At 66.9% G+C, this 904984-nt stretch carries 831 protein-coding genes, 10 tRNA genes, 4 pseudogenes and 3 riboswitches (1 of these 848 cut by a window edge); of the genes and pseudogenes, 417 read left to right on the top strand and 428 right to left on the bottom strand.

Features of this window, described 5'->3' with window-relative positions:
* Window positions 1-137 precede the first annotated feature (137 nt).
* Window positions 138-398, top strand: coding sequence for a hypothetical protein (locus ASF00_RS18185; protein WP_055872583.1), 261 nt, complete (start codon window positions 138-140; stop codon window positions 396-398).
* 25 nt (window positions 399-423) lie between these two features.
* Complete coding sequence (locus ASF00_RS00010; RefSeq protein WP_235525496.1) at window positions 424-1074, top strand: L,D-transpeptidase; 651 nt, start codon at window positions 424-426, stop codon at window positions 1072-1074.
* A 50-nt stretch (window positions 1075-1124) separates the two neighbouring features.
* Here the strand turns inward: ASF00_RS00010 and ASF00_RS00015 are convergent, their stop codons facing one another.
* A complete protein-coding gene (locus ASF00_RS00015) occupies window positions 1125-1700 on the bottom strand; it encodes a prolyl hydroxylase family protein (protein ID WP_055872587.1) in 576 nt (191 codons plus the stop codon).
* Window positions 1701-2113: 413 nt separating this feature from the next.
* On the opposite strand from ASF00_RS00015, the gene ASF00_RS00020 reads away from it, so the two are divergent.
* The 3 genes from ASF00_RS00020 (at window position 2114) to ASF00_RS00030 (ending at window position 4057) form a co-directional block, all read left to right on the top strand.
* Entirely contained in the window at window positions 2114-2305 is a 192-nt protein-coding gene (locus ASF00_RS00020; protein ID WP_055872589.1) for a hypothetical protein, read from the top strand.
* 107 nt (window positions 2306-2412) lie between these two features.
* The gene (locus ASF00_RS00025; RefSeq protein WP_055872592.1) at window positions 2413-2856 is read left to right on the top strand and encodes a hypothetical protein; all 444 of its coding nucleotides are present in this window, start codon (window positions 2413-2415) and stop codon (window positions 2854-2856) included.
* 115 nt (window positions 2857-2971) lie between these two features.
* Entirely contained in the window at window positions 2972-4057 is a 1086-nt protein-coding gene (locus ASF00_RS00030) for a catalase family protein (protein ID WP_055872594.1), read from the top strand.
* Between the two features lie 168 nt (window positions 4058-4225).
* On the opposite strand, the gene ASF00_RS00035 is transcribed toward ASF00_RS00030, so the two are convergent.
* Complete coding sequence (locus tag ASF00_RS00035) at window positions 4226-4651, bottom strand: organic hydroperoxide resistance protein (protein ID WP_055872596.1); 426 nt, start codon at window positions 4649-4651, stop codon at window positions 4226-4228.
* Window positions 4652-4813: 162 nt separating this feature from the next.
* On the opposite strand from ASF00_RS00035, the gene ASF00_RS00040 reads away from it, so the two are divergent.
* The 11 genes from ASF00_RS00040 to ASF00_RS00090 all read left to right on the top strand — a co-directional run bounded on the left by ASF00_RS00040 (window position 4814) and on the right by ASF00_RS00090 (window position 15370).
* Window positions 4814-5269, top strand: a complete 456-nt coding sequence (locus ASF00_RS00040; RefSeq protein WP_055872599.1) for a MarR family winged helix-turn-helix transcriptional regulator — start codon at window positions 4814-4816, stop codon at window positions 5267-5269.
* 93 nt (window positions 5270-5362) lie between these two features.
* Window positions 5363-6085 carry an endonuclease/exonuclease/phosphatase family protein gene (locus ASF00_RS00045; RefSeq protein WP_055872601.1) on the top strand — a complete coding sequence of 241 codons (723 nt, stop codon included), beginning with the start codon at window positions 5363-5365 and terminating at the stop codon, window positions 6083-6085.
* Between the two features lie 24 nt (window positions 6086-6109).
* The gene (locus ASF00_RS00050; RefSeq protein ID WP_055872602.1) at window positions 6110-8398 is read left to right on the top strand and encodes a patatin-like protein; all 2289 of its coding nucleotides are present in this window, start codon (window positions 6110-6112) and stop codon (window positions 8396-8398) included.
* A gap of 105 nt (window positions 8399-8503) precedes the next feature.
* Window positions 8504-8848: a lipopolysaccharide assembly protein LapA domain-containing protein gene (locus tag ASF00_RS00055; protein WP_055872604.1), complete on the top strand. Its 345-nt coding sequence runs from the start codon at window positions 8504-8506 to the stop codon at window positions 8846-8848.
* Window positions 8848-9522, top strand: a complete 675-nt coding sequence (pyrF, locus tag ASF00_RS00060; RefSeq protein ID WP_055872605.1) for an orotidine-5'-phosphate decarboxylase — start codon at window positions 8848-8850, stop codon at window positions 9520-9522. The genes ASF00_RS00055 and pyrF overlap by 1 nt, the downstream gene beginning before the upstream one ends.
* Window positions 9523-9696: 174 nt before the next feature.
* Entirely contained in the window at window positions 9697-10332 is a 636-nt protein-coding gene (locus tag ASF00_RS00065) for a phosphoribosylanthranilate isomerase (RefSeq protein WP_055872607.1), read from the top strand.
* 160 nt (window positions 10333-10492) lie between these two features.
* Entirely contained in the window at window positions 10493-11746 is a 1254-nt protein-coding gene (gene trpB, locus ASF00_RS00070) for a tryptophan synthase subunit beta (protein WP_055872609.1), read from the top strand.
* The gene (trpA, locus tag ASF00_RS00075) at window positions 11743-12555 is read left to right on the top strand and encodes a tryptophan synthase subunit alpha (protein ID WP_055872611.1); all 813 of its coding nucleotides are present in this window, start codon (window positions 11743-11745) and stop codon (window positions 12553-12555) included. The genes trpB and trpA overlap by 4 nt, the downstream gene beginning before the upstream one ends.
* The gene (gene accD, locus ASF00_RS00080; protein ID WP_055872612.1) at window positions 12552-13403 is read left to right on the top strand and encodes an acetyl-CoA carboxylase, carboxyltransferase subunit beta; all 852 of its coding nucleotides are present in this window, start codon (window positions 12552-12554) and stop codon (window positions 13401-13403) included. The genes trpA and accD overlap by 4 nt, the downstream gene beginning before the upstream one ends.
* 114 nt (window positions 13404-13517) lie before the next feature.
* On the top strand, window positions 13518-14837 hold the full coding sequence (locus ASF00_RS00085) for a bifunctional folylpolyglutamate synthase/dihydrofolate synthase (RefSeq protein WP_055872614.1): 1320 nt from the start codon (window positions 13518-13520) through the stop codon (window positions 14835-14837).
* A 68-nt stretch (window positions 14838-14905) separates the two neighbouring features.
* On the top strand, window positions 14906-15370 hold the full coding sequence (locus ASF00_RS00090; protein WP_235525497.1) for a DUF6628 family protein: 465 nt from the start codon (window positions 14906-14908) through the stop codon (window positions 15368-15370).
* On the opposite strand, the gene ASF00_RS00095 is transcribed toward ASF00_RS00090, so the two are convergent.
* Window positions 15371-16705 carry an AmpG family muropeptide MFS transporter gene (locus ASF00_RS00095; RefSeq protein WP_055872616.1) on the bottom strand — a complete coding sequence of 445 codons (1335 nt, stop codon included), beginning with the start codon at window positions 16703-16705 and terminating at the stop codon, window positions 15371-15373.
* Between the two features lie 93 nt (window positions 16706-16798).
* The gene (locus tag ASF00_RS00100; protein ID WP_055872618.1) at window positions 16799-17248 is read right to left on the bottom strand and encodes a response regulator; all 450 of its coding nucleotides are present in this window, start codon (window positions 17246-17248) and stop codon (window positions 16799-16801) included.
* Between ASF00_RS00100 and ASF00_RS19125 the strand changes: the two genes are divergently transcribed.
* Genes ASF00_RS19125 through rsmD form a run of 3 tightly spaced genes read left to right on the top strand, consistent with a single transcriptional unit; the run spans window position 17220 to window position 19502 of the window.
* Window positions 17220-17354: a hypothetical protein gene (locus ASF00_RS19125; RefSeq protein ID WP_268795088.1), complete on the top strand. Its 135-nt coding sequence runs from the start codon at window positions 17220-17222 to the stop codon at window positions 17352-17354. The two genes, ASF00_RS00100 and ASF00_RS19125, sit on opposite strands and share 29 nt — an antisense overlap.
* A 13-nt stretch (window positions 17355-17367) precedes the next feature.
* Window positions 17368-18960 (top strand): pseudouridine synthase, encoded by a 1593-nt coding sequence (locus ASF00_RS00105; RefSeq protein WP_082463136.1) that lies wholly within the window; start codon window positions 17368-17370, stop codon window positions 18958-18960.
* Window positions 18960-19502 (top strand): 16S rRNA (guanine(966)-N(2))-methyltransferase RsmD, encoded by a 543-nt coding sequence (gene rsmD / locus ASF00_RS00110; protein WP_055872620.1) that lies wholly within the window; start codon window positions 18960-18962, stop codon window positions 19500-19502. The genes ASF00_RS00105 and rsmD overlap by 1 nt, the downstream gene beginning before the upstream one ends.
* A 62-nt stretch (window positions 19503-19564) precedes the next feature.
* Here rsmD and ASF00_RS00115 read toward each other — a convergent pair whose 3' ends face one another.
* From ASF00_RS00115 to rpsJ, 26 genes are all read right to left on the bottom strand, one after another.
* Window positions 19565-20824 carry an MFS transporter gene (locus ASF00_RS00115; RefSeq protein WP_055872622.1) on the bottom strand — a complete coding sequence of 420 codons (1260 nt, stop codon included), beginning with the start codon at window positions 20822-20824 and terminating at the stop codon, window positions 19565-19567.
* Between the two features lie 73 nt (window positions 20825-20897).
* A complete protein-coding gene (locus ASF00_RS00120; RefSeq protein WP_055875092.1) occupies window positions 20898-22244 on the bottom strand; it encodes a sensor histidine kinase in 1347 nt (448 codons plus the stop codon).
* A gap of 9 nt (window positions 22245-22253) precedes the next feature.
* Window positions 22254-22946: a winged helix-turn-helix domain-containing protein gene (locus tag ASF00_RS00125; RefSeq protein ID WP_055872624.1), complete on the bottom strand. Its 693-nt coding sequence runs from the start codon at window positions 22944-22946 to the stop codon at window positions 22254-22256.
* A 538-nt stretch (window positions 22947-23484) separates the two neighbouring features.
* Window positions 23485-24135, bottom strand: a complete 651-nt coding sequence (locus ASF00_RS00130) for an adenylate kinase (protein WP_055875094.1) — start codon at window positions 24133-24135, stop codon at window positions 23485-23487.
* Between the two features lie 51 nt (window positions 24136-24186).
* Window positions 24187-25551 (bottom strand): preprotein translocase subunit SecY, encoded by a 1365-nt coding sequence (secY, locus tag ASF00_RS00135; RefSeq protein ID WP_055872627.1) that lies wholly within the window; start codon window positions 25549-25551, stop codon window positions 24187-24189.
* Window positions 25552-25845: 294 nt separating this feature from the next.
* Window positions 25846-26388: a 50S ribosomal protein L15 gene (gene rplO, locus ASF00_RS00140; RefSeq protein ID WP_055872629.1), complete on the bottom strand. Its 543-nt coding sequence runs from the start codon at window positions 26386-26388 to the stop codon at window positions 25846-25848.
* Window positions 26389-26495: 107 nt separating this feature from the next.
* Window positions 26496-26672, bottom strand: coding sequence for a 50S ribosomal protein L30 (rpmD, locus tag ASF00_RS00145; protein ID WP_055872633.1), 177 nt, complete (start codon window positions 26670-26672; stop codon window positions 26496-26498).
* 6 nt (window positions 26673-26678) lie between these two features.
* Window positions 26679-27470, bottom strand: a complete 792-nt coding sequence (gene rpsE, locus ASF00_RS00150) for a 30S ribosomal protein S5 (protein ID WP_055872635.1) — start codon at window positions 27468-27470, stop codon at window positions 26679-26681.
* A 3-nt stretch (window positions 27471-27473) separates the two neighbouring features.
* Window positions 27474-27830, bottom strand: coding sequence for a 50S ribosomal protein L18 (gene rplR / locus ASF00_RS00155; protein WP_031393749.1), 357 nt, complete (start codon window positions 27828-27830; stop codon window positions 27474-27476).
* Window positions 27830-28363: a 50S ribosomal protein L6 gene (gene rplF / locus ASF00_RS00160; protein ID WP_055872637.1), complete on the bottom strand. Its 534-nt coding sequence runs from the start codon at window positions 28361-28363 to the stop codon at window positions 27830-27832. Before rplF ends, rplR begins: the two co-directional genes overlap by 1 nt.
* Complete coding sequence (rpsH, locus tag ASF00_RS00165) at window positions 28363-28758, bottom strand: 30S ribosomal protein S8 (protein WP_031393751.1); 396 nt, start codon at window positions 28756-28758, stop codon at window positions 28363-28365. The genes rplF and rpsH overlap by 1 nt, the downstream gene beginning before the upstream one ends.
* A gap of 9 nt (window positions 28759-28767) precedes the next feature.
* On the bottom strand, window positions 28768-29073 hold the full coding sequence (rpsN, locus tag ASF00_RS00170; protein WP_055872639.1) for a 30S ribosomal protein S14: 306 nt from the start codon (window positions 29071-29073) through the stop codon (window positions 28768-28770).
* Between the two features lie 65 nt (window positions 29074-29138).
* Window positions 29139-29762: a 50S ribosomal protein L5 gene (gene rplE / locus ASF00_RS00175; protein ID WP_199860867.1), complete on the bottom strand. Its 624-nt coding sequence runs from the start codon at window positions 29760-29762 to the stop codon at window positions 29139-29141.
* The gene (gene rplX / locus ASF00_RS00180) at window positions 29755-30072 is read right to left on the bottom strand and encodes a 50S ribosomal protein L24 (RefSeq protein ID WP_055872640.1); all 318 of its coding nucleotides are present in this window, start codon (window positions 30070-30072) and stop codon (window positions 29755-29757) included. Before rplX ends, rplE begins: the two co-directional genes overlap by 8 nt.
* Entirely contained in the window at window positions 30072-30440 is a 369-nt protein-coding gene (gene rplN, locus ASF00_RS00185) for a 50S ribosomal protein L14 (RefSeq protein WP_031393755.1), read from the bottom strand. The genes rplX and rplN overlap by 1 nt, the downstream gene beginning before the upstream one ends.
* A gap of 164 nt (window positions 30441-30604) precedes the next feature.
* A complete protein-coding gene (gene rpsQ, locus ASF00_RS00190; protein WP_031393756.1) occupies window positions 30605-30877 on the bottom strand; it encodes a 30S ribosomal protein S17 in 273 nt (90 codons plus the stop codon).
* A 10-nt stretch (window positions 30878-30887) separates the two neighbouring features.
* Window positions 30888-31094, bottom strand: a complete 207-nt coding sequence (gene rpmC, locus ASF00_RS00195) for a 50S ribosomal protein L29 (protein WP_055872644.1) — start codon at window positions 31092-31094, stop codon at window positions 30888-30890.
* Window positions 31095-31098: 4 nt separating this feature from the next.
* A complete protein-coding gene (gene rplP, locus ASF00_RS00200; protein WP_031393758.1) occupies window positions 31099-31533 on the bottom strand; it encodes a 50S ribosomal protein L16 in 435 nt (144 codons plus the stop codon).
* Window positions 31534-31548: 15 nt separating this feature from the next.
* A complete protein-coding gene (rpsC, locus tag ASF00_RS00205) occupies window positions 31549-32256 on the bottom strand; it encodes a 30S ribosomal protein S3 (protein ID WP_055872646.1) in 708 nt (235 codons plus the stop codon).
* Window positions 32256-32633, bottom strand: a complete 378-nt coding sequence (gene rplV / locus ASF00_RS00210) for a 50S ribosomal protein L22 (RefSeq protein ID WP_037529220.1) — start codon at window positions 32631-32633, stop codon at window positions 32256-32258. The genes rpsC and rplV overlap by 1 nt, the downstream gene beginning before the upstream one ends.
* Window positions 32633-32908: a 30S ribosomal protein S19 gene (gene rpsS / locus ASF00_RS00215; protein ID WP_031393761.1), complete on the bottom strand. Its 276-nt coding sequence runs from the start codon at window positions 32906-32908 to the stop codon at window positions 32633-32635. Before rpsS ends, rplV begins: the two co-directional genes overlap by 1 nt.
* Window position 32909: 1 nt before the next feature.
* Window positions 32910-33749, bottom strand: coding sequence for a 50S ribosomal protein L2 (rplB, locus tag ASF00_RS00220; protein WP_055872649.1), 840 nt, complete (start codon window positions 33747-33749; stop codon window positions 32910-32912).
* 4 nt (window positions 33750-33753) lie between these two features.
* Window positions 33754-34068, bottom strand: coding sequence for a 50S ribosomal protein L23 (locus ASF00_RS00225; RefSeq protein WP_031393763.1), 315 nt, complete (start codon window positions 34066-34068; stop codon window positions 33754-33756).
* Window positions 34061-34687, bottom strand: a complete 627-nt coding sequence (gene rplD / locus ASF00_RS00230; protein ID WP_055872651.1) for a 50S ribosomal protein L4 — start codon at window positions 34685-34687, stop codon at window positions 34061-34063. The genes ASF00_RS00225 and rplD overlap by 8 nt, the downstream gene beginning before the upstream one ends.
* Window positions 34688-34689: 2 nt before the next feature.
* On the bottom strand, window positions 34690-35436 hold the full coding sequence (gene rplC, locus ASF00_RS00235; protein WP_055872654.1) for a 50S ribosomal protein L3: 747 nt from the start codon (window positions 35434-35436) through the stop codon (window positions 34690-34692).
* 288 nt (window positions 35437-35724) lie between these two features.
* Complete coding sequence (rpsJ, locus tag ASF00_RS00240; protein WP_007406109.1) at window positions 35725-36033, bottom strand: 30S ribosomal protein S10; 309 nt, start codon at window positions 36031-36033, stop codon at window positions 35725-35727.
* 188 nt (window positions 36034-36221) lie between these two features.
* Here rpsJ and ASF00_RS00245 point away from each other — a divergent pair, with 188 nt between their 5' ends.
* A complete protein-coding gene (locus tag ASF00_RS00245) occupies window positions 36222-36617 on the top strand; it encodes an endonuclease domain-containing protein (RefSeq protein ID WP_235525499.1) in 396 nt (131 codons plus the stop codon).
* Between the two features lie 70 nt (window positions 36618-36687).
* On the opposite strand, the gene ASF00_RS00250 is transcribed toward ASF00_RS00245, so the two are convergent.
* From ASF00_RS00250 to rpsL, 5 genes are all read right to left on the bottom strand, one after another.
* Complete coding sequence (locus tag ASF00_RS00250) at window positions 36688-37029, bottom strand: hypothetical protein (RefSeq protein ID WP_156348119.1); 342 nt, start codon at window positions 37027-37029, stop codon at window positions 36688-36690.
* Between the two features lie 168 nt (window positions 37030-37197).
* Window positions 37198-38391, bottom strand: a complete 1194-nt coding sequence (gene tuf, locus ASF00_RS00255; RefSeq protein ID WP_031393767.1) for an elongation factor Tu — start codon at window positions 38389-38391, stop codon at window positions 37198-37200.
* A 106-nt stretch (window positions 38392-38497) separates the two neighbouring features.
* Window positions 38498-40594: an elongation factor G gene (fusA, locus tag ASF00_RS00260; protein ID WP_055872657.1), complete on the bottom strand. Its 2097-nt coding sequence runs from the start codon at window positions 40592-40594 to the stop codon at window positions 38498-38500.
* A 123-nt stretch (window positions 40595-40717) separates the two neighbouring features.
* Window positions 40718-41188 carry a 30S ribosomal protein S7 gene (gene rpsG, locus ASF00_RS00265; RefSeq protein ID WP_055872660.1) on the bottom strand — a complete coding sequence of 157 codons (471 nt, stop codon included), beginning with the start codon at window positions 41186-41188 and terminating at the stop codon, window positions 40718-40720.
* Window positions 41189-41265: 77 nt separating this feature from the next.
* Window positions 41266-41637 (bottom strand): 30S ribosomal protein S12, encoded by a 372-nt coding sequence (rpsL, locus tag ASF00_RS00270; RefSeq protein WP_010164594.1) that lies wholly within the window; start codon window positions 41635-41637, stop codon window positions 41266-41268.
* Between the two features lie 408 nt (window positions 41638-42045).
* Between rpsL and ASF00_RS00275 the strand changes: the two genes are divergently transcribed.
* On the top strand, window positions 42046-42663 hold the full coding sequence (locus tag ASF00_RS00275) for a hypothetical protein (protein WP_156348120.1): 618 nt from the start codon (window positions 42046-42048) through the stop codon (window positions 42661-42663).
* A gap of 103 nt (window positions 42664-42766) precedes the next feature.
* On the opposite strand, the gene ASF00_RS00280 is transcribed toward ASF00_RS00275, so the two are convergent.
* Window positions 42767-43780, bottom strand: coding sequence for an alpha/beta fold hydrolase (locus ASF00_RS00280; RefSeq protein WP_055872663.1), 1014 nt, complete (start codon window positions 43778-43780; stop codon window positions 42767-42769).
* A 145-nt stretch (window positions 43781-43925) separates the two neighbouring features.
* Here ASF00_RS00280 and ASF00_RS00285 point away from each other — a divergent pair.
* The 4 genes from ASF00_RS00285 (at window position 43926) to ASF00_RS00300 (ending at window position 46898) form a co-directional block, all read left to right on the top strand.
* Window positions 43926-44002, top strand: a tRNA-Trp gene (locus ASF00_RS00285).
* A gap of 551 nt (window positions 44003-44553) precedes the next feature.
* Window positions 44554-44751: a preprotein translocase subunit SecE gene (secE, locus tag ASF00_RS00290; protein ID WP_055872665.1), complete on the top strand. Its 198-nt coding sequence runs from the start codon at window positions 44554-44556 to the stop codon at window positions 44749-44751.
* 13 nt (window positions 44752-44764) lie between these two features.
* Window positions 44765-45301, top strand: a complete 537-nt coding sequence (gene nusG / locus ASF00_RS00295; RefSeq protein ID WP_055872668.1) for a transcription termination/antitermination protein NusG — start codon at window positions 44765-44767, stop codon at window positions 45299-45301.
* 472 nt (window positions 45302-45773) lie between these two features.
* Window positions 45774-46898 (top strand): sialidase family protein, encoded by a 1125-nt coding sequence (locus ASF00_RS00300; protein WP_082463137.1) that lies wholly within the window; start codon window positions 45774-45776, stop codon window positions 46896-46898.
* A 60-nt stretch (window positions 46899-46958) separates the two neighbouring features.
* Here the strand turns inward: ASF00_RS00300 and ASF00_RS00305 are convergent, their stop codons facing one another.
* Window positions 46959-49364 carry a TonB-dependent receptor gene (locus tag ASF00_RS00305; RefSeq protein WP_235525501.1) on the bottom strand — a complete coding sequence of 802 codons (2406 nt, stop codon included), beginning with the start codon at window positions 49362-49364 and terminating at the stop codon, window positions 46959-46961.
* A 276-nt stretch (window positions 49365-49640) separates the two neighbouring features.
* Between ASF00_RS00305 and rplK the strand changes: the two genes are divergently transcribed.
* A complete protein-coding gene (gene rplK, locus ASF00_RS00310) occupies window positions 49641-50072 on the top strand; it encodes a 50S ribosomal protein L11 (RefSeq protein ID WP_031392847.1) in 432 nt (143 codons plus the stop codon).
* Between the two features lie 4 nt (window positions 50073-50076).
* Window positions 50077-50769: a 50S ribosomal protein L1 gene (rplA, locus tag ASF00_RS00315; RefSeq protein WP_055872669.1), complete on the top strand. Its 693-nt coding sequence runs from the start codon at window positions 50077-50079 to the stop codon at window positions 50767-50769.
* Window positions 50770-51077: 308 nt separating this feature from the next.
* On the opposite strand, the gene ASF00_RS00320 is transcribed toward rplA, so the two are convergent.
* Together ASF00_RS00320 and ASF00_RS00325 are read right to left on the bottom strand one after the other, a co-directional pair.
* Window positions 51078-52340: a glycosyltransferase family 4 protein gene (locus ASF00_RS00320; RefSeq protein ID WP_055872671.1), complete on the bottom strand. Its 1263-nt coding sequence runs from the start codon at window positions 52338-52340 to the stop codon at window positions 51078-51080.
* A 2-nt stretch (window positions 52341-52342) separates the two neighbouring features.
* Window positions 52343-54070: a glycosyltransferase family 2 protein gene (locus tag ASF00_RS00325; RefSeq protein WP_235525617.1), complete on the bottom strand. Its 1728-nt coding sequence runs from the start codon at window positions 54068-54070 to the stop codon at window positions 52343-52345.
* Between the two features lie 193 nt (window positions 54071-54263).
* On the opposite strand from ASF00_RS00325, the gene ASF00_RS00330 reads away from it, so the two are divergent.
* The 4 genes from ASF00_RS00330 (at window position 54264) to ASF00_RS00345 (ending at window position 59038) form a co-directional block, all read left to right on the top strand.
* Entirely contained in the window at window positions 54264-54734 is a 471-nt protein-coding gene (locus tag ASF00_RS00330; RefSeq protein ID WP_055872676.1) for a MarR family winged helix-turn-helix transcriptional regulator, read from the top strand.
* On the top strand, window positions 54731-56137 hold the full coding sequence (locus ASF00_RS00335) for an efflux transporter outer membrane subunit (RefSeq protein ID WP_055872678.1): 1407 nt from the start codon (window positions 54731-54733) through the stop codon (window positions 56135-56137). The genes ASF00_RS00330 and ASF00_RS00335 overlap by 4 nt, the downstream gene beginning before the upstream one ends.
* Window positions 56134-57306: an efflux RND transporter periplasmic adaptor subunit gene (locus ASF00_RS00340; RefSeq protein ID WP_055872679.1), complete on the top strand. Its 1173-nt coding sequence runs from the start codon at window positions 56134-56136 to the stop codon at window positions 57304-57306. Before ASF00_RS00335 ends, ASF00_RS00340 begins: the two co-directional genes overlap by 4 nt.
* A gap of 181 nt (window positions 57307-57487) precedes the next feature.
* Window positions 57488-59038, top strand: a complete 1551-nt coding sequence (locus ASF00_RS00345; protein ID WP_055872682.1) for a DHA2 family efflux MFS transporter permease subunit — start codon at window positions 57488-57490, stop codon at window positions 59036-59038.
* Between the two features lie 47 nt (window positions 59039-59085).
* On the opposite strand, the gene ASF00_RS00350 is transcribed toward ASF00_RS00345, so the two are convergent.
* Together ASF00_RS00350 and ASF00_RS00355 are read right to left on the bottom strand one after the other, a co-directional pair.
* A complete protein-coding gene (locus tag ASF00_RS00350) occupies window positions 59086-60441 on the bottom strand; it encodes a cytochrome P450 (RefSeq protein WP_055872684.1) in 1356 nt (451 codons plus the stop codon).
* Window positions 60438-61562, bottom strand: coding sequence for a histidine phosphatase family protein (locus ASF00_RS00355; RefSeq protein ID WP_055872686.1), 1125 nt, complete (start codon window positions 61560-61562; stop codon window positions 60438-60440). Before ASF00_RS00355 ends, ASF00_RS00350 begins: the two co-directional genes overlap by 4 nt.
* A gap of 20 nt (window positions 61563-61582) precedes the next feature.
* Here ASF00_RS00355 and ASF00_RS00360 point away from each other — a divergent pair, with 20 nt between their 5' ends.
* Together ASF00_RS00360 and kdsA are read left to right on the top strand one after the other, a co-directional pair.
* Window positions 61583-61888 (top strand): hypothetical protein, encoded by a 306-nt coding sequence (locus tag ASF00_RS00360; RefSeq protein WP_055872688.1) that lies wholly within the window; start codon window positions 61583-61585, stop codon window positions 61886-61888.
* Window positions 61885-62733, top strand: a complete 849-nt coding sequence (gene kdsA, locus ASF00_RS00365; RefSeq protein ID WP_055872689.1) for a 3-deoxy-8-phosphooctulonate synthase — start codon at window positions 61885-61887, stop codon at window positions 62731-62733. Before ASF00_RS00360 ends, kdsA begins: the two co-directional genes overlap by 4 nt.
* A gap of 92 nt (window positions 62734-62825) precedes the next feature.
* Here the strand turns inward: kdsA and ASF00_RS00370 are convergent, their stop codons facing one another.
* From ASF00_RS00370 to ASF00_RS00395, 6 genes are all read right to left on the bottom strand, one after another.
* A complete protein-coding gene (locus tag ASF00_RS00370) occupies window positions 62826-63899 on the bottom strand; it encodes an MFS transporter (protein WP_235525504.1) in 1074 nt (357 codons plus the stop codon).
* Between the two features lie 508 nt (window positions 63900-64407).
* Window positions 64408-64980 (bottom strand): histidine phosphatase family protein, encoded by a 573-nt coding sequence (locus tag ASF00_RS00375; protein ID WP_055875108.1) that lies wholly within the window; start codon window positions 64978-64980, stop codon window positions 64408-64410.
* Between the two features lie 23 nt (window positions 64981-65003).
* Window positions 65004-65825 carry a 3-deoxy-manno-octulosonate cytidylyltransferase gene (gene kdsB, locus ASF00_RS00380; RefSeq protein WP_082463138.1) on the bottom strand — a complete coding sequence of 274 codons (822 nt, stop codon included), beginning with the start codon at window positions 65823-65825 and terminating at the stop codon, window positions 65004-65006.
* Window positions 65822-66832, bottom strand: coding sequence for a KpsF/GutQ family sugar-phosphate isomerase (locus tag ASF00_RS00385; protein ID WP_235525506.1), 1011 nt, complete (start codon window positions 66830-66832; stop codon window positions 65822-65824). Before ASF00_RS00385 ends, kdsB begins: the two co-directional genes overlap by 4 nt.
* Before the next feature lie 689 nt (window positions 66833-67521).
* On the bottom strand, window positions 67522-68604 hold the full coding sequence (locus ASF00_RS00390) for a lactonase family protein (protein WP_055875110.1): 1083 nt from the start codon (window positions 68602-68604) through the stop codon (window positions 67522-67524).
* Between the two features lie 143 nt (window positions 68605-68747).
* Window positions 68748-72272: an autotransporter outer membrane beta-barrel domain-containing protein gene (locus ASF00_RS00395; RefSeq protein WP_055872698.1), complete on the bottom strand. Its 3525-nt coding sequence runs from the start codon at window positions 72270-72272 to the stop codon at window positions 68748-68750.
* A gap of 362 nt (window positions 72273-72634) precedes the next feature.
* On the opposite strand from ASF00_RS00395, the gene acnA reads away from it, so the two are divergent.
* Entirely contained in the window at window positions 72635-75319 is a 2685-nt protein-coding gene (acnA, locus tag ASF00_RS00400) for an aconitate hydratase AcnA (RefSeq protein ID WP_055872700.1), read from the top strand.
* Window positions 75320-75877: 558 nt separating this feature from the next.
* On the opposite strand, the gene ASF00_RS00405 is transcribed toward acnA, so the two are convergent.
* The 7 genes from ASF00_RS00405 to lon all read right to left on the bottom strand — a co-directional run bounded on the left by ASF00_RS00405 (window position 75878) and on the right by lon (window position 84086).
* Window positions 75878-77341 (bottom strand): efflux transporter outer membrane subunit, encoded by a 1464-nt coding sequence (locus ASF00_RS00405; protein WP_055872701.1) that lies wholly within the window; start codon window positions 77339-77341, stop codon window positions 75878-75880.
* Complete coding sequence (locus ASF00_RS00410; RefSeq protein WP_055872703.1) at window positions 77341-78954, bottom strand: DHA2 family efflux MFS transporter permease subunit; 1614 nt, start codon at window positions 78952-78954, stop codon at window positions 77341-77343. Before ASF00_RS00410 ends, ASF00_RS00405 begins: the two co-directional genes overlap by 1 nt.
* A 1-nt stretch (window position 78955) precedes the next feature.
* Complete coding sequence (locus tag ASF00_RS00415; RefSeq protein WP_055872705.1) at window positions 78956-80128, bottom strand: HlyD family secretion protein; 1173 nt, start codon at window positions 80126-80128, stop codon at window positions 78956-78958.
* Window positions 80125-80763 (bottom strand): CerR family C-terminal domain-containing protein, encoded by a 639-nt coding sequence (locus ASF00_RS00420; RefSeq protein WP_055872707.1) that lies wholly within the window; start codon window positions 80761-80763, stop codon window positions 80125-80127. The genes ASF00_RS00415 and ASF00_RS00420 overlap by 4 nt, the downstream gene beginning before the upstream one ends.
* Before the next feature lie 271 nt (window positions 80764-81034).
* A tRNA-Val gene (locus ASF00_RS00425) sits at window positions 81035-81109 on the bottom strand.
* Window positions 81110-81290: 181 nt separating this feature from the next.
* Entirely contained in the window at window positions 81291-81563 is a 273-nt protein-coding gene (locus tag ASF00_RS00430) for an HU family DNA-binding protein (RefSeq protein ID WP_055872709.1), read from the bottom strand.
* Window positions 81564-81692: 129 nt separating this feature from the next.
* Window positions 81693-84086 carry an endopeptidase La gene (lon, locus tag ASF00_RS00435; protein ID WP_055875113.1) on the bottom strand — a complete coding sequence of 798 codons (2394 nt, stop codon included), beginning with the start codon at window positions 84084-84086 and terminating at the stop codon, window positions 81693-81695.
* 253 nt (window positions 84087-84339) lie between these two features.
* Here lon and ASF00_RS00440 point away from each other — a divergent pair, with 253 nt between their 5' ends.
* The 3 genes from ASF00_RS00440 to ASF00_RS00450 are packed head-to-tail and all read left to right on the top strand — an operon-like array spanning window position 84340 to window position 86758.
* The gene (locus tag ASF00_RS00440) at window positions 84340-86061 is read left to right on the top strand and encodes a M1 family metallopeptidase (RefSeq protein ID WP_055875116.1); all 1722 of its coding nucleotides are present in this window, start codon (window positions 84340-84342) and stop codon (window positions 86059-86061) included.
* Window positions 86058-86372: a hypothetical protein gene (locus tag ASF00_RS18890; protein WP_235525507.1), complete on the top strand. Its 315-nt coding sequence runs from the start codon at window positions 86058-86060 to the stop codon at window positions 86370-86372. The genes ASF00_RS00440 and ASF00_RS18890 overlap by 4 nt, the downstream gene beginning before the upstream one ends.
* Window positions 86369-86758 (top strand): c-type cytochrome, encoded by a 390-nt coding sequence (locus ASF00_RS00450; protein ID WP_082463141.1) that lies wholly within the window; start codon window positions 86369-86371, stop codon window positions 86756-86758. The genes ASF00_RS18890 and ASF00_RS00450 overlap by 4 nt, the downstream gene beginning before the upstream one ends.
* A 4-nt stretch (window positions 86759-86762) precedes the next feature.
* Here the strand turns inward: ASF00_RS00450 and ASF00_RS00455 are convergent, their stop codons facing one another.
* Window positions 86763-87887, bottom strand: a complete 1125-nt coding sequence (locus tag ASF00_RS00455; RefSeq protein WP_156348122.1) for a calcium:proton antiporter — start codon at window positions 87885-87887, stop codon at window positions 86763-86765.
* Between the two features lie 100 nt (window positions 87888-87987).
* Here ASF00_RS00455 and ASF00_RS00460 point away from each other — a divergent pair, with 100 nt between their 5' ends.
* Window positions 87988-88446: a hypothetical protein gene (locus tag ASF00_RS00460; RefSeq protein ID WP_235525508.1), complete on the top strand. Its 459-nt coding sequence runs from the start codon at window positions 87988-87990 to the stop codon at window positions 88444-88446.
* Window positions 88447-88681: 235 nt separating this feature from the next.
* Here ASF00_RS00460 and clpX read toward each other — a convergent pair whose 3' ends face one another.
* The 5 genes from clpX to ASF00_RS00485 form a co-directional block, all read right to left on the bottom strand.
* Window positions 88682-89947: an ATP-dependent Clp protease ATP-binding subunit ClpX gene (clpX, locus tag ASF00_RS00465; RefSeq protein ID WP_031396414.1), complete on the bottom strand. Its 1266-nt coding sequence runs from the start codon at window positions 89945-89947 to the stop codon at window positions 88682-88684.
* Window positions 89948-90070: 123 nt separating this feature from the next.
* A complete protein-coding gene (locus tag ASF00_RS00470; RefSeq protein WP_055872713.1) occupies window positions 90071-90760 on the bottom strand; it encodes an ATP-dependent Clp protease proteolytic subunit in 690 nt (229 codons plus the stop codon).
* Window positions 90761-91018: 258 nt separating this feature from the next.
* Complete coding sequence (locus tag ASF00_RS00475) at window positions 91019-91945, bottom strand: glycosyltransferase family 2 protein (protein WP_055872714.1); 927 nt, start codon at window positions 91943-91945, stop codon at window positions 91019-91021.
* A gap of 223 nt (window positions 91946-92168) precedes the next feature.
* Window positions 92169-93824, bottom strand: a complete 1656-nt coding sequence (tig, locus tag ASF00_RS00480; protein WP_055872716.1) for a trigger factor — start codon at window positions 93822-93824, stop codon at window positions 92169-92171.
* Between the two features lie 69 nt (window positions 93825-93893).
* Window positions 93894-93978, bottom strand: a tRNA-Leu gene (locus tag ASF00_RS00485).
* Between the two features lie 123 nt (window positions 93979-94101).
* On the opposite strand from ASF00_RS00485, the gene ASF00_RS18760 reads away from it, so the two are divergent.
* Together ASF00_RS18760 and ASF00_RS00490 are read left to right on the top strand one after the other, a co-directional pair.
* Window positions 94102-94257 (top strand): hypothetical protein, encoded by a 156-nt coding sequence (locus ASF00_RS18760; protein WP_164913369.1) that lies wholly within the window; start codon window positions 94102-94104, stop codon window positions 94255-94257.
* Between the two features lie 9 nt (window positions 94258-94266).
* A complete protein-coding gene (locus tag ASF00_RS00490) occupies window positions 94267-94497 on the top strand; it encodes a hypothetical protein (protein WP_055872718.1) in 231 nt (76 codons plus the stop codon).
* Between the two features lie 12 nt (window positions 94498-94509).
* Here ASF00_RS00490 and ASF00_RS00495 read toward each other — a convergent pair whose 3' ends face one another.
* On the bottom strand, window positions 94510-95166 hold the full coding sequence (locus tag ASF00_RS00495; protein ID WP_055872720.1) for a hypothetical protein: 657 nt from the start codon (window positions 95164-95166) through the stop codon (window positions 94510-94512).
* Between the two features lie 112 nt (window positions 95167-95278).
* Between ASF00_RS00495 and ASF00_RS00500 the strand changes: the two genes are divergently transcribed.
* Complete coding sequence (locus tag ASF00_RS00500) at window positions 95279-95980, top strand: retropepsin-like aspartic protease family protein (RefSeq protein WP_082463142.1); 702 nt, start codon at window positions 95279-95281, stop codon at window positions 95978-95980.
* A gap of 251 nt (window positions 95981-96231) precedes the next feature.
* Here the strand turns inward: ASF00_RS00500 and gatB are convergent, their stop codons facing one another.
* Genes gatB through gatC form a run of 3 tightly spaced genes read right to left on the bottom strand, consistent with a single transcriptional unit; the run spans window position 96232 to window position 99513 of the window.
* Window positions 96232-97713 carry an Asp-tRNA(Asn)/Glu-tRNA(Gln) amidotransferase subunit GatB gene (gene gatB, locus ASF00_RS00505; RefSeq protein ID WP_055872721.1) on the bottom strand — a complete coding sequence of 494 codons (1482 nt, stop codon included), beginning with the start codon at window positions 97711-97713 and terminating at the stop codon, window positions 96232-96234.
* Window position 97714: 1 nt separating this feature from the next.
* The gene (gene gatA / locus ASF00_RS00510) at window positions 97715-99211 is read right to left on the bottom strand and encodes an Asp-tRNA(Asn)/Glu-tRNA(Gln) amidotransferase subunit GatA (RefSeq protein WP_055872722.1); all 1497 of its coding nucleotides are present in this window, start codon (window positions 99209-99211) and stop codon (window positions 97715-97717) included.
* Window positions 99211-99513 carry an Asp-tRNA(Asn)/Glu-tRNA(Gln) amidotransferase subunit GatC gene (gene gatC, locus ASF00_RS00515; RefSeq protein ID WP_031396405.1) on the bottom strand — a complete coding sequence of 101 codons (303 nt, stop codon included), beginning with the start codon at window positions 99511-99513 and terminating at the stop codon, window positions 99211-99213. Before gatC ends, gatA begins: the two co-directional genes overlap by 1 nt.
* A gap of 356 nt (window positions 99514-99869) precedes the next feature.
* Here gatC and ASF00_RS00520 point away from each other — a divergent pair, with 356 nt between their 5' ends.
* The 5 genes from ASF00_RS00520 (at window position 99870) to ASF00_RS00540 (ending at window position 105255) form a co-directional block, all read left to right on the top strand.
* Window positions 99870-100979 (top strand): DUF3089 domain-containing protein, encoded by a 1110-nt coding sequence (locus ASF00_RS00520; RefSeq protein WP_055872723.1) that lies wholly within the window; start codon window positions 99870-99872, stop codon window positions 100977-100979.
* A complete protein-coding gene (ruvX, locus tag ASF00_RS00525; RefSeq protein WP_055872724.1) occupies window positions 100976-101443 on the top strand; it encodes a Holliday junction resolvase RuvX in 468 nt (155 codons plus the stop codon). The genes ASF00_RS00520 and ruvX overlap by 4 nt, the downstream gene beginning before the upstream one ends.
* 76 nt (window positions 101444-101519) lie before the next feature.
* Entirely contained in the window at window positions 101520-103010 is a 1491-nt protein-coding gene (locus ASF00_RS00530; protein WP_235525511.1) for a hypothetical protein, read from the top strand.
* A gap of 41 nt (window positions 103011-103051) precedes the next feature.
* On the top strand, window positions 103052-104038 hold the full coding sequence (locus ASF00_RS00535; protein WP_055872727.1) for an aspartate carbamoyltransferase catalytic subunit: 987 nt from the start codon (window positions 103052-103054) through the stop codon (window positions 104036-104038).
* Window positions 104035-105255, top strand: a complete 1221-nt coding sequence (locus tag ASF00_RS00540; RefSeq protein WP_055872729.1) for a dihydroorotase — start codon at window positions 104035-104037, stop codon at window positions 105253-105255. Before ASF00_RS00535 ends, ASF00_RS00540 begins: the two co-directional genes overlap by 4 nt.
* Before the next feature lie 153 nt (window positions 105256-105408).
* On the opposite strand, the gene ASF00_RS00545 is transcribed toward ASF00_RS00540, so the two are convergent.
* The 3 genes from ASF00_RS00545 to ASF00_RS00555 are packed head-to-tail and all read right to left on the bottom strand — an operon-like array spanning window position 105409 to window position 107903.
* Window positions 105409-106725: an SPOR domain-containing protein gene (locus ASF00_RS00545; protein ID WP_055872731.1), complete on the bottom strand. Its 1317-nt coding sequence runs from the start codon at window positions 106723-106725 to the stop codon at window positions 105409-105411.
* Window positions 106726-106741: 16 nt separating this feature from the next.
* Window positions 106742-107197 (bottom strand): hypothetical protein, encoded by a 456-nt coding sequence (locus tag ASF00_RS00550; protein WP_055872733.1) that lies wholly within the window; start codon window positions 107195-107197, stop codon window positions 106742-106744.
* A 1-nt stretch (window position 107198) separates the two neighbouring features.
* Window positions 107199-107903, bottom strand: coding sequence for a ParA family protein (locus ASF00_RS00555; RefSeq protein ID WP_055872735.1), 705 nt, complete (start codon window positions 107901-107903; stop codon window positions 107199-107201).
* Window positions 107904-108099: 196 nt separating this feature from the next.
* Here ASF00_RS00555 and ASF00_RS00560 point away from each other — a divergent pair, with 196 nt between their 5' ends.
* Together ASF00_RS00560 and ASF00_RS00565 are read left to right on the top strand one after the other, a co-directional pair.
* Entirely contained in the window at window positions 108100-109188 is a 1089-nt protein-coding gene (locus ASF00_RS00560) for an SPOR domain-containing protein (RefSeq protein ID WP_055872737.1), read from the top strand.
* Window positions 109189-109543: 355 nt separating this feature from the next.
* Window positions 109544-110020: a hypothetical protein gene (locus ASF00_RS00565; RefSeq protein ID WP_055872739.1), complete on the top strand. Its 477-nt coding sequence runs from the start codon at window positions 109544-109546 to the stop codon at window positions 110018-110020.
* Window positions 110021-110176: 156 nt separating this feature from the next.
* Here the strand turns inward: ASF00_RS00565 and serB are convergent, their stop codons facing one another.
* Window positions 110177-111058, bottom strand: coding sequence for a phosphoserine phosphatase SerB (serB, locus tag ASF00_RS00570; protein WP_055875132.1), 882 nt, complete (start codon window positions 111056-111058; stop codon window positions 110177-110179).
* Here serB and miaA point away from each other — a divergent pair.
* The 4 genes from miaA to ilvC all read left to right on the top strand — a co-directional run bounded on the left by miaA (window position 111057) and on the right by ilvC (window position 115453).
* Window positions 111057-111980, top strand: a complete 924-nt coding sequence (miaA, locus tag ASF00_RS00575) for a tRNA (adenosine(37)-N6)-dimethylallyltransferase MiaA (RefSeq protein WP_200910474.1) — start codon at window positions 111057-111059, stop codon at window positions 111978-111980. The two genes, serB and miaA, sit on opposite strands and share 2 nt — an antisense overlap.
* A gap of 82 nt (window positions 111981-112062) precedes the next feature.
* Complete coding sequence (locus ASF00_RS00580) at window positions 112063-113811, top strand: acetolactate synthase 3 large subunit (RefSeq protein ID WP_055872741.1); 1749 nt, start codon at window positions 112063-112065, stop codon at window positions 113809-113811.
* Entirely contained in the window at window positions 113811-114326 is a 516-nt protein-coding gene (gene ilvN, locus ASF00_RS00585; RefSeq protein ID WP_055872743.1) for an acetolactate synthase small subunit, read from the top strand. Before ASF00_RS00580 ends, ilvN begins: the two co-directional genes overlap by 1 nt.
* A gap of 107 nt (window positions 114327-114433) precedes the next feature.
* Window positions 114434-115453 (top strand): ketol-acid reductoisomerase, encoded by a 1020-nt coding sequence (gene ilvC / locus ASF00_RS00590; RefSeq protein ID WP_055872745.1) that lies wholly within the window; start codon window positions 114434-114436, stop codon window positions 115451-115453.
* 601 nt (window positions 115454-116054) lie between these two features.
* Here ilvC and ASF00_RS00595 read toward each other — a convergent pair.
* The 5 genes from ASF00_RS00595 to ASF00_RS00615 form a co-directional block, all read right to left on the bottom strand.
* Window positions 116055-116414, bottom strand: coding sequence for a tetratricopeptide repeat protein (locus ASF00_RS00595; RefSeq protein ID WP_055872747.1), 360 nt, complete (start codon window positions 116412-116414; stop codon window positions 116055-116057).
* A 190-nt stretch (window positions 116415-116604) separates the two neighbouring features.
* Window positions 116605-117033, bottom strand: coding sequence for an ExbD/TolR family protein (locus ASF00_RS00600; RefSeq protein WP_055872750.1), 429 nt, complete (start codon window positions 117031-117033; stop codon window positions 116605-116607).
* A gap of 30 nt (window positions 117034-117063) precedes the next feature.
* Window positions 117064-117543, bottom strand: a complete 480-nt coding sequence (locus tag ASF00_RS00605; protein WP_055872752.1) for an ExbD/TolR family protein — start codon at window positions 117541-117543, stop codon at window positions 117064-117066.
* Window positions 117544-117634: 91 nt separating this feature from the next.
* A complete protein-coding gene (locus ASF00_RS00610) occupies window positions 117635-118429 on the bottom strand; it encodes a MotA/TolQ/ExbB proton channel family protein (RefSeq protein ID WP_055872754.1) in 795 nt (264 codons plus the stop codon).
* A 54-nt stretch (window positions 118430-118483) separates the two neighbouring features.
* Window positions 118484-119143: an energy transducer TonB gene (locus ASF00_RS00615; RefSeq protein WP_443024369.1), complete on the bottom strand. Its 660-nt coding sequence runs from the start codon at window positions 119141-119143 to the stop codon at window positions 118484-118486.
* 245 nt (window positions 119144-119388) lie between these two features.
* Here ASF00_RS00615 and ASF00_RS00620 point away from each other — a divergent pair, with 245 nt between their 5' ends.
* Window positions 119389-120285, top strand: coding sequence for a hypothetical protein (locus tag ASF00_RS00620; RefSeq protein WP_055872758.1), 897 nt, complete (start codon window positions 119389-119391; stop codon window positions 120283-120285).
* Window positions 120286-120329: 44 nt separating this feature from the next.
* Here ASF00_RS00620 and ASF00_RS00625 read toward each other — a convergent pair whose 3' ends face one another.
* A complete protein-coding gene (locus ASF00_RS00625; RefSeq protein WP_055872760.1) occupies window positions 120330-120611 on the bottom strand; it encodes a Rossmann fold domain-containing protein in 282 nt (93 codons plus the stop codon).
* A 4-nt stretch (window positions 120612-120615) separates the two neighbouring features.
* Window positions 120616-120987 (bottom strand): dihydroneopterin aldolase, encoded by a 372-nt coding sequence (locus ASF00_RS00630; protein WP_055872762.1) that lies wholly within the window; start codon window positions 120985-120987, stop codon window positions 120616-120618.
* A gap of 181 nt (window positions 120988-121168) precedes the next feature.
* Between ASF00_RS00630 and ASF00_RS00635 the strand changes: the two genes are divergently transcribed.
* From ASF00_RS00635 to ASF00_RS00650, 4 genes are read left to right on the top strand one after another with little or no spacing between them, the layout of a single operon-like run.
* A complete protein-coding gene (locus ASF00_RS00635; protein ID WP_055875138.1) occupies window positions 121169-121684 on the top strand; it encodes a GNAT family N-acetyltransferase in 516 nt (171 codons plus the stop codon).
* Between the two features lie 43 nt (window positions 121685-121727).
* Window positions 121728-122309 (top strand): DUF1285 domain-containing protein, encoded by a 582-nt coding sequence (locus tag ASF00_RS00640; protein ID WP_055872764.1) that lies wholly within the window; start codon window positions 121728-121730, stop codon window positions 122307-122309.
* Window positions 122306-122902 carry a CoA pyrophosphatase gene (locus tag ASF00_RS00645; protein ID WP_055872767.1) on the top strand — a complete coding sequence of 199 codons (597 nt, stop codon included), beginning with the start codon at window positions 122306-122308 and terminating at the stop codon, window positions 122900-122902. Before ASF00_RS00640 ends, ASF00_RS00645 begins: the two co-directional genes overlap by 4 nt.
* Entirely contained in the window at window positions 122893-124071 is a 1179-nt protein-coding gene (locus tag ASF00_RS00650) for a CCA tRNA nucleotidyltransferase (RefSeq protein WP_055872769.1), read from the top strand. Before ASF00_RS00645 ends, ASF00_RS00650 begins: the two co-directional genes overlap by 10 nt.
* Window positions 124072-124093: 22 nt before the next feature.
* Here the strand turns inward: ASF00_RS00650 and ASF00_RS00655 are convergent, their stop codons facing one another.
* The 3 genes from ASF00_RS00655 to ASF00_RS00665 form a co-directional block, all read right to left on the bottom strand.
* A complete protein-coding gene (locus ASF00_RS00655) occupies window positions 124094-125782 on the bottom strand; it encodes a putative bifunctional diguanylate cyclase/phosphodiesterase (RefSeq protein WP_055872771.1) in 1689 nt (562 codons plus the stop codon).
* A 94-nt stretch (window positions 125783-125876) separates the two neighbouring features.
* Window positions 125877-128129, bottom strand: a complete 2253-nt coding sequence (parC, locus tag ASF00_RS00660; protein WP_055872773.1) for a DNA topoisomerase IV subunit A — start codon at window positions 128127-128129, stop codon at window positions 125877-125879.
* Between the two features lie 33 nt (window positions 128130-128162).
* On the bottom strand, window positions 128163-129383 hold the full coding sequence (locus tag ASF00_RS00665; RefSeq protein WP_082463144.1) for a glycosyltransferase: 1221 nt from the start codon (window positions 129381-129383) through the stop codon (window positions 128163-128165).
* Window positions 129384-129524: 141 nt separating this feature from the next.
* Here ASF00_RS00665 and ASF00_RS00670 point away from each other — a divergent pair, with 141 nt between their 5' ends.
* From ASF00_RS00670 to ASF00_RS00695, 6 genes are all read left to right on the top strand, one after another.
* Window positions 129525-130427, top strand: a complete 903-nt coding sequence (locus ASF00_RS00670) for an alpha/beta hydrolase (protein WP_055872775.1) — start codon at window positions 129525-129527, stop codon at window positions 130425-130427.
* A gap of 14 nt (window positions 130428-130441) precedes the next feature.
* The gene (gene kynU / locus ASF00_RS00675; RefSeq protein ID WP_055872777.1) at window positions 130442-131656 is read left to right on the top strand and encodes a kynureninase; all 1215 of its coding nucleotides are present in this window, start codon (window positions 130442-130444) and stop codon (window positions 131654-131656) included.
* A 76-nt stretch (window positions 131657-131732) separates the two neighbouring features.
* Window positions 131733-133778, top strand: coding sequence for an NAD(+) synthase (locus ASF00_RS00680; protein ID WP_055872780.1), 2046 nt, complete (start codon window positions 131733-131735; stop codon window positions 133776-133778).
* Between the two features lie 156 nt (window positions 133779-133934).
* The gene (locus tag ASF00_RS00685; protein ID WP_235525518.1) at window positions 133935-134693 is read left to right on the top strand and encodes a CDP-alcohol phosphatidyltransferase family protein; all 759 of its coding nucleotides are present in this window, start codon (window positions 133935-133937) and stop codon (window positions 134691-134693) included.
* Window positions 134694-134708: 15 nt separating this feature from the next.
* Entirely contained in the window at window positions 134709-135800 is a 1092-nt protein-coding gene (locus ASF00_RS00690) for an inositol-3-phosphate synthase (RefSeq protein ID WP_055872784.1), read from the top strand.
* Window position 135801: 1 nt separating this feature from the next.
* Window positions 135802-136518 (top strand): NTP transferase domain-containing protein, encoded by a 717-nt coding sequence (locus tag ASF00_RS00695; protein WP_055872785.1) that lies wholly within the window; start codon window positions 135802-135804, stop codon window positions 136516-136518.
* Between the two features lie 303 nt (window positions 136519-136821).
* On the opposite strand, the gene ASF00_RS00700 is transcribed toward ASF00_RS00695, so the two are convergent.
* Complete coding sequence (locus ASF00_RS00700) at window positions 136822-137463, bottom strand: peptidylprolyl isomerase (protein ID WP_055872787.1); 642 nt, start codon at window positions 137461-137463, stop codon at window positions 136822-136824.
* Window positions 137464-137615: 152 nt separating this feature from the next.
* Between ASF00_RS00700 and ASF00_RS00705 the strand changes: the two genes are divergently transcribed.
* From ASF00_RS00705 to ASF00_RS00730, 6 genes are read left to right on the top strand one after another with little or no spacing between them, the layout of a single operon-like run.
* Entirely contained in the window at window positions 137616-138521 is a 906-nt protein-coding gene (locus tag ASF00_RS00705; RefSeq protein WP_055875141.1) for an ATP-grasp domain-containing protein, read from the top strand.
* Entirely contained in the window at window positions 138521-139537 is a 1017-nt protein-coding gene (locus ASF00_RS00710; RefSeq protein WP_055872789.1) for an LLM class flavin-dependent oxidoreductase, read from the top strand. The genes ASF00_RS00705 and ASF00_RS00710 overlap by 1 nt, the downstream gene beginning before the upstream one ends.
* Window positions 139534-140268 (top strand): methionine ABC transporter ATP-binding protein, encoded by a 735-nt coding sequence (locus ASF00_RS00715; RefSeq protein WP_082463145.1) that lies wholly within the window; start codon window positions 139534-139536, stop codon window positions 140266-140268. Before ASF00_RS00710 ends, ASF00_RS00715 begins: the two co-directional genes overlap by 4 nt.
* A complete protein-coding gene (locus ASF00_RS00720; protein ID WP_055872791.1) occupies window positions 140265-140927 on the top strand; it encodes a methionine ABC transporter permease in 663 nt (220 codons plus the stop codon). Before ASF00_RS00715 ends, ASF00_RS00720 begins: the two co-directional genes overlap by 4 nt.
* A gap of 8 nt (window positions 140928-140935) precedes the next feature.
* Complete coding sequence (locus ASF00_RS00725; protein ID WP_055872794.1) at window positions 140936-141730, top strand: MetQ/NlpA family ABC transporter substrate-binding protein; 795 nt, start codon at window positions 140936-140938, stop codon at window positions 141728-141730.
* Between the two features lie 38 nt (window positions 141731-141768).
* Window positions 141769-142737: a magnesium and cobalt transport protein CorA gene (locus ASF00_RS00730; protein WP_055872795.1), complete on the top strand. Its 969-nt coding sequence runs from the start codon at window positions 141769-141771 to the stop codon at window positions 142735-142737.
* Window positions 142738-142904: 167 nt separating this feature from the next.
* On the opposite strand, the gene ASF00_RS00735 is transcribed toward ASF00_RS00730, so the two are convergent.
* The gene (locus ASF00_RS00735; protein WP_082463146.1) at window positions 142905-143894 is read right to left on the bottom strand and encodes an NADP-dependent oxidoreductase; all 990 of its coding nucleotides are present in this window, start codon (window positions 143892-143894) and stop codon (window positions 142905-142907) included.
* A 141-nt stretch (window positions 143895-144035) separates the two neighbouring features.
* Complete coding sequence (locus ASF00_RS00740; RefSeq protein ID WP_055872797.1) at window positions 144036-145298, bottom strand: DUF2171 domain-containing protein; 1263 nt, start codon at window positions 145296-145298, stop codon at window positions 144036-144038.
* A gap of 235 nt (window positions 145299-145533) precedes the next feature.
* On the opposite strand from ASF00_RS00740, the gene ASF00_RS00745 reads away from it, so the two are divergent.
* Window positions 145534-145609 (top strand) — tRNA-Ala (locus ASF00_RS00745).
* 1892 nt (window positions 145610-147501) lie between these two features.
* On the opposite strand, the gene ASF00_RS00750 is transcribed toward ASF00_RS00745, so the two are convergent.
* On the bottom strand, window positions 147502-147702 hold the full coding sequence (locus ASF00_RS00750) for a hypothetical protein (protein ID WP_055872798.1): 201 nt from the start codon (window positions 147700-147702) through the stop codon (window positions 147502-147504).
* Window positions 147703-148079: 377 nt separating this feature from the next.
* Between ASF00_RS00750 and ASF00_RS00755 the strand changes: the two genes are divergently transcribed.
* Both ASF00_RS00755 and ASF00_RS00760 read left to right on the top strand, forming a co-directional pair.
* Window positions 148080-149615 (top strand): aminoacyl--tRNA ligase-related protein, encoded by a 1536-nt coding sequence (locus tag ASF00_RS00755; protein ID WP_055872799.1) that lies wholly within the window; start codon window positions 148080-148082, stop codon window positions 149613-149615.
* Window positions 149616-149797: 182 nt separating this feature from the next.
* A complete protein-coding gene (locus ASF00_RS00760) occupies window positions 149798-150157 on the top strand; it encodes a VOC family protein (protein WP_055872800.1) in 360 nt (119 codons plus the stop codon).
* A gap of 167 nt (window positions 150158-150324) precedes the next feature.
* Here ASF00_RS00760 and ASF00_RS00765 read toward each other — a convergent pair whose 3' ends face one another.
* On the bottom strand, window positions 150325-151395 hold the full coding sequence (locus tag ASF00_RS00765; RefSeq protein ID WP_055875147.1) for a PA0069 family radical SAM protein: 1071 nt from the start codon (window positions 151393-151395) through the stop codon (window positions 150325-150327).
* Between the two features lie 174 nt (window positions 151396-151569).
* Between ASF00_RS00765 and ASF00_RS17770 the strand changes: the two genes are divergently transcribed.
* Window positions 151570-151767, top strand: a complete 198-nt coding sequence (locus tag ASF00_RS17770; RefSeq protein WP_082463147.1) for a hypothetical protein — start codon at window positions 151570-151572, stop codon at window positions 151765-151767.
* A 40-nt stretch (window positions 151768-151807) separates the two neighbouring features.
* Here ASF00_RS17770 and ASF00_RS00770 read toward each other — a convergent pair whose 3' ends face one another.
* Entirely contained in the window at window positions 151808-152527 is a 720-nt protein-coding gene (locus ASF00_RS00770; RefSeq protein ID WP_235525520.1) for a DUF2490 domain-containing protein, read from the bottom strand.
* A 124-nt stretch (window positions 152528-152651) separates the two neighbouring features.
* On the opposite strand from ASF00_RS00770, the gene ASF00_RS00775 reads away from it, so the two are divergent.
* A complete protein-coding gene (locus ASF00_RS00775) occupies window positions 152652-154214 on the top strand; it encodes a hypothetical protein (RefSeq protein ID WP_055872802.1) in 1563 nt (520 codons plus the stop codon).
* Between the two features lie 54 nt (window positions 154215-154268).
* Here ASF00_RS00775 and ASF00_RS00780 read toward each other — a convergent pair whose 3' ends face one another.
* The 6 genes from ASF00_RS00780 to ASF00_RS00805 form a co-directional block, all read right to left on the bottom strand.
* The gene (locus ASF00_RS00780) at window positions 154269-154625 is read right to left on the bottom strand and encodes a hypothetical protein (protein WP_055872805.1); all 357 of its coding nucleotides are present in this window, start codon (window positions 154623-154625) and stop codon (window positions 154269-154271) included.
* A gap of 312 nt (window positions 154626-154937) precedes the next feature.
* Window positions 154938-156575, bottom strand: coding sequence for an aminomethyl-transferring glycine dehydrogenase subunit GcvPB (gene gcvPB / locus ASF00_RS00785; RefSeq protein ID WP_055872807.1), 1638 nt, complete (start codon window positions 156573-156575; stop codon window positions 154938-154940).
* Entirely contained in the window at window positions 156572-157942 is a 1371-nt protein-coding gene (gene gcvPA, locus ASF00_RS00790) for an aminomethyl-transferring glycine dehydrogenase subunit GcvPA (protein WP_055872808.1), read from the bottom strand. Before gcvPA ends, gcvPB begins: the two co-directional genes overlap by 4 nt.
* Window positions 157943-158056: 114 nt before the next feature.
* Window positions 158057-158428, bottom strand: a complete 372-nt coding sequence (gene gcvH / locus ASF00_RS00795) for a glycine cleavage system protein GcvH (protein ID WP_055872811.1) — start codon at window positions 158426-158428, stop codon at window positions 158057-158059.
* A gap of 1 nt (window position 158429) precedes the next feature.
* Complete coding sequence (gcvT, locus tag ASF00_RS00800) at window positions 158430-159677, bottom strand: glycine cleavage system aminomethyltransferase GcvT (RefSeq protein ID WP_082463148.1); 1248 nt, start codon at window positions 159675-159677, stop codon at window positions 158430-158432.
* A gap of 49 nt (window positions 159678-159726) precedes the next feature.
* Window positions 159727-159832, bottom strand: a riboswitch (glycine riboswitch).
* Window position 159833: 1 nt separating this feature from the next.
* A riboswitch (glycine riboswitch) is annotated at window positions 159834-159951 on the bottom strand.
* 193 nt (window positions 159952-160144) lie between these two features.
* The gene (locus ASF00_RS00805; RefSeq protein ID WP_235525522.1) at window positions 160145-160741 is read right to left on the bottom strand and encodes a hypothetical protein; all 597 of its coding nucleotides are present in this window, start codon (window positions 160739-160741) and stop codon (window positions 160145-160147) included.
* Between the two features lie 164 nt (window positions 160742-160905).
* Between ASF00_RS00805 and ispH the strand changes: the two genes are divergently transcribed.
* From ispH to rnhA, 3 genes are read left to right on the top strand one after another with little or no spacing between them, the layout of a single operon-like run.
* On the top strand, window positions 160906-161862 hold the full coding sequence (gene ispH, locus ASF00_RS00810; RefSeq protein WP_055872813.1) for a 4-hydroxy-3-methylbut-2-enyl diphosphate reductase: 957 nt from the start codon (window positions 160906-160908) through the stop codon (window positions 161860-161862).
* A 1-nt stretch (window position 161863) separates the two neighbouring features.
* Entirely contained in the window at window positions 161864-162814 is a 951-nt protein-coding gene (gene thrB, locus ASF00_RS00815) for a homoserine kinase (RefSeq protein WP_055872815.1), read from the top strand.
* Complete coding sequence (gene rnhA, locus ASF00_RS00820) at window positions 162811-163275, top strand: ribonuclease HI (RefSeq protein ID WP_055872817.1); 465 nt, start codon at window positions 162811-162813, stop codon at window positions 163273-163275. Before thrB ends, rnhA begins: the two co-directional genes overlap by 4 nt.
* Window positions 163276-163908: 633 nt before the next feature.
* On the opposite strand, the pseudogene ASF00_RS17775 reads toward rnhA, so the two are convergent.
* The 3 genes and pseudogenes from ASF00_RS17775 to ASF00_RS00835 form a co-directional block, all read right to left on the bottom strand.
* Window positions 163909-164048 (bottom strand): annotated as a pseudogene (locus ASF00_RS17775) (YegP family protein); the annotation flags it as partial.
* Window positions 164049-164107: 59 nt separating this feature from the next.
* The gene (locus tag ASF00_RS00830; RefSeq protein WP_082463149.1) at window positions 164108-165196 is read right to left on the bottom strand and encodes an NAD(P)/FAD-dependent oxidoreductase; all 1089 of its coding nucleotides are present in this window, start codon (window positions 165194-165196) and stop codon (window positions 164108-164110) included.
* A complete protein-coding gene (locus ASF00_RS00835) occupies window positions 165193-166197 on the bottom strand; it encodes an alpha/beta fold hydrolase (protein ID WP_082463150.1) in 1005 nt (334 codons plus the stop codon). Before ASF00_RS00835 ends, ASF00_RS00830 begins: the two co-directional genes overlap by 4 nt.
* Before the next feature lie 19 nt (window positions 166198-166216).
* Between ASF00_RS00835 and ASF00_RS00840 the strand changes: the two genes are divergently transcribed.
* Genes ASF00_RS00840 through ASF00_RS00875 form a run of 8 tightly spaced genes read left to right on the top strand, consistent with a single transcriptional unit; the run spans window position 166217 to window position 173754 of the window.
* On the top strand, window positions 166217-166693 hold the full coding sequence (locus ASF00_RS00840) for an A24 family peptidase (RefSeq protein WP_055872821.1): 477 nt from the start codon (window positions 166217-166219) through the stop codon (window positions 166691-166693).
* Window positions 166694-166739: 46 nt separating this feature from the next.
* Window positions 166740-167777, top strand: coding sequence for a Flp pilus assembly protein CpaB (gene cpaB, locus ASF00_RS00845; RefSeq protein WP_055872823.1), 1038 nt, complete (start codon window positions 166740-166742; stop codon window positions 167775-167777).
* A 1-nt stretch (window position 167778) separates the two neighbouring features.
* Entirely contained in the window at window positions 167779-169335 is a 1557-nt protein-coding gene (locus tag ASF00_RS00850) for a type II and III secretion system protein family protein (protein ID WP_055872825.1), read from the top strand.
* A 48-nt stretch (window positions 169336-169383) separates the two neighbouring features.
* Window positions 169384-170013 (top strand): CpaD family pilus assembly protein, encoded by a 630-nt coding sequence (locus ASF00_RS00855; RefSeq protein WP_055875165.1) that lies wholly within the window; start codon window positions 169384-169386, stop codon window positions 170011-170013.
* Window positions 170013-171296 carry an AAA family ATPase gene (locus ASF00_RS00860; protein ID WP_055872827.1) on the top strand — a complete coding sequence of 428 codons (1284 nt, stop codon included), beginning with the start codon at window positions 170013-170015 and terminating at the stop codon, window positions 171294-171296. Before ASF00_RS00855 ends, ASF00_RS00860 begins: the two co-directional genes overlap by 1 nt.
* Window positions 171297-171346: 50 nt before the next feature.
* Entirely contained in the window at window positions 171347-172318 is a 972-nt protein-coding gene (locus ASF00_RS00865) for a type II secretion system F family protein (RefSeq protein ID WP_055872829.1), read from the top strand.
* A gap of 10 nt (window positions 172319-172328) precedes the next feature.
* On the top strand, window positions 172329-173321 hold the full coding sequence (locus ASF00_RS00870; RefSeq protein WP_055875169.1) for a type II secretion system F family protein: 993 nt from the start codon (window positions 172329-172331) through the stop codon (window positions 173319-173321).
* Between the two features lie 52 nt (window positions 173322-173373).
* The gene (locus tag ASF00_RS00875) at window positions 173374-173754 is read left to right on the top strand and encodes a hypothetical protein (protein WP_055872831.1); all 381 of its coding nucleotides are present in this window, start codon (window positions 173374-173376) and stop codon (window positions 173752-173754) included.
* Between the two features lie 230 nt (window positions 173755-173984).
* Here ASF00_RS00875 and ppdK read toward each other — a convergent pair whose 3' ends face one another.
* From ppdK to ASF00_RS00890, 3 genes are all read right to left on the bottom strand, one after another.
* Entirely contained in the window at window positions 173985-176648 is a 2664-nt protein-coding gene (ppdK, locus tag ASF00_RS00880; RefSeq protein WP_055872832.1) for a pyruvate, phosphate dikinase, read from the bottom strand.
* Between the two features lie 92 nt (window positions 176649-176740).
* Window positions 176741-179191: a glycine--tRNA ligase subunit beta gene (gene glyS, locus ASF00_RS00885; protein WP_055872834.1), complete on the bottom strand. Its 2451-nt coding sequence runs from the start codon at window positions 179189-179191 to the stop codon at window positions 176741-176743.
* 127 nt (window positions 179192-179318) lie between these two features.
* A complete protein-coding gene (locus tag ASF00_RS00890; protein ID WP_055872836.1) occupies window positions 179319-180158 on the bottom strand; it encodes a glycine--tRNA ligase subunit alpha in 840 nt (279 codons plus the stop codon).
* 189 nt (window positions 180159-180347) lie between these two features.
* Between ASF00_RS00890 and ASF00_RS00895 the strand changes: the two genes are divergently transcribed.
* The 3 genes from ASF00_RS00895 to ASF00_RS00905 all read left to right on the top strand — a co-directional run bounded on the left by ASF00_RS00895 (window position 180348) and on the right by ASF00_RS00905 (window position 183205).
* Window positions 180348-181214: a TraB/GumN family protein gene (locus tag ASF00_RS00895; protein WP_055872837.1), complete on the top strand. Its 867-nt coding sequence runs from the start codon at window positions 180348-180350 to the stop codon at window positions 181212-181214.
* A gap of 94 nt (window positions 181215-181308) precedes the next feature.
* Window positions 181309-183069: a single-stranded-DNA-specific exonuclease RecJ gene (gene recJ, locus ASF00_RS00900; RefSeq protein ID WP_055872839.1), complete on the top strand. Its 1761-nt coding sequence runs from the start codon at window positions 181309-181311 to the stop codon at window positions 183067-183069.
* Window positions 183070-183130: 61 nt separating this feature from the next.
* Window positions 183131-183205: transfer RNA gene (locus ASF00_RS00905), tRNA-Glu, on the top strand.
* 398 nt (window positions 183206-183603) lie between these two features.
* On the opposite strand, the gene ASF00_RS00910 is transcribed toward ASF00_RS00905, so the two are convergent.
* Genes ASF00_RS00910 through ASF00_RS00920 form a run of 3 tightly spaced genes read right to left on the bottom strand, consistent with a single transcriptional unit; the run spans window position 183604 to window position 185229 of the window.
* Window positions 183604-183966 carry a hypothetical protein gene (locus ASF00_RS00910; protein ID WP_055872841.1) on the bottom strand — a complete coding sequence of 121 codons (363 nt, stop codon included), beginning with the start codon at window positions 183964-183966 and terminating at the stop codon, window positions 183604-183606.
* Between the two features lie 37 nt (window positions 183967-184003).
* Window positions 184004-184552, bottom strand: a complete 549-nt coding sequence (locus ASF00_RS00915; protein ID WP_055872843.1) for a sugar O-acetyltransferase — start codon at window positions 184550-184552, stop codon at window positions 184004-184006.
* Between the two features lie 2 nt (window positions 184553-184554).
* On the bottom strand, window positions 184555-185229 hold the full coding sequence (locus tag ASF00_RS00920) for a DUF1349 domain-containing protein (RefSeq protein WP_200910461.1): 675 nt from the start codon (window positions 185227-185229) through the stop codon (window positions 184555-184557).
* An 86-nt stretch (window positions 185230-185315) separates the two neighbouring features.
* On the opposite strand from ASF00_RS00920, the gene ASF00_RS00925 reads away from it, so the two are divergent.
* From ASF00_RS00925 to ASF00_RS00940, 4 genes are all read left to right on the top strand, one after another.
* Entirely contained in the window at window positions 185316-185864 is a 549-nt protein-coding gene (locus tag ASF00_RS00925; protein ID WP_055872847.1) for a TetR/AcrR family transcriptional regulator, read from the top strand.
* Between the two features lie 151 nt (window positions 185865-186015).
* The gene (locus ASF00_RS00930; protein WP_055872849.1) at window positions 186016-187113 is read left to right on the top strand and encodes an ATP-binding protein; all 1098 of its coding nucleotides are present in this window, start codon (window positions 186016-186018) and stop codon (window positions 187111-187113) included.
* A gap of 543 nt (window positions 187114-187656) precedes the next feature.
* Window positions 187657-190239, top strand: coding sequence for a TonB-dependent receptor (locus ASF00_RS00935; RefSeq protein ID WP_055872851.1), 2583 nt, complete (start codon window positions 187657-187659; stop codon window positions 190237-190239).
* A gap of 22 nt (window positions 190240-190261) precedes the next feature.
* Window positions 190262-191854 carry an alkaline phosphatase D family protein gene (locus ASF00_RS00940; protein WP_055872853.1) on the top strand — a complete coding sequence of 531 codons (1593 nt, stop codon included), beginning with the start codon at window positions 190262-190264 and terminating at the stop codon, window positions 191852-191854.
* Window positions 191855-191878: 24 nt separating this feature from the next.
* On the opposite strand, the gene ASF00_RS00945 is transcribed toward ASF00_RS00940, so the two are convergent.
* Together ASF00_RS00945 and ASF00_RS00950 are read right to left on the bottom strand one after the other, a co-directional pair.
* Window positions 191879-192820, bottom strand: a complete 942-nt coding sequence (locus ASF00_RS00945; protein ID WP_235525527.1) for a 3-keto-disaccharide hydrolase — start codon at window positions 192818-192820, stop codon at window positions 191879-191881.
* A 140-nt stretch (window positions 192821-192960) separates the two neighbouring features.
* Window positions 192961-193869 carry a LysR family transcriptional regulator gene (locus ASF00_RS00950; RefSeq protein ID WP_055872857.1) on the bottom strand — a complete coding sequence of 303 codons (909 nt, stop codon included), beginning with the start codon at window positions 193867-193869 and terminating at the stop codon, window positions 192961-192963.
* An 87-nt stretch (window positions 193870-193956) separates the two neighbouring features.
* Between ASF00_RS00950 and ASF00_RS00955 the strand changes: the two genes are divergently transcribed.
* From ASF00_RS00955 to ASF00_RS00975, 5 genes are all read left to right on the top strand, one after another.
* Window positions 193957-194991: an aldo/keto reductase gene (locus tag ASF00_RS00955; RefSeq protein ID WP_055872860.1), complete on the top strand. Its 1035-nt coding sequence runs from the start codon at window positions 193957-193959 to the stop codon at window positions 194989-194991.
* An 11-nt stretch (window positions 194992-195002) separates the two neighbouring features.
* Complete coding sequence (locus ASF00_RS00960) at window positions 195003-196226, top strand: MFS transporter (RefSeq protein ID WP_055872863.1); 1224 nt, start codon at window positions 195003-195005, stop codon at window positions 196224-196226.
* 714 nt (window positions 196227-196940) lie between these two features.
* The gene (locus tag ASF00_RS00965; RefSeq protein WP_235525528.1) at window positions 196941-198506 is read left to right on the top strand and encodes a tetratricopeptide repeat-containing sulfotransferase family protein; all 1566 of its coding nucleotides are present in this window, start codon (window positions 196941-196943) and stop codon (window positions 198504-198506) included.
* A 117-nt stretch (window positions 198507-198623) separates the two neighbouring features.
* Window positions 198624-201224: a TonB-dependent receptor gene (locus ASF00_RS00970; RefSeq protein WP_055872869.1), complete on the top strand. Its 2601-nt coding sequence runs from the start codon at window positions 198624-198626 to the stop codon at window positions 201222-201224.
* Between the two features lie 53 nt (window positions 201225-201277).
* Window positions 201278-202663 carry a M20/M25/M40 family metallo-hydrolase gene (locus ASF00_RS00975; protein WP_055872872.1) on the top strand — a complete coding sequence of 462 codons (1386 nt, stop codon included), beginning with the start codon at window positions 201278-201280 and terminating at the stop codon, window positions 202661-202663.
* A 116-nt stretch (window positions 202664-202779) separates the two neighbouring features.
* On the opposite strand, the gene ASF00_RS00980 is transcribed toward ASF00_RS00975, so the two are convergent.
* From ASF00_RS00980 to ASF00_RS01000, 5 genes are all read right to left on the bottom strand, one after another.
* Entirely contained in the window at window positions 202780-204279 is a 1500-nt protein-coding gene (locus ASF00_RS00980; protein WP_055872874.1) for a tryptophan halogenase family protein, read from the bottom strand.
* Complete coding sequence (locus ASF00_RS00985; protein ID WP_055872877.1) at window positions 204276-205310, bottom strand: cupin-like domain-containing protein; 1035 nt, start codon at window positions 205308-205310, stop codon at window positions 204276-204278. Before ASF00_RS00985 ends, ASF00_RS00980 begins: the two co-directional genes overlap by 4 nt.
* On the bottom strand, window positions 205303-206007 hold the full coding sequence (locus ASF00_RS00990; protein WP_055872879.1) for a SapC family protein: 705 nt from the start codon (window positions 206005-206007) through the stop codon (window positions 205303-205305). Before ASF00_RS00990 ends, ASF00_RS00985 begins: the two co-directional genes overlap by 8 nt.
* A gap of 55 nt (window positions 206008-206062) precedes the next feature.
* On the bottom strand, window positions 206063-209335 hold the full coding sequence (locus tag ASF00_RS00995; protein WP_055872883.1) for a TonB-dependent receptor: 3273 nt from the start codon (window positions 209333-209335) through the stop codon (window positions 206063-206065).
* Between the two features lie 138 nt (window positions 209336-209473).
* Entirely contained in the window at window positions 209474-211783 is a 2310-nt protein-coding gene (locus ASF00_RS01000; protein ID WP_082463224.1) for a beta-glucosidase family protein, read from the bottom strand.
* A gap of 182 nt (window positions 211784-211965) precedes the next feature.
* Here ASF00_RS01000 and ASF00_RS01005 point away from each other — a divergent pair, with 182 nt between their 5' ends.
* The 3 genes from ASF00_RS01005 (at window position 211966) to ASF00_RS01015 (ending at window position 216139) form a co-directional block, all read left to right on the top strand.
* On the top strand, window positions 211966-213207 hold the full coding sequence (locus ASF00_RS01005) for an MFS transporter (RefSeq protein WP_235525532.1): 1242 nt from the start codon (window positions 211966-211968) through the stop codon (window positions 213205-213207).
* A 1-nt stretch (window position 213208) separates the two neighbouring features.
* On the top strand, window positions 213209-214264 hold the full coding sequence (locus ASF00_RS01010; protein ID WP_321163416.1) for a LacI family DNA-binding transcriptional regulator: 1056 nt from the start codon (window positions 213209-213211) through the stop codon (window positions 214262-214264).
* An 843-nt stretch (window positions 214265-215107) separates the two neighbouring features.
* Window positions 215108-216139 carry a hypothetical protein gene (locus ASF00_RS01015; RefSeq protein ID WP_055872890.1) on the top strand — a complete coding sequence of 344 codons (1032 nt, stop codon included), beginning with the start codon at window positions 215108-215110 and terminating at the stop codon, window positions 216137-216139.
* On the opposite strand, the gene ASF00_RS01020 is transcribed toward ASF00_RS01015, so the two are convergent.
* Complete coding sequence (locus ASF00_RS01020) at window positions 216099-216284, bottom strand: hypothetical protein (protein ID WP_055872893.1); 186 nt, start codon at window positions 216282-216284, stop codon at window positions 216099-216101. The genes ASF00_RS01015 and ASF00_RS01020 overlap by 41 nt on opposite strands.
* 40 nt (window positions 216285-216324) lie before the next feature.
* On the opposite strand from ASF00_RS01020, the gene ASF00_RS01025 reads away from it, so the two are divergent.
* From ASF00_RS01025 to ASF00_RS01110, 19 genes are all read left to right on the top strand, one after another.
* Complete coding sequence (locus ASF00_RS01025; RefSeq protein ID WP_162233544.1) at window positions 216325-218544, top strand: phage tail sheath C-terminal domain-containing protein; 2220 nt, start codon at window positions 216325-216327, stop codon at window positions 218542-218544.
* Between the two features lie 28 nt (window positions 218545-218572).
* The gene (locus tag ASF00_RS01030; RefSeq protein WP_055872902.1) at window positions 218573-219043 is read left to right on the top strand and encodes a phage tail protein; all 471 of its coding nucleotides are present in this window, start codon (window positions 218573-218575) and stop codon (window positions 219041-219043) included.
* The gene (locus ASF00_RS01035; RefSeq protein WP_055872903.1) at window positions 219040-219846 is read left to right on the top strand and encodes a T4 family baseplate hub assembly chaperone; all 807 of its coding nucleotides are present in this window, start codon (window positions 219040-219042) and stop codon (window positions 219844-219846) included. Before ASF00_RS01030 ends, ASF00_RS01035 begins: the two co-directional genes overlap by 4 nt.
* A complete protein-coding gene (locus ASF00_RS19205; protein ID WP_321163415.1) occupies window positions 219789-220013 on the top strand; it encodes a DUF6760 family protein in 225 nt (74 codons plus the stop codon). Before ASF00_RS01035 ends, ASF00_RS19205 begins: the two co-directional genes overlap by 58 nt.
* A gap of 3 nt (window positions 220014-220016) precedes the next feature.
* Window positions 220017-221882 (top strand): hypothetical protein, encoded by a 1866-nt coding sequence (locus ASF00_RS01040; RefSeq protein WP_055872906.1) that lies wholly within the window; start codon window positions 220017-220019, stop codon window positions 221880-221882.
* Window positions 221879-223813, top strand: a complete 1935-nt coding sequence (locus ASF00_RS01045; RefSeq protein ID WP_055872909.1) for a hypothetical protein — start codon at window positions 221879-221881, stop codon at window positions 223811-223813. The genes ASF00_RS01040 and ASF00_RS01045 overlap by 4 nt, the downstream gene beginning before the upstream one ends.
* Window positions 223813-225756, top strand: coding sequence for a hypothetical protein (locus ASF00_RS01050; RefSeq protein WP_055872912.1), 1944 nt, complete (start codon window positions 223813-223815; stop codon window positions 225754-225756). The genes ASF00_RS01045 and ASF00_RS01050 overlap by 1 nt, the downstream gene beginning before the upstream one ends.
* The gene (locus ASF00_RS01055; RefSeq protein ID WP_055872916.1) at window positions 225756-226499 is read left to right on the top strand and encodes a CIS tube protein; all 744 of its coding nucleotides are present in this window, start codon (window positions 225756-225758) and stop codon (window positions 226497-226499) included. Before ASF00_RS01050 ends, ASF00_RS01055 begins: the two co-directional genes overlap by 1 nt.
* Window positions 226500-226510: 11 nt before the next feature.
* Window positions 226511-226828, top strand: coding sequence for a hypothetical protein (locus ASF00_RS01060; RefSeq protein WP_055872919.1), 318 nt, complete (start codon window positions 226511-226513; stop codon window positions 226826-226828).
* Between the two features lie 3 nt (window positions 226829-226831).
* Complete coding sequence (locus ASF00_RS01065; RefSeq protein ID WP_055872922.1) at window positions 226832-227950, top strand: hypothetical protein; 1119 nt, start codon at window positions 226832-226834, stop codon at window positions 227948-227950.
* Between the two features lie 3 nt (window positions 227951-227953).
* Window positions 227954-228763 (top strand): phage baseplate assembly protein V, encoded by an 810-nt coding sequence (locus ASF00_RS01070; RefSeq protein ID WP_055872925.1) that lies wholly within the window; start codon window positions 227954-227956, stop codon window positions 228761-228763.
* Window positions 228760-229134: a hypothetical protein gene (locus tag ASF00_RS01075; RefSeq protein ID WP_055872928.1), complete on the top strand. Its 375-nt coding sequence runs from the start codon at window positions 228760-228762 to the stop codon at window positions 229132-229134. The genes ASF00_RS01070 and ASF00_RS01075 overlap by 4 nt, the downstream gene beginning before the upstream one ends.
* A 10-nt stretch (window positions 229135-229144) precedes the next feature.
* A complete protein-coding gene (locus ASF00_RS01080; RefSeq protein WP_055872931.1) occupies window positions 229145-229390 on the top strand; it encodes a hypothetical protein in 246 nt (81 codons plus the stop codon).
* Complete coding sequence (locus ASF00_RS01085; protein ID WP_055872934.1) at window positions 229387-229806, top strand: GPW/gp25 family protein; 420 nt, start codon at window positions 229387-229389, stop codon at window positions 229804-229806. Before ASF00_RS01080 ends, ASF00_RS01085 begins: the two co-directional genes overlap by 4 nt.
* 10 nt (window positions 229807-229816) lie before the next feature.
* A complete protein-coding gene (locus ASF00_RS01090; RefSeq protein ID WP_055872937.1) occupies window positions 229817-231442 on the top strand; it encodes a baseplate J/gp47 family protein in 1626 nt (541 codons plus the stop codon).
* The gene (locus tag ASF00_RS01095) at window positions 231439-235527 is read left to right on the top strand and encodes a phage tail protein (protein ID WP_055872939.1); all 4089 of its coding nucleotides are present in this window, start codon (window positions 231439-231441) and stop codon (window positions 235525-235527) included. The genes ASF00_RS01090 and ASF00_RS01095 overlap by 4 nt, the downstream gene beginning before the upstream one ends.
* A gap of 63 nt (window positions 235528-235590) precedes the next feature.
* Window positions 235591-236124: a hypothetical protein gene (locus ASF00_RS01100; protein ID WP_055872942.1), complete on the top strand. Its 534-nt coding sequence runs from the start codon at window positions 235591-235593 to the stop codon at window positions 236122-236124.
* A gap of 24 nt (window positions 236125-236148) precedes the next feature.
* Window positions 236149-237888, top strand: coding sequence for a DUF6519 domain-containing protein (locus ASF00_RS01105; RefSeq protein ID WP_055872945.1), 1740 nt, complete (start codon window positions 236149-236151; stop codon window positions 237886-237888).
* Between the two features lie 62 nt (window positions 237889-237950).
* Entirely contained in the window at window positions 237951-240350 is a 2400-nt protein-coding gene (locus tag ASF00_RS01110; protein WP_055872947.1) for a VWA domain-containing protein, read from the top strand.
* A gap of 345 nt (window positions 240351-240695) precedes the next feature.
* On the opposite strand, the gene ASF00_RS01115 is transcribed toward ASF00_RS01110, so the two are convergent.
* From ASF00_RS01115 to ASF00_RS01135, 5 genes are all read right to left on the bottom strand, one after another.
* The gene (locus ASF00_RS01115) at window positions 240696-242045 is read right to left on the bottom strand and encodes a family 43 glycosylhydrolase (protein WP_055872950.1); all 1350 of its coding nucleotides are present in this window, start codon (window positions 242043-242045) and stop codon (window positions 240696-240698) included.
* Window positions 242042-243145, bottom strand: a complete 1104-nt coding sequence (locus ASF00_RS01120) for a glycoside hydrolase family 43 protein (protein WP_082463152.1) — start codon at window positions 243143-243145, stop codon at window positions 242042-242044. Before ASF00_RS01120 ends, ASF00_RS01115 begins: the two co-directional genes overlap by 4 nt.
* Window positions 243146-243272: 127 nt before the next feature.
* Window positions 243273-244787, bottom strand: a complete 1515-nt coding sequence (locus ASF00_RS01125) for a tryptophan halogenase family protein (protein ID WP_055872953.1) — start codon at window positions 244785-244787, stop codon at window positions 243273-243275.
* Entirely contained in the window at window positions 244784-245497 is a 714-nt protein-coding gene (locus ASF00_RS01130; protein WP_327196348.1) for a DUF6445 family protein, read from the bottom strand. The genes ASF00_RS01125 and ASF00_RS01130 overlap by 4 nt, the downstream gene beginning before the upstream one ends.
* Window positions 245498-245576: 79 nt before the next feature.
* Window positions 245577-248408, bottom strand: coding sequence for a TonB-dependent receptor (locus ASF00_RS01135; RefSeq protein WP_055872960.1), 2832 nt, complete (start codon window positions 248406-248408; stop codon window positions 245577-245579).
* Window positions 248409-248586: 178 nt separating this feature from the next.
* Here ASF00_RS01135 and ASF00_RS01140 point away from each other — a divergent pair, with 178 nt between their 5' ends.
* The 3 genes from ASF00_RS01140 to ASF00_RS01150 all read left to right on the top strand — a co-directional run bounded on the left by ASF00_RS01140 (window position 248587) and on the right by ASF00_RS01150 (window position 251302).
* Window positions 248587-249300, top strand: a complete 714-nt coding sequence (locus tag ASF00_RS01140; protein WP_055872963.1) for a FadR/GntR family transcriptional regulator — start codon at window positions 248587-248589, stop codon at window positions 249298-249300.
* Between the two features lie 43 nt (window positions 249301-249343).
* Entirely contained in the window at window positions 249344-250873 is a 1530-nt protein-coding gene (locus ASF00_RS01145; RefSeq protein WP_082463154.1) for a glycoside hydrolase, read from the top strand.
* 90 nt (window positions 250874-250963) lie between these two features.
* Window positions 250964-251302 (top strand): hypothetical protein, encoded by a 339-nt coding sequence (locus ASF00_RS01150; RefSeq protein WP_055872966.1) that lies wholly within the window; start codon window positions 250964-250966, stop codon window positions 251300-251302.
* Window positions 251303-251328: 26 nt separating this feature from the next.
* Here the strand turns inward: ASF00_RS01150 and ASF00_RS01155 are convergent, their stop codons facing one another.
* Window positions 251329-252609, bottom strand: coding sequence for an MFS transporter (locus ASF00_RS01155; RefSeq protein ID WP_055872970.1), 1281 nt, complete (start codon window positions 252607-252609; stop codon window positions 251329-251331).
* 227 nt (window positions 252610-252836) lie between these two features.
* Here ASF00_RS01155 and ASF00_RS01160 point away from each other — a divergent pair, with 227 nt between their 5' ends.
* Complete coding sequence (locus tag ASF00_RS01160; protein ID WP_055872973.1) at window positions 252837-253985, top strand: metallophosphoesterase family protein; 1149 nt, start codon at window positions 252837-252839, stop codon at window positions 253983-253985.
* A 79-nt stretch (window positions 253986-254064) separates the two neighbouring features.
* Complete coding sequence (locus tag ASF00_RS01165) at window positions 254065-255315, top strand: arsenic transporter (RefSeq protein WP_055872976.1); 1251 nt, start codon at window positions 254065-254067, stop codon at window positions 255313-255315.
* A 51-nt stretch (window positions 255316-255366) separates the two neighbouring features.
* Here the strand turns inward: ASF00_RS01165 and wrbA are convergent, their stop codons facing one another.
* The gene (gene wrbA / locus ASF00_RS01170) at window positions 255367-255969 is read right to left on the bottom strand and encodes an NAD(P)H:quinone oxidoreductase (protein ID WP_055872979.1); all 603 of its coding nucleotides are present in this window, start codon (window positions 255967-255969) and stop codon (window positions 255367-255369) included.
* 117 nt (window positions 255970-256086) lie between these two features.
* Window positions 256087-256821: a pirin family protein gene (locus tag ASF00_RS01175; RefSeq protein WP_055872982.1), complete on the bottom strand. Its 735-nt coding sequence runs from the start codon at window positions 256819-256821 to the stop codon at window positions 256087-256089.
* 129 nt (window positions 256822-256950) lie between these two features.
* Between ASF00_RS01175 and ASF00_RS01180 the strand changes: the two genes are divergently transcribed.
* Entirely contained in the window at window positions 256951-257844 is an 894-nt protein-coding gene (locus ASF00_RS01180; RefSeq protein ID WP_055872985.1) for a LysR family transcriptional regulator, read from the top strand.
* Window positions 257845-258029: 185 nt separating this feature from the next.
* Entirely contained in the window at window positions 258030-258731 is a 702-nt protein-coding gene (gene ctrA, locus ASF00_RS01185) for a response regulator transcription factor CtrA (protein WP_055872989.1), read from the top strand.
* A gap of 127 nt (window positions 258732-258858) precedes the next feature.
* Here the strand turns inward: ctrA and ASF00_RS01190 are convergent, their stop codons facing one another.
* Window positions 258859-260286, bottom strand: coding sequence for a phospholipase D-like domain-containing protein (locus ASF00_RS01190; protein WP_055872992.1), 1428 nt, complete (start codon window positions 260284-260286; stop codon window positions 258859-258861).
* Window positions 260287-260385: 99 nt separating this feature from the next.
* On the opposite strand from ASF00_RS01190, the gene dinB reads away from it, so the two are divergent.
* Together dinB and ASF00_RS01200 are read left to right on the top strand one after the other, a co-directional pair.
* A complete protein-coding gene (dinB, locus tag ASF00_RS01195) occupies window positions 260386-261468 on the top strand; it encodes a DNA polymerase IV (protein ID WP_055872997.1) in 1083 nt (360 codons plus the stop codon).
* Window positions 261469-261530: 62 nt separating this feature from the next.
* Window positions 261531-262709 (top strand): SET domain-containing protein, encoded by a 1179-nt coding sequence (locus tag ASF00_RS01200; RefSeq protein ID WP_055872999.1) that lies wholly within the window; start codon window positions 261531-261533, stop codon window positions 262707-262709.
* A 56-nt stretch (window positions 262710-262765) separates the two neighbouring features.
* On the opposite strand, the gene ASF00_RS01205 is transcribed toward ASF00_RS01200, so the two are convergent.
* The 3 genes from ASF00_RS01205 to ASF00_RS01215 all read right to left on the bottom strand — a co-directional run bounded on the left by ASF00_RS01205 (window position 262766) and on the right by ASF00_RS01215 (window position 267556).
* Window positions 262766-264649, bottom strand: a complete 1884-nt coding sequence (locus ASF00_RS01205; protein WP_235525535.1) for a CHASE4 domain-containing protein — start codon at window positions 264647-264649, stop codon at window positions 262766-262768.
* A complete protein-coding gene (locus tag ASF00_RS01210) occupies window positions 264649-266550 on the bottom strand; it encodes a putative bifunctional diguanylate cyclase/phosphodiesterase (protein ID WP_055873002.1) in 1902 nt (633 codons plus the stop codon). The genes ASF00_RS01205 and ASF00_RS01210 overlap by 1 nt, the downstream gene beginning before the upstream one ends.
* Before the next feature lie 91 nt (window positions 266551-266641).
* Window positions 266642-267556, bottom strand: a complete 915-nt coding sequence (locus ASF00_RS01215) for an ROK family protein (RefSeq protein ID WP_055873005.1) — start codon at window positions 267554-267556, stop codon at window positions 266642-266644.
* A gap of 187 nt (window positions 267557-267743) precedes the next feature.
* Here ASF00_RS01215 and ASF00_RS01220 point away from each other — a divergent pair, with 187 nt between their 5' ends.
* A complete protein-coding gene (locus tag ASF00_RS01220) occupies window positions 267744-268352 on the top strand; it encodes a Dps family protein (protein ID WP_055873008.1) in 609 nt (202 codons plus the stop codon).
* Window positions 268353-268500: 148 nt separating this feature from the next.
* Here the strand turns inward: ASF00_RS01220 and glmS are convergent, their stop codons facing one another.
* Complete coding sequence (gene glmS, locus ASF00_RS01225; RefSeq protein ID WP_055873011.1) at window positions 268501-270324, bottom strand: glutamine--fructose-6-phosphate transaminase (isomerizing); 1824 nt, start codon at window positions 270322-270324, stop codon at window positions 268501-268503.
* A 23-nt stretch (window positions 270325-270347) separates the two neighbouring features.
* Window positions 270348-271766 carry a bifunctional UDP-N-acetylglucosamine diphosphorylase/glucosamine-1-phosphate N-acetyltransferase GlmU gene (gene glmU / locus ASF00_RS01230; RefSeq protein ID WP_082463155.1) on the bottom strand — a complete coding sequence of 473 codons (1419 nt, stop codon included), beginning with the start codon at window positions 271764-271766 and terminating at the stop codon, window positions 270348-270350.
* Between the two features lie 62 nt (window positions 271767-271828).
* On the opposite strand from glmU, the gene ASF00_RS01235 reads away from it, so the two are divergent.
* Together ASF00_RS01235 and ASF00_RS01240 are read left to right on the top strand one after the other, a co-directional pair.
* A complete protein-coding gene (locus tag ASF00_RS01235) occupies window positions 271829-272521 on the top strand; it encodes an HAD-IA family hydrolase (protein ID WP_055873014.1) in 693 nt (230 codons plus the stop codon).
* On the top strand, window positions 272518-272877 hold the full coding sequence (locus ASF00_RS01240) for a hypothetical protein (protein WP_055873017.1): 360 nt from the start codon (window positions 272518-272520) through the stop codon (window positions 272875-272877). Before ASF00_RS01235 ends, ASF00_RS01240 begins: the two co-directional genes overlap by 4 nt.
* Here ASF00_RS01240 and ASF00_RS01245 read toward each other — a convergent pair.
* From ASF00_RS01245 to ASF00_RS01260, 4 genes are read right to left on the bottom strand one after another with little or no spacing between them, the layout of a single operon-like run.
* Complete coding sequence (locus tag ASF00_RS01245) at window positions 272874-273863, bottom strand: nucleotidyltransferase domain-containing protein (RefSeq protein ID WP_055873020.1); 990 nt, start codon at window positions 273861-273863, stop codon at window positions 272874-272876. The genes ASF00_RS01240 and ASF00_RS01245 overlap by 4 nt on opposite strands.
* Complete coding sequence (locus tag ASF00_RS01250) at window positions 273848-274708, bottom strand: HprK-related kinase A (protein ID WP_055873023.1); 861 nt, start codon at window positions 274706-274708, stop codon at window positions 273848-273850. Before ASF00_RS01250 ends, ASF00_RS01245 begins: the two co-directional genes overlap by 16 nt.
* Complete coding sequence (locus ASF00_RS01255; RefSeq protein WP_055873025.1) at window positions 274705-274980, bottom strand: HPr-rel-A system PqqD family peptide chaperone; 276 nt, start codon at window positions 274978-274980, stop codon at window positions 274705-274707. The genes ASF00_RS01250 and ASF00_RS01255 overlap by 4 nt, the downstream gene beginning before the upstream one ends.
* Before the next feature lie 4 nt (window positions 274981-274984).
* Window positions 274985-275419 carry a hypothetical protein gene (locus ASF00_RS01260; protein ID WP_055873028.1) on the bottom strand — a complete coding sequence of 145 codons (435 nt, stop codon included), beginning with the start codon at window positions 275417-275419 and terminating at the stop codon, window positions 274985-274987.
* A 117-nt stretch (window positions 275420-275536) separates the two neighbouring features.
* On the opposite strand from ASF00_RS01260, the gene ASF00_RS01265 reads away from it, so the two are divergent.
* The 9 genes from ASF00_RS01265 to ASF00_RS01305 all read left to right on the top strand — a co-directional run bounded on the left by ASF00_RS01265 (window position 275537) and on the right by ASF00_RS01305 (window position 284488).
* The gene (locus ASF00_RS01265; protein ID WP_055873032.1) at window positions 275537-276763 is read left to right on the top strand and encodes an ATP-binding protein; all 1227 of its coding nucleotides are present in this window, start codon (window positions 275537-275539) and stop codon (window positions 276761-276763) included.
* Between the two features lie 46 nt (window positions 276764-276809).
* Complete coding sequence (locus ASF00_RS01270) at window positions 276810-277880, top strand: substrate-binding domain-containing protein (protein ID WP_055873033.1); 1071 nt, start codon at window positions 276810-276812, stop codon at window positions 277878-277880.
* A gap of 268 nt (window positions 277881-278148) precedes the next feature.
* A complete protein-coding gene (gene pstC / locus ASF00_RS01275) occupies window positions 278149-279525 on the top strand; it encodes a phosphate ABC transporter permease subunit PstC (protein ID WP_055873035.1) in 1377 nt (458 codons plus the stop codon).
* On the top strand, window positions 279518-280816 hold the full coding sequence (gene pstA / locus ASF00_RS01280) for a phosphate ABC transporter permease PstA (RefSeq protein WP_055873037.1): 1299 nt from the start codon (window positions 279518-279520) through the stop codon (window positions 280814-280816). Before pstC ends, pstA begins: the two co-directional genes overlap by 8 nt.
* 11 nt (window positions 280817-280827) lie before the next feature.
* Window positions 280828-281595: a phosphate ABC transporter ATP-binding protein PstB gene (gene pstB / locus ASF00_RS01285; RefSeq protein WP_234422594.1), complete on the top strand. Its 768-nt coding sequence runs from the start codon at window positions 280828-280830 to the stop codon at window positions 281593-281595.
* Between the two features lie 14 nt (window positions 281596-281609).
* Complete coding sequence (gene phoU, locus ASF00_RS01290) at window positions 281610-282299, top strand: phosphate signaling complex protein PhoU (protein WP_055873040.1); 690 nt, start codon at window positions 281610-281612, stop codon at window positions 282297-282299.
* Window positions 282299-282991 carry a phosphate regulon transcriptional regulator PhoB gene (gene phoB / locus ASF00_RS01295; protein WP_055873047.1) on the top strand — a complete coding sequence of 231 codons (693 nt, stop codon included), beginning with the start codon at window positions 282299-282301 and terminating at the stop codon, window positions 282989-282991. The genes phoU and phoB overlap by 1 nt, the downstream gene beginning before the upstream one ends.
* Before the next feature lie 116 nt (window positions 282992-283107).
* The gene (locus ASF00_RS01300) at window positions 283108-283476 is read left to right on the top strand and encodes a hypothetical protein (protein WP_055873050.1); all 369 of its coding nucleotides are present in this window, start codon (window positions 283108-283110) and stop codon (window positions 283474-283476) included.
* Between the two features lie 97 nt (window positions 283477-283573).
* Window positions 283574-284488: an SDR family NAD(P)-dependent oxidoreductase gene (locus tag ASF00_RS01305; RefSeq protein ID WP_055873052.1), complete on the top strand. Its 915-nt coding sequence runs from the start codon at window positions 283574-283576 to the stop codon at window positions 284486-284488.
* 149 nt (window positions 284489-284637) lie between these two features.
* Here the strand turns inward: ASF00_RS01305 and ASF00_RS01310 are convergent, their stop codons facing one another.
* The 4 genes from ASF00_RS01310 to ASF00_RS01325 all read right to left on the bottom strand — a co-directional run bounded on the left by ASF00_RS01310 (window position 284638) and on the right by ASF00_RS01325 (window position 288335).
* A complete protein-coding gene (locus ASF00_RS01310) occupies window positions 284638-285009 on the bottom strand; it encodes a PilZ domain-containing protein (RefSeq protein WP_055873056.1) in 372 nt (123 codons plus the stop codon).
* A 189-nt stretch (window positions 285010-285198) separates the two neighbouring features.
* Window positions 285199-285612, bottom strand: coding sequence for a phasin family protein (locus ASF00_RS01315; protein WP_055873059.1), 414 nt, complete (start codon window positions 285610-285612; stop codon window positions 285199-285201).
* A gap of 92 nt (window positions 285613-285704) precedes the next feature.
* Window positions 285705-287144 carry a hypothetical protein gene (locus tag ASF00_RS01320; protein WP_055875190.1) on the bottom strand — a complete coding sequence of 480 codons (1440 nt, stop codon included), beginning with the start codon at window positions 287142-287144 and terminating at the stop codon, window positions 285705-285707.
* A gap of 189 nt (window positions 287145-287333) precedes the next feature.
* A complete protein-coding gene (locus ASF00_RS01325; protein WP_055873061.1) occupies window positions 287334-288335 on the bottom strand; it encodes an NAD-dependent epimerase/dehydratase family protein in 1002 nt (333 codons plus the stop codon).
* A gap of 148 nt (window positions 288336-288483) precedes the next feature.
* Here ASF00_RS01325 and ASF00_RS01330 point away from each other — a divergent pair, with 148 nt between their 5' ends.
* The 7 genes from ASF00_RS01330 (at window position 288484) to ASF00_RS01360 (ending at window position 297854) form a co-directional block, all read left to right on the top strand.
* Entirely contained in the window at window positions 288484-289785 is a 1302-nt protein-coding gene (locus tag ASF00_RS01330; protein WP_055873064.1) for a UDP-glucose dehydrogenase family protein, read from the top strand.
* A 9-nt stretch (window positions 289786-289794) separates the two neighbouring features.
* Entirely contained in the window at window positions 289795-290439 is a 645-nt protein-coding gene (locus ASF00_RS01335; protein WP_055873066.1) for a hypothetical protein, read from the top strand.
* A gap of 84 nt (window positions 290440-290523) precedes the next feature.
* The gene (locus tag ASF00_RS01340) at window positions 290524-291138 is read left to right on the top strand and encodes a TetR/AcrR family transcriptional regulator (protein ID WP_055873069.1); all 615 of its coding nucleotides are present in this window, start codon (window positions 290524-290526) and stop codon (window positions 291136-291138) included.
* 318 nt (window positions 291139-291456) lie between these two features.
* Entirely contained in the window at window positions 291457-291855 is a 399-nt protein-coding gene (locus tag ASF00_RS01345; RefSeq protein ID WP_055873072.1) for a hypothetical protein, read from the top strand.
* Entirely contained in the window at window positions 291852-293129 is a 1278-nt protein-coding gene (locus ASF00_RS01350; RefSeq protein ID WP_055873075.1) for an efflux RND transporter periplasmic adaptor subunit, read from the top strand. Before ASF00_RS01345 ends, ASF00_RS01350 begins: the two co-directional genes overlap by 4 nt.
* A 134-nt stretch (window positions 293130-293263) precedes the next feature.
* Window positions 293264-296443 carry an efflux RND transporter permease subunit gene (locus ASF00_RS01355; RefSeq protein WP_055873076.1) on the top strand — a complete coding sequence of 1060 codons (3180 nt, stop codon included), beginning with the start codon at window positions 293264-293266 and terminating at the stop codon, window positions 296441-296443.
* A gap of 10 nt (window positions 296444-296453) precedes the next feature.
* The gene (locus tag ASF00_RS01360; protein WP_055873079.1) at window positions 296454-297854 is read left to right on the top strand and encodes an efflux transporter outer membrane subunit; all 1401 of its coding nucleotides are present in this window, start codon (window positions 296454-296456) and stop codon (window positions 297852-297854) included.
* Window positions 297855-297992: 138 nt separating this feature from the next.
* On the opposite strand, the gene ASF00_RS01365 is transcribed toward ASF00_RS01360, so the two are convergent.
* On the bottom strand, window positions 297993-301199 hold the full coding sequence (locus tag ASF00_RS01365) for an autotransporter outer membrane beta-barrel domain-containing protein (RefSeq protein ID WP_055873082.1): 3207 nt from the start codon (window positions 301197-301199) through the stop codon (window positions 297993-297995).
* Window positions 301200-301337: 138 nt separating this feature from the next.
* On the opposite strand from ASF00_RS01365, the gene ASF00_RS01370 reads away from it, so the two are divergent.
* A complete protein-coding gene (locus tag ASF00_RS01370) occupies window positions 301338-301823 on the top strand; it encodes a hypothetical protein (RefSeq protein WP_055873085.1) in 486 nt (161 codons plus the stop codon).
* Between the two features lie 144 nt (window positions 301824-301967).
* On the opposite strand, the gene ASF00_RS01375 is transcribed toward ASF00_RS01370, so the two are convergent.
* The 4 genes from ASF00_RS01375 to ASF00_RS01390 form a co-directional block, all read right to left on the bottom strand.
* Window positions 301968-304337 (bottom strand): TonB-dependent receptor, encoded by a 2370-nt coding sequence (locus tag ASF00_RS01375; RefSeq protein WP_055873088.1) that lies wholly within the window; start codon window positions 304335-304337, stop codon window positions 301968-301970.
* Window positions 304338-304339: 2 nt separating this feature from the next.
* Window positions 304340-305275: a FecR family protein gene (locus ASF00_RS01380; RefSeq protein ID WP_162233545.1), complete on the bottom strand. Its 936-nt coding sequence runs from the start codon at window positions 305273-305275 to the stop codon at window positions 304340-304342.
* A 51-nt stretch (window positions 305276-305326) separates the two neighbouring features.
* Window positions 305327-305839, bottom strand: coding sequence for an RNA polymerase sigma factor (locus ASF00_RS01385; protein ID WP_055873095.1), 513 nt, complete (start codon window positions 305837-305839; stop codon window positions 305327-305329).
* Between the two features lie 162 nt (window positions 305840-306001).
* Window positions 306002-306841: a hypothetical protein gene (locus ASF00_RS01390; protein ID WP_162233546.1), complete on the bottom strand. Its 840-nt coding sequence runs from the start codon at window positions 306839-306841 to the stop codon at window positions 306002-306004.
* Between the two features lie 147 nt (window positions 306842-306988).
* On the opposite strand from ASF00_RS01390, the gene ASF00_RS01395 reads away from it, so the two are divergent.
* The 4 genes from ASF00_RS01395 to ASF00_RS01410 all read left to right on the top strand — a co-directional run bounded on the left by ASF00_RS01395 (window position 306989) and on the right by ASF00_RS01410 (window position 310616).
* Entirely contained in the window at window positions 306989-308641 is a 1653-nt protein-coding gene (locus ASF00_RS01395; protein ID WP_156348126.1) for an MASE1 domain-containing protein, read from the top strand.
* A complete protein-coding gene (locus ASF00_RS01400; RefSeq protein WP_055873100.1) occupies window positions 308638-309228 on the top strand; it encodes a response regulator transcription factor in 591 nt (196 codons plus the stop codon). The genes ASF00_RS01395 and ASF00_RS01400 overlap by 4 nt, the downstream gene beginning before the upstream one ends.
* Window positions 309229-309422: 194 nt before the next feature.
* Window positions 309423-310277 carry a helix-turn-helix domain-containing protein gene (locus ASF00_RS01405; RefSeq protein WP_055873103.1) on the top strand — a complete coding sequence of 285 codons (855 nt, stop codon included), beginning with the start codon at window positions 309423-309425 and terminating at the stop codon, window positions 310275-310277.
* A gap of 63 nt (window positions 310278-310340) precedes the next feature.
* Window positions 310341-310616, top strand: a complete 276-nt coding sequence (locus tag ASF00_RS01410; protein WP_156348127.1) for a hypothetical protein — start codon at window positions 310341-310343, stop codon at window positions 310614-310616.
* A 15-nt stretch (window positions 310617-310631) separates the two neighbouring features.
* Here the strand turns inward: ASF00_RS01410 and ASF00_RS01415 are convergent, their stop codons facing one another.
* The gene (locus ASF00_RS01415; protein ID WP_055873109.1) at window positions 310632-310901 is read right to left on the bottom strand and encodes a hypothetical protein; all 270 of its coding nucleotides are present in this window, start codon (window positions 310899-310901) and stop codon (window positions 310632-310634) included.
* A gap of 113 nt (window positions 310902-311014) precedes the next feature.
* Between ASF00_RS01415 and trmB the strand changes: the two genes are divergently transcribed.
* Together trmB and ASF00_RS01425 are read left to right on the top strand one after the other, a co-directional pair.
* Window positions 311015-311695 (top strand): tRNA (guanosine(46)-N7)-methyltransferase TrmB, encoded by a 681-nt coding sequence (gene trmB / locus ASF00_RS01420; protein ID WP_055873112.1) that lies wholly within the window; start codon window positions 311015-311017, stop codon window positions 311693-311695.
* Between the two features lie 134 nt (window positions 311696-311829).
* Window positions 311830-313617, top strand: coding sequence for an AMP-dependent synthetase/ligase (locus ASF00_RS01425; protein ID WP_055873114.1), 1788 nt, complete (start codon window positions 311830-311832; stop codon window positions 313615-313617).
* Between the two features lie 170 nt (window positions 313618-313787).
* Here the strand turns inward: ASF00_RS01425 and ASF00_RS01430 are convergent, their stop codons facing one another.
* The gene (locus tag ASF00_RS01430; protein WP_055873117.1) at window positions 313788-316694 is read right to left on the bottom strand and encodes a M16 family metallopeptidase; all 2907 of its coding nucleotides are present in this window, start codon (window positions 316692-316694) and stop codon (window positions 313788-313790) included.
* A 146-nt stretch (window positions 316695-316840) separates the two neighbouring features.
* Between ASF00_RS01430 and ASF00_RS01435 the strand changes: the two genes are divergently transcribed.
* The 13 genes from ASF00_RS01435 to ASF00_RS01500 all read left to right on the top strand — a co-directional run bounded on the left by ASF00_RS01435 (window position 316841) and on the right by ASF00_RS01500 (window position 330080).
* Window positions 316841-317704: an aspartyl/asparaginyl beta-hydroxylase domain-containing protein gene (locus tag ASF00_RS01435; RefSeq protein WP_082463156.1), complete on the top strand. Its 864-nt coding sequence runs from the start codon at window positions 316841-316843 to the stop codon at window positions 317702-317704.
* Window positions 317705-317819: 115 nt separating this feature from the next.
* Window positions 317820-318392: a NifU family protein gene (locus tag ASF00_RS01440; RefSeq protein ID WP_055873122.1), complete on the top strand. Its 573-nt coding sequence runs from the start codon at window positions 317820-317822 to the stop codon at window positions 318390-318392.
* Entirely contained in the window at window positions 318392-318979 is a 588-nt protein-coding gene (locus tag ASF00_RS01445; RefSeq protein WP_055873125.1) for a malonic semialdehyde reductase, read from the top strand. The genes ASF00_RS01440 and ASF00_RS01445 overlap by 1 nt, the downstream gene beginning before the upstream one ends.
* Before the next feature lie 123 nt (window positions 318980-319102).
* Window positions 319103-319720: a tRNA (adenosine(37)-N6)-threonylcarbamoyltransferase complex dimerization subunit type 1 TsaB gene (tsaB, locus tag ASF00_RS01450; RefSeq protein WP_055873129.1), complete on the top strand. Its 618-nt coding sequence runs from the start codon at window positions 319103-319105 to the stop codon at window positions 319718-319720.
* Window positions 319720-320208 (top strand): GNAT family N-acetyltransferase, encoded by a 489-nt coding sequence (locus tag ASF00_RS01455; RefSeq protein ID WP_055873132.1) that lies wholly within the window; start codon window positions 319720-319722, stop codon window positions 320206-320208. Before tsaB ends, ASF00_RS01455 begins: the two co-directional genes overlap by 1 nt.
* A gap of 74 nt (window positions 320209-320282) precedes the next feature.
* Entirely contained in the window at window positions 320283-320705 is a 423-nt protein-coding gene (locus ASF00_RS01460) for a Fur family transcriptional regulator (protein ID WP_055873135.1), read from the top strand.
* Window positions 320706-320749: 44 nt separating this feature from the next.
* A complete protein-coding gene (locus tag ASF00_RS01465) occupies window positions 320750-321424 on the top strand; it encodes a lysophospholipid acyltransferase family protein (protein ID WP_235525537.1) in 675 nt (224 codons plus the stop codon).
* Between the two features lie 284 nt (window positions 321425-321708).
* Window positions 321709-323043 carry a tRNA (N6-isopentenyl adenosine(37)-C2)-methylthiotransferase MiaB gene (gene miaB / locus ASF00_RS01470; protein ID WP_082463157.1) on the top strand — a complete coding sequence of 445 codons (1335 nt, stop codon included), beginning with the start codon at window positions 321709-321711 and terminating at the stop codon, window positions 323041-323043.
* 431 nt (window positions 323044-323474) lie between these two features.
* Complete coding sequence (locus ASF00_RS01480; protein WP_055873144.1) at window positions 323475-324479, top strand: PhoH family protein; 1005 nt, start codon at window positions 323475-323477, stop codon at window positions 324477-324479.
* Between the two features lie 123 nt (window positions 324480-324602).
* Window positions 324603-325112 (top strand): rRNA maturation RNase YbeY, encoded by a 510-nt coding sequence (gene ybeY, locus ASF00_RS01485; RefSeq protein ID WP_055873147.1) that lies wholly within the window; start codon window positions 324603-324605, stop codon window positions 325110-325112.
* An 8-nt stretch (window positions 325113-325120) separates the two neighbouring features.
* Window positions 325121-326020, top strand: a complete 900-nt coding sequence (locus ASF00_RS01490; protein WP_055873149.1) for a hemolysin family protein — start codon at window positions 325121-325123, stop codon at window positions 326018-326020.
* A 182-nt stretch (window positions 326021-326202) separates the two neighbouring features.
* Window positions 326203-328464, top strand: a complete 2262-nt coding sequence (gene katG / locus ASF00_RS01495; protein ID WP_055873152.1) for a catalase/peroxidase HPI — start codon at window positions 326203-326205, stop codon at window positions 328462-328464.
* Between the two features lie 287 nt (window positions 328465-328751).
* On the top strand, window positions 328752-330080 hold the full coding sequence (locus tag ASF00_RS01500) for a PQQ-dependent sugar dehydrogenase (protein ID WP_055873156.1): 1329 nt from the start codon (window positions 328752-328754) through the stop codon (window positions 330078-330080).
* A 46-nt stretch (window positions 330081-330126) separates the two neighbouring features.
* On the opposite strand, the gene ASF00_RS01505 is transcribed toward ASF00_RS01500, so the two are convergent.
* A complete protein-coding gene (locus tag ASF00_RS01505; RefSeq protein WP_055873159.1) occupies window positions 330127-330330 on the bottom strand; it encodes a putative signal transducing protein in 204 nt (67 codons plus the stop codon).
* Window positions 330327-330887, bottom strand: coding sequence for a pyridoxamine 5'-phosphate oxidase family protein (locus ASF00_RS01510; RefSeq protein ID WP_055873160.1), 561 nt, complete (start codon window positions 330885-330887; stop codon window positions 330327-330329). The genes ASF00_RS01505 and ASF00_RS01510 overlap by 4 nt, the downstream gene beginning before the upstream one ends.
* A 49-nt stretch (window positions 330888-330936) precedes the next feature.
* Between ASF00_RS01510 and ASF00_RS01515 the strand changes: the two genes are divergently transcribed.
* Both ASF00_RS01515 and ASF00_RS01520 read left to right on the top strand, forming a co-directional pair.
* Window positions 330937-331182, top strand: a complete 246-nt coding sequence (locus ASF00_RS01515) for a type II toxin-antitoxin system CcdA family antitoxin (protein WP_055873163.1) — start codon at window positions 330937-330939, stop codon at window positions 331180-331182.
* The gene (locus ASF00_RS01520; protein ID WP_055873167.1) at window positions 331183-331473 is read left to right on the top strand and encodes a CcdB family protein; all 291 of its coding nucleotides are present in this window, start codon (window positions 331183-331185) and stop codon (window positions 331471-331473) included. It begins immediately after the preceding gene.
* Here the strand turns inward: ASF00_RS01520 and tldD are convergent.
* Both tldD and ASF00_RS01530 read right to left on the bottom strand, forming a co-directional pair.
* A complete protein-coding gene (gene tldD, locus ASF00_RS01525; RefSeq protein WP_055873170.1) occupies window positions 331470-332897 on the bottom strand; it encodes a metalloprotease TldD in 1428 nt (475 codons plus the stop codon). The two genes, ASF00_RS01520 and tldD, sit on opposite strands and share 4 nt — an antisense overlap.
* An 18-nt stretch (window positions 332898-332915) precedes the next feature.
* On the bottom strand, window positions 332916-333149 hold the full coding sequence (locus ASF00_RS01530; protein ID WP_031393477.1) for a zinc-finger domain-containing protein: 234 nt from the start codon (window positions 333147-333149) through the stop codon (window positions 332916-332918).
* A gap of 276 nt (window positions 333150-333425) precedes the next feature.
* Here ASF00_RS01530 and ASF00_RS01535 point away from each other — a divergent pair, with 276 nt between their 5' ends.
* Window positions 333426-334349, top strand: a complete 924-nt coding sequence (locus ASF00_RS01535; RefSeq protein ID WP_055873174.1) for an ABC transporter ATP-binding protein — start codon at window positions 333426-333428, stop codon at window positions 334347-334349.
* A 14-nt stretch (window positions 334350-334363) separates the two neighbouring features.
* Here ASF00_RS01535 and ASF00_RS01540 read toward each other — a convergent pair whose 3' ends face one another.
* Complete coding sequence (locus ASF00_RS01540) at window positions 334364-335032, bottom strand: YoaK family protein (RefSeq protein WP_156348171.1); 669 nt, start codon at window positions 335030-335032, stop codon at window positions 334364-334366.
* Window positions 335033-335214: 182 nt separating this feature from the next.
* On the opposite strand from ASF00_RS01540, the gene nadB reads away from it, so the two are divergent.
* Both nadB and ASF00_RS01550 read left to right on the top strand, forming a co-directional pair.
* Complete coding sequence (nadB, locus tag ASF00_RS01545) at window positions 335215-336792, top strand: L-aspartate oxidase (protein WP_055875202.1); 1578 nt, start codon at window positions 335215-335217, stop codon at window positions 336790-336792.
* A gap of 118 nt (window positions 336793-336910) precedes the next feature.
* Entirely contained in the window at window positions 336911-338023 is a 1113-nt protein-coding gene (locus ASF00_RS01550) for a serine hydrolase (protein WP_055873177.1), read from the top strand.
* A gap of 114 nt (window positions 338024-338137) precedes the next feature.
* On the opposite strand, the gene ASF00_RS01555 is transcribed toward ASF00_RS01550, so the two are convergent.
* The 5 genes from ASF00_RS01555 to hflK all read right to left on the bottom strand — a co-directional run bounded on the left by ASF00_RS01555 (window position 338138) and on the right by hflK (window position 344954).
* Window positions 338138-339367 carry a M20 metallopeptidase family protein gene (locus ASF00_RS01555; protein WP_055873182.1) on the bottom strand — a complete coding sequence of 410 codons (1230 nt, stop codon included), beginning with the start codon at window positions 339365-339367 and terminating at the stop codon, window positions 338138-338140.
* A 174-nt stretch (window positions 339368-339541) separates the two neighbouring features.
* Entirely contained in the window at window positions 339542-341188 is a 1647-nt protein-coding gene (locus tag ASF00_RS01560; RefSeq protein ID WP_055873185.1) for a helicase HerA-like domain-containing protein, read from the bottom strand.
* Window positions 341189-341299: 111 nt separating this feature from the next.
* Entirely contained in the window at window positions 341300-342853 is a 1554-nt protein-coding gene (locus ASF00_RS01565; protein WP_055873188.1) for a Do family serine endopeptidase, read from the bottom strand.
* Between the two features lie 101 nt (window positions 342854-342954).
* The gene (hflC, locus tag ASF00_RS01570; protein ID WP_055873192.1) at window positions 342955-343812 is read right to left on the bottom strand and encodes a protease modulator HflC; all 858 of its coding nucleotides are present in this window, start codon (window positions 343810-343812) and stop codon (window positions 342955-342957) included.
* Between the two features lie 5 nt (window positions 343813-343817).
* The gene (gene hflK, locus ASF00_RS01575) at window positions 343818-344954 is read right to left on the bottom strand and encodes a protease modulator HflK (RefSeq protein ID WP_055873195.1); all 1137 of its coding nucleotides are present in this window, start codon (window positions 344952-344954) and stop codon (window positions 343818-343820) included.
* 70 nt (window positions 344955-345024) lie between these two features.
* Here hflK and ASF00_RS01580 point away from each other — a divergent pair, with 70 nt between their 5' ends.
* From ASF00_RS01580 to ASF00_RS01595, 5 genes are all read left to right on the top strand, one after another.
* A complete protein-coding gene (locus ASF00_RS01580) occupies window positions 345025-345975 on the top strand; it encodes an Mrp/NBP35 family ATP-binding protein (protein ID WP_055873198.1) in 951 nt (316 codons plus the stop codon).
* Between the two features lie 98 nt (window positions 345976-346073).
* A complete protein-coding gene (locus ASF00_RS01585; protein ID WP_055873201.1) occupies window positions 346074-346517 on the top strand; it encodes a CoA-binding protein in 444 nt (147 codons plus the stop codon).
* A 72-nt stretch (window positions 346518-346589) separates the two neighbouring features.
* The gene (locus tag ASF00_RS18195; RefSeq protein WP_156348128.1) at window positions 346590-346943 is read left to right on the top strand and encodes a hypothetical protein; all 354 of its coding nucleotides are present in this window, start codon (window positions 346590-346592) and stop codon (window positions 346941-346943) included.
* 28 nt (window positions 346944-346971) lie between these two features.
* Window positions 346972-347379 (top strand): hypothetical protein, encoded by a 408-nt coding sequence (locus tag ASF00_RS01590; RefSeq protein ID WP_235525540.1) that lies wholly within the window; start codon window positions 346972-346974, stop codon window positions 347377-347379.
* 15 nt (window positions 347380-347394) lie between these two features.
* Complete coding sequence (locus ASF00_RS01595; RefSeq protein WP_055873207.1) at window positions 347395-347859, top strand: hypothetical protein; 465 nt, start codon at window positions 347395-347397, stop codon at window positions 347857-347859.
* 223 nt (window positions 347860-348082) lie between these two features.
* On the opposite strand, the gene ASF00_RS01600 is transcribed toward ASF00_RS01595, so the two are convergent.
* Complete coding sequence (locus tag ASF00_RS01600; protein WP_055873210.1) at window positions 348083-349372, bottom strand: homoserine dehydrogenase; 1290 nt, start codon at window positions 349370-349372, stop codon at window positions 348083-348085.
* A 91-nt stretch (window positions 349373-349463) separates the two neighbouring features.
* On the opposite strand from ASF00_RS01600, the gene ASF00_RS01605 reads away from it, so the two are divergent.
* Window positions 349464-352211 (top strand): [protein-PII] uridylyltransferase, encoded by a 2748-nt coding sequence (locus ASF00_RS01605; RefSeq protein ID WP_055873213.1) that lies wholly within the window; start codon window positions 349464-349466, stop codon window positions 352209-352211.
* A 167-nt stretch (window positions 352212-352378) separates the two neighbouring features.
* On the opposite strand, the gene ASF00_RS01610 is transcribed toward ASF00_RS01605, so the two are convergent.
* The 10 genes from ASF00_RS01610 to ASF00_RS01655 all read right to left on the bottom strand — a co-directional run bounded on the left by ASF00_RS01610 (window position 352379) and on the right by ASF00_RS01655 (window position 362867).
* A complete protein-coding gene (locus ASF00_RS01610; protein WP_055873216.1) occupies window positions 352379-355330 on the bottom strand; it encodes a TonB-dependent receptor in 2952 nt (983 codons plus the stop codon).
* A 435-nt stretch (window positions 355331-355765) separates the two neighbouring features.
* Window positions 355766-356086 carry a DMT family transporter gene (locus tag ASF00_RS01615; protein ID WP_055873220.1) on the bottom strand — a complete coding sequence of 107 codons (321 nt, stop codon included), beginning with the start codon at window positions 356084-356086 and terminating at the stop codon, window positions 355766-355768.
* Window positions 356087-356242: 156 nt separating this feature from the next.
* The gene (locus ASF00_RS01620) at window positions 356243-356815 is read right to left on the bottom strand and encodes a F0F1 ATP synthase subunit B family protein (protein WP_200910479.1); all 573 of its coding nucleotides are present in this window, start codon (window positions 356813-356815) and stop codon (window positions 356243-356245) included.
* Window positions 356816-356852: 37 nt separating this feature from the next.
* Window positions 356853-357347, bottom strand: a complete 495-nt coding sequence (locus tag ASF00_RS01625; RefSeq protein ID WP_055873226.1) for a F0F1 ATP synthase subunit B family protein — start codon at window positions 357345-357347, stop codon at window positions 356853-356855.
* A 57-nt stretch (window positions 357348-357404) separates the two neighbouring features.
* Entirely contained in the window at window positions 357405-357632 is a 228-nt protein-coding gene (locus tag ASF00_RS01630) for a F0F1 ATP synthase subunit C (protein ID WP_055873230.1), read from the bottom strand.
* Between the two features lie 41 nt (window positions 357633-357673).
* Window positions 357674-358432, bottom strand: coding sequence for a F0F1 ATP synthase subunit A (locus ASF00_RS01635; RefSeq protein WP_055875204.1), 759 nt, complete (start codon window positions 358430-358432; stop codon window positions 357674-357676).
* A 70-nt stretch (window positions 358433-358502) separates the two neighbouring features.
* Complete coding sequence (locus ASF00_RS01640; RefSeq protein ID WP_055873233.1) at window positions 358503-358823, bottom strand: AtpZ/AtpI family protein; 321 nt, start codon at window positions 358821-358823, stop codon at window positions 358503-358505.
* Window positions 358824-359102: 279 nt separating this feature from the next.
* Complete coding sequence (locus tag ASF00_RS01645; protein WP_055873236.1) at window positions 359103-359483, bottom strand: YdbL family protein; 381 nt, start codon at window positions 359481-359483, stop codon at window positions 359103-359105.
* A 1-nt stretch (window position 359484) separates the two neighbouring features.
* Entirely contained in the window at window positions 359485-359664 is a 180-nt protein-coding gene (locus tag ASF00_RS01650) for a YnbE family lipoprotein (RefSeq protein WP_055873240.1), read from the bottom strand.
* 47 nt (window positions 359665-359711) lie between these two features.
* Window positions 359712-362867 (bottom strand): YdbH domain-containing protein, encoded by a 3156-nt coding sequence (locus ASF00_RS01655; RefSeq protein WP_055873243.1) that lies wholly within the window; start codon window positions 362865-362867, stop codon window positions 359712-359714.
* Between the two features lie 85 nt (window positions 362868-362952).
* Between ASF00_RS01655 and radC the strand changes: the two genes are divergently transcribed.
* Both radC and ASF00_RS01665 read left to right on the top strand, forming a co-directional pair.
* Window positions 362953-363657 carry a RadC family protein gene (gene radC / locus ASF00_RS01660; RefSeq protein ID WP_055873246.1) on the top strand — a complete coding sequence of 235 codons (705 nt, stop codon included), beginning with the start codon at window positions 362953-362955 and terminating at the stop codon, window positions 363655-363657.
* A gap of 31 nt (window positions 363658-363688) precedes the next feature.
* Window positions 363689-363952 carry a hypothetical protein gene (locus tag ASF00_RS01665; protein WP_235525544.1) on the top strand — a complete coding sequence of 88 codons (264 nt, stop codon included), beginning with the start codon at window positions 363689-363691 and terminating at the stop codon, window positions 363950-363952.
* A gap of 76 nt (window positions 363953-364028) precedes the next feature.
* Here ASF00_RS01665 and ASF00_RS01670 read toward each other — a convergent pair whose 3' ends face one another.
* Window positions 364029-364478 (bottom strand): calcium-binding protein, encoded by a 450-nt coding sequence (locus ASF00_RS01670; RefSeq protein ID WP_055873249.1) that lies wholly within the window; start codon window positions 364476-364478, stop codon window positions 364029-364031.
* A gap of 231 nt (window positions 364479-364709) precedes the next feature.
* Between ASF00_RS01670 and purB the strand changes: the two genes are divergently transcribed.
* Both purB and ASF00_RS18200 read left to right on the top strand, forming a co-directional pair.
* The gene (gene purB, locus ASF00_RS01675; protein ID WP_082463159.1) at window positions 364710-366008 is read left to right on the top strand and encodes an adenylosuccinate lyase; all 1299 of its coding nucleotides are present in this window, start codon (window positions 364710-364712) and stop codon (window positions 366006-366008) included.
* Between the two features lie 113 nt (window positions 366009-366121).
* Window positions 366122-366337, top strand: coding sequence for a hypothetical protein (locus ASF00_RS18200; RefSeq protein WP_156348129.1), 216 nt, complete (start codon window positions 366122-366124; stop codon window positions 366335-366337).
* 68 nt (window positions 366338-366405) lie between these two features.
* On the opposite strand, the gene ASF00_RS01680 is transcribed toward ASF00_RS18200, so the two are convergent.
* From ASF00_RS01680 to dnaK, 4 genes are all read right to left on the bottom strand, one after another.
* On the bottom strand, window positions 366406-366843 hold the full coding sequence (locus tag ASF00_RS01680) for a TM2 domain-containing protein (protein ID WP_235525546.1): 438 nt from the start codon (window positions 366841-366843) through the stop codon (window positions 366406-366408).
* 96 nt (window positions 366844-366939) lie between these two features.
* Entirely contained in the window at window positions 366940-367329 is a 390-nt protein-coding gene (locus tag ASF00_RS01685) for a hypothetical protein (RefSeq protein WP_156357006.1), read from the bottom strand.
* Window positions 367330-367441: 112 nt separating this feature from the next.
* A complete protein-coding gene (gene dnaJ, locus ASF00_RS01690) occupies window positions 367442-368575 on the bottom strand; it encodes a molecular chaperone DnaJ (RefSeq protein WP_055873260.1) in 1134 nt (377 codons plus the stop codon).
* A gap of 156 nt (window positions 368576-368731) precedes the next feature.
* Complete coding sequence (gene dnaK / locus ASF00_RS01695; RefSeq protein WP_055873264.1) at window positions 368732-370639, bottom strand: molecular chaperone DnaK; 1908 nt, start codon at window positions 370637-370639, stop codon at window positions 368732-368734.
* Between the two features lie 167 nt (window positions 370640-370806).
* Between dnaK and ASF00_RS01700 the strand changes: the two genes are divergently transcribed.
* Together ASF00_RS01700 and ASF00_RS01705 are read left to right on the top strand one after the other, a co-directional pair.
* Complete coding sequence (locus ASF00_RS01700; RefSeq protein ID WP_055873267.1) at window positions 370807-371244, top strand: copper chaperone PCu(A)C; 438 nt, start codon at window positions 370807-370809, stop codon at window positions 371242-371244.
* Window positions 371245-371255: 11 nt separating this feature from the next.
* Window positions 371256-371711, top strand: coding sequence for a vgr related protein (locus ASF00_RS01705; RefSeq protein WP_443024371.1), 456 nt, complete (start codon window positions 371256-371258; stop codon window positions 371709-371711).
* A 79-nt stretch (window positions 371712-371790) separates the two neighbouring features.
* Here the strand turns inward: ASF00_RS01705 and ASF00_RS01710 are convergent, their stop codons facing one another.
* From ASF00_RS01710 to hrcA, 4 genes are all read right to left on the bottom strand, one after another.
* On the bottom strand, window positions 371791-372030 hold the full coding sequence (locus tag ASF00_RS01710) for a hypothetical protein (protein ID WP_055873272.1): 240 nt from the start codon (window positions 372028-372030) through the stop codon (window positions 371791-371793).
* Between the two features lie 107 nt (window positions 372031-372137).
* The gene (locus ASF00_RS01715; RefSeq protein ID WP_055873274.1) at window positions 372138-373361 is read right to left on the bottom strand and encodes a threonine synthase; all 1224 of its coding nucleotides are present in this window, start codon (window positions 373359-373361) and stop codon (window positions 372138-372140) included.
* Between the two features lie 138 nt (window positions 373362-373499).
* The gene (gene grpE / locus ASF00_RS01720) at window positions 373500-374039 is read right to left on the bottom strand and encodes a nucleotide exchange factor GrpE (protein WP_055873277.1); all 540 of its coding nucleotides are present in this window, start codon (window positions 374037-374039) and stop codon (window positions 373500-373502) included.
* 25 nt (window positions 374040-374064) lie between these two features.
* A complete protein-coding gene (hrcA, locus tag ASF00_RS01725; RefSeq protein WP_055873279.1) occupies window positions 374065-375108 on the bottom strand; it encodes a heat-inducible transcriptional repressor HrcA in 1044 nt (347 codons plus the stop codon).
* Between the two features lie 340 nt (window positions 375109-375448).
* On the opposite strand from hrcA, the gene rph reads away from it, so the two are divergent.
* The gene (rph, locus tag ASF00_RS01730) at window positions 375449-376165 is read left to right on the top strand and encodes a ribonuclease PH (protein ID WP_055873281.1); all 717 of its coding nucleotides are present in this window, start codon (window positions 375449-375451) and stop codon (window positions 376163-376165) included.
* A complete protein-coding gene (gene rdgB / locus ASF00_RS01735; protein WP_055873283.1) occupies window positions 376162-376797 on the top strand; it encodes an RdgB/HAM1 family non-canonical purine NTP pyrophosphatase in 636 nt (211 codons plus the stop codon). Before rph ends, rdgB begins: the two co-directional genes overlap by 4 nt.
* A gap of 156 nt (window positions 376798-376953) precedes the next feature.
* On the opposite strand, the gene ASF00_RS01740 is transcribed toward rdgB, so the two are convergent.
* Window positions 376954-377754: an EAL domain-containing protein gene (locus ASF00_RS01740; protein ID WP_443024372.1), complete on the bottom strand. Its 801-nt coding sequence runs from the start codon at window positions 377752-377754 to the stop codon at window positions 376954-376956.
* Between the two features lie 68 nt (window positions 377755-377822).
* A complete protein-coding gene (locus ASF00_RS01745) occupies window positions 377823-378380 on the bottom strand; it encodes a CAP domain-containing protein (RefSeq protein WP_055873290.1) in 558 nt (185 codons plus the stop codon).
* A gap of 43 nt (window positions 378381-378423) precedes the next feature.
* On the opposite strand from ASF00_RS01745, the gene hemW reads away from it, so the two are divergent.
* The 8 genes from hemW (at window position 378424) to ASF00_RS01785 (ending at window position 387221) form a co-directional block, all read left to right on the top strand.
* Complete coding sequence (gene hemW / locus ASF00_RS01750) at window positions 378424-379596, top strand: radical SAM family heme chaperone HemW (RefSeq protein WP_055873294.1); 1173 nt, start codon at window positions 378424-378426, stop codon at window positions 379594-379596.
* Window positions 379597-379701: 105 nt separating this feature from the next.
* Window positions 379702-380427 carry a peptidylprolyl isomerase gene (locus tag ASF00_RS01755; RefSeq protein WP_055873297.1) on the top strand — a complete coding sequence of 242 codons (726 nt, stop codon included), beginning with the start codon at window positions 379702-379704 and terminating at the stop codon, window positions 380425-380427.
* 7 nt (window positions 380428-380434) lie between these two features.
* The gene (gene queA, locus ASF00_RS01760; protein ID WP_055873298.1) at window positions 380435-381460 is read left to right on the top strand and encodes a tRNA preQ1(34) S-adenosylmethionine ribosyltransferase-isomerase QueA; all 1026 of its coding nucleotides are present in this window, start codon (window positions 380435-380437) and stop codon (window positions 381458-381460) included.
* An 8-nt stretch (window positions 381461-381468) separates the two neighbouring features.
* Window positions 381469-381924 (top strand): calcium-binding protein, encoded by a 456-nt coding sequence (locus ASF00_RS01765; protein ID WP_055875210.1) that lies wholly within the window; start codon window positions 381469-381471, stop codon window positions 381922-381924.
* Window positions 381925-381928: 4 nt separating this feature from the next.
* A complete protein-coding gene (tgt, locus tag ASF00_RS01770; protein ID WP_082463160.1) occupies window positions 381929-383077 on the top strand; it encodes a tRNA guanosine(34) transglycosylase Tgt in 1149 nt (382 codons plus the stop codon).
* Complete coding sequence (locus tag ASF00_RS01775; RefSeq protein ID WP_056478078.1) at window positions 383074-383271, top strand: hypothetical protein; 198 nt, start codon at window positions 383074-383076, stop codon at window positions 383269-383271. The genes tgt and ASF00_RS01775 overlap by 4 nt, the downstream gene beginning before the upstream one ends.
* 8 nt (window positions 383272-383279) lie before the next feature.
* A complete protein-coding gene (locus tag ASF00_RS01780; RefSeq protein WP_055873300.1) occupies window positions 383280-386108 on the top strand; it encodes a M16 family metallopeptidase in 2829 nt (942 codons plus the stop codon).
* A 153-nt stretch (window positions 386109-386261) separates the two neighbouring features.
* Entirely contained in the window at window positions 386262-387221 is a 960-nt protein-coding gene (locus ASF00_RS01785; RefSeq protein ID WP_055873303.1) for a cell wall hydrolase, read from the top strand.
* A 372-nt stretch (window positions 387222-387593) separates the two neighbouring features.
* Here ASF00_RS01785 and ASF00_RS01790 read toward each other — a convergent pair whose 3' ends face one another.
* From ASF00_RS01790 to uvrA, 10 genes are all read right to left on the bottom strand, one after another.
* Window positions 387594-387824, bottom strand: coding sequence for a hypothetical protein (locus ASF00_RS01790; protein ID WP_055873305.1), 231 nt, complete (start codon window positions 387822-387824; stop codon window positions 387594-387596).
* Between the two features lie 102 nt (window positions 387825-387926).
* On the bottom strand, window positions 387927-388139 hold the full coding sequence (locus tag ASF00_RS01795; RefSeq protein ID WP_031394996.1) for a cold-shock protein: 213 nt from the start codon (window positions 388137-388139) through the stop codon (window positions 387927-387929).
* A gap of 279 nt (window positions 388140-388418) precedes the next feature.
* Entirely contained in the window at window positions 388419-388832 is a 414-nt protein-coding gene (locus ASF00_RS01800; RefSeq protein WP_200910203.1) for a glycine zipper 2TM domain-containing protein, read from the bottom strand.
* 77 nt (window positions 388833-388909) lie between these two features.
* Entirely contained in the window at window positions 388910-389374 is a 465-nt protein-coding gene (locus ASF00_RS01805) for a DUF3597 domain-containing protein (protein ID WP_055873306.1), read from the bottom strand.
* Complete coding sequence (locus ASF00_RS01810) at window positions 389371-390753, bottom strand: hypothetical protein (RefSeq protein WP_055873310.1); 1383 nt, start codon at window positions 390751-390753, stop codon at window positions 389371-389373. Before ASF00_RS01810 ends, ASF00_RS01805 begins: the two co-directional genes overlap by 4 nt.
* Before the next feature lie 520 nt (window positions 390754-391273).
* Window positions 391274-391606 carry a hypothetical protein gene (locus ASF00_RS01815; protein WP_156348132.1) on the bottom strand — a complete coding sequence of 111 codons (333 nt, stop codon included), beginning with the start codon at window positions 391604-391606 and terminating at the stop codon, window positions 391274-391276.
* Between the two features lie 124 nt (window positions 391607-391730).
* The gene (locus tag ASF00_RS18205; protein ID WP_156348133.1) at window positions 391731-392537 is read right to left on the bottom strand and encodes an HNH endonuclease; all 807 of its coding nucleotides are present in this window, start codon (window positions 392535-392537) and stop codon (window positions 391731-391733) included.
* Window positions 392538-393053 (bottom strand): AAA family ATPase, encoded by a 516-nt coding sequence (locus ASF00_RS17780; RefSeq protein WP_082463161.1) that lies wholly within the window; start codon window positions 393051-393053, stop codon window positions 392538-392540. It lies immediately after the preceding gene.
* A gap of 26 nt (window positions 393054-393079) precedes the next feature.
* Window positions 393080-393859, bottom strand: a complete 780-nt coding sequence (locus ASF00_RS17785; protein ID WP_082463162.1) for an AAA family ATPase — start codon at window positions 393857-393859, stop codon at window positions 393080-393082.
* Between the two features lie 50 nt (window positions 393860-393909).
* Window positions 393910-396807 (bottom strand): excinuclease ABC subunit UvrA, encoded by a 2898-nt coding sequence (gene uvrA, locus ASF00_RS01820; RefSeq protein WP_055873312.1) that lies wholly within the window; start codon window positions 396805-396807, stop codon window positions 393910-393912.
* A gap of 187 nt (window positions 396808-396994) precedes the next feature.
* On the opposite strand from uvrA, the gene ASF00_RS01825 reads away from it, so the two are divergent.
* Window positions 396995-397525, top strand: a complete 531-nt coding sequence (locus tag ASF00_RS01825) for a hypothetical protein (protein WP_156348135.1) — start codon at window positions 396995-396997, stop codon at window positions 397523-397525.
* A gap of 166 nt (window positions 397526-397691) precedes the next feature.
* Here the strand turns inward: ASF00_RS01825 and ASF00_RS01830 are convergent, their stop codons facing one another.
* The 17 genes from ASF00_RS01830 to sdhC form a co-directional block, all read right to left on the bottom strand.
* Window positions 397692-398834, bottom strand: coding sequence for a GGDEF domain-containing protein (locus tag ASF00_RS01830; RefSeq protein WP_156348136.1), 1143 nt, complete (start codon window positions 398832-398834; stop codon window positions 397692-397694).
* Between the two features lie 1257 nt (window positions 398835-400091).
* Complete coding sequence (lpdA, locus tag ASF00_RS01835; protein WP_055873322.1) at window positions 400092-401486, bottom strand: dihydrolipoyl dehydrogenase; 1395 nt, start codon at window positions 401484-401486, stop codon at window positions 400092-400094.
* A gap of 127 nt (window positions 401487-401613) precedes the next feature.
* Window positions 401614-402852 carry a 2-oxoglutarate dehydrogenase complex dihydrolipoyllysine-residue succinyltransferase gene (gene odhB, locus ASF00_RS01840; RefSeq protein ID WP_055873329.1) on the bottom strand — a complete coding sequence of 413 codons (1239 nt, stop codon included), beginning with the start codon at window positions 402850-402852 and terminating at the stop codon, window positions 401614-401616.
* A 122-nt stretch (window positions 402853-402974) separates the two neighbouring features.
* The gene (locus tag ASF00_RS01845; RefSeq protein WP_055873331.1) at window positions 402975-405911 is read right to left on the bottom strand and encodes a 2-oxoglutarate dehydrogenase E1 component; all 2937 of its coding nucleotides are present in this window, start codon (window positions 405909-405911) and stop codon (window positions 402975-402977) included.
* A 158-nt stretch (window positions 405912-406069) separates the two neighbouring features.
* The gene (sucD, locus tag ASF00_RS01850; protein WP_055873333.1) at window positions 406070-406954 is read right to left on the bottom strand and encodes a succinate--CoA ligase subunit alpha; all 885 of its coding nucleotides are present in this window, start codon (window positions 406952-406954) and stop codon (window positions 406070-406072) included.
* A gap of 54 nt (window positions 406955-407008) precedes the next feature.
* Window positions 407009-407305, bottom strand: coding sequence for a GIY-YIG nuclease family protein (locus ASF00_RS01855; protein WP_055873335.1), 297 nt, complete (start codon window positions 407303-407305; stop codon window positions 407009-407011).
* Between the two features lie 67 nt (window positions 407306-407372).
* The gene (gene mdh / locus ASF00_RS01860) at window positions 407373-408335 is read right to left on the bottom strand and encodes a malate dehydrogenase (RefSeq protein WP_055873338.1); all 963 of its coding nucleotides are present in this window, start codon (window positions 408333-408335) and stop codon (window positions 407373-407375) included.
* A 249-nt stretch (window positions 408336-408584) separates the two neighbouring features.
* Window positions 408585-409679, bottom strand: coding sequence for a cell division protein ZapE (gene zapE, locus ASF00_RS01865; protein WP_055873340.1), 1095 nt, complete (start codon window positions 409677-409679; stop codon window positions 408585-408587).
* Between the two features lie 122 nt (window positions 409680-409801).
* Window positions 409802-410281, bottom strand: coding sequence for a PaaI family thioesterase (locus tag ASF00_RS01870; protein WP_055873343.1), 480 nt, complete (start codon window positions 410279-410281; stop codon window positions 409802-409804).
* A 142-nt stretch (window positions 410282-410423) separates the two neighbouring features.
* Window positions 410424-411218 carry a succinate dehydrogenase iron-sulfur subunit gene (locus ASF00_RS01875; protein ID WP_055873347.1) on the bottom strand — a complete coding sequence of 265 codons (795 nt, stop codon included), beginning with the start codon at window positions 411216-411218 and terminating at the stop codon, window positions 410424-410426.
* A 130-nt stretch (window positions 411219-411348) separates the two neighbouring features.
* Window positions 411349-411930, bottom strand: coding sequence for a ClpP family protease (locus ASF00_RS01880; RefSeq protein ID WP_055873349.1), 582 nt, complete (start codon window positions 411928-411930; stop codon window positions 411349-411351).
* Window positions 411931-411986: 56 nt separating this feature from the next.
* Entirely contained in the window at window positions 411987-412184 is a 198-nt protein-coding gene (locus ASF00_RS01885) for a type II toxin-antitoxin system HicA family toxin (protein WP_055873352.1), read from the bottom strand.
* Between the two features lie 6 nt (window positions 412185-412190).
* On the bottom strand, window positions 412191-412439 hold the full coding sequence (locus ASF00_RS01890; protein ID WP_055873357.1) for a DUF1902 domain-containing protein: 249 nt from the start codon (window positions 412437-412439) through the stop codon (window positions 412191-412193).
* Between the two features lie 197 nt (window positions 412440-412636).
* The gene (locus ASF00_RS01895; protein ID WP_055873358.1) at window positions 412637-412912 is read right to left on the bottom strand and encodes a hypothetical protein; all 276 of its coding nucleotides are present in this window, start codon (window positions 412910-412912) and stop codon (window positions 412637-412639) included.
* Window positions 412912-414714: a succinate dehydrogenase flavoprotein subunit gene (gene sdhA / locus ASF00_RS01900; RefSeq protein WP_055873361.1), complete on the bottom strand. Its 1803-nt coding sequence runs from the start codon at window positions 414712-414714 to the stop codon at window positions 412912-412914. The genes ASF00_RS01895 and sdhA overlap by 1 nt, the downstream gene beginning before the upstream one ends.
* Window positions 414714-415100 carry a succinate dehydrogenase, hydrophobic membrane anchor protein gene (sdhD, locus tag ASF00_RS01905; RefSeq protein WP_055873364.1) on the bottom strand — a complete coding sequence of 129 codons (387 nt, stop codon included), beginning with the start codon at window positions 415098-415100 and terminating at the stop codon, window positions 414714-414716. Before sdhD ends, sdhA begins: the two co-directional genes overlap by 1 nt.
* Window positions 415100-415510, bottom strand: coding sequence for a succinate dehydrogenase, cytochrome b556 subunit (gene sdhC, locus ASF00_RS18895; RefSeq protein WP_055873367.1), 411 nt, complete (start codon window positions 415508-415510; stop codon window positions 415100-415102). The genes sdhD and sdhC overlap by 1 nt, the downstream gene beginning before the upstream one ends.
* A gap of 299 nt (window positions 415511-415809) precedes the next feature.
* Between sdhC and ASF00_RS01915 the strand changes: the two genes are divergently transcribed.
* Both ASF00_RS01915 and ASF00_RS19210 read left to right on the top strand, forming a co-directional pair.
* The gene (locus ASF00_RS01915; protein ID WP_055875221.1) at window positions 415810-417153 is read left to right on the top strand and encodes a methyl-accepting chemotaxis protein; all 1344 of its coding nucleotides are present in this window, start codon (window positions 415810-415812) and stop codon (window positions 417151-417153) included.
* Between the two features lie 19 nt (window positions 417154-417172).
* A complete protein-coding gene (locus ASF00_RS19210; protein ID WP_235525551.1) occupies window positions 417173-418579 on the top strand; it encodes a methyl-accepting chemotaxis protein in 1407 nt (468 codons plus the stop codon).
* Between the two features lie 85 nt (window positions 418580-418664).
* Here ASF00_RS19210 and ASF00_RS01925 read toward each other — a convergent pair whose 3' ends face one another.
* A complete protein-coding gene (locus tag ASF00_RS01925; RefSeq protein WP_055873370.1) occupies window positions 418665-419423 on the bottom strand; it encodes a hypothetical protein in 759 nt (252 codons plus the stop codon).
* A gap of 125 nt (window positions 419424-419548) precedes the next feature.
* On the opposite strand from ASF00_RS01925, the gene ASF00_RS01930 reads away from it, so the two are divergent.
* The gene (locus ASF00_RS01930) at window positions 419549-420007 is read left to right on the top strand and encodes a DUF2721 domain-containing protein (RefSeq protein WP_055873373.1); all 459 of its coding nucleotides are present in this window, start codon (window positions 419549-419551) and stop codon (window positions 420005-420007) included.
* Window positions 420004-420399, top strand: a complete 396-nt coding sequence (locus tag ASF00_RS01935) for a DUF4345 domain-containing protein (protein ID WP_055873376.1) — start codon at window positions 420004-420006, stop codon at window positions 420397-420399. Before ASF00_RS01930 ends, ASF00_RS01935 begins: the two co-directional genes overlap by 4 nt.
* Before the next feature lie 134 nt (window positions 420400-420533).
* Here ASF00_RS01935 and ASF00_RS01940 read toward each other — a convergent pair whose 3' ends face one another.
* Complete coding sequence (locus tag ASF00_RS01940) at window positions 420534-422114, bottom strand: amidase (protein WP_082463165.1); 1581 nt, start codon at window positions 422112-422114, stop codon at window positions 420534-420536.
* Window positions 422115-422224: 110 nt separating this feature from the next.
* Between ASF00_RS01940 and ASF00_RS01945 the strand changes: the two genes are divergently transcribed.
* Window positions 422225-423397, top strand: coding sequence for an MBL fold metallo-hydrolase (locus ASF00_RS01945; protein WP_082463166.1), 1173 nt, complete (start codon window positions 422225-422227; stop codon window positions 423395-423397).
* A 216-nt stretch (window positions 423398-423613) separates the two neighbouring features.
* On the opposite strand, the gene ASF00_RS01950 is transcribed toward ASF00_RS01945, so the two are convergent.
* Both ASF00_RS01950 and ASF00_RS01955 read right to left on the bottom strand, forming a co-directional pair.
* Window positions 423614-424000, bottom strand: coding sequence for a VOC family protein (locus tag ASF00_RS01950; RefSeq protein WP_055873382.1), 387 nt, complete (start codon window positions 423998-424000; stop codon window positions 423614-423616).
* Between the two features lie 188 nt (window positions 424001-424188).
* Window positions 424189-425019: a ferredoxin--NADP reductase gene (locus ASF00_RS01955; protein WP_055873385.1), complete on the bottom strand. Its 831-nt coding sequence runs from the start codon at window positions 425017-425019 to the stop codon at window positions 424189-424191.
* A gap of 303 nt (window positions 425020-425322) precedes the next feature.
* On the opposite strand from ASF00_RS01955, the gene uvrB reads away from it, so the two are divergent.
* The 3 genes from uvrB to ASF00_RS01970 all read left to right on the top strand — a co-directional run bounded on the left by uvrB (window position 425323) and on the right by ASF00_RS01970 (window position 428088).
* On the top strand, window positions 425323-427521 hold the full coding sequence (gene uvrB / locus ASF00_RS01960) for an excinuclease ABC subunit UvrB (RefSeq protein ID WP_055873387.1): 2199 nt from the start codon (window positions 425323-425325) through the stop codon (window positions 427519-427521).
* 82 nt (window positions 427522-427603) lie between these two features.
* On the top strand, window positions 427604-427858 hold the full coding sequence (locus ASF00_RS01965) for a type II toxin-antitoxin system HicA family toxin (RefSeq protein WP_055873389.1): 255 nt from the start codon (window positions 427604-427606) through the stop codon (window positions 427856-427858).
* Window positions 427855-428088 (top strand): type II toxin-antitoxin system HicB family antitoxin, encoded by a 234-nt coding sequence (locus tag ASF00_RS01970; protein WP_055873393.1) that lies wholly within the window; start codon window positions 427855-427857, stop codon window positions 428086-428088. The genes ASF00_RS01965 and ASF00_RS01970 overlap by 4 nt, the downstream gene beginning before the upstream one ends.
* A 135-nt stretch (window positions 428089-428223) precedes the next feature.
* Here the strand turns inward: ASF00_RS01970 and ASF00_RS01975 are convergent, their stop codons facing one another.
* Window positions 428224-428598: a PRC-barrel domain-containing protein gene (locus ASF00_RS01975; RefSeq protein WP_055875228.1), complete on the bottom strand. Its 375-nt coding sequence runs from the start codon at window positions 428596-428598 to the stop codon at window positions 428224-428226.
* Window positions 428599-428710: 112 nt separating this feature from the next.
* On the opposite strand from ASF00_RS01975, the gene ASF00_RS01980 reads away from it, so the two are divergent.
* The gene (locus tag ASF00_RS01980; RefSeq protein WP_235525552.1) at window positions 428711-429292 is read left to right on the top strand and encodes a hypothetical protein; all 582 of its coding nucleotides are present in this window, start codon (window positions 428711-428713) and stop codon (window positions 429290-429292) included.
* 557 nt (window positions 429293-429849) lie between these two features.
* Here ASF00_RS01980 and ASF00_RS01985 read toward each other — a convergent pair.
* The 4 genes from ASF00_RS01985 to ASF00_RS02000 all read right to left on the bottom strand — a co-directional run bounded on the left by ASF00_RS01985 (window position 429850) and on the right by ASF00_RS02000 (window position 433625).
* Window positions 429850-430338 (bottom strand): DUF2501 domain-containing protein, encoded by a 489-nt coding sequence (locus ASF00_RS01985; protein ID WP_055873396.1) that lies wholly within the window; start codon window positions 430336-430338, stop codon window positions 429850-429852.
* 82 nt (window positions 430339-430420) lie between these two features.
* Window positions 430421-431095 (bottom strand): hypothetical protein, encoded by a 675-nt coding sequence (locus tag ASF00_RS18675; RefSeq protein ID WP_055873399.1) that lies wholly within the window; start codon window positions 431093-431095, stop codon window positions 430421-430423.
* Window positions 431092-432609: a fumarate hydratase gene (locus ASF00_RS01995; RefSeq protein WP_055873402.1), complete on the bottom strand. Its 1518-nt coding sequence runs from the start codon at window positions 432607-432609 to the stop codon at window positions 431092-431094. The genes ASF00_RS18675 and ASF00_RS01995 overlap by 4 nt, the downstream gene beginning before the upstream one ends.
* A gap of 221 nt (window positions 432610-432830) precedes the next feature.
* Complete coding sequence (locus ASF00_RS02000) at window positions 432831-433625, bottom strand: hypothetical protein (RefSeq protein ID WP_055873404.1); 795 nt, start codon at window positions 433623-433625, stop codon at window positions 432831-432833.
* Window positions 433626-433843: 218 nt separating this feature from the next.
* Between ASF00_RS02000 and ASF00_RS02005 the strand changes: the two genes are divergently transcribed.
* Window positions 433844-434542, top strand: a complete 699-nt coding sequence (locus ASF00_RS02005) for an NAD-dependent deacylase (RefSeq protein ID WP_055873407.1) — start codon at window positions 433844-433846, stop codon at window positions 434540-434542.
* 231 nt (window positions 434543-434773) lie between these two features.
* Here ASF00_RS02005 and era read toward each other — a convergent pair whose 3' ends face one another.
* From era to lepB, 3 genes are all read right to left on the bottom strand, one after another.
* Entirely contained in the window at window positions 434774-435697 is a 924-nt protein-coding gene (era, locus tag ASF00_RS02010; RefSeq protein WP_055873410.1) for a GTPase Era, read from the bottom strand.
* A 250-nt stretch (window positions 435698-435947) separates the two neighbouring features.
* Window positions 435948-436652 carry a ribonuclease III gene (gene rnc, locus ASF00_RS02015; protein ID WP_443024379.1) on the bottom strand — a complete coding sequence of 235 codons (705 nt, stop codon included), beginning with the start codon at window positions 436650-436652 and terminating at the stop codon, window positions 435948-435950.
* Window positions 436607-437416, bottom strand: coding sequence for a signal peptidase I (gene lepB, locus ASF00_RS02020; protein ID WP_055875233.1), 810 nt, complete (start codon window positions 437414-437416; stop codon window positions 436607-436609). Before lepB ends, rnc begins: the two co-directional genes overlap by 46 nt.
* A gap of 125 nt (window positions 437417-437541) precedes the next feature.
* Between lepB and pgi the strand changes: the two genes are divergently transcribed.
* The 5 genes from pgi (at window position 437542) to ASF00_RS02045 (ending at window position 443249) form a co-directional block, all read left to right on the top strand.
* Window positions 437542-439032: a glucose-6-phosphate isomerase gene (gene pgi, locus ASF00_RS02025; RefSeq protein ID WP_055873416.1), complete on the top strand. Its 1491-nt coding sequence runs from the start codon at window positions 437542-437544 to the stop codon at window positions 439030-439032.
* A 174-nt stretch (window positions 439033-439206) separates the two neighbouring features.
* On the top strand, window positions 439207-439584 hold the full coding sequence (locus tag ASF00_RS02030; RefSeq protein ID WP_055873419.1) for a DUF4174 domain-containing protein: 378 nt from the start codon (window positions 439207-439209) through the stop codon (window positions 439582-439584).
* 106 nt (window positions 439585-439690) lie between these two features.
* Window positions 439691-441046 carry a glutathione-disulfide reductase gene (gorA, locus tag ASF00_RS02035; protein WP_055873423.1) on the top strand — a complete coding sequence of 452 codons (1356 nt, stop codon included), beginning with the start codon at window positions 439691-439693 and terminating at the stop codon, window positions 441044-441046.
* A gap of 72 nt (window positions 441047-441118) precedes the next feature.
* A complete protein-coding gene (locus ASF00_RS02040) occupies window positions 441119-442315 on the top strand; it encodes a thiolase family protein (protein WP_055873426.1) in 1197 nt (398 codons plus the stop codon).
* 157 nt (window positions 442316-442472) lie between these two features.
* Window positions 442473-443249 carry an SDR family NAD(P)-dependent oxidoreductase gene (locus tag ASF00_RS02045; protein WP_055873429.1) on the top strand — a complete coding sequence of 259 codons (777 nt, stop codon included), beginning with the start codon at window positions 442473-442475 and terminating at the stop codon, window positions 443247-443249.
* 118 nt (window positions 443250-443367) lie between these two features.
* Here ASF00_RS02045 and ASF00_RS02050 read toward each other — a convergent pair whose 3' ends face one another.
* The 4 genes from ASF00_RS02050 to ASF00_RS02065 form a co-directional block, all read right to left on the bottom strand.
* Window positions 443368-444753, bottom strand: coding sequence for a dihydrolipoamide acetyltransferase family protein (locus tag ASF00_RS02050; protein ID WP_055873431.1), 1386 nt, complete (start codon window positions 444751-444753; stop codon window positions 443368-443370).
* The gene (locus ASF00_RS02055; protein ID WP_055875235.1) at window positions 444753-445760 is read right to left on the bottom strand and encodes an alpha-ketoacid dehydrogenase subunit beta; all 1008 of its coding nucleotides are present in this window, start codon (window positions 445758-445760) and stop codon (window positions 444753-444755) included. Before ASF00_RS02055 ends, ASF00_RS02050 begins: the two co-directional genes overlap by 1 nt.
* 59 nt (window positions 445761-445819) lie before the next feature.
* On the bottom strand, window positions 445820-447109 hold the full coding sequence (locus tag ASF00_RS02060) for a thiamine pyrophosphate-dependent enzyme (protein WP_055875238.1): 1290 nt from the start codon (window positions 447107-447109) through the stop codon (window positions 445820-445822).
* 138 nt (window positions 447110-447247) lie between these two features.
* Window positions 447248-448267 carry a fumarylacetoacetate hydrolase family protein gene (locus ASF00_RS02065; RefSeq protein ID WP_055873434.1) on the bottom strand — a complete coding sequence of 340 codons (1020 nt, stop codon included), beginning with the start codon at window positions 448265-448267 and terminating at the stop codon, window positions 447248-447250.
* A 175-nt stretch (window positions 448268-448442) separates the two neighbouring features.
* Between ASF00_RS02065 and ASF00_RS02070 the strand changes: the two genes are divergently transcribed.
* From ASF00_RS02070 to ASF00_RS02085, 4 genes are all read left to right on the top strand, one after another.
* Window positions 448443-448685 (top strand): DUF6894 family protein, encoded by a 243-nt coding sequence (locus ASF00_RS02070; RefSeq protein WP_055873435.1) that lies wholly within the window; start codon window positions 448443-448445, stop codon window positions 448683-448685.
* 188 nt (window positions 448686-448873) lie between these two features.
* Entirely contained in the window at window positions 448874-449590 is a 717-nt protein-coding gene (locus ASF00_RS02075; protein WP_235525554.1) for a Crp/Fnr family transcriptional regulator, read from the top strand.
* A gap of 215 nt (window positions 449591-449805) precedes the next feature.
* The gene (locus tag ASF00_RS02080) at window positions 449806-451230 is read left to right on the top strand and encodes a DEAD/DEAH box helicase (protein ID WP_055873441.1); all 1425 of its coding nucleotides are present in this window, start codon (window positions 449806-449808) and stop codon (window positions 451228-451230) included.
* A 54-nt stretch (window positions 451231-451284) separates the two neighbouring features.
* On the top strand, window positions 451285-451551 hold the full coding sequence (locus ASF00_RS02085) for a hypothetical protein (protein WP_055873443.1): 267 nt from the start codon (window positions 451285-451287) through the stop codon (window positions 451549-451551).
* A 202-nt stretch (window positions 451552-451753) separates the two neighbouring features.
* On the opposite strand, the gene ASF00_RS02090 is transcribed toward ASF00_RS02085, so the two are convergent.
* From ASF00_RS02090 to ASF00_RS02110, 5 genes and pseudogenes are all read right to left on the bottom strand, one after another.
* Entirely contained in the window at window positions 451754-452419 is a 666-nt protein-coding gene (locus tag ASF00_RS02090) for a nitroreductase (protein ID WP_055873446.1), read from the bottom strand.
* A gap of 107 nt (window positions 452420-452526) precedes the next feature.
* Entirely contained in the window at window positions 452527-453822 is a 1296-nt protein-coding gene (gene hslU, locus ASF00_RS02095; RefSeq protein ID WP_055873449.1) for an ATP-dependent protease ATPase subunit HslU, read from the bottom strand.
* 119 nt (window positions 453823-453941) lie between these two features.
* A complete protein-coding gene (gene hslV / locus ASF00_RS02100) occupies window positions 453942-454484 on the bottom strand; it encodes an ATP-dependent protease subunit HslV (protein WP_055875241.1) in 543 nt (180 codons plus the stop codon).
* Between the two features lie 201 nt (window positions 454485-454685).
* Window positions 454686-454913 (bottom strand): annotated as a pseudogene (locus ASF00_RS02105) (3TM-type holin); the annotation flags it as partial.
* A gap of 92 nt (window positions 454914-455005) precedes the next feature.
* Window positions 455006-455542 (bottom strand): glycoside hydrolase family 108 protein, encoded by a 537-nt coding sequence (locus tag ASF00_RS02110; protein WP_055875244.1) that lies wholly within the window; start codon window positions 455540-455542, stop codon window positions 455006-455008.
* Between the two features lie 182 nt (window positions 455543-455724).
* Between ASF00_RS02110 and ASF00_RS02115 the strand changes: the two genes are divergently transcribed.
* Genes ASF00_RS02115 through ASF00_RS02125 form a run of 3 tightly spaced genes read left to right on the top strand, consistent with a single transcriptional unit; the run spans window position 455725 to window position 458482 of the window.
* Window positions 455725-457779: a carbon starvation CstA family protein gene (locus tag ASF00_RS02115; protein WP_055873454.1), complete on the top strand. Its 2055-nt coding sequence runs from the start codon at window positions 455725-455727 to the stop codon at window positions 457777-457779.
* Window positions 457776-457964, top strand: a complete 189-nt coding sequence (locus tag ASF00_RS02120; protein WP_055873457.1) for a YbdD/YjiX family protein — start codon at window positions 457776-457778, stop codon at window positions 457962-457964. Before ASF00_RS02115 ends, ASF00_RS02120 begins: the two co-directional genes overlap by 4 nt.
* Complete coding sequence (locus ASF00_RS02125; RefSeq protein WP_235525557.1) at window positions 457955-458482, top strand: biliverdin-producing heme oxygenase; 528 nt, start codon at window positions 457955-457957, stop codon at window positions 458480-458482. Before ASF00_RS02120 ends, ASF00_RS02125 begins: the two co-directional genes overlap by 10 nt.
* Before the next feature lie 2 nt (window positions 458483-458484).
* On the opposite strand, the gene ASF00_RS02130 is transcribed toward ASF00_RS02125, so the two are convergent.
* Together ASF00_RS02130 and ASF00_RS02135 are read right to left on the bottom strand one after the other, a co-directional pair.
* On the bottom strand, window positions 458485-458787 hold the full coding sequence (locus ASF00_RS02130; RefSeq protein WP_055873460.1) for a polyhydroxyalkanoic acid system family protein: 303 nt from the start codon (window positions 458785-458787) through the stop codon (window positions 458485-458487).
* Window positions 458788-458798: 11 nt separating this feature from the next.
* Complete coding sequence (locus ASF00_RS02135) at window positions 458799-459218, bottom strand: VOC family protein (RefSeq protein ID WP_055873463.1); 420 nt, start codon at window positions 459216-459218, stop codon at window positions 458799-458801.
* 280 nt (window positions 459219-459498) lie between these two features.
* Between ASF00_RS02135 and lnt the strand changes: the two genes are divergently transcribed.
* Both lnt and metK read left to right on the top strand, forming a co-directional pair.
* Entirely contained in the window at window positions 459499-461058 is a 1560-nt protein-coding gene (lnt, locus tag ASF00_RS02140; protein ID WP_055873466.1) for an apolipoprotein N-acyltransferase, read from the top strand.
* A 71-nt stretch (window positions 461059-461129) separates the two neighbouring features.
* Window positions 461130-462347 carry a methionine adenosyltransferase gene (gene metK, locus ASF00_RS02145; protein WP_055873469.1) on the top strand — a complete coding sequence of 406 codons (1218 nt, stop codon included), beginning with the start codon at window positions 461130-461132 and terminating at the stop codon, window positions 462345-462347.
* Between the two features lie 148 nt (window positions 462348-462495).
* Here the strand turns inward: metK and ASF00_RS02150 are convergent, their stop codons facing one another.
* Genes ASF00_RS02150 through ASF00_RS02165 form a run of 4 tightly spaced genes read right to left on the bottom strand, consistent with a single transcriptional unit; the run spans window position 462496 to window position 470420 of the window.
* Complete coding sequence (locus ASF00_RS02150) at window positions 462496-463107, bottom strand: phosphatase PAP2 family protein (RefSeq protein ID WP_055873472.1); 612 nt, start codon at window positions 463105-463107, stop codon at window positions 462496-462498.
* Complete coding sequence (locus tag ASF00_RS02155) at window positions 463107-463931, bottom strand: formate/nitrite transporter family protein (RefSeq protein ID WP_055873475.1); 825 nt, start codon at window positions 463929-463931, stop codon at window positions 463107-463109. Before ASF00_RS02155 ends, ASF00_RS02150 begins: the two co-directional genes overlap by 1 nt.
* Before the next feature lie 52 nt (window positions 463932-463983).
* Window positions 463984-466146 carry a glycosyltransferase gene (locus tag ASF00_RS02160; protein ID WP_055873479.1) on the bottom strand — a complete coding sequence of 721 codons (2163 nt, stop codon included), beginning with the start codon at window positions 466144-466146 and terminating at the stop codon, window positions 463984-463986.
* The gene (locus ASF00_RS02165) at window positions 466143-470420 is read right to left on the bottom strand and encodes a glycosyltransferase (protein WP_055873482.1); all 4278 of its coding nucleotides are present in this window, start codon (window positions 470418-470420) and stop codon (window positions 466143-466145) included. Before ASF00_RS02165 ends, ASF00_RS02160 begins: the two co-directional genes overlap by 4 nt.
* A 152-nt stretch (window positions 470421-470572) precedes the next feature.
* Between ASF00_RS02165 and ASF00_RS02170 the strand changes: the two genes are divergently transcribed.
* Complete coding sequence (locus ASF00_RS02170; protein WP_055873485.1) at window positions 470573-471901, top strand: class I SAM-dependent methyltransferase; 1329 nt, start codon at window positions 470573-470575, stop codon at window positions 471899-471901.
* Window positions 471902-471927: 26 nt separating this feature from the next.
* Here the strand turns inward: ASF00_RS02170 and ASF00_RS02175 are convergent, their stop codons facing one another.
* The 7 genes from ASF00_RS02175 to ASF00_RS02205 are packed head-to-tail and all read right to left on the bottom strand — an operon-like array spanning window position 471928 to window position 480585.
* A complete protein-coding gene (locus ASF00_RS02175) occupies window positions 471928-473187 on the bottom strand; it encodes a glycosyltransferase family 4 protein (protein ID WP_055875250.1) in 1260 nt (419 codons plus the stop codon).
* Window positions 473188-473210: 23 nt separating this feature from the next.
* On the bottom strand, window positions 473211-474500 hold the full coding sequence (locus tag ASF00_RS02180) for a capsular biosynthesis protein (RefSeq protein ID WP_082463169.1): 1290 nt from the start codon (window positions 474498-474500) through the stop codon (window positions 473211-473213).
* Window positions 474500-476050 (bottom strand): capsular polysaccharide export protein, LipB/KpsS family, encoded by a 1551-nt coding sequence (locus ASF00_RS02185; RefSeq protein ID WP_082463170.1) that lies wholly within the window; start codon window positions 476048-476050, stop codon window positions 474500-474502. The genes ASF00_RS02180 and ASF00_RS02185 overlap by 1 nt, the downstream gene beginning before the upstream one ends.
* A complete protein-coding gene (locus ASF00_RS02190) occupies window positions 476040-477203 on the bottom strand; it encodes a lipopolysaccharide biosynthesis protein (RefSeq protein ID WP_200910202.1) in 1164 nt (387 codons plus the stop codon). The genes ASF00_RS02185 and ASF00_RS02190 overlap by 11 nt, the downstream gene beginning before the upstream one ends.
* Window positions 477204-477257: 54 nt before the next feature.
* Entirely contained in the window at window positions 477258-478001 is a 744-nt protein-coding gene (locus tag ASF00_RS02195; protein WP_235525563.1) for an ABC transporter permease, read from the bottom strand.
* 60 nt (window positions 478002-478061) lie between these two features.
* Entirely contained in the window at window positions 478062-479408 is a 1347-nt protein-coding gene (locus ASF00_RS02200) for a glycosyltransferase family 4 protein (protein ID WP_055873493.1), read from the bottom strand.
* Window positions 479398-480585, bottom strand: coding sequence for a glycosyltransferase family 4 protein (locus tag ASF00_RS02205; RefSeq protein ID WP_055873496.1), 1188 nt, complete (start codon window positions 480583-480585; stop codon window positions 479398-479400). Before ASF00_RS02205 ends, ASF00_RS02200 begins: the two co-directional genes overlap by 11 nt.
* Window positions 480586-480677: 92 nt before the next feature.
* Between ASF00_RS02205 and ASF00_RS02210 the strand changes: the two genes are divergently transcribed.
* The 8 genes from ASF00_RS02210 to ASF00_RS02245 all read left to right on the top strand — a co-directional run bounded on the left by ASF00_RS02210 (window position 480678) and on the right by ASF00_RS02245 (window position 490231).
* On the top strand, window positions 480678-481349 hold the full coding sequence (locus tag ASF00_RS02210) for an ABC transporter ATP-binding protein (protein WP_055873498.1): 672 nt from the start codon (window positions 480678-480680) through the stop codon (window positions 481347-481349).
* A gap of 94 nt (window positions 481350-481443) precedes the next feature.
* Entirely contained in the window at window positions 481444-482601 is a 1158-nt protein-coding gene (locus tag ASF00_RS02215; RefSeq protein WP_055873502.1) for a polysaccharide biosynthesis/export family protein, read from the top strand.
* Between the two features lie 126 nt (window positions 482602-482727).
* The gene (locus ASF00_RS02220; RefSeq protein ID WP_055873504.1) at window positions 482728-485790 is read left to right on the top strand and encodes a glycosyltransferase; all 3063 of its coding nucleotides are present in this window, start codon (window positions 482728-482730) and stop codon (window positions 485788-485790) included.
* 182 nt (window positions 485791-485972) lie between these two features.
* Complete coding sequence (locus ASF00_RS02225; RefSeq protein WP_055873508.1) at window positions 485973-487022, top strand: glycosyltransferase family 61 protein; 1050 nt, start codon at window positions 485973-485975, stop codon at window positions 487020-487022.
* Window positions 487023-487047: 25 nt separating this feature from the next.
* Complete coding sequence (locus ASF00_RS02230; RefSeq protein ID WP_055873510.1) at window positions 487048-487320, top strand: hypothetical protein; 273 nt, start codon at window positions 487048-487050, stop codon at window positions 487318-487320.
* Between the two features lie 112 nt (window positions 487321-487432).
* A complete protein-coding gene (locus tag ASF00_RS02235; RefSeq protein WP_235525565.1) occupies window positions 487433-488698 on the top strand; it encodes a multidrug effflux MFS transporter in 1266 nt (421 codons plus the stop codon).
* An 81-nt stretch (window positions 488699-488779) separates the two neighbouring features.
* A complete protein-coding gene (locus tag ASF00_RS02240; protein WP_055873516.1) occupies window positions 488780-489064 on the top strand; it encodes a hypothetical protein in 285 nt (94 codons plus the stop codon).
* 96 nt (window positions 489065-489160) lie between these two features.
* Window positions 489161-490231: an AI-2E family transporter gene (locus tag ASF00_RS02245; protein WP_055873519.1), complete on the top strand. Its 1071-nt coding sequence runs from the start codon at window positions 489161-489163 to the stop codon at window positions 490229-490231.
* A gap of 372 nt (window positions 490232-490603) precedes the next feature.
* Here ASF00_RS02245 and ASF00_RS02250 read toward each other — a convergent pair whose 3' ends face one another.
* The 3 genes from ASF00_RS02250 to ASF00_RS02260 all read right to left on the bottom strand — a co-directional run bounded on the left by ASF00_RS02250 (window position 490604) and on the right by ASF00_RS02260 (window position 493463).
* Window positions 490604-491179 carry a cytochrome b gene (locus ASF00_RS02250; RefSeq protein WP_055873522.1) on the bottom strand — a complete coding sequence of 192 codons (576 nt, stop codon included), beginning with the start codon at window positions 491177-491179 and terminating at the stop codon, window positions 490604-490606.
* Between the two features lie 9 nt (window positions 491180-491188).
* Complete coding sequence (locus ASF00_RS02255; protein ID WP_055873524.1) at window positions 491189-491974, bottom strand: SapC family protein; 786 nt, start codon at window positions 491972-491974, stop codon at window positions 491189-491191.
* A gap of 61 nt (window positions 491975-492035) precedes the next feature.
* Complete coding sequence (locus tag ASF00_RS02260; RefSeq protein ID WP_055873527.1) at window positions 492036-493463, bottom strand: FAD-binding oxidoreductase; 1428 nt, start codon at window positions 493461-493463, stop codon at window positions 492036-492038.
* A 107-nt stretch (window positions 493464-493570) separates the two neighbouring features.
* Here ASF00_RS02260 and ASF00_RS02265 point away from each other — a divergent pair, with 107 nt between their 5' ends.
* The 3 genes from ASF00_RS02265 (at window position 493571) to ASF00_RS02275 (ending at window position 496596) form a co-directional block, all read left to right on the top strand.
* Window positions 493571-494038: a hypothetical protein gene (locus ASF00_RS02265; protein WP_055873530.1), complete on the top strand. Its 468-nt coding sequence runs from the start codon at window positions 493571-493573 to the stop codon at window positions 494036-494038.
* Between the two features lie 390 nt (window positions 494039-494428).
* Window positions 494429-496072 (top strand): DEAD/DEAH box helicase, encoded by a 1644-nt coding sequence (locus ASF00_RS02270; protein ID WP_055873533.1) that lies wholly within the window; start codon window positions 494429-494431, stop codon window positions 496070-496072.
* Window positions 496072-496596 carry a thioredoxin family protein gene (locus ASF00_RS02275; protein ID WP_055875257.1) on the top strand — a complete coding sequence of 175 codons (525 nt, stop codon included), beginning with the start codon at window positions 496072-496074 and terminating at the stop codon, window positions 496594-496596. Before ASF00_RS02270 ends, ASF00_RS02275 begins: the two co-directional genes overlap by 1 nt.
* Before the next feature lie 936 nt (window positions 496597-497532).
* Here the strand turns inward: ASF00_RS02275 and ASF00_RS02280 are convergent.
* From ASF00_RS02280 to ASF00_RS02310, 7 genes are all read right to left on the bottom strand, one after another.
* The gene (locus tag ASF00_RS02280) at window positions 497533-498147 is read right to left on the bottom strand and encodes a glutathione S-transferase family protein (protein ID WP_055873536.1); all 615 of its coding nucleotides are present in this window, start codon (window positions 498145-498147) and stop codon (window positions 497533-497535) included.
* A 183-nt stretch (window positions 498148-498330) separates the two neighbouring features.
* Window positions 498331-499200 (bottom strand): dienelactone hydrolase family protein, encoded by an 870-nt coding sequence (locus tag ASF00_RS02285; RefSeq protein ID WP_055873539.1) that lies wholly within the window; start codon window positions 499198-499200, stop codon window positions 498331-498333.
* 34 nt (window positions 499201-499234) lie between these two features.
* Complete coding sequence (locus tag ASF00_RS02290) at window positions 499235-500299, bottom strand: MBL fold metallo-hydrolase (RefSeq protein ID WP_055873542.1); 1065 nt, start codon at window positions 500297-500299, stop codon at window positions 499235-499237.
* Between the two features lie 201 nt (window positions 500300-500500).
* Window positions 500501-501178, bottom strand: coding sequence for a DUF1013 domain-containing protein (locus ASF00_RS02295; protein ID WP_055873545.1), 678 nt, complete (start codon window positions 501176-501178; stop codon window positions 500501-500503).
* Window positions 501179-501277: 99 nt separating this feature from the next.
* Window positions 501278-502300 (bottom strand): glycosyltransferase family 4 protein, encoded by a 1023-nt coding sequence (locus tag ASF00_RS02300; protein ID WP_055873547.1) that lies wholly within the window; start codon window positions 502298-502300, stop codon window positions 501278-501280.
* 162 nt (window positions 502301-502462) lie between these two features.
* A complete protein-coding gene (locus ASF00_RS02305) occupies window positions 502463-503347 on the bottom strand; it encodes a UDP-2,3-diacylglucosamine diphosphatase (protein ID WP_055873550.1) in 885 nt (294 codons plus the stop codon).
* A 536-nt stretch (window positions 503348-503883) separates the two neighbouring features.
* The gene (locus ASF00_RS02310) at window positions 503884-504915 is read right to left on the bottom strand and encodes an NAD(P)H-quinone oxidoreductase (RefSeq protein WP_235525570.1); all 1032 of its coding nucleotides are present in this window, start codon (window positions 504913-504915) and stop codon (window positions 503884-503886) included.
* Window positions 504916-504988: 73 nt separating this feature from the next.
* Here ASF00_RS02310 and ASF00_RS02315 point away from each other — a divergent pair, with 73 nt between their 5' ends.
* From ASF00_RS02315 to coaD, 7 genes are all read left to right on the top strand, one after another.
* Window positions 504989-505183, top strand: a complete 195-nt coding sequence (locus ASF00_RS02315; RefSeq protein ID WP_055873556.1) for a DUF1192 domain-containing protein — start codon at window positions 504989-504991, stop codon at window positions 505181-505183.
* A gap of 143 nt (window positions 505184-505326) precedes the next feature.
* Window positions 505327-507645 carry an ATP-dependent Clp protease ATP-binding subunit ClpA gene (clpA, locus tag ASF00_RS02320; RefSeq protein WP_055873559.1) on the top strand — a complete coding sequence of 773 codons (2319 nt, stop codon included), beginning with the start codon at window positions 505327-505329 and terminating at the stop codon, window positions 507643-507645.
* Window positions 507646-507793: 148 nt separating this feature from the next.
* The gene (locus ASF00_RS02325; protein ID WP_055873562.1) at window positions 507794-509479 is read left to right on the top strand and encodes a GGDEF domain-containing protein; all 1686 of its coding nucleotides are present in this window, start codon (window positions 507794-507796) and stop codon (window positions 509477-509479) included.
* Between the two features lie 89 nt (window positions 509480-509568).
* Window positions 509569-509769 (top strand): hypothetical protein, encoded by a 201-nt coding sequence (locus ASF00_RS02330; protein WP_055873565.1) that lies wholly within the window; start codon window positions 509569-509571, stop codon window positions 509767-509769.
* Between the two features lie 78 nt (window positions 509770-509847).
* Entirely contained in the window at window positions 509848-510087 is a 240-nt protein-coding gene (locus ASF00_RS02335; protein ID WP_055873568.1) for an exodeoxyribonuclease VII small subunit, read from the top strand.
* Between the two features lie 13 nt (window positions 510088-510100).
* Window positions 510101-510991: a polyprenyl synthetase family protein gene (locus ASF00_RS02340; RefSeq protein ID WP_156348176.1), complete on the top strand. Its 891-nt coding sequence runs from the start codon at window positions 510101-510103 to the stop codon at window positions 510989-510991.
* A gap of 21 nt (window positions 510992-511012) precedes the next feature.
* On the top strand, window positions 511013-511519 hold the full coding sequence (coaD, locus tag ASF00_RS02345) for a pantetheine-phosphate adenylyltransferase (RefSeq protein WP_055873574.1): 507 nt from the start codon (window positions 511013-511015) through the stop codon (window positions 511517-511519).
* A 49-nt stretch (window positions 511520-511568) separates the two neighbouring features.
* Here the strand turns inward: coaD and ASF00_RS02350 are convergent, their stop codons facing one another.
* Window positions 511569-512771 carry a penicillin-binding protein activator gene (locus ASF00_RS02350; RefSeq protein ID WP_055875260.1) on the bottom strand — a complete coding sequence of 401 codons (1203 nt, stop codon included), beginning with the start codon at window positions 512769-512771 and terminating at the stop codon, window positions 511569-511571.
* Window positions 512772-512781: 10 nt separating this feature from the next.
* Between ASF00_RS02350 and rsmI the strand changes: the two genes are divergently transcribed.
* The 4 genes from rsmI (at window position 512782) to ASF00_RS02370 (ending at window position 515930) form a co-directional block, all read left to right on the top strand.
* Window positions 512782-513627, top strand: a complete 846-nt coding sequence (gene rsmI, locus ASF00_RS02355) for a 16S rRNA (cytidine(1402)-2'-O)-methyltransferase (protein ID WP_156348137.1) — start codon at window positions 512782-512784, stop codon at window positions 513625-513627.
* Window positions 513627-514022: a YraN family protein gene (locus ASF00_RS02360; RefSeq protein ID WP_055873580.1), complete on the top strand. Its 396-nt coding sequence runs from the start codon at window positions 513627-513629 to the stop codon at window positions 514020-514022. The genes rsmI and ASF00_RS02360 overlap by 1 nt, the downstream gene beginning before the upstream one ends.
* Before the next feature lie 192 nt (window positions 514023-514214).
* Window positions 514215-515168: a glutathione synthase gene (gene gshB, locus ASF00_RS02365; RefSeq protein WP_055873583.1), complete on the top strand. Its 954-nt coding sequence runs from the start codon at window positions 514215-514217 to the stop codon at window positions 515166-515168.
* Window positions 515169-515330: 162 nt separating this feature from the next.
* Window positions 515331-515930, top strand: a complete 600-nt coding sequence (locus ASF00_RS02370) for a DedA family protein (RefSeq protein WP_055873586.1) — start codon at window positions 515331-515333, stop codon at window positions 515928-515930.
* Window positions 515931-515939: 9 nt separating this feature from the next.
* Here ASF00_RS02370 and ASF00_RS02375 read toward each other — a convergent pair whose 3' ends face one another.
* Entirely contained in the window at window positions 515940-516809 is an 870-nt protein-coding gene (locus ASF00_RS02375) for a tyrosine recombinase XerC (protein WP_055875262.1), read from the bottom strand.
* Window positions 516810-516962: 153 nt separating this feature from the next.
* Between ASF00_RS02375 and ASF00_RS02380 the strand changes: the two genes are divergently transcribed.
* Both ASF00_RS02380 and ASF00_RS02385 read left to right on the top strand, forming a co-directional pair.
* Window positions 516963-518423, top strand: a complete 1461-nt coding sequence (locus ASF00_RS02380) for a sensor domain-containing diguanylate cyclase (protein WP_055873589.1) — start codon at window positions 516963-516965, stop codon at window positions 518421-518423.
* 120 nt (window positions 518424-518543) lie between these two features.
* Window positions 518544-520715 carry a primosomal protein N' gene (locus ASF00_RS02385; protein WP_055873592.1) on the top strand — a complete coding sequence of 724 codons (2172 nt, stop codon included), beginning with the start codon at window positions 518544-518546 and terminating at the stop codon, window positions 520713-520715.
* 209 nt (window positions 520716-520924) lie between these two features.
* On the opposite strand, the gene ASF00_RS02390 is transcribed toward ASF00_RS02385, so the two are convergent.
* The 6 genes from ASF00_RS02390 to ASF00_RS02415 form a co-directional block, all read right to left on the bottom strand.
* On the bottom strand, window positions 520925-521179 hold the full coding sequence (locus ASF00_RS02390; RefSeq protein ID WP_055873595.1) for an ATP synthase F1 subunit epsilon: 255 nt from the start codon (window positions 521177-521179) through the stop codon (window positions 520925-520927).
* Between the two features lie 126 nt (window positions 521180-521305).
* On the bottom strand, window positions 521306-522790 hold the full coding sequence (gene atpD, locus ASF00_RS02395) for a F0F1 ATP synthase subunit beta (protein ID WP_055873598.1): 1485 nt from the start codon (window positions 522788-522790) through the stop codon (window positions 521306-521308).
* Window positions 522791-522794: 4 nt separating this feature from the next.
* Window positions 522795-523388, bottom strand: a complete 594-nt coding sequence (locus ASF00_RS02400; RefSeq protein ID WP_055873601.1) for a hypothetical protein — start codon at window positions 523386-523388, stop codon at window positions 522795-522797.
* Window positions 523385-524278, bottom strand: coding sequence for a F0F1 ATP synthase subunit gamma (locus ASF00_RS02405; RefSeq protein WP_055873603.1), 894 nt, complete (start codon window positions 524276-524278; stop codon window positions 523385-523387). Before ASF00_RS02405 ends, ASF00_RS02400 begins: the two co-directional genes overlap by 4 nt.
* Before the next feature lie 70 nt (window positions 524279-524348).
* Window positions 524349-525878: a F0F1 ATP synthase subunit alpha gene (gene atpA / locus ASF00_RS02410; RefSeq protein ID WP_055873607.1), complete on the bottom strand. Its 1530-nt coding sequence runs from the start codon at window positions 525876-525878 to the stop codon at window positions 524349-524351.
* Between the two features lie 4 nt (window positions 525879-525882).
* The gene (locus ASF00_RS02415) at window positions 525883-526437 is read right to left on the bottom strand and encodes a F0F1 ATP synthase subunit delta (RefSeq protein ID WP_055873610.1); all 555 of its coding nucleotides are present in this window, start codon (window positions 526435-526437) and stop codon (window positions 525883-525885) included.
* A 332-nt stretch (window positions 526438-526769) separates the two neighbouring features.
* On the opposite strand from ASF00_RS02415, the gene ASF00_RS02420 reads away from it, so the two are divergent.
* A complete protein-coding gene (locus ASF00_RS02420) occupies window positions 526770-527447 on the top strand; it encodes a dienelactone hydrolase family protein (RefSeq protein WP_055873613.1) in 678 nt (225 codons plus the stop codon).
* A 274-nt stretch (window positions 527448-527721) separates the two neighbouring features.
* Here ASF00_RS02420 and ASF00_RS02425 read toward each other — a convergent pair whose 3' ends face one another.
* Window positions 527722-528564, bottom strand: coding sequence for an oxidoreductase (locus ASF00_RS02425; protein WP_055873615.1), 843 nt, complete (start codon window positions 528562-528564; stop codon window positions 527722-527724).
* Window positions 528565-528678: 114 nt separating this feature from the next.
* On the opposite strand from ASF00_RS02425, the gene ada reads away from it, so the two are divergent.
* Window positions 528679-529734, top strand: coding sequence for a bifunctional DNA-binding transcriptional regulator/O6-methylguanine-DNA methyltransferase Ada (gene ada / locus ASF00_RS02430; RefSeq protein WP_055873618.1), 1056 nt, complete (start codon window positions 528679-528681; stop codon window positions 529732-529734).
* On the opposite strand, the gene ASF00_RS02435 is transcribed toward ada, so the two are convergent.
* On the bottom strand, window positions 529710-531227 hold the full coding sequence (locus ASF00_RS02435) for a S1C family serine protease (protein ID WP_055873621.1): 1518 nt from the start codon (window positions 531225-531227) through the stop codon (window positions 529710-529712). The genes ada and ASF00_RS02435 overlap by 25 nt on opposite strands.
* A 135-nt stretch (window positions 531228-531362) precedes the next feature.
* On the opposite strand from ASF00_RS02435, the gene ASF00_RS02440 reads away from it, so the two are divergent.
* The 3 genes from ASF00_RS02440 (at window position 531363) to ASF00_RS02450 (ending at window position 535939) form a co-directional block, all read left to right on the top strand.
* Complete coding sequence (locus ASF00_RS02440; protein ID WP_055873623.1) at window positions 531363-532898, top strand: CpaF family protein; 1536 nt, start codon at window positions 531363-531365, stop codon at window positions 532896-532898.
* A 369-nt stretch (window positions 532899-533267) separates the two neighbouring features.
* Window positions 533268-534479, top strand: coding sequence for a hypothetical protein (locus ASF00_RS02445; RefSeq protein ID WP_055873625.1), 1212 nt, complete (start codon window positions 533268-533270; stop codon window positions 534477-534479).
* Entirely contained in the window at window positions 534479-535939 is a 1461-nt protein-coding gene (locus tag ASF00_RS02450) for a hypothetical protein (RefSeq protein WP_055873627.1), read from the top strand. The genes ASF00_RS02445 and ASF00_RS02450 overlap by 1 nt, the downstream gene beginning before the upstream one ends.
* Here the strand turns inward: ASF00_RS02450 and ASF00_RS02455 are convergent.
* Window positions 535929-536105 (bottom strand): hypothetical protein, encoded by a 177-nt coding sequence (locus ASF00_RS02455; protein ID WP_200910201.1) that lies wholly within the window; start codon window positions 536103-536105, stop codon window positions 535929-535931. The genes ASF00_RS02450 and ASF00_RS02455 overlap by 11 nt on opposite strands.
* A gap of 24 nt (window positions 536106-536129) precedes the next feature.
* Window positions 536130-536666, bottom strand: coding sequence for a polyhydroxyalkanoate synthesis repressor PhaR (gene phaR, locus ASF00_RS02460; RefSeq protein ID WP_055873633.1), 537 nt, complete (start codon window positions 536664-536666; stop codon window positions 536130-536132).
* Window positions 536667-536743: 77 nt separating this feature from the next.
* Between phaR and ASF00_RS02465 the strand changes: the two genes are divergently transcribed.
* The 4 genes from ASF00_RS02465 to ASF00_RS02480 all read left to right on the top strand — a co-directional run bounded on the left by ASF00_RS02465 (window position 536744) and on the right by ASF00_RS02480 (window position 543513).
* Complete coding sequence (locus tag ASF00_RS02465; protein ID WP_082463174.1) at window positions 536744-537739, top strand: alpha/beta fold hydrolase; 996 nt, start codon at window positions 536744-536746, stop codon at window positions 537737-537739.
* Window positions 537740-537772: 33 nt separating this feature from the next.
* Window positions 537773-538960, top strand: a complete 1188-nt coding sequence (locus tag ASF00_RS02470) for an acetyl-CoA C-acetyltransferase (protein ID WP_055873636.1) — start codon at window positions 537773-537775, stop codon at window positions 538958-538960.
* 158 nt (window positions 538961-539118) lie between these two features.
* Window positions 539119-542451, top strand: coding sequence for a TonB-dependent receptor domain-containing protein (locus tag ASF00_RS02475; RefSeq protein WP_055873639.1), 3333 nt, complete (start codon window positions 539119-539121; stop codon window positions 542449-542451).
* Window positions 542452-542529: 78 nt separating this feature from the next.
* Window positions 542530-543513, top strand: coding sequence for a prolyl hydroxylase family protein (locus tag ASF00_RS02480; protein WP_055873641.1), 984 nt, complete (start codon window positions 542530-542532; stop codon window positions 543511-543513).
* Here the strand turns inward: ASF00_RS02480 and alr are convergent, their stop codons facing one another.
* The 9 genes from alr to ASF00_RS02525 all read right to left on the bottom strand — a co-directional run bounded on the left by alr (window position 543514) and on the right by ASF00_RS02525 (window position 554934).
* Window positions 543514-544539 (bottom strand): alanine racemase, encoded by a 1026-nt coding sequence (alr, locus tag ASF00_RS02485; RefSeq protein WP_055875266.1) that lies wholly within the window; start codon window positions 544537-544539, stop codon window positions 543514-543516.
* 92 nt (window positions 544540-544631) lie between these two features.
* Window positions 544632-545411: an ABC transporter ATP-binding protein gene (locus ASF00_RS02490; RefSeq protein ID WP_055873643.1), complete on the bottom strand. Its 780-nt coding sequence runs from the start codon at window positions 545409-545411 to the stop codon at window positions 544632-544634.
* A complete protein-coding gene (locus ASF00_RS02495; RefSeq protein WP_055873647.1) occupies window positions 545402-546370 on the bottom strand; it encodes a FecCD family ABC transporter permease in 969 nt (322 codons plus the stop codon). Before ASF00_RS02495 ends, ASF00_RS02490 begins: the two co-directional genes overlap by 10 nt.
* Entirely contained in the window at window positions 546367-547170 is an 804-nt protein-coding gene (locus ASF00_RS02500) for an ABC transporter substrate-binding protein (RefSeq protein ID WP_055873650.1), read from the bottom strand. The genes ASF00_RS02495 and ASF00_RS02500 overlap by 4 nt, the downstream gene beginning before the upstream one ends.
* Entirely contained in the window at window positions 547167-549044 is a 1878-nt protein-coding gene (locus ASF00_RS02505) for a TonB-dependent receptor plug domain-containing protein (protein ID WP_055873655.1), read from the bottom strand. The genes ASF00_RS02500 and ASF00_RS02505 overlap by 4 nt, the downstream gene beginning before the upstream one ends.
* Before the next feature lie 116 nt (window positions 549045-549160).
* Window positions 549161-549376: riboswitch (cobalamin riboswitch) on the bottom strand.
* 76 nt (window positions 549377-549452) lie between these two features.
* Window positions 549453-551513 (bottom strand): TonB-dependent receptor, encoded by a 2061-nt coding sequence (locus tag ASF00_RS02510; protein ID WP_055873658.1) that lies wholly within the window; start codon window positions 551511-551513, stop codon window positions 549453-549455.
* Between the two features lie 123 nt (window positions 551514-551636).
* Complete coding sequence (nudC, locus tag ASF00_RS02515; protein ID WP_055875268.1) at window positions 551637-552515, bottom strand: NAD(+) diphosphatase; 879 nt, start codon at window positions 552513-552515, stop codon at window positions 551637-551639.
* Between the two features lie 5 nt (window positions 552516-552520).
* Window positions 552521-553873: a serine hydrolase domain-containing protein gene (locus tag ASF00_RS02520; protein ID WP_055873661.1), complete on the bottom strand. Its 1353-nt coding sequence runs from the start codon at window positions 553871-553873 to the stop codon at window positions 552521-552523.
* The gene (locus ASF00_RS02525) at window positions 553870-554934 is read right to left on the bottom strand and encodes an A/G-specific adenine glycosylase (protein WP_055873663.1); all 1065 of its coding nucleotides are present in this window, start codon (window positions 554932-554934) and stop codon (window positions 553870-553872) included. Before ASF00_RS02525 ends, ASF00_RS02520 begins: the two co-directional genes overlap by 4 nt.
* A gap of 26 nt (window positions 554935-554960) precedes the next feature.
* Here ASF00_RS02525 and ASF00_RS02530 point away from each other — a divergent pair, with 26 nt between their 5' ends.
* The 7 genes from ASF00_RS02530 (at window position 554961) to ASF00_RS02555 (ending at window position 563885) form a co-directional block, all read left to right on the top strand.
* A complete protein-coding gene (locus tag ASF00_RS02530; RefSeq protein ID WP_082463227.1) occupies window positions 554961-555539 on the top strand; it encodes a DUF721 domain-containing protein in 579 nt (192 codons plus the stop codon).
* Window positions 555539-556204, top strand: coding sequence for a thioredoxin domain-containing protein (locus ASF00_RS02535; RefSeq protein WP_055873666.1), 666 nt, complete (start codon window positions 555539-555541; stop codon window positions 556202-556204). Before ASF00_RS02530 ends, ASF00_RS02535 begins: the two co-directional genes overlap by 1 nt.
* A 26-nt stretch (window positions 556205-556230) precedes the next feature.
* A complete protein-coding gene (locus ASF00_RS02540) occupies window positions 556231-556971 on the top strand; it encodes a thioredoxin domain-containing protein (protein ID WP_055873669.1) in 741 nt (246 codons plus the stop codon).
* Between the two features lie 264 nt (window positions 556972-557235).
* Window positions 557236-560634 carry a chromosome segregation protein SMC gene (gene smc, locus ASF00_RS02545; protein WP_055873672.1) on the top strand — a complete coding sequence of 1133 codons (3399 nt, stop codon included), beginning with the start codon at window positions 557236-557238 and terminating at the stop codon, window positions 560632-560634.
* 60 nt (window positions 560635-560694) lie between these two features.
* Complete coding sequence (locus tag ASF00_RS18765; protein WP_200910200.1) at window positions 560695-560871, top strand: hypothetical protein; 177 nt, start codon at window positions 560695-560697, stop codon at window positions 560869-560871.
* A gap of 220 nt (window positions 560872-561091) precedes the next feature.
* Window positions 561092-562342, top strand: coding sequence for a putative DNA modification/repair radical SAM protein (locus tag ASF00_RS02550; RefSeq protein ID WP_055873674.1), 1251 nt, complete (start codon window positions 561092-561094; stop codon window positions 562340-562342).
* A gap of 139 nt (window positions 562343-562481) precedes the next feature.
* On the top strand, window positions 562482-563885 hold the full coding sequence (locus tag ASF00_RS02555) for a UdgX family uracil-DNA binding protein (protein ID WP_055873676.1): 1404 nt from the start codon (window positions 562482-562484) through the stop codon (window positions 563883-563885).
* A 138-nt stretch (window positions 563886-564023) separates the two neighbouring features.
* Here ASF00_RS02555 and ASF00_RS02560 read toward each other — a convergent pair whose 3' ends face one another.
* The gene (locus ASF00_RS02560) at window positions 564024-564821 is read right to left on the bottom strand and encodes an aldo/keto reductase (RefSeq protein WP_055873677.1); all 798 of its coding nucleotides are present in this window, start codon (window positions 564819-564821) and stop codon (window positions 564024-564026) included.
* A gap of 93 nt (window positions 564822-564914) precedes the next feature.
* Between ASF00_RS02560 and ASF00_RS02565 the strand changes: the two genes are divergently transcribed.
* A complete protein-coding gene (locus tag ASF00_RS02565; RefSeq protein WP_055873679.1) occupies window positions 564915-565547 on the top strand; it encodes a DedA family protein in 633 nt (210 codons plus the stop codon).
* Here ASF00_RS02565 and ASF00_RS02570 read toward each other — a convergent pair.
* From ASF00_RS02570 to ASF00_RS02615, 10 genes are all read right to left on the bottom strand, one after another.
* Window positions 565544-566245, bottom strand: a complete 702-nt coding sequence (locus ASF00_RS02570; RefSeq protein WP_055873682.1) for a DJ-1/PfpI family protein — start codon at window positions 566243-566245, stop codon at window positions 565544-565546. The two genes, ASF00_RS02565 and ASF00_RS02570, sit on opposite strands and share 4 nt — an antisense overlap.
* Window positions 566246-566870: 625 nt before the next feature.
* Window positions 566871-567380, bottom strand: coding sequence for a hypothetical protein (locus ASF00_RS02575; protein ID WP_055873686.1), 510 nt, complete (start codon window positions 567378-567380; stop codon window positions 566871-566873).
* A gap of 66 nt (window positions 567381-567446) precedes the next feature.
* Window positions 567447-567983 carry a demethoxyubiquinone hydroxylase family protein gene (locus tag ASF00_RS02580; RefSeq protein WP_055873689.1) on the bottom strand — a complete coding sequence of 179 codons (537 nt, stop codon included), beginning with the start codon at window positions 567981-567983 and terminating at the stop codon, window positions 567447-567449.
* A complete protein-coding gene (locus ASF00_RS02585; RefSeq protein ID WP_055875273.1) occupies window positions 567980-568462 on the bottom strand; it encodes a disulfide bond formation protein B in 483 nt (160 codons plus the stop codon). The genes ASF00_RS02580 and ASF00_RS02585 overlap by 4 nt, the downstream gene beginning before the upstream one ends.
* A 20-nt stretch (window positions 568463-568482) precedes the next feature.
* Window positions 568483-569874, bottom strand: coding sequence for a S41 family peptidase (locus ASF00_RS02590; RefSeq protein ID WP_055873692.1), 1392 nt, complete (start codon window positions 569872-569874; stop codon window positions 568483-568485).
* 277 nt (window positions 569875-570151) lie between these two features.
* Entirely contained in the window at window positions 570152-571324 is a 1173-nt protein-coding gene (locus tag ASF00_RS02595; RefSeq protein ID WP_055873695.1) for a murein hydrolase activator EnvC family protein, read from the bottom strand.
* Window positions 571325-571327: 3 nt separating this feature from the next.
* Window positions 571328-571750, bottom strand: a complete 423-nt coding sequence (locus ASF00_RS02600; protein ID WP_055873697.1) for a 23S rRNA (pseudouridine(1915)-N(3))-methyltransferase RlmH — start codon at window positions 571748-571750, stop codon at window positions 571328-571330.
* 18 nt (window positions 571751-571768) lie between these two features.
* Entirely contained in the window at window positions 571769-572176 is a 408-nt protein-coding gene (rsfS, locus tag ASF00_RS02605) for a ribosome silencing factor (protein WP_055873704.1), read from the bottom strand.
* Between the two features lies 1 nt (window position 572177).
* Window positions 572178-572792, bottom strand: a complete 615-nt coding sequence (locus ASF00_RS02610; protein WP_055873707.1) for a nicotinate-nucleotide adenylyltransferase — start codon at window positions 572790-572792, stop codon at window positions 572178-572180.
* A 4-nt stretch (window positions 572793-572796) separates the two neighbouring features.
* Window positions 572797-574059, bottom strand: coding sequence for a glutamate-5-semialdehyde dehydrogenase (locus ASF00_RS02615; protein ID WP_055873710.1), 1263 nt, complete (start codon window positions 574057-574059; stop codon window positions 572797-572799).
* A 71-nt stretch (window positions 574060-574130) separates the two neighbouring features.
* Between ASF00_RS02615 and ASF00_RS02620 the strand changes: the two genes are divergently transcribed.
* Window positions 574131-574361: a hypothetical protein gene (locus ASF00_RS02620; protein WP_055873713.1), complete on the top strand. Its 231-nt coding sequence runs from the start codon at window positions 574131-574133 to the stop codon at window positions 574359-574361.
* Window positions 574362-574376: 15 nt separating this feature from the next.
* Here ASF00_RS02620 and ASF00_RS02625 read toward each other — a convergent pair whose 3' ends face one another.
* The 7 genes from ASF00_RS02625 to ruvB form a co-directional block, all read right to left on the bottom strand.
* Window positions 574377-574760: a hypothetical protein gene (locus ASF00_RS02625; RefSeq protein ID WP_235525571.1), complete on the bottom strand. Its 384-nt coding sequence runs from the start codon at window positions 574758-574760 to the stop codon at window positions 574377-574379.
* A gap of 63 nt (window positions 574761-574823) precedes the next feature.
* A complete protein-coding gene (gene ftsH, locus ASF00_RS02630) occupies window positions 574824-576812 on the bottom strand; it encodes an ATP-dependent zinc metalloprotease FtsH (protein ID WP_055873716.1) in 1989 nt (662 codons plus the stop codon).
* 104 nt (window positions 576813-576916) lie between these two features.
* Complete coding sequence (gene tilS / locus ASF00_RS02635; protein ID WP_055873719.1) at window positions 576917-577885, bottom strand: tRNA lysidine(34) synthetase TilS; 969 nt, start codon at window positions 577883-577885, stop codon at window positions 576917-576919.
* Between the two features lie 190 nt (window positions 577886-578075).
* Window positions 578076-578990 carry a tetratricopeptide repeat protein gene (locus ASF00_RS02640; protein ID WP_055873722.1) on the bottom strand — a complete coding sequence of 305 codons (915 nt, stop codon included), beginning with the start codon at window positions 578988-578990 and terminating at the stop codon, window positions 578076-578078.
* A 110-nt stretch (window positions 578991-579100) separates the two neighbouring features.
* Window positions 579101-580063: a helix-turn-helix domain-containing protein gene (locus tag ASF00_RS02645; protein ID WP_055873725.1), complete on the bottom strand. Its 963-nt coding sequence runs from the start codon at window positions 580061-580063 to the stop codon at window positions 579101-579103.
* 99 nt (window positions 580064-580162) lie between these two features.
* A complete protein-coding gene (gene ptsP, locus ASF00_RS02650) occupies window positions 580163-582436 on the bottom strand; it encodes a phosphoenolpyruvate--protein phosphotransferase (protein WP_055873728.1) in 2274 nt (757 codons plus the stop codon).
* A 219-nt stretch (window positions 582437-582655) separates the two neighbouring features.
* On the bottom strand, window positions 582656-583681 hold the full coding sequence (gene ruvB / locus ASF00_RS02655; protein ID WP_055873730.1) for a Holliday junction branch migration DNA helicase RuvB: 1026 nt from the start codon (window positions 583679-583681) through the stop codon (window positions 582656-582658).
* A gap of 54 nt (window positions 583682-583735) precedes the next feature.
* Here ruvB and ASF00_RS02660 point away from each other — a divergent pair, with 54 nt between their 5' ends.
* On the top strand, window positions 583736-584644 hold the full coding sequence (locus ASF00_RS02660) for a 2-hydroxyacid dehydrogenase (RefSeq protein ID WP_055875279.1): 909 nt from the start codon (window positions 583736-583738) through the stop codon (window positions 584642-584644).
* Window positions 584645-584694: 50 nt separating this feature from the next.
* Here ASF00_RS02660 and ruvA read toward each other — a convergent pair whose 3' ends face one another.
* The 9 genes from ruvA to ASF00_RS02705 form a co-directional block, all read right to left on the bottom strand.
* A complete protein-coding gene (gene ruvA / locus ASF00_RS02665) occupies window positions 584695-585294 on the bottom strand; it encodes a Holliday junction branch migration protein RuvA (protein ID WP_055873733.1) in 600 nt (199 codons plus the stop codon).
* A gap of 68 nt (window positions 585295-585362) precedes the next feature.
* Complete coding sequence (locus tag ASF00_RS02670) at window positions 585363-586310, bottom strand: alginate O-acetyltransferase AlgX-related protein (protein WP_055873737.1); 948 nt, start codon at window positions 586308-586310, stop codon at window positions 585363-585365.
* Complete coding sequence (locus ASF00_RS02675) at window positions 586307-586585, bottom strand: acyl carrier protein (protein WP_055873740.1); 279 nt, start codon at window positions 586583-586585, stop codon at window positions 586307-586309. Before ASF00_RS02675 ends, ASF00_RS02670 begins: the two co-directional genes overlap by 4 nt.
* Window positions 586582-588213, bottom strand: a complete 1632-nt coding sequence (locus ASF00_RS02680; RefSeq protein ID WP_055873743.1) for an AMP-binding protein — start codon at window positions 588211-588213, stop codon at window positions 586582-586584. The genes ASF00_RS02675 and ASF00_RS02680 overlap by 4 nt, the downstream gene beginning before the upstream one ends.
* A gap of 32 nt (window positions 588214-588245) precedes the next feature.
* The gene (locus tag ASF00_RS02685) at window positions 588246-589415 is read right to left on the bottom strand and encodes a polysaccharide pyruvyl transferase family protein (protein ID WP_055873746.1); all 1170 of its coding nucleotides are present in this window, start codon (window positions 589413-589415) and stop codon (window positions 588246-588248) included.
* Window positions 589416-589597: 182 nt separating this feature from the next.
* Entirely contained in the window at window positions 589598-590926 is a 1329-nt protein-coding gene (locus ASF00_RS02690; protein WP_055873749.1) for a BNR repeat-containing protein, read from the bottom strand.
* Window positions 590927-591223: 297 nt separating this feature from the next.
* Window positions 591224-591724 (bottom strand): crossover junction endodeoxyribonuclease RuvC, encoded by a 501-nt coding sequence (gene ruvC / locus ASF00_RS02695; RefSeq protein ID WP_055873751.1) that lies wholly within the window; start codon window positions 591722-591724, stop codon window positions 591224-591226.
* Between the two features lie 210 nt (window positions 591725-591934).
* Window positions 591935-592678 carry a YebC/PmpR family DNA-binding transcriptional regulator gene (locus ASF00_RS02700; RefSeq protein WP_055873753.1) on the bottom strand — a complete coding sequence of 248 codons (744 nt, stop codon included), beginning with the start codon at window positions 592676-592678 and terminating at the stop codon, window positions 591935-591937.
* Between the two features lie 29 nt (window positions 592679-592707).
* On the bottom strand, window positions 592708-593250 hold the full coding sequence (locus ASF00_RS02705; RefSeq protein ID WP_055873756.1) for a DUF1003 domain-containing protein: 543 nt from the start codon (window positions 593248-593250) through the stop codon (window positions 592708-592710).
* A 114-nt stretch (window positions 593251-593364) separates the two neighbouring features.
* Between ASF00_RS02705 and ASF00_RS02710 the strand changes: the two genes are divergently transcribed.
* Window positions 593365-594828: an ATP-binding protein gene (locus ASF00_RS02710; RefSeq protein WP_055873757.1), complete on the top strand. Its 1464-nt coding sequence runs from the start codon at window positions 593365-593367 to the stop codon at window positions 594826-594828.
* A 4-nt stretch (window positions 594829-594832) separates the two neighbouring features.
* On the opposite strand, the gene ASF00_RS02715 is transcribed toward ASF00_RS02710, so the two are convergent.
* From ASF00_RS02715 to ASF00_RS02730, 4 genes are all read right to left on the bottom strand, one after another.
* Window positions 594833-595276 carry a nuclear transport factor 2 family protein gene (locus tag ASF00_RS02715; protein WP_082463176.1) on the bottom strand — a complete coding sequence of 148 codons (444 nt, stop codon included), beginning with the start codon at window positions 595274-595276 and terminating at the stop codon, window positions 594833-594835.
* 80 nt (window positions 595277-595356) lie between these two features.
* Entirely contained in the window at window positions 595357-595641 is a 285-nt protein-coding gene (locus ASF00_RS02720; RefSeq protein WP_055873763.1) for a DUF1294 domain-containing protein, read from the bottom strand.
* Between the two features lie 92 nt (window positions 595642-595733).
* Entirely contained in the window at window positions 595734-595976 is a 243-nt protein-coding gene (locus ASF00_RS02725; protein WP_197942503.1) for a DUF2312 domain-containing protein, read from the bottom strand.
* Between the two features lie 196 nt (window positions 595977-596172).
* Window positions 596173-596493, bottom strand: coding sequence for a DUF1244 domain-containing protein (locus ASF00_RS02730; RefSeq protein WP_055873772.1), 321 nt, complete (start codon window positions 596491-596493; stop codon window positions 596173-596175).
* Window positions 596494-596574: 81 nt separating this feature from the next.
* Here ASF00_RS02730 and pyk point away from each other — a divergent pair, with 81 nt between their 5' ends.
* Together pyk and ASF00_RS02740 are read left to right on the top strand one after the other, a co-directional pair.
* Entirely contained in the window at window positions 596575-598038 is a 1464-nt protein-coding gene (gene pyk, locus ASF00_RS02735) for a pyruvate kinase (protein WP_055873775.1), read from the top strand.
* Window positions 598039-598223: 185 nt separating this feature from the next.
* Complete coding sequence (locus tag ASF00_RS02740; protein WP_055873778.1) at window positions 598224-600506, top strand: NADP-dependent malic enzyme; 2283 nt, start codon at window positions 598224-598226, stop codon at window positions 600504-600506.
* Window positions 600507-600651: 145 nt separating this feature from the next.
* Here ASF00_RS02740 and ASF00_RS02745 read toward each other — a convergent pair.
* Window positions 600652-600728, bottom strand: a tRNA-Pro gene (locus ASF00_RS02745).
* A 243-nt stretch (window positions 600729-600971) separates the two neighbouring features.
* Here ASF00_RS02745 and yajC point away from each other — a divergent pair.
* The 4 genes from yajC to ASF00_RS02765 are packed head-to-tail and all read left to right on the top strand — an operon-like array spanning window position 600972 to window position 604281.
* The gene (gene yajC, locus ASF00_RS02750; protein ID WP_055875282.1) at window positions 600972-601313 is read left to right on the top strand and encodes a preprotein translocase subunit YajC; all 342 of its coding nucleotides are present in this window, start codon (window positions 600972-600974) and stop codon (window positions 601311-601313) included.
* The gene (gene secD, locus ASF00_RS02755) at window positions 601313-602917 is read left to right on the top strand and encodes a protein translocase subunit SecD (protein ID WP_055873781.1); all 1605 of its coding nucleotides are present in this window, start codon (window positions 601313-601315) and stop codon (window positions 602915-602917) included. The genes yajC and secD overlap by 1 nt, the downstream gene beginning before the upstream one ends.
* 14 nt (window positions 602918-602931) lie before the next feature.
* Entirely contained in the window at window positions 602932-603906 is a 975-nt protein-coding gene (secF, locus tag ASF00_RS02760; RefSeq protein WP_055873785.1) for a protein translocase subunit SecF, read from the top strand.
* Complete coding sequence (locus ASF00_RS02765; RefSeq protein ID WP_055873788.1) at window positions 603907-604281, top strand: MTH938/NDUFAF3 family protein; 375 nt, start codon at window positions 603907-603909, stop codon at window positions 604279-604281.
* A gap of 55 nt (window positions 604282-604336) precedes the next feature.
* Here ASF00_RS02765 and ASF00_RS02770 read toward each other — a convergent pair whose 3' ends face one another.
* Together ASF00_RS02770 and ASF00_RS02775 are read right to left on the bottom strand one after the other, a co-directional pair.
* Window positions 604337-605509, bottom strand: coding sequence for a glycosyltransferase (locus tag ASF00_RS02770; protein WP_055873790.1), 1173 nt, complete (start codon window positions 605507-605509; stop codon window positions 604337-604339).
* A gap of 332 nt (window positions 605510-605841) precedes the next feature.
* On the bottom strand, window positions 605842-606666 hold the full coding sequence (locus ASF00_RS02775; protein WP_055873795.1) for a class I mannose-6-phosphate isomerase: 825 nt from the start codon (window positions 606664-606666) through the stop codon (window positions 605842-605844).
* A 135-nt stretch (window positions 606667-606801) separates the two neighbouring features.
* Between ASF00_RS02775 and ASF00_RS02780 the strand changes: the two genes are divergently transcribed.
* Entirely contained in the window at window positions 606802-607764 is a 963-nt protein-coding gene (locus ASF00_RS02780) for an outer membrane protein assembly factor BamD (protein WP_082463228.1), read from the top strand.
* 65 nt (window positions 607765-607829) lie between these two features.
* Window positions 607830-609494: a DNA repair protein RecN gene (recN, locus tag ASF00_RS02785; protein ID WP_055873798.1), complete on the top strand. Its 1665-nt coding sequence runs from the start codon at window positions 607830-607832 to the stop codon at window positions 609492-609494.
* A gap of 155 nt (window positions 609495-609649) precedes the next feature.
* Here recN and ASF00_RS02790 read toward each other — a convergent pair whose 3' ends face one another.
* Together ASF00_RS02790 and ASF00_RS02795 are read right to left on the bottom strand one after the other, a co-directional pair.
* Window positions 609650-609982: a hypothetical protein gene (locus ASF00_RS02790; protein ID WP_156348139.1), complete on the bottom strand. Its 333-nt coding sequence runs from the start codon at window positions 609980-609982 to the stop codon at window positions 609650-609652.
* A 147-nt stretch (window positions 609983-610129) separates the two neighbouring features.
* Window positions 610130-610909, bottom strand: a complete 780-nt coding sequence (locus tag ASF00_RS02795) for a class II aldolase/adducin family protein (RefSeq protein WP_055875286.1) — start codon at window positions 610907-610909, stop codon at window positions 610130-610132.
* A 98-nt stretch (window positions 610910-611007) separates the two neighbouring features.
* Between ASF00_RS02795 and ASF00_RS02800 the strand changes: the two genes are divergently transcribed.
* Window positions 611008-611676 carry a Crp/Fnr family transcriptional regulator gene (locus ASF00_RS02800; protein WP_055873803.1) on the top strand — a complete coding sequence of 223 codons (669 nt, stop codon included), beginning with the start codon at window positions 611008-611010 and terminating at the stop codon, window positions 611674-611676.
* Window positions 611677-611813: 137 nt separating this feature from the next.
* Here ASF00_RS02800 and ASF00_RS02805 read toward each other — a convergent pair whose 3' ends face one another.
* The gene (locus ASF00_RS02805; RefSeq protein ID WP_055873805.1) at window positions 611814-612785 is read right to left on the bottom strand and encodes an SDR family oxidoreductase; all 972 of its coding nucleotides are present in this window, start codon (window positions 612783-612785) and stop codon (window positions 611814-611816) included.
* A 116-nt stretch (window positions 612786-612901) separates the two neighbouring features.
* Between ASF00_RS02805 and ligA the strand changes: the two genes are divergently transcribed.
* Window positions 612902-615085 carry an NAD-dependent DNA ligase LigA gene (ligA, locus tag ASF00_RS02810; protein WP_055873806.1) on the top strand — a complete coding sequence of 728 codons (2184 nt, stop codon included), beginning with the start codon at window positions 612902-612904 and terminating at the stop codon, window positions 615083-615085.
* A gap of 215 nt (window positions 615086-615300) precedes the next feature.
* The gene (locus tag ASF00_RS02815) at window positions 615301-618771 is read left to right on the top strand and encodes a TonB-dependent receptor (protein ID WP_055873807.1); all 3471 of its coding nucleotides are present in this window, start codon (window positions 615301-615303) and stop codon (window positions 618769-618771) included.
* Between the two features lie 121 nt (window positions 618772-618892).
* Here ASF00_RS02815 and ASF00_RS02820 read toward each other — a convergent pair whose 3' ends face one another.
* The gene (locus ASF00_RS02820) at window positions 618893-620035 is read right to left on the bottom strand and encodes an acyltransferase family protein (RefSeq protein ID WP_162233549.1); all 1143 of its coding nucleotides are present in this window, start codon (window positions 620033-620035) and stop codon (window positions 618893-618895) included.
* A gap of 88 nt (window positions 620036-620123) precedes the next feature.
* Between ASF00_RS02820 and ASF00_RS02825 the strand changes: the two genes are divergently transcribed.
* The 4 genes from ASF00_RS02825 (at window position 620124) to ASF00_RS02845 (ending at window position 625605) form a co-directional block, all read left to right on the top strand.
* Complete coding sequence (locus ASF00_RS02825; RefSeq protein WP_082463178.1) at window positions 620124-621269, top strand: sensor histidine kinase; 1146 nt, start codon at window positions 620124-620126, stop codon at window positions 621267-621269.
* The gene (locus ASF00_RS02830) at window positions 621266-622063 is read left to right on the top strand and encodes a LytR/AlgR family response regulator transcription factor (RefSeq protein WP_031393111.1); all 798 of its coding nucleotides are present in this window, start codon (window positions 621266-621268) and stop codon (window positions 622061-622063) included. The genes ASF00_RS02825 and ASF00_RS02830 overlap by 4 nt, the downstream gene beginning before the upstream one ends.
* 279 nt (window positions 622064-622342) lie before the next feature.
* Entirely contained in the window at window positions 622343-623377 is a 1035-nt protein-coding gene (locus tag ASF00_RS02835) for a cell wall hydrolase (protein WP_200910463.1), read from the top strand.
* Between the two features lie 359 nt (window positions 623378-623736).
* Entirely contained in the window at window positions 623737-625605 is a 1869-nt protein-coding gene (locus ASF00_RS02845; protein WP_055873815.1) for an ABC-F family ATP-binding cassette domain-containing protein, read from the top strand.
* A 336-nt stretch (window positions 625606-625941) separates the two neighbouring features.
* On the opposite strand, the gene ASF00_RS02850 is transcribed toward ASF00_RS02845, so the two are convergent.
* Window positions 625942-626253, bottom strand: coding sequence for a DUF3297 family protein (locus tag ASF00_RS02850; protein ID WP_055873818.1), 312 nt, complete (start codon window positions 626251-626253; stop codon window positions 625942-625944).
* Window positions 626254-626344: 91 nt separating this feature from the next.
* On the bottom strand, window positions 626345-626746 hold the full coding sequence (locus tag ASF00_RS02855; RefSeq protein ID WP_055873821.1) for a hypothetical protein: 402 nt from the start codon (window positions 626744-626746) through the stop codon (window positions 626345-626347).
* 191 nt (window positions 626747-626937) lie between these two features.
* On the opposite strand from ASF00_RS02855, the gene ASF00_RS02860 reads away from it, so the two are divergent.
* Window positions 626938-627591 (top strand): L,D-transpeptidase family protein, encoded by a 654-nt coding sequence (locus ASF00_RS02860; protein ID WP_235525575.1) that lies wholly within the window; start codon window positions 626938-626940, stop codon window positions 627589-627591.
* A 439-nt stretch (window positions 627592-628030) separates the two neighbouring features.
* On the opposite strand, the gene typA is transcribed toward ASF00_RS02860, so the two are convergent.
* The 3 genes from typA to ASF00_RS02875 all read right to left on the bottom strand — a co-directional run bounded on the left by typA (window position 628031) and on the right by ASF00_RS02875 (window position 632383).
* Complete coding sequence (gene typA / locus ASF00_RS02865; RefSeq protein WP_055873824.1) at window positions 628031-629875, bottom strand: translational GTPase TypA; 1845 nt, start codon at window positions 629873-629875, stop codon at window positions 628031-628033.
* Between the two features lie 172 nt (window positions 629876-630047).
* On the bottom strand, window positions 630048-631073 hold the full coding sequence (locus ASF00_RS02870) for a hypothetical protein (protein ID WP_235525577.1): 1026 nt from the start codon (window positions 631071-631073) through the stop codon (window positions 630048-630050).
* Window positions 631074-631369: 296 nt separating this feature from the next.
* Window positions 631370-632383, bottom strand: coding sequence for a zinc-binding alcohol dehydrogenase family protein (locus tag ASF00_RS02875; RefSeq protein WP_055873830.1), 1014 nt, complete (start codon window positions 632381-632383; stop codon window positions 631370-631372).
* A 158-nt stretch (window positions 632384-632541) separates the two neighbouring features.
* Between ASF00_RS02875 and ASF00_RS02880 the strand changes: the two genes are divergently transcribed.
* From ASF00_RS02880 to ASF00_RS17795, 3 genes are read left to right on the top strand one after another with little or no spacing between them, the layout of a single operon-like run.
* Window positions 632542-633750 (top strand): toxic anion resistance protein, encoded by a 1209-nt coding sequence (locus ASF00_RS02880; protein WP_055873833.1) that lies wholly within the window; start codon window positions 632542-632544, stop codon window positions 633748-633750.
* Window positions 633751-633755: 5 nt separating this feature from the next.
* Window positions 633756-634463, top strand: a complete 708-nt coding sequence (locus ASF00_RS02885; RefSeq protein WP_055873835.1) for a hypothetical protein — start codon at window positions 633756-633758, stop codon at window positions 634461-634463.
* 3 nt (window positions 634464-634466) lie between these two features.
* On the top strand, window positions 634467-634649 hold the full coding sequence (locus ASF00_RS17795) for a hypothetical protein (protein WP_082463180.1): 183 nt from the start codon (window positions 634467-634469) through the stop codon (window positions 634647-634649).
* An 11-nt stretch (window positions 634650-634660) separates the two neighbouring features.
* Here ASF00_RS17795 and ASF00_RS02890 read toward each other — a convergent pair whose 3' ends face one another.
* From ASF00_RS02890 to ubiA, 4 genes are all read right to left on the bottom strand, one after another.
* Window positions 634661-635071, bottom strand: a complete 411-nt coding sequence (locus ASF00_RS02890) for a hypothetical protein (protein WP_055873838.1) — start codon at window positions 635069-635071, stop codon at window positions 634661-634663.
* Window positions 635072-635203: 132 nt separating this feature from the next.
* On the bottom strand, window positions 635204-635968 hold the full coding sequence (locus tag ASF00_RS02895; protein ID WP_055875299.1) for a 3'(2'),5'-bisphosphate nucleotidase CysQ: 765 nt from the start codon (window positions 635966-635968) through the stop codon (window positions 635204-635206).
* 43 nt (window positions 635969-636011) lie between these two features.
* The gene (locus ASF00_RS02900; protein WP_055873841.1) at window positions 636012-637358 is read right to left on the bottom strand and encodes a TldD/PmbA family protein; all 1347 of its coding nucleotides are present in this window, start codon (window positions 637356-637358) and stop codon (window positions 636012-636014) included.
* A 9-nt stretch (window positions 637359-637367) separates the two neighbouring features.
* The gene (ubiA, locus tag ASF00_RS02905) at window positions 637368-638309 is read right to left on the bottom strand and encodes a 4-hydroxybenzoate octaprenyltransferase (protein WP_055873845.1); all 942 of its coding nucleotides are present in this window, start codon (window positions 638307-638309) and stop codon (window positions 637368-637370) included.
* Window positions 638310-638373: 64 nt separating this feature from the next.
* Here ubiA and ASF00_RS18210 point away from each other — a divergent pair, with 64 nt between their 5' ends.
* The 3 genes from ASF00_RS18210 (at window position 638374) to ASF00_RS02915 (ending at window position 641284) form a co-directional block, all read left to right on the top strand.
* Window positions 638374-638553 (top strand): hypothetical protein, encoded by a 180-nt coding sequence (locus tag ASF00_RS18210; protein WP_156348141.1) that lies wholly within the window; start codon window positions 638374-638376, stop codon window positions 638551-638553.
* A 517-nt stretch (window positions 638554-639070) separates the two neighbouring features.
* Window positions 639071-639817 (top strand): 16S rRNA (uracil(1498)-N(3))-methyltransferase, encoded by a 747-nt coding sequence (locus ASF00_RS02910; RefSeq protein ID WP_055873848.1) that lies wholly within the window; start codon window positions 639071-639073, stop codon window positions 639815-639817.
* A gap of 78 nt (window positions 639818-639895) precedes the next feature.
* The gene (locus ASF00_RS02915) at window positions 639896-641284 is read left to right on the top strand and encodes a glutamate--cysteine ligase (RefSeq protein ID WP_055873850.1); all 1389 of its coding nucleotides are present in this window, start codon (window positions 639896-639898) and stop codon (window positions 641282-641284) included.
* Window positions 641285-641300: 16 nt separating this feature from the next.
* Here ASF00_RS02915 and ASF00_RS02920 read toward each other — a convergent pair whose 3' ends face one another.
* Window positions 641301-642575, bottom strand: a complete 1275-nt coding sequence (locus ASF00_RS02920) for a methyltransferase family protein (protein ID WP_055873853.1) — start codon at window positions 642573-642575, stop codon at window positions 641301-641303.
* A gap of 118 nt (window positions 642576-642693) precedes the next feature.
* Between ASF00_RS02920 and ASF00_RS02925 the strand changes: the two genes are divergently transcribed.
* Window positions 642694-642767: transfer RNA gene (locus tag ASF00_RS02925), tRNA-Gly, on the top strand.
* Between the two features lie 26 nt (window positions 642768-642793).
* Here the strand turns inward: ASF00_RS02925 and ASF00_RS02930 are convergent.
* The 4 genes and pseudogenes from ASF00_RS02930 to ASF00_RS19255 all read right to left on the bottom strand — a co-directional run.
* Window positions 642794-643234 carry a winged helix DNA-binding protein gene (locus ASF00_RS02930; RefSeq protein ID WP_082463181.1) on the bottom strand — a complete coding sequence of 147 codons (441 nt, stop codon included), beginning with the start codon at window positions 643232-643234 and terminating at the stop codon, window positions 642794-642796.
* A 21-nt stretch (window positions 643235-643255) separates the two neighbouring features.
* A complete protein-coding gene (locus tag ASF00_RS02935; protein ID WP_055873856.1) occupies window positions 643256-643699 on the bottom strand; it encodes a hypothetical protein in 444 nt (147 codons plus the stop codon).
* A gap of 58 nt (window positions 643700-643757) precedes the next feature.
* The gene (locus ASF00_RS18900; RefSeq protein WP_235525579.1) at window positions 643758-644312 is read right to left on the bottom strand and encodes a hypothetical protein; all 555 of its coding nucleotides are present in this window, start codon (window positions 644310-644312) and stop codon (window positions 643758-643760) included.
* A gap of 312 nt (window positions 644313-644624) precedes the next feature.
* Window positions 644625-644711, bottom strand: a pseudogene (locus tag ASF00_RS19255) (helix-turn-helix domain-containing protein); the annotation flags it as partial.
* Between the two features lie 168 nt (window positions 644712-644879).
* On the opposite strand from ASF00_RS19255, the gene ASF00_RS19260 reads away from it, so the two are divergent.
* A complete protein-coding gene (locus ASF00_RS19260; RefSeq protein WP_055873862.1) occupies window positions 644880-645284 on the top strand; it encodes a hypothetical protein in 405 nt (134 codons plus the stop codon).
* 40 nt (window positions 645285-645324) lie between these two features.
* Here ASF00_RS19260 and groL read toward each other — a convergent pair whose 3' ends face one another.
* Together groL and groES are read right to left on the bottom strand one after the other, a co-directional pair.
* A complete protein-coding gene (gene groL / locus ASF00_RS02950; protein ID WP_055873865.1) occupies window positions 645325-646971 on the bottom strand; it encodes a chaperonin GroEL in 1647 nt (548 codons plus the stop codon).
* A gap of 120 nt (window positions 646972-647091) precedes the next feature.
* Window positions 647092-647379 (bottom strand): co-chaperone GroES, encoded by a 288-nt coding sequence (gene groES, locus ASF00_RS02955; protein WP_055873868.1) that lies wholly within the window; start codon window positions 647377-647379, stop codon window positions 647092-647094.
* Window positions 647380-647804: 425 nt separating this feature from the next.
* Here groES and sppA point away from each other — a divergent pair, with 425 nt between their 5' ends.
* Together sppA and ASF00_RS02965 are read left to right on the top strand one after the other, a co-directional pair.
* Window positions 647805-649751 (top strand): signal peptide peptidase SppA, encoded by a 1947-nt coding sequence (gene sppA, locus ASF00_RS02960; RefSeq protein ID WP_082463182.1) that lies wholly within the window; start codon window positions 647805-647807, stop codon window positions 649749-649751.
* Window positions 649751-650335, top strand: coding sequence for a GNAT family N-acetyltransferase (locus tag ASF00_RS02965; RefSeq protein ID WP_055873874.1), 585 nt, complete (start codon window positions 649751-649753; stop codon window positions 650333-650335). Before sppA ends, ASF00_RS02965 begins: the two co-directional genes overlap by 1 nt.
* 275 nt (window positions 650336-650610) lie before the next feature.
* On the opposite strand, the gene ASF00_RS02970 is transcribed toward ASF00_RS02965, so the two are convergent.
* The gene (locus tag ASF00_RS02970) at window positions 650611-651264 is read right to left on the bottom strand and encodes a trimeric intracellular cation channel family protein (protein WP_055873877.1); all 654 of its coding nucleotides are present in this window, start codon (window positions 651262-651264) and stop codon (window positions 650611-650613) included.
* A gap of 160 nt (window positions 651265-651424) precedes the next feature.
* Between ASF00_RS02970 and ASF00_RS02975 the strand changes: the two genes are divergently transcribed.
* The 3 genes from ASF00_RS02975 (at window position 651425) to ASF00_RS02985 (ending at window position 652977) form a co-directional block, all read left to right on the top strand.
* Window positions 651425-651730 carry a glycine zipper 2TM domain-containing protein gene (locus ASF00_RS02975; protein WP_055873880.1) on the top strand — a complete coding sequence of 102 codons (306 nt, stop codon included), beginning with the start codon at window positions 651425-651427 and terminating at the stop codon, window positions 651728-651730.
* 117 nt (window positions 651731-651847) lie between these two features.
* Window positions 651848-652273 (top strand): OsmC family protein, encoded by a 426-nt coding sequence (locus ASF00_RS02980; protein ID WP_055875305.1) that lies wholly within the window; start codon window positions 651848-651850, stop codon window positions 652271-652273.
* A gap of 107 nt (window positions 652274-652380) precedes the next feature.
* Complete coding sequence (locus ASF00_RS02985; protein WP_055873882.1) at window positions 652381-652977, top strand: glycine zipper 2TM domain-containing protein; 597 nt, start codon at window positions 652381-652383, stop codon at window positions 652975-652977.
* A 57-nt stretch (window positions 652978-653034) separates the two neighbouring features.
* On the opposite strand, the gene ASF00_RS02990 is transcribed toward ASF00_RS02985, so the two are convergent.
* A complete protein-coding gene (locus tag ASF00_RS02990; protein ID WP_055873887.1) occupies window positions 653035-653256 on the bottom strand; it encodes a hypothetical protein in 222 nt (73 codons plus the stop codon).
* 150 nt (window positions 653257-653406) lie between these two features.
* Here ASF00_RS02990 and ASF00_RS02995 point away from each other — a divergent pair, with 150 nt between their 5' ends.
* The 3 genes from ASF00_RS02995 (at window position 653407) to ASF00_RS03005 (ending at window position 656148) form a co-directional block, all read left to right on the top strand.
* Window positions 653407-654138, top strand: coding sequence for a hypothetical protein (locus ASF00_RS02995; protein WP_156348142.1), 732 nt, complete (start codon window positions 653407-653409; stop codon window positions 654136-654138).
* Window positions 654139-654475: 337 nt separating this feature from the next.
* Complete coding sequence (gene crcB, locus ASF00_RS03000) at window positions 654476-654850, top strand: fluoride efflux transporter CrcB (RefSeq protein WP_055873893.1); 375 nt, start codon at window positions 654476-654478, stop codon at window positions 654848-654850.
* The gene (locus ASF00_RS03005) at window positions 654847-656148 is read left to right on the top strand and encodes an RluA family pseudouridine synthase (protein WP_082463184.1); all 1302 of its coding nucleotides are present in this window, start codon (window positions 654847-654849) and stop codon (window positions 656146-656148) included. The genes crcB and ASF00_RS03005 overlap by 4 nt, the downstream gene beginning before the upstream one ends.
* 271 nt (window positions 656149-656419) lie before the next feature.
* Here the strand turns inward: ASF00_RS03005 and ASF00_RS03010 are convergent, their stop codons facing one another.
* Complete coding sequence (locus ASF00_RS03010) at window positions 656420-656914, bottom strand: DUF1440 domain-containing protein (RefSeq protein WP_055873896.1); 495 nt, start codon at window positions 656912-656914, stop codon at window positions 656420-656422.
* Between the two features lie 113 nt (window positions 656915-657027).
* Between ASF00_RS03010 and ASF00_RS03015 the strand changes: the two genes are divergently transcribed.
* The 3 genes from ASF00_RS03015 to ASF00_RS03025 are packed head-to-tail and all read left to right on the top strand — an operon-like array spanning window position 657028 to window position 658591.
* Window positions 657028-657699: an HAD-IA family hydrolase gene (locus ASF00_RS03015; RefSeq protein ID WP_055873899.1), complete on the top strand. Its 672-nt coding sequence runs from the start codon at window positions 657028-657030 to the stop codon at window positions 657697-657699.
* Window positions 657696-657914 (top strand): hypothetical protein, encoded by a 219-nt coding sequence (locus tag ASF00_RS03020; RefSeq protein ID WP_055873902.1) that lies wholly within the window; start codon window positions 657696-657698, stop codon window positions 657912-657914. The genes ASF00_RS03015 and ASF00_RS03020 overlap by 4 nt, the downstream gene beginning before the upstream one ends.
* A complete protein-coding gene (locus ASF00_RS03025; RefSeq protein ID WP_055873907.1) occupies window positions 657911-658591 on the top strand; it encodes an ATP12 family chaperone protein in 681 nt (226 codons plus the stop codon). The genes ASF00_RS03020 and ASF00_RS03025 overlap by 4 nt, the downstream gene beginning before the upstream one ends.
* 88 nt (window positions 658592-658679) lie before the next feature.
* Here ASF00_RS03025 and gmk read toward each other — a convergent pair whose 3' ends face one another.
* From gmk to ASF00_RS03050, 5 genes are all read right to left on the bottom strand, one after another.
* Window positions 658680-659330 carry a guanylate kinase gene (gene gmk, locus ASF00_RS03030; protein WP_055873910.1) on the bottom strand — a complete coding sequence of 217 codons (651 nt, stop codon included), beginning with the start codon at window positions 659328-659330 and terminating at the stop codon, window positions 658680-658682.
* A 71-nt stretch (window positions 659331-659401) separates the two neighbouring features.
* Entirely contained in the window at window positions 659402-659602 is a 201-nt protein-coding gene (locus ASF00_RS03035; protein WP_055873913.1) for a hypothetical protein, read from the bottom strand.
* The gene (locus ASF00_RS03040; RefSeq protein WP_037530644.1) at window positions 659599-659811 is read right to left on the bottom strand and encodes a hypothetical protein; all 213 of its coding nucleotides are present in this window, start codon (window positions 659809-659811) and stop codon (window positions 659599-659601) included. The genes ASF00_RS03035 and ASF00_RS03040 overlap by 4 nt, the downstream gene beginning before the upstream one ends.
* Window positions 659812-659953: 142 nt before the next feature.
* Complete coding sequence (fumC, locus tag ASF00_RS03045) at window positions 659954-661345, bottom strand: class II fumarate hydratase (RefSeq protein ID WP_055873915.1); 1392 nt, start codon at window positions 661343-661345, stop codon at window positions 659954-659956.
* 180 nt (window positions 661346-661525) lie between these two features.
* Window positions 661526-662011, bottom strand: a complete 486-nt coding sequence (locus ASF00_RS03050; protein ID WP_055873918.1) for an SspB family protein — start codon at window positions 662009-662011, stop codon at window positions 661526-661528.
* A 71-nt stretch (window positions 662012-662082) separates the two neighbouring features.
* On the opposite strand from ASF00_RS03050, the gene hisB reads away from it, so the two are divergent.
* The 8 genes from hisB to ASF00_RS03090 all read left to right on the top strand — a co-directional run bounded on the left by hisB (window position 662083) and on the right by ASF00_RS03090 (window position 667783).
* Complete coding sequence (gene hisB, locus ASF00_RS03055) at window positions 662083-662670, top strand: imidazoleglycerol-phosphate dehydratase HisB (RefSeq protein ID WP_055873920.1); 588 nt, start codon at window positions 662083-662085, stop codon at window positions 662668-662670.
* Window positions 662667-663272, top strand: a complete 606-nt coding sequence (hisH, locus tag ASF00_RS03060) for an imidazole glycerol phosphate synthase subunit HisH (RefSeq protein WP_055873923.1) — start codon at window positions 662667-662669, stop codon at window positions 663270-663272. Before hisB ends, hisH begins: the two co-directional genes overlap by 4 nt.
* The gene (hisA, locus tag ASF00_RS03065) at window positions 663269-664003 is read left to right on the top strand and encodes a 1-(5-phosphoribosyl)-5-[(5-phosphoribosylamino)methylideneamino]imidazole-4-carboxamide isomerase (protein WP_055873926.1); all 735 of its coding nucleotides are present in this window, start codon (window positions 663269-663271) and stop codon (window positions 664001-664003) included. Before hisH ends, hisA begins: the two co-directional genes overlap by 4 nt.
* A 244-nt stretch (window positions 664004-664247) precedes the next feature.
* A complete protein-coding gene (gene hisF / locus ASF00_RS03070) occupies window positions 664248-665021 on the top strand; it encodes an imidazole glycerol phosphate synthase subunit HisF (RefSeq protein ID WP_055873929.1) in 774 nt (257 codons plus the stop codon).
* 4 nt (window positions 665022-665025) lie between these two features.
* A complete protein-coding gene (locus ASF00_RS03075; RefSeq protein ID WP_055873933.1) occupies window positions 665026-665217 on the top strand; it encodes a hypothetical protein in 192 nt (63 codons plus the stop codon).
* Window positions 665218-665249: 32 nt separating this feature from the next.
* Window positions 665250-665567, top strand: coding sequence for a phosphoribosyl-ATP diphosphatase (locus ASF00_RS03080; protein ID WP_055873936.1), 318 nt, complete (start codon window positions 665250-665252; stop codon window positions 665565-665567).
* 115 nt (window positions 665568-665682) lie between these two features.
* A complete protein-coding gene (locus tag ASF00_RS03085) occupies window positions 665683-666060 on the top strand; it encodes a histidine triad nucleotide-binding protein (RefSeq protein WP_055873939.1) in 378 nt (125 codons plus the stop codon).
* Window positions 666061-666172: 112 nt separating this feature from the next.
* Window positions 666173-667783 carry an amino acid permease gene (locus ASF00_RS03090; RefSeq protein ID WP_055873943.1) on the top strand — a complete coding sequence of 537 codons (1611 nt, stop codon included), beginning with the start codon at window positions 666173-666175 and terminating at the stop codon, window positions 667781-667783.
* 174 nt (window positions 667784-667957) lie between these two features.
* On the opposite strand, the gene ASF00_RS03095 is transcribed toward ASF00_RS03090, so the two are convergent.
* On the bottom strand, window positions 667958-668956 hold the full coding sequence (locus tag ASF00_RS03095) for an adenosine kinase (protein WP_055873946.1): 999 nt from the start codon (window positions 668954-668956) through the stop codon (window positions 667958-667960).
* Between the two features lie 340 nt (window positions 668957-669296).
* Between ASF00_RS03095 and ASF00_RS03100 the strand changes: the two genes are divergently transcribed.
* The 3 genes from ASF00_RS03100 (at window position 669297) to ASF00_RS03110 (ending at window position 671061) form a co-directional block, all read left to right on the top strand.
* Window positions 669297-670016, top strand: a complete 720-nt coding sequence (locus tag ASF00_RS03100; protein WP_055873949.1) for an EI24 domain-containing protein — start codon at window positions 669297-669299, stop codon at window positions 670014-670016.
* A complete protein-coding gene (locus tag ASF00_RS03105; protein WP_055873952.1) occupies window positions 670013-670384 on the top strand; it encodes a hypothetical protein in 372 nt (123 codons plus the stop codon). Before ASF00_RS03100 ends, ASF00_RS03105 begins: the two co-directional genes overlap by 4 nt.
* Before the next feature lie 203 nt (window positions 670385-670587).
* On the top strand, window positions 670588-671061 hold the full coding sequence (locus ASF00_RS03110; RefSeq protein WP_055873955.1) for an Hsp20 family protein: 474 nt from the start codon (window positions 670588-670590) through the stop codon (window positions 671059-671061).
* A gap of 45 nt (window positions 671062-671106) precedes the next feature.
* Here the strand turns inward: ASF00_RS03110 and queG are convergent, their stop codons facing one another.
* Window positions 671107-672288: a tRNA epoxyqueuosine(34) reductase QueG gene (queG, locus tag ASF00_RS03115; protein ID WP_055873958.1), complete on the bottom strand. Its 1182-nt coding sequence runs from the start codon at window positions 672286-672288 to the stop codon at window positions 671107-671109.
* A gap of 44 nt (window positions 672289-672332) precedes the next feature.
* Between queG and ASF00_RS03120 the strand changes: the two genes are divergently transcribed.
* From ASF00_RS03120 to msrB, 4 genes are all read left to right on the top strand, one after another.
* A complete protein-coding gene (locus ASF00_RS03120; RefSeq protein ID WP_156348143.1) occupies window positions 672333-673259 on the top strand; it encodes an ABC transporter ATP-binding protein in 927 nt (308 codons plus the stop codon).
* Window positions 673256-674488: an ABC transporter permease gene (locus ASF00_RS03125; protein ID WP_055873962.1), complete on the top strand. Its 1233-nt coding sequence runs from the start codon at window positions 673256-673258 to the stop codon at window positions 674486-674488. The genes ASF00_RS03120 and ASF00_RS03125 overlap by 4 nt, the downstream gene beginning before the upstream one ends.
* Window positions 674489-674702: 214 nt before the next feature.
* Window positions 674703-675941: a cytochrome P450 gene (locus ASF00_RS03130; protein WP_055873965.1), complete on the top strand. Its 1239-nt coding sequence runs from the start codon at window positions 674703-674705 to the stop codon at window positions 675939-675941.
* Between the two features lie 49 nt (window positions 675942-675990).
* Entirely contained in the window at window positions 675991-676491 is a 501-nt protein-coding gene (gene msrB / locus ASF00_RS03135) for a peptide-methionine (R)-S-oxide reductase MsrB (RefSeq protein WP_200910465.1), read from the top strand.
* Between the two features lie 380 nt (window positions 676492-676871).
* Here the strand turns inward: msrB and ASF00_RS03140 are convergent, their stop codons facing one another.
* The 4 genes from ASF00_RS03140 to ASF00_RS03155 form a co-directional block, all read right to left on the bottom strand.
* Window positions 676872-677495 carry a CHAP domain-containing protein gene (locus ASF00_RS03140; protein ID WP_082463185.1) on the bottom strand — a complete coding sequence of 208 codons (624 nt, stop codon included), beginning with the start codon at window positions 677493-677495 and terminating at the stop codon, window positions 676872-676874.
* Window positions 677496-677632: 137 nt separating this feature from the next.
* Window positions 677633-679513: a M1 family metallopeptidase gene (locus ASF00_RS03145; protein ID WP_055873968.1), complete on the bottom strand. Its 1881-nt coding sequence runs from the start codon at window positions 679511-679513 to the stop codon at window positions 677633-677635.
* A 134-nt stretch (window positions 679514-679647) separates the two neighbouring features.
* A complete protein-coding gene (locus ASF00_RS03150) occupies window positions 679648-681081 on the bottom strand; it encodes an MFS transporter (protein ID WP_235525583.1) in 1434 nt (477 codons plus the stop codon).
* A gap of 22 nt (window positions 681082-681103) precedes the next feature.
* Window positions 681104-681931, bottom strand: a complete 828-nt coding sequence (locus ASF00_RS03155) for an SDR family NAD(P)-dependent oxidoreductase (RefSeq protein ID WP_055873969.1) — start codon at window positions 681929-681931, stop codon at window positions 681104-681106.
* 132 nt (window positions 681932-682063) lie between these two features.
* Between ASF00_RS03155 and ASF00_RS03160 the strand changes: the two genes are divergently transcribed.
* Entirely contained in the window at window positions 682064-682852 is a 789-nt protein-coding gene (locus ASF00_RS03160) for an SDR family oxidoreductase (RefSeq protein WP_055873972.1), read from the top strand.
* A 24-nt stretch (window positions 682853-682876) separates the two neighbouring features.
* Here ASF00_RS03160 and ASF00_RS03165 read toward each other — a convergent pair whose 3' ends face one another.
* Window positions 682877-683815, bottom strand: a complete 939-nt coding sequence (locus ASF00_RS03165) for a hypothetical protein (protein ID WP_055873975.1) — start codon at window positions 683813-683815, stop codon at window positions 682877-682879.
* 166 nt (window positions 683816-683981) lie between these two features.
* Entirely contained in the window at window positions 683982-686237 is a 2256-nt protein-coding gene (locus tag ASF00_RS03170; RefSeq protein WP_055873977.1) for an NADP-dependent malic enzyme, read from the bottom strand.
* A gap of 381 nt (window positions 686238-686618) precedes the next feature.
* Here ASF00_RS03170 and mutS point away from each other — a divergent pair, with 381 nt between their 5' ends.
* The 3 genes from mutS (at window position 686619) to ASF00_RS03185 (ending at window position 690917) form a co-directional block, all read left to right on the top strand.
* Window positions 686619-689198: a DNA mismatch repair protein MutS gene (mutS, locus tag ASF00_RS03175; protein ID WP_055873978.1), complete on the top strand. Its 2580-nt coding sequence runs from the start codon at window positions 686619-686621 to the stop codon at window positions 689196-689198.
* A gap of 230 nt (window positions 689199-689428) precedes the next feature.
* Window positions 689429-690421 carry a cation diffusion facilitator family transporter gene (locus ASF00_RS03180; RefSeq protein WP_055873980.1) on the top strand — a complete coding sequence of 331 codons (993 nt, stop codon included), beginning with the start codon at window positions 689429-689431 and terminating at the stop codon, window positions 690419-690421.
* Between the two features lie 52 nt (window positions 690422-690473).
* A complete protein-coding gene (locus ASF00_RS03185) occupies window positions 690474-690917 on the top strand; it encodes a glycine zipper 2TM domain-containing protein (protein WP_055873982.1) in 444 nt (147 codons plus the stop codon).
* 196 nt (window positions 690918-691113) lie between these two features.
* On the opposite strand, the gene ASF00_RS03190 is transcribed toward ASF00_RS03185, so the two are convergent.
* A complete protein-coding gene (locus tag ASF00_RS03190) occupies window positions 691114-692142 on the bottom strand; it encodes a polyprenyl synthetase family protein (RefSeq protein ID WP_055873985.1) in 1029 nt (342 codons plus the stop codon).
* A gap of 109 nt (window positions 692143-692251) precedes the next feature.
* Here ASF00_RS03190 and ASF00_RS03195 point away from each other — a divergent pair, with 109 nt between their 5' ends.
* The 11 genes from ASF00_RS03195 (at window position 692252) to ASF00_RS03245 (ending at window position 703802) form a co-directional block, all read left to right on the top strand.
* Window positions 692252-692539, top strand: coding sequence for a chorismate mutase (locus ASF00_RS03195; protein WP_055873988.1), 288 nt, complete (start codon window positions 692252-692254; stop codon window positions 692537-692539).
* Between the two features lie 78 nt (window positions 692540-692617).
* A complete protein-coding gene (locus tag ASF00_RS03200; RefSeq protein WP_235525584.1) occupies window positions 692618-693367 on the top strand; it encodes a virulence factor in 750 nt (249 codons plus the stop codon).
* Between the two features lie 10 nt (window positions 693368-693377).
* On the top strand, window positions 693378-693779 hold the full coding sequence (locus ASF00_RS03205; RefSeq protein WP_055873994.1) for a DUF2147 domain-containing protein: 402 nt from the start codon (window positions 693378-693380) through the stop codon (window positions 693777-693779).
* 5 nt (window positions 693780-693784) lie between these two features.
* Window positions 693785-696313 (top strand): bifunctional lysylphosphatidylglycerol flippase/synthetase MprF, encoded by a 2529-nt coding sequence (mprF, locus tag ASF00_RS03210; protein ID WP_055875312.1) that lies wholly within the window; start codon window positions 693785-693787, stop codon window positions 696311-696313.
* A gap of 19 nt (window positions 696314-696332) precedes the next feature.
* Window positions 696333-696992 (top strand): dTMP kinase, encoded by a 660-nt coding sequence (locus ASF00_RS03215; protein ID WP_055873997.1) that lies wholly within the window; start codon window positions 696333-696335, stop codon window positions 696990-696992.
* Window positions 696993-697228: 236 nt separating this feature from the next.
* Window positions 697229-697582, top strand: coding sequence for a MarR family winged helix-turn-helix transcriptional regulator (locus tag ASF00_RS03220; protein WP_235525586.1), 354 nt, complete (start codon window positions 697229-697231; stop codon window positions 697580-697582).
* Complete coding sequence (locus ASF00_RS03225) at window positions 697579-699633, top strand: FUSC family protein (RefSeq protein WP_055874003.1); 2055 nt, start codon at window positions 697579-697581, stop codon at window positions 699631-699633. The genes ASF00_RS03220 and ASF00_RS03225 overlap by 4 nt, the downstream gene beginning before the upstream one ends.
* Entirely contained in the window at window positions 699630-699836 is a 207-nt protein-coding gene (locus tag ASF00_RS03230; RefSeq protein ID WP_055874006.1) for a DUF1656 domain-containing protein, read from the top strand. Before ASF00_RS03225 ends, ASF00_RS03230 begins: the two co-directional genes overlap by 4 nt.
* Window positions 699833-700732, top strand: coding sequence for an efflux RND transporter periplasmic adaptor subunit (locus ASF00_RS03235; RefSeq protein ID WP_055874009.1), 900 nt, complete (start codon window positions 699833-699835; stop codon window positions 700730-700732). Before ASF00_RS03230 ends, ASF00_RS03235 begins: the two co-directional genes overlap by 4 nt.
* A gap of 152 nt (window positions 700733-700884) precedes the next feature.
* Window positions 700885-702303: an efflux transporter outer membrane subunit gene (locus ASF00_RS03240; protein WP_055874012.1), complete on the top strand. Its 1419-nt coding sequence runs from the start codon at window positions 700885-700887 to the stop codon at window positions 702301-702303.
* Entirely contained in the window at window positions 702300-703802 is a 1503-nt protein-coding gene (locus tag ASF00_RS03245) for a DHA2 family efflux MFS transporter permease subunit (protein ID WP_156348144.1), read from the top strand. Before ASF00_RS03240 ends, ASF00_RS03245 begins: the two co-directional genes overlap by 4 nt.
* Before the next feature lie 119 nt (window positions 703803-703921).
* On the opposite strand, the gene mdoH is transcribed toward ASF00_RS03245, so the two are convergent.
* The 22 genes and pseudogenes from mdoH to ASF00_RS03340 form a co-directional block, all read right to left on the bottom strand.
* The gene (gene mdoH / locus ASF00_RS03250) at window positions 703922-705730 is read right to left on the bottom strand and encodes a glucans biosynthesis glucosyltransferase MdoH (protein WP_082463187.1); all 1809 of its coding nucleotides are present in this window, start codon (window positions 705728-705730) and stop codon (window positions 703922-703924) included.
* Entirely contained in the window at window positions 705730-707223 is a 1494-nt protein-coding gene (locus ASF00_RS03255; RefSeq protein WP_055875319.1) for a glucan biosynthesis protein, read from the bottom strand. The genes mdoH and ASF00_RS03255 overlap by 1 nt, the downstream gene beginning before the upstream one ends.
* 90 nt (window positions 707224-707313) lie before the next feature.
* Entirely contained in the window at window positions 707314-707559 is a 246-nt protein-coding gene (locus tag ASF00_RS03260; RefSeq protein WP_055874015.1) for a hypothetical protein, read from the bottom strand.
* A gap of 241 nt (window positions 707560-707800) precedes the next feature.
* The gene (locus ASF00_RS03265; RefSeq protein ID WP_055874019.1) at window positions 707801-708490 is read right to left on the bottom strand and encodes a response regulator transcription factor; all 690 of its coding nucleotides are present in this window, start codon (window positions 708488-708490) and stop codon (window positions 707801-707803) included.
* Window positions 708487-711147, bottom strand: a complete 2661-nt coding sequence (locus tag ASF00_RS03270) for a sensor histidine kinase (protein ID WP_055874020.1) — start codon at window positions 711145-711147, stop codon at window positions 708487-708489. Before ASF00_RS03270 ends, ASF00_RS03265 begins: the two co-directional genes overlap by 4 nt.
* A complete protein-coding gene (kdpC, locus tag ASF00_RS03275; protein ID WP_055874023.1) occupies window positions 711144-711740 on the bottom strand; it encodes a potassium-transporting ATPase subunit KdpC in 597 nt (198 codons plus the stop codon). Before kdpC ends, ASF00_RS03270 begins: the two co-directional genes overlap by 4 nt.
* Before the next feature lie 277 nt (window positions 711741-712017).
* Window positions 712018-714063 carry a potassium-transporting ATPase subunit KdpB gene (gene kdpB / locus ASF00_RS03280; protein WP_055874026.1) on the bottom strand — a complete coding sequence of 682 codons (2046 nt, stop codon included), beginning with the start codon at window positions 714061-714063 and terminating at the stop codon, window positions 712018-712020.
* A 14-nt stretch (window positions 714064-714077) separates the two neighbouring features.
* Window positions 714078-715796 carry a potassium-transporting ATPase subunit KdpA gene (gene kdpA, locus ASF00_RS03285; RefSeq protein ID WP_055874029.1) on the bottom strand — a complete coding sequence of 573 codons (1719 nt, stop codon included), beginning with the start codon at window positions 715794-715796 and terminating at the stop codon, window positions 714078-714080.
* Between the two features lie 12 nt (window positions 715797-715808).
* Complete coding sequence (kdpF, locus tag ASF00_RS03290; protein WP_055875324.1) at window positions 715809-715898, bottom strand: K(+)-transporting ATPase subunit F; 90 nt, start codon at window positions 715896-715898, stop codon at window positions 715809-715811.
* Between the two features lie 105 nt (window positions 715899-716003).
* A complete protein-coding gene (locus ASF00_RS03295) occupies window positions 716004-716852 on the bottom strand; it encodes a TorF family putative porin (protein ID WP_055874032.1) in 849 nt (282 codons plus the stop codon).
* A 202-nt stretch (window positions 716853-717054) separates the two neighbouring features.
* Complete coding sequence (locus ASF00_RS19265; protein WP_443024376.1) at window positions 717055-717171, bottom strand: Na+/H+ antiporter NhaA; 117 nt, start codon at window positions 717169-717171, stop codon at window positions 717055-717057.
* Window positions 717172-717206: 35 nt separating this feature from the next.
* Window positions 717207-717472 (bottom strand): annotated as a pseudogene (locus ASF00_RS19270) (Na+/H+ antiporter NhaA).
* A gap of 21 nt (window positions 717473-717493) precedes the next feature.
* Window positions 717494-717646, bottom strand: coding sequence for a hypothetical protein (locus ASF00_RS18220; RefSeq protein ID WP_156348146.1), 153 nt, complete (start codon window positions 717644-717646; stop codon window positions 717494-717496).
* Window positions 717643-719052 carry an FAD/NAD(P)-binding protein gene (locus tag ASF00_RS03300; RefSeq protein ID WP_082463189.1) on the bottom strand — a complete coding sequence of 470 codons (1410 nt, stop codon included), beginning with the start codon at window positions 719050-719052 and terminating at the stop codon, window positions 717643-717645. Before ASF00_RS03300 ends, ASF00_RS18220 begins: the two co-directional genes overlap by 4 nt.
* Before the next feature lie 206 nt (window positions 719053-719258).
* Entirely contained in the window at window positions 719259-721265 is a 2007-nt protein-coding gene (locus ASF00_RS03305) for an alpha-L-fucosidase (protein ID WP_055874035.1), read from the bottom strand.
* Window positions 721262-723574, bottom strand: coding sequence for a GH92 family glycosyl hydrolase (locus ASF00_RS03310; RefSeq protein ID WP_055874038.1), 2313 nt, complete (start codon window positions 723572-723574; stop codon window positions 721262-721264). Before ASF00_RS03310 ends, ASF00_RS03305 begins: the two co-directional genes overlap by 4 nt.
* On the bottom strand, window positions 723571-725004 hold the full coding sequence (locus ASF00_RS03315; protein ID WP_055874042.1) for a glycoside hydrolase family 125 protein: 1434 nt from the start codon (window positions 725002-725004) through the stop codon (window positions 723571-723573). The genes ASF00_RS03310 and ASF00_RS03315 overlap by 4 nt, the downstream gene beginning before the upstream one ends.
* Complete coding sequence (locus ASF00_RS03320) at window positions 725001-727562, bottom strand: glycoside hydrolase family 3 C-terminal domain-containing protein (protein ID WP_055874045.1); 2562 nt, start codon at window positions 727560-727562, stop codon at window positions 725001-725003. The genes ASF00_RS03315 and ASF00_RS03320 overlap by 4 nt, the downstream gene beginning before the upstream one ends.
* Window positions 727563-727654: 92 nt before the next feature.
* On the bottom strand, window positions 727655-730267 hold the full coding sequence (locus ASF00_RS03325) for a beta-mannosidase (protein WP_055874048.1): 2613 nt from the start codon (window positions 730265-730267) through the stop codon (window positions 727655-727657).
* On the bottom strand, window positions 730267-732555 hold the full coding sequence (locus ASF00_RS03330; protein ID WP_055874051.1) for a beta-N-acetylhexosaminidase: 2289 nt from the start codon (window positions 732553-732555) through the stop codon (window positions 730267-730269). Before ASF00_RS03330 ends, ASF00_RS03325 begins: the two co-directional genes overlap by 1 nt.
* The gene (locus tag ASF00_RS03335; protein WP_235525622.1) at window positions 732552-734657 is read right to left on the bottom strand and encodes a glycoside hydrolase family 2 protein; all 2106 of its coding nucleotides are present in this window, start codon (window positions 734655-734657) and stop codon (window positions 732552-732554) included. Before ASF00_RS03335 ends, ASF00_RS03330 begins: the two co-directional genes overlap by 4 nt.
* A gap of 149 nt (window positions 734658-734806) precedes the next feature.
* A complete protein-coding gene (locus ASF00_RS03340) occupies window positions 734807-737617 on the bottom strand; it encodes a TonB-dependent receptor (RefSeq protein WP_055874057.1) in 2811 nt (936 codons plus the stop codon).
* Window positions 737618-737995: 378 nt separating this feature from the next.
* On the opposite strand from ASF00_RS03340, the gene ASF00_RS03345 reads away from it, so the two are divergent.
* The 8 genes from ASF00_RS03345 to ASF00_RS03380 all read left to right on the top strand — a co-directional run bounded on the left by ASF00_RS03345 (window position 737996) and on the right by ASF00_RS03380 (window position 747495).
* Window positions 737996-738769 carry a copper homeostasis protein CutC gene (locus ASF00_RS03345; RefSeq protein WP_055874060.1) on the top strand — a complete coding sequence of 258 codons (774 nt, stop codon included), beginning with the start codon at window positions 737996-737998 and terminating at the stop codon, window positions 738767-738769.
* 86 nt (window positions 738770-738855) lie between these two features.
* Entirely contained in the window at window positions 738856-739593 is a 738-nt protein-coding gene (locus ASF00_RS03350) for a GntR family transcriptional regulator (RefSeq protein WP_055874063.1), read from the top strand.
* A gap of 85 nt (window positions 739594-739678) precedes the next feature.
* Window positions 739679-740686, top strand: a complete 1008-nt coding sequence (locus tag ASF00_RS03355) for an SIS domain-containing protein (protein WP_055875329.1) — start codon at window positions 739679-739681, stop codon at window positions 740684-740686.
* Window positions 740683-741849: an N-acetylglucosamine-6-phosphate deacetylase gene (gene nagA, locus ASF00_RS03360; RefSeq protein WP_235525589.1), complete on the top strand. Its 1167-nt coding sequence runs from the start codon at window positions 740683-740685 to the stop codon at window positions 741847-741849. The genes ASF00_RS03355 and nagA overlap by 4 nt, the downstream gene beginning before the upstream one ends.
* Before the next feature lies 1 nt (window position 741850).
* Window positions 741851-744448, top strand: a complete 2598-nt coding sequence (gene ptsP, locus ASF00_RS03365) for a phosphoenolpyruvate--protein phosphotransferase (RefSeq protein WP_055874065.1) — start codon at window positions 741851-741853, stop codon at window positions 744446-744448.
* The gene (gene nagE, locus ASF00_RS03370) at window positions 744445-746154 is read left to right on the top strand and encodes an N-acetylglucosamine-specific PTS transporter subunit IIBC (protein WP_055874068.1); all 1710 of its coding nucleotides are present in this window, start codon (window positions 744445-744447) and stop codon (window positions 746152-746154) included. Before ptsP (ASF00_RS03365) ends, nagE begins: the two co-directional genes overlap by 4 nt.
* A 125-nt stretch (window positions 746155-746279) precedes the next feature.
* Complete coding sequence (locus tag ASF00_RS03375) at window positions 746280-746579, top strand: putative quinol monooxygenase (protein WP_055874071.1); 300 nt, start codon at window positions 746280-746282, stop codon at window positions 746577-746579.
* Window positions 746580-746592: 13 nt separating this feature from the next.
* Entirely contained in the window at window positions 746593-747495 is a 903-nt protein-coding gene (locus ASF00_RS03380; protein WP_055874073.1) for a Gfo/Idh/MocA family protein, read from the top strand.
* Window positions 747496-747549: 54 nt separating this feature from the next.
* Here the strand turns inward: ASF00_RS03380 and ASF00_RS03385 are convergent, their stop codons facing one another.
* Window positions 747550-748104, bottom strand: a complete 555-nt coding sequence (locus ASF00_RS03385) for a hypothetical protein (protein WP_156348148.1) — start codon at window positions 748102-748104, stop codon at window positions 747550-747552.
* A 128-nt stretch (window positions 748105-748232) separates the two neighbouring features.
* Here ASF00_RS03385 and ASF00_RS03390 point away from each other — a divergent pair, with 128 nt between their 5' ends.
* Window positions 748233-749879, top strand: coding sequence for a Na+/H+ antiporter (locus tag ASF00_RS03390; protein WP_055874077.1), 1647 nt, complete (start codon window positions 748233-748235; stop codon window positions 749877-749879).
* Between the two features lie 348 nt (window positions 749880-750227).
* On the opposite strand, the gene ASF00_RS03395 is transcribed toward ASF00_RS03390, so the two are convergent.
* On the bottom strand, window positions 750228-750599 hold the full coding sequence (locus ASF00_RS03395) for a hypothetical protein (RefSeq protein ID WP_162233550.1): 372 nt from the start codon (window positions 750597-750599) through the stop codon (window positions 750228-750230).
* A 187-nt stretch (window positions 750600-750786) separates the two neighbouring features.
* Between ASF00_RS03395 and ASF00_RS03400 the strand changes: the two genes are divergently transcribed.
* On the top strand, window positions 750787-752943 hold the full coding sequence (locus ASF00_RS03400) for a TonB-dependent siderophore receptor (protein WP_055874081.1): 2157 nt from the start codon (window positions 750787-750789) through the stop codon (window positions 752941-752943).
* A gap of 236 nt (window positions 752944-753179) precedes the next feature.
* A complete protein-coding gene (gene topA / locus ASF00_RS03405; protein WP_055874084.1) occupies window positions 753180-755786 on the top strand; it encodes a type I DNA topoisomerase in 2607 nt (868 codons plus the stop codon).
* 115 nt (window positions 755787-755901) lie between these two features.
* On the opposite strand, the gene ASF00_RS03410 is transcribed toward topA, so the two are convergent.
* Both ASF00_RS03410 and panC read right to left on the bottom strand, forming a co-directional pair.
* Entirely contained in the window at window positions 755902-756198 is a 297-nt protein-coding gene (locus ASF00_RS03410; protein WP_055874087.1) for a sel1 repeat family protein, read from the bottom strand.
* A 78-nt stretch (window positions 756199-756276) separates the two neighbouring features.
* A complete protein-coding gene (gene panC / locus ASF00_RS03415; RefSeq protein WP_055874090.1) occupies window positions 756277-757116 on the bottom strand; it encodes a pantoate--beta-alanine ligase in 840 nt (279 codons plus the stop codon).
* Between the two features lie 126 nt (window positions 757117-757242).
* Between panC and ASF00_RS03420 the strand changes: the two genes are divergently transcribed.
* From ASF00_RS03420 to ASF00_RS03455, 8 genes are all read left to right on the top strand, one after another.
* Window positions 757243-758052 carry a division plane positioning ATPase MipZ gene (locus ASF00_RS03420; protein WP_055875335.1) on the top strand — a complete coding sequence of 270 codons (810 nt, stop codon included), beginning with the start codon at window positions 757243-757245 and terminating at the stop codon, window positions 758050-758052.
* Window positions 758049-758315 carry a DnaJ domain-containing protein gene (locus tag ASF00_RS03425; RefSeq protein WP_055874092.1) on the top strand — a complete coding sequence of 89 codons (267 nt, stop codon included), beginning with the start codon at window positions 758049-758051 and terminating at the stop codon, window positions 758313-758315. The genes ASF00_RS03420 and ASF00_RS03425 overlap by 4 nt, the downstream gene beginning before the upstream one ends.
* Window positions 758316-758426: 111 nt before the next feature.
* Window positions 758427-759806 carry a phosphoglucomutase/phosphomannomutase PgmG gene (pgmG, locus tag ASF00_RS03430; RefSeq protein ID WP_055874095.1) on the top strand — a complete coding sequence of 460 codons (1380 nt, stop codon included), beginning with the start codon at window positions 758427-758429 and terminating at the stop codon, window positions 759804-759806.
* A 265-nt stretch (window positions 759807-760071) separates the two neighbouring features.
* Window positions 760072-760521 (top strand): PH domain-containing protein, encoded by a 450-nt coding sequence (locus ASF00_RS03435; protein ID WP_055874098.1) that lies wholly within the window; start codon window positions 760072-760074, stop codon window positions 760519-760521.
* 27 nt (window positions 760522-760548) lie between these two features.
* Window positions 760549-761328 carry an exonuclease domain-containing protein gene (locus tag ASF00_RS03440; protein ID WP_055875338.1) on the top strand — a complete coding sequence of 260 codons (780 nt, stop codon included), beginning with the start codon at window positions 760549-760551 and terminating at the stop codon, window positions 761326-761328.
* Between the two features lie 109 nt (window positions 761329-761437).
* Window positions 761438-762946: a sensor histidine kinase gene (locus ASF00_RS03445; RefSeq protein ID WP_055874101.1), complete on the top strand. Its 1509-nt coding sequence runs from the start codon at window positions 761438-761440 to the stop codon at window positions 762944-762946.
* Complete coding sequence (locus ASF00_RS03450) at window positions 762943-763383, top strand: response regulator (protein ID WP_055874104.1); 441 nt, start codon at window positions 762943-762945, stop codon at window positions 763381-763383. The genes ASF00_RS03445 and ASF00_RS03450 overlap by 4 nt, the downstream gene beginning before the upstream one ends.
* Window positions 763380-764411, top strand: a complete 1032-nt coding sequence (locus ASF00_RS03455) for a sensor histidine kinase (RefSeq protein ID WP_082463192.1) — start codon at window positions 763380-763382, stop codon at window positions 764409-764411. The genes ASF00_RS03450 and ASF00_RS03455 overlap by 4 nt, the downstream gene beginning before the upstream one ends.
* A gap of 282 nt (window positions 764412-764693) precedes the next feature.
* Here ASF00_RS03455 and ASF00_RS03460 read toward each other — a convergent pair whose 3' ends face one another.
* Window positions 764694-765302: an NADPH-dependent FMN reductase gene (locus ASF00_RS03460; RefSeq protein ID WP_055875344.1), complete on the bottom strand. Its 609-nt coding sequence runs from the start codon at window positions 765300-765302 to the stop codon at window positions 764694-764696.
* A gap of 205 nt (window positions 765303-765507) precedes the next feature.
* On the opposite strand from ASF00_RS03460, the gene ASF00_RS03465 reads away from it, so the two are divergent.
* The 3 genes from ASF00_RS03465 (at window position 765508) to ASF00_RS03475 (ending at window position 769788) form a co-directional block, all read left to right on the top strand.
* Window positions 765508-767670: a transglycosylase domain-containing protein gene (locus ASF00_RS03465; protein WP_082463230.1), complete on the top strand. Its 2163-nt coding sequence runs from the start codon at window positions 765508-765510 to the stop codon at window positions 767668-767670.
* Between the two features lie 193 nt (window positions 767671-767863).
* On the top strand, window positions 767864-768865 hold the full coding sequence (locus ASF00_RS03470) for a threonine aldolase family protein (RefSeq protein ID WP_055874109.1): 1002 nt from the start codon (window positions 767864-767866) through the stop codon (window positions 768863-768865).
* Window positions 768862-769788, top strand: a complete 927-nt coding sequence (locus ASF00_RS03475) for a DMT family transporter (RefSeq protein WP_055874112.1) — start codon at window positions 768862-768864, stop codon at window positions 769786-769788. Before ASF00_RS03470 ends, ASF00_RS03475 begins: the two co-directional genes overlap by 4 nt.
* On the opposite strand, the gene ASF00_RS03480 is transcribed toward ASF00_RS03475, so the two are convergent.
* Together ASF00_RS03480 and ASF00_RS03485 are read right to left on the bottom strand one after the other, a co-directional pair.
* The gene (locus ASF00_RS03480) at window positions 769701-770537 is read right to left on the bottom strand and encodes a hypothetical protein (protein WP_055874115.1); all 837 of its coding nucleotides are present in this window, start codon (window positions 770535-770537) and stop codon (window positions 769701-769703) included. The two genes, ASF00_RS03475 and ASF00_RS03480, sit on opposite strands and share 88 nt — an antisense overlap.
* Window positions 770534-772216, bottom strand: a complete 1683-nt coding sequence (locus tag ASF00_RS03485) for a M28 family metallopeptidase (RefSeq protein ID WP_055874118.1) — start codon at window positions 772214-772216, stop codon at window positions 770534-770536. Before ASF00_RS03485 ends, ASF00_RS03480 begins: the two co-directional genes overlap by 4 nt.
* Before the next feature lie 199 nt (window positions 772217-772415).
* Here ASF00_RS03485 and pepN point away from each other — a divergent pair, with 199 nt between their 5' ends.
* Window positions 772416-775022, top strand: a complete 2607-nt coding sequence (pepN, locus tag ASF00_RS03490) for an aminopeptidase N (RefSeq protein ID WP_055874121.1) — start codon at window positions 772416-772418, stop codon at window positions 775020-775022.
* A 226-nt stretch (window positions 775023-775248) separates the two neighbouring features.
* Here the strand turns inward: pepN and ASF00_RS03495 are convergent, their stop codons facing one another.
* Together ASF00_RS03495 and ASF00_RS03500 are read right to left on the bottom strand one after the other, a co-directional pair.
* On the bottom strand, window positions 775249-775677 hold the full coding sequence (locus ASF00_RS03495; RefSeq protein ID WP_055874124.1) for a nucleoside deaminase: 429 nt from the start codon (window positions 775675-775677) through the stop codon (window positions 775249-775251).
* A gap of 60 nt (window positions 775678-775737) precedes the next feature.
* On the bottom strand, window positions 775738-775956 hold the full coding sequence (locus tag ASF00_RS03500; protein ID WP_055874129.1) for a hypothetical protein: 219 nt from the start codon (window positions 775954-775956) through the stop codon (window positions 775738-775740).
* A gap of 159 nt (window positions 775957-776115) precedes the next feature.
* Between ASF00_RS03500 and rpmB the strand changes: the two genes are divergently transcribed.
* The gene (rpmB, locus tag ASF00_RS03505) at window positions 776116-776415 is read left to right on the top strand and encodes a 50S ribosomal protein L28 (protein ID WP_055874131.1); all 300 of its coding nucleotides are present in this window, start codon (window positions 776116-776118) and stop codon (window positions 776413-776415) included.
* A gap of 99 nt (window positions 776416-776514) precedes the next feature.
* On the opposite strand, the gene ASF00_RS03510 is transcribed toward rpmB, so the two are convergent.
* Window positions 776515-777540: an esterase-like activity of phytase family protein gene (locus tag ASF00_RS03510; protein ID WP_055874134.1), complete on the bottom strand. Its 1026-nt coding sequence runs from the start codon at window positions 777538-777540 to the stop codon at window positions 776515-776517.
* A gap of 155 nt (window positions 777541-777695) precedes the next feature.
* Between ASF00_RS03510 and ASF00_RS03515 the strand changes: the two genes are divergently transcribed.
* Window positions 777696-778088: a glycine zipper 2TM domain-containing protein gene (locus ASF00_RS03515; RefSeq protein ID WP_055875347.1), complete on the top strand. Its 393-nt coding sequence runs from the start codon at window positions 777696-777698 to the stop codon at window positions 778086-778088.
* A 343-nt stretch (window positions 778089-778431) separates the two neighbouring features.
* Here the strand turns inward: ASF00_RS03515 and ASF00_RS03520 are convergent, their stop codons facing one another.
* The 6 genes from ASF00_RS03520 to lgt all read right to left on the bottom strand — a co-directional run bounded on the left by ASF00_RS03520 (window position 778432) and on the right by lgt (window position 783945).
* Window positions 778432-778950 (bottom strand): phosphoribosyltransferase, encoded by a 519-nt coding sequence (locus ASF00_RS03520; RefSeq protein ID WP_055874138.1) that lies wholly within the window; start codon window positions 778948-778950, stop codon window positions 778432-778434.
* Between the two features lie 121 nt (window positions 778951-779071).
* Window positions 779072-780418: a cystathionine gamma-synthase family protein gene (locus tag ASF00_RS03525; RefSeq protein ID WP_055874141.1), complete on the bottom strand. Its 1347-nt coding sequence runs from the start codon at window positions 780416-780418 to the stop codon at window positions 779072-779074.
* Window positions 780419-780495: 77 nt separating this feature from the next.
* Window positions 780496-781254: a peptidoglycan editing factor PgeF gene (gene pgeF / locus ASF00_RS03530; protein WP_055874143.1), complete on the bottom strand. Its 759-nt coding sequence runs from the start codon at window positions 781252-781254 to the stop codon at window positions 780496-780498.
* Window positions 781255-781405: 151 nt separating this feature from the next.
* Window positions 781406-781915 (bottom strand): GNAT family N-acetyltransferase, encoded by a 510-nt coding sequence (locus ASF00_RS03535; protein ID WP_055874146.1) that lies wholly within the window; start codon window positions 781913-781915, stop codon window positions 781406-781408.
* Window positions 781912-783012, bottom strand: a complete 1101-nt coding sequence (locus ASF00_RS03540) for a class I SAM-dependent methyltransferase (protein ID WP_055874150.1) — start codon at window positions 783010-783012, stop codon at window positions 781912-781914. The genes ASF00_RS03535 and ASF00_RS03540 overlap by 4 nt, the downstream gene beginning before the upstream one ends.
* Window positions 783013-783063: 51 nt before the next feature.
* Complete coding sequence (gene lgt, locus ASF00_RS03545; RefSeq protein ID WP_443024380.1) at window positions 783064-783945, bottom strand: prolipoprotein diacylglyceryl transferase; 882 nt, start codon at window positions 783943-783945, stop codon at window positions 783064-783066.
* A 70-nt stretch (window positions 783946-784015) separates the two neighbouring features.
* Between lgt and ASF00_RS03550 the strand changes: the two genes are divergently transcribed.
* The 4 genes from ASF00_RS03550 to phbB all read left to right on the top strand — a co-directional run bounded on the left by ASF00_RS03550 (window position 784016) and on the right by phbB (window position 789829).
* On the top strand, window positions 784016-785704 hold the full coding sequence (locus ASF00_RS03550) for a class I adenylate-forming enzyme family protein (RefSeq protein ID WP_200910466.1): 1689 nt from the start codon (window positions 784016-784018) through the stop codon (window positions 785702-785704).
* Window positions 785705-785880: 176 nt separating this feature from the next.
* Window positions 785881-788067, top strand: coding sequence for a xanthine dehydrogenase family protein molybdopterin-binding subunit (locus ASF00_RS03555; RefSeq protein ID WP_055874154.1), 2187 nt, complete (start codon window positions 785881-785883; stop codon window positions 788065-788067).
* Complete coding sequence (gene hemH, locus ASF00_RS03560; protein WP_055874158.1) at window positions 788064-789071, top strand: ferrochelatase; 1008 nt, start codon at window positions 788064-788066, stop codon at window positions 789069-789071. The genes ASF00_RS03555 and hemH overlap by 4 nt, the downstream gene beginning before the upstream one ends.
* A 35-nt stretch (window positions 789072-789106) precedes the next feature.
* Window positions 789107-789829 carry an acetoacetyl-CoA reductase gene (gene phbB, locus ASF00_RS03565; protein WP_055874161.1) on the top strand — a complete coding sequence of 241 codons (723 nt, stop codon included), beginning with the start codon at window positions 789107-789109 and terminating at the stop codon, window positions 789827-789829.
* A 361-nt stretch (window positions 789830-790190) separates the two neighbouring features.
* Here the strand turns inward: phbB and murA are convergent, their stop codons facing one another.
* Window positions 790191-791474, bottom strand: a complete 1284-nt coding sequence (gene murA, locus ASF00_RS03570) for a UDP-N-acetylglucosamine 1-carboxyvinyltransferase (protein ID WP_055874164.1) — start codon at window positions 791472-791474, stop codon at window positions 790191-790193.
* 216 nt (window positions 791475-791690) lie between these two features.
* Between murA and ASF00_RS03575 the strand changes: the two genes are divergently transcribed.
* Window positions 791691-792374, top strand: a complete 684-nt coding sequence (locus ASF00_RS03575; protein WP_235525593.1) for a Crp/Fnr family transcriptional regulator — start codon at window positions 791691-791693, stop codon at window positions 792372-792374.
* A gap of 165 nt (window positions 792375-792539) precedes the next feature.
* On the opposite strand, the gene clpS is transcribed toward ASF00_RS03575, so the two are convergent.
* The 3 genes from clpS to ASF00_RS03590 form a co-directional block, all read right to left on the bottom strand.
* Complete coding sequence (gene clpS, locus ASF00_RS03580; RefSeq protein WP_055875355.1) at window positions 792540-792875, bottom strand: ATP-dependent Clp protease adapter ClpS; 336 nt, start codon at window positions 792873-792875, stop codon at window positions 792540-792542.
* A gap of 196 nt (window positions 792876-793071) precedes the next feature.
* Window positions 793072-793533, bottom strand: coding sequence for a phasin family protein (locus ASF00_RS18910; protein WP_055874170.1), 462 nt, complete (start codon window positions 793531-793533; stop codon window positions 793072-793074).
* A gap of 564 nt (window positions 793534-794097) precedes the next feature.
* A complete protein-coding gene (locus tag ASF00_RS03590) occupies window positions 794098-795807 on the bottom strand; it encodes a PHA/PHB synthase family protein (RefSeq protein ID WP_055874173.1) in 1710 nt (569 codons plus the stop codon).
* Between the two features lie 135 nt (window positions 795808-795942).
* Here ASF00_RS03590 and ASF00_RS03595 point away from each other — a divergent pair, with 135 nt between their 5' ends.
* From ASF00_RS03595 to ASF00_RS03605, 3 genes are read left to right on the top strand one after another with little or no spacing between them, the layout of a single operon-like run.
* Window positions 795943-797151 (top strand): LL-diaminopimelate aminotransferase, encoded by a 1209-nt coding sequence (locus tag ASF00_RS03595; protein ID WP_055874176.1) that lies wholly within the window; start codon window positions 795943-795945, stop codon window positions 797149-797151.
* 7 nt (window positions 797152-797158) lie between these two features.
* Window positions 797159-797935 carry a sulfite exporter TauE/SafE family protein gene (locus tag ASF00_RS03600; protein ID WP_055874180.1) on the top strand — a complete coding sequence of 259 codons (777 nt, stop codon included), beginning with the start codon at window positions 797159-797161 and terminating at the stop codon, window positions 797933-797935.
* A gap of 1 nt (window position 797936) precedes the next feature.
* Window positions 797937-798359, top strand: coding sequence for an acyl-CoA thioesterase (locus ASF00_RS03605; RefSeq protein ID WP_055874183.1), 423 nt, complete (start codon window positions 797937-797939; stop codon window positions 798357-798359).
* A gap of 93 nt (window positions 798360-798452) precedes the next feature.
* On the opposite strand, the gene ASF00_RS03610 is transcribed toward ASF00_RS03605, so the two are convergent.
* Window positions 798453-798926 (bottom strand): winged helix-turn-helix transcriptional regulator, encoded by a 474-nt coding sequence (locus ASF00_RS03610; RefSeq protein ID WP_055874186.1) that lies wholly within the window; start codon window positions 798924-798926, stop codon window positions 798453-798455.
* Between the two features lie 146 nt (window positions 798927-799072).
* On the opposite strand from ASF00_RS03610, the gene ASF00_RS03615 reads away from it, so the two are divergent.
* Together ASF00_RS03615 and ASF00_RS03620 are read left to right on the top strand one after the other, a co-directional pair.
* Complete coding sequence (locus ASF00_RS03615; protein WP_055874189.1) at window positions 799073-801178, top strand: RelA/SpoT family protein; 2106 nt, start codon at window positions 799073-799075, stop codon at window positions 801176-801178.
* A 47-nt stretch (window positions 801179-801225) separates the two neighbouring features.
* Window positions 801226-802263: a glycosyltransferase family 2 protein gene (locus ASF00_RS03620; RefSeq protein ID WP_055874192.1), complete on the top strand. Its 1038-nt coding sequence runs from the start codon at window positions 801226-801228 to the stop codon at window positions 802261-802263.
* A 307-nt stretch (window positions 802264-802570) separates the two neighbouring features.
* Here the strand turns inward: ASF00_RS03620 and ASF00_RS03625 are convergent, their stop codons facing one another.
* Together ASF00_RS03625 and ASF00_RS03630 are read right to left on the bottom strand one after the other, a co-directional pair.
* A complete protein-coding gene (locus ASF00_RS03625) occupies window positions 802571-803299 on the bottom strand; it encodes a class I SAM-dependent methyltransferase (RefSeq protein ID WP_055874195.1) in 729 nt (242 codons plus the stop codon).
* 28 nt (window positions 803300-803327) lie between these two features.
* On the bottom strand, window positions 803328-803774 hold the full coding sequence (locus tag ASF00_RS03630; RefSeq protein ID WP_321163410.1) for a GtrA family protein: 447 nt from the start codon (window positions 803772-803774) through the stop codon (window positions 803328-803330).
* A gap of 69 nt (window positions 803775-803843) precedes the next feature.
* Between ASF00_RS03630 and ASF00_RS03635 the strand changes: the two genes are divergently transcribed.
* Window positions 803844-805631, top strand: a complete 1788-nt coding sequence (locus tag ASF00_RS03635; RefSeq protein ID WP_055874198.1) for a hypothetical protein — start codon at window positions 803844-803846, stop codon at window positions 805629-805631.
* A 40-nt stretch (window positions 805632-805671) separates the two neighbouring features.
* Here ASF00_RS03635 and ASF00_RS03640 read toward each other — a convergent pair whose 3' ends face one another.
* The 6 genes from ASF00_RS03640 to ASF00_RS03665 form a co-directional block, all read right to left on the bottom strand.
* On the bottom strand, window positions 805672-806292 hold the full coding sequence (locus ASF00_RS03640; RefSeq protein WP_055874200.1) for a MarC family protein: 621 nt from the start codon (window positions 806290-806292) through the stop codon (window positions 805672-805674).
* Window positions 806289-807164, bottom strand: coding sequence for a bifunctional methylenetetrahydrofolate dehydrogenase/methenyltetrahydrofolate cyclohydrolase FolD (gene folD / locus ASF00_RS03645; RefSeq protein WP_055874204.1), 876 nt, complete (start codon window positions 807162-807164; stop codon window positions 806289-806291). Before folD ends, ASF00_RS03640 begins: the two co-directional genes overlap by 4 nt.
* Window positions 807161-807472 (bottom strand): DUF167 domain-containing protein, encoded by a 312-nt coding sequence (locus tag ASF00_RS03650; RefSeq protein WP_055874207.1) that lies wholly within the window; start codon window positions 807470-807472, stop codon window positions 807161-807163. The genes folD and ASF00_RS03650 overlap by 4 nt, the downstream gene beginning before the upstream one ends.
* Window positions 807469-807771 (bottom strand): YggT family protein, encoded by a 303-nt coding sequence (locus ASF00_RS03655; protein WP_055874210.1) that lies wholly within the window; start codon window positions 807769-807771, stop codon window positions 807469-807471. Before ASF00_RS03655 ends, ASF00_RS03650 begins: the two co-directional genes overlap by 4 nt.
* A 221-nt stretch (window positions 807772-807992) precedes the next feature.
* Window positions 807993-808910: an acetylglutamate kinase gene (gene argB / locus ASF00_RS03660; RefSeq protein WP_055874213.1), complete on the bottom strand. Its 918-nt coding sequence runs from the start codon at window positions 808908-808910 to the stop codon at window positions 807993-807995.
* Window positions 808911-809088: 178 nt separating this feature from the next.
* A complete protein-coding gene (locus ASF00_RS03665) occupies window positions 809089-809736 on the bottom strand; it encodes a queuosine precursor transporter (RefSeq protein ID WP_055875362.1) in 648 nt (215 codons plus the stop codon).
* Between the two features lie 162 nt (window positions 809737-809898).
* Between ASF00_RS03665 and ASF00_RS03670 the strand changes: the two genes are divergently transcribed.
* On the top strand, window positions 809899-811164 hold the full coding sequence (locus ASF00_RS03670) for a NupC/NupG family nucleoside CNT transporter (protein ID WP_055874216.1): 1266 nt from the start codon (window positions 809899-809901) through the stop codon (window positions 811162-811164).
* Window positions 811165-811332: 168 nt separating this feature from the next.
* Here the strand turns inward: ASF00_RS03670 and ASF00_RS03675 are convergent, their stop codons facing one another.
* The 3 genes from ASF00_RS03675 to ASF00_RS03685 all read right to left on the bottom strand — a co-directional run bounded on the left by ASF00_RS03675 (window position 811333) and on the right by ASF00_RS03685 (window position 813421).
* Window positions 811333-811887 carry a fasciclin domain-containing protein gene (locus ASF00_RS03675; protein ID WP_055874220.1) on the bottom strand — a complete coding sequence of 185 codons (555 nt, stop codon included), beginning with the start codon at window positions 811885-811887 and terminating at the stop codon, window positions 811333-811335.
* A gap of 79 nt (window positions 811888-811966) precedes the next feature.
* The gene (gene dapF / locus ASF00_RS03680; protein WP_055875366.1) at window positions 811967-812905 is read right to left on the bottom strand and encodes a diaminopimelate epimerase; all 939 of its coding nucleotides are present in this window, start codon (window positions 812903-812905) and stop codon (window positions 811967-811969) included.
* 39 nt (window positions 812906-812944) lie between these two features.
* Complete coding sequence (locus ASF00_RS03685) at window positions 812945-813421, bottom strand: DUF6456 domain-containing protein (protein ID WP_055874223.1); 477 nt, start codon at window positions 813419-813421, stop codon at window positions 812945-812947.
* An 84-nt stretch (window positions 813422-813505) separates the two neighbouring features.
* Between ASF00_RS03685 and ASF00_RS03690 the strand changes: the two genes are divergently transcribed.
* Window positions 813506-814066 carry a helix-turn-helix domain-containing protein gene (locus tag ASF00_RS03690; RefSeq protein ID WP_055874228.1) on the top strand — a complete coding sequence of 187 codons (561 nt, stop codon included), beginning with the start codon at window positions 813506-813508 and terminating at the stop codon, window positions 814064-814066.
* A gap of 16 nt (window positions 814067-814082) precedes the next feature.
* Here the strand turns inward: ASF00_RS03690 and ASF00_RS03695 are convergent.
* From ASF00_RS03695 to ASF00_RS17815, 7 genes are all read right to left on the bottom strand, one after another.
* Window positions 814083-814158 (bottom strand) — tRNA-Val (locus tag ASF00_RS03695).
* Between the two features lie 64 nt (window positions 814159-814222).
* Complete coding sequence (locus ASF00_RS03700) at window positions 814223-815164, bottom strand: MarR family winged helix-turn-helix transcriptional regulator (protein WP_055874231.1); 942 nt, start codon at window positions 815162-815164, stop codon at window positions 814223-814225.
* A 111-nt stretch (window positions 815165-815275) separates the two neighbouring features.
* A complete protein-coding gene (locus ASF00_RS03705; protein ID WP_055874234.1) occupies window positions 815276-816769 on the bottom strand; it encodes an NAD(P)(+) transhydrogenase (Re/Si-specific) subunit beta in 1494 nt (497 codons plus the stop codon).
* A 27-nt stretch (window positions 816770-816796) separates the two neighbouring features.
* Window positions 816797-817114, bottom strand: a complete 318-nt coding sequence (locus ASF00_RS03710) for an NAD(P) transhydrogenase subunit alpha (protein WP_055874236.1) — start codon at window positions 817112-817114, stop codon at window positions 816797-816799.
* A 133-nt stretch (window positions 817115-817247) separates the two neighbouring features.
* Window positions 817248-817637 carry an endonuclease domain-containing protein gene (locus tag ASF00_RS03715; protein ID WP_055875370.1) on the bottom strand — a complete coding sequence of 130 codons (390 nt, stop codon included), beginning with the start codon at window positions 817635-817637 and terminating at the stop codon, window positions 817248-817250.
* A gap of 59 nt (window positions 817638-817696) precedes the next feature.
* Window positions 817697-818818: an NAD(P) transhydrogenase subunit alpha gene (locus ASF00_RS03720; RefSeq protein ID WP_055874239.1), complete on the bottom strand. Its 1122-nt coding sequence runs from the start codon at window positions 818816-818818 to the stop codon at window positions 817697-817699.
* 4 nt (window positions 818819-818822) lie between these two features.
* Entirely contained in the window at window positions 818823-818987 is a 165-nt protein-coding gene (locus ASF00_RS17815; protein ID WP_268795083.1) for an aa3-type cytochrome c oxidase subunit IV, read from the bottom strand.
* 114 nt (window positions 818988-819101) lie between these two features.
* Here ASF00_RS17815 and ASF00_RS03725 point away from each other — a divergent pair, with 114 nt between their 5' ends.
* Entirely contained in the window at window positions 819102-820514 is a 1413-nt protein-coding gene (locus ASF00_RS03725) for a sigma-54-dependent transcriptional regulator (RefSeq protein ID WP_055874242.1), read from the top strand.
* Between the two features lie 88 nt (window positions 820515-820602).
* The gene (locus ASF00_RS03730) at window positions 820603-821040 is read left to right on the top strand and encodes a WapI family immunity protein (RefSeq protein ID WP_055874245.1); all 438 of its coding nucleotides are present in this window, start codon (window positions 820603-820605) and stop codon (window positions 821038-821040) included.
* Window positions 821041-821207: 167 nt separating this feature from the next.
* Here ASF00_RS03730 and ASF00_RS03735 read toward each other — a convergent pair whose 3' ends face one another.
* From ASF00_RS03735 to glmM, 7 genes are all read right to left on the bottom strand, one after another.
* On the bottom strand, window positions 821208-822092 hold the full coding sequence (locus ASF00_RS03735) for a bestrophin family protein (RefSeq protein ID WP_055874248.1): 885 nt from the start codon (window positions 822090-822092) through the stop codon (window positions 821208-821210).
* 67 nt (window positions 822093-822159) lie between these two features.
* Window positions 822160-823218 (bottom strand): dihydropteroate synthase, encoded by a 1059-nt coding sequence (gene folP / locus ASF00_RS03740; RefSeq protein ID WP_055874251.1) that lies wholly within the window; start codon window positions 823216-823218, stop codon window positions 822160-822162.
* Window positions 823219-823374: 156 nt separating this feature from the next.
* Window positions 823375-824514, bottom strand: a complete 1140-nt coding sequence (locus tag ASF00_RS03745; RefSeq protein ID WP_055874254.1) for a site-specific DNA-methyltransferase — start codon at window positions 824512-824514, stop codon at window positions 823375-823377.
* 175 nt (window positions 824515-824689) lie between these two features.
* A complete protein-coding gene (locus ASF00_RS03750) occupies window positions 824690-825328 on the bottom strand; it encodes a ribonuclease HII (protein ID WP_055874258.1) in 639 nt (212 codons plus the stop codon).
* Window positions 825316-826176, bottom strand: coding sequence for a bifunctional hydroxymethylpyrimidine kinase/phosphomethylpyrimidine kinase (gene thiD / locus ASF00_RS03755; RefSeq protein WP_055874261.1), 861 nt, complete (start codon window positions 826174-826176; stop codon window positions 825316-825318). Before thiD ends, ASF00_RS03750 begins: the two co-directional genes overlap by 13 nt.
* A 292-nt stretch (window positions 826177-826468) precedes the next feature.
* Window positions 826469-826684, bottom strand: coding sequence for a DUF1272 domain-containing protein (locus ASF00_RS03760; RefSeq protein ID WP_055874264.1), 216 nt, complete (start codon window positions 826682-826684; stop codon window positions 826469-826471).
* Window positions 826684-828024, bottom strand: a complete 1341-nt coding sequence (gene glmM, locus ASF00_RS03765; protein WP_055874267.1) for a phosphoglucosamine mutase — start codon at window positions 828022-828024, stop codon at window positions 826684-826686. Before glmM ends, ASF00_RS03760 begins: the two co-directional genes overlap by 1 nt.
* A 68-nt stretch (window positions 828025-828092) precedes the next feature.
* Here glmM and ASF00_RS03770 point away from each other — a divergent pair, with 68 nt between their 5' ends.
* Both ASF00_RS03770 and ASF00_RS03775 read left to right on the top strand, forming a co-directional pair.
* On the top strand, window positions 828093-829355 hold the full coding sequence (locus ASF00_RS03770; RefSeq protein WP_055874269.1) for a dicarboxylate/amino acid:cation symporter: 1263 nt from the start codon (window positions 828093-828095) through the stop codon (window positions 829353-829355).
* Window positions 829330-830322 (top strand): aldo/keto reductase, encoded by a 993-nt coding sequence (locus ASF00_RS03775; protein WP_055874272.1) that lies wholly within the window; start codon window positions 829330-829332, stop codon window positions 830320-830322. The genes ASF00_RS03770 and ASF00_RS03775 overlap by 26 nt, the downstream gene beginning before the upstream one ends.
* 166 nt (window positions 830323-830488) lie before the next feature.
* Here ASF00_RS03775 and ASF00_RS03780 read toward each other — a convergent pair whose 3' ends face one another.
* The gene (locus ASF00_RS03780) at window positions 830489-832282 is read right to left on the bottom strand and encodes a peptide MFS transporter (protein WP_055874275.1); all 1794 of its coding nucleotides are present in this window, start codon (window positions 832280-832282) and stop codon (window positions 830489-830491) included.
* Between the two features lie 118 nt (window positions 832283-832400).
* On the opposite strand from ASF00_RS03780, the gene ASF00_RS03785 reads away from it, so the two are divergent.
* Window positions 832401-832976: a nitroreductase family protein gene (locus ASF00_RS03785; protein WP_055874278.1), complete on the top strand. Its 576-nt coding sequence runs from the start codon at window positions 832401-832403 to the stop codon at window positions 832974-832976.
* Window positions 832977-833014: 38 nt separating this feature from the next.
* Entirely contained in the window at window positions 833015-833371 is a 357-nt protein-coding gene (locus ASF00_RS03790; protein ID WP_055874281.1) for a GntR family transcriptional regulator, read from the top strand.
* Window positions 833372-833582: 211 nt separating this feature from the next.
* On the opposite strand, the gene ASF00_RS03795 is transcribed toward ASF00_RS03790, so the two are convergent.
* Window positions 833583-834401, bottom strand: a complete 819-nt coding sequence (locus ASF00_RS03795) for an arylamine N-acetyltransferase family protein (RefSeq protein ID WP_055874283.1) — start codon at window positions 834399-834401, stop codon at window positions 833583-833585.
* A gap of 269 nt (window positions 834402-834670) precedes the next feature.
* Window positions 834671-836383 carry an acyl-CoA dehydrogenase gene (locus ASF00_RS03800; protein ID WP_055874286.1) on the bottom strand — a complete coding sequence of 571 codons (1713 nt, stop codon included), beginning with the start codon at window positions 836381-836383 and terminating at the stop codon, window positions 834671-834673.
* A 46-nt stretch (window positions 836384-836429) separates the two neighbouring features.
* Here ASF00_RS03800 and ASF00_RS03805 point away from each other — a divergent pair, with 46 nt between their 5' ends.
* The gene (locus ASF00_RS03805) at window positions 836430-837434 is read left to right on the top strand and encodes an L-threonylcarbamoyladenylate synthase (protein ID WP_055874290.1); all 1005 of its coding nucleotides are present in this window, start codon (window positions 836430-836432) and stop codon (window positions 837432-837434) included.
* 90 nt (window positions 837435-837524) lie between these two features.
* Here the strand turns inward: ASF00_RS03805 and msrA are convergent, their stop codons facing one another.
* A complete protein-coding gene (gene msrA, locus ASF00_RS03810; protein WP_055874293.1) occupies window positions 837525-838067 on the bottom strand; it encodes a peptide-methionine (S)-S-oxide reductase MsrA in 543 nt (180 codons plus the stop codon).
* Window positions 838068-838126: 59 nt separating this feature from the next.
* On the opposite strand from msrA, the gene galE reads away from it, so the two are divergent.
* Window positions 838127-839140 (top strand): UDP-glucose 4-epimerase GalE, encoded by a 1014-nt coding sequence (galE, locus tag ASF00_RS03815; RefSeq protein WP_055874296.1) that lies wholly within the window; start codon window positions 838127-838129, stop codon window positions 839138-839140.
* Window positions 839137-839970, top strand: coding sequence for an HpcH/HpaI aldolase/citrate lyase family protein (locus ASF00_RS03820; protein ID WP_055875373.1), 834 nt, complete (start codon window positions 839137-839139; stop codon window positions 839968-839970). The genes galE and ASF00_RS03820 overlap by 4 nt, the downstream gene beginning before the upstream one ends.
* On the opposite strand, the gene ASF00_RS03825 is transcribed toward ASF00_RS03820, so the two are convergent.
* From ASF00_RS03825 to ASF00_RS03835, 3 genes are all read right to left on the bottom strand, one after another.
* A complete protein-coding gene (locus tag ASF00_RS03825; protein WP_235525595.1) occupies window positions 839950-840627 on the bottom strand; it encodes a phosphatase PAP2 family protein in 678 nt (225 codons plus the stop codon). The genes ASF00_RS03820 and ASF00_RS03825 overlap by 21 nt on opposite strands.
* Window positions 840628-840631: 4 nt before the next feature.
* Complete coding sequence (locus ASF00_RS03830) at window positions 840632-842089, bottom strand: hypothetical protein (RefSeq protein ID WP_156348149.1); 1458 nt, start codon at window positions 842087-842089, stop codon at window positions 840632-840634.
* A 77-nt stretch (window positions 842090-842166) separates the two neighbouring features.
* Window positions 842167-843645, bottom strand: coding sequence for a UbiA family prenyltransferase (locus ASF00_RS03835; RefSeq protein ID WP_162233551.1), 1479 nt, complete (start codon window positions 843643-843645; stop codon window positions 842167-842169).
* 239 nt (window positions 843646-843884) lie between these two features.
* Here ASF00_RS03835 and ASF00_RS03840 point away from each other — a divergent pair, with 239 nt between their 5' ends.
* A complete protein-coding gene (locus ASF00_RS03840) occupies window positions 843885-845234 on the top strand; it encodes an ArnT family glycosyltransferase (protein ID WP_055874303.1) in 1350 nt (449 codons plus the stop codon).
* A 6-nt stretch (window positions 845235-845240) separates the two neighbouring features.
* Here the strand turns inward: ASF00_RS03840 and ASF00_RS03845 are convergent.
* Window positions 845241-845316: transfer RNA gene (locus ASF00_RS03845), tRNA-Lys, on the bottom strand.
* Window positions 845317-845337: 21 nt separating this feature from the next.
* Window positions 845338-845847, bottom strand: a complete 510-nt coding sequence (gene folK / locus ASF00_RS03850) for a 2-amino-4-hydroxy-6-hydroxymethyldihydropteridine diphosphokinase (protein ID WP_082463197.1) — start codon at window positions 845845-845847, stop codon at window positions 845338-845340.
* Window positions 845848-845869: 22 nt separating this feature from the next.
* Here folK and ASF00_RS03855 point away from each other — a divergent pair, with 22 nt between their 5' ends.
* Window positions 845870-846604 (top strand): uracil-DNA glycosylase, encoded by a 735-nt coding sequence (locus tag ASF00_RS03855; protein WP_082463198.1) that lies wholly within the window; start codon window positions 845870-845872, stop codon window positions 846602-846604.
* Window positions 846605-846844: 240 nt separating this feature from the next.
* On the opposite strand, the gene ASF00_RS03860 is transcribed toward ASF00_RS03855, so the two are convergent.
* The gene (locus tag ASF00_RS03860) at window positions 846845-847882 is read right to left on the bottom strand and encodes an MBL fold metallo-hydrolase (RefSeq protein WP_055874306.1); all 1038 of its coding nucleotides are present in this window, start codon (window positions 847880-847882) and stop codon (window positions 846845-846847) included.
* Window positions 847883-847950: 68 nt separating this feature from the next.
* On the opposite strand from ASF00_RS03860, the gene ASF00_RS03865 reads away from it, so the two are divergent.
* Window positions 847951-848526 carry a DUF4337 domain-containing protein gene (locus ASF00_RS03865; RefSeq protein ID WP_055874309.1) on the top strand — a complete coding sequence of 192 codons (576 nt, stop codon included), beginning with the start codon at window positions 847951-847953 and terminating at the stop codon, window positions 848524-848526.
* Window positions 848527-848661: 135 nt separating this feature from the next.
* Here the strand turns inward: ASF00_RS03865 and aguB are convergent, their stop codons facing one another.
* Entirely contained in the window at window positions 848662-849522 is an 861-nt protein-coding gene (aguB, locus tag ASF00_RS03870) for an N-carbamoylputrescine amidase (RefSeq protein ID WP_055874312.1), read from the bottom strand.
* Window positions 849523-849719: 197 nt separating this feature from the next.
* On the opposite strand from aguB, the gene ung reads away from it, so the two are divergent.
* Together ung and ASF00_RS03880 are read left to right on the top strand one after the other, a co-directional pair.
* Window positions 849720-850418, top strand: coding sequence for a uracil-DNA glycosylase (ung, locus tag ASF00_RS03875; RefSeq protein WP_443024377.1), 699 nt, complete (start codon window positions 849720-849722; stop codon window positions 850416-850418).
* A complete protein-coding gene (locus tag ASF00_RS03880) occupies window positions 850415-850741 on the top strand; it encodes an alkylphosphonate utilization protein (RefSeq protein WP_055874315.1) in 327 nt (108 codons plus the stop codon). The genes ung and ASF00_RS03880 overlap by 4 nt, the downstream gene beginning before the upstream one ends.
* A 204-nt stretch (window positions 850742-850945) precedes the next feature.
* Here the strand turns inward: ASF00_RS03880 and ASF00_RS03885 are convergent, their stop codons facing one another.
* Window positions 850946-851338 (bottom strand): acyl-CoA thioesterase, encoded by a 393-nt coding sequence (locus ASF00_RS03885; protein WP_055874318.1) that lies wholly within the window; start codon window positions 851336-851338, stop codon window positions 850946-850948.
* The gene (locus tag ASF00_RS03890) at window positions 851335-853389 is read right to left on the bottom strand and encodes a S9 family peptidase (RefSeq protein WP_055874321.1); all 2055 of its coding nucleotides are present in this window, start codon (window positions 853387-853389) and stop codon (window positions 851335-851337) included. The genes ASF00_RS03885 and ASF00_RS03890 overlap by 4 nt, the downstream gene beginning before the upstream one ends.
* A gap of 407 nt (window positions 853390-853796) precedes the next feature.
* Here ASF00_RS03890 and ASF00_RS03895 point away from each other — a divergent pair, with 407 nt between their 5' ends.
* On the top strand, window positions 853797-855608 hold the full coding sequence (locus tag ASF00_RS03895) for an aminopeptidase P family protein (RefSeq protein WP_055874324.1): 1812 nt from the start codon (window positions 853797-853799) through the stop codon (window positions 855606-855608).
* Here ASF00_RS03895 and ASF00_RS18770 read toward each other — a convergent pair.
* Window positions 855601-855738, bottom strand: a complete 138-nt coding sequence (locus ASF00_RS18770; protein WP_200910467.1) for a hypothetical protein — start codon at window positions 855736-855738, stop codon at window positions 855601-855603. The genes ASF00_RS03895 and ASF00_RS18770 overlap by 8 nt on opposite strands.
* Window positions 855739-855827: 89 nt before the next feature.
* On the opposite strand from ASF00_RS18770, the gene ASF00_RS03900 reads away from it, so the two are divergent.
* The 4 genes from ASF00_RS03900 to ASF00_RS03915 all read left to right on the top strand — a co-directional run bounded on the left by ASF00_RS03900 (window position 855828) and on the right by ASF00_RS03915 (window position 858658).
* Window positions 855828-855902 (top strand) — tRNA-Thr (locus ASF00_RS03900).
* Window positions 855903-856436: 534 nt separating this feature from the next.
* Window positions 856437-856799 carry a hypothetical protein gene (locus ASF00_RS03905; RefSeq protein WP_055874326.1) on the top strand — a complete coding sequence of 121 codons (363 nt, stop codon included), beginning with the start codon at window positions 856437-856439 and terminating at the stop codon, window positions 856797-856799.
* A 93-nt stretch (window positions 856800-856892) separates the two neighbouring features.
* The gene (locus ASF00_RS03910) at window positions 856893-858338 is read left to right on the top strand and encodes a mechanosensitive ion channel (RefSeq protein WP_055874329.1); all 1446 of its coding nucleotides are present in this window, start codon (window positions 856893-856895) and stop codon (window positions 858336-858338) included.
* A gap of 35 nt (window positions 858339-858373) precedes the next feature.
* A complete protein-coding gene (locus tag ASF00_RS03915) occupies window positions 858374-858658 on the top strand; it encodes a CsbD family protein (protein ID WP_055874333.1) in 285 nt (94 codons plus the stop codon).
* A 403-nt stretch (window positions 858659-859061) separates the two neighbouring features.
* Here the strand turns inward: ASF00_RS03915 and ASF00_RS03920 are convergent, their stop codons facing one another.
* Window positions 859062-859391: a DMT family transporter gene (locus tag ASF00_RS03920; RefSeq protein WP_055874335.1), complete on the bottom strand. Its 330-nt coding sequence runs from the start codon at window positions 859389-859391 to the stop codon at window positions 859062-859064.
* Window positions 859392-859852: 461 nt separating this feature from the next.
* Between ASF00_RS03920 and ASF00_RS18225 the strand changes: the two genes are divergently transcribed.
* Complete coding sequence (locus ASF00_RS18225; protein ID WP_156348151.1) at window positions 859853-860029, top strand: hypothetical protein; 177 nt, start codon at window positions 859853-859855, stop codon at window positions 860027-860029.
* Between the two features lie 11 nt (window positions 860030-860040).
* Here the strand turns inward: ASF00_RS18225 and ASF00_RS03925 are convergent, their stop codons facing one another.
* Window positions 860041-860601: a GNAT family N-acetyltransferase gene (locus tag ASF00_RS03925; RefSeq protein ID WP_055874338.1), complete on the bottom strand. Its 561-nt coding sequence runs from the start codon at window positions 860599-860601 to the stop codon at window positions 860041-860043.
* 301 nt (window positions 860602-860902) lie between these two features.
* Between ASF00_RS03925 and crtY the strand changes: the two genes are divergently transcribed.
* From crtY to ASF00_RS03950, 5 genes are all read left to right on the top strand, one after another.
* Window positions 860903-862069, top strand: a complete 1167-nt coding sequence (gene crtY / locus ASF00_RS03930; protein WP_055874341.1) for a lycopene beta-cyclase CrtY — start codon at window positions 860903-860905, stop codon at window positions 862067-862069.
* Window positions 862066-863544, top strand: coding sequence for a phytoene desaturase (locus ASF00_RS03935; protein WP_055874344.1), 1479 nt, complete (start codon window positions 862066-862068; stop codon window positions 863542-863544). The genes crtY and ASF00_RS03935 overlap by 4 nt, the downstream gene beginning before the upstream one ends.
* 303 nt (window positions 863545-863847) lie before the next feature.
* Window positions 863848-864123, top strand: coding sequence for a hypothetical protein (locus tag ASF00_RS03940; RefSeq protein ID WP_055874347.1), 276 nt, complete (start codon window positions 863848-863850; stop codon window positions 864121-864123).
* 139 nt (window positions 864124-864262) lie between these two features.
* A complete protein-coding gene (locus tag ASF00_RS03945) occupies window positions 864263-864844 on the top strand; it encodes a TIGR00730 family Rossman fold protein (protein WP_055874350.1) in 582 nt (193 codons plus the stop codon).
* Window positions 864845-864995: 151 nt separating this feature from the next.
* Window positions 864996-865943 (top strand): phytoene/squalene synthase family protein, encoded by a 948-nt coding sequence (locus ASF00_RS03950; RefSeq protein ID WP_055874355.1) that lies wholly within the window; start codon window positions 864996-864998, stop codon window positions 865941-865943.
* A gap of 138 nt (window positions 865944-866081) precedes the next feature.
* Here the strand turns inward: ASF00_RS03950 and ASF00_RS03955 are convergent, their stop codons facing one another.
* Window positions 866082-866312, bottom strand: a complete 231-nt coding sequence (locus ASF00_RS03955; protein WP_055874358.1) for a hypothetical protein — start codon at window positions 866310-866312, stop codon at window positions 866082-866084.
* 121 nt (window positions 866313-866433) lie between these two features.
* On the opposite strand from ASF00_RS03955, the gene ASF00_RS03960 reads away from it, so the two are divergent.
* The gene (locus ASF00_RS03960) at window positions 866434-868263 is read left to right on the top strand and encodes an ABCB family ABC transporter ATP-binding protein/permease (protein ID WP_055874361.1); all 1830 of its coding nucleotides are present in this window, start codon (window positions 866434-866436) and stop codon (window positions 868261-868263) included.
* A gap of 67 nt (window positions 868264-868330) precedes the next feature.
* Here ASF00_RS03960 and ASF00_RS03965 read toward each other — a convergent pair whose 3' ends face one another.
* Together ASF00_RS03965 and ASF00_RS03970 are read right to left on the bottom strand one after the other, a co-directional pair.
* Window positions 868331-869404: a type I restriction endonuclease gene (locus ASF00_RS03965; protein ID WP_055874364.1), complete on the bottom strand. Its 1074-nt coding sequence runs from the start codon at window positions 869402-869404 to the stop codon at window positions 868331-868333.
* Between the two features lie 97 nt (window positions 869405-869501).
* Complete coding sequence (locus tag ASF00_RS03970) at window positions 869502-870476, bottom strand: hypothetical protein (protein ID WP_055874367.1); 975 nt, start codon at window positions 870474-870476, stop codon at window positions 869502-869504.
* 125 nt (window positions 870477-870601) lie between these two features.
* Between ASF00_RS03970 and recQ the strand changes: the two genes are divergently transcribed.
* Genes recQ through ASF00_RS03985 form a run of 3 tightly spaced genes read left to right on the top strand, consistent with a single transcriptional unit; the run spans window position 870602 to window position 873218 of the window.
* Window positions 870602-872368 carry a DNA helicase RecQ gene (recQ, locus tag ASF00_RS03975; protein ID WP_055874370.1) on the top strand — a complete coding sequence of 589 codons (1767 nt, stop codon included), beginning with the start codon at window positions 870602-870604 and terminating at the stop codon, window positions 872366-872368.
* Window positions 872365-872793, top strand: coding sequence for a TIGR01244 family sulfur transferase (locus ASF00_RS03980; protein WP_055874373.1), 429 nt, complete (start codon window positions 872365-872367; stop codon window positions 872791-872793). The genes recQ and ASF00_RS03980 overlap by 4 nt, the downstream gene beginning before the upstream one ends.
* Complete coding sequence (locus ASF00_RS03985; RefSeq protein ID WP_055874376.1) at window positions 872790-873218, top strand: hypothetical protein; 429 nt, start codon at window positions 872790-872792, stop codon at window positions 873216-873218. Before ASF00_RS03980 ends, ASF00_RS03985 begins: the two co-directional genes overlap by 4 nt.
* Before the next feature lie 494 nt (window positions 873219-873712).
* On the opposite strand, the gene ASF00_RS03990 is transcribed toward ASF00_RS03985, so the two are convergent.
* The 6 genes from ASF00_RS03990 to ASF00_RS04015 all read right to left on the bottom strand — a co-directional run bounded on the left by ASF00_RS03990 (window position 873713) and on the right by ASF00_RS04015 (window position 881400).
* Window positions 873713-875062 (bottom strand): ammonium transporter, encoded by a 1350-nt coding sequence (locus tag ASF00_RS03990; RefSeq protein ID WP_055875386.1) that lies wholly within the window; start codon window positions 875060-875062, stop codon window positions 873713-873715.
* A gap of 23 nt (window positions 875063-875085) precedes the next feature.
* Window positions 875086-875424 (bottom strand): P-II family nitrogen regulator, encoded by a 339-nt coding sequence (locus ASF00_RS03995; RefSeq protein WP_055874379.1) that lies wholly within the window; start codon window positions 875422-875424, stop codon window positions 875086-875088.
* A 291-nt stretch (window positions 875425-875715) separates the two neighbouring features.
* Window positions 875716-877278: a bifunctional phosphoribosylaminoimidazolecarboxamide formyltransferase/IMP cyclohydrolase gene (gene purH, locus ASF00_RS04000; RefSeq protein WP_055874382.1), complete on the bottom strand. Its 1563-nt coding sequence runs from the start codon at window positions 877276-877278 to the stop codon at window positions 875716-875718.
* A 271-nt stretch (window positions 877279-877549) separates the two neighbouring features.
* Entirely contained in the window at window positions 877550-879298 is a 1749-nt protein-coding gene (locus ASF00_RS04005) for a heparinase II/III family protein (protein WP_235525598.1), read from the bottom strand.
* Window positions 879295-879951 carry a ribulose-phosphate 3-epimerase gene (gene rpe, locus ASF00_RS04010; protein WP_055874385.1) on the bottom strand — a complete coding sequence of 219 codons (657 nt, stop codon included), beginning with the start codon at window positions 879949-879951 and terminating at the stop codon, window positions 879295-879297. The genes ASF00_RS04005 and rpe overlap by 4 nt, the downstream gene beginning before the upstream one ends.
* Before the next feature lie 171 nt (window positions 879952-880122).
* Complete coding sequence (locus ASF00_RS04015; RefSeq protein ID WP_055874388.1) at window positions 880123-881400, bottom strand: RsmB/NOP family class I SAM-dependent RNA methyltransferase; 1278 nt, start codon at window positions 881398-881400, stop codon at window positions 880123-880125.
* A 106-nt stretch (window positions 881401-881506) separates the two neighbouring features.
* Between ASF00_RS04015 and ASF00_RS17820 the strand changes: the two genes are divergently transcribed.
* The gene (locus ASF00_RS17820) at window positions 881507-881665 is read left to right on the top strand and encodes a DUF1674 domain-containing protein (protein ID WP_082445075.1); all 159 of its coding nucleotides are present in this window, start codon (window positions 881507-881509) and stop codon (window positions 881663-881665) included.
* Between the two features lie 227 nt (window positions 881666-881892).
* The gene (locus tag ASF00_RS04020; RefSeq protein WP_235525600.1) at window positions 881893-883722 is read left to right on the top strand and encodes an AsmA family protein; all 1830 of its coding nucleotides are present in this window, start codon (window positions 881893-881895) and stop codon (window positions 883720-883722) included.
* Between the two features lie 134 nt (window positions 883723-883856).
* On the opposite strand, the gene ASF00_RS04025 is transcribed toward ASF00_RS04020, so the two are convergent.
* Window positions 883857-884834: an NAD(P)H-dependent glycerol-3-phosphate dehydrogenase gene (locus ASF00_RS04025; RefSeq protein ID WP_055874395.1), complete on the bottom strand. Its 978-nt coding sequence runs from the start codon at window positions 884832-884834 to the stop codon at window positions 883857-883859.
* An 11-nt stretch (window positions 884835-884845) separates the two neighbouring features.
* On the bottom strand, window positions 884846-885874 hold the full coding sequence (gene tsaD / locus ASF00_RS04030) for a tRNA (adenosine(37)-N6)-threonylcarbamoyltransferase complex transferase subunit TsaD (protein ID WP_055874398.1): 1029 nt from the start codon (window positions 885872-885874) through the stop codon (window positions 884846-884848).
* A 60-nt stretch (window positions 885875-885934) separates the two neighbouring features.
* Here tsaD and hemC point away from each other — a divergent pair, with 60 nt between their 5' ends.
* Window positions 885935-886840 (top strand): hydroxymethylbilane synthase, encoded by a 906-nt coding sequence (gene hemC, locus ASF00_RS04035; RefSeq protein ID WP_055875393.1) that lies wholly within the window; start codon window positions 885935-885937, stop codon window positions 886838-886840.
* 7 nt (window positions 886841-886847) lie between these two features.
* Window positions 886848-888494, top strand: coding sequence for a uroporphyrinogen-III synthase (locus ASF00_RS18915; RefSeq protein WP_235525602.1), 1647 nt, complete (start codon window positions 886848-886850; stop codon window positions 888492-888494).
* A 405-nt stretch (window positions 888495-888899) separates the two neighbouring features.
* Here ASF00_RS18915 and ASF00_RS04045 read toward each other — a convergent pair whose 3' ends face one another.
* Both ASF00_RS04045 and ASF00_RS04050 read right to left on the bottom strand, forming a co-directional pair.
* Window positions 888900-889778 (bottom strand): flagellin N-terminal helical domain-containing protein, encoded by an 879-nt coding sequence (locus ASF00_RS04045; protein WP_055874401.1) that lies wholly within the window; start codon window positions 889776-889778, stop codon window positions 888900-888902.
* A 284-nt stretch (window positions 889779-890062) separates the two neighbouring features.
* Window positions 890063-890977 carry a flagellin N-terminal helical domain-containing protein gene (locus ASF00_RS04050; RefSeq protein ID WP_055874404.1) on the bottom strand — a complete coding sequence of 305 codons (915 nt, stop codon included), beginning with the start codon at window positions 890975-890977 and terminating at the stop codon, window positions 890063-890065.
* Between the two features lie 299 nt (window positions 890978-891276).
* On the opposite strand from ASF00_RS04050, the gene ASF00_RS04055 reads away from it, so the two are divergent.
* From ASF00_RS04055 to fliD, 17 genes are all read left to right on the top strand, one after another.
* Window positions 891277-892587 (top strand): sigma-54 interaction domain-containing protein, encoded by a 1311-nt coding sequence (locus ASF00_RS04055; protein WP_055874408.1) that lies wholly within the window; start codon window positions 891277-891279, stop codon window positions 892585-892587.
* Window positions 892584-892946, top strand: a complete 363-nt coding sequence (gene fliE / locus ASF00_RS04060; protein WP_055874411.1) for a flagellar hook-basal body complex protein FliE — start codon at window positions 892584-892586, stop codon at window positions 892944-892946. The genes ASF00_RS04055 and fliE overlap by 4 nt, the downstream gene beginning before the upstream one ends.
* Window position 892947: 1 nt before the next feature.
* The gene (fliF, locus tag ASF00_RS04065; RefSeq protein WP_055874415.1) at window positions 892948-894624 is read left to right on the top strand and encodes a flagellar basal-body MS-ring/collar protein FliF; all 1677 of its coding nucleotides are present in this window, start codon (window positions 892948-892950) and stop codon (window positions 894622-894624) included.
* Window positions 894621-895631 carry a flagellar motor switch protein FliG gene (fliG, locus tag ASF00_RS04070; RefSeq protein ID WP_055874417.1) on the top strand — a complete coding sequence of 337 codons (1011 nt, stop codon included), beginning with the start codon at window positions 894621-894623 and terminating at the stop codon, window positions 895629-895631. The genes fliF and fliG overlap by 4 nt, the downstream gene beginning before the upstream one ends.
* On the top strand, window positions 895624-896352 hold the full coding sequence (locus ASF00_RS04075; RefSeq protein WP_055874420.1) for a FliH/SctL family protein: 729 nt from the start codon (window positions 895624-895626) through the stop codon (window positions 896350-896352). The genes fliG and ASF00_RS04075 overlap by 8 nt, the downstream gene beginning before the upstream one ends.
* Window positions 896352-897677, top strand: a complete 1326-nt coding sequence (locus ASF00_RS04080) for a FliI/YscN family ATPase (protein WP_055874423.1) — start codon at window positions 896352-896354, stop codon at window positions 897675-897677. Before ASF00_RS04075 ends, ASF00_RS04080 begins: the two co-directional genes overlap by 1 nt.
* Before the next feature lies 1 nt (window position 897678).
* The gene (locus ASF00_RS04085; protein ID WP_055874426.1) at window positions 897679-898104 is read left to right on the top strand and encodes a hypothetical protein; all 426 of its coding nucleotides are present in this window, start codon (window positions 897679-897681) and stop codon (window positions 898102-898104) included.
* A 96-nt stretch (window positions 898105-898200) separates the two neighbouring features.
* On the top strand, window positions 898201-899355 hold the full coding sequence (locus ASF00_RS04090; RefSeq protein WP_055874429.1) for a flagellar hook-length control protein FliK: 1155 nt from the start codon (window positions 898201-898203) through the stop codon (window positions 899353-899355).
* A 19-nt stretch (window positions 899356-899374) separates the two neighbouring features.
* Window positions 899375-900001, top strand: a complete 627-nt coding sequence (locus tag ASF00_RS04095; RefSeq protein WP_055874432.1) for a flagellar basal body-associated FliL family protein — start codon at window positions 899375-899377, stop codon at window positions 899999-900001.
* Window positions 900002-900004: 3 nt separating this feature from the next.
* The gene (locus tag ASF00_RS04100; protein ID WP_055874435.1) at window positions 900005-900967 is read left to right on the top strand and encodes a flagellar motor switch protein FliM; all 963 of its coding nucleotides are present in this window, start codon (window positions 900005-900007) and stop codon (window positions 900965-900967) included.
* Window positions 900964-901266: a flagellar motor switch protein FliN gene (gene fliN / locus ASF00_RS04105; protein ID WP_055874438.1), complete on the top strand. Its 303-nt coding sequence runs from the start codon at window positions 900964-900966 to the stop codon at window positions 901264-901266. The genes ASF00_RS04100 and fliN overlap by 4 nt, the downstream gene beginning before the upstream one ends.
* Window positions 901267-901272: 6 nt before the next feature.
* Window positions 901273-901527: a flagellar biosynthetic protein FliO gene (locus ASF00_RS04110; RefSeq protein ID WP_055874442.1), complete on the top strand. Its 255-nt coding sequence runs from the start codon at window positions 901273-901275 to the stop codon at window positions 901525-901527.
* The gene (gene fliP, locus ASF00_RS04115) at window positions 901524-902474 is read left to right on the top strand and encodes a flagellar type III secretion system pore protein FliP (RefSeq protein WP_082463202.1); all 951 of its coding nucleotides are present in this window, start codon (window positions 901524-901526) and stop codon (window positions 902472-902474) included. Before ASF00_RS04110 ends, fliP begins: the two co-directional genes overlap by 4 nt.
* Window positions 902475-902478: 4 nt before the next feature.
* A complete protein-coding gene (fliQ, locus tag ASF00_RS04120; protein ID WP_055874447.1) occupies window positions 902479-902748 on the top strand; it encodes a flagellar biosynthesis protein FliQ in 270 nt (89 codons plus the stop codon).
* A gap of 241 nt (window positions 902749-902989) precedes the next feature.
* Window positions 902990-903763, top strand: coding sequence for a flagellar biosynthetic protein FliR (gene fliR / locus ASF00_RS04125; protein ID WP_082463203.1), 774 nt, complete (start codon window positions 902990-902992; stop codon window positions 903761-903763).
* The gene (gene flhB / locus ASF00_RS04130; RefSeq protein WP_055874451.1) at window positions 903763-904905 is read left to right on the top strand and encodes a flagellar type III secretion system protein FlhB; all 1143 of its coding nucleotides are present in this window, start codon (window positions 903763-903765) and stop codon (window positions 904903-904905) included. The genes fliR and flhB overlap by 1 nt, the downstream gene beginning before the upstream one ends.
* 57 nt (window positions 904906-904962) lie before the next feature.
* Window positions 904963-904984, top strand: the beginning of a protein-coding gene (fliD, locus tag ASF00_RS04135; RefSeq protein WP_055874454.1) for a flagellar filament capping protein FliD. It continues 1424 nt past the right edge of the window; 22 of the gene's 1446 nt are visible here — the first part of the coding sequence; the start codon lies at window positions 904963-904965; the stop codon falls past the right edge of the window.

Raw genomic sequence — 904984 nt, forward strand, 5'->3', positions numbered from 1 at the left:
CACCAGCTCCGGCACCCGCACCAGCTCCGGCACCCGCACCAGCTCCGGCACCCGCACCAGCTCCGGCACCCGCACCAGCTCCGGCACCCGCCCCGGCACCAGCGCCCGCTCCAGCACCGGCGCCGACACCTACGCCTGTGCCGGACCTGCCCAATGCGACGCGGCCGTTCCTCGAGGTGCCGCCCGTCCCGGTCCGCGTTCGGACGCCCCCAACGGTCGATATCGTCGAAGGCGGCGTGACCTATCCGGTGCCCGAGCGTCCGGGGACCGTCATCGTCGAAACGCCCGACTCGCCGCGGCCGGTGCAGCCTGTACAACCGTTGTTCGTGCAGCCGACGCCACCGACGCCGATCGCGCCGGTCGTCCCGGTCTATCCACGCAAGCAGGCGCGCCACTAGGATGACCGGCACCCAAAGGCGACGAGTGGATTGGCGAGTCCGCCTCGGACTGCTCGCCCTTGCAGTCTCAGGCGCGTCGCCGGTGGCGGCGCGGCCTGTCGCCGACACCGCGACCGTCGCGCCGTTCAAGGGCGAAACGGTTTCCGCCGACGCGCGCGACACGGCGAACTGGGTGACCGCCTCGCACGACAATCATGCGCTGCCGTTCGTCGTCATCGACAAGGTGAATGCAAAGGTGTTCGCGTTCGACGGCGCCGGCATCCTGCGCGGTGCGGCGCCCGCGTTGCTCGGGATGGCGCGCGGCGACGACAGCGTACCGGGAATCGGTCAGCGCAAGCTCGCGACGATTACCCCCGCTGAGCGAACCACGCCCGCGGGTCGTTTCGAAGCGTCGCTCGGTCGCGACTTCGAGCAGGACATATTGTGGATCGATTATGACGCGGCGCTGTCGCTGCACCGCGTGATCGTCGGCCGCCGCATCGATAACCGCGCCGGGCGGCTTGCGTCGCCGACGCCGAGTGACAACCGCATCTCGTATGGCTGCGTCAACGTACCGCCGGGTTTCTACGACGGGGTGGTCAAGCCGCTGTTCACCGGCACGGTCGGCATCGTCTACATCCTGCCGGAAACCAAGCCGCTGCGAACCGTGTTCGCCGTACCCGTCGCCGCGCACTAGCGGATCCCGCCGATCCTCTCGCACGCGGGAGGATTAGGATATCCTGTCCACTACTGGCACCAGGGTCGTTCGCGATACCATTTCGTCAGCACGTATTTGACGCCCTGCTCGACCGGCATACCTTGATGCAGAGACGCCGGATTGGGCGCGCCGAACTCGTCCATATTGTTCCAGATCACCAGATTACCTGCTTTCGGCGCAATCATTACGCCCAGGCTCGGGAAGTTCGTCCGTCCACCCGCCTCGGGTTCGTTGAGGAAGGTCATCGCCGACCAGGTCCGCTGGCCGCCCATCGTCACCTGATCGTGCCAATAAGCCTGGGCGGTATCGAAGTAGTCGTGATGCGGCTTGAACTCCTGCCCGACCGCATAGCGCTGGCCCTGCGACGCCTCGCCGTAGCGCGGCTCGAGCCCGGTCAGCAGATCCAGCTTGGCCTCAACTGCAGTTACAGGGGCCGGGCCCGGGTAGAGATAACAGGTCTCGCTGGTGCGGTGCGACGATGCCGTGCCGGTGCCGACGACCGGCGACGGCACGCGGTTCGCATCGATCAGCGCAATCAACGCCGCGCATTCCTCAGGCGCAAGAAAGTTGCGGACGACGTAGAGTTCGACGCCGTTCGCCGGCATCCGAACTGCATTGGGATAGCCCGTAACATGATCACGGACCCACGCGGCCGAACTTGATCGGGCCAGGGCTTCGATATGGCTATCGCGAAGATCAACCGTCGTCTGCCCATTCGGCGCAACAGCATTCGAAAATTGGGTCATGCGTTAGCGCCCCGACAAGATTATCAGATGATCCTACAGTCTATTATAGCCTAACATAAGTTATATTTTTATTAGGTGGATCTTTCCGTATAGATCTGTGTTGATCTAGTACGACCAACATAGGTTAGGCAGGTTGCGTGGTTTTCGCCACCACCCCGCCCTCATGGATGCGCTAAGTCGCACCAGACCGAAGAGGTCGGGAACATCCCCTGCTCCGCTGCCGGCGAGAGCGCTGGGTGACGCGACTGACTCGACATCGGCGGAGACCTACCATGCAACCGACATTTTTGACGGGCGCGGGATCGCAATCCCTTGCCAAGATACGCTCGACCGATGTTCGCGACACGGTCTCTCCCGCGCAGCGGATCGCAACCTGCGCGATGGCCGCGGCAATCGCCGCCGAAGCGGAGGACCAGCGTGTGACACAGCGTATCAACGGACGGCAGATCGAGCGCTTCCGGTAGGCACACCCTGATCGCCGCCTGATCGCATAGCGATCCGCGGCCTTCGAACGCCGCCACCCAATGCCAGACTCTTGCTCGTCCTCGCGCCTCGCGGGGCCAGGATTCCCATGTTCAAAAACATTCTCGCCGTCGTCGCAGCATCGCTGCTAGCGCTCGTCCCCCAGCCTGCCGCCGCACAGACGCTGATCCTGCCCGGCGCACTCCTGCTCGCCGGCTATCGCGCCACCTGTGGGCCGGTCGATACGATGATCCAGCCGATCGACGACATCGCAGCCGCGTACAAGGGCCGCATCATCCTCCACCCGCGCCTCCTCAACCTGCCGCGTGCGCAGCAGATCTTCTGGTACACGCATGAATGCGCGCACCAGATCTTCGGGCCGGGCGAAGCCGCGGCAGATTGCTGGGCGGTGCAGCAGGGCCGGATCCAGGGCTGGTTGTCGCGCGACGAACTGACCCGACTGGGCTCCTCGATGCGCGACTTTCCAGGCGATGCGACGCATGACGACGGTAGGGGACGCCTGATCAATATGGAAAAGTGCTTCGCCAAATGAAGCACTTACTCGGCATCGCCATTTCACGGTCCGGCACCACGCTGCAGCGCGTAAGCACGAAATGATGGGAACAGCTTCAGCGCGCGATCTGTTTTATCGCGACTAGGAGACCGCCATGTTCACCCCGCCCGTACGCTACACCCCCGACGTCGAAACCATCGCATTGGACGAACAGGATACGATCAAGCGATTGAACAGCGCCTTCGACATCATCCTTGAACGGACCGCCGAGGATTACGGTCACGCGGTTCGCTCGGTCCATGCCAAGTCGCATGGCATATTGCGCGGCGAGATGCTTATTGACGGCGACCTGCCGCCAGAACTCGCGCAGGGCCTCTTCGCCAAGCCCGGCACGCATCCAGTCTATCTTCGGATGTCGACCAACGCCGGCGATATTTTGCCCGATACGATCAGCCTGCCGCGCGGCCTCGCGATCAAGGTGCTCGACGTCGAGGGGGAGCGACTGCCCGGTGCGCAAGGCACAACGCAGGATTTCATCATGGTCAACGGCAAGGTCTTCCAGGCCAAGACCGCGGACAAATTCCTTGGCAATCTCAAGCTGCTCGCCAGAACGACCGATCGGATCGAGGGCGTGAAGAAGGTCGCCTCGGCGACGTTGCGCGGCGTCCGTCAGGCGATCGAAGCGGTTGGACTCGAGCCACCCGCCGCGGTCAACTCACTCGGCGGTGCGCCCCAGGCCGAGCCGCTTGGCGAAACCTATTATTCGACCACGCCCTTTCGCTACGGCGCGTATATCGCGAAGTTCAGCATCGCCCCAGTCGCGCCGGCGATGACCGCGCTGACCGGCTCGGAGATCGACGTCGACGGTCGCGACAACGCAATCCGTGAAGACGTGCAGGTCGAAATGCGCGGCATCGATGCGGAATGGGAGTTTCGCGTGCAACTCTGCCGGGACCTCGAAAAGCAGCCGGTCGAGGATCCGACGGTGGCCTGGGACGAACAGGACGCGCCGTTCGTCAAGGTTGCCACGATCCGCGCCGCGGCGCAGGACAGCTGGGATCCGGCGCTCGTCCAGGCGGTCAACGAAGAGATGCGCTTCGGGATCTGGACGGGTCTCGCCGCGCACCAGCCGCTCGGCAACATCAATCGTGCACGCAATGAGGCGTATCGCCACTCCGCCGATTTCCGCGCCCGCGTCAACGGCTGCCCTTATCATGAGCCCGCTGCAACGGATGCATGAAACGCCGCAATATGCCTGCGGTCAACGGACGCTGAGGAGACCGATCACGCATACGAGACGTTCGCGATCGTGATGCTGGAATGCAAGACGGCGGTAATTCGGTGTCGAGCACGGGAGCGGTATCTGGCGATATCGCTCCCATGTATCATACGGGTATGAAGGCGACGATCAGGCGAGCGTCAGTCCCACCTCTACGTTGCCGCGCGTCGCATTCGAGTAGGGGCATATCTGGTGCGCGGCATCGATCAGTTCCTGCGCGGTGCCGCGGTCCAGCCCGGGCAGGTCGACGAGCAGATCGGTGGTGATGCCGAACCCGCCAGCCGAGCGCGGGCCAATGCCGACCGTCGCGGTAACCTTGGCATCGTCGGGAACCTTGACCTTCATTTGCTGGCCCGCGACCTTCAGTGCGCCGATGAAGCACGCCGAATAGCCCGCCGCGAACAGCTGCTCGGGGTTGGTGCCGTCGCCGCCTGCCCCGCCCAGCTCCCTGGGCGTCGACAACTTTGCTTCGAACCGGCCGTCCTCGCTCGAGGCAGCGCCTTCGCGGCCGCCGATGGCGGAGGCGGTCGTGGTGTACTTGACGTCGACGGACATAATGAGCTCCTTCTCGTTATAATGCTTATCGCGGTTCCTATTTAGGATTGGGGCAGCATCGCGTCCAGTCTCCGCACCGACGCATCGCAGATTTTCCTCCTGAAACGCCTCAATGCGAGAGTGGTGGATTGGCTCGGCAGACGAAAAGGCTAGGATCACCACATGATCGCACCGCTCAACCACCCACTCGGGCTGGATAATCAGCTATGTTTCTCGCTTTACGGCGCATCGATCGCGATGGGGCGCGTCTATAAGCCGATGCTGGACGAGCTCGGCATCACCTACCCACAATATCTCGTGCTACACGCGCTCTGGGAGCAGGATGCGCGGACAATCGGTGCGATCGCCGAGCGGCTGGCGCTTGAATCCAGCACGATCACACCACTGGTGAAACGCCTTGCGGTCGCCGGGCTGGTGACCCGCGAGCGCGATCCGGCCGACGAGCGCAACGTCCGCGTCAAGCTGACCGACCAAGGTCACGCCTTGCAGCAGGAGAGCGCATGCCTCGCCGAAAACGTGCTCGCGCGGACCGGGCTAACCGCTGCGGAGATCGCAGTATTGACCGGGCAGATCCAGACCCTGCGCCGCGCCTTGGCGGAGAGCAGCGATAACGCGTGAGTGCGACAGGGTGACGCCGCGGCGCGATGATTGCGTACCGTCCACAGTACATCCGCAACCCAGGTCGCCGCCGCGGCGTTATAGGCTGCACGCATGATCAAGGTCGCCAGTTATAATATCCACAAGGGCATAGGCCTAGACCGTCGGCGCAATCCCGAGCGCGTGGTCGAGGTGTTGCGCGAGATCGACGCCGACGTGATCGCGCTCCAAGAGGCGGATCGCCGGTTCGGGGCGAAGGCGTGCGTACTGCCGCACCATCTTCTCGAAGAACATAGTGACTGGGTTCCGGTCGACTTCGGCCTGCGCTCACTCAGCATGGGCTGGCACGGTAACGTCATCCTCGTTCGCAAGTCCGCCGAAATTCTCGGCTGCACGGCAATCCATCTGCCTGCGCTCGAACCGCGCGGCGCGGTGATGGCCGACGTGCGCCTGCCGGGCGGCATGATACGCGTGTTGGGCATGCACCTCGACCTGTCGGGATTGTGGCGGCGCAAGCAGGCGGCGGCAGTCATGGCGCACGTCGACACATGCGCGCACCGCCATCCGACCGTGATGATGGGTGATCTGAACGAATGGAGTGCGGGCGCCGGGTGCCTGCGCGATTTCGCGCGCGACTATGCGTTCGCGGAGACGGGGGCGAGCTTCCACTCACGGCGCGCGATCGCGCGGCTCGACCGGATCATGGTTTCGCGCGAATTGAACGTGGTCGATTGCGGCGTGCATGCCAGCCCGGCGGCGCGGAAAGCGTCGGATCATCTGCCAATCTGGGCTATGCTTGAACCCAAGGTGCTCGAACCGACGGCCTCAGGCTCCTAATCGACACCCGGACGAGGATGTAGAATGCGCGAGAAGGAACTGCGACTGGCGCTCGTCTGCTATGGCGGGATCAGCCTCGCGGTCTACATGCACGGCATCACCAAGGAGATCTGGCGGCTGGTCTGCGCCAGTCGCGCATTTCATGACGGCGAGGCGCCGAAGGGCGGCAGCCAAGGCGTGTATCATGCGCTTCTCCAGGAAATCGAGGATCATGCCTCGATCCGGGTGCGGGTTCTCGGGGACATCATCGCCGGTGCCAGCGCGGGCGGGATCAACGGCATCTTCCTCGCGCAGGCGATCGCGACCGGCCAGAGCCTCGATCCGCTGACCGACCTTTGGATGACGTCCGCCGATGTCGAGGCGCTGATCGATACCGAAGCGGCACCGCGATCGCGATTCTCGAAGGCATGGGCGATGCCGTTGGCGTGGATGGCGGCGGGGCGGAGCACCGACAAGGTAGACGCGCTCGACGAGCCGACGCGCGAGGAAGTACGCACCAAGCTGTCGCATTTCATTCGGTCGCGATGGTTCGAGCCGCCGTTCGGGGGGGAGACCTTCACCAACCTGCTGCTCGATGCGTTCGACGCGATGGCCGCCAGCGAACGCGGACCGCGGCTGTTGCCGCCGGGTCAGCCGCTCGATCTGTTCGTGACGGTGACCGACTTTTCGGGACATCCCGAACGCCTGCAGCTCAATTCGCCCGCCGAGGTGGTCGAGACCGAGCACCGGCTGGTAGTCGACTTCACCGACAATGGCGGCGTCTGCGACACGCTGGCGCCGCGCGCGGAGCTGGCGTTCGCGGCGCGTGCGACGTCGAGTTTTCCGGGCGCGTTCCCGCCGTTCACGGTTGCCGAACTGGACGGTGTTCTGGCGCAGCGCAAGATCGCGTGGCCAGGACGCACCGAGTTTCTGGCGCGCGTGTTGCCCCGCCATACCGCAGCGAACGCGGCCGAAGGCGCCGTGCTGATCGATGGGTCGGTGCTCGCCAACGCGCCGTTTCGCCCTGCGCTCGATGCGCTGAAGGACCGCCCCGCACGTCGTCAGATCGACCGGCGCTTCATCTATATCGACCCCTCCCCCGGCATCAAACTGCGGCTGAACCGCGGCGAAGGCACACCCGGCTTCTTCCAGACGATTATCGGCGCGATCAGTGACATTCCCCGCCAGCAACCGATCCGCGACAATCTCGAGGCGATCGCCGAACGTTCGGCGCGGATCGACCGGATGCGTGGGATCGTCACCGCGATCCGTCCCGAGGTTGAGGCCGATGTCGAATCGCTGTTCGGCCACACGCTGTTCCTCGACCGGCCGACCGCGCCCCGGTTGATCGCATGGCGGCGGCGCGCGCAGAAGGCAGCCGCGACGAGTTCGGGCTATGGGTTCGTCGCCTATGGCCACCTGAAACGCAGTGCAGTGATCGAGACGATCGCCGGGCTCTTGTACCAGGCGGGGCGGCATCACAGTCCGCGGCGGCTGGATCAGATCCGCGCCGCGATCGTTGCGCGGGTCGCGGCGACGGGGGCGGACCAGCTGGGCGCGGGGTTTGCGAACGGGGCCAGTAGCGCGTCGATCGCCTTCCTGCGGACCTTCGACATCGGCTTCCGCATCCGCCGGCTGCGGCTGATGGCGCGGCGCCTGTCCGAGGTCGAGACCGCCGCCGACGAACCCGAACTCGCCCCGATGCGCGATGCGATCTACGAATCGCTGTCGCCCTATCTGGATCGGCTGCGCGGTGAGATGCATGCCGGGATGCACGACGCCGTCCGCGCGATGAAAGGCGACGCGACCGCGGTGCTGGAGACGCTCGGGCGGACGTTCGACCTCGAACGCCTCGATGCAGAAACCGACCAGCGGCTGGCGGAGGCGTTTGCCGCACTAGCAAAATCTGCGCGACGGACGCTGTTGCTCGCCTATCTTGGCTTTCCGTATTTCGACACGGCGACACTGCCGTTGTTGCAAGGCGAAGGGCTTGACGAGTTCGATCCGATCAAGGTCGATCGGATCGCCCCGGACGACGCGACCGCAATCCGGTCCGGGGGCGCGGAGGCGACGTTGAAGGGAATCCAGTTCGGCACGTTCGGTGCCTTCTTCAGTCGTGCCTACCGCGAGAACGATTATCTCTGGGGGCGGCTGCACGGATCGGAGCGGATGATCGACATCACCGTCTCCACGCTCCCACAGACCGTGCGGATGAAACCGGGGCGCGTTGCGGCGATCAAGCGCGCGGCGTTTCTGGCAATCCTCGACGAGGAGGAGCCGAGGCTGACCGCAATCCTGCCGCTGATTGCGCAATTGCGGACTGAAATCGGCTAAGGCCCCTCTTGTTCGGTAGAAGACTGGCCAAAAGGGGCACGTGACGGTAGCTCTGCATTTCCAACCCCGTTTCGGCGCGGTTGGTGCAAAAAAGAGGGTCGCCGCATGCAGTTCCTGAAAATCCTGTTCTGGTGCCTGTTGGCGTTCGTCGCCGCAGTGTTCACCATAAGCAATTGGAATGCCGTGCAGATCCAGCTGTGGGGCGGGCTTATCGCGGACGTGAACCTGCCGCTGCTGCTGCTCGTGACGTTTCTGATCGGGTTCGTGCCGACGATGCTCTATAGTCACGCCGTCCGGTGGCGGCTGCGGCAACGTCTCTCGACATGCGAGCGCGAGTTGCTGGAGCTGCGCACGCCACGACCCGAGCCGATGGCGATGCTTCCCGCTGAAACGCCGGTGACGATCGCGCCGCTCGGTGCGCCGACCGCCGTACCACCGGGTGTCGCCTGATGAGCAACCGTGTCTACGTCGCGCTCGACACGCCCGATCTCGCGCGCGCCAAGGCAATCGCCGCGCGCGTCCGTCATCATGTCGGCGGTATCAAGCTCGGGCTCGAATTCTTCGCCGCGCACGGCCAGCCCGGTGTCCATGCGATGGCCGACCTCGGCCTGCCGATCTTTCTGGATCTCAAGCTGCACGACATTCCCAACACCGTGGCCAAGGCGGTGCAGGCACTCGGGACGCTGAACCCAGCGATCCTGACGGTGCATGCGAGCGGCGGGCGGGCGATGCTCGAAGACGCCAAGGCAGCGGCACCGATCGGCACGAAGGTGATCGCGGTGACGATGCTGACCAGCCTCGATGCGTCCGATCTCGCCGCGACCGGCGTTACCGGCGGCGCGCACGATCACGTCACGCGGCTCACCGAACTCGCGCGCGAGGCAGGCGTCGACGGGATCGTCTGTTCGGGCGCGGAAGTCGCCGCGGCCAAGGCGATCTGGCCAAAAGGGTTCTTCGTAGTGCCCGGCGTGCGCCTTCCCGACGGCCAGATCGGCGACCAGAAGCGCGTCGTCACGCCGCGCCAGGCACTCGACGCGGGGGCCTCGATCCTGGTGGTCGGCCGTCCGATCACGCAGGCCGAAGACCCTGACGCCGCCGCCCGCGCGATCGGCGCGACGCTGTAAAGGCAACCCCGCGCTAAGATCCTGTCGTGCCCGGGGAAGATGGCAGGCACACCCTGACGGAGGGGGCGGCAAGCGACGCATTCGTTGCGTGTCCCCCCCTCCGACGCCTCTTCGTTGCCACCTCCCCCTGGCGGGGGAGGATCGCTGGACCTCAAGGATTCGTTTAGGAATACCATGACCACCGCCAAGATCTGCGGCCTCTCCACCCCCGCCACGCTCAATGCCGCAATCCGGCACGGCGCGAGCCATGTCGGCTTCGTCTTCTTCCCCGCCTCGCCGCGGCACGTGACGTTCGCAAAGGCCGCGGAACTCGCCGCGCACGTGCCGGGTCACGTCGCCAAGGTCGGCGTGTTCGTCGATCCGGAGGACGAGATGCTCGAACAGGCGGTCGCATCAGCGACGCTCGACATCCTGCAACTTCACGAGGTGACGCCCGCGCGCGGAGCCGCGATCCGCGCGAAGTTCGGCATCGAGACCTGGGTCGCCGTGGCGGTGCGCACGCGCGGCGACCTCGACGCCGCGCACGGCTTTGCCGGGATCGCCGACCGCATTCTTTACGATGCCAAGACGCCCGACTCGGCCGCACTGCCCGGCGGCATGGGGCTACGGTTTGACTGGGATCTGCTCGACGGGTTCCGGCACCCCCTCCCCTGGGCGCTGTCGGGCGGGCTCGATCCGGCGAACGTCGCGGAAGCGATCCGGCGCACCGGCGCGGCGTTGGTCGACGTGTCCTCGGGCGTCGAAAGCGCGCCCGGCACCAAGGACGAAACCAAGATCGCGGCGTTCCTGAAGGCTGTCGCCACGCGCTAGCACCACCCCGGCGAAGGCCGGGGCCCAATTGGGAGACGCCTGTGACAGGCCCTTCCCTCCGTCACCAAAACCTTCCCACTTAGGCCCCGGCCTTCGCCGGGGGGTAGGTATCGGAAACCGAAGGGGTGACAGCGATTTCGGAAGTGCTAAACGCCCAGTCATGAACGCTCCCCTCGCCCCCAATTCGTACCGCGCCCAGCCCGACGAGCGCGGCCATTTCGGCGACTTCGGCGGACGCTATGTCGCCGAGACGCTGATGCCGCTCGTCCTCGAACTCGACGAGGCCTACCGCGCCGCAAAGGCCGACCCTGCGTTCAAGGCGCAGTTCGACGACCTGCTCGAACATTATGTCGGCCGCCCGAGCCCTCTCTATTACGCCGAACGGCTGACCGAGGCCCTGCGCGAGTCCGCTCCCGAGGGCCCCAACGGCGAAAAGATGGGCGCGCAGATCTGGTTTAAGCGCGACGAACTGAACCATACCGGTGCGCACAAGATCAACAACTGCATCGGCCAGATCCTGCTTGCGATCCGGATGGGCAAGACGCGGATCATCGCCGAGACCGGCGCGGGCCAGCACGGCGTCGCGACCGCGACCGTCTGCGCGCGCTTCGGCCTGCCGTGCGTGATCTACATGGGCGCCAAGGACGTCGAGCGTCAGGCGCCCAACGTGTTCCGCATGAAGCTGCTCGGCGCCGAAGTCCGCCCGGTGACGTCGGGCGCGCACACGCTGAAGGATGCGATGAACGAGGGCATGCGCGACTGGGTCGCGAACGTCCACGACACCTTCTACATCATCGGCACCGCCGCCGGCCCGCACCCCTATCCCGAGATGGTCCGCGATTTCCAGAGCGTGATCGGCACCGAGGCGCGCGCGCAGATGCTGGAGCGAACCGGCCGCCTGCCCGACATGCTGGTCGCCGCGATCGGTGGCGGATCGAACGCGATCGGGCTGTTCCATCCGTTCCTCGACGATGCCGACGTGCAGATGCTCGGCGTCGAGGCGGCAGGCCATGGGCTCGACAAGCAACATGCGGCGAGCCTCGCAGGCGGCTTCCCCGGCGTGCTCCACGGCAACAAGACCTATCTGTTGCAGGACGAGGACGGCCAGATCACCGAGGCGCATTCGATCTCGGCCGGGCTCGACTATCCGGGCATCGGCCCCGAGCATGCCTGGCTGCGCGACATCGGCCGCGTCCAATATGACAGCGCGACCGACACCGAGGCGCTCGACGCGTTCCAGCTGCTGTGCCGGACCGAGGGCATCATCCCCGCGCTCGAACCATCGCATGCCATCGCGACGGTAACAAAGAAGGCGCGCGCGATGCGGCAGGACCAGATCATCCTGGCGAACCTGTGCGGCCGCGGCGACAAGGACATCTTCACCGTCGCCGAAGCGCTCGGGGTGGCGATTTGAGCCGCCTCGCCGCCACCTTCGCCCGCACCGCCGCGCAAGGCCGCGCCGCGCTCGTCGCGTTCGTCACCGCGGGTGATCCCTCGACCGCCGCCACCGGCCCGATCCTCGACGCGCTCGTCGCGGGCGGGGCGGATGCGATCGAGCTCGGTATGCCGTTCACCGATCCGATGGCCGACGGCCCCGCGATCCAGGCCGCCAACATCCGCAGCCTCGCACAGGGGACACGCACCGCCGACATCCTCGCGATCGCCACCGCGTTCCGCGCGCGGCATCCGGACACGCCGCTGGTGCTGATGGGCTATGGCAACCCGATGCTCCGCCGCGGCGCGGACTGGTTCGCGCAGGCCGCCGCCGCCGCTGGAGTCGACGGCGTGATCTGCGTCGACGTGCCCCCCGAGGAGGACGATGCGCTCGGGCCGCAGTTGCGCGCCGCGGGGATCGACCTGATCCGCCTCGCCACGCCGACGACCGATGCCGCGCGCTTGCCGACCGTGCTCGATGGCGCGAGCGGGTTCCTCTATTACGTCTCGGTCGCCGGGATCACCGGGCTGCAACAGGCGCAGCAGGGCTCGATCGAGGACGCCGTTGCGCGGCTCAAGGCGCAGACCGACATCCCGGTCGCGGTCGGCTTCGGCATCCGCACGCCCGAACAGGCCGCCAACGTCGCGCGCGTCGCCGACGGCGTCGTGGTCGGATCGGCGATCGTCGAACTGGTCGCACAACACGGCGTCGCTGCGGCCGAACCCGTCCGCGCCTATATCACGTCTCTCGCCGACGCCGTCGCGTCCGCACGGAAGGTTCCCGCATGAGCTGGCTCAACAGCGTCCGCAACGTCCTGCCCTTCGTCGCGAAGCGCGAGACGCCCGAGAATCTCTGGCACAAGTGCAAGGGCTGCGGGCAGATGGTCTTCACCAAGGAGCTCGAGGACAATCTCTACGTCTGCCCGAAATGCGATCATCACGACCGCATCGGGCCGAAGGTCCGCTTCGCGCAGCTGTTCGACGAGGGTAGCTGCAGCGAACTCCCCGCGCCGAAAGTGCCCGAGGATCCGCTCAAGTTCCGCGACCAGAAGCGCTACACCGATCGCCTCAAGGCGGCGCGGACCGACAACAGCGAGCAGGATGCGCTGGTCAACGCCCGCGGCGCGATCGACGGCCACCGCGTCGTCGTCGGCGTGCAGGATTTCGGCTTCATGGGCGGCTCGATGGGGCTCGCGGTCGGCGAAGCGTTCGTGCGCGGCGTCGAGGCGGCGATCGAGGACCGCGTGCCCTACGTGATCTTCACCGCGAGCGGCGGCGCGCGCATGCAGGAGGGCATTCTCAGCCTGATGCAGATGCCGCGCAGCACGGTGGCGATCCAGATGCTCCACGATGCGGGTCTGCCCTACATCGTCGTGCTGACTGATCCGACCTCGGGCGGCGTGATGGCGGCCTATGCGATGCTCGGCGACGTGCAGATCGCCGAGCCCAAGGCGACGCTCGCGTTCACCGGCCGCCGCGTTATCGAGAGCACGATCCGCGAGAAGCTGCCCGAGGATTTCCAGACGTCGGAATATTATCTCGAGCACGGGATGATCGACATGGTCGTCCACCGGAAGGACCTGCGCGAGCAGCTCGGCACCGTCATCGGCTATCTGAGCGCACGCGAAGCGGCGTAACCTACTCCCTCTCCCCTCCGGGGAGAGGGTCGGGGTTGAGGGGCAGCCCGGTCATGCTGCGTCCGCAACAGCCCCTCACCCCAGCCCTCTCCCCGGAGGGGAGAGGGAGCTAGAATGCCCGACCACGCCGTTTCGTCATCGCCCGTCGTACAGGCCCAGCTAGACCGGCTGACCATGCTGTCGCCCGGCGCTGACATCCTCGGCCTCGAGCGCATCACTGCGCTCCTGAGCCGCCTCGGCGATCCGCATCTGTCGCTCCCGCCGGTGTTCCACGTCGCGGGGACGAACGGCAAGGGCTCGACCTGCGCGTTCCTGCGCGCCGCGATCGAGGCCGCCGGGCACAGTGTCCATGTCTATTCGAGCCCGCACCTCGTCCGCTTCAACGAACGCATCCGCCTCGCCGGATCGCTGATCGAGGACGACTTGCTCGCCGCCTTGCTCGAAGAAGTGCTCGACCACGCAGCCGACCTGCAAGCCAGCTTCTTCGAGGTCACCACCGCCGCCGCGTTCCTCGCCTTCGCGCGCACGCCCGCCGCCGCGACGATCGTCGAGGTCGGCCTCGGCGGGCGTCTCGATGCGACCAACGTCATCCCCAACCCGGTCGTGACCGGGATCGCCGCGCTGGGCATCGACCACCAGGCGTTCCTCGGCGACACGCTGCTGGACATCGCCGGCGAGAAGGCGGGGATCGCCAAGCCTGGCGTGCCGCTTGTCACGATGGATTACCCAAAGCCGTTGCGCGCGAAGATCGCCGCGGTCGCCGCGGCGGCCGGCGCGCCCGTCGTTGCGCGCGGCGCGGCATGGACGAGCGAGACCGCGCGGTCGACGATGCGCTATGCGGACCAGGGTTTCTCGCTCGTTAGCAACCGCCCCCGGCTGGTCGGCGCGCACCAGTCGCGCAACCTCGCGCTGGCGATCGCGCTGCTGCGGCATCAGGGCGCGTTACACATCCCCGAAGCCGCGATGCGCGCCGCCGCCGACTGGGCGCACTGGCCGGCGCGGATGCAACGCCTGTCCGACGGACCGCTGCTTGCGCGGCTGCCGGGTGGCAGCGAGCTCTGGCTGGACGGCGCGCACAATCCCAACGCCGCGCAACCCGTCGCGCGCGCGCTGCGGACGCTGGCAAAGCGGCGCCCGGTGACGCTGGTCCTGGGGATGCTCGCCAACAAGGACGCCGAGGCGGTGATCCGGATCATCTCGCCCTCGATCGGGCACGTCATCGCGATCCCGGTGCCGGGCCATGCGCACCATGCACCTGAGGCGCTCGCCGCAATTGCGCGGACCTGCGGGGCGACCGCAGACACCGCACCCTCCCCGGCCGATGCGCTCGACCGGATCGCGGCCGGAAGCGACCAGCCCAATCTGGTGCTTATCGCGGGCTCGCTCTACCTCGCCGGTGAAGTGCTCGCCGCGAACGACCAGCCACCGGACTGAATTCTTATTGCTATTGACTATCAATAACTGACCGGCGAGTTTGTGGGCACCACCACGGAGTCGCGTGAATGACCGATACTCGCCCTAGTTCGACGCCTAGCTCGGCCCATGCGCTCGCCAGCGCGACGACGCTGTTGCCGCATCCACTCCCGCCTTGCGAAAACGCGCGAATCGCACTGTTCGCGATGCGACGCATGGGGGCGAACGGCCTTGCCGATGCGCGCGCGGCGCACACGATGTTTACCGCATTCGGGCAGAGCTTCCGCCGCCCATTGGTGCTGTTGCGCGCCTTGATGGCGGACCTTGCGGCCACATCGGCAGGGACGATCGCGATCGCGCCCTGCTGCTGCGCCCGGATAACGCCCGCGGAGTCGGCGATGCTGTCGATCCTTGCGCGCGTCGAAACCGCGCCCGAGACCGCACGCTATCTGATGGTCGACCTGCTCGGCGTCCGCCGGGTCGACGGCGTCCTCGCCAGCGCCGCAGCACTCGCTGCCGCGTTTGCCGACGAAGGACGACCGGTCACGATGTAGTTACGCGGTTTCCTCCGCCCTCGCCCGGCGGACGCTCTCGACGACGAACCCCTGCCGCCACAATATCCACAGCAAGATCAGGCCAGGCAGCGCGACGACCATCGTCAGCATCCAGAACCCCGGCCACCCGAGTGCGGTGGCCGCATAGCCGGCCGGCGCCGCCAGCCAGGTCCGGCCGACCGCAGCGAACGACGACAGCAGTGCAAACTGGGTCGCGGTGTAGGCGAGGTTCGACAGGCCCGACAGGTACGTCACGAACACGGTCAGGCCGATCCCGCTGGTGACCTGCTCGGTCGCCACCGCGATCGTCAGCCAGGTGTTTGAATGGCCATGCCAGGCGAGGATCACGAAGGTGAAGTTGCTCAGCATCATCAGCACGCCCGACACGAACAGCGCGCGACCGAGACCGAGCCAGGCCATGAACGGTGCACCAAGCGCGGTACCGACGATCAGCCCCCAAAACCCGACGAGCTTGTTGATCGCGATGAATTCGGTGTCGCTGAACCCGAGCTCGACGATCATCGGGTTGAGCATCCCCTGCCCCATCGCGTCGCCGAGCTTGTAGATCAGCACGAACAGCAGGATCAGCACCGCTCCACGCCGCTGGAAGAACTCGCGGAACGGGCCGATGATCGTGTCCTCGAGCCAGCGTCCGCCGGTCTCGTACGGTTGCTTGGCCAGGACGCGGTCGTGCAGGCCGCGCCCCGCCCACAGCGCGGCGAGCGCGCCGGGAATGACGCAAAACGCGGTCAGGCCGTAGCCCAGCGCCCAGCCGAGTCCGAGGCCTTCGAATGAGGCGATCGCGATCGTTCCGACGCCTGCGGCGAGGTTGCCGAGGCGGTAGCCGAACTGGTTGTTCGCGGTGCCGTGCGGGAGTTCGTCTTCGGGCAGGATCTCGATCCGATACGCGTCGATGACGATATCCTGCGTCGCGCCGAGGAACGCGGTGACGATCGCCCAGAAGGCGAACACGCCGAGATGCTCCTGCGGCGCGCTGAACCCGAGCATCCAGACCGATCCGAACAGCAACGCCTGGACGACGAACAGCCAGGCGCGGCGCTGCCCGACCCAACGGGTCAGCACGGGAATCTCGAATCTGTCGATGAACGGCGCCCACAGGAATTTGAGCGTGTACGGCGTGGTGAGCCCGATCGCGAAGCCGATCGTCTTCTTGTCGATGCCGACCTTCGACAGCCAATAGCCCATCGTACCGAGCAGCAGGGCGAGCGGGAAACCGCTCGATATGCCGAGCAGCAAGGCCGCGATCGGTCTCGGCCGAAGATAGGGCGCGAGGGTGGCAAGAACGGAACGGCGCGCGACGGTATCAGTGGACATGCGCCGACAATAGCGCGCTGTCCGGGCTAGGGAAGCCGTAAGCCTCGCCAAACGGTCAACCGCCCGCCGCCCGCGGTCCCGGCGGTTGCCAGGCTAGGCCAGCGTCTCGAACAGTCGGAACCCGGGCGGCAGGCGCTTTGGCACCACGCCGCCGATCCGCGCGTCGATGACCGCGATCGCACCGATCAGGTCGCGCGGCGCATAGGGCTTGGCCAGGCAACCGGTTGCGAGCACCATCGCCTCGTCGGGAAAATTGCCGGTCACGAACATCACGGGCACGCCGCGCGCCTGCGCCGCACGCGCCACGTCGAGACCCGAGCCGTCGGCGAGATGGACATCGACCAGCACGAGGTCGATCTCGGCCTTGCCCTCCGTATCGTTGCTGTTGGCGATGATCGCCAGCGCGTCGGCGACGCGGTCGACCGTCGCGACGATCGTGTAGGCGGCATCGGTCAGGAAATGTTCGTTGTCGAAGGCGATCAGCGGCTCGTCCTCGACCAGCAGGAGGCGCACGATGTTTCGTTTCTTCTTTCCGAACAACATGATCGTCGAAACCCCAGAGCGCGGCGAACGGTCGTTACGCTTGTGGGTTCTAACGCACCGCAGCACGAACGGTCGCAAATATTTCGCGCTCGCGGCCGATCCATAGTATCAGCCGCGCCATGACGACTTCAAAAGACGATAACCCGACTGCCAGCCCGTCGAACGACGCGCCTGCAACCCCCGCCAATCCGGTAAAAGGCGACCGTATCGCCAAGCTGCTCGCCCGCGCAGGGATCGCCTCGCGCCGCGATATCGAGCGGATGATCGCCGAGGGCCGCGTCGCGCTGAACGGCTCGACGCTCGATACGCCCGCGACGATCCTGCGCAATCTTGCCGGCGTGACGGTCGACGGCGATCCCGTCGAGGCGCCCAGCGCGGCGCGGCTGTTCCTGTATCACAAGCCGACCGGACTACTCGTCACCGAGCGCGATCCTGCCGGGCGCACGACGATCTATGATCGCCTGCCGCAGGATCTGCCGCGGCTGGTGCCGGTCGGTCGCCTCGATCTCAACACCGAGGGGCTGTTGCTGATGACCACCGATGGTGGGCTCAAACGCCAGCTCGAACTGCCCGCGACGGGTGTCGAGCGCGCCTATCGCGCGCGCGCTTACGGCAACATCACGCAGCCGCAGCTCGAGGAACTGATCGAGGGGATAGAGATCGAGGGCGTGCGCTATGGCTCGATCAACGCCAATATCGAGCGTCGGACCGGTGCCAATGTGTGGATCGAGATGATCCTGACCGAGGGCAAGAACCGCGAAGTCCGCCGCGTGCTCGAGCATCTGGGCTTGCAGGTCTCGCGACTGATCCGGACGCGCTACGGCCCGTTCGTGCTCGGCGATCTGCCGCCCGGCCAGATCGGCGAAGTGCTCCAGCACGATGTCGTCGCGTTCCAGAAGGAGCTGGCGAAGGGGCGGCCCGAGGGTCCGGGCGCGCGCGCCAATATCGGGATCAGCGCGAGTGCCGGCGCGGGGGCCGGGATCGGTGCGCGGTCGAACCAGCGCGGGAGCAACGCCCCTCGTCCTGCATCGACGGGGCATTCCGCGTCGACGGGGCGGCCGGCATTCGGCGCGCGGCCGGCGCCCGGTGGCGCGCGTACACCTGCCCGCACCCCGTATAGCGCACCTGCGAGTTCGGGTTTCGCCAGCACCAGCGCGCCGACCGAGCGCCCGTCGCGGCCAGCACGGCCCGAGCGGATCCGCCCGACCGCGGCGATGCAGCGCGGCGACGTCAACGATCCCTGGGCGCGGCCCGATGCGCGCAACGCCGCTCGGCCGACGGGGACGCATCACGCCCGACCAACCAGCGGCGAGACGTCCAAGCCCTATGCGCGCCAGGAGCGGGCGGATCGCGGCGAGGAGCTGAGCACCAGCCCGAAGATCAAGCATTTCCGCGCCGCCAAGCCGCCGCGCGACCGTGCCGCGCCATCGCGGGTCGGCGCTGGCGGAACCGTGACGCCGCGCCGCGGCGATACGCCGCAGCGCCAGGAACAGCCGCGCGGCTTCCGCCCGCAGGCCGACGATTCGCGCGGCCGCAGTTCGCTCGACAAGCGCGCCGCGCGTAGTGCCGCCGGGCGTCCCGGCGCGGAGCCGCGGCCAATGCGCGATGCGCCGGCGCGACCTGAGCGGGGGAGTCGTCCCACCGCACCCGGCAAGGGTCCGTCGGGAGGCCGCGGTCACCCGCCCCGTGCACCACGGGGAGGGAAACGCTGATGCGGATCATCGCGGGCCAATGGCGCGGACGCCCGATCGTCGCGCCCAAGGGGGATTCCACGCGTCCGACCGCCGACCGGATGCGCGAGACGTTGTTTTCGATGCTGACCAGTCGAGTCGGCAGCTTCGAGGGGTTGGCAGTCGCCGATCTGTTCGCCGGCTCGGGCGCGCTGGGTATCGAGGCGCTGTCGCGCGGCGCGGCGACGTGCATGTTCGTCGAATCGGACAAGCTGGCGGTCGACGCGCTGAAAGCCAACCTCGCCAAGCTCGAGATTCGCGGCGACGTCCGCGCCACCTCGGTGATGGCGCTCGGCCCCGCGCCTGCACCGCTCGACGTGATCCTGATGGATCCGCCGTACACCACCGGCGCCGGGCTGGTCGCGCTCGACAAGCTGTCGCGGCTCGGCTGGGTCGGCCCGGCGACGTGGATCAGCCTGGAGACCGCCAAGGCCGAGGTCGTCGAACTGGCGGGCTTCGAGGTCGACGCGACTCGCGTCCACGGCAAGGCGCGGCTGACTCTTTTACGGCCAGCATCGGCGTAGAAGCTTGTTCTCTCGCGAAGGCGGGAGCCCAGACTGGGCTCCCGCCTTCGCGGGAGAACATACTATTTTTGACCGGTGCGGCCGAGGATCAGCAGTCCGCCCAGGCTCAGCACCCCCGCCGCCATCAGATACCCGCCGACCAGCCATAGGCCATGCGGTGCCAGCGCCTCCGCCACGATCGGCGCGAGCGCACCGCCGAGCACGCCGCCGAGGTTGAACGTCATCGACACGCCGGTGTAGCGCACCCCCGCGGGAAACAGGCTCGGCAGCCATCCGCCGAGCGGCCCATAGGCGAACCCCATCACGAACAGCGCGCCCGACAGCCACAGCCACACCGTAAACAGCGATCCCGAACCCAGCATCGGCCCCATCAGCGCGCCGACGCCGATGCACCCGGCAAACCCGATCGCGAGCATCCGTGCCGCAGAATGCCGGTCCGACAGCACGCTGGCCACGATCACGCCGCCTGCGAGAAACCAGATCGCGACCAGTTCGACCGCGAGGAACGCCTCGCGAGAATAGCCGAGCGTCTTGGTGCCGTAGCCAAGCGCGAAGGCGGTCGCGAGGTAGAACAGCGCGAAGCAGGCGATGACGCCGAACGTCCCCGCGAGCGTCGCGCGCAGATGCTGAGTCAGCAGCGTGGCGATCGGCACCTTGGGGAGCGCTTCGGTCGCCTCGGCCTCGAGGAACGCGGGCGTTTCGGTCAGCTTCAGCCGCACCCACAGCCCCAGCCCGACGAGGATCGCGCTCAACAGGAACGGGATGCGCCAGCCCCATGCGACGAACTGCGCCTCGTCGAGCACGAGGCCGATGACCAGGAATAATCCATTGGCGGCGAGGAAACCTACCGGTGCACCGAGCGGCGGAAACATCCCCCAGGTGTTCTTGCGGTGCGGCGGCGCGTTCTCGACCGCGAGCAACGCCGCCCCGCCCCATTCGCCGCCCAGCCCTAGTCCCTGCCCCAGCCGCATCAGACAGAGCAATGCGGGCGCGATCCAGCCGACCTGCGCATAGGTGGGGAGGAACGCGATCCCGACGGTCGATCCGCCCATCAGCAGCAGCGACGCGACCAGCGTCGACTTGCGCCCGACCCGGTCGCCGAAATGCCCGAACACGATCGCACCGACCGGACGCGCGACGAAGGCGAGCCCGAACGTCGCATAGCTCAGCAGCAATTGCGCCGAGTCCGATTGCCCGGCGAAGAACAACGGGCCGAACACCAGCGCGGCGGCGGTCGCATAGATGTAGAAATCGTAGAACTCGACTGCGGTGCCGACCAGGCTGGCGGCGAGGATGCGGCGGTTCGAGGCTAAGGTCGTCATGACCACGACATCGCCGCGGAGTCGGTTGCGGTCAACCGGTTGCCGCGCAAGATCCTCCCCGCCAGGGGGAGGGTCAGAGGGGGAGGACGATGCGGGCGATCAGGCCCGGCGCATTGTCCGCAAGTTCGAAATGGCCATCATGCAGCCGCGCAACCGCTTCGATCAGCGCCATGCCGAGCCCTGCGCCGGGGGTTGAGCGTGCGCTGTCGAGGCGGCCGAAGCGCTTCAACGCCTGTGCGCGATCCGCAGCGGCGATGCCGGGGCCGCGGTCCTCGACCTGGATCGCGACGCCATCGGTGCGGTGGACGATCCGCAGCGTCACCTCGCCCCCGCCTGCGCCGTGGCGGAGCGCGTTGTCGATCAGGTTGGTGATCGCCTGGCTGATCAGTTCGCGGTGCAGCTTCATCGGCGGCGGGCGATCGTCGATCGCGATCGTGAAGACGAGACCTGCGTCCTCCGCGACAGGCGCGTAGAGTTCACCAATCTCTTCGAGAAGGTCTGCCGGCGAGACCTCGATGAAGCGATCGCGCGAGACCGAGCCCGAGCGGCTGATCTCGATCACCATCGTCAGCATCCGCATGACGAGATCGGTCTCGACCAGCAGGCCGCCAAGCGCCGCCTCGCGTGCGTCCGGGTCGGCGATCAGCACCGCCTGCTCGGTCTTGGTACGCAGCCGCGCGAGCGGCGAGCGCAGATCATGAGCGAGGCTGTCGGTGACGATCCGCAGTTCGGCCATCACGCCCTCGAGCTTGCCGAGCATGACGTTGAGCCGCACCGCGAGGCGATCGAACGCGTCGCCACCGCCCGCGGCCATATCGACGCGCCGCGACAGATCGCCTTCGCCCGCCGCCTCGATCGCCTTGGCGATGCCGTCGAGGCGGCGGCCGACGTAGCGCGTGAGGACAAGCCCGCCGACCACGCCGAGCGCAAGCGACAGGAAAACGGCCACCGCGAGCGCGCGTTCGATCGCGCGCTCCTCGGCGGCGATCAGGTCGAGATTGCGACCGGTGAGAAGCCAGTACGCGCCGAGCGGGTGCAGCGCGTACCCCGACTCGCGCGCCGACCAGAGTGCGTCGGCGCCAAGCCGCGCGATCCGAAAATGCGTGGTCTTGAGCGGTACCGCGAGCCGTGCCGGCGCGATTCCGACAACCGCACGTCCCTCCGGGTCGATCACCGCGAGGACCAGCGACACGTCACCGGGAACGACCGCACCGTTGATCGCCTGACGCACTGCGGGAAGCCCGCCGCTACGCCAGACCGCGCGCAACGCCTCCGATTGCTCGGTCGTCTCGCGACGGATCGCGTCGATCGCGTCGGCGCTGGTGGTCTTCCACACGAAGCCGACCAGCGCGAGATTGGACACGAGCGCGAGGGCAATCGACAGAAGCGCAATTCGGGCGGTTACCGAAAGCCGGATCACCACCCCGGATCAGCCTTCGACAGCGAGACGGTATCCAGCGCCACGAACAGTATGAAGGATCGGCGTCGGGAAGCCATCCTCGAGCTTGCGGCGTAGGCGGCCGATATGGACGTCGACGACGTTCGAGCCCGGGTCGAAATGATAGTTCCAAATCTTCTCGAGCATCATCGTGCGCGTGACGACCTGGCCAGCATGACGCGCGAGGAATTCGAGCAGGTTGAATTCGCGCGCGCCAAGCGGGATCGTGCGACCGGCGCGCGAGACGGCGCGCGCGAGCAGATCGATCTCGAGGTCACCGACGGCAAGCTTGGTCTTTTGCGGCTCGGTCGCGGCGCGATCCGAGCGGCGAAGCATCGCTTCGATGCGTGCGGAGAGTTCGGCAAATGAAAATGGCTTGCAGAGATAATCGTCCGCGCCAGCCTTCAGGCCATCGACGCGGTCGTCGACGGCGGCGAGCGCGGACAGGATCAGCACCGGCGTCGCGATGCCGGCGGCGCGAATCGCGCTCACCATAGATAGCCCGTCAAGGCCCGGCAGCATACGATCGGCGATGATCAGGTCGAAGATGCCCTCGCTGGCGAGGAACAGACCGTCACGGCCATCGGCGCAGGCTTCGATCGCATGTCCGGCTTCGGCTAAACCCTTGGCAAGATAGGCGGATGTCGACGCATCGTCCTCGACGATCAAAATCTTGCGGCTCAACGCGCTATCACCTTCCCTGGCACCGAAATCGGTCACTATCTCCTGCCCTCATAAACGGAAAGGCCGGCGGAAAGAAGTCTTCCCACCGGCCCCCACGGTACCCCCGGGAGTGACGGGCACCGATCTCTGGAAAGTCGCGCGGCCGTTGCTGGCCACGGGGTCTTTCTAGGATCTGGTGGGGGTCAGCGCGATGACCGACGGGTGACAATTGCGTCATGTTGAGGCGTGTTGGGTGATGGTCGCAATGGACCAACGCGTGCTGCGCTAACGCCCACCGCTGACGCGTGCGAGGGCGGCCGAGAGATGCGCAGCCCGAACCCCTCCGTCATCCCAGCGAACGCCGGGACCATGGTTGCGGAGAAGGTGATGATGACAGGCCCTCGCCTGGTCTGCCGTAACCGTGGGTCCCGGCGTTCGCCGGGATGACGGAGAGCGGGGCGGATTACCCAACCGAGGCCTTAATCCAACGGGTAGGCATTAAGGGTAAGTAGATCGCCGTCGCCGCAGTCATGTTCCCCCGCCTTCGCGGGAGAACAGATTACCTGCCGTCGAGAATCGCCGCGATCGCGGAACCGACATGCGCGATGTCGGCCATGCCGTCCACGCGATGGACCAGCCCCCGCGCATCGTAGATCGGCAGGATCGGTGCCGTCTTCGCCCGATATTCCGACATGCGGTTGTGGACGGTCTCCGCGTTGTCGTCGGGACGACGCTTGAACTCGGTCGATCCGCACACGTCGCACACGCCCGCAACCGCCGGCTTCTTGTAGCGATCGTGATAACCCGCACCGCACTTGGCGCAAGTGTAGCGGCCGACGACGCGGTCGATGAGTGCTGCCTCGTCGACGCCGAGTTCGATCACGTAATCGAGAGTCCGGCCGCGATCGGCGAGCAGGCCGTCAAGCGCCTCGGCCTGCGCCGCAGTCCGCGGATAGCCGTCGAAGATGACGCCGTTCGCGGTATCCGGCTGGTCGAGGCGTTCACCGATGATGCCCGACACGATCTCGTCCGAAACGAGCCCGCCCGATTCCATCACCGACTTCGCCTGAAGGCCGACCGGGGTTCCGGCGGCGACCGCTGCACGCAGCATGTCGCCGGTCGAAAGCTGCACCATGCCGCGCTCGCTGACGAGCGTGGCGGCTTGGGTGCCCTTGCCCGCGCCAGGCGGTCCAAGAAGGATGATATTCACGAAACGCACTCCCCTCGTTCGTGCAGGATTAAACCGGGTTAGCCCCGCAACTTAACGAAGTCGATTGCCCTTGAGCTTCGCCTTCTTGATCAGGTCGCCATACTGGTGCGCCAGCAGGTGCGACTGGATCTGCGTCACCGTGTCCATCGTCACGTTGACGACGATCAGCAGGCTGGTGCCGCCGAGGTAGAACGGGATCTGCAACGCGGTCACCAGATATTCGGGCAACAGGCAGATGATCGTCAGATACGCCGCACCGATGACGGTAATGCGAGTCAGCACGTAATCGAAGTAATTCTCGGTGTTCTTGCCCGGGCGAATGCCGGGGATGAACCCGCCATTGCGCTTCAGATTGTCGGCGGTTTCCTCGGGGTTGAAGACGACCGCGGTGTAGAAGAACGAGAAGAAGATGATGCCGGCGCCGTACAGCAGCATGTACACAGGCGAACCGTGCTGGAGGTACTGGTTGAGGGTGATGATGAAATCGCCCCACTTCGACTCGCCCGCCACGCGCTGGCCTGCGAACTGCGAGATCGTCAGTGGCATCAGCAGCAGCGACGACGCGAAGATCGGCGGGATGACACCTGCCGTGTTGATCTTCAGCGGCAGATGGCTGCGATCGGCCTGCATGCCGCGCTGAGTCTGGCGCTTGGGATACTGGATCAGGATACGACGCTGGGCGCGCTCCATGAAACAGATGAAGAGGATCAGCACGACCACCGCGACGACGATGCCGATCAGCTTGATCGGATCGAGCGAACCCGAACGGCCGCCTTCGAGCAGGTTGACGAGCGTGACGGGCAGATGCGCGACGATGCCGGCCATGATGATCAGCGAGACGCCGTTGCCGATGCCGCGGCTGGTGATCTGCTCGCCGAGCCACATCAGGAACATCGTACCGCCGATCAGCGAGATGACCGCGGCGACGCGGAACATCATGCCAGGCTCGATGACCGCCTGGATGCCCTGTGCCGCGCCGAGCGTTTCAAGGCCGACGGCGATGAAATAGCCCTGCACCGCGGTCAGGCCGACGGTGCCGTAGCGGGTGTACTGGTTGAGGCGCTTGCGGCCCGATTCGCCGTCCTTCTTGATGGCGGCGAGCGTCGGCGACAGCGACGTCGCGAGCTGCACCACGATCGAGGCGGTGATGTAGGGCATCACGCCGAGCGCGATCAGCGACATGCGGCTGAGCGAACCACCCGAGAAGGTGTTGAAGAAATCGAGCACGCCGCCCTGCGTCTGCTGCGACAGCAGGCCGAGCGCGGTCGGGTCGACACCCGGCAGCGGCACGTAGCTGAGCAGGCGGAAAATGATCAGCGCGCCGATCGTGAACCACAACCGCTTCTTGAGGTCGGTCGCCTTCGCGAATTTCGAAAGGCTGATGCTTTGCGCCATCTGGTCGGCTGCGGATGCCATGCGTGTGATCGTCCTGGAAACAAAGAAGGCGGGATGCGTTGTGACCGCCCCCGCCGCTCATATAGGCGCAGGAGCGCGCTTGTCTAATGCCTAAGGCGGATCGCGTCTGCGGAATCCTCACCCGCCAGGGGGAGGTGGGCCGCTTCGGCGGCTTGGAGGGGGAGGTTTCGGAACGCGAGTTCATCGCTTACCGCCCCCTCCGTCAGCTACGCTGACACCTCCACCTGGCGGGGGAGGATTTTAGACCAAACGAAAAAGGGGGAAGCGCACCCGGCGCCCCCTCCCCCATCAAAGTCAGGCCTTGAACGACGCCTTGTGCGCCGCACGCTCCTTGTACTTCACGCCCTTCTTGGCGGCAGCCTTCTCGGCTGCGGGGACGAAGTGGATCACCTCGACCTTGCCGCCGATCTTCTCGACCGCTTCGATCGCGCCCTTCGACGCGCCGTCGACGGTGAACGAGAGGACCGTGGTCAGCTCGCCCTTGGCGAGGAGGCGGACGCCGTCCTTGCCGCCGCGTGCCAGGCCTGCGGCCTTCAGCGCGGCGTGGTCGAGCGTGGAGTTCGCCTCGATCTTGCCGGCATCGACCGCGAGCTGGATCGCGCCGAGGTTGACCTCTGCGAAGTCCTTGCGGAAGATGTTGTTGAAGCCGCGCTTAGGCAGACGCATGTGGAGCGGCATCTGGCCGCCTTCGAAGCCGGCGATGGACACGCCCTCGCGGCTCTTCTGGCCCTTCTGGCCACGGCCGCCGGTCTTGCCCTTGCCCGAGCCGATGCCGCGTCCGACGCGCATCTTGGACTTACGGGCACCTTCGTTATCGCGGAGTTCGTTGAGCTTCATGGTAATGCACTCGCTTTCGCTTGTTACGCGCTGTGGAAATGGATTCTGGAATAAGAAAGGGGGCCGTTAGCCCCCTTTCTCGTATTTGTCACGTGGGTCGTGAAGGCTCAGCCTTCCACCGACACCATGTGCTGCACCTTGCGGATCATGCCGCGGACCTCTGGGCTGTCTTCCAGCTCGCGGGTCTTGTGCATCTTGTTCAGGCCGAGACCGATCAGCGTTGCGCGCTGGTCCTTCTCGCGGCGGATCGGCGAACCGGTCTGCGTGATCTTGATGGTTGCCATGATCGCTTACTCCGTGATCGCAGCTGCGTCTGCCTCGGGGGTCTTCGACCCACCGTGGCCGAGCAGGTCGGCGATCTTCTTGCCGCGACGCTGTGCGACGGCCTTCGGCGAGGTCTGCTCGCCAAGGGCTTCGAACGTTGCGCGGATCATGTTGTAGGGGTTCGACGTACCGACCGACTTGGTCACGACGTCTGCAACGCCCAGCGATTCGAAGACGGCGCGCATCGGGCCACCGGCGATGATGCCCGTACCCTGAGGCGCCGACCGCAGCGTGACCTTGCCGGCACCGAAGTGACCGTTGCCGTCATGATGCAGCGTGCGACCGTCCTTGAGCGGGACGCGAACCATCTTCTTCTTGGCAGCAGCCGTCGCCTTCGAGATGGCTTCCGGCACTTCGCGTGCCTTGCCATGACCGAAGCCCGCACGGCCCTTGCCGTCGCCGACGACGACGAGTGCTGCAAAGCCGAAGCGCTTGCCGCCCTTGACCGTCTTCGAGACGCGGTTGATGTGAACCAGCTTCTCGATCAGCTCTTCGCCGCCATCGTCCGAACCCGGACGACCGCCACGATTGTCACGACCACCGCGACCGCCGTCACGACCACCGCGGTTGCCACCCGGGCCACCGCTGCGACCGCCACCGGGGCCACCACGACCGCCACCGCCGCCGCCACCGGGTCGACCACGGCCACCGCCGTTATTGCCCTGGTACCCGGTGCTCTGCGGCACGTTCTGAGCCGTGACGTCCTGTGCGGTCGTCTCGGGTGCGATTACCGCTGGCGTGTTGTTTTCGTCAGCCATGTCTTAGAACTCCAATCCGGCTTCGCGCGCGGCATCGGCAAGAGCCTTCACGCGACCGTGGTAGAGGAAGCCGCCGCGATCGAACACGACCTGAGTCACGCCCGCTGCCTTGGCAGCCTCGGCGACGCGCTTGCCGACCGAAGTCGCCGCGTCGATGTTGGCGCCGGACGTGCCGCGCACGTCCTTCTCCAGCGTCGAGGCCGAAGCGACCGTCGTACCAGCGGCATCGTCGATCACCTGGGCATAGATGTGCTTGCCCGAGCGATGTACCGACAACCGCGGACGGGTGCCTGCACGTGCGCGGAGCGCGGTACGATTGCGGCGACGCCGCTTTGCGAAAAGAGAGAGACCCTTGGTCATTACTTCTTCTTCCCTTCCTTACGGAAGATGAACTCGCCGTCGTACTTGATACCCTTGCCCTTGTAAGGCTCGGGCTTGCGCCACTGACGGATTTCGGCGGCCAGCTGGCCGACCTTCTGCTTGTCGGAACCCGAGATCTCGACCGTGGTGTTGTCCGGGGTCTTCACCTCGATGCCTTCCGGCACGTCGATGTTCACGTCATGGCTGTAGCCGAGCTGCAGCTTGAGGTTACGACCCTGGGCAGCGGCACGGTAGCCGACGCCGGTGATCAGCAGCTTCTTGGTGAAGCCCTCCGACACGCCCGTAATCAGGTTCTGCACCATCGTACGCTGCATGCCCCAGAACGCGCGCGCGCGCTTGGTATCGTTGGCCGGCTGCACCGAGATGCCGCCGTCTTCGATCGTGTAGCTGATCTCTTCGCGCAGCGGCATCGTGAGCGTGCCCTTGGGGCCCTTCACGGTTAGCTGCTTGTTCGCGATGCTCGGCGTGATGCCGGCCGGTACCGAAACCGGCTTCTTACCAATACGGCTCATCAGAACACCTCCGCGAGGACTTCGCCGCCGACGTTCTGCTCGCGTGCTTCGGAATCCGAAAGCACGCCGCGGGGCGTCGAGACGATGGTGATGCCGAGGCCGTTACGGACGCGCGGGAGTTCCTGCGAGCCGGAATAGACGCGACGGCCGGGCTTCGAGACGCGCGCGACATGCTTGATCGCAGGCTGGCCCTCGAAATACTTCAGCTCGATGCGAAGGCCGGCCGCGGGGCCCATCTGCTCTTCGCTATAGCCACGGATATAGCCTTCGCGCTGCAGAACGTCGAGCACGCGGACGCGCAGCTTCGACGCCGGAGTCAGGACGGAGTCCTTCTTCGCGCGCTGGCCATTACGGATACGGGTGAGCAAATCACCCAGGGGATCGGTCACTGCCATGATTAGTCCTTACCAGCTCGACTTCGTGACGCCGGGGATCAGGCCCTTGTTGGCCAGATCGCGCAGCTGAATACGGCAGAGCCGGAACTTGCGGTAATAAGCGCGCGGGCGACCGGTCAGCTCGCACCGGTTACGGATGCGGGTCGGGTTCGCGTTGCGCGGCAGTGCCGCCATCTTGAGGCGAGCGATCAGACGCTCACCCTCGTCGAGCGTCTTGTCCGCTGCGATCGCCTTCAGTGCCGCGTACTTCGGCGCATACTGCTTGACCATGCGCTTGCGGCGCTCGTTCTTGTTGACTGAACTCAGTTTCGCCATCGACTTAAGTTCTTTCTTTCCTGAAGCGCCGCCGGTGACACGAGGTCACGGGCGGCGGTTGGTAGTTAAGCTGCCTTCTTCTCGTCGGCAGCGTCGTCTTCGATCGGGAACGGGAAACCGAACAGACGCAGAAGCTCGCGAGCCTCGTCGTCGGTCTTTGCGGTCGTCGTCACGATCACATCCATGCCGCGGACCTTGTCGACCCGGTCATAGCTGATTTCTGGGAACACGATCTGCTCCTTGATACCGCAGGCATAGTTGCCACGGCCATCGAAGCTCTTCGGGTTGAGCCCGCGGAAATCGCGGACGCGGGGAAGAGCGATCGTGATGAAACGGTCGAGAAACTCGTACATGCGCTCGCGGCGAAGGGTAACCTTCACGCCGATCGGCATGCCTTCACGCAGCTTGAACTGTGCGATCGACTTCTTGGCCTTCGTCACGACAGGCTTCTGGCCGGCGATCAGCTCCATTTCGGAAGCAGCCTGGTCGACCTTCTTCTTGTCCTGCGTGGCTTCGCCGACGCCCATGTTCAGAACGATCTTGTCGATCCGCGGGATCTCCATGACGTTCTTGTAGCCGAACTTGTCGACCATCGCCTTGATGATCGTCTCGTCGTACATCTTCCGCATGCGCGGCGTGTAGGCGACCTCGGTGCCAGCGGCGTCTGCGCCAGTGTTCTGATCAACCATTGATCTTCTCCCCGGTCTTGACGGCCACGCGGACCTTCTTGCCGTCCTGCTCCTCGAAGCGGACGCGGGTCGGCTTGCCGTCGGCGGTCACGTGCGCGACCTTCGAAACGTGCATCGGTGCTTCCTTGCGGATCAGGCCACCCTGCGGGTCACCCTGAGTCGGCTTGGTGTGACGCACGGCGATGTTGACGCCCGCGACGACGACCTTGTCGGCCTTCGGCATCGACATGGTGACTTCGCCGGTCTTGCCCTTGTCCTTGCCGGACAGGACGATGACCTTGTCACCCTTCTTGATACGCTGCGACGCCATTACAGCACCTCCGGCGCGAGGCTGATGATCTTCATGTGCTTCTTGCCGCGCAGCTCGCGAACGACTGGGCCAAAGATACGGGTGCCGATCGGCTCCTCGTTCTTGTTGACCAGCACCGCGGCGTTGCCGTCGAAGCGGATGACCGTACCGTCTGCACGGCGGATATCCTTGGCGGTACGCACGATCACCGCGCGGTGAACGTCGCCCTTCTTCACACGGCCCCGTGGCTGCGCTTCCTTGATGCTGACGACGATGATGTCGCCAACGCCTGCAACACGACGCTTGGAACCCCCAAGCACCTTGATGCACTGCACCCGCTTCGCGCCGCTGTTGTCAGCGACGTCGAGATTGGACTGCATCTGGATCATGGATCCGTATCCCTTCTCTGTCTCTGGGGTCGATACCGACCGAACCCCGCCTAAAAAATCACCCCGCCGCGGACGAATCCGCAGCGGGGAGGAGCGGCCGCTTAGCCGTTCCCGTTTACGAAAACAAGAGCGCAGGGAGTTGCCCCCCTGCCCTCATGTTTGATTCAGCCCTCGGCCGAAGCCCGTTCCGGCGTCGCGTGGGTGTTGACCCGCTCGATCACCTTCCAGGTCTTCAGCTTGGAGATTGGTGCGGTCTCTTCGATCCGCACGGTCTCGCCCTGCTTGAACTCGTTGCTCTCGTCATGAGCATGATACTTCTTCGAGCGACGGATGATCTTCCCGTAGAGCGGGTGCTTCACCTTACGCTCGACGTTCACGACCACCGTCTTGTCGCCCTTGTCGGACACGACCAGACCGGTCAGCACGCGCTTCGGCATGATGTGTTCCTTACTTCGCGGCTTCAGCGCTGGTGCGCTGAGCCTGCAGGGTCTTGATGCGAGCGATGTCGCGGCGGACCTCACGAACGCGGCTCGGCTTTTCGAGCTGGTTCGTGGCGGCCTGGAAGCGCAGGTTGAACTGCTCGCGCTTCAGTTCGCCGAGCGACTCCGACAGCTGGTCGTCGCTCTTGGTCTTCATGTCGTCGATACGAGCCATGATCTTACTCGCCTCCCAGATGCGAGGTGTCACCCAGGCGGGCAACGACCTTTACCTTGATCGGCAGCTTCATGGCCGCCCGCTCGAACGCCTCGGCGGCGATCTTGCCGTCGACGCCGTCGAGCTCGAACAGGATCCGACCCGGCTTGACGCGAGCGGCCCAATATTCCGGCGCGCCCTTGCCCTTACCCATGCGGACTTCGGCTGGCTTTCCCGAGACCGGAAGATCTGGGAAAATGCGGATCCACAAACGCCCCTGGCGCTTCATGTGACGCGTGATCGCGCGGCGTGCCGCCTCGATCTGGCGTGCGGTGATCCGGTCGGGCTCCATGGCCTTCAGGCCGTAAGAGCCGAAATTGAGCGAGAAGCCACTCTTGGCGTCGCCCGAAATCTTGCCCTTGAAGGCCTTCCGGAACTTGGTCTTTTTTGGTTGCAGCATGTCTGTTCCTGCCCCTTAGCGACGATCGTCGCGCTGCGGCCGCACGCCGGAGGTCTGAGCCTCCATCATGATGCGGTCGTACGACGTCGGATCGTTGCCGAGAATCTCGCCCTTGAAGACCCAGACCTTCACGCCGCAAACGCCGTAAGACGTGTGCGCCGTAGCCTCGGCATAATCGATGTTCGCGCGCAGCGTGTGCAACGGAACCCGACCCTCACGATAGCTCTCCGACCGCGCGATCTCGGCGCCGCCAAGACGGCCGCCGCAGTTCACGCGGATGCCCTCGGCACCGAGACGCATCGCCGACTGAACCGCACGCTTCATGGCGCGACGGAAAGCGATACGACGCTCGAGCTGGTCGGCGATGCCCTGCGCGACGAGACGCGCATCGACTTCCGGCTTGCGGATTTCGACGATGTTCAGCGACACGGTCGACGACGTCATCTTGCCGATCGTCGAACGCAGCTTCTCGATGTCCGCACCCTTCTTGCCGATGATCACGCCGGGGCGTGCAGCGAAGATGGAGATGCGGGCCAGCTTGGCCGGACGCTCGATGACCACCTTGGAGATCGCGGCCTGCGGCAGCGTCTTCATGATGAATGCGCGGATCTTGAGATCCTCGAGCAGGAGCCGACCATAGTCGGCGCCTTCGGCGTACCAGCGGCTATCCCAGGTACGGTTGATCTGCAGACGCAGACCGATGGGGTTGCTCTTCTGACCCATTATGCTTCTTCCTGCTCGCGCACGACGATGCGCAGACGGCTGAATGGCTTGAGGATGCGGGTCGACTTGCCGCGGCCGCGGGTAGCGAAGCGCTTCATCGTGATCGACTTGCCAACCGATGCCTCGGCGACGACCAGCGAGTCGACGTCGAGATTGTGGTTGTTCTCCGCATTGGCGATGGCCGAGGCCAGCACCTTGCGGGCTTCGATCGCCATGCCCTTGGTCGAAAAGGCGAGGATGTTCATCGCATCGCCGACCTTCTTGCCACGGATGAGCGCAGCGACGAGGCCGAGCTTCTGTGCCGAACCGCGGATCTGCGTACCGACCGAAAGCGCCTCGTTGTCCGCGACCTTGCGCGGGCTGACTTGCTTAGACATCAGCGCTTGCCCTTCTTGTCGGCGGAGTGGCCGGGGAAGTAGCGCGTGGGCGCGAACTCACCGAGCTTCATGCCGACCATGTCCTCGTTGACCGAGACGGGCACGAACTTGCGGCCGTTATAGACGTTGAACGTGAGGCCCACGAACGACGGCAGGATCGTCGAGCGGCGCGACCAGGTCTTGATCGGCGAACGCGCGTTGGTGTCCTGGGCGGTTTCTGCCTTCTTGAGCAGATGAAGGTCCACGAAGGGGCCCTTCCAGACTGAACGAGCCATGTTAGCCCTTCCTCTTCGTCGAATGACGCGACCGGATGATCATCTTGTCGGTCGATTTGTTGTGACGCGTACGCGCACCCTTCGTCGGCTTGCCCCACGGCGTAACCGGATGACGGCCACCCGAGGTACGGCCTTCACCACCGCCGTGCGGATGGTCGACCGGGTTCTTGGCGACACCGCGCGTCAGCGGACGGATACCCATCCAGCGCGAACGACCGGCCTTGCCCAGGTTCTGGTTCTGGTTGTCGGGGTTCGAGACCGCGCCAACCGTCGCCATGCAATCGCTGCGGATGTAGCGCTGCTCGCCCGAGTTCAGGCGAACCATCACCATGCCCTTGTCGCGACCGACGACCTGCACGTACGTGCCGGCCGAACGGGCGATCTGGCCACCCTTCATCGGCTTCATCTCCACGTTGTGGACGATGGTGCCGACCGGCATCTGACCGAGTTCCATGGCGTTGCCCGGCTTCACGTCGGTCTTCTTGGCCGCGAGAACCTTGTCGCCGACGGCCAGACGCTGCGGCGCCAGGATATAGGCGAGTTCCTCGTCCGGGTACTTGACCAGGGCGATGAACGCGGTGCGGTTGGGATCATACTCGATCCGCTCGACGGTGCCTTCGACGTCCCACTTGCGACGCTTGAAGTCGATGTAGCGGTACTTCTGCTTGTGACCGCCGGCGATGCCGCGCGAGGTCACATGGCCCTTGTTGTTACGACCGCCGGTCTTGTGCTTGCCTTCGGTCAGCGCCTTGACGGGGCGACCCTTCCAGAGCGACGACTTGTCGACCAGGATAAGACCGCGGCGTGCCGGCGATGTCGGATTATAATGCTTGAGTGCCATGGCCTCAGATCCCCGTCGTCACGTCGATGGACTGACCGTCCTTCAACGTCACGATTGCCTTTTTCATGTCCGAGCGCGAGTAGTTCGTGCCCTTCCACTTTTTGGTCTTGCCCTTCTGGACGAGCGTGTTCACGCCGACGACGTTCACGTCGAACAGCGCCTCAACGGCCGCCTTGATCTCGGGCTTCGTGGCGTCGTTGGACACCTTGAACACCACCGCGTTGTGCTCCGACAGGGTCGTCGTCTTCTCGGTGATATGCGGGGCCAGGATAACGTCGTAATGACGATTATCGATGCCCGCCTTCTGCTTCTTAGCCATGGAAGCGCGCCTCCAGCTTTTCGACAGCGGCGCGCGTCAGCACCAGCGTGTCATGCTTCAGGATGTCGTAAACGTTCGCGCCGGCTGCCGGCATCACGTTCACTTCGTACAGGTTGCCCGCAGCGAATGCGAAGCTGGTGTCGACCATGTCGCCGTCGATGACGAGCGCACGCTTGCCGAAGCCGAGCTTGGCGAGATCGCCGAGCAGCGTCTTGGTCTTGCCACCCTCGACAGCCAGGCTGTCCATGATGACCAGCGAACCCGCCTTGGCGTGGCTGCTGAGCGCCATGCGCAGACCGAGTGCGCGAACCTTCTTGTTCAGCGACGGGTTGAAGTCACGGACGCGGGCGCCGTGTGCCTTACCACCACCGATGAACACAGGTGCGCGACGATCGCCGTGACGCGCCGTACCGCCGCCTTTCTGGCGACCGAACTTCTTGCCGGTGCGGGCGACGTCTGCGCGCTCACGGGTGCCGCGAGCCGTCTCGCGACGCTTCTCGAGCTGCCAGGTGACGACACGGTGCAGGATGTCGGCGCGCGGATCAAGGCCGAAGACCTCGTCGTTGAGCTCGATGTCCGCAGCGTCGGTACCGGCGAAAGATGAAACCTTGATCTTCACGCTCAGCCCTCCTGGCCGTCGGCTGCAGGTGCGTCGGTCGTTTCGGCCGGCGTGTCTGCTGCAGTGTTGCTGTTGGTGGTCTTGAGACCGGCGGGGAACGGTGCGTCGGCGTGGCGCGCGACCTTCACCGAGTCCTTGACGAAGAGCCAGCCGCCCTTGGAGCCAGGAACCGAACCCTTGACGAACAGGAGACCACGCTCGACGTCCGTCGATACGATCTCGAGGTTCTGCTGGGTGCGATACTTGTCGCCCATGTGGCCGGCCATCTTCTTGTTCTTGAAGACCTTGCCCGGATCCTGGCGCTGACCGGTCGAACCGAGCGAACGGTGCGAGACCGACACGCCGTGGGTTGCCCGCAGACCGCCGAAGCCCCAACGCTTCATGCCGCCCTGGAAGCCCTTACCCTGGGTCTTGCCCTGGATATCGACGATCTGGCCTGCGACGTAGTGGTCGGCCGAGATCTCGGCGCCAACGTCGAGCAGGCCGTCTGCGTTCACACGGAACTCATGGACGACAGCCTTGGGCTCCACTTCGGCCTTGCCGAAATGGCCGCGCTGCGGCTTTGCAACATTCTTCGACTTGGCAACGCCTGCACCAAGCTGGACGGCAGTGTAGCCGTCACGATCCATTTCGCGAACGGAAACGACCTGATTGCCTTCGAGTGCCAGAACGGTGACCGGCACGTGCCGACCATCTTCCTGGAACAGGCGGGTCATCCCCATCTTCTTCGCGATCACGCCAGTACGCATGATCTTGTCCCTTCCTAGACAGAGGCCCCGTCGGACTATTCCTCGGGGGCTTGCGGACCATGTCCGGAGCGAAGCTCCATGATGCATCCACCTGACCCCATTCCCGGCCAAAGCCCTGAATGGAGTCGGATCAACCCGGTAAATACGAAACGCGCCCCGTCCCGGGCTGGTGTTTCTGCAAACGCAGAAACGTGACGGGGGACGCTGCCCCGTCGGTTTGCACCGACGGCGGTATCCCAATGTCGAACGGCGCGGGACCGTTACCGGTCGACCGCGCCGCGCCAGCCCTTAGGCGAGCTTGATCTCGACGTCAACGCCAGCGGCGAGGTCCAGCTTCATCAGCGCATCGACCGTCTGCGGCGTCGGCTGGACGATATCCAGCATACGCTTGTACGTGCGCACCTCGAACTGCTCGCGCGACTTCTTATCGATGTGCGGGCCGCGGTTCACGGTGAATTTTTCGATGCGCGTCGGAAGGGGAATCGGACCGCGGATGAGCGCGCCGGTGCGGCGTGCGGTGTCGGCGATGTCGCCAGTGGCCTGATCGAGCACACGGTGATCGAACGCCTTCAGACGAATGCGGATATTGCTGTCCATAGTCCCTACCGATGCGAAAGAGCGGGCCCGTTTCCGGGCTCTTGCTGGTTGATGTTTAAACCGAAGGCGGGCCATTACGGGAGAGTCGGGTGAAATGCAACCGGCGGTTGCGGGTTTTCCGGCTCGATCTGTCGAACACCGTGCTACCTACCAATCCTCCCCCGCCAGGGGGAGGTGGCACGCGAAGCGTGACGGAGGGGGAGGAAGGCGATGCGACTCGATGGATCCTGACCGTCCGCAGCAACGCCAAGCGGCTGCGGAAACAGATGACCCCGCACGAGATAGCATTGTGGCTGGCATTACGAGGTAACGAGGCAGGCTTGCGCTTCCGCCGGCAACACGCAGCAGGCCCCTACGTCCTCGACTTCTACTGCGCCCCAGCGCGACTCGCGATCGAAGTCGACGGCGAATCCCACAACCACGGCAACCGCCCCGAACGAGACGCAACCCGAGACGCCTGGCTAGTCGCCCAAAACATCCGCGTCCTCCACTACCCCGCCCGCGAAATGCTAGCCAACCTCGACGACGTCGTCCGCCAGGTCACGTCCGTCGCAGTCGAACGGCGAACTACCTTCGAGAGCTAATCCCCCCTCCCCCTCCGACGCCTCCGGCGCCACCTCCCCCTAGCGGGGGAGGATTGAGAGAAAAGCGAACTTAGACAAGAGCGCTCCCCACAGCCAGCAGCACGCCAAAACTGATCGCCGTCGATACAGCCCACCAACCGACCAGACAACGACGGGCGCCCGTTAGTAGCCCAACCGCACCAATGGTAACGGTGCCTAATCCAACAAAAAGTAGAGGGAGTGGTTTCAGCGGCCCCTCGGTTTGAGTCGGCAATTTCGTCATGATCAAGATTACCGGGAGCATGACCCCGAAGATACCGATACTGCGAAGGTAGTGCTGGCGTATCTGATACTGCACGAACTGACGACCTGTTCCTTCGCGGGCCACCCGTGATTTTTCTTGGTGTAGCCATTCGAAGCGGTCAGGTTTCATGCCGAGGCATTTGTCGGAATACGGCCACATCCGCAAGTGGGCGATCGCGGCCGGCGTCAATCAAGCTTTTCGAGCGCCATCCGCGCGATGCCCACCAAACACAAAAAAGCCCGGCCTCTCTCGCGAGAAGCCGGGCTCTTTTCGATCAACTCCCGAAGGAGAAGACGCTTACTTGTCGATCTGGCTCACGACGCCTGCACCGACGGTACGGCCGCCTTCGCGGATCGTGAAGCGCTGGCCCACGTCCATGGCGATCGGTGCGATCAGCTTGATGCCGAGCGACACGTTGTCGCCTGGCATGACCATCTCGGTGCCCTCGGGCAGCTCGACGGTGCCGGTCACGTCCGTCGTACGGAAGTAGAACTGCGGGCGGTAGTTGGCGAAGAACGGCGTGTGACGGCCACCCTCTTCCTTCGACAGCACGTACACTTCCGAGTTGAAGTCGGTGTGCGGCTTGATCGTGCCTGGCTTGCAGAGCACCTGGCCACGCTCGACTTCGTCGCGTGCAACGCCGCGGATCAACGCGCCGACGTTATCGCCAGCCTGGCCCTGGTCGAGCAGCTTGCGGAACATCTCGACGCCCGTGACCGTGGTCTTGCGAACGGTCGGGTGGATACCGACGATCTCGACTTCCTCGCCAACCTTGACGATGCCGGTCTCGACGCGGCCGGTGACAACCGTACCACGACCCGAGATCGAGAACACGTCCTCGATCGGCATCATGAACGGCTTGTCGAGCGGACGCTCGGGCTGCGGGATGTAGTCGTCGACAGCCTGCATCAGCTCGGTGACGGCGTCGGCGCCGAGCTTCTGGTTCGAACCCGACAGCGCGCAGGTTGCCGAACCCTTGATGACGGGGATGTCGTCGCCCGGGAAGTCGTACGAGCTGAGCAGCTCGCGGATTTCCATCTCGACCAGCTCGAGGATTTCCTCGTCGTCGACCAGATCGACCTTGTTCATGAACACGACCATTGCGGGCACGCCGACCTGGCGTGCGAGCAGGATGTGCTCACGGGTCTGTGGCATCGGGCCATCGGTCGCCGAAACGACGAGGATCGCGCCGTCCATCTGAGCTGCGCCGGTGATCATGTTCTTCACATAATCGGCGTGGCCCGGGCAATCGACGTGCGCGTAGTGACGGTTGGCCGTCTCGTACTCGACGTGTGCGGTCGAGATCGTGATGCCGCGCTCGCGCTCCTCGGGAGCCTTGTCGATGTTGGCGAAGTCGACAGCGGTACCGCCGGTCGTCTCTGCCAGAACCTTCGTGATCGCAGCGGTGAGCGACGTCTTGCCATGATCGACGTGACCGATGGTGCCGATGTTGAGATGCGGCTTGTTCCGCTCAAATTTTGCCTTGGCCATTGTTTCCTACCTTCTGATTCGTATTCCGGTGCCACACCGGGAACCGCGCGAACGCGGCCCCATAGCGGCTGTTAAAGCCTGACGCTAGCCCTACCCCTTTAAAGGGTTAAGCCAGTTTCGCCTTCACCTCGTCGGCGACGTTCTGCGGCACTTCGTCGTAATGCGAGAACTGCATCGAGTATTGTGCACGGCCCTGCGTGAACGAGCGGAGCGAATTCACATAGCCGAACATGTTGGCCAGTGGCACCATCGCCTCGACCGTCTGCGCGTTACCACGGCTGTCGGTGCCCTGGATCTGGCCACGACGGCTGTTCATGTCGCCGATGACGTCGCCCAGATAATCCTCCGGGGTGACGACCTCAACCTTCATGACCGGCTCGAGCAGCGTGATGCCCGACTTCTGTGCCACTTCGCGCATGGCGCCACGTGCACAGATTTCGAACGCCAGTGCCGACGAGTCGACGTCGTGATACGCGCCGTCATACAGCACGATCTCGAAATCGATGATCGGGAAGCCGACCAGCGAACCCGAAGCAGCCGTCTCGCGGAAGCCCTTCTCGATCGCAGGCAGATATTCCTTCGGAATGTTGCCGCCCTTGATCTCGTCCTTGAACGTGATGCCCGAACCGCGCTCGCCCGGCGTGACCTTGACCTTCACGCGACCGAACTGGCCGGTGCCGCCCGACTGCTTCTTGTGCGTGTAATCGACGTCGACCGGCTTCTTCAGATATTCGCGATACGCGACCTGAGGAGCGCCGACATTGGCCTCGACCTTGAACTCACGCTTCATGCGGTCGACCAGGATCTCGAGATGGAGCTCGCCCATGCCCTTGATGATGGTCTGACCCGACTCGGGGTCCGACGACACGCGGAACGAGGGATCCTCGCGTGCGAGACGATTGAGCGCGACGCCCATCTTCTCCTGATCGGCCTTGGTCTTCGGCTCCACCGAAAGCTCGATCACGGGCTCGGGGAATTCCATCCGCTCGAGAATGATCGGTGCGTTCATCGCGCAGAGCGTGTCGCCCGTGGTGGTGTCCTTGAGGCCTGCGAGAGCGACGATGTCGCCAGCAAAGGCTTCCTGGATGTCCTCACGGCTGTTCGCATGCATAAGCAGCATGCGGCCGACCTTTTCCTTCTTGTCCTTGACCGAGTTGGTGACCTGCGATGCGGTCTCCAGCTTGCCCGAATAGATGCGCGCGAAGGTCAGCGTGCCGACGAACGGATCGTTCATGATCTTGAACGCCAGCGCCGAGAACGGCACGTCGTCCGACGAAGGACGCTCGTCCGGCGTCACGCCGTCGAGCTTCAGACCCTGAATCGCGGGAACGTCGAGCGGCGAAGGCAGATAGTCGACCACGGCGTCGAGCAGGGGCTGAACGCCCTTGTTCTTGAACGCCGAACCGCAGACCACCGGCACGAATGCCATGCTGAGCGTACCCTTGCGGATCAGCTTCTTGAGGTCGGCGACGCTCGGCTCGTTACCCTCGAGATAGGCTTCCATCAGAGCATCGTCCTGCTCGACGGCCATCTCGATCAGCTCGCTGCGATACTTCGCAGCCTTCTCGGCCATGTCCTCGGGGATCTCGGCATATTCGAACTTCGCGCCGAGGCTCTCTTCGAGCCAGATGATCGCGCGGTTCTCGACGAGGTCGACGAGGCCCTTGAAGCCGCCTTCCATGCCGATCGGCAGGTACAGCACCGCCGGACGCGCACCGAGACGATCGATGATCGAGTTGACGCAGAAGTAGAAATCGGCGCCGGTGCGATCGAGCTTGTTGACGAAGCACATGCGCGGCACGCCGTACTTGTCGGCCTGACGCCACACGGTCTCGGACTGCGGCTCGACGCCGGCAACGCCGTCGAAGCATGCGACCGCGCCGTCGAGGACGCGCAGCGAACGCTCGACTTCGATCGTGAAATCGACGTGGCCCGGGGTGTCGATGATGTTGATAAGGTGCTCTTCGCCCTTACCTTCTTCGGCGCGCCACTTGCAGGTGGTTGCAGCCGACGTGATCGTGATCCCGCGCTCCTGCTCCTGCTCCATCCAATCCATCGTCGCGGTGCCTTCGTGCACTTCGCCGATCTTGTAGGACTTGCCGGTGTAATAGAGGATGCGCTCGGTCGTCGTCGTCTTGCCGGCGTCGATGTGCGCCATGATGCCGATGTTGCGGTAACGGTCGAGCGGATGGCTGCGGGCCATGATCGTGCTTCCTTAAGGATATGGGGAGCCGAACGTGCCGGCTCCCCAATATATAGGTGTTTGCGTTACAGGCGAAAGACCGCCCGTGACACGGTTACCAATGCTAGGCTTCGAAGCCCGCTGTTACCAGCGGTAGTGCGAGAATGCACGGTTGGCTTCTGCCATCCGGTGCGTGTCTTCGCGCTTCTTGACCGCGTTGCCGCGGTTGTTGGCAGCATCCATCAGCTCGCCCGACAGCCGTGCGGCCATCGTGTTCTCGCTGCGCGAACGTGCCGCACCGATCAGCCAGCGGATCGCCAGCGCCTGGGCACGCTCGGGACGCACTTCGACGGGAACCTGGTAGGTTGCACCACCGACGCGACGCGAACGGACTTCGATGCCCGGCTTCACGTTGTTCAGCGCATCGTGGAAAACGCCGATCGGGTCGCGCTTGGCGCGCTGCTCGACGGTTTCAAATGCACCGTACACGATCAGCTCTGCGACGGACTTCTTGCCGTCCAGCATGACGCTGTTCATGAACTTCGACAGAACCTCATCCCCGAACTTGGGATCAGGCAGGATGACCCGCTTTTCGGGACGACGACGACGTGCCATTTTATATTCCTTCTAAACTTCAGCCTTGATGGGTCAGATACCATTGCGACCGGCTTACGCCGGCTGGCCTGCCCGGCTTACTTCGGACGCTTGGCGCCGTACTTGGAACGCGACTGACGCCGGTCCTTCACACCCTGTGTATCGAGCACGCCGCGCAGGACGTGATAGCGAACACCGGGAAGATCGCGGACACGACCGCCACGGATCAGGACAACCGAATGCTCCTGAAGATTGTGGCCCTCGCCCGGGATGTAGCTGATGACTTCGCGCTGGTTGGTCAGGCGAACCTTGGCCACCTTGCGCAGAGCCGAGTTCGGCTTCTTCGGGGTCGTCGTGTAGACGCGCGTGCAAACGCCACGCTTCTGCGGATTTGCTTCCATCGCAGGGACCTTCGATTTGGCCTTCTGCGGATCGCGGCCCTTGCGGACCAGCTGGTTGATCGTCGGCATTGAAGCCTTCACCTTTCAAGTGGTTACTTTGCTGGAGCCATTGAGGCGCCTGAGAATACAAAAAGGACCATTCGAGGCGCACACGGCGCCCCTCAGGTCCTGGAATGCATCCAGCAATGTTCAAGCATGCCCGGCGGGAAAGACTCCCGAAGAACAGGGCGCGCCTATATGTCAGGACGCGGCTCGGGTCAACGGGCCGGAATCGGTTTGCGGCGCGCCTGCCTTGCGACGCGTTTAACATGGTGGAAACGTCAGCCGGCGCAAAAGCGGGAGATGATATCCGTCCACCCTGCCCGGCGATGGCCCGTCGCTCCGATCGTCTCGCTTCTCGGATCGACGGTCGCGGCGGAATTGGCGCTGACATACGGAACGGAGTCGTTTCCGTCTAACCTGTTATGCGACCTTGCCTTGATCGCCGTCTTCGTTGCGGCGATCGAGCGTCGCTACAAGGCGATGCTGGCGGCCGCTGGCTTGGCATGTGGGCTGGCCCTGTATGGCGCCATGCTCCTTCCGCTTGCGATCGGGCTGGCGAGCAGCCGACGAGCCGCACGCCGCGCACTCCTGCTCGTTCCGCTCTTAGCATGCTTCGCCATCATCGCACTGGGCAGGCCCTGGCTCCCCTCCAGCCTGATCGGCATGTGGTCGGTCGCACGCCAGCCGGACTTGACGGGCTTGATGGCAGCGTTTGCGCTGGGAAGCCTGGCGTGGCTAACGGCGACGCTATCCGCCCGCCCCCTGATGCACGACATGGTGCCGACCGCGGCCCTGAGCTGCGCCCTCGGCTGTGCCTTGGTCCTGCCCGGCGCGTCGATGGCCGTGCCGCTTGCGCTGGCCTGCCGCTGCAAGGATCGCCGGGTATCGCTGTTGACGGCACTTGCGGCGCTGCTGGCCGCTTTCGCGGTACCGATCCCAGCGACGCTCGCGTTGACGGTCGCGCTGACACTGGCGGCGAGATCCCTTCGCACGCCCGCCGCGAACGACAATCGGGTATTCGCGCGCAAACTCCGATTCGTCACTCTGGTATGAGGCTTCGGCACGCGCCGCCGACTTCTTTACCCCCGCCCGCAAGCGCCTTCATCGAGCGGATTGGCGATGATGTTCTGCGGTGGCTGGAAACGACCGACCACCGCTATCGGCGCGGCAGTTCCAACGCCGCCAACAACGTCTTCTCGAATCGCGTCGGATCCTCGACCTGCGGCGAGTGCCCCAGCCCCTCGAGCATGACTAGCTTGGCATTCGGCATCTGCTTCACCGCGCGCGGGGCGACCATCGGGATCGGCTCGAGAAACTTGCGCAGGCTTACCGGCGCCTGCGCGCGACCGAATGCCGTTTTATCGAGCGTCCCGACGATCAACGTCGTCGGCGGCGTGATCCGGTAGAGTTCGTGCGCGACCGGCTGCGCCTTGATCATCTCGCTGGTTTTCGCCTGCGCCAGCGCGACCGTATCGCGACCAGCGCCCTGGTACATACCGGCCTGCATCCAGACCCAGCGATCATAGGACGGCTTCCAGACGCCGTGATAGTAGTTCTCGAGCTGGTACGCCTTGATCGACGCGTAGCTCGTCTTCTTCTCGTTCGCCCAGAGCGTGTCGACGTCGGCATAGGGGACGCCCTCTTCGGAGCGGTCCTTCAATCCGAGCGGATTCACCAGCACCAGTTTCTCGACCGACGCTGGGTACATGATCGCATACCGCATCGCCAGCATGCCGCCCATCGAGTGCCCGACGATCGTCGCCTGCGAGATCCCGCGCGACTCAAGCAGGCGCCGGGTAAAGGATGCCAGCATCTCGAAACTATACTGCGCCGCACGCGGCTTGGACGATTTGCAGAAGCCGATTTGGTCGGGCACGATCACGCGGTAGCCAACCGCGCTCAGCGCGCGCACGGTACTGCCCCAAGTCGCACCGCAGAAGTTCTTGCCGTGCAGCAGGACGATGGTGCGACCATTGGGGCGTTGCGCCGCGATATCCATGAATGCCATCTGTGCCGGGCTGCCGATGATATCGACCTCCATCGTCTGCACCGGCCATGGATAGGTGAAGCGTTCGAGCTGTGGCCCGAGATCCGGGACCGCCGGGACCGCCGCAGCCCCCATCAGGAGCGCGGCGATTGGCCCCGCCAGCAACATCGATCCCGCCTTCATACGATTACGCTTTCCTGCACACACCAAGCCTGTGTAAGGTTACCGAGCAAACCGCGCCGAGTGCAACGCATCATCCTTATGATGACGAATTGCACGCGAAGCGCTTGCCCTTCGCGAAAACGCTGGGTATGGGGCGCGACCGCGTAGGAGTGTAGCTCAGTTGGTTAGAGCGTCGGTCTCCAAAACCGAAGGCCCTCGGTTCGAATCCGAGCACTCCTGCCACCCCCTTTGATAACCTGATTTTGGATTGCACCGTTTCAAACGGCGCTGTCGCACGCGTATCGCGATTGCAGAACTTGCATTTGATAATGCAATTTTCGCAATTGCTCTATCCGGTGCTGCGATGCACAACGATCAGGCCTTTCAGGCATCCTCTCCTAAAAACTTTCATGGCCGGTCTCGTACCGGCCTTTTTTTTTGCCCGCGTTGCGCGTACACCTTGGACGCTGTCGTCAGGCCGAACGATAACAAGAAACCGTGGGAGCGGAGCCGCCGGTGAAACCGGCACCGGCAAGACGATCGTGCGGGGGATCGAGTGACCCAAGCGCTCTCCCCCGCGATTTCCTTGGCCGCCGCCTGACACGCTCGGTCCATCGTCCCCGGCACGCGCCGGAGCGCTCTCCCGCCCCGCCCTTGCTTTACCCGGCCACCAAAGCTATCTGCCGCGCTTCCGACAGCGAGGACGGACTTGCCGCCGCGGCCCTTCACAGGGAGCGGCTAGTGGGTCTATGTCTCGCATCTCACTTTCTCAATCAGCGGGTTCGAAGAACATCGTGGCGAAAACGTCCCCCCTCGAATTCATCCAGCAGGTCCGCACCGAGACCGCGAAGGTCACGTGGCCGACGCGTCGCGAGACGGTCATGACCGGCGTGATGGTGGTGATCATGACGACGATCCTCGCGCTGTTCTTCCTGGGCGTCGACTCGATCCTGCAAGCGATCGTCTCCGCCCTCCTCAAACTCGCTCAGTAAGCAAGGTTCCGTCATGGCGCGCTGGTACATCATTCACGCCTATTCGGGCTTCGAGGGCAAGGTCCGCGACTCGATCATGGCCGAGGCGACCCGGATGGGTCTCGAGCAGCTCGTCGAGCAGATCGAAGTCCCGACCGAAACCACCACCGAAGCCCGTCGCGGCAAGAAGATCGCGGTCGAGCGCAAGTTCATGCCGGGCTACGTCCTCGCCAAGCTGAACATGAACGACGACGTGTATCACCTCGTCAAGAACACGCCCAAGGTCACCGGCTTCCTCGGCAGCATGGGCAAGCCGCAGGCGATCAGCGAGGCGGAAGCCACGCGGATGCTGAACAGCAAGGAAGAGGCCGCCGCGGCCCCCAAGCAGAAGGTCAAGGTCGACTACGAGATCGGCGATCAGGTCAAGGTTCTCGACGGTCCGTTCGCGACCTTCAACGGCCTGGTCGAGGAACTCGACTTCGACCGCAGCCGCGTCAAGGTTTCGGTGTCGATCTTCGGTCGCGCCACCCCGGTCGAGCTCGAATTCGAGCAGGTCGAGCGCAGTAAATAATTCCTGCGCGGCTGGCATAGCCAGCCTGCGCGAGGGATCGCGGCCGGCTGATGGCCGGCCCAGCGACGCGGGCGTCACCTTGCGTCGCGTTTTGAGAGCCCAACGGCTCTCCGTATATGCTCCCCACGTCTATACCTGATGCATATTCGAAAAGCCTCGGCTGGGTCTGATGCATCTTTCCGGTCTCGCGACACAAAGGCCGGCGGGCGTCGATGACGTCACCGGAAAGTGGGGTCGTTCGGGTCGCCCCCGTCCTGTGTCCGGCGCTCCAAATCGCGCAACGGACTTACTTCGGTCGAACCCGCGCTGCGCAGGATCGACGACCACATCGGCACGATCTGCGCGGTGTTGGCTTCGTACCCGTGATATTCTCGGCATAGACCGGCTTATCGGTCGATCCCGACATGCCGCTTAGGCATCGGTATCGCGCGGTGTAGAAGCAGCAGATCGAGAGGCTTTGAGAGACCAGGCTATGAACTTTGGCGCATCGGCGTGCCGACGGTACGGTATCTGCGCGATCCTCGGTACAATAACGCTGCCGATCAGCGCCCACCCTCCTGCCAAGGCACTGCGAACAGCACCGACGCCAGCGCCGGCCCGGTCGCCGATCCTGCTGTCCGAATTCATCTACACCCACGCCCCCTACCCGCAGGCGCATGCCTCGACGATCGTCGAGCTGCCCGACGGCACGCTCGCCGCGGCGTGGTTCGGCGGATCGGGCGAGAGCCGACCGGACGTCCAAATCTGGTTCGCGCGACGGGGGGCGACCGGATGGGAAACGCCCGTTGCCGTCGCCGATGGCGTGACCGCTGACGGTCAACGGTTCCCGACCTGGAACCCGGTGCTGTTCCAGCCCGCCGGGGGCGAGCTGCAGCTTTTCTACAAGGTCGGACCCAATCCGCGCAGCTGGTGGGGCATGGTCATGCGCTCGCCCGATGACGGGCGACACTGGCGCCGGCCGCAGCGCCTGCCGGACGGCGTGCTGGGACCGATCAAGAACAAGCCCGTGGTGGCGCCCGACGGAAGCTGGCTATCGCCGTCCAGCCGCGAGGAAGGCAGCGCGGAGGCCAATATCTGGTCGATCCGGATCGAGCGCAGCACCGATCGCGGGGCGACGTGGCAGGTTGGCAGTGCGATCGCCTCGCCGATGCATATCGAGGCGATCCAGCCGAGCATCCTGTCCCATCCCGGCGGCGTGCTGGAGCTGGTCGCGCGGACACGACAGGGTGCGCTGGCGATGAGCTGGTCACGTGATTCCGGGCGCAGCTGGTCGCCCCTGGCGGCGATCGACCTGCCCAATCCCAATGCGGGCACCGACGCGGTGACGCTGCGCGATGGACGGCAGCTTATCGTCTACAATCACAGCGCGCATGCCCCGGATCGGCCCGGCGACGGCCCGCGCTGGCCGCTCAATATCGGTCTATCGGACGACGGCGTGCGATGGCGCAACGCGCTGACACTGGAGAGCAAGCCGCTGCCCGACGGCTATGCCTATCCCGCCGTGATCCAGACTCGCGACGGGCTGGTGCACGTCACCTACACCTATAACCGGACTCGCATCCGCCACGTCGTGATCGATCCGGCGCGGCTGCACTGAGCCGATTCGCCTGCCACCTCCTCTGGGGAAGGTGGCAGGCGTCACCCGCCTCGGATACGATCAGAAGCCGACGCTGATCGTGCCGAACACCTGGCGCGGGGCAACCGGGAACTGGTTGAACGTCCCGCTCGCTGCGCCGATGCTGAGCGTCGAGGCGGCGCGCTTGTTGGTGATGTTCGTCACGTTCAGGCTGACCGTCGCGGTCTTGACGATCTGCCCTTCGGCCAAGGGCACGCGCGCGGCGATGCGGCCCGACAGCGTGAAGTAGGACTTTACAGCCAGGTCGTTGGTGTAGGTCGCGTACCGCTTGCCGATATAATCGCCAATGAGCTGCGCGTCGAAGATGTCGTAATTGGCCGACGCGGTAAACTTGTTAAGCCAATCCGGGCTGCCCGGCACCTTCTTGCCTGCGGTGCCGACCGTGGTCGTCCCGCTGACATAATCCTGTTCGTAGCGCGAGTTGTTGTACGACAGCGCATCGTAGAACGAGAAATGCGGGCCGAACCGGATCGTGCCGGCGATATCGACGCCATCGGTCTTCACTGCGCCGACATTCTGGAGGATCGCCGCGCCGCTGACGACCGCGGTGACCACCGGCGTCGGGCTGATGCCGAGCAGGCGGTTGCTGAAATCGACGTGATACACGCTGATCTGGCCCTCGAACCCGGTGATCGGGCCGAGGTTGAGCGCGTGATGCGAGCGCAGGCCCGCCTCGTACGTCCAGCTCGTCTCGGGCTCGACATTGTCCTTGAACAGATCGAACGCGGCCTGGCTGCCGAGCGCGAATGGCGACAGGCCGGCGGCGGCGCTGGTCTGGAACTGACGGATGTTCTTCTGGACGTTGACGAACACCTGCTCGTTGTCGGACGCGTCCCACAGCGCGCCGAGCTGTGGCAGGAAGTATTTGTGCGTGTCGATCTTGCCGACCGGCAGCGCGACCGAACCGGTGAACGAGCCCGGGATCGGCTGCGTCGGTACGCGCTGCGACGCGTTCTGGAACGTGCTCTTGACGCCGCCCTGAAGCGTGAGGGTCGGCAACAGCTTCCAGCTGTCCTGGATGTGCGCCTGATATTCGTCGACGCGCACTTCGCTGTGATATTGCGTGATCAGGGGCGTCAGCGAGTCGCGCGGACGCTGATACGGCGTCGTGGGGTCGTTGACCGGGAACGGATACCAGCGGCGATAGGCCGACGAGCTCTGATGCTCGTACCACGCGCCGAACTCGATATGATGCGCGCCGAGATCGATGCCGACCGTCGACACCAGGCCACCGCGCGCGATGCGATATTCGGTCGTGCGCGTCGCCAGCCCCGATCCGCCGAACACCGTCGTCAGGTTCTGGCCGGGGTAATAGAACGAGAACAGCTTGGGCAGGCCGGCGACGTCGATCGGTCCACCGATGATCCCGACGCCGTCATTGTGATGGTAATAGGCCTGGTTCGAGAAGGTCACGCGGTCGCTGACGTTCCAGTCATATTTGATATAGCCGAGATAGTCGGTCCGCGCGGCGACGCCGTAATAGTTGCTGTAGTTCGATCCGTCGGCCTTGTACGCGCCCGAGTTCAGATAGTTGAGCATCCCCTGGAAATCGGGGAACTTGAACGGACGGACATACGGCGCGGTGGCTTGCGTCGCGGTGGTGATGACGGTCGAATCCTCGTTCGGCTCGGTCTTGTCCGAATAGGCCGCGTAGACCGTCAGCTTGCCGGTGGAATCGTCATGGACGAACTTCGCATTGGCCTGATAGCCGCCCTGGATGCCGTTGAAATCCCACGCCTTCGCCTTCTGGCGCGAGCCCGAAATGTAGAAGCTGTTGCCGTTGCCGAAGGTGCCGCTGTCGATCCGCGCGAACAGCCGCGAGGTTGAATGGCTGCCGAGCGTCTGGTCGATCTGCACGCCCATTTCCTTGCGCGGATCGCTCGAGAAGGTGTCGATCGTGCCGCCGAGGTTGCTGGTCGATGCGGTGCCCAGATCGCCCGCGCCGCTGGCCAGCGTCACGCGCGAGACATTCTCCGAGATGATCGCACGTTGCGGCGACAGGCCGTTGTAATTGCCGTAATTCTGGTCGCCCAGCGGCAGGCCGTCGAGCGTGTAGCCGAGCTGCTGCGCGTTGAAGCCGTGGACGAACAGCGAGATGTTCTGTTCGTTGTTGCCCCATGGATCGGCGGTCAGGAACGTCACGCCCGGCAGCGTCTGCAACGCCTTGAGCGGACTGACGCCGGGAAGGATCTTCTGCATGTCGACGCCGCTGATCTGCGCGACCGAGCGGGTGGCGGTACCAGTGACGACGATCGTGTCGTCCTGACCCGCGGCCGGTACGGGATCGGGCGCGGCGACCGGCGCGGGCGAGCCCGGTTCGGCATCCTTGGCGACCAGCGACTGCGAAGATACGGGCGATACGCCAAGGACGGCGACGCCGACAGCACCGCACAACAACCGCGCGGCGGTACGAGAAAACATGGTCATTCTGGAAAACCCCTAGCGAGATCAATCGATCGTCACCCCCGGGGCGGCACCTATGGCCGCCTCGCGACAGTCGGGTGACCGTTTCGCTACAGTTTTAATTTGTAAGACAACGTGTGACGATCGGGTATCACCCCCCGAGAGAGGGGCGCACGCGGGTGTTGCCGCTTTGCGGGTTTTGCGCTATGCGCGCCGGCTTCCACCTTCACTGATGGAAATTTGCGGGAGGTTGCCGGGAGGTAGCCGCCATCACCGCTAGGCTCACATAAAGAGAGTGACATGGCTAAAAAGATTACCGGATACATCAAGCTGCAGGTTCCTGCAGGCGAGGCAAAGCCCGCGCCGCCGATCGGGCCTGCGCTGGGTCAGCGCGGCGTGAACATCATGGAGTTCTGCAAGGCGTTCAACGCCGGCACGAGCGAACTGAAGAAGGGCATGCCGATCCCGACCGTCATCACGGTCTATGCGGATCGCTCGTTCTCGTTCGAGACCAAGACGCCGCCGGCATCGTACCTGATCAAGGAGGCCGCTGGTCTCAAGTCGGGTTCGAAGGAGCCGGGCAAGGTCGTCGCCGGCAAGATCAAGCGCAGCCAGCTGAGCGAGATCGCCACGACGAAGATGAAGGACCTCAACGCCAACGATATCGACGCTGCGACGAAGATCATCGAAGGCAGCGCCCGCGCAATGGGCCTCGAAGTGGTGGAGGGCTGAGATCATGGCTAAGCTGAGCAAGAAGCAGAAGGCCGTCACGGTCGACCTCGTCAAGCTGCACGGCATCGACGAGGCCATCGGTCTCGCACGGTCGGGCGCCACGTCGAAGTTCGACGAGACGATCGAAGTCGCGCTGAACCTGGGCGTCGATCCGCGTCACGCCGACCAGATGGTCCGCGGCGTCGTCACGCTGCCCAAGGGCACCGGCAAGACCGTCCGCGTCGGCGTGTTCGCCCGCGGCGCGAAGGCTGAAGAGGCCCTCGCAGCAGGCGCAGACGTCGTCGGCGCCGAAGACCTGATGGAAATCATCCAGGGCGGCACGATCGATTTCGATCGCTGCATCGCGACCCCGGACATGATGGGCATCGTCGGTCGCCTCGGTAAGGTGCTGGGTCCCAAGGGCCTGATGCCGAATCCGAAGCTCGGTACGGTGACGATGAACGTCGCCGCCGCGGTCGAAGCTGCCAAGGGCGGCCAGATCGAATACCGCGTCGAGAAGGCCGGCATCATCCATTCGGGCATCGGCAAGGCGTCGTTCCCGGCAGAAGACCTGCGCGCGAACTTCGACGCACTGGTCGACGCGGTGGTCAAGGCCAAGCCGACCGGCGCCAAGGGCAAGTATGTCCAGAAGGTCGCGATCTCGTCGACGATGGGCGCAGGCATCAAGGTCGACACGGCCGAGGTGGCTGGCGCCTGACCGCTGGTGGCTAGCGCACGCTAGCCACGAGAGGGCGACAGGCCGGCCGGCGTGGCTTCATCACGTCCTGCCGTGAAAACCAGAAAGGGCCGGGAGCGATCCCGGCCCTTTTTGCATGTCGGCTCCGAAGAATGCCGATCTTTCCGTCCGAGGGGGTGACGTTGGCGAACGTGACCGGAGGAGAGGGCACGCGACTGTCGAGGGCGCAGATCGCCTCTCCCTCTGGTGACGGTGAGCCGCCGCAACTTGCCGGGGAGATTTCACGTCTGGACGTCGGTTTGGGCATGGAACGCGGGCGCGCTCGCCGCCTACCCTGCCAGCGCGAGCTTTGCGTCGAGCGTCGTCCTGAACACCGAAACATAGTGCGTCACGCGCGCGCGCTCGGTGTCGGGCGCATAGGCGGCCGTCATGGCCGGCGCGACGATCCGGCCTTCGACGATGTCGACGAGCGTGCGCGCAAGATCGATTGCGCTGCCGGGCTGGAACGTGACGCCGACGCTGTCGCCCGCGACCTTCTCCGCCATGCCGCCGATCGCGCTGCACAAGATCGGCCGGTGGGCGACCAGCGCCTCCTGGATGACGACGGGAGAGTTCTCCCACCAGATCGAGGGGACGACGATCCAATCATATTGGCGCATCAGTGCCACGACGTCGGTGTTGGCGTAGCGTCCTCGATTCGCGACCACATCGGCGTTGGCGTCGAGCAGCGCGGCGATCTTCGTCCGAAAATCGCCACGCTGAATATCGAGATTGGCACCGTGGATGCCGACCGAAAGCGATTTGCGGAGCGGCTTCGGGATCTGCGACACCGCATCGAGCAGGACGTCGAGACCCTTATAGGGATTGATCTGCCCGAAGAATCCGATCCTCGTCATGCCGTCGTGCGACGGAGCCCGATCGACCGCTCCGCTTTGTGCGATCAGATCGGGTGACAGCGGATTGTCGATCACCGTGATCCGCGCGCGATCGAGCCCCCAGTCGACGAACCGGTCGGCGAGAAACCTGCTCGGCGAGACGAACCGCGCGACGGGCGCAAGCCGCTGCAGGATCAGCGCCTTGCGGAGGTAGAATTCGCCGGCGCTGTGATGCGGAAAACATGCCGAACAGGCGGCGGGCGACTCGTCGCGACAGAGCCGGCCATCGGTCTTGATCATCTGGCCGTCATTGTGACAGATCAGCAGGAATTCGTGCAGCGTCAGAACGACAGGCACGTCGGCGCGCGCGAGAAGTTCGACGACGTCGAGGCTCCAATGGGCCAGATGTTCGATATGGACGATGTCGGGCCGAAACCGCTCGAGCAGCTGTCCGACCATCGTCTCGAGCACGGCGAGATGCGTGCTCTCGAGCGAGAAATGCTCCTGCCCCGGCGGATCCGCGACGATCTCGGTCGGGCTCGCGCCGAACGCGCCGAACGACGCATCGTGACCGATCGCGGCGCGCGGCGCGCGCGCGACCAGAACCGGGGCGATGTCGTCGCGACCGAGCAACCGCGCATACAGCGCATGCGCCGCCTGCTCGCCGCCACCCGTCGAGAATGCCGGGTGGCCATGTGCGAGAATAAGGACCCGCATCTTCACGCCGCCAAATCCTGTTGCCAGCGCGCGTTGAAGCGGATGCAGTTTAGATAGGTGATCGCGCTGCGCAACGCCTCGCCGCCGCTGAGAACGAGCGATTGCCGCTCGAGGTGACGCAGCCCCGCGGTCCGGACCAGACCGACCGGCCGGCCCTTGGCGACCGATCGCATGCACAGATCCGCATCCTCGAAATCGCCGCGGACATAGCCCGGATCGAACCCGCCCAGCGCGTCGTACCAGTCACGTGTCATCATCATCGCCGCGCCGGTGACCGCGGGCACGGCGATCGCGACGGGTTCGCCCGGGGCGATCGGCAGCGGGGGAAGCCCCTTCCCCGGATGCTCGGCGGCATACAGGTCATGGACGTGCCGGCCGCGCTGCAGGATCATCCCGTCGTGCTGGAGCGTACCGTCCTCGTACAGCAGGCGGAATCCGACGATCCCGAACTGCCCTGCGGCGATCTCCGAGGCAGCAATACCGAACGCGCCGCCATCCTCGACCCAGACATCCGAATTCTGGAACAGGAGCAACGGCGCGCGCGCGACGCCGACGCCGATCGTGTTCGCCGCCGAAAACCCATAATTGCCGCCGTTGACGACCAGCGTCGTCGGTCGATCAATCAGCGCGCGGCGATCGGCCAGATAATTCCGGATGAACAGATGATGCCGCGGATCGTCGCTGACATAGATGAACTCCGTCCCGTCGGGATACGCGGCCTGGTTCGCGAGGATCGCGCGCAACAGGAACGGCCGCCCGTAAAGCGGGACGATCACCGACAGACGGGGCGGCGCGTCGCGGTCGACGACGCGAACGACCTCGTGCGTCATCGCGCGTATCGGCTGCGCGGTGAGCAACGGCCTGGCGTGCCGCAGCATGACCGCCGGCGACGGCAGCGCGCCGCCGCCGAAATGCGCGGAGAAATTGTTGAGCGCATTCTCGACGCTATCGAGCCGCTCGTCGGTCAGCACCAGCGTGCCGAGCGACGTCACCATGTTGCCGCCGTCGACGAGCACGGTCACGCGCCGCGTCGCTCGATCGACCAGCGGCATGGTGGTGAGAAAGCCGTGGTTCGCGGTATGCGCCGCGGTGCCCTTGCGGCGCATCGCATCGGAGACGTCGGGTCGATCGAAGGTCGCCAGGTCCCCGCCGGTACAAGCGGCCTCGAGCGTGTCGGTCAGGAGGACGAGCGACGCCACCGCCGCATTCTCGATCCAGCCGCTGACGATCATGCCTTCGCCGACGTGCGCCCACGAATCGAGAAACACATGGTCGGATTCGCTCGCGACGCCGCCGCCCAGCGCCCATTGCAGCGCGCGCGCGACGTCTGCGGCGAACAGCGTGCCGGCGATCATGAGATCGATCGGCCAACGTTGGCCATTTGCGACACCACCGGGTCCTACCGCGAGCCTGTCGAGCGTGAAGGGCTGCGTATGAACGACCGCATCGTCGGCGCCCAATACGGTCAGCGTCACGGTGGAGTCGAACAGCGCGAGCCCGGCGAACGGCGCGATCGCGACGCCGATGACATAGCCCACGTCGATCGCCTCACGACCATACATCTCGGCGACGTCAGCGCGATCGAACCGGATGCAACGCTCGACCTCTGCCTCGCCGATCTGCCCGCCCCGGGCACTTTCGATGCGGATCTTCACCGGGTCGCCATCGGCCACCGTCCAGCCGACAAGGATGAGTTTGCCCGCCGCAACGACACCGAAATCGACGAACATGCTATCCACGATCATCTATCGGAAGGCCTCTTCATGGTGCGAGGGAGCGAGCTGAACGGCTCGTAATCGGCGAGAATGCGGGCCGACAGGTGGCACCATAGCTCCGGTGCAAGGTCACGCAAGGGTTCGATCCTTACCGCACCGCCTCGTGCGACCCATTGACTGCCTGAGCAATGGTTGCCAAAGCAGCGATATGGACTTTTATACCAAGGCTGATTTCGGACCGGACTGCTCGCTGGGATTCCAGGCTCGGCGCATTCATCAGAGCGTGCAGGCGGGGCTCGACTCGCTGTTCGCCAAAGAAGGGTTGAGCGTCACGCAGTGGTCGGTGCTGGTGTCGATCTGGTTCGGGCGCGCGAGCACCTGTGCGGACCTCTCGCGTGATCTTGCGCACGACAAGGGCGCGACGACCCGGCTCGTCGATACGCTGGAACAGCAGGGCTGGGTCACGCGAACGCGCGCGACCGACGATCGGCGGGTGGTGAACCTGATGCTGACCGCGGAAGGAAGCGCGGTGACGGAGCGCTGTCGCGACCTCGCGGTCGACTATTGGAACGGCGCGCTGGTCGACTGGGATCGGAGCGAGGTGGAGACGCTGATCATGATGATGCAGAAGCTGCGCGTGACGCTGGAATCCCCGTCAAGCACGGCACGTGGCGCATGACACGGGCAGCGATCCTGATCGGGACGACGGCGGCGCTGCTGACTGGCTGCGCCATTCCTGCCGCGCAGACCGGAGTCGCACCGATAGCCGGGACGGCGCTGGGGCTGTCAGCCGACCCTGCCCCGGTGATCGCGGCAGACTGGTGGCGGGGGTTTGGCGACCCACAGCTCGACCGGCTGGTCGGCGAAGCGGTGGCAGGCAGTCCGTCGCTCGATGCCGCGCTCGCGCGCGTCGCACAGGCGCAGGCGGTGCTGGCGACCAACCGCGCGAACGACGGCCCTGACGTGACGCTCGACGCGCAGGACCAATATGCGCGGCTGAGCGGTCGCTACACGATTCCGCCACCTTATGCGGGCACGACGCGGTTCATCGGGACGGTAGCGGCGAACCTGTCGTGGAACCTCGATCTGTTCGGTCGGCAGAAGGCGGCGATCGCGGGCGCACGGGAGTCGCTGCGCGCGGCGGCGCTCGACCTGGCGGCGGCGCGGCTCGCGCTGTCGGGGGCGGTGGTGCAGACCTATATCGATCTCGAACGTGCCGAAGCGCAGGCGCGGATCGCAGGCCGGACGATCGCAACGCGTCAGAATACGCTGCGATTGGTCAATGTGCGGATCCGCAACAAGCTCGGCAGCAAGCTCGATGCACAGGCAGCAACCACGTTGCTGGCCCAGGCGCGGCAGGCGCTGGTACGCGCGCAGGCGTCGCAGGTGTTGGCGAAGAACGCGCTGGCAGCCCTGGCCGGGCGTGGGGCGGACTATCAGGCGACAATCGGCCCGACCGCGTTGAAACTCGATGCGGTATTGCCAACGCCGACGATGATCCCCACCGATCTGCTCGCGCGGCGGGCCGATATCGCGGCGGCGCAGGCTCGGATCGTGGCAGCGGCGGCAGGGCGCCAGGTGGCACGGCGCGCATTCTATCCGAACGTCAATCTGGCGGCGCTGGCGGGGTTTCAGGCGATCGGACTTGGCAATCTGCTGTCGCTCGATGCCGGGACGGTGGGCGTCGGGCCGGCGATCCATCTACCGATCTTCGATAGCGGCCGGATGAAGGCGGATCTGGCGGGCGCAACGGCCGCGCTCGATCTGGCCACCGCGGAGTATAATCAGCGCGTGATCGGCGCGGTGCGTGAGGCGGCGGATGCGGTGGCGCGGATCGGCGCGCTGGACGCAGACCGCGCGCGGCAACGCGAGGTGGTGCGCGGCTATGCCGAGACCGGGCGAATGAACGCGATCCGCGTGTCGAGCGGGCTCGATAGCCGGCTCGATCTGGTCGACAACGACGTCCGGCTGCTCGCCGCCGAGCAGGCCGATGCCGATCTCGCCGCCAATGCCGCGCAACAGCGCGTCCAGCTCGTGCTGGCGCTGGGTGGCGGTGTCGATTTTCAGGATGTGACACGATGACCGATACGCAGACACCTTCACCGGCTGCCGAGCCTGTCGCCCCCGCCGGCAATCCGCAGGGCCGCAAGCGCGCGCTGACGATCCTCGGTATCGTCGTGCTGATCGGCGCAGTCGTGTGGGCCGTGTTTCATTTCCTGCTGGCGGTGCCGGAACAGGAGACCGACGACGCGTATGTCGCCGGTGACGTCGTGGCGATCACGGCGCGCGATCCAGGTCAGGTGACCGCGATCCATGCCGACAATACGCAGGTGGTGAAGGCGGGACAGCCGCTGATCGATCTGGACGCGGCGACCGCGGATGTCGGCGTCGCGTCGGCCGAGGCCGAACTGGCGCGGGCGGTACGCTCGACCCGGTCGGACTTCTCGAAGGTGAACGAAGCGGGTGCCGCCGTCGCGCAGGCCGACGCCGAGCTCGCGCGCGCGCGCAACGACCTCGCGCGGCGGCGGGGTGCCGCGGCCGAAGGCGCGATTTCCGGCGAGGAACTGAGCCATGCGGCGGATCAGGTGAAGGTGGCGGCGGCGACGCTGCAGCTCGCGCGCAGTCAGCAGGCGCAGTCGCGCAGCGGCGTTGCGGGGACGACCGTGGCGAACAACCCGGCGGTCATGGCGGCGATCGCGGCGTATCGGCGCGCGGCGATCACGCGCAGTCACATGCATGTGGTCGCGCCGATCGACGGCGTGGTGGCGCAGCGAACCGTGCAGCTGGGGCAACAGGTATCGGCGGGCATGCCGCTGATGGCGGTGGTGCCGCTCGATCGGGTGTGGGTCGATGCGAACTTCCGCGAGACGCAGTTGCGCGACCTGCGGATCGGACAGGCGGCGACGGTGACGGCGGACATGTATGGCGACGACCTGGTCTATCACGGGCATGTCGTCGGCCTGGGCGCGGGCAGCGGCAACGCGTTCGCACTGCTGCCGCCGCAGAATGCGAGCGGCAACTGGATCAAGATCACGCAGCGCGTGCCGGTGCGGATCGCACTCGACAAGGGCGAATTGCGGCGCAATCCGCTGCGGGTCGGGCTGTCGGTGACTGCGACGGTCGAAACCGCGGACACGTCGGGGACGATGGTCGGGCGGCCGGCGGTGGCGGCGTATAAGGGGCTGGCGACCGGCACAGGCAATGCCGCGGTCGAGGCGAAAATCCGCCAGATCATTGCGGCGAACCGGTGATGTCCGCGGGGTCAGGGAGCGCCAAGGGGGAGCGCCGGGGTGATTGCCTAGCACCAGCCCGGCGGAGGCCGGAGCCCAATTGGAGAAGTGGTCGTAACGGCGCGCCGTCTTTCGTTAGCGGCGTTTCCCAATTGGGCCCCGGCCTTCGCCGGGGTGGTTACGCGCACCGGGCCGCCTGCTAATGGCTGCCCCCGCCCCTTCCACCACTGGCCCCGCCCCGCTCGTCGGCGGATCGCTCGCCCTCACCGCGTTCGCGCTGGCGCTCGGCACGTTCATGCAGGTGCTCGACACCACGATCGCCAACGTCTCCCTGCCGACGATCGCGGGCAATCTCGGCGTCTCCAGCGACAATTCGACCTGGATCGTGACCGCGTTTGCGGTCGCCAACGGCGTCGCGGTGCCGCTCACCGGGTGGCTGATGGGCCGGTTCGGCGTGGTCCGGACGTTCTGCGTCTCGGTCTTCCTCTTCACGATCGCGTCGTTCCTGTGCGGGATCGCGTGGAACCTGCCGTCGCTGATCGGCTTCCGGGTGCTACAAGGCGCTGTTTCGGGACCGATGATCCCCGGCAGCCAAGCGCTGCTGATCGCGATTTTTCCCGCGCATAAACGTGGTACCGCGCTCGCAATCTGGTCGATGACGACCCTAGTAGCGCCGATCATGGGGCCGATCCTCGGCGGCTACATCTCCGACAATTATCACTGGAGCTGGATCTTCCTGATCAACGTACCCTTCGGGATCTTCACCGCATTCATCTGCTGGAACAAGCTCGGCACGCGCGACACGCCGATGCGGAAGCTGCCGATCGACCAGGTCGGGCTGATCCTGCTGGTCGTGTGGGTCGGCGCGCTCCAGATCGTGCTCGATCTCGGCAAGAACGACGACTGGTTCGCCGCCGACCGGATCGTCATCGCGACGATCGTCGCCGCGATCGGCTTTGTCGGCTGGCTGATCTGGGAGCTGACCGATGCCAACCCGGCGGTAAACCTGTCGCTGTTCAAGAACCGCAACTTCGCGATCGGCACGACCGCCTTCTGCCTTGGCTATGCGGTGTTCTTCGCCAACACGCTGCTGCTGCCGCTCTGGCTGCAGACGCAGATGGGCTATACCGCGACCTGGGCCGGGCTGGTCGCGGCCCCCAGCGGCGCTGTCGCGGTGCTCCTGACGCCGTTCGTCGCCAAGCTGGCGGGCAGGTTCGACGCACGGATCCTCGCCAGCGTGGCGTTCGCGGCGTTCGGCTACTCCTATTACCTGCGCTCGGGCTACACGACCTATGCAAGCTTCTACGATCTGATGCTACCGATGCTGGTGCAGGGGATCGCGATGAGCACGTTCTTCCTGTCGATGCTCACGATCTCGTTCGATCGCATCCCGGCCGAGCGGCTCCCATCGGCGACCGGCATCTCGAATTTCGTCCGGATCACCGCGGGCAGCTTCGCCGCGTCGCTGATCACCACCGCCTGGGACAGGCGCGAGACGCTGCACCAGAGCCGCCTGTCGGAGGCCGTCGGCGCGGGCTCACCGTATCAGATGGCGCGCGAGGGTCTGGCGCGGATGGGGCTGACCGACGTGCAGTCCGCCGCGGTCGTCACGCGCCAGCTGGTCGGGCAAGCCTATCTGCTCGCCTCGACCGATCTGTTTCGGCTTTCGGCCTGGCTGTGCATCGCGCTGATCGTGCTGGTGTGGTTCACCCGGCGCCCCGATCCACCCAAGGGCCCGATCGCCGCCGACTGAGGTTCCTGCGTCGGCAAGAGCCCGCCCGCTCTCGCTGAAGGGGAGATTTAGCGCAGCGTCAGCAGCAGCCGGACGCCGTTGCCCGCGCGTAATGTCAGACGGCTGATCGGTTCGGGATCGTCGCCGGCGATCGTCGCGAGATCGAACGTCCGGACGATCCCCGCCAGCGTCAGCAACGCCTCCTGTTGTGCAAACCCCGCGCCGATGCAGACGCGCGGCCCCTTGCCGAACGGCAGATACGCATGGCGACACGCGTCAGCCTGATCGGGATCGTCGAAGCGATCGGGATCGAACCCGTGCGGTTCGGGAAAATTGTCGCGGTTGCGCTGCACCAGCCACGGCGACACCACCAGCATCGCACCGGGATCAAGATGCTTGTCGCGCATGTCGACCGGGCAGGTAACGCTACGCACGAGGAAGCTCAGCGGGGGGTAGAGCCGCAGTGTCTCGCGAAAGACGTTGCGCGTCACGCCGAGGGCTTTCAGCGATTCGTAGGTGAGCGGCACCTCTCCTGTCTCGGCGCGGATCGCAGCCTGCAAGGCGGGGTCGCGCGCTAGCAGGTACAGCGCCCAGGTAATCGCGCTCGCCGCGGTCTCGTGCCCCGCCAGGAAGATCGTCGAGATCTGCTCCATCACCTCCTGCTCGGTAAACGCCGCGCCCGTGTGCGGGTGGCGCGCATCGATCAGCGACTGGAGAATGTCCTCCCCCCGCTCATGGCGTACGTGCGTAGCCGCGTACCGCTCCGCGACGATCCCCGCGAATACCGCGTGGATCCGTGCGGCGGCGCGGCGCGCGCGACCCAGATAGCCGAACCCCGGGAGGCGATAGAGCCGCAGCATCGAACTGCGCTGCGCCTGTTTCTGATAATCATGGAACGCCTCGAAGATCTCGCGGGCGCCGCGGGCATCGAGCGGTCGCGAGAACATCGTCCGGAAGATCACGTCGGCGGCGATGTGCGTCGCCAGCGGATCGATCGCGACGGGCTTTGCGAGGTCGAGTCCGCGCATCGTCGCCAGCAGGTCGTCGACGGCGGCGGCCATCATCGGGAAGACACGCTTCAGCGCGGTATGGCTGAACGCGGGGTTCACCATCGCGCGCTGATCGCGCCAGTCCTGCCCGTTCGACGAGAACACCGAATTGCCGATCAGCGGATCGAGCAGATCCTGGAGGAAGGCGTGCTTTGGAAATATCTCCGCGTCGGTCTCGAGGATACGGCGCACCAGCGGCAGTTCGTTGGCGATGTAGAACGACAGAGCGGGCGTGTGGATCTCGCCCATCTTCATCGTGTAGCTCTTGTCGAACAGGACATGGATCCACGAGTTCCAGCCGCGCAGGAACCGCTTGAACAGCGACGACCGGGTGGCGTGCGGCTGCGGATAGGGCGGCGTAAAGCGGACCGTCATGCGATCGTCCGGAACGCCGCGACCGATGCCTCTATGCCGCGTGCCGATGCCGTGAGACTCGGCAGGTCGAGCGGGCTGACGCGGTCGCCGACGCGCAGATAATCGAAATGGATCTCGTATTTGTTACGCCAGCCCTTGTGATAGGTTTCGGGTTCGTAGAACCGGTGGAAGCGCGGGCTGAGCAGTTCGATCCGCGGGCGCGGCGACGGGTCGACCAGCAGCAGCGGGTTCGCGCCAAAGAACGCCGCACCATCAGGCGGCGAGCCGATGTCGATCCAGCGAAATTCCTGCGCTGACAGATACCGAAGCCGCGCATGAAAGCGTACCGCATCGCGGCGACAGGCCACCAGCGGGATGCAATGGCCATAGGTAACCAGCACGAAATTCGCCGGCAGCGTGCCCTCATACCGTTCGAGCAGTCGCGCCATCAGCAGCATCGCGAGGATCGAGCCGTTGCTGTGACTGACCAGCAGCACCTCGTCATGATCGCCGTGCAGGTCCTTCGCAATCTCATCCACGAACGCGTCGAGACGCGCCTGGAGCGCCAGCGATCCCTCGCCGTCGCCGAACTCGCCGTTGAACACGAAAAACCGCAGGAGCCACGGTGCGCGGATGGCGTTGAGCAGTGGAATCGCGCCGCCGGCGCCGACGATCAGGCCAATGACGAGCGCAAGCCACCACGGCAGCCAGAGCAGCGCGACGAGGAACACCGGCAGTGCGATCAGCAGCGGCAACAGCACGCTGAGGATAGGCGGATAGAGCATCGTCACCAGCGGACCGGTGGCGATCTTCCTGACAGTCGCGAAATCGAACAGGCGAAAATGATCGGTGTAGACGCGAGCGGCGCGCAGGCCGAGCTGGACCGGGTTGCGGATCCACGCCTGCTGGACAATGTCCTCCCAGCGCAGGAAACTATAGTCGGTGGTGACGTCGGCGGTGTCGTTGCGTACCGTCCAGTCGCTGCGGATCGGTGAGGCCTTGCGGCGGCGCGAGACGGTGACGCTTTGGCCAGTCTTGTCGGCGTAGCGGACAAGCTGTTCCTTGGCGAGATTGTAATAAAAACGCACGCCACGCGGATCGAACCCGCCCAAGTAGAAGACTTTACGCTTGAATGTCGTCACGATCGCCGCCTACTTCCCCGATGCCGACCGACGAGACGCAGCCCGTACGCGACTATTGTTACTTTCTGGACCACCGGAAATATAATCGCAATCGCGGCTGTCAATTGCACGACAATGCGTATGGCATTGCCGGCGGTGGCGGCGAGCGCGCGCGCTGGCGGGCGGACATTGCGCTATATCGTCGGATGCGCGGCGAAGGCGATCCGATGGCGCTGCCAACGCTGGTCGCGTGCCTCCTGTATGGCTGGTTTTTCTTCAACTATCATCCGGGACGATGGCTATGGCGGGGGCAGCTGCTCAGGCGGTTCGTGAAGGCAAAATCATGACGCATGCGCCTGGGCGGCACGTGAAGGTCGCCATCAGGTCGGGCACCGATGTGACGTTCGGCGCGGACCTGCCGTTCGTCTTCGTCGGCGGACCCTGCCAGATCGAGAGCCGCGAACACACGCTGCGGATCGCCGACTTTCTCGTCGGGGCGGCGCGAACCGCGGGCGTCCCCTTCGTCTTCAAGGCGTCGTACGACAAGGCGAACCGGACATCGGGCACCGGCCAGCGCGGGATCGGCATCGACGACGGCCTGCGCATTCTCGCCGACGTCCGCGATCGTTTCGGCTGCCCGGTGCTGACCGACGTCCACGCGGTCGACCAGGTCGCCGCGGTCGCGGACGCCGTCGATATCCTCCAGATCCCCGCCTTCCTGAGCCGCCAGACCGACCTGCTGATTGCCGCGGGTGCGTCGGGGCGCGTGGTCAACGTCAAGAAGGGGCAGTTCCTCGCACCATGGGACATGGCGGCGGTGGCGGCGAAGATCGCCTCGACCGGCAACGACCGCATCATCCTGTGCGATCGCGGCGCGAGCTTCGGCTACAACACATTGGTGTCGGACATGCGCGCGCTGCCGATCATGGCGCGGACCGGCTACCCGGTGATGTTCGACGCGACGCATTCGGTACAGGCACCCGGCGGCCACGGCGATTCGTCGGGCGGCGACCGTGACTTCGCGCCGGTGCTGGCGCGCGCCGCGGTCGCCGCCGGCGTCGCCGCGATCTTCGCCGAAGCGCATGACGATCCCGCCAACGCCCCGTCAGACGGCGCGATCATGCTGCCGCTCGACTGGATCGGCCCGCTACTGTCGACACTGGTGGCGATCGACGCGGTGGTAAAGGCGTAACGGCCGCAGCGGAGCCTCACGCCCTTCCACGATCGGCGGCCGCGATTGGCGGCCACATCGGGGGCCGCGATCGGCGGCCAGCATGGCTGAGGTCACCCACCGTGCGAACGCACCGATCTGAAGAGCAGCCACCCGCCGAAGCCGGCAAGGATACCGAGCGTACCACCCAGGACATAGGCGTCGATGGCGCGATTCGGCGCAAACAGCCCGCCAGTCATGTACCCGAAAATACCCGCACCGCTTGTCGCGGCGCTGTAGATCGCGGCGACCTTGCCGTGCGCACCGGCCGGTGACTCCCGTTGCAGCACCGTCCGGACCGCGACGTTGTGGGCGCTGTTGGCGGCACCGCCGATCACGAACGAGAGCCCCACGAAGACCAGACCGCCCGTCATCATGATGCCGGCGATCCCGATCGCGAGCATGGTGCCGCCCATGACCATCGCAGCGGCAAATGCAAGCGGCGCCGGATGCCGCATCGGCATCGTGCCCGATGCCGCGGCTCCCGCCATCATCCCACCCGCCCAGCACGCGGTCAGCACCCCAAACGCGGCGGGCCCCGCCGCCAGCGAAACCGTCACGAGAAAGACGAATGCCACATCGGCGATGGCGGTAGCATAAACCGCCAGCGTCAGCGCACCGATCAGGATCGTGATCCGGCGGTCCCTCAACACAAGTCGGTATTCGGACAGGAGTGTCCGCGCCTCGCCGCCGTCTGGCTCGCCCTCTTCCACTTCCGGAGGGCGGCGCAGGCCACTTGCCAGAACGACGGCGGCGAGCAGCGCGAAGCTGGCCGCATCGATCAACAGCGCGTTCCGCGTCCCGCCCCATGCCACCAGCGCGCCCCCCATGACCGGCCCGGCAAGCATGCCCGCGCTCCGCACGAATTCCAGCACCGCGTTAGCCCGCGGCAACGTCATGCCCAACCCGGCAGCCAGGATCGGAATGAGCGCGAAGCTGGCCGTCCCGCCGAGCGCAAACGACACGCTGAGGATAGCAGCACCGGCGAGGGTCGAAAGCAGATCGGGGTGCCACGCCATCCACGCGATGATGACGGCATCGGCAAGCGCGGTCGCGACCAGCAATCTGCCCGCATCGTGCGCGTCGACCAGTCGGCCGATCAACGGCGTCGCGAGAAGGCCGGGCAGCAATTGCGCGACGAGCAGCATCGAGACGGCGAAAGGCGTATGATCTCCCCCGCTTCGGAACATCAGCGTTATCAGCGAAATCTCGTCGCCGATCGAAGAAAGGGACAGCGTGGCCAGCAAGACCCACCCCCAGCCCCGCCTGATCCCGACCGCGCGCATGTCATCAACCCCCGTCGGGGAGTTTGCCGGCAATCGCGCGACGAGACAATCGCACCGACGGCTATTGCCGGCAGTGGCCGTGAGACGTCGGACATAGGCTGCGGAGATCGCTCGTTTCTCCCGTCACGATTCGGTGGCTCCCACTTCGCGCATAGGACAGGGGACACGGCGGTCGGATGCGTACGAATCTCCCACGGTGTCCGGCGCACCGGGCGGCAATGGCGATGGAATGACTGCGCGATCGGCAACTCACGCGCGAAGAGCGGGCCGGCGTGACCGTGAGTCCAGGATGCGGATGTCGCACGGTGGGTTGCACCGGCTGTACGTTCCGATTGTGTGGTGGACGCAGCGGCATCCGGTCGATTTCCCGCTAGGGCCGGACGTCCCAGGCCTTTGCCATTGGCCGCCCCTGCGCATCCGTCACCACCTCGCCGTACGCGCCGGTGCGCAGTTTCGCCGCACCGGGGAATGCGAATCGCGCAGCGCCGTTGCTGGTAACGATCAGCATCGTGCCGGTCGCGCTGGCGAACAGATCGCGCCACGCGGCACGCCGCGCGGCGGCGTCGACCTGCCAATCTTCGGGCGGGATGCCATCGCGGTCCCAGGCGTCGAGTGCGGGCTGGCCGATACGGGCCAGCACTTCGGCCTCCGGGCGATCCTCGTCGGGACCGTGATCGATCTCGCGGAGCCATTCGACGATCGTGGCGGGGCCGTCATGACCTGCCGCGCTCAGCAGCAGCCGGGCGGTCTCGCGCGTCCGTAGCAAGGGGCCGCAGCGTGCGCTATCGAAGACAAGCCCGCAGTCCGCGAAATAGCGACCGAGCGCGCGTGCCTGGTCGCGACCCGCGTCGACCAACGCAAGGTCGGTGCGGCCACCGATCCGCCGCGGCGCTTCACCGGGTGCGAACGTATTGCCGTGGCGCACGATGAAGACCCGGGCGATCGCGCGCGACGTTGCGGATAGCGTCACGCGTCGTGCAGCGGATCGCCGTGCGTTGCGATCAACGCCTCCGCGCGGGTGATGTCCGCCTCCGTGTCGATACCCGATATGTCGAAGCGGGCGGGCGCGATCTCGATCGCATCGATGGTCAGCCCGAGTTCGAGCATGCGGAGTTGTTCGAGCCCTTCATGACGTTCGAGATCGCTCTGCGCCGCTGCCTCGAACGCCTGCAGTGCCGCGAGACGGTACACATACAGCCCGACATGCCGCCAGACCGGCGATAGCGAAAACGACGCGCGCAAGACGGCCTCGTCGCGCATCGCCGGGAGAATTGTTTTCGAGAACCACATCGCGCGGCCCGTCATGGTGCGGACGCAGGTGGTGCCGCTGAACGGCGCATGCCGCTTGTGCGCCCGCAGTGCGTCGAGCGCGGGCCAGTCGAGCCGGACCACCGGCGTCGCGATATCGGCGTCCCCGTCGCCCAGCGCCGCGACCACCGCGGCAATCGAGGCCGGCGACTGGAAGGGTGCGTCGCCCTGGAGATTGACGACGATCCGCGGCCGGCCGCCGGGCGTTTGCGCGGCCATCGCCGCTGCCAGCGTCCGCGCCGATCCCGACGTGATCGCGCCGTCGGTCATCACGACCGCGCAGCCGATCGATCGCGCGTGCGCGGCGATCTCCGGCGTATCGGTGGCAACCACCAGCGTGGCGTCATCGAGATGCGTGATCGCCCGACGGCCGAGCCCGATCGTCCGATGCAGCAGGCTATGCCCGGCGATCGTCCGCAACGGCTTCATCGGCAGGCGCGACGACCCACCGCGCGCCGGGATAACGACGAGCGCGGTCAGGCGATGCCTGCGCGCAACGTGTCGTGCATATGGATGACGCCGAGCAGATGCCCCGCCTCGACGACGAACATCATCGTCACGCTATTCGACTGCATCCGCCGCAGCGCTTCCGAGGCCAGTTCGCCGGGCGCGATCTTGAGCGGATCGCGAGTCATCCAGGCATCGACGCACGCCGCCATGCTCCCGCCGCCGGTGATCGTACGGCGCAGGTCGCCATCGGTAAACGCGCCGACCAGCCCATCCTCGTCATCGACGACCGCGGTGCCGCCGAACCGCGCCCGCGTCATCTCGGTGGTCGCATCGAGCAGGCTGGCATTCCTGTGGACCTTCGGCACGTCCGCGCCGGTCGACATCAGATCCTGGACTTTCAGCAACTGCGCACCCAGCCGGCCATTGGGATGGAACTTGTAGAAATCATCCGCCGAAAAACCACGCAGATCGACGAGCGCCATCGCCAGCGCATCGCCGAGCACCAGCTGCAGCGTCGTCGACGTGGTGGGCGTGAGCTCGATCGGACACGCCTCGCGCACCGCGGGGAGATTGAGCAGCACATCCGCGGCGCGTGCCGCCGTGCTGCGCGCGCGCGACGTGATCGTGGCCATCACGATCCCGAAGCGCTTGCAATAGGCGATGATCGGCGCAAGCTCGGCGCTCTCGCCCGAGCGCGTGATCATCAGCACAAGGTCCTTGTCGGTGATCATCCCGAGATCGCCATGCCCGGCCTCGGCGGGATGCAGGAACATCGCCGGCGTACCGGTCGAGGTCAGCGTCGCGGTAATCTTGCGGGCAATGATCCCGCTCTTGCCCATGCCCGTCACGATCACGCGGCCCCGCAACGTATAGATCCGCTGCACGAGGCGCTCGAATTCATCGGCAAACGGCTTGTCGGCAAACCGGTCGAACAGTGCCTCAAGGCCTTCGGACGTTATCGCCAGCGTCCGAAGCGCAGATGCTGCGGTACGCGACACAGGATGTGCGTGCGCCGCCCCGACCATATGTGTTGCCATGTCCGCGAACCTCCCAAGCGATTCAGCGCTCTCTCCACAAATAGTCCGATCCGCCGGTTCGGCAGTATCGGATCAGCGGGCCCTTCCAGAGATGCCTGCGCAATCATTGTAAGAAACGTAAGTATTTCTAACATCAGTTTAACCAGAACGGGTCTGCGCTGGCAATATCGGAAGCTTACAACGCGGACCGGCAAAACCGGCGTTCACCATGTGCCGCGGCGCCCACGGAGACCGATCCGGCGTAAATTCTGTCGCGGGCCGACAATCGAAACGTTCTCGAAACATCTTGGCCCTAACGATACGGTTACCAACTAAACGCCTGTGGGGGGCCAGACACATGATTATCACGATACCCGTTTTGCGGATCGCAGCCGCATGCCTAGCCGTCATCGCAGCGCCGGCGTTCGCCGCGGAACAGTCGACATGCGGCGCCGCCGCGAGCAGGCCACGCCTGGTCTGCGATGAAGGCGCGTGCATCCGCGTACCGTACAAGGATCTGTGCGATGCCGTCCATGCATCCTATCCCGCCAAACGCCGGGCGATGCGGCCAAGTCGGAGCGAAATCAGCCCGGTGCGCGACGAATTGACACTATTGATCGCCCGCGTAAGCTGAGCCGGCTCAGAACGCCAAGATCTTCGACAGAACCGCTCCTCCCCCACCGGGGGGAGGATGGACGGATCGCAGCGGCCTATCGGATTTGCGCGCTCGAGAAGGCCTCGAGAACATAGGCAGCGCCCGGCACGGTGATGCCCGTGCCCGTTGGGGCAAGCGTGCCGTCCTCGAGGATCGCGAGTTCCGTCACGCGGTGATCGCGTTCGTGCGCGACGACGACCCGTCGTTCATTCTCAACCAACCGGAAAAACCGCGGCGATGCGCCGCCGCTGGGGGCGTGCTGGAGCAGGACCGGGTCGCCGCCCGCCGCCAATGCAAAGACCGCAATGCTGTTGTCGCCACGGTTGGAGACATAGAGCCGGTCGCCCGCCGCATTGGCCGCGATATGCGCGACGATCGAATCGCCGGTCGCAGCGGCGGGTAACGTCGACACGGTCTTGCGCGGCCGAACCACCGCGCCATCGACATCGAGCGCAATCAGCGTGTTGCTCAGTTCGCAGGCCAGATAGGCCGATCCCGGCTGCCGCGGATGGACGAGCAGGTGCCGCGGCCCCGAACCGGGCGGCGCGACCAACGCGGTGCTCGGCGCGCCGAGCGTGCCGCGGTCAGCATCGAATGCGAACGCGCGAACCAGATCGGCGCCGAGATCGGTCGCGTAGAGCCAGCGATTATCGAGCGAGAACCCCACCCAATGCGCATGCGGCGATTGCTGGCGTTCAGGGTTCGGCCCCGATCCACGGGCGGTATAAATAATCGGTGCTCCGATCGGCAGGCCGCTGGTCGGATCGAGCCTGTACAACGCCACGCTCCCGTCCGCGTAATTGGCGACTGCGATGCATGACTGGCGGCGATCGAGCGCGATGTGGCACGGCGCGGCCCCGCCTGCCGAGACGCGCGCCAGACAATCCCACTGCGTACCCATCGACCGAAAGACGCCGATCGTATCGGCATGTTCGTCGACGATATAATGAAGGTCGAACCGCGGCGAATACGTGTCGAACGATGCGTTGCACGCGGCAGGGTCGGGCGCGCCTGCATGCCACCGGTCGTCACCGCGCCGGAGCGGATAAAGCCCCTCGCCACCGCCGCCGGCATAGGTGCCGATCCACAACGATGCGGCAGGTGGTGGCGTACGCGACGCGGGATCGTCGGTTGTCATGGTCGGCGCCTTACGCGGTTCGCGGATAGGGCGCCGCATCCGCCCCACGTGATCGAGATCGGTCGGGACGATACGGCGTCACGCGCGCATCGTAGGGCGAGATCGCCGGACACGCCATGGTCCGACGATCTTTGTCCCACCGCTCAGAAGCGGATCTTGACCGATCCCTTGTACGACTGGTTCGAGACGTCCTTGCGCTCGACCGTGGTGTCGGCACCGATCGAGAGGTCGACACGGTCGCCGACTAGCGTCAGCCCGGCGCTGACCTCGCCCCAGTTCTTGTCCTGCCGGGCGAGCGCGAACAGCGCGTTCGGGCCGATCCCGCCGACAAAGTTCGCGCCGAAATAGCCCGGCGTCGACTGGAAGTCGTGGACGTAGTTCGCCGCCGCATAGGGTCGGACCGATCCGCCGCCGCTGAGCGTCAGCCCGGCGCGCCCCTGGACGCTGTCGAAGCTGTCGCGGTCGAAGAACAGCGCCGGAGCCTCACCGCGTTCAAGCGATTTTTCGAAGCCGATATGGCTCGCGCGGAGCGAGACACGCGGCCCGACCTTGAGCGACGACAGGTCGAAGGCCTTGCCGAGACCGACCTCGCTGATCACGGTCAGCGCACTGTCGCTGCTGCGCAGACGAGCGTTGGTACCGACCACACCGACGGTACGATCGGTTCGCGTGACGAACGCACCCGCGCTGAACTGCGAATCGAGGACGATCCCCGACGCGGTCTCCAGCTTGCCGTACAGCGTCCCCTGGTACAATTCGCCCTCGGCGCGCTGGGCCACCCCGCCGGTGGTGCCATCGGTGTTGGTATAGGCAAACGAGAAGCCGATCACCGCGGCTTCACCAGCCTGCTTCTCAAGCCCGCCGGCGATGAAATACCCATCGAACCTGTCATGCCCGCCAAACGGATTGGCGCCCGGCATCGAGCGGCTCTTGCCGTCGATATAGCCGCCGGCGAGGAAGCCGCTCATGTCGTCGGGAAGACGGCCCTGCTGCACCATGGTGCCGCTCGAATCGCTCATCATGTCCTGCCCGCCGGGACGGTCGGTCGCCATCAGTGAGGCAAGCTGGACGGGCTTGCCGATCAGCGCAAGCGTGCCGCCGAGCCCGCCGCGCGTGTCCACCTGCGCGAGGTGATCACGGTAGAAACGCGACATCGTGTCGATCGAGGCGATGCCCAGGCTGGTCTTGAGCGTTTCCGCCCGCGGGGCGAGCCCCTCCAGCGTCGAGCGGATCGTCGCCGCATTCTGCAGATCGAGCGTGCCATACAGCCCGCTCAGGCTCGTATAATTGGACCGGTTCTGGTCGAGGAGCTGGGCATAGGCACCCTGCACCGGAGTCGCCGCGACGACGCTGCGATACTGCCCCGCGAGGATCCGCACCTGCACCGCATTGGTGCTGTAGACGTAGCTCGGTGTCAGGATCGCGCTGAGCGGGGTGGCGGCATTGAACGCACCGCTGATCCCGCCCTGCGCGGTCACGATCGTGTAAAGATCGTTATACCGGATCGTCTGCCCGGTGACGGGAGCGAAACCGACACTGCCGCCAAGATTGACGATCCCGTTGGTCGCCGCACCGCTCGCGTTGAACGTCGTCGCCGCGAACGCGAGCCTGTCCGACGTACCATTGGGTCCGAGATCGACGAGCAGGTTGGTACCTGACGCGAGGATGCCGTTGCCGGCGATCGTGAGCGTGCCGGTCGTCCCCATCGTGCCGGGCGCGATCATTCCCGAAACGCTCGTAAAGAACGGCGTTGTGATCCGCCCCGAGCCGGTCAGCAGCCCCGTCATCATGAAGTAATCGCCCGGCGTCGTGATCATGCCGTCGTTCTGGACGGTGCCGGTCATCTGGTTGATCGTCATCAGGCTGGTCAGCGACCCCGCCGCCGTGACCGCGAGCCTGGCCGTGCCACCCGCGACGGTGAACTTGTCGACCGTCACCGCCGAACCCAGCGTGGTGGTGCCTGCCGCGGTGAGGCTGACGTCGTAATAGCGGGCGCTGCGCTGGATCGTGCGATCCGGGTCGATGTTGTTCGGGATGAAGTTCGTCGCGCCCGGCAGGCCGTTGGCAAGCGTCGGCGACAGCACCGCCAGCGCCACCGCGTCCGTACCCGCTTGCGCCACACTCTCCGCGCCGGCCAGCAGCGACGCGTCGGCTTTGCCGCCCTGCGCTGCGGTTTCCAGCATCATGCCACGGCCAGCGACACCGCCTGTCGCAATCTTGGTAACCACGGCTGGCGTCGCGCCGGTCGTCGTCACCGGGACGCCGTCGATTGTCTCGACACCCGTCTTCACATCGACGCAATCGGTCTGGAAACAGACCTGGCCGAATTTGTTACCATCACCCGCGATTCCCGCGCCGGTGGTGGTCGGCACGCCATTCACCAGTTTGCCGTCGACGATGATCTGATAGTTCGGGTCGAGCGCGGTCACCCAATGCGACGCATCGGTCCAGGCTCCGTCGCCCGCCTTGGTCTGCGCGTATCGATACGGGTTGTTCGCCGCGATATAATCGGAGAACAGATACAGCGGCTGGTAGAAGCTCTCGGTGCCATAGGCGCCGAACGGGGTCGCGCCGAAGAAGCGGCTGCCGCCCGACAGGACGCCGATGACGACCTGCTTGGCGAATGTCCGGTCGAGAATCAGCGGACCGCCCGAATCACCGCCGGCAGTCGTGCCTTCCTTTGGCAGCGCATCGTCCTTGAACAGGTTAAAGTCGTACGGGCTGGCCGCCGCGGTGCCGCGCCGGGGATCGTCGAAGTCGAGCTGGTAGAGATTCTGCGGCAGGCCGCTGGTCGATCCAAACAGGAACGCGTCACGGTCGTCGAACGAGCCAAGGATCCCGATCGTGTTCTCGGCGATGCGACGGCGGAAATCGATACCGTTGGTGTCGCCGACCAGCGTCCCGCCCTGCCCGCTGCGGCCATAGCCGGTGATCGTCACATGATAGCCGGTTCCGGTCGTCGCGCCGATCGCGGCGGGCGCCGGCAGTGCCGACAGCAGCAACGCCCAGGTCGGCACGTTGGCGGCCGGCGTATCGAGCGTCGCGATCGCGACATCGCCCTGGATGAAGTTCAGCCCAAGCCCAAGCTTCAGCGAGTCGGCGTTATAGACGACCTGGTTGACGTTGTAGAGGAAGTTGGCAGCATTGGTCTTGTACTGCTGCGTATTGACCGCACCGCTCGCGGTGGTCGGCAGGAACCAGTCGATCACCGCGGGGCGGTTGTTCGTCGCGAAGCCGAATGCGATCGGGATACCACCGCCCTTAGACCCGTATTCCCACGGATTCTGTGCCCCCGTGCCGGCGCCATTCGCGTTGACGCAGTGCGCGGCGAAGATGACCGTGCGCGGGTTGATCAGCGTGCCGGTGCAGATCCCCAGACCGCCGCCGCCCGAGTCTATCGTCATCTGCCCGACGCCATTGACGCCGCCCGCGACGTCCTGGGCACTGGTCGGCGTGCCCGGCCCGCTGATGACGATGCTCGGCTGCGTCACCAGATCGGCGGGATTGAGCGTGCTGCCATACGCCGTCACGTCGGCGCTCGTCGGCCGGCCCTGAGCGGAGGCGAATGTCGGTACCGAGGCCGCGATGAGCATCGCGCTGGAGGTGAGCAGACCGGTACGGACGTGACGCGATAAGAAACCCGATGTGGAACGCGCAGAAACAGCCATGCTTACTTCCCCCGATATCGGCCGCCCTTTTGGAACGTGCCTCAAATCGGATGCTATGCACGCCATTTCGGGTGCGCAATCGCCGACCGACCCGTTTTGACTGAATAGTGATAAAACGCGACATTCGCGGCAAATTTGTCACGCTTGATCGATCCGCGACGAACGTGAGCCGACCCTGCCGCGTGTCCACCCCCGGCATTGGCGCGATCATCTTGCACCCGCACCCTTCCCCGATCCCGCCCCCCTTGCTAAGGCCCCCGCGGTAACAGCATTTTTCGCTCGGTCCCCGACGCGCCCGCGTGGCCTATATGGCCGCTTTCCCCTCGGCGCCCGGCGGCCCGACGCCCACGGGAAGGACCCCTATGACTGCCATCGGCCAGGACACCCTAAAGACCCGCACGAGCCTCTCCACCGGCGGCAAGTCATATGACTATTACAGCCTTGCCAAGGCCTCCGAGCAGCTCGGCGACATCAGCCGCCTGCCCTTCTCGATGAAGGTGCTGCTCGAGAACCTGCTTCGCTTCGAGGACGGCGTGACGGTCACGCGCGACGACATCCAGGCGATCGTCGATTGGCAGAAGGAGCGTCGCAGCGACCGCGAGATCCAATACCGTCCTGCCCGCGTACTGATGCAGGATTTCACCGGCGTGCCCTGCGTCGTCGATCTCGCCGCGATGCGCGATGCGATGACCAAGCTCGGCGGCAACCCCGAGAAGATCAACCCGCAGGTCCCCGTCCACCTCGTCATCGATCACTCGGTGATGGTCGACGAGTTCGGCACGCCCAAGGCGTTCGAGGAGAACGTCGATCTCGAGTACGAGCGCAACATCGAGCGCTATGAGTTCCTCAAGTGGGGCAGCAAGGCGCTCGACAATTTCCAGGTCGTTCCCCCCGGCACCGGCATCTGCCACCAGGTGAACCTCGAATATATCGGCCAGGCCGTCTGGTCGTCGGCCTCGTCGGGTGATCACGGCGACGGCACGATGATCGCCTATCCGGACACGCTGGTCGGCACCGACAGCCACACGACGATGATCAATGGTCTCGGCGTACTCGGTTGGGGCGTCGGCGGGATCGAGGCCGAGGCCGCGATGCTCGGCCAGCCCGTGTCGATGCTGATCCCCGAAGTCGTCGGCTTCAAGCTGCTCGGCAAGCTGAACGAGGGCATCACCGCCACCGATCTCGTGCTCACCGTCACGCAGATGCTGCGCGCCAAGGGCGTGGTCGGCCGCTTCGTCGAGTTCTTCGGCCCCGGCCTGTCGTCGATGACGCTCGCCGACCGCGCGACGATCGCCAACATGGCGCCCGAATATGGCGCGACCTGCGGCTTCTTCCCGATCGACGACAAAACGCTCGATTACATGCGCCTCACCGCGCGCTCGGACGAGAATGTCGAGCTGGTCGAGGCGTACGCCAAGGCCAACGGCTTCTGGCGCGACGAGAATGCCGAGGACCCCGTCTTCACCGACACGCTCGAGCTCGACATGGGTTCGGTCGTCGCATCGCTCGCCGGCCCGAAGCGCCCGCAGGACCGCGTCAGCCTCAACAAGGTCGACGAGGTGTTCAACAGCGACCTCCACAAGCTGTACCACAAGGAGCAGCCCGCCCGCGTCGCGGTCGAGGGTCGTGAGCATGACATCGGCGACGGCGACGTCGTGATCGCCGCGATCACCAGCTGCACCAACACGTCGAACCCGTCGGTGCTGGTCGCCGCCGGCCTTGTCGCCCGCAAGGCGAACGCGCTCGGCCTTAAGTCGAAGCCTTGGGTGAAGACGTCGCTGGCCCCTGGTTCGCAGGTCGTCACCGACTATCTCGACAAGGCCGGACTTACCGCGGACCTGAACGCGCTTGGCTTCAACCTCGTCGGCTATGGCTGCACGACCTGCATCGGTAACTCGGGGCCGCTGGCGCCGGCGATCTCGTCGGCGATCAACGAGAACGACCTCGTCGCGGCCTCGGTGCTCTCGGGCAACCGCAACTTCGAGGGTCGCGTGTCGCCCGACGTCCGCGCCAACTTCCTCGCCTCGCCGCCGCTCGTCGTCGCCTATGCGATCAAGGGCACCGTCACGACCGACATGATCGAGACGCCGCTGGGTCAGGGCACCGACGGCCAGGACGTGTATCTGCGCGACATCTGGCCGACCAACGAGGAAGTCCGCAGCACGATGGACGCCAACATCGACGCGTCGATGTTCGGCGCGCGCTACGGCGACGTCTATGCGGGCGATTCGAAGTGGCGCGGGATCGACGTCACGGGCTCGGACACGTACCAGTGGCGTGCGGGCTCGACCTATGTCGCCAACCCGCCGTATTTCGACGGCCTGTCGATGACCCCCGCCCCCGTGCAGGACATCATCGACGCCAAGCCGCTCGCGATCCTCGGCGATTCGATCACCACCGATCACATCTCGCCCGCAGGCTCGATCAAGGCGGACAGCCCGGCCGGCCGCTTCCTCCAGGAGCATCAGGTCAGCAAGGCCGACTTCAACAGCTATGGCGCACGCCGCGGCAACCATGACGTGATGATGCGCGGCACCTTCGCCAACATTCGCATCAAGAACGAGATGGTCCCCGGCGTCGAAGGCGGCATGTCGAAGTATGACGGCGAGGTCATGGCGATCTACGACGCGGCCATGCGCTTCAAGCAGGACGGCACGCCGCTCGTGATCGTCGCAGGCAAGGAATATGGCACCGGCTCGTCGCGCGACTGGGCGGCCAAGGGCACCAACCTGCTCGGCGTCCGTGCGGTCATCACCGAGAGCTTCGAGCGTATCCACCGTTCGAACCTGGTCGGCATGGGCGTGCTGCCGTTGCAGTTCGCCGAAGGCACCGATCGCAAGACGCTCGGCCTCGACGGGTCGGAGACGTTCACGATCCTCGACGTGGCGAGCATCCGCCCTCGCCAGGACGTGACGGTCAAGATGACCCGCGCCGACGGCACGAGCGAGACGTTCGAGACCAAGTGCCGGATCGATACCGTCAACGAGCTGGAATATTTCCTCAACGGCGGCATCCTCCAGTACGTCCTGCGCAAGCTGGCCGCGTAAGCGACTGGCGTCGTCCCGGAGCGATCCGGGACGACGACGCTGTTTTAAGCTACCCGAGTTACCGTCATCCCAGCGAAAGCTGGGATATCCCCGTGAGGCTCATGTCGCCCACCACGAGGGATATCCCAGCGTTCGCTGGGATGACGTGTATTGGATCCTCCCCCGCCAAGGGGAGGTGGCGCCGGAGGCGTCGGAGGGGGCGGACACGGAACCACGGTTTCCCTTACCTCCCCCTCCGTCAGGCAAGTGCCTGCCACCTCCCCCTGGCGGGGGAGGATCGGTTAGACAGTGATATTTGAGACCGGTCCCCGCGCGACGCGTGCCGCGCTATCCCTGGCCCAAAAAAGGCGGGGCGACCGTGATGGTCGCCCCGTAGTTCAGGGAGAGGACCGGGACGGGGGAGACCCGGTCAGGTCGCCGACCACAGGGGGAGAGGGGCGGCGACGCACTCTCTTTCGCGTGCATATGTTGCAGGAATATGTCGGGGCCGACGTGACGATAATTTAATGCGAGGCCGCGCGCCGCGTCAGGAGGACGCGGCACCGCACTCCGCCGCCGTCACTCCGTCCGATCCCAGCCACCGCCGAGCGCCTTGAACAACGCCACCGTCAGCTGCCGCAACTGCGCATCGCTCGCCACCAGCTGCTCGCGCGCCGCCAGCACGTCGGTCTGCGTGTTCAGCACGGTATCCTGCGCCACGAACCCGGTTTGATACTGGGATTGCGCGGCGTTCGCGCTGCTCTGCGCATCGACGACCGCGCGCTGCAACGCCGCGTTCCGGCGGCGCTCGGCGGCGATCTGCGCGAGCGGATCCTCAACATCGCGCAACGCCTGCAACACGGTCGAGCGATAGCGCAGATACGCCTGCTCGCGGTCTTCCTCGCGCGATTTCACGGTTGCCTTGCGGCGGCCCCAGTCAAGCAGCGGGAACTGCGCCGCACCGCTCGCCGTCAGTTGCAGGCTGTCGCCCGAGAACAGATTGCCGAGCGCGGTCGAGATCAGCTGGGTCATGCCGGTCAGGCTGAACCTGGGATACATGTCCGCCACCGCGACGCCGATATCCGCGGTCGCGGCCGCGAGCTCGCGCTCCGCCGCGCGGACGTCAGGACGGCGACGCAACAGCTCCGATGGCAACCCGGCGGGGATCGCCGGCACGCCCAGCGGCGCAACCGACGGCGCGGCGAGTTCGCTCATCAGCGTCGCGGGCGGCTCGCCGAGCAGGATTGCCAGCGCGTGCATCCGCACGTCGACGTCCGCGCGGACCGGTTCGGCACGCGCCTCGGTCGAGGTGATCGAGGCGCGCTGGCGCGTGACGTCGATCGACGGGACCAGACCGACCTTGGCGATGTTGCCCGCGATCGTCAGCGCGCGGCGCTGGTTGGCGATCTCGCTCTCGATCGTCGCAATCTGCACCTGGTCGAGCCGCAGCGCGAAATAGGCCTGTGCGACTTCGGCCGCCAGCGTCACCGCGGCGTCGCGTTTCGACCAGACCGCGGCCTCGGTCCGCGCCCGCGCGCCTTCGGTGCTGCGCCGGACGCCGCCGAACAGGTCAAGCTCCCAGCTGGCGTCGAATCCGACCGAATAGGTTGTGATCCCGCTCCCGGGCAGCGCGATGCCCCCGGTCGAGCCGGTCCCGCCGGCCCCCGTGCCGCCGCTGAACGCGCGCGCGATCGATGAGAGGCCGGCGTTCTTGCTGAACTCGATGTGGCTTGGGCTGGCGCTGGCATTGACGCTCGGCAGTCCTTGCGAGCGCGCGACAAGCTCCTGCAACCGGGCCTGGCGCACGCGCGAGGCGGCGATCGCGATGTCGGGATTGCCCTTCAGCGCGCGCTCGACAAGGCCATCGAGTTGACGATCGCCGAATGCCGACCACCAGCGCGCCGGGTCGACGGTCGCACCGACCGTGGCTTGCGGACCCACGAACGCCGGCGGCACCGCGATCTCGGGCGCGACGTAATTCGGGCCGACGGTGCACCCCGCGAGCAGGGCTGCAACCGCAACCATGATGAACCGCGCACGCATCAATGCATCCCTCCCGAGGGGGCGCCGCCGGTCTTGCCGGAGCGCATGAACAATACCAGTGGCGCGACGACCAGCACGACCACCATCATCGCGCGGAACACGTCGAGAAAGGCGAGCATCGTCGCCTGTCGCTGCATCTGGCTGTAGAGAACCGCCAGAGGCGTCGTCGCATCGCCCTGCCCGCCGAACACGCTCGCCGCCTTCTCCATCCAGTCGTTGTAGTTCGGATCGAGTGGATTGAGCGTCTGCGTCAGCTCCGACTGGTGCCGCTGCAACCCGCCGGCGAGTTGGGTCTGCGCGAAGCAGATGCCGATCGTGCCGCCGAGATTTCGCGAGACGTTGAGCAGGCTCGATGCCTGCGCGGTCTGCGTCTGCTTGAGCCCGACATAGGCGATCGCGTTGATCGGCACGAACAGGAACGGCAGCGCCATTGCCTGGAACAGCCGCGCGAACGCCGCATCCGAAAACGCGATGTCCGCGCTAAGATGGCTCATGTTCCACAGCGCGAACGCCTGCACCAGCAGCGCCGGGAACAGCAGGAAGCGGACATCGACCAACCCGCTCAGCCGCCCCGCGAACGGCACCATCACGAGCGTCGCCAGACCGCCGGCGGTCAGCGCGAGGCCCGCGTCGAGCGAACTGTAGCCCAGCACCTGTTGCAGCATCTGCGGGATCAGCTGCGTCGTCCCGAACAGGATCATGCCGGTGACGCCCATCACGCCGATCGTCAGCGCGAAGTTGCGATTCTTCATCAGCTTGAGGTCGATCACCGGGTCCTTGTGGTTCAGTTCCCAGACGACGAGCGCGACCAACGACACCGCGGCAATAATCGCCGACATGACGATGAAGCCGCTCGCGAACCAGTCCTCGCGCTCGCCTCGGTCGAAGGTGAGCTCGAGAAAGCCCAGGCCCAGTGCGACCAGCGCCACGCCGACATAGTCGATCGTCAGGCCGTTCTTGAACCGCTCGTCGCGATCCTTCTTCACCTGCTCAGGCTCGTCGACGAACGTCTCGACCAGGAACCAGGCGAGGATACCGACGGGCACATTGATCAGGAACACCCAGTGCCAGCTCGAATATTCGACGATGTACCCGCCCAGCGTCGGCCCGAGCACGGGGCCGACGACGACCACGATCGCGAACGCAGCGAACGCCATGCCGCGTTGCTTGGGCGGGAAGGTATCGGCGAGGATCGACTGCTCGACCGGCGCGAGTCCACCGCCGCCGATGCCCTGCAGCACGCGCGCGACGACGAGCGTGCCGATGTTCGGCGCCAGCCCGCACAGCAGCGAAGCGAGCGTGAACAACGCGATCGACATCAGGAAATAGCGCTTCCGGCCGATCGCGTCGGACAGCCAGCCCGAGATCGGGATGACGATCGCGTTGGCGACGAGGTAGCTGGTCAGCACCCATGTCGCCTGATCGGTGGTGATCGACAGCCCGCCCGAGATATGATCGAGCGCGACGTTGGCGATCGAGGTGTCGAGCACCTCCATGAAGGTCGGGATCGAGATGATCGCGACGATCAGCCACGGACTGTACTTGCCCGCCGCCGATCGGTTCGGCGACCATGTATGGCCGCCGCCCGCATCGGCCTTTGCGGCCTTCGCCACCTCAGCGGACCTTGACGGTCGGCACCACCGACATGCCGGGGCCGATCGGATAGCGCTTCGGATCGGGGCCGTTCTTTGCATCGAAGACGATCCGCACGGGCACGCGCTGGACGACCTTCACGTAATTGCCCGTCGCGTTCTGCGGCGGCAGCAAGGCGAACGCCTGGCCCGCGCCGCGCTGGATCGAATCGACATGACCCTTGAACTCGACACCGGGATACGCGTCGACATGAATGTCGACGGGCTGGCCGATCTTCATGAGCGTCAGCTGCGTTTCCTTGAAGTTCGCGGTCACCCACATCGTGTCGGGGACGATCGCCATCAGCTGCGTGCCGGGCGCGACATAGGAGCCGATATTGACCGAGCGGTTGACCACCTGCCCCGCAACCGGCGCGGTCAGGCGAAGGTCGCCGATCGCCACGTTCGCCTGATCGACCTGCGCACGCCGGGCGTCGATCACCGACCTGGCGGCACCGACTTGCCTGCGCGCAACCGTGATCTGCGCCGTGGCGGTATCGATCTGTTCGCGCGCCGCCGCGGCGTCCGCGGCCGTCTGGCGAGCGGTGGCCCGCGCCTGGTCGAGCTGTTGCCCGGCGACCGCGCTCGGATCGAGCCGCAGCAACGCCTCGTACCGCGCGAGGTCCTGCTGCGCCTTCACGGCGGCCGCCATCGGCACGCGGGCTTGTGCCGCAGCCTGCTGACGCTGCGCCTCGGCGGCGGTGACCTGCGCCTGCGCCTGCGCGAATTGCGCGCGCGATTGCTGCTCGTTGGCCTGCGCTTCGGCGACCTGTGCGTCGCGACCCGACGCCTTGATCACCGCGAGCAGCCGGCCGGCCTCGACATGGCGGTTGTCGATATCGGCGACCTGCACCAGCGTGCCCGCGACCTGTGGCGCGAGGCGGACGATATGCGTGTCGACGAACGCGTCGTCGGTCGATTCGAACTGCCGCGCGTGGAGCCAGTACAGCACGCCGCCGATGATCAGCCCCCCGACGACGATGACCAGGATAATCCAGAACAGCGGCTTCTTGAACACCGACGGCTTCTTGTCGTCGTCGGACTCCTCGGACTCATCCTGCCGGTCGGTGTCGGACTTCTGGTTCTCGCCATTCGGATCGCGCTTGCGGTCCTCGTCGTCATGGTCGGTGTCGGAGTGGTTCGTCTGGTCGGTCATGCCTGGCCCTGTTCTTCAGCACGCATCGAATCGAGAATGGCGTCGATATTGGCGTCGATCCGCGCCTTGATATCGAGAATGTCGGAAGCCTCGAGCGTGTCGCGCTCGAGCAGTTTGAGACAGGTCGCGCGGTTCGCACGCAACGTGATGACTTGCCCCATCAAGGTAATCGTCGCGATCCGTGCCGCGCGGACCTCGGCGTGTCCGGTCGCGATGCAGACCAGGTCGCCGAGCTTGCGCACCATCTGGCCCATCACGCCGCTGTAGATCCGCTCGAACGCCTCGCCCGGGTTCATCTGTTCGCGCAGGACGAACAGCGTCCAGTCGGCGCTCTCCGCGCTCGCCATCTTGTCCGCGAGCCGGCCGAGGATGCGGTGGATCTGCGCGCGTGCGCCGTCGGGATCATCGATGGCGATCTCAGGCGCGAGTTCGAGCGGATCGCCCATCACCGCCGACATCCGCTCGGCGATCCGGTCGGCAGCGGCGAGGTACAGCCCCTCCTTGCCGCCGTAATGATACGTGATCGACGACATCGCGGTGCCTGCCGCCGCGGCAATCCCGCGCGTGCTGGCCCCTTCGAGGCCCTTTGCACCGAATTCGCTGATCGCGATGTCGAGGAGTCGGGACTGAACCACGCGGCGGCGTTTAGTTCGATCGAACGAACGAGCCTAATGAACAAAGTGTCATGATAAGTGACACGTGTCTGGGCCGTCGCGACACAGTTATCCGTCATTAGGATATAAGTCAGGACCCAGAGTGATCGCGGGCATTCCTGCATGGCTCTGGGTCCTGACTGTCGTCAGGATGACGAGGTATTTGGCATAATGTGCCTATGATCATCAGGATGCCCGATGGATGCCAGATACAGAAACGCCGGCCTCTTCAGCGAAGAAACCGGCGTAAATCTGGTGGGCGCGACAGGGATTGAACCTGTGACCCCACCCGTGTGAAGGGTGTGCTCTACCGCTGAGCTACGCGCCCGAAACTCGTTCGGAAGCGGGCCTTTAGGCAGACTGTATCCGCCTGTCCAGCCCTTTCGATACCGATCCCTCCGATCCTCCCCCGACAAAGGGAGGACATGGAGCAGAGGATATCGCTCACCGTCGCTTCCGTCTGGCGATCGCCAGCCACCTCCCCCTGCGGAGGAGGATCATCGAGGGATTTAGTTGACCGCGTCCTTGAGGCCCTTGCCGGCCTTGAACTTCGGCTGCGTCGAAGCCTTGATCGTCATCGGCTCGCCGGTGCGCGGGTTGCGACCCGTCGATGCCTTGCGCTTGGAGATCGAGAACGTGCCGAAGCCGACCAGGCGAACCTCGTCGCCCTTCTTCAGCGACGCTTCAATCGCTTCGAAGACCGCCTCGACCGCCTTGATCGCGTCGGCCTTGACGAGTCCCGACGTGTCCGCGACCGTCGCGATCAGCTCCTGCTTGTTCATGTGTATCCCCCGGAAAAAACTCGAATCGGCCGCAATGGACTCGCGGCCGCGTCAGCGCGCAATAATGCGGCGGCTTCGCTGGGTGTCAAACGAAACCGCCGCGTCATAGTCTTTTAAAACTAATCCAGATCAGTGGTGCATCGCACCTCCGACCGGCGCGATCGGCGCTGGCGGCAATGCTGCCAGTTCGTCCGCGTCGGTCCACTCGATCGCCTCGAGCGGCTCGGTCAGTGCCAGTCGCAGCACCTCGTCGACATGGCTTACGGGGATGATCTTCAGTCCCGCCTTGATGTTCGCCGGGATCTCCGCGAGGTCCTTCTCGTTCTCCGCCGGGATCAGCACCGTCTCGATCCCGCCGCGAAGCGCGGCCAGGAGCTTCTCCTTGAGGCCACCGATCGGCAGAACGCGGCCGCGCAGGGTGACCTCGCCGGTCATCGCCACCTCGCGCCGGATCGGCACGCCGGTCAGCGTCGAGACGATCGACGTGACCATGCCGATGCCCGCCGACGGGCCATCCTTCGGCACCGCACCCTCGGGCAGATGGATATGGATATCCTTGCGCGCGAACAGGCTCGGCTTGATCCCGTAGCTGGGCGCACGTGCTTTGACGAAGCTGAACGCGGTCTCGATCGACTCCTTCATCACGTCGCCGAGCTTGCCGGTGAGCTTGGCCTGGCCCTTGCCCGCAACCGTCACGCTCTCGATCGTCAGCAATTCGCCGCCGACCTCGGTCCAGGCGAGCCCGGTGACCGCACCGATCTGGTTCTCGGTCTCGCCGAGGCCGTGACGATATTTCTGCACGCCCGCATATTCACCGACATTCTCGGGCGTGATCGTGACGCTGGTCGTCTTGTTCTCGAGGATCTGGCGCAGCGCCTTGCGGCACAGCTTGGCGATCTCGCGCTCGAGCGTGCGGACACCGGCCTCACGCGTATATTGCTGGATGAGCGTACGAAGCCCCTCCTGCGTCAGCGTGAACTCGCCCGGCTTCAGCCCGTGCGCCTCGATCTGCTTGGCCACCAGATGGCGCTCGGCGATCTCGACCTTCTCGTCCTCGGTATAGCCCTCCAGACGGATGATCTCCATGCGGTCGAGCAGCGCCTGGGGCAGGTTAAGCGAGTTCGCGGTGCACACGAACATCACGTCCGACAGGTCGATATCGACCTCGAGATAATGGTCCTGGAACTTGCCGTTCTGCTCCGGATCGAGCACCTCGAGCAGCGCCGACGCCGGATCGCCGCGGAAATCCTGGCCGAGCTTGTCGATCTCATCGAGCAGGAACAGCGGGTTCGACGTGCCGGCCTTTTTCAGGTTGGTCACGATCTTGCCCGGCAGCGAGCCGATATAGGTGCGGCGATGGCCACGGATCTCGGCTTCGTCGCGCACGCCGCCGAGCGACTGGCGGATGAACTCGCGCCCCGTCGCCTTTGCGATCGACTTGCCGAGCGAGGTCTTGCCGACACCGGGAGGGCCGACGAGGCACAGGATCGGCCCCTTCAGCTTGTTGGTGCGTGCCTGCACCGCGAGATACTCGACGATCCGGTCCTTGACCTTCTCGAGCGCGTAATGATCCTCGTCCAGCGTCACCTGCGCGGCGGCGATGTCCTTCTTGATCTTCGACTTCTTCCCCCATGGGAGGCCGAGCAGCACGTCCAGATAATTGCGCACGACGGTCGCCTCGGCGCTCATCGGCGCCATCGTCTTGAGCTTCTTGAGCTCGGCGGTCGCCTTGCCGCGCGCTTCCTTGCTCATCTTGAGCGTCGCGATCTTCTGCGTCAGCTCGGCGATCTCGTCGCCTTCGCCCTCGCCATCCTCGTTGCCGAGCTCGCGCTGGATCGCCTTCAACTGCTCGTTAAGGTAATATTCGCGCTGCGTCTTCTCCATCTGGCGCTTGACGCGGCTCTTGATCTTCTTCTCGACCTGCAGGACGCCCAGCTCGCCCTCCATCGCGGTCAGCGCCATTTCGAGACGCTTGGACGGGTTGGTCTCGAGCAGGATCGCCTGCTTCTCGGCGACCTTGATCTGGACGTTCGCAATCACGGCGTCGGACAGTTTCGACGCGTCGTCGATCTCAGAAAGCTGGACCGACGTTTCCGACGAAAGCTTACGGTTGAGCTTGGCGTAATTCTCGAACTGATCGACCACGGAGCGCATCAGCGCAATCAGCTCAGGCCCCTCCACCTCGGCATCGGCGACCGGCTCGACCGTCGCGGTCAGGAACTCGCCGCTTTCGTCCAGCGTCTCCAGCGTCGCGCGCTGCTTGCCTTCGACCAGCACGCGGACGGTGCCGTCGGGCAGCTTCAACAATTGCAGCACAGTCGCGGTGACGCCCATCGAGTACAGGTCATCGCGCGCGGGATCATCCTCGGCGGGATCGACCTGCGCGACGAGGTAGATTTCCTTGTCCGCCGCCATTGCCGCCTCGAGCGCGGCAACGGACTTATCGCGACCGACGAACAGCGGCACGATCATGTGCGGGAAGACGACGATGTCGCGAAGGGGAAGGACGGGGTACTGGGTCATGAACGCTCCGGTGGGTGCCTGCATGGGGGCATTATTGAATCTTATATGGTGAGGATGAACCGTCCATCAATTGGTTCGCGGTGGGATCGGTATTTGTAGGGACGGACGCTGCCTCACCCGATCCGTCACCGGGGGCCTGTCTTGAGGCTGAGGGTGCCGCAACGCACGTCTTTCCCGTGGACGCCGGAACGAACGTGGCATGACGGAGGGGGGCTTGTCTCACCTCGACCGCCGCGCGAGAACACCGGCCATGATGTCCCGTCTCCTTCTTGCCGCTGGCGCCACCGCGCTTCTCGCCGCCGCCCCGCTCCCCAAGAAGGGCGAACCGGCGATCACCGCGCAGACGCAGCGGTCCGGCGGCGTGCTGACTCCCGAGCAGACCGCGCTCACGCTTGACAGCGCGGACCTTGCGTTCGAGGTGCTACCCGAGACGGAAAGCCTCAACGGCGTCGCCACGTTGGTCTTCACCGCGAAGGCCCCCCTCACCCTCCTGCCGATCGACCTCGATCGCAATCTGCCGGTCAGCGCGATCGCGATCGACGGCGTGCCGCTGGCGCCGACGGCGTGGAGCAATCCGGAGGGGCGGTTGACGATCACGCTCCCCAAGCCGGTCGCGGCCGGCGGCAACGTGACCGCAAAAATCACCTATGGCGGCACGCCGCATGTCGCGGTGAAAGCGCCGTGGGACGACGGGATGGTCTGGTCGAAGACACCCGATGGCCACACCTGGTTTGCGACCACCGCGGAAGGCTATGGCTGCGACCTGTTCTGGCCGTGCCTCGATTTCCCGACCGGCGAGCCGGCGCTGGTGACGCTCCACATCACCGTGCCCAAGGGCTTGAAGGCACCGTCGAACGGCGTGCTGCTCGGCGTCGATACGCTGACGGACGGCCGGACGACTTGGAACTGGCGTGCCAAGCATCCAAACACATACGGCATTGCGCTGAACGTCGGCCCGTATGAGGAGATCAGCGGCACGTACAAGAGCCGCTACGGCAACAGCATTCCGATGTATTATTGGTACCTGCCGGGCGAGAAGGCGCAAGCGGAGAGGCTGTTCGCCGAATTCGCGCCGACGCTCGATTTCTTCGAAAGCATGATCGGGCCCTACCCGTTCGGCGACGAGAAGCTTGGCGTGGTCGAGACGCCGCACAAGGGCATGGAGCACCAGACGATCAACGCGTACGGCAACGACTATGCCAAGGCGCCCGAGGGGTTCGACTGGCTGTTCCAGCACGAATTCGCGCATGAATGGTTCGGCAACCAGCTGACCGCGGCGAACTGGGACGATTACTGGCTGCACGAGGGATACGGCACGTACATGCAGCCGCTCTACGGCCAATGGCGCGAGGGGCGTGCGCGTTATGCGGCGATGATGCAGACCGAGCGGACCTCGATCATGAATCTGAAGCCCATCACGCAGCAGCGCATCACCACCGAGGAGGAGGTGTACGAACTCGACAAGGGCGGCGCGGGCCAGGACATCTATTATAAGGGCTCGTGGATGCTCCACACGCTGCGGTCGCTGATCGGCGACAAGGCGTTCTTCGATGTCACGCGGCTGGCGGTATACGGGCGAGCGGACCCCAAGCCGGGCAATTTCACGCCGAGGTTCGGGTCTACGAAGGACTATGAGGCGCTTGTCCGCAAGGTGACGGGGAAGGAGTATGCCTGGTTCTTCGACGTCTATCTCCGCCAGGCAGCTCTGCCTGATCTGGTCGAGACCCGGGCCGGAAACGTACTGGCGTTAACGTGGAAGGTGCCCGGCAACGGCGCATTCCCGCTGCCGGTCCAGATACAGGTCGACGGCAGGACGCGGACGGTGCCGATGACCGGCGGGAGGGCGAGCCTGTCGGTCCCGGCGGGGGCGCATGTCGTGATCGACCCGGACGCACTGGTGCTCCGCCGCAGTCTCGCGCTCGAAGACGTGGCCGCCTGGAAAGCCGCGCAAGCCGCAAAGGCCAAGTCGCAATGATCACGCCGCCGTTCCCCCGCGAAGGCGGGGGTCCACAAATCACAAACGCCGCCGTGCGTAACCCTGGGCTCTCGCGGGCGCAGGAGAACATCTGGCCAGCGCGCGCGGCAGAGATGGCCGCGATCTTCATGGTCGGCGACGGCCTGATCGGCCTGCTCCAGCCGCGCCGCCACGTCGATCTCTGGAAAGACGACGCGCTCGGCACGGAAAAGCTGGTGTCCCCCTTCATCGATCGCCCCGGTCGTCGACGCCTGTATGCAGTGGTGCAGATCGCCGCAGGCCTCGCCTTGGCGGCACGCCAGAGACCATGAGGGTCGCGGGCTGGTCCTTGCTGCTGGCGTTAGCGCTCGTGGGATGCGGCGCGGCGCCGGACGCGGCCTCGACCAGCCAGATCGCGCGCGGCGAGCGCGTCTTCCGCCGCTGCACCGCATGCCACACGATCGGACGCTATGCAGGCGATACCGATGGCCCCAATCTCTACGGCGTGTTGGGCGGCCCCGTCGGCGAGCGCCGCCCGCGCTTTGCCTATACGGCCGGACTGAAGGCGCTCGGCGGGACGTGGGACGCCGCGCGGATGGACCAATGGCTCGCCAACCCGCGCCGGATGGTCCCGGGCACGACGATGGCGTTCGCAGGGCTCGCCGACCCGAAGGACCGTGCCGACGTCATCGCCTATCTGGCGACGCAGCGCCCCTGACGCGTCACGGCACCACGGTCGTGAACAGATAGGCGGCAAAGATTACGAGATGGACGACGCCCTGCAACACCGTCGTCCGCCCGGTGCCGAGCGACAGCGTCGCGACGAACAACGACAGCGCGAGCAACGTCATGCTCTTGGCGTCGATCCCCAGCGCGATCGGCAGGTCGAGCACCAGCGACACGATCGCCACGGTCGGGATCGTCAGCCCGATCGTCGCCAGCGCCGAGCCGAGCGCGAGGTTGAGACTCGTCTGCAACCGGTTGCGCCGTGCCGACTTGTACGCGGCCAGGCTCTCGGGCGCGAGCACCAGCGCGGCGATCACTACGCCGACCACGGTCAGCGGCAAGCCGGCCCCGAGCACCGCCGCCTCGATCGTCGGCGACAATGTCTTGGCGAGCAGCACCACCGAGACGAGCGCCACGAGTAACGCGACGAACGCGACTCCCGTCGCACGACGCGACGGCGGTGCGGCATGATCGTCCTTGTCGTCGGTCAAGGGCAGGAAATAGTCGCGGTGGCGCACCGTCTGCACCAGCACGAACGTGCCGTAGAGGATCAGCGAGACGACCGCGACGAATAGCAGCTGAGACGCCGCATAGGTCGGACCCGCGGTCGACGAGGTGTAGTTCGGCAGGATAAGCGACAGCACCGCCATCGCCGCGAGCACGCCAAGCGCGGCGGTCATGCCCTTCAGCGTGAAGCGCTGCTCGTGATGCCGCACCGCGCCCGCCAGCAGGCAGAGGCCGATGATGAAATTGAGGATGATCATGATCGCCGCGAACACCGTGTCGCGCGCCAGCGTGGTCGCATCGCCCGCGTTCGACAGCATCAGCGAGACGATCAGCGACACCTCGATCACCGTGACCGCGATCGCGAGGACGAGCGTACCGAACGGCTCGCCGACCTTGTGCGCGATCACCTCGGCATGATGCACCGCCGCCAGCACGCTGCCGATCAGCACGATCACCGCCGCCGCCGTGCCGAGCACGCCCATCTTGGCCAGCCCGATGAGGATGGCAACGAGGCCCAGCCCTGGCGCCACGAGCGTCCAGATCGGGAGCGCCAGACGGTCGGGCATGGTTTCCGCTACGTGTTCCTTCGGTCGGTCGGCCGCTTCGATCGTCATGCACGCTCCTTCGTTTCACGTACCCAACGAATGCGTGACGACCAATAAGGGTCCGATTGGAGCCGATTGTGTGCGAGTCGGGTTCGGGTAGATTGGCCGGATGCTGCCCCCCGATCTTCGCCAAACGCTCGTCATGGTGGCGCAGACGATGCGCGACGCGCGCGATCCTTGGTGGGTGATTTCCAGCGCGGCGGTGGCGCTTCACGGGGTGGCGGCGATCACAGTCGCCGACGTCGATGTTCTGATGAGCGTCGAGGATGCCTTGCGTGTGCTGGCGCAACTGAGGGTCGCGCCGGCGAAGGCGGCGGCAAGCCCGGTGTTCCGGTCGGCGGTGTTCGGCCAGTGGACGGCGCCGCCGCTGGTGGTCGAGATCATGGCGGGGTTTCATGTCGCGACCGCGTCGGGATGGACAAAGGTGCTTCCGAGGACCCGCGTGCAGATCCGGGTGGAAGAGGCCATCGTCTATGTGCCGCGTCGTGACGAACTGGCCGAGATACTCAGGCTGTTCGGGCGTCCGAAGGACCTGGAGCGGGTTCGGCTTCTGACCGCGCAATCCTAGCGGCAAACCCAACCCCGCCCTCCCCGAAGCGATGGAGGTCCGGCGCTCTGCCACACCCCCCGTCCGTCATCCTGACGAAAGTCAGGGTCCAGAGCCACAAAGACCCCCGTTCGGTATCCTGGGTCCTGACTTTCGTCAGGATGACGGAGGGCGAGTTTGCGGACGAGATCACACCCCAAACGAAAAAGGGCGCCGATCGCTCGACGCCCTTCCCCAATCGCAAACCAGCCGAGCCTTATGCCGCGTCGCCGGCCTTCTTCTTCTCGGCATAGACGCGGATCGGTTCCTTGCGGCCCTCGATCACGTCCTTGTCGATCATCACCTCGTCGACGCCGTCCATGCCGGGCAGATCGAACATCGTGTCGAGCAGGATGCTCTCCAGGATCGAACGAAGCCCGCGCGCACCGGTCTTGCGTTCGATGCCCTTCTTGGCGACCGAGACCAGCGCGTCGTCGGTAAAGCCGAGCGCGACGTCCTCCATTTCGAACAGCTTCTGGTACTGCTTGACCAGCGCGTTCTTCGGCTCCTTCAGGATCTTCACCAGCGCATCGACATCGAGATCCTCGAGCGTCGCGATCACCGGCAGGCGCCCCACGAACTCGGGGATGAGCCCGAACTTGAGCAGATCCTCAGGCTCGACCGACTTCAGCGTCTCGCCGGTCTTGCGCTCGTCGGGCCCGGCGACATACGCGCCGAAGCCGATCGACTTGCCCTGCAGACGATCGCCGATGATCTTCTCGAGACCGGAAAACGCACCGCCGCAGATGAACAGGATGTTCGTCGTATCCACCTGCAGGAACTCCTGCTGCGGATGCTTGCGCCCACCCTGTGGCGGCACCGACGCGGTCGTCCCCTCCATCAGCTTCAGCAGCGCCTGCTGCACGCCCTCGCCCGACACGTCGCGCGTGATCGACGGGTTCTCGGCCTTACGGCTGATCTTGTCGATCTCGTCGATATAGACGATCCCGCGCTGCGCCCGCTCGACATTGTAGTCGGAGGCCTGGAGCAGCTTGAGGATGATGTTCTCGACATCCTCGCCGACATAACCCGCTTCGGTCAGCGTCGTAGCATCGGCCATCGTGAACGGCACGTCGAGGATGCGGGCGAGCGTCTGGGCAAGCAGCGTCTTGCCGCAACCCGTCGGCCCGACAAGCAGGATGTTCGACTTGGACAGCTCGACATCGGCACCCTTGGCGCCGTGGTTGAGCCGCTTGTAGTGATTGTGCACCGCTACCGACAGGACGCGCTTGGCGCGCTTCTGGCCGATCACATAATCGTCGAGGACGTCGCAGATCTCCTGCGGAGTCGGCACGCCGCCGTCCTTCTTGGACACCAGCGCCGACTTCGTCTCCTCACGGATGATGTCGTTGCATAGCTCGACGCACTCGTCGCAGATGAAGACCGTCGGCCCGGCGATCAACTTGCGGACCTCGTGCTGCGACTTGCCGCAGAACGAGCAATAGAGGGTGCTCTTCGAGTCGCCACCGCTCAGCTTCGTCATTCAATCACCTCTCGCGCATGTCGGTGCACGTGCCGTTTCCGGGGCCGCTACCGTAACGTACCCCGGAGTTCCTACAATCAAATAAACCGGCGGGACGTACGATTCGCCCCGTGCCGGCCCCGCTTAAGCGGGTTTCGCTGCATCGTCCGCCGGTGCCGGACGCTTGTCGAACACTTCGTCGACCAGACCGAAGTCCTTGGCCTCGTTCGCTTCGAGGAACGTATCGCGGTCCATCCGGCGCTCGATCTCTTCGATCGGCTGACCGGTATACTGCGCGTACAGTTCATTCATGCGCTTGCGGATCCGCAGGATCTCGCGCGCCTGGATCTCGATGTCGCTGGCCATGCCCTGAGCACCACCCGATGGCTGATGGATCATGATGCGCGCGTTGGTCATCGCGACGCGCATGCCGGGCTCGCCGCTCGCGAGCAGGAAGCTGCCCATCGAGGCGGCCTGGCCGATGCACACCGTGCCGACGCGCGGGCGAATGTACCGCATCGTGTCATGGATCGCCATGCCCGCCGTGACGACACCGCCCGGCGAGTTGATGTACATGAAGATGTCTTTCTTCGGGTTCTCGGACTCGAGGAAGAGCAGCTGTGCGGTGATCAGCGAGGCCATGCCGTCCTCGACGCCACCGGTCACGAAGATGATGCGCTCGCGGAGCAGGCGCGAGAAGATGTCGAACGAGCGCTCTCCGCGGTTCGACTGCTCGATGACGATGGGAACCAGGCCTGCTTGCGTCTGCTGCAGGCCGAGCCCGGCGCTGGCCAATGGGCTAGCAAAGTCGCCGGTCTCGAACGGATTGTGCATGGAAATCTCTCTTATGCCCCAGTGAACTGCCAACATCGGCGCTCGCACGGGGGAGTTCAAGCCCTGCCCGCCCTCGCCCTAGCGCGGATCGGCTGTCCCAGGCAGAGGCCAAACGATCCTCCCCCGCCAGGGGGAGGTGGCGCCGAAGGCGTCGGAGGGGGAGGACACGGACCAGAGGTTTCGCTTACCTCCCCCTCCGTCTGGCTAACGCCAGCCACCTCCCCCTGGCGGGGGAGGATGACAGCAGGGGCATTGGAGTCAGATGCCGGGTGCGGGATAGGCGAGATACGCCAGCCGCCGCACCTCGCGCCGACCGCGGACAACGGTGTCCAGGATCAGGCCCGTGAACACGTTGAGCGCAGCGAAGATTCCGAGCCCGGTAATCAGGATCGCGGTCGGGAAGCGCGGCACCTGGTGGATCTCGATATAGGTCAGCACCAGCGGGATGCCGAGGACCAGCGCCAGCACCGCAAACGCCCCGCCGATCACACCGAAGAACCACAAGGGCCGCTCGATCCGGTACAAAGTGAAGATCGTCCGCAGGATCCGCCACCCGTCGCCATAGGTGCTGAGCTTCGATTCGGACCCCTCGGGCCGTGCGTAATAAGGCGTCTCGACCTCGCCAATCGGCATCTTGAGCTCGAGCGCGTGGACGCTGATCTCGGTCTCGATTTCGAACCCGGCGGACAGCGAGGGGAAGCTCTTCACGAACCGCCGCGAAAACACACGGTAGCCCGACAGGATATCGGTGAAGCTCCGCCCGAACAGTCGCGCGAGCATCCCCGTCAGCAGCGCGTTGCCGAAGCGGTGGCCGCGGCGATAGCTTTCCTGAACCTGGCTGATGCGCGAGCCGACGACCATGTCGAGCTGTTCGTCGAGCACGCGCGCGACCAGCGCCGGGGCGGAGGCAGCGTCATAAGTCGCGTCGCCATCGGCCATCACATAGATATCGGCATCGATGTCCGCGAACATCCGCCGGACGACCGCGCCCTTGCCCTGGATCCGCTCGGTCCGCACCACGGCACCCGCCGCGCGCGCGACCTCCACCGTCTGGTCGGCGCTGTTGTTGTCGTACACGTAGATGGTGGCACCCGGCAGCGCGGCGCGGAACCCCGCCACGGTCTGCGCGATCGCCGCCGCTTCGTTGTAGCAGGGGAGGAGGACGGCGATTCTCGGTTCGGTCATGCCCTGCCCTATCGTGCCGGAGGCTGCCTTGCAGATGCTATTTTCGGCCACCGAACCCCCTGAAACGCAAATCCCCGGCGGAGGCCGGGGTCCAGTCGGGGCAGGTCCATAACGGAGCTTTACGCGCCGTTATAGTAGCCTTTCCAACTGGACCCCGGCCTCCGCCGGGGAGGTGGCCCGAAAACGGGGTGCGTGCCTCAGCGACGAGGCACTCCGATCGGCGTTACGCCTCGGTCTTGGTCGGCGCCTTCTTGGCGCGCGGCTTCTTCACCGGTGCGTCGGCAGCTTCGGTACCCTCGGCATTCTCGGCCGCGACCGGCGACGACTCGGTCACCGCGGTCTCGGCCTCGACCGGTGCCGCCTTCTTCTTGGCAGGCGCCTTCTTTGCGGGCTTAGCCTCGTCCGCCGCGTCCGAAACCTGCGCCTCGTCCGTCACGGTCTCGTCCGCAGCAGTGTCGTCAGACGCAGGCTTGGCCTTCTTGGCAGCGGCCTTCTTCTTCGGCTTGTGGTTGTCGTGATCATGCACGTGCGTGCCGCTCGCGAAACCGTCCTCGCTCTCGATCGCAGCTTCCAGCTCTTCGCGGGTGGCTTCGCGATCGGTGATCTCGGCCTTCTCGAAGAGGAAGTCGACGACCTTGTCCTCGTACAGCGGCGCACGCAGCTGGGCGGCCGCCATTGGCTCGGACTGCACATACTGCATGAACTGCTGACGCTGCTCGGCCGGATACTGCTGGGCAGCCTGGGCGAGCAGACGCTGCATTTCCTGGTTGGAAACCTCGACGCCGTTCGCCTGGCCGATCTCGGACAGGAGGAGCCCCAGGCGCACGCGACGCTCGGCGATCTTGCGGTAATCGTCGCGCTCGCCTTCCATCTCGGCCATTGCGGCCTCGGGATCGGCTTCGTGCGTGGCTTCGTGCTGGAGCTGCGACCAGATCTGGTTGAACTCGGCTTCCACCATCGACGGCGGAACCTCGAAGTCGTGACCCTCGGCGAGCTGGTCGAGCAGCTTGCGCTTCATGTGCGTGCGCGTGAGCCCGTTATGCTCCTGCTCGATCTGACCCTTGAGCAGGCCCGTGAGCTGCTCGAGGCTCTCGAGACCCAGCGACTTGGCCAGATCCTCGTCGATCGCGCTCTCGCCCGCGGTCTTCACCGACTTGACGGTGATGTCGAACGTGGCCGGCTGACCCGCGAGCGACTTCTCCTGATACTCCTCGGGGAAGGTCACGTTCAGGACCTTGTCGTCGCCGGTCTTCACGCCGACGAGCTGATCCTCGAAGCCTGGGATCAGACGCCCTGCGCCGAGTTCGACGCCCATGTCGGTGCCCGTGCCGCCGTCGAACGCGACGCCGTCGGCGGTCTTGCCGACGAAATCGACGGTGACGAGGTCGCCCATCTGCGCGACGTAATCGTCAGCGGCGTCGTCCCACTTCTTCTGCTGGTCGGCGAACTTCTGGAGCTGTTCGGTGACCGCCTCGTCGGCGACGGGCACGGTCAGGCGCTCGAGCTTCAGGCCGTCGATCGCGGGTGCCGGCACCTGCGGGAGAACCTCCAGCTCGACCTTGACGACCGCGTCCTTGCCGATGTCGTAGCCGTCTTCCAGCTCGACCGAAGGCTGCATCGCGGGACGCAGCTGCTTTTCGGCGACGAGAGTCTGGACGCCCTCCTGGATCGCAGCATTCACCGCGTCCTGCGTCAGCGCCGGGCCGTGCATCTTGCGGATGAGGTTCGCCGGCACCTTGCCCGGACGGAAGCCCGGCATCTTCATCTGCGGCGCGAGGCGCTTCAGCTCGACATCGACCTTCGCATCGATATCCTTCGCAGTGATGGTGAGGGTGTAGGCGCGCTTGAGGCCCTCGTTCAACGTCTCGACAGTCTGCATGTCCGGCCTTTGTCTAAAAGAGCATTCGGGAAAAATTCGTCTGGGTGTCGCCCCGCCCGAGCGGCGGAGTGGTGCGGGCGAAGGGACTCGAACCCCCACATCTTGCGATGGCAGGACCTAAACCTGCTGCGTCTACCAGTTCCGCCACGCCCGCACAGGACATCGCCGTAGCGGGCGCGTCTATACCAACGTTGTATGCCGGGGCAAGCACGCAAGGCAACACGGCGGGCAACTACACGGGATCGCACGCGTTGATGCGGAAGAAGGAGAGAGCAACATGGCTACCCAACCCCCCGCAGAATTCCCTACGCCCTCGTCGCCCGCCGAGCCAACGACGCCACCGCCGGAGTTCAATCCACCCGCACCCGACGTGGACTATCCCGATCCGAGCGGACCCTCGACCGACCCCACCCCCATCCAGCCCGAAGTCTGAGGGACCATCATGCCCGATACCAAGCCCTCTGCGCATGCCGGCACTGATCCGGATACACGCCCCGAGGATCGCGACGCGGATACGCGCAGCGACATCGAACAGGCGGTCGCGTCGCGATCCGACGCGGTCGAACGCGGTGACGGTGGCGCCGAGCCCGAAACCTTCACCGACTCAGGGCTCCCCGACGGCGTCGGCGGCACCGGCGGCGTGACCAAGAACCAGGACTCCGACGCCCAGTAACCGCGAGCGTGGTCAGGGCTGCGGCAGATGGTGGCCGACGCGATACGCGTCGACCGCCATCAGCATACCCGCAATCTCCGCCGTCGAAAGCATCAGGATGCGCTCGCCGCCTGCCCTTGCCGTCACCTTGAATTGCCACGGCGTCATCACGCCCGGGATATAACGTTCCGCCTGCTGCCTGAGTACCGAGCCCGCGATCCTCAAGCCGATCGTTTCGGATCGGGGACAGATCCATCCTCGCCGACACACGGTTCGCAGCCGCGCGATCCGGTCGACACGGGCCGACAACGGGCCGCCGGGCGCTTCATAGGTCGCGCTGTCCCAACGCACCCAGCTGTAGGCGCGATATCGGATCGACGCATAGACCTGGTAACTCACCTGGCCCGTCGTCTTGTCGATGAACGCGCGCAGGAACACATCGTCGGGCGCGTGCCCGCCGAACGACCGGTGCTCGACGAACCCGTTCGTCGAGGTGAGCGTCGCAACGCGGTCGAGCGCATCGTCAGACAATGTCGTCCGCGCCTGGAACGCCGACGGAGTCATCAAACGGAGCCGATCGACGTCGCCCTGGTTGCTCGACAAGACCGCAGACGGTGCAGCATGGCTCGGCACGACCAGCGCGGTCGCGGCCGCCAAGGCTATCGCTGCATAGCCACCGTGCTTCGCCATATCTCGCCCACCTTCGGTCCCTGCGGCACAGGGCATAGCGCTTGCGAAACGCACCGGCGACGACAACCCGGACCGTTCTCGACCGTCTCGCCGCCGCCCGCCCGAATGATTCATGACCGGTCAGCCTCGATACAGCTTGGCGCCGCTACTATGTTCCCGTTTCACCCTGTCGTCCGAGGACCCGCCGATCTTCTCCTTTCCCGATTTCGCCCAGCACCAGACGCTCTATGGCGCGATCGCCGTCGCGGTCCTCGTGCTAATCGTCGCGCAGCGGATTCCGGTCATTCGCACGCTGGTGAATGGTGCGATCACGCTCGCCCTCGTCGCGCTGCTGTTCGTCGCGATCGGCCAGCGGAGCCAGTTCGATCCCTATCTGGGCAAGATCACGAAGCTGCTCCGGATCGACGACCAGCAGGTCGTCGGCGGCGAAGTGCGGATCCGGATGTCGTCCGACGGGCATTTCTGGGCGCGTGCGCGGATCGATGGGGTCGAGCGCCGGTTGCTGATCGACAGCGGCGCGACGATCACCGCGCTGTCGACGAAGACCGCGGAAGCGGCCGGGATCGATGCGCGGCCGAGCGTCGTGCCGATCGTCCTGCAGACCGCCAATGGCGCGATTGCCGCGCAGTCGGGCAAGATCGGCGAACTGAAACTCGGCGCGATCGTCGCGCGTGATCTGCAGGTGGTGGTGTCGCCTGCGTTCGGGGACACCAGCGTGCTGGGGATGAACTTCCTGTCGCGCCTCGCCTCGTGGCGGGTCGAGGAGAATGTGCTGATCCTGGTGCCGCATCATCCGCAGAAGGTGGACGCGTAACGCTTCCGACCATACCACCCCGGCGAAGGCCGGGGCCCAATTGGGCAGGTCCTGATAACGAAGCGCCGACCTTCGTTGGCACCGTTCCCCAATTGGGCCCCGGCCTTCGCCGGGGTGGGGGCATCGTTGACGCTTTCTCTAACGCTCCAGTTCCCCCGCGAACGCGGGGGCCCAGGAATCAAGCAGTGCGGCGCTCCGTTACCCTGGACGCCCGCCTTCGCGGGAGAACGGAGAGGTTGGGAGCAAAGACGTTACGGCGCCACCGACTCCCCAAGCGCGCTCTTCAGCACCTCGTTCACCACGGCCGGGTTGGCCTTTCCCCCCATCGCCTTCATCGTCTGCCCGACAAAGAACCCGAACAGCTTGTCCTTGCCGCCACGGTAATCGGCGACCTTGTCAGCATTCGCGGCCATTACCTCGGCGATGACCTTCTCGATCTCACCCGTATCGCTGGTCTGCTTCAACCCGCGATCCTCGACCACCTTGCCCGCGCCGTCACCGGTCTCGAGCATCACCTCGAACACCTGCTTGGCGAGACTGCCCGACAGCGTACCGTCGGCAATCAGCCCGAGCAGTTCGGCTGCCTGCGCCGGCGAGACCGGCGAGTTGGCAATATCCTTGCCGGTGCGGTTGAGCGCGCCGAACAGTTCCGACGTCGTCCAATTCGCCGCCGCCGCGGGCTTCACGCCCGCGTCGAGCAACGCATCGAACCAGCGCGCCGCCTCGACCTCGGCAGTCAGCACCGTCGCCTGATAGGCGGTGATCCCGAGCGCCTCGTACCGCGCCCGCTTCGCGTCGGGCAGTTCGGGCAGCGACGCACGGCATTCCTCGAGGAACGCATCGTCGAGCACGAGCGGCAACAGATCGGGATCGGGGAAGTAGCGGTAATCATGCGCATCTTCCTTCGACCGCATCGAGCGCGTCTCGTTGCGATCGGGATCGTAGAGCCGCGTCTCCTGCTGGATCTTGCCGCCGGCCTCGAGCACCTCGACCTGGCGCCTGGCCTCCTGCTCGACCACCGCCATCACGAAGCGCACCGAATTGACGTTCTTCGTCTCGGTCCGCGTGCCAAGCTCGTCGCCCACCTTGCGCACGCTGACATTGACGTCCGCGCGCATCGAGCCCTCTTCCATGTTGCCGTCGCACGATCCGACATAGCGCAGGATCGACCGCAACTTGCGCAGATACGCCCCTGTTTCCGCCGGCGATGCCAGATCGGGCTTCGACACGATCTCCATCAGCGCGACGCCCGAGCGGTTGAGATCGACATAGGACTGGGTCGGATGCTGGTCATGCATCAGCTTGCCCGCATCCTGCTCGACATGGATCCGCTCGACACCGATCCGCTTGCCGGCCGCGTCGGGGTTCTTGTCGTCGAGGCTGATGTCGATCGCGCCTTCGCCGACGATCGGATGATAGAGCTGGCTGATCTGATAGCCCTGCGGCAGATCGGCGTAGAAATAATTCTTCCGGTCGAACCGCGACCATTTGTTGATCTGCGCCTCGATCGCCATGCCGGTGCGCACCGCCTGGCGGATGCATTCGCGGTTCGGCACCGGCAGCATGCCGGGCATCGCCGCGTCGACGAGGCTGACCTGCGTGTTGGGCTCGGCACCGAACGCGGTCGCTGCGCCCGAGAACAGCTTGGCGTTCGACGTCACCTGCGCATGGACTTCGAGGCCGACAACGACCTCCCACTCGCCGGTTTCGCCCTGGATTCTGTAATCGCTCATGTTACCACCAAGCCTCTGGCCGTGCCGTAAATCCTGCCCGCTGTTCGATCGCGAGCCCTGCGTTCAGCACGCCTTGTTCGTCGAGCGGCTTGCCGATGATCTGCAAGCCCAGCGGCAGCCCCTGCTTGTCGAGGCCACCCGGCACCGACATCGCCGGCAGACCCGCCAGCGACGACGGCACAGTGAAGACGTCGTTCAGGTACATCGCGATCGGATCGGCCGACTTCTCGCCGAGCGCGAAGGCCGCCGAGGGTGCGGTCGGCGTGAGCAGGACGTCGCACGTCTCCCACGCCTTCTCGAAATCGCGCGCGATCAGCGTCCGGACCTTCTGCGCCTGCGTATAATAGGCGTCATAGAAGCCTGCCGACAGCACATAGGTGCCGATCATGATGCGACGCTTCACCTCGGGGCCGAAGCCGTCGGCGCGCGTCGCGGCGTACATGTCCTGCAAGCCCGAGCCCGCGGGCAGGTCGCGGATGCCGTAGCGCACGCCGTCATAGCGCGCGAGGTTCGACGACGCCTCGGCGGGCGCGATGATGTAATAAGCGGGCAGCGCATATTTGGTGTGCGGGAGCGAGACCTCGACGATCGTCGCGCCGGCATCTTTCATCCACTCGATGCCCTTCTGCCAGAGCGCCTCGATCTCCTCGGGCATGCCCTCGACGCGGTATTCCTTGGGAATACCGACGCGCAGGCCCGCGAGGCTGGCCGACAGACCCGCTTCCCATTTCGGCACGTCGAGCTGAAGCGAGGTGCCGTCCTTCGAATCGAACCCAGCCATCGCCTCGAGCAGGATCGCGCAGTCGCGGACGTCGCGCGCCATCGGCCCGGCCTGGTCGAGCGACGAGGCGAACGCGATCGTCCCCCAGCGCGAGCAGCGGCCATAGGTCGGCTTGATCCCCGAAATGCCGGTAAAGGCGGCGGGCTGGCGGATCGAACCGCCGGTATCGGTGCCGGTCGCGCCGGGGCAAAGCCGCGCGGCGACCGCCGAAGACGAACCGCCCGACGATCCGCCGGGTGCGAGCGCGGCGTTGCCCCCCACTCCATTGGCGTCGTTGCGCTTCCACGGGCTGATGACGTTGCCGAACGCGGAGGTCTCGTTCGACGACCCCATCGCGAACTGGTCCATGTTCAGCTTGCCGAGCATCCCCGCGCCCGCATCCCACAGATTCTGCGAGACGGTCGACTCATAGGTCGGCGTGAAGCCCTCGAGGATATGGCTCGCCGCGGTCGTCGTGACGCCCTTGGTGCAGAACAGGTCCTTCATGCCGATCGGTACGCCCGCCAGCGGCTTGAGCGTCTCGCCGGCGGCGCGGGCGGTATCGGCCGCGGTGGCGGCGGCGATCGCATGCTCGGGCGTCTCGACCAGGAACGCGTTGAGCGCCTTGGCCTGGCTCACCTTGACGATGAACGCATCGGCGACGTCGCGCGCCGTGAAGCTGCCGTCGCGCACGCCGTCGCGGATGCCGGCGATGCCGAGATCGGTAAGGTCGGTCATTATTCGATCACCTTGGGCACGGCGAAGAAGCCGTGTTCAGCTACGGGCGCGTTGGCCAGAACCTGCTCGCGGATATTGCCGCCGGTCAGCGGATCGGCGTTGACGACGTCGTCGCGCAGCCTGAGCGTGTTGGGGATGACAGCGGTCATCGGCTCGACGCCGGTCGTATCGACCTCGCCCAGCATCTCGATCCAGCCAAGGATGTTTCCGAGTTCCGGCGCCATGCGGGCGGCGTCCTCGTCGGTGATCGCGATGCGCGCAAGGCTCGCGATCCGCTTCACGGTTGCAGTATCTACGGACATGCCGCTCGGCTAGCACCGCGTGGCGCGAAGGCGCAATATGTTTCCCGTGCGAGATCTAATCCTCCCCCGCCAGTGGGAGGTGGCGCCGAAGGCGACGGAGGGGGCGGACACGCAACAGGCGTTTCCCTTTCCTCCCCCTCCGTCAGGCTACCGCCTGCCACCTCCCCCTGGCGGGGGAGGATTGATCGCCCTTCTAGTTCCCCGCGGAGGCGGGGGCCCAGGATTACAGGCGGTATCGTTCGAGACCCTGGGCCCCCGCCTCCGCCGGGGAACAGCTTAGTTCAAACAACCGCGCCCGTTGCAACCGCCCCCGGCTTGCGGCACGGGAGCCACACCGCCTGCACGGAAGGTCCCGCTTGGCCCGCAAATTCCTCTATTTCGTCGCGACGATGATCGTTCTCGCGATCGCCGCGCTGCTAGCCTACCGCCTGTTCGGGACCGACATGATCCGCATGGCGATGGTCCCACGCGCGCGTTTCGAGGCGCAGCGCGAGGCCCCGCGCAACATCTATGCGCGCAAGATCCTGTGGCTCGCGCGCCCTGACAAGGCCGGCAACCCCGCGCTCTGGACGCCCCCAGGCTTTACGCCCGCGCAGCGCGGCACCGGCGCGGCGATCTTCTTCATCCACCCGACATCGTACATCAACCGCGACCATTGGAACGCGCCGATCGACGATCCGGAGACCAACGCGCGCGCCGAACTCTTCCTCCGCGGCCAAGCGAGCGCGTTCAACGAGGCCGGCGACATCTGGGCGCCGCGCTATCGCCAGGCGACCTTCGGCGCGTTCCTGACCAGCGCCGCCGAGAGCGAACGCGCGCTCGCGCTTGCCTATGGCGACGTGTCGGCGGCGTTCGACCGCTTCCTGAAGGAAGTCGGCCCGACCCGCCCGATCATCCTCGCCGGCCACAGCCAGGGCGGCGCGCACCTCACCCGGCTGCTGCGCGACCGGATCGCGACCGACCCGACACTGCGCGCACGGATCGTGGCCGCCTATGTCGTCGGCTGGCCCGTCTCGCGCACCACCGACCTGCCGCGCATGGGCCTGCCCGAATGCCGCACGGCCGAGCAGACCGGCTGCATCCTGTCCTGGGAAAGCTTCGCCGAGCCCGCCGACCCATCGCTGATCGTCGACGCCTATGACGCCACGATCGGGTTCGACGGCCGGCCGCGCAAGGGCACGCCGATCGTCTGCACCAACCCGCTGACCGGCACCGCAGACGCGGCCGCGCCCGCGACCGCCAACCTCGGGACATTGGTCCCCGCCGCGGATCTCGCGACCGCGACGATGGCGGTCGGCAGCGTGCCCGCGCGCTGCGCCGACCGCGGCTTCCTGCTGATCGGCGACGGGCCGAACCTCGGGCCGTACGTGCTGCCGGGCAACAACTACCACGTCTACGACTATAGCCTGTTCTGGGCGAACGTCCGCGCCGACGCCAACCGCCGCCTGAAGGCCTTCGCGCAATGATCACGCTTTCCGCAGCCCAGTTCCGCGACGCGCTGCCCGATGGCGGCCGGCTGATCGGCCTCGACGTCGGCACCAAGACGATCGGCACCGCTTTGTGCGACGCGGGCTGGTCGTTCGCGAGCCCCGCGCTGCTGATCCGCCGCACGAAATTCCAGAAGGACAAGGCCGCGCTCGCCGAGATCATCACCGCGCAGAAGGTCGTCGGCCTCGTCATCGGCCTGCCGATCAACCTCGACGGCAGCGAAAGCCCACGCTCGCAATCGACGCGAGCCTTTGCGCAGAACCTCAAGGACATGGGGTTGCCGATCCTGCTCCAGGACGAGCGCTGGTCGACCGTCGCGGTCACCCGCACGCTGATCGAACAGGACGCCAGCCGCGCCAAGCGCGCCGAACTCGTCGACAAGATGGCCGCCGCTTACATCCTCCAGGGCGCGATCGATGCGCTGGTGACCGCGCAGATATAGCGCGCCGTTAACCGTCCCTTGGCGGATCCTGTGCGATGGCGCGCGCATGCCGATAGCGACCGACCAGGATAGGCCGATGCCGTGGTGGGCCACGCGCCGCTACCTCGCGCTGGTCAGCGTGCTGCTCGCCATTCCGCTATCGGGGCCGGCGATCCCGCCCCTGACCGACATTTTCGGCCATCTGGCGCGCTATACGATCGTCGCGCGGATCGACGCTTCGGCCTATCTCCACCAGTGGTTCGCGACGCACGGGCACCTGTCGGGCAATTCGGGCGTCGACCTGATCGCCGCCTGGTTCGGTCCCATAGTCGGCATCATCCCCGTCACGAAGTTGGCCCTGATCGCGACGGCGGTGCTGACCGGCGGCGGCATGCTGCTCACTGCACGCGCGGCGCATGGCCGGCTGCCACCGACCGCGCCGTTCGCGCTGCCGCTCACATTCGGCATGCCGTTTCAGTATGGCTTCCTCAACTACAGTCTGTCGGTCGCGCTCGTGTTTCCCGCGATCGCGTTGTGGTTGCGCTTGCGTCGCGGCGCCGTTCGCGCTGCCGTCTTCATACCCGTCGGTCTGGTGATCTGGGTCACGCATCTCGCCGGCTGGGGACTGCTCGGCCTCGTCCTCTTCGCGATCGAGCTGGCGACCGCGCGACGCGATGGCGCCCCCTGGTGGCGCGCCGTCATCGCCTGCCTGCCGCTCGTCGCGCCGGTCGCGATTCTGCTGCTCCCGTCTGGCGGATCGTCGACGATCGGCGTCTCGCACTGGTTCGACGGATCGCTGAAGCTGTTCTTCATCGTCGCCGTGCTCCGCGATCAAAACGCCGTTTTCGACATCGCGAGCGCCGCGCTGCTGGTGGCGCTCGTCATGTTCGGTATTCGCGGGATGGGCTTCCGCATGGAGCCGCGCCTGGCTTGCGCGGCGGCGGCGGTGTTTGCGGCGTTCCTCGTCATGCCGGGCATGATCATGGGCTCCGCGCTCGCCGACATGCGCGTGCTGCCCTACGCACTGGCCCTGGCGATCCTGGCGCTATCCCCAACATCCACGGCACAGCGTGACCTCACGCTGCTGGCGATCGCCGCGCTGGCGTTTCTCGGACTGCGGCTGGCGGTACAGACGATCGGCTGGTCGCGTACCGCCGCGCTGCAACGGGAACAACTCGCCGCGCTCGACCATGTTCCGCAGGGTAGCCGCGTGTTCGTGCTCGTCACTTTGCCCTGCGAAACGGCATGGCGCAGTCACCGGATGGATCATATCGGTCTGATGGCGATCGTCCGCCGTGAGGCGTTCGTCAACGGCGTGTGGGACATGCCGTCGTCGCAACTGACGGTGCACCGACCCGACGCGACCGGCTTCGTCTACGCCGGTAGCCAGACGCTGTTCCCCGCGGGGTGCCGGTACGACGCGCAGTACGACCTCGCACACGCGCTCGCGACGCTGCCGAGGGCGGCATTCGACCTTGTCTGGGTGGTCGACACGCCGCGCACCGCCTGGCCGAAGGACCGCGGCCTCCGCCGGATATGGTCCGGCGATCGCGGCGTGCTGTACCGGATACCGCACACGCCGATCTGAGCCTTGCCCCCCGCGTCCGCGACCACTATCCCGCGGCTCCAATGCGACCATCAGATCACCGCCCCGCCGCCCTCATCGAAGGCGGCGCCGTCTTCCCGCACCGGCATCTCACCGGTATCGACGGGCTCCAGCCGCACGAGATCGCGTTCCTGCTCGACGAGGCGGAAACCTGGGTCAGCGCGAACCGGACGCATGCGACTCCGGACAAGCGGCTGGCGGGACTTACCCAGATCAACGCGTTCTTCGAGAATTCGACCCGGACGTTGCTGTCGTTCGAGATCGCCGGCAAGCGGCTGGGCGCCGACGTCGTCAACATGCATGCGGCGCAGTCCAGCGTGAAGAAGGGCGAGACGCTGATCGACACTGCGATGACGCTGAACGCAATGCGCGCGGACGTGATCGTGATCCGCCACATGTCGTCGGGCGCGGTGCGTCTGATCGCGGACAAGGTCGATTGCCCGGTGCTCAACGCGGGCGATGGGCGCCACGAGCATCCCACCCAGGCACTGCTCGATGCGCTGACGATCCGGCGGCGCAAGGGCGCCATCGCGGGGCAGCGCGTCGTGATCTGCGGCGATCTGCTGCACAGCCGGGTCGCGCGATCAAACATCCTCGCGCTGACGGCACTGGCCGCCGAGGTGCGCGTCTGCGCGCCGTCGACGCTGATGCCGCCGATGATCGAGCGGATGGGGGTCACCGCGTTCACCGATTTCGACACGGCGCTGGAGGGGGCGGACGTGGTGATGATGCTGCGGTTGCAGAACGAGCGGATGGACGGGGCCTATGTCCCCTCCACGCGCGAATACCGGCTCCGCTACGGCCTGACGCTCGACCGGCTGGCAAAGGCGGCGCCCGATGCACTGGTAATGCACCCCGGACCGATGAACCGCGGCGTCGAGATCGACTCTGCGGTCGCCGACCATGCCCGCTCGGCGATCACCGAGCAGGTCGAGATGGGGGTTGCAGTCCGCATGGCGTGCCTCGACGTGCTGACGCGGAGAGCGCGCGGCGTGGAGGGCTGGGCATGATCCTCGCCCTCACCAACGCGACGCTCGCCTGCCCGGTCGGCGGCGTGACGACGGGCAATCTGCTGGTCCGCGACGGCGTGATCGTCGCGACCGGGATCGTCGATATTCCCCAGGAGGCCGACGTCGTCGATTGCGGCGGCAAGACCCTCGCACCCGGGATCGTCGATCTCGGCGTGGCGAAGGTCGATCGCGCGGCGTTCCGCGCGGGCGGGATCGTCCGGATCGGCCTGATGCCAGACCAGTCGCCGGTGCTCGACGATCCCGGCATCGTCCAGCGCGCCGCGCTGATCGGCAAGCCCGACCTCTGGATCCATCCGATCGCGGCGGCCACGCGCGGGCTCGCCGGCCATGACCTTGCCGAAATGGCGATCTGCCTGTCGGCGGGAGCGAAGGCGGTCGGCACCGGTCGGCACTGGATCGCCGACAGCGGCGTGATGCGGCGCGTGCTGGCGTATGCGCGCGATCTCGACGTGACGGTAATCACGCATGCCGAGGACGGCGGGCTGACCGCCGGCGCGGTCGCGACCGAGGGCGAAACGGCGACGCGGCTCGGCCTGCCCGCCGCGCCCGCGATGGCCGAAGCGCTGGCGATCGCGCGCGACCTGATGCTCGCCGAGGATACCGGCGCGCGACTCCACATCCGCCAGGTCACGACGGCTGCGGGTTTCGACCTGGTCCGCGCGGCCAAGCGGCGCGGCGTCGCCGTGACGTGCGGGATCACGCCCGCGCATCTGCACCTGTCCGAGATTGCGGTCAGCGATTTCCGCTCGTTTGCGCTGCTCTCGCCGCCGCTGCGTGCGGAAAGCGATCGGCGTGCGGCGCTGGCAGCGATCGCCGACGGAACGATCGACGTGCTATGCTCGGGGCATGAGCCGCGCGGCCCCGAGGAGAAGCGGCTGCCGTTCACCGACGCGACCAGCGGCATGGCGGGCGCGGAAACGCTGCTGCCGCTCGCGCTGATGCTGGTGCGCGACGCGCATCTGACGCTGGAGCGGCTGTTCGCGCTGCTCGCCCGCAATCCGGCGCGGGTGCTTGGGCTCGATACGGGAACGCTCGAAGCGGGCAAACCTGGCGATCTGATGCTGTTCGATGGCCATGCGCCGTGGCAGATCGTCGGCGAGGCGTTCAAGGCCGACGCGGGGAATACGCCGTTCGACGGGCTTCCGGTGCAGGGGCGGGTGCTGCGATTGTGGAAAGGTGGGCGCGAGGTTCGGTAAATTCCAGACCACGCGCGCGCGTACCGCCGGCGAACGACGGGGCTCGGCGAACACCGGCGGCACTACGTAGCGTCCTGCCCGCTCAGTGACATGCCCATGCGGGCCCGGCCATCGCCGGGGTGCAAATCATCCGACGGACGGAACGGCAAGCCCCTACCGCGACGCCAGTTGCATCCCCGGCTTGCGGAGCCATTGCGCCATGGCATCGCCTGCGCCGATCCGGACGAAGCACGCCCCGCCCTTGGCGCGGTATTGGAGGCACATCGCATCCGCGGTGGACCGGCTGAACCCGCCGACCGACAGGCGGTAGAAATCCTCGCCATCCGCTTTGAAGGTCATGCCATTGGGGTTATAGCCCGCGAGCACCGCGAACCGCTTGGCCGCACGCCCCCACGCATCGCGCGCGACCCCCGCGTTTTCGAACGCACCAAGTTGCACATACCAATGCCCGCTTGCCGGCGCCTTTACCTGATAGGCGGCGGTCGCCATGCCACGACCCGACGGGGCGGAAGCGGATGCGACCTTGATCGGGCCGCCAGCAGGTCGAAGCATCAACGCGGGTATCGCCTGGACGACCTCCTGCCGCGGACCGAACGAGACTTTGGAGACGCCCCCGACCGGCCCCGCGGTTGCGGCAACGGCGACCTCGACAGGCGGCTCTATTGTCACCGGGTCGACCACGGCGAGCGCCTGATCGGGCGAACCGGGGGTCGGCGCGGGCGCGTTCAGCGCCAACGCGACCGGCTGCCCCGCATCCGCCATCGCCCGCACGCCGAGCAGGCTTGCGACCTGATCCGACGCGTTGACCGGCTGCGCGAATTTCGCCCATTGCTCGAGCCGTGCGTCGACGTCGGCCGGCGCCATATCCGCCGCCGCAACCACGCGCGCCTCCTGCCAGCGGCCGGCAAGCGCAAAGCTCAGCGCAAGATTCTGCCGCACTTTCGCGGTCGTCTCGGACGACCGTGCGGTCTCGGTCAGCAGCGTGATCCCAGCCGCGGTATCGCCCGCGAGCGAGAGTGCCAGCCCACGATCGAGCGCCGGAATGATCGTCGTGTTCGCCGCCAGCGTCTGCCGGGCCGCCTGCCAGTCCCCGGTTGCGACCTGCGCCAACGCGAGGTTGAGCGCCGCCTTGCCGTTGGTCGGCGACAGTTGAAGCGTATCCGCAAACGCATGCGAGGCCGAGGCGAACCGTCCGCCTTGCAGATAGCTTTGGCCGAGCAGCATGCGATACTCCGCCGACTGCGGCATCAGCACCACCGCGCGCTCCGCAAAATTGATCGCTGTCGGACCATCACGCTTGCCGAGCGCCGTCTGCGCCCGGCCCGCATCCGCCGCCGCGCGCTTGGCGGCCAGCGCGCCGCTGCGGTCGCTGGCCGAGGCTATGCCCCCGCCATTGGCCGCACAGCCGACCATGGTACCGCCTAGCAGGAGGGCGGAGATACCGCCGAGAAGAAGTGCGCGCGTGGTCATCAGGATAATCCCTGTTTCAACGTTTTGGCTTGGTCGACGGCAGCTGCGCGACGAGCGCATCCACCTCCGGTAGTGTCTGTAGAAAGGCATCGAGCGCGAGCGTGACGAGACGTTGCGACGACGATCCGGTGACCGCCCCCGCCAGCCGCAGCCGGAGGTGCCGATCGCTGTCGAGCCGCAAGGTAAATGCGGCCTTCGCGCCCTTGGTCTTGGCCAGTGTCTCGCGCCCGATCCGTGCTGCGGTGGCGTTCGACACGGCGGTAACCGCGACCGGACGCCCGATCTCGACCTGCAACGCCGCGCGCTCGACCAGCACCGACGGAACCTGCGCGCCCATCTCGTTCCAGCCGAGGTCATCGCTGGCGTCGTGTGCCGGCGCGCTCACGTCCTGCGGGCGCATCGCCGGACGCGCGGTGCCCTTGCGCGCGAGCAGCGACGAGGACAGCGAGGCGATTGGTTTGGGCTGTGCCATTTCAGCCGACACCCCGGCGGCCGAAACCCCCTGCGGCGGGCCGCTGCCCCGCTATGGTCGGCACGCTGAACACGGTGCGGCGGAAGTTCTTCTCGAGCCGGTCGCAGACATAGCGCCACAGCGCCTCGATCTCCGCGGTCGAGCGGCTCTTCGCGTCAAGCTCCATCACCGTGCGACCGTCAATCATCGACGATGCGAAATCGGTACGCTGGTGGACGATGATCGGCGCCACCGTGCCGTGCTGCGACAGCGCCAGCGCGGCATCGGCGGTAATCCGCGCTTTCGGCGTGGCGGCGTTGACGACGAAGATCAGCGGCTTGCCGGCGCGCGCGCACATGTCGACGGTCGCTCCGACCGCGCGCAGGTCGTGCGGGCTCGGCCGAGTCGGCACGACGATGAGCTCGGCGACCTGGATCACGCTCTGGATCGCCATCGTGATCGCGGGCGGGGTGTCGATCATCGCCAGCTTGAAGCCCTGGAGGCGGAGGATCTCGAGATCGGCGGCCAGCCGCGCGACGGTGGTCTGTGCGAACGCCGGCTCCTCGGCGGCGCGCTCGTTCCACCAGTCGGACAGCGATCCCTGCGGATCGATGTCGATCAACACTACCGGACCATGGCCCGCACGCTCCGCCTGGACGGCGAGATGACCCGTCAAGGTCGTCTTCCCCGATCCCCCCTTCTGCGATGCGAACGCTAGAACGCGCATAAGTCCCGACCCCTGGTATCCGCGAGTAGCGTGCCACGCAGCGGTCTAAGAAGCGGTTAACGTCGTGTCATAATGGGTCGAACTCGAACGATCCTGGTAAGGAAAGTACCGGACGCGTGCGAAAGCCTTGCGCGCCCCTTTGCCTAATGCGGCGAACGGCGGCATGGTGGCGACGAGCGGATATGGGATTAGAGCGATGACGGTTGGGCGTAAGCTTCTGGTGGGTGCGATCGCTATGAGCGGGCTGCTGGCCGCCGCCCCCGCCTTTGCTGATGTGAAGGCCGGCGTCGATGCCTGGGCGAAGGGCGATTTCCCCCGTGCGGTCGCGGAATGGCGGCCGCTCGCGATCGCCGGGGATGCCGATGCGCAGTTCAATCTGGCGCAGGCTTACAAGCTCGGCCGTGGCGTCCCGCTCGATCCCGCGCTGGCCGAAAGCTGGTTCCGCAAGGCGGCGTTGCAGGGGCACCTCCAGGCAGGTGACAATTACGGCCTCGCGCTGTTTCAGGCCAACAAGAAGTCGGATGCGCTGCCGTGGCTGGAGAAATCGGTCGCCCGCGGCGAACCGCGCGCGCAGCTCGTGCTGGGGACGATGCTGTTCAACGGCGACGGCGTGCCACGCGATTTCCCGCGTGCCTATGCGCTGATGACGCGCGCTTCCGCGTCGGGGCTGCAGTCGGCCTCGCAGACGCTGACGCAGATGGACCAGTATATCTCGCCCGCCGACCGTGAGAAGGGCACCGCACTGGCGCAACAATATGCGTTGCAGGCCAGGCCCGCTGCACCGTCGCGCGCAACCGTCGGTCAGCCTGCAGACGCGGCAGGCCAACGCGTGGCGACGCGGCCCGGTATCTCGGCCGGCGGCCAGGTCGAGATTCCGCCATCGCGGATCGCCGAGACGCCGCGCCCGACGCGGATGCCCCCGAGCTCGCTGCCCGCGCGCGTGCCCGGGCCGACCCGTGAGCCCATGCCGACGTCGCCCAAGCTCACGCCAGCTAAGTCCGCACCGGCAAAAGCGGTCGCCGCAAAATCCACGCCGAAACCCGAGGCAAAGCCCGCCCCCGCAAGGCCGACCGGCAACTGGCGCGTCCAGCTCGGTGCATTCCGCGATCAGGGCAACGCCGAGACGCTGTGGAGCCGCGTCCGTGGCAAGCTCCGCGGCGCACAACCCTTCTACCCGAAGGCTGGCGGCGTTACGCGTCTCCAGGCCGGGGGCTTCGCCTCGAAGGCGGACGCCACGCGTGCGTGTTTAGCGGCAGGCGTGCCATGCGTGATCGTTGCGCCCTGACCTGATGCGTCGACACGCAGCGATACTGTGACAAGGATGCACGGATGGTCTTTCTAATCTTGGCTTTGGTGGCGGCGCCGGCAAACTGCACCGATTTCAGGCAGCAATGCCGTGCGTGCCCTACCAGGGGTAGCGACAAGGGCTGTTCGTCGATCGGCATAGCCTGCCAACCAACCCGTCGCGTGTGTCAACCCGCTACGCCGGCAAAAGCCATGGTGCGTCCGGAACGCGGGGTCGACAAACGATCGCGGTGAACGTTGGTGCCTGCCGTCCGCCGGCATGCGGGCGGTAGCCTGGCAGGGATCAAATAGCACGACCGGTCGTTTCGTTTCGACATCGACCGGGAGCTAGATGAATGAACAAGACCTTGGCGCTGGCATTTGCCGGCGCAACGCTGTTGGCCGCGTGTTCGGGCGGACAGCCTGCAACCACCAACGACGCGATGGCCGACAACGGCGTCTCGTTGCGCAATCTTGCCGAGACCGAGGTCGCGGTCCCCAAGCCCGAGCAGTTGACGGTCAAGGGACGGCTGATTCCGACTCCGTCCGACCCAACCTCGCGCCATTTCCTGTTGCGCGAGCGCAAAGCGGCGAGCGGCACGATCATCGCGATCCTGCGCCAGGAGCATGACGGCAAGGTCGCCTATGCGCGGACCGAGACCGATTGCGCCAACCGCCTGTTCCACGTGCTCGGCGTCGGGCCGAACCGCGCGCTGGTCGAGACCAACATCGCGCATGACGGCCCGCTGCGCCCGATCAAGGGCCTGCCGCTGCGTGAGGAGCTGGCGACCTATGTGTGCGCGGCAAGCGGTACGCCGCTGGCCAAGGGGTAACCAGACTGCGGCCAAACCTGATCCTCCCCCGCCAGGGGGAGGTGGCTGGCTCTTGCCAGACGGAGGGGGAGGGAAAAGGCAACAGCCGTTTCGTGTCCGCCCCCTCCGTCGCCTTCGGCGCCACCTCCCCCTGGCGGGGGAGGATCGTACGGGTAGCTAGTCCACAATCCAGTTCCGCCGCGCGATACCCTGCGCGTAGAGCAGCGCGGTCAGGTCGCCATGATCCACGCGCGCCGCCGCCGCCGCCGCGACGATCGGTTTCGCGCGATAGGCGACCCCCAACCCCGCCGCCTCGATCATCGCGAGATCGTTCGCCCCGTCGCCTACCGCGAGCGACTCCTCCACTACGATTCCCCGCTCCGCGATCGCCGCGTTGAGCGTCGTCAGCTTCGTGGCCGACCCGACGATCGGCTTGGTCACCGTCCCCGTCAGCACGCCATCCGCAACCTCGAGCACATTGGCGATCGCGCGATCGAAGCCGATCGCCTTGGCCACCGGCTCCGCGAACCGCGTGAACCCGCCCGACACCAGCACCGCCAGCGCCCCGCGCGCCCGCATCGTCCGCACCAGCGCCTTGGCGCCCGGCATGATCGTCACGCGCTCGGCGAGACAGCGTTCGATATCGCTCTCCGCCAGTCCCTTGAGCAGCGCGACGCGCGCATCGAGCGCCGCCTCGAAATCGAGCTCGCCGCGCATCGCGCGTTCGGTGATCTCCGCGATCTGCGGCTTGATGCCGGCATAGTCGGCCAGCTCGTCGATGCACTCGACGGTGATCATCGTCGAATCCATGTCCGCGACCAGCAGCGTCTTGGTGCGCGTGAGACTGGACTGCACGACCACATCGGTCTTCGCGAACGCACCCTCGAGTGCGCTGCGCGCCGCATCCGGCGCCATGCCGAAGATCAGGTCGGCGGCATCGCCCTCGTCGATCCAGCCGCTTGCGCCCGGTGCGCAGCCCGCGTCGCGCAGCCGGTCCATGCCGGTCGAAATATCGCCCGCAGTCAGCGTGCCCGAGGCTATAAGCGTTGCCGTGAACATGAATAATCTCCCGAAGGTCGCGCTCATCGCAGGGCCGACCGCGAGCGGCAAGTCCGCGCTCGCGCTCGCCATCGCCGCGCGCCACGACGGCGTCGTCATCAACGCCGATTCCGCGCAAGTCTACGCCGATCTCCGCATCCTCACCGCGCGCCCCTCGGCAGAGGAAGAGGCCAGCGCCCCGCACAGCCTGTTCGGCCATGTCGACGCTGCCGACGCGACCTATTCCGCCGCCCGCTGGGCCGCCGAGGCGACGCGCGCGATCGACGAAACGCTCGCCGAGGGCAAGCTGCCGATCCTGGTCGGCGGCACCGGCCTCTACGTTCGCACCTTGCTCGATGGTATCGCCCCCGTCCCCGCGATCGACCCGGCGCTTCGCGAGCAGATCCGCGCCCTCCCCGTCGCCGACGCGCATGCAGCCCTTGCCCTGCTCGACCCGCCCGCCGCGGCACGGCTCAACGCGGCCGACACCACGCGTGTCGCGCGCGCGCTGGAGGTGGTCCGCGGCACCGGCCGCACGCTCGCCGACTGGCAGACGACGCGTATCGGCGGGATCGGCGACCGCCTCGACGTCCGTGCCCTCATCCTCATCCCCGACCGCGACTGGCTGAACGCGCGCATCGACCAGCGCTTCGCCGAGATGGCCGAGACCAGCCAAGCGGAAGTTACCGCACTCCTCGCCCGCACCGACATCCCGCAGGACGCGCCGATCCGCCGCGCGATCGGCGTCCCCGAGATCGCCGCGCTCGTCCGCGGCGAGACGTCGTTGACCGACGCGATAGCCGCCGGATCTCTCGCCACGCGGCGCTACGCCAAGCGCCAATATACCTGGCTCAGGCACCAGCCCCCGGCCGCCTGGACGCGCACCGACGCGCTCGATTTTCCAGCGCGCCTGCAGCAATTTGAAACTATATTGCTAAAATGATGTTTGACACGCATCTTTTATATCGGTAGCCGCCCCCTCCACGAGGCGCTAAAGGCGGCGCATTCGAAAGGATTTTGACGTGATGACCGAGAAGAGTGGAGCCGATATCCTGATCGAGGCGCTGTGCGATCTCGGCGTGGAGGTCGTGTTCGGCTATCCGGGTGGTGCCGTGCTGCCGATCTACGACGCGCTGTTTCGCAGCGGCCGGATCAAGCACATCCTGGTGCGCCACGAACAGGCGGCGACGCATGCGGCGGAGGGCTATGCGCGCTCGACCGGCAAGCCCGGCGTGGTGCTCGTCACCTCAGGGCCCGGCGCGACCAACGCGGTCACCGGGATCACCGACGCGCTGATGGATTCGATCCCGATGGTCGTGATCACCGGCCAGGTGCCGACCGCGCTGATCGGCACCGACGCGTTCCAGGAGGCCGATACCGTCGGCATCACCCGCCACTGCTCGAAGCACAATTATCTCGTGAAGGACCCCGCCAAGCTCGGCGGCGTGATCCACGAGGCGTTCCACATCGCCACCTCGGGTCGTCCGGGGCCGGTGGTCGTCGACATTCCCAAGGACGTGCAGGTCGCCACCGCGCGGTACACCAAGCCGGGTCCGATCCAGCACAAGACCTATCGTCCGCAGGTGAAGGCCGACCAGAGCCAGATCGAGCAGCTCGTCGACATGATCGCGGCCGCCGAACGCCCGATCCTGTACACCGGCGGCGGCATCATCAACTCGGGCCCCGCCGCGAGCCAGCTGCTGTGCGAACTCGTCCGCATCACCGGCGCGCCGGTGACGTCGACGCTGATGGGCCTCGGCGCCTATCCCGCGAGCGGCGAGCAGTGGCTCGGGATGCTCGGCATGCACGGCACCTACGAAGCCAACATGGCGATGAACCAAGCCGACTTGGTCGTCGCGCTGGGTAGCCGCTTCGACGACCGCGTGACCGGCCGGCTCGACGCGTTCAGCCCGAATTCGCGCAAGGTGCATATCGACATCGATCGCTCGTCGGTGAACAAAACCGTACGTGTCGATCTCGGGATCATCGCGGACGTCGGCCATGCGCTCGAGGACATGGTGCGGATCTGGAAGAGCCGTCAGCATCCCAAGCCCGACACGACCGACTGGCAGCGTCGTATCGCCGGCTGGCGCGCGGTGAAGTGCCTCGATTTCCCCGAGAACGACCCGAACGAGATCATGCCGCAGCGCGCGATCCGGGCGCTGTTCGACGCGACGCACGCACGCAACCCGATCATCACCACCGAGGTCGGCCAGCACCAGATGTGGGCAGCCCAGCATTTCGGCTTCGAAAAGCCGAACAAGTGGCTGACCAGCGGTGGTCTCGGCACGATGGGCTATGGCCTGCCCGCCGCGATCGGCGCGCAGCTCGGCAACCCCAACGCGCTGGTGATCGATATCGCCGGCGAAGCGTCGATCCAGATGAACATCCAGGAGCTGGCGACCGCGTCGCAATACCGGTTGCCGGTGAAGATCTTCATCCTCAACAACCAGTATATGGGCATGGTCCGCCAGTGGCAGGAGCTCACCTATGAGAGCCGCTATGCCGAGAGCTATTCGGATTCGCTGCCCGATTTCGTGAAGCTGGGCGAGGCATACGGCTGGAAGGGCATCCTGATTGAGACGCGCGACCAGCTCGACAGCGGGATCGCCGAGATGCTGGCCTATGACGGCCCGGTGATCGTCGATTGCCGCGTGTCGCAGCTGACCAACTGCTTCCCGATGATTCCGAGCGGCGCGGCGCATACCGACATGATCCTGCAGGCGAACGAAGTGTCGGGCACGATGGACGACGAAGCGAAGGCGCTGGTTTAATGCATATTTCCCAGGAAAAGGCCGAGCGGCACACGCTCGCCGTCATCGTCGACAACGAACCGGGCATCCTCGCCCGGATCGCCGGCCTGTTCACCGCGCGCGGCTATAATATCGAGAGCCTGACGGTGTCGGAGATCACCGCCGACAAGTCGGTCAGCCGGATCACGATCGTCACCAGCGCGTCGCCAGCGACGATGGAGCAGATCCTCGCGCAGCTCGACCGGCTCGTGCCCGTCCACAAGGTGACCGACCTCACCGCGATGGGCGCGCATGTCGAGCGCGAGCTGGCGCTGGTCAAGGTCCGCGGCACCGGCGACCACCGGATCGAGGCACTCCGCCTCGCCGACGTCTACCGCGCGCGCGTGGTCGATGCGACGACGTCGAGCTTCGTGTTCGAGGTCACGGGCGGCACCGACAAGATCGACAAGTTCGTCGAGCTGATGGGCGAAGTCGGCCTGATCGAAGTCGCCCGAACCGGCATTGTCGCGATCGCCCGCGGTAAAGAGCCGGCCTGAATTAACTGTGTCATCCTGACGAACGTCAGGACCCAGAGCCACGAACGGCGCGGCCTGGAACCCTGGGTTCCGGCGTCCGCCGGAATGACGAAAGAAGGAAGAATATAATGCGTGTCTATTACGATCGCGACGCCGACCTGAACCTGATCACCGACAAGAAGATCGCGATCGTCGGTTATGGCTCTCAGGGCCATGCGCACGCGCAGAACCTGCGCGATTCGGGCGTCAAGGACGTCGCAATCGCGCTGCGCGAAGGCTCCGCGACTGCCAAGAAGGCGATCGAGGCGGGCTTCGCAGTTAAGTCGAACGCCGAGGCCGCCGCCTGGGCCGACATCGTCATGATCCTTGCCCCCGACGAACATCAGGCCGCGATCTACGCAACCGACCTGCACGACAATCTGAAGCAGGGTGCGACGATCGCGTTCGCGCACGGCCTGAACGTGCATTTCGGCCTGATCGAGCCGCGCGCCGATCTCGACGTCATCATGATCGCGCCCAAGGGCCCCGGCCACACCGTGCGCAGCGAATATGTCCGCGGCGGTGGCGTCCCCTGCCTGATCGCGATCGACCAGGACAAGTCCGGCAACGCGCACGACATCGCGCTCGCTTACGCCAGCGGCGTCGGCGGCGGTCGCTCGGGCATCATCGAGACCAACTTCCGCGAGGAATGCGAGACCGATCTGTTCGGCGAGCAGGCCGTGCTTTGCGGCGGCATCACGCACCTGATCCAGGCCGGGTTCGAGACGCTGACCGAAGCCGGCTACGCGCCCGAAATGGCCTATTTCGAGTGTCTGCATGAGACCAAGCTGATCGTCGACCTGCTGTATGAAGGCGGGATCGCCAACATGCGCTATTCGATCTCGAACACCGCGGAATATGGCGACATCACCACGGGTCCGCGGATCATCACGTCGGAGACCAAGGCCGAGATGAAGCGCGTGCTGGCCGACATCCAGTCGGGCCGTTTCGTGAAGAACTTCATCCTCGACAACCGCGCCGGCCAGCCCGAGCTGAAGGCCGCGCGCAAGCAGGCACTGGCGCATCCGATCGAGAAGATCGGCAGCGAGCTGCGCGGCATGATGCCGTGGATCGGCAAGAACGCGCTCGTCGACAAGGCGAAGAACTGACGCGACCGGGCAGCTGCGCGGCAGCCACGGTGGAGCCCAACCGAGGGCACGGCCTCACTGTGGCCCGCACGAGGGCAGCAGCCGGTGTGCGAGCACAGCCCCAAAGCTGACCTCCCCTGCCCGCGGCGACGTTGTCGCGGGCCTCGTTCCGCTCCGATCGCACGCGGCCCGTTGCCGGATCCGCCGGCGGAGGGAGAGTTGGATGGGCTCACTGCGTGCCGGCGACGCCCGCTAATCGCACGATTGATCGTCGGCCCAAGACGCCTCCCTCCAGACGTCGAAATGACGCGCGATCCACGATGCGCGACCCACGACATGGCGCGGTAGGTCGACCGACCAAGCAGGACCGATACCGGTGAAACGCCATCACCATCGTACAGGCGTGGCCCGAGCGGCCGATGCAACGCGTGCTGGTTTTCCGGAGCAGCGTCGCCAGATCCGACCGTCGTCCCCGCCAACAGCAGGCGCATAAGGACCGGAACGTACCGAACGCGGCAACCGTCATCAGGTCGCTTCCAAGGGTTCGCGCCGCCGCAGACCCCATCGACGTGTCACGCCTGTTGCGAGCGAACAAGCGTGACCGAGACGGATCGCGGCTGACTCAGCGAGTCGCGATCATCTGCAACTGGCGGCTCAGCGCGCGGCTTGCGAGGTCGTGCGACGAAACCACGGACCCCGATGGCAGGTCCATCGCGACCGCCGGCCGCGCCAACACCGCCGCATACAGCGCGCGTGCCTCCGATTCGCGACCCGTGCGATGATAGACCGACGCCAAATTCAGCATCAGCTCGGGCCGCTGCGGGAATATTTTCCGCTCGGCGACGATGCGCTGTTCTGCCGCGGAGAGATCCCCCGCCGCGATCGCCGTATAACCGGTGCGATCGACTGTAGCGGACGGTGCCGCCAACGCGGGCGTCGCGGCGCCCAGGGTTGCGAGAACGAACAGGACGGAATTGCGCATCGCTCATCTCCTCTGACCTTCGCCCATTGGAAGGTTTCATTTTTATGACAGCGGTGTGTCACTTCAATGACGGTCGCACAAGTACATTGATCAATCTTGATCGAACGCGTGCACGCAAACCCTGGCGCACAACGAAAAAGGGCGGCCCCGGAGGACCGCCCTTTGGACGTTCGATACTGTACAGGACGACCTAGAAGTCGTTGCGATATTGCTCGTTGCCGATGAAGCCGAGCTTGGTGATCGCCGACCGCTTGACCGTGGCCAGCGTGCGATCGACCACTTCGTACCGCGCCTGCGGATCGGGCTGGAAGTGAAGCTCGGGCTCGGGAGTCATGCCGGCGCTCTGGTCCAGATACTGGCGCAGCGTGACCTCGTCGACCGGCGATCCGTTCCAAGCCACGACGCCCGCGGGATCGATCGTGATCTTGTTCTTCTCGGGGTTAACCGGATTCTGCGGCTGGTTCGGGCTGTTAACCGGAAGGTCGACCTTGACCGCGTGCGTCTGGATCGGGATCGTGATGATGAACATGATGAGGAGAACGAGCAGGACGTCGATCAACGGCGTCATGTTCATTTCCATCATCGGCGAGCCGTCTTCTTTGCCGCCGCTCATTGCCATTCTATGCTACTCCTAAATACGTCCGAGCGATCAGCGTTCAGTGGTGCCGCCGGGGGGCGGCTCGGAGATGAAGCCGACGCGGGCGAAACCGGCGCGCTGCATCGTGTAGATCGTGCCGCCGATGCACTTGTATGGCGTGTTCACGTCACCGCGGATATGCGCTTCCGGCAGCTCCAGGCCGGCCGCGTTCGCGCCACCCTGGCGATCGATCTCGGCCTTCAGCTTGACCACCGCGCGGTCGAGCAGCTCGGTCGAGGTGACCGGGCTCATGCCCCAATATACAGCGCAGCTACCATCGGGCTTGGTCGTCACGGACAGCGAGACGTTCTCCGGCTTGGTCATCGTCGGATCGAAGCGGACCTCCGGGAGCTTCAGCTGGACCGCCTGGACCGCGACAGTCGTCGTCACCAAGAAGATGATCAGGAGCACGAGCATGACGTCGACTAGCGGCGTCGTATTGATGTCCGATATCGAACTCTCGGTGGAATCGCCACCAACACTCATCGCCATGTGCGAACTATCCTATCCATTTGATCGCCACCGGAACTGCCGGCGGCAATGAAGCGGGGCCACTGCGAACAGCGGCCCCGCCTTTCGCGTCTTAGTTGGCGCGCGGTACGCCACCGGTCTGGCCGGCGGTCGTGGTCGTCGTGACAGGCTTGGCCGGAACTGGCTTGGCGCCCGATGCGATCGACGGACGCACGGCGCCGTTCGAAGCGAGGAAGCCGAGCACGTCGTTCGAGAAGGCCGACAGGTCCTCTGCGATCGACTTGTTGCGGCGCTGCAGCCAGTTGTACGACAACACGGCAGGAACGGCGACGACCAGACCGAGCGCGGTCATGATCAGTGCTTCACCGACCGGCCCTGCGACCTTGTCGATCGATGCCTGGCCCGATGCGCCGATCTTCACGAGTGCGCGGTAAATGCCGATAACCGTACCGAACAGACCGATGAACGGCGAAACCGAACCGACCGTCGCGAGGAAGGCGAGACCACCACCCAGCTTCGAGTTGATCGCGGCTTCCGAACGCGCCAGCGAACCGTGCAGCCAGTCATGCGCCTCGACCGGATCGGTCAGCTTCGAATGCTGCTCCTGCGCCGCCAGACCGTCGTCGACGATCTGCTTGTAAGCCGAGTTCTTCTCGAGCTTGGCCGAACCTTCGCGCAAGGAGTTCGACGACCAGAAGGCCTGGCGGACGCGCTTGCCCTGGCCGATGATCTTCTGCTGTTCGAACAGCTTGGAGAACAGGATGTAGAACGACACGATCGACATCAGCACGAGGATGCCGAACACGGTCTGCGAGATCAGACCGCCTTCACGAAGGGCGGCTTGCAGGCCGTACGGGTTGGCGTCGGCTGCGGCGGGCGCTGCCGCTGCAAGAATGGTGGTGATCATGGTCGGTTTAGTCCTCTGACTGAATTTTATCTGGTGCGGTTAGGGTAGGTGGGATCAATCCTCTGGAAGGACCCACCGGACGTTCAACTGGTACGAGGAGGCGATCGGATTGCCGCTCTCATCCTTGGCCGGGGTGAAGCGCACCCTTGCCTTGGAGATGCGACACGTCGCGTCGTCGAGCGTCGTGTTGCCGCTGCCCGACGTCACCGTACAGCCGGTCACACGACCATCCGTACCGATTGTCAGCTTCGCGGACACGCGACCCTGTGCACCCTCGCGCTGCGCCGATGGCGGATAATTGTCCGCACCGAAATACTGCGCGGGATTACCCTTCAGACCGGCCGCCTGCGACACCCTCGGCGCTGGCGGCGCGGCTGGCGGTGCCGGCGGCGCTGGTGGCGCTGGCGGAGCCGTCGGCTGGCTGAGCGGGATGATGTTCGACGTCTGCATGGCAGGCGCGGGCTGAGGCGTGACAACCACTGGCGGCGGCGTGACGACCGTGGTCGGCGGCGGCGGCAGGTTTGGCTGGTCAGGCGGCGGCGGCGGGGGCTCGTCGGGCGGAGGCGGCGGCGGCGGCGGCTCCACGTCGAACGTCGTCATCTTTTCTTGGGCCTTTTTCACGTACTGGTACGCGAGGCCCGTGACGAAAGCGTAGCCCAAGGCCGCATGAATCAGCGCGACGATCACGATCGCGACGATTTTGCCTCCGGACATCTTCTGGTCAGTATAGGCCATTCAGAAACGACACTCCCTTAATCTGCCTGCTCCGTACGCACATGCCCGCACTGGCTGCGTGGCGCATACGTCTGCCGTTGGCCGGAATAACCACGGGGCAGTCGCCAAGTCCTATCGCCACGTCATGCGACACGCAAACGCTTTGTCAGACGCAACAAACGTACAACCGCAGCATGGCAGAATTATTTCTGTATCGTTCAGCTTGGTTGGCGTAGCTTCGGCAGATGAAGTCCATCATTCACGTTACGGCTTCGGCCCTGTCGATCGCGCTCGTCGCGCTCCCCGCCGCCGGTCACCAAACCCCCGCGCAACCGTCGGTTTCGGCGATGGCAAGCGACAAACTACCGGGTGCGGTGCAGCGCGAGGCGGTCGGCGCACCGGGCTATGCAGACATTGCCGACCTGGTCCTGTCGGCGCCGGTGATCGCCGATGCCACGGTCCGATCGACGGCGAAGATCAAGCCCGCCGAGGCACCGAATCTGGCGGCGGGACTTGTCCGACTATATGTCGAGGTCGATGTCACGGCGCTGATCCGTGGCGCCGACGGCCTGCCGCCGCGAATCGGCTATCTGCTCGACGTGGCCCCCGATTCGGCAGGTCGCATACCCAAATTCAAAAAGGCGCGGGTGCTAATCTTCGCCAAGCCGGTCGCGGGCGCGGTCAACCAGGTCCAGCTCGTCGCGCCCGATGCGCAGGTCGACTGGACGCCGACCGCGGACGCGCGGGCGCGGCAAATCGCCAAGGGCGCGCTGGCGAGCGACGCACCGCCGGTGATCACCGGGATCGGCAACGCGTTCCATGTCGCCGGCGCCCTGCCCGGCGAAGGCGAGACGCAGATCTTCCTGACGACTGCGGACCAGCGCCCGGTGTCGCTGTCGATCATCCGACGTCCGGGCGAACAGCCGCGATGGGCGGTCGCGCTGAGCGAGATCGTCGACGAGTCGGCGGCGCCCCCTGCCCCTGAAACGCTGCTCTGGTACCGACTGGCATGCGCATTGCCGCAGAGCCTACCCGAGCGGAGCACCGGATCGCTCGAGGCGACCGACGCGACGATCGCACGCGAAGACTATGCCTTTGTGATCGCTGCGCTCGGACCGTGTGGGCGGACGCGCAAGATTTGAATGCCGCACGATCCTGCCCCTACGGGGGCGAGGATCGTGCGGATCTAGCGTTTGCCGATCGGCAGCACCTGCCCAGTGGTTGACCGAGCCGCTTCGAGGAACTCGACTGCCGCGTCCACATCGTCAGGCTGCGCTTCCTCGGCTAGCACCACGGCGTTCACCCGAGTCGCAGGCGCAAGCTCGATCGCCAGCGGGCCGATCGCGGCGCGTGCCTGGGCCATCGCCAGCGAATCCAGCGCCGCCGGGATCATGACGACCAACGAGTCGCCCCACGCTCCGCGCACCAACGCTGCGATATCGCCGCCCGGCTCAAGCGTCAGCCGCATACCGTCAGCGGCGATGGCGGACGAGCGTCACGCCGATCGCCTCGTCCGCTTCGGCGATCGCCAGCTTCACGATCTTCACCTTCACGCGCAGCACGCGCGCGTCCTGCAGGAACAGCGTCTCACAGATATGATCCGCGACGCCTTCGATCAGCGTGAAATGGACGCCAACCGGCAGCGCCGTGGTCGCCGCGTTCTTCAGGTCGAGATAGTTTTTCGACGCCGCCAACGGCGTATCTGGATCGAATCGCTTTGGACACACCATGTCTACCGTCAGCGAGATCCGCAGCGGCTGCGGCAGGTGCGTTTCCTCGGAGTAGATGCCGGTCAGGACCTGCACTTCGAGGTCGTGCACTTCGAGTTGAAGACTGTCTTCCATGGCCGCGCCTCTAGCAGACACGCGCAGAGATGAAAGCGGGCCAGATGAAAGCGGGTCAGATGAAAGGCGAGCTGCTGACGATCGCGCCAGATGTCCGGTTATCCTTGCGTTCAGGTGCGCCGCGGCTAAAGCGCGCTGCCCTCGCCGTCCATGCTCGGACGCGTCGCGGGAGGAGATGCCGGTGATCACTCTCGTCCCCCTCGACAGCATCGATTCGACCGCCGTCGAGTTTCTGCTCGACCGCGCCTTCGGGCCCGGCCGGTTTGCGCGCACGGCCTATGCGATCCGCGGCGCGGGCAAGGCGATCGCCGCGCTCAGTTTCGCCGCGGTCGAGGACGGCGTTCTCGTCGGCTCGATCCAATGCTGGCCGATCGCGCTGGCCGACGACGCCCGCCAGATCCCGCTTATCATGGTCGGCCCGGTTGCGGTCGAGCCGACGCATCAGGGCGACGGCATCGGCCGGCGGTTGATGTCGCACGCGCTCGATGCTGCCGCTGCCACGGGCCGCGATGGCGCGCTGATGCTGATTGGCGACCCCGACTATTATAGCCGGTTCTTCGGCTTCACCGCCGATCGCACTGCGCACTGGCAAGCCCCCGGTCCGGTCGACCGACACCGCCTGCTCGCACGCGGCGACGCGGTGCCGAACGCCGCAGGTATGCTCGGCCCGCGTGTACGGGTCGGCGCATCGGCGTAACGCGCGGCTTTACCTCGCGGCCCCTCCCGCCTAGTCCGCCGCGATGCCCATGGATCTCATCCCCGATATCGCTTCATTGAGCCTCGCCGAAATCGCCCGCCTGGTCGAGGAGGCGAAACTGCCGCCCGTCGACAAATGGAATCCGACGCATTGCGGCGACAGCGAAATGCGGATCGCGCGCGACGGCACCTGGTATCATCAGGGCTCGCCGATCGGGCGCCCGGCGATGGTCCGGTTGTTCTCGACGATCCTGCGCCGCGAAGCCGATGGCAGCCACGTGCTGGTCACCCCGGTCGAAAAGCTCGACATCGCGGTCGAGGACGCACCCTTCACCGCAGTCGAGATGAAGGCCGAGGGCAGCGGTCGCGACGCGAAGCTCGCCTTCCGCCTCAACACCGGCGATCTTGTCACCGCAGGGCCTGACCATGCGCTGCGGTTCGTCGAGGATGCCGATGGCCCGCGCCCCTATCTCGTCGTGCGCGGCGGCATGGAGGCGCTGGTCGTGCGCTCGGTCTATTACGAGCTCGCCGAACGCGCGATCGCCGACGGTGCGACGCCGCCGGGGCTCTGGAGCGACGGTGCGTTCTTCGCGCTCGAGCCAGCAGCACCGGATCTCGCCGCATGATGCTGAAGGACCGGCTGGCGGTGGCGCTGGCAAAGGGCGCCGGTGCGCACATGATCCTGCTGACGGGCGACCAGCATGACGGCGATCTCGCCGCGACCGACACGCTGCTCCCCGCGGCGGTGCTGATCGCGGTCACCGACCGTGCCGATCCGGGCGTGATCCTGACGCAGCGCACCGACACGATGAGCCGCCACCCCGGCCAGATCGCGTTCCCGGGCGGCCGGATCGATCCCGGCGAGGACGTCGTCACCGCCGCGCTGCGCGAGGCCGAGGAGGAGATCGCGCTGCCGCGTCGCCACGTCACCGTGATCGGCGAAGCGGACAGCTATCGCACCGTGACCGGGTTCCAGGTGACGCCGGTGATCGGCATCATCCCCCCCGACCTCGTCTTCACGCCCAGCGAAGCCGAGGTCGCCAGCGTCTTCGAGGTCCCGCTCGCCTTCCTGCTGGACGAGGCGAACCATGTCGAGGCGACGCTGGAATGGCAGGGCCATGACCGGCATTATTACGAGATCATGTGGAACGACCGCCGGATCTGGGGTGCGACCGCGGCGATGATCGTCAACCTCGCGCGCCGCCTGAGGTGGTCTTGATACTCCCGCTCGCGCCGTGGCGCCTGCGTGACGGTCTCGAACCGCTGGCCAAGGTGCTGGGCGCTGCGGACGGCGACTCGCGCTTCGTCGGCGGCGCGGTGCGCGATACGCTGCTCGGGATCGACGTCGCCGATGTCGACATCGCCACCCGCCTGCCGCCGCAGGAGGTGATCGAGCGCCTGGAAGATGCGCGGATCAAGGCGGTCCCGACCGGCCTCGCGCACGGCACCGTTACCGCGGTCACCGCGGGCGGCCATGTCGAGGTCACGACGCTGCGCCGCGACGTCTCGACCGATGGCCGCCATGCGATCATCGCCTATACCGACGACTGGCGCGAAGACGCCGCGCGCCGCGATTTCACGATGAACGCGCTTTATGCCGATCCGGCGACGGGCGAGATCTTCGATTATTTCGGCGGCCTCGACGATCTCGCGGCGCGGCGCGTGCGCTTCATCGGCGATCCGCTGCAACGAATCGCGGAGGATCACCTGCGCATCCTCCGCTTCTTCCGCTTCCACGCCCGCTTCGGGTCGACGATCGACGAGGCGGGGCTCGACGCCTGCACCGCGCGCGCGAACGACCTCATGGCGCTGTCGCGCGAACGCGTCGCGAGCGAAGTGCTGAAACTGCTGGTCGCCGCCAACGCCGTGGCCGTCGTCGCGTTGATGGTCGAGCGCGGCATTTTTCGCGCGGTGCTCCCCGAGATCGACGCCGCCGGTGCCCAGCGCCTCGCCCTGCTCGCCGACCGCGAGACCGCGGCGGGCATTGCCGCGGATCCGATCCGTCGCCTCGCCATGGCGATTGCCCCGGCTGCGGCCGAAGCCGTCGGCGCACGCCTGAAACTGTCGAACACCGACCGCAAACGCCTGATCGCCGCGACCGCCGGCCGCGGCGAGGAGGGCGCGCAGGCGCTCGCCTATCGCGCAGGCACGCCCGGCGCGATCGACCGGCTGCTGATCGCGGGCGAAGACGTTGCTGCGATCAAGGACTGGACGCCCCCCGTATTCCCGTTCTCGGGCGGCGCGCTGGTCGAACGCGGCCTGCGCAAGGGCCCCGACGTAGCCGCCATGCTGCGCAAGGTCGAGACACAATGGATCGTCGAGGGCTTTCCCGATGCCGCACGCGTCGGCGCGATCGCGGACGAGATGGTGGCGCACGCGCTACGCTGATGCGGCGCCGGGTCGGGTGCGGCTAAGCGCCCACCCCGGTCCCGATCATCGCAAAGGCCGCATCCGCCTCCAGCGGCTTGGCGTAGAAATAGCCCTGCCCATAGGTGCAGCCGAGCGCGGCAAGCGTCTGCGCGAGTTCGATGGTCTCGATTCCCTCGGCGGTCGTCTTCATCCCCAGCGCCTGCGCCAGGCTCAGAATCGCGCGGACGATCGAGACCTTGTCGCGGTCCGCCAGCATTCCCGTGACGAAGCTGCGGTCGATCTTCAGCACGTCGATCGGCAGTTTCTGAAGATAGGCGAGGTTCGAATAGCCGGTCCCGAAATCGTCCATCGCCAGCGTCGTGCCGAGCGCCTTCAGCGCATGCATCGTCTCCGCGATCCGGTCCGGATCGGTCACGATCGCGCTCTCGGTCAGCTCCAGCGTGAAACGGTCGCCGGTCAGACCGGTCGCCACCAGCACCGCCTCCAATACAGGGGCGATGTCGTCGCGCTGGAGCTGGATTGCCGATAGATTGACCGCGACCTTCACACCGCACGGCGCACCATGACACGCATCCCAATATGCCAGCGTACGCGCAGCCTCGTCGATCGCCCACCGTCCGAGCGGTACGATCAGCCCGGATTCCTCGGCCACCGGAATGAACTCGGTCGGACAATGATGCGTGCCATCCTCGTCGGTCCACCGCGCCAGCGCTTCGAACGACACGATGCGTCCGGTCGCCAGGTCGCAGATCGGCTGATAGGCGAGGCGCAGCTCGCGGTTCTCGATCGCCCGGCGCAAGGCCGTTTCCATGCTGAATTGCGCGCGCGCGATCGCGAAATCCTGCGGTAGATAGCTTTCGGCGCGGCCGCTCGCCTTGGCGCGCTTCACCGCGAATTGCGCGTGGCGGATCAGTTCGGCGACGTCCTCCGCCTCGTCTGCACCGTGCGCGATACCAACCGAGCATTCGACGCTGATTTCATAGTCGGTGAGCCTGAACGGTGTCGTCAGCGTCCGCTGGATCCGGTCGGCGAGCGCATGCGCCTCGTGACGGTCGCTGTCGCCGGCGCCGCCGCCCTCGATCGCCATCAGGATGCCGAACTGATCCCCGCCGATCCGCGCCAGCGTATCGCGCGCGCGCAACGCCCCCTTTATCCGGCGCGCGACGGTGATCAGCAACTCGTCCCCCGCCAGCGAGCCGAGGCACGAGTTCAGCCGCCCGAACCGGTCGATATCGATCGCCAGCACCGCGATCGCGCCGCGATCCCCGACACTCTCGATCAGGTCCTCAAAGCCTTCGCGGTTCGGCAGTCCGGTCAGGCTGTCGGTGGTCATCTCTCGCCGCAGGCTGCGTTCGGTCTGGACCTGGGACGTCTGATCGATGAAGCTGATCGTGCAGCGGTCGCGCAACGACGCAAAGGTGCGCGCGATCGTCACACGGTAATAGCGGCAGTCGATCGCATCGCCGAGCGTCCACTCGAAATCCAGTCGCAGGCTCGGCGACTCGAGAAAAGCAAGTATCCGGGGCCCGAGTTCGCCGATCATCGGCGATCGCTCGGCGATCACGCCGAGACCTGCCAGCTTGTAGGCGCGGTTCATTGCGAACAGATCGAACTTGCCGGCGTTCACGACGACATGCGCGGCGGGGATCGGGACGAGCTCCAGCGCCCGAGCGACCAGTTCCGTCGCGACGATCGATTGCGTTGTCGCGTCCGGGGCCATGGATGCCATGCCCCCGCTTAGCCCAGCTTCGTTAAGACGTCCTGAAGGAACCGAAACGGCCACTGTCCGTCACGGCGATCGGACATTCCGGTTTTACGGCGTGCTATCCGAACCGGTTGTCGCGCGGAAATCCAGTCGGCGGCATCCTGCCCGCCGCGCCCCGCGCCGCGCGCCAGGGCCCTAGATCCGATTCGGTGCGGGTGCGCCCCGTCCCCCCCCCCATCGCCCAGCTCAGTCCCTCGGCAAAGACGAACGTGATCGCATCCGCCAGCCCGCCGTCACGGTAGCGCTGCAACTGGAGCCCCTGCCCGCGAGTCATCTCGACCAGCTCGGCGAGCGGGAAGACCAGCATCTTGCGGTTGTCGCCGATCGCCGCGACGTAATCGTCGCTCGGCCCGATCGGGCGTACGATCTTCAGCTGTGCGCCCGGCCGCGGTGTCATCACGGTCTTGCCCTTGCGCGTCTCGGCGATCACCTCGGCGCTGCTCACCGAGAAACCACGCCCGTCGGTCGCCACCACCAGCAGTTTGGGATGCCGGCTCGCCGGCAGCAGCGCGACGATGCCGATGCTCCCGTCGAGGTCGATCATCGCGCGCACCGGTTCGCCAAAGCCGCGCCCGCCCGGCAGCTTGTCCGCCGCCAGCGTATAGAACCGCCCATTCTCCGCCGCGAGCAGCAGCTTGTCGGTCGTCTGTGCGTGGAACGCAAATGCGGGGCCATCGCCCTCCTTAAACTTCAACGCCTCCGGGCTCGCCAGGTCGTTGTGCCCCTTCATCGCCCGGATCCAGCCGCGCTGCGACAGGATGACGGTGATCGGCTCGCGCTCGATCATCGCCTCGAGCGGGATGTCGCGCGTCGGCGCATGTTCCTCGATCGTCGTCCGGCGCTTGCCGAGCATCGTCTCCAGCCCATAGCGATCGCGAATCTTGGCCATGTCGCGCTTCATCCGCGCGCGCTGTTTCTTCGGGTCGGCCAGCAGCGCGGCGAGCGTCGCCTGCTCCTTGTCGAGCTTGTCGCGCTCGGTCTTGATCTCGAACTCTTCGAGCCGCCGCAAGCTGCGCAGCCGCATGTTGAGGATCGCCTCGGCCTGACGATCGGTCAGCGCGAACTCGGCGATCATCACCTTCTTGGGCTCGTCCTCGGTGCGGATGATCTCGATCACGCGGTCGAGGTTCAGATACGCGATCAGATAGCCGTCGAGCAGTTCGACCCGGTCGGCGATCTTCGCCAGCCGATGCTCGGTCCGCCGGCGCAGCACGACGAACTGGTGATCGACCCACGCGGCGAGCGCCTGCCGCAGGCTCATCACGCGCGGCGTGCGATCCTTGTCGAGCACGTTGAGGTTGAGGCTCACGCGCGTTTCGAGATCGGTCAGCCGGAACAGCCCGTCCATCAGGATCTGCGGATCGACCGTGCGGCTGCGCGGCTCGAGCACGATGCGGATCTCGGTATCCGATTCGTCGCGGACGTCGGCGAGGATCGGCAACCGCTTGGCGTTGATCAGCTCGGCGATCTGCTCGATCAGCTTGCCCTTCTGCACGCCGTACGGGATCTCGGTGACGATCAGCTGCCAGCCGCCGCCCTTCTCGCGCTCGGTCTCCCAGCGCGCCCGCACGCGGAAGCCGCCGCGCCCGGTCGCATAGGATTCACGGATCACCGCGGGCGGATCGACGACCAGCCCGCCGGTCGGGAAATCGGGGCCCTTCACGTGGGCCAGGATAGCGGCATCGTCGGCGTCGGGCGTGTCGATCAGCACGATCGCCGCCTCGAGCAGTTCGGCGGCGTTGTGCGGCGGGATGCTCGTCGCCATCCCCACCGCGATCCCGCTAGCGCCGTTCGCGAGCAGGTTGGGGAACAGCCCCGGGAACAGCTCGGGCTCGTGATCCTCGCCATTATAGGTCGGGCGATACGCGACCGCATCCTCGTCGAGCCCGTCCATCAGGTCGATCGCGACCTGCGTCAGCCGCGCCTCGGTATACCGATAGGCGGCCGCGTTATCACCGTCGATATTGCCGAAATTGCCCTGCCCGTCGACCAGCGGATACCGCATCGCGAACGACTGCGCCAAGCGCACCATCGCGTCATAGACCGACTGGTCGCCATGCGGATGATATTTGCCGATCACGTCGCCGACGACGCGCGCGCACTTCTTGTACCCCTGTGCCGGATCGAGTTTCAGCAGCCGCATCGCCCATAAAAGGCGGCGATGCACGGGCTTCATCCCGTCGCGCACGTCGGGCAAGGATCGCGCAGTGATCGTCGACAACGCATAGACCAGATACCGCTCGGAGAGCGCGCTATCGAAGGGGGCGTCGACGATGCTGTCGAAGGGATCTTTGAAGTCGCTGCTGGCCATTGTACACACCGATAGCAGTCACACGCGGAACGATCAAAGCATCCCGCGCGCCGGCGTCACCTTTTGTTCTCTTTTCGTTGTCCGCTCATGCCCGGCGACCGCGGCGGCAAGCAACGCCCGGTGCTGCCGGCCGGTTTCGCGCCAGTCGTAGCGCTCGCCATAGGTCCGCGTCGCGCTCCGGTCGGGCAGGTCGGCGAGCAATCGCGCGATCCCGTCGGCGATCGCCGCATCCGAGCGATCCGCGGTCAGCACGCCAGCCTCGGGCACGCGCACCACCTCGGGCGATCCCCATACCGGCGTCGCCACCAGCGGCGTTCCGCAGGCGAGCGATTCGAGCAGCACGTTAGCGATGCCCTCACGGTCCGAGCAGCTGGCGGTCAGATCCGCCGCGCCGTACAGATCGGGCAGTCGGTGCTGATCGACATGACCGAGAAAATCGACCCGCCCCGCCACGCCGAGCGTCGCGGCGAGCGCGCGCAACGCACCCTCGCGGGGGCCGTCGCCAGCGATCATCAACCGGACGTCGGGCAACGTCGCGATCGCGCGGATCGCAAAGTCATGCCCCTTGCGGTCGATCAGATGCCCGACCGACAGCACCGTCGGTGCGGTGATCCCCATCCGTCGCCGCAACGCCGCACGGTCCGCAGGCGGCGAGAACAGGACGAGGTCGACGCCGTGTTCGACCACGCAGACCTTCTCGCTCGATGCTCCGATCGCAACCAGTTCGTCGCGCAGTGCCGCCGCCACCGCGGTCGTCGCACTCGCGCGGTCGATCGCCGCCAGGATCATGGCGCGCTCGGCGCGATATTGCGGGATCAGGCTGACATCGGTGCCGAGCGCACTCATCACGAACGGCCGATCGAACCACCGCGCGAGCAGCCCCGCCGCGACGCCGTCTGGATAAAGATAATAGGAATCGATCACGTCGAAATCGAAGCTGCGCCGGATCCGCGCCACGTGACGGTACAGCGCCGCCGCCATCAGCCAGGGCGCCGCGGCCATCCCGATCTTCGGCACTACTGGATAGCGTGGATGTGTGATCGCCACACCGCGCCGAACGGCGTCGTGCGGCACGCGAGCGAACTCTGCATAGCGCCCGAAACCGGGGTTGGCGCTCGGAAACCACGGTACCGGCGCCACAACGCGGACCTCGTCCTCGGGCTGGACGACGTGACCGACGCGGTGCTCGATGAAAATCCCGTGCCGGCGCTGCACGTCATTCGGGTACAGGCTCGACAGCACCAATATCTTCATCGCGCACCTTCGTACCACGGTCGACGCGGCACACCTCTCATCGCTGTCGCTCTACGCCTGTTTTTCCATCGCGATCGGCAAAATTTGCGCACCGCCGTCTCTTGACGGGACAGGCGGCGCGTTGGTCGATAGCATGGCACGATGCGCTTATTCCTCGCCGCCGCCCTGCTGCTACCTCTGGCTATCGTGCCGACGCCAGCCCTCGCCGATCTGCTCAAATGGCCCGATCTCACTAGCCGGGCCAAACCGACCGCGGACGCGACAATCGCATACGGAACCGACCAGATGCAGAAGGTCGACGTCTGGCTGCCTAAGGGGAAGGGTCCGTCCCCGGTGGTCGTCATGGTCCATGGCGGGTGCTGGACCACCGGCATCGCCGACCGCAGCCTGATGAACTGGATCGCCAACGATCTGCGCCAGAGCGGAGTCGCGGTCTGGAACATCGACTATCGCGGCGTCGATCGCACCGGCGGCGGCTATCCCGGCACGTTCGCGGATGCGGCACAGGCGACCGACGCGCTGGCGAAGCAGGCGCGCCGGTTCAAGCTCGACACGGCCCGGGTCACCGCGATCGGCCATTCGGCGGGCGGCCACCTCGCGCTCTGGCTCGCCGCCCGCCCGAAGCTGCCCGCGACCAGCCCGCTCTACGCCGCGCATCCGCTCAGGATCGATCATGCCATCAGTCTGGGCGGTCTGCCCGATCTGGAAGCCACCGCGGCCAGTCCCGGAAATGGCTGCGGGGTCGAGGTGGTCGCCAAACTGGTCGGCCCGCCCGGCCCGCGACATCCCGACGTCTATACCGACACGTCCGTCCCCCGCCTCCTCCCGCTCGGCGTGCGTCAGGACCTGATCAACGGCCGCGAAGACCGGATCATCCCCTTCGTCATGGCCACCGACTATGTCGCCAAGGCGGTCGCGGCGGGCGACACCGCCACGCTCCACGTCATCCCCGCCACCGGCCATGTCGAGCAGATCGCCCCCGAAACGGCCGCCTGGGCGGCCGCAAAACGCCTGATCCTCGCAGACTTCGGGAAGACCCAGTGACTCGGAAGAATACAGTGACCCTGGAAGACGCCCGCGCGCTCGACGCGACCGACCCGCTCGCCGCCCGCCGCGACGACTTCGCGCTCCCCGAGGGCGTGATCTATCTCGACGGAAACTCGCTCGGCGCGCTGCCCAAGGCGACGCCCGCCGCGCTTGCCGACGTCGCGAGCCGCCAATGGGGCGACCGTCTCATCCGCAGCTGGAACGAGGGGTGGATCGACGCCCCCCAGCGGATCGGCGCCAAGATCGCGCCGCTGATCGGCGCCGCCGCCGACTCGGTCATCATCGGCGACACGACCTCGACGCATCTCTTCAAGGCGCTGGTCGCCGCGCTGCGCAGCAACCCGGCGCGCCACACGGTCGTCAGCGAAGCCGGCAATTTCCCGACCGACCTCCACATCGCCGAAGGCGCGGTCGGCTGCGTTCCGGGTGCGCGGCTGAAGGTGGTCGCGCGCGAAGACCTGGCCGCCGCACTCGACGACGACACCGCGGTCCTGCTGCTGACGCACGTCCATTACAAGACGAGCGACCGTTTCGACATCGCCGCATGGACCGCGCGCGCGCATGCCGCCGGCGCGCTCATGCTCTGGGATCTCAGCCACAGCGTCGGCGCGGTGCCGATCGACCTGACCGCCGCCAACGCCGACATGGCGGTTGGCTGCACCTACAAATATCTCAACGGCGGGCCCGGCGCGCCGGCGTTCCTCTACGTCGCGAAACGCTGGCAGGACTCGCTCGCCAGCCCGCTGTCCGGCTGGATGGGCCACGCCGCGCCGTTCGCGTTCGAGGATGCCTATCGCCCCGCCCCCGGGATGAAGCGCTGGCTTGCCGGCACCCCGGCGATGCTCTCGACCGCTGCGCTAGAAACCGCGCTCGATCTCTGGGTCGACATCGACCAGCACGCGGTCGCCACCAAGAGCGCGAGACTCTTCGACATCCTCGCCGCCGCCGGCGATGCGCTGGGCCTCGACTGCGTCAGCCCCCGCGACCCCGCCAGGCGCGGCAGCCATATCAGCTTCCGCCATCCGCAGGCCTATGCGCTGACCCAGGCGCTGATCGCCCGCGGGGTGATCGGCGACTTCCGCGACCCCGACATCCTCCGCCTCGGCCTAACGCCGCTGTATCTCAGCCATGAGGACGTCTGGCGCGCGGGCGACATCCTGCGCGAGACGATGGAGAGCGAGGCATGGCGCGATCCCGCCTTCGCCGAACGCCTCGCGGTGACGTGAGCGGCGACCGGGTCGGGCCGCCGATCGCCGTCGCAAGTCGGTAGCGCACCTGCCCAAGCGCTTGTATCGGTGCGCGATGACGCATCCATTCTACGCGATCCATAGTCATGGGCTGATCCGGGTCGCCGCCGCCACGCCGCGCGCTTCGGTGGGGGATACCGGCGCCAATGCCGACGCGACGATCGCGCTGGCCCGCGAGGCGGATGCGCGCGGCGTCGACCTGGTCGTGTTCCCCGAACTGAACCTGACCTCCTACGCGATCGACGACCTGCATCTGCAGACCGCGCAGCAGCGCGCGACGCTGGCCGCGATCGCGACGGTCGTCGCGGCGAGCTCGACGCTGCGGCCGGTGCTGCTCGTGGGCGCAGCGCTGGTGCGCAACGGACGGTTGTACAACTGCGCGCTGGCGATCGCGCGGGGCACCACCCTCGGCGTGGTCCCCAAAACGTTCCTCCCCAACTACCGCGAATTCTACGAAAAGCGCTGGTTCGCGAGCGGCGCGGGTCTGACCGGGCTGACGATCGCGCTTGGCGGCGAGGACGTGCCCTTCGGTACCGACCTGATCTTCGCCGCGCGCGACCTGCCCGGTTTCGTGTTCCATGCCGAAATCTGTGAGGATTACTGGGCCCCCACCCCGCCCTCGACCGCGGGTGCGCTCGCGGGGGCACTGATCTGCTGCAACCTGTCCGCCTCGAACATCGTCATCGGCAAGGCGCGCGAGCGGGCGATGCTGGCAGCGGCGCAGTCGGCGCGCGCGGTGTGCGCCTATGTCTATTCGGCCGCGGGGCCGGGCGAGAGCACGACCGAAGTCGCGTGGGACGGCCAGGGCCTGATCCACGAACTCGGCGACCAGATCGCGGAATCGAAGCGGTTCGCGACCGAACCCGAACTCGTCGTCGCCGATGTCGATTGCGAACGGATCACGCAGGAACGCCTGCGGTTCGGCACGTTCAACGATGCCGCCACGTTCGCCGGCACGCCGGAGACGCGCTTCCGGCGGATCGCGTTCGATCACACGCCGGTGCTGGCGGACGGCGGCCTGGAGCGCGCCATCCGCCGCTTCCCGTTTGTGCCCAACGATCCGGCACGCCGCGACGATGATTGCTACGAAGCGTTCAACATCCAGGTAGAGGCGCTGTCGAAGCGGCTCGTCGCCGCGCATGCCGAGACGATCGTGATCGGCGTCTCCGGCGGCCTCGACTCGACGCATGCGCTGATCGTCGCGGCCAAGGCGATGGATCGGCTCGGCCGCCCGCGCAGCGCGATCCTCGGCTTCACCATGCCCGGCTTTGCGACCGGCGAAGGCACCAAGGCGAATGCCTGGGCGCTGATGCGCGCGCTCGGCATCTCCGCGGAGGAGATCGACATCCGCCCCGCCGCGCGGCGCATGCTGGAGGATATCGGCCACCCGTTCAGCGACGGCGACCCCGTCTACGATATCACGTTCGAGAATGTGCAGGCAGGCCTGCGCACCGACTATCTCTTCCGCCTCGCCAACCAGCGGCGCGGGATCGTGCTCGGCACGGGCGACCTCAGCGAGATGGCGCTGGGCTGGTGCACCTACGGCGTCGGCGACCAGATGAGCCATTACGCGGTGAACAGCGGCGTGCCCAAGACGCTGATCCAGTTCCTGATCCGCTGGTGCATCCGCACCGACCAGTATGACGCGGCGACCGACGCGATCCTCGCGACGATCCTGGCGCAGGAAATCTCGCCCGAGCTCGTGCCTGCGGGCGCCGACGGCGCGTTGCAGAGCACCGAGTCGATGATCGGTCCCTATGCGCTGAACGATTTCTTCGCGCATTATGTGATCCGCCACGGACTCGCCCCGTCGAAGATTGCGTTCCTCGCCTGGCATGCGTGGCGCGATGCGGGCCTCGGCGCGTGGCCGCAGGACCTGCCCGCCGATGCGCGCATCGCCTATGACCTGCCGACGATCCGCCACTGGCTGGAGAAGTTCCTCGTCCGGTTCTTTGCGACCAGCCAGTTCAAGCGATCGGCGATGCCCAACGGACCGAAGGTTTCCGCGGGGGGCGCGCTGTCGCCGCGGGGTGACTGGCGCGCGCCGTCCGACGGTATCGCAACCGCCTGGATCGAAGAATTGCGGTCAAGCGTTCCTTAGCGTTCGTCGCGCGACCTTGCATAAATTGCAGGCGCGGCGCATTGTGAACATCCTATGACAGTGGCTCCACCGGATGGATCGCGCGATCGCCGGATCGAGATCCCATCTAACCTTTGGCTGATTCACCCGGCAGGCCGTGCGCTTTTGCCGCTTGCTTTGGCGCGTGGAATTTCCGCCAACGCGGTTTCGGTCGGGGGTCTGTGCCTTGGTGGCCTCGCCGCGCTTGCCTATGCGCAGTGGCATAGCTGGGCGCTCGCCCTGGTGGGACTCGTCCTGTCAATGGGCTGGCTGATCGCCGACGGACTCGACGGCATGGTGGCGCGCGCGACCAAGACCGCGAGCCCGCTGGGGCGGATGCTCGACGGGCTGTGCGATCACGGCGTGTTCGCGCTAATCTATATTTCGCTCGCGATCACGATCGATACGCCCGAGGCGTGGATCCTCGCCATCGCCGCCGGTTGTGCGCACGCGGTGCAGTCAAACATGTACGAAGGCGAGCGATCGCGCTTCCATCGCCGGCTCAAGGGCATCGCGCTCGATGCGCCGCCGGTGCCGACCGGCAACGCGCTCGTCCGCTTCTACGACGGCGTCGCCAGCAGCATCGACCGCATCGCCATGCCGTTCGAGCGCACGCTCGGCCAGGCAAGCGATCCGGTCGCGCTGGGTGCCAGTTATGGGGCACGTGCGGTCGCACCATTGCGCTTCATGGCCTTGCTTACCGCGAACGTCCGGGTATGGGCGATCTTCGTCGCCTGCTTCGCGGGCAACCCACGCATCTTCTGGTGGTTCGAGATCGTCCCTCTGACGCTCGTCGCCATCGTCGGGCTCGTCTGGCACCGTCGTGTCGAGCGGGCCTTCGTTCGTACTACTACGCCGCCGCGACCAAAGACCGCGTCGCGCATGCATCTTTCGTAAGGAACAGGGTCAGTAATGAATAGCATTCGGATTGCCGTGGTCGGCATCGGCAACTGCGCCAGCTCGCTCGTGCAGGGTCTCGAGCATTATCGCGAGGGGGCTAACGACCAGGTCGGCCTGATGCATTTCGACATGGGCGGCTACAAGCCGAGCGACATCAAGGTCGTCGCGGCCTGGGACGTCGATCGTCGCAAGGTCGGCAAGGACGTCGCCGAGGCGATCTTCGCCAAGCCGAACTGCACCGCGGTGTTCGCGCCGAATGTCGGCAACACCGGTACGATCGTGAAGATGGGCAAGAAGCTGGACGGCGTCGCCGACCACATGGCCGACTTCAAGGACGACCGCACGTTCCTGGTCTCCGATGCGGCCGAACCGACCCGTGAAGAAGTCATTGCCGACCTGAAGGCATCGGGCGCCGACGTGCTCATGAACTACCTGCCGGTCGGTTCGCAGGAAGCGACCGAATTCTACGCCGACTGCGCGATCGAGGCGGGCGTTGCGTTCGTCAACAACATCCCCGTCTTCATCGCCTCGAACCCGGTCTGGGCGAAGAAGTTCGAAGACGCCGGCGTCGCGATCATCGGCGACGACATCAAGGCGCAGCTCGGCGCGACGATCGTCCACCGCGTGCTGACCGACCTGTTCGCCAAGCGCGGCGTAAAGCTGGATCGCACCTACCAGCTCAACACCGGCGGCAACACTGACTTCCTCAACATGTCGAATCATCGCCGTCTCGAGTCGAAGAAGATCTCGAAGACCGAGGCCGTCCAGTCGGTCGCGGCCGAGCGGATGGACGACGACAACGTCCATATCGGTCCCTCGGACTATGTGCCCTGGCAGAACGACAACAAGGTCTGCTTCCTGCGCATGGAAGGCCAGCTGTTCGGCGGCGTGCCGATGAACATCGAGCTGCGTCTCTCGGTCGAGGACAGCCCCAATTCGGCGGGTGTCGCGATCGACATGATCCGCTGCGCCAAGATCGCCAAGGATCGCGGCATCGCCGGTGTCATCGATCCCGCCTCGGCCTATTTCTGCAAGCACCCGCGCACGCAGATGACCGACGATCTCGCGCAGATCGAAGTCGAGCGGTTCATCAAGGCCGCCTGACATGATCGACACGGCTGTCCTCCTCGCCGCCGGGGAAGGCAGCCGCCTTCGCACCTCCGCCCCGTACAAGCCGCTCTGCGCGGTCGCGGGGCGGCCGCTGATCGCGCACGCGCTCGAGGGGCTGGCCGAGGCCGGTTTCGCGCGCGCGATCGTGACGGTCAGTTATGGCCGCGAGGCGATCGAAGCGTATCTCGCCAGCCGGCGCTGGCCGCTGGCGGTCGAGACTGTACTCGCCGACCACCGCGAACCCAATGGCGTGTCGGTCCTGGCCGCGCGCGAGGCGCTGGCCGGCAGCGAAGCGGTGCTGGCAATGTGCGATCACCTCGTCAGCACCGCGCTCTATGCCCGCATGGCGGCTGCGGGAGCCGGTGGCGGCCTGCGGCTCGGCATCGACCGGCGCTTGGGCCACAACTGGGTAGACCCCGAGGACGTCACGTGCGTCGCGACCGACGGCGACCGCATCGTCGCGATCGGCAAGGGCCTCGAACCGCACGACTGCTACGACACCGGCGTCTTCGCGATAGGCCCTACGCTGTCGGACGCGCTGGCCACGCTCGCCAGCCCCTCGCTGACCGAAGGCGTCCGCCTCCTCGCGGCGCAAGGCCTCGCGCGGATCGTCGATTGCAGCGATATCGACTGGATCGACGTCGACGACGCCCCCGCGCTGGCAAAGGCCGAAGCGTGGATGGCGACGAGGGCCGACGCGGTCGCCGCCTGACCCCGGGCGTCAGAGTTTACTGCATCTGCTCCTCACTGTTCCCCCGCGAAGGCGGGGGCCCAGGATCTCAAGCAATATCGTCAGTAACCCTGGCTCCCTGCCTCCGCGGGAGAACAAGAAGAGGTTACCGCCTCCCTTTCCCGACACCACCGCGGCGCGGTCTTGAACACCACCCTAGCCCCCCTTCCACACCCCCCCGGCGAAGGCCGGGGCCCAATTGGGGGGCGGCGGTAACGATCCGCAGTCCGCCGTTACGAGGACCTTTCCACCTGGGCCCCGGCCTTCGTCGGGGTGGACAGAAGGTTACATTGCGCGCCGCACGGTGAGGATCTTCACCGGCGCGGCGATCATCTGCCCCTTCATCACGCCGACGCCCGCCGTCGCCGACGTCGGCGCACCGAGGATGCGTTTCACCACATCCATCCCCGCGACGACATGCCCGAACGCCGCATAACCCGCCGTGTCGCCGCTCCCCGCCGGAGCCGCGTCCAGCGACAGCACCGGGCCGACGGTGATGAAGAAGTCCGCCGTCGCCGTCCCCGGTGCAAGCCGCGCGAGCGAGATCGTCCCATCGACATGCGACAGCCCCGTCTTGCTGGTCGGCTCGTGCGCGACCGGCTTCAGGATGCGCTTCGGATCGTTCTGCGGCCCGCCCTGGATCAGCCCGGTCCCCTGCCCCAGGTTCATCGCCCGGTAGAAGGTCACCCCGTCGAGCCGCTTCTGATCGACATAGCGCAGGAAATTCGCGGTCGTCAGCGGCGCGCGCGTCTTCTCCAGCGCCAGCGTGATCGGCCCCTCGCTCGTCGTCATCACGATCGACACCGTCTCCGCCGGCACCGCATCGGCAGCGGGCGGCACGCTCGGTGCGACGGGAACGGGAGTTTGCGCCGAAGCGGAAACGGCGAACAGAAGCGCGAGCGACGCGCCGATCAGTGTGGAGGTCATTCCCGAGGCTAGCGCGCCGCGCCCGCGCTGTCAGCCCAGAACGGCAGCCCAGAACGGCAGCCCAGAACCGCAACTCGGAACGATGCGAGATTGCGCGCCGCAAACTATTGCTTGGGTTTGCACGCCCGCGCGCAATGCGTATCCGTCCCGCGATGACCGATCTCGCCATTCTCTACGAGCACCCGCTCTGGTTCGAACCGCTGTTCGCCGCGCTCGATCGCCGCGGCGTCGACTTTTCGCGCGCCACGCCCGACGGCTTCTGGAACCCCGCGGACCAGACCGCGCCCGGCCGCGTGGTGTTCAACCGGATCGCGATGTCGAGCTTCCTGCGCAACGACGAGCATCCGATCTTCGACACGATGGCGATGCTCAATCACTGGCGCCGCACCGGTGCGCGCGTGATCAACGATGCCGAGGTGCTCGCGATCGACGCGTCGAAGGCGCGGCAATTGTCGCTGATCGCGTCGCTCGGCCTCGCGATCCCCGAGACGCGCGTCGTTCACCGCGCCGCCGACGTCGTGGCCGCCGCGCAGACGCTCCGCTTCCCGCTCGTCGTGAAGGCCAATATCGGTGGATCGGGCGCGGGCATCATCCGCTTCGACAGTCTCGACGAACTGCGCGCCGCGGTCGCCGACAGCGGCCTGCCAAGCAGCGTCGACGGCGTGTTGCTGGTGCAGGAATATGTCCCCGTCCGCGACGGCGCGATCACCCGGATCGAGACGCTCGACCGCAAGTTTCTCTACGCGATCGAGGTCGCCGGCGGCGGCGCATTCGATCTCTGTCCCGCGGATGCGTGCGTCGTCCCCGGCTCGGGGATCAAAATGGCCGCGGTCGAACCGTCGCAGACGCTGAAGGATGCCGCCGAGGCGATCGCCCGCGCGGTCGATCTCGATGTCGGCGGGGTCGAGGTGATGATCGACGACCGCGATGGCGTCGCGCGCTTCTACGACATCAACGCGCTGTCGAACTTCGTCGCCAAGCCGTTGGAAACACTCGGCTGGGATCCGCACGACAGGCTCGTCGATTACCTGATCGAACAGATTAGGAAGGCTCGCTGATGCGTTATGGATACTGGACTCCGGTTTTTGGCGGCTGGCTTCGCAACGTCCCCGACGAGGGGATGGAGGCAAGCTGGGCCTATACCAAGGCGCTGACGCAGAATGCGGAGCGCTGGGGGTATGACCTGACGCTGATCGCCGAGCTGAACTTGAACGACATCAAGGGCGTCGAGCAGCCCGCGCTCGATGCATGGTCGACCGCGGCAGCGCTGGCGGCGGTGACCGACAGCATCGAGCTGATGGTCGCGGTCCGCCCGAACTTCCACCACCCCGCGCTGTTCGCCAAGGCGGCGGCCAATATCGACCGGATCTCGGGCGGGCGGCTCGCGCTCAACGTCGTGTCGTCCTGGTGGGCGGACGAGGCGAAGCAATATGGCCTCCAGTTCGACCAGCATGACGATCGCTATGCGCGCACCGCCGAATGGCTCACCGTCGTCGACGGACTGTGGACGCAGGACCGGTTCGACTTTGCCGGGCAGTTCTACACCACCGAGCAGGCGATCTGTTCGCCCAAGCCCCTCAAGCGCCCCACCGTCTATGCCGGCGGCGAGAGCGAGAAGGCCAAGGCGATGATCGCCGCGCAGTGCGACGCCTATGTCATGCACGGCGACCCGGCCGACGCGATCGCGCCGAAGATCGCCGACATGGCGGCGCGGCGGGAAGCAGCAGGCGGCGCGCCAATGCAATACGGCATGGCCGCCTATGCGATCGTCCGCGACAGCGAGGCGGAGGCGAAGCGCGAGCTCGAGCGCATCACCAGCGTCACCGAACTGCCCGCAGGCTATGCCAATTTCGACCAGTGGCTGTCGGGCACGCAGCTCGAACGCGAATTGAAGATCCAGGAATATTCCGTCTCCAACCGCGGCCTGCGCCCCAATCTGGTCGGGACGCCCGAACAGTTGAAGGAACGCGTCGCGGAGTATGAGGCCGCCGGGCTCGACCTGCTCCTGCTCCAGATGAGCCCGCAGGCCGAGGAAATGGAGCGGTTCGCGGTGCAGGTCATGGGGTCCGCATGATCCGCCTCACCGACGTCATCAAAACCTACCCGGCAAGCGATGCGGCGGCGCTCGACGGCGTGTCGCTGGAGGTTCCGCCACGCGGCGTGTTCGGGGTGATCGGTCAGTCGGGCGCGGGCAAATCGACGCTGATCCGCCTGATCAATGCGCTAGAACGCCCGACGTCAGGCCGTGTCGAAGTCGATGGGGTCGACGTCGCGGCGCTGTCCGCGGCGGAGCTGCGCGCGCTCCGGCGGCGAATCGGCATGATCTTCCAGAACTTCGGACTGCTCTCCTCCCGCACGGTCGCGGCGAACGTCGCGTTCCCGCTGGTGCTCGCAGGCGTCGCCAAAGCGGCGCGCGAGGCGAAGGTTGCCGCCTTGCTCGACCGGGTCGGCCTGGCCGATCACGCTGCCAAATACCCCGCCCAATTGTCCGGCGGCCAGAAGCAGCGCGTCGGCATCGCCCGCGCGCTCGCCACCGATCCCGACATCCTGCTGTGCGACGAGGCGACGAGCGCGCTCGACCCCGAAACCACGCGCTCGGTGCTGACGCTGCTCCGCGATCTCAACCGCGACCTCGGGCTGACGATCGTGCTGATCACGCACGAAATGGACGTCGTCCGCTACGTCTGCGACCGCGTCGCGGTGCTGGAACGCGGCCAGGTCGTCGAGACCGGCACCGTCACCGAGATCTTCGCCAACGCCGCGCATCCGGCGACCAAGCGCATGCTCGCGGCCCTCGCAGCATGACCTTCTTTTCGAACATCGACTGGTCCGACATCGGCCAGGCGTGCCTCGACACGCTCATCATGCTCGGCGGATCGCTGATCCTCACCATCGCGCTCGGGCTGCCGCTCGGCGTGCTGCTGTTCCTCACCGGCCAGGGCCGGCTGGCGCAGAACCGCGTCGCCAACGCCGTGCTCGGCATCGTCGTCAACATCCTGCGCTCGGTGCCGTTCATCATCCTGCTGATCGTGATGATCCCGCTGACCGTCATGCTCGTCGGCACCTCGCTCGGCGTCGCGGGGGCGATCCCGCCGCTCGTCGTGGGAGCCGCACCCTTCTACGCACGGCTTGTCGAGGGATCGCTGAAGGAAGTCGACCGCACCACGATCGAGGCGGTCCAGGCGATGGGCGCCACCACGCGCCAGATCGTCACCGGCGCGCTGATCCCCGAGGCGCTGCCCGGGCTGATCGCGGGCGCGACCGTCACCGCGGTCGCGCTCGTCTCGTTCACCGCGATGGCGGGCGTGGTCGGGGCCGGCGGGCTCGGTGACCTCGCGATCCGGTTCGGCTATCAGCGGTTCCAGACCGATGTGATGGTCGTCACCGTCGTGCTGCTGGTCGTCCTTGTCCAGATCATCCAATATGCCGGCGACGCGCTCGTCCGCCACTTTACCCGCCGCTAGGAATATTCATGAACCGCCGCACTCTGCTTGCCACGCTTTCGCTGCTCGCGCTCGCCGCGTGCGGTGGCGCAAAGACCAAGGACGGAAAGACGCTGACCGTCGCCGCGACCGCGGTGCCGCATGCCGAGATCCTCGAATCGATCAAGCCCGCGCTCGCCAAGGAAGGCGTCGATCTCCAGATCCGCGTCTTCAACGATTATGTGCAGCCCAACCTCCAGGTCGAGCAGAAGCAGATCGACGTCAGCTATTTCGAGACCAAGCCCTATCTCGACGAGTTCAACGCCTCGCGCGGCACGCATCTGGTGCCCTATGCGGGCGTCCATGTCGAACCGCTCGGCGCCTATTCGCGCAAGTGGAAGACGATCGCTGAGGTGCCCAACGGCGCCACCGTCGCGATCCCGAACGAGCCGAGCAATGGCGGCCGCGCGCTGCTGCTGTTGCAAAAGGCCGGGCTGATCACGCTGAAGAACCCGACCAATCCACTCTCGAGCCTCAACGACATCGCGACCAACCCGAAGAACCTGCAGTTCAAGGAGCTGGAGGGTGCCACCCTGCCTCGCACGCTCGGCGAGGTCGATCTGGCGCTCATCAACACCAACTACGCGCTCGATGCGAAGCTCAACCCGGTCCGCGACGCGCTCGCGATCGAGGACAAGAACAGCCCCTATGTCAATTTCGTCGTCGGCCTGCCCGGCGGCGACAAGGATCCGCGCGTCGTCAAGCTGATCGCCGCGCTTCGCAGTCCGGCGACCAAGGCGTTCATCGCGCAGCATTATCAGGGTGCGGTGCTGCCGGCGTTCTGATACCGGCGCGGGCTTCGTTCGTGTAACTCCGAGGCTCCATGACGGTCGTCGCTGCGTATCTCTATCGTCACGGCAAGCGGGTCCGCGCGGTCTCGATCGACGAGAAGGTCGACTGCCCCGCGGACCGCTCCGAGTTCGTCTGGATCGGTATCTGCGACCCCACCGATGACGAGATGCGGACGCTGCAGCAGCAGTACAACCTCCACCCGCTCGCGGTGGAGGACGCGCTCAAGGCGGATCAGCTGCCCAAGGTCGACGTGTATGGCAACCAGCTGTTCGTTGTCGCACGCACCGCGCAGCTAGAGGGCGACAGGATCGCGTATGGCGAGACCGCGATCTTCGTCGGCCACAGCCATATCATCAGCGTCCGCCACGGCTCCGCGCGCTCGCACAAGGCGCTGCGCGAACAGCTCGAGGCTGCACCGACGCTGTTGATCAACGGCGTCGACTATGTCCTCCACGCGATCCTCGATTATGTCGTCGACGGCTATCTGCCGATCATGGAGAGCATCGAGGACGAGGTGCTCGCCATGGAACAGCGCACGATCGACGCCTTCCTAGGCCGCGACGAAATTGTCCGGATCTTTGGTCTAAGACGCGAGATGATCCGTTTCCAGCGCATTCTCGGGCCAATGGGCGAGGTCGCAGGGAAGATCGTCCGGCTCGACCTGCCGTGTATCGATACCGAGGCGAAACCCTATTTCAGCGACGTGCTCGATCACGTACGCCGCGTGCAGACGATGGTCGATGGGTTGCGCGAGGTGCTGACATCGGTGTTCGAATTCAGCAACCTGCTCGAACAGCAGAGGACCGGCGCGATCACCCGCCAACTCGCAGCCTGGGCCGCGATCCTCGCCGTCCCGACCGCGATCGCGGGGATCTACGGCATGAACTTCGAGCATATGCCCGAGTTGAAGACGGAATACGGCTATTTCGTCGTGCTGGGTGTCATCGCGGTGGTGTGCTCCGCGCTGTATCTGAAGTTCAAGCAGGCGAAGTGGTTGTAGGGCGGCGTGGTGCCGACCGCTAATCCTCCCCCGCTAGGGGGAGGTGGATGGCACTTGCCAGACGGAGGGGGCGGAAAGGGAAACGCCTGCTCCGCGTCCTCCCCCTCCGTCACCTTCGGTGCCACCTCCCCCTGGCGGGGGAGGATAGAACCCTGAGCTTCCTTACCTCAGACCTTCACCAGCATCTTGCCTGTATTGCCGCCCGAGAACAGCCCCAGAAACGCGTCGGGCATCGCCTCGAGCCCCTCCTTGACCGTCTCCTGCCGCTTGAGCGTTCCGGCCGTCAGCATGCCGCCCATGTCCTTGTAGAACTCGTCGGCGCGGCTCATGAAATCGCTGACGATGAAGCCGCGGATCTGGATGCGGTTGCCGATCAGCCGCGCGAGATATTTGAGCTGCGTGGCCGCGCCGCTGTTGTAGACGTCGATCATGCCGCAGATCGCGAACCGCGCATGCAGGTTCGCATGCGCCAGCGCCGCATCGAGATGCTCGCCGCCGACATTGTCGAAATACACGTCGATGCCTTTCGGCGCCGCCTGGCCGAGTGCCTTCACCACCGGTACGTCGCCCTTGTAGTCGATCACGGCATCCGCCCCGAGCGACTTGACCCACTCGCATTTCTCCGCGCCGCCGGCCGAGCCGATCACGGTCATGCCCTTGGCCTTGGCGACCTGCACGACGGTCGAGCCGACCGCGCCCGCCGCCGCCGACACGAACACCGTGTCGCCCGCCTTTGCCTCGGCGACCGCGAGCAGCCCGAAATAGCCGGTCATCCCCGGCATGCCGAGCTGGCCGAGAAACGCCTGGGGCGGCACGTCGAGCGCGGGCAGCTTCTGGACCTGCGCGGCGGGCACGACCGCCTCGTCGCGCCAGCCGGCCATGTGCAGGACCATGTCGCCGACCTTGATGCCGTCGTCGTTGCTCTCGACCACTTCGCCGACCGCGCCGCCCTGCATCGCCTCGCCCAGCGCGAACGGCGGGACATAGCTCTTCACGTCGTTCATCCGCCCGCGCATGTACGGATCGACCGACAGCCAGCGATTGGCGATACGCACCTCGCCGGCACCGAGCGCAGCCGTGTCGAGATCGATCATTGCGAAGTCGGTATGCTTCGGCATGCCTTGCGGACGTGCCTTCAGGCTCCATGCACGGGCCATAATCTTGCTCCTGTCGTTGGATTTCGTACACCGGGTATGGCAAAACCGCCCCGGCACGCAACCCGCAAAAAAGCCCGGACGTTTCCGCCCGGGCTCCTCTTGGCCAGCTAATATGCCATGCCGGCTAATGCTCTCAGACAGTTAGTAGGTAGTGGAACCCGACTTGCCGAGCGTGTCCGACGTCGTGGCAGACGACGACATGCTAGCGGTCGATGCCGAACCCGTCATGGTACCGCTGCCGCTGCCGGTCTGGGTGGTCGAGGCGTAACTGGTGGTGCCGGCATCCTTCTTGTCGCCTCCTGTCCGGTCGCCATACTCGAACATCGCAGAGTTGCGCTCTTCTTCCTTCCACGCCGCCTTGGCTTCGTCCGCCGACTTCGCCAGCGTCACCTTGCCGTCGACGGTCTTGATCCAACGCGACGGGATCGAGTGATGCACGCCGCCCGCATCGCGGTCGTTCTTGGTCAGCAGAATGCGGTCGCCCTTCACCTTGTCGACCGTGCCGACATGGCTGCCGTCGGAGCCGACGACTTCCATATGCTCGGTCACCTGCGACAACGAACTGCGCTGCCCCTGGCGTTCGGTACGCCACGACGAGAACTCGTTCTCGAACTTCGAGCGGTTCTCGTTGCGATACTCGTCATAATCGCGGTCGAGCGCCGCAATCTGCGTGCTGCGCCAGCTATGATAGTGATCGTCGTGCGGGTTGGACGAGCGATTGCGGTTATCCGCATTGCCATAGGACCGCTCGTCGTAGCGAGCATCGGCTTCGCGGCGCCGCTCCGCCTCGTCGTCGCCGAACCACGAACGGACCTCGTCGCCCGCGCGTGCGATGAAGCCACGATCGTCATAGTCGTAACCCTGCGGCTGGCGACCATAGCCACGGTTATCGCCGCGCGACGGCCCGCGGCGGTTGTCGTCATCCGCGTCGCGGTTGCGACCTACGTCCTCGAAGCGACGACCGTCCGACGCATAGCTGCCGTGATATTCGGTTTCGCCCGAACCCTGGCTGCGCTGGCCATAGCCCTGCCGGCCGTAATTCTCCTGCCCGTAGCTCTGCTGGCCATAAGGCTGCTGAGCCGCATCCTGGCGACCATAGCCCTGCTGGCCGTAGGACTGGCCCGAACCCTGCCCGTAGCGCGACTGGCCATAGCGATCGCTGCCCGATGGCTGCTGACGATCATTATGGCCACCATAATAATCGCGACCGCCCTGTTCGCGGCTCTGGTCGTCACGCCCACGGTTGCCATCGCGGTCATACTCGCCGGCGGCAGCATAGTCGCGCGCACTGGAACGACCATAATCGCCGCCATCGGAGCGGAAATCACGACCATAATCCTGCGAGTTCGGCCGACCGTAATAGTCGCCAGACTGACGATCTCGGGTATAGCGTTCGTAGACCATAGAACCTCCTAATTGCTGTCCTGCGGCTGCCGGCGTCGTCGTATGCGGCGTCGTGCACTCCGGGGTCTACAAAGGCCCAGCGCGAGGATTGTTCCTGCCTTTCCGGTAGCTTGACGGCGACCCGAAGCTGCGGTGCGACGACGTGCGACCGACCGGGCGAACGCGGCTTGCCAAGCCTGTTGCATCCCCCAAAGCGATTCGCTACGGCGCGATCATGGCCTATGGCCAACCGCGCGGGGCCGTAGCTCAGATGGGAGAGCGCTGCAATCGCACTGCAGAGGTCAGGGGTTCGATTCCCCTCGGCTCCACCACGCGCAGAGCCTGGTATCGTCCAGCAGTATATAGTGCGACGCGCTTTCGCTCCGGTCGGTACGCCCCCCTCGGTATCGCAAACGGGTATCGCCGAACGCGCCAAAAGCATCCCAGACCGCCCGCACGAGGTCCGCGACGGCCGCACCGGCGGCAGCGCAAACCTGCGCGGCGGTGCCGGACGACATGACCGTTAAGCAACCGGCGAAGCACCTCGGCTATCAGTCGACGGGCATGTAACCGTAGCCCATCGCCTTATCTCGGAAGGATTTACCCCCGTTCATCCAAATGGGTTCGGTGGGCGTGCAACACGATCGTCCGGAGAAACGCTGCACGGTTAGCCTCTGCCCGATTTTGCCGATTCTCGGAGGGCGGTGGTCGTGATCAAGCTCGATCGCGAGGACCTACGTGGCGGACTCTATCGACGGGCGGATGGCCGAAGACCGTCGCAACCGAACCCGTGGAGAGTCTGCTTGATGCCATGGCGCTCAGGATGTCTTTTTAACCGGCAAGCAGCCAAAGCTCCGTCAGCGTAATGCCCCCGGCCTCCCCCTTCATTCTGACTCGGCAGCGCAGCCAGAAGCAATCGGATCGCGTTTGAAGATTGCCCTCATTCAATGACATGAACGGGTCGCCGGCGGGCTGTCGGCAACCTCAGGCCCAGAGATCGCCTAAAGGTCGAAAGGCAGATCAGCCCGGTTTGTACTGCGTATCACTTGATATGACGGTTCGGCTTCACTCAATGATTTCACCAAGGCGATCCTTGGCGCCTCGGTTCTTGCGCCCCCTGACGGCTCTCTCCAAGAGAATGGTAGCGAGCAGCAACGCGGCAAACATGCTTACGAGCATGATCGTCGAGTCCGCGGTCCAGTCGATTTTTATTATGCGCAACGTCTGATCTCCTCGCCCTGTGTCTAGTCTTGCCGAAACGTGGACGTCTTCTGGCGGCGATCGCGTTGCAGCCGCATTGCGGCCCACCAGCCGTCCGCCTTACGCCGGTGGCGGATACGACGTCGCTCCCTGCGTTGCCGACGCGCAGACTTTCACGATCGATCCGGCGCCGATCGAATTCGCTGCCATGGTCGGAACGATTGCGATTACCTCAAAAACCTGATGCCCCAAACGACCAACCCGGGCAGCCTATAAACCCCTCGCCGAACTTGGCGAGGATCGCTTCCTTACAGCCATCCCGAAATTGGATTCTCCAGCGAGCACCCGCAGTTTCTCGGCTCAGGCAATCGGAAAAAGGCCGCAGACGCGTGCGCGGTCAACCTTCAACAGCACGGCGTGGCTGGTGCGGAAGACCTCGTGGAACACCGGCACCGCCTGCTCCCAAGGCGCCACCTGGAATGATTCCAGATCGCTCCTGATCGGGCAACCGGCTTCGATATCCGACGACTTTACGGCTCCACGGCTAAAGGGGGCTCGTCTGCAGCGGTGCTTGTGTTCGGTATCCTTACGGCTACCGTCCCAGCATATGCTTTCGTTTCTGCCCCTCGCACGAGCTCACTATTTTCGTGCGCCCCTCGGCGTACCGCAGCCACCTGTTCCGCTAGTTTACGGAAGTCAGTAGCGAACTGGCGACGGTCACGCGTTCCGTTTGCGCGGAATCCGAGCGACGTATCAAACCCATAACCGACCAACACCAACGCCTCTTCGAGCATTGGCGTACAATCAATCGGCATCCCGCTGCCGAAATGCGCAAGCTCCCTGCTCCGACTACGAGACACGGTTATTGGTACCACGCTGGCGGCGCAGACCACGCATATCGCCGTCTAAAGATCGCGATATGGCTGCAATCGCACTACAGAGGTCAGGGGTTCGATTCTCCTCGGCTCCACCGCGCGCAAATCGACGAGCTTTGGAGACGCGGGCCGATGACCGCGCGTGGGCGTCAGCGATAGGTGATCAGCGCCGATGCGGGGGGATTGGTAATGTGCAGGATCACGTCGTCGATCTTGCCCGTGACGAGCGTAAACGTACCGCCGGAGAACGAAACGCGGGTGGTCGTACGGTCTTCGCTTTCAATCGATGCGATGTGGTCGCGATTGATCGCGACCGTCCCAGTGGGAACACCAAGCAATTTGATAAGCACGAAATTTTCTCCATTAAAACCGATTCGGCTTTAGTTATCCTTGCGTGACGCAGCGATGACATTTCGATGGCGGCACGGCTTTGTTGGAAGGATTTCGCAAAACCTGTCGCGAAGAGAGTATCCGCGGTCCGGAAATCGACGGCTGCGGCAGAGATCTCCGGCGTTGTCAGATCGGGCGGGATTTGGACGGGACGCTGAACGGCGGCGTGTCGTGGACCGGCCGCTGCTCCTGCGGCGACGGATCTTCGCGACCCCGCCGCCCCCTCCTCGGCATGCGAACGCGGATCAGCGGTGGCGCGGGCTACAGGCGCCCCTCGTAACCGGCCGATGCGGCACGATGGGGTGACGAACCGCCGCGTTCGCGATAAGCGCACACCATGATAAAGCGCGCACTCCCCGTCACCCGCGAGGCGGATTTCTCCGCCTGGTACCAGGCCATCATTGCGGAGGCCGATCTCGCCGAGGAATCGGGCGTCCGCGGATGTATGGTCATCCGCCCCTGGGGCTATGGCATCTGGGAGCGTATCCAGCGCCTGCTCGACGACCGCATCAAGGCGACCGGCCACGAGAATTGCTACTTCCCGCTCTTCATTCCGCTCTCCTATTTCGAGAAGGAGGCCGAGCATGTCGACGGGTTCGCCAAGGAAATGGCGGTCGTCACGCATCACCGCCTCAAGGCCGACGGCTATGGCCGCCTCGTGCCCGATCCCGATGCGAAGCTCGAGGAACCGCTGGTCGTCCGCCCGACCTCCGAGATGGTCATCGGCGCCGCGTTCGCGCGCTGGGTGCAGTCGTGGCGCGACCTGCCCGTGCTGATCAACCAATGGGCCAACGTCGTCCGCTGGGAGATGCGCACGCGCATGTTCCTGCGCACCAGCGAGTTCCTCTGGCAGGAAGGCCACACCGCGCATGCCACCGCGCAGGAAGCGCGCGACGAGACGCTCAAGATGCTCGAGGTCTATCGTGACTTCGCGGAGGAATGCCTCGGCGTCCACGTCATCGCCGGCGAGAAGCCCGAGAACGAGCGCTTCCCCGGCGCAGTCGCGACCTACTCGATCGAGGCGATGATGCAGGACGGCAAGGCGCTGCAAGCCGGCACCTCGCATTTCCTCGGCACCAACTTTGCGTCCGCACAAAATATCCGCTTCCAGAATGCAGGCGGCGAGTTCGAGCTGTGCAACACCACCAGCTGGGGCGTGTCGACGCGGATGATCGGCGCGGTCATCATGGTGCACGGCGACGACGACGGCCTGCGTGTGCCGCCGATGATCGCGCCGTGGCAGGTTGTGATCGTGCCGATGCTGCGCGACGTCCCCGAGGACGCGGCGATCGTCGACTATTGCAAGTCGCTCCAGGCCGAACTGGCGAAGCAGTCCGCTCTCGGTGAACCGGTCCGCGCGCTGCTCGACCTCAAGCCCGCCAAGGCCGCGACCAAGCGCTGGGGCTGGGTCAAGAAGGGCGCACCGATCGTGATCGAGGTCGGCGGCCGTGATGTCGCCGGCGGCAACGTCACGGTCATCCGCCGCGATCGCCTGTACCGCGAGGATGGCAAGCTCGACAGCAACGCCGTTGCCCGGACCGATTTCGTGAACGACGTCTCGGGCATGCTGCACGACGTCCAGGCGACGCTCCACGTGGAATCGATGAACCGCGTGAAGGGCAACATCGTCCCCGCCGACGACTTCGCCGCGGTCGAGGCGCATTTCGCTGACGGCATGAAGAACCCCGGCTGGGTCGACGTCCGCTGGTCGAAACCCACCGGCGCGGCGCTCGACAAGGTCGTGGAGCGATTGAAAGGGTTGAAGCTCACCATTCGCAACGCGCCGATGGGACAGACCGGGTGTGACGATGGCGTGTGCGTGTTTACGGGCGAGCCGGCGGTCGAGCGCGTCCTGATCGGTCGCGCCTACTGAGCGTGCCGATCTGCTGCGATCGGTCGCGTTCGGGCCGCGCCCGGGATCCGGATCGAAAGGCGCCGCCGGCTCGAACACACGGTCACGGAGCAACCGAAATGGGCCAGTCTATGGGCTGCGCCGGTTTCCGCGTCTCGTATAGTCGTCTCGGCTTGGGTGAAACGCGCTCGCGGGGGGCAGGCATGGGTGTGACGGGAATCGGCGGCTTTTTCTTCCGGGCAAGAGACCCGGAAGCAATCCGCGCATGGTATGTCGAGCATCTCGGCGTCGGCTCAGTTCCGTATGGATCGTGGGAGACCCAAGCCGGGCCGAGCGTCTTCGCGCCGTTCGCGGTCGACGCCGACTATTTTCCCGTGGACCGCCCATGGATGCTCAATCTACGCGTCGATGACCTCGCCGGCCTGATTTCGGCACTCCGCGCGGCGGGCATCGCGGTAATGACCAACCCCGAGTGGGACATGCCTGGCTTCGGCAGCTTTGCCCGCATCCATGATCCGGAGGGCAATCCGATCGAACTCTGGCAACCCGACGATTCTGCGTAATGGCGGTGCGTACAAACCTCGGCTGTAGCGCCGTGCCGGTTTGGAGCGGGCCAAGCGTCGATCACCGGGCGTGTCTATCCAGCCTCGCTACGCAATGATCGAAAGATGTCACGCGGTGTATCACCGCCACCCACATTGTCGCGCGGCGGTCGTCGGGTGCAATCTCGTCAAAACAACTCCCCCTGCGGCCCCGTCGGTGCGCGGAATAGGTCCATGCGCAGCGCGATCCGTTCCTGGTTCAGGCCGTGTTTCGCGCACGCGATCCGGAATCGCGTGGCCAGCAGATCGGCCCACGGCCCCTGTCCCTTCATTCTCGTGAAGAAGTTCGGGTCATTATCCCTGCCGCCACGCAGCGATGCGATCGTCGCCATCACCTTACCCGCCCGATCAGGGAAATGCGCGTCTAGCCATGCGCGGAACAGCGGTGCCACCTCATGCGGCAACCGTACCGGAATGAAGAACGCCCGCGTCGCCCCGGCCTCCGCCGCCCGGGCGATCAGACCCTCGATTTCGTGATCGGTGATGGCCGGAATGACGGGCGCGATCGATACATACACCGGCACGCCCGCATCGGCCAGCTTGCGCACTGCCGCAAGGCGCCGCTCGGGATGCGGTGCGCGCGGCTCGATGGTCGACGCGATCTTCGGATCGAGCGAGGTGATCGACATCGCCACCGCCGCCAGCCCCTTCACCGCCATCGGCCCGAGCAGGTCGAGATCGCGGACCACCCGGTCCGACTTGGTGGTGATCGTCAGCGGATGATTCGTCTCGGCGAGCACCTCGATGATGCCACGGGTGATCCGCCAGCGCGCTTCGATCGGCTGGTACGGATCGGTGTTCGTCCCCAATGCCATCGGCGCGACCGCATAGCCCGGCTTTGCCAATTCGCCGCGCAGCAGCGCGGCGGCGGACGGCTTGGCGAACAGCTTGGTCTCGAAATCGAGCCCCGGGGAAAGGTCGTGGAACGCATGGCTCGGCCGGGCAAAACAATAGATACAGCCATGCTCGCACCCTCGATAGGGATTGATCGAGCGGTCGAACGGCACATCCGGCGATGCATTGCGGCTGATGATCGTCCGCGGCGCCTCGACCGTCACGGTCGTCCGCAGCATCGGCGCGATGCCATCGATCTCTTCGCGCATGTCGAGCCAGTCGCCGTCTGCCTCGGTCTGCGGCAGATTGAACCGACGGCTTTCGTCATTGCGCGTTGCACCGCGGACTGGTCGCGTGAATTTCATCATTCGACGATACACGCTGTAGCGGAACATACAAAGAACAATGCTATCGATCGGCTGGCCGGGGCGCGGCAGCGCTCGGGCAAGATTTACATAGATTAATGCTTTTTTCGAATGACTTGGCACTAGTATGAATGAGCGCTCGCCGCTCGCTTCGTTAACGCGTAGGGCGGTCCGATGACGGGACAGATCACCACGGTTGAACGGGCTTTCGAACTGGCGCGCTCGGGAGAGTGCGAGTCGGTAAACGCGCTACGGCAACGATTGCGACGCGAGGGGTATGACGCGGTTCATCTTCATCTTCACGGCGCATCGATCAACAAGCAACTCGTTGACCTGATCCACGAAGCCCGCGGTGGGTCCGCCCTCGCCTGACCACCGCGCCGGCGCTGGTGACCTCGGCTGATCGTGCCGGTCAGTCGTGGACGCGCGGAACGGCGAACGCGTTCAGGTTGATCGTCAGTTGCAGCGTCAATGCGTGATCCATTTCCGCGCCCGAACCGCCCCGCGCCACACGATATTGATTGAGATAGCCGATATCGGCAGCGACCTGCTTGCCGATCGGTACCGCTAAGCCGACGATGTTGCGCATCCGTTCGTATCCACGGCGTTGCCCCCAGCGCGTCGTGTTGGGCAGGAAGAAGCTCTCGTGACTGACGAACAGCGCGAGCTTTCCGGCGCCGATCCGGTGATTATATCGGATCAGCGGGCGTATCCTGAACCCGATCTCGCGGCCCCCGGGGTTGAACCGCTCGTCGATCCGGAAACGTGTGACGAACGGACCCAGCGTCGCCACCACCTGCTGACGGAGCCGGTCTTCGTCGGCGGAATCGTTACCGTTGTGTGCGCCGACCTTGCGATAGCCGAAGCCGAGCTCGATCCCTTTCGCGACGCGATAGCCGAGCAGCCCGCCAAATTCGGTCTGGTACAGTCCGCCCTGCCGGTCGCTGCCGCGTGCGATCTGCTCGAGCGTGATGCGCAGGCGGTCGGCAATCGGTACGTTGGTATTGACCTGTAGCCATAGCTGCTCGTCCTGCTGTTGCGCGTATGCAGGCGTCGCCAGAAGCGCGAACGCCAGGGCGAGGCCGGCAGGGACAGGACCGAGGCGGGTGGGGCGATAGCTGAGGCGGATCACGCGCTGCCCATACGCACGGTTCGCGGCGAAGTCATGACAAACGCGGGGTGATAGTCTGGCGATACCGTCGGCGATGGACAGTCATCCGCACCTGTGGTCCGATCGGTCGCGAGGGAGACGTGGAATGAAATATGCCGTGGCCACGGCGCTGCTGCTCGCGGTTGCCGTACCGGGGATTGCACAGGTGCCAGACCCGCTCGCCATGACCACGGATCCGGCGGATCGCGCGGTGATGGCCGAGGCGGCCTCGGCTGTCGCCGGCCGGCCGCCCGACCTCGCGAAGCTCGACGCGGTGCTTGCCAAGCTCCCGCGGCCGACGCCGTTGCGCGGCATGGTCCAGACGGTCCGCGCAGGCGTGCTGGCGTCGGCAAGGAATGCCGGGCCGGCGGTCGCCGCGGTCGAGGAAGCGCTGCGCCTGCTCCCCGACGATCCACGTCCGAAACTCGTCGCCGCCGGCGTCTACACGTTCGCGGGGGCGCCGCAGCGTGCCGCCGACCTCTGGATGGAGGCAAGCCGGGAATCACCCGATTACGCGCGGACGAGCGACCGATATCTGATGCTGGCGCTGGTCGGTCGCCTGACCGATATCGGCGATCGTGTCCGAGCGGACCGGATCAGCGCGCGGCTCGACGAGATCGGCTTCAGCGCGGGCCTTGCGCCCGAACGCTCGTCGGCGGCGCTCGCGCGCATCCGCGAGGCGATCCGCAACAGGCAAGATGCCGACGCGATCCAGACCGTGACCGCCATCGGGAATCCGAACGACCTGCTCTCCTTATATGTCGACCGTCGCTATGCAGCACTGTGGCCGCGGATCACCGAGTGGGCGGGCGCCGACCTCGCCGCGCAGTCACTGCGCTATCTGAACGAACTGCGCGCCGGCTGGACCGCCGCCGACGATTTCGAGACCGCGACGCCGTACGCACGGCAACTGGCCCGCTACCAAGCGTTTCCCACCATCGTCACGCTGTTCCTGCCCATGTTCGAACGCGTTCAACCGGGCGCCGCGCAGAACGGGGCCGAGTTCCTCGCGCCGATCGTCGCACGTGCTCTGGCGACTATGGATCGCGGCGTCGAAGCACGCGCACTGCTCGCCAAGGTCGCCGCGTCGATGCCACCTGAAGACAGCGGCAACGCGCTCAACATCGACGGCGCATATCTGACGCTCGCCAGCATGACGACGAACTGGCCCGACGTTCTGGCACGTGCCGATACGTTTCTGGCCCGCGCGCGCACGCTTGGCAGCAACGTCAATCGTTCTGCCGTGACCAGCGTGCAGGCGTGGCGCGCCTGTGCGTTGTGGCGCACCAATCAAGGCGCCGCGGCGCAACGGGCCACCGCCGAAGTGGTGCTCGCCGAGGCGATCCTGCCGGGCGCCGCTATGGACGTGCATGTCTGCCGGGGCGACATCGCATCGGCGCGAGCGTTGCTCATCGCTCGGTTGACGGACGAGGCGACGCGGGATTGGGCGCTGCACTATGTCCAGCCGCGGCTGGATACCATGTCGACGCCCTTGGCGCGCCTGGTCCAGCCGATCGAAGCGGCCGTACGCCTTGCACCCGATATAGTGGCGACGGCGAACAGGTTTGGACGAATTCTCCCGCAACCGGTGGATGCGGCTTTACCGAAGGGCTTCGAGGCCTTTCGTGCTCCGCCCCGGTCGAAACCGCTCGAGCCGGGCGCGATCTAGCACTTCCTGACACATCGTGGCGCGCCGGGATCGGGGCGCGCCACGGCTGCGTCGTCAGGCCTTTTTGCGCGCGCGCTTCGGGCTTGCGGCGGCCTCGGTATCCTCTTCTTCGTCCGGTGAGTCCTCACCGGCCTCGGTCAGCGCCTGACCCAGTGTCTTGAGCTTGTCCTGCGACTTGTCAGATTTATCGGCGATCTTGGTCGTCGCGGTTCCCAGTCGGTGCAGCAACGCGTGCACGCGGTCGGCGTCCGGCGTCTCCTTTTCGAGTTGTTTGCGCAGCGAGGCGAGATCGCGGAGGATTCCCTTTGCTCCGGCGATCTCGACATCTGCCAGCGCGGCCTCCCAGTCTTCCACCATGTCGGCACCCTTGGCCGGCTTGGTAGCATCCAGTCCGCGATTGATCGCGTTCATCGTTCCCGCAAATTTAACCGCCATGTCGATCTCTCCGCAAAGCCTTGTTGGCGCCAGTCAACGCTGCGGTTCGCCAGAAATGTCCGGGTATTTTCGACGACCTTACTGCTCTCGATCAACATCGATACCGATTTCATCCGACTAGTACATTTCACAGCATGCGCTTTGCTCGGAGGTACATTTGAAGGCGCTGCGTGGCGAATAGGTAAGGGGCGAGCGCAAATAGCATATCGGTGATCGCGCTCGCATCGAGATGGAACGCATAGCCCCCCGCCCTGCCCGGTGGTCCCGAACTAGACGGGGAGCGTATCGTTACTCGGCCGCCTGGGCGAGCGGCGCGGGGTCCTTCCAGACCAGCACCGGCTTGCGTGCCGCGAGCGTCTCGTCGAGGCGCGCGCGGGGGGCGAAATGCGGGGCGGTCTTGAGGCTCGCGTCACCCGCCTTGGCGCGTTCGGCGACCGAGCGGAGCGCCGCGATGAACTGGTCGAGCGCGGCCTTCGATTCGGTTTCGGTCGGCTCGACCAGCATCGCGCCATGGACGACGAGCGGGAAATACATCGTCATCGGGTGGAAGCCCTCGTCGATCAGCCCCTTCGCCACGTCGATCGTCGAGAAGCCCTCGGCGAGCCCCGAATCGGAGAACAACGCCTCGTGCATGCACGGCCCCGAACGACCGAATGGCGCGTCGAGCGTCTTGTCGAGGCTGCGCAGGATGTAGTTCGCGTTGAGCACCGCATCCTCGGACACCTGCCGCAGGCCATCGGCGCCGTGGCTGAGGATGTAGGTTAGCGCACGCGTGAACATACCCATCTGGCCGTGGAACGCGACCATCCGGCCGAAGCTGCCGGCGTGATGCTCGTCGGCATTCTCTTCTTCGATCAGGACGAACTGGTCACCCTGCTTTTCCACGAAGGGAAGTGGTGCGTAGGGGGTCAATGCCGCCGAGAACACCACCGGCCCCGAACCCGGACCGCCGCCGCCATGCGGGGTCGAGAAGGTCTTGTGCAGGTTGATGTGCATCGCGTCGATGCCGAGATCGCCCGGACGGACGCGGCCGACGATCGCGTTGAAGTTGGCACCGTCGCAATAGACGAAGCCGCCCGCCGCGTGCACCGCATCCGAAATCTCGCGCATGTCACGCTCGAACAGGCCGCAGGTGTTGGGGTTTGTGATCATCACGCCCGCGACGTCGGGGCCCAGGCGTGCCTTCAGCGCGGCGGTGTCGACGCGGCCCTCGGCGGTGGCGGGGATATCCTCCACGCTGTAGCCGGCGAATGCCGCGGTCGCGGGGTTGGTACCGTGCGCGCTCTCGGGGACGAGGATGATCTTACGATGCCCCTCACCCTTGGCCTCGAGCGCGGCGCGGATCGCGAGGACGCCGCACAGTTCACCATGCGCGCCGGCCTTGGGGCTCATCGCGACCGAGGTCATGCCGGTGAGCGTGACGAGCCAGTGCGCGAGCTGGTGGATGACCTCGAGCGCGCCCTGCACCGTGTCGACCGGCTGGAGCGGGTGGACGTCGGAGAAACCGGGCAACCGCGCCATCTTCTCGTTGAGGCGCGGGTTGTGCTTCATCGTGCACGAGCCGAGCGGGAAGAAGCCGAGATCGATGCCGTAATTCTGGCGTGACAGGCGGGTGTAATGGCGGACGGTCTCGGGCTCCGACAGACCGGGCAGGCCGATCGGGTTGGCGCGCGTCAATCCGCCCAGCTTGTTTTCCTGCGAACGCAGGAATCCAGGGTCACGAGCGGCGTCCTTGGCACCCTGGGCTCCTGCGTTCGCAGGAGAACCAAAGGTATCGAAGTCGACGCCGGTGGTGTGGCTGTCGCCGATCTCGAAGATCAGCGCTTCCTCGAGCATCAGCGCCTTGTTGCCGGTGACGCTGGCGGGGACGTTCCCCTTGCCCTGCTCGGGCGCGGTCGGGCGCCAGCCGCTCTGGTTGATGCTCATGCCAGTATCTCCCCAAGTACGGTGGATAGTGCGGTGGCAAGCGTTTCGACGTCCTCCGCGGTGGTCGTTTCGGTCACGGCGACGACGAGGCCGTTCGCGAGATCGTCCTTGCCGGGATAAAGCCGCCCGAGCGAGACGCCCGCGAGGATTCCGCGATCGGCGAGCGTACGGACGACGGGGCGCGCCTCGACGGGCAGCTTCACCGTGAATTCGTTGAAGAAGCTGTCGTTGATCAGTTCGACGCCGGGGATCTGCGACAGCCGCTCGGCCGCGGCCACGGCACCGGCATGGTTCACCGCGGCGAGCTGGCGCAGGCCCGCTTCACCCAGCAGCGTCATGTGGATCGAGAAGGCCAGCGCGCAGAGCCCCGAGTTGGTGCAGATGTTCGACGTCGCCTTTTCGCGACGGATATGCTGCTCGCGCGTCGACAAAGTCAGCACGAACCCGCGGCGGCCATCGGCGTCGACGGTTTCACCACAGAGCCGGCCGGGCATCTGGCGCACATATTTGTCCTTGCACCCGAACAGGCCGACATAGGGTCCACCGAACTGGAGGCCGACGCCGAGCGACTGGCCTTCGCCGACGACGATGTCCGCATCCATCTCGCCGGGCGAGGTGATCGCGCCCAGCGCGACCGGCTCGGTGACGACCGCGATCAGCAACGCCTTCTTGGCATGGCACGCATCCGCGAGCGGACGCAGATCGGCGATGCGGCCGAGGATGTCGGGATACTGGACGACCACGCACGACGTATCGTCATCGATCTTCGCGATCAGCCGGTCGAGGTCCATCTCGGGCACCAGCCGCGGATCGGTCGTGTCGAGCACGTCGCCGGTGAACTTGGCCATCGTGTTCGACACCGACACGTAGTGCGGGTGAAGACCCGCCGACAGGATCGCCTTGCCGCGCTTGGTGATGCGCCGCGCCATCACGATCGCTTCCCAGCACGCGGTCGAGCCGTCGTACATCGACGCGTTGGCGACGTCGGTGCCGAGCAGCCGCGCAACCTGCGTCTGGAACTCGAACAGCATCTGCAGCGTGCCCTGCGCGATCTCGGGCTGGTAGGGCGTATAGGCGGTCAGGAACTCGCCGCGCTGGATCAGGTGATCGACGCTGGCGGGAACATGATGCTTGTACGCGCCGCAGCCGAGGAAGAACGGCGCTTCCCCTGCGGTCAGGTTCTTCTTGGCGAGCGCCGACATGTGGCGTTCGACCGCCATTTCGGAGGCGTGCATCGGCAGGTCGCGGACGGGGCCGTCGAGGCGGGCGGCCTCGGGCACGTCGACGAAGAGATCATCGATCGTCGCGGCGCCGATGACGGCGAGCATCGCCTCGCGGTCGGGCTGGGTCAGGGGAAGGTAGCGCATTCTAGTCTCCTCCCCTCCCGTTCACGGGAGGGGTCGGGGGAGGGAATGAGACGGGGAGCGACTGGACCAGCCCCTCCCCCGACCCCTCCCGCAAGCGGGAGGGGGTTTTAGGACTTACAGGCCTTCGACGAACGCGGCGTAGGCGGCTTCGTCCATGAGGCTGTCGAGCTCGCTCGGGTCACTGAGCGTCAGCTTGAAGAACCAGCCCGCGGCTTCGGCGTCCGAATTCACCAGGCTCGAATCGTCGGCGAGCGCGGCATTGCCCTCGATGACGGTGCCCGACACCGGCGAATAGACGTCCGACGCGGCCTTGACCGATTCGACGACCGCGGCATCGGCGCCCTTGGTCAGCTGCTTGCCGGCCTCGGGGACCTCGACGAACACGACGTCGCCGAGCTGGCTCTGCGCATATTCGGAAATGCCGACGGTGCCGACATCGCCGTCGACATCGACCCATTCATGATCTTGCGTGAAGAAACGGCTCATATCACTTGGCTCCTGCGCGGACGTAGCGGTGGGGAATGAAGGGCATTGCGGTGACGGTCGCGGTATGGACCTTGCCGCGCTGTGCGATCTCGATGCGGGTACCGGGGGTCGCCAGCGCGAGCGGCACATAGGCCATCGCGATCGGCTTCCCGAGCGTCGGCGCGAAGCCGCCGCTGGTGAGGCGGCCGATCGGCGCGCCGGCGTCGTCGATCACCTCGGCGCCTTCGCGCGCGGGCTGGCGGCCCTCGACGATCAGGCCGACTCGCTTGGTGGCGGGACCCTGCTCGCGCTGCGTGAGGATACGCTCGGCGCCGGGGAAATCGGCGGCCTCGCGGCGACGCTTGGACAGCGCGAACCCGAGGTCCGCCATCACCGGCGTGGTCTCGGGATCGAGATCGTGGCCGTAGAGCGGCAGGCCGGCTTCGAGGCGCAACGAGTCACGCGCGCCGAGGCCGATCGGCTTGATCTCGGGCAGTGCCAGCAGCGCGTCGGCAAAGGCGACCGCATGTTCGGCGGGGAGCGAAATCTCGACGCCGTCCTCGCCGGTATAGCCCGAGCGGCTGATCCAGAGCGGCACCTCGTTCCAGTGGAACGCGCCCGCGGTCATGAACACGAGGCTGTCGATGCCGGGGACAATCTGAGCAACCGCGTCGACCGCCTTGGGGCCCTGCACCGCGAGCAGCGCCTGGTCCTCGAGGATGTTGATCGTGACGTCGTCGGGCAGATGCTCGATCAGATAGCTGACATCGTCATACTTGGTCGCGCCGTTGACGACGACATAGAAGCTGCCGCTCGCGGTCGGCGACGGATGAAGCGGGTCGTACGCCTCGGGCTCGACGTCCTGCGCCGAGAAGGGCGAAGGCTGATCGTCGGGCAGGCGCGTGGCCATCAGGTCGTCGAGGATGCCGCCATCCTGCGCGAGCAGCAGCGAATAGCGCATCTTGCCCTCGCCAAGCCCAGCAATATCGCCCGGCAGTACGGTTTCGAGCGCGTGCGCGACGCCTTCGCCCGAGAAGACGAGCTGGCCCATATGGCTGACGTCGAACAGGCCGGCCGACTCGCGCGTCCAGGCGTGTTCGGCCATGATGCCGTCATACTGGATCGGCATCTGATAGCCGGCGAACTCGACCATCCGCGCGCCCTGCGCGCGGTGCCAGGCGTCGAGCGGCAACGGCAGCACCTCGGGCTCGACGTAATCGTCGGCCTGATCGATGATGCTGGCGTAATCGCGCAGTTCGGGGTCGCTCATATTACGGTCTCCGTCGAAGGGGCGCGCAGCACCCGGTGGTGCAGCGATCCGAACCCCCTCTGTCACGGAACCTGAGAGCTTTCGCGCGGGACTTGTCCAGCGCTTACCCCTTCGGTGGCCCTCGGCTTACGCCAGGACGCTTTCCAGAGTGTCGATCAGCCCCGCGCGGTCTCTGGTGCCTGAGAGATTCCGGGGTGGTTGCTCCTTCGGCGGTTCCCTGCCCTTTTCAGGCCAGCCCTCAAAGGACCAGGAAACGCTCTCCCGCGCGGTGCCATGCCGGTCGCCCGACATCGACGCGCCAAGTTGTGACGCGGCGCACAATCTTAGTCAATCGAGGGTTTCGGGTGCTGCGAAGAAATGCGCTGGCTGTTCCCCCGCGGCGGCGGGGGGCCAGGTTTGCAGGCGATGACGTTTGAGACCGGGCCCCCGCCTTCGCGGGGGAACAGCCTCTAGGCCATCGTACAAGATCAGCGCGTGGCGTTGTACTTGAGCTGGTCGTCGGTGAGCTGGAAGCCAACGAGCGCCTCGAAGCTTGCGCGCAACACGGCCTGCCGCACTTCGGGGGTGCTCAGCGGATCGACGGCTGCGTCCTGATCGCCGGCCTTGCGCTTGCGGGTCAGCTTCTCGCGGACGTCGTCGGGCAGTGTTGCCGCCGAGCGCGCCACGGTCGCCGACGCGGTCGCCGAGGTCGAGGCGAGCGCCTGCCCTGCATCGAAGTGCAACGCGACGCGGCCGATGCGCTTGGCGACGACGGCGCTGCCGCCGCGCACGACGGTGATGAAGTAGGGGAGCGTCACGTCGCGCGGCGCGTCGGTACGATTGCGCCGCGCGCGGATGTCGAAGGTGACGCTGGTGACGATCTGGTCGGTCGCGTCGGCACAGGTCGAGCGGACATTGGTCATCAGCGCGGCGACGTCGATCGCCGACTGGTCGCGGCTGCCGGCCGGATCGAACAGCGTGATGTCACCCGTCGCCGCCGGGATCGCGACCGGGGGGCAGACCGAGCGGACTGCGGAGATGCCGCCGGTCGCGTCGACTTCGCCCTTGCCGGCGCACCCGCTCAAGAAAACAGCGACAGCCGATACGGCAAGGATGGGGGCTTTCACGGAAACGCGTACCTTCTCGAACGAGCGAAGGGAGCACCGCGACGGCACGCGCTCCCTGGTCGGCGGACACCATAGGAACCGGCTATCGTCCAGGCAAGCAATCGCGTAGAGGCTGGCGCATCATGAGCTCAATCGACAAGCCGCCGCTCGAACTGCTGATCGCAGCACCCCGAGGCTTTTGCGCGGGCGTGGACCGTGCCATCCGGATCGTCGAACTGGCGATCGAGAAGCATGGCGCGCCGGTCTATGTCCGCCACGAGATCGTCCACAACAAGTTCGTCGTCGACACGCTGAAGGCGCAGGGCGCGATCTTCGTCGAGGAACTCGACGAGGTGCCCGATGGCGCCCCGGTCGTGTTCTCCGCGCACGGCGTGCCCAAGTCGGTGCCGCTGGATGCACAGAATCGCGGTCTCGAATATCTCGACGCGACCTGCCCGCTGGTGTCGAAAGTGCACCGCCAGGCCGAGCGGCTCGTGGCGCAGGGGCGGCATATCGTGTTCATCGGCCATGCCGGGCATCCCGAGGTGATCGGCACGTTCGGACAGGTGCCCACGGGCGCGATGTCGCTGATCGAGACGGTCGAGGATGCCGAGATGTTCGCGCCCGCCGATCCGGCCAACCTCGCCTTCCTGACGCAGACGACGCTGTCGGTGGACGATACCGCCGCCGTCGTGGCGACGTTGCAGCGCCGCTTCCCGCTGATGCTCCCCCCACGCGGCGAGGACATCTGCTACGCGACGTCGAACCGCCAGACCGCGGTGAAGGCGATCGCGCACAGTGTCGATGCGGTGCTGGTGATCGGCGCGCCGAACTCGTCCAACTCGGTCCGCCTCGTCGAGGTCGCCGAGCGCGAGGGGACGCCGGCGATGCTGATCCAGCGCGCGAGCGAACTCGACTGGGATTTCCTGGCGGGCGTCGGCACGCTGGGGATCACGGCCGGTGCATCGGCCCCTGAGTTGCTGGTGCGCGAACTGGTCGACCGGTTGTCCGAGCGCTTCACAGTGTCCGAGCGCGAGGTCGAAACGAACCGCGAAACGATCGCGTTCAAGCTGCCGCGCGGACTGGAGTCGGCCGCCTAGCATGGCGGTCTATACGCAGGTCTCGGCCGAGGCGCTGGGCAGCTTTCTCGCGCGCTACAACCATGGCGAGCTTCTGTCCGCCAAGGGCATCGCCGAGGGAGTGCAGAACAGCAACTACCTCGTCGAGACGACCGCCGGCCGCTACATCCTGACGCTGTACGAGGAGCGCACGTCGACCGAAGACCTGCCGTTCTTCCTCGATATGCTTGATCATCTTGCCAGCGACGGCAATCCGGTGCCGCGCGCGCTGCCCGACCGGGACGGCGTCGCGATCCAGCAGCTGGCTGGGCGATCGGCGTGCCTGATTGAGTTCCTGACCGGCGTGTCGGTGTCACATCCCACCGCTGCTCAGGCCTATGCAGCGGGCGCGGCGATGGGTCACATGCACACTAGCCTCGCCGGTTTTACGCAGACCCGCGCCAATCCGCTCGGGGCGGACACCTGGGGGCCATTCCTCGCGCGATGCGGGCGCGATATCGATTCGATCGCACCGGGGTTGTTCGACCGGACCGAGGCCGCGCTGAAGTCAGTCCTGGCGCAGTGGCCGCGCGACCTGCCGATGGCGGCCATCCATTCGGATCTGTTTCCCGACAACGTGCTGATGCTTGGCGACCGGGTGACCGGGGTCATCGACTTCTATTTCGCGTGCACCGACATCCGCGCCTATGACTTGGCCGTCATGCATACGTCCTGGGCGTTCGACGGGAATGGCGAGAATTACGATGCGGCGATCGGCAAGGCGCTGATCGATGGCTATGCCGGCCAGTTCGCGCTGTCCGACGCCGAGCGCGCGGCGCTGCCGATCCTCGCGCAGGGCGCGTGCTTGCGGTTCCTGCTGACGCGGGCGTGGGACTGGCTCAATACGCCGGCGGATGCGCTGGTGACGCGCAAGGATCCGCTCGCCTATTGGCGGCGGCTCGAGACGTATTTCAAGGACGATCTGTTTGCATGACTGACGAAGCTGCCATCTCCATAACCAAGGTCGAAATCTTTACCGATGGCGCTTGTAAGGGTAATCCGGGCCCCGGCGGCTGGGGCGCGGTGATCCGGATGGGGGCGCACGAAAAGGAATTGTCGGGCGGCGAATCGCCGACGACGAACAACCGGATGGAGATGACCGCGGCGATCGAGGCGCTCAACGCGCTGACGCGGCCGTGCGCGGTGACGCTATACACCGACAGCAAATATGTGATGGACGGCCTGACCAAGTGGGTGAAGGGCTGGCAGCGCAACGGCTGGAAGACCGCCGACAAGAAGCCGGTGAAAAACGCGGAGCTGTGGCATGCGCTGCTCGCCGCGGTCGCGCGGCACCAGATCGAGTGGCAATGGGTCAAGGGTCATGCCGGGCACCCGGAAAACGAGCGCGCCGACAAGCTGGCGAGCGATGCCGCGGTGGCGGCGGGGCGGCGCTAGGTCTTAGGACTGCAACGATTCACCTCGGCAAAGGCCAGCAACCAGACGAATTTGATGATGAGGCCCCTTTCGTCACGCCGACGTCTCCAGTCTCGTCCGGACCGACGCCGGGGGCGCACAAAATGACCCGCTGGCGGCATCACCCGGCGATGGCCGAAGAGTAGGACCGCGACCATTCGACGGCGAGTGCGCCGCCCCCCAATAGCGTCGCCGACCGGCGTGTTCGACCGCCCTATCCCTCGCCAGTAGGAGTCGCGGTTCGATGTATGATCGATGATGACTACGCTGCGGCGATCGTAGACGCGCATGCACGGATTATCGGCACGGATGAACGGTCGCGTGCTCTACCAAGAAGGTAATATAGATAAGCTCGGTAAGGATCAGTTCGCCGTACGCATCGATGAAGTATACCGCGCCTCCCGAGACAGAATGGCCCATTACACTCACGCTCAACATCCGCGAGACACCTGCGCCGCATTACCGCCAATTATTTCCTTATCGCGCTATAAAATTGCCCCGCCGTTTATGGCTTATCGGGTTCTAGCCAAGTGGACCGATCGCTCTTTCCTGGATTTTGACGACCAACCCAGCGCGATCGAGCTCCAACAGAACGGGTTCGGCTCGGTCGAAAGGTCAGGCCTCGTCGACCGGCGCAGTGGGGACGTTCTTGAGGATCGACTCGATTGCATTCCGGGCACCGGACTTGCTCGAATAGCCTTCGGTTCAGAACATCGTTCGCCGTTGTACGTGAACTTGGCGACATACTCGCTGCTCGATCAAGAACTCGTGCGCCGTGTCGCTTACCCTAGGTGAAGGACGGCGGCAGGCTAACTTAGAACCGATGAGGTGAATAACGCGCGGGGTCGATCGCCGCGACGGTCTGATCCGCACTTGTGCCGAGCAGAAGACCGGTGGCGAGCAACGCGGCGGCGGGGGCGGTCTGGATACCAAAGCCGCCCTGCCCCGCGCACCAGAAGAAGCTGGGTACGTCCACGTCATATCCGTAGATCGGCAGGCGATCAGAGGCAAAGGTACGCAAGCCCGCCCAACTCCGTTCGACCGCGGCGACGCGCCAATCGACGACATGCTCGAACCGTTCGATGGCGATCGCGACGTCGATCTGTTCCGGTGCTGCGTCGCACGGCTGGCTCGCAGTTTCGTCGTGCGGGCTCAGCCACAGCCGCCCGCCCGGCTCAGGCTTGAAATAAAACCGACCGGCAATGTCGGCGATGTGCGGCAGTCCCGCGGGGGCGCCGGGGTCGGTACGGAGTTGCACCATTGTCCGGCGATAAGCTTGCAAGCCAAGCGGGCGGACGCCGGCCCGGATCGCGACATCATCCGCCCAGGCGCCGGCCGCATTGACGAGTGTGCAGGCGTGGAAGTTGCCGGCTTTCGTCTCGATACTCCAGACACCGCTCGCGCGTGTCGCACCCATGAAGGCGGCATCGCTGACAAAATCCGCGCCGGTGCGGCGCGCGGTGGCGATACTCGCGGCATGGAGCGCGGCGACGTCGATATAGGCGCAACTCGCCTCTTGGACTGCCAGCGCCCATTCGGGGCGAAGGCCGGGAACGAACGAGGCGGGGTCGACGCGGTCGAGCGTGACATCGCTGTCGGCGAATTCCGTGAGGAACGAGTCGATTGCCCCAGCATCCTCGGCGCGACCGATGTGCAGCGAACCGAGTGGCGCGAGGTGTCCGCCAGCCTTAAGAATCGGGCCGGAGGCAGTGGTAAGCGGCTGGATCGCCGGTCCACCATAGGTTTCGGACCAGAATGCCGCCGAGCGACCGGTTGCGTGATAGCCGGGCGTGTCCTCGGCTTCGAGCACCACGATGCGCGCGCGCGATCCGATCGCCGCCGCGAGACTGGCGCCGGCCATGCCGGCACCGACAATGGCGATATCGTAGACGCGTTTCGTCACCGCGGTGGCACCACCGCGTCGAGAAACGAATCGATCGCCGACAGTGCGCGATCGCGGACGATGTCTGCTTCACGCAGGATCTCGTGTGCCGACTCGCGTCCGAAGCGGACGATCTGTGCGTCGGGCAGGCGTGCGCCAAGTCGCAGCGCCGCACGCGGGTCGACCAGCTTGTCGGCCTCTGCAATGAGCATCAACACCGGCGTCACGATCGATTCGATGCGCGGATCGACCGCGAGCGCGGCGGCGCCGGCAAAACCTTGCGCGAGCCAGGTCCAGCTCGGCGGTCCGAGCCGCAGATCGGGATGCCGGTCCTGCCACCACCCCTCGTCCCGGTAGCGCGACACGTCGTGCGTCAGCAGCGATTGCCGCGAGGCGACCGAACCGGGACGTTCATTGGTCCGCCATGCCGCTCGCGCCGAGTCGCCGAACGACGCCATCCAGCGTGCGACCCGCCCCGCTATACCCGCACCGATCGGCGATTTGAGCCCGATCATCGGCGCGACCAGGATCGCCGCCGCGGGATCGATCGATCGATCCGCCAGACCCCGCACGATCATCATGCCGCCCATCGAATGGCCCAGCACGATTTTGGGCCCCTCGCCCTCAACGCTCCAGTCCGTCCAGAACGCGGCAAGGTCGCGGTCGTACACCGCATAGTCATCGACGTGACCGACCCGCGGGTTGCCCGACAGCCGCCCGGAGCCGCCTTGCCCGCGCCAGTCGAACGCCGTGACGGACCAGCCGCACGCGTGAAAATGGGCCAGCGTTTCAAGGTATTTCTCGAAGATATCGCCGCGCCCGGTTTGGAACAGCAGGCGGCCGCGCGGATGAGCGGCGGGCCAGTCGAACCGGCGCAGCGTCCAGCGATCCGGCGCGGTCCAGTATCCGATCCGCGCGCCTGCGGGGATCGCACGTCGAACGGGATCGGCATCACCAAGCTTGGCGACGCGCCCGAAACGGGGCGAAGGTTCGATCGGGACGGTTACTTTTTCGAAAGCCATCTTCGTTAGGACCTAGCCGATGGGATGGAACATTGCTCTGCCAATTTTGATTTTCGCGCTCGGGGGCCTGTTGGTATCCGCCGGGATCCAGGACGCACGAACGCGCGAGATCGCGAATTGGAAAAACGCGGCGATCGCCATGCTCGCGCCGCTCTGGTGGTATGCCAACGGACTCGGCCTTTGGCCGGACATGGCGTTGCAGGTCGGCGTAGCCTTGGCGGTATTCGCGCTGTTCCTGGTCGCGTTCCATTTCGGGATGATGGGCGGCGGGGACGTCAAGCTGATCGTCGCTCTGGCGCTGTGGCTGCCGTTTCCGGCGTTCCTGTCGATGCTGATGGTAATGTCGATCGCTGGCGGTCTCGTCACGGTCGTCATGATGATCGAGCGCAGCATCAAAAGTAACTCGGGACAGATCGAAGTCCCCTACGGCGTCGCGATAGCAATCGCCGGCCTGCTCGCCCTGCGCGAACCACTCCTTAATCAGTTTCCGTCATGATTAACGCCGAACCAAAATACCGGCGCCCGAAAGGCACGAACTAATCATGGATAGTCGCAAGATCATATTGCTGGTTGGCGCGCTGATCGTCGCGGGCATCACGGCATTCTTTGCCAGGACGCTGATTGCGGGCAGTTCGGCGCCGCAGGCCGGGGCCGTGGCGATTGCCGCACCGGTGATCGATGGCCCCGAAGTGCTGGTGGCGACACGTTCGCTGCCGGTCGGCACGATCCTCGATGCGACCGCACTGAAGTTTCAGCCCTGGCCAAAGGAGCTGGTCGACAACGCGTATTACCTGCGCGACAAGACCAACCTCCAGTCGCTGCAGGGCACCGTGGTGCGCAGCATCATCACCGCCGGGCAGCCGGTCACGCAGGGTTCGCTGGTGAAGCCGGGCGATCGCGGCTTCCTCGCCGCCGCGCTTGGCCCCGGGATGCGCGCGGTCACCGTGCCCGTGTCGGCGCAGGCGGCGGTCGCGGGCTTCGTGTTTCCGGGCGACCGGATCGATCTGGTTCTGACCCAGACCGTGGCAGGCGGGGGCGATGGCCAGCCGCTGAAGGTGTCCGAGACGATCATGCGTAATATTCGCGTGCTCGCGACCGATCAGCGCACCGACAACCTCGTAGGCGAAGACGGCAAGACCCAGGTCCGCACCTTCTCCAACGTGACCATCGAGGCGACCCCGAAGATGGCCGAACAGGTCGCGGTCGCCCAGACGCTCGGGTCGCTGTCGCTGTCGCTCCGCTCGATCGCGGACAATTCCACCGAGTTGGAAGAGGCGATCGCCTCGGGCGCGGTCAAGGTGCCCGACGGCAACGATCCCAAGGCCGAGAAGGCGATGATGGTGCGGCTCGCGAGCCAGCCATCGGCGGGTGCGTCAAGCTATCAGACCGGGGCTGACGTCTCGCGCTATCAGCGCAGTACGGTGCCGGGCAAATCGGTCGAAGGCGGCGGTGGTCCGGTGATGCAGGGCGTGCCTGTCGCGCAGTCGAGTGGTGGTGGCGCGCCGATCGTCCAGGGCCCTGTGGTCCGGATCGCACGCGGCAACGCAATGACCATCGTTCCGGTCGGGGGGAAGAACTGAGATGCGTATACGGATGACCCCGCTCGGCTGGCCGCTGGCCATCGCACTGGTCGCGGTCAGTGCCGCGCCGTCGACGCCCGCGATCGCCCAGCATCGCGGTGCGGCGATCGCCCCGGCTGGGTCGCCGGTCGTCCAGGTCAACACGGGCCGCGGACGGCTGGTGACGCTGGCGCGGCCAATGACCGACCTGTTTGTTGCCGATGATACGATCGCCGACGTCCAAGTCCGTTCGCCAACGCAATTGTACCTATTCGGCAAGAAGACTGGCGAAACGACGATCTCTGCGACGACCAAGGGCGGCGCGGTGGTCTATGCAGCGACCGTCCGCGTCGGCAACAATCTCGACTCGGTGCAACAGATGCTCGGGCTGGCGATGCCCGAGGCGCAGGTTGTCGCGACGCCGATGAACGGGCTGATCCTGCTGACCGGCACCGTCCTGGCGCCCGAGGATGCCGCAGAGGCCGAGCGGCTGGTCCAGGCCTTCGTCGGCGACTCGACCAAGGTCCTGTCACGCCTCAAGACCGCAACGCCGCTGCAGGTGAACCTCCAGGTGCGCGTCGCCGAGGTCAGCCGCAGTTTCGTCAAGAACATCGGCGTCAACCTGCTGACGCAGGATCGCGGCGGATCGGGCATCCTCTTCGGCAGCACGACGGGCGCGCCGGGGACGATCACCTATAATCCGACGACCGGATTGAAGACGTCGACCTACACGAAGGGTGCGCAGCGTACGACGCTCGGCCTCGCGGGCAGTCTTCTCGGTCTCGATTTCCTCGCCGCGATCGATCTTGGTGAAACCACCGGTCAGGTGACGACGCTGGCAAACCCGAACCTGACCGCGTTGTCGGGTGAGACGGGGACGTTTCTCGCAGGTGGCGAGGTGCCGATTCCGTTGGCGCAGGCGCTCGGCACGGTATCGGTCGAGTATAAGCAATATGGCATCAGCCTGGCCTATACGCCGACGGTTCTGTCGGACGGTCGTATTTCGCTGCGGGTTCGTCCCGAGGTTTCGCAGCTCGATTATTCAAACGCAGTCACCCTGAGCGGCACGCGCGTACCGGGGCTGACCACGCGTCGCACCGAAACCACGGTCGAGCTCGGCTCGGGCCAGAGCATGATGATCAGCGGCCTGCTGTCGAACAGTCACAACAACTCTTACGACAAGACGCCGGGGCTCTCGAGCCTGCCGATCATCGGCGCGCTCTTCCGGTCAAATGCGTTCCAGCGCAATGAGACCGAACTGGTGATCGTCATCACGCCATACCTAGTGAAGCCGGTCAACAACGCCAGCGACATCGCGCTGCCGACCGACGGTGCGCGCGCACCGACCGATCTCGACCGTGTGTTGCTGGGAACGCTGAGCGCAAGCGGCGGTGGCAAGCGACCGGTGCCGACGGTCGCACCATCGGCTTACGCACAGCCGTCGGCCAGGGCCGCCGCCCCGGCACTGCCGGTACCGCGCGGCGATGCCCGCCGCAACGAGGACGCCGCTATCCCGGCGGGCAGCAAAAGCGCGAAGGCTAGGACCACCGCTCTTCCCGCCCCCGGCTTCTCAAACTGACCGGCGCGCACTGACATGAGCCCGCGCCTCACGCACCAAGGATATCCGATGATCAAGCAATCGATCCTAGCGTCCCTCCTACCCGCCCTATTGCTGGGCGGCTGCATGGGCACCGAGAATCGCGGCCTCGAATCGGTCCATCAGCCGGTTATCACCCGATCCGACTATGCGATTGATCTCGGCGTGACGGGAGGCGCGCTCGCGCAGGGCGAGCAGCAGCGGCTGGCCGGTTGGATCGCGACGATGCATCTCGGCTATGGCGACCGCGTCGCCATCGACGATCCCGCCGCAGAAGGCTATCGCGTGCGTGCCGATGTCGCTGCGGTGGTGGCGCGGTACGGTCTGTTGCTGAGCACCGACGCGCCGGTGACGCCTGCAGCACTGACCCCCGGATCGATCCGCGTGGTGATCAGCCGGATGCGCGCGGATGTGCCGCGGTGTCCCGACTGGTCGCGCAACTCGTCCGACGATTTCACCGCCAACACCTCGTCAAACTATGGCTGCGCGAGCAACCGCAATCTGGCGGCGATGGTCGCCAATCCGGCCGATCTGGTCCGCGGGGCGCCCGGCACCGAAACCAGCGATGCCGCGCTGTCGTACAAGGCGATCGACACGTATCGCAAAAAGGCGCCCACCGGTGCCGGTGGGCTCAGCGCCAGCACCATGGGAGGTAAGTGATGAACGCACCCTGGAAGCCCGCCGGTATCGCCCACCGAGAACCGTTCACCGCTTACGTCTGCGACGAGACCACGGCCGAGGCGCTACGACCGATCGCGAGCGAACTCGGCTGGTCGGTCGAGAAGATCCACAAGGGCGGTCTGCGCAACGCGATCCAGTCGCTGTCGGTATCGGCAAGCCCGCAGATCCTGTTCGTCGACCTCGCCGAATCGGGCGATCCGCTGAACGATATCAATGCGCTCGCCGAGGTATGCGAGCCGGGAACCGTGGTGATTGCGGCCGGCCAGGTCAACGACGTCCGGCTGTACCGCGATCTCGTGTCGAGCGGGATCCAGGATTACCTGCTCAAGCCGCTCCATCCCGACATGCTGCGCGATGCCTTCGGCCATGCGCAGGCATTGCTCAATGCGCCGAAGCACGTCGAGGTGTCGACCGATCGCCCGCATTGTTCGATCGCGGTGATCGGGACGCGTGGCGGCGTTGGCGCGTCGACGATCGCGACGTCGGTCGCGTGGCTGCTGGCGGACAGGGAAAAGCGCGCGACCGCATTGCTCGATCTCGACGTGCATTTCGGCACCGGCGCGCTCGGTCTCGATCTCGAGCCGGGCCGCGGACTGACCGATGCGATCGATAATCCGAGCCGGATCGATGGGCTGTTCATCGAACGCGCGATGGTCAAGGCGTCGGAAAAGCTGTCGGTGCTGTCGGCCGAAGCACCGATCAACGCCCCGCTCGTCACTGACGGCTCGGCCTTTTATCAGTTGCAGGAAGAGATGCGCGCCGCGTTCGAATGCACCGTCGTCGATCTGCCCCGATCGATGCTGATTCAGCACCCTCACCTCGTCACCGAGGTGCAGCTCGCCGTCATCGTTACCGAACTGACGCTGGCATCGGCACGCGACACGATCCGCATCCTGTCGTGGATGAAGACGAACGCGCCGCAGACGCAGCTCTTCGTCCTCGCCAACCGGATGCACGCCAGCGGTCAGCTCGAGATCAGCCGCAAGGATTTCGAGGGCTCGATCGAACGCAAGATCGATTACCTGGTGCCGTTCGACCAGAAGCTCGCGGCACAGGCGGCCAAGCTCGGCAAACCGATCGTCGAAGCAGGCAAGACCTCGAAGACGATCGCGGGGATGCTGGCTTTGGTCAGTGCGCTCGCCTCCGCCGTACCAGATAGTTCGGACGAGGCTGCGAAGCCAAAGGGCAAGTCGCTGATCGGCAAGTTCGGCGAGCTGAAGGGGCTGATCCCCAAGCGCGCGTCCAAGGCGAAAACCAAGTGAACCGCGGCTCGATCATCGAGATCGCAACGGCCGGGGGGCGATAGCGCACGATGGAGATTATGCCGCTCCTGCTGGTGATCCTGGGCGCGTCGACCGTGCTTGGAATGATCGCGTTCGCGTTTGCGGGCCCCTCGACCGCGCGCGCACAATCGCGCCGGATCGCGTCGCTGCGCGAACGCCACGGCGACGCGCTAGTCGTCGCCGAAGCGCAGTTGCGGCGCATCGCGATGAGCCGCGATACCAAGATGGATCTCGCCTTCGGGCGCATTCTCCCCAACCCGGTCCAGCTCGCCAAGCGCCTTGCGATGACCGGCAAGACCTGGACGGTCGGGCAATATGGCATGGCAACCGCCGGAATCGCACTGGTCGTCGCCGTGTTGATGCTGCTGAAAGGCCTGCCGGTCCTGCTCGCGCTGCTCTTCGGCGTGTTCGTCGGTGTCGGGCTGCCGCATTTCATCGTTGGCACGACGATCAAGCGCCGGATCGGCAAATTCACCGCAAAGTTCCCCGACGCGATTGACCTGCTCGTCCGCGGCCTGCGCTCAGGGTTGCCGATCAGCGAGACGATCGGCGTTGTCGGCCATGAAGTCGAGGGGCCGGTCGGCGAGGAATTTCGATCCGTCAGCGACAAGATGAAGATCGGCAGGACGATGGATGCCGCGCTGCAGGACACGGCCGATCGGCTCGGCACGCCCGAATTCCAGTTCTTCGTCATCACGATCGCGATTCAGCGCGAGACTGGCGGAAATCTGGCGGAAACGCTGGCGAACCTCTCCAGCGTGCTGCGCCAGCGCGGCCAGATGAAGCTAAAGATCAAGGCGATGTCGTCGGAATCGAAGGCATCCGCGTACATCATCGGCGCGCTGCCGTTCATCGTGTTCGCGATGATCTGGGTGATCAACGGCAAGTACATGCAGAACTTCTTTATCGATGAGCGACTGATGGCAATCGGCATGGGCGGCATAGTTTGGATGGCGATCGGCGCCTTCATCATGTCCAAGATGATCAGCTTCGAGATTTAAGGGCGCAATGATGGGCACGACCGCCGGACCTACCCTGCTCGGATTCGATGTACTCTGGGTCGCGACGATCCTGTCGGGGGTCGCCGCGTTCGCGGTCATGATCGCGATCTATGCGGCGACCACCGCCAGCGATCCGATGACGAAGCGCGTCAAGGCGTTGAACGATCGCCGCGAACAGCTCAAGGCGGGTATCACCGCCTCGACCAAGCGGCGCGCCAAGCTGGTCCAGCGCAACGATACCGCGGACAAGATGCGCGGCATCCTGTCGGCGATGAAGATGCTGCAGGACAGCCAGGTCAAGGCGGTCCAGCTGAAACTGATGCAGGGCGGCATCCGGTCGAAGGAATGGGCACCCGCGGTGATCTTCGGCCGGCTGGTGTTGCCGATCGTGCTGGGGGGCGCGATGCTGTACTGGGTGTACGGCACCGATGGCTTTGCGACCTGGGGGCCGCTTAAGAAATACGGGCTCGTCGCGATGACCTTCATCCTGAGCTACAAGGCGCCCGATCTGTATCTCGACAACAAGGTCAAGAAGCGTTCGGACGCGATCCGCAAAGGACTGCCGGATGCACTCGATCTGCTGGTAATCTGCGCCGAGGCGGGGCTTACCGTCGACGCTGCGTTCCACCGCGTCGCGCGTGAGCTGGGGCGGGCGTATCCCGAGCTTGGCGAGGAGTTCACGCTGACCGCGATCGAACTCGGATTCCTGACCGATCGGCGTTCGGCGTTCGAGAATCTTGCCCAACGCGTGAAGCTGGATGCGGTGAAGGGGGTCGTGACGACGATGATCCAGACCGAGAAATACGGCACGCCACTAGCGTCGGCGCTGCGCGTGTTGTCGGGCGAATTCCGCAACGAGCGGATGATGCGTGCGGAGGAGAAGGCTGCGCGCCTGCCCGCGATCATGACGATCCCGCTGATCCTGTTCATCCTGCCCGTGTTGTTTGTCGTCATCCTCGGGCCGGCGGCGTGTTCGATCTCCGACGCGCTCATCAAGACCTAGGCAACCGCAGCGCGGGCTGATCGTTGAGCTGCCGTAACAGGAGGGTTTCACGATGCCGTTGTTTTCCACACCTACGCAGTTCGCGGCGCTTGCGCTGGTCTTTGTCGCCGGCTGGCTGTTCGGGCTGGCGAGTCATCCGGGGGGCAAGAAGTGGAAGGCGCGCTATCTTGCCGAGCGGGATGCGCACGGCGCTGCCAAGAAGGACTCGGATCTTCGCGCAGCCGCTGCGGAGAAGCGGGCGGTCGAGGCCGAGCATGAGAACGCACGGCTGGTGAAAGAGGCTGCGGTCGTGTCGGTTGCGGCGCCAGTCGTCGAGCGTCGCCCGGTGGTCGATACGGTTGCGCGTTCTGAGGTGCGGCCGGCTTATGCGCGGCCTGCGTATCGGGCCGATGGGACCAAGCGTGGCTGGTTCGATTTCGATCAGCGTCGGTAAGGGTCTGGAGCGGGGGTGAGGCTTTTCCCCGCTTTCTTGTTCTCACGCGAAGGCGGGAGCCCAATCTGGGTCCCCGCCTTCGCGGGGCAACATTCTTCTTCTTTTACCACCCGAGCGTAGGCCGTGGCCCAATTGGGGATGCTGCGTAACTTTGGCGGATACTTCGTTACTCAGGACGTTCCAACTGGGCCGCGGTCTTCGCCGGGGTGGCGTTGTGTCGTGGACCGACGTTACTTCTTCGTCAGGGCTGCCTGCGCTGCGGCGAGGCGGGCGATGGGGACGCGGTACGGCGACGCCGAGACGTAATCGAGGCCGACCTTTTCGCAGAACGCGATGCTGGCCGGGTCGCCGCCATGTTCGCCGCAGATGCCGAGCTTAATCCCCGCGCGCGTCTTGCGGCCGCGTTCGGCGGCGATCTCGATCAGTTCGCCGACGCCTTCGACGTCGATGCTGACGAACGGGTCCTTCGCGTAGATGCCCTGCTCGACATAGGCGCCCAGGAAGCGTGACGCGTCGTCGCGGCTGACGCCGAGAGTCGTCTGCGTCAGGTCGTTGGTGCCGAACGAGAAGAACTCGCCGACTTCCGCAATTTCGCCTGCCCGCAACGCGGCGCGGGGCAGCTCGATCATCGTGCCGACGAGATACTCGATCGTCCGGCCCTTGTCCGCGAACACGGCCTGCGCCGCCTTGTCGACGACCGCCTTCATCAGTTCCAGCTCGCGGCGGGTGGCCACCAGCGGGATCATGACTTCGGGGATCGGCGCCGCGCCCGATTTCTCGGCAACGTCGACCGCCGCCTCGAAGATCGCTCTAGCCTGCATCTCGTAGATCTCGGGATAGGTCACGCCGAGACGGCAGCCGCGATGGCCGAGCATCGGGTTGAACTCGTGCAGTTCCGCCGCGCGGCGCTTCAAGGTGTCGACATCGACGCCCGCCGCGGTCGCGACTTCGGCGAATTCGGATTCCTCGTGGGGCAGGAATTCGTGGAGCGGCGGATCGAGCAGGCGGATCGTCACGGGCAGCCCGGCCATCACCTCGAGGATCTCGGTGAAATCCTTGCGCTGTTCGGGAAGCAGCTTCTCGAGCGCGGCGCGACGGCCCTTCTCGTCGCTCGCCAGAATCATCTGGCGGACGTTGGTGATGCGGCTGCTCTCGAAGAACATGTGCTCGGTGCGGCACAGCCCGACGCCCTCGGCGCCGAACTCGCGTGCGACGCGGCAATCCTCGGGGGTCTCGGCGTTCGCACGGACCTTCAGGCGGCGGACCTCGTCGGCCCACACCATCAACGTCGCGAAATCGCCCGACAATTCGGGCTGCACGGTCGCGACCGCGCCGATCATCACTTCGCCGGTGGTGCCGTCGATGGTGAGCAGGTCGCCCTCCTTCACCTCACGACCGCCGCAACGCATGATCTTCGCCTTGGCGTCGATCGAGAGCGTGCCGGCGCCCGAGACGCAGGGGCGTCCCATGCCACGCGCGACGACGGCGGCGTGGCTGGTCATACCGCCGCGTGCGGTGAGGATGCCCTTGGCCGCGTGCATGCCGTGGATGTCGTCCGGCGAGGTCTCGGTGCGGACGAGGATGACGGCGACGCCATCGGCAGCTTTCTTTTCGGCAGCATCGGCGTCGAACACGACCGCACCCGACGCGGCGCCCGGCGAGGCGGGAAGCCCCTTGGTCAGCACGTCGCGGTGCGCCTTGGGATCGAGCGTCGGGTGGAGCAGCTGGTCGAGCGCCATCGGCTCGACGCGCAGGATCGCCTCCTCGCGCGTGATCAGGCCTTCGTTGGCCATGTCGACCGCGATCTTGAGCGCGGCCTTGGCGGTGCGCTTGCCCGCGCGAGTCTGGAGCATCCAGAGCTTGGTCTTCTCGACCGTAAACTCGATGTCCTGCATGTCGCGATAATGGTTTTCGAGCGTGTCGAACACGTCGGCGAGCTGGCCGTACACCTCGGGCATCGCCTCTTCCATCGAGGCGGGCTTGGCGCCCGCGTCTTCGCGCGCGACCTTGGTGAGGTATTGCGGGGTGCGGATGCCGGCGACGACGTCTTCGCCCTGCGCGTTGATCAGGAACTCGCCGTAATAGGCGCGGTCGCCCTTCGACGGGTCGCGCGTGAACGCGACGCCGGTCGCCGAGGTGTCGCCCATGTTGCCGAACACCATCGCCTGGATGTTGACCGCGGTGCCCCAGCCGCCGGGGATGTCGTTGAGGCGGCGATAGACTTTCGCCCGCTCGGACTGCCACGAGCCGAACACCGCGCCGACCGCGCCCCAGAGCTGGTCGTGGACGTCCTGCGGGAAGGGCTTGTTCCAGAGCTTCTCGACGAGGCCCTTATATTCGGCGACCAGCGCGCGCAGATCGTCGGCGCTCAGCTCGGTGTCGAGCGTGAAGCCCTGGTCTTCCTTGGCGATCTCGAGCGCTTCCTCGAACGCGCCGTGATCGAGCTCGAGAACGACGTCGGCGTACATCTGGATGAAGCGGCGATAGCTGTCCCACGCGAAGCGCGCGTCCTCGGACTTGGCGGCGAGGCCCTCGACGGTCTGGTCGTTGAGGCCGAGGTTGAGGACGGTGTCCATCATCCCCGGCATCGACGCGCGGGCGCCCGAGCGGACCGAGACGAGCAGCGGATCGGCGGCGTCGCCGAACTTTTTACCGGTGACGCCTTCGATATGCGCGAGGCCGGTCGCGACCTCGTCGCGCAGGCTCTGCGGGAACTGGCCGCCCTCGTCGTAATAGACCGCGCAGAACTCGGTCGAAATCGTGAAACCGGGGGGCACAGGGAGGCCGATCGACGCCATCTCGGCGAGGTTGGCGCCCTTGCCGCCGAGCAGGTTCTTGTCGCCCTTGCCGCCGTCCGAAACGCCGCCGCCGAAACGGTACACATATTGGGTCATTACAGGTCCTCTAAGTGCTTGTTTTTATTGGCAGGGCAAAAGTGAAGTTCACAAAGTTCACACGCTGGCGAGCGTATGCACATCCATGCCGATCAGCCCTCGATCTTCGAAAAATCCGCGACATTGTGCACTGCGGCGCGAACGCGCTCAAGTAGCGCGAGACGGGCGGAGCGCTTGGCGGGATCGGCGTCGTTGACGATAACGCTATCAAAAAACGCATCGATCGGCGCGCGCAGCGATGCGAGTGCGGCCATCGCGCCGGCGAAGTCTTCCGCGTGAATCGCGGCGGTGGCGCGGGGTTCGGCGGAGTCGAGCGCGGTCATCAGCGCAGCCTCTGCCGGTTCGGGCGTGTAGGACAGCGTTTGTTGCTCGGAGGCTTCCGTCCCAATGTCCGTCACCCCAGCGGAAGCTGGGGTCTCCCGCGGCTCCTGCCCCTCGCTCCCCGCGGAGACCCCAGCTTCCGCTGGGGTGACGGCTTTGGGGGCGGCTTCCTTCTTGAGGATATTGGCGGCGCGCTTGTAGCCGGCGAGCAGGTTCTTGCCGTCCTCGGTGGTCACGAACGCTTGGAGCGCGTGGACGCGCGCGAGGAGCCGGACGAGATCGTCCTCGCCACCGAGCGCGAACACCGCGTCGATCAGGTCGTGACGGACACCGGCTTCGCGCTGCTGGACTTTGAGGCGATCGGCGAAGAAGTCGAGATAACTTTGAAACGCGTCACCGACTCTAATGCTGAAGCGTACAAACGACTCTCTGCTTTCCTGGGTTCTACCCGGCGATACGTGCGTCCTTTCGCTCGTTGAACGAAGAACAACCTCACAGTTGCGCCGTAGATCATCGAGTGCCGATAACGGAGCTCCGCCGTCGTCGTAACTGTATACGAAGGTTGGATCAGCGGTTTCCTGACACCACGAAGCAAGCGATGCGGCAAAGACGCTAGCTTGGCTAACTCGGAGATTGTTGTGTTCGATTATTCGAATGATCCCGAGCGCGGCACGACGAAGCGCGAAGGGGTCTTTTGAACCCGACGGCTTTTGATCGACAAACCAGAAGCTCGCAATAGTATCCAGCTTGTCCGCCAGCGAGACGGCCACCGTCACCGGGTCGGTGGGAACATCATCGCCCTGCCCGACCGGCTTGTAATGGTCGCGGATCGCGGCGGCGACGGCCGGGTGCTCGCCTTGGGCTGCGGCGTAGTAGCCGCCCATCAGGCCCTGGAGTTCGGGGAACTCGCCGACCATGCCGGTGACGAGATCCGCCTTGGCGAGGCGGGCTGCGCGATCTGCGAGGTCTGCCAATTCCTCCCCTGCAGGGGGAGGGGGACCGTCAGCCTTAGGCTGAGGGTGGAGGGGGTTCTCCGCAGGCGCTGCGCTTCGTGGCGCGCCCCCTCCACCAGCTTCGCTGGTCCCCCTCCCCGTTCCGGGGAGGATTATGCCCTCTTCGACCAGCCAGCGTGCGAGCTTCGCAACGCGGTCGACCTTGTCGGCCAGCGTGCCGAGCTTTTCGTGGAAGACAATCTTTTCGAGCTTGGCGGCCTGCTCTTCGAGCGGCACCTTCAGGTCGGTGTCGTAGAAGAATTTCGCATCCGACAGACGTGCGGCAAGCACTTTGCGGTTGCCCTCGACGATCTTCGCGCCGCCGTCGTGCGCGGCGATGTTAGCGGTACAGACGAACGCGTTGGCGAGCGTCCCGTCGGCGCTGCGGCAGACGAAATATTTCTGGTTTACGCGCGCCGTCAGCTGAATCACCTCGGGCGGGACGTCGAGAAACGCGGGGTCGAACTGGCCGAGCAGCGGAATCGGCCATTCGGTGAGGCCGGCATTCTCCGCCACAAGCCCCTCGTCCTTGATCAGTTCGAGCCCGGCCTGCATCGCGGCCTCGCAGGCCTGATCGCGGATCAGCGTCGCGCGTTCGTCGTGGTCGACGATGACGTGGCAGGCGCGCAGCTTCTCGACATAGTCGTGCGCGCCGCCGATCGTGATCTGGTACGGGTGGTGGAAGCGGTGGCCGAGCGTGGCGGCGCCGCTCTCGATCCCGGCGATTGCGAACGGCACGATCTCTTCGCCGAGCAGCGCTACGATGCCTTGCAGCGGGCGGACCCAGCGCAGGCTTTCGGTGCTGGCGGAGGCATCGCCCCAGCGCATCGACTTGGGCCACGGGAACGCGCGGACGATCGCGGGGATCGCCTCTGCCAGCACGGCGGCGGTGGCGCGGCCGGGCTTTTCGGTGACCGCGAACAGCGTGCCGCCGCGATCGACCAGCTGCTCGCGGGTGAGGCCGGTCTTGCGCAGGAACCCTTCGAGCGCCTGCGCGGGGGCCGATGTCTTGGGGCCCTTCACCTCTTCGGAGACCGCGGCGGTCTCGAGCGGCAGGTCGCGCGCGATCAGCGTCAGGCGGCGCGGCGTCGCATAGGTGACGAGCGCGCTGGTGGCGATGCCGGCCTTGGCGAGCTCGGCTGTGAACAGCTTGGCCAGATCTTCGCGTGCACGCGCCTGCATTCGTGCAGGGATTTCTTCAGAGCGGAGTTCGAGAAGGAAATCGGTCATTCGGGCTCACCGGTCGGAGCAAAAACACTCTGCGCTCTCTGCGCCTCTGCGCGATAGTCTGTTCGCGCAGAGGCGCAGAGATCGCGGAGAAAAGAAGAGATACAGCCTGCGGCGCTGCGGGGGCGCATCATGCGGCCCATCCGTGCTTGTCCATCCAGGCGGCGCAGGCGCCTTTGGCGAGGTCGCGGACGCGGCCCATATAGGCCTGGCGTTCGGCGACCGAGATCACCCCGCGCGCCTGGAGCAGGTTGAAGACGTGGCTCGCCTTGATCGCCTGCTCGTAGGCGGGGATCGGCAGCTTGTGATTCAGGCTGTTCTCGCATTCGGCGACGTGCTTGCGGAACTGGTCGAACAGCGAGTCCGTGTCGGCGACCTCGAAGTTCCACTTCGACATCTCCTGCTCATTCTCCAGGAACACCTCGCCGTACGTGACGCCGGCGTCGTTGAACGCGAGGTCGTAGACGCTGTCCTTGTCCTGGATGTACATTGCGAGGCGCTCGAGCCCGTAGGTAAGCTCGCCCGCGACGGGCTTCATGTCGAAGCCGCCCATCTGCTGGAAATAGGTGAACTGGGTCACCTCCATGCCGTCGCACCAGACCTCCCAGCCGAGCCCCCACGCGCCGAGCGTCGGGCTTTCCCAATCGTCCTCGACGAAGCGGATGTCGTGCTTCAGCATGTCGATGCCGATCGCCGCGAGCGACCCCAGAAACAGCTCCTGGAGGTTCGCTGGCGATGGCTTCAGGATCACCTGATACTGGTAATAATGCTGGAGCCGGTTCGGGTTCTCACCGTAGCGGCCATCCGTGGGACGGCGGCAGGGCTGGACGAAAGCGGCGTTCCACGGCTTCGGCCCGAGCGCGCGCAGCGTCGTGGCGGTGTGGAAGGTGCCCGCGCCCATTTCCATGTCGTAGGGCTGCAGGATCAGGCACCCGTGCTCGCTCCAATAGTCATGGAGCGTGAGGATCATGCGCTGGAAGCTGAGAGGCTTTTTCAGGGGCTGGGTCACGCGCGGGCTTTGGCGGATGGGGGCAGACGAGGCAAGTGGTGCGTTTGCATGCGGCCTCCTACATGGGGCCAAACCGATATAGAGGATGCCGTCGCCTTGAAGCTGTTTTCCAGACTCGTCTCGTTCCGATCCGCGCTGTCCGCCCTGGCGATGGCGTTTGCGCTCCCCGCCTGCGCACAGGTCGCGCCGAAGCCCGTGCAGGCCGCCAACGATGCCGACCCGGCCTTGTGGGTGGTGAAGGACAAGGACACGACGATCTATCTGTTCGGGACGATCCACGTGCTCAAACCCGGGATGACGTGGTTCGACGAGGCGGTGAAGACCGCGTTCGACCGGTCGCAGCAGGTGGTGCTCGAGTTGGTGATGCCCGATCCGAACAAGATGCAGAGCCTCGTGATGGCGACGGGCGTGGCGAAGGACGGCCCGACGCTGACCGAGCAGCTGCCCGCTGACAAGCGCGCGGCCTATGCCAAGGCGGTGACCGATCTGGGGCTGCCGGCGAATGCGTTCGACCGGTTCCGCCCCTGGCTGGCGGCGACCAACCTGTCGATCGCGCCGCTGTCGAAGCTTGGTTATGATTCGGCGAACGGACCCGAGCAGGTGATTACGGCGGCGGCGAAGGCGGCGGGGAAGCCGGTCACCGGGCTGGAGACGGCGGAGGAGCAGCTGGGCTATTTCGGCGGCCTGTCGCAAAAGGCGCAGCTGCAGTTTCTCGGCAGCACGATCGACGAGTTGCCGAAACTGGAAACGACGATGGCGACGATGGTCGACGAATGGGCAAAGGGCGATCCCGAAGCGCTCGCCAGGGAAATGAACGACAGTCTGAAGGACTCGCCCGAGGTCGCCAAGGTGTTGCTGGTGGATCGCAATGCGCGCTGGGCCGAATGGGTCGCGAACCGGATGAAGACGCCGGGGACGGTGTTCGTGGCGGTCGGTGCGGGGCATCTGGCGGGGCAGGACAGCGTGCAGGCGCAGCTGGCCAAGCGCGGCCTGACGGCGGAGCGCGTCCGGTATTGACCGGATCGCCGCCGCCGCGATGCGGGGCGCGCGCCGGGAGCGCGCGCGCACGCCATGCGCTCGACAATCGCTTCGCAGCCACTAGGTCCGAGGCATGACAGTTCTCGGCGTAACATCCTCGATCCTCGGCCAACCCTGGCGCTGGCGCGCGCTTTCGGCAGATCAGCGCGACGGCGTCGGGGGCGGCTCGGGCGACGACCTCGTCACCACGCTCCTGCTTGCGCGCGGCTGCACGCGCGATGCGCTAGACGCGCATCGCGCGCCGTCGATCCGCGCGTTCATGCCCGACCCGTCGATCTTCCGCGACATGGACCGCGCCGCAGAGCGCCTCGCCGACGCGGTGCAGGCCGGCGAACAGGTCGCGATCTTCGGCGATTACGACGTCGACGGCGCCACCTCCGCCGCGCTGATGATCCTGACTCTGCGCGATCTCGGGATCGAGGCGCGCGCCTATATCCCCGACCGCCTGCTCGAAGGCTATGGCCCGTCGGGCGCAGCGCTCGTCCGGCTCGCCGCCGAGGGCGCGACGCTGATCGTCACGGTCGATTGCGGCGCGCAGGCGTTCGACGCGCTCGACGCCGCGCGCGAGGCGAAGGTCGACGTGATCGTGATCGACCATCACAAATGCTCGACCGCGCTGCCGCACGCGCTGGCGCTGGTGAACCCCAACCGCCTCGACGAGACCGAGGGCGCCGCGCACGGCCATCTCGCCGCGGTGGGCATGTGTTTCCTCGCCGCCGCCGCGCTCGTCCGCACGCTGCGCGCGCGCGGGTTCTTCAAGGACCGCGCCGAACCCAAGCTGATCGACCTGCTCGACATCGTCGCGCTCGGCACCGTCGCCGACGTGGCCCAGCTCCGCGGGCTCAACCGCGCGTTCGTCGCGCAGGGCCTCAAAGTCATGGGCGCGCGCAAGAACATCGGCGTCGCCGCGCTGATCGAGGCGTCGCGCCTGACCCGCAACCCGACCTGCACCGATCTCGGCTTCGCGCTCGGCCCCCGCATCAACGCTGGCGGCCGCGTCGGACGCGCCGATCTCGGCGTCCGGCTGCTCATCACGCAGGACCCCGACGAAGCGCGCGCAATCGCCGCCGAGCTCGACCGCCTCAACGAGGAGCGTCGCGCGATCGAAACCGCGGTGCAGGAAGCCGCCGACCTGCTCGCCAGCCGGAGCCGCGCCGTCGCGGTTGTCGCCGGGCATGGCTGGCACCCCGGTGTGATCGGCATCGTCGCCGGCCGGCTGAAGGAAAAGCTCGGCCGCCCCGCGATCGTCATCGCGATCGACGAGAACGGCATCGGCAAGGGCTCGGGCCGCTCGATCCCCGGCGTCGACCTCGGCGCCGCGGTGATGGCCGCGCGCGAACACGGCCTGCTCGTCGCGGGCGGGGGCCACGCGATGGCCGCCGGCCTGACGATCGCGGAGGCCGCGATCCCCGCCTTCACCGACTTCCTCGAAGAGCGTCTCGCCGACGCCGTGGAGCGATCGAACGGCGACCGCGCGCTGCTGCTCGACGCGGTGCTAGCGGCGGGCGGGGTCAACCCCGGCCTCGTCGAATCGATGGAGGCCGGCGGCCCCTATGGCATGGGCTGGCCCGCGCCGCGCGTCGCGATGGGCCCGGTGCGTATCATCAAGGCGGATATCGTCGGCAACGGCCATGTCCGCACGATCGTCGCGGGCGACGACGGCCGCAGCATCAAGGCGATGGCGTTCCGCGCGGCGGAAACCCCGCTCGGCCAGGCGCTGCTGGGCGCCGCCCCCCACCGCAAGCTCTGGCTCGCCGGCCGTGCGAAGATCGACGACTGGTCCTCGCGTCCCTCGGCCGAACTTCATGTCGAGGATGCGGCATGGGCCGACTAAATTCTTGTACCGAAACGCTTGACGCACCGCCCCCTTCCCCTTAGTCGGCCTCCACCACGCAGGCCCCTTCGTCTAGCGGTTAGGACGCGGCCCTTTCACGGCTGAAGCACGGGTTCGATTCCCGTAGGGGTCACCATTCGCACAGAATGGCGGTTTTCGGTGACGTTAGCTAACCAGTGGCGCCTCCAGACTCGCGTGTTTGCCCGCTCATGCGTAGCCGGGTGTTGAGTCGCTCATCATCGGCCGTGGCGGATCGATCTTTTCTTCAACTTCCAGCAGCGGACGCTCGGGGTTCGCGGGCGCCTCCTTAATCTCGGACGGGCGTTCAGATCGGCATTGGGATCGCGCGCTTACGTGGTTGTACAGCTGCCGCTCCACGCCGTTCCTCTTTGATGGATGTGGCGATTCAGGCGGAGCGAAGGCTGACACCCTTATCCTGTCGGGGTCTAAACACCGCCCTTAGGAGGCCGACCGTAGACACCGTGAAACATAGTCGTCGAACCAGCAATGTGGCTTGCCGTTCCAGCCTATCGTCTACGGGGTCGTGGCCAAGTCGCGCCCTACCGCATCGAGTAAAATCGGCGACGCCGGCAGAGCAGAACGCGCCTCCGCGAGGCGCGCGTGGTCGATCGCGTCGAGTTTCATCCCTAGGAAGACAAGTGGGGAACCTCTGTCCAGAATGCCTGCCATGCGGTTGAACGGGCAGTCGCTGCCAAAGATGCCATCCATACTCATGAAACTTGGATCGAATTGCTTGCGCATGGCCGCGGCCAGCGGCGCCAAGTCGGGATTGTTGCCGATGAGGAACTCGAGGTCTTCGTTCGGCCGGGCTCGTCTTTGAAGCTCGGTCCAATCGTCGCCCGCGTCGTCGCCACCCCCGGGATTTCGCGCGATCAAGCGCGATTGGCGGCCCGCAGCTATGCGTAAGCGAACACTATTGCAGCAGACGAGCGGGATTGCCCGCCACCGTCGCGCCATTGGGAACGTCACGCGTCACGACACTGCCTGCGCCGACGATCGCGTTGTCGCCGATGGTGATGCCGGGCAGGATCAGCGCCGCGCCGCCTATCCAGACGTTTCGACCGATGCTGACCGGGCGCCCGAATTCCAGCATTCGGGCACGCTCAGCCGGATCGCGCGGATGATCGGCGGTGAGGATCTGCACGCCCGGACCGATCTGCGTGCCCGCACCGATCCGCACCGGCACCACGTCGAGCACCGTACAGCCGAAATTGAGAAACACGCCCTCACCGAGATGAATGTTGTAGCCATAGTCGCAGTGGAACGGCGGTCGGATCGTCGCACCGCGCCCGGCGTGACCGAGCCCTTCCAGCAACAGCGCGTGACGGTCCGCCGCTGTAGCGGTCGATGCGCGGTTATAGCGATCGCACCACGCAGCGGCGCGCGCCGCATCCTCGACGAGTTCCGGGTCGTCGGCGATGTAGAGCTCGCCCGCCAGCATCCGTTCCTTCTGGGTCATCATGATCAACTCAAGTCGTGAAGGTCCTTGCCGAGCGGCGCCGTGATGCTCAGGTCGGAGAAATGCACCTCCAGGCCGGCGCGTTCGGGCGTGCAGGCCATCGGTCCGACCTGATAGGCGGCGGCGACCGGAAAGGGCGCCAGTCTGACCAGCGGCCACGTCTTGCCGTCCGCCGAGACCTGCAACCGCAGGACGCCCTTGGCGACGGTCGCACGCATCCAGAAATCCTGCGCGTCATGTTCGTAGGGGCCGGTGGCCCAGTCGGACTTTCCGTCGGTCAGCACGCTGCTCAGCATGGCGCGCCCGTCGGACAATTCGATCCCCGCCTTGACCCAGCGTCGTTCGTCGACCCGCACCATGATGCCGGCCTGATCGTAGAGTTTCTGATACTGGCCGCGAATGCGCAATTGGGCGGTAAACGCGGCAGGCGCGGTAAAGCCGAGGAAATGACCGCTGTCACGGGTGAAGCCGTAATGCGTCTCGCGCCAGAAATCGCTGCCCTTGTCGGTGACGAGCGTCAGGTTTCCGCCAGGCGCAACCTTCGAGGATTTGGGCGCATTCAGCCAGCGACCGTCACGACGCCCAAGCGCCGAGATTGCCGAGCCCTGCGCCGTTGCGACGCCGGTACTGCCCGCGATCGTCAGCGCCGCAGCACCACCGATCACCGCTCGCCTGCTCACCCGATCCTCCGTCATAGCCGCTGCCTTCCAATCACCCTCGATGTTATGTACATATGTACACATGCCGAGATCGAGGTAAAGAGGCGATGACCCAACAGTCCCGGCGCAACGATCCGGCACGGCGGCAACGCATCATCGATGCGACTCTCGCGGTCATTGCCGATCACGGAACCGCGGCGACGACCCATCGTCGCATCGCCGAGGCGGCGCAGGTCCCGCTCGGCTCCGTGACCTATTATTTCGCGACCCTGGAAGAGCTACTTACGGCGGCCTTCCTGCAACTGGCCGCGGACTCCTCCACTGCCTTCCGCGCGCGCCTCGAGGCCGCGACGGACCGCGCAGAGGCGTGTACGGCAGTCATCGACATCATCGCGAACCAGATATGGGCGGAACCGCGCACGTTGTTGTTGAGCTACGAACTCTACGCCTTCGCGGCCCGGCACCCACCGGTCGGCGCGGTCATGCAAAACTGGATGGACAGCAGCCGAGGCGCCCTGGGCCGCTTCTTCGACCCGCTCACGGCGCGCGCGCTCGACGCGCTGATCGAAGGGATCGGCATCCACAATTCGATTGATCGCGCCCCCCTAGAGCGCGATGCGATCACGACCATCGTCGCGCGGATTGCCGGGTGTTAGCCGGTCGGATCCATCAGGATACCACAGCGAAAATTGCGCCACCGTCATGGTCGAGCCGATGCAGGAGGCATCACTGCCGCATGACCGCAATCCTCGCCCCTTTCATGCGCGCGCCGTGCCGGGCTAAGGCGCAGCGCGCAGGAGATTATTCATGACAGCAGCGCCGGTCGCCCTTCTCTACCAAGCGCTTCCCCCACCGCTGATCGACGGCCTGCGCAAGGACGCAAAACCGGGCGGATACTCGGATGGCGGCGCCGACATTGCTTTCGCCTTGCGGACGGCCGGAGTGAATGTGGTCACGCCCACCGCCTCGCCAGACCCTGCCAGGGCACTCGACTGGGTCTTCCCGGACACGGCCGAGGGCATCCGTAGCGCAGGCGCAGCCGGCGCATCGGTCCTGTGGGCGAACACGGTTTTGTTTGAAGGACATCCGCTCGAGGCGGCAATGGTCGACTTCGACATCGTCGGGCAGCTTCCCGCGGCGATGCAGGCGTTCGACGACAAGTTCCAGACCAACCATCTCCTTGCCGAGGCTGGCCTGCCGGTAGCGCAATCGTTTCTGCTTTCCGGCACCGCGAGGGAGAATGTCTGCGCACTGGCCGATGTCGAGCACGCGTGCGCGTCCCGCGGCATGGCCTTTCCGATGATCGTCAAGCCGGTGCGCGGGCGTGGCAGCCAGGGCGTGACCTTGGTGGAGAGCCTCGGCGACCTGCGCGATGCCGCGACTGCATTGATCGCAGCCGCCACCTTCGGCGACATGCTGATGGTGGAGGAATTTCTCGGCGGCGACGAGATGACCGTCACCCTCATGCCGCCCGCGTCCCCGCGTCCGGACGGTTCGCGGTCACCGACGCACTGGGCGTTACCGCCGGTATACCGCTTCGATCAGCACGGCGGCGTAGCGCCGTATAACGGCGACGTTCCGGTCACCGCCAACAGCATCGCAATCACGCCCGAGCGGCTACTCGATCCGGCGATCATGGCGATGATCGACAGCTGCGTCTCCGCCGCCGCGCTGGTCGACGCCCGGACCGCCATCCGGATCGATTGCCGCGCGGATCGTCATGGCCTGTTCAAATTGTTCGACCTCAACATGAAACCCAACATGACGGGACCGGGCCGCCCGGGGCGCGAAGATCAGGATTGCCTCTCCGCGATCGCCGCCCGCGCCGAAGGATGGGCTTACGTCGATCTTCTGCAGGCGATGCTTGCTGCCGAATGGAGGTTCGACCCGTCGAAGGGCGCTTAACCAGGAACGTCCGTTATGCGGCGGGCGACCTGCCCATGCTTCTGTTCAGACCGATAGGAGTCCGCTCAACGCCGCTTACCCGATCTCCACAAGCGGCGGTTCGGGTGCCCTTCCCCGCCGCCCAACTCCAGCCATTCGTTCAACAAGTCCCATGGCAGCGCCCGTCTTCGGTTCTCGCCTTCATAGTTGCGCGGTCGACCGGCATGACTGCCTCGGAATCGATGGTATCATGGGACTGTGTCCGAACGGCGTGACAGTGCCAGTCTGGACGGCCTTCGCTCAAAGTACGGGACCGGTTCCGCAAGCCGAGAGGCCGCCGGATTACTGTTGACGGTCACAAAAGGTCAGCACAGCTGACGCTGTTGTGTCGCATTGCGATCATAAGCGAGGCATTCGCGACCCAGATCCGGGTCGCGCAACCGGTAGAGCCAGCCGTCCCGTTCCGGGGACGACACTCTGCCCGTGCCTCTCGGAGATGCCGGCCCAATGTTGTGTCTTTCGTCCGCCAGACGCGTCCGACTGGTCGCCTCCGCCTATTGTACGGTGCCCCTGCTATTCCTGGCGAGTGCCGCAAACGCCGAGGATCCGACCGCCGATCCCGAGCAGACCAAGTCCGACATCATCGTGATGGGCGATCGTGCGGTCCGGTCGGACAAGGAGCAGTCGACCTCGGTGCGTGACTCGATCGTGTTCGATGATCTCGAGACACTGTCCGCCGACGGCAGCGTCGCGGGCCAGTTGATCCTGCTGCCCGGTATCAGCGCGATCGAGGACGGCGATGCGCCGCGGTTCGTCAGCATCCGCGGCATTTCGCCCGATCTCAACCAGACCACGATCGACGGGATCACGCTGGCGACGATCGGCAATGACGGGGAAGGCTCGCGCAAGGTCAATTTGCAGCAGATTCCGTCGGAACTCGCGTTCCATAACGACGTCTACAAGACCTTTACCGCCGAACAGGACGGCGCTGCGATCGGGGGGATCGTCGACATCGTCACGCGCAGCGCCTTTGCTCTCAAGCGCCGCTACGTCATGGTCGACGGCTATGGCATCTATTCGTCGTTCAAGGGCGATGGTGGCAGCAACGCGGGCAACGGCAGCACGCCGCATTTCGGCGCCGGTGGCAAGATGGTGTTCGCGGACAAGTTCGGCGCGGGCGACCAGTTCGGCGTGGTCTTGTCGGCTCGCTACGAGAACCGCATCCGCAACTCACGCAAATGGTGGCAGGACACCAAATATTACTTCAGCGACGCGGGCAAGAAGCTGGCCGGCCCCGACGATCCCGCCTGGAACGGCATCGCCGTGCCGTACAACCACAGCTATGGCAGCTACACCAACCGCCTCCAGACCGCGGGCAGTTCGGCGAAGTTCGAATGGCGCCCGCTCGGCACCGACATCTATGCGTCGCTGCTCGGGTTCAATTATCGTCAGTGGGAATCCTCGACGATGAACAAGAACGATTACTACACGAAGAACAGCGTTCGCGACCTGACCGCCGAGGGGGGCGGATCGGACATCAACAGCCTCTATTCGCGCTATCGCTACGATACCTGGAACAAGGCGACGGTCGGCGCGATCGGCAATGTCGAATGGCACGACGACCACTCGACGCTCCGCGTTCGCGGCGGCTACACGCGCGCCCGGTACGACAATACGCAGCCCTATATCGGCGTCCGCGCCTATCCGACCGGGCTTTCGCTCGATTGGGCCGCGGGCAATGACGGCACCGGTGGGCTGCCCTACGTCACCGGGATCAACAAACCCGGCCTCGTGCTCGGATCACCCTACAAGCTCAGCACAGCGCAGACGACGTACCGCATGGCCAACGAAGGGCTGGCGACTGCGCGCGCCGATTATGGCTGGAACGCCGAACCGGAGGATCGCGGCTTCGGGTTCGTCACGGGTATCGAGTTCCGCAACCTCGAACTGGCGCGCAACGTCGACATGACCGAATACAAGCTCGGCCAGGCGATGAACGGCTATCTCTACGATCCCGGCTACGTGCCGGTCGGCGCGCCGCAGTCGTTCCCTTGGGTCGATTGGGCGCGCGTGAAGAAGGAGTTGTGGCCGAAGTTCGTCAAGGACGTACCCAACTCGACCTATGACAGCATCACCGGGGACTATCGCTATACCGAGCGGCTGGTGACGCCGTATCTTTCGCTGCATTACGCCACCGACGATACCACGCTGGTCGCGGGCGTCCGCTACGACCACACACGCTTTTCCGCGTTCCAGCCGACGATCACCGGCGGCACGGCGTCTGCGGTGATGACGCGAAACAAGGGTGGGTACCAGTATCTGCTGCCGTCGTTCACCGGAATCCAGGACTTTGCGGGCGGCAAGAAGCTGCGTTTCTCGTACAGCCGCACGCTCGGCCGCCCCACGCCCGGCAACATCGCCCAGCCGGAATCGCTCAATTGCGGCGACGAGGACTCGGGCGGCGCGGATTGCTCGATCAGCCGCGGCAACCCCGATCTGCGCCCGCGTCGGTCGGACAATATCGATGTCCAGTTCGAGCAGTATTTCCACAAGGACGGCATCGTCTCGCTCGGCGCCTTCGCCAAGTGGATCAAGGACGACATCTTCACGCTGACCACGACGCAGCTGATCGACGACGTCAACTACCGGGTCCGCCAGCCGCTCAACGCCGACAATTCGCGGCTCTACGGCATCGAGTTCCAGGCGGCCGATCACGACGTCAACCTGTTCGGCCAGCGGATCGATCCGTTCTTCAACACAACCTGGCTGAAGGGACGGATGTCGATCACCAGCGATGCCGGGACGCGGACGCTCGACCGGCTGATCTACCAGCCGAAATGGATCATCAACGGCGGCGCGACGCTCCGCCTGCCCGCGATCGACGGGGCGTTCCGGGCGACCGTGACACACCGCGGAAGCTACATGGAGGGCATCGGCGAGACCGCGCAGGACGACAATGGTCGCGCGGAGCTGACCACCGTCAACCTCGGCCTGTGGCACCGCGTGACCAAACACGTGACCTTCAAATACGAGATCACCAACCTGCTCAACGACCAGCCGAAGTTCCTGGTCGGCAACGGCCTGCGCTATGTCAGCGAGGTCGACGACTATGGCCAGGGCGCCTTTTTCCACATCATGCTGCGCTGATCTGCCGAACGGAGTTACGACCATGTACGAAGTTGACCGCCGCTATCTCCTGTCCGCTTTGGGGAGCCTGACCGCGGCGGGCATCCTGCCGTGGCGAGCCTCCGCCGCCGAGGTGCGACCGCGTAACCTCGTCGACAATCCGCGCTTCCCCACGCCTCCATTCACGCTTGGCATCGCGGCGGGCGATCCCGATGCTACGGGCTTCGTCATCTGGACGCGGCTCGCGCCGCTCCCGCTCCAGCCCGATGGAGGCATGATGATGGCCCCCGTGCTCGTCGCCTGGGAGGTCGCCGCCGATCCCGAGTTCCGCCAAGTCCTCCAGCACGGCGAGACGATCGCGCATCCCGAGCTCGCGCATTCGGTCCATGTCGAGGTCGCCGGACTCGCGCCCGCTCGACCCTATTGGTACCGCTTCACCTGCGGCAGCGAGCGTAGCGGCACGGGGCGCGGCGCGACCCTGCCCTTGCCCGGCGCGCCGCTCGACCGCGTGCGCTTCGCCGTCGCCGGCTGCCAGCATTACGAGGAGGGCTATTACACCGCGTGGCGCCACATCGCCGCCGAGCCGATCGACTTCGTGTTCCATTACGGCGACTATATCTACGAGGGTCCCGATCGCGGCGAACAACCGCGCGGCGCGAAGAAGCCGCTGGTGCGCCGCCATCTCGGCCACGAAATCTATTCGATCGGCGATTACCGCCAGCGCTATGCCCAGTATAAGAGCGATCCCGATCTGCAAGCCGCACATGCCGCAGCCCCGTGGTTCGTCAGCTTCGACGATCACGAGATCGACAATAACTGGGCGGGCGACATCGATCAGGACAACACCGCCCCGGAGGTATTCCGGACGCGACGCGCGATGGCGATGCAGGCCTATTATGAGCACATGCCGCTGCGCCGCTCCTCGATGCCCGATGGCGGGCACATGCAGATGTATCGCGGTGCGCGCTTCGGCGACCTCATGGAAGCGTTCTTCCTCGACACGCGGCAATATCGCTCGGATCAGGTCTATGGCGACCGTGACGCGCCGCAGGGGCCGGACGCGTTCGCCACCGACCGGTCGATCACCGGCGCGGCGCAGGAAGCGTGGCTGTTCAAGGGGCTTGATCGCTCGAAGGCGCGCTGGAACCTGATCGCGCAGCAAGTGTGCCTGATGAACCTCGGCTATCACAAGGCCGGCCAGTCCGAGCAGCTTGTCTCGATGGACCAATGGTCGGGGTACATGAACAGCCGCCGTCGCTTGCTCGCGCATATCGACGCGCATTGTCCCGGCAACGTCATGACCGTCAGCGGCGACGCGCATCGTCATTATGCCGGCGACCTGATCCAGGATCACGGCAACGGCAAGATCATCAGCAGCGAATATCTCGCGACCTCGATCAGCTCGGGGGCGGACGGTGTCGGCGAGGACGACGACTACACACGCTCGTCCCGCGCGGAAAATGCGAACCTCAAGGCGCTGACGGACCGCCGTGGCTATGTTTTGTGCGACGTCGGGCGCAACCTGTGGCGCGGCGATCTCAAAGTTCTGGACACGATCGCAACGCGGAACGGGACGCTGTCGACTCACGCCAGCTTTGTCACGGAGTGTGGTAAGCCCGGCCTGCAGCGGGCGTGATGACGTCGCGGCAAGCCCGGACGTCTACCGTCCCGCGACGACGATCTTCGGAAGCGTCGTGATCGGTTCGACCGTGATCGCGCGGAACCACGTCTCCGCGCCTTCGGATTGCAGCTGAATCTGGCCATGCGTCAGCGGCTGCCGCGTGCCGTCGGTTGCGATCGTTGCCAGGTCGTGCACCTCGGCGACGGGTACGCCGTTGACGACATGCACCGCGCGGTCGCCGACGACATACAAATCGAGCGTGTTCCACGCGCCGATCGGACGCTCGGCATCGGTCGCGGCCTCGACGTTCCAGGTCGGGGTGCCGTTGACGATGTCGATCTCGCGGCCCCCGGCGCGATAGCGAAGATGCGGTTCGGCCAACGCTGGATCGAACGTCACGCCGGTGCGCCCCCGCACCTGGCCGCCCACCGCGACGATCATGCCGGTCGATCCGGTCATGATTTCGAACTCGACCGACGGACGCCAGGTCCCGAAGACTTCGCCGGCGGTGCCGTGGGTATGATAGAGCAGCCCGTTGTTGCGCGGCAGCGTCGCGCGCGGCGCCCAGGTCTTCGCCCCCCATTTGAACTGCAGCCGCAAGTGATAGTCGCCAAGGTCGGCGGTGTTGACGAGGCTGCCCCAGGTCCTGCCGTTCACCCAAATCGCCGGAGCCCCGTCCACGGAGCGCACGGCGAAGTCCCCGCTGGTATCTCGGCTGGTACCGATCGGCGGCGTGCCCGGGTTCGATTGGTAGGTAATCGCGGGGTCGGCATAACCGAGCCAAGGCGCCCAACCCTTCAGGGTACGCCCGTCGAACAACGCGGTCGGCTTGCTGGTCGGCACGGGTATGTCCGTCAGCGTCAGCCGCTGCGCCGCCCTTGCCGGTTCGCCCGCGACGGCGCGTGCCCGGTCCTTCGACGTTTGCGCGGTCGCGGGGGCGGATAGCACCAGAAGCGCCGTCAGTACTCGATGAAACCGCATAAACATTCCCCCTCAACCGTCGTCCGCTCAGCGATACTCTATTCGTCTAGCGCTGTATCGATACGACTTGAACGTCGGCTTCGTCGAAAATGGGGTATGGCTGACGCATTGCGAAAATTGCCAGGCGGGGCGCGTCGCGATCAATCGGCGAGGCGCTCGGACAGGAAATCGACGAACACACGGACGCGCGCGGGGGTTTGGCTGCCACCGACGAAGACCGCGTGAATGAGTTCGACGTCACCGGGATTAAAGTCTTCGAGGATGGGCACCAATCGGCCGGCCGCGATGTCGTCGACGACACTGAACGCGCCGACGCGTGCCACGCCGACGCCGGCAGCCGCGAGTTGGCCGAGCGTCTCGCCATTGTTCGCCTCGATAGTCCCTTTCACCGACAGCACGATGTCCCCGCCATCCCGGCGGAACGGCCAAATCGGCTCGGTACGGCGGAAGTTGAAGTTAAGGCAGTTGTGCGCGTGAAGGTCTTCAGGCACGACTGGCGTACCGTATTGTGCCAGATAGTCCGGTGCCGCAACGATCACCCGGCCGCTTTCGCCGAGTTTGCGCGCGGTCAGCGGACTGTCGGGAAGCGCGCCAAACCGGACCGCGACGTCCGCCTGTCCGGCGGCGATATCGACGATGCCATCACTCAGCGCGAAATCGACCAGAATGTGGGGGTATAGCGCGGCGAATTCACCGAGCAGCGGCACGATACAGAGCCTCCCATGCGATAGCGCGGCGCTGATCCGCAACCGGCCGCGGGGGGCGCCCTGGTCGGCAAGCTGCTGTTCGGCATCGTCGAGGTCTGCGAGGATGCGTCGCGCGGTCTGGAGATAGGCTTGTCCCTCCGCCGTCGGCGTCAGCGCCCTGGTCGATCGCAACAGGAGGCGTACGCCAAGCCGCGCCTCAATGCGATCGATCGACCGCGCGACGGCGGACGGTGTCAGGCCAAGCGTCCGTCCGGCCGCGGAAAAACTGCCCTCGCGCATCACCGCCGCAAAGATCTCCAGCGCCCGCGCACGATCGGCGCCCATGCCCGCCTTTGCGTCCATATCAAAAGTCCTTCGCGGTACCGTCACCTTATCCGGCGCAGTACTATCGGCCATCTATGCGCCAAGACCTCAGTCAGGGAAATGCGCATGGACTATCGGCAATTGGGATCATCGGGCCTGCGGGTGCCGGCATTGAGTTTCGGCACCGGAACGTTCGGCGGCACGGGGCCGCTGTTCGGCGCCTGGGGCCAGAGCGACGCGGCCGAGGCGCGCCGGCTGGTCGATACCTGCCTCGAGGCCGGTGTGACGATGTTCGACACGGCCGACGTCTATTCCAACGGGGCATCCGAGACCGTGTTGGGCGCTGCGATAAAGGGACGGCGCGATGCGGTGCTGATCTCGACCAAGACGGGCTTGCCGATGGGCGACGGGCCGCAGGACTGGGGCGCGTCGCGCGGGCGACTTATTTGCGCCGTCGAGGCCTCGCTGCGCCGGCTCGGGACCGATCATATCGATCTGCTGCAGCTCCACGCGTTCGATGCTTCCACGCCGGCCGAGGAGGTGATGGGCACGCTCGACAGCCTGATTGCCGCGGGCAAGGTGCGCTATGCAGGGGTGTCCAACTATCCCGGTTGGCAGCTGATGAAGGCGCAAGGCCTTGCCGAGTGCAACGGCTGGCCGCGTCTCGTCGCGCATCAGGTGTACTATTCGCTGATCGGCCGCGCTTACGAGGCCGACCTGATGCCGCTCGGGGCCGACCAGGGGGTCGGCGCGCTGGTGTGGAGCCCGCTCGGCTGGGGCAGGCTGACCGGCAGGATCGGACGCGACCGGCCAATCCCGAAAGGCAGCCGGCTGCACGATACCGAGCAGTTCGCGCCGCCGGTCGAGTCCGAGCATCTTTACCGCGTGATCGACGCGCTGGAAGCCGTCGCCGCCGAGACGGACAGGAGCGTACCACAGGTCGCGATCAACTGGCTGCTCCGCCGCCCGACCGTCGCGTCCGTCATCATCGGCGCGCGTACCGAAGCGCAGTTGCGCGACAATCTGGGTGCGGTCGGATGGGCATTGTCGCCCGATCAGGTCGCGGTGCTCGATACGGCCAGCGCCGTCCTGCCGCCCTACCCCCATACCCCGTATCACCAGCAGGAGGGCTTCGCCCGCCTGAACCCGCCACTGGTCTGAGGAGGCGAACGATGAAGCGCAATCCAGGCTTGCTGGCGCTCGCGATCGGTGCGTTCGGCATCGGCGTCACCGAGTTCGCGCCGATGGGGCTGCTGCCCGTCATTGCCCGCGACCTCGGCGTATCGATCCCGAGCGCCGGACTGCTCATCAGCGCCTATGCGCTCGGCGTCGTGATCGGCGCGCCGGTGATGACATTGACGACGGGCCGCGTCCCGCGGCGGGCGCTGCTGATCGCGCTGGCTGGGATATTCACGGCGGGGAATGTGTTGGCGGCGCTTTCGGGCAGCTACGGCATGCTGCTGGCGGCCCGGATCCTGACCTCGTTCAACCATGGCGCCTTTTTCGGGGTCGGCTCGGTCGTCGCCGCCAGCCTTGTGCCGGCCGAGCGGCGCGCAGGCGCGGTGGCGGCGATGTTCATGGGGCTGACGATCGCCAATGTCGTCGGGGTGCCACTTGCGACATGGGCGGGCGAACATCTCGGCTGGCGCGCGTCCTTCTGGGGCGTCTCCGCGCTGGGCGTCGTCACGATGGCGGCGCTAAGGCTGACGCTTCCCGCCCTGCCGGCTCCGTCCGGTAGCAACGCAATGGCCGAACTGCGCGTCCTCACGCGTGGCCCGGTCCTCGGCGCGCTCGGCCTGACCGCCGTCGGGGCAAGCGCGATGTTCACCGTGTTCACGTACATCACACCGATCCTGCGCGACGTGACGCATGCCTCGCTTGGCTTCGTCACCGCGATGCTGGTGACCTATGGTGTCGGGCTGACGGTCGGCAATTGGCTGGGCGGGCGCTTCGCCGATCGCTCGGTTGACCGCACGCTGATCGTCACGCTGGCCTCGCTCGCGCTGATTCTGACAGCCTTCGCGATGCTGATGCCCTTCAAGGGGCCGACCGCCATCCTGATCTTCCTGTGGGGCGTTGCCAGCTTCGCCTTGGTCCCGCCGCTTCAGGTTCGTGTCATGCACGCGGCGGCCGATGCGCCCAACCTTGCTTCCGCGATGAATATTGGCGCGTTCAATCTGGGCAATGCGATCGGCGCAGCGGTGGGCGGCGGCGTGATTGCCGCCGGTCTGGGCTACCCCGCCGTGGCGCTGGCTGGTGCCGGCGCCTCGGTGCTCGGCTTGGTTGCGGTAATCGTTAGCGTACGCAGCGGAAGGCCATCCCCTGCAGCCCATGACCCAAAGAGCGGCGACCGCAAAGATTTGCCCGCAGCGCAAGCGGCCGGTGCCCGTCGATAGTTCAAACGACTCCGTTGCAGACCTCCACGGCGCTGTTTTGCTTCCCGGAATCAGCCATTCAGCAACCGCCAACGGCAGCGTCCGGTGCAACGATTTCACCAGGCAAATGGCGAAAGTTGGTGATGGAGTGGACGCCGCCCCGACGGCATCGAGGCACCAAAGTGAGGGTGTCGAACAGCTTTGTTCTTCGGGCGGCAGCCGCGTTGCACGGTGGCGCTGGAGGTGTGCGGGGGTGCTCATCACAGGGCGCGTGAACTGCAGCCGGTCGAGCACGCAGTCCGACTGATTCCGGCGGCCTAGGTGACACTGTTCGTGCAGCGTTACGGGAACGGTTCGGTCGATGCCCGGGCGATCGGCGAGGCAGTGCGACGGTCGATCATGCGGTTCGCGGCGGTTCGTGGCGGTGAAGACCGAGCGGCAGCAGGGCGCGGCTCTGGTGTTCCGCACATGTGACATGCTGGTCAAGCAGCGCATCGATCTCGGCATCGCGAGTTCGGGGGCATTTCGTCAAAGATGGCTGGGTGGCACCCAAAGGAGCGTCGCAGCACCGCGACGTCCTTCGTCACGTCGCCCTCACGCTGCTGGTCTGAAGATGATCGTCTGCGCGCGCGCGGGGATCCGGACCTGAATGATGGCGACGACCGATCCGCAGACGTCTGCCGCTGGGGAGCTGCGCGCTTGACGACGCCATGGTCACCTTGGAGAGTCGGCATAATGGCTTCCATTCCGCCCCCCCGCTGGCCCGCCGACCTCATGCAGGCCGCGCTTGCGCTGCACGACAACCAGCTTCACGTCGCCGAGCCGCTGCTCAAGGCGTATCTCAAGCGCGATCCGTTCGATGCGCGCGCGATCCGGATGCTGGCCGAATTGGCGGGGCGGATCGGCCGGTACGGCGATGCGGAGGCGTTGCTGCGCCGCGCGGTCGAACTGGCGCCCGGCTTTACCGCGGCGCGTGCGAACCTCGCGCTCGTGCTGTACCGCCAGAACCGCGCGCCCGAGGCGCTGACGCTGCTCGACGCGGTGATCGCAGACGAGCCCGACAATCCGGGGCACGCGAACCTGAAGGCCGCCGCGCTCGGCCGGCTCGGCGGGTTCGAGGACGCGATCGCGCTGTACGAAAAGATACTGCACGATGCACCCGGCCAGCCGCGCGCGTGGCTGAGCTATGGGCATATGCTCAAGACCGTCGGGCGCCGCGACGACGGCATCGCCGCGTATCGCCGTGCGCTGGCGCTGTTGCCGACGCTCGGCGATGCGTGGTGGAGCCTTGCCAACCTCAAGACGGTGCGGTTCGATGACGATGATATCGCGGCGATGGAGGCTGCGCTTGCGCGGGACAATCTGGATGACGAGGACCGCTTCCATCTCGATTTCGCGCTCGGCAAGGCGTTTGAGGATCGCCGCGATCCAGTGCGGTCGTTCGCCCATTACGCGGCGGGCAATGCACTTCGCCGCACGCGGATCGTGTACGACGCCGACGAAACGCGTGCGTTCGTCGATCGCAGCATCGCGCTGCTGACGCCTGCGTTTCTGGACGCACGCCGGGGCGAGGGCTGCGATGCGCCCGACCCGATCTTCATCCTCGGCATGCCCCGCGCGGGCTCGACGCTGATCGAACAGATCCTCGCAAGCCATAGCTTGGTCGAGGGGACGACCGAACTGCCCGACATGCCCGCGCTGGCACGCCGGATCGCACCCTATCCCGAGGGTCTGGCGACGCTGTCCGCCGACGCAGCGCGCGACATCGGCGAGCAGTATCTGCGCCGCGCCGCGATCCAGCGGCGGACCGATCGCCCGTTCTTCATCGACAAGCTGCCGAACAACTGGGCGCATATCGCGCTGATCCAACTCGCGCTGCCCAATGCGCGGATCATCGACGCGCGCCGCGATCCACTCGACTGCTGCTTCTCGAACTTCAAGCAGCATTACGCGCGGGGGCAGGCGTTCAGCTATGCGCTCGACGATATGGGCCGCTACTATACCGATTATGTGCGGCTGATGACGCATGTCGACGCGGTGTTGCCGGGGCGGGTCCACCGCGTCGATCACGAAGCGTTGATCGCGGATACCGAGGCCGAGGTCCGCGCGTTGCTGGCCGCCTGCGGGCTGGCGTTCGAGCCCGCCTGTCTCGCGTTCCATGAGACCGAGCGCGCAGTGCGTACCGCCAGTTCCGAACAGGTCCGCAGGCCGATCAACCGCGACGGCGTCGATGCCTGGCGCCCCTATGACGCGTGGCTCGGACCGCTGCGCTCGGCACTGGGATTAGACGCCACGCCGTGACCCGTGGCGAAAACGTCACGGATGCGTCACAAAAATTCATGATCGCGCAAGCTTCGTTTGACCTTTGTTGCGCCGCAACACACTCTGCCGACATAAATCGTCGTGGGGGCAACGGGCATGCATCTTTTCGGTCGTCGCATATGGATCGCGTCGCTGCTCGCCTCGGCTTCGGTCGTGGCGCCTGCGTTCGCCCAGACGGCTCCCGCGCCGGACGCGCCGCCGCAGGCTGATAGGGCGCAGACCGACACCGGGCAGACCGACACCGGGCAGACCGACACCGGGCAGACCGGGCCGGCGGCCGGGGAATATGAAGGCGACATCGTCGTCACCGCGCAGAAGCGCGACCAGAATATCCAGACGGTCCCGATCAGCATCCTGGCGATCGGCACCAAGCGGCTCGACGATCTCAACATCTCGAACTTCAACCAGTACACGCAGCTGCTGCCGTCGGTGTCGTTCCAGACGACGCAGCCGGGCTCGACCGTCGTCTACATGCGCGGCGTGGCATCGGGTGGCGACGGCAATCATTCGGGCCCGCTCCCCTCGGTCGGGACGTATCTCGACGAACAGCCGGTGACGACGATCGGCGGCACGCTCGACGTCCACGTCTACGACATCGCGCGGATCGAGAGCCTCGCCGGGCCGCAGGGCACATTGTACGGCGCATCGTCCGAAGCGGGGACGATCCGGATCATCACCAACAAGCCCGACACGAGCGACTTTTACGGCCGCGTCGATGGTGCGGTGAACAGCGTCAAGTCTGGCGGGATCGGCAGCAAGATCGAGGGCATGCTCAACATGCCGCTGTCGCAGTCCGCGGCACTGCGCGTGGTCGGCTTCTACCAGCGCGACGCCGGCTTCATCGACAACGTCGCCGGATGCCGCAGCTATCTGCCCGAACCCACCCCGACCTCGTGCACCTCGGCGAATGGCGGCGTGGTCGTCGACAATGCCGCGTTCGTGAAGAAGAACTATAACGACACCGAGACCTATGGCGGCCGCGCCGCGCTGAAGGTCGATCTCGACAGCAACTGGACCGTGACGCCAACCGTGCTGTACCAGGAACAGCGCAACCACGGCACCTATGGCTATGATCCGAAGGTCGGCGACCTCCAGCTCCAGCATTTCTTCCCCGAATTCCGCCGCGACCGCTTTATCCAGGGCGCGCTGACGATCGAGGGCAAGGTCGGCAACTGGGACGTCACCTATGCCGGCGCGTATCTAGACCGGAAGACGTACACGTCGAGCGACTATACCGATTACGCAGAGGCCTATGATTCCGCCTATTCGTCGGTCGGTGGGCTCGCCGGCTATTTCTATTACCAGGACAATGCGGGGCGGACGATCGATCCGCGGCAGAAGATCATCGGCACCGATCATTTCAAGAAGACGAGTCAAGAATTGCGCGTCGCATCGCCCGTCGAGGACCGGTTCCGGATCGTCGCCGGCGCCTTCTACCAGCGCCAGACGAACGCGATCTTCCAGGATTACCAGATCGCCAATCTCGGCACCGCGGTGTCGGTCAACGGCGCGCCCGGCACCTTGTGGCTGACCAAGCAGAAGCGCGTCGACAAGGATTACGCCATGTTCGGCGAGGCGAGCTTCGACATCCTGCCGAACCTGACCGTGACCGCGGGCGGCCGTGCCTATATCTACGACAATTCGTTGATCGGGTTCTACGGGTTCGGCCGTAATCCCGCGGTCGATCCCGACGATGGCCGGCCCTATAGCGCGACACCATTCAACGCCGCGGGCAGCAGCCTGACCGGCGTCGCGGGCTGCTATCTGGCGAATGGCCAGACGTTGCGCGAGGCGTATCGGAGCGGCGGCGATACTTCCACGCTGCTGCCCGCGGCGGTCTCCGGGTCGCCCTGCACCAACCTGGCGACGTACACGACCACCGGCCTGATCCCGAAAAAGACGGAAGGACAAGGTGCCACCTACCGCTTCAACCTGACGTACAAGGCGACCGACAAGGTGATGGTTTATGCCACCTTCTCGCGCGGCTTCCGGCCGGGCGGGATCAACCGCCGCGGCGACGTCGCACCTTATGACGCGGACTTCCTGACCAATTACGAGCTCGGCCTGAAGACGACGCTGTTCGACCGTCTCCGGTTCAACGCCGCGATCTATCAGCAGGCCTGGGACAAGTTCCAGTTCTCGTTCCTCGGACCGAACAGCTTCACGATCATCCAGAACGGGCCGAACGCGCGGATCAGGGGCGCGGAGGCGGATGCGAACTTCTCCACCGGCGGGCTGTCGCTGACCGCGGCGGCCTCTTATACCGATGCGAAGACGCGCAACGATCTGTGCGCGAGACAGCCCTGCGGCGGCGAGGAGAATCCGGTATTGGCAGTGAAGGGAACGCGCCTGCCAATCACGCCGCGCTTCAAGGCAAGTGGAACGGCGCGCTACAGCGTCCCGGTAGGCACCGCGAAGGCGTATATCCAAGGGCTGGTCGCGCATCAAAGTTCGGCGTCGGCGGACATTCGCACGTTCCAAGCGGGCACGCTCGGGCGACTCAAGGCGTACACGACCGCCAATGCCTCGATCGGTGCCGACCTGTCCGGCTACACGCTCGAACTGTTCGTCCAGAACCTCTGGGACGAACGCGCGCAATTGTCGCGGTTCCAGCAATGTGGAACGTGTTCGCAGCGCACCTATATCGTCACCAGCACGCCGCGCACGATCGGCCTACGCGCAGGCGCGAAATTCTAGACCGGAACGCCCTTCCGATCCTCCCCCTGCCGGGGGGAAGATTTCAAAGAAAGATGAAGATGACGTCCAAGCTCAAGCTGTTTCTCGCCTGCACCGCCGCGATGACCGCCCTCCCCGCTCAGGCGCAGACCGCCGCCGACAACGGTCTCGCCATTGCCAAGAAAATGATTGCCTTCCGCAGCGTCCGCGGCCCCGGCAACCAGACGCCGCAGTTGGCCGCGTATCTGAAGTCGGTGCTAGTCGGCGGCGGTTTCGCAGCAAGCGACGTGACCGTCACCCCGGTCGACGATACCGCCTATCTGATCGCGACGTGGAAAGGCAGCGACGCGGCGCTAAAGCCGATCGTCCTGTCCGGGCATATCGACGTGGTCGAGGCGAAACCCGCCGACTGGCAGCGCGATCCGTTCACGCCGGTCGTCGAGAACGGCTATCTGTACGGCCGCGGCGCGACCGACATGAAGCTCGACGCCGCACTCGCGATCGCCACGCTGCTCGACATGAAAAAGGCAGGCTTCGCACCCAGACGCGGCATCGTCCTGGCGCTGTCCGGCGACGAGGAAACGGTGATGAAGACCTCGTCGCTGATCGCCGGCACGCTCAAGAACGCCGAGATGGCGCTCAACATCGACGGCGGCGGCGGGCTGTACGCGGAGAACGGCAAGGCCGAATATTTCACGATCGGCGCGGCCGAGAAGACCTATGCCGACTTCCAGCTGACGGTGACGAACCCCGGCGGCCATTCGTCCGCGCCGCGCAAGGTGAACGCGATCAACGAACTGTCCGCCGCCCTCGTCCGGATCGGCAATTACCGGTTCGCGCCGCAGCTGTCGCCGATCACCAAGGGCTATTTCGAGGGCGTCGCCCCGCGCCAGACGCCCGCGATCGGCTCGGCGATGCGCGCTTTCGCGGCGAACCCGAAGGATCAGGCGGCGATAGAGACGCTTGCCGCCAATCCCGGCTATGTCGGCCAGATCGGCACCACCTGCGTCACGACGATGATCAGCGGCGGGCATGCGCTGAACGCGCTGCCGCAGCGCGCCACCGCCAATATCAACTGCCGGATCTTTCCGGGCGTCAAACCCGCGACCGTGATGGCCGAACTGGCCAAGGTCGCCGCGGACCCCGGCGTGACGTTCAGCGACGTTACCGAAGGGTCGAACCCGACCGACGCCTCGCCGCTCCGCGCCGACCTGACGGATGCGGTGAAGACCGCGATGGGCAAGATCCGGCCCGGCGTGCCCGTGTTCCCGAGCATGTCCGCGGGCGCGAGCGATTCGATGTGGTACCGCTCGGTCGGCGTGCCGAGCTACGGTGTCAGCCCGACGTTCATCAAGCAATCAGACGATTTCAGCCACGGCCTCAACGAACGCACACCGATCGACAACATCCCGCTGGCGATCACCTATTACCGCTCGCTGCTCACCGATCTGACGCGATAACGCCCCCTGCGCCGGCGCTCGCTGCTACCGCCGATGCGCCGCCGCTCATGCGCAAATGCGGCGCTGTCTCTGAAATTGGTGCCCATCTTCGTTTTGCCCTGCGGCCCCCCGAAGTATCAGCCGGACGCCGGGCAATAGTGCGCGAGGAAATCATGATGTCGCGGTAGCGTCCGAACCGTACCCGCTATTCCTCTGGAGAGATCGTCAAAGGAGGTTTGCAGGTCGTGCGCCTTGATGATGCTCGCGATTCGATGATGTGCGCGCGGCACGACGCCTTGCCCGAGCATGACCGAAACCCAGGAATCGATCCTGAACAGGTCGTCCTGTCCCTGCCATGCGCCAGCCGTCGCCGTGAAAAGCGAGATCCGCTCGGCCAGGCTATCCGGAACAGTCATCCGCGCGCAGTCGCGCCAGAAGTCGGAATCGTCACGTTGGGTGACGTGGTAATGCAGGATGATGAAGTCGCGCACATGCTCCCACTCGTGTCGCGACTGAACGTTGTAGCGCGCAGCAAGTGCGTTGTGATCGTCGCCGCGGAATGGGAACAGCTGGATCAGACGGATCACCGCATTCATGATGAGATGGATGCTGGTCGACTCGAGGGGCTCGATGAACCCCGCCGCGAGACCCAGCGCGATACAGTTCCGGTTCCAAGCCTGCCGTCGCATGCCTGAGCGGAAACGCAGTGGTCGCGGCTCGAACAACGGGCGGCCATCCAACGCGCCGATCAGCGTCGCGTGCGCCTCGTCATCGCTCATGTGCCGGCTGGAATAGACGAGACCGTTGCCCGTCCGGGTCTGGAGCGGGATCTGCCAGCGCCAGCCGGCAGCGTGCGCGATCGCGCGCGTGTAGGGTACCGGCGGTGCGACGGTCTCCGTCTGCACGGCAAGTGCCCGGTCGGTTGCGAGCCATTCCGACCAATCCTCGTAGCCCGTCCCGAGCGTGGCTTCGGTCAGGAGCGCGCGGAAGCCGGTGCAGTCGATAAACAGGTCGCCCGCGATCCGCTCGCCCGATGCCAGGACAAGCGCGGCGATATCGCCCCCCTCGCCGTCTCGTTCGACCCGCTCGATGCGTCCCTCGACGCGCCGCACGCCCCAGGGCTCTGCCAGGTTTCGCAGGAACCGCGCATAGGCGGTCGCGTCGAGGTGATAGGCATAGGCCAGCGAATGCTGCTCGTCGTGACCGAATAGGCCCGCGCCGGCGGCCTGTTGCTCGAGCGAATAGTCGCCATACGCGCCACCGAACCCGCGTGCGCGCGCCTCGAGCCAGAAATGCTGGAAGTCGGCGATCGCCACCGACCTGCCGACGCTGCCGAACGGATGGAAATAGCGGTCGCCAATCTGGCGCCAGTTCTCGAACGCGATGCCAAGCTTGAAGGTCGCCTGCGTGGCACGCATGAAGGCGGCTTCGTCGATGCCGAGAAACGCGTGAAAGCTGCGCGCGGTCGGGATGGTGGATTCGCCGACGCCGACGGTGCCGATCTCGTCTGATTCGACGAGCGTCACGGCGACGAGCGATCCGAGTTGGCGCACGATCGCCGCGGCGGCGATCCATCCGGCGGTGCCACCACCCGCGACCACGACGCGGGTACGCGGAGGCTCAGGCGTATCGTTCATCGGTTGAGCCTGTGCAGCAGATAGGCGCGCAACTGCCGTGCGCCGGACTCGTCCAGCGGTGCGAGCGGTCCGCGTGCGGGCGGCGGCAGATGTGCGGCAACCGCCTCCGCATCGCCGAACACATAATGGTCGAACATCGCGCGCCATGCGCGCTTCTCCTGCGTGGGCCGGTCGCGAAGGCTGAGAAGACCGTGCAGCAGCGTATCCATCGGCGTATCCATGAAGGCGGGCGCCGCGTTCCACCAATAATTCACCAGCACGTTGAAGTCGTCGAGCGCCTCGACATGGTGCCACCACAAAGCCGGGTAGACGAGGACGTCGCCGGCTGCCAGCTCCGCCACCGATCCGGCAGCGAGCGCGGCGGCGAAGCGCGGATAGGCATTGAGATCGGGGGCAGCGAAATCGACCATGCTCACCACCTGCCCACCTGGGGTGGGCGCGAGCGGGCCGGGATAGAGGTTGGCGACCTGGTCCGGTGGAAACAGCGTGAAGCGCCGCCGCCCAACTGCGCAGACCGCCGCATTGTTCGACATGTCATGGTGTGCGGACGCGATCGTGCGGTTGCCGATCCAGATGCTGGCGAGCGGCGGGTGGCGATCGAACACGTCACCGTGCGGCGCCAGATCATTGTGCGCGCGAAAGCCGGGGAGATAGGTGTCGAGATCGGTGGAGCCGAGATAATAGGCCGGTGGCGTGGCATCGCCGCGATGACCAAGCACGCGATCGAGGAAGTCGCCCAGCGCGATCCGCTCGGCCGTGAAGTTCATCGCGGTGGCGGTCTCGTCATAATGGAAGCGCCCGGCGATCGCGGGATCGCCGACATAGCCGGTGACGGGGCGCCCGGCATCGAACCCGCGCAGATAGGCGGCAGCCTCGTGCGGCGACCGACGTCCGGCCTGAACCAGCGGCCAGTCGGCGGCGAGCCCGCGCAGGATCACCGGCTCGTCGGTCGCAATCAACGCGTCCAGATCAAGCAGATCGGTGTGATCGATCTCGCGCACCCGTCGCGATACCCGCAAGCTCTCAGCCATGAAGCTCTTTCCGCAGCTTCCGATCGATCAGATGACGCAGGTTGCCAAGCGACGAGGCGATCCAAAACGCCGGACGCAGAAAATCGTCGCGGTGGAGACGCGCCAAAGTGTCGCCGTCGAGCGCAGCCAGGCGCCCTGCATCGACGGTGAAGCGATCGGGAATGTCGTACCGACGCCCATCGGCGAGATCGAGTTGCAACGTCGCGGGTTCGAGCAGGTCGGCGGCGGCAAACGCGTCGAACATCGCCTTCTCGGTCTCCAGACCGATATAGATGCGCTGCAGCATAGCCGAGACGTGATCGAGCAACGGCGCGTTCCCGCCAAGCTCGCGGAACACCGGCTCGCCGGTGTCGACGATGCGCGGATGGTCCGGGTCGACATGGATCATCGGTTCGCCATGGGCATCGACGCCGATCGAGAAGGGACCGCGCGCGCGCGCCGCAGGCACGTACCGCGCGTCCCAGTTCTCGCCGTCGAGGAACAGGTTCTCGTCGGGATCGAGCCCCAGTAGGACGGTCGCGAAGAGGACGCCTTGTTCGTCGCGACGCAGCAGGATTGCGTAATCGCGCTGCAGCTCCTCGAACTCGCCCGGGAAGACGCGCGTCTGGTTGATCGCATCGCCGTAGCGCGCGTGATGACCGACCGCGACACGCAGGTCGCGGTGGTCGATATTGTTGAGAAGTACCGGAGAGGCCATGCGTTGATCCTAGACGAGGAAGGCCGCTTTCGTCAGCGGCCTTCTCGCCGTTTGGTCAGAAGCGGTATCGCGCTCCGACCAGATACCGGGCGGACCCTTCCGACAGGTACCAGATGTTGCTCTCGTCGCGGCCGTAGGAGCGCACGCCTTCCTCGGTGATGTTGATCGCTTCGAACCCGAGCGCGAAACGGGACGTAAGGTCGAAGTTTACCGAAAGGTCGAGCTGACCATAAGGCGCGGTGAACACCGGATTGCGATCGCCGCCGCGGTTGATGCCGCTGAGGAACTTGTCGCGCCAGTTGTAGGACATACGCGCCGAAATGCCGTTCTTGTCGTAGATCAGCGTGGCGTTGGCAGTATCCGACAGACCGACCAGCGCAAACGTGTTCACGCTGGGATCGGCCGCGATGTCGATGCCGATATTGCCGCGGACCAGCGTATAACTGGCGGCCACGCCGAAACCCGTGTCTCCGAGGAAATACTGCCCGGCGAGCTCGACGCCGTAGATATGCGCGTCCTGGTTGTTGATCGGCGTATTCACCGCGAAGTTGAACAGCGGATCCTGCCCATTGGCGGTGATATCGTACTGGCCGAGGATCTGATCGACGAACCCCTGGTTCAACGCGCGGCTCTGCGTGTTGTAGTTGGCCGCGAACTGCGCGTTCGTCGCCGCGACATTGCCCGCATTCTGCTGCAGCAGCGCTGTGTAGGTGAACAGGTTCACGTCGGTGATGTCGGCGTTGAACGTGCCGGCAAGCTGCTGACGCGCGGTGCCCGAGCGCGTACCGGCGGCGCCCGAGGTGGGATCGCGCAGACCGAACAGGTTGCGGTTGACCACCGTCTGACCGATGAAGTTATGGACCTTCTTGTTGAAGAAGCCTGCCGACAGGAACACGTCCTTGCGCGGATACCATTCGAGCGACACGTCGATGTTGTCCGACGACAACGGATCGAGATCGGTATTGTGCGCCGTGCCGGTGGCGATGCCGCCGATCGCCGTCGGACGACCCGGACCGCTCACATTGGTCGAAGCGAACAGGTCGCCGTAACCGGCGCGCGAAATCGTCTTGCTGTACGATGCGCGGGCGAAGAGGTTGTCGACGACTTCGAACTTGGCATCCACCGACGGCAGCCAGTTGCTGTAGCCGCCGCGCGACGACAGCGTCTGCCGATCGGCCGTGTTCGCCACGAAGAAGTCGTTGTCGGCCGTCCAGACGACCGCGGTCGGCACCGGCTGAAGCGAAACGGCCCGGACCTTGGTGTTCTCATACCGAACGCCGGCAACCAGCTGTGCGTTGTGATCGAAGAGCGTGCCGTTCCAGGATCCCTGGACATAGCCCGACCAGATGTTCTCGCGGACGCGGTTGTCGTCGTTCGCGTCGATGTTGTTAGCGTGGTTCACGCCGTCGTTCGTCACGCCGCGATAATAGTCGAACAGCGTGTTGTAGAGCTTCGTCGCATCCTGCGTACGGAACGCCACCAGCGTGTTGGCGTCCGGTTTCCCGTCGTTATGCTCGAACTTGCACACGTTGCAGAACTGGAACACCTGACCGGGCGCGAGACGCGCGATGTCGGGCGGCAGCGAGTTGCCCCAGTCACCCAGGACCTGGCGTGTGTTGTACTGTGTCTGACGCGTATTCGTGGTGCGGTAATCGGCACCCGCGTCGAGGCGAAGCTGATCGTTCAGTGCCCATCCGGCGTCAGCGCGCAGCTCCTTGACCCGCTGCGTCTGGTTGGAGGCGAACTGACGCTGCACCGCGCTCGACAGATCGCCGAGATCGATCACACCGTTGCCATTGCCCTTGATGAAGGACTGGCCGGTCGGCGTCGTGCTGACCGAACCGTCATTGATGCCGATCGTCTGCTGGGGGAAGCCATTCTTGCCCAGCGTCAGCGAATGTGCGGCGACGACCGGCGCGTTGAAGGCAACCGTCGTCGAAGTCTGGCCATTGGGATTGTCAGGCGCGCTGTCCGCGCGACCGATATGACCGTCGATCGCGAGCGAGAAGCGGTCGGTCGGCTTCCATTCGATGTTGCCCCCGAAATCGTACAGCTTGTTCTTCTGCGCGCGGTACGCCTGCTCGAACGCCTCGTCCTTCACGCCGTTGATCGTTTCGGACAGGAAGCTCGTCGTCGCAATGCCGTTGCTGGCGTCATCGAACGTGACCACGCCGAACGGACGATTGAACCAGTTGGACTGAGTCGAGCGCCGTTCGGACTGGCGGAGCTGGGCGTAGAGGCCGTCTGCGGTGAAGGTCAGCGTGTCGGTCGGTCGGAATTGCAGGACACCCGACCCGTTGATGCGCTCGCGGCTCGCCTCGGAGAAGTGATAGCGCGAATCGTTCGGCACGGACACCAGGACATTGCCGTTCGTCGGACGGTTGTTGATGACCGTCTGACCGTTGACGAAGCCGTTGCCGGGATTGAGGAAATCGGTCAGCGACCGGATATTCCAATTGTCGGGCGCTACGCTGGAGAAGCTGAAGTTGCGCTTCTGATAGCTGCCGAAGAGCGACACGCCGAACCGCTGGTCGGGATCACTCCAGCTGGCGGTGCCCGACACTTCGGGCGTCACGCGCGCGCCGCAGTCGAAACAGTCTGACGAGCTGTTGTCGTAGCTGCCCTTGACGCCGAGCGAGCCCAGCAAACCCGTGTCCTTGGAATCGAGCGGACGACGGCTGACGACGTTCACGGCCGCGCCGATGCCACCCGATGGGATCGCGGCGCGCCCGGTCTTGTAGACCTCGAGCGTCTTGACGCCTTCGGAAGCGAGGTTGGAGAAGTCGAACGAACGGCCAAACCCGCCGGCACCGTCGCCACCCTGGTCACCGCCCACCGCGACGATGTTCGATGTCGCGAGCTGGCGGCCGTTGAGCGTGACGAGATTATACTGTGCACCGAAACCGCGAACCGTGACGGTCGAGCCTTCGCCGTTGCGGCGATCGATCGACACGCCGGTGATGCGCTGCAGCGATTCCGCGAGGTTGGTGTTGGCGAACTTGCCGATGTCCTCCGCACTGATCGCGTCAACGACACCGAACGAATCGCGCTTGATCGCGATTGACCGCTCGAGCGAGGCACGAACGCCGGTCACGACGATCTCGTCGCCCGGGGCCTGGTCGGGCATCGCGTTGGTCGCGGTCGCGCCGGTCTCGGTCTGCGGAGCGCCTGGCGACGTATCAGCCTGCGGGGTTCCTTGCTGGGCCTGTTCCGACGGGGTCGGAACAGGCGCGGCCTGCGCAGTCGCCAAGGCGGGCATCGTCAGCCCCGCCACCAACGCGACTAGCGACGTCGAGCGCGCAAATGCCAACGGAATAGATCCCCTCATACTCATCCTCCCTGACCAGCAAGTCCTTGCCGGTGTGTTATTCTTGGCGGTGTATCCCCGCGTTTCCCGACCGTGCTGTCGCCCGACATCGATGTCAATCACCGCGCGCCATTCATGCCCGTCATCCGCGGATTTGTTTCAAGGTGTGTCAAAAGCAGCACGCGCCGAGGCCAGCCGCCGGCCCGTCAGAGCGACCGTGCCCGCCGCGACCGTCGTTTGCGCGTCTGTTGCGAGGTTGAGCACATAGGCGCCGCGCTTCAGGCGCCAGCCATCGGCGCCCCATCGCGACAGCGCGCGTGGATCGGCGGTGATCGTCACGGTTCTGGTCTCGCCAGCCGCCAGCGTCTGACGTGACCAGCCGACCAGCCGCGGGGCGCCGCCGTCCGGCAGCGTCGCGTAGAGTTGCGGTACGGCGACCCCCGCCCGCGCCGTCCGATTGGTCACGGCGAACGTCACGCCGGCATTTGCACCACCCAAAAAGTGTGGGTTGCTGATCCTGATGCTGGCATAGCTCAGCCCGAAGCCGAACGGGAACAACGGCGTGTCCTTGCGCGTGGCATACCAGCGATATCCGACGTTCGCGCCCTCCCGATAGGTAACGGGATAGGCTGGAAGCAGGCTCGCGTCTCCGGCACCGGCATTGGCGGAGGCATCGTTGCGCGTCGCGCCCGTCGGCGATGCGACCGGCCGAGGGCGCGGCAGCTGCGCGATGCTCCGCGGGAAGCTGATCGGCAGACGGCCCGACGCATCGACCTCCCCGAACAGCACGCGCGCAATCGCCTCGCCGCCGCGCTGGCCCGGATACCAGGCCTCGACGATCGCCGGCACGCGCATCGCCCACGGCATCAGAACCGGTCCACCGGTTTCGAGCACGACGATCGTGCGTCGGTTGGCGGCGGCGACCGCGTCGATCACCGCGTCCTGATCATCAGGAAGCGAAAGCGATGGCGCATCCTGCGCTTCGGTCTGCCAATGCGTTGCAAAGACGATCGCCAGGTCGGCGGCGCGCGCCGCCTTGGCAGCGGCGGCGGGGTCGGTGCCGTCGACGAACGTCACCTTCGCGTTGGGGGCCAGCGCCCTGATGGCTCGCAGCGGCGATGACGAATGATAGGTCACCCGCGCGAACGACGCGGCCGCGCCACTCTTGAGCGGGATCTCGATCGGGACGCCGCCGACCGAGCGAACCTGAGACGAGCCGCCCCCGGACAGCACGCCGACGTCGGCATGCCCGCCGATGACCACGATCGATCGCGCCGTCCTGGCAAGCGGTAGAAGCCCGTTCTCATTCCTAAGCAGGACGATCCCGGCTTCGGCGGCATGCTGCGCGACCTCGGCGTTCGCGGCATAGTCGATCGGCTGTGCGGACAGGGGCGTGGGACGGTCGTAAAGGCCGCTGGCGATGACGCCCGTCAGAATGCGGCGGACCATGTCGTCGAGCCGTGCCGTCGAGACCCGCCCCGCAGCGACGGCGTCAGCAAGCGGCGTGCCAAAATAGACCTTTGCATCCAGTTCCTGACCCGACTCCTGATCGAGCCCTGCATTGGCGGCCTTCTCGGTGGAATGTACGGCCCCCCAGTCGGACATGACGAACCCTGGATATTTCCAGTCCCCGCGCAGCACGTCGGTCAGGAGACGCTTGTTCTCGCACGCATAGTCACCATCGATGCGATTGTACGCGCACATCACCGAACCCGGCTTTCCGTCCGCGATCGCGATCTCGAACGCCAGCAGGTCACTTTCGCGCAAAGCCGCCGGATCGATCCGCGCATCGAGCACGGCCCGTCCGGTCTCCTGGCTGTTGAGGACGAAATGCTTGATCGTCGAAACGATATGGTTCGACTGGACGCCCCGGATCGACGCGGCGCCCATCACGCCCGTGAGCAGCGGATCCTCGCCGAGATACTCGAAGTTGCGCCCGTTCCAGGCGTCACGCGTCAGGTTCACGCCGCCCGCAAGCAACACGTTGAAGGTCTTCGCCCGCGCTTCGCTGCCGATCATCGCGCCCCCGGCATAGGCGATGGCGGGATCGAAACTCGCGGCGGTGGCAAGGCTCGCGGGCAGCGCAGTGGCCACATCGCCCTTGCGCTGCTCGACCTGGTTGGCAACGCCCAGCGACGCATCGCTCTCGCGCAACGTCGGTATGCCCAGACGTGGAACACCGGGCACGTACCCGGCGGACGGAATCATGTCGGCCGTCATTGGCTTCGCCATCGGCGGGAATATGCCGTGAACATAGCGGAGCTTTTCGGCGCTGGTCATCGCCTTCACCAGCGCGTCCGCGCGGTCCGCAGCGGTTCGCGTGGTATCGCGCCAGATCTCGGACGTGCGGGCATCCGGTACGCCGGCGGTCGTTGTCGCCGACGCCTGTGCGGACCCCGCCACCGGCAGCGGCAGCGGCACCGGCACCGGCAGCGTCTGCGCCGAAAGCGCGATCGGCGCGACGCTCATCAGCGCGCAGGCGATCCGCGAAAATCCGGTGCTCATCCCCGTGCTCATCGTCAATATCCTCCCATGCCGCATCTTCCCGGGCGGCTTGGCGGCGTGATCGCCAACTCCGACATCGATGTCAATGCGAAGCGCGCTGCCATGGTCGCACGTTGCGCAGCCGCGTCGCCTTGCTAGGATGAGGCGTGACCACCATCAGCATGCCCCTTGCGCCCACGACCAGCGAACAGCGCGCGACGCTGCTGTTCCGGCTCTGTATCGGCGTCTATTTCCTCGGCGGCTTCCTCAACTCGCTCGTCGGACTGCTGGTACCCCGATTGCGGATGATCGAGGGACTGAACCACACGCGCGCGTTGCTGGTGCAGTTCGCGTTCCATTCAAGCTATCTCCTCTTTGCCGTGCCGATCACGGTGCTGGTGGTGAAATTCGGCTACATGCGCAGCATCGCGGCGGGGCTGGTCGTCATCGCCCTTGGTTGCGGCCTGCTGGCGGCCTCGCTTGGGTCGCTTGGATACTTCATGGTCCTGCTCGCGTTACTCGCGCTCGCCGGCGGGGTTACCTTTCTGCAGATCGCCGCCAACATCGTCGTGCCGGTGGTGGAACCGGTACGCCGCGCCGTCTCGCGACTGACGTTGCTGCAAGGCTTCAACTCGCTTGGTACCGTGCTTGCGTCGCTGGCAGGATCCACGCTGCTGCTCGGGACGGGTCGGCAACGGCCCGGCGACGTGGCAGAGCATATACGGGTCGTCCTGCCATTCCTTGCGGTCGCGCTTGTCGCACTTGCGCTGGCCGCCGCCTTTATCGGCCGACGCGATCTGCTGCGCGCATCCTCGACACCGCGGCGCGTGCCGCTCTCGGGCATGGTCGACGTGCTGGCGAACCGGCGATTGCTGGCGGGTGGCGGCGCGATGTTCGCCTATGTCGGTGCCGAGGTCACGATCGGCACGCTGCTCGTCGAATATCTGGCGATGCCCGACATCCTGAACGTCTCGCCAGTAGCGGCGGGGCAACTCGTCGGTCTGTACTGGGCCGGGGCGCTGGTCGGCCGATTGGTCGGCGCGCGCTGCCTCACCCGCTATGGCGCGCCGACGATGCTGCTCGGTTGCGCGATCGGCGCCGTCGCGCTCGTGGCGGTGGCGATCAGCCTGCAGGGGCCGGTGGCCGCCGCGGCGCTGCTTGCAGTCGGGCTGTGCAACGCGATCATGTATCCGACGATCTTCGCGCTTTCGCTGCCCGACGATCATGCCACCGCGACCTATGCCTCGATGCTGTTGTGCATGGTCGTCGTCGGCGGCGCGATCATCCCGCTGCTGACCGGCATCGTTGCGGACGCAGTCGGCTTGACGATGGCATTCATGCTTCCAGGCGCCTGCTATATCGTCATCGCGGCGTTCGCGTGGTGGCGGCATCGCACATGGGATTTATAGCATGATGACGCCGCCGGTAACAATCAAGGATGTCGCGCGCGCCGCAGGCGTGTCGCCCAAGACCGTTTCGCGGGTGATGAATGCGGAGGCGCATGTTCGCCCAGCGGTGCGGGACCATGTGCTGCGGGTCGTCGCGGAACTGGGCTATCGCCCCAACGCCTACGCCCGCAGCCTGTCGAGTTCGCGATCCTACCTCATCGGCTTGTTTTTCGACGATCCGGCATCGGGGTATGCCGCAGAGGTCCAGCTGGGCGCGATGGCCCGCTGCCGCCATCACGGCTATCATCTCGTCGTCGAACGGATCGACCGCGACGCGCCCGCGCCGCTCGACGAGGTCGCGAGAACGTTGCAGGCCTTGCAACTCGCCGGCGTCATTCTCACCCCGCCGATCGGCGATTGGTCCGATCTCACCGACCTGCTCGAGCAGCGCGGCATCCCGGTCGTGAAGCTGAATTCATCACAAACCGGCGCGTCGGCCGCGGTGATCCACATCGACGACTATCAGGCCGCGCGCGATATGACCGAGCACCTCATCATGCTGGGGCATCGCGACATCGCGTTCGTGCAAGGGATCGTATCGCATGATGCCGCCGGCAAGCGGCTGGCGGGCTTTCGCGATGCGATGCGGTGCGCGGGGATCGACATCAGGGAAGCCTGGATTCAAGCCGGCGACTTCAGTTTCCGGTCGGGCATCGCCGCGGGCGACGCGATCCTGTCGACCGAAGACCGTCCCAGCGCGGTGTTTGCCGCCAATGACGAGATGGCTTTGGGTGTTCTGGTGAGCGCCGCGCGCAGGAACATTGCCGTACCCAAGGCGCTCTCCGTCGTCGGCTTCGACGATGCGCCCATTGCCCGCATGGCATGGCCTCAACTGACGACCATTCGCCAACCCAATGCCGTGCTCGCCGGTGTGGCCATCGATATCCTAGCCGACCCCGCGTACCAACAGGCCGGCGACCGGCCCGCGCGATCGGTGCAGGTACCCTATAGCTTTATCGGCCGCTCAAGCTCGGGACCGGCTCAAGGGGCGAAAACAGGCCAACCGACCGCCGCATAGCTCGATGGGGTGTTTGCCACCGGGAGGCGGTGTGCCAGCGCAGTGCCTGTCGGTGGCGACCGATGCGGCGAAAGGCGCTGAGGGAGCGGCATCAGCCGGATTTGCCACCGATCGTCCTGATAGACGTTCGGCATTGCACGGCATCGACGGCACCATCGCGCCGTAACCGCCACGTGCGACCATCTATCGACCGTCCGTGGCCCTCGCATGGCCAACCGGGACCGCGGCCGTGTCGGAGCACCGCCACGCCATCGTGACCATGCGGCGGCGATCGGCCGTGGTCGGCGGCGGTGGTCGGCAACGCGAACGCTGCCGCACGACGGCCCAAAACGTCATTTGCCGGCACCGATCCCTGGGCTGACCTGGCGCACAGACCTACGGTCCTTTGCTATCGGCTAAGGCGATGGACAAGTCTTGGCGCGGCATGGCATTGTCGACGGTCGCCGAAAAACATGGTTCACACTGGATGAATGCCTACCGTTCCCCTTCCTACTCCCTGATCTTTATCGGTCAGTATGATAGGATAGGCGTTCGGAATGCGCCGTATATTGCGCTATCGGGATAGCTTGCGCTCTCTGGCATTAAACTACCCCATACTGTGGGTCTTCAATACATATTAGTCAGATAATATTGCGATAGTCTCGATTGCCATAGTCAGCCTCGGCCTCCGAACGGTTCGATTCAGATCTACAATTTATTGACAGGCCGTTCCAGCTCACGGACACTGTGCACATATTCAAGGTCTTCTGGCGCGAGTCGCGGCAGCATGTACCGCGTACCGACATTGAACAGCATGAAGTCTGGCGACCGTCTTTCAGTAGGCGGGCGCAACAGGAGGAACTGTTGGCTGCGCTGATGATCGACGCTATGCAGCTATGGGGGGCGTGGACCGCGTTGTCGTCCGATGGAATGACTCCATCCGCCGGGCTGACCATCGTCGGGGATGCTGCCACCGAGACGCCGAGCGGCGACGCGCGGTCGCTCGTGGCGCAGAGTGCGGGGCCGGTGCTCGACCATCGTCTGCGCCGCAGCATCGCGCCGCTGGATCTCGCGCCCTGGCCGGAACTGCGGCTGACGTGGCAGGCCAATATAGCGACCGGGTCGCGCGCCGACGCCCCCTTCTTCCTCGAACTGCGGCTGGGATCCGCCGCAGCCCCGATCGGTTCGTCCGGCAATGACTGGCGTCGGCGGCTGCCGCTCGATCGCGCCGATCGGTGGGAGTCGCCGCGATTCAGTCTGATCGATCTGCCGCCGTTGGTCCGTGCCGCCGTGAACCAGATCGAACTGCGCTGCGTGGCGAATACGCCGTTCGTCGCGCGCCTCGACGCACTCGCCGCCGCGCGCGCATCGATACCAGCCGACATCGACGCGGCCTTGCTCGCCCGGCTCGACGCGAAGATCAGCATCGCCGGCGTGCCGGTGGCGGCGCAGATCGTGGCGGCGGGCGCGCCGCTGCCCGCAACGCTGCCGCTGCTCCTCCTCCAGCCCTATGATCTGCAGCCCGCCTGGGCGCTCGATGCCGCAGGCGTCACGCCCGCCGATTTCACCGGCGGCGGGCTGCGTCTGCGCGGGGCCAGCGAAGCGTTCACGCTCGATTACGCGGTCGAGGCGCGCGCCGCGACGCGGGCCGATCAGGCCGCGCTGGTCGATTTCCTGCTCGATGCGCTACCCCGCCAGGGCACGATCGCCGTCAACGACGCGGCGCTGCGCCTCGAATGGGTCACGGCGCCCGTCCGCGACCGCGCCTTCGCGATCGAACGCCAGCTGATCCATCTGCGCGTGACCGCGTGGCGCGAGCGCGGCGTCCCGGTGGTCGTCGTCCCCGTCAAGGCGATCACGACGACCATCGATCCGCGGGAGAGGGCCGGTGGATGATCGCGTGATCCTCTACAATCCTCGCCGCCAGCCGGTCGAATTGCACGCCGACGGCGAGGTGGTCGTCGTGGCTGCTGGCGAGCGCGTCGAACGCGTTCGATCGCGCCAGATCGACCGCCTGATCGCCGGCGGTGCGCTCCAGCATGTCGGCGCATCCCCGCCGGATGTGCCCCGCGTGGCCCTGGATGCGACGCCGCCCCCTGAACAGCCTGATCCGCCTGATCCGCCTGATCCACCTGAAGCGCCGGAATCGCCGCGCCGACGCCCCGACCTTCCTCGCCGCCCCGTTTAGCAGGAGCACGCCCATGCCCAATATCGGCCTGAACATCCGCGAAGTGGACGGCTCTGCCAGTCCCTCGATCGTCGCCGCCTCCACCTCGGTCGCGGCGTTCAACGTGCTGACCCGGCGCGGGGTCGCCAACCGGCCTGTCCGGATCGACCGGTTCGACCAGTTCGTCGAGCGATTTGGCAGCTATTGTCCGGCAGGGCTCGGCGCCTACCTCGTCAAGGGCTTTTTCGACAATGGCGGCCGCGCGGCCTATATCAACCGGGTCGTCTCCTCGGACCCGGCAACGGGGCATCTTGCCGCGTCGCTGTCGCTCAAGGATGCGGCGGCGGCATCGACGTTGCGCCTGTTCGCCGGTTTCCGCGGCGCCAAGGACCCCGGGCGCTGGGGCGATGGCCTCGCCATCAAGGTCGAGCCCAGCCCGGCGTTCGAGACGCGGCTGCGCGAAGGCGCGCGGGCATCGATCGTATCGGCCGCCGCGCTGCCCGCGACCGCCGACCTTTCGGCGCTGCCCTCGCTGGCGCTGACGGTCGACGGCACCGACCAGACCATCACCTTCCAACCCGCCGATTTCGCCGATCCCGCCAACGCCACCCCAGGCGAGGTCGCCGCGGCGATCAACGCGCGCCAGAGCAAGGTCGTCGCGGCGATCAATCCGGGCGGCAAGCTCGTGCTCACGTCCTCCGGCGAAATCGCGCATCTCGCCAATAGCTGGACCAGCGTCGGCGTCCGCGCGCCTAATGCCGCGACCGGTTTCCCCGCGATCGTCGCGGAGAGCTTTGCCGCGCCCGCGGCGGTGGCGCCGACCGGCGCGACACTGCGCCGCAGCGACGCGTTCATGCCCGGCGATGCGCTCGAAATCACCGATCCGGCAACGCCGGCGAACCGCGCCTTCGCCAAGCTGATGACGCGCAACGATCTGACGGGTGCGATCACCTGGGCACCCGCAATTGCCAACATCGCGACGTGGAAGGGCCGCGAGATCCGCGTGCGCGCCGTCCGCTTCAAGCTGATCGTCGCGCAAGGCGGAACCGATCCGGCGAATGTCGCGGAAGTGTGGGACGGGCTGTCGATGGAGGCGGACACCGCCGATTACGCGCCGGCGCGGCTCAATCACCCGATGACCGGATCGCGGTTCGTGTTCGCCGAAGACCTGTTGAGCGCGAGCTTGGTCGGCGCGGATCTGCCGGTCGGCGCCAGTTTCGCGCCGCTCGCCGGTGGTCGCGACGGCGCGCCCTCGGCGGCCGATTTCGTCGGCGATCCCGCCGCGCGCACGGGTTTCCATGCGTTCGACACCGCCGCGGTCCAGCTCGTCGCGTGCGAACGCAGCGACCCCGCGGTCGTGATCGGTGGCCTCGCCTATTGCCAGGCCCGCGAGGACTGCATGTATGTCGGCGCGACGCCGGAGGGCGTGGTGGGTGCCGATGCCGTCGCCTACGGCCAGGCGTTTCAGGGCCGCAAGGTGTACGGCGCGCTCTACAGCCCCTGGATCGTCGTGTCCGATCCGCAGGGCGTCGGCGATGCCCCGCAGCGGACGATCCCGCCGACTGGCCACATCATGGGCGTCTATGCGCGGATCGACGGGTTACGCGGCGTGTGGAAAGCGCCGGCCGGCGACGAGGCCAACCTCGCCGGCGCGATCGACGTGACCTATCGCATGACCGACGAGGAGCACACGCAGCTTGTCAAGGAGGGCAGCGTCAACGGGATCCGGGCGATGCCCCGCGCCGGCATCGTCATCGATGCCTCGCGGACGCTGAGCACCGATACGCGCTGGCTGTATGTCAACGTCCGGCTGCTGTTCAACCTGGTCAAGTCGAGCCTGAAGGACGGGCTGCGCTGGGTCCGCCAGGAACCGAACCGCGCGCAGCTGTGGAATTCGATCAACTACGGCACGGTAACGCCGTTCCTCCTCGGGCTGTGGCGACGCGGCGCGTTCGGGACGGGCAATCCCGCCGATGTGTTCACCGTCATCTGCGACACGACCAACAATCCGCCCGACCAGGTCGATCAGGGCATCCTCAACCTCGAAGTCTATTTTTACCCGTCCCGGCCCGCCGAGACGATCCTCATCACCGTCGGCCAGCAACCGTCGGGCGGCGTCGTCGCCGAGCAGTGACGCCACCGTCCAGCCAGGAGAAACTGCGATGCCTCTCGTCGGAAATATCTGGGAAAGCTACCGCGCGAACGAGTTCGTGCTGATGGTCGAAGGGGTTGAAAGCCCCGGCGTGTCGAAGGTCTCGGGGTTGTCCGAAGGCGAGCTGGAATCGGTCGAACAGCCCGATGGCGCGTCGCTCAGGGTCTACAAGCTCGCCGGCTCCAAGGTGAAATTCGAATCGCTGACGGTCGAGCGCTATGTCGACGGCAGTCCGCAGGACAAGGTGTTCCGCGACTGGTTCCAGTCGACCTTCCGGCTCAACGTCACCGATCAGGGATCGTCGGGCGTCCGCAAGAACGGGATGATCGTCAAGCGCCACAACGGTGCCGACGTCCTCACCTTCGCCTTTTACGGCGCCTGGGTGAAGTCGTCGAAATTCACCGATCTCGAGGCGGGGAGCACGACGCTGCTCAAGCAGACGATCGTGCTGGAGCATGAGGGATTGGAGCGCGTCGGATGAATATGCACGAGGAGTTTCCGCTCGATCGCGCGCAGCCCGCCAGCGGTCATCGCACGCTGCCGTTCACGCTGCCGATCGGAGTCACCGACGAGGATGGCGCGATCCGCCGCGACGGCGCGTTGCGCAAGATGACCGGCCGCGAGGAGGCGATCCTCGCCGACACGCAGAACCAGCGCAACGGCGGCAAGCTCGTCACCGAGCTGCTGCATGGCTGTATCGTCGATCTCGGCGGCGAGCCGGTATCGCCGGTCGTCGTCGCCAACATGTATTCGGCGGATCGCAACTATCTGTTGCTGCGGTTGCGCGCGATCACCTTCGGCGCCGCGCTGGAGGCGAGCTACAAATGCCCGTCCTGCGGCCATGGCTGGGAGGTGACCGAGGACCTCGACGACCTCCCGGTCCGCTCGCTCGAAGAGGGCGAGCGCGTCGAGCCGATCCTGGTCGAGCTGGAGGACGGCTATCTCGACCGGGCGGGGATGCTGCACACCGCAATGGTGCTGCGGCTGCCGACCGGGGCCGACGAAAGTGCGGTCGCCGCACAGATGCGCAAGAACCCCTCGCTCGGTAAGAACGCATTGCTCGCGCGCTGCATGGTTTCTCTTGGTGACGTCCCGGCGCACCGGCTCGAGGCGCTGGGACCCAAGATGCTCGTCGACCTGACGATGACCGACCGCCGGCTGATCGATCGCGCGCTGAATTCGGCCGCACCCGGGGTGGACCTGATCCGACCGATCGAGTGTCCAGCATGCGGCAACGAGTTCAAGGCCAATCTGGATCTGTCGCGTTTTTTAGCAGTGGAGTGAATTTGGAGGGTCTGAGGCGCGAACTGTTCTTCCTCGCCTACCATCTTCACTGGTCCTGGAGCGAAATCATGTCGATGCCTACTGACGAGAGACAGGCGTTTGCCGCCTTGCTCCGCGAGCAGATCGAACGCGAGAACGCCGAGATTAATGCGGCGCGGCGGGGCTGACGGGTGCCGATCGCGCTTTTCCTCCAACAGCAATTGGGCCGGCTGGCAAGGGTGATGCCGCCGCTCGACCGCTGGCGCGCGGTGCTTGCGATCGAGGCGCTGGTCATCGATCGTGCGCGCGGTGCGTTTTTGTCGAACTGGTTCGGCGCACGCCTGCCGCGCGCGGGCGACGCGCTGCTGATCGGGATCACCAATCTCGATGCGCTGGCGGCGCAGTATCGCCTGGCCCGCGCGCCGTCGGTGGCAGGGGCGAGCGGGCCCAATCTCGTCGAGCCGCTGGCAGGACTGACCGGCATGGCGCTCGGGCTCATATTGTCGCCGTCGGGCATCGTTCTCGCCCTCTACGGGCTACTGGGCAGCGCGACTGGAAAGCTGCCGCGAATCCTGTTCCATCTGCTGTTCAGCACGTCCTTCCTTGGTCGTGCGGCGGCGTTCGGGATCGGCGCCGGGGTAGCCGGTGCAGGGCTCGGCGTAGCGGCGATCCTGCTGCCGGTCAGCGTGATCGGCGCGATCCTCTATGTCGTGGCCACCGCCGGCGTACCGAACGCGGTCCAGTTGGGGCTCGAGGCGCTTGGCGCACTGGCGCGGCTGTTCGTGGCCCTGCCGCACCTCGTGGCGCGCCTGCTCGGGCCGCGCTCGGACATCGGCAACCCGCTGATCGCGTCGCTGCTCGGGCTGCTCGATCGGCTGGCGGGGCTGTTCGCGCAGGGGCTTGGCGCGTTCGCAGGGGTCGTCCGGCGGATCGGCCCGCTGATCCTGCCGTGGACGCTCGAATTCCTGGCGATCCAGCGACTTGCCGACGCGACCATCGCGCTGGTCGCCGCGATCATCGACGACGCGCGCGCGCCGCTCGAATGGTTGTGGAGCGGCGCGCCGGGTGCGCTGCCCGACCTGCTCGCCAGCCTGTTGCAGGGCGTCATGACGGGCATCGACCGGATGATCGCGCTTGTCACCGAAGCGCTTTGGACCCTTGCCGTCCAGTTCATCATCGGCGCCTTCCTGGCCAACGCCTATACCCGCAACGATCTGGACGCGACCATCGGCGCCGCGCGCAATATTCTGGTCAGGATCCCGCTGATCGCGACGTTCCGGGCGCTTGGCCGCGTCGTGACCCTCGTCAGGACGATCATCCCGCCCGCGCCGACGCCGCCCTCGCCGGCTGGCGGATCGACGGGGTCGATGCTGCCTGCCGCGGCGCCGAAATGGCCCGGGCTGCCGGACCCGGCCGTGGTGGAGGGCCTGATCGGGCCGCGTCCCGCGGCGCCGACGCTGGAGAATGCCGAGGCGCTGCTCGATCCTCAATCGCTGCTCGGATCGGGCGCGCGGTTCACGATCGGCGCGCTGCCGGCCGATACGGTCGCGCCGTTCCGGCTGACCGACGAAGCGCGGGCGATGATCGCGCAATTGACGCGCGCACCCGCCAGCATCGTCGCGGATCAACTGGCAGCGACGGTCGCGGACGCGGCCGCCGCGCCGGCTCCGGTGATCGGTTTGGCGCGGGCGCGTGAACTTCTGCCGTTGCTGATGGACATCGTACCGGCCGCGATGGTCGAGCAAGGGCGCGCGGCGATCGAGGAGCGCCGGGCAGAGGCACACAGCCTCATCGCGGAGAGCCTGATGCCGCTCATCCGCGCGCACCTGCCTGCGTTGCGCCCGATGCTCGCCGCGATCGACGCAGTCGTCGTCGCGCAGGCGGACATGACCGCCGACCAGCATCCGGTACGCCTCGTACCCGACAATGGCCGACTGCGCCCGATCATCGGCCGGCTGACGATAATGCTCCCCGATGGCGATCCCGCGACGGCGCGCAACTTCGCCAACGACCTGACCGGGCTGCTGCGCGCGCAACCCTATCTGGCGGCGGCATGATGCCGATCGATCTCGCCGCCCTTGCGCACGCATTGCCGTTCCGGCGCGCGATCGACCGGTTGCTCGGCAGCTTCACGCCGCTTGGCCCCTGGCTGACGCAACGGCTCGAGCAGCTGCAGATCCTCGAGCCCCGCACCCGCGGTTTCCCGGTCTATGCCTTCGAGGGCACCGCGCTGGTCGGCCGTGTCGCCGCGACGCAAGCCGGCGCGCTGACCGCCCATGGTTCGGGTCGTGGCGCGATCGGCGGCGCGATCGCGGCGCCCTTCGCCGCGTTCGGGCGCGGTGTCGGTCGCGTCGGGCAGGCGGCGAGCGACGAGACGATCCTGCCGACCCTGCTCGGCACGATCCGCACCATCCTGGTCGCGATCGACGAGCAGATCGCCACCTATGCCACGCCGACCGCGACGATGTTCGATCCGCGCACGGCACGCGCCGGACACTTGTTCGGTCTGGCAGCGATGGCCTATCGCGCGATCGTCACGAGCAGCGGCCAGCTCCGCACGATCGCGGGCGACATCGCCTGGGTGCGCGGGCTGCGCGATGTCGGACCGTCCACGCCCGCGGCCGCTACGGTGCGCGCCGCCGATCCCGCAGCGACGATCCCCGGCTATCTCAACGCGCAGCCGCTCGACACGCTGACCCGGTACGTAGTCGCGGCGCTGGTCGTCATACCAGCGTTACCCGACATCCTCGCCACGCTCGTTCGGGGTATCTGGACGGGGTTCCGGCTCGTCGTGCTGACCGCAATACAGTCGGTCGAGGCCCAGCTCGCGACACTACGCCGCCACGTCTATGCGATCTTCTTCACCACGCTGCCGCACAAGTTGCGCCGCATCCCCGCCATCGTCACCGTCATGGGGCTGCTGCTGGCCGACAATGTCCGCCATTACGGCGATTTCGCGCAACGCTATTTCGGGCTGTTGACCGAGGTCCTCCACGATTTTCTGGAAGCGATCCGCGCGTATATCAACCAGTATATCGCAATAGTCGACACCGTGCTGAGCGCGATCGATCACGCGCTCGACTTCGACCTGCTCGGCATCATCAGGCCATTCCTCGGCCCGAGCACGTTCGTCCTCGATTATTTCGGCATCCGGTTGACGCCCAACGATCTGATCGACGCCGCCGGCGCCGCGCTCAATTTCGCGCTGTATCACACACTGCAAGGCATGATCGCCGCCGCCCGCGTCGCGGTATTCCCGATTCCCGGCGCGCGGGGCCGAGCGGCAAGCCGTGCCTTGCGCCTGATCAGCGAGATCGTCGCGGCGCTGTTCGCCAACACCGGCAGCTACCCGGACGAGACGATCGCACCACGCCTGCCGCGGATGCCCAACCTCCATCAGCAGGTGATCGGCGCACGGGGCGCCGCGATCGGCCGGTCCGTCGCCAGCTTCGGCACGGCGATCGCGCGGGATATCGCCGGCATCATCGGTGTCGGCGCGCGCGCTTTGACCGATCTCGCGGCGACCCTCTCGGCGAGTGCGGACGAGGTCGCGCGGACCGGTCCGGCGCTGACCGACTTCACGGCCGCCACCGCGACCGCAGCCAACGACCTGTTCGCCGACCAAGTCGAGGCGTTGGACGCACGGCCGCACGCCCCAGCCGGTGCGATCGAGCGCTGGCTGAGCGCAGGCGGGTTCGCGGCGATCGGCAACGTGATCCCGATCTATGTCGGCGCGATGCGCAGCTTCTGGCACGACGAGACGATTGCCGGACGCGGCGACACCGTCGTGGTCACCGCCACCTCGCCGCATATCCTCGCCCGCCATGCTGTGCTCGCCCGGGTCGACATGCACCGGCTCGACATCCGCCGTGGCGACCGCGCGATCGACGAAGCGCTGGTCCGCGAGACCGCACAGTGCGTCCGGCGCGCGGTCCAGGACGCCTATGGCGAGGGCTGCCGTATTCTGGCGCAGGCGGCGAGCGGCTGATGGACCCGACCAGCTTCCCGCTCAGCCTTCTGTTGATGGAGCAGGAGGCGCTCGCGCGGCGGGTCACCGCGCTCGAAACGCACAGCCTCGCCGCGCAATTGGGGCAGGCGATCGCGCAACTGGCGGCGATGCGGCTGTCGGTCGACCAGATCGCGGCAGCGACGGCGCGCTATGCCGGATTTGCGTTCGCCGAGGCGTTTACGCCGGGTGGTGGCTTCGGCGCGCCACCGATGGTCGCTGGCGCGCTCGCGGTCCACATCGTCAATATCCGCGATCTCGTCGCGAGCGGCGGGATCGGCGGGTTCATCGAGGGGCTGTTGGGGGGCATCGGCCGGTTGTTTGGCGGGCTGATCGGCGGCATCGTCGGCGGCACGATCGCCGGCGTCGCGTTGCCGGTGATGCTTGGGATGATGCAGTCGATCGTGACGACGATCGAAGCCATCATCCGGCGGCTGGGGATCGGTCCGCAGCCCGCCACCGCGACGACCGCGGACTCCGCGTCGGCGGCGACGACACCGACCGGCGCCCTGGGGCAGTCGGCGACCGACCAGCTTGCCGAGCTGCGGTCGATCCTCGACCTCGCGACCGGGCTGGTCCAAGCGGCTGGCAGCGGCGCGCCACCGCCCGCCGAGCGGCTCCAAGCCTCGCTGACCCCGGCCGGCGAGCGCTGGCTGACGATGCTCCACGCCGTCGAGGCGGCCGTCGCCAGCGTTTCGCGCCTCGTCGAGGGCCTGACCGCGCTGGTGCCGATCCTGGTCGGCAGCCTGGCGCTGTTCGTCGACAAGCTTGATGCGATCAAGCTCGCGATCATCGAAATGCTACAGTTCCTGGTGCGCAACGTCCTGCTGCTGCGCGGCGTCGTGCTGGTGACGGTGTTCGATCTGGTCGCCTCGGCGGCGCGGCTGGCCGCCGGGCTCGCCGCGATCCTGGCCGAGCCGATTCGCAGCGCGCTGACCGGGATCTTCACGCTGGTCGGCACCGTCCTGACCGGCGCGCTGAGCGTCTTCCAGTTCCTGGCGGGAGCGTTGCAGCGCACCGTCAACGTCATGCTCCGCTGGCTGGTCGACACGCTGTTCGTCGTCCTGGCGCGGTTCGGCGATCTGCGGATCTTCCGGCTCATCACGCATCTCGTCCGGATCCTGCCCGCGGTGTTGCCGCCGCTGCTCGCGTTGATCCGGCCAAGCGCGCCCGCGCTGGATCCCGCCCAGGCCACGGCGCTTGCCGCCGCGGCAGCGATCGGGATTCCCGGTCCGCAGACGGCGGGCGCCTTGCCGTCGTCGCTGCTCCCGCCGATGCCCAACGTCGCCGACGCGATCGCACCGCCGGCCGCGGTCGCCGCGTTGCAAGGCGCGCTCGACAGCACGCGCCAAGGGCTGCTCCAGGGGATGGACGACACGATCGGAGCGTTGCGCGCGGGACTGGGGGCCGTCGCGACGCGGATGGAAACGCTCGTCGCCGACGAATTGCAGCGCAATTCGGACCGGTTCGCGACCCAGCTCGCGCTCGTCCACCAACGCTCGACCGAGGTCGCAGGCAGTTTTGGGCAAGCCCGCATCCTCGCCGAGGCCGAAACCGCGGCGCGCCGGCAGCCCGCGACCGGACTCGAGGCGATCGCCCGCGCGTACGAGGCCTGGCTGACCGGCACCGGGTTCACGACGATGCTCGACCGGCTGACCGACAGTTTCCGCCGGACGCCGGCCACCGACACACAGTCGATCCCCGGCGCGGTCGTGGCCGACACGGTCGATCGTGTGCGCGCCACGATCGAGATCGCCGACGTCGTCATCGATCTGACCCCGGCCGCCGCCCCCGCCCGCCGCGCCGAACCGCATGCCCGCTTCGATATCGACCGGCTGACCGGCGACGTGCTCGCGCATCTCGACGAACTGCGGCGCCGCGGGCTCGATTTCGCACCCGGCGCCCCGCTGGCGGCAGCGGTCTGATGGCGCGCGGCTATCTCGCCTCGTGGCTCAGCCTGCCGCCGCTGGTCTTCCGGTTCCAGTTCAATCCGGAATCGATGACCGAGAAGAAGAGTTATAAATATACCGACGCGACGAATTTCGGGAACTGGGAATTCGACAAGACCAGTGCGGCGATGAGCTCGGCGCAGCCTTGGTACACCAAGCTCGCGACCGCCCCGGCGGCCGCATACAAGGACCTTCAGGAGATCGGGCCGAAACTGGTCCGCACCCACCCGCTCCAGGCGGGCTGCGGCGATCACCGCATCTTCTCACTGGATTTCGTCATCGACGGCGGCGTCCCGCTCGACGGCGCGACCGCCGAGGTCGGCAATCGCTACGAGGGCAGCATCGAACCCGACCTCGCGATCCTGCGATCGTTCGTCAATCCGGGCGTCGATGCCGGCGGACTGATCGAATGGTTCAGCAGCGGGTTCGAGACGACGTTCCCGCCACCGCAGTGCACGCTGATCTACGGCGGGATCAACGCCGACTGCGTGATGGAGAGCCTGTCGATCAAGATGACGCGATTCAATCCCGACACGTCGCCCGCGCGGGCCGAGGTGAGCGTGACGCTGAAGCAGCAGACCAAAGCGATCACGCCGATGATCGAGACCATCGAGCGGACGATCCGGGTCGCGACCACGCTCGCGCGGCCGGGATATGGCGGCGATTACGTCAACGTCATCCCCGGCGTCTCCGCCATCAAGCACATCTTCGATCTCTGAGGGAGCGCAGCATGCCCGTCGCCATTCGATCGCGTTACGCCACCAGCGCCGTCCGGCAGGCGCCCGACCGCGACGGCACCGCGCGTGCGATGCTGCCCGCGCGGCTCTACGACACGCCCCCGGCCGCTGCGGCGCGGTCGCGGCACGCGCTGACCGGCACCGAGACGCTCGAGACGCTCAGCTGGCGCTACGGCGGCACCAGCGATGGCTGGTGGCGGGTGGCGGACGCCAACCGCCTCGCGTTCCCGCTCGACTGGCGCGCCGGTGAGGTGGTCGACATCGTCGGGACGAACGACACCGGGCGCATCGTCCGCGACCGGCGGTTCTGAGCAGTGGCCAGCGCACCGGCAGCCCTGCCCTACCAGCGCGTGCTCCTTCAGGGCATCGACATCTCGGCGAACGTCCGCTTCGTCGATGTCGAGGATCATGACCGGCTGATCGACCGCGCGGTCGTCGAACTCGACGACCCCGCTGGTCTGGCGAGCAACACGCCGCGCGAAGGCAACACGCTGCTCGTCGAGCTCGGCTGGTCCAACGTGTTCGCGACCGTGTTCGAAGGCGCGATCACCCGCGTCGAGATCCGCGAGGACGGGTGCGAGCCGGCCCGCGTCCGGTTCACCGCGCTCGATTTCGCCTCGCGCATCCAGAAGCGTGCGTTCGAGGCGACCGATGATGTCGGCAGCCTGAGTTCGATCGTCCGGACGATCGTGACGCGCGCGCCCGATGCCGGCGTGACGGTCGCGCAGATCGAGCCCGCCGCCGACCCCAGCTATGGCGCGACCACGCCGCTGCGCCAAACGCAGGACGACTGGGCGTTCATCACCGAACAAAGCCGGCGCGCCGGGTGCATCGCCTTCGTCGAATATAACGACGCACGATCGCAATTCTATTTCGTCCCGCTCGCCCGGCTCGTGACGAGCGAACCGGTCGGCACCCTGTCGAACATCGGCACCACCAACCGCATCCTGTCGCTCCATCTCGATCGCGATGCCGCGACCGCGGATCCGCGGCGGGGCACCGCGACGATCGATGCGGCGACCGGCGCGACGCACGTCACCGCGCCGCCCGCAGCGCCGGCGGAGCCCTCGCAAAGCCCGAGCGCGCGGGTGCTCGACGCCGCCGACCGCGCCGGCGCGCCGATCGACAATGCAATCGCCGTCGCCGCCCAGGCGATCGAGACGCCCGCCACGCTCCGGCCGGCCGGGCTGGCGGCGGGTCTGTCCGCCGGCGACGCGGCACAGGATCCGACGCGCACGCTCGGCTGGCGCGCGCGGGGCAGCTGCGTCGGCATGGTGAATATCCGCGCGAAGACGCGCATCACGCTGGCCGGCGTCGCCAGCTGGGCTGAAACCGACTGGTATGTCCGCCGTGCCCGCCACCGTGTCGCGACGCCGGGTGCGAACGAGGACATGCTCGCCAGCTACGTCACCGAATTCGAACTGACGCGATAGACCATGCATCCCGATCTCGCCCGCCACACCGGCCGCTATTACGGCAAATATCGCGGCAGCGTCGTCGACAATGCCGACGCTACAATGGTCGGTGCGATCATGGTCACGGTGCCGGCGGTGTTCGGCGCCACGCTCGCGGTCTGGGCGCACCCCTGTTTCCCCTCCGGCCATTTCTTCGTACCGCCGATCGGAGCGTTCGTCTGGGTCGAGTTCGAAGGCGGCGACCGGCAATTGCCGATCTGGGTCGGGACCTTCTATCCGACCAACGCCGCGCCGCCCGAATCGCAGGTGAAACCGCCCGACAACCGCGTCGTCCATACGCCGGGCGGCCATGTCGTCGAGTTCGACGATACCGATGGTGCCGAGCGCGTCGTCATCCGCCACGCCTCGAACGCCTTCGTCGCGATCGACCAGGCGGGCAGCATCACGATCGCCAACAAGAACGGCACGACGATGTCGCTGAGCGCGGCGGACGGCGGCAACGCCATGCTGCTGTCGGAACATGGCCAGATCATGACGCTGACCGATGCCGGCATCGTGCTCATGAACAAGGACGGCGCAGCACTCGATCTGACCGGCGACACCGTGCGGATCACCGCCAAGCAGATCATCCTCGACGGCACAACGGTGGCGCTCGGCAACGGCGCGGCGGCAGGCGGCCAGCCGACGGTGATGGGCACCGCGTTCCAGGCGCTGTGGACGCAGTTCCTGATGCACACGCATCCGACCGCGATGGGGCCGACACTCCCGCCAGTCCCCCCCGCGCCGCTGGTCCCGGCGGTCCATCTCTCGGGCGCGGTGCTCGTCAAGTGACGCGCTGCACCTTCCCCCCGCTGCCGATCCCGGCACTCGCGATCCCGCCAATCCCCGGGGTGCCGGCGCTGCCGAGCCTGCCGGGAGCGCCAGCGTTGCCCGCACCGCCGGCACTGCCCGGTCTGCCGACGGTGTCGCTCCCCTCGCTCGCGCTGCCCATCCCGCCGATCCCCGGCATACCCGCGCTGCCCACCCTGCCCGCGGTGCCGTCGCTGCCCGCGCCACCTGCGCTGCCCGGCGTGACGGATCTGCCGGCGGTGTCGCTGCCTTCGCTCGCGTTGCCGATCCCGCCGATCCCCGGCGTGCCGGCGCTCCCCGCCCTTCCGCAACTGCCGCAGCTGCCCGCGCTGCCGGCATGCCCGCTCGATTGAGGATCCCGCCATGTCGCTCAACTCTGCCGCGCTCGCGATCAGCCTGTCGACCCGGCTGAAGGATAATTTCACGCGGAGCGGTGCCGAGAGCTGGTCCGCCGACCGCGCCGCCGACGAACTCGCCAAGGCGATTGCCGACACCGTCGAGGCCTATGTCACGGCCGGCCGCGTCAAGGGCGTCGCCAGCGAGGTGCGCAACCTTGCCAACGCGGTGATCGGCACCGCGCAGCAGAGCAACGCGGTGGCATTGTCATGACGATGCCCGTCACCGGCTTCGGCTTTCCATTCCGGATCGATCCGCTGACCGGCGGGATCGCGCGCGCCACCGGGCTCGACAAGATCCGCCAGAACATCCGCGTGATCCTCGCCACCCGGCTCGGCGAGCGACCGATGCTACGCGACTATGGCACCCGGCTCGCGTCGCTGGTCCACGATCCCAACGACGAGGCGCTGGCGGTGCTCATCCGACGCGAGATTCAGCAGGCGCTGCTCGCCTGGGAGCCGCGCATCATGGTCACCGCGCTCAGCGTCGAGCGCCACGGCGGCGGCGGGAGCAGGGGCGGGAGCGGGGGTCCCAGCAATGGCGATCCCGACGCCACGCTCTCGCTACGGCTCGATTACACGCTGACCAACGATGCGGCGACCGATCGCCTCATGGTCCCGCTGGGTTGAGGAGCACAGCATGTCCACCCGCCCCGCGATCGATTACACCAACAAGGACTATCAGTCCCTGCGCCGCGCGATGCTCGATCTGGCGCGCTTCCGGATCCCGGAGTGGACCGACCATACTCCGTCGGACGTCGGCATCCTGCTGGTCGACATGTTCGCCTATATGGGCGACATCGTCCTGTATTATCAGGATCGCATTGCCAGCGAGATGTTTCCCGGCACCGCGGTCGAACGGCGCAGCCTGGTCCAGCTGCTCCGGCTGATCGGCTACGAACTCGCCCCGCCCGCGCCGGCACGCGCCGACCTGCTGCTCACCTTCGAATTTCCGACGCTCGCGCCAGCGGCGACGACGATCGCATCGGGTGCGCTATTCACCGCTGCGGGCGTCGGCGATACGACGATCGACTTCAGCTATCTCGGCCCGACGCTGGGCATCGACCTGCGTTCCGATCAGGCGGCGCCCGCGCAATCGGTGCGCCCCAATACCGAGCGGGCGAGCGTGCGGCTGCCCGTCGTCCAGGCCGGCGCCGAAACGCAGATCGTGATCGGCAGCTCGACCGGCGAACCCAACCAGCAGTTCACGATCGACCGGGCGCCGTTGCTCGCGGAGACGTTGACGGTCGAGATCGACGAGGGCGGCGGCTGGGTGCGCTGGGATCGACGCGACAGCTTCCTCTACAGCGAGGACGCCGCCGGCCGGCTGGTATTGGCCCCCGCCGACGCGCGTGATTACACGCTGACGTTCGGCGATGCGGGCCACGCGCGGATCGGCACCGGCGACGGTCAGTTCGGGCGCATTCCACCACCGGGCAGCAACGGCGTGAGGGCGACCTTCCGGGTCGGCGGCGGCGCGGTAGGGAACGTCGCGGCTGGTGCGATCGCCCGCGCGAAGACCGCGATCCCGCTGCTCGTCGCCGTCACCAACCCGATCGCCGCGGCGGGCGGCACCGATGCCGAGGATGCGGCGAGCGGCGCCCGGCTCGGCCCCGCGGTCTATCGATCGAACCGACGTGCGGTGACGCTGGACGATTACGAGGCGCAGGCATTGCGCGCGGGGGGCGTCGCCAAGGTCAAGGCGCGCAGCCGAAGCTGGAACCTGATCGAAGTCGTCGTCGCGCCCCAAGGCGACACGCTGCAACCGCTGCCCGAAGACCTGCGCGCGCGCCTGCTCGACTTTTTCGAGGACAAGCGGATGGCGGGTACGCTGGTCCGCATACTCGACGCGGAGCGCGCGCCGATCGAACTCGCGCTCGCCGCCGAAGTCGATCCGCGCTTTCACGCCGACACCGTCCGCCAGCGGGTGATCGACGCAGCCAGCGGCTATTTCGCATTTGCGGCGGTCGGCTTCGGCCAGACGCTGTATCAGGGTGATCTCTATGCGCTGGTCGAGGCGGTGCCTGGCGTCGTCGCGGCCAGCATCACCCGGTTTGCCCGGCTGGCAACCGCAGACACCGCCGACCTGCCCGTCGAGGACGAACTGCGCCGCGCCGGCCTCCCCGCCCTCAACCTGCTGCCTGACTCGATCCGTCGCGCCCTCGTTGGTCGCATGACGCCGGCAAGCCGCATTACGCTCGGCGCGTATGAGATCCCGGTCCTCGATCGGCTGGTCACCGATGTCCGGGTCGGAGCGCTAGAATGAGAATCGAGGGCTTCCGCGTCGAGCCCGATCTGGTCGCGCGGCGGCTGCGCGTAGGGTGGACGCTGACGCCCGACGCGGGGGAAACGCTCGCCGACGCACCGCGGCTCGTGCTGCGCCGCAAGACGCGCGACTGGGAATTCGGCGTCACCACGGTGCCCGACCCGTATCTGGTCTATGACAGCGCCACCTTCCCCGGCGTGCCCGGACCCGGCATCGCGATCCTCGACCTGCCCGATCGCGAGGAGATCGACGGGCCCGAGCGGCGTCGGATCGAGGCAATCTCGATCGCGCGCACGCCCCCCGGAATCGAATGGCAACGGCGCATCCTCACCACGCGGATCGCGGCGGATGGCCGGCCGGTATCGCGCCACGTCGCGATCGTCGACGGTGGCAACACGCCGCTGTCGCTGGCGCCCGGCATCACTTATTACTACGAGCTGAGATACACCGATCCGGCCGGCGATGGCGTGCGGCTGCGGGCGACCGGCATGCCCGCCGCGCCGTTTGGGCTGAACCGCACGCTCTACGACATGCTGCCCGCCGCGCATCGTCAGCGCGACGTTACGTTGCGCCAGCCGACGATCGAATCGGCAACGATTCCCGAGGCGTCGGTCGGCCAGCCCGGCCGCGCCGCGGTGGCAGGGCAGTTGCGGCGCTTCCTTGATCCGTTCGGTGCCGCGCTCGATGCAATGCGCAGTTCGGCGGAAGGCCTTTGGTCGCTTCGCGATGTCGACGCGGTCGACGCGCGACATCTGCCGCTGCTCGCCGAATGGCTCGGCTGGCGCCTGGGTGACACCGACGCGGTGCCGCTCGCGCGCAACGAACTGAAGGCTGCACCGCGGCTCTATCGGTCCCTGGGGTCGATCACCAGCTATCGCGCAATCGTCCAGCGCTACACCGGCTGGACGACGCGGGTCGCCGAGTTCGCGCAGTTCATCGCGCGCGCCAACGATCCGCCACGGCCACCGCTGTTCGCCGCGGTCGAACGCGCCGGCGGCTGGCGCTCGCCGCTCGACATCGGCGAAACGCTGGGCTTTGGTGTCGGCAATGACGATGCCGCCGGGCTCGGCACGCTCGCGGCCGAACTGACGGCGGCACCGGGGCCCTATATGCTGTTTGCGGGCGCGCAACTGACGATCGAGGTCGATCGTGGCGCGGCGCTCGTCCTTCGCCTTGCGGATGGTGGCGAAGGCGATGGCGACCTGGCTGCGCTGACTGCAGCGCACCTCGCGGCGCGGATCGGCGCCGCTACCACCGAGATCGAGGCGAGCGACGTCGGCGGCCGGCTGCGGTTGCGGAGCCGTAGTCGCCGCACCGATGCGCGGCTGCGGGTGCGGCATCCCGACGCGGACCTGCTCTCGCTCGTCGGCGCCGCGGCGGAGCGCGCGGCGGTCGCGACCGATCGGTCGGGCCGGGTCCATCTGATCCTGCACGATGCCGCAGCGACCGTCGATCCCGCGACTGTTGATCCCGCGACCGGGAGCGATCCCACCCCGGTCGCGGACCGCGTCGGCGGAATTGTCGCCAAGGCGTTTGCCTATGGCCGATGGTACGGCGCGGCGCGACTGCCGGTCCCCGCCGACGTTCGCCATCCCGCCGCAGCGCCGTTGCCCGACGGGCGCATGCTGATCGCCTGGATCACAGACGCTGGCACGCCCGATGCCCGGATCGATACCGCGCTCGCCACCGCCGCCGAGCCGACCCCGGCACGGCTGGCCGGCCGTCGTGCCGCGCCGATGGCGCTCGTCGTCGGCGGTCGCCTCCGGCTCGTCACGGCGGGGGGCAGCGAGGACTTCATCGTCCGCGCGGCTGATTTCGCCGATCCGGGAAAGGCGTCCGCCGCCGAACTGGTCGCCGCGGTCAACGCGCAGCTGACCGGCGCCAGCGCGTCGAGCGCGCCCGACGGCTCGCTGCTTCTCACCTCCGTCGCGCGGGGGCCACGGGCGCGCTTGTCGATCGACCTTGCGGGATCGACCGGCGCGCGGCGGCTCGGGCTCGCCGAATTGCCCCTCGCACAGGGCGATTGGGACCCTCGGCTGACTCTCGCGGTCCCGCACGCCCTGGCCCGCGCAAGCATGGCGCGCGACCTGACCGCTGCGGCGAGCGCCGATGGCACGATCCGCCTGGCGTGGAGCGGCTTTACCGACGCATGGCGGATCGCCGGTGCGGCCACGATTCCCGGGGCGACGCTGATCGCCACGAACGCCGGCCTCGCCCGGCGCGGCGAAGACGGTAGCGTCACGCCGTTCGGCGTCGCCCAGGGCGTGCCCGGCGCGGCGGTGCGCCATGCGGTGATCGACGCCACCGGGCAGATGTGGCTCGCGACCAACGCGGGGGTCGCGCGACGGCGACCCGACGGCAGCTGGCAGGTGATCGACGCGATCGCGGGGTTGGCCGGCAACGACACGCGACGGCTTGCGCTGGCCCCCGACGGCGCGCTGTGGGTGGCGACCGCGACCGGACTGACGCAGGTGATCCCCGGCAGTGCGCCGGCAACGTTCCGGATCGCCGACGGCCTCCCCGCCGACGATATTCGTGCGGTCGTGCTGGCACCCGATGCGGCGGTCTGGATCGCCACGCCTGCCGGTCTCGCACGGAGCAATCCCGCAGGCCTCTGGTCGGCGGTCGGGCTTGCCGCCGGCCTGCCCTCGCTCGACGTCCGCGGGCTGGCGTTCGATCGTGCCGGATCGCTGTGGATCGCCACCGCCGCCGGGCTGAGCCACAGCGCCGACGGCGCCCGGTTCACCACCGTCGATGCCCCCGCCGCACTGGCCACCGACCTGCGCGATGTCGCGATTGGCGACACCGACGGTACGCTGTGGGTGGCGGCGGCAACCGGAGTCTGGCGTCGCGACGCCACCGGGTGGCGCAACTGGTCGATGCTCGACGGCGTCGGCCCGGCGACCGCGATTTCGACCGATGGCGCCACCGCCTGGGCCGCGACCGCCGCGGGCGCCGTGATGATCGACGGCGACGTCGTACGGCGCGTGACCACGACAAACGGCCTGCCGAGCAACGCGGTCGCGCGCATCGAGCCCGCGCGATCGGCGACGGTCATACTGGTCGACGAACCCGCCGCGCGCGAGCCCGTGCTGGCGACCGAGGCCAATGGCGCGCACCTGCTCGCCTGGTCGCAGACCGCCATCGCCGATCCGGTCGCCGACCAGCGGCGGCTGCGTCTCAAACGTTTCGACCCCGTCACGGGCAGCTGGACCGCGACACGCGATGCGACAACGCCGCCGGTGGGGGGACGCGCGGCGGATCGCGACCCCGCGCTGTTGCCGCTGGCGACCGGCGGTGCGCGACTATTCTTCTCGACCGATCGCGGCGGTGGCGTCGGGCTCGCCGAGGTCGTGCTCGACGCTGCGCTGACCCCGGGCGGACCGATGCCGATCATGACGGGCATGGTCCATCGCAGCGCGCCGGTGCCGGTCATCCTGCCCGCACCGGTCGGCGCGCCCGCGACCGCCGGGCTGACGCTGTTGCACCGCGCCGATGCGGGGTTTACGCCGGGCGACGTCTCGCCGCTGTTCGCCGGTGCCGCCAGGATCGCGGCCATGCCCGCCGTCATCGCCGCGACGCAGCGGCGCACCAGCGGGACGACGACGGTGCGGGCGGACGACGCGGCACGCAATGGCCGCCGCCAGCATTGGGATGACCTGCTCAGCTACACGCCGCATCGCCCCGTGCTCGACGGCGAGCCGCCGCTGGCCGCCAACGACTTTTATACCCGCGGCACGATCGGGCTGTATCTCTCGCGCGGGTCGAACGGACGATCGATCACCGCCGACGCCGCGCTCCGCTTGCAGCAGCTGCTCCACGAGTTTCTGCCGGTAAATATGCGCGCGGTGCTGATCCTGGATCCGACCGCACCCGAAGAGTTCGTGTTCGCCAACGGCTTCATCACCGACAGCTTCCTCGACGACATGGCGTTCGTCGACCGGATCGGCCTGCCCGGCGATACCAGCGGCGCGGTGCTCCCCGACTGGCTGGTGCTGCGCACCAATACCGCGGGCGACGTGTCAGCCGACCCGCTCGTTCTGCCGACGCTGCGCCGCCGCAGCTTCTTTCCGCCGCCACGCTAGCCCGCCCCATTCGAACACACCGCCACCCGGACACCGCGCCACCATCACATAAGGGTCTACCCGATGCACGCCACGCCCATCCCGCTACCGTCCGGCCGCTATCGCGACGTGCTGCGCGCGCCCGACGGCACCGTGACCTGGCAGAGCGATTGGCGGTCGAACGTCGTCGTCACCGGCACCCGCCTGCTGCTCGCAAGCTATATGCGCGGCAGCCCGGCGGCGCTGCCGATCGGCGCGCTGGCGATCGGTGGTGGCGTTCCCACCTGGGACGCGACGCCACCGCCCGCACCGACCGAGGCGGAGAGCACGCTCGCCGATCCCGCCCCCTTCCTCGTCACCGGGCCGGCGCTGGCGATGGATTTCCTCAACGGCGACATCGTCTCCGCGGCGCCGACTAATCGTCTGCAGATCAAGGCGACGATCGGCCCCGCGGTGCCGCCCTGGCCCGACGCGCACCATGTCGCCGCCAATCTGCGCGAGTTCGGGCTGATGGCCACGCTCGGTGGCGCGCGCCTGCTCGTCAATCTCGTCCGCCACCCGGTGATCGCCAAAGATCCGGTCAGCACGCTCGAACGCACCATCTGGCTCCTGTTTTGATCCGTATCGGCAAAGGAAACGCGCATGGCCGTCATCTCGCCAAACAGCTTCGATCCGCTCCGCCGTTATGTCTCGGTACGCCTGGCGCAGGGCGTCCCGCTGGTCGACGCAGACTGGAACGAGAGCGAGGACATACGCCGCTTCGAACTCCGCGCGTTCGTGCGCTGGTTCGTCGGCGACGGCATTCCGCTCGGCAATGACGGCTTCCGGATCGGTGGGATAGGCGGCGCCGGCAGCAGAGTCGATTTTCGGATCATGGCGGGCGGCGGTGCGGCGCCGATGGCCGCGGGGCGGATGTTCGTCGACGGGCTCGAGGCGTTCATCGTCGCCGACACGCTGTTCACCGCCCAGCCGCTCCACGCGAGCCAGCCGGGCGCGGCGGCACTGGCGGCGCGCTGGGGCGTCCCGGCGATCGTCGCGATCGTACCCGGCACCACGCCGCTCTCGATCTATCTCGACGTATGGGAGCGGCTCGTCACCGCCGCCGAGGACGCGACGCTGATCCTCGCCGGGCTTGGCACCGAGAGCTGTTCGCGATTGCGCCGCGAATGGGTGGTGCGGGTCCGCACTCCCGCGGGCGGATCCGGCGTCCCGCAATCGGGCGATCCCGATTTCCGGCCCGGCCACAGCTATGCGATGCTCGCGCAGGTCACGCGCACCGCGCTGCAGGAACTGACTGACCAGACGCTGGGGGAGGCCCGCCGCACCGGCCTGCAGGTATCGTCGCGACGCGATCTTGAGCAACTCACCGGCGACGTGTTCGGGCCGGGCTATGCGGTCGATGGTACGGGCACGCCAAAGCTCGCCTTCTCGCTGCGCGACGTGCTCAACGGCGTGCTGCGCGACCGGCCCTCGATCACCGTACCTGTCACGCGATTGACCGGGGGGTCGTTCAACCTGCCGACCACCGCGCCGGCGCCTGACGGGACCTTCCTCTACTGGGTGCGCGTCGCGGGCGTGGATCGCTTCCTGTCGCGCGCGAAGGTGTTGGCCAACGGCACCGTGACGCCGGCCGAGGACGAGTTTCAGTTCACCGGCGTGTTGAACGTCACCAGCATGGCGATCGTCCACGAGGATGCGGGCTTTCGGCGCATATTCTATACCGGACAGGCGGGGACGGCCAAACTGTTCAGCCGACGCTTCGACCCCGGCGCGCCGCCTGCGACCCGCTGGGGCGCGCCGCTGGACGTCGGCAGTCCCGACCTCAACATCGGCGTGGTCGCGATGCGGCTGTCGGACAACAGCACGCAGATCGCCTGGGTCGGACAAAATCCCGCCGCATCGGCCACGCCGACGGTATTCACCCAGAACTTCCTGCCGGGCGCTGGCGCCAACAGCCTGACGGTGGTCGGCACCAGCACCGATGCGCAGGCCCGCGTCGCGATCGTGCCGGGTCCGCAGATCCTGCTCTTCGAACAGGCGGGCGGGACCCTGTCGATCCTGTCGAAGACGTCTGCTGGCGGCGCATGGCCGGCCACGTGGACGAGCCTCGCGACGATGCCCGCCAGTGCAGTGCGCGACTTTGCCGCCGGTTTCATCGCGCCCGGACGGTTGTGGCTTGCCTATGCGCTGACCGCGCCCGGCGGCGGCAACCAGCTGATCGGTCGCACCAGCGAGGCGGGGTTGCTCGGCGAGGCGCGGCCGATGGTCAGCGAGACAGGGTCTCCGCGCTATCCCAATCTTGCGGTCGATAGCGGCAACGCCAGCGTGTTCTACCAAGATGGCAATGCCGTGCGCCAAGTCTCGTTCGTCACCAAGATCTGACCTGCCAAGTTCGAACGTAGCGTCTCAACTGCTCGTCAATCCATTCTCCAGGGAGAAATGCCGTGATCCTGACTCGCACCTTGCTCCTCGCGCTGCTCGCCAGCGTGTCCGTCCCCGCGCTCGCCCAGACCGTGACGCCGACCCTCGACCAATTGAGCAGCTCGGCGCCCAAGCTCAAGGCCGACAGCAGCGGGTATGAGGATCTCGACATACGCCAGGCGGTTCCCTCGGGGGGCAAGGGCGGGATCAGGGTACAATATATACCCGACGACGCATTGGCACTGCCGCTCGATTCGACCGGCGCCGTGGTCAAGCTTCGCCCGCGCGGTCTCCCCGCTGCCGACATCACCTGCACGTACAGCCCCGTTGCGCAAATCCTCTCCCCAGCGACCAGCGGCAAATGCTTCTTCCGGACGTTCGGCGGCGCTGGCGACATGGTGCAGATCCATCATTTCGGCCTGCTACAGCGCAGCGATGAGATCCACTACTCGATCACCGGCGTTCAGGGCGCGGTGCCGGGGTTCACCGTCCTCCCGTTTGACAGCGACACCGCATTCGCCGGTGCGAAGCCGATACCGAACGTCGGCCGCAATCCGGCGCGCCTCGTCCTCGTCTTCGACAAATCGGGCAGCATGGACTGGTCGGCCAAGCCGGCAGGCGATCCGGGCTGCGGCGCCTTTTTCTCGCCGGTGCCGGCGTGCCGCCGGTGGAACATTCTCAACGATGCGGCCGCGCAGATGGCTAATGTCGCCAAGGCCTATGCCACACCGGGCGACGAACTCGGCGTCGTCTTCTTCGACTCCACCGCCAGCAATACCGGCGGTCTCGCGGGGATGAATACGATCACCCTGGACGCCGCGCTCGGTGCCATCGGCGCGCGTGCCCCCGGCGGCAGCACGTCGATTGGCGCAGGGGTCGAAAATCTCAAGGCCCCGCTGCTGAGTAACGCCGCGGCACATCAAAACACCGTCCTGCTGTTTACCGACGGAGAACAGAATACCGCGCCATTCCTGACATCCGACGGCACGCAGTTGCTAATCAATCCCACCCAGAACCTGCCGTTCGGGACGCCATGGGTTGGCATGGCACCGGTGTCGCTGTGCCCCTTCAGGCTGCGCACCGACGATCCCGCCGGCCCCGGCGGCACGACGACGCTCCAGCAGATCGCGGATAATGGCTGCGGTGGCCTGATGGGATCGCCCGCGACCCTCAAAACGCCTGCAGATCTGATCACTTTCTTTCTCCAGGTGCTCGACAAGACGTTGGTCGGCGACAAGCTGGAGCTCATTTCGATCACGCACGGTGCAGCGCGCGCGCGCTCGCGGATCGCCAACCCGACCGTCCTGCGCCGACTGGGCAATGGCGTGTCGATCCCGTTCCACACCAGCGCGCAGGACGGGGCAGTGACGCTACTGCTCAATTGGTCGTCGCCGGGGGACGACACCATGCCGTCAGACCTTAAGATCAGCAAAGACGGTATCGACTTCGACCCCTTGCGCGATCGCAACGTCGTCCTCGCGCGCGGAAAGGATCATCTCGTAATGACTCTGCGCGCGCCCTTCTGCAACGATCGGCGCCAATGCGTGAAGCCCGCCGGCGACTGGTCGCTGGGCTTCGTTGCCGGCGGTCAGCAGGGACCCGCGCTGAACCACAGCCTGTTCGTACTGGGCGACAACGCGACGCTCGCCTCGGACTTCAAGGTCGACCAGCCGGCTCCCGGCATTGGCAAGCCGCTGCGCCTGACCGCTAGGCTGACTGACGCTGGCCGCCCCGTCAGCAAACTCGCGGCGGGATCGGTCTACGCGCTGATCGGCGGCCCCACCGCCAGCCTCGGAACGATCCTGTCGAAATCGCCGGTCCGACCGCAAGGCAGGAAGGAGCGTGACCCGGTCAGCCTGGCGGGCGCGAAAGCGGCAGCGATGTTCGCGGCAGGCGACAAGGGCATCGTCGCCGCCACCGCGTTCAACGGTCAGTTGAAGGTGCCGCTAAAGGAAACCACCCGCGGCGTCTACACCGCGCAAACGCCCGCGCCGTTCGAGGGGGTGTACCGCGTCACCTTCATGGTCGACGCCAAGACGCCGCTCAACGGCCCGTTCCAGCGAATCTACACGACCGATCGCTATGTCGGTGTCGCGATCGATGCCGCAACGACGCTGGCAAACACGACGATCGGCGCAGGAAGTTTCAACGCCTGTCCGCGTGGCCGCTGCATATCGGTCCAGGTGCGCCCGGTCGATCAGCGCGGGAACCTGACCGGTCCCGGCAAGGGTGCGCTGTTCAGCGTCGACCCGAAACGCGCGATGATCGCCGAGGTGATCGACCGGCTCGATGGCAGCTACGCGCTCACGATCGCCTTGATCGACCCGACCGCGCTGCCCGATCTCATCATCGGCGGGGCCGCAAAGGTCGTTCTGCCGCTGGCGTCGGTAACCAAGCGCGCGGGCGGAAAATCACCGCGGTGATCGGCGCCGGTGAGGCCGCGACGCGCGGTGCTTTCCTGGCGTCTCGGCGCTCCAGGTCGGTGCGCCGCGCACGCGCGCGGCCCACGGCACCAACTCGGCCGGCGACGCGCGCGTTGCGGCCGTCGCGCGACGGCGGCGAGGCGCTCGGGGGCGCCGGACATCGGGGGTTCGTTGCGCGTGTACGAATGATCGACCCGCGTCGCCAAGTCGGCGACGGTCCGTACATCGTGACGCGGCATGCCGCGCAGTGGAACCGTAGCCGGCGACCGCCCCTGGCCACCGGCGTGCCCGCTGCGCCTACAGGCGAGACGAGCGCAAGGCACAGCACCGGTCGCCGCTATGGCGTCATCGGATCGTCCACTCCCAGACGCCAGCGCCGCTCGGCACGGTCAGCCGCAGATAGCGGGTGGGTGCGGCATGATGCAGCACGATCGGCGATCCGCTCGCCGTCGTCTGCGCCACGCGGCGCCACGTCCGGCTATCCGCCGACGCCTCGATCGACAGCGCATAGCGACGGATCGGATACTCCATCCGCACGAGGCTCTCGCGCACCGTTCGCCCCGTGCCGAGATCGGCGACCAGTGTAGCGGGGCCGCCAGGCCTGGGCCGCCACAGTGTCGCATAATTGTCGTCCGCCGCGCGCACCGGGCCGTGGAGCGCGTCAGCCCCCGCGCCGCGCGCGGTCCAGCGCAGCCCGGCATCGCGCCGTGCCGCAAACCCGGCGACCGCGCCGCCCTGCCCCGGCAGCACGGTCGCGATCGTACCGTCGTCGTGGATCGTCAGCGGGTCGACCGCGACCTGACGGAGCACGGCGTCGCCGGCTTGTGGGAATGGCAGGCCCTGGCGATGATACAGGATGTACGCTTGGCCGTTCGATCGGAAGATGGCGTGATGCCCCGGACTGATCACGTCATGCGCGCGATCGGTCGACAGGATCGGACTGTTGGCGGCCTCGCGAAACGGCCCGAACGGCGTGTCGCCGATCGCGTACCGGACCTTGTACGTGTCCTCGGTCGTCTTGCCGTCGCTGTAGGTCAGCACATAGTGTTTTCCGGCGCGGACCATGAACGGCGCCTCGAAATACTGCGGCGGGGTGACGTCCTTCGGCGTGCCGTCGAACGTGACCATGTCCGGCTTCAGCTTGACGACGAAGCAATGCCCGTTGGTCCAGTTCAGGCCCGATCCCCAATAGAGATAGGCCTGGCCATCGTCGTCGATGAACGCCTCGGCATCGATCATGTGGTATCTGGGATCGAACGCCTTGGCGACCAGCGGCTTGCCGCCATGCGCGTCGCGCCACGGCCCGGCGGGCGACGGTGCGGTGCCGACCCAGATCTCGCTGCCGACCGAGACATACATGAACCAGCGCCCATCGCGCGTCTTGACGACCGAGGGCGCCCAGACTTTGGAATCCCCCGAACTCGGGCTGCTCGCCGCCGCCTTGGTCGGCCAGGCAGGCGTCGAGAAGCGCCAGTCGCGACCGTTGGTCGAGGTCCATAGCGCGAGCCGATCGTCTCCCCAGGGATCGATCGTTGCAAAGATATACCAGCGCCCCTCGTCATGAACGATCGAGGGATCCGCGAAATAGCCGGGCAGCAACGGATTGCGCGTCGATGCGGCATCCAAACGCGGCGCAGGCGCATCGGCGGCAGTCAGCACGGTCGCGGCGGCAGCCAGCAGAGCAATTCGGATCATAGAGTCTCCAGCGACCAGCGGTCGCGCCAGTGCAGGATCGGGCGATCGCCCTCCCATTCGATCGGCAGCCACACGTACCGACCGTCGATCGCGTTCTTCGGACGCCAGATGTCCGCCATGAACACGAACCGCTCGCGGCCGGTCGTGTCCGGACACGGCAGGACGAAACTGCTCTGCCCGCCAAAGGTCGTCGCGACTTGCGCCGGCGTGCCGCGCACCGGATTGCCCAGCGACGTCCACGGCCCTTCGATTCGATCGGCAACGAACGACCGTGCAGGATTGGGCGCCCAGCCGGTGAGCCCCGAGGTGATCATATAATAGCGTCCGCGCGCGCGAAAAATCGCGGGTGCCTCATTCGCACCACCGGGCAGCAACCGCCAATAACGCCCATCATGCGCGGTGAGATCGGGTCGCAAGCGTGCCGCCTGCAGCGTGCGGTTCTCCTCCGACGCATAGACGTGCCAGGCGGCGCCTTCGGCATCGACGAAGAGCGTCATGTCGCGCGCCATCTGCCCGCCGGGGCGGTCGCGGACGAGATGGCTGTCGGTCTGGGCTTTGTCCGCTGCGGTCACGTCGACCGGCCACTGCCCCGGATCGACGCGGCCCGATCGGAGGAAGCGGTATGGCCCGGTCACCCGGTCGGCGACCGCAACCCCCGCGCGAGCCGCGGCATAGCCCTGCCCCTTCAGCTCGAGGTGAAACCACATCACGAACCGTCCCGACACCGGATCGCGCAGGACCTTGGGCCGCTCGATCACGCACCCGCGGACGATCTCGCTGGTGGGATCGTCCGAGACGGCAAGCGCGATACCCTCGTCGCGCCAGTCGTACAGATTGGCCGAGCTGTAGACGTGGACACCGACCTGCGCGACATTGCCGCCCTCGCCCGCGGTCTTGTGCTCGCCGAACCAGTACCATCGGTCGCCGTGCCGCAGCAGTCCGCCGCCATGCGCGTTGATGTGCACGCCGCGATCGTCGGGCCAGAGCGCGCCGGGCGTGAACGCCGCTATTGGCGGTCGGGCGGACGCTGACGTCGAGGCATGTCCTGCGGCCAGCGTTGCGATGCCCCCTGCGATCAGGTCGCGACGGTTCGGCTGCATCCTATGCCGTCCCGGGCGCGCGGGGGGAATGTGCGGTGCCGATCAGACTGTTCGAACGCCTCACCCGATCCTCCGATACCACAAACGACAGACCCCTATTTTGTCTGACATTATCGCCGTCCATCCGCTATGCAATCGATCTCGCGCAGTGGCGGGCGATAAATTGCTCGTGCGGCGGCATCCGCGTCGCCGCGGCCGCGGTGACCGCAGCCATCCGCGCCAGCCGGGTGCGCGCCTCGTCCGCCGACAGGCTCGCGGCGAGTGGGTCGAACCCGTTCGCGCACAGCCCCTGCCCGTCCATCACCGCGAGCCAGCTCGTCTTGGTGAACAGGTCGTCCGCCTCGCGGAACACGCGTCCGGTCGCCTGATAGATGCGGATCCGTTCGGCAAGCGTCTCGGGTACCGCCATCGTTCGGACATGGTCCCAATAGGGTGTGTCGTCACGCTGCGTCGCGTGGAAGTGCAGGATGATGAAATCACGGATGCTGTCATACTCCGCGATCATCAGCCTATTGTAGCGACGGATGTCCGCCGCCTCGAAATCGCGGGTCGGCAGCATTTCGAGGAGTCGCGCTATCCCGGCCTGGATCAGGTGGATGCTGGTCGATTCGAGCGGTTCGAGAAACCCGCTCGACAGCCCGAGCCCGACGCAGTTCTTGACCCAGAAGGCGTCGCGTCGCCCGGTCCGGAACCGCAGCGCCCTGGGTTCCGCTAGCGGTTCGCCGTCGAGACTGGCGAGCAATGTCGCGATCGCCTCGTCCTCCGATAGATGACCGCTGGCGAAGACATAGCCATTGCCGGTGCGGTGCTGGAGCGGAATCCGCCACTGCCAGCCGGCGGCGCGCGCGGTCGACCGCGTATAGGGGGTCGGCGGCCCGACCGGCGCGCTCGGCACCGCGACCGCGCGGTCGTTGGGCAGCCAGCGCGACCAGTCCTCATAGCCGGTGCCAAGCGTCTCGCCGAGCAGCAGCGCGCGAAACCCCGAACAGTCGACGAACAGATCCGCCGCAATCCGCTCGCCCGACGCAAGCGTCACCGTCTCGACGAATCCGTCCGCGCCGCGCACCGCGACATCGACGACGCGGCCCTCGCGCCGGACGACGCCGGTCGCCTCCGCATGGCGGCGCAGGAACCGCGCATAGAGTGAGGCGTCGAAATGATAGGCATAACCGATCCGGTGGAGCGGCGTGTTGCCGCCATCGGTGAGCGGCCGCATGAACCGGCCATCCTGCGCCGCCGCCGCGCAGATCGAATAGGCGTCGAGCGACGCCGCATCGCCCACGGCCCGCAACCGGTGCCACAGTCCCTCGAACGGCACCGCGCCGACGTCGGTGCCATAGACGCCGAACGGGTGGAAATAGCGCGCGCCCGGGCGCAACCAGTCGACGAACTCGATACCGAGCTTGAAGCTGCCCATCGTCGCGGCGACGAAGGCGTCCTCGTCGATACCGAGCAGCGCGTTGAACGCCTGGATCGGCGGAATGGTCGCCTCGCCGACGCCGACCGTGCCGATCTCCTCGGATTCGATCAGCGTTATCGCAACGTTGCGCGTGCCGAGCACATGCGCCAACGCCGCCGCCGCCATCCAGCCCGCGGTGCCCCCGCCGATGATCGCGATGCTGCGGAGCGCGCGGTCGGTCATGCCACGAGACGACACTGGAGGAACAGATTGCCCGTCAACCGGCCACGGCGGGGATCCGCCGCATCGACGGCGACGGTGTCGATCAGACCCGAATGCAACAACGCCGCGCGGTAGAGGATGAGCCGGTCGGGCATCGCGGCGCAGGCGTGGATGAGATCGAATAGCGGATCGTCGACCGCGCCCGGATAGCGCGGCGGACCCTCCGTCAGCTCCGCGTCGCGCCGCTCCTGATACGGCGCGATCCGCGATGAATCGACGGTCTCGAACCCCGTGGCGCGATGGCGAAAGAATCCCGTGCCACCGTGCCGCGCGTCGCACAGATAATGCACCGTCGCGAACTGCAGACGGTCGGCAGTATCGACGTGCGGGACACATTGTGCGGGGGCCAGGTCGGCAGGATCGGTCGTCACCAGCGAGAAATTGCCGCGGGCGCGTACCGGCCTGACGGGTCCCGTGCCGAAATGCTCGGCGATCAGCGGCAGGACCTGTTGCACCATGCGATCGATATACTGGGTCGGCGCAGGTCCGAGCAGGCCGGGATAGCCGCTGCCGACCGACGCGGCGGGTGCGAAGCGCGAGCGCGTCGCAGCATAGTCGACCAGCGCATCGGCGATGCCGGTGGCATGATCCATTGTGATCACAGGTTCGCGTTCATCGCCCACATAGTGGATCGACACCATAGGGTCGCACGTCGGCCGCGGAATCGTCATGGGCACGCGCTTATCCGAAAAAATGCCGACGTGGCAGGGGAACACCACGTCGGCAGGTGGGGACGGCGGGGAAGAACGGTCAGTAGGTGGCGCGCAGCGAGAAGCCGAACCGGCGGTCGTTGAGCGTGTATTGCAGCGGCTGGCTCGTCGTGCCGATATAGGTCACGTTCATCCGATTGGTCAGGTTCACCGCATCCACCGAAAACGCGAAATGTTCGTTGATGTTGTAGCTGATCGAACTGTCGAGCGACGCATAGGGCTTCTGAAACTGCGGAATGCCGTTTGCGCCGCTGCCCGAGGTCGTATCGAGATACTTGCCGCGCCAGCTCCACGCGAGACGCGCGGTGATCGGCCCCTTTTCGTACAGCCCGACAAGGTTATAGCTGTTCTTCGACAGCTTCTCGAGCGGCACCTGGGTCGGGATCGAACTGCCCGTGGTGGCAAACGGGTTCGAGACGTTGCTGTCGACGAACGTGTAGTTCGCCTGCACGCCGAACCCGCTGAGCAGGCCTGGCAGGAAGTCGAAGAACTGCTGATACGCCGCCTCGAACCCCTTGATCTTGCCGCTGCCGGTGTTGAGCGTGGTGCCAATATCATAGGCGATGCCGTTGAACGATCGCACCACCGTCCCGCCCGCGAGGAACCCGTCGACGGTCTTGTAGAAACCGCCGAGCGTCACCGAACCCGTCGGCGCGAAATACCATTCGATCGTCGCGTCGTAGTTGTTCGAGGTGATCGGCCGGAGGAACGGGTTGCCCGACCCACCGCTCGGACGCCCGGTGATCGGACTGACCTGCGTCGCAGGATTGAGCGTGACGTTGGTCGCGAGCTGATCGAAGTTTGGCCGCGCGAACGACTTGCTGAACGCGAAGCGCGTCTGCAGCTTGTCGGTCAGGTGCGCGCGCAGGTTGAAGCTCGGCAGTGCCTTCACATACTCCCGATTGACCTCGATCGGGACCAGCGTGCCGTCGCTGTTGAATACCGTGCCCGCGGAACCGCTCCGCGTCCGAACGATGCGAACGCCAAGCGTGCCGTCGATCCGCAGCCCGGCGACATCGGTATCGTAATCCGCCATCGCATAGGCGGCGAGCGTCTTTTCGGTCTGATGGTTGAGATCGCCCGGTGTGAACGCGGTCTTCGGTGTCGCACCGAACAGCGCCTCGGTCTTGGTCAGGCTGTCGAACAGACCGCTACCCTGCGAGAAGGCGGGATAGAGGATTCCGCCGGGCAGCGTCTTGCCGTCGAAGAAGTTCGAGGATGGCCCGGCGATGGCCAGTTCGGGATACGTCGACAACCGCACGAACGGGATGCCATTCGCCGACGAACAGCTTGGGTTCGGCCCCGACGGCAAGAGGCAGAAGCCGTTCCACGTCCCCCGCAAATCGACGCTGCTGTCCGAGTAACGCAGGCCACCGCGCAGTTTCTTCAGCACGTCGCCCTCGACCTCGTAATCGAGGTCATAAGCCAGCGCGAGCTGATCCGCATCGTTGCGCTGGATCGAATCCGCCATGTAGGTGAAGGCGTAATTGTTCGGGTTATTGAGCAATCCCGGGTTGCGCACGTTCCACACCGGCTTCGATCCACGCAGGTCGAAATCGACGATGCTCCGGTTGGTCGCATTGTACGGCGTCTGCCCGGTCTGATCGTACAGCGAGATCACGAAGCCGTTGCGGTCCGCATTGTAGGACGACTTCAGGTACTGCGCATCGAAGCGCGCATGCAGCCGATCGGTGACGTCCCACTTCCCGTTCAGCGTGTAATTGCCCGTCGTGTTGGTCAGATCCTGATCGAACCGCGACGATTCGAACACTTGGTTGCCGAGGGATCCCGACGTCGCATAACCCGCGTCGTCGAACGTGAACGCCGAACCCGCAAGCGGCGTCGTCAGCGGGTTGCCGTTGTTGTTGTAGTAAAAATATTTGCCCTGACGGAAGAATTTATACCGCGAATACAGGGCCTGTGCGGTCAGCAGGAAATTGTCCGCCAGCTGCCACTGGAACGCGCCGGCCAGACCGATCCGGTTGCGTTTGCCACCATCGTCATAGATCTGCTCGCCGAATGGCACCTGCGCATTGGCAGGGGCGCCGGGAATGACGGTGCCGGTCGGGATCGGACCGAACTGACCGATCAGCAGCGCATCCTGGCGGTACGCGCTGCGCGCATAGCTGGCGTTCAGCAGGATGCCCATTTCGCCCACGCCGGTCGCGAACCGGTTGCTGTACAGCGCCGATCCCGAGCCACCGAACTTGTCGGCGCGGTCATAGTAATTGCCCTTCAGCGTCGCGCTGATGAGCTGCCCCGCGCTGTCGAACGGCAGACGGGTGCGGATGTTGACGACGCCGGCGATATCCCCCTCGATCGTCGAGGCTGGCGGGTTCTTGAACACGTCGATCCCGGCGAGCAGTTCGGGTGGGATCGCCTCGAGATCGAGCGTGCGCCCGCCCGAAGCGGAGATCGCAGCGCGACCGTCGATGAAATTGCTGACCTGGGTCAGACCGCGCACGGTGATCGCGGGCTGCGTCCGGTGATCGAAATCGGTCGCGCCTTCGCCGTATCGGCGCTGGATCTGGACGCCGGTGATCCGCTGCAGCGCCTCGACCGTGTTGGCGTCGGGCAGCTTGCCGATGTCCTGCGCATTGACCGAGTCGACGATCTGGTCGGAATTTCGCTTGATCGCCTGCGCGGACCGCAGGCTCTCGCGCACGCCGGTAACGACGATGTCGTCGCTCGACACGCCTTGCGCGGCGGCCTGATCGGCGTTGAGCGTCCCGCGCGTCGGCGCGGACGTGGATCCGGACGCGGTCTGCGCCGACACCGGCGTCGGCACGCTCTGCGCGAAGCCTGGTGTCGCTACGGTCACGATCGCTGCGAGCGATCCTCCGATCAACATCCGCGTACGCAACCGAACCATCGTCTACATCCTCCCTATTGCAGCGTCGTCGGCCTGTTGAACGCCCGCGAAAGCGCCTGTTTGCCGATCGTTGGGAAGACTGAATACTGTATTTCTATTGTAGGACAAGAGCATTTTTGTGTAGGGTGTGTTCGATGCCGTACCGATCCAGCTAAGGCGTATCCAAAGGGGGATCGAAATGTCAGACCTTCCCAGGCGACGGACATCGCATACGCAATTGGCGCGTGACCTCGGGATCGAAATCGTGACCGGCGCGCATCCGGTCGGCGCGACTCTTCCCACCGAACACGAGATCGCCGAGCAGCGCGGCGTCTCGCGCAGCCTGGTCCGCGAGGCGCTCAGGATACTCGGCGCGAAGGGCCTGCTCGAGAGCAAACCCAAGACCGGCACGCGGATCCGCGAGCGCGCGGTCTGGAACCTGCTCGACCCCAACGTGCTCGCCTGGATGTTCGAAGGCGAGCCTGCGGTCGGCTTCGTCCGCAGCCTGTTCCAGCTGCGCCTGATCATCGAGCCGTCCGCCGCCGAACTCGCCGCGACGTTCCGCACGACCCGGCATCTCTCGAGGATGGGGCATGCACTCGAACAGATGCAGAACCACGGCCTTGCGAGCCCGATCGGTCAGGCGGCCGATCAAAGCTTTCATCATGTCATCCTGGAGGCGGCGCGGAACGAACTGCTCGTCAGCCTGGGGGGCAGCATCGGCGCCGCGGTGCGATGGACGACGATCTTCAAGCATCGCCAGACGCGCAAGCCGAGCGATTCAATGCCGCAACACCGCGCGCTGTTCGAGGCGATCGCCGACGCCGACCCCGCAGGTGCGCGCGCCGCGACGATGGCGCTCATCGCGCAGGCACAAGTCGATACCGAACTGTCCCTGCGTGCAACGGACTGAAGCGGACCGCCAAGCAAACACCATTGTATCGAGGAGCCAAAGCATGATCCACAGCACGCGCCGCATCGGCATCACCATCCTCGCGCTGGTCGCGACACCGTCGAGCGCGCGGATTGCGCCACCGGTTCAGGCGCCGCCAATCCAAGCGCCAGCAATCCGGGCGGCACCAGTCCAGGATGGCGTCGCGATCACGCTCCGTCCCGCGATCGATCGCCCCGGCACCGAGTTCGAAGGCTGGGGAACCGCGCTTGCCTGGTTCGCCAATGTTACCGGCGGCTACCCCGACGCGACCCGCGAACGCCTAGCCGACCTGTTCTATGGTAAGCAGGGCCTTGGCTGGACGATCGCGCGCTACAATATCGGCGGTGGCAATGCCGCGACGACGCTGCCCTACCTCCGCACCGGCGCCGCCGTACCGGGGTTCTGGCGGCAGCCCGCCGCCGCAGTCGCCAGCGACTGGTGGCGGCCCGAGGATCCGGCGATGTGGGACTGGTCCGCCGATGCGAACCAGCGCTGGTGGCTCGACGCGATCAAGCACCGCGTTGCCGCCCCGATATTCGAGGCATTCTCGAACTCGCCGCCCGCGTTCATGACCGTCAGCGGCCGCGTATCCGGCGCGGTCAAAGGCACCGACGACAATCTCCGCCCCGGTCAAGAGCGTCCGTTCGCCACCTATCTCGCACGCGTCGTCGGCGAACTCGAGCGTCGCCACCAGATTCGTTTCCGCACGCTGTCGCCGGTCAACGAGCCCAATACCGATTACTGGTTCGCCGCGAACACGCAGGAGGGCGCACATTGGTCGCCCGCCCGACAGGCGACGATGATCGACGCAACCGCCGCCGCGCTCGACGCCGCCGGCCTCGACACCGCGATCGCTGCGCCCGACGAGACCAACGCCCATCTGTTCGTCGCCGATTGGGCCGCCTACCCGCCAGCGACGCGGGCGCGGATCGGCCAGCTCAACGTGCACAGCTATGGGACCGTCCACCAGACCGCGGTGCGCGATATCGCCCGCGCCGCGAATATCCGGCTGTGGATGAGCGAGGACGACACCCCACTCGACAAGGATCCCGAATCCTTCGTCGACATGGCGTCCGGCCTGGCGTTCGGCGAACATGTCGTCCAGGATCTGAAGCGGCTCGAACCCGCGGCGTGGGTTTTTTGGCAGGCGGTCGAGAATTTCAGCGGGAAGGACGGCAAGCCGGGTTCGAACTGGGGGCTCGTCAAGATGGACCTGAACGCCGCCCCGGCCGCGCCGCACCCGATCCAGATCACCCCGAAATACTGGGTGATGGCGTCGTTCAGCCGCTATCTGCGCCCTGGCTACCGACTGGTCCCCGTCGACGACGCGGACACGATCGGCGCGTCCTCGCCCGATGGCCGCACGCTGATCCTGGTCCATGTCAACGGCGGGTCGATCGCGCGGCGGCTGACGATCGCGCTGCCGAACGCCCAGGTGCGCGATGTCGTCGTGACCGATGCGACGCATCACGCCGCCAGCGTCGGCGGATCGGGCGCCGCGACGATCGCGCGGCCCCGCTCGGTCACGACGATCCTGCTCGACGTGAAATAGGCGTGGTTGCGCGGGACGAAGAGCGATGCTGTGAATTTCCGGAGCATGCCGCTACAGCGGCGGCATACTTTAGGGGATTTGGCTCGTCACATGGCCCGCAAGCATTCGAAACATGGTCCCTATGAAGACCTGACGCCCGACGCCGCGCCGCCGGCGCCGGCGGTCGCGTGCTGGCTGTGCGGACGGCCCACCGGCGCGACCATCGTCTGGCATCATCCCGTGCCGAAAAGCCGCGGCGGTCGCGACGTCGTACCGATGCATCCGATCTGCCAGCAGACGCTGACCGCCAATTTCACGAATTCGGAGCTCCAGCGCCACGGGATGGATGTCGAGGGGCTGCTGGCGAACCCCGCGGTGCGCAAGTTTGTCGATTGGGTCGCGAACAAGGACCCCGACTTCACCGCGACGCTGACCAAGAAACAGCGCTGAAACATCCGGGAGGGGGGCGTAGCTGCTCAGCCCGCCCTCTTCTCCTTGGTTTCGGGCATCGCGACCACGTACAGTCCCAACCCGAGCGCGGCGATCGTCGCGAGCGTCAGGAAGCTGGCGGTGTACCCGGCCCAGACGATGATCGCCCCCGCCAGCGTCGCCGACAGCGCCGCCCCCAGCCCCTGCGCGCTGGCCACCGCGCCCTGGCTGACGTTGAAGCGGCCGGTGCCCTTGGTCAGATCGGCGATCACGACCGGGAACAGCGCGCCGAAGATCCCTGCCCCCACGCCGTCCAGCGCCTGCACCCCCACCAGCCACCACGGATTGTCCGACACGGTGTACAGCGCACCGCGCGCGGCAAGAAACGCGAACGCGACCAGGAACAGCGGCTTGGTGCCCCAGCGATCGGTGTGGCGACCGACCAGGATCGCAACCGGCACCATGACGAGCTGCGCCGCGACGATGCACGCGGCGGTAAGCGAGGTCGCCTGATCCTTGCCGACCGTCCGCGCGAGCAGCTGGCTGACCGAGGTCAGCATCGCCGCGTTGGCGAGGTGGAACAGGAATGCCGTGAGGGCGAAGATCATCAGCGACCTGTTCTCGAGCAACGTCTTCCAGCCGCTCGGCTGCGCGCAATCGTCGTCCGCCTCGTCGGGTTCGCAATCGAGCCCGCGCGCGACCGCGTTGTCGATGTCGTCGTTCTTCAGGCGCGACGCGCTGACGATGCTCGCAACGGTCAACCCGCCCATCAGCCAGAACACGACGACCGGGCCGAACTTCCACGCCAGCACACCCGCGAGCGCCGCCGAGACCGCATTGCCCGCGTGATTGAACGCTTCGTTGCGACCGACCCGCTTGGCGAACAGCTTCGGCCCGACCAGCCCGAGCGTGATCGCCGAGATCGCGGGGGCGAATACCGCGCCTGCGATCGCCGCGACGGACTGCGTGACGGCGACCGCCGTGAACCCGCTGACGATCGGCAGCGAGATGCTGCTGAGCGTGACCAGCAGCGCCGCGATCATCACGATCCGCGGCTTGTTCCTGGCGCGGTCGATCAGGCTGCCCGCGGGCGTCTGCGAAATGAGTCCGACGATCCCGGCGATCGTCAGCACCGCGCCGACGGTGGCCTCGTTCCAGCCATGCGCCGGCCCGCGCACCGCGATCAGGTAGATCGCGAGATAGGGGCCGAGGCCGTCGCGGACGTCGGCCAGAAAGAAGTTCAACGCGTCGAGCGTCCGCGTCGGGACCTTGCCGGACGGTCGATCTCCGCTCGTGCTTCGGGGCGGCATGTCCGCGATCGTGGCCATCAGGAGTCCTTCAAAGTCGCTGTCCGTCGAGCGCTAAAGATCTGGCCGGCGGCAAAGTTTCCGACGCCGAAGAATATATACGATCCAGATTTATCCAATGATCCCGGAAGCTAAACCGAAACTGAACGACGATGTTCAGCTTCGAATCATGAAGAAAATGTCACGGAACGTTCGCCTGATCCTTGCGCTTGGCTGCGACCGTCGGGAATGACTTGGAAGAGACTATAATGGCAGGGCTCCTTACCTGGATTCATTTTGGCGACCTGCATGTCGACGAGGCCGATGGGTATGAGGGACTGTCACGGTTTCGCGCACTCGCGGCGCTGGCGCAGACGCATGCCGGTCCGGAGTCGGCGGGCGGCACGGTCGATTTCGCCTTCCTGCCGGGTGACAATGCCAATCACGGGACCCACGACCAATATGCGCGGATCGCCGACGCGATGACCGGATTGTCGCTCCCCTGGCATGTGCTGGCAGGCGATCATGATTTCGAACCCGGCGACCTGACCGCGATGCACGCGATCACGACGAACCTGGCGCCCTATGCCGTCACGATGAACGGCTATCGCTGCCTGTTCCTCGATATCGTCTCCGCGGGTGATGGTGGCCCCGATTTCCGGATCGATCCCGGCCAGCGACGGTGGATCGAGCGCGAACTGAGCGCGGCGACCGCCGCCACGCTGCGCAGCGTGGTCTTCATGCATGCCTATCCGGGCGACCTTCGGGACGACCCCGACGGCATTGCGGGGCTGTTCGCGGCGCACCGGGTCGCGTTCGTCGATACGGGCCACACGCATTACAACGAACTGCTCAACGACGGCCGCGTGGTATATGGCGCGACCCGCTCGACCGGCCAGATCGAAGAGGGCGCGGCGGGATTCTCCGTCGTGACGCTCGACGACGGCATCCCGAGCTGGCGGTTCCAGGCGATCGACGATCCGTGGCCGCTGGTCCAGATCACTGCGCCCGCCGATCGTCGCCTGATTACCGATCCCGACCATAGCGGTCATGTCCCGAACGGATCCTTCGTCGTCCGGGCAAAGATTCTCGGCGCCTCCGCCCCGGCCGAGGCTTTTGCGCGGCTAGACGACGGCGCCGTGGTGGCGATGACGTATGACGGAGCCGGGCTGTGGGAGGCGACGATCGACGGCGTGGCCGACGGGCTTCACCGGTTAAGCGTGCGCAGCGATGGCGGCGAAGACGTGATCGAGATCCTGGTCCGCGCGCCCCGCCCGCTCGACCGTCCCGGGCCACCGCGCTTGAAGCGTAATGCACCGACCGCACTCGGCCGCGACGTCCATGCGATCGGCGCATGGCCGGACCGCGGGATCGACGGCGCGCAGCGCGGCCCTAACAAGAACGGCCTCGACTGGTGATCCGCATCAGCGACGGACACGCGTCAACGGCACCGCAGCCAGGTTCTTACGGGATGGCCCATACGTGACACACCCCGACATGCTGGCCCGGTACGCGATCTGGGCGATCTGCTTCATCGCGACGTTCGGCGTGATCACCCGGCCGTTCAAGCTCCCCGAAGCGGTCTGGGCGGTGACCGGCGCAGTCGTGCTGGTCGTGTTCGGCCTGATGCCGATCGGCGCTGCCTGGCGCGCGGTGCTGGAGGGCGGCGACGTCTATCTGTTCCTGATCGGCATGATGTTGCTGTCGGAGGTGGCGCGCGCGGAAGGGCTGTTCGACTGGGTCGCGGTGCACGCGGTCCGGATGGCGAAGGGATCGACCAGCCGGCTGTTCGCGCTGGTGTTCGGAGTAGGCATCGTCGTGACGACGTTCCTGTCGAACGACGCGACCGCGGTCGTGCTGACGCCAGCGGTCTATGCCGCGGCGAAAAAGGCGAAGGCGGATCCGTTGCCGATGCTGTTTGCGTGCGCGCTGATCGCCAATGCCGCGAGCTTTGTGCTGCCGATCTCGAACCCCGCCAATCTGGTGCTGTACGGTGGCAAGATGCCGACGCTCGGCGCCTGGATGGCGTCGTTCGCGGTGCCATCGGTGATGGCGATCGGCGTCACGTTCCTGATCCTGCGCTGGCTCGAGCGCGAGCGCCTGAGCGGCACATGCGAGACCGAGGTCGAGACGATGACGCTGCCAAGGGGCGGCATGGTCGCGCTGATCGGTATCGTCGCGACGGCAGTGCTGCTGATCGTCGTGTCGGCGCGCGGCTATGATCTGGGGCTGCCAACGTGCCTGGCGGGTATCGCCACGACCGCGGCGATCAGTATCGGCGCACGGAAATCGCCCGTCGCGACACTACGGTCGGTGTCGTGGGCGGTGTTGCCGCTGGTCGCCGGGCTGTTCGTGCTGGTCGAGGCGCTGGCGAGCACCGGCGTCATCGCGATGCTTGCGCGCTGGCTGGCCGACGGTGCCGCCCGGTCGCCCGCCGCGACCGCCGGGATCGCCGGATCGATCCTCGCGTTCGGATCGAACCTGATGAACAACCTGCCCGCCGGGCTGATCGCAAGCACCACGCTCGGCCAGGCGCATGTCCCGCAGATCGTCACCGACGGGCTGCTGATCGGTGTCGATTTGGGGCCGAACCTGTCGATCACCGGCTCGCTGGCCACGATCCTGTGGCTGACCGCGATCCGTCGCGAAGGCGAGGATGTCGGGTTCTGGCGGTTCCTGAAGGTCGGCGCGGTGGTCATGCCCCCCGCGTTGTTCGCCGCGCTGGGCGCCCGGTTGCTGATCGGCTGACCCCCGGTGCGAACAACGACGCGGGCGTGGGCGCCCGCGTCGCCTCTCTAATCAGGCGGTCAGCTTGGCCGCCGTCTCGGCGATCCGCTTGCCCTGATAGCGGGCACCATCGAGTTCTTCGGTGCTCGGCATGCGGCTGCCATCGCCATCCGAGATCGTCGTCGCGCCGTAGGGCGAGCCGCCCTTGACCGTGTCGACGCCCATCTGCGCCTTAAACCCGTAATCGAGGCCGACGATCGTCATGCCGTGATGCAGCAGGTTGGTGATGATCGAGAACAGCGTCGTCTCCTGGCCGCCATGCTGGCTCGCGGTCGAGGTGAAGGCACCGCCGACCTTGCCGACCAGCGCGCCGGAGAACCACTGCCCACCGGTCGTATCCCAGAACTGCGCCATCTGCGCGGGCATCCGGCCGAAGCGGGTCGGCGCGCCGACGATGATCGCGTCATACTGCTCGAGCGCGGCGGGGCCCTCGATCTCGGCATGCGCGGTATCGGTCTTGAAGTGCGCCGCCTCGACCACCGACTGTGGCGCGGTTTCGGCGACCCGGCGGATATCGACGTCGGCACCCCCGGCGCGGGCGCCCTCGGCAACCGCATCCGCCATCTGCTCGATATGGCCGTAGGACGAGTAATAGAGCACGAGAACCTTGGTCATTGTCAGTCTCCTTTATCGACGTACCCAGCCGATGCTGGGATCTTCATCAGGTGAATGCGGCGGCCCGAACCGCGTATCTCAGCTTTCGCCGATGTGACGGATCAGGTCGCCGCGCGCTTATTCCGAGTCGACCAGAACGATCTCGGCATCATCCTGTGCCGTGATCGTGACAGTCTGACCGCCGTGCAGCGCCGCGCCGTCGCGTGCGTCGAACGCTTCGTCGCCGATCGTGATCGCGCCCGTCGCCGGCACCAGATACACGTGGCGCCCGTCCTCGATGGCATAGTCGACGCTGTCGCCGGCCTTGAGCGTCGCCGCCAGGACACGGGCATTCGCGCGGATCGGCAAGGCATCGCCGTCGCCCTCGAACCCGCTGGCGAGCGTCACGAACTGCCCCGACCGCTCGCCCTTCGGAAACGGCTTGGCACCCCAGCTCGGCGAGCCACCCTTACGCGAAGGCTCGATCCAGATCTGAAAGATCGTCGTCGTCTCGGGCTCGAGGTTGTATTCGGCGTGGCGGACGCCGGTGCCGGCGCTCATCACCTGGACGTCGCCCGCCTCGGTGCGGCCCGTGTTGCCGAGCGAATCCTGGTGCGTGATCGCCCCGCTGCGGACATAGGTGATGATCTCCATGTCCTGGTGCGGATGTGGGGGGAAGCCCGAATTGGCGGCGATCTGGTCGTCGTTCCACACGCGGATCGCGCCCCAGCCCATCCGCGCCGGGTCGTAATAGCTGGCGAACGAGAAATGGTGGCGGGCATTGAGCCAGCCATGATCGGCATGGCCGAGGCTTTCGAACGGTCGACGCTCGACGGCGGTGTCGGCGATCTTGGTCAGGGTCGTGGTCGTCATGATAGGTCTCCACTGGTTGCAGCCAAGATAAGGGGAGCGATCGCGACGTAAATAGAAACGCTGGAAACCGATCGTTTCGGTGCTAGCGTAGCGATGGTCGGATCAACCACCCCGGCGGAGAGCCCCCTTATGCGCCTGCCCGATCTCGAAGCCTGGGCGATCTTCGCCAGCGTCGTCGAACATCGCTCGTTCAGCGCCGCCGCCGATGCAATCGGGCTGAGCAAGGCGACCGTCTCGAAGGCGATCACGCGGCTGGAAGCACATCTCGGCCAGTCGCTGTTCCACCGCACATCGCGCCGGCTCGCGCTGACCGAAGCCGGCAAGCCGCTCGCGGAACACGCCGCGCGCATCCTGGCCGAGGCGCGGCTCGCGGAGGAGTCCGCCAACGACGCCGCCAGTGCTCCCACCGGCCGCGTTCGGCTCGCCGCACCGATGAGCTTCGGGATCACCAACGTCGCGCCGTTGCTCGCCGAATTCCTCGCCGCGCATCCCGGGATTGAGGTCGACCTGCATCTGTCGGATGCGCGCGTCGACATCGTCGCCGAGGGGTTCGACGTTGCGCTCCGCATCGCCGAACTGCCCGACAGTTCGCTCCGCGCACGCCGGCTCTGCACGATCCACGCGCATATCGTCGCCGCACCACGCTATCTCGCGGAGCACGGGACGCCGACCCACCCGGCACAACTCGGCGAGCATCGATTGTTCGGCTATTCCAACGTCGTCGGACCGTGGCGCTTCCAAGGGCCCGGGGGGGCAGAGGTGTCGGTGCGGGCGCAGGGGCCGCTGACCGCGAACAGTGGCGAAGCGATCCTTCCCGCGCTGGTCGCCGGTCTGGGCATCGCGCGACTGCCCGCGTTCATCGTCGGTGCGGCGCTCGCCAGCGGTGCGCTGGTGCCGATCCTGGTCGACTGGGCCCCCGCCCCGATCGGCCTCCACCTGCTCACCCCGCCGAGTCCGCTGAGACCCGCCCGCGTCGAAGCCTTGATCGCGTTCCTGACGAAACGCCTGCGCGATACGCAATGACCCGAGCCGCGCGCGGGTCGCAGCACGGTCTTGCGCACGCGCGTCTCCACGTCGCGTGCCAACCCGCTCGAACGTCAGCCTTAGCTCGAAATTAACCTTTTGCCTTCAGAGCTTGTGTGGTTAATGAATCGAAGTCGAGCTGCTGACATGGGGTGTCGGGCGGTTTCGCGAACAGGGGACGACGCATGCGGGTGCTGCTGATCGAGGACGAGCCGACCACGGCGAAGGCGATCGAACTGATGCTGACGACCGAAGGGTTCAACGTCTACATCACCGATCTCGGGGAAGAAGGCCTCGATCTGGGCAAGCTGTATGATTACGATATCATCCTGCTCGACCTGAACCTGCCCGACATGCACGGCTATGACGTGCTGAAGCGCCTCCGGGTCGCGCGCGTGTCGACGCCGGTGCTGATCCTGTCGGGGGTCAACGAGATGGATTCGAAGGTCCGCAGCTTCGGCTTCGGCGCCGACGACTACGTCACCAAGCCGTTCCACCGCGAGGAACTGGTCGCGCGCATCCACGCCGTCGTCCGCCGCTCGAAGGGGCACAGCCAGTCGGTCATCCGGACCGGCAAGCTCGCGGTCAATCTCGACGCCAAGACGGTCGAGGTCGATGGCAGCCGCGTCCACCTGACCGGCAAGGAATATGCGATGCTCGAGCTGCTGTCGCTCCGCAAGGGCACGACGCTCACCAAGGAAATGTTCCTGAACCATCTCTATGGCGGGATGGACGAGCCCGAACTCAAGATCATCGACGTGTTCATCTGCAAGCTCCGCAAGAAGCTCAGCCTGGCGTGCGATGGCGAGAATTACATCGAGACCGTCTGGGGTCGCGGCTATGTGCTGCGCGAACCCGACGAGGTGCTCGAAGCCCAGGTCGCGTAACTCCCCTGTAGGTTCGGGAGAGCAGGAGGCCGCGGTACCGGGGGGTGCCGCGGCCTTTCGCATTTTTGCGCGGCGGCAAACGAGGCATTCACAATCCCCCGCCAGAGGGAGGATCGAAGACCGCCCCTTATTTCCTGCGGCGCCACCGCCGGAACAGCCCGCGCTTGTCGAGCGACTCGAACATCTCCGCGGGCCCCTCGGGATCGAGCACTTCGTTGTCCGCCAGCCATTCCTCGACGGATGTCAGATCGGGGACCTCATAGGGCTGCAGCGTCCTGCCCGCGCCGCGCAGCCGCTCGATCGTCGCGATCAGCGAGCCGGTCTGCGCGATAAGATCGCTCACCACCGACACGTCGACGCCGAGATGCTCGGCGATCAGCCCGTCGCGGATCGCGGCGATACCCTTGGTCGTCGCTTCGTCGCTGGCCCGAATCGCCAGATCGCATTCGGTGTCGAGACGCAATGACCGGTTGTTCATGTTCGAAGAACCGAGCCGGAACACGTCCTCATCGGCGATCAGGATCTTGGCGTGGCAATAGATCGCTTCGCCACCGGCCGTGTACGGGTGGTACATCCGCAGCCGGCCATAAGTGTCGCGCCGGTGCAGCGCCTCCATCAGCCGCGCGCGCGCGGTATCCATCGCGATCGGTTCGAGCCAGCCCTGCGCGGTGGTCGGGTTGATGATCACGATCTCGGGGCCATTGGCCTCGCCGAGCCGCTTGGCGACCGCCTCGGCGATCTTGCGCGACGCGAAATACTGACTCTCGATATAAAGATGCCGTTTGGCGCGCGCGATCTGGCCGAGGAACAGCGCCTCGCTCTCATAGACCGGGACCTGATCGGACATTTCGGGTTCGCTGCGGGCGATCGCGACGTCGACGTCGTGAAAATCGACCTCGAGCCCCTCGGGCCAGAGCGTACCGCCCGGCTTGCCCGCCGCCATCTTCATGCCCCCGGCAAGATGCCAGCGGCGCCGGAACAGTTCGCCGAGCGCATGCGCGATCGGCCCCTGCACCGCGCTGATCGCGTCATGCCACGGTTTATAGGGCTTGCCCGATGGCTGGACGCGGTGCGGTTCGTCATCGCGGTGATCGCGTGTGTCCCAGCGGTCCCCGGTCATGTCGATCCCGCCGCAGAACGCCAGCGCATCGTCGATGATGACGATCTTCTGGTGATGCGATGCAGCGGTCGGGTGATGCCCGTCGAGCTTGGTGTGGATGCGCTTGTGCTTCATCCATTTCAGCATCGTGAAGATCGTCGAGCCACGGAACAGCGACTTGATCGCGCCGGTGTCCCAGCGCAGCACGAACACCTCGAGCTCGGGTTCGCGCTCGACCAGCCACAGCATGAAGTCGCCGAGCTTCTTGGGCTCGCCGGGCCGGTCGACGCCGGGCTCGAGCTCGATCCGTGCGTCGAAGTCCCATCCGATCAGCAGAATGCGGCGCTTGGCCGCCATCATCGCGACCCGCGCGGTGCGGAAATACTTCTCCGCATCGACGATGACCGCCATCTGTTCGGCGCGCTCGACCCGCCAGCATTCCGTCCCGACCTGCATTCGCGTCCCTTCGTATGCCCGTCGGCAGTACCCATGGCTGCGCGATTGGTTGCGGATGCACCTGTATCACCGCGCGCCGCGCGCCTATCTAACGCGCTGATGCTTCCTCCTACCCAGCCTCCCGCCCAGCGCAAGGTGATCCATGTCGACATGGACGCCTTCTATGCGTCGGTGGAACAGCGCGACGATCCCTCGCTGCGGGGCAGGCCGGTCGCGGTCGGCGGCTCACGCGCGCGCGGCGTCGTCGCGGCGGCGAGCTACGAGGCGCGGGCCTTTGGCGTGCGCAGCGCGATGCCTTCGGTGACCGCGATCCGGCGCTGCCCCGACCTCGTCTTCGTCCCGCCGCGGTTCGACGTGTACCGTGGCGTGTCCGACCAGATCCGCGCGATCTTCGCCGATTATACCGCGCTGGTCGAACCGCTGTCGCTCGACGAGGCGTATCTCGACGTGACCGAGGACATCCGCGGCCTAGGCACCGCGGCGGCGATCGCAGAGGAAATCCGCGCGCGGATCAAGGCGGATACCGGGCTGACCGCCTCTGCGGGGGTGAGCTACAACAAGTTCATCGCCAAGCTGGCCTCTGACCAGAACAAGCCCGACGGGATGTGCATCATCACGCCGAAACGCGGGGCGGCGTTCGTCCAGTCGCTGCCGGTCAAGCGGTTCCACGGCGTCGGTCCGGTCACCGCGCAGAAGATGGAGCGGCTCGGAATCCTGACCGGCGCCGACCTGGTCGCGCAGAGCCTCGCGTTCCTCCAGCAGCATTTCGGCAGTTATGCGGGGTATCTGTATGGCGCGGCGCGCGGGATCGATCATCGACCGGTGCGGGTCGATCGAACGGCAAAGTCGGTCGGGGCGGAGCGCACGTTCGAGACCAATCTGAGCGACCCCGACGACCTGCGCGCGGCGCTCGACCGGGTTGCGGATGCGGCATGGGTGCGGATCGAGCGGCATGGCACGCGCGGGCGGACGATCACGCTGAAACTGCGCCACGCCGATTTCCGGACAATCACGCGGGCGCGGTCCTCGCACGGCGCGGTGACGGACAAGGCGGCGTTCCTTGCAGCAGGGCTGGAATTGCTGATGGCGCAATTGCCCGTGCCCGACGGGGTGCGCCTGCTGGGTTTGACGCTGTCGGGGATCGTCGGCGACGACGACGAGGTTCAGCCGAGCCTGCTATGACGGCGACCCGCTCTGCGCGCGCGAGCGAGCGAGCGAGCGGCGGGGATGCTTTCCCGTAGACGATGGTTCACCGCGCGTTTACCTTCCGATCCGGGGAAACGGGGGATAGGGCGATCGAACTCTGGTTCATCATCGCAATGGGTCTGAGTGCGGCGGGCTATACGCTCTATCTCGCTGGATTGCAGCGGCATCTGGTCGAGCCCAATCGCGCGTCATGGCTGATCTGGAGCGCCGCCACGGGAATCGAGGCCGCAACCTATGCAGCGGTCAACCCGAACGCGCCGCAAAGCTGGATCTTCGGATTGTCCGCCCTCGCCTGTGCGGTGGTGACGCTGGTGATGTGGCGGCGCTCGCGGTGGCGTGCGCCGACGCCGAGCGAGACGGCGTGCATGGCCGCCGCGTTCGCCGCGATCCTGTTGTGGGTGGCGTTCCACGAGACATTCTGGGCGCATATGCTGGTCGTCGCGGCGGTCCCGATCAGCTTCTGGCCGACCTGGCAGAGCGTGTGGGAGGATCGCGCGCGCGAACGCTCGCCCGCCTGGGGATTGTGGACGCTCGGCGATCTTGCGACGCTGTTGCTGGCGACGCGGACGCACGGCTCGGGGGTCGGCGAGTATGGCTATATCCTGGTCGAGCTGCTCTGCCATGCGAGCGTGTGGTTCATGGTCGGGCTCGCGACGATCAATCCGGTGCGATCGTTCGGGCTGCGACGTGGCCGGTTCTTCATTCTCGACGCGTATCGGCCCGCGGCGAACCTGTTCGCGGTCGGCGAGACGCATCTCGGCAAGGCAGTCTATGCCGCCGCCGGGTTCGCGCAGGGCGAGACGGTGATCCGCTTCTCGGGGCGACGCGTCGGCGCGGATCGCGTCCCCGCGCTGATGCAGGGCACCGACGACCGCTTCGTGCAGATCACCGCGGACAGCTTCATGGGGCCATCGGGACGGATCGACGACCTGATCAATCATAGCTGCGCGCCCAATACAGGTCTCAGATTCGGCGACGATGGCGTGATCCTGATCGCGCTCCGCGATATCGCGCCGGGCGAGGAGATCGCGTGGGATTATTCGACGACGCTGTCGCTGCCCGCGTGGCGGATGCCGTGTGCGTGCGGCAGCGCGGCATGTCGCGGGACGATCGGCGGGTTCGAGACGCTGCCCATCGAGCGGCAGCGCTGGTTTTTGGAACGTGACATGGTCGCGCCGTATCTGCGCGACGTGACACCCGACGTGCGGGCGGCCTAACCCCGCCGTCATTTCCGCCGTCATTCCCGGACTTGGCCCGGGGCGACGACGTCGATCTAGGCCGCCTGGGCCAACGCCTGATCCCCTGCGTGCAGCGTCAGGATCGCCACCGCGCCGAGCCCCGGCCCGTCGCTCTCGAGCTTGAGCGAGCCCTCCATCGCATTCATCGAATTGGCGCACCAGTGCAGCCCCAGACCGCCCGACTTGTGCGCGCGTGTCGAGAATCCGCGTTGGAACAGCGTCGCGGCGATCTCGGGCGAGAACCCCTCGCCGTCGTCGCGGATCGCGATCGTCACGCGGTCGTCCGCCTGCGTGATCGTCGCCGCGATCGAACCGCTGCCGGTGCCGCGCGCGACGATCGATTCGACCGCATTGCCGAACAGATTGCCGATCACCTGGCTGAGGATCACGCGGCTCGCCAGCACCGGGCTCGGCCCGGCGGGGAAGCTGAACGCGATCGACGCCCCTTGCGAATAGCGCGCGATCGTCGCGTTGCGCGCGATGATGTCGCTCACGTCGCACACCTCCAGCACGGGGCGTTCGTGCGCCGCCCGCTGCTGCTGACCGATGATTTCCAGGACGTGCGCCATCGCTTCGCGCCCGATCGTCAGCTCGCGGCGCGTGGCTTCGCGGTTGGCGATTTCCGCCTCTAGCGCGGCGGCGACGAACGCGGCGAGCTTCTGGCGGCGCGCGTCGGGCATGTCGCTGCGCGCGAGTTCGCCGATCGCGCGGTCGATCGTCGTACGGTCGACCGGCGCCGGTTGCGCGATACCCTGGCTGAGGATGGTGCTGATCGGATTGAGCGCGTTGCGGACATTGTGCATCACCGCGACCGCGCTTTCGCTGCGGCCCAGGTCGAACGACTGCACCTCGATCTGCTCGCGCAGGTCCTTCAACTGCCGCAGCATCGCATTGAAGCTGCGGCCGAGCGACCCGACCTCGTCGCGCCGGCCGTCTTCCTCGAGCAACGCAAGCGAGCCCGACGCGCGCACCCGCTGCATATGACCCTCGACGCGGTGGAGCGGACGCAGCACCAGCCGCTCGATCATCCGTCGCAGCACGATCAGCACCAGCAGCAACAGCATCGTCGAGCCCGCGACGGCGAGCAGCAGCATGCGCCGGCCGAGCAGTGACACCTCGCGCGGGACGCTGAACCGCGTGCTGGCGACGGCGTGGCCGTCCGCCCCCGGGATCGGCACCGCGATCGTCAGCTTCGACCGGGTCGGCGTCACCGTCCCGCGGTCTGCGATCGCGGCGAGATCGATCCGTGCGTTGAGCTGGAGCAGCGCCGAGATCTGTCGCGAGGTGATCGCCCGCGCCATCAGCACATAGCCGCGGGCATCGCCGCTGCCGTCCGACCGACGGACACGCGCGACACCGATTGCCGCCACCCGGTCGCCCACCCGCGCGTAGAAACGCCCGGAACTCTGTCGACCGACGACGCGCCCGAGATCCGTGCGGCCGATCATCGCGGTCAACCGGGCGCGCAACGCCGGGCGCTCGACACCACTGACCGGATCACGCCAGCGGGCGATGACGATACGGCCGCCAGGCGTGACATAGGCCATGCCATCGACGCCGATGTTGCTCATCGCGAGCGGCGAGAAACTCTCGCGTTCGAACCGTGCATCGGGATGCGCCATATACGCATAGCTGTCGTTCCAGTCGCCATAATCCCGGACCGCGTTCTCGACCTTGGCGGCGTATTCGGACAGCGCCGCGCGGGTCCGCTCGACATGCCCGGCGATCGCCTTGTCCTCCAGCTTGGTGAAGCTCGGCGTGATGATGCCGGCGAGCAGCAGCGTGATCGCCACTGCCGCGACCAGCCCGACCGCGGTCATGATCAGCACCAGCTTGGCGCCCAGCGACGAGGGCGTCCGCATCCGTCCGAACTGGCGTCCGACCGCTGGCGGCAACCGGCCCATCGCCGCGGATGGCATCAGCCACGCATCCCGAAGGTCTGGCGGATCGGCAGGCCCTCGCTCGAGACGTCGTCCCTGCCGATCAGCGTCCCCGCCTGCGCCATCGCCAGCGCGCGATCGGCGGTCACCGGCCGCGAGAAGAAATAGCCCTGGAGGTGGCTGGCACCCGCCAGGCGCAAGGCCTGGACCTGCGCCTCGGTCTCGACGCCCTCCGCGATCACGCCGAGCCCGAGCGCGCGGCCGAGATGGATGATCGAATGGACGATCGCCGCGCTTTCGCGCTCACGGCCCATCCCGTCGATGAACGACTTGTCGATCTTGAGACAGTCGAGCGCGAACTTGCGGATGTTGTAGAGGCTCGAATAGCCCGTGCCGAAATCGTCGAGCGCGATCCGGAAGCCCATCTGGCGCAGCTTGTAGAGCGTGTCGGCGGCGCGCTCGGCATCGTCGAAGATCGCGGTTTCGGTGATCTCGATCTGGAGCCGCGCGGGCGCGATCCCGGCGCGCTGGACGCTCTCCATGATGTGGCCGACGAAATTGTGGCGGCGGAACTGGCGCGGCGAGAAGTTCACCGAGACATATTGCCCCGGCCATTGCTTGGGCACTTCGAGCGCCTCGCGCAGCACCCAGTCGCCGAGTTCGTGGATGAGGTTCGATTCCTCCGCGATCGGAATGAAGGTGGCGGGGCTCATCGGCCCGTATTCCCTGGTGTTCCAGCGCACCAGCGCCTCGAACCCGACCACCTCGATCGCATCGCGCGAGACGATCGGCTGATAGACCAGGCTGAGCTCGCCCTTCGCGATCGCCTGGCTCAGGCCGCCCTCGACCCGGCGGCGGAAGCGGATGCCCTCGTCCATGCTTTCGTCGAACAGCCGGACGATGCCGCGTCCGCCGCGCTTGGCGTCGTTGAGCGCCAGATCGGCGCGGCGCATGACGTCGACCGGATCGCGCCCCTCGCCGCCCGCGGTGACGACGAGTCCCGCGGATGCGCCGCCCTGAACCGAATTGCCGAACACCTGGATACTGACCGAGCAGGCCGCGACGATCAGTTCGCAGGCCATCACCGCCGCCGCCTCGCCCGAAGGCTCGAACAGGATCCCGAATTCGTCGCCGCCAAGCCGGGCGACCAGCGCGCCGTCGGGGGTCGCGCGGTGGAGGATCGCGCAGATCTCGCGGATCAGCGCGTCGCCCGCCAGATGTCCCAGCGTGTCGTTGACCAGCTTGAACCGATCGAGATCGATCATGACGGTGGCGAACAGCCCGTCGCTGCGGGTCCGTGCCGCCAGCGCGCGGAGGAATGCGAGCCGGTTGGGCGCATCGGTCAGCGAATCATGCGTCGCGATATGGATCGCGCGGCTTTCGTTCGCGGCGAGTTCGGCGGCCTGTTCCTCGAGCTGCACCACTTGCGCCGCCAGCAGGTCGCGCGCGGTCGCCAGGTCGCGGTCGTTCTGCCAGCGCTGCGCCAGCGCGGTCGCGGTCTGGACGATCTCGGCGACCTCGAACGGCTTGGCGATGTAGAAGATCTTGTCGGCGGGGCCCGCAACCTTGCTGATCTCGACCGGCGAGAAATCCGAAAAGCCCGTGACGATGACGATGTTGATCGCCGGGTCGAGCGCGCGGATCCGCCTGGCCGTCTCGCGGCCATCGATCCCCGGTGGCATCCGCACGTCGATGAACGCGACCGCGAACGGCGTGCCCTGCGCCAACGCCCGTTCGACCGCGGCGACCGCATCGAGCCCCTGGTCGCAATGCGTCACCGCGAACGCCGGCGCATCGTCGACCGGTTCGACCACGTCGTCGCCAAACAGTTCGGCGGCCATCGCGTCGAGCGCGTCGGCCCCGTCAGACCGCTGACCGGCGAAGCTCCGCCGGTAGCTGTCGTGCATCGCCGGCTCGTCGTCCACGATCAGAATGTGCATCGAAAACCGCTCCTCGCCGGGCCCGGCCTTCGCCGTCCGGCGATGGCGTTGGTGCCTCCAACTCTTCCTATCGAGCGGTAACGAGATGCGGTTAAGAGGCCGTAAACGACGTTTCGAGATGATGGCCCAGCGCTTGCGCCCCCAGCACGATCGCACCGAGCGGTCCGGCATTGTTGCCGAGCGCGGGGGGGACGATGAACGTGTCGGTCAGCGCGACCTCGGGCAGCGTGATATAGCCGCCCAGGCTGCGCGTCATCGCCGCACGGACGCGGGGGAACAAATGCGACGCCCCCATCACGCCGCCGCCCATGACGATCCGCCGCGGGATCCCCGTCAGCACCAGCGTATGGCACAGCTGCCCCAGCGCGTCGGCGACGCCATCCCACACCGGATGCTCGGCAGGCGCCTCGTCCGCGGGATGGCCGATCCGCGCGGCGATCGCCGGGCCGGCGACGAGCCCCTCGATGCAGGCACCGTGGAACGGGCAATTGCCGATCCAGTCGTCGCCTTGGAACCGCGCGGGTCGGATATGGCCGAGTTCGGAGTGCGTCAGTCCATCGACCGGGCGATGGTTCGCGATCATGCCGGCGCCGACGCCGGTGCCGACGGTGACATAGGCGATATCGGGCAGCCCCTTCGCCGCGCCCCAGAACGCCTCGGCCAGCGCCGCGCCGACGACGTCGCTGTGAAACCCGGTCGGCACGCCGTAGCGGCGCTGCAACCGACCCGCGACATCGGTGCCCGCCCAGCCCGGCTTGGGCGTCGACGTGATGTGGCCGTAATCATGCGAATGGCGATCGATCGAAACCGGACCAAAGCTGGCGATCCCGATCGCCACGAACCCGCTCCACCGGTCGAGCACGGCCTCGATCGCCGCCATCGTCTCTTCGGGACGGGTGGTCGGGATACGCACGGTTTCCTCAATCTGATCGGGACCTCGCGCAAGGATGCAGATGCATTTGGTCCCGCCGAGTTCGATACCTGCGACCAGAGGTGCTTCCGTCATCCCAAACTCCCAACATTTCGTGCCCGCCCGCTTCCTTTGCCCGCGCGCTCCCGTCAAGAGGGACGCGCGGCGCGCGCAGCGCGAGGCAGGTCCGGCCATTCACAGTGAACGATGATTTCGTCTGCTGTCGATCTGCCCGATCGTGCGTTATGCCTGTCGAGTTCATCCAAACAGACAGGAATTTGCGATGGCAAAGAAGCCCCCCAAGCCTACCGATATCGCTGGCGCCGTCTCGGCCGAGGCACAGCCACAGTACAAGGTCGAGTATCGCGAGATCCAGCCGTACGGCACGCTCAAGCGCCTGCCGATCGCGCTCGAGGACAATGCCCGCGCGCAGAGCGTCGCAACGCTGAACCAGGTTCTCGCGGACACGATGACGCTCCGCGACATGTACAAGAAACATCACTGGCAGATGTCGGGCGCAACCTTCTACCAGCTCCATTTGCTGCTCGACAAGCATTACGAGGAGCAGGCGGCGCTGGTCGATCTGGTCGCCGAGCGGATCATGGCGCTGGGCGGCATCTCGATCGCGATGGCGCACGACGTCGCCGAGATGACGACGATCCCCCGTCCGCCCAAGGGCCGCGAGGACGTGCCGACGCAGCTCGCGCGGCTGCTCGAAGCGCATGAGATCATCCTGCGCCAGGCGCACGAGGGCGCCGAAGCCGCCGACGAGTCGGGCGACGACGGCACCAACGACCTGCTGGTGAGCAACATCATCCGCACGCACGAGCCGCAGGTGTGGTTCCTCGCCGAGCATCTCGCCGCCACCGAACTGGTCCGCGACGACAAGTAAGCCGGGCTGCCCCGCATTCCCTCGTTTGAGGGGATGCGGGGAATTACGTCGCTCGGCTTGCACACCGTAACCCGTTCCGCCCTCCCCACGCCATCCTGACTTTCGTCAGGATGACGTGGGGGTTTGGCGCGCCGGAAAGCGAAGCCCGTTATTCGACGGTAACGCTCTTCGCCAGATTACGCGGCTGATCCACGTCCGTGCCCTTGAGCACCGCGACGTGATACGCCAGCAGCTGCACCGGCACCGCATAGACCAGAGGCGCGATCAGCGGGTGGACCTTGGGCATCGTGATCGTCGCCATGCAGCCCTCGCCGGCCGCCTGGATCCCGTCGTAATCCGAGATCAGCACGACCTTGCCGCCGCGCGCCATCACTTCCTGCATGTTGCTGACGGTCTTGTCGAACAACGGCCCCGACGGTGCGATGACGATGACGGGGACATGCTCGTCGATCAGCGCGATCGGCCCGTGCTTCATCTCGCCCGCGGCATAGCCCTCGGCGTGGATGTAGCTGATTTCCTTGAGCTTCAGCGCACCCTCGAGCGCGAGCGGATAGTCCGTCCCACGGCCGAGATACAGCACGTCGCGCGCGCCGGCGACGTTGTGCGCCATCGCCTCGATCGCCTCGTCATACGCCAGCGCGCCGTTCAGCGCGGCAGGCGCCTCCGACAGATGCCGGACGATCTCGCGCTCCTGGTCCTTCGACAGCAGCCCCTTGGCGCGCGCCAGATTGGCGGCGAGCGCGGCCAGCACCGCAAGCTGACACGTGAAAGCCTTGGTCGACGCGACACCGATCTCGGGGCCGGCATGCGTCGGCAGCAACAGGTCCGCCTCGCGCGCCATCGAACTGGTCGGCACGTTGACGACGACCGCGATCTTCTGCCCCTCGGCCCTGGCGTGGCGCAGCGCCGCGAGCGTGTCCGCGGTCTCGCCCGATTGCGAGATGAACAGCGCAAGGCCGCCCTCCTCCATTACCGGCGCGCGGTAGCGGAATTCGGAGGCGACATCGAGGTCGACGGGGACGCGCGCGAACTGCTCGAACCAGTATTTGGCGACCATGCCGGCATAGAAGCTCGTCCCGCACGCGACGATCGTCACGCGCTTGATGGTCGAGAGGTCGAACTCGGGGATCGGCAGCGAGACCTCGCCCTCCATCCGCTTCAGATACGAGCGTAAAGTCTGCGCGACGACGATCGGCTGCTCGTAGATCTCCTTCAGCATATAATGCTTGTGGTTGCCCTTCGAGATCACCTCGCCGGTAATCCCCGACAGCGTGATCGCGCGCTCGACGGGCGTGTTGTCGCGGTCATAGACCTGCGCGCCGTCGCGCGTCAGCACGACCCAGTCGCCCTCGTCGAGATAGGCGATACGCTGAGTCAGCGGGGCGAGCGCGAGCGCGTCCGAGCCGAGATACATTTCACCGTCACCATGGCCGACGACCAGAGGTGAGCCAAGCCGCGCGCCGATCAGCAGATCAGGGTGCTGACGGAACAGGATCGCGAGCGCGAACGCGCCGTGCAACCGCGGCAGGATCTCGCGGACCGCGGACACGGGGTCCATCCCCGCCTCGACCTTCTCGCTGACCAGATGCGCGACGACTTCGGTGTCGGTCTCGCTGGTGAAGGTGCGGCCCCGCGCGATCAGTTCGTCGCGCAGCGGCTTGAAATTCTCGATGATGCCGTTGTGGACGACTGCGACTTCGCCCGTCGCATGCGGGTGCGCGTTGTTGGTGGTCGGCCCGCCATGCGTCGCCCAGCGGGTATGCGCGATACCGGTCTTGCCGGGCAGCGGGTGCGCGGCGAGTTCGTTCGCCAGGTTGACGAGCTTGCCCGATGCGCGACGCCGGTCGATCGCGCCGTCATGGTCGGTCGCGATCCCCGCCGAATCATAGCCGCGATATTCGAGGCGTTTGAGGCCATCGAGCAACCGCCCCGCAACGTCTTCGCCGCTCAGAATTCCAACGATGCCACACATCAGATCTTACTCCAGAAACGCGCTTATCGGGCGGCCTTGCGGGCTGCCATCTTCTCACGGAACCGCGCGGCCCAGCCGGGCCTGGCGACCTGTAGGGGACGGACCAGCGCAAGCGCATCGGCCTCGACGTCCTGCGTCACGACCGAGCCTGCCGCGACGATCGCGCCCGCGCCGATCGTCACGGGCGCGACGAGTGCGGAGTTCGAGCCGATGAACGCGCCGTCGCCGACGACCGTACGGTATTTGAAATAGCCGTCGTAATTGCAGGTGATCGTGCCCGCGCCGATGTTCGCGCCCGCACCGATGTCGGCGTCGCCGATATAGGTCAGGTGGCTGACCTTCGCGCCCTTGCCGATGATGGCCGTCTTGACCTCGACGAAATTGCCGACCTTGGCGTCCGCACGCAGGTCCGCGCCGGGGCGCAGCCTTGCAAACGGGCCGACATTGGCGCCGGCCCCCACGGTTGCGCCCTCGACATGGCTGAACGCGTGGATCGTCGCGCCATCGGCCACACGCGCGCCGGGGCCGAAGACGACGTTGGGTTCGATCACGACGTCGCGGCCGATGACCGTGTCGTGCGCGAACCAGACGGTATCGGGTGCGATCAGCGTGGCGCCGTCGGCCATCGCCTGCGCGCGTCGCGTCGCCTGCCAGGCGCGCTCGACGCCGGCGAGTTCGCCGCGACTGTTGACGCCGGCGACTTCGTCCGCGCCGGTTTCGATCACGGCGGAGGCGCGGCCATCCTCGCCCGCCAGCCCGACGATATCGGTCAGGTAATATTCGCCCGCGGCATTGTCGTTGCCGAGCCGGTCGAGCAGTGCGAACAGGTCGGTCGACCGCACCGCCATCAGCCCGGAATTGCACAGCGTCACCGCGCGTTCCGCCGCCGACGCGTCCTTGTACTCGACGATCCGGTCCATCCGGCCCGCGGCGTCGGCGATCACGCGACCATAGGCGCCGGGCTCGGCGGGGCGGAAGCCGAGCACAATTACGGCCGGCGTGTCGTCACCATGCAACCGGTCGATCATCCGCTGCATCGTCGCGGCGGTGACCAGGGGCACGTCGCCGTAGAGGATCAGCACGTCGCCTTCGAACCCGGCGAGTGCCGCGCGCGCCTGCGCAACGGCATGGCCGGTGCCGAGCTGTTCCGCCTGAAGCGCGGTGGCGATGCCCAAGGGCGCGACCGCGGCCTCGACCTGCGCGCGCCCGGCCCCCGTCACGACGACCGTCTTGGCGGGGTGCAGCGTCGCGGCGCTCGCGACCAGATGCAGCAGCATCGGCCGCCCGGCGATCGGGTGAAGCACCTTGTGCAGATCCGATTTCATCCGCGTCCCCTTACCCGCGGCGAGGATCACGACGGCGATAGGGGGGGCGATAGGGGGGGCGCTGGGGGGAGCGCTGGGATCGCCCGGAATCGGCTGGTCGTTGGAAAGCGTCGTCATGGAAGGATCGCTGCCACGAAAGCCTTGCCAATTCCATAGCGGCGCTGGCAGGCCCCTGCGCAATGACGCATTTTTCATTCGATATCGTCGGTTTCGACCTCGACGGCACCCTGCTCGACACCAGCGGCGATCTCGCCGCCGCGGTCAATCATGCGCTCGCCTCGGTCGACCGGCCCCCGCTCGACGTCGAGCAGGTCAAGCCGATGATCGGCGGTGGCGCGCGTCACATGCTGAAGCAGGGCCTGACCGCGACCGGCGGCTATGACGAGGCGATGCTCGACCCGCTGCACGCCACGCTGCTCGCTTATTACGAGGCCCATATCTGCGTGCTGACCAAGCCCTATCCGGGCGCGATCGACGCGCTCGACGCGCTGGCGGCGCGGGGCGTGACACTCGGGATCGTGACCAACAAGGTCGAGCGGTTCGCGCGGATCGTGCTGGGCGAACTCGGACTGACCGAGCGGTTCGCCTGCATCCTCGGCGGCGATACGCTGCCCGAGTCGAAGCCATCGCCGATGCCGATCCATGCGATGGTGAAGCTGTGTCGTGAACATGGCGGCGGCGGTAACGGTGGCGGGCGCGCCGCGTTCGTCGGCGATTCGATCTTCGACATCAAGGCCGGGCAAGCCGCGGGACTGCCGACGATCGCGTGCAGCTTCGGCTTCCTGATGCAGCCGGTCGCGGAGCTCGGCGCCGACGCGGTGATCGACGGTTACGACGAATTGCTGCCGACGCTGGACCGGCTCGGCGCATGAACCGGACCGGCCTCACGCGTATCGCGCTGGTCGTGGCCGTGATCTTCGCGGTGACGATGGCGCTGCTGCCGAAGCCGCCGCACCTGCCGATCGACCAGTTCGGCGACAAGGTCGGGCATATGCTCGCCTTTGCGACGATCGCCTTGCTGGCGGCGCTGTCGTTTCCGACCGCGCGGCTGTTCCGGATCGGCGAACGCCTGTCGTTTCTCGGGGCGATGATCGAGGTGTTGCAGTCGATCCCGTCGCTGCACCGCGATTGCGATATCCAGGACTGGATCGCCGACACGCTGGCGATCGCGGTGGTGTTGCTGGTCGTCTGGTCGGTCCGCCGCGGGCGTGGTGCGCGGTTGAACTAGGCCTTCCGCCACTTCGTCCAAAGGTGGCGGGCGAGCATCGCGGGGGGCATCCGCAACCCGTGCGAGCGGATGTAGAAACCGAACCGGGTCAGCGGGCGGATCGGCCGGCCCCAGCCGTCTCGCGCGGTCAGGCGGCGGACATAGAGGCGATCGATACCGCGCGCGATGCCGTCACCGAACACCGCGTCGACCAGCCGGAGCGATCGCGCCACTTCGCGGTGCAAGCCGTGGTGGCGCGCGGCCGCGGCCAGCCCGGCGGTGCCGAACGCGTCGACCAGACAGCGAATGTCCCAGAGATTGCGCAGGCCGCCGGCAAGGTCTCCATCGGCGAACAGATGCGCTGCGGCGTGGATGATCATCCCGGTGGGGGATAGCGTGCGCAGGCCGTTCTCGAGCGCAACGCTATCGGTGATCAGCGCCTCTGCGTCGGGCGTGATCCGCGCGGTCAACGGCAGGATGGTGTGGTGGACGTCGATCATCCGGTCGCGCTCGCGGTGGATCAGCGGCGGCAGCTCGTGCATCCAGCGGCGATAATAGACGTCGTCATACGGATCGGGCTTCACCCATTCCCACCCCGCCGCGAGGAGCGCCGCCTCGACCGCGTCGAGCGATGCGCGCGGCACCAGGATATCCAGATCGCCGATCGACCGCCCCTGCCCCGCCGCCATCCCGGCCGCGACGAACGCAGTCCCCTTCAGCAGCACGACCGGGCAATCGAGCCCGGCGAGCGCGCGCCGTGCCATCTCCGCCTCCCACAGCGCCGCCCGGCGCCCGTGCGCCGCCGCCGCCCGAGCATCGGCAAGGATCGCCTTCACCGCACCCGGCATCGGCAAGCCGTCGACCCGTAGCGCCAACGTGCCGATCAGCTGTTCCGCACGCGCCATCGTCAGCAACGCGGTCCAGCCGTCCGCGTCGAGCCCGGCGACCCGCGCAGGGTCGGCCAGCGTGCGCGCCAAGATGCGCGCGTCGGTCACAGATCCGCCCATAGCGCCTCGACCTGTTCGATCGCGCGCGTACCGTCGGGATAGTCCACCGCGATCGACGGCACCGCGGCGATCAGCCCGGTCAACGCGCGAAAGCCCGCCTCGCCGAGCGACACATAGTTGGTCGAGGCCTGCGTCATCCGCACGAACGCCTCGCCGGGCGGGACCGACCGCGCCTCGGACTCGAAGCCATAGCGCGGGAAGACCAGCAACGCCGGCCGCGCGGGGACGTCCATTGCCGCGATCGCGCGCGCATCGGGGACCATGTGGCGGATGTCGCCCTTCGGCGTCGCACGCAACAGCGGCCCCATCCTTGCGTCGGGCGCTGCCGCCTCGGCCGCGCTGATCGCCGCGTTCTTCAGGCTGATCAGCCGGGGAAATGCATGGACCTGCGCCGTCACCGGATCGAGCAGCACGAACTCGTCCCCCATGAACCGCCAGCCCCGCGCCGCGAGCAGCGTCGCCAGCGTCGACTTGCCCGCCCCCGAAACGCCGGTCATCAACAGTGCCCGGCCATCGCGCTCGACCGCCGAGGCGTGCAGCAACAGATACCGCCGCGCGCCCAAGGCCATCTGCAGGTTCATCGCCATTTCGGCGGCGAGCAGGCCTTGGCGCAGCGGCAACGGCGCGGCTTCGGGCAGCATGTAGTCACCGCCGATTTCGACCGAGGGGCGGAGAAAGCGCCGCCAGGGTCGACGCGCGAACAGACGGACGGTGAAGTCGGGCACGCCGTCCAACGGCTTGGGATAGTCGCGGTACAGCGTCTCGAGCTCCGCGATCGGTGCGCGCCAGTCCGCGCCGATCCGGAAGCCGACCGGACCGATCCGCACGGAAAACGCGTGTCTCATACGCGCTCGACCAGCCCCGCCTCCATCAGTTCGTCGAGCCGCGCCGTCAGGGCCTCGCGGGTGCCGTCGGCGAGGTCATAATCCCGCCCGAGCCGGTCGAGCAGCGCATCGAGCGACCACGCGCCCGCCTGCACCGCAACCAGGATCTGCGGCGCGGGTTCGGTCAGCAGATGCGTGATCCCCGACGCACGGTTATAGACCGCGGTGAACTCGTCGAGCGGCGCGATCAGCAGGCCGTCGCTCGGCGGTGCGCGATAGACCGCATCCTCCACGGCCTCAGCCGCGCGGCATCTGCAACGATGCGAAGCACGTGAAGCCGCCCTGGCCGCGCTGCAACCGGCGAATATATTTGACGTAGGCACGGCTACGCTCCGAATCGGTACCGGGCAGCGTGCTGCCATTCGCCATCGCGCGCTTGACCTCCTCGCCCTTGAACGGACGCGGTGACGACGGGAACGCCCCGCGCGTCCGGGCGGGGACGACCCTGCCGTCCGCATCGATATAGCTGCCCGCGCGGCTTGCATCGGGGACGGGAATCTCGCAGTTCAGCACCGATCCTGCGGTCTGCGCGAGCGCGGGCCGGATCGACATCACCGCGCCGGCCGTCACCGCACCGAGCGCGAGCACGCGCCGCCGCGACGGCACGCCGGTCTGCGCTGTGGTGTCCGAACCATCTGCCGGGCTCTGCTTGGATCGCGTGTCGTCGCTCATGATGCCCCTGCTATACCGCAGCCCTTTCATAATCCTGAAGCGCTGACAATATAGCCGCGCCGATCGTACCGAACTAGGACGAACGCGCGCAATGCCTTCCGCGCCCTGGAGATCACAATGCTGTCGGGATTTGGCCTGCGTACCTTCTGGGCGATCGTCGTCGTCATCGTCGCGGCGATCGCGGTGTTCGCGATCACCCGCGATATCCAGGGCGCGATCGTCGCGGTGGTCGGCGGGATCGCCGCCGCGCTGGTCGCCGCGGGCACCGGCGACGAGGATGCGCCCCCCGACGACGCCGCGCTTACCGCGCCAGCGGTGCTCGACGACGTGCTCGATGCGATCGTCGCGCCGGTGCTGCTGGTGCACGACGGACGGGTGACGCTGGCCAATCGCGCGGCCAGGACGCTGCTTGGCACGCATATCCTGGGCGAGGACGCGCGGGTCGCGATCCGCCATCCCGCCGCCGCCGAGCGGCTGGGCACGCCCGGGCCGATTGACGGCGAACGCCCGATCGAACTCGTCGGACTCGGCACGCGAGACCAGCGCTGGGAAATGCGGCTGAGCGAGGCGTCGGACGGGCAGCGGATCGTCCATCTGGTCGACCAGACCGGAAATTACGCCGCCGAGCGGATGCGGATCGACTTCGTCGCCAATGCCAGCCACGAATTGCGGACGCCGCTCGCGTCGATCCTCGGCTTCATCGAGACGCTGCGGGACGAGGCGGGAGAGGACGCCGAGGTCCGCGCGCGCTTCCTGAAGGTGATGGATGACGAGGCGCGGCGGATGCAGCGACTGGTCGAGGACCTGATCTCGCTGTCGCGCATCGAGGCGGAGAAATTCCGCCTGCCCGACCAGGCGGTCGATCTTGCGCAGTTGGTCGAGGACACCTGCGAGGAACTCGCCGACGCGGCGGGCGATCGTGGGCAGGATCTGATGGCGACGATCGATTCGGCGTTGCCGGCGGTATCGGGGGATCGCGTCCAGCTGTCGCAGATGCTCCACAACCTGATCGGCAACGCGATGAAATACGGTCGCGCGGGGACGCCGGTGACGATCGCGCTGAAACGCGACGATGCCGGCATGATCCGCCTGTCGATCCGCGACGAGGGCGACGGGATCGCGGCGGTCCACATCCCGCGACTGACCGAGCGCTTCTATCGCGCCGACGCGGGACGCAGCCGCTCGCTCGGTGGCACCGGCCTCGGTCTTGCGATCGTCAAGCATATCGTCGAGCGGCACCGCGGGCGGCTCGACATCGCCAGCCAGGTGGGAGTTGGCACCACCGTCTCGGTGATCCTGCCACCGAGCGGCGGCGCGACAAAAGGCGGTGTCATAAAAGGGTAACGCGACTGTCACACAGGATCGCCTTAAGTACCGCTAAGGCCGGTGCATGGCGGGAATTCTGGTGCAGCGGATCGTTCTTCTAGGGGTGTTGGGGGCGGTGTCGGGCGCGCTTGCCGCGTGCGTCGATCAGGCGAACGGCGGCGGCGCAGGGTCGCGCGACCAGATCACCGCGGTCGGATCGTCGACCGTCTATCCGTTCACGACGATGATCGCCGAGCAGCTCGTCGCCAACGATCCCGATGCCAAGGCGCCGGTGATCGAATCGACGGGCACCGGCGCGGGGATGAAGCTGTTCTGCGCCGGGATCGGTGCCGCGCATCCCGATATCGAGGACGCGTCGCGCCGAATGAAGGCGAGCGAGTATAAGGACTGCGCCGCCAACGGCGTGCGCGACGTGATGGAAATCCAGGTCGGAATCGACGGCATCGCGTTCGCCGAGGCGAAGAACGGCCCGAAGATGCAGCTCACGCCGACCGATCTCTACAAGGCGCTCGCCGCCAGTCCGGGTGGCAAGACGAATACCGCGCGGGTCTGGCGCGACGTCAACCCGTCGCTGCCCGCGGTGCCGATCCAGGTCTACGGGCCACCGGCCACGAGCGGGACGCGCGATGCGCTCGCCGAGCTGATCCTGACCAAGGGGTGCGAGGATAGCGATCCTTCGGCGAAGGCGCTCGCGAAGTCCGATGCGGAGGCGCACAAGGCGTTGTGCACGCGCGTCCGCGAGGACGGCGTGTATGTGGACGCGGGCGAGAACGACAATCTGATCGTGCAGAAATTGCAGTCGAATCCCAATGCGATCGGCGTGTTCGGCTACAGCTATCTCGAAGAGAATAAGGACGCGGTGAACGGCGTGTCGATCTCGGGGGTCGCGCCGACCTATGCGACGATCGCCGACAACGCGTATCCCGGGTCCCGGCCGCTTTATATCTATGTGAAGAAGGCGCATCTGACCGCGATACCGGGCTTGCGCAATCTGCTGAAACTGTACGCGGCGAACTGGGGCACGACCGGACCGCTGGTGAAGCGCGGGTTGATCGCGGCGCCGGCCGATATCCAGGCGCGCTCGGCCGCGATCATCGCGAACGAGACGGTGCTCGATCCGGCGGTGCTGAAGTGACGCGGTCTCTCCCTCCTCTCCCCTCCTTGGTTCCCCCGCGGACGCGGGGGCCCAGGAGCCGCGTGAGCCATCGGCACTTAGCTGGGCCCCCGCGTCCGCGGGGGAACGGGCGTGGGGTGAAGATCTCGCGTACTACGACCACCACCCCGGCGAAGGCCGGGGTCCAATTGGGCGACCTTCGATTGGCTCACGCTGCGCGCGCTTATTTCGACCTTCCCATTTGGGCCCCGGCCTCCGCCGGAGTGGATGAAATGGGGGGCAACGCCTGATGTCGGCCATCGCGCTCCTCTTCCTCGTCCTCGGTCTTGGCCTGATCGGCTGGCTCACCGCGCGCGTCCGCGCCACGCGCTTCCGCGCCGGCAGCACCGCGCGGTTCAGTTCGCTGCCCTCGCATCATGGCTGGTACGTCGCGCTGTGGACGGCGATCCCGCCGCTCGTCTTCCTTGCGGTCTGGTCGATGACCGCGCCCGCGCTGGTCACCGATGCGGTGCTCGCCACCCCCGCCGCGGTGCAGCTTCCCGCCCCGGGCTTCGATCGCGCGTCGATCCTGTCGGAGGCGCGCAGCCTCGCCGAGGGGCGCAGCTTTGGCGCGTTCCACGCGCTCTCGCAGACGCTGGCCCCCGCCTATGCCGCCGCGCAGACGCGCTACGACTGGATCGCGACCGCGCTTGCATTGCTGCTCGCCTTCGCCGGCGGCGCGTTCGCGTTTACGCGGGTCCGGCCCGGTTTCGGGGCGCGCACGCAGGTCGAGCGCGTCGTGATGCTGCTGCTGCTCGGCGCGTCGCTGATCGCGATCCTGACCACGGTCGGCATCGTCGGCTCGCTGCTGTACGAATCCGCGCGGTTCTTCTCGGTCGTGCCGATCACCGATTTCCTGTTCGGCACGCACTGGAGCCCGCAGGTCATCGACGGCCGCGATCCGGGCGCGTCGCTCGGCGCGGTGCCGCTGTTCTGGGGGACGTTCTTCATCGGGGCGGTGATCGCGATGATCGTCGCCATTCCGTTCGGGCTGATGAGCGCGATCTACCTCACCCAATATGCCGCGCCGACCACGCGCAAATGGATGAAGCCGATCCTCGAGATGCTCGCGGGCGTCCCGACCGTCGTCTACGGCTATTTCGCCGCGCTCACCGTCGCCCCCGCGGTGCGTGATTTCGCGGTGTCGATCGGGATCAGCTGGGCCTCGTCCGAGAGCGCGCTCGCCGCCGGCCTCGTGATGGGAATCATGATCATCCCGTTCGTGTCGTCGATGGCGGACGATTCGATCGCAGCGGTCCCGTCGTCGATGCGCGACGGGAGCCTCGCGATGGGCGCGACCTCGTCCGAGACGATCCGCCGCGTCCTGCTGCCCGCCGCGCTGCCCGGCGTCGTCGGCGGCGTGTTGCTCGCGGTATCGCGCGCGATCGGCGAGACGATGATCGTCGTCATGGCCGCGAGCGGCGTGGCCACGCTCACGCTCAACCCGTTCGCCAGCACCACCACCGTCACCAAGCAGATCGTCGACCTGCTGACCGGCGAGGCCGAGTTCGACAGCCCCAAGACGCTCGCCGCGTTCGCGCTGGGTCTGACGCTGTTCGTGGTCACGCTCCTTCTCAACATCGTCGCGCTGCGCGTCGTGAAACGGTACCGCGAAGCCTATGAGTGATACGCTCGTGCCCCAGAGTCCTACGACGAACGCCGAGCCGGTGCGCCGCGTCCCGACCGACTGGACGACGCAGGCGATGCAGTCGCGGATCCGCCGCCGCTATGCGTCGGAGCGCCGCTTCCGCTTCGCCGGGCTCGCTGCCGTGTGGCTGTCCGCGGCATTCCTCGCCTATCTGCTGTTCTCGATGGTGAGCCAGGGCGCGAGCGGCTTCGTCGAGACGCGCGTGTCGCTCCCGGTCGATCTCGCCGCCGCCAAACTGCCGATCGAACCCGCCCGCCTCGCCGGACGCGGGGCCGATCTCGCGCTCGCCGGCGCGGGTCTCGAGGGCACCGTCGACCTCGCCGCTACCAAGGCCTTCGGCAAGGACGGCACCGATCTTCTGTCCGACGGCGCCTGGGCGGTGGTCCGCGACGCGATCAAGGCCGATCCGTCGCTGCTCCAGCGCAGGACGGTGTTCGACGTCCCCGTCTCCAGCCCGATCGACGTCGCCGCCAAGGGCAACGGCACGCGCGACGCCGAAGCCGTCGTCGCGCGGTTGAAAGCGAAAGGCGTGCTGACGCGCGGCTTCAACGCCGGCTTCCTGACCGCGGCGGACTCGACCGACGCCACGCGCGTCGGGATCTGGGGGGCGTTCAAGGGATCGCTGCTGACGATGGTCGTCACGCTGCTGCTCGCCTTCCCGATCGGCGTGCTGTCCGCGCTGTATCTCGAGGAATATGCGCCCAAGAACCGCTGGACCGACCTGATCGAGGTGTCGATCAACAACCTCGCCGCGGTCCCCTCGATCATCTTCGGGCTGCTGGGGCTGGCGGTGTTCCTCGGCACGTTCGGGATGCCGCGCTCGGCGCCGATCGTCGGGGGGCTGACGCTGGCGCTGATGACGATGCCGGTGATCGTCATCGCCGGCCGCAACGCGATCAAGAGCGTGCCGCCGTCGATCCGCGACGCCGCGCTCGGCATCGGCGCGTCGCCCGTCCAGGTCGTGTTCCACCACGTCCTGCCGCTCGCGCTGCCCGGCATCCTCACGGGGACGATCATCGGCATGGCGCGCGCGCTGGGCGAGACCGCGCCGTTGCTGATGATCGGCATGCGCGCGTTCATCGCCGCCCCGCCCTCGGGCCTCGACGACCCGGCGACCGTGCTGCCCGTCCAGATCTTCCTGTGGTCCGATCAGGTCAGCCGCGGCTTCGTCGAGAAGACGTCCGCCGCGATCATCGTCCTGCTCGTCTTCCTGCTCGCGATGAACGGCGTCGCGATCTACCTCCGCAACCGATTCGAGACCCGCTGGTGATGCCAAAACCCATGAAAGCCCCCGTCCTGAAGATGACGGCGCGCAACGTCTCAGTCGCGTACGGCAGCAAGATCGCGATCAACGACGTCTCGATCGACGTCGACCAGGACGAGGTCGTCGCGTTCATCGGCCCGTCGGGCTGCGGCAAGTCGACCTTCCTGCGCACGCTCAACCGCATGAACGACACCGTCGCCAGCGCGCGCGTGACCGGCGAGATCAAGCTCGACGGGCAGGATATCTATTCGCCCGACATGGATGTGGTGCAGCTCCGCGCCCGCGTCGGCATGGTGTTCCAGAAGCCCAACCCCTTCCCCAAGTCGATCTACGAGAACGTCGCTTACGGCCCGCGCATCCACGGGCTGGCGGGTGCGAAGGCGGATCTCGACCGGATCGTCGAGAAGTCGCTGCGCCGCGCCGGGCTGTGGGACGAGGTCAAGGATCGGTTGAGCGACAGCGGCACCGCGCTGTCGGGCGGCCAGCAGCAGCGGCTGTGCATCGCGCGCGCGATCGCGGTCGACCCCGAGGTCATCCTGATGGACGAGCCGTGCAGCGCGCTCGACCCGATCGCGACCGCCAAGATCGAGGAGCTGATCCACGAACTGCGCGGCCGCTATGCGATGGTGATCGTCACGCACAACATGCAGCAGGCCGCGCGCGTCAGCCAGAAGACCGCGTTCTTCCACCTCGGCACGCTGGTCGAATACGGCAACACCTCCGACATCTTCACCAATCCCCGCGAAGAGCGGACCAAGGATTACATCACCGGCCGGTACGGCTGAGTGGGAGACCTCGCATGAACACGCATACGGTCAAGGCCTTCGACAACGATATCGGCGAGCTGCGCGGGTTGATCTCGCAGATGGGCGGGCTCGCCGAGGACGCGATCGACAAAGCGATGCAGGCGCTGCAACGCAACGACATCGCGCTCGCCGAGCAGGTACGCGCTGCCGACAAGCAGATCGACGTGATCGAGGCGGAGGTCGAGCGGCTTGCGGTGCGGATCATCGCGCTGCGCGCGCCGATGGCGGTCGATCTTCGCGAGGTGGTTGCCGCGCTGAAGATCGCGGGCGTCGTCGAGCGGATCGGCGATTACGCCAAGAACATCGCCAAGCGCGTGCCGATGATCGATGGCGAGCACCGGATCGAGCCGATCTCGATCCTGCCCGCGATGGGCCGGATGGCGAGCGAGATGGTCCACGACGTACTCGACGCGTTCGCCAAGCGCGATGCCGAAGAAGCGGTGCGGGTGGTCGAGAGCGACGCTGCACTGGACGATTTCTACGACAGCATCTTCCGCACGCTCGTCACCTATATGGTCGAGAACCCCCGGACGATCGGGCAGGTCGCGCATCTGTTGTTCGTCGCCAAGAATCTCGAGCGGATCGGCGACCATGCCACCAACGTCGCCGAGATGGTCTATTTCGCCGCGACCGGCACGCAGATGGTCGATCGCGAACGCGGCATAAAGAAGGAGCAGGCATAATGGCACGCGCGAAGATGCTGCTGGTCGAGGACGATGCCGCCCTCGCCGAACTGCTGGTCTGGCATTTCAAGCGCGAGGATTTCGAGATCGCGCACACCCCCGATGGCGAGGAGGCGTTGCTGCTCGCCAAGGAGAAGGTGCCCGACATCGTCCTGCTCGACTGGATGGTCGAGGGGTTGTCGGGGATCGAGGTCTGCCGTCGCCTGCGCCGCGCGCCCGAGACGCAGAACGTGCCGATCATCATGCTCACCGCGCGGGGTGAGGAAGAAGACCGCGTCCGCGGGCTCGAGACCGGCGCCGACGACTACGTCACCAAGCCCTTCTCGCCACGCGAACTCGTCGCCCGCGTCGGCGCGGTCCTGCGCCGCGTCCGCCCCGCACTCGCGGGCGAAGCGCTGAGCTATGCCGACATCGAGATGGACACGGTCGGCCACAAGGTCCGCCGCTCGGGAGAGGTCGTCTCGCTTGGACCGACCGAGTTCCGGCTGTTGAAGCATTTCCTCGAGCATCCCGGCTGGGTGTTCTCACGCGAACGGCTGCTCGATGCGGTGTGGGGGCATGATTCGGATATCGAGAGCCGCACCGTCGACGTGCATATCCGCCGGCTGCGCAAGGCGATCAACGTCGGCGAGCGTCCGGACATCATCCGCACCGTCCGTTCGGCAGGCTATTCGCTCGATACGGGGGGATAAGGACTCTGTCCCGCGGTGGGGCGAATGGAATCGGATGCGAAACGAAGGACCCAAGCGCGACTTAGTGCGTTCAGACGTCGCGCTACCAAAATGGTGCACCCATTTAGGAGATTCCTATGAAGTCCATCCTTCTCGCCGCTGCCGCTCTTCTCGCGTCGCCCGTGATCGCCCAGACGACGCCGCCGGCAGACCCCGCCGCGCAGACCGCGCCGGCCGATCCCGCGATGCAGACGGCACCGGCGGACCAGACCGCCCCCGCGGATCCCGCAGCCCCCGCCGATCCGGCGATGGCCGCACCGGCAGATCCGGCAGCAGCCCCCGCGCCCATGGCAGGCGCTCCGATGGCAGGCGCGCCGATGGCGCCCGGCGCCGGCCGGGTCACCTTCGGTCAGCCGACCGTAACGCCGCCGACCCCGGCACCTGCCGAGTATCCGGTGTGCTCGAAGACGGTCAAGGACGGCTGCCGTAACCGCGGCGGCAAGTAACTGACGTCGATGCAGGCGGCGGACGATCCGCCGCTTGCACGGCCAGCTTTACGTTCTAGGAAAGGCGCTCCAACGATAAGAGAGGAGCGCCTTTTCCATGTCCGGAAACTTTGGGTCCATTCGCTTTGATGACAAGGTGGCGATCGTCACCGGCGCAGGCGGCGGTCTCGGTCGCGAATATGCGCTCGAACTCGCCCGCCGCGGCGCGAAGGTGGTCGTCAACGATCTCGGCGGTTCGCGCGACGGCACCGGTCATTCCGACGCCGCGCTGAAGGTCGTCGAGGAGATCGAAGCTGCCGGCGGCACCGCGATGGCGAACGGCGGCAGCGTCACCGATTATGACCAGATGGTCGAGATGGTCGCCAAGGCGTCCGAGGCCTGGGGCGGCGTCCACGTCCTCATCAACAACGCTGGCGTCCTGCGCGACAAGAGCTTCGCCAAGATGGAGCCCGCCGACTTCAAGTTCGTCGTCGACGTCCATCTCAACGGCTCGGCCAACGCCACAAAGGCGGTGTGGGAAACGATGCGCGCGCAGAATTACGGCCGCATCCTGATGACCGCGTCGTCGACCGGTCTCTACGGCAATTTCGGCCAGGCAAACTACGGCGCGGCCAAGCTCGGCCTTGCGGGCCTGACCAAGACGCTCGCGATCGAGGGCGCGAAGACCAACATCAGGGTCAACACGATCGCCCCGACCGCGGGCACGCGGATGACGCAGGACATCTTCCCCGAAGAGGCGTTCAAGGCGTTCTCCCCCGACAAGGTCGCGCCTGCGGCGGTGTTCCTCGTCTCGGAGGATGCGCCCACCAACATGATCGTCGGCGCCGGCGCGGGCGTGTTCCAGGCGGCGTATGTGACGCTGACGCAAGGCGCGCTGTTGACCGGCGACGACCTGTCGGTCGAGGGTATCGCAGCACATTGGGACGCGATCATCGACCGCACGGGCGAGATCGTACCGCAGTCTGGCTCCGAACAATCGATGAGCATTCTGGCAAAGCTGCAGGGGCGGTAGGACTGATCGAGCGGACGTCGTCGTATCGAACGACCACGGGGCGGTCATCAGGCCGATAGGCGCGATGACTGCCCCGGACGTCACCGGACGTCACCGGCCATCGCCCGGCCCCATCGCCCGGCCCCATCGCCCGGCCATCGCCTGGACGTCTAGCGCGCGTAGGGATCGTTCAACGCGGCGAGCCAGCCCGCCGCCGGCGGCGTGACCGTGTCGCCGGCACCGCGGCGCAGTCGCGCGCGCGCAACGTCGATCGCCTTGTGAAACTTCAATCCCGCGAGTCCGCCCCGCACCCATACCACGTCGGCCGCGGCAGACTGGACCTGGCCGATCGCCACGACGACCACGCTGCCCACCGCCAGCCCGTCCGGCTGGACGATGCAGAGTCCGGTTTCGGAAATATTGGTGACCCGGTGACTATCGGCGTCGGTCCGATCGAGCCGGAACAGATCGGCCTTGAGCATCACGCTCGTCCGCGTGGCGCGCGATAGGGGAACGGCCCGGTCCATATTCCACTCGTCCATTACGAATGGGCGCAATCGCGCGTTGCGCCGTTCGACGCAACATCATCGGATAAAAACATCAAGGCCTAACGACAACGTCTCCGTCGTCCCATCGGAGCGGCGGCGTTCTTGCTCGTCCGTACGCCGCTCCACCGGAGATTGCCGCTAGGCCAGTTCGCAGTCAGGCGACTGGTTGCCGGTTACCCTCGATCACCGCGTGCCATCGCCGCGCAGCGGCGCGACCGCATCCTTGCCGAATTTCATGATCAGGTCGCCAATCTCGCGGGCCTGGCTCATGCTGCGCTGGCTCTGTTCGCGTAAATAATCGCCCTGGATTTTCATGACCTGCGTCAGGTCCTTCGCGCCCGCCGCCTCGCGCATCGCCGCGAATGCCTCGCGCGTGTTCTGCTCGGCCTGGTCGATCATCGCCTTGCCGATCGTCGCGCCACCCTCGGCGATCTTGCCGCCCGATTCTTTCATCGCCTCGCCGGCGCGCTTGGCCGGTTCGACGACCTTTTCCGAAAACGCGTCTCGGGCCTTATCGGCGCCCGCGCGCATCTGATCGGTTGCAGCTTTCGCCTGCTCCGCGCCCTGATCCATCGCGGTCTTGATGTCGTCTGCCATGCGCTCGCTCCTGTACGGGAAAAAAGGTGACGCCGGTTTCAACCGGTGCCGGCGCCATTGGTTGCATGGTCGCAAGGCGGCACGCCCCACCGTCAATCGAACCGCGTGATTGCGCCGTCGTCACGGGCGAGGACTCGGCGTCGATAGACGTCGATCCGCTTGCGCCCCAACGGCATCCGAGCAGCCACACGATATTCGCGCGCAACGAACGCGCGCGCCGCCGCGCGGATATCGGTGCGCTCGCCCGCATAGGGCGGCCCCATCACGACGACGGCCGGCGCTTTGGCGAATATCCTGCGCAGCTCGGCCATCTGGTCGACACCGATCGCGCCGGTTTCGCGATCACGCGTCAGGTGACTGGGGAAAACATAGCGCGAAACCGCGCACCGCCCAGTCGCCGGGTACAGCATGCTCGATGACGAATAGACGTAAAGGCACCCCGGGCCGCGGCCGACGGCACGGACCAGGGCCGCGAACTGGGCAGGCGTGCCGCGCCGTTGGCGGTCGATCACCAACGACGCTTGGCCAGCGAGCGCGGCAATCGCGATCAGCGCGATCCCGATGCCGCGTCCACGGGGACGACTGAGCCACCCGGCGGCCATGACTGCGGCTGGGAGCATGACGGGAAGCGTGTAGTGATCGGTCCAGGGCGGCAGCATCGCGAACGCCAGCAGCGCAGCCAGCAACCATCCTGTCAGGAAACTCCGCGCCCCCGCGACCCGCTCGGTCGCCACCCCGCGCGCGCCCGCCGCCATTGCGAGCAACGGCAGGAGGATCGCGGTCGCCTTGGCAAGGTTGGCGAGTTGCTCGTGGCGCGGATCGCCGTTGCGGGCGAAGATCGATTCAAAATTTGCAAACACGAAGGCGGGGAGTTCACCCACCCATGCATATGCGGCCATCGCGCCGATCGTGGGCAGAAGGGCGATGCCGGCCAGCATGATGCCACGACCGATCACCCGGCCGATCTTTCGTCCTTTGACCCAATCGCCGAACATCAGCCACAGTCCGAAGACGACGCCCTCCAGCGCGGCCGTGTATTTGATCTGGATCGCAACGCCGACGAGCAGCATCGCCATCGCCCCACGCCGCATCGTGGCGCTGCCGCGGTCGACGATCAGCAGCGCGGCGAACGCCATCGCCAGATTGTAGAAGACGGGTGACTGGCCACCTTGGCCACCCGCGACGGTGATCCAGGCAAGATAGGCGACCGCCGCCAGCATACTGCCGCGCGCCCAGCCGGCGGCGTCGGCCAGTCGCGTTATGATCAGCGCCGTGGCGGCGGCGCTGGCGAGCGCCATGGCCTGATACAGCCAGATGCCCCACGCCCCCGGCAACGCTGCGGGGACCGCGTAGATGAGGAACAAGCCGATCGGCTTGCGATCCCATAGGTCGACGAACGGCAAGGCGCCGTTGGTCATGGCCCGCGCTGCCGCGAAGTAGAATTCCTCATCGGTGTAGAGGATGGGATTGCCGACCGTGACGAGCCGCGTTGCCACGGCGACGGCGATGATGATCAGGGTACGCCATGCCATGGTCGGGGGCGCCCCGCCTGCCTCGGCAGTGGCTGAGATGTCTCGCATGCAAGGCTTTCCGATACGGGTTCAGCATAGGCGCACGACGGCCGGGTGCTGCGGGCCGCCTGCCTACGCACTTTTGTCCGGGAGGGTTAGCGGGTTCGCCGGCGCAGATCGCGGCGCACGGCGCGATCGCCCGGCCGGGAGTTAGGCATGATACGCCCGATACCAGCGTACAAACGCGGCGACCCCGTCCTGTACCGGCGTCGTCGGCGTATAGCCCGTCAGCGCACGCAGCAACGACGGGTCGGCATAGGTCCGCGGCACGTCGCCGGGCTGCATCGCCATCATATTGCGGTGCGCCTTGCGTCCCAGCGACGCCTCGATCGTCTCGATGAACTCCATCAACGGCGTCGGCGTGCCGCCCGCGATGTTGACGACGCGGAACGGCGCCACCTTCGACAGCGTGTCGACCGCCGCGACGCGGTTGCTCTCGGCCGGGATCACGCCTGCCAGCCGCACGATCGCCTCGACCAGATCCTCGACATAGGTGAAGTCGCGCGCCATCTCCCCCTGCCCGTACACGTCGATCGGCCGCCCGTTCAGGATCGCGTCGGTGAACTTGAACAGCGCCATGTCGGGCCGCCCCCACGGCCCATAGACGGTGAAGAACCGGAACATCGTCATCGGCAGGCCGAAGAGGTGCGACTGGCTGAACGCCATCGCCTCCATCGCCTTCTTGGTCGCGGCGTACAGGCTGAGCGGTTCGTCGGCGCGATCCAGTTCGCGAAACGGCATGCTCTCGTTGGCGCCATAGACCGACGACGTCGATGCCATCAGCAGATGCTTGCAGCCGACCGCCCTGGCGATGTCGAGCACGTTCCACGAGCCGATCAGGTTGCTGTCGACATAGGTCCGCGGCGCCTCGATCGAATAGCGCACGCCGGCCTGCGCGGCGAGATGGACGATCACGTCGGGCGTCGCGAGATCGGCGGCGGCGGCTAGCGCGTCGCGGTCCTCGAGCATCCCCGTGACAAGCGTGAACGTCGGATGTCGGCGAAGCAGATCGACCCGCGCGTCCTTCAGCCGGACATCGTAATACGCGGTCATCCCATCGAATCCGACGACGTCATGGCCGTCCTGCAGCAACCGCGACGCCAGATGGAAGCCGACAAAGCCCGCGGCGCCGGTGATCATGTATCGCGTCATTCTCACTCCAGTGCCGATCGGGGCGAGCGCCGCGACATCGCCTCGCACCGACCCGAATTCTTACAACTCGCCGGGCCGTCGCTTGCATGCCCCCGGGTTTATCTCAATAGGGCTATCGGCTTTAGAGCGGCTTTCGGGGACCATCGATATGCGTATTACCATGATAGGGGCGGGCTATGTCGGACTCGTCTCGGGCGCATGCTTCTCCGATTTCGGCCACGACGTCTGCTGCGTCGATCTCGACCAGGCGAAGATCGATGCGCTTCACGCCGGCCGCATGCCGATCTTCGAGCCCGGTCTCGACCAGCTCGTGGCGTCGAACGTCGCGGCAGGCCGGCTGACCTTCACCACCGATCTCACTAGCGCGGTCGCCGGCGCGGATGCGATCTTCATCGCCGTGGGCACGCCGTCGCGACGCGGCGACGGCCATGCCGATCTCCGCTATGTCTTTGCCGCGACCGAGGAAATCGCCGCCGCGATAACCGGGCCGACGGTGGTCGTCACCAAATCGACCGTGCCCGTCGGCACCGGCGACCGCGTCGAGGCGATCCTGCGCGAGATCCGGCCGGACATCGACGTCGCGGTCGTCTCCAACCCCGAGTTCCTACGCGAAGGCGCCGCGATCGGCGATTTCAAGCGCCCCGACCGGATCGTCATCGGCACCGACGACGAGCGCGCGCAGCAGGTGATGCGCGACGTATACCGGCCGCTGTATCTCGGTGAATCGCCGATCCTGTTTACCAGCCGCCGCACGTCGGAGCTGATCAAATATGCGGCGAACGCGTTCCTCGCGACCAAGATCACCTTCATCAACGAGATCGCCGATCTGTGCGAAGCGGTCGGCGCGGACGTCCGCGACGTGTCGCGCGGGATCGGTCTCGACAACCGGATCGGCAAGAAATTCCTGCATGCGGGGCCGGGCTATGGCGGCTCGTGCTTCCCGAAGGATACGCTGGCGCTGCTCAAGACCGCGGAGGATTATCAGTCGCCGGTGCACATCGTCGAGGCGGTCGTGAAGGTGAACGACAGCCGCAAGCGCGCGATGGGCCGCAAGGTCATCAGCGCGCTCGGCGATCATCCGCGGGGCAAGACCGTCGCGCTGCTCGGCTTGACGTTCAAGCCGAATACCGACGACATGCGCGACGCACCCAGTCTCGCGATCGCCACCGCGCTTGCCGATGCGGGCGTCACGGTGCGCGCATTCGATCCCGAGGGGATGGACGCGGCAAAGGCGATGATGCCCGATCTGGTCTATTGCGGCGACGCCTATGAGGCGGCCGAAGGCGCCGACGCGGTCGTGCTCGTCACCGAATGGGATGCGTTCCGCGCCCTCGATCTGCTGCGCCTCAAGGATTTGCTGACCGTGCCGGTGATGATCGATCTGCGAAACGTCTATGAGCGGGCCGATCTCGACGCGCTGGGGTTCCGCTATGTCGCGGTTGGTCGCTAACCGCGCATCATGACTCCCGCACGCGGGAAATCCCCGATCTCACTCGGATGGATCGCGGCCAATCTGCCGACCGTGATCTTCGTCGCGACCACCGTGGTGATCATCTATCTGCTGGGCGTGGCGACGCATCTGGCGATCCGCACCGCCGCCGATGCGGGCGCGGTGCTCGAATTCATCGGCTCGATCACCGGCGCGGCGATCGGTCCCGGGCTGGCGGTGATCGGCAGCTTCTGGCTCGAACAGCGTCGCCGGGTCGAGGACACGCGGCACGACCGGCAGATCATGGTGGGGGCACTGGAGCATCTTCGCGATGCCATTTCGGTGCCGCCGCGTACCTTGCTGTCGGATGTCTCGGGAACGATCTCGGCGCGCCACGAACTCGAGCATTCGCGCGCGATCCGCCGGAGCCTGGCCAGCGCGAACGAACTTCTCCTGCTCGCCAAGCACGGACTCCGGCTTGGCGATATCGAGCTGCTTCGCAGCCTGTCCGATCTGCAGCGCCGGATGGACACCACCGAGGATTCGCTGCGGTTGATGGACAATAGCGGCGAGGACCAGACGATGCTCGTCACCAGGCTGCGATCCGCGCTGGACACCGCGCGGCGCGACCTGCTTCCGGCGATCTTCCACGCGCAGTCGCAAATGGGCGCATAGCCGCGCCGATCGGGTCGATCGGGCCAAGATCAACACGCTCTACTTGCTGGACCTTTCGCCACGCATCCCTATATACCGACCGGTATGAATAGGGTTTGCACGCTCACCGCCCCCAAGGGCCGTCCCCGCGAGTTCGATCTCGACGTGGCGCTGGCGGGTGCGCTGCGCGTGTTCTGGCGCAACGGCTACGAAGGTGCGTCGATGGCCGAACTGACCGCGGAGATGGGGATCACGAAGCCCAGTCTCTATGCGGCGTTCGGCAACAAGGAGGCGCTGTTCCACAAGGCGCTCGACCTCTACGAGCGCGAGAAGCTCGCCTACATGACCTCCGCGCTCGATGCCCCGACCGCGCGTGCCGTAGCGGAAAACCTGCTGTGCGGCGCGCTGCAGATGCAGACCAGCACGTGCGATCCCAAGGGCTGCCTCAGCGTCATCAGCAGCGTCGCGTGCAGCGCGGAAGCCGAGCCGATCAAGGCAGAGGTCGCCAAGCGTCGCGCCTCGTCCGAGGCCGCGCTGATGAAACGGTTCGACGAAGCCAAGGCGGCAGGCGAATTCCCCGACGGTCTCGAGTCGCATGCGCTGATGCGCTATCTGTTCGCGATCATGCAGGGGCTGTCGATCCAGGGCGGCTCAGGTGCGACCTGCGCCGAACTCAAGCAGCTCGTCGAGACCAGCATGCTGATGTGGCCGACCAAATAGCCACGCATGCTACCGCGCCGCGGAAAAAATACCGGGCGGTACAAAAGTCTGTTGACGAGATGAACCCCAGGTTTATATACCGACTGGTACTGAAGCTCTCTCCTACTGCGGATGGGGCAACCGGGGACAGCAACCCATGACCACGGTTACAACCTAGACCGGCTTCGGCCGACCAAATTCTCGAACATTCCAGGCGGGCAGGCGCGGCATCACGATGTGCCGGCGACGACCGCGCACGTCTTGCGACCAGCTGCCGTCGGTGGACCGTCCACCGACGAAGGCCAGCGCTTGCCCACGATCAAAAAGGGGGAAAATCCCATGGCTTATCTTGACCTCGACAACATGTTCGCCGCGCCCGTCACCAGCCGCGCGCAGACGGTAGCGGCCCCCGCCCCTACCGGTTTCTCGCCACTGGAATGGAGCGTTATCGCGCTCGCCAAGCGCGACACGCTGCGCAGCCTCGCCGGGCCCAGCCGCATGTCGCGCGCGATGGGCAGCCTGTTCGGGCTCAGCACCGCATCAAGGCTCGCCGATCCCCGGCTAGAGGCACTGCGGCGGATGGCGGTCTATGCCTGGCGTCGCGGGTTCGCGCTGCCGATGGCCGAAATCCAGGGCTTCCTCGCCGCCGGCTTCGTCGAGGCGCAGATCGAGACGCTGGTCGAAAGCGTGACCGGGATGCGCGTCGGTGCGCAGCAGAAGCGGAGCATCGCAGCGTGAACATGCTGACCCCGATCACGGCTGCGAACGACGCCGATGTCGTCGCGACGCCGCCCGCCGGCCGGCATCGACGTCCCGCGTGGCAGCGCGGCGCGATGGTGCTCGTGCCCGTCGCGCTGCTCGGCGCGGTCGGCGTGAAGCTGTTCGACCATCCCGACGCGGCGATGGCCGCCCCCCCGCCCGCCGCGGTCACGGTGGCGTCGCCGCTCGTGCGACAGGTCAGCGAGTGGGACGATTATGTCGGCCGGTTCGCGCCGAGCCGCAGCGTCGAGATCCGGCCGCGCGTGGCGGGCGAGGTCACCGGCGTCCACTTCCACGACGGCGATATCGTCCGCAAGGGACAGTTGCTCTTCACGATCGATTCGCGCCCGTTCGCCGCCGCGCTGGCCGAAGCGCACGCCAACGTCGCGAGCGCGAGGAGCGCCCTGTCGCTCGCGCGTACCGACCTCGGCCGCGCGCAGCGGCTGGTCGCGGACGAAGCCGTCTCCGCGGGTGAAGTCGATGCGCTGCGGGGCAAGCTCGAAGCCGCCACCGCCGCGCTCGCCGCCGCGCAGGCGCGCGAACGCGCCCGCGCGCTCGACGTCGGCTTCACGCAGGTTCGCGCACCGATCGGGGGGCGCATCTCCGATCGCCGCGTCGATGCGGGCAACCAGGTCGCGGGCGGCGAAGGCACCGGCGGCACCGTGCTGACGACGATCAACGCGCTCGACCCGATCTACTTCAATTTCGACGGGTCGGAGGCGCTCTACCTTAAGACGCAGCGCGCGCGGCAGCCCGGCGCGACCCCCGCGGCGGTCGAGATCCAGCTGCAGGACGAGACCGAGCATCGCTGGAAGGGCAAGCTCGACTTCACCGACAACGGGCTCGACCAGCGCTCGGGCACGATCCGCGGCCGCGCGGTGATCGCGAACCCCGGCTATTTCCTGACGCCGGGGATGTTCGGCAACATGCGCCTCGCCAGTGCGGGGACGCGGCAGGCGCTGCTGGTGCCGGACTATGCGGTGCAGACCGATCAGGCGCGCAAAGTGCTACTGACGATCGATGCGAAGAACGTCGTGAGCCAGAAGCCGGTCGAATTGGGGCCGGTGGTCGATGGCCTCCGCATCGTCCGCTCGGGGATCGGGCCGAACGACCGGGTCATCATCCAGGGCACGCAGATGGCGATGCCGGGTGCCACGGTTGCGCCGAAGGTCGGGCGGATTTCGGTTACGGCGGGTGCGCCTGCGCCGGCCTCGGCCCAGCCCATCTCGGGTGAGGCTACCCTCGCCAAGTAACCACCGTTCCCCGGCGAAGGCCGGGGCCCAGGTGGGATAGCTTTTCGATGTAATCACTGCGGTTCGCCCAACTGGGCCCCGGCCTCCGCCGGGGAACGGAAAAGCGCGCGCGCCCTCTGTCGAGGACACAAACCATGCGCTTCTCGCGCTTCTTCATCACCCGGCCGATCTTTGCGGGCGTGATCGCGGTGATCATCACGATCGTCGGCGTGATCGCCTATATGTCGCTGCCGGTGTCGCAATATCCCGACATCGTCCCCCCCACCGTCACCGTCAGCGCGACCTATCCGGGCGCGTCGGCCGAGACGGTCGCCGAAACCGTCGCCGCGCCGATCGAGCAGGAGATCAACGGCGTCGACAACATGCTGTACCAGTCGTCGCAATCGACCGGCGACGGCAAGGTGACCATCACCGTCACCTTCAAGATCGGCACCGACCTCGATGCCGCGCAGGTGCTCGTCCAGAACCGCGTCGCAGTCGCGGTGCCGCGGCTGCCCGAGGACGTGCAGCGATTGGGCGTCGTCACGCGGAAAACCTCGCCCGACTTCCTGATGGTCGTAAACCTCGTCTCGCCCGACAACTCGCTCGATCGCGGCTACATCTCCAACTACGCGCTGACGCAGGTCCGCGATCGCCTCAGCCGCATCGACGGCGTCGGCGACGTGCAGCTGTTCGGCGCACGCGATTATTCGATGCGCGTGTGGATCGACCCCGGCCGCGCCGCCGCGCTCGACCTCACCGCAGGCGAGATCGTCGCAGCCTTGCGCGCACAGAACGTCCAGGTCGCCGCCGGCACGCTCGGCCAGCCACCCTATGACAAGGGCAACAGCGCGTTCCAGTTGAACGTCGAGACGCAAGGCCGCCTGACCGATCCCAAGCAGTTCGCCGACGTCGTCATCCGTACCGACGCGCAAGGCCGCCAGGTCCGTGTCTCGGACGTCGCGCGCGTCGAGCTCGGCGCGCAGGATTACGGCGCCAACACCTATCTCAGCGGCAAGCCCACCGTCATCGCCGCGGTCTTCCAGCGTCCCGGCTCGAACGCGCTCGGCGCCGCGCAGGCCGTCACCGCCGAGATGGAAAGCATGTCGAAGCGCTTTCCCAAGGGCCTCGAATACAAGGTCATCTACAACCCGACCGAGTTCATCGCGCAGTCGATCGACGCGGTGAAGCATACCTTGTTCGAAGCGATGATCCTCGTCGTTCTGGTCATCCTCGTCTTCCTGCAGAAATGGCGTGCGGCGATCATCCCGATCGTGGCGATCCCGGTCTCGCTGATCGGCACGTTCGCGGTGCTCGCCGCGTTCGGCTACAGCCTCAACAACCTGTCGCTGTTCGGCCTCGTCCTCGCGATCGGGATCGTCGTCGACGACGCGATCGTCGTGGTCGAGAATGTCGAGCGCAACCTCGAGCACGGGCTCTCGCCGCTGGAGGCCGCGCGCACGTCGATGGACGAGGTGTCGGGTGCGCTCGTCGCGATCGTGCTCGTGCTGTGCGCGGTGTTCATCCCGACGGTGTTCCTCACCGGGCTGTCGGGCGCGTTCTACCGCCAGTTCGCGGTGACGATCTCGACCGCGACGATCATCTCGCTGCTCATCTCGCTGACGCTGTCGCCGGCACTCGCCGCGATGCTGCTCAAGCCCACCGCGCCCGCAGGCTCGGGCAACCGCCTGACCCGCGCCGGCCGCCGCGCGGGCGACGCGTTCAACCGCGGGTTCGAGCGGATGAGCGAGGGCTATGCCCGCCTCACCGCGCGCCTCGTCGCCGCGCCGCGCCGGATGATGATCGCCTATGCCGCGCTGATCGCGGTCACGGTCGGCGTCTTCATGGTCACCCCGTCGGGCTTCGTCCCCGCGCAGGACCAGGGCTATTTCCTGACTGTCATCCAGCTGCCGCCCGGCTCGTCGGTCGAGCGTACCGACGCAGTGATGCAGAAGGTCGCCAAACGCATCCTGCCGCTCGCCGGCGTCAAGGGCGCGGTCATGCTCGCAGGGTTTGACGGCCCGTCGCAGACGCTCGCCCCCAACTCGGCCGCCGCCTACATCCCGCTCAAGAGCTTTGCCGAGCGCAAGAAGCTCGGCGTCACGCTCGCCAGCATCATGGCCGAATCGCAGAAGGCGACCGGTGACATCACCGAAGCGCGCCTGCTGATCGTCCCGCCGCCCTTGATCCAGGGCATCGGCTCGGCCGGCGGCTATCGCCTGATGGTGCAGGACCAGGGCGGCCACGGCTATGGCGAGCTCGGCAAGACGAGCTACGACCTGATCGGCAAGGCGAACCAGACCAAGGGCCTGGCGCAGGTCTACACCTTCTTCGACACCGCCACGCCGCGCATCTTCGCCGATGTCGACCGCGCCAAGGCAAACCTCCTCGGCGTGCCCCCCGAGCGCGTGTTCGAGGCGTTGCAGGTCTATCTCGGCTCGGCGTTCGTCAACGACTTCAACCTGCTAGGGCGCACCTACCGCGTCACCGCGCAGGCCGATGCACCGTTCCGCAACACCACCGCGGACATCGCCAACCTCAAGACGCGCTCCAATTCGGGCCAGATGGTCCCGGTCGGCTCGGTCTCGACGTTCCGCGACAAGACCGGCCCGTACCGCGTGGTGCGCTACAACCTCTTCCCCGCGGTCGAGGTGGATGGCGACACGGCCAAGGGCTATTCCTCGGGCCAGTCGCTGGTCGCGATGGAGAAGCTCGCCGATGCGTCGCTGCCCGCAGGCTACGCGCATGAGTGGACCGGCATCGCGTATCAGCAAAAGGCCGCTGGCAGCACCGCTGCGCTGGTCTTCGGGATGGCCGTGCTGTTCGTCTTCCTCGTGCTCGCCGCGCAATATGAGAGCCTGACGCTGCCGCTCGCGATCATCCTGATCGTGCCAATGTGTCTGCTCGCGGCGATGACCGGCGTGAACCTGCGCGGCATGGACAACAACGTCCTGACGCAGATCGGGCTGGTCGTGCTGATCGCGCTCGCCGCGAAGAACGCGATCCTGGTCGTGGAGTTCGCCAAGCAGGCCGAGGAACAGGATGGCCTGTCCCCGGTCGAGGCGGCGGTGCGCGCGGCGAAGGACCGGTTGCGGCCGATCCTGATGACGAGCTTCGCGTTCATCCTTGGCGCGGTGCCGCTGGTGATCGCCGACGGCGCCGGCGCCGAGCTGCGCCAGGCGCTCGGGACCGCGGTGTTCTTCGGGATGATCGGCGTGACCGGGTTCGGGCTGCTCTTCACGCCCACCTTCTATGTCGTCGCACGGGCGCTGGCGCTGCGGTTCGAACGCCGCAAGCCTGCCACTGCCCAGCCGACGCTCCAGCCAGCCGAATAGGACCAGCCTCATGAAGTCCCTACTTCTCGCAAGCCTTTCGGCGCTGACGCTTGCCGCGTGCGCCGCCGGCCCCGACTATGTCGCGCCGATCACCCCGCCCAAGGCGACCGCGTCGTTCGTCACCGCGAATGCCGCCACCGTAACCACGGCGCCCGACAACGACTGGTGGCGGATGTACCGCGACCCGGTCCTCGACGGCCTTGTCGCGGACGCCCTCGCAGCGAACACCGACCTCCGCGTCGCCGTCGCCCGCCTCGACAGCGCCCGCGCGTCGCTGCGCGGCGCCAAGACCGACCGCGAGCCCCAGGTGAACGCCGGCGCGAGCGGCAACTACGCGCGCACCTCGCAACTCCAGAACCTGCCCGGCTTCGACCGAGAGCGCGCCACCTACGATGTCGGCCTCGACGTCAGCTACGAGGTCGATCTCGCCGGCCGCGTCCGCCGCAACGTCGAGGCCGCACGCGGCGACGTCGGTGCGGCGCAGGCCGATGCGGATGCGGTCCGGGTCTCGATCGTCGCCGCCACCACGCGCGCCTATGTCGATGCCGCCTCGTCCGCAGAACGCCTCGCGGTCGCCCGGCGGATCGTCGACCTGCTCGAGAAATCGAACACGCTGACCGGCAAGCGCGTCGACGCAGGTCGCGCCGCGCGACTCGATCAGGTTCGCATCGCCGCGCTGCGCGATCAGCGCGCCGCGAATATCCCGCAGATCAAGGCCGAGCGTCAAGCAGCACTCTTCCGCCTCGCCACGCTCACCGGCCGCACCCCACAGGATCTGCCCGCGAGCGCCGGCGCGCGCACCACCACGCCGCGGCTCGACCGGCCAATCCCGATCGGCGACGGCGCGGGTCTGCTCGCGCGGCGCCCCGACGTCCACGCCGCCGAACGTCGCCTCGCCGCCGCCACCGCGCGGATCGGCGTCCAGACGTCGCAGCTCTATCCGCAAATTGCGCTCGGCGGGTCGATCGGCTCGACCGCGCTCAGCGTCGGCGACGTTTTCACCGGCGGGCCGATCCGCTGGCTGCTCGGCCCGTTGCTCAACTGGTCGGTCAACCAGTCCGCCGCGCGCGCACGCATCGCCGGTGCCGAGGCCGACACGCGCGGTGCGCTCGCCAATTTCGACGGCAGCGTGCTGACCGCGCTCGAGGAAACCGAGACCGCGCTGTCCAACTACGCGCGCGAACTCGATCGGCGGACGCAACTGCAATCCGCGCACGACAACGCCGCCACCGCCGCGCGCATCACCCGCGCGCGCCAGCGTGAGGGCCAGATCGACTTCCTCGACGTCCTCGACGCCGAACGCACGCTGGCGGATGCGGACACCGAGCTGGCCGCCGCGGACGCACGGATCGCGGGCGCGCAGGTCGACCTGTTCCGCGCGCTCGGCGGCGGTTGGCAGGCGCGGACCTGACGCCGAGAATCCTCCTCCGTCAGGGGGAGGTCGCGTCGGAGGGGGCGGACACGGAACACAGGCGGCGCGTGCCTCCCCCTCCGTCAGGCTAGCGCCTGCCACCTCCCCCTGGCGGGGGAGGATTGCGGCATGCGAGCTCTACAGCCCGATCTGCAGGCTCGCGCGCAGCGACAGCGCGACGCGGCCCTGTTGCTGCTCGGCCCCGAACTCGCCGCCCATCCGGAACGCGGACCCACCGCCGACCGCGCGTAGCTTGCCGACCCAGCCGCTCGTCCGCTCCTCGGGCGTCAGTATGAACGACTGCCCGCCCTCGAACGACGCGCTGCTCGCTCCCAGCCCGCCGCCGACCAGCTCGCGCCGGCCACCCTCGGCCTCGACGCGGAACCAGCCCTCGTCCGGGCTCGTGCCGCCGAAGTTCAGCCCCAGCGCGGTGCTTGCGGTCACCGCCAGCTCGTCGCTGGTCCGCGACTGGACGACCAGGTCGATCGCCTTACCGCCGCCGCTCTCGCGATAGCCATCCTCCTTCAGCTTGTAATAGTCGATCGCGAGCACCGGCCGGAACACGAAGATGCCCTTGCCTCCGTCCCACGAGACGCCGCTCGACGCCGAGTAGAGCGTCCCGTTCCAGTCGCCGCGCGATGTCCGGTCGACGACTTCGCTGCCGATCGCGCCGGTGAAGCGGCGCGTGCCGTCGAACGTGATCTTCGCGCCCGAAACGCGCGCATTCGCCTGCAGGTCGCCCCAGTGCCCGCGCCAATATCCGGCCAGTTCATACTGGCCCGAGCGGACTTCGTTGTCGGTGCCGTCGTCCGCGTCCTGCCCGTTGAGATAGGCGAGCGACGTGCCGAAATTGCCCACCCCGGTCTTGTACTCGGCGCCTGCCGAAACGCCCCAGCCGCTGATGTCGTAGCCCGCGGTGTCGGCGACGCTCTTCGACGTGCCCCACGCGACCTGAGTCACCCAATAGCCCCAGCTGCCCTCGTCCTTGAACGGCCCGTGCGGGTCCGCGAGCACGCGGGCGGTCGCGCGCGAGCCCATCGTCACCGCCTCGAACGTGCCGCCGGCATGGTCGGGCAGCATCTGGCGGACGGAGCGCCGAAACGCATCGCCATCGGTGATGTTCAGGAACGCACCGCCGACCTTCGCGTCGTTGCCCAGCGCCTTGTACACCGCATCATAGGCCGATGCCTGCGACCGGTTGAACCCGAGTTCGGTCGCCGATTTGCGCGCGACGTCGACGGCCAGGTCGTTGCCGGTGCCCGTCGCGATGCTGCCCTTGTACAGGAACGGCAGCAATGTCGTGGTCGCGGTCAGGTTCGCGGCGCCGGTCAGCGTCCCCGCCTTCAGCACGACATAGCGGCCTTCCGCGTCGACCACGCTGGTCAGCTTCAGCGCGAGCTTCGAATCCTTGTCGAACGCCGCGGTGCCGGCGACCTGGATCATCGTGCCCGTGCCGCCGGTCTTGTCGAGCGTCACCGCCAGAATCCCGCCGCCGCCGACCGACAGCGACGCGATCGACGCCGCCCTGGTGATGTCGAGCGTCCCGCCAGTGACCGCGACCGCCAGCCCGCCGGCGTTCGCCAGCGTCCCCGAAAAGCGCGACGTGCCGCCCAGCGTCAGCGTATCGCTGCCGCCGCCGAAGTCCGCCGCGCCGCTGAAGACCGACGTGCCGGCCAGCGCGAGCGCATCGTTGCCCGCGCCGAACACCGTCCCGCCGGTGAAGGTCGCATCGCCCGACAGCACCAGGCGGTTGGTGCCGCTGCCGAACCGCGCGGTGCCCGCGACGGTGCCGTCGGCGACCTCGAACACATCGTTGCCGCTGCCGAAGCGGACGTCGCCGACGATGGCCGGTGCAGCGATCCCGGTGGCGACCGCGGTCTGGCGGACGATCGTCCCGGTCGTGGTCGCCGACAAGTCGATCGCGACGTTGCGCTCGGAGGTGGCGAGTGCCCCCGACGCGCCGATCGCGCCGCTATTCTCGACCAGGGCCACCGTGCCCGACCGGTCGAGGATGCCGATCGCGGTGCCGTCGGCGGCCTGCGCGGTCGCCTTGATCGTGCCGCTGTTGCGGATCGTGCCGACCGACGCGCCGCTGTCGACCAGCACCGCGGTGGATACCGACGCGGTCGTGCCGCCGCCCGCTGCAGAGATCGTGCCGGCGTTGCGGATCTCGGGTGTCGCTGCACCGCGCCCCAGCTTCAGCGCGGTCGCGCTCGCGCCGTTCGCGGTCGCCGCGACGGTGCCGTTGACGCCGATCCCGCCGGCGATCGTCACCGCTCCGCCAAGCCCACCGATCGCCAGGCCATTGCCCTCGATGCCGCCATAGACGCCGCTTCCCGCGATGCCGCCGTCGACGATCAGGCCGAACCCGGTGCCCGTTCCCGCCACCGCGCCGATCGCGACCGCGCGCGTGGCCGAACCGATCTGCACCGCCGGCGCCGCGCCGTACGACGTGATCGCCGCGGAACCCTCGGTGCTGTCGAGCAGCCCGTCCTTGTCCTCGTCCGTATCGGTCGTGCTCGCATCCTTGGGCGGCACCGCGAAGATGATCCCGCCCGACACGTTGCCCGCGACGACCAGTGCGGATCCGCCCTGCAACAGATCGTCCGCGTCGAGCTTGGACGGGTCGGCGGGCGGCGTCACATAGCGATAGCCGGTCGACCCAAGCGCGCCCTGCACCACCAGCGCGCCCGCAATGTCGCCATCGACTCGCGCGGCGACCGCGTTCTGCCCGATCGCCGCGATCGTACCCGCCAGCCGGACGTTGCCGGTGACATCCGCGATCCGCACGCCGGTCGAACGGTCGCCGGTGACCGATGTCTGTCCGTCATGCGTGAACGCGCCGGTCAGCGGGCCGCCGAGCCAGATCCCCGCGGAGTTATTGCCCTTCACCGTGATCGCGCCGCTGTTGACGATCGCGCCGGTATAGGCGCCCGCGGTGCGGATCCCGGTCCGCCCGGTGCCCGCCGCGAACGGCCCGTCAAGGTCGCCGTCCTTGTCGGTGTCGGTCGCGACATAGCTCTCGTCGATGATGATCTTGCCCGCCGCCGCGTTGGTGATGCCGCCGCCGGTGCCGGCATTGGCCAGGATGCCGGTCGATCCGTCGGCGTTGGTCACCTGGATCGTGCCTTCGTTGGCGACCGAATTGACGCTGTCGATCGTCACCGCAGTGCCGCTGGTCGGCGTCACCGACCCCGCCGCGACGATCTTCAGATTGTCGGGTGCGCCCGCCTTGATCGTCGACGTGCGCACCGCGTCGGTCCGCTTGGTATCGATCACGGTCTGCGCGTGCAGCGACGCGGGGATCGCGAACAGGCAGGTGGTGGTCAGCAGGAGACGACGCATACGGAACCCTTTTCGATGTGTTTTCGAAAAGAGGACGGAGGCGTGCGCGGCCAGCCTTGGAGCCCGCCGCATTATCCCACGGCACCAGGATCGCGGCGGCGCGTTGTCGGCCGGACAGCTTCAGGGATTTATACCGCCATGATCACCACCATCGCCGAACTCGACCGCATCCGCGACGAGAGCAAGACGCTCGTCACCTCGCGCGCGATGGTGTCGGCGGGGGCTGCGGTCGTGCCGATCCCGGGGGCGGACATCGTCGCGGACATCGGCCTGCTCACCAAGCTGCTGCCGGAAATCAGCAAGCGCTTCGGGCTCGATCACGAGCAGGTGCAAAAGCTCGAGCCGCAATTCGCGCAGCAGGCGTTGGTGATGGCGTCGAGCCTGGGCAACACGATGATCGGCCGCATGGTCACCAAGCGCATCGTCGTCGCACTGCTCCGCCGTATGGGTGCGCGCATCGCGGTCGGATCGATGGCGAAGTTCATCCCGTTCGCGGGCTCGGCAGTGGCCGCGACGATCAGCTTCGGTGCGATGAAGCTCGTCGGCAACTCGCACGTCGACGACTGCTACAAGACCGCCCTCGCGCTGCTCCCCGCCGACCAGCGCGCGCTGGCGAACGCCTGACCTAATCCTCCCCCGCAAGGGGGAGGTGGCTGGCGCTTGCCAGACGGAGGGGGAGGCATGCGCCACCTGGGTTGCGTGTCCTCCCCCTCCGTCTCGCTGCGCGATCCACCTGACCCTGGCGGGGGACGATCGCAGCGCTGAACGCTAGAACGCAGCATCCAGGCCGATGCGGATCGTGCGTGGACGCTGCGGCGTGATCTGCCCGTTCCCCAGCTGGAACGGGGTCCCCAGCGCGAACCGGTTGCCGACGCTGTCCGTCAGGTTCGTCATGCCGAGCGTCACCCCCAGCGACGGCCGCCCGACCCGCGCGGTCAGCGCGGTGTCGAGATAATCCCCCTGCTCCTCGCCGAGCACCGGGCCAACGCCCAGCCGCGACCGCCCGACATAGCGCGCCCAGCCGTACACGCGCAGTTCCAGATCCCTGCCGATCTCGCGCCGGTAATCCGCGCCAAGCCGCCCGGCATAGCGCGCGATGTTCGGCACCTGGCTCATCCGCGCGAGCGCCACGAAAAGCGCCGCGCTCGGCTCGGTCACGCGGCTGTCATTGTAGGTGAAGCCCGCGTCGAGCGTCAGCCCGGCCACCGGCTTCCACCCGCCCGCCGCGCTGAACGTCCAGATCCGCCCGTCGCCGATGTTCGCGGTGCTCGGCAGGCCGGTCGCATCGATGAAATCCGCCTGGATATCCTTCCAGACCGTGTGCGAGACGCTCGCCGACAGATAGGCGGTATCGGCACCCGCCAAACCATAGCGCACGCCGCTTTCAAGCGTCGCGACGCGATCATTCTCGAACCGTCGTACGAAATCGCTTTCGATCGCCAGCCCGCCCGGCCGGAACCCCTGCTGATACCGCCCGTAGAGCGACACCTTGGGCAGCACCGCCGCGATCAGCGAGGCGGTCGGGAGCACGCTCGTCTCGATCCGGTCCGCCGTCACGCGCGCACGCGCCACCGCGACCGACTCCAGCCGCGCGGGGGCGATGTCCTCGCCGGTCCCCGCCAGCGATGCGCGCGTGACGCGCGCGCCCGCCGTCGCGGTCAGCCCGCGAACAAGCTGCACGCTGCCCTCGCCGTACAACGTCGCTTCGTCGATGCTGTTGGTGACGCCCGTCACCGGCGCGGGTGAATCGATCGGGCCCAGCGAGCGCGACAGCCGCGTCCGGTTGTGCGTGAAGCTGCCGCCCACCACCCAGCCGAAGCCGTGCCGCATCGGCCGCCAAGCCCGCGTCTCGTTGGCGATCAGCGTGGTTGCGTTGCGCTGCGCGAATACCCGCGCATCGCCCCCGGGCATCGTCGCGTCATAGCGTTCGGTCAGCGCCTGCCCGACGATCCCGGTCGAGGATTTGACCCTCACCCCGCCGATCGCGCCCGACACGACCGCCTGCCCCATCGCATAGTCCGCGGAGAACCCCTGCACGATCGCGCTCGACCGAGTCAGCGCCGCCCGGCCGAGGCTCGGTGCATCGCGGTCGGCATATTGGCTGTCGTCGCCCTTGGTCCACTGCCCGATTCCGCCCAGATCGACGCTCCAGCCATTCCCCGCGTCGAGCCGCAGCGCAGCGCGACCGCCGCCGATCCGCGTCCGGTTAACATTGCGCCGCGCGAGCGCTGGATTATCGATATAGCCGCCCTCGCTGACGCCGTAGCCGACCACGCGCAGCGCCACCCGTTCGCCCAGCGGCAGGTTCAGCGTCGCGCCCAGATCGGCGCCCGGATCGCCATGCCATGTCGCCGACAGCCCCCCCGCGATCGACGCCGACACCGCGCCCATCTCGGGCGCGTTCGGCACGGTGCGGATGATCCCGCCGAGCGAGCCTGCGCCGTACAGCGTCCCCTGCGGCCCTTCGAGCACCTCGACCGAGGCGATATCGTACAGCCGCAGGTCCGGATCTGGCGCGTTGTAGCTCAGCCGCAGATCGCCGAAATATTGTCCGACCGTCGTCTGCGTCGGCCCGGTGAAGCTCGAATCGGCAATCCCGCGGATGAACAGCTTGTTGCGTCCGGCCCCCAGATGCGTCGACGACACGCTCGCCAGCCGCGCGAGGATTGCCTCGGTCCCCCCCGCCCCGCCAAGCGCGAGATCGACGCCGTCGAGCAACGCCACCTGCCCGGCAAAGTCGCGCAGCGCCACGTCGCGCTTGCTGCCGGTGACGACGATGTCCGCACCTTGCGCAACCGGCGCGGTGGCAGGAACGGGCCTGGGTCGCCGCACCCTGACCGCGTCGACACGCGGCGCGCGCGCTACGAGCCGCCACCCGACCGGGCCTGCCATGACGACTTCCGCTTTTGCCGCGGCCGCAAGCCGGTCGAGTGCCTCGCGCGTGCTCATCCGTCCACGTACCGCCGGTACGCGCCGCGCCCAAAGCCGCTGGTCGCCGACGACGATGCTCGTTCCCGATTGCCGCCCGAGCGCCAGTACCGCGTCGCCGAGCCGGCCTGCCGGCAGGTCGAGCATCGCGCGCCCGGCCTGCGCCGGAACGGCGACGGCGAGCGCCGCGACGACCAGACATCCGCGCATCGTCACGAGCGCGCGGACATCACCCAGTGACTGCCGGTCTGACGGATCGCCACACCCAGCAGCGGCGCGGCCAGCCGAGGATCGCCCGCCAGCTTGGCGGTCGCGATGCTGCCACTGAACGGACGATTCGCCACCGTCGGATCGGCGCGAAGATCGACGCCGAGTGCACGCGACAGATCGTCCGCGACCTCCGCCAGCGTCGCGCCTTCATAGGCTAGCACGCTGTCGCGCCACGATCCGACGCTCGCCACGTCGACGGCCATCACGGTCGCGTGGCCGTCGCGGACATGCAGTCGCTGCCCCTTCACCAGCCTGATCGCGTCGCGCCCGGGATTGTAGTCGACAGCCCCCTCCGACACCGCGACGCGCGTCTCGCCCCGTGCGAGCTTCACGTCGAACGCGGTGCCGACGTCGACCAGCCGCGCGCCGCCGACGCTCACCTCGAACGGATCGCTCGCGTCGTGCCGGACCATGAACATCGCCTCGCCCCGTTCGAGCGTCGCGACCCGCGGGTCGTCGCGGTCGAGCATCAGTCGCGTCGCACCGCCCATCGCGATGCTGCTGCCGTCGGCGAGTTGCACCGTCCGCATGGCCCCCGCATTGGTCTCGACTGCATAGGGGTGCCCGCCCGTCTCGGTCGCCTGATACCCGACGAAGAGCGCCAGCGAGGCGGCGAGCGCGCCGCCGGCCCAGACCGGCCAGCGCCGCTTCGGCATCGCAGCGACGACCGGTGCAGCGGGCTGAGCGGGCTGAGCCGGCTGAGCCGCCACGAATGCGGCCATATCCTCGATATCCGCCGCCATCGCATGATAGGCAGCGGCGTGACGCGGGTCCGCTTCCAGCCAGGCCATGAACGCCGGCCAGTCGTCAAACGCATCGCTGCCGGTCCGGATTACCCAGTCCAGCGCGTGCGCGTCGATATCGTCCTGATCCGCCATCATGGCCTCCTATAGCCGAAGACGGAGCCGATCGCGTGCGCCCTTGATGCCTCAGCCCTCGTCATAGCGTCGCTTTGCATCGGTGATCGCACGATACGCCTTGCGCAGGTCGGCTTCGACGGTGCTGAGGCTGACACCGAACTCCGCTGCGACCACACGCTGCTCGACACCGTCGATCCGGTGACGCCTGAAGATCCGCGCAGCCCGGTCGCCGACGGACTGCAACGCCGCCTCCGCGAGCATGGCCTGTTCGCGCGCGATCACCACGCGTTCGGCGGACGGCGCCTCGGATCGGTCGAGCGAGGCGCCGCCGGTCGCCTCGGTCCATTCGCGATCGCGCTTCTCCGCCTGCCGAACTGCGCGATGGCGATCGAGCATCAGGTTGTTGGCCATCCGGAACAGATACGACAGTGGCGACGCGATCGGCCCGGTCGGCGCCGACTGGATCCGGACCCACACCTCGTGCAGCACGTCCTCCGCATCGCGCGCGCCGAGCGAGCGGATGAACCGCAGCAGCGTGTCGCGATTAGCGAGGAAAACGGCTTCGAGGCCCGAGGAGTCCATGTTCCGCCCGTGTCGATGGCCGCCCATCGGCGCGCAGCGGCGCCGTTGTCCGGTAAGCCTACAGGGCTAAGGCCGCGCGTACAATCCAAGCGGCTGCCCGCGATCGAGGGGTCCTTAGCCTCTATCCCACAAGGCGACAGCGGTCTCGCCTGTCGATGCGCGTTACATCTTGCGCGTGCGGCGTGGCTTCAATTGATAATCGGGGTGGTCGCCCTGAACTGCGGCAAGATGCGCATCCATCACCTGCCGCATCGTTTGCGCGGTGTCTGCCATGCCGGGCCCAGGCGTCCCATCGCCATTGGGCGACGCCCCGTTGCAGGGCGGATCGAGCAGCGTGACGATTCCCCGCTCCATGGCGCGAAGATGCGAATCGAGCGCCGCCTTATCCATGCCCGCGAGCCGACCGTGCAGCGACGGCCGCATGAACACGAACGCGAACCGCGTCAGCATGTCGGTGTCGAGCACCGAGAAATCGTCCCATAGCCGGTCTGCGAACCGGAACTTGGCGTAGTGCGTCTGGAGCGCGCCCGCAGTCTTCGAAATCCGCGCCCGATCCGCGTCGAGCAGCAACGTGCCAAGCGCGGACGGTGCACCGCGTGCGATCTGCGCGAGCGCGCGTTCGCCGATCGTCACGTTGTGGCCGCGAAATGTCATCCCGGCGATATGCTTGGTCCAGCGCTCACGGGCGACGTTGCCGTTGGTCGGCCGGTCGTTGCCGGCGAAGGTGCCGACGTAGAACAGCTGCCGATCCCAGAAGCACGCATAGATTCCCGGCCCGCTATGGCCGTCCTGTGCGATCGTCCGCCGACCATCTTCGCTCGGGCGGTAATCGACCCGCAGGTTCGCTAGGGCATGTGTGCCCGAAACCATGGTCTGCCGCAGCGCGAACAGCGCGTCGCCGCCGATCGAGATCGCCGGCAAGACCATCGGGCTGATCTGTTCGCCTTCGATATTGTGGTAATAGTTCATCGTGCTTCGGCCGACATCGGATTCCCCGGACACTCACTTGAGTCCGGTGGGTAAGCGCGCGGCCCGCCCCGCGTCAGTCCGGGAAAAACCCCCGGTCCTTACAATCGCCATTGCCGAACACCCGCCGCGTCCGGGTAATTCCCTGGTATTGCGCAACGCCGTTCGGGGTATCGAGCATCCATGCCGATCGCTTTCCTTCCTGTCGCTCCCGCTGCGGACAGTCCGGTGCGCGGGCGTCCTCGCTGGATCCCGCGCGATCGCGAGTGGCTGTTGCTCGCCGGCTATGGGGTCGCCTTCTTCGCGCTGCACCGGCTCGCGATCCTGTGGGGCGGCGCGGGCTATTATTCCTTGTGGTTCCCGGCTGCCGGCGTTCGCCTCGCGCTGTTCTGGCGGTTCGGAGCGCGCCTTGCCCCTGCCGCCGCGCTGACCGAGATCGTCGTCCAGTGCCTGACGGGGATCGTCGTCTTCAGCCACCCCGACTGGCCGCGCGAAATGTTCGGGATCGCCAGCCCGGTGATCGCGTACGGCGTCGCGGTCGCGGTGGTCCGCCGGCTCGCGGCGGGTGCAAGCGGCAGTCTGGCGACCGCGCCGATGCCGCTCGGTCTCGCCTCCGTCCTCGCGCCGATCACTGCCGTCACGTTCGCGCTGCCCTGGTCGATTGTCCGGCCCGACATCACCAATGTCGCAAACGTCCGGGACGTCATCGCCTCGCTGACCGGGTTCGCGGTCGGCGACATGCTCGGCGTCCTGCTGGTCGCGCCACCGCTGCTGTGGCTCGCCGACCTGTCCGACGGCAAGACGGTGATGCCGGCGATCTTTCCGTCGCGGGCGCATGTCGCCGAGGCAATCCTCGTGCTCGGGATGTCGCTCGGGCTGGTGGCGATGCTCGCGACGATCGGCCTTGGTCTTCCGGCAACCCCTGTGCTGCTCGCAATCGCCTGGATCGGGCTGCGGTTTGGTCGCGCCGCCGCCTGGGCTGCGATCGTCACCACCGCGATCCTCGTCCTGCCCGAGACCACCGGGGCGATGCCCGTCGACCAGCGGCTCGCGCTGCATATGAGCCTCGCCGCGGTCACGGTGGTCGGCTATCTCGCGGGCAGCTTCGCCGATGCCGAGGCACGCGCGCTCGCCGCCGTCGCCCGGCGCGACCGGATGCTGTTCCAGGCCGAACGCCTCAAGACGCTGCGCGCGATGTCGGTCGCGGTCATCCACGAGATCAGCCAGCCGCTGTCGACGCTGGCGATCGAGGCGCGCCATCTGGTCGAGATAAGCGCGCACGCCGACGCCGAGATCGCCGAGACCGCTGTCCTGATCGAACGCAAGACCGCAACCTTGTCGACCTTGGTCCGTAGGCTCAGGCGGTTCGGCGGGCGCGCGGTCGACGAGCCGTCGCTGCTGCCGGTCGCGACGTTGCTCGATACCGTCCAGGCGCTGGTCCGGCCCGAAGCGAGCGTCGCCGGCGTGACGATCCGGATCGCGCCCATCGATCCCGAATGGACCGTACTGGCACAGGAGATCGAGATCGCGCAGGCGCTGGTCAATCTTGTCCGCAACGCCGTCCAGGCGACCGACGACGGGATCGTCGACATCACCGTCACCTGCCGCGATGCGCGGTTCGACACGCATCACGGCGGGCACGCCGCGATCGCGGTCGTCAACCACTGTACCGATCACCCGCTGGTGCATGAAGGCATGGGCGTCGGCTCGCTGGTCGCGAAGGCGATCGTCGAGGCGCATGGCGGGACGCTCGCGCGCGCGGATCGCGGTCCGGCGCGGATCGCGCATATCATCACCCTTCCCCTCGTCGGATCGCTCGTCGGAGATGCCACATGATCGCTTCCACCGCTGAACCGGCGACGGTCTACGTGCTCGACGACGACATCGATCTCGGGGCCAGCGTCGCGCGGCTGCTCGCCCGCCACGGCCACGCCGCGCGGGCGTTCGCCGAGCCCGCCGCATTGCTTCGCGACTATACGAGCGGGCACGCCGCCTGCATCATCTCCGATGTGATGATGGGCGACATGGACGGCTTCACCTTCGCCGATGCGCTGCGCGACTTGGATCCCGATGTCGCGCTGGTGTTCATGACCGCGTGGCCGACCACCGCCAACGCGGTCGACAGCGTGCGGCGTTATGGCGGGCTCGATTATCTCGAAAAGCCGATCGACGAAGACCGCCTGCTGATCGCGGTGGCCGAGGGGGTTGCCTGGTCGAACCGCCGCCGTTTGCTCAGCCGGCGGACCGCGACGCTGACGACGCGCGAGCGGCAGGTGTTCGACCTGCTCGTGTGCGGCCACAGCAACAAGGCGATCGCGGGCGCACTCGGTCTCAGCATCAAGACGATCGAGAACCACCGCGCCGCGATCGTCACCAAGACCGGCACCAACGGGCTGGCCCAGCTGATCGCGCTAGTCTCGTGATCATGCGCCCCGCGCGCCGACGCCTGAACGCCCGTCCGCAGCTGCTGGAGATATCAGGATTTTCCCCGTAACAATTGTTCCGATGTCTCAAAGTTGAGCCCGGTGGACATTTCGCCGTTGTACAATCTGGATCAAGTGTCGGTCACACGGCATGCGGTCGATAGCCGATCCGCATTCGATAATGGGATATAACGATGCTGGTTTTTCCGATGCGCTCGCCCTCCATTGCCGAAGGGATGATGCCGCCATCATGCTCGGTCGAGGGCGCGCTGCGGTCGCGGATCGACGCACTCGCCAATCCGCAGCCGCGGCCTGCCGGCCCGGTCGACGTGTCGCGCCTGCCCGGAACCGCACGGATCCTGCTGATCCCCGAACAGACGCGCGTATCCGCCACCATCCGCAATCGGCGCTATGACCGGCTGCCCGATGTCGCGATCGTCGGTCCGTCCAGCCGCCCGGTCGCGTTGAAGATCGATGGTCCCGCGCCGATCGAAATTCCGCTGAGCCCGCTGGACTGGTCGCGCCTCACCGGGACCATCGCGGCGACGACAGCCGATCGCATCATCAGAGCGCGCGATCTCGGCATATCGTGCCTCGACGGACTGGTCGACGCAGCCCCGACCGATATCGCGCTGGCGGCGGTCGCGCGGCTCGCCGAGACGATCGTCGCGCGCGACATCGCATCGGCCGATGGCGGCAACTGGCCGCTGATTTTACCGTTAATGCGGTTGATCGACGACGGTGTCGTCTACGATGCGGCAACCGCGGCCCAGCAACTCGCGACGTCGCCGCACAACCTACGCCGCATCGCGTTGCGCTGGTTCGGCTTCCCACCGAAGACGCTGCTCATGCGCCGTCGTTTCATCGCGGCGCTCGAGCGGTTCCAGGAAACGCACTTGGACTTCGCCTCGGTGGCGGCGTTCGGCTATTTCGACGCGTCGCACTTCCTGCGCGATGCCAATCGATTTCTTGGCACCACCCCGCGCCGCTATCTTCGTCGCATCGATAGCTCGGCTGATGGCCAGCCCGCGCCCCCGGCCGCGCGTTAACCACGCCGGGTAACTGCGCCTAAACTGATCTACATCGATCTCCAGACGGTGCTGGAGACGAACATGACGGACGATCATACCGAGACGCCGACGACCGCGGACGCCTGGCGCGACCGCGTCGCCTATCACCGTGATCGCGCGCTTCAGGAGAAACACCTCGCCGAGCGGTCGAAAACGGCGCGTGGCCGGACTGCGCACCTGTTGCTCAGCGATCGCCATGCCCAGCTCATGACCTCGGCCGAGCAGGTCGTCGGCATGGCCGATCCCGAAATGCCGCAAAGCTCGTCGCTGCGCATGACCGGATGGCTCATCCGGCAAAGCTATGGCGACCAGCCGTGAGACGGCGGCCCGACCTCAGTCCGCCAAGACGTCGGCGTCGACCTTACCCAGATTGATTCCGTCGTACAGCGCCAGCAACGCGGTCACTTCCTCGACCACGGTCTCCTGCTCGGCGCGCCACCGTGCGGTCGCATCGTGCCGCGGCGTACCGCCCTGCCCGTCGTGCAGCGTGAAGCCCTGATCGATCAACCATATCGCATCTAGCGCGCGCGCGCGCTGGCGCCGCAGGTGATAGACCCATTGCTCGATGATTCCCGATGGAACCAGCCTGTCCAGATCGCCCATGCAGCATCCGGTACGGCAAGCGCCGCGGCAATGCCAGAGTCCGGTCGCGCAAATGCTGAAACATCCGCGCGACGCTTTGCGCCTGCGCGCGCACGGCGCTAGAGCGCGCGGCGATGACCGATCCTTCCATTATCCGCCGCCTCTATGGGCGCCGCCAGGGCCACAAGCTCCGGCTTGGCCAAGCCGCCCTTGTCGAGGAAACGCTCGCCGACCTGTCGGTGCCCGAAGAGGGTGCGATCACCGCCGCGATGCTGTTCGGCCAAGACCGTCCGCTGCATGTCGAGATCGGCTTCGGTGCGGGCGAGCATCTCGCGGGTCAGGCCGCGGCGAATCCCGAGATCGGGTTCATCGGCTGCGAACCGTTCCTCAATGGCGTCGTCGGCGCGCTCGCGCATATCCGCGATGGCGCATTGACCAATGTGCGGTTGCACATGGGCGATGCGCTCGAGGTCATCGAGCGGCTGCCCGATGCGAGCCTCGACCGGCTGTACCTGCTGCATCCCGATCCGTGGCGCAAGGCACGCCATGCCAAGCGGCGCATGGTCAACCATGGGCCGCTCGACACGATCGCGGCCAAGCTGAAACCCGGCGCGGAGTTCCGGCTCGGCACCGACGACCCGACCTATTGCCGCTGGTCGATGATGATCATGAATGCGCGTCGCGATTTCGTCTGGCAGGCGGAAACGCCGCATGATTTCCTCACGCGCCCCGCCGACTGGCCCGAAACGCGGTACGAGCGGAAAGCGCGGCGGCAGGGGCATGAGGTCTGGTATTTCAGGTATGTCCGCGTCTGACCGCGATCGAGCACGCGCGAGCATCTGAAGCGGCGGACGTCATCGACGGTGTCGGCGATTGTCCGGCGCAAGGCTTCTCGCCTACAAGGGCGGTAACGAGGCGCGTCGGCTCGCGGTGCGCCCAGGGAGAGATCATGCCGCGCCAGCTCGAACGATTCCCGAACCTTGTCACGATGTTCTTCGCGCGCGCCGCGGAGAAGGGCGCCGCGCCGTTCCTGTGGACCAAGACGAGCGGGGCTTGGGTCGCCACCAGCTGGGCCGATGCCGCGCGCCAAGTCGCAAGCCTTGCCACCGCACTTACCGCGATCGGCCTTAAACGCGGCGACCGCGTCATGCTGGTCAGCGAGAATCGCCCCGAATGGTGCCTCAGCGACCTCGCGATCATGGCGGCGGGCTGCGTCACGGTGCCGACCTACGTCACCAACACCGAACGCGATCACCTCCACATCATCGAGAATGCGGGCGCCTGCGCGATCATCGTCTCGACCGCGAAACTGGCCAAGACGCTGCTTCCCGCGGTCATCCGCTCAAACCAGGCGCACACGGTCATCGGGCTCGAGGACATGAAGGTTCCTTCCTCGATCGACTTCCACAACTGGCACGCGCTGATCGCCGCGCATCCGACCGCGCCCGAGACCGCCGCCGCGCGCGCCGATTTCACGCGCGAGGATCTCGCTTGCATCATCTACACCTCGGGCACCGGCGGCGCGCCGCGCGGCGTGATGCAGCACCACGGCGCGATCCTGCACAATTGCGCCGGGTGCGCCGCGGTGATCTCCGAGGATTTCGGCTGGGACGACGAGGTCTTCCTGTCGTTCCTGCCGCTCAGCCACGCCTATGAGCACACCGGCGGCCAGCATTTCCCGATCTCGCTGGGTGGGCAGATCTATTATGCCGAGGGCCTCGAAAAGCTCGCCGCGAACATCGAGGAGACGCGGCCGACGATCATGTTCGTCGTGCCCCGCCTGTTCGAGGTCCTGCGCACGCGCATTTCGAAGACGATCGAGAAACAGGGCGGCGCGTCGGCCTACCTCCTGGCGCGCGCGCTCGACATCGGCGGCAAGCGCTATGCCGGTCGCCTCCGCCTGATCGACCGGCCGATGCAGGCGGTGGTCGCGACGCTGTTCAAGCCGAAGATCTCGAAGAAATTCGGCGGCCGGCTGAAGGCGATGATCTCGGGCGGGGCACCGCTCAACCCCGAGGTCGGGCTGTTCTTCGAATCGCTCGGGCTCACCTTCCTGCAAGGCTATGGCCAGACCGAGGCCGCACCGGTCATCTCGTGCAATCGTCCCAAGGCGGGCGTCCGGATGGACTCGGTCGGCCCCGCGCTCAAGGACACCGAGGTCCGCATCGCCGAGGATGGCGAGATCCTGGTCCGCGGCGAACTGGTCATGCACGGCTATTGGCGCAACGATGCCGAGACCGCGAAGGTGCTCAAGGACGGCTGGCTCCACACCGGCGACATCGGCGAGATCGACGAGCGCGGCCGGATCCGCATCACCGATCGCAAGAAGGACCTGATCATCAACGACAAGGGCGAGAACGTCGCCCCGCAAAAGGTCGAGGGGATGCTCACGCTCCAGCCCGAGATCGCGCAGGCGATGATCGCCGGCGACAAGCGGCCGTACATGGTCGCGCTGGTCGTGCCCGATCCCGACTGGACGCAGGAATGGTGCGCGCGGAACGGCGATGCGTGCAGCTTTTCGCGGCTGGCGGAGAACAGCGAGTTCCGCACCGCGATCGGACATGCCATCGAGCGGGTGAATGCCGATCTGACGGTAACCGAGCGCGTGCGCCGGTTCGTGCTGGCGGATGGTCCGTTCACGATCGAGAACGAGCAGCTCACGCCAAGCCTGAAGATCCGTCGGCACGTCATCAAACAGGCCTATGGCGAGAGGCTAGACGCGCTGTACAAGGCCTAAACTCAAACCCCTCTCTCCTCGGGGGAGAGGGAGGGGCACGCACTTGCGTGTGGGAGGACGAGGGCACGCGGCTGGCGGAAAGCACGAAGCCGGCGCAAAGCCCGTGCCCTCACCCTCCCGTCGCCAAGAGGCTCCTCCTTCCCTCTCCCCTGCAGGGAGAGGGAAGGAGGTCACTTCTTCGCCGCAGTCGGCACCACCGCCATCGTCCAGTCCTTCTCGGGCCGCAGATACTTCGCCGCGGTCGCCTGCAGCTCGACCGGCGTGGTCGCTACGAGGTCCGACGCGATCCGCTGCGTGGCCGCAATCCGGCGTGGGTCGAACGTCGCGCCGCCAAGCTGCTGCAACCAGAACTGGTTCCCGGTCGAGGCGCGCAGGATATATTGCCCCATCGGCTTCTTGATCCGGTCGAGCTCGTCGGCCGCGATCGGCGTCGAGACCAGTTCCGCCGCAATCTGCCGCGCAATCTGGAAGAAGAACGACACCTTGTCAGGCGCGACCTGCCCGATCGCGACCATCCGCCCGCCGCTGCTCATCCCGACCGGCCACTGGCTCGAGACGTTCGGGCTGTAGCTCGCGCCCGCCGCCTGTCGCAGCCGTTCGAACAACCGGTCGCTGAACACCTGCGCGAGCACGTCGAGCCGGCGCGCCTCGACGATGTCGTCGATCCCGCCGCCGGTCGGCCAGGCGATCACCGCCGCCGCCTGGTTTTCCGGTCCGGTATGCGCGCGCATCACGGGAGTCGTGTTGTGCGCGGGGAAGCCGACTGGCGCGCCGACCGTCGACACGGCGGCGCGCGGCTTGAGCGCGCCGAACGTCTTGGCGACGGCGGCGATCGCGTCCTCGGCCTTCACGTCGCCGAAGATCGAGACCTCGATCGGTCCGGTCTTCAGGATCGGCGCCCAGAACGCGCGAAAGTCCTTCGCGGTGAGCGACTCGACGGTCGCCTTCGACGGCGTTCCCCAGCGCGGATCGCCCGCGCGCAGCAGGCCTTCGAGGTCGCGCGACAACACGCCGTCGGGCGACGAATCATAGCCGGCAAACCCGGCCAGCGCCGCCACCCGCGCGCGCGCGACCGGTGCCGGATCCCAGGCCGGGAAGGCGAGTTTCGCCGCCATCAGCCGCAGCTGATCCGCATAATCCGTCGGCGAGGTGATCGCGTTCAGCGTGAACGCATCGTCGTCGATCCCGAAGTCGAGCCCGATCCGCCGCCCTGCGGTCAACTGGTCGAGATCGCCCTGATCGAGCTTGCCGATACCGCCTGCGACGAGCGCGAGATCACCCGCCCAGGCCGGTGTCGGCCGGTTCGACGGGATCGCGGTATAGCCGCCACCGAACCGCACGCGGACATAGACGCGCCCGGTCTCGCCGGCATTGGGGAACAGCAGCACGCGCGTGCCGTTGGCGAAGTTCACCTGCTCCATGTCGAACGCGGTGATCTTCTCGCGGCTTGCCACGATGCCCGGCTTGCCGAGCGACGGCAGCTTCGAGAAATCGACCGCCGCCTGCGCGCGGCGCTTGCCCGCCAGGCCCGAGACGTCCGCCTTCAACGCCGTCGCCAGCTTCGCCGCGGCGCCCGCGTCGGGGGTCTGCGTGTTCACCAGCGCGCGCGTCGCGGTGCCCTCGAAGATCGCCTTGCTCGACGCGAGCAGCGTGGCAGGCGTGAACATGCCCTTCGCCTTGGCGTCCTGCAGGATCTTGTACGAGGTTTCCGGCCCGGCCACCGTCTCGCGAATGTCGAGCGCGCCGACCATGTCGTCGGCCTGCTTCGACCCCGCCTCGACCTTCGCGGTCTCGACGCTGGTGCGCATGATCGTGTCGAAATCGGCATATTCGCGATCGACCTCGGCCTGGCTCGGCGCGTTGGTCTGTGCGTCGGCGATCACCGCGCGGACGTCCTTCAGCGCCGCCTCCCAGTCGGTGCCGATCGGTACGATGTTGACGCTGGTCAGGTTCGCCGAGCGCGACACGTCGTCGATCGACACGCCCGCCTGGAGGAAGCTGCCGCCGGCGCGCGCGCGCGTTTCGAGGCGGCGGCTGATCAGGCGGGTGGCCAGCACGTCGACCAGCCGCTTCTGGTTCATGATCGCGGTGTCGTCCTTATACTCCCAGGGTCGCACCACGCCGAGCGTCACCACCGCGGGAATCGCCGGTTCGGCGATCGTCGCGGACACCGGCGCCTTCGGATCGGGCTTGCCGAAATCGGGCGTGGGGGTGACTGGGCCGACGCCCTTCCAATCCGCAAAATTCTTGACGATCAGCCGCCCGAACAGCGCCGGGTCCATATCGCCCGAGATGATGACGACGGTATTCTCGGGGCGATACCAGCGATCATGGAACGCCTTCACCGTGGCGCCCGTGGCGGCCTCCAGCGTCTTGATGTTGCCGATCGGCGAGCGGTCCGCGAGCGGCTGTCCGGCGAAGAAGGTCGCGCGGATCGCATCGCCGAAGCGCACCTGCGGCCCTGGCTGCTCGCGCTGTTCGGCGAGCACGACGGGACGCTCCGCGGTCACCGACGCATCGGTGATGACGGGCTTTTCCATCATCCCCGACATGATCTTCAGGCTCTCATCGAGCCCCGCTTCGGTCGCCGACGGCAGATCGAGCTTGAACGTCGTCGAGGTCGGCGTGGTCTGCGCGTTGGTATCGGACCCGAAGGTCGCGCCGAACCGCTGCCACACGCGCTTGGCCTCGCCGTCGGGGACGTATTCGGAGCCGCGGAACGAGAGATGCTCGATGAAATGCGCAAAGCCGCGTTCGCTGTCGGTCTCGTTGAGCGAGCCCGCGTCGATCCGCACGCGCACCGAGACCTGGCCGGGCGGCACGCCGTTCTTGCGCACCGCAAAGCGCATGCCGTTGGGCAACGTGCCGAATTTCCACTCGGGGTCGCGGGTGAGGTCGCTGCCCTTGTAGAGCCACGCGGTCGTATCGATCCCGGTCAGTTCGGGAAGCGTCGGCGCCTCCTTCGCGGGGGCGGAGACGGCCTGCGGCGTCGACATCTGGCCGCTCGCCGGAAGGGCGAGGCCGAGGATGACGGGAAGCAGGGCGGGAGCGCGATACAAGCGCGAGAAAAACACCATCTCGTATCTGTAGCGCCCGCGGACGTCGCTCGCCAGTGCTCGCCTCCGGCGCGGTGCGGCGATGCCATCATTTCGTCCAACACCGCGGGTATATCGTGCTTCGACAAGGGGATCGGCGCCATGATGCGCCAGGATACAGGGTAGAGATGACGGTCGAAGCCAAACTGGGGCAGTCTTCAATGTGGCGGGATTCGGGCGAGACGGCCGTACGACGCGGCGCCCGCCTACCCGATCTGAACATCGTTTCGGGTGCAGCCAGGCCCGGCACACCGATGGTCGCCGAGGCCAACCGCCCTCTGATCATCCGCGTCGGCAAGCATCTGCGCGGCGTGTTCGACCGGATGATCGCATCCTCATCGCTGGTTTCGAACGACGCGGTGCTCGATGTCCGCGACTTCGCCTGGACCGCGGACCTGCGTGACAGCTGGACGGCGATCCGCGACGAAGCGGTGCAGGTCGCGCTGCAAGGCGACGCGTCGCCCAGCCTGGCGACGATCTCGCCCGATCACCGTTCGATCGCCGAGGTCGACAAATGGCGCTCGTTCTTCCTCTATGGCTATGGCTATCCGATCGAAGAGAGTCTCGCGCGCTGCCCGCAGACGGCGGCGGCGGTCGCGCGCATCCCCGGCCTCAACAGCGCGTTTTTCTCGATCCTCGCGCCAGGCACGCATATTCCCGAGCATCGCGGGGTCACCAAAGGCCTGATCACCTGCCACCTCGGGCTGATCGTGCCACGCGACGGCGACGTAAGGATGCGCGTCCACGATCGCACCGTCCGCTGGGCGGAAGGCGAAACGCTGGTGTTCGACGATACCTACCAGCACGAGGTGTGGAACGACACCAGTGGGACGCGCGTGGTGCTGCTGATCCAGGTCGAACGTCCGTTGCGCAACCCGGGCAAGTGGATCGCCGACCTGTTCCTCGGGATCGTCCGTCGTTCGGCGTTCGTCCAGGATGCGGTGCGCAACATCGGCAGCTGGAACGCCGCGGTGAAACAGCTCGACGTCTGAGACGGCCGAAATACACGACACCGCTACCCCAACACCCGCTATCGCACATCGCCCGAAAGAAACGGTTTCCCGTTCCATGCTTGATCCGGTGCCGCCGTCGGGCCACATGCCCCCTATGCTCATCGAAACGGAATCCACCCCGAACCCCTCGACGCTGAAGTTCCTGCCGGGACGCACCGTCATGGACGCCGGCACGCGCGACTTCGCCACCCCCGAGGAGGCCGAGACCAGTCCGCTGGCCGAGGCGATCTTCAATCTTGGTGACGTGACCGGCGTGTTCTTCGGCCGTGACTTCGTCTCGGTCACCGCCGGGCCGGGCGTCGCGTGGTCCGATCTCAAGCCCGACGTGCTCGCGATCCTGCTCGATCATTTCTCCGCCGCGATGCCGCTGTTCAAGCCCGCGCGCGCCGGCTTCTCGGTGCCCTCCGACGAGCCGACGCTGTCGGACGATCCCGCGGATGCCGACATCGTCGCACAGATCCGCGAACTGATCGACACGCGCGTCCGTCCCGCCGTCGCCAATGACGGCGGCGACATCGTCTATCGCGGGTTCGACAAGGGCAAGGTGTTCCTCCAGCTTCAGGGCGCATGCGCAGGCTGCCCGTCGTCGAGCGCGACGCTCAAGAACGGCATCGAGCAGCTGTTGAAATATTACGTTCCCGAAGTCACCGAAGTGCGAGCCGTCTGATGATCGTCGACGATAATGTGCTCGACGCGGTCTTCCGCGATGCGCGCAGCTATAACGGCTATACCGATGAGCCCGTCGCCGAGTCCGAACTCCACGCGATCTGGGATCTGATGAAGTGGGGCCCGACGTCGGCCAACCAGCTTCCGGCGCGGCTGATCTGGGTGACCAGCGACGCGGCGAAGCAGAAGCTTGCCGACGCGTGCAGCGCGCAGAACCAGCCTAAGATCCTCAAGGCGCCGGTGTCGGTGATCATCGGCATGGACACCAATTTCCACGAGCATCTGCCCGAGCTGTTCCCGCACGCCGACGCCAAGGCTTGGTTCGACGGCAATGCCGAGCTTCGTGAGGCGTCCGCGTTCCGCAACTCGACGTTGCAGGGCGCATATCTGATCATCGCCGCGCGGATGCTCGGGCTCGATACCGGGCCGATGTCGGGTTTCGATGCGGGCAAGGTCGATGCGGCGTTCTTTCACGAGACGCCGGCGGTGCGGACCAATTTCATCGCGACGCTCGGCCACGGCGATCCCGCGACGATCTACGCGCGGTCGCCGCGTCCCGATTTCGCGAAGTTCAACAGCATCGCCTGAGGGGGAGAGACCTGCTCCCTCTCCCCCGCGGGGAGAGGGTCGGGGTGAGGGGCCGTTGGGAAGGACGGCGTTCGCGGCGCCCCTCACCCTGACCCTCTCCCCGAGTGGGAGAGGGAATAAGACATGCGCATTCTGGTAATCGAAACATCCACCACCGCCTGCTCGGTCGCGCTGATCGAGGACGGCGTCGTCATCGCGCGCGCGCACGACGTGGTCGGGCGTGGCCATGCCGAGCGGCTCATCCCGATGATCGCGGGCCTGCCCGATGGTGGCCGCGCCGATCGCATTCTCGTCGATTGCGGCCCCGGCAGCTTCACCGGCGTGCGCGTCGGGATCGCCGCCGCGCGCGGCCTCGCGCTCGGCTGGGGCGCGCAGATCGCCGGATTTTCGTCGCTCCCGCTGATCGCCGCCGCGGGGTTCGCCGATCGCTTAACCGACGATAGTGCGGTGGTCATGGAAGGCGGGCATGGCGAGGTCTTCATGCAGGCCTTTGCCGCCGATCTGTCGCCGCGATCCGCCATGGTATCGCTGAAGCCCGAGGTTGCGCTCGCCGCGCTGGCGGGCCGCCGCGCGGTCGGTAACGGCGTGCGCTGGCTCGCCGCGCTCGATGACGGCCTGGACCTCACCGAAGCGCTGCCCGACGCCGCCGCCGCGATCCTGCTCCCCGCGGAACTTACTGCGCTGTCGCCAAGCCCGATCTACGGTCGCGCACCCGACGCCAAACCCTCGGTCGCGAAATAATGGCGACGCGACAGGCCGCCACGCGCGCCGTCACGCTGCGTACCGGTGACGCCCGCGATCTCGCGATCGTCGACGCGCTGATGACGCAGGCGTTCGACCCGCGCTACGGCGAGGCGTGGACGCGCAGCCAGTGCCTCGGCGTGCTCGCGCTAACCGGCGTCCACCTGACGCTGGCGTTCGTCGACGACGTCCCGGCGGGCTTCACGATGACCCGATCGGTCGCCGACGAAGCCGAGCTGCTGCTGATCGCGGTCGCCCCCGATTATCGCCGTCGGGGCGTCGGCACCGCACTCATCCGCGCCGCCATCGCCGAATGCTCGGTCGGCGCCATCGCCAAACTCCATCTCGAGGTCCGTGCCGGCAACGACGCGGTCAAGATGTATGTTACACACGGCTTCGCGAAGGTGGGCGAACGCCGCGCTTATTATCGCGGCAAGACCGGCGTCGCGTATGACGCACATACATATTCGAAAGATATCAACAGCTAAGGCTTATTGCGAGTCACTATCCCTTTTCGCAACAGCGCGAACGCCCTACATGGCCCTCAACAAGGGAAAGACACATGCCGCGCAAGATCGATCTGGAAGCCCTCTGTAACGAGAAGGGCCTGCGCATCACCGAGCAGCGCCGCGTCATCGCGCGCGTGCTGTCCGAGGCGGACGACCATCCCGACGTCGAGAAGGTCTATGAGCGCGCGTCGCAGATCGACCCGGGCATCTCGATCGCGACGGTCTACCGCACCGTCCGCCTGTTCGAGGAAGCCGGGATCCTCGACCGCCATGATTTTGGCGATGGTCGCGCGCGCTACGAGCCCGCACCCGAGGCGCATCACGATCATCTGATCGACGTGGAGAGCGGCAAGGTGATCGAATTCGTCGATCCCGAGCTCGAGCAGTTGCAAAAGGCGATCGCGGAGAAGCTGGGCTTTCGCCTGGTCGATCACCGCATGGAGCTTTACGGCGTGGCGCTCGCTCGCAAGGACTGAAGGCGATCGGCCGGATACGCCTTGCGGCGCGACTGACGGCGCTGGTGTCGGCGCTCGTGCTGGCGCTTCCGGTGCATGGCGCATGGCGACTGTTCGGGCGCACGTCGCCCTGGCCGCCGCGCTTCCTGGGACTGGTCGCACGGATCGTGGGGGCCAAGGCCCGCATCGCCGGCACGCCGCTCCGCCACGACGTCGTATTCGTCTCGAACCACCTGAGCTGGATCGACATTCTGCTTCTGTCCGGGGCGACCGGCAGCGCGTTCGTGGCGAAGTCCGAACTCCGCAACGTACCGCTGGTCGGCTGGCTCTGTACGCTCAACCACACCATCTTCGTCAGCCGGGCCGACCGCATGGCGGTGACCGCACAGATCGCCGAAATCCGCGACGCGCTGGCGGCGGATCGGCCCGTCACGCTGTTTCCCGAGGGCACGACCGGCGACGGCACCACGCTCCTGCCCTTCAAGGCCGCATTGCTGGCAGCGCTCGATCCGCCGCCGCCCGGCGTCAGGATTCAGCCGGTCCGCATCGACTATGGCGCGGCGACGCACGAACTCGCCTGGGTCGGCGACGAACTTGGCCAACACCACGCCGCCCGCGTCCTGAAACGCAGGGGCAGCTTCGTGGCGACATTGCACTTCGCAGACGACTTCGATCCGGTCGACTATGGCGACCGCAAGGCGATCGCTGCCGAAGCCCGCCGCCGCATGGAAGCGCTCTGACCCTATGTTTCCCCGCGAAGGCGGGGATCCAGTCTGGGCTACCGCCTTCGCGGGGGAACAGGGGGGAGCGAGTTGCCCTCCAAACCGCAAACACCACCCCGGCGAAGTCCGGGGCCCAATTGGAGAGGTCGCAGTAACGAAGCGCCGCCCTCGGTTAGCGACCTTCCCCAATTGGACCCCGGCCTCCGCCGGGGAGGTGCTTCTGATGCCTTGCAGGTACGCTTGGATACCGGGGCCCGAAGACGCCCCTCCCCCCGCCGCCGCAAATTTGATAGGGCGCGCGCATGACCTCGAAACCCAAGACCTATCACGTCAAGTCGTTCGGCTGCCAGATGAACGTCTATGACGGCGAGCGCATGGCCGAACTCATGGCCGCGCAGGGCCTCACCCAGGCCGACGCGGTCGATGCCGACGTCGTTGTCCTGAACACGTGCCACATCCGCGAACGCGCGACCGAAAAGGTCTATTCGGACATCGGCCGCCTCCGCAAGGACCAGCGCCGCAAGTCCGGCAAGACGCCGATGATCGCGGTCGCCGGCTGCGTCGCACAGGCCGAGGGCGAGGAGATCTTCACCCGCGCCAAGGTCGACATCGTCGTCGGTCCGCAGGCCTATCACAACCTCCCCGAGCTCGTCGCCAAGGCAGCCGCGGGCACGCCGTCGCTCGACACCGACATGCCGCTGCTGTCGAAGTTCGGCGCGCTGCCGGCGCGCCGGAAAGTCGCGCCGGCAGCGTTCCTGACGGTGCAGGAAGGCTGCGACAAGTTCTGCACCTATTGCGTCGTCCCCTACACCCGCGGCGCCGAGATCAGCCGGCCGTTCGCCGCGATCGTCGACGAGGCCAAGGCGCTGGTCGACGCCGGCGCGCGCGAGATCACGCTGCTCGGCCAGAACGTCAACGCATGGTCGGAGAACGCCAATACTCCAGAGGGGCGCGGCCTTCACGACCTGATCCGCGACCTCGACCGCATCCCCGGCCTCGCGCGGATCCGCTACACCACCAGCCACCCCAACGACATGACGCAGGGCCTGATCGACGCGCACCGCGACGTCGAGAGCCTGATGCCGTTCCTCCACCTCCCCGTCCAGGCGGGCAGCGACCGCGTGCTGAAGGCGATGAACCGGTCGCACACCCGCGACTCCTATCTCCGCCTGCTCGACCAAGTCCGCGCGGTACGCCCCGACATCGCGCTATCGGGCGACTTCATCGTCGGCTTCCCCGGCGAAACCGATGCCGAGTTCGAGGATACGCTGAGCTTGGTCGATGCGGTCGGCTATGCGCAGGCCTACAGCTTCAAATACAGCCCGCGCCCCGGCACCCCCGCCGCGTCGATCGTCGAGCAGGTCCCCGAGGCGGTGATGGACGAGCGTCTCCAGCGCCTCCAGGCCGCGCTCAACCGCGATCAGCACGCCTTCAATGCTGCCACCGTCGGCCGCACCTGCACCGTCCTGCTCGAACGCCCCGGGAAGCTCCCCGGCCAGCTGATCGGCAAGTCGCCCTGGCTGCAATCGGTCCACCTGATCGGCGACCACGCGATCGGCGACCTGGTAGAGGTAACCCTCGCCGCCGCCGGCCCCAACTCCCTCACCGGCATCGAACGCATCGCCCAAGCCGCCTGAAACCGCCCCCACCTTATTTCACCACCCCGGCGAAGGCCGGGGCCCAATTGGGGACCGGCAATAACGACGGACGATCCCTCGTTACATCGACCTTTCCAATTGGACCCCGGCCTCCGCCGGGGTGGTACAGCGGCTGGTTTCGTTGGTGGCGTCCGCCACATCGCCCCCCTGAGGCTTTCGGGCAACGCCACCCCAACCTTCGCGCACCGCACGAAAACTACCGCTGTCCACCACCCGAATCCCCTGCCACACTCGCCCCCGATGCAGCTTCGCCCACGCGACTCGAATCATCTCCAGGCGGGTGCCCCGGCACCGCTTGAACGCGCGGGCTCCCATGCTCATCTCTGGTCGAACGCCATCCCAGGCGTGATGCGTGTCGGCCCGGCCATACCCGATCATCGATCCGACACGCTTGCCCCCGAAAGGACCGCATGAGCCGCAAACCCGTTCCCGCCCAGTCCGGTGACCGCGCCCGAGTCGAACTGCTGTTCGACAAGCCCCAACTCCTCGTCCGGCTGTTCGGCCAGTACGACCAGAATCTCGTGGCGCTGGAAAATCGCCTCGGCGTGTACATCACCGCGCGCGGCAACAAGATCGGGCTGGAGGGGACCGCCGAACAGGTCGCCAAGGCGCGCGACGTGCTCCACGATCTCTATGCCCGGATCCAGCGTGGCGAGGATGTCGACACCGGCCTCGTCGACGCGTCGATCGCGATGGCCGACGAACCCGTGCTCGAAGGCATTATCCGCGCGGATGCCGGCGGCGGCGGCGCCCCGCCGATCATGATCCGCACGCGGAAGAAGACGATCGTCCCGCGCACGCCCGCGCAGGCGCACTACATGCGCGAGCTGGCCAACAACGACATGATCTTCGCGCTCGGACCAGCAGGGACCGGCAAGACCTATGTCGCGGTCGCGCAGGCGGTGCAGCAGCTGATCACCGGCAGCGTCCAGCGGCTGATCCTGTCGCGCCCCGCGGTCGAGGCGGGCGAGCGGCTGGGCTTCCTGCCCGGCGACATGAAGGAGAAGGTCGATCCGTATCTGCGCCCGCTCTACGATGCGCTGTACGACTGCCTCCCCGCCGAGCAGGTCGAACGCCGCATCGCGAGCGGCGAGATCGAGGTCGCACCGATCGCTTTCATGCGCGGCCGCACGCTGGCCGACGCGTTCGTGATCCTCGACGAGGCGCAGAACACCACGCCTGCGCAGATGAAGATGTTCCTCACCCGCTTCGGTCAGAACAGCCGGATGGTGATCTGCGGCGATCCCAAGCAGGTCGACATCCCCGGCGGCGTCGCGGCATCGGGTCTGGCCGACGCGGTCCGCCGTCTGGAGGGGGTCGAGAGCATCTCGATGTGCCGCTTCACCGTCGGCGACGTCGTCCGCCATCCGATCGTCGGCCGCGTCGTCGAAGCCTATGAGGGCAGCGACGCCTGATCCGCGCGCGGCTATCCCGGACACCCCGGGATAGCCGCCGGACCATCCGCATACCGTAAAGGGTGCGGAACTTTGCCGCATGTGTAATGATTTCGCCCTGACGTTTCCGCCGGAAGGACCCGCATGCTCGAAATCGCGCTTTCTTCGGAAGCTCCCTGGCCCGACCAGGACTGGGACGCGCTCGCCCAGCGCGCCGCGACCGCGGCGATCGAGCGCACGCCGCACGGCGAACTGCTGACCAGCGCCGCCACGGTCGAGATCTCGTTCCGGCTCGCCTCCGACGACGAGGTCCACACGCTCAACAAGCAGTATCGCCAGAAGGACAAGCCGACCAACGTCTTGTCCTTTCCGATGGTACAGGCTGACCTGCTCGAAACCATCACGCAGAATTCGGACGATGGCGAGGTGCTGCTCGGCGACATCATCCTCGCGCACGGCGTCTGCGTCGCGGAAGCCGCGGAGCGCGGCATCTCGGTCGAGGATCATGCGATGCATCTGATGGTGCACGGCACGCTGCATCTGCTAGGCTATGACCATATCGACGACGACGAGGCGGAGGGTATGGAGCAGATCGAACGCGACGTGCTCGCCGCGCTCGGGCTCCACGATCCCTATTTGATAACAGAGGACTGACGACCACGATGGCCGATGGCCCCACTGCCGGTAACGGCGATAGTAGCGACAGTATCTGGCGCGGGCTCAAGGGCCTGATCTTCGGCAACCCGGACGAATCGCTCCGCGACCAGCTCGAGGATGCGATCGACCGGCACGAGGGCGACCCCGCTCCCGATGCCAAGGGCGACCTGACCCCGCTCGAACGCCAGATGGTCCGCAACCTGCTCCACTTCAGCGAGCGCGATGCGGGCGATGTCGGCGTGCCGCGCGCGGACATCATCGCGGTCGAGGAGGACACGCCGTTCGCCGACCTGGTCAAGCTGTTCGCCGAGGCGGGCCATAGCCGCTTGCCGGTGTACCGCGACAACCTCGATACGATCATCGGGATGGTCCACATCAAGGATGTGTTCAACATCCTCGCGACCGGCGCCGAGCATCCGGCGTCGATCGCCGGCCTGATCCGCGAGCCGCTCTATGCGCCGATGTCGCGCGGCGCGCTCGATCTGCTCGCGGACATGCGGCAGAAGCATGTCCACCTGACGATCGTGCTCGACGAATATTCGGGGACCGAGGGGCTCGTCACGTTCGAGGACCTGATCGAGGAGATCGTCGGCGACATCGAGGATGAGCATGACGATGCGCCGCAGGTCCTGATGACGCCGATCGACGGTGGCGCCTGGGATGTCGACGCGCGGGCCGAACTCGAAGACGCAGCCAAGCTGATCGATCCGCGTCTCGCCGAGGTCGATGGCGATATCGATACGCTGGGTGGTCTGGCGGCGTTGCTCGCCGGCCACGTGCCGCAAGTTGGCGAATGCGTCGATCATCCGAGCGGCTGGAAACTGGAGATCACCGATGCGGACGAGCGCCGCATCAATCGGCTGCGGCTGCATCCGCCGGCCGTCCCGATCGAGGATGACGACTGACGTGCTGTTCCCCTCCCCCGCAGGGAGGGGAACGGATGCCGATTTCGCACCGCGTTTGCCGTTCATGCGCGCGGCGCAGATATCACCCACCCGATCACTGCCGACGACGCAATCTATTTCCCCAATCAGTGTGCGAGTGGCATACCAGCCGCAACGTCAGAATACGCTGAATTGGAGATGGTATGACCACCGAAGCACCCACCGCAGGCCAATGCCCGATGCATGGCGGTTCGTCGCACCAGGCGACCAACGAGCCTGGCAAGATGGACGGCCCCGCCGTCCTGTTCGAAATGACCAACCGCACTTGGTGGCCGAACCAGCTTAACGTCTCGGTGCTCCACCAGAATCCGCCCGCCGGCGATCCGATGGGCGACGACTTCGACTATGCCGAGGCGTTCAAGGCGCTCGACCTCGCAGCCGTCAAGGCGGACATCGTCGCGTTGATGACCGACTCGCAGGAGTGGTGGCCGGCCGATTTCGGTCATTACGGCCCACTCTTCATCCGCATGGCATGGCATGCCGCGGGCACCTATCGGATCGGTGACGGTCGCGGTGGTGCGGGCGCAGGGCAGCAGCGGTTCGCGCCGCTCAACTCGTGGCCCGACAACGCGAACCTCGATAAGGCGCGCATGCTGCTGTGGCCGATCAAGCAGAAGTACGGCCAGAGCCTGTCCTGGGCCGATCTCCTCGTGCTCACCGGCAATTGCGCGCTCGAATCGATGGGCTTCAAGACCGCGGGCTTTGCCGGCGGCCGCATCGACGTGTGGGAGCCTGCGACCGACGTGAATTGGGGTGCCGAGCGTGAGTGGCTTGCCGACGAGCGCTATTCGGGCGACCGCGATCTCGCGCATCCGCTCGCCGCGGTCCAGATGGGCCTCATCTACGTCAATCCCGAAGGCCCGAACGGCAACCCCGATCCGATGGGCTCGGCGCGCGACATCCGCGAGACCTTCGCGCGCATGGCGATGGGTGACGAGGAAACCGTCGCGCTGATCGCCGGTGGCCACACCTTCGGCAAGACGCACGGCGCCGCCGAACCCGATCCCTATATCGGTCCCGAGCCCGAGGGCGCGGGGATCGAGATGCAGGGTCTCGGCTGGGCGAACAGCTACGGCAAGGGCAATGCCGGCGACACGATCACCAGCGGCCTCGAAGTCACCTGGACGCAGGAGCCCACCAAGTGGACCAACCTGTATTTCGAGAACCTGTTCGGCCACGAATGGGAGCTGACCAAGAGCCCCGCCGGTGCGCACCAGTGGGTCGCGAAGGACGCGGCCGAGGACGTGCCCGACGCGCATGACGCCACCAAGAAGCATCGCCCGACGATGCTGACCAGCGACATCGCGCTGCGCGTGGACCCGGCATACGAGAAGATCTCGCGCCGCTTCCACGAGAATCCGGACGAGTTCGCCAAAGCGTTTGCAGAAGCTTGGTACAAGCTGACGCACCGCGACATGGGCCCCTACCCGTTGCTGCTCGGCCCCGAAGTTCCGGCCGAGCCCCGCATCTGGCAGGATCCCGTCCCCGCTGCCGAGGGTGAGCCGCTCTCCGACGCCGATGTTTCGGCGCTGAAGGCAAAGATCCTCGATTCGGGGCTTTCGATCTCGCGTCTGGTCAAGACGGCGTTCGCGTCGGCCTCGACCTATCGCGGTACCGACAAGCGCGGTGGTGCAAACGGCGCGCGCATCCGACTCGCCCCGCAAAAGGACTGGGCGGTTAACGAGCCCGCCGAACTCGCCAAGGCGCTCTCGACGTTCGAGGGCATCCAGCGCGACTTCGCTGGCAGCGGCAAGACCGTATCTCTCGCCGACCTGATCGTGCTCGGCGGCAATGCCGGGATCGAGGCGGCCGCCAAGAAGGCGGGTCACGACCTGACCGTGCCGTTCACGCCGGGCCGCACCGACGCGTCGCAGGAGCAGACCGACGCGATCTCGTTCGCCCCGCTCGAGCCGCGCACCGACGGCTTCCGCAACTATGTCGGCGAGACCTCGGTCTATTCGGCCGAGGAACTGCTGGTCGACCGTGCGCATCTGATGGGCCTCACCGCGCCAGAGATGACCGTGCTCGTCGGCGGCTTGCGCGTGCTCGGCGCCAACCATGGCGACTCGAAGCTTGGCGTGTTCACCGATCGTCCCGAGACGCTCACGAACGACTTCTTCCGCAACCTCCTGCGGACGAGCTTCACCGCGAAGTGGACCGCGACCGGTGACGGGACGTTCGAGGCGCGCGATCGCAAGACGGGCGAGACGACGATGACCGGCAGCCGTGTCGACCTCGTCTTCGGCTCGAACTCGCAGCTGCGGGCGCTGGCCGAAGTCTATGCGGCCGACGATGCGAGCGCAAAGTTCGCGGGCGCGTTCGTGAAGGTCTGGAACAAGGTGATGAACGCCGATCGCTTCGACCTCGCCAAGGTCCGCGCGGAACAGGACGCCGCGATCTCGTAAGCGACGTCGCGTGATGAAGGGGGCCGCCAGCAGCAATGCCGGCGGCCCTTTTCGTTCGCCCCCGCAAATCCTCCCCCGCCTGGGGGCGGTGGCGCCGAAGGCGACGGAGGGGGCGGACACGGAACAGCCGTTCCCCCTTCCCGCCCCCTCCGTCAGGCTAACGCCTGCCACCTCCCCCTGGCGGGGGAGGATTGCCGCCCAGCCCCGCTCGGTCGTCATCGTAGCGAAAGCTGAACGACCGCGGGGAAGAGATTGCCCCCGCCCTCTCGCCCCCCTAATCTCCCGCCATGCGCAAACACATCCTCATCGTCCTCGGCCTGATCCTGCTCGTGATCGCGGCCGGCGTCACCTATCTTGCCTGGCCCGACACGGCGAAATTGCCGGTCGATCAGGTCGCCGGCAAGCGGCCCAAGATCACCGATCCGCGCATCCAAACGATCCCGACCGTCAAGGTCGCCAAGGTCGTCGGCTGGGAGAACGGCGCGATGCCGACCCCCGCCGCGGGCCTGAAGGTCCAGCCGTTCGCCACCGGGCTCGATCACCCGCGCTGGATGTACCGCCTCCCCAATGGCGATGTGCTGGTCGCCGAGACGAACTCGCCCCCGCGCGAAGGCGGCGGGATCACCGGCTGGGTGATGAAGGTGCTGATGGGCCGCGCCGGTGCGGGCGTGCCCTCGGCCAACCGCATCACGCTGCTACGCGACGCGAACGGTGACGGCGTCGCGGAGACGAAGTCGGTCTTCATGACCGGACTCAACTCGCCGTTCGGCATGACGCTACTCGATGGCCAGCTCTATATCGGGAACACCGATGCGCTCGTCCGCGTGCCCTATACCGACGGCGCGACCAAGATCACCGCGAAGCCCGAGCTGGTCATCAAGCTCAACCCAGGCGGCAACCACTGGGCGCGCAACGTCATCACCGCTGCGGACGGGAAGACGCTGTATGTCGGCGTCGGCTCGTCGTCGAACATTGCCGAGAACGGCATGGACGCCGAGAAATACCGCGCCAACATCCTGCAGGTCTGGCCGAAGGACAAGAACTGGCGGATCTATGCCGCCGGCCTGCGCAACCCCAACGGCATGGCGATCAACCCCAAGTCGGGCGGGCTGTGGACCGTCGTCAACGAGCGCGACATGCTCGGCTCGGATCTCGCGCCGGATTACATGACGCAGGTCGAGTTCGGCGACAATTTCGGCTGGCCCTGGTATTATTGGGGCGGCTATCCCGACAGCCGGGTCGAGCCGAAGAACCCCGCGCTCCAGCAATATTCGAAGCGCCCGGACTATGCGCTGGGGCCACACGTCGCGGCACTTGGCCTGACCTTCTCGGCCGACGCCAAGCTCGGTGCGCGCTTCGGCAACGGGGTGTTCGTCGGCGAGCATGGCTCGTGGAACCGCAAGCCCGTCTCGGGCTACAAGGTCGTGTACGTGCCGTTCGGCAACACAGGCTTCCCGGCGGCGAACGCGAAGCCCGTCGACGTTCTCGGCGGCTTCCTGAACAAGGACGGAGATGCGCAGGGCCGCCCGGTCGGGGTCATTACCGACAAGACTGGTGGCCTGCTGGTGGCCGACGATGTCGGCAACGTGATCTGGCGGGTCAGCGCGGGCGGCTGATCCGGTGGGGGTGGCTACAATGCTACCCCCCAACCCAGCAATCGCGTCAGGGCCGTTCCGCCAGAATCCCCCGCGCAGCGTCCAGATCATCCTCGTCGACCATGACGCGCACCGGGATCAGCAGCCAGCTTCCCTCCATGATCGACATCCCGCCATCGAATGCCACCGCGGGAATGCCCTCGCTCTCGAGCCGCCCGACGATGATATGCGCCTCGTTCCGACCGTATCGGCCCAGTTCGGCGAGACTCATGCGCTGACGCGGTCCGGCAGTACGGTGCCAAGCCGAACCGGCAACCCGTCGATGCTCGCGACGGGGCCGGCGAGTTCCTCGACCCGCTCGGCCTCGGTCTGCTTGGCGTGATATTTCGACAGCGTCTGGCGCTCGCGCTCCAGAGTCATGAACGGCACGCCCCATCCACAACTCGTCTGGACTTCGCTAACTGCAATCACGAAGATCTGCCGCGTTCCCGGCAGCGGGGCGAACTGCGCATAGAGCGCCGCCCATTCCGCGTCCTGCGGCAGCACCGCGCGACCCGTGCCATAGATGCGGAAGATCAGCGCCGGCTGATCGAAGGCGCAGAACATGATCGTGATCCGCCCGTCCGCGGCCAGATGCGCGTTGGTCTCGTTCCCGGAGCCGCCCACGTCGAGATACGCGACCGTCGTCGGATCGAGCACGCGAAAACTGTCCATGCCCTTCGGACTGAGGTTGATCCGCGCGCCCTCCGCTGCGGTCGCAACGAAGAACACCGGCTGCCGCGCGACGAAAGCGCGGTGATCGTCCGTGAGCGCGGGAAAGAATTCCATCGATCAACTCCGAATTGACGCGCGTCACATCCACGCATATCCTGTGCGCATGGAGCATGATCCCATTGCTACCGGCAAGCGCAAATCGGTCAACATGTCGCTGGATACCGGCATCGTTGCGGCGGCACGGGAAGCTGGCCTCAACCTCTCTCAGATCAGCGAGCAAGCGATCCGGCACGCCACGAAGGTCGAACAGGAGCGGCGCTGGAAGGAAGAGAATCGCGAAGCGATCGAAGGCTGGAATCGCTGGTACGACAAGAATGGCGATCCGCTCGCGCATCTGCGGCCGCTCTGATTGGCACAGTTCGACGTCTACCGAATCCGCGGCAACGTGCTGGCCATTGATTGCCAATCGGATCTTCTGTCGGACCTGCAGACGCGCTTCGTCGTGCCGCTCCGTCCAACCGAAGCCGTGATTTTCAAGAGGCTGACGCCCAGCTTCACGATCAACGGCGAAGTCCTGACGATGGTCACGACGCTAGCCCGCGCAGTCGACGTCCGCGATATCGAAGACACCGTGGCCACGCTCGAGGCGGCACAGTTCGAGATAAAAGCCGCACTCGATATGCTAATCTCAGGCTATTAGGCCGCCGTTCCACCAACCGTAAGCCCATCGACCAGCAACGTCGGCTGCCCGACGCCCGCGGGCACCGACTGCCCGCCCTTGCCGCAGATCCCGATACCTTCGTCGAGCGCGAAATCGTTGCCGATCCCGCGCACCTTGGTCAGCGAGCTCGGACCGTCGCCGATCAGCGTCGCGCCCTTGATCGGCGCGCCCAGCTTGCCGTCCTCGACCAGATACGCCTCGGTGCAGCTGAACACGAACTTGCCCGACACGATATCGACCTGTCCGCCGCCGAACGCCTTGGCGAAGATGCCCTTCTTCACGCGGCTCAGCAGCTCGGCGGGATCGTCGTTGCCCGCCTTCATGAAGGTATTGGTCATCCGCGGCATCGGTGCATGCGCATAGCTCTCGCGGCGGCCATTGCCGGTCGCCTCGACGCCCATCAGCCGTGCGTTGAGGCGATCCTGCATATAGCCCTTGAGGATGCCGTCCTCGATCAGCACCGTTTCGCGCGTCGGCGTACCCTCGTCGTCGATCGTCAACGACCCACGGCGATCCTGGAGCGATCCGTCGTCGACCACGGTCACGCCCTCGGCCGCGACGCGCTCGCCGATCCGCCCGGAGAAGGCCGACGTGCCCTTGCGGTTGAAGTCGCCCTCGAGCCCGTGGCCGATCGCCTCGTGCAGCAGGATGCCCGGCCAGCCATTGCCAAGCAGCACGGTCATCTCGCCCGCGGGCGCCGCGATCGAGTCGAGATTGACCAGCGCCTGCGACAGCGCTTCGTCGATCGCGCGGTTGTACGTCTCGGGCTTGAACAGGTCGGTGTAGAGATAGCGGCCGCCGATCCCGTAGCTGCCCGTCTCGCGACGGCCATTCTGCTCGGCGACGATCGACACGTTGAGCCGCACCAGCGGGCGCACGTCGGTCGCGACGAAACCGTCGGCGCGGACGATCTCGACGACCGACCACGTCCCCGACAGGCTGACCGACACCTGCGCCACACGTGGATCGCGGGCGCGCGCGGCGGCATCGATCGTCTGGCACAGGTTCACCTTGTCGGCGAACGGCACGAGATCGAGAGGATCGGCGGCAGTGTAGCGATGGCGGTTGGTGCCCTGCGGCGGGCCAGCCTTCGCGGCGACGCCCGGCTCGATCAGCGCCATCGTCTCGGCGGCGCGACGGATCGCGGCGGGGGTCATCTCGTTCGAATGCGCGAACGCGGTCATCTCGCCCGACACCGCGCGCAGGCCAAAGCCCGAGCTCGTATCGTAGGACGCGGTCTTCAGCCGGCCATCGTCGAACCCGAACGCCTCGGCCTTGCGGTATTGGAGATAGAGTTCGCCGTCATCGGCCTTGCCGAGCGCCTTGGCGGTCAGCGCCTGCGCCTGCTCGGGGTCGAGCGTGTCGCGGTAGAGGAGCGAGCGGGGGTCTGCAGCTATCGTCATCCGATAGATATAAGGGGCTTAGCGGCCTGCGCCATCCCCATGGTCGCGCAATGTCGACTGGTCCGCGCCATCGGCGGCCCCGCCGACCAGGATGAAGCGCCGGTCGCAATAGCCGCAATCGACATAGCCGGTCTCGTCGATCTGCAACCAGACGCGCGGATGGCCGAGCGCTGCGCCGCCGGGAATGTCGGTGGCGCCATCGCAGGCGACGCGGGCGTGGGTGACGCGGGTGGTTTCGAGCGGCGGGTGCATGCGGGCGCGATAGCAAGCGCGCGGCGGGCGGGCAATTGGTTCTTCCTTCATCAGCGGAGAAGAAGATTGGGTTCGCGCAGAGCCGCGGAGGACGCGGAGGTGTTGCGCTCGTCGCGAAGCGACTTTCCGATCATCTTCCGCGGAACAGATAGTAACGTCTCCCGACCGACAGTCTGGATGCGACACCCTCCGCGCCTCCGCGCCTCCGCGCGAACAAATCTTCTTTGCAACGCCCGAGGGGATGACCCGCCCTTCCCGCCCCGCTATGCCACGCCCATGACCGAAGCCGCGATCGCCATCACCAATCTCTGCAAGACCTACGCCGGCGGAAAGCGCGCGCTCGACGGCGTGACGTTCGACGTGCCGCGCGGCCAGATCTTCGGGCTGCTCGGCCCGAATGGCGCGGGCAAGTCGACGCTGATCAACATCCTCGCAGGACTCGTCAACAAGACCGACGGCAACGCCGCGATCTGGGGCTTCGACACGGACGAGCACCCGCGCAACGCGAAGGCCTCGATCGGCATCGTCAACCAGGAGATCCTGTTCGATCCCTTCTTCTCGCCGTTCGAGACGCTGGAAATCCAGGCCGGGCTTTACGGCGTGCCCAAGGCGAAGCGCCGGACGATGGAGCTGCTCCGCGCGGTGCATCTGGAGGACAAGGCGCACGCCTATGCCCGCACGCTGTCGGGGGGCATGAAGCGCCGCCTGATGGTGGCCAAGGCGATGGTCCATTCGCCCCCCGTGCTCGTGCTCGACGAGCCGACCGCGGGAGTCGACATCGAACTTCGCCAGCAACTCTGGACCTATGTCCGCAGCCTCAATGCGGCGGGCGTCACGGTCGTGCTGACGACGCATTATCTAGAGGAAGCCGAGGAACTCTGCGACCGGATCGCGATCATCAACAACGGTCGCCTGATCGCCAACGAGCCGACGCGCGAGCTGGTCGGCAAGGCGCAGGAGAAGATCGTCGCGGTGACGGTCGACCGCGACGTGACCGATGTCCCAGCGAACGTTTGCTTCGAGAAGATCACGCTCAAGGGCGATCGCACGCTCGAGATCACCTACAAGAAGGATCGCGTGAACGCCGGCGAAGTGCTGGCGGCGATCCAGGGCAGCGGCTTCGGGATCGTCGATGTCTCGACCAAGGAACCCGATCTCGAGGACGTGTTCCTGAGCCTGACACGCGCCGCCAACGCCTGACGTCGCGGTAGGCGCTACACCGCGGGCCGGTGTCGTGCGCCTGCAGGTTCGGCGGGGCCGAGCGCTGCGGCATAGCCAGCCAGCGCGATCGCGACCAAGGCGGCGATCCACAATCCGTCGGTGCCAAGCCACGCATAAGCGAGTGCACCGCCGACCGCGCCGCCGACCAGCGCGCCCCACAGCACCAGATAGGGCAGCCACGCCCAGCGCGGCCCGCCGATCATCGCGCCAGCCAGCCGCTGGCCGAATTTGACGAGCGTTCCGGTCATATAGGTCACGCCGATGCTGACCTCGCCCGCGCGCTGGAAGACGGTGTTCGCGGATCCCATCGCCGCTGCCATCATGATCGTCGTCCAGCCGGTCGAGGCGCGGCCGTCGATGCCTGCCGCGATCGCAAGGACCACGGCGACGAGGACCAGGACGGCAGACATGCGATAGCGGCCGGCAATCTCGGACAGCAGCGTGCCCACGACGACCCCGCCGATGAACCCGAGCACGAGCCGCGCCGCCATCGCCGCCATCGGCGGGTCAAGCACCGCGCCGACCGCGAGCTGAGTCGAATTGCCGCTCATGAACGAGACGAACAGGCCACCCAGCTTGAGAAAGCCGATCGCGTCGACATAGCCGGCCATACCCGACAGGCCGGCGGCAAGGATCCAGAAGCGCGCGTCATAGGTCTTCACGCGCTCCAGCCTAGGCGCGATCCGGCCCGTGTTCGACCCCCGGGATTCGGGTTTGCGCATCGACGCGGCTTGGCGTCTGCGGCAAACCCTGTCCTGCCGCCCCGTTTTTGTGCCACAGCGGCGCAATGCAGGATTTTCTTCCCTCGTCGTGCGACGATACGCGGCCTTCCAACACGACCGGCATGACCAGCGATATTCTCATCGTCGGGTCGGGTGCCGCCGGACTGACCGCTGCGCTCACCCTCGCCGATCGCTTTACCGTGACGGTGCTGGCCAAGGGCGCGCTGAACGAGGGATCGACCGCGTGGGCGCAAGGCGGGATCGCGGCGGTGCTCGAACCCGGCGACACGTTCGGGAATCATGTAGAGGACACTATGGTCGCCGGTGCCGGCCTCAACGACCGCGCGATCGTCGAGATGGTGGTCGAGGGCGCCCCCGCCGCGATCGAGCGGCTCAGCCGTCTGGGCGTGCCGTTCGAGACCGAGGGCAATGCACTCCACCTGACGCGCGAAGGCGGGCACAGCCATCGCCGGATCGTCCATGTCGCCGATGCGACCGGGTGGGCGGTGCAGGAGGCACTGCAACGCGCGGCCGAGGCGCATCCCAATATCACGCTGGTCCCCGACCAGATCGCCATCGACCTTGCGACCGGCCGTCACGAGGAACGCTATTCGGGCGCGGGCAACGTGTGGGGCGTCTATGCGGTCGACCGCAAGACCGAGCGCGTGGCGCTCTACACCGCGCGCGCGACGATCCTGGCGACTGGCGGCGCGGGGCGGACCTATCTGTTCTCGACCGCGCCGCGCGGCGCGACCGGGGACGGGATCGCGATGGCGTGGCGCGCAGGCGCGCGCGTGTCGAACATGGAAATGATGCAGTTCCACCCGACCTGCCTCTATAATCTGGAGGTCAAGAATTTCCTGATCACCGAGGCGGTTCGCGGCGAAGGGGGGCGGTTGATCAACCCGTCGACCGGCAAGCGCTTCATGACCTATTACGACGCTGCGCGGATGGAACTTGCGCCGCGCGATATCGTCGCGCGCGCGATCGACGCGGAGATCAAGCGCTATGGTCTCGACTACGTCCATCTCGACATCAGCCATATGCCCGCCGACTTCATCCGCCACCACTTCCCAAACATCCACGAGAAGCTGCTGACGGTCGGCATCGACATGACGACGCAGCCGATCCCGGTCGTCCCTGCGCAACATTACACGTGCGGCGGGATCGTCGTCGACGAGCGTGGCAAGACCGACCTGCCCGGCCTGTATGCCGCGGGCGAATGCACCGAATCGGGTCTACACGGCGCGAACCGGCTGGCGTCCAACTCGCTGCTCGAATGCTTCGTGTTCGGCGAGGCGGCCGCGGACAGCATCGCCGCCGCGTGGGACAGCCTGCCCCCGCCCCCGCCGATCCGCCCCTGGGACGAAAGCCGCGTCACCGATTCCGATGAAGAGGTGGTGATCAAGCAGACCTGGACCGAGATCCGCCGGTTCATGTGGAATTACGTCGGCATCGTCCGCACGACCAAACGGCTCGAACGCGCGCAGCACCGGATCACGCTGCTCAACGACGAGGTGGCCGAATATTACCAGCATTTCCGCGTCACGCCCGACCTGATCGAACTGCGCAACCTGCTCCAAACCGCCGAGCTGATCGTGCGGTCCGCGTTGCACCGGCATGAAAGCCGCGGGCTGCATTACACGCTCGATTATCCGGAGACTCTGCCCGATGCGGTCGATACGGTTCTCGTTCCCTGACCTCGGCGCGATTGGGCGCAACCCCCGCGCGCTTCGTCGCAGCGGTGCGGGGGCGCTGTTTCGCGCGACGGAGCAGCCGATAAGGATTGGTGCTTCAGTGCAGGGCGTTCAATCCATCATGACATCGGCGAGTGCGTTCAAGCGGCTTCTGGCAACCACCCTGTTCGGTGTGGCGCTCGCCGGATGTGGATCGGCATCGCGACCCACCCCGCCTGCGGTCAGCCCGGTGCACCAGGCCGACGGATTCGTCTCGATCCCGGTGCCGCCGCCGTTGCCGCGTACGCCGCGCCCCGCGCCTGCCAGCCTGGTTAACGCGATTTCCGAACTACAGAGCGGCTTCCAGGGCAAGGCGGGCATCGCGGTGCGCGCGGTCGACGACGGCTGGACGGTCGAGGCGGGCGGCCGCCAGTTGCTGCCGCAGCAATCGGTCAGCAAGCTGTGGGTCGCGCTGACCGTCATGGACCTGCGCGATCAGGGCAGGATCCGGCTCGACGAGCCGATCGTCGTCCGCCCGCAGGACCTGACGCTGTTCCACCAGCCGATCGCGATGCTGGTCAAGGGCGACGGCTATCGCACGACGGTCGGCGACCTGCTTACGCGCGCGTTGACGCATAGCGACAATACCGCGAACGACCGGCTGCTCACGCGCGTCGGCGGCCCGTCGGCGGTGCGCGGCATGATCGCGCGCAAACAGCTGGGCGCGATCCGCTTCGGCCCCGGCGAGCGGCTGTTGCAGAGCGGGACCGCGGGGCTGACGTGGCAGCCTTCCTATGCGGTCAATGGCGGCTTCCTGACCGCGCGCAACCGGCTGTCGCCGGCGGTGCGCGCGGCAGCGCTCGACGCCTATGTGCGCAATCCGCCCGACGGCGCCGCGCCGATCGCGATCGCCGATGCCATTGCGCGGCTGGCGAAGGGGGATCTCCTGTCCGAGACCTCGACCAAAATCCTACTCGATACGATGGGCCGGTCGGTCACCGGTCGTGCCCGGTTGCGCGCGGCGCTGCCCGGCGGGTGGGAGATCGCGCACAAGACCGGGACCGGGCAGGATCTCGGCCGGCGCAACGCGGGCTTCAACGATGTTGGGCTGCTCACCGCGCCGGATGGGCGTCGCTATGCGATCGCGGTAATGATCGGCGACACGATCCGGCCGATGCCGGAGCGGCAGAAGCTGATCCAGAATGCAGCGGCCGCGGTTGCGAACTATGCGGGGACCACGCGGCCGTTGAACTAAACTTTCCCGTCATCCTGACGAACGTCAGGACCCAGGATCACGGGCGGTGCCGTATTTGGCTCTAAGACCTGACTTTCGTCAGGATGACGAAATGGGGGGTACGCGGCGCGCGGCTCAGTCGAAGCCGTTCGTCAGGAACCGCTCCGCCACCGCGCAGTGCATGGCGATGCCGTGCGCCATCACGCGTTCGTCGATCGTCATCTTGGTGTTGTGGAGCGGCGGGTTGGTGCGCGGGTCGCTGCCCTCGGGCGCTGCGCCGATGAATGCCATCGCGCCGGGGAGCTTCTGGAGCACGTAGGAGAAGTCCTCCGCGCCCATCATCGGCGGCATCACCTGATAGGCGCCCTCGCCGCCGATCGCGGTCGCACACGCCTTCATCAGATCGGTGGCGCGCTGGTCGTTGACGGTAACCGGATAGCCTTCCTCGATCGTCGGCGTACCGACTGCGCCGTGTGCGGCGGCGATGCCCTCGACCATGCGGATGAACGCCGCGCGGACCTGTTCGCGGGTCCGCTCCGACAGCGTGCGCATCGTGCCGAGCATCTCGACGGTCGACGGGATGACGTTGTGCGCGGACCCTGCGTTGAGTTTGGTGATCGACAGCACCGCGGGGTCGGTGACCGCGACCTGCCGCGCGACATAGGTCTGGAGCGCGGTGACGATCTCGCACGCGATTGGCAGCGGATCGAGGCAGTCGTGCGGCATCGCGGCATGGCCGCCACGCCCGGTGATCGTCGCGCGCAGCGTGTCGGTCGACGCCATCAGCGTGCCCGCGCGGCTGACGACATGCCCCATCGGCATGTTGGGCGAGATGTGCAGCGCGAACCCGGCCTCGGGCAGCGGCGCATCGAGCAGGCCGTCGGCGATCATGTGGCGGGCGCCGTGATGCCCCTCCTCGCCGGGCTGGAACATGAAGACGACGGTGCCGGGCAGCTCGTCGCGGCGTGCGCACAGCGCTTTCGCCGCGCCGACCAGCATCGCGGTGTGCGAATCATGGCCGCAGGCGTGCATCGCGCCGTCGACCTTCGACGCGAACGGGAGCCCGGTTTCCTCCTGCATCGGCAGCGCGTCCATGTCGCCGCGCAGCAGGACCGTGCGCCCGTTGCCACCGGCGGTGCCGCCGCGCCCGCCGCGCAGGATCGCGACGAAGCCGGTGGTCGACGTCCCCTCGCGGATCTCGAGCGGGAGGCCGGCGAGCGCGGCCTTCACCTTGTCCGAGGTGCGCGGGCAGTGGAGGCCGACTTCGGGGTCGGCATGGATCGCGCGCCGCAGCGTGATCGCGTCGTCGAGGCTGTCCTCGCCGATGCTGGTCCAGTCGGTGGCGGATTCGAAATCGAGGGACATGGTTTGACTCCTTGAACGGCTTGACCACCACCCCGGCGAAGGCCGGGGCCCAATTGGGAGGTCGATGTAACGGAGCGCCTCCCGACGTTACCTCCGTTCCCCAATTGGGCCCCGGCCTCCGCCGGGGTGGTATGTTTGTTTGGAGGGCAGCCCGCCCCCGGTAACGTTGTTAGTCTACCCCCGGAACAGCCCGCCTAAAACCCCGCGCAGCACGGTGCCGACCAGGCCGCCGCTCGACGACGACCGCCGACGCGATGTCGTGCCGAACACCTGTTTGCCGATCTCGTTCGCCACCTGCCGGCCGATCGACGAACTTGCCGCCCGCGTCGCCGATGACGCCATCTTGGTCCAGGGCGAGTTCGCCGACTCGCGGTCTGCCTCACGTTGCTGGCGATCCGCCTCGCGCTGATCCGCGACACGCTGGCGTTCCGCCTCTTTCGCCGCCCGTGCATCGAGCTTGGCCTGCGCCGCCGCCGCCTTCTCCGCCTCGGTCGTCGCCTTCGCCTCGGCCGCCGCGGCGCTCGCCTCCTCGGTTTTCGCCGCGAGCAGTTCCTCCGCCGATTCGCGATCGACCAGCGTGTCGTATTTCGCGCCGATCGCATCGGTCTCGATCATCACTTTACGCTCGGCGGGTGTGATCGGTCCGACTCGCGACGCGGGCGGCTTGATCAGCGTGCGCTCGACCGGGGTCGGCGCGCCGTCGGGCTGGAGCAGCGACACGAGCGCCTCGCCGACCTTCAGCTCGGTGATGACCGTGGCGACGTCGACGCCCGGATTGGCGCGGAACGTCTCCGCCGCCGCGCGCACCGCCGCCTGGTCGCGCGGCGTGAACGCGCGCAACGCATGCTGGACGCGGTTGCCGAGCTGGCCTGCGACGGTATCGGGAATGTCGATCGGGTTCTGCGTGATGAAGTAGACGCCCACCCCCTTCGAGCGGATCAGCCGGACGACCTGTTCGATCTTCTCGAGCAGCGCCTTGGGCGCGTCGTCGAACAGCAGATGCGCCTCGTCGAAGAAGAAGCACAGCACCGGCTTGTCGGGATCGCCGACCTCGGGGAGATGCTCGAACAGCTCGCTCATCAGCCACAGCAGGAACGTCGCGTACAGCTTGGGTGAAGCCATCAGCTTGTCGGCGGCGAGGATGTTGACGATCCCTCGACCGCGATCGTCGACGCCGATGAAGTCGTTCATCTCGAGCGCGGGCTCGCCGAAGAAATTCTCCGCGCCCTGCGTGCGCAACTGCAGCAGCGACCGTTGGATCGCGCCGATCGACTGTTTCGACACGTTGCCATAGGTGACCGTTAGCTCATCGGCGCGGCCCGCGCATTCGGTCAGCATCGCCTGCAGATCGTCGAGGTCGATCAGCAGCAGCCCCTCCTTGTCGGCGACGTGGAAGGCGATCGTCAGCACGCCCTCCTGCACGTCGTTCAAATCCATCAGCCGCGACAGCAGCAGCGGGCCCATCTCGCTGATCGTGGTGCGGATCGGATGCCCCTGCTCGCCGAACAGGTCCCAGAACTGCACCGGATTGTCGGCATAGGCCCAGCCGTCGTCGCCGATTGCCTTGGCGCGCTCGGCAAAGGTCGCATGCGTCTTGGCGGTCGGCGATCCCGCCATCGCGAGGCCCGACAGGTCGCCCTTCACGTCGGCGACGAAGCACGGCACGCCGTTTGCCGAGACTCCCTCGATAATGCCCTGCAACGTCACCGTCTTGCCGGTGCCGGTCGCGCCCGCGATCAGGCCGTGGCGGTTCGCGCGCTTCAACGCCAGCGTCTGCGGCTTGCCGTCCACGCTCGCGCCGATGAAGATGCCGTCGCTCATGCTCTCGTCCTCGTTGTCCGACGCCGATCCTAACCCCGCAGCCTGCAAAGAAAAAGGACCGCCGCTCGGGTGAGCGACGGTCCTTTTCGGATCAGTTGTGACGGTCGTGGATTACTTGATCTTGACCGGCAGGAACTGTGCGGGGCTACGTCCACGCTTGACCTGCAACAGGACCTGCGGGCGACCAGCCGTCTTGGCGACGTTGACCGCATTCTGGAGGTCCGCCGCGGTGCGGACGGGCGTGCCGTTGACCGAGATGATGACGTCGCCGCGCTTCAGCTTGCCAAAGGCGTCGCTGGTCTGCGCAACGACCGCGATGACGACGCCCTGCGTGCTCGCCTCGACACCAACTGCCTGCGCGATCGCCGGGGTGAGCGGCTGGACACCGATCCCAAGCACCGCGCCTGCGGTCGGCGCGGCGGTGGTGGCATCGTCGCCGTCATCGCCATCGTCGGTGCCGAAGCCCTGTGCATCGCCGCCCAGCGTCGCTGCCAGCTTGTCCGCACTAGGACGCGGCACGACGACCACGTTGGCGGCAACAGGCTTGCCGTTGCGCAGGATGTCGAGACGCGCCGTCTGGCCGGGCTTCACGTTCGAGACGAGATACGACAAGGATTGTTCGGCTGTAATCTGCTGGCCGTTCACCTTCGTGACGACGTCGCCCGCGCGTACGCCAGCTTTTGCGGCCGGACCACCAGCAGTAACGTCGTTGATCAGTTCGCCCTGATTCTTCGCGATGCCGAGTGCCGCGGCGGTATCTTCGTCGATCGGACCCGTGCGGCCGAGCTGTACGCCGATATAGCCGCGCTCGATCGTGCCGCCCTTCATGAAGGTGGCGATGATCGGCTTGGCGACCGCCGCGGGGATCGCGAAGCCGATGCCGATATTGCCACCCGACTGGCTGAAGATCTGCGAGTTCACGCCGATCACATTGCCGTTCAGATCGAACATCGGGCCGCCGGAGTTGCCCTGGTTGATCGACGCGTCGGTCTGGATAAAGCGATCATACGCGCCGCCCTGGCCGGTGACGCGGTTGATCGCCGAGACGATACCCGCGGTGACGGTGCCGCCGAGGCCGAACGGCTCGCCGATCGCAACGACCCAGTCGCCGACGCGCGCGCCGTTCGAATCGCCGAACTTCACGAACGGCAGGTTGGCCGCGTCGATCTTGAGCAGCGCGAGATCCGATTCCTGATCCTTGCCGATGACCTTGGCGACATATTCCTTCTTGTCGCTCAGCGTCACCGTGATCGAATCGACCGTCGCGCCCTGCGCGCCGGGCGAGATCACGTGGTTGTTGGTGACGACATAGCCATCAGGCGAGATCAGAAAGCCCGAGCCGAGCGAGGCCCCCTCGCGCTTGACCGGCGCGCCGCCCTGGCCACCACCGCCCATGCCGCCGAACAGATCGCCGAACGGCGTGCCCGCGAACGGATTGGCCTGCTGCTTCTGGACGATCGTCTGCTTGGTCGAGATGTTGACGACCGCGGGCTGGAGCCGCGCGACCATGTCGGCAAAGCTCATCGGAGCGCCGGGCTTGGGCGACACGGCCTGGATCGCACCGGGTTCGTTCTGTGCGACCTGCGCACCGCTTGGCTGGAGCGCGAGCGTGGCGGTCGCGCCGCCGAGGAGAAGAGCACTGGTAATGGCGTAGGCGTAACGCACTAGATGTTGTCCTCTCGTTTCATCAATCGAAACAGGTACCCTGTAGGGACGTCGTCCTGAATGATGCTTGAATATGAACGGCGTTCGAAGGTTCCGCAGGCTTAACGCCCGCGGCCCTCGAATTCCCTCAGATAGCTGTTGTTCGGCGAAAGAATGATCGACGTCGACCCTTCGGGTGCTGGTCCGCCATCCGCGCCGAACGTGTGCCGGTACGACTGCATCGCGCGGTAGAAATCGTAGAAATCGGCGTCCTTGCCGAAGCTCTCGGCGTAGATCTTCGCTGAATCCGCATCGGCTTGCGCACGCACGATCTGCGCCTGCTTCTGGCCTTCGGCGCGGATCGTGATCGCCTCCTGCTGGCGGGCGCTCGACATGCGCTTGAGCGCGCTTTCGAGCGGCAGGCCGACAGGCAGATTCGCCTGCTTGATCCGGACGTCGACGATCTCGACGCCATATTGGCTCGCGACGCGCTGCAGACCCTTCTGGATGTTGTCCATCAACTCCGACCGCTCGGGGCTGAGCAGTTCGACGAAGCGTCGCTTGCCGAGTTCGTTGCGCAGCGCCGACCCCAGGATCGGGCGAAGCTGATCGGGGATCCGGTCCTCGCTGCCCACCGCATTACGCATCTTGCGCGGATCGACGATCCGGTAGCGCGCATAGGCATCGACCTCGAGCCGAAGCTGGTCGGTCGACAGCACGAGCGTATTGTCGAGTTCGAGATCCTGGACGCGCTTGTCGATCCAGACGATCCGGTCGACGAACGGGATACGCGCGATCAGGCCCGCGCCGGTCTGGCCGAACGGCGTGTCGGGCTGCCAGGCATTCACCGTCCGGATCGGCTGGCCGAACCGTAGGATCACCGCCTGCCTGGTTTCGGGGACGATCGCGAAAGTCGATGCGGCCAGGATGACCAGCAAAAGCGCGACGATGCCGGCCACGATCGGATTGCGGAAACTCACGGCGTTCACTGGGCAGCTCCGGACTGGGGGACAGCCGCCGCCGCGGCCGGCGCGGGCGTGGTCTGGACCGCCTCGGGGTTCGGAAGACGCTTGGCGTTCGACAGGGGCAGATACGGCACCACCCCGCCCGGCGTCTCGACGATCGTCTTGTCGCTCTTGGCGAGCACCGCCTCCATCGTCTCGTAATACATGCGGCGACGAGTCACCTCGGGGGCGAGCTTATACTGTTCGTACACCTTGTCGAACGACGCGGCCTCGCCCTGCGCCCGCGCGACGACCTGCTGCGCATAGGAGCGCGACTGGTTGAGGTTGGCGATCGCCTCCTGCTGTGCGGCGGTGACGGCGTTGAAGTCCTCGACGATCCGGGCGGGCGCGGCGGCCTGCTTGATCGCGACGCCCTGGATGCGGACGCCCGACTTGTAGTCGTTGAGGATCTGCTGGGTCAGCTCGGCAACGCGCTGTTCGATGACCGTGCGCCCCGTCCCGATCGCCTGGTCGAGCGTGGTGGTCGCGACCACCGCGCGCATCGCACTCTCGGCGGCGGCGCGGACCGTGTCGTTTGGCTCGGCGAGCTGGAACACGTAATCGCGCGGATCGGCGATGTCCCAGCGGACCGAATAGGCGAGGTCGATGATGTTCTGGTCGCCGGTCAGCGTCAGATTCTCGCCGTCGCCGACGGGAAAATTGTCGGTGCGGATCTTCTGGACGTCGACCACCGTCACGTCGGCGATCGGCGCGGGCATCGTCAGGCGGACGCCCGGGTCGAGCGTGCCGGCATATTTGCCGAAATAGGTGACGACGCCACGCTGCTGCGGGCCGATCTGGTGCACCGAGGTGAACAGGATCCAGACGACCGCGATAATCGCGACGCCGATCGCCCAGAGCGCACGGGCATTGGCGCCCGACGGCATGCCCCCGAAACCGCCCGTGCCGCCACCGCCGCCGCCGCCCGATCCGCGCGCTTTGCGCAGGAACTCGTCCAGCGCGGTCGGTTTCGCCGTCGTCTTGCGGCCCCCCGGAGGTTGCGCCCAGGGGTTGCGTGGGCCGCTGGTACCGTCGTCACCCGAGCCGCCCCAGGGGCCTTTCGGTGTTTCGGTGGCGAGGATATCGGGGCGCTGGAACCAGCGCGAGAAGATCGTCATACCAACCTTTATAGGTAGGCGCTGGAGGAAAAACAGTGCCAAGCGGCCCCGGCGGCCCTATCTGGCCCCGATGATCAATCTAGAAGCGGTAAAGGCGGCGGTTGCCGCGGTGGCGGGCAAGCGGGCGACCGTCCGGCTCGAAGGGACGCGTGCGGGCATCATCATCGATGCGACCGGGCTCGACCCGCAGGAACGCGATGCGCTCGAGGCGACCGTCCGCATGGCAGCGACGCAGCCCGGCGTCACCGAGGTGCGGATCGCCGTCACCGCCGAACGCTCGACGCGCCGGCTGATCGCGGTCGCCAGCGGCAAGGGCGGCGTCGGCAAGTCGACGCTCGCCGCCAACCTCGCGATCGCCATGTCGCGCGCCGGGCGCCGTGTCGGGCTGGTCGACGCCGATATCTACGGGCCGTCGCAGCCGCGCTTGATGAACGTCGAAGGCACGCGCCCGACCGCGAAGGAGAAGGTGCTCGATCCGGTCCCGACACCCTATGGCGTGCCGCTGCTGTCGATGGGGCAGCTCGTCGAGCCCGGGAAGGCGATCGCCTGGCGCGGACCGATGGCGGCGGGTGCGCTCGGCCAGCTGGTCGAGGCGGACTGGGGCGCGACCGACACGCTCGTGCTCGATCTGCCGCCCGGCACCGGCGACGTGCAGCTGACGATGGTCCAGAAATACCGCCCGGCGGGTGCGGTGATCGTGTCGACCCCGCAGGACCTCGCACTGATCGACGCACGCCGCGCGATCGACCTGTTCGAGAAGGCGGGGATCCCGATCATCGGGCTGGTCGAGAACATGGCGGGCTATGTCTGTCCGCATTGCGGCGAGGCGTCGGACCCGTTCGGCAATGGCGGCGCGGAGGCGGCGGCGCGCGAGCTCCGCATCCCGTTCCTCGGCCGCGTACCGCTGAAAATCGGAATCCGCACCGCCTCAGACGCAGGGACGCCACCCGCGGCGGATCCCGACGATCGCATATTCATGCCGATTGCCGCTCAGGTCGTCGCATGGCTCGGAAAACTATGAAACCAGCGGGCCGGATCGACGTTGTCTGAATACCGGTCGTACCCGACGCGTAGAGTTGCGGTACGAGCGGACCAGGTTTCCCCCGACAGGAGGCATCGATGCCGTTAACCGCCGATGCCGACATCAAGGCGCTGCTCGAAAGCGCGCGGACGATCGCGATGATCGGCGCATCGGACCGTCCCGATCGACCTTCCTACGGCGTGATGGCCAAGCTTCAGGCGCACGGCTACCGCGTGATCCCGGTCAATCCGCAGATCACCGGCGAACATGTGCACGGCGAGTTCGTCTTCCACGACCTCTCGCAGCTCGGCGACCCGATCGACATCGTCGACATCTTCCGCAATTCGGCAGCGGCCGGCGATGCCGTCGATCAGGCGATCGCTGCGGGTGCGAAGGCGGTGTGGATGCAACTCGGCGTTGTCAACGACGAGGCCGCAGCGCGTGCCGAGGCCGCCGGGTTAAAGGTCGTCATGGACCGTTGCCCAGCAATCGACATTCCCCGGCTCGGCGTTGCGAAGATCGACGCTGTTTCCGATATCTGATGCTCGCCGAATGATTCTTGCTGCGCACGGCTAACGCGGTCATCATGAGCGTCGCTTGGCCCGGAGGCGATCATGCTCGCGATGCTGCTATCGATACTGATCGAAGATCCACTGATGACCGCCGCACGGTCGCGAATGGCCGCCGAGCGCCCCTGTCCGCCCAGCGCTGACCAAACCGACATCACGGTCTGTGGTATGCGCAACGCGGATCGCTACCGTGTACCATTAGAAACGCGGACCGTTGATCGCCGGGATATGGTGGCGGAACAGCGCGCGAGCTTGGTCCATGCGCGCACGCCAATCGAAGCCATGAGTCCGTTTCTGGTAGGCGGGGGCAGTGCAGGGGTTCGTGCGACCGTCGGGTTCGGTCCTGGCGAAGGCTCGGGCGACGTGACGGCTAGCGGCATGCGCCCACCTGCACCATGATCCTGTAATGCCAATACCCGCTATACTGTTGATCCTTGCACAGGCGACCGCTCGCGCGCCTGCCGCGCAAACGCCACGTGCCGAGCGTTTCTCGATCCTCGTCGATCCGTGTGCCACCACATCAAGGGACGGCAACGAGGTCGTCGTCTGCGGCACGTCGGCGACCACCACCCCGCGCCTGCCGATGCGCGACGACCGTGGCCCGCCCGATCGCCCGGTCGCTTCCAACCCCGAACTCAGTGCCGTGCGTGCACTGCAACTGGAAAACACGCCCTGTGCGGCGAGCCAATGGGGGTGCCAGGTGGGCTTCGGCCCGCCGATCGTCCCGATCGCGAAGGCGGCGGTCGGGCTGATCAGGAGCACACTCGCGAAAAAGCCGGATAAACGGGACCGCGTACCGATCGACCTCAATGGGCCGGTCGGTACCGTCAACTAGGATGAGGCGCGCGCGATGATCCTGATGACGCTGATGCTGCAAGCCACGATAGCATCCCCTACCTCGACCCTAACACCGCCGCCGCAACGCTGGTCGATCCTCGCCCCGCCCGCCTGCCCCGGTTCGAGCCAGACCGAGGTCGTCGTCTGCGGGACCAACGGCACCCCCGCGCCACGCCTGCCCCTCCCCGACGAACGCCTGCCGCAGGATCGCCCGCGCCAGGCGGTAGGCGATCCGCGCGCGGCGCTCGACAATGCCGGGCCCGTCTGCCCGCCGGGTGGCTGCACCGGGGTCGACCTGCTGACCGTCCCGGTGGTGCTGATCCGGGGCATCGGCGCGCTGATCGATCCGCACAGCTGTTGCGAGAACGGCGAAGGAAAGGATCCGATGGCGCTGCTCCGCGACGTCGGGCGAAAATTCCGGAAGAAGCCCGACAAGGCGAACCGCGTGCCGATCGTGCTGGACGAACCGCCTAGGTAAGATCGTCCTGCCATGCTTCCCCGCGAAGGCGGGGCCAAGACTGGGCTCCCGCCTTCGCGGAAGAACAAGCAGGAGGCTGCGTTACTGTCCTCCACCCCGGCGAAGGCCGGGGCCCATTGGGGGGCGGCACTAACGAAGGGCACGCGTCGTTGCTGCGACCACGCCAATTGGGCCCCGGCCTTCGTCGGGGTGGCCGCCCTGAAGGTATCCGCCCGCCCCTCCCTCAATCCAGAATGTGCATCCACATTGGCTGACCAACGAGGCTCTGCGACCCGCGCAACTTCTCAAGCGCCTGGGCGATCGAGCGTTCCGGGCTTTCGTGGGTGACGATCGCCACCAGGACGCTGCCATCCGAAATCGCACCGCGCTGGATCAGGCTCTCGATCGAGACGCCCGCATCGCGCATCGCTGCGGCGATCTCGGCAAGTACGCCGACCCGGTCGGCAACCGTGAAGCGCAGATACGCCCTGCCCCGCCGCTCGCCGCTGTCCGCCTGGGGCGCCGCAGAGAGCGAAGCGACCGGCATCGCGAACGGGGGCCCGAACTCGCCGCGCGCGATGTCGATCAGGTCGGCGACCACCGCGCTCGCGGTCGGGCCATCGCCCGCGCCAGCGCCCTGGAACAGCAACCGGCCGACGAAGTTGCCCTCGGCCACCACGGCATTCAGCGATCCGGTGACGTGTGCCAGCGGGTGATCCACGGGCACGAGATGCGGATGCACGCGCTGGAACAACCCGTCCGTCCCGGCTTCCGCCAGCCCGAGCAGCCGCACGCGGTAGCCGAGCGCCGCCGCCTCGGCGATGTCCGCGCCCAGCAGGTGCCGGATGCCGCTGACCGCGACGTCGTCGAACGCCGGCTGCGTCCCGAACGCGACCGCCGCCAGGATCGACAGCTTGTGCGCCGCATCGACACCATCGATGTCGAAGCTCGGATCGGATTCGGCAAACCCCAGCGCCTGCGCCTCGGCGAGCACCTCGGCAAAATCGCGGCCTTCCGATTCCATCTTCGACAGGATGAAATTGCAGGTACCGTTGAGGATGCCGTAGACGCGCGCGATCTCGTTCGCCGCGGCGCCTTCGCGCAGGCCCTTGATGACCGGGATGCCGCCCGCGACCGCGGCCTCGAACTTCAACGCGACCCCGGTGGCTTCGGCCGCCTGCGCCAGCTCAAGTCCGTGATGCGCGATCATCGCCTTGTTCGCGGTGACGAAATGGAGTCCTGCCGCCAGCGTGCTGCGTGCCAGCGTCAGCGCCGGGCCATCCGACCCGCCGATCAGCTCGACCACCACGTCGGCGCCCGGCTGCTTTGCCAGCGCAGTCGTGTCGTCGACCCACGCAAACCGCGACAGATCGACGCCGCGATCCTTGCCGCGGTCGCGCGCGGAGACCGCGACGATCTCGATCTCGCGCCCGGCCCGCCGTGCGATCAGTTCGCGGTTCGCATCCAGCAATCGGATCACACCGCCGCCGACGGTTCCGAGCCCGGCAAGGGCCACACGCAATGGTTCGCTCATTTTCGTCCTCCAGTCGCGCGTCCGGTTACGTTTCGCGGGCAGTTTGCGCAATCCTGATGACGCAGGAGCGTTACCCCCCTATCTGACCAACATGTCCGGGCGCTTCGATCACCTCCCCAACCGTCGCACGATCATTGATCGCCGCGCCGTCGCCGAAACCATCGCCACCTTGGAAGGCGTGGACGCAACCGCACTTCGTCGCGATGCGACTGCGCTGCTGAAGGCTGCGTTGGAGAAGGGCCGGATCGAGGTCGAACGTCGGCTGATCGAGCACCCGTCGCGCGGGTTGGAAGCATCGAGCGCGCAGGCCTATCTGATCGACGCGCTGCTCCGCATCCTGTTCGATTTCACGACGCAGCGACTCTACCCCCTGCCCAACCCGACGATCGGCGAACGCCTGACGCTGATCGCGGTCGGCGGCTATGGCCGGGCCGAGATGGCGCCGCATTCCGATGTCGATATCGGCTTCCTGACGCCCGGCAAGCAGACGCCCTGGGCCGAGCGCGTGATCGAATCGATGTTGTACGCGCTATGGGATCTCGGGCTGAAGCTTGGCCAGTCCAGCCGTTCGCTCGACGAGATGGTGCGGCAGGCCAAAGCCGACGTCACCGTCCGTACCGCGCTGCTCGAGGCACGCTACGTCTGCGGCGATACCGAGCTGTACGAACAAGCCTCGCACCGCTTCAAGACCGAGGTCCAGGCCGACACTGCGCGCACCTTCATCGCCGACAAGCTCGCCGAACGCGACGCGCGCCACCGCAAGATGGGCGACACGCGCTACGTCGTCGAGCCCAACGTCAAGGAGGGCAAGGGCGGCCTGCGCGATCTCCACGCGCTGTTCTGGATCGGCAAGTACATCTACGACGTCCAGCGTGCCGCCGAACTCGTTGGGGTCGGGCTGTTCACCAAGGCCGAATATCGCCTGTTCCACCGCGCCGACAACTTCTTCCAGGCCGTGCGCTGCCATCTGCACAGCATCACCGGCCGCGCCGAGGATCGCCTCACCTTCGACCTGCAACGCGAGATCGCCGACCGGATGCGGTTCTCCGATCGCCCCGGCAAGTCGAAGGTCGAGCGGTTCATGCAGTTCTACTTCCTGCAGGCCAAGACCGTCGGCACGCTCAGCGGCGTCTTCCTCGCGCATCTCGACGAAAAGTTCGCCGCGCGCGGGCGGCGCTTCGGCCTGCCGACGATCCGCCGCTCCCCGCGCAAGCTCAACTGCTTCGTGCTCGATCGCGGCCGGCTCGCGCTGCCGAGCGACGACTATTTCCAGACCGATCCCGAACGCCTGATCGAGATCTTCCAACTTGCCGACAAGCACGGCGTTGAGATCCACCCGCTCGCGATGCGCGCCGCCGCGCGGGACGCAAAGCTGGTCGACGACGTCCGCACCAGTCCGACCGCCAATGCGCTGTTCCTCGACGTGCTGACGTCCCCGCGCGATCCCGAACTCGTGCTGCGCTGGATGAACGAGGCGGGGGTGTTCGGCCGGTTCGTGCCCGATTTCGCGCGCGTCGTCGCGCAGATGCAGTTCGACATGTATCATCACTACACCGTCGACGAGCACACCATCCGCGCGATCGGCCTGCTCGCGCGCATCGAGAACGGCGTGCTGAAGGAGGACCATCCGCTCGCAAGCGCGATCTTCGAACAGATCGTGTCGCGTCGCGCGCTGTACGTCGCGGTGCTGTTGCACGACATCGCCAAGGGCCGTGGCGGCGATCATTCGATCCTGGGGGCGGAGGTCGCACAACGGCTGTGCCCGCGCTTCGGGCTGACGCCTGCGGAAACCGAAACGGTCGCCTGGCTTGTCCGCTGGCACCTGCTGATGTCGGCGACCGCGTTCAAGCGCGACCTCAGCGACTTCAAGACGATCCTCGATTTCTGTGACGTCGTGCAGAGCCCGGAGCGGCTGCGGCTGCTGCTCACGCTGACGATCGTCGATATCCGCGCGGTCGGTCCGGGCGTGTGGAACGGCTGGAAACGCCAGTTGCTCGGCGATCTGTACGAAGCCGCCGAAGAGGTCCTCCGGCTGGGCCACAAGCAGAAAGGCCGCGCCGAACGGATCGCCGCCAAGCAGGACCATCTGCGCGACGCGCTCGGCTGGGACGCGGAGTCGTTTGCCACGCTCGTCCACCGCCTGCCCGAAGCCTATTGGATCGCCGAACCCGAGGACGTGCTCGCGCACAATGCGCGCTTCCTCGCGACCACCTTCGATGCGCAGCTCGCGATCGACGCGCATGTCTATCCGGGGCGCGGCGCGACGCTGGTGACGATCTACGCGGCGGATCATCCCGGGCTGTTCTACCGTATCGCCGGTGCGATCCACGTTGCGGGGGGCAACATCATCGACGCGCGCATCCACACGACGCGCGACGGCATGGCGGTCGACAACTTCCTCGTCCAGGATCCGTTCGGGCGGCCGTTCGACGAATCCGGCCAGCTGTCGCGCCTTAAGACGGCGATCGAGGATGCGCTGGCCAACCGCGGCAAGCTGGCCGACCGGCTGGTCGCCAAACCCCTGCCCCGCACGCGCGCGGAGGCGTTCGACATCGTCCCCAACGCGCTCGTCGACAACAAGGCGTCGAACCGGTTCACCGTGGTCGAGGTCAACGCCCGCGACCGGCCCGCGCTGTTGAACCAGCTCGCCAATGCGCTGTTCCAGTCGAAGGTGACAATCCATTCCGCGCATGTCGCCACCTATGGCGAGCGCGCGGTCGACACGTTCTACATCACCGACCTGACCGGCGACCGGATCACCCAGCCCGCGCGGTTGAAGACGCTGGAACGGCGGTTGCTCGCGGCGGCGGCGGGCGAGGATATCGACTTGGCGGCGTGAGCGGGCCCCTGTTCTCCCGCGAAAGCGGGAGCCCAGGGTAGCGGGACGCAGCGCTTGCGACCCGGGACTCCTGCGTTCGCAGGAGAACGGGCGCGCAATTACTCCCACACACGAAAAAGCCGGCCCGCAGAGATCTGCGAGCCGGCTTTTCACGTGGTACTACGCGATCAGAAGCGCGAGCGCAGCGTCAGGCCATAGGTGCGCGGCTCGGCGAGGAAGGCCGAGTAGAGCGCGTTGCCGGTGCCGCCATACGCAGCGACGTTGGCCGACGATCCGGCACCCTGGAACGGCGTGTTGAACGCGACCTGGATGTAGTTCTTGTTGAACACATTCTGTGCCCAGAACTCGAGCGCCCAGATCTGGTCCTTGCCGCGCAGACCGACGCGGGCGTTGACCACCGCGAAGCCATCCTGCTTCTTCTCCGGGGCCAGATCCGAACCCGTGTTGTAGTCGGACGACAGGCGGCTATCGACATAAAGCAGACCCGACAGGCCGTTCGATCCGATATCGGGCGTCCAGGCGAACGACGTGGTCACGACGTGCTTGGGCGCGTTCGACAACTGGCTGCCCGGGAGCAGGAAGAGCGCGCGGTCGAGCGCCTCACCGGTCGTCGAGCTGCCGACCAGGTTCTTGCGGGCAAACGTGTCGGCATAGGTGTAGCCCGCGGTGAAGGTGACCTGCTTGATCGGCGACATCGTCGCCTCGAGCTCGACGCCCTGCGAGATCACGCCTGCCTTCTTCGCCCGATCCGGAGCGCAGGTGCCGGTCTGCGCACCGGTGACGGGGTTGAAGCCGTTATCGCTATCAAGACCGTTGAGGTTGTCCTTACAGCCCTGGACGTTTTGCACGACGAAGATCGAGCCGTTGAACGTGTTAAGCTGGAAGTCGGTGAATTCCTGGCGGAACGCGGCGACGTTCAAGGTGAACTGGCGCGTGTTGAACTTCGCCCCGATCTCGTAATTGTTCACCTTCTCGGCGTTAAAGCGCAAACCTGGCGCATCAGCGTTGCTGCGCGACGAGAGCACGCCGTTGACGCCGCCCAGATCGGACCGGTCGAGATTGTAGCCGCCCGCCTTGTAGCCCTTGGCATAGGAGGCATAGGTCAGCAGCTTGGTGAACGGCTTCCACGAGAGGACCGCGGTGCCGGTGAACTCACCGTCGCCAAAGCTGTCGTTCAGGTTCAACCCGTTCAGCGCCGTGCTCGAATTGCCCGTGCAGGTCAGCGTCACGATGCCCTGTGCGAACGCCGTCGCGCCGCTCTGCGTCTGCGTCAACGGTGCCAGTGCAGCCTGCTGGATCGGGCAGACACTGTTGTTATTGTTGAACGCAGCGTTGAACTTCTTGGTTTCGTGCGTGTAGCGAAGGCCGCCGGTCAGCGACAATGTGTCGGTCAGGTGCAGAATGTTGTGCGTGAAGAACGCGTAGTTTTCGCTCTTCTGCCGGTAGATCGAGCCCGAATCGCCGACGTTGTTCACGCCGCCGCCTAGCCCCGCGCCGCCAGTCAGACGATCAAGAGCTGCGGTAATAAGGCCCCCTGCGGAATTCGGTCCGCCAAAGGCACCGGATACGGTTTGACGCGCAGTAGCACCCGTCGGCAGTATGACTGTGCTATTCAGACAACCTGCCGAATTCTGGCCGAGTGCGGCAAGCGCGGGACTGACGTTCGCGACGAGGCGGCACGCGGCGAACTGGCCGTATTGCGAACCGAACTTCGCGTTGTCGACGAGCTTCAACGTCTCCTTCGAATAGAAGCCACCGACGAGCCAATCGAGCTTGTCGTTGAACAGGGAGCCCTGAAGCCGCGCTTCCTGCGTGAAGGTATGGAACTGACGATAGGCGTTGCCGTCGTCGGCACGGTTTGTCAGATCGACATTGGTATAGTCGATGTCGCTGACATTGCCCGACTTATACTCGCGGTATGCGGTGATCGAGGTGAAGGTCGCGCCGCCCAGATCCCAGTCGGCCTGCACCGAACCGCCATAATCCTTGGTCGTGTTGCGATAGGTCTGGCCCGGCGTCACCGCGACCTGGCGGCTGAACGGATCAGCCTTGTTACCCGCGAGCGGGAACACCGCACCCTGGCGACGCAGGATATCGACGATGCGGTTGCTCGCATTGTTCGTCACCGCGCCATCGGTGTTCACGGTGCCAAAGAATGGCGCGACGCCGGCGGCATTGGCAGTTGGATCGGTCGTCTCGACTTGGCTGTAATAGACCGCGCCGCAGCAGCTTTCCTTGCGATGCGAATAGTCGCCGATCACGCGGAAGCTTAGCTGGGAGGTCGGATTGAACAGCAGCTGGCCGCGAACGAAATAGCGATCGCGGTCGTTGATCCGGCTTTCGGAGCCATTGGCGGCGGTCACGTTCTTGTAGAAGCCGTCGCGCTTCACAAAGACGCCGTCGACGCGGAAGGCGAGCTTCTCGGCGATCAGCGGCCCGGTGATGCCGGCTGCGATGCGCTTCTGATCGTAATTGCCATAGGTCGCCTCGGCGTTGCCATGCCAGTCAAACTCGGGCGAGCGCGTGATGATGTTGATGAGACCTGCCGACGCGTTGCGACCGAACAGCGTACCCTGCGGCCCGCGCAGGACCTCGACCCGGTCGATCTCGCCGAGCTCGTTGAGGCCGACGCCGGTGCGGCTGCGATAGACACCGTCGATAAAGACCGCGACTGAGCTTTCGAGACCGGGATTGTCGCCAACCGTACCGATACCGCGAATACGCGCCGACGCGTTCGATTCGTTGCCCGTCGACGAGATCAGCAGCGACGGTGCGAGCTGGTTGAGCGAGCGAATGTCGCTGCCGCCGGAATTCTGCAGCGCGGCCTGGCCCACCGCGGACACCGCGATGGGTACGTTCGACAGACGCTCCGAGCGTCGGGTCGCGGTGATGACGATGTCGCTCGAGTTGCCGGTTTCGGCGACCGCACTGGCGGCACTGGCAGCGCGCGTCGTATCTGCATCGGTCGCTGCGTTGGTCTGGCCGTCGACCGATGCATTCGCCGTTCCCTGCGACGGTGTGCTCTGCGCCTCGACGGTCGAGGTCGCCTGCTGCGCAAAGACCGGCGTCACGAGTGCCGTGGTTGCTGCGGCGGACAACAGATATGCGATCATGCGCATCGGCGTTCTCTCCTGAGTGTTCGAACTTTTCGAACTTATGGTTTGGACGTTAGGTAGAGGCCTTCTGTTGTTGGCGTCTAGCGATTTCCGCATACGGAAACCGATTTTTGAACATTGTGTCTCAAAACCGCCACACAGTGGCAGCCAGCAAACCCTATTTTCAAATCACAACTGATGTGACGTGATTGTACCGGGCTCTTGCGGCTCTGGAAGCGCCCCGCGAAGACCTACGATCGTAGCAATATGACGAATTTGGACAGGTCGGTCCCACTGCGCGCAGGCGCCTCCCAAGGCATTCGTGCGCTACAGGGGCCGCAGAGCACGCCCATAGACCTCATACGGGTGCCACGCTTACATGACACAGCACTAGGCGCCCCCCAAGACGTGGAGGGCGTCAGGCATGATCAAACTATGTTAGGGCGGCGAGCCGCCGGGTTACGCCTGCGCGAAGACCTTCGTGCCGACGATCCCGACGACGGTGAGCGCCATAAAACAGGCCTGGATACCACTGACCTTGTCGCCGAACAGCAGCACGCCGCCGATGATGACACCGATCGCGCCGGCCCCCGTCCAGATCGCATAAGCGGTGCCCGCCGGTAGGCCGCGCATAGCCAACGCGAGCAGGCCCATGTTGACGAAGCTGAGGACGATCGGGACGCTCGACGCCTGCCACGTGGCGATGGTGGCCGCCCATTTCAGGCTGAGCGCCCAACAGATTTCGGTGACGACGGCGACCGCGAGGATGAGCCAGGACATGATTCTTCTCCAACGGGCTCAAATTGGAGACTCGGCCGCCGGAAACCCGGGAAGAGACGGCCGTCGAAAATGTTAGCGCGGGAGGGACACGTGCCCTCACCTTCCCACTGCTTCGCAGCGGGCCCCTTCCTCTCCCCCGAGGGGAGAGGAGAAGACTTAGTTCAGGCGACCGAGCCCCGAGATCGAGCGGTCGACCATCAACCGGTCGGCGGCGGCGTCGTGATGCTCCGCGATCAGGATACCGGCAGCCTTGGCCGCAGCATCGGCGGCGCGGGCGCGGACTTCGGCGATCGCGGCGCGTTCGGCGGCCGCGATCTTGTCCTCGGCCATCTTGGCACGACGCACCATCAGGTCCTCGGCGCCCGCCTTGGCCTTGGCGATGATCGCCGCGGCCTCGTGATGCGCATGAGCCTTCATGGCTTCGGCTTCGGCGTGCGCGGTCTTCGCCTTGGCCTCGTACTCGGTGCGGATCGCCTCGGCTTCGGCGCGGAGCGCCTTGGCTTCGTCGAGCTGCGTGCGAATGCCAGCAATGCGCGTATCGAGCATCTTGCCGATCATCCCTGGAACCTTCTTCCAGATCATCAGCAGGATCACGACGATCATCGCAACCGCAACCCAGCCGGTCGAGGTCAGGCCAAGCGCGGTCGGATCGGCGACATGCTCGACGCCACCGGGCGCGGTCGTGTGGCCCTTTATACCCTGGTTGTCGATCGCACCTTCGGGCGCCATGCCCTCTTCATGGATGACCTTTGCGGCCGAATCGGGATTAGCCATGCGCCGTCGTCCTGCGTACCGCGTCGCTCGCCGCATCCAGGCTGACCTGGAGGCCGGCGACCTTTGCGGCCAATTGCTGTGCTGCTTCGGCGGCGACGCCCTGAAGGTTCGAGAGTGCCTCGGCCTTCGCGTTCGCGACCGCCAGATCGTGGTGCCCCAGACGCTCGGCGAGATCGGCGTCGGCAGCATGGACCTGCTGCTCGAACGCCAACGCCGCCCGCTTCGCAGCGGCGGCCGTCTCGGCCTGCGCCGCGGTACGTGCCGCGTCCATTTCTGCCTGCCAGTTCGCCTGGACCGTATCGGCCTGCGCACGGGCAGCGACTGCCGCCGCCAGATCGCCGGCGATCCGGCCTTCGCGCGAGTCCACGTTGGACACGATCTTTGGCACCATTCCCTTACCGATCCCGAAATACAGGATACCGAAAGTGAGCAGCAGCCAAAAGATCTGCGAGGCGTAGGTAGCGGCTATCTGGGCAATCTGGGGCATTGGTGTGTCCTGCGTTAATCCGGCCGGGCGCGGTTGCCCGGCCAAATCACCGAGTGGTTAGGCGACGAACACCAGGATGATCATGGTGACGAAGGCGAGCAGGCCGAGAAGCTCGGCGGCTGCGAAACCGATGAACAGACGGCCCTGCTGGCTGTCGGCTGCGCCTGGGTTGCGGAGAGCGCCGGCGAGGAACTGGGCGAACACGTTGCCCACGCCGAGGGCTGCGAGGCCCATGCCGATCGCTGCGAGGCCAGCACCGATCATCTTTGCTGCTTGTGCGTCCATGATAAATTCCCTTTGAAAAACAGTTTAGGTGATGGAAAAACTTAGTGAAGGTTGACCGCGTCGTTCAGATAGACCGACGTCAGCAACGCGAACACATAGGCCTGGATCGCGGCGACCAGCAGCTCGAGCAGCGTAATGCCGACCATCAGCAGCATGCTCGGCGCGCTCACCAGACCGATATACATCCCGCCGAGGCTCAGGCCGTTGATCACGAACGCGGCCAGCACTTTGAGCAGGATATGGCCCGCGGTCATCGCCACGAACAGTCGCAGGCCGAGCGAGAACGGACGCACCAGGAACGACATCAACTCGACCACGAAGATCAGCGGGATCATCAGCGCGGGCGTGCCGCTCGGCACGAACAGCGAGAAGAAGTGGAAGCCGTGCTTGCCGAAACCGACGAGCAGGACGATCGCGAAGCTGATCAGCGCCAGCACGCCGGTGACCGTCATGTGGCTGGTCACGGTGAACGGGTGCACGCCGGGGACGATGCCGAACGGCAGCAGGCCGATGATGTTGGCGAACAGGATGAACATGAACAGCGAGAAGACATAGGGCACGAAGCGCTTGCCGCCCGGGCCGACATTCTGCTCGAGCATGCCCGAAATGAAGCCGGTAAAGCCCTCGACCGCCATCTGCCAACGACCGGGGACGAGCTCGCGCTTCATCCCGCCGATCATGAACGCCCACAATGCGACCAGCGTCACCACCATCCACAACGCGGAATTGGTGAAGGACAGGTCGTAACCACCTACGATCCAGTGCGAGCCGAACGCCGGCTCGATCAGGAACTGGTGCATCGGATCGATCTTGCCGCCCTGTTCTGCCGCCACGTGGAATCCCTGCCGTCTTGATACGACAAACGCCCGGTTACTCCGGGCGTTCGCCTGAAATTCGAATGATCTGCCTGAACGCGACCGCTATCCCGAGGAACAGCAACACGATCAGTCCCCAAGGGCCAGTACCGAACCAGCGGTCAATCAACCAGCCGATCAGCGCACTGCCGACGAGACTCCCAATCAGGGCGGAAATGACGCGATTGCCTTGCGAGTATCCCCGCTCGGCGTCCGCCCCCTTCTGCCCCTTAGCGAGCGTCTCCCGAGCCTTGACCTCTCTCAATCGCTCATCGAGCGCGGAAAGTCGCGGATCGTCAACACCCTGGGGGTCCTGTCCGGGTTCGATCTCCGCCACGCACGTTCCTCCACCTGATTTCGCATCGGGGAGGAAGCAAGCAGCGACGAGCGATCCCGCCAAGGCGCGGTCCGTTTAGAAAAGGGGGGGGTGCAAGTCAACCGGTGTGACAGGGGTGTCATCAATGCAGCGGGCAAACTCGCAATCCTCCCCCGCCAGGGGGAGGTGTCGCCGTAGGTGACGGAGGGGGAGGAAAGGCAACCTACGTTTCGCCTTCCTCCCCCTCCGTCTGACAAGCGCCAGCCACCTCCCCCTGGCGGGGGAGGATTACGGTATCATTCACACGCAGCGCGAATCGCGGTCGGGGGCGCCAGCGGTGCGCGTCTTCCAGACGCCGTTCGGGGTCTTGTACTTTTCACCGGGATTGGTCTGCAGGATCAGGTTGCAGCCGCTGGTGAAGGCGAGCTGCTCGACCGTCGCGCCGCTTGCCTGCGCCTTTTGCGTGTACGCCGACTTGCGCTGGATATTGATGTTGTTGACCAGCGCGCGCAGCTCGCCGCTCGCCGCGCCGACGAGGCCGAGATAGCCGTCGGGCTGCTCGCCGACCTCGCCGCCCGCGCGCGCCGCGGCATAGGCTGGGTCGCGCTGCGCCGAGGCTGCCACCGAAAGGCCGCCGAGAGCCACCGCTGCGGCAACCATCATCATGACCTTGGTCTTCATCTTAGAATATCCCCGGATTCTGCTGGATCAACGATTTCGCCTCGCCATCGAGACGATAGACCACTTCCTGCGTGACATTGATGTTGAGGTTGATCTCGATCGGCTTGTCGGGGGCCGACACGTTGATGCAGCCTGGCAAGGCGGCAGCGGTCGTCACCATGAAAGCGATCGTCCTCGTCATCCTGTGCAAGATCGGCCTTTGCTCCAGCTTCTTCAATCCTGTTTCGGTCATGGCACAATACTGCTTTCCGGGGCCTGAATGGTGGGGAGTTTGGGAGGAGGCGGCGCGGCTTGCTGCTGCAGCAACGCGGGCAGGTTGCGCTGGATCAACCGCTTCGGATCGTAGAAGCTCTGCGCCGAATCGAGCAGCCCACGGAACGGCGCCTTGATGCGGATATTGAATACGAACGGCAGCTTTTGCAGGCGGTGAACGATGAAGTTCGATTTCGCGCCCTCGCCCTGGCTGATCCCAGCGAAGCGCACGTCGGTGACCATCTCGCCGGCGAGCGGGCCATTCATGCCGACTCGCAGTGACTGGTAGCGCAGCGACTTGAGCGCCTGAAACGCGATGTTCGCCCAGATGCCGAGATCTTTCTGGCTCAGGTCGCCGACATAGGCGAGCGTCCCGCCGCCCGGCCGCACGCGCAGGTCGCCGCCCTCGATCCGGCCGCCGGTCTCGTCGAAGATCATTGGCAGCACGCCGTCGAAAATCCCGGTCGCGTCGAGATTCTTGAAATCGAACTGCTGGAGGAATTGGTCGGCGGCCATGTTGGCGACGTGGAACGTCATCCGCCGCTCGGACGCCGCGGAGAAATCGAGCAGCGTCGGGTCGAGAGTCAGCGATCCGCCCGCGAACGGCCATGCGCCGCCCTCGACCTGGACGCGCGCGCCGGGCAGCGTCTGGTAGCGGATCGTGCCGTCGGTGACGGGGATGCCGGGGTTGAGCGTGCGGATCGTCGCCACCTGCCCCGGCGCGCTCTGCAGATTGAGCAGGTCGGTGAAACGGATCTCGGTCGCGATGCCCGTCACCGGGCCGAACGCGGCGGCGAGGTCGGTGCCAGCGGTGCGGAACACGCCATTGCTCGTCACGCCATCGGGGTTCCAGGCGATATGCCCCTCGCCGCTCACCGAGCCGTTGACGTCGGCGATCACGCCGAAGGTCAGCGGGGTGAGCGTATCGGGTTGCAGCCTGTCCTTGGCGAACGCAATTCCGGGGACGATGAGGTCGGCCTTGCCCGCCCCTGCCCCGAGCGCGTGGGCGAGCGTGACATCGGCGACCTTGGTGTTCGTCGTCGGCTCGACCAGCGTGCCCGCGGCGGTGATACTGCCGTCGACCAGCGCGAGCGTCACGGTGCGCGCGGCGAGCGGCTTGAACCGCGGGGTCGGTGCGGCATCGGACACACCCATCGCGCCGGTGAGGTTGAGCGCACCGCCGACCAGCGTCCAATCGCCGGCCGCATCGCCGAGCAGCAGCGGCACGTTGGCGATCTGCCCCGCGCCGCCGGTGAACGCGCCCGCCAGCCCTCGCGCGGTCATGCGACCGGTGACGGTGCCGAAATCGAGTCGCGTGACTCGCTCGGGCGCACCGATCCGCGTCTGCACGCGCTCGATCGCAAACCCGCGATCGGCGAGCCTTACGGTCGCTCCGGCGGTCGCGAGCGTGATCGGCGTGGTGCCGAGCCGTCCGGTCAGGCGTGCCGCTGCGATCCGGGCGCCGCCGCCGATCCGCGTGCCCTTCACCTGCACCAGCGCGCCGTCGACCGGGCACAAAGTCAATCGCGACGGGTCGAGCACCAGCCCGGATAGCGCAAACCGCTGCACCGCCAGGGGCGTGCAACCGGTGTTGACGACCAGTCGCCCGCGACCGTCCCACAGCGCGGCGACCGGCATCGCCAGGCCATCGACCCGGTTGGCAGACCCGCCGCCGCCGATCGGCCCAGAAAGCGTCACGCGCGTCGCGATCGACGTCGCGCCACCCGGCGTCGCGCTGAAGGTGACGGGGGTGAGCGCCAGACGCGCGGCCCCCGCCGCATAGGGCGCGATGGTGGCCACGCCGCGGATCGCCGCGCCGGGTTTCACCTGCGCGAGCGACACGCGCGCCTCGGGCAAGCCGCCGCCGCGCATCGCGAGAGTCGTGTCGAGCCGGACGCCGCCATTCGGCCAGTCCAGCGCGACCCCGCTCCCGCCGCCGAGCGCCACGCGCGCACCGCTGGCAGACGCGAGCGACAGACGCGACAGCAAAACCTTGCCGCGTCCGCCCTCGATCTGCATGCGGACGTCGGCATCCGCCGCAAACCCGCGACCTGCCTTCTGAATCGCTTGCACTGCGGCGGTCGCCAGTGGTGCAACCGGCGCACCTGGGGCCGCGCCACCGATCCCCGTCAGTCCGGCGAGTCGTTTTTGCGCCACGGCGGCGCCGCTCGCCTGGACGCGCCCGTCGAAGGCGATCTGCTCGCCGATCCGGTATGCGCCAGCGACCGAAACGCGTCGCGCGCCGCCTTCGAGGGTGCGAACGGTTTTCGCAGCAATGTCCACTTTCCCTGCGCTCGCCGCCGCACTTCCCGTGAAGGCGATCGTGCCGCTCGTGCCCGCCAAGGTGCCGCCCGGCGTCCGTGCCGCGCCCGTCGTGAGCGTGGCCTTGCCCTGCCAGCGATCGAGCGCGGCGGAGAAGCCGACGTCGAGGTCTGCCACCAGCCGGTCGACTCGCGTCGTGCCACAGGCGAGCCGCGACACGCGCACCGGCCCCGTGACGGTCGGTTTGGCGGCGTCGATCCGCAGCTTGACGGTCGCCGCGAGCCTGTCGATTGCGCACCCACCGATATCGAGCCGCTCGCTGATCGCCGCGAGCGTGCCGCGAAACCCGTCGTCGAGCTTGCCCGACCCGACCAGCTTCAGCCCGACGATCCCCTGCGGAGTCTCGAGCCGCATCCGCCCATCGGCGACCGAAACATCAAGGGCGGGCAGCGCAAATGGCTTGCCCGACGACGCCGGCAGCAATTTGTCGATCGCACCGAGCGAGACTTTGCCTTCAACCAGCCGGCCGCGCAGCCGCACCTTCCCCGCGCGCACACCCTTCAGATACGGCCCCGACAAGCCGACGCCCGTCCGTGTCTCGACCCAGTCGGCGACGAGATCGGGATGCGCCGGATCGCCGATCACGACGTTGGTCAAGCGCTGGCCGCCCAGCGCCAGGTCGGCGATGGCGTAGCGCGCCGGCACGCCGGCCTTGGCGAGCTCGCGGTCGATGAACCCTTCGGCGATCGGCTTGCGCACCAGCCAGAGCACGATCAGCCCCGCGAGCAGAAGCAGTGCGACCACCAGCGCGACGCGGCGGGCAGTCGCAGGACGGCGAGGGTTGGCCCCTGTCTCGCTCGTCTCGCTCACCCACGCACTCCGCTACAGTCGAAGCCCTGCATAGGCGGGTGCAGGGGCGTCATGCAATTGCGCAGCGATGTGCTAGCATGGCGCCATGGCCGAACCGGACGACGACGTCGCTGCCCTGGAGCATGATCTGAAGGGTCATCGCGGGCGCTTGCGCAAACGCCTGTTCGACGGCGGGGGCGATGCGTTGCTCGACCACGAACTTATCGAATATCTGCTCGCGATCGCGATTCCGCGCGGCGATACCAAGGCGCTCGCCAAAGCGCTGATGCGCGAGTTCGGCGGGATCGGCGGGGTGCTCACCGCGGATGCCGAGGCGCTCGGCCGCGTGAAGGGGATGGGCGAGATCTCGACCGCGGCGATCAAGATCGCGCACGCAGCCGCGATCCGCCTGCTGCAATCGCAGGTCAGCGACCGCCCCGTGCTCGCCAACTGGCAGGCGCTGCTCGACTATCTCCGCGCGGACATGGCGCACCACGCGATCGAGCGCTTCCGCGTGCTCCACCTCAACACCAAGAACATGCTGATCCGCGACGAGGTGATGAGCAAGGGCTCGATCGACCAGGCCGCGGTGTATGTCCGAGAGGTCATCCGCCGGGCGATCGATCTCGGCTCGGCGTCGATCATCCTCGTCCACAATCATCCGAGCGGGGACCCCTCCCCGAGCCGCGCGGATATCGAGATCACGCGGACGATCGCCGAGGCCGGCAAGCGACTGGGCATCACCGTCCACGACCATATCGTGATGGGCACCGGCGGCCATGTCAGCCTGCGCGCGCAAGGGTTGATCTAAGCAAATCAGGTATCGGTCTACATTCCTGAAAGTGCTGCGTCGTTTTGCCCGCATCTACGTTGTCACACTGAAGGAATTGCATTTGGACAACAAGTTACACGACGAGCCCTCGACCGTGACCGCGGAACATGGGCAGGTTCTGGTCGACGGACCGGACGGGGTCGCGGTGTCGCTGACGCCCGACGCGGCGGTCGAGACGTCTGATCGATTGCTCGAGGCCGCTGTCGAGGCGCGGGGACAGGATTTGGCCGCGACACGCGCGGAAAAGGAGCGGGCGGCGCGCAAGGCGGGCTGACGCGCTGCCTTGCACGCGGACGGAGGCAGACCGACTTGGTCGGACGTTCACGACCCTACCGGGTTTGCGATACGCGTTAGCCTTGCGTCAGAAAGCGCGTGACTTCGGTCTTCGTGAGTGACTTGTTCTTGTCCGCGTCCGCTTGAGCGAAGGCGGCCGAGACCCATTTCTTCGTCTCCGGCGCGTCGGAGCTGGTCGACGGATCGGTCTTGCTCTTCAGCGCGACCATCCAGCCGCCGAATTCAACCGCGCTGAGCTTGCCGTCACCATTCTTGTCGTAGGTCGGAAACTCGGTGTCGACGACCTGCGCGACCTGGCTGCCCGTGGCGGGTTGTTCGCGCGCAGTGGACTGCATCGGCACCGCATCGGTCGTCGAACCTTGCGGCGACGCGATCGCGCCAGACGGATTGGCTTGGCCAGTAGCAGCGCCGGCCGGTGCCGAAGTCTGCGGCGCCGTCGCGGTCGCCTGCGCCAATACGGGTGCAGCAACCAATGCCGCGCCGGCTAGCATAGCATATTTCAACATTGCGTCTCTCCGGTGGTGTTCTACGCATGTACTGAGCCGCTTGGCGATCGAGCATGGCATATACTCGCCGCCGCGAACTGCTCATTCTTTCTATACGCGCTGCCATGCCGGATTCATACGCGAGGCGGGGTATTTGAACCTTGTCCTGCGTCCTGCTACCGCGTTTCGCGCGCAAACGCGGGCAATATGGCACGCGACACGCCTTACCCTTCACGCTCCCGAGGAAACCCGATGGTCCCCCGCTATTCCCGCCCCGACATGGTCGCGATCTGGACGCCCGAAGCGCGCTTCAAGATCTGGTTCGAGATCGAGGCGCACGCCACCGACGCGCTGGCCGAACTGGGCGTCGTGCCGAAAGAGGCCGCCGCCGCGATCTGGGCGAAGGGCGCGTTCGAGGTCGATCGGATCGACGAGATCGAGCGCGAGACCAAGCATGACGTCATCGCCTTCCTGACCAACGTCGCCGAGCATGTCGGCCCCGAAGCGCGCTTCATGCATCAGGGCATGACCTCGTCGGACGTGCTCGACACCTGTCTCGCGGTGCAGCTTGCCAAGGCGAGCGACATCCTGATTGCCGATCTCGACGCGTTGCTGGTGGTGCTCGAACGCCGCGCGCGCGAGCACAAGATGACGCCGACGATTGGCCGCAGCCATGGCATCCACGCCGAGCCAGTCACGTTCGGACTGAAGCTCGCGCAGGCGCATGCCGAATTCGCGCGCAACCGCGCGCGGCTGATCGCGGCACGCGACGACGTCGCGACCTGCGCGATCTCGGGCGCGGTCGGCACGTTCGCCAACATCGATCCATTCGTCGAAGAGTATGTCGCGGGCAAGCTCGGCCTCACGATCGAACCCGTCTCGACTCAGGTCATCCCACGTGATCGTCACGCGATGTTCTTCGCGACGCTCGGCGTGATCGCCAGCTCGATCGAGCGGCTCGCGACCGAAGTGCGTCATCTGCAGCGTACCGAAGTGCTCGAGGCGGAAGAGTATTTCTCGCCCGGCCAGAAGGGGTCGTCAGCGATGCCGCACAAGCGCAATCCGGTGCTGACCGAGAACCTCACTGGCCTCGCGCGGATGGTGCGCGGTTATGTCACACCCGCGCTGGATAATGTCGCGCTGTGGCATGAGCGCGACATCTCGCACTCGTCGGTCGAGCGCTATATCGGGCCGGACGCGACGATCACGCTCGACTTCGCGCTCGTGCGGCTGACCGGGGTGATGGACAAGCTGGTCGTGTACCCCGAGCGGATGCTGAAGAATCTCAACAAGATGGGCGGGCTGGTCCATTCGCAGCGCGTGCTGCTCGCGCTGACGCAGGCCGGCGTGAGCCGCGAGGACGCGTATCGGCTGGTGCAGCGCAACGCGATGAAGGTATGGGACTCGGACGGCGCACTGTCGCTGCTCGACCTGCTGAAGGCCGATCCGGACGTGACGCTGTCGGATGCCGAACTCGAGGACAAGTTCGATCTCGGCTATCACTTGAAGCACGTCGACACGATCTTCGCACGGGTGTTCGGCGCGGCCTGAGGGCGCGCCGGTAGCGCCCGCCCGTCATCCTGACGAACGTCAGGACCCAGAGCCAAGCAGGGCAGCACGCGGTACTCTGGGTCCTGACTTTCGTCAGGATGACGGGTTGCGGCGTGTCTGCCGCCACGGCCACGCAAAGTGCGCGTAACGCAATTGCGATTACGTGTTACAAAATTGCGACACCGCGCAACTATAACCATATCCCGGTTGCCGGATATTGTTCCGGCATCGGAGACCTACTCATGCGCATGTTCGAAACCGTGACCAGCACCATGCTGGCGATCGCGGCTCAAGCGCTGGTGGTCGGGGTGGTCATCACCGCCCTCTGATCCATCGGCCCGCCCGCCCCCTCCCGAGGGGGCGCGGCTAGGTCGGGCAGTCCAAGGCCCGCGAGCGGCTATCGCCTGCGTGGATAGCGCGCGGCGAATTCCTCGTCGGACATCATCAGATACCGGATCATGTCGATCAGCGCCCAAGGCGCACTGATGACAAGTCCGATCACGGTCACGGTTAGCACCAGCATGACGATTCCCGAGCCCGTCCGGCCAAGGTAGAAGCGGTGGATACCGAGCGTGCCGATCACGAACGCCATCACTGCAGCGACGTATTTGTTGCGGTCGTTGGCCGGCGCGGCGATGGCCGCAGGTGGCCCCGCGCGACGCGGGCCCGGCGCGGTAGGCACCGGGAAAACACTAAGCGCACGATCGTTGGCGGTGTCGAAATCGACCTCGATCCCGATCGCCGGCTCGCCCCGATCCGCCCAGTCGCCCGGCACGAACCGATAGCGTTGTCCGTCCTGCCCTGCGACGATCCCTTCGCCGGTGCGGGGGTCCACCCCTAAAACCTGTCCGCGCATATCAATCCTCGATGTTCGCCCGGCAGTTTGACGGCTGCTTCGGATCAGGCAAGTCCGTTCTCGGACTGCTAGACCTCAAGCGACGAATGCGACACCCCGCCAATGTCTGTCGTCGTCATTGTCCCCGACGATCGGCCGGGTCCTCCGCGATCGGGTTGCGCGTTTGCGAGCCTTTGCCGCCGGGTGTCGGGCGACGACACCCAGATAGCGCGCCATGCCGCGAACGCGTAGACCTGCGGCGGCGGCTGCCAGCGCCATGACGATGTCGAGATAGGCCGACATCTCGAAGGTCGTGATCCAGATCGCGATGTCGGGGGCAGCAAGGGTCAGAACCCGGATGCCGTCGCCTTCGCCAACAAGGGTGACCACCGCCGCGGCTGTCATCATCAGGACGATCACCGCCGCGTCCCCTCTGGTAAAGCGCGACAACCGCATCGCCGGCGCGTCGACCAGCATCCGATGCATCGCTTTGCCGATCGGCGTTTGGGACGCGCCGGCCATGATCAGCCAACAAGCTATCGCGGTGAACAGACATGCCAGCATTGCGCCCCCCTATGGTTCAGTATCGCCGTCCCGCTTATTCGGCCGCGAACACGCCCTTGAGCTTGGCGAAGAAGCCCTGGCTCGCCGGGCATTCGTCGCCCGTTTCGGTCTCGCGGAACATCTCGAGCAATTCCTTCTGCCGGTTGCTGAGCCGCGTCGGCGTTTCGACATCGATCTGGACGACGAGATCGCCATGTCCGCGGCCCTGCAGCACGGGCATGCCGGCACCGCGCTGACGAAGCTGCTTGCCCGACTGGATCCCGGCGGGGATTTTGATCTCGTGCGTGCGGCCGTCGAGGCCGGGGATCGACAGCGATCCGCCGAGCGACGCGACCGTGAAGCTGATCGGCGCACGCGCAAACAGCGTCGTGCCTTCGCGCTCGAACAGCGCGTGCTTCGTCACATGCAGGAAGATATACAGGTCACCGGACGGGGCGCCGCGGGCACCCGCCTCGCCTTCGCCCGTCATGCGGATGCGCGTGCCTTCGTCGACACCCGGGGGGACGTTGATCGATAGCGTTTTGGTCTTATCGACGCGACCTTCACCGCGGCAGTCGGGGCACGGGTCGGCGATGACCTGGCCGGCACCGTTACAGACCGGGCATGCGCGCTCGACCACGAAGAAGCCCTGCTGTGCACGAACCTTGCCGTGACCGCCGCAATGCTGGCAGGTCTTTGCGCGCGTGCCAGCCTTGGCGCCCGAGCCATCGCAGGTGTCGCAGAGCGCGGAGACGTCGATCGTGATCTCGGTCGTCTTGCCGTGGAAGGCTTCCTCCAGGCTGACTTCCATGTCGTAGCGCAGGTCCGCGCCGCGGCGTGCCGTCGAGCGGCCACCGCCGCGCTGTGCGCCGCCCATGAATTCGCCGAAGACGCTCTCGAAGATATCGCTGAAGCCGCCGAAATCCTGCGCGCCGCCGCCGTGACCGCCGCCGCCGCCGTTCTGGAACGCGGCATGGCCGAAGCGATCATAGGCCGCGCGCTTCTGCGGGTCCTTGAGGCAGTCATACGCCTCGCTGACCGCCTTGAACTGCGCTTCGCTATCCTTGCAGCCGGCATTCTTGTCCGGGTGATATTTCATCGCGAGCTTGCGGTAGGACGACTTGATCGTCCCCGCATCCGCGGTCCGCTCGATCTCGAGCAGTTCGTAATAGTCTGTCTGGGTACTCATACTTCGCCCCCCCGGCCCCGCCCGTCATGCCAGCGGAAGCTGGCATCTCGTTCCACGGGAGCGGACCCCTGCGGAAGGAAACCCCAGCTTCCAGGCACCCATCGAAGTAATACTTCGATGGGACCCTCGCTGGGGTGACGGTGGGCGGTCATGGTTTTACGCCTTCGGGTTGTCGTCGACTTCCGAGAATTCGGCGTCGACGACGTCGTCGTCCTTCTTCGCCGCATCGCCATCGGCCGACGGCGAGGCGTCCGCCTGGGCCTGCTTCTCGTAGATCGCCTGGCCGAGCTTCATCGCGACCTGGGCGAGCGCGGTGCTCTTCTCGGTCATCGCGTCCGCATCGCCGCTCTCGACCGCAGCCTTGGTCGCGTCGATCGCGGCCTGGATCTCGGTCTTGAGCGACTCGTCGACCTTGTCGCCGTTATCGGCGAGCTGACGCTCCGTCGTGTGGACAAGGCTCTCGGCGTTGTTCTTCGCCTCGGCACCCGCACGACGCTTCTTGTCCTCCTCGGCGAAGGTTTCGGCATCGCGGACCATCTGGTCGATGTCATTGTCCGAAAGGCCACCCGACGCCTGGATGCGGATCTGCTGCTCCTTGCCGGTGCCCTTGTCCTTGGCCGAAACGCTGACGAGACCGTTCGCATCGATATCGAACGTGACCTCGATCTGCGGCACGCCGCGCGGTGCCGGCGGGATGCCGACGAGATCGAAATTGCCGAGCATCTTGTTGTCGGCCGCCATCTCGCGCTCGCCCTGGAACACGCGGATCGTCACCGCGCCCTGGTTGTCGTCCGCGGTCGAATAGGTCTGCGACTTCTTAGTCGGGATCGTCGTGTTGCGATCGATCATCCGGGTGAACACGCCACCCAGCGTCTCGATGCCGAGCGACAACGGCGTCACGTCGAGCAGCAGCACGTCCTTGACGTCGCCCTGCAGCACGCCGGCCTGGATCGCGGCGCCCATGGCCACGACCTCGTCCGGGTTGACGCCGGTGTGCGGCTCCTTGCCGAAGAACTGCTTCACGACTTCACGCACGCGCGGCATGCGCGTCATGCCGCCGACGAGCACGACTTCCGAGATGTCCTCAGGCTTCAGGCCGCCGTCTGCGAGCGCCTTGCGGCACGGCTCGAGCGTACGCTTGACCAGATCCTCGACCATCCGCTCCAGATCGGCGCGCGTGATCGACTTGACCAGATGCTTCGGGCCGTTCTGGTCCGCGGTGATGAAGGGCAGGTTGACCTCGGTCGACTGCGCCGAGCTCAGCTCGATCTTCGCCTTCTCGGCGGCTTCCTTCAGACGCTGCAGTGCCAGCTTGTCCTTGGCGAGGTCGATGCCCTCCGCCTTCTTGAACTCGTCGGCGAGGAACTGGACGATCTTGTTGTCGAAATCCTCACCGCCGAGGAAGGTGTCGCCGTTGGTGGCCTTCACCTCGAACACGCCGTCGCCGATCTCGAGCACCGAGATGTCGAACGTGCCGCCGCCGAGATCGTAGACCGCGATCGTCTTGCCGTCCTGCTTGTCGAGGCCGTAGGCCAGCGCCGCCGCGGTCGGCTCGTTGATGATGCGCAGCACTTCGAGGCCGGCGATCTGGCCCGCGTCCTTGGTCGCCTGGCGCTGCGCGTCGTTGAAGTAGGCCGGCACGGTGATGACCGCCTGCGTGACCGTCTCGCCGAGATACGACTCCGCGGTTTCCTTCATCTTCTGCAGCGTGAACGCCGAGATCTGCGACGGCGAATATTCCTTGCCGCCGGCCGAGACCCACGCGTCGCCGTTCGGCCCGCGCGAAATCTTGTACGGGACCAGCTCGGTGTCCTTCTTGGTGATCGGATCGTCGAAACGACGGCCGATCAGGCGCTTCACCGCGAAGATGGTGTTGTCGCCGTTCGTCACGGCCTGCCGCTTGGCGGGCTGGCCGACCAGCCGCTCACCATCCTTGGCGAACGCGACGATCGACGGCGTGGTGCGCGCGCCCTCGGAATTCTCGATGACCTTGGGCTTGCCGCCTTCCATGACGGAAACGCAGCTGTTGGTCGTGCCGAGATCGATACCGATTACTTTAGCCATGAGTTCTGATTAGCCCCTCACTTGAAACGAAATATGAAATCGGTTCCGCCCCGTTACGGGAGTGGAACCTTTCTGATGATGGGCGCGATATAGGTGGCCTCGCGCTTGCCGCAAGATTGTACCGGTCATAGGATGCACAAGAGGCAGGGGCCGGAGAAAAGTAACCTATGCGTATCGTTTTCGGACTGGGTGTCGCCGCGATGGCACTGGCGTCATGCGCGCCGCCCAAGGAGCTGTCGGTGGACGGCGCCTGGGTGCGGCTCGGCGCGGTGACGGGACGACCGGCGGCGGCGTATTTCACGGTGCATGGCGGGCCGACCCCCGCGACGCTGATCTCGGTGACGACCGATGTCGCGATCAAGTCCGAAATGCACGAGACGATGGCGAAGAACGGCGTGACGTCGATGACACCGCTCGCCCGCGTGGAGATTCCCGCGAAGACCGACGTCGCGTTCGCGCCGGGCGCGCGGCACGTGATGCTGTTCAATATGAACCCCGGGATCAAGCCAGCCGATCGCGTGATGCTGACGTTCGCGTTTGCGGACGGGACGCGGATCCTGAACAATGCGACCGTGGTCGCGGCGGGGACCCCGGTAGGGAAGTGACCCGGGGAGACTTGAGGCGCGCACTGACCGCGGGGGAAACAGCACTCGCCGCATCGGTGTTTGGAAACGCGATCGACTATTCGCAGGTGACTTTGTCCCGGCGCAAATGGGCGTTCTTCCAGCCGCGCGATACGGTGATGGCGCCGCGCGGCTGCATCCACTTCCACCCCAAGGGCGATCTGTGGTGCGATGACTTCGCGCAGGCCCATCTGACGTTGCAGGGGCTGTTCGTCCACGAAATGACGCATGTCTGGCAGCACCAGCGCGGCGTATTCCTGCCGCTCGCACGGCATCCCTGGTGCCGGTACGACTACGCGTTCCGGCCGGGGGTCGCGCTGCACCGTTATGGAATCGAGCAGCAGGGCGAGATCGTGCGGCACGCGTTCCTGCTGCGCGCCGGAGCGACAGTGGCAGGGGCGCCGCCGCTCGCGCAGTATGAGAGCGTGCTGCCGTTCACGTCAACCTGACGAACGTCAGGACCCAGAGCCACAAATGGCACGCTAGGTTACTCGGGGTCCTGACTTTCGTCAGGATGACGGGTGTGGGTTACATCCAGCTGCGACCATCCGGACCGCCACAGCCATAAGGCGGCAATTGCCCCGGGAACCGCGCTTGCATCTTGTGGCAGCCCCAGCTGCGCATCGGCCCCGGCGCATAGCCGTTCAGCGCGATGCCGACCTCGTCATACGGGCTCGAGCCGCGCGCAACGTACATGTACCAGCGTCCGCCGAACATGACCGCTGCCGCGATGAGGACGACGCACGCGACTTGGACGATTTTCTGCATTGAAGACCCCTTTTGTAAAGAAGGGCGCCCCGTTGCAGACAACATGGATCAATTTCAACCATCGATTGGGTAGATCGTGACCCATCCGATCCGCGTAGGTCCGCGGCTTACAGCGCGTCGAAATCGATAGGTTGTGTTCTATCAAGCGCTTGCGGTGCCTCAGGCATCGGATATTTCAGCCCGGTGGCGCAATTGAAAAGAACGACCTTGTCGTCCTCGTCGACCAGACCTGTGTTCAGCGCCTGATGGTACGCCGCCAGCGTCGCGCCGCCTTCGGGGCAGAGCAGCAGGCCGTCCTGCTTCGCCGCGGCGTCAACCGCCTTGAGGATCGCCGGATCACCGACCGCCAGCGCCTGCCCGCCGCTGTCGCGGACCGCGCGGAGGATCAGGAAGTCGCCGACCGCCTTGGGCACGCGAATACCCGCCGCGACGGTGCTCGCATCCTCCCAGCGCTCGGCATGCTCCTCGCCCGCCTCGAACGCGCGGACGATCGGCGCGCAACCGCTCGCCTGCACCGCGAACATCTTGGGGCGCTCGGCGCCGATCCAGCCGAGCTGTTCCAGTTCATCGAACGCCTTCCACATCCCGATCAGGCCGGTACCGCCGCCGGTCGGGTAAAAGATTGCCTGCGGCAGCTGCCAGCCGAACTGCGCGGCGAGTTCGAGCCCCATCGTTTTCTTGCCCTCGATTCGATAGGGCTCCTTGAGCGTCGAGAAATCGAACCAGCGGCCTTCTGCGGCGCCCTTGCCGACGATCGCGCCGCAATCGTCGATCAGCCCGTTGACGCGCCAGACGCGCGCGCCCTGCATCGCGATCTCGCGGACGTTGATTTCGGGCGTGTCGTCGGGACAGAACACGATCGTCTCGATCCCGCAGCGCGTCGCGTAGGCGGCCAGCGCCGCACCGGCGTTGCCGTTGGTCGGCATCGCGATCTTCGTGACGCCGAGTTCCTTGGCCATCGCTACCGCCATGACGAGCCCGCGCGCCTTGAATGACCCGGTCGGGAGGCGGCCTTCTTCTTTTACGAGGACGTTGGGGCCGCCGGATTTTGTCAGCGGCACCAGCGGCGTCTCGATCTCGCCAAGGCTGACGATGTTCGCGGTGTCGCGCACGGGCAGCAGTTCGCGCCACCGCCACAGATCCGTCGGACGCGCCTCGATCGTGTCGCGGGAAATCGCCGAACGCACCGCGTCGAGGTCGTAGCGGACGAGCAGCGGCCTGCCGGCGCGCGACAGGCCGTGCAACTGGTCCGCCTCGTACCGTTCGCCGGTGATCGAGCATTCGAGATGCGTGACGAAGGTCTCGCGGTCCGCGGTGAGGTTCTCGTTCAAGTCGTCATCCTACCACTGCCGAATTCCCGTCATGCTCCGGTTCTCCCGCGAAAGCGGGGCCCCAGGGTTCCGAGCGTTGGCGTGCGTGATCCTGGGCTCCTGCTTTCGCAGGAGAACACCGAAGCTAGCGAAGAGCGTTCAGCCCGCCTTGGCGACGCCGACCATCGCGGGACGCAGCAGGCGGTCCTTGATCATGTAGCCGACCTGCATCTCCTGGACGATTGTCCCCGCAGGCTGGTCACTCGGGATTTCCATCATCGCCTGATGCTTGTTCGGGTCGAGCATCTGGCCCTCCGATACGATCTTGGTGATGCCGTGGCGCTGGAACACGCTGTCGAGTTCGCGACCGGTCGCCTCGAGCCCGGTGACGAGCCCCTTCATCTTCTCGTCCGCACGTAGGTCCGCCGGGATCGCCGACAGGCCGCGCGCGAGGTTGTCGGCAACCGACAGCACATCGCGCGCGAACGCGGTCGCGGCATAGGCACGCGCGTCCTGCGCTTCCTTCTCGGCGCGGCGGCGGACGTTCTGGATTTCGGCCTGTGCGTAGAGGACGTTCTGCTTGGCGTCTGCCAGCTGATTCTCGAGCTCGGCTACTCGGTCGTTCGTCGCGACTTCGGGTGCGTCTTCGGCGGTTTCTTCGCGCAGGTCGGCAGGGGCGTTCTGGTCGGTCTCGGACATGGTCTTCCCTATAAGTTGGGCCGGCTCAACCCATCAACCGGGCGAGCGTTGCGGCCGTGAAATCCACCATGGGCACGACGCGCGCATAGTTCAACCGCGTGGGGCCGATCACGCCCACCACGCCGACCACCCGGCCGTCCAATCCACGGAACGGTCGCGCGATCACCGAAGACCCTGACAACGCGAACAATTTCGTCTCCGCACCGATGAAAATCCGCGTCGAATCGCCCGCGCGCGCGCTGTCCAAAAGTGAAGCGACTTCCTGCTTGCCTTCCAGATCGTCGAGCAGGTCGCGGACCCGATCGAGATCAGCCGCCGCCGCCGCATCGATCAGCCGCCCCTGCCCGCGCACGATCAGCACCGGACGGCGGTTCGCATCCTCGCTCCACACCGCGATTCCCTGCTCGACCAGCGTCCGCGCCGCGCCGTCGAGCGCCGCCTGCCCGTCCGCCAGCTCGCGCTCGATCCGGCTGCGCGCCTCGGCCAGCGTCAACCCGCCGAGCGTCGCCGACATGTAATTGCCCGCCTCGACCAGCGCGGACGGCGTCATCCCCGACGGCATCGCGATCACGCGGTTTTCGACCGAGCCGTCCTCGCTCACCAGCACCGCGAGCGCCTGTTGCGGCGACAGCGTGACGAACGCGATCTGGCGCAGCTTCAGCTCGCGCTTGGGCACCATCACCAGTCCGGCGCACGCCGACAGCCCAGACAGCGCGAGCGTGGTGGCGGCGAGCGCCTCCTCGACCGGGCCACCGACGCCCGCGCGCGCCTCGATCGTCTGGCGCTCCTCGAACGAGGGCTCCATCGCCTGCATCATCCCGTCGACGAACAGCCGCAGCCCCAGATCGGTCGGCATCCGCCCCGCGCTGGTATGCGGGCTGGCGAGCAGGCCCAGCGCTTCGAGTTCGCCCATCACGCCGCGAATCGAGGCGGGCGAGAGGCTCAAGCCCGTCAGCTGCGCGATCGTCTTCGAGCCCACCGGCGTCCCGCTGGCGAGATAGCTGTCGACGACCGCGCGAAAAATATCACGCGCGCGGTCGGTCAGTTCGGTGACGGGAGGCGTGGCCATCGGCCTGATCTAGGGCGGATCCGGCGTCGTACAAAGGGGAATGCACCCTCTCCAACCGTCATCCTGACGAAAGTCAGGACCCTGAGCCACACAGCACGCCGTTCGGTTACCCTGGGTCCTGACTTTCGTCAGGATGACGGCGGTAGTTTGGCTGGCGAGCCGCCGGACGAAAGGCTAGGCAGCGCTTATTGCCCACCACCCGTTCGTCCTGAGTAGGGACTGAGCGAAGCCGAAGGCCCGTATCGAAGGATTGCCCCCAGCGGGCCAGTCCTTCGATACGCCGCTTCGACTTCGCTCAGCAGCTACTCAGGACGAACGGAAAGATTTTAGGATACCGACCATGCGCCCATCCGGCCGCGCCCCAGACCAGATGCGTCAGATCACGATCGAGCCGCGCTTCACCAAGCATGCCGAAGGCTCCGTGCTGATCGGCTTTGGCGACACCAAGGTGCTCGTCACCGCCAGCGTCGAGGAAAAGGTGCCGCCGTTCATGCGCGGCAAGGGCGAAGGCTGGGTGACGGCGGAATACGGCATGCTCCCGCGCGCGACCAACACGCGCAACAACCGCGAAGCCGCCAAGGGCAAGCAGTCGGGCCGCACGCAGGAAATCCAGCGGCTGATCGGCCGTTCGCTGCGCGCGGTCGTCGACCTGAAGCTGCTCGGCGAGCGCCAGATCGTGATCGACTGCGACGTGATCCAGGCCGATGGCGGCACGCGCACCGCGTCGATCTCGGGCGGCTGGGTCGCGCTGCGGCTCGCGATCGACGGTTTGCTCGCGAGCGGCAAGCTGACCGCCGACCCGCTGACGCAGAAGGTCGCCGCGATCAGCTGCGGCATCTACCAGGGTAACCCGGTTCTCGACCTCGACTACATCGAGGATTCGGGCGCGGATGCGGACGCGAACTTCGTGCTGCTCGAAAACGGCAACATCGCCGAGGCACAGGCGACCGCCGAGGGCGCGACCTATGACGAAGAAGCGCTGCTTCGCCTGCTACGTCTCGCACGAATCGGTTGCACAGACATCTTCGCCGCGCAGGCAAAGGCGGTCGCCAAGTGAGCGCTGAGGGGAAGGAGCCGCAGGCGATCCGCAAGCTCCAGCCGGGCAAGCTGGTCATCGCCAGCCACAACAAGGGCAAGGTCCGCGAGATTGCGGCGCTTTTGGAAGGACGAGGGCTCGAAGTCGTCTCCGCCGCCGAACTCGACCTGCCGGAGCCCGTCGAGACGGGCACGACCTTCTTCGCGAACGCCGAACTGAAGGCGCGCTCGGCAGCCGACCTGTCGGGTTATCCTGCGCTGGCGGACGATAGCGGGCTGTGCGTCGATGCGCTGGGCGGCGATCCGGGCGTCTACACCGCCGATTGGGCGGAGACGCCGACCGGTCGCGACTGGATGATGGCGATGCGGAAGGTCGAGGACGCGGTCGTTGCAAAGGGTCCGGACGTCACGCGCGGCGCGCATTTCGTGAGCGTGCTCGCGCTGGCGTGGCCAGATGGCCATGTCGAATGGTTCGAAGGGCGCGCGGAGGGGACGCTCGTCTGGCCACCCCGCGGGAACGTCGGGTTCGGCTATGATCCGGTGTTCGTGCCGCTCGGCTACGACCTGACCTATGCCGAACTGCCGCACGAGACCAAGAACGCGATCAGCCACCGCAACGAGGCGTTCAAGCTGCTCGAAGCCGCGGTGTTCTGATTTGCCGCACGGCGATCCTCCCCCGCCAGGGGGAGGTGGCACCGCAGGTGGCGGAGGGGGGGTCGCGGAACGGGCGTTATCGCCTACCTCCCCCTCCGTCTGGCAAGCGCCAGCCACCTCCCCCTGGCGGGGGAGGATTGCAGATCCCAATTGAATTTAGACGGCGATCAGTTGCTTCGTGGGCCAATTGACGACGGGCAGCGCCTCGAACGCCGGTTTGGCCAGCAGATACCCCTGGATATACCGTACGCCGAGAGCGCGGAGAGCTTCGTATTCGCCGAGCGTCTCGACCCCCTCGGCGATCACTGTGATCCCCAGCGCAGTACACATCCGCAGCATCCCCTCGACGATCATCCGCCGCGGCAAGCTGGTGTCGATGTCGCGGATCAGCTCCATGTCGAGCTTGATGATGTCGGGCTGGAACCGCGCGAGCAGGTTCAATCCTGCATGCCCCGCGCCGAAATCGTCGAGCGCGGTCCCGAACCCCATCTTCTGATACGTCGCGATGATGTTCGCGACGTGCGCCGGATCGAGCATCTCCTCGTTCTCGGTAAACTCGAAGATCAGGCGATCGGTCGGCAACCCCACCGCGCCCGCGGTCTTCAGCGTCAACTGGATGCACGCGGCCGGCGAGTAGACCGCGTTCGGCAGAAAATTGATCGATAGCCGTGCGGCCGTATCAAGCAGCCCGGCCTTCACCGATGCCTCGATCGCGCGCACCCGGCATTGCTGGTCGAACGCGTAGAGGTTGTCCGCATCGACCTGCCCCAGCACGCTGGCCGCCGACTGCCCCTCGGGGCCGCGCACCAGCGCCTCGTAGGCGAAGACAGTCTCGGTCTCGACATCGACGATCGGCTGGAACGCCATCGAGAAAGCAAACGACAGGCCGGCACCGTCGCGGCATCCGACACATCCGCCGACACGCGGTATGGCGGGCTGATTGGGTAGTGGTATCATTAACGCAAGTTAGCTGACGACCGCTTAAGAAAGTCCCACCGGAACCGCCTGCATCGGAATATCCGAAATTAATAAGCGCGCTCGCCGAATACGTTGCCGGGCGGCGAATAACGGCACACCAGATAATCGTCGGTCTTGTTGCTCGCCATCGCGCAGCCGACCTGGGTCGAGCCGCGCCAGACGATCTGCGTGTAATGGGCAACGTCCTCGAACTTGCCGGTCCGGCTGAACCCGGGGGTCGGCTGGTTGATGAAATCACGCTGCTCGGCGACCCAGTGGCCCATCATCTCGGAATAGGCATAGGCATAGCGCGTGCCGGTCCACAGGTTCTCGCCTTCGCGCGTCATCCCCTGTGGTTGCGGGGCGTGCGCGAACTTGCGGGTGCGTGCCATCTCCTCGGCATAGCCACGCGCGGTGGTCGCCAGCGTATCGCTCCACGTCAGCGCCCCCACACCGACCGCAGCGCGCGCGGCATTGTGGCCGTCGAGCATCGCGGTCTTGAGCAGGCTCGCACCACGTGGTGCCGGGTCCTGCGTCTCGCGACGCTCGACGACTCGCACCGGCCCCTGCGCGCAGCCCGCCAGCAACAACGCCCCGATGATCGCCAAACCCATCCGTGCCGTCATTGCGCTTCCTTCGGCCGCTCCTTGCGACCATAGGCGCGAGATAATGCCCGTCTTCGAAACACCAAGCCCTCGCGCTGATTCCTCGGACGATCTCGCGCTCTACGTCCACTGGCCGTTTTGCGTGTCGAAATGCCCGTATTGCGACTTCAACAGCCATGTACGCGAGGACGTCGATCAGGCGGCTTGGCGGGAGGCGCTGCTGACCGACCTCGCGCATGAGGCGCGAGTGCTGCCCGGGCGGAAGTTGCAGTCAATTTTCTTTGGTGGCGGCACGCCCTCACTGATGCCGCCCTCGACCGTCGCCGCCGTTCTGGGCGCGGCGGAGAAGGCGTGGGGATTCGCGGACGGGATCGAGATCACGCTCGAGGCGAATCCGTCCTCAGTAGAGGCCGCGCGGTTCGCCGATCTGGCACGCGCCGGCGTGAACCGCGTTTCGCTCGGGCTGCAGTCCCTCGACGATACGGCGCTGAAATTTCTAGGCCGCGCGCATGACGTGAACGAGGGGCAAGCCGCGCTCGCGACCGCGCAAAGTGTCTTCCCCCGTGTCAGTTTCGACCTGATCTATGCGCTTCCCGGCCAACGCCTCGACGACTGGCGCGCGGAACTGGCGCGCGCGTTGAGCCTGGGGACGGAACATCTTTCGCTCTATCAGCTGACGATCGAAGCCGGCACCCGGTTCGCGACCGAGGCGCTGGCGGGGCGGATCGTGATCCCCGACGGCGACTCGGCCGCCGACCTGTTCGAGGCGACGCGAGCCGATACCGCCGCCGCGGGACTCCCCGCGTACGAGACGTCCAACCATGCGCGGCCGGGGTTGGAGAGCCGCCACAATCTCGCTTACTGGCGGTATCAGGAATATGCCGGGATCGGGCCGGGCGCGCATGGCCGACGCGGCGGGCTGGCGACGGTGCGACGGAAAAAACCAGAGAATTGGCTGGCGGCGATCGCGCGCAACGGCCACGGCATGGAGGTCGAGGATCCGCTGACACCATCGACACGGGCTACCGAAGCGCTGTTGATGGGTTTGCGGCTGACGGAAGGGGTCGATCTCGATCGGATCACGGCACTCAACGATGGCATCATGCCGGTAGATATCGCTGCGGTGGCCAGGCTTGAGGCCCTTGGCCTGATCGCGCATACCCCCGGTCGATTGCGGGTCACCGACGCAGGCGCATTGCTGCTCGACGCGATCCTGCCCGAGATCGTCACCGCCTGACGTGGCGGCGTTCGAGACGCCGTCACGTTCAGATTGGCGCAAGCGGGGATTTGCTCTAAGTGGCGGCAGCCTGGTTGCGCCGGGCCTCTTGCGAGTGGGAATTTGATGCGCTTTTTCGCCGGTATGTTCGCGTTGCTCGGGTGCCTCGTCACGGTGCCCGCGGTGGCCGCGCAGAAGAATGATGTCGCGGCCCCCGCCGTTCGCCTCACCCCGCCACTGACGACGGATACGCAGAACCTGTTGCTGCTCGATCTGTCGACCGGCGGGCGCGTGACGATCTGGCTGCGCCCCGACGTCGCGCCGCTGATGGTCGAGCGGATCAAGACTCTCACCCGCCAGCATTTCTATGACGGGCTCGCGTTTCACCGCGTGATCGACGGGTTCATGGCGCAGGGCGGCGATCCGAAGGGCGACGGTACCGGTGGCTCGACGCTGCCCGACGTGAAGGCCGAGTTCAATTACCTGCCGCACGTCCGCGGTGCGGTGTCGGCGGCGCGCTCGGACAAGGAGGACAGCGCGAACAGCCAGTTCTTCATCGTGTTCCAGCCTCGCCTGAGCCTCGACAAGAAGTACACCGTGTTCGGGCGCGTGCTCGACGGCATGCAGTATGTCGACGCGATCGAGCGCGGCGAGCCGCCTGCGAACCCGTCGCGGATCGTCCATGCGTATATCGCCGCGGACAATCCTCCGGCGTACATGGCTGGGCCGCCCGCCCCGGCACTTGGCGCACCGGTAACCTTGCCGGGGACCGGTTCAGGGACTGACGTTGCCAAGCCCAAGCTTGCGCCGGCCCGCAAGGCGCCAGCGAAGAAGGCGCCTGCCAAGAAGTGAGATTCCGTTGAACGTCGACCTTTTCGACTTCGACCTGCCGGCCGACAACATCGCGCTCCGCCCTGCGGTGCCGCGCGATGCTGCGCGGATGCTGGTACTCGAAGGTGACGCCACGCGCGATGCGGGCGTGTCCGATCTGCCGTCGCTGCTGCGGCGCGGCGACATGCTCGTGTTCAACGATACGCGCGTGATCCCGGCGCAACTCGACGGGCGGCGCGGCGATGCGAAGATCGGCGCGACGCTGCACAAGCGCGAGGGGCCGCGGCGGTGGCGCGCGTTCATCCGCAATGCGCGGCGGCTGCGCGACGGCGACGTCATCGACTTCGGCAACGGCGTCAGCGCGGCCGCGGTCGATCGCGAAGACGACGGCAGCTACGCGCTGGTATTCGCGGGCGACGAGCCGGTCGAGCTGTTGCTGGAGCGCGCGGGTCACATGCCCCTGCCCCCGTATATCGCCGGCAAACGTCCGACCGATGACCGCGATGCGGACGATTACCAGACGATGTTCGCGTCCGAGCCGGGCGCGGTCGCGGCACCGACCGCGGCGCTGCATTTCACGCCGGCGTTGATGGCGTCACTGGAGGCTGCGGGGATTGGTCATGCGACGCTGACGCTGCACGTTGGCGCGGGAACGTTTCTGCCCGTCAAGGCGACCGATACGACCGAGCACCGGATGCACGCGGAGTGGGGCCGGATCGATGCCGCGACCGCGGATCGGCTCAACGCCGTACGGGCGGCGGGCGGGCGCGTGATCGCAATCGGGACGACGTCGCTGCGGTTGATCGAGAGTGCGACCGGCGAAGACGACGTCATTCGGCCGTTCGACGGCGACACCGCGATTTTCATCACGCCGGGATACCGGTTCCGCGGGATCGACGGACTGATGACAAACTTCCACTTGCCGCGCTCGACGCTGTTCATGCTGGTGTCGGCGCTCATGGGGCGCGAGCGGATGCAGGCGGCGTATGCGCATGCGATCGCGGAGAAGTATCGCTTCTACAGCTATGGCGACGCCTCGCTTCTGCTGCCATGACGGGCGGCATGCTGCTCGCCCTCGCTCTGCTCCAGGCCATCGTCGCCGCGTCGCCGCCCGCCGGCACGCCACAGCCACCCGCGACGATCTTCGCAGAGCCCGCCGCGCTATTCATTGCCGCGTGCGACGCGAACGGCGATGGGCGGGTTACGCAGGCCGAACTGACTGCAGGCGTCGCGCGGAGCTATGCGACCGCCGAGGGCGCCGCGACTGGATCGATCGGGTACATCGCCTATGCCGACTGGGCGCAGGCGTGGCTGGGCGATCGCAACGCGTTGCCGAGCCCGTTCGAGGTCGATCGCGACGGCGACAACCGCATAACGCTGGCCGAATTGCAAGCACGGTTCGTGCAGTTCTTCACGCGGTTCGACCGTCAAAAGGACGGCGCGCTGACTCGCGCCGACCTCATCACCATTCGCGGCGCGCCGATCGGCGATCGCTACGGCATCCGCAAGAAAAACTGAGATCATGACCCGCCCTCGTTTCGACTTCACCATCGCCGCCACCGACGGCAAGGCGCGCACCGGCGTCATCGCGATGCAGCGCGGCGACATCCGCACGCCGGCGTTCATGCCGGTCGGCACCGCGGCGACGGTCAAGGGGATGAAGCCCGCCGACGTCGTCGGGGCGGGCGCGGACATCATCCTCGGCAACACCTATCACCTGATGCTGCGGCCGGGCGCCGAGCGCGTCGCTCGGCTGGGCGGGCTGCACGCGTTTTCGGGCTGGTCGAAGCCGATCCTGACCGATTCCGGCGGCTATCAGGTCATGAGTCTCGCCGATCTGACCAAGCGCTCCGAGGAAGGCGTATCGTTCAAGTCGCATCTCGACGGGACGCGGCATCTGCTGAGCCCCGAGCGGTCGATCGAGATCCAGCGGCTGCTCGGCTCGAACATCGTCATGGCGTTCGACGAACTGGTGCCGACGACCTCGACGCGCGAGGTGCAGGCCGCGGCGATGGAGCGATCGATGCGTTGGGCGAAGCGGTCTCGCGCGGCGTTCGACGCGGGCGAGGCGCATGCCGAGAACAACGCGATCTTCGGAATCCAGCAGGGCGCCCTGAACGAAGGTTTCCGGAAGTCATCGGCGGATGCGCTGATCGATATCGGCTTTGACGGCTATGCGGTCGGTGGGCTCGCGGTCGGCGAAGGCCAAGAGGCGATGTTCGGCTGCCTCGACTTCGCGCCGGACCAGTTGCCGGTCGACAAGCCACGGTATCTCATGGGGGTCGGCAAGCCGGACGACATCGTCGGCGCGGTCGAACGCGGGATCGACATGTTCGATTGCGTGATGCCCACGCGGTCCGGCAGGACAGGCCAGGCCTTCACGCGGACCGGGCCGATCAACATCCGCAACGCGAAGTTCGCCGAGGATACCGAGCCGCTCGACCCCGCCTGCCCCTGCCCCGTCTGCGCGGTCTGGAGCCGGGCGTATCTGCATCACCTCGTCCGGTCGGGCGAAATGCTTGGCGCGATGCTGATGACCGAGCATAACATCTGGTTCTACGAAACGCTGATGGCGGATCTGCGGGCGGCGATCGCCGCGGGAACGCTGACGCAGTTCGCGAATGAATTCCGGGCGGTGTATGCTCGGAAGAGTGAAGGAGAGCCCAAGTGACCATCAAGATCGACAGCGACACCCCCAACGAGATCCTCGCCGCGGCGAAGGAAGCCAAGCAGCAGGCCGAAGCCGTCGCCAAGGCGGCGGCCGAGAAGTCGAAGAGCTGGCCGCTCGCGAAGATCGGCCTGGGCGTCGGCATCGGCTCGGCGGCGATCGCGGGCGCCGTGCTATTCGCCAACCGCAACAAGTAAGGACCTCTATGCGCCTCCTCCGCTACGCTCTGCTGCTGACCGCAGCATGTCTTCCCGTAGCGGCGGTGGCGCAGGCAGCGCCCGCCCCGGCACAGGTTGCGGTCAAGCCGATCGCCTATACCCAGCGCACCCTGCCCAATGGCCTGCGCGTGTACGCGATTCGCGACACCGGCACGCCGAACGTATCGGTGCAGGTCTGGTACGACGTGGGCTCGAAGGACGACCCCAAGGGCAAGTCCGGCTTTGCGCACATGTTCGAGCACCTGATGTTCAAGTCGACGCGCAATCTGGTGTCGGAGCAGATGGACCGGCTGACCGAGGACGTGGGCGGCTACAACAACGCGTCGACCAACGACGACTATACGAATTATTACGAGGTGATCCCCGCCAACCACCTTCAGCGGCTGTTGTTTGCGGAGGCAGATCGGATGGCGAGCCTCGTCGTCGAATCCAAGAGCTTCGGCTCGGAGCGCGACGTGGTGAAGGAGGAACTGCGCCAGCGGACGCTCGCACAGCCTTATGGCAAGCTGTTCTCGATCTATTATCCCGAACTTGCCTATCAGGTGCACCCGTATGCGCGGCCGGGTATCGGTAGCCTCGAAAATCTGGAAGCCGCAGGAATCGACGACGTCCGGGCGTTCCATGCGACCTATTATCGGCCGGACAACGCGATCCTCGTTGTCTCGGGCAATTTCGACCCGGCGCAGCTGAACATCTGGGTCGACCGGTATTTCGCCGGCATCAAGACGCCATCCACGGCGATCCCGCGCGTGACGGTGGCGGAACCGGCGCGGACGAAGGCCGTCACGCGGACCGTGTACGAGCCCAACACGCCGCTGCCCGCGGTGCTGCTCAGCTATCATCTGCCACCGGACCGCGATGACGATATCCCAGCGCTGATGGTGCTGAAGGCGGTGCTGGCAACGGGCGAAAGTTCGCGCCTGTACGAGACCGTCGTGTACCGCGACCAGCTCGCGCAGTCCGCGGAGGCGTTTCTCGACACCAAGCAGGCGACCGGCAACATGGTCATCTATGCGATCCTGGCGGGTGGCAAGACGGTCGAGGCGGGCGAGGCTGCACTCAAGCGCGAGATCGCGCGGTTCCGCGATGCGCCGGTGACTGCCGCCGAACTGGCCGAGGCGAAGAACGAGATCCTGACCCAGTCGATCCAGTCTCGCGAGACCGCCGAGGGCAAGGCGAGCACGCTGGCGGCGGCGGTGCTTGTCGACGGCGATCCTGCGGCGGCGGACACGCAACTGGCGGCGATAGCGCGGGTCACCCCTGCCGACATCCAGCGGGTGGCGCGGAAATACCTTGCCGACAACCAGTCGGCGACGATCCGGTATATGCCGATCGCCGCAAAGCCGGCGGCCGGTGTTGCGGATTCGATCGCGATAGCGCCGACCGTGAAGGTCGCCGATCTGAAGGCGCCTGCGACTATCGAAATCGTGACGCCGGCGCTCGAAGGCCAGCGCATCAAGCCGCCTGCACCGGGGAAGCCAGTCTCACCGACGGTTCCGCACCCGGTCGAAGTTCGTCTCGCCAATGGCATGCGGCTGGTGACGGTGGAGCGACATGACCTGCCGATCGTGACCGCCTACCTCGTCACCAGCGGTGGCAGCGCATCCGATCCCGTAAACCGCGCGGGCGTGAGCAGCTTGGCGGCGGACCTGATTACCAAGGGCACGAAGACGCGATCGGCCACGCAGATCGCGCGCGCTATCGAAGGGCTCGGCGGTTCGATCGGCAGCGACGCCGCGAGCGATGGTGCATCGGTCGACGTGACGGTAAAATCCGACCAGTTGGCGCCGGCGATGGCGATCCTTGCCGACGTCGCCATCAACCCGGTTTTCGTACCCGAGGAACTCGAGCGGGCGCGGACCCAGCAGATCGATGCGGTGACGCTGTCGCTGAAGGATCCGGCACAGCTCGCCGGGCTAGTGGCGGATCGCGCCGTGTTCGGTGCGTCGCGTTATGGTGCGCCCTCGGGCGGCACGCCGCTGTCGCTCAAGGCAATCACGCGCAGTGACATCACCGCCGCCTATGCGCGCAGTTTCCAGCCGGATCAGGCAACGCTGATTATGGTCGGCGACGTTACGCCAGCGCGCGCCAAGGTCTTGGCGGAGGCGCAGTTCGGCGAATGGAGCTCAACGGGCGGGGCAGCGGCCGCGGTGATGCCGATCTATCCCAAGCCACGCGTCATCGTCGTCGACATGCCCGAAGCCGGTCAGGCGGGCGTAATCGTCGCGCGGCCGGCGATACCCAGATCGGATGCGCGCTATTACCCGCTTGCGGTCGCCAATACGGTGCTGGGCGGCGGCTTCTCGTCGCGCCTGAACCAGGAGATCCGGATCAAGCGCGGGCTGGCATATGGTGCAGGCAGCGGCTTGGACGTCGGAAAGACACAGGGCACGATCGCGGCAAAAACGCAGACCAAGAACCCGACCGCCGCCGACGTCGTTACGCTGATCGTCGCGGAGATGGCGCGGATGGGGTCCGCCTCTGTACCTGCAGCCGAACTCGATACGCGCAAAGCGGTTCTGATCGGCAATTTCGGCCGCGGAATCGAAACGACCGGCGGCATTGCCAATATTGTCGGCTCCTATGTTCAAAATGGCGTGCCGCTCGACGAACTTCAGCGGTTCACCGGCGCCGTCGGCGCGGTCGATCCGGCAGCGGTGCAGTCGGCGGCGGTCGCGCTGCTCGATCCAAAGGCGGCTAGCATCGTCGTGGTCGGCGACGCGAAACAGTTCATCGCGCCGCTGCGCAAGGCCTATCCGAGCGTCGAAGTCATTCCCGAAGCCGCGCTGAACCTCGATACGCCAGCCCTGCGGTAGCGCACAGATCGTCCCGAGGTGGGACGGATGGAATCGGTGGGCGATCCTGCACGCGATGTCAGCTATACGGGACGTTCATGCTCATCGGGGCATTTTCGTCACTGGTAGATTCGAGGTAGCACGGTGCGCGTTAGGGTGCAGACGGTTCGGTTGATGCGCCGCATCTGGTGGGCGATGGTCGCCATGGTGCTGGTGATCGGCGCCGGCATGTCGGCAAACGCCGCGCTGCGCCGAATTTCCGCTCGGAACGCCGCACGGGATCAGGCGATCGTCGCTACGGCGACGCCCGTTTCGGCATTGTCGACCTCTCCCAATCAGGAAATCGCAGCCCCCGCCATCGGTGTGACCGGCACGATCGACCTTCCCGCCTTGCCAATTCCGGCTGGAGCGGTGCTGGATGCCGGCGTGGTGGCCGCTCGGCCGTTCTCGATGGCGAGCGCGTCGACGATCGACCGTGACCGCGCGATCCAGTGCCTTACCGCCGCAATCTATTACGAGGCCGCATCCGAACCCGATGCCGGGCAACAGGCGGTGGCGCAGGTCATTCTCAACCGCGCGCGCCATCCTGCGTTTCCGGGGACGGTGTGCGGCGTGGTGTATCAAGGGTCCGAGCATGCCGGCTGCCAGTTCAGCTTTGCTTGCGACGGGGCGATGGCGCGCATCCCGGCGCGTGCGGCGTGGCTGCGAGCGGCGCGCGCCGCGGGAATGGCGCTCGCCGGTTATGTCTACGTCCCAGTCGGATTGGCGACGCACTACCATACCTATGCGGTGACGCCGGCGTGGAACCGCAGCATGGTCATGACCGACGTGGTGGGTGCGCACTTTTTCCATCGGTGGAAGGGGTATTGGGGCACCTCGGCGGCGTTCAGCCAGCGCTATGCCGGTGGCGAGCCGCTCCCGGGTCCACACATGACCGTGCAGCCGGTCACCCCTTCGGCACCGACGCCACAGATGATCGCCGCCGCCACGGCGGCGGCCGTTAAGGTCGCCACGCCGTCCACGCCGGTGGTGGTTGCAGACGCCAGGACCTCGGCGCCGGTGGCCGTCGACATGCTGACGCCGGAATCGCAGATTCTCGACCGGTGGAAAGATTCTGGGACGCCGCTGAAATAGGCCAGGCGACGGTTTTCACCTGACGCCGGGATTTCAGAAGATCCTGCAAGCTATCGCAGAGCTATCAGGCGGACGCTGTTGCCCGCCCTGTTGCACGTCGGACCCCCGGCAGCGGCGCTGACGTACCGCCCGACGTCGTTCTGCACCAAGATCCGTTCGTGCCAGGCCGCGGATGGTCTTCGCTTCGACCGACTTTGCGTACTTCACCGCAGTGCCGGAGGTCTTGCGGTTTGGCGGGCCTTTTGGGCTTTGTGAGATGCCGGACGAGATTTCGTCGGAGGTGAGCAACTGCCGACCTGATCGGACAAAGCAAAACCCGAGTGAATTGCAACACCCGGGTTCCTTTAGCGCTATTGAGGATGAATGGTGCGCCTACTCGGCGGGGACCATCGACGGCGCGCCGATCATCATGCGTTCGCCACCGGGAGGGGCGGCTTCGCGGGCGGCACGGAGAATCTGGGTGCGCTCGGCGCGCGATGCCATGTCATCCCAGGCCTTTTCGGCGCGGCGGCAGCGGTCGCGGACATTGTCGAGGAGGGCGGCATCGCCGTTGCGACGCTCTTCATCAGCGCGGGCCCGGTAAAATTCTGGATTATCGGCCATGCTGATGCGCTCCTGCGGGAGAGTAAAAAAGGGTTGATGCGGCGATCCGAAGACCGCCGCACCGCAACCGAGATCAGGTGGCGGATTGCTCCGCCAACGAGATCAATCGGCTGGCTGGAGGTTCACGGCCGACTGCTTGCCACGCTTGTCGGGCTCGAGCTCGTAGGTGACGCGCTGGTTCTGGTTCAGCGTCGGCATGCCGGCGCGCTCAACCGCGGTGATGTGCACGAATGCATCGTTGCCGCCGCCATCCGGCGCGATGAAGCCATAGCCCTTGTCGGCGTTGAAGAATTTGACGGTTCCGGTGATAGCCATGAAGTGGCTCCTTCTTAGTATGGGGTAACCCGACGTTCGAGCGACCCTGTGCCGCGGAGCAGGGAAAGAAGGAGAAAGGTGCCGCAAAGCGCCAAGAACCGTCGATGTGCGACTGTAGCTGAGCGCTATATGGGCCAAGACCGCCGGAATTGCAAATCTTGCCGGTCAAATCAGTCCGGAATTACATCGAAAGACGCATAGATTATTTTCGCCACCGCGCCGCGGAGCGGTATAACTTTGGGTCGACCGGCGCCGATATTTCGGCGCCGGTCGAGCGATTTAGCGGCAGCGGGTATCGTTGTTCGAGCGATCCACCGCACGCCCGGCAAGCGCACCCCCGGCCGCGCCGAGGACCGTGCCGAGCAACCCCGAGCCGCCCGGCGCGATGATGTTGCCGAGCACGCCGCCCGCGACTCCGCCGACGATCAGCCCGGTGGTGCCGTCGTCGCGGCGGCAATAATAGCGGCCGTCATTGCCGCGATAGACGCGGTCGTTGCTCGACAGGCGACGCTCGCGGTAGCGACGGTCGTCGCGATAGTAGCGACCCGCGTCATAGCCGCCATAAGCGGGGTCGGGCGCGTTATAGTCGTAGGAACGATAGCGCGGGTCGACGCCATAGCGACTGCCGCCGTCGCCGACGCAGCCGGCAACCATGGTGGAGGCGGCCAGCAGGCCCAGCATCGCAACGCGCATTTCGTGTCCTTTCAGAGGGTTGATGTATTTGCGTAATGATCGGCGCCGGGATTTGGTTGCCGGCGCCGAAAGTCGCCTCAGTCCTTGAGGGTGGCGGGCACGGTGCCGCCGTTCTTCTCCAGCTCGCGCATCACCGCCTTTTGCAGCCAGATGTTCATCTCCGCGCTGCCGTCCTTCTCGCCGGTGTAGCCGAGTTCGGTGGCGAGCTCCTTGCGGTTGGCGAGGCTCGAATCGAGATCGAGCAGCTTCATCAGATCGACGATCGACGTGCGCCAGTTGAGATCGGAGCCCTTCTTCGACGCGATGCCCGAGAGGACAGCCTCGACGTCGACCGACTGGGCGGGGGCGGCCTGCGGCGTCGGGGCGGGCGCGGGCGTCGGCGCTGGCTGGGCGGCGGTCGTCTGCGGGGCGGTCGTCTGCGGGGCGGTGGTCTGCGGGGCGGGCGCAGGCGCTGCCTCGGGCTTGGGCGTGCCGAAATGGCCGCTGCCCAGCGGGCCCTTTTCGCCGAAGATGGCGGACTTGATCTTGCTGAAAATGCTCATGGGGGATCTCCGTCAAATGGATAGGTAGCGGCGGGAGAACGCCCGGTCGGCGGTTTGGGTTCAGCGTCCCGCGGGGCGGCAATGTCGGGTACGTCCTCCAGGGCGTCCAGATCGCCCGAGCGGTGCGAATCGAACGCCCAGGCGAGCCCGGCGACGCGGTCCGCGTCCGTGTCGCCGATCGCCGGCAGGCGGTCCGCGTCGACCAACCCGGCATCGACCGCATAGCCGAGAAACCACGCATCGCGGTCCGCGGCTTCCACGACGCGCCGCGCCGCGATCTCGCGATCGCGGGGGGTATCGAGGATGATCGCCTCGTCCGCCGAGCAGGCGCGGCTATAGCCGTCATCGCCGAAATCGCTGCCTTCGTCGCCATCGAAGTCGCCGGGCGGCGGGAAACTGGTGCGCCAGCCATCGCCGATCGGGTCGTACCAGACCGGGCTGTCGCCGACGCGACCCTCGTGCAGATCCGAGTGAAGTTCACAAAGTGCAGACGCTGGCGCAGGGGCAGCGGAGCCAGCGGGAGGGACAGCGGGGGGCGCGATCGGAGGTTCGGGGTCGGGCGCGAGGCGGAGCAGGCCGACGGCTTCGGCGCGTGCCCATTGCGCCGCGGTCCAGCCGGCGCGCGCGGCGGGATCGAGATCGGCGATCGCGATCTCGGACGCGAGCCCCGCGCCGGTGCGCAGCCAGCGATCGGCGCGGGCGAGCGCGAGGATCGGCGCCAGTGCCGCCCCCGCTGCCCCCTGCTCGGTTGCCGACTCGATCGTCGCGTCGGTCTTGAGGCGCTCGCCGAGAAACAGGCCCGCGCGGGCGGGGCTCGCGTCGCCCGCGATGACGTCGAGAAAGGCGTCGAATTCGGTAGCGACCATCCGCGTGGCGGCGTTGGCGGCCTCGGTCGCGTCGGCGTGGCGATCGAGCCGGTTGAGCAGCGCCATGGCGAGGCGGTTGTCATAGCGGTGGCGCTCGATCACCTCGCCGTCGGGGCGGGTGACGCGCTCGGTCTGGCCGGCGATCGCGCGGAGGAAGAGCGTCTCGGCGACGGCCGGCCGCGCGACGAGCCTGGCGGCGTCCCAGCCGAGCGCGAACGCCGCGCCCGCCGCGCGGCGCCGCAGCGCATAGGCGGCCCCCGGCGAGAGGCCGACGCTGGCGCTGGCCTCGTCGACGGTGGCGCCCTCGGCGATGCGTTCGAGAAAGCCGCGCTGGCGATCGGGCGTCCAGCCGTCGCTACGCTGCGTGTAGCGCGCGGGTGTGGCCGGGGCGTAGCAGTGGAGGGGCGCGATCTCTGGCGGGGCGTTTTCGGGATGGGCGGCGGTTTGCGGGCGCGTGGGGGTGGCGTGCGGGGGCGCGTCGCTGGCGCCGAGGGGTGCGAGGGGGGCGGTCACTTGCGCAGGCGCCGGAAGAGCGCGGTCGAGGCATCGCGGTTGGCGGCGATCTCGGGCGAGACCGGGATGCGGTGGCCGATCCGGCCTGCGTCGACATGCGCCATCCAGGCGAGGACGTGGCGGACCTCTTCGGCGACGTGATCGGGGATCGGTCGTTCGGGCGCGCGTGGGGTGCTGGCGCTCGCTGGTGGGTCGGCGGGGGTGATGGCGCAGGGATCGGCGGCTCGGTTTGCGCGCGGGGCGGCTGCGGGTTGGCCGGAGTGGGTGCGTTTGGCATAATCGATCCTCCTGCTGTGCGAAGAGGACCGATCAGATATGCCGGGTCGGGGTGTGTAGGACAGCGGTTTTTATTGGGGGGGGCGGACCTTCGATGTCCGGCGGCCGGTTGCCCCTGCCCTTCTAGTTCCCCCGCTAAGGCGGGGGCCCAGGTGCCACGGTCGTCATCCTGCTTGATCCTGGGCTCCCGCCTTCGCGGGAGAACAGGTAGCCGTAGGGGGAGACGATGCGTGGACCGGCTAACTTAGCCGAGCGTCGAACCACGATCGGCCGCGAACGACGGCGCGGGGCCGGTGGCGGGGCGGAGCGACTCGCGCTCGGCCTTGGTCGGGACGGCGGTGGGATCGGGGCGGAACGCGTCGGGCGCGCGATCGTCTGCGCCGGGCCGGGGCTTGTCGAGCGCGAGATCGGGCGCGGCATGCTCGGCGGGGTTCTTCTTCGATCGCAGGAGGACGGCGAGCAACGCACCGCCGAGCCCGATCGCCGCGGCGCCGATCGACAGCGCGTTGCGGCCGAACGTCTTGGGCTTGGGCTTGCGGTCAGGCTGGTGGGGGTGGCGGTGGTCGAATTTGGGCATGGGGTTGGTCCGGTGTTGTTGGTTCGGGAGGTTCAACGGACCGGGGCGCTGGGGTGTTCCAAGCACCGCCTCGACTACATGCCGAGCTCTCTTCACAACTCAATGCCCGATGCTATACTTGCTATTAGCCACCAATCTGAACAATATTAAGAAGGTGACCAACCCTTTCGGCCAGCGCGCCTATATCACCAAGATCACTTCTTTGTCGCCACACCTCTCTAACTACTGTAGGATGACCCATTTCCTCAAATTCTTGAATTATTCGATTTACTCTTTCTTGGTCGTTATCATGTATAGCGTCATCAACGGCATGCATGTATCTGACAAAGCCGCTATATGCGGCACGCCTAGTTCTCGACAAACCATCAGCATTGAGATCGAGTGTCGAGCGAGTAAAGTTCGCCCTAACCCTCGAAATATTGTCCAAATCTGGTTTTACTACAAATATTCCGGTAGCTAAATCCAGATCGAAAAAGTCCAAACCATCCTCGGTGCGTGGATTTATGAATGCATCAACGCCGACGGGCTTTTCTAAGTCAGTTCCAATAATATTGCGACAATCTATCAGATCGCCATTCGCATTTACGACTGAATACTTCGACCTCTTGGCATCCTGATTGCATATAGTGCATGAAAACGCATAATTCTCCCATGCAAACGCCAATGCAGGATCTATAGATTTTGGAATAATGTGGTCAATATCGCGATGCCGATCCCTTTCACAATAGTAGCAGGCATCGATCTGAGGGGCCACGCTCTTGAGCGATGACCTCACTTCATCAAAAGCAGAGGCTGGGCGCTTCGCGGAAAACAATCTGGAAGCTATTACATACTTATCTGGCCTGCCAACACGATTGACGACACGATTAGTCAATGCCTCCAGCTGCGCCAAAGTAGCTTCACTCAAATTCGGCGGAGAGTATTTCAGCATTCATTCATCTCCCACTGTCGCCTCAGCAGGAAAGGTTCGGCGAAGGGACCTTCTTTCTGTCCGCTCATCGTCGGTCAAACCTTCGTCTATTGCTTTTGTGTTCAGACGGGCCAACCTTTCAAGCAAAGCACCACCCAGCTTGGATCGAGTTACATGAGCACCGAACAGCTCTGTTGAGTACGCATCAAGAACATCACCCAATACCAACTGGTCAAAATCGACCCCACGAATTCTTTGGAATGCCGCACCACTTCCCGGAACAGGAAGCTTCCATATCGACCCCGCCTGCGTACCGTCCTGGCGGGCGATTGCCCGGCATATGATTGGGGAGTGGGTAGTTACAATAAACTGAACCATAGGGAAAAACGTCGTTAACCAGCGACCAATTTCCTGCTGCCATGTTGGATGTAAATGGGCGTCAACTTCGTCAATAGCAACGACGCCAGGCAGCTTTATAGTAGACCCGTCTTCCGACAACGATTTGAAAACCAAATCGAAGCCATACAACTCAAACATCTGCCGTATAAGTTCAAAAACTAGGCTCAATGCTGACCTGTATCATCACTCAAAGACTCAAGATTTATGTAGTTATCGTTTCCATCCTTAATAAATACATACTCGTTCGTAACCTCTTCGATTTTTGCATTGTGAGGAAGGAAACCACTATTATTTATAAAGTTCTTTACTAGATTCATGATCTCTTGAGCATGAGACCCGCTAGATTTATTTTTCTCATCTTGCAAGGACTGTATATGTAGGCTCGTCAACCAGGTTAGCGCTTCGGTAAGGGCAACATCCTCCCCCAACGCAGTTAAATGGGGAGCAAGTCTACGATTTGAAACAAACAGCCGATCGTATAGGCGGTCACCGCCAGTAAATCTTCGAAATGGCCCAAAAGACGCACTAAACCAACCCGCCCCACTTCCCCAAATTGTACGATTGACGCGCTCACCTGAGTAGGAAATATTCACCACTTCAGAAAACATATTATCGTCTTCAGTCAAGACAGCTTCTGCAACAACCGGTTTAGGCGATGGATAGCCGCCACCAGATATGGTATCGAAATCTCGATCGAAGCTGAATGTGCCTGTAATCTTGGCGCTCTCGGCACCTCTACGAAGCCATCGACTGAAGTCTTGTCGCGCGGCATACGCTTCTTTCTCGCCCATACATAGCAATGCTAAAGATCTGACAACGGACGACTTACCCGATCCGTTCGATCCCAAAATCACGTGCCAGCCAGCCTCATGACCTCTATCAAAATCAAGGGTCAAATTATCTATTGATCGAATATTTTCGATCTGAAATTTGCGAAGGTACATGATGTGTCTCCCTCGAGTACGTTAGAAAGCTAACAGAGTCGCGTCTATACCTACCCAATCTCCACCACCCGCTTCTCCAGCAACGGCGCCAGATACTTCCCCGTAAAGCTCCCCTTGGCCTTGGCGACCTTCTCCGGCGTGCCTTCGGCGACGATCTCGCCGCCCTTGACGCCGCCTTCGGGGCCGAGGTCGAGCACCCAGTCCGCGGTCTTGATGACGTCGAGATTGTGTTCGATCACCACCACCGTGTTGCCCTGCTCGACCAGCGCGTGGAGGACTTCGAGGAGTTTGCGGACATCCTCGAAATGCAGCCCCGTCGTGGGTTCGTCGAGGATGTAGAGCGTGTTGCCGGTCGCGCGGCGCGAGAGTTCCTTGGCGAGCTTGACGCGTTGCGCCTCGCCGCCCGAGAGCGTCGTCGCCTGCTGACCGACCTTGACGTAGCCGAGACCGACCTCGACCAGCATCGCCATCTTGTCGCGGATCGGGGGGACCGCCTTGAAGAACTCGGCGGCGTCCTCGACGGTCATGTCGAGCACGTCGGCGATGCTGTGGCCCTTGAACTTCACCTCGAGCGTCTCGCGATTGTAGCGCGCGCCGTGGCAGACGTCGCACTGCACATAGACGTCGGGGAGAAAGTGCATCTCGATCTTGAGCACGCCGTCGCCCTGGCACGCCTCGCAGCGGCCGCCCTTGACGTTGAAGCTGAACCGGCCGGGCTTGTAGCCGCGCGCCTGGCTCTCGGGGAGCCCGGCGAACCAGTCGCGGATCTGCGTGAAGCTGCCGGTATAGGTGGCGGGGTTGCTGCGCGGGGTGCGGCCGATCGGCGACTGGTCGATGTCGATGACCTTGTCGAGATATTGCAGGCCGGTGATCTTGTCGTGTTTCCCTTGCACGATGCGCGCGCCGTTCAGCTCGCGCGCGGCGGCGGCGTAGAGCGTGTCGATCGTGAAGCTCGACTTGCCCGACCCCGAGACGCCGGTGACGCAGGTGAAGGTTCCGAGGGGCAAGCTCGCGGTGACGCCCGTCAGGTTGTTCGCGGTGGCGTTGTGGACGGTGAGCTTCTTGCCGTTGCCTTTGCGACGCGTGGCCGGGACCGGCACTTCGCGCGTGCCGTTGAGATAGTCGGCGGTGATGCTGCCCTTCGACTTCAGGATCTGCTTGAGCGTGCCCTGCGCCACGACCTGGCCGCCGCGGACGCCTGCGCCGGGGCCCATGTCGATGATGTAATCGGCGGTGCGGATCGCGTCCTCGTCATGCTCGACGACGAGCACGGTGTTGCCGAGATCGCGCAGGCGCCGCAGCGTCTTGAGGAGCATATCGTTGTCGCGCTGGTGCAGACCGATGCTGGGCTCGTCGAGGACGTAGAGCACGCCCGACAGCCCGCTGCCGATCTGCGATGCGAGGCGGATGCGCTGGCTCTCGCCGCCGCTGAGCGTTCCGCTCGTGCGATCGAGGTTGAGATAGTCGAGCCCGACATTGTTTAGGAAGCCGAGGCGTTCGACGATTTCCTTCAGGATGCGCTCGGCGATCGCGTTCTGCTGGTCGCCGAGATGCTGCGGCATGTCGGTGAAGAACTGGAGCGCGTCGACGACCGAGAGGTGCGTGGCGTAGCTGATGTCCTTCATCGCGATCTTGACCGCGAGCGCCTCGGGTTTCAGGCGCGCGCCGGCGCAGACCTCGCACGGGGCGGCGGACTGGTATTTGTTCAGCTCCTCGCGCATCCACGCGCTCTCGGTCTGGAGCAGGCGACGGTTGAGGTTGCCGATGACGCCCTCGAACGGCTTGGAGACGTCGTATTTCTTCTTGCCGTCGATGAAGGTGAGCGTGACGGGCTTGCCCTTCGAGCCGTGCAGGATGACGCGCTGGACCTCTGGCGGGAGCTCGCCCCACGGCGTCTCGATGTCGAACTTGTATTCGCGGGCGAGGCTGCCGAGGACCTGCATGTAATAGGGCGAGGGCGGGTTGGACTTCGCCCAGGGGACGACCGCGCCCTTCTTGATGCTGAGCATGTGATTGGGGACGACGAGGTCTTCGTCGAACAGCAGTTTCTCGCCGAGGCCGTCGCAGGCCGGGCATGCGCCTTGCGGGGCGTTGAACGAGAAGAGACGCGGTTCGATTTCGGAGATGGTGAAGCCGCTGACCGGGCAGGCGAACTTCTCGCTGAAGACGATGCGGCCGTCGGGGGCGTTGCTGCCGAGGATTTCCGATTTCGGCGTGTGCGGCTCGACCGGGTCCGCGGGGTCGACATAGGCGAGGCCCTCGGCGAGCTTCAGCGCGGTTTCGAAGCTCTCGGCCAGGCGCGTGGCGATCTCGCCGCCGACAACGAGGCGGTCGACGACGACTTCGATGTCGTGCTTGTACTTCTTGTCGAGCGCGGGGGCTTCGTCGATGTCGTGGATCGTGCCGTCGATCCGGACGCGCGTGAAGCCCGCCTTCTGCCACTCGGCGAGTTCCTTGCGATACTCGCCCTTGCGGCCGCGGACGACGGGGGCGAGCAGGTACAGCCGCGTGCCCTCGGGGAGCGCCATGACTCGGTCGACCATCTGGCTGACGGTCTGCGCGGCGATCGGCTCGCCGGTCGCGGGGGAGTACGGGATGCCGACGCGCGCCCAGAGCAGGCGCATGTAATCGTAGATCTCGGTGACGGTCGCGACGGTCGAGCGCGGGTTGCGCGACGTCGTCTTCTGCTCGATCGAGATGGCGGGGCTGAGGCCTTCGATATGGTCGACATCGGGCTTCTGCATCAGCTCTAGGAACTGGCGCGCGTAGGCGGACAGGCTCTCGACGTAACGGCGCTGGCCCTCGGCGTAGATGGTGTCGAACGCGAGTGAGGACTTGCCCGAGCCCGAGAGGCCGGTGATCACCGTGAGCGTGTCGCGGGGGATGTCGATGTCGACGTCCTTGAGGTTGTGCTCGCGCGCGCCGCGTACGGAAATCTTGGTCAGCATAAGGCGGTCTGTTCCATATTTGTTCGCGTGCGGCAAGACGTGTTCGCGCGCAGCGACGCCTGCACGGCGCCATTCGATCGGGTGCTGAGATGGGTAACGTCGGCGGCCGGCGAAAGGGGGCATTGTCGTGCGTCAGCGCGATACTTACATGGTGTATTGGATATACAATACAGCTTTGGAGGCCGGCATGGGCAAGAAGAAGGACGAGCGAAAGCGGCGCGAACGCGAGGCCGAGCGGACGGCGCAGGCTGCGGGAGGCGCGCACACGCATGACTCGCACAAGCATGGGAAGCACAAGCATGGCGACCCTAAGCATGGCGGGGCGGCGCCGTTCGCCGGCATCGCCGCGGCGCTGACACGGCAGATGGGAACGCCGGCGGGGCGACAGGTGATCGCGGCGGGGCTGATGATGGCGGCGAACGCGATCACCGCGAAGGACGCGCGTGGCGCCGCGCCGCGCCCGCCGGAGCCGCCCAAGCCTGCGGCCACGCCGGAATCGTCCGCGCCGCCGCCGCCGGAGTCGCCTACGCAATCGTCGCGGGAGTCTGCGGCGACCGGGACCGGGCCCTTCGGTGGCGACACCGCCACCCCGCCGAGAAGCGACGCCCCCGCGCTGCCGCCCGAATTGACCAAGGTGATCGACTCGGTGGCTGCGGGCCTCGAACGCTTCGCCGCCGGCTTTACCAAGCCCGCCAAGCCAGACTCGTCGAAAGCCTGACCGGAGTCGAATCCTCCCCCGCCAGGGGGAGGTGGCGCCTTTAGGCGTCGGAGGGGGAGGACGCGCAACGGCGGGCAGCGCCTGCCGCCCCCTCCGTCAGGCTGGCGCCTGCCACCTCCCCCTGACGGGGGAGGATCGTTGGGGTCGGGATTGGCGCGCGATCTGGTCAGGCGACCTTGGCGAGGAGCCTTGGTGCGCGACGGTCGCTCTTGACGGCGTACATCGCCTGGTCGGCGCGGGCGATGAGCGTGGCGAGCGGCGTGGTGGCGGCGTCCTCGATGAGGCCCACGCTGATGCTGGGGGCGATGCCGATCGGGACGTGATGCGTCATGGTCTGCGCGAACGCGGTCGCCATGCGGGTGCCGAGCGCGCTCGCCTGCTCGACGGGGATGCCGGGGAGCAGGCAGACGAACTCGTCACCGCCCCAGCGGGCGAGATGACCTTGCGGGCCGAGGACGTCGCGAACGATGTCGGCGAGGTTGCGCAGCGCGGCGTCGCCCGCGGCGTGGCCCTGCGTGTCGTTGAGCATCTTGAAGCGATCGACGTCGATCATCATCACCGACACGCGCACGCTGTCGGCGAGCGTGCGCGCGACGCGGTCGAGGCCGGCGCGGTTGAGCGCGCCGGTGAGCCAGTCGCGCTCCATCTGGTCGCGCAGCGCGTTCTGGCCGCGCTCCGCCTGGAGGATCAGCAGCGAGAAGGCGCGGAAGATGATGAAGGCGATCTGGCCGGCGGCGAACCAGGCGCCGATATCGTCATGGACGCCGGTCAGTCGCGTGCCGATCCGGTCGCCATAAGCGAGCCAACCGCGAGCGAGGAACATCGGGACGGTGATGGCGAACAGTGCGGCGATGATCCAGCCGGTCTGGAGCGACTCGCGGAGCGCCATGCGGATCGCGACGACGACGACGACGAGGTCGAACGCGGCGCGGATGACGCTGAGATAGGCGACGCGAAGGTGAAATTGCGCAGAGTCGCGGATGACCAAGAAGGGTAGCCCGCAGACCAGTGCGATCCCGAGCAACGGCATCAGGCGCGCGTCGGGGCGGCTGAACCGCATCACCGCGCCCGCGATCAAGGCATAGCCGATCACCACCGCGGGGTTGCCGATGCCGGGCAGCCAGGCGAGCCCGATCCGGTCGTTCAGCACCGCCATCAACGCCGCGCAACCGGCGATGAGGTGGCCGGCGCCCCACAGGCCGGCCCATGCGCCGAACCGGCCGGTCGCAAGCGGAATGAGGTGGATGAAGCCGGCGACCAGCATGCCGAGGCCAGCAACGACGTAGAGAGTAGTAAGATCCAGCGCCACGGCGACCTGCTTGTTGGTTCGTCAGGCGGCGTCCTAGCGCGGCTTTGCTAAGGATTGGTTCCGGTTGGGGGCTGCTGCGGCTCCCCCTCCCCCGTCATTGCGGTGGATGCCGGGAGCCAGGTTGCGGACCGGGTGATGGCAGCACGGCATTGCCGGGTCCGCCGTGTCCGTGGGTCCCGGCGTTCGCCGGGATGACGGAGGGGGGTGTGGGTCCCTCACGAGGTTTCGAAGGGTGATTGCGGATGAGGCGAAGCGCGGATGCCGTCTCGCGCCGCCAGCTCCGCCTCCGCTCCCCACCACCTCCGCCCTCGCTCCCCAACTCTTCCCCGTCATCCCGACGGACGCCGGGACCCAGGTTGCGGACCGGGTGATGGCAGCACGGTATCGCGGGGTCCGCCGTGTCCGTGGGTCCCGGCGTTCGCCGGGATGACGGAGGGGGGTGTGGGTCCATCACAAGGTTTGGGAGGGGGATTGCGGATGAGGCGAAGCGCGGATGCAGTCTCGCGCCGCCAGCTCCGCCTCCGCTCCCCCACCACATCGGTCCTCGCTCCCCGCCACCTCCGCCCCCGCTCCCCGCGACATGCCTTCGGTCCCCAACCCCTCCCTCGTCATCCCGACGGACGCCGGGACCCATGGTTGCGGACCAGATAATGGCAGCACGGTATCGCCGGGTCCGCCGTGTCCATGGGTCCCGGCGTTCGCCGGGATGACGGAGGGGGGTGTGGGTCCCTCACGAGGTTTGGGAGGGTGATTGCGGATGAGGCGAAGCGCGGATGCAGTCTCGCGCCGCCAGCTCCGCCTCCGCTCCCCACCACCTCGGCGCTCGGCCCTCGGCCCTCGCTCCCCGCCAACCCCGCCCCCGCTCCCCGCGACCTATGCCTTTGGTCCCCAACCCCTCCCTCGTCATCCCGGCGGACGCCGGGACCCATGGTTGCGGACCGGGTAATGGCAGCACGGTATCGCCGGGTCCGCAGTGTCCATGGGTCCCGGCGTTCGCCGGGATGACGGATAGGTTGAGGTCCCTCACGGCTTGGGAGGACGACTGCGGTTGGAGTGAAGCGGCCTTACATTCGCTCGCCGCTATCTTCGCCTTTGCACACCCAGCAAACGCAGGGAGGGCGCCGGTGGGATTACCACCGACGCCCTCCTAAACTCGGCTGGACCGTGCTTGGCCGGACAGGGGCAGAGCCCCTGCCGTCGGACGGCGCTGGAGCGCCGCCGGCCGGGCAAGCCCTATAGATCCACATCCAGCGCTTGCTAGATGTGAATGGGCTTGCCTTGTACCGCCATCGCGGCTTCCTTCATCGCCTCGGCATGCGTGGGATGCGCGTGGCAGGTGTAGGCGATGTCTTCGCTGGTCGCGCCGAATTCCATCGCGATGGCGGCTTCGGCGATCAGCGTGCCCGCGAGGCTCGACACGATCCAGACGCCAAGGACACGGTCGGTCTTGGCGTCGGCGATGACCTTCACGAAGCCGTCGGTGTCGCGGTTGGTCTTGGCGCGGCTGTTCGCGGCGAACGGGAACTTGCCGACCTTGATCTCGGTCTTGTCGCGCGCGGCTTCCTCGGTGAGGCCGACGCCGGCGATCTCGGGCATCGTGTAGACGACGGACGGGATGACGTCCTCGTTGATGATGCCCGTCTGGCCGGCGATGTTCTCCGCGACCGCTACGCCCTCGTCCTCCGCCTTGTGCGCAAGCATCAGGCCCGGGACGCAGTCGCCGATCGCCCAGACGCCATCGACCTTGGTGCGAAAGCTGTGGTCGGTCTCGATCTGGCCGCGCTTGTTGAGCTCGAGGCCGATCGCTTCGAGGTTGAGGCCGTCGACGTTCGCCTTGCGGCCGATCGAGACGAGCACCGCGTCGGCGGTCATCGTCTCGGATGCACCACCCGCAGCGGGCTCGACGGTAACGGTGGCGACGCCGTTCTCGACCGTCACGCCGGTGACCTTGGTCGAGAGCTTCAATTCCATGCCCTGCTTCTTGAAGAGCTTGGCGGATTCACGACGCACTTCACCGTCGAAGCCGGGGAGGATCTGGTCAACATATTCGACGACGGTGACCTTGGCGCCGAGGCGACGCCAGACGCTGCCGAGCTCGAGACCGATCACGCCGCCGCCGATGACGACCATGTGCTCGGGGACCTTGGGGATCTCGAGCGCGCCGGTGCTATCGACGACCGTGGTCTGGTCGACCTCGACGCCGGGGAGCGGCATCACCGACGAGCCGGTAGCGATGACGATGTTCTTGGCCGTCACCTTCTGGCCCGCGACGTCGACGGTGTGCGCGTCCTGGAACGCGGCCTTGCCCTTGAGCCAGGTGACCTTGTTCTTCTTGAACAGGAATTCGACGCCGCCGGTCAGTTCCTTGACGGCCTTGGCCTTCTCGGCGTGCATCTGGTCGAGGTTCAGCGTGACGCCGGTGAACTCGACGCCGAACTTGGTCATGTGGCCGCCCTTGGCCTCCTCGTACAGCTCGGACGCGTGGAGCAGCGCCTTGGACGGGATGCAGCCGACGTTGAGGCAGGTGCCGCCGAGCGTCTCGCGGCTTTCGGCGCAGGCGACTCGCAGGCCGAGCTGCGCGGCACGGATCGCCGCGACGTATCCGCCGGGGCCCGCACCGATTACGAGGACGTCATAGTCATAGTCAGCCATTGTCGCTTCTCTCTTACTTCCCCGGCGCAGGCCGGGGCCCAGTTGGGAGATATATGGGGAGGGCCAAGCGCTTCGTCATCGCGGCCTTCCCCACTGGGCCCCGGCCTGCGCCGGGGTGGTTAGATACTTACAGGTCGATCAGGATGCGCGTCGGATCTTCGATCGCGTTCTTGAGCGCGACGAGAAACGTCACGGCTTCGCGGCCGTCGATCAGGCGGTGATCGTAGCTGAGTGCCAAGTACATCATCGGACGGATGACGACCTGGCCGTTGATCGCGACCGGGCGCTCCTCGATGCGGTGGAGGCCGAGGACCGCGGACTGGGGCGGGTTGATGATCGGGGTCGACATCAGCGAGCCGAACACGCCGCCGTTCGAGATGGTGAACGTGCCGCCCTTCATCTCGTCCATCTTGAGCGCGCCGTCCTTGGCGCGCTTGCCGAAGTCGCCGATCGTCTTCTCGATCGTCGCGACCGACATCTGGTCGGCATCGCGGATCACGGGGACGACGAGACCGCCCGGCGACGAGACCGCGACCGAGATGTCGGCGTAATCGTGATAGACGATGTCGTCACCGTCGATCGACGCGTTGACCGACGGGATATCGCGCAGCGCCATGGTTGCGGCCTTCACGAAGAAGCCCATGAAGCCCAAGCGGACGCCGTGCTTCTTCTCGAACAGGTCCTTGTACTTGGCGCGCGCCTCGATCACCGCGGTCATGTCGACGTCGTTGAACGTCGTCAGCATTGCGGCGGTGTTCTGCGCTTCCTTGAGGCGCTTGGCGATCGTCTGGCGCAGGCGAGTCATGCGGACGCGCTCTTCGCCACGGCCAGAGGCGGCGGGGGCGGCTGCAGGCGCAGGCGCGGCGGCCGGTGCGGGGGCAGGCTTGCTCGAGGCGGCGGCGGTCACGTCTTCCTTGGTGATGCGGCCGTCGCGGCCGGTGCCCTTGACGGTGCCCGGGTCGACGCCGTGCTCGAGCACCGCGCGGCGGACCGACGGGGAGAGCGCTGCGGGCGAGTCGCTGGTGCCGGCGCCGGGCTGATCGCCGTAACCTGCGCCGGACTCGTCCTTGGCGGGGGTTGCCGTGGCGGCGGGCTCGGGGGCCTTGGCGGGGGCTGCGGCGGCGCCGTCACCGGCGTCGATCGTGGCGAGCATCGCGCCGACCTGCACCGTGTCGCCGACCGCGACGGCGTGCTGGCCCATGACGCCGGCGACCGGCGACGGCACCTCGACCGAGACCTTGTCGGTCTCGAGGCTGGCGATGGGCTCGTCGACGGCGACGGGATCGCCGGGCTGCTTCAGCCACTCGCCGAGGGTGGCTTCGGTGATCGATTCACCAAGGACGGGGACGGTGACTTCGGTTGCCATTTTCTATCTTCCTATCGTTCCCCGGCGAAGGCCGGGGCCCAGGTGGGAAAGGTCATTTCTTAGCGACTGGCCTCCCCCGACTGGGCCCCGGCCTTCGCCGGGGAACAGTGAGGGTGGCGGTGTTACGATGCGCGGGTGCGGCGGATTTCGTCGCGGACGCTGTGGCCGAGTGCGTCGGCGACGAGTGCGCCCTGCTCGGCCTGGTGACGCTTCATCAGGCCGGTCGCGGGCGACGCCGAGGCGTTGCGCCCGGCGTAGCGCGCGCGCTTCACGGGCGAATTCACCGTTGCCAGCGCCTCCTCGATCAGCGGCTCGACGAAGAACCAGTAGCCGTTGTTCTTCGGCTCTTCCTGCGCCCAGACGATCTCTTCCAGGTTCGGCATCCGGGCGACGCGCTCGGCGATCGGGTTGCCGGGGAAGGGATAGAGCTGTTCGACGCGGACGATCTGCGTGTCGGTGTCGCCGTGCGCATCGCGCGCCTCGATCAGGTCGTAGGCGACCTTGCCGGTGCACAGGACGAGACGCTTCGTGTCGACGTCGGCCGCACCGTTGGTGTCGGACAGGAGACGACGGAAGTGGCTGTCGCCCTGGAAGTCCTCGGCGTTCGACACCGCGAGCTTGTGACGGAGCAACGACTTGGGGGTCATCACGATCAGCGGCTTGCGGAAGTTGCGGTGCATCTGCCGGCGGAGCAGGTGGAAGTAGTTTGCCGGGCTGGTGCAGTTCGCGACCTGGATATTGTCGTCCGCGCAGGACTGGAGGAAGCGCTCGGGACGTGCCGAGCTGTGCTCCGGTCCCTGCCCTTCATAGCCATGCGGGAGCAGCATCACGAGGCCGTTGGCGCGGAGCCACTTCGACTCGCCCGACGTGATGAACTGATCGATCATGATCTGCGCGCCGTTGACGAAATCGCCGAACTGCGCCTCCCAGAGGACCAGCGTCTTCGGGTCGGCGAGCGCATAGCCATATTCGAAACCGAGCACGCCGTACTCGGACAGCGGGCTGTCGAGCACCTCGAAATTGCCGTGCTCGATTTCCTGCAGCGGCACGTACTTGTGCTCGTCGGTCTGGTCGACCCAGACCGCGTGACGCTGCGAGAAGGTGCCGCGGCCCGAATCCTGGCCGGACAGACGGACGCCATAGCCCTCGGACAGAAGCCCGCCGAACGCGAGCGCCTCGCCGGTCGCCCAGTCGAAGCCCTTGCCCGACTTGAACATCTCGCGCTTGGCATCGATCACGCGCGCCAGCGTCTTGTGGATCTTCACGCTGTCGGGGACGGTCGTCAGCGTGCGGCCGAGCGAGTCGAACAGCTTGCTGCTGAGGCCCGTCTCGATGTTGCGGCGCGCGGACGAAGGATCGGTCGGCGCGCCGAGGCCGGACCAGCGACCGCCGAACCAGTCGGCCTTGTTCGGCTTGTACGACGAACCCGCTTCGAACTCGCCCTCGAGACGGAGCGTGAACTGCTTCACATTCTCGTCGATCCAGGGCTGATCGATCACGCCTTCCTTGATCAGGCGGTTGCCGTACACCGACGAGACGCCGGGGTGCTTGCGGATGATGTCGTACATCAGCGGCTGCGTGAAGGACGGCTCGTCGCCCTCGTTATGGCCGAAGCGGCGATAGCACCACATGTCGATGACGATGTCGCGGTGGAACTTCTGGCGGAATTCCATCGCCATCTTGGTGGCGAAGGTGACCGCCTCGGGATCGTCGCCATTGACGTGGAAGACCGGCGCCTGGACGCCCTTGGCGACGTCCGACGGGTATGGCGACGAGCGCGCGAACTGTGGCGAGGTCGTGAAGCCGACCTGGTTGTTGATGATGAAGTGGACGCAGCCGCCGGTGTTGTAGCCGCGGATGCCGGAGAAGCCGAGGCACTCCCAGACGATCCCCTGCCCTGCGAACGCCGCGTCGCCGTGGATCAGCACGGGCAGCGAAGCGACATGGTCCTTGAGGTCGTTGTTGAGCGTCTGGATCGCGCGCGTCTTGCCGAGCACGACGGGATCGGCGGCCTCGAGATGCGACGGGTTCGCGACGAGGCTCATATGAACCTTGTGGCCGTCGAACTCGCGATCGGTGCTGGTGCCGAGGTGGTACTTCACGTCGCCCGACCCGCCGATGTCATCGGGGTTGGCCGAGCCGCCGGCGAATTCGTGGAAGATAACGCGCAAGGGCTTCGCCATCACGTTGGCGAGCACGTTCAGACGACCGCGATGCGCCATGCCGATGACGATCTCGCGCACGCCCATCTGGCCGCCGTACTTGATGACCGATTCGAGCGCGGGGATCATCGACTCGCCGCCGTCGAGCCCGAAGCGCTTCGTGCCGACATATTTCTTGCCGAGGAATTTCTCCCACTGCTCGGCTTCGATGACCTTGTTGAGGATCGCCTTCTTGCCGTCGACGGAGAATTCGATCGCCTTGTCCTGGCCCTCCATGCGCTCCTGGAGGAAGCGGCGCTCCTCGACATCGGCGATGTGCATGTATTCGAGGCCGACATTGCCGCAGTAATTCTTGCGCAGCGTGTCGACGAGCTCGCGGATGGTCGCCCATTCGAAGCCCATCGTGCCGCCAAGATAGACCTTGCGGTCGATGTCGGCGTCGGAGAAGCCGTGATATTCGGTCTTCAGATCCTCGGGCATCTCGCGCTTCGAGAGACCCAGCGGATCGAGATTGGCGGCGAGATGACCACGGACGCGGTAGGTGCGGATCAGCATCTGCGCGCGGATCGCGTCGGCCGCGGCCTTGGCGATCTCGTCCTTCGAGACGGGCGCGGGCGCAGCAGCCGCGGGGGCGGGCTTGCCACCCTTTGCGGGCTTGGGCGCGGGCTCCATCTGGGTGGGATCGAGTGCTGCGGTGAGGTCGTCCGTGGTGGTCAGCGGCCAGCGCGCGCTTTCCCAGCTCGGGCCCTGCGCGGAGCCTTCGAGATCCTCGAAGAACGTCCGCCAGCCGGATTCGACCGAGGCCGGATCGGCGGTGAACTTGGCGTAGAGCGTCTCTACGAACGCCGGGCTGACGCCGGCTGCGATATCGCTGAAATCCTGGCCTTCGTAGCCCATCGTTCTCGTCCTCAGTGCCCTCTCCCCGCGGGGGAGAGGGAGGGGCCCGCCCGCACTTGCGGGTGGGAGGGTGAGGGCACGGGCGGTCACGTGCCCTCACCCTTCCGCTGCCAAGTGGCAGCTCCTTCCCTCTCCCCGGGGGGAGAGGGGTAGTACAATCAGCCCTTCAACACGCTCAGCAGCGTCTCGCCGAGCAGGCTGGGGCTTTCCGAGACGCGGATCCCGGCAGCTTCCATCGCCGCGATCTTGCTCTCGGCATCGCCCTTGCCGCCCGAGACGATCGCACCGGCATGGCCCATGCGACGACCCGGAGGCGCCGTGCGGCCCGCGATGAAGCCGGCCATCGGCTTCTTGCGGCCACGCTTGGCCTCGTCGATCAGGAACTGTGCGGCCTGCTCCTCGGCGTCGCCGCCGATTTCGCCGATCATGATGATCGACTGGGTCTCGTCGTCCGCCAGGAACAGCTCGAGCACGTCGATGAAGTTCGTGCCGTTGACCGGATCGCCACCGATGCCGACCGCGGTCGTCTGACCAAGGCCTGCGTTCGACGTCTGGAAGACCGCCTCATAGGTGAGCGTGCCTGAACGGCTGACAACGCCGACCGAGCCCTTCTTGAAGATCGAGCCGGGCATGATGCCGATCTTGCACTCGCCGGGGGTCAGCACGCCGGGGCAGTTCGGGCCGATGAGGCGCGACTTGGAACCCGACAGCGCGCGCTTGACCTTGACCATGTCGAGCACCGGAATGCCCTCGGTGATCGCGACGATCAGCTCGATGTTCGCGTCGATCGCCTCGAGGATCGAATCGGCGGCGAAGGGAGGCGGCACGTAGATGACCGACGCGGTCGCGCCGGTCATCGCCTTGGCTTCGGCGACGGTATTGTAGACGGGGAGGTCGAGGTGGGTCGTGCCGCCCTTGCCGGGGGTCACGCCACCGACCATCTGCGTGCCGTATTCCAGCGCCATCTTGGTGTGAAAGCTGCCGGTTTCGCCGGTCATGCCCTGCGTGATGACCTTGGTGTTCTTGTCGACGAGGATGCTCATCTTGTCTCGTTCCTTACCACCCCGGCGAAGGCCGGGGCCCAATTGGGAAAGCGGTCATGGTCGTGCGATGCGATCGTAAAGGTCGTCCCAGCCGGGATTGAAACCGTTGATCTCCCGCAATTTCCAGTCCCGCTTCCACTCCTTCATGTGCAGCTCGCGCTGCCGGGCGGCTTCCCAACTGCCGAGCAATTCGTACCAGACGAGTAGCTTGCAGTCGTACTTCTTCGTGAACCCTGCGACGACGCCATTGCGGTGTTCCCACACGCGCTTCGCCAGGTTCACCGTCGAACCGAGGTAGAGCGTACCGTTAAACCCGCTGGCCATGATGTAGACGCATGCTTGGTCTTCCATCACGGGGGCCTTCCCAATTGGGCCCCGGCCTGCGCCGGGGTGGTATTGCTTACCTCAGTTCATTTCCTCAGTTCAGGCTACCGTCGATACCCTTGCAGGCCACGATCAGTTCCTTGACCGCGTCGACCGAGACCTGGAGGTTGCCCTTGGCTTCGTCGTCGAGCTTGATCTCGACGATCTTCTCGACGCCGCCCGCACCGATCATCACCGGCACGCCGACGTAGAGATCGTTGAGACCATACTCACCCGAGACGTACGCCGCAGCCGGCAGGACGCGCTTCTGGTCGTAGAGATACGCTTCGGCCATCGCGATGCCGCTGGTGGCGGGCGCGTAATAGGCCGAGCCGGTCTTGAGCAAAGCGACGATCTCGCCGCCGCCGCCGCGCGTGCGCTTGACGATCGCGTCGATCTTCTCCTGCGTGGACATGCCCATCGCGATGAGATCGGGAACCGGGATGCCCGAGACGGTCGAGTAGGAGATGACCGGGACCATCGTGTCGCCGTGGCCGCCGAGCACGAAGCTGGTGACGTCCTTGACCGAGACCTTGAACTCGTCGGCGAGGAAGTGGCTGAAGCGCGACGAGTCGAGCACGCCGGCCATGCCAACGACCATGTGATGCGGCAGACCCGAGAATTCGCGCAGCGCCCACACCATCGCGTCGAGCGGGTTGGTGATGCAGATCACGAACGCGTCGGGTGCGTTGGCCTTGATGCCCTCGCCGACGGCCTTCATGACCTTCAGGTTGATGCCGAGCAGGTCGTCGCGGCTCATGCCGGGTTTCCGCGCGACGCCCGCCGTCACGATGATGACGTCCGCGCCGGCGATGTCGGCATAGTCGTTCGAGCCGGTGATCGTCGAGTCGAAGCCTTCGACGGGGCTGCACTGCGACAGATCGAGTGCCTTGCCCTGGGGGATGCCCTCGGCGACGTCGAACAGGACGATATCGCCCAGATTCTTGAGTGCTGCGAGGTGCGCGAGCGTGCCGCCGATATTACCGGCGCCGATCAGCGCGATCTTCTTGCGAGCCATTCCAATCCGTCTCCGTCTGTATGTGCGGGGTGATTGGTGACGCCGGTTACGCGCATTATGCCCTTACGGCAACCTCTAAAGCGGAAAAGTGAGGGCGTTATTGCAACTCGTTCGCATGAGCAATAAGGTGAAACCCACCCCGGCGGAGGCCGGGGCCCAATTGGGGGACGGTGCTAACGGAGCAATGCGCGCTGTTACTGCGACCTTTCCAATTGGGCCCCGGCCTTCGCCGGGGTGGTGCTCGGAGGGTCAGATATGCCCCTCGGCCAGATACTCCTCGGAGCGCATCTCTTCCAGCCGGCTGATCGTGCGGTCGAATTCGAAGCGGCCGTCGCCGGTTTCGTAGAGGTCGCCGGGCTGCGCATCGGCGGCAGCGAGGAGCTTCACCTTGTGTTCGTAGAGCGCATCGATGAGCGCGACAAAGCGGGCGGCCTCGTTGCGGCTGTCGGGTCCGAGCTTGGGGATGCCGACCAGGATGATCGTGTGGAACTTGCGCGCGATGGCGAGGTAGTCGGCCACCCCCCTCGCCTCGCCGCACAGCTTCTTGAAGCTGAATACCGCGACGCCCTTGAGCGACTTGGGGACGCGGAGCGTGCGGCCCTGCACCACGAGGTCTTCGGACGGGACGTGCTCGCTGTCGTCGGTCGAGAAATCAGTGAGGCGGAAGAACGCGGCGGAGAGCTGCGCGGTCGCCTCGGCGCCGTTGGGGACGAGCCAGGTGTCCTGGCTGCCGAGCCGGTCGCGGCGGTAATCGACGGGGCCGTTGAGGGGCAGCACGTCGAGACGCTGCTCGATCGTCGCGATGAAGGGGAGGAAATGCTCGCGGTTGAGGCCGTTCTTGTAGAGATCGGCGGGCGCACGATTGGACGTGGTGACGATCGTCACGCCGGAATCGAGCAGCGAGGTGACGAGCCGCGACAGGATCATCGCGTCGGGGCTGTTGGTGACCATCATCTCGTCGAACGCGAGCAGGCGCGTCTCGTCGGCGATCGCGGTGGCGACGGGGACGATCGGGTCGCCGACTTCCTTGCGACGCTCGGCGGCGATGCGCGCGTGGACCTCGAGCATGAACTCGCCGAAATGGACGCGGCGCTTCTTCTCGACCGCGGCGTTCTCGTAGAACAGGTCCATCAGCATCGACTTGCCGCGGCCGACGCCGCCCCAGAGGTAGACGCCGCGGGGGTCGGGTTTCTTGCCGGTGAGGCGGGCGAAGAAGCCGGTGGACTTGGGGGTGGCGAGTTCGGTGGCGAGCATGTTCAGGCGCGCGGCGGCGGCGGCCTGTTCGGGGTCGGGGCGGAGTTCGCCTGAGGCGACGAGGGCGTTGTAGGCGGCGAGGACGGTCATGCCGCCACCGCTTTTCCACCCCGGCGAAGGCCGGGGCCCAATTGGGAAGGCTTCGATAACGGAGCGGGGCGGTTGAACAATGATCGTGTCCCAATTGGGCCCCGGCCTTCGCCGGGGTGGTGTTATGTGGCGGTGCCGGCGCTTGAAAGCTTGCCGGACGGCTTGCGGATCGTGGCCGAGAAGGCGGCGATCTTCGCTTCGTCGTCGCCTTGCACCACGAGGCCCCGCAGGAACAAGAGGCGGCCGGTCTCCTTGAGCACCTCGACCTGCGCCTCGATCGGTGCGCCGACCTTGCCGCCGCCGATAAACTGCGTGTTGAGATCAAGCGTCACCGCGGTGCCGGCGGTGATCAAGCCGAAGCCCCTTGCGGCCGCAAACAGTGCGACGTCGATGAACGCGAGGAGCGCGCCGCCATGGACGTTGTTCTGGAGGTTGGAGTGGCGATGCTCGGGGGTGATGCGGACGCGGACGATCTGGCCGTCGACGCGGTAGAGCATGGGGCCGAGGAGGGTGTTGAAACGGGTCGGGTCGGAGAGCGACCAAGTACGCCAGCCCGGGTTGGCGGGGTCTTCGGCTTCTACGAAATGGGGTTTGTCAGTCATAATTGCCGTTCGTGCCGAGTAGAGACCGAGCGAAGTCTAGGGCTCGTATCGAGGTACATGTCCTTCAATACGCCATCTCGACACGCTCGATGGCTACTCGGGACGAACGGAGTGGGAGGGAGTTCCGTCCCCCCTTTCGGGATCAAACCACCCGTTCGGCTTCCATCTTCTTGATCTCGGCGATCGCCTTGGCGGGGTTCAGACCCTTCGGGCACGCGTTCGCGCAATTCATGATCGTGTGGCAACGATACAGGCGGAACGGATCCTCGAGCTCGTCGAGACGCTCGCCGGTCATCTCGTCGCGGCTGTCGGCGAGCCAGCGATAGGCCTGCAACAGGATCGCCGGCCCCAGGAACTTGTCGCTGTTCCACCAGTAGCTCGGGCACGAGGTCGAGCAGCACGCGCACAGGATGCACTCGTACAGGCCGTCGAGCTTTGAGCGGTCGGCGGGCGACTGGAGCCGCTCCTTGCCCGAGGGCGGCGGGGTGACGGTCTGCAGCCAGGGCTTGATCGACGAATATTGCGCGTAGAAATGCGTGAAGTCGGGGACCAGGTCCTTGATCACGTCCATGTGCGGCAGCGGGGTGATCTGGACCTCGCCCTTGCAATCCTCGATCGCGGTCGTGCAGGCCAAGCCGTTCTTGCCGTTGATGTTCATCGAGCAGGAGCCGCAAATGCCCTCGCGGCACGAACGACGGAAGGTGAGCGAGCTATCCTGCTCGCTCTTCATCTTGATCAGCGCGTCGAGCACCATCGGGCCGGTCTCGTCGAGATCGAGCGCGAACGTGTCGTAGCGCGGGTTTTCGCCCGAGTCCGGATCGTACCGGTAGACCTTGAAGGATTTCAGACGCTTGCCCCCGCTGGTCCCATGAGTCACCGGGGCGTGCTTGACGCCCTTCTTGACGACACTGTTCTTCGGGAGCGAGAATTCGGCCATTGCGAGCGGTCCGTCCGTGGTGTGATGATAGGTTGTCAGAGCCGATACATGACAGCGGCCCTCCCCGCAAACCCTTAGCTTAGCAGGTGCAACATGCGTCACACCTGCCCGGTACTGCCGAAGCGCCCCGTCAGATGATGTCGAGGATGAGCCCCAGATCGCGTGCCTCTTCGGCTTCGATGTACCAGTTGGAGGGGGCCTTTTTCTTTAGCTCTTCGAGCGATACCTTCGAGCCCTCGACGATCGCGCGGAAGCCTTCCTCCTGGATGTTGATCGAGTCCTCGATCTCGTGGAGCTTGGCTTTCAGCGCGTAGGACAGCGTGTTGAGCGGGCCGTTGAGCTGGATCGTGCTCTGCATCTGCCGCTCGTGGATCATGATCCGGCTGCCGCGCGTGAGGAAGCGGCTGTCGACCGGGAAGGCGGACATGAACGTCGCGCCCGCCGAATAGACCGCGACCTTGCCGAGGAAGAGCGTCTCGCGGCCGGTATAGTCGCGGAGCAGGCGGATATTGTCGCCCATTGCGCGCGCGACTTCGGGGTCGCCGCCGAGCGTGGTGATCGAGACGACGAGGGGGCCGTCGGCAGGCGCCGCGGCGAGTTGCGATTTGAAATTATCGTACATCGCGTCGTCGACCGGGCCGTGGAGGTGGACGTGCGGGGCGGCGAGCAACGGGTAGTTGCGAGCGTTCGATGCGGGGGATGTGTCGGTCATGCGCGGGCAACTTTCGCAGGGGCGGCGAGTTCCGGGCGGCGACACAAAAGGACGGGCTAGAGCTTCGTCGAGATCCCCGCCTGCTTCAATATGGCGTTGGCCGTATGGCGAGACAGGATCGTACCATCGACGACGATCGGGCGGGGTGCGAGCGGGCTGTGCCAGATCTCGTGATCGCCCTTGCCGCTTCGCACGAAAATGCACCCGTTTGCCGTCAGGATTGCGCGAACCTGCGCGGCATACCCCCGAACCATGCCCGGTCAGGCCGCAATCTCGAAGTCCCGCTCGTGATGCGCGATGATGCGGATGCGATGCGGCCCGGCGAGGCGCGCGGGGTCGGCGATATCGTCAGCATGAATGTCGAGAAGTTCTGGCAGCATGGCGCCTGCCTTTGCAGCCAGTGCTTCCAACGTCGTCGCGTCTGCGGCAAACCCGGGGATGTCGCCGTCTACCGAATACCAAACGCTGGCTTCGGGATCATAGTCCGCGCGGATCGTCCAATGCGCCATGTCCAGCCTCGCCTTGCCGCAGGGTGTGCGAGCCGGTTTACGCGGGATTGCGGCTGGGCGCCACCGTCCGCTGTTGCCGGATCGGATGCGGGAGGGCGTTGACGCGCAATATCGGCGTTCTCCTGCGAACGCAGGAGGCCAGGGTAACGGGACGCGGCGCTTGGGATCCTGGGCTCCTGCGTTCGCAGGAGGACGGCTTAGCCTGGGCGGCTGTTTGTGCGCTTGTGCTGGAGGATCCAGCCTACCAGGCCGCCGGGCACGCCGCCGACGAGCGAGAAGAGTGCGTAGAAGGTGATCGCGATCTTCTGCGGCTCTTCGCCGGCGCCGGGGGTTTCAATCCCGAAGACGTAGATCGCGGTCAGGATCGCGACGAGCGCCGGCCAGAGAAAGCCGGCGATCATCGGTGGGAAGCGAGTCAGGAGCCCCACCGCGACGGGCACGAGAAACCCGATCGCGATGATGGCCCAGATCATCAGTATACCCGCTTCTTGGGCTTGATGTAGTCGACGTCGTCAGTGAGCGTGTAGTCGTGGACCGGGCGGAAATCGATCTTGGTCTCGCCGCCCTTGCCGCCCCAGCCGTTGAAGGTGGTGATGGTGTGCTTCATCCAGTTGGCATCGTCACGCTCGGGGAAGTCCTCGTGCATGTGCGCGCCGCGCGACTCGGTGCGGTTGGCCGCCGAGTTCATCGTGACGACGGCCTGGCCGATCAGATTGTCGAGCTCCATCGTCTCGACCAGATCGGTGTTCCAGATCATGCTGCGATCCTTCACGGCGACGTCGGTCATCCGGTTGTAGATCCCGGCCATCTTCTCGACGCCCTGGTTCAGCAACTCGGTGTCGCGGAACACGGCGCAATGCTTCTGCATGGTCTGCTGCATGTCGAGACGGATCTGCGCGGTCGGCGAGCCGCCGCTCGCGTTGCGGAAGTGATCGAGACGCGTGAGCGCGAGATCTTCCGAACCCTTGGGCAGCGGCGCGTGCGCGGTGCCGGGCTTCAGCGTGTCCTTGATGCGCAGGCCGGTCGCGCGGCCGAACACCACGAGATCGATCAGGCTGTTCGAGCCGAGACGGTTGGCGCCGTGAACCGAGACGCACGCGGCCTCACCGACCGCGAAGAGGCCGGGGACGACCGCATCGGGGTTGCCGTCGACGAGGTTGACGACCTCGCCGTGGAAGTTGGTCGGGATGCCGCCCATGTTGTAGTGGACGGTCGGCGTGACGGGCAGCGGCTGGCGCGTGAGATCGACGCCGGCAAAGACCTTGCCGGTCTCGGTGATGCCCGGCAGGCGCTCGGCAAGCACCTTGGGATCGATGTGATCGAGGTGCAGGAAGATGTGGTCGCCGTTCTTGCCGACGCCGCGGCCTTCGCGCATTTCGAGCGCCATCGAGCGGCTGACGACGTCGCGCGAGGCGAGGTCCTTCGCCGACGGAGCATAACGCTCCATGAAGCGCTCGCCCTCGGAGTTGGTCAGGTAGCCGCCCTCACCGCGTGCGCCCTCGGTGATGAGCACGCCCGCGCCGTAGATGCCGGTCGGGTGGAACTGGACGAACTCCATGTCCTGCAACGGAAGCCCGGCGCGGAGCACCATCGCGTTGCCGTCGCCGGTGCAGGTGTGCGCGGAGGTCGCCGAGAAATAGACGCGGCCATAGCCGCCGGTGGCGAGCACGGTCTGGTGGCTGCGGAAGCGGTGGATCGAGCCGTCTTCCATGCACAGCGCGATGACGCCGCGGCAGACGCCGTTTTCCATGATCAGGTCGAGCGCGAAATACTCGACGAAGAAGTCCGTATTGTACTTCAGGCTCTGCTGGTAGAGCGCGTGGAGCATCGCGTGGCCGGTGCGATCGGCGGCGGCAGCGGTACGCTGGACCGGGGGCCCCTCGCCCATGTTCTGCATGTGGCCGCCGAACGGGCGCTGATAGATCGTGCCGTTCTCGTTACGGCTGAACGGCATGCCGGCATGTTCGAGCTCGTACACCGCCTGCGGGGCCTCGCGGCACAGATATTCGATCGCGTCCTGGTCGCCGAGCCAGTCGGAGCCCTTGACGGTGTCGAACATGTGCCAGGTCCAGTGATCCGGCGAGTTGTTACCGAGCGACGCGGCGATGCCGCCCTGGGCGGCGACGGTGTGCGACCGGGTCGGGAAGACCTTGGTGATGCACGCGGTCTTCAGCCCGCTCTCGGCGATGCCCATCGTGGCGCGCAGGCCCGAGCCGCCGGCCCCGACGACGACCGCATCATAGGTATGATCGATGATCTTGTACGAAGCAGACATTACGCGGGGGCTCCGGAGAAGGCGACCTTGAGGATCGCGAACAGGGCGATGCCGCCCAGCGTGAAGGTGAACAGGTTGAGCAGGATCATCGCCACGACACGGCTCTCGCCATGCTGGTAATCCTCGATCACGACCTGAAGACCGAGACGGAAATGATAGAAGACCGACAGGATCAGCAGCGCCATCGGCACCGCGACCCACGCCGATTGCAGCCACAGATGGACCGCGGCGTAGTCATAGCCGGGCATGCGCGCGACCGAGATCATCAGCCAGAGCATGAGGAACAGGTTGGCGCCCGCGGTCAGGCGCTGCCGCCACCAGTGAAGCGTGCCGTGCTTGGCGCTGCCGAGGCCGCGGACGCGACCGACTGCCGTACCGCTACCCATTACTTGATCCCCATGTAGAGCCAGAACACGACCGTGAGCGCGACGCTTGCGACCATCGTCGCGATCGCGCCCATCTTGTTCCGCTTCAGTTCGTAGCCGGCGCCGGTATCGAGCACGAAGTGGCGGATGCCCGTCATCATGTGCTGGAACAGCGACAGCGTCAGGCCGACCGCGACGATATAGCCGAGGATGTTGAGGCCGCCGGTATCGCGCGTAAACACGTCGACGAAGGTGGCGTAGGCCTGATCGCCCGCGGCGATCGCGGCGAGCCACCAGACGAGCAGCAGGCTGCCGACGGTCGCCATCCCGCTGCCGGTCGCGCGGTGCAGGATCGAGACCAGCATGTGCGGGCCCCATTTATAGACCTGCAGATGGGGAGAAAGCGGGCGTGCCGGGTTGCGCGATGCCAAGGGCGGAGTCCTCGAACCAGAAGATGACGAACCAAAAACGGTCTTGGCCCGGAATATAGAGATCGGGCGACCTATTAGCCACCATGTGCTGCGATGCAACCCATTGGGGGCGATCCGATAACCCAAGGCAATGGTTGGCGCTCCACGCGGCTCGACGACGCAGATATCCATCATTGCGGTTTTGAAATCGTCCGCGACGCGGTCGACACGGCCCCATCCCTAACCCGCTCTTAAGACATGCGGTGTAGCGCTGGGCCGGTATTCCCGATCCGGAGCCCAGCATCTTGACCACCACCGACCTGCCGGAACCCGGCGTGATCGCCGCCTCCGTCGACCTGGCCGCCCGTCTGCGCGTGTTCGACTTCGACGGCTCGCTGGCTGGCGCAAGTCGCGAAGTATGGGCCGCGCTCGCGCCCGAGATCACGCATGTCTCGAAAGCGTATTGGGAGCAGTGGCTGCGCTGCTTCTCCGACGAACGGATCTGGGCGCCGCACGAGACCGAGCGGATGATCGAGGTGGGCTGCACGTTCCTGCGCAATCGCTTCCTCGAGACGAGCGGGCGCGCCTGGATCGAGTCGGTCGAGCGGTCGGTCGCGGCCGCCTATGTCGCGTCCGTATCGCCGATGGCGCTGCTGTCGATGATCAGCGCGAGCGACCGTGCCGCGCTCGAGGTGCTGATGCGCAGGGTCGACCGATCGGACGCCAAGCTGCCGATCTTCATCGATACGCTGATGCGACTGTCCGCGCTCGAAGGCGAGATCACCGTCGCGATCTATAACGCGTACAGCACGCATTCCGCGCAGAACGCGCGCGATACGCTGGCGGCGGAGTTCCGCGACGGCATCGCGGCGATGGTCGAGACCGCGACCGACGAAGGGCATATGCTGCGCGAGCAGGCAATGCGCAGTTCGGCGTCGACCCGCGCGGTGCTGGGCAAGGCGAGCGAAGTCGCCGCGGCCGCCGAGCAATCCGCGGTCGCGATGCGCGAAGCCGCGCAGACCGCCGCCGGGCTGATCCGCGCGATCGAGGATGCGCGGACCGAGGTCGAGGCTGCGGCCGAGATCGCCAACCGGGCGTCGGTGCAGGCGGGCCAGGCGGTCGGCATGTCCGAAACACTGAGCGATCATGCCAAGTCGATCGAATCGATCCTTGGGCTGATCCGCGACATTGCGGGGCAGACCAATCTGCTCGCGCTCAACGCGACGATCGAGGCGGCGCGCGCAGGCGATGCGGGCCGCGGCTTCGCGGTGGTGGCGCAGGAGGTCAAGAGCCTGGCCAACCAGACCGCGCGCGCGACCGACGACATCGCCGCGAAGATCGCCGCGATCCAGTCCGCGACCCGCTCGACGGTCGAGACCAACGCGTCGATCAAGTCGACCGTGGCGGAGGTGCAGGAGAGCGCCGACCGGATCCGCTATGCGATGGAAGCGCAGGCGCAGACCGTGACCGCGATCACCGCAGCGGTCGACGAGACGGCGCTCGCCGCCGATTCGATGTCGACCACGATCGCGGCGATCCGCGAGGATACCGAGACGGTCGCGACCGAGATCGACGGCGTCGGCCGCGGCTTCGACGTGCTCGACTCGCGGCTCGGCAATCTGAAGAACAGCGCAGGGGATTTCGTCGCCAAAGTCGCCGCATGAATGACGCTCAGGAGGGGCTATGATCGATCACCAGGAGAGCATGGCCGTCCCGGCCGGCGAGACCAAGACCCGCAGTCCGGTGCGCAACTGGGGCGGTGATCAGCGGCCGCTGCGCGAGCGTGTGCATGATTATGATTGGGACGGGTTGATCGAGCCCGCCTGCGCGACGCTTAGCGCTTTGCTGGAACCCGAGGATCGGCGCCAGATCGCCGAGACCTTCTGGCGCCATTACCTCTCGCTCGACTCGGCGCAACATTTGCTGCGGCATTTCACGCCCGCGCTGCTCGATCAGCGGATCGCCGCGAGCACCGAATATGTGCGGCTGAAATACGTTGCCCCCAACGACGATGCGTGGAAGGCGATGGCGATCGACCATGCGCAGGATTCGCATCGCGCGGGCGTCCCCCTGCCCGCGCTGCTGTCGTCGCTGGCCTTTGCGCACAGCGTGACGCTGAACCTGCTGGCGGATCGGCTCACGGGCGACCTGTCGGGGATGCGGACGCTGAGCGACGTGGTCCAGCGGCTGGCGCTGATCGAGGCGGATATCATGGCATCGCATCTCGGCGCGAGCGATGCGGAGGCGGCACGGATCGAACGACAGACGCGGGCGACCGAGTTTCGCAGCAGCATCGCCGCATCGATTGAGGATACCGCGGCGCTGGGTGCGCGGATCCGCGTGCAGGCGGCCGGGACATCGGCCTCGACCCGCGGCATGATCGGCCGCACGAGCGAGGTCGCGGCGGCGGCGGAACAGTCGGCGGTGGCGATGCGCGAGGCGGCACGCACCACCGCCGGGCTGATCCGCGCGATCGAGGACGCCCGCGGCGAAGTCGAGGCCGCGGGCACGATTGCCGACCGCGCCTCCGCCCAGACCGGCGAGGCGGTCGGCGTATCGGAAGCGCTGAGCGAGCACGCCAAGTCGATCGAATCGATCCTGGGCCTGATCCGTACCATCGCCGGGCAGACCAATCTGCTCGCGCTGAACGCCACGATCGAGGCGGCACGCGCAGGCGATGCCGGGCGCGGCTTTGCGGTGGTCGCGCAGGAGGTGAAATCGCTGGCCAACCAGACTGCGCGCGCGACCGACGACATCGCCGCTAAGATCGCCGCGATCCAGTCGGCGACCGCGGCGACGGTCGCGACGAATGCCCAGATCAAGTCGACCGTCGCCGAGGTCCAGCGCAGCGCTGCGCGGATCCGGCACGCGATGGAGGCGCAGGCGCAGACCGTCAGCGCGATCACCGCGGCGGTCGACGAAACCGCGCTGGCGGCGGATCTGATGGCGCACACCATCGCCACGATCCGCGAGGACACCGAGACCGTGGCCTCCGAGATCGACCAGCTCGGCCACGCGTTCGGCGCGGTCGACGATCAGCTGGGGGTCTTGCGCTGCGCTGCGAACGGATTTTCGGCGAGCGTCGGGTAGGATTTTGCGCAGGCGGTCGAGGCCTCGCCGGCGTGCCGAGACGCGGAGTTCATCATGCAGGGGACAAGACGGGCTGCCCGATAGGCTACCAGTGGGGGCGACCGGTCCGCGTCCAGACCCAGCCGAACATGCGGCCTAGAAGCGCGGGCAGACCGGGCCTGAGCAAAAGCCATTCGCGGGTCGGCGCGCTTTCCGGTGATGGTATCGGCTGGCCGGAGGCATTTCTGGCGGCACGGTAGATGCCGTCGCCGGTTTCGATCGCGATCGCACCGCCCGCGCCATCGATCGAGGCCTCCGACTGGCGGATCATCCGGGCGAGCACCGGATCGGCCACCGCCGCGCGCCAGAATGCGCGGTCGTCGAGCGGGGTTGGCGCAGCGCGTCCGGGCGTGCGCTCGAGCGCGATCCAGCGCTGCGCGCGGGCGATGGCGATCAGCGCGGTCGCGGCGGGATCGCCGTCGCAGATCGGGCCCAAGCGCAGGCCGTTGATCTGCGCGGCCAGCGTCACGAGGGCGATCCTGAGCGCGGCGTCGGTCGCGCCCAGCGCCACGCCGACGCTGCGGAACGGCCAGCGGCATCCCGGAACCGCCGCGACCCCGAACCGGCGATGCCCGACGAACGGCAGCGCGACGACCGGCGCGCCATCCTCCTCGACGACCAGCGTTCGCGCCGCGCCGCCATAAGCGGCCAGCGCGGCGGCGTACCAGCCGAAGCGAAGGAAGCGGTGGCTCGGCGGCCCGCGCTCGGCGACGATGTCGATCGCCGCGGCCAGCCCTTCGACCACGTCACCGCGCACGGTCGGCGGCAAGCGGACGAAGTCGGCCAGGAGCATCGGCTTGGACATGCGACCTCCGATAGCGCGTGGCGGGGCCGGATTGCATGTCATTTCGTCGGTTGTCGCCCGATTACAGCGAGGTTTCGCCACGCCGCGTCCTTCCAATCGGCCGCATTAGCCATCATGGTACAGCGATGCCGACGATCCCCGCCATTTCGACGATCGCCCAGACGATCCAGCTCTCGCTTGCGCCGGTGTTCATGCTCGCCGGTATCGGCCAGCTGCTCAACGTGCTGGCGGGGCGGCTCTCGCGCGTGATCGACCGGGCGCGGAAACTGGAGCAGCTGCATCCCGATTTTTCGCCCGCCGAACGGACGCGCTATGGCTGGGAACTGCGCCTGCTCGACCGGCGCATGACGATCATCAACGCCGCGCTGTTCCTCGCGGTGTCGAGCGCGATCATGACGTGCGTGCTGATCGCGCTGCTGTTCATCGCCGAGCTTGCCAAGCTGCATTTCGGCACGGCGGTCGCCTTGTGCTTCATTCTTGCGATGATCCTGCTGATCGCCGCGCTGGTCTCGTTCATCTTCGAGGTCAGGATGTCGTTGCGGGCCTTCCGGATCCGTCCGGAATTGCTGAGGGATCTGCCATGATCGAAAAGCGCCTGCTGCAGGCGGTGATCGCGGTCGCATGCCTGTTGCCGCTGATCGTCGGCGGCCAGGGCGTGCTGCATGGCCCCGTGCCGTTCGGGCATCTGGCCGATGTGCCGCGCGATCTGGACAGCCATTTCCGCTATATCTCGGGGATCTTCTTCGCGACGGGACTTGGGTTCGTCAGCTGCATTCCGGATGTCGAGCGCAAGGGCGCGCGATTCCGGTTGCTGGGCGGGTTGATCGTCGTCGGGGGACTGTCGCGCGGGATTTCACTGCTGGCAGTGGGGGTGCCGTCGCAGGGGCATGTGCTCGGGCTGGTGATGGAGACCGTCGTCGTGCCGTTGCTGATGCTGTGGCAGTGGAATTTCGCAAAGCGGGTCGTCCGCGCCTGACGATCCTCCCCCGCCAGGGGGAGGTGGCTGGCGGTCGCCAGACGGAGGGGGCGGACACGGAACAGGCGTCATCGCTTGCCTCCCCCTCCGTCGCCTTCGACGCCACCTCCCCCGCCAGGGGGAGGATCGTTCGGTCAGCGAACCGGTTCCAAGCTGGGGCCGACGTCGGCGGTCGGTAGGTACTGAGGGGCGATGCGGGCCTTTGCGCGCTGTTCATAGGCATAGCCGGCGCCGAGCACCGCCGCATCGCCGTATCGAGTCGCGATGAACGACAGGCCGACCGGCAGGCCGCGGACCAGCCCCATCGGTACGGTCAAGTTCGGATAGCCTGCGACCGCCGGCAGTTCGCTCGAGCTCGGGCCGCCATATTGATCGCCGTAGACCGGTTCGCTGAGCCAGGCGGGGCCGTAGGTCGGCTCGACCAGCACGGTCGCGCCCGCGCTCTTGAGCATCGCGTCGATCCCCTCCGCGCCTGCCAGCCTGAGCGATTTCGCGCGCGCGGCCTTGTAGGCGGGGTCGTTCAGGCCCTTGGTCCTGGCCGCCGCGTCGAACGTCTCCTGCGCGAAGAACGGCATTTCGGTCGCGGCGTTCGCGGTGTTGAACGCGATCACCTGATCGAGCGAGCGCGTGCGGACCGCCGCGGGTGTGGTCGCGAGATAGGTGTCGAGATCGGCCTTCAGCTCGGTCTGGAGAACCAGCAACTCGGCCTCGCCGAGACCGTCGAGCTTGGGTTGCTTGACCTCGACGAGGACCGCGCCTGCGGCCTTCAGCACGTCAAGCGCGGCCTGGTATCTGGCGGCGACGTCCGCGGTCATCTCGGGCCGGAGCACGCCGACACGCAGGCCCGACAGCGCGCTGGTCGAGAGGGCTGCGGCATAGTCGCGCTGGTAGGCCCCTGCCCCCGCGGTCGCCGGATCCGCCGGGTCGGCCGCGATCATCGCCGAGAGCATCGTCGCGACGTCGCGCACGCCGCGCGCCATCGGGCCCGGCGTATCCTGGCTATGGCTGATCGGCACGACATGCGTGCGGCTGACGAGGCCCAGCGTCGGCTTCAGCCCGACGAGCCCGTTGATCGACGACGGGCAGACGACCGAGCCGTCGGTCTCCGTGCCGATCGCCGCCGCCGCGAAGCTCGCCGCGATCGCGGCGCCAGAGCCGCTCGACGAGCCGCAGGCGGTGCGATCGAGCGCATAGGGGTTGCGCACCAGGCCGCCGACCGCGCTCCACCCGCTCATCGACCGGGTCGAGCGGATGTTCGCCCATTCGCTGAGGTTGGTCTTGCCGAGGATCACCGCCCCCGCGGCACGGAGCCGCGCGACGACGGGCGCGTCGCGGCGGGTCATGTTGTCCTTCAGCGCGAGGCTGCCCGCGGTGGTCGGCATCGCATCGGCAGTCTCGACATTGTCCTTGATCAGCACGGGCACGCCGTGGAGCGGACCGCGGACGCGCCCCGCCTTGCGTTCGGCGTCGAGCGCCTTGGCCTGCGCCAGCGCGTCGGGGTTGAGCGCGATGACGGCGCGCAAGGCTGGCCCGGAGCGGTCCATCGCCGCGATCCGCGCAAGATAGGCGCGGACGAGATCGGCGCTGCTCGCCTTGCCCGCGGTCATCATCGCCTGGAGCTGGTCGATCGACTGTTCCTCGACCATGACCGTCTTCGAATATGCCGCCGCTGGAATCGCGGTCGCGAGCAATAGCCCGATGATAAGCTTACGCATTTTTCGAATCCCCTTTGGCGCGAGGCTATCGAGGTTCATGGCTTGCGCCAAGCGGCCTGAACGATGGTGTCGACGATGCGTTATGAAGCGGTAACGGATAGGGGAACGACGTGCGGCTGGTGTTGAAGATCGTCGGGAGTGTCGTGCTGCTGACGATCGTGGTCGTCGCGCTGGCGGTGACGATCGTCCCGAGGTTCCTCGACCGGATTTATTATCGGGGGCCGGCGACTGCGCATTTCGACGGCGAGCGATTCGCGAACCCCGACAACGACGCTGATACGCAGCAAATCCAGCCGGCAGGCGGCGGGCGCGCGAGCTTCTTCTGGCGCTATTTCACGGGCAGCGACGGCCGGCCGGCCTGGCCCAGTTCGGTGGCGGTACGGCCGATAGCGCCGCCCGCGCGAGTCGAGGGCGAGCGGATGGTCGTGACGTGGGTCGGCCATGCGAGCGTACTGATCCAGACGCGGGGGCTCAACATCCTGACCGATCCGGTGTGGGCGGAGAAAGCGGGGCCGCTCGGCGCGGGGCCGCGTCGGGTCGCCGAGCCGGGGATTGCCTTCGATGCGCTGCCGAAGATCGACCTCGTGCTGGTCAGCCACGATCATTACGACCATCTCGACAAGGCGACGCTCGGCCGTCTGTGGCGGCGCGATCGGCCGCGGATCGTCACGAGCTTGGGGAACGACAGCGTGATCGGGCAGACCGGCGCGACGGCGACCGCGCTCGATTGGGGGCAGCGGGTGGCGATCAAGCCGGGCGTTTCGGTCAGCGTGACTCGCAACCATCATTGGGGCAGCCGCTGGTTCAGCGATCGGAACCGGGCGTTGTGGTCGAGCTTCGTGGTGACGCTGCCGGGCGGGAACGTGTTCTTTGCGGGTGATACGGGGATGGGCGACGGCAGGTGGCCGGTCGAGGCCGCAGCGCTCGGCCCGATCCGGCTGGCGCTGATCCCGATCGGCGCGTTCCGGTTCGTCGACGGGCAGATGGAGTCGGGGAGCCATATCGGGCCGGTCGATGCGGTCGAGGTCTATCGCCGGCTGGGCGCGGCGCATGCGATCCCGATCCACTGGGGGACGTTCCGGCTGTCGTTCGAGGGGTATGACACGCCGCCCAAGCTGCTCGCGGCGGCGATGCGGTGTACCGGGCAGAGCGGCTTCGCGCCGGTGGCGATCGGGCGGCCGGTGGAAGTTGGGGGATATGTGAAGCCGGTGACGGGGACGCCGATGCCGCGGGCGGCTTTGCTGAAATGCCTCGATACCGCGGCGGTTCGGGCACTGCGGTAGGCCGGGGTATCGGTCTCGGATAGCTTGCCGCGCCGTGGCACCGACTGAGGAAGCACCCCGGCGGAGGCCGGGGTCCAGTTGGGGGAGGCTGCTGGCAGGGGACAGCGCTTCGTTACTGCCACCTTTCCAACTGGGCCCCGGCCTGCGCCGGGGTGGTGGCTCAGTCGATGTGGTGTATTAGGCCGGGGCGGTAATCGCCCAATCGGACCCGCCCGCTCACCCGATCTTGAACACGCACAGCTTGTTGCCGTCGAGATCGCGGAAATAGGCGCCGTAGAAGCCCATTTCTTCAGGCCCGCGCATACCGGGGGCGCCTTCGTCCGCACCGCCGAGTTCGATCGCTTTGGCGTGGACCTGGTCGACCTGCGCGCGCGAATCCGCGGCCAGCGCGACCATCGTGCCGTTGCCCGCGGTCGCGGCCTGGCCGTCATAGGGCTTGCCGACCACGAGCATCGGCTTGGCCGCGCCGGCGCCGTAGAAGGTCAGCTTGCGATCGTCGGGCATCTGCATGAGCCGCTTGCCGCCGGCGGTCGCGAGCAGCGCGTCGTAGAAGGTCAGCGCGGCGTCGATATCGTTGGTGCCGAGCGTTGCGTAGCCGATCATGACTCTCTCCTCTTGGGGGTTGAGGAGGCATATCGACACGGTTCTGCGGCCGAGACAATGCGCTTGGCCCGCCACCTTATCCGTCATCCTGGGCTCGACCCAGGATCCAGAGCCACGATGCTTCCGCTATGTGGCTCTGGATCCTGACTTTCGTCAGGATGACGGGGGGGCGTCAGGATGACGGGGGGTCAGCCGACGAAGGCGCGCTCGATCACGAACGTGCCGGGCTTCGAATTCGCGCCCTCCTCGAAGCCGTGCGCTTCGAGCATCACCGCGAATTCCTTGATCATCTCGGTCGAGCCGCACAGCATCGCACGATCGGTCTCGGGGTTGAGCTTCTGCTCGCCGCGCACCGGGTGGCCGAACAGCGACGCATCCTCGATCAGCGCGCCGATCCGCCGCGTGGTGCGGAACGGCTCGCGCGTCACGGTCGGGATGTAGTGGAACTGGGTCTGCGCCTCGTCGGCGATCAACGGGTCCTCGGCGAGCAGCCCGACCATCTCGTCGTGATAAGCGAGATCGCTCACGCGGCGCACGCTGTGCACGACGATGACCTGCTCATAGGCCGCATAGACGTCGGGATCGCGCATCAGGCTGAGGAACGGCGCGAGGCCGGTGCCGGTCGAGAACATGAAGAGGCGCTTGCCCGGGAGCAGCGCGTCGAGCACCAGCGTGCCGGTCGGCTTCTTGCCGAGATACACTTCGTCGCCCGGCTGGATCAGCTGGAGCTTCGAGGTCAGCGGGCCGTCCTCGACCTTGATCGACAGGAATTCGAGCTCTTCCGAATAATGCGGGGACGCGATCGAATAGGCGCGCATGATCGGCTTGCCGCCGTCCTGGGGCAAGCCGATCATCACGAACTCGCCCGAGCGGAAGCGGAAGCTCGACGGGCGCTCGATCGCGAAGCTGAACAGATGTTCGTTCCAGTGGCGCACCCAGAGGACCTTGGCGTTGAGGAACGCGGGGGTTTCGGGGATCAGCGCGGGCGCGCGGGTTTCGGCGACGATAGGGGCGGTCATGCGTCTTTTCCTTGGCCTGCGCGGCGGGGCGTCGGCGGATCGATGGCTTGCGAAACGGTCGCAGTATTGGCGCGCGGGGTATGGGTCAACAACAGCAAAGCTTGGGGGGGCACAAAGGCCGCCGCATCAAAACGCTCGTCATTCCCGCGCAGGCGGGAATCCAGACTGGCAACGCTCTCCCTTAAATTGCTGACGGCGTAGGTTATGGATCCCCGCCTGCGCGAGGATGACGGGTGGTTAGTGGAATGATGGAGCATCCAACGCCGTTGCCGTCGCTCCATCTGTTCCCCATATTCCCCCTCGATGGCCATTCAGATCCGCACCAGTCTCGCCGAGCCCGAAACAGGCGAAAGCTTCGTCCCGCACCGCCCGACCGCGCGGCCTGCCAAGGTCGAGGGCGGGAAGGCGTTCAAGCTCGTCAGCGACTATGCCCCTGCGGGCGATCAGCCGACCGCGATCGCCGAGCTGGTCTCGGCGATTGGCGAGGGCGAGAAGGACCAGGTGCTGCTCGGCGTTACCGGCTCGGGAAAGACCTTCACGATGGCGAGCGTGATCGAGCGCGTGCAGCGCCCCGCGTTGATCCTCGCGCCGAACAAGATCCTCGCGGCACAGCTCTACGGCGAGATGAAGTCGTTTTTCCCCGACAACGCGGTCGAATATTTCGTCAGCTATTACGACTATTACCAGCCCGAGGCGTATGTCGCGCGGTCGGACACCTATATCGAGAAGGAATCGTCGACCAACGAGTCGATCGACCGGATGCGGCATTCGGCGACTCGCGCGCTGCTCGAACGCGACGACGTGATCATCGTCGCGTCGGTATCGTGCCTGTACGGCATCGGCTCGGTCGAAACCTATTCGGCGATGATCTTCGACCTGAAAAAGGGCACGACGGTCGACCAGCGTGAGATCGTGCGCAAGCTCGTCGCGCTCCAGTACAAGCGCAACGACGCGGCGTTCCAGCGCGGCAATTTCCGCGTGAAGGGCGACACGCTCGAGATCTTCCCGTCGCATTACGAGGACAGCGCGTGGCGCATCTCGTTCTTCGGCGACGATATCGAGGAGATCACCGAGTTCGACCCGCTGACCGGGAAGAAGGTCGCGTCGCTCAATTCGGTGCGCGTCTATGCGAACTCGCATTACGTGACGCCCGGCCCGACGCTGAAACAGGCGGGCGAGGCGATCAAGCATGAGCTGGCAGAGCGGCTGAAGGAGCTGGTGCTCGAGGGCAAATTGCTCGAGGCGCAGCGGCTGGAGCAGCGGACGAACTTCGATCTCGAGATGATCGCGGCGACCGGCAGTTGCGCGGGGATCGAGAATTACTCGCGCTTCCTCACCGGTCGCATGCCGGGCGAGCCGCCGCCTACTTTGTTCGAATATCTGCCCGACAACGCTTTGCTGTTCGTCGATGAGAGCCACGTCACGATCGGCCAGATCAACGGCATGTCGCGCGGCGATCACCGCCGCAAGCTGACGCTTGCCGAATATGGCTTCCGCCTGCCGAGCGCGATCGACAACCGGCCGCTCCGGTTCAACGAATGGGACGCGATGCGCCCGCCGACGACCTATGTCTCGGCGACGCCGGGCAGCTGGGAAATGGAGCAGACCGGCGGCGTGTTCGCCGAACAGGTCATCCGTCCGACCGGGCTGATCGATCCCCCCGTCGAGATCAAGCCGGTCGAGGAGCAGGTGCAGGACCTGATCGTCGAGGTCGGGAAGACGACGGCGCTCGGCTATCGCACGCTTGTCACGACGCTGACCAAGCGGATGGCGGAGGATCTGACCGAGTATATGCACGAGGCGGGGATCAAGGTCCGCTACATGCACAGCGACGTCGAGACGCTCGAGCGTATCGAGCTGATCCGCGACCTGCGGCTTGGCGTGTACGACGTGCTGATCGGCATCAACCTGTTGCGCGAGGGGTTGGACATTCCCGAATGCGGGCTGGTGGCGATCCTCGATGCGGACAAGGAAGGATTCCTGCGCTCCGAGACCTCGCTGATCCAGACGATCGGTCGCGCGGCGCGTAACGTCGATGGCCGCGTGATCCTGTACGCCGACCGCGTCACGGGCTCGATGGAGCGCGCGATGAACGAGACCGCGCGGCGTCGCGAGAAACAGGTCGCGTACAACACCGAACACGGCATCACGCCGACGACGATCCGTCGCAACATCGGCGACATCATCGCGCATGTCGCGAGCCAGGATCAGGTGACGATCCCGATCGACGAGGACCGCCCGCCCATGGTCGGCCACAACCTGCGTGCGTATATCGAGGATCTGGAAAAGCAGATGCGCAAGGCAGCGTCCGATCTCGAATTCGAGACCGCGGGGCGGCTGCGCGACGAGATCCGCCAATTGGAGAACGAGGAGTTGGGTCTGCCGGTCGACCAGCAAAAGGCGCCGGTCATGGGCCGCTCGAACGAGGGCAAGCCGGGGACGCGGAAAACGCGCTATGGGAAGAGCCAGAAGATGCGGATGGGCGGCTCGCGCTCGCGTTGATATGCTTCGGCTTATAGGTTTGACGAGGTTCCATGAGTGGCGGACGATAATCTCCGGCTATGCTCAAACGGAATCTCGTCGAATGACCCAGACAGCGAAACTCTACGCGTGGTTGTTGGCCAATAGAAGGGGCATACTGCCCTTCCGCGATTTCGAGCGGCTACTGGCAGCGTTCGGATTTCAGCACGCCAGGTCCATCGGCAGTCATCGGCAGTATATCCACAGGTCGGTCCCGAGACCTTTTCCCATCCAGCCATCGGGCAAGGACGCCAAGCGCTACCAAGTCGACCAATTTCTTGATATGGTCGAAGAATATGATTTGAGTATTGATGAATGAGCTACCCGCGTTATCATATCAATGTATTCTGGTCGGCAGAGGATGCCTGCTGGATAGCAGACGTGCCGGATCTTCGCCCGTGCTCCGCGCATGGCGACACGCCCGATGAAGCTATCTCGAATATCCGCGATGCGGTGACGGGATGGCTCGCAACGGCGCAGGAGCAGGGTTTCGATATACCCGAGCCTCGATATCGACCCGCGATATACGCAGCCAAATTCGCAGCTTGAGGCGCACGTCCACAACAATCGGCTGACCGCATCCCTGCAATGGCGTAGGCACTTGCGATCAGTTAAATGCGTTTTCTGGAAAGCCGAACGAGAAGCTCGACGCCGCGCGACACGTAACCGCGCGGCAACCGAAGTTTAGCCGATAACGAGGTCTTCGCTGTTCGACCCGTAATAGCTCGCGACGCGGTCGGCATAGGCCTGGTCGAAGACGGGGGCGTTGTTCGCCCAGCTCGGGCCCCCTTCGAGGACACGCTTGTCGATCGTCACGACGTACAGGTCGCGGACCGCGTCGAACTGGAGCAGCGCGAACGGCAGCGGGTAGAAGCTCTTGCCCATGCCGAGGAAGCCGCCGAGGCTGAGCACGGCGTGCGTCGCGCGGCCGGTGCCCTTGTGGACCATGAAGGCGTGGACCGAGCCAACGCTGTCGCCGTCGCGGCTCTCGACCTTCATCGTGCCGGAAACGCTCGCCTGGACGAGCAGCTGGGTCGGGGTCTGGGCGGCGTCGGACATGAACATTCTCCTGATTTCTTCCGTCGCTGAACCGGTATCACCGTGCGGCGGTTCCCGCCTAGACCGCTTCGTCGCGCTTGAGCCGCCGCCGGGCGTGCCGCATAGCGATGCGATGCGTACCCAGTCCCCCTGTTCCGTCGGCTTGCGATCGCTTGCCAGCCCTATCGTCCTGGCGCGACTTGCCGGTCTGGCGACGCTCGCATCGATCGCCGGCTGCGTTCCGCCGCCGCAGGCCGAAGCGCCGCCGCCCCCGCGCACCGTCGCCGCGGCGCCCGCCCCGGCCCCGCGCCCCGTGCCGATCGCCGCCGACTGGCGCGACTGGCCCTATTCGCCGGGAACATGGGTGTATCGGCGCGACGCGCGCGGCTCGATCGCGTTGTTCGGACCGGCGAATGCCGACGCCTCGCTGACGGTCCGGTGCGATACCGGCGCGCGGCAAATCTATCTGTCGCGCGCGGGCAGCACGGCGACGCCGCTGACGATCCGGACGTCAAGCGTGACGCGCGCCGTATCGGTCCAGCCGACGGGCAGCACCCCGGCCTATGTCGCCGCCGCGCTGATGCCGAACGATTCGCTGCTGGAGGCGATGGGGTTCAGTCGCGGGCGGTTTGTCGTCCAGCAGGCCGGGCAGCCGCCGCTGGTGGTACCCGCCTGGGCCGAGATCGAGCGCGTGACCGAGGATTGCCGCGGCTGAAATCGACGAAGCGACAGCCGGGAAGGATCGGCTGAAAACTTCTGTAAAACAAGGCTTGTATCGCATCCCCGTCCGGCACACATTGGCGATGCGGTCAGGCTTGGCCGCGTTTTTTCCACAAGCGAAAGGAGGTGATCCGATGTCTCATGGTTCAGCAGTGAGTTCGGTTCGGTTCGTTCGGGGGACGCACCGCTAAGTCCGCCGGTTTGCGTGGGGAGTATCCTCTCCCAGTCAACACGCGAGCCATAGGACGACGCGGTACGCATGGTCCTCCGGGCTGGAGCTCTCCGGCCGCTGACCATGTCAGGAGGCTGTCGGTTCGTCGGGAGACGATCCGGCGGCCTCTTTTCATTTTGGGGTGGTTTGTTGTGGGTGGTGCGAGCGCGAATGGCGCTAGTGATTTTCGAAGGCACAGCTACCGCCCCACACTCTCCATCATCCTGACGAAAGTCAGGATCCAGAGTCATCAAGGGCGCGCTTCATAACCCTGGATCCTGACTTTCGTCAGGATGACGGGAGGAAGAGGCAGGGCTTCCCGCCTCGCCTCACGAACCGCCTCACAGGAACGCCTTCGCGCGCTTGAGCACGACGTTGCAGAGCTGCGTCTTCACCTGACCGCCGAGATTGCCGAGCGACAGCGTCTGGCCGTTGCCAGCCTGGACCTGCCCCGCCTGCCCCGCGGCATAGCCGGGCGAGGTCTGGACATCCCGTCGCCCGGTCAGCCGTTGCAGGATCGACTGCGCGCCGCTGGCCTGCGGCGTCGCCTGTGTGCCGGTCTGGCTGCCGGTCAATCCACCGAGCATGCCGCCCTGCCCGAGCAGCTTGTTCTTGAGGCAATAGCCGAGTAGGCCCGCCGCATTGCCGGCCCCGACCGACCCGACGTTGGGCAACCCGCCACCGAGCAGGCCACCCAATCCGCCGAGCCCGCCGAAACCACCCTGCGTGGTCTGCTCCGTCTGCGGTGCGGCGGCCTGGGATGCGGCCGTCTGCGCGGCGGCGCCGGTTGTCAGGCTGAGCGCGGCGGCAAGAACGATGGCGGTTTTCATGATACGCAACTCCGATGGGTTCCATTCACCAACGGTAGAACGCCTGCCCCGTTCCGCTGCGTTGCCGTACGGGAGCCCCGGCTCAGCGCTGCGCAAACAGCGCGTCGACCGATCCGCCATGTTCCGCCAGCACCGTCGCGACGCGGCGACGGGCATCGTGATAGGCCAAGGCCGATGCCCCGGGATCGGTCCCGCGCAGACGCCCGGCTTCGGCGTCGGTGAGGCTGCCTTCGGCGGCGACATGATCGGCATAGCCTTCCACGACCCAGGTCGGGAGGGTCGCTGCGCGCAGTTCGCCGAGGTGGTCGGCGATCATGATGTGCGTCGTCTCGTGCGCGATCACGCCCGACAGCCTGCGCGTGTTGCCGACGTCGCGATCGGTCGTCACGCGGTCGGCGGCGATATCGCTCCGGTTGAAGACGATCGCCGACCCGAACGGTCGACGAAACGCGAAGGCGTGCGGCGACTGGATGGCGAGCACGCGCCAGCGCCAGCCGCCGTTCGTCAGGAACAGCGACCGGTGCACCGGCCCCGTGTAGATCGGGCTCGATCGCAACAGCGTTTCCGCGCGCGCAAGGTCGTCGACGATCCGCGCGTCGATCGGGCGCTCGGCATAGACGGTAACGTCGCCGACCCGCTGGCTGAACGGAAACGCCAGGACCTGCGGCGCATAGGCCAGCATGAGCGCGAGCAGGAGGAGGACGCCGATCGTCCATCCGACGGGGCCGACCCGCCTCCTGCCCGCGCGCGTGGTCATGCGGGAGCGAGCAGCCCCTCGCGTGCGATCTTCTCGCGCCAGACGAGCGGGGCGAGCTGGTGGACGTTCTCGCCCGCCGAATCGACTGCGACGGTCACCGGGAAATCGGCGACCTCGAATTCGTAGATCGCCTCCATGCCGAGATCCTCGAAGCCGACGACCTTCGATCCCTTGATCGCGCGCGCGACGAGATAGGCCGCGCCGCCGACCGCCATCAGATAGGCCGACTTGCGCTCGGCGATCGCCTTGGTCGCATCCGCGCCGCGCTCGGCCTTGCCGACCATCGCGAGCAAACCCTGGTCGAGCATCATGCGCGTGAACTTGTCCATCCGCGTCGCCGTCGTGGGGCCTGCGGGGCCGACCACCTCGGTGCCGACCGGATCGACTGGCCCCACATAATAGATCACGCGACCGCGGAAATCGACGGGGAGCGGTTCGCCCTTCGCCAGCATGTCGGCGATCCGCTTGTGCGCGGCGTCGCGGCCGGTGAGCATCTTGCCGTTGAGCAGCAGGCGGTCGCCATGCTTCCACGTCTGCACGACCTCGGGCGTAAGCGTGTCGAGATCGACGCGGATCGCCGCCTTGTCGGGCGTCCAGTTCACATCCGGCCATTCCTCGAGCTTGGGCGCTTCGAGATAGACCGGACCCGAGCCGTCGAGCACGAAATGCGCGTGGCGCGTGGCGGCGCAGTTGGGGATCATCGCAACGGGCTTCGACGCGGCATGCGTCGGCCAGTCGAAGATCTTGACGTCGAGGATGGTCGACAGCCCGCCCAGCCCCTGCGCGCCGATGCCGAGCGCGTTGACCTTGTCGTAGATCTCGATGCGGAGCGCCTCGATGTCGTTCTTGGGGCCGCGTTCCTTCAGCTGCGCCATGTCGATCGCGCCCATCAGCGATTCCTTGGCGAGCAGCATCGACTTCTCGGCGGTGCCGCCGATGCCGATGCCGAGCATGCCGGGCGGGCACCAGCCGGCGCCCATCTGCGGGATCATCTCGAGCACCCAGTCGACGATCGAGTCGGACGGGTTCATCATCTTGAACTTCGACTTGTTCTCGCTGCCGCCGCCCTTGGCCGCGACGTCGATCGAGACGGTGTTGCCGGGCACCATCTCGACATGCATCACGCTCGGCGTGTTGTCCTTGGTGTTCCGGCGAGTGAAGGCGGGATCGGCGAGGATCGACGCGCGCAGCTTGTTCTCGGGGTTGAGATAGGCTTTGCGCACGCCTTCATCGACGACCTCCTGCAAGCTGCGGGTCGAGTCGAGACGGCAGTCCTGGCCCCATTTGACGAAGATCGTGACGATGCCGGTATCCTGGCAGATCGGGCGGTGGCCCTCGGCGCACATCCGGCTGTTGGTCAGGATCTGCGCGATCGCATCCTTGGCGGCGGGGCTCTGCTCGGCCTCGTACGCGACGCCGAGCGCGCGGATGTAATCCATCGGGTGGTAGTAGCTGATGAACTGGAGCGCGTCGGCGACGCTTTCGATCAGGTCGGCTTCGGTGATGACGGTCATGCAGCGCCTTTACGGATACAGGGTTGCAGGCGTCTTAGCGGCGATCGTGGGATTTATGAAGACGGGGCCGGTGCGGTGCGGTGATCGCGCGGCAACGGCCAAAGGTTAGGATAAGGTCACACCAACGTGCGGGCGCGTATCGAGTCCCGACAGACGGGAAAGGCCGGGACAGCGTTCATGCCGCCCCGACCTTTCCTAGCTATTTTAGAGACTTAACGAGATTACATCGGTGGCGTCAGGCCATCCTTGCCGACCGCGACGGACCTTGCCCCCGACGCGCCGGCCGAGGTGATCGCGAACAGCTTCTGGCCCTTTGCAAGGACCGATCGCTCGGCCGGCTCGAACCGGACGATCGGCGTGCCGACGGGCACGACGACCTGCGCCTTGCCGCCCTTGTACGAGATGCTCAGCTTGGTCTCGCCGGACTTGCCTGCGCCACCGGTAACGGTGCCGTTGGTCATCCCACTCTGCTGATCGACCGTGCCGTTGGTCATCGCGCTTTGCGCGTCGACGGTACCGTTGGTCATCGCGCTTTGCGCGTCGACGGTGCCGTTGGTCATCGCACTCGACCCGTTCGAGCCGCCGCCTGCAGCCGCCACCGCGCCGGGGACGTCCCAAGGATAATGACCCTCGCCGGTGCCGCGCATCGCCTCTGGGAAGATGACCAGTTCGACCGCGCGCAACGCGTCGTCGGGGCCGGTCGTCGCCGTACCGATGAAATCGCCGTCCTTAAGCGTCGACAGGTCGGACTTCACGACCCAGGCGAACTTGGTGTTGGCGTCGAGCGGCACGGTGGCCGACTTGCCGTCATAGGTCTGGACGGTCAGCGCGTCGGCGCCGATCGCGGTGATAACGCCGCGGACGCGGGTGACGGCGGGGGTCGCGCTCGCCACGGCGCTGGTGTTGGCCATGGCGATGTTGGCGGTCGAGGTGCTGGAATCCGTCGGAGTCGTCTGACCGCAGCCGCCTAGGACCGCGACCACACCGCTCAGCAGCATCAGCTTTTTCGTCAACATCGCAGTAAATCCTTCATACTATCAAAGCGTAGCGCCGAGACGGCCCCGGCGATCGCTTCGCGAGCGGCCATGGTGATATGGTCGATGCACCTCAACGCCAAAAGGGGCAATCGGTCGCATGCCAGTGGATAGCGTCGGCAAGCGACTGTGAGGCCGTTTCGCCAGCGGTAGGCCGACTTCGACTTTCCGCGGGTCGCTGCCCCCCCTAGAATGGGCCGATGCATCATATCAGCAACATCGTCGTCCTGACGGGCGCGGGCATTTCGGCGGAGAGCGGGATCGCGACGTTTCGCGGGCCGGGCGGCTTGTGGGAGGGCCACCGGGTCGAGGACGTGTGTACACCCGAGGCGCTCGCGACGGATGCTGAACTGGTGCACCGGTTCTACGATCTGCGGCGCGCGGCTCTGGCGACGGTCGAGCCAAACGCCGCGCACCACGCGCTGGCGCGGCTGGATGCGGCTTGGGAGGGCGAGCTGCTGATCGTCACGCAGAATGTCGATGATCTGCACGAGCGGGCGGGTGCGTCGCGGATGCTGCACATGCACGGCGAGCTGTTGTCGGCGCTGTGTGCGGCGTGTGGAACGCGGGAGGCCTGGGCTGGCGCTTTGCCTGAGGGGTCGGTGTGTGGCGCTTGCGGCGCGGCGGCGCTTCGGCCCGATATCGTGTTCTTTGGCGAGATGCCGTACCAGATGGAGCGGATCGAGGCGGCGTTGGCGAAGGCCGACCTGTTCGTTTCGGTGGGGACTTCGGGCGCGGTGTATCCGGCGGCGGGGTTCGTGCAGACCGCGGCGTATCATGGGGCAAGGACGCTCGAGCTGAACCTCGATCCTTCGATGGGGAGCGTGTTCTTCGAGGAGACGCGGATCGGGGCGGCGGGGGTGCTGGTGCCGGCGTGGGTGGACGAGGTGCTGGGCTGAAGGGTTGTAATCCCCCCGGCGAAGGCCGGGGCCCAATTGGAGAGGTCCCAATAACGATGCGCCCGCCGCCGTTACGGATGTCTCCCCAATTGGGCCCCGGCCTTCGCCGGGGTGGTGGTGGGTTGGCGACTTCAGTGCCCCTCGTGAACGGCAAAAGATCTGTTCTCCCGCGAGGGCGGGAGTCCAGGCTGGGCCCCCGCCTTCGCGGGGGATCAGTCTTCTGGACGGGGGTCAGTCGACCCAGTCTAGGCCCATGTCGCGGTAGACTTCGCGGTCTTCGTCCCAGCCGGGTTTGACCTTCACGTGGAGGTACAGATGGACGGGTTTGCCGGTGATGCTGGCGAGTTCGATGCGCGAGCGGGCACCGATTTCCTTGATCCGCACGCCGCCCTTGCCGAGCACGATCGCGCGCTGGGTCGGGCGTTCGACGAGAATCTGCTGGTGGATCTCCAACGACCCGTCCTGGCGTTCGATATACTGCTCGGTCTCGATCGTGCTCGCATAGGGCAATTCGGCGTGGAGCTGGAGATAGAGTTGCTCGCGCGTGACTTCGGACGCGAGTGCGCGCTCGGTCGAGTCGGAGACCTGGTCTTCGGGATAATGCCACGGGCCTTCGGGCATCGCCTTGGCGAGCTGCGTCTTGAAGTGCGCGAGGCCGTCGCCGGTGCCTGCGCTGATGAAGAACGTCTCGGCGAAGGGGAGCAGCGCGTTGAGCTTTTCCGCGTGGATCAGCAGCTTGGTCTTGTCGGCAAGATCGACCTTGTTGAGGATCAGCCAGATCGGCTCGGTGCGGCCGACCAGCGACTCGACGATGGTCGTGACCTTGCCGCCGATCCCGCCCTTGGCGTCGACCACCAGCGCGATGATGTCGGACCCTTCCGCGCCGCCCCAGGCGGCGGCGACCATCGCGCGGTCGAAGCGGCGCTTGGGCTCGAAGATGCCGGGGGTGTCGACGAGCAGGATCTGCGTGTCGCCTTCGATCGCGACGCCCATCAGCTTGGCGCGCGTGGTCTGCGCCTTGGGGCTGACGATCGCGACCTTCTGGCCGACGAGCGCGTTGACGAGCGTCGACTTGCCGGCGTTCGGGGCGCCGACGATGGCGACTAGGCCGCAATGCTTGGGCTTGGTATCGGGCGTGGTATTCGTTTCAGTCACATATGCTCTTTTCGAACTGGTGTGGTTGCACCTGTACAGGGAAAACGGCTGTCCGTCATCGCGTCGTGGATACGTCGAGAAAGGGAGTTTTGTTCGCGCGGGGGCGCAGAGAGCGCGGAGGTGGTGTGGTCGGGGCAAGGTCGCGCCCGACAAGACGCCGAGTTATTCGGCGGTGCGTGATCGTAGTGGGAGCGAGCCTCATTCGCAGCACCTCCGCGTCCTCCGCGCCTCCGCGCGAGCAAAACTCTTTCTAACTGAGCTTCTCCAGCAACGCCTTGGCCGCCGCGGTTTCGGCTTCCTGCTTGCTCGATCCCATGGCGGTCGCCTCGGCGAGCTTGCCGATCGAGACGAGGATCGTGAATTTGGGCGCGTGGCCGGGGCCGGAGCGCTCGACGACGGTGTATTCGGGGGGCTTGCGGTTATGCGCGGCGGCCCATTCCTGGAGCGCGGACTTGGGGTGCTGCGGGGCCTTGGCGCCGGCCTGGACGCGGTCGCCCCACGCGCCGCGGACGAAGGCGCGCGCCGCGTCGAGGCCGGCTTCCTGATACCAGGCGCCGATCAGCGCCTCCATCACGTCGCCGAGCACGTTGTCGCTGTCGCTGGCGCCATCGTCGCGCGCCTGCTTGCCGAGTTTCAGATGCGCGCGGACGCCGAGTTCGCGGGCGACGTCGGCGCAGACCGGGCCGGTGACCAACGCGTTGAGACGCTTCGATAGCGAGCCTTCGGGATCCGTGGCGAACAGTTCGTACAACCACTCGGCGATGATCAGGCCGAGGACGCGGTCGCCGAGGAATTCGAGTCGTTCGTAGTTCGCCGCGGCCTGGCTGCCGTGCGTCAACGCGCGCTCATAGGGAGCGAGGTTGGCGGGTGTGCGGCCGAAGAGCGTCTTCAGCCAGCCGGCGAGGTCGCTCAAAAGCCTTCCCCGATGCGGCTCCAGCGCGCGGCGCTGACCCAGGTCCAGGGCTTGAGCCATTCGGCATTGCCGTCGGTCGAGAAGAAGTTGACGACCGCCTTGCCCTCGACATTCTCGAGCGGGACGTAACCCATGCCGCTCGGCGCGGGGAAGCGACTGTCGCCGCTGTCGTCGCGGTTGTCGCCCATCACGAAGATGTGGCCCGCGGGGATCGTGTAGAGCCCGGTGTCGTCGCGGTCGGGGAGTTCGGCCTGGTCGAGCACTTCGTAGCTGCGACCATTCGGCAGCGTTTCGCGGAAGCGGGGGTAGCGGCAGATCTGGACGTTGGCGACGACGTCGACGAACGGCGCGCCGCATTTCTCGGCGTCGAAATTGGCGGTCAGCGGGATCGTGAAGTCAGCGATGCGCTGTTTCGCGATCGCCTTGCCGTTGAGGTAGACGACGCCCTGCCGCATCTGGACGGTCTCGCCGGGCAGGCCGATGACGCGCTTGATGACGTCGTGATCGAGGACTTCGGGCGCGCGGAAGACGACGACGTCGCCGCGCGTCGGCGTGCTGCCGAGGATGCGGCCGGGGATCAGCGGAACGCCCCCGGGCAACGACCAGCGCGAATAGCCGTAGTTCCATTTCGAAACGAAGAGATAGTCGCCGATCAGCAGGCGGGGCAGCATCGATTCGGACGGGATGCTGAACGGCGCGAAGATGAAACTGCGCAGGATCAGCACGACCACCGCCAGCTTCAGCAGGAAGCGGAACGTCTCTGCAGTCTCGGACCGCGCCGGTTTGGTCTTCGTGTCATTTGCCATGGCGGCGGGTTTGCGCAGACCGCGCGCGTCGTCAAGCGTGCGGAGGATACCGAACGCCGAAAGACCGTTGTCGCGGTCTCGCGCTTGCAGCATGACCGGCGCGCACGTCTATTCGGAGAAGTAGCATGACCGCCGACTGGTCCAAGATCGAAGCCCTGCCCGCCACCACGCTGACCGACCTGTTTGCACAGGATTCGGAGCGCCTTTCGAAGCTGAGCCTCGACGTCGCGGGTATCCATTTCGACTGGTCGAAGACGCATCTGACGACCGACATGGTCGCCGCGTTCGAGCAGATGGCCAAGGCGCAGGATCTGGCGGGCAAGCGCCAGGCGCTGTTCTCGGGCGAGGTCGTCAACGTAACCGAGGGCCGCGCGGTCGAGCACACCGCCGAGCGCGGCGAGGGCAAGCCCGAGAGCGTCGCGATCGCGCAGGCGAGCCACCAGCGGATGCGCACGCTGATCGATGCGATCGAGGCGGATGCGCTCGGGCCGGTGCGGCATATCCTTCACGTCGGGATCGGCGGATCGGCGCTGGGGCCGCAGTTGCTGGTCGACTCGCTCGGGCGTGACGACAAGCGCTATGATGTCGGGATCGTCGCCAATGTCGACGGCGTCGCGCTGGAGGACGTGTTCGCGAAGTTCGATCCGGCGGCGACGCTGCTCGTGGTCGCGTCGAAGACCTTCACGACGACCGAGACGCTGATGAACGCCGAGAGCGTGCTGCAGTGGATGACCGAGCATAATGTGGAGGATCCGTATGGCCGCGTGATCGCGCTGACCGCCGCGCCCGAAAAGGCGATGGAATGGGGCGTCGACGAGACGCGCATCCTGCCGTTCGCCGAGAGCGTCGGCGGGCGCTATTCTTTGTGGTCGACGATTGGGTTCCCGGCCGCGATCGCGCTCGGCTGGGACCGGTTCGAGGAGCTCCTCGAGGGGGCGGCCGAGATGGATCGCCACTTCCGTCTCGCCGCGCTGCACGAGAATGCGCCGGCGCTCGCGGCGTTCGCCGACCTCTATTACACGCAGATCCGCCATGCCGAGACGCGTGCGACCTTTGCCTATGACGAGCGGTTGCGCTTGCTGCCGAGCTATCTCCAGCAGCTGGAGATGGAGTCGAACGGCAAGTCGGTGACCGCGGACGGCGAGCCGCTCGGGCGGCCCTCGGCGGCGATCACCTGGGGCGGGGTCGGTACCGAGGCGCAGCATGCGGTGTTCCAGCTGCTCCACCAGGGCACGCATCTGGTGCCGGTCGAGTTCGTCGCGTCGATCGAGGCCGGCGACACGCTGCCTGAGGAGCATCACCGTGCGCTGTTGCTCAACGCGTTCGCACAGGGTGCGGCGCTGATGGCGGGCAAGCAGGTCGAGGATCCGGCGCGCAGCTATTCGGGTGACCGGCCGTCGTCGACGCTGCTGCTCGACGATCTCGATGCGCGCACGCTGGGGGCGTTGATCGCGTTCTACGAGCACCGTGTGTTCGTGAACGGCGTGCTGCTGGGGATCAACTCGTTCGACCAGTTCGGGGTGGAGCTGGGCAAGGAGATGGCGAAGGCGGCGGAGAAGGGCGGGCAGACGTTCGATCCTTCGACGGATGACCTGATCGCGCGCGCGTTTGGGTAAGTGGAGGTTGGGGGAACGTGCTTCCCCCAAGCCCCAACTCCGCCACCCCGGCGTAGGCCGGGGCCCAATTGGGCGAACCGTGGTTTCCCAAACGACCGCCTTCCCAATTGGGCCCCGGCCTTCGCCGGGGTGGTAGAAGAGGGAGCGCGCGCGCACCTCCCGCGTTACGCCTGCATGCCCATCCTCCTAGCCGCCGCGCTCGCCGCCTCTCCCACCCTCGCGCAGATGCGCTGGGAGCGGCGGGTGTTGATCGTCGCGGCACCCTCCGCGCATGACCCAATGCTTGCCGCACAGCGCCGCATCCTTGGCAGCTGGAGCGCGAAAGGCGACGAGCGCGACCTCACCATCGTCGAGGTCGTAGGCGATCAGGTCCGCGGTGCCGGCGACACCGCCCCTTCTCTGCGTCGCAAATTCCGCCTTCCCGCGACCTTCACCGCGATCCTGATCGGCAAGGACGGCGGCGAGAAACTGCGTAGCACGCACCCCTTCCCCACCGCCCTGCTCGAGCAGACGATCGACGCGATGCCAATGCGCAGAGCGGGTCAGCGATAGAGTCGGTCGATCAGCCTGATCGCCGCGCCGGGGTTGTCGCCTCGCGCCCCCTGCCCCAGATGGCACTCAAAGCCGCAGCGCGGCGCGCGACGTACAAGGATAGCCCGTGACCGATACCCAATTCGACTATGACCTCTTCGTCATCGGCGCCGGCTCGGGCGGGACGCGCGCGTCGCGCGTCGCCGCCGCGCACGGTGCACGCGTCGCGGTCGCCGAAGAATATCGCGTCGGCGGGACCTGCGTCATTCGGGGCTGCGTGCCCAAGAAGCTGCTGATCTACGGCGCGCATTTCGCCGAGGATCTGAAGGACGCCAAGCGCTTCGGCTGGCAGGTGCCCGACGATTGCGCGTTCGACTGGCGCGTGCTGCGCGACAACGTGATGGAGGAGGTCGACCGGATCAACGGCGCCTACACGACCACGCTCGAGAATAATCACGTCGACATCATCCACCAGCGCGCGGTCGTCTCCGGCCCCAACGAGGTGTCGCTCGCCGACGGCAGCAAAAAGACCGCGGCCAAGATCCTGATCGCGGTCGGCGCGCACCCGCTGGTGCCTGATTGCCCGGGCTCCGAACACGGCATCACCTCGAACGAGGTGTTCCACCTCGACGACGTGCCAAAGCGCGTCCTGATCGCGGGTGCGGGCTATATCGCCAACGAATTCGCCGGGATCTTCCACCAGTTCGGATCGCACGTCACGCTGATCAACCGCACCGACGTGATCCTGCGCGGTTACGACGAGTCGATCCGCGACCGGCTGCTCCAGATCTCGATGAGCAAGGGCATCGACTTCCGCTTCAACGCGGCGTTCCAGGGCATCGATAAGGGCGAGGACGGCTGCCTGACCGTCAGCATGAGCGGGCATGAGCCGATCACCGTCGACCTCGTGATGTTCGCGACCGGCCGCCTGCCGAACACCAAGGGCCTCGGGTTAGAAACCGCGGGCGTCGAACTCGACGCGGCGGGCGCGGTGGTCGTCGACGCGGACAACCGGTCGAGCTGCGACAGCATCTTTGCGGTCGGCGACGTCACCAACCGCATCCAGCTGACCCCGGTCGCGATCCGCGAGGGGCAGGCGTTCGCCGACACGTTCTTCGGCAACAAGCCGACGCGCGTCGATTACGCCAACGTCCCCGCTGCGGTGTTCAGCCACCCGCCAATGGCCGGCGTCGGCATGACCGAATCGCAGGCCAAGCAGGCGCTGGGATCGGTGAAGGTGTACACGTCGGATTTCCGGCCGATGAAGAACGTGCTCGCCGGGCGCAACGAGCGATCGCTCTACAAGATGATCTGCGACGGCGAGACCGACCGGGTGGTTGGCATCCACATGATCGGGCCGGACTGCCCCGAGATCCTGCAATCCGCCGCGGTGGCGGTGAAGGCAGGGCTGACCAAGGCCGATTTCGACGCGACGGTCGCGCTGCATCCGACGATGGCGGAAGAGCTCGTGCTGATGAAGTAAGGCCTTCGGGCTTTGCGTCCTGCGCGCAATTCGGTAGATCGGGCGCATACCCGATCCTCGAAAGGTTCCAGCATGCGTGAAGCCGCCATCGTGTCGACCGCCCGTACCGCTATCGGCAAAGCCTATCGCGGCGCGTTCAATGCGACCGAAGCCCCGGTGCTGGCGGGGCATGTGATGAACGCGGTCGTCGAGCGCGCCGGGGTAGATCCGGCGCGGATCGACGAGGTGTTCTGGGGCATCGGCAACCAGTGGGGCACGCAGGGCGGCAATGCGGGGCGGATGGCGATCTTTGCCGGCGGACTGCCCGAGTCGGTGCCGGCGTTCACGCTCGACCGGAAATGCGGATCGGGCCTGACCGCGGTGGCGATGGCGGCGCGGACGATCATCTGCGACGAGGCCGATGTCGCGCTGGCCGGCGGGATGGAGTCGATCAGCTACACCGTCACCAAGGACGCGCCGCGCTACGTCAATGCGAGCGTGATCGCCAAGGAGCCGGCCGCCTATATCCCGATGATCGAGACCGCGGAGATCGTCGCCGAGCGCTACGGCATCAGCCGCGAGGCGCAGGATGCCTATGCCGCAATGAGCCAGCAGCGCGCCGCGGCGGGCCTCGCGAGCGGCGCGTTTGCCGAGGAGATCGTGCCAATCACCGTCGAGAAGGCGCTGTTCGACAAGCAGGGCAATCATGCCGGAATCGAGAGCGTCACGCTGTCGCAGGACGAGGGCATCCGCGCGGGAACGACGCTGGAGGGGCTGCGCGGGCTGAAGACGGTTTGGGCGGGCGGCGACTTTTCGGGCCCCGGCACGAGCGTGACTGCGGGCAATGCCAGCCAGTTGTCCGATGGCGCATCGGCGCAGTTGCTGATGGATCGTAAGACGGCCGAGGCCGAGGGCAAGGAGATCCTCGGTATCTATCGCGGGTTCCAGGCGGCGGGATGCAGCCCGGCGGAGATGGGGATCGGGCCGATCTTTGCGATCCCGAAACTGCTCGAGCGCGCGGGGCTGTCGGTCGGCGATATCGGGCTGTGGGAGCTGAACGAGGCGTTCGCGTCGCAGTGTCTGTATTGCCGCGATCATCTCGGCATCGATCCGGAGAAGTACAACGTCAATGGCGGCGCGATCGCGGTGGGGCACCCGTTCGGGATGACCGGATCGCGGCTGGTCGGCCATGCGCTGATCGAGGGGCGCAAGCGCGGCGTGCGCTATGTCGTGGTGTCGATGTGCACCGCGGGGGGCATGGGGGCTGCGGGGTTGTTCGAGATCGTTTGAGGTTGGCCCCGGCGCGGGCGTGCCCTCACCCTGCCAACACTAAGACGCCGCGGGCCCCTTCCCTCTCCCCGATGGGAGAGGGAGATGCGCGTCCGGGGCATTGCCAACGTCCTGAGCCGGGCGCAGGTTTGCGCATTCTCCAGGGGGACGCGCGGCTATGACGACGGCATTGATCACCGGCGCATCGGCGGGGCTTGGCGAAGGCTTTGCGCGGGCGCTTGCGGCCGAGGGGACCACGCTGATCCTCACCGCGCGGCGGGTCGATCGGCTCGAGTCGCTGGCGACCGAACTGCGCGCAGCGCACGGCGTCGCGGTGCATGTCTTTGCCGCCGATCTTGCGGACCCGGATGGCCCGACGACGCTCATCGCAGCGATTGCGGCCGCCGCGATGCCGGTCGACGTGCTGATCAACAATGCCGGGTTCGGCGCGCGGGGTGACTTTGCGGACCTCGACAGCGCGCTGCAGCTTGGCATGATCGACCTCAATTGCCGCGCGCTGGTGGCGCTGACACACGCGATCCTACCACAGATGATCGCGCGCGGATCGGGCGGGATCCTCAACCTCGCCTCGGTCGCCTCGTTCCAGCCGGGACCGTGGATGGCTGTCTATTATGCGAGCAAGGCGTTCGTGCTGAGCTTTTCCGAGGCGCTGCACGAGGAGGTGAAGGCCAAGGGCGTGCGGGTGGCCGCGTTGTGCCCCGGCCCCACGCGCACCGAGTTCGCCGATATCGCCGGGCTGGGCGACACCGCTCTGTTCGAACGCCTGGCAAGCGATCCGGGTGCGGTGGTGCGCGACGGGCTGGCGGCGCTGGCCGCGAACCGGGCGGTAAAGGTGTCGGGCGCACTGAACTTCGCGATGGCCGAGGGGATACGCTTTACGCCGAGAAGCCTCGCGCGGCGGATCGCGGGGGCGTTGCAGAAGGCGCGCGACTGAGGCGGATCAACGGCCGGCGAACTCGGCGATGGCCGGTACGATCGCGATGCCCTGAAGCATCCCGTCGAACCGGCCTTTGATCGTCAGCGCAGCGCGGTGCGTGCGCTTCCCCCGCGTCTCAGTCTGCGAACAGCAGGACGGGGGTTTCCAGGTACTTCTTCAGGCCCTGGACGAAGCTGGCCGCATCCCAGCCGTCGACGACGCGGTGATCGCAGCTGATCGACAGGTTCATCAGCTTGGCGCGGACGATCTCGTCACCCTTGAACACGGGGCGTTCGACGATCTTGTTGGGGCCGATGATCGCGACTTCGGGGCGGTTGATGACCGGGGTCGTCGCGATGCCGCCGAGCGGGCCGAGCGAGGTGACGGTGATCGTGCCGCCGCCCATCTCGCTGGGGGCGAGCTTGCCGGCGCGCGCGGCTTCGGCGAGGCGCGTGATCTCGGTCGCGAGCTGCCAGACGTTGCGGTCCTGCGCGTCGCGGATCACGGGGACCGTGAGCCCTGCGTCGGTCTGCGCGGCCATGCCGAGGTGGATGCTGCCGTGGCGAGTCACCACGCCCGCCTCGTCGTCATAGCGCGCGTTGAGCATCGGGAAGTCGGGGATCGTCTTGCAGATCGCGACGATCATCAGCGGCAGCATCGTGAGCTTGGGGCGGCCGCCGCGGTTGGCGTTGAGGTCGGCGCGCATCGCTTCCAAGGCGGTGACGTCGATCTCGTCGACATAGGTGAAGTGCGGGATCGCGCGCTTCGACGCGGCCATGTTCTCGGCGATGCGGCGACGCATGCCGATGACCTTGATCGGCTGGTCTTCGCGGGCGCGCGATGCGCGTGGTGGGTGATAGCCCTCGCCCGATCCGTAGCGGAGGTAGGCGTCGAGATCGGCGTGGCGGACGCGGTCGGCGTCGGTCTTCACCGAGGCGAGATCGATGCCGAGATCACGCGCGCGGGCGCGGACCGCGGGGGATGCGAGCGCGTGGGTTTTCAGGTCCTCCCCGGCACGGGGAGGGGGGCCATCCGCAGGATGGTGGAGGGGGGCTTCCACGAGGGGGGCTTCCACGAGGGGGGCTTTCACGAGCGGGGCGGCCTTCGCCGGCGCGGGCGTTTGGGGCACGCCCCCTCCACCACCAGCTCCGCTGGCGGTCCCCCTCCCCATTTCGGGGAGGATTTCTTCGACGCCGGGATTCTCGGCTTCGTACTGCTCTGCGGTTTCGGCCTGCGCCGACGTCAAGGGCGCGGCGACCACTTCGTCCCCGGTTTCCACCGCATCGGTCTCGATCACGACCAGCGCAGCGCCGATCGACACCTGGTCGCCGACCTCGCCCGCGAGTTCGACGACGACGCCGGTCACGGGCGACTCCATCTCGACGGTGGCCTTGTCGGTCATCATGTCGGCGATCGGCGAATCTTCCTCGACGCGGTCGCCGATGGCGACGTGCCAGGCGACGATCTCGGCCTCGGAGATGCCTTCGCCGATGTCGGGCAGCTTGAAGGTGAAGCGGGCCATTATGCGTCCTTCATGATCTTCTTGAGGGCTTCGCCGATGCGGACCGGCCCCGGGAAATAGGCCCATTCGAGGCTGTGCGGGTACGGCGTGTCGAACCCGGTCACGCGCTCGATCGGCGCCTCGAGATGGTAGAAACAGCGTTCCTGGACGATCGCCGACAGCTCCGCGCCGAACCCGCTGGTGCGTGTCGCCTCGTGGACGATCATGCAGCGCCCGGTCTTCTTCACCGACGCCTCGATCGTCTCGATATCGAGCGGCACGAGCGTGCGCAGATCGACGATCTCGGCGTCGATGCCGGCTTCGGCGACGACCGCGGTGCAGACGTGCACCATCGTGCCATAAGCGAGGATCGTCAGCGCCTGCCCCTCGCGGACGATCTTCGCCTTGCCGAGCTCGATCTTGTAGTATCCGGTCGGCACTTCGCCGGCCGGATGCTTCGACCAGTTCTGCGACGGGCGATCCCAATAGCCGTCGAACGGACCGTTATAGATGCGCTTGGGCTCGAAGAAGAGCGTCGGGTCGTTGTCCTCGATCGCGGCGATCAGCAGGCCCTTGGCGTCGTAGGGCGTCGACGGAATCACCGTCTTGATCCCCGACATGTGCGTGAACAGACCTTCGGGCGACTGGCTGTGCGTCTGCCCGCCGAAGATGCCGCCGCCGAAGGGGGAGCGCACCGTGATCGGCGAGGTGAACTCGCCCGCCGAGCGATAGCGCAGCCGTGCCGCCTCGGACACGAGCTGGTCGAGCGCGGGGTAGATGTAATCGGCGAACTGGATCTCGGGGACCGGGCGCAGGCCGTAGGCGCCCATGCCGACCGCGACGCCGATGATCCCGCATTCGGTGATCGGCGTATCGAACACGCGCGTCTTGCCGTGCTTGACCTGAAGCCCCGCGGTCGCGCGGAACACGCCGCCGAAATAGCCGACATCCTCGCCCATCACGATCACGTCGGGATCGCGCTCCATCATGATGTCCATGGCGGAGTTGATCGCCTGGATCATGTTCATGCGAGTGGTTTCGCCGCCGGTATCCGACGCGTCCGAGACGGGTGTTTCGATCATGTCGCTCATGCCTTGCGATCCCAGGGGCGGCCCGATGCGGATTCCTCATCAAGCATCTGCTGACGCTGCTCCTTCAGATGCCAGGGCAGTTCCTCGAACACGCCGTCGAACAGCGATTCGAGCGGCTGGTGCAGGCCATGGCCGAGGATGCCGTTCTTCTCGGCCTCCTTCTGCGCGGCCTTGACCTGCTCGGCGAGCTCCTTGTCCTGCGCGGCGTGGCGTTCATCGTCCCATTCGCCGATCGCGATCAGGTGATCCTTGAGACGCTTGATCGGATCGCCGAGCGGCCAGGCATTGGGCTCGCCTTCGCTGCGATACTGGCCCGGATCGTCGGAGGTCGAATGGCCTTCCGCGCGGTAGGTGAAATGCTCGATCAGCGTCGGGCCCTGGTTGGTCCGCGCGCGCTCGGCGGCCCATTGCGTCGCGGCGTACACCGCGAGCGCGTCGTTCCCATCGACCCGAAGCCCGGCGATGCCGTAGCCGACCGCGCGCGCCGCAAAGGTCGTCGCCTCGGCGCCCGCGAACCCGGAGAAGCTGGAGATCGCCCACTGGTTGTTGACGACGTTGAAGATCACCGGCGCGCGGTAGACCGCGGCAAAGGTGCACGCCGAGTGGAAATCGCCCTCGGCGGTCGAGCCTTCGCCGCACCAGGTCGCGGCGATCCGCGTGTCGCCCTTGGCCGCCGATGCCATCGCCCAGCCCACGGCTTGCGGATATTGCGTCGTGAGGTTGCCCGAGATCGAGAAGAAGCCGGCTTCCTTGACCGAATACATGATCGGCAGCTGCTTGCCGCCCAGCCTGTCCGCGGTGTTCGAATAGATCTGGTTCATCATGTCGACGAGGCTCCAGCCCCGTGCGATCAACAGCCCCTGCTGGCGGTACGAGGGGAAGCACATGTCCTCGTAATCGAGCGCATAGGCCGCCGCGACCGCGACCGCCTCCTCGCCCAGCGCCTTCATGTAGAAGCTGGTCTTGCCCTGGCGCTGCGCGCGGAACATGCGTTCGTCGAACGCGCGGAGCAGCGCCATGCTGCGCAGCATCCGGCGCAGCACGTCGGGCGATAGCTTGGGATCCCAGGGGCCGACCGCATTGCCGTCGTCGTCGAGGACGCGGACCAGCGTGTAGGCGAGATCGGTGAAGTCGGACGCCTTGTCCGCGGTGTCGGGGCGGCGTGCTTCGCCCGCGGGCGGCACGTCGACTTCGGCGAAGTCCACCGCGTCGCCGGGGCGGAACTTGGGCTCCGGGATATGCAGCGTGAGCGGCTGCAAATTGGCGCGCGGATGCTCGCTTGCCATCGTCATTCCATCTCCATGAGGCCGCTGTGACCGCGGAACACTCTTACCGAGGCTTGTTATTAAATTTCAACGCAGATTGCGAGGGGGAGTTGCGCATTCACGATGTGCCGCGCGGATTTTTTCTCCCCCGCGCTGGAGTCAGCCGCCGACGGTCTGCTCGATCACGCCGAAGATCGGGTGGCGTTTGTCGTCTTCCGCCCAAATGCGGACGACGTCGCCCTTTTTGAGGAACGGCGTGACCGGCTTGCCGCCGGTGATCGTCTCGATCGTACGGACTTCTGCGAGGCAGGAATAGCCGACGCCGCCCTCCGCGATCGACTTGCCGGGGCCGCCATCGGGCCCCCGGTTCGACACGGTCCCCGACCCGACGATCGTCCCCGCCCCGAGCTTGCGCGTCTTGGCGGCGTGCGCGACCAACGTGCCGAAATCGAACGTCATGTCCTCGCCGGCCTCGGCGCGACCGAGCGGGACGCCATTGAGATCGACCATCAGTTTCCGGTGCAGCTTGCCGCCCTGCCACCAGTCGCCAAGCGAATCGGGCGTGACGAAGACGGGCGAGAACGCGCTGGCAGGCTTGGACTGGAAGAAGCCGAAGCCCTTGCCGAGTTCGCCCGGAATCAGGTTGCGCAACGAGACGTCGTTGGTGAGGCCGACGAGCAGGATCGCGGCCAGTGCCTCGTCACGCGACGCGCCCATCGGCACGTCGCCGGTGACGACGACGACCTCGCCTTCCATGTCGCAACCCCACGCTTCGTCGCCGAGCGGGATCGGATCGCGTGGTCCCAGGAACCCGTCGGAACCGCCCTGATACATCAACGGATCGTGCCAGAAACTGTCGGGCATCTCCGCCGCACGCGCCTGTCGCACCAGCGCGACGTGGTTCACGTACGCCGACCCGTCGGCCCATTGATAGGCACGCGGCAACGGCGACTCGGCATCATGCTCGTGGAAGCGCCGCATCGGAATCATCTCGTGCTCGAGATCGGTCGACAGGTTCTTGAGATCGACCGACACCCGGTCCCAGTCGTCGAGCGCGGCCTGCAACGTCGGCGCGATATGGCGCGCGTCGGCGTACCAGGCGAGATCGTTCGAGACGACGACGAGCGTGCCGTCTCGTCCTCGGGTGGCGTCGGGATTCTTCAGGCTGGCCAGTTTCATGGAGCGGATCCTCTTCGTGTTTTCCGACTCCTACGCCTTTGCCCCGGCGCAAGTCGAGCGCGCACATCGCCCGCGCGCCCGGTTGTTCCGGAACGCCCCCGGACCTGATTTTTGTGAGAGCGGCACGTTCCGCTTGGCAGTATGCTCGATATGCCCCGCATCGAGGATATCCAGCATGCCCAGATACTTCTTCGATATCGACAACCGAGAGCACTATGTCGACGAGGAGGGGACCGAGCTTGCCGGGACCGACGACGCGCGCGTCCAAGCGGTGATCTTCGCGGGCGATTACCTGCGCGAAAACCCCGGACTCGTCCGCGATGGCGGCCGTCTCGATATCGCCGTCCGCGACCATCTGGGGACAATTCTGCTCAATGTCGCGGTAACGACCAGCGTTCCCGCCGATCGCACGCCCTGACGCGCGGGCAACAAAGCGTGCAACATGCGCGAGCGGTTGCGCATAATCCGCGTAAATAACATAGGTTTTGTCGGCGCGCTCAATCCTGGGATAAGGCCGAGTCCTCCTTAAAGCGCTACCGTGCGCTCGGTGACAGCGAGGGGATGCTCCTGCCCGGGATGCGGAGCGTGCACGTGGATATCTCCACCGTGAGTGATCAGTTGATTCGAAAGTTCGCATCGCGCGTGGCGATGAGTGCGGACGATCGCGCCTGTGTCTCAGCGCTGCCGTTCAAGCTCCGGACGATCGACCCATCGACCTATATGCTGCGCGAAGGCCAGCATCCGACACGATGCGCGTTCATTCTCGAAGGCCTGGCCTATCGCCAGAAGCTGACGCCGAACGGCGAACGCGAGATCGTGTCGATCGTGATGCCGGGCGAGTTCGTCGATCTGCAGAACCTGTTCCTCGAGGAATCGGATCACGACATCCAGGCGCTGACGAGGCTTACATTCGCTGAAATTCCGATCAGCGCGCTGCACGGGCTGATCGCAAACTGCCCGGTCGCGGGGCATGCGCTGTGGATCGATGCACTGATCGAGTCGTCGATTCACCGCGAGTGGCTGTTGAACATCGGGCGACGCAATGCGCGATCGCGGCTCGCGCATCTGCTGTGCGAGTTTTCGGTGCGGTTCCGGACATCGGCAGACGCGGACATGGCGTATGAATTGCCGATGACGCAGGAACAGCTCGGCGATGCGCTCGGGTTGACTCCGGTCCACGTCAATCGCGTGCTGAAGTCGCTGGAGGCGGCCGGGTTCATCGCGCGGGAAAAGCGCCTGGTCAGTGTGATCGACTGGCCCGGCCTGCGCGATGCCGCCGAGTTCAACGAACGCTATCTCCACCTCAAACAGACGCGGCTCTGAGGCCGACCACCGCCGCGCAGGTTGACTTTTCGCGCCCGATACGCCAGATGGCCGCTATCGAGGCGTAATGCAGCGTGATTGGACCTTTACGGTCTTAGCTCCGCCTCGGTCGTTTCCAACGGGCTTCCCTTTTCACGCGGGGTGTCAAAACACCACCGCCACTCGTGCGTCCGCTTCGTGGATTCGCGAGCCCGGCATCTATTGAGAGACCATTCATGTCATTTGCAAACCTCGGCCTTGCCGAGCCGCTCGTCCGTGCGCTCGAAGCCAAGGGCTATACCGAGCCGACGCCGATCCAGGCGCAGTCGATCCCGATCCTGCTCGAGGGCGGCGATCTGCTCGGCATCGCGCAGACCGGCACCGGCAAGACCGCCGCGTTCGTGCTCCCCTCGATCCAGCGGCTGACCGAAAACCAGAAGCGCGTCCTGCCGACGCATTGCCGCATGCTGGTGCTCGCGCCGACGCGCGAACTCGCCAGCCAGATCGCCGACAGCGCGCGCGCTTACGGCCAGTTCAGCAAGATGTCGGTGACCACCGTGTTCGGCGGCACCAGCATCAACAAGAACCGCCAGGATCTCAGCCGCGGCGTCGACATCCTCGTCGCCACGCCGGGCCGCCTGATCGACCTGATCGAGCAGGGCTTCTGCAACCTGTCGATGATCGAGATCCTCGTGCTCGACGAAGCCGACCAGATGATGGACTTGGGCTTCATCCACGCGCTGAAGAAGATCGTCCGCATGCTGCCGAAGAAGCGCCAGACGCTGTTCTTCTCGGCGACGATGCCGGTCGCGATCCGCGATCTCGCCTCGCAGTTCCTGCTCGACCCGAAGACCGTGTCGGTGAAGCCCGCCGCGACGACCGCCGAGCGCGTCGACCAGTATGTCACCTTCTGCAACCAGTCGGAAAAGCAGGCGCTGCTGACGATCACGCTGGGTGATCCGGCGATCGACCGTGCGCTCGTGTTCACGCGCACCAAGCATGGCGCCGACCGCGTCGTGAAGCTGCTCGCGGGCAACGGCATCGCCTCGAACGCGATCCACGGCAACAAGAGCCAGGGCCAGCGCGAGCGGGCGCTCGGCGAGTTCAAGCAGGGCAAGGTCAAGGTCCTGATCGCGACCGACATCGCCGCACGCGGCATCGACGTCTCGGGCGTCAGCCATGTCATCAACTTCGAGCTGCCCAACGTCGCCGAGCAATATGTCCACCGCATCGGCCGCACCGCGCGTGCGGGCGCCAGCGGCATCGCCGTCGCGTTCTGCGCGGATGACGAGAAGGCGTATCTGCGCGACATCGAGCGGATCACGCGTCAGAAGGTGACGGTCCGCGCGCTGCCGGACGATTTCGTCAACCTGTCGAACCAGATCAAGCAGACGCGCGTGAAGACGATGGGGGCGGACCCCGAGGTCCGGATCGACCGTCCGCGCGATCCGGCGCGTCCGCGTGCGACTCATGCGCCGCGCGCAACCGGCGGCAGCACCGGGCGCAACTATGCGGGTGCCAGCCGTGGCGGCCAGGGCGGCGGCGGCGGCGGTCGTCCGCAGGGCGGTGGTCGTCCGGGTGGTCAGGGTGGCGGTGGTCGTCCGGCTGGCGGCGGCGGCCGTGGTGCGGGTCGCGGCGCGGGTCCGAGCTCCGCGCGCTAAGCATTCGATCGCCTCGCGGGTTTGGTGTAAGACCGGCCCGCGAGGAGAATGCTCATGGACGTTTCCACTACCCCGGTCGCCGAGCGCATCGCGCGCGTGCTGGCCGGCCAGCGGATCAGCGCGAATGCGGGCGGCGATGCCGAATCCGCGTCGCAGCTGATCGATTCGGCCTGGGCGGACTATCTTCCCGACGCGCTCGCGGTGCTGCGCACGCTGCGCGAACCCGACCGGGCGATGGCCGCGGCGGGTGACCCGGCGGTGTGGGAGGCGATGATCCTTGCGGGGATCAAGGGCGCCAGGCCTCGGACAGTCATCCTTTAAATCTTGTTTCCCCGCGAAGGCGGGGACCCAGTCTGGGCACCTGCCTTCGCGGGTGAACAATCCGGCATATGCACCACCCCGGCGAAGGCCGGGGCCCAATTGGCACACGCTTTTGACTGAGTGCGCGTCCGGTTATGCCGGTCCCCCAATTGGGCCCCGGCCTTCGCCGGGGTGGTGCTTTATTGTGGGATAACCGCAGGGATCAGCGGATCGTCGTCAACCACTCCGCCTCTGCCGCGCGATCGGTGCGCAGGGCATTGGCGGGAGCCGACTTGTCCTCGTAGCCGATCGCCATGCCGCAGAAGAGCATGCGGTCTTCGGGGATATTGAGGAACGCGCCGAGCGTGTCCGGGTACATCGCCCAGCATTCCTGCGCGCAGGTGGCGAGGCCGGCGTCGACCGCGAGCAGCATCAGGTTTTGCAGGTACATGCCGAGATCGGACCATTGCGGTGGGCCCATCCGCCGGTCGACGGTGCAGAAATAGGCCGCGGGCGCGCAGAAGAAGGCGAAGTTGCGCGCGAACCAGTCTCGGCGCGCGGACTTGTCTTCGCGCGGGATGCCGAGCTGCGCGTACATCGCTTCGCCGACCGCGAAGCGGCGGTCGCGGTAGGGGGCGGTCAGGTCTTTCGGGTAGATGTCGTAGGCGGGGGTTTCGGTGACGCCGGTGGCGAGCTTTTCGGCCATGATCGCCGCGAGGCGGGTCATTGCGTCGCCCTGGACGATTGCGATGTGCCAGGGCTGGAGGTTGCCGCCGGTCGCGGCGCGGGACGCCTTTACCGCGAATTCGTGGAGGAGGGTCGGGTCGACGGGGGTGTCGAGAAAGCCTCGGACGGAGCGGCGCGCGGCGATGGCTTCGGACACGTCCATTTTGGTCTCCCTGATGACATCCCCGCACCCGTTCGCCCTGAGCGGAGTCGAAGGGCCTTTGACCCATGTGCTTCGACTTCGCTCAGCACGAACGGAAGGTATCCAGATTACAGCACGAAGCGGCTTAGGTCGGTGTTGCGCGCGATCTCCTTCAGCTGGCTGTCGACATAGGCGCCGTCGATGACCAGATTCGAGCCGCCGCGATCCTCGGCGTTGTAACTCACTTCCTCCAGCAGCTTTTCCATTACCGTCTGCAGGCGACGCGCGCCGATATTCTCGATCTCCGCATTCACCTCGGCGGCGATGCGTGCGATCGCGGCGATGCCGTCTTCGGTGAACTCGATGCCGACGCCCTCGGTAGCGATCAGCGCCTTGTACTGGAGCGGTAGCGACGCCTTGGTGTCAGACAGGATCGCAACGAAATCGGCCTCGGTGAGGCCCTTCAATTCGACGCGGATCGGCAGGCGGCCCTGCAATTCGGGGAGCAGGTCGCTCGGTTTCGCGACGTGGAACGCGCCACTCGCGATGAAGAGGATGTGGTCGGTCTTCATCGGCCCGTATTTGGTGGCGACGGTCGTGCCCTCGATCAACGGCAGCAGGTCGCGCTGGACGCCCTCGCGGCTAATCGAACCGCCCCGGCCATCGGCGACCGCAATCTTGTCGATCTCGTCGAGGAAGACGATGCCGTTGGCCTCCGCATCGGCGAGCGCCGCGCGGCTGACCTCGTCCTGGTCGAGCCGCTTGTCGGCCTCTTCCTCGACGAGCTTGTCCCACGCCGCGTGGACGGTGAGCTTGCGGCGCTTCAACTGCTGACCGCCGCCGAACGACTTCATCATCTCGCCGAGGTTGATCATCTGCGGTGCGCCGCCGGGGATCTCGAACGGCGTGGTCGGCGCCTGCTCGACCTCGATCTCGACCTCGGCACTGTTCAGATGGCCGTCGAGAAAGCGCTGCTTGAAGCTTTCGCGCGTCGCGGTGCTCGAATCCTTGCCGACCAGCGCGTCGAGCAGGCGACCCATCGCCGCCTCCTCGGCCTTGTCCTTGACCGCGACGCGGCGGCGTTCCTTTTCGAGGCGGATGGCTTCCTCGACGAGGTCGCGCGCGATCTGCTCGACGTCGCGGCCGACATAGCCGACCTCGGTGAACTTGGTCGCCTCGACCTTAACGAACGGTGCGTCGGCGAGTTTGGCGAGGCGGCGGCTGATCTCGGTCTTGCCGCAGCCGGTCGGTCCGATCATCAGGATGTTCTTGGGCGTGACCTCGTCGCGCAGGTCCTCGCTAAGTTGCTGGCGGCGCCAGCGGTTGCGCATCGCGACGGCGACCGCGCGCTTGGCGGCGGCTTGGCCGATGATGTGGGCGTCGAGCGCGGCGACGATTGCCTTGGGGGTGAGCTGGTCGTTCATTTTTTTACCTTCTCCCCTCCCGCTCGGGAGGGGTCGGGGGAGGGCGTGGCCGCAACGGAAGGCGTCGGTGGGGTGTATGTCGGCCCCTCCCCTGACCCCTCCCGCAAGCGGGAGGGGAATTACGAGGTCGAGTCCATCGTTTCCACCGTGAGGCGGTCGTTGGTGTAGACGCAGAGTTCGGACGCGATGTGCATCGCCTTGCGGCACAGGACTTCCGCGTCGGTCTCGTACTCGACCAGCGCGCGGGCGGCGGCGAGCGCGTAGTTGCCGCCCGAGCCGATCGCGGCGACGCCGTTTTCGGGTTCGAGCACGTCGCCATTGCCCGTCAGGATCAGCGTCACGTCCTTGTCGGCGACGATCATCATCGCCTCGAGGTTGCGCAGGAACTTGTCGGTGCGCCAGTCCTTGGCGAGCTCGACCGCGGCGCGCAGGAGCTGGCCCTGATGCGCCTCCAGCTTGCGTTCGAGGCGTTCGAACAACGTGAAGGCGTCCGCGGTCGCGCCGGCGAACCCGCCGATGACCGAGCCGTCGCCGAGCCGGCGGACTTTGCGCGCATTGGGTTTCATGACGGTCTGGCCCATCGAGACCTGGCCATCGCCGATCACGACGACCTTGCCGCCGCGGCGGACCGAGAGGATGGTGGTGCCGTGCCAGGTCGGCATGGCGTGGGGGTCGTTGCTCATGCCAGCGATGTAGGGTGCGGTTTCGGGGGTGCAACGCCCCGGCCCGTCTCTTCCCCCGCCTCATCCTTCGTCATTCCCGCGCAGGCGGGGATCCAGACTGGCGACCATGTCGCGTCGCCGCCGAGGTCAGCCAGTATGGGTTCCCGCCTGCGCGGGAATTACGCGGGGCGGGAGGCGGGGTTAGCGCCCCTTCCCCCATTCGCGCGCCAGCGTGTAGCCGAGATAGCCCGTGCCGAAGAGCGCGTAGAGCGGTTCGGGGATCGCGTTGAGATAGGCCGCCATGCCCGCGGCGATCGCCTGCGCGGTCTGCGGGCGGACCGCGGCGATCAGGCCGGCCGGGATCGCGCCGAGCAGCAGCGTGTACATCACGTAGAGAAAGGTCGGGCGGGCGCGGGTGATCCAGGGATCTTGTGCTGGATCAAGGGGTTGCGGGGTCATCGGGCGTCTCCGGCAAAAGTGAAGTTCACAAAGTTCACACGCTGCGCGCGTCTCCGCCCAGGTCAAATACGGTTGGCGAGCCAGCCATAGAGGAAGGCCTCGTTGGCGGGACGCGTCTCGGCGAGCGCGACATAGCGTTCGCCCTGCAGCGCCTCGATCGCCTTCAGCAGCACGGTTTCGCCGCCGGGTTTGCGACGCGCGAGGAACGCGTCGAGCGCGGTGCGTGTCTCTGGGCCGATGCGACCGTCGAGGATCATGTCGGGATAGTCGGTGGCGCCGCGGTTGAGCGCGTTGAGCGCGCGCTGGAGGAAGGTGGCGGCGACCGCCGGCCCCATATTGACGCCGGTATCGAAGAGTTCCTCGGCTATCCTGGGCGCGCGCGCGGCGATCTGGTCGAAGCCGGGGCGGGTCCAGTAGAGACGTCGATAGATCGCTTCGGCTTGCGCGCGGGAAAAGGCGCGCATGGCTCCGACATAGCCGTTGGCGCGGGCGACGACCTGCGTGATGCCGTAGCAGGTGGGGCCGCCGCGGTCTGCGGCGTGGTTGGCGTAGCCGCCTTCGCGGTCGATGACGGCGTCGATGAGGAAGTCGATTGTCATGAGCATGATCCCGCGCTGTTGAGCGCACACAGAGAACCATATAGGTTCGTTGTAGGACAGGGATTTTCCGACCCGCCTTCTCGCGCGCGGGCAAGAGCGATGCCACGCAAGGGATCGGGGCTAGCGCTCGGTCGCCGAATACGCGATGTCGCACGGACGGACCGCACGGGAGGGCGAACGCAATGACACTACGCGAGAAGATCGGTTGGGGCGCGCTTGCCTTGCTCGGCGCCTGCGCGTTGGCCGTGGTCGCATTCCAGCGTGGCGAGCCTGTCAACGCGTTGTGGATCGTCACCGCCGCGGTCTCGGTGCAGCTGATCGCATACCGTTTCTACGCGCGCTATATCGCGCGGCACGTCATGCAGCTCGATCCGTCGCGCAAGACCCCGGCGCTTCGCCGTGCCGACGGGCTCGACTATGTCGCGACCGACCGCAACGTCCTGTTCGGCCACCATTTCGCCGCCATCGCCGGCGCAGGGCCGCTGGTTGGACCGGTGCTTGCCGCGCAGATGGGCTATCTCCCGGGGACGCTCTGGATCCTCGCCGGCGTCGTGCTGGCGGGTGCGGTGCAGGATTTCATGATCCTGTTCATCTCGATGCGCCGCGACGGGCGATCGCTCGGTGAGCTGATCCGCATGGAGATGGGCGCGATCCCCGGCGTGATCGCGCTGGTCGGCGCGTTCGCGATCATGGTCATCATCCTCGCCGTGCTCGCGCTGATCGTGGTGCGCGCGCTCGCGGGCAGCCCATGGGGGCTGTTCACGGTGGCCGCGACGATCCCGCTGGCGTTCCTGATGGGGATCTACACGCGGTGGATCCGGCCGGGTAAGGTCGGCGAGGTCTCCGTGCTGGGCGTCATCGGGCTGCTCGCCGCGATCGTCTATGGCGGCACCGTCGCCGCCTCGCCGACGCTCGCGCCGCTGTTCACGTTGACCCCGGTGCAGCTGTGCGTGCTGATGGTCGGCTATGGTGCGGTCGCCTCCGTCCTGCCGGTGTGGTTGCTGCTGGCGCCGCGCGACTATCTGTCGACCTTCCTCAAGATCGGCGCGATCGTCGCGCTGGCGATCGGCATCGCGGTCGTCGCCCCACCGCTGCGGATGCCGGCGCTCACCCCGTTCATCGACGGCAGCGGCCCGGTCTGGTCGGGCGGGCTGTTCCCGTTCCTGTTCATCACGATCGCGTGCGGCGCCGTCTCGGGCTTCCACGCGCTGATCGCCAGCGGCACCACGCCGAAACTGATCGCCAGCGAAGGCGACGCGCAGTTCATCGGTTATGGCGCGATGCTGATGGAGAGCTTCGTCGCGATCATGGCGCTGGTCGGCGCGTCGATCCTCGATCCCGGTGTCTATTTCGCGATGAACAGCCCGGCAGCCGTGGTCGGCCCCGACTTCGCCTCGGCGGCGAGCGCGGTGACCGCGATGGGCTTCCCGATCACGCCCGAGCTGCTCGCGCAGACCGCCAAGGACGTCGGTGAAACGACGATCGTCTCGCGGACGGGCGGCGCACCGACGCTCGCGGTGGCGATGTCGGAGATCTTCAGCCACCTGGTCGGCGGGCAGGCGATGAAGGCGTTCTGGTATCACTTCGCGATCCTGTTCGAGGCGCTGTTCATCCTGACCGCGGTCGATGCCGGCACGCGCGCGGGGCGATTCATGCTGCAGGACCTGATCGGCCTTGCGGTGCCATCGTTCCGCAATGCATCGGCGATCGTGCCGGGGCTGATCGCGACCGCGCTGTGCGTCACCGCCTGGGGTTTCTTCCTGTACCAGGGCGTCACCGATCCGCTCGGCGGGGTGAACACGCTGTGGCCGCTGTTCGGGATCTCGAACCAGATGCTCGCCGCGGTCGCGCTGGTGCTCGCCACCGTCGTGCTGTTCCGGATGAAGCGCCAGCGTTACGCGTGGGTGACGATTCTGCCCGCCGCGTGGCTGTGCCTGTGCACGATCACTGCCGGGCTGATGAAGCTGTTCGCGAGCGATCCGAAGGTCGGCTTCCTCGCGCATGCGGCCAAGTTCTCCGACGCGGCGGCGCGCGGCGAGCTGCTCGCGCCCGCCAAGACGATGGCGGAGATGCAGCGGATCATCTTCAACGACCGGATCGACGCGGGGCTGTGCGCGCTGTTCCTGGCGGTGGTGCTGTCGATCGTGGTCTTCGGGATCCGCACCTGCCTCGCGGCGCTGAAGATCGACCGGCCGACGGTGACCGAAGTGCCGCCACAGCTGGTGGCCGCGAAATGATCCGCGCCTTCTATGCCAAGGCGCGTGAGACTGCGCTGCTGATGGTCGGCGTGCCGTCTTATGCCGCCTACCGCCAGCACATGGCGGAGCGGCACCCCGATCACCCGCCGATGGACGAACGTACGTTCTTCCGCGATCGGCAGGAGGCGCGGTACGGGAGCAAGGGCGGGGGGCGGTGCTGTTGACCAGGTCGGGCACCAATGTCGCCCGGCTGCGGGCGGCGACGGCGAGCGATCACGATGCGGTCGATGCGGGGTTCGGGCGGTACGACCTGACCGATCCGCGCGAGTATCGCGCGTTCCTGATCGCGCATGCCAGGGCGCTGCCGGCGGTCGAGGCGTGGCTGCGGCGCATTTCGGGCCTGCCCGCGTTTCGGGATCGGGCGGACCTGCTCGCGGCCGATCTGACGGCGCTCGGCGAGGCGATGCCCGCGCCGATGACGTTCGATCCCCTGCGCAGCGCCGCCGCTGGATGGGGCGCGATGTATGTGGTCGAGGGCTCGCGGCTGGGCGGCATCATGCTGTCGCGCACCGTCCCGGCGGGGATGCCATCGGCCTATCTCGGTGCAAAGCACCTGCCCGGCGAGTGGCGCGAATTGCTCGCGGCCATCGATGCGCAATCTGCCGACGACGCGTGGATCGCGGCAGCGATCGCCGGGGCGAAGGCGGCGTTCGATCTCTACGGACGCGCGCCTTCGGCTTGAGCTCAGCGCAGGAGCTTGGGCGCTTCCTTGCCGATATACTCCTGGATCTTGCTGGCGAAGAGCCCGAGGATCCCGGGCAGGTCGACCACCGCATGGACGTTGGTTTCATAGACCGTGACCGCGCTGGCGATCGTCTGGCCCATCGCCTTGGCGGTGAAATGCAGCGTGTCGCCCTCCCAGCGGTGATCGGTCACCGAGCCGCCGGGGATGCTCGCGCTGATCTTGTCGATTCCGCCATCGAGCCGGGCGCGGACTGCGGCCTTGCCGAGCGTGTGGGGGATGTCGACGGTGACGGGCGTGGCCATAATTCTGATCCTTAACTGGCGAAGAGCATGTCGTCGTGGGCGAACGCCTTGAACTCGAGCGCGTTGCCCGAGGGGTCGCAAAAGAACATCGTCGCCTGCTCGCCGGGCTGGCCCTTGAAGCGGATATAGGGCGCGATCCCGAACGCGACGCCGGCGGCGGTGACGCGTTCGGACAACGCGGTCCAGTCGTCCATCGTCAGGACGACGCCGAAATGCGGAACGGGGACGGCATGGCCATCGACCGCGTTGGCGACCGCGACGGGCTTGGCGGCAGGATCGAGATGCGCGACGATCTGGTGGCCGAACAGGTCGAAGTCGATCCAGTGGTCGCTCGAGCGCCCTTCCGGACAGCCGAGCGTGCGGCCGTAGAAGGTGCGGGCCGCGTCGAGGTCGTGGACCGGGAAGGCGAGGTGGAAGGGGCGCAGGGTCATGAGGGCGACGATAGGTCGGGAACGCGGGTTCGTCACGCTTTTGCGGTAATGCGCCTTTCGCGGGGAGGCAGGCTTTAGGCGGATAACCGCGTCCCCTTCATACCACCCCGGCGGAGGCCGGGGCCCAATTGGGGAGCGGCGCAAACTCCGGGCTGCGCTTCGTTACTGCGACCTCTCCGATTGGGCCCCGGCCTCCGCCGGGGTGGTGCAAGGTGGCGGGCGATCGTCCGATCCCGGCTAAGATATTGCCCGCTCCCCCCCGCCACGTCATAGCGCCCGCGTGACCCGTTTTTCCGCCCCCGCCTACCCAGCCCTCGCCTGCCTCATCCTCGGCGCGCTCGCCGCGACGGGGTTCGCTCCGCTCGACCTCTGGCCGCTGACGCTGGTCGCGTTCGCGCTGTGGATGACGCTCGTCCACCGCGCGCCGACGTTGCGGGGCGCGCTCTGGCGTGGCTGGCTGTTCGGGCTCGGGCATTTCACCGTGAACAACAACTGGTTCCAGCACGCGTTCGACTTTCAGGACGCGATGCCGCCGGTGCTCGGCTATTTCGCCGCGGTCGGGCTCGCGCTGTACCTTGCGGTGTTCCCGATGCTGGCGGGCGCGCTGGCATGGCGGATCGCGCGGCGACCCGGCACGCCGGACGCGACCTATGTGCTGGTCTTCGCCGCCGCGTGGATCGCCACCGAATGGCTGCGCGCGACGCTGTTCACCGGCTATGCCTGGGATCCCTTGAGCATCGTCTGGCTGCCCGTGATCGGCGTCGCGCGGCTGTCGGCGTGGATCGGCACCTATGCGCTGTCGGGCGTGACCGTGATGGCGGCGGGGGCGCTGGCGTTGCTCGCGCTGCGCCGCTGGATGCTGCCCGCGATCGTCCTCCCTGCGCTGGGCCTCGCCGCGTTGTCCGCGCTGTGGACCGATGCGCCGCCGCCGGCCCCCGGCACGCCGCTGGTGCGCGTGGTCCAGCCCGACATCGGCCAGGAAGACCGCAGCGAAACCGACGGCGAACGCGTCCTCTCCGCGCTCGAAAAGCTTTCCGGCGCCGATGATCGCGGGGTCGACGCGCCGCCGCGCCTCGTCGTCTGGCCCGAGGGGGTGGTGCGCGACTATGTCGAGGACGGATATCCGTTCTATGCCTATGGCTGGTCGAGCCCGCTCTACCTGCGCCGCCGCATGGCGCGGCTGCTGGGGCCGCAGGACATATTGCTGATCGGCGGCACCGCGCTGGAATTCAACGCCAAGGATCAGATATCCGGTGCCGCTAATTCGGTGTTCGCGCTCGACGCGCAGGCGCGGTTGCGCGGGCGGTACGACAAGGCGCATCTCGTGCCGTATGGCGAATACCTCCCGATGCCGTGGCTGCTGAAGCCACTCGGGCTCGCGCGGCTCGTCCCCGGCGACATCGACTTCACCTCGGGCAAGGGCCCGGCGAACCTGACGCTGCCCGGCTTCGGCGCGATCGGGATGCAGATCTGCTACGAGATCATCTTCTCGGGCGAGGTCGTCGACCGCGCGCACCGCCCGCGCATCCTGTTCAACCCGTCCAACGACGCCTGGTTCGGCAAATGGGGCCCGCCACAGCACCTCGCCCAGGCAAGGATGCGCGCGATCGAGGAAGGGCTGCCGATCCTGCGCGCCACGCCGACGGGCATTTCGGCGATCATCGCCGCCGATGGCCACCTTGTCGCAACCATCCCGCACGAGACTGCGGGCGCGATCGAGCAGCCGATGCCGTCCGCGCTCCCCCCGACGCTGTTCTCGCGCGTGGGGAATGCGATGGCGGCGATCGTTGCCGCGATCATGCTCGCAACCGGAGTTGCCCTGCGCCGCCGCCAGCGCTAGAAGGACATATAAAGCTTTCCTTATATGTCGCTCCCCGGCCCTCTACCGGCGAGCCTTTGCGAAGAGGTTTCATGCGCAAGTCCTTTCTCTTCACCTCCGAGTCGGTCTCCGAAGGCCATCCCGACAAGGTCGCCGACCAGATCAGCGACACGATCGTCGACCTGTTCCTCGCCAAGGATCCGCAGGCACGCATCGCCTGCGAGACGCTGACGACCACGCAGCTCGTCGTCCTCGCCGGCGAGATCCGCGGCAAGGGCATCTACGAGAACGACCAGTGGGCCGATGGCGTGCTGGAAGAGATCGAGGCGGCGGTCCGCAACACCGTCAAGGAAATCGGCTACGCACAGACCGGCTTCCACTGGGAGACGTTCCGCTTCGAGAACAACCTCCACGGCCAGTCCGCGCACATCGCGATGGGCGTCGACGAGAGCGGCAACAAGGACGAGGGTGCCGGCGATCAGGGCATCATGTTCGGTTACGCCACCGACGAGACCCCGGGCCTGATGCCCGCGACGCTGTATTACAGCCACAAGATCCTCGCCAGGATGGCTGAAGACCGCCATTCGGGCGCCGCGCCGTTCCTCGAGCCCGACGCCAAGAGCCAGGTGACGCTGTCGTACGAGAACGAAGTGCCGGTCGGCGCGACCGCGCTCGTCGTCTCGACGCAGCATGCGCCGGGCTATTGCGAGAAGGGCGACAACGCCGATCCGGCCAAGTACGCGGTGCTGCGTGACTATGTCATGGGCGTGTTCAAGGACGTGCTGCCCGACGGCTTCATCACCGATGCGACCGCGATCTACATCAACCCGACCGGCCAGTTCGAGATCGGTGGCCCCGATGGCGACGCAGGCGTCACCGGTCGCAAGATCATCGTCGACACGTACGGCGGCGCAGCCCCCCACGGCGGCGGCGCGTTCTCGGGCAAGGATCCGACGAAGGTCGATCGCTCGGCCGCCTATGTCGCACGCTATCTGGCGAAGAACGTCGTCGCTGCCGGGCTCGCCCGTCGCTGCACGATCCAGCTGAGCTACGCGATCGGCATCGCCGAGCCGCTGTCGGTCTATGTCGACACGCATGGCACCGGTACCGTGGAAGAATCCAAGCTCGAGGCGGTCCTGCCGAAACTCGTTCGCCTGACGCCGAAGGGCATCCGCGAGCACCTCAAGCTCAACGCCCCGATCTACAAGAAGACCGCGGCCTATGGCCATTTCGGTCGCGATCCCGAGGGTGACACGTTCACCTGGGAAAAGACCGACCTGGTCGACGCGCTGAAGGCCGCCGTCGCCTGATCGCCGTCATCCTCCTCCGCAAGGGGGAGGATCGCAGACGTAAGGAGCCTCGTCCGAACCATCGGGCGAGGCTTTTTCGTGCACCATAGCGATCACCAGCAGCCTCGCTTGACGGGCTCCACGCGGTCTTTGACGCGCCTCCTGTCCGTCAGCCGGTCTTGAGGACGCTGCCGACCTGATGCTCGACGACCGGCGCGACCCGGTCGAACACCGCGCTGACGAGCGCCTCCGCAATCCAGCCGACGGCCGCGCCGACGACGAGATCGGACAGATAATGCTTGCCGTTGATCGGTTGGGCGGCGGCGACCATCCCGGTGATGACGGCGGCCGGGGCCCCTGCCCCGCCGATGTCACGCGAGACTGCGCGCGCGACCGCGACCGCGCCGGCGGTATGGCCCGACGGGAACGAGGTCTGTGCGTGATCGTGGCTGTCGCCGGGCTCGAACTTCGCTTCGCCGTCCTCGATCGCCTTTTCGGGGCGCGTGCGGTCGACCGAGCGCTTGATCGCGGATTTGACGAAGGTCGCCGCGCCGTGCGCCGCAAGCATCCTCAGGCCGCCGCGGATCATGTCGGGCCGGCGTGCGATCATGCCGATGACCGCGGTGCCGATCGATGTCGCGACGAGTTGCGGCTGATCGCCGATCTCGGCGAGGAATCCGACCGCCTTGACGGCCGGTCGGTCGCGCTGTTCGGCGGCCTTCAGCGTCACATCGCGATCCGCCGCCACGACCGTCTTGGTGGCGCGTTCGATCTCACCCATCAGCTCTCGTCCTGCCCGTTCATCTCACCACGCACCTGCGCATGCGCCAACAACGCGAACAACCCCGCACCGCCCAACAGGTTGCCCAGCACCGCAGGCAGGATCAGTTCGCCGAGCGTCTGCACGACACCGGTCTTGCCGGCGAACAGCAGCAGCCACGCCTCCGCAGATCCGACGATCGAATGACTGAACCCGCTAATCGCAACGACATAGGTGACCGCCAGGATGACGAGGAACGATTGTTCCCGCGCATTGGGCAGCGACCAGGCAAGAATCGCGATCATGAACCCGGCGGGGATCGCGTTGACGAACGTCGCGCCGGCCGACAATTCGGTGATCCCGACCGAGACCGCGAGCATCGCGGTCCTCAGTTCGCTGTCGCCGAGCAGGCCCGCCGCGATCATCGCGGCCGCCAGCGCGGTGCCGAGCAGGTTGGCGCCGAGCACGATCGTCCAGAGCCGCAGCGTGCGCCGCATCGCCCAGCGCGACGGCCGCGTGACCAGCGGCAGCATCGCGGTGATCGTGCTCTCGGTGAATAGCTGCATCCGCCCCAGGATCACGACGAGAAATCCGATCGGATAGCCGAACGACACGACGAGCGACCGCCACGCCGTGTCGGGCAGCGCGGCGTGGAGCGCGCCCTCGGCAATCAGCGAGCTCGCGATCGCCATGCCCGCCGCGAGGCCGGAGAAGAACAGCGACGAGAAGGGCCGGTCGAGCTCGTCCTGCCCTTCCTCGCGGACCGCGCGGTGCAGATCCTGCGCATCGGCGGCCTTGAGGTCGTCGATATCATCCTGCGGCGGGGTGGAGTCGGGTTTGGCCATTACGCCAGTGTAACGGCTTGCCGGCGGTTTGGCTCCCATCCGATGCGTCGCGTCACGCGTCGGACTTCGTCACGCGCCAGGGATCGACGCGGGCGGAGCGGTCGATGAACGCAAGCACCTCGCTCGCCCCCGGCTCGCGCAGGCCGTCGAACGGCGCGCCGCCAAGCGCCCATTGCGGATTGATCCCCGGATCGACGGTCAGCGCCTCGCCCCAGCTGGCGTAGAGATCGGCGAGCTCGGCATCGTCCCACGCCACCTCGTCCTCGGTCCGGGTCCGTCCGCGCGTCTTCGATTCATGGTGGATCAGCTCGATCTGCGGGCAATAGCGCACGCGGTAGCCCGCGGCGCGCGCGCGCAAGCAGACGTCGATGTCGTTATAGGCGATCGGCAGCCGCGCGCAGTCGAACCCGCCAATCTCCGCAAGGACGGCGCGGCGCATCGCGAGGAAGGCGCCGGTCACCGCTGCCGCGTCATGCTGCGTGACGTAGCGCCCGCCGGGGCCCGGATCGTCGAACGCGGCGTGCCGTCCCTCGTGCAACGGCAGGCCTTCGCCCGCGCCGAGCACGATGCCCGCGTGCTGGACGGTCAGGTCGGGATACAGGAGACGCGCGCCGACGATGCCCGTTTCCGGATCGCGCAGCAGCCCGTCCAGCGCGCTGTCCCACCCTTGCGTCAGCATCACGACGTCGTTGTTGGCGAACAGCAGCAGGTCGCAGTCCGCCACGCGGGGGTCGGCGATCCCGAGCATGTTGGCGCGCGACCAGTTGAACGGCTCGTCCATGACGACAACGGCGTGCCCCGGCCGCGTTGCACGGTCGTCGAGCAGCGTATGCGTCGCCACCTGCCGGCTGCGGTTGTCGACGATCACGATGACGATCCGGTCGGGGGCGTCGGCAGTGGCGAGCAGGCTGTCGATCGCCTCGGCGAGCATTGTCGCCTCGTCGCGGGTCGGCACGATGACCGCGATCCGCGACCGACGCCCGTCGCGGTCGGCGTCGCGATCGCGGTCGATGCTGGGGCCGGGGCTGCGGTCGGTGCTGCGGTCGGGGCTGCGGTCGGTGCTGCGCGCAGGCACGGACGGCGCCTCGGCACGGTCGAGCAGCGAGGCGAGGATGCGGGGGACATGCGCGACCGCCGATCGCGACCGCGCGGCGCCGATCATCGCCGCGCGCAGGTCCGCGCCCGGCTGCGTCATGGACAGGCTCGCCATGCCATCGCCGCGCATCGCGACCAGTGGCGGCGGCACGGCGGCCCGCAGATGCGGATCGTCGACGCCGTACAGCACCGGATCGGCGTGCCGCTGCCCCCGCGCCCAATGGCGTTTGGCGCGATCGTGATCGCAGGTGATCGCCGCCGCCCCGGTCCGTGCGGCGGCATAGCGCAGCCACGCCAGCGCAAGCGGATGCAGGATCGTCCCCGCATCGATGCTGACCGTCATTCCGGCCTGCGCGTCGCGCGTTGCCGCGAACCCGATCCGAGGGTCGGTGATGGCCATGCTGGCGACCGGATGGTCGACGATCCCGGCGGCGCGAACGAGATGCGCCTGCCACGACGGATCGGACTGGTCGAGCAACCCGGTCAACGTCGCGCGGACCGACGACGGCGTCGCCTCTCCGCAATCGACCATCAACGTGATCGACGGCATAATCGACGGGGCGGCCTCGATCGGGAGCGGTGGCGGCGGCTGGACCGCGACATCCGACCGGAACCGGTCATAGGCCGCCATCGGATAGGCCGAGGTGCCGATCCACGCGCGCAGCGCACCGTTCGCATCGGCGAGCGCCTCGGCAACCGCATCCAGCCTAGCCCACATCGCCTGGCGGTCGATCGTCGGCAGGGGGATATGATCGCGCGCGCCGAGGTGGACGAGTTCGCGCAAAGCCGGGTCGAGCGTCGGATCGAGCCGCAGCGCCTGCGCATACGCCATCACCGCGGCCGCACGATCGCCCTGCATCTTGAGCAGATGGCCGAGCTGGAGATGCGTATCGGCATTGCCCCGATCGATCGCCAGCGCGCGCCGATAGGCGTCGCCCGCCGCCTGGATCCCGCCCGATTCCTTCAGCGCATGACCGAGCTGCACCCACAGCCCGGCGTTGCGCGGCTGGAGCCGGACGACCGCGCGATACGCGTCCGCCGCCGCCAGCCAGTTGCGGCGATCGCGCGCGGCATCGGCGCGGGCGATCAGGTCTTCGGCCTCGCGATCGGTCGCGATCACGACACCAGCGCGGGCACAGCGAGGACGTCGCCGGCGGACGCCGTCCGCGAGTCATCCACGACACCCGATCGCGGTGCGATCCGGTCGGTCAATCGATCAACGAACGCGGCCATCGTGAACATCGCCTCATACACCGCGCGCGCCGGTCCGCGGACTGCTTCGCGCAGACCGCGATCCTCGATCAGCTCGGCCAGCAGCACCGCAAGATCGGCCGCGCGTTCGGTCGGGAAGACAAAGCCCGACACCTCATGCTCGATATAATCCGAGGTGCCGGTGCTGTCGCTGCACACGATCGTCTTGCCCAACGCCAGCGCATCGGAGGCAACCAGCGGCAATGGATCGTCACGCGACGGGACCAGCACGATATCCATGTCGGCCAGGCAGTACCAATAATCGGGATGCCCCTTCTCACCGCGGAAATGCAGCCCCGGCTGATCTTTCCAGGTGCGGCGGACCTTGTCCTGGAAGTCGGGATCGTGGTCGCGGCCGAAGAAATTGAGCTCGGCCTTCTTGCGCGTCCGCGGATCGAGCATCGCGAACGCCTGCGCGGCGATATCCTGCCCCTTGCGCGGTTCGAACGAGCCGAACACGCCGATCCGCACGACGTCCGACCGTGCAGGCACCGGGTAGAGTCCGCTCGGATCAGCAATCCCGGTCTCCAGCAGTCGCGCGCTGGCGCCGTGCTTGCGCAGGAACGTCGCGGTGCGCGTGCTGACCGCAAGAATGTCCCGCGCCGACTGGAGCACGTCGCGGAAGCCGTCGACGTCGCGGACCATCTCGTCGATCAGCCCGGATTCGTGGATGTACCAGCGCACCTCGGTCTCGTCGTCGAGCTGTTTCACCGCGCGCCAGCCGATCACGGTGTTGACGATGACGGTGTCGAAGTTGCGCGCAAAGTCGTGGAAGCTCGCATGGCCGGTCAGCGCAAGCGCGTCGATGATCACCGGAATGTCGGCATCGGTCAGGCGCGTGCGCATCGGTCCGTCGGTCGGACAGGTGACGACGACGAACGCGCCTGATTGCTTGAGCGCGATCGCCATGTCCGCGGCGACCCGCGGCGCGCCGCTGTTGGTCAGATCGTGCGACACGATCAGGATGTCGGGGCCCGTGCCGGTATAGGCGGCCTTGGCCGGATAGACGCGGTAGGGCTCCTGCGAATCGACGTAACTGATCCCGCTCATCGTCGACGGAAAATACGGGTCGTCGGCCATCAACGTGGGGAAGCGCTTGAGCAGGAAGATATCCGCCTTGCTGCGTTTCCAGCTTGATCCCTTGGGCAGTTCGACATCGTTGCCGATCGAGGCATGGCCGATATGGATGAGCTCGGCATGCGGCGTATAGACCAGCCGGTAGCCGGCCTCGCGAATGCGCAGGCTGAGATCGACGTCCGAATGCGCGATGCCGACATTGACCGCGTCCCATCCGCCCAGCGTCCGGAACAGGCTGGTCGGCATGGCGCAACACGCGCCGCACATCAGCCCGACTTCGCGGGTCGACTGCGCCAGGTTGAAATGCGTCGACGTGTTGCGCGGAAACGCATGGAACGTCGTCCCCGTCAGCCGACGAAGCCCGACCGCCATGCCGGCATATTGGATGCGGCCATTCTCGTAGAGCAGCTTGGGACTGACGCCGCCGACGCCGGGCCGGACGAGCTGTTCCAGCAGCGCCTCGATCCAGTCGGGCGTGAGGACCAGCACGTCGTCGTTGTGGAACACGACATAGTCGCCGCGCGCGACTGCGGCGCCGGCGTTGCACTTGGCCGAGAAATTATAGGGCGCGTCGAAGATCGCGAACCGGATGCGCGCGCCGTCGAGCCATTCGCGACACTGCGCCGCGGTCCGCGAATTGGTGACGATGATGATCTCGTACCGGTCATAGGCGGTCCATGCGACGATCGACATCACCGCCTGCGCGATATGCGCGGCATTGTCGGACGGGATGATGATCGAGACGAGCTGATCGAACAGCGCATAGTTCGCGCGCGGCCGGTTCGAGGCGGGTAGTGCGACCGCACGCCCCTTCCAGCCGCGTCGATCCATCGCCGCCTGGACCGCGCCGATATTGGTCCGGCGCGCCTCGGGCTTGCCACCGCTGGCGGCGGACCCGTCGATCATCCGCCAGCCGTACAGCACCTCGCGGACATGATGGACGTTCGGCTCGGTTTCCGAGATGCGCAGCGCGAGATCATAGTCCTGCGAAAAGTCGTAGGCGCTGCGAAAGCCACCGACCGAGCGCACCAGCGCCGTCCGGTAGACCGACAAATGTCCGGTATACATCACCGACAACAGCAGCGCCGGGCTCCAGTCGGGCTTGGTCAGCAACTCGTCGGGCTCGTCGTCGATGCCGATCTTGCACTCGTCGCTATAGAGCCAATCGGTCTCGGGGGCGGTGTCGATCCGCGCGGCGATGATCTCGAGCGCATCGACCGTCAGCATGTCGTCATGGTCGAACAGCGCGACATAATCGCCGGTGGCGAGTTCGAGCGCGCGGTTGGTCGCGTCGGCGATCCCGCCATTGCGCCGCGAGGTCACGAACGTGATCCGCGGATCGGCCGCGCAGAACCGCTTGATGACATCGGTCAGCGCGCTGCGGCGCGAACAATCGTCGACGATGCACAATTCCCAATTGGCATAGGTCTGCGCGAGAACCGACAGGATCGCGCGTTCGAGATAGACGACCGGCGAGCGATAGACCGGCAGCAGGACGGAGATCTTGGCGCCGTCCTTCACCATCCCGACACGGTCGTGATCGAGCCTGAAACGGCGCGCCAGATCGAGCTGGCGTGTCCGATAGCGTTCGAGCAGGCCGAGCGGCGGGAAACGCTCCCCGTCGCCACGCGCGACATCGTGCAGCGGCAGGACGCCGAACATCGCCACCGCCTCGGTCGCGTTGGCAACCGTCGCGTCGCGCAGATCGCCGATCGCCGCGTCGAACAGGATAGGCTCGCGGCGCAACAATTCGAGCTTTGCCATCGCGTAGCGGTCCGCCGAGCGATCGTCGTCGCCGATCGCGCTGTACCCGGCCAGGCGCTGCATCACCCGGCTCGCGGCGACGATCCGCTCGTCGGCGGACGGTGAGGGAAGCGGCTGCAACGGCGGCGGGCGGACGCCGAAGTCTTCGGGCTGGAGCTGATCGAAGGTGGCGCAGGCCAACGCCTGATCGCGGCCGATGAAATGCGCGTACAGCTCGAGCGCGCTTTCGCCGCCGACCGGCGAACCACCAAAGGTTTCGAGGACCCGACCGGACTGGAAGCCCGCGATCGGTGCGACGCCGTGCGCATCGCCATTATCAAGGTAATGGATGAAAGCGTTGCCCGCCGGATCCAGATCGGGAGTCAGGTCGCGATAGCTTCGTGCATCGAACAACGGCGTCGGCGAGACATCGCGCCGGGTCGCCTCCGCCAGATACTGGACGATCGGGATCGCGCTGCCGCGTTCGCCGTCAGATGCCGTGGCAGACGAGGTCTGACGGTACCACTCGCCGCTGAACAGCGGATGCGGATCGAGCCCGCTCGGCCCCCCGACCTTGAGAAAATGGTCGAGCGGATTGGCGCCGAGCGGCAGGCCATTCTCGACCTGCGCCACATAGAAGCGACTGTCGAACAGGCGGTGCGGCTCATTGCCTTCCGCTGCGCCGACGGACGCATAATGCTGCGCGGCATCCATGCCGGCGGGAATGGCATAGCGCTGCCGGTACCACGCCTCGTCGAACAGCCCGGTCGTACCGATGGCGTCGCCGAGCGCCGCGGCGGACTCGTCGCCGTCGCTGGGCACGTCGACGGACTTGCCCGCGGTCAGCCCGACCGGATCGCGTGTCGGGTCGGCGAAGAACACGCCGCGCGCGACCGCAATATCGTCCGCGAGGTTCGGATCGGCGAGTTCGGTCGCGGCATCGACATTGGCGTCGATATCGTGCGCGACGACATAGGCAAAGCACGCCGCCGCCTGCTGGCCGCGCATCTTGTGCAGATGCCCGATGTTGACGAGGAGATCGGAATTGCGCGGATCGAGCTTGTAGGCCGCGTGATAGGCCGCCATCGACGCATCGAAGTCGCGCATCTCCTTCAGCGCGTGGCCCGCTTGCACCCAGATCGCGAAGTCGCCCGGAAAGCTGTCGAGATGCCGGCGATAGGCATCGATCGCCCCGGTCCAGTCGCGCGCATCGCGCAACGCGTCCCCCGCGATCCGATCCGCCGATCTTTCCTGGGAGCCCGCCCCTGCCTGCGTGGCTACGCCCATCAGCCGCCCAAAGCCCGCGCGGAAGAAGTTGCTCATCGGTTTCTCTTGTTTGGGTGCTCGTGACGCGGCGTACTATACGATCAAGACCGCGCAAGGATAGGATCGACGGGTGTACAGGTCGTACAATTTGCCGGTAATGTTCCGCAAAACGAGTGACGCGTTCGTGCTTGCTCGCTACGGCTTGAGCGATGCAGAGCCCGAATTCTACGCTGTCCGGCGAAATAAATCTCAGCCCGTTCGATTTCTGGCCGTCGCGCGCCAGCCGGATACAGGGGCTTGGCGGCAGCGAACCCTCAGACGATCCCGCATATGTCTTCCATACGCGCTACGTCCCGATGGACAGCAGCACGGTACGCTGTGCGCTCATCTTCACGGGACTGACCGCGACGATGGGCTCGGTGGTGTTTCGCGTCAACGCGCTGCCGGTGGACGGATCGCGCCCCGCCGAGACGATCAAGACCTGGTCGATCGCGGTGAAGGAGATCGTCGCGGGCGGCGGCACGACACGGGTAAGCTTCGATGCGGTCGACGGCATGCAATATGCCCTACTCGGGCATCTCTATACCGAGACCGACGCCGCCGCCGAAGCGTTCACGCTCCAGCTCGACGCCACGGTGCGCCAGCCGCATTTCGAGCAGCAGGTCGAGGCGGCACGCAAGTCGATCTTTGGCCAGCGCGTGTTCCGCCGCGCGTCGCGCCTGCTCGCGCCGGGCAAGGCGACGCTCGCCGATCCGGTGTCGCAGACCTGCACCGCGTCGCAGTTCAACGAGCCCGCTTATGATCAGTGGCTCGAACGACTAAAGCTGGCGAAACACCGCCACCGCAAGCAGTGGGAGTTCGTCTATATCCTGCAGGCGCTCGAACGCTACGGGATGCTCAAGGCAGGCGCGCGCGGCCTGGGCTTCGGCGTCGGCGTCGAACCGCTGCCGGCGGCAATGGCGGCGATGGGCTGTTCGGTCGTCGCGACCGATCTCGCAGGGGACGACGAACGCAGTCGCGACTGGTCGCTCACCAACCAGCATAGCGACGGGCTCGACCAGCTCCGCTATCCCGACATCTGCGCGAACGACGTCTTCGACCGGAACGTCGCGTTCCGCGTCGCCGACATGAACCTGATTCCCAGCGACCTGCGCGGGTTCGATTTCACCTGGTCGTCCTGCGCGTACGAGCATCTCGGATCGATCGAGGCCGGGCTCGATTTTGTCCGCAACGCGGTCCAGTGCCTCAACCCCGGCGGGCTCGCGGTGCATACGACCGAGCTCAATCTGACCTCGAACGATGCGACGATCGACAGCGGCGGCACCGTCCTGTTCCGGCGCCGCGATTTCGAACGGCTCGCGGTCGATCTCGTCTCGCGCGGGCATTTCGTCGCGCAGATCAAATACGACCTCGGCGACACGCAGCAGGACGCCTATGTCGACGTACCGCCCTATTCGGACGACAATCATCTGAAGCTCGCGCTCGGCCAGTATGTCACGACCTCGTTCGGGATCATCATCCGCCGCGGCGACACCTGACCGGACGCCTGCCGATCCGGTGGGCGTCAGCGGGTCATCGCAGCGACCGCATCGATGGTCGCCTCGACCACGTCGAGATGATGATGCCACGTGACGGGCCGCCACCGCGTCATGCGGGCGATCTGCGCGGCGCGGCGCGGTGACTGCGGCACCGAATAGTCGATGATCGCCGCCAGCCAGCCCAGCCCGTCAAGCGGATCGAGATACTCGGGCGAATCGCCGCCGACTTCGCGCAGCGCGGCGATATCGCTGCAGATCACCGGCAGCCCGGCGGCGAGCGCCTCGCTGACCGGCATCCCGAATCCTTCAGCGAACGATGGCAGCAGCAACGCCTGCGCACCGCCGAGCAGCGCCTGCATCTGGCGATCGGACATGTTCGACGCTTCGATCACGTGGCCCGACAGCGCGGCGCACCGTTCGATCATGTCGATCGCGTTCTCGTTTTCCCACCCACGCCGGCCGATCAGGACCAGCTTCGGAGCGGCCGCCCCCAGCTTCTCCGCCAGCCGGCGCCAGACATTGAGCAGCAGCAGATGGTTCTTGCGCGGCTCGATCGTCGCGACGCAGACGAAATACGTACCGTCCGGGATTTGCGATGTCGTCGGCTGAAGATCGACCGGATCGGTACCGAGATGCGCGACGCGGATGACGCGGTCGGTCCGCGCGCCGGTCAGGTGCGCGGTGACCGCGTCGACCGTCGCCGCCGAATTGCCGATGATCCCGCTGGCATGCTGGTCGATCGTCCGCATGACCTTCAGATGCCGCGTCTGGCCGTCGGCGCGCGCGAATTCGGGATGCGTGAGCGGGATGACGTCGTGGATCAGCGCGATCAGCCGCGCGCGCTCGCGCTTGAGGATCGCGGCGACGAGATCGGTATCCTCGAGATGATGGTGCGAGGCCTGGAGATAGATGCGCTGGCGGTCCGCGGTCGGCACCGGCCGCGGTCGCAGCGCCAGCAGATGCCGGTTGGCGGCGGCGCGCACCGCATGCGGATCGAGCACGTCGCGATTTTGCCACCGGGCATCGGTGAAGCTGAGAAACTGGCGCACCGCACCGACCGGCAGCCGCCCGTAATAGCCGCCGGCCGGATGGACCGCGGCAAAGGCAAGCCGGTCCGGAAGGCGGTTGAGCAACTCGCGCGCATAGATGAACTCGACGCGGTCGATCCCGGTCGGCGTAAGGTGGTAGGATCGGCTGAGCAACCGCGAGAGATCGAACACGACCTCGGCGTCGATGGTCGGGCGCCCCCCCAGCCACCGCGGGACGAGCGTCCGCGTGAGCAGCATCGGGGCGAACGCACGGAATGGCTTCAGCACATGTGATACTCGCCGCGGTCGTCGGACTCGAGCGGGATCGCGCCGTCGCGGGCGGGCAGTGTCGCGTGGCCCGCGCTGGACCCCGATGTCAGGCGACGTTCCGCGTGCGTGACGAGCATCGCGATCCCCTCCTCGCTCAGATACCCGCCCGGGATCAGGCAGCGATCGATCAGCACGCGCTTGAACGCCTCGTACAGATCGGTGTCGACCGGCCGCGGATCGGTCCAGAAGCGGTCGAGCGGCACGCGCCGGACGATCCCCTCGATATCGTAGATCGCCTCGCCCAGCACCGCCACGGGCACGCCGGAGTTGAGCGCGAGCGTGCCCACCGTGCTGTTGACGGTGACGACCGCGCGTGCGTTGGCGACCAGATCCGAGATGTCGCCGTCGCTGATGTAGAAGACCCGCTCCGTCACGCCGTAGCGCTGCGCCTCGCGTCGGACGAACCGCCGCCAGCTCGCCAGTCCGCCATCGAGTGGATGCCGCTTGACGATCAGATTGACCCCCGGCGGTGCCGCGCGGGCAAAGCTCTTGATGATGAAGCGCAATGCCGCACGCATGTCGCGGAACGGCGAATGGACCCGGATCTGGTAATCCGAGTTCAATTGCAGCGGCAGCGCGAAATAGGGGGTGTCGCCGATCGCCGCCATCGTCGCCGCCGAGCGGACGTGCTCGCGGCGCTTGGTGGCGAAATGGATCGCCCAGCCCAGCGCCTCGCTGAGCATCGTCGCCGAGCGATGCGAGCGATAAAAGGGGTAGAGCGGCCGCGTCAGCGCGCTGATGACGGTATAGCGGCTGGTCTCGCGCAGGCGTCGCATGAAGTTCGAGGGCACGGGCTCGACCGGCGCGAGCGCGGGCAGGCTCTCGGCTTGGTCGCGATACCAGTCGCCATCGCGCGGCAGCGTCGAATTGCCGTTCACGCCGTCTTCCTGCAGCGTCATGAAATCGGGGCGGATATACCCTTCCTCGAAGACATGGACGCGGATCCCGCGCAGCTTGGCCATGCCGTGCGCCGATGCGTGATGCGGCCGGCAGTCGCCGAACAGGATGACGTCGGTGACACCATGATCGACGACGAAATCGTCGAAGAACAACGGCCAGCCCTTGAGCGAACTGCGATAGTCCGTCGACACGCCGATCCAGTCGGCCCGATCGCCGCCATTGAGGTTGATCCGCCGTATCGCATACCCCTGCATCGCGAGCGCGGAGGCCAATTGCGCAAACAACGACCCGTGTGGCCCCTGCAGAAACAGAAACGTCCGCTTATTCTCGGATTCAGGCATTAGCGGATGCCCGCCGAAATCCGCGTCACACTGTGACGCACGCGACCGAGGATCTGGCGAAACAGCGTAAACACAGTATTCGATCGCGCCTGTCCGGCGGCAATGCGGTCGATCAAGGTTTCGACTTCGCAGAACAGTCCGGTGACCGGGTCGATATATCGCGGATATAAAATAAGAGCGCCTGCAACAAGTTGATCGATCGTCAAGCTACGGTGACGCCGATCGGGCTGGCTGACAAGGTCTTGGGTCAGCCCCCATCCCGAAAAGAAGGGTCGGCCATGCACGGTCACCGACCGATCGCGCAGCAGCGCCTCGAATCCGGTGAGCGAAGTGAGCACATGCACCGCATCGACCCGCGCGACGAGCGGCAGCAGCGCGCTGTCATGGTCGATCCGATCGACCCATGCCGCGGCGGCGGCGGCCGACACATGCCCCTTGCGATGCCCGGCGGCGACGTCGGGATGCGGGCGATAGACGATGAAGGCATCGGGTTCGCAAGCCCGGACCCGCGAAAGGAACTGCACGTTCGAGGTCACCCCGACACCGCCGCACAAGACCGACCGGTCATCCTCGACCTGCCCGATCGCGAGCACGCAGCGGCGGTCGGGCAAGGCGGTCACCACGCCCGCATCGATCCCGTATTTGCCGATACCGAGGCGGCAGATCTGCGCGCGCAGGCGCTGCGCCCGGCGGATCAGGTCATCCGAGAACAGCTGCGTCTGCAACAGCGTCTCAAGATCGCAGGCCTGCGCGGGATCATAATAGACACCGCACGCGTCGACCGTGATCGAACTCGGCACATGGCCATCCGCGCCGAGCCCGCTCGACCGGACGAAGCCGTCCTCGACGATATGAACCGCGTCGCCTGCCGCCCGCGCCTCCGCCACGAAATTCGGCGGCATGCGCGACGCCCAGCCGGCGATGGCATGTCCCGACCGACGCGCGGCGATCCGTGCCTTGTCCGGCGGGAGATTGTCCGGAACGCGGCGTCCGTCCCACAGGAACCGACCGATCGCAGCGCGTTTCCACGCCGCCATTCCGGTCATCACGCCGATCCGGCGATTGGCATCGAGCGTGCGCCGCCACGCCGCGAGCAACGCGATCGTGTCCAGCAGCGTCGCCGGCCGCCCCTCGAACGGATCGCGATAGGCGAAACCGGCGAGCCGTGCGAGGCAGGCCCGCTCGATCCGCGCCGGATCGACGGACGTGCCCGCTGCATCGCAGACCGCGACATCCGAGAGCCACGCGACGATTGCCACATCCTCGGTGGGATCGGCACGCACGACCGCAAGCTGCCCGACCCTGATCCAGGGATCGTCCTCGCCCTGCCAGAACGCACCGCCGACCCGCGCCTGCCGCAACGCCGCGAACACGCGCTCGACGCCGTCATGCCGGATCGCCGCATCGTTCGCGGCCGGGTCAGGGGCCGGCCGCGCGATCGACGCCGGGGCCGCCCAGGGAAACGGCGGCGCCCGCAGCAACGGCTCGACGACGGACGCGGTCTGGTCGCCGACGCCGGACAATGGCAGGCGACCGATGCTAGCTCGCATGTTCCCGAACGCCGGCTGCGATCAGCCAGCCCAGCCCGTACAGAACCATCAGCGCGATGAAGAGCGTGAGCAGCGACAGCGCCCGCTTGGGATATTCCGAGCGGACCGGCATGTTCGCATCGACGATCCGGACGATATATAATTGCTGTCGTACGGCCTGCTGGCGGGCCGCCTCGAACGCCGCCGATGCCGCGTCATAGCGCTTCGAGAGGAACTCCTGCTGCATGCGCAGGCGCTCATAATCGCCGAGCCCCGCGGCGATCGCATCGCCGCCGCCGGTCAGCTTGCCCGATTGCGCGGCGACCTGCGCCTGCAACGACCGGACCTGTTGCGACAGCGCGGCATATTGCGGATTGCGCGTCCCGATCAGCTGTACCGTGGTCGCCAGTTGCGAGCGCGCCGCCGACAGTTCGGCCTCAAGCTTCGAGACGAGGCCGATCTGGGCCTCGGCGGTGCCTTGCGGATTGACGTCGCGGTTGCTCTGACGAAAGCTCGTCATGCGCGTCTGGACCTGGCTCAGCGCCTGCTCGGCTTCGGCGAGTTGCTGGCGCGACAGCTTCACCGCATCGGTATAGGACCGCACGTTCATCGTGTTGACCTGGCCCTCGCCGAGCGCGAGCAGTTTGCGCGCGATGATATAGGCATCGTTCGGTCGGAACGCGCGGACCTTCAGCGAGGTGATGCCGGTGTCGGTGTCGTAATGGACGTCGACCTGCTTGCGGTAATATTTGAGCAGCGCCTCGGGGGTCGGATCGGCGGTCGGCAAACGGCTCAACGCGTCGGCTTCGGGACGACGGAAGCGATCGATCAGATCGCTCTGCTTCGTCAGGGAGGCGACGGCGGAATGCGACAGCAGAAAGTCCGCGACGCTATTGGCCTCGCCCTGCCCGCCCGCGCCGCCACCCGAGCCCAGCAGCTTCTCGATCCCCGACCCGCTCGATGCCGGCGCCCCCTGGGCGCGGACGAGATAATGCGCCTCGGATTCGAACTGGTCGGCGGCAAAGCCATAGAGGTAAATCGCCGCGATCAGACACGGCAACGCCACGACGACGAAGAACCAGCCATAATGGGTGCGCGCATAGTGCCACCGTTCCGAAAGGCTTGGCGGCGCCTCCGGCTCGGCCGTTGCCGGGGACATGAAACCGTGCACCATCAATTTCTCCGGGGGTAGAGACCCCTAAACTTCGAGTATAGCCGCGTCATCTCGTCACGGCATATGGATCTTGCCCTTGACCGTGGCGATCGCCAGCAGTCCAATCAACGTCGATCCAAATATCCAGCCGGCAAGATACCAGCCGTCGATGAAATATGGCACCGCGCTGACGAACCAGCCATATCGCAACATCTCGAAGATATGCGACATCGGAATTACCGAAAAGAACGGCCTGAACTTTACCGGCACCCATTGCATCATCACGAAGACACCGGACAGCGGCAACATGATATAGGCCAGCGGATGAACCAGCCGGCCCATCGCACGATTGTCGAATGTGAACGCACACACGACGAGCGACAGACCGAACGCCAGAAAGAACATGCAGGCAATACCCAGACAAACGTACAATGGTCGTGCCGGCAGGTCCGCCAGACCCGTCGCCATAGCCAGCCCCATCAGGATCAGAAACGACAATATGCATCCGGCCGCTTCGAGCAATGCCCTTGCGAGCAGGACGTCGAAAATTGTAACGGTTTTATGGTAGAGCAGCGGCAGATTGGCTTCGAGTGCCCCCTCTGCGCGTCCGAAAATACTGCGGAACATGATGAAGATACAGTAGCCGATCAGCGCGAACGGCACCGGCTTGACGTCGTTACCGAAATGCCCGCCGGTCTGCTGGTGCAGCAGCGCGATCATGGTCGCCAGCATCATCGGCTCGAGGATGAGCCAGACATAGCCGATGTTGTCGCGCCCATAGCGCGTGTGCAGCTCGCGCATCACCAGCGCGCCCAGCACATTGCCCTGGACTTTCAGCCCGCGGCGTAGACTTCCGGGTTTCAGATTGAGCGTCGCCATCTATTTCGATCCCATGTGCGGAGTGCTGCGCGTACGCCTGTTCTTCGCCAATATCATGTCGTACATCGTAAACAGCCGTTCCCGATAGCGGTCCTGCGTGAACAGCCGCGCCTGCTCGGTACCCGCCGCGGCCAGTCGGCGCGCCAAGTCATCGTCGCGATCAAGCCGCTGGATCGCCGAGGTCAGTGCACCGACATCATAAGGGTCGACCGCCAGCGCCGCGGCGCCTGCCACTTCCGGCAACGAACTCCGGTCCGACGTGATCACCGGCGTTCCCAGCTGCATCGCCTCGAGCACGGGCAGCCCGAACCCCTCGTATAGCGACGGGAAGATCACCCCCTTCGCGTCTTCGATCAGTCGCAGCAGCAGCGCCCGCGGGAGGTATTCGAGCTGGACGATATGACTGGCGACATGGTTGCCGAACACGTTGCGCGATCCCGCCAGCCCGCTGCTCAGCAAGCGGAGATCCTCGTCGGCCTGCCACGCGCGCGCGCCGACCAGCACGAGCGGCGTGTCGACCTGGCTGCCCAGATAGGCCTCGATCAGCCGGCCGACATTCTTCTTCGGCTCGATCGCGCCGAAATACAGGAAATAGCCGCGCGGCTCGAGCCCGAACAACGCGGTGACGTCCCCGCGCCGGTCGCCGACCGGCTGCGCGGTCGAGACGCTCTGATAGGTGTTGGTGATCCGATCGGCGGCGATACCGAACTGCTCGATGACGTCTGTCCGGCTCGACTCCGACACGGTGCAGACATGCTCGGCATCGCGCACGATCGTCTCGATCATCCGGTAATAGAGCCGCTTGCGATCGAGCGTCGCGTAGGGAAGCTTGAGCGGCACGAGGTCGTGCAGCGTATAGACGTTGTTCGTGCCCGCCATCCGGATCGGTACCGGGTAGGTCCAGTGCATGATCGCGGGCGGATCGGGCAGGCGCAGCGTCAAAAACCGTCCGGTCCGAGCGAAATGCCGGTCCGCCTTCTCGAACAGCCGGGCGGAACTCACGATCCGATCGAATTGCGGCAGCCGCCGTTCCAGCGCGCCTTGGACGATCAGCCCGCTCTTCGCCACGTCGAACACCCGCGTCCGGCGAAACTGGCCGATCCACCGTCGCACCGCGCGCACGGCAGGCAGGCCCGCCTCCTGCGGTATCCCGCGCCCGAGCGCCTCGTAGAATAGGATCTCGCGCAGTTCGGGACGGACGCCGACGGGGATGCCGAACACCCCGTCGAGCCGCGCCCCGAGCGACTTGATCGCCTCGCCCAGTGCCAGACCATAGGTCGCGACGCCGGTGCCGTGCGGCATGGCGAGGTTGAATCCATCGATCCCGATCCGCACGTCAGATCTCATCCGCAGTCTCCAAATAGGGCCATAGGCCATCTGCGATCCGGGCATCGATCAACCGATCGTACAGGACAGCCAGGCGCGCGCCGAACGCGGTCGGCGCGAACGCGCGCGCGCGGACCGCACCGCGCTCGGTCAGCGTGGCGCATAGCGCATCGTCGGCGACGATTCGCCGTATTCCGTCGGCGATCGACTGTTCGTCGGTCGGATCGACGAGCAGACACGCGCCGCCCGCGATTTCCTGCAACGCACCGCGGTCGGCGGTCAACACCGGCGTACCCAGCGCCATCGCCTCGGCGACGGGCAGCCCGAACCCCTCCTCGAGCGAAGGAAACACGAACGCGCGCGCCTGCCCGATCAGGTCCATCAATACCGGCCGGTCCTGATAGGGCAGCACCACGACGCCGGCGGCCTCCAGTTCGCTGCGCAACGCGCCGCAGCCTGCACCATCGGGGCCCGCCACCACCAGCGGCATCGCGTACCCGCCCGCCGTCCCGGTCGCGGACGTCCACGCAGCGGCAAGCCGCGCGAGATTCTTGCGCGGCTCGATCAGGCCGCAGAACAGCAGGTATCCGCCGCGCTTCAACCCCGCCGGCAGGCGGCCACCCGCGCCGACGAGTCCGGCCAGCCCGCCCCCGCAATTGGTGACCAGGTCGGGGCGGATCGCCAGCGATTCGAGGATCGTGCGTCGCGCCCAATCGGAGACCGTGACGATCCCGTCGGTCTGTGCCGCGATCGCCGTCAGGCATGCCCTCAGCCGGGCCGGATCGACCGGCGACAGATCGGGCCGGCGCATCGGGATCGCGTCATGGACGGTATGCAGATTGATCCACCCGTCGACGATCGCCGGCAACGGGTACGTCCAGTGCATCACGCCGACCGGCTGCGGCGGGGTCAGCCGCAACAGCGTGCCGTGGCGACGGAAATGGACATGCGCGAGCCGAAAGATATCGCGCCGCCAGAGCATATCGGACCCGGCATCGGTGGCCTGCGCCAAGAGTTTGCGCGGATGCGACGAGGATGCCGCCAACCACCGGGTCAGCGCCTCCAGCCGGGAACTTGGCTCGCCGAAACGACCGACCGTAATATCACGCAGATCGACTGTAGACCGACCGATCGCGGCCAGTGCGCCAAGTACCGCGTGACGATAGCTGGCGACGCCGGTGCCGGTAGATTCTGCCAATCTGGCATCAACCCCAATCTGGACCTTTTGATGGACGCGACGGTCGCGTACAGCCGGAGACGTCATTCCTGTCATGTGGAGCATTCGACGCCGTGATCGCCTTCGAAAACGTCTACAAGAAATATCACGGGCGCGGGTTTGAAAATGCTGTGCTCAACGATGTGAACTTGGTGATCAAACGTGGCGACAGCATCGGCGTCTGCGGTGCCAACGGGGTCGGCAAGTCGACGCTGATGCGGATGATCTCTGGCGTCGAGCGCCCGACCTCTGGCGTGATCAGGCGAACCATGACGACGTCCTGGCCGATCGGATATTCCAGCGCGTTCCAGCCTGGACTGACCGGTGCCGACAATGCCCGCTTCATCGCGCGGATCTATGGCCGGGATCCCAAAGAAATGCTCGACTACGTCCAGGACTTTGCGCAACTCGGCTCCTATCTTCACGAGCCTGTCAACACATATTCCGCGGGCATGTCGGCCCGACTTGCCTTCGGCGTCTCGCTCGCCATAGACTTTGACTGCTACATCGTCGACGAAATAACCGGTGCCGGCGACGAACGCTTCAGGGTCAAGTCCGAAGAAGCACTTACCGCCCGGCGCGAGCGGGGCACGCTGGTGATGGTCTCGCACGATACGCATGCGCTGTTCCGCTACTGCGAGCGCGGGGCGGTCGTGTTCGGTGGCGTCGTCACATTGTACGATACGATCCAAGAAGCCGCCGATGTCCATCACAGATTGCAAAGCTTTCCGCCAGCACCGCGCTGACTCGATTGTGTTCGACTTCGGGCTCATTTAACGATGGCGACGATTGACGGCGCAATGCTCTCCCGCTGCCCCTGCTTTACTGGAAGATTGATCGATGCCATCGTTTGAAAATTACAATGCGCGTCGGCGATACACGGAACTTCTCGGCCGGATGACCGGGATATCTGTTGGTCTTGCGCTGCTCGGGGGGTGCTCGACCTTGCCTGCCGCGGGGCCGACGAGCGCGCAGATCCGGCGGGCCGAAACCAAGGACAACAGCACCGGTTTCCAGATCGTCGACATCGATGCGACGACGACCGCGCGTCTTGCTGCGCATGCCATCGCTACGGCGCCGCTCGCCACGCTCGACGAGGTCGGCCGCACCGACACGTTGGGGCCGGGCGACACGCTGTCGATCGGCATCTACGAGGTCGGCGTGACGCTGTTCTCGCGCGGCAACGGCGCCACCGCGCAAAGCAGCTTCACGCCTTCCGCGTCGGGCACCGACCTCACCGTCCGGGTGGATTCGGCAGGCAACGTGCAATTGCCCTATGTCGGCCGGGTCTCGGTGGTCGGCAAGACGCCCGGCGAGGTGGAGCGCACGATCGAGCGCGGGATGGTCGGCCTGTCGCAACGTCCGCAGGTCGTCGTGTCGGTCAAGACCAATGCGTTCAACGTCTTCTACGTCTCGGGCGATATCCGGACGCCGGGGCGGTTCGAGCTGGGCCTGCCGCGCGAACGGCTGCTCGATGCGATCGCGCGCGCGGGCGGAACGACCAACCAGCCCAACGACATGATCGTCCGCGTCACGCGCGGGACGCGCTCCGCCGAGACGCGGCTGAGCGAAATCGACGCGTCGGGCGCGCAGAACATCGCGCTGCTGCCGGGCGACCGGATCGAGCTGTTCAACCGGCCGCGGACCTTCCTGGTGTTCGGCGCGACCGAAAAGGTATCGCAGGTCGCATTCGGCGCCAGCGCGCTGTCGCTGGCCGAAGCGATGGCGCGGATCGGTGGCCCGAGCGAGCGCACTGCGGATCCGGCGGCGGTCTATCTGTTCCGCTACGACACGTCGCTCGGTGCCGAGCCCAAGCCGATCATCTACCGGCTCAACATGATCCGTGCCGACAGCTATTTCCTGTCGCAGCGCGTCGAAATGCAGGACAAGGACGTCATCTACGTCTCGAGCGCCGCCGCCAATGCGCCCGCCAAGATGACGCAGATCATCGGGCAGCTCTTCACGCCGCTGGCGATCGGCCGCAGCCTGACGCGCTAGGATTGGCGACCATGCGCCTTGGCGCGACGCGAGACACCGACGATCGGGCGTGCGAGCCGTGACGACACCGATCGTCGGCGCTGCGTCCGCCCGGTCCACATCGCACGGACGGAGCGACGACGACCTATGACTGCAGGCTATATCGAAGCACTGGAATGCATGCGGGATGGCGCAATCGTCCAAGGATGGGCGACCAACGCGCTGCTCCAGTCCGGCGAACTCACGCTGTCGCTCGATGGTGTCGCACAGCCCCTGATCCGGATCGCGGCCTCGTCCTACCGTGGCGATCTCGCCGCGATCGACGCACGGGCATTCCGCGTCCTGCTGCCCGTGGCGATCGGGACCGGCGTGCATGTCACCGCCGCGATCGCGGGCACGCCGCTCGAGATCGCCAGCGATGCGATCCGGACGATGGCGCCGCTCGGTCATATCGACGTGGCCGGCGGGGACGAGATCGCGGGCTGGGTATTTTCGGTGGGGATGCCGGTGACGCTCCAGTTCGACGGCGTGCTGAGCGCGACCATCATGCCCTCGATCCACCGCCCCGACCTGGCCGGCATCCTGCCCGGGGCCGAACCCGAATACGGCTTTCGCGTCTCGCTGCGCGATCTGCGCGCGCGCGCCACGCCGTCGGCCGATGCGCCGCTGGGGCCCGACATGATCGTGCTGCGCGCCGGCGCGGTCATCGTCGACGACAAGACGATCATCCGCACGCAACTGGTCCAGGGCAAGCTCGAACGCGTCTCGGCCAGCGAGGCGCGGGGCTGGGCGGCCGACGTCAACCGCTCCGACGGCATGCTGCCGATCGAACTACGGATCGACGGCATCCGCTATGCCACCACGATCGCCAACCGCCATCGCGCCGACCTGCTCGCCAAGGGTATCGTCGCTTCCGGCGGCGGGTTTCGCTTCGAGATGCCGACAGTCAGCATGACCGGCGGAACGAGCGCGCGCGTCGCGGTTCATGCAAGCGGTCAGTCCGCACCGATTCGCGGCGCGATCGACATGCCGATCCCCGACCGGCGCGCGGCATTGCCGTCGGTCGCGCTCGACATCCTGCCCGACGTTGCCGAGCGCGGCGTGACGATCATCGTGCCGGTGTACAATGCGGCGCGCGATACCGCGGCCTGTATCGACGCGCTGCGCCGCGGCACCGACCTACCGTGCCGGCTGATCCTGATCGACGATTGCAGCACCGATCGCGCGATCGACGCGATCTTGGACGCCGCCGCGCAAATGCCGAACGTCGCGGTGCATCGCAATTCCGAAAACCTGGGCTTCACGCGCACCGTCAATCGCGCGATCGCACTGGCGGGCAGCGACGACGTGGTCCTGCTCAATTCGGACACGCAGGTCACGCCCGGCTGGCTGCAGGGTCTGCGGCTGGCCGCGTATAGCGGTCGCACGATCGCCTCCGCCACGGCGGTCTCGGACAATGCCGGAGCGTTTTCGGTGCCCGAGCCGGGCGTTCCCAATCCGGTTCCAGCGGAGCTTTCGTTCGACGACATGGGCCGGCTGGTGCGGCAGGCGGCCATGACGCTGCGTCCCGAGGTGCCGACCGGGAACGGCTTCTGCATGTATATCCGCCGTGATGCGATCGACCGCATCGGCGCGCTCGACGACGCCGCATTTCCGCGCGGATACGGCGAGGAAAACGACTTTTCGATGCGCGCCGATCATGCCGGGCTGCGCAACGTGATCGACGACCGGACCTTCGTCCATCACGAGGGATCGGCCAGCTTCGGCGAGACCAAGGCGGCGCTGTACGCGGCGGGACGCGCGGTGATCGATGACCGCTACCCCGAATACAAGGCGCGGATCGGTGTGTTCACGCGCGGGCGCGACATGCTCGCGATGCGGTGGCGGATCCGCCGCGCGGTCGGCGCGACGCCGGCGCCGCCGCGTGCGCGCATCCTGTACGTCATCGCAACGCAATCGGGCGGCACCCCGCAGACCAACCAGGATTTGATGAGCGCGGTGTCGGACCGGTTCGACCCGTGGCTGCTACGCTGCGACACGGTGCAGGTCGAGATGTCGCGCCTGCAGGACGGCACGCTCGTGCCCGTCGAAACCGCGGAGCTGCACCGCGGGCTGGATCCGCTCGTCCACCGATCGAGCGAATACGACATGGTCGTCGCCGACATGCTCACCCGGCACGCGATCGAGATCGTCCATATCCGGCATATCGCCTGGCACAGCACCACGCTGATCGAAACCTGCCGCCGGCTGGGCATTCCGACGATCTTCTCGTTCCACGATTTCTATACCGTCTGCCCGACCGTCAAGCTGCTCGATCAGGACATGGTATTCTGCGGCGGGCGGTGCACGCCGGGACCAGGCCGGTGCCGCCCCGAACTATGGCCGAGCGATGCGTTCCCGCACCTCAAGCACGAGTTCGTCCATCGCTGGCGCGCGATGATGACCGCGGCGCTGACGCAGTGCGATGCCTATGTGACGACCAGTCCGACCGCGCGGACGATCATCCTCGACGCACTGCCCGCCCTGGCGGACCGCCCGTTCGAGATCATCCCGCATGGTCGCACCTTCACCGGCTTCGCCACCGCCGCCACGCGCGAACCGGGCGCCCCGCTGAGGATCCTGGTGCCCGGCAACATATCCGCCGCGAAAGGCGCGGCGCTGATCGAGGCGGCCGCGGACATCGATGCCGGCCGTCGTTTCGAGTTTCACGTGCTCGGCGATTCGGGCCACATGACCGCGCGACCGGGACTCGTCCTGCATGGCCGGTATCAGCGCGACGCGTTCGCCGACCGCGTCGCCGAGATCGCGCCGCATGTCGGGGCGATCTTCTCGATCTGGGCAGAAACCTATTGCCATACGCTGACCGAACTCTGGGCGGCGGGGCTGCCGGTGGTCGGCTTCGACGTCGGCGCGGTCGGCGACCGGATTCGCGAGTCGGGCGCGGGGTGGCTGCATGACGTCCGTATTCCGGCCACCGATCTCGCGCAGTGGCTCGCGCACCTTGCCGGTTTGCCCGAGGCGATCGATGCGGCAGGCGCGGCGACGCAGCGCTGGCAGGACGAGGTCGGTCGGCACTACGACACGCGCGCGATGGCCGATCGCTACGTCGCCTTGTACGGACGCGTGAACCGCAACCGCCTGACCTTCGCCGATCGCGAACATACGATCAGCGACGATGTAGACGATGCAATCGCCACGACCAACGCCTGAACGAGCGGCGACGGGCCGCTTTTTTGGGATTGGACGACACCACTAGGCACGGGGTAAGACCGATTATTTACAAGGAACCGAAGATTACGGCGCCTCTACCCGACACTCATACCCTGTACCGATTGTTCCATCGCAACGGCATCCCGGCAACGGATGATGTGTCCTCTGCGACCGGAGCGGCGGTGCAGGTTATCCTGCCGGGTGATGCACCGATCGCGCGACAGGCGCCGGTATTCTTCGCGGTCGATCCAAGGGTCGTCGATACACCGCGCGAACATGACGTACGATCCGGGGCGACCGGCACGACCCGCTTGGCGCCGTCATTCCTGGTAGCCCTCCCGCATGGCGCGATCCTGACCGAGGGGTTTCTGGTCGCCGATCAGGACAATCGCATCCTCAGCGACAGCTTCCGTGCGTTCGGATCGTTGGCGCGGTACGGGTTCGAGGAGCATCCCGATCGTGTCTTCTCGAGCGATCTTCCCGAGAGCGCCGAACGCCCGGGCACGCATCTGGTCGTCGGCATCCAGACCAACCTCAATTATTTCCATTGGCTGCTCGAGGCATTGCCGCGGCTCTGGCTGGCGCAACGTCAGGGGCTCGCCGCGGATGCGACGATCTGGCTGCCACCGCTGCGGCCGTGGATGGATCCGATGCTCAACGCGCTGCCGCCGATCGGCCGGATCGCCACGCAGGGTGACAGCATCACCCGGTGCGAGCGATTGCTGATGCCCGCGCGCGGGCTCGCCAACATCCATACGTTCAGCGCACACGCCTTCGCGATGGCGGACGATATCCGCGATCGCTATGCGACGAAACCTCGCTCGGGCCGTCGCTTCTTCATCAGCCGCGGCACGGCGTCCTCGCGCAAGCTGACCAACGAGGCTGCCGTCATGGCGATCGCCGCCGAGCACGGCTTCGAGCCGATCGAACCGCAATATCTCAGCTTTCGCGAGCAGGTCGAACTGTTTTCGGGGGCCGATGCGATTGCGGGTCCGCTCGGCGCGGGGCTGGCCAATGCGGTCTTCATGCACCCGGGCAGCGCGTTTATCGAGATTGCGCCCGAAGGCCGCGAGGGCGATGCCACGCTGTTCGCCAATCTCGCGCATCATCGCCAGCTCGACTATTTCGCCGCGGTCGGCCCGACGGTGGCGAACGATCCCCGTCCGATCGACCGCCGCGCGTTCACGATCGATGTCGAGATCATGCGAGACCTGTTCGCTCAGCTCGACTGACCACGGCGCCTGTAGCGGAGCGATCATGGCGAAGCGTAAAGTCTATCTCACCGCCCGCCTGCCAGACGGGTACGTCAAGACGATCGGCCCGACCGCGCTCGCGCTGACGCATTACTGGCGGGTCGTCGCCGTGCTCGCGAGCGGCAAGACCGAGGTCTTCTGGGGGCACAGCAAATCGCTCGCCGAGGCCAAGAAGACCCAGAATCTTGCCGTCGAGGCAGCGGCGACGCGGGGCTGGAAAAGCCACCATGTCGATATCGTCGCGGTCGAGCGGACCGAGACGCCTATCGCGGGGTGAGGCGAGCCGATCGCCCGCCGCCGCGTCGATGCGATCCTCCTCGTCTCGGCGGAGTTAGCTCGCGCTGCGATCTGGCATGGTGCGGTGCGGCATAAACCCCTAGGCGCAAGCGATGATGCACCCGACTCCCCATGCAACTGCCCAGGCCGGCTTGGGCCGCCGCGAATTCATCGTCTTCATCGCCGCGATGATGGCGGTGAATGCGCTCGGGGTCGACCTGATGCTTCCCGCGCTGCCCGCGATCGGCGCCGAGCTGCAAGCCGCGACCGCCAATTCGCGACAGTGGATCATTTCCGCGTACATGTTCGGCTTCGGGATCGGCCAGCTGGTCTACGGGCCGCTCGCCGACCGTTATGGCCGCCGCCCGATCCTGCTCGCGACGCTGGCCGGGTTCGTCGGCGCGAGCATCTTCGCCGCGAGTTCGGCGACCTTCACCGCGCTCATCTGCGCCAGGATCCTGCAGGGGCTGATGTCGGCATCGACCCGCGTCCTGGCCGTCGCGATCGTCCGCGACCGGTTTTCCGGTCGACAGATGGCAAAGACGCTGTCGATCGCGCAGATGATCTTCTTCCTGGTACCGATCCTCGCCCCCAGCCTGGGGCAGGTGCTGCTCGCGTTCGGCCCTTGGCGATTCATCTTCTACGCCCTGGCCGGGTTCGCCGCGTTCGTGCTGGCATGGGCGGCGATACGCTTGTCCGAGACGCTCGCGGTCGAGCGACGGACCGCGCTCTCGCTGGGGTCGCTGCGCAGCGCGTATCGCCTGACGCTCACCAATCGCAGTTCGATCGGCTATGCGGTCGCCGCGTCGCTGACGTTCGGCGGAATCCTCGCGTTCGTATCGCTGGCACAGCAGGTCTTCGGCGAGCAGTTCGGCGCGGGCGATCGGTTCACGGTGCTGTTCGCGGTCTGCGCCTTCGCCATGGGCTGCGCATCGTTCGCCAACAGCCGGCTGGTCGAGCGACTGGGCACGCGGCTGATCTCGCAGGCCGGGGTGTTTGCGCTGATCGCGTTGTCGCTGGTGCACCTCGCGGTGATCGCCGGCGGAATCGAGACGTTGTGGACCTTTATCGCGATCCAGGCGCTCAGCATGACCTGCATCGGCCTGTGCGGGTCGAATTTCGGGGCGATGGCGATGGAGCCGGTCGGGCATATCGCCGGCACCGCATCGTCGGTGCAGGGGTTCATCACCAGCCTCGGTGCGGTGGCGGTCGGATCGCTGATCGGCCAGGCGTATGACGGCTCCACCGTCCCGCTCGCGATCGGCTATCTCAGCATCGGCCTCGGCGCGCTGGGGTGCGTCTATCTGGTCGAAGGCGGCTTCTGGTTTCAGGCGCGCAACGCGGCGCCGCGCTCGCCTATTGCAAAAAGATCACACTAAAACAGAACGATCGTGGCGTCGGGAACCGTTACGTCACCGTGACGGTTTGCGTCGTCACCACACCAACAGGATAATTCGATCATGAAGAAGCTCACCGCCGCGGTTATGATGGCCGCTCTCACCATTTCGCTCGCAGCCTGCGGCGGCAAGGGTGACGACAAGCTCGGCAGCAATGTCGAGGCAGCAGCCGACAACCGCGCCGACGCGCTGGAGGCCGCCGCCGACAATCTCGAGGACCAGGCCGAGGCCGTCCGCACGAGCGGCGACCAGCAGGCGGATGCGATCGACGACGCCGACGTCAACGCGCAGGCGATGCCCGCAGACCAGAAGGCCGCGCTGATCAACGGTTCTGAGAAGCTGCGCTGATTATGATCCCCCCGGTGCATCCGGGGGGATTTTTCGAATGAATTGAGACGCTGGCACCGGACATTTAGCCGGGTCGGACGAACAGGGTAAGGCGACATGGTAAACCGGGGCCGGATCGAGACGGGGGGATTCCTCGTCTTTCTGACGATCATCACGATCGCACTGGGCATCGTGGTGTCGACATTCGCCGCCGCCTTGTTGTGGAGCGCGCTCGCGGCGATCCTGTTCCAGCCGCTGTACCAATGGCTGCTCGCGCGCAACCCAGACCGCCGCAACCTCGCCGCGTCGCTGGCGATGCTGATCATCTTCGTCGCCGTCGTCGTGCCGACACTCTTGATCGCCAGCATGATGATCGACCAGGCGACCTCCGTCTACACCAGCATGCAGGGCGGGCAGATCAACTTCTCCGCCTATTTCCAGCAGATCCATGACGCCCTGCCCGAGCGCCTCCAGAATCTAGTCGACAAGTCCGGGCTCAACAGCTTTGAGCGGCTGCAGGCGCGCGTATCCGACGCTCTGGGTAACAGCGTCCGGACGATCGCCGGGCAGGCCTTGTCGATCGGTCGCAACGCGGCCGGTTTCCTGCTCGCGTTCGGGATCGCGCTGTACGTGACGTTCTTTCTGCTCCGCGACGGCGATCGGATCGGACCGGCGATCTGCCGCAGCCTGCCGCTCGAACGCTCGGTAACCGAGCGGCTGGTCGGCAAGTTCGTCGCGGTGGTTCGCGCAACGATCAAGGGCTCGGTCATCGTCGGGCTCGTTCAGGGCGGGCTCGGCGCGCTGACCTTCTGGCTCGTCGGCGTCCCCGCGGCGCTGCTGTGGGGCCTGTTGATGGCGCTGACGTCGCTGCTGCCCGCGCTGGGACCGGCGATCGTGTGGGTGCCCGTGGCGGTCTATCTGCTCGCGACCGGGGCCATCTGGCAGGGGATCGCGGTGATCGTCTCGGGCATCGTCGTGATCGGGCTTGCCGACAATATCCTGCGGCCGATCCTCGTCGGGCGCGACACGGGCATCCCCGATTACATCGTCCTGGTGAGCACGCTGGGTGGTATCGAGGTCTGCGGCTTGAGCGGCATCGTCGTCGGACCGCTGGTCGCCGCGCTGTTCCTGGCGGGCTGGCAGATCTTGACCGAACAGCGACTGGGCGAGGCGGCGCCGGAGGCCTGACCAGCGCGCGCCGGAGCATGGCCCCGGCGTTCCAACAAGCTAATCGACAAGGCGGTGTGTCATTGCCCGCCCAAGCGCGGTGACGGGCGCGGCCCGACGGAACCCGCCCTCAGTACAATTCCTGCGCCCTCTCCACTCGCGCCCTATCCACTCGCGCCGTTGCCGAACGCGCGGCGCGCGCCTTCGCTCGATTGCAATCACGCAAAAAAAACCACCCCGTGCGTAGCACGGAGTGGCCTAGGTTCAGGGAGGAGGTACGCTAGAAGCGTACCGTACGGCGCCGCGAAAGGGGGGGACACGATGCCGTACAGGATCTAAATGGGTGAGCCCCGATTTGGTTCAACCCTTGTTGCGCCGCACCGCAGATTTTTTTCAAACCCGCGGTTTCGTCCGCGACAAGGCCGGGGCCATCCGTGCCAGGATCTCGTCGCGCAGCACCAGGTGATGGCGCAACGCCGCGGCGCTATGGGCAACGATCAGCGCGAGCATCATCCAGCCGACAATCTCATGCGCCTCGTGACCGAAGCGCCCGGTCACGGTCGACACCGGCAGATACGGAATGTCGAACAGGCCGAACCAATTGAACGGACCGCGCCTGCCCGCGCCGGACACCATCAGCCATCCGGTCAGCGGCATGCCGATCATCATGCCGTAAAGGACAGCGTGAGCGAGGTGCGCGATCCCCTTTTTCCACGCAGGCATCGGCGCTGGCAGCGGCGGCGGGCGATGCGCGACCCGCCAGGCGAGCCGCGCGAGGCTCAGGACGAGCACGAGCATCCCGAGTGCCTTGTGCGCGCCCATCCAGGCACGCAAAGCCGGCACGGACTCGTGTAACAGCCCGACCGCAAGGTTGACGATGACCAGCAGCGCGATCGTCCAATGGAGCCAGATCGCCACCCTCGAATAGCGTTCCGGCGAAGACCGGTCCGAACGATCCTGCGCTGCCATGGCCAGTCCTCAGACGTTGAACGGCGTGGGTGCGGCCATCTGCGGCTGCGGGGTCTGGCCAAGCTGTGCCTGGCGCGCGAAGATATCGCGCATCAGCGACAGCGAGAACAGGTGCGCGTAGAGCAGCGGGAGCATGCCCGACTTGCTCATCTTGCGCAGCGCATCGCCGCGCAGGTCGACCAGCTTCTCTTCGTTGATCATCTGGAAGCCGCGATAGACGAACGGCTGCTCGGCGCCGTCGGGCTGGATCGTGACTTCGCCGTCCATCAGCAGCTCGAGCTCGCGCAGCTCGTTCATGAAGTTCTGCGTGCGCGCGCCGGCCTGCTCGAACGATTCATTGAAGCCGAGGATGTTCTTGGTCAGCTCGGTCGGCTGGCCGTTCTCGAACAGTGCATCGCCGTCCTCGAACTCACCGAGCGTCGGCGAGGTCGGATCAAAGCAGAGCGACAGCTCCTGCGCATCGGGGTGCAGGCGCGCGAGCATATACGGGTAGCGACGGACATAGGCGGGGACGTAAAAGGTGGTCTCGGTCAGCTTGCCGTCGTCGCCGACGAACACGTTGACGCCCTCGTTCAGGCCCATCAGCGCGAGCGGGATCGCGTCGTCACCGGTCGAGAAGACGATCGGCATGTGGCGCTGGACCAGCGGAAACTCGTCGACGGTGATCGGGATCGCGTGCTGGCCGACCAGGAACGGCGCGCTGTCCTGCGGACGGACCTTGTAGTTGGCGTGCGTATCGCTCGAGAGCGGCTCGAGGCCATTATAGAAAAGCGGAAGCTGCGCGGTGCTGGCCATGTTACTCTCCGGATCGGTCGTTCAAACGCCGGTGGCTGGTGCCACCGATTGGGGCGAGGCTCTATGGTGCGCCGGGCGGGCGTGCAAGTGTGACGAGCTTGCCCGGGTTGAGGATGCCGAGCGGATCGAGCGCGGCCTTGATCGCACGGAGCGCGGTCATCCGGGCGGGCGACGACAGCCGTTCGAGCTCGTCGCGCTTCATCTGGCCGATGCCGTGCTCGGCGGAGATCGACCCGCCCGCCGCGGTCACGAGATCGCCGACGAAGCGGGTGACGACCGGCGCATCCTCGGCATACCAGCGCGCGGGGTCGGTGCCGGGCGCGGCGCGGACGTGGAAATGGACGTTGCCGTCGCCGAGATGCCCGAACCCGCTCGCATGCGTGCCGGGGAAGCGCGCATCGCACGCCGCCGCCGCCTCGATCATGAAGTCCGGCATCGTCTCGACGGGGATCGAGATGTCGTGCTGCGTCGCGGGGCCCAGCGCGCGCTCGGCCGCGGACAGCGAATCGCGCAGCAGCCAGAACGCCGCGGACTGGGCCTCGCTCGCGGCGATCGTCGCATCCGCGAGCCCGCCATCGGCGAGCGCGTCGCCGAGCAGCCGTTCGAGCAACGCGGACGGGGATTCGCCCGCGGTGGTCGGCGACGTCGCCTCGATCAGCAGATGCCACGGATGCCAGCCGGCGAGCGGCGCGCGCGCGTCGGGGAGGTGCGCGATCGCTGCGTCGAGCGATTCGGCGGGGAGGATCTCGAAGCTCTCGATCGCGTCAGTCCGCGCCTGCATCCTGCGCAAAAGCCGCAGCGCCGCCTGCGGGGAGTCGATGCCGACCCAGGCGGTGCCGCGTGCGGCTATCGCGGGCGCGAGCCGGAGCGTGGCGGCGGTCACGATCGCGAGCGTGCCCTCCGCGCCGATGAACAGCTGGTCGAGGTCGTAGCCGCGATTGTCCTTCTTGAGCGCGGACAGGCCGTCATGGATGCTGCCATCGGCCAGCACCGCCTCGACGCCCGCGACCAGCCCGCGCATCGTGCCGAACTTGAGGACCTGCGTACCGCCTGCGTTGGTCGAGACGAGCCCGCCGATCGTCGCGGTCCCGCGCGCGCCGAGCGTCAGCGGGAAGCGCCACCCCTGCCCCTGCGCCGCGCCATCGAGGTCGGCGAGGATGACGCCCGCCTCGGCGATCGCGAGCCCGGCGTCGGCATCGAGGCGGCGGATGCGGTTCATCCGGCGCAGCGACAGGATCAGCGCGTGGCCATCCGCGGGCGCGGTCGCACCGCCGACCATCGAGGTGTTGCCGCCCTGCGCGACGAGCGGCACGCGGTGCGCGGTGGCCGCCTTGACGATCAGCGCGACCTCCGTGGTCGAGCCGGGCGCGAGCATCGCGGGTGCCGCGCCGTGGAACCGGCCGCGCCAGTCGTGCAGCCAGGGATCAATGGCCGCGGGGTCGGTGACGATCGCCTTGGCGTCGAGCAGCGGCGCGAGTGCGGCCAGCATCGCGGCTTGCGAAGATGTCAGGGTTGCTGTCTGATTTTGCGGCACGGTCGAAGTGCTAGACAAAATTCATCGCGCGTTCAACGATTGGCCCTAACGGTTACGTCAACATGATCCATCCTGCGATTCCCGCCACCCTGCTCGCCCTTGCGGGACCGTTCGCCGCGGCGATGCGCGACGTGCCGCCCCCTGCCGGCTCGCTGGCGGGGGTGCAGATCACGCAGCTTTCGATCCACGAACGCGTCATCATCCGCGTGCCGCGGATGAGCCGGATGCCCGCGCGCACCTATGCGCCGCCGCGGGAATGGAAGGAGCATAAGGGCCCGAAATGCATCGCGGTCGCAGAGATCGCCGGCGCCATGCTGAACAAGGAAGGCGCGGTCGATCTGGTCATGGACGACCAGACGCGCTTGCGCGCGCGGCTCGACGGCGACTGCAAGCCGCTCGATTATTATTCGGGATTCTATCTGAGGCCGGGGCCCGACGGTCTGATCTGCAAGGATCGCGATGCGATCCGGATGCGATCCGGCGCGCGCTGCGAGATCGACGGATTCAAGAGCTTGCGGCCAAAGAAATAACGCGGGGCACATCGGAGAACGATAGCCTGCAGCATTGGCAGCAGCACAGCCCCCTGCACTCCCCGTCTTCGCTCCGTCAGCCCGTCGAAAGTCAGGATCCGGGGTAACCAAAGCTGGAGGTGCGCGGCGCTAAATCCTGACTTTCGTCAGGATAACGGCGTTTCGTTAGGATGACGGGGCTTCGTCGCGGCGAGGGGATGGACCGACCATCATAGGGGCTGGCCATCATCGGGACCGGCCATCATCGGGAATGGCGGCGCCGCGGGACGGTGCCGCGATATCCGCGTCAGTCGCAATCCACCGACGTTTCCTTGACATTTGTCGACAAATCAGCGAGCGCCGGAACGCTTGAGGGCAGTGCATTTCACCCTCCATTTACCGGACATTTGCATGAGTTTTGCCGATCTCGGCCTCTCCGACGAACTGCTAAAGGCAGTCACCGACTCCGGCTATACCGAGCCGACCCCGATCCAGGCGGGTGCGATCCCGTCCGTGCTGATGATGCGCGACATCATCGGCATCGCTCAGACGGGCACCGGCAAGACCGCGTCGTTCGTGCTGCCGATGATCGACATCCTGGCGCATGGCCGCAGCCGCGCGCGGATGCCGCGCAGCCTGATCCTCGAGCCGACGCGCGAACTCGCCGCGCAGGTGGCGGAGAATTTCGAAAAATACGGCGTGAATTCCAACCTCTCGATGGCGTTGCTGATCGGCGGCGTGTCGATGGGCGACCAGCTCGCGGCGCTCGAGAAGGGTGTCGACGTGCTGATCGCGACGCCGGGCCGGCTGATGGACCTGTTCGGGCGCGGCAAGATCATGCTCAACGGCTGTTCGATGCTGGTAATCGACGAGGCGGACCGGATGCTCGATATGGGCTTCATCCCCGACATCGAGGAAATCTGCACCAAGCTGCCGAAACAGCGCCAGACGCTGCTGTTCTCGGCAACGATGCCGCCGCCGATCAAGAAGCTGGCGGACAAGTTCCTGACCAATCCCAAGACGATCGAGGTCTCGCGCCCGGCGTCGACCAACCTCAACATCAAGCAGTATCTGGTGCCGGTGCCGAGCCAGACCGCCAAGCGCGAGACGCTGCGCCGCATCCTTGCGCAGGAAGAGGTCACCAACGCGATCATCTTCTGCAACCGCAAGACGACGGTGCGCGACCTGAACAAGGTGCTGAAGCAGGCGGGCTACAAGTCGGGTGAGATCCATGGCGACATGGAACAGCCGCAGCGTCTCGCCGAGCTCGAGCTGTTCAAGACGGGCGCAGTGACGATCCTCGTCGCATCGGACGTCGCGGCGCGCGGGCTCGACATCAAGGGCGTGTCGACGGTCTTCAACTATGACGCGCCGTGGCATCCCGACGATTACGTCCACCGGATCGGCCGCACCGGCCGCGCCGGGGCCAGCGGCACCGCATACACGTTCGTCGCGCCCGACGATGCGGAGAACATCCAGAACATCGAGAAGCTGACGGGCCAGACGATCGAGCGGCTGAGCATGGGCGGCGAGCCCAAGACCGCCGCGCCCGCGCCCGTCGTCGAGGACGACGTGCAGGCGCCGCGTCGCGAGCGGTCGCGGCACCGTCGTGCCCCGCGCGCGGATACGGTCGCGCCGGCGATCGTCGCCGAGGTGCTGGCCGCCGCCGCCGAGCCGGTTGCGGCCGTGCCCGTGCCGGAGGTGAAACGCTCGCGGTGGCAGCGTACGCCGATCGACGAGCCGGTCGCGGCGATCGTGCCCGCGCGTGCCGTGGCCGCGCCCGTCGCGATTCCGATGGAGCCGGTTCGAGTCGCACCCGCGCCCGCCCCTGCCCCCGCCCCCGCTCCGGTCGCGACGCCGCGCTTTGTGACGGTGCCCGCCGAGCCGGTACGCTCCAAGGCCGCCCCGCAGGACGCGCCACGGGCCGAACCCGTCCGTGCGCCGCAGGGGGAAGCGAACCGTGGTCGTCGCGAGCCGGTCAACCCGGCGGCCGATGACCGCTGGAACGGGCCGTTCCCGAGCTTCCTCAATGCCGTCATCGGAGGATATGAATGATGTCGATCAAGCGTCTTGCCACGCTCGCGCTGCTCGCCACCGCCGTTGCAGCGCCTGCCGCGCCGCGCGGTGCGGTCTCGGCACCGCGGATCAGCACGACGAGCTTCGACCGGCTGCCGATGCCGCTGCCGCTGCCCTATGACGAGAAGGCGAATGCCGACGCGCAGGTCGCGGCGGCACGGGCGCGCGCGGTGCGGTCGCACAAGCGGCTGCTGATCGATCTCGGCGGCAACTGGTGCCTCGATTGCCGGCTGCTCGCGGGGACGATCGACCTTCCCGAGATGAAGCGGTTCGTCGACAGCAAGTTCGTCGTCGTCACGGTCGATATCGGCCGGTTCGACAAGAACGGGCAGGTCGCGGCACGCTACGGCGTCAAGGGGCGGCTGAAGGGCGTTCCCGCCGTGCTCGTGGTCGATCCGCGCAGCAACCGGTTGCTGAACGCGGGGCACGAGACCGAGCTGGCGGATGCGCGCTCGATGGGACCGCAAGCGCTGGCCGACTGGCTGGCGAAATGGGCGGCCTGATCGGGGTTTGCTGACGGGTGCGGGGCTGGCTTTGGGCCGGCTCTTCACGTGTATTTGAGCGGGATTGCCGGGCTGCTGCCTGAGTCAGTGATAGTCGATGCGTTCGACTTCGATGCCCGACTTGCCGTCGTCGCGACGAAAGTCAGGATCCAAGGTAGCAACCGCCAGCGCGCGGGGCTCTGGATCCTGCTCTTTTCAGAATGACGGGGGTGTTGGGGCTGGCGTAGCGGCCGTCGATCGGGTGCTCGACCGGCTGGGTGGTTTTCTTGGGTCGCGTTGCACTCGTATTTTTAGCGTCGACTGATGGTCGGTACATCCGGCGCGGCGCGCCCAACCTTTCGTCATCCTGACGAACCTCAGGACCCAGGATACCGACCGCCAGCGCGTGTGGCTCTGGGTCGTGACTTTCGTCAGGATGACGGGGGTGTTGGGGTTGGCGTAGCGGTCGTCGATCGGGGGATCGACCGACTGGGTGGTTTACTCGGGCCGGGTTGCACTCGTGCTCTTAGCGTCGATTGATGGTCGGTACATCCGGCGCGCCATCCCCAACCTTCCGTCATCCTGACGAACGTCAGGACCCAGGATACCAATCGCAGCGTCCGTGGCTCTGGGTCCTGACGTTCGTCAGGATGACGGGGTTGGCTGGGGCTGGCGTCGTGGCCGCCGTTGGCTGCTCGACCGACTGGATATGTTTACTTGAGCGGCGTTGCACGCGTGCTGTTAGCGTCGACTGATGGCCGGTAGATCCGGCGCGCTACACCCAATCTTCCGTCATCCTCACGAACGTCAGGACCTAAGGTACCAATCGCCAGCGTCCGTGGCTCTGGGTCCTGACGTTCGTCAGGATGACGGCGTTGGGTGGTGCCGGCGTGGCGGCGCCGCCCGCGTGATCGTCCGGGCTGTGGCCACTCCCTCGACAAACGCTGCCCCTGCGTCCTACGCGGCTGTAGCCATTGCTGCGTCGTCCAAGGCGGCGGCGCGCAGATAGGCGGCGCGGTTCGTCAGGCGCGCGGCGTAGGCCACGAACGCGTCGCGCTTCGGGAGCCAGCCGAACTGCATGCCCCAGATCACCTGCGATCCGACATAGACGTCGGCGGCGGTGAACCGCGCGCCGGCGATGTAGGGATGTGCGACGACCGCCTGTTCGAGCACGTCGATCACACGCTCGAAGCTACCATAGCCGATCATGCGTTGTTGCGCGGCATCGGGCACGACGCCGAGCGCGCGGTTGCCGGTCGCGGCCTCGACCGGGCCGGCGGCGTAGAACAGCCAGCGATAATAATCGGCGCGTTCCTCGTCGCGGGGCGCGAGCTCGGCGTCGGGGAATGCCTCGGCGAGATACGCGCAGATCGCGGCGCATTCGGTCACGGTCTTGTGATTGTGGACGATCGCCGGAACCTTGGCCATCGGGTTGATCGACAGATACGGCTCGGCCTTCATCGTCGTGTCGTAGTCGAGGATGACCGTTTCATACTCCTCCTCGACCTCTTCGAGCATCCACCGCGCGATCCGGCCTCGCGACATCGGGTTGGTGTACAGGGTCAGCGTCATGCGACTCTCCTTGAGAACGGATCGTGAACGATGGTCTCATGGAGGGATGGCGTCGTCAAGAGCGTGCGCGGCTGGAGGCTGCGGTGCGAACGTCCGTCATCCCAGGTTCGGCCCAGGGTCCAGAGCCAAGAACGATACCGCGCTTGGCTCTGGATCCTGACTTTCGTCAGGATGACGGTTTCCTTAGACCAGCGCCTTGTCGAACAGGGCGAGCATGCGCGCCCAGGCCTTGTCCGCCTGGGCTGCGTTGTAGACCTTCGAGTCGGGCGGGCACCAGCCGTGCATCGTGCCGGCATACACCTCGATCTCGGCGGGAAGCTTTGCCGCGGCGAAGGCCGTGCGCAGCGTGTCCTTCTCGGTGGGGGCGCGGGCGTCGTCGTTGGCGGCGATCGCGATGAGGTAGCGGCCCTTCAGCTGCGGGATCAGCAGATGCGGGCTGTCGGGCGTGTCGGTGACGAAGCCACCGCCATGGAACGTGGCGCCCGCGCGGATCCGGTTCGAGACCGCCGCCGCGGTGCGCAGGACCATCGGGCCGCCCATGCAATAGCCGGTGGTGGCCAGCCCGCGCTTGCGATCGGTCTGCGGTTGCGCGTCGATGAACGCGGTGAAGGCCTTTGCGTCACGGACCGTGCCGTCGGCGGTGAGCGCGTCGCGGAACGGCGCGATGCGCGCGCGGACGGCGGGCTGGTCGTAGGACTCGCCGGGCTTCAGGAACGGCGCCTTGGTCGAGCGGTAGAACTGGTTGACGACGAGCACCGCATAGCCCGATTGCGCGAGCCGGTCGGCCATCTGGCGGAAGGCGGGCCGCAGGCCCATGACGTCCGGCCAGATCAGCACGCCGGGGTGCTTGCCGGTGGCGGGCGCGACGAAATAGGCGTCGGCCTTGCCGTCGGGGGTGGTGATCGACACATCGCGGCCCTTGATGACCGCGGCGTTGGCAGGGGCGGGCAGCAGCATCGTCAGCCCCATCGCACCGGTCATCACGCCGAACTGACGGCGCGAGACGCCAGCCAGATAGGCTTCGTTATCGTCTGCGGTATGCTCGTCGCACATGGGGCTATCCTCTTGTATTTGACCGCATGCTAACTCAGGTCGCGCGCCACCACCACACGCCATCGTGCGTTTCGCGCGCGGCGCGCCCCTCGACCTCGAGGCGGCGGAGATGCGCGAGTGCCTCGCCGGTCGCCATGCCGAGCACGTCGGGACCGATCGCGCGGCGGAAGAGGCGGCCGAAACAGTCGACCGCGCGGCGGGGTTGGGCGAGGAAGACGGCGAGTTCGTCGAGTCGCTCGCGGTGCTCGCGGTCCATCGCGTCGAGGCGCGTGTGGAGGCCGGTGAACGGGTCGCCGTGGCCGGGCAGGACGAGCAGGTCGGCGGGAAGCGTCTTCAGCTTGGCGATCGAGGCGAACCATTCGCCCAGCGGGTCGGCGTTCGGTTCGGTGACGCCGAGCGAGACGTTGGGGCTGATCCGCGGGAGGACCTGATCGCCGGCGATCAGGATACCGCCGGCCTCGTCGAGCAGGCACGCATGTTCGGGGCTGTGGCCGGAGCCGGTGACGACCCGCCAGTCGCGCGTGCCGATGGTAAGCGCGTCGCCGTCCTCGATGCGCGTATAGCTGAGCGGGAGCGGGGTGATGATCTTCCGGAAGCCGGCCCAGCCCTTGGCGGTGGCGTGGTCGATCTGCGCGGCGTCCCAGCCTGCGGCGTGCCAGAAGGCGCGCATCTCGGGCGGGACCGAGTCGCGCGCGTCGGCGGCGAGCATGCGCGCGGTCAGCCATTCGGCTCGGGTCATGACGAGTGGTGCTGCGTGGTGGTCACACATCCAGCCGGCGAGGCCGATGTGATCGGGATGAAAGTGCGTGCCGATCATTTGCGTGATGCGGACGCCGGCCTTCGGTCCTGCGAACACCGCCTTCCAGGCGTCGCGCGCGGGGGCCGTGTTCATGCCGGTGTCGACGAGTGCGTCGCCATCGCCATCGGCGAGCAGCCAGCAGTTCACGTGTCTCAGCGGGCCGGGGATATGGAGGCGGACCCAGTCAATCCCGGGCGCGACCTGCATCGTGCCGCCGCTGGCAGGCTCTGCGCCGCCGAACGGGTAGGTCAGGCCCTTGTGGCTGGTCGGTGCGAACGCGGTGTCGGGTTGGGTGGCCATGCGTTGCGGTTAGCAACTGGTCGGCGCGGGAGATAGTGGTCCCGGCCGCTCTTACTTAATCCTCCCCCGCCAGGGGGAGATGGCGCCGAAGGCGTCGGAGGGGGAGGACACGCAACAGGCGTTTCCCTTCCCTCCCCCTCCGTCAGGCTGCGCCTGCCACCTCCCCCTGGCGGGGGAGGATTTTTAAGGCGGGTTAAACGCTCAGCGCTTGAAGGGGTCGTCGAAGAGCGGCTTGACGGGGAGGACGCCGCCGTCCGCGACGAACTGCGCGTCCGCGGCCGCCTGCGTGCGTTCGGCGCGAAGCTGCTGGAGCAAGACTTCGCGGTCGCCTTCGAGGCGGGTGTCGGTCGGGGCTTCCATGCCCGCCGCCTTGGCCGCCTTGGCCACCGCCGCGTCGAGCTCGCGCTGCGAGGTCAGGCCGAGCGTGACGGGATCCTTCGGCGTGATGTTGGCGATGTTCCAGTGGCTGCGGTCGCGGATCGCGGCGATCGTCGTGCGAGTCGTGCCGATCAGCAGCGAGATCGCGCCGTCGGTGATCTCCGGGTGATTGCGGATGATCCACGAAATACCGTCGGGCTTGTCCTGGCGCTTCGAGACCGGCGTGTAGCGCGGGCCCTTGGTGCGGCGGACCTGCTCCGGGCCCTTGATCATCTTGAGCTGGTAATCGGGATCGGCAGCACCCTTGTCGATCTCGTCCTGCGTCACTTCGTGCGCGCGGACGGGATCGCGACCGGTGAGCTTGGTCGAGGTGGTGTCGTCGGCGATCGCCTGGATCTCAAGGATGTGCAGACCGCAAAAGTCCGCGATCTGCTCAAAGCTAAGCGCGGTATTATCGACCATCCAGGCGGCGGTCGCGTGGGGCATGAGCGGCTGGGCCACGGCGGGAACTCCGTAAAAATAGAAAGGGCCGCCCCTTTCGGAGCGGCCTGACATGACACAGACTTAGTGCGCGCGACGCCATCAGGCAAGCGATCAAGCTCAGGCCGCCAACAGCGCCCTTTCCAGGGGCACGAGCGCGTGGAGGAACTGGCGCGCGCTGGCGGGCCAGCTGGAGCGCGCAGCATAGGCGGCGCAGGTGACGCGGTTGCGCGTGAGTGCGGTGGCGATCGCGGTGTCGAGGTCATCGTGCATCGCGCCGACGCGGTCGTCGAGGACGTCGATCGGGCCGGTGACCGGGTAGGCGGCGACGGGCGTGCCACAGGCGAGCGCTTCGATCATGACGAGGCCGAACGTGTCGGTGCGGCTGGGGAAGACAAGGACGTCGGCGGTGCGATAGGCGGCCGCCAGGTCGAGCCCTGCGCGCTGGCCGAGAAAGACCGCGTCGGGGAAGCGACGCATGAGCGTGGCGCGGGCGGGGCCTTCGCCGACGACGACCTTGGTGCCGGGGTGCGCGGAAGAGAGGAACGCCTCGATGTTCTTCTCGACGGCGACCCGGCCGACATAGAGCTGGATCGGGCCGGGTAGCGCTGCCATCTCGGGATCGCGCGCGCCGTCATAGCCAAACTGCGCGAAGTCGACGCCCCTGCCCCATTCGCGGACCTGATGCAGGCCCTGGTCCGCCAGCGTCCTGGCGACCGAGGGGGTGGAGACGAGAATCGACTGCGCGGGGCGATGGAACCAGCGGATGTAGCGCCAGATCCAGTCGGGGTTCGCGCCGGTCCGGGCAGCGATATAGTCGGGGAACTGCGTGTGATAGGCGGTGGTGAACGGGAGCGCGCGGGCCATGCACCAGGTGCGGGCGGCGAGGCAGACCGGGCCTTCGGTGGCGAGGTGGATCGCATCGGCGCCGAAGCGCGCCAGCATGCGACCGACCGCGCCGGACCGCGCGAAGGCGAGGCGGATCTCGGGATAGGTCGGGCATGGCATCGAAGCGAAGCGCTCGGGGGACACCACCAGGACCTGATGCCCGATCGCTTCGAGCTCGCGCTGAACCGCCTGGAGAGTGCGGACGACGCCGTTGACTTGCGGGCTCCAGGCGTCGGTGACGATCGCGATACGCATCTGTCTTCTCCTGCAGGCCCTCTCCCATCGGGGAGAGGGAGGGGCCCGGCCGGCGCAGCCGGGTGGAAGGGTGAGGGCACGCTTTTCGCTAGCGCCGTGGACTTGCCTTCACCCGCGCCGCTGACGCGGCCTGCCCTCTCCCCACGGGGGAGAGGGTTCAGGTCAGGCGGCTAGCGTTACGACCTTGTCCCGCTCGCGCGCGGCGATCTCGTCGGCCCAGTGGAGCAGCTCCATGCGGCCGTCGAAATGCTCGACCAGCGCGGTGCAGCCTTCGACCCAGTCGCCGTCGTTGTAATAGGCGATGCCGGCGATCTCGCGCATTTCGGCGGTGTGGATATGCCCGCAGACGACGCCCTCGACGCCACGGACGCCCGCCGCATGCGCGACGACTTCCTCGAAGTGCGAGATGAAGGCGACCGCATTCTTGACCTTGGCTTTCGCGTGCTTCGACAGCGACCAATAGGGCATCCCCAGCCGCCGCCGCGCGCCGTTGACCCAGCGGTTGAGCCCCATCAGCATCGTGTAGGCGGCGTCGCCGATATGCGCGACCCAGCGGTGCGCGAGCGTGATCGCATCGAACTCGTCGCCGTGGAGCACGAGCAAGCGGCGGCCGTCGGCGGTCTCGTGGATCGCCTTGCGCCGGATCGAGATGCCGCCGAAGTCGAGACCCGAATATTGGCGGAACACCTCGTCGTGGTTGCCGGGGATGTAGACGACGCGGGTGCCGCGCTTGGCACGCTTGAGCAGGCGCCAGAGGACGTCGTTGTGTGCGGCGGGCCAGTAGAATTTCTTCTTGAGCCGCCAGCCGTCGATCATGTCGCCGACGAGATACATCGTCTCGCTGTCGACGTGATCGAGAAAGTCGTTGAGCATGCCTGCGTTGCAGCCGCGCGTGCCGAGATGGACGTCAGAGATCCAGATCGTCCGGTACTGGCGGCGTTCGACCACCGGCTCTGGCTCGGCAGGCCGCGAGTGGATGAAGTCGGCGATATCGGCAATGTCGGCGCCACCGATAGCCAATGGCGGAAACGTCGTGACGGCGTTCATGGCGTTACCCCGCAAGTCTATCCCTTGGCGATGGTATAGCCGACCATTGTGACAGCGTGGTCGCAGTCCGGTGACCGTTCCAAGTCACTGGTGCGGTTGCCCGCGTCTACACTGACGAAACGGAAGACGCTCGCGGTCTGCGCGGGTGTTACTGGCAGAAGAACGGGCGAAGTCGATGTGGCGATCGCCCCCGGCGGGGAAGAATTGCCTGAAAGCGATTGTCGCAACGCCGGTCTGTCCCCTCATGTTGCCGCGAGAGCTCGGGATCCAGTCTGTGCTCCCGCCTTCGCGGGAGAACAAGGGTTTGCGGGCGGCGTTTCGGACACGCTGATCCGGATGCAAGCCCCCACCCCGGCGAAGGCCGGGGCCCAATCGGGAAGGTCGCCGTCACGGACAACTGCGCTCGATGGGCAGCGTCCCCCAACTGGGCCCCGGCCTTCGCCGGGGTGGTGCGCTGGACGGGTGTCGGCCGTCGAACGGCGATACCCCGGCCTTGGCGACCGTGACGGGGGGCGAGTGCCCCCGTCACGGCGTCGTCAGGACATCGTCAGGACGATCTTCCCGACATGGTCGCCCGCTTCCATCCGGGTATGCGCGGCCGGGGCATCGGCCAAGGCGAAGGTGCGGTCGATCACCGGCTTCAGCTTGCCCGCCTCGACGTGCGGCCAGACGGTGCGCGCGAGTTCATCGGCGACCAGCGACTTGAACGCGGTGTCGCGCGGGCGGAGCGTCGAGCCGGTGAGCGTCAGGCGGCGGCGCATGATCTCGAACAGGGGGACGGTTGCCGTCGCGCCGCCCATCACCGCGATCGACACGTGGCGGCCGTCGTCCGCAAGGCATTGCAGGTTGCGCGGGACATACTCGCCGCCGACCATGTCGAGCACCGCGGCGACGCCCTTGCCGCCGGTGATCTGCTTCACGCGCTCGACGAAGTCCTCCGACTTATAGTCGATCGCGTGCGTAGCGCCAAGGCTGAGCGCGGCTTCGCACTTGGCCTTCGAGCCGGCGGTGACGATGATGTCGATCCCGAAGACGTTGCACAGCCCGATCGCCATCGTGCCGATGCCGCTGGTGCCGCCGTGGACCAGCACGGTATCGCCTTCGGTGGCGTAGGCGCGCTCGAACAAATTGGTCCAGACGGTGAAGAGCGTCTCGGGCATCGCCGCTGCCTCGACCATCGTCAGCGCCTCGGGGACGGGCAGGCACTGGCCGAACGGCGCGACCGCATATTCGGCATAGGCGCCGCCGGAGATCAGCGCGCAGACCGACTGGCCGATCTGTTCGTCGCCGACGCCATCGCCGACCGCCACGATCGTGCCGGCGATTTCCATGCCGAGGATCGAGGGGGCGCCGGGCGGTGGCGGATATTTGCCCTGACGCTGCATGACTTCGGGGCGGTTCACGCCGGCGGCGGCGACCTTGACCAGCACGTCGCCGGCGCCGGGCTTCGGCACGGGACGATCGAAGAGCACCAGGACCTCGGGACCGCCGGGCTGGGCCGGATCGATCGCCTTCATGACGTCAGGTAAACCCAAGGTGTTCGATTGATTGTCGGGTGTCGCGGTCATCTGGTCGTCACGTCCCTTTTGATGTGCCGGCCTTATTGACATCACTCGGGTGCGGGTCAACGTTACATAAATTATGGAACTGGACGACGCCCCTTCCCGTCCCGACGATCTGCTTGACGCACTGGTGCGTCAGGACCTCGATCCGTTGTCGGTTGCCGAGCTCGATGCGCGGATCACGGTGCTGCAGGGTGAGATCGCGCGATGCCAGATGAAGAAGGACCGGGCGGTCAGCCACCGGGCCAGCGCCGAGGATCTGTTTAAGCGGTGATCGCGCTCCCCGCCTCCACCCCTGCTATATTTAGGCAAGGCAGGAACGGAGAGCGCCGGGTTCAAGTGGTTGATGCGACCGATATCAGTTCCGACATAGTGGCAAAGGGCCTGCGGTTTCGCGGCCCGACAGGAGTAATGTAAATGCCATCATTTGCACCCGCGCTCGAGACCACGCTGCACAAGGCGCTCGAGGCGGCATCGGCCCGGCGGCACGAATATGCGACGCTGGAGCATCTGTTGCTCGCGCTGATCGACGACGAACATGCGTCCAAGGTCATGACCGCGTGCAACGTCGAGATCGGCGAGCTGAAAAACACCGTCGCGCATTATCTCGACAGCGAACTCGACGCGCTGAAGGTCGATGCGGCGACCGACCCCTCGCCCACCAGCGGGTTCCAGCGAGTCGTCCAGCGTGCGATCCTGCACGTCCAGTCCTCGGGCCGCGACGAAGTGACCGGCGCGAACGTGCTCGTCGCGCTGTTCAGCGAGCGCGAGAGCTATGCCGTGTATTTCCTGCAGCAGCAGGACATGAGCCGCCTCGATGCGGTGAGCTTCATCAGCCACGGCGTCGGCAAGGGCGGCCAGCAGCCGACCGAAGCCTCGACGCCCAAGGGTGCCGACGACGAGAAGCCGGCCAAGGGACAGGAGAAGGGCAAGACGGAAAGCGCGCTCAAGCAATTCACGGTCGACCTCAACGAGAAGGCCAAGAACGGCAAGGTCGATCCGCTGATCGGGCGCGGACCGGAGGTGGATCGCACGATCCAGATCCTGTGCCGCCGGTCGAAGAACAACCCGCTCTATGTCGGTGATCCCGGCGTGGGCAAGACCGCGATCGCTGAGGGCCTGGCGCGGAAAATCGTCGAGGGCGACGTCCCCGACGTGCTGTTGCCCGCGATCATCTACTCGCTCGACATGGGCGCGTTGCTGGCGGGGACGCGGTATCGCGGCGATTTCGAGGAGCGGCTGAAGGCGGTCGTCAACGAGCTCGAGAAGCTCCCTGACGCGGTGCTGTTCATCGACGAGATCCACACCGTGATCGGTGCCGGCGCGACGAGCGGCGGGGCGATGGATGCGTCGAACCTGCTCAAGCCCGCGCTCAGCGGCGGCACGATCCGGTGCATCGGCTCGACCACGTACAAGGAGTTCCGCAACCACTTCGAGAAGGACCGCGCATTGCTGCGGCGCTTCCAGAAGATCGACGTGAACGAGCCGACGATCGAGGACACCATCAAGATCCTCGCCGGGCTGCGCTCGGCGTTCGAGGATCACCACAACGTCAAATACACCCCCGACGCGATCAAGTCGGCTGTGGAGCTGAGCGCGCGCTACATCAACGACCGGAAACTGCCCGACAAGGCGATCGACGTGATCGACGAGGTCGGCGCGATGCAGATGCTGGTGCCGCCGAACAAGCGCAAGAAGACGATCACCCCCAAGGAGATCGAGCAGGTCATCGCGACGATGGCGCGCATCCCGCCAAAGTCGGTGTCGACCGACGACAAGCTGGCGCTCGCCACGCTCGAGACCGATCTGAAGCGCGTGGTGTTCGGGCAGAACGCGGCAATCGAGAAGCTGAGCTCTGCGATCAAGCTGGCGCGGGCAGGCCTGCGCGAGCCGGAGAAGCCGATCGGCAACTATCTGTTCACCGGCCCCACCGGCGTCGGCAAGACCGAGGTCGCCAAGCAGCTGTCGACGATCCTCGGCATTCCGCTCCAGCGGTTCGACATGTCCGAATATATGGAGCGGCATTCGGTCAGCCGGCTGATCGGTGCGCCGCCGGGCTATGTCGGGTTCGACCAGGGCGGTCTGCTGACCGATGCGGTCGACCAGAACCCGCATTGCGTGCTGCTGCTCGACGAGATCGAGAAGGCGCATCCCGACCTGTTCAACATCCTGTTGCAGGTGATGGATAACGGGCGGCTGACCGACCAGCACGGCAAGTCGGTCGATTTCCGCAACGTCATCCTGATCATGACGACCAATGCGGGCGCGAGCGACATGGCGCGCGAGACGGTCGGCTTCGGGAACCTCACGCGTGAGGGCGAGGACGAGCAGGCGGTGCAGAAGATGTTCACGCCCGAGTTCCGCAACCGTCTCGATGCGGTGGTGCCGTTCGGGTACCTGCCGACCGAGGTGGTGGCGCGCGTCGTCGACAAGTTCATCCTCCAGCTCGAACTGCAGCTGGCGGACCGCGGCGTGCACATCATGCTCGACGAGGAGTCGAAGGCATGGCTGACGACCAAGGGCTATGACAAGCTGTACGGCGCACGGCCAATGGGTCGCCTGATCCAGGAGAAGATCAAGCAGCCGCTTGCCGAGGAACTGCTGTTCGGCAAGCTGGTCCATGGCGGCGAAGTGACGGTGAAGATGAAGGACGGCGCGCTGGCGTTCGCGATCGAACCCGCCGCGCCAAAAAAGCCCAAGAAGAAGGGCAAGGTGGAATCCGTCGACGCGAAGTAGTCGCGGTCGACGGCTTGACGAAAACAGCCCGCCGCCGGAGCGATCCGGCGGCGGGCTTTTTCATGCGGCCTGTTCGGGCGTCGCGTGATCGATGGCCTCTCTCCCCCGCATTTACCGATAATTGGGGATGCGCCGCTATAATGGTGGGATGGACCGCTTGGCCTTGCTCCGATGGATACTGAGCGCGTTCGCGCTTGCTGCTGGGCTTGCCCTCGCCGTGCCCGCCGCCGCGACCACCGGAACGCCGCTTTCGGTGTGCGTCCGCCCCGCCCTGCCCGCGCAGACGCCGGCCGCGCTGTTCGCGCAGCCACGCGGTTTCGATTGCACCACCACGCAGTCCCGGTTCGGTGGCGGCGATTTCTGGATTCTCTCGCAGCGGCTGCCCGCGATCGCCGCGGACGACCGCGATGCTACCGTTCGGATCGGCAGCACCTGGGTCGACCGGGTGACGTTGTACGTCCTGTATGCCGACGGATCGATCCGCCACACCGGCTTCACCTCGCGCACCGCGGGCCGGTTGCTCGGCCTCGGCGCGGTGATCAACCAGCCCATCCCGCATCACGCCGCCGCCCCGGTCCGGCTGCTTTGGCATATCGAAGGTGCCGCGAACCTGCGCGGGCTGATCCTCGGTCCGGCGCTAGCCGACCCTGCGCAACGCAACACCACCGAGATTCTGCTGGCCGCGCTGTACGGGGGGTTCGGCGGCATGGCGGTGGCGCTGATCGTCTATAATCTTGCCCTGTGGGGCGCGCTGCGGCAGGCGTTCCAGCCCGCCTATTGCCTGCTCGTGCTGTGCCTGCTCGCCTATGCGCTGACCTCGTCGGGGGCGCTTGGCCAGTTGCTGCCGATGCTCGACAACAATGACCGCCAGCGGTTAAACGCGCTGTTCCTCGCCGCGTCCGCCGCCGCCGCGTTGATATTCGCGCGCACCTTTTTCGAGCGCGCGGTATTCAACGGCGTGCTGCGACCGGCGAGCACGATCGTCATGGTGGCGCTGGCGACCACCGGGCTGGCTTGGGCGATCCTGGCGCCGTGGCAGTTCCATCTGCTCGACCGGCTGCTGGCCTGCGCCTATCTTGCGCTGCTGGTGCTTGTCCCCACCATCCTGATCCAGGCGTGGCGGGTGCGGAGCAATTTCCTGTGGCTGTTCGCGCTGGCCTGGGGCGTACCGATCGCGGTCGCCGCGCTGCGGGTCGCCAACGCGTTCAACCTGTTCGCCTGGAGCCTGTGGCTCGACAATTCGACGATCCTGTCGATGGCGCTCGAATCGATGCTGTCGAGCATGGCGATCGCGTACCGGATCCGGCTGCTGAGCGTCGAACGCGATACCGCACGCGCGCAGGAAAACGCGGCCCGCGAACTTGCCGATACCGAACCGTTGACCGGGCTGCTCAACCGCCGTGCATTCCTGTCGCGCGCGATCGGACGGCGGGGCGACCAGATGCTGCTGATCGCGGATATCGATCACTTCAAGCGCGTCAACGACCTGATCGGGCATGACGGCGGCGACGAGGTGCTGCGCGTGGTCGCCCGCGCGCTGTACAATTCGGTACCGCCGGGGGCGCTGGTCGCGCGGATCGGCGGCGAGGAGTTCGCGATCCTGTTCGAGGCGACCAACGCGGTCGCGCCCGGCGCGGTGCTCGAGCGGGTCCGCAGCCAGCGAATGCCGTTCGACATCGTCGTGACCGCGAGTATCGGCAGCTGCACGGGACCGTTGCTGAACGAAACCGACTGGAAACATCTGTATCACTGCGCCGACCGGGCGTTGTTCGCGGCAAAGGCAGCGGGACGCGATTGCGCGCGCGAGGCGCCGCCGGCACGGATCGCCGCCTGACCGGGACGCGAACGGTCGACGCCCCGCGCTCGGCTTGTCGGCGGTGGCGATTTGCGACATGGTCGCACGCATGACCGGGGGGACGCGACATGCGCAATCATAGGGGAACGCTGGTGATTGCGGCGCTGGTCGCGATCACCGCGCTCGCCGTCCGCCATCCGACCATCGACGTCCGGCTGGTCACGCATGACGTGCGCGACCCATCGCCGCACCGGATGCAGGCGGCGGTCGATTTCGGGCTGGTCGGTATTTCGGTGCTCTACACCTGGACCGTCAATCGGCTGCGGTGATCCGTACGCCGATCGGCAGGCCGATCCTTGGCCCCGCGTCCTTGACCCCCATCACGTGCCTGCGCCATAGCGGCGGACATGGACACGCCGATCGAAGACCTCGCGTTCGAGGATGCACTGAAGGAACTCGAGCTCATCGTCGGGAAGCTGGAAAGCGGCGATACGCCGCTCCAGCAGGCCATCGAGCTGTACGAGCGCGGCAACAAGCTGCGCCAGCGTTGCGCCGACCGGCTCGACGCAGCGCAGGCGCGGATCGAGGCGATCCGGCTCGACGGCGATGGCAAGCCCACGGGCGTCCGCCCGTTCGCGGCGGGCTGACGCGGTGAGCGGTATGCCCCTCACGCTCGACGCCGCGCTTGCGGACGTCGCGGCCGAGATCGACCGACAGTTCGACCAGCTGCTGGCGATCCCCGACGATCCACGCGCCGACCTGTACCGCGCGATGCGGCATGCGGCGATCGGCGGCGGCAAGCGGCTGCGCCCGCTGCTGGTGTTCGCGACCGCCAATCTGTTCGACGTGGCGCGCGAATGTTCCGCGCGGGCGGCGACCGCGCTCGAGGCGATCCACGTGTATTCGCTGATCCACGACGACTTGCCGTCGATGGACGATGACGACATGCGCCGCGGCAAGCCGACCGTGCACAAGATGTTCGACGAGGCGACCGCGATCCTGGCGGGCGATTGCCTGCATGCGCTGGCGTTCGAGGTGCTCTCCGATCCGGCGACCCACGCCGATCCGTTCGTGCGGATCGAACTGGTCCTCGATCTCGCGCGTGCGGCCGGCCCGAACGGCATGGCGGGCGGCCAGATCATGGATATCGAGGCGGAGACTACGCGCTTCGACCTGAACACCGTCACGCGCTTGCAGCAGATGAAGACGGGCGCGCTGATCTCCGCCTCGGTCGAGGCGGGCGCGATCCTGGGGCGGCTGCCGCCCGAGGGCCGGGTGGGCTTGCGCGGCTATGCGCACGACCTGGGGCTCGCCTTCCAGATCGCCGACGACCTGCTCGATGCCGAGGGCGACGAGGCAGTCGCGGGCAAGAAGCTGCGCAAGGACGAGGTCGCCGGCAAGGAGACGTTCCTGTCGCTGCTGGGCCCCGCGCGCGCGCGCGAACAGGCGCGGATGCTGGTCGACCAGGCGATCGCGCATCTGCACAGCTACGGCAAGGAAGCCGACCTGCTACGCGACATCGCGCGCTTCGTGCTCGAACGCGACCGCTAAGCGCATCACCGGGAGTTCAACATGACCGCACGCATTGGTGTCTATCCGGGCACGTTCGATCCGGTCACGCTGGGCCATATGGATATCATCCGGCGCGGCGCGAAGCTGGTCGACCGGCTGGTGATCGGGGTGACGACCAATCCGTCCAAGTCGCCGATGTTCACGATCGAGGAGCGGATGGCGACGGTGCGGCGCGAGGTCGCCGACGTCGATGGCGATATCGCGGTGGTCGCGTTCGATTCGCTGCTGATGGATTTCGCCGAGCGGCAGGGCGCGAAGGTGATCGTCCGCGGTCTGCGCGCCGTCGCCGATTTCGAATATGAGTATCAGATGGCGGGGATGAACCAACAGATCAATCCGCGCGTCGAGACGGTGTTCCTGATGGCCGATGTCGCGCTGCAGCCGATCGCGAGCCGGCTCGTCAAGGAGATCGCGCTGTACGGCGGGAACATCGGGAAGTTCGTGCCCGAGGCAGTCTGTGCCGAAGTGGTTGCGCGAGTCGAGAAGATCGGCCGCAAGGGCAGCTAACAAGATTGGCGTATCGATCCCGCGGACGGGATCGATACGCCCTGCAATCTTATCTCCTGAACCCGGTCGGTGCGGGCGAGACGACGCTGGTCGTGCCGCCACGGATTTCCTTCACCTCCAGTGCGCGCTCGGCGACATTGTCGCGGCCGAAGCGGAACGCACCGTCGATGCCGGCGAAACCGTCGCCGTCGCGCAGGCGGCTGACCGGGAACGGCGTGCCCGGCTTCCAGTCGCGCGCGATTCGCACCGTGAGCAGCACCGCGTCATAACCAAGGCTCGACAGGCGGTACGGCCCTGCGCCGAAGCGGGCGCGGTATTTGGCGGCATATTGGCGGTAGAGCGTGTCCGAGACGCTGGCGTACCAGGCGCCCGACAGCGCGGGCTTGGCGGCGATCGCGGTGTCCGAATTCCAGAGCTCGGTGCCGAGGATGCGCGTTGCGGCACCGCTGCCGCGTTTCACCATCGCCGCCGCCGTCGCCGCGTTCGCGCCGCTGTCGGCGATCAGCACCGCATCATACGGCGCCTTCGCCGCGAGCCGCGTGACCGCACCCGAGACCGCGCCGGGGGCACGTGCGTAAGTCTGGAGCGAGACGACCTGGCCGCCCGCGCCTTCGACCGCGCGTAGGAACGCGGTCGAGGCGCGCTCGCCGTACAGCCCGTTGGGGACGAGCCCGGCAAAGTTGGTGACACCGCGTTCGCGCGCGAAATCGACGACGCGCGCGACCGACTGGGTCGGCACATACCCCATCAGATAGGCGCCGTTGCCCGCCACGCCGAGATCGTTGGAGAAGCTGAGAACCGGGATGTTCGCGGCGCGCGCGATCGGTGCGACCGCGCGGACGTCGTCGGCGAGCAGCGGCCCGAGGATCAGCTGCGCGCCCTCGGCGATCGCGCGCTGCGCGGCAGCGGCGGCACCGGTCGCGGTGTCATAGTTGGTGATCCGGACTCGCTGGTTCTGCGTGTCGAGCAGCGCGAGCATCGTCGCGTTGGCGATCGAGGTGCCGACGCCGGCATTGCTGCCCGACAGCGGCACGAGCAGCGCGACGCGGTTGCGCTCGGCATCGCGCGGGATTCCCGTCTCGACGTCGATGCTGGGGCGATCCGCCGGCCGCGTCGTCGGACGCTGCTGCGACGGCTCGACCGGACCGCGCGGGACGATCGTCTGGCACGCCCCCAGCAGCCCCGCCGCGGCAAGCACCGTCCATCGCCCGAATCGGCGTGCCGATTGCCCTATCGTCGTCGCGTCTGCCATGACCGTCCCCATGAACCCTGAAACTCTTCTCGATCCCGGCCTCTACATCGTCGCGACCCCGATCGGCAATCTTGGCGATCTGTCGCCGCGCGCCGCCGACATCCTTGCCCGCGCCGACGTGATCGCGGTCGAGGACAGCCGCGTGACCGCCGGGCTGCTCCGCCACATCGGCACCAAGACGCCGATGGTGCCGTATCACGATCACAGTGCGGAAGGCGTGCGGCCGGCGCTGATCGCGCGGATGGCGACGCAGGCGGTGGCTCTGGTATCGGACGCGGGGACCCCGCTGATCTCCGATCCGGGCTTCAAGCTGGTGCGCGACGCGCGCGCCGCGGGCCATCTGGTGGTCACGATCCCGGGCCCGTGCGCCGCGGTCGCCGCGCTGACGCTGGCGGGCCTGCCGACAGACCGCTTCCTGTTCGTCGGTTTCCTGCCGTCGAAGCTGCACGCGCGGGCGGAGGCGATCGCGGAGGTCGCGACGATCCGCGCGACGCTGGTGATGTACGAATCGGGACCGCGGCTCGGCGCGTGCCTCGCCGCGCTGCTGGAGGGACTCGGCGACCGCGAGGCGGCGGTGACGCGCGAGATCAGCAAGAAGTTCGAGGAGGCGGTGACGGGGACGCTGTCGATGCTCGCCGCGCGCTATGCCGATGCACCGCCGCGCGGCGAGATCGTGATCGTGGTCGCGCCGCCGGGCGAGGCGCCGCCGGCGAGTGCGGCGGACGGCGATGCCGCGCTCACTGAGGCGTTGACGCGCCTCTCGACCGGGCAGGCGGCGAGCGAGGTGGCCAAGGCGCTCGGGCTCGATCGCAAGGCGCTGTATGCGCGCGCGCTCGAATTGAAGGCGAAGGGCTGATCCTCCCCTCCCCGCGCCCCTCCCGCCGGCGAAAGGCGAGCACCGCCGATCGACAGGTCGCGGAGGCTGCGGGGCGGCGTGGGGAGCGGCTCGCCGGCTGGTGGCTGCGGCTCAAGGGCTGGAGCATCCTCGACCGCCGCGTGCGGACGCCCGCGGGCGAGGTCGATATCGTCGCGCGCAAGGGGACGCTGGTCGCGTTCGTCGAGGTGAAAACGCGTGCGACCGCGGCCGAACTCGACTTCGCGATCGACGAACGTCGGCTTGCGCGCGTCGCGGCGGCGGCGGAGTATCTGATGCCGCGCTATGCCGGGGCGGGCGACGATATCCGGGTCGACGTGATCCTGCTCGCGCCGGGCATGCGACCCCGGCATATCGAGAATGCGTGGATTGGATAGGGGGGCTCGGCTGACCCTCTTCCCGTCATCCTGACGAAAGTCAGGACCCAGGATTACTCTGGGAATTCCTGTTTGGCTCTGGGTCCTGACTTTCGTCAGGATGACGGTAGGGGGCGTGACGAAGGGTAGGTGACCGGGTGACTTCGCCCCCGCGCACACCTACATGCGCTCGATCGCATAGAAGGAAGACGCATGAGCCTCACCGTCGCCGTCCAGATGGACCCGCTCGACAGCATCAACATCGCGGGCGATTCGAGCTTTGCGCTGATGCTCTCCGCGCAGGACCGTGGCCATCGCCTCTTCCATTATGCCGCCGAAGACCTCAACTACCGTGACGGCCGCGTGTGGGCGAGGGCGCATCCGGTGACCGTGCAGCGCGTGGTCGGCGATCATTTCTCGGTCGGCGAGGCCGTCGACCTGGATCTCGGCGACAAGGCGGACGTCATTCTGATGCGGCAGGATCCGCCGTTCGATCTCGGCTACATCACCGCGACGCACCTGCTCGAGCGGATCGCGCACAAGACGCTGGTGGTCAACGATCCCGCGCAGGTACGCAACGCGCCCGAAAAGGTGTTCGTGCTAGACTATCCGCAGTTCATGCCGCCGACGCTCGTCACGCGCAGCCTCGACGAGGCGCGCGCGTTCCTGGCCGAGCACGGCGCGATCGTCATCAAGCCGCTGCACGGCAATGGCGGCAAGGCGATCTTCAAGGTCGAGTCGGACGGTGCGAACCTGTCGGCACTGATCGAGGTCTTCAACATGACGTGGCGCGAGCCGCATATGGTGCAGGCCTTCCTCCCCGACGTGGCCAAGGGCGACAAGCGGATCGTGCTGGTCGACGGCGAGATTGCGGGCGCGATCAACCGGCTGCCCGGCGAGGGCGAGATCCGCTCCAACCTCGCGGTCGGCGGATCGGCGGAGAAGACCGTGCTGACCGACAAGGAGCGCGAGATCTGCGCGGTGCTCGGGCCCGAACTTAAGAAGCGCGGGCTGTTGTTCGTCGGGATTGACGTGATCGGGGGCACGTGGCTGACCGAGATCAACGTGACGTCGCCGACCGGGATCGTGGCGATCGAGACGTTCGACGGGACCGATGTCTCGGGCATGATCTGGGATGCGATCGAGGCGAAGGTCGCCCCGCGCTAGGCTTTCCCAGCCCCCCCCGGCGAAGGCCGGGGCCCAAGTGGAAAGGTCGCGGTAACGGAACGCGACCCTTCGCCACTGCCGTCCCCCAATCGGGCCCCGGCCTCCGCCGCGGTAATACTATCCCGCGGAACCCATCCGGCGTCCCGGCAGTATCTCATACCCATGACCGAATTCATCCTCGATCTCATCGCCTGGGGCGGATATTTCGGTATCTTCCTGCTGATGGCGCTCGAGAATATCGTCCCGCCCGTACCGTCCGAGGTCATCATGGGGCTTGGCGGCATGGCGGTGTCGCGCGGCAACATGACCGTCGTTCCGCTGATCGCCTGGGGCACCGCGGGCTCGGTCGTCGGCAACTACTTCTGGTATTATATCGGCCGCAACATCGGCTACGAGCGCTTCCGGCCGTTCATCGAACGCAACGGCCGCTGGCTGACGATGGAATGGTCCGACGTCGAGAAGATCCACCGCTTCTTCATGAAGCGAGGCGGCTGGGTGATCTTCGTGTTCCGCTTCATGCCGACCTTCCGCACCGTCATCTCGCTCCCCGCGGGAATGACTCGGATGCCGATCTGGCAGTTCGTGATCTGGACCGCCGCGGGCAGCGCGATCTGGAACACCGTGCTCACCTATGCCGGTATCCTGCTCGGCTCGCATTTCTCGCAGCTCGACCGTTATGTGGGACCGGTTGCGGTGGCGACGTTCGTCGTGATCTTCGCGGGCTATGGCTGGCGCGTATTGACCTGGAAACCCAAGGGCTAGGCGCGCGCGTCAGCCGTGCGGATGCGCGTTGCGATAGACGTCCATCAGATGCGCGGCATCGACCTGCGTATAGACCTGCGTCGAACTGAGGCTGGCATGCCCCAGCAACTCCTGCAGCGCGCGCAGGTCCGCGCCCCGCCCTAGCAGGTGCGTCGCAAAGCTGTGGCGCAGCGCGTGCGGCGTGGTCCGGTCGCCCAGCCCCAGCCGCACCCGCGCCGCCTGCACCGCGCGACGGATCATCACCGGCGACAGCGGACCGCCCTTAACTCCGCGGAACAGCGGTTCGTCGCGCGAGACCGGCCACGGCGTCTGTGCGACATAGGCCTCGATCGCGGCGCGGACCTGCGGCAACAGCGGCACGATGCGGGTCTTGGCGCGCTTGCCGGTCACCCGGATCGTCTCGCCGAGCGGGAGGATGTCGCCCGCCAGCGTCACCGCCTCGCCGATCCGCAATCCCGCGCCGTAGAGCAGCAGCAGCACCGCCCAGTCGCGCGCCCCGATCCAGGGTTCGGCCGCATCGTCTGCCACCTCATCGGCCAGCGCCAGCGCGTCCGCAGGCGAGACCGGTCGCGGCACGCCGGCTTTCACCCGCGGCCCGCGCATCCGCGGTTGCGCCGCGTCGGCATTGGCCCAGGCCAGGAACCCGCGCACCGCGGACAATTCGCGTGCGGCGGAGGCATTGCCCAGCCCGTGCTCGCGACGATCGGCGAGATAGGCGCGGAGATCGGACGCGGTCACATGCGCCAGAGCGGCGCGGTCGACCCGTTCTCCCCAATGCGCCTGCAGGAACGCGGTCAGGCGCTCCGCGGTCGCACGATAGGCACGGATGGTGTGCACCGACCGGCGCCGGTCGCGCGCGAGATACTCACCCCACAGCATCGATGCCGGCAGGGCATGACGATCAATCGCATCCAATTCGGTGTGATTACCTTCCAAGTTGGTAGACGATTGGGTGTCGATCATGGTCATTCGGTGGACAGTATCCTGATGTCTCGCCAAAGAAAATTAACGTCCTCGCTTTATTAGATCGCCATGACCTCTGCACTGCCCACGACCGATATGTTCGCGGACGAGACACGACGGTTGGCCGCGCTGCACGCGCTTGCTTTGCTCGACAGCGAACCCGAGCGCGAATTCGATGCGCTGGTCGCGCTGGCCGCGGAAATGCTCGGTTGCCCGACCGCGATGCTGACGCTGGTCGATACCGATCGGCTGTGGATCAAGGCGACGAGCAAGGGCGATCGCGGCGAGATCGCGCGCGATGTCGGGATGTGCACGCACACGATCCAGGGGAGCGTCCCGCTGGTCGTCGACGACCTGACCCGGGATCCGCGCTTCGAATCGAGCCCGATCGTCTCCCCGGAGGACGGCTTGCGCTTCTATGCCGGCGCACCGATCCACGCGGTGGACGGCGTCGGCGAGCGTCACGCGATCGGTGCACTGTGCATCGTCGATACCGTGCCGCGCAGCCTGAACGACGCGGGTCGACGCGCGCTGACGCATTTGGCGACGCTGGCGGAGACGACGATCGCCGCGCGGTCCGCGGCGCAGAAGGCATTGTCGATAGCGCAGACCGCGGATCGCCAGGCGGCAGCGCTCGTGCGCCAGGACCGGATCTTTCGCCAGGCAGAGCGGATGGCGGCATTCGGATCTTGGCGCCTGGACTTCGCCGACGATCGCCTCGAATGGTCCGACGGCGTCTATCATATCTATGGACTGCCGATGACCGCGCCGCCGACGATGGCGGTGGCGATGGATTTCTATCCCCCATATGCGCGCGCGGAGATCACGGCGGGGATCGCGCGGGCGATCGAAACGGGCGAGTCGCTGGATCTCGAAGTCGATTTCAGGACCGTGCAGGGCGAGCAGCGCCGCGTCCGGGTGTTGGGCGAATTCGAGGAAGCCGGCGATGCGCCGGGTGCGCTGGTCGGTGTGTTTCAGGACGTCACCGAACGGCATGCGCTCGAACTGACGCTGCGGCGCAGCGCGGACACCGATTCGCTCACCGGCATCGCCAACCGGGCGGCGTTCGATCGTGCGCTCGATACCGCGATGACGCGCGCGCATGAGCATGACACGCCGCTGCTGCTCGCGCTGCTCGATCTGGACGGGTTCAAGGCGATCAACGACACGCTGGGTCATACGGCGGGCGACGACGTGCTGCGCGGGGTCGGGCGCGTGCTCGAGGCACCGTGGCTCAAGGGCAGCTTCGCCGCGCGGCTGGGCGGCGACGAGTTTGCGGTGATCGTCGACGATGCGGTGCTATCGGTCTCGCCGGACTATGTCTGCCGCCGACTCGAAGAGGCGTTGCGCTTTCCGATCGCGATGAGCGGTCTGGCGATGGTCAGTGCGGGCACCGTCGGGATCGCGACGCTAGACCGCGATTGCCACACGATCCGCGACTTCGTCCACCGCGCTGACACGATCCTGTATCAGGCGAAGCGCGCGCGGGTCGGCGAACGGCGGCGCACCGAGCGGCGCAACGTGGCATAGGTCCCGTTCGCCGGCCGCTTGCTGGCAGCGGACCCTGAGGGTCGCTTGTTGATCCAATCCAGCCGCCCGGCGCGCGCAGACGGTTCACGCGGACTCGATCCGCCCCCATATACTGCGCCGATGTCGTCTCGCGCCCGTGTCCTGATCCTGAACGCCGCCCTCGGGCCGCTCGACTACCGCGTGCCTGCCGGCATGGAGGTCGGGCCGGGCTCGATCGTCGTCGCGCCGCTGGGGCCACGGCAATTGCTCGGCGTGGTCTGGGAAGCGGAGCGGATGCCGTCCGATGCGGAGGTCGGCGACAACCGGTTGCGCAATCTGCTGGCCGTGGCCGACGTACCGCCGCTGGGGGCGCCGTTGCGGCGGCTGGTCGAGTGGACCGCGGATTATTACCTCGCGCCGACCGCGTCGGTTCTGCGGATGACGCTCGCCTCCACCTCGGCGCTGGAGGGCGCGCGGACGGCGGTCGAGTATCGCTCGACCGGGGTCGTGCCGCCGCGCCTGACCCCACAGCGCGAGCAGGCGCTTGAGCGGATCGGCGACCGCCAGGGTCTGATCCGCGAATTGGCGACGCTGGCGGAGGTCAGCGACGCGGTGGTCCGCGGGCTGGTGAAGGTCGGCGCGATCGAGGCGGTCGAGGTGAGCATCGACGTCCCCTACCCCATGCCGGATCCGTCATATCACGAGCCCGTCCTGTCGGAGGACCAACGCGCCGCGGCGGATGCTTTGGTGGCGGGGGTGGCGGAGCATGCGTTCCACCCGACGCTGCTCGACGGCGTCACCGGCTCGGGCAAGACCGAGGTGTATTTCGAGGCGGTGGCGCAGGCGATCCGTGATGGCCGCCAGACGATAGTCCTGCTCCCCGAGATCGCGCTGACCGAACCGTTCCTCAAGCGCTTCCACCAGCGCTTCGGGTGCGAGCCCGTCGCGTGGCATTCGGGGCTGCGATCGACGCAGCGGCGTCGTGCGTGGCGCGCGATCGCGAGTGGCGAGGCGCTGGTGACGGTGGGCGCGCGCTCGGCGCTGTTCCTGCCGTATCGCGACCTAGGGCTGATCGTCGTCGACGAGGCGCACGAGACGAGCTTCAAGCAGGAAGAGGGCGTGCATTATCACGCGCGCGACGTCGCGGTGATGCGCGGCAAGTTCGAGGGGTGCCCGGTCATTCTAGCGTCCGCCACACCCGCGATCGAGACGCGGCAACAGGTCGCGACCGGGCGCTATGCCGAGCTCAAGCTGCCCGGCCGGTTCGGCGTCGCGGAGATGCCGACGATCGAGCCGATCGACCTGATCAAGGACCCGCCCGAGCGCGGCCGGTGGCTGGCGCCCAAGCTGGTCAAGGCGATGCAGGCGACGCTCGAGCGGCGCGAGCAGTCGCTGCTGTTCCTCAACCGGCGCGGCTATGCGCCGCTGACGCTGTGTCGGACGTGCGGACACCGGTTCCAGTGCCCGAACTGCACCGCGTGGATGGTCGAGCACCGTCTCACCAACCGCCTCGCCTGCCATCATTGCGGCCATGCCGAGCCGACGCCGCGCGTGTGCCCCGAATGCAAGGGCGAGGATACGCTCGTTGCCTGTGGGCCGGGCGTCGAGCGGATCGCCGACGAGGTGGCGGCGCTGTTCCCCGCGGCGAAGACTGCGGTCGTGACGTCGGACACGATCTGGTCGCCCGCCAAGGCGGCGGAGTTCGTCGGGCGGATGGAGGCGGGCGATATCGACATCGTCGTCGGCACGCAGCTGGTGACGAAGGGGTATCACTTCCCCAACCTGACCTTGGTCGGCGTGGTCGATGCCGACCTGGGCCTCGACGGCGGCGATCTGCGCGCGGCGGAGCGTACCTTTCAGCAGATCCGGCAGGTGTCGGGGCGCGCGGGGCGTGGCGAGAAGCCGGGGCACGTGTTCATCCAGACTCACAGCCCGGGCGCGCAGGTGATGCAGGCGCTGATCACCGGCGATGCGGATGCGTTCTACGCGGCGGAAACCGACGCGCGCAAGGACGCGGGTGCGCCGCCGTTTGGGCGCTACGCCGCGATCGTGGTCTCGTCGGAGGACCAGAAATGCGCGCACGAAACCGCCAAGCTGGTCGGGCGGAGTGCGCCCGAGGTCGAGGGCATGCACGTCTATGGGCCCGCCCCTGCCCCACTGGCGATGCTGCGCGGGCGGCACCGGTACCGGCTGCTGGTCCACGCCAAGCGTGCGCTCGACGTGCAGGATGTGATCCGGGAGTGGCTGGGGAAGCTGGACTGGCCGTCCAAGGCGCGGGTGACCGTCGACGTCGACCCGTATAATTTTCTGTAGGCCGGGGGAGAGCCTCCTCCGAACACCGCCACTACCCCGGCGAAGGCCGGGGCCCAATTGGGGGACAGCGGAAACGCGTCGAAGCGCGTATCATCTGCGTCGCCCATTTGGGCCCCGGCCTTCGCCGGGATGGACGAAACAAAAAGGTTTGTTCACCCGCGAAGGCGGGTGCCCAGACTGGGTCCCCGCCCTCGCGGGGACACAAATCTTTACTCGCCCGCGTGCTCGGCCAGCACGGTCAGGCCCTTGGCACTGACCTCGGCGAAACCACCGCGGATCGCGATCGTCTCCGGCGTGCCGTTCTGCGTGCGGTACACCTGCACGCCACCGTCGCGGACCGTCGACATGAAGGGCGCATGGCCCTCCAGCACGCCGAAATCGCCTTCGGTGCCGGGGACGACGACCATATAGACCTCCTCCGAGCGGACGAGCTTTTCTGGCGTGACGAGTTCGAAGTGCAGCATCTTATTCGCCTTCTCCCTCTCCCCGTCGGGGAGAGGGTCGGGGTGAGGGGCAGTACCGGGCGGGAGCGCTTGTGGCGGCCCCTCACCCCAACCCTCTCCCCGGAGGGGAGAGGGAGCTAGAAGCGCTTACGCTTCCGCGGCCATCTTTTCGGCCTTGGCGACGGCTTCGTCGATGCCGCCGACCATGTAGAACGCAGCCTCGGGCAGGTGATCATACTCGCCCTCGACGACCGCCTTGAACGAGCGAACCGTGTCCTCGAGCTGGACGAACTTGCCGCTGATGCCGGTGAAGACCTCGGCGACGTGGAACGGCTGGCTCAGGAATTTCTGGATTTTCCGCGCACGCTGCACGGTGAGCTTATCTTCTTCGGACAGCTCGTCCATGCCGAGAATCGCGATGATGTCCTGCAGCGACTTGTACTTCTGCAGCGTCGACTGGACCGCACGCGCGGTGTCGTAATGCTCCTGGCCGACGACGCGTGGCTCGAGCAGACGCGAGGTCGAATCGAGCGGATCGACCGCCGGGTAGATGCCCAGCTCGGAGATCGCGCGGTTGAGGTTGGTCGTCGCATCGAGATGCGCGAACGACGTCGCAGGCGCCGGATCGGTAAGATCGTCGGCCGGCACGTACACGGCCTGCACCGAGGTGATCGACCCCTTGTTGGTCGAGGTGATGCGCTCCTGCAGCGCGCCCATGTCGGTCGAAAGCGTCGGCTGATAGCCCACGGCCGACGGAATGCGGCCGAGCAGTGCCGAAACCTCTGCGCCCGCCTGCGTGAAGCGGAAGATGTTGTCGACGAAGAACAGCACGTCCTGGCCTTCGACGTCGCGGAAATATTCGGCGATCGTCAGACCCGACAGAGCCACACGAGCACGTGCGCCTGGCGGCTCGTTCATCTGGCCGAATACCAGCGCGACCTTCGAGCCCTCCGACTGCGGATTGCCGTCGGCATCCTTGGCGATAACGCCTGCGTCGAGGAACTCGTGGTACAGATCGTTACCTTCGCGGGTACGCTCGCCGACGCCCGCGAACACCGAGGTGCCGCCGTGGCCCTTGGCGATGTTGTTGATCAGTTCCTGGATCAGCACGGTCTTGCCGACGCCGGCGCCGCCGAACAGGCCGATCTTGCCGCCCTTTGCATAGGGTGCGAGCAGATCGATGACCTTGATGCCCGTGACCAGGATAGCGCTCTCGGTCGACTGGTCGACGAACAGCGGTGCCGAGGCATGGATCGGTGCGGTCGTCTCTGCGCCGACGGGACCACGCTCGTCGATTGGCTCGCCGATGACGTTGAGGATGCGGCCGAGCGTCTTCGGGCCGACGGGCACGCGGATCTGCGAGCCGGTGTCGGTGACGGTCTGGCCGCGGGTCAGACCCTCGGTGGCGTCCATCGCGATCGTGCGCACGGTGTTCTCGCCGAGATGCTGGGCGACCTCGAGCACGAGCCGGTTGCCGTTGTTGTCGGTTTCGAGCGCCGACAGAATGGCGGGCAGGTTATCGGGGAAATGCACGTCGACGACGGCACCGATGACCTGCGAAATGCGGCCGGTGTTGTTCGTGGCCTTCGAGCTGCCCTCGGTCGGGCGGATGTCTTCAGCGGCGGTTGCCATCACACTATCCTTGGGTCTTGTTGTTGGCCGGGTTGGTAGCCGGTGAACGGGTAAAAGTCACGTCGATGCGCTCGGGCGCACCGCTGGTCGAAGGGACGAGCGCGACCGTGATCGGGACCGCATCGAGCGGTTTGCCGAGGCGGATCGCGCGCAACAGATCGGGCGATGCCTTGATCTTGAAGCGGCCCAGAAACTCGCCGACGGTCTGCGCGAGCCGCATCCGTGCGGTGGTCGCGTCGACCGGATCGGTCAGCGACAACGCATAGGTCACGGTGTCGATCGACTCGGCGCTCTTGCCGGCGACGACGACGGAGGTCGTATTCGGCGCCTTGGCGTTCGAGTTGGAGAACATCCGCGGCTGGCCGGTGGCAATGAAGCCCTCGTCCTTTGCCGCATAGCCGCCCAGCGCGAAGCCGGCCTGGTTGATCGCGCCGATCGTCTCTTGCGGGGCGGCGAACAGCCGATCCCAGCCCGACAGGCTTGCGACCGACCTGGCCTGCGCCGCCTCCTGCTCGCGCACCGTCGGTGCCGGCTTGCCGCAGCTCACCAACAACGCAGTGCCCACGAACAGGGACGTCAGGGCGACGACGAACTTCATTTAAGCGCTTCGGCACCCGAGATGATCTCGACCAGTTCGGTCGTGATCGCGGCCTGACGCGTGCGGTTATACTGGATCGACAGACGCGTGATCATGTCGCCGGCATTGCGCGTGGCGTTGTCCATCGCGTTCATGCGGCTGCCCTGCTCCGACGCCGCATTTTCAAGCAGCGCGCGGAAAATCTGGATCGCGACGTTGCGCGGCAGCAGGTCGGCGAGGATCGCTTCCTCGTCGGGCTCGTATTCGGTCACGGCTTCCGCCGGCGCGTTGGGCTTGGCCTCTGCACCGGGGATGGTCGAGATCGGCACGGGGACGATCTGGATGCCAGTCGGCACCTGCACCAGCGCCGACACGAACTTCGCGTAGAACAGATGCGCGACGTCGAACTGACCTTCGCCGAAGCGCTTGATCAGGTCTTCCGAAATCTCCTGCGCGTCGCTGAACGCGAGCTTCTTGATCTGGCTCATCTCGTGATCGGCGAGGATGTCGTTCGGGAAGAAGCGCTTGATCACGCGCCCCTTCTTGCCGGCGACATAGAATTTCACGGTCTTGCCGGCCGCGATCAACTCCTCGGCCTTGCGACGTGCCGCGCGGACGATGTTGGTGTTGAACGCACCCGCGAGACCACGCTCCGACGTCGCGATGACGATCAGGTGGACCTGGTCCTTGCCGGTCCCGGCCAGCAGCGGCGATGCGCCCGGCGCGATGCCGACTCGCCCCGCGAGGCTCGCCATCACCGCTTCGAGCCGCTCGGCATAGGGCCGGCCAGCGACCGCCGCATCCTGCGCCCGGCGCAGTTTCGCAGCGGCGACCATCTTCATCGCCTTGGTGATCTTCTGCGTCGACTTCACCGAGCCGATGCGGATCTTGAGTGCCTTGAGGCTCGCCATCTACGTCCCTTTGTTCCTCCGCGAAGGCGGAGGCCCAGCCTGCCCCCGCGTCAGCGGGGGCATGTTCTACTTAAGCGAAAGTCTTGGCGAACGCTTCGAGCGCTGCCTTCAGCTTGTCCTTCGCCTCGTTACCCAGATCGCGGGTATCGCGGATCAGCTTGAGCACATCGGCATGGTTCGCGCGCATGTCGGCGAGCAGCGCCTGCTCGTAGCGGGTCACGTCGGCGACGGGCACCTTGTCGAGATAGCCGCTGGTGCCAGCGAAGATCGACACGGTCTGCTCCTCGAACGGCAGCGGCGAGAACTGCGCCTGCTTGAGCAGCTCGGTCAGGCGTGCACCGCGGTTGAGCAGCTTCTGCGTCGACGCATCGAGATCCGACCCGAACTGCGCGAACGCTGCCATCTCGCGATACTGTGCGAGCTCGAGTTTGATCGAGCCCGACACCTTCTTCATCGCCTTGGTCTGTGCGGCCGAGCCGACACGGCTGACCGACAGACCGACGTTGATCGCCGGGCGCACGCCCGAGAAGAACAGGTCGGTTTCGAGGAAGATCTGGCCGTCGGTGATCGAGATCACGTTGGTCGGGATGTACGCCGACACGTCACCCGCCTGCGTCTCGATGATCGGCAGCGCGGTCAGCGAGCCGCCGCCGTTCGCGTCCGACATCTTGGCCGCACGCTCGAGCAGACGGCTGTGGAGATAGAACACGTCGCCCGGATACGCTTCACGGCCCGGCGGACGACGCAGCAGCAGCGACATCTGGCGATACGCGACCGCCTGCTTCGACAGATCGTCGTAGCAGATCAGCGCGTGCATGCCGCGATCGCGGAAATATTCGCCCATCGCGACGCCGGTATAGGGCGCGAGATACTGGAGCGGTGCGGGGTCCGACGCGGTCGCGGCGATCACGATGGTGTATTCCATCGCGCCATTCTCTTCGAGCGTCTTGACGAGCTGCGCCACGGTCGAGCGCTTCTGGCCGATCGCGACATAGACGCAATACAGCTTCTTCGACTCGTCGTCGCCGGCGTTGGCGATCTTCTGGTTGATGAACGCGTCGATCGCGACGGCCGACTTGCCGGTCTGGCGATCGCCGATGATCAGCTCGCGCTGGCCGCGGCCGACGGGGACGAGCGCGTCAATCGCCTTGAGACCGGTCTGGACCGGCTCGCTGACCGACTGGCGCGGGATGATGCCCGGTGCCTTGACCTCGACGCGGCTGCGCTCGGTCGTGTGGATCGGGCCCTTGCCGTCGATCGGGTTACCGAGGCCATCGACCACGCGGCCGAGCAGCTCCTTGCCGATCGGCACGTCGACGATCGTGCCGGTGCGCTTGACGATGTCGCCTTCCTTGATCTCCGAGTCCGACCCGAAGATCACGACGCCGACATTATCGGCCTCGAGGTTGAGCGCCATGCCCTGCACGCCGTTCGAGAATTCGACCATCTCGCCGGCCTGGACGTTGTCGAGGCCGAAGATGCGCGCGATGCCGTCGCCGACGCTCAGCACCTGGCCGGTCTCGCTGACCTGGGCCTCGGTGCCGAAATTGGCGATCTGATCCTTGATGATCTTCGAGATTTCTGCGGCGCGGATATCCATTAGCTTAGCCCTTCATCGCGTGCGCGAGAGTGTTGAGACGCGTCTTGATCGACGAATCGATCATCTGGCTGCCGACGCGGACGACGAGTCCACCCAGCAACGATGGGTCGACGCTGAGGTCGACGGAAACTTCGCGGCCGACGCGCTGGCGGAGCTGATGCTTCAGCTCGATCACCTGTTCGTCGGTCAGCGGGTGCGCGGAGGTCACTTCGGCCGCGATCTCGCCACGATGCTGCGCAGCGAGCGCGCGGAACGCCTTGATGATCTTTGGCAGTGCGCCCAGCCGGTGGTTCTCGGCGAGCACGCCAAGGAAGCTCTTGGTGGTCGCATCGACGCCGAGTTCGTCGGCGACCGCGGAGACCGCCTTCACCGCCGCGCCACGCGACACCATCGGGCTGATCGTCAGAGCACGAAAGTCCTCCGACTGCGCCAGTGCGTCACGCACGCGCGACAGGCTCGACTCGACTGCGTCGATCGTCTTCGCGTCACGTGCGAGTTCGAACAGGGCCAGCGCATAACGCCCGCCTAAGCTCGCCTGAATACCGCCGGATGTCTCCACGGACCTGTCAATCCTCGCCTGAAACCGAAAATGTTGCTGTCCCATGGGGGAAGAGGGCGCGAAAGCACCTCTCATGGGACGCGGCGCGGGTAGCATCGGGTTCCGGGATTGGCAACCCGGCGGGAGGGTCGGGAGGATCGGTTTGTGACTGTTTTGTCATTGGTACGGGGCTGGAGGCCCCCGATCTTCCCCCTCCCCGTCATCCCCGCGAAGGTGGGGATCCATAACCTCCGGACCCGGCGCTTTCATCGCACGGCTTGCCACTATGGGTTCCCGCCTCCGCGGGAATGACGATAGTGGTCGGAACAGGATCACACGACGAGGACCTTAAAATGACCGGCACGATGGAAACGATGACCATGTCCGACGGCGCGACCGTCGCGGTCTATCACGCGCACCCGGCAGGGGAACGCCGCGGCGGGCTGGTCCTGGTGCAGGAGATCTTCGGGGTCACCGACCATATCCGCGACCTGTGCGACGAATACGCCGCCGACGGCTATGAGGTCCTCGCCCCCGCGCTGTTCGACCGCGAGCATCCCGGCTTCGAGGCGGACTATTCGGGCGACGGCCTCGCGCGCGGGATCGAACTCGCACGACAACTCCATCCGTTCGAGCTGTCGCTGAGCGACGTCCAGACGTGCATCGACACGCTCGCGCCGGCGGGCCCGGTGTTCGTGGTCGGCTATTGCTATGGCGGGTCGGTCGCGTGGTTCGCGTCGACCAAGCTCACCGGCGTTGCGGCAGCGAGCGGCTATTACGGCAGCATGATCCCCGCCGCGGCGGACGAGGAGCCCAAGGTGCCGGTGATCCTCCACTTCGGTCGCCACGACCACGGCATCCCGATGGAGGGCGTCGAGCAGGTCGTCGCCAAGGACTGGCCCAACGCGACGGTGTATGTCTACGAGGCCGGCCACGGGTTCAATTCGGACCGGCGCAAGGATTATCACGAGCCGAGCGCGGATCTCGCCAAGCAGCGCACGCTCGACCTGTTCCGCGCCAACGGGGGCTGATCTCCCCTTTCTACCACCCCGGCGAAGGCCGGGGCCCAATTGGGAAGGTGGCAATAACCGGGGGAAGCGCTTCGTTAGCGACGTCCCCCAATTGGCCCCCGGCCTTCGCCGGGGTGGTGAAATTTGCCGGGGTGGGCAAATGGCGGAACGGCGGCTTTGTTGGATGGGAGGCTCGCACCCTCGTTCCCCCGCGGAGGCGGGGGTCCAGGAATCCAGCAGCGCCCCGCCCGTGATTCCTGGATCCCCGCCTTCGCGGGGAAACAGGAATTTCACATTACGCCGGGAAATCCGCGCCCAGGCTGGCCGCCTTGTGCGCCTCAATCTCCTTCAACCGCTCCGCCAGCTTCGCCGTCACGTGATCATACCCCCATGCGCCCAGCACCAGATGCCGCGGCGGGTTCGCATCCTCGGTGAGCGCGATCATCGCCTCGCCAGCGCGCACCGGGTCGCCCGCCTGCGTCCCGCTGGCCTCGCGCGTGCCGTCGACCCGCTTGCCCGCGGTGTCGGCATAGTCGGCGATCGCGACCGGCGTCTGTTTCAGCGAACGCCCGGCCCAGTCGGTGCGGAACGGCCCCGGCTCGACGCACGTCACATCGATCCCGAGCGGCTTCACCTCGGCGAGCAACGCATCCGACCAGCCCTCCACCGCATGCTTCGACGCGGCATAATAGCCCGAGCCCGGGAACCCGATCTGCCCCGCGACCGACGTGATGTTGATCACATGCCCGCTCTTCTGCGCGCGCAGGATCGGCAGCACGGCCCGCGTAAGCGCGAACAGCCCGAACACGTTCGCATCGAACTGCGCGCGGATCTCGGACTCCTCGCCCTCCTCGACCGAGGCCTGATAGCCATAGCCCGCATTGTTCACGAGCACGTCGATCCGACCGAACTTCGCCCTGGCCTGCGCGACCGCGTCGTCGATCTGCGCCTGATCGGTCACGTCGAGCGACACCGCCAGCGCGCGATCCTCCGCGCCGTCCGCCAGATCGGCGACGCGGGTCGCGTCACGCGCGGTGACGACCGCGCGCCAGCCGCGCGCGAGCACGAGCTTGGCAAGTTCGCGACCGAAGCCGGTCGAGCAGCCGGAGATGAACCAGACGGGGGTGTCGGAGGCCATGAGACATCTTTCGTTATGGGGTATGCGTAGAGGAACGGCCGGGCCCGCGATTGGCTCCGGCTTTGAGCGCAAGCCACGGGATGCGCGGGGAGCGCGGCGCGCTATAACCGTCCCATGAGCACCGCCCCTGCCCTCGACGACGACACCGCGTGGCGCGCATTCGCGGCGCGCGATCGCGCGTGGGACGGCCGGTTTCTCGTCGGCGTGAAGACCACCGGCATCTACTGCAAGCCGAGCTGCCCCGCGCGTCACCCCAAGCGCGAGAATGTCAGCTTCCACCCCGACCCGGCGAGTGCGCGCGCCGCCGGATTCCGCGCGTGCCTGCGCTGCACCCCGGACACGGTCGGCCGCGACCGGATCGCCGTCGCCGCCGCCATCGCGCTGCTCGAAGCCGCCGACGACCGGCTCTCGCTCGACGCGGTCGCGGCGCAGGTCGGCTACGCGCCGCACCATTTCCACCGCCTGTTCAAGCGCGCCACCGGCGTCACCCCCGCCGCCTATGCGCGCGCACTGCGCACCGGCCGCGCGGCCGACGCCCTATCGGAGGACTCGACCGTGACCGAAGCGATCTACGACGCCGGCTATTCCGCCCCGAGCCGCTTCTACGAGGCGGATGCCAAACGGCTTGGCATGGCGCCCAGCGCGTGGGCGCGCGGCGGCGAAGGCGTCACGATTCGCTGGACCATCGCCGACACGAGCCTCGGCGCGCTGTTCGTCGCGGCCACCGACAAGGGCCTGTGCCGCGTCTCGTTTGACGAAGACGCCGACGAGCTGCGTCGCCGCTTCCCCAACGCGACGATCGAACCGGGCGATGCCGCGCTGGCCGAGCTGGCCGCGCATGTCGTCGCCGCCGTCGAATCCCCCGAACGCGACCACGACCTCCCGCTAGACGTCCGCGGCACCGCGTTCCAGGAGGCGATCTGGCAGGCGCTGCGCACCATCCCGATCGGCGAGACGCGCACCTATAGCGAACTCGCCGCGCTCGCCGGCCGGCCCGCCGCGGTGCGCGCCGCCGGCACCGCGTGCGGCCAGAACCCGGTGTCGATCGTTATCCCCTGCCACCGCGCGCAGCGGATCGGCGGGGCACTCGGCGGCTATGCGTACGGGCTCGACCGCAAACGCAAGCTGCTCGCTGTCGAAGCCGCTCAGCGCGCCGATTTGCAGGAATAGACGAGCTTCTCGTTGGGCAGCGGCGGCAGCACCGCGCGGATCGCCGCCTGCTGGCTGGTCAGCTTGGCGAGCGCGGTGTCGTCCATCCCGCACACGTTCGGTACGATTCCGCGCGCGGTCCGCGCCGCCGCCATGCCCGCCGCCGACATCAGGTAGCGCGTGTTCGAATAGATTCGCGTCGCCGGGTCGAACGACAGCACCGACACGGTCTGCTCGGCATCGGGCACCAGCACGCGGTCGAAGCGGCCGCCCCCGCCAAGGTTCCGCGCACCGACATATTGCGTCTTGCCGTTCATGCAGCCCTTGGCGCCCCATTCGATCGGCACGTCCTCGCTCGACGAGATCGTGATCCGGCTGCGTTCGGGGATCAGCGTGCACATCAGCTTGCCGAGCGCCGCATCGGGCGTCGCCAGCCGCGACTTCGGCAGCGCCGACAGCGGCACCTCGACCTCGCCCGACGGCCGCAGCACGAACACGATGATCGCGACGAGTACCGCGACGCCGCCGACTGAGACCGCCCAGATCGCCTGCCGCCGCTGGCCACGCGATTCGAGCAGCCCCGCGCTGCCGATCACCAGCGCGCCCGCGACGAGCAACAGCCCGGCGATCGCCATCACGTTCTCGCGCGTGCGCGCCGCCTCGGTCCGGGCCTTTTCGACGGCGCCCTCGCGCGCCAACGCATCCTGTGCCGCCGCGTCGCGCCTCGCCGACGCCGCATCGGCAGTCGCGCGCGCGTCGGCGTCGCTGTCCTGCCGCAGGCGATCCTCGATCGAGGTGCAGCCCGTGCCGATCGACGCATAAGGCTGTTTCGAATCGCGCAGAAAGCCCGCGAGCTCGGTATCCGCGATCGCAAATCCGAACGTCGAATCGCCGTCCTCGCCGCGCGTGATCGCCGAGTTCACGCCGATCACCCGCCCGCACCGGTCGAGCAACGGACCGCCCGAATTGCCGCGCGCGATGCTGGCGGTGTGCAGCAGCACCTCGATATCGCTCAGCACGCGGCGGCCGGACAACACGCCCTCCGATCGGACCGGCGTCATCGGCCGGATATAGTCCGCCGCCGACCGCGCGGTCGCCAGGTCGACATTGCCGGGAAAGCCGAGCGACACCACCGCATCGCCCTCGTTCATCGGCCCGGTATACAGCGCGCTCGGCGGCAGGCGCGCGCCGGTGAACTCGATCAGCGCCAGATCGCGCTGCGAATCATAGGCGATCACCTTGCCCTGGTAGGATTTGGTGCCCTCGGTGGGCACGATCCCGACGACGACGTTGTCGGGATAGCGCTCGGCGAGATCGACGACGTGCGCGTTGGTGACGATCCGGTTGGGCGCGACCGCAAAACCGCTGCCATGGCCGAAGCCGACGACCTGGTCGTCGACCACCGCGATCGTGACGACGCGCACCACGCCGCGCCCGGTGGCGGCGATGTCGTCGGCCGACGCGGAACTGGCCAACCCGAAAGTCAGCGCGAGAAGGAGCAGCAGGCGGATCATGTCCCCGCCTTCGGGGAGTTCGCGGCGGCGATCAACCCTCGGCACCGCCGGGACCACGCGCGCCGATCCGGTTTGGTTAGCGAATTATCAAGCCTTGCCCCCTAACCCGTTGGGCAATCATCCAGGGATTTGGGCATGAGCGCATTCGGGCGTCGTAATGGCATCAGCGGGGGGCAAGCGGCCCGGCCAGCATTCGGCGTGGCGCGCCCGATGCAAGGAGGTGGCCCTGCGCCACGCCCCGAGCCCGAAGGCGGTTCGCAGTTTCCGCCGATCGAGTCGCTGCCGATGCCCGGCGAAACCGATGGCTTTGGCCCCGGCACGATGCCCGGCACGCAGATGGACGCGATGCAGCGCCTCTCCGATCGCCAGAACGCCAGCGGCGAGGCGGGCAACAGCCGCGTCGAGGGCTTCGAACAGTCGATCCACAAGATCAAGGAACAGGTCCTCCCGCGCCTGCTCGAACGCGTCGATCCCGAGGCCGCCGCGACGCTCGGCAAGGACGAGCTGGCGGAGGAATTCCGCCCGATCATCGGCGAGGTGCTCGCCGAACTGAAGCTGACGCTCAACCGCCGCGAACAGTTCGCGCTGGAAAAGGTGCTGGTCGACGAGCTGCTCGGGCTCGGGCCGCTGGAAGAGCTGCTGGCGGATCCGAACATCACCGACATCATGGTGAACGGCCCCGAACAGACCTATGTCGAGCGCAAGGGCAAGCTCGAGCTCGCGCCGATCCAGTTCCGCGACGAGGAGCATCTGTTCCAGATCGCGCAGCGGATCGTGAACTCGGTCGGCCGCCGAGTCGACCAGACCACGCCGCTCGCCGACGCCCGCCTCAAGGACGGCAGCCGCGTCAACGTGATCGTGCCGCCACTATCGTTGCGCGGCACCGCGATCTCGATTCGTAAGTTTTCGGCCAAACCGATCACGCTCGACATGATGGCGGGGTTCGGCAGCATGAGCCCCAAGATGGCGACCGCGCTGAAGATCGCGGGCGCGTCGCGCTTCAACGTCGTGATCTCGGGCGGTACGGGTTCGGGCAAGACGACGATGCTGAATGCCTTGTCGAAGATGATCGACCCCGGCGAGCGCGTGCTGACGATCGAGGACGCGGCCGAGCTTCGGCTGCAACAGCCCCACTGGCTCCCTCTCGAGACGCGCCCCGCCAACCTCGAGGGCCAGGGCGAAATCTCGATCCGCGATCTCGTGAAGAACGCACTGCGTATGCGGCCGGACCGGATCATCCTGGGCGAAATTCGTGGTTCCGAGTGTTTCGACATGCTCGCGGCCATGAATACCGGTCACGACGGATCGATGTGTACGCTCCACGCCAACTCCCCGCGCGAGGCGCTCGCGCGTATGGAGAACATGGTGATGATGTCGGACATCAAGGTGCCGAAGGAAGCGATTTCGCGCCAGATCGCCGACTCGGTGGAGCTGATCATCCAGGTGAAGCGACTGCGCGACGGCTCGCGTCGCGTGACGAACATCACCGAGGTGATCGGCATGGAAGGTCCGGTGATCGTGACGCAGGAGCTGTTCAAGTTCGAGTATATGGACGAGTCGGCCGACGGCAAGATCCTGGGCGAATACCGGTCGATGGGGTTGCGGCCGTATACGCTGGAGAAGGCCAAGCAGTTCGGATTCGATCAGGCGTATCTGGAGGCGTGCCTGTAAGGGGCGTTGCCTCAGGGCCTTCACCATACCCATCACCCCGGCCTCGGACGGGATGGGGCATTGCTTCAGTCGACATAAGCAGCGCAGGATTCGATCCTCCCCCGCCAGCGGGAGGGGGCGCGGAGCGACGGAGAACGAGAACACGGAACCCGCGTCGGCGCTTACCGCCCCCTCCGTCTGGCAAGCGCCAGCCACCTCCCCCCGGGCGGGGGGAGGATTGCCGATCGGCTTTGGCGCTCAAACACGAGCGCGGGCGGACCGTCGGTGAAACCCGGCCACGTCCTTTGCGCAAGGGGACAAGTCCGCTCTTCGATCGGCGCACCCCGCGCCGCTTGTACGCCGCCACCGACCCGCTAGGGACGGTGCCATATGCGCCGCGCCCTTCTCACGCTCGTCCCGCTGCTGGCGGTCCTCATCGTTTCCGCGCGCGAGCCGGCAGCGCCGGCCGCGATTTCGCCAGCCGCCCGAGACCGCGGCGTCTACCATCTCGCCACCAATGCCGAGACGCGCTGGGTGCCGTTCGACCTCACCCCGGGCAACCAGATCCGCTTCAGGATGCAGCTCGACGGGCGCGACGTCACCGCGATCCTCGACACCGGCGTCAGCTATACGCTGCTCGCAAAGGCCTCCCCCGCGGTCGATACCGCCAAGCTGGTCGCCGGCGGCAGTGCGACCGCGATCGGCGGATCGATCGCGCTCGGCTGGATGCCGACGCGCTCGATCGCGGTCGGCGGGCTCGCGCGGACCGGCGGCGGCGTCACGGTCGCGGATCTTCCCGCGATCGCCACCGGCAGCGCCTCTGCCGTCGACCTGCTCGTCGGTGCGGACATGATGGCGGGCTACGCGCTCGACATCGATTACGCCGCGCACCGCTTCCGCCTGCTCCGCTCGGGCCGGCTGCCGTTCAAGGGCGAAACCGCGTCGTTGCGGGTCTCCGCCGAACGCAGCGTCTATGAAAGCGCGATCACGCTCGGCGACCGCAGGCTCGCCCCGGTCGTGGTCGATACCGGCGACGGATCGTCGATCACCGTCACGGCCCCCGGCTGGGCGGCGGCAAGCCTTGCGGTGCCGTCCACCACCGCGATCTCGTTCGGTCTCGCCGGCCCCGCGATCAGCGGCCTCGCAATCGTTCCCGACATCCATGTCGGCAATATGGTCGCGCGCTGGTCGGAAGTGCGGATCGAACCCGCGGGCGGCTTTTCGCAATCGATCGGCGTCGCCGGCCGGATCGGCTCGGGATTCCTGCAGAACTACCGCGTCCTGCTCGATCCCGGCGCGCGCCGCATGGTGCTCAGCCGCGGTCCAAAGGCCGATACGCAGCCGTTGCGATCGACCAGCGGGTTGCTTGTGGGTGTCGAGCCCAACCGATTGAAAGTCCTCCACGTGATGCGCGGCGGCCCCGCGGCGGCCTCCGGGTGGAAGGACGGCGACCTGATCTGCACGATCGACACGGTGCCGATCCCCGCGGACTATGCGACCAGCCCGATCGCGTTCTGGTCCGCGGGCGCGCCCGGGCGCGTCGTCCGGCTCGGGCTGTGCGACGGCACGACGCGCGCGCTGACGCTCGCACGATTTTACTGATGCGCCACAGCCGCTGGGCGGGCGCAATGCTCCTGCTGCTGGTGGCGCTAGCGATCCGGGCGTGGGATTTCGGCAACCCGGTCATCGAGCCCGACCAGCAATATTATCTGCTGGTCGGGGATCGCCTGCTGCACGGCGCGGTGCCCTATGTCGACATCTGGGACCGCAAGCCGGTCGGACTGTTCCTGCTGTTTGCGGGGATTCGCACGCTCCCCGGCAACGGGATCCTCGCCTATCAGCTGGTCGCGACCGGATGCGCATGGGCAACCGCGCTCGTCGTGCGCCGTGCCGCCGGGACGATCGGTGCCGACGACCGCGGTGCGATGGTCGCGGGGATCGCCTATCTCGTCGCAATCACGCTGGTCGGTGGAGGCGGCGGGCAGGCGCCCGTCTTCTACAATCTGCCGATGGCGGTGGCCGGGCTGCTGACGCTGCGACTGCCCGCAAAGGCCGCCGACCAGCGCCCGCTGGCGATCGTCGCGAGCGGGATCGTCGCCTGCCTGCTCGCCGGGATCGCGATCCAGCTGAAATACACGCCGATGTTCGAAGGCGCGTTTTTCGGACTGGCACATCTCTGGTATCTGCGGCGTGCAAGCACGAGCGGGTATCAGACCGCCGGCGCGACCGCCGCCTGGGCGCTGACGGGGTTGCTGCCGACGCTGGCCGCGATCGGCTGGTATCACGCCCGAGGCGCGGCCGCGTTCGACGCGTTCTGGTTCGCCAACTTCGCCTCGATCGCTTTGCGACGCGGCTATTCGGCGAGCGATCTTGCGATGCGGCTGCTGGGCATCGCCGCGCAACTGTCGCCGCTAATCCTGGCGACCGGGCTGACATGGCGTGCGCGGCCGCGGAGTGGAGTCGCTGTCGAGCCTTTGATGGTCGGTTACGCCTGGCTGGGTTGGGCGCTGATCGGCTTCTTCGCGATCGGGACGTTCTTTGATCATTATGCGCTGCCGCTGGTCGCGCCGCTCGCCATCCTCGCCGCGCCCATGCTCGATCGGTCGGTTCGGATGATCGCGCTGACCCTGGGCGTGACCGCTTCGATCCTCGTCGCCAAGCGCGCGATCCATCCAAACGACTCGGCTGGCGCGTACCGGGTCGCGCAAATCGTCGCGACGAACAGCGGCGGCGCCTGCCCGTACGTCTTCATCGGCGATACGATCACCTACCACCTCGCGCACGCCTGCCTGCCGACCGCCTATGCCTTTCCCAACCTGCTCGCCTACGACACCGAACAGGGTGCGACCGGGATCGACGAGCCCGGCGAAGTGCGCCGCATCCTCGCGCGCCGCCCACCCGTCATCGTCACGTCGGACCGGCGGCTGTCGATCTGGAACCGCGGGAGCCTGCGCGCGGTCAAGGCGGCGCTCGCGCGCGACTACCGCCCGGTCTTCACGACCCCGCGGAACAGCTGGCACACCGTCGTCTATCTCAGGAACGACCGCCGCTTCAGGTCTTGAACGCGAGCCCGATCGTGATGGCGAGTGCGATCAGCGCGAGCATCTGGACGGTCGGCCAGTCGACCCAGCCGACCGAATCCGGATCGCGCCGTCGTCGCCGGCGACGCTCGCCGACCCCCGCGAGGATGGCAACCGCGGCCAGCGCGCCGCTCGCACTCCACAACACCGGCGCCCCCATCGGTCCGACCGCTCAGCCGAGCTTCTCGACCTTTTCCTGCAACTTGGCGAGTTCGGTGCGCAACGCCGCGATCTCGTCGTCCTTGCTGGCAGCGGGTGCCGGCGCGGGCGGCGTCATCGCGTGGGCGGCGACGTCGAACATTGCGAGGTTGCGCTTGGCGATATCGGCGAACGGCGAGTTGGCGAACGCACCCTCGACCGCGGACTTGAACTGGTCGTGATTGCGGCGGAAGCTGTCCATCGACGCCTCCAGGTAGCCCGGCACCATCGTCTGCATCGAATCGCCGTACATCGAGATCAGCTGGCGCAGGAAATTCACCGGCATCATCGTCTCGCCGCGGCTCTCTTCCTCCATGATGATCTGCGTGAGGACGTTGTGCGTGATGTCCTCGTCGGTCTTCGCATCGACCACCTTGAAGTCGCGGCCCTCGCGGGTCATCGTCGCGAGATGATCGAGCGTGATGTACGATGAGGTCTCGGTATTATAGAGACGCCGATTGGCGTATTTCTTGATGATGACGATTCCGTCGGCCGCTGGTTGCTTCTTCATGGATCCCCCGTCTTATGTTTGAAACGGAGGCTACAGTCTTTGATGACGCACCGCAACAAGGACCCAGACCTCTACCCTTGTTCCTGTCGCTGCTGCGCAGCGAGACCGCAGCATCGCCCGACCGGATGGCGCGCGCGCTGGCCGGATTGCGCGCGTATCAGGGCGCGCCGCGAGAGCTGCGGGCGGATCCGATGCCCGCGATCCACCGCGCCGGCCGCGTGTCGTTGCGCGATTATGGCGGCCGCGGACGCCCCGTCGTGTTCGTCCCGTCGCTGATCAACCCGCCCGATATCCTCGATCATTCGCGCGATACTTCGCTGCTGCGGTGGATCGCCGCGCAGGGGTTCCACGCCTGGCTGGTCGACTGGGGATCGCCCGGCAACGCCGACCGCGACCTCGATCTTGCCGCGCATGTCGAGCGATTGCTGGTCCCGTTGCTGCAGGCACTGCCCCGACCACCGGTCGTCGTCGGCTACTGCCTCGGCGGCACGCTGGCGCTGGGCGCCGCCGCGATGACGCCCGTCGCCGGCGTCGCGACGATCGCCGCGCCGTGGCATTTTGCGGGGTACGCCGAAAGCCGTCCCAGCCTCGCCGCAACCTGGGCCGCGGTGAAACCCGCCGCCGCGGTGCTGGGCCTGCTCCCGATGGAAGTGCTGCAGACCGGCTTCTGGCAACTCGACCCGACCCGCACCATCGCCAAATACGAAGCCTTCGCCGACCTCCTGCCCGACAGCGATGCGACGCGCGCGTTCGTCCGGCTCGAGGACTGGGCGAACGCCGGCGCCCCCCTCCCCTACGCCGCCGCCGCGTCGCTGTTCGAGGACTGGATCGCCGAAGACCGCCCCGGCAAGGGCCGCTGGGCGATCGCCGGCATCCCGGTCGATCCGCGCGCGCTGGCCTGCCCGACCGTCGAGTTCGTATCGCTCAGCGACCGGATCGTCCCTGCCGCCACCGCGATCGGGCTTGCCGACCGCCGCGATCTCGCCGCGGGGCATGTCGGCATGGTCATCGGCCGCTCCGCCCGCGCGCGCCTCTGGGAACCGCTCGCCAACTGGATCGCCGCGCTCGACTGACGTACACGGAGTACAAACACAGAGGATCCCGACATGACCGACCTGCTCCCCACTGACGTCGTCATCACCGCCGCCAAGCGCACCCCCGTCGGCAGCTTCCTCGGCGCGTTCGCCGCAACGCCCGCGCACGAACTCGGCCGCATCGCGATCGAGGCTGCGCTCGGTCAGGCGGGCGTGGCGGGCGAAGACGTGTCCGAAGTGATCCTCGGCCAGGTGCTTACCGCTGCGCAAGGCCAGAATCCCGCGCGCCAGGCGTCGATGGCGGCGGGCGTGCCCAAGGAGATCCCCGCCTGGGGCGTCAACCAGGTCTGCGGCTCCGGCCTCCGCGCCGTCGCGCTCGGCTGCCAGGCGATCCAGACCGGCGACGCGACGATCGTCGTCGCGGGCGGGCAGGAATCGATGTCGCTCTCGGCGCACGCGCAGTCGATCCGTGGCGGCCAGAAGATGGGCAACCTCAGCCTTGTCGACACGATGGTCAGCGACGGCCTGACCGACGTCTTCAACGGCTATCACATGGGCATCACCGCCGAGAATCTCGCCGAGCAATATCAGGTCACGCGCGGCGAGCAGGACGCGTTCTCGGTCGCCTCGCAGAACAAGGCCGAGGCCGCACGCGGCGCAGGGCGGTTCAAGGACGAGATCGCGCCGGTAACGATCAAGGGCCGCAAGGGCGACACGATCGTCGCCGATGATGAATATATCCGCGCCGGTGCGACGATCGAGAGCGTCTCGGGCGTGAAACCCGCGTTCAAGAAGGACGGCACCGTCACTGCGGCGAACGCGAGCGGCCTCAACGATGGCGCCGCCGCGCTCGTCCTGATGCGCCGCGACGAGGCCGAACGTCGCGGTTCGCCGATCCTCGCGACGATCAGGAGCTGGGCGTCGGCGGGCGTCGACCCGTCGGTGATGGGTATCGGCCCCGTCCCCGCGACTCGCCGCGCGCTCGAGAAGGCGGGCTGGACGCTCGGCGAGCTCGACCTGATCGAGGCCAACGAAGCGTTTGCCGCGCAGGCGCTGTCGGTCGGCAAGGAGCTCGGTTGGGACGCAAGCAAGGTCAACGTCAACGGCGGCGCGATCGCGATCGGCCACCCGATCGGCGCGAGCGGTGCGCGCGTCCTGACGACGCTGATCTACGAGATGCAGAAGCGCGATGCGAAGAAGGGCCTGGCGACGTTGTGCATCGGCGGCGGCATGGGGATCGCGATGTGTCTGGAGCGATAAGACGCGGTCATGCGAGATTTGCGGGACGATCCATTGTGACGGTTTTGTCACATGGTGACGCAAAAGGGTGATGTCCGCGTCGTGATTATGAACAGAACCTTGCGCAGACGACCCGAACAAGTTTGAATGCCCCATCGACGAAAACGGGGCAAAAAAACATGAAATTCAATCGCTTTCTTGGCGCCACGGCGGTCGTAGGCGCACTGGCGCTTCTTCCGCACGGTGCTTTCGCGCAGACGACCACCGAACCGGCACCGGTCGCGGGCGATTCGATGGCGCAGGAACCGGTCCAGACGACCAGCGCTACGCAGGCCGATGGGAAGCCCGCCGCAGGCGGTGAGGAAATCCTCGTTACGGGCTCGCGCATCCGCTCGCCCAACGCCACGTCGGTCGTTCCGGTCACGACCATCTCCGCTGCGGAACTGACGCAGACCGCGCGTACGTCGATCGGCGACGTGCTCAACGATCTCCCGCAGCTCCAGAGCTCGTTCGGCCAGTCGAACTCGACCCGGTTCCTCGGCACCGGCGGCCTCAACCTGCTCGATCTTCGTGGCCTGGGAACGTCGCGCACGCTCGTGCTCGTCAACGGACGCCGTCACGTCGGCGCGGATATCCTCAACAACGCGGTATCCGTCGACGTCAACACGATCCCGACCGATCTGCTCGAAGCCGTTGACGTCGTCACCGGCGGCAACTCGGCCGTGTACGGCTCGGATGCGCTTGCCGGCGTCGTCAACTTCCGCCTCAAGAGCAACTTTGAAGGCCTGCAGATCCGCGGTCAGGGTGGCGTCAGCGACGAGAAGGACGCAGGCAGCTATTTCGTCAGCGTGACGGGCGGCAAGAATTTCGCAGACGGCCGCGGCAACATCGCGGTCAATTTGGAATATGCCCGCACGCAGGCATTGTTCGCATCGAGCCGCAAAAACTATCGCCAGAACGACGCGTTCGTCACGACGAACATCGATCCGGCAGGCGCCGGTCTCAACGGCAACCTGAACTTCGACGGCGTGCCGGACGCAACGTTCTTCCGCGACGTCCGCGTCGGTACGTTCTCGGATGGCGGCCTCGTGTCGTTCGCCGGCGCGGGCATCGGCGCGACGTCGGCAGCGCCCGGCGGCCGTGATCCGCTGGGTCGCGCCTATACCGTCAATTACCTGTTCCAGCCGGCGGGTACGCTCACGCGCCAGACCGGCACGCGCGTCGGCATCGCCGGCGGCAGTGCAACGACCCCGTCGGGCGCGCCCGCCGGAACGTTCCTCGGCGGCAACGGAAACACGCGGCGCGAGGGCGTTCTGCTGCAGCTTCTGCCGCAGATCGACCGCTATTCGGCAAACATGATCGGTCATTTCGATGTCTCGACCGCGTTCGTGCCGTTCTTCGAAGCCAAGTATGTCCGCGTCGACTCGGTCAGCCTCGGCGGCTCGGGTCCGGCGTTCTTCACCGGCAGCACGATCGACGCGCTGTACGAGCGTCCGCGCCTCGACAACCCGTTCCTCGACGCGACGTCGCGCGCGACGCTGACCGCCCAGGCGCTGCAGTCCGCGACCAACGGCATCAACATCACGACCGGGACGGCATTCGCCGCAGGCAATGGATTGACCGCCGCCCAAGTCCAGGCGAACCAGATTGCGGCAATCAACGCCGGCACGCAGCGCTTCATCCTGCGCAAGAACCTGACCGATCTGGGTTCGCGTCGTGAGGACGCGCGTCGCGAGACGTATCGTTTCGTGGGCGGCGTGCGCGGCGATTTCGCCGACACCTTCAACTACGAACTGTCCGCGAACTATGGCGAGTTTCGGGAAAGGACGAAGGTTCTCGGCAACGTCGACGTCCAGCGCCTGAGCCTGGCGCTCGACGCGCAGCGTAACGCCGCGGGTCAGATCGTCTGCGGGTCGCAGAACACCGCAGCACGCGGGCTCGCAAGCGCGCAGCAGGTTGGTGCGGGCATTGATCCGGAAACCGGTCTCCCGACCGCAGCGGGTCAGGCGATCCTCGACAGCAACATCGCCGCGTGCCAGCCGCTCAATCCGTTCGGCGTCGGCAGCATCTCGGATGCCGCACGCAACTATGTGCTGCGCAACACGCAGTCGTTCGGCAAGATCACGCAGCTGGACATCCTCGGCACCGTCGCCGGCGACACGTCGAAGTTCATCAATCTTCCGGGCGGACCGATCGGCTTCTCGATCGGCGGTGAGTATCGTCGGGAGACGAACAAGTTCCAGGCCGATCCGCTGGTCGAGGCGGGCTACACCTTCTACAACGCGATCGCGGCCTATAATCCGCCATCGTTCGAAGTGAAGGAAGCGTTCGGCGAAGTCCGCATTCCGCTGCTCAAGGACATCGTCCTGATCAAGGAGCTGACGCTGTCCGCTGCCGGCCGTGTCTCCGACTATAAGGGCTCCGCAGGGACGGTCTACACGTACAACCTGAGCGGTGAATACTCGCCGATCCAGGACATCCGCTTCCGTGCCAACTATGGCCGTGCCGTACGCGCCCCGAATCTTTCGGAGCAGTTCTCGCCGGCTGGCCAGAACTTCGCACCAGGGTTCGTCGATCCTTGCTCGGCGGACAATCTCGGCCGTGGCACGCAGTTCCGTGCCGCAAACTGCGCGGCAGCGGGTATCCCGGCCAACTATAACTACCAGTACGTGCAGTCGCTCGAGACGCTGAGCGGCGGCAACTCCAACCTTCAGGCGGAAAAGTCTGATTCGTACACTTATGGTGGGGTCATCCAGCCGCGCTTTGCACCGGGTCTGACGCTGTCGGTTGACTACTATAATATCCAGGTCAACCGGGTCATCGCGGCGCCTTCCGCACAGGCGATCGCCAATACCTGCTACGACGCACCATCGATCACGGACAACCAGTTCTGCAACAGCTTCACGCGCGTTGCTGCCGGTGCGACCGGTCCGAACGGGGAACAGGCCTACCGGATCATCGAGGGAAGCCTTCTCCAGCTGCCGTTCAACTTCGCCAGCCTGAAGGTTCGCGGTATCGATACGAACCTCGCCTACACGCGCAGCTTCGGAGCGACCCGCGTGTCCGGTCAGGTGATCTATACGCACTCGTTCGAGAACACGAACTTCCTGAACCCCGTACAGCCCGACTTTGGCGACAACCTGAACGGCGAAATCGGGCAGCCGAAGGATGCGGTCAACGTCAACCTGGGTGTCGATTTCGGTCAGTTCACCCTCGACACGCAGTTCCGCTATCTGGCTAAGCAGTCGGTCGGCGCGATCGAGAACCAGGAGCCCTTCCAGGGCCGTGCGCCGCAGAACCTCGACGACTTCAGCCAGTCCTTCTATCCTGATGTCCTGTACATCGGCATGAAGGTGGGCGTGGACATCGGCGAGCGGTCGAACTTCTACGTCGGCGTCGACAATCTGACGGACCGTCTCCCGCCCCTGGGTGCGACCGGTATCGGCGCAGGCAGCGGCATCTACGACAACGTCGGCCGTCGTTTCTATGCAGGCGTGACCGCCCGCTTCTGATCCGGTTCCAAACGAACCTGACGTGCGATACTGCGGGGTCGGTGGGTTTCCACCGGCCCCTTTTTTTATGGGTGACGAATGATCCACGATCCGGTTGCACACGCTGATGACCTGCTCGCCAGAGGCCGTGTTGGCGACGCGGTCTCGGTGATCGAGCAGCATGCGCAAGCAGGCAGCGTCGATGCCGTGTTCAAGCTTGCGATGTGGACGCTTGCAGGCTCCCCGGTGCGGCGAGACCTGCCGGCAGCGCGCGCGCTCCTCCGGCAGGCGGCATCGCTTGGCAATCCCGACGCAGCGCTCGTCGAGATCGCGCTTGTCGCGAACGGCAGTGGGGCGACGGCGGACTGGGCCGGCGCACGCGCCTTGCTCGATACGGCAGCCGAAACCGATGCGATCGCCGCGGCGCATCGGGCGTTGCTCGACAAGATGACACTCACCGACGACGGCGCCCCGGTCGATCCTGCGCAGGCGGAAACGATCGGCAAGACCCCCGACGTCCGGCATATCGCCCGGCTGTTCACGCAGGACGAGTGCCTGCATATCGCGCACTGCGCGGCCGATATGCTGCAACCCGCGATGGTGGCTGATCCGCAAACCGGACGTAACGTCCCCAATCCGGTGCGCACGTCGGATGGTGCGGTCATCGGCCCGACGCGGGAAACGTTGGTCGTCCAGGCGCTGAACCGCCGGCTGGCAGCCGTTACCGGAACCGACTGGCGTCAGGGCGAGGCGCTGTCCGTCCTGCGATATCGCCCCGGCCAGCAATTTCGGCCGCATGTCGATGCGCTGCCGGCGACGGGCAACCAGCGGATTCGCACCGTTCTGGTCTATCTGAACGATGGGTTTTCGGGCGGCGCGACGTTTTTCCTGAACAACGCGCTCCGCGTCATGCCCCGCACCGGCGATGCGGTGATCTTCGACAATGTACGCCCCGACGGCGCTGTCGATCGAACGACGCAACACGCCGGCGAACCCGTTACCAGCGGCGTCAAATGGCTCGCGACGCGCTGGATACGCGCGCGCCCGTTCAGCGTCTGGACCGGGCCCGAAAACGCCGCGTGATCATGCCCATACGCGCGCGAAACGCGCGCCGAGCGCGGTCAGCAACTCATATTGGCTCATGCCCGATACTGCCGCGGCGTCCGGCAGGATGAAGTCGAATGCGATCCAGTCGCCCTCGACGACCCCCGTCGCGCCGGTCAGCGCGACCGCGACGAGATCCATCGACACGCGACCCAACACCCCGAGCGGGATGTCCGCGGCGCGGGCGGTGCCGACACCGGAAAAGCCGCGGAAATAGCCATCTGCATAGCCGAGGTTGACGATCGCGACGTCGGTGTCCGCAGGCGCGGTCCAGGTCGCGTTGTAGCCGACCGTCTCACCGGCGCGGACGCGGCGGCGCTGGAGGATCTGGGCCTTGATCGTGACCACGGGTCGGACTGCGTCGGTCAGGTCCGGGCGAGGGACACCGCCATACAGCGCCAGGCCGGGGCGGGTCAGGTCAAACGCATAGCCGTTGAGCGCGATACCGGCCGAATTGGCGAGGCTGAGCCGCCGCGCCGATGTCGCGCCCGCCAGCGCGGCGAACCGGTCGCGCTGGACCGCGTTCATCGGCACGTTTTCGTCCGCGCACGCCAAGTGGCTCATCAGCGTTTCGATCTCGAGGCCTTGCAGCAGGCCGCCGGCGATATCGTCCGCCGACACGCCGAGGCGGTTCATCCCGGTGTCGACCATGACGTCGCACGCGCCGCCGCCCGCGGCTTTCCAGCGCGCGACCTGCGTGGCGGTGTTGAGGACCGGACGGGCAAACCCCGCGCCGGCGGCGGGCATATCGTCGTCGCGGACGCCGTGCAGGACGGAGACGGTCAGTCCCAGCGGCGCGAGATCGGCGGCTTCCTGCCAGTTCGAGACGAAGAAGTCGCGGCAGCCGGCGTCGGCCAGGCGGCGGGCGACCTCGGTCGCGCCAAGGCCATAGCCATTGGCCTTGACCGCCGCGCCGCATGCCGCGGTGCCGCTCAGGCGGTCGAGCGTCCGCCAGTTCTGGACGAGGGCGTCGCCGTCGAGGCGCAGGCGTAGGGGTGCGGGAATGTCGATCACCCGGGGCGGGATAGTGCCCCGGGCGCGGCGCGTCGATGATCTTTCATTTGGCCTGCCACGGCCCGGCCGCCGCGTCGCCCGGCCTACTCGCGCTCGACACGCCCGACCGGGACCAGCAGGCGGCGGTCTCCATCGTCGAGCGGCGCGACGCGGACGCCGAACACGTGCGCGAGCGTGTCCGCGGTCATCACGTCCGCGACCGGACCGAACGCGACCACGCGACCGTCGGCGATCAGCAGCGTATCGTCCGCTGCGCGCTGCGCCTGGATGAGGTCATGGAGGACGATCACCACACCTGCCCCGCCCGCCGCGTAGGTGCGCAGCCGCGCGAGCAGGTCGATCTGGTGCGAGGGGTCGAGGCTGGCGAGCGGTTCGTCGGCGAGCAGCCAGCGTGGTTCGCCCGCCAGCACGCGCGCGAGCAGGACGCGCGCGCGTTCGCCCCCGGAGAGTTCGCCGATCGGGCGATCGGCAAGGCGCGTGGTTTCGGTGTCGTGCATTGCGCGATCAACGGCGGCGCGGTCCTGCGGTGACGGGGCAGCGTGCGCCCCGAGATGCGGCAGGCGACCGAGCGCGACGACGTCGCGCGCAACGATGTTCCAGTGCACCGTCGCGTCCTGCGGGAGGTAGCCGATCGCACGCGCGCGCGCACGCGGGTCCATCGTCGCGACGTCCTGCGTGTCGAGCCGGACGCTGCCCGCGCTCAGACCGATGAGCGCGGCGGCGGCTTTGACCAGCGTGCTCTTGCCCGCGCCGTTGGGGCCGAGAATTGCGGTGACGCGGCCGGGGCGGAGATGCGCCGACACGTCTTGGAGCACGGTGCGCTTGCCGAGCCTCACGTGTAGCGCGTCGACGATCAGATCCATGCGCGGCCCCGTTCCCTGACGAGCAGGCCCAGGAAGAACGGCGCGCCGATCATCGCCATCGCGACGCCGAGCCGCACTTCGCCCGCGCCGGGTGCGAGCCGGACAAGGCTGTCCGCGGCAAGCACCAGCGCCGCGCCCCCGAGCGCGGAGGGCAGCAGCAAGGCGCTCGGGCGGTGGCCGAAGATCGGTCGCAGCAGATGCGGGACGACGAGGCCGACGAAGCCGATCACGCCGGTCACCGCGACGCCCGCGCCGACGACGAGGCCGGTACCGAGCACGACCAGCCACCGCACGCGGCCCATCCGTATGCCGAGCGATCGCGCCGCGGCCTCGCCCAGCGACAGCGCATCGAGCGCGCGGCCCGTGCTTAGCAACAGGACCGCGCCGAGCAGCATCGGCGGTAGTGCCAGCTTCAGGTCGTCCCAGCCGCGATCGGTCAGCGCACCCATGATCCAGTCGACCACCTCGGCAACCGCATAGGGATTCGGCGCGATCGAGATCAGGAATGCGGTGAGCGCGCCCGCAAGGCTGGCGAGCACGGTGCCCGCGAGGATGAAGGTGATCGCGCTCGGCGAGCGCCATGTCAGCGCCGCGAGCAGCGCGACCGCGCCGCCCGCGCCGATCATCGCCGCCACGAAGATCGCGGGTCCCGAACCAAGGCCGAACACGATCGCCGCAACCGCGCCGAGCGCTGCGACCGACGACACGCCGACGACCGCCGGGTCGGCGAGCGGATTGCGGAGATAGCCTTGCAGCACCGCGCCCGACAGCCCGAGCGTCGCGCCGAGCGCGAGGCCGAGCACCGCGCGCGGCAAGCGCAGCTCGAGGATGATCCACCAGCGCGGGTCGCGCGAGAACCAAGCGTCGAGCGGCACCCAAACCTTGCCACAGCCCAGCGACAGGCCGAACAGGACGACCAGCAACAGCGTCAGCGCGGCGAGCTTGCGTGCTCGGCTCACGCGACCGTCGCCCGGATCGCGGCAAGGCGTTCGAGTGCGGGCGGGATAGTCGGGCCGCCGCAATTGATCAGGACGCGTGGGAAGACGGCGTGCGGCGTGGTCGCCAACAGGCGCTGGCGCAGCGCGGTGCCGCGGCTGGTTCGCTCGGGCGCGATCACGATCGCGGGCGGTCGGGTCACGATCGTCTCTGCCGAGAGCGTGCCGGTCTGCGTCAGGCCATAGCGCGCCGCGGCGTTGCGGAGGCCGACGCGCGTCATCATCTCGTTCAGCAACGTGCTCCCCCCGGTCGCGAGATCGCCGCTGATATACAGCAGCGCGCTCGGCGACGGACCATCCTTGCGGCTCCAGCGGGTCAATGCGCGATCGATAGCGGCGTTGATCCGCGCGCCTCCCGCGGGCGCCCCGACGGCATCGGCGATCTGCGTGACCTGCGCCTGGCTCTCCGCGATCGAATCGGGGATGCCGACCAGCAATGTCTTCAAACCAGCCCGCGCGTAAGCCGCCTGCGTCGCGGGCGGGGTGTAGGTGCTGGCGATGACGAGATCGGGATGCAGCGCGATCACCTCCTCGGCGGTCCCGGCGGTCGTCCGGAACCGGCGCGCCACGGCGAGCGGGATCGAGGTCGCCGACGCGTCCTGCGAATATTGGCTGATCGCGGCGATCCGCGACGCGGGCAGGATCCGCACCAGCACCGAATCCACGCAGGGATTGGTCGAGACGATCCCGCCGCCGCCGCCCGCGCCGGGGGACCGCGCGCAGCCCCCGAGCAGGAGCGCGAGGAGGATCGCCCCGCGCCTCACTTCAGCCGCAACCGCACGCCGCCATACGCCGCCCGGCCGTAATTCCCGTAGCCCGCGATCGTCTGATACCGCGAGTCGGTGAGGTTATCGACGCGGCCGTAGAGCGCGATCTGGTCGTTGATCGGCAGCTCCGCGCGAACGCTGGCGAGCGCATAACCGTCGAGGCGCGTCGCGTTGGCGGCGTCGTCGAAGCTGTCGCCGACCATCGTCACGGTACCGCCGACGGACAGGCCGAACGCGAACCGATAGTCCGCGTCGACGCTCGCGGTCTGCTTGGGACGGCGCGCGAGATCCTTGCCGAAATCGTCGCCGATCGAACGGTTCTCGGTGTCGATATAGCTATAGTTCGCGGTCAGCGTCAGCGCATCGACCGGGCGCACCGCGAGCGTAAATTCGACGCCGTCCGCCTCGGCGCGGGCAACGTTGTCGTATACGCCGAACGGCCGGTCAACGCACTCGACCGCGATGCAATCGCGGAAATCGATCTGGTTGCGCGTACGGCGGTTGAAATAGGTCACCCCGACGCGTGCGCGATTGCCGAGAAACGCCTGCTCGACGCCGACGTCGAAGTTGCGTGCCGTCTCCGGATCGAGGTCGCCATTCCCGTATTCGGAGAAGAGCTGGTACAAGGTCGGCGCCTTGAAGCCCTCGCCATAGCTCGCACGCACCGTCGTCCCCGTGCGCAGCGCCAGCGCCGCATTCGCGCCGAACGTCGTGTGATTGCCGAAATCCTCGTGGTCGTCGTTACGGACGCCGCCGGTCAGCGTGAGGATATCGATCGGCTTGACGATCAGCTGGCCGTACACGCTGGTGATGCCGGTATCGGCATAGCTGAAGCCGTCATTGTAGCGGCTGTTCTCGCGCTCGACACCCGCGACGACGCGGACCTGGTCGAGCGGACGGAAGTCGCCCTGATATTCGTAACGCTCGCTGCGGCCGCGACCGAGGAACGACACGTCGCCGCCCGGCTGCGAGAAATTGTCGCGGTTGATGTCGGCGATCGTGAACGCGACGCGGTTGTTGAACCGGCCATCGGCGAAGTTCGCGTGCAGGCCGGCATAGCCATAGAGTTCCTGCGTGGTGCCATAGGCGGCACTGTCCGCGACCACGAACGTATTCGGGTCGAACCCGTCGTCGATGTCGACGCGGCTGTCCGCGAAATAGCCGCGCAGGTCGAGGCCGATGCCCGGCGCGAACTCGACGCCCAGCCGCCCCGTCGCACCGTACTGGCGATATCCATCGCGCTCGGTGCCGCTTGCCGCGGACGAGATGCCGTCGCTGCGCAGGTAGCCGCCGGTCAGCGAGCCCGATACCGGGCCCTTCGCGCCCGACACGCCCGCGCTCGCGAACACACTGTCCGCATAGCCATATTCGGCGTTGGCGCGCGCCTGCAAACCCTCGGTCGGCGCGGCGGTGATGATATTGACGACACCGCCGATCGCCTGGCTGCCCCATGGCACCGAGTTCGGTCCGCGCAACACCTCGATCCGCTCGACCGAGCTCGACAGGAGATTGCCGAAGTTGAAGCCGCCGCCGGTCGACGACGGATCGTTGACGCGGACGCCGTCGATTACGACCAGAGTCTGGTCCGCCTCGGCGCCGCGGATGCGGACGCCGGTCAGCGCGCCGACCGTGCCGTTGCGCGTGACGGTGACGCCAGGCGTGGTCGCGAGCAGATCGGATACCACGGTGGTCTGCCGGCGCTCGATCTCGGCGCGGTCGATCACCGTGACGGCTTGGCCGATTTCGCTCAGCGGTTGCGCGGCGCGGCTCGCGGTGACGACGATGTCCGAGGCATCGCTATCGGGAATCGTCTGGGCGTTTGCCGGTGCCGCGATCGTCGCGGCGCCCAGGAGGAGGAAGAACTTCGTCATCAGGCACGTCCTAACCAGAACCGCCTGCGACCATTCGCGGGGCGGCCAGACGTCTCTCGCTCGAGGGAACCCGGCTGGACCGGAGCACTCGTCCGCGCCGGACACCCGCCCGCGCAGTGGATCGACCGTGAGAGGCAGGTCTCCTGGCTTCCGGGTCGCCGCACCCACCCCGCCTTCCCAGGCTGAAACCCAGTGGCATCTTCGGGGTGGCCGCTATCCGGTCACAGTTGCGGGTACAGCGCCGGTCTTGCGGATGGGGTCGCACCGACCCGGCCTGCGCACCGGCTTCCCTTTTGATCCCGTCGCCGGGAACCCTTCACGCGAATGGCATTAGTCGCGCGCTCTGCACGGGTCAACGCAGCCGATACCGCCGCAATCCTGTCCCGCGACGACGAGACTATGACGCGCTCAGCGCAAACCGTAACGCAGACCGACCCAGATCGTTCGCGGCGTCGCGCGCTCGACGATGTTTGCGCCGCTTATCCCCGCCTCGACCCGCTCGTTGAGGAAATTCTCGGCCCGGAACTCGGCTGTCAGCGAGCGCAGGATCGGCAGCGCCGCATAGGCATCGAGCGTCGTCGCCGGATCGAGCACGCGCGTATTCTGGTCGTCGTCGAACTGCTGGCCGATATGCCGCACCGTCAGCGACACCGCCGCCGCATCGTGTCGCCAGTCGACCGTTCCCGACACCTGGTCGCGTGGCGTCTGCGCGGGTCGCAAGCCGTCCAAGGCGGCGGTGATCCCCGAACCCTCGACCGTCGAATTGGTGTGCGACCACGACGCCTGCACGCCCAGTCGCCCAGGGCGATACGCCGCATCCAGTTCGAAGCCGTGCGCACGGATCGCGTCGAGATTCTGGCGGACGCGATAGGTCGTCACCCCCGGCAGGATCTGTGGCGGATTGGTCGTCGTGACGTTCGCCACGGCATCCTTCAGCCGGTTATGGAAATAGGTTGCGGCGATGCTCACGCCGGGGGCCGGGGTCAGCGTCGCCCCGGCTTCGACCCCGGTCAGTCGCTCCGGCGATAATTGGGCGTTCGCCGCGGTCGCGTCGTTACCGACCCGGAAAGGGCGATAGAGTTCGTTGAGCGTCGGCAGGCGCCAGCCGCGATAGCCCGCTGCGCGCAGCGTGATTGCCTCGACCGGCTGGTACGCCACGCCCGCCCGGCCGGTCGTCTCGCTGCCATCGCGATCCGCGTAGCGCAGATTGGTCAACGCAGCGCCGCCCGCGAGCGGTCGTTCCGACAGATAGCCGCCATCGATCGACCACCAGTCGACCCGTGCGCCCAGACTGAACGTAAAGCTACCCGCGACGACGCTCCCATCGGCGAACGCGCCGGTTGTCGTCGTGCCCCCCCCCGCCTCGCGCCGACGCGACGGTACGGCGTTCACGAACGTATAGAGCTCCTGCGTCTTGCCGCTCACGTCGCGGATATCCGCGCCGACCCTGAGCGTGATGTTCTCGCCCAGCGGCGGCGCGATCTCGATCCGCCCGCCGAGCCCTGTCGCCGGCGTGTTATACTGGTTCAACGACTGGGTCGCGGTCGTCCGCGCGGCATTGATACTGTTGAAGCTGCTCGCGAACGCGCGCGTCTGCAGATACGCCAGCGCCGAATAGCCCCAGGCGCCGCGGCCGATCAGGCGAAGGCTGGCATCCGCTCCCTCGCTCCTGTTGGCGGTGAAGTCGCTCCCCCGGTCGCGCCGGTCGGTGAATGCGCTCGCATTCATCTGCAATTCGGTCTTCGCATCGATCCCGACGACCGTCCGCAGCGCGCCCGACGACTGTTCGTACGGGGCGGCACGATCGACGACCCCGCGGCTCTCCTCGACGGTCGGCGTAAAGCCGTCACCACGCGCGTACGCGCCCGATAGCGTCGCGAACCCCGATCCGCGCACCAACGCTGCCGACGCTTGCCCGTCGACCGAGTCGCGACTGCCATAGGCGACGCTGCCCTGGACCGGGGTGAGTTGATCGGGTGTCGCGCTGTCCAACTCGACCGTCCCGGCGAGCGCACCCGGCCCCTGATACCCGCTCCCGCCGCCACGCGTCACGCGGATGCGCCCGAGCCGCCCCGTCGCATAGGCCGGAAACGCCACCCAGCCACCAAATGGATCCGCCTGCGGCACGCCGTCGAAGATCAGCAGCGCCCGGCTCGACGCATTGCCACCGATCCCGCGCAGCGAAATGCCCTGGCTGGTCGGGTTCGCGCTCCGCGAGTCGGAGCGGCGGAACTGCTGCAACCCGGCGACGTCGGCGAGCACGCTCTCCAGCCGGTTGCTCGCATTCGCCTGGATCCGGGCGCGATCGATCGTGACGATGTCGTAGGCACGATCGCCCGGCGCATCGGCGAGCCCGCGCCCGGTCACGACGATCTCGGTGGACTCATCGGCGGCAGGTGCCACGACCGACTGCGCAAGCGCCGGACCGGAGGACGCGAGAGCGATAGCGAAAAGCGAAGGACGAATCATGGCCCCCGCATGACAGCTTTTCGCGATATCTGAAGGCCCGGAATAGCGTCGGCGGCAAAAAGCCCTGCTACAGGATGAGCCTAACCGGCGGAATACACACGCATCGGGATAACGAAGGGTGGCCTACTCCCCCGCCCATTCCTTGAGCAGCGTATAGGCAATCGCATAGGGCGGCGGCGCGACGAACGGCCCCTCCTCCCCGCGCAACACCGCGCGTACCATTTCCCGCGGCACCCACATCGCATCCTCGAGCTCGTTCACGTCGAGCGTGATCGCGTCGTCCTCGGCCTCCGCGACGCACGCCATCATGAGCGACGACGGGAACGGCCAGGGCTGGCTGGCGACATAGCGCACCTTGCCCACGCGAACCCCCGACTCCTCCAGGATCTCGCGCGCGACCGCTTCCTCGATCGACTCGGCCGGCTCCACGAACCCCGCGAGCGCCGAATACCGCCCCGCTGGCCAGCCCTTGCCACGCCCGAGCAACGCTCGCCCGTCATGCTCGGCGATCATGATCACCACGGGATCGACCCGCGGGAAATGTTCGGTCGCGCAATTCGGACATTGCCGTGCCCATCCGGCGCGTATCATCTCGGTCGGCGAGCCGCACTTCGCGCAGAATCCGTGCCGGACGTGCCAGTCGATGACGCTGCGCGCGCCCGCGTAGGTCGCCGCCTCACCCGGTGCGAGCGACGCCAGCACCGCCATCAGCGCGGGTGATCGCATCGCCGGCGCGGTATCGACCCGCATCCCCGCCAGCAATGCCGCAAAATGCGGTCGCCCGCTCTCGTCGAGCCCGAGCAGGATCGGCGCGGCATCGTCGGGCATGTCCGCCATCGACGTCCAGGCGAGATGCCCGTCATCGGTTACCCCAGGCTGCAACCCGTCCAGCACGAGCAGCCGCGCGCGCCAATCGCACGTCGCCGCTGCCAGCGCGTCCGGATCATGGCGCAACGCATCGGACCGGTCGAGCGTCCCGCCGGTAAATCCAGGTGCCGCCATCACGCTCATCGGCGCAACCGCGCAGCATCCTGCTGCAGCGCCGCGACCACGTCCTCCCGCAGCGGAATCCGATCCGCCGGGAAGTAATTGACCATCACGTTGCCGCGCGTTCGCTTGAGGGGATCGACCCACGCGACCGTCCCCGCCGCGCCGCCCCAGGCGTAGGTGCCCTTGCCCGGCCCGTTCGGCATGGTCTCGAGCACCACCGATCCGCCCGCACCAAAGCCCATGTTGCTGCCCTTCGTTCCCCCGGTACCACCGCTCACGCCGCCATAGGTCACGCCCGCCGGCAGCAGGTTCGACGTCGCCAGCGCGATCGTCTCGAGCTTCATCACGCGCACGCCATCGAGCGTGCCGCCGTCCTGGATCATGTGCAGGAACCGGTCGTAATCGCGCGCCGACATCACCAGGCCGGCGCCGCCATACGGAAAGCTGGGCTTCTGCAGGAACACCGACGTCGCGGCGGGATCGAGCGGCGTCCGCGTATCGCCGACGAACGCGTAGTTCGTGGCGAGGCGCCCAACCTCGCTCTGCGGCACCTGCCAGAAGCTCGACTTCATCTTGAGCGGATCGAACAGCCGCGTCTGCACGAACCGCTCGAAGCTCATGCCGCTCGCGACCTCGATCACGCGACCCATCACGTCGAGCCCGATCGAATAGCTCCACTTGGTGCCCGGATCGGCGATCAGCGGCAGCGTCGCGACGCGGTTCGCGAACGCCTCCAGCGACGTCGGCCGGACCAGCCGCATCTTCTCTTCCATCGCCGCGTTGACCGATGCCGGCAGGATGCCGAGCCGCTCATATTCCTTGAGCAGCGCGCCCTTCGTGACGATCGAATAGCCGAGCCCGGCAGTATGCGTCAGCAGGTTGCGGATCGTGATCGGCCGCGTCGCGGGGCGCGAGGCGAGCGATGTATCGGGGCTAGTCGCGACCTTCATGTCCTTGAACGCCGGGATATATTTGCTGACCGGATCGTCGAGGTTGAGCTTGCCGTCCTCGATCAGCATCATCGCCGCCATGCCGGTGATTGGCTTGCTCATCGAATAGACGCGCCACAGCGAATCGGGGCTAACCGCCGGTGCGCCTGCATCGTCGCTGATCCGGCCCGCCGATGGGAACAGTGTCGGGCCGTTGCCGACCCCGAACGCGCCGACGATGCCGGGCATCGTGTTGCGCGCCACATAGTTGTCGAACAACGTCGTCGTCGCGGGAAGCAGCGCCTTGACCGGAATCGTCATACGCGGCGCAGGGCGCGCTTGCGAAAGGGCTGCTGGCCGGGGCTGCGCCTGCTGCGCATAGGCGGTCGCGGCGGCCAGCGCGATAAGGCCGCCCGTCGAAATCCAGTGCACCAGTTTCATGCAGCTCTCCCTATGGCCCAGTGTCGTATCGCTCTGCCGGCTTTGGCGAACACGGTCGGCAGCCCGGCGCTGTCCAGGTCGTCGATCGGCCACCATTCGCTTCCGGCTGGAGCGCGAGGGTGATGCGCCTCGACCGTCGCCACCGCAAGCGTCAGTTGCAGATCGAAATGCGTAAAGCCGTGCGCAACCGTCGCATCGAGCATCCGCCAGTCGGCCTGCGCCGGCGCGTCCTCGAGTTCCGGCGGAAGATCGCCCCACGGCCCGGTCGGCAACGCACGCATCCCGCCGAGCAGCCCCGTATCGGGCCGCCGCACGAGCAGCACCTGCCCGCCACGTTCCAGCCAGAAGATCGTGCCGAAACGCTGCGGCTTGGCCGCCTTCTTCGCCTTGACCGGCAACCGCTCGGGCGCACCCTGCCTGAACCCCTCGCACTGTTCGCGGATCGGACACAGCAGGCACTTCGGACTGCGCGTCGTGCACGTTCCCGAGCCCAGATCCATCATCGCCTGAGCGAAATCGCCCGCGCGCGCGTCGGGCGTGATCGAGCCAGCCGCCACCCGAATCGCCGGCCGAGCGCCCGGCAAAGGCGTCTCTATCCCGAACAGCCGCGCCACCACCCGCTCGACATTCGCATCGACCACCACCGCGCGCTCGCCGAACGCGATCGCGGCCACCGCCGCCGCCGTATAGGCGCCCAGCCCCGGCAGTTCGCGTAGCTCAGCCTCGGTCCGCGGAAACACACCGTCATGCTCCGCGACCACCGCCTTCGCCGCCTTCACCAGATTGCGGGCGCGCGCATAATAACCGAGCCCCGCCCACGCCGCCATCACATCGGCATCGTCCGCCGCCGCGAGACTCGCGAAATCGGGCCAGCGCGCGGTCCAGGCGAGGAAGCGCGGCGTCACCGCGGCGACCGTCGTCTGCTGCAACATCACCTCGGATAGCCACACCCGGTACGGATCGACCGCCTCGCCAGGCTTGGCGCGCCACGGCAGGTCGCGGCGATGCGCGTCATACCAGTCGAGAAGGGCCGTCGAGACCGAAGAGCGCTTGGCGTTCACGCGTCGCCTATGGCATGGGTTTGCGGATGAGCAAGCCGCCCGTTTCCCTGCCTAAAGCTCCGACGCCCAAGCCGGCGACGACCAAGTCCGCCAAAGGGCGCATAAAAGGCAAGACCGATCCCGACGCCCCGCGCGAGAACCGCTCGCGCGCGGTCGCCGAGCTGCTGCCGGCGATCGGCGGCGCGGCGTTCCGGCGATTCGGCTTCGTCCAGTCGTCGATCGTCAGCCGCTGGCCCGATATCGTCGGCGCGAAGCTCGCGGGCGCCAGCACGCCCGAATCGATCCGCTTCCCGCTCGGCAAGAAACAGGACGGCGTCCTCACGCTGACCGTCCGCGGCGCACACGCGCCGATGATGCAGCACATCGCGCCCGAGATCATCGAGCGCGTGAACCGCTTCTTCGGCTACGCGGCCATCGTAAAGGTCGCAATCCGTCAAGGCGACGTCGCCGCCCCCGCGCCCCGCCGCGCCCCGCCTTCGATCCGCCCGGTCCCCGTCGATCTCGGTGCGAGCCTGAAGGGCATCGCGGATCCGGAACTGCGCGCCGTCCTCGAATCCCTCGCCGCCGGAGTCGCCTCGACGCACGGCCTTCCCAGGATCAACTGATGCGCGTCCTCCTTGCCGTCTTCGCCCTCTTCCTCCTGACCGGCGCCGCGCCGAAACGCGACTGGTCGCAAACCGCGCGCATCCTCCCCTCGGGCGCGTATCTGATCGGCAACCCCGCCGCGCGCGTGAAGCTGGTCGAATATGCCAGCTACACCTGTTCGCACTGCGCCGACTTCTCGGTGAAGTCCGAACCCGTGCTCAATCGCCAGATGATCGCATCGGGCTCGACCAGCCTCGAACTGCGCCACTTCATCCGCGACCGGCTCGATCTGGCGGCGGCGATCCTCGCACGCTGCACCGGGCCCAAGGGCTTCTCCGCCACCTCGTCCGCGATCTTCGCCGCGCAGCCGCAATGGCTCGAGCGCGGGATCGAGTATCAGCAGGGCAACGCCGCCCGGCTCGCCATGTACCCGGCCGCCGCGCAGGTCCGCGCCAACGCCGACGGCTCCGGGCTGACCGCGCTCGTCAAGGCGCGCGGGCTGTCCGACGCGGCCATCAACGCCTGCTTCGCCAACCAGCCCGAGATCGACCGGATCGTCAAACTGACCGCCGACGCGCCCAAGGAGATCGACTCCACGCCGACCTTCTACCTCAACGGCAAGATCGTGCCCCATGTCGGCTGGGACCAGCTCGAACCCGCGCTCCGCAAGGCCGGCGCCCGCTAATTCATCCGATCCACTGGAGTACCCGCATGAAGTTCCTCACCACGCTCGCCGTCCTGCCACTAGCGCTCGCCGCCTGCTCGAAGAATGATTCGACCGGCAACGTCGACACGCCCGCCGCCGCGCCCGTCGCCGCCGCCGCCGCACCCGCCGGCCAGAACTGGACCGAGACGGTCGTGAAGACCCCCGAGGGCTATCTGATGGGCAACCCGAATGCGGCCATCAAGCTCGTCGAATATGGCGCGCGCTCGTGCCCGACCTGCGGCGCGTTCGGCCGCGAGGCGTACAAGCCGCTGACCGAGAAATATGTCTCGACCGGCAAGGTGAGCTTCGAATTCCGCGACTTCCTCGTCCACGGCGCGCCCGACGTCGCGCTGACGCTGCTCGGCCAGTGCGGCGGCGTCGCGCCGTTCTTCCCGATCCTCGAGCAGATGTACGGCAACCAGATCGCGTTCCTCGACAAGCTCCAGGCGATGACGCCCGCGCAGCAGCAGGCACTCGCCAACCAGCCGCCGACAGTCGTCGCCACCAAGCTCGCCGAACAGATGGGCGCGATCGATTTCGTCAAGCAGCGCGGGATTCCGGAAGCCAAGGCGCGCGCCTGCCTCGCCGACCAGAGGCAGCTCGAAGCGATGGCCAAGCCCACCGAAACCGCGATGCAGGCGGGTACGGTGACGGGCACGCCGACCTTCCTGATCAACGACAAGAAGCTCGACCAGGTCGTGAGCTGGGATCAGATGGAGAAGGCGCTGAAGGCGGCCGGGGCGTAAGACTCCCCTCCCTCTCCTCCCCCCCAGCGAAGGCCGGGGCCCAGTTGGGGGACGCCGCTGAGCGGCGCTGCGCTCCATTACTGCGACCTCTCCAACTGGACCCCGGCCTCCGCCGGGGTGGTGGACATTTGGGCTAGTGTCAGCCCTTCCCTTGTTCTCCCGCGAAGGCGGGAGCCCAGTCTGGGTCCCGCCTTCGCGGGGACACAAATTTTGCGGTTAGGTCAGGGCTAGGATCAACACTCAGTCACAGGGGGAGGCGCAAAAATGCAGATCAAACGCCTCCGCATCACCGGCTTCAAAAGCTTCGTCGACCCCGCCGATCTCCGCATCGAACCCGGCCTGACCGGCGTCGTCGGCCCCAACGGCTGCGGCAAGTCCAACCTCCTCGAAGCGCTCCGCTGGACGATGGGCGAGGCCAGCGCGAAATCGCTGCGCGGCGCCGGCATGGACGACGTCATCTTCGCCGGCACCGCGACCCGCCCGCCGCGCGACTTCGCCGAAGTCTCGATCCTCGCCGAGGTCCCCGGTCCAGACGGCCCCGACGAACGCGAGATCGTCCGCCGGATCGAGCGCGGCGCCGGCTCCGCCTACCGGATCGACGGCCGTGACGTCCGCGCGAAGGACGTCGGCCTGCTCTTCGCCGACGCCGCCACCGGCGCGCATTCCCCCGCCCTCGTCAGCCAGGGCCGGATCGGCGCGGTCATCGCCGCCAAGCCTGCCGACCGCCGCGCGATGCTCGAGGACGCCGCGGGAATCGCCGGACTCCACGTCCGCCGCAAGGACGCCGAGGGCAAACTTCGCGCCACCGAAGCCAATCTCGCCAAGCTCGACGAGATCATCTCCGACCAGGACGCGCGCGCCGCCACGCTTAAACGCCAGGCGCGTGCCGCCGAACGCTACCGCCTGATCTCCGCACAGATCCGCGTCGCCGAGGCACGCACGCTCTTCGCGCGCTGGCGCGACGCCGCCACCGCATCCGACGCCGCCAAGGCCGAAGCCGCCGCCGCCGAAGCGCAAGTCCGCGCCGCCACCGATGCCGAACGCAGCACGGGCAAGGACCAGCACGGTGCCGTCGAAACGGTCGCCACAGCCCGCGCCGCCGCGCTCGCCGCGCGCGACCACGTCGGCGATCTCGCCCACCGCCTCGCCGCGCTCGCGACCGAGAAAGCCGGTGTCGAACGCCGGATCGCCGACCTCGCCGACGCGCGCATCCGGATCGCCGACGACCGCGCACGCGAAGGATCGCTCGCCAGCGACGCCGCCGCCGCGCTCGCTGGCCTCGCCGACGAGGCCAAGACGCTCGACACCGCGATCGCCGACGCCACCGCCGCGATTCCCGATCTCGATACCGTGCTCGCCGACGCGGAACGCGCCGCGCGCGATGCCGAGGTGGCGCTGGCGCAGGCGCTCGCCACGCAGGCCCGCGACGCCGCCGAGGTGCGCGTCGCCAGCGCCGCGCTCGCCGCCGCCCGATCGCGCGCCGACCGCGCCGATCGCGACGCCGCGCAGATCGCCGCCGCCCTCCGCGCGCTGGGCGACACCGCGCCGCTGATCGCAGACCGCGACGCCGCCGCCGACACCCGCCGCGCCGCCGCCGCCGCCGCGGACGCCGCGCGCCACGCCATCGCCCGCGCCGACACCGACGAAGCCGCCGCCACCGCCGCGCGCGACGCCGCCGAAACCGCGCGCGCCACCGCCCGCGCAAACCTCGCCGCGATCGACAGCGAAGCCGCCGCGCTCACCAAGGCCACACAGCGCTCCGGCCGCGACCGACTGCTCGATCACGTCGCCGCCGCCACCGGCTATGAGCGCGCACTCGCCGCCGCGCTCGGCGACGATCTCGACACCGCACTCGATGCCTGGGCCGGCGCCACGCCCCGCGCCGACGACCCCACCGCGCCCGCCGACGCCGAACCGCTGGCCGCACATGTCGACGCCCCCCCCGCGCTCGCCCGCCGCCTCGCCCAGGTCTTCGTCGTCGACACCGATGCGGGCCAGTCGCTCGCGGTCGGCCAGCGGCTCGTCACGCGCGACGGCGTCTTGCGCCGCTGGGACGGCTTTACCGCGACCGGCACCGGCGCGGCCGCCGCCGAACGCCTCGTCCGCCGCAACCGCCTGACCGCACTCCAGGCCGCCCGCCCCGCCGCCGCCGCCGCACTCGACCAGGCCGAAACCACCCGAGCCGCGATCGACCAGCAGATCGCCGACGCCCGCCGCCAGTCGCAAACCGCGCGCGCCACGCTGCAACGCGCCGAAACCGACGCGCGCTACGCAGTCCGCAACGAAGACCGCGCCACCGCCGCGCTCGAACGCCTCGCCACGCAGCGCGCCGATCTCGATCTCCGCGCGCACCGCATCGCCGACGACGTCGCCGACGCGCACGCCGAGCGCACCCGCGCCGAGGCGGCGATGGCCGCGGTCCCCGATGGCACCGCCAACGCCCGCCTTGTCGCGACGCTCCAATACGACGCCGAACGCAGCCGCGCCGCCGTCGCGCAGGCCCGCGCCGACCGGATCGGCCTCGATCGCACGCTCGCCACGCACCGCGAGCGCCTTGCCGCCGCGCAGGCCGATACCCGCAGCTGGCGCGCGCGCGCGGGCGAGGCCGCCAAACGCATCGCCAACATGGACGCGCGCGAAGCGACGCTCGACGCGGACCGCGCCGCCATCGCGGATCGCCCCGCCGCGCTCGCCGCCTCGATCGCCACGCTCGACGCCGAACACGACGAGGCCCGCACCGCCGCCGACGCGCTGCGCGCCACCGAACACGCCGCCGAGACCGGGGCGCGCGCCGCCGACGACGCGCACCGTGCCGCCACCGAAGCGCTCGCCGTCGCCCGCGAGGCGCGCGCCGGCGCGATCGCGCGCGTCGAAAACCACGAAGCGCGCCGGCTTGATCTCGGCAAGCTCTCGGGCGAACGCTTCCAATGCCCCGCCCCCGTCCTCCCCGAACGCCTCGGCTTCGCGGTCGCCGACGTCCGCGCGCCGGCCGAAGAGTCCGCGACGCACGATCGTCTCGCGACCGACCGCGAACGCATCGGCCCAGTCAATCTCGTCGCCGAAACCGAACTCGCCGCGCTCGAAGACGCGTCACGCGGCAATGCCGTCGAGCGCGACGAACTCGGCCAGGCGGTCAACCGCCTGCGCGGTTCGATCGGCACGCTCAACCGCGAAGGCCGTCAGCGCCTGCTCGCAGCGTTCGAAGCGGTGAACGGCCATTTCCAGCGGCTCTTCACCACGCTGTTCGACGGCGGCAGCGCGCATCTCGAACTGGTCGATTCGGAGGATCCGCTCGAGGCCGGGCTCGAGATCATGGTGCAGCCGCCCGGCAAGCGCCTGCAATCGCTCACGCTGCTATCGGGCGGCGAACAGGCGCTCACCGCGGTCGCGCTGATCTTCGGGCTGTTCCTCACCAACCCCGCGCCGATCTGCGTCCTCGACGAGGTCGACGCGCCGCTCGACGATGCGAATATCGAGCGGTTCTGCGACCTGCTCGACCGGATGGCGCGCGATACCGACACGCGCTACCTCGTCGTCACGCACAACGCCGTCACGATGAGCCGCATGCACCGGCTGTTCGGCGTGACGATGATCGAACGCGGTATAAGCCGCCTTGTCTCGGTCGACCTCCAGGCTGCGACCGGGCTGATCGCAGCCGAATAAATGCGCTCTCGCGGGTGATTTTGCGCGATATTCTCGCTGTCGCTGCGCTATAATACGGAGATGTTTCTGGACGACTCCAGCATCTGGCCGCGTAAGGAGGAGCTTCCTCCGAAGAAGCCCGTCTATCGCCACGAAAAGGCGCTGACCCGGCTGATCTTCGTCTATCTCGCCCTCCTGCTGATCCTGCCCGTCAGCCTGGGCGGGATGGTCGATCTGATCCGTTATCTGTTCGACTGAACAAGCGCTGTCCTACACGCGATCGGCCTGACAGCCTGCTATTGCTCACGGCATATCGATGCGCCACCCCTCGCGGCGAAACGCCTTCCGGCGTCTGAACTTTGTGAACTTCACTCTGCCACTGTTACAGAGAACCACGCCGCCTCAGCGACATAGTGCCATGCCGACAAGTTGATCTCCATCACTCGACACCTTCCACCACGGAACGTAAGACGAACGAATGGCCCAACTCGACACCCGTGAAAAGCTCGAGATCCTCGCCGATGCGGCGAAATACGATGCGTCCTGCGCGTCGTCGGGGACCGCCAAGCGCAATTCGAAGGACGGCAAGGGGCTCGGCTCGACCGAGGGCATGGGCATCTGCCACGCCTACGCCCCCGACGGCCGCTGTATCTCGCTACTCAAGATCCTGCTGACCAACAGCTGCATCTTCGACTGCCATTACTGCATCAACCGCAAGAGCTCGAACGTCCGCCGCGCGCGCTTCACCGCCAAGGAAGTCGTCGACCTGACGATCGCGTTCTACAAGCGCAATTATATCGAGGGGCTGTTCCTCTCCTCGGGCATCATCGCCTCGTCCAATTACACGATGGAGCAGATGGTAGAGGTCGCGCGGTCGCTCCGCGAGGATCATCATTTCCGCGGCTATATCCACCTCAAGACGATCCCCGACGCCGATCCCGAACTCGTCCACCAGGCCGGGCTCTACGCCGATCGCCTCTCGATCAACGTCGAGTTGCCGACCGCGAACGGGCTGAAGCGCCTCGCCCCCGAAAAGGATGGCGTCCGCATCGAAACTGCCATGTCGGAGGTGAAGGCTTCGATCGCCGACGGCAAGGATGCCAAGGCCAAGTACAAGTCCGCGCCGCGCTACGCCCCCGCCGGGCAGTCGACGCAGATGATCGTCGGCGCCGACGCCGCGACCGATGGCGACATCGTGCGGAAAGCGTCGACGCTCTACGACCGGTTCGGGCTTCGCCGCGTCTATTATTCCGCGTTCAGCCCGATCCCCGATGCGAGCGCCGTCCTGCCGCTGCAACGCCCGCCGCTAATGCGCGAGCACCGGCTCTACCAGTCCGACTGGCTGATGCGCTTCTACGAATTCCAGCCGCACGAGGTGGTGGCGGCCGCCGACGACGCGACCGGTATGCTGCCCTTGGACATCGATCCGAAGCTAGCCTGGGCGCTCAAATTCCGCGGCTCCTTCCCCGTCGACGTCAACCGCGCGCCGCGCGAGCTGCTGCTCCGCGTTCCCGGGCTCGGGGTAAAAGCGGTCAACGGTATCCTCACCAGCCGCCGCTGGCGCCGCCTCCATCTGGCGGACGTCGCCCGCCTGACCGTGTCGATCGCCAAGCTCCGCCCGTTCATCATCGCCGAGGACTGGCGCCCGGTGATGCTATCCGACGCGGCAGACCTCCGCCCGCTGATCGCGCCAAAGCCAAAACCCAAGCAGATGGAAATGTTCGCGTGACCGCCTATTCCTCCCCGGCACGGGGAGGGGGACTAGCGCAGCTGGTGGAGGGGGGCTTCCACGAGCGTAACGTTGGTGGCGAACCCCCTCCACAACGCCGCTATGCGTCGCGGTCCCCCTCCCCGTGCCGGGGAGGATTATGCGCGTTGTAACGCTCACCGAACCCGACGATTTCGACGGCTGGCGCGACGCGGCGCGTGGTCTGGTCGCGGAGAACGTCCCACCAGACGACGTCGTCTGGCAGGTCGGCGACGAACCCGTCGACCTGTTCGCGGCGGTCGCCGAACCAGCCCCCGCCCCAGCCCCCGGCGCCTTCTCCGTCCCCCGCGCCTTCCTCGATCTCGCCCGCAGCGCGATCCTCGGCAGCGACCCCGAACGCTTCGCGCTGCTCTATACGCTGCTCGCCCGCCTGCGCCGCGAACCGAAGCTGATAGAGGACCGCGCAGACCCACTCGTCCGCCGGCTCGACAGGATCGCCAAGGACGTCCGCCGCGACATCCACAAGATGCGCGCCTTTCTCCGCTTCCGCGAGGTTGAGGACGGGGGTGGGGAGGAGGCCGGAACGCGCTTCGTCGCCTGGTTCGAGCCCGATCACCACATCGTCCGCGCCAATGCCGCGTTCTTTGTCAACCGCTTCGCCAGCATGTGTTGGTCGATCCTGACACCCGAAGTGTCGATCCATTGGGACGGCAAGGCGCTCTCGGAAGGCCCCGGCGCCAGCAAGGCCGACGCCCCCGACGGCGATCCGACCGAGGAGGTATGGAAAACCTATTACGCGAGCACGTTCAACCCGGCGCGCGTCAAGATCGGCGCGATGCTGAAGGAAATGCCCAAGAAATACTGGAAGAACATGCCGGAGACCGCGCTCGTGCCGGGGTTGCTGGCAGCGGCGCAGGCGAGGGAAAGCGGCATGATCGCGAGAGCGCGCGACACCGTCGGCGGCAACAGCCTGATCGCATGGGAGGCGCTGCGAGACGAGGCTGCCGGTTGCACGCGCTGCCCGCTTTACAAGCCCGCATCGCAGACTGTCTTTGGCGAAGGCCCGGTCGACGCGCCGCTGATGTTCGTTGGCGAACAGCCGGGCGATCAGGAGGATATCGCCGGTCGCCCGTTCGTCGGCCCCGCTGGCCAGATGTTCGACAAGGCGATGGCCGAGGCGGGCGTAGACCGCTCGCGCGCGTACGTCACCAACGCGGTCAAGCACTTCAAGTTCGAACAGCGCGGCAAGCGGCGGATCCATGCCAAGCCGGGGGCCGGCGAAATCGACGCGTGTCGCTGGTGGATCGAGCAGGAGCAGATGCTGATCAAGCCCAAGGTGACGGTGGCGCTCGGCGCAACCGCGGCCCGGTCGCTGTTCGGCAAGGTGATGACGATCGGGCGGGAACGCGGGCGGGCGCTGCAACTGCCGGATGGTGGCGAAGCCTGGATCACCGTGCACCCGAGCTACCTGCTGCGCTTGCCCGACCCGGGGCAGGCGGCGGAGGAATATGCGCGGTTCGTCGAAGATCTGCGGGTGGTGGGCGGCAGGCTAGGAGAACTGTAACCCCACTCCCACGTCATCCTGACGAAAGTCAGGACCCAGAGCCATGTAAGGCGTCGTTCGTGACCCTGGGTCCTGACGTTCGTCAGGATGACGGGCGAAGTGGAGGGCAGAGGCGGTGTCTGACCCAAGCCGCCCCCATCACATCGCGTTCGGCTCCGGCCCCAAGCGGCCAGCTGGGTCGTCGAGCGCCTCGATCGCGGCCATGTCCCACTCGTCGAGCGTCAGGTCCACCGCGGCAAAATTGTCCGCGAGATGGTCGGCATCCGATGCCTTCGGGATTACCGAGAAGCCGTTCGCCAGATGCCACGCCAGAATCACCTGTGCCGCGCTCCGGCCATGCTTGTCCGCAACCCGGACGATCGCTGGATCATGTAGCAGCGTCTTGCCCTGCCCGAGCGGGCTCCAGCTCTGCGTCACGATGCCGTGCGCCTCGTGGTACGCGCGTTGCTCGCGCTGCTGGAAGTGCGGGTGAAGTTCGATCTGGTTGACCGCGGGCATCACGCCGGTCGCCGCGACGATCGCGTTGATATGCTCGGGGAGGAAGTTCGACACGCCGATCGATTTCGCCTTGCCGGCATCGCGGAGCGCGATCATCGCTTTCCACGCGTCGACGAACAGGTCCTGCTTCGGCACCGGCCAGTGCATCAGGTACAGGTCGACCGACTCGACGCCCAGTAGCGCGAGGCTCTCGTCCATTGCCGCCTCGGCATCGCCTTGTCGGTCGTTCCACAGCTTGGTCGTGAGGAACGCATCCGATCCCTTGTAACCGTCGCCGACGCCGCGCTCATTGTCATAAATCGCGGCGGTGTCGACCAGCCGGAAGCCGATATCGAGCCCGCTGCGGACGATCGCCGCGGCCTGGCTGTCGGGGATCTGCCACGTGCCCATGCCGAGCTGGGGCATGGAGCGACCGTCGTTGAGTGTAAGATTTGTCATGCCCCACCAGCGAACGAGCCGCACGCCGGTTCCGATGCGCCGATTCGGTTTAGGGCTTCCCTTCGCCGCCCGGTTCGCGCAATCGACCGGGCCATGTTCGAAAAGATCCTGGCCGTGCTGGCCACCTTCACGATCGGCGTCATCTCCTCGGGTGGCTATGTCGGCATCGCGCTACTCATGGCGATCGAGAGCGCCTGCATCCCGCTGCCGTCCGAGATCATCATGCCGTTCGCCGGCTATCTCGTGTCGACAGGGCGGTTCGACCTGTATCTCGCCGCCACTGCGGGCGCGATCGGCTGCAACCTCGGCTCGATCGTTGCGTACGAGGTCGGCAAGCGCGGTGGCCGCCCGATGGCCGAGCGCTGGGGCCGATACCTGCTGATCGGTCCGGGCGAGCTCGATGCAGCCGACCGGTTCTTCGCACGCTGGGGCTCGATGGCGGTGCTGATCGGTCGGCTACTCCCCGTGATCCGGTCATTCATCGCCTTTCCCGCCGGCGTTGCCCGGATGAGACTCGTGCCGTTCCACGTCTACACCTTCATCGGGTCATGGCCGTGGTGCTTCGGGCTCGCCTGGGTCGGCATGAAGCTCGGCGACAAATGGGACAGCGATCCGCGCGTGAAGGCGGCGTTCCACAGCGCCGACCTGTTGATCGGCGTGGTCCTGATCGCGCTGGTGGGCTTCTACATCTGGCACCGTGTGCGCGGTTTGAAGCGTCACCCTTAAGTATCTCGGGCGTAACCGCGTCGCTTGGCGAGCGCGCGCAGATCGTCGTCGCGGGTCGGCACCAGCTGTGCTGTTCTCCGGTTGACCGCAGCAACGATTTCAGGATCGGCCTTCTCGGGTGAGCCGCTGTCGAAGGGCGGCGCGGGATCATATTCGAGGCTGAGCTGAACAGCCTTCGCATGTGCTTCGCCGCGGATCATCGCGCTCAGCGTCAGCGCGAAGTCGATCCCCGCGGTGACACCGCCACCGGTTACCCGGTTGCGATCGACGACGGTCCGCGTGGCCACCGGGATTGCGCCGAACAGCGTCAGCATGTCGCGTTGCGCCCAATGGCATCCCGCCCGATAGCCGTCGAGCAATCCCGCTGCGCCGAGGATCAATGACCCGGTACAGACACTGGTCACCCAGCTTGCCCGCGCCCCGACCGCCTTGACCCATGCCATCGCTTCGTCGTCGGCGATCACATCGTTGATCCCGAACCCGCCGGGCACGCAGAGGATATCGGCGCGTGGTACGTCGGCGAAGGTCGCGGTCGGCAGGATCGAGAAACCCGCGTCGGTCGGCACCGGCTCCAACGTCTTCCAGACCAGATCGAGGTGGGCGTTGCCGAGGCGCGACAGGACCTGCGCGGGGCCAGTCAGGTCGAGCTGTGTGACGTTCGGAAACAGCAAGAAGGCGATGCTCAGCGATTTGGTCATGCCGGTATTCCTAGCGAGAGGAGCGTTGGCGAGCGGTGGAGGGCGTACGGGTGTCGATTTACCTAACTTATGGATAAGTCACGACAATCGGGCATTGGATGCGGGCGGCGCGCGAGTGAAGTATAGAAAGTATAGACGCTGGCGTCGTATTCTTTCTGACCGTCGAGACACGCTGACGGGCGGCTTCCGGGATTACGGCTGGGAAGCTTTGCAACGTCATACGCGCAGCATGTCATGCCCTATGCTTGTAGGACAGAGGGGCGAAAGGGGGGCGCAGGACGGTGGCGCGCCCGGGCGCGGGACGTAGTTGGGTCCCGGGAAAGGCCGCGCGGATCTACGGGGCGATCATGTGGGTCGTGGGCCATCGTGCGGACTCGCGTCACCCATGTCGCGGGATACCCAGCCTTCGCTGAGGCGACGGATGAAGGTGGGGCGCATGCGGAAGAGGCGGATATGGCCTGAAGGTTGAGCCCAGCATCCTGGGCAGACCCGTCATCCTGACGAAAGTCAGGATCCAGAGCCGCAGGCGATCGTCTGTGGAACCTTGGATCCTGACTTTCGCCAGGATGACGGAGAAGTATGGCGGGACCGCGTCGGGATCGCGGGACCGCTCTCGTCCGCCGGGTTACGGCAGGACGGGAACTTCCGCCGCACGGGTCTTGTTCTCCAGGCGCGATTCCCGCACCCGCTGGCCGAAGCAGCCGGTGGCACCACCGGCACCGACTGCTGAGCAGCTGCCGATCGTATTGACGCCGGAACCTGCATCCATCGTGCCCTGCGCCTTGGTCGCCCAGCTGGCGTTTTCGGGCGTGACGACGAACTCGCGAAGTTCCTTGGGAACGCGGTATTGCTCCTGAGCGCTGCGGCGGACACAGACGACGATCTCCTCACCGTTCGCGTTGGTCGGGCAGCGTTCGTTGCCGAACAGCGTAAGGACGCCGTTGATCGGCGCGTTGCGCGAAACCTGCGGGGGTGCGACGACTGGCTTGGGCCGGGCGGTCGCGCCGGGAAGCGCGGGCGCCTTGGCGGGCGGCTGGGCGAGCGTCGGTCCCGCATTGCCATTGGAAGTCGGCGGCACGGTCTGCGCAACCGCGGGTCCAGCGACCAGCAGAGCCACCGCAAAAAGCATTTTCATACGCATCACTCCCACGCGTTCGTTCGGCCCGTTATCGTCGCTCGGCCTGAGCCGTATTCGGTCCGCCTAGATCCGCTTGGCGGTCGCGATCGCAACCTTGCAACCAAGCCGGATCGCAGCACTCAGTACCGGATACCCCGGCGTCTCTTCGGCCCCCGCCGCGATCGCAGTCGCCTTGTGTTCGAGTTCCTCGGCCTGGAAATCGAGGATGGCCGCCGATAGCTCGGGATCGCTGGCGCCAAGCTGAACAAGCTGCTCCTCGTAATGCTTGTCGATCTCGGTTTCGACCGCCGCGGTGCACGCCATCGCCGCGCGCGGGCTGATCGCCGCAGTCACGGCGCCCAGCGCGAAGCCCGCGACCTTCCAGATCGGTTGCAGCACCGTCGGGCGCACGCGGCGCTCGACAATCATCTTGTCGAAGAATGCGCGGTGGCGCTCCTCCTGTTGCGCCATGTGGTGGATCGATCGCGACGCAGGATGCCGATCACCAAGCACGGCAAGCTGGCCCGCGTAGATGCGGATCGCGCCATATTCGCCCGCCTGGTCGACGCGAATCATCGAATCGGTCGCGCGCTTGGCGTCTCCTGGCTTCCAGCTGCTCATCTCGTCTTCCTCATGAGTGCGAATATGGTGAACGCACCGGCGAGGGAAAAGATGGCGTTGAAGCCGGCGAGCGAGATTCCGAGCAATTTCCACTGCGGCGAATCGCAGCGTACCATCGGCGCGTTCATGATCGCGGCAAGACGTTCGGCAACAGTGGTACCCGCCATCGAGACGGTCGTGGTGCAGGCGGTAAAACCGTTCCACCAGTGATATTCGACCCCGGCATGCGCGATGCCGATCAGCCCGCTAAGGCCGATCAGAAGCCCGGCGATGATCACCAGCGACGCGCGCAGCGAGCGACCGGGAACGAAGAACGTTGCGCCGGCGATCAGCACCGCGGAATAATGCGGCCAGCGCTGCCAGTGGCACATCTCGCACGGATACAGCCCGCCAAGATATTGCGAGCCGAGCGCGCCGAGCAGCAGGAATGCCGGCAGCAGGAACGCGATGGCGCGCGCGATCTCTTCGTTCTTGGTCATGCCCAACCCGCGACGCACGCTCACTTGTTAGGCGCCTTGGCGGCGGCGGCGGTGGGATCGGGCTTGATCGGGCGCGGCTTGGTGGCGGCAGCGACCTGGGCGGCGCCGCCGAGCCGCGCGACGGTCTTCAGCGCGTAATAGAGCTGGAAGTCGTCGATGCCCTGCTTCTTCAATTGCTCGGGCGTCTGCGCGAAGCGGGGGTCGGTCTTGGTATCCTCCTCGAGCACCGCGTTGTCGGCCTTCACCTCGTTGATCAGGTGCTTGCGCAGGTCCGCCTCGCGGAACACCGGGCGCGACTTGTAGTCGGGATCGGTGAGCTGCGGGACCTTGATGTCGGGCTCGATCCCGCCCTCCTGCACCGAGCGACCCGACGGCGTGAAGTAGCGCGCGGTCGTCAGGCGGAGCGCGGTCTCGGGACCGAGCGGGAGCACGGTCTGGACCGAGCCCTTGCCAAAGCTGCGCTCGCCCATGATCAGCGCGCGGTGATGATCCTGAAGGGCGCCGGCAACGATCTCGGACGCGGACGCGGTGCCGGGATCGGTGAGGACGACGACCGGCAGGCCGTGCGCATCGTCACCAGGCTTGGCGTAATAGCGTTCGATATCGGTCTTCTCGCGACCGCGCTGCGAAACGATCTCGCCGTGATCGAGGAACGCGTCACTGACTTCGATCGCCTGCGTGAGCAAGCCGCCGCCATTCTCGCGGAGGTCGACGACATAGCCGAGCGGGCGGTGGCCGAGTGACTTGTCGATCGCCATGATCGCCGCGCGCGTGTCCGCGCCGGTGTTCTCGCTGAACGTGTTGATGTTGATATAACCGACGTCGCCGCGGACTTCCCACTTCACCGGCTTCTGGACGATGATCTCGCGCGTCATCGTTACGTCGAGCGGTTTGTCGCGGCCAGGACGGACAAGGCCGAGCGTTATCGTGCTGCCGGGCTTGCCGCGCATCTTGCCGACCGCCTCGTCGAGCGAATCGCCGTAGATCAGCTTGCGGTCGATATGCGTGATATAGTCGCCGGACTTGACGCCCGCGCGGGCTGCCGGCGAGTCTTCCTGCGGGGCGACGACCTTGATCGCGCCGTCCTCCATCTGCACCGTCAGGCCGAGACCACCGTAATTGCCCTCGGTCATGATCCGGAGGTTTTCGTAGTCGAGCGCGTCGACATAGCTGGAATGCGGATCGAGGCTGGAGAGCATGCCCTGGATCGCGCCCTTGATCAGCGTCTTGTCATCGACCTTGTCGACATACTCCGCCTTCACGCGGTTGAAGACGTCGAGAAACTGGTCGAACTCGCGGTAGGTGTCGGTGTCGACCGCCGCCATCGCCGAGGTGGCGAGAGGTATCAGGGTCAGCGCGCCGACGATCGCCGTCGCGGTAAGGATCGGGGTACGCAGTATAGGACGAGGCATCGATGGTCCTGCAACCTGAGAAATGACGGTATGTTAGCGTCGTAACGGCGTAGCGTAGCCAAGCGTCGGCGGCAACGCGCGCGGAGCAAAGCGGGGTCGCCGTTAATGAGGGCTGACTGGCGGGCTTTCGATCCTCCCCCGCTAGGGGGGGGATGGCGCCGAAGGCGACGGAAGGGGAGGACACGGGACAAAGGTTGCCCTTACCTCCCCCTCCGTCTGGCAAGTGCCAGCCACCTCCCCCTGGCGGGGGAGGATATAAGAGCAAGCGCTTAGGCGCTCAGCGCGATCCTATAAACGCGGCGACATCGACGGGGCGGCCTTGGCGTCGGAGTTCGACGGTAATGCTGGGGGCGTCGCCGGGGGCGGTGCCGAGCGGGGCGCCCATCGCGACGCGGTCGCCGGGCTTGGCGTCGGTCGCGGCGAGGCCGGTGACGAGGCTGGTCCACCCGTCGGCGTGATCGATGATGACGATGATCCCGTAATCGCGGAAGCGGCGGGCATAGCGGATCGTCCCGGCCGCGGGAGCAACGACGCGCGCGCGCGGGGCGGTGACGAACGTCAGCCCGCGTGACCGGACGCCCGAGTCCGAGACCTCGTCGAAGCCGGTGACGAGCCGGCCCGCTACCGGTGCGCGGTATACGCCGCGCGGGGGGGCCGGTGGTGACGTGCCGGGCGCGATCGGACGCGGCAGTGGACCGGCAAGCGCGATCAGGCTGGCCGCGGTCGTCTTGGCGTTGGTCGTGGCCGCCATGCGGTCGACAAGATCGCGCGCGCGTTCGCCGAGCGCCAAGGCCCGATCGGACTCACTGAGCGCGCCGCGGCCAAGCGAAACGCTGCGCTGGCGATGCTGCGCCTCGAGGTTGGCGAGGGCCTGGCGGTCGTTCTCCAGGCGCGCGCGGCCGTCCGAGAGCGCCTTGGCGGCGAGCGCGGCGCTGGCCTGCAGGCGGCGCGTCTCGGCGAGCGCGGTACGGACAGCGTGCGTGCGCTGGCGGACGACGGGCAACGCGCTGCCGAGGACCGCGCGGACGTGGACGAGATCGTCGACCGAGCCGGGCTGTGCAACCGCGACGATCGTCGGCCGGCGGGCGAGCGCCTCCAACGCCGCCAGCAGCCGCGCGACAGGGGTTTGCGCGCGGCCGAGCCTGGCGCGCTGATCGGACAGGAGGCGGTCGACCAGCGTCACGCGCGCGCTGGCGGTCGCGAGATTGGCTTCGGCGGCGGTCACGCGGGCGGCGAGTGCCTGCTCGTCGCGGCGCGCCTTGTCGGCGGCGTTGCGCTCCTGCGTGGCAGCGGCGGTGAGCTTGGCGGCGCGTGCGGCGGCGATCGCAGCGTCGCGTTTTGCCGCGACCAGGCGTTGCTGCTCGCTCGCCAGTTCGGGCGCGTCAGTCTGCGCGGTGACGCCCGCCGCCGCGAACAGCGCCGCGATCGCGAGAACGCCCCCTAGCCTCATGCATCACCCTTCGCGGTGATAGGGGTGATTGGCAAGGATGCTGGTCGCGCGGAAAAGCTGCTCGGCGAGCATCGCGCGCGCCAGCAGATGCGGCCATGTCGCACGGCCGAAGGAAAAGAGCAGGTCGGCCTCGTCGCGCGCGGCGTCGTCGAAGCCGTCGGCGGCACCGATCATGAACCGCGCCTCGCGGACGCCGTCGTTGCGCCACCGCTCAAGCTTGTGCGCGAACTGAGTCGAGGAGAGCGTCTCGCCCTTCTCGTCGAGCAGGATACGTTTGGTCTGCTCGCCGACAAGCGGGATCTTGCCGCCGGTGTCGGGGAGCTCGCTGACCTTGGTCGGCCAAACGATCCGCTTGAGATAGCGGTCGACCAGGTCCGCCTCGGGCGACCGCCCGATCCGTCCGCGGGCGACGATGTGGAGCAGCATCGCCGCCTCGGGGTCGGTTTAGTCTTCGTCGGTGAAGGTCGGCATGGCCGGCGGCGTCGGCGCATCGCCGAACGCCCACATCCGCTCCAGATTGTAGAAGCTGCGGACTTCGGGGCGGAACAGGTGGACGATGATGTCGGTCGCGTCGATCAGCACCCAGTCGGCGGTCGGCAGGCCCTCGATCTTCACCGGGCGCTTGAACTCGGCCTTGATCCGCTCGGCCAGCTTCTGCGCCATCGAGGCGACCTGGCGGGTCGAACGACCGCTGGCGATCACCATATAGTCGGCGATGCTCGTCTTGCCCGCGAGCGGGATCGAGATCGTCTCGACCGCCTGGTCGTCGTCGAGCGACGCGAGGATCAGGCGATGCAGTGCCTCAACCTCTTCGGGGTCGGTCGCGCGAGGGGCAGTAGGGGAAGTGGCCAAGTCAGCTCCTGGGTAAAACTACCGGACCAGCAACGTGCTGGACCCAGTCGGGATTTTTGGCGCGCAGGCCGGTTGCGGAGGTCGGGTCGGGTCGGAAGCGCAACAGCACAAGGGCCGGCAATCTCCACGTCGTCCAGCTCTTCGCATGGTCTGTGCGCCGTTGGAAGCGCCGCAGCCAACCCATCGCGGGGGCCGCGAGGGCGCGCCCGTCATATCCCGGCCGCGCGATTACCGCAATCGGAACCTCGCGGGCGATCTGGCGCCAGTTCTTCCACCGGTGGAAGTCGGCCAGATTGTCGGCGCCCATCAGCCAGACGAAGCGGATCTTGGGGTAGCGACGCTTGAGCTTGCGGATCGTGTCTAGCGTATAGCGCGTGTGCAGCCGCGACTCGATATCGGTCGCGCGGATCGGCGCGCGGCGCGCCATGCGCTGCGCCGAGGCAAGACGCGCGGCCAGCGGCGCCATGTCGCGCGCGGCGTCCTTGAGCGGATTGCCGGGAGACACCAGCCACCACGCCTCGTCGAGCGCGAGCGCCTCGATCGCCGCGAGCGTGATGCCACGGTGGCCGCGGTGCGCAGGGTTGAACGACCCGCCGAGGATGCCGACGCGGGTCATCGCATCAACCGCGCACCTGCCCCGTGCCGCGGCCGATCCATTTGTAGGTCGTCAGCCCCTCGAGCGCGACGGGGCCGCGGGCGTGGAGGCGGCCAGTGGCGATGCCGATCTCCGCGCCCAGCCCGAACTCGCCGCCATCGGCGAACTGGGTGGAGGCGTTCCACAGGACGATTGCGCTGTCGACGGCGGTCAGGAATTGCTCGGCGATGGCAGCGTCCTCGGCGATGATCGCGTCGGTGTGATGCGAACCGTGGCGGGCGATGTGCGCGATCGCCGCGTCGAGGCCATCGACGATCGCGACCGAGGCGATCGCGTCGAGATATTCGGTGTCCCAGTCCGCGGCATCGGCGACCGCGATGTCGGGCACGAGCGCGCGCGACGCTGCGTCGCCGCGCACCACGCAACCGGCATCGGCCAGACGCCGGATCAGCGCCGCGGCCTCGGGATACGCCCGGTGGATCAGCAGCGTCTCCATCGAACCGCACACGCCCGTGCGGCGCATCTTGGCATCGACGAGGACCGCCGCCGCCATCGCCGGGTCCGCCGACGCATCGACATAGACATGGTTGATGCCGTCGAGATGCGCGAGCACCGGCACGCGTGCCTCGGCCTGGACGCGCGCGACGAGGCTCTTGCCGCCGCGGGGGATGATCAGGTCGATCACCCCGTCCGCCGTCAGCATTGCGCCGACCGCGGCCCGATCGGTGGTCGGCACGAGCTGCATTGCACCGGCAGGCACCCCGCCCGCCGCCAGTCCCGCCATCAGCGCCGCATGGATCGCGCGATTGCTCGCCACCGCCTCGGACCCGCCGCGCAGGATCGCGGCGTTGCCGGCCATCACGCACAATGCAGCTGCGTCCGCAGTGACGTTGGGGCGGCTTTCGTAGATAATGCCGATCACGCCGATCGGCACGCGCACGCGCGAAAGCTTGAGGCCGTTAGGTCGTTCGCGCGAGTCGATGACCTGCCCGACCGGGTCGGCGAGCGCCGCGACGGCCGCCACGCCGTCCGCCATCGCCGCGATCCGCCCCGCGTCCAACCGCAGACGATCAAGCAACGCGCCGGACAGGCCGGACTCGGTCGCACGCGCCATGTCCGCTGCGTTCGCCGTCAGGATTTCCGCCGACGCGGCACGGACCGACTCCGCCGCCAACACCAGCGCAGCGGCTTTCCGCGCGGTCGGCAGCGACGCCAGCACCAGCGCGGCGGCGCGCGCGCGGCGGCCCATTCCAGCGATCACGTCGGTCGGATTTGCTGCAGCGTCCATGGCCGCGCGCTAGCATGCGAAGCCCCTCGCGCCAACGCCACGAACTCGTTACGCTGCCGATCTTACAGGGGATGCTGCCGACGATCGTGCTAATCGTGGGCCATGTCATCGGGGTACCCGGTCCAATGCTGCGGCTGGACGCCCTTGTGATCCCGCCGGTCCACATGTTCGCGCAATTGCGCGGCGCGTATGATCTTCAGAAGCGCGCCGCGGCGTGGCGCACGGTGGCGCTGCTGACGTTCGCGTTCACAGTCCTGCTGGCGTTTATTGTCCTGCGGCTCCTGCACGGCCTGGCCGATTAGGTCGGCGCGACCCGATCAGCCACGCCCGCACGGGTACAGGTTCGCCAAGACGCGCGCATAGCCGTCCTTGAGCGGGCGCTTCTGATAGCTGGCCGGCAGTTCGTTCAGGCCATCGAGCATGTCCATGATGCCGACCGTCTCGCCTTCCGGAACGCAGGCTATCGGCGGCTTGCCCGCCGCGGCACGCGCGGCGCGGTCGGCCTTCAACTGATTTGTCGCGGCCTTCGCCTCCGCCTTCAAAGCTGGAAGCTCGGGCGACATGAACGCCATCGGACCCTGGTCGCGCAGCGCGTTGGCGCGCGACAGGAAAGTGCCGACGGTCATTGCTGCATTCGCGGGCAACGCGACGCCGGCGATCAGCACTGCAGCGACTACAGCCTTCGAATGCAAATACGACATGGGCGGCCTTTCCGAGAAAAGACCGCCCATAGAGCAGTTTAGCTGACTAATCGGTGAACCGGATCAGGCCCCCAGCGGGGTCGGCGTGCCGAACGGTCCATTGGGACGCCGCGTCTTCGGGATCGACGTGCCCGCACGCGGGACGTTCGACGTCTTAGCACCCGGATCCGGACGATCCAGATCCTCGCCAGCAATCAGCTGCTTAATCTCGTCGCCGGTCAGCGTCTCGTATTCGAGCAGCGCCCCCGCGACCGTGTGGAGCTGGTCGACATGATCGCTCAGCACCTGCTTGGCACGGTCAAGACCACCTTCGACGATCCGCTTGATCTCGTCGTCGATCAGCTGCGCGGTCTGGTTCGACATGCGCGACGGACGGCTCGACGAATAGCCGAGGAACGATTCGCCCTCCGGCTCGCCATATTCGAGCGGGCCGACCTTGTCCGACATGCCCCAGCGCGTGACCATGTCGCGCGCCAGACCGGTGGCGTACTGGATGTCGCCGCTCGCGCCCGACGACACCTTGTCGTAGCCGAAGATGACTTCCTCGGCGACACGGCCACCCATCGACACTGCGAGATTCGCGTACATCTTGTCGCGATGATAGCTGTAGCTGTCGCGCTCGGGCAGACGCATGACCATGCCCAGCGCACGACCGCGCGGAATGATCGTCGCCTTGTGGATCGGATCCGACGCGGCCTCGTGCATCGCGACGACGGCATGGCCGGCCTCGTGATAGGCGGTCATCCGCTTCTCGTCGTCGGTCATGACCATGCTGCGGCGCTCGGCGCCCATCATGACCTTGTCCTTGGCCTCCTCGAACTCGGCCATCGCCACCAGACGCTTGCCCTTGCGAGCGGCATGCAGCGCCGCCTCGTTGACGAGGTTGGCGAGATCGGCGCCCGAGAAGCCCGGCGTGCCGCGCGCGATGACGCGCGCATCGACGTCGGGAGCGAGCGGCACCTTCTTCATGTGGACTTCGAGGATCTTGATCCGGCCCTCGATATCGGGGCGAGGCACCACGACTTGGCGATCGAAGCGGCCCGGACGCAACAACGCGGGGTCGAGCACGTCGGGACGGTTGGTCGCGGCGATGATGATGATGCCCTCGTTCGCCTCGAAGCCGTCCATCTCGACCAGCAGCTGGTTCAGCGTCTGCTCGCGCTCGTCATTGCCATTGCCGAGCCCGGCGCCACGGTGGCGACCGACCGCATCGATCTCGTCGATGAAGACGATGCACGGTGCTGACTTCTTGGCCTGCTCGAACATGTCACGCACGCGGCTGGCACCGACGCCGACGAACATCTCGACGAAGTCGGAACCCGAGATCGTGAAGAACGGTACGCCCGCCTCGCCTGCGATCGCGCGGGCGAGCAGCGTCTTGCCGGTACCGGGCGAACCGACCAGCAACGCGCCCTTGGGGATCTTGCCGCCGAGGCGCGCGAACTTGGTCGGGTCCTTCAGGAACTCGACGATTTCCTCGAGTTCCTCACGCGCTTCGTCGATGCCCGCGACGTCGGCAAAAGTGACCTTGCCTTCCTTCTGCGTCAGCATCTTCGCGCGGCTTTTGCCAAAGCCCATCGCGCCCGATCCCGAATTCTTCTGCATCTGCTTCAGCACGAAGAATGCGATTCCAAGGAACAGCAGGAACGGCAGCGACTGATAAAGGAGCAGCGCCAGCATCGACGGCCCCTCCTCGGGCTTTGCGCTGATCGCGACACCCTTCTCGCGCAGCTTCGGCACGAGCGTCGAATCCTGGATCGGGTAGGATTTGAACTTCTCACCTGACGACAGCGTCCCCGAGATGATATCGCGGGAGATGTTGACGTCCTTGACGGTACCCTCGTCGACCTTGTCGAGGAACGCCGAATAGGCAATCGTGTTGCCACCCGACGCTGCCGTGCGACCGTCGAACATGGTCACGAACAGCGCCAGAGCGAGCAGGATGCCGACCCAGATCAGCAGGCTTTTCATCCAAGGATTGCCGCCGCCATTCTCGGGGCCGCCGTTTCCGGGGCCCTGGGGCTTCTGACCGCGGTTGTCGTTGTCGCTCATGGGTGCACGATACCTTTCAGCGCACAAGATAAGCGCGCGCAGGTTAATGGCAATGGAACAAGACGCGACTTGTGGTGATCAGTGTGAACGAACCGCCATGTGGTTCAGGCACCCGCCCGACGCGGCGGCGCCTCGCGGAACCGCCACACGTCGCCGCGCACGCTGGCGATGATCCCCGCCTGCGTGGTGCGCTTCCCCGCCATCAGCGAGTCGAGCAGCTTTTCGACATTCGCAGCCTCGGTCCATTCGGGCGCGACGATACCCGCTTCGGCGCGCACCGCGCCGATCGCCCGGCGCGCGAGCCGGCGCAGGATCTCGCGTGGCAGCCTGGCGACCACGAGCTTTACCTCGCCGCCGCCGACCTTTGCGCGGTCCGCCCAGATCCAGTCGACCATCGCGCGGACGTCGGTATCAGTCTCGGCCAGCGCGGCTGCGGCGCGCGCGAGGTTGGGCGTGCCGAGCCACTCGTTGTCGCCCAGCAACCGGCGGAAGCGCGTACGGTCGTGGCGATCGTCATGGTTCGAAGGGTCGTCGAAGAACGGCACTTCGCCACGGCGGACGATCGCGCGGAGTTCGGCGCGGCGCCAGTCGAGAAGCGGGCGAATGACCGTAACGCCGTGAACTTCGGTGCGCGCGCGAACGCCCGCCAATCCTGCGAGCCCGGACCCGCGCGCGGCGCGCATCAGGAAGGTCTCGGCCTGGTCGTCGGCGTGGTGGCCCGTGACGAGCCCCCCCGCCCCGATCGTGCGGGCATGATCAGTGAGGAGCGCATAGCGCGTAGTGCGCGCTTGCGCCTGGATGCTGGCGCCGGTGATCGGCTCGCTCGGCGCGAGCGTCGCGTGCGCGATGCCGAGCGTGGCGCAGTGCGCGGCAACCATCGCCGATTCCTCGACCGCGTCAGGGCGGAGGCGGTGGTCAATGCTGGCAACCGTGAAGCCGGGGCCAAGCGCCTCGTGCGCGAGCGTGAGCATCGCCATACTGTCGGGGCCACCCGATACGGCAAGCACCGGGTTGACGATATCGCCTGCCAGCCGCGCATAGTCGGCGGCGAAACGGCGGCCTTCCTCGGTCATGCCAGAACCACCTTGCCATGTGAGACTTCACCACCCCGGCGCAGGCCGGGGCCCAATTGGGGGACGGAGATGACTGAGCACAGCACCACGTTATACAGGCTTTCCCAATTGGGCCCCGGCCTGCGCCGGGGTGGTGAAGCGCAACCCGACACCACGAACCGGAAGTCACGCATGACCATCGGGAGCTGGTTTACTTGCACTTCGCCGCGGCGCGTCCGGCGGCAACCTGCCCCTTCATCGCCGCCGCCATCTTCGCACCATAGACGTCGTTCAGCTCGTCATACACCTTGCAGGCATCGGCGGGCTTGTTAAGCTTGGTCAGCGCCTGCCCCAGGTACAACAGGCTGTCGGGTGCGCGCTCGCCATCGGGCATCTTCTTGTAATTGTCATAGAACGCCATCGATGCGAGGCTCGGCTTGCCCTCGTCCAGATAGGCGCGACCGAGCAGATTCTGCGCATAGCTCGCGCGCTTGCTCTTGGGATATTCGGCGACGACCTTCTTCAGCTGCGCCTCCGCCTGCGGGTATTGCTTGGCCGCCCATAGCCGGTAGCCATACATATACTCGTCCTCCGCCGGGTCGCCGGTCGAGGGCTTCTCGACCGAGACCTTGGTCGGGGCGGGTGCGGCGCCGGGACGGCTCGCGGTTTCCGGACGCGTCGACGGGCGCGCGGGGCCGCTCGACGTGTCGTCGGAGTCGATCGGGCCGCCCGCCGCGATCGGCGCGGGGCCGGCCTCGAGCATCTTCACGCGCGCATCGTTCGAGCGACGATAATTGTCGAACGCGTCCTGCAACTGGCGCGTGCGGTTCTGGTTCTGCTCGATCTGCTCGGTCAGCGAGGTCATCTGCTGTTCGAGCGAGGTGACACGCTGGTTCACATCGGCCAGCGCGCTCGTCGCGGGCGAGCCCGGCCCCGGGCCCTGCTCGCTTTGCGGCGCGCGGACTTCAGCCTGGAGCATCTGCCCCGCGCCGCCCGGAAAGACTTTCCGCTGGACCGCGCGCATTTCGCTTTCGAGCTTGCCGACGCGGCCCTCGACATTTTGTGCCTGAACGGCAGCGGGCGAGAGAGCCGCGAGGCAGACGCCGATCAGAATTGACTTACGCATGAGCCACACCCCCCGGTGGATTGGTTAATCGTCCGGGTATAGCTGCACTACCCATCCTGTCGCCAGCCTTAAGACCCCGGCAATGGCCCATGTCCATCCCCGACCGAGACTTACTGATCGGGCGTTGCCGTAGCGGCAGGCTGGGGGTTAGCGGCTGCATCCAGATTGGCGCGCTGCGTCTCGCTCAGCGGACGGCGCTGCGTCCGCGGACGGCTGGGACGCGACCGCTCGCGAGGAGCAGATGCCGTGGTCGCAGCCGCCGGCGCAGGCTGCGGCTCGGACGTGCCCGCAATCCGCGCGGCGATCGCCGGCGCACCGATACGGACATCCTTTATCGCGCGCTCGCCGGTGCCGAGCGCGGGAGCGGCCGCACCGTTGAGCGTCACCGCCAGCTTGTCCGCGCGACCGATGTTGATCATCGGATCCTTCGCATCCTTGGGCACGTCGAACTTGTCGCCCGGCTTCATGGTGCCGAGGTACAGGGTCTTGTTGTCGGCATCGTAGACGCGCATCCAAACCTCGTCCGAGGCGGTCAGCGTGACCTGCCCGTTCGCCGGGGTCGCCGGCGCGGGGACGGGTTGCGCGGTCTGCGCGGCGGGGTTCGGCGCGGTCTCGGCGATGGGCGCCACGGTCGACGACGTGGTCGATCCGCGGAACATGTCGGTGCCGTACCACAGGCCGACCAGTACCAGCACCGCGATCGCGAGGCCCAAGGCGACGATCGCCACCCCGCGCGAGGGCACGCGCGACGGGTCGGTCATCTCATAGGGTTCATATTCGGGCGTGCGGCGGCCGAGCTTAGCGACGTCGTCGCGGACCATCTGCGCGATCCGGACCTCGTCGACGCCGACCGCGCGCGCGTAGGCGCGCGTAAAGCCGACCGCATAGGTGGACGACGGCAGCGCGCTATAGTCGGATGCCTCGATCGCCTCGAGATGCCGTAGCGGCACGCGCGTCCGCGCGGCGATATCCGCGACACTCAACCCCTGCGATTCGCGGCTGTTCCGAAGAATGTCGCCAGCACGCTCTGGTACAGCGGGCGCAGCGTTCTGGCCGGTATCGACCTCGTCCATTCTTGTCTCCGAAGCCGGACTACGTGTTATGCCCCCGTCTTTCAGAGGGCCCAAGCCGTGTCAACGCGCAGGCGGACAAGAAGCGCAGCTTTCGGGCGCTCAGACGATTTCGACGCCGTTTTCGGTCGCCCAGGCGGTCAGCGCACCGCGCATGTCACGCGGCGGATCCGCCAGCAACGCTGTCATATAAGTCGTGAGCGCAGCGCGATCGAGTGATCGCGTCATCGCCTTGATCGGGCCGACCGCCGCGGGGGTGATCGACAGCCGCTCGATCCCCAGCCCGATCAGCGCCATAGCCTCGAGCGGCCGCCCGCCCATCTCGCCGCACACCGCCAGATCGACCCCCGCCGCGCGCGTCGGCGGCACCAGCCGCGCGATGAACCGCAGGATCGACGGGCTGAGCCAGTCGTAGCGTTCGGCGAGCTTCGGGTTGGCGCGATCGGCGGCGAACAGGAACTGGGTCAGATCGTTGGTGCCGATCGACAGGAACTCGATCCGCGGCAGCAAAACGTCGAGCATCTCGGCGAGCGCGGGCACTTCGAGCATCGCACCATAGCGGATCGCGAGCGGCAGCTTGCGCCCGCGTCCCTCGAGCCAGTGACGCTGCGCCTCGAACAGCGCGCGCGCCTCGTCGAACTCCCACGGCTCGCTGACCATCGGGAACATCACGTTGAGCGTCCGGCCGGCGGCGGCTTCGAGCAACGCGCGTGCCTGCACCTTCATCAACCCGTCGCGTTCGAGGCCCAGGCGCAGCGCGCGCCAGCCCATCGCCGGGTTCTCCTCGTCGACGTCTTCCTTGTTGAGATAGGGCAGCGCCTTGTCGCCACCGATATCGACAGTGCGGAAGATCACCGGGCGCTCGCCCGCCGCGTCGAGCACTTCGCGGTACAGCCGGTGCTGACGCTCGCGCTGCGGCAGCGTCGACGAGACGAGAAACTGGAATTCGGTGCGGAACAGCCCGATCCCGTCCGCGCCGGTCACGTCGAGTGCGGCGACGTCGTCGCGGAGCCCGGCATTGACCATCACGGTCAGGCGGTGGCCGTCCTTGGTCACCGGCGGCACGTCGCGCAGCGCCGCGAACGCCGCCTTGCGCTTCTGCCGCATCGCCAGCCGCGCGTCGAACGCCTCCTCCATCGCCGCCGAGGGCCGTGCGAACACATTGCTCTCGGCGCTGTCGAGCAGCAGCATGTCGCCCTCCGCCACCAACCGGCGAATGTCGCGGACGCGGCCGAGTACCGGCACACCCATCGCGCGCGCGACGATCGTGACATGCGCGGTCAGCGATCCCTCTTCGAGGATCACGCCCTTCAGCCGCCTCTTGTCATATTCGAGCAGCTCGGCGGGGCCGAGATTGCGTGCGATCAGGATCGTGTCCTGACGCAACCCCATCTGCGCCGCGGTGCCCATCTGGCCCGAGACGATGCGGAGCAGCCGGTTCGACAGGTCCTCCAGATCGTGCATCCGGTCGGCGAGCAGCGGATCGTCGATCTGGCGCATACGCTGGCGGGTGCGCTGCTGGACGCGCTCGATCGCCGCCTCGGCGGTCAGACCCGAATCGATCGCCTCGTTGATCCGCCGTGCCCAGCCCTCGTCATAGGCGAACATCTTGTAGGTCTGGAGCACCTCGACATGCTCGCCGCCGACGCCGAACTCCGCCTCGCGAGTCATCCGGTCGATGCCTTCGCGCATCTTGTCGAACGCCGCATAGACTCGGTGCCGCTCGGCGTCGGTATCCTCGGCGACGGTGTGTTCGATGTGGATGCGCGGCTGGTGATACACCGCGAACCCCGCGCCCATGCCATCGACCAGCTTCTGGCCGGGGATGCGCATCGCCGCGGTCGACTGCGGCCGATCCGCGCCGCCGCCGGTGGTGTCGATGAGCCCCGCATTGGCGATCAGCTCGGAGAGCACCATCGCGACCGTCTGCAAAGCCTCGATCTCGACATCGGCATATTTGCGGCGATCGGTGTGCTGGACGGCGAGCACACCGACCGACCGCTCGCGGCGGATGATCGGCACGCCGGCAAAGCTGTGGAACCGGTCCTCGCCGGTCTCGGGCTTGTAGGCGAAGTCCGGATGGCTCGCGGCTTCGTCGAGGTTGAGCACCTCGACGTCCTCGGCGATCGTGCCGACGAGCCCCTCGCCTAGCGCAAGCTTGGTGACGTGGACCGCCGCTTGATCGAGGCCGCGGGTGGCGAACAGTTCGAGCACGCCTTCACGCAACAGGTAGATCGAACAGACTTCGCTGTGGATCGCGGTGGCGATGATGCCGACGACCGAATTGAGCTTGGCTTGCGCAGACGTGCGCGCGGCCATCACATCGTGAAGGCTGGTGAGGATTTCGCGGGCGGAGGCGGCGGCCGAAAGGGGCATGACCGCTGGCTAACAGATGAACGGCTTGGGTGCCACGCAACAAAAGCGATGCCGGGCACAAGCGCAAACGATCCGATGATGCGTTTTCTTACAACGAGGCGTGGTGCAAGACAGATCGGTATCCTGAACCGCTCCCCCTGCCCCCTTGCTCTCCCGCGAACGCGGGAGCCCAGTCTGAACCCGCCTTCGCAGGGACACATTGGGGTGGGGCAGCGCTGTCTACGCGTCGAACAAGCCGTCCTGGCTTCCGGCCGGCGGGTTCAGGCCGAGATGCTTCCAACCGCCCGCATTCAGGAATCGGCCACGAGCAGTGCGCGCGATCAAGCCTAACTGGATCAGATACGGCTCGATCACCTCCTCGATTGTGTCGCGCGGTTCGCTCAGGCCTGCCGCCAGCGTCTCGACGCCGACCGGCCCGCCGCGATAAATGTCCGCGATCATCATCAGATAGCGCCGATCCATCGCATCGAGCCCGAGCGAATCGACCTCGAGCCGGTTGAGCGCCGCATCAGCCGCGCGCGCATCGACCGTCTCGTGCCCCGCGACATTGGCGAAATCGCGCACGCGCCGCAGCAACCGCCCGGCGATCCGCGGCGTCCCGCGCGAGCGACGCGCGATCTCCATCGCACCGTCCTTGGCGATGCCGAGCCCAAGCAGCCCGGCTGCGCGCGAGACCACGCGCTCCAGCTCCTCGACGGTATAGAATTGCAACCGCACCGGGATGCCGAAGCGATCGCGGAGCGGCGTCGTCAGCAACCCCTGCCGCGTCGTCGCGCCGATCAGCGTGAACCGCGGCAGGTCGATCCGTACCGAGCGCGCGCTGGGCCCCTCGCCGATCATCAGGTCGAGCGCGCGATCCTCCATCGCCGGGTAGAGCACCTCCTCGACCGCGGGCTGCAACCGGTGGATCTCGTCGATGAACAGCACGTCGCCATCCTCGAGATTGGTCAGCAGCGCGGCAAGATCGCCCGACTTGGCGATCACCGGCCCCGAGGTGGCGCGGAACCCCACCCCCATCTCGCGCGCGACGATCTGCGCGAGCGTCGTCTTGCCGAGCCCCGGCGGCCCAAAGAACAGCACATGATCCAGCGCATCGCCGCGCGATTTGGCCGCCTGGATGAAGATGCGCAGATTTTCCCGCGCCGCCTTCTGCCCGACAAATTCATCAAGGTTCTTCGGACGAAGCGCCGCATCGACGTCTTCGGGACGCTTGGCGGGAGTCAGGATGCGGTCTGTATCGGTCACCCGCTCGCGATAGCGCGCTCGCGGTGAAGGGGGCAAGGTGGCTATGAGATGGTCATGACCAACGAAACCAATCATCCCGACCTGTATCTCTTGGCGGGCGCTTCGCCGGCGCTGGCGGCGACGCTGGCCGAGCGCTTCACGTTACACCGTCAGAGCCCGCCAGCAACGACGCGGGCGATCGTCGGCGGCGGCAGCAGCGTGGTCGATGCCGCGCTGCTCGATCGGCTTCCCGCACTGGAGATCGTGGCGATCCACGGCGTTGGGTATGACGGGATAGACCTTGCCGCGACCAGAGCACGCAGCATCGCGGTGACGACGACGCCCGACGTGCTGACTGACGACGTCGCGGACCTCGCGATCGGGCTGATGCTGGCGGTGCAAAGGCGGATCGTCGCGAACGACTGTGCAGTGCGGGGCGGCGGTTGGCAGGTCGATCCGGCACGCCGGGCGAGCGGACGGCGGATCGGCGTCTTCGGACTAGGCCGGATCGGCAAGGCGATCGCAACGCGCGCCGCACCGTTCGCCAGCGAACTCCATTATACCGCGCGCTCCGCCAAACCGGATTTCGCAGGCGTCTTCCATGCCGATATCGCCGAGCTTGCGGCGGCGTGCGACGTACTGGTCATCGCGGCCCCCGGTGGCAATGCGACGTCGCACATTGTGGATGCAACCGTTCTCGCGGCGCTTGGTCGCGACGGGATCCTGGTCAACATTGCTCGCGGCAGCCTGATCGACGAAGCGGCGCTGATCGCGGCGCTCGAGGATGGAACGATCGCCGGGGCTGGACTCGATGTATTCGCCGACGAACCCGCCGTGCCCGATGCGCTCAAGACGATGGGCCAGGTCGTCCTGTCGCCGCATCAAGGCAGCGCGACCGTCGATGGCCGGGCAGCGATGGCGGCGCTCGTGGTAGCCAATCTCGACGCGCATTTTGCCGGCACACCGTTGATCACGCCGCTTTGAGCCTACGCGGATCGCAAGTGCGCCCGCCGAGGTGAAGAGACCCGCCGTCGCTAAGACTTGGACGCCTTGCGTAGCGCCAGTCGCACGAGCGCATCGAGCGAGGCCCCGGTTCCCAACTCCTCGTCCGCGGCCGCCACGGCCACACTCGCCTCGTTCGGCCGAAACCCAAGGTTGAGCAATGCCGACACCGCATCCGCCGATGCGCCGGGCGCGGCATTGACGACCGCCGGCCCGAGCCCGAGTGCGATGCCGCCGACCTTGTCCTTCAGTTCCATGACGATGCGCTGGGCGAGCTTCGGACCGACGCCATTCGCCCGCGCGACCATCGCCTTGTCGCCGCTGGCGATCGCACGGCTCAGGTCGACCGGCTCCAAGGCCGACAGGATCGCCAACGCAACCCGCGCGCCGACCCCCTGCACGCCCGTCAGCAACCGAAACCAGTCGCGTTCGTCCGCACTGGAGAACCCGACGAGCCGCTGGAAATCCTCGCCGACGAGCAGCTCGGTAAATACCGTACACGCCTCGCCGACCGGCCCAAGCGCCGACAGCGTGCGCGCCGACGCGCCGACCAGATATCCGACGCCGCCGACATCGATCACTGCATGGTCGATGCCTGTGGAGTCCAGCCTGCCTTTGAGATGTGCGATCATTGCCGAGACCGGTAGAACATAGGAAGCGCCGCGTCATCCTCCGTGCCGTCATCGGCTAAACATCGAGGTCAGGCGCGGCTGGTGTAGGCCGCCAGTTCGGTGGGGCTCGATCCCGTCAGAGCGGCGAAATCGGGGCCGGTCAGGTCGTCGGGAAGATGACGCTGCCCGGTGCCGTCGAGCATCCCGAGAAACCGTTCGATGATCGTGAAGATCACGACATCGGGCCGCTCGGCACGCACGAGGTCATAGTGCATGCTGTCCGAACTCATCACCACCAGCCGCGAAAATGTCGGGATGAGATGCGGGATAATATAATTCGCGAACGAATCGCGAAACAGCACGCACCGCGGCAAGCTCGCATCATCCGATTCGTAGATCGACAGCGCACCGCGTGAGAATTTCTTGTTTTCGAAGACGCGCTGGAACGGCCGTGCGGTCCGATGCCCGACGGTCTCGGTACGTTCGTCGCGTTCGGGCTCGAGGCGCACGCCGAGATCCCCGACGTGGGTGCGCGCCGCAAAGGACAAATCCGCCTCGTCGATGCGGACGGGGAGCGGCACCGACCGTGCCAGATCGTCGACCAGCATCCGGTAGGCGAGAAAGCCCGCATAGAATGTCCAGTGCGTATCGGTCTGGAGATAGGTTTCGCGCGCGCTGCGCGCGTCGATCAGCGGCTGGACCGGATAGGAGCAGAGCGCGCGGGTGTCGGCATCGAGGCTGGCCAGGATCTGCAGCGCGGGGCGGTCTGCGGCCGGTACGATAGTGGGCGGCAGCTTGTCCGCGTACACCACGTGCTTTTCGGGGATGATCATCATCCGGAAGGCGATCCCGTTCGCCTTGCACCAGGCGGCACGCGTTTCGATGCTGTCGCGCCACGCAGCGACGTCTTGCGGCGCGAGTGGCAGCGCGCCGGTGACCTGATCGACCGCATCGTGATCGCGGTGGAAGAGATAACCGTCCGCGCCCTGGATCACCTTGGCCGCCAAGCGCGCCCGGGTATCGGCGGCATCGCTCATGACCGTGGTCCGTCCTGTGCGTCGTCTTGCGGACCGTCGCCCAGACGGCGATCCACCAGATCGATCAACGCGCCGAGGTCCTGCGCCTCGCTCCCGGCGGGTCCGAGATCGACGTTGAACCGCTTTTCGATGCGGATCAGGAGCGTGGCGTGCGCCAGCGAGTCCCAGCCATCGACATCGTCCGCCGTGGTCGTCTCGTCGAAGTCCGCCGCGTCGGCATCGAACGTCCGGGCGACGATCGCAAAGATCCCCTCGCCTATTGCGTCTCTGGTCATGCGCGCTCCTGTCGTTCCAAACGGTATTTTTCGCTGTTGTCGGCGCGGCTCATCTTGCCCGAGGTCGATTTTATCAGCCAGCCCTGATCCACGATCGAGATCTTCTTCGGCACCAGGCCGAGCAGGTCGAGCAGCCTGGACTTGACCGCGAGCCGCAACGATCGGTCGGGAACGATACCCGTGCGTTCGAGGACGATATGGCACTCCTCGCTGCCGATCGCGTCGTTGAAGAGGCCCAGGGCGACCACCCGCCCCGCCTTCACGCCGTCGACCTCGCCAACCGCCTGCTCGATCTCGTGCGCATAGAAGTTCTTGCCGAGCAGGATGATCAGGTCCTTCTGGCGGCCCAGTATGTAGAGGTCGCCCTCGTGCAGGAAGCCGAGATCTCCGGTGCGGTACCACCCATCCTTGAAGCTGGCGACGGAATCGCGCTTGAAATAGCCGTCGAACACGAAGTCGCCGCGAACTAGGATCTCGCCGACGCCGTCCGGTCCGTCGATCCGCACCGCCATGCCATCGATCGGTGGCCCGTTGCCTTGCAGTGTGATGCAGTCATCACCGGTGAAAGCCAGACGGTGCTCGCGCAATCCCCGCGCCGAGACCTCGCAGCGTCTGGCCGGTGATCCAGGGCGCGTCTGCGACACCGCGAACACCGTTTCGGCCATCGCATAGCAGGTCTGCAACTGATCGACGGATACGCCCCAATCCTCGAACGCCGCCAGGAACCGGTCGAAGCTCGATGGCTTGCACGGTTCGGAGCAGTTGATGAACGCCCGCATCTGCGAAAGGTCGACACGGCGAGCCGGGTCGGCAGAGTTGGCGAGATGGTTGAACGCGAAATTGGGTAGCCAGGCCAGTGTCCCGCGATGATCGGCGATCAGATCGAACAGCGACAGCGGATTCAATAGCCAGGCGAACGGGCTGATGATTACCGCACGAACCCCCGTCAGCAACGGCAGCAGGAACGTCGCGACGAACCCCATGTCGTGGTAGAGCGGCAGCCACGAACAGATCACGTCGTCCGCGCGCAGCCCGATCGCCGTGCCATAGCTGGAGATCTGACCCGCGATGGCGCGGGCGGTCAGCGTGACGCCTTTCTTCAGCCCCGTCGTTCCCGAACTGTGCTGCAGACAGCAGACCGCGTCGGGATCCCACGCCCACAGGATCGGATCGCCGCGGTTCGGCACCGCGTCCGCCGGCGTGACGATCGACAGGAGACCCGCCGCGATGGCCGCACCGAACCCCGGCGCGTCCGCGGCATCGGTGACCATGATCCCGCCACCGATGTGACGGAACAGACGGTCGTGGCTGTCCCAGAACCGCTGCGGATCCTGCTTCGTCGAGGGCAACGGCATCATCGCCGGGACGCACCCCGCCAGGATTGCACCGACGAACGCATAGAGCAGGTCGGGCGACAATCGCAGCGCGATCAGCACGACGCTGCCCGGCGCGGCGTCGCGGCGGCGATAGAGGTGCGCGTAGCGCTGGCCGCCTTCCCAGAGCATCGCGTGCGTTACGACATCGCTGCCGTCGGCATGCTCCAGCACGAACTGCACCGACGATGGCGCATCCCTGTATCGCGCGATGAACGGCGCGAGCAGCCCGGCGTCGGCCGGAGGGGCTTGCATCAGACCGTGCTGCCCTGTGCCCGATGCCAGGATCACTGCCCTGTACACAGTGCCGAAAGCCGGGGGCCGACGGCGATCCGATGATCGCGCAACGCCGCGCGAAAGACGGTGGCAAGCGCCGCACGCTGGGTATCGAAGCGGATCCCGGCCTCGACGGTCCAGGCCCGCGCGATTACGTCCCGCAGATCGCTGGCCGGCACCGCCTCGAACGGCAGCGACGGAATCGCCATTGTCTGCGCCATCTCCTGCGTGCGGCTGTCGACATATAGGACGACGCCGGGTCGCTCGGCCTGGATCGCGAGCGCGACGCCGTGGAAGCGTGGGCCGATCGCATAGTCATAGCGACGCAGAAAGCTCATCCAGCTCTGACTGTCGGTGAAGACGAAGGCGCGCCTGCGGCCCCAGTCGCGCACCTGCGGCAGAGTCAGATCGGGCAGCAGGCGCTCCACCAACAGCGCGAACGGCGCGCCTTCGGTATCGGCGGGATCGGACCGGGCCAGCGCGATCATCGTCTCGGGATGCTGCACGACATAACAGCCGTCGTCGCGATCGACGGCCGCGATCAACCGGTGCTCGGGCGCCATGTCGCGGTAGTGATGATGCCCCGCCGCGATCGCCGGCCGCGATCCGATTCCGGCGGCGACCCGCGCTGCAATCCGCCCGCCAAGATCCTTTATCGGCGACAGGAAAAGCGACGGGCAACCGATGACGGTCGACGCGTAGCCGTGCCGCGCGAGGACATCCGCCGTATAGGCGCCCCGGACCAGCATCGCAGGCGCGCCGCCCGACGCGGCCGCAACGACGTCCAGCGCCGCGCGCGTGCCGGCCTTCAATTCGAGGTGGTGGCCGATCTCCGGGGCCTGCGCACCCAGCCCGACCAGCACCACCGGCAGGCCGAATGCCGACAGACGATCCGCCCAGCCCGACAGGTCGACATGATCGCCCAATTGATTGGCGCAGGCGACGACAATGATGTCGGCGTTGGCGCGTACCAGTTCGGGCGGCGTGCTCCACGTGATCATGTGCGATCCGGCGAGCGATGCGACGAGCCCATCGACATAGGCGACATTGCCCGCGTTGCCGCCAAGCGCTTCGGTGAGCGTCGCGGCGCTGGCGGTCGGGATCAACCCGGCGGCGCCGAGCTGGCCGATCGACAGGTTCGGCAGGATCGCGACACGACGCGCGGGCTGGGAAACGACCATCGGTACTCTTTCGAAGTCGCTGAAAGGGGGCGCGGATCCCGCAAGCGAAAAAGGCCTAGGATACCGGGCAGGCACCGTATGACCTAGCCGCGCGCGCGCGCGCTTCACATCGAAAACTTGAACATTTTTCGCCAATCCGTGCGCGGCGGGACGGCGTGTTGCCGTCACCCGGCGGAACGCGGTCAGTATTCCAGTATCAAAGGGGCCGGCGGCGGCGCGCAGGCTTTGGGCGCAGCCGCCGTACACGCACGCGGCGTGTCGCCATTGGCGACCTGCGCAAACCACCGCAGCGTCGCGCGCCGCGGGCCATCTACTCCGTTCTCCAGCACCGGCGACTGCCGCGTCGAGACCTTGGCCATGCCCTGCACTTGGGCAGGCGTATAGACGGCCACCGGCGCATCCGCGGGCGGCACCTGCCCCGGCGCCGCAGTCATCGTCTTCAGGTTCAACGCTACGACCGGGTGCGCGCGCGGCGGGAAAGACAGGCGCAGCGTCGCGGTCCACCCGGATTGCGCGAGGACGGCGAACGACGGCAGCGCGGCAAGCGCGCCGCCCCCGGCGACCGACGTCGAGCCATCCGCCACCGCCAGCTCGCGGACCTGCCACGCACCGCCACGCGTCGGCCGCGCCGCGACGATCGTATCGTTCCTCGAACGGGCGTGTCGCGGGTACAGGATCACCGGCGCGCCATCGGGGGCGACGATCACCGACGCGCTGTTGACCAGCCCCGCATTCGGTCCGGTCTGCTCGACCATCGCCATCTGGTCCGGGCCGAGCGGGCCCTTGATCGACCGCCCACCGGCGCCGCGCCACGTCACGAAGTCGCGCGTGCTCGCATAGGTGACGGCAAAGTTGGTCGCGACATCGGGCGTCCGCCGCCAGACGACCGCGACGTGATAGGTGCCATCGGGCCCGACCGCGAAGCTGCTGGGATAGGCACTGACATGGCCGTGGTCGTCATGATCGACGAACAGCGGGCCGATCCGCTGCCAGCGCCCGCCGCCCCAGCGGTTCATCAGCCAGCTCCCGTCGCCCGACGATCCGGTTCGGTACAGGAACAGCAGGTTGCCCGCCGAATCGTGCAGAAACGTCGGGTAGGTCGCACGATCCTCATCACGCCCGAGCATTCGGGCAGGCTGCAGGTTCGACAGGTCGGCGGCGCTGCCCTGCGCGTAGAACATCGCGCTCGCATGCATGTTGCCGACCAGGTGGAGCGTAGCATCGGGCGCGATCGCCATCGCTATACCGTTATGCGCGTCCCAGCCGGCGAAGCGCGACGGCAGCCGGATCGTGCAGACTCTCGCGCGGTTCGCCGCGACCGCCACGACCTCCATCCAGCGATCGGCATTATAATAGGCCGCGAATACGTGCCCGTCCCGGCTCGCAGCGCTGCCGATCGGCGTACCGACACCGGTCCAGAGCGCCGCGATGCGGATCGCGTTGGGGCTTCCAGCGGAAACGGGCTGCTTGCAACTGGTAAGCCGTTGGCTTCCGGTACCAGGCTGTGACATCACCGGAACCGATAAGCTGACGAGCAAAGCAATTAATATCGCGCTCATGTTACCGCAATCAAGATCATCGATGAGCGTCCTACCATTAAAACATGATGATCCGCGTACTATCATGCGGATGGTACCGAGAAATACTCGATTTTCCTTCGTTATTGGTGGCCTAAACAAGATCGTTACAAATTGTTGTTCAGTGACGGACAAAGGAAAATGGTGCACTGCAGTGTAAAACAGACCGAAGCCTGCAACCTCTACGCTGCCCCGCAATTGAGACGAACTGACGTTGTTGAGCCTATTCGGTCAAGTGCCACTCCGACGCGCCAGCGCCGCCGCACTTGCCACATGGTGGGCATGGGTGATCGCCACCGCGAGCGCGTCGGCGGCATCGGGGCCGGCGAGTTTGGCGCCGGGCAATAGCACCGCCATCATCGCCTGGATCTGTTTCTTGTCCGCGCCGCCGGTGCCGACGACGCCCTTCTTGACGGTCGAGGGGTGGTATTCGCCGATATGCAGCCCCGCGCCGGCAGCGGCAAGCAAGACGACGCCGCGCGCCTGGCCGAGCTTCAGCGTCGATTGCGCGTTGGTGTTGCCGAGCACCTCCTCGACCGCGGCGCCGTCGGGGCGTTCGGTGCGGATGACGTCGATCAGCGCGTTGTAGAGCGCGGTGAGGCGGCGGGGGAGCGCCATCGACGGATCGGTCTTGATCTGGCCGTTGGCGATATGGCTCAGGCGATTGCCATCGGCGCGGATGACGCCCCAGCCGGTGGTGCCCAGGCCGGGGTCTAGTCCGAGAATAATCATGCGTAAGTAGAAGGGTGGTTCGCGCGAAGACGCGGAGACGCGGAGGTGGTGCGCGTTTGGCGAGCGTCTCGCGTCAGCGGCACTTTTACTCCGCTAGGCTGGCCGACAGATATGAGGCCGCTGGCGCGGAGGACGGATCCACACGGCACAGTTCTCCGCGTCTCCGCGTCTCCGCGTGAACCCACCTTCTTCATCTCAACCGCAAGCCGTTCAACCCAGCGACTCCATGATCTCGTCGGAGATTTCGTAATTGCCCCAGACGGTCTGCACGTCGTCGTCGTCGTCGAGCGCGTCGATGAGCTTGAACAGCGTCGCCGCATCGTCGGCACCGACCGCGACCATGATCTGGGGGCGCCAGGCGAGCTTCGCCCCCTCGGCTTCCCCGAGCTTGGCTTCGAGCGCCTTGGCGACTTCGTGCAGGTCACCCTGCGCAGTCCAGACCTCATGGCCGTCCTCGCTCGACGTGACGTCCTCGGCACCCGCTTCGAGCGCCGCTTCGAACACCGTGTCGGCATCGCCCGCGCTCGCCGGATAGGAGATCAGCCCGACGCGGTCGAACGCGTGGCTGACCGAACCGCCCGCGCCGAGGTTGCCGCCGTTCTTGCCGACCGCCACGCGCACGTTGGTCGCGGTGCGGTTACGGTTGTCGGTCAGCGCCTCGATGATCAGCGACACGCCGCCGGGGCCGAAGCCCTCATAGCGGATCTCTTCGTAATTCTCGGCATCGCCGCGGCTCGCCTTGTCGATCGAGCGCTGGATGTTCTCCTTGGGCAGCGACGCGGCCTTCGCCGCGTTCACCGCCGCGCGCAGGCGCGGGTTCATGTCGACGTCGGGCAGCCCCATCTTGGCCGCGACCGTGATCTCTCGGCTAAGCTTGCTGAACGCCGACGAGCGCTTCTTGTCCTGCGCGCCCTTGCGGTACATGATGTTCTTGTATTTGGAATGGCCTGCCATCGGTGCCTCTTTGAACTGAAGCGCCGCTCTTAGGCCTCGGGCGCGCTTTTCGCCAGACCGTCTATCTTGGCCTCGATCGCCTCGAGCCGCGCCAGCACCAGATGATCGATCTTGTGATGCACGCGCAGGATGTCGAGTTCGGCGCGCAAATTGGTCTCGTAGTCGAGGCTCGCGGCGAGACGATCCTTCGCCGACTGCCGGTTCTGGCTCATCATGATGATCGGCGCCTGGATCGCCGCGACCGTCGACAGCAGTAGGTTGAGGAAGATGTAGGGATAGGGATCGAACGCCCGCCCGAAATGCGTGAGGATGTCCGAATTGAGGATCATCCAGCCCACGAGCACCGCGGTGAAGGCGATGATGAACGCCCACGACCCACCGACCGCGGCCACCCGGTCCGACAGCCGCTCGCCGAACGTCGCGCGTTCGTCGGCAAGGTCAGCGGCATCGCGGCTGACCGTTGTCCCCGCCTCGATCCCCGCGAGGACGCGGCGTTGCTCGTCGTCTAGCTCGCCGGGAGATTTGCCGAGCAGGCGTTGCGAGAGATCGTCGAGCGGAGAGGATGTGGCCATGGCGACTGGCGTAACCGGGATTGCGGATTAAGCCAGTGCGCAAAACCGCACTTGCGACGCACCTACGCGAAAGACTCCTTGCCCCAATGCGTCCGCACCTGCCAAACGCGCGGCATGACGGTTAGCGTGAATATGGGCACCGACGGCAATGGTACTGCCGTCGGCGTCGACCTGGAGGAACTACTCGCCACGCGCCTGTTGGTGCAGGGCAATTCGGGATCGGGAAAATCGCATCTGCTGCGCCGGCTGCTCGAGCGATCGGCGGGGCATGTCCAGCAGATCGTGATCGATCCCGAGGGCGATTTCGTCACGCTCGCGGGGCCGCACGGCCATGTCGTGATCGAGGCGGGCGACTATAGCGAACGCGAAATCTCGCGGATCGCCACGCGGCTGCGCGAACACCGGACGTCCGCGGTGCTCAGCCTCGAAGGGCTCGAGGTCGAGGGGCAGATGCGCTGCGCCGCGTCGTTCCTCTCCGCGCTGTTCGATGCGCCGCGCGAGCATTGGTATCCGGTGCTGGTGGTGGTCGACGAGGCGCAGATGTTCGCGCCGGTGACGGGCGGCGAAGTGTCCGAGGAAGTGCGTCGCGCCTCACTCGCGGCGATGACCAACCTGATGTGCCGCGGGCGTAAACGCGGCCTTGCCGGCGTGATCGCGACTCAGCGTCTGGCGAAACTGGCGAAGAACGTCGCGGCGGAGGCGTCGAACTTCCTGATGGGGCGCACCTTCCTCGACATCGACATGGCGCGCGCCGCCGATCTGCTGGGCATGGAGCGGCGCCAAGCCGAAGCGATTCGCGATCTCCAGCGCGGCACCTTCATGGCGCTCGGGCCGGCGGTGTCGCGGCGGCCGATCACCGTGAAGATCGGCGACGTGGCGACCTCCGCACGCAGCGGGAGTCCGAAGCTCACCCCCCTCCCCAGCGCCGCGCCGATGGACCTGCAGGACCTGCTGTCCGAGCCGGTGGTCGACGCGCCCGAACTGGGCCTGATGTTCGATTCGCGTCCACGCCGCGTGCCGGCGGAGGAGCTGCTCGACGGTATCGCCCGCCCGCCCGAACCGCGCACCGCCGCACCGCCGCCGCCCGAGAAGACCGACGACGAGGTCGAGGCCGTGTACGCCGACGTCTTCCGCGCGATCGTCGAGGACCCCGAATCGACGCTGCGGCCACCCTCGGTGCTGTTCCAGGATTTCCAGGTGCGCTGCCGGATGGGTGGCCTTGCCAAGCCGCCGCTCGACCTGCCGGGCTTCGTCCGTCGATTGAGTTGCGCACGCGCGGGCATCTTCGACATGACCGATGAGGCCTGGACGGCGGCGCTGGATGTCGCCAGCGGTCTACCCGACGACATGCTCGGCGCGTTCCTGCTGGTGGCGCGCGCCGCGCGGGAAGGCGAACCCTGCCCCTCCGACGCACGGATAGCGGCGACCTACGGCACCAGCTCGATCGGCCGCGTGAAGCGCCTGATCGGCTATATCGAAAGCCGCGAACTGATCGTCTGCCGCACCGACCTCGCCGGCAAGCGCTCGATCACGATCCCGGGGCTCGGCTGGACGACGCTGCCGGCGGAGGCGGCCTAGGTCGTCATCCGCGGATCGGGGTCAACTGCAACGACACGAACTGCCAGTCGCCGTCGATCCGCCGCGCGACGAAGCCGGCGCGCAACGCACGCGTCTGCGTCTGGCCGTCCTTGCCGGGCATCGTATAGGCGATCCGCATCGTCACGACGCCGATCGTGCCTGCGGGTCGCGCGACGGTCTCGGTGATCATCATCGGCGGCGCGGGCGATTTCTTGTCGGCGGCGTAGAATCCGATCACCCGGTCGCGAGAATCGACCTCGCCGACGGGGGACACCTCCTGATAGTCGGGCGCCATCATCGCGATCATCGCCGCCTGATCGAACTGGTGGCGGACCCTGACGAACGTCTCGGCCTTTTGCACCAGCGCTTTCGCGTCTGCGTCGACCGATTGGGCAGCGACTGGCGCGCTGGTCAACAGTGCAGCCGCAACCCCAATGACTAGTCTCATGCTCGCCCCCGATGCAATGTCGCATAACAGCAATACACCTGTCGCGCAGGGGCATCAATCGCCCGTGCAGAACGCCTAAATCATAGCGCAAAAGCGATCGCGAGCCCGGCGATAACGCCGACCTGGACCATCGCGATCAGTTGGAGCCGCCCGACGAACGGCTGCTTACGCGTCTTGTGGCGGAAGCGATGGCGCGCCCAGAACGCCCCCGGGCTGCCGCCAAGTACTGCGAACCAGAGCAAGCGGGATTCGGGGATACGCCATCCGCCGGTCGACGATCGCCGCTTGTCGATCGCGAATGCGGCGATCGTGATCGTGTTGACGACCAGGAACAGCACGAATGCCGCGAAGATCGGGAGAAGCATTCTCTACCGGTAAATCAGGGAGATCAACGCGGCGCCTCCCCGCAACCCGACGACAGATCGGGGGAGAGGCACCGCGCAAAATCAGCAGATCCTCAGATCATTCCGAGTGCCTGGAGGTAAACCTCGAGGATCGCCTCCTCCTCCTGATACTCTTCCTTCTTCTTCTTGCGGATCGACAGGATCTTGCGGATCGCCTTGGGGTCGTAACCGCGGCCCTTGGCTTCGGCCATCACGTCCTTGATGTCGTCCGAGATACCTTTTTTCTCTTCTTCGAGGCGCTCGGCGCGCTCGATCAGCAGGCGCAGTTCGTCCGCTGCGACCGCGCCGCCGCCCATGCCGTGTTGCCGTTCGTCAGACATCGAAAATTCCCCACTCGCGGGCGCCAAAGGCGCCGGCCTCAAACCAATCGAAATACCCCACGCCGATGATCGCCGTCGCAGGACGTCGTGAATCAGGCCGCTGTGGGTGCGTCGCCGCGTCTAGGCGTTTACCGTGTTCGGCTCAAGCGACGCCGCGGCGTATCGCCACAAATCAGGCGCCAGCCGATTGCGGCGCGTTCTTGGTGACGCTTTCCTTCATCCGTTCGAGCTGCTCAGGGGTCGCGTCGCCCTGGTGATGCGCCTTCCACTGCGCATAGGGCATCCCATACACGGTCTCGCGCGCCGCATCCTTGTCGAGTCCGCCCGCCTCTTCGACCCAGTCGGACAGGCAATTGCGGCAGAAACCGGCGAGTCCCATCAGATCCACATTCTGCGCGTCCTCGCGGTGGCGGAGGTGACGGATCAGGCGACGGAACGCCTTTGCCGCTACGGCATCGTCCAAAGTGTCGAGCGGGTCGGTTTCGGGGGTCATTCATATGCTCCGTGGTTGATCCCGCGGAGATAGGGTTTAAGGCCCGTCGCGGCAAAGAGCTTCCCCGAGGAAACCGCACGCATGACCATCGCTATCGCCCCCCGCTTGCGGAAGGTCCGCATCCTCGCGACGCTAGGCCCTGCCAGCAGCACGCCCGAGATGATCGCCACGCTGTTCCGCACCGGCGCCGACGCGTTCCGCATCAACATGAGCCATGGCGACCAGCAGTCGAAGATCGCGGTCATCCAGGCGATTCGCGCGCTGGAAAAGGAATATGGCCGCCCGTCGACGATCCTCGCCGATCTGCAGGGGCCCAAGCTGCGCGTCGGCAAGTTCGACGGCGGCCGCACGGTGCTCGAAACCGGGTCGACCTTCGTGCTCGACCGCGACACGACGCCGGGCGATGCGACCCGCGTCGAACTGCCGCATGACGAGATTTTCGCCGCGATCGAACCGGGCGCGCGCCTGCTGCTCGACGATGGCAAGCTGGTGCTGCGCGTCGTCTCGCACAGCCCGCGCGAGATCACGACGCGCGTCGAGGTCGGCGGCGCGCTGTCGAACAACAAGGGGCTGAACGTCCCCGACGTCGTGCTGCCGATGGCCGCGCTGACCGAGAAGGATCGCAGCGATCTCGACTTCGCGGTCGACCAGGGCGTCGACTGGATCGCGCTGTCGTTCGTCCAGCGCCCCGAGGATCTGTGGGAAGCGCGGAAACTGATCGGCGGCAAGGCAGCCCTGCTCGCCAAGATCGAGAAGCCCGCCGCGATCGAGCGGCTCGAGGAGATCGTCGAGGCCTGCGACGGCGTGATGGTCGCGCGCGGCGATCTCGGCGTCGAGATGCCGCCGCAGGCGGTACCGCCGCTGCAAAAGCGCATCGTCGAGGTGTCGCGCCGGATGGGCCGCCCGGTCGTGGTCGCGACGCAGATGCTCGAATCGATGATCACCTCGCCGTCGCCAACGCGCGCGGAAGTGTCCGACGTCGCGACCGCGGTCTACGACGGCGCCGACGCGATCATGCTGTCGGCCGAGAGCGCGGCGGGCGCGTGGCCGGTCGAATCGGTGGCGATGATGGATGCGATCGGCGTGTCGGTCGAGGCCGATCCGGAACATGGCGACCGCATGCACTTCACCGTGATGAAGCCCGATCCGACGACCGCCGACGCGCTGGCCGAAGCGGCGAAGAACATCGCCGCGACGGTGTCGGCGGTGGCGATCATCTGCTTCACCACGTCGGGCTCTACCGCGCGCCGGATCGCGCGCGAGCGTCCGTCGGTGCCGCTGCTTGTGCTGACGCCAAACCAGGATACCGCGCGGCGGCTCGGGCTGCTGTGGGGCACGCATGCGGTCCATACGCGCGACGTCGAATCGTTCGAGGACATGGTTGCCAAGTCGAAGCGGATGGCGCTGCGCCACGGCATGGCGAAGGCGGGTGACCGGGTGATCGTGCTGGCAGGCGTACCGTTCCGGACGCCCGGGTCGACCAACGTGCTGCACGTCGTCCGCATCGTCGGCGACGAGCTGAAGGGCCATCACTCGCAAGTCTGACGTCGGGCGCGCGCGCGATGTACGCGGCGACGCTACGTAATACGCGGATCACGCCGGCATCTTAGCGGGTTGGCGGATCGGTGCGCGTGCGGCTATGCGCTGCCTCGAACATTCGACGCCGCGAGCCCGTGCCCGTGCGCTCTCGATCACCCGGTCGCCGCCGCGGCCGACAGGTTAGGAAGACCATGGAAGACGATTTCCGCAAAGCCGCGCTCGATTATCACCGTTATCCGAAACCCGGCAAGCTCTCGGTCGAGGCGACCAAGCGGATGGCGACGCAGCGCGATCTTGCGCTTGCCTATTCGCCGGGCGTCGCCGCCGCATGCGAGGAAATCGCCGCCGATCCGGACAAGGCGCGCGACTATACCGCGCGGGGCAACCTCGTCGCGGTCATCACCAACGGCACCGCGGTGCTGGGGCTCGGTGCGATCGGCGCGCTTGCGTCGAAGCCGGTGATGGAGGGCAAGGCGGTGCTCTTCAAGAAATTCGCTGGGATCGATTGTTTCGACATCGAGATCGACCAGCTCGACCCGCAGGCGTTCATCGACGCGGTCCGCGTGCTCGAGCCGACGTTCGGCGGGATCAACCTTGAGGACATCAAGGCGCCAGAATGCTTCGAGATCGAGGCGAAGCTGCGCGAGGTCATGAACATCCCGGTGTTCCATGACGACCAGCACGGCACCGCGATCGTGTGTGCCGCCGCAGTCCGCAACGTGCTCGAACTGCGCGGCAAGCAGCTCGACCAGATGAAGCTGGTGACGTCGGGCGCAGGCGCGGCCGCGCTCGCAACGGTGGATTTGCTGGTGTCGATGGGGCTCAACCCCGAGAACGTCACGCTGACCGACATCAAGGGCGTCGTCCATGCCGATCGCGGCGACGTGATGCCGCCGAACATGGCGCGCTATGCCCGCACCACCAACGCGCGGACCTTGCCGGACGTGCTGGAGGGAGCGGACATCTTCCTCGGGCTGTCAGCGCCGCGCGTGCTGAAACAGGAATGGCTGCATCTGCTGGCGCCCGATCCGCTGATCCTCGCGCTGGCGAACCCGGAACCGGAAATCCAGCCAGCGCTGGTCGCCGCGACCCGCCCCGATGCGATCATCGCGACGGGCCGTTCGGATTTCCCGAACCAGGTCAACAACGTGCTGTGCTTCCCGTTCATCTTCCGCGGCGCGCTCGACGTCGGCGCGACCGAGATCAACGAGGCAATGAAGGTGGCCGCGGTCGACGCGATCGCCGCGCTCGCACGTGCGACCGCGTCGGACGTGGTGGTCAGCGCCTATGGCGGCGCGACGCCGGTGTTCGGGCCGACCTACATCATTCCCAAGCCGTTCGATCCGCGGCTGATCCTGCACGTCGCGCCAGCGGTGGCGAAGGCGGCGATGGACTCGGGCGTCGCGACCCGGCCGATCGAGGATTTCGATGCGTATCTGCGCGACCTCGAGGTGTTCGTGTACCGCTCCGGCCAGCTGATGCGGCCGATCTTCGCGCGCGCCAAGCAGGCGGGGCGCTCGATCGCCTATGGCGAGGGCGAGGACGACCGGACACTGCGCGCCGTGCAGACGGTGATCGACGAAGGCCTTGGCCGGCCAGTGCTGATCGGGCGCCGCGACGTGATCGGCCAGCGGATCGAGGCGAGCGGGCTGCGGATGACGATCGGCAGCGATGTCGAGGTGCTCGATCCGGCGACCGACCGCGAGGTGTTCGAGCCCCTGCTCGCGAGCTACGGTGCGCTCGTCGGCCGCCGCGGTACGCCACCCGACAGCGCGGAGCGTGCGCTCAGGACCCGGCCGAGCGTCGCCGCGGCGATGCTGCTGCGCGAGGGTCGCGTCGATGCAGCCTTGTGTGGTGGCATCGGCGACTGGTGGACGCAGATGACCTACGTCATGCCGCTGATCCCGCGGATGCCGGGCGTGTCGCGCCTCTATGCGATGTCCGCGGTGATCCTGCGCACCGGCAGCCTGTTCTTCTGCGATACGCACGTGACGGTCGATCCGACCGCCGAGCAGATCGCCGAGATGACGATGCTCGCGGCGGACGCGGTACGCGCGTTCGCGATCGAGCCCAAGGCGGCGCTGCTGTCGCATTCGAGCTTCGGTGCGTCGCGGTCGCCGTCGGCGCAGAAGATGCGCGCGGGGCATGCGTTGCTCAAGGAGATGGCGCCGGGGTTCGAGTTCGACGGCGAGATGCACGGCGATGCCGCGCTGTCCGAGGCGCTGCGGCGGCGGCTGGTGAACGACAGTCCGTTGACGGGGTCTGCAAACCTGCTGGTGATGCCGAACATCGATGCGGCGAACATCGCAGTGTCGCTGTTGTCGGCGTCGACCGAATCCGCGCCGCTCGGGCCGATGCTGCTCGGGCTTGCCAAGCCGCTGCAGATGCTGGTGCCGAGCGTGACCGCGCGCGGGATCGTCAACCTGAGCGCGATCGCGGTGGGCCATGCAGCGACGGTGAGCGAGACGGCGTAAGCTCTCGCCCACCAAACCAAAGCGAGTTCCCCCGCGCAGGCGGGGGTCCAGGGTTACAGGCGGCAGCGTTCGTTACCCTGGGCTCCCGCGTTCGCGGGAGAACGAGGTGGGCGGAACGTTCCGCACTCGCATCGCTAAGAGAAAATGGTCGGAGCGACAGGATTCGAACCTGCGACCCCCACACCCCCAGTGTGGTGCGCTACCAGGCTGCGCTACGCTCCGACCGAACGGGCCGCAAGGCGACCCGAGGGGGGCGCACTACGCGGGGTCCGCGCAGGATGCAAGCGCGAACACACCCGTACCGCAAGATGCGCTCGGTCGCATGACGCCCACGTCTCATCCTGTGGCGATCTGTTGCGCGCGGTTCCAAGCGATGATAGCGGGCGGACCAATGCGGGCGCGACGCGCGACGTCCGGCCCGACCCAACCTTGCGCCTTCTACGGCCCAGCCAGATACGGACCTTCATGTTCATCTCACCAGCTTATGCCCAGGCCGCAGACGGCGCCACGACGGCGGGGGGCGGCATCGCCTCGTTCCTGAGCCTCGCGCCGCTCTTCCTCGTGTTCGTCGTGTTCTATTTCCTGATGATCCGCCCGCAGCAAAAGCGGATGAAGGCGCTGCAGGCGTCGGTCGCGGCGGTGAAGAAGAACGACAGCGTCGTCACGTCGGGCGGCATCCTCGGCAAGGTGACCAAGGTCGAGGATAATGTCGTCGAGGTCGAGATCGCGCCGAATGTCCGCGTGCGCGTTGTCAAGGCGACGCTGACCGACATCACCAGCCCAAACACGAAACCGGCCAACGACTGATGCTGGATTTTCCGCGCTGGAAGGTCGGGTCGATCATCGGGTTGCTCGCGGCGCTGTGCCTGCTGGCGATCCCGAGTTTCCTCCCCGAGAGCACAACGAGCAAATGGGGCAGCATTCCCCATCCGCACATAAATCTTGGGCTCGATCTCGCCGGCGGCAGCTATCTGCTGCTCGAGGCGGATACCGCCGACCTCGCCGCGACGCGGATCGAGGCGATGAGCGACAGCGTGGCGGGGACCATGCGCAACGGCACGCCGCGGATCGAGATCGGTGAAATTTCGACGCGTGGGGGCCAGCTGACCTTCCTGCTGCGCGATCCAAGCCAGGTCGATGCGGCGCGCGAGCGCCTGCTGGCGATCACCGGTGGTGGCGCAGGCATGAGCGGCCAGCGCGAGTGGGACATCAACGTCGTCGACACGAGCCGGTTCGTGCTCAGGCCGACCCAGGCCGGCCTGACGCAGGCGATCGACACGGCGATGAAGGACGCGACCGAAGTCGTCCGTCGTCGTATCGACGCGCTCGGCACCAAGGAGCCGACGATCATCCGCCAGGGCGCGACGCGGATCGTGGTGCAGGTACCGGGCCTGAAAAACCCGCAGGCGTTGAAGGAGCTGATCGGCAAGACCGCCAAGCTCGAGTTCAAGCTGGTCGATGAGACCGCGAACCCGGCCGACCTCGCCAAGGGCATTGCTCCGATCGGTAGCCAGGTGCTGCCGTATCCAGGCAATCCGCAGGGCATTCCGTTCATCGCGGTGAAGCGCTCGGTTATCATCTCGGGCGATCAGCTCGCCGATGCGCGCCAGGAGTTCGAGCCGCAGACCAACGCGCCGCAGGTCGCGATCACGTTCGACGCGGTCGGCGGTCGTCGCTTCGCGAAGGTCACAACCGAGAACACCAACAAGCCGTTCGCGATCATCCTCGACAATTCGGTGATCTCCGCGCCGAACATCAACGAGCCGATCCTTGGCGGTCGCGCGTCGATCTCAGGCAACTTCACCGTCGAGTCGGCGAACGCGCTGGCGATCTCGCTGCGGTCGGGCAAGCTGCCGGTCAATCTGAAGACGATCGCCGAAAGCACCGTCAGCCCCGATCTCGGCAAGGATTCGATCCGCGCCGGCGTGCTGGCATCGATCGTCGCCGCGCTGCTCGTGATCGTGTTCATGTTCGTCACCTACGGACGGTTCGGCCTGTATGCGAACCTCGCGGTGGTCATCAACATCCTGGTCATCGTTGCCGTCATGGCGATGCTCAACGCGACGCTGACCTTGCCCGGTATCGCCGGCTTCGTGCTGACGATCGGGACCGCGGTGGACGCCAACGTGCTGATCAACGAGCGCATTCGCGAAGAGCGGCGACGCGGACGTAGCGTCGTCCAATCGGTCGAGCTCGGCTACAAGGAAGCGTCGCGGACGATCTTCGAGGCGAACGTGACCCACGCCATCACCGGCGTGATCATGCTCCTGCTGGGCTCGGGCCCCGTGAAGGGCTTCGCGGTCGTGCTGCTGATCGGGATCTGCACGTCGGTGTTCACCGCCGTCACGTTCACCCGGATGATGGTCGCCTTGTGGCTGCGGAAGAACCGCCCCACCACGATCAATATTTGAGGCGGGAGATTACCATGCGCCTGCTGAAACTCGTTCCCGACAACACGAACCTGAAGTTCGTTTCGCTCCGCAAATGGGCATTCGGGCTGACTTTGATCCTCTCGCTTCTCGCGGTCGGCCTTGTCGCATTCCGCGGCTTGAACATGGGCGTCGATTTCGTCGGCGGCGTGCTGATCGAACAGAACTTCGCGACGCCGCCCTCTATCGAAGCAGTCCGAACCGAGGTCGACCGGCTCGGCGTCGGCGAGGCCTCGATCCAGTCGTTCAGCGATCCCAGGACGCTGTCGATCCGACTGCCATTGCCGGAGAGCGGTGACGAAGGCGCAACCAACCGACTGGTGAAGAAGGTTTCGGACGACATCGTTGCGAAATTCCCAGGCTCGACGTTCTCGAAATACGACACCATCTCGGGCAAGGTCTCCGATGAACTGATCACCAAGGGCTTGCTCGCGGTCGGCCTTTCGATCCTGGGCATTGCGCTTTTCGCAGTGGTGCGGTTCGAATGGCAGTTCGGTGTCTCGACGATCGTTGCGATCGTCCACGATCTGTTGATGACGCTCGGCTTTTTTGCGTTGATGCGGGATTATTTCGAGGTCGACCTCAACATCGTCGCGGCGGTGCTGACGATCATCTCCTATTCGATCAACGACAAGATCGTGATCGACGACCGGATCCGCGAGAATATGCGCCGGTACCGCAAGATGGACATGCGCGAGATCATCGACCTGTCGGTCAACGAGACGCTGCCGCGTACGGTTATGACGTCGGTGACGATCCTGCTCGCGCTGGTCGCGATGCTGGTGCTCGGCGGGCATGTGCTACGTGGGTTCACCGCGGCGATGATCCTGGGTATCGTCGTGGGGACGTATTCGTCGATCTACGTGTCGTCGTCGCTGCTGATCACGCTGGGGCTGCGTGCCGATCCTGCACCGCGCAAGGGCGGCGTGCAGGACGGGGCCGAGCGGGTGGGCCCGAAGGTCGAACGTTAAGTGAGGATGGACCGCGAGAAGACCGATGGGCCGATGATCTCGGCGATCGGTCGGGCCGGGTTCAAGGTCGACGATGGTTATTATACCGCATTGTCGATCAGCCCCGAGCGTGCGGATGGCTGGGAGCCGCCCGCGTTCGAGACGCTGGGCGAGGCGGACGTCGCCGCGCTGCTCGCGCTCGAGCCGCCGCCCGAATTCCTGCTGCTCGGCACCGGCGCCGCGCTGCGCCAACCCCCGCTCGCGTTCAAGCGCGCGGTCGAGGCGCGCGGGTTCGGGATCGAGGCGATGGATAGTCGAGCCGCCGCTCGCGCATGGGCGGTCTTGCGCGGCGAAGGTCGCTGGATCGTCGCGGCGCTTTATCCGCTCGCGCGGTAACCAGACCGGGAAGCTGCCCCGCAGTGCGAGGTGCCACCCAAAGTGGTGAAGGATGTCACCGGCGACCCGCGACCAGCGCTGCGAGATGGTCATAGAGCGCAGCGGTGTTCGCCTCCCACGTAAACCGCGCGGCGGTGGCCCGCGTCGCGGCCTGAGTCGGTGGATCGGCCAGCAGCGCGACGATCGCCGCGGCAAAGGCCAATCCGTCGCGGATCGTGACGCGGCCGGCGTCGAGCGACGTCACCACGTCGCGCGCGCCGCCCGCGTCGGTGATGACGATCGGAGTCCCGCACGCGAGTGACTCGACCCAGGCATTGGCGAGACCTTCGGACCGCGACGCCAACGCGCCGACATCGGCGGTGGCGATCAGCCTTGGCAGGTCCGCGTGCGGGACCGCGCCGAGCAGGCGGACACGATCGCCTATCGCCAGCCGCGCGATCCGTGCCTCGAGCCTTGCCCGCTCGGGGCCCTCCCCCGCGACCAGCAGGGTCACGCCCGGAAGCGCTGCGACCGCGTCGATGACGATATCATGCGCTTTGCGTGGTATCAGGGCGCCGACCGAAACGACGAGCGGCCCCGTCACGCCGAGTGAAGCCTTTGCCGCGGCACGATCCACGGGGTGAAACCGCGCCTGATCGACACCCGTGTGGTGGATCCGGATGCGGTCGGCGGACAGCCCGAGCGCAACCATGTCGGCTTTCATAGCGCCGCTGACCGCGAGCAGCCCGGCCGCGTGACGACCTGCGGCTCGCACTTGCGCTGCTGTGGCGGGCGCCGTGCCCCAATGATGGATATCGGCGCCGCGGGCCTTGATCGAGACAGGCACATCATAGCGTTTGCCGAGTGCGACCGCGGCAGGGCCGTCAGGAAAGAAGAACGAGGCATCGATCACGTCGAATGCGAACTCGTCGCGGATCGCGTCGAGGAGCGGGATCAGCGCGCGTTCGAGCTCGGCGGCATGGCGACGCCCCTGCAGGAACGGATGGACGGTGAAACGCGGGCGATGGACGTCGATGCCGTTCCAGCATTCACGCGTCGCGACAGAGGCGAGACCGGCATAGCGGCCCAGTTTCGCGAGCGGCGCGGGGGGAAGGCCGATCGGCGCCACCGCCTGGAGGACGACGTCGGGATGAGCCGCTAGGCCCGACGTCTGGCGCTCGACGAAGATGCCGAAATTGGGGCGGGTGGCATCGGGGAACAGCGTCGAAAGGGTCAGGATGCGAAGCATGTCGCCGTGGGTGTAGGGGCATGCTGGTTAATGCGGGGTGAGTGAGCCGTTGCGATCCCGGTCTAGACTCCCGCCGCAATTTCATCCTTCGAGCAGATTTTTTTGCACCGGCGGATTGTTGACTACGAAGGTGATTGGGGCGGTGTTTGTTAGTGATGAAGCGCCGCCGCCTGCTTGAAATACCGCCCATCCGGCGTCGCCTTCGCCGGGGCGTAGCTGTGATTCGGGATAGCGGTCGTGTCAGCGACGCTTGCCCGGCTTCCAATGTTCCCCGCGACCGCAGAGCAGCGCACCCGCCTTCGCGGAGAAATCAAGATGACCGGGTTTTCCGGTCAGAGCCGCTTTGCCAACGGATACGCGAACAGCACGTCCGCATCCGCACTGGTCGAAACCGTCTCGCTTCCGGTCATCGTCGCGCATTCACCCGCCTTGAACGCGACGCCCGCGACGTGACCCGTGCCGGTGATCGGGATCACCCAACCGGTCGTGCCTTCGGGAAGATTGACGACGTGATCGCCGCCCTTCCAGCGTTCGAGCACGAACTTTGGCCCTTCGACCATGATCGTCCGGCCCGTCTCGACTTCGACCGGTGGCGCGACGGGGACGTAAGGCGTTGGATCGGCGACCTCGATGCCGTCCTTCAGATGCAGCTCGCGGTCGCTACCGTAATCGTACAGGCGGTAGGTCGTCTCCGAATTCTGCTGAACCTCGATCACGGTCAGCCCGCCGCCGATCGCGTGGATCGTGTCCGACGCGCAATACATGAAGTCGCCCGGCTGGACCGGCTTCCAGTCAAGCTTGCCCTCGATCGTACCGTCGATCGCCGAGGCGCGCAGCTCGTCCTTCGACATCGGCGCCTTCGTGCCGACCGCGATCGTCGAGGTCGGCTCGGCCGCGAGGATCGTCCAGCACTCGTCCTTGCCGCGCGGCAGGCCGCGCGCCTGCGCCTGCTCGTCATTGGGGTGGACCTGCACCGACAGCTTCTCGCTGGTGAACAGATATTTGATCAGTAGGTCGGGCGTGGTGTTGCCGGGCTCCTGGAACCAGACTTCGCCGATCGGCGGCGAGCTTGCGGCGGGATCCTCGAAACCGGGCCAGAGCGTGTCGCGACCCCAGGGCTTTTCGACGCGGTGGGTGTGCAACAATGTGGCCGGCATGACATGATCCTCGATAGCAATGGCGTGACGCCAACGCGCGACTATTGCCGTGCGATCCGGTTGGCGGGAAGGGGCAAGAGCGACCCGGCGAAAAGGATTGTTCGCGGCTATCCGCTTACGCTAAGGATCACGCCGATGCGTATCACCCAGTCTCGTGCCCTCGCGGTCACGCTCATCGCCGCGCTTGCGCTCCCCATAGCCGGTTGTGCGGGTGGCCGCGCCGCCAAGGGCGACCTCCCCTATGTCGCGCGCGACGTGGGCACGTTGTACTCGACCGCCAAGCAGCGGCTCGACCAGGCGCGCTACAAGGAGGCAGCCCAGCTGTTCGACGAGGTCGAGCGCCAGCATCCCTATTCGATCTGGGCGCGCCGCGCACAGATCATGTCGGCCTTCAGCTATTACCTCGCCAAGGATTACACCGCGTCGATCAGTTCGGCGCAGCGCTTCCTGGCGGTCCATCCAGGCAACCGCGACGCGCCCTATGCCTATTACCTGATCGCGCTCGGCTATTACGAGCAGATCACCGACGTGACGCGCGACCAGAAGATCACGCGTCAGGCGCTCGATTCGCTCGGCGAACTGATGCGGCGCTATCCGAACACGCGCTATGCGTCGGATGCGCGGCTGAAGATCGATCTGGTCAACGACCATCTCGCAGGCAAGGAGATGGAGATCGGCCGCTTCTACGAGACGCGCGGCCAGTGGCTCGCGGCGAACGGCCGATTCCGGACGGTGATCGACAAGTTCCAGCAGACCACGCACACGCCCGAAGCGCTGATGCGGTTGACCGAGACGTACCTGCAACTCGGCGTGCCGATCGAGGCCGAGAAGGCCGCGGCGGTGCTCGGGCGCAATTATCCCGGCAGCGATTGGTACGACCATGCCTACACGCTGATGCAGGAGCATCCGGTCAAGCCGATTGCGCCGCTCGCACCGGGTGAAGCCGTCGTCCCAACCGGAACTGCGGGTACGCCGGGTACCGGCGTGCTGGAGCTTCCCAAGGCGAACGGGAACACCGGCGGAACCGGTGCGGGCAGCGTTTCGAGCCCTGCACCGGTCGGCCCGGGCAGCGCGACGCGGACCGGCCCCGGCAACTGACGCCGGGTCGCGCATGAGAACATTAGGGGATCACCTTCGCGCGCAAATCGTCTAAGACGCGCGCGATGCTGACCGAACTCTCTATTCGCGACGTGGTGCTGATCGAGGCACTGGACCTGGGCTTCGGCGAGGGGCTCGGCGTCCTCACCGGCGAGACCGGCGCGGGCAAGTCGATTTTGCTCGATGCGCTGGGGCTTGCGCTCGGCGGGCGCGGCGATAGCGGGCTGGTGCGGCATGGCGCCGCGCAGGCGGTCGTCACCGCAACGTTCGACGCCCCTGCCCCCGAATCGCCGCTCGCGCTGCTGTTCGACGAGAACGGGCTTGAGATCGAGCGCGGCGAGCCGCTGATCGTGCGGCGGATCGTCAAGGCGGACGGCGGCAGTCGCGGGTTCGTCAACGACCAGCCCGCATCGGCGGGGCTGCTGCGCGAGATGGCGCCGCATCTGGTCGAGATCCACGGCCAGCATGACGAGCGCGGGTTGCTCAACGCGCGCGGACATCGTGCGCTGCTCGACATTTTCGGGCGGACCGAGCCGGGGGCGACGGGCAAGGCCTATGCGGGGTTTCGTGCGGCCGAGGCCGAGCTGGCGGCGGCGCGTGCGGACATTGAGACGGCGGCGCGCGATCGCGAGTGGCTGGAGCATACCGTTGCCGAGCTGACGACGCTCGCGCCGGTCGCGGGCGAGGAAGAGACGCTGGCGGACACGCGGCGATCGATGCAGCGCGCGGAGAAGATCGCCGACGATCTGGCGGCGATCGACGATTTTCTCGAGGGCAAGGACGGCGGGCTGGCAAAGCTGCGCCAGGCGGCGCGCGTGCTCGAGCGGATCGCGGAGGATCATGTCGCGCTGGGCGAGGCGCTGGCGGCGGTCGACCGCGCGGTGATCGAGGCGTCGGTGGCCGAAGAGCAGTTGCGCGATGCGCGGGCCGAGCTCGCTTATGATCCACGCGCGCTGGAGGATGACGAGGCGCGGCTGTTCGAGCTGCGCGCGATGGCGCGCAAGCACCGCGTGCAGCCGGACGATCTGGCGGCGCTGGCGGACGAGATGCGCGCGCGGCTCGAGCGGCTCGATGCGGGCGAAGGCGGGATTGCCGTGCTGGAAGCGCGCGTGGCATCGACTCGCAAAGCGTATGATACGGCCGCGGATGCGCTGACGAAGCGGCGGTTGGCGGCTGCCAAGCGGCTCGATGTCGCGGTGGCGGGCGAACTGGCGCCACTGAAGCTGGATGCGGCGCGGTTCCAGACGGTAGTCGCGCCGCTTGGCGAAGAGGGCTGGTCTTCGGCGGGCAAGGACCGCGTCGAGTTCGAGATCTCGACCAATCCGGGCGCGCCGTTCGCGGCGCTCACCAAGATCGCCTCGGGCGGCGAATTGTCGCGCTTCATCCTCGCGTTGAAGGTCGCGCTGGCGGAAGAGGGCGGCGCGTCGACGATGGTGTTCGACGAAATCGATCGCGGCGTCGGCGGCGCGGTGGCGAGTGCTATCGGCGAGCGACTCGCGCGGCTGGCGCAGAGCACGCAGCTGCTGGTGGTCACGCACAGCCCGCAGGTCGCGGCGCGTGGCGCGAAGCATCTGCTGATCGCGAAGAGCAACGACGGGACGGTGACGCGGACGGGCGTGCGTGCGCTGTCCGAGGACGAGCGGCGCGAGGAGATCGCGCGGATGCTGTCGGGCGCGATGATCACCGACGAGGCGCGTGCGCAGGCGGAGCGGTTGTTGGAGCGGGCCTGAGGGTGTGGGGGGATGGCTAAACCGGCCGCTTTTCCTCCTCCCTTGCCGTTCCCCCGCGGAGGCGGGGGTCCAGGGTTACGCAGGGTGGTGTACGTGGCCCTGGGCTCCCGCTTTCGCGGGAGAACAGTAGGGGCGCGGGATCAGGGCGTCTCGTGTCACGGGTGGCCGAGATGGATCTTGAGAAGGGGGACGACGATGGAGTCGCCGACGACTTTGCGCAGGCCGTGCAGCGCGCGGGTGCCGACGCCGCCGTCTTCGCGGATCGCAGCGTGGAGGGGGGCTTGCTCGGTGTGGATCATGTCGTCGAGGCCGGCCGCGCTGGCGTCCGAGCGGGGCCATAGCGATTGCTGGACCCGGTCGTCGGCGGAGGACTCATCGTTCCAGTCATAGCCGATCGCGGGGGCGGGCTTGGCCGGGATGTGCGTCGGCTGGGCGGTGGCGGGGGTGGTGAGGCTCAGGGCGATCACGAACACCGACGATTTCTTCATCGCAACCTCGCATTCCACCACCCCGGCGGAGCCCGGGGGCCAGTTGGGATACGGTAATTGGCCAATGCCACGCGCCGTTACAACGACCTTTCCAACTGGGCCCCGGCCTTCGCCGGGGTGGTGGCCTCTATTCCAGTCGCGCCCGCCCTAGTCGCGGAAGCTTGGGTCGATCCGGTCGAGTTTGCGGAGCAGTGCCGGCCAGGCGAGGCCATCGGCCAGCATCCGCATGCCGGGGCCGCTCGACTGGCCCTCGACCTTCTCCGCCACGCCCTGGTTCGGCGTGTTGAGATTCTCGCGGCCCGCGCTCAGCATCAGCACCTGCGCCTCGCACGCGCGTTCGAGGAAATACATGCGCAGGAACGCCTGCGGAATCGAGTCGCCCACCGTCAGCGTGCCGTGGTTGCGCAGGATCATGCTGTGCTTGGTGCCGAGATCCTCGACGAGTCGCTCGCGCTCCTCGAGCTCGGTCGCGATGCCCTCGAAGTCGTGATACGCCACGTCGTGCCCGGCGATCATCGCGGTCTGCGTGTGCGGGAGCAGCCCCTCCGCCATCGCCGACACCGCCTGGCCGTGCGGCGTGTGCAGATGCAGCACCGCGACCGCATCGTCGCGCGCAGCGTGGATCGCGGAGTGGATCACGAAGCCCGCGCGGTTGACCGGCGCGGGCGTGTCCATGACCTTGTCGCCGTTGACGTCGATCTTGACGAGCGACGACGCGGTGATCTCCTCGAACATGTGCGTGTACGGGTTGATCAGGAAATGATGCTCGGGGCCGGGCACGCGCGCCGAGAGATGCGTGAAGATCAGGTCGTCCCAGCCATAATGCGCGACCAAACGGTATGCGGCGGCGAGATCGACTCGGAGCGCCCATTCCTCGGGCGACACCAGGTCGCGTACGGTCGGCTCGGTCCTGAGTGCGGTCGCCATCATCGATCTCCTGTTATTATGCCCCGGAAATAGCATGCCCCCCGGCGTGACAATGTCGCCGGATTGACAATCTCGTCGATCGGCCGACACGATGCGTCATGGCACCGATCGATACCGGGCTGCTCGAGGCCGATGCGTGGTTCGGCGCGGTGCCCGCCGCGCGGCGCGCGCTGTTGCTGGCGCAGGCGAGCATCCGGTCGGTCGCGGCGGGGACGCGGCTGTACGGCGTCGGCGATCCGCCCGACGGGCTGTGGGCGGTGCTCGACGGACAGGTCCGGCTGATCGGCTATCCCGCGGTCGGCGCCGAGTTGGTGGTGCTGATGATGGGGCCGGGAACGTGGTTCGGCGAGCTGTCGACGCTCGACGCGGGGCCCAGGCCGCATGATGCGATCGCGTTCGGTGCGGCGCGCGTGCTGCATATCGGGATCGAGGCGTTCCGGCGGCTGGCAGGCGCCACGCCCGAATTGTGGTGGGACATCGCGCTGCTGGCGTGCGCGCACCAGCGTGCGTCGCTGGCGTTCATGATGAACACGCTGGCGCAGCCGATCCCGGTGCGGCTCGCGCGGACGCTGGGGGGCTTGGTGCGCGCGGCGGGCGGGGACAGCGTCGCGCTTCGCCAGGAGGATATCGCCGCGATGATCGGGGTGTCGCGGCAGACGCTCAACAAGGCGCTGAAGGCGATGGAGCGCGAAGGGGTGATCGCGCTGGACTATGCGCGGATCCGGGTGGTGGATGCGGAGGGGTTGCGGCGGTTGGGTAAGGGGTGAGTTCGTTATGCCCCCCCCCGGCGAAGGCCGGGGCCCAATTGGGGGACGGTGATAACGATGCGCATCGCTCCGTTACTGCGACCTTTCCATTTGGGCCCCGGCCTTCGCCGGGGTGGAGTAAGGGGACGAGGCCGGCGTTACAGCACGCCGCTGCCGCCGGTCGCTGCGAACGCGCTGCCGCTGGTGAAGCTCGTGCCCGTCTCGGCCAGCGTCACGAACAGCGATGCGAGTTCGGCGGGTTGGCCCGCGCGGCCGAGCGGCGTGTCCTGGCCGAATTCGCCCATCTTGCCCGGGAGCTGACCGCCCGCGACCTGGAGCGGCGTCCAGACCGGGCCCGGCGCGATCATGTTGACGCGGATGCCCTTCTTGCCGAGCTGCTTGGCGAGCCCCTTGGTGAAGATCAGGATCGCGCCCTTGGTGGTCGCGTAATCGAGCAGCTCCTCGCCCGGATCGACCGAGTTGACCGACCCCGTGTTGATGATCGACGCGCCCGGCTTCATCAGCGGGATCGCCGCCTTGCACAGGTGGAACATCGCATAGACGTTCGTCTTCATCGTCCGGTCGAACTGCTCGACGCTGATCTCGGCAATCGACGCCTTCGACTGCTGATAGGCGGCGTTGTTGACGAGGATGTCGAGCCCGCCGAGCTCGCGTGCGGCGCGCGCGATCAGGTCGGTGCAGAATTTCGCATCGGTCAGGTCCCCGGGGATCAGCACGACCTTGCGCCCCTCGGCGCGGAGCAGCTTGGCGACGTCCTGCGCGTCGGGTTCCTCGGTCGGGTAGTAATTGATCGCGACGTCGGCGCCCTCGCGCGCGAACGCGATCACCGCCGCGCGACCGATCCCCGAGTCGCCGCCGGTGACCAGCGCCTTGCGGCCCGCGAGCCGTCCCGAACCGCGATAGCTCGCCTCGCCGCAATCGGGGACCGGGCGCATGTCGCGCTGGAGTGCTGGCCATTTCTGGCGCTGTTCGGGAAAGGGCGTCGAGACGAAGCGCGTTTGCGGATCGGCGAGCGGCGCCTGGCCTTGCGCGAATGCCGGTGCGGCGGCGGCGGCGAGGCCGGTGACGGCGGCACCCTTGAAGAGGTCGCGACGATTGGTGTCGGTCATGATGGCGGATCCTGCGAAAAATTGTCTTGGGATGTCAGCGCGCAAGTCGCGCGAATGTTCACGCCATGTTGATCGAGGTCTTGTCGAAAGGCGGCCCCCTCCCCTAACCCGGCGCGATGCCTGACCTTCCCGCGACCGAGACCGAAGCCGCCACCGAACTGAAGGCGCTCGCCGCGCAGATCGCGTATCATAACGCGCGCTATCATACCGACGACGCGCCCGAGATTAGCGATGCCGAGTATGACGCGCTGGTGCGGCGCAATGCGGCGATCGAGGCGGCGTTTCCGGCGGCGGTGCGGAGCGATTCGCCGAGCCGGACGGTGGGCGCGGCGCCTGCCGGGCACCTCGCCAAGGTCGCGCATGCCAAGGCGATGATGAGCCTCGACAATGCGTTTGCGGACGAGGAGGTCGAGGAGTTTGTCGCGCGCGTGCGCCGGTTCCTGAAGCTGGCGGATGACGCGCCGGTGGCGCTGACCGCGGAGCCGAAGATCGACGGGCTGTCGTGTTCGCTGCGGTATGAGGACGGGCGACTCGTGCAGGCGCTGACGCGCGGCGACGGGCAGGTCGGCGAGGATGTTACCGCCAATGTGAGAACCATTGCTGACATTCCCCAGACCTTGTTCCCCCGCGAAGGCGGGGGCCCAGACTGGGCCCCCGCCTTCGCGGGGGAACACGAGAGGGAGAGCATCCCCGCGGTCTTCGAGGTTCGCGGCGAGGTGTATATGGCGAAGGACGACTTCGCCGCGCTCAATGCGCGCCTGCTCGCCGAGGCCGAGGAGACCGGCAAGGACGCGCGGCAGTTCGCCAATCCGCGGAACGCCGCCGCCGGATCGCTGCGCCAGAAGGATGCGAGCGTGACCGCGAGCCGGACGCTCCGGTTCCTCGCGCATGGCTGGGGCGAGGCGAGCGTCGTGCCGGGCGAGACGCAGGCCGAGGTGGTCGACACGCTGCGCGGCTGGGGCTTTCCGATCGCCGACGGGTTTGCGCGAGTCGAGGGGACGGCCGCGGCGCTCGACGTGTACCGAAAAATCGAAGCTGAGCGCGCCGACCTGCCGTTCGATATCGACGGCGTGGTCTACAAGGTCGACCGGCTCGACTGGCAGGCGCGGCTGGGTCAGGTCGCCAAGGCGCCGCGCTGGGCGATCGCGCACAAGTTTCCGGCCGAGCGCGCGCAGACATTGCTCGAACGGATCGACATCCAGGTCGGGCGGACAGGCGCGATGACTCCGGTCGCGCGGCTGTCGCCCGTCACCGTCGGCGGCGTCGTCGTGACCAACGCGACGTTGCACAATGCCGACGAGATCGAGCGACTCGGCGTGCGGCCGGGCGACCGCGTGCTGGTGCAGCGCGCGGGCGACGTCATCCCGCAGATCGTTGAGAATCTGACCCCCGACGTGGACCGCGACGCGTATGTCTTCCCGCATAGCTGCCCCGAATGCGGCTCTGCCGCCGAGCGCGAGGAGGGCGAGGTCGTCTATCGCTGCACCGGCGGGCTGATCTGCCCGGCGCAGCGAGTCGAGCGGCTGATCCATTTCGCGTCGCGCCATGCGTTCGACATTGGCGGGCTCGGCCAGACGCTGATCGAGGCGTTTTTCCGCGACGGGCTGATCGCATCGCCGGCGGACATTTTCCGTCTAACCGAAGAGCAACTCGCTGCGCGGAAAAAGGACGGGCGCGTCTGGGCAGCCAAGGTGATCGCTGCGATCGAGGCCAAGCGGACGATCCCGCTCGACCGGTTCCTGTTTTCGCTCGGCATCCGCCACGTCGGCGAGATCACCGCGCGCGACCTTGCGCGCCGCTATGCGTCGGCGAGGGCGCTCGGCAGCGTGCTGCGGCACGCGGTGTTCCTGCGCGGCCGGATCGAGCCGGTGATCGGCGAATCCGAGCGCAAATTCGTCCTGCGCCGCGACAGGCTGCTAGTCGCAGCGATCGAGACCGCGGGCATCGGCCCCGAGGTTGCAAGCGCGCTAATCGGCTTCTGTGCCGAGCCGCATAACCGCCGCGTCGTGTTCGACCTGTTGCGCGAGGTGAAGCCCGCCGACGTGATCCACGAGACGCGCGAATCGCCGGTGACCGGGCAGATCCTTGTCTTCACCGGCAGCCTCGAGACGCTCAGCCGCGACGAGGCCAAGGCGCAGGCCGAGGCACTCGGCGCGCGCGTGGCAGCCTCGGTCTCGAGCAAGACCGGGCTCGTGATCGCAGGGCCGGGTGCGGGCTCGAAACTGAAAAAAGCGACTGATCTCGGCATCCGCGTCATCACCGAGGCCGAGTGGGCGGAGATCGTCGCCGCCGCGGACTGACGCTGGCCGTCACGCCTCGTTTGAAGGTTGGTTCCCGGATCGACGAGATCGGTCGAATTGCGTTGCTATTTTGCAACGCAACACCGCCGAGTGCGTCTGTGACAATTCGCTACTCGCCAATGTCACATATCCGAAATATTCAAAGTGCAGGGCCGGATTAACACGACATGAAGTCGCGAAATCCAGAGCAAAGCGCTCAAAAGGGGTAATTACTGATGCGGAACAACCTTTTCCTGGGTGTGGCAGTGGTCGCGCTCGTCGCGCCGATGGCCGCGTCGGCACAGGAAACCACATCGTCGATCCGCGGCACCGTGACCGCCGATGGCGCACCGATCAACGGTGCTACGGTTGAGATCACGAGCGCGGCGACGGGTTCGCGTTCGACCGCAACCACCGACGGGTCGGGCACGTTCAACGTCAACGGTCTTCGCCCCGGCGGCCCCTACACCGTTTCCGTCGCTGCGGCCGGCTATGGCAGCAAGCAGGTGACCGACGTCAACATCACCGTGGCGCAGGCATTCGACCTCCCCGTCGAGCTGGCTACCGATGTCGCCGGCGGCGCTGACGAGATCGTCGTGACCGCCGCGAGCCTGCCCAATGCGCGGTCGATCTCGCAGGGGCCGACGACCGTCCTCAATGCCCGCGAGATCGCCAATATCGCCACGGTCAACCGCGACATCCGCGATCTCGAGCGCCGCGATCCGTTCGCCCGTCTCGACGACAGCCCCTCGGGCGGCCGTTCGGTTTCGTTCGCCGGCCAGAACGCGCGCTACAACCGCTTCACCGTCGATGGCGTGTCGGTCAGCGACAATTTCGGTCTCAACAGCGACGGCCTGCCGAGCCGCCGCTCGCCGATCCCGCTCGATGCGATCGGCCAGTTCCAGGCGCAGGTTGCGCCTTATGACGTCCGCCAGGGCAATTTCCAGGGCGGCGCGATCAATATCGTGTTGAAGTCGGGCACCAACGACTTCCACGGCACCGGCTTCTATTCGCAGTCGCGCGACGAGTTCGTCGGCAAGCGCACCAAGGACCTGCGCGTCAGCGTCCCCAACTTCAAGACCGAGAATTACGGCGCAGAGCTGTCCGGCCCGATCATCAAGGACAAGCTGTTCTTTATGGTCGCCGGCGAGCGCCTGCGCGGCGGACGCCCGATCGCCGAGGGTCCGACGGACAACAACGCCGGCACCAGCATTCCGGGCATCACCCAGTCGCAGGTCGACCAGATCAGCGCCATCGCCAACTCGGTCTATGGCTACAACACCGGCGGCGTGCTGCGTAACCTCGGCGACAAGGACGACCGCGTCGTCGCCAAGATCGATGCGAACATCACCGACAGGCAGCGTCTGTCGCTGACCTACACCTACGCGAACGACGCGATCAATCTGCTGCAGAACACCTTCCCGACGGCGCCGACCGGGCTTGGCTTGGCGTCCAACGCCTATGTTCAGGGCAACCGCCTGCACACCGGCGTCGCGCAGCTGAACTCGGAATGGTCGGACAGCTTCTCGACCGAAGTCCGCGGCTTCTACAAAAACTACAAGCGTATCCAGGATCCGTTGCTCGGCCGCGGCTTCGCGCAGTTCCGCGTCTGCACCAACCCTACGGCCACGGTTGCGGCGGCAGGGCTGACCGTCTCGCCGACCGCTTGCGAGAACAACGCCGGGACCGTGTCGTTCGGTCCGGACAGCTCGCGCCAGACCAACGAACTGCGTACCGAGACCTGGGGTGGCCTGGTCCAGGCACGCCTGACCATGAACGACCATGACGTCCGCGTCTTCACCGAGGTCTCGAGCGTCTCGATCTTCAACTCGTTCCTGCAGAACAGCGCAGGCAGCTATTACTTCGACTCGATCGCCGACCTGCAGAACCGCAATGCGGGGTCGTTTGCGTACGGCAACGCGATCGTGGGCAATAACGGACTGTCGGCACTCGATCCCAATGCCGCCGCGGCGCAGTTCGGCTACCAGAGCTACACGTTCGGCGTGATGGACTCGTGGAAGGTGACGCCGACGCTGAACGTCAGCTTCGGCGCACGCTACGACCTGTATGCGATGGACGACAATCCGCCGCTCAGCTCCGCCTTCGCCGGCCGCTATGCGAACGGCGCGATCGTCAACGGCCAGCGCATCAACATCAACAACAACAGCGCGAACATCTCCGGGTTCGGCCTGTTCCAGCCGCGTGCCGGGTTCGACTGGAAGCCTGCACAGCGCGTCAGCATCCGCGGCGGCGGCGGCGTCTTCGGCGGCGGCACCCCCGACGTCTATGTATCGAACAGCTTCTCGAACACGGGCGTCCTGACCAATTCGTTTAGTGTCAGCCGCACCCTGACCGGGTTCAACGGCTTCCCGGCCGGCACCCCGGCTGCGACGCAGGCGGCAACTGCCGCAGCGCTGTTGACCGGCGTCACCGGGACGTCGGTGCCGACCGCGGCCAACACGTTCCTGACCAGCGGTTCGGCGCCGGCCAACGCGACGGTCAATGCACTCGACCCGAACTTCAAGATCCCGTCGCAGTGGCGCGCCACGCTGACGGGCGAGTACACCGCGAACCTCGGCCCGCTCGGCGACGATTGGGTGTTCGGTGCCGACCTTCTCTACTCGAAGGTTCGCGATCAGGTGTATTTCACCGACATCCGTTCGGTGCCGATCGCCGGTTCGCTGACCCCAGACGGCCGCCAGCGCTACCAGAACCTGATCGATGGCGGTGCGACCAGCACCAATACCAACACCGACATCCTGCTGACCAACACCAACAAGGGCCGCGCGTACATCGCCGTCGCACGTCTCGAAAAGGCATGGGATTCGGGGCTGAGCATCAACGGCAGCTTCACCTATCAGGACGTCAAGGACGCCGCGCCGGCAACGTCGTCGACCGCAGGGTCGAACTATTCCAACGGTGCGTTCGTCGATCCAAACAACGTCGCCTATGGCATCTCGAACGACCAGGTTAAGTACTTCTTCAAGTACGGCGTGAATTACGATCACGCCTTCTTCGGGGACTATAAGACCACGTTCGCGCTGTTCGGCGAATCGCGTATCGGCCACCCGTTCAGCTACACGTTCCAGGACTTCGGCAATAACGGCAGCGGCCGCGCATCAGTGTTCGGCACCACGGGCGTCAGCTCGAACTCCGGCACAGGCGGCAACCGCTATCTGATGTACGTACCGACGCTCGACGACGCGAAGGTCTCGTACAGCAGCGCGGCGGTCCGCGATGCGGTCAACGCGTTCATCGACTCGTCGGGGCTGGGCAAGTATCGCGGCAAGACGGCGCCGCGCAACGGCTTCAACTCGAAGTGGTTCACGCGTCTCGACCTTCACGTCGCGCAGGAAATACCGACTTTCGTCGGCGGCTCGCGTGTCACGCTGTTCGCGGACATCGAGAACTTCACGAACTTCCTGAACAAGAACTGGGGCCAGCAGCGCGAATACGTGTTCCCGTACAACACCCCGGTGGTCCGCGTGCAGTGCTTGCAGGCCGTGGTTCCGACCGGCATCGCACCCGGCTCCGCCAATCCTGCCGGTGGCAACTATGGCGCAGTGGCGACCAACGCCGGACAGGCCTGCGCACAATATCGCTACTCGCCGGTCGGCGGCAGCGCGACGTTCTCGCCGCAGCCTGATCAGGTGTATGTGAACCAGTCGCTCTACTCGATCCGTATCGGCGCACGCTTTACCTTCTAAGCGGCGTCCGGCCCGATCGGTCGAACAAGGCCGCCGTTCCTTTCAGGGGAGCGGCGGCCTTTTTCGTGCAACGCGCGAGTCGGGTACCGGGTGTCGGCTATGCTTTCGCTGCGATGCTCGGTTAGGCTTGGGCCAGATGGCCTGTTTTGGATGCGGAAGGGGCATTTGCGGCCGCGCGGGCGCGACGCTCGGTCCAGACCGCCCACTGCCATGCCGCGACGACCGCTACGGCCAGCGTCACGAGACGAATGGCCGCCAGCACCACACTCGACCTTCCCTCGCCGACCATCTCGCCCGCCCGGATCAGCGGCAGGTGCAGCGCGTAGAGCGGATAGGAGATCGCCCCCAGACGCCCGGCCACCTGCGTGAGCGCAGGCGACAGAGTGGCATGTGCGGCCAGCCAGACCAGTGGCGGAAAGACGAGCGTCACGATCACCGGATCGAAATAGCGCAGGCTCCCGATCGAGCTCGCACCCAGCCACAGCACCAGTGGCAAGGCGACCAGCGACACGGTTGAACGCCATCGGCCAGCCAGCGACCGGCGCTCCGGAGCAGCAAGGCTGGACGCGCCAACAGCGCGGGATTGCCACCACCGGCCGAGAACTATGCCGCAGAGATACGAGAAGGCGACCCGCACGAACCCCGCATACCAGGTATGCCCGACATCACCGATCGCCAGACTGTGCTCGCGGTACACCAGCAGAAAGAGCCCGGCGGCCGTCGGCAGCAATAACGCGGCGCAGACGCGCGTGGTCAGTCGGTACAGCAAAGTCGCATGTACTGCATTGGCGACGAACTCGACCAGCAGCGACCATTGCACGCCGTTCAGCGGGAACACCTGAAACCGGCCCGCGAACACCGGCATGAAACAGAGCTGCACGAGCGTCTGCACCGCCAGCGCGGTGATCGGCACGCCGTCCAGCCAGCACACCGCCGCCCCCAGCACGATCCCCATCGCCATCGTCGGCCATAGACGCCGGATCCGCAGCGCCAGGAACGTCCTCGCGCGCAGCCCCTCACGCATCGCGCCCTCGTAACGGATCGCCAGGACGAAACCGCTCAGCAGGAAGAAAAAATCGACGGCGATATAGCCGTGCGCCCAGAACCCGGCCAACCCGTAGAAGAATTCCGCATGGTGAAGCATGACGAAGACCGCGGCTACACCCCGCAACAGGTCCAGCCCGACCCGGTGCCCGCCCGCGACAGAGGATGCCGCAGACGATCGCAGCGGCGCGGTTTCGGTGGTGGTAGGTATCGGATGCATCATCCGGACATAGCCCGCACCATGTTAAGATCGGACGAACCACCCCTGTTTTGCGCATGCCTTGCGCCACGTGTAAGAGCGCAGGCCGATGGCTATTTCTCCTGCCCCGCCCCCCGGCTCCTCCGCCCTCAATTCGGCTCGGCGCCTGCCTTTCACCGCGCGGCCGTTCTTCGAGAACAAGGCGCGGGCGTTCTGGATCCTGCAGGCGGTCGGCTGGAGTGGCTATCTGTTGCTGCGCGGCGTCGTGTCGATCTCGAACGGGCTGTCGCTCGACGGGGTGATCCCGGTGATCGTCGAGGCGATCGTTGGCTATTGCATCACGCTGCTGCTCTCGACGATGTACGGTCAGTATCGGCGGATGAACCGGCTGGTCGGGATCTTCCTGACGATCGCGACGCTGGCCGCGGCCACGTTCCTGTACGCGGTGCTCGATGCGTTCACCTTCTCGTTCATCGCGACGTCGACGCCGGGGGTGACGCTCACCCGGCTGCTGGGATCGGTGTACGTGACCTTCACCGTGCTGTTCGGCTGGTCGGCGCTGTATTTCGGGATCAACTTCTACCTGATCGTCGAGCAGCAGATCGACCAGATGGAGCATCTGGAGAACCAGGCGTCGTCGGCGCAGCTGGCGATGCTGCGCTATCAGCTCAACCCGCATTTCCTGTTCAACACGCTGAACTCGATCTCGACGCTGGTGCTGCTCAAGCAGACCGAGCGGGCGAACGCGATGCTCAGCCGGTTGTCGTCGTTCCTGCGCTATACATTGGCGAACGAGCCGACCGCGCACGTCACCGTCGCGCAGGAGGTCGATCAGCTGAAGCTGTATCTCGAGATCGAGAAGATGCGCTTCGAAGACCGGATGCGCCCCAAATTCGACATCGATCCGCGCGCCGAACGCGCCCGCCTGCCCTCGCTGCTGCTGCAGCCGCTGGTCGAGAACGCGATCAAATATGCCGTCACGCCGCAGGAAGAGGGCGCCGATATCCATGTCGAAGTGCGGCTCGCCGGGGAACGCGTGCAGATCGCCGTATCCGATACCGGTCCGGGCTTGATCGAGGGCCGGATCGGGTCAAGCCATTCGACAGGCGTGGGGCTCGCTAATATTAGAGACAGGTTGGCTCAGGCATATGGCCCCGACCACCGTTTCGAAACCCGCTCCACGCCCGCTGGCGGCTTCTCGGTCGAGATCGAGATTCCGTATCAGCTTGAAGACGTGAACAGAGAGGCCGCATGACCATCCGTACCATTCTCGTCGACGACGAACCGCTGGCGATCCAGGGGCTCGAGCTCCGCCTCCAGGCGCATGAAGACGTCGAGATCATCGAAAAATGCTCGAACGGCCGCGAGGCGATTCGTGCGATCAAGACGCACAAGCCCGACCTCGTCTTCCTCGATATCCAGATGCCGGGGTTCGACGGCTTCTCCGTCGTGCAGGGTTTGATGGAGGTCGAACCGCCTTTGTTCGTGTTCGTCACCGCCTATTCGGATCACGCCTTGCGCGCGTTCGAGGCGCAGGCGGTCGATTACCTGATGAAGCCGGTCGAGGAATCGCGGCTCGCCGACACGATCGAGCGCGTGCGCCAGCGCCTGAGCGAAAAGCGCGGCGTCGAGGAAGTCGACCGGTTGCGCGAAGTGCTCGCCGACGTGGCGCCGGATGCGGCGGCCGACATGCCGGACGGCGACGCGGTATCGGCCAACCGGTTCGAGAAGCTCATCAACATCAAGGATCGCGGCCAGATCTTCCGCGTCGACGTCGACACGATCGAGCGGATCGATGCGGCCGGCGATTACATGTGCATCTATACCGGCGACAACACGCTGATCCTGCGCGAGACGATGAAGGACCTGGAGAAGCGGCTCGACCCGCGCCGGTTCCAGCGCGTGCATCGCTCGACGATCGTGAACCTGGACCTGGTGAAGCAGGTGAAGCCGCACACCAATGGTGAATGCTTCCTGGTGCTCAATTCGGGGGCAAGCGTGAAGGTGTCGCGGTCGTATCGCGACGTGGTGGCGCGGTTCGTCCACTGAGGCTTGCGGCCGAGCGCGTGCCTCTGCCCCACTTCCCGTCATCCTGACGAAAGTCAGGATCCAGAGCCATTGAGGGCAACGCCCGTTACTCTGCTTGCTGACTTCCGTCAGGATGACGGAGGCGGAGGGGTTGGCGGCGGTGGGCTTGAAGGCGCCCCCCTACCCAGTCCGTCCTTGCCGATCGAGGTCCCGACTTTCGTCGGGATGACGGGGGATGTGCTCTCCTCCGGGGGCGCCCTCGTTAACCAGTCCCTAAACCCGCGCGCGTAGAGCGGGCGGATGAAGATGTCGGGTTTCGGCCTTTATCCGCATGCGCTGATCAGCCTGCCCGCGTTGGTGATGGCGACGTCGTGCGTGCCGGCCGACCGGCCTGCGGCGATCGCGCGTGTCCAGCCCGAGCGCAACGCGCGCGCGTTGCTGGGGCGGATGGCGTTGCATGTGCCCGACGACATCTCGGCGAAGATCGCGACGACGGCGCCCGATGCGCCACTCGCCGCCGCAGCCCCGTTCGTCGCCCCGCCCTTTCTCACCGCGCGCTCTGTGGACGATGCGGGTCGGGCGGCCGACTGCCTGACCGCAGCGGTCTATTACGAAGCGCGGTCGCAGTCGGAAGAGGGCCAGCGCGCCGTTGCGCAGGTCGTGCTCAACCGCGTGCGCGACCGAGCCTTTCCGAACAGCGTGTGCGGCGTCGTCTATCAGGGTGCGGAGCGGCGGACGGGGTGCCAGTTCAGCTTCACCTGTGACGGGTCGATGGCGCGGGCGCGCGAACCGGGCGCCTGGGAGCGCGCGCAGGGGGTCGCGACGGCGGCACTTGGCGGGAGCGTGTACGCGCCGGTCGGGGCGGCGACGTCGTTTCATACCACGAGCATCCTGCCATGGTGGGCCTCCAGTCTCGCGCGGATCACGACGGTCGGGGCGCATGTCTTCTATCGCTGGCAGGGCGCGCTGGAGCGGGCGCTGACGTTTCGGCAGGCCTATGCCGGGGTGGAGCCGGCGTGGCGCGGTGGTGGGAGTACCACCGGTAGCGGCGTGACGGCGGTTGCGGCGCAGATTGCCGGGGTTTCGGTGCATTACGGCAATCGGGACGACGTCTCGGACGTGGATGCGGTCGCAAGCGTGGCCGCGGCGCCGGCGGATGCGGTGCACGGCGTGACGGTTCACCGGGGGGTGACCCGCTCGGTGTCGACGATGGCAAGCGCGAGGGACGTGCAGACCCGGTTGGTGTCGGGCGTTCGGGTTCATGTCGGCGGGCGGGCGTCTCCGACGCTTGGCGGTGGCGAGGGTTTGGACGCGGTCGTCTCGGACGAAAGCTAGCCTCTCCAAAAGCCGCCCCCCCGGCGAAGGCCGGGGCCCAATTGGGAAACGTCGCTAACGGCGGGCGGTGCTCCGTTACGACGACCTCTCCATTTGGGCCCCGGCCTTCGCCGGGGTGGTGCTCGGAGGCTGGGTCAGTGACCTGATCCTCCCCCGCTAGGGGGAGGTGGCTGGCACTTGCCAGACGGAGGGGGAGGTTAGCGATAACGGCTGTTGCGTGTCCTCCCCCTCCGTCGCCTTCGGCGCCACCTCCCCCTGGCGGGGGAGGATCGAGACGGCATCGGACTGGGGAATCGCGCGCGAACGCGGCCCCTTCCCCACTCTCGCAAAACCATGCTGCATCTGCTAACGGCACGCGCATGCTGAACCTGAACAACATCACGGTGCGCCTGGGCGGACGCGTTATCCTCGATGGCGCCACGGCCGCGTTGCCGCCGGGCAGCCGCGTCGGGCTGATCGGGCGCAACGGCGCGGGCAAGTCGACGATGGTGCGCGTGATTGCAGGCCAGCTCGAACCCGATGACGGCTCGGCCGACATGCCCAAGGGCGCGCGCATCGGCTATCTCGCGCAGGAAGCGCCGCACGGCGTGAAGACGCCGTTCGAAACCGTGCTCGAAGCCGATCTCGAGCGCGCCGCGCTGATGATCGAGAGCGAGACGAGCGAGGATCCCGACCGGCTGGGCGACGTGTACGAGCGACTGATCGCGATCGACGCCTACACCGCACCCGCACGCGCCGCGCAGATCCTGCTCGGCCTCGGCTTCGACGAGGACATGCAGGCGCGGACGCTCGACAGCTTCTCGGGTGGCTGGAAGATGCGCGTGGCGCTCGCCGCTCTGCTGTTCTCGCAGCCGGACCTGCTGCTGCTCGACGAGCCGTCGAACCATCTCGATCTCGAAGCGGTGATGTGGCTCGAGGACTTCCTCAAGGGCTACAAGGCGACGATCGTGGTCGTCAGCCACGAGCGCGATTTCCTCAACAACGTCGTCGATCACATCCTGCATCTGCAGGGCGGCAAGATCACGCTGTATCCCGGCGGCTATGACGCGTTCGAGCGCCAGCGCGCCGAGCGTTTGGCCCAGATCGAGGCGGCGCGCGCCAACCAGGCGGTGCAGCGCGAGAAGCTGCAGGAATATATCGCCAAGAACAGCGCACGCGCCTCGACCGCGAAGCAGGCGCAGTCGCGCCAGAAGATGCTGTCGAAGATGCAGCCGATCGCCGAGAGCTATAACGATCCGACGCTGTCGTTCGGCTTCCCCAATCCGACCGAGCTGCGCCCGCCGCTCATCACGCTCGACATGGCGACGGTGGGCTATGCCGACGTGCCGATCCTGAAGCGGCTCAATATGCGGCTCGATCCCGACGACCGCGTCGCGCTGCTCGGGCGCAACGGCAACGGCAAGACCACGCTCGCGCGGCTGCTCGCGGCGCAGCTGACGCCGATGGATGGCGAGATGGCGTCGTCGGGCAAGATGAAGGTGGGGTATTTCACCCAGTATCAGGTCGAGGAACTCGATCCGACCGATTCGCCGATCGAGCATATGTCGCACCTGATGAAGGGCGCGACGCCGGCCGCCGTGCGCGCGCAGCTTGGGCGGTTCGGCTTCTCGGGCGACAAGGCGACGACGCGGGTCGGCAAGCTGTCAGGTGGCGAGCGCGCAAGGCTAGCCTTGGCGCTGATCACGCGCGATGCGCCGCATCTGCTGATCCTCGATGAGCCGACCAACCATCTCGACGTCGATGCGCGCGAGGCGCTGGTGCAGGCGCTCAACGCCTATACCGGCGCCGTCGTGCTGGTCAGCCATGATCGCCACATGCTCGAGCTGACCGCCGACCGGCTGGTGCTGGTCGACGACGGGACGGCGAAGGAATTCGACGGCAGCCTCGACGATTACATCGCGTTCGTCCTGAAGGGCGATGGCGGCAAGGGCGATGCGGCGTCGAAGGCCGACAAGAAGGCGGGCAAGAAGGCCGCGGCGGAGGCCAAGAGCAACGACGCGGCGCTGCGCAAGACGCTGCGCGAGGTCGAGGAGCAGACCGCCAAGTTCACCAAGGAGCGCAACGCGATCGATCGCGCGATGGTTGATCCGGCGACTGCGGAGCCGCGCTTCTCGCGGATGTCGATGGGCGACCTCAGCAAGCGTCGTGCCGAGGTGAATGCCAAGCTGGAGGCGAGCGAGGCGAAGTGGCTCGAGGCGAGTGAGGCGCTGGAGGGCGTGGCGGCGTAAACTTCCCTCCGTCATCCTGACGAACGTCAGGACCAGAGTTACGGACGATGGCGCGCGTAACTCCGGATCCTGGGTCGAGCCCAGGATGACGGGCTAGGTTTCGCCTAACCCCAACCGTCATCCCAGCGAACGCTGGGATCTCCCGGTTCGAGTCGCGACGCCAGCCAACGGGGATACCCCAGCTTTCGCTGGGGTGACGGATCTGGGCGGGCGGCCGCCATATTTCAGATGCTGTCCGCGCGCGGGTGGTCTCCCGCGAAGGCGGGAGACCAGACTGGGTCCCCGCCTTCGCGGGGAAACAGGTAGTTCGGGGGCTAAGCGCCGAACGCTTCGGGCTCAGCCCTCGTCGGCGTCGCTTGCCGCGGGGCGCTCGAACCAAGCCTCGACCGGGCCGACCAGCTTCAGCGTCAGCGGGTTGCCGTTGCGATCGACCTTCTTGCCGAGCGCGACCCGGATCCAGCCTTCCGAGATGCAATATTCCTCGACGTCGTGGCGGATGCCGTCCTTGAAGCGGATGCCGATGCCGCGCTCGAGCAGGTCCTGCTTGAAGAACGGGCTGCGGTGATTGATCGACAGACGATCCGGGGGCGTGTCGCCCGCTGCGGTGGTCGGGGTGTCGGTCTCGGGCGTGTTGGGCGTGTCGGTCATGGTCGCGCGTCTAGCGGCAACCGGCGGGGACGCGCCACAAAAAAGCGGCGCCGGGATTGCTCCCGACGCCGGTCTTTCGCTCTGCAGGGGGTCAGCTACAGACCTGTACCGCGACGCGATCGCCGTAATAGGGATCGACCCGCCACTCGTTCCAGCACCGCGGACGATAGTCCTCTCGGTAATAGGTCCGCACGGGCGGCGCGTAATAGTTCACCGCCGGCGGGGCGTAATAGCCGCCATTGTAATAGCCGCGATCATAATAGCGGTTGCGGTTGCTGCTGCTGGCGATCGCCGCGCCGACGCCGAGGCCAAGGATACCGCCCAGCACCGCCGCACCGGCTGCGTTGCCACCGCCACGATGGCCGTGCCAGCCGCCGCCATAGCCACGGCCATAACCGCGACCCCAGCGCTGTGCATCCGCCGGTACTGCCGCTGTCAGCGCCGTTGCCGCGAGCGCGACGCCCAAGCCTGCCTTCTTCAAAAACCCGTTCATCTTTTCGAACTCCGTTACTAGTTACGCCCGGTCCGCTTGGGACAAACGCATAAGTGTCCGACCGTGTTTCAGGCTTTGGGCGATTCGGCCTGAACCGGGTCGGAACGGGCTGTTAACCCACGGTATAGCTGCGGCGCTGGGCTTCGTTTACGAATTTGGGGTAGGGAGGCGGGATGCGCAGGACCATGACGATGCGAGCGATCGCCTTTGCCGTTCTGGCGGGCAGTGCGGTACTGATCGGCGGACTGGCCTTGTCGGGGTCGCCGGTGACGGTGCGCGCCGCGGAGGCGCCGATACGCGCCGCCAAGGCGCAGGTCGCGGCACCGGTGCGCGCGCTGCCGCCGAAGCCTGCGCCGGTCGTCGCCGCCGCCCCTGCCGACGGCTATGTCGTCAAGCGCGTGCTGGATGTGCCCGAGCCGCTGCGCCACGGCGCCTATTACTGGGATACCGAGGGCGTGCCCGAGGGGCCGATCGTGATCACCGTCGACCTCGTCGCGCAGACCTTGTCGATCTTTCGCGCAGGCTATGAGATCGGGACGGCGGCGGTGATCTATGGCGCGGACGAGAAGCCGACGCCGCTGGGCGTGTTCACGATCACGCAGAAGGACGCGCATCACGTGTCGAACCTGTACGGCGCGCCGATGCCCTACATGCTGCGGCTGACCAACGACGGTGTCTCGATCCATGGCAGCGCGCTGATGGACGGGAAATATGCGACGCATGGCTGCGTCGGCGTGCCGACCGCGTTTGCCAAGCTGATCTTCGGGCAGGTGAAGCTTGGGGATCGGGTGATCGTGACGAGTGGCGAGATGCTGGAACGCGGCGGGCGGATTACTGCGGCTTGAGGGGATGGGGTATACGCGCTCGCCGTACCCTGCCCTCACCTTTTACCGCCTGCGGCGTCTTCCTCTCCCGGTGCGAGACGATTGTGCGCGCGCAATCATATCCACAAGGCAGCCATTCCCCGGCGCAGGCCGGGGTCCAGTTGGGCGACGTCGCCAACGAAGGGCGGCGCTCCGTTACTGCGACCTTTCCACCTGGACCCCGGCCTTCGCCGGGGAGGGGCAGAGTTAGGTTACTAAACCGGATCGGGTGCTGACGCCTCGGGGCTTCGGGCGTAGTGGCGCGACCTTCGGTCTTTCGTGTCGAAAAAAAGAGGCCGGAGGTTTCCCCCCGGCCTCTTTCTCGTTTCACGGAGCGCGCCGCGGCGAAGCCGCGTCGTCGGACCTCGCTTTAGCGAGGCCGGCCGAGCTTGTAAGCCTGGCCGGCTTCGCCGTGCCGGGCTTACGCGCTTTGCTTAGCGCGGCTCGCCCGCTTGCGCTCGTTCGCATCGAGGAAGCGCTTGCGCAGACGGATCGACTTCGGCGTGACTTCGACCATCTCGTCGTCGTCGATATACGCGATCGCCTGCTCCAGCGTCGCACGCTTCGGCGGGGACAGGCGGACCTGGTCGTCCTTGCCGCCCGAGGCGCGGAAGTTGGTCAGCGCCTTGGTCTTCATCGGGTTGACCTCGAGGTCGTCCGGCTTGGCGTTCTCGCCGACGATCATGCCCTCATAGAGCGCCTCGCCGTGACCCACGAACAGGATGCCGCGCTCTTCGAGCGGACCCAGTGCGTAGTTGTTCGCTTCGCCCGACCCGTTCGAGATCAGCACGCCGTTCTTGCGGCCTTCGATCTGGCCCTTGTGCGGACCGTACTTCTCGAACAGCCGGTTCATGATCCCCGTGCCGCGCGTGTCGGACAGGAATTCACCGTGATAGCCGATCATCCCGCGCGACGGCGCCGAGAAGGTGATGCGGGTCTTGCCGCCGGTCGACGGACGCATGTCGGTCATCTCGGCCTTACGGATGTTCATCTTCTCGACGACGGTGCCCGAATGCTCCTCGTCGACGTCGATGATGACGGTCTCGTACGGCTCGGTCTTCTTGCCGTCCTCGTCCTCGCCGAACAGCACGCGCGGACGCGAGATGCCGAGCTCGAAGCCTTCGCGGCGCATCGTCTCGATCAGCACGCCCAGCTGAAGCTCGCCGCGGCCGGCGACTTCGAAGCTGTCCTTGTCGGCTGCCTCGGTCACCTTCACGGCGACGTTCGACTCGGCTTCGCGGAACAGGCGCTCGCGGATCATGCGCGACGTCACCTTGGTGCCCTCGCGGCCCGCCATCGGCGAATCGTTCACGGCAAAACGCATCGACAGCGTGGGGGGATCGATCGGCTGCGCGTGCAGCGGCTCGGTCACCGTGATGTCGGCGATCGTGTCGGCGACGGTCGCAACCGAAAGCCCTGCGAGCGAGATGATGTCGCCGGCCTTGGCTTCGTCGACCGGCACGCGGTCGAGGCCACGGAACGACATGATCTTGGACGCACGACCCGTCTCGATGATCTTGCCGTCGTTATCGAGCGCGTGGATCGCCTGGTTGGTCTTCACGGTACCCGAATTGACGCGACCGGTGAGGACGCGACCGAGGAACGGATCGCGGTCGAGCAGCGTGACGAGGAAGGTGAACGGCACGCCAGCGACTTCCACGGCCGGAGGCGGCACGTGCTTCACGATCGTCTCGAACATCGGGATCAGCGTGCCTTCGCGCGCGTCCATGTCGGTCGAGGCATAGCCGTTGCGGCCCGATGCGTAGAGCACGGGGAAATCGAGCTGGTCGTCATTCGCGTCGAGCGACACGAACAGATCGAACACTTCGTCGAGCACTTCCTGGATGCGCGCGTCGTTACGGTCGACCTTGTTGACGACGACGATCGGCTTGAGGCCGAGGGCCAGCGCCTTGCCGGTGACGAACTTGGTCTGCGGCATCGCGCCTTCCGACGAATCGACCAGCAGGACGACGCCGTCGACCATCGACAGGATGCGCTCGACTTCGCCGCCGAAATCGGCGTGGCCGGGCGTGTCGACGATGTTAATGCGGATGCTCTCGCTCTCGCCCGGGGGCATCCAGTCGACCGAGGTCGGCTTGGCGAGAATGGTGATCCCACGCTCCTTTTCGAGGTCGTTCGAATCCATTGCGCGCTCTTCGACGCGCTGGTTGTCGCGGAAGGTGCCGGACTGGCGGAAGAGCTGGTCGACCAGCGTCGTCTTGCCGTGATCGACGTGCGCAATGATCGCCACGTTGCGGAGGCTCATGAATGTATTCTCTTGAAACGAGGAACGGGGTTGGCGCGCGCCATAGCGTAATTGTTGCGCCGCGGGAAGACCGGGCGGGTTCGGGGCCTCACCACCCCTGCCGTCCTCCTGACGAAAGTCAGGACCCAGGGCCATGGACGGCAGCGTTTGTTACCCAGGGTCCTGACTTTCGTCAGGATGACGGGGGTCGACGCCTATAGGCTCCGGCGGCGAGAATGGCACGCGGATCGCGCACCGCCAGCATCGCCCTGAGCGCGGCGTGCTTGTCGGGCGCGGCGGCATAATAACGCTGCCAGATCCGCAGCCCCATCCAATAGCCGAGCTCGGGCGGCCAGCCCGCGGGCGGCGTGGAGTAGTTGCCGATCCACCGGGCATAGGCCTTGGCTTCGGGCGAGCCCTCGTCCGGGTCGTCCTTGTCGGTGAGGCTACGGGTGAGCGCGATGTCGGTCTGCATCTGGCGCCAGAGGTCTGCCTCGCGGGGTGCGGCCCAGGCGGCGCGGGCGGCGTCGGGTTCCTCGCCGGTGACGAGCTGCGCGATGAAGTCCGCCGCGCCCTCGACGAGAATCGCGGTGAGCAGGGGATCGCGGGCGAGCGTCATGCCGGCATCCTCCTGGATCGCGTGCACCGTCTCGTGCGCGAAGAAATGGCGCAGCGTCTGGCGCAGTTTCTCGGGCGTCGGGGAGATGCGGCAGAGGACTTCGAGGCCGAGCACCTGGGCGCCGGGGCCCGCTGTGCCACCGGAATTGCCCGCGCCGAAGACGATATAGACTTGCGGGAGTTTCGCGTCGGGGAGCGCGCCGTGGAGACCGAGATAGATCGATCGGAGATCGGCGGTGGCGGCCTTGGCGGCGGGGAGGCAGGTCTTGATCGCCTGCGCATAACGGGTGGGGTTGGCGGCGATCGCGCGCGCGAGCGTGTCGGCGTCGCCGATCCGGCCGGGGGTGAAGACGCCGATCGCGACGCTGCCCTTGTCGAGATAGTCGCGTTTAAGTTGTGTGGCGGTCGGCTTGCCCTTGGTCCTCGCGAAGAGCGCGGCGAAGCGGTCGGCGTCTTCGGTGTGGATCGTCGCGGTGAGCGGGTCGGCGGGCGGCGGGCGATTCGCGGCGGCCGCGGGAAGGAGGGCGAGCGCGAGGATCAGCGGGCGGAGCATGACGGGCAGCGTATAGCGTGCTGGCGAGAGCGCCAGAGCGGATATCACGGTCCTCCCCCGCAAGGGGGAGGTGTCGCCGAAGGTGACGGAGGGGGAGGACACGCAACAGGCGTAGTCGCTTACCGCCCCCTCCGTCAGGCTGCGCCTGCCACCTCCCCCTTGCGGGGGAGGATCGTGAGGTAGTGGCGATCGGCAAGCCCACTTACGCCCCACCCCGGCGGAGGCCGGGGCCCAGGTGGAGAGGTGGCAATGATGACGGGCTGCCATCCGTTACCGCTGTTCCCCAATTGGGCCCCGGCCTTCGCCGGGGTGGTAAGACGCGGGAGAGATGGCTCCGCGAGAACTCAGAACCCCTCGAGCACGATCTTCCCCTTGGCGGTGTGGCTCTCGATCCGTGCATGCGCCTTGCGCAGGTTCGCCGCGTCGATCCGGCCGAAATTCTCCGCCAGCGTCGTTCGCACCGTCCCCGCGTCGACCAGCCGCGCGACCTCGTCGAGGATGCGGCCCTGTTCGGCCATGTCCGCGGTCTGGAACAGCGAGCGCGTGTACATCAGCTCCCAATGGATCGAGATCGACTTCTGCTTGAGCGGGCTGATATCGAGCGTCTCGGGATCGTCGATTAGCGCGAGCCGGCCCTGCGGTGCGATCAGCGTCGCGATCTCGGCGACATGCTCGTCGGTATGCGTCGTCGAGAAGACGAAGCCCGGCACGCCGAGCCCGAGCGCCGCGACCTGGTCGGCGAGCGGCTTGCGGTGATCGATCACGTGATGCGCGCCGAGATCCTCGACCCAGCTGCGCGTTTCGTCGCGCGAGGCGGTGGCGATCACGGTCAGGTCGGTCAGCTGCCGCGCGAGCTGGATCGCGATCGAGCCGACTCCCCCCGCGCCGCCGATGATCAGGATCGCGTTCGCCGCACCGGGCACCGGCTTGCGCACGTCGAGCCGATCGAACAGCGTTTCCCATGCGGTGATCGAGGTCAGCGGCATCGCCGCCGCCTGCGCCCAGTCGAGCGACTGCGGCTTGTGCCCGACGATGCGGTCGTCGACGACGTGATATTCGGCGTTCGTGCCCGGCCGGTCGATCGCGCCTGCATAGAAGACGGCATCGCCGACCGCGAACCCCGTCACCGCATCGCCGAGCGCGACGACGGTCCCGGCCGCGTCCCAGCCGAGCACCTGCGGCGTGCCGTCGGGATCCGCGCGGCGCTGGCGGATCTTGGTGTCGACCGGGTTCACCGACACCGCCTTCACTGCGACGAGCAGGTCGCGGCCGGTCGCCTCCGGCTTGGGCAGGTCGAGATCGACGAGCGACTGCGGATCGTCGATCGGGAGCGATTGGGTGTAGCCGATGGCTCGCATGCTGTGTCTCCTGGAATGTGGGGACAAAGCCGCCGACACCCCCTCCCGGTTCCCCTCAGTGCCACGCAGGAGTTGGCAAGCCGGGTGTATTATCTATATACGCCACTTGAACGCGGCGCGGGTTGCAGCCACCATGCGCTACCGAACGGAGACACTTGATGGCCACGACCCCGGAAACGCTGACTGAGCCGAGCCTGGTACTGACGCCGCCCGATCCGGTGCCGACCGTCGCCGCCGCCAAGGCCGCCGGGCTGGTACCCGTCGATGCGGGCGTGAAGTCGCAGCTCGACGAGCGCGTATCGGGGTTCGTCACCGATCTCGTCGCGCAGGACGTCAACAGCCCCGAGTTCGGCAAGCGCGTCGATGCGATCACCGCGATGGGGGCGAAGGAAATCCGCGAGGCGGCGGGCCAGTCGAACCGGTTCCTCGACCGCCCGGTAAGGGCGATGGATCAGGAAACGGGCGTCGGCAAGGATCTGGCCGAGCTGCGCCGCGTCGTCGAGGATCTCGATCCGGGCAAGAAGGGCAATCTCACCGCGCCGCAGAAGCTGTTCGGGATCATCCCGTTCGGTGGCAAGATGCGCAATTATTTCGACGGCTATAAATCGTCGCAGACGCACATCGCGCAGATCCTCAAGAGCCTGTCGTCGGGCAAGGACGAGCTGCTGATGGACAATGCCGCGATCGATACCGAGCGCGCGAACCTTTGGGCCGCGATGGGGCGGCTCGAACAGATGATCCATTTGTCGAAGACGATGGACGCGAAGCTCGAGGACGTCGCGAACGAGCTCGACCATAGCGATCCGGCCAAGGCCAAGGCGATCCGCGAGACGGCGCTGTTCTATACGCGCCAGCGCACGCAGGACCTGCTGACGCAGATGGCGGTGACGGTGCAGGGCTATCTCGCGCTCGATCTGGTCAAGAAGAACAATGTCGAGTTGGTGAAGGGCGTCGATCGCGCCTCGACCACGACCGTGTCCGCGCTGCGCACCGCGGTGACGGTCGCGCAGGCGCTGACCAACCAGAAGTTGGTGCTGGAGCAGATCACAGCGCTTAACACGACCACCGCGAACATCATTGATTCGACCGGCAAGCTGCTGAAATCGCAGACCGCGCAGATCCATGAGCAGGCGGCGTCGGCGACGATCCCGCTCGAGACGCTGCAACGCGCGTTCCAGAACATCTACGATACGATGGATGCGATCGACGTGTTCAAGCTGAAGGCGCTCGACAGCATGAAGACGACGGTCGGCGCGCTGTCGAACGAGGTCGACAAGTCGCGCGGGTATATCGCGCGGGCCGAGGGGGCCACGCAGGGCCAGCTCGGCGGCCCGTCGCCGAGCGCGTTCAAGCTGGAGGCGATGTAACCGCCGTGAGCGAAGTCGACGACGCCATTGCCAGCGCCCGCGCCTCCTGGTCGCGCATTTCGGACGACCGGACGAGCGCCCTCATTCCGCGCGGGCCGTCGCGCGTCCGGTCGCGCCAGACTCAGGCGATCGGCAAGCGGCTGACGCGGATCGCGATCGCCGACGTCGCGATCCTGATCGCGGCGATGGTGATCGGCTGGATCGTGCCGCTCGGGATTGGTGGCGCGATGCTGGTGATGGCGTTGCTGGTGGCGGCGACAGTATTGTTCGCGGTGTGGCCGGCAGAGCGCGCGCCGACTCCAGAGCGGCTCGCCGCGGTCGACATCCGCACGCTGCCCGCGCAGACCGAACGATGGCTGGAGGCGCAGCGCCCCGCCCTCCCCGCGCCGGCGATGACATTGGTCGACCGGATCGGCCTGCGCCTCGAAACGCTGACGCCGCAACTCGCGACGCTCGACGCCAATACGCAAGAGGCGGTCGACATCCGGAAACTGATCGGCGAACAATTGCCCGCGTTCGTCAAGGATTACGAGAAAGTGCCGGCGTCGCTGCGCACGACTCCGCGCAACGGTCGCACGCCGGACGCGGAACTGGTCGACGGGCTGAAGCTGATCGAACAGGAAATCGGCGAAATGACCGCGCGCCTCGCACAAAGCGACCTCGACAACCTGTCGACCCGCGGGCGGTTCTTGGAGTTGAAGTACAAGGACTGACCAGTGACGCGCACTCGGCTCAGCGTGTGTCGCCGCAAGGCGCGCTTCGTGTCCGAAACCGACGCGCTGTTGGTGGCCCGGGCCGGACGCGTGCCGCTCAGGGTCTATCGCTGCGACCGGTGCCTACATTTCCACCTGACCAGCCGGACGAAGGGCAAACGCGTGTCAGGGTTTGATCGCCCCTGACACGTCAGGCTTCAAAAAAGCCGTGCCGATTTCGATGCGCTTGTGAGGCGCAGACTGGGGGGAAGAACGACGCCCGGCCGCGTTGCGGCGGAATAGCGTGCATGACCGTTGCCATCGACCGCGTAAGCGTCTGCGCGTCGGCGTAGCTCGGCGAACCGCAACTGGATCCTCTCTAACTTGCGCTGCAGTTCGTCACGATGTGCAGGGGTCAACGTGCCGCCATCCTCGGCCTGTTGCGCAAGCCCTTCCTGACGGAGCGCAATCAGCCGCGCCCGATGTCCGTTGTCGGCGGCAACGGTTTCGCCCGTTGGCGCATAGATCACCTGGTCGAGTACGTTGATGCGCGGCGCATCGACACCGTATGCGGGTAGCCCGGGAGGGCCGGCAATTGCGGCCGTCGCGGCGAAAGCAATCCAAAGCATGGCGTCATCTCCAATATCGTCCGAGCGATAGTGTCGTAACGCGCCTGATAGTCAAGTCGCGTCAATGCAGGCCGAGTTCTCGACTTTATTCAGCCGTGTTCGTATAGAACCAAATGCTGCCTAAGCCGCCGTTCACGTCAGTAAATTATGGGCGCGACTACCCAGACGGTCTACCGCTGCCTTGTGTATGCCGGGTGTCGAGGTCAACACGCCGAACGCCTGTGGCCGTGGCTTGTTGAACACCAGCGGCGCGCCGAGCGCATCGCTGACGGCCGCGCCCGCCTCGCTCGCGACCAGGACCGCGGCGGCGATGTCCCATTCATTGCCCCAGCGCAGCGTGGCGACGAGGTCGGCTTCGTCGGCGGCGACCATGGCGATGCGGAGCGCGATCGAGTTGGGTTTGTGGACCATGACGAGGTCGCGGTCGGCCTTGGGGAGCGCGTCTGTGGGTGTCCGGCTGCCGGGGAAGTCGGTGCGGGTGCCGGTCTGGAGGCGCACGCCGTTGCGGGTGGCGCCCTGCCCTGCGACCGCGTGCCAGCGTTCGTCGCGCGATGGCGCTTCGAGGATGCCGATCACCGGGCGGCCGCGGTCGACCAGCGCGATCGAGACACACCAGCCGGGCCGCGCGCGGATATAGTCGCGGGTGCCGTCGATCGGGTCGACCACCCAGAGCAAGTCGTGCGCGAGCCGGTCGGCGTTGTCGGCGGTTTCCTCGGAGAGCCACCCCGCCTCAGGGAGCAGCGTCGCGAGGCGCGCCTTGAGCATCCGGTCGATCGCGATGTCGAGTTCGCAAACCGGGCTGCCAGGCGTCTTCTCCCAGCGCTGGAAGTCGGTGTCGAACCGGTCGAGCGCCATCGCGCCCGCCTCCTGCGCGATCCCCGCGACCGCGTCGGCCATCGCGCGGAGCCATTCGGGCGAGCGCGGCGGGCCGCGATAGCGCTCAGCCACTCGCCACCGTCATGCCCTCCACGCGCAAGGTCGGTACGTTGACGCCGTAGCGGAATTCGAGGTCGTTCGCGGGCGTCATCGCGAGGAACATATCCTTCACGTTGCCGGCGATCGTGAACTCCGCGACGGGCGTGGTGATCTGGCCGTTCTCGATCCGGAAACCAGCCGCGCCGCGGCTATAGTCGCCGGTCACGCCATTCGCGCCGCCGCCCATCAGTTCGGTGACGTAGACGCCCGATTCGATGTCGGCGATCAGCGTTTCGAGCGGAACGTGGCCCGGCTCCATGAACACGTTGCTGGTCGACACGCCGGGGCCGCCGCCGATGCCGCGCGCGGCGTGGCCGGTCGGTTCGAGGCCGAGCTGGCGCGCCGAGGCCGAATCGAGCAGCCAGCGTTCGAGCATGCCGTTCTCGATGATCTCGCTCGGCGAGACGGGCAGGCCCTCGCCATCAAACGGACGCGAGCGCAGGCCGTGCGGGCGGTGCGGATCGTCGCGGATCGTTATGCCGTACGCGAACACCTGGCTGCCGAGCGAATCGAGCAGGAAGCTGGTCTTGCGCGTGATCGCCTGGCCCGAGATCGCGCCGAGCATGTGACCGACCAGCGACCCACCGACACGGCGGTCGTAGACGATCGTGGTCGGACCGCTGACGAGGCGACCGGGGTTGAGGCGGGCGACGGCCTGTTCGCCCGCACGGCGGCCGATCGCTTCGGGGTCTTCGAGATGCGCGCGGAGCCGAGCGCTGCTGTGCGCGTAATCGCGTTGCATGCTGCTGCCTTCGCCGGCGAGCACGCTGGCCGACACGCCGTAGCCGGTCGCGGCATAGGCGCCGGCGAACCCGTGGCTGGTGGCGAGCGCCCAGACGCTGCGCGACGCGCTCGCGCCGCCGCCTTCGCTGTTCGAGACGCCGGGGACGGCGCGGGCGGCGTCTTCGGCTTCGAGCGCCGCATCGCGGAGCTGCTCTGGGTTGACGTCGCCGCCGTCGTCGAGGCCGAGCATGGGGGTGATGCCGTGGAGCAGGCGGTCGGCGGGGGCGAGGCCGGCCCAGGGATCCTCGGGTGCCTCGCGCGCCATCGCGACTGCGCGTTCGACGAGCGCGTCCATCGCCGCGGTCGACAGGTCGGAGGTGGAGACGCTGGCGGAGCGCTGGCCGACGAACACGCGCAGGCCGAGATCCTCGCTTTCGGAGCGGCCGATATCCTCGAGCTTGCCGAGGCGGATCGACACGTCGAGCGCGGCATCGGCGGCGAAGACCGCATCGGCGGCGTCGGCGCCCGCCGCCTTGGCGCGCTGGACGATGTCGTGGGCGCGGTCGCGGGCTTGGTCTGGAGTCAGCATATCAGCGACTTAAGGATGCAGCGTCGTGCCGACAACCACGCAGGCGAGGAACATGAGCAGTCCGGCGAACCGGTTCGCGCGGAAACGCGCGAGTGCGGCTGTGCCTGCCCCCTCCTGCGTATCGGGTTTGAGCGTGACGACCTGCCAGCCGAGGTGGAGCGCGACGGGGACGAGCGCGGCGATCGCGAGCGGATCGGGACGGACGGCCCAGAACGCTGCGGCCCAGAACGCGACGGCGGCGATGTAGAAGATCCCGACGCCGGCCTTCACATGGGTCCCCATGCGGAGCGCCGACGAGCGGATGCCGATCATCGCATCGTCCTCGCGGTCCTGCAGCGCGTAGATCGTGTCGTAGCCGATCACCCAGGCGATCGCGCCCGCGTAGAGCAGCCACATCGGCGTATCGAGCGACCCTGCGATGTCGCTCCAGCCGACCAGCAACGCCCAGGAGAAGACGATCCCGAGCCAGGCCTGCGGCCACCAGGTGATGCGCTTCATGAACGGATAGGCGGCGACGGGGGCGAGGCTGGCGAGCGCGACGATCGCGGCGAAGAAGGTGAGTTGCCGCAGGACGGCGAACCCGACCAAGCATAGCACGACGAGCCAGACCCAGGCGAGCTTGATCGACACGAGACCGCTCGGGATCGGGCGGGCCCGCGTGCGCGCGACCTGCGCGTCGAGGTCGCGGTCGACGATGTCGTTGAACACACAGCCTGCGCCGCGCATCGCGATGCTGCCGAGGAGGAGCCAGAGGATGAGGTCCCAGCGCTGCACCGCGCCGCCGGCGAGCGCGACGCCCCAGGCGCCGGGCCAGAACAGCAGCCACCAGCCGATCGGCCGATCGAAGCGCGCGAGCAACGCGAGGCCGCGGAGCGTTGGCGGGAGGCGTCCGACCAGCCCTCGGTGTTCGCTGTCGGGGACGATTTCCATGGGCGCGGGCTGGGTCTGCATGGCGGAGGCGTAGGAAGAGGGCGTTTGGCGCGCAAGCCTTTGCCGGGTACCGGTGGCGCGTGACGTGTTTCGAGCCCCTTGCATGATCGGCCTGTCGGTCGCGGTCGGCCGCTTCGTCGAGGCGTTGTTCTGGGGGATCTTCCGCGTCGCCGGCGCGGTTGCGGGGGTGCTGATCCTTGGCGTCGTCGTGGCGGTAGTGGCTTGGGTGGTCGCGCGGAAGATGTGGGCGCGTCGGAAGCGCTGAGTTGCCGCTCTTGGTGGATAAGGCCGCTGAGGGCCTATCCCTGATGGCCGATCATTACGTGCCGTCCGCCAATTGGCTGATCTAGAGTAGGATCCGCTTACAACTAGACCGTCATCCTGACGAAAGTCAGGACCCAGAGTAACGGACGGCGCGCTCATGGCTCTGGATCCTGACTTTCGTCAGGATGACGGAGTTTGGGGGTGAACCGCGCTTGCCGGGAACCATGGGATCGCGCGGCGGACGGTGGCGACCGGCCCTGGCCGCCTCGTCCATCTGCCCTGCCCACTCCTCGCGCCCGACAATCGCCGCTCTTGATCCTCCCCCGCCAGGGGGAGGTGGCGCCGGAGGCGACGGAGGGGCCGGATACGGAACAGCGGTTCTCCCCTTCCTCCCCCTCCGTCTGGCAAGGGCCAGCCACCTCCCCCTGGCGGGGGAGAATTGGGGCCGCGCTTTTGCACCGCGAGCGTACCCACTGCCGCCCCTCCCCGTGCCGTTGAAGATTTGCTAGGGCACTGCCATGCCCGCAACTCCAGCCTGGCCGCCGCAGTCCACGCCGCGCCTCTTCGTCGATACGCCGCTCGCGATCGGTCCGCTTCACGTCGATGGGCCGGCGGCGCATTATCTCGTCGGGGTGATGCGGATGAAGATCGGCGATCCGGTGAAGCTGTTCGACGACCGGACCGGCGAGTGGGTCGGAGTCGCGTCGAGCGTCGGCAAGCGCGATCTGGTGCTCGACGTCACCGCGCTGCTGCGCCCGCGTGAAGACGTGCCCGACCTGTGGCTGTGCGCCGCGCCGCTGAAGAAGGGCCGCGTCGACTGGATGGCGGAGAAGGCGTGCGAGCTCGGCGTCGCACGGCTGCAACCCGTCGTCACGCGGCGGACGATCGTCGACAAGCCCAATACCGAGCGGCTGCGGACGCAGATGATCGAGGCGGCCGAGCAATGCGGGCGCACCGCGCTGCCCGAGGTGACCGAGCCGGTGAAGCTTGCGGCGCTGCTGCGCGACTGGCCCGAGAACCGCGCGCTGTTCTTCGCCGACGAGACCGGCGGCGTGCCCGCGCTGGAGGCGATGCGCGCGCGGCCGGGGCCGGCGGCGATCCTGATCGGGCCGGAGGGCGGCTTCGATACCGACGAACGCGAGGCGATCCGCGCGCACCCGCAGGCCGTCGGGGTCGGGCTTGGGCCACGTATCCTGCGGGCGGAAACCGCAGCGGGTGCGGCCGTCGCGCTGTGGATGGCGGCGGCGGGCGACTGGCGCCGATAACAGAACCGGGGCGCAATACCTACCGATTGGTCCGAATCCCCCCTAGCGGGCTCGTTCATCGCCGCGTAAGGCGCGACAATGACGACGATACCCGCTCCGAAAAAGACCAGCCCGACGATCGAGTCGCGCGACCAGTTGATCGCCAGCTTCGCCAGCGGCGAAAAGCCCAAGGACGCATGGCGGATCGGCACCGAGCACGAAAAGTTCGTCTATGCGAATAGCGACCATCACGCGCCGTCCTATGACGAGGCGGGCGGCATCCGCGCGCTGCTCGGCGAGCTGGAGCAATATGGCTGGACGCCGGTCCTGGAGGGCGGCCCCGATGGTACGCAGAACGCCATCGCGATGTCGGGCGCGGACGGCAGCATCAGCCTGGAGCCCGCGGGTCAGTTCGAGCTGTCGGGCGCGCCGCTCGACAATCTGCACGAGACCTGCGCCGAGACCGGGCGTCACCTCGAGCAGGTGAAGGCCGCGGGCGAGAAGCTCGGCATCGGGTTCCTGGGGCTCGGCATGTGGCCGGACAAGACGCGCGCCGAACTGCCGACGATGCCCAAGGGGCGCTATGCGATCATGCTGCGGCACATGCCGCGCGTCGGCAGCATGGGGCTCGACATGATGCTGCGGACCTGCACGATCCAGGTGAACCTGGATTATGCGTCCGAGGCGGACATGGTGAAGAAGTTCCGCGTCGGGTTGGCGCTCCAGCCGCTCGCGACCGCGCTGTTCGCGAATTCGCCGTTCACCGAGGGCAAGCCCAACGGCATGCTGTCGTATCGCAGCCATATCTGGTCGGACACCGATCCGCATCGCACCGGCATGCTGCCGTTCGTATTCGAGGATGGCTTCGGCTATGAGCGCTATGCCGAGTACGCGCTCGATGTGCCGATGTATTTCGTCTACCGAGAGGGCAGGTATATCGACGCCGCCGGGCTGTCGTTCCGCGATTTCCTCAAGGGCGAATTGTCGGTGCTGCCGGGCGAGAAGCCGACGCTCGACGACTGGACCGATCACCTGTCGACCGCGTTCCCCGAGGTGCGGTTGAAGACCTTCCTCGAGATGCGTGGCGCGGATGGGGGCCCTTGGAACCGGATCTGCGCGCTGCCGGCCTTGTGGGTCGGGTTGCTGTACGACCAGGGTGCGCTCGATGCCGCATGGGATCTGGTCAAGGACTGGACGCTCGACGAGCGCCAGAGCCTGCGTGACGGCGTGCCGAAGCTCGGCCTGAACGCGCCGATCGCGGGCGGCGGCACGCTGCGCGACATCGCGGGTCAGGTGCTCGACATCGCCGGCGCAGGGCTGTCGGCGCGCGCACGGTTCAACCGGGCGGGCGACAACGAGACCGGCTTCCTCGATCCGCTGCGCGAGATCGTGCGGAGCGGCAAGGTGCCGGCAGAAGTGCTGCTCGACCGCTATCACGGCGCCTGGAACGGCGACGTCTCGAAGGTGTACGACGAAGCCAGCTTCTGACGACGCCGATCCCGCCTCAGCCGCGCAGCTTGGCGAACAGCCGCGGGACGAGGCCGTTGCGCGCCATCCAGTCGTCATAGGCGCGATAGGCGGGATCGAGCTTCAGATGGCGCTCCTCGGTCTTGGCGCGCCAGTAATAGACGCCGCTCACCGCCGCCATCAACAGCGTGGCGCGAGTCGCGTCGACCATGCTGCCGAGCGTGAGCACGGGGATCGTCGACAGCCACCAGAACAGGTTCTTCGACAGATAGGCCGGATGGCGCGACACCGCATAGGGGCCGTGCGTGAGGATGCCGCGGTTGGTGAGGTTCGAGAACCGGAAGCCGAATGCCATCGTCGCCCAGGCGTAGATCGCGGTCAGCCCGACCAGGATCGCGCCGATCAGCGCGAGCAGGATCGGATGGCCCTGAAACCAATAGGCCCAGTCCGACGTGCCGGGATGATAATCGAGCGGACCGCCGGGGGTCATCAGGATGAACGGCGGATAGCACATCAGCGCGGGCAGCCACGCCGCCGCGAACGGGTTGGCGCTGCGGATGTGCGAATCGAGCGGGCGGAACGTCAGCAGATACCCCACCGTCGCGAACGCCACGTCGATCAGGAACATCAACGTCACCAGCCAGCTCGACAGCGCGACCGGATCGTGGAGCACGGTCGCGACATCGCCGCGGACGAAATCGCCGAACCCCGGCGGCACGATCGCCAGCATGAACGCGAGGAAGAACGTCTTCACCCCCCAGGCGCGCAGGTGTCCGTAAATCGCCTCGGGCTCCACCCCAGCCTGCCCGGTCATCCAGGCACCGAGATGCCAGGCGCCGTCGCGCGGATCGACCAGATAGCGGTCGATCCAGAGGACATAGGGGATCGACACGACGAACAGGATCGGCGCCGCGTTGGTAAAGCACCACATCGCAAACGCGAAATTGCCCTGCCAATAGAACCGCCCGGCGCCATAGATCACCGCAATCGCCGCCCATGTCGCCCATAAACCGGCCAGCTTGGTCAGGCTCGGGTCGAGCGTCTCGCGCCATGGCTTGCGCGCCGACCAGTCGATGCCGGTGGTCGAGCTCAGATGGACCTTGTCGACGAGCAGCGACCAGAGAATCATCGGCAGGCCGCACGCGGCGACGTTGGTCAGCGCCGAATAGGGCCCGTCCATCCCGTAATGCCGTGCCAGCCCGATCCAGACCAGCACGCCGACCAGCCCCGCCAGCCCCGCCCCATGGCTGACCGCGGATTTCGGTCGGGGATCGGGCGTGGCGGAAACGGCAATCGCTGGGTCATGATCCATGCCCGAGGCCTAGCGTAAAATGGTAATGAAGCCATGAAGCATGTTCGGATGCGGTCACACGGGCGCTTGCGCCGAGCGCGCGGCGACGCTAGTTCCTTCGCTCGCTCCGGCACATCGGGCGGGTATAGTACAATGGTAGTACAGCAGCCTTCCAAGCTGAATACACGGGTTCGATTCCCGTTACCCGCTCCATTTATATCCAGAGCCAAAGCTCGCGATTATGGCGTTACGAGCCGCCCCAACAGCATTGCCATCCGCCGCCGCCCTTGCGTGGTCAGCCGGACGTGCGACCGTCGGCCATCGCGCTCGTCGCGCGTGCGGTCGACCAGGCCGGCGTCCTGCAGCATCGACAGATAGCGGAGCGCGGTGGCCGATGGCGACCGTGCACCGATGCAAACCGCGGAAACGCTGAGCTGACGTTCCTCGTGCTCCGAGATGAACAGATCGAGCAGGATATCCCAGGCTGGCTCGGAAAACAGCGCATCGCCCAGAATGTCGGCGCGCATCTGGCGCACCTCGTAAAGGCGCTTTGCTATCTGCGCGAGCTGGGCCTGGGGTAAGACCGGGGCGAACGCACAGTCCTTGGTCTTGCGCGCGGGTGCGGCGATCAGGGTGGCGAGCGGCGTCAGCAGCGGCGCCAGGGCAAGGACGTAGGTCATGAGCACCTTTCAGAATGAAGGTTATCCGAACGTGGGATCCTGCCGGCTCCAGTCGAGATCCCAGCCACGCGTCCGGATCCGTTGCGAGTGCCGCATCGTACCGATCACCAGCACCAGGACGATGGGATAGCTCCAGGCCGCGGCGAGCACCGCGTAGACAAGCCGGATCACCTCGGGGCTGATCGCCTTGGCAAGATGTGCTCCGGACCCCAGCGCATGCAGCGCGGTGATCCAGGCTGGCCAGAACCGATCGGCACGCAGCGTGATACCGATCATCGCCAGGAGCAGCAGCACATCGACGACCATCACGCCGACTTCCACCCCCGAGAACAGCGAAGGAAAGTCGCGCTGGAGCAACCCGGTCGACACGGCTGCGATCAGCAGCGCCAGTCCGGTCAATCGCTCCGGCGCACCGCCGCGCCAGAGCGCATATCCCGACGCTCCGATCTGGATCGCATAAAACACCCAAACTCGATCCAACGCGTATCTCCGAACCTGACGAAGCCGGACCGAGATCGGTCGTTCAGGCGACCGCCGCCAAGCGACGCGGCGTCTCGACGGCACCCTGCAACGCGCCTTCGTTGGGCGGGCACTTCGCGGTGTCGCCATAGCCATAGAATTGGCCAAGCCCGATGTCGTGACGGACATCGACCAGCGCGCGATGTGCCTCGACGAAGCGCTGACGCGCGTTGATCATGTCGTACGAGGCCTGCGAAACCAGCTGCAGGGCCGCGGTGCCTGTTCCTACCGGCAGGTTCGCGGCAACCCGCTGCTGAAGCAGCGTCGATACGCACGACGCGGCCAGCATCGCCGCTTCGTCGACCGCCGTCTCGGCCTTCAGGAAGATGTCGGTTACCGCATCGGTGGCATCGCGTCGCTGTTTCAACATCGAAAGTCTCCCCGTTGGCCCCGAGCGTTCGGTGCCGTGTATGGGCGCAGCGCTGATCCGGGTTGCCCGCAACAGCGTGGTCAACGTCATCGCCATGTTCACGAGCGCCATCGAGGTGATGGCGATCAAGCCCACGAGCCCGACCAGTCGTACCAGCCTGTCGCCGACCGGAACCCGGTTGCGCGCCATACCCCTCGAACCGCTGCCCTGGGACAATCCCAGGAAGCGGCGAACAAGCCCCCACGGCTCGGTCGCAAAGATCCCTGCCGGTCGGACGGGGGGATTGGGAACGTCGAATGGTTCGGATGGGAGACGTTCGTATGTCGGCGGCACCGCCGGGGGATGATCCTGAAGGAGGGTATCCCCGCTTTGATTGCCACCGCCTTGCTCGTGCTGTTGGAGACGGCGCGCAGCTTCGAACCGGGTGCCGACGCCAAGAATCTGGACCGCGCGCTCGATCCGCTTGTCGATTGCCGAGGGAGACACGTTGAACCGCGCCGCGATTTCCTTCGAATTGTGATGCGTCAGCACCAGCCGCAGACAGGCACGCTGGGCTTCGGTCAACTGCTCGATGCGTCCTGCGGTCATGCCGCGATGGTAGCGCGAACGCGGCGCCGTTGCACCATTCACGTGCGTCAGGACAGGGTTTCCAAGCCGCGGCGGCGCAACGCGTTGAAAGTGCGAGAAAGCCTTGATGGCCGACTCGCTGGCCTAGCCCGATCGCCTGCCAATGACAGGCAATTGGGGGCACCTAGAATGTTTAGTACAGAGGCTCACGTCGGCGAAACGCATCGTCCGCCCGCCGATACGGGTGGCGAAGTCGGCGCCGTCGAGCGTCGTTTCGAGAGGTATCGGGAGATTAGCGGGCATGCGGGCAGGCCCCTCATTCCAGCGGGCGATCAGGGCATCTTCGAACTCGGCCTTGGCGCCACCGAATCCCATATCGAGGACGTCATCGACTTCGGCGCGGCGGCGGGCGGGATCGACGCGGACTGCGGTCGTGCGTGGATGGTTATTTCTATCACGTGGACAGACAAAGGGCCGGGGATTGCTCCCCGGCCCTTTGCCTTGGTCGTCTTGGTCGGAACGGAGGACCGGCAAAGCCGGCGCGTTCGTCGGACGGGACTGGTAGCCATGCCACCAGCCCGCCGGCCGTTCTGATTTTCTTGTCCGGGGCAGCCTTCGCTGCCCCGGTCGAAGATCAGAAGTCCATGCCGCCCATGCCGCCCATGCCGCCGCCGCCGCCCATGGGCATGGCGGGCTTGTCTTCGGCCATTTCGCTCACGGCCGCTTCGGTCGTGATCAGGAGGCCTGCGACGCTGGCTGCGTTCTGCAGCGCGGTGCGGACGACCTTGGTCGGATCGATCACGCCGGCTTCCACCAGGTTCTCGTAGGTGTCGGTCGCGGCGTTGAAGCCGATGTTCGAGTCGTTGCCGTCGAGCAGCTTGCCCGAAACCACCGCACCGTCATGACCCGCATTCTGCGCGATCTGGCGAACCAGCGCGGTCAGCGACTTGCGGACGATGTCGATACCGCGCGTCTGGTCTTCGTTCGCACCGGTCAGGCCGTCGAGGACCTTGGTCGCGTACAGCAGCGCCGTACCACCACCGGGGACGATGCCCTCTTCGACGGCTGCGCGGGTTGCGTGCAGTGCGTCGTCGACGCGATCCTTGCGCTCCTTGACTTCGACTTCCGACGAACCGCCGACCTTGATCACCGCAACGCCACCGGCGAGCTTGGCGAGACGCTCCTGGAGCTTCTCCTTGTCATAGTCGCTGGTCGTGTTCTCGATCTGCTGACGGATCGCTTCGGTGCGGCCCTTGATCGAGTCATGATCGCCGGCACCGTCGACGATGACGGTGTTGTCCTTGTCGATCGTGACGCGCTTGGCAGTGCCGAGCATGCCGAGCGTGACGGTCTCGAGCTTGATGCCGAGGTCTTCCGAGATCATCTCGCCCTTGGTCAGGATCGCGATGTCCTCGAGCATCGCCTTGCGACGATCGCCGAAGCCCGGTGCCTTGACCGCTGCGACCTTCAGGCCGCCGCGCAGCTTGTTGACGACGAGCGTGGCGAGTGCCTCACCCTCGATGTCCTCGGCGATGATCAGGAGCGGGCGACCCGACTGAACGACGGCTTCCAGGATCGGGAGCATCGCCTGCAGGTTGCTGAGCTTCTTCTCGTGGATCAGGATGTAGGGATCCTGAAGCTCGACGGTCATCTTCTCGGGGTTGGTGATGAAGTAGGGCGAGAGATAGCCGCGGTCGAACTGCATGCCTTCGACGACGTCGAGCTCGAATTCGAGACCCTTGGCTTCCTCGACGGTGATCACGCCTTCCTTGCCGACCTTCTCCATGGCTTCGGCGATCTTCTCGCCGACTTCACGGTCGCCATTGGCCGAGATGATGCCGACCTGCGCCACTTCCTTCGAACCCGAAACCGGCTTCGAACGCGCCTTGACGTCCTCGACGACCTTGACGACGGCGAGATCGATGCCGCGCTTCAGATCCATCGGGTTCATGCCCGCTGCGACCGACTTCATGCCCTCGCGGACGATGGCCTGCGCTAGAACCGTCGCGGTGGTCGTGCCGTCACCGGCGATGTCGTTGGTCTTCGAGGCCACTTCGCGCAGCATCTGCGCGCCCATGTTTTCAAACTTGTCCTTGAGCTCGATCTCCTTGGCGACGGTGACGCCGTCCTTGGTGATGCGCGGTGCGCCGAAGCTCTTGTCGATGACGACGTTGCGGCCCTTGGGGCCCAAGGTCACCTTGACTGCGTCGGCGAGGATGTCGACGCCGCGGAGGATGCGCTCACGCGCGTCGCGGCCGAATTTTACGTCTTTGGAAGCCATGCTAGCTGCCCTTTCGATGGAGTGAAGTATAGGAAGTGCAGACGCTGGCGCGGATCTCGCGGCCAGCCTTTCTCGGCCCGGTCACGTCAGCAAAGGCCGACGATCGCGAGACCGTCGGGGTCAGCCGACGATGCCGAGAATGTCCGATTCCTTCATGATGAGGAGATCCTCACCGTCGACCTTGACCTCGGTGCCCGACCACTTGCCGAACAGAACCTTGTCGCCGGCCTTGACGTCGAGCGGGGTGATCGTGCCGTTCTCGGCGCGGGTCCCGGTGCCGACGGCGACGACTTCGCCTTCCTGCGGCTTTTCCTTGGCGGTGTCGGGGATGATGATGCCGCCAGCCGTCTTCTCTTCGGCTTCGAGGCGCTTCACCAGCACGCGATCATGCAACGGACGAAAGTTCATGGGGTCCATGTCCTTTTGGGATTGTGACAGATTTCTGGCACTCAGGGATCCCGAGTGCCAACACCCGGCATATGTGGACGCCCGGGCGACATGTCAAAGGTTCCGCCGCGGAAATTTTTTCCGACTGGCGTGGTATTCGGGCACCGTGGCTGAAGAGCGGGTGCGCGCAGTGACAACGCCGACGTTGGTAGCACGGATACCGAAAAACGCCTCGCCGCCCGCGCCAATACGCCGTCATCCTCGCGAACGCGGGAATCGATACGGGCGGGCGTCACGATAGGAGCGCCGACGTTCGAGTCTATGGGTCCCCGCGTCCGCGGGGATGACGGGGTGGGGTGGAGTGGGGCCGCGCGACGACGCCCCCTGTGTTGGCCTCGTAACACAGGCCATTTACGAAGCCCCACGCTTGCTCTAGCTCTCGTCCCATGACCGATACAGCTGCGCCGTCCTACGCCCCCTCCTACACCGATCCGGCCCGCCCCCCGCGGCGGAAGTGGCGGCTGGTGCGCGGGGTGTGGAAGCTGCTCGTCGCGATCAAGGACGCGCTCGTCCTGCTCGCGATGCTGCTGTTCTTCGGCCTGATCTTCGCGGCGCTCAACGCGCGGCCGGGGACCAAGGCGATCAAGGATGGCGCGCTGGTGCTCGACCTGAACGGGTCGATCGTCGAGCAGCCCGAGGAGCAGGCCGCGTTCGCCGCGCTGTCGGGGCAGAGCACGACTCGCCAGTTCCGGCTGCGCGACGTCGTGCGCGCGATCGACACCGCACGCACCGATGGCCGCGTGAAGGTCTTGGTACTCGATCTCGACAGCTTTGGCGGAGCATATCCCGCGGCACTCGGCGAGGTCGGCGACGCACTCGCGCGCGTGCGTGCGAGTGGCAAGCCGGTGCTCGCCTATGCGACCGCCTACACCGATGGCGGCTATCGCCTCGCCGCGAATGCGAGCGAGGTGTGGGTCAACCCGATGGGCGGCACGATCTTCATGGGCCCGGGCGGCAACCAGCTCTACTATAAGGGCCTGATCGACAAGCTGGGCGTCAACGCGCACGTCTACCGGGTCGGCCGCTACAAGTCGTTCGTCGAGCCGTACACGCGCGCCGACCAGAGCGAGGACGCGAAGGCGGCGAGCACCGCTTTGTACGGGACTTTGTTCTCGCAGTGGCGCGAGGCCGTCGCGAAGGCACGCCCCAAGGCGCAGATCGCGCAGTTCATGAGCGCACCGGACAAGGTGATCATCGGCGCCAACGGCAACATCGCGCAGGCCAATCTGCGCGCGGGGATCGTCGACAAGCTCGGCGACCGGACCGCCTTCGGCCGGCGCGTCGCGCAGATCGCCGGGTCCGACGACAAGAAGCCTGCGGGGAATTACAACAGCATCACCTACGACACCTGGGTGAAGGCCAACCCGCTACCGACCGGCGGCGACCCGATCGGCGTGCTGACGATCGCCGGTGAGATCGTCGACGGCGAGAGCGGCCCTGGCAAGGCGGCGGGCAAGACGATCGAGAAGGCAGTCCTCGACGGGCTCGCCAAGAAGACGCTGAAGGCGTTGGTCGTGCGCGTCGATTCGCCGGGTGGATCGGTGCTGGCGTCCGAGCAGATCCGGCTCGCCATCCTCGAGGCCAAGCGCCAGAAGCTGCCGATCGTCGTGTCGATGGGCGGCCTGGCGGCAAGCGGCGGCTACTGGGTGTCGACGCCGGCCGACGTGATCTTTGCCGAACCCGGCACGATCACCGGCTCGATCGGCATCTTCGGCGTCGTGCCCACGTTCGAGAACGCGCTCGCCAAGATCGGCGTGACGAGCGACGGCGTGAAGACCACGCCGCTGTCGGGCCAGCCCGACATCACCGGCGGGACGACGCCGATGTTCGACGCGATCGCGCAGGCCGGCATCGAGAACGGCTACCGCGCGTTCGTCAGCCGGGTCGCCGCGTCGCGCAAGATGACTCCTGCGCGCGTCGACGCGATCGGCCAGGGACGCGTCTGGGATGGCGGCACCGCGCGGCAGATCGGGCTGGTCGACCGGTTCGGCACGCTTAAGGACGCGATCGATGAGGCCGCCAAGCGCGCCAAGCTCGATCCGGCCAAGGTGCATGCGGAGTATCTTGAGAAGAAGCCGGGCTTTCTCGCGACGATCGCGCAGGATTTTGGCAATGACGGCAGCGATGACGATGCGGGCGGCGGCGATGCGTTCGCGCATGTCGCGGCGGACCGCCGCCAGATGCTCGCGCGCGCGGTTGGCGACATGAAGCGGCTGGCGACGTCGGGTTCGGTCCAGGCGCGCTGCCTGGAGTGCGGCGGGATGGGGCCGACGACCGCGGGCTTCGGGGATGCCAGGCTGCTCGACCTGTTGCTGGCTCGGATCGGGTTCTGATGGTCGCCGCCTCTGCCAACGGGGGCGGCATCGTCATTCGCGCCGCGGTTCCCGAGGATGCGGCGTCGATCGCGGCGATCTATGCGCCGCACGTGCTGGTCGGCACCGTGTCGTTCGAGACCGACCCGCCCGATGCACGACAGATGCGCGCTCGGATGGCGGCATCGGACGGGCTGTACCCGTGGCTGGTCGCAACGATCGGCGCCGAGGGCGGCCTGCTGGCCTATGCCTATGCCGCGCCGTTTCACAAGCGCGAGGCGTACCGGTTCGCGTGCGAGACCACGGTCTATGTCGCGGACGCGGCGCAGCGCCAGGGTGCGGGGCGGCTATTGTACGAGGCGCTGATCGATACGCTGCGCGCGCAGGGCTTCACGCAGGCGATCGGCGCGATCGCGCTACCCAATGACTCATCGATCAAGCTGCACGAGGCGGTCGGGTTCCGGCGCGCGGGCGTGTACCGCGAGGTTGGGTACAAGAATGGCCGGTGGATCGATGTGGGTCATTGGCAATGCCAGCTGAATGACCCCGCGGTGCCGCCGGTCGAGCCGCGGCGCTTTGCGGATGTCGGCGTGGTGCGGGGGTGATTCCTTCGCCCGTGCTTCAGGCGCTCGCAAACTCCTGCCCCACCCCGGCGAAGGCCGGGGCCCAACTGGAAAGGTTGGAGTAACGGATCGCTACGCACATCAGCGACGTCCCCCATTTGGGCCCCGGCCTTCGCCGGGGTGGGGGTATGTGCGGGGGGCGATTGCGTGCGGGGCGATACCCCCTGCCCCTCCTTGTTCTCCCGCGAAGGCGGGAGCCCGGACTGGGTCCCCGCCTTCGCGGGGACACATGCTGCTAGCGCTGGAAGCTGGCTGCGTTAGCGACGCCCACCATAGGCCGGCAGCGCGAGGTGGAAGCGGATCGCGGCGGCGCGGAGTGTGAAGCCCGCGCTGGCGGCGATGACTGCGGCCCAGGACAGGGGCATACCGAGCAACACCAGCCCCACATAACTCGCCGACGCCAGCGCCGCCGCGGTCACGTACAGCTCGGGCCGCATCAGGATCGAGGGTTCACCCGCCAGCACGTCGCGGATGATACCGCCGACGCACGCGGTCATCACGCCCATCAGCGCCGCGGGCACGGGCGGCACGCCGTAGCCGAGCGCCTTTGCCGCGCCGTAGACCGCGTAGGCCGCCAGCCCGACCGCGTCGAACCAGCCCAGCGCCTCGCCCTTCCACCAGCGTTCGGGCGTCACCCAGATCAGCAGCGCCATGCCCAGGCACACGGTCGCCGCGCGCGCGTCGTGCACCCAGAAGACCGGCGCGCCGATCAGCAGGTCGCGCACCGTGCCGCCACCGACGCCGGTGATGAGCCCGAAGAACACGAGCGTCACGAACGTCTGCCCCCGCTTGGCCGCCGCCAGCGCGCCCGACGCGGCGAACACCGCGAGGCCGGCCAGGTCGAACCAGGGCGCCGCGACCGGCAGGAGCTGGGCGGGCAGGATCTCGACGGGCAGTGGGACGGGCAACATCGGGCCGGCGTAACCGCCCCGCCCTACAGCGTAAAGCACAAGCCTCGACCCGGCTCGCCAACCCTGAACGAAGATGAACGGGGTGTTGTTTTTGGTTCATGCAACCGGCGGTATAGTCACGTCGTTACACCAGCAGATCAATTCACTAGGGAGTTCAATCATGCGTAAACTCATTCTCGCTCTTGGCTGCAGCGCCATGGTCCTGCCGACCGTCCTGATCCCGGTTTCGGCCGCAGACGCGCGTGATCGTCGCGAATGGCGTGGCCGTGACGGCCGCGTCTATTGCAAGAAGAGCAACGGCACGACCGGCACGATCATCGGCGGCGTCGGCGGCGCGCTCCTCGGCCGCACGGTCGACACGCGCGGCGACCGTACGGTCGGCACGCTGGGTGGCGCGGTCCTCGGCGGTCTCGCCGGTCGCGCGATCGACAAGGGCACGAGCAACAACAATCGTCGTTGCCGCTAAGACGCCACTGACTGTCAGCGGCGAAATCGATGCCGCTAATTCGGTCGTCATGCGTTGGAGGAGGGCGTCGTGGGAAACCGCGGCGCCCTTTTTCTTAATCATACGAAGGATCACATGATGACCACACGCAGCGGTTCGGCAAAGTATGAAGGCCTTGGCAAGAGCGGCAAGGGTCATGTCTCGACGCAGTCGGGCGTGCTCTCGGACAGCCCCTACGGCTTCAACACGCGGTTCGAGAACGAGCCGGGCACAAACCCCGAGGAACTGATCGCGGCGGCGCATGCGAGCTGCTTCACGATGGCGCTGAGCTTTGCGCTCGCGGGCAAGGGCTATGAGGCGGGCACGCTCGAGACCTCGGCGAAGGTGACGCTCGACAAGGATGGCGACGGCTTCAAGATCACCAAGTCCGCCCTCACGCTGAACGCCAAGGTCGAGGGTATCTCGAAGGACGAGTTCGAGGCGATCGCTGCCGATGCCAAGGCGAACTGCCCGGTGTCTAAGGTACTCAATGCTGACATCACGCTCGATCATAACCTCGCCTGATTTCAATGGTGTAAGTCTTTCGGCCGGCTGAACGCGGTGTAGTTTGCGGTTCACGCAACTCCCGCTTCGGCCGGCCGTTCTCTGCGCATCGAAGCAGGAGACGAACAATGCGTATTGCCATTCTCTCGGCGGCCCTTGCCGCCACGGCGTTCGGGGCGATCCCCGCGACCGCACAATCGACCGTCCGCGGCGCCAACCGCGAATATAACGACCAGGTCCGCGACGCGCAGCGCGACTATCGCCGCGACCTGCGCGATGCCGATTCGCGCGGCGACGTGCGCGATGCGCGGCGCGAGTATCGCGAAGAGGTGCGCGACGCACGCCAGGATCGCCGCGGCGACATCCGTGACATCCGCCGCGACAACGGACGCAACGGCAATTGGCAGCAATATCGCGGCTATGATTACAACCGCTACGAGCGGGGCCAGCGCGGCTATTTCGCCGACCGTTATTATCGCGACGGCCGCTATTACCAGGAGCGCCGCCTGGGTCGCAACGACCGCATCTATCGCGGCGGCAACGGGCGGTATTATTGCCGTCGCAACGACGGCACGACGGGGCTGATCATCGGTGGCCTCGCAGGTGGTGCGCTGGGCAACGTGATTGCGGGCGGTGGCTCTCAGTTGCTCGGCACGCTGATCGGTGCGGGCGGCGGCGCGGTGCTCGGCCAGTCGATCGATCGCGGCAACGTGCGCTGCCGCTGATCCGGTATAGTTGATCCGACAGAAGGGCCCGGCAGAAACGCCGGGCCCTTTTTTGCGTCAGATGATGCCGCCGCCAAGGCTGAGGCGGAGCGCGAAGATGATGATCAGGACGATGTTGAGGTTGCGGCCGCCGCTGCTCGAGGAAAGCGCGCCAACCGCCGCCCCGACGATCCCGATCGGGATGACGAGCCAGTTCATCCAGCCGAGCAGCGGAATGAAGGCGACGAGGCCGAGCACCAGGGTGACGAGGCCGATGAGGATGGAGACGAGGTTCAGCATGAGCGGAACATGGCGGCGGGCAGGCGTCGGAGCAAGATGGCGCGCGAAGACGGGCCGGACAGCGCTGGATCTAACGACGAAGTCGACACAGCGGGGCGAACCGCGCGTAAAACGCTTTCTTCACCACCGTTCGCGCATAGAATGTTGGTGATGAGCCTTTCCTTCCGCCCCGCCCTTGTTCTCTTGCCGCTTGCACTGGCGTCGTGTGGACAGTCCTCGACCGACCAGCAGGATCTCAACAGCCTCGATGCCGAGCTGACCAATGGATCGGTACGCGATCCGGCGGTGGCCGAGTCGCTTGCCGCGCAGATCATGGTGGATCCGCGGCTGACGCAGTCGGCGAACACCGATGCGGTGCGACCGGCACCGCGCCCGGATAACGGCGCGGTGCCGCCCGAGGGGCCACTGGAGGCCGATTCGGTCGATCCGAAGACGCTGCAGCGCGCGCCCGCGGCGTCGAACGACTGCCCCGAATGCAGGACGGCGAACGCGGCATTGACGCTTGGCGCGCTGGCCGAGGCGCAGAAAACCCCGGACGCGGGGGCGTGTGCGACCAAGATCGGCTATTCGGCGGGATGGGCGAACCGGTTGCCGGCGGACCTGCCGCTCTATCCGGGCGCGCGGTTGACCGAGGCGGCGGGGGCGGATCGCGACGGCTGTCGCCTGCGCGTCGTGAGTTTCTCGAGCAGCGCGCCGATGCAGAAGATGCTCGATTATTATTACACGCGCGCCCGGGCGGCGGGCTATTCGGCGGGGCATAGCACCGACGGGCGGCAGCATGTGCTGGGCGGGGTTCGGGGGAACGACGCGTATGTCGTGTATGTCACCGCGCGGCCTGGCGGCGGGAGCGATGTGGATATGGTGTCCAACGCTGGTCGGTGAGGGTCGGGTGGCGTTGGTCCGCGATTATGCCACCCCGGCGGAGGCCGGGGCCGAGTTGGGAAACGCTGCTAACTGAGCGCGGCCCCTTGTCACTGCTACCTTTCCAATTGGGCCCCGGCCTTCTCCGGGGTGGGTAGGGGAAAACTGCAGCTTCCCTCACCTGGGCTCCCGCGGACGCAGGAGGCCAGGCTGGATCCCCGCCTCCGCGGGGAAACAGGGTGGGACAGATGCTCGCGCGATGATCGCAAGCGGACGCGGAGGGAGCCTGCCTGTCCCCACCTCGCCCCTCGCCCCGGCCCACCTTTCCGTTCGACCCGATTCGCGCTAGGGCGCGGCGATGTTTCCCCTTCTTTATGTCATGGTCGGTGGCGCGGTCGGTTCCGGCGCGCGCTATCTGACCGGTCGCGCGATGACGGCGCTGCTCGGACCGGACTATCCGTTCGGTACGCTGGCGGTGAACCTGATCGGCGGACTGCTGATGGGCGTGCTGGTCGGCGTGCTGGCGCGGAACACCGCGTCGGAGGCGTGGCGCCTGCTGCTCGCGGTCGGCGTCCTGGGCGGCTTCACGACGTTTTCAAGCTTCTCGCTCGACGTCGTCACGTTGATCGAGCGGGGCGCGATCGGCGTCGCGTTCGGCTATATTCTCCTTTCGGTGATCGGCTCGATCGTCGCAGTATTCGCGGGTCTCACCGCAGTAAGGGCCATCGCATGACCGCGGGCAAAAACGATAGCGACTCCGGTTTTCGGGAGTTCAACGTCGGGTTCGACGATGACGGCATCCGGCTCGACCGGTGGTTCAAGCGGCATCTGCCCGACACGAGCTTCACGACGGTGGCGATGTGGGCGCGCACCGGCCAGTTGCGCGTCGACGGCGCGCGTGCGACTCCGGGCGACCGGATCGCGGCGGGCCAGATGCTCCGCGTGCCGCCGCCCGAGGCCGACAAGGCTGCGGCCGACGTCGACAAGCCCCGGCGCGTCCGTGAACGCGTGATCCTGTCGGACGAAGAGACCGAGCTCGCGCAGGGCATGGTCATCCACAAGGATTTCCAGGCGTTCGTGCTGAACAAGCCGCCGGGCCTCGCGACGCAGGGCGGCACCAAGACGACGCAGCATGTCGACGGGCTGCTCGACGGGCTCCAGTATGACAATGAGGGCCGGCCCAAGCTGGTCCACCGGCTCGACAAGGATACGTCGGGCGCGCTGCTGGTGGCGCGGACGAGCCGCGCGGCGGCGTTCTTCGCCAAGGCGTTTTCGGGCCGTACCGCGCGGAAGGTGTATTGGGCGCTGGTGGTCGACGTGCCGTCGATCGAGGACGGCATGATCGAGCTGCCGATCGGCAAGCAGCCGGGTACCGGCGGCGAGAAGATGCACGTCGACGAGGCCGAGGGCGCACCCGCGCGCACCCGCTACCGCGTGATCGAGCGTGCGGGCAACCGTGCGGCGTGGGTCGAGTTGCAGCCGTTCACCGGCCGCACGCATCAGCTGCGCGTGCACATGGCGGCGATCGGGCATCCGATCGTCGGCGACGGGAAATATGGCGGCGCGGCGGCGTTCCTGACCGGTGGGATCTCGCGGAAAATGCATCTGCATGCGCGGCGCATCAAGGTGGATCATCCCGATGGCGGATCGATCGACGTGACCGCCGGGCTGCCGACGCATTTCGAGGAAAGCCTGAAGCAGCTGGGCTTCGACGAGAAGCTCGGCGACGCGCTGCAGCTCGACGAGAAGAAGCCGCCGTCGCGCGAGGAGATCAAGTCGCGCGCGCGGGCGCATGCGAAGTCGGTTCGGAAAGAGCGTAAAGGTGAGCGGCGTGGGCGCGGGGTTGTCGAGGACAAGAAGCCGGCTGGCGGTAAGCCGGGGGCGCCCAAGACGGGCGGGCCTCGGACGGGGGCCGGGTCGACGTTCGGGGCGCCGCGGAGTGGGCCTCGGGTCGAGGGTGCCAAGCCCGGCGGCCGGGGTCGTTCGGGGGGGAAGCCGAGTGGGCCGCGTACGGGGCCGGGTTCGCGCTGATCTAGCGGACGGACCGGTACGCGAGCCACACACCACCCCGGCGCAGGCCGGGGCCCAATTGGAGAGGTTGCGGTAACGGAGCGATGCCCTCCGTTAGCACCGTCCCCCAATTGGGCCCCGGCCTTCGCCGGGGTGGAGCGGGTGTTGGGGGGGGCGGTCCTCCACTACCCGTTCCCCCGCGAAGGCGGGGGTCCAGGAGCCATGGTCGTAGCACTGCTTGATTCCTGGGCCCCCGCCTTCGCGGGGGAACAGTGATGGGGCGCGTGACTGCCTACCTCATCCACCCGCGCAGCAGCCGCTGCACGGCTTCGGTCACCGTCCCGAACACCATATGCGACGCGACGCTGTGCAGATGCGTCGACGGCGCGGTCTTCCAGGGGGCGTTGCCAAAACCCACCGCGGGCACCGCTGCCTCGTCGAGCAGCGCGGTGTTCGCCAGCGCGAACACAGTGCCGTACCCCGCCGTCACCGCCGGCCGGTATTCGGCCGCGACCGCGTAGACGATCCCCAGCCCTGCCCCGAGCGCGTAGTGCACCGCCTGCCCGGCGAGCGGCTTGCGATCGTCGGGGAGATCATGACCCACCACCACCTGAGAGACCTTGTCCGCCGCCTTTTCGGTCGCGGGTTCCGCGTCGCTGTCCGACGACGAGAGCGCGGCGACGCCCGCCTGGAAACGATCCATCACGAACGACGCGGCGAGCCCCGCGACCAGCCCTGCCGCAGCGGCGGCCCAGATGTTCGGGGTGTCGGTCGGTGCGTGCGCCATCGTGAATCTCCAAAAGTCTGCGAGACGAACCGTCGAGCAAGACGCGCGTTCCGGTTTGGCGTTCCCTCGTTCGCTCGGCTGATCTACGAGGCGGGGATGCGTTGGAAACTCTCATGATCCGCCTTGCCGTGTTCGATTGCGACGGGACGCTCGTCGACAGCCAGGCGAATATCTGCGTCGCGTGCGAGCGCGCGTTTCAGCAGGCCGGGCTCGTCCCGCCGCCGCGTGGCGAAATTCGCCGGATCGTCGGGCTCAGTCTCGTCGAGGCGATGCAGGTGTTGCTGCCACAGGCCGACGAGGCGCTGCACCGTTCGCTCGCAAGCGACTACAAGGCCGCGTTCCATGCGATGCGCGCGAGCGGCGAACTGGCCGACGAGCCGTTGTTCGACGGGATCGCCGACGTGCTGACGAAGCTCGCCGACGATGGCTGGGTGCTCGGCGTCGCGACGGGCAAGTCGGACCGGGGCCTCGCGCATATCCTTGCCGCGCATGGGATCACCGATCGGTTCGTGACGTTGCAGACCGCCGATCGCCATCCGTCGAAGCCCGATCCGGCGATGCTGTTCGCGGCGATCGCCGAAGCGGGCGCGACCGCGGCGACGACCGCGATGATCGGCGATACGAGCTTCGACATGGCGATGGCGCGCGCGGCGCGGGTGCGCGCGGTCGGCGTCGCCTGGGGCTATCACGCGGTGCACGAATTGTCGGATGCGGGGGCGGACGTCGTCGCGACCGCGGTGCCCGAGCTGCTGCACATGGTCGCGGATTCGAGGACGGGGCCATGACCGACGCCGAAAAAGTGGCGCAGCGGCGCTGGTTCGTGCTGGTCGTCGTGCGGATGGCAGGGGTCGCGGGGGCGTTGCTCGGCCTGATCCTGATCGCGCGGGCGCATGACATGGGGCCGAAGATCCTCGGGACGGCGATCGTGCTGTCGGCGATGGCGATGATCGCCACCGTCCCGCGCAGCCTCGCGCATCGCTGGCGGAGTCCACCCCAATGAAGCGGTTCTGGAAAGACGTTGCGATCGATGCCGATCGCGTGGTGACGCTCGACGGCAAGCCGGTGCGGACGCCCGGGCGGCGGCCGCTGGCGCTGCCGACCGCGGCGCTGGCCGAGGCGGTGGCGGAAGAATGGCGCAGCGTCGGCGAGACGATCGATCCGCGGACGATGCCGCTGACGGGGCTCGCCAATGCGGCGACCGATCCGATCGCGAACGACCCGACGCAGTTCGCCGCGCGGCTGGCGGCCTATGGCGAGAGCGACCTGCTCTGCTACCGCGCCGAGGGGCCGCCGTTGCTGGTCGAGCGGCAGGCGGCGGCGTGGAATCCGCTGCTTGACTGGGCGCGCGCGCGGTACGACGTGACGTTCGCGGTGACCGCGGGGGTGATGCACGTTGCGCAGGCCCCCGCGACGATCGCCCGGCTGCACGAGGCGGTCGCGGCGTATGACGATTTCCGGCTGGCGGGACTGTCGCCGGTGGTGACGCTGACGGGATCGCTGGTGATCGGGCTGGCGCTGATCGAGGGCGAGATCGATGCCGACGCGGCCTGGGCGGCGGCGGGTCTCGACGAGGACTGGTCGATCGAAATGTGGGGCGAGGACTGGCAGGCGGCCGAGCTGCGCGAACTCAAGCGCCAGGAGTTCGCGCGCGGGGTGGCGTTTCTGGGGATGCTCTAGCCGTTCTCCTGCGAACGCAGGAGCCCAGGGTTACTAGGGATAGCGCCTGGTATCCTGGGCTCCTGCGTTCGCAGGAGCACCGGGGAGCTTAGCGAGTCAGGCGGCGGATGAAGCCTATCAGCCCCGTTTGCCGCGAGCGCTTGAGGCGTTCGGCGGCAAGGATCGTCTTCACGCCGCGGATGCAGCTGTCCACGTCGTCGTTGACCAGGACATAGTCATAACCGTCCCAGTGACTGACCTCGTTCGCCGCACGCGACATGCGCGCGTCGATCACTTCGGTCGAGTCGGTGCCGCGGCTGGTGAGGCGGCGGTGGAGTTCTTCCATCGACGGCGGGAAGATGAAGACGCGGACGACGTCGCCACCGGCGATCTGGAACAGCTGCTGTGCACCCTGCCAGTCGATGTCGAACAGCACGTCCTTGCCGGCCGCCAGCATCTCCTCGACCTGCGCGCGCGGGGTGCCGTAGCGGTGGTTGAAGACGTGCGCCCATTCGAGGAACTCGTCCTTCGCGACCATGTCGCGAAAGCCCTCGAGATCGGTGAAATGGTAATCCTTGCCGTCGACTTCGCCCGGCCGCATCGACCGAGTCGTCACCGAGACCGACATCTCCAGCTCGTGCTCGTCGGCGAGCAGGCGGCGCGCGATCGTCGACTTGCCGGCGCCGGAGGGCGAGGACAGGACGAACAGGACGCCGCGGCGACGGAAACCATGCGGGTCGGACGGAAGTGTGTGGGGCATGCGCGCCCTTGCCGCGGACTGCGCATGGGCGTCAACCCATGCGCGGCCCGCTTGTGTCATTCAGACGGCGGTCAGTAGCCTGCCTTGCGCGCCTTGTTGCGGTCATACGCCTTCTTGGCCGCATAGCCGCCGCCGAGGACCATGCCGAGCGGGCCCATGCGACGCAGTACGCTCATTGCGACTACGCCCTTGACCGCGCCCGATGCGCCGCCCGAGCCTTCGCGACGACCCATTTCGCGGCCAACCAATGCACTGATGATACGTCCAATCATGACTTAACCTCTCCGAAAACCTGGTCCTTGAGTTCCGCTGCACCGCGCAGCACCGCCCAGCCGATCGCGTAGGTCACGGCCAGCGGCACGACGATTTTGAGCACGTTGGCGGTCACCGCACCGATGATTGCGCCGTCCGCGTTGCCGTCATCGCCGCTAAGCGAATCGATGCCTGCGCCGATCAGCGCGCCTATGGTCGTTGCGCCCACGTAATTTCTCCTTCGCGTGTGGCGGGTTAGCGCGCGAGGGGCGTTTGGGTTCCCTTGCCCCGTGTTCTCCTGCGCACGCAGGAGCCCAGGGTACCAAGCGCGCCGCCCGTGACCCTGGACTCCTGCGTGCGCAGGAGAACGGTTACCGTCCCAGCATTGATTCGGGGCGCACGACCCGGTCGAACGTCTCAGCATCGACCAGCCCGAGTGCGAGCCCCGCCTCCTTCAGCGTCAGACCCTCAACGTGCGCGTGTTTGGCGATCTTCGCCGCCGCGTCGTAGCCGATCTCGGGGGCGAGCGCGGTCACCAGCATCAGCGAGCGGTCGAGCAGGTCGGCGATGCGGTCGCGATTGGGCTCGATGCCGTCGACGCAGCGCTCCGCAAAGCCCTCCATCGCCGTCGCGAGCAGGTCGATCGAGCGCAGCACGTTCGCGCCGATCAGCGGCTTGAACACGTTCAACTCGAGATGGCCCTGCATCCCGCCGACCGTCACCGCGACATGGTTGCCCATCACCTGGCCGGCGACCATCGTCAGCATCTCGCACTGGGTGGGGTTGACCTTGCCGGGCATGATCGAGCTGCCGGGCTCGTTCGCGGGCAGGTCGATCTCGCCGAAGCCGCAGCGCGGGCCCGAGCCGAGCAGGCGGATATCGTTGGCGATCTTGGTGAGTGCGACCGCGAGCGTGTTGAGCGTGCCCGACAAATGGACAAGCGGATCGTTCGAGGCGAGCGCCTCGAACTTGTTGCGTGCGCTGACGAACGGGAGGCCGGTGATCGTCGCCACTTCGCCTGCGAACGCATCACCGAAGCCGTGCGGCGCGTTCAGGCCGGTGCCGACCGCGGTGCCACCCTGCGCGAGGATGACCATGCCGTGGCTGATCGCGGGCTCGATCCGGTGCCGGCAGCGATAGAGCTGGTTGGCATAACCGGAGAATTCCTGGCCGAGCGTCAGCGGCGTCGCGTCCTGCAGGTGCGTGCGGCCGATCTTGACGATGTCGTCCCAGGCCTTCGCCTTCGCATCGAGCGCGGCGTGGAGCCGGTCGAGCGCGGGGATCAGCCGCTGCGTCGTGGCGAGCGCGGCGGCGATGTGGAGCGCGGTCGGGAAGCTGTCGTTCGACGACTGGCTCATGTTGACGTGATCGTTGGGGTGGACCGGCGACTTGCCGCCGCGCGTGCCGGTGAGGACCTCGTTGGCGCGGCCAGCGATGACCTCGTTGACGTTCATGTTCGACTGCGTGCCGCTGCCGGTCTGCCAGATGACCAGCGGGAACTGGTCGTCGAGCGTGCCGTCGATGACTTCCTGCGCGGCTGATTCAATGGCGTCGGCGATGGTGGCGTCGAGGCCGTGCGATCGGTTCACGCGCGCAGCCGCCTGTTTGACGAGCGCCAATGCGTGGACGATGTCGATCGGCATGCGTTCGCGGGTGCCGAAGGGGAAGTTCTCGACCGATCGCTCGGTCTGCGCGCCCCAATAGGCGTCGGCGGGGACTTCGATCGGGCCGATCGAGTCGGTTTCTATGCGGGTGGTGGTCATCTCGTACCTACTCCGTCATGCCGGGCTTGTTCCGGTATGACGCCGTAGAGTCGGGAGCGGCGGAGGCCAGAAGCCCGACATGGGAGTAAATCCCATGCCGTCGACCGCGCGGTGCGCGTCGGCCGGCCGTTCGCGTCGCTGTGCGACCGGCGATCAGCGTGCTGATCGCCTCGCTCCAGCCTACTTCTTCCGCTTGAAATCCACCGCGACGACGTTCGAGCCGTCCTCGATCGGCACCGCGGTGGGGCCGTCATTCTCGGGTTCGTCATGCTCGCCGAGCGCCTCGTCGGCGCCCTCCTGCGCCTGGAAGCGCAGTTCGAAGCTGACCGCGGGATCCTGGAACGCGGTGATCGCCGAATAGGGGATGACCAGCTTCGACGGGACCTGGTTGAAGCTCAGCCCGATCGAGAAGCGCGTATCGTCGACCACGAGGTCCCAATAGCGGTTCTGCATCACGATCGTCATCTCGTCCGGGAAGCGTTCGATCAGCCGCTTGGGGATGTCGACTCCCGGCGCCTGCGTCTTGAAGGTGATGTAGAAATGATGCTCGCCGGGAAGCCCGCCGGCCTCCGACACGGAGCCGAGCACGCGGCCGACCACGGCACGCAGGGCTTCTTGCACGATCTCGTCGTACGGAATCAGGCTATCGGGCAGTCCATCGCTCATTCCCTCTGGGTAGCGGTATTCGGATGCCGGTCAAGATTGCATGCGCCGTACGGTCCGTTATGGGAGTCGGAATGCGCACCGCCACGATTTCCCGCTCCACCGCCGAGACGGCGATCGACGTCACCATAAACCTCGACGGGACCGGCGTTTACGACGTCGAGACCGGGGTCGGTTTCTTCGATCACATGCTCGAACAGCTCTCGCGGCATTCGCTGATCGACCTGCACGTCCGCACCAAGGGCGACCTGCATATCGACGAGCATCACACCGTCGAGGATACCGGCATCGCGATCGGCCAGGCGTTCGCGCAGGCGCTCGGCGACAAGCGCGGCATCACGCGGTACGGCGATGCGCTGTCGCCGATGGACGAGACTCTCACGCGGGTGGCGCTCGATATCTCCGGCCGTCCGTGGCTCGTCTGGAAGGACCTGTTCTCGCAGACCCGGCTCGGCACGATGGATACCGAGATGTTCGAGCATTTCTTCCACAGCTTCGCGCAGGCCGCCGGCATCACGCTGCACGTCGAGACGCTGTACGGCACCAACAACCACCACATCGCCGAGGCCGCGTTCAAGGGCGTCGCGCGCGCGCTGCGCACCGCGATCGAGATCGACCCGCGCAAGGCCGACGCGATCCCGTCGACCAAGGGGATACTGTGACGCTCGCGCTGATCGATTACGGCGCGGGCAATCTCCATTCGGTCGAGAACGCGCTGCGCACCGCGGGCTGTAGCGACCTGATCGTCACCGCCGACGCGGATGTCGTCGCAAAGGCGGACCGCATCGTGCTGCCGGGCGTCGGGGCTTATGGCGCGTGCGCGGCGGCGTTGCGCGCGGTGCCGGGGATGGTCGAGGCGCTGAACCGACGCGTGCGCGACGAGGGCGCGCCGTTCCTCGGTATCTGCGTCGGCATGCAGTTGATGGCCGAGGCGGGCGAGGAAATGGGGACGCATGCCGGGCTTGGCTGGGTCGCCGGGCGCGTGCGACGGCTCGAGCCGGGGAGCAGCGACGCGAAGGTGCCGCACATGGGCTGGAACGACGTCGTGCCGGCGCGCGCGCATCCGCTGATCGAGCCGGGCGAGGCGTATTTTCTGCACAGTTTCGCGTTTGAAGGCGCGGACGTGCTCGCAACCACCGAGCATGCCGGCGCGGTCACCGCGGCGATCGGTCGCGACACGATGATCGGCGTGCAATTTCATCCTGAGAAGAGCCAGCACTACGGCCTGGCCCTGCTCGAACGTTTCCTGGAGTGGCGGCCATGAGCCTCATCATCTTCCCCGCGATCGACCTCAAGGCAGGGCAAGTCGTCCGCCTTGCCGAAGGCGATATGGACCGCGCGACCGTCTATGGCGACGATCCCGCCGCGCAGGCGATGCTGTTCGCAAGCGCAGGCGCCGAGCATCTGCACGTCGTCGATCTCGACGGGGCGTTTGCGGGTGCCTCGGTCAATGGCGACGCGGTGCGTGCGATCGTCGCGCAGTTTCCGGGGCATGTGCAGCTCGGCGGCGGCATCCGGACGCGCGCCAATGTCGAGGGCTGGTTCGATCTGGGCGTGTCGCGAGTCGTGATCGGTACCGCGGCGCTCGAGGATCCCGACTTCGTGCGCGGCGTGGCGAAGGATTTCCCCGGCGGCATCGTCGTCGCGGTCGATGCGAAGGACGGCATGGTCGCGACCAAGGGCTGGGCCGACGTCTCGACCACGAGCGCGGTCGATCTCGCGCGCCGGTTCGAGGATGCGGGCGTGGCGTCGCTGCTGTTCACCGATGTCGGTCGCGACGGGATGCTGAAGGGCTGCAATGTCGAGGCGACGGTCGACCTGGCGCGGTCGGTCGACATTCCGGTGATCGCGAGCGGCGGCGTGAAGGGCATCGCCGAGATCCATGTGCTGGCGCTGCATGTCCGCGATGGTGTCGAGGGCGTGATTACCGGGCGGGCGCTGTACGACGGCCGGCTCGATCTCGCCGCAGCCTTGAGCGTGGCGAAAGCCGCATGAGGGTTCACGCGGAGACGCGGAGACGCGGAGATAGTGAGAGTTTTTCGCGCAGAGGCGCAGAGAACGCGGAGGCAGTGCGCGGCAGCATTCATCTTTTTGCTACCGGCGTCGGTATCCTGCGGGCTTCGCTGCTCCCCCTCTTCTCTGCGTTCTCTGCGCCTCTGCGCGAAATCGCCTTCTTAGCGGCGCCGCCGCGTCTTCGCGTCTCCGCGTCTCCGCGTGAAAACTCTTCTAGGCCAAGCGCGTGACCGTCCGCGCCCGAGTCATTCCGTGCCTCGACGTCGCCGATGGCCGCGTCGTGAAAGGCGTGAACTTCGTCGAACTGCGCGACGCCGGCGATCCGGTCGAGCAGGCGCGCGCCTATGATGCCGCCGGGGCGGACGAATTGTGCTTCCTCGATATCGGCGCGAGCCATGAAGGCCGCGGCACGATCCTCGACGTCGTGCGGCGGACGGCGGCGGTGTGTTTCATGCCGCTGACCGTCGGCGGCGGCGTGCGGACCGCGGACGATGCGCGCGCGCTGTTGCTCGCGGGCGCGGACAAGGTGGCGGTCAATTCCGCCGCGGTCGAGCGGCCCGAACTCGTCGCCGACATCGCCGAACGCTTCGGCAGCCAGTGCTGCGTCGCGAGCGTCGACGCCCGACGCTCGGGCGAAGGCTGGGAAGTGTTCACGCATGGCGGCCGACGCGCGACCGGCATCGACGCGATCGCGCATGCGGTGAAGCTCGCCGACCTCGGCGCGGGCGAGTTGCTCGTCACCTCGATGGACCGCGACGGCACGCGGAGCGGCTACGACCTCGACCTCATTCGAGCGATTTCGGACCGGGTGGGCGTGCCGGTGGTCGCCAGCGGCGGAGTCGGCGGGCTCGACGATCTGGTCGCGGGCATCCGCGATGGGCATGCGAGCGCGGTGCTGGCGGCGTCGATTTTCCATTTCGGGCAGGCGTCGATCGGCGACGCGCATGCGGCCCTGGCGGCGGCGGGTATTCCGGTGCGCACGCCAGTTCGGTCAGCCTGATCCGATGATCGCCCTGCCCCTTCTCGCGGTGCAGTCGGGGCATAGCGGCATCGTCCATCCGCGCACCGGGCCCGAACTGTCGGACATCGCCCTTTTCGCGGTCGCGGTGGTGGGCGTGTGGATGGTACGGCGGGCGCTGCGCAAGCGGTTCGCAAAGACGGCCCCGACTGAGAAGCGCCACCGCAAGAAGGATTGACCCGCCTGCCGCGCTGCGTCAGCACGCAGCGCATGGACCCCGTATTCGACCGCCTCGAGGCGACCATCCGCGCCCGCCGCGATGCACCCGCCGACACCAGCTACACCGCCAGCCTGTTCGCCAAGGGCCGGCCCAAGATCGCGCAGAAGCTCGGCGAGGAAGCCGTCGAGACAGTGATCGCGGCATGCTCGGGCGACGAGGCGAGCATCGTGCCGGAAGCCGCGGACCTGATCTTCCATCTGGCCGTGCTGCTCGCGGATGCGGGGCTGAGCCTCGACGACGTGCGTGCCGAGCTCGTGCGCCGCGAGGGGGTTGGCGGGCTCGTCGAGAAGGCCGCGCGGACAGGCTGATCTACTCCCCTTCCGCTTGCGGGAGGGGTCGGGGGAGGGCATGATCGACGCGCTCCGCCGGGATCGGGAAGGCAAGCCCCTCCCCTAACCCCTCCCGCAAGCGGAAGGGGAATGTATGCCGATCGACGCCACCCTGCCCTATGACGACCAGAACATCTTCGCGAAGATCCTCCGCGGCGAGATCCCGTCCAACCGCGTCTATGAAGACGACTTCGCGATCGCGTTCCATGACATCAATCCGCAGGCGCCGATGCATCTGCTGGTGATCCCCAAGGGCGCCTACGTCTCGTGGGACGACTTTTCCGCGCGCGCGCCCGACGCCGAGATCGCCGGCTTCATTCGTGCCGTCGGCACCGTCGCGCGCGCCGCGGGGCTGGTCGAGCCCGGCTACCGCCTGCTCGCGAACATCGGCCAGGACGGCCACCAGGAGGTGCCGCACTTGCACGTTCATGTCTTCGGCGGGCGCCCGCTCGGGCCGATGCTGGCGCGATAGGCCAGCTTCACCGCACTAAAGGATTGCGCGTAATAAAATTGCCATTAGGCTCGTTTGCTTGTGCAAGGGGGCCTTATTGACCCGGCCCTCGCAATCCCCGGGGGGTACCGAATTGATTTTTGGTCGCGTAAAATCGCTGGATGCCATTCTGGCGACGGCAGAGAAAAAGGGTCTGGCGCGAACGCTCAGCGCATTCCAGCTGACGCTGCTGGGCGTCGGCGCGGTCATCGGCACCGGTATCTTCGTGCTGACGTCCGAGGCCGCGCAGAAGGCCGGGCCGGGCATGCTGCTCAGCTTCGTCGTCGCGGGCTTCGTCTGCGCGGTCGCCGCGCTCTGCTATTCCGAACTCGCCTCGATGGTGCCGGTGTCGGGCTCGGCCTATACCTATACCTATGCGGTCACGGGTGAGCTGCTCGCCTGGATGGTCGGCTGGGCGCTGATCCTCGAATATGCGGTCGGCGCGAGCGCGGTCGCGGTCGGGTGGTCGAACCATCTCGCCGGGCTGCTCGACGGGATCGGCTTCCATATCCCGAGCGGGTTGCGCAACGCCGACGCGCTGATGGCGCACGTCCAGGTCGCGTTCGGCGCGACGCCCAACGCCGATCTGCAGACCGCGATGACGGTCGGCGGCTTCATGAACCTGCCCGCAGTGATCATCATCGCACTCGTCACGTGGCTGCTCGTGGTCGGAACGACCGAGAGCGCGCGCGTCAACGCGGTACTGGTGCTGATCAAGATCGCCGCGCTGACCGCGTTCATCGCGCTGACGATTCCGGTGCTCAAGGCGGACAACTTCCAGCCCTTCCTGCCCTACGGCGTCGGCAATCCGCTGAGCTCGTCGGGTGTCGGCGTGCTGGGTGCCGCGGCGTCGATCTTCTTCGCCTATGTCGGCTTCGACGCGGTGTCGACCGCAGCAGAGGAAACCAAGAACCCGCAGCGCAACGTGCCGATCGGGCTAATCGCCAGCCTCGGCATCTGCACGCTGTTCTACCTGCTCGTCGCCTCGGGCGCGATCGGTGCAATCGGCGCGAACCCGGTCACGAGCGCCGATGGCGGCGTGCTGGCGCCGGGCTCGGCCGAGATGGCGGGGCGCTGCGCCGCGATCGTCGCGTCGGGCGCGATGGAGCCTCTGGTCTGCTCGAAGGAAGCGCTCGTCCATGTGCTGCAGGTCATCAACTGGCCGATCATGGGCCGGCTGGTCGGCCTCGCGGCGGTGCTGGCGCTGCCGTCGGTCGTGCTGATGATGATGTTCGGCCAGACCCGCGTGTTCTTCACGATGGCGCGCGACGGGCTGCTGCCCGCGCGGCTCGCGTCGATCCACCCGAAGTTCCACACGCCGCATGTCGTCACGATCGTCACCGGCATCGCCGCGGCGATTGCGGCGGCGATCCTGCCGGTGGGCAAGCTCGCCGATTATTCGAATGCGGGCACGCTGTTCGCATTCATGATGGTGGCGATCTCGGTGATGGTGCTGCGCAAGGCCGATCCCGCTCGCCGCCGCCCGTTCCGCACCCCCGCGGTATGGATCGTCGCGCCCCTCGCGATCATCGGCTGCGTCGGGCTGTATCTGTCGCTGCCGCTGACGGCCAAGCTGGTCCTGCCGGGCTGGGGCGCGATCGGGTTGCTGATCTACTTCCTCTACAGCCGCTCGCGCAGCCATGTCGGGCTGGGGCTCGACGATGGTCCCGATACCGACGACCGCGCGCCGCCGGGAACGCTCTGACGGCGGACGCGAAAAGGGCCCCGGGAAGAAATTCCCGCGGCCCTTTTTTTGTGCTGTGTACCAAATGCGTCATCCCCGCGGGGGCGGGGATCCATAGCCTCGGGCGCCCGCGACTCGATCGGGCGGTTAGCCAATATGGGTTGCCGCTTCCGCGGGAATGACGATGTGGCGGCGTCAGCCGATGTGCCTGACCGCCAGCGCCTTCATGTCGACCATTGGGCGCGCGCCGACATGGCTGATGATCTCGGCAGCGCAGATCGCACCGAGCTTCAGCGAGGCGTGCAGGTCGTAGCCCTGCGCCTGGCCGTGAAGGAAGCCCGCCGCGAACAGGTCGCCCGCACCGGTCGTGTCGACGACCTTGGCGATCGGCTCGGCCTTCACTTCGGCGCGCGTACCGTTCTGGAGCGCGCAGGCGCCGTGCTCGCCGCGGGTGACGACCAACGTCGGAACCTGCGCCGAGATCCTCGCGACCGCCGCGTCGAAATCGTCCGTCTCGGCGAGCGCGGCGAGTTCATGCTCATTGGCGAACAGGATGTCGATCAGGCCGTCCGACAGCAGCTGGCGGAAATCGCCGCCGTGACGCGAGATGCAGAACACGTCGCTGAGCGTGAACGCGACCTTGCGCCCTGCCCCGCGCGCGCAATCGATCGCGGCGCGCATCGCGGCGCGCGGCTCTTCGGGATCCCAGAGATAGCCTTCGAGATACAGGATCGCGCTGTCGGCGATCATCGCGGTGTCGATCGCCGCGGCGGGGAGGAACTGGCCCGCGCCGAGGAAGGTGTTCATCGTGCGCTGGCCGTCCGGCGTCACGAAGATCAGGCAGCGCCCGGTGGTCGGGTCGCCCGCGCGGACCGGCGTGGCGAACTCGATGCCGATGCTGCGGACGTCGTGCGCGAAGACCTGGCCGAGCTGATCGTCGGCGACCTGGCCGATGAACCCGCATTTGCCGCCGAGCGCGGCGATGCCGGCGACGGTGTTGGCCGCCGAACCGCCCGAAATCTCCATCCCCGGGCCCATCTTGGCATACAGCGCATCGGCTTCCTCGGACGAGAACATCAGCTGCATCGAGCCCTTGGCGACGCCGATCTCCGTGATGAACGCGTCGTCGGCGGTGGCGAGGATGTCGACGATGGCATTGCCGATCGCGACGACGTCGTAGGTGGGGTTGGGCAAGGCGAGACTCCGGGGGTGCGGGAAAACGCTTGCCGTAAATGCCGGGGGGGATTGGTGCAACCGGTGAGGGGGGCCCCCGCTCCGGTCAGGTCTCCGCGGAGCCGCCAGATCCACCTCCCCGGCGGAGGCCGGGGTGGATCATGGTTCGGGGAGCAGCGACGACCGACGGTCTCGCGGTCCCCACGGCTCTCGCCCTTCTGTTCCCTCGGGAACGCGGGGGGGGGGGTAGGGTCACGCGTAGTGTCCGTGGCTTAGCTGGGCCCCAGCGTCCGCGGGGGAACTGGTGGGCGGCATGAGAAGCCGCGTTGACCTTCCGACCACCGCGCGCCATCCCGGACCCATGCTCCGCGCCCTCCTCCTCTCGCTCGGCCAACTCACCGATCCGCCGATCCTGCGCGTGTTCGTGAAGTCGATGGTCGTCACGCTGCTCGTCTTCGCGCTGCTCGGCATGGGTACATGGTGGGGTACGCAGGCGGCCCTCGCCGCGTGGCTCGACTGGCGCGCCGACGGACTCGCCGCGGCGTTCGCGCTGTTCGTCACGATCCTCGCCTTGTGGCTGCTGTTCCGCGCGGTCGCGATCGCGGTGGTCGGGATCTTCGCGGACGAGGTCGTCGAAGCGGTCGAAGCGCGGCATTATCCCGCAGCGCTCGAGACCGCCCGCCCCGTCCCGCTCGCGCGCAGCCTCGCAATGGGCCTGCGCTCGGCCGCGCGCGTCGTGCTCGTCAACCTGCTGATGCTGCCCGTCTATGTGGCGCTGCTCGTCACCGGGGTCGGCACGGCGGCGGCGTTCTTCCTCGTCAATGGCTGGCTGCTCGGGCGCGATCTGGGCGACATGGTGGCGGCGCGACACATGGACGCGGCGGCGATGCGGGGCTGGCGTGCGACGACCAGGCCGGGGCGGTTCGTCCTGGGGCTTGCGAACACCGGCCTGTTCGTGGTTCCGATCCTCAACATCGCCGCCCCCGTACTGGGGGCCGCGATGGCGACGCATTATTTCCACGCGCGATATTCCCGCACCCAATCTTCCGGCAACCAATCTTCCAACAAGGGCCGAGCATGACGCGACAGACGACGATAGCGATCGCCTTGGCCCTCGGCGGCGGCCTCGCCGGGTGCGCGGCACCGGTCGCCAGGCCCGCGGTCGGCCGCCCCGCAATCCCCTATACGAGCGTCGGACTCGAGCGCGTGCTGGGCCAGGACGTCGCCGGGCTGACCAAGCTGTTCGGCCAGCCCGACGCCGACGTCCGCGAAGGCAGCGCGCGCAAACTCCAGTTCCAGAGCGGCATCTGCGTGCTCGACGCGTATCTCTACCCCAAGGGATCCGACGCGCCGCGCGTCACTTATCTCGACGCGCGCGAACCCGACGGCAGCACGATCGACCGCGCGAGCTGCGTCGCCGCCCTAACCCGCCGCGAGGGGGGACGGTAATCGCCGTCGCGATCCCTTTTTCGCTGCCTTCTTCCGACCCGCAAATCGTCGCAAAAAATAATTTCTGGCGGCTCTTGAACAGGGTCTCGGCTGAACCATCTTGCCGGCGCCGGACGCGATCTTTCGGTCCGGCGTCACCAGAGGGCACCGGCTCGGTATCCGGTGTTCCTCGTGCTCAGATTGCTCATGAGGAGGATTTGGATATGAGGACCAACTTCGATTTCGCTCCCTATCGCCGGTCGACGGTCGGCTTCGACCGGTTGTTCGATCTGCTCGAGACGACGGCACGGACCGAGGCCCCCGAGGGCTATCCGCCGTTCGACATCGAACGCGAGAGCGAGGACAGCTATCAGATCACGCTGGCCGTCGCGGGCTTTCGCCCCGACGACATCGAGATCGTCGCGCAGAACAACCAGCTGACGGTGACGGGCCGACGCCCGGACGATCGTGACGACAGCCGGTTCCTGCACCGCGGCATCGCGACGCGCGCGTTCGAACGCCGGTTCCAGTTGGCCGACTTCGTCCAGGTCCAGCATGCAAGCTTCGACAATGGACTTCTCCGCATCGCTCTGAAGCGGGAGGTACCGGAGGCGATGAAGCCACGTCGGATCGAGATCGCGGGCGCCGCCGCCAACGATCGTATCGCGGAAACCAAGAGCGACCGCGACGCCGCATAAGACCCAGCGACGCTGCCGGCGCATCCCACCGGCAGCGTCCACGGGTTACTGGTCCGGTCGTGCGCGGACCGCGTTTCGTTCGGCCGGACTCGTACAGGTTTCTGCCCACGCATCGACGATCACGGGGTCGGTCTCGATCGGCGCCCGCAGGGCCTGCTCCTCCTTGAAACGCACGGCATCCAGCCGTGCCAATGCCCAGATTGCGGCCTCGCGCAGGACCGGGGCATCGTCGGCCAGCAGCTTTACGATCGGCTCGACGAGCATCGGATCGCCGCTGTTGCCCGCCGCGATCAGCGCGTTGCGGATCATCCGGTCGCGGCCGATGCGCTTGATCGGGGAGCCGGCGAAGACTTGGCGGAAGCTCGCGTCGTCGAGCGCAAGGATGTCCGCCAGTTCCGGGGCGACCAGCTCCGCCCGCGGGTGGAAGGCGAGGTTCGCATTCGCCGCGGCGGCGAACTTGTTCCAGGGGCAGACCGCCAGACAGTCGTCGCAGCCATAGATCCGGTTGCCGATCGCGGCGCGGAATTCGTGCGGGATCGGGCCGGCATGTTCGATCGTCAGATAGGAGATGCAGCGGCGCGCATCGAGCTGGAACGGCTTCGGAAAGGCGTCGGTCGGGCACGCGGTCTGGCACGCGTCGCAACTGCCGCAGCTGTCGACGCCGCCCTTGTCGGGCGCCAGGTCGAGCGTGGTGTAGATCGCGCCGAGGAACAGCCAGCTGCCGTGCTCGCGGCTGACGAGATTGGTGTGCTTGCCCTGCCAGCCGAGCCCGGCGGCTTCGGCGAGCGGCTTTTCCATCACCGGCGCCGTGTCGACGAAAACCTTCAGGTCGAAGGGCGGCAGGTCGCGTCCCGCTTCCGCCGCCAGCCAGCGCCCGAGCGCCTTCAACTGGCGCTTCACGACGTCGTGATAGTCGGGGCCCTGCGCGTAAACCGAGATGCGCCCTACCCCGCCCTCGTCCGCCAGCCGCAGCGGATCGTCCTTCGGCGCGTAGCTCATGCCGAGCGCGATCACGCTGCGCACCTCGGGCCACAGGCCGGCGGGGCTTTCGCGGTGGTGCTTGCGCTCCTCCATCCAGATCATGTCGCCGTGGCGGCCGTCGGCAAGCCATCGGTGGAGCCGTTCGCCCGCGCGCGGCGCGGCATCCGCTCGCGCGATTCCGCAGGCGGCAAAACCCAATTCGGCCGCTTTGGCCTTAAGGCGGTGTTCCAGCTTGTCTTGCGCCACGTCCGCCCGCTACCACGCGAGCACCCTCGGGAGGAAGATTGCGCGTGAACGATGAATGGGCGGTCACCGCGAGCGGAATCGTAAAGCGGTTCGGCGACCGGCGTGTGGTCGACGGCGTCGACATGATGGTGCCACGCGGCTCGGTCTACGGCGTGCTCGGGCCCAACGGCGCGGGCAAGACGACGACGCTGCGGATGCTGCTCGGGATCATCGAGCCCGACGAGGGGAGCCGCACACTGCTCGGCTACGACAATCCGCGCGATGCGAGCGACCGGGTCGGCTATCTGCCCGAGGAGCGCGGGCTGTACCCGGCGATGAAGGCGCGCGAGGCGATCGCGTTCCTGGGTGCGCTGCGCGGACTCGATTGGAAGACCGGGCGCGAACGTGCGGTCGTGCTGATGGAGGCCGCCGGGCTCGGCCACGCGGTCGACGAGAAGATCCGCAAGCTGTCGAAGGGCATGGCGCAGCTGGTGCAGCTGCTCGGCTCGGTCGTCCATCAGCCCGACCTGCTCGTGCTCGACGAGCCCTTCTCGGGGCTCGATCCGGTCAACCAGGAGCGGCTCGAGGCGCTGATCCTGGCCGAGCGGGACCGAGGTGCGACGATCCTGTTCTCGACGCACATCATGAGCCATGCCGAGCGGCTGTGCGGCCGGCTGGCGATCATCGCCGGCGGCAAACGACGGTTCGAGGGGACGGTGGCGGACGCACGCGGAATATTGCCGCAGCGGGTTCACTACACGCCGCACCGCCCCGACCCGGCGATACGCGCGGTGTTGCCCGCGGACGCGGTGGCGGACGGGGATAGCTGGCGGTTCGAGCTGCCGGGCGAGGGTATCGAGAGCTTGCTCGTGCGGTTGATCGACGCGGGGCACGGGATTTCGGGGCTGTCGATCGAGCGCCCTGGCTTGCACGAAGCATTCGTCCGAATCGTCGGCCAGCATGGCGACGTCGCCAAGGAGGAGACTGCATGAGCCGTTTTCGCCGGACTCTCCGCCAGACCTTCACGATCGCGCGGCGCGATTTCATCGCCACCGTCTTCACGCCGATCTTCCTGCTGTTCCTGTTCGCGCCGGTGATCATGGGATCGTTCGGCGCGATTGGCGGGTTGGGCGCGGCGAGCGTCAGCGGCGGCGCGCAGGACAAGACGCGGATCGTCGCGATCGTCCCCGCCGCGACCACGCGCCCGATCGCCGACGCCGACACACGGTTGCGCGGCATGTTTCGCGACGACGAAGCCCCGCCTGAGCTGACCACCGTCGCGCCCTTGGCCGACCCGGCGGCACAGGCGCGCGCGGCGTTCGAAACCAAGAATATCGACGCATCCGCCGTTCTCTACGGCCCGCTCGATGCGCCGCAGATCCTGTACGGGCCGCGTGGCGCGCGATCGGCGGACTATCTGGCGACGCTCGCGCAGACGACGCTGGCGGCGCAGAAGCTCGGCGGCACGCTGCCGGCGATCGCCGCGACCAAGATGCCGGTTACGCGCTCGACGACGTCGGTCGGCGGCCAGCACCAGTCCGCGTTCTTCGCGGTGTTCGGGATCTTCTTCCTGACGCTGTTCCTCTCGGGCCAGGTCGTCGGGACGATGGCCGAGGAGCGCAACAACAAGGTGATCGAGGTGCTTGCCGCCGCGGTGCCGCTCGAATCGGTGTTCTTCGGCAAGCTGATCGGGATGTTCGGCGTCGCGGTGCTGTTCGTCGCGTTCTGGGGCACCGTCGTCACGCAGATCACGACGCTGATGCCCGCGGGCGCGGCGGCAGCACTGGGCGACCTGACGCCGGCGGTCGGCGGACCGACGTTCGCGCTGTTGTTCGCGGCCTATTTCAGCATGGCGTATCTGCTGCTCGGTTCGGTGTTCCTCGGCGTCGGCGCGCAGGCCTCGACGATGCGCGAGATTCAGATGCTGTCGCTGCCGATCACGATCCTGCAGGTCGCGATGTTCGGACTGTCGTCGGCCGCGGTCGCGCATCCCGGCAGCTGGATCGCGACCGCTGCCGAGCTGTTCCCGCTGTCGTCGCCGTTCGCGATGGCTGGCCGCGCGGCGAATTCGCCCGCACTGTGGCCGCACATCGCGGCGCTCGCGTGGCAGGCGTTGTGGGTGACGATCTTCATCACCGTCGGCGCGCGGCTGTTCCGGCGCGGCGTGCTGCAATCGGGGAGCGCACGGCCGTTCTGGCGGCGCAAGGCCAAGGTGGCTTAGGGCGGCTCAATCCTCCCCCGCCAGGGGGAGGTGGCACCGAAGGTGACGGAGGGGGAGGTAAGCGACCACCAATGCTCCGTGTCCTCCCCCTCCGTCTGGCAAGGGCCAGACACCTCCCCCTGGCGGGGGAGGATCGTGAAAGCCGAATCCGACGGTCCCTATTGACATAGGTGTCAGCAAAGCATTTCCTGTGGCAAAACACGGGAGAGAGACGATGGCGACTCTGGCGAGTGACGTGGCGCAATACGCGGTCGATCCGCTCGATGTGAGTCGTGCCGAACTCTACCGCGACGATCTCTGGCAGGCGCCGTTCGCCCGTCTGCGCGCCGAGTCGCCGGTGCATTATGTCGAGCACTCCGACTACGGGCCGTACTGGTCCGTCTCTACCTACAAGGGGATCGTCGAGGTCGAGTCGCTCCCCGAACTCTATTCGTCCGAGGCGGGCGGCATCACGATCGCCGATTTCGTTGCCGGGCGCGACGTCCAGATGCCGATGTTCATCGCGCGCGATCGGCCCGTCCATACCGGCCAGCGCCGCACCGTCGCGCCCGCCTTCACGCCGAGCGAGATGACCCGGATGTCGGGCGATATCCGAAGCCGCACCGCGGCGATGCTCGACAGCCTGCCGTGGAACACGCGGTTCGACTGGGTCGACACCGTCGCGATCGAACTGACGACGCAGATGCTGGCGATCCTGTTCGACTTTCCGTGGGCGGACCGGCGGAAGCTGACCTTCTGGTCCGACTGGGCGGGTGATATCGAACTGGTGAAGACCGACGAGCTGCGCCAGCAACGCCTCGTCCACATGTTCGAATGCGGCGCGTATTTCAAAACCCTGTGGGACGCGAAGATCGACAAGGACCCGACGCCCGACCTCATTTCGATGATGATCCATTCGGACGCGATGTCTCACATGGATCACAACGAATTCATCGGGAACCTCATCCTGCTGATCGTCGGCGGCAACGACACGACGCGCAATTCGATGTCCGCGCTCGCCTACGGCCTCGACAAGTTTCCCGAGTCGCGCGCCAAGCTGGAGGCGGACCCGGGGCTGATCCCCAATGCGGTGAGCGAGATCCTGCGCTGGCAGACACCGCTCGCGCATATGCGGCGGACCGCGACGGCGGACACCGAACTGATGGGCCAGCAGATCAAGGCAGGCGACAAGCTCGCGCTCTGGTACATTTCGGCGAACCGCGACGAGAGCGTGTTCGGCGAGGATGCGGATTCGATCGTCGTCGATCGCCCCAACGCGCGGCGGCATCTGGCGTTCGGGCACGGTATCCACCGCTGCGTCGGCGCGCGGCTCGCCGAGATGCAGATCGCGATATTGCTCGAGGAGATGGCCAAACGCCGCATGCGCGTAAACGTGCTGGAGGAGCCGACCCGCGTGAACGCGTGCTTCGTCCACGGCTACCGCACGCTGCCGGTGGAGATCAGCAAATACTGAGCGTTGGCGTCACCTTATCGGGTGGTTCGGCCGTACCTATATCCGAACCATGGAGACGAACATGACCCAGGACCGCCGCGCCTTTCTCACGCTTGCCGGCGCAGGCATCGCCGGTTTCACGCTATGGGGATGCTCGTCGCAGCCCGCGCAGGCCGCCGAGCGGTTCGAGGTCACGCTGACCGACGCGCAGTGGCGCAAGAAGCTGTCGCCCGACGCGTATAACACGCTCCGCAAGGAGGGTACCGAGCGGCCCTATTCGAGCCCGCTCAACGGCGAGCATCGTGCGGGGGTGTTCTCGTGCGGCGGGTGCGGTCTGCCGAATTTCTCGTCGAAGACCAAGTTCGAGAGCGGCACCGGCTGGCCGAGCTTCTGGCAGCCATTGCCGAACGCGGTGCGGACGCGGGTCGATTCGACGATGGGGATGGCGCGGACCGAGGTGCATTGCCGGCGATGCGGCGGGCATCTGGGGCATGTGTTCGACGATGGGCCGAAGCCGACGGGGAAGCGCTACTGCATGAACGGCGATGCACTGACGTTTAAGGCTGCTTGAAGAAATTCAGCCCGTGATGGGCATCGCTCATCGCTACCACCTAAAAGTGTTTCCCCGCGAAGGCGGGGATCCAGACTGGGCTCCCGCCTTCGCGGGAGAACAAGGGGCCAGGACCGAGCGGCCCGTTTTACGCTGTAACGTTCGCGCGTTTTCGTAGCGGCCTCTGTGCGTCTGCACCTCCCCGGCGAAGGCCGGGGTCCAATTGGGAGACGTCACTAATCGACGTTGCGCGCTGTTACCGAAACCTCACCAATTGGGCCCCGGCCTTCGCCGGGGAGGTGTTCCTTTAGGGTAGCGTTAAAGCACTCGACTGGCTGGGGGATGATGAGCGCGAGACGTTGGGGCAGCAATGGATGCCGGACCAGCCGGGCGCCACGGGCTCAGTTCGCGTCGTTCACCAGCGTGAAGATGCCGCGGGGGTCGGTCGGGCCGTGCTGCACGCTTGCGAGCTGCGCCGCGTTGGCGCGCTGCGTTGCGGTGACGGTGCGGGTGGCGCTGGCCATCTGGAACGAAGGCTGCGCAGGCGCGTCGAGCGTGTCGGCGGCGGGGGCATGGCCCGAATAGATGAAGCCCTTGGTCGGATAGGACGAGGTGCCGAGGCCGCCCTGCGGACCATACCAGACCTTGACCATGCTCCAGTCGCCGGCGTCGGAGACGTCGACCGCGCGAACGTTGGTCTCGACGGCGCCGGGGCGCGACCAGTTGGCGTGGGTGAGGAGGACTTCGCGGTCGCTGACGACCTTCGAGACCATCGCGACATGGCCGACGCGCATCCGCGAGGTCGGCGAGAAGGCGAGGACCGAACCGGCCTTCGGGGTGTGGCCACGCTCGTAGCGACCCTCGGCCTGGCTCCACCAGGTGTTCGCGTTGCCGCGGATTTCGATGCCCGAAACCGAACGCGCAAACGTGACACACTGCCAGAACTGGGCCGCTGCCGGTGTGGCCGTCATCAGGCCGCACGATACCACCAGCGCAAAACGCGCTGCTAACGCCTTGAAATTCATCGAGACCCCCCGGCCAAAACCCGTTTGTCGCAGTCTGGCTACGGGAGGTTCGATTTAATTGAAAGCGCGCCGGGAACCATATCCGACGAAGCGTGTTGCCGCACCGACCAACGCCCATATTCGTCAGGCAGACTGGCTCAGTTCATGAGTTTCCAGCCGGTTATGCGGTCCACGGTGACCTGCGTGACCGCATGATAGCCCGGCCGCGCCTTGCCGTAGATGTCCATCGCGAGCTTATGGCCCCAGTCCCCTGAGTCCATCAGCTGCTGGAACAGCGGCGCGACGAATTTCCGTCGGCCCTGCGAGGTCAGGAACTGCTCGGCCGAGGCGTCGGCGGGCGCGTAATGATTGGCGAGCGCGAGTTGCAGCCAGGCGAAGCGGATCTCGGCATTGCCCGTGCTGTTCCAGCCGAATGCTTCGTCGAGCGCCTTCAGCCGCTCGGCGGGGAGTTTGCGGGGGAGCTGCGACAGGAAGCGCGTGATCTCCTGCGTGGTCGCCTTGCCCGGAACGCCGGACACGGGCCCGCCTGCCGCATAGGCCTTCGCCGCGGCATCGACTGCGGGGAACGCAGCGGACGTGACATGCACCGCGTTTGCCGGGATGCCGGGGCTGTAGACCCAGGTGTCGACGCCGATCGTCTTGGCCTCGGCGGGGGTGAGCAGCTTCGATTTCAGGTCGGCGAGGAAGCCCGCGCTGGTCTGCGGCTGGAAGGCGTGACGGTCGAAATAGCTGCGCAGATACGCATCCCAGCGTGCGCGGCCGACCTGCTTCTCGATCGTGCGGAGGAACGATGCGCCCTTGTCATAGGCGATCTGAGTCATGCCGTCGTCGGGATCGCGCGCCGCGTCGAGATCGAGGTGGAGCTGCGTGTCCTTCGCCGCCGGACCGCCGGCCTCTTTCACCGCGGCCATCATGTCGGTCCAGGCGAGGTCGGCCTCCATGTCGGCGCGGCGCTTGCCGTACAGCGCCTCCATGATCCGGTTCTCGAAATAGCTGGTGAAACCTTCGTTGAGCCAGAAATCGTCCCACGTTGCATTGGTCACGAGATTGCCCGACCAGCTGTGCGCAAGTTCGTGCGCGATCAGCGAGACGAGGCTGCGGTCGCCCGCGATCGCGGTCGGCGTCGCGAAGGTCAGCGTCGGGTTCTCCATCCCGCCGAACGGGAACGACGGCGGCAGGACCAGCACGTCGTAGCGGCCGAAGCGATACGGGCCGTACAATCCTTCCGCGGCGGCGACGAACTTCTCGAGCTCGCCGAATTCATAGGCGGCCTTGGGGAGCGTGGCGGGCTCGGCCCAGATGCCGGTGCGCGGGCCGGTCGACTTGAACGCGATATCGCCGACCGCGAGCGCGATCAGGTACGGCGCGACGGGCTTGTCCATCTTGTACTGGAAGGTGCAGCGATCGGCGACGCACGTCGGCTTGCCGGTCGCGAGCCCGCTCATCACCGCGGTGAGCTGCTTGGGGACGGCGATCTTCGCCTCCCAGGTCTGGCGGATGCCGGGGGAGTCCTGCGTCGGGATCCAGCTACGGTTGAGGATCGCCTCGCCCTGGCTGAACAGGAATGGCTGCTTCTTGCCCGCGGTCTGCGCCGGGGTCAGCCATTGGAGCGCCTTCGCGTCGGGGGACGAGGCGTAGGCGATGCGAATCTTTTTGGCGCCGTTCAGCGTGACGGTCAGCGGCGCGCCGTGGATCTTGTCGACCGCACCGACTTCGTAGGCGAGCGGTTTGCCGTTGGCGTCGGTGATATTGACGATCTTCAGCCCGTTATCGTCGAGCACGAGCTTCGCGCCCGGTTTGGCCAGGATGTCGAGTGTCGCGATGCCGCGGATGACGTGCGTGTCGAAATCGGCGGCGAGATCGAGCGCGACATGCGTGACGCGGGCTTCTGCGGGGCGGGCGTAGCTGTGCGGATCGCGCGCGTCGGGGGTGGTGAGGATCGGCGCGATCGTCTGTGCCACGGCGGGGGATGCAAGGACGAGCGTCAGGGCGGTGGCTAAAACGGGTGCGATACGCATGAAAACTCCGATGTCACCGTTCCCCGGCGGAGGCCGGGGCCCAGTTGGATAGGCCTTCGTAATGGCGCGCTAGCGGATCAACAACCGTCCCCCGACTGGGCCCGGCCTCCGCCGGGGAACGGCTAAAGTCATACCTACCGAACCGGGTCGGCCAGCCGCGCCAGCCGCGCCAGCCGTGCCTCATGCTCCACGCGCCCGAACGGAAAGCGGGAGAAGAAATACGCCGAGACGCAGGCGAGCACGACGTACAGCCCGGCATAGATCAGCGTCAGCCGGTCGATTGTCGAGACCGGCACTGTCCCCGGTGTCGCCTTGGCCGGGAAGCCCGCGATCGCCAGGATCATCCCGGCGAAGAAGATGCCGATCCCGCTCGTGCATTTCTGGACGAAGAACGAGCCCGCGAAGAACACGCCTTCGGACCGCCGCCCGGTCTTCGCCTCCGAATCCTCGACCACGTCGGCCATCATCGACGCGCCGAGGATGAACCCGGTGACGTTCGACGCGGTGCCGAGGATGAACAGCCCGAACAGCATCGGCAGCAGCGCGCGGTCGCCGACCTCCGGGAAAACGCCGAGCATCCGCAACCAGTAGGGCGCGGTGTTCAGCGCCGCGCCGAGCAGCACCGCGGCCAGGGCGACCTTGGGCTTGCTCCCCGTCCTGCCCAGCCGGGGCGCGGCGAGGAACGCGAGGAACACGCCCGAAAACAGCGCGATCGTCAGGTAGACGAACACCGGTCCCTTGAAGCCCCAGACATAGGTGTAGAGATAGTTCGACATCGCATAGCTGATGCCCTGGATCGTGTACGCGCAGACGCCCGCCGCCATCAGGATGGCGAACGCGCGGTTCTTCACGGTCTGGCGGAGTTCGGCGAAGGACTCGCGCAGAGTCTGCCGCGCGATCGGCGGGTTGGGGAGATGCCTGATCTCGTGGTGCGTGCCGAGCGCGGAGACGAGAATCGCGATGCCGATCGCGACCGCCCCCGCGAGCGCGAACCCGGCATAGCCCGCGCGGTTGAGCAAACCGTTCGGGAACGCCGCAGTGGGGCTGAGGAAATACTGGTACGCCGACAGCAGCATCAGCAACCCACCGACCCAGCCGAACAGATAGCGATAGGCCATGATCCGCGTCCGCTCGTCGTAACCCGAGGTGAGTTCGGGCGTCAGCGCGACCGACGGCACCTCGTAGCAACTCACCGCGCTGCGCACGAGCACCGCCATCGCGAACAGCCAGACGAGCGTCTGCGGCTGCGACAGCATCGCCGGCGGATTCCACAGCAACAGCCAGCCGATCATGATCGGCAGCGCCGACGCGTACATCCAAGGATGCCGCCGCCCCCACCGCGTCCGAGTCCGATCGGAGAAGAAGCCGACCGCGGGATCGACGAACGCATCGATCAGCAGCGCCATCATGATGACCAGCCCGACGGTGGCGGAGGGCAGCCCGACGACTTGGTTGTAGAACAGCAGCAGGAACGTGCCGAACCCGGAATCCTTCACCCCGTACGCCACCGCGCCGAAGCCATAGCTCGCCATCGTCGCGGTCGACAGCCGCCGGGCCGGGGCGGTCATAGCGAGCCGGTCATAGGGGCGGTCATTTCAGGCTGTCGAGGATCGAGAACAGCGACGGTTGCGCGGGGTCCCAGCTCGGCCGCGTGCCGATCGTCATGCCGCCGTCGACCAAGATGTGCGTGCCGGTGATGAAGCTCGCATCGTCGCTGGCCAGGAACGCGACCGCCGCCGCGATGTCGTCGCCGGTACCGGGGCGACGGATCGGCTGTGCGTCGGCGGCGATGTGCGCGATCATCGCGTCGGCCTTGCTGGTCTTCGCCTCGTCGAGATCGAGCATGCGTGTGAAGATGTTGGTGACGATGAAGCCGGGGACGACCGCGTTGACGCGGATCGCGTGGCGCGCAAGATCGGCGGCGGCCTGCTTGGTGAGGTGGAGCACCCCGGCCTTGGCGGTCGAGTAGGCGGTCGGCGCATAACCCGTGCCGAGCGCGGACACCGACGAGGTGTTGACGATCGCGCCACCGCCGCGCTTCGCCATCAGCGGCGCGGCATAGCGGATGCCGAGCGCGACCGAGCGGAGGAGGAGCGCCTGCGTGCGGTCCCAGTCCTCGGGCGAGATCTCGCCGATCGGATCGCGCGATCCGCCCGCACCGGCATTGTTGAACAGGATGTCGAGCCCGCCTGCATCGTCGGCCGCCTGCATCAGCGCCTCGATATCGCTCGCCTGAAGCACGTTGGTGCGCTGGAACTGGATGCGGCCGTCTGATGCATCGGCAAGCGCGCGGCCGCCGGCTTCGTCGATGTCGCCGATCAGGACGGTGGCGCCCTCGTCGGCAAGCCGGAGCGCGGTCGCCCGGCCGATGCCGGACGCGCCGCCGGTCACGACGGCACGTTTGCCAGAAAACCTCATACGCGCTCTCCTGCTCTTTTTTGCGAGCATAGTACGGCCCCCACCCTCGTCAATATGCACCGCTTCGAATAACGGGTTTGCAGGAACGCCGTCCCGACGATACCAAGCGGGCAAACATTCGGAGGATGCGTCATGGATACCACCACCCTGTTCCGGCTCGACGGCCGCGTCGCGCTGATCACCGGCGGCAGCCGCGGGATCGGCAAGATGATCGCCGCGGGCTTCGTCGCGCAAGGGGCCAAGGTCTATATCTCGTCGCGCAAGGCCGCGGCGTGCGAGGAGACCGCCGCCGAACTCGGGCCGAACTGCATCGCGCTGCCGCAGGACGTCTCGACGGTGGCCGGGTGCAAGGCGTTGGCCGAGCAGTTCGCCGAGCATGAGTCGAAGCTTGATATCCTAGTGAACAACGCCGGAGCGGCCTGGGGTGTGCCGTTCGAGGAGTTTTCGGAAGTCGGCTGGGACAAGGTCATGGACCTCAACGTCAAGTCGCCCTTCTTCCTCACGCAGGCGCTGCACGCCGCCTTGAAGGCGTCGGGCTCGCGCGAACGGCCGGCGAAGGTGATCAACATCACCTCGATCGACGGGCAGCGGCTCAACCCGTGGGAGACGTACAGCTATCACGCGTCGAAATCGGCGCTGATATATCTGACCAAGCGGATGGCGGCGCGGCTGGTGACAGACTCGATCAACGTGACCTCGATCGCACCGGGGGCGTTTGCCAGCGACATGAACAAGGCCGCGCGCGATCACGGCGACGCGGTTGCGGAAGGGATTCCGGCGAAGCGCGTCGGAGTCGACGAGGATATGGCGGGCGCGGCGATCTATCTCGCCAGCCGCGCGGGGGATTACGTGATCGGCGAGACGATCACGGTCGATGGCGGGCTGGTGCACGCGTCGCTGGGGACGAGCATCGACGCGTGACGGGCACACTTAACGCGGCGCCGTTCAACCCGGCGGCGACGGCTGAGACAGGGGGGCGATGGTGGATTCGGTAGAGGCGGGCTGCGTTTTCCCGTCCGGAGTCACCGCCGGTGCGCCGGGCGCCCCTGCCGGGGCAGTGCTCACGTTCGCTGTCGTAACGGGACGTTCCGACGGTCGTTGTTCCTCGGCACGTTTTTTCTCGATGTCCGCTGTTTTCGTGGCGATCGAGTCGTTGAACAGGTCCTTCATCCCCAGGAACGAACACAGCCCGGCATAGCGGATAACCTTGGACTCTGCGGCGAAGAACGTTCTTGGCGGCAGCTTCTCGTTTTGCAGCTTCATGCTGTCCTGCGCCGCCAGGACCAGACGCCGCATCTTGGCAAGATCCGCATCAACCATGAAGCTCTCGTCGTAATTCCGGAAGCTGGCGTTAAGGGCGTTGAACCCTACCGTCGATGCAGTAAGCGCCGCACTGCCCGCCTTGACAAGGTTCAACGCGCCGGCGACGAGCGTGCTGGTGTCGGTCGCCAGGCCCTTGCCGAACTGTCGCTTGCGCGCAGACAGATTCACCGACCGGAAGAACTCGTCGCAATACACGTCGGACAGGGTCGTGCCAGCATCCATGAAACGCAACACTTGTTCCTGCTGGACTTTCTGCTCTGTCGTCAGCGGCGTAGTGTAATCGGACCGTCGGAATGCGGCTAGTTTGTCGACGATTTTCTGACAGTTCGCGGCCGAAACCGGCCCCTCGCTCCCGGACGGCTTTTTCCTGGCGGCTTTTGTCGCAGCGTCCTTGGCCCCGGCATCGCCATTGCAGTCATACGCCTGACGCATCTCGACGATGAGCATCAGCTTCTCGTCTTTTGTTTCGGTGGGATCCGCCGATAACTTCGTGCGTAAGGACTCAGGCACCGAGCAACCGCTCAGCGCGACGACACAGGCCACCCCCCAATATTTTGTCATTTACCCCCCCTCAACATCGGCGAGACGCGACGCAACGATACTGGAGAGGCGAAAGGACGGAGCCGTTTACCCTGTCACAGTGAATACACCATGCGTCATTACCGCGACGCAATGTATTTCGGGGTCAAAATGGAGGGATGGAGGGGCGGGCTGCCGAAAACCCGACTTACCGCGCGATTCCCCCTGCAGCCAGAACCGCCAGCGTCACCAGTTCGCTTGCGGTCGACGTCATCGGTGCGACCTGGACCGGCTTTTCCATGCCGATCAGCATCGGGCCGATGACCGAGTCGCCACCCAGCTCGCGCAGCAGCTTCGCCGAGATATGCGCAGACTGGAGCCCCGGCATGATCAGCACGTTCGCCGGCCCCGACAGCCGTGCGAACGGATAGTTGGCCAGCTGCTTGGGGTTCAGCGCGACGTCGGGCGCCATCTCGCCTTCGTATTCGAAGCCGACCTGCCGGCCATCCAGCACCGTCACCGCATCGCGGATATTTTCGAGCCATTCGCCCTTCGGGTTGCCGAAGTTCGAATAGCTGAGGAACGCGACGCGCGGCTCATGCCCCATCCGCCGCGCGACCGCGGCGGTCTGTTCGGCGAAGTCGGCGAGTTGCTCGGCGGTCGGACGCTCGTTGACGGTCGTGTCGGCGATGAACACCGTGTGGCTCTGGCCGACGAGCAGGTGGATGCCGAACGGCGTCTTGCCCGCGAGCGGATCGATCACACGGCGGATCTGGCGCATCGTCTCGCCGTATGTCCGCGTGATGCCGGTGATCATCGCGTCGCCCTCGCCGAGCTGGAGCAGCAGCGCGCCGAAGATGTTGCGGTCCTGGTTGACCATCCGCTCGCAATCGCGGCGCAGATAGCCGCGCCGCTGGAGCCGCGAATACAGGAAGTCGACCATCTTGGGCACCAGCGGCGAGACGCGGCTGTTGTGCAGCTCGAAGCTCTCAGGGTCGGTCACGCCCAGCGCGCGCAACCGCTCGGGCACGTCGTCGCGACCGACCAGCACCGGCGTGCCATAGCCGCCTTCCTTGAACGCGATCGCCGCGCGCAGCACGACCTCCTCTTCGCCTTCCGCGAAGATCACGCGCTTGGGATGCGCGCGCGCGCCCTCATACGCCATCGACAGCACCGAGGTGGTCGGGTTGAGCCGCGCTCTCAAGGAATGGCGATAGGCTTCGATGTCGAGGATCGGCTTGGTCGCGACGCCAGACGCCATCGCCGCCTTGGCGACCGCGACGGGGACGACCTCCATCAGCCGCGGATCGAACGGCGCGGGGATGATGTAGGTCGGGCCGAAGCTGTGACGGACGCCGTACGCCGCGGCGACTTCCTCGGGGACGCGTTCGCGCGCGAGTTCGGCGATCGCGTTGGCGGCGGCGATCTTCATCGCATCGTTGATCCCCGTCGCGCGCACGTCGAGCGCACCGCGGAAGATGAACGGGAAACCCAGCACGTTGTTGACCTGGTTCGGATAATCCGAACGGCCGGTCGCGACGATCGCGTCGGGACGCGCGGCCATCGCCAGCTCGGGGCGGATCTCCGGCTCGGGATTGGCCATCGCGAAGATGATCGGCGCGGGCGCCATGTCCTTGACCATCTCGGGCGTCAGCGAGCCTGCCGCCGACAGCCCGAGGAACACGTCGGCGCCGACCAGCGCCTCCGTCAGCGTGCGCGTCTCGGTGATCGCGGCGTGCGCGGACTTCCACTGGTCGACGCCTTCGCGGCCCTGGTAGATCACGCCCTTGCGGTCGCACAGGATGACGTTGTCGCCGCGCACGCCCATCGCCTTGACGAGCTCGGTGCACGCGATCGCCGCCGCACCCGCGCCGTTGACGACGATCTTCACCTCGGAGAGCTTGCGGCCCGTCAGCAGGCACGCGTTGATCAGCCCCGCGGCGGTGATGATCGCCGTGCCGTGCTGGTCGTCATGGAAGACCGGGATGTTCATGCGTTCGCGCAACGCCTGCTCGATGATGAAGCATTCGGGCGCCTTGATGTCCTCGAGGTTGATGCCGCCGAACGTCGGCTCCATCAGCTCGACCGCGTCGATGAAGCGGTTCACGTCTTCGGTCTTCAGCTCGATATCGATCGCGTCGACATCGGCGAAGCGCTTGAAGAGTACCGCCTTGCCTTCCATCACCGGCTTGCTGGCGAGCGGGCCGAGATTGCCCATGCCGAGGATCGCGGTGCCGTTCGAGATCACCGCAACGAGGTTTCCCTTGGCGGTATAGTCATAGACGGTCGCGGGGTCGTCGTAGATCGCCTGCACGGGCACCGCGACGCCGGGCGAATAGGCGAGCGCGAGGTCGCGCTGCGTCGCCATCGGCTTCGACGCGATGATCTCGATCTTCCCCGGCCGGCCTTCCGAATGGAACAGCAGCGCTTCGCGTTCGGAGAATTGGAGCGTTTCGTCGGACATGGCGGGGCCTCGCGGGGGGATCGTTAGGATTGGAGGACCTTCTAGGCAGGTGGCCGGCGTTCGTCACCCCGGACACTTGCCCCAGGGCTTGGAGCTAACCACCACCCCGGCGAAGGCCGGGGCCCAAGTGGGAAGGCTGAAGTAAGGACGGACCGTCCTTTGTTACCGCCGTCCCCCATTTGGGCCCCGGCCTTCGCCGGGGTGGTTGTGATAAGCGGGGGTGGTGCGGATGAGGGCGGTTGGGGTGCGCAGCCGAGCCTCACGCCCCCTCACCCTCCCACGCTGCGCGCGGGCCCCTCCCTCTCCCCGAGGGGAGAGGGGTTTTACGGGGCGCGGCTTTTCGCTACCCGCACCGTGATGTCGCACCCCGCCCCTACCCCCATGATGACGCAGTATCTCGGCTTGAAAGCGGAGGCGCAGGACTGTTTGCTGTTCTACCGCATGGGCGATTTCTTCGAGCTGTTCATGGACGACGCGCGGACCGCCGCCGCGGTGCTCGACATCGCGCTGACCGCGCGCGGCGAGCATGAGGGCAAGCCGATCCCGATGTGCGGCGTCCCCGTCCATGCCGCGACCGTCTATCTGCAACGCCTGATCAAGGCGGGCCACCGCGTTGCGATCGCCGAGCAGGTCGAGAGCCCCGCCGAGGCCAAGGCACGCGGCGGCTCCAAGGCGCTCGTCGCGCGCGCGATCGTCCGCGTCGTCACCGCCGGCACGCTGACCGAGGAGGCACTACTCGACGCCCGCAGCGACAATTGGTGCGTCGCGATCGGCGAGGTCGGCGGCGGCGTCGCGATCGCCGCGGCCGACGTCTCGACCGGCCGGTTCGAAATCGTCGAGGTCGCCCCCGACGCGGTCGACGCCGAACTCGCGCGGCTCGGCGCGGCCGAAGTCGTCGCCGCGGAGGCGAGCGTGTTCGCGGAGGCCGCCACCACGCTCCGGCCCAAGCTCGACTTCGACAGCGCCGCGGGCGAGGCGCGGCTGAAGCGGCTCTACGGCGTCGCGACGCTCGACGGGTTCGGCCAGTTCGGCCGCGCCTCCCTCGCCGCGGCGGGCGGACTGGTCGCGTATCTCGAGCATAACGCCAAGGGCACGATGCCCTTCCTGCGCCCGCCGCGAATCGGCCGCGCGGCGGAGACGATGGCAATCGACGCGGCCACGCGCGAGAGCCTGGAGCTCACCTGCACCACCGGCGGCGTCCGCAAGGGCAGCCTGCTCGACGCGGTCGACCGCACCGTCACCGGCGCGGGCGCGCGGTTGCTGGGCGCGGATCTCGGCGCGCCGTTGATGGACGCAGCCGCGATCGATGCGCGGCTCGATCTCGTCCGGCTGTTCCACGACGATCAGGCGGCGCGCGAGCGGTTGCGGTCGACGCTGCGCGCGCTCCCCGATATCGGCCGCGCGCTCGGCCGGCTCGCGGCGGGGCGTGGTGGCCCGCGCGATCTCGGCCAGTTGCGCGACGGGCTCGACGGCGCGTGGAGCCTTGGCGAGCGGCTCGACGGGATCGACACGCCGCCGCCGCTGCTGCGCGCCATCGCGCCGCGGCTGCGCGGGCATGGCGCGCTGATCGACCTGCTCAAGCGCGCATTGGTGCCGTCACCGCCGATCGAGTCGTCCGACGGGGGGTATATCGCGGCGGGCTATGACGCCGCGCTCGACGACCTGCGCGATGCGGGCGCGGGCGGCAGGCGCGCGATCGCCGCGCTGGAGGCCGAATTCCGCACCACCACGGGCGTCACCGCGCTGAAGATCCGCCACAACGGCGTGCTCGGCTATCATGTCGAGGTGCCTGCGCGCGCCGCCGACCCGCTGATGAAGCCCGAGAGCGGCTTCACGCATCGCCAGACGCTGGCCGGGGTCGTGCGGTTCAACACGCCTGCGCTGCACGAGGTCGCGGCCAAGGTGTCGCAGTCGGGCGCGCATGCGCTGGCGGCCGAAGCCGCGCATCTCGAGGAGCTGACCGCGCAGGCGCTGGCGGGGCGCGAGGCGATCGCCGCGACCGCCGATGCGCTCGCGCGGCTCGACGTAGCGGCGGGCCTCGCCGAGCGCGCGGCGGAAGGTGCGTGGGCGCGGCCGGCGCTGGTCGATCACGCGTGCTTCGAGATCGAGGGCGGACGGCACCCGGTGGTCGAAGCCGCGGTCGCGAAATCGGGCGACCGGTTCGTTGCGAACGACTGCAACCTGTCCGAAAGCTCGCGGCTGTGGCTCGTCACCGGCCCGAACATGGGCGGTAAATCGACCTTCCTGCGCCAGAACGCGCTGATCGCGGTGCTGGCACAAGCGGGCTCCTACGTGCCCGCGACCAAGGCAACGCTCGGCCTCGTCGATCGCCTCTTCAGCCGCGTCGGCGCGTCGGACAATCTCGCGCGCGGGCGGTCGACCTTCATGGTCGAGATGGTCGAGACCGCGGCGATCCTCGCGCAGGCGACGCCGCGCTCGTTCGTGATCCTCGACGAGGTCGGGCGCGGCACCTCGACCTATGACGGGCTCGCGATCGCCTGGGCGGTGGTCGAGGCGATCCATGAGGACAACCGGTGCAGGTGTCTGTTCGCGACGCATTATCACGAGCTGACGCGGCTTGCCGAACGCTGCGAGGCGCTGTCGCTGCATCACGTCCGCGCGCGCGAGTGGAAGGGCGAGCTGGTGTTGCTCCACGAACTCGCCGACGGCCCGGCGGATCGCAGCTACGGGCTTGCGGTCGCGCGGCTCGCGGGGATGTCACCGGCGACGGTTGCGCGCGCGAAGGCGGTGCTGGCCAAGCTCGAGGCGGGCCGCGCGAAGACCGGCGGGATCGCCGCCGGTCTCGACGACCTGCCGCTGTTCGCCGCCGCGGCGCAGGTCGAGGAGGTCGCTTGCGACGTGCTGCGCGAGGATCTGGCGAAGCTCGACATCGACGCGATGAGCCCGCGCGATGCGCTCGATGCGCTGTACCGGTTGAAGGCGCTTGCCAGCGAGGGGTGACGCATCTGCCATCCCCAATCCTCCCCCGCCAGGGGGAGGTGGCGCCCAAGTCGTCGGAGGGGGAGGACACGCGACAGACGTTTCCCTTTCCTCCCCCTCCGTCAGGCTGCGCCTGCCACCTCCTCCTGGCGGGGGAGGATCGCGCGGGGTGCGTATGATGACCGCTCCGCGTCCTAGTATCTCACGACCGCTCGATGCTACGCGGCGACAGGATCAGTGGAGCGCGGGCCTTGGGCGGACATCATCACGAGCATTCTCAAGGTCATGGTCACAGCCATGCCGGGCATGGCCATGGCGGGCACGGGCATGGCGGGCACGGGCATGGCGGGCACGGGCACAGCCACGCCCCCGCCTCGTTCGACCGCGCCTTTGCGATCGGCATCGGCCTCAACATCGTCTTCGTCGCGGTGGAAGCCATCGTCGGCCTGCGGATCGACTCGGTCGCGCTGCTCGCCGACGCCGGGCACAACCTGTCCGATGTGCTCGGCCTCGTCGTCGCCTGGGGCGGGACGATGCTCGCGCGCACAGCACCCAGCAAGCGCTTCACCTACGGGCTGAAGGGCTCGACGATCCTCGCCGCGCTCACCAACGCACTCCTCCTGCTCGTCGCGCTGGGCGCGATCGTGCTCGAGGCGTCGCAGCGTTTCGCCGACCCCGCCCCGACTGCGGGCCTCACCGTCTCGATGGTCGCGGGCATCGGTATCGCGGTCAACGCGATCACCGCCTGGATGTTCGCGCGCGGGCGCAAGGGCGACGTCAACATTCGCGGCGCGTATCTGCACATGGCGGCCGACGCGCTGGTCTCGGCGGGCGTGGTGATCGCCGGCCTCGTGATCTGGCGCACGGGGCTCACCTGGATCGACCCCGCGGTCAGCATCGTGATCGCGATCCTCATCTTCTGGCAGACCTGGGGCCTGCTGCGCGAGACGGTCGAGATGGCGCTGTCCGCCGTCCCCCGCGGCATCGCGTTCGACGATGTCGACGCGGCGTTGTGCGACCTGCCCGGAGTCACCGAGATCCACGATCTGCACATCTGGCCGATGAGCACCACCGAACCCGTGCTGACCGCGCATCTGGTCATGCCCGCCGGCCATCCCGGCGATCACTTCCTGAGCGATACCCGAGTGATGCTGCACGACAGGTTCGGGATCGGCCATGCCACGCTGCAGGTCGAGACGGGCAGCGGCCATGCGTGTTCGATGGCGAACGCGGCGACGGTTTGAACTTTTACGACGAGGGAAGTGTTACCCCGACATAGATCAGGAGCATTTACCCATGAAGAAGCATCTTATCGCCGCGCTGATGTCGGTCGCGGTTGCCGCTCCCGCGATGTTGCCGACCGCAGCGACTGCGCAGCGCAATGACGATCGCCGCGACCGCGACCACCGCGATCGTGACGGCCGCTGGGGTGACGACCGTCGTGGGGGCGATCGCAATTGGCGCGGTGACAATGATCGCAACTGGGATCCGTCGCGCAGCTACCAGAACGGTAATTACCGCGAGCGCCGGCTCAGCCGCAACGACCGCATCTATCGCGGCAGGGACGGCCGCGCCTATTGCAAGCGCAACGACGGCACGACCGGTCTGGTGATTGGTGCGCTTGGCGGCGGCGTGCTGGCGAACCTGATCGGCGGCGGGACGCTCGGCACGCTGGCGGGTGCCGGTGGCGGCGCACTGCTCGGCCGCTCGGTCGATCGCGGCAACGTGAAGTGCCGCTGAGCCCTAACCGGTTCTAGAAACGACAACAGCGGCCGAGCGATCGGCCGCCGTTTTTGTGTCTTCGCTTGATCCTCCCCCGCCAGGGGGAGGTGTCGCCGAAGGTGACGGAGGGGAAGGACACGCAACAGGCGTTTCCCTTCCCGCCCCCTCCGTCCGGCGGACGCCTGCCACCTCCCCCTGGCGGGGGAGGATCAATTCAGTACGCGCGGGCGACCGCGAATTCGACCGCTTCGACCATTGTGTCCTTGGCCGCGCCGTCGGGAAACCCCGCGATCGAATCGATCGCGCGCTGTCCGTAATGCCGCGCGCGCGCGAACGTATCGTCGATCGCGCGCGTCGACCGGATCAGCCGCACCGCCTGTTGCAGATCGGTGTCGCTGTCGCGGCGGCCCTCGACCGCGTCCTTCCAGAACGCGCGATCTTCTGCCGAGCCGCGCGCGTAGGCCAGGATCACCGGCAGCGTCATCTTGCCCTCGCGGAAATCGTCGCCGGCGTCCTTGCCCATCGTGTCCGCGTCCGAGACATAGTCGATCGCGTCGTCGACCAGCTGGAACGCGATGCCGAGGTTGCGGCCATAGGCGTCGAGCGCGGCTTCCTCCGCCTCGGGCCGCTCCGCAACGACCGCGGCTATCCGGCACGCCGCCGCGAACAACGCCGCGGTCTTGGCACCGATGATGTCGAGATAGCGCTCCTCGCCGAGATCGACCCGGCGTGCGGCGGTCAGCTGGTTGACCTCGCCCTCGGCGATCACCGCGCTGGTGGAGGACAGGATCTTGAGTGCTTTCAGGCTACCCGCCTCGACCATCAGCTCGAAGCTGCGGCTGAACAGGAAATCGCCGACCAGCACACTGGCGGGATTGCCCCAGATGATGTTGGCCGTGCGCTTGCCGCGGCGCAGGTCCGATCCGTCGACGACGTCGTCATGGAGCAGCGTCGCGGTGTGGATGAATTCGACCGCGGCGGCGAGCAGGTGATGCTGCGTGCCGGCATAGCCGATCAGCTGCGCGCTCGCGAGCGTCAGCATCGGCCGCATCCGCTTGCCGCCGCCCGCAATCAGGTGACCGGCGAGTTCGGGGATCAACGGGATTTCGGACTGCATCCGGCCGCGGATCACCGCGTTGACCTGATCCATGTCGCCGGACACGAGCCTGACCATCGGGTCCAGCGACGGCTGGGACTCGGGATTGGGACGTAGGGATTCGAGGCGGTGGACGGTGGCGCTCATCTTCCCGTGCCTCTGACGCCTATGCCCCGGCAAAGCAACCCTTGCTGCCTCTTGCCGATCCCGCATCGTGCCCGCAAAAGGCGCGGCGAACCAGTGAAAGGGTGCGTGCGTGGCTGACGAACTGCTGAACGGATACCGCCAGAGCATCGACAATATCGACGCGGCGCTGATCCACATGCTCGCCGAGCGCTTCAAGGTGACGCAGGCGGTCGGCCGACACAAGGCGACGCACGGCCTGCCCGCCGCCGATCCCGGTCGCGAGGAGCGCCAGATCGCCCGGCTCCGGCAATTGGCGACCGACGCGCAGCTCGACCCGGAATTTTCTGAAAAATTCCTGCGTTTCATCATAGACGAGGTGATCCGGCATCACGAACGCCTCGCGCACGAGCCGGGCTGAGGCGCGGACCGGCTGACAATCCCCCCCGCCAAGCGGAGGATCGCAGGACTTCCCGCCTGACCGTATGACGAAAACGTCATGCCTGCTCCACGTGTCGATCATCCGCTCGGGCGCAATCGGTTGCGAATGCCGTGGTTTCGCCGATCCTCACTCGCTTTTGTCGGACTCGCCGTGGCGGCGGTCGGCTTCATGGGCTGGCTCGGTTATTTCGGCGGCCCGGTATTCACCGATCTCGCGCCGAGCAAGCCGGAGCGTCGCTATGCGGTCGTGCTGCTGAGCGGAGACCTCGGGGTGAAGATCGGCATGGCCCCCCAGATCGCACGGCGGCTGGTGGCGGACGGAGTGCCCGTGGTCGCTGTCAACACGCTGACCTATCTGCGCAAGACCCGGACGCCAGCGGACATCACGACGTTGATCGCGCGCGCCGAACAACGCGCGTTGCGGTTCGGACATACCGACCGGGTCGTGCTGATCGGCCAGTCGTTCGGCGCGGACATGCTCCATGTCGGCTTGGTCGGACTGCCCCCACCGCTGCGCACGAAGATCGCCAGGGTCGCGCTGATCGTACCCGAGGACACCGTTCAGTTTCGCGCATCGCCGAGCGAGGTGTTCGACATCTGGACGCCGACCACCGCAGCGTTGCCGACCGCGCGCCGGCTTATCTGGGCGCCGTTGTTGTGCGTCCAGGGCGCCGACGAAATCGACAGTCTTTGCCCGCTGTTAACGCAGGCCAATGCAACGCGGGTCGCGCTGCCCGGTGGACATCCGCTTCACCGCGACGCCGACGCGCTCTACGACGTGATATGGCGGTTCGTGTCCGCGGGGTGAGGATCGATTGATGGTTGCTGCATTGTTGGCGCTCGCGGTGCTCGCGGGAGGCCCCGCCCCCGCGTCTCCTGTCGACGGAACCTGGCACAATCCGAAAAACAGCGTGGCCGTGAAGACCGGCGTCTGCCCCGACAGGACGGCTGGCGACACGCTGTGCGGCTGGGTCGTTCGCGCCGATGACGAGGCGCAGGCGGATGCGCGCGACGGTGGCACGCCGAAGCTGATCGGCGCGGCGCTGCTGCGCGACTACAGGCCCAGCGGGCACAACAAATGGTCCGGGGAGATTTTTGTCCCCGACATGGGCCGGACGTTCGGCTCGACGCTGACGCTGGTCGACGCGAACACGATCGCCGTGAAGGGCTGTCTGGTCGGCGGGTTCTTCTGCAAGACGCAGACGTGGCACCGCGGTTGACGCGCATGGCCCGGATACGCGACTGGATCGCACACCGCCGTGGCACGCTGATCGCGCTGGCGGTGCTGATCGTCGCAGTGATCGGCTTCGCGGCGATCCACAAGCTGACCGCCGAAATCCGGCTGTCCGAAGTGCGCGCGGCGTTCGCAGCGCTCGGCTGGCCCGAATTGTCCGCATCGATCGCGCTGACCATCGTCAGCTACATCGCGCTGACCTTCTACGACACGATCGCGCTGAAGGTGATCGGCCACCCGTTGCCATGGCGCACGGCTGCGGTCGCATCGTTCACGAGCTATACGATCAGCCACAATCTCGGCCTGGCGATGCTGACCGGGGGCTCGGCGCGCTATCGCGTCTATAGCCGCGCCGGTCTCGACGAGGCAGCGGTGGCACGCGTCGTGCTGATCGCGGGCGTGACATTCTGGGCGGGCGTCATCGCCGTCGCCAGCCTGTCGATGGCGATCCATCCCGGCATGCTGCCGATCGTCGACTGGACGATACCGCCGCTGCTCGAGCGAGCGATCGGAATCGCGATCCCGCTCGCGATGCTGGGGATCGTCCTGCGCTTCCGCCGTGGTGGCGCGCTCGGGCTGTTCGGCTGGCGGCTGCCGCTGCCAAACTGGCGACAGGCGCTGGCGCTGCTCCTGGTCTCGACGGTCGACCTCGCGGCGGCCAGCGCCGCGCTGTTCGTGCTGCTGCCCCACGCGTCGCCCGCGCTCTATCCGGTGCTGTTCCTCGGCTATGCGGTGGCGATCGTCGTCGCGCTGATCAGCCACGTGCCCGGCGGGCTCGGCGTGTTCGAGGCGGTCATCATCGCGGCGATGCCCGAGAACAACGCGACCATCCTCGCCGCGCTGCTCGCCTATCGGATCATCTACTATGTCGCGCCGCTGATCCTGGCGGCGGTGTTGATGGCGTTCCACGAGGGCAAGCAGTGGCGCGGCCGCGGGGCCGATCCGCTGACGATCGCGTTGCCGCTCGCGCCGCTGCTGCTGGGCGTACTGGTGTTCCTCAGCGGTGCGATGCTGCTCGTGTCGGGCGCGCTACCCGCGGCGCCCGGCCGGATGGACACGCTCGCGACGATCCTGCCGCTGCCGATCAGCGAGATGGCGCATGTCGCGGCAAGCCTCGTCGGCGTCATGCTGCTGCTGGTTGCGCTGGGGCTGTACCGACGGCTCGACGGTGCGTTCTGGGCGGCGCGGCTGCTGCTGATCGCAGGCGCGCTGCTATCGATCGCCAAGGGCCTCGATTACGAGGAGGCGACGATCCTGCTGCTCACCACCGCCGCGCTGCAATGGACAAGGGCGGCGTTCTACCGGCGGACGCGGCTGACCGCGGAGCCGCTGTCGCCCGAGTGGCTGGTCGGGGTCGGCGCGGCGATCGGCCTGTCGGTGCTGATTGGCTTCTTCGCCTATCGCCGGGTCGGGTATTCGAGCGATCTGTGGTGGCAGTTCGAGACCAACGCCAATGCCTCGCGCTTCCTGCGCACCAGCCTCGCGGTCGGACTGTTGCTGATCGGCGCGTCGATCTGGCGGCTGTTCGCGGCGGCGCCGGTGCCAGTGGTGCACGACATGCTGCCCGACGACGTCGCGACCGCGGCGCTTGCGCATGCCGACCGCACCGACGCGATGCTCGCCTTCACCGGCGACAAGCGCTTCCTGGTATCGGACAGCAGCGATGCGTTCCTGATGTACCAGGTCAAGGGCGCGAGCTGGATCGTGATCGGCGATCCGGTCGGCCCGTCGGAGGCCTGGTCCGAACTCCTCTGGGCGATCCGCGCGCGCGCAGACGCCGCGCAAGGGCGGCTGCTGCTGTACCAGATCGGCCTGCGCATCGTGCCGATCGCAATCGAGATGGGGCTCAAGCTCGTCAAATATGGCGAGGAGGCGACCGTCGAACTCGATGGCTTTACGCTCGAGACGCCCGAGATGCGCAGCGTGCGCAAGGCCAGCCGCGTGGCCGAGCGGGCCGGCGCCGCGTTTGCGGTGGTCCCCGCCGCCGAGATGCCCGCAATCATCCCAGAACTGCAGGCGATCTCCGACTGGTGGCTCGCCGACAAGGATCACGCCGAGAAGAGCTTCAGCGTCGGCCGGTTCGAGTCGGGCTATCTGGCGAAGTTCGACTGCGCGGTGGTGCGGATCGAAGGACGCGTGGTCGCCTTCGCCAACATCTGGGGGACGCCCAACAAGCAGGAACTATCGGTCGACCTGATGCGCCACGCCGCGGACATGCCGCAAGGTGGCATGGATTTCCTGTTCACGCGGCTGATGCTGTGGGGACACGAGCACGGCTATCGGCATTTCTCGCTCGGGATGGCGCCGCTGTCGGGGATCGAGGCGCGGCGGCTGTCACCGACCTGGTCGAAGGTCGCCGCGTTCCTGTTCCGCCACGGCGAGCGATTCTACGGCTTTGCCGGCCTGCGCGCATACAAGGAGAAATTCCGGCCGAACTGGACGCCGCGGTACATCGCGTCGCCGGGCGGCACGTCGCTGTTGCGCGGACTGATCGATTTGCAGGCTTTGGTGAGCCGGTAAGGCTTGCTAGGGCGCGCCCATGAGCTTCCTCCTCGCAATCGAAGGCGCCGACGGCGCGGGCAAGGCCACCGCCTCGGCGCTGGTGGTCGAACAGATGCGCGCCGCCGGCCGCACCGCCGACGTCGTATCGTTTCCGCGCTACACCGAAACGGTCGGCGGCTGGGCGCTCGGCGCCATGCTGGCAGGCACGCTGCCGCGCGGCACGTCGCCCAAGGCGGCGGCCGTGCTCTACGCGCTCGACCGGATGGAATCGCGCGATCACCTGCTGGCGACGATGGCCGCGAACGACGTCGTCGTGTTCGACCGCTACATCGCATCGAACATGGCGTATCAGGCGGCGCAGGTTCCCGCGGACGAGGCCGACGCGATGATGGCATGGATCGCCCATCTCGAGACGGGCTCGTTCGCGCTGCCGACGCCCGATCTGTCGGTGTATCTCGATACGCCTGCCGCGATTGCCCGCGGGCTGATCCTGAAGAAGCGCAAACGCTCCTACACCGACGATGCGTTCGATGCGTACGAGGCGGATACCGGGCTGCAGGATCGGGTACGTACCAATTATGCGGCGATGGCGCAGGCCGGACTGCTCGGGCGCTGGGCAACGGTATCGACTGTTGTGGACGGCGCGTCGCGCCCGCCCGCCGATATCGCGGCGGAGATCGTCGCGCTCCTGGACTGAAGCGCTCGCGCTTCCCGAACCCCGCCCGTGTGGCGCGTCGGTCTGGATCGTTTTTCCATTTGCGATCAAGCCGGGTTTTGCAGCGGATCAAAAATTCCGCATTGCAGCAAAATCAAACGCCATTACTTAGCACGCTAATGACTTCGCCCCGTGCTACACTGGAATCGTCCTACGCCCGAACGCTCCTGCCGCTCGCGCGGTCGTGGCGGCAGGCCGCGGATCGCGCGCTCCGCGATATGAGCGTTTCAGCCTCGACCGGCTGGGCACTGGTTCAGGTCGGCCGGCTCGGCGACGATGTGCGCCAGACCGATCTCGCGCATCAACTCGATGTCACCCAGGCCTCGCTGGTCCGCTCGATCGACCAGATGAGCGCTGCCGGGCTGGTCGAGCGCCACCGCGATCCCGTCGATGCACGCGTCAGCCGGATCCGTCTCACCGATCACGGCCGTGCGCTCGTGACCAGGATCGAAGCCAAGTTCGCGAGCCTGCGCCACGCCATGCTCGACGACGTGTCCGATACGGATCTCGCCACCGCGCTACGCGTCGCCGAACGGCTGGGCGCACGGTTCATGGCGGATCGCGCGCGATGAGCCTCGCCCGGTTCGGCGGCAAGGAGGCGCTCTTCTCCGCCAAATGCTTCGTCGCCGCGATCCTCGCTTATTACATCGCGCTGAGGATCGGCCTGACGCGCCCCTATTGGGCGGTGACGACCTCGTACATCGTCGCCCAGCCGCTTGCGGGTGCCGTCTTGTCGAAGGCGGTATTTCGCGTCGCAGGCACCGTGCTCGGCGCGATCGCCGCCGTGGTGCTGGTACCCAACCTGGTCAACGCCCCCGAACTCCTGTCGCTCGGCCTCGCCTTGTGGCTCGGGCTGTGCCTCTACGTATCGCTGCTCGACCGGACGCCGCGCGCGTATCTGTTCCTGCTTGCGGGCTATACCGCGAGCATCATCGGCTTTCCCGCGGTCAGCACGCCCGGCGCGGTGTTCACGATCGCCGCGCTGCGCGTGCAGGAGATCACGATCGGGATTCTCTGCGGCAGCCTGATCCACGGCTTCGTCTTCCCGCAGACCGTGACCGCGACCCTGCTCGCGCGGATCGATGCGATCCTGGCGGATGCCGAACGCTGGTCGCGCGATTCGCTGGCGGGGGCATCCGATGCCGCGCTCGACCGCGATCGCCGGCGGCTTGCACTCGACATCAACGAGCTGCACCAGCTCTCGATCCACCTCCCGTTCGACACCGCGCGCCTGTTGCCGCGCACGCGGACGTTGCGTGCACTGCAGGCGGAGTTGTCGATGGTGTTGCCGCTGGCCAGCGCCGTCGACGACCGTATCGTCGAGCTGAAACGTGGCGCCGACGCGCCGCGTCCCGAAGCGCTGGCGCTGATCGGGGATGTCCGCGAGTGGCTGCGCGAACCGCCCGAGGTCTCGCACCGCGCGGCAACCGCGGACGCACTGATCGCTCGCGCGCGCGCGCTGGAGCCACCCGCCGACGAGACGCTGATCTGGCGCGATGCGTTGCGGCTCAGCCTGCTCGCAAGGCTTGGCGAACTGGTCGATGCGCACCGCAACACGCGCGACTTGCGCGACCAGATGCGCTCGCCGTCACGCGCGCCGGTCACCCCCGCCGTCGCCCGCCTGCTCGCCCGGATCGCCCGGCGACCGCTGCACCGCGACCGCGGCATCGCGTTGCGCGCCGCCGCGGGAACGGTCGCAACGATCCTGCTCGGCTGCGTGTTCTGGATCGGCACCGGCTGGGCGGACGGCGCCGGCGCGGTGCTGATCGCAGGCGTATGCTGCGCGCTGTTCGGTAACAGCGACGATCCTGCGCCAGCGATCATGGCGTTCTTCTACGGGACCATCATCGGACTGGTCGTCTCGGCGGTCTACGCATTCGCGATCGTGCCGCGCGTGACCGATTTCGTGACGCTGGCCGCGGTCCTCGCGCCGCCGATGCTTATCGGCGGGATGTTCCTTGCACGCCCGTCGACCTTGCTCGTGACGCTCGGCGCCTTGCTTGGCGGGTTGAATACGGTCGGGCTGAACGACCGCTTCGGCAGCGATTTCAGCAGCTTCATCAACGGCGGAATCGCGCAGCTGGTCGGCACGTTGTTTGCGGTCGTCACGGTCGGACTGTTCCAGACGATCGGCGCAGACACCAGCGCGCGCCGACTGATCCGCGCAGGCTGGCGCGAACTGGCGGCGCGCAGCGATTCGATGCGCCGCCCCGATGCGGCGGGGTGGATCGCGCGAATGCTCGACCGGATCGGCTTGCTCGCGCCGCGGCTCGCATTGCAGGGCGAGGATCCAGGCAAACCGCTGCTCGACGCGCTCACCGATCTGCGCGTTGGCGTGGCGGTCGGCGAACTCAAGCAATTGCGGCTCGACGGCACGCCCGACGAGGCCGCGATGATCACGCCGGTGCTGCGCGGGATAGGCCTGCATTACCGCGCGCTGCGCCCTGACGAGCCTGCGCCGCCGGAGCCCGAACTGCTCGCCGGGATCGACAGCGCGATGACCGGCTTGGCGACCAGCACGCCCGATCGTCCGCTTGATCGACGTCGCACCAGCGTACTCGCGCTGACCTCGCTTCGTCGCAACCTGTTCCCGCAGGCGCCAGCGTACGGGGCGCCGGCATGACCGGAGAGATTTCGATCGCCGGCGTCTATTTGCCGAGCATCCTGCTGCTCGCGGTCGCCGCAGTGATCCTCACCGGAATCGCCACCCGCCTGCTCGCCTTCGCCGGCGCCTATCGCGCGGTCACCTACCGACCGCTCGTCGACCTTGCCGTGTTCATCCTCATCCTCGGGCTGCTCGCCCTGCTCACCGGACCTTCCGCATGAATAGCCGCCTGAAATCGCTGCTCGCCCCGCTCGGCCGTTCCGCCGTCACGCTGATCATCGTCGCGCTCGCGGTGCTGGTCGCGCTATGGCTGTGGCAGCGTTACGAGACCGATCCGTGGACGCGCGACGGACGGATCCGCGCCGATATCGTCCGCGTGACGCCCGACGTGGCGGGTTTGGTCACCCAGGTCGCGGTGCACGATAACCAGGCAGTGAAGCCCGGCGACGTCCTGTTCGTAGTCGATCGCCCGCGCTTCCAGTTGACGCTGGCGCAGTCGGACGCCGCGATCGCGAGTGCCCGCGCGACGCTGTTGCAGGCGCGCCGCGAGGCGCAGCGCGATATGGTGCTGGGCGATCTGGTCGCCAAGGAAACGCACGAGCAGAATGTCGCGCGAGTCGCCACCGCGTCGGCCGCGCTCGCCCAGGCCCAGAGTGCTCGCTCGACCGCCGCGCTGAACCTTGCTCGGACGACGGTACGCGCGACGGTGCACGGGATCGTCACCAATCTCGATCTTCACCCCGGCGACTATATCGCGACTGGTGCGCAGGCGATGGCGCTGGTCGACACCGATTCGCTCCGAGTCGAAGGCTATTTCGAGGAAACCAAGCTCGGGAGCATCCGCGTCGGCGACCCGGTGATCGTCCACCTGATGGGCGAGCCGCAACCGCTGCACGGCCGCGTCGACAGCATCGCGGCGGGGATCAACGACAGCGAGCGGACAAACACGACCAATCTGCTGCCCAATGTGAACCCGACTTTCAGCTGGGTGCGGCTGGCGCAACGCATTCCCGTCCGCATGAAGCTGACTCAGGTGCCGAAGGGCACGCAACTGATCGTCGGTCGGACCGCGACGGTGACGGTCCAGCCGCGGGTCCAGCCGGGGGCGACGTCGTGATGCGCACGCGCTTGTCCCGCATCGCGCTGTCCCCCCTCCGTCACTGCCACGGCCCCCTCCGTCATCCTGACGAAAGTCAGGCTCCAGAGCCCAAGACGGCGTCACCTGTAACCCTGGATCCTGACTTTCGTCAGGATGACGGAGCAAGGGGGATGGACCCGCGCACCTGCCGCCGTGGGCTTGCCGCAGCGATGCTCGCACTCGCGCTCGCCGCCTGCACCACCGCCGGCCCGAACTACGCGCTCCCCGACGCCGCCGTCGTCAACCGTCCTTCCGCGCAAGGCGCCTTCGACAGCGGCACCGAAAAGGTGTTCGCCAACGCCCCGCTCCCCGATCGCTGGTGGCAGCTCTATGGCGACGCGCGCCTCGACGCGTTCGTCACCGAAGCGCTCGCCGCCAACACCGATCTGCGCGCTGCCGACGCGAACCTGCGCCGCGCCGACGCGGTCGTCGCCGAAGTCGCGGCTGGCCGGACGCTGTCGACCGCGCTCGGCGGCGGCGCCTCGCTCGATCGCCCCTACACGACCGGCAGCAGCCTGCCCGGCACGCTCGACTATAATCTCGGCATCACGCTCGCCTACCCGCTCGACCTGTCGGGCCGGATCCGCCGCGCGATCGAAGCGGCGCAGGGCGATGCCGAGGCGGTCGCCGCCGCGCGCGACAATGTCCGCGTCACCGTCGCCGCGGAGACCGCGCGCAGCTATGCCACCGCCTGCACCGCCAACATGGTGCTGGCCGCGAACACCCGCATCCTCACGCTGCAACGCCAGACGCTCAACGTGACCCAGCGGCTGCAGCGCGGCGGCCGCGGCACCGCGTTCGACGTGACGCGCGCACGGACCGCGGTCGACCAGAGCGAGGCGTTGATCCCGTCGCAGATCGCGACGCGCACCGCCGCCTTGTACCGGCTCGCCACGCTGATGGGCCGCACCCCCGCCGACTATCCCAGGGACGTCGCGGACTGCGCCCGCCCGCCTGCGCTCACCCGCCCGCTGCCGATCGGCGACGGCAGCGCGCTGATCCTGCGCCGTCCCGATATCCGTGCGGCGGAGCGCTCGCTCGCCGCCGCCACCGCGCGGATCGGTGTGGCGACCGCCAACCTCTACCCACAGGTCAGCCTCGGCGGTTCCGCCGGGTTCACCGGCCCGGTCTCGTCGCTGGGCTCCGGCAATGCGTTCCATCTCGGCCTCGGCCCGCTGATCAGCTGGAGTTTCCCCAACCGCCCGGTCATCCGCGCGCAGATCGCGCAGGCAGGCGCGGCGGCGGATCAGGCCTTGGCGCAGTTCGATTCGACCGCGCTCGAGGCGCTGCGCCAGACCGAGACGGCGCTGTCCGCCTATGCGCGCGAAGGCGACCGCAACGCCGCCTTGCGCCGCGCGAAGGGCAGCGCCGCGCGCGCCGCCGACCAGGCGGGCACGCTCTACCGGTTCGGCCGCACCGATTTCCTGTCGCTGCTGACCGCACAGGCCGCGCTCACCACCGCGCAGGCCAACCTCGCCGCCTCCGATGCGCTGCTCGTCGATCGCCAGGTCGACGTGTTCAAGGCGCTCGGCGGGGGGTGGCAGGCATGAGGCTGCGTCGGCGCGGGCTCGCCTCGATCAACAGCGAGATCCGCGACGGCATCATGCCCGCCGCCGACACCATCGCGCGCGTTGCCAAGGATCCGCACGCGCTGCCGCATACGCCCAGCAACTATCGGATCACCGCGCTGATCATCGCCTGCGCGCTGTTCATGGAGCAGATGGATTCGACCGTGCTCGCCACCGCGCTGCCGACGATGGCGCGCGATTTCGGCGTGCCCGCGACCAGCATGAGCTCGGCGCTGACCTCGTATCTGCTGGCGCTCGCGATCTTCATTCCCGCCAGCGGACGCTTGGCGGACCGGTTCGGCTCGCGCACGATCTTCCGCGCGGCGATCCTGATCCTCGTCGGCGGATCGATGCTGTGCGGCCAGGCGACCAGCCTGCCGTTCATGATGGCCGCGCGCTTCGTGCAGGGTCTGGGCGGGGCGATGATGATCCCGATCGGCCGCCTCGTCCTGCTGCGCAGCGTCGCCAAGGAGGACATGGTCCAGGCGATGTCGTGGCTGATCATGCCCGCGCTGATCGGTCCGATCCTGGGGCCACCGGTCGGCGGCGCGATCGTCACCTATCTCGACTGGCGCTGGATCTTCTATCTCAACGTCCCGATCGGCCTGCTCGGCGTCGTGCTGGTGACGCGCTTCATCGGCGAGGTCCGCGAGGACAAACCGGCACGGTTCGACGTACCCGGCTTTCTCCTGTCGGGCGTGTCGCTCGGCTGCCTGCTGTTCGGGTTCGAGATGACCAGCCGCACCGGCGAACTGTCGCGCGCGATCGCGCTGATCGCGGTCGGGCTCGTCGCGGGCGTCGCCTATATCCGTCACGCCAAGCGGCGCTGCGACCCGATCCTCGATCTGTCGCTGATGCGAGTCCCGACCTTCCGCCTGTCGGTGATCGGCGGCTCGCTGACCCGGATCACGCAGGGCGCACAGCCGTTCCTGCTGCCGATGATGCTCCAATTGGGCTTCGGCATGACCGCGGCGGCGAGCGGCGCGATCACGATCGCCGGCGCGATCGGCTCGCTCGCGATGAAGAGCCTCGCCCCACGCGTGCTCCGCCGCTTCGGCTTCCGCAACAGCCTGATCGTCGGCGGGCTGTGCGCCAGCTCGGGCTATGCGGTCGCCGGGCTGTTCCGCCCCGACTGGCCGGTCCCGGCGATCTTCGGCGTGCTGATGCTCTCGGGCTTCTTCATGTCGTTCCAGTTCTCGGCGTACAACACGATCGCCTATGACGAGATCCCGTCGTCGCGGATGAGCAGCGCGACCAGCTTCTACGCGACATTCCAGCAATTGATGCTGTCGCTCGGCATCTGCGTCGGCGCGGCGTCGCTCCATGTCGGGATGCTCGGCACGGGCGCGACACGCCCCGCGCTGACCGACTTCACGCTGGCGTTCCTGGTGGTGACCGCAGTGTCGGCGTCCGCGACGATCTGGAACCGCCGGTTCGCCAAGGATGCCGGTGCGCAGCTCAGCGGGCATCGGAATAGGTGATCCTCCCCTGAAAGGGAGGTGGCTGGCACTTGCCAGACGGAGGGGTGCCCCCCTCTCGATAGTACGACACCCCTTCGTCAGTCCTTCGGACTGCCACCTCCCCTGCCAGGGGAGGATCCTCAGCCGCTACGCGCGGGCAGAGACGGCCGCGACAGCACCGAGACATGCTCGCCGGGCTCGACGAACATTCCGTGCGCGCTCGCCCACCGCCCCGCCTTCTCGCTCGCGGTCAGCATCGTCAGGAACGGGCTGAGCAACAGTCCGAGCGTCACCGGCGCGAGCCAGGCCGCGGTAACCGGTGCGAACGGCGTCACCGCCAACAGCGCGACGCCCACCCCGACATGCCAGCGATAGCGCGGCATCACGTCGCTAAGCGACAGCTCATGCGCATCGCGATTCTGCGGCGCCCAGCCGGACTTGCGCCCCATCAGGATCCCGACCAGATCGATCGTCTGCGTCAGCGCGATCACCGGCGCGGACAGCATCGAGAACGGCACGTCGATCAGCACCGACCTGACGATCCCGCGCCGTCCGCCGAACCCCGCGCGCCGCTCGGCGTTCGAGACCGCCCAGATCACGCTCAGCAGCTTGGGCCCGAACAGCAGCAGCAGCGTCACCGCCAACACCTGGAGCGAGGTCTGCGCCTCGACGATGTTGCGCTCGCCGATCAGCGCCTGCACCACGCTCGTCGCGATCATCAGCAGCCACACCGGCGAGGTGATGAACGCCGACGCGCCCATCAGCAGTTGCAGCCGGCTGACCCAGTGGAACCCCGACGACGTCAGCAGGCTGAGATGCTGGATATTGCCCTGCGCCCAACGCCGGTCGCGCACCGCCGCATCGATCAGCGTCGGCGGATATTCCTCGAACGTCTCCTCGGTCATCAGCATGTGAACACGCCAGCCGCGCCGGCGGAGCAGCGCCGCCTCTACCATGTCGTGGCTCATGATGACGCCGCCGAAGGGCGCGCGCCCCGGCAGGTCGGGCAGCCCGCAGCTGCTTGCGAACGCCTCGATCCGGATCAGCGCGTTATGCCCCCAGAAGGTAGCCTCCGACCCCGACCACCAGACGAGCCCCGCGGTCGAGATCGGACCGTAAAGGCGACTCGCAAACTGCATCCAGCGCTGGAAGAACGTCACGCCGTTGATCACCGCGGGCACGGTCTGGAGCAGCGCCACCGCAGGCCGGCGTTCGAGCACCTGCGCCATGCCGATGATCGTGTTGCCGCCCATCAGGCTGTCGGCGTCGAGCATCAGCATATAGCGATAGCCGCCGCCGAACCGCCGGATCCACTCCGCGACGTTGCCGGGTTTGCGCCCGACGTTCACCGTGCGGCGCCGGTAATAGAGCGCGCAGTCGATCGTCGGGGCGAGCGCCTGCCACGCGGCGATCTCGGACGCTTCCGCCGCTTCGCCCGAGTCGCTCAGGATGAAGATATCGAACCGATCCGCGACACCGCCCGCGGCGATCGCGCGCGCCATCCAGGCGATGCGTTCGAACACCGCAGCGATATCCTCGTTATGGACCGGCATCAGGATCGCGGTGCGGCCCTCGAGCGGTTCGGACTGGCGCGGCGTCGGCACGAACCCAGGATGCCCGCCCGTCATCAACAGCACGAAGCCGATCGCGGCGTTCATAAAGCCGAACGCGATCCACGCGAACAGCGGGAAGAACAGTGCCAGCAGCGCCGCGTCCCACAGGCTGAGCCCGTCGGCGAGCAGCGATTCCTGCACCGCGGACGACGCCGCGGTCGCCAGCAGCCCGGTCATCAGCACGAGGATGATCCGGCGCGCGAGCATGTCGTCCGACGACACGACCATCCCCGCCCCCGGTTCGGGCGCGGTCCAAGGCGGCGGCGGACCGTCGAACCGCTGCGGGAGCATCTCGATCGGCGATTCGCCGGGCATCATGGCCGAGGTCGACTGCATCAGAAGATCGGCGTCAGGACGGTTTCGCTGAGCGCGCGGCCGCCGCGCGTGAGGAACAGCCGGACGTCGGCAGGGCCCTGCGCATCGGGGGCGATGTCCGCCGTGATCCGCCAGCGATTCTTCTGGCCGACCACCGGATAGGCGGCGCTTGCGAGCACCTTGCCGCGGACGACGTCGATCTTGGGCGTGACTCCGCTCTGCCGATCGAGGCCGGCAAGCCCGTCGCCGAGGAAATCGACCACGAGCTTCCTTGCGCCCTTCACCGGCTCAGCGCCCGGTCGGCCCGCGATGCCCTGCCAGCAATCGACGACATGCGCCGCACTCGCGACCGCGGTCGGATCGGTCGATCGCCACGACAAAGTATAGTCGAACTGCAGCCGCTGGCCGGCCTTGGCAGGCGCCGCCGGCGTCCAGAACGAGACGATATTGTCGACCGTCTCGCTGTTGGTCGGGAACGCGTAGAGCATCACCGCGCCCTGGCCCCAGTCGCCCTGCGGCTGGACCCAGAGATTAGGCCGGCGATCGTAGAACGCGCCGTCATCCTGGTAATGATCGAAGTTCCGATCGCGCTGGATCAGGCCGAAGCCCTTGGGTGCCTGGTCGGCGAAGCTGTCGAGCGTCTCGTGCGGCGGATTGTTGAGCGGCCGCCAGATGCGCTCGCCCGCGCCGGTGAGCAGCGCGAGACCGTCCGAATCGTGGATCTCGGGACGCCAGTCGACCGCGGCGGCGCGATTGCCCTCGCCGTACCAGAACATGCTGGTGGCCGGCGCGATGCCGAGCCGTTCGATGTCGCGGCGGACGTTGAGGACGCTGGACACGCGCTGCTCGACGCCGGCCCCCGCGACGTGGCGCGATTCGAACCGGTACGCGCCGGTGACGCTCGCGCCGTCCATCAGCGCGTAGATCGTATAGGCATCGGCGCCGGTGCGCTCGATCCAGAATTCGGTGAAGTCCGGGAATTCCTCGCGACCGGGAAGCCCCGTGTTGATCGCAAGCCCGCGCGCGGACAGGCCGTACTGGTCCTGCGCGCCGGCGGTGCGGAAATAAGATGCGCCCTGGAACGCCATCCAGTCGCTCGTCCCGCCCGGCGCCATCGCGCGGAAGCCGGCGATGCCCAGCGCGGCGGCATGGCCTTCCTCCGCCTCGAACAGATCGCGCGCGAAGTCGATGCGGCGCGCCTGCCCGCCCTCGACGACGTTGATCGCGACGGGGGTGGGGGCGTAGCGGCCGAGCGGGAACAGGCGGATGCCGCCGGCCAGCGTCTTGTCGGCGCGGAAGCGGATGCTCCCGACCTTGTCGTAATCGATCGCGGCGGCCGCGGCGACCTTGGCGGGCGCGCTGTATGGCCTGGTCGCGAGCGTCGCGGCGCGTTGCTGGAGCGCCTCCCACGAGAACGGCGTCGCCTTGCCGGGCGCCGTTCGCATCGCCGCGGCGGCCTGCGGGAGGACACCCAACAGACCCAGCGCGGTCATCACTTCGCGTCGACCGATCATGCGGAACGCTCCCTTGTCGTCATTATGCTGCAACGCGGTAGCATAAGGCCATCGCGCGCGCGCGTCGACAGGTCCCGCCCCGGGCGCGCCCTATCGCTCGGCGCGGCGCCAGCGCGCGCTGATCGCGACCCGGTCGTGGATATGCCCGCCGACGATCACCAGCATCGCGCCGGCACTCGCGCAGAGAAACCCGATCATCGCGAGCAGGAACGCCAGCACGCCGGTTGCCGGATGCAGACGAACGAGCGCGTGGAGCGCGGTGACGGCGATCGCGAGCGACAGGACGCCGGCCGCGCGCAGGCTGAGATCGGTACGGAGGCGGCAAGCGTCGGTCATGCGACATCCCAGCTATCGCCACGCGCATATGCGTTCGAGATCGATATCGCGGGGGCACCATAGTCTTCGCATAGTGCGCGTGCGCCGACGTACGGCGATCACTGTGCCAACGCCCGTCATCCCCGCGGAGGCGGGGATCCAGATGCTCAACGGGATGAGAGTTGATCGCGCGTTCAGCCAGTATGGATCCCCGCCTGCGCGGGGATGACGAACGGAACTGGCTAAAAAGCTACCAACGCGCTCAGGCGTCGACGAGCAGCCGGTAGCCGACGCCGAGTTCGTTCGCGATCACGCTGCCGACACCGCCTGCGCCTTCCAGCTTCTGCCGCAGATTGCGCACGACGATGCGGAGATATTCGATCCGCCGGTCATGGTCCGTCGGCCACGCCGCCTCCAGGATCCTCTGATGAGTCACGACCCGGCCGGGATGCGCCGCGAGTGCCGACAGCACGTCGAACTCCTTGCGGGTGAGATGCGCCTCCTCGTCACCGCGCCGCACGAGCCGGTGCTCGAAATCGATCTCGACGCCGTGCGCGCGCAGGATCGTCGGGCGCGCCGTCGCCTCGCCGCGCCCGCGCAACGCCACGCGCAGCCGTGCGAGCAGCTCCTCGGTATCGAACGGCTTGGTGACGTAATCCTCGGCGCCGAGATCGAGCGCGGCGACCTTCTGGTCGGTCGCCTCGCGCGCCGACACGACCAGGACGATCGGATCGCCGAGCTTCTTCAACAGCGGCACCAGCTCCAGGCCGTCGCGATCGGGCAGCCCGAGATCGAGCAGTACCGCAGTCAACGGCCGGCTGCCTGCGACCCGCAACGCCTCGCGCGCGTCGACCGCCTCCTCGACGCCATAGCCCGCCCGCTCCAGCGTGTTGCGCAGCAGCCGCCGGATATGCAGCTCGTCATCGACGATCAAAATGGTCTGTCCGCTCACACATTCGCTCCATCGGTCTCGCGGACGAGCAGGGCCTTGGGAAAGCACAGCGAGAAGCGCGCGCCGGTGCGGTCTTCGCGGTTGCCGGCCTCGACGCCCATCCCCATCGCTTCGGCGAACGCCTTGACGATCGCAAGCCCCAGCCCGGTCCCGCCGATCGCGCGGTCGGAGCCTTCGAGGCGGCGGAACGTCTCGAACACCTCCTTCTCGCGGCCCGGCGGCAACCCGGGCCCCTGGTCGATCACCGACAACCGGAGCATCCCGAAGCGGTGCTCGGCGCGCACCACGACCGGCGTGCCGGGGTCGGCATAGCGGCCGGCATTGTCGAGCAGGTTGAGCAGGCAGTGGTGGAGCAGTTGCGGATCGATGCGGACCAGCGGCAGGTTCGGCGCGACGTCGAGGTCGATCGCATGCCCCTCGAGCACGCGCCTGGTATCGTGGACCGCGCCGGCGACCGCATCGGTCAGGTCGGTCGGCTCGAGCCGCAACCGGAGCGCACCCGCCTCGACGCGCGCCATGTCGAGCAGATTGCCGACGAACCGGTTGAGCCGCGCCGCCTCGCTCTCAATCGTGGCGATCAGTTCGGGGGTGACGCCGCGGTGGAGTTCTGCGGTTGCCGCCATCACCGAGGTCAGCGGCGTGCGCAGGTCGTGGCTGACCGACGACAGCAACGCCTGCCGCAACCGATCGCGTTCGCGCACCGCATCAACGTCGCGCATCTCGACCTCCAGCCGCGCGCGTTCGAGCACCAGCGACGCCTGATCGACCAGGCTCATCAGCAGCGGCAGCTGGTCCGAGCGCACCGGATCGCCGCCGACGTCGCGCGCGAGGCCGAGCACCGCCAGCGTCCGCTCGCCCGATCGGAGCGGTTGGAAGAACCATTCGGATGCCGCCAGCGTCCCCGACCCGCGCCCCGCCGGCGCGCCATTGTCATACGCCCATTGCGCGGCGGCCATCTCCATCGTCTCGAGCCGATAGTCCGCGCCGTTCGCCGCCTGCACCGCAAGGCCGGGGTCTTCGGCGACGAGGATCACCGCGCGCACGTCGAACAGCCGCCCAATCTCCTCGCAGATCGCGCGGGCGAGCGCGACCGGCTCGTTCAGCGACGTCATCTGGCGCAGGAACCCGGCGAGCGCGGCGTTGGTGCGTGCGCTGGCAGCGGCGATATCGGCCTGCGCGCGGACCCGCGAAGTCAGCTGGCTCGTCACGAACGCGATGCCGAGCAGCACCAGGATCGAGATCACGTTTTCCGGGTTGCTGATCGTCAGCGTGCCAGTCGGCGGCAGGAAGAAGAAGTTGTAGGCGACCGACGAGGCGATCCCCGCGAACAACCCGGTGCGCAGGCCGAACAGGCTGGCCGCCGCCATCACCGGCAGCAGGTACAACAGCGCGACGTTGCCGAGGTTGAGGATGTGGAACAACGCGCTGGCCACGCCGGTGACGCCCGCCACCATCGCCGTCGTCCAGGCGTAACCCGCCTTGCCGCCCCAGCCGCCGACATGTCTCCGCCGGCCGCGCGTGGTGCCCCCCTCCTCCATCGGCAGGACATGCACCGCGATCCCCGGCGTCTCGCGCACCATCTGGTCGACGACCGAGCCGTGGCGCAGCTCGAACCACCGCGAGCGGGTCGACTTGCCGACTACCAGCTGCGTCGCTCGCGCCTCGGTCGTGAAGGTCTTGAGGCCGTCGACCACCGAGGCCGCGGGGACGGTGGCGACGTCGCCGCCGAGCTGCGTCGCCAGGTTGAAGACGCCGGCGAGCTGGCGATGCTCGGCCTCGCCAAAGCCCTGCGCGCGCGGGGTCTCGATATACACCGCGGTCCAGGGCGCGTGCATCGCATCGGCGATCCGCTTCGTCGCGCGGACCAGGCCGAGCGCGCCGGGCAATTCGCTGATCGCGACGACGATCCGCTCGCCGCCCGCCCAGGTGCCGCCGACGCCGAGCGCGCGGACATGTTCGAGCATCTGCGCATCGACCGCCTGCGCCGCACGCCGCAGCGCGAGTTCGCGCAGCGCGGACAGGTTCGACTTCGAGAAGAAGTGCGCGAGCGCGCGAGTCGCCTCCTGCGGCAGATAGACCTTGCCCGCCTTCAGTCGCTCGATCAGCTCGTCGGGCGGGATGTCGACGACCTCGATCTCGGCCGCCTCGACGATGCTGTCGGGAACGGTCTCGCGGACGCGCACCCGCGTGAACGACGCGACGACGTCGTTGAGGCTCTCGATATGCTGGATGTTGATCGTCGAATAGACGTCGATGCCCGCGGCCAGCAGCTCCTCGACATCCTGATAGCGTTTGGGGTGGCGGCTGCCGGGCGCGTTGGTATGCGCGAGTTCGTCGACCAGGACGAGCGTCGGCGCACGCTCGAGGATCGCGTCGAGATCCATCTCGTCGAGCGTCCGCCCCTCATAGGGGATCGGCTTGCGCGGCACGATCTCGTGCCCGCGGGTGAGTGCCGCGGTTTCGACCCGGCCATGCGTCTCGACCACGCCGATGACGATGTCGACGCCCGCGCGACGGCGTTCGGCGCCTTCGGAGAGCATCTCGAAGGTCTTGCCGACGCCGGGCGCGGCGCCGAGGAAGATCTTCAGACGGCCGCGACCCTCCTGCGACGCCTGTCGCAGAAGGGCCTCGGGCGATGGTCGTGTGTCGTCGTTCAACGTGCGCCCGTTGCGTGCGGCCCGGTTGCGTCCAGCGCGCGGTTGAGGGCCAGGACATTGACGCGCGGTTCGCCGAGGATACCGAACAGCGCGCCATCGACATTGGCGGCTACCAACGCGCGGACCTTGTCGGCAGTCACGCCACGGACACGGGCGACGCGCGCGACCTGCGCATAGGCCGAGGCGGGCGACAGATCGGGGTCGAGACCCGAACCCGAGGCGGTGGCGAGATCGGCGGGCAGCGGCCCGGTCACACCTTCCGCGCGACGCTTGGCGACATCGACCTTGGTCCGGTCGACGAGCGCCTGGCTGGTCGGCCCGAGGTTCGACCCCGACGAGGCGAGCCCGTCATAGCCCTTGCCCGCCGCCGAGGGGCGAGTCTGGAAATAGCGATCGGTGGTGAACGCCTGCCCGACCACGGTCGAGCCGATCGCCTTGCCGTCGGCGACGACGAGGCTGCCGTTCGCCTGGGTCGGGAAAATCGCCTGTCCGATGCCGGTCATGGCGAGGGGATAGACGATCCCGAGCAGCAGCGCGAACAGGATCGTCATGACGAACGCAGGGCGAAGGGCGGAGGTAAGATCGGAGGTCATTCTGTCGTCTCCATGTGTCCCCGCGAAAGCGGGGACCCAGTCTGGGCACCCGCCTTCGCGGGTGAACAATTCTTCGGGGGGAAGCCGGCGGAGGCTGCATCCTGCGACTTCCCCCCTGCCACCACCCCGGCGAAGGCCGGGGTCCAATTGGGCAACGTCGCCAACCTGCGCCGCGCTTCGTTACCGCAACCTTTCCACTTGGGCCCCGGCCGTCGCCGGGGTGGTAGTGGCCGTTGGTGTGTCGGCGGACGAAGAACCCGCACGCTGCGCTCGGTCATCACGCTAAGCCCAGCGCACCGACCAGAACGTCGATGAGCTTGATCCCGACGAACGGCGCGATCAGGCCGCCGAGGCCGTAGACCGCGAGATTGCGCGCGAGCAACGGGCCCGCCGCCATCGGCTTGTACGCCACGCCCCTGAGCGCGAGCGGCACCAGCATCGGGATGATGATCGCGTTGAAGATGATCGCCGACAGGATCGCGCTTTCGGGCGAGCCCAGCCGCATCACGTTGAGCACGCCGAGCCCCGGATAGAGCGCGACGAACATCGCCGGGATGATCGCGAAATACTTCGCGACGTCGTTCGCCACCGAGAAGGTCGTCAGCGCGCCGCGGGTCATCAGCAGCTGCTTCCCCAGCCCCACGATCTCGATCAGCTTGGTCGGATCGCTGTCGAGGTCGACCATGTTGCCCGCCTCGCGCGCGGCCTGCGTGCCGGTGTTCATCGCCACGCCGACATCCGCCTGCGCCAGCGCGGGCGCATCGTTGGTGCCGTCGCCGCACATCGCGACCAGCCGCCCGCCCTGCTGTTCCTTGCGGATCAGCGCGAGCTTGTCCTCTGGGGTAGCCTGCGCGAGGAAGTCGTCGACGCCGGCCTCCGCCGCGATCGCCGCCGCGGTGAGCGGGTTGTCGCCGGTGATCATCACCGTGCGGATACCCATCGTGCGCAGCTCGCCGAAGCGTTCGCGGATGCCCGCCTTGACGACGTCCTTCAGGAAGATCGCGCCGAGCAGCCGCCCGTCCATCGCCACCGCCAGCGGCGTGCCGCCGGCGCGCGCGATCTCGTCGGTGATCCGGCGCAGCTCGGTCGCCGCAGCGGTCGCCCCTGCCCCCGGATTGGCCTTCAGGATCGAATCGACCGCGCCCTTCTGGATCAGCGCGCCGTGCACCTTCACGCCCGAGATGCGGGTCTGCGCGGTGAAGGGGATGACTTCCGCATCGTCCGGCAAAGCCGTCGTCGTCACCCCGAATTTTTCGCGGGCGAGGATAACGATCGAGCGACCCTCGGGCGTTTCGTCGGCAAGGCTGCCGAGCAGCGCCGCCTCGGCCAGTTCCTCGTCGCGCGTGCCGCCGACCGAGCGGAATTCGCTCGCCTGGCGGTCGCCGATCGTGATCGTGCCGGTCTTGTCGAGCAGCAGCACGTCGATATCGCCCGCCGCCTCGACCGCGCGCCCCGACTTGGCCAGCACGTTGAAGCGCACCAGCCGGTCCATCCCGGCGATGCCGATCGCCGACAGCAACGCGGCGATCGTCGTCGGGATCAGCGTGATCAGCAGCGCGGCGAGGATCGCGACGGGTACGCGGCCGCCCGCATAGCTCGCAAAGCCCGGGATCGTGCCGACCGCGATCAGGAAGATGATCGTCAGCCCGACGAGCAGCAGCGTGAGTGCGATCTCGTTCGGCGTCTTCTGCCGCTCGGCGCCCTCGACCAGCGCGATCATCCGGTCGAGAAAGCCCTCGCCCGGATTGGCGGTGACCTTCACGCGGATTTCGTCGGAGATGACGCGCGTGCCCGCGGTCACCGCGGACCGATCGCCGCCCGCCTCGCGGATCACCGGCGCGCTCTCGCCGGTGATCGCGGCCTCGTTGACCGAGGCGACGCCCCAGACGACTTCGCCGTCCGCCGGGATCAGGTCGCCCCCCCCAGCGCCACCGGCACTGACGAGGACGATATCGCCCGCACGCAGCGCGCTGGCGGGGACGGACTCGACCTGGTCGCCCTTCATGCGACGCGCGGTCAGCTCCGCCTTGGTCGCGCGCAGCGACGCGGCCTGCGCCTTGCCGCGCCCCTCGGCGAGCGCCTCGGCAAAGGTGCCGAACAGCACCGTCAGCCACAGCCAGATGACGAGCTGGATCTTGAAGCCGATCGAGAGGCCGTCGCCGCCGACATTGACGAGGATCGTCAGCAGCGTGGCGACGACGGCGGTGACGAACATCACCGGGTTGCGGATCAACTGCCGCGGATCGAGTTTCCGGAAAGCGTCGCCGATCGCCGGTACGATCAAGTCGGCCGTGAACAGCGACTTGGTAGGGGTGCGTGCCATTTTGGCTTGTCCCGTCAGAAGGTTTTGCCGCTGATCATCGCGAGATGATCGGCGATGGGACCGAGCGCGAGGCTCGGCAGGAAGGTCAGGCCGCCGACGATCAGGATGATCCCGACCAGCAGGCCGATCCACAGCGCCCCCGTCGTCGGGAACGAGCCTGCGCTTTCGGGCGTGTACTTCTTCGCGGCGAGCGACCCGGCGATGGCGAGCATCGGCACGATGATGAAGAAGCGGCCGAGCCACATCGCGACGCCGAGCAGGCCGTTGTAGAACGGCGTGTTGGCGGTCAGCCCGGCAAAGGCCGACCCGTTGTTACCGGCCGCGCTGGTATAGGCGTACAGGATCTCGGTGAACCCGTGCGGCCCCTTGTTCAGCGGCCCCGCCAGCCCGTCGGGCAGCACCGCGCTGAGCGCCGTGAAACCGAGGATGACGAGCGGCAGGATCGCGATCGCGAGCACGGCGAGTTTCACCTCCCGCGCCTCGATCTTCTTGCCGACATATTCGGGCGTGCGGCCAACCATCAGCCCGGCGACGAACACCGCGAGGATGGCGAACAGCAGAAAGCCGTAGATGCCCGCGCCGACGCCGCCGATCACGACTTCGCCAAGCTGGATGTTGAGCAGCGGGATCATCCCGCCGAGCGCGGTGAAGCTGTCGTGCATCGCGTTGACCGCGCCGCACGAGGCCGCGGTGGTGACGACCGAGAACAGCGCGGATGCGGCGATCCCGAAGCGGACCTCCTTGCCCTCCATGTTGCCGCCTGCGACGCCGATGCCGTGCAGGATCGGGTTGCCCGCGGCTTCCTGCGCATAGGTGATGGTGACGCCGGCGAGGAACAGCACGAGCATCGCCGAGAGGATCGCCCAGCCCTGTTTGGTGTTGCCGACCGCCTTGCCGAACGTCCAGGTCAGCCCGAAGCCGATGACGAAGATCGACAGCATCTGCACCAGGTTGGTGAGCGCGGTCGGGTTCTCGAACGGATGCGCCGAGTTCGCGTTGAAGAAGCCGCCACCATTGGTGCCGAGCATCTTGATCGCCTCCTGGCTCGCCACCGGGCCGAGCGTCAGCGTCTGCTTAAGACCCTCGAGGGTGGTGATGTCGACTGTGCCGGCCAGCGTCTGCGGGACGCCGCTGGCGATGTAGAACAGCGTCACGACGACGCAGACCGGCACCAGCAGATAGAGGGTGACGCGGGTCATGTCGGCCCAGAAATTGCCGATCGTCGCCTCTTTTATATTTGGGGCCGATCGCCGCGCGAACCCGCGGAACAGCGCAAACGCCAGCGCGATGCCGGTCGCGGCCGACAGGAAATTGTGGATCGTCAGGCCGAACATCTGGGCAAAGTTCGACATGGTGGATTCGCCACCATAGCTCTGCCAGTTGGTGTTCGTCGTGAAGCTGATCGCGGTGTTGAACGCGAGATGCGGGCTGAGCCCGGCGAGCCCCTGCGGATTGCCCGGCAGCACGCCCTGCAGCCGCAGCACCGCATAGGTCAGCGCCATCAGCAGCGCGTTGAACATGATCATGTGCAGCGCATAGCGGCGCCAGCCCTGCTCCTGTTTCGGGTCGATCCCGGCGAGTTTGTAGAAGCCGGTCTCCACGGGACCGAAGACTAGGTGGAGCGGCGTGCGGCGCCCTTCGTACAGCGCGAACAGCCACAGGCCGACGGGCTTGGTCAACGCCAGCAATATGCCGACGAAGCCCAGGATCAGGATCCATCCTTCGAATGTCATGCGGACGCGCTCCTAAAAGCGTTCGGGACGGATCAGCACCGCCACGAGATAGAAAAGCAGCCCGAGCGCGACGATCGCGGCGAGCCAGAGGTCGAGGGTCATGGCTGCGTCCTCACGCGTGGTCGCACAGCCGGACATAGGCGAGCGTTGCCGCCACCAGTCCGAGCATGAACGCTATCCAAAGTAGATCCTGCATCGGTCGATCCTTCAGAAGGCGGCGGTGAGCGAGGCGACGATCGTGCCGGCGGCGATCGATCCGGCGCCGTCCTGCCCGCGCGAGAAGCTCGGCTGGAGATAGGCCGCACGGCGGCGCGTGATGTCGGTGTCGACATAGCTGACGTTGAGCGTCAGATTCTTGTACGTCGCGTCCGCGCCGAGCGACCAGTCCCAATAGTCGCCGGTCGGCGCCGCGCTGGTCGCGTTGGGGCCGAGACCGTCATTGCCCCAGCTATGGCCGACATGCGCCTTGGCGGTCAGCGGCGTGCCGGCAATCGCGAACGCGCCGTCGCCGGTCAGGTAGAGATTGTCCTCCGTGTCGCCCGCATCGGTGTAGATGCTGGTCGCGGCCTCGGCGCCGGTGCGGTACCATTTGCCGAGCGCCTGCTGCTTGGGCGCATAAAAGGCGCTCGCGGTCAGCGTCGCCGGGCCGGTCGTGCCGCTCAGCTTCACATAGGGTTCGGCATAGTCGGTCTTCGACGCGCCGCCCGGATACATGTACCAGGTCAGCCCGACGTCGAGCGTCGCGTTGTCGGCCAGCTTGTGCTTGTAGCCGCCGATCAGGTCGAGCTCCATGTTCGAGCCGCCGAACGTCCCCCAGCCCGCCAGGTTGGAGCCCCAGGCGCCGACATAGACGCCGCTGTCGTGCGCGATCGTCAGGCCACCCTGGATCGCGCCGTCCTTGTCCGACTGCGACACGCCGCGCAGCCGATAGTCGGTCGCGAGCGTGACCGAACCGCTGACGGTCACGGGCGACGGCGGGGCGGTGTCCTGCGCGAAGGCGGGCGTGGCGAGACCGGTCAACAGACCGGCGGCGGCGGCGAAACGAAGACTGTGCATTGCTATCCCCATGCGCGGGCGGCCGAAAGACTGGCGCACCGCGAGGACTGGCAATTAGGCCTTGGCGACGTAGCAATTCGAGATCGATTGCCCGCGTCGCGCGTATGTTTCGCGTAGTATTGTCGGAATTATCGCGCGCTGCGACGCAGGAGTATCCACCCCGCGATACCCGACAGGATCGACCCCGCGAACACGCCGATCTTCACCGAATCCATCGCGTGCGACGCGCCGGCAAACGCAGGCCTGCATTGGCGAACCCGAACGCCGGCGCGATCAGGAAGCTCGACCAGGGCTGGAGCGCATGGTCGAGACGGTTCAACGGCGGCGGGCCGCCGCCCGTCCGCAGCGGGATCGTCAGCGCGATATGGCCGGTGTAGAACAGCGCGACCCGAGCAAGGCCAGGATGCCGAGCGCAAATGCGATGTCGGTCGCCGCCGGAATTGCCCAGCCGCGCCGATTGGCGGGTGTGTGCATGTTGACGAGCAGATAGAGGCACGCAGCACCACCACGCCCGCAAGCGCCGCGGTACCGGGCAGGATGCGCTCTCCCCAGGTCGAGAAATGCCCCGAGACGAACTCGCTCCCCACCTCCAGCCCGATCAGCAGGAAGAACAGCGCCATCGCGCCGTCGTTGATCCAGTGCTAGACGCTCATCCCGCCGACCGCATGGTGCAGCGTCGCGACATAGGTCGGCGCGAGCGGCGAACTGGCGACGAGCAGCACGGCGATCGCCGCGGCCAGCAGCACGATCGCACCCGCCGCATCGCCCGCAAGGAAACGCCGGATCGCGGTCAAAGCCCCTCGCCGCCGACCCATTGCGCGTTCGACAGGCGGCGTGCGAGATCCCAGCTCTGGACCCGGATATCGGGGACCGCGACCACCTCCCACAGCCCGCCGCGGGTCATCGGGCCGATGCAGTGGATGCGATCGTCGGGCGTGCCGTCGGCCCGGATCGCGCGCGACTGCGCATCGACGTCGACGCCCAGCCGCAACGGATCCGGCCGGATCGCCCCCGCCGCGAGCAGATGCTTCACGAGCGGCTCCCCGGAGCGCAGCAGATCGCCCTGCGGCCCGGTGCAGTTGACGATCCGCGCGGCGCGGGTGACGACGGGCACCGTCTCGCCGCGTGGTCGCCAGCGCAGCACGGCGTGCGTGCCATCCGCTTGCGCGGACACGATCTTGCCCGCCGCGACCGTCAGCCGCCCGGACCCGACGAGCGCCTCGACCCGCTCGGCGACGCGCGGTGCGAGGCGATGGCGATGGACGTCCCAATAGGGCCGCAGATGCCGAAGGAACCGTCCGCGCACCTCCTGCGACGCGGCCGCCCACAACATCTGCGTGACCGGCCGAAGCTCGTCCACCGCGCACCGCCAGCCTTCGACCGCGGCCCTTGCGCGAACGTGGCGGACGAGGTCGGTCAGACCGCCCTGTGGCTTGTCCGCGACACCGCGGTGGGCGGGTGCGCCATCGACATGCCGTCGCGGCGACAGCCCACGCCGCGACATCGCCAGGATGCGTCCCGCAAAGCCCTGCGCATCGAGCAACAGCGCCGCATCGATCGCGGTCAGCCCGGTGCCGACCAGCACGACGGTGTCGTCCGCGCCAAGCCCTTCGGCGAGATCGGCCGCCCACGGATCCGCGCAATACACCCCCGCCGGCAACGCGTCGGGCTTCAGACCCGGCGGCGTATGCGGCGGCAGGTTGCCGAGCGCGAGCACCGCGGTGTCGGCGGCGATCGTCCGCCCGTCTGCCATCGTCAGCGTGACGCCCCCTCCTGCCAACGGGGCACCGGCCACCGGATCGATCGCGCAGACCTCGCCCTCGACATGGACGAGCCGTCCGTCCGACTCGGCGATCGCCGCATCGAGCAGTTCGCGCAGATACGCGCCATAGGTCGTGCGCGGGACGAAGGTGGTACGGTCGCCCTTGCCATGCGCCTCCAGCCAGCGGACGAAGTGACCGGGGTCGTCGGGCAGCGCGCTCATGTTCCCCGCGCGGACGTTGAGCAGGTGATCGGGATGTGCCGCGCTGTACGCGACGCCGCGCGCGAGCTGCCGGTCGCGGCGCTCGATCAACGTGACGCGCGGCCCCTCGTGTCGCATGAGGTTGACCGCGAACAGCGCGCCGCAGAACCCGCCGCCGACGACGACGACATGATCCTCGGGGCCCGCAATCCGCGGCATCGTCGCTTGGTCGTCCATCTGTTCGCTCACCCGTTCCGTCGGGGAACGCCATGCCCGATCCGGCGCGGCGCGCCCAGCCCCCCGCTCATCCTCCCCCGCCAGGAAGAGGTGGCACCGCAGGTGACGGAGGGGGAGGACACGCAACAGCCGTTTCCCTTACCTCCCCCTCCGACTGGCAAGCGCCAGCCACCTCCCCCTGGCGGGGGAGGATCGATATTGGTCGCTTACGGTCGGAACGCACCGATCCCGGCGATCGCCATCTTCGGCTGCGCGGTCGCGACGCTGGTGAAGCCCAGCATCAGGTACCGCGCCTGGCGCGGCTTCGCGAAGGTGATGCGCTGCGTCGCGCGGGCATAGGCGATGTTGCCGAACTCCCCCTCGCCCGCGGGCGTCCAGGTCTTGCCGTCCTCGCTCGTCTCGACCCGGTAGCGCCCCGGCGGGCCCGCATCGGGCAGCGCCTGACGCGTCGGCGTCAGGCTGAACCCTGCGACCTGCTCGGCCTTACCCATGTCGATCATCAGCATGATTACGCTCGTGGGCGTCGGCGCAGGCGTCGTCCAGACGGTCGCGAGATCGTCGTCGAGCACCGCCTCCGCACCGGGCAATGTCGGCTTGAGCGCGCCCGCCAGCGATGTCTCGCCCGCGAAGTCCGGCTTGCCCGATTTCATCGCCAGGCTGTGCTGCGTTGCCCCCGCGATCGTCCACCCGGTCTTGGCGATGATCTTGTTGCCCGTCGCCTGCGACGCCACGACCGCAACCGGCGCAACGCTCAGGAACAGCGACAGCTCGGTGATCGCGGGGCACGCGGGTGCCTCGACGATCCGCAGCCGCACGCGGCGCGCGGTGACGGGCGCGGGCAGCCGGACGATCCGCTGGGCGCCGATGCACTCGTGCACCGCGACCTCGCGCCACGCGCCGTTCGCCTCCGCCACATCGATCGCGAACTTCGTCACGCGCACGCCAAGCGCCAGAGCCTCTCGGATCCGGATCAGGTCGAACCGGCGCCCCGGCGGCAGGTCGAGCACCAGCGAGGGCGTCTTCACCGCGTCCGGCGTGCTCCAATAGGTGTCGGGATTGCCGTCGAGCACGTTGGCGGCCGCAAACCGGGGCCCGCGAACCGCCGAAGCGCTCGCCACCGCGCCCTTCGCCAGATCGGTCCTGAAGCTCGCGCGCAACGCATCGCCGAACGATTTGAGCGAGGCGAGATCGGGCTCGGCGATCAGACCGCGACGATCGGGCGGCAGGTTGAGCATCATGTTGGTGCCGCGCCCGACCGACTCGTCGTGGAACTGCATCAGCCGCTGCGGCGACTTCACCTGCAGATCCTCGTCGGCGTGATAGAACCAGCCCGGCCGGATCGACGTGTTGGTCTCCGCCGGCCACCAGAGCGGCGCACCGCGCACGCCCGAATTGCCCTCGGTCTGGACATAGGGATGGTTCGGCATCGTCGGCCAGCACGGATCGCCCGCATGCCCATCCTCGTTCCCGACCCAGCGGATATCCGCGCCGAGCGGATCGAACGTGCACGCCATCGGCTGCAACTTGTGCACCAGCGCGATGATCGACGGCCAGTTGTAATATTTCGGCGCATCGATCTTCCGTGCCTCGCGCGCGCCGCCATAATAGCCGTCGCCGCCGTTCGCGCCGTCGAACCACACCTCGAACAGCTCGCCGTAATTGGTGCACAAATCGGTCAGCTGCGCGCGGAAATACGCGACGTACGCGGGCGTGCCGTAATCGGCGCGGTTGCGATCCCAGGGCGACAGGTACAGCCCGTAGGAAATCCCGCCGCGCCGGCACGCATCGCCCAGTTCGCGGACGATATCGCCCTTGCCGCCCTTGTACGGGCTGTTGCGGATGCAATGCTCGGTAAGCTTGGTCGGCCAGAGGCAGAAGCCGTCATGATGCTTGGCGGTCAGGACGAGGCCGGTCAGCCCTGCGCTCCTGGCCGCCGCGACGATCTGGTCGGGATCGAACGCGGTCGGATCGAACAGCTTGGGGTCCTCGTCGCCATAGCCCCATTCCTTGTCGGTCCAGGTGTTCAGCGTGAAGTGGACGAAGCCGTAACGCTCGCGCTTGTGCCAGGCGAGCTGGCGGACGCTAGGCGTCGCACCCCAGGGGGCAGGCGCACCGACGGGAGCCGTTGCGTTTGCTCGCCCAGCGGCGGCGGTGGCGAGCGTACCGGCGATCAACGCGCGGCGATTGAGATCGCCAGTAAATTTGGGGGTCATCGCGAAACTCCGGTTGTTGCTGGCGGCCGATCCGCGGGTGCGCGGCCGAAATCACGGTTGGGCGTCGCACCCATCTCGAACACGAGCCGTCCGCCGCGGACGATGTCCGCATGCGCAATCCAGCTCTTCGTCCAGGGCCGACCGTTCCACGTCACCGACTGGACATAGGGCCGGTCTGGGCCATTGCCGCGCGCCTCGACGACGAGCGTCCTACCCGCACCGACGCGCATCTCGGCCCGGTCGAACAGCGGCGAGCCCAGCACATAGTTCGCGCTCACCGGATCGACCGGGTACAGCCCGAGCGCGCTCAGCACGAACCACGCGCTCATCTGCCCGCAATCGTCGTTGCCGATGATGCCGTCGGGATCGTCCTTGTACATCTCGGTCAGCAGCCGGCGGACCATGGCCTGCGTCTTCCACGCCGCGCCGCAGTACGCGTACAGATACGCGACATGGTGGCTCGGCTCGTTGCCATGCGCATATTGGCCGACCAGCCCGCTGATGTCGGGCGGCGCGTCCTTGGGCAGCGTCGACGGCGCGTTGAACAGGCCGTCGAGCTTCGCCTCGAACTTCGCATCGCCGCCCATCGCCGCGATCAGGCCGTAGACGTCGTGCTGGTTGAGGAAGGTCGCCTGCCAGCCATTGCTCTCGGTATAATCGCGCCATTTGCTCGAATGGCCGAGCGCGATCGGATCGTAGGGCGTCGCCCATGTCCCGTTCGCGAGCTTCGGCCGCGCGAAGCCGATCGACGCATCGAAGACGTTGCGCCAGTTGCCGCTCCGCTTGCGCAACCGCGCCGCCTCCGTGCTCGCACCCGCCGCATCGGCGAGATGCGCCGAGGCGTAATCGTCATACGCATATTCGAGCGTGCGCGAGACCGACTCGAACACCGTATCGGCGGGGATGTAGCCCATCGTGTCGTACGGCTTGATCCCCAGACTGTTGTCGAGATTGGGCATCGCGAAGTCGAAGGACCGGCGGCGCACGTTCGGCCACGCCGCGGCATAGTTCGCCGGCACGCCCTTCGCGCGCGCCTCCGCCATCACCGACACCGAGTGCCAGCCGATCATGCAGCCCGTCTCGACGCCTTGGAGCGGCCAGACCGGCGGGCCGTACGCGCTCTGCTGCGTCTGCCGGATCAGGTCGCCGACGAGTTCGGCAGTCCGCGCCGGCTCGATCAGCGTGAGCAGCGGATGCAGCGCGCGATACGTGTCCCACATCGAGTAGGAGCTGTACGCACGATCCTTCGTGGCGCCGTCATGCACCTTGCGATCGAGCCCGACATAGCGCCCGTCGACGTCTGAAAAGAGCGTCGGTGCGAGCTGCGCATGGTATAGCGCGCTCGCCATGATCGTGCGCTGCGCCGCCGTGCCGCCCTCGACGGTGACCGCCTCGAGCGCGGGCGCCCAGCGCTTGGTCGCATCGGCACGGTAGCGATCGAAATCCCAATGCCGCGCCTCGGCCGCCAAATTCTTGCGCGCACCGGCGACGTCGACCGCGGAGATCCCGGTGCGGATCACGATCGGCGCGGCGCCGGCGTCGTCATAATGCAGCACCGCCTTGACGCGCTTGCCCGCGACGCCCTTCGCGCCCGCCGCCTGCGGGGCATCGTCATTGCCGTAGAACACGATCCGGTCGGGCTTGCGCGACAGCTGCATCGCGAAGTGGATCCGCCGCCCCTTCGCCCAGCGGAACACGCGGCGGCTGCCGGTGAGCATGCCGGTCGCGTCGAGGTTCAGCGACGCGTCGTCGATCAGCACGCCGTGATCCCATTTGTCGAGGATCAGGTGCGACAGGTCGACCAGGATATGCCCCGCCCCCGCCGGGAAGACGTGGCGCTGGATCCCGGTCCGCTCGGTCGCGGTCAGCTCCGCGCGCACGCCCGATTCCAGCGTCACGCGGTAATAGCCGGGCTCGGCATGCTCGGCCGTGAAGCGCTGGCGATACCCCGCATCCGGATCGGCGAGCGTCCCCGGGGTCAGCTGCACTTTCCCGCGCGTCGGTACCACCAGCACGTCGAGCATGTCGCCGATCCCGGTGCCCGACAGATGCGTGTGGCTGAAGCCCATGATCGACGTATCGGTCCGGTGATAGCCCGAGCACGCATCCCAGCGCTCGACATCGGTGTCGGGGCTGAGCTGCACCATCCCGAACGGCAACGTCGCGCCGGGATAGGTGTGGCCATGCCCGCCGGTGCCGACGAACAGGTCGGGCGCGGTCGTCTTGGTGGGCGTGGCGGCGAACGTCGCGCGTGCGGTCAGCGCAAGCGCGCCGCTTCCAGCAAACAGCATACGGCGGGAAATGGTCATGCGCGGACTCCGAGAAGCGCGGGGCGTTTGGCGGCGATGTCGACGATCAGCTCGCCGAACAGCCCGTTCGCCCAGGCGAACCACGACCGCGTGAATTTCGCGCCGTCGTCCTGGTTGAAGGATTCATGCATGAAGCCGGTGCCGCCATGCGTGGATTTCAGCGAGGCGAGGCTGCGCGCGACGGTCGCGTTGTCACCGGTCTCGAGCGCGTTCAGCGCGTGCATCACGATCGCCATCGGCCAGATCTCGCGCAAGCCCGTATGCGGGCTGCCGATCCCTTCGGCCGCCTTGCCGCTGAAGAAATACGCGTTGTCCTTGCTCCACGCGCGCGCGGCCGTCCGCCGCCAGAGCGGATCGTCGGGCTTCACCGCGCCGAGATAGGCGAGCCCCGACAGGCTCGGCACATTGGCGTCGTCCATGAAGATCGCGTTGCCATAGCCGTCGGTCTCGTACGCCCAGACCGGCTGGCCGTCCGCGCCTTTGGTCACCCCATGCAGCCGCAACGCCGCCTCGACCTCGTCCGCGAGCGCGGTGGCATCCGCCGCCAGCGCCGCATCAGGCCGCGCGCGCGTCGCGAGTTCCGCCAGTTGGCGCAGCGCACGCACCGCGAAGATGTTCGACGGGATCAGGAACGGCAGCACGCACGCATCGTCCGACGGGCGGAACCCGCAATGGATCAGCCCGACCGGCCGCGACGGCGGGCCATAGCCGTCGAGCGGCATGCTCTCGCCGACGATCGGCGACGACCGGCGGAAGCGATACGGCCCCGGCCCGTCCTTGCGCTGCTGCTCGCGGAACGTGCGGATCGACGCGCGCGCGCCGTCCGCCCACAGCGCGTCGAACGGCGCGGTGTCGCCGGTCGCCTGCCAATAGGCGTGCGCGATCCACATCGGGTAGCAGAGCGAATCCACCTCCCATTTCCGCTCGCCGACGCCCGGCTTCATCACCGTGTCGTCGCTGAGCGACCAGCTGAGATTGGTCTTCGCCGACGGGTCGTGCATGAACGCGTTGGCATAGGGGTCGATCAGGATGCACCGCGCCTGCCGCGCGATCAGCCCGCGGAACAGCGTTCGCAACGCCGGATCGCGCTTCGCCAGCGGCAGATACGGATGCACCTGTGCCGAGCTGTCGCGCAGCCACATGCAGTCGATGTCGCCGGTGATGACGAACGCATCGGGCTTGCCGTCCACGCTCCCCATGAACACCGTCGTGTCGAGCGTGTTCGGGTAGCAATTGCCGAACATCCAAGCAAGTTCGGGATCGCCGATCTTCGCCGTGACGCGCGCAATCTCCGCCTCGACCGCGCGGCTGGTGTAGCGGCGATCGGCAAGCTTCGGGCGCTTGCTGACGAACGACGGAGCGGCGGATCGAAGCGGTCCGGCGAGGCCAAGCGCCGCGGCGCCCGCGATGAGCATGCGGCGGTCTATCATTTCGGCAAATCCTTCGTTCCCGTCACGGTGAAGACGGTATCGACCCCCGGCCCGTCGCCTGGCTGGCCACCACCGATATGCAGCCGGTATTCGCCCGACACGACGCGACGAGTGCCCGCCGTATCGACGCTGCTCATGCCCCGTGGGTCGATCGTAAATGCCACGCGAGCGGTCTGCCCCGGCTTCACTGTCTCGCGCCTGAACCCGACGAGCTGGCGTTGCAGCACCGGATCGTTGAAGCGCGGCTTCACCGCCGGTTCGGGTGGCACGAGATACGCCTGCACCACCTCGTCGCCCGCGATCTTGCCCGTATTCTTGACCGGCACCTCGACCGTAAAGCTCTCGCCCGCAGCAATCGTGCTGCGCAGCAATTTGGGTGCAGCATAAGCGAACTGCGTGTAGCTCAGCCCGTGGCCGAAACCCCAGAGCGGCGTGCCCGTGAAGTAGCGATAGGTCCGCTCGCGCATGTTGTAATCGATAAACGCGGGCAGATCGCGCGTCTTCGCGTAGAACGTCACCGGCAGTCGCCCGCCAGGATTGCTCCTGCCAACCAGCGTATCGGCGATCGCCTGACCGCCCGCCTGGCCCGGATACCAGCCGACCAGGATCGCGTCGGCATGCGCCTTCGCCCAGGTCAGCGCGACCGCGCTGCCCGTCATCAGCACGACGACCAGCGGCTTGCCCGTGGCCTTGGCGGCTTCGAGCAGCTTCACCTGCGCGGCGGGCAGTCCAATATCGGTCCGATCGCCGCCAGAGAAGCCGGCGACCTCGATCTGCAACGCCTCGCCCTCGACCGCAGGCGACAGCCCGACGAACGCGACGATCGCATCGGCCTCCTTCGCCGCAGCCACCGCCTCGGCGATCTGCGCATCGGCGGGTGCGGTCCAGGTCAGCCGCAGCCCCTGATCCTCGCCGCTATGCGCCAGCTCGACCCGGATCATATGCGCGCCCGCGGCCAGCGCGACCGCCGCCTCGACGCTCTTGCCGCTGCCATCGTCATCAGCGACCAGCTTGTCGTCGATCCACAGGCGCGCCGGATCATGCCCCTTGCAGTCGAAGCAGCGCGGCACGTCGAGCCGGAACACGTAATCCCCCGCAGCCGGGGCAGTCACCGTCCCCGTCCAGCGCACCGAGAACGCGGCTGGATCGATCCCCGGTGCGGGCGCGGTGCGATCCCAGTCGAAGTCGATCGTCCGGTCCGCGCGTACCACCGGCGTCCCCGCGAAATCGCTCCCCCGGAAATATTCAGCCCGCAGCGACAGTGCGGTATCGGGTACCGGCACGGGCACGCCCTCGGCGATGCTCGATCCTTGCGCATAGTGGACACCGCCAAACGCCGTCCGCAGCGCCGCAAGCGGCGTGACGGGCGCCGCCGCGGTCCCGTGATAATTCGCCTCCAGCACGTCGATGCTGTCGGCGTTCGGCCCGATCACCGCGATTCTGGCCGACGGTTTGAGCGGCAGCACGCCATTGTTCTGGACCAGCACCATCGCCTTGCGCGCCGCCTCCAGCGCCAGCGCACGGTGCGCGGGCGTGTCGAACTCGGTCGGCTTGATTGTGTCCCACGGACTCGTCGCGCCGAACGCGCCACCGAGCATCCGCCGCACCGCGAACGTCCGCGTCAGGCTCGTGTCGAGCGTTGCCTCGGGCACCAGCCCTCGGCGCACCGCATCGCCGAGCGCCGCGTAGGTGCGGCCGCAATTGAAATCCATGCCCGCGGCAATCGCAGCGGCGGATCCGCCCGCGGCATCGGGCCGGTAATAATGATAGTTCGCGATATTCCCGACCGCATCGCAATCGGACACGATCAGCCCCTTGAAGCCCCATTCCTTGCGCACCGTCTGGTCGAGCAACGGGGCCGACGCGCAGACCGGCACGCCGTGAATCGCGTTGTACGCGCACATCGTCGACAGCGCGCGCCCCTCGGTCAGCGCCATCCGGAACGCAGGGAGGAACGTCGCCTCGCGATCATGCGGCGAGATATCGACGTCGAACCCGTCGCGCCCCGCCTCCGGCCCGCTATGCGCGGCGAGGTGCTTCGGCGTGCCGATGACCTTCGGGTGCGCGAGATCCGGCCCCTGCAACCCGCCGATGAACGCAACGCCAAGACGCCCCGTCAGATACGGGTCCTCGCCATACGTCTCCTGCCCGCGACCCCAGCGCGGATCGCGGAAGATGTTGATGTTGGGCGACCAGATCGTCAGTCCCTGATAGCGCGCGCGGTCGCCCGCCGGCAGCGCGTTGGACTTTGCGCGCGCCTCGGTCGACACGACGTCGCCGACGCGCCGCAGCAGCGCCTCGTCCCAGGTCGCGGCAAGGCCGATCGCCTGTGGGAACACCGTCGCGACGCCGTTGCGCGCGAGCCCGTGCAGCCCCTCGTTCCAGTAATCATAGGCCGGCAGGTTGAGCCGCGGGATTGCCGGCGCGACGCTCTGCAACTGCGCGACCTTTTCGTCGAGCGTCATGGTGCGGACGGCCGGATCGACCGTCTGCGCGAGCGCCGACGACGCGAGCAACAGGCCGATCGGGGCAAGCGCGAGCCGCGCAACAGCCGTCATCCTGGGCTCGACCCAGGATCCAGGGCCACGGGCGGCGCGGTTCGTGGCTCTGGATCCCAGCTTTCGTTGGGATGACGGGGTGGTGATGCGCATCACGACTTCACCGCCGCGATACCCGCCAGTGTGCGGACCGTCAGCGCGCGTCGCAGCGCCGCCTCGGACTCCTTGGACGCTACAGTCACCGTGACACTCTCCCCCGGCAGCAGATCGAACGCATTGTCCGACGGCGTCGCCTCGAGCTTGCCGAAATCGATCCACACCGCGCGCGCCAGCTTGCTCGCGGTCAGCGTCAGCCGATCGCCCGCCCATGTCGCGGTCAGCCCCGGATCGGGCAGCGTCATCGTCTTGGGCGCCGCCGACACGAGCGCGCGCGAGGTCACGCGGCCGTCCACCACCAACTCCGCCACAGCGATCGTCCGCGCCGGATCGCCACCCGCGAACAGCGTCGCATCGGGCAGGGTCGCGACCGGAGTCGCCGACAAAGGCGCAAGCGTCGCCGGCGTTTCGGTCGCCGCCAGCACCTTCCCGTCGACGTCGAGCGTCCGCACGCGCCACACCGCCTGCGTAGGCGTCGTCGCGTCGGAAATCAGGCTGATCTTGGTCGCGCCATCCTTATGCTCGGCGGCAATTGCCAGCGGCGCATAGAAATGCCGCGCGCGATATTGCAGCGCCTTCCAGCGGCCGTAATAATCGATGCTTGCCCAGGACGCGCCCGGCCAGACGTCGTTGATCTGCCAGAACAGCGACCCCATCGTCACCGGCCGGCACGCCCGGTGATGCAGCGCGGCGAGTTCGATCCCCTCGGCCTGCATCATTTGGCTGAGATATACGAACTCGGCGAAGTCGCGCGGCTCGCGGTACTTCTCGCGGATGTAGAACAGCAGCCGGTCGTTACCCTCGCCCTTCAGGAACTTCTGGTGCGCCTTCATCACCGGCGAGGTCGGCGAGAAGTCCGCGTCGGTCGCAAAGCTCCGGATCGTCTTCATCTCGGGCATCGACTGCAGGCCATATTCGGACATGAAGCGCGGGCAGCTGTCGAGATACGCCTCGACCGGTTTTTTACCGCCCCACACGTCCCAGTAATGCCGGTCGCCATCGGTATCTATGTCGGGCTTGTCCTCGTAATTGTTGCTCGGCGAGCCCGGCCAATAGACCGCATCGGGATCACGGCGCTCGGCGGCATCGCGCAGCACGCGGTCGAAGAGCACCGCCATGCCGACGCCGATCCGCTCCTGCTCGTCCGCGCCGACCGCCTTCTTGTACGCGATCCGGTCGGACCAGTTCGCCCAGCCGCTCAGCACTTCGTTGTTGCCCGACCACAGCACGATCGAGGGGTGCGCCTGGAGCCGGTCGACCTGTTCCTCCGCCTCGATCCGCACGGTCTCGCGGAAGTCGCGATCGGGGGGCGTCACCGCGCCGCCGAACATGAAGTCCTGCCACACCATCAACCCCATCTGGTCGGCAAAGTCGTAGAATGCGTCGTCGAGGTAATAGCCGCCGCCCCATATGCGGATCATGTTCATGTTGGCATCGCGCGCGCCGGCCATGACGGTGCGGATCTGGCTCTCGGGCACGCGCGCGGGGAACATGTCGAACGGGATCAGGTTCGCGCCCTTGGCGAACACGGGGATGCCGTTGACGACGAACGCGAACCCGCGGCCCTGCGCGTCCTTCTCGCGGCGGAGTTCGACGGTGCGCAGGCCGGTGCGGCGCTGCGCGGTGTCGATCGTCGTGGTTCCGTCGGTCAGCGTCGCCTTCACGGTATAGAGCGGCTGCGCGCCATAGCCCGCCGGGAACCAGCGTTGCGGATTGGCGATGCTCACCGGCACCGCGACATGGCTCGCACCCGCCGCGACCGTGACGGTCCGCGCCGCCTGAGTCACCCGACCATCGGGCCCCGTCACCGCGACCTGCACCGTGACCGGCCGCTCCGCGCCCGCCACCACGTCGAGCTCGGCCGACAGCCGCGCTTCGGTCCTGGTCAGCGCTTCCTGCGTCACGCGAAACGCCTCGATCCGTGCGTCGTCCCACGCCTCGATCCGCGCGGGCCGCCAGATGCCCTGCGTGACGATCCGGGGGCCCCAGTCCCAACCATATTGGTATTTGGGTTTACGGATATAGGGCGACGTCTGCTTGCCCATCGGCTCGTCGCCATAGATCGAATCATATTCGCCGGGCAGCGGATTGGCGGTCTTGAGCACCATCGGCTGCAACGTGCGGATCGGCGAGCGGAAGGTGACGAGCAGGTCGTTCGCACCGGGCTTGAGCACCGCCTTGACCGGCACGCGCCAGCGCCGGTGCGCATTGTCCGCGGCGAGCAGCTTCGTCCCGTTCAGCCGCACCTCGGCAAAGGTATCGAGCCCGTCGAACACCAGGTCGACATGATCGCGCGCGAGTTGGTCGGGCGTCATGCGCAGCGTGGTGCGATACTGCCAGTCGGTCAGCCCGACCCACTGGATCTTCGCCTCGTTGAGCCCCTTATACGGATCGGGCACGATCTTCGCCGCCATCAGGTCGGTCTGCGCGCTGCCCGGCACGGTCGCGCGCAACCAGCGCGCCGCCTTGGGATGCGCCTTCGCCGCCGCGGTATCGGCCGGATCGATCCGCATCGACCAGCCGCTGTCGAGCACGACGCTGGTGCGCGGTGCCGCCCAGGCCGGGGTCGCAGCAATAGCGGCGAGCAACAAAAGAGCCGTGCGCCGCATCACTTCTTCTCCAACAGCTGCATCGATTCGACCGCGTAGAACGGCGACTCCATCGACGCCGTGAACGTCAGGCAGATATCCGCATCGCCCTTCCCCTGCGGCAACGTGCCGCGGAAGGTCATGCGGTTGGGGCTGGTCGCCGGGTTCGGCAGCGGGAACGTCCCCGCGATCGCGCCGTCGCAGCCGCCGGTGTGCACCACGAGCTCGCCATACGTCGTCACCGCATAATGCCGCCGCAGCGCCTTCTCGTCATGCGCCAGCCCGTAATGCCGCGGCAGGCGGGCGACATCGACGGTGAAGCTCCGCGCGATATCGAGCGGCGCGGCGGGGTACATCGTGCATGTGTCGAAGATGTTGACGTTGAACACCGGCGTGTTCGCGGTCGCCTCCGACGTCAGCGGCACGCGCAGCCCGATCGCGCCATCGGGGCATGCGACGAGGTCCGAACTCGACCGGCGCAGCAGCGCGGCACGGCTCGTCTCGAACAGCCGCGGTTCCGCGGTCGGATGGCCATCGGTGGTGAAGGCGGCGGCGCGCACGGTAGTGCCGGGTTTGAGCGACAACGGCGCGGCATAGGCCTTGGACCGCGCGGTCGGCACCTTGCCGTCGAGCGTGTAGCGGATCGTGCCATAGCCCGTCTGCGTCGCGAGCGTCACCGGCACCTTGCCGCGACGCAGCGCATCGCCGCGCGTGCCGGCCATCGTGAAATCGACCGCGAAGGCGCTGTCGGCGGCGGCGATCCCGGCACGGGCGTAGCGTCCCATCTGCGGTTCGAGGCGCGACACGAATCCGTCGAAATCGCGAACCGACTTCGGCGACCACGTCCGCTCCGCCAGCGCCGACAGCCGCGGGAAGACCGCGTGTTCGACCTGCTGCGGCGTCACAAGATATTCGCTCCACGCGTTGATCTGCGCGCCCAGCACATGCTTCGCCTTGTCGGGCGCCACCCCCGCCGGCTCGGGCTCGTAAGCATACACCCGAGCGAGCGGCACGATCGCATCGCCGTTCGAGATGCGGCCTGGCGGTTCGTCGCTGCGATTGCTCTGCAGGCTGTCGAGATACATTATCGGCGCCGGGCTCAGCACCACGTCATGCCCCTGGTTCGCCGCCTCGACCGCGCCCTTCTCGCCACGCCACGACATCACCGACGCCGATGGCGGCAGCCCGCCTTCGAGAATCTCGTCCCAGCCGATCAGGCGGCGACCATGCTTGGCAAGATACTCGCCGAGCTGGTCGATCATCCAGCTCTGCATCTGCATCTCGGTCTTGAGCCCGAGCGTCTTCATCTTGGCCTGCACCGCGGGCGACCGCTGCCACTGGTCCTTGACCGCCTCGTCACCGCCGAGATGGATGAACTGCGACGGGAACACCTCCATCAGCTCGTCGAGGACATGCTTGATGAAGGTCATGCTGCGATCCTCCGGGCTGAACAGCCACGGGTTCACGCCCCAGTCGTGACCGACCGCAGGCCGATCGCCGAGCACACCGACTTCGGCGGGATACGACGCGACCGCCGCCTGCGCATGGCCGGGCAGGTCGATCTCGGGCACCACGGTGATCGCGCGCTCGTGCGCATAGGCGACCAGCGCCTTGAGCTCGGCCTGCGTGTAGAATCCGCCGACCTTCTCGCCCGGAGCACCACCCGCCGACGGCGGCGTCCGCCACGCGCCGATCCGAGTCAGGTCGGGATAGCGCTTGATCTCGACGCGCCAGCCCTGATCGTCGGTCAGATGCAGATGGAGCACGTTCATCTTCTGCGCGGCGAGCTGATCGACCATCGCGTACAGCGTCGGCATCGGCACGAAGTGCCGCGCCGGATCGATCATCAGCCCGCGCCACGTGAAGCGCGGCGCGTCGCGGATCGTCATCGCCGCGAGCACGACCGGCTTGCCGACCGCCGCATCGGGGCTGAGCAACTGCGCCAGCGTCATTGCGCCGTGGACGAGCCCCGCGTCACCGCTCGCCGCGATCGTCACGCCCTTCGCATCGACGCTCAGCACATAGGCCTCGTCGCCCGCCACGCTCGCATCACGCACGAACCGGATCGGCCCCGTACCCGCGTCGCTCGTCAGCGAGAGCCCGCGGACGATCTTCACCTGCTGCGCGAGCAGCTTGGCCGCGATCTTCGCGCCGGCATCGCCCGTGACGATCCCCGCCCCCTCGCCGATCGTCAGCGTGCCGGCCTTCGCCTCGATCGAGGCGGGCATCGGTATCAGCTTCGGCCCCTCGGCCACCGCCGCGGTCGAGGTCATCAGCAGCGCGAACACCAAAGGGCGGAGACGGATCATGTAGGGTCCTTCGGCATGTGCGCTGGGTCGGGGGGATAGACGGCCGAGCCGGCCTTGAACGGTTCATAGTCGCGGACGAAGCCGCCTGCGCGCGCGCCCTCCGCGGTCAGGATATCGACGGTGACGGTGACGGGCGTGAGACGGCCCGACCAGCTGGCGGACACCGTCGCGGTGCCCCCCGGCGCGATTACGGGAAGCGACTGTTCGCCCTCGCCGAGCACCACGCGATCGCCGCCGATCGCGCGCCAGTGCAACCGCGCACCGACCAGCGGATAGGAGGGCAAGGCCCCCTTTACGGCGCCCAGGACGGTGACGGTGAGGCCGGTCGGCGTCTCGCCCGCCATCGTGAGATCGACCTTCGCGGAGACCGCACGGTTGGCGGCTTCCCACGCGAAATAGCTCGGCCGGCGCTGACGGTCGGGATCGACCAGACCGTGGTCGACATACCCGTCCGCGAGCCCTGCGAAGAGGTTCTTGTTCGAGCGATAATCCGCATAGCTCCAGAAGATCGCGCCACCGATCCAGGGCCGCGTCGCGAACGCCGCGAGCTGGTCCTTGAGATTGTCGGTGCGCGCCACGTCGGCGCTCGCGCTGTCCTTCGAAAACGGCCCCGGCCAGCCGAATTCGGAGATGACGAGCATCCGGTCCGGATACGCCTTGTCGAACGCATCGAGCCACGGGCCTACTTTGCCCGCGGCGCCGCTCCAGGTTCCGAAATAGGCGTTGGCCATGACGAAGTCCGCCTCGACCAGCGCGGGCACGCGGACCGGACGCTCCGCGATCTGCGAGTCCGCGAAGGTCACGAACCGGCCGGGATCGATCGCGTTGATATGCGCCTTCATCGCACGCACGAACGCGAGCCCCTGCGGCGTGGCCGCCTCGCTCTCGTTCATCACGCTCCACGCGAGCACGCTGGGATGATTGCCGCTTTCGGCGATCATCTCGGTCGTCATAGCCTTCGCGCGGACGAGCAGCCGGGGGTCGCCAAGCTGCGCCGCGGTCATCTGCCAGATCGGGATTTCCGGGATCAGCAGCATGCCAGCGCGGTCTGCCGCATCGAACACGCTCTGCGGCTGCGGATAATGCACCGGCCGCGTCAGCGTGACGTGCAGCGCGTTCAAATCGCGCATGTCGTGCAGGATCGTGCCGCGCGTCTCTGCGGCGCCTTCCCACGGCGAATCCTCGTGCCGCGTGACGCCGGTCAGCCGCACCGCGACATCGTTGACGTAGAGTTTCCGGTCGCGCAGCGCGAGCGTGAGCAGACCGACGGTGTCCTCGCGCCGGTCGAGCACCACGCCCTTCTCGTCGCGCAGCTCGGCAACGATCCGATAGAGCTTCCCCGCGCCGATCTGCCACCGCTGCGGCTTGGCGATGATCAGCGCGGCATCGGACGTCCCCGCCGACGACCCCGCAACCGTCAAACCCGCGAAGGCCCGCGCGACCATGCGGCCATCCGGATCGATCGCGATCGTCGTCAGCGAATAACTATGCGGCGTCAGGTCGACATTCTCGATTGCGATGCCACTCGTGACGGTCGCGCTGTCGGCCTTCAGAACCTGCCGGATACGCTGGCGGCGGATCAGTCCGCGCTCGGCGATCCGCAGCGACACGTCGCGCGTGATCCCGCCGCTATGCCACCAGTCGTACCAGACGTTCCCCGAGCCCGCCAAGCGCATCGCATAGCCCGGGATCGTCGCGAACCCCGGCCGATCGTCGGCGGCGACGACGATCCGGTTCGCACCCGCCTTCAGCACCTTCGAAACGTCGAGATCGAACGCGGTGTGCCCGCCCTCGTGCGTCCCGACGAGCGTCCCGTTCACCCATACGCGTGCCGCATAGAATACGGCGTCGAATTGCAGTTCGAGATGCTTGCCGATAAATGCGTCGGGCACGACCAGCGTCCGCGCATACCAGCCGACGCCTTCGGCGCCAGCGCCTCGCGTGGCTGGCCAGCTATGCGGGACGACCACGCTTTCCGCACCCACCGGATCGCCGGCGAGCCATGCCGGATCGGCCGGCGCATCTTTCGCCAGCCAGAAACGCCAGCCGGCATCGAGATCGATCCGTTCAGCCGAGGCCGGCGACGGGAGCAGCATCAGCACGGCCAAGGCGAATCCGGCACGCCTGTGCCGGATTCGCTGCCGCACTGTCCTGATACATCCCGATATCATGCCGTGACTTTATACTTTCGGTCGCGACGGGGCGGCGCGTCTTGCCACGCGCCACGCCGTCGGAAGCCGCTTCGTCCAGCCTACATGCGGAACGAGAGCGATGCCGAGAACGTCCGGCCGTTCTTGTAGAACGCGGTCGGGCGATCCGGCGTACCGTTATACTGGAGATACGTCTCGTCGAGCAGGTTCTGCGCGTTGACCGACAGCGTCACCGCCGGCGTCACGTTGAACCCGGCCGAGAAATCGAGCTGGTTGTACGGTGCCACCATCTCGCGCGAGCCCAGACGACCGATCGTCCGGAAATAGGCGGTGCGGTAGTTGTAGCTCAGACGTGCCTGGAACGGACCGCTCTCGAAATACGGGATCACGTTGACGGTGTGCTTCGACAGATACGGCAGGTTGAGCGCCGCACCGCTGACATCGACCGACGAGGTGTCGCTGTCCTGGTACGAATAGTTCGCCTGGAGCCCGAACCCGCCCCAGATCTCGGCCTGGCCCGAGACCAGCACGCCGTTGACCTTCGCCTTGGCGCCGTTGATCGGCTGGCTGACGTTGTAGGTCGTGATCCGGTTCTGCAGCGCGTTGAAGTAATCGACGTTCTGGCGCGAGCTGATGATGTAGTTCTTGATGTCGCGACGGAACAGCTCGACCGCCAGCAGCGTCCCCGAACGCGGATACCATTCCGCGGTCAGCTCGTAGTTGGTCGACTCATATGGCTTGAGGTTCGGGTTGCCGCCGCCGCCGTCGAGAGTCGTGTCGTTGAGCGAGGTCGCCGCCGCCAGATCCTGATAGCGCGGCCGCGAGATCACCTTGGCCACCGCGCCACGCACGATTACCGTCGGCGACACCGAATAGGCGATGTTGAGGCTCGGCAGGAACTTCAGGTAATCGGTCACCGTCCGCGTCGGCACCGGCTGCGGATTGGCCACCCCACTCGGCGTCGTCGCATAGTTCGAGATGTCGCGGGTATAGACCATCCGGCCACCGATGTTGCCGCGGAACCCGCCCTGGTCGAAATTGGCCTGCGCATAGGACGCGACGACCGTCTCCTTGACCTTGGTCGACGCACCGATCTTGGTCACCAGCGGGCTGTTGATCGCCCCCGACAGGATGTCGATCACCGACTGCTGCGGCAGGTTGAGATAGCTGGTCGCATTGCCCATGCCGCCGCTGCCGTCGAACGTGCCGTCGGGCGTGACGAGCGCGGTCGCGCCGAGCTGCGCGATCGTCTGCGACGACTGGAGATACGTGTTGATGCCGCGCGCATCGATCCGGTTGATATGGTCGGTCACGCGGCTGCCGAGCATGATCTCCGTGAACGGACCGAAGTCGACGGGAATCGTCGCGTCGTAGCCGCCGAAGATGTCGCGGTCGGTGGTGACGCTGAAGTCCTGCCCGCCGATCTGTGCCGCGTTCAGCTGCGTGCCGTTGACGATGACCGGACGGCCCTCGATCTGCGCCGGGTTGTTGTTGGGGTTGGTGAAGTAGTTCGCCGGATTGGTCTGGTCGCCGACGAAGTTCACCGTCGAGCTGTTGTTCGTGAAGGCATAGCTGTACGGCAGCTTGGTCTGCACGTTGAACAGATATTCGGGGTTACGCCCGCCGACCGCCTTGCTCCAGCCGCCTGCGAACGACACCTTGGCGCCGGCATCGCCTTCGTAATCGGCGAAGAAGTTGATGTTGTCGGTCTTCAGCTTGGTCTTGCGGACCAGCGTGTCGAGCTGTGCGCTCTGGCTCCTGGCGGCGCCGAACGACGCCGCGTTGACCACGCCGTTGCTGATATTGGCCGACTGCAGCACGTCGCCGGTCCACGCGCCGGGGATCGTGTACATCGACTGGCTGTAGTTGTTGTAGTTGCCGTTGATGTGCAGACCGTTGAGCGTGAGGGTCAGCTCCGACGTCGGGCGATACTGCATCGTCCCCGACACGCTCTTGCGCTCGCGCGTCTGCTGGAAATAGGCATAGTTGATGCCGAACGGCGATGCCGCCTTGTAGAGATCGGCGATCGTGCCGCCGGTGATCGTCGCGCCGGGGCTCTTGAGGCTCAGCGTGCCGTCGGCCGCGCGGTTGACGAACGGGCTGTTGTAGGTGCCGTCCGCGTTCGGCGCGACGTTGTCATAGCCGAAGAACTCGACGCCTGCGCGCGTCAGGCTCTGCTTGTCGTAGGTCGCCGCGACCAGGACACCGAACGTCTCGTTCTTGTTCTTCCAGCTGTAGAGACCCGAGCCACGAACATTACCTTTGTCCGAGCGGTCGTTGTACGAATAGCCGCCCGAGGCGAAGATCGCATTGGCCTTCAGGTCGAGCGGACGGCGCGTGCGGACGATGACGGTGCCGCCGAGGCTGCCTTCCTCGATCCGCGGCTCGGGCGACTTGTAGACCTCGAGGCGGTCGACCAGCTCGGGGGCGAGCAGCGAATAGTTGAAGGTGCGGCTCGACGGGTCGTTGTCGTTGCCACCCCAGTCGGCCGAGGCGAGCGCATGGCCGTCAAGCAGCATGCGGTTGAGTGCGGGGTCGGTGCCGAGGATCGCGACCTTCTCGCCCTCACCGAAGCGACGGTCGATGCTGACGCCGGGAATGTGCGACAGCGATTCGGCGACGTTGCGATCGGGGAACTTGCCGATATCCTCGGCCGAGATCACGTCGACGACCGCGTTGGCCTGGCGCTTGACCGCGATCGCGCTGCGCAGGCTGCCGCGGATGCCGGTGACGACGATGTCCTGCTCCGCATCGACGGTGGCTGGCGCACCGTTCTGCGTGTCCGAGCCGGCGGGCGTGGTCGTCGGGGGCGCGTCTGCGACCTGAGCCATCGCCGACGGGGCGACGAGGGACCCCGCAAGACCGAACACGACCGCGCTCGACGCCAACAAAACCTGCTTACGGAAAACCATCGTCAAAGCCCCTTCCCAATCGACGCCGCAGCGCCATTCCGACCCGGAAAATCTCCGCGCCACCGCCATCCAACCGCTGGTACTGCTTTGGTTACTATCTGAGCAGCTTGGTATGAATATCGTATAACCAATTTGATTGGGAAATCCATCGGAAATTACAGTTTGGTTACCCGTCGATGGAACTTTTGCGATGACCCGCGTTTTCCGCGTTTTCAGGTGACTTAGCAGGGTTTTCCCGGCGCAATGCGGGTCTCCGGCCGCTGCGACGCCACGATCGCGATAATACCATTTCTTGCCTTTCGATCGCGATTTTGTCGTTGAACGCACCGACTCCATCGGCCAGACGTAATATAATTACGACCGATCGAAAGCCTGCGAATGACCCTCGAGATTTGCGTCGACGATATCGCTGGCATCGACTCGGCGGTTCTGGGCGGCGCCGATCGTCTCGAGCTGTGCTCCGCACTGTCGCTCGGCGGATTGACCCCGACGCCCGCGCTGATCGCGGCGGCGCGCGCGCTGCCGATTCCCGTCCATATGCTCGTGCGCCCGCGCGAGGGCGGGTTCCGCTATACGCCGCGCGAGGCCGCGATGATCGCCGCGGAAATCGCGACCGCCGCGGAGGGTGGGCTGGCCGGCGTCGTGATCGGCGCAAGCGGCGCGGATCATACGCTAGACGCAGCGCTTTTGGCGCGCCTCGTCGATCACGCGCGGGCCTGCGCGGCGATGCGCGGGGCGCCGCTCTCGCTGACGCTGCATCGTGCCTTCGATCTGTGTCCCGACCTCCCCGACGCGCTCGAGACCGCGGTCGGGCTCGGGTTCGACCGGATCCTGACCTCGGGCGGCGCGGCCAGGGCGATCGACGGGCTGGCGATGCTCGCGACGCTCCACCGTGCGGCCGCCGGGCGGATCGTCATTCTGCCCGCCAGCGGGATCGATGCGGGCAACGCGAGTCGGTTCCTCGACGCCGGCCTGCGCGAACTCCACGCGTCCTGCGGCGCCACGCTCGCGTCGATCGACTCCGCCACAGCCAAGTACGAGGCGCGCGAACGCGAATTCGGGTTCGCTGCGGCCGATCGCCGGATCACCAGCGTCGACGGCGTTCGAAACTTGAAGTTGGTACTCGATCGTTTCGCTCGGCAAGCCGCTTGAACAGTACCAATATATAACGTATCCACCCTCTGCTGCCTGTCGCGATGCTCTCGGCATCCATACCGGCACCATCGAAAGTCGCCTTCATGTCCATTTCAACGAGCATTGGCAGGTTCCGGGATGGCAATCCTGCGCCGTTGTACGTCCAGCTCCAGCAGCTGATCCGCGACGCGATCAACCGCAACGTGCTGGCCAAGGACGATGCGCTGCCCGCCGAACGCGATCTTGCGATCGAGTATGACGTGTCGCGCATCACCGTCCGCAAGGCGATCGGCGGGCTGGTCGAAGAAGGCCTGCTGACCCGTCGCCGCGGCGCGGGAACGTTCGTCGCGACGCGCGTCGAAAAGAGCTTTTCGAAATTGTCGTCCTTCTCGGAGGACATGCAGTCGCGCGGCCGCACGCCGAGCAGCGCATGGGTCAGCCGGACGATCGGCATGGTGACGCCGGAGGAATCGCTGTCGCTCGGACTGTCGCCAGGCTCGGCGGTGTACCGGTTCCAGCGGATCCGCTACGCCGACGACACGCCGATGGCGCTCGAATATTCGACGATCGCGGGATATTGCCTGCCGACGATCGATGCCGTCCAGGACTCGTTGTACGAAGCGCTCGAGGCCGCGAGCAACCGTCCGGTGCGCGCGTTGCAACGCCTGCGCGCGGTTCATTTCAGCCCCGAGCACGCCAAGATGCTCGGCGTCGACGCAGGCCATGCCGGCCTGTTCATCGAACGCCGCGGCTTCCTGCGCGACGGGCGGGCCGCCGAATTCACCCAATCCTATTACCGTGGCGACGCGTACGACCTCGTCGCCGAGCTGAACGACATCTGACGCCGGCGCACGGGCGCCGGCCGGGGGGCTTACCGTGACCGAGACTATCGATACCGCCGGCAATGCGGCGTTGCCGCAGACACTGATGTTCAGCGAGGCCGCCGAGGCCGCCGATGCGGTCGCCCGGCTGCTCGCCGCCAACCGCGACGCGCTGGCCGCGCTCGGCGAGCGGCTGCGCGCCGCGCCGCCCGCGGTCGTCGTCACCTGCGCGCGCGGGTCGTCGGATCACGCCGCGACCTATGGCAAATATCTGATCGAGACGCTGCTCGGCGTCCCTGTTGCCTCCGCCGCGCCGTCGGTATCGTCGGTTTATGCCGCGCCGATGGCGCCCGGCACCGCGCTGGTGATCGCGGTGTCGCAGAGCGGCCGCAGCCCCGATCTGCTCGCGACCGTCTCGGCCTATCAGGCGGCGGGCGCGCATGTCGTCGCGTTCGTCAACGACGAGGAGTCGCCGCTCGCCGCGATGGCCGACACGATGATCGCACTCAAGGCCGGCCCCGAGCGCTCGGTCGCGGCGACCAAATCCTATATCTGCGCGCTCGCCGCCTTCGCCGCGCTGACCGCGGCCTGGTCGCAGAACGAGTTGCTGATCAAGGCGATCGACACCTTGCCCGACATGCTCGCGCTCGCTTTCGGCGCGAACTGGACGTCGGTGGTCGACGCGCTGGCCGATGCCAACAACCTGTTCGTGATCGGCCGCGGCTATGGCTACGGGATCGCGCAGGAAGCCGCGTTGAAGCTCAAGGAAACGTGCGCGCTCCACGCCGAGGCGTTCAGCGCCGCCGAAGTTCGTCACGGACCGATGGCGATCGTCAATGACGGTTTCCCGGTGATCGCGTTCGCCACGTCGGACATCGCCGGCGACGGCGTGCGCGAGGCCGCGGCCGAGTTCCGCGCGCGCGGCGCGGTCGTCTGCCTTGCCGATGCCAAGGTGAACGGCGACACCGATCCGGCCGCCTACACCGCGCATCCGGCGATCGAGCCGATCCTGATGATCCAGAGCTTCTACCGGATGGCCAACGCCCTCTCGCTGCGTCGCGGCCTCAACCCCGACGCGCCACTCCACCTCAGCAAGGTCACGAAGACGGTATGAGCGGCGTCGAAATGAACGAATCCCAGTTTCACGTCGTCAATGGCAGCGTCGTCACGCCGGACGGCCTGCTGAACGGCGCCACGATCCGCGTCGTCGGTGACCGGATCGCGATGATCACCCCGCTCGAGTGCGCGCCCGCCGACGCGGTCGACCTGGGCGGCGGCTGGCTCGTCCCCGGCTTTATCGACACGCAGGTGAATGGCGGCGGCGGCGTCCTGCTCAACGACCAGCCGACCGTCGCGGGCATCGCCGCGATCGGCGCCGCGCACGCGCCCTATGGCACGACCGCGTTCATGCCGACGCTGATCAGCGATACGCCCGACGTGATCGAAGCGACGCTCGACGCGATGGACGCCGCGATGCTGGCCGGCGTGCCCGGCGTCGTCGGTGCGCATATCGAGGGACCGTGGATCAACCCGGCGCGCAAGGGCATCCACGATCCGGCCAAGTTCCGGCTGCTCGACGACGCGATGATCGAATTGCTGATCCGTCCGCGCAAGGGTCGCGTGATGGTGACGCTGGCGCCCGAGCTGACCGATCCGGCATCGATCGCACGGTTGGTCGCAAGCGGCGTGATCGTCAGTGCGGGGCATACCGATGCGGACTATGAGACGATGGTCGCGGCGGCCGGCGCCGGGCTGACCGGCGTGACCCACTTGTTCAACGCGATGTCGCCGCTGCTCCACCGCGCGCCCGGTGTCGTCGGTGCCGCGCTCGACGATCGCCATGTCTATTGCGGGCTGATCGCCGACGGTCTCCACGTCCACGACGCCGCGCTGCGGCTTGCGCTGAACGCCCGCCCGCATGACCGGCTGATGCTGGTCAGCGATGCGATGCCCTCGGTCGGCGCGGCCGACAAGGATTTCCGCCTGCAGGGGCGCCTGATCCATGTCGAGGACGGCAAGTGCTTTGGCGAGGACGGGACGCTGGCCGGCTCCGACCTCGACATGGCCGGCGCGGTCCGCAACCTCGTCGCTCGCACGCATGCCGACGTGGTGACCGCGGCGGCGATGGCGGCGACCAACCCTGCCGCATTCCTTGGCCTGTCGCACGAACGCGGCGCGCTCGCGTCGGGATTGCGCGCGGACTGGGTCGCGCTCACGGCCGGTCTGAGGCCCGCGGGCACCTGGATCGGTGGCCTCAAGATTGCCGACGGGATCTAGCATGAAACCCCTCATCCTGACGTCGCCCCTCCAGGGTTGGGCATCGCCTCTCGAGGCGGTCCCCGACCCGGTCTTCGCCGAACGGATGATGGGCGACGGGATCGCCGTCGACCCGACCGGCGACTGCCTGCACGCACCGTGCGACGCGGTCGTGCTGAGCGTCCATGCGAGCGGCCACGCGATCACGCTGCGCACGCCCGAGGGCGCCGAGATCCTGATGCATATCGGGCTCGACACGGTCGCGCTCGGCGGGCGCGGGTTCAGCCCGTGCGTGGCCGAGGGCGCGAGCGTCCAGCGCGGCGACCCGCTGATCCGCTTCGATCTCGACCTGCTGGTCTGCGAAGCGCGCGCGGTGATCACCCCGGTGATCGTCACCAACCCCGAGCGCTTCACGATCGTTCGCCGCGAAACGGGCAGGCTGGTCGGCGTCGGCGAGGCGCTGATGACGCTCGAACCGCGCGACGATGGCGCAGATGTGGCGATCGTCGAGGGCGATACCGTCCGCCGCACGATCGTGGTGCCGCTGGTCCACGGCATCCATGCCCGGCCAGCAGCGCGGATCGGCGAGATCGCGCGGAGATACGTGTCCGAGGTGAAGATCACCAAGGACGCCCTCGTTGAGGCCGATCGGCGCGACGGCAACGTCCGCAGCCCGGTCGCGCTGATGGCGCTCGGCATAAAGCTCGGCGACGAGATCACGATCGCCGCCACCGGCCCGGACGCAGCCGACGCGCTTGCGGCAATTGGCGACCTGATCCTCGGCGGCATGGGCGAGAAGGCGGGATCCGCCCCAACCGCCCCCGTGTTCCCCCGCGAAGGCGGGGGCCGAGAAGCCACGGACGTCGGCGCTGCTGGGTTCTGGGGCCCCGCCTTCGCGGGGGAACAGGGAGCGAGAAAGCAGGCCACGACCCTCCCCGCCGACGGCCGCCTCCCCGGCGTCACCGCCTCCCCCGGCATCGCGATCGGCCAAGCCGGACTCTTCCGCCTCGCCGAGATCGCCGTCGTCCGTGAAGGCGCCGACGCCGCCACTGAACGCGCCGCGCTCGACGCTGCGCTCGCCACCGTCGCAGACCGGCTCGCCACTAAATCGGCGACCGCCATCGGCGCCGAGCGCGCGATCCTGACCGCGCATAGCGCGCTGCTCGACGACCCGACGCTCACCGACGACGCCCACGCGGCGATCGCCCGCGGCGACAGCGCCGCCTATGCCTGGCGCACCGCGATCCGCGCGCAGGCCGATGCGCTCCGCGCCACCGGCGATGCACGCCTCGCCGAGCGCGCCGACGACATGCTCGACCTCGAGCGGCAGGTGCTGCGCGCACTCGCCGGCGAAGACCTCGACGAACGCCTCAGCTTCCCCCCCGGCACGATCCTGCTGGCGGACGACCTGCTCCCCTCGCATCTGCTCGGCCTCGACACCGCGTCGATCGTCGGCTTCTGCGTCGAGCGCGGCGGGCCGACGTCGCATGTCGCGATCCTCGCCGCGACGATGGGCCTCCCCGCGCTGGTTGCGATGGGCCCAGCGCTCGCCGAGATCGCCGCCGGCACGCCGCTGATCCTCGACGCCGGCGCGGGCCTGCTCCACGTCGCACCCGACGCAGCCACGCTCGCCACCGCGCAGGCCGCGTTCGACGCACAGACCGAGCGCCGCCGCGCCGCGCTCGCCAACGCCGCGCGCGAATGCCGCACGCAGGACGGCGTCCGCATCGAGGCGTTCGCCAATCTCGGCTCGGCCGACGATGCCGAGTCCGCGGTCCGCAACGGCGCCGAGGGCTGCGGGCTGCTGCGCACCGAATTCCTGTTCCTCGAACGCGACAGCGCGCCGAGCGTCGAGGAACAGACCGCCGATTACCAGCGCATCGCCGACACGCTCGCCGGCCGCCCGCTGATCGTCCGGCTGCTCGACATCGGCGGCGACAAGCCCGCGCCCTATCTGCCGATCGCCGCGGAGGAGAACCCCGCACTCGGCCTGCGCGGCATCCGCGTCGGGCTCGCGCACCCCGAGATGCTCGACGCACAGCTGCGCGCGATCCTCGCGGTCCGCCCCGCAGGCCAGTGCCGGATCATGGTGCCGATGATCGCGAGCCTCGCCGAACTCCGCGCGGTCCGCACCGCGCTCGACGCCGCCGCTGCCGCGACCGGCCATACCGAGCATGTCGCGCTCGGCATCATGATCGAGACGCCCGCCGCCGCGATCACCGCCGACCTGCTCGCACAGGAAGCCGACTTCCTCTCGATCGGCACCAACGACCTGACCCAGTACGCGCTCGCGATGGACCGCGGCAATCCGGCGGTCGCCAGCGACCTCGACGGGCTCCACCCCGCGGTGCTGCGGCTGATCGCGCGCACGTGCGAAGGCGGCGCGGTCCACGGCAAATGGACCGGCGTGTGCGGTGGGCTCGCCTCCGATCCGCTCGCGGTGCCGATCCTGATCGGGCTCGGCGTCACCGAATTGTCGTCCGCGCCCGCGCTGGTGCCCGAGATCAAGGCGCTGGTCGCGACGCTCACGATCGACGCCTGCCGCGCGCATGCCGCGGCGGCGATGTCCTGTATCTCAGCCGCGGACGTGCGAACGCTCGCCCGGAGTTTCCGCCCATGAAGTCGCTGCTCGAAGCCCTCCAGCCGCTCGGCCGCGCGCTCATGCTGCCGATCGCGGTGCTCCCCGTCGCAGGGCTCTTGCTGCGTCTCGGCCAGCCCGACCTGCTCGACATCGCGGTGCTCAGCGCGGCGGGCGACGCGATCTTCTCGCATCTCGGCCTGTTGTTCGCGATCGGTGTCGCGACCGGTTTCGCGCGCGACGGCAATGGCGCCGCGTGTCTCGCGGGCGTGGTCTGCTATCTCGTCACCACGCAGGGCGCGCAGGCGTTGATGACAGTGCCCGCCGACGCACTCAAAGGCCTGACCGGTGACACGATCGCGCTCGCCACCGCGGCGTGGAAGGCCAAGGCGATCGCGCGGCTCGACGTGCCGATCGGCATCCTGTCGGGGCTGATCGGCGGGAGTTTCTACAACCGCTTCTCGGCGATCGCGCTGCCCGAATATCTCGCCTTTTTCGGCGGGCGCCGGTTCGTGCCGATCGTCAGCGGCGTCGCTGGGCTTGCGCTCGGGGTGGTCGTCGGGCTTGGCTTCGGCGCGCTCAGCACCGGCATCGACGGTCTGAGCTACGGGATCAGCGGCGCGGGCGGGTTCGGGCTGTTCGCGTTCGGGCTGCTCAACCGGCTGCTGCTCGTCACCGGGCTGCATCACCTGCTCAACAACATCGTCTGGTTCGTCGCGGGCGATTACCACGGCACGACCGGCGATCTGCGGCGCTTCTTCGCGGGCGACCCCAATGCCGGCGCGTTCATGGCCGGGTTCTTCCCGGTGATGATGTTCGGCCTGCCCGCCGCGTGCCTCGCCATGTACCATGCGGCGCTGCCCGAGCGGCGCGGGGCGGTCGGCGGCATGCTGCTCAGCCTTGCGCTCACGTCCGCGTTGACCGGCGTGACCGAGCCGATCGAGTTTAGCTTCATGTTCCTCGCGCCCGTGCTTTACGCGATCCATGCGGTGCTGACGGGCGTGTCGATGGCGCTGATGAACGCGCTGGGCGTCAAGCTCGGCTTCGGCTTCTCCGCCGGGCTATTCGACTACGTGCTGAACTACGGCAAGGCGACCAAGCCGCTGCTGCTGATCCCGGTGGGCCTTGCCTATGCCGCGATCTACTATGTGCTGTTCCGCACCGTCATCAAGCGCCTCGATCTCCCGACCCCGGGTCGCGAGCGCGATGCGCCGGTAACGGCGGTGGCGGTCGCCAAGAGCGAACGCGGCGCCGCGTTTGCCGAGGCGCTCGGCGGCGCCGCCAACCTCACCAGCGTCGGCGCGTGCACGACCCGGCTGCGGCTGATCGTCGCGGACCAGGGGGCAGTCGACGAGGCACGGCTGAAGGCGCTCGGCGCGCGCGGCCTGATCCGGCCCTCGGCCAATGCCCTGCAGATCGTGCTCGGCCCGATCGCCGATTCGGTCGCGGTCGAGATCCGCGATGCGATCGCGGCGGGTGGCGTCGCGCCTGCGGCGGTCGCTCCGCTGCCGGAGGTCGCCGACATCCGCCTCACGCCGGCGACTCTGGCCGCGCTGGGCGGCGCGGACAATGTCGACGCGGCCACGCAGCATGGCACGCGTCTGCGCATCCGCCTCAAGGACACCGACCGCGCGTCGGCGACCGCGCTCGAAGCGCTCGGCGTCCACGCGATCGCGCGCCCCGCCCCCGGCCTGCTGCATCTGCTGATGGCGCGCGAAGCGACGCTGGTCGCCGCACCGACGGCATAACGAATCCCCGCCATCCCGGACGATGGTCGGGGACGGCGGGGCAAGCAGGCAGCACGTCGCGACGAGGCTTGTCGTGCGGGGCGTCCCGCGCCAGAACGCGGCAACACCAAAAAGAAGGATGCCCCATGTCCGTCAAGATCATCGCCTTCGTCACCGTGAAGCCCGGCAGCGAGGACGCGTTTGTCGACGCCGCGCGCATCTGCGTCGCCGCATCGCGCGCCGAGCCCGGCGTGCTGCACTACGATTTGTGGCGCGAGGCCGATGGCGAGCGCCGCTTCGTGTTCAACGAGCTCTATGCCGACGACGCCGCGGTCCAGCAGCACATGGCATCGGACCATTTCAAGGCGTTTGGGCTGGCCGCGCGCGATCTCGCCGCCGCGCGCCCGGTGATCATCCAGACCCACGCGATCGACGTCGCCGAATAAGCAGCACGGCGCGATGCGCGTGATCATGGCAGGGCTCGGCGACATTGCGCGCAAGGCCTATCTCCCGGTGCTGGCCGCGACGCCGGGGATCGAGCTCCATCTGGTCACGCGCGATCGCGCGGTGCTCGCCGCGCTGGGCGCGACGTACCGGATCACGCATCTCCACGACCGTCTCGACTCGGCGCTGTCCGCGGCGCGCTTCGATGCCGCGTTCGTCCATTCGGCGACGCCAGCCCACCCGGAGATGGTCGAGACGCTGCTTGCCCACGGTGCCGCCGTGCTGGTCGACAAGCCGCTTGCGGATACGTTCGACGCGGCCGCACGGCTGGTCGATCTCGCGCAGCGCCAGCGCTGCCTGCTCGCCATCGGCTTCAACCGCCGCTTCGCCCCCGATTATGCCGCGCTGCGCAGCGGCCCCCGCGCGTTCATGCTGATGCAGAAGCATCGCCACGCGCAGCCCGACACCCCGCGCCGCGTCGTGTTCGATGACTTCATCCACGTCGTCGACACGCTGCGGTTCCTGGCGCCCGGACCGATCGCCCGGACGCAGATCGAGACGATCGTCCGCGACGGCCTGCTCAGCGCGATCACGCTGACGCTCGCGGGCGATGGCCATCATGCGATCGGCACGATGCAGCGCGACTCCGGGCTCGACGAGGAGCGGCTCGACGTCATCGCCGCGGGCCGCCGCCGCTCCGTCCTCAACCTCTCCGAAACGCGCGACCAGGCCGGCACCGACACGCGCACCCGTCGCGGCGACTGGACCCCGGTCACGCGCCAACGCGGCTTCGACGCGATGTGCGCCGACTTCCTCGCCGGCGTCCGCGAAGCCCGGCCGACAGCAGCCGAAGACATCCTCGCCACCCACCGCCTCTGCGAAGACATCGTCCGCCACGCCGAGGCTATCACGCGGTAGGGTCGAACTCCCGCATGCACGGGGCGGTTTGCGTGGGCAGCGGAGGCGTGAGCGTTAGTCCTTAGCGGCAATCGCGTTGCTCATTTTTGCTTCTGCCCTGATGAGGACGCAAACCTTGGCGATCTCGGGCACGACGCTCAACTCAGCGTCTGCGTAGAGGGCGGGAATAAGAAACCTCCACCGATTAAAGGCGCGTAAGTCGGTTAACGCGCGGTGCGGCAGCTCGGCGGAGCCTAAGCCTTCGCCGTCGACGCTGTCGGGGTGAATCCGGTCCAGGTCTGCGATCGGAATAGTGGTAACGAAATCGTTGTTTCGAAAAATGTGCAATCCGCCGTCGCGCAGCTCATATCTAGTATGTCGACGGAGTTTCGCGTCAACAGCAAGTGTCACTATGCGTGTCACAGTGATAAGAACCACCATGACCGTTAGAGCGAGAGTATCCCGCCGGCTCCAACCGTTCTGCGAGAATATATAAACGAAGATCGGCAGGCATATGATCATGCCAATCGTCTGAACCATATCGCGGCGACGCAGATAGATATGCGGGTATGGCCGGATCAGCATCGGGGTCTTTTGGACGGTCCGAGGAGTTTGGACAACGGTGTTCATGCCAAGGTCTCGGTAGTCTACGAGTGCTCTCTTGGGCGAATCACGCACGAAGCGCCGACCGGACGATCCCCCAAAAGACGACAATCCGTGTATAGGGTCGCCTCTACATCAACCGAGGGCCTTCCGTTTTGCAGATCGTTACCCTGTGCCTGTTCCTGTTGCTCGCCGTCGTCATCAGCGGGATGGCGTCGCGCATGCTGCCGTCGGCGTTGCCGCGACCGCTCGTTCAGATCGCGCTGGGGGCTTTGGTCGGGATGGTCGCGCATGTCCGCGTCGAGCTCGACCCCGAATTGTTCTTCCTGCTGCTCGTGCCGCCGCTGCTGTTCCTCGACGGCTGGCGGATCCCCAAGGACGAGCTGTTCCGCGATCGCGGCGCGGTGCTCGGGCTGGCGCTCGGGCTCGTCTTCCTGACCGTGCTCGGCATGGGCGTGTTCATCCACTGGCTGATCCCGACGATGCCGCTGGGCGTCGCGTTCGCATTGGCGGCGGTCGTCTCGCCGACCGATCCGATCGCGGTGTCCGCGGTCGCGCAGAAGGCGCCGATCCCGAAGCGGATGATGCACATCCTGGAGGGCGAGGCGTTGCTGAACGATGCGTCGGGGCTGGTCTGCGTGCGATTCGCGATTGCCGCGGTGCTGACCGGCGGCTTCTCGCTCGGCGAGGCGACGCTGACCTTTGCGTGGATGGCGCTGGCGGGGGTCGCGATCGGCGTCGGCATCACCTGGGCGATCGTCGCGAGCAAGGCCGCGTTCGCGCGCCGGTTCGGCGACGAGACCGGCTCGAACATCCTGGTCAGCCTGCTGATCCCGTTCGCTGCCTATCTCGCGGCGGAACATGTCCATGCATCGGGTGTCCTGGCCGCCGCCGCCGCGGGGATCGCGATGACCTTTACCGGTGCCACCACCAGCGTCGCGGCAGGGACGCGGATCCGCCGCCGCGCGGTGTGGGACATGCTGCAATTCACGCTCAACGGCGTGATCTTCGTGCTGCTCGGCGAGCAATTGCCCGAGGTGTTCGTGCGCGCGCGCGATACGGTCACCACGACCGGGCATGTCAGCCCCTGGTGGCTGGCGATCTATGTCTTCGCCGTCGTGCTCGGCCTCGCGGTGCTGCGCTTCGGCTGGGTGTGGGTGTCGATGCAGTTGACGCTGCTGCGCGCGCGGCGGCACGATGACGCCGCGGTCAGCCCGCCGCGCCGGATCATCGCGGCGATGTCGGCGGCGGGCGCACGTGGTGCGATCACGCTGGCGGGTGCACTGACTCTGCCGCTCACGCTGAACGACGGAACGCCCTTCCCGGCGCGCGATCTGGTGATCTTCCTGGCGTCGGGCGTGATCCTGTCGTCGCTCGTGATCGCCGCGGTCGCGCTGCCGCTGCTGCTGCGCGGATTGAACCTGCCGCCCGACGAAGGCATCGCAGCGGCGCGCGACCGGGCCCGGCTGGTCTCCGCCAAGGCGGCGATCGCCGAGCTCGATCGTGTCCAGCACCAGATGGCGGACGGGCGCGAGGATCCGGATCGCTTCACCGACATCGCCGCGCGGCTGATGGATCAGTATCGCGAGCGGATCGACAGCCTGGCGACGTTGCCCGAGGACCGTACCGGCCAGGCGGATGCGCCGATCGAGCGCGACATGCGGCTGGCGGCGGTCCGTGCCGAGCGCAATGCGATCTTCGATCTGGCGCGGCGGCGGGAAATCGGCGTGACGCTGGCGGAGCAGCTCGGCCGCGAGCTCGACCTGATCGACGCGCGTCTGTCGCGCCAGGGGCTTGCGTAGCACCGAAGAAACAGAGGTTTTGCGCTCCGCCTGTCCGTGTGACTGAAACCGGCGGAGCGCAGAAGGTACGCGTTACTAGGCGAATCCTCTGCGAACCGCTTTGCCGGAACCTGGTGAATTATTGGTGAACGATGGCGCCCCGCCCGTCCGTGCGACACTCTCGTATCCGGGCGGGGCGCCAAGGACGCAGCGCCATGAAGCGCGCATCACTAACTATAAGCTAGCATCAGATCCCCGGAGCGGAAGCACGGTCCGTCACGCGTCAGGCTCGCTTGGTCCGATATGTGTCCGCAACATGTCCCGCACCGCAGGCTTACTGCCGCCGAAACGCTGCGAAGAACGGAGCCTTCAGTTCTTCGCTGGTGTCTGCGAGTCAGCCGGTGCGGGCATCTTGAGCTTTCGCAGCCGGGCGATCACGTCGCGCGCGCCCGCCGGGGCGACCTGGAGGAACAGCGCGAACAGCGCCTCGTCGTCGAACGTCTCGAGCGCGGTGGCGATCGGCAGCGCGATCGCCTGACGGCTGCGCGCACCCGGTTGCGCCTCCAGCACGATCGTCCGCCACGCCATGCCGACCGGCGCCGGACCCACGACGTCGGCGAACTCGCCCGGCACCATGTTGCGGATCCGCAAGCGACGCGTCGACGCGTTGGCGAACCATGCCGCGTCGCCTGCCGTCGCGATCTCCACCGCCAAATCCCGTCCGTTCATGACCTGCCTCATATCCCGTCGATCGTCACTGATCCCGCGCGGTGCTGCGGAAGCGCCCGCAATGCAACCTGGGGGCGGCGAAGCGGTCCGCACTGATGCCCGGATATCACAGCCGGCCTCCGCGGGCCGCGATCGCGATATTCGCTATTGATAATAGTTATCAAGAACGGTAGCCGGCCAGCATTACGAAAGGGATCCCATGACACGACGTTTCGGCATAGCCGTCCTGCTAGCTTCGGCAGCGACCGCCGCCCCCGGGCTGGCACAGACCGCGCCGGCGGCGCCCGCCGCCAGCCTCGACACCGGGATCGTCGTCGTCACCGGCCAACATGCGCGCAACCAGGCGTCGTCGGGGACCAAGACGGACACGCCGCTGGCCGAGACCCCGCAATCGATCAGCGTCATCACGAGCGACGACATCGCGGGTCGCAGCCTGCAGAACCTCAACCAGGCGCTGCGCTTCGTGGCTGGCGTCACCCCCGAGACGCGCGGCGCAAGCGCGGAAGTGTACGACCAGTTCAAGCTGCGCGGGTTCGATGCGCCGGTGTATCTCGACGGCCTGAAACAGTTCGGCAGCGCATCGGGCTATGCGGTGCCGCAGGTCGACGTCTCGCGGCTCGACCGGATCGAGGTCATCAAGGGGCCCGCATCGGTGCTGTACGGCCAGTCGAGCCCGGGCGGCCTCGTCGCCGAATCGAGCAAGCTCCCGCTCGACCAGGCGTTGTACGGCGCGATCAGCGGGACCTATGGCAATTACGATCTCTACCGCGTCGACGCCGATCTCGGCGGGCGCGCCGGCGAGGGCGTGCTGTGGCGGATCAACGGCAGCGCGAACGGCGCGGACACGCAGCAGAAGTTCGGCAAGCGCGAACGCCAGACGATCTCGGCCGCGGTGACCGCGGGCGCGGGCAGCTCGACCAGCTTCACGCTGCTCGGCGCCTATTCGCACGATCCGTATAACGGCGATTACGGCGTGTTTCCGGCCAGTGGCACGCTGCTCGCAAACCCCAACGGCAAGCTGCCGACCAGCTTCGACGGGGGCGAAGCAGGCAACCGGTTCAGCCGCGACCAGGCCGCGCTCACCTACATCTTCCGCCATGAGTTGGGCGGCGGCTGGGCGTTCCGCTCGTCGGGCCGCTATCAATATGTGAAGGCCAATCTGGGGCTGATCTATACCGCAGGCGGGCTCGATCCGAGCGATCCGAGCGGCCAGACCTTCTCGCGCGCCTCCTATGCGTCGCGCGAACAGCTCAACAACTGGACGTTCGACAACCAGCTAAGCGGCACGGTCCAGACCGGGCCGATCAAGCACACGCTTCTCTTCGGCGTCGATCGCCAGGTCGCGCACTCGGCCCAAATCGTGGCGTTCGGCGTCGCGCCGTCGCTCAACGGCTTTGCCCCGGTCTATGGGACGACGACGGTCCCCACCGCGCCGGAGCAGATCGGCGGTCAAAATCCGACGAACATACGGCAACGTCAGCAAGGCCTCTACGCACAGGATCAGATGTCGCTGGGCGACCTTCGCTTGGTGCTGAGCGGACGGCAGGACTGGGCGCGCTCCGAGCAGGTGGGCTTCGGCGTGAAGCACGATGAGAAGTTCACCTATCGCGCCGCCGCGCTCTACACGCTGCCGTTCGGGTTGGCCCCGTATGTCAGCTATTCGACGTCGTTCGAACAGCAGCCCAGCCTGATCGAACGCAGCGACGGATCGCCGGGTCTCGCCGACCCATCGCTTGGCAAACAGCTCGAAGCGGGCGCCAAGTTCACGGTACCGGGGACGCAGATCCTGCTGTCGGGTGCGTGGTTCCGGATCGAACAGACCAACGTGCTTACCTCGACGCCGAACTTCTCGCGATCGCGGCAGACCGGTGGCGTGCGTTCGCAGGGCGTTGAGTTCGAGGGTAGCGCACCGCTGCCTTACGGCTTCACTGCCCGCGGCGCGTTCAGCCGCCAGCGCGTCAAGGTCACCGAGGACGCCGACAACCCGGCTCGCGTCGGCCGGGGTCTGGAGACCGTCGGCCGTGGCGGCGCGTCGCTCGGGCTGGACTGGGCGGCGCCGGACGGCGCGCTCGCAGGGCTGACGATCGGCGGCGCGGTGCGGCATGTCGACCAGGTCTATGCCGGCGTCTCGCCGGGCGAGACGCAGGGTCGCAACAGCCCGTCCTACACCGTCTATGACGCGCTGGTCCGCTACGACCTGGAAAAGCTCGCGCCGTCGCTGCGCGGGCTGAGCCTGGCGGTCAACGGCGCCAACATCTTCGACAAGAAGTATCTGACGTCGTGCTTCGCCAACTATAACTGGTGCTGGTACGGCAACCGCCGCACCGTCCAGGCGACGATCGGCTATCGCTTCTAAGATTCCTTACACTGTGCGTGTGCGATCCTCTCCCGGCCGAGGCAGGATCGCTGCCAGAAAGTGCCGCGTTTGCCGATGCGTGCGGTAAATTCAGGGGGCGCCAGGCTGCCGCCCTCTGGAAAACCGGCTGCCGCGACGGCACTTGGGGCACGTCATTCCGGGGTCACCCCGGGTTGACGCGGCCACCCCGACGCCGTCACCCTCGTACGCGTACACGTAAGGACCCCGGTTTCCCCATGCAGCTTGTCATCGTCGAATCGCCCGCCAAGGCCAAAACCATCGAGAAGTATCTCGGCAGCGACTATCGCGTGCTGGCCAGCTACGGCCATGTCCGCGACCTGCCGCCCAAGGATGGCTCGGTCGATCCCGACGATGCGTTCGCGATGACGTGGGAGAATTACGCCGATAAGTCGAAGCAGCTCAAGGCGATCACCGATCTCGCCAAGCTCGCCGACCGCCTGATCCTCGCGACCGATCCGGATCGCGAGGGCGAGGCGATTTCGTGGCACGTCCGTGAGGTTTTGCGGGCGCGCAAAGCGCTGCCCAAGGAGGTCGAGCGCGTCACCTTCAACGCGATCACCAAGGCCACCGTCACCGAGGCGATGAAGAACCCGCGCGAGCTCGACGACGATCTGATCGACGCGTACCGCGCCCGCCGTGCGCTCGATTACCTCGTCGGCTTCACGCTGTCGCCGGTGCTATGGCGCAAGCTGCCCGGCGCCAAGTCCGCCGGCCGCGTGCAGTCCGTCTCGCTGCGCCTGATCGTCCAGCGCGAGCGCGAGATCGACGTGTTCAAGCCGCAGGAATATTGGTCGGTGACGGCCGAGATGGAGCATGACGGCACCGCGTTCCAGGCGCGGCTGACTCAGTTCGAGGGCAACAAGCTCGACCGCCTGTCGATCGGCAAAGAGGGCGACGCGCTGCGCGCCAAGCAGGCGGTGCTCGACGGCAATTTCTCGGTCCAGACGGTCGAGACCAAGCCCGCCACGCGCAACCCGCCGCCGCCGTTCACCACCTCGACCTTGCAGCAGGAGGCATCGCGGAAGCTCGGCTTCTCGGCGGATCACACGATGCGGATCGCGCAGGGCCTCTACGAGGACGGCGCGATCACGTACATGCGTACCGACGGCGTGCAGATGGACGGCAGCGCGATCAGCGCCGCACGCCTCGCGGTCGCGAACCGCTTCGATGCGAGCTACGTCCCCGACAAGCCGCGCCAGTATCAGTCGAAGGCGAAGAACGCGCAGGAAGCGCATGAGGCGATCCGCCCGACCGATTTCTCCAAGGACAGGGCGGGCGGCGGCGACCATGCGCGGCTGTACGATTTGATCTTCAAGCGTGCGCTCGCCAGCCAGATGGCGTCGGCGCGGATGGAGCGCACGACGGTCGAGATGGCCGACGGGACGGGGCGCAATATCCTGCGCGCCACCGGTCAGGTCGTGCTCTTCCCCGGCTATCTCGCGCTGTACGAGGAAGGGTCGGACGACTCCGCCGACGAGGACGCCCGCCGCCTGCCGCGGATGAAGGAGGGCGATGCCCCCGCCAAGAAGAAGGTCGACGCCGAGCAGCACTTCACGCAGCCGCCGCCGCGCTTCTCGGAAGCCAGCCTCGTCAAGCGGATGGAGGAGCTCGGCATCGGCCGCCCGTCCACCTACGCGTCGATCATCAAGACGCTGAAGGACCGCGCGTACGTCCGGATCGAGAAGAACCGCTTCTTCGCCGAGGAGAGCGGGCGCCTCGTGACGGCGTTCCTCGAACGCTTCTTCGAAAAATATGTCGGTTACGACTACACCGCCGAGCTCGAGGAGGAACTCGACGACGTCTCGGGCGGCCGCGCGCAGTGGCAGTCGGTGCTCGACGCGTTCTGGCGCGATTTCAAGCCGCGCACCAACGAGGTGATGGAGCAGCAGCCCAGCGCTATCACCGCCGAGCTCGACACCTTCCTCGCGCCCTACCTCTTCCCCGCCAAGGCGGACGGCGGCGATCCGCGCCTCTGCCCGAATTGCGGCGAGGGCCAGCTCGCGCTGCGCGGCGGCAAGTTCGGCGCGTTCATCGCGTGCTCGAACTATCCCGAGTGCAAGTACACGCGCCGGTTCGCGCAACCCGGCGGCGAGGCGGAAGCCGATACCGGCCCGTCGACGCTTGGCGTCGATCCGGACACCAACCTGCCGGTCGAGCGCAAGTCGGGACGCTTCGGCCCCTATATCCAGATCGGCGAGGGCGAGACGCGGAAGATGGCGTCGATCCCGAAGGATATCGGCGAGCTCGATCTCGAATGGGCGCTAAAACTGCTGTCGCTGCCACGCACCGTCGGCACGCATCCCGAAACCGGCGAGCCGATCACCGCGGCGATCGGGCGCTATGGTCCGTATTTGAAGCATGCGGGCAAATATGCGCGGCTGACCTCGACCGCCGACGTGTTCGAGACGGGGATGAACGCCGCCGTGGTGAAGCTCGCCGAAGCGGCGGCCGGCGGCGGACGCACCGCGCGTGGCGCGCAGGCGCCGCTGAAGGTGCTGGGCAACCATCCGCGCACCGAGGCGGAGATCAAGCTGATGGAGGGCCGCTACGGTGCCTACGTCACCGACGGCACCACCAACGCGACGCTGCCCAAGTCGATCGAGAAGGACCAACTGACGCTCGAGGAAGCCGCGTCGCTGATCGACGCGCGCGCGGCGGCGGCGCCGGCGACGAAGAAGAAGAAGGCGCCGGCCAAGAAGCCTGCGGCGAAGAAGGCCCCGGCGAAGGCGGCTGCGGCCGAGGCGAAGGCTCCTGCAAAGAAGGCTCCGGCGAAAAAGGCCCCCGCCAAGAAAGCCGCGCCAAAGAAGAAAGAGGAAGCCTAATTCCCCTCCCGCTTGCGGGAGGGGCTAGGGGAGGGATCGAAATACCCCACGAACGCGACGTTCGCGGTGATCCCCTCCCCCAACCCCTCCCGCAAGCGGAAGGGGAGCCTTCAGCTTACGCCGCGCGGCGTTGCGTCAGCTGCATCCAGTCCCGTGCGGCGCGCTGCGCCACCGAGATTTCGCGCGGCGTCATGTCCTCGGCGATTTCCGCGCGGCATTCCTGCGCGGCGACGTTCCCCGACACCGCCGCGAGGTTGAACCACTTGTGCGCCTCGATCAGGTCGAGGACGACGCCCGACGTTCCCGTCGAATACACCATCCCGAGTTCGTAGCACGCCCGACCGTCGCCGCGCGCGGCATCGGCCAGACGGCGTTCGATCGTACTATTCGCGTTCTTCAGACTGCTGCCCATGGTCTTGCCCCCAATGTTCGTGAGGACAAACTGCCGTGATTCGGGCTACGAAATGGTTAATGGGTTAACAGGCGTTCTTTACAACTCTATCGCGATGTTATCGATCAACCGCGTGGCGCCCATCCGCGCCGCCGCGAGCAACCGCCGCGGACGATCGGCGGCGGGGTTATCCGCCAGCGTCTCGGCATCCGCCAGCGCGACGTAATCGATCGTGAACCCCGCGCCGACGAGCGTCGTCCGCGCATCATCGAGTACCGACTCGACGTCCTCGCCCTTCGCGATCGCTCGAGCGGCCACACCCAGCGCGCGCGGCAGGGCCACCGCCTGTTTGCGCTGCTCGTCATCGAGATAGATGTTGCGCGACGACATCGCCAGGCCGTCATCGTCGCGCTGCGTCGGCACGCCGACGATGTCGATCGCGAAGTCGAGATCGGCGACGAACCGCCGGACGACCGCGAGCTGCTGGTAATCCTTTTCACCAAAATATGCCGCGTCGGGGCCGACCTGGTTGAACAGCTTCGACACGACCGTCGCGACGCCGTCGAAATGGCCGGGGCGCGCGGCACCGTCGAACCCGTCGCTGACACCCGAGACGCGAACCGTCGTCGCGAACCCGTCGGGATACATCGCCTCGACCGACGGCAGCCAGAGCAGGTCGCATCCGGCCTCGGTGAGCATCCGGATATCGGCCATCTCGCGCCGCGGATAGCGCGACAGATCCTCGTTCGCCCCGAACTGCTTGGGGTTCACGAAGATCGACGCGACCACTTTCGTCCCGGGCCGCTTCGCCGCCTCGATCAGCGCGACATGGCCCGCGTGGAGCGCCCCCATCGTCGGGACGAGCGCGACGCGCTGGCCGCCCGCACGAAAGGCGGCTACGCTGTCGCGCAACGCATTCAGGTCCCGGACGATGTCCACGTGAAACTCCTACTCGATAAGTGCGGTCGCGGCTTCTATGAAGGGTGACAGTTACGATCAATAAGGAAACGCGCGTTGGCCACGGGCCCCGAACAGACCCCCGCTTCTACGCCTGTTGCCGCCCCTCTGCCAGCGGCAGCGTCGACGCACGTGATCGTGTTTGCCAACGAAAAGGGCGGGACGGGCAAGTCGACGACCGCGGTCCATGTCGCGATCGCGCTCGCCGCCAAGGGCGCGCGCGTCGCGTGTCTCGATCTCGACCATCGCCAGCGCACTGTCGGCCGCTATCTCGACAACCGCGCCGAAACGATGAAGCGCAACGGCTCGGTGCTGCCGATGCCGCGCCACGCGACGCTGTCGCAACAGAGCGAGGACCAGTTCGAGGATCTCTGGCATTCCCTGTGCGAGGGCTCGGACTTCCTGATCGTCGACACCCCCGGCCGCGACGATCCGTTCGCGCGCACCGCGGCGGCGCTGTCGAACACGCTCGTCACGCCGATGAACGACAGCTTCGTCGACTTCGACCTGATCGGACAGGTCGATCCCGAGACGTATCACGTCACCCGCCCCAGCTTCTATTCCGAGCTCATCTGGGATGCGCGCAAGCAGCGCGCGCGCGCCGATGGCACGACGATCGACTGGGTCGTGCTGCGCAACCGCCTCCAGCATATCGAAGCGCGCAACATGCGCCGCGTGTCGGATGCGCTGGCGCAACTGGCCAAGCGCGTCGGCTTCCGGATCATCCCGGGGCTCGGCGAGCGCGTGATCTACCGCGAGATGTTCCCCGCCGGGCTGACGATGATCGATGCGAAGGCGTTTGGCAGCATGGGCCTCGCCCACGTCGCCGCCCGCCAGGAACTGCGCGAGATGATGGCGGCGCTGCAGCTACCCGAGGTCGTCGCGGAGCAGCCGTCGATGCCCGGCGTCGCTGCGTGAAGTGGATCGTCGCCGCCGTCTTCATCTGGCTGGCCTGGCATTATCTACGGCCCAAGCCGACGTCCAAATCTGAACGGGCCGTGGTGACGGACGAAGCCGAGGCGCGTTCGATCCTCGGCCTCGACCGCACCGCGGACGTGGACGCGATCCGCAGCGCGCACCGGCGGCTGATCGCCTCGGTGCATCCGGACCGTGGCGGCTCGACCGACCTGACCCGCCGGGTGAACGCCGCGCGCGACCTGCTGCTAAAGCGCGCGCGCTAACCCGTTCTCCTGCGAACGCAGGAGCCCAGGGTCGCAAAACGCTATCGCTCTTGGCTCCTGGACCTCCGCTTTCGCGGCGGCACAGCAGTGAGACGTAATCGGAGAGAGCCCATGACCCATCAGTTCGATCCGACCTCGCTCCGCGAATACGACATCCGCGGGATCGTCGGCACAGCGCTCGGCCCCGCCGACGCCGTCGCGATCGGCCGCGGCTTCGCCACCCGTATCCGTGAGGCCGGCGGCACGCGCGTCGTCGTCGGCTATGACGGCCGCCTGTCCTCCCCCGAACTCGAAGCCGCACTCGTTTCCGGCCTGACAGCCGGCGGCGTCGACGTCGTCCGCATCGGCCTCAGCACCTCGCCGATGCTCTATTACGCCGAGGCCACGCTAGAGGTGGATGGCGGTATCCAGGTAACCGGCAGCCACAATCCCCCCGAGTATAACGGTTTCAAGATGGTGCACGCGCACGCGCCATTTTTCGGCGACGCCATCCAGGACCTCGCGACGCTCGCCGCCTCGGGCGCCTGGAGCGAAGGCGCGGGCGAGGTCACGACCGCGGACGTGCTCGACGCCTATGTCGGTCGGTTGATGGCGGGCTTTGCGGGGGGCGCGTACCGGATCGGCTGGGACACCGGCAACGGCGCCGCCGGCCCGGTGATCGAGAAGCTCGTCGAGCTGCTGCCGGGTGAGCATCATGTGATCTTCGCCGATGTCGACGGCAATTTTCCAAACCATCATCCCGATCCTACCGAAGAAGCCAACCTTGCCGATCTCAAACGGCTGGTCGCGGCGAAGAACCTCGATTTCGGACTGGCCTTCGACGGCGACGGCGATCGGATCGGCGCGGTCGACGGGCGGGGACGCGTGATCTGGGGCGATCAGATTCTCTCCATTCTGGTCGAACCTGCACTCCGCGACCATCCCGGCGCACCGATCGTCGCCGACGTGAAGTCGAGCCAGGCGCTGTTCGACCGGATCGTCGAACTGGGCGGAGAGCCGGTCATGGCGGCGACCGGGCACAGCCTGATGAAGCAGGCGATGGCGCGCACGGGTGCGCCGCTCGGGGGAGAACTGAGCGGTCACCTGTTCTTCGCGGGCGACTATTACGGCTTCGACGACGCGCATTACGCCGCGGTACGGCTGATCCGCGCGGTACACCTGTCTGGCCGTTCGCTGACCGCGCTGTGCGACGCTATGCCCGCGCTGGTGGCGACGCCCGACCTGCGCTTCCCGGTCGGGGACGCGCGGAAATTCGTCGTCGTCGACGCGGTGATCGCGCGACTGGAGGCCGAAGGCGCGGACGTGATCCTCACCGATGGTGCGCGCGTGACGACCGCCGACGGCTGGTGGCTGCTGCGTGCGTCGAACACGCAGGCGATGCTGACCGTCCGGGCGGAGGCGAAGGATCAGGCGGCGCTCGCGGCGTTGCTGGCCGAGGTCGATGCGCAGCTGGCGGCGAGTGGTGTGATCCGCACCGGGCGGCCCACCTAGAACGCCACCCCGGCGAAGGCCGGGGCCCAAGTGGAACGGTGGAATTAACGAAGCGCCGACATCGGTTAGCAACGTCACCCAATTGGACCCCGGCCTTCGCCGGGGGGGGGGTGCAGGTTGAAAGCTTGCCCTCAGATTGAGTACCGCCTTCGCGGGGGTAACGACAACGCGGGGAATGGCGGCAGTACTTAACGCGGCGGCGACACGTGATTGACACGCCATCCCCCTCGCCTACCGTTCGGCCACCACCCCCAAGGAGTCTCCCGTGGAGCGCCCAGTCGATGAATTCCGGTCCAGTACGCGCCGCTGGCTGCTCGGCAGCTTTGCCGGCTGGGGAACGCTGGTCACCTGCCTGGTCGGAATCGGCTTCGTCCTGATCGGCGTCCGCTGGCTCAGGAACCGCAGCGCGGCGTACGAGATCACCGACCAGCGGCTGATCATCAAACGCGGCATCCTGTTCAAGACGATCGACGAGGTCGAGCTCTACCGGATCAAGGACGTCCGGCTCGGCTATTCGCTGCTCAACCAGATGACCGACATCGGCACGATCACGCTCACCTCGAGCGATCGCACCACGAACGGCGGCGAATTCACGCTCCGCGATATCCCGATGGCGCGCGATCGCCGCGAGGGCCTGCGCACGCTCGTCGACCGCGCGCGCCAGCGTCGCGGCGTCCGCGAACTCGACGTCGAGGATACATACGCGCTGGATTAAGCGCGCTTTTGTCCCCACATGGCGGGCATGGCGCCCCCCTATCCCAAGCCCAAGCCGCAACCGCAGATGATCCGGGTCGTCGACCTGGAGACGACCGGCTCCGCCCCGCCCGCGCACGGCGTCTGCGAGATCGGCTGGCAGGACGTCGCGCTCGGCGAGGACGGCCGCTGGGAGATCTACGGCGAAGGCGGCAGCCTGCTCGTCAATCCCGGTCGGCTGATCCCGCCGGTCACGCAGGCGATCCACCATATCCTCGACGAGCATGTCGCCGATGCGCCGTGGTGGCATGATTGCGCGCGGCAGGTGCTCGATCCGTGGCCGCGCCGCCTCGCACTCGCCGCGCACCGCGCCGATTTCGAGCAGAAATTCTGCACCCCTGCGCTCACCCGCGACGCCGAGTGGATCTGCACCTGGAAATGCGCGCTGCGGCTGTGGCCCGACAGCCCGAGCTTCTCGAACCAGGTGCTGCGCTATTGGCGCAGGCCGCAGGGCATGGAGCATGAGCGCGGCCTGCCCGCGCACCGCGCGTTTCCCGACGCGTACGTCACGGCGTTCCACCTGCGCGACATGCTCAACGAGGCGAGTCTGGCGCAATTGCTCGAATGGTCGCGCGATCCCGGCCTCATCCCGCGCGTCCGCTATGGCCCCGATCGCGGCAAGGAATGGTCCGAGCTCGATCACGAGACGCTGATGGCGTTCATGACCGATCGCGACCCCGATATCCGCTTTACCGCCAACCACGAGATGGACCGTCGCAGCGGTGGCGGCAGGGTCGGCAAGGCCAGCGCACAGGACCTGCTGCTGTAGCTGCCTATCCTCCCCCGCCAGGGGGCGAATCGTGCACGGAAACGCCATTGCTTTGCGTCAGGGCGGTATCGCTGGCGTAACGACCGGCCTTAACGTAGATCGACAGCCTATGGTAAGCGTACGCTTGAAATTGCCCTCGTCCGAGGGGCGTGTCGCCCGGTGGCTGGTCGCGTTCATGACGCTCGGTTTCATCGCGCTCGCCGCCGCCGCGGTCGCGATCGGCTGGATCACGGTCCGCAACCGCACCTACACCGCCGATATCCTCCACACGCAGGACGTCCGCCAGGCGATCGCGACACTCCAGATCGAGATGGAGCAATCCGAGACCGCACGGCGCGGCTATATGCTCGCGGGCAAGCCGTTGTTCGCGACCGCCTATGCGCGGACCGCGGGCAATATCGTCCCGTCGATCCGCACGATCCGCCATCTCACGCGCGACAATGCCGCGCAGATCGCCCGGATAGACCGGATCGAGGCAAGCTTCGTCCAGTTGCGCGCGCTGCGAACCGAATCGGTGGCGCTGGTCGCATCGGGCCGGATCGCCGAGGCGCAGCGCCGGTTCGCGGTCGACGCCAGCGTGCCGCTGATGCGCGGCATCCGCTACCGTCTTCAGGCAATGGCCGCCGACGAGGTTCGCCTGCTCGCGATCCGCACCGGCCGCCAGCAGACCAGCAGCGCGCTGTTCCTCTCGGTCGCCGGGCTCGCCGCCGCACTGCTCCTGATCGTCGCGATCCTCGCGATCCTCGTGATCCGCCGCTACACCAGCGATCTCGCGGGCTCGCGCGACAGCCTGCGCGATCTGAACGAGACGCTCGAGGAGCAGGTCGCGACTCGCACCGCGGATCTCAGCCGCGCGAACGAGGAAATCCAGCGCTTTGCCTATATCGTCAGCCACGACCTGCGCTCGCCGCTGGTGAACGTGATGGGCTTCACTGCCGAACTCGCCACCGCCGCCGGACCGCTCGCCGAGCTGATCGATCGTGTCGAGGCCGAAGCGCCGCATATCCTGACGCAGGACGCCATGCTGGCCGCGCGCGAGGACCTGCCCGAGGCGATAGGCTTCATCCGCACCTCGACGCAGAAGATGGACCGGCTGATCAACGCGATCCTCAAGCTGTCGCGCGAGGGCCGCCGGACGATCGCGCCCGAGCATATCGACCCCGCGCAGCTGGTCGACACGATCATCGGTTCGATGCAGCACATCGTCGACGATCGCGGTGCGGTGGTCCGCGTCGAGCGGCCGATGCCCGCGATCGTCACCGATCGCCTCGCGCTCGAACAGATCCTGTCGAACCTGATCGAGAACGCGACCAAATATCTGAAGCCCGGCCGTCCCGGCGAGATCGTCGTGCGCGGGCACAAGGAGCGCAACCGCGTCATCCTGTCGGTGATCGACAATGGCCGCGGTATCGATGTGCGCGATCATCAGCGCGTGTTCGACCTGTTCCGCCGCTCGGGGCCGCAGGATCAGCCCGGCGAAGGGATCGGCCTCGCGCATGTCCGCGCGCTGGCCTATCGTCTCGGCGGCACGATCGACGTGCAGTCGACGCTTGGCGACGGCGCCACCTTCCGCCTCAACCTTCCCAGCGCAATGACGATTCAGGATAGCACGCCATGAACCAGCACCAGACCGTCGGGATCGTCATGATCGAGGACGACGAAGGCCATGCCCGGCTGATCGAAAAGAACATCCGTCGCGCAGGCATTCTGAACGACATCAAGCACTTCACCGACGGCACCAGCGCGCTCGATTTCCTGTTCAACGCGGTCGACGGTCCCGCCAAGAGCGGCCCGGCGATGATCCTGCTCGATCTCAACCTGCCCGACATGAGCGGGACCGACATTCTCGCGCGGATCAAGGCGGAGAACAGCCCGCTGCGCCGCACGCCCGTCGTCGTGCTGACGACCACCGACGACAAGATCGAGATCGAGCGCTGCTACGATCTGGGCTGCAACGTCTACATCACTAAGCCGGTCAACTATGAGAGCTTTGCGCAGGCGATCCGCCAGCTCGGGCTGTTCCTGTCGGTGATCCAGGTTCCCGACGCCGAGTGAGCGGGCCGAGCGTTCTCTACATCGACGACGACGCCGGGATCCGGCGGCTGGCGGCGCGTGCGCTCGAACGCCGCGGCTACCGCATGACCGTCGCCGAGACCGGCGCGGAAGGCGTGGTCAAGGCGGCGGCCGAGCGGTTCGACCTGATCGCGGTCGATCACTACATGCCCGGCATGGACGGGCTCGAAACGCTCGAGGCGCTGCGCCGGCTGCCCGATCCGCCCCCGGTCGTGTACGTCACGGGGTCCGAGGAAGGCCGCATCGCGGTCGCCGCGCTGAAGGCGGGCGCGGCGGACTATGTCGTGAAGACGGTGGGCGAGGATTTCTTCGACCTGCTCGACGCCTCGTTCGCACAGGTGCGCGCGCGCGCGCTGCTCGAACAGGAGAAGACGTCCGTCGAAGCCGATCTGCGCGCCAGCAACGCGCGGCTCGAGGCGCTGCTCGGCGAGGTGAACCACCGCGTCGCCAACTCGCTGCAGCTCGTCTCGGCGATGGTCCGCCTGCAGGCGACCGCGCTAACCGACCCCTCCGCACGCGAGGCGCTGGAGGATACGCAGCGCCGCATCCAGGCGATCGCGCAGGTCCACCGGCGGCTCTACACGAGCAACGATGTCGAGAATGTCGACATGCAGGAATATCTCGGCGCGCTGGTCGACGAACTCGCCGAGACCTGGTCGACCGACGCGCTCCCGCGCGCGCTGACGCTGCTCGCCGAGCCGATCCGGCTGCCGACCGATCGCGCGGTGTCGCTCGGCGTGATCGTCACGGAACTCGTCACCAACGCGTGCAAATATGCCTATCCCACCAGCGGCGGCGAAGTCCGCGTGGTGCTGCGCCGGATCGACGACGACATCGTCCTGCTCGCGGTCGAGGACGATGGCTGCGGGATTCCCGAAGACGCGGTACCGCGCGGCACGGGGCTCGGCACGAAACTGATCCGCGCGATGGCGCAGAGCCTGCAGACGATCGTCGAATACGACCCGACGCACACCGGCGTCCGCGCCACGCTGCGCGCTGCGGTCCGGTAGCGAGCCCGACCCTGATCCTCCCCCGCCAGGGGGAGGTGGCGCCGCAGGCGACGGAGGGGGAGGAGACGGAACAGAGGTTGCCCTTCCCACCCCCTCCGTCAGGCTGACGCCTGCCACCTCCCCCTGGCGGGGGAGGATTGTAGGACTCACCGACGCGTTCGCCGACACGACGGACGTCGCATCCACCGCGCAAAATTCCGTTCGTGCTGAGCGGAGTCGAAGCACCCGCGCTTGGGGCACATCCTTCGACTTCGCTCAGGAACGGGGAAGAGTGCAGACCCGTTAGTTCGCCGGCTCGGACAGCGGCGCGAACCGGGCGACCTGGTGGCCGACCAGTCGCAACTGCTCGATCACCGCGGGGTCGTTCGCCCCGCCCTCGTCGTCGAACTTCGTGACCTGCGTGTTGATCGCCGCCGCAAACGGGGTCGGCCAGCCGCGCAGCGCGTGGACGATCGAGCGGAGCGCCGCGATCGTGCTGCCCGTCGCCTGCCAGCCATAGGCGGTGGCGATCAGCCCGACCGGCATGTCGGCCAGATACGGCCGCCCGTCGCGCGCGGTTTCCTCGAGCAGGTCGAGCGCGTTTTTCACCACGCCCGAAATGCTGCCGTGATAGCCTGGGCTGGCGATGATCATCGCGGATGCTCCGCGCACGGCCTCGACGAATGCTCGCTCGTCCGCGGTCCGCGTCGTCGCCTTGGGATCGTAGAGCGGCAGCCGCGCCATGTCGGCGCCACCGAACATTCGCGTGCGATAGCCCTGCTTTTCGACCGCATCGAGCGCGATCCGGAGCGCGCGCTCGGTCGACGACACGCCGCCGATCGTGCCACCGATGCCAACGACCAGCGGGAAAGTCTCGGAAGCGGCCACGGTTTCATCCTGTTCGAACGTCATCGACATGCTCTTCCCCGTTTCGTCGCGCGATGACAACAGGCCTTCGGTCGGTTCTCGTCCTGGAGACGTCGTACCGCTGTCGCTAAGCCCCTGTACACGTTAAGCATGCGCAGGAACGCGCGTCGCAAGCCGAGACTTGCCCGAGCTGTCATAGAACGATAATACACCTGATGTCCGCCGCTTGGCCGACCCGCTGGAACGACCGATGCGCCCCGATCCCTTCGACACCAACCGTTCCGGCTCGAGCGCAGGCGGCAACCGCGAGCCCTATGCCTATGAGCGCGAGCGGCTCGTCACCGAACGCGAACGCCTGCGCCAGAAATACGGGCGCGAACGCGATGGCGACGCGTTCGAACCGTATGACGATCGCGACGCGCCGCCGCCCTATGCCGCCGAGCGCGCCCCCCGCCGCAAGCGTCCGATCGGCCGGTGGATCCTGCGCGGGCTCGGCATCGGCATCGTCCTGCTGGTGATCGCGATCATCTGGCTGGCGATCACCGCGCCGCTGTCGAAGTCGCTCCAGCCGCCGACGCCGCCGTCGATCACGCTCACCGCGGACGACGGCACGCCGATCGCGCGACGCGGGGCGATCATCGGCAAGCCGGTCGACGCGGCCACGCTGCCGCCGCACGTGACGCAGGCGTTCCTCGCGATCGAGGATCGGCGCTTCTACTCGCACTGGGGCGTCGATCCGCGTGGCATCGCGCGCGCGGCGTGGGCGAACATGGGCTCGGGCGGCGTGCGCCAGGGCGGCTCGACGATCACGCAACAGCTCGCGAAGAACGCGTTCCTCGATTCGGACCGCACCGCGACGCGCAAGATCCGCGAGGCGATGATCGCCTTCTGGCTCGAGGCGTGGCTGTCGAAGGACGAGATCCTGTCGCGCTATCTGTCGAACGTGTATTTCGGCGACAACACCTACGGGATCAGCGCGGCGGCCAAGCATTATTTCGGCCGCACGCCCGACAAGCTTAACGTCGGCCAGGCGGCGATGCTGGCCGGGCTCGTCAAGGCGCCGTCGCGTCTCGCCCCCACCTCGAACCTCGAAGGCGCGCGCAAGCGCGAAGCGGTCGTGGTCGGCGCGATGGTCGATGCGGGCTTCCTCACCAAGGCGGAGGGCGACGCGGTCCGCCCGCAGCGCGTGCTGGGCAGCCGCCCGTCGCAATTGCCCAACGGCACCTATTTCGCCGACTGGATCCTGCCCGAGGCGCGCGACCAGGCAGGCGAGATCAAGACCGAGGCGACCGTCCAGACGACGCTCGATCCGAGATTGCAGCGTGCGGCGGAGCGTACCGTCGCGCGCGCGGGGCTGCGGCAGGCGCAGGTCGCGCTCGTGGCGATGCGCCCGGATGGCCGTGTCGTCGCGATGATCGGCGGCAAGGATTATCGCAAGAGCCCGTTCAACCGCGCGACGCAGGCACGGCGCCAGCCCGGTTCGACCTTCAAGCTGTTCGTCTATCTGGCCGCGATGCGCTCGGGGCTCACCCCCGATTCGACGATCGAGGACCGGCCGGTGACGATCGGCGACTGGACGCCCAAGAACAGCGATGGCCGCTATCAGGGGACGATCACGCTGCGCCAGGCGTTCGCGCGCTCGTCCAACGTGGCGGCCGCGCGGCTGACGCAGCAGGTCGGCGTCAAGGCGGTGATCAAGGCGGCGCGCGACCTCGGCATCTCGACGCCGATCCCGAGCGAGGCGACGATCGGCCTCGGCACCTCGACCGTGTCGCTGCTCGAACTGACCGCCGCCTATGCCGCGATCGCACGCGAGCACTATCCGGTGCAGCCGCGCGGCCTCGCCGACGTCCGCGAGAAGGGCTGGTACCAGTCGCTGACCGGCGGCGCGACCGAGATCCCGTCGAAGATCCATGACGAGATGCTCGATCTGCTCGCGGCGTCGATCCGGAACGGCACCGGGCGGCAGGCGAACCTGACGGTCGATGCGTTCGGCAAGACCGGCACGACCTCGGACAACAAGGATGCGCTGTTCGTCGGCTTCGCGCGCGATCTGGTGGTCGGCGTGTGGGTCGGCAACGACGACAACAGCTCGAACCCCGGGCTGTCGGGCGGCGGGATCCCGGCGCGGATCTGGCGCGACTTCATGCAGTCCGCGCTCGGCATCGCGCCTGTCGCCGCCCCGCCGCCCGCGGTCGAGGAGGTCGATCCGGATGCGCTGCCCGCGGACGAGGAGAGCAATTCGATGCTGCCGCTCGGCGGCGAGATCGAGGGGTTAGGTTTCAACCTGAAGATGGGCGAGGACGGCACGATCTCCGTCGGCCCCTCGCGCCGCGACCGCGAGGAGGGCCCGCCGCAACGCGACGATCGCCGCCCGCCCGAGGACGAGCCGGGGTATGACGGGGAGCAGTGATTCCGCAAACGCCACCACCCCGGCGGAGGCCGGGGCCCAAGTGGAAAGGCTGCAGTAACGACGCGCCGTCCTTCGCCACCTGCCGCCCCCAATTGGGCCCCGGCCTTCGCCGGGGTGGAAGAGCCGCTCGGATCGAACCGCGGCACGCACCCTCCCCGTTGACGCCATCACTGCATCGCAGCATGTCCTGACCATGCGCTTTTTCTCCGACAACGCCGCCACGATCCATCCCCAAGTCATGGCCGCGATCGCCGCCGCCGACACGCTCGACACCGCTTATGCGGGCGATGCGTGGAGCCAGCAGCTCGACGGCCGCCTGTCGGCGCTGTTCGAGACCGAGGTCGCGGTCCTCTGGGTTCCCACCGGCACCGCCGCCAACTGCCTCGCGCTCGCCGCGCTCTGCCCGCCGCATGGCGGGATCGTCTGCCACCGCGACGCGCACATCCAGAACGACGAGGGCGGCGCGCCCGAATTCTACACCCACGGCGCCAAGCTGTTCCTCGCCGACGGCATCGGCGCGAAGCTGACGCCCGAGACGATCCGGACCGTCCTCGATGCGATCCCCGACGACGTCCACCGCGTCCAGCCGCACGCGATCTCGATCACCAACGCGACCGAATATGGCCGCGTCTACCAGCCGCACGAGGTCGCCGCGATCGGCGCGCTGGCAAAGGAGCGCGGGCTCGGCTTCCACATGGACGGCGCGCGGTTCGCCAACGCGATGGCGCGCGTCGGCTGCTCGCCCGCCGACATGACGTGGCGCGCCGGCGTCGATGCGCTCAGCTTTGGCTTCGTCAAGAACGGCGCGATGAGCGCGGAGGCGCTGGTCTTCTTCAAGCCCGATCTTGCCGCCGTCACGCAATACCGCCGCAAGCGCGCGGGCCTGCTGCTGTCGAAGGGGCGCTATCTCGCGGCACAGATCCTGGCGATGCTCGACGACGATCTCTGGCTCGCCACCGCCAGCGCTGCGAACGACGCCGCCGCCACGCTCGCCGCCGCAGCCGGCGACCGCCTCGTCCACCCCGTCGAGGCGAACGAAGTCTTCTTGCGCGCCACGCCAGAGGAAGCCGCAGCCCTGCGCGCGCGCGGCTTCGACTTCTACGACTGGGCGGCGGGCGAGATCCGCCTCGTCACCGCCTGGGACAGCCCGGCGGACGCGGTCGGCCTGCTCGCCGACGCGATCCGGGAGTTATGACCCCCGCCCCGCCGCTACCCCCGATCCAGTCGACCCGCGCGGCGGTGCTGATCCCGTTCGGCATCGTCACGCTGATCTGGGGCTCGACCTGGCTCGTCATCCGCGACCAGATCGCGGTGGTGCCGCCGAGCTGGTCGATCAGCTACCGCTTCCTCGTCGCCGGCATCGCGATGGCGATCTATGCGAGCATCAAGCGCGAGAGCTTCCGGTTCGACGCGCGCGGCTACGCGTTCGCCGCCGTCATCGGCGTCGCGCTGTTCACGTTCAACTTCAACTTCGTCTACCGCGCCGAGCATTATGTCACCTCGGGGCTGGTCGCGGTGGTGTTCGCCCTCCTGCTCGTCCCCAACGCGATCTTCGGCCGCATCTTCCTCAAGCAACGCCTCGGGCGACAGCTGATGCTCGGCTGCGCGGTGGCGATGGCGGGAGTCGCGTTGCTGTTCGTCAACGAGGCGCGGGTCGATCCGCATGGGCCGCGCTCGGCGACGATCGGCATCGTGCTGACGCTGTGCGGCGTGATGGCCGCCTCCGTCGCGAACGTCATCCAGGGCAGCGCGTTCGCCAAACGCTATCCGATGGCGCCCGTGCTCGCGATCGCGATGCTGATCGGCGCGTGCCTCGATGCGGCGTTCGCGTGGATCACCACCGGGCCGCCGGTGTTCGAGGCCCGCTTCGGCTATGTCGCGGGCATCCTGTACCTCGGCGTGTTCGCGTCGGCGCTCGCCTTCCCGCTCTATTTCAACGTCATCCGCGCGATCGGCCCGGCCAAGGCGGCTTATTCAGGCGTGATCGTGCCGGTGATCGCGATGCTGCTATCGACTCTGTTCGAGCGCTATCACTGGTCGACGCTGGCGGTCGCCGGTGCGGTGCTGTCGGGCATCGGGCTGGTCATCGCACTCAGCGCACGCAGGCCGGCGCGGTAATCGGGCCAGGCGGGCGTCCAGCCGAGCACGCGCTTGGCCTTGCCGTTCGCCACGCGCCGGTTCTCGTTATAGAATCCGCGCCCCATCGCCGACAGCTCGTCGAGCGTCACGAACGGCGGCGCGGGCATGCCCAGCAGCATCGCCGCGAACGCCACGACGTCGTTCTGCGGCGCGGGCACGTCGTCCGCGAGATTATACGCCCCCGCCGGCGCATCGAACCCGGCGATCACGCCCGAGACGATATCGTCGACATGCGCGCGGCTGAAGACCTGCCCCGGCTGCTCGATCCGGTGCGCCTTGCCCGCGCGCACGCGGTCGAGCGGCGAGCGACCCGGGCCATAGATCCCCGGCAACCGGAACGTCCGCGCGCCAAGTGCCAGCCAGTCCGCATCCGCCGCCGCCCGCGCGCTGCGCCGGCCGCCGCCGATCGGCGCGGTCTCGTCCACCCACGCGCCGCGCGCATCGCCGTACACGCCGGTCGACGACAGATAGCCGACCCACGCCCGAGTCCGCAGCAAAAGCGCGCCGTAGCGCCCCAGCACGGGGTCCGCCTCATGCTCGGGCGGGACCGACGACAGGATGTGCGTCGCCGCGGCGATCTCCGCGGTCACCGCGTCGGTATCGTCGAACCGGATCGAGTCGCCGCGACCGTCGCGCGTGGTGCCGACGACATGCCAGCCGTCCGCCGCCAGCCGATCGGCAAGCCGCCCGGCGGTGTAGCCCAGCCCGAAGATCAGCAGCCTGCTCATTTCGTCGTCCCGGTCGGTGCCATCGGCCCCTTATACAAGGTCCCGAAATAATCGCCCGCGTTCCACACCGGCCGCTGCGCGCCGTCAGCGATCTCGCGCGCGATCCGGTAGTTCGCATCGACGAACCGCACGCCCTGATCCCACATAATCGGCTGCGACAGGTCGTCCGACGGCTTGTGGTAATTGTTCGCCATGAAATACGCGACCGCGGCCTTGCCCGGCCCCTTCTGACCCGGCCACAGGAACACCGCCGGAATGCCCTTCTGGACGAAGCGGAAATGGTCGGAGCGGACGAAGATGCCCTCCTCCGGCATCGGATCGGGCGACAGGCCGACGCCGATCGCGGCGACCGCCTTTTGCACGATCGGGCCGATCGTCGACCGCTCTGCGCCGAACACCACCATGTCCTCGAACTTGTAGGTCAGGATCGGCATGTCGAGATTCACGTCCGCGACGATCGAGGCCAGCGGCACGGTCGGATGGTTGGTGAAATAGTCGCTGCCGACCAGCCCCTTCTCCTCGCCGGTGACGGCAAGGAACATGATCGTCCGCTTGGGCGCCTGCCCGCTCGCCGTGAAGCGCTTGGCCTCCTCGATCAGGCTGGCGATGCCGATCGCATTGTCGAGCGCGCCGTTGTTGAGCGCGTCGCCCTTCACAGGCTTGGTGATGCCGATGTGATCGAGATGCGCCGAGAGCACGACGACTTCCTTGCCGACCACCGGATCGCTGCCGGGGATCATGCCGACGACGTTGCTGCTGGCGGCGGGTACGAAGCTTGTCTTGGTGGCGACGGTCAGCGTGCCGGGCAGCGGCATCGCCATGAACTTGGCATTGTCGCCCTCGGCCTGCTTGGCGATCCGGCTCCACGGCATTTTTGCGCCCGCGAACAGCTTGGCCGCGCCGGCCATGCTGACCGTGCCGAGCGACGGCGCGCGGGGCGCATCGACCTTGCCGGTGCCGTCGGGGTTCGCCCACGTCATCCGCGGCGTCGCATAGGACTCCGCCAGCTTGGCGAATGGCCGCACCTTGGCCGAGCGCGGGCTTTCGAGCGTGATCACGCCGACCGCGCCCTTGGCCTGCGCGATCGCCGCCTTGGTGCCGCCCGAGCCGAAGAATGCGCGCTCCTCGCCACCGAACCGCGCGGGCGAGCCGCCGAAATAGGCGACGATCTTGCCGCGCACGTCGACGCCCTTATAATCGTCCTGGCCATATTGCGGCGCGTCGATGCCGTAGCCGACGAACACGACCGGGGCCGAAACGCTGGTTTCGGCCTTTGCGCCGTTCGCGGCGGGGACGTAGTCCTCACCGAACACGAGCGGCTGTGCGGGGCCGCGACCGGTCCAGACGAAATCCCCCTTGCTCGCCGCCTTGTAGCTGACCAGCGGCACCGTCTGGAGATAGCCGCCCGCGTCGCCACCCGGACGCAGCCCCGCGGCATAGAATTGCGCGGCGACATATTGCGCGGCGATGTCGAATTCGGGGCTCCCGGCCTCGCGCCCCTTCATCGCATCGGACGCCAGGAACAGCACGTGCGCCTTCATCGCCGCCTGGTCCGCGGGCAGCGGGGCAGCAAGCTTTGCGTTCAACGCGGCAGTGGTCGCCGCCGTAACGGGCGCAGTCTGAGCAAGCGCCGACGTAGAAAGCGCGAGAATCGCGAGCGCGCCAAGGGGACGATACATCCGAAAATCCTAGCAAAGGGAACGTGTTGCAGCGACGTAGCATGCACCAACTCCCGCGCAAGCTTTGGGTCACCCGGGCGAAGACGTTGCCTACCGAGAAACACCTCCCCGGCGGAGGCCGGGGAGGTGCAATGTTCGGATGAATGCGAACCAAGCTTTGGCTGGCGATAGATCGGCGCGGCCCTATATTCGCAAGGATATGCTCGATCTCCAGAACAGTCTCGCCCACCCTCTCGTCATTCGTCGCGAGGATTATGCCCCGCCGGAATGGCTGGTCCCCGAGACGAAGCTGGATTTCGCCCTCGATCCGTCGACCACGCGGGTGACGGCAACGCTGTCGGTGACCCGCAACGGCGATCACGACAGCCCGTTGCGGCTCGACGGCGCGGGGCAGAAGCCGCTGTCGGTCACGGTCGACGGCGTCGCGGTCAACGACTGGCGGCTCGACGGCGAACAGCTCGTCATCCCGCTGACCGGCGCGGCGCACGTCGTCGAGACTCAGGTCGAGATCGCGCCCGATCGCAACACGCAGCTGATGGGGCTCTACGCGTCGGGCGGCAATCTCTGCACGCAGTGCGAGGCGGAGGGCTTTCGCCGCATCACCTATTTCCCCGACCGCCCCGACGTGCTCAGCGTCTATTCGGTCAGGATGATCGCGGACAGGACGCACTTCCCCGTGCTGCTCGCGAATGGCGATCCGGTCGCGCAAGGGCAGCTCGACGACGGCCGCCACTGGGCGACGTGGCACGATCCGTTCCCCAAGCCCTCCTATCTGTTCGCGCTGGTCGCGGGCGATCTCGCGGTCAACCGCGGCCGCTTCACGACGATGTCGGGCCGCGAGGTGTCGCTCGGCATCTGGGTGCGCGAGGCCGACCTGCCCAAGACCGACCATGCGCTCAAGGCGCTCGAACTCGCGATGGCGTGGGACGAGACGACCTATGGCCGCGAATACGATCTCGACGTGTTCAACATCGTCGCGGTCGACGATTTCAACTTCGGCGCGATGGAGAACAAGGGCCTCAACATCTTCAATTCGCGCTACATCCTGGCCGATCCGGATACCGCGACCGATTACGACTATGACGCGATCGCCGCGGTGGTCGCGCACGAATATTTCCACAACTGGTCGGGCAACCGGATCACCTGCCGCGACTGGTTCCAGCTGTCGCTGAAGGAAGGCTTCACCGTCTACCGCGACCAGGGCTTCTCCGCCGACCAAGGGTCGCGCGCCGTCAAGCGGATCGAGGACGTCCGCGGCCTGCGCGCGTCGCAGTTCCCCGAGGATTCAGGGCCGCTCGCGCATCCCGTCCGGCCTGAATCCTATCAGGAAATCTCGAACTTCTACACCGCGACGATCTACAACAAGGGCGCCGAGCTGATCCGGATGATGGCCGCGATCCTCGGCCCGCAGGGCTTCCGCGCGGGCACCGACCTGTATTTCGATCGCTACGACGGGACGGCCGCGACCTGCGAGGATTTCGTCACGTCGATGGAGGAAGGCGGCAAGGTCGACCTGACGCAGTTCCGCCTCTGGTATTCGCAGGCGGGCACGCCGCGCGTCTCGGCCAACCTGACGTACGAAACGGGCGTGTCGCCGGACGGCGATCGCGCGATGCTGCGGCTTGCCCAGCAGGTCCCCTCGACCCCCGGCCAGCCGGTGAAGTCGCCGATGGTGCTGCCGCTCCGCGTCCGGCTGTTCGGTGCCGATTCGGGCCTGCCGCTGACCGACGAGCGGCTCATCCTGTTCGACGATACGCTCGAGACGGTCGTGTTCGACGGCATCACCGAACGCCCGGTGCTGTCGATCAACCGCGGCTTCTCGGCCCCCGTGGTGGTCGAGAGCAATCGCAGCGCGGCCGATCTCGCCTTCCTCAGCGCGCATGACGACGATCCGTTCGCGCGGTACGAGGCGATGCAGCAGTTGATGCTCGATACCTTGGTCGCCTCGGCGGAGGGGCGGCCCGATCACGCAGACGTGATCGCCGCGGTCGCCAACACGCTCGACAATGCCGAGCTCGATCTCGCCTTCGTCGCCGAGGCGGTGCTGCTGCCGTCCGAAAGCTTCATCGGCGACCAGATGCTCGTCGTCGATCCCGAGGCGATCTTCCGTGCGCGCGAATCGCTGCGCCGCGATCTCGGTACGCAACTCGAGGCGCAGTGGCGCACCGCCTATGCGCGCGCCGAGGGCCAGCCCTATGCCTATACGCCCGAGGGCAAGGGCCTGCGTCGCCTGCGCACCGTCGCGCTCGGCTATATCGCGGCGAGCGGCGCGGACGATGCGGCCGACCTGGCATTCGCGCAGTTCGAATCGGCGGACAACATGACCGACCGGATGGGCGCGCTGACCACGCTGGTGAGCAGCGAGTCCGAGATCCGCACTACCGCGCTCGACATCTTCTACAGCCAATATTGCGACAACGCGCTGGTGCTCGACAAGTGGTTCCAGGCGCAGGCGCTGTCGTCGCGCGACGATACCGGCGCGATCGTCGCAGGCCTTGCCGAGCATGCCGACTTCACGCTGACCAATCCCAATCGCGCGCGCGCGCTGATCGGCGCGTTCGGTGCGAACCAGCGCGCCTTCAACAGTGCGGATGGGAGCGGGTATCGGTTCCTCGCCGACCAGCTGGTGGCGCTCGACCGGCTCAACCCGCAGACCGCGGCGAAGCTACTGCCGCCGCTCGGGCGCTGGCGGCGGTTCGATTCGGCGCGCGCCGGGCTGATGCGCGCGGAACTGGAGCGGATCGTGGCGACGCCAGGGCTATCGAAGGATCTGTTCGAGCAGGCGTCGAAAAGCCTGGAGGGGTAACCGGAATCCTCCCCCGCCAGGGGGAGGTATCTGGCCCTTGCCAGACGGAGGGGGAAGGGGAAACCGCTGTTGCGTGTCCTCCCCCTCCGTCGCCTTCGGCGCCACCTCCCCCTGGCGGGGGAGGATCACACGCCCCCCGTTCGTACTGAGCGAAGTCGAAGCACCTTCGCTTGGGGCATGCCCTTCGACTGCGCTCAGGGCGAACGGGAGGCGGAGTTAAAGTGACCTACCGCCGCGCGCCGAAGAATGCCCGCAGGATCCCCGCCGCCTCAGTCTCGGCAATGCCGGCGTAGATTTCGGGCCGGTGGTGACAGGTAGGCTGGCCGAAGAACCGCGGTCCGTGCTCGACTGCGCCGCCCTTCGCATCGGGCGCCCCATAATAGAGCCGCGCGATCCGGGCATGCGCGATGGCGCCGGCGCACATCGCGCAGGGTTCGAGAGTCACCCACAGGTCGCACCCTTCGAGCCGATCGCTGCCCAAGGCCAGCGCGGCCGCGCGAATCGCCTGGATCTCGGCATGCGCGGTCGGATCGGACAGGGTTCGCGGCGCATTGGCCGCCACGGCGATAACGACGCCGTCCTTCACGACGACCGCGCCGACCGGGACTTCACCGGCCAGCGCGGCATCGCGCGCCGCGTCGAGCGCGCGGCGCATGGGGGCTGGGACGGGGAACATGGCGCAAAGCCCTGCCCGCCCCGCCCCGTCAGGTAAAGATCAGTTCGGTGCCTGGCTGTTGGCGGGCTTCTCGACGTTGATCGTCGGCACCGCCACGGTCTTGTTCTCGGTGCCGAGCGTGACCTTGGCGACGTCGGCCTGGAACTTCGGCGCCTGGACCACGCCCTGGCGGGTCTGATCGATGTTGATGATTCCGAAATACATCAGGCCGACCACGACCAGCACGACGATCGCGACCAGTGACAAGAGCGTACGCATGAGACATCCCCTTTTCTTGAACAGTTCGATAGCGTAACAACGTTGCCGAGCGCTGCCGGTTGCACAACACGTTTTACGTGAATCGGTTGACGAAAGCCGGCGTGCCAGCTATCCGCGCGCCTTTCCGGGGTTCCTCCCGACACTTGAATAGGTAATCACATGTCGCGCATTTGCGAACTGACCGGCAAGGGCCGGATGGTCGGGAACAACGTCTCCCACGCCAACAACAAGACCAAGCGCACGTTCCTGCCGAACCTGCAGAACGTCACGCTGCTGTCCGATTCGCTCGAAAAGGGCGTCAAGCTGCGCGTTTCGACGCACGGCCTGCGCACCGTCGAGCATAATGGTGGCCTCGACAATTGGCTGGTGAAGACCTCGGACGACAAGCTGTCGCTCCGCGTTCGCCGCCTGAAGCGCGAAGTCGTCAAGAAGATCGCAGCCTCGGCAGTCGCCGCCTAACAGCGACGGCTGTCGGTTGCCGCTCAGTAGAGCGGCGGTCGAGACGAACACCGCGGCCCGCCCTGCACCTCGCAGGGCGGGCCGTCGGCGTTTGTGCGGCTAGCGATCGAGCCGGAACTTCAGCAGCAGCGTCCGCTCGAGAACCATCTGGTTGTCGTCGGACACGAGCCAGACGATCGTCTGGCCATTCTCGACGGTCGTGTCGATTCCCTCGAAATTATCGTGAACCAGTGGCGCGTCGATCGTGGCGATCAGGGTGCCGCGGGCGATGCGCCCGGCCGCTACGTCGCGTGCAGCCACCCGCGAGATTCGCGCGGAAAACGTAAACGGCAGCCGGAACGCGCGATCGAGCACCAGCAGGTCGCCGTTGGGCAATGCGGTGACATCCGATGGATCTGACCGGCCATACGGTTCGTAGGCGAAGCGCTCCGCTGGTCCGGACCGCGTCGGATCGCCAGAGAAGATCAGCGCCTGCCGCGTGCGCAATCGTGTCCGCGCCGAACCGGACCAGTCCGCCGGACGGGCATGCGCTTCTTCGCTGATGACCACGAACCGCCCATCCGGCAGCCGCGTCATCGCTTCGGGGCCGCCGTTCCCCGGCCAGGCCCGCATCGCATCGGGGTTCGCACGCGCCTCATAGCGCGCGAACCCGGGCGCATAGCGCCAGATCATATTGCTGTTCTCGAACCCCACCCAGATCTGCCCCGTCTTCGGATCGATCGCCATCGATTCGCTGTCACGGTCGCGTTTTTCCCAGCCGATCCCGGGGCCCGCGGGCAGGTTCGTGAACGCGACCCGGTGCGGGAGCCAGTCCGCGCCCATGTCGAACTGGACGATGTTGCCGCCATCGCTCAGCAACGTGAAGCGATTGCCGGTCGCGGCCGGCGCGACATCGAGCGACGAGAATCCCCCGAACGCGGGGTCGCGGCTGTCGAGCGCCAAACCACCAAGATAGGTCAGCCCACCGACGCGCACGTGCCGCGGATTGGTGCGATCGAGCATCACGCGAGTCGCGGTGAGTTGCGCACGCTCGCCAAGCAGGTCGAGCCGGGCTTCGCCCGACCAGGTGGGCACGATCGCGCAGACGCTGACGCAAACGAACAGGGCAGTGATCAGGCGTCGCATCGCGCCCTCATAGGGCCCCGCGCGGTCCGCGGAAGCATGAACCGCGGATAACGGAGGCATTCAGGCTCGGCTCAATGCGAATCACCCATAAGCCTCTCATCGAGGATGGACGCACGGCCACCGCCGCCGCCGAAATCCCCAACGGGAGACGCACGATGTTCAAGACTTTTACCCTCGCCGCCAGTGCCCTCGCATTGGGTGCGACCGCCCTCGTTCCCGCCGCCGCCGATGCGCAGCGCTGGGGCTCGCGCTACGAGCGTGGCTACGATGGCTATCAGGGGGGCTATCGGGGTGGCTACCGCGACAATGGCTACGACCGTGGCTACCGCGAGTATCGCGGCAACGACCGCCGCTACAATGCGCGCAACCGCCGCGGTTGCGACAACACCGGCGGCACCGTCATCGGCGCGCTCGCGGGCGGCCTGCTCGGTCACACCATCGCCGGCCGTGGTGACCGGACGCTCGGCGCGGTCCTCGGCGCAGCGGGTGGCGGTCTGGCGGGCAACGCGATCGATAAGTCGGACAACCCCCGCTATTGCCGGCGGTAAGCCCGGCATCGGGCCGGTGCTCGCCGCGAAAGCGGTCGAGCAGCGGCCGGCACGGACGGCGGGCAGGCAGCGCCTGACCCGACCGACGGCGGCTTTGCCGACGTCCCGCTCGTCTAGGCCCAACCAGTTTCCCAGTTCCCTCGCGTAGCGTATCGAGGGCGAGGGCCGGTTTCCCGTATGGAAGCCGGCCCTTTGTTCGTCTGCGCCGCGCAATACCCGCACCGACGAGGCGGGGCGTGACAATCCCACCGTCATCCTGACGAAAGTCAGGCTCCTAAGTCACGATGACACTGGTCGGTTACCCTGGGTCCTGACTTTCGTCAGGATGACGTCGGTGGTCTGGTCAGGCGATCCGCTCCGGCACTTCGGCGGCATCCTCCGCGATCGCCGCGCTCGGCGCGACGGCCTCCCACGGGAACACGAACCAGTCCTTGGTCACCGTCCGGTCGATCGTCCGCGCGCTATACTCGATCCGCTCGGCCGAGCTGACATTGTCGATCAGCATCGCGAACCGCACCGCACCGTCGACCGCACCCGCCGCGGCGAGCGCGCCGCGCAGATGCGTGATCGTCCGCCCCGAATCGTTGATGTCGTCGAGAAACAGCAGCCGCTCGCCGTCGCGCGTCCGCTGGGCGAGCTTCACCAGCGGCGCGTCGGCGAAGTCCTTCACCTGGCTGGAATAATCGACCGACAACGTCGGCAGGCCGATCGCGTGGCTGAGGAACACCGCGGGCACCAGCCCGCCGCGGCCGATACCGATGATGAAATCGGGTGTCCAGGCGGTGTCCTCGGCCAGCTTGGCGGCGAGGACGTGGATCGCAGCGACGAAATCGTCCTGCGGGATAGGGGTGAAGATCGGCATCGACGGGGTGTTACCGTCTTGCCCTTGCGAGAGCTAGCCGTTCTCCTGCGAACGCAGGAGCCCAGGGCCGCAGGCCTTGCCCTCGTGACCCTGGGCTCCCGCGTTCGCGGGAGAACACTGTTCAGATCGTCTCCAGCGCCTGCTCGAAATCGGCGATCAGGTCGTCCGGATCCTCCACGCCGATCGAGATGCGGACGAGGTTGTCGGTGATCCCCAGCGCCTGCTTGCGCGCATCGGGCACCGACAGATGCGTCATGCCCGCCGGGTGGCTCGCCAGCGTCTCGGTCCCGCCGAGCGACACCGCGAGCTTGGCGATCTTCAGCGCGTCGAGGAACGCAAAGCTCTCGCGCTCGCCGCCCTTGAGGTACAGCGAGAAGGTCGAGCCGCCGCCGGTGCAATGGCGGCGATAAATGTCGGCTTGCCGCTCCATGCCGGGCTCGTCTTCGAGGAAGCCGAGATACGCGACTCGCTCCACCTTCGGATGATGCCGCAGGAAGCCGCAGACCTTCGCCGCATTCTCGCCCGCACGGCTCATCCGCAGTTCGAGCGTCTCGAGGCTGCGCAACAGCATCCACGCGGTGTTCGGATCGGTGATCGTGCCGATCGTGTTGCGCATCGTCCGGATCGTGTTGATGTGCTCCTTCGACCCCAGGACGCCGCCCGCGACCAGATCCGAATGCCCGCCGACATATTTGGTCAGCGAATAGACGACGATGTCCGCACCATGCTTGAGCGGCTGGAACCACAGCGGCCCGAGGAACGTGTTGTCGATCGCGATCGGGGGCTTATCACCCGTGAAGATCGCATCGCGGCTGGCGGCGACCGCCTCTACGTCGACGAGCGCGTTGGTCGGGTTCGCCGGGCTTTCGAGATAGATCAGCGCGACGTTGCCGGTCGCGGCCTCGGTCATCACCGCGTCGATCTCCTCACGCGTCGCACCCGCCGGGAAGTCGAGCCACTTCACCCCGAACTTGCCGAGAACGCGGCCGATCAGCGTCTCGGTCGCCGCATAAAGCGGCCCCGAATGGACGATCGTGTCGCCCGGCTTGACCATCGCGAGGAACAGCGTCGCGATCGCCGACATGCCGCTCGAGAAGGCGAGCGCGTCCTCCGCCTCTTCCCACACGCCGAGGCGATCCTCGAGGATCTCCTGGTTCGGGCCGTTGAAGCGCGAATAGACGAGCCCCTCGGCACCGCCCGGACGCTTGCCGGTGACGCCCTCGAAATGCCGCTTGCCCGCCGCGGCGTTGGGGAAGACGAAGGTCGAGGTGAGGAAGATCGGCGGCTTCAGCGAGCCCTCCGACAGCGACGGATCATAGCCGTGCCCCATCATCAGCGTCGACGGCTTCAGCTTGCGTCCACCGATCTTCTCGACCTGCGGCTTGGGCGCGACTCGCGCGGCGACGCCGGTCAGGTCGGCTTCGGTCTCGGCGGGGATGGCACCTGCGTTATCGGGGGTATCGGACATTCATAAGCTCCTGCGTGGCCCGTCTGGCGCGGACCGATCTGTCGAGCCTAAACGAGCGCTGCAGGATTTGGGACCCGTTACAGCCCGATGATGCTGATCTGGCGGCCATAAGAGGGTTCGTCACGATGGGTCGCGCGGCGGTAGCTGAAGAAGCGCTCCGGGTCGGCGTAGGTGTCGAGCCCGAGCGCCTCGATCCGGCCAATCCCGGCGACCGCGAGACGGCTGACGACATAGGCCTCAAGGTCGAACTGATAATGGTCCGCGCGGCCATCGGCGAAGAAGCGCTCATTCTCCGGATCCGACTCGCAGAACCGGCGGATGAACGTGTCGTCGACCTCGTAGCTCGCGCGCGCGATGCACGGACCGACCGCGGCGACGATGCGGTCGCGGCGCGCACCGATCGCCTCCATCGCGAGGATCGTCGCATCGGTGACGCCGCCGAGCGCCCCTTTCCACCCGGCATGCGCCGCCGCCACGACGCCGGCTTCCGCGTCGGCGAACAGCACCGGCCCGCAGTCCGCGGTGAGGATGCCGAGCGCCAGCCCGGGGCGGTTGGTGACCAGCGCGTCGCCGCGGGGACGGAGCGCGTCGTCGAACGGCGCGATCACGGTGACCACGTCGGCAGAATGGATCTGGTAGAGCCCGACGAGCGTACCGCCCGGCAGCACCGCCTCGCTGGCACGCCGGCGGTTCTCGGCGATCGCGGCGGGGTCGTCGTCGGAGCCGATGCCGACGTTGAGGCTCGCATAGGCGCCGGTCGACACGCCGCCGCGACGGCCGAGAAAGCCGTGGCGGACCCCGCCGAGCGACGTGGCGCGGATGACGTCGATGGTCATGCCGAACGATCTCCCCGCACATCCACCCCGGCGAAGGCCGGGGCCCAAATGGGGGACAATGCTGACAGAGGACGGCGCATCGTTACACCAACCTTTCCAATTGGGCCCCGGCCTGCGCCGGGGTGGTGCTCATTTGCGGCACTATTGATCATCACAGGACGAGCCGCATGATACGATCGTCGTCGGGCTGCTCGCCGACCATGAACACATACCGGCCGATCTCGACGAACCCATAGCGCTGGTAGAATCGGATCGCCCGCGCATTGTCGACATAGACGCTGAGGATCATTTCCGTCCGCCCGTCAGCCCGCGCGGCATCGATCGCCCAGTCCATCAGCGCGGGGCCGACGCCCGCGCCATGCTGGTCGGCGCGAACATAGAGCTGGTAGAGTTCGACCGCCGTGTCGGGCCAGTCGCCGGGAAAGGCGACGGGGCCGATCTTGGCGAACCCGACGATCGCCGCGCCGTCGGTGGCAAGGCGGATCGTGTAGCGCGGATCGCCGATCTGCGCAGGCAGCCCGTTCTCGCCAAACGCCTGGTCGAGAAACGTCGCGAGGTCCTGCGGGCGGTACAGCGTGCCGAACGTCTCCGTGAACGACTGCGTCGCCATCGCGGCGAGTGCCGGGCCGTCGGCGGGCACCGCGTCGCGATAGGCGATCACGCGCCCATCCCTGCGAACGCCGCCGGGGTCGGCCAGGACGGCGCGGTGATCGCGAGCGCTTTGAAGAGCGTCCCCATGTCGTCCATCAGCCGGCGGCGATCCGCCGCCAGCGATTCGGCGCGCGCGGGCGCCGCCTTGGCGAGCGCCGAGGTGCGCGAATCGATGCCAAGCCCGCCGAGCAGGTCGCGCTGGCTCACCGGCCCCCAGGCGACCGCGCCCTCGGCCTGCGCGGCGGCGGCGAGCGTGGTGAAGTCGACATGGGCGGTGAGGTCATGCTCGCCCGGCGCCTCGAACGGATTGGCGAAGGCGTGGCCGCGGACCGCCTGCAAGCTGTCGCCGAGCGCAGGCCCTTCATAGCCATAGTCGATCGCGATCAGCGCGCCGCCCTGGCGGGCGATCCGCTGCGCGAGGCCGCGGACGATGGTCACCGCGGCGGGCGAGGTCTCCAGGATCGAGCCCGCAGGCGCATCGCGGAACGGCTCGGGAATGACCGCGTCGGGCAGCGGCTTGCCCGCGATCGGCAGGAACAGCAGGTCCTGCGCGGCGACGAGCCGCTCGTGCCACTGCTCGCGCTTGACGAGCTGGCGGATCGGCAGCGCGTCGAAAAACTCGTTGGCGACGACGATCAGCGGGCGATCATTGGGCAGCGTGTCGAACGTGTCGTGCCACGTCGCGCCGGGGACTCGGTCGGCCTGGGCGGTGCGGAGTGCCGGGCTCGTCTCGACGAAATGGACCGGGGTTTCGAGCCCCGCCTTCGCCATCGCGCGCGCTGCGTCGGCGGCGAGCGTCCCGCGACCGGGGCCGAGCTCGACCCACGCCACGTCCGGCCGCCCCGCACGGTCCCACAGGTCCGCGCACCAAAGGCCGACGAGTTCGCCGAACATCTGGCTGATCTCGGGCGCGGTGGTGAAATCCCCCGCGGCGCCAAGCGGATCGCGCGTCGCGTAATAGTGCGCGTTGGCGGCCGCCATGTACTGCGCAACAGGGATAGGCCCCGCGAGTGCGATCGCGCGCGCGAGGCGTTCGGGTAGGGCGGCTTCTATTCCCCTTCCGCTTGCGGGAGGGGTTAGGGGAGGGGCTGGAGTATCGTTGGCCATGACGTTTGCGGCCATGCCCTCCCCCGCCCCCTCCCGCAAGCGGGAGGGGAGTCAGGCGACGCTCTGCGTCCCCGCGATCGACTCCACTCGCACGCGGCGCTTGGCCGAGGTCGCGACCAGATAGGCACCGCCGACGATCATCGGCACGCACAGCCACTGGCCCATGTGCAGCCCGGTATGTTCGGCAAAGGCCCGCAGCTGCGAATCGGGTTCGCGGAAGAACTCGACGGTGAAGCGCGCGAGGCCGTAGCCCAGCACGAACAGCCCGACGAGCTTGCCCGGATCGTAGCGCGCCTTGGTCTTCCAGAACGCGAACCACAGCAGCACGAAGAGTGCGATGCCTTCGAGGCCGGCTTCGTACAGCTGGCTCGGGTGGCGCGCCGGCTCGATCATGCCGAACGGCACGGTGCGTTCGAAGATGATGCCCCAGGCGACGTCGGTCGGCTTGCCCCAGAGCTCGCCGTTGACGAAGTTGGCGAGCCGCCCGAAGAACAGCCCGAACGGGACAGCGCAGGCGATATAATCGTGCACGCGCAACCAGTTGAGCTGGTGCTTGCGCGCGAACAGGATCAGCCCGATCGAGGTGCCGATGACCCCGCCGTGGAACGACATCCCGCCGTCCCACAGCCGGAAGATCCGCAGCGGATGCAGGAACATCTCGGGCGCATAGAAGATCACATAGCCGAGTCGCCCGCCCAGGATGATGCCGAGCGTCGCGTAGAACACCAGGTCGTCGGCATGGCGCCGCGCCATCGGTGCACCGGGCTGCGCGAGCAGCCTCAGCAGATACCACCAGCCGAGCAGGATCCCGCCGATATAGGCCAGGCTATACCAGCGCAGCGTGAAGAATCCGATCGAGAAGACGTCGGGGTGCAAACCCAGATCCTCGAAGCGGATGTGACTGCCGACGGCAGCAGAAATGGTCGACAGGATCAAAGGCTTTTCCCCACGCGTTCGCCCCTGCATAAAGACGAGTAACGATAAGACCAAGTAGGAGAGCGATATGCGGACCGAGCTCGATGCGGCTATGGATTCCACGATGGCCGCGCTGACCGCGCCCGACGGCATGCTGGCACTCGGTTCGGCCGAGCGGTTCGGGGTCACGCTCCCGACGATCGCTGCCGCGCCGCCTGCGCTGAGTTACTATTTCGCGCATTATGCCAACGAGCATCGCGACGCCGTCTTCCTCGTCTCGGGCCCCGAGCGGCTGACGTTCGGCGAGGTCCATGCCGCGGCGGAGCGTGTCGCGCGCGCGCTGGTCGGCGGGCACGGCGTGGCGAAGGGCGACCGGGTCGGGATCGCGATGCGCAATTCGCCGTCGTGGATCGTGCTCTACATGGGCATCGTCATGGCCGGCGGCGTCGCGACGTTGCTCAACGGCTGGTGGCAGGCCGAGGAACTGGAAGCGGCGATCCGCGACGTCGATTGCGCGCTCGTCTTCGCCGACCCGCCGCGCGTGAAGCGGCTCGCGCAGATCGCCGGCCTTACCGCGCCGGTGATCGAGATCGACGATACGCGGCCGATCACTGAAGCGCTGGCAACCGTGCTCGCCAGGGACGATCATACCGCCGACCTGCCGCCGCTGGGGCCCGAGGATCATGCGACGATCCTGTTCACGAGCGGGTCGACCGGCCAGTCGAAGGGCGCGCTGTCCGAGCATCGCGCGATCGTGCAGGGCGTCTTCAACTATCTCGCCCAAGCGATGATGATGATGGGCATCGCCACCGCTCAGGGCAATCCGCCGGTCGGCCAGCCGGTCACGTTGCTGACAATCCCGCTGTTCCACATCACCGGCGAAGTGCCGGTGTTCCTCCAGAGCTTCGCGATGGGGCGCAAGCTCGTGCTGATGCCGAAATGGGATGCGGGCGAGGCGATGCGGCTGATCGAGGCGGAGGGCGTCACCTATTTCGTCGGCGTGCCGCTGATGAGCTTCGAGATCCTCAACCACCCCGATCGCGCGAAGTACGACCTGTCGACCGTCACCGATTTCGCCGCGGGCGGTGCGCCGCGCCCGGTCGATCACGTCCGCCGGATCGACGCGGAGATGGGCGGGGGCGCGCCGCTGATCGGCTACGGCCTTACCGAGACCAACGCGGTCGGCACGGGCAACTGGCGCAGCAACTATCTCGCCAAGCCCAATTCCGCGGGCCGCGCGGGCGCGCCGCTGGTCGATCTCGCGATCCTCGACGATGCCGGCCACCCGGTCGATCAGGGTCAGCGCGGCGAGGTCTGCATCCGCACGATCTGCAACTTCAAGGAATATTGGAACCGCCCCGACGCGACCGCCGCGGCGTTCACCGCGGACGGCTATTTCCGCACCGGCGACATCGGCTATCTCGACGAGGACGACTATCTGTTCATCGTCGACCGCAAGAAGGACATCATCATCCGCGGCGGCGAGAATATCTCGTGCCAGGAGGTCGAGGCGGCGCTGTACGAGCATCCGGCGGTGGCGGAAGCCGCGGTGTTCGGGCTGGCGGACGAGCGGTTCGGCGAGGTGCCGGGCGCGGTGGTCGTGGTGCGCGACGGCGAGACGCTGACGCCCGACGATCTCTGCGCGTTCCTCTACCAGCACATCGCCGCGTTCAAGGTGCCGCAGCGGATCTGGATCTCGGATACGCCGCTGCCGCGGCTCGGGACGGAAAAGATCGACAAGGTCTCGCTCAAGGCAACGTACCGCGCACTGGCCTGAATTTGTGGGACAAGAAGTCTCCCATTTCCGTCATCCTGACGAAAGTCAGGACCCAGGATAACGGGAGGCTCCGCTGCTTGGCTCTGGGTCCTGACTTTCGTCAGGATGACGAGGGAAGATAGACGTGCTGCCGCGCCACCTTCTCCCCTTGGGGGAGAAGGGTTAGAGACCACGGCATGATCAGCAGGCGCAGCATATTCGTCGGCGGCGGCGCGGGGATCGGCCTCGTCGTCGCCTGGGGCCTCTGGCCGCGCGGCTATGCGCCAACGCTCGTCGCCAACCCCGGCGAAACCCCGTTCGGCGCCTGGCTCAAGATCGGCACCGACGGCCACGTCACCGTCGCAGTGCCGCAGGTCGAGCACGGCCAGGGCGTCTACACCACCCTCCCCCAGATCGTCGCGGACGAGCTCGGCGCGGACTGGCGCACCGTCGGCGTCGAACTCGCGCCGCTCAACCCGCTCTACGCCAACCCGGTCGGCCTGCACGACCTGTTCGAAGGGCTGTTCGACCGCCTGCCCGAAGGCATCCCGCAGCCACCGATGCTGACCGGCGGATCGAGTTCGATCCGGATGTTCGAGCAGGCCTGTCGCGCGGCGGGCGCGGGCGCGCGCGCGCTGCTGTGCATGGCCGCGGCAAAGCGCTGGGATGCCGACTGGACCGAGGTGGCCGTCGAGGCGGGCTTCTGCACGCATGCGGGCAAGCGCATCCGCTTCGCCGAACTGGCCGAGGCGGCGGCGACCTTCACGCTGCCCGATCCGCTGCCGCTCGGGATCCAGGGCGCGGGCAAGCTCGCCGGCACGTCGGTGCCGCGGATCGACGCCGCCGCGAAGGTGGATGGCTCGGCGAATTTCGCGGGGGACGTCCGGCTCGCCGACATGGTGCATGCCGCGATCCGGCAGGGGCCCGTCGGCGGACGCCTGACGAAGGTCGATCGCGCCGCCGCCGATCGCATTCGCGGCGTGCTGTCGGTGGTCGAAAACCAGCGCTGGGTCGCGTCCGTGGCGACGACATGGTGGGCGGCGCACAAGGCGCTCGACGCGCTCGCGCCGCGATTCGAAAATGCCGCCCCCCTCCCCGATACGCGGTCGATCGATACGGCGCTGGACGCCGCGCTCGCCCGTCCGGGCACGTCGATGGCGTCGGTCGGGGATGTCGCGGCGATCTTCCAGGGCGCCAAACTCGTCACCGCGACCTACCGCGCGGGGCTGGGCCTGCACGCGGGGATCGAGACGCGCAGCGCCACCGCATCCTTCTCGAACGGTCGGCTCGAACTCTGGCTCGCAACCCAGGCACCCGGCCTCGCGCGGACCGCGGCGGCGCGGGCGGCGGGTCTCGGCGAGGACTCGGTCGTCGTCCACCCGATGCTGATCGGCGGGTCATTCGGCGCCGCACTCGAACCCGACATCGCCGAACAGGCCGCGATCCTCGCGGTAAAGCTCAGGCGCCCCGTCAGCCTGGTCTGGTCCCGCGGCGAGGAGTCGCTTCACGATCCCTATCGCGCGCCGGCGGTGGCGAAGATGGCGGCGCGGCTCGCCCCCAATGGCGCGATTCTGGGCTGGAGCGCGAAGATCGCGGCGCCGGCGACCGGGGCCGAGATGGCGCGCCGGATGATGCCGGGCCTCGCGACCGAAGCCGCGCTGATCGGCGTCAAAGGCGACCGCTACGCCGTGGCGGGAGTGACGCCCGTCTATCGCATCCCGGCCTATGCGATCGACCACCACCCCGCCGAGATCGGCATCCCGACGGGGCACCTGCGCGGCGGCGCGCATGGCTACACCGCGTTCTTCACCGAATGCTTCCTCGACGAACTCGCGCATGTCGCGCAGTCCGAACCGATGTCGTTCCGGATCGGCATGCTCGGCAGCGAGCCGCGCCTTGCGCGCTGCCTGTCGACCGCGGCGGCGCTCGGCGGGTGGAACGGCGGTGTCGCAGGCAGCGGCCAAGGGATCGCGGCGCATGCCTTTCGCGGCAGCTACATCGCGGTCATGGCGGAGGCGCATCTGGGGCCCGACCAGCGCCCGGTCGTCGACCGCCTCGTCGCCGCGGTCGATTGCGGCGCGCAGATCAATCCCGACATCGTCCGTCAGCAGATCGAGGGCGGGCTGATCTTCGGGCTGGCCGGCGCGCTCGGCGCATCGACCGAGATTACCCGCGGGCTCGCCGACGCGCGCGGGTTCGACACGATCGCGCTGCCCCGGCTCGCCGACACGCCCGACATAACCGTCGAGCTGATCCGCAGCGAGGAGGCCCCCGGCGGCGTCGGCGAACTCGGTGTTCCCGCGGTCGCGCCCGCGATCGCCAACGCGCTCCATGCGTCAACGGGCTTTCGCATCCGCCATTTGCCCTTAAGACCGACGGCATGACCCTGCCCCCCGATCATCCGCCGATTCCTGCCCCCAAGATCGGCGTGCTGCTGATGAACCTCGGCACGCCCGATGGCCCCGATGCGAAATCGGTGAAGCGCTATCTCGGCGAATTCCTGTCCGATTCGCGCGTCGTCGAAATCCCGCAGATCGCGTGGCAGCCGATCCTGCGCGGGATCATCCTGAACACGCGCCCGAAAAAGTCCGCGCACGCCTATGCGCAGGTCTGGCGCGACGACGGATCGCCGCTCGCCGCGATCACCCGGTTGCAGGCGGCGGCGCTGAAGGACGCGTTCGGCCCCACGGTCCTGGTCGACTGGGCGATGCGCTATGGTAATCCATCGATTTCGGACCGGCTTGTCGCGATGAAGGCGGCGGGCTGCGAGCGCATCCTGCTCGCACCGCTCTATCCGCAATATTGCGCAGCAACGACCGCGACCGCGAACGACAAGGCGTTCAAGCATCTGGCCGGCCTGCGCTGGCAGCCGGCGATCCGGACGCTGCCGCCTTATTACGACGACACGCTGTATATCGACGCGCTGAAGGACTCGCTCGAGGCGGGGCTCGCCGCGCTCGACTTCACGCCGGACGCGATCGTCGCGAGCTTCCACGGGATGCCGAAGCGGACGTTGCAGCAGGGCGATCCCTATCACTGCCACTGCCAGAAGACCGCGCGGCTGCTCGGCGAGCGGATGGGACGCGAGCTGACGATCGCCTTCCAGTCGCGCTTCGGGCCGCAAAAGTGGCTGGGCCCAGCGACCGACGAGACGCTCGTCGCGCTCGCCAAGGCCGGCAAGACGAAGGTCGCGATCTTCGCGCCGGGCTTCTCCGCCGATTGCCTGGAGACGCTCGAGGAGCTGTCGATCCGCGGACGCGAGAGCTTCGAGGAGGCGGGCGGCACGCATTTCGCCTATCTGCCGTGCCTCAACGACAGCCCGGTCGGCGTCGAAATGCTGCGCAGCATTTTGGCGCGTGAGCTTGAAGGATGGGTGCGGGCTGGTTAACCTGTTTTAAAAGGCTACCCAGAGGAGAGAGACTAATGGCACGCGTCGCGATTGTAACCGGGGGTACGCGTGGCATCGGCGAGGCGATCAGTCTTGCGCTTCAGGACATGGGGCTGACCGTCGCGGCAACCTATGCCGGCAATGACGATCGTGCGCGGGACTTTACCGAACGCACCGGTATCAAGGCGTATAAGTGGGACGTCGCCGATTACGATGCGTGTCAGGCGGGCTGTGCGCAGGTCGCCGCCGATCTGGGCGATGTCGATATCGTCGTGAACAATGCGGGCATCACGCGCGACGGCACCATCCTGAAGATGACGTATCAGGACTGGAAAGAGGTGATGGACACCAACCTCGGCGGTTGCTTCAACATGGCCAAGGCGGTGTTCCCGGGCATGCGGACGCGCAAATGGGGGCGGATCGTCAACATCGGCTCGATCAACGGACAAGCCGGGCAGTATGGCCAGGTCAACTATGCCGCGGCGAAATCGGGGATCCACGGGTTCACCAAGGCGCTGGCGCAGGAGGGCGCGCGGGCCGGCGTAACCGTCAACGCGATCGCGCCGGGCTATATCGACACGGACATGGTGGCGGCGGTGCCAGCGGACGTGCTGGAGAAGATCGTCGCGAAGATCCCCGTCGGGCGATTGGGTCAGGCGACCGAGATCGCGCGCGGCGTGGCGTTTCTGTGCTCGGAGGAGGGCGGGTTCGTGACCGGGTCTACGCTGAGCATCAATGGCGGGCAGCACATGTACTGACGGGCGCTGCCATCAAGCGAAGCGAGCGGGCAGCGCCCGGCACGGCCGGCGGGTCGGTTTACCGAACCCGTCCGACGGCGGCTTTGCCGGCGGCGCTGCGTAGATGTCTACCGGACTACCAAGGGCAGCTTTGCGTCATCCTGGGCCCCCGCCTTCGCGGGGGAACTAGCCGGGTAGCGCCGCTTGGAGCGCCGCCCCAGTGTCCGTGCGGCAAGGATGCCACCGCAAAACGCCAAGCAACCTGCTCCCTCTCCCCTTCGGGGAGAGGGTCGGGGAGAGGGGCGCCGCAAGCGCTGCGCTCCCCAACTGCCCCTCACCCAACCCTCTCCCCGGAGGGGAGAGGGCTAACCCCGGCTCAAGCTCACCCGTCGCTGGCGCGCTCGATATCCGCGCCCACGGCGCTCAGCTTCTCTTCCAGCCGCTCATACCCCCGGTCGAGATGATACACCCGGCCGACCGACGTCTCGCCGTCCGCCGCGAGACCCGCCAGGATCAGGCTCATCGACGCGCGCAGGTCGGTCGCCATCACCGGCGCCCCCACGAGCTTGTCGACGCCGCGCACCACCGCGGTCCGCCCGCGCACCTGGATATCGGCACCCATCCGCGCCAGCTCGGGCACGTGCATGTAGCGGTTCTCGAAGATCGTCTCGGTCAGCACGCTCGCGCCATCCGCCTTGCAGAGCATCGCCATGAACTGCGCCTGCATGTCGGTCGCGAAGCCGGGATAGGGCGCGGTGGACAGCGTCAGCGGCTTCAGTCCGCCGTCCGCGGCGACGCGCACGCCGTCCTTGGTCGGCGTCACCGACACGCCCGCCTCGACCAGCGCGTCGAACGTCGCGCCCATGTCGGGGATCGCCACGCCGACCAGTTCCAGGTCGCCACCGGTGATCGCCGCGGCGCAGGCATAGCTGCCCGCCTCGATCCGGTCGGGCATCACCGCATAGGTCGCGCCGTGCAGCCGGTCGCGACCCTCGATCGTCAGCGTCTCTGTGCCGATCCCGTCGATCGACGCGCCCATCGCGACCAGGCAGTTGCACAGATCGACGATCTCCGGCTCGCGCGCGGCGTTCTCGATCACGCTCGTGCCCTTGGCGAGCACCGCCGCCATGATCACGTTCTCGGTCGCGCCAACCGACACGATCGGGAAGCGATAGCGTCCACCCGGCAGGCGTCCGCCCGGCGCGGTCGCCTTCACATAGCCCGCCGCCATCTCGAGCTCGGCACCGATCGCCTCGAGCGCGCGCAGATGCAGGTCGATCGGGCGGTTGCCGATCGCACAGCCGCCCGGCAGCGACACCGTCGCCTCGCCGCCGCGCCCGAGCAGCGGCCCGAGCACGAGGATCGACGCGCGCATTTTCCGCACGATATCGTACGGCGCCTCGGTCGAGGTGAGGTTGCCCGCGCGGATCGTCATCACCCGGCCGAAATCCTCAGGCCGCGTACCCTGGATCGCGGTCGACGCGCCGAGCTGGTTGAGCAGATGGCCAAAGCCGTCGACGTCCGCCAGCCGCGGCAGATTGCGCAGCGTCAGCGGTTCCTCGGTCAGCAGCGCGCACGGCATCAGCGTGAGCGCTGCGTTCTTCGCACCGGAAATGGGCAGACGCCCGGACAGGCGGTTGCCGCCACGAATTAGAATACGGTCCATCCCGGGTGTGTATCGCGGCTGGCGGTGCGCGCAAGGGCCACGCAGCACGGACCCGACGAGCGGACTCGCGCGCACGTCGCCCGAATGCACGCGCTTGATCGACTTTAATGCGCGGGAATCATAGCTTTGCTCTTTGGGTTCTCGAACATGGGGGACCATCACAGAGTGCCGGACAGCTGCTTCGCCGAACGCGTCGGCGATCTCATCGACTTGTCGATGAACGAAAGGGCTGCGTTAGCGCGGTTGGAGGAACGCCCGCGCGACCTGCGTCGCGGCGCGATCCTGCTGCGCGAGAACGATCCGCAGCCCGAGCTCTTCATCCTTCAGCGCGGCATGGCGATGAGCTATGTGCTGCTCGACGACGGTAGCCGCCAGATCCTTCGCTTCCTCCACGCCGGCGACATGCTCGGCGTGTCGGCGCTGGTGTATCGCGATTCGCCGGAGACGGTGGTGGCGCTGACCGATTGCACGGTGTGCCCGTTCGATCGCTCGGCAATGACTGCGATGGTGACCGATCATCCGCGACTGTCGGCAATCATCATGGTGATGAACCAGATGGAGAAGGTCGCGCTGACCGACCGGCTCGCGGCGCTCGGTCGCACCTCGGCCAAGGCGCGGATCGCCGCGTTGCTGATCGAGATGCACAACCGTCTGCGCCGGCGCGACCAGGCGATCGGCAACAGTTTCACGCTCGGTGTAACGCAGGAGGAGATCGGCGACGCCACCGGGCTCACCGCGGTGCACGTCAACCGTATGCTGCGCCAGCTCGAGGAAGACGGGCTGATCCGGCGCGAAGGCAGCCGGGTGACACTGCTCAAGGAGACGCTGCTGGCACAGGCGGCGAATTACATCGATCGCTTCGACGGGCTCGACCTGCGCTGGCTACCCCCGGCCCGCTAGGGGGCGTCCCCTCTCCTCCCTCGCCGCGGAGAGGTGGCTGGCTCTTGCCGAATGGAGGGGGGGAACACGAAACGGGGGTGGGCTTGCCTCCCACTCCGTCACCTTCGGTGCCACCTCCCCCTTGCGGGCGAGGATTAGCAGAGCCGGTACCGGTGACTTAGGGCATCACGCCTTTTCGAGCGTGCACTGTAGCGGGTGTTGGTTCTGCCGGGCGAAATCCATGACCTGGCTCACCTTGGTTTCGGCCACTTCGTAGCTGAACGTGCCGCATACGCCGACGCCCTTCTGGTGGACGTGGAGCATCACGCGCGTTGCAGCCTCCATATCCATGCGGAAGAACCGCTGAAGGCAGAGGACGACGAATTCCATCGGCGTGTAATCGTCGTTGAGCATCAGCACGCGATATGGTGTCGGCTGCTTGGTCTTCGCACGTGTCTTGGTCGCGATTCCCGCGCCCGTGCCGCCGGTACCATCCTCGCCATCGTCACGGCGCTCGGCCATCGATTTTACGGCCATCATTTGAGAGTTTACCACCATGCCGTCGAAATATGGCATCCCGCCCGGCAAGAGCAAGGGGGCGTCCGCAAACGACGACTGCAAAAGAGGCGGCAGCAGAAGAGGCGACCGTCGCGTGACGGCCGCCCCCTTCTGTCTCACCGTGCTCCGACGCGTCACCCGACGGCGACGCGGCGGAGGCTCAGGCCGAAATCTTCATCTTGTCGGTCGCAACCGCGACGCGGTTCGAGATCGGCTGTGCGACCTCGCCGAACATCTTGAGCATCCGCTCGGTCGAGCGCGAGCCCTCGGCGATCATCGTGTCGAACGCGGTACGCGCATAATCGCTCTGCAACTTCATGAACTCGGTCGGCGACTTGGCGGCGGCGAGCGTCTTGGCGGCTTCGGTCGCGTGTTCGAACGAGGTCTTGGCGTAATCGGCAGCCTCCTGGCCCAGCGCTTCGACGTTCTTCGCGGCGATCTTCGACGACTCGACGAGCGCCTCGATATTGCCCTTGCCGAAGGCGACGAAATCTTCGGCCATCTTCGCCGACTTTTCCATCGCGCCCTTGGCCTGCTCGGTGAAATCGGTGGTGGTCGTGCCGCTGAACCCGTTGGTGAACAGGGACTTGGTCTTGTCGGTGATGCTCTGGATCGTTTCCATGATGGCGTCCTTTGTTTCGCTGGCTGCGGTTTCGGTAACTGCGGTTTCGGTAGCTGCGGCTTCGGTAACTGGAGCTTCGGTAACTGGAGCTTCGGTAACTGGAGCTTCGGTAACTGGAGCTTCGGTAACTGGAGCTTCGCCGACTGGAATCCCCGACGGCGCGGCGGCCAAGATCGGGGGGGGCGAGTCTGGCTGCGGCGATACAAAAGCGGCCGCGGGAGGTGAGTCGATCGCCGGCGTCATGGCGACCGGCATGGGTGCCGGTTGTGCCGGCTTGGGTTCTGCTTGCGCCGGCGTGGGGGCCGGTTGGGCCAGCTTGTGTGCGGGTTCTGCCGGTTTCACGGCCGGTGGTACCGGCTTGCGTTCCGGGGGTGCCGGCTGGGCGACAATCCGAGGAGCCTTCGCGGTGGCGACAGGCTTCGAACCGGGCTTGGCCGTCCGTTTCACGATATCCACCATCCACGCACCTCTCTTCGGAGTTATGTCGCAATCCTTATACACGAATTACGGCGCCGCACAAATAAATTGTGCACCGCACCATGACGTTAACGGAAGGTCGCGTTATCAGCTTTTAACGTACGTGCCGGGCGCGTCTCCGAGCGCCGCGAGCGATCCCGCGCCGGGTAGCCTAACCCCTTTTGCCGACACGGTTTTGGCATCGATCGCGCGGACCCATTCGACCCAGTCCGGCCACCAGCTTCCCTTGGTCTCGGTCGCCCCCGCGACGAAGTCCGCGAGCGTCGTATGCGGCGAGGGATTGGTCCAATACTGATACTTTCCGGCCGCCGGCGGGTTCACGACTCCGGCAATGTGCCCCGACCCCGCGAGCACGAATTTTAGCGGTCCGGCAAAGAGTTCAGTCAGCTTCCAGACGCTCTCGGCAGGCGCGATATGATCCTCGCGCCCCGCCTGGACATAGCTCGGCGTCGTCACCTTGGTCAGGTCGAGCGGCGTGCCGGCGACGCTGATCGCCCCGGGCTTCACCAGCAGATTGTCGCGGTAGAGATCGGTCAGATAACTCAGATGCCATTTCGCGGGCAGGTTGGTCGTGTCGCCATTCCAGTGGAGCAGGTCGAACGGCACGTAATCCTGGCCGAGCAGGTAATTCTGCGTGACGTAGTTCCAGATCAGGTCGCGCCCGCGCAACAGGTTGAACGTCGTCGCCATGTAGCGTCCGTCGAGAAACCCCTCGGGCGAGAGCGACGCGACCATCTTCAATTGCTCGTCGTCGATGAAATGCTGCAATTCGCCAGCCTGCGCGAAATCGACCTGGGCGGTGAAGAACGTCGCGCTCGCGACCTTCGCCGCCTCGCCGCGCGCCGCCAGCAGCGCGAGCGTCGCCGCCAGCGTCGTCCCCGCGACGCAATAGCCGATCGTGTGCACCGCGGGCACCTTCAGCGCAGCGCGCACCGTGTCGATCGCATCGACCTGCGCGGCGACATAATCGTCCCAGACCACGTCCTTCATGCTCGCATCGGCGGATTTCCACGACACCATGAACACCGTGATGCCCTGCTCGACCGCCCAGCGGATGAAGCTCTTCTCGGGCGTCAGGTCGAGGATGTAGAACCGGTTGATCCATGGCGGGAAGATGACGAGCGGCGTCGCCAGCACCTTGGGGGTGGTCGGCGTATACTGGATCAGTTCGTAGAGTGGCGTGCGCTTGACCACCTTGCCCGGCGTCATCGCAAGGTTGCGACCGAGCTCGAACGCGCCGTCGGGGGTGTGCGTCACCTGCCCGCGGGCAAGATCGGCCATCATGTTCTGCAGCCCTTTCAGCAGATTCTCGCCGCGCGTCTCGATCGTCTTCTCGATCACCTGCGGGTTGGTCAGCGCGAAGTTGGTCGGGCTCATCGCATCGACGAACCCCTTGGTCGCGAACCGCAACTGCTCCTTCTGCTTGGCGTCGAGCCCGTCGACCGCCTCGACGCTGCGCAGCATATGGTCGCCGATCAGTTCGTAGCTTTGGCGGATCAGGTCGAACACGGGTTCGCGCCACTGCGGCGCCTTGAAGCGCTTGTCGGTGACCGGCGCGGGGTCCGGCGCCTTGGCGGGATCGAGGAACCGCTGCCACAGCGTCAGGCTCTCGGTCCAGAAATCCCGCGCACGCGCCAGCGTGGCGGGATCGGTAAGCCCGGGAATTATGGGCATCCCCTCCGGCGGCGCCTGCATCGCGCCGAGCCCCTGCTCCATCATCATCTGCTGCGCGCGGCCCATCACCCAGGTCCAGTGCTGGAGATCGGTCAGGCTCGGAGCGGGCGGAGTTTCGGCCATGACGTCCTCTTATTTTTCCGTAGCCTAGCCCAAGAGTGCCGGGCCATTCCATCCCTCTTTGCGATCTGCACAATCCAAAGGTTTCCGCATTCCCGCGAATGACGTAAGGATCGTGCGCCATCACACGAGGGTTCCATGTCCGAAGATTTCTACCGCATCAAACGCTTACCCCCCTATGTCATCGCCGAAGTGAACGCGATGCGGGCGGCGGCGCGCGCGGGCGGGGAGGACATCATCGATCTCGGCATGGGCAATCCCGATCTGCCGCCGCCCGAGCACGTCATCGAGAAGCTCGTCGAAGTCGCGCGCAAGCCGAGCGCACACGGCTATTCGCAGTCGAAGGGGATTCCCGGCCTGCGCAAGGCGCAGGCGAATTACTACGGCCGCCGGTTCGGCGTCGACGTCGATCCCGAGACCGAGGTCGTGGTCACGATGGGCTCGAAGGAAGGGCTCGCGAGTCTGGCCACCGCGATCACCGCGCCCGGCGACGTCGTGCTCGCGCCGAACCCGTCCTACCCGATCCACACCTTCGGCTTCATCATCGCCGGCGCGACGATCCGCGCGGTGCCGACGACGCCCGACGAGGCGTATTTCGAGAGCCTGGAGCGCGCGATGGCATTCACCGTGCCGCGCCCGTCGGTGCTGGTGATGGGCTATCCGTCGAACCCGACCGCCGAGGTCGTCGACCTCGCCTTCTACGAGCGCGTCGTCGCGTTCGCGAAGAAGCATCAGCTCTGGGTGATCTCCGACCTGGCGTATTCGGAGCTGTATTACGACGGCAAGCCGACCCCCTCGATCCTCCAGGTGCCGGGCGCGAAGGACGTCGCGATCGAGTTCACCTCGCTCAGCAAGACCTATTCGATGGCCGGGTGGCGGATGGGTTTCGGGGTCGGCAACAAGACGCTGATCGCGGCGATGACTCGCGTGAAATCCTATCTCGATTACGGCGCGTTCACGCCGATCCAGGCGGCGGCCTGCGCTGCGCTCAACGGCCCGCAGGATATCGTCGCGCGCAACCGCGAACTTTATCACAAGCGCCGCGACGTGCTGGTGGAAAGCTTCGGCCGCGCCGGGTGGGATATTCCAAGCCCCCGTGCGAGCATGTTCGCCTGGGCGCCTTTGCCGCCCGCCCTCGCGCATTTAGGTAGCCTTGAGTTCACCAAACAATTGCTGACTCACGCGCATGTCGCGGTGGCCCCAGGGGTGGGCTACGGCGAAAACGGCGAAGGCTATGTGAGGATCGCGATGGTCGAGAACGAACAGCGGCTCCGCCAGGCGGCGCGCAACGTGAAGAAATATCTCCAGTCGATGGGCGTCAACACGCCCGCGCGTGGCGCTGGCTAACCACTTAGTGGACATTAATCTGTTGTATTCGGTGGCCGGCGTGCTCGTCGGCCTGATCGTCGGGCTGACCGGCGTCGGTGGCGGATCGCTGATGACGCCGCTGCTGGTGCTCGTCTTCGGCTTCCACCCGGCCACCGCGGTCGGCACCGATCTGCTCTACGCCTCGGCGACCAAGACGGTGGGCACGACCGTGCATGGCTGGCGCGGGACGGTCGACTGGCGCGTCGTGCGGCGGCTCGCGACCGGCAGCGTCCCTGCGGCGATCGCGACGTTGCTCGTGCTGAACCATCTCGGCGAGAAATCGTCCGACACCGGCCATGCGATCACCGTCGTGCTGGGCGTGACGCTGATCCTGTCGGCGGTGGCGACCTTCTTTCGCGGGAAGATCGTCGCGTGGCTCACCCCGCGGATCGGCACCGTCGGCGGCGAGCGTCAGGCAATGCTGACGATCCTGCTCGGCGCCGTCCTCGGCGTGCTCGTCTCGCTGACCTCGGTCGGTGCCGGCGCGCTGGGGATGACCGCGCTCCTGATCCTGTATCCGAAGCTGCCGATCAACCGGCTGGTCGGTTCGGACATCGCGCATGCCGTGCCGCTGACTCTGCTCGGCGGGATCGGCCACTGGATCCTCGGCTCGGTCGACGTCGACCTGCTCGTGTCGCTGTTGATCGGATCGATCCCCGGGATCATCATCGGCAGCCTGATCGCGACGCGCGTGTCGGACCGCGTGCTGGTGCCGGTGCTGGCGACCGTGCTGGCGATCGTCGGCATCCGCCTGATCATCTGAAATGCGCCCGGGTTTCGCCTTCTCGACCCGGTTTCGCGTGCGCTATGCCGAGATCGACGGCCAGCGCATCGTCTTCAACTCGCGCTATCTCGAATATGCCGATGTCGCGGTCACCGAGTTCTGGGACTGGACCGGGATCGCCGCAGCCTTGCCGGATGTGTGGCCCAGCACCGAGTTCAACGTGCGCCGCACCGAGATCGATTATCTGAAGCCGTTCCGCCTGGGCGATACGGTCGAGGCGTTCGTGCGGATCGAGAAGCTCGGCACGTCGAGCCTGACGAAACGTTTCGAGCTCGCGCATGCCGAGACGGGCGAGCTGCATACGGTGATCACCATGGTCAGCGTACACGTCGATCTGGAAACGGGGCGGCCGGTGCCGCTGCCGGACTCGATCCGCACGGTGTTGGTGGCGTTGCTCGCCTAGCAATCCGAAGACAGCATGTTCCCCCGCGAAGGCGGGGGTCCAGACTGGGCTCCCGCCTTCGCGGGAGAACAAGGAAGAAAGAGCGAAGGCAGCTTACTCAGCCGCCTCGGCCTCTTCCCCCGCAACCTCGCCCGGCAGCGCCCAGATCAGGTCCCCCTTCCCCAGCACGCGCCCGTCATGCGCGCGGACCGAGACCGGCTGCAGCGGCCGCCGATCGCGCGCGTCGACCAGGATCGGGAACGCCGGCACGCACGTCTCCCACCGCTCGCCCCATTGCCGGAGCGCGATCATCGTCGGCAGCAGCGCGAAGCCCTTGTCGGTCAGGCCGTAAGCGATCTTGCGCCGGTCCTCCGGGATCGGCTGCCGCTCCAGGATGCCGTGCTCGACCAGCCGCGCCAGCCGGTTCGCCAGGATATTGCGCGCGATGCCGAGCTCCGACTGGAACTCCTCGAAATGGTGCAGGCCGTTGAATGCGGCGCGCAGGATCAGGAACGACCAGCGCTCGCCCATCGCCTCCAGCGCGGCGGGCAGGCTGCATTCCAGCAGGGGTTCGCGCAATTTGCCCATCACGTCATCCTCGTCCGGGGGCAAGCGTACCGCATATGCCGCAGAAGCGAAACGCCCCACGCATTCGCCACTCATGCAGCGATTAGATCACAGTGATCCGACGCTTTTTGTTGCCAAAAGTCCGTGCCCGGCCCCATCTATGATCCGTGTTGCGCCAATATGAACTGGTCGATCGCGTCCTCGACTACGATCCCGACGCCGACGAGGCCCTGCTGAACCGCGCCTATGTCTTCTCGATGCAGGCGCACGGGAGCCAAAAGCGCGCGTCCGGCGATCCGTATTTCAGCCATCCGATCGAGGTGGCGGGAATCCTCACCGACCTGCACCTCGATGCCGAGACGATCGCCACCGCGATCCTCCACGACACGATCGAGGACACGGTCGCGACGCCCGAGGAGATCGAGCGATTGTTCGGTGCGTCGGTCGCGCGTCTCGTCGACGGCGTCACCAAGCTCAGCAAAATCGAGGCGCAGACCGAGAACGAACGCGCCGCCGAAAACCTGCGCAAGTTCCTGCTCGCGATGTCGGACGACATCCGCGTGCTGCTGGTCAAGCTCGCCGACCGCCTGCACAACATGCGGACGCTGCACCACATCGCAAAACCCGAGAAGCGCCGTCGCATCGCCAAGGAGACGATGGACATCTACGCGCCGCTCGCCGAGCGGATCGGCATGTACGAGTTCATGCGCGAGATGCAGTCGCTGGCGTTCGAACAGCTCGAGCCCGAAGCCTCCGAATCGATCAACCGGCGCCTCGAACAGCTCAAAAAGGGCGATGGCGACCGCATTGCGAAAATCGCGTCCGGCCTGAAGCTCGTGCTCGCGCGCGCCGGCGTCGAGGCCGAGATTTCGGGGCGCGAGAAGCATCCCTATTCGATCTTCCGCAAGATGTCGGAGCGGCACATCAGCTTCGAACAGCTGTCCGACGTGATGGCGTTCCGCGCGATCGTCCCGACCGAGGAGGATTGCTACCGCACGCTCGGCATCATCCACCAGCGCTGGCCGATGGTGCCGGGCCGGTTCAAGGATTACATCTCGACGCCCAAGCGCAACGGCTATCGCTCGCTGCACACCTCGGTGATCCATGCCGACAGCGCGCGCATCGAGATCCAGATCCGCACCGCCGACATGCACGCGCAGGCCGAATTCGGGCTGGCGGCGCACTGGGCGTACAAACAGCAGATCAACGGCAGCGACCGGCAGGTCAGCTGGATCCGCGACCTCGTCGAGATCCTCGATACGGCCGAAAGCCCCGAGGAGCTGCTCGAACATACGCGCATGGCGATGTACACCGATCGCATCTTCGCGTTCACGCCGAAGGGCGAGCTGATCCAGCTGCCCAAGGGCGCGACCTCGATCGATTTCGCCTATGCGGTGCATACCGATCTCGGCGACCAGGCGGTGGGTGCAAAAGTCAACGGCCGCGTCGTGCCGCTGTCGACGGTGATCGAGAATGGCGACCAGGTGCAGATCCTGCGCTCGAAGGGCCAGTCGCCGCAGCCGCAATGGCTGAACGTCGCGACCACCGGCAAGGCGCTCGCCGCGATCCGCCGGCATCTGCGCCAGAAGGAGCGCGTCGAGCAGATCGCGCTGGGCCAGAGCCTGTACGAGGACATCGTCACGCGGCTGCCCGCGCAGATCGGCAACGATGCGCTGAGCCATGCGCTCAAGCGGCTGAAACTGCCCGACGAATCGTCGCTGATGGTCGCGATCGCGCGGCGCACGCTGTCCGACGCTGCAGTCATGGAAGCGCTGATGCCGGGGTCGGCGGGCGCCGACGTCACGCATGCGCTGGCGCCGCAATCGAGCGCGATCTCGATCAAGGGCCTCACCCCCGGCGTAGCCTACGACCTTGCGACCTGTTGCCATCCGGTCCCGGGCGACCGGATCGTCGGCCTGCGCCGCCCCGATGCGGGGATCGAGGTGCATGCGATCGACTGCCGCGTGCTGGGCGAACTCGCCGAGCGATCGGAGAACGAGACCGACTGGGTCGACGTGGCCTGGGGCGACGAGACCGAGGGTGCGGTCGCGCGGATATCGGTGATGGTGAAGAACGAGCCGGGCTCGCTCGGCATCGTCTCGACGATCATCGGCGGGCACAAGGCCAACATCATCAACCTGCGGCTGGATACGCGCGACAAGAGCTTCCACACCAACGAGATCGATGTCGAGGTGCACGACGTGCAGCAGCTGATGCGGCTGATGGCGGGGCTGCGCGCGGCGGACGCGGTGCACACCGTGGAGCGCGTGTAGAAACATCCGACGATGACGGCGGGCGCAGCGGACGCTAGACGGGGGCGATGAACCGTCCCTCTCTCTCGGCCCCGTCCCTTTCAATCGTCGTGCCCTGCTATAACGAGGCCGCGTGCCTCGACATCCTGCACGCCCGTATTTCCGGCGCGGCCAAGGTCGCGGTCGGCAACGATTACGAGATCGTGCTGATCAACGACGGCTCCCGCGACGACAGCTGGGACGTGATGCAACGCCTCGCCAGCGCCGACCCGCGGCTGGTCGCGATCAACCTGTCGCGCAACCATGGCCACCAGCTGGCGCTCACCGCGGGGCTCGATCTGTGCGCGGGCGAGCAGATCCTGATCATCGACGCGGATCTGCAGGATCCACCCGAGCTGCTGTCCGACATGCGCGCGGCGATGGCGGCGAGCCAGGCCGACGTGGTCTATGCTGTGCGCCGCCAGCGCGCGGGCGAGACGGTGTTCAAGAAGGCCACCGCCGCCGCCTTTTATCGCCTGCTGACGCGGATGACCGAAACGCCGATCCCGCTCGATACCGGCGATTTCCGCCTGATGAGCAGGCGGGCGCTGGATGCGTTCCTGAGCTTGCCCGAACAGGCGCGCTTCATCCGCGGCATGGTCGCCTGGATCGGCTTCCGCCAGGTCCCGTTCCCCTATGACCGCGCCGAGCGGCTCGCGGGCGAGACGAACTACCCGCTCGCCAAGATGATCCGGCTCGCGTTCGACGCGGTCACCGGCTTTTCGACCGCGCCGTTGCGGTTTGCCAGCCATGCGGGGCTTGCGCTGACCGGCGTGTCGCTGCTGCTGTTCGTCTATATCGCGATCGGCTGGCTGTCGGGCAGCGCGGTGCAGGGCTGGACCTCGACGATGCTGGTCACCGTGTTCCTGGGCGCGGTGCAGATGTTCGTGCTGGGGATGATCGGCGAATATCTCGGCCGGCTTTATGTCGAGTCGAAGCGCCGGCCGCTCTATATCGTGGCGGATATCGCTGGCCCGATCCAGGGCAAGGCGACGCTGGGGTTCCGCGCGGAGCCGGTCGACGCGGTGCAGGCGCCTGATGGCCCCCCGCCCGTTCGCGTCGACTAAACGAACGCTACCTAGTCGCTGCACCACCCCGGCGAAGGCCGGGGCCCAATTGGAAAGGTCGCAGTAACGAAGTGCACCCGCAGTCAGCACCGTCCCTTAATTGGGCCCCGGCCTTCGCCGGGGTGGTGCTTGCTTAAGATCCAAGATTCCTGCCCCGTCATCCCGACCCACCGCCAATCCTCCCCCGCAAGGGGGGGTGGCGCGAAGCGACGGAGGGGGAGGACACACAGCAGAGGTTGGCGCGTACCGCCCCCTCCGTCAGGCAAACGCCAGCCACCTCCCCCTTGCGGGGGAGGATCGAGGAAGCTTACCGCGGGACCGCCAGCGTCACGATCGACACCCCCGGCGTCATCGGCACGCGGCCGACCAGATGGCGTTCCAGCCGGAAGATTGTCTCGAACAGCGCGTTGACCGGCTTGGGCGGCGGGGAATCATCGCTGTCGTCGCGCCCCGTCATCCGTCCGGCGATCCGGGCCGCCGCCGCCAGCGGGAACAGCAGCGAATTGAAATAGCCGAGCTTTTCGGGCGTGAGCCCCGCAGTCTCGATCGCCGCCTTCAGCGTCGCCTTCGAATAGCGGCGGTGATGATGGTTCACGACGTCGTGCGCGCTCCACAGCCACGCATGCGCCGGCACCGCAATCAGGATCTTGCCGCCGGGCGCGAGGCAATCCGCCATCGCCTTCAGCGCCGCGACGTCGTCCTCGATATGCTCGACGACATCGAGCACCGCGATCAGGTCGTAATGGCCACGCGGCACGCCCGGCAGTTCGGGCAGCGGCGCCGCGCCGACCGGCTTGCCGAGCCGCTCGCTTGCAATCTCGCGCGCGGCGGGATCGATCTCGATCGCGTCGATGCTGCCGAACGCGGCCAGCATCGGCAGATTGTGCCCGGTGCCGCAGCCGATCTCGAGGATCTTGGCGTCCTTCGGCAAAGCGCCGTAGCGGGTCAGGTAATCGGCGAGGATGTCGCGGCGCGCGCGGTACCACCAGTGCGTGGAGTCATGTGCGGCCATCCGGTCGTAGACGATGCGATCCATCAGTAATTCGCCCAGTTCGTTGGAAGCATCAGTTGAAAACCCAAAGGCGGTTGAGCACGAAGCTCAGGATCGCGGCAAGAAGCACGGCGGGGACCAACGGGACCCACGGGTGCAGGTGAAACAGCGCGGTGCCGATCCAGGTGACCAGCGCGTTGAGCGCGAGCCCGGCGCCCTGGACGATCACGAACTTGATATGCCGCCCCGCCCCGGGCTCCTTCGCATGTCCCCTGAAGCTCCAGCGGCTGTGCAGGAAGAACCCGACGACCACCGCGACGGCAAACGCGAACGGCACCGCCGCCACCGCCTGGCGTGGTGGGAAGACATACGCCGTCAGCGGCAGGTAGACGAGCGAATAGACCATGCTCGTGAAGCCGCCGGCAATCCCGAAGCGCACGAGCTGGCCGAGCACGCCGCTCGCCCGCATCTGCTCCACCTGTCGCCAAATCGCCTGCATGCCCGCCTTGTTCTTTACCAACACCGCGATAGAGCGACGCTTGAGATATGCCCGCGCATCTAGAGTGCGTGCGGGCCGGAGGAAAGCGTTTTGGATCAGGCACCACCGCGGCGGCATACGCTGCTCGACGCACTCGATCGGCATTGGATCGCCTTGTCGTTGCTCGCCTGGGTGGCGGTGGCGGCATGGTCGATGGTCGATCGCTGGGGGCAGGTCCGCTGGCTGTCGCTCGGCGATACCGACGACAATATGCGGCTGATGCAGGTCCGCGCGCTGCTCGACGGCCAGGGCTGGTACGATCTGCGCAACTACCGGCTGAACCCGCCGGTCGGGTTCGACATTCACTGGAGCCGGATCGTCGACCTGCCGATCGCCGGGCTGATCCTGGTCTTCCGTTTGTTCACGAGCAACAGCTGGGCGGAGCGGCTGGCGTGCGGGATCGCGCCGCTGCTGCCGCTGTCGATCGCGATGCTCGGCATCGGCGCGACCGTGCGGCGGCTGATCAGCCCCTATGCGTGGCCGCTCGCCATCGTGTTCATGGTCGGCGCGACCGGCACGATGCTGATGTTCATGCCCGAGCGGATCGATCATCACGGCTGGCAGCTGGCGATGCTGAGCCTCACGGTCGCGGGCCTGTGCGACACCAACGGCCGCCGCGGTGGCGCGATGGTCGGCATCGCCAGCGCGGTATCGCTGTCGATCGGGCTCGAGCTGTTGCCCTATGCGGCGATGGCAGGCGCGATCATCGCGCTGCGCTGGGTCTGGGACCGGGCGGAGGCGGAGCGGCTGTCGATCTATGCGCTGACGCTGGGCGGCGGCAGCACGCTGGGGTTCGCGTTGTTCGCGTCGAACGCCAACCAGGCGATGCGCTGCGACGCGCTGACGCCGGTGTGGCTGAGCGTGATGATCGCGGCGGGGATGCTGCTGTTCCTGCTCGCGCGGTTCGGGCCCGCCTCGCGCGGCGCGCGGCTGGCGCTGGCGCTGGCGGCCGGCGCGGCGATCGTCGCCGGCTTCGCACTCGTCTTCCCGCAGTGCCTCGGCCGCCCGGAGGGCATTTCGCCCGAGCTGCAGCGCAACTGGCTGAACAATGTCCGCGAGGCCAAGCCGATCTACAAGCACAGCTTCCGCGTCGGCTTCGCGCTGGCGACGCTGCCGATCATCGGCCTGATCGGTGCGATCGTCGCCGCCTGGCGTGCGCGGCGCGATCCGCGTGCGGTCGGCTGGGCGGCGGTCGCGCTGTTCACCGCGTTCGCCTGCGCGATGCTGCTGTGGCAGGTCCGCGCCGGCCCCGCCGCGCAATTGCTGGCGATCCCGGGGGCGACCGCGCTCGGCTGGCTGATCCTGCCGAGGCTTCTCGGCAACCGATCGCTGGCGGTGCGCGTGCTGGGCACGGTCGGCGCGTTCCTGATCGTCTCCGGGCTGTTCGCGGGGATGGTGATCCAGTATTTCCCGATCGACCGCCCCAAGCCCTATGAAAAGCGCGTCAACATGGCGACGGGCAACTGCCTGCGGACGACAGTGCTGCTCGCGCTCAACAAATACCCCGCGCAGACGATCTTCACCTTCGTCGACATGGGCCCGCGGCTGATCACGATCACGCATCACGATGCGATCGCAGGGCCGTATCACCGCAACGGCGACGCGATCCTCGACGTCCAGCATGCGTTCGGGGGAACCGCGGACCAGGCACATGCGATCGTCAAGCGCCATGGCGCGACGATGATGCTGCTCTGCCCCAACGCGGCGGAATCGACCAACTACAAGGCGCGTAGCCCCAAGGGGTTCTACGCGGAGCTTGCCAAGAACGAGGTGCCGACGTGGCTGACGCCGCTCCCGCTGCCGCGCAATTCGCCGCTGCGGCTGTTCAAGGTGGACTGATGCCCACCGCCGTTATCCCGACGAAAGTCCGGATGACGGCTTAGTGCAGCACCACCGACAGGCCATCGAGCACGAACTGCACCGCCAGCGCCGCCAGCAACACGCCGAGCAGGCGGGTGATCACCGCCTCGATCTTCGCGCCTAGGATCCGCATGATCGGCCCAGCGGCCAGCAGCGCGACCAGCGTCAGCAGCAGGATCGTCACCATCGCGGCGAGCACGATCGCCGAGCGCTCGAGCCCGCTGTTGCGGCTCATCAATAGCATGACCGACGCGATCGAGCCCGGCCCGGCGATCATCGGCATCGCCATCGGGAAGATCGAGACGTCCTCAGCCTCGGGGTCGCTCGCGACCTTGGCGGCGCGATCCTCGCGGCGCTCGGTGCGCTTTTCGAACACCATCTCTAGCGCGATCAGGAACAGCATGATGCCGCCGGCGATGCGGAAGCTCGCAAGGCTGATGCCCAACCCTTTCAGCAACGCCTCGCCGAACAGCGCGAACACGAACAGGATCGCCGCCGAGACGCCGACCGCGCGGATCGCCATCGCCCGCTTCTGCGTCGCCGACGCGCTCGCCGACAGTCCGGCATAGATCGGCGCGCAGCCGGGCGGATCGATGACCACGAAGAACGTGATCAGCGACGAGATATAGAGTTCGATCACAGGCTCGACTCCTCGATCGCGACGCCTTCGCGGCGCCCTGCCGAGACCAGAGTATTGCGCAACAGGCACGCGATCGTCATCGGCCCGACGCCCCCCGGTACCGGCGTGATGGCGCCCGCGACGTCGACCGCGCTCGCAAAGTCGACGTCGCCGACCAGCCCCGTCTCGGTCCGGTTGATGCCGACGTCGATCACCGTCGCGCCGGGTTTGAGCCAGTCGCCCTTGATCATCTGCGGGATCCCGACCGCGGCGACGACGATGTCGGCGCGGCGGATATGTGCGGGCACGTCCTTCGTCCGGCTATGGACGACGGTGACGGTGCAGCTTTCGCCGAGCAGCAGTTGCGCCATCGGCTTGCCGACGATGTTCGAGCGCCCGACGACGACCGCCTCGAGCCCGCTCAGGCTCGGCAACACGCTCTTGAGCAGCAGCACGCAGCCGAACGGCGTGCAGGGCACGAACCCCGGCAGTCCGGTCGCGAGACGGCCGGCGTTGATCGGGTGGAAGCCGTCGACGTCCTTGTCGGGATCGATCGCCGATATCACCGCCTGCTCGTCGATATGCTTGGGCAAGGGCAGCTGGACCAGGATGCCGTCGATCGCCGGATCGGCGTTGAGCGTCGCGACCAGCGCCAGCAGGTCCTCGGCCGACACGTCGGCGGGCAGCCGGTGCTCGATGCTCTCCATCCCCGCCTCGCGCGTCGCTTTGCCCTTCGAGCGGACATAGACGCTGGAGGCGGGATCCTCGCCGACCAGCACCACGGCAAGGCCGGGCGCGCGGCCCGCCTGTGTCCGAAAGGCGGTGACGCCCTCTGCGATACGGGCCCGGAGGCCGGCGGCGAAGGCCTTGCCGTCGATGATGGTCGCGCTCATGCCCGCGGCCCATAGAGCGCGGACGCGATTTCCGCCAGCGTAGCGACATCGCCGGCGATATGCAGGCGCTTCAGCCGCGCGGTTTCGCCCGAGACGATCGTCACCGCGCGCTTGGGCACACCGAAGCTCTTGGCAACGAGCGCAACCAGTCCGGCGTTCGCGGCACCATCGACGGGCGCCGCCGCCAGGCGCGCGGCAAGATGCTCGGGGGTGCCGGCGGCGAGCATATCGCGGCCGCCGCGCGGGGTTACCCGGACGGCAATCGCCAAGCCGTCACCGACCGCGCGCCAGGCAGCCGGTCCGTTCAATAAGCCGCGACGAGATAGTTCTGCGCGATGTTCGGGATGACGATGTTGGTCAAGATGTAGAGGATCAGCAGCACGACCAGCGGCGACAGGTCGAGCGCGCCGAAATCGGGCAGGATCCGACGGATCGGGCGATAAAGCGGCTCGGTGATCTTCTGCAGCGCGTTCCACACCGTGCGGACGAAATCGCTCTGCGTGTTGATGACGTTGAACGCGATCAGCCATGACAGCACCGCCTGGATCACGATGACCCACCAGACGAGATTGAGCAGCAATTGGACGATCTGAAGAAGGGCGATCAAGGCGTGGGTCTCCGCTGGTGTATTGCTGATATAAGGGGGCGGAGGGAGAACGAGAAGGCCTGTGATGTTGCTGGATTGCACGTGACGATTTCAGCCGCACCTGCCGCCCCGAGTCCCGTCATCCTGGGCTCGACCCAGGATCCAGAGCCACGAAGATTACCTTTTGAGGCTCTGGATCCTGACTTTCGTCAGGATGACGGGGGTGAAAGGCGGCTCGTCCCCTACCGCGCCGCGCCCGTCGCGCTCACCAGCGTGCCCGCGCCCTGCTTGGTGAAGATCTCGAGCAGCATCGCATGCGGCACACGGCCGTCGATGATCACCGCGGCGTCGACGCCCGACTGGACTGCGGCGACGCAGGTTTCCAGCTTGGGGATCATCCCGCCCGTCACCGTGCCGTCGGCGCGCAGTTCGGCGATCCGCGCCGGATCGAGGTCGGTCAGCAATTCGCCCTCCTTGTCGAGCACGCCGACGATATCGGTCAGCAGGAAGAAGCGCGCGGCGCCCATTGCCGCCGCGATCGCGCCCGCCATCGTATCCGCATTGATGTTGTAGGTGTGACCATCGGCGCCGATGCCGATCGGGGCGATCACCGGGATGATGTCGGCGGCGATCAGCGTATCGAGGATCGTCCGGTCGACCGCGATCGGCTCGCCGACGAAGCCCAGGTCGACATGGCGTTCGATCCCCTGGAGCTTGTCGGGCTCGCGACCATGGCCGACCTTCTGCGCGAGGACGAGGCCGGCGTCCTTGCCCGAGATGCCGACCGCGCGGCCCCCCGCCTGGCCGATCCAGCCGACGATTTCCTTGTTGATCGAACCCGCGAGGACCATTTCGGCGATCTGCGCGGTCTCCGCATCGGTCACGCGCAGGCCGTCGACGAAACGCGATTCGACGCCGAGCCGCTTGAGCATCGCGCCGATCTGCGGCCCGCCGCCATGCACCACGACCGGGTTGATGCCGACCGCCTTCAGCAGCACCATGTCCTCGGCGAAATCGCGCTGCAGCTCGGGGTCGCCCATCGCATGGCCGCCATATTTCACGACGAACGTCTTGCCCGCATAACGCTGCAGATAGGGCAGCGCCTCGGTGAGCGTTTCGGCCTTGGCGAGCAGGGCGGGATCGGGCGTGTGATCGGTCATCCGCGTCCCTTAGCCAGTGCGGGGGATTAGCGAAAGCCGGACCGCATATCACCAATTCCGTCATCCTGACGAAAGTCAGGATCCAGGGTAACGGGCGGCGTCCCTCGTGGCTCTGGATCCTGACTTTCGTCAGGATGACGCAGGCACGGACGTCAGGATGCCGGGCTTGGTGAAACGATTAGCCCCGGTCCAGCCACCGCCCGAGCTTCACGAAGAACGTGATCATGAACGGCACCAGCACGATCGACAGCACGACCTTGGTCAGCATCTGCCCCGCCATCAGCTCGACGATCGGCCGCGCGCCGAGGAACGAGATGGTGATGAACAACACCGTGTCGATCACCTGCGAGACGATGCTGGCGATCATCCCGCGCAGCCACACCAGCTTGCCCTCGCCGCCGCCGACCTGCCCCGCAAGCTTGGCGAAGATCAGCACGTTGAGCGTCTGCGAGATGCCGTAGGAGATCAGCCCCGCCATCATCATCCGCGCGCCCTGCCCGACGACGATCGGAAACGCGTCGACCGCGGGCGGGTACATGCCGGGATCGTGCGGCAGCGCGAGCACCAGCTGGATCAGCGCGGCGGACACCAGCAAGGGTATGAACCCGAGGCGGACCAGCAGCGTCGCGGTCTTCTGCCCGTGCAGCTCGGCGATCGCGCTGCTGAGCACGACCAGCAGCAGGAATGCGAAGATCCCCGCCTCGACCGCGAGCGGGCCGAGCGCGACCTGTTTGACCCCCAGCACGCCGGCGATGCACACCATGCCGCCATACAGCACGGAGAATATGAAGAGCGAACGCGGGAACGCGGGAAGGTCTGTATTCATCGCCGCGGACGCTAGCGAAAACGCGCGCGCCGTCAAATGACAAGCGGGGGCGAAAACCGGCCTGTCCTCAAATGACTGGCGACTAGCGCCCGCCCGTGTCATGTCGGCCGCTTGCGCAGCCGGGGGGCCGCGTGTGTCATCGTACGAGAACGCAGGGCGTCCATGGAAAGACTAGTCATCGGCCTGGGCGGTATCGCCGTCATCCTCGGCATCGCCGTGCTATTGTCGAGCGATCGCCGGGCGATCCGCCTGCGCATCGTCGGCGCCGCCTTCGCGCTGCAGGCGGGCATCGCCGTCCTCGTGCTCTATTCCAGCTTCGGCAAGGTCGTGCTCGGCGAGATGTCGGGCGGCGTCGCCAACCTGCTCGGCTATTCGCAAAAGGGCACCGAGTTCCTGTTCGGCAAGATGGCGACCCCCGAAATCGGCGGCCAGAGCTTCGCGATCGCTGCGCTGCCGGTCATCATCTTCTTCGCCAGCCTCGTCTCGATCCTCTATTATCTCGGCATCATGCAGTTCGTCGTGCGCTGGGTCGGCGGCGGGATCGAGAAGGTCATCGGCGTCTCGAAGGTCGAATCGCTGTGCGCCGCGGCGAACATCTTCGTCGGCCAGAGCGAATCGCCGCTCGTCATCCGCCCCTATCTCGCAGGCCTCACGCCGGCGCAGCTGTTCACGGTGATGACCAGCGGGATGGCCGGCGTCGCGGGCACCATCCTCGCCGCCTATGCGTCGATGGGGATCCGCATCGATTATCTGCTCGCCGCCAGCTTCATGGCGGCGCCCGGCGGCATCCTGATGGCCAAGATCATCATGCCCGACCGCGTCACCCCGCCCGAGGGCGAACTCGCGCTCGGCGACCTGCCCGGCGAATCGTCGGCTGGCGAACCCATGCCGCAGGCGACGCACGACGAGGAAAAGCCTGCCAACCTGATCATGGCCGCGGCGCAGGGTGCGCAGACCGGCGTCCGCCTCGCGGTCGCGGTCGGCGCGATGGTGCTGGCGTTCGTCGCGCTGGTGGCGCTCGCCAACGGCCTGCTCGGCGGGCTCGGCAACATGATCGGCCTGCCCGGGCTCAGCTTCCAGGGCCTGCTCGGCTATCTCTTCGCGCCGATCATGTTCCTGCTCAACGTGCCCTGGAACGAGGCGGGCATCGCGGGCGGGCTGTTCGGGCAGAAGATCGTGCTGAACGAATTCGTCGCCTACATCTCGCTCGGCACGCAGCAGGGGCTGAGCGCACGCACGATCGCGGTGATCACCTTCTCGCTCTGCGGCTTTGCCAACTTCTCGTCGATCGCGATCCAGATGGCGGTGACGGGCAGCCTGGCCCCCAACCAGCGGCCGATGATCGCCAAGCTCGGCCTGCGCGCGCTGGCCGCGGGCAGCCTCGCCAACCTGATGTCCGCCGCGCTCGCGGGGCTGCTGATCAGCTGAGTCGCCCTCCTCTGTCATCCTGACTTTCGTGAGGATGACAGAGGTTGAGACGACAGGGCCGGGACGACACGGCGCGTAGAACGCAATCGGACTCGCCGCCTTTCGGCGACGAGCCCGACGCCACTGCCTTTCGGGGGAGAGGAGGCAGCTCTCTTTTATTATAGTCGATTACGGCAGCATCACCGTGTCGATAACGTGAATAACGCCGTTCGACTGCATGACGTTGGCGATCGTGATCTTACCTTGGTGGCCCTTGCCGTCCATGATGCCCCATCCCATGCCGACCTTCTTGAACATCAGCGGCTCGCCCTGCACGGTGGTGTAGGTCGCGGTGCCGCCGTTTGCCTTCGCCTTGGCGGCGATGTCGGCCGCGGTGATCGTGCCGGGGACGACGTGATAGGTCAGGACCCCAGCGAGTTGCGCCTTGTTCTCGGGCTTGAGCAGCGTGTCGACGGTGCCGGCGGGCAGTTTCTTGAACGCGGCGTTGGTCGGCGCGAACACCGTGAACGGACCCGGACCCGACAGCGTCTCGACGAGGCCTGCAGCCTTCACCGCGGCGACGAGCGTCGTGTGATCCTTCGAATTGACCGCGTTCTCGACGATATTCTTGGTCGGGTACATCGCGGCACCACCGACCATCGGGTTGGTCTTGGCAGCAACGAGCGTGCTACCGCTGGCGACGACGGCAACGGCGACGATTGCCGTACGGAAAACATGATTCATGGCATCTCTCCTGCGCGGAGCCTGTGTGCGGCGCCACTGCCGGAGATACGCGCCGTCTGATGGAAGGATGCAGGCGCCATCAGATAGTTGCAACGAGTTTGGACCAAGCGGCGCTCTCGTCCTCGTACCGCCGCATGACCGCTAGGTCGGTCGCGATCGCGGTCTCCAGATCGACCTCGACCGAGCCGCTCCACTCGAACGTCGCATTGCCCGACAGCGTCACCATCGCCGCCGCATTCGCCTGCGCGCGGACGAGCCCGCCCTTGTTGAACACGGTCGTCTGCGTGTCGTACGCAATCCGCCCGGTCAGGCACGCGGCATAGGTCGACGCCGCCATCGCGCTGCCGCAACTGTCGGTGAGCCCAACCCCGCGCTCGAAGGTGCGCACGAAAAGGTCGCGCCCCCGCAGCTCGACGAAGCTGACATTCGCGCGATTGGGCAGCCAGTCGGGCGCGGCCTCGCACGCTCCGCCGACGCAGACGAGTTCGGCCTCGTCGATCGCGTCGACGAACGTCACGAGATGTGGATTCGGCATCGCCACTGCAGTGAACGCGCGCGGCGTCGGCAAGCCGGCGATCGGCGCGTCGACGACCCGGTCCACCCCCACCGCCATCGGCCATGCGGCGACGTCGAGCGAGGCCGGCCCCGCAATCTCGCGGACGGTATAGACGCCGGCCGCGATATCGGCATCGCGCACCACTACCGCATCGCTCGTCTTGAGCAGCGCGGTCGCGGTCTTTGTGCCCGTCGCGGCGAACCCCGCGCGCGCTACGCACCGCAGCCCGTTCAGGCACGTCTCGGATTCGCTGCCGTCGGAATTGAACATCCGCATCCCGAACGCGTGATCCGCATCGCCATCGGTGAGCAGCAACAGCCCATCGCCGCCAACCGGGCCGTCGCGATCCGCGAGCGCCCGCGCGACCGCCGCCCACGCCGCATCGCCGAGCGTCGACGCGCGCGCGTCGATCAGCGGGAAATCATTACCGGACCCATGACATTTTACGAGATCGAAGCGCATGCTTGCCATCTAGTCATGCGACTGCGCCAAAGCGAGCGCCTAACCGATCGCATACTGCGCCGCCACCCGATCGAGCGCGAGCGTCAGCACCAGCCGCCCCGCCCGCGCCGGCCATTGCAACGCCTTCTCCGCGACGGGCAGACCCTCGCCCGCGCAGACCACGCGCCACAGGATATCCGCGAGCCCCGGCCCCGCCGCCGCCAGCGCCGCGTCGAACCGCGCCTTTGCCGCGATCTGCGCCGACGTCGGATCGAGCCCGTTATGGCCGCCGTCATACCGGGCGCCATCGACCCGCTCCGCCCAGCGCATCGTCACGCTCGGCGCGATCGACGCGCGCTCGTAGTCGGCGCGCAATCGCTCCCCCGCCGCGAACTGTCGCGCGTTGACCAGCCCGCGCGCGCGCAGCCACCCGAGCGGCGATTCGGCCAGATTTACTGTCACCGTCCGCCCGCGCCGAGGCCCCGACGGCAGCGGCACGCCCTCCGAATCGATCGACCGTTCTACCAATTCGCGCATCCACCGTCTCCCTTACTCATAGCGATTGCCATATCGGCACGGTTGTAGGACAGAAGAATAACCCATCTGGTTTGGAGCCTGTCGATGATCACCGCCATCCGCCAAGTTCGCCGTGCCAAGGGCCTGACGCTCGAGGATGTCGCGCGGCGCTGCGTCCCGCCGACGACGGCGCAGACGATCGGCCGGCTTGAAACCGGCACGCGCACCGTCTCGGTCGGCTGGCTCAACCGCATCGCCGCCGCGCTGGGCGTCGAAGCCGCCGATCTCGTCACGCTGCCCGACCGCGCCGACCTGCCCGTCACCGCGATCCTCGATGCGCGCGGCGCACACGCCCCCCGGCGCACCGCGACGGTCGCGCCCCCGCAGGTCGCATCGGGCCAGATCGCTCTGACGGTATCGTGTGGCATCGGCGACTATCGCGCGGGCGACGTGATCTGGTGTGCGATGGTCGCGCCCGAGGAGTTTGCGACCGCGTTCAACCGCGACGTGCTCGTCCCGCACCCCGCAGGCCGGTTCGTCTTCGGACGGCTGATCGGATGCGGCGACGGCGTCACCCTGTTGCCGCCGGGCGCGGGCACGCAGCCGCAGACGATCGAGGACCCCGCCTGGATCGCGGTCGCGATCCGGCTCGTCCGCGACCTGTGACGATCGAATGCAGGGATGGTGGGCGATGACGGGCTCGAACCGCCGACATTCTCGGTGTAAACGAGACGCTCTACCAACTGAGCTAATCGCCCCCTCTCGGGTCGACGTGCGATGCCAAAGCCCGGCGGCCGGGGCAAGCTAAAAGGGCGGGCACCGTCATGGAATCCGCAGATTCGCCCCTGTCGTGGCCAGGATATACCCCCGCATCGCCTCGCTTGCGCGCTCGGAAAGCGCCATGAACGCGCGTCGCCGGTCGTGCATGTCGGGGCGGCGTTCGAACAGCCCCGTGTCGGTCATCCGCGCGATCCAGCGCAGTGCGGTGGTGGGTGCGACCGCGGCGGCGATGCACAGGCTCGACACCGAGACCCGCGCCTGTTCGAGTTCGGCGGCGTAGAGGTCGAGCAGCATGTCCCAGCCCGGATCCTCAAACAGCGCGGTGCCGAAAAACTGGTCGCGCAACCGCCGCGCGCGGATCGCCCGCCGGACGTCTGCAGCACTCGGCGTGGCGAGCGACGGCGGCGCGCCGTAGCGGGTCGTCCGGTCGCCGACGATCGGCGCGGCGGGTGCATCCCCCGCAAGCTCCGCACGGGTCAGCCGCGCGAGCGCCTCGGCGATCCGCGCGACCTCGGTGTTCAGCCGCTCCAGTCGCATGCCATCGGTCTCGCGCCCGGTATCGAACACGCCCGCAGGACTGCGCGTGCGCTCGACGGCGACCACGATGGCCGCCAAGCAGTCCGCGACGCCGGGATCGACCAGCAGCGTCGTGCCGCCGCCCAGGGTCGCCGCCGAGACCGCATCGATCTGGTCGGCATCCAACGCGACCACCAGCGCGGCCTCCAGAACGGCCGCGCGCGCGACGATCCGCGGCAGATGGTCGGCAAGGACGGCGGCGTCCACCCCCGCCGCCTCGACCACCACCACCTGCGGCGTGGCGTGAAGGGCGAACGGCGCCTGCCACCCGATCCGGGCGACGATCCGCCCGTCGACCGCCGCCAGCGCGGCGGCGAAACAGTCGGGTGCGCCCTCTGCCGTGATCAGGATCGCATCGATCCCGGTGTCGTACCGCGTATCGGAAGGGGCGTCGTCGAGTGGGGTCATGGCTATCTCCGCTGGGTTGCGAAGACTAGCCTCGGCGATCGCCAGAATTACACCCGAACTGGAACGAGTTTCGTTGAAGTTGGGGAACCTTCGCGAGACGAGGCCGATCGCCTAGTCGAGCGCCTTGACGATATCCTCGACCATCTTCTTGGCATCGGCGAGCAGCATCATCGTATTGTCGCGGTAAAACAGGTCGTTATCTACCCCTGCATAGCCGACGCCACCCATTGATCGCTTGATGAACAGCACCGTCTTGGCCTTTTCCACATCGAGCACGGGCATGCCGTAGATCGGCGAGGCCTTGTCGGTCTTGGCGGCGGGGTTGGTCACGTCGTTGGCGCCGATCACGAACGCGACGTCGGTCTGCGCGAACTCGCTGTTGATGTCCTCGAGCTCGAACACGTCGTCATACGGCACGTTCGCCTCCGCCAGCAGCACGTTCATATGCCCCGGCATGCGCCCCGCGACCGGGTGGATCGCGTATTTCACGCGGACGCCCTCGGCCTTCAGCTTGTCGCCCATCTCGCGCAGGACGTGCTGCGCCTGCGCCACCGCCATGCCGTAGCCGGGGACGATGATGACCTGCTCGGCCTGGCTCATCAGGAACGCGGCGTCCTCCGCCGAACCGCGCTTCCACGGACGATCGATCGCCGTGCCGCCGCCGCTGGTATCCGCGACCGCGCCGAACCCGCCGGCGATCACGCTGATGAAGCTGCGGTTCATCGCGCGGCACATGATGTAGCTCAGGATCGCGCCCGAGCTGCCGACCAGCGCACCGGTGATGATCATCGCGCTGTTGTGGAGCGTGAAGCCCATCGCGGCGGCGGCCCAGCCCGAATAGGAATTGAGCATGCTGACGACCACCGGCATGTCCGCGCCGCCGATCGGGACGATCAGCAGGAAGCCGATGGCGAAGCTCAGCAGCGTGATCGTCCAGAAGATCCACGCCGACTGGTCGGTCACGAAATACCCGATCAGCCCGAGGATGCCGGCGAGCAGCGCGAGATTGATGACGTGGCGCCCCGGCAGCATGATCGGCTTGCCGCCCATGTTGCCGTTGAGTTTCAGGAACGCGATCACCGAGCCCGAAAACGTGATCGCACCGATCGCGACGCCGAGCCCCAGCTCGATCCGGCTGACAGGGTGGATCACCGCGAAAGGCTGGCCGATCATCGGCACGACGAGGTCGGAAATCCCGAACGCCTGCGGGTTGAGATAGGCCGCGACGCCGACGAGCACTGCAGCGAGCCCGACGAGGCTGTGGAACGCGGCGACGAGCTGCGGCATCGCGGTCATCGCGATCTTTTTCGCGGTGACTAGGCCGATGATGGCGCCGATCACTATGGCCGCGAGAATTTCGGCAATCGTTAGCGCATCGTAAGTCCACGTTTCCCCGTAAAGGTCGGCGCGATCGATCATCCCTCCCGCGACCGGCACATGCGTCACCAGCGTCGTCACGACCGCGATCGTCATCCCGATAATACCGAAGCGGTTGCCGCGCTGGCTCGACGCCGGGCTCGACAGCCCGCGCAGCGCGAGGATGAAACACACCCCCGCGACCAGATAGGCGAGCGATGCCCAGGGGCTGACCGTCAGTTCATGCATATCGCGTCCCCTCGCCTGGCGTGCCGCTCACTTGCTCGAAGCGGGCGCGACCGGCCGTTCCTTCTTCTTGTACATCGCCAGCATCCGCGCGGTGACCGCAAAGCCACCGAAGATGTTGACGCTCGCCAGCACCACCGCGACCAGCCCGAGCGCCTTGGCGACGCCCGACCCGGCACCGATCCCGGCAGCGGCGGCGGCGATCAGCGCGCCGACGATGATGACGCTGGAGATCGCATTGGTCACCGCCATCAGCGGCGTGTGCAACGCGGGCGTGACCGCCCAGACGACGAAATACCCGACGAAACACGCCAGCACGAAGATCGACAGGATCGCGATAAAGTCCATTATTCGGTTCCCAATTCTCTCACGCTGCGGCGCGTGTCGCCATCAACGGCCCGAAGCTCTCGGATCACGACATCATAATCTCGAGGTTTCATCGTCCGCTCCACAAGAGCCATAGACGCAACACTGCCGTACATCATTCCTCCCCGGCACGGGGAGGGGGACCGGCCGCAGGCTGGTGGAGGGGGCGGGCCGCAGACGACACGATCATCGTCACCACGGCCTCGATATCCCCCAGCACGTCGCCGGCGGCCACACGCAGCACCCGGTGGCCATTCTGCTCTAAAAATCGGTCGCGATCGGTGTCGCGCTGGAGGCGATCGCCGCGGCCGTGGAATTCGCCATCGACCTCGACCGCCAGCTTGGCAGCGGCGCAGTAGAAGTCGCAGACGTAGGGACCGATGGGATGCTGGTGCCGGAATTTGAAGCCGGTCTTCTGTCCTCGCAGATGCTCCCAAAGCAGCACCTCGGGAAGGCTCATCTTGCGGCGCAGTCGGCGCGCCAGCGATACTTCAGGACGCAGCATAGGCGGGACGCCCCCTCCACCGGCTGCGCCGGTCCCCCTCCCCGTGCCGGGGAGGAATATCACGACGTGAGCCGCGCGTTCACGATTTTGCCGCCTTGGGTCAGGCGGATCGCGTCGCCGATCTCGGCGTCGAGCACCGGTCGCCCCGCGTCCTTGTCCCAGAACGCGCTCAGGAAATTGAACAGGTTGCGGCTGAACAGCGCGCTCGCGTCCGCCGCCAGCCGCGACGGCACGTTGCGGTGGCCGACGATCGTCACGCCGTTCACGACGACCACCTCGCCCGCGACCGAACCCTCGACATTGCCGCCCTGCTCGACCGCGAGATCGACGATCACCGAGCCCGGCTTCATGCTGGCCACCTGCGCCGCCGAGATCAGCCGCGGCGCCGAGCGCCCGGGAATCAGCGCGGTCGTGATGACGATATCCTGCTTGGCGATGTGCCCGGACACGAGCTCGGCCTGCGCCGCCTGATATTCGGGCGACATCTCGCCGGCATAGCCGCCCGTCCCCTCGCCTTCGATCCCTGCGACATTCTCGACGAAGATCGGCTTGGCGCCGAGCGACTGGATCTGCTCGCGGGTCGCGGCGCGCACGTCGGTCGCCGACACCTGCGCGCCCAGCCGCCGCGCGGTCGCGATCGCCTGGAGCCCGGCGACGCCGACGCCCATCACGAACGCCTTGGCCGCACTGATCGTGCCCGCCGCGGTCATCATCATCGGGAAGGCGCGGCCATATTCGGCGGCCGCGTCGAGCACCGCCTTGTAGCCCGACAAGTTCGACTGCGACGACAGGATGTCCATCGACTGCGCGCGCGTGATCCGCGGCATGAATTCCATCGCCAGCGCCTCGTACCCGGCCGCGGCATAGGCCTCGACGCGGGCGCGCTCGGCGAACGGGTTGAGGCTGGCGACGATCCACGCGCCCGGCGCCACGCCGCCGAGCGTCGCCGGATCGGGGCCCTGCACGCCAAGCACGATGTCGGCCCCCGCCAGCGTCGCCGCGCGATCCCCGACCGACGCGCCTGCGTCGGCATAGGCGGCGTCCGCGATCGAGGCGGTCTCGCCGGCGCCCGTCTCGACCGCCAGCGTCGCGCCGAGCGCGATGAATTTCTTGACCGTTTCCGGCGTCGCGGCCACCCGCCGCTCGCCGTCCGCTTGCTCTTTCAGGACGGCGATCTTCATGGCGTTACGAAATCAGCCAGATGACGAGCGCGACGACCAGCGCGCACCCGACCGCGCCCCATTTCATCATGCCGGTCACGCTCGAATAGGTCGCCACATGCGCCTTCATGTCTCCGTTGCCGGCCATGGTTCCTGCCCCTGTCCTCTGGCCCCGATCTCGGGGCGTCATCCTCTATGACGCCGACCTTAACCCGCACATCCGAGATCGCCAAGCACGACATTTAAGGCGCCCTTTACTCGGCTGGGCTATTGCACGTACCGGAACGGGACAGGATTCGCCACGATGCGCAACGGGCAGCGCCTTCTAATGCTGATCGACGACGAACCCGCACAGCGACGGCTGGTGGCGGCACTCGCCGCGCGTGGCGGCTGGCGTGCGGTGTTCGCGACCGATGGCGAGATGGCGATCGCCACGCTCGGCACGCAGGACGGGATGCAGCTCGATGCGATCCTGCTCGATCATTCCGCCCCCGACGGCGACGCGACCGCGCTGATCGCCGAACTGCGCGAGCGTCGCCCCGCGCTGCCGATCCTGATGCTCACCGCCAATGGCTCGGTCGCGCACGCGGTATCCGCGATGCGTGCCGGCGCGACCGATTTCCTCGTCAAACCCCTCGCGCCCGACCGCGTCCTCGCCGCACTGGAAGCCGCAGTCGCGGGCACTGCTGCGGGCGAGCTACGCCCGCTCACCGAGAAAATTCCCGCGCTGCTCGCGTTCGACGAGATCGTCGGCTCCTCTCCCGATTTCCGCGCCGCACTCGCAATCGCGGCAAAGGCGGCCCGCGCCCGCGTTGCGGTGCTGGTCGAGGGCGAAAGCGGAGTCGGCAAGGCGGTCGTCGCCGAGGCGATCCACGCCGCATCGCCGCGCGCCAAGAAGCCGATGATTACCGTCAATTGCGCGGCGATGCCCGCCAATCTGATCGAATCGGAGCTGTTCGGGCATGAAAAGGGCGCGTTCACCGGGGCGTTCGAGCGCAAGATCGGTCGTTTCCACGATGCCGATGGCGGCACGCTGTTCCTCGACGAGATCGGCGAGATGCCGTTGGAGGCGCAGGCCAAGCTGCTCCATCTGCTCCACACCGGCGAGGTCCTGCCGATCGGCGCGCGCCATGCGCGCGACGTCGACGTCCGGGTGATCGCCGCGACCAACCAACGGCTGCTCGACGAGGTCGAGGCGGGGCGGTTTCGTGAAGACCTGTATTACCGGCTGAACGCGGTCCAAGTGACGATCCCGCCGCTCCGCGAACGTACCGGCGACATCCCCGCGCTCGCCCGCCATCTGCTCGCGCGGATCGCCGAGCAACCGGGGTTGCGACCGCTCGGGATCACCGACGCCGCGCTGGCGCTGTTGGTCCAGTATGATTGGCCCGGCAACGTCCGCCAGCTCCAGAACGCCCTCTTCCGCGCGGCCGTGCTGTGCGAAGGCGCCGCGCTGACCGAGGAGGATTTCCCGCAGATCGCCGCGCTCGGCAATCGCCAGCGCGGCCCTGCGGCGGTCGCAGCGGGCGGCGGCGGCGTCACGCTGTTCCGCCCCGACGGCAACCTCCGCGCGCTCGAAGAGATCGAGGCCGACGTCATCCGTCTCGCGATCGGCCACTATCGCGGGCGCATGACCGAGGTCGCCCGCCGCCTCGGTATCGGCCGCTCGACGCTGTACCGCAAGCTCAGCGACCTGGGGATCGACAACGCGGCTTGAGGGAATGTCGGAGCCCGATGGAAAACGACCGTGCTACTGGTGGTCTTAGCGGATGGAAGGCCGACCAGAGCACTGGCATGTTGGCGCAATGACAGACGATCCGGACCTCCGCTTCCTTGGCCTGTCTCTCTGGATCGATGGGCACCAGTTCCCTGACGCAGACGACTATTGGGACGCCAACTGGCTCCTCATTCGGGCCCGCATGGAAACAAACGGAGCCCGTATTGAGTGCAATGGGCCGATCCTGATGACCGCCGATATTAGTAGGTTTCGGGATCAACTCGCTATCATGGTCAAGACGCTCAAAGGAGAAGCGGCTCTACAGCCGCTCGAGCCCGACCTCAAAGTCGTTCTAAGGATCCAGAGCAAAGGTCAGGTTGAGGCGACAGTAGACATTACGCCGGATCACATGACTCAGCAGCATTCTTTTGCCCTGGATGCCGATCAAACCTATCTGCCAGCGCTGATTGATTCATGTGATGCGCTTTTGACGCGCTTTCCCATCAAGAACACAGCCAAGATATGACCGAACAAAGGTTATTTGGCACTGCCAGGGGTGAGGAACGTCCGACAATGGGCGGTTGTTGACAGCCAAGGAAACCCGTCACTTGCTCAGCAAACAGCGACTCTTCACCACCCACTGCATCGTGACGGTTCAGCATGCTCGCACAACCGCGCCGTCTGACGGCCAGCCTACCAGAGCACGCCCTTTTCGGGCGTCAGCGGTTCGGGTGCCGGGTCGCCGATCGCCTGGAGCAGGTCGATCTCGATCGTCCGGCACATCGCGTTGAGCGGCACGTCGTGGATCGTGTCCGCGAACGGGTCGACCAGGTCGTCGCCGATCTGCAGCACCGCCAAGAACATCAGTCCGGCGATCGTCGAGCCGACCGGCGTCGCGTAACCCAGCGTCTCGACCAAGCCGATCGGCAGCAGGACGCAGAACAGTCGGGTGAACAGGCTCGGGAAGAAGCGGTACTGGTTGGGGAGCGGCGTGTTCTTGATCCGCTCCATGCCGCCCTGCGCGTTCGCGATGTCGACGAGAATCGCCTCGAACTGCGTCTGCTGGATCGTGTCGATCCAGCCGTTGCGCCGTGCAATGTCGATCCGTCGGCCGGTACCGTCGAGCAGGCCATTGGCGATATTGGTACGCTCGAGCGCGAACGACGCCTCCTCCTTCGACAGGAAGCGCAAGACTTCGGGCGCTGGGGGCTGCTTGCGCAACTGACAGCGCAGCGCGTTCACATAGGCGATCTGGCGAAGCACGATCGTCCGCTTCATGTCGTGCCCTTCGGGCTCGGGCAGCATGTTGCGCGCCATACGCGCGAGGTTGCGCGAGGCGTTGATCATCAGACCCCACAGGCCACGGCTTTCCCACCAGCGTTGATAGGCAGAGTTATCGCGGAAGCCGAGGAACAGCGCGAGTGCGGTGCCGAACAGGGTAAGCGGCAGCGCGGGCGCGTGGAATGGCAGCACATAATAGGTGACCGTGACGATCACGTCCCAGACAAACAGGCCGAGCAGCGGGCGCCAGACCTCGCTCAGAATCTGGCTCATGCGGGGTGTTGCGGTAACGATCAAGCGGGCGGCTCCTTGTTCACGCGGCGTTTAATGCGCGAAGTCGCGTTTCGCTGCAATGCGGCGACGATCAGCCCCCGACAAGCGACTGATCGCGCAGCCCGCGCCAGATCCTGACCGCCTGCACCGTCTCGGCGACGTCATGGACGCGCAGGATCTGAACGCCCGCTTCCGCCCCCTTCACCGCCAGCGCGAGCGAGCCGGCGAGGCGCCGGTCGACCGGCGCCTCGTTCGAGAGCGCGCCGATCAGCCGCTTGCGGCTGGCGCCGAGCATGATCGGGCAGCCCAGCCCGTGAAAGATCGCGAGACCGTTCAGCAGCGCGAGATTCTCCGCGAGCGTCTTGCCGAAGCCGATGCCGGGATCGACGATGATCCGCGAGCGATCAACGCCGCCCGCGACGACTGCGGCGATGCGCGCCTCGAGCCAATCGAAGACGTCGGTCAGGACGTTGGCATAGCCGCCATCGCCATGACCGCCCTTCTTCGGGTCGGGCGAGTGCATCAGCACGACCGGGCAGCCGCTTTTCGCGACCACGCCGAGCGCGCGGTCGTCCCACAGCAGCGCGGCGACGTCGTTGACGATATGCGCGCCCGCGGCGAGCGTGGCCTCCATCACCGCGGCCTTGCGCGTGTCGACCGAGACGATCGCACCGGCGCGGGCGAGGCGTTCGACGACGGGGACGAGGCGTTTGATCTCGTCGCCTTCCCAGACCGCCGCCGCGCCGGGGCGCGTCGATTCGCCGCCCACGTCGATCAGCGTCGCGCCCGCCGCCGCCATGTCGATCCCGGCGGCAGCCGCCGCGGCGGGGTCGTCGACATGCTTGCCGCCGTCGGAGAAGCTGTCCGGGGTGACGTTGAGAATGCCGGCGACGACGGGCTGGTCGAAGCGGAGCGTGCGGTCGCCGAGCTGGAGGGCGGCGCGGGGAGCGGTGATCGTCGCGTGGAGATGCGCCGCGCGCGCGCTCAACGTCGCGACGTCGGCGACCGGGATTGTCCTTCGGGTGCGGCCTTCGATCACCTCATAGGCGGCGAACCACTGCATGCCGCCCGCGAGGCGTGCGACGGCGCCGTCGGCGTGCCCGATCGGGGTGTCGACGAACTGGACGGGGCGGAGGTGGAGGCTGATCATGATCCCCTTTTCCCCAAATCCGCATGCCGTTCAAACGGCTAATCCCGTTCGTCCCGTATAGGCATCGAGCGCGTCGAAATGCCGTATCGAGGGACATGTACCTCGATACGAGCCCTCGACTACGCTCGGTCTCTACTCGGCACGAACGGCAATTCGCTAGACGGTCGTCGCCAGCAGGTAGGTCTGGCGGAGGTCGTCGATCGGCTTCAGCCCCTTGTCGCTCTCGTAATGCCAGAAGCTCCAGCCGTTGCACGCGGGCGCGTTCTGGAGCGTCGAGCCGAGCTTGTGGATCGAGCCGATCGTGCCGCAATCGCTGAGCAGCGAGCCGTCCGCGCGGATCGTCGCGCGCCACCGCCGCTTCGAATCGGTCAACACCGCGCCGGGTACGAGATATGCATTCTCGACCAGCACGCCGAACGCGACCTTGGGCTGCGTGCGCGGGCTCATCATCGTGCGGATCGCAGATTCGTCGAGCGGCAACGCGGCCTCGATCCGCTCGTGCGCCGCCTCGATATAGTCGCCCTCGCGGTCGATGCCGATCCAGCTGCGGCCGAGGCGCTTGGCGACCGCGCCGGTCGTTCCGGTGCCGAAGAACGGATCGAGCACCACGTCGCCGGGCTCGGTGCAGGCGAGCAGGATGCGGTACAGCAGTGCTTCGGGCTTCTGCGTCGGGTGGACCTTGGTGCCGTTCTTCTTCAGCCGCTCGGTCCCGCCGCAGGTCGGGAATTCCCAATCGCTGCGCATCTGAAGTTCGTCGTTGAGCGTCTTCATCGCGCGGTAGTTGAAGTGATACTTCGCCTTCTCGCCCTTCGACGCCCAGATCAACGTCTCGTGCGCATTGGTGAAGCGCGTGCCGCGGAAATTGGGCATCGGGTTGGTCTTGCGCCAGACGATGTCGTTGAGGATCCAGTAGCCGAGATCCTGCACCGCCGCGCCGACGCGGAAGATGTTGTGGTAGCTGCCGATGACCCAAAGCGAGCCGTCGTCCTTTAGGATGCGGCGTGCTTCCTTCAGCCAGGCGCGGGTGAAGCGGTCATAGGCGGCGAAGGTGTCGAACTTGTCCCAGTCGTCGGTGACCGCGTCGACATGGCTGCCGTCAGGGCGATAGAGTTCGCCGCCGAGCTGGAGATTATAGGGGGGGTCCGCGAAGATCATGTCGATCGAGTTCGAGGGCAATGCCTGCATACGCTCGATACAGTCGCCGCGCAGGATTTGGTCGAGCGGGAGGACTGGCTGAACCGCCGGTTCCGCTGCCTTCTTCGCGCGCGGCCGCGCGATCGTGTCGATCAAACCCATGTTTTCCGCCCCTTATCACCCCCATAGCGGCGAAATTGTCCGACTCCGTCAAGCAAACAATCGTTAACGACGTTTCGGCGCGATTCCGTCGATGCGACCAATCGAGTCGCCGTCGTCCAGATATTGAGTCGTGGGAGACGTGCGGCTCAAGCCCTTGGGGTGTGGCGCGAAAGACTCAGTTCGTCGCTTCCTTTGCGAAAAGTCCCTCGCGCGCCAGATAGGCCGCGGCGACGGGGGCGAAACTGCGGCGGTGAATCGGCGTGGGGCCGTGGTCGCGGAGCGCCTTCATGTGATGTGCGCAGCCGTAACCCTTGTTCGAATGCCAGTTATATTCGGGGTGGACGTCGGCGGCGGCGATCATGATCAGGTCGCGCGTGTGTTTGGCGACGATCGAGGCGGCGGCGATCGACAGCGATTTCGCATCGCCGCCGACCAGCGGGGTGGCGGGGTAGGTCCAGCGGGGCAAGCGGTTGCCGTCGACGAGGACGTGGCCGGGCGCGTGGCCGAGTTCGGTGGCGAGCGCATCGACCGCGAGCGTCATCGCCTTCATCGTCGCCCAGTAGATGTTGAGCGTGTCGATCTCGTCGGGCTCGACGATGCCGATGCCGACGATCGCACAGCCTTTCAGCCGCGCGCAGAGCCGTTCGCGTTCGGAGGCGGAGAGCTTTTTCGAATCGTCGATGCCGCGGGGGACGCCTTTGGCGGGCAGGATCACCGCGGCGGCGACGACCGGGCCGGCGAGCGGACCGCGGCCGGCTTCGTCGACGCCGGCGACGGGGCCGACGCAGAGCTTTTCGTGTTTCATGCCGGGCATTTGCGGTCTTTCAACTGGTCGAATGGGCTGACACCGAGTGCGTGCCCCATCGGACCGTGCCCTGCACCCAGCCCCGGCGCGTGGGCAAGCGCGGCGCGGACGAACGCGATCGCGCGCGCGATGGCTGCGTCGAGCGGCATGCCCTGGCCGAGCCCGGTGGCGATGCCGCTGGCGAGCGTGCAGCCGGTGCCGTGCGCGTGGCGCGTTTCGATGCGGGGATTGATCCAGCGCGTTTCGCCGGCGTCGGTGACGAGACGGTCGGTGATGTGCTCGCCCTCTGCGTGGCCGCCCTTGATCAGCACGGCCGGGCCGAGCGCGCGCACGGCGGCCTCGCCGCCGAGTGCGGTGAGTTCGGGGAGGTTGGGGGTGACGAGCGTGGCGATCCGCATGAGGCGGGCGAACGCGGCGATGGTCGCCGGGTCGGCGAGCACGGAGCCGCTGGTGGCGATCATGACCGGGTCGAAGATGATGGGGATGCGCTTGGCGAGACGACGGTCTTCCCCTCCTTGTTCTCCCGCGAAGGCGGGAGTCCAGACTGGGCCCCCGCCTTCGCGGGAGAACAGAGGGGTTAGGCGGTTGGCCACGGCATTGGCGGTTTCTGCCGAGCCGATCATGCCGATCTTTACCGCGTCGATGCCGATGTCGCTGGCCACCGAGTCGATCTGCGCGAGGACGATGTCGGTGGGCACCGGGTGGACCGCCTGTACGCCCAGCGTGTTCTGCGCGGTGATCGCGGTGATGGCCGTCATCGGGTGGCCGCCGAGCATCGTGACGGTCTTGATGTCGGCCTGGATGCCCGCGCCGCCGCCTGAATCGGAGCCGGCTATGATGAGGATTCTGGTGGTCATCGGCGGGCTGCGGGAAAAGTGAAGTATAGGAAGTATAGACGCTCGCGCGGTTTGGTCGTGAGGCGGTTTGGGGCCGCTGCACGGGGTTTGGCGAGGGTGGAGGTCATCTGCTGGGCTATGGCATAATCGGGGCGATGTAGGACAGGGCTATGCCCTGCCCCACCACCCCGGCGGAGGCCGGGGCCCAACCGGGAAACGCTGCTAACGGAGGGTAGCGGTCCGTTACCTGGACCTTTCCAATTGGGCCCCGGCCTTCGCCGGGGTGGTAGAAGAGTCTGGTTGCGGGAGGACCCTAGTGCCGCCTGCCCGCGGCGGGCTTCTGCGGGGGCGCTTCGCCGAGCCGCGTCGGGCGGTCGAGCAGTTCGCCGCCGCAGTTGGGGCAACGCTCGTCGAGCGCGTCGGCGCATTCCGCGCAGAAGGTGCATTCGAACGAGCAGATGAACGCGCCAGGTGCGTCCGCGGGGAGGTCCGCGGCGCAGCGTTCGCAGGCGGGGCGCATCTCGAGCATCAGGCGGCCGCCTTGCGCACGGCGTCGCAGATCCGGTCGACGACGCGCTCGACCTGGCCGAGATCGTCGCCCTCGGCCATCACGCGGATCACGGGTTCGGTACCCGACGGACGGATGACGAGCCGGCCCTTACCCGCGAGTTCGGCCTCGGCCTGCACGATCACCGCCTTCACCGACTCGTCGTCGAGCGGCTTGCCGCCGCCGAACCGGACGTTCTTGAGCAACTGCGGCAAGGGCTCGAACCGGTGCAGCACTTCGCCGGCCGGCGCGCCCGAGCGCTTGACCTCGGCGAGGATCTGGAGCGCGGCGACGAGGCCGTCGCCGGTCGTCGCATAATCCGACAGGATGATGTGGCCCGACTGCTCGCCGCCGACATTATAGCCGCTCGACCGCATCTTCTCGAGCACGTGGCGGTCGCCGACCTTGGTGCGCACCAGCCCCAGGCCCTGTGCCGCCAGATGCCGTTCGAGCCCGAGGTTCGACATGACCGTCGCGACCAGCCCGCCGCCGGCAAGCCGCCCCTGCCGCGCCCAGCTGGCCGCGATCGTCGCCATCAGCTGGTCGCCGTCGACGATCGTGCCGGTTTCGTCGACCACGATCAGCCGGTCCGCGTCGCCGTCGAGCGCGATGCCGATGTCCGCGCCGCTCGCGACCACCGTCTCGGCGAGCGTCTGCGGCGCGGTCGAGCCGACGCCGTCGTTGATGTTGGTGCCGTTGGGCGACACGCCGATCGCGACGACGTCTGCGCCGAGTTCCCACAAGGCGGACGGCGCGACCTTGTACGCGGCGCCGTTCGCGCAATCGATCACGATCCGCATGCCGTCGAGGCGGAGATTTTCGGGGAAGGTCGACTTGGCGAAATGGATGTAGCGGCCCTGTGCGTCCTCGATCCGGCGCGCGCGGCCGATCTGGTCGGAGGTCACGAGCGGCACGTCGCCGTCGATCAGCGCCTCGATCGCGGCCTCGGCCTCGTCGGACAGTTTGTAGCCGTCGGGGCCGAACAGCTTGATGCCGTTGTCCGCATAGGGATTGTGGCTGGCGGAGATCATCACGCCGATATCCGCGCGCATCGACTGAGTGAGCATCGCGACCGCAGGCGTCGGCATCGGCCCGACCATGACGACGTCCATACCGACGCTGGTAAAGCCTGCGACGAGCGCGGATTCGAGCATATAGCCCGACAGACGCGTGTCCTTCCCGATCACGACGCGGTGCCGGTGGTTGCCGCGCTGGAAATAGGCGCCCGCTGCCATCCCGACCTTCATCGCCATCTGCGCCGTCATCGGCGAGACGTTGGTGGCGCCACGAATGCCATCGGTGCCGAAATATTTCCTTGCCATCGCTTGTACTTTCCGTCCGGTATCGGGTTCGCCATCGCTGATAGCGCGATGCAACACGAAGGGCGAGCATGTCGCAGGCAACACGGATATTGATCGCCCTGGTTGGTGGTATCGCGATCGGCATCGTCGCCGCCGCGCTGGCGCCGACGCAGGCGATCGCGGTGACCGCGGTGACGCAGCCGATCGGGTCGGCGTGGTTGCACGGGTTGCAGATGGTCATCGTGCCGCTGATCGTCTCGCTGCTGGTCACCGGGATCGGTGCGACCGCGGAAGCCGCGCGCGCCGGGCGGATCACGGTGCGCGCGCTGGCGATGATGGTCGCGATCCTGTGGGCGGTGACGATCATGTCCGCGCTGGTGACGCCGCTGCTGCTCGAGGCGTGGCCACTGCCGGCTGGCCTCGCGACCGCGCTGCGCACCGCGCTGACGACCAGCGCGCCGGTCGGGACGGTGCCGGGGATCGGTGCGTTCTTCGATACGATCGTGCCGACCAACGTCGTGGCGGCCGCGGCGGGCGATGCGTTCCTGCCGCTGACGGTGTTCGCGCTGGCGTTCGCGTTCGCGGTCACGCAGCTGCCCGAGGCGCAGCGCAGCATCCTGACCGGGTTCTTCCAGGCGGTGGTCGACGCGCTGCTGATCGTGATCGGCTGGGTGCTGAAGCTCGCGCCGATCGGGATCTTCGCGCTGGCGTATGGCGTTGGCGCGCGGACCGGGACGGCCGCGTTCGGTGCGCTGGTGCATTACATCGTCTGCGTCTCGGCGATCGGCGTGGTCGTGCTGATCGCGGCGTATCCGGTCGGGATGATCGGTGGGCGGGTGCGGTTCGCCGCCTTTGCGCGCGCGGTCGCGCCGGCGCAGGCGGTGGCGATCAGCACGCAGTCGTCGCTCGCGTCGCTGCCGGCGATGCTGAAGGGATCGGTCGAGCTGGGTGCTTCGCCTGCCACGGCGGGGATCGTGCTGCCGCTTGCGGTCGCGGTCTTTCGCGCGACCAGCCCGGCGATGAATCTGGCGGTGGCGCTGTACGTCGCGCATCTCGTCGGGGTGCCGATCGGGCCGGGGCAGCTCGCGGCGGGAATCGCCACCGCGGCGATCACGACGATGGGATCGGTGTCGTTGCCGGGGACGGTCAGCTTCATCGCCTCGGTCGCGCCGGTGGCGATCGCGATGGGCGTGCCGATCGAGGCTTTGGGGCTGTTCATCGCGGTCGAGACGGTTCCCGACCTATTTCGCACCGTCGGCAACGTGACGATGGATACCGCCGTCACCATCTCCGTTTCAGCGCGCAGTGACGCCAAGGAGATTCCGCATGAAATATCGCACGCTCGGCCCTGATTTCGAGGTTTCCGCGCTGGGTCTCGGCTGCATGCCGATGGCCGGCATCGGCAAGGGCATGTACGGCGAGGCGAACGCCGACGAGAGCATCGCGACGATCCACCGCGCGATCGAGCTGGGCGTGACGCTGTTCGATACCGCCGAAATCTACGGCCCGCTGATCAACGAGGAACTGCTCGGCACGGCGATCCGCGGCAAGCGCGACGGCGTCGTGATCGCGACCAAGTTCGGCTTTCGGTACGATGACAAGGGCATGACCGGGGTCGACAGCACCCCCGCCAATGTGCGGCGTGCGTGCGAGGGATCGCTGAAGCGGCTGGGGGTCGAGACGATCGACCTGCTGTACCAGCACCGCGTCGATCCGGGCGTGCCGATCGAGGATACGGTGGGCGCGATGGCGGAGCTCGTCCGCGAGGGCAAGGTGCGGCATCTCGGGCTGTCGGAGGCCGGGCTCGATACGATCCGGCGCGCGGCGGCGACGCATCCGATCGCGGCGTTGCAGAGCGAATATTCGTTGTGGGAGCGCGGGGTGGAGGACGAGATCCTGCCGCTGTGTCGCAAACTGGGGATCGGGTTCGTGCCCTATTCGCCGCTGGGGCGCGGGTTCCTGACCGGGCAGATCACCGCACGGTCGGATTTGCCCGAGGGCGATTATCGGCGCAACGATCCGCGCTATTCGGACAAGAATTTCGCCACGAACATGGAGATGGTCGCGGTGGTGAAGGGAATCGCGGACGCGCATGGCGCGAGCCCGGCGCAGGTCGCGCTCGCGTGGTTGCTCGCGCAGGGCGACGATATCGTGCCGATTCCGGGGTCGAAGCGCCGTGTTACGCTGGACGACAGCATGAAGGCGACGGACGTTGCACTGACCGCGGATGATCTGGCGAAGCTGGATGCGGCGGCGCCAAAGGGTGGGACAGCCGGGCCGCGGTACGGCGAGAAGGCGCTGTCGATGACGCGGATCTGACCGCGTCCGCCTATTCGCGATACCTGCACCATCCTCCCCCGCCAGGGGGAGGTGTCGTCGAAGGCGACGGAGGGGGCGGACACGGAACAAGCGTTTCGCGTACCGCCCCCTCCGTCAGGCTGCGCCTGCCACCTCCCCCTGGCGGGGGAGGATTGAAGAGCAGGCCTTACTGGACGCCGTGCATCCACTTCTTGATCAGCGGCGAAATCAGCAGCAGCAGCACGCCGATCCCGGCCGAGACCAGCCCGATCGTCCAGAACACGCCCGCATAGGTGTCGAGGCTGACCTTCAAATTGGTCACCTGCCCGCCGACCGTCTCGACGCTCGCGACCTGCGCGACGATGCCCGCGACATATTGCGCGACCGAGATCGACAGGAACCACACGCCCATCATCAGCCCGACCACGCGCGCGATCGACAGCTTGGTGATCATGCTGAGCCCGACCGGCGAGATGCAGAGCTCGGCGAACGAGTGGATGAAGTAGAGCCCCGCCAGCCACCAGATCGCGACCTTGAACGTCGGCCCGACCATGCTCGCGCCCCAGACGAGGAACAGGAAGCCGACGCCGACGCCGATCAGCGCGATGCCGAACTTGACCGGGATCGACGGCTCGATGCCGCGGGCGGCCAGCTTGGTCCACAGGATCGACATCACCGGCGCAAGCGCGACGATGAAGAACGCGTTGAAGAACTGAGTCTGCCCGGCCGAGATGCTGAACAGCCCGAACACGCTGAGATCGGTGTTGCGATCCGCAAACAGGGTCAGCGACGAGCCGGCCTGCTCGAACAGCGTCCAGAACACGACGTTGAACACGATCAGCACCATCGCCGCGAGCATCATCTGGAACTCGCGCCGCTCGCCATTGACGAACGACCAGATCAGGATGCCGGGCACCGCGATCAGGAACGTGCCGAACAGCAATTTGCCCATCAGCGACAGCGAGGCGATGTAGCCGACGATCCCGGAACCCGGCACCGGCGGCTCGGCATTCATCAGGTTGACGAACAGCAGGTAGAAGATCGGGATGCCGAGCAGCGCGAGCGCATAGATGCCGAGCGCGCGGTCGGGGCCGCTGCGCACCGGCGGCTCGCCATATCCGTTCAACTTGCCGCCATCGAACTGGATCAGCGTCCACGAGAACAGCATGCCGATCGCCGCCAGACCGAAGCCGGCCCACCAGCCGAACGCGACCGCGAGGAACGGGCAGAGCAGCTGCGAGAACAGCGAGCCGAGGTTGATCCCCATGTAGAAGATCGTGAACCCGGCATCGCGGCGCTTGTCGCCCTGCGCGTAAAGCTCGCCGACCATGGTCGAGATGTTGGGCTTGAAGAAGCCGTTGCCGACCGAGATCATGCACAGAGCGAGCAGCATGATCGTGACGTAGAAGCTGTTGCGTTCCGCGCCGGATTCGAAGCCGCCCTTTTCGACCGTCCGCGCGGTCGATCCGTCGGCCGCGAGCAGCGAGACGGTGCCGTCGTCATTGCCCTTGATCTTCAGCTTGTTCGCGCCGTCGACGAGGTAGCGGACCTCGCTGTCGGCCTGTTCGACCACCTGGATCTCGTAGCGCTGGTTGGCGATGGTCGCATAGGGCTTGGCGGTCTCGCCGCCGAAGCACAGCAGCAGATAGCCCATCGCCATGATGATCGCGCCGAACTTCACCGCGCGCTTCGAGCCGAGATACTGGTCGGCGAGATAGCCGCCGACCAGCGGCGTCAGATACACCAGCGCGGTGTAGCCGCCGTACAGGCCGGTCGCCTCGCGATCGCCGAACACGAAATGCTTGGTGAGATACAGCGTGAGCAGCGCGCGCATGCCGTAATAGCCGAACCGCTCCCACATCTCGGTGGTGAACAGCCGCGCGAGCTGCCGTGGGTGCCCGAACCAGGTTTCCCCGGCGGCCGGATTGATATGGGTGATATCCGGCTCTCGCGGGGTATCCGCGGTCGGGGTGTCCACCATGCTTACGCTCCCTAATACTCGTTCTGGCCGCCGTCGGTCGCGGCGTCGTTATGTGCGCGCAACTTAACGACAAAGCCCGGACTGTAAATATCGCAGGGCAAAGCCTATCTCCCATGCCATGCTCAACGATCGTTCCACGCCGCTGTCGCTGCTCGCCACCCGCCGCTCGGGCAAGCCGCGCGACCTGATTGCGCCCGGCCCCGATTCCTATCAGCTGGCGACGATCCTCGAGATCGCGGCACGGACGCCCGATCATGGCAAGCTGGCGCCGTGGCGGTTCGTCGTGGTCGGCGACGACCACCGCAAGGCGCTGTCGACGCTGATCACCGACGCGTACCTCGCCGAGCGTCCCGACGCGTCGCGGCTTGAGCTGGAGTCGCTCGACCAGTTCGCGCACCAGGCGCCGACGCTGGTCGTCGTCCTGTCGTCGCCCAAGGAGAGCAAGATTCCGCTGTGGGAGCAGGAATTGTCGGCGGGCGCGGCGTGCATGAACCTGCTGCACGCGGTCCATGCCGAGGGGTTCGCGGGCGGCTGGCTGACCGGCTGGGCGGCGTTCTCGGATGCGGTGCGCGATGCGTTCGGTTCGCCGTCGGAGCGGATCGCGGGCTTCATGTTCATCGGCACGCCGTCGCGTGCGCTCGACGAACGGCCCCGCCCGGATATGGCACGGTTGGTAAGCCATTGGGGATCCTAAGGACTCGACTATTCGCCCGATTGCTGTATTAGAACAGCATGACAGCGCTCAGCAGCGACGACAGCCCCGTATATATCCGTCTCCGCAGCACGATCGCCGCCGGGATTCTCCGAGGTGACTATCGCGCGGGGGACCAGTTGCCGTCGGTCCGCGCGTTTGCCGCCGAGCAGGGCGCGAACCCGCTGACGGTCGCCAAGGCGTATCAGAGCTTTCAGGATGACGGTTATGTCGAGGTCCGCCGCGGCGTCGGGATGTTCGTGATGCCGGGCGCGGCAGAGGCGTTGCGGATCGCCGAGCGCGAGAATTTCGTGACGACGCAGTGGCCGCGGATCCTTGGGCATATCGAGTTGCTCGGGCTGAACGCGCGCGACCTGCTGGAACGCGAGCGGGTCTGAACGCGCGCGAGCCGTTCGCCTGTGACCCAAATCCGTTCGTCCTAAATAGTCATCGAGCAGGCGCGACGCGGCGTATCGAGCGGACGTATCGAAGGACAGGTCGGCGCACGGAACCCATGCTTCGATACGCGCCCTCGATACGCTGCTGACGCAGCTACTCGGTCGCTACTCAGCACGAACGGAAGTTAGGTTGGAAGCCCCTTCCGGGCCTTCAGAACAGCCCTAGCGCGGCGACATCCTCGACGCTCAGGTCGATCCCGAACAACAGGCTCATGCGGATCCGGTACACGCGCGGATCGGTGATCTCGCCGACCGTCGTGTCGGTGCCCGACCGACGACGATAGTTGCGGCCGATCAGCGACGCGAAGCCATTGGGCAGGACGACGCTGGCGATCGGGGTGTGGGTGAAGCGGCTGGACGGCGCGGTCGACGTCCAGTGGTTGGACAGCGCGAGATCCGCGTCGAACACCGGCGCGAGCGTGAAGCTGTATTGCGGTTGAAACCCGTCGCCTGTCCCGCGCCCATCGGTGGTCATGTGATCGCCGTCGCGCAGCAGCATCCAGCCGCTGTCGGTCGCTTCCAGCCGGAAGCGGGCGCCATCGGGCGCGGTTGCCTCGGCGCCGTCCGCCAGCGGGAGGACCGGCGTGTAGCTGCCGCCGAAACCGGTATCGGCGATCCAGTCCTGCCCTTCGATCGTGACGAGCGCGAAGGTGTGGGTCTGCGGTGGCGGTACGTCGGTCGCCGCGTACCAGACGCGCGCGAGCAGCGGGCGGGCGGTGAAGCCGAGCTCGGCGAGCGCGTCGAGGAACAGGCGGTTATGCTCGAAACAATAGCCGCCGCGGCGCGCGGTGACGAGCTTGGCGAACACCGATGCGCTGTCGATCGCGATGCCGCGGCCGAGCACGACGTCGAGATCCTCGAACGGGATTGCGAGGCGATGCGCGTGCTGGAGGCGGCCTAGACCGATCGAGTCGAGCGTCGGCCGCGCGGGCATGGCGACACGGGTGAGATAGGCGTCGAGGTCGAACATCTGGTTTTCTGTATCCCTTTTCCCGCCCCCCTTACCGTTCGTGCCGAGCGAAGTCGAAGAACGTGCGTGTGGGACCTGCCCTTCGACTTCGCTCAGGGCGAACGGACGGTGGGGAGGATCGAACGGGGGTAGAAGGCAATGTACGAGGGCGGGCCCCTACCCCACCCTGTCATCCTGGGCTCGACCAAGGATCCAGAGCCACGGACGCCGGTGCACGGGGCTCTAGATCCTGACTTTCGTCAGGATGACGGGGCTTGATTATGCCCCGCTCAGGCCGCGAACAGGTCCGCTTCGATCGCGTACAGCACCGCCGCGCTGGCGTTGGCTGCCGCATTCAGCCCCATCGCCTCGGGGACGATCTGGTCGAGGTAGAAGCGCACCGCCGCGGTCTTCATCCGGCCGAAATCGTCGGTGCCGGCAACGCCGCCCTGCCGCTCCATGAGCCAGCCGCAAGTCGCTACCGACAGCATCGTCAGGAACGGATAGCTCGCCGCCAGCTTGTCGTCGGCGTCCGCGGTCGCGAGACGGCGGCCGATCGCGTCGCACGCGTCGACCAGCGCGAGCAGCCGCTCGTCCTTCGACTCGGCGCGGATGTCGGCGATCAGCGCGGCGAACGCGCCGCCATTGTCGAGGCCGAGCTTGCGCCCAACCAGATCGGCCGCCTGGATGCCATTGGTGCCTTCGTAGATCGGCGTGATGCGCGCATCGCGGAAATACTGCGCGGCGCCGGTTTCCTCGACATAGCCCATGCCGCCATGCACCTGGATGCCGAGCGAGGCGACCTCGTTGCCCAGATCGGTGCCGTGCGCCTTGGCGAGCGGGGTGACGAGTTCGAGCCGGTTGCGCGCGGCGTGATCGCCCATGTTGGCGCGATCGACCTGCCCCGCCGCGTAGTAGACCAGCGCACGCGCCGCCTGGGTCTGCGCCTTCATCCGCATCAGCATGCGGCGGACGTCGGGATGCTCGACGATCTTGACCGACTCCTTGTTCGGCGAGCCCGCGCGCGCCGATTGGACACGGTCGAGCGCATAGGCGACCGCGCCCTGCGTCGCGCCCTCGGCGACCTGGACGCCCTGCAGCCCGACGTTGAGGCGCGCATTGTTCATCATCGTGAACATCGCGCGGATACCGCCCAGCTCCGCGCCGATCAGCTCGCCGATGCAGTCGTCATGGTCGCCGAAGCTCAGCACGCAGGTGGGGGACGCATGGAGCCCCATCTTGTGCTCGATCGAGACGACGCGGACGTCGTTGAAGTCGCCCGGTGTGCCGTCGTCCTTGAGGCGGTATTTCGGCACGAGGAACAGCGAGATGCCCTTGGTCCCGGCGGGGGCACCCGGCGTCCGTGCGAGGACGAGGTGGACGATGTTCGGCGCCATGTCGTGGTCGCCGAACGAGATGTAGATCTTGGTGCCCTTGATCGACCACTTGCCGTCACCGAGCGGCGTCGCGGTCGCGCGGAGGGCGCCGACGTCGGAGCCCGCCTGCGGTTCGGTCAGGTTCATCGTGCCGGTCCATTCGCCGGTCGCGAGGTGCGGTAGGTAGAGCGCCTGCTGTTCGGGGCTGCCGTGGTGCTGGAGCGCCTCGATCGCGCCGACGGTCAGCGTCGGGCAGAGCGCGAAGCCCATGTTCGCCGAGCCCAATGTGTCGAGCACCGCGGTCTGGATCGCGAAGGGGAGGCCCTGCCCGCCCCATTCCTCCTCGACGCCGATCGTACCCCAGCCGCCTTCGACATAATCCTTGTACGCCTGTGCGAAGCCGTCGGGCATGACGACGCCGTCGGGGGTCCATTTCGCGCCGACGGTGTCGCCGGTGCGGTTGAGCGGCGCCCATTCGCCGGCGGCGAGCTGGCCGACGCCTTCGAGGACCGCGTCGACGACGTCGTCGCTGGCGGCGGCATAGCGTTCGGTCTCGGCGAGTTCGCCGATCCGTACGACATGGTCGAGCACGAAACGCTGTTCGGTGGTTGCTGGAGTGAAGGCCATCGCATCCTCTTATCGCTACGGTTTGGACCCGCTATACGCCTGTGGAATGACCCGTCCACACCCTCGGATTTTACCCTACGGCACGGCCGCGATCGCCGAAGCCGCCGCGCTGATTCGCGACGGCGGACTCGTCGCGGTGCCGACCGAGACGGTGTACGGGCTCGCCGCGGACGCGACGAATGCCGAGGCAGTGGCGCGGATCTATGCCGCCAAGGGGCGCCCGAGTTTCAATCCTTTGATCGTGCATGTCGCCGATCTGGCGGCCGCGGAGCGGATCGCGGTGTTCGATACGGACGCGCGCGCGCTCGCCGCGGCGTTCTGGCCGGGGCCGCTGACGCTGGTGCTGCCGGTGCGCAGCGGTTCGGGGATCGCGGCGCTGGTGACCGCGGGGTTGGAGACGATCGCGATCCGGGTGCCGCGGCACCGGGCGATGCAGGAGGTGATTGCCGCTTCGGGGCGGCCGTTGGCGGCGCCTTCGGCCAATGCGAGCGGGGGGATTTCGCCGACGATGGCAGCGCATGTCGCGACGAGTTTGGGGGGCAACGTTCCGCTGATTCTCGACGACGGTGCGACCGAGGCGGGGCTTGAATCGACGATCGTCGCGGGGCGGACGGTGCTGCGGCCCGGGCCGGTGACGGCGGAAGCGCTGCTAATGCACCTCCCAGACGAAGGCCGGGGCCCAATTGGCACGTCGGATGTAACGGAACGCGGCGCACATCATAGCCGCCCCCCAATTGGGCCCCGGCCTTCGCAGGGGGGAAATACAGTCACCGCGCCGGGGCAGCTCGAAAGCCACTACGCGCCGATCAAGACGCTTCGGTTGCATGCAATCGATGCGGAACCCGGCGAGTGGCTGATCGGGTTTGGCGACGTGGCCGGCGACGTATCGCTCTCCGCATCGGGAAACCTGGTCGAAGCCGCCGCGAAGCTGTTCGATCTGCTGCACGCCGCCGACGCGAACGGCAGTGCGACGATCGCCATCGCACCGATCCCTGCGCACGGCATCGGCGAAGCGATCAACGATCGCCTGCGCCGTGCCGCGCATCGCTGACTCCTGTTGCACCGCGGAGGCGGGGGCCCAGAAGTCAGGTTGTAGTCCGGTATTGGGCCGTCCCCCCGCGTCCGCGGGGGAACGGCTATCTTACGCGTTCACCGCCGCCTTCGACCGTGCCGCGAAGCTCTTGCGCAGCTTCTGCAGCTTGGGCGGGATCACCGCCATGCAATAGGGGTTCGAGCGGCCCGAGGTTTCCCAGTAATCCTGGTGATAGCCCTCGGCCTCGTACCACGTATCCATCGGCTCGATCGTCGTGACGATCGGCTTGGGCGAGTCAGCCTGCGCGCGCTCGAGGGCCGCCTGCATCTCGGTCTTCTGTGCGTCGTCCGCCGGGAACATCGCCGAGCGATATTGCGTGCCGACGTCGTTGCCCTGCCGGTTCAGCGTCGTCGCGTCGTGCGTCGCGAAGAAGATGTCGAGCAGGTCGCCAAGCTTCAGTTGCTCGGGATCGAAGCCGATCCGGATCGCCTCGGCATGACCGGTGTCGCCGCCGCAGACCTGCTTGTAGGTCGGATTGGGCACGTGCCCGCCAATATAGCCGCTCTCGACGCTCTCGACGCCGATCACGTCCTTGAACACAGCCTCGGTGCACCAGAAGCACCCGCCGGCCAGCGTTACATAATCCGTCATCACGATCTCCTTTCTCCCAAGATAGGAAGTCGCTACCGCGCAACAAAGAGGAGATGCGTATGATCGATGGTCCAAAGCTCGACGGCAAGGTTATGGTTACCGGCGGCGCCGGCTATATCGGCAGCCACGCGGTGCTGGCGCTGCTCGACGCGGGATATGAGGTCGTTGTGGTCGACAATCTGGTCACCGGGTTCGACTGGGCGGTCGATCCGCGCGCTACGCTGGTCGAGGCGAACGTCGCCGACGACGCGACGGTGCGCGCGGCGATCCGGACGCACGGCGTTCGCGCGATCATGCATTTCGCCGGCTCGGTGGTGGTCCCCGAATCGGTCAGCGATCCGCTCAAATATTACCGCAACAACACCGCCGCCAGCCGCGCGCTGATCGAGAGCGCGGTGGTCGAGCATGTCCCCCACTTCATCTTCTCGTCGACCGCCGCGACCTATGGCACGCCCGAGAAGGTGCCGGTCGCGGAAGGCGATCCGACAGTGCCGATCAACCCGTACGGCATGTCGAAGCTGATGACCGAGGCGATGCTGCGCGACGTCGCCGCGGCGCATCCGATGAACTATGCGGCGTTGCGCTACTTCAACGTCGCGGGCGCGGATCCGCAGGGGCGCAGCGGCCAGTCGACGGTCGGTGCGACTCACCTGATCAAGATCGCGGTCGAGGCGGCCACCGGTAAGCGAAGCCATGTCGGCGTCTACGGCACTGACTTCTCCACCCCCGACGGCACCGGCGTGCGCGACTATATCCACGTCACCGACCTTGCCGCCGCGCATGTCGCCGCACTGGAAGTCCTGGTCGCCGAGCCTGGCAAGAGCCACACGCTCAACGCCGGCTACGGCAAGGGATTTTCGGTGCTCGACGTGCTCGATGCGGTCGACAAGGTCACCAACCGGACGATCGAGCGGCGGTTCGAAGGGCGGCGCGCGGGCGATCCGGCGATGCTGATCTCGGACAATCGCGCGATCCTGGAACGGCTCGACTGGACGCCACGTCACGCCGATCTCGACGGGATCGTCCGCGACGCGCTGGCGTGGGAGCGCGCGCTGGCCGAGAAGGGCCGGTGAGACTGCGCTCGCTGCTGTTCGTGCCGGGCGACCGGCCCGAGCGGATGGTCAAGGCGCGCGGCCTGGGGGCGGACGCGCTGATCCTCGATCTGGAGGATTCGGTCGCGCCCGCGGGCAAGGCCGCGGCACGCGCGCATGTCGCCGCGGCCCTCGCCGAACCGCGGACGGTGCCGCTGTTCGTGCGGATCAATCCGCTCGATTCGGGGCTGGCGGACGACGACCTTGCGGCGGTGCTTGCAGGCAAGCCGGATGGCATCGTGCTGCCCAAGGCGGAAGGCGCGGCCAGCCTAGCCGCGCTCGACGCCAGGCTGAGCGGCGACACCGTGATCCTGCCGATCGCGACCGAAACGCCTGCGGCGATCTTCATGCTCGGGAGCTATGGCGGCGTCACCGACCGGCTCGTCGGGTTGACCTGGGGCGCAGAGGATCTGCCCGCCGCGATCGGCGCGGCGACCTCGCGTGAGGCGGACGGATCGTACACCGCGCCGTATCAGCTCGCGCGGTCGCTTACGCTGTTCGGCGCGCATGCCGCGAGGGTGGCGGCGATCGAGACCGTCTATCCCGATTTCCGCGATCTCGACGGGCTTGCCGCCTATGCCGCGCGGGGGCGGCGCGACGGCTTCACGGGCATGATGGCGATCCACCCGAGCCAGGTCGCGGTGATCAACGCCGCGTTCACGCCGTCGGCCGAAGATCGCGCCAAGGCTCAGGCGATCGTCGACCTGTTCGCCGCAAATCCGGGCGCGGGCGCGCTGCAGATCGAGGGCAGGATGGTCGACGCGCCGCATCTGAAGGCGGCGAAGGCCGTGCTAGCGCTCGCCGCCGATTGAGGTGCGCACGCGCGCGGTCGCCAGCCACCAGGCGAGCGCCCACAGCGTGCCGAAGCTCCACCCGGCCAGCACGTCGCTCGGCCAGTGCACGCCAAGATACACGCGGCTGCAGCCGATCGCGCCGACCAGCAGGATCGCGACGACGAGCATGTACGCGCGAGTCGCGCGATCCTGCGTCACCTGCGAGGCGAGACCGGCGAGCGTCAGGTAGACGATCGCGCTGTTCGCCGAATGCCCGCTCGGGAAGCTCATATGCGTGACGGTGACGAGGTGCGTGACGATGTCGGGACGCGGACGCGCGACGTGCAGCTTGACCAGCTCGACGACGACGTTGCCGGTGATGCTCGACGCGACGATCGCGAGCGCGGTCAGCCAGAGCCGCTGGACGAGCAAAAGGCCCGCGACGATCACCACCACGATCGTCAGGACGATGCCACCGCCGAGCGCGGTGACGTCGGACGCGACCTTGGGCAGCCATGACGGCCCCCCCCAGGCGCGCAAGCCGAGGATGATCGACCGGTCGAACGCGAACGGCCAGTGATCGACCGCGAGACCGACGAGCAGGATGAGGATGATGCCGACCGCCGCGACCGACGCTCCTGCGAAAACCCTGGGCAGGTGGCGCCTTTCGCGATGCGGCGGAAGCGCGGCGATCACGGCCTCAGGGGAATGCGGGCGTGGTCCTGGATTCGGGCGGTCGGGTATCATGTCGCGTATCTAGCGACCGGGCTCGACCGGACAAGGTACGGCCGCACCGTTCGACACCCACTATCCCGATCAGCACGAGCAGCCACACGATCCGGCTCTGGTAGCGATCGGCCGGTCCCGACAGGATCCCGCAGATCGCCGCGTTGGCGACGACCGTGACGAGGACGAGGACCACCAGCGCGGTCATGCGCCGATCGCCGTGCCGGATCGCCGCCCAGAGGAAGACCGGCGCGGCCAGCGACATCAGCAGCGCGATCACCCGGTCCGGCGCGATCGCCAGCCGCTGCAGCACCCCGCGTTGTTGCCGCGACGTATCGAACGCCCCGCCCGTGCCCGAGAAATACCGATGGATCTGCTGCACCAAGAGCATGCGCGGGCGATACGCGACCATCCCGTCCGCGGCGCGCGCGTCGATTAGCTGATCGCGCCAGCCCAGCACGGCGATCCGCAGCGTCCCGCCGGGGTCGTCGTGGAGCACGCGTCGGGCGAACGCGCCCTCCTCGGCCCGAAACGCGACCGGGCTCGCAATCTCGAGCGGAGCGCGCGGACTGTCCGCGGCCCAGAGGTAATCCTGGCCCGGCTGGGGTCGCCGTGGATCGTCGACGAAGCCGCGAACGCGGCACAGTCGCCACGTCTCGGTCCGGCAGATCCGTGCGAGTACGGGTTGGCCGATCCCACCGTCGAAGGTTCGTGCGACCAGGAACTGGTTCGATTCCAGGCTGGGGCGGAAGCTGTCGACGACGATGAGGCTGACGGTGCACAGACCCAGAATCGCGACCAGCAACGCCGCCAGCGCCGGGATCACGCCCCGTACGGCCGCGCGCCCGCCGTCCTGCCAGAACAGCACCGCGCCGCCCGTGACGATCAGCGCGGCGGCAAGCGGAATATGGCTGAGATGCAGCGCGATCAGTCCGGTCGCGACCGCCGCCAACAGCCACACGCGCAGCTGCGTACCGGGCGCGAACAGCAGCAGGTACAGCGTCAGGGCCAAGAGCGACGTGAACAGATCGGGCATCACCTGCCCGGTGAACCACGGCAGGCTGCTCGACACCGCCAACACCGCGATCGTCACGATCAGCATCACCGCCGACCGCCGCATCGTGACCGCGACGAGCACCTGACCGATCAGCCAGGTCGCGAACAGCGCCTGCGCGCCGGCCACGGACCACAGACCCAACAGCCGCACGAACGGCGCGATCATCAGGCCATAGGTGATCGGCCGATCGAGCAGATAGCGAAATTCGGTCGCGACCCGCAGATAGCCGCCGCTGTCCGAAAAGAGCAGCGGATAGCCATTGGCGAGCGCGATCCACGTCAGCAGGAGGGCACCGATCCCGTGCGCGGCGATCCAGGCCAGCACGGGCCCCCGCGGCGTCGACCGGACGCCGGCTTCCGTTTCAGCAATGCGCACCAAATTCCCCTTGAGCGTCGAACAATACATTATGCCTGAGCGCGGGCGAAAAGGCCGCGCATGTCCTGCGCCGGGCGTCAGACGATTGCGCGGAAGGGGATGAACTTCGCCGCCAGCAGGATCGCCGCCAAGATCGCCCCGACCGCCAGGCTGGTGCGATCGGTCAGCGCGAACGCGACCGGATCGCTGTCGACTTCGCCCCTTCGCCCCATCATCCAGATCCGGTTGAGCCAATAGAGCAGCGGCAGCGGCAACAGCCAGAGCAGCGCCGGGCTGGCATAGCTGTTGCCGCGCGCCATCGCTTCGGCGAACAGCGCGAGCACGAGAATCGACACCATCCCCGCGGCGACGCCATTCATCGCCACGATCCCTTCGTCCGACGGGATGTAGCCGCGGCCGCTCAGCAGTTCGTGCGCAGCGCGCGTACTGCCGCGCAGCTCGACATAGCGCTTGAGATAGCCGAGGCTGAGGAACAGGAAGATCGAGAACAGCAGCAGCCAGAACGACACCGGCACCATGATCGCCGCAATCCCGACGATGATCCGGATCGTATAGAGACACGCGAGCGTCAGCACGTCGGCGATGATCGCCGCCTTCAGCCGGATGCTGTACGCCAGCGTCAGTCCGCAATAGCCGGCAAGCGCGACCAGGCTCGCCGGGCCGAGCAATATTCCGCCCAGCGCCAGCCCCAGCGACACGCCGACGACGGCGGCGGCGAGCGCGGTCGGGATCGTCAGCGCACCCCATGCGATCGGCCGATACCGTTTGCGGGCATGGCCCCGATCCGCATCGATATCGAGCACGTCGTTGACCAGATAGATGCTCGACGCGATCAGTGACAGGCAGACAAAGGCGACCAGCCCCCTGGCGATCTGGACCGGCTCGGTCAGCTGGCCCGACGTGATCAGCGGCACCAGCACGAGGATGTTCTTCGCCCATTGATGCGGGCGCGCGGCCTTTGCGAGCATGCGCAGCGTGCCGGACGCCGCGGCCAGGCGGACCTGCCCGGAGACCCCGGTGTCGATTCCCACGGTGTAGGCGGTGCGCGCGGCTTGCCAGAGCGGGCGATCGGCGGACGAGTCCCCGACATAGTCGAACGTCCGCCCGTCGAGCAGCGCGCGGATCGCCGCAAGCTTGGCCGCGCCCTTGCGGTTATGCCGGCGGCTGCTGGCGATGATCGCGTCGAACGGCCCGACGACGGCCGCGACCCGGCGCGCGGTGCGCCAATGCGCCGCCGTGGCGAGGATCACCGGGCGCCCGGCACCGCGCGCCGCGGCGATCACGCCGAGCACCTCCTCACGGTACGACAGCCGCGCCGCGTCGACCGGGACGCGCCTGGCGAGCACCGTCTTGATCGCCGCCGGCCCTGCCAGAAGGCATCGCAGGATGGCGAGCAGGACGGCGACGCGGCGGATGCCCCTGACCAAGGCTTCGATGGCGACGTCGCCGCGGATCAGCGTGTTGTCGAGATCGACGACCAGCGCCACGCCATCGCCCCGCAGCGCGTTCGGGCGCGTATCATCCTGATCCGACGCCATTGTTTTCTCGACGTTCACGCGATCCACCGGATACCGCCGAGACCTGCCGCCATGATCCGCAAAATTCCGTCGTCCCGCTGTGTCGCCACTATATCGCACTACTCGCACATTGCCGTTAAATAACGATTGCGCAGTCCCAATCATGGACATGTAGGGCAGGATTGCGCGCCACGAATTGACAGGCGGTGCGCGCACCCTAGTGGCGAAGACCTAGTAACGAAGATGGCGCGCATGTCGCCACCAGGGGGAACGCGGACATGCACGACGGCGGCGCGATACGGGATGCGGCCGCGCGCGATGTGCAGGCGCGGTGGGTCGCGATCGTCGCGCTCGTCCTGCACCTGTCGATCCTGCCCTACGACATCATGACCGGATTCCGCGCGTTCACTTGGGGTGATCGCGGGATGGAACGGCTGATCACGCTGAAGGGCTTTGTCGGCCAGCAGGGATCGACGATCGCATGGCTGACCGATGCGCCGATCGTACCGGGCGAATATCTGTTCGCGGCGCTGCCGTGGCGGCTGGGCGGACCGATCGGCGTGATCCTGGTCCAGATCGCGCTGGCGGTCGGTGCCGGCTGGCTGGTGGCGCGGATCGCGGGGCGGCTGATCCCGTGGCGACGCGCCGCGCTCGGCTGCGGGCTGCTCTATGTGTTGCTCCCCCAGAACATCGCCTTCCCGCATCAGCTGGTCACCGAAGCGATCGCGACCCCATTGTGCGTCGCCTGGCTCGCGCTCATTCTGGCAGGGGTGCGCGGCGGGCGGATCGCGCCGTTCCTCCTGGCGGGGCTGTGCATCGGCCTCGCCATCTTCATCCGGCCGGTGATCGCGGCGATGCTGCCGATCGCCTTCGTCCTGGCGCTGCTCATGCCTGCCGCGCGTGCGCATTTGCGCACGCCGGGACTCTATGCGATGGCCGCGGTCGGCATGGCCCCGCTGCTGCTCTGGACCGCCTTGTCGTCGGCATATACGGGGCAGATCGGCTACAATAAGGGCGGTAGCGCCAATCTCGGCTGGAACCTGCAGAGCAAGGCGCAGATCACCGAAAAGGCCAACGGGATCAGCCCGCCCGCCGACCTGCAGGGCGGCGGCGGCATCTCGGTGCGGCGCTTTCTCGAGGAGGTCGCCCTGCACAAGCCGGCATTTGCCAAGGCGTTCCTGCTCGACACCGTCACGGTGTTCGTGCGCGGCAATTCGAGCAAGATCAGCGTCGATTATCTCGGCATCGACCGCAATCCGGCCGGCTGGCGTCACGAACTGATCTACGCGAAGGATGCGCAGCGCAGCCGGTCGAGCAACGTGCTCAACCCGGTCTATGTGATCGAGGCGATTGCCTCGGTCCTGACCGGGCTGTTCTTCGCGTTCTGCGTCTGGCAGGCGGTGCGGATCGGCTGGGATCTGATCCGCGGACGGCCCGCGCCATCGCCCGAATGCGTCTTCCTCGTCATCATCGCTGCGGCGTGGCTGATCACGGTGTTCGTCAGCGCGCAGATCGTCAACGAGGCGCAGGGTCGGCTGCGCAATCCGGCCGAGGCCGCCTTCATCCTGTTCGCGGCGATGGCGCTGGCATCGCGCAATCGCACGCTCGGCGCCGCGACTGTGGTGTGATGCCGATGGTGGGTCCGCCGGGGCTCGAACCCGGGACCTCTCGATTAAAAGTCGCTTGCTCTACCAACTGAGCTACGGACCCCCGCCATCGTGGACCGCGCACCTAGTCGCGCGGGTGCCGTCGGTCAACCATCTGTGCCAATTGGCGGATCGTCCGATGGGTCAGCGGATCGCGCCAAGCGGGCACGAGGCGCGCGAGCGGGCCGAGCACGAAGCTGCGCGTGCGGAACGCGGCGTGCGGCACGGTGAGCCCGCGCGACGACCAGGTGCCGCCTGACCAGAGGACGATGTCGAGGTCCAGCACGCGGCTGCCCCAGCGGCGACCGGGGCGGCGGCCGAAGCTGCGTTCGATCCGTTTGAGGCGGACCAGGAGCGCGGCGGGGTCCTCCGGCGTTTCGATCAGCGCGACGGCGTTGGCGTAGCGGCGGTTCGACGGCCCGAGCGGTGCGCTGGTGACGGTCGGCGACCGTGCGACGACAGCGCCGAGTGCCTCCAGCGCGGCGGCGATCTCGCGCTCGGGGCTCCCGTGACGGCCGCGGCGATTGGAGCCGAGCGCGATCGCATAGATCGTCGGGGCGCGCGCGATCATCGGGTGCGGGGTTGCAGGCGACATTTGGTCCGCCTAGCGCAATCCTATGGATTCCACACCTTACACCACCGAGCTCCCCGAAACCGACGACGAGGCCGGCGCGGTCGACGTCACGACGGTCTTCGCGCCCGTCGCCGCGCTGCCCGAGACCGAGCCGTCGCGTGATTGCCCGCTCTGCCCCCGCCTCGTCGGGGTGCGCGAGCAATTGCGGGCCGAGTTCCCAACCTGGTGGAACGCGCCCGTGCCCGCGTTCGGCGATCCGGCGGCGTGGCTCGGCATCATCGGCCTCGCGCCCGGCAAGCACGGCGCGAACCGCACGGGCCGCGCGTTCACCGGCGATTATGCGGGGCAGTTCCTGTACGAGACGCTGGGGCGGTTCGGGCTCGCCACCGGTACCTATGGCGCCAAGGCCGAGGATGGGCTGGCGCTCGACGGTGCGATCATCCTCAACGCGGTGAAATGCCTGCCGCCGGAGAACAAGCCGACGCCGGAAGAAATCCGGACCTGCCGGCCGTTTCTCGAGACGCAGGCCGATGCGGTGCCGACCGCGCGCGTGTTCGTGGCGCTGGGGCATATCGCGCATCAGTCGGCGGTGAAGATGCTCGGCGGACGGCTGCCCAAGGCGCGCTTTGCGCATGGGGCGGAGCATGTGATGCCCGATGGGCGCATCCTGATCGATAGCTTCCACTGCTCGCGCTACAACGTGAACACGGGGGTGCTGACCGCGGCGATGTTCGACGCGGTGTTCGCGCGGGCACTGGCGTTGCGCGAGACGGTTTGAGACGCGTCTCGTCATCCTGACGAACGTCAGGACCCAGGGCAACCGAACGCGGTCCTGCTTGGCTCTGGGTCCTGACTTTCGTCAGGATGACGGACGGACGCACTCAATCCTCCCCCGCAAGGGGGAGGTGGCTGGCGCTTGCCAGACGGAGGGGGCGGTCGGGGAAACGTCTGTTCCGTGTCCTCCCCCTCCGTCACCTTCGGCGACACCTCCCCCTGGCGGGGGAGGATCTACCGGGTGTTACTCGATCACCCAGGCCTCGCCGGCTTTGGGCGTCCGAAAGCGGTTCGTGGCGATGTGCTCGCGGGCCAGTGCTGCGCGGAGGCGCTCGGGTGGCTCGTCGATGCCTTCCGAGGTCAGTTCGAACGTGCCCCAGTGGACGCCGATCGCATAGGCCGCGCCGAGCTGTTCGAACGCGGTCACCGCCTGGTCCGGCCCGATGTGATTGTCCGTCTCGTTCCCTGCGAAATGATACGCGCCGATCGGTAGGATCGCGAGGCGGACGGGTCCTGCACGGCGCGCCTCGGTGGCCCAGCGCATGTCGCCAGGTCCGGTGTCGCCCGCGAAATACAGGGTGCCGCCGGGCAGCGTCACGGTGAACCCCGCCCATAACGTCGTGTCGCGGTCGCCCAGGTCGTATTCGCTCCAGTGATGCGCGCGCACGACGATCACGTCGATGCCGGGCCGCAGCGACACGCGCCCGCCCCAGTCGCGCGCTTCCGCATGGATGCCGTTCCGCGCGAGGATCTGGTCGTTGCCCAGGCCCGTCACGATCAGCGGCCTGTCGCGGTGCCACAGCCGGCGCATCGCGTGCATGTCGAGATGGTCGCGGTGATCGTGGCTGAGCAGGATCAGGTCGATCTTCGGCAGGTCCTCCAGCCGCACGCCCGGCGCACGGACGCGCTTCACGCCGAGGAACTGCACCGGCGACGAGCGTTCGAGCCACATCGGATCGGTGAGGATGTTGAGCCCCTGCGTCTGCACCAGCACGGTCGAATGGCCGATCCAGGTGACGCGCATCGTCCGGCCCTCGACCTGCGCCGGCGGTCGCGACGGCGTGACGGGGATTTCGGGCCAAATGCGGTAGGGCGGCTTCACCAGATTGCGCAGCAGCGCGACCGGACCTTGTTTCTGCTCGCCGATACTCCCCTGCACGCCGTCCGGATTGAAGAAGCGCGTCCCGTTGAAGTGATCGCTTGGCGGGATAGTGTTCACCGACGGTATCGCGCACCCGGCGAGCAGTGCGAAAGCAAGCAGGATCGAGCGGGTGCGGATCATGGCGCGCTGACGAATATGTCACCCGACCATCAGCGTCCAGTCACGCGCGGATGCATAGACCGACCGCCATGGACGATGATTTTGAAGTGCGCGGGCTGCACGAGCAACTTTCGGAGGAGCGCGCCGCGGGCGGCGAGGCGTTCGACCAGCGGATCGCCTTGTTCACCGCGATCCTGGCGACGCTGGCGGCGGTCACCAGCTTTCTCGGCGGGCATACGCAGAACGAGGCGCTGCTCCACAAGAACGAGGCGGTGCTGATCAAGGCGCAGGCGTCAGATGCGTGGGGCTATTACCAGGCGGAGGATCTGAAGCGGCATATCGCGCAGATGGAGGTCGATCTCGCCCCGCCCGGGGTCGATGCGACGCGGATGGCGACGCACCGCGCGGAGATTGCGCGGTACACGGCGCGCGGGACGGCGCTGAAACGGGAAGCGGAGACGCTCGACCGGCAATCGGCGATGGCGAACGGGGAATCGGACGAGGCGCTTCGGCCGCATACCAAACTGGCGCTCGCGGTAACCGCGATCCAGGTGGCGATCGCGCTGGCGTCGATCACCGCGCTGACCGGGCGGCGGTGGTTGCTGTGGGTGGCGGGCGCGGCGGCGCTGGTCGGCGCGCTGCTGGCGGGGATGGCGTGGTTCTGATCTCTCGATCCTCCCCCGCCAGGGGGGGGTGGCACCGAAGGTGACGTAGGGGGAGGACACGGAACGGGGGGTCTCCTATCCTCCCCCTCCGTCTGGCAAGCCAGCCACCTCCCCCTAGCGGGGGAGGATTTGGATTCAGATGTCCTGGACGAGCCGCCCGTACAGATCGGGGCGGCGATCGCGGAAGAAGCCGAACGCGGCGCGGTGGCGCTTGACGATGTCGAGGTCGATCGTCGCGGTGATCACGCCCTCGTCCTCGCGGCCGAGTTCGGCGAGGATGTCGCCGCGCTCGTCGGCGATGAAGCTGGTGCCGTAGAAGGTCTGCCCGTGCTCGACGCCGACGCGGTTGGCGGCGACGATCGGCACGACATTCGACACGGCATGGCCGACCATGGCGCGCCGCCACAGCCGCGCGGTGTCGAGCGAGGTGTCATGCGGCTCGCTGCCGATCGCGGTCGGGTAGAACAACACTTCGGCGCCCATCAGCATCATCGCGCGCGCGGTCTCGGGATACCATTGGTCCCAGCAGACGCCGACGCCGAGCGTCGTCCGCCCCGCCTCCGATGCGTGCGGCCAGACCTTGAACCCGGTGTTGCCGGGGCGGAAGTAGAACTTCTCCTCATAGCCCGGGCCGTCGGGGATGTGGCTCTTGCGGTAGACGCCCTGGATGTTGCCGTCGGGGCCGATCATCGCGAGGCTGTTGTAATGATGCGGGCCGTCCGCCTCGAAGAAGCTGGTCGGGATCGTGACTTTCAGCGCCTCGGCGAGCGCCTGCATCGCGAGCACCGCCTTGTGTTCGCCCACGGGGGCGGCGTTGGCGAACAGGCCCTCATCCTCGACGCGGCAGAAATACTCGCCCTCGAACAGCTCGGGCGGCAGGATCACCTGCGCGCCTTTCGCCGCGGCCTCGTGGACGAGGCGTGAGACGTTGGCGATGTTGCGGTCGATGTTGGGCGTGAAGCCCAGCTGCAGTGCGGCGACGGTGATCTCTGTCATGGCGGCGCATATAATAAGCCGGGGCGCGTTGTGCGAGCCTTTCGCCTCGCATCGAGTGCCGCACGATCGCCGTCGCCTCGCGGCGGCGGGGGTCCAGGGTCGCGGGCGTTGCCCTGCGAGATCCTGGGCCCCCGCCGCCGCGGGGGAACAAGGCGCGCAGATTGACATGCCCCTGCCCGGTCCGACATGCGGCGGGGATGATGACACCCGCCCTCCCGCCAAGCTGGCAGACGCTCGCCGCCGAGCTCGACGCGCCGTATATGCGCGACCTCGACGCGTTTCTGGAGGCCGAACGCGCTGCGGGCGCGCGGATCTTTCCTGATGACGCCGACCGGTTCCGCGCGCTCGACCTGACGCCGCTCGATCAGGTGCGGGTCGTGATCCTGGGGCAGGATCCGTATCATGGCGAGGGGCAGGCGCATGGGCTCAGCTTTTCGGTGCGCGAGGGGGTGCGGACGCCGCCGAGCCTCGTCAACATTTACAAGGAGCTCGAGGCGGACCTCGGCATTCCGCGCGCGCGCCACGGCATGCTCGATCACTGGGCGGCGCAGGGCGTGCTGCTGCTCAACGCGGTGCTGAGCGTGCGGAGCGGCGAGGCCGCGTCGCACAGCAAGCGCGGGTGGGAGCGGTTTACCGATGCGGTCATCGCCGCGGTCAACGCGCAACCGAAACCGGTCGTGTTCCTGCTGTGGGGAGCGTATGCGCAGAAGAAGGCGGCGTTCGTCGACGATATCGCGACGGGCGGACGGCATCTGGTGATCGCGTCCGCGCATCCGTCGCCGCTGGCGGCACGGACCGGGTTCTTCGGATCGCGGCCGTTCAGCAAGGCCAACGCCTTTCTCGCTACCCATGGGCGCACCCCGATCGACTGGGCGCTGCCGGAGACCGACCGATGAGCGACGACTATATCTATGACGAGGCGACCGGCGAGTGGGTCGCGGGCGGGGCTGCGACGACCGACGCAGCGGCTGGCGGGGCGGCTGGCGGGGCGGCGGACGACGGCGCGGTCGTGGTGCGTGATTCCGTCGGCAACGTGCTGGTGGACGGCGACCAGGTGACGCTGATCAAGGACCTGACCGTCAAGGGCGCAGGGCAGACCTTGAAGCGCGGCACACTGATCAAGTCGATCCGCCTGACCGGCGACGCACAGGAAATCGACTGTCGGTACGAAGGAATCAAGGGCCTGGTGCTGCGCGCGGAGTTTGTCCGGAAGCGGTGACGCGCGACCTCGCCGTGCGTTTGCTCCACCCGATCTTCGCCGCGCTGGACGGGGTGCCGTCGTATCGCGCCCGTGAAGGTCGGCCGTCGCGCCGAGCTCTCGACCGCCAGCGCCTAGGCGGGCAGGACCTGGTTCGACTTGCCCGCCAAGACGCTGCCCGTGCGGTTCCGCCGGTCGGTTCCCGCGCGCCTTCGCCGCCGGGTGTCAGGTAAAGAACGGCGCCGCGATATCCGCGCGTACGCGCATCAGTCGCCCGGTTGCGCGGTCGAGCAGCGCCCAGGTCGTCACCGCCTCCAGCCTGACGCGGCCATCAGCCCCGACGAACCGCACATGCCGATCGAACCGCGCGCCTTTGGGTGCCCCCTCGACCCAGGTTTCCCCGACAACGGTCTCCCCCACGACGACGCTCCCGCGATAGTCGATCTCATGCCGCGTCACGACCCAGACATAGGCCAGCTTGTGGGCAGGCGGTGCCACCGCCTCCCAATGCGCCGTGGCGATGGCCTGGATCCACTGCACCCAGACCGCATTGTTCACATGCCCGAGCTCATCGATATCCGCATCCTCGGCGGTGATCGAGAGCGTGAACCGGCTCACCCCGCCACGCCCAGCTGCCACAGCACGAACGCGTGTTCCTCCGCGCCCTCGCGCAGCGATTCGAACCGCCCCGACTTGCCGCCATGCCCCGCGCCCATGTTGGTCTTGAGCAGCAGGACGTTGTCGTCGGTCTTCATCCGCCGGAGCTTGGCCGCCCATTTCGCGGGCTCCCAATAGGTAACGCGCGGATCGTTCAGCCCGCCCGAAATGAACATCGGAGGATAGGCCTGCGCCTTGACGTTATCGTACGGCGAATACGACCGGATCAGCTTGAAAGCCGCCTCGTCCTCGATCGGATTGCCCCATTCGGGCCATTCGCCCGGCGTCAGCGGCAGCGTCTCGTCGAGCATCGTGTTCAGCACGTCGACGAACGGCACGTCCGCGATCACCGCGCCCCAGAGCTCGGGATCGGAATTGACCACCGCCCCCATCAGCTCGCCGCCCGCAGAGCGGCCCGCAATCGCGATTCTGCCCGCCGACGTCCACTTCGCGTCGACCAGCGCCTTGGCGACATCGACGAAATCGTTGAACGTGTTCGCGCGCTTCTCCAGCTTGCCGTCGAGATACCATTGCTGGCCGAGGTCGTCGCCGCCGCGGATATGCGCGATCGCATAGGCAAAGCCGCGATCGAGCAAACTCATCCGCCCGGTCGAGAAGCCCGGCGGGATCGCATAACCGTACGCGCCATACGCATAGAGGAACACAGGCGCCGACCCATCACGCACGAACCCGGCCGGATACACGATCGACACCGGAATCTCGGTCCCGTCGCGCGCGGTGATCTTCAGCCGCTCGGTCGCGTATTTCGCCGCGTCGTAGCCGCTCGGGATCTCCTGCACCTTGAGCATCGTCCGCTCGCCGGTATCCACGTCGTAATCATACACCGTCCCCGGCGTGACCATCGACTCATACCCAAGCCGCAGCACGGTCATGTCGTATTCGGGGTTGTCGCCAAGACCCGCGACATAGCTCGCCTCGGGGAAGTTGATCCGCTTGCCTTCGGTCGGCGTCTCGTACCGGTGGATCGCGATCTGATCGAGCCCGTCCTCGCGCCCGTCGACCACGAAGAAGTCCTGATAGCACTCCACCCCCGTCATGTAGAAATGCGGCGACGCCGGGATCAGCTCGGTCCACGCGCCCGGCTCCTCGACCAGCGCGGTGCACAGCCGGAAATTCGGATCGACGTCGTTGGTGTGGATGAACAGCGTCCCGTCATGCTCGTCCACGTCATATTCGCGCCCGACCTTCCGCGCGGACACGAGGATCGGCACCGCCAGCGGCTCGTGCGCGGGCAGCAGGTAGATCTCGCTTGTAACATGGTCGCTCGTTGCGATCACGATCCACTTGCGCGAACTCGTCTCGCCGACGCCGACGCGGAAGCCCTCGTCCTCCTCATGGAACAGCACGACGTCGTCGGCGATCGGCGTCCCCAGCCGGTGGAAGCGCGCATTGTCGGTGCGCCACTGCTCGTTCGCGAGGCCGTACAGGAAGCCCGCATCGTCCGCGGTCCAGACGATCTCGCTCAGCATGCCGGGGATCACGTCGGGCAGATGCGCGCCGGTCTCCAGGTCCTTGACCCGAACCTCGAACCGCTCGCTCCCGTTATCGTCGATCGCATAAGCGAGATACCGCCCGTCATTGCTGATCGAGAACGCGCCGAGCCGGAAATACTCATGGCCCTCCGCCAGCGCCGGCTCGTCGAGCAACAGCTCGTCGTCACCGCCCGCGACGGGCTTGCGCCACCATTTCTTGTACTGCCCGCCGGTCTCGTATGCGGTCCAGTACAGCCAGTCGCCATCCTTTTGCGGCACCGAGGATTCGTCTTCCTTGATGCGCGCCTTCATCTCTTCGTAGATCGTGTCGACCAGCGCGGTATGCGGCGCCATCTGCGCCTCGAAATACGCGTTCTCGGCCGCGAGATACGCCAGCACATCGGCGTCATCGACCTCGGGATAGTTCGGATCCTTCAGCCACGCATAGGGATCCTCGATCGTCACGCCGTGCGTGGTGAAGCTGTGCGGGCGCTGGTCGGCGATAGGGGGTGTGGTCATGCAGCGGTGTTAGCCGCGCCAAGGGTGGAAGCCAACGCTCGTCCCATTGGACGGAAGCCCCCACTCCAATGTTTCCCCACGAAGGCGGGGACCCAGTCTGGGCTCCCACCTCCGCGGGAGAACAAGGCCTACTCCACCACCCCGGCGAAGGCCGCGGCCCAATTGGAGAGGTCGCAGTAATGGAGCGCGTGCCTTCGTTAGCAGCTTCACCCAATTGGGCCCCGGCCTTCGCCGGGGCGGTAGAAAACTTCGGTCGTGCCCCTGATTACTGTTTCCCCGCGAGAAAAAGGAAGCAGGAGCGCGGTCCGAACACAAACGCGCGGCTTTTCCCCGCGCTGTCACACGCAGACCATTTCTGGCAGAACGCGCCGCATCACCCCGACCTCGACCGACGAGAGACCCGCACAATGCCGACCCAGAACGACCGCGCAGCCGACCGCTTAGCCGCCCTCCGCGCCCAGCTAACCGCCGATAACCTCGACGGTTTCGTCATTCCGCTGACCGACGAGCACATGAGCGAATATGTCGGCGGCTACGCGCAGCGGCTCGGCTGGCTCACCGGCTTCGGCGGGTCCGCCGGGACCGCGGTGGTCCTCGCCGACCGCGCCGCGATCTTCACCGATGGCCGCTACACGATCCAGGTCCGCGAGCAGGTCGATGGCGCGCATTGGGACTATGCCGACGTCCCCCAGACCAGCCCCGCCGCCTGGCTCGGCCAGCACGCGCCGGCAGGCAGCCGGATCGGCTACGACGCGTGGCTGCATACCGGAACCTGGGTCGCCGACGCGACCACCGCGCTCGCCGATCGCGGCGCCACACTCGTCCCGGTAACCGCCAACCCGGTCGACGCGATCTGGACCGATCGCCCCGCCCCCTCCCCCGCCAGGCTCACCGTCCAGCCCGATGAATTCACCGGCGCCTCGTCCGCCGAAAAGCGCGCCGCGATCGCCGACTGGCTGGCCGAGCACAAGGCCGACGCGGTCGTCCTCACCGCGCTCGATTCGATCGCCTGGGCGCTCAACATCCGCGGCGGCGACGTCGACCACACCCCCGTCGCGCTCTCCTATGCGATCGTGAGCGCGGACGGCACCACCGACCTGTTCGTCGCCCCCGACAAGCTCGACGACGCGGTCCGCCAGCATCTCGGCAACGCGGTCCGCCTCCACGACCGAGAGGCTTTCGCTCCCGCGCTTGGCAACTACGCCGGCAAGCGCGTCGCCGCCGATCCCGAACGCGCCGTCGCCGCGATCACGCAGGCGCTCCAGGCCGGCGGCGCGAAGATCCTTGCACTGCGCGACCCCGTGGTGCTCGCAAAGGCGATCAAGAACCCGGTCGAGATCGGCGGTCACCGCGCCGCCTCCGCCCGCGACGGCGCCGCGCTTGCGCGCTTCCTGCGCTGGGTGGAGACCGATTGCGTCAAGGGCGGCCAGACCGAACTGTCCGCCGCCGCCAAATTGCTCGCCTTCCGCGAAGAGACCGGCGTCCTGAAGGACACGTCGTTCGACACGATCTCGGCGACCGGCCCTCACGGCGCGATCCCGCACTACCACGTCACCGAAGAATCGAGCGCGCCGATCGAACCAGGCCAGCTCTACCTGATCGACTCCGGCGGCCAGTATGCAGACGGCACCACCGACGTGACCCGCGTCATGCCGATCGGTGATCCCACGCCCGAGATGCGCGACCGCTTCACCCGCGTCCTGAAGGGCCATATCGGCATCGCCACCGCGGTCTTCCCCGACGGCACGATGGGTGGCCAGATCGACGCGTTCGCGCGCCGTCCATTGTGGGAAGCCGGGCTCGATTTCGGCCACGGCACCGGCCACGGCATCGGCGCCTATCTCGCGGTCCACGAAGGCCCGCAGCGGATCGCCGCGCCCAATTATCCCGGCGGCGCGGCGATGGAGCCCTTGCGCGCCGGCATGATGCTCTCGAACGAGCCCGGCTATTACAAGGCCGGCGAATACGGCATTCGCATCGAGAACCTGATCCTGATCGAACCGCGCGACATTCCCGGTGCCGACCGCGCGATGCTCGGCTTCGAGACGCTCACCTTCTGCCCGATCGAGCGCACGCTGATCGATCCCGCGCTGCTGACGCCGCAGGAGCGCGCCTGGGTCGACGACTATCACGCAAAGGTGCTGGCCGTCCTGACCCCCGAGATGGCCGACGCGGCGGATCGCGCCTGGCTCGCCGCCAAATGCGCCCCGCTTAGTTGAGCGGCTCGTCCTCGGGCGCAGGCGCGGCACGCACGGCCCGCGCCTGCGCCTTGCGCCGTCGCAGGTTTTCGCGCAGCGCCGCCGCCATGCGCTCGGCCTTCTCCGCCGCCTTTCGATCCCTGTCGTCCATAAATACGTCCTACATTGTGGCGGGACGCCTTGACAATCGGCCCGCCCTCGTCTCTTAGCCCCACTCCGCCGGCAGCGATGCCGACGAGTGCTGCCGTAGCTCAGTGGTAGAGCGCATCCTTGGTAAGGCTGAGGTCGTGAGTTCAATCCTCACCGGCAGCACCATTTTTTAATGACTCGGCCGCCCTCAGGGGTGCCTGGGCGGGGCCCGGGCGTCGCGCCGCGATCGCCATCGCCGCCCCATCACCATCGCCGAACCGCGTCATCATGCGCCGGTACAGTTCAGCGGCGCTCGCAAGATCGGTCCCTCGCAAGATCGGTCCCTCGCAAGATCGGTCCCTCAAGCGTCAAGCAGGCGACGCAGTCCGACGGGATATTGCCCCGCGGCGTGGACGACGGGACGGCAATCTGGCCGATAGCAAATCTCGGTTCGACGCCAGGCTTACGCAGCACTGCGTCAGCTTGGGCTGTAGACGCCTCGTTCAGTTCGATCGCACCGGCTTCTGTATTGCGCGGACCGACGCCGACCATGCCGATGCCGCACCGTAAGCCCGGTCTTGCGGGGCCTAGTATTTATGCACCCGATGAACTGCCGACAAGACTAGCAACCTTTAGGAAAATTCGCTGGTTTGTCGTTTGGGATCAACAGGGTGTCGGCCACTCGGGCTGACTGTGTGACCCCCACCATAAGGGGCTTTCATGTCACAGCGTCACAATTTTTCACGCGCCGGGGTATTTGTCGTCGGCATCGCGACGATCTCGCTCGCCGGTTGCGTCAATCCGTCCGCCAAGATCGCGACGTCGCTCGAAGGCTATGGCTTCCAGCCTGCCCAGTCGCAGTGCGTCGGCGATCGGCTCGAGGCAAATCTCTCGCTCGGCCAGCTTCAGCAGCTCGGCCGCGCCGCCAAGGCATCGCGCCAGGGCGACACGACGCCAGGCCGCTTGACCGCCAGCGATTTCGTCCGCGTATCCGCGCAGGTGAAGGACCCGAAGGTTCCGCTGGAAGTCGGCAAGGCCGCTGCAGCCTGCGGCATTCTGACCGATCCCGCCTCGCCACTGTAATCACGCCAACCGCGCCGCTGCACCCGCCCGAAACGGCGGGGCGGCGGCGTCATGTAAGACACGTCCCGGATGGGCGTTTCAGGAACACCACACATGCAAGACGTAACCTATGCGGGCGATACGGTCGTATCGAATACCCGCGATTTCGGGGCGCAAGCCTGGAGCTATGTCGAGATCTGGACACCGCGGATCATCGCGGCATTGATCATCCTCGTGATCGGCTGGGCGATTGCCCGCGCCGTGAAATGGGGCGTGGCGAAGCTCGTCAACAAGACGCCGCTTGCGCTGCACGCCAACGAGCCGAACGCCAGCCCGCGCAACCCGACCACGATCGGTGCACAGGTCGGTGATGCAGCCTATTGGGTGGTCCTGCTGATCGCGCTCTTCCTCGCGACGCAGCCGCTCGGGCTTGCTGGCGCGACCGGCCCGCTGGGGGACATGCTGCAGGGCTTCGGCCAGGCCGTCCCGCGGATCATTGGTGCCGCGCTCATCTTCTTCCTCGGTTATGTGCTTGCCAAGGTCGCCAAAAAGGCGATTGAGGCGGTCATTACGGCCAGCCATGTCGAGCGTTTCTCGACGCATGTCGGCGCCACGTCGCCGACCGACCCGACGATGCTGCCGCGTACCATCGGCGGCATCGTGTTCGCGCTGATCATCATCCCGGTCTCGATCGCGGCACTCGACACGCTCAACATCGCGGCAATCTCGCAGCCGGCAACCGCCATGCTGCGCATCATCCTCGACGCGATCCCCCATGTCATCGCTGCCGGCATGATCCTCGCCGTTGCCTATGTCATCGCCAGGTTCGCATCGCGTCTGTTGACGCAGTTCCTGGCCACGACCGGCTTCGACCGGACGATCGGTTCGATCGGTATTTTCGGCAACGCGGAAAACCGCGCGCTTGGAACGACCGGTCCGTCGTTCGTGCCATCCAAGACAGTCGGCACCGGCGCGTTCGTCGCGATCCTCATCTTCGGTCTGATGGAAGCGTTCCGCCAGCTGAACTTCGCCTATGGCTCGCAGATCATGGCCGAGGTGCTGACGCTGTTCGGACAGGTCGTGTTCGGTGCGATCATCATCTTCGCATCGGTGGTCATCGCACGGTTCGTGGCGCATGCGATCGAGCGTAATGGCGATCAGGGCACGCGCGTGGCGGCACCAGTCGTGCGGATCGCGATCATCGTGCTCGGCACCGCGATCGGCTTGCGCTTCATGGGTCTGGCTGACGACATCATCAACCTGGCATTCGGGTTGCTGCTCGGTGCGATCGCCGTCGCCTTCGCCCTGGCGTTTGGCCTGGGTGGTCGCGACGCGGCCGGGAATGCCGTCAAGCGGATGCTCGACGGTACCAGGTCGACAAACGACCGCGACGATCGGACGATCGACGGCGACCGTATGGCGACGTCGGGTCTGGCTTCGACGCGCACTGCCTCGGACAGCGACCCGGTCCGGAAGGACGATCGCCAGGACGCCCACCAGGACGACCGCCAAAACGACCGGATCGACGCGCGGGACCCCATCGACCGCCCGTTGATCTGACCCTCCCTTCCCCAGTAAACGCAAGGAAACCGCGTATGAACACCGATACCCTCAACGGCACCGCCACCAACGTCGGCGGCAAGCTCAAGGAAACGCTTGGCGGCGCGATCGGCGACACGTCGCTGCAGAGCGAAGGCGCTGCCGATCAGCTTGGCGGCACCATCCAGAAGAGCGTCGGCCAGGCAAGGGATGCCGTTGAAGACTCTATCCGCCCGGTGCTCGACTATGTCCGCCAGTTCTCGAAGGAGCGCCCCTTCACCGCAGCAGCCGTAGCCGGCGTGCTCGGCATCGCGGTGATCAACACGCTGCGCGGCAAGTAATACACCTAACGCCGAACTGATGCGCGGGGCAGCGTTCGCCGCCTCGCGCCTCTTCCCATCTACCGATGGACGACAGCAACCCCGGCACGCAGCATCGGCCCGACGCTGTACGTCGGCGGATGGGTGATGTCGCAGCTCTGGCTGTTCTGGATCGCACTGCTGAGGCGTGCCGCGGGAGCCGGGCTTCTCGGTCGCCGGCTGTTCGCGCATACCGATGAAGATCAGTCGCCCGGGCCGATTGGGGATACCCCGGTCGAACTGCTGGTCGCCGACGATCGCGGTGCCACACCGGGCGCGGGGCGAAGCAAGCTGCATCACCGGCGCTGGACACCCCGTCGTCCGATGAACCATGATTACGGCCCGAACCCGATCAGCCTGTTGGTCTTGGGCGAGTGTCCCGAGTTCAGTGCCCCGAAGCGTTCGAGAAGACGTTCATCACAACGACGCCCGCGACGATCAGGCCCATGCCCGTGATAGCGGCCGCATCGAGCTTTTGCCCCTGGAACGCCCAAGCGACCGCCGAAATCAGGACGATGCCGGTGCCCGACCAAATAGCATAGGCGATTCCTGTCGGGATCGTTCGGAGGGTCAGCGACAGGAAATAGAAGGCGATACCATAGCCGACGACGGTAACGACGGTCCACGGCATGCGGGTGAAGCCATTCGACTGTTTCATTGCCGACGTGGCGCAAACCTCGGAGACGATCGCGATCGCGAGCATGAGATAGTTCATGCACGGCCTGTTAGCATAGCGAATGCGGCCAATGTGCGACGTTTGCACCCCGGGCGGAGTCCCGCTTTTGGCGGTCGCCATTCGGCCGCGCGAGCAACCGACCCGCTGACGGCGATTCGCTGGCCGCTATCGACTCCCGGACGTCAGATGTCTGCTGATCCAGCGGTAGAGCGGCGCTCGGGCCACCGATCCGGGCGCTGATTGTCGAGAATCCCTGGTCACCGGGGTGGCCGGTTCTGGACGCTCTTCATGCGATCGCCGCCGCTGGTCCGACGTGGAATTTGCTGTCGGTGGCAGCCCGAAAATGCGCCGGAACGCGTGCCCGAACGCGCTCTGTGACGGGATGCCGTCTTTGCGCGGTCCGGCGCATCCCGCCGGATGCGATAGGCTCTATGCAGTCCAGGGAATCGTGATAGCCTCCCCGCCAGAGCAGGATGACCTGCCGACTTGGAGAGTGATGCATGGCAAACCACGGCGCAGCGCACGGGGATACGCGCAAGGACCATCAGGGGCTGATCTACATGATCGCCGGCGGCATCCTGGCCTTGGGGTTGGTATTGATGGCATTTTATGACCGTGCGGATGATCCAATGCCGATCGCGTCGGTGCAAAAACCGGCGCTTACCGCGCAGCGCTGATCCTCGGATCGTCACCGCACGGCGGTGATGGATGGGGGATCCGTGCGGCGCGCAGTGCGGTCGAAGATGAGGATCGGCGCGTCGCGGTACACACCCGTGGTGCGCAGGCCGTAGCCCAGCCGTTCGGCAAGCCTGATCGAGGGGGCGTTGGCGGGATCGATGATGCAGGTCGTCGCGGGGATCCGCGCATCGGTCCAGGCGAGGATCGCGGCGAGCGCTTCGGAGGCGTAGCCTTGGCCATGCGCGTCGCCGGTCAGCGTCCAGCCGACTTCGGGACACGCATCGATCGAGGGCACGACCGCGCGGCGTGCCTCGATCAGGCCGAGCTCGCCGATCAGACGGCCGGCCGCGTCGCGCGCGACCCAGCTGCCGTAGCGGAACAGCGTCCACTGCCCGATCGCGCGCAGGAGGCGGATCCAGACGTCCTCGCGCGATCGCGGCTGGCCACCGATCATCGCGTAGACGCGCGGGTCGGACCACATCGCCGCGCAGTCGTCGAGGTCGGGTGCGGCGTGGCCGGTCAGCGTCAGGCGTGCGGTGGTGAGCGTGGGGGCGGCGGGGGACGTCTGCATCGACGTACCGATACCGCGATTGGCAGGCGGAGGGGAACACCCCTCCCCCCTTCCCACGGCGACCAAGCCGCGCACGCACGCCTTCGATCGTCCCCCGCCTGGGGGAGGTGTCGCCGTAGGTGACGGAGGGGGAGGACACGCAACAGGCGTTTCCCTGACCGCCCCCTCCGTCTGGCAAGCGCCAGCCACCTCCCCCTGGCGGGGGAGGATCATAGGGGAGACCAGCAACGCAGGTTGTCTTCCGCCGTGATTGCTTCGCAAAGCCTGTTTTCGAGGCTCGCGCTTTGCGCTAGTCGGAGGCATGGCATCGACGATCTCCTGCGACGTCGCGATCGTTGGCGCGGGTTTGGCCGGCGGGATGATCGCGCTGGCGCTCAAAGCGAAGCATCCGGCGCTCGACGTGCGACTGATCGACTCAGCGCCGGTCGTCGGCGGCAATCATCTCTGGTCGTTTTTCGGCAGCGATGTCGCGCAGGCCGATCGCTGGCTCGTCGCGCCGCTCGTCGCGCATGCGTGGCGCGGCTATGACGTGCGGTTTCCGGCGCATGCGCGGACGATCGACGCGACCTATTATTCGATCGAGAGCGAGCGGCTCGACCGCGAGGTGCGGCGCGTGCTGCCGCCGCACGCGCTGATGCTCGGGCGCAAGGTCTCTGGCGCGAGCGCGACCGCTGTGGTGCTGGCGGATGGCGACCGGATCGAGGCGACCGGCGTGATCGACGTGCGGGGCCCGGGCGACCTGTCGCTGCTCGATCTGGCGTGGCAGAAATTCGTCGGGCGCGAACTGGTGCTGAGCGCGCCACACGACAGCCCGGTACCGATGGTCATGGACGCGACCGTGCCACAGATCGACGGCTATCGGTTCGTCTATTGCCTGCCGTTCGCCGCGGACCGGATGTTCGTCGAGGACACCTATTACAGCGACACGCCCGATCTCGATGTCGAGGCGCTGACGACGCGAATCCATGATTATGCCGACGCGCGCGGCTGGGCGGTAGCGCAGGCGGCGCGGCATGAATCGGGCGTGCTGCCGGTTGCGATGGGCGGCGATTTCGAGGCGTATTGGCGCTCGGGCGGCGCCAAGGTCGCCAAGGCCGGGATGCGCGCGGGGATGTTCCATCCGACCACGGGCTACTCGTTGCCCGACGCGGTGCGGACCGCGGCGATGATCGCCGGTCTCGGCGATTTCTCGGGCGCGGCGCTGCACGAGGCGACGCATGCGATGGCGCGGGCGACGTGGAAAAGCCGCGGCTTCTACCGGATGCTCGACACGATGTTGTTTCGCGCGGCGGAACCCGAGGAACGCTATCGCATCCTCGAGCGCTTCTATCGCCTATCGCCGTCGCTGATAGGCCGTTTCTATGCCGGACGCTCGACCCTCTCCGACAAGGCGCGGGTCCTGACCGGCAAGCCCCCCGTCCCCATCGTGCGCGCCGTCCGCGCCATCGCAGGCAGTATGTCATCATGAAGACCGCAATAGTCATCGGCGCAGGGTTTGGCGGGCTGGCGCTCGCGATCCGGTTGCAATCCGCGGGCGTGCAGACGACGATCGTCGAGAGCCGCGACAAGCCCGGCGGGCGTGGCTATTATTGGGAACGCGACGGCTTCACGTTCGATGCGGGGCCGACCGTCATCACCGATCCCGATTGCCTGCGCGAACTGTGGGCGCTGAGCGGGCACGAGATGAGCGCGGACGTGACGCTCGATCCGGTGCTGCCGTTCTACCGGCTGAACTGGCCCGACGGGACGAATTTCGATTATACCAACGACGACGTGCAGATGCGCGCCGAGATCGAGAAGCTGCATCCCGGGGACTGGGCGGGCTACGAGAAGTTCCTCGCCTATTCGGCGGGCGTCTTCCACGAGGGCTATGAGAAGCTCGGCCACGTCGCGTTCCTCGACTTCGGGTCGATGATCAAGGCGGCGCCGGCGCTGGCGAAATACCAGGCGTGGCGCTCGGTCTATTCGATCGTGTCGAGCTATGTGAAGTCGGAGAAGCTGCGCGAGGCTTTGAGCTTCCACACGCTGCTGGTCGGCGGCAACCCGATGACGACGAGCGCGATCTATGCGCTGATCCACAAGCTGGAGCGCGATGGCGGCGTGTGGTTCGCGCGCGGCGGGACCAACCGGCTGGTCGCGGCGTTGGTGACTCAGTTCGAGCGGCTGGGCGGCGTGCTGCGGCTCGACGATCCGGTAACGTCGATCGAGACGCTTGGCGACCGCGCGACCGGCGTGACGACCGCGAGCGGCTGGTCGGGTCAGGCCGATGCGGTCGCGGCGAACAGCGACATCATGCACACCTATCGCGACCTGCTCGCGACGTCGCGCAGTGCCAAGCGCAAGACCGGGTCGCTCGAGCGGAAGAAATATTCGCCGTCGCTGTTCGTGGTGCATTTTGGAATCAAGGGCACGTGGCCGGGCATCCCGCACCACATGATCCTGTTCGGGCCGCGCTATAAGGGGCTGCTCGAGGACATTTACGACCACGGCGTGCTGTCTGAAGATTTCTCGCTGTACCTGCATCATCCGACCGTCACCGATCCTTCGCTGGCGCCGGAGGGGCATTCGACCTTCTATGCGCTGGCGCCGGTGCCGCACATGGGGAAGTTCCCGGTCGACTGGGACGAGATCGCGCCGATCCTTGAAAAGCGCATCCTCGACGAGATCGGGCGGCGTTTGATTCCCGATATCCACGAGCGGATCGTCACGAAATTCTCGTACGCACCGAAGGACTTCGCGCAGGATCTGAATGCGCATCTGGGCTCGGCGTTCTCGCTCGAGCCGGTGCTGACGCAGAGCGCGTATTTCCGCGTGCACAACCGCGACGAGCATATTCCCAACCTGTTCTTCGTCGGCGCGGGGACGCATCCCGGCGCTGGGATTCCGGGAGTCGTCGGGAGCGCGAAGGCGACCGCGCGGCTGATGCTAGAAGGCGAGAAGTGACGCAGCGGCGTGGGGTGCGATGGTTGGCGATGGCGTAATGCCGTCTACCCCACCCGTCGCGCCGTTGCCGCAACGATAGCGTGCTGCCGAGATCAAGCTTCGACGTGTCGTGCCGGGACGATATGGTCCGGAATGGAAGTTGTTTGAGGACCATCCCCTCCTCACCCGTCACGCACCCCGTCCAGATGCCGCCTGTCTTGTTTTCAGACCGCCGAAACGGATGGGTCATCGATGGTAGCGCGCTGACGATCCCCTACCCTCCCTGTCGAGCGGCCGCTCTGACCACGCAGGAAGGATCACGACATGACGATCAAGGTAAACACGCAGGACTGGAACGCACTGACCGCCAGCGAGCAAAGCGAGATTTCGAGCATTATGAGCGCGCATTTCGACGGCGCGACGATCGAAGCGGCGGACGGCGGCACCGCGATAGCCGACGTCGGCGGCTTTTGCACGATACTCTGCAACGCGGCCGAAGCCGCCGCGACCGCACTGTGCAGCAAATTGTCGGGCACCGCGCAGCAGGTCTGCGTTATCGCCGCGCAAACCGGCGGCGATCTGTGCCGATCGAGATGTTGAGCGACTGACCGTTCGAACCGACCCTGATCGGTCGGTTCGAACACCGCCCTGGCCACCACCCTCGCCACCGCGCCTGCCACGTCGTCGCGCAGGCACCAGCACGCTTGTGGCGCGGGCGTGCATCCCTTAGCGGTGCGCTATGAAACGTCTTGCAGTCTATTGCGGGTCGGCGACGCCGGCTGATCCCCTCTATATCGAAGGCGCGCGCGCGCTGGGTCGGACACTGGCCGAGCGCGGGATAGGCCTCGTCTATGGCGGCGGACGGACCGGGCTGATGGGGGCGATCGCCGATGGCGCGCTCGAGCGCGGCGGCGAGGTGATCGGCGTAATCCCGCAGGCGCTGGTCGATGCCGAGGTCGCGCATCGCGGGCTGACCGAACTCCACGTCGTGCAGGGCATGCATCAGCGCAAACAGATGTTTACCGATCTTGCCGACGGGTTCGTGACGATCCCGGGCGGGACGGGGACGATGGACGAGTTGTGGGAGGCGCTGAGCTGGGCGCAGCTTGGCTATCACGCGGATCCGGTCGGGCTGCTCAACACCGCGGGCTATTACGACCATCTGATCGCGTTCTGGGAGAAGATGGGCGAGGTCGGGTTCCTGCGACCGCAGCACCGCGATCTACTGATCGTCGCGGATACGCTCGACGGGCTACTCGACCGGATGGCGGAGCATGTGCCGACGCAGCCGATCGTGCGGATGAACGCGTCGGATCTGTGAGCGTCTCGAGGTCTCACAATACCCTCCACCACCCCGGCCAAGGCCGGGGCCCAACTGGGGGACATGCGTTGGTGAGCGTTGCGCGTCTTAACTGCGGCCTTTCCGATTGGCTTCCGGCCTTCGCCGGGGTGGTAGAGACTGGCGTGGCAGCATGACCTCCGCCCTCCCCACCCGCGCGGACACCGTTGCGGCGGCCAAGGAGTCCATCGCGAAGGGCTCGAAGAGTTTCGCCGCCGCCAGCCTGTTGTTCGACAAGCCGACGCGCGAGCGGGCGTGGCTGCTCTATGCGTGGTGCCGGCGGTGCGACGATATTGCCGATGGGCAGGATCATGGCCACGGCATGACCGTCGTCGCGGACGCCCCCGCGCGGCTGATCGCCTTGTCCGCGATGACCGAGCAGGCGCTGGCGGGCGAGGTAGTCGGCGAGCCGGCGTTCGATGCGCTGCGGATCTTCGCGGCCGAAACGCGGCTGCCCAAGCGGTTCGCGCGCGATCTCGTCGCCGGTTTTGCGCTCGATGCGGAGGAATGGCGGCCGCGGTCGGAGAACGATCTCTACAAATATTGCTACCACGTCGCGGGCGTCGTCGGGTGCATGATGGCGGTGGCGATGGGCGTCGATCCCGACGACGAGGATACGCTCGACCGCGCGTGCGACCTGGGGATGGCGTTCCAGCTCGCCAACATCGCGCGCGATATCGAGGAGGATGACCGCGTCGGGCGCTGCTATCTGCCTGAAGAGTGGCTGGTCGAGATGGACTTTCCGCCGGGCCAGCACATGAAGCCGCCATTCCGGTCCCGGCTCGCCGTGCTGACGAAGCGGATGGCCGCGCGGGCGGCGGCGTTCGAGGCCAGCGCGCGGCAGGGGACGCCGGCTTTGTCGTTCCGCTCGGCCTGGGCGGTGTTGTCGGCAGCGGGGATCTACGGCGCGATCGGGCGGACGGTGGCGGCACGCCGCGAGCATGCGTGGGATTACCGCGTGACGACGTCGGGGGCACAGAAACTGGGCTTTATCGCCAAGGCGGCACGAGAATCGGCGCGGCGGGACCATCTGTACCCGCGGACGCCGCGCAATCCGGGGCTGTGGACGCGGCCGAGGTAGCTGATCCCCTACCACTGCCCCCATACCCGTTTGGCCTGAGCGGAGTCGAAGGGACGGTGTTCGGGATCTGTGCTTGGAGTTCGCTCAGCACGAGCGGAAGGGGAAACTGCGCCGACCGACTGTCAGCCGAGCGGCGGATCAGCCGCGCGTCTTGACCTTGCCCGTCGTTGCGAACTGCGCGCCTGCGGTGCGACAGTTGGCACCGATCATCGGATAGGGAACGTCGGTGTTCCGCGCGAGCTGGTCGGGCAGCGCCGCACGGCATTGCGCCATCGTTGCATAGCGAGCAGGAATGACGCGTGCCTCGGTGCAGGCCGTGTTGCCGTCACCGCAGCCCATGATGGCCATGACGTAGAACAGCGGTTCCATTTCATTCTCCAGGGGATCGCGGTGGCCGACGCTGGACACGGTAACAAAAGCGACGAAGTGGCAGGATTGTTCCCCCAACTGGTTTCGCCAGGGCTTGACTGCTCCTACATCGCGTCGATCCATGCCACCTGATACTTACACCTCCACCCGCGCGGACCAGCCGCTGCTGCCGACGCTCCGCCGTTTCCTGCCGTTCCTGTGGCCAGCCGGGCAGCCCAAGCTGAAGGCACGGATCGTTGTCGCGATGCTGCTGGTGATCGCGTCGAAGCTGGTCCAGGTGTTCGGCGCGGCGTTCACGCTGAAATATGCGGTCGACGCGATGGCGGGGAACGACCGCGGTGCGCTGACTCTCGTCGTGCTGCTGGTGGTCGGATATGCGGCGTCGCGGTTCGGGACGACGCTGTTCGACAATCTGCGCAACGCGGTGTTCGAGCGTGTCGGGCAGGATGCGTCGCGGCGGCTCGCCGCGCAGGTGTTTCGCCACCTGCATGCGCTGAGCCTTGATTTCCATCTGTCGCGGCGAACGGGCGCGGTGACCAAAGTGGTCGAGCGCGGGACCAAGAGCATCGACACGATGCTATACTTCCTGCTGTTCAACATCGCGCCGACACTATTCGAACTCGTGCTGGTGCTCGGGCTGTTCTGGACCAAGTTCGGCTGGCCGCTGGTGATCGCCACCGTCGTGATGGTCGCCGGCTATATCGCGTTCACGCGGATGGTGACTGACTGGCGCAACGCACTGCGCGCGCGGATGAACGACCTCGATACCGGCGCGGTCGCGCATGCGGTGGATTCGCTGCTGAACTTCGAAACGGTCAAGTATTTCGGCGCGGAGGAGCGCGAGGCGAAACGCTACGACAGCGCGATCACGGCGTATTCGGAAGCTGCGGTGAAGAGCGAGAATTCGCTCGCGTGGCTGAACCTGGGCCAGGCGCTGATCACCAACCTGATGCTCGCGGGCGGCATGGGGTTCGTCGTGTGGCGGTGGAGCCGCGGCGAAGCGTCGGCGGGCGACGTGGTATTCGTGTCGACGTTGCTCGCGCAGCTGTTTCGCCCGCTCGACCTGCTGGGGATGGTGTATCGCACGATCCGCCAAGGCGCGCTCGACATGGCGGCGATGTTCGACCTGATCGATACGCCCGCCTCCGTGATCGATGCGCGGGATGCGCCGGCGTTGACGGTGACCGCGGGGCATGTGCGGTTCGAGAATGTCTCGTTTGGTTATGACGCCGGCCGGCCGATCCTGCGCGACCTCGAACTCGATGTGCCGGCGGGATCGACGCTCGCGGTGGTCGGGCCGTCGGGGGCGGGCAAGTCGACGCTCGCGAGGCTGCTGTACCGGTTCTACGATTTGACGGGCGGGCGGATCACCGTCGACGGGCAGGATATTGCCGAAGTGCGCCAGGCGTCGTTGCGCGCCGCGATCGGGATCGTGCCGCAGGACACGGTGCTGTTCAACGACACGATCGGGTACAACATCGCCTATGGTCGCGAGGGCGCCGAGATGCCCGAAGTCGAGTCGGCGGCGAAGGGTGCGGCGATCGCGGGCTTCATCGAGCGCCAGCCGCTGGGCTACGCGACTCGGGTCGGCGAACGCGGCCTGAAGCTGTCGGGCGGCGAGAAACAGCGCGTGGCGATCGCCCGGACGTTGCTCAAGAACCCGCCGATCCTGATCCTCGACGAGGCGACGTCGGCACTCGACAGCCGCACCGAGGCCGAAATCCTCGACACGCTAGAGGCGATCGAGCGCGGTCGCACCACGATCGTGATCGCGCACCGTTTGTCGACCGTGGTGCATGCCGACCAGATCGTCGTGCTCGAGGCGGGGCGCATCGTCGAGAAGGGCACGCATGGCGAGCTGCTGCGCCGGGAGGGCGTCTATGCGGAGATGTGGAATCGCCAGGCGCAGGAGCGTGCGGGACAGGATGACGGGGCGCTGGCGGCGGAGTAGCTGGGGAATTTAACCTCGCGCGGCCGAGTTTTCTGCTCTGCCAGCGCGAGGAAATGATCGAGCCCGGCTAAGCGGGGATCGCGGGATCGAGTTCGCGCAGGCGCGTCTCGATCGCGTTCGAATATTGATAGATATGCGTGAGATCGGACAGCAGATGGCGCGTCTCGTCCTTCCCCGCGAACATCCCGAGATATTTGGTCGTGATGCCGTTGAAATGCATTCGCGCGATCGTCTTGCGATTATTGTCGTCGAGCAGGATCGCGCAATAGGACTTCGCATCTCGGACGATGACGCGCTTCGGATCAATCAGCCGCGAGGCGATCGCCTGGATGATGTGGAAACCCGAAATTTCCTCCTGCGTCGTGACGATGCCGTCGCCCTCCGACGGGTCGTCATCGGCGCCGACGGGCAGATCCTCGACCGGGCTCGACGCCTTCAACGCCGAGGAAAGCCGCTCGTTGACGAAATCGCGGATCAGCGCGGCAATTGCGGGGGAGAGCAGCTTGGCGAACCCGTCCTTGATCGCGGGTGTCAGCCGGCCGCCGTGCACGCGCTGCGCCATCATCCGGACGAACTCGTCGGAGGGCTCGGCGAACTCCTTTTCCAGTTCAAGACGGATCAGCGACTGCGTCTTGAGGCTGCCCGCCTCTTGGACGATCTTGTCGATGTCGAACGCCGCCTTGGTGAACTTCTCGAGCGTGCGGATGTCGCCAGGCTTGATCGCGTCCATCGTGAAGGTGAAAAACGGCTGGTCGTCCATCTTGTTCGGGCGTTCGATATCCGAATAGAATTGGTAGACGACGCCGTTGGTGAGGACCGCAAGACGGGCATCGGTGACGCTGAAATAGCGGAACAGTTGCCCGGCGTGATTGACGTTAAGTTGCACCGAGGACGGCTTGCACTCGATCAGGATCGAGACCTTACCACCGGCGCAGATCGCATAGTCGACCTTTTCGCCTTTCTTGGTGCCGACATCGGCGCTGAACTCCGGGACGACCTCGGATGGGTTGAACACGTCGTAGCCGAGTGACTGCAGGAACGGCATGACCAGCGCGGTCTTTGCCGCCTCTTCTGTCAGGAGAACCTCGCGGTGCTCGATCGTCCGTTTCTGCAGTTCGGCCAGCCTGATGCTCAGTTCCATGTGCGTCCCCCCGGGTGAACATGGGAGGATGCGGGCGCGCGGGCCGGCGGTCCATGGCCCGCGAGCGACAGACTGGCCGGAACTCGACCGAGTTCGCCTAGCCGCAGGTCAGTCGGACCTGTTTCGCGGGCTGGTCGAACACGATTTCGGAACAGTGGTCGAGCACGTCGGCGCCGAGCGTCAGGCGGTCGTGTTTGGGGTCCCGCTTGCGCTTGGCGGTGACGACGATCTCGTCGGGGTCGGGCGGGGCGGCGTCGGCCTCGCGGATCGACACGGCGCTGCCGACGTCGCTGGTGCGGACGCCGAGCGTTGCGAGCCGCAGCGGACCGACCGCGAGCGGGTCCGCGAGAGTCATCGTGCGAACGGGGCGGGTGATGCCGAAGGCGATCTCGACACGCTCGGCGGTGCCCGTGAGCGTGCCGCGCTGCGCCTCGGCGATCAGCGACGCCGCGTTGGCGGTGACCGTGGTGCGCGGATGATAGGGATCGAAAAGGACGCGGATCGGCTGGCCGCCGATCATGATCTGCGCGAACACGCCCGACAGCCGCCCGAACAGCCCGCCGCCATCGACCATCGGTAGTGCGACCGTCCGTTCGCCTGTGCGGGGTGCGCGCAGCGCGATACGCACGACGGGTTCGGGAAGCGACCCCGGCCCGATGCTGCCATCGCCGACGGTCGCATAGACACGCCCGACCCAGCGACCGTCGGCAGAGCCCTGTTTGGGGCTGGGGAAGCCGACCCGGCGCTTCACGTGGGTTCCACCGAACGTCATCGGCCTGACCGTCGTGGCCTGCATCGCGCCCTGCCCGCCGACCGAATAGCCGAGCTCCATCATGCCGCCCTTCAACGCGAGCCGGTCGGCCGCGGTGGTGGTCATCAGGACCAGCCCGGGCGCGGCCGGATCGACGCGGAGCGTGACCGGCGCGCCGTCGATCGTTGCGGCGATCAGACCACCGACCGGCACGTCGCGCACCGGCGGCGGCGTGTCCGCGGCAAGACCCGCACTGCCGATCGGGACGAGCGCGACCAGCAGGAGCGCCGCGGTGCCCCCACGCAAAACAGAGCCGTTCATGCCTTCTCCCTCAACTGATCGCGGTGGGTGTCGCACATCGCAGCCGTGCCGCAACGCCATTTGCCACGAGTATGAATGTATGCGTGCCCTCGACGCAGCGGCATGCGACGCCTAGATCGGCTAGGATGCTCGACCCCCTTCCCGATCTCCAGCGTATCTTTGGTTTCCCCGAGTTTCGCGGCGTGCAGCGCGACGTCGTCGACCGGGTGCTCGCGGGGCAGCGCACGCTGGCGGTGATGCCGACGGGTGCGGGCAAGTCGCTATGCTATCAGCTACCTGCGACGATGCTGGAGGGGACGTGCGTCGTCGTCTCGCCGCTGATCGCGCTGATGCACGATCAGTTGCGCGCAGCCACCGCGGTCGGAATCAAGGCGGCGACGCTGACCTCGGTCGATACCAATCGCGAGGAGACGATCGCACAGTTCCGCGCGGGCGATCTCGACCTGCTCTACGTCGCGCCCGAGCGGGCCTCGAACGAGAGTTTTCGGAACCTGCTCGGCCAGGCGAAGCTCTCGCTGTTCGCGATCGACGAGGCGCACTGCGTCAGCGAGTGGGGGCATGATTTCCGACCGGACTACCGCCTGCTGCGGCCTCTGCTCGACAGTTTTCCCGACGTGCCGCGGCTCGCGCTGACCGCGACCGCGGACGCCCACACGCGGGCGGATATCCTGGAGCAGCTCGGGATTTCGCAGGACGGCCTGATCGTGTCGGGGTTCGACCGGCCGAACATCCGCTATGCGATTTCGGGGCGCGACAACGTCAACCGGCAGATCGCCGACATCCTCGAGAAGATCCCGGGGCCGGGGATCGTCTATGCGCAGACGCGCGCGGCGACCGAGAAGCTCGCCGAGGCGCTCGGGCGCAGCGGACGGCCGACGCGGGCCTATCATGCCGGGCTCGACCCGCAGGTGCGCGCGAAGAACCAGGCGGATTTCGTCGCGAGCGAGGACATGGTGATCTGCGCCACGGTCGCGTTCGGGATGGGGATCGACAAGCCCGACGTGCGGTTCGTCGCGCATGCCGGGCTGCCGAAATCGATCGAGGCCTATTATCAGGAGACCGGGCGCGCGGGGCGCGACGGCGATCCGGCGATCGCGCATCTGTTCTGGGGTGCCGAGGATTTCGCGCGCGCACGCCAGCGGATCGGCGAGGTCGAGCCCGAGCGGCAGGCGGGCGAACGCCAGCGACTGACTGCGATGGGCGGGCTGGTCGAGACCGCGGGGTGCCGCCGCCGTATCCTGCTCAAGCATTTCGGCGAGGACAGACACGAGGATTGCGGCAATTGCGACAATTGCCTCGGCAATGTCGACGCGGTCGATGCGACCGAGACCGCGCGGAAATTCCTGTCGGCGGTGTTCCGCACGGGGCAGATGTTCGGCGTCGGCTATATCGAGGGGATCCTGACCGGCGTGTCGTCGGAGCGCAGCCTGATGAACGGGCATGAGGCGTTGTCGGTGTACGGGATCGTCGATGGCGACGAGGTGGCGCTGCTGAAGCCCGTGTCGCGCGCGCTGATGCTGAAGGATGCACTGCGCACCAATCCGCACGGTGGCCTCGAGTTCGGGCCCGCGGCCAAGGCGATCCTCAAAGGCGAGGCGGCGGTGTCGATCGTCGTGCCGCCCAAGCGCGAGCGGCGGCGCAAGGGGGCGGTTGGCGCGACCCCGAACCCCGTCGACGATCCGCTGTTCGAGGCGTTGCGCGTGCGGCGGCGCGATCTGGCGAAAGAAGCGGGCGTTCCGCCGTATGTGATCTTCCACGATTCGGTGTTGCGTGACATTGCGCGGCAGCGACCCGGATCGCGCGCCGAGCTCGCCGTGCTGTCGGGCATTGGCGCGCGCAAGCTCGACGCCTATGGAGATGCCTTTCTGGCAGTTATCCGCGAGTCCGCATGATCCGGCACATCAACGAAAGCATTTCGGTCTCCCCGCAGATCGCGGTCGAGCACGTCGCGGAGATCGCCGCGGCGGGGTTCAAGACGATCGTCAACAACCGGCCGGACGACGAGGATGCGGGGCAGCCTGCGGGCGACGCGATCCGTGCGGCGGCGGAGGCGGCGGGGCTGAGCTATGTTGCGATTCCGGTGACGCATGCGGGCTTCTCGCATCCGCAGATCGACGCGATGACGCAGGCGCTGACTGCGGCGGACGGGCCGGTGCTGGCTTATTGCCGGTCGGGGACGCGGAGCTGCAATCTGTGGGCGCTGGCGGCGGCGAAGGCGGGGCGCAACCCGAACCTACTGCTCGCGCAGGCCGAGGACGCAGGCTATGACCTGCGCGGGATTCGCCCGATGCTGGACGCGCTCGCAGGGCCGCGATGAGCCCTGTCGCGATCGGGCCCTATAGCGTGGGGCCCTATGCCATCGCGGGGATCGCGGTCGGCGTCGTGCTGCTCGTTGCAAGTCTCGCCTGGGCGGCGCTGCGGACGCGGCGCGTGGTGAAGATCGAGACGCCGGACGAGGTGGCGGACGCCGCGCAGGCGCATCTGCCGGGCTTTGCGGTCGCGGGTGCGGTGGTCGGCGCCGATGGCCAGGGCGCGCTGGCGATCGCCGACGACGGGCGCGTCGCGGCGGTCAAGCGGATCGGCAACCGCCTGGCGGTGTGCGAGGTCGCGTGGCGGACGGTGCGCGCGACGCACGAGGGGATCCTGGTCGAGACTGGCGACCGCGCGCTCGGCGCGGTGATGCTGACCAAGGTCGACGTGTTGGATATCCGGCGGTTGGCCCCCAAGGGTGTGCGGGTTTGACGAACCTAATGCCCGTTCGTCCTGAGTAGCTGCTGAGCGTGTCGAAGCGGCGTATCGAAGGATAGGTTGGCTCTCGGGGCCTGTGCTTCGATACGAGCCCTCGATACGCGCCTTACGTCGCTACTCGGTCTCTACTCAGCACGAACGGGTGGGGGTTGGGCTAGTCCTATCGGGCCTACATACCACCCCGGCGGAGGCCGGGGTCAAATTGGCGAGGTCGATATAACGAGGGATGATCCGTCGTCATTGCCGTCCCCCAGTTGGGCCCCGGCCTTCGCCGGGGTAGAAAGCATGTACCCCCGTCGCCTTGCTTGGTCCTGAGCGTCCGCCTTCACGGGAGAGGCGCGCCCTGCTCTTCTCGCTGGACTCGGTCGAAGTACTACTTCGACCGACAAAAAATGGCCCGGTGTGTTGCCACACCGAGCCAAGGTTGTCCGCAGGAGGAACGTCGTGGGTGCGGGCTCGGGTGGCCCGCTACCGATTGGTGTTGGCGATCAGTTGTACGCGCGCTCGCCGTGCTCGCCGATGTCGAGACCTTCGGTTTCGACTTCGCGCGAGACGCGCAGGCCGGTCAGCGCCTTGGCGACGTAGATCGCGATGACGGTACCGACAGCCGCCCAGACGATCGTGGTGGCGACCGCCGCGACCTGGACGAAGAGCTGGTGGCCCATGTCGAAATCGGGCTTGCCGGGGCCGCCGAGCGACGGGGCGTAGACGATGCCGGTGCCGATCGCGCCGATCATGCCGCCGATGCCGTGGATGCCGAACGCGTCGAGCGCATCGTCATAGCCGAGCTTCGGCTTGAGGAAGGTCACCGCGTAATAGCAGACCACCGAGGCGACCGCGCCGAGGATGATCGCGCCGAACGGGCCCGAATTGCCCGCCGCCGGCGTGACCGCGACGAGCCCCGCGATGATCCCCGAGCAGAACCCGAGCGCCGACCCCTTGTGGCCGTTGACGCGCTCGATCAGCATCCAGGCGAGCCCGGCCGATGCGGTGGCGACGAAGGTGTTGAGCATCGCAAGACCCGCAGACCCGTTCGCCTCGAGCGCCGAGCCGGCGTTGAAGCCGAACCAGCCGACCCAGAGCAGCCCGGTGCCGATGCCGGTCATCGTCAGCGAGTGCGGCGCCATGCGCTCGGCGGGGTAGCCAATCCGCTTGCCGAGAATCAGCGCGGCCACCAGCGCCGAGACGCCCGCGTTGACGTGCACCACGGTGCCGCCGGCGAAATCGAGCGCGCCCATCTTGAAGAACTTGCCGCCCGATGCCCACACCATGTGCGCGACCGGGAAGTAGACGATCGTCAGCCATACGATGGCGAACACCATGACGGCCGAGAACTTCATACGTTCGACGACCGAGCCGAGCACGAGCGCGATGGTGATCGCAGCGAACGTCATCTGGAAGCAGATGAAGACATACTCGGGGATCGCGACGCCCGCGGTGAAGGTCGCCGCGGTCGAGTCGGGCGTGATGCCGCGGAGCAGCGCCTTGCCGAAGCCCGAGATATACTCGCCGCCGCCGTCGCCGAACGCCATCGTATAGCCGTACATGACCCACAGCAGCATCGCGAGACACGCGACCGCGCCGATCTGAGTCATCGTCGACAGCATGTTCTTGGCACGGGTGAGGCCGCCGTAGAACAGCGCGAGGCCGGGGACGATCATCATCAACACCAGCAGCGTCGACGTCATCATCCAGGCGGTGTCGCCCTTGTTCACCGTTGCCACCACGGGTGCGACCACGGGCGCCACGGCGGGTGCGGCGACGTCCTGCGCCCAGGCGGGGGCGGCGGCGATCATCGCGGCACCGAACCCGAGGACCGCGGAAGCGGCCGTCTTCATGTCATGCTTCATCTCGTCCCCCCTCAGAGCGCTGAATCGTCGGTTTCGCCGGTGCGGATGCGCACCGCCTGCGCCACGTCGAGCACGAAGATCTTGCCGTCGCCGATCGCGCCGGTGTTCGCCGAGGCCTGGATCGCCTCGACCACGCGGTCGGACAGGCTGGCGGCGCAGACCACCTCGATCTTGATCTTGGGCACCATGTTGGTGCTGTATTCGGCCCCCCGATAGATCTCGGTCTGGCCCTTCTGACGGCCGAACCCCTTGACCTCGGTGACCGTCATGCCCGCCACGCCGATCGTGGTGAGCGCTTCGCGCACCTCGTCGAGCTTGAACGGCTTGATGATGGCAATGACGAGTTTCATCGCGCCCCTTCCCCTTGTTACGGAAGGTGCCTCGCAATGTGCGTGCCAGTTGTCCCGTCGAGAGGGCGAGGCGTGCGCGGCGGGCGGGCAGCGGAGAGGTTGCGGTTAAAACTTGTGCACTGCGGTGGCGGTGCCTGTTTTATGGGCAGCCTCGCCGGCGCGCCATTCCCGCGAAGGCGGGAACCAATATTGGCGAGCTTCCGCGGTGAAAACTGGCCCTTGCCAATATGGGTCCCCGCCTCCGCGCGGAAGACGATATGGGGATGACGGTTGGTATCGCGCGTTTCGACCTCAGTGGCGGAAGTGGCGCATGCCGGTGAAGACCATTGCGAGGCCCGCCTCGTCCGCCGCGGCGATCACGTCGGCATCGCGGATCGAGCCGCCGGGCTGGATCACCGCCGTGGCGCCTGCCTCGACCGCGGCGAGCAGGCCGTCGGCGAACGGGAAGAACGCGTCGGAGGCGACCGCCGAGCCGATCGTGCGCGGCGTGCCCCAACCGGCCTTGTCCGCGGCGTCCTTCGCCTTCCAAGCCGCGATGCGTGCGGATTCAAGGCGGTTCATCTGGCCCGCGCCGATCCCGGCGGTGCTGCCGTCCTTGGCGTAGACGATCGCGTTCGACTTGGTGTGCTTGGCGACGGTCCAGGCGAAGCGGCAGTCGATCAGTTCCTGCTCGGTCGGCTGGCGTTTGGTGACGACGGTGAGTTCTCCCGGCGTGCCGTTGTCGCGGCCCTGGACGAGCCAGCCGCCGGCGATCGACTTTGCCGTCAGACCCGCACGGGCCGGATCGGGGAGCTCGCCGGTGAGCAACAGGCGGAGGTTCTTCTTGGCGGCGAACAGCGCGATCGCGTCCTCGTCGGCATCGGGGGCGACGACGACTTCGGTGAAGATGCCGGTGATCGCGCGTGCGGTCTCCGCGTCGAGCGTGCGGTTGACGGCGATGATGCCTCCGAATGCCGACACGGTGTCGCAGGCGAAGGCGGCGGCATAGGCCTCGGGGAGCGTCGACGCGGTGGCGACGCCGCAGGGGTTGGCGTGCTTGACGATGACGACCGAGGGGTCGGCGTCGCGGAACTCGGCGATGAGTTCGAGCGCGGCGTCGGCGTCGTTGAGGTTGTTGTAGCTCAGCGCCTTGCCCTGGAGCTGGCGGGCATGGCCGATGCCGCGGACGCTGCCCGTCGCCGTATAGAAGGCGGCAGACTGGTGCGGGTTCTCGCCGTAGCGCAGCGTGTCGCCGCGCTTGAGCGTGATCGGCAAGGTGGCGGGGAATTCCTCGGCCTGGTCGACGGTGCCGAACCACGTCGCGATCGCCGAATCATAGGCGGCGGTGGTGGCGAAGGCCTTGGCGGCGAGTTTCTTGCGGTCGTCGAGCGTGGTGGTGCCCCCCGAGACGAGCGCATAGTCGGCGGGGTCGGTGACGGTCGCGACATAGGCGTGGTTCTTGGCGGCCGAGCGGACCATGCTGGGGCCGCCGATGTCGATATTCTCGATCACGGTGTCGCGGTCGGCGCCCTTCGCGACGGTGGCTTCGAACGGGTAGAGATTGACGATCACGAGGTCGATCGCGCCGATCTGGTGCTCGGCCATCGAGGCGGCGTGGCCGGCGTCGTCGCGGACCGCGAGGAGGCCGCCATGCACCATCGGGTGGAGCGTCTTGACGCGGCCGTCCATCATCTCGGGGAAGCCGGTGAGTTCAGACACATCGCGCACGGTGAGACCCGCGGCACGCAGCGCGGTGGCGGTGCCGCCGGTGGAGACGAGTTCGACGCCGTGGCTCGCGAGCGCGGTGCCGAGATCGACGATCCCGGTCTTGTCGGAGACGGACAGGAGCGCGCGCTTGATCGGGATGCTGGTCATGGGAGTCTTTCGTGGAGTCGCCGTGCGGCGGGCCTTAGCGTCGGTTGACGTTGGGGAACAGGGGGGGCGGCGTCTCAGTCGCGCGCCCCAACGCACGGATAGCACCTCCCCCGCGGAGGCCGGGGTCCAGTTGGAAAGGTCGCAGTGACGACGCGCCGTCCTTCGTTAGCGCCGCCTTTCATTAGCAACGTCCCCCAACTGGGCCCCGGCCTCCGCCGGGGAGGTGGACTTGTGACGTTCGGTCGGTGGCCATCGGCCGACCTAGAGAGCCTCAGGCCTTCTTCAGCGCCCAACTCACGCTCGCGCCACCGGCTGCGGCTTCGCCGGTGATCATCAGCTGTTGCGTCGCCACCGGGCGGCCGTCGGCGTCGACCCAGACGCTGTCCTCGACCACCAGCGCGCCGCCGCGGCAGCGGAATTGCCAGAGGGACCCGCCGGGAAGGCGAAGGATCGCGCCGAGGCCGTCGGCGGTGGGGGAGACCTGGATGCCTTCGCCGAGATGGAAGCGGATCGCGAACAGCGACAGGCCGACGCGGCGTTTGCGCCCTTGCGGCAACAGCGCGTCCTCGCCGCGCAGTTCGCGGCCGTCGCCGGTCAGCATCAGCTGGCGACGGTGGAGGAACCCCCAGCGGCGGACATAGCCGTCATGGCTCGCCTCGATCCGGCTCGCGGCCTCCGATTCCTGGCGGCTGAGCTCGACTTCGCCGACGCCGCGGCCAAGCGTGCCGTCGGTCAGGATCGCGGTCGAGTTGCTGTCAGCGATCGTCAGCGTCGAATGCGCCGCGGTCGAGCGCAGCCCCTCGACCATCGCCGCGGGCAGCTGCGCGATCCCGGCCCGCGCGCCGCCGCAGTTGACGACGATCCGTGCCGGGCCGTCGGAGAATTCGAACGCCAGCGTCGACGCGCAGCCGCCCTCGACGAGCCGCGCGATCGGCGGCGGTGCCGCGTCGACGATCAGCACCGCGGTGCCGGCCGCGAGGCGTTGATAGCCCCAGTCGCGCGCCTGGCGGAGCGGACGCGTGCGCACGCCGCTCGCCTCGATCACCGCGGCGACCTGCGTTTCGCTCGACGGACCGCCGCCCTGCCAGCTCGACAACCCACGATCGGCGTGCGCGACACCGAGCAGGGCTGCGACCATCCGGGTGAGCGTGACCGCGACCGTCTCGGGCAATTCGGCACCGCGCGCGGCGTAGCTCTCCTGGAGCAACGTTAGCAGCTGGATCGAATCGAGCAGCATCGCCGGGCTGCGCGAGACCGAGCCGCCGTCGTCGAACAGACCGGTCCCGAGCGCGCGGAGCAGCCCGGCCTCCCCGAACGCCTGGCGGGGTTCGCCGCCGGGGATCAGGAGGCCGGCCGCGACGACCCCGCACCACGCGGCGATGCGCGGCGCGCCCGCGGGGGCCTTGTCGGCATTGCGATCGAGGTGGAGCGCGCCCTTGGCGAGCGCGTTGAGCACCTTCGAGCGGTAGATCTGGTCGGACGACGACAGGATCAGCGGCGCGTGCGCGGTCCAGGCGAGGATCCGCCGCCCCCACATGTCCGGGCGCCACGCGATCCCGCCCTGCGTGTCAGCGTGCGCGGTCAGCCAGAGGCCCATGAGATATTCGGCGATCGGCGCGCCCCGCGAGCGGGTTGCGACGGTCGACAGGTCGCGCAGCCACGCGAAACTCTGCAGATACTCGGCAAAGGGTTTGGGGAGCGGCTTGGCGAGATCGAGCGTCTCGATATCGCGCGCTTCGCCGCGGAACGAGAGCACGCCCTCCAGCAGCATCGTGCCGCGCGGGATGTCGCCGAGGATGGGGTCGTCGGGGACCGCGATCAGCTTGAGCGGGTAGCGCCCCTTGAGCCGCAGCGTGTGCAGCGGGGTGCGCCACGTCAGCCGGTGGAAGCGCTCCGCGAGGCGGTCGGCGAGCGACAGCCCCTTGTCGCCGCCAAGACGGATCAGGCGACGGCCTTCGTCGATCCCGTCGGGCGCCGACTCGGTCACGACATCGCGCGTCAGATCATGCGGTTCGTTCACCCCCGCAACGCGGCGATGTTGGCAGCATAATGATCGGGGCCGCCGCGGAAGACCGAGGTGCCCGCGACGAGCGCGTCGGCGCCCGCCTCGATACAGCGCTTGGCCCATTCGGCATCGACGCCGCCGTCGACCTCGAGATCGATCGCGCGACCGCTCTTTTCGATCATAGTGCGGATCGCGGAGATCTTCTTGAGCTGGCTCGGAATGAAGCTCTGGCCGCCAAAGCCGGGGTTGACGCTCATCACCAGCACGAGGTCGACCATGTCCATGAGGTAGTCGAGCATCTTGGCGGGCGTGCCGGGGCAGATCACGATTCCGGCGCGCTTACCGAGCGACTTGATGTGCTGGAGCGAGCGGTGGATGTGCGGCCCCGCTTCGTAATGCACCGTAATGCAGTCGGCACCCGCCTCCGCGAACGCGTCGAGATAGGCGTCGACGGGCGAGATCATCAGGTGGACGTCGAACGGCTTGGTGGTGACGCCGCGGACCGACTTCATGACCGCGGGACCGAACGAGATGTTGGGGACGAAATGGCCGTCCATCACGTCGATATGGATCCAGTCGGCACCGGCCTTGTCGATGGCGCGGACTTCCTCACCGAGCTTCGAAAAGTCGGCGGAGAGGATCGAGGGGGCGATGCGGACGGGTTGCATGACTGTGTCCTAGCGCGGGATTCGGTTGGTGCGAAGGCCTTCTATCCTCCCCCGCCAGGGGGAGGTGGCACCGCAGGTGACGGAGGGGGGCGGAAACGGAACAGCGGTTGCCCTGTCCTCCCCCTCCGTCTGGCAAGTGCCAGCCACCTCCCCCTGGCGGGGGAGGTTCTGTCAGGCGCGCTTCAGGCGGGCGATGAAGAAGCCGTCGCAGCCACCTTGCTCGGCGAGCATGCCGGGGAGGGTGCGGACGGTGCCGGCTTCGGTCGGGGTGATGCCGGCGGGGAGTTCGGACTGGTCGACCGGCGCGATCGTGTAGTCGCTGCGCGCCGCGAGGAACGCATCGAGTTGCGCTTCGCCTTCCGACGGCTCGAGCGAACAGGTGGCGTAGACGAGCGTGCCGCCGGGCTTCACCCAGTCCGCCGCGCGGGCGAGGATGCGCGCCTGCAACGCCGCGGTCTCGGCAATGATCGAGGGGCGGACGCGGTGGAGCACGTCGGGGTGACGGCGGAAAATGCCGGTCGCGCTGCACGGCGCGTCGATCAGGATCGCGTCGGCGGGCTCGGTCGGCGCCCATTCGAGAATGTCCGCGTTGACGACTTCCGACTTCAGATGCGTGCGATACAGGTTCTCGCGAAGGCGCTTGATCCGGCTCTGCGAATTGTCGACCGAGGTGACGGTCCAGCCTGCTGCGGCGAGTTGCAGCGTCTTGCCGCCAGGCGCGGCGCACAGATCGAGGACATGGCCCTCGCCCTTCCCCAGCAAGCGTGCGGGCAGCGAGGCGGCGATGTCCTGCACCCACCACGCGCCGTCGCCGAACCCGGCCATGTCGGGGACCGAGTCATGGTCGCCGAGACGGAGGTGGCCAGGCATGAAGCTCTCGCCGCCGAGCTTCTCGCGCCAGCCTTCGGTTTCGGCGGGGTCGGCGATCGTCAGGTCGAGCGGCGGCGGTGCGGCGATCGCGCGGCCGGCGGAGTCAACCATCTCCTCGCCCCAGGCGGCTTCCCAGCGCAGTTCGACCGGCGCGGGCAACGTCGGGACTTCGGGGAGCAGCATGTTGGCGCGGAACAGCGTCCCGAACACGCCGTGGACGAGTTTGCGCGGGCCGCCGTCGACCAGCGGCAGCACGGTCGAGATCGCGGCGTGCGACGGCGTGCCGAGGATCAGCACCTGGACGAGCGCTATGCGCAGCGCCATCCGCGCCTTCGCATCGTCGGGCAAATTGGTCTTGGTGACCGAATCGATCATCGCGTCGAGATCGGGGAGGCGGCGCAGCGTCTCGGCGGCGATCGCATGCGCGAGGCCGCGATCGGGGCCGTGGATCGCGCGCGTGGCGGCGGGCAGCGCGGATTCGAGCGACTCGCCGCGGCGGAGCACGGCGTCGAGCAGGCGGAGTGCTGCACGGCGGGTGGGGACGCCGAGCGGCTCGGGGGCGTGGGTGTAGTCGGGCATGTGAAGGTCCTTCGCGTTCGGTTTGCCGCGTGGCACTTGTGGCAAAACGACGCGGCGCGCCCCATGTGGCGGTTACGACGCCAACACGCAAATCCGGAGAGCCGCGATGGGCCAGCGCCCCGATCATGTGAAGCCACCCGAATATCTCGCGAAAACAACGCCGGTCCCGAAGCCCGAGCCGATCGTGCCCGACAAGGATCCCGAGCCGCGCGATCCCACGCGCTATGGCGACTGGGAGCTGAAGGGCATGGCGATCGATTTCTGAGGAGCGGCTCGGTTACTCCCCCCTCCTCCCCAGCGGAGGCCGCGGTCCAATAGGATAGGTCATCGTACCGTAGCGCGGCCTTCGTTAGCGACGTTTCCCAATTGGGCCCCGGCCTTCGCCGGGGTGGTATGTGGGGCTAAATCTACGGCAGCGGTCCTGACGCAGGCGGAACGAATGGCCGATCGGCGCGTCGCGGTGAGATGAGGGGATTCTTCGCAAAACGCTGGGTGAAAATCACCGGCATCGTCGTCGCGGGGGTGCTCGTGCTGGGGCTGGTGGGGTTGGCCGCCTTCCCCTGGGGGTCGCTGAAGGGCGTGATCCAGCGACAGCTCACCGCGCGGTTCGGGCGGCCGGTGACGATCGGCGGGATCGAACGCGTCGATGCGTTCGGGTTCAACCCGACGATCCGCATCACCGATGTGCGAATCCCGCAAGCCGACTGGGCAGGCAAGGGCGATTTCGTGCGGCTGCGCGAGGCCGAGGCGACGTTCTCGGGGCTCGCGCTGCTCAAAGGTGCGTTCAGGCCGCGCGACGTGAAGGCACGCGGGCTACGGGTCGTGCTGGTGCGCGACAAGCATGGTCGGACCAATTGGGAGCGGCCCGGCAAGCCCAAGAGCGGCGGGAGTTCGACCGATCTCGACGCGCTGACGATCAGCGACAGCGTCATCGAATATCGCGACGACAAGCAAGACCGTTTCGTCACGGCGCACTTCGTATCGGATCCGGTCCACGGGATCCGCGCGACCGGCAGCGGCACGATCCGCGGCGCGGCCGTCCGGATCGCGGTCGCGGGGCCTTCGGTCGCAAAATTCCAAGGCAAGCCTTGGCCGTTCACCGCATCGATCGATGGCGATGCGCTGTCGATCACCACCAAGGGGCTGATGGACCGGCCGCTTGATACCGACGCGATGAGCCTCGACGTGACCGCGCGCGCGACCGATCTGAAGCTGATCGACGCGGTGATCGAGGCGGGGTTGTTCCGGACGCAGCCCGTATCGTTCAGCGCGCATGTCCGTCACGACCAGCCGAAATGGACGGTGACGCAGTTGAAGGGCGTGGTCGGGCGCTCGGATTTCACCGGCCACGTCACGGTCGACAAGCAGGCGGGCCGCAGCAAGGTCGACGGCGACATCGTCTCGCGGCAGTTCGACTTCGGCGATCTGGCGTCGGACGAGGGCAAGGCGAAGGGCGCCGCGCTGGAGCGCGCGATCGGGCCTCGGCTGGTGCCCAACACGCGGATCGATATCGGCAAGATTGACACGACCGATGCGCGGATGGGGTTCCGGATCGCCCGGATCGTCAGCGGCAAGGGCGCGTCGCCGATCCTGTCCGCCAGAGGCGTGCTGGCGATCGACCATCAGCTGCTGACGATGAGCGATCTGGTCGCGCGGCTGCCGCATGGCAACGTCACGGGACGCGTGACCGTCGACCAGCGCGGCGACCGCAAGGTGCCGAGCGTCGATATCGACCTCAGGCTGCGCGGCAGCAGCGTGCAGGATATCGCGGGCGGCGGCGGCGATTTCAGCGGCAACGTCAGCGCGCGCGTGCGGCTGAAGGGGTCGGGCGAGACGATCCGCGCGGCGGTCGGGCGGTCGAACGGTACGATCGGGTTCGTCGCGCGCGACGGGCATTTGCCGCAGGGGATCGCGGCGGCGCTGGGCTTCGATGCGGCGCGCGCGTTGCTGGCCAAGGATGGCGAGCGCGCGGGTCTGCGCTGCGTCGTGCTCAAGCTCGACGTGACGCGTGGACGCGGGCGGGTCGATCCGATGATCATCGACACGACCGCCAGCCAGTTGCGCGGCCAGGGGAGCGTGGTGTTTCCCGGCGAGACACTCGACATCCGGCTGACCGGCACGCCAAAACAGCATGCGCTGCTGCGGTTGCCGGGGTCGGCCTACATGACGGGGACAATCGAGCGGCCGCATGTTACGATTCCCCCCGAGGTGAAGTCGGTCGGAAACATCTTCAAGGCGATTGGCCGCGCGATCACGGGGAAGCAGGGGCCGGTCGCGGGGGACGCGGATTGCTCCGGGCTGGCAGCGCGGGTGCTGCGGTGACCCTCGATCCTCCCCCGCAAGGGGGAGATGGCTGGCACTTGCAAGACGGAGGGGGCGGTAAGTGACACGTCGGTTCCGTGTCTTCCCCCTCCGTCGCTTCGCGCCGCCTCCCCCTGGCGGGGGAGGATCTTAGGTCAGCCCGCCTCGCCCTTGAGCGGCCGCGCGAGCAGGTCGCCGATCACGTCGCTGACGGGCGCGCCTTCCAGCAGGCGGCAGACGGCCTCGGTGATCGGCATGTCGACGCGCGCGTCGCGGGCGGCTTCGCGGAGGACGGGGGCAGTGAAGGCGCCTTCTGCGACGGTGCGGCGGTCGGCGAGCAAGGTCGCCGCGGAGTCGCCACGGCCGAGGCCGACGCCGAGCGAGAAGTTGCGTGAGCTGGTCGATGAGCAGGTGAGGACGAGGTCACCCAATCCTGAGAGACCGGCGAGCGTTTCCGCGCGCGCGCCGCGGGCGAGGCCGAACCGGGTCATCTCGGCGAACCCGCGCGCGATCAGAGCGGCGCGTGCGTTCTGGCCGAGGCCTGCGCCCTCGACCACGCCGCAACCGATCGCAAGGACGTTCTTCACCGCGCCGCCGATCTCCGCCCCCGCGACGTCGGTCGAGACGTAGGTGCGGAAATGACGCGCGGCGAGACGCGTCGCGAGCCGCTCGCCAAGGTCGGCATCCTCGCACGCCAGTGTGACCGCGGTGGGCAATCCTGCGGCGACTTCGTGCGCGAAGGTCGGGCCCGAGAGAACGGCGATCGGTGCATCCGGGTGAACCGCGCGCGCGACTTCGCCGACGAGCCGCTTGCTGCCCGCCTCGATGCCCTTGGCGCACAGCACGAGCGGGATGCGGCCGACCGGCGCGGCGGCGAGGACGCTGCCGACATGCTGTGCCGGCGCGACGACGAGGATCGCGTCCATGTCGGCGAGCGCGGCGAGGTCGGCGGTCGCGCGAATCGTCGGCGAGAGCGCGACACCGGCCAGGAACAGTGCGTTCTCGTGGGTCGCGTTGATCGAGTCGACGACGGCGGGTTCGCGCGCCCACAGGATCACGTCGCGGCCTTCGTGCGCTGCGACCTGCGCGAGCGCGGTGCCCCAGGCGCCGCCGCCGATGACCCCGATCTTCATAGCAGAGGCCTTCATGCCTTCACCCCCGCGCCACGCACCGCTTCGGCGTTGGGGTCGAGCGGCCAGCGCGGGCGCGCGGCGACGTCGAGCGGATCGGTGAAGCCCGCGGCGAACCGCTCGGCGCCCGCCCAGCCGATCATCGCGGCATTGTCGGTGCACAGCCAGAGCGGCGGCGCGACGAAGCGGAGGCCGTGTGCGCCAGCGAGCGCCTGCAACGCGCCGCGCACCGCGGTGTTGGCCGCGACGCCGCCGGCGACGACGAGCGCGGTAGCGCCGTGCGACGTACGCAACGCCTTGGTCGTGCGATCGATCAGGCAATCGACCACCGCGGCCTGGAACGAGGCCGCTAGATCCTCGGGCGAATATTGCCCGACGACGCGTGCGACCGCGCTCTTCAGCCCGGCGAACGAGAAATGCGGTTCGGCCGAGCCTTTCAGCGGACGCGGCAGCGGGACTGCCTTCGGATTGCCAAGCGCGGCGGCGCGTTCGACCGCGGGGCCGCCGGGAAAGCCCAGGCCGAGCAGCTTGGCGGTCTTGTCGAACGCTTCGCCGGCCGCGTCGTCGATCGTCGTCGCCAACCGCTGATACGCGCCGACGCCCTCGACCAGCAGCAACTGGCAATGGCCGCCGGACACGAGCAGCAGCAGGTACGGAAATTCGAGATCGGGGTCGGACAGCCGCGGCGAGAGCGCATGACCTTCGAGATGGTTCACCGCGATCAGCGGCTTGCCCGCGGCGTGCGCGAGCGCCTTGCCCGTGACGAGCCCGACCATGACGCCGCCGATCAAGCCCGGCCCCGCGGTCGCGGCGATCGCATCGACTTCGGCGAGCGTCAGCTTCGCATCGGCCAGCGCCGCGACGATCAGCGGCTCGAGCGCCTCGACATGCGCGCGCGCGGCGATTTCGGGGACGACGCCGCCGAACGGCGCGTGCGCGGCCTCCTGTCCGAGCAGCCTGTGCGCGAGAACCTGCCGGTCGCCGGTGACGAGCGCGGCGGCGGTTTCGTCGCAGGAGGATTCGATGCCGAGAATGATCATCATGGCTCTCTATATGGGTGCGCGAAGCTTGTCGAAGCCCCGCCCTTTCTGCATGGCGCCCAGATGACTCGTTTTCGGCTCGGTACGCGGGGGTCGCCGCTCGCTCTCACCCAGGCAGGCCTGGTGCGCGACGCGCTGTGTACGGCGCATGGCTGGTCGCCCGACGATATAGAAATCGTCGTGATCCGCACCACCGGCGACCGCGTGCAGGATCGCGCGCTGGCCGACATCGGCGGCAAGGCGCTGTGGACCAAGGAGCTTGATCGCGCGCTGCACGACGGCGACATCGATTGCGCGGTGCATTCGATGAAGGACGTCGAGACGATCCGGCCGCAAACGCTGAAGATCGCGGCGATGCTGCCGCGCGCCGACGTGCGCGACCGGCTGATCGGCGCGGAGACGCTGTCCGACCTGCGCCAGAACGCGGTGGTCGGCACGAGTTCGCCGCGACGGCGCGCACAGATGCTGCGGCTGCGGCCCGATCTGGAGATCGTGCTGATCCGCGGCAATGTCGACACGCGGCTCGGCCGGGTAACGAGCGGCGAGATGGATGCGACGTTGCTGGCCGCCGCCGGGCTCGACCGGCTCGGGCGCGACGACGGCCATGCGATTCCGACCGACGTGATGCTGCCCGCGCCCGCGCAGGGGGCGGTCGGGATCGAGGTGCTCGCTGGACGCGCGGCGGGCGGGATGGTCGCGGCGATCAACCACCGCGATACGAGCCTGTGCGTGCTGACCGAGCGTGCGCTGCTCGCGCGGCTCGGCGCGGACTGTCACTCGCCGGTCGCGGCGCTGGCGTCGCTCGCGGGCGAGACGCTGACGCTCCGCGCCGAGCTGATCGCGGAGGACGGCGCGTGCGACGTCGCGGGATCGATCGAGGGGACGGTCGACGACGATCTCGGAACGGCGCTTGCCGAAGACCTGCTGACCCGCGCGCCCGCCAGCGTCCGGCGGCTGTTCGCGGCATGACGCCGCCATGACCCGCATGGTCGTGGTGCTGCGGCCGGAGCCCGGCGCCACGCGCACCGCGACCGCGCTGCGGGCGCACGGGCTGGCGGTGCGGCAGGTTCCGCTGTTCGCGGTCGTGCCGGTCGATTGGACGCCGCCCACCCCGACCGGGTTCGACGGGCTGTTGCTGACGAGCGCGAACGCGGTGCGGCATGGCGGGGCGGGGCTGGACCTCTTTAAGCGGTTGCCGGTCGTGGCGGTCGGCGCCGCGACCGCGGCGGCGGCAGCCGAAGCGGGGTTCGCGGTCGCGGTGATGGGGGACGACGACGCACGTGCGGTCGTCGCCGCGGCGCGGGATCGGGGCTTTGCACGGTTGCTCCATCTCGCGGGGCGCGAGCGGGCGCCGACCGAGGACGGGGTCGAGGCGGTCACCGTCTATGCCGGAGATGCCGTCGCGGTGGCGGCGGACGTCGTGCGATCGTTCGACGATGCGCTGGTCCTGGTGCATTCCGCGCGCGCCGCGACGCGGCTGGCCGAGCTGGTCGACGACGCCGGCGCGGACCGCGCGCGCATCGCATTGATCGCGATCAGCCGCGCGGTCGGCGACGCGGCCGGGACGGGCTGGGCCGCCATCGCGATCGCCGCCGCACCGACCGATTCCGCGATCGTCGCGCTCGCGGCCGCGCACGCCGACACGCGCGCGATTGACCAGCGCACGCGCGGCGGGGATAAGCACGCCATGAGCGACTACGTGCCGACCGATCGCCCACGGGCACGCGGACCCAAAATGGGTGTCATCCTGGCCTTGATCGGCCTGGCGTTCGTCGCCGGGCTCGGGCTGATGGGCTATGCCGTCCGCACGCTGCCATGGTTCGCCAATCTGCAGGCCAGCAGCGCCGCGTCGACCGCCGCAGCGCAGAAGCTCGCCGCGAGCAGTTCGGGCTATATCCCGTCGCAGCCGCTCGGCCCCGACGGCCAACCCCAGGCTAATCCACCAGTCGATACGACGGTGCTGGCGACGCGCGAGGCGACTCTGGCGGCACAGTTGACCGCGCTCGAGGCGCGCGCCGCGGCGATTACCACGGACGCCAGCGCGGCGGGCGGGCAGGCGACACGCGCGGAAGGGCTGATGGTGGCGTTCGCCGTGCGCCGTGCGCTCGATCGCGGGGTCGGGCTCGGCTATCTCGAGGAGCAGTTGCGGCTGCGCTTCGGCCAGGCGCAACCGCGTGCGACGACGTTGCTGATCCAGACGGCGCGCCAGCCGGTGACGCTGGAGGATCTTCGCCAGGGGCTCGACACTATCGCCCCCGACATCACGACCTCGACCGGCGAAGGCTGGCTCGACACGATCCAGCACCAGATCGATTCGCTGGTGGTGCTGCGCAAGGCCGGCACGCCCTCGCCGATGCCGACCGATCGCCTCGCCCGCGCGCGCCGCCTGCTCGAAGCCGGCCAGGTCGAGGCGGCGCGTGCCGAAGTCGCGCGTCTGCCCGGCGCGGCGCAGGCCGGCAACTGGATGGCCGCCGCACGCCGCTATGTGGTGGCGCGCCAGGCGCTCGACGTGATCGAGAACACCGCGCTGATCGGCCAGGCGGGGCAACCTCAGCCCGCCCCGGTCGTGATTCCGGCGCCGGTCATCGTGACGCCGGCACCGGATCCTGCGGGCGGCGTTTAACCCCGCGGCCGGCAGGTCGCCAGGCGCAACGGTCGCTGGCGTCTGGCTGGCATAATGGGTGCCGGTGATTTTGATCGCGGTGTCGATTTCGTTCGCGATGGTGATTTCGATCGCGGTAGCGCAGTCGGCGGCATAGCCCGGCCCGCGCTGCGGCGGCCATTTCCCCGGTAGACCGTCCCGCGCCATGGCTGTGCGTCCAGCCGCTAAGACCAATTCTGATGGTCATGCGCGCGACGTCGGCGCAACGTGCCGGGTGTCGCGCGCATGACGCGCGACGCCTTTCGCACACAAGCAAAAACCCCGACGACCGAAGCCGCCGGGGTTGCGTACCGCGCGCAACGGGTGCGCGCGGATCCGACCGGCATCGACATCCTCGGGGGGGCGATGCCGATGCCGATACTCGGATTACTGAAGCAGCTTCAGGACGCTCTGCTGGCTCTGATTGGCCTGGCTGAGCATCGCGGTCGACGCCTGGCTGAGGATCTGCGCCTTGGCGAGCGCGGTCGTTTCGGCCGAGAAGTCGGTGTCTTCGATACGGCTCTTGGCGTCCGACAGGTTGGTCGCGTTCGAGGTCAGGTTGTTGACCGCCGACTGCAGCTGGTTCTGCGACGCGCCGAGCGATGCGCGACGGTTCGAGACGAGCGAGATCGCGGTGTCATAGTCCTGAAGGCCACCTTCCGCAGTGATCGTGGTAACGGAATCCGTCGTCGTCGATTTGACGACCGTACCGACTCCGCCGGTAGGTGCGGCAACCGTTCCGGCCGCGACGGCGCTGAGGCTGCTGCCCAAATTGAGCTCGATGGCATCGACGCTATTGGCGCCGGCCTGAATAGGAACAATCTTCGCCTCTCCGGCCGCACCGGCCTTACCGGCGAACAATGCGACACCGTTGAACGTGGTGTTCGTCAGAACGTTGTTGATCTGCTTGGCCAACGCGTCCTGCTCGGTCTTGATGTTGGCCTTGTCGGCTTGTGAATAGGTGCCATTGCTCTTCTGCACCTCGAGTTCGCGCATGCGCTGCAGATTGTTGCTCACCTCGTCGAGCGCGCCCTCTGCGGTCTGCGCCATCGAGATGCCGTCGTTCGCGTTGCGGACGCCCTGGTTCATGCCCTTGATCTGCGCCGTCATCGACGACGAGATCGCCAGGCCGGCGGCGTCGTCCTTGGCCGAATTGATACGCTTGCCGGTCGATAGACGCTCCATCGATGTGGCCAACATGTTGGACGCCTTGGTCGAAGCATTGGTCGCGCGGAGCGCGGAAACATTGGTGCCGATGACAGTCATTGTGAACTCCAGTGATCTTCGGCGATCCCCGCCGCCCCCGTGGCGAAGGGCCGTGCCGCCACATTAGGTAACGGCCAGCGCGCCGCGGACTTAAGTGAAACCGGCCAATTCTTGCCGTTTTTTTCTTTGGTTTACAGAAACTTGCCGGCAAACCGGCAGACGCCGGGAAACGCAAAACCCCTCGCCAGCACGAAGCTGTCGAGGGGTCGGGATGCGCTATCGTCACGGCGGATCCTAACGGCGCCGTCACCCTAAGGGGGCGGTGCCGGCGCCGCGGAGCGGGATCAGCCGAGCAACTTCAGGACGCTCTGCTGGCTCTGGTTGGCCTGGCTGAGCATCGCGGTCGACGCCTGGCTGAGGATCTGCGCCTTGGCGAGCGCGGTCGTTTCCGCCGAGAAATCGGTGTCCTCGATGCGGCTCTTGGCGTCCGACAGGTTGGTTGCGTTCGAGGTCAGGTTGTTGACCGCCGACTGCAGCTGGTTCTGCGACGCGCCGAGCGATGCACGACGGTTCGAGACGAGTGCGATCGCGTTGTCATAGTCCGCCAGTCCACCCTTGGCGACCACCGCGGTCGGCGTGGTTTTGTCGACTACCGATCCGACGCCCCCAGTCAACGAAGTACCACTGACGGTCGCTTCTGCTCCTAGATCGCTACCCAAGTTCAGCGAAATGGTGTCGCTTGAATTCGCTCCCGCCTGGATGGAAACTTTTCCGCCAGCGACAGGTTGGGTGAGGACGGTGGTCCCATCGGTATCGTAAACGGGGCCCCTTGCGCCAACGCTGCCGTCAAACAGCTTGACGCCATTAAAGGTCGTATTGGTCAGCACGTTGGAAATCTGCTTGGCCAGGGCATCCTGTTCCGACTTGATGTTGGCCTTGTCGCTGGCCGAGTAGGTGCCGTTGCCCTTCTGGACTTCAAGTTCGCGCATGCGCTGCAGGTTGTTGCTGACCTCATCGAGCGCGCCTTCAGCGGTCTGCGCCATCGAAATGCCGTCATTCGCGTTGCGAATGCCCTGGTTCATGCCCTTGATCTGAGCGGTCATCGACGACGAGATCGCCAGACCGGCGGCATCGTCCTTGGCCGAATTGATGCGCTTGCCGGTCGACAGGCGCTCCATCGACGTGGCCAGCATGTTGGAGGCCTTGGTCGAGGCGTTGGTCGCGCGAAGCGCCGAGATGTTGGTGCCGATGACAGTCATGAGAATCTCCGTGATCTTCGACGATCCGCGCCGCCCCCATGGCGAAGTGCCGATCCGTCGAGTGAGGTAACGGCCGCTTCGGGACAGACTTAAGCAAAAAGATTCAGCCCCGCAGCGACGCGACCCGCCGGCTCAACCGCGCCTCACAGGGGTCAGCGCATAGGGGCTCGCGCGCGCAAACGCGGCGCGCACGTATGCCTGCGCGAACGCGCCCGGAAATAATCTGCCGGTCGACGGCAGGGTTTAACCGCGAATTTACCACCCTTGGCGCATTCCCCGAATCGTCCAGGGGGAACACCATGCGTTCGATCTTTCCATCAGCTGCAGTCACTTCGCGGAAATACGCGCTCGTCTCGTCGCTGCGGGCGCAGGGCTTCGGCGTGGGCTCGTTCGAGACCAGCCAGCCAGCGCCGAACGACCTGTTCCTGATCGCGGATGGCGAGGGTATCACCGCTCCCGCCCGCACCGTCGTGATCGGCTGCGAAGGCCGCCAGGTGACGCCGTCGCGGGATGGTGCGCCTGCTCGCATCAGCTTTGCCGCGGAGGACACCGCGGTCGGCAACGGCTTCGCGCGTGCGCTGATCGGCGGTCCCGAGATGCCGACCGCCGCCGACCCCGAATCGCTCGCGTTGCTGGCGCTGGCCGAGCGCGTCGCCGCCGCCGACATCACGGTCCTTATCAACGGCCCGACCGGCACCGGCAAGGAAGTGCTCGCCCGCGCCATCCACAACGGCTCCGCACGCAAGGACAAGCCGTTCATCGCGATCAATTGCGCCGCACTCCCGGAATCGATGCTCGAGGCGCTGCTGTTCGGGCACCAGAAGGGCGCGTTCACCGGCGCGTCGTCGGGGGGGGACGGCTTCTTCCGCGCGGCAAACGGCGGCACGATCCTGCTCGACGAGATCGCCGAGATGCCGCTCCAGCTGCAGGCCAAGCTGCTCCGCGTGTTGCAGGAGCGCGAAGTCGTGCCGCTCGGCGCCTCGGTGCCGCAGCCGATCGACGTCCGCGTCATCGCCTGTGCCAACCGCGATCTCCACGCCGAAGTCGCCGCGGGCCGGTTCCGCGCCGATCTCTATTACCGCCTCGCCGTGTTCCCGCTCGCGACCAAGTCGCTCGCCGAGCGTCCGCAGGATATCCCCGCGCTCGCCGCCACGCTGATCCTGCGTCACGCCGGCAGCCGCACTGTCATTCCCTGGCCGAGCCATGCGGCGATCGAGCAGCTGATGCTGCACGATTGGCCCGGCAACGTCCGCGAGCTCGAGAACGTGATCCAGCGCGCGCTGCTGTTCTGCGGCGGCGACACGATCGAGGCGAACCACATCGTGTTCGACCGCCCCGTGTCGATGACCTTCCAGCGCACGGCACCGGTCGTCTCGCTCGCGCCCCTAGCACCGTCGGAGCCCGAGACGCCCCCCGGGACTCTGGGCAACATCGTCCAGATGAGCGAGTTCGCCGCGATCCGCGAGACGCTGAAAGCCTGCAACGGCAGCCGAATCGAGACCGCCAAGCGCCTCGGCATTTCCGAACGCACGCTGCGCTATCGCCTCGCCAAGGCGCGCGAGCAGGGCGACGATATCGGCAACGTGCATAATTGGGCCGCCTCGGCATGAGCGGCGTCAGCGGAATAGGCGGCGGCGCGATGAGCGTCGACCGCGTCATGGCGCTGCGTTCGCAGATTCTCGAACGCAACCAGGCGCTGTCGCGCGCCGGGGCGAGCGGCGCCGTAGCGCCGACCGAAACGGTCAAGCCGACCAGCTTTGCCGACACGATGGAAACCGCGCTGAAAAGCGTCAACGACGGCCAGACCCAGGCCGCCAAGCTCAGCGAAAGCTATGAGCGCGGCGAAACGGTCGACATCGCGAAAGTGATGCTCGCCCGCCAGCAGGCGTCAGTCGGGTTCGAGGCGACGTTGCAGGTCCGCAACAAGCTGCTGTCCGCCTACAAGGATATCATGAGCATGCCGGTCTGACATGAGCACCGCACTCATCCCCGCTTCGTCTGGTGCAACCGAACGGTTCGCCAATCCCCTCCAGCAGATCAAGGGCGTCATGGCGCAGCCGGCGGTTCGCCGCTCGCTGCCGATGGCACTGATGGTCGGCCTGATCGCCGCCGCCGCGCTGGCGTGGATGAGCCTGTCGACGCCGACGCAGAAGACGCTGTTCAGCGGCCTGCCCGATTCCGACAAGGCCGCGGTCACGTCCGCGCTGACCACCGCCAACATCAAGAGCCATATCGACGAGGGCACCGGCGCGCTCACCGTCGGCGAGGACGATTACAGCCGCGCCAAGATGCTGCTGGCGGGCCAGGGCCTGCCCAAGGCGGCACCGGGCGGCTATGCGATCCTCGACCAGCTGCCGATGGGCGTCAGCCGTGCGGTCGAGGGCGAACGCCTTCGCCAGGCGCGCGAATCCGAGATGGCGAAGTCGATCGAGGAGATCGACGCGGTCGCCGAGGCGCGCGTGCACCTCGCCATGCCCGAGGCGTCGGTGTTCGTCCGCGACAACGCCGCGCCATCGGCGTCGGTGATCCTGAAGCTCCAGGGCGGGCGGTCGCTGAGCGAGGCGCAGGTCGCCTCGATCATCAACCTCGTCGCCTCGTCGGTGCCCGGCATGAAGCCCGAGGCGGTGACGATCGTCGACCAGATGGGCGCGCTGCTCACCAAGGCCGGCGGCAGCGACGGCGCGGGGGCTGCCAGCGACGCTCGGATCGATATCCAGCGTCGGATCGAGGACAAGTATCGCACGCAGCTGATCGCGCTGCTCACCCCGCTCGTGGGCGCGGGCAACTTCACCGCCGAGGTGCAGGCCGACGTCAATCTCGACGAGAGCCAGGCGACGCGCGAAAGCTATGAGAAGCAGGGCGTCCTGCGTGCCGAGACGGGCAACTGGACCGGTAACCAGAAGGACGGCGCCGCGGGCGCTCCCGGCGGCATCCCTGGTGCGCTGAGCAACACGCCGCCGGCCGCCAGCACGCTGTCCGCCCCGCAGGCCGCGACCGGCAACCCCGGCGCGCCCGCCGGGCAGCCCGTCGCCGGCGGCCCCGCACCCGACGCGATGAAGCAATCCGACCAGTATCAGCGCGCCTATGATCTTGGCCGCGAAGTGTCGGTCACGCGTGCCACGCCCGGCGGCGTCAAGCGCCTGTCGGTCGCCGTCCTCCTGCGCGATCCCGAAAAGGGCCGGCGGACCGCGATGGAGATCAACCAGATCACCGATCTCGTGAAGAGCGCAGTCGGCTTCGACCAGGCGCGCAACGACAACGTGACGGTGATCAGCCGCAAGTTCGCCGGCGTCGATGCCGCCGCCGATGCCGGCCCGTCATGGTACGACAATGCGTGGCTGCCGGTGCTCGCGCGCAATGGCACCGCGATCCTGATCGCGCTGCTGGTGCTGCTGCTCGGCGTGCGGCCGATCGCCAAGGCGCTGATGAAGAAGCGCGACGACGCCGGCGCGCGCCCCGCGCTCGGCCAGCCGATCGGCGCGGCCAACGCCGATGGTATGACGGTCGCCGCGCCGGTCAGCCTCGATCAGCTCGAGAACACGCGCGGCTATGACGACCGGATCGGCGCGGTCCGCGGCTTCACCCGCGACAATCCGACCCGCGCCGCGCTCGCGGTCCGCGACATGATCAAGGCGGACGCGAAGTGACCGAGGTTGCGCTCCGCACCTATACCGGCGTCGAGCGGGCCGCGGTGCTGATGATGCTCGTCGGCGAGGAAGAGGCCGCCGCCATCCTCCAGAAGCTCGAACCCGAAGAGGTGCGACAGCTCGGCGCAGCGATGTTCAAGGTCGCCGACGTGTCGGAGCAGGAAGTCGAGGACGTGCTCGACGATTTCGTCGACCGCGCGCGCGAGCGTACCGCGATCGGCTTCGACCCGCGCCCGCAGATCGAGGCGGTGATGAACCGCGCGCTCGGCCCCGAAAAGGCGGAGAGCGTGCTCGCACGCATCACCCCGCCCGAGGCCGCGTGCGAACTCGAACTGCTCGACTGGCTTGACGCGACCGAGATCGCGGCGATGATCGAGAAGGAACATCCGCAGATCGCCGCCGTCCTGATCGCCAACCTCGACGCGTCGATCGGCGGTCAGGTGCTCGAACTGCTGCCCGACGCGGTCCAGCCCGACATCCTCCACCGCATCGCCCGGCTTGGCCCGATCACACCCGAGGCGGTCGAGACATTGAAAGTCGTGCTCGCCAACCGTACCGCCTCCGCGCCCGGCTCGGCCGGCGTCACGCTGGGTGGCACGCGCGAGGCCGCCAAGATCCTGTCGGGCGCGCGAAAGGCGACCGAACAGCGCGTGATGCCGAAACTGTTCAAGATCGACCGCGAAGTCGCAAAGGCGATCGAGGAGGCGATGTTCGTCTTCGACAACCTCCTCGAACTCGACGACAAGAATCTCGGTACGCTGATCCGCAACGTCGACAGCGAAATTTTGACCAAGTCCTTGAAGGGCGTCGACGAAGGCGTCCGAAACCGCTTCCTCGGCTGTATGTCGGCGCGCGCCGCCGACGGCATCCGCGACGAGATGGAGGCGCGCGGACCGATGAAGCTCGCCGAAGTGCTCGAGGCGCAAAAGGCGATGATCGCGATCGCGCGTGGGCTCGCGAAGGACGGCACGATCCAGATGGGCGGGGGCGAAGACGATTATGTCTAACGGATTCACCGCCGGCTTCGCGTCGCGCCACACCACCACCGCGCACATCCTGGCCGGCGCGTTTGCGCCACCCTCGGGTTTTGCCGCCGCGGATATCCGCGAGCGCGCGAGCGTCCGCCACACGCCGAATTTCGCCGCGCCGAGCTTCAGCACGGAACCCAAGCATTTCAGTCCGGCGGACAAGGACGTGAACCCGACCGCGGGCTGGGATCCGCTTGATCCGGCGAGCGAATCGTCGTTCATCGATCCGCTCGCCGCGGCGCATGCCGCCGGGTTCGCCGAAGGACTCGCCGCCGCGGCGCTCGCGGCGCAGGAGACCGCGAACCGCGACGGTGCGCTGCTCGGCGACCTCGCCACCGCGCTCGGCGCCGACCGGATCGACCGCGAGCGGGTCGCCGCGCAACTCCGCCAGACCGTCCTGTTGCTCGTCTCGAAGCTCGTCGGCGAGGTTGGTATCGCGCCGGACATCCTCGCGGGTCGGATCGAAACCGCTGCCGAACTGCTGGCCGACTCCGCCGAATCCGCGCTGCTGCGCGTCCACCCGGACGACGTCGCGCTGCTCGAAGGCCGGCTGTCGAAATCGATCTTCGCGGCGGGGGATCCGAGCGTCGCGCGCGGCAGCTTCGTGCTCGAAAGCGCATCGACGATCGTCGAGGATGGCCCCGAGCTCTGGATCGACCAGCTGGCGCAGGCGATCGACCGCGTCCCGGTGCCCCGCTGATGCTCAATCGCTTTACCGCCGATTATCTCGAAACCCTCTCCAACACCGATTTCGTCGCCAAGCCAAAGGTCTCCGGTCGCCTCGCCTCGTTCGACGGGCTCCTGATGGAAGCGGTCGGACTGACCCTGCCGGTCGGCACCGTCTGCCAGGTCGGCGAAGGCGCGGCGAGCGTCGAGGCTGAAGTCATCGGCTTTCGCAACGGCCGGACGCTGATGATGAACCTGGGCGGCCCCGCCGCGCTCCTTCCGCGCGCGCCGGTCAAGCCGATCGGCGCGCCGGGCGAAGCCGAAGTGGGTGCCGCCATGCTCGGCCGCGTCGTCGATGGCGCGGGCAAGCCGATCGACGGGCTCGGCCCGATCCGTGGCGCGGGTCGCTGGCCGCTGGCGGGCAAGCTCCAGTCGCCGCTCGATCGCGGGCGGGTGCGCGAACCGCTCGACGTCGGCGTGCGCGCGATCAACGGCCTGCTGACGATCGGCCAGGGCCAGCGCGTCGGCATCATGGCGGGCTCGGGCGTCGGCAAGTCGGTGCTGCTGGGCATGATCGTCCGCGCCGCGCAGGCCGACGTGATCGTCATCGGCCTGATCGGCGAACGCAGCCGGGAAGTCGCCGACTTTCTCGAAACCAAGGTCGCTGGCACCGCGCGGAAGCGATCGGTCGTCGTCGCCGTCCCCGCCAATCACTCCCCCGTCCTCCGCATCCGCGGTGCCTTGCGGGCGCACGCGATCGCCGAATCCTTCCGCGATGAAGGAAAGAAGGTCCTGCTGATCATGGATTCGCTGACCCGCGTCGCGCATGCCGGTCGCGAGATCGGCCTTGCGCTCGGCGAGCCCGCCTCCGCGCGCGGCTATCCGCCTAGCGCGATCGCGATGCTCCCGAACCTGATCGAGCGCGCCGGCGTCGACGTCCACACGGGCGGGTCGATCACCGCGATCTACACGGTGCTGGCAGACGGCGACGACGGCAACGATCCGGTGGTGGATTCCGCACGGTCGATCCTCGACGGCCACATCGTCCTCAACCGCCATCTTGCCGAGCGCGGGATATACCCCGCAATCGACATCGGCCCGTCGGTCAGCCGCGTCATGACCGACATCGTCCCCTCGCATCACGCCAAGGCCGCGCGGACGTTGCGCCGCCACCTCGCCACGTACGAGGAAAACCGCGATCTCGTGCTGATGGGCGCGTACCGCCACGGTGCCGATCCCGCGATCGACGCGGCGATCGCATGCCATCCGGCAGTCATGGAATATATCCGCCAGGACGCCGACGAAAACGTCTCGCTCGACGACGCGGTTGCCGAACTGACCGGCGTGTTCGGCGGCTGACATGGCGGATGCCCGCAGCAAGACGCTGGCGCGCATCCACCGCGTCCGCACGCTCCAGCTGGGGCTGACCCGCGCCGACGAAGCCCGCGCGCACGACAAGTTCGCCAGCGAACAAGCGCTGTCAGGCCGTATCGCACGCCTCGCCGAAGCCGTCGCGCCGGTTCATGAAACGCAGGTCGCCGTGTCGCTCGGCGCGGCCGCGCATTACCGCGACCGCCTGCAACAATCCGCCAACGCCGCCGTCGAGCGCGTGCAGGCGGCGGAGTCTCGTGTCGCGCGCGCGACCGAGGCGACACGTGCCGCCAAGCGCGACCAGAGCGCGGTCGAAAAGCTGCTCGCACGCGCCGATGCCGATGCGGTGCTGAAGGCGATCCGCGCGATGGAAGACGCGCCCGCCTTTCGGAAGGTTCGGCACGATCCTTGCTGAGTAACGGGCAGACGCCCGAACGCGAGTGCCCGAATGATCCAGACCGCGACCCTTTCCCCTTCCGCCCCTCTCCACCCGCGCACAGCGTCTGCGAAAATGGGCGGCAAATCGGGCGATTTCGCCGACTCCTTCGACATGGTCAGCGACGAGGCGAAACCTGATTCCACCGCCGCAGCGCCGGAAGATGAGCCGCGGCAGGATGACGCCGCGACCGGCAATGGCTTGCCGCTCCCCGGTATCGTAGCCGACCCCGCATTCGTGTGGACGCCGATCATCGCGACGCCCGTTCCCGTTTTCCCTGCTTCGCCGGCTGTCATGGGCGTTGCGGATGCGACCGGCACGCCGTCGGCGATCGTGCACCGGCCGGTATTCACGCAGATGACGCCTCATGCCCCAACGGCAACGCCGACGGCGACGCCGGCACCGACGCCAGCGTTTACCGAGCTCGATGCCGCCCCGCCCCCAACGCTGACGCCGCCCCCGCCCCCGGCGCAGGCAGGCGGCACGCCCGCGATGCAACTCGCGGCTGCGATCATGGCCGCGGTGCCGCCAGCGAGCGCGAGCGCACAGGCCGTGGACACGCCGACCACGGCTGTGACCGCCACCGACATGGTGCGGTGGACCGCGCCCGCTACGTCCCCCGTTATCCTCGCCGCGCCACGACCCGACGTCCAACCCGGCATCGTTCCCGCGCAACCCGGTACGGTCGCCGCGGCCGCGATGGTGTTCGGCGCGGCGATCCAGGCGGCGACCGGGAAACGCGACGAGCCCGACATCCCCGCCGCCCCCTCCGATACGCCGCTGACCCCGGTGGGTGCCGCCGCGACGCATGAGATCAAGGTCGCCGATACGCAACAGGCGCCGCTCGACATGCGCCAGGAGCGCTGGCCGCACGCGATGATCGAGCGGATCGAGATGCTCCGCGACGCTGCCGATGCGGTCGACACGCGCATCCGCCTCGTCCCCGACGCGCTCGGCGCGATCGACGTGAGCGTGAGAAAGGACGGCGACGGGGTGCGCGTCCACTTCAGTGCCGAACAGGCCGCGACGCGGACGTTGCTCGCGGACGCGCAACCGCGGCTTGCAGACCTTGCCGAGGCGCGCGGGTTGAAGCTTGCACAAGGATCGCTCGGTGACGCCGACCGCGGCGCACCGCAGCAGCGCTCGCCGACGCCTCCCCAAACCTCGAATCGTCTCGCATCGGCCTCGACCCTGATCGCGAACACGCCCGACGACATCCGAATCGCTTGAACCGAAGGACCACGACACCATGAGCGACACAAAAGAAACGCCTGACGCCGCGCCGAAGAAAAAGGGCAAGATGAAGACGATCCTGATTGGCGGCGTGGCGCTGCTGGTGCTGGTCGGCGGCGGCGTCGGCGCAGGCGTCTACGCGTCGAACGCAGGCCTGCTTGGCGGCGGTCATGCCGCGGCGGCTGACGACGGCAAGCCCAAGCTCGTCCCCAAGAGCGAGCAGAAGCATGCAACCGAGGGCGGCGAAGGCGGCGGTCATGGCGGCGACGAGGCTGCGCCCGAAAACCATGGGATGAAGCCCCCCGCAGGGCAGGGCGGCGACAAATACGCCTCGACCTACTACCCGCTGGAGAAGGATTTCACCTCCAATCTCCAGGACTCGGTGCACTTCGTCCAGGTCGGCGTCGCGGTCTCGACGCCCTATGACGACACCGTCATCACCAACCTGAAGACCAACGACATCGCGGTCCGCTCGGCGATCCTGATGGCGCTCGGCGACACCACCGAGGAGCAGGTGATGAGCAGCGACGGCAAGCGTCAATTGCAGGTCCGACTGGCCAAGGCGATCAACGATACGCTCAAGCAGAAGGAAGGATTCGGCGGCATCGGTAACGTTTACTTTACCAGTTTCGTCGTTCAGTGAGGCATGGTTAACGAGGCCTCAGCAAAGACACGCGAGCGACGCGACCGGGATCGCTCCGGCGCACCCAAGGACGGCGTGCTGCATCAGGGCGTGCTGGGCGGGGCCAAGCTCAATCCGTTCGGCGACCTGCATTCGTTGCAGCATCTCTCCGCCCGGTTCGCGCGCGGCCTGCGCGGCGTGTTCGAGCCGCTGCTGCGCCAGGAGGTCCGCTGCTGGGCCGAGCCCTTGGTCGTCCAGCGCTTCACCGACTACCGCGCCGAGCGCAGCGACGCGCTCACCGCATGGCTGCCGCTGATCATGACGCCGGGCATGGCGCAGGCGCTGTGCATCATGGACGGCAAGTTCGTGCTCGAGATGCTCGACATGTTCTTCGGCGGCACCGGCGCCGCGCCGCACGTGCTGCCGAGCGAATTCTCCCCCGCGGCCGAAGCGATGGTCGCGCGGATCGGGCAGATGATCGCAACCCCGCTCAAGACCGCGTGGGAGCCGATGGCGCGGTTCGACTTCCTGCCGACGCGTGTCGAGGTGAACCCGGCGATGATCGCCGATCTCGACGGCGAGGATGCGATGATCGTCACGCGCTTCGGCATCGCCGCGGGGAACGCGAAGCCGGTGTTCCTCGACCTCGTCTACCCCGTCTCCGCGCTGAAGCCGCACGCGCCGTCGCTGACCGCCAAGGTCGTCGGCAAGTCGGCCGAGCCCGATCCGGCATGGCGCAACGAGCTGACCCGCGCCGCCATGAACGTGCGCTTCCCGATCCGCTCGGTCCTCGCCGAGCCGGTCGTCAAGCTGACGATGCTGATGGACCTGAAACCCGGCGACGTGATCCCGATCACCATCTCGGGCGACGTGCCGGTGATGGTCGGCAACAACCGGCTCGGCTGCGGCACGGTCGGCACGTCCAATGGCTTCGCCGCCATCCAGCTCACCTCGATTACCCGTTTCGACGAAGGATTTGCAGCATGAACGACATGACCGGAGGCTTCCCTGTTGACGCCGCCGTGGCCGCCAATTTCCGGCTGCTCCAGGATGTCGACGTCAAGCTGACCGTCGAGATCGGCTCGACCAGCCTGACGCTGCGCGAACTGCTCGCGCTCGGCGAATCCAGCGTGATCGAGCTCGATCGCCAGGCCAACGAACTGCTCGACGTGTTCGTCAACGGCACGCTGATCGGCCGCGGCGAAGTCGTCACGGTCGGCGAGCGCTTTGGCGTGCGGATGACCGAACTCGTCAGCCCCGACAAATCGCTCGTCGGGCGCGGCTGACCCCCGATGCTCTGGACCTATATCCTCAAGCTCGTCATCCTGCTGCCGCTGGTGTGCGGCCTCATGTTCGGCTGCCTGTATCTGTGGCGCAAGTTCGAGAGCCGGATGCCGGGCAAGCCGTCGACCCGGCTGATCGGCGTCAAGGAAACGATGATGATCTCGCCGGGCCTGCGCCTCGCGGTGATCGATTTCGAGGGCCGCCGGCTGCTCGTCTCGGTCGGTCGTGGCGGCGTGCATTTGATCGACAAGGTCGACGCATGACCGCCGCTGTTCGTCCGACGGTGACCCGCAAGGGCTCGGGCCCGGCCTTGTTTGCCGCGTCGACCGCCAAACCGTTTTCCCGCGCACGCGGAAATCCAGGAGCCACGAACGGCGCGCTGCTTGGTCCTGGATCCCCGCGTTCGCGGGGAAACAGCCTAGTTTGGATAGGGCTCGCCCTTCTCCTCGCCCTCTTCCTAGCCATGCCCGCCTTCGCCCAAGCCGTCCCCGCCCCGACCAACCCCGCGGTCGGCGACGCGGTCGATCGCGCGCTCGGCCAGCTCGGCGGACAGGCCGCAGGCAATACCGGCCAGAGCGGTTCGCTGTCGCTGTCGCTGCAAGTCCTCATCATCATGGGGCTGCTCACGGTCCTGCCGGGCATCCTGCTGATGATGACCAGCTTCACGCGGATCATCATCGTGCTCGCGATCCTGCGCCAGGCGCTCGGGCTCCAGCAGACGCCGCCGAACCAGGTGCTGCTCGGCCTGTCGCTGTTTCTGTCGTTCTTCATCATGGCGCCGACGATCAGCCAGATCAACACGACCGCGATCCAGCCCTATGCCGCCGGGCAGCTGGCCGGCACGCAGATGATCACCACCGCGGGCGTCCCGCTCCACGCATTCATGGTGAAGCAGACGCGGATCAAGGACGTGACGATGTTCGCGCAGATCGCCAAGTCCGGACCGTATGCGTCGTCCACCGACATCCCCTTCTCGGTCCTGCTCCCCGCCTTCGTCACCTCGGAGCTGAAGACCGCGTTCCAGATCGGCTTCCTGATCTTCCTGCCGTTCATCGTCATCGATCTCGTCGTCGCGACTGTCCTGATGTCGCTCGGCATGGCGATGCTCAGCCCGACGATCATCTCGATGCCGTTCAAGCTGCTGCTGTTCGTGCTCGTCGATGGCTGGGCGCTGACGATGGGCAGCCTCGCCAACTCGTTCGCGACCTGAGACCATGGATGCGCAATATTTCCTGACCGTCGCCAACCAGACGATGTGGGTGCTGGCACTCGCCAGCGCGCCGATCCTGATCCCGGCGCTGCTCGCGGGGCTGATCCTCGGCATGATCCAGGCGGCGACGTCGATCAACGAGCAGACGCTGTCGTTCGTGCCCAAGCTGGTCGTGGTCGCGGTGTCGATCCTGATCTTCGGTAGCCTGATCCTCGGGTTGCTGAGCGATTTCACGATCGGGATCTTCGAGCGTATTCCGGATCTCGTTAAGTGAGGCGCAGCGCCAGCGCGGCGACGTCCGCGCACTCAGCGCAAGCCCGGCCGGCCTTGGCACAGCCAAGGACCGACGACGCGGCTTTGCCGCGGCGCTGGCACGCCGAACATGCGACCGTCTCTTCTGCTCCCCTTCCGCTTGCGGGAGGGGTCGGGGGAGGGGCTGACCAAACAGACCGGACGCCAGTACGTACGTCGCGCCCTCCCCTAACCCCTCCCGCAAGCGGGAGGGGGATTTAGTCGTGCTGGGCTTCGGGCTTTCGATCGAGCCCCAACTCTGGGCGCTCGTGTTCGTCATGATCCGCATCGGCGCGACGTTCATCGCCGCGCCGGTGTTCGGGTCCGTCTCGGTGCCGCTGACCGTGCGCGTCACGCTGTCGGGCGCGATCGGCTTCCTCGTGCTCGCGGCGCATCCGATCGTCCCGCCGCAGACCATCTTCGCGGTCTCCACCATACTCTCCGCCGCCGCCGAGGCGCTCGTCGGCCTCGCGCTCGGCTTCGTCCTCCAGATCGCGTTCGCCGCGCCTATGATCGCGGCCGAGGTGATCGGCGGCGCGATGGGCCTCGGCTTCGCCTCGTCGATCGACCCGCAGAACGGCAAGTCGTCGCCGGCGCTCGGCCAGTTCTTCTCGATCATGCTGACGTTGCTGTTCCTGTCGGTCGACGGCCATCTGATCCTGATTGACCTGCTCGTGAAGAGCTATGACGTCCTGCCCCCCGGCGCCGCATGGATCGGCGTCGAGCGGCTGAAGGCGATCGCGTTCTTCGGCGGCTACGCGTTCCTCGCCGGGCTCTTGCTCGCACTCCCGGTCGGCTTCCTGCTGCTCTGCCTCAACATCGTCGTCGGCATGTTGAGCCGCGCCGCGCCCTCGCTCAACCTGTTCGCGGTCGGCCTGCCCGCCAGCCTCGCGGTCGGCGTCATCACGCTGGCGATCGCGTTCCCGACGATGGGCGACTATATGCTCGTCATCGTCCGCGAAGGCCTGGCCGCCACCGAAAACCTGGTGCTCGGCTGATGTCCGAGGAAGGCGGCGAAAAAACCGAAGCCCCAACCGCCAAGCGCAAAAAGGATGCGGTCGAGAAGGGCGACATCCTCAAATCGCGCGACTTCGCCACCGCGCTCAGCATGCTCGCCGGCGTCGCCTGGCTGATCTACGCCGGCCCGACGCTGATCGTCGCGTGCAAGGCGATCATGAGCTCGAGCTTCCAGTTCACGCATGCAGACGTCGAGGATTTCGCGCCCTGGCGCCCGCTGATGGAGGCGGGCGGCAAGCTCGCCCCCTCGCTCGTCACCTTGTTCATCGTCAGCATCGGCGCGGCGATCCTGAGCCAGGCAGGGCTCGGGTCGCTCGGCTTCAACGGCGGTCTGCTCGCGCCCAAATACAGCCGCGTCGATCCCACCGCGGGGCTCAAGCGGATCTTCGGCGTGAATGGCTGGATCGAGCTCGGCAAGTCGCTGCTGAAGGTGATCCTGCTCGGTACGATCGGCGGCTGGATGCTGTGGAACGCGGCGCATTCGACGATGGGGCTCGCCTCGTCCGCGGATCTCAACCAGGCGCTGTCGACGCTCGGCGGGATCTTCAAGGGCATCCTGATCGCGATGGCGTTCGGGCTGTGCGCGATCGCGGGCATCGACCTGCCGATCCAGATCATCCGCCGCCTCGGCAAGATGCGGATGTCGAAGCAGGAGGTGAAGGACGAGCACAAGTCGACCGAGGGCAATGGCGAGGCGAAGGGCCAGATGCGCGCGAAGATGCGCGCGATGGCGAGCGGGGGCTTACGCAAATCGGTCGCGGAGGCGCATGTCGTGCTGACCAACCCGACGCACTTCGCCGTCGCCCTCCGCTATGATCGCGGCAAGGACCAGGTGCCCGTGGTCGTCGCCAAGGGCCGCGGCGCGACCGCACTGGCGATCCGCGAACTGGCCGCGGAGGGGCGCGTTCCCGTGCTCGAATATCCGATGCTCGCGCGCGCCGTCTACTACACGAGCAAGGAAAACCAGGAGGTCCGCGACGACCTGTACATGGCGATCGCGACGGTGCTTGCGTTCGTCTTCGGGCTGAACGCGGCGGCCGGCGGTACGGCCGCGGGCGTCCAGCCGTTCGTCACCGTGCCCAAGGACGCACGGTTCGACGAAAACGGCATGAAACAGGCCTAAAGATCCCCGGCGAACGGTCGTTCTTACAGATGCGCGCGCACGTGCAGGGAATTCGCCATGGTAACATCGACCAGCAGCA

Source organism: Sphingomonas sp. Leaf34, from assembly GCF_001421805.1.
Taxonomy (GTDB): domain Bacteria; phylum Pseudomonadota; class Alphaproteobacteria; order Sphingomonadales; family Sphingomonadaceae; genus Sphingomonas.

What these genes read in the sequence shown, in the direction of transcription:
- ASF00_RS00015 (WP_055872587.1), bottom strand. Translation starts at nt 1,700, where the DNA reads ATGCCGGCGAACGGCGTCGAACTCTACGTCGTCCGCAACTTTCTTGCG.
- ASF00_RS00020 (WP_055872589.1), top strand. Translation starts at nt 2,114, where the DNA reads ATGCAACCGACATTTTTGACGGGCGCGGGATCGCAATCCCTTGCCAAG.
- ASF00_RS00025 (WP_055872592.1), top strand. Translation starts at nt 2,413, where the DNA reads ATGTTCAAAAACATTCTCGCCGTCGTCGCAGCATCGCTGCTAGCGCTC.
- ASF00_RS00030 (WP_055872594.1), top strand. Translation starts at nt 2,972, where the DNA reads ATGTTCACCCCGCCCGTACGCTACACCCCCGACGTCGAAACCATCGCA.
- ASF00_RS00035 (WP_055872596.1), bottom strand. Translation starts at nt 4,651, where the DNA reads ATGTCCGTCGACGTCAAGTACACCACGACCGCCTCCGCCATCGGCGGC.
- ASF00_RS00040 (WP_055872599.1), top strand. Translation starts at nt 4,814, where the DNA reads ATGATCGCACCGCTCAACCACCCACTCGGGCTGGATAATCAGCTATGT.
- ASF00_RS00045 (WP_055872601.1), top strand. Translation starts at nt 5,363, where the DNA reads ATGATCAAGGTCGCCAGTTATAATATCCACAAGGGCATAGGCCTAGAC.
- ASF00_RS00050 (WP_055872602.1), top strand. Translation starts at nt 6,110, where the DNA reads ATGCGCGAGAAGGAACTGCGACTGGCGCTCGTCTGCTATGGCGGGATC.
- ASF00_RS00055 (WP_055872604.1), top strand. Translation starts at nt 8,504, where the DNA reads ATGCAGTTCCTGAAAATCCTGTTCTGGTGCCTGTTGGCGTTCGTCGCC.
- pyrF (WP_055872605.1), top strand. Translation starts at nt 8,848, where the DNA reads ATGAGCAACCGTGTCTACGTCGCGCTCGACACGCCCGATCTCGCGCGC.
- ASF00_RS00065 (WP_055872607.1), top strand. Translation starts at nt 9,697, where the DNA reads ATGACCACCGCCAAGATCTGCGGCCTCTCCACCCCCGCCACGCTCAAT.
- trpB (WP_055872609.1), top strand. Translation starts at nt 10,493, where the DNA reads ATGAACGCTCCCCTCGCCCCCAATTCGTACCGCGCCCAGCCCGACGAG.
- accD (WP_055872612.1), top strand. Translation starts at nt 12,552, where the DNA reads ATGAGCTGGCTCAACAGCGTCCGCAACGTCCTGCCCTTCGTCGCGAAG.
- ASF00_RS00085 (WP_055872614.1), top strand. Translation starts at nt 13,518, where the DNA reads ATGCCCGACCACGCCGTTTCGTCATCGCCCGTCGTACAGGCCCAGCTA.
- ASF00_RS00090 (WP_235525497.1), top strand. Translation starts at nt 14,906, where the DNA reads ATGACCGATACTCGCCCTAGTTCGACGCCTAGCTCGGCCCATGCGCTC.
- ASF00_RS00095 (WP_055872616.1), bottom strand. Translation starts at nt 16,705, where the DNA reads ATGTCCACTGATACCGTCGCGCGCCGTTCCGTTCTTGCCACCCTCGCG.
- ASF00_RS19125 (WP_268795088.1), top strand. Translation starts at nt 17,220, where the DNA reads ATGTTTCGTTTCTTCTTTCCGAACAACATGATCGTCGAAACCCCAGAG.
- ASF00_RS00100 (WP_055872618.1), bottom strand. Translation starts at nt 17,248, where the DNA reads ATGTTGTTCGGAAAGAAGAAACGAAACATCGTGCGCCTCCTGCTGGTC.
- ASF00_RS00105 (WP_082463136.1), top strand. Translation starts at nt 17,368, where the DNA reads ATGACGACTTCAAAAGACGATAACCCGACTGCCAGCCCGTCGAACGAC.
- rsmD (WP_055872620.1), top strand. Translation starts at nt 18,960, where the DNA reads ATGCGGATCATCGCGGGCCAATGGCGCGGACGCCCGATCGTCGCGCCC.
- ASF00_RS00115 (WP_055872622.1), bottom strand. Translation starts at nt 20,824, where the DNA reads ATGACGACCTTAGCCTCGAACCGCCGCATCCTCGCCGCCAGCCTGGTC.
- secY (WP_055872627.1), bottom strand. Translation starts at nt 25,551, where the DNA reads ATGGCATCCGCAGCCGACCAGATGGCGCAAAGCATCAGCCTTTCGAAA.
- rplO (WP_055872629.1), bottom strand. Translation starts at nt 26,388, where the DNA reads ATGAAGCTCAACGAACTCCGCGATAACGAAGGTGCCCGTAAGTCCAAG.
- rpmD (WP_055872633.1), bottom strand. Translation starts at nt 26,672, where the DNA reads ATGGCAACCATCAAGATCACGCAGACCGGTTCGCCGATCCGCCGCGAG.
- rpsE (WP_055872635.1), bottom strand. Translation starts at nt 27,470, where the DNA reads ATGGCTGACGAAAACAACACGCCAGCGGTAATCGCACCCGAGACGACC.
- rplR (WP_031393749.1), bottom strand. Translation starts at nt 27,830, where the DNA reads ATGACCAAGGGTCTCTCTCTTTTCGCAAAGCGGCGTCGCCGCAATCGT.
- rplF (WP_055872637.1), bottom strand. Translation starts at nt 28,363, where the DNA reads ATGAGCCGTATTGGTAAGAAGCCGGTTTCGGTACCGGCCGGCATCACG.
- rpsH (WP_031393751.1), bottom strand. Translation starts at nt 28,758, where the DNA reads ATGGCAGTGACCGATCCCCTGGGTGATTTGCTCACCCGTATCCGTAAT.
- rpsN (WP_055872639.1), bottom strand. Translation starts at nt 29,073, where the DNA reads ATGGCGAAACTGAGTTCAGTCAACAAGAACGAGCGCCGCAAGCGCATG.
- rplE (WP_199860867.1), bottom strand. Translation starts at nt 29,762, where the DNA reads ATGGTTGATCAGAACACTGGCGCAGACGCCGCTGGCACCGAGGTCGCC.
- rplX (WP_055872640.1), bottom strand. Translation starts at nt 30,072, where the DNA reads ATGGCGTCGCAGCGTATCAAGAAGGGTGACAAGGTCATCGTCCTGTCC.
- rplN (WP_031393755.1), bottom strand. Translation starts at nt 30,440, where the DNA reads ATGATCCAGATGCAGTCCAATCTCGACGTCGCTGACAACAGCGGCGCG.
- rpsQ (WP_031393756.1), bottom strand. Translation starts at nt 30,877, where the DNA reads ATGCCGAAGCGCGTGCTGACCGGTCTGGTCGTGTCCGACAAGGGCGAC.
- rpmC (WP_055872644.1), bottom strand. Translation starts at nt 31,094, where the DNA reads ATGGCTCGTATCGACGACATGAAGACCAAGAGCGACGACCAGCTGTCG.
- rplP (WP_031393758.1), bottom strand. Translation starts at nt 31,533, where the DNA reads ATGCTGCAACCAAAAAAGACCAAGTTCCGGAAGGCCTTCAAGGGCAAG.
- rpsC (WP_055872646.1), bottom strand. Translation starts at nt 32,256, where the DNA reads ATGGGTCAGAAGAGCAACCCCATCGGTCTGCGTCTGCAGATCAACCGT.
- rplV (WP_037529220.1), bottom strand. Translation starts at nt 32,633, where the DNA reads ATGTCTAAGCAAGTCAGCCCGCGCAAGGTCGCGGACAACGAGGCGCTT.
- rpsS (WP_031393761.1), bottom strand. Translation starts at nt 32,908, where the DNA reads ATGGCTCGTTCAGTCTGGAAGGGCCCCTTCGTGGACCTTCATCTGCTC.
- rplB (WP_055872649.1), bottom strand. Translation starts at nt 33,749, where the DNA reads ATGGCACTCAAGCATTATAATCCGACATCGCCGGCACGCCGCGGTCTT.
- ASF00_RS00225 (WP_031393763.1), bottom strand. Translation starts at nt 34,068, where the DNA reads ATGGCTAAGAAGCAGAAGGCGGGCATCGATAATCGTCATTACGACGTT.
- rplC (WP_055872654.1), bottom strand. Translation starts at nt 35,436, where the DNA reads ATGCGTACTGGCGTGATCGCGAAGAAGATGGGGATGACCCGCCTGTTC.
- rpsJ (WP_007406109.1), bottom strand. Translation starts at nt 36,033, where the DNA reads ATGGACAGCAATATCCGCATTCGTCTGAAGGCGTTCGATCACCGTGTG.
- ASF00_RS00250 (WP_156348119.1), bottom strand. Translation starts at nt 37,029, where the DNA reads ATGAAACCTGACCGCTTCGAATGGCTACACCAAGAAAAATCACGGGTG.
- tuf (WP_031393767.1), bottom strand. Translation starts at nt 38,391, where the DNA reads ATGGCCAAGGCAAAATTTGAGCGGAACAAGCCGCATCTCAACATCGGC.
- fusA (WP_055872657.1), bottom strand. Translation starts at nt 40,594, where the DNA reads ATGGCCCGCAGCCATCCGCTCGACCGTTACCGCAACATCGGCATCATG.
- rpsG (WP_055872660.1), bottom strand. Translation starts at nt 41,188, where the DNA reads ATGGCACGTCGTCGTCGTCCCGAAAAGCGGGTCATCCTGCCTGATCCC.
- rpsL (WP_010164594.1), bottom strand. Translation starts at nt 41,637, where the DNA reads ATGCCGACGATCAACCAGCTGGTCCGCAAGGGCCGCGATCCGCAGAAG.
- ASF00_RS00280 (WP_055872663.1), bottom strand. Translation starts at nt 43,780, where the DNA reads ATGAAGGCGGGATCGATGTTGCTGGCGGGGCCAATCGCCGCGCTCCTG.
- nusG (WP_055872668.1), top strand. Translation starts at nt 44,765, where the DNA reads ATGGCGCGCTGGTACATCATTCACGCCTATTCGGGCTTCGAGGGCAAG.
- ASF00_RS00300 (WP_082463137.1), top strand. Translation starts at nt 45,774, where the DNA reads ATGAACTTTGGCGCATCGGCGTGCCGACGGTACGGTATCTGCGCGATC.
- ASF00_RS00305 (WP_235525501.1), bottom strand. Translation starts at nt 49,364, where the DNA reads ATGACCATGTTTTCTCGTACCGCCGCGCGGTTGTTGTGCGGTGCTGTC.
- rplK (WP_031392847.1), top strand. Translation starts at nt 49,641, where the DNA reads ATGGCTAAAAAGATTACCGGATACATCAAGCTGCAGGTTCCTGCAGGC.
- rplA (WP_055872669.1), top strand. Translation starts at nt 50,077, where the DNA reads ATGGCTAAGCTGAGCAAGAAGCAGAAGGCCGTCACGGTCGACCTCGTC.
- ASF00_RS00320 (WP_055872671.1), bottom strand. Translation starts at nt 52,340, where the DNA reads ATGCGGGTCCTTATTCTCGCACATGGCCACCCGGCATTCTCGACGGGT.
- ASF00_RS00325 (WP_235525617.1), bottom strand. Translation starts at nt 54,070, where the DNA reads ATGTTCGTCGATTTCGGTGTCGTTGCGGCGGGCAAACTCATCCTTGTC.
- ASF00_RS00330 (WP_055872676.1), top strand. Translation starts at nt 54,264, where the DNA reads ATGGACTTTTATACCAAGGCTGATTTCGGACCGGACTGCTCGCTGGGA.
- ASF00_RS00335 (WP_055872678.1), top strand. Translation starts at nt 54,731, where the DNA reads ATGACACGGGCAGCGATCCTGATCGGGACGACGGCGGCGCTGCTGACT.
- ASF00_RS00340 (WP_055872679.1), top strand. Translation starts at nt 56,134, where the DNA reads ATGACCGATACGCAGACACCTTCACCGGCTGCCGAGCCTGTCGCCCCC.
- ASF00_RS00345 (WP_055872682.1), top strand. Translation starts at nt 57,488, where the DNA reads ATGGCTGCCCCCGCCCCTTCCACCACTGGCCCCGCCCCGCTCGTCGGC.
- ASF00_RS00350 (WP_055872684.1), bottom strand. Translation starts at nt 60,441, where the DNA reads ATGACGGTCCGCTTTACGCCGCCCTATCCGCAGCCGCACGCCACCCGG.
- ASF00_RS00360 (WP_055872688.1), top strand. Translation starts at nt 61,583, where the DNA reads ATGCCGACCGACGAGACGCAGCCCGTACGCGACTATTGTTACTTTCTG.
- kdsA (WP_055872689.1), top strand. Translation starts at nt 61,885, where the DNA reads ATGACGCATGCGCCTGGGCGGCACGTGAAGGTCGCCATCAGGTCGGGC.
- ASF00_RS00370 (WP_235525504.1), bottom strand. Translation starts at nt 63,899, where the DNA reads ATGCTGCTCGTCGCGCAATTGCTGCCCGGCCTTCTCGCGACGCCGTTG.
- ASF00_RS00385 (WP_235525506.1), bottom strand. Translation starts at nt 66,832, where the DNA reads ATGGCAACACATATGGTCGGGGCGGCGCACGCACATCCTGTGTCGCGT.
- ASF00_RS00390 (WP_055875110.1), bottom strand. Translation starts at nt 68,604, where the DNA reads ATGACAACCGACGATCCCGCGTCGCGTACGCCACCACCTGCCGCATCG.
- ASF00_RS00395 (WP_055872698.1), bottom strand. Translation starts at nt 72,272, where the DNA reads ATGGCTGTTTCTGCGCGTTCCACATCGGGTTTCTTATCGCGTCACGTC.
- acnA (WP_055872700.1), top strand. Translation starts at nt 72,635, where the DNA reads ATGACTGCCATCGGCCAGGACACCCTAAAGACCCGCACGAGCCTCTCC.
- ASF00_RS00405 (WP_055872701.1), bottom strand. Translation starts at nt 77,341, where the DNA reads ATGCGTGCGCGGTTCATCATGGTTGCGGTTGCAGCCCTGCTCGCGGGG.
- ASF00_RS00415 (WP_055872705.1), bottom strand. Translation starts at nt 80,128, where the DNA reads ATGACCGACCAGACGAACCACTCCGACACCGACCATGACGACGAGGAC.
- ASF00_RS00430 (WP_055872709.1), bottom strand. Translation starts at nt 81,563, where the DNA reads ATGAACAAGCAGGAGCTGATCGCGACGGTCGCGGACACGTCGGGACTC.
- lon (WP_055875113.1), bottom strand. Translation starts at nt 84,086, where the DNA reads ATGACCCAGTACCCCGTCCTTCCCCTTCGCGACATCGTCGTCTTCCCG.
- ASF00_RS00440 (WP_055875116.1), top strand. Translation starts at nt 84,340, where the DNA reads ATGTCCCGTCTCCTTCTTGCCGCTGGCGCCACCGCGCTTCTCGCCGCC.
- ASF00_RS18890 (WP_235525507.1), top strand. Translation starts at nt 86,058, where the DNA reads ATGATCACGCCGCCGTTCCCCCGCGAAGGCGGGGGTCCACAAATCACA.
- ASF00_RS00450 (WP_082463141.1), top strand. Translation starts at nt 86,369, where the DNA reads ATGAGGGTCGCGGGCTGGTCCTTGCTGCTGGCGTTAGCGCTCGTGGGA.
- ASF00_RS00455 (WP_156348122.1), bottom strand. Translation starts at nt 87,887, where the DNA reads ATGACGATCGAAGCGGCCGACCGACCGAAGGAACACGTAGCGGAAACC.
- ASF00_RS00460 (WP_235525508.1), top strand. Translation starts at nt 87,988, where the DNA reads ATGCTGCCCCCCGATCTTCGCCAAACGCTCGTCATGGTGGCGCAGACG.
- clpX (WP_031396414.1), bottom strand. Translation starts at nt 89,947, where the DNA reads ATGACGAAGCTGAGCGGTGGCGACTCGAAGAGCACCCTCTATTGCTCG.
- ASF00_RS00470 (WP_055872713.1), bottom strand. Translation starts at nt 90,760, where the DNA reads ATGCACAATCCGTTCGAGACCGGCGACTTTGCTAGCCCATTGGCCAGC.
- ASF00_RS00475 (WP_055872714.1), bottom strand. Translation starts at nt 91,945, where the DNA reads ATGACCGAACCGAGAATCGCCGTCCTCCTCCCCTGCTACAACGAAGCG.
- tig (WP_055872716.1), bottom strand. Translation starts at nt 93,824, where the DNA reads ATGCAGACTGTCGAGACGTTGAACGAGGGCCTCAAGCGCGCCTACACC.
- ASF00_RS18760 (WP_164913369.1), top strand. Translation starts at nt 94,102, where the DNA reads ATGGCTACCCAACCCCCCGCAGAATTCCCTACGCCCTCGTCGCCCGCC.
- ASF00_RS00490 (WP_055872718.1), top strand. Translation starts at nt 94,267, where the DNA reads ATGCCCGATACCAAGCCCTCTGCGCATGCCGGCACTGATCCGGATACA.
- ASF00_RS00495 (WP_055872720.1), bottom strand. Translation starts at nt 95,166, where the DNA reads ATGGCGAAGCACGGTGGCTATGCAGCGATAGCCTTGGCGGCCGCGACC.
- ASF00_RS00500 (WP_082463142.1), top strand. Translation starts at nt 95,279, where the DNA reads ATGACCGGTCAGCCTCGATACAGCTTGGCGCCGCTACTATGTTCCCGT.
- gatB (WP_055872721.1), bottom strand. Translation starts at nt 97,713, where the DNA reads ATGAGCGATTACAGAATCCAGGGCGAAACCGGCGAGTGGGAGGTCGTT.
- gatA (WP_055872722.1), bottom strand. Translation starts at nt 99,211, where the DNA reads ATGACCGACCTTACCGATCTCGGCATCGCCGGCATCCGCGACGGCGTG.
- gatC (WP_031396405.1), bottom strand. Translation starts at nt 99,513, where the DNA reads ATGTCCGTAGATACTGCAACCGTGAAGCGGATCGCGAGCCTTGCGCGC.
- ruvX (WP_055872724.1), top strand. Translation starts at nt 100,976, where the DNA reads ATGATCACGCTTTCCGCAGCCCAGTTCCGCGACGCGCTGCCCGATGGC.
- ASF00_RS00530 (WP_235525511.1), top strand. Translation starts at nt 101,520, where the DNA reads ATGCCGTGGTGGGCCACGCGCCGCTACCTCGCGCTGGTCAGCGTGCTG.
- ASF00_RS00535 (WP_055872727.1), top strand. Translation starts at nt 103,052, where the DNA reads ATGCGACCATCAGATCACCGCCCCGCCGCCCTCATCGAAGGCGGCGCC.
- ASF00_RS00540 (WP_055872729.1), top strand. Translation starts at nt 104,035, where the DNA reads ATGATCCTCGCCCTCACCAACGCGACGCTCGCCTGCCCGGTCGGCGGC.
- ASF00_RS00545 (WP_055872731.1), bottom strand. Translation starts at nt 106,725, where the DNA reads ATGACCACGCGCGCACTTCTTCTCGGCGGTATCTCCGCCCTCCTGCTA.
- ASF00_RS00550 (WP_055872733.1), bottom strand. Translation starts at nt 107,197, where the DNA reads ATGGCACAGCCCAAACCAATCGCCTCGCTGTCCTCGTCGCTGCTCGCG.
- ASF00_RS00555 (WP_055872735.1), bottom strand. Translation starts at nt 107,903, where the DNA reads ATGCGCGTTCTAGCGTTCGCATCGCAGAAGGGGGGATCGGGGAAGACG.
- ASF00_RS00560 (WP_055872737.1), top strand. Translation starts at nt 108,100, where the DNA reads ATGACGGTTGGGCGTAAGCTTCTGGTGGGTGCGATCGCTATGAGCGGG.
- ASF00_RS00565 (WP_055872739.1), top strand. Translation starts at nt 109,544, where the DNA reads ATGAACAAGACCTTGGCGCTGGCATTTGCCGGCGCAACGCTGTTGGCC.
- miaA (WP_200910474.1), top strand. Translation starts at nt 111,057, where the DNA reads ATGAATAATCTCCCGAAGGTCGCGCTCATCGCAGGGCCGACCGCGAGC.
- serB (WP_055875132.1), bottom strand. Translation starts at nt 111,058, where the DNA reads ATGTTCACGGCAACGCTTATAGCCTCGGGCACGCTGACTGCGGGCGAT.
- ASF00_RS00580 (WP_055872741.1), top strand. Translation starts at nt 112,063, where the DNA reads ATGACCGAGAAGAGTGGAGCCGATATCCTGATCGAGGCGCTGTGCGAT.
- ilvN (WP_055872743.1), top strand. Translation starts at nt 113,811, where the DNA reads ATGCATATTTCCCAGGAAAAGGCCGAGCGGCACACGCTCGCCGTCATC.
- ilvC (WP_055872745.1), top strand. Translation starts at nt 114,434, where the DNA reads ATGCGTGTCTATTACGATCGCGACGCCGACCTGAACCTGATCACCGAC.
- ASF00_RS00595 (WP_055872747.1), bottom strand. Translation starts at nt 116,414, where the DNA reads ATGCGCAATTCCGTCCTGTTCGTTCTCGCAACCCTGGGCGCCGCGACG.
- ASF00_RS00600 (WP_055872750.1), bottom strand. Translation starts at nt 117,033, where the DNA reads ATGGCAATGAGCGGCGGCAAAGAAGACGGCTCGCCGATGATGGAAATG.
- ASF00_RS00605 (WP_055872752.1), bottom strand. Translation starts at nt 117,543, where the DNA reads ATGGCGATGAGTGTTGGTGGCGATTCCACCGAGAGTTCGATATCGGAC.
- ASF00_RS00610 (WP_055872754.1), bottom strand. Translation starts at nt 118,429, where the DNA reads ATGATCACCACCATTCTTGCAGCGGCAGCGCCCGCCGCAGCCGACGCC.
- ASF00_RS00615 (WP_443024369.1), bottom strand. Translation starts at nt 119,143, where the DNA reads ATGTCCGGAGGCAAAATCGTCGCGATCGTGATCGTCGCGCTGATTCAT.
- ASF00_RS00620 (WP_055872758.1), top strand. Translation starts at nt 119,389, where the DNA reads ATGAAGTCCATCATTCACGTTACGGCTTCGGCCCTGTCGATCGCGCTC.
- ASF00_RS00625 (WP_055872760.1), bottom strand. Translation starts at nt 120,611, where the DNA reads ATGCGGCTGACGCTTGAGCCGGGCGGCGATATCGCAGCGTTGGTGCGC.
- ASF00_RS00630 (WP_055872762.1), bottom strand. Translation starts at nt 120,987, where the DNA reads ATGGAAGACAGTCTTCAACTCGAAGTGCACGACCTCGAAGTGCAGGTC.
- ASF00_RS00640 (WP_055872764.1), top strand. Translation starts at nt 121,728, where the DNA reads ATGCCCATGGATCTCATCCCCGATATCGCTTCATTGAGCCTCGCCGAA.
- ASF00_RS00645 (WP_055872767.1), top strand. Translation starts at nt 122,306, where the DNA reads ATGATGCTGAAGGACCGGCTGGCGGTGGCGCTGGCAAAGGGCGCCGGT.
- ASF00_RS00655 (WP_055872771.1), bottom strand. Translation starts at nt 125,782, where the DNA reads ATGGCATCCATGGCCCCGGACGCGACAACGCAATCGATCGTCGCGACG.
- parC (WP_055872773.1), bottom strand. Translation starts at nt 128,129, where the DNA reads ATGGCCAGCAGCGACTTCAAAGATCCCTTCGACAGCATCGTCGACGCC.
- ASF00_RS00665 (WP_082463144.1), bottom strand. Translation starts at nt 129,383, where the DNA reads ATGAAGATATTGGTGCTGTCGAGCCTGTACCCGAATGACGTGCAGCGC.
- ASF00_RS00670 (WP_055872775.1), top strand. Translation starts at nt 129,525, where the DNA reads ATGCGCTTATTCCTCGCCGCCGCCCTGCTGCTACCTCTGGCTATCGTG.
- ASF00_RS00680 (WP_055872780.1), top strand. Translation starts at nt 131,733, where the DNA reads ATGACGCATCCATTCTACGCGATCCATAGTCATGGGCTGATCCGGGTC.
- ASF00_RS00690 (WP_055872784.1), top strand. Translation starts at nt 134,709, where the DNA reads ATGAATAGCATTCGGATTGCCGTGGTCGGCATCGGCAACTGCGCCAGC.
- ASF00_RS00695 (WP_055872785.1), top strand. Translation starts at nt 135,802, where the DNA reads ATGATCGACACGGCTGTCCTCCTCGCCGCCGGGGAAGGCAGCCGCCTT.
- ASF00_RS00700 (WP_055872787.1), bottom strand. Translation starts at nt 137,463, where the DNA reads ATGACCTCCACACTGATCGGCGCGTCGCTCGCGCTTCTGTTCGCCGTT.
- ASF00_RS00705 (WP_055875141.1), top strand. Translation starts at nt 137,616, where the DNA reads ATGACCGATCTCGCCATTCTCTACGAGCACCCGCTCTGGTTCGAACCG.
- ASF00_RS00710 (WP_055872789.1), top strand. Translation starts at nt 138,521, where the DNA reads ATGCGTTATGGATACTGGACTCCGGTTTTTGGCGGCTGGCTTCGCAAC.
- ASF00_RS00715 (WP_082463145.1), top strand. Translation starts at nt 139,534, where the DNA reads ATGATCCGCCTCACCGACGTCATCAAAACCTACCCGGCAAGCGATGCG.
- ASF00_RS00720 (WP_055872791.1), top strand. Translation starts at nt 140,265, where the DNA reads ATGACCTTCTTTTCGAACATCGACTGGTCCGACATCGGCCAGGCGTGC.
- ASF00_RS00725 (WP_055872794.1), top strand. Translation starts at nt 140,936, where the DNA reads ATGAACCGCCGCACTCTGCTTGCCACGCTTTCGCTGCTCGCGCTCGCC.
- ASF00_RS00730 (WP_055872795.1), top strand. Translation starts at nt 141,769, where the DNA reads ATGACGGTCGTCGCTGCGTATCTCTATCGTCACGGCAAGCGGGTCCGC.
- ASF00_RS00735 (WP_082463146.1), bottom strand. Translation starts at nt 143,894, where the DNA reads ATGGCCCGTGCATGGAGCCTGAAGGCACGTCCGCAAGGCATGCCGAAG.
- ASF00_RS00740 (WP_055872797.1), bottom strand. Translation starts at nt 145,298, where the DNA reads ATGGTCTACGAACGCTATACCCGAGATCGTCAGTCTGGCGACTATTAC.
- ASF00_RS00755 (WP_055872799.1), top strand. Translation starts at nt 148,080, where the DNA reads ATGATAAAGCGCGCACTCCCCGTCACCCGCGAGGCGGATTTCTCCGCC.
- ASF00_RS00760 (WP_055872800.1), top strand. Translation starts at nt 149,798, where the DNA reads ATGGGTGTGACGGGAATCGGCGGCTTTTTCTTCCGGGCAAGAGACCCG.
- ASF00_RS00765 (WP_055875147.1), bottom strand. Translation starts at nt 151,395, where the DNA reads ATGAAATTCACGCGACCAGTCCGCGGTGCAACGCGCAATGACGAAAGC.
- ASF00_RS17770 (WP_082463147.1), top strand. Translation starts at nt 151,570, where the DNA reads ATGACGGGACAGATCACCACGGTTGAACGGGCTTTCGAACTGGCGCGC.
- ASF00_RS00775 (WP_055872802.1), top strand. Translation starts at nt 152,652, where the DNA reads ATGAAATATGCCGTGGCCACGGCGCTGCTGCTCGCGGTTGCCGTACCG.
- ASF00_RS00780 (WP_055872805.1), bottom strand. Translation starts at nt 154,625, where the DNA reads ATGAACGCGATCAATCGCGGACTGGATGCTACCAAGCCGGCCAAGGGT.
- gcvPB (WP_055872807.1), bottom strand. Translation starts at nt 156,575, where the DNA reads ATGAGCATCAACCAGAGCGGCTGGCGCCCGACCGCGCCCGAGCAGGGC.
- gcvPA (WP_055872808.1), bottom strand. Translation starts at nt 157,942, where the DNA reads ATGCGCTACCTTCCCCTGACCCAGCCCGACCGCGAGGCGATGCTCGCC.
- gcvH (WP_055872811.1), bottom strand. Translation starts at nt 158,428, where the DNA reads ATGAGCCGTTTCTTCACGCAAGATCATGAATGGGTCGATGTCGACGGC.
- gcvT (WP_082463148.1), bottom strand. Translation starts at nt 159,677, where the DNA reads ATGAGCGACCCCGAACTGCGCGATTACGCCAGCATCATCGATCAGGCC.
- ispH (WP_055872813.1), top strand. Translation starts at nt 160,906, where the DNA reads ATGAGCTCAATCGACAAGCCGCCGCTCGAACTGCTGATCGCAGCACCC.
- thrB (WP_055872815.1), top strand. Translation starts at nt 161,864, where the DNA reads ATGGCGGTCTATACGCAGGTCTCGGCCGAGGCGCTGGGCAGCTTTCTC.
- rnhA (WP_055872817.1), top strand. Translation starts at nt 162,811, where the DNA reads ATGACTGACGAAGCTGCCATCTCCATAACCAAGGTCGAAATCTTTACC.
- ASF00_RS00835 (WP_082463150.1), bottom strand. Translation starts at nt 166,197, where the DNA reads ATGGCTTTCGAAAAAGTAACCGTCCCGATCGAACCTTCGCCCCGTTTC.
- ASF00_RS00840 (WP_055872821.1), top strand. Translation starts at nt 166,217, where the DNA reads ATGGGATGGAACATTGCTCTGCCAATTTTGATTTTCGCGCTCGGGGGC.
- cpaB (WP_055872823.1), top strand. Translation starts at nt 166,740, where the DNA reads ATGGATAGTCGCAAGATCATATTGCTGGTTGGCGCGCTGATCGTCGCG.
- ASF00_RS00850 (WP_055872825.1), top strand. Translation starts at nt 167,779, where the DNA reads ATGCGTATACGGATGACCCCGCTCGGCTGGCCGCTGGCCATCGCACTG.
- ASF00_RS00855 (WP_055875165.1), top strand. Translation starts at nt 169,384, where the DNA reads ATGATCAAGCAATCGATCCTAGCGTCCCTCCTACCCGCCCTATTGCTG.
- ASF00_RS00860 (WP_055872827.1), top strand. Translation starts at nt 170,013, where the DNA reads ATGAACGCACCCTGGAAGCCCGCCGGTATCGCCCACCGAGAACCGTTC.
- ASF00_RS00865 (WP_055872829.1), top strand. Translation starts at nt 171,347, where the DNA reads ATGGAGATTATGCCGCTCCTGCTGGTGATCCTGGGCGCGTCGACCGTG.
- ASF00_RS00870 (WP_055875169.1), top strand. Translation starts at nt 172,329, where the DNA reads ATGGGCACGACCGCCGGACCTACCCTGCTCGGATTCGATGTACTCTGG.
- ASF00_RS00875 (WP_055872831.1), top strand. Translation starts at nt 173,374, where the DNA reads ATGCCGTTGTTTTCCACACCTACGCAGTTCGCGGCGCTTGCGCTGGTC.
- ppdK (WP_055872832.1), bottom strand. Translation starts at nt 176,648, where the DNA reads ATGACCCAATATGTGTACCGTTTCGGCGGCGGCGTTTCGGACGGCGGC.
- glyS (WP_055872834.1), bottom strand. Translation starts at nt 179,191, where the DNA reads ATGACCGATTTCCTTCTCGAACTCCGCTCTGAAGAAATCCCTGCACGA.
- ASF00_RS00890 (WP_055872836.1), bottom strand. Translation starts at nt 180,158, where the DNA reads ATGATCCTCACGCTCCATGACTATTGGAGCGAGCACGGGTGCCTGATC.
- ASF00_RS00895 (WP_055872837.1), top strand. Translation starts at nt 180,348, where the DNA reads ATGGCGTTTGCGCTCCCCGCCTGCGCACAGGTCGCGCCGAAGCCCGTG.
- recJ (WP_055872839.1), top strand. Translation starts at nt 181,309, where the DNA reads ATGACAGTTCTCGGCGTAACATCCTCGATCCTCGGCCAACCCTGGCGC.
- ASF00_RS00915 (WP_055872843.1), bottom strand. Translation starts at nt 184,552, where the DNA reads ATGATGACCCAGAAGGAACGGATGCTGGCGGGCGAGCTCTACATCGCC.
- ASF00_RS00925 (WP_055872847.1), top strand. Translation starts at nt 185,316, where the DNA reads ATGACCCAACAGTCCCGGCGCAACGATCCGGCACGGCGGCAACGCATC.
- ASF00_RS00930 (WP_055872849.1), top strand. Translation starts at nt 186,016, where the DNA reads ATGACAGCAGCGCCGGTCGCCCTTCTCTACCAAGCGCTTCCCCCACCG.
- ASF00_RS00940 (WP_055872853.1), top strand. Translation starts at nt 190,262, where the DNA reads ATGTACGAAGTTGACCGCCGCTATCTCCTGTCCGCTTTGGGGAGCCTG.
- ASF00_RS00945 (WP_235525527.1), bottom strand. Translation starts at nt 192,820, where the DNA reads ATGCGGTTTCATCGAGTACTGACGGCGCTTCTGGTGCTATCCGCCCCC.
- ASF00_RS00950 (WP_055872857.1), bottom strand. Translation starts at nt 193,869, where the DNA reads ATGGACGCAAAGGCGGGCATGGGCGCCGATCGTGCGCGGGCGCTGGAG.
- ASF00_RS00955 (WP_055872860.1), top strand. Translation starts at nt 193,957, where the DNA reads ATGGACTATCGGCAATTGGGATCATCGGGCCTGCGGGTGCCGGCATTG.
- ASF00_RS00960 (WP_055872863.1), top strand. Translation starts at nt 195,003, where the DNA reads ATGAAGCGCAATCCAGGCTTGCTGGCGCTCGCGATCGGTGCGTTCGGC.
- ASF00_RS00965 (WP_235525528.1), top strand. Translation starts at nt 196,941, where the DNA reads ATGGCTTCCATTCCGCCCCCCCGCTGGCCCGCCGACCTCATGCAGGCC.
- ASF00_RS00970 (WP_055872869.1), top strand. Translation starts at nt 198,624, where the DNA reads ATGCATCTTTTCGGTCGTCGCATATGGATCGCGTCGCTGCTCGCCTCG.
- ASF00_RS00975 (WP_055872872.1), top strand. Translation starts at nt 201,278, where the DNA reads ATGAAGATGACGTCCAAGCTCAAGCTGTTTCTCGCCTGCACCGCCGCG.
- ASF00_RS00980 (WP_055872874.1), bottom strand. Translation starts at nt 204,279, where the DNA reads ATGAACGATACGCCTGAGCCTCCGCGTACCCGCGTCGTGGTCGCGGGT.
- ASF00_RS00985 (WP_055872877.1), bottom strand. Translation starts at nt 205,310, where the DNA reads ATGGCTGAGAGCTTGCGGGTATCGCGACGGGTGCGCGAGATCGATCAC.
- ASF00_RS00990 (WP_055872879.1), bottom strand. Translation starts at nt 206,007, where the DNA reads ATGGCCTCTCCGGTACTTCTCAACAATATCGACCACCGCGACCTGCGT.
- ASF00_RS00995 (WP_055872883.1), bottom strand. Translation starts at nt 209,335, where the DNA reads ATGAGGGGATCTATTCCGTTGGCATTTGCGCGCTCGACGTCGCTAGTC.
- ASF00_RS01000 (WP_082463224.1), bottom strand. Translation starts at nt 211,783, where the DNA reads ATGAGCGTCGCGCCGATCGCGCTTTCGGCGCAGACGCTGCCGGTGCCG.
- ASF00_RS01010 (WP_321163416.1), top strand. Translation starts at nt 213,209, where the DNA reads ATGATGACGCCGCCGGTAACAATCAAGGATGTCGCGCGCGCCGCAGGC.
- ASF00_RS01020 (WP_055872893.1), bottom strand. Translation starts at nt 216,284, where the DNA reads ATGCTGGAGCGCACCGCCGGCGATCAGGCGGTCGATCTGGCGCGATCG.
- ASF00_RS01025 (WP_162233544.1), top strand. Translation starts at nt 216,325, where the DNA reads ATGCGACGCCGCCCCCTGAACAGCCTGATCCGCCTGATCCGCCTGATC.
- ASF00_RS01030 (WP_055872902.1), top strand. Translation starts at nt 218,573, where the DNA reads ATGCCTCTCGTCGGAAATATCTGGGAAAGCTACCGCGCGAACGAGTTC.
- ASF00_RS01035 (WP_055872903.1), top strand. Translation starts at nt 219,040, where the DNA reads ATGAATATGCACGAGGAGTTTCCGCTCGATCGCGCGCAGCCCGCCAGC.
- ASF00_RS19205 (WP_321163415.1), top strand. Translation starts at nt 219,789, where the DNA reads ATGCGGCAACGAGTTCAAGGCCAATCTGGATCTGTCGCGTTTTTTAGC.
- ASF00_RS01045 (WP_055872909.1), top strand. Translation starts at nt 221,879, where the DNA reads ATGATGCCGATCGATCTCGCCGCCCTTGCGCACGCATTGCCGTTCCGG.
- ASF00_RS01050 (WP_055872912.1), top strand. Translation starts at nt 223,813, where the DNA reads ATGGACCCGACCAGCTTCCCGCTCAGCCTTCTGTTGATGGAGCAGGAG.
- ASF00_RS01055 (WP_055872916.1), top strand. Translation starts at nt 225,756, where the DNA reads ATGGCGCGCGGCTATCTCGCCTCGTGGCTCAGCCTGCCGCCGCTGGTC.
- ASF00_RS01060 (WP_055872919.1), top strand. Translation starts at nt 226,511, where the DNA reads ATGCCCGTCGCCATTCGATCGCGTTACGCCACCAGCGCCGTCCGGCAG.
- ASF00_RS01070 (WP_055872925.1), top strand. Translation starts at nt 227,954, where the DNA reads ATGCATCCCGATCTCGCCCGCCACACCGGCCGCTATTACGGCAAATAT.
- ASF00_RS01080 (WP_055872931.1), top strand. Translation starts at nt 229,145, where the DNA reads ATGTCGCTCAACTCTGCCGCGCTCGCGATCAGCCTGTCGACCCGGCTG.
- ASF00_RS01085 (WP_055872934.1), top strand. Translation starts at nt 229,387, where the DNA reads ATGACGATGCCCGTCACCGGCTTCGGCTTTCCATTCCGGATCGATCCG.
- ASF00_RS01090 (WP_055872937.1), top strand. Translation starts at nt 229,817, where the DNA reads ATGTCCACCCGCCCCGCGATCGATTACACCAACAAGGACTATCAGTCC.
- ASF00_RS01095 (WP_055872939.1), top strand. Translation starts at nt 231,439, where the DNA reads ATGAGAATCGAGGGCTTCCGCGTCGAGCCCGATCTGGTCGCGCGGCGG.
- ASF00_RS01100 (WP_055872942.1), top strand. Translation starts at nt 235,591, where the DNA reads ATGCACGCCACGCCCATCCCGCTACCGTCCGGCCGCTATCGCGACGTG.
- ASF00_RS01105 (WP_055872945.1), top strand. Translation starts at nt 236,149, where the DNA reads ATGGCCGTCATCTCGCCAAACAGCTTCGATCCGCTCCGCCGTTATGTC.
- ASF00_RS01115 (WP_055872950.1), bottom strand. Translation starts at nt 242,045, where the DNA reads ATGATCCGAATTGCTCTGCTGGCTGCCGCCGCGACCGTGCTGACTGCC.
- ASF00_RS01120 (WP_082463152.1), bottom strand. Translation starts at nt 243,145, where the DNA reads ATGCAGCCGAACCGTCGCGACCTGATCGCAGGGGGCATCGCAACGCTG.
- ASF00_RS01125 (WP_055872953.1), bottom strand. Translation starts at nt 244,787, where the DNA reads ATGACCGACCGCGCGCTCCGCAGCATCGCGATCATCGGCGGGGGCACC.
- ASF00_RS01130 (WP_327196348.1), bottom strand. Translation starts at nt 245,497, where the DNA reads ATGACGATTCCGCGGCCGACGTGCGACCCTATGGTGTCGATCCACTAT.
- ASF00_RS01135 (WP_055872960.1), bottom strand. Translation starts at nt 248,408, where the DNA reads ATGGTTCGGTTGCGTACGCGGATGTTGATCGGAGGATCGCTCGCAGCG.
- ASF00_RS01140 (WP_055872963.1), top strand. Translation starts at nt 248,587, where the DNA reads ATGTCAGACCTTCCCAGGCGACGGACATCGCATACGCAATTGGCGCGT.
- ASF00_RS01145 (WP_082463154.1), top strand. Translation starts at nt 249,344, where the DNA reads ATGATCCACAGCACGCGCCGCATCGGCATCACCATCCTCGCGCTGGTC.
- ASF00_RS01150 (WP_055872966.1), top strand. Translation starts at nt 250,964, where the DNA reads ATGGCCCGCAAGCATTCGAAACATGGTCCCTATGAAGACCTGACGCCC.
- ASF00_RS01155 (WP_055872970.1), bottom strand. Translation starts at nt 252,609, where the DNA reads ATGGCCACGATCGCGGACATGCCGCCCCGAAGCACGAGCGGAGATCGA.
- ASF00_RS01160 (WP_055872973.1), top strand. Translation starts at nt 252,837, where the DNA reads ATGGCAGGGCTCCTTACCTGGATTCATTTTGGCGACCTGCATGTCGAC.
- ASF00_RS01165 (WP_055872976.1), top strand. Translation starts at nt 254,065, where the DNA reads ATGCTGGCCCGGTACGCGATCTGGGCGATCTGCTTCATCGCGACGTTC.
- wrbA (WP_055872979.1), bottom strand. Translation starts at nt 255,969, where the DNA reads ATGACCAAGGTTCTCGTGCTCTATTACTCGTCCTACGGCCATATCGAG.
- ASF00_RS01175 (WP_055872982.1), bottom strand. Translation starts at nt 256,821, where the DNA reads ATGACGACCACGACCCTGACCAAGATCGCCGACACCGCCGTCGAGCGT.
- ASF00_RS01180 (WP_055872985.1), top strand. Translation starts at nt 256,951, where the DNA reads ATGCGCCTGCCCGATCTCGAAGCCTGGGCGATCTTCGCCAGCGTCGTC.
- ctrA (WP_055872989.1), top strand. Translation starts at nt 258,030, where the DNA reads ATGCGGGTGCTGCTGATCGAGGACGAGCCGACCACGGCGAAGGCGATC.
- ASF00_RS01190 (WP_055872992.1), bottom strand. Translation starts at nt 260,286, where the DNA reads ATGCAGGTCGGGACGGAATGCTGGCGGGTCGAGCGCGCCGAACAGATG.
- dinB (WP_055872997.1), top strand. Translation starts at nt 260,386, where the DNA reads ATGCTTCCTCCTACCCAGCCTCCCGCCCAGCGCAAGGTGATCCATGTC.
- ASF00_RS01200 (WP_055872999.1), top strand. Translation starts at nt 261,531, where the DNA reads ATGGTTCACCGCGCGTTTACCTTCCGATCCGGGGAAACGGGGGATAGG.
- ASF00_RS01205 (WP_235525535.1), bottom strand. Translation starts at nt 264,649, where the DNA reads ATGCCATCCGCGGCGATGGGCCGGTTGCCGCCAGCGGTCGGACGCCAG.
- ASF00_RS01210 (WP_055873002.1), bottom strand. Translation starts at nt 266,550, where the DNA reads ATGCACATTCTGATCGTGGACGACGAGCCGGCGATGCACGACAGCTAC.
- ASF00_RS01215 (WP_055873005.1), bottom strand. Translation starts at nt 267,556, where the DNA reads ATGACGGAAGCACCTCTGGTCGCAGGTATCGAACTCGGCGGGACCAAA.
- ASF00_RS01220 (WP_055873008.1), top strand. Translation starts at nt 267,744, where the DNA reads ATGGCAAAGAAGCCCCCCAAGCCTACCGATATCGCTGGCGCCGTCTCG.
- glmS (WP_055873011.1), bottom strand. Translation starts at nt 270,324, where the DNA reads ATGTGTGGCATCGTTGGAATTCTGAGCGGCGAAGACGTTGCGGGGCGG.
- glmU (WP_082463155.1), bottom strand. Translation starts at nt 271,766, where the DNA reads ATGACGACGCTTTCCAACGACCAGCCGATTCCGGGCGATCCCAGCGCT.
- ASF00_RS01235 (WP_055873014.1), top strand. Translation starts at nt 271,829, where the DNA reads ATGACGCATTTTTCATTCGATATCGTCGGTTTCGACCTCGACGGCACC.
- ASF00_RS01240 (WP_055873017.1), top strand. Translation starts at nt 272,518, where the DNA reads ATGAACCGGACCGGCCTCACGCGTATCGCGCTGGTCGTGGCCGTGATC.
- ASF00_RS01245 (WP_055873020.1), bottom strand. Translation starts at nt 273,863, where the DNA reads ATGGGCGGATCTGTGACCGACGCGCGCATCTTGGCGCGCACGCTGGCC.
- ASF00_RS01250 (WP_055873023.1), bottom strand. Translation starts at nt 274,708, where the DNA reads ATGAGACACGCGTTTTCCGTGCGGATCGGTCCGGTCGGCTTCCGGATC.
- ASF00_RS01260 (WP_055873028.1), bottom strand. Translation starts at nt 275,419, where the DNA reads ATGAGCGACGACACGCGATCCAAGCAGAGCCCGGCAGATGGTTCGGAC.
- ASF00_RS01265 (WP_055873032.1), top strand. Translation starts at nt 275,537, where the DNA reads ATGCTGTCGGGATTTGGCCTGCGTACCTTCTGGGCGATCGTCGTCGTC.
- ASF00_RS01270 (WP_055873033.1), top strand. Translation starts at nt 276,810, where the DNA reads ATGGCGGGAATTCTGGTGCAGCGGATCGTTCTTCTAGGGGTGTTGGGG.
- pstC (WP_055873035.1), top strand. Translation starts at nt 278,149, where the DNA reads ATGTCGGCCATCGCGCTCCTCTTCCTCGTCCTCGGTCTTGGCCTGATC.
- pstA (WP_055873037.1), top strand. Translation starts at nt 279,518, where the DNA reads ATGAGTGATACGCTCGTGCCCCAGAGTCCTACGACGAACGCCGAGCCG.
- pstB (WP_234422594.1), top strand. Translation starts at nt 280,828, where the DNA reads ATGAAAGCCCCCGTCCTGAAGATGACGGCGCGCAACGTCTCAGTCGCG.
- phoU (WP_055873040.1), top strand. Translation starts at nt 281,610, where the DNA reads ATGAACACGCATACGGTCAAGGCCTTCGACAACGATATCGGCGAGCTG.
- phoB (WP_055873047.1), top strand. Translation starts at nt 282,299, where the DNA reads ATGGCACGCGCGAAGATGCTGCTGGTCGAGGACGATGCCGCCCTCGCC.
- ASF00_RS01300 (WP_055873050.1), top strand. Translation starts at nt 283,108, where the DNA reads ATGAAGTCCATCCTTCTCGCCGCTGCCGCTCTTCTCGCGTCGCCCGTG.
- ASF00_RS01305 (WP_055873052.1), top strand. Translation starts at nt 283,574, where the DNA reads ATGTCCGGAAACTTTGGGTCCATTCGCTTTGATGACAAGGTGGCGATC.
- ASF00_RS01310 (WP_055873056.1), bottom strand. Translation starts at nt 285,009, where the DNA reads ATGGACGAGTGGAATATGGACCGGGCCGTTCCCCTATCGCGCGCCACG.
- ASF00_RS01315 (WP_055873059.1), bottom strand. Translation starts at nt 285,612, where the DNA reads ATGGCAGACGACATCAAGACCGCGATGGATCAGGGCGCGGAGCAGGCG.
- ASF00_RS01320 (WP_055875190.1), bottom strand. Translation starts at nt 287,144, where the DNA reads ATGGCATGGCGTACCCTGATCATCATCGCCGTCGCCGTGGCAACGCGG.
- ASF00_RS01325 (WP_055873061.1), bottom strand. Translation starts at nt 288,335, where the DNA reads ATGACGCGATACATGATCACCGGCGCCGCGGGCTTTGTCGGCTTCCAT.
- ASF00_RS01330 (WP_055873064.1), top strand. Translation starts at nt 288,484, where the DNA reads ATGCGTATTACCATGATAGGGGCGGGCTATGTCGGACTCGTCTCGGGC.
- ASF00_RS01335 (WP_055873066.1), top strand. Translation starts at nt 289,795, where the DNA reads ATGACTCCCGCACGCGGGAAATCCCCGATCTCACTCGGATGGATCGCG.
- ASF00_RS01340 (WP_055873069.1), top strand. Translation starts at nt 290,524, where the DNA reads ATGAATAGGGTTTGCACGCTCACCGCCCCCAAGGGCCGTCCCCGCGAG.
- ASF00_RS01345 (WP_055873072.1), top strand. Translation starts at nt 291,457, where the DNA reads ATGGCTTATCTTGACCTCGACAACATGTTCGCCGCGCCCGTCACCAGC.
- ASF00_RS01355 (WP_055873076.1), top strand. Translation starts at nt 293,264, where the DNA reads ATGCGCTTCTCGCGCTTCTTCATCACCCGGCCGATCTTTGCGGGCGTG.
- ASF00_RS01360 (WP_055873079.1), top strand. Translation starts at nt 296,454, where the DNA reads ATGAAGTCCCTACTTCTCGCAAGCCTTTCGGCGCTGACGCTTGCCGCG.
- ASF00_RS01365 (WP_055873082.1), bottom strand. Translation starts at nt 301,199, where the DNA reads ATGCGTCGTCTCCTGCTGACCACCACCTGCCTGTTCGCGATCCCCGCG.
- ASF00_RS01370 (WP_055873085.1), top strand. Translation starts at nt 301,338, where the DNA reads ATGATCACCACCATCGCCGAACTCGACCGCATCCGCGACGAGAGCAAG.
- ASF00_RS01375 (WP_055873088.1), bottom strand. Translation starts at nt 304,337, where the DNA reads ATGCGCGGATGTCTGGTCGTCGCGGCGCTCGCCGTCGCCGTTCCGGCG.
- ASF00_RS01380 (WP_162233545.1), bottom strand. Translation starts at nt 305,275, where the DNA reads ATGGCGGATCAGGACGATATCGACGCGCACGCGCTGGACTGGGTAATC.
- ASF00_RS01385 (WP_055873095.1), bottom strand. Translation starts at nt 305,839, where the DNA reads ATGGACTCCTCGGGCCTCGAAGCCGTTTTCCTCGCTAATCGCGACACG.
- ASF00_RS01395 (WP_156348126.1), top strand. Translation starts at nt 306,989, where the DNA reads ATGCCGATCGCTTTCCTTCCTGTCGCTCCCGCTGCGGACAGTCCGGTG.
- ASF00_RS01400 (WP_055873100.1), top strand. Translation starts at nt 308,638, where the DNA reads ATGATCGCTTCCACCGCTGAACCGGCGACGGTCTACGTGCTCGACGAC.
- ASF00_RS01405 (WP_055873103.1), top strand. Translation starts at nt 309,423, where the DNA reads ATGCTGGTTTTTCCGATGCGCTCGCCCTCCATTGCCGAAGGGATGATG.
- ASF00_RS01410 (WP_156348127.1), top strand. Translation starts at nt 310,341, where the DNA reads ATGACGGACGATCATACCGAGACGCCGACGACCGCGGACGCCTGGCGC.
- ASF00_RS01415 (WP_055873109.1), bottom strand. Translation starts at nt 310,901, where the DNA reads ATGGGCGATCTGGACAGGCTGGTTCCATCGGGAATCATCGAGCAATGG.
- trmB (WP_055873112.1), top strand. Translation starts at nt 311,015, where the DNA reads ATGACCGATCCTTCCATTATCCGCCGCCTCTATGGGCGCCGCCAGGGC.
- ASF00_RS01425 (WP_055873114.1), top strand. Translation starts at nt 311,830, where the DNA reads ATGCCGCGCCAGCTCGAACGATTCCCGAACCTTGTCACGATGTTCTTC.
- ASF00_RS01430 (WP_055873117.1), bottom strand. Translation starts at nt 316,694, where the DNA reads ATGGTGTTTTTCTCGCGCTTGTATCGCGCTCCCGCCCTGCTTCCCGTC.
- ASF00_RS01435 (WP_082463156.1), top strand. Translation starts at nt 316,841, where the DNA reads ATGACGGTCGAAGCCAAACTGGGGCAGTCTTCAATGTGGCGGGATTCG.
- ASF00_RS01440 (WP_055873122.1), top strand. Translation starts at nt 317,820, where the DNA reads ATGCTCATCGAAACGGAATCCACCCCGAACCCCTCGACGCTGAAGTTC.
- ASF00_RS01445 (WP_055873125.1), top strand. Translation starts at nt 318,392, where the DNA reads ATGATCGTCGACGATAATGTGCTCGACGCGGTCTTCCGCGATGCGCGC.
- tsaB (WP_055873129.1), top strand. Translation starts at nt 319,103, where the DNA reads ATGCGCATTCTGGTAATCGAAACATCCACCACCGCCTGCTCGGTCGCG.
- ASF00_RS01455 (WP_055873132.1), top strand. Translation starts at nt 319,720, where the DNA reads ATGGCGACGCGACAGGCCGCCACGCGCGCCGTCACGCTGCGTACCGGT.
- ASF00_RS01460 (WP_055873135.1), top strand. Translation starts at nt 320,283, where the DNA reads ATGCCGCGCAAGATCGATCTGGAAGCCCTCTGTAACGAGAAGGGCCTG.
- miaB (WP_082463157.1), top strand. Translation starts at nt 321,709, where the DNA reads ATGACCTCGAAACCCAAGACCTATCACGTCAAGTCGTTCGGCTGCCAG.
- ASF00_RS01480 (WP_055873144.1), top strand. Translation starts at nt 323,475, where the DNA reads ATGAGCCGCAAACCCGTTCCCGCCCAGTCCGGTGACCGCGCCCGAGTC.
- ybeY (WP_055873147.1), top strand. Translation starts at nt 324,603, where the DNA reads ATGCTCGAAATCGCGCTTTCTTCGGAAGCTCCCTGGCCCGACCAGGAC.
- ASF00_RS01490 (WP_055873149.1), top strand. Translation starts at nt 325,121, where the DNA reads ATGGCCGATGGCCCCACTGCCGGTAACGGCGATAGTAGCGACAGTATC.
- katG (WP_055873152.1), top strand. Translation starts at nt 326,203, where the DNA reads ATGACCACCGAAGCACCCACCGCAGGCCAATGCCCGATGCATGGCGGT.
- ASF00_RS01500 (WP_055873156.1), top strand. Translation starts at nt 328,752, where the DNA reads ATGCGCAAACACATCCTCATCGTCCTCGGCCTGATCCTGCTCGTGATC.
- ASF00_RS01505 (WP_055873159.1), bottom strand. Translation starts at nt 330,330, where the DNA reads ATGAGTCTCGCCGAACTGGGCCGATACGGTCGGAACGAGGCGCATATC.
- ASF00_RS01510 (WP_055873160.1), bottom strand. Translation starts at nt 330,887, where the DNA reads ATGGAATTCTTTCCCGCGCTCACGGACGATCACCGCGCTTTCGTCGCG.
- ASF00_RS01515 (WP_055873163.1), top strand. Translation starts at nt 330,937, where the DNA reads ATGGAGCATGATCCCATTGCTACCGGCAAGCGCAAATCGGTCAACATG.
- tldD (WP_055873170.1), bottom strand. Translation starts at nt 332,897, where the DNA reads ATGACGATAGCTGCAGACCCCCGCTCGCTCCTCTACCGCGACACGCTC.
- ASF00_RS01530 (WP_031393477.1), bottom strand. Translation starts at nt 333,149, where the DNA reads ATGCACCCGCCGCTCGAAACCACCCGCGTCACCCACGCCCGCGTCGCC.
- ASF00_RS01535 (WP_055873174.1), top strand. Translation starts at nt 333,426, where the DNA reads ATGACCGAAGCCGCGATCGCCATCACCAATCTCTGCAAGACCTACGCC.
- nadB (WP_055875202.1), top strand. Translation starts at nt 335,215, where the DNA reads ATGACCAGCGATATTCTCATCGTCGGGTCGGGTGCCGCCGGACTGACC.
- ASF00_RS01550 (WP_055873177.1), top strand. Translation starts at nt 336,911, where the DNA reads ATGACATCGGCGAGTGCGTTCAAGCGGCTTCTGGCAACCACCCTGTTC.
- ASF00_RS01555 (WP_055873182.1), bottom strand. Translation starts at nt 339,367, where the DNA reads ATGTCCCTCGATTTCGAATCCGCCACCGACTGGACCAGCATCGGCGAG.
- ASF00_RS01560 (WP_055873185.1), bottom strand. Translation starts at nt 341,188, where the DNA reads ATGAGCGACGGCATCTTCATCGGCGCGAGCGTGGACGGCAAGCCGCAG.
- hflK (WP_055873195.1), bottom strand. Translation starts at nt 344,954, where the DNA reads ATGACGATCTTCTCGCGCTGGTTCCAGCGCCCCGATATCCTCGCCACC.
- ASF00_RS01580 (WP_055873198.1), top strand. Translation starts at nt 345,025, where the DNA reads ATGATCAATCTAGAAGCGGTAAAGGCGGCGGTTGCCGCGGTGGCGGGC.
- ASF00_RS01585 (WP_055873201.1), top strand. Translation starts at nt 346,074, where the DNA reads ATGCCGTTAACCGCCGATGCCGACATCAAGGCGCTGCTCGAAAGCGCG.
- ASF00_RS18195 (WP_156348128.1), top strand. Translation starts at nt 346,590, where the DNA reads ATGCTCGCGATGCTGCTATCGATACTGATCGAAGATCCACTGATGACC.
- ASF00_RS01595 (WP_055873207.1), top strand. Translation starts at nt 347,395, where the DNA reads ATGATCCTGATGACGCTGATGCTGCAAGCCACGATAGCATCCCCTACC.
- ASF00_RS01600 (WP_055873210.1), bottom strand. Translation starts at nt 349,372, where the DNA reads ATGAGCGAACCATTGCGTGTGGCCCTTGCCGGGCTCGGAACCGTCGGC.
- ASF00_RS01605 (WP_055873213.1), top strand. Translation starts at nt 349,464, where the DNA reads ATGTCCGGGCGCTTCGATCACCTCCCCAACCGTCGCACGATCATTGAT.
- ASF00_RS01610 (WP_055873216.1), bottom strand. Translation starts at nt 355,330, where the DNA reads ATGCGCATGATCGCATATCTGTTGTCCGCCGCAGCAACCACGGCACTC.
- ASF00_RS01615 (WP_055873220.1), bottom strand. Translation starts at nt 356,086, where the DNA reads ATGTCCTGGCTCATCCTCGCGGTCGCCGTCGTCACCGAAATCTGTTGG.
- ASF00_RS01620 (WP_200910479.1), bottom strand. Translation starts at nt 356,815, where the DNA reads ATGGCGCCCGAAGGTGCGATCGACAACCAGGGTATAAAGGGCCACACG.
- ASF00_RS01625 (WP_055873226.1), bottom strand. Translation starts at nt 357,347, where the DNA reads ATGCCCCAGATTGCCCAGATAGCCGCTACCTACGCCTCGCAGATCTTT.
- ASF00_RS01630 (WP_055873230.1), bottom strand. Translation starts at nt 357,632, where the DNA reads ATGGACGCACAAGCAGCAAAGATGATCGGTGCTGGCCTCGCAGCGATC.
- ASF00_RS01635 (WP_055875204.1), bottom strand. Translation starts at nt 358,432, where the DNA reads ATGCACCAGTTCCTGATCGAGCCGGCGTTCGGCTCGCACTGGATCGTA.
- ASF00_RS01645 (WP_055873236.1), bottom strand. Translation starts at nt 359,483, where the DNA reads ATGAAGACCAAGGTCATGATGATGGTTGCCGCAGCGGTGGCTCTCGGC.
- ASF00_RS01650 (WP_055873240.1), bottom strand. Translation starts at nt 359,664, where the DNA reads ATGACGAGGACGATCGCTTTCATGGTGACGACCGCTGCCGCCTTGCCA.
- radC (WP_055873246.1), top strand. Translation starts at nt 362,953, where the DNA reads ATGGCCGAACCGGACGACGACGTCGCTGCCCTGGAGCATGATCTGAAG.
- ASF00_RS01670 (WP_055873249.1), bottom strand. Translation starts at nt 364,478, where the DNA reads ATGTTGAAATATGCTATGCTAGCCGGCGCGGCATTGGTTGCTGCACCC.
- purB (WP_082463159.1), top strand. Translation starts at nt 364,710, where the DNA reads ATGGTCCCCCGCTATTCCCGCCCCGACATGGTCGCGATCTGGACGCCC.
- ASF00_RS01685 (WP_156357006.1), bottom strand. Translation starts at nt 367,329, where the DNA reads ATGCATCGGATGCTGGTCGACGCGCCGGCGATGCGGTTGTCGCGCTTT.
- dnaJ (WP_055873260.1), bottom strand. Translation starts at nt 368,575, where the DNA reads ATGAGTACCCAGACAGACTATTACGAACTGCTCGAGATCGAGCGGACC.
- dnaK (WP_055873264.1), bottom strand. Translation starts at nt 370,639, where the DNA reads ATGGCTAAAGTAATCGGTATCGATCTCGGCACGACCAACAGCTGCGTT.
- ASF00_RS01700 (WP_055873267.1), top strand. Translation starts at nt 370,807, where the DNA reads ATGCGTATCGTTTTCGGACTGGGTGTCGCCGCGATGGCACTGGCGTCA.
- ASF00_RS01710 (WP_055873272.1), bottom strand. Translation starts at nt 372,030, where the DNA reads ATGCAGAAAATCGTCCAAGTCGCGTGCGTCGTCCTCATCGCGGCAGCG.
- grpE (WP_055873277.1), bottom strand. Translation starts at nt 374,039, where the DNA reads ATGTCCGAGACCGACCAGAACGCCCCTGCCGACCTGCGCGAAGAAACC.
- hrcA (WP_055873279.1), bottom strand. Translation starts at nt 375,108, where the DNA reads ATGGCCACGCCTCCCGTCACCGAACTGACCGACCGCGCGCGTGATATT.
- rph (WP_055873281.1), top strand. Translation starts at nt 375,449, where the DNA reads ATGCGCCCATCCGGCCGCGCCCCAGACCAGATGCGTCAGATCACGATC.
- ASF00_RS01740 (WP_443024372.1), bottom strand. Translation starts at nt 377,754, where the DNA reads ATGATACCACTACCCAATCAGCCCGCCATACCGCGTGTCGGCGGATGT.
- ASF00_RS01745 (WP_055873290.1), bottom strand. Translation starts at nt 378,380, where the DNA reads ATGACGGCACGGATGGGTTTGGCGATCATCGGGGCGTTGTTGCTGGCG.
- hemW (WP_055873294.1), top strand. Translation starts at nt 378,424, where the DNA reads ATGCCCGTCTTCGAAACACCAAGCCCTCGCGCTGATTCCTCGGACGAT.
- ASF00_RS01755 (WP_055873297.1), top strand. Translation starts at nt 379,702, where the DNA reads ATGCGCTTTTTCGCCGGTATGTTCGCGTTGCTCGGGTGCCTCGTCACG.
- ASF00_RS01765 (WP_055875210.1), top strand. Translation starts at nt 381,469, where the DNA reads ATGCTGCTCGCCCTCGCTCTGCTCCAGGCCATCGTCGCCGCGTCGCCG.
- tgt (WP_082463160.1), top strand. Translation starts at nt 381,929, where the DNA reads ATGACCCGCCCTCGTTTCGACTTCACCATCGCCGCCACCGACGGCAAG.
- ASF00_RS01780 (WP_055873300.1), top strand. Translation starts at nt 383,280, where the DNA reads ATGCGCCTCCTCCGCTACGCTCTGCTGCTGACCGCAGCATGTCTTCCC.
- ASF00_RS01785 (WP_055873303.1), top strand. Translation starts at nt 386,262, where the DNA reads ATGCGCCGCATCTGGTGGGCGATGGTCGCCATGGTGCTGGTGATCGGC.
- ASF00_RS01790 (WP_055873305.1), bottom strand. Translation starts at nt 387,824, where the DNA reads ATGGCCGATAATCCAGAATTTTACCGGGCCCGCGCTGATGAAGAGCGT.
- ASF00_RS01795 (WP_031394996.1), bottom strand. Translation starts at nt 388,139, where the DNA reads ATGGCTATCACCGGAACCGTCAAATTCTTCAACGCCGACAAGGGCTAT.
- ASF00_RS01800 (WP_200910203.1), bottom strand. Translation starts at nt 388,832, where the DNA reads ATGCGCGTTGCGATGCTGGGCCTGCTGGCCGCCTCCACCATGGTTGCC.
- ASF00_RS01805 (WP_055873306.1), bottom strand. Translation starts at nt 389,374, where the DNA reads ATGAGCATTTTCAGCAAGATCAAGTCCGCCATCTTCGGCGAAAAGGGC.
- ASF00_RS01815 (WP_156348132.1), bottom strand. Translation starts at nt 391,606, where the DNA reads ATGCCCAAATTCGACCACCGCCACCCCCACCAGCCTGACCGCAAGCCC.
- ASF00_RS18205 (WP_156348133.1), bottom strand. Translation starts at nt 392,537, where the DNA reads ATGCTGAAATACTCTCCGCCGAATTTGAGTGAAGCTACTTTGGCGCAG.
- ASF00_RS17780 (WP_082463161.1), bottom strand. Translation starts at nt 393,053, where the DNA reads ATGTTTGAGTTGTATGGCTTCGATTTGGTTTTCAAATCGTTGTCGGAA.
- ASF00_RS17785 (WP_082463162.1), bottom strand. Translation starts at nt 393,859, where the DNA reads ATGTACCTTCGCAAATTTCAGATCGAAAATATTCGATCAATAGATAAT.
- uvrA (WP_055873312.1), bottom strand. Translation starts at nt 396,807, where the DNA reads ATGCTGACCAAGATTTCCGTACGCGGCGCGCGCGAGCACAACCTCAAG.
- ASF00_RS01825 (WP_156348135.1), top strand. Translation starts at nt 396,995, where the DNA reads ATGGGCAAGAAGAAGGACGAGCGAAAGCGGCGCGAACGCGAGGCCGAG.
- lpdA (WP_055873322.1), bottom strand. Translation starts at nt 401,486, where the DNA reads ATGGCTGACTATGACTATGACGTCCTCGTAATCGGTGCGGGCCCCGGC.
- odhB (WP_055873329.1), bottom strand. Translation starts at nt 402,852, where the DNA reads ATGGCAACCGAAGTCACCGTCCCCGTCCTTGGTGAATCGATCACCGAA.
- ASF00_RS01845 (WP_055873331.1), bottom strand. Translation starts at nt 405,911, where the DNA reads ATGGGCTACGAAGGCCAGGATTTCAGCGATATCGCAGCCGGCGTCAGC.
- sucD (WP_055873333.1), bottom strand. Translation starts at nt 406,954, where the DNA reads ATGAGCATCCTCGTCGACAAGAACACCAAGGTCATCACGCAGGGCATG.
- ASF00_RS01855 (WP_055873335.1), bottom strand. Translation starts at nt 407,305, where the DNA reads ATGGAAGACCAAGCATGCGTCTACATCATGGCCAGCGGGTTTAACGGT.
- mdh (WP_055873338.1), bottom strand. Translation starts at nt 408,335, where the DNA reads ATGGCTCGCAAGAAGATCGCGCTGATCGGCGCCGGTAATATCGGCGGC.
- zapE (WP_055873340.1), bottom strand. Translation starts at nt 409,679, where the DNA reads ATGACCGTCCTCGCCGCCTACAACGCCCTCGTCGCCTCAGGCGAACTC.
- ASF00_RS01870 (WP_055873343.1), bottom strand. Translation starts at nt 410,281, where the DNA reads ATGACTGACAAACCCCATTTCGTAGAAGCCGAAGACCCCGCCAACCCG.
- ASF00_RS01875 (WP_055873347.1), bottom strand. Translation starts at nt 411,218, where the DNA reads ATGGCCGAATTCTCGCTCCCGAAGAACAGTGTCGTCAAGAAGGGCGTC.
- ASF00_RS01880 (WP_055873349.1), bottom strand. Translation starts at nt 411,930, where the DNA reads ATGACCGACACATCCCCCGCATCGAACGCTCGCAACTACCCGTTGCTC.
- ASF00_RS01885 (WP_055873352.1), bottom strand. Translation starts at nt 412,184, where the DNA reads ATGGTTCGGGGGTATGCCGCGCAGGTTCGCGCAATCCTGACGGCAAAC.
- ASF00_RS01890 (WP_055873357.1), bottom strand. Translation starts at nt 412,439, where the DNA reads ATGGCGCATTGGACGATCCGCGCGGACTATGATCCCGAAGCCAGCGTT.
- ASF00_RS01895 (WP_055873358.1), bottom strand. Translation starts at nt 412,912, where the DNA reads ATGATCTGGGCCATCATCGCGATCGGGTTTCTCGTGCCCGTCGCGGTG.
- sdhA (WP_055873361.1), bottom strand. Translation starts at nt 414,714, where the DNA reads ATGTCTGCTTCGTACAAGATCATCGATCATACCTATGATGCGGTCGTC.
- sdhD (WP_055873364.1), bottom strand. Translation starts at nt 415,100, where the DNA reads ATGGGTAGCGGTACGGCAGTCGGTCGCGTCCGCGGCCTCGGCAGCGCC.
- ASF00_RS19210 (WP_235525551.1), top strand. Translation starts at nt 417,173, where the DNA reads ATGATCGATCACCAGGAGAGCATGGCCGTCCCGGCCGGCGAGACCAAG.
- ASF00_RS01925 (WP_055873370.1), bottom strand. Translation starts at nt 419,423, where the DNA reads ATGTCCAAGCCGATGCTCCTGGCCGACTTCGTCCGCTTGCCGCCGACC.
- ASF00_RS01930 (WP_055873373.1), top strand. Translation starts at nt 419,549, where the DNA reads ATGCCGACGATCCCCGCCATTTCGACGATCGCCCAGACGATCCAGCTC.
- ASF00_RS01935 (WP_055873376.1), top strand. Translation starts at nt 420,004, where the DNA reads ATGATCGAAAAGCGCCTGCTGCAGGCGGTGATCGCGGTCGCATGCCTG.
- ASF00_RS01940 (WP_082463165.1), bottom strand. Translation starts at nt 422,114, where the DNA reads ATGCGTAAGCTTATCATCGGGCTATTGCTCGCGACCGCGATTCCAGCG.
- ASF00_RS01950 (WP_055873382.1), bottom strand. Translation starts at nt 424,000, where the DNA reads ATGATCGGCTACGCAACGCTCGGCACCAACGATATCGACGCCGCGCTG.
- ASF00_RS01955 (WP_055873385.1), bottom strand. Translation starts at nt 425,019, where the DNA reads ATGACCGCCCCTATCGTCGCCGAAACCCGCGCGCCCGCGCTGATCCCC.
- uvrB (WP_055873387.1), top strand. Translation starts at nt 425,323, where the DNA reads ATGGCCATTCAGATCCGCACCAGTCTCGCCGAGCCCGAAACAGGCGAA.
- ASF00_RS01965 (WP_055873389.1), top strand. Translation starts at nt 427,604, where the DNA reads ATGACCCAGACAGCGAAACTCTACGCGTGGTTGTTGGCCAATAGAAGG.
- ASF00_RS01970 (WP_055873393.1), top strand. Translation starts at nt 427,855, where the DNA reads ATGAGCTACCCGCGTTATCATATCAATGTATTCTGGTCGGCAGAGGAT.
- ASF00_RS01975 (WP_055875228.1), bottom strand. Translation starts at nt 428,598, where the DNA reads ATGTCCGACGCCGCCCAGACCCCGACCCAGCTGCTCGTCCAGGCGAGC.
- ASF00_RS01980 (WP_235525552.1), top strand. Translation starts at nt 428,711, where the DNA reads ATGCGTACCCAGTCCCCCTGTTCCGTCGGCTTGCGATCGCTTGCCAGC.
- ASF00_RS01985 (WP_055873396.1), bottom strand. Translation starts at nt 430,338, where the DNA reads ATGAAAACCGCCATCGTTCTTGCCGCCGCGCTCAGCCTGACAACCGGC.
- ASF00_RS18675 (WP_055873399.1), bottom strand. Translation starts at nt 431,095, where the DNA reads ATGACCACGCGCGCGGGCAGGAGGCGGGTCGGCCCCGTCGGATGGACG.
- ASF00_RS01995 (WP_055873402.1), bottom strand. Translation starts at nt 432,609, where the DNA reads ATGACCGTCATCACCGAAGCCGACCTGATCGAAAGCGTCGCCGACGCG.
- ASF00_RS02000 (WP_055873404.1), bottom strand. Translation starts at nt 433,625, where the DNA reads ATGTTGACGAAAAAGCTGATGCTGCTGAGCGGTGTGGTCGCGGTCCTA.
- ASF00_RS02005 (WP_055873407.1), top strand. Translation starts at nt 433,844, where the DNA reads ATGCATCATATCAGCAACATCGTCGTCCTGACGGGCGCGGGCATTTCG.
- lepB (WP_055875233.1), bottom strand. Translation starts at nt 437,416, where the DNA reads ATGGCAAATGACACGAAGACCAAACCGGCGCGGTCCGAGACTGCAGAG.
- pgi (WP_055873416.1), top strand. Translation starts at nt 437,542, where the DNA reads ATGACCGCCGACTGGTCCAAGATCGAAGCCCTGCCCGCCACCACGCTG.
- ASF00_RS02030 (WP_055873419.1), top strand. Translation starts at nt 439,207, where the DNA reads ATGCCCATCCTCCTAGCCGCCGCGCTCGCCGCCTCTCCCACCCTCGCG.
- ASF00_RS02040 (WP_055873426.1), top strand. Translation starts at nt 441,119, where the DNA reads ATGCGTGAAGCCGCCATCGTGTCGACCGCCCGTACCGCTATCGGCAAA.
- ASF00_RS02045 (WP_055873429.1), top strand. Translation starts at nt 442,473, where the DNA reads ATGACGACGGCATTGATCACCGGCGCATCGGCGGGGCTTGGCGAAGGC.
- ASF00_RS02050 (WP_055873431.1), bottom strand. Translation starts at nt 444,753, where the DNA reads ATGGCCCGCTTCACCTTCAAGCTGCCCGACATCGGCGAAGGCATCTCC.
- ASF00_RS02055 (WP_055875235.1), bottom strand. Translation starts at nt 445,760, where the DNA reads ATGAACATGATCCAGGCGATCAACTCCGCCATGGACATCATGATGGAG.
- ASF00_RS02060 (WP_055875238.1), bottom strand. Translation starts at nt 447,109, where the DNA reads ATGGCAAGCGAGCATCCGCGCGCCAATTTGCAGCCGCTCACGCTGCAT.
- ASF00_RS02065 (WP_055873434.1), bottom strand. Translation starts at nt 448,267, where the DNA reads ATGAAACTGGCCAGCCTGAAGAATCCCGACGCCACCCGAGGACGAGAC.
- ASF00_RS02070 (WP_055873435.1), top strand. Translation starts at nt 448,443, where the DNA reads ATGCCCAGATACTTCTTCGATATCGACAACCGAGAGCACTATGTCGAC.
- ASF00_RS02080 (WP_055873441.1), top strand. Translation starts at nt 449,806, where the DNA reads ATGTCATTTGCAAACCTCGGCCTTGCCGAGCCGCTCGTCCGTGCGCTC.
- ASF00_RS02085 (WP_055873443.1), top strand. Translation starts at nt 451,285, where the DNA reads ATGGACGTTTCCACTACCCCGGTCGCCGAGCGCATCGCGCGCGTGCTG.
- ASF00_RS02090 (WP_055873446.1), bottom strand. Translation starts at nt 452,419, where the DNA reads ATGGACGTGTCCGAAGCCATCGCCGCGCGCCGCTCCGTCCGAGGCTTT.
- hslU (WP_055873449.1), bottom strand. Translation starts at nt 453,822, where the DNA reads ATGAACGACCAGCTCACCCCCAAGGCAATCGTCGCCGCGCTCGACGCC.
- hslV (WP_055875241.1), bottom strand. Translation starts at nt 454,484, where the DNA reads ATGCCGACCTGGCACGGCACCACCATCCTCTCGGTCCGCCGCGGCGGC.
- ASF00_RS02110 (WP_055875244.1), bottom strand. Translation starts at nt 455,542, where the DNA reads ATGACAATCGACTTCCTCATCGACGCCGTCATCGACCGCGAAGGCGGC.
- ASF00_RS02115 (WP_055873454.1), top strand. Translation starts at nt 455,725, where the DNA reads ATGACACTACGCGAGAAGATCGGTTGGGGCGCGCTTGCCTTGCTCGGC.
- ASF00_RS02120 (WP_055873457.1), top strand. Translation starts at nt 457,776, where the DNA reads ATGATCCGCGCCTTCTATGCCAAGGCGCGTGAGACTGCGCTGCTGATG.
- ASF00_RS02130 (WP_055873460.1), bottom strand. Translation starts at nt 458,787, where the DNA reads ATGGCCACGCCCGTCACCGTCGACATCCCCCACACGCTCGGCAAGGCC.
- ASF00_RS02135 (WP_055873463.1), bottom strand. Translation starts at nt 459,218, where the DNA reads ATGACCCTGCGCCCCTTCCACCTCGCCTTCCCGGTCCACGACCTCGAC.
- metK (WP_055873469.1), top strand. Translation starts at nt 461,130, where the DNA reads ATGCGCAAGTCCTTTCTCTTCACCTCCGAGTCGGTCTCCGAAGGCCAT.
- ASF00_RS02150 (WP_055873472.1), bottom strand. Translation starts at nt 463,107, where the DNA reads ATGGGTGAGATCGAACGCGCCACCAAGACGGTCGTGGCGGCGGATCGC.
- ASF00_RS02155 (WP_055873475.1), bottom strand. Translation starts at nt 463,931, where the DNA reads ATGGCCAAACCCGACTCCACCCCGCCGCAGGATGATATCGACGACCTC.
- ASF00_RS02165 (WP_055873482.1), bottom strand. Translation starts at nt 470,420, where the DNA reads ATGAGCAACTTCTTCCGCGCGGGCTTTGGGCGGCTGATGGGCGTAGCC.
- ASF00_RS02170 (WP_055873485.1), top strand. Translation starts at nt 470,573, where the DNA reads ATGCAGAGCCCGAATTCTACGCTGTCCGGCGAAATAAATCTCAGCCCG.
- ASF00_RS02175 (WP_055875250.1), bottom strand. Translation starts at nt 473,187, where the DNA reads ATGCTGCTCACGCGGACGCTCGTCCCGCGGTGGCTGGGGGGGCGCCCG.
- ASF00_RS02180 (WP_082463169.1), bottom strand. Translation starts at nt 474,500, where the DNA reads ATGCCTGAATCCGAGAATAAGCGGACGTTTCTGTTTCTGCAGGGGCCA.
- ASF00_RS02185 (WP_082463170.1), bottom strand. Translation starts at nt 476,050, where the DNA reads ATGCGAGCTAGCATCGGTCGCCTGCCATTGTCCGGCGTCGGCGACCAG.
- ASF00_RS02190 (WP_200910202.1), bottom strand. Translation starts at nt 477,203, where the DNA reads ATGGTGCACGGTTTCATGTCCCCGGCAACGGCCGAGCCGGAGGCGCCG.
- ASF00_RS02200 (WP_055873493.1), bottom strand. Translation starts at nt 479,408, where the DNA reads ATGAGATCTGACGTGCGGATCGGGATCGATGGATTCAACCTCGCCATG.
- ASF00_RS02215 (WP_055873502.1), top strand. Translation starts at nt 481,444, where the DNA reads ATGCCATCGTTTGAAAATTACAATGCGCGTCGGCGATACACGGAACTT.
- ASF00_RS02220 (WP_055873504.1), top strand. Translation starts at nt 482,728, where the DNA reads ATGACTGCAGGCTATATCGAAGCACTGGAATGCATGCGGGATGGCGCA.
- ASF00_RS02230 (WP_055873510.1), top strand. Translation starts at nt 487,048, where the DNA reads ATGGCGAAGCGTAAAGTCTATCTCACCGCCCGCCTGCCAGACGGGTAC.
- ASF00_RS02235 (WP_235525565.1), top strand. Translation starts at nt 487,433, where the DNA reads ATGATGCACCCGACTCCCCATGCAACTGCCCAGGCCGGCTTGGGCCGC.
- ASF00_RS02240 (WP_055873516.1), top strand. Translation starts at nt 488,780, where the DNA reads ATGAAGAAGCTCACCGCCGCGGTTATGATGGCCGCTCTCACCATTTCG.
- ASF00_RS02245 (WP_055873519.1), top strand. Translation starts at nt 489,161, where the DNA reads ATGGTAAACCGGGGCCGGATCGAGACGGGGGGATTCCTCGTCTTTCTG.
- ASF00_RS02250 (WP_055873522.1), bottom strand. Translation starts at nt 491,179, where the DNA reads ATGGCAGCGCAGGATCGTTCGGACCGGTCTTCGCCGGAACGCTATTCG.
- ASF00_RS02255 (WP_055873524.1), bottom strand. Translation starts at nt 491,974, where the DNA reads ATGGCCAGCACCGCGCAGCTTCCGCTTTTCTATAATGGCCTCGAGCCG.
- ASF00_RS02260 (WP_055873527.1), bottom strand. Translation starts at nt 493,463, where the DNA reads ATGCTGGCCGCACTCGCGCCGCTGCTCGACGCCAAGGCGATCGTCACC.
- ASF00_RS02265 (WP_055873530.1), top strand. Translation starts at nt 493,571, where the DNA reads ATGATCCATCCTGCGATTCCCGCCACCCTGCTCGCCCTTGCGGGACCG.
- ASF00_RS02270 (WP_055873533.1), top strand. Translation starts at nt 494,429, where the DNA reads ATGAGTTTTGCCGATCTCGGCCTCTCCGACGAACTGCTAAAGGCAGTC.
- ASF00_RS02275 (WP_055875257.1), top strand. Translation starts at nt 496,072, where the DNA reads ATGTCGATCAAGCGTCTTGCCACGCTCGCGCTGCTCGCCACCGCCGTT.
- ASF00_RS02280 (WP_055873536.1), bottom strand. Translation starts at nt 498,147, where the DNA reads ATGACGCTGACCCTGTACACCAACCCGATGTCGCGAGGCCGGATCGCG.
- ASF00_RS02285 (WP_055873539.1), bottom strand. Translation starts at nt 499,200, where the DNA reads ATGTGCGACGAGCATACCGCAGACGATAACGAAGCCTATCTGGCTGGC.
- ASF00_RS02290 (WP_055873542.1), bottom strand. Translation starts at nt 500,299, where the DNA reads ATGGCCACCCAACCCGACACCGCGTTCGCACCGACCAGCCACAAGGGC.
- ASF00_RS02300 (WP_055873547.1), bottom strand. Translation starts at nt 502,300, where the DNA reads ATGCGTATCGCGATCGTCACCGACGCCTGGAGCCCGCAAGTCAACGGC.
- ASF00_RS02305 (WP_055873550.1), bottom strand. Translation starts at nt 503,347, where the DNA reads ATGAACGCCGTCACGACGTTTCCGCCATTGGCTATCGGTGGCGCCGAC.
- ASF00_RS02310 (WP_235525570.1), bottom strand. Translation starts at nt 504,915, where the DNA reads ATGACCGCGACACCCGACAATCAATCGAACACCTTGGGTTTACCTGAC.
- ASF00_RS02315 (WP_055873556.1), top strand. Translation starts at nt 504,989, where the DNA reads ATGGAACTGGACGACGCCCCTTCCCGTCCCGACGATCTGCTTGACGCA.
- clpA (WP_055873559.1), top strand. Translation starts at nt 505,327, where the DNA reads ATGCCATCATTTGCACCCGCGCTCGAGACCACGCTGCACAAGGCGCTC.
- ASF00_RS02325 (WP_055873562.1), top strand. Translation starts at nt 507,794, where the DNA reads ATGGACCGCTTGGCCTTGCTCCGATGGATACTGAGCGCGTTCGCGCTT.
- ASF00_RS02330 (WP_055873565.1), top strand. Translation starts at nt 509,569, where the DNA reads ATGCGCAATCATAGGGGAACGCTGGTGATTGCGGCGCTGGTCGCGATC.
- ASF00_RS02335 (WP_055873568.1), top strand. Translation starts at nt 509,848, where the DNA reads ATGGACACGCCGATCGAAGACCTCGCGTTCGAGGATGCACTGAAGGAA.
- ASF00_RS02340 (WP_156348176.1), top strand. Translation starts at nt 510,101, where the DNA reads ATGCCCCTCACGCTCGACGCCGCGCTTGCGGACGTCGCGGCCGAGATC.
- coaD (WP_055873574.1), top strand. Translation starts at nt 511,013, where the DNA reads ATGACCGCACGCATTGGTGTCTATCCGGGCACGTTCGATCCGGTCACG.
- ASF00_RS02350 (WP_055875260.1), bottom strand. Translation starts at nt 512,771, where the DNA reads ATGGCAGACGCGACGACGATAGGGCAATCGGCACGCCGATTCGGGCGA.
- rsmI (WP_156348137.1), top strand. Translation starts at nt 512,782, where the DNA reads ATGAACCCTGAAACTCTTCTCGATCCCGGCCTCTACATCGTCGCGACC.
- gshB (WP_055873583.1), top strand. Translation starts at nt 514,215, where the DNA reads ATGAGCCTCACCGTCGCCGTCCAGATGGACCCGCTCGACAGCATCAAC.
- ASF00_RS02370 (WP_055873586.1), top strand. Translation starts at nt 515,331, where the DNA reads ATGACCGAATTCATCCTCGATCTCATCGCCTGGGGCGGATATTTCGGT.
- ASF00_RS02375 (WP_055875262.1), bottom strand. Translation starts at nt 516,809, where the DNA reads ATGCTGTGGGGTGAGTATCTCGCGCGCGACCGGCGCCGGTCGGTGCAC.
- ASF00_RS02380 (WP_055873589.1), top strand. Translation starts at nt 516,963, where the DNA reads ATGACCTCTGCACTGCCCACGACCGATATGTTCGCGGACGAGACACGA.
- ASF00_RS02385 (WP_055873592.1), top strand. Translation starts at nt 518,544, where the DNA reads ATGTCGTCTCGCGCCCGTGTCCTGATCCTGAACGCCGCCCTCGGGCCG.
- ASF00_RS02390 (WP_055873595.1), bottom strand. Translation starts at nt 521,179, where the DNA reads ATGCTGCACTTCGAACTCGTCACGCCAGAAAAGCTCGTCCGCTCGGAG.
- atpD (WP_055873598.1), bottom strand. Translation starts at nt 522,790, where the DNA reads ATGGCAACCGCCGCTGAAGACATCCGCCCGACCGAGGGCAGCTCGAAG.
- ASF00_RS02400 (WP_055873601.1), bottom strand. Translation starts at nt 523,388, where the DNA reads ATGAAGTTCGTCGTCGCCCTGACGTCCCTGTTCGTGGGCACTGCGTTG.
- ASF00_RS02405 (WP_055873603.1), bottom strand. Translation starts at nt 524,278, where the DNA reads ATGGCGAGCCTCAAGGCACTCAAGATCCGCATCGGCTCGGTGAAGTCG.
- atpA (WP_055873607.1), bottom strand. Translation starts at nt 525,878, where the DNA reads ATGGATATCCGCGCCGCAGAAATCTCGAAGATCATCAAGGATCAGATC.
- ASF00_RS02420 (WP_055873613.1), top strand. Translation starts at nt 526,770, where the DNA reads ATGACCGGCACGATGGAAACGATGACCATGTCCGACGGCGCGACCGTC.
- ASF00_RS02425 (WP_055873615.1), bottom strand. Translation starts at nt 528,564, where the DNA reads ATGGCCTCCGACACCCCCGTCTGGTTCATCTCCGGCTGCTCGACCGGC.
- ada (WP_055873618.1), top strand. Translation starts at nt 528,679, where the DNA reads ATGAGCACCGCCCCTGCCCTCGACGACGACACCGCGTGGCGCGCATTC.
- ASF00_RS02435 (WP_055873621.1), bottom strand. Translation starts at nt 531,227, where the DNA reads ATGATCCGCCTGCTGCTCCTTCTCGCGCTGACTTTCGGGTTGGCCAGT.
- ASF00_RS02440 (WP_055873623.1), top strand. Translation starts at nt 531,363, where the DNA reads ATGAGCGCATTCGGGCGTCGTAATGGCATCAGCGGGGGGCAAGCGGCC.
- ASF00_RS02445 (WP_055873625.1), top strand. Translation starts at nt 533,268, where the DNA reads ATGCGCCGCGCCCTTCTCACGCTCGTCCCGCTGCTGGCGGTCCTCATC.
- ASF00_RS02450 (WP_055873627.1), top strand. Translation starts at nt 534,479, where the DNA reads ATGCGCCACAGCCGCTGGGCGGGCGCAATGCTCCTGCTGCTGGTGGCG.
- phaR (WP_055873633.1), bottom strand. Translation starts at nt 536,666, where the DNA reads ATGAAGAAGCAACCAGCGGCCGACGGAATCGTCATCATCAAGAAATAC.
- ASF00_RS02470 (WP_055873636.1), top strand. Translation starts at nt 537,773, where the DNA reads ATGACCGACCTGCTCCCCACTGACGTCGTCATCACCGCCGCCAAGCGC.
- ASF00_RS02475 (WP_055873639.1), top strand. Translation starts at nt 539,119, where the DNA reads ATGAAATTCAATCGCTTTCTTGGCGCCACGGCGGTCGTAGGCGCACTG.
- ASF00_RS02480 (WP_055873641.1), top strand. Translation starts at nt 542,530, where the DNA reads ATGATCCACGATCCGGTTGCACACGCTGATGACCTGCTCGCCAGAGGC.
- ASF00_RS02490 (WP_055873643.1), bottom strand. Translation starts at nt 545,411, where the DNA reads ATGGATCTGATCGTCGACGCGCTACACGTGAGGCTCGGCAAGCGCACC.
- ASF00_RS02505 (WP_055873655.1), bottom strand. Translation starts at nt 549,044, where the DNA reads ATGACGAAGTTCTTCCTCCTCCTGGGCGCCGCGACGATCGCGGCACCG.
- ASF00_RS02510 (WP_055873658.1), bottom strand. Translation starts at nt 551,513, where the DNA reads ATGATTCGTCCTTCGCTTTTCGCTATCGCTCTCGCGTCCTCCGGTCCG.
- nudC (WP_055875268.1), bottom strand. Translation starts at nt 552,515, where the DNA reads ATGGCGGCACCTGGATTTACCGGCGGGACGCTCGACCGGTCCGATGCG.
- ASF00_RS02520 (WP_055873661.1), bottom strand. Translation starts at nt 553,873, where the DNA reads ATGAAACTGGTGCACTGGATTTCGACGGGCGGCCTTATCGCGCTGGCC.
- ASF00_RS02530 (WP_082463227.1), top strand. Translation starts at nt 554,961, where the DNA reads ATGAGCAAGCCGCCCGTTTCCCTGCCTAAAGCTCCGACGCCCAAGCCG.
- ASF00_RS02535 (WP_055873666.1), top strand. Translation starts at nt 555,539, where the DNA reads ATGCGCGTCCTCCTTGCCGTCTTCGCCCTCTTCCTCCTGACCGGCGCC.
- ASF00_RS02540 (WP_055873669.1), top strand. Translation starts at nt 556,231, where the DNA reads ATGAAGTTCCTCACCACGCTCGCCGTCCTGCCACTAGCGCTCGCCGCC.
- smc (WP_055873672.1), top strand. Translation starts at nt 557,236, where the DNA reads ATGCAGATCAAACGCCTCCGCATCACCGGCTTCAAAAGCTTCGTCGAC.
- ASF00_RS18765 (WP_200910200.1), top strand. Translation starts at nt 560,695, where the DNA reads ATGTTTCTGGACGACTCCAGCATCTGGCCGCGTAAGGAGGAGCTTCCT.
- ASF00_RS02550 (WP_055873674.1), top strand. Translation starts at nt 561,092, where the DNA reads ATGGCCCAACTCGACACCCGTGAAAAGCTCGAGATCCTCGCCGATGCG.
- ASF00_RS02555 (WP_055873676.1), top strand. Translation starts at nt 562,482, where the DNA reads ATGCGCGTTGTAACGCTCACCGAACCCGACGATTTCGACGGCTGGCGC.
- ASF00_RS02560 (WP_055873677.1), bottom strand. Translation starts at nt 564,821, where the DNA reads ATGACAAATCTTACACTCAACGACGGTCGCTCCATGCCCCAGCTCGGC.
- ASF00_RS02565 (WP_055873679.1), top strand. Translation starts at nt 564,915, where the DNA reads ATGTTCGAAAAGATCCTGGCCGTGCTGGCCACCTTCACGATCGGCGTC.
- ASF00_RS02570 (WP_055873682.1), bottom strand. Translation starts at nt 566,245, where the DNA reads ATGACCAAATCGCTGAGCATCGCCTTCTTGCTGTTTCCGAACGTCACA.
- ASF00_RS02575 (WP_055873686.1), bottom strand. Translation starts at nt 567,380, where the DNA reads ATGAAAATGCTTTTTGCGGTGGCTCTGCTGGTCGCTGGACCCGCGGTT.
- ASF00_RS02580 (WP_055873689.1), bottom strand. Translation starts at nt 567,983, where the DNA reads ATGAGCAGCTGGAAGCCAGGAGACGCCAAGCGCGCGACCGATTCGATG.
- ASF00_RS02585 (WP_055875273.1), bottom strand. Translation starts at nt 568,462, where the DNA reads ATGACCAAGAACGAAGAGATCGCGCGCGCCATCGCGTTCCTGCTGCCG.
- ASF00_RS02590 (WP_055873692.1), bottom strand. Translation starts at nt 569,874, where the DNA reads ATGCCTCGTCCTATACTGCGTACCCCGATCCTTACCGCGACGGCGATC.
- ASF00_RS02595 (WP_055873695.1), bottom strand. Translation starts at nt 571,324, where the DNA reads ATGAGGCTAGGGGGCGTTCTCGCGATCGCGGCGCTGTTCGCGGCGGCG.
- ASF00_RS02600 (WP_055873697.1), bottom strand. Translation starts at nt 571,750, where the DNA reads ATGCTGCTCCACATCGTCGCCCGCGGACGGATCGGGCGGTCGCCCGAG.
- ASF00_RS02610 (WP_055873707.1), bottom strand. Translation starts at nt 572,792, where the DNA reads ATGACCCGCGTCGGCATCCTCGGCGGGTCGTTCAACCCTGCGCACCGC.
- ASF00_RS02615 (WP_055873710.1), bottom strand. Translation starts at nt 574,059, where the DNA reads ATGGACGCTGCAGCAAATCCGACCGACGTGATCGCTGGAATGGGCCGC.
- ASF00_RS02620 (WP_055873713.1), top strand. Translation starts at nt 574,131, where the DNA reads ATGCTGCCGACGATCGTGCTAATCGTGGGCCATGTCATCGGGGTACCC.
- ASF00_RS02625 (WP_235525571.1), bottom strand. Translation starts at nt 574,760, where the DNA reads ATGTCGTATTTGCATTCGAAGGCTGTAGTCGCTGCAGTGCTGATCGCC.
- ftsH (WP_055873716.1), bottom strand. Translation starts at nt 576,812, where the DNA reads ATGAGCGACAACGACAACCGCGGTCAGAAGCCCCAGGGCCCCGGAAAC.
- tilS (WP_055873719.1), bottom strand. Translation starts at nt 577,885, where the DNA reads ATGACCGAGGAAGGCCGCCGTTTCGCCGCCGACTATGCGCGGCTGGCA.
- ASF00_RS02640 (WP_055873722.1), bottom strand. Translation starts at nt 578,990, where the DNA reads ATGCGTAAGTCAATTCTGATCGGCGTCTGCCTCGCGGCTCTCTCGCCC.
- ASF00_RS02645 (WP_055873725.1), bottom strand. Translation starts at nt 580,063, where the DNA reads ATGGACGAGGTCGATACCGGCCAGAACGCTGCGCCCGCTGTACCAGAG.
- ptsP (WP_055873728.1), bottom strand. Translation starts at nt 582,436, where the DNA reads ATGCCCCTTTCGGCCGCCGCCTCCGCCCGCGAAATCCTCACCAGCCTT.
- ASF00_RS02660 (WP_055875279.1), top strand. Translation starts at nt 583,736, where the DNA reads ATGACCAACGAAACCAATCATCCCGACCTGTATCTCTTGGCGGGCGCT.
- ruvA (WP_055873733.1), bottom strand. Translation starts at nt 585,294, where the DNA reads ATGATCGCACATCTCAAAGGCAGGCTGGACTCCACAGGCATCGACCAT.
- ASF00_RS02670 (WP_055873737.1), bottom strand. Translation starts at nt 586,310, where the DNA reads ATGAGCGATGCCGCCGATACCCGGGCGCGCTTGGCGGCCAAGGTGATC.
- ASF00_RS02675 (WP_055873740.1), bottom strand. Translation starts at nt 586,585, where the DNA reads ATGACCAGAGACGCAATAGGCGAGGGGATCTTTGCGATCGTCGCCCGG.
- ASF00_RS02680 (WP_055873743.1), bottom strand. Translation starts at nt 588,213, where the DNA reads ATGCAAGCCCCTCCGGCCGACGCCGGGCTGCTCGCGCCGTTCATCGCG.
- ASF00_RS02685 (WP_055873746.1), bottom strand. Translation starts at nt 589,415, where the DNA reads ATGGTCGTTTCCCAGCCCGCGCGTCGTGTCGCGATCCTGCCGAACCTG.
- ASF00_RS02690 (WP_055873749.1), bottom strand. Translation starts at nt 590,926, where the DNA reads ATGTCACAGCCTGGTACCGGAAGCCAACGGCTTACCAGTTGCAAGCAG.
- ruvC (WP_055873751.1), bottom strand. Translation starts at nt 591,724, where the DNA reads ATGATTATTCTCGGACTAGACCCCGGCCTGGGCACCACCGGCTGGGGC.
- ASF00_RS02700 (WP_055873753.1), bottom strand. Translation starts at nt 592,678, where the DNA reads ATGGCAGGCCATTCCAAATACAAGAACATCATGTACCGCAAGGGCGCG.
- ASF00_RS02705 (WP_055873756.1), bottom strand. Translation starts at nt 593,250, where the DNA reads ATGGCCACATCCTCTCCGCTCGACGATCTCTCGCAACGCCTGCTCGGC.
- ASF00_RS02710 (WP_055873757.1), top strand. Translation starts at nt 593,365, where the DNA reads ATGACGGTTAGCGTGAATATGGGCACCGACGGCAATGGTACTGCCGTC.
- ASF00_RS02715 (WP_082463176.1), bottom strand. Translation starts at nt 595,276, where the DNA reads ATGAGACTAGTCATTGGGGTTGCGGCTGCACTGTTGACCAGCGCGCCA.
- ASF00_RS02720 (WP_055873763.1), bottom strand. Translation starts at nt 595,641, where the DNA reads ATGCTTCTCCCGATCTTCGCGGCATTCGTGCTGTTCCTGGTCGTCAAC.
- ASF00_RS02725 (WP_197942503.1), bottom strand. Translation starts at nt 595,976, where the DNA reads ATGGGCGGCGGCGCGGTCGCAGCGGACGAACTGCGCCTGCTGATCGAG.
- ASF00_RS02730 (WP_055873772.1), bottom strand. Translation starts at nt 596,493, where the DNA reads ATGACCCCCGAAACCGACCCGCTCGACACTTTGGACGATGCCGTAGCG.
- pyk (WP_055873775.1), top strand. Translation starts at nt 596,575, where the DNA reads ATGACCATCGCTATCGCCCCCCGCTTGCGGAAGGTCCGCATCCTCGCG.
- ASF00_RS02740 (WP_055873778.1), top strand. Translation starts at nt 598,224, where the DNA reads ATGGAAGACGATTTCCGCAAAGCCGCGCTCGATTATCACCGTTATCCG.
- yajC (WP_055875282.1), top strand. Translation starts at nt 600,972, where the DNA reads ATGTTCATCTCACCAGCTTATGCCCAGGCCGCAGACGGCGCCACGACG.
- secD (WP_055873781.1), top strand. Translation starts at nt 601,313, where the DNA reads ATGCTGGATTTTCCGCGCTGGAAGGTCGGGTCGATCATCGGGTTGCTC.
- secF (WP_055873785.1), top strand. Translation starts at nt 602,932, where the DNA reads ATGCGCCTGCTGAAACTCGTTCCCGACAACACGAACCTGAAGTTCGTT.
- ASF00_RS02770 (WP_055873790.1), bottom strand. Translation starts at nt 605,509, where the DNA reads ATGCTTCGCATCCTGACCCTTTCGACGCTGTTCCCCGATGCCACCCGC.
- ASF00_RS02775 (WP_055873795.1), bottom strand. Translation starts at nt 606,666, where the DNA reads ATGCCGGCCACATTGTTGCACACCCACCGCGTCGAAAAGCCCTGGGGT.
- ASF00_RS02780 (WP_082463228.1), top strand. Translation starts at nt 606,802, where the DNA reads ATGCGTATCACCCAGTCTCGTGCCCTCGCGGTCACGCTCATCGCCGCG.
- recN (WP_055873798.1), top strand. Translation starts at nt 607,830, where the DNA reads ATGCTGACCGAACTCTCTATTCGCGACGTGGTGCTGATCGAGGCACTG.
- ASF00_RS02790 (WP_156348139.1), bottom strand. Translation starts at nt 609,982, where the DNA reads ATGAAGAAATCGTCGGTGTTCGTGATCGCCCTGAGCCTCACCACCCCC.
- ASF00_RS02795 (WP_055875286.1), bottom strand. Translation starts at nt 610,909, where the DNA reads ATGGCGACCGCACTCAGGACCGAGCCGACCGTACGCGACCTGGTGTCG.
- ASF00_RS02800 (WP_055873803.1), top strand. Translation starts at nt 611,008, where the DNA reads ATGGCACCGATCGATACCGGGCTGCTCGAGGCCGATGCGTGGTTCGGC.
- ASF00_RS02805 (WP_055873805.1), bottom strand. Translation starts at nt 612,785, where the DNA reads ATGACCGACACCAATCGTCGCGACCTCTTCAAGGGTGCCGCCGTCACC.
- ligA (WP_055873806.1), top strand. Translation starts at nt 612,902, where the DNA reads ATGCCTGACCTTCCCGCGACCGAGACCGAAGCCGCCACCGAACTGAAG.
- ASF00_RS02815 (WP_055873807.1), top strand. Translation starts at nt 615,301, where the DNA reads ATGCGGAACAACCTTTTCCTGGGTGTGGCAGTGGTCGCGCTCGTCGCG.
- ASF00_RS02820 (WP_162233549.1), bottom strand. Translation starts at nt 620,035, where the DNA reads ATGCATCCGATACCTACCACCACCGAAACCGCGCCGCTGCGATCGTCT.
- ASF00_RS02825 (WP_082463178.1), top strand. Translation starts at nt 620,124, where the DNA reads ATGGCTATTTCTCCTGCCCCGCCCCCCGGCTCCTCCGCCCTCAATTCG.
- ASF00_RS02830 (WP_031393111.1), top strand. Translation starts at nt 621,266, where the DNA reads ATGACCATCCGTACCATTCTCGTCGACGACGAACCGCTGGCGATCCAG.
- ASF00_RS02835 (WP_200910463.1), top strand. Translation starts at nt 622,343, where the DNA reads ATGAAGATGTCGGGTTTCGGCCTTTATCCGCATGCGCTGATCAGCCTG.
- ASF00_RS02845 (WP_055873815.1), top strand. Translation starts at nt 623,737, where the DNA reads ATGCTGAACCTGAACAACATCACGGTGCGCCTGGGCGGACGCGTTATC.
- ASF00_RS02850 (WP_055873818.1), bottom strand. Translation starts at nt 626,253, where the DNA reads ATGACCGACACGCCCAACACGCCCGAGACCGACACCCCGACCACCGCA.
- ASF00_RS02855 (WP_055873821.1), bottom strand. Translation starts at nt 626,746, where the DNA reads ATGAACGGGTTTTTGAAGAAGGCAGGCTTGGGCGTCGCGCTCGCGGCA.
- ASF00_RS02860 (WP_235525575.1), top strand. Translation starts at nt 626,938, where the DNA reads ATGCGAGCGATCGCCTTTGCCGTTCTGGCGGGCAGTGCGGTACTGATC.
- typA (WP_055873824.1), bottom strand. Translation starts at nt 629,875, where the DNA reads ATGAGCCTCCGCAACGTGGCGATCATTGCGCACGTCGATCACGGCAAG.
- ASF00_RS02875 (WP_055873830.1), bottom strand. Translation starts at nt 632,383, where the DNA reads ATGCGAGCCATCGGCTACACCCAATCGCTCCCGATCGACGATCCGCAG.
- ASF00_RS02880 (WP_055873833.1), top strand. Translation starts at nt 632,542, where the DNA reads ATGGCCACGACCCCGGAAACGCTGACTGAGCCGAGCCTGGTACTGACG.
- ASF00_RS02890 (WP_055873838.1), bottom strand. Translation starts at nt 635,071, where the DNA reads ATGCTTTGGATTGCTTTCGCCGCGACGGCCGCAATTGCCGGCCCTCCC.
- ASF00_RS02895 (WP_055875299.1), bottom strand. Translation starts at nt 635,968, where the DNA reads ATGGCCGACGCGGTCGCGGGGATCGCGCAGGAGGCGGGCGCGATGGCG.
- ASF00_RS02900 (WP_055873841.1), bottom strand. Translation starts at nt 637,358, where the DNA reads ATGCTGACTCCAGACCAAGCCCGCGACCGCGCCCACGACATCGTCCAG.
- ubiA (WP_055873845.1), bottom strand. Translation starts at nt 638,309, where the DNA reads ATGCAGACCCAGCCCGCGCCCATGGAAATCGTCCCCGACAGCGAACAC.
- ASF00_RS02910 (WP_055873848.1), top strand. Translation starts at nt 639,071, where the DNA reads ATGCCCGCAACTCCAGCCTGGCCGCCGCAGTCCACGCCGCGCCTCTTC.
- ASF00_RS02915 (WP_055873850.1), top strand. Translation starts at nt 639,896, where the DNA reads ATGACGACGATACCCGCTCCGAAAAAGACCAGCCCGACGATCGAGTCG.
- ASF00_RS02920 (WP_055873853.1), bottom strand. Translation starts at nt 642,575, where the DNA reads ATGGATCATGACCCAGCGATTGCCGTTTCCGCCACGCCCGATCCCCGA.
- ASF00_RS02930 (WP_082463181.1), bottom strand. Translation starts at nt 643,234, where the DNA reads ATGACCTACGTCCTTGCCCTGGCGCCGCTGCTGACGCCGCTCGCCACC.
- ASF00_RS18900 (WP_235525579.1), bottom strand. Translation starts at nt 644,312, where the DNA reads ATGGCGCGCAACCGGGTTCCGGTCGGCGACAGGCTGGTACGACTGGTC.
- ASF00_RS19260 (WP_055873862.1), top strand. Translation starts at nt 644,880, where the DNA reads ATGTTTAGTACAGAGGCTCACGTCGGCGAAACGCATCGTCCGCCCGCC.
- groL (WP_055873865.1), bottom strand. Translation starts at nt 646,971, where the DNA reads ATGGCTTCCAAAGACGTAAAATTCGGCCGCGACGCGCGTGAGCGCATC.
- groES (WP_055873868.1), bottom strand. Translation starts at nt 647,379, where the DNA reads ATGAACTTTCGTCCGTTGCATGATCGCGTGCTGGTGAAGCGCCTCGAA.
- sppA (WP_082463182.1), top strand. Translation starts at nt 647,805, where the DNA reads ATGACCGATACAGCTGCGCCGTCCTACGCCCCCTCCTACACCGATCCG.
- ASF00_RS02965 (WP_055873874.1), top strand. Translation starts at nt 649,751, where the DNA reads ATGGTCGCCGCCTCTGCCAACGGGGGCGGCATCGTCATTCGCGCCGCG.
- ASF00_RS02970 (WP_055873877.1), bottom strand. Translation starts at nt 651,264, where the DNA reads ATGTTGCCCGTCCCACTGCCCGTCGAGATCCTGCCCGCCCAGCTCCTG.
- ASF00_RS02975 (WP_055873880.1), top strand. Translation starts at nt 651,425, where the DNA reads ATGCGTAAACTCATTCTCGCTCTTGGCTGCAGCGCCATGGTCCTGCCG.
- ASF00_RS02980 (WP_055875305.1), top strand. Translation starts at nt 651,848, where the DNA reads ATGACCACACGCAGCGGTTCGGCAAAGTATGAAGGCCTTGGCAAGAGC.
- ASF00_RS02985 (WP_055873882.1), top strand. Translation starts at nt 652,381, where the DNA reads ATGCGTATTGCCATTCTCTCGGCGGCCCTTGCCGCCACGGCGTTCGGG.
- ASF00_RS02990 (WP_055873887.1), bottom strand. Translation starts at nt 653,256, where the DNA reads ATGCTGAACCTCGTCTCCATCCTCATCGGCCTCGTCACCCTGGTGCTC.
- ASF00_RS02995 (WP_156348142.1), top strand. Translation starts at nt 653,407, where the DNA reads ATGAGCCTTTCCTTCCGCCCCGCCCTTGTTCTCTTGCCGCTTGCACTG.
- crcB (WP_055873893.1), top strand. Translation starts at nt 654,476, where the DNA reads ATGTTTCCCCTTCTTTATGTCATGGTCGGTGGCGCGGTCGGTTCCGGC.
- ASF00_RS03005 (WP_082463184.1), top strand. Translation starts at nt 654,847, where the DNA reads ATGACCGCGGGCAAAAACGATAGCGACTCCGGTTTTCGGGAGTTCAAC.
- ASF00_RS03010 (WP_055873896.1), bottom strand. Translation starts at nt 656,914, where the DNA reads ATGGCGCACGCACCGACCGACACCCCGAACATCTGGGCCGCCGCTGCG.
- ASF00_RS03015 (WP_055873899.1), top strand. Translation starts at nt 657,028, where the DNA reads ATGATCCGCCTTGCCGTGTTCGATTGCGACGGGACGCTCGTCGACAGC.
- ASF00_RS03020 (WP_055873902.1), top strand. Translation starts at nt 657,696, where the DNA reads ATGACCGACGCCGAAAAAGTGGCGCAGCGGCGCTGGTTCGTGCTGGTC.
- ASF00_RS03025 (WP_055873907.1), top strand. Translation starts at nt 657,911, where the DNA reads ATGAAGCGGTTCTGGAAAGACGTTGCGATCGATGCCGATCGCGTGGTG.
- gmk (WP_055873910.1), bottom strand. Translation starts at nt 659,330, where the DNA reads ATGCCCCACACACTTCCGTCCGACCCGCATGGTTTCCGTCGCCGCGGC.
- ASF00_RS03035 (WP_055873913.1), bottom strand. Translation starts at nt 659,602, where the DNA reads ATGATTGGACGTATCATCAGTGCATTGGTTGGCCGCGAAATGGGTCGT.
- fumC (WP_055873915.1), bottom strand. Translation starts at nt 661,345, where the DNA reads ATGACCACCACCCGCATAGAAACCGACTCGATCGGCCCGATCGAAGTC.
- ASF00_RS03050 (WP_055873918.1), bottom strand. Translation starts at nt 662,011, where the DNA reads ATGAGCGATGGACTGCCCGATAGCCTGATTCCGTACGACGAGATCGTG.
- hisB (WP_055873920.1), top strand. Translation starts at nt 662,083, where the DNA reads ATGCGCACCGCCACGATTTCCCGCTCCACCGCCGAGACGGCGATCGAC.
- hisA (WP_055873926.1), top strand. Translation starts at nt 663,269, where the DNA reads ATGAGCCTCATCATCTTCCCCGCGATCGACCTCAAGGCAGGGCAAGTC.
- ASF00_RS03075 (WP_055873933.1), top strand. Translation starts at nt 665,026, where the DNA reads ATGATCGCCCTGCCCCTTCTCGCGGTGCAGTCGGGGCATAGCGGCATC.
- ASF00_RS03080 (WP_055873936.1), top strand. Translation starts at nt 665,250, where the DNA reads ATGGACCCCGTATTCGACCGCCTCGAGGCGACCATCCGCGCCCGCCGC.
- ASF00_RS03085 (WP_055873939.1), top strand. Translation starts at nt 665,683, where the DNA reads ATGCCGATCGACGCCACCCTGCCCTATGACGACCAGAACATCTTCGCG.
- ASF00_RS03100 (WP_055873949.1), top strand. Translation starts at nt 669,297, where the DNA reads ATGCTCCGCGCCCTCCTCCTCTCGCTCGGCCAACTCACCGATCCGCCG.
- ASF00_RS03105 (WP_055873952.1), top strand. Translation starts at nt 670,013, where the DNA reads ATGACGCGACAGACGACGATAGCGATCGCCTTGGCCCTCGGCGGCGGC.
- ASF00_RS03110 (WP_055873955.1), top strand. Translation starts at nt 670,588, where the DNA reads ATGAGGACCAACTTCGATTTCGCTCCCTATCGCCGGTCGACGGTCGGC.
- ASF00_RS03125 (WP_055873962.1), top strand. Translation starts at nt 673,256, where the DNA reads ATGAGCCGTTTTCGCCGGACTCTCCGCCAGACCTTCACGATCGCGCGG.
- ASF00_RS03130 (WP_055873965.1), top strand. Translation starts at nt 674,703, where the DNA reads ATGGCGACTCTGGCGAGTGACGTGGCGCAATACGCGGTCGATCCGCTC.
- msrB (WP_200910465.1), top strand. Translation starts at nt 675,991, where the DNA reads ATGGAGACGAACATGACCCAGGACCGCCGCGCCTTTCTCACGCTTGCC.
- ASF00_RS03140 (WP_082463185.1), bottom strand. Translation starts at nt 677,495, where the DNA reads ATGAATTTCAAGGCGTTAGCAGCGCGTTTTGCGCTGGTGGTATCGTGC.
- ASF00_RS03145 (WP_055873968.1), bottom strand. Translation starts at nt 679,513, where the DNA reads ATGCGTATCGCACCCGTTTTAGCCACCGCCCTGACGCTCGTCCTTGCA.
- ASF00_RS03150 (WP_235525583.1), bottom strand. Translation starts at nt 681,081, where the DNA reads ATGACCGCCCCGGCCCGGCGGCTGTCGACCGCGACGATGGCGAGCTAT.
- ASF00_RS03155 (WP_055873969.1), bottom strand. Translation starts at nt 681,931, where the DNA reads ATGAGGTTTTCTGGCAAACGTGCCGTCGTGACCGGCGGCGCGTCCGGC.
- ASF00_RS03160 (WP_055873972.1), top strand. Translation starts at nt 682,064, where the DNA reads ATGGATACCACCACCCTGTTCCGGCTCGACGGCCGCGTCGCGCTGATC.
- ASF00_RS03165 (WP_055873975.1), bottom strand. Translation starts at nt 683,815, where the DNA reads ATGACAAAATATTGGGGGGTGGCCTGTGTCGTCGCGCTGAGCGGTTGC.
- ASF00_RS03170 (WP_055873977.1), bottom strand. Translation starts at nt 686,237, where the DNA reads ATGTCCGACGAAACGCTCCAATTCTCCGAACGCGAAGCGCTGCTGTTC.
- mutS (WP_055873978.1), top strand. Translation starts at nt 686,619, where the DNA reads ATGATGACGCAGTATCTCGGCTTGAAAGCGGAGGCGCAGGACTGTTTG.
- ASF00_RS03185 (WP_055873982.1), top strand. Translation starts at nt 690,474, where the DNA reads ATGAAGAAGCATCTTATCGCCGCGCTGATGTCGGTCGCGGTTGCCGCT.
- ASF00_RS03190 (WP_055873985.1), bottom strand. Translation starts at nt 692,142, where the DNA reads ATGAGCGCCACCGTCCACCGCCTCGAATCCCTACGTCCCAATCCCGAG.
- ASF00_RS03200 (WP_235525584.1), top strand. Translation starts at nt 692,618, where the DNA reads ATGCCTGCTCCACGTGTCGATCATCCGCTCGGGCGCAATCGGTTGCGA.
- ASF00_RS03205 (WP_055873994.1), top strand. Translation starts at nt 693,378, where the DNA reads ATGGTTGCTGCATTGTTGGCGCTCGCGGTGCTCGCGGGAGGCCCCGCC.
- mprF (WP_055875312.1), top strand. Translation starts at nt 693,785, where the DNA reads ATGGCCCGGATACGCGACTGGATCGCACACCGCCGTGGCACGCTGATC.
- ASF00_RS03215 (WP_055873997.1), top strand. Translation starts at nt 696,333, where the DNA reads ATGAGCTTCCTCCTCGCAATCGAAGGCGCCGACGGCGCGGGCAAGGCC.
- ASF00_RS03220 (WP_235525586.1), top strand. Translation starts at nt 697,229, where the DNA reads ATGAGCGTTTCAGCCTCGACCGGCTGGGCACTGGTTCAGGTCGGCCGG.
- ASF00_RS03225 (WP_055874003.1), top strand. Translation starts at nt 697,579, where the DNA reads ATGAGCCTCGCCCGGTTCGGCGGCAAGGAGGCGCTCTTCTCCGCCAAA.
- ASF00_RS03230 (WP_055874006.1), top strand. Translation starts at nt 699,630, where the DNA reads ATGACCGGAGAGATTTCGATCGCCGGCGTCTATTTGCCGAGCATCCTG.
- ASF00_RS03235 (WP_055874009.1), top strand. Translation starts at nt 699,833, where the DNA reads ATGAATAGCCGCCTGAAATCGCTGCTCGCCCCGCTCGGCCGTTCCGCC.
- ASF00_RS03240 (WP_055874012.1), top strand. Translation starts at nt 700,885, where the DNA reads ATGGACCCGCGCACCTGCCGCCGTGGGCTTGCCGCAGCGATGCTCGCA.
- ASF00_RS03245 (WP_156348144.1), top strand. Translation starts at nt 702,300, where the DNA reads ATGAGGCTGCGTCGGCGCGGGCTCGCCTCGATCAACAGCGAGATCCGC.
- mdoH (WP_082463187.1), bottom strand. Translation starts at nt 705,730, where the DNA reads ATGCAGTCGACCTCGGCCATGATGCCCGGCGAATCGCCGATCGAGATG.
- ASF00_RS03255 (WP_055875319.1), bottom strand. Translation starts at nt 707,223, where the DNA reads ATGATCGGTCGACGCGAAGTGATGACCGCGCTGGGTCTGTTGGGTGTC.
- ASF00_RS03260 (WP_055874015.1), bottom strand. Translation starts at nt 707,559, where the DNA reads ATGACCGACGCTTGCCGCCTCCGTACCGATCTCAGCCTGCGCGCGGCC.
- kdpC (WP_055874023.1), bottom strand. Translation starts at nt 711,740, where the DNA reads ATGACCTCCGATCTTACCTCCGCCCTTCGCCCTGCGTTCGTCATGACG.
- kdpB (WP_055874026.1), bottom strand. Translation starts at nt 714,063, where the DNA reads ATGGCACGCACCCCTACCAAGTCGCTGTTCACGGCCGACTTGATCGTA.
- kdpA (WP_055874029.1), bottom strand. Translation starts at nt 715,796, where the DNA reads ATGACATTCGAAGGATGGATCCTGATCCTGGGCTTCGTCGGCATATTG.
- kdpF (WP_055875324.1), bottom strand. Translation starts at nt 715,898, where the DNA reads ATGACCCTCGACCTCTGGCTCGCCGCGATCGTCGCGCTCGGGCTGCTT.
- ASF00_RS03295 (WP_055874032.1), bottom strand. Translation starts at nt 716,852, where the DNA reads ATGCACAGTCTTCGTTTCGCCGCCGCCGCCGGTCTGTTGACCGGTCTC.
- ASF00_RS03300 (WP_082463189.1), bottom strand. Translation starts at nt 719,052, where the DNA reads ATGGACGACCAAGCGACGATGCCGCGGATTGCGGGCCCCGAGGATCAT.
- ASF00_RS03305 (WP_055874035.1), bottom strand. Translation starts at nt 721,265, where the DNA reads ATGACCCCCAAATTTACTGGCGATCTCAATCGCCGCGCGTTGATCGCC.
- ASF00_RS03310 (WP_055874038.1), bottom strand. Translation starts at nt 723,574, where the DNA reads ATGACCATTTCCCGCCGTATGCTGTTTGCTGGAAGCGGCGCGCTTGCG.
- ASF00_RS03315 (WP_055874042.1), bottom strand. Translation starts at nt 725,004, where the DNA reads ATGATAGACCGCCGCATGCTCATCGCGGGCGCCGCGGCGCTTGGCCTC.
- ASF00_RS03320 (WP_055874045.1), bottom strand. Translation starts at nt 727,562, where the DNA reads ATGACGGCTGTTGCGCGGCTCGCGCTTGCCCCGATCGGCCTGTTGCTC.
- ASF00_RS03325 (WP_055874048.1), bottom strand. Translation starts at nt 730,267, where the DNA reads ATGCGGCGCACGGCTCTTTTGTTGCTCGCCGCTATTGCTGCGACCCCG.
- ASF00_RS03330 (WP_055874051.1), bottom strand. Translation starts at nt 732,555, where the DNA reads ATGATCCGTCTCCGCCCTTTGGTGTTCGCGCTGCTGATGACCTCGACC.
- ASF00_RS03340 (WP_055874057.1), bottom strand. Translation starts at nt 737,617, where the DNA reads ATGGTTTTCCGTAAGCAGGTTTTGTTGGCGTCGAGCGCGGTCGTGTTC.
- ASF00_RS03345 (WP_055874060.1), top strand. Translation starts at nt 737,996, where the DNA reads ATGACCCTCGAGATTTGCGTCGACGATATCGCTGGCATCGACTCGGCG.
- ASF00_RS03350 (WP_055874063.1), top strand. Translation starts at nt 738,856, where the DNA reads ATGTCCATTTCAACGAGCATTGGCAGGTTCCGGGATGGCAATCCTGCG.
- ASF00_RS03355 (WP_055875329.1), top strand. Translation starts at nt 739,679, where the DNA reads ATGTTCAGCGAGGCCGCCGAGGCCGCCGATGCGGTCGCCCGGCTGCTC.
- nagA (WP_235525589.1), top strand. Translation starts at nt 740,683, where the DNA reads ATGAGCGGCGTCGAAATGAACGAATCCCAGTTTCACGTCGTCAATGGC.
- ptsP (WP_055874065.1), top strand. Translation starts at nt 741,851, where the DNA reads ATGAAACCCCTCATCCTGACGTCGCCCCTCCAGGGTTGGGCATCGCCT.
- nagE (WP_055874068.1), top strand. Translation starts at nt 744,445, where the DNA reads ATGAAGTCGCTGCTCGAAGCCCTCCAGCCGCTCGGCCGCGCGCTCATG.
- ASF00_RS03375 (WP_055874071.1), top strand. Translation starts at nt 746,280, where the DNA reads ATGTCCGTCAAGATCATCGCCTTCGTCACCGTGAAGCCCGGCAGCGAG.
- ASF00_RS03380 (WP_055874073.1), top strand. Translation starts at nt 746,593, where the DNA reads ATGCGCGTGATCATGGCAGGGCTCGGCGACATTGCGCGCAAGGCCTAT.
- ASF00_RS03385 (WP_156348148.1), bottom strand. Translation starts at nt 748,104, where the DNA reads ATGAACACCGTTGTCCAAACTCCTCGGACCGTCCAAAAGACCCCGATG.
- ASF00_RS03395 (WP_162233550.1), bottom strand. Translation starts at nt 750,599, where the DNA reads ATGAGGCAGGTCATGAACGGACGGGATTTGGCGGTGGAGATCGCGACG.
- ASF00_RS03400 (WP_055874081.1), top strand. Translation starts at nt 750,787, where the DNA reads ATGACACGACGTTTCGGCATAGCCGTCCTGCTAGCTTCGGCAGCGACC.
- topA (WP_055874084.1), top strand. Translation starts at nt 753,180, where the DNA reads ATGCAGCTTGTCATCGTCGAATCGCCCGCCAAGGCCAAAACCATCGAG.
- ASF00_RS03410 (WP_055874087.1), bottom strand. Translation starts at nt 756,198, where the DNA reads ATGGGCAGCAGTCTGAAGAACGCGAATAGTACGATCGAACGCCGTCTG.
- pgmG (WP_055874095.1), top strand. Translation starts at nt 758,427, where the DNA reads ATGACCCATCAGTTCGATCCGACCTCGCTCCGCGAATACGACATCCGC.
- ASF00_RS03440 (WP_055875338.1), top strand. Translation starts at nt 760,549, where the DNA reads ATGGCGCCCCCCTATCCCAAGCCCAAGCCGCAACCGCAGATGATCCGG.
- ASF00_RS03445 (WP_055874101.1), top strand. Translation starts at nt 761,438, where the DNA reads ATGGTAAGCGTACGCTTGAAATTGCCCTCGTCCGAGGGGCGTGTCGCC.
- ASF00_RS03450 (WP_055874104.1), top strand. Translation starts at nt 762,943, where the DNA reads ATGAACCAGCACCAGACCGTCGGGATCGTCATGATCGAGGACGACGAA.
- ASF00_RS03460 (WP_055875344.1), bottom strand. Translation starts at nt 765,302, where the DNA reads ATGACGTTCGAACAGGATGAAACCGTGGCCGCTTCCGAGACTTTCCCG.
- ASF00_RS03465 (WP_082463230.1), top strand. Translation starts at nt 765,508, where the DNA reads ATGCGCCCCGATCCCTTCGACACCAACCGTTCCGGCTCGAGCGCAGGC.
- ASF00_RS03470 (WP_055874109.1), top strand. Translation starts at nt 767,864, where the DNA reads ATGCGCTTTTTCTCCGACAACGCCGCCACGATCCATCCCCAAGTCATG.
- ASF00_RS03475 (WP_055874112.1), top strand. Translation starts at nt 768,862, where the DNA reads ATGACCCCCGCCCCGCCGCTACCCCCGATCCAGTCGACCCGCGCGGCG.
- ASF00_RS03480 (WP_055874115.1), bottom strand. Translation starts at nt 770,537, where the DNA reads ATGAGCAGGCTGCTGATCTTCGGGCTGGGCTACACCGCCGGGCGGCTT.
- ASF00_RS03485 (WP_055874118.1), bottom strand. Translation starts at nt 772,216, where the DNA reads ATGTATCGTCCCCTTGGCGCGCTCGCGATTCTCGCGCTTTCTACGTCG.
- pepN (WP_055874121.1), top strand. Translation starts at nt 772,416, where the DNA reads ATGCTCGATCTCCAGAACAGTCTCGCCCACCCTCTCGTCATTCGTCGC.
- ASF00_RS03495 (WP_055874124.1), bottom strand. Translation starts at nt 775,677, where the DNA reads ATGCGCCGCGCGCTCGACGCGGCGCGCGATGCCGCGCTGGCCGGTGAA.
- ASF00_RS03500 (WP_055874129.1), bottom strand. Translation starts at nt 775,956, where the DNA reads ATGCGTACGCTCTTGTCACTGGTCGCGATCGTCGTGCTGGTCGTGGTC.
- rpmB (WP_055874131.1), top strand. Translation starts at nt 776,116, where the DNA reads ATGTCGCGCATTTGCGAACTGACCGGCAAGGGCCGGATGGTCGGGAAC.
- ASF00_RS03510 (WP_055874134.1), bottom strand. Translation starts at nt 777,540, where the DNA reads ATGCGACGCCTGATCACTGCCCTGTTCGTTTGCGTCAGCGTCTGCGCG.
- ASF00_RS03515 (WP_055875347.1), top strand. Translation starts at nt 777,696, where the DNA reads ATGTTCAAGACTTTTACCCTCGCCGCCAGTGCCCTCGCATTGGGTGCG.
- ASF00_RS03520 (WP_055874138.1), bottom strand. Translation starts at nt 778,950, where the DNA reads ATGCCGATCTTCACCCCTATCCCGCAGGACGATTTCGTCGCTGCGATC.
- ASF00_RS03525 (WP_055874141.1), bottom strand. Translation starts at nt 780,418, where the DNA reads ATGTCCGATACCCCCGATAACGCAGGTGCCATCCCCGCCGAGACCGAA.
- pgeF (WP_055874143.1), bottom strand. Translation starts at nt 781,254, where the DNA reads ATGACCATCGACGTCATCCGCGCCACGTCGCTCGGCGGGGTCCGCCAC.
- ASF00_RS03540 (WP_055874150.1), bottom strand. Translation starts at nt 783,012, where the DNA reads ATGGCCAACGATACTCCAGCCCCTCCCCTAACCCCTCCCGCAAGCGGA.
- ASF00_RS03550 (WP_200910466.1), top strand. Translation starts at nt 784,016, where the DNA reads ATGCGGACCGAGCTCGATGCGGCTATGGATTCCACGATGGCCGCGCTG.
- ASF00_RS03555 (WP_055874154.1), top strand. Translation starts at nt 785,881, where the DNA reads ATGATCAGCAGGCGCAGCATATTCGTCGGCGGCGGCGCGGGGATCGGC.
- hemH (WP_055874158.1), top strand. Translation starts at nt 788,064, where the DNA reads ATGACCCTGCCCCCCGATCATCCGCCGATTCCTGCCCCCAAGATCGGC.
- phbB (WP_055874161.1), top strand. Translation starts at nt 789,107, where the DNA reads ATGGCACGCGTCGCGATTGTAACCGGGGGTACGCGTGGCATCGGCGAG.
- murA (WP_055874164.1), bottom strand. Translation starts at nt 791,474, where the DNA reads ATGGACCGTATTCTAATTCGTGGCGGCAACCGCCTGTCCGGGCGTCTG.
- ASF00_RS03575 (WP_235525593.1), top strand. Translation starts at nt 791,691, where the DNA reads ATGAACGAAAGGGCTGCGTTAGCGCGGTTGGAGGAACGCCCGCGCGAC.
- clpS (WP_055875355.1), bottom strand. Translation starts at nt 792,875, where the DNA reads ATGGCCGAGCGCCGTGACGATGGCGAGGATGGTACCGGCGGCACGGGC.
- ASF00_RS18910 (WP_055874170.1), bottom strand. Translation starts at nt 793,533, where the DNA reads ATGGAAACGATCCAGAGCATCACCGACAAGACCAAGTCCCTGTTCACC.
- ASF00_RS03590 (WP_055874173.1), bottom strand. Translation starts at nt 795,807, where the DNA reads ATGGCCGAAACTCCGCCCGCTCCGAGCCTGACCGATCTCCAGCACTGG.
- ASF00_RS03595 (WP_055874176.1), top strand. Translation starts at nt 795,943, where the DNA reads ATGTCCGAAGATTTCTACCGCATCAAACGCTTACCCCCCTATGTCATC.
- ASF00_RS03605 (WP_055874183.1), top strand. Translation starts at nt 797,937, where the DNA reads ATGCGCCCGGGTTTCGCCTTCTCGACCCGGTTTCGCGTGCGCTATGCC.
- ASF00_RS03610 (WP_055874186.1), bottom strand. Translation starts at nt 798,926, where the DNA reads ATGGGCAAATTGCGCGAACCCCTGCTGGAATGCAGCCTGCCCGCCGCG.
- ASF00_RS03620 (WP_055874192.1), top strand. Translation starts at nt 801,226, where the DNA reads ATGAACCGTCCCTCTCTCTCGGCCCCGTCCCTTTCAATCGTCGTGCCC.
- ASF00_RS03625 (WP_055874195.1), bottom strand. Translation starts at nt 803,299, where the DNA reads ATGGATCGCATCGTCTACGACCGGATGGCCGCACATGACTCCACGCAC.
- folD (WP_055874204.1), bottom strand. Translation starts at nt 807,164, where the DNA reads ATGAGCGCGACCATCATCGACGGCAAGGCCTTCGCCGCCGGCCTCCGG.
- argB (WP_055874213.1), bottom strand. Translation starts at nt 808,910, where the DNA reads ATGACCGATCACACGCCCGATCCCGCCCTGCTCGCCAAGGCCGAAACG.
- ASF00_RS03665 (WP_055875362.1), bottom strand. Translation starts at nt 809,736, where the DNA reads ATGAATACAGACCTTCCCGCGTTCCCGCGTTCGCTCTTCATATTCTCC.
- ASF00_RS03670 (WP_055874216.1), top strand. Translation starts at nt 809,899, where the DNA reads ATGGAAAGACTAGTCATCGGCCTGGGCGGTATCGCCGTCATCCTCGGC.
- ASF00_RS03675 (WP_055874220.1), bottom strand. Translation starts at nt 811,887, where the DNA reads ATGAATCATGTTTTCCGTACGGCAATCGTCGCCGTTGCCGTCGTCGCC.
- dapF (WP_055875366.1), bottom strand. Translation starts at nt 812,905, where the DNA reads ATGCGCTTCGATCTCGTAAAATGTCATGGGTCCGGTAATGATTTCCCG.
- ASF00_RS03685 (WP_055874223.1), bottom strand. Translation starts at nt 813,421, where the DNA reads ATGCGCGAATTGGTAGAACGGTCGATCGATTCGGAGGGCGTGCCGCTG.
- ASF00_RS03690 (WP_055874228.1), top strand. Translation starts at nt 813,506, where the DNA reads ATGATCACCGCCATCCGCCAAGTTCGCCGTGCCAAGGGCCTGACGCTC.
- ASF00_RS03700 (WP_055874231.1), bottom strand. Translation starts at nt 815,164, where the DNA reads ATGACCCCACTCGACGACGCCCCTTCCGATACGCGGTACGACACCGGG.
- ASF00_RS03705 (WP_055874234.1), bottom strand. Translation starts at nt 816,769, where the DNA reads ATGCATGAACTGACGGTCAGCCCCTGGGCATCGCTCGCCTATCTGGTC.
- ASF00_RS03710 (WP_055874236.1), bottom strand. Translation starts at nt 817,114, where the DNA reads ATGGACTTTATCGCGATCCTGTCGATCTTCGTGCTGGCGTGTTTCGTC.
- ASF00_RS03715 (WP_055875370.1), bottom strand. Translation starts at nt 817,637, where the DNA reads ATGCTGCGTCCTGAAGTATCGCTGGCGCGCCGACTGCGCCGCAAGATG.
- ASF00_RS03720 (WP_055874239.1), bottom strand. Translation starts at nt 818,818, where the DNA reads ATGAAGATCGCCGTCCTGAAAGAGCAAGCGGACGGCGAGCGGCGGGTG.
- ASF00_RS17815 (WP_268795083.1), bottom strand. Translation starts at nt 818,987, where the DNA reads ATGACGCCCCGAGATCGGGGCCAGAGGACAGGGGCAGGAACCATGGCC.
- ASF00_RS03725 (WP_055874242.1), top strand. Translation starts at nt 819,102, where the DNA reads ATGCGCAACGGGCAGCGCCTTCTAATGCTGATCGACGACGAACCCGCA.
- ASF00_RS03730 (WP_055874245.1), top strand. Translation starts at nt 820,603, where the DNA reads ATGACAGACGATCCGGACCTCCGCTTCCTTGGCCTGTCTCTCTGGATC.
- folP (WP_055874251.1), bottom strand. Translation starts at nt 823,218, where the DNA reads ATGATCAGCCTCCACCTCCGCCCCGTCCAGTTCGTCGACACCCCGATC.
- ASF00_RS03745 (WP_055874254.1), bottom strand. Translation starts at nt 824,514, where the DNA reads ATGGGTTTGATCGACACGATCGCGCGGCCGCGCGCGAAGAAGGCAGCG.
- ASF00_RS03750 (WP_055874258.1), bottom strand. Translation starts at nt 825,328, where the DNA reads ATGCCCGGCATGAAACACGAAAAGCTCTGCGTCGGCCCCGTCGCCGGC.
- thiD (WP_055874261.1), bottom strand. Translation starts at nt 826,176, where the DNA reads ATGACCACCAGAATCCTCATCATAGCCGGCTCCGATTCAGGCGGCGGC.
- ASF00_RS03760 (WP_055874264.1), bottom strand. Translation starts at nt 826,684, where the DNA reads ATGCTCGAGATGCGCCCCGCCTGCGAACGCTGCGCCGCGGACCTCCCC.
- glmM (WP_055874267.1), bottom strand. Translation starts at nt 828,024, where the DNA reads ATGGCAAGGAAATATTTCGGCACCGATGGCATTCGTGGCGCCACCAAC.
- ASF00_RS03770 (WP_055874269.1), top strand. Translation starts at nt 828,093, where the DNA reads ATGTCGCAGGCAACACGGATATTGATCGCCCTGGTTGGTGGTATCGCG.
- ASF00_RS03775 (WP_055874272.1), top strand. Translation starts at nt 829,330, where the DNA reads ATGAAATATCGCACGCTCGGCCCTGATTTCGAGGTTTCCGCGCTGGGT.
- ASF00_RS03780 (WP_055874275.1), bottom strand. Translation starts at nt 832,282, where the DNA reads ATGGTGGACACCCCGACCGCGGATACCCCGCGAGAGCCGGATATCACC.
- ASF00_RS03785 (WP_055874278.1), top strand. Translation starts at nt 832,401, where the DNA reads ATGCTCAACGATCGTTCCACGCCGCTGTCGCTGCTCGCCACCCGCCGC.
- ASF00_RS03790 (WP_055874281.1), top strand. Translation starts at nt 833,015, where the DNA reads ATGACAGCGCTCAGCAGCGACGACAGCCCCGTATATATCCGTCTCCGC.
- ASF00_RS03795 (WP_055874283.1), bottom strand. Translation starts at nt 834,401, where the DNA reads ATGTTCGACCTCGACGCCTATCTCACCCGTGTCGCCATGCCCGCGCGG.
- ASF00_RS03800 (WP_055874286.1), bottom strand. Translation starts at nt 836,383, where the DNA reads ATGGCCTTCACTCCAGCAACCACCGAACAGCGTTTCGTGCTCGACCAT.
- ASF00_RS03805 (WP_055874290.1), top strand. Translation starts at nt 836,430, where the DNA reads ATGACCCGTCCACACCCTCGGATTTTACCCTACGGCACGGCCGCGATC.
- msrA (WP_055874293.1), bottom strand. Translation starts at nt 838,067, where the DNA reads ATGACGGATTATGTAACGCTGGCCGGCGGGTGCTTCTGGTGCACCGAG.
- galE (WP_055874296.1), top strand. Translation starts at nt 838,127, where the DNA reads ATGATCGATGGTCCAAAGCTCGACGGCAAGGTTATGGTTACCGGCGGC.
- ASF00_RS03840 (WP_055874303.1), top strand. Translation starts at nt 843,885, where the DNA reads ATGCACGACGGCGGCGCGATACGGGATGCGGCCGCGCGCGATGTGCAG.
- folK (WP_082463197.1), bottom strand. Translation starts at nt 845,847, where the DNA reads ATGTCGCCTGCAACCCCGCACCCGATGATCGCGCGCGCCCCGACGATC.
- ASF00_RS03855 (WP_082463198.1), top strand. Translation starts at nt 845,870, where the DNA reads ATGGATTCCACACCTTACACCACCGAGCTCCCCGAAACCGACGACGAG.
- ASF00_RS03860 (WP_055874306.1), bottom strand. Translation starts at nt 847,882, where the DNA reads ATGATCCGCACCCGCTCGATCCTGCTTGCTTTCGCACTGCTCGCCGGG.
- ASF00_RS03865 (WP_055874309.1), top strand. Translation starts at nt 847,951, where the DNA reads ATGGACGATGATTTTGAAGTGCGCGGGCTGCACGAGCAACTTTCGGAG.
- aguB (WP_055874312.1), bottom strand. Translation starts at nt 849,522, where the DNA reads ATGACAGAGATCACCGTCGCCGCACTGCAGCTGGGCTTCACGCCCAAC.
- ung (WP_443024377.1), top strand. Translation starts at nt 849,720, where the DNA reads ATGATGACACCCGCCCTCCCGCCAAGCTGGCAGACGCTCGCCGCCGAG.
- ASF00_RS03880 (WP_055874315.1), top strand. Translation starts at nt 850,415, where the DNA reads ATGAGCGACGACTATATCTATGACGAGGCGACCGGCGAGTGGGTCGCG.
- ASF00_RS03890 (WP_055874321.1), bottom strand. Translation starts at nt 853,389, where the DNA reads ATGACCACACCCCCTATCGCCGACCAGCGCCCGCACAGCTTCACCACG.
- ASF00_RS03895 (WP_055874324.1), top strand. Translation starts at nt 853,797, where the DNA reads ATGCCGACCCAGAACGACCGCGCAGCCGACCGCTTAGCCGCCCTCCGC.
- ASF00_RS18770 (WP_200910467.1), bottom strand. Translation starts at nt 855,738, where the DNA reads ATGGACGACAGGGATCGAAAGGCGGCGGAGAAGGCCGAGCGCATGGCG.
- ASF00_RS03905 (WP_055874326.1), top strand. Translation starts at nt 856,437, where the DNA reads ATGTCACAGCGTCACAATTTTTCACGCGCCGGGGTATTTGTCGTCGGC.
- ASF00_RS03910 (WP_055874329.1), top strand. Translation starts at nt 856,893, where the DNA reads ATGCAAGACGTAACCTATGCGGGCGATACGGTCGTATCGAATACCCGC.
- ASF00_RS03915 (WP_055874333.1), top strand. Translation starts at nt 858,374, where the DNA reads ATGAACACCGATACCCTCAACGGCACCGCCACCAACGTCGGCGGCAAG.
- ASF00_RS03920 (WP_055874335.1), bottom strand. Translation starts at nt 859,391, where the DNA reads ATGAACTATCTCATGCTCGCGATCGCGATCGTCTCCGAGGTTTGCGCC.
- ASF00_RS18225 (WP_156348151.1), top strand. Translation starts at nt 859,853, where the DNA reads ATGGCAAACCACGGCGCAGCGCACGGGGATACGCGCAAGGACCATCAG.
- ASF00_RS03925 (WP_055874338.1), bottom strand. Translation starts at nt 860,601, where the DNA reads ATGCAGACGTCCCCCGCCGCCCCCACGCTCACCACCGCACGCCTGACG.
- crtY (WP_055874341.1), top strand. Translation starts at nt 860,903, where the DNA reads ATGGCATCGACGATCTCCTGCGACGTCGCGATCGTTGGCGCGGGTTTG.
- ASF00_RS03935 (WP_055874344.1), top strand. Translation starts at nt 862,066, where the DNA reads ATGAAGACCGCAATAGTCATCGGCGCAGGGTTTGGCGGGCTGGCGCTC.
- ASF00_RS03940 (WP_055874347.1), top strand. Translation starts at nt 863,848, where the DNA reads ATGACGATCAAGGTAAACACGCAGGACTGGAACGCACTGACCGCCAGC.
- ASF00_RS03945 (WP_055874350.1), top strand. Translation starts at nt 864,263, where the DNA reads ATGAAACGTCTTGCAGTCTATTGCGGGTCGGCGACGCCGGCTGATCCC.
- ASF00_RS03950 (WP_055874355.1), top strand. Translation starts at nt 864,996, where the DNA reads ATGACCTCCGCCCTCCCCACCCGCGCGGACACCGTTGCGGCGGCCAAG.
- ASF00_RS03955 (WP_055874358.1), bottom strand. Translation starts at nt 866,312, where the DNA reads ATGGAACCGCTGTTCTACGTCATGGCCATCATGGGCTGCGGTGACGGC.
- ASF00_RS03960 (WP_055874361.1), top strand. Translation starts at nt 866,434, where the DNA reads ATGCCACCTGATACTTACACCTCCACCCGCGCGGACCAGCCGCTGCTG.
- ASF00_RS03965 (WP_055874364.1), bottom strand. Translation starts at nt 869,404, where the DNA reads ATGGAACTGAGCATCAGGCTGGCCGAACTGCAGAAACGGACGATCGAG.
- ASF00_RS03970 (WP_055874367.1), bottom strand. Translation starts at nt 870,476, where the DNA reads ATGAACGGCTCTGTTTTGCGTGGGGGCACCGCGGCGCTCCTGCTGGTC.
- recQ (WP_055874370.1), top strand. Translation starts at nt 870,602, where the DNA reads ATGCTCGACCCCCTTCCCGATCTCCAGCGTATCTTTGGTTTCCCCGAG.
- ASF00_RS03980 (WP_055874373.1), top strand. Translation starts at nt 872,365, where the DNA reads ATGATCCGGCACATCAACGAAAGCATTTCGGTCTCCCCGCAGATCGCG.
- ASF00_RS03985 (WP_055874376.1), top strand. Translation starts at nt 872,790, where the DNA reads ATGAGCCCTGTCGCGATCGGGCCCTATAGCGTGGGGCCCTATGCCATC.
- ASF00_RS03990 (WP_055875386.1), bottom strand. Translation starts at nt 875,062, where the DNA reads ATGAAGACGGCCGCTTCCGCGGTCCTCGGGTTCGGTGCCGCGATGATC.
- ASF00_RS03995 (WP_055874379.1), bottom strand. Translation starts at nt 875,424, where the DNA reads ATGAAACTCGTCATTGCCATCATCAAGCCGTTCAAGCTCGACGAGGTG.
- purH (WP_055874382.1), bottom strand. Translation starts at nt 877,278, where the DNA reads ATGACCAGCATCCCGATCAAGCGCGCGCTCCTGTCCGTCTCCGACAAG.
- rpe (WP_055874385.1), bottom strand. Translation starts at nt 879,951, where the DNA reads ATGCAACCCGTCCGCATCGCCCCCTCGATCCTCTCCGCCGACTTTTCG.
- ASF00_RS04015 (WP_055874388.1), bottom strand. Translation starts at nt 881,400, where the DNA reads ATGCCCGACTACACCCACGCCCCCGAGCCGCTCGGCGTCCCCACCCGC.
- ASF00_RS17820 (WP_082445075.1), top strand. Translation starts at nt 881,507, where the DNA reads ATGGGCCAGCGCCCCGATCATGTGAAGCCACCCGAATATCTCGCGAAA.
- ASF00_RS04025 (WP_055874395.1), bottom strand. Translation starts at nt 884,834, where the DNA reads ATGAAGATCGGGGTCATCGGCGGCGGCGCCTGGGGCACCGCGCTCGCG.
- tsaD (WP_055874398.1), bottom strand. Translation starts at nt 885,874, where the DNA reads ATGATGATCATTCTCGGCATCGAATCCTCCTGCGACGAAACCGCCGCC.
- hemC (WP_055875393.1), top strand. Translation starts at nt 885,935, where the DNA reads ATGACTCGTTTTCGGCTCGGTACGCGGGGGTCGCCGCTCGCTCTCACC.
- ASF00_RS18915 (WP_235525602.1), top strand. Translation starts at nt 886,848, where the DNA reads ATGACCCGCATGGTCGTGGTGCTGCGGCCGGAGCCCGGCGCCACGCGC.
- ASF00_RS04045 (WP_055874401.1), bottom strand. Translation starts at nt 889,778, where the DNA reads ATGACTGTCATCGGCACCAATGTTTCCGCGCTCCGCGCGACCAATGCT.
- ASF00_RS04050 (WP_055874404.1), bottom strand. Translation starts at nt 890,977, where the DNA reads ATGACTGTCATCGGCACCAACATCTCGGCGCTTCGCGCGACCAACGCC.
- ASF00_RS04055 (WP_055874408.1), top strand. Translation starts at nt 891,277, where the DNA reads ATGCGTTCGATCTTTCCATCAGCTGCAGTCACTTCGCGGAAATACGCG.
- fliE (WP_055874411.1), top strand. Translation starts at nt 892,584, where the DNA reads ATGAGCGGCGTCAGCGGAATAGGCGGCGGCGCGATGAGCGTCGACCGC.
- fliF (WP_055874415.1), top strand. Translation starts at nt 892,948, where the DNA reads ATGAGCACCGCACTCATCCCCGCTTCGTCTGGTGCAACCGAACGGTTC.
- ASF00_RS04075 (WP_055874420.1), top strand. Translation starts at nt 895,624, where the DNA reads ATGTCTAACGGATTCACCGCCGGCTTCGCGTCGCGCCACACCACCACC.
- ASF00_RS04080 (WP_055874423.1), top strand. Translation starts at nt 896,352, where the DNA reads ATGCTCAATCGCTTTACCGCCGATTATCTCGAAACCCTCTCCAACACC.
- ASF00_RS04085 (WP_055874426.1), top strand. Translation starts at nt 897,679, where the DNA reads ATGGCGGATGCCCGCAGCAAGACGCTGGCGCGCATCCACCGCGTCCGC.
- ASF00_RS04090 (WP_055874429.1), top strand. Translation starts at nt 898,201, where the DNA reads ATGGGCGGCAAATCGGGCGATTTCGCCGACTCCTTCGACATGGTCAGC.
- ASF00_RS04095 (WP_055874432.1), top strand. Translation starts at nt 899,375, where the DNA reads ATGAGCGACACAAAAGAAACGCCTGACGCCGCGCCGAAGAAAAAGGGC.
- ASF00_RS04100 (WP_055874435.1), top strand. Translation starts at nt 900,005, where the DNA reads ATGGTTAACGAGGCCTCAGCAAAGACACGCGAGCGACGCGACCGGGAT.
- fliN (WP_055874438.1), top strand. Translation starts at nt 900,964, where the DNA reads ATGAACGACATGACCGGAGGCTTCCCTGTTGACGCCGCCGTGGCCGCC.
- ASF00_RS04110 (WP_055874442.1), top strand. Translation starts at nt 901,273, where the DNA reads ATGCTCTGGACCTATATCCTCAAGCTCGTCATCCTGCTGCCGCTGGTG.
- fliP (WP_082463202.1), top strand. Translation starts at nt 901,524, where the DNA reads ATGACCGCCGCTGTTCGTCCGACGGTGACCCGCAAGGGCTCGGGCCCG.
- fliQ (WP_055874447.1), top strand. Translation starts at nt 902,479, where the DNA reads ATGGATGCGCAATATTTCCTGACCGTCGCCAACCAGACGATGTGGGTG.
- flhB (WP_055874451.1), top strand. Translation starts at nt 903,763, where the DNA reads ATGTCCGAGGAAGGCGGCGAAAAAACCGAAGCCCCAACCGCCAAGCGC.